The organism is Caproicibacterium amylolyticum (genome assembly GCF_014467055.1).
Classification (GTDB): domain Bacteria; phylum Bacillota; class Clostridia; order Oscillospirales; family Acutalibacteraceae; genus Caproicibacterium; species Caproicibacterium amylolyticum.
On record NZ_CP060696.1, the window covers coordinates 1,951,553 to 2,874,298 of the forward strand.

At 49.4% G+C, this 922,746-nt stretch carries 891 protein-coding genes, 8 tRNA genes, 4 other RNA genes, 8 pseudogenes, 4 riboswitches and 2 other annotated features (1 of these 917 running past the window's edge); of the genes and pseudogenes, 310 read left to right on the plus strand and 601 right to left on the minus strand.

All coding sequences use genetic code 11. The features are described 5' to 3' along the window. Window positions 1–50 precede the first annotated feature (50 nt). Both H6X83_RS09365 and H6X83_RS09370 read left to right on the plus strand, forming a co-directional pair. Window positions 51–1,322, plus strand: a complete 1,272-nt coding sequence (locus H6X83_RS09365; RefSeq protein ID WP_212506226.1) for an AfsR/SARP family transcriptional regulator — start codon at window positions 51–53, stop codon at window positions 1,320–1,322. Further along, window positions 1,297–1,779, plus strand: a complete 483-nt coding sequence (locus H6X83_RS09370; protein ID WP_212506227.1) for a gamma carbonic anhydrase family protein — start codon at window positions 1,297–1,299, stop codon at window positions 1,777–1,779. The genes H6X83_RS09365 and H6X83_RS09370 overlap by 26 nt, the downstream gene beginning before the upstream one ends. Window positions 1,780–1,924: 145 nt before the next feature. Here H6X83_RS09370 and H6X83_RS09375 read toward each other — a convergent pair whose 3' ends face one another. From H6X83_RS09375 to H6X83_RS09405, 7 genes are all read right to left on the minus strand, one after another. Then, entirely contained in the window at window positions 1,925–2,497 is a 573-nt protein-coding gene (locus H6X83_RS09375) for an ANTAR domain-containing response regulator (RefSeq protein ID WP_212506228.1), read from the minus strand. Window positions 2,498–2,533: 36 nt separating this feature from the next. Continuing rightward, on the minus strand, window positions 2,534–3,856 hold the full coding sequence (locus H6X83_RS09380; protein WP_212506229.1) for a glutamine synthetase family protein: 1,323 nt from the start codon (window positions 3,854–3,856) through the stop codon (window positions 2,534–2,536). A 160-nt stretch (window positions 3,857–4,016) separates the two neighbouring features. Next, a complete protein-coding gene (locus H6X83_RS09385) occupies window positions 4,017–4,742 on the minus strand; it encodes a GltB/FmdC/FwdC-like GXGXG domain-containing protein (RefSeq protein ID WP_212506230.1) in 726 nt (241 codons plus the stop codon). A 3-nt stretch (window positions 4,743–4,745) separates the two neighbouring features. Next, on the minus strand, window positions 4,746–5,987 hold the full coding sequence (locus H6X83_RS09390) for an NAD(P)/FAD-dependent oxidoreductase (RefSeq protein WP_212506231.1): 1,242 nt from the start codon (window positions 5,985–5,987) through the stop codon (window positions 4,746–4,748). A gap of 7 nt (window positions 5,988–5,994) precedes the next feature. Beyond that, a complete protein-coding gene (locus tag H6X83_RS09395) occupies window positions 5,995–6,429 on the minus strand; it encodes a 4Fe-4S dicluster domain-containing protein (RefSeq protein ID WP_212506232.1) in 435 nt (144 codons plus the stop codon). A 367-nt stretch (window positions 6,430–6,796) separates the two neighbouring features. Next, entirely contained in the window at window positions 6,797–8,302 is a 1,506-nt protein-coding gene (locus H6X83_RS09400) for a glutamate synthase-related protein (protein WP_212506233.1), read from the minus strand. Between the two features lies 1 nt (window position 8,303). Next, entirely contained in the window at window positions 8,304–9,398 is a 1,095-nt protein-coding gene (locus H6X83_RS09405; RefSeq protein WP_212506234.1) for a class II glutamine amidotransferase, read from the minus strand. Window positions 9,399–9,832: 434 nt separating this feature from the next. Between H6X83_RS09405 and H6X83_RS09410 the strand changes: the two genes are divergently transcribed. Continuing rightward, window positions 9,833–11,929: a glutamine synthetase III family protein gene (locus H6X83_RS09410; RefSeq protein WP_212506235.1), complete on the plus strand. Its 2,097-nt coding sequence runs from the start codon at window positions 9,833–9,835 to the stop codon at window positions 11,927–11,929. Between the two features lie 182 nt (window positions 11,930–12,111). Here H6X83_RS09410 and lepB (H6X83_RS09415) read toward each other — a convergent pair whose 3' ends face one another. The 17 genes from lepB (H6X83_RS09415) to H6X83_RS09495 all read right to left on the minus strand — a co-directional run bounded on the left by lepB (H6X83_RS09415) (window position 12,112) and on the right by H6X83_RS09495 (window position 30,651). Further along, window positions 12,112–12,693, minus strand: a complete 582-nt coding sequence (gene lepB, locus H6X83_RS09415; RefSeq protein ID WP_212506236.1) for a signal peptidase I — start codon at window positions 12,691–12,693, stop codon at window positions 12,112–12,114. A gap of 37 nt (window positions 12,694–12,730) precedes the next feature. Beyond that, window positions 12,731–13,315, minus strand: a complete 585-nt coding sequence (gene lepB, locus H6X83_RS09420; protein WP_212506237.1) for a signal peptidase I — start codon at window positions 13,313–13,315, stop codon at window positions 12,731–12,733. Window positions 13,316–13,368: 53 nt separating this feature from the next. Then, on the minus strand, window positions 13,369–13,980 hold the full coding sequence (gene lepB, locus H6X83_RS09425) for a signal peptidase I (RefSeq protein WP_212506238.1): 612 nt from the start codon (window positions 13,978–13,980) through the stop codon (window positions 13,369–13,371). Between the two features lie 37 nt (window positions 13,981–14,017). Next, window positions 14,018–15,343 (minus strand): lipopolysaccharide biosynthesis protein, encoded by a 1,326-nt coding sequence (locus H6X83_RS09430; RefSeq protein ID WP_212506239.1) that lies wholly within the window; start codon window positions 15,341–15,343, stop codon window positions 14,018–14,020. A gap of 59 nt (window positions 15,344–15,402) precedes the next feature. Then, complete coding sequence (locus H6X83_RS09435) at window positions 15,403–15,576, minus strand: hypothetical protein (RefSeq protein ID WP_212506241.1); 174 nt, start codon at window positions 15,574–15,576, stop codon at window positions 15,403–15,405. Between the two features lie 23 nt (window positions 15,577–15,599). Then, entirely contained in the window at window positions 15,600–17,030 is a 1,431-nt protein-coding gene (gene gatA, locus H6X83_RS09440) for an Asp-tRNA(Asn)/Glu-tRNA(Gln) amidotransferase subunit GatA (RefSeq protein WP_212506242.1), read from the minus strand. Between the two features lie 9 nt (window positions 17,031–17,039). After that, entirely contained in the window at window positions 17,040–17,318 is a 279-nt protein-coding gene (gene gatC, locus H6X83_RS09445; protein WP_212506243.1) for an Asp-tRNA(Asn)/Glu-tRNA(Gln) amidotransferase subunit GatC, read from the minus strand. A 12-nt stretch (window positions 17,319–17,330) separates the two neighbouring features. After that, a complete protein-coding gene (aspS, locus tag H6X83_RS09450; RefSeq protein ID WP_212506244.1) occupies window positions 17,331–19,082 on the minus strand; it encodes an aspartate--tRNA ligase in 1,752 nt (583 codons plus the stop codon). A 338-nt stretch (window positions 19,083–19,420) separates the two neighbouring features. Then, complete coding sequence (locus tag H6X83_RS09455) at window positions 19,421–20,842, minus strand: serpin family protein (protein ID WP_212506245.1); 1,422 nt, start codon at window positions 20,840–20,842, stop codon at window positions 19,421–19,423. 19 nt (window positions 20,843–20,861) lie between these two features. Further along, a complete protein-coding gene (locus H6X83_RS09460) occupies window positions 20,862–21,386 on the minus strand; it encodes an RNA polymerase sigma factor (RefSeq protein WP_212506246.1) in 525 nt (174 codons plus the stop codon). A gap of 189 nt (window positions 21,387–21,575) precedes the next feature. Next, window positions 21,576–21,992, minus strand: coding sequence for a lipocalin-like domain-containing protein (locus H6X83_RS09465; RefSeq protein ID WP_212506247.1), 417 nt, complete (start codon window positions 21,990–21,992; stop codon window positions 21,576–21,578). A gap of 177 nt (window positions 21,993–22,169) precedes the next feature. Beyond that, window positions 22,170–22,868, minus strand: a complete 699-nt coding sequence (locus H6X83_RS09470; RefSeq protein ID WP_212506248.1) for a response regulator — start codon at window positions 22,866–22,868, stop codon at window positions 22,170–22,172. Then, window positions 22,861–25,557: a sensor histidine kinase gene (locus tag H6X83_RS09475; RefSeq protein WP_212506249.1), complete on the minus strand. Its 2,697-nt coding sequence runs from the start codon at window positions 25,555–25,557 to the stop codon at window positions 22,861–22,863. The genes H6X83_RS09470 and H6X83_RS09475 overlap by 8 nt, the downstream gene beginning before the upstream one ends. Before the next feature lie 159 nt (window positions 25,558–25,716). Continuing rightward, entirely contained in the window at window positions 25,717–26,322 is a 606-nt protein-coding gene (gene kdpC, locus H6X83_RS09480; RefSeq protein ID WP_212506250.1) for a potassium-transporting ATPase subunit KdpC, read from the minus strand. Between the two features lie 49 nt (window positions 26,323–26,371). Beyond that, on the minus strand, window positions 26,372–28,441 hold the full coding sequence (gene kdpB / locus H6X83_RS09485) for a potassium-transporting ATPase subunit KdpB (RefSeq protein WP_212506251.1): 2,070 nt from the start codon (window positions 28,439–28,441) through the stop codon (window positions 26,372–26,374). Between the two features lie 13 nt (window positions 28,442–28,454). Beyond that, window positions 28,455–30,245 (minus strand): potassium-transporting ATPase subunit KdpA, encoded by a 1,791-nt coding sequence (gene kdpA, locus H6X83_RS09490; RefSeq protein WP_343063149.1) that lies wholly within the window; start codon window positions 30,243–30,245, stop codon window positions 28,455–28,457. 232 nt (window positions 30,246–30,477) lie between these two features. Next, a complete protein-coding gene (locus H6X83_RS09495; RefSeq protein ID WP_212506253.1) occupies window positions 30,478–30,651 on the minus strand; it encodes a hypothetical protein in 174 nt (57 codons plus the stop codon). 154 nt (window positions 30,652–30,805) lie between these two features. Between H6X83_RS09495 and H6X83_RS09500 the strand changes: the two genes are divergently transcribed. Beyond that, on the plus strand, window positions 30,806–31,261 hold the full coding sequence (locus tag H6X83_RS09500) for an 8-oxo-dGTP diphosphatase (protein WP_212506254.1): 456 nt from the start codon (window positions 30,806–30,808) through the stop codon (window positions 31,259–31,261). A 61-nt stretch (window positions 31,262–31,322) separates the two neighbouring features. Here H6X83_RS09500 and H6X83_RS09505 read toward each other — a convergent pair whose 3' ends face one another. Together H6X83_RS09505 and H6X83_RS09510 are read right to left on the minus strand one after the other, a co-directional pair. Next, window positions 31,323–33,212, minus strand: coding sequence for a diguanylate cyclase domain-containing protein (locus tag H6X83_RS09505; protein WP_212506255.1), 1,890 nt, complete (start codon window positions 33,210–33,212; stop codon window positions 31,323–31,325). Between the two features lie 381 nt (window positions 33,213–33,593). After that, window positions 33,594–36,038, minus strand: coding sequence for a glycoside hydrolase family 94 protein (locus H6X83_RS09510; RefSeq protein WP_212506256.1), 2,445 nt, complete (start codon window positions 36,036–36,038; stop codon window positions 33,594–33,596). Window positions 36,039–36,518: 480 nt separating this feature from the next. Between H6X83_RS09510 and H6X83_RS09515 the strand changes: the two genes are divergently transcribed. The 4 genes from H6X83_RS09515 (at window position 36,519) to H6X83_RS09530 (ending at window position 40,985) form a co-directional block, all read left to right on the plus strand. Further along, on the plus strand, window positions 36,519–37,532 hold the full coding sequence (locus H6X83_RS09515; RefSeq protein ID WP_212506257.1) for a LacI family DNA-binding transcriptional regulator: 1,014 nt from the start codon (window positions 36,519–36,521) through the stop codon (window positions 37,530–37,532). A 61-nt stretch (window positions 37,533–37,593) separates the two neighbouring features. Then, entirely contained in the window at window positions 37,594–39,051 is a 1,458-nt protein-coding gene (locus tag H6X83_RS09520; RefSeq protein ID WP_212506258.1) for a type 2 periplasmic-binding domain-containing protein, read from the plus strand. A gap of 108 nt (window positions 39,052–39,159) precedes the next feature. Further along, window positions 39,160–40,113, plus strand: a complete 954-nt coding sequence (locus H6X83_RS09525) for a carbohydrate ABC transporter permease (protein WP_212506259.1) — start codon at window positions 39,160–39,162, stop codon at window positions 40,111–40,113. Then, window positions 40,110–40,985 (plus strand): carbohydrate ABC transporter permease, encoded by an 876-nt coding sequence (locus tag H6X83_RS09530; RefSeq protein WP_212506260.1) that lies wholly within the window; start codon window positions 40,110–40,112, stop codon window positions 40,983–40,985. The genes H6X83_RS09525 and H6X83_RS09530 overlap by 4 nt, the downstream gene beginning before the upstream one ends. Before the next feature lie 290 nt (window positions 40,986–41,275). Here the strand turns inward: H6X83_RS09530 and H6X83_RS09535 are convergent, their stop codons facing one another. The 3 genes from H6X83_RS09535 to H6X83_RS09545 form a co-directional block, all read right to left on the minus strand. After that, entirely contained in the window at window positions 41,276–41,683 is a 408-nt protein-coding gene (locus tag H6X83_RS09535) for a GNAT family N-acetyltransferase (RefSeq protein ID WP_212506261.1), read from the minus strand. Window positions 41,684–41,899: 216 nt separating this feature from the next. Further along, on the minus strand, window positions 41,900–42,847 hold the full coding sequence (locus H6X83_RS09540; protein WP_212506262.1) for an OmpA/MotB family protein: 948 nt from the start codon (window positions 42,845–42,847) through the stop codon (window positions 41,900–41,902). Window positions 42,848–42,863: 16 nt separating this feature from the next. Then, window positions 42,864–43,667: a motility protein A gene (locus H6X83_RS09545; RefSeq protein ID WP_212506263.1), complete on the minus strand. Its 804-nt coding sequence runs from the start codon at window positions 43,665–43,667 to the stop codon at window positions 42,864–42,866. 765 nt (window positions 43,668–44,432) lie between these two features. Between H6X83_RS09545 and H6X83_RS09550 the strand changes: the two genes are divergently transcribed. Further along, a protein-coding gene (locus tag H6X83_RS09550; RefSeq protein WP_246419068.1) for an IS3 family transposase occupies window positions 44,433–45,583 on the plus strand; the annotation gives its coding sequence in 2 pieces (ribosomal slippage) (window positions 44,433–44,691 and window positions 44,691–45,583; 1,152 coding nt in all). Window positions 45,584–46,099: 516 nt separating this feature from the next. Here H6X83_RS09550 and cas2 read toward each other — a convergent pair. The 15 genes from cas2 to H6X83_RS09625 all read right to left on the minus strand — a co-directional run bounded on the left by cas2 (window position 46,100) and on the right by H6X83_RS09625 (window position 59,937). Continuing rightward, entirely contained in the window at window positions 46,100–46,390 is a 291-nt protein-coding gene (cas2, locus tag H6X83_RS09555) for a CRISPR-associated endonuclease Cas2 (RefSeq protein ID WP_212508551.1), read from the minus strand. A 10-nt stretch (window positions 46,391–46,400) separates the two neighbouring features. After that, window positions 46,401–47,432, minus strand: coding sequence for a type I-C CRISPR-associated endonuclease Cas1c (gene cas1c, locus H6X83_RS09560; protein WP_212506264.1), 1,032 nt, complete (start codon window positions 47,430–47,432; stop codon window positions 46,401–46,403). Next, entirely contained in the window at window positions 47,429–48,091 is a 663-nt protein-coding gene (gene cas4 / locus H6X83_RS09565) for a CRISPR-associated protein Cas4 (RefSeq protein ID WP_212508552.1), read from the minus strand. Before cas4 ends, cas1c begins: the two co-directional genes overlap by 4 nt. Window positions 48,092–48,093: 2 nt before the next feature. Continuing rightward, the gene (gene cas7c / locus H6X83_RS09570; RefSeq protein ID WP_212506265.1) at window positions 48,094–49,005 is read right to left on the minus strand and encodes a type I-C CRISPR-associated protein Cas7/Csd2; all 912 of its coding nucleotides are present in this window, start codon (window positions 49,003–49,005) and stop codon (window positions 48,094–48,096) included. Window positions 49,006–49,007: 2 nt separating this feature from the next. Continuing rightward, entirely contained in the window at window positions 49,008–50,792 is a 1,785-nt protein-coding gene (gene cas8c, locus H6X83_RS09575; protein WP_212506266.1) for a type I-C CRISPR-associated protein Cas8c/Csd1, read from the minus strand. Further along, window positions 50,789–51,490: a type I-C CRISPR-associated protein Cas5c gene (gene cas5c / locus H6X83_RS09580; RefSeq protein ID WP_212506267.1), complete on the minus strand. Its 702-nt coding sequence runs from the start codon at window positions 51,488–51,490 to the stop codon at window positions 50,789–50,791. The genes cas8c and cas5c overlap by 4 nt, the downstream gene beginning before the upstream one ends. A 339-nt stretch (window positions 51,491–51,829) precedes the next feature. Further along, a complete protein-coding gene (gene cas3 / locus H6X83_RS09585) occupies window positions 51,830–54,013 on the minus strand; it encodes a CRISPR-associated helicase Cas3' (RefSeq protein ID WP_212506268.1) in 2,184 nt (727 codons plus the stop codon). A 760-nt stretch (window positions 54,014–54,773) separates the two neighbouring features. Next, window positions 54,774–55,172: a transfer-messenger RNA gene (gene ssrA, locus H6X83_RS09590) on the minus strand. A 76-nt stretch (window positions 55,173–55,248) separates the two neighbouring features. Beyond that, window positions 55,249–55,713 (minus strand): SsrA-binding protein SmpB, encoded by a 465-nt coding sequence (gene smpB / locus H6X83_RS09595; protein ID WP_212506269.1) that lies wholly within the window; start codon window positions 55,711–55,713, stop codon window positions 55,249–55,251. A 95-nt stretch (window positions 55,714–55,808) separates the two neighbouring features. Then, window positions 55,809–56,411 (minus strand): recombination mediator RecR, encoded by a 603-nt coding sequence (gene recR, locus H6X83_RS09600; RefSeq protein ID WP_212506270.1) that lies wholly within the window; start codon window positions 56,409–56,411, stop codon window positions 55,809–55,811. A gap of 2 nt (window positions 56,412–56,413) precedes the next feature. Further along, window positions 56,414–56,755 (minus strand): YbaB/EbfC family nucleoid-associated protein, encoded by a 342-nt coding sequence (locus tag H6X83_RS09605; protein ID WP_212506271.1) that lies wholly within the window; start codon window positions 56,753–56,755, stop codon window positions 56,414–56,416. Between the two features lie 208 nt (window positions 56,756–56,963). After that, the gene (dnaX, locus tag H6X83_RS09610; RefSeq protein ID WP_212506272.1) at window positions 56,964–58,688 is read right to left on the minus strand and encodes a DNA polymerase III subunit gamma/tau; all 1,725 of its coding nucleotides are present in this window, start codon (window positions 58,686–58,688) and stop codon (window positions 56,964–56,966) included. A 33-nt stretch (window positions 58,689–58,721) separates the two neighbouring features. Further along, window positions 58,722–59,309, minus strand: a complete 588-nt coding sequence (locus tag H6X83_RS09615) for a GNAT family N-acetyltransferase (protein ID WP_212506273.1) — start codon at window positions 59,307–59,309, stop codon at window positions 58,722–58,724. Between the two features lie 75 nt (window positions 59,310–59,384). Beyond that, window positions 59,385–59,479: signal recognition particle sRNA small type (gene ffs, locus H6X83_RS09620), an RNA gene on the minus strand. A gap of 227 nt (window positions 59,480–59,706) precedes the next feature. Further along, window positions 59,707–59,937: a helix-turn-helix domain-containing protein gene (locus H6X83_RS09625; protein WP_212506274.1), complete on the minus strand. Its 231-nt coding sequence runs from the start codon at window positions 59,935–59,937 to the stop codon at window positions 59,707–59,709. Between the two features lie 121 nt (window positions 59,938–60,058). Here H6X83_RS09625 and H6X83_RS09630 point away from each other — a divergent pair, with 121 nt between their 5' ends. From H6X83_RS09630 to H6X83_RS09690, 13 genes are all read left to right on the plus strand, one after another. Further along, on the plus strand, window positions 60,059–60,265 hold the full coding sequence (locus H6X83_RS09630; protein ID WP_212506275.1) for a helix-turn-helix transcriptional regulator: 207 nt from the start codon (window positions 60,059–60,061) through the stop codon (window positions 60,263–60,265). Between the two features lie 288 nt (window positions 60,266–60,553). Next, window positions 60,554–61,927 (plus strand): Sapep family Mn(2+)-dependent dipeptidase, encoded by a 1,374-nt coding sequence (locus H6X83_RS09635; RefSeq protein ID WP_212506276.1) that lies wholly within the window; start codon window positions 60,554–60,556, stop codon window positions 61,925–61,927. Window positions 61,928–62,065: 138 nt separating this feature from the next. Continuing rightward, complete coding sequence (locus H6X83_RS09640) at window positions 62,066–62,734, plus strand: nucleotidyltransferase domain-containing protein (protein ID WP_212508553.1); 669 nt, start codon at window positions 62,066–62,068, stop codon at window positions 62,732–62,734. A 148-nt stretch (window positions 62,735–62,882) separates the two neighbouring features. Further along, on the plus strand, window positions 62,883–64,064 hold the full coding sequence (locus H6X83_RS09645) for an MFS transporter (protein WP_212506277.1): 1,182 nt from the start codon (window positions 62,883–62,885) through the stop codon (window positions 64,062–64,064). Window positions 64,065–64,175: 111 nt separating this feature from the next. Continuing rightward, window positions 64,176–64,610: an RrF2 family transcriptional regulator gene (locus H6X83_RS09650; RefSeq protein ID WP_212506278.1), complete on the plus strand. Its 435-nt coding sequence runs from the start codon at window positions 64,176–64,178 to the stop codon at window positions 64,608–64,610. Window positions 64,611–64,801: 191 nt separating this feature from the next. Beyond that, window positions 64,802–65,986 (plus strand): iron-containing alcohol dehydrogenase, encoded by a 1,185-nt coding sequence (locus tag H6X83_RS09655; protein WP_212506279.1) that lies wholly within the window; start codon window positions 64,802–64,804, stop codon window positions 65,984–65,986. Window positions 65,987–66,371: 385 nt separating this feature from the next. Continuing rightward, window positions 66,372–68,093 (plus strand): sensor domain-containing diguanylate cyclase, encoded by a 1,722-nt coding sequence (locus tag H6X83_RS09660; RefSeq protein ID WP_212506280.1) that lies wholly within the window; start codon window positions 66,372–66,374, stop codon window positions 68,091–68,093. A gap of 34 nt (window positions 68,094–68,127) precedes the next feature. After that, complete coding sequence (locus H6X83_RS09665) at window positions 68,128–68,700, plus strand: uracil-DNA glycosylase (protein ID WP_246419175.1); 573 nt, start codon at window positions 68,128–68,130, stop codon at window positions 68,698–68,700. Window positions 68,701–68,747: 47 nt separating this feature from the next. Beyond that, window positions 68,748–69,386, plus strand: a complete 639-nt coding sequence (locus tag H6X83_RS14590) for a hypothetical protein (protein ID WP_246419178.1) — start codon at window positions 68,748–68,750, stop codon at window positions 69,384–69,386. Window positions 69,387–69,549: 163 nt separating this feature from the next. Further along, window positions 69,550–69,918, plus strand: coding sequence for a GntR family transcriptional regulator (locus tag H6X83_RS09675; protein WP_212506281.1), 369 nt, complete (start codon window positions 69,550–69,552; stop codon window positions 69,916–69,918). Continuing rightward, window positions 69,908–70,765, plus strand: coding sequence for an ABC transporter ATP-binding protein (locus tag H6X83_RS09680; RefSeq protein ID WP_212506282.1), 858 nt, complete (start codon window positions 69,908–69,910; stop codon window positions 70,763–70,765). Before H6X83_RS09675 ends, H6X83_RS09680 begins: the two co-directional genes overlap by 11 nt. After that, window positions 70,762–71,511, plus strand: a complete 750-nt coding sequence (locus tag H6X83_RS09685; protein WP_212506283.1) for a hypothetical protein — start codon at window positions 70,762–70,764, stop codon at window positions 71,509–71,511. Before H6X83_RS09680 ends, H6X83_RS09685 begins: the two co-directional genes overlap by 4 nt. A 130-nt stretch (window positions 71,512–71,641) precedes the next feature. Further along, window positions 71,642–71,935: a hypothetical protein gene (locus H6X83_RS09690; protein WP_212506284.1), complete on the plus strand. Its 294-nt coding sequence runs from the start codon at window positions 71,642–71,644 to the stop codon at window positions 71,933–71,935. A 74-nt stretch (window positions 71,936–72,009) separates the two neighbouring features. On the opposite strand, the gene H6X83_RS09695 is transcribed toward H6X83_RS09690, so the two are convergent. From H6X83_RS09695 to H6X83_RS09720, 6 genes are all read right to left on the minus strand, one after another. Beyond that, a complete protein-coding gene (locus H6X83_RS09695; protein WP_212506285.1) occupies window positions 72,010–73,245 on the minus strand; it encodes a glycosyltransferase family 4 protein in 1,236 nt (411 codons plus the stop codon). Then, entirely contained in the window at window positions 73,242–74,336 is a 1,095-nt protein-coding gene (wecB, locus tag H6X83_RS09700) for a non-hydrolyzing UDP-N-acetylglucosamine 2-epimerase (RefSeq protein ID WP_212506286.1), read from the minus strand. The genes H6X83_RS09695 and wecB overlap by 4 nt, the downstream gene beginning before the upstream one ends. A gap of 22 nt (window positions 74,337–74,358) precedes the next feature. Then, window positions 74,359–75,459: a Gfo/Idh/MocA family protein gene (locus tag H6X83_RS09705; RefSeq protein ID WP_212506287.1), complete on the minus strand. Its 1,101-nt coding sequence runs from the start codon at window positions 75,457–75,459 to the stop codon at window positions 74,359–74,361. Between the two features lie 448 nt (window positions 75,460–75,907). Next, a complete protein-coding gene (locus H6X83_RS09710) occupies window positions 75,908–77,227 on the minus strand; it encodes a nucleotide sugar dehydrogenase (protein ID WP_212506288.1) in 1,320 nt (439 codons plus the stop codon). Between the two features lie 365 nt (window positions 77,228–77,592). Further along, a complete protein-coding gene (locus H6X83_RS09715) occupies window positions 77,593–78,720 on the minus strand; it encodes a DegT/DnrJ/EryC1/StrS family aminotransferase (protein ID WP_212506289.1) in 1,128 nt (375 codons plus the stop codon). 72 nt (window positions 78,721–78,792) lie between these two features. Continuing rightward, on the minus strand, window positions 78,793–79,365 hold the full coding sequence (locus H6X83_RS09720) for an acyltransferase (RefSeq protein ID WP_212506290.1): 573 nt from the start codon (window positions 79,363–79,365) through the stop codon (window positions 78,793–78,795). Window positions 79,366–79,741: 376 nt separating this feature from the next. Between H6X83_RS09720 and H6X83_RS09725 the strand changes: the two genes are divergently transcribed. Both H6X83_RS09725 and H6X83_RS09730 read left to right on the plus strand, forming a co-directional pair. Further along, window positions 79,742–80,920, plus strand: a complete 1,179-nt coding sequence (locus H6X83_RS09725; RefSeq protein ID WP_212506291.1) for a DegT/DnrJ/EryC1/StrS family aminotransferase — start codon at window positions 79,742–79,744, stop codon at window positions 80,918–80,920. 32 nt (window positions 80,921–80,952) lie between these two features. Beyond that, window positions 80,953–82,029: an ABC transporter substrate-binding protein gene (locus tag H6X83_RS09730; protein WP_212506292.1), complete on the plus strand. Its 1,077-nt coding sequence runs from the start codon at window positions 80,953–80,955 to the stop codon at window positions 82,027–82,029. Window positions 82,030–82,285: 256 nt separating this feature from the next. On the opposite strand, the gene H6X83_RS09735 is transcribed toward H6X83_RS09730, so the two are convergent. Both H6X83_RS09735 and H6X83_RS09740 read right to left on the minus strand, forming a co-directional pair. Continuing rightward, window positions 82,286–83,467: a MalY/PatB family protein gene (locus H6X83_RS09735; RefSeq protein WP_212506293.1), complete on the minus strand. Its 1,182-nt coding sequence runs from the start codon at window positions 83,465–83,467 to the stop codon at window positions 82,286–82,288. Window positions 83,468–83,635: 168 nt separating this feature from the next. After that, entirely contained in the window at window positions 83,636–84,769 is a 1,134-nt protein-coding gene (locus tag H6X83_RS09740) for a trans-sulfuration enzyme family protein (RefSeq protein WP_212506294.1), read from the minus strand. Between the two features lie 390 nt (window positions 84,770–85,159). On the opposite strand from H6X83_RS09740, the gene cysK reads away from it, so the two are divergent. Together cysK and H6X83_RS09750 are read left to right on the plus strand one after the other, a co-directional pair. Further along, complete coding sequence (gene cysK, locus H6X83_RS09745; protein WP_212506295.1) at window positions 85,160–86,092, plus strand: cysteine synthase A; 933 nt, start codon at window positions 85,160–85,162, stop codon at window positions 86,090–86,092. A gap of 376 nt (window positions 86,093–86,468) precedes the next feature. Further along, entirely contained in the window at window positions 86,469–87,803 is a 1,335-nt protein-coding gene (locus tag H6X83_RS09750; RefSeq protein ID WP_212506296.1) for an LCP family protein, read from the plus strand. Between the two features lie 82 nt (window positions 87,804–87,885). Here H6X83_RS09750 and H6X83_RS09755 read toward each other — a convergent pair whose 3' ends face one another. Then, window positions 87,886–88,272: a pyridoxamine 5'-phosphate oxidase family protein gene (locus tag H6X83_RS09755; RefSeq protein ID WP_212506297.1), complete on the minus strand. Its 387-nt coding sequence runs from the start codon at window positions 88,270–88,272 to the stop codon at window positions 87,886–87,888. 159 nt (window positions 88,273–88,431) lie between these two features. Between H6X83_RS09755 and H6X83_RS09760 the strand changes: the two genes are divergently transcribed. The 3 genes from H6X83_RS09760 to H6X83_RS09770 all read left to right on the plus strand — a co-directional run bounded on the left by H6X83_RS09760 (window position 88,432) and on the right by H6X83_RS09770 (window position 92,021). Beyond that, on the plus strand, window positions 88,432–88,827 hold the full coding sequence (locus H6X83_RS09760; RefSeq protein ID WP_212506298.1) for a winged helix-turn-helix transcriptional regulator: 396 nt from the start codon (window positions 88,432–88,434) through the stop codon (window positions 88,825–88,827). A 104-nt stretch (window positions 88,828–88,931) separates the two neighbouring features. After that, window positions 88,932–90,884 (plus strand): methionine--tRNA ligase, encoded by a 1,953-nt coding sequence (gene metG, locus H6X83_RS09765; protein ID WP_212506299.1) that lies wholly within the window; start codon window positions 88,932–88,934, stop codon window positions 90,882–90,884. Between the two features lie 351 nt (window positions 90,885–91,235). Continuing rightward, window positions 91,236–92,021, plus strand: coding sequence for a TatD family hydrolase (locus tag H6X83_RS09770; RefSeq protein ID WP_212506300.1), 786 nt, complete (start codon window positions 91,236–91,238; stop codon window positions 92,019–92,021). Window positions 92,022–92,065: 44 nt separating this feature from the next. Here the strand turns inward: H6X83_RS09770 and H6X83_RS09775 are convergent, their stop codons facing one another. The 5 genes from H6X83_RS09775 to H6X83_RS09795 all read right to left on the minus strand — a co-directional run bounded on the left by H6X83_RS09775 (window position 92,066) and on the right by H6X83_RS09795 (window position 97,127). Continuing rightward, a complete protein-coding gene (locus H6X83_RS09775) occupies window positions 92,066–93,196 on the minus strand; it encodes an iron-containing alcohol dehydrogenase (RefSeq protein ID WP_212506301.1) in 1,131 nt (376 codons plus the stop codon). A 217-nt stretch (window positions 93,197–93,413) separates the two neighbouring features. Then, entirely contained in the window at window positions 93,414–93,965 is a 552-nt protein-coding gene (locus H6X83_RS09780) for a helix-turn-helix domain-containing protein (protein ID WP_212506302.1), read from the minus strand. A gap of 279 nt (window positions 93,966–94,244) precedes the next feature. Then, on the minus strand, window positions 94,245–94,841 hold the full coding sequence (locus H6X83_RS09785; protein WP_212506303.1) for a helix-turn-helix domain-containing protein: 597 nt from the start codon (window positions 94,839–94,841) through the stop codon (window positions 94,245–94,247). A 205-nt stretch (window positions 94,842–95,046) separates the two neighbouring features. Continuing rightward, window positions 95,047–96,348 (minus strand): phosphomethylpyrimidine synthase ThiC, encoded by a 1,302-nt coding sequence (gene thiC / locus H6X83_RS09790; protein ID WP_212506304.1) that lies wholly within the window; start codon window positions 96,346–96,348, stop codon window positions 95,047–95,049. 106 nt (window positions 96,349–96,454) lie between these two features. After that, a riboswitch (TPP riboswitch) is annotated at window positions 96,455–96,555 on the minus strand. A gap of 59 nt (window positions 96,556–96,614) precedes the next feature. Beyond that, window positions 96,615–97,127 carry a superoxide dismutase family protein gene (locus tag H6X83_RS09795; RefSeq protein ID WP_212506305.1) on the minus strand — a complete coding sequence of 171 codons (513 nt, stop codon included), beginning with the start codon at window positions 97,125–97,127 and terminating at the stop codon, window positions 96,615–96,617. Window positions 97,128–97,238: 111 nt separating this feature from the next. Here H6X83_RS09795 and H6X83_RS09800 point away from each other — a divergent pair, with 111 nt between their 5' ends. Both H6X83_RS09800 and H6X83_RS09805 read left to right on the plus strand, forming a co-directional pair. After that, a complete protein-coding gene (locus H6X83_RS09800; RefSeq protein ID WP_212506306.1) occupies window positions 97,239–97,478 on the plus strand; it encodes a hypothetical protein in 240 nt (79 codons plus the stop codon). Between the two features lie 262 nt (window positions 97,479–97,740). Further along, a complete protein-coding gene (locus tag H6X83_RS09805; RefSeq protein ID WP_212506307.1) occupies window positions 97,741–98,952 on the plus strand; it encodes an MFS transporter in 1,212 nt (403 codons plus the stop codon). 411 nt (window positions 98,953–99,363) lie between these two features. Here H6X83_RS09805 and H6X83_RS09810 read toward each other — a convergent pair whose 3' ends face one another. From H6X83_RS09810 to H6X83_RS09840, 7 genes are all read right to left on the minus strand, one after another. Next, window positions 99,364–100,560 carry an ABC transporter substrate-binding protein gene (locus H6X83_RS09810; RefSeq protein WP_212506308.1) on the minus strand — a complete coding sequence of 399 codons (1,197 nt, stop codon included), beginning with the start codon at window positions 100,558–100,560 and terminating at the stop codon, window positions 99,364–99,366. Further along, window positions 100,557–101,387, minus strand: coding sequence for an ABC transporter permease (locus H6X83_RS09815; protein WP_212506309.1), 831 nt, complete (start codon window positions 101,385–101,387; stop codon window positions 100,557–100,559). Before H6X83_RS09815 ends, H6X83_RS09810 begins: the two co-directional genes overlap by 4 nt. Next, window positions 101,384–102,199, minus strand: a complete 816-nt coding sequence (locus tag H6X83_RS09820; RefSeq protein ID WP_212506310.1) for an ABC transporter permease — start codon at window positions 102,197–102,199, stop codon at window positions 101,384–101,386. Before H6X83_RS09820 ends, H6X83_RS09815 begins: the two co-directional genes overlap by 4 nt. Next, window positions 102,196–103,350, minus strand: coding sequence for a spermidine/putrescine ABC transporter ATP-binding protein (gene potA, locus H6X83_RS09825; RefSeq protein ID WP_212506311.1), 1,155 nt, complete (start codon window positions 103,348–103,350; stop codon window positions 102,196–102,198). The genes H6X83_RS09820 and potA overlap by 4 nt, the downstream gene beginning before the upstream one ends. Before the next feature lie 329 nt (window positions 103,351–103,679). After that, window positions 103,680–105,674 (minus strand): elongation factor G, encoded by a 1,995-nt coding sequence (locus H6X83_RS09830; protein ID WP_246419181.1) that lies wholly within the window; start codon window positions 105,672–105,674, stop codon window positions 103,680–103,682. A gap of 231 nt (window positions 105,675–105,905) precedes the next feature. Further along, window positions 105,906–107,390, minus strand: a complete 1,485-nt coding sequence (locus H6X83_RS09835; protein ID WP_212506312.1) for an L-fucose/L-arabinose isomerase family protein — start codon at window positions 107,388–107,390, stop codon at window positions 105,906–105,908. Between the two features lie 56 nt (window positions 107,391–107,446). Further along, window positions 107,447–108,067 carry a DUF4867 family protein gene (locus H6X83_RS09840; RefSeq protein WP_212506313.1) on the minus strand — a complete coding sequence of 207 codons (621 nt, stop codon included), beginning with the start codon at window positions 108,065–108,067 and terminating at the stop codon, window positions 107,447–107,449. Window positions 108,068–108,252: 185 nt separating this feature from the next. Here H6X83_RS09840 and H6X83_RS09845 point away from each other — a divergent pair, with 185 nt between their 5' ends. Further along, window positions 108,253–109,281 (plus strand): LacI family DNA-binding transcriptional regulator, encoded by a 1,029-nt coding sequence (locus H6X83_RS09845; protein WP_212506314.1) that lies wholly within the window; start codon window positions 108,253–108,255, stop codon window positions 109,279–109,281. Between the two features lie 103 nt (window positions 109,282–109,384). Further along, on the plus strand, window positions 109,385–110,902 hold the full coding sequence (gene xylB, locus H6X83_RS09850; RefSeq protein WP_212506315.1) for a xylulokinase: 1,518 nt from the start codon (window positions 109,385–109,387) through the stop codon (window positions 110,900–110,902). Between the two features lie 52 nt (window positions 110,903–110,954). On the opposite strand, the gene H6X83_RS09855 is transcribed toward xylB, so the two are convergent. The 10 genes from H6X83_RS09855 to H6X83_RS09900 form a co-directional block, all read right to left on the minus strand. Further along, window positions 110,955–111,575 (minus strand): hypothetical protein, encoded by a 621-nt coding sequence (locus tag H6X83_RS09855; protein WP_212506316.1) that lies wholly within the window; start codon window positions 111,573–111,575, stop codon window positions 110,955–110,957. A 165-nt stretch (window positions 111,576–111,740) separates the two neighbouring features. Next, window positions 111,741–112,727 (minus strand): PLP-dependent cysteine synthase family protein, encoded by a 987-nt coding sequence (locus H6X83_RS09860; RefSeq protein ID WP_212506317.1) that lies wholly within the window; start codon window positions 112,725–112,727, stop codon window positions 111,741–111,743. Window positions 112,728–112,742: 15 nt separating this feature from the next. After that, window positions 112,743–113,495: an amino acid ABC transporter ATP-binding protein gene (locus tag H6X83_RS09865; protein ID WP_212506318.1), complete on the minus strand. Its 753-nt coding sequence runs from the start codon at window positions 113,493–113,495 to the stop codon at window positions 112,743–112,745. Further along, window positions 113,492–114,199 (minus strand): amino acid ABC transporter permease, encoded by a 708-nt coding sequence (locus H6X83_RS09870; protein ID WP_212506319.1) that lies wholly within the window; start codon window positions 114,197–114,199, stop codon window positions 113,492–113,494. The genes H6X83_RS09865 and H6X83_RS09870 overlap by 4 nt, the downstream gene beginning before the upstream one ends. Continuing rightward, window positions 114,196–114,900 (minus strand): amino acid ABC transporter permease, encoded by a 705-nt coding sequence (locus H6X83_RS09875; protein WP_212506320.1) that lies wholly within the window; start codon window positions 114,898–114,900, stop codon window positions 114,196–114,198. Before H6X83_RS09875 ends, H6X83_RS09870 begins: the two co-directional genes overlap by 4 nt. A 48-nt stretch (window positions 114,901–114,948) precedes the next feature. After that, window positions 114,949–115,794 carry a transporter substrate-binding domain-containing protein gene (locus H6X83_RS09880; protein ID WP_212506321.1) on the minus strand — a complete coding sequence of 282 codons (846 nt, stop codon included), beginning with the start codon at window positions 115,792–115,794 and terminating at the stop codon, window positions 114,949–114,951. A gap of 236 nt (window positions 115,795–116,030) precedes the next feature. Next, window positions 116,031–117,332: a nitrogenase component 1 gene (locus H6X83_RS09885; protein WP_212506322.1), complete on the minus strand. Its 1,302-nt coding sequence runs from the start codon at window positions 117,330–117,332 to the stop codon at window positions 116,031–116,033. A gap of 1 nt (window position 117,333) precedes the next feature. Continuing rightward, entirely contained in the window at window positions 117,334–118,797 is a 1,464-nt protein-coding gene (locus H6X83_RS09890) for a nitrogenase component 1 (RefSeq protein WP_212506323.1), read from the minus strand. Window positions 118,798–118,840: 43 nt separating this feature from the next. Beyond that, window positions 118,841–119,200, minus strand: a complete 360-nt coding sequence (locus H6X83_RS09895) for a NifB/NifX family molybdenum-iron cluster-binding protein (protein WP_212506324.1) — start codon at window positions 119,198–119,200, stop codon at window positions 118,841–118,843. A 263-nt stretch (window positions 119,201–119,463) separates the two neighbouring features. Then, window positions 119,464–120,360 (minus strand): radical SAM protein, encoded by an 897-nt coding sequence (locus H6X83_RS09900; protein ID WP_281390901.1) that lies wholly within the window; start codon window positions 120,358–120,360, stop codon window positions 119,464–119,466. Between the two features lie 348 nt (window positions 120,361–120,708). On the opposite strand from H6X83_RS09900, the gene nifH reads away from it, so the two are divergent. From nifH to H6X83_RS09950, 10 genes are all read left to right on the plus strand, one after another. Beyond that, window positions 120,709–121,563, plus strand: a complete 855-nt coding sequence (nifH, locus tag H6X83_RS09905) for a nitrogenase iron protein (protein WP_212506325.1) — start codon at window positions 120,709–120,711, stop codon at window positions 121,561–121,563. A gap of 168 nt (window positions 121,564–121,731) precedes the next feature. Further along, window positions 121,732–121,983, plus strand: a complete 252-nt coding sequence (locus H6X83_RS09910) for a hypothetical protein (RefSeq protein WP_212506326.1) — start codon at window positions 121,732–121,734, stop codon at window positions 121,981–121,983. Between the two features lie 111 nt (window positions 121,984–122,094). Then, on the plus strand, window positions 122,095–123,213 hold the full coding sequence (locus tag H6X83_RS09915; protein WP_212506327.1) for an SLC13 family permease: 1,119 nt from the start codon (window positions 122,095–122,097) through the stop codon (window positions 123,211–123,213). A gap of 370 nt (window positions 123,214–123,583) precedes the next feature. Beyond that, on the plus strand, window positions 123,584–124,597 hold the full coding sequence (locus H6X83_RS09920) for a methionine ABC transporter ATP-binding protein (RefSeq protein ID WP_212506328.1): 1,014 nt from the start codon (window positions 123,584–123,586) through the stop codon (window positions 124,595–124,597). Further along, the gene (locus H6X83_RS09925) at window positions 124,587–125,246 is read left to right on the plus strand and encodes a methionine ABC transporter permease (protein WP_212506329.1); all 660 of its coding nucleotides are present in this window, start codon (window positions 124,587–124,589) and stop codon (window positions 125,244–125,246) included. Before H6X83_RS09920 ends, H6X83_RS09925 begins: the two co-directional genes overlap by 11 nt. A gap of 137 nt (window positions 125,247–125,383) precedes the next feature. Continuing rightward, complete coding sequence (locus H6X83_RS09930) at window positions 125,384–126,280, plus strand: MetQ/NlpA family ABC transporter substrate-binding protein (RefSeq protein ID WP_212506330.1); 897 nt, start codon at window positions 125,384–125,386, stop codon at window positions 126,278–126,280. Between the two features lie 144 nt (window positions 126,281–126,424). Further along, on the plus strand, window positions 126,425–126,919 hold the full coding sequence (locus H6X83_RS09935) for a MarR family winged helix-turn-helix transcriptional regulator (RefSeq protein WP_212506331.1): 495 nt from the start codon (window positions 126,425–126,427) through the stop codon (window positions 126,917–126,919). After that, window positions 126,909–127,547, plus strand: a complete 639-nt coding sequence (locus tag H6X83_RS09940; RefSeq protein ID WP_212506332.1) for an O-methyltransferase — start codon at window positions 126,909–126,911, stop codon at window positions 127,545–127,547. The genes H6X83_RS09935 and H6X83_RS09940 overlap by 11 nt, the downstream gene beginning before the upstream one ends. 142 nt (window positions 127,548–127,689) lie before the next feature. Then, on the plus strand, window positions 127,690–128,541 hold the full coding sequence (locus H6X83_RS09945; protein WP_212506333.1) for a DegV family protein: 852 nt from the start codon (window positions 127,690–127,692) through the stop codon (window positions 128,539–128,541). 181 nt (window positions 128,542–128,722) lie between these two features. Beyond that, window positions 128,723–129,835: a GGDEF domain-containing protein gene (locus tag H6X83_RS09950; protein WP_212506334.1), complete on the plus strand. Its 1,113-nt coding sequence runs from the start codon at window positions 128,723–128,725 to the stop codon at window positions 129,833–129,835. Between the two features lie 51 nt (window positions 129,836–129,886). On the opposite strand, the gene H6X83_RS09955 is transcribed toward H6X83_RS09950, so the two are convergent. From H6X83_RS09955 to H6X83_RS10015, 13 genes are all read right to left on the minus strand, one after another. Beyond that, entirely contained in the window at window positions 129,887–131,128 is a 1,242-nt protein-coding gene (locus H6X83_RS09955) for an MFS transporter (RefSeq protein ID WP_212506335.1), read from the minus strand. Between the two features lie 174 nt (window positions 131,129–131,302). Continuing rightward, window positions 131,303–131,680: a MerR family transcriptional regulator gene (locus tag H6X83_RS09960; RefSeq protein WP_212506336.1), complete on the minus strand. Its 378-nt coding sequence runs from the start codon at window positions 131,678–131,680 to the stop codon at window positions 131,303–131,305. 14 nt (window positions 131,681–131,694) lie between these two features. Beyond that, window positions 131,695–132,105: a cupin domain-containing protein gene (locus H6X83_RS09965; RefSeq protein ID WP_212506337.1), complete on the minus strand. Its 411-nt coding sequence runs from the start codon at window positions 132,103–132,105 to the stop codon at window positions 131,695–131,697. Window positions 132,106–132,124: 19 nt separating this feature from the next. After that, window positions 132,125–132,664, minus strand: a complete 540-nt coding sequence (locus H6X83_RS09970; protein WP_212506338.1) for a flavodoxin family protein — start codon at window positions 132,662–132,664, stop codon at window positions 132,125–132,127. Between the two features lie 27 nt (window positions 132,665–132,691). Continuing rightward, on the minus strand, window positions 132,692–133,024 hold the full coding sequence (locus tag H6X83_RS09975) for a carboxymuconolactone decarboxylase family protein (protein ID WP_212506339.1): 333 nt from the start codon (window positions 133,022–133,024) through the stop codon (window positions 132,692–132,694). Between the two features lie 305 nt (window positions 133,025–133,329). Then, window positions 133,330–136,440 (minus strand): type 1 glutamine amidotransferase family protein, encoded by a 3,111-nt coding sequence (locus H6X83_RS09980; RefSeq protein WP_212506340.1) that lies wholly within the window; start codon window positions 136,438–136,440, stop codon window positions 133,330–133,332. 148 nt (window positions 136,441–136,588) lie between these two features. Then, complete coding sequence (locus tag H6X83_RS09985) at window positions 136,589–138,814, minus strand: YhgE/Pip domain-containing protein (RefSeq protein ID WP_212506341.1); 2,226 nt, start codon at window positions 138,812–138,814, stop codon at window positions 136,589–136,591. Between the two features lie 2 nt (window positions 138,815–138,816). Beyond that, window positions 138,817–141,459: a YhgE/Pip domain-containing protein gene (locus H6X83_RS09990; RefSeq protein WP_212506342.1), complete on the minus strand. Its 2,643-nt coding sequence runs from the start codon at window positions 141,457–141,459 to the stop codon at window positions 138,817–138,819. Window positions 141,460–141,674: 215 nt separating this feature from the next. Then, window positions 141,675–142,973 carry a C40 family peptidase gene (locus H6X83_RS14810; RefSeq protein ID WP_425489191.1) on the minus strand — a complete coding sequence of 433 codons (1,299 nt, stop codon included), beginning with the start codon at window positions 142,971–142,973 and terminating at the stop codon, window positions 141,675–141,677. A 201-nt stretch (window positions 142,974–143,174) separates the two neighbouring features. Further along, window positions 143,175–144,470: a uracil permease gene (uraA, locus tag H6X83_RS10000; RefSeq protein WP_343063150.1), complete on the minus strand. Its 1,296-nt coding sequence runs from the start codon at window positions 144,468–144,470 to the stop codon at window positions 143,175–143,177. Then, complete coding sequence (locus tag H6X83_RS10005) at window positions 144,467–146,257, minus strand: ABC-F family ATP-binding cassette domain-containing protein (RefSeq protein ID WP_212506344.1); 1,791 nt, start codon at window positions 146,255–146,257, stop codon at window positions 144,467–144,469. Before H6X83_RS10005 ends, uraA begins: the two co-directional genes overlap by 4 nt. 154 nt (window positions 146,258–146,411) lie before the next feature. Continuing rightward, complete coding sequence (locus tag H6X83_RS10010) at window positions 146,412–146,951, minus strand: flavodoxin family protein (protein ID WP_212506345.1); 540 nt, start codon at window positions 146,949–146,951, stop codon at window positions 146,412–146,414. Between the two features lie 74 nt (window positions 146,952–147,025). Beyond that, a complete protein-coding gene (locus tag H6X83_RS10015; protein ID WP_212506346.1) occupies window positions 147,026–147,925 on the minus strand; it encodes a PhzF family isomerase in 900 nt (299 codons plus the stop codon). A gap of 136 nt (window positions 147,926–148,061) precedes the next feature. On the opposite strand from H6X83_RS10015, the gene H6X83_RS10020 reads away from it, so the two are divergent. Then, window positions 148,062–148,418 carry a winged helix-turn-helix transcriptional regulator gene (locus H6X83_RS10020; protein WP_246419184.1) on the plus strand — a complete coding sequence of 119 codons (357 nt, stop codon included), beginning with the start codon at window positions 148,062–148,064 and terminating at the stop codon, window positions 148,416–148,418. 36 nt (window positions 148,419–148,454) lie between these two features. On the opposite strand, the gene H6X83_RS10025 is transcribed toward H6X83_RS10020, so the two are convergent. From H6X83_RS10025 to H6X83_RS10055, 7 genes are all read right to left on the minus strand, one after another. After that, window positions 148,455–150,014, minus strand: a complete 1,560-nt coding sequence (locus tag H6X83_RS10025) for a glycoside hydrolase family 43 protein (RefSeq protein ID WP_212506347.1) — start codon at window positions 150,012–150,014, stop codon at window positions 148,455–148,457. 69 nt (window positions 150,015–150,083) lie between these two features. Next, window positions 150,084–151,229 carry a family 8 glycosyl hydrolase gene (locus H6X83_RS10030; protein WP_212506348.1) on the minus strand — a complete coding sequence of 382 codons (1,146 nt, stop codon included), beginning with the start codon at window positions 151,227–151,229 and terminating at the stop codon, window positions 150,084–150,086. A gap of 25 nt (window positions 151,230–151,254) precedes the next feature. Further along, window positions 151,255–152,184 carry a carbohydrate ABC transporter permease gene (locus H6X83_RS10035; RefSeq protein WP_212506349.1) on the minus strand — a complete coding sequence of 310 codons (930 nt, stop codon included), beginning with the start codon at window positions 152,182–152,184 and terminating at the stop codon, window positions 151,255–151,257. 13 nt (window positions 152,185–152,197) lie between these two features. After that, window positions 152,198–153,157: an ABC transporter permease gene (locus H6X83_RS10040; protein WP_212506350.1), complete on the minus strand. Its 960-nt coding sequence runs from the start codon at window positions 153,155–153,157 to the stop codon at window positions 152,198–152,200. 96 nt (window positions 153,158–153,253) lie between these two features. Next, window positions 153,254–154,981, minus strand: a complete 1,728-nt coding sequence (locus H6X83_RS10045; protein WP_212506351.1) for a type 2 periplasmic-binding domain-containing protein — start codon at window positions 154,979–154,981, stop codon at window positions 153,254–153,256. Between the two features lie 179 nt (window positions 154,982–155,160). Further along, complete coding sequence (locus H6X83_RS10050; protein WP_212506352.1) at window positions 155,161–156,738, minus strand: response regulator transcription factor; 1,578 nt, start codon at window positions 156,736–156,738, stop codon at window positions 155,161–155,163. Next, window positions 156,732–158,594 carry a sensor histidine kinase gene (locus H6X83_RS10055; RefSeq protein ID WP_212506353.1) on the minus strand — a complete coding sequence of 621 codons (1,863 nt, stop codon included), beginning with the start codon at window positions 158,592–158,594 and terminating at the stop codon, window positions 156,732–156,734. Before H6X83_RS10055 ends, H6X83_RS10050 begins: the two co-directional genes overlap by 7 nt. Window positions 158,595–158,948: 354 nt before the next feature. Between H6X83_RS10055 and H6X83_RS10060 the strand changes: the two genes are divergently transcribed. Beyond that, the gene (locus H6X83_RS10060; protein ID WP_212506354.1) at window positions 158,949–160,001 is read left to right on the plus strand and encodes a glycoside hydrolase family 5 protein; all 1,053 of its coding nucleotides are present in this window, start codon (window positions 158,949–158,951) and stop codon (window positions 159,999–160,001) included. 201 nt (window positions 160,002–160,202) lie between these two features. Here H6X83_RS10060 and H6X83_RS10065 read toward each other — a convergent pair whose 3' ends face one another. Continuing rightward, a complete protein-coding gene (locus H6X83_RS10065) occupies window positions 160,203–162,143 on the minus strand; it encodes a right-handed parallel beta-helix repeat-containing protein (protein ID WP_212506355.1) in 1,941 nt (646 codons plus the stop codon). A 243-nt stretch (window positions 162,144–162,386) separates the two neighbouring features. Here H6X83_RS10065 and H6X83_RS10070 point away from each other — a divergent pair, with 243 nt between their 5' ends. Further along, window positions 162,387–163,289: an AraC family transcriptional regulator gene (locus H6X83_RS10070; protein WP_212506356.1), complete on the plus strand. Its 903-nt coding sequence runs from the start codon at window positions 162,387–162,389 to the stop codon at window positions 163,287–163,289. Between the two features lie 4 nt (window positions 163,290–163,293). On the opposite strand, the gene H6X83_RS10075 is transcribed toward H6X83_RS10070, so the two are convergent. Continuing rightward, a complete protein-coding gene (locus tag H6X83_RS10075) occupies window positions 163,294–165,051 on the minus strand; it encodes a 1-deoxy-D-xylulose-5-phosphate synthase (protein ID WP_212506357.1) in 1,758 nt (585 codons plus the stop codon). A gap of 342 nt (window positions 165,052–165,393) precedes the next feature. Between H6X83_RS10075 and H6X83_RS10080 the strand changes: the two genes are divergently transcribed. Next, window positions 165,394–166,674, plus strand: a complete 1,281-nt coding sequence (locus H6X83_RS10080) for an alkaline ceramidase (RefSeq protein WP_212506358.1) — start codon at window positions 165,394–165,396, stop codon at window positions 166,672–166,674. A gap of 68 nt (window positions 166,675–166,742) precedes the next feature. Here H6X83_RS10080 and H6X83_RS10085 read toward each other — a convergent pair whose 3' ends face one another. After that, window positions 166,743–167,768: a sugar kinase gene (locus H6X83_RS10085; protein WP_212506359.1), complete on the minus strand. Its 1,026-nt coding sequence runs from the start codon at window positions 167,766–167,768 to the stop codon at window positions 166,743–166,745. A 354-nt stretch (window positions 167,769–168,122) separates the two neighbouring features. Between H6X83_RS10085 and H6X83_RS10090 the strand changes: the two genes are divergently transcribed. Continuing rightward, a complete protein-coding gene (locus H6X83_RS10090) occupies window positions 168,123–169,352 on the plus strand; it encodes a C40 family peptidase (protein ID WP_212506360.1) in 1,230 nt (409 codons plus the stop codon). A gap of 159 nt (window positions 169,353–169,511) precedes the next feature. Here the strand turns inward: H6X83_RS10090 and H6X83_RS10095 are convergent, their stop codons facing one another. The 6 genes from H6X83_RS10095 to H6X83_RS10120 all read right to left on the minus strand — a co-directional run bounded on the left by H6X83_RS10095 (window position 169,512) and on the right by H6X83_RS10120 (window position 174,621). Continuing rightward, window positions 169,512–171,170, minus strand: a complete 1,659-nt coding sequence (locus H6X83_RS10095) for a putative manganese-dependent inorganic diphosphatase (protein WP_212506361.1) — start codon at window positions 171,168–171,170, stop codon at window positions 169,512–169,514. Window positions 171,171–171,446: 276 nt separating this feature from the next. Further along, complete coding sequence (locus tag H6X83_RS10100) at window positions 171,447–172,556, minus strand: CobW family GTP-binding protein (RefSeq protein ID WP_212506362.1); 1,110 nt, start codon at window positions 172,554–172,556, stop codon at window positions 171,447–171,449. Window positions 172,557–172,589: 33 nt separating this feature from the next. Further along, window positions 172,590–172,751, minus strand: a complete 162-nt coding sequence (gene rpmG / locus H6X83_RS10105) for a 50S ribosomal protein L33 (RefSeq protein ID WP_212506363.1) — start codon at window positions 172,749–172,751, stop codon at window positions 172,590–172,592. Further along, window positions 172,748–172,954, minus strand: a complete 207-nt coding sequence (gene rpmB / locus H6X83_RS10110) for a 50S ribosomal protein L28 (RefSeq protein ID WP_212506364.1) — start codon at window positions 172,952–172,954, stop codon at window positions 172,748–172,750. The genes rpmG and rpmB overlap by 4 nt, the downstream gene beginning before the upstream one ends. Window positions 172,955–173,036: 82 nt before the next feature. After that, a complete protein-coding gene (locus H6X83_RS10115) occupies window positions 173,037–173,462 on the minus strand; it encodes a Fur family transcriptional regulator (RefSeq protein WP_212506365.1) in 426 nt (141 codons plus the stop codon). Between the two features lie 28 nt (window positions 173,463–173,490). Continuing rightward, on the minus strand, window positions 173,491–174,621 hold the full coding sequence (locus H6X83_RS10120) for a CobW family GTP-binding protein (protein WP_212506366.1): 1,131 nt from the start codon (window positions 174,619–174,621) through the stop codon (window positions 173,491–173,493). A 292-nt stretch (window positions 174,622–174,913) separates the two neighbouring features. Here H6X83_RS10120 and H6X83_RS10125 point away from each other — a divergent pair, with 292 nt between their 5' ends. Both H6X83_RS10125 and H6X83_RS10130 read left to right on the plus strand, forming a co-directional pair. Next, entirely contained in the window at window positions 174,914–178,249 is a 3,336-nt protein-coding gene (locus tag H6X83_RS10125; RefSeq protein WP_212506367.1) for a LamG-like jellyroll fold domain-containing protein, read from the plus strand. Window positions 178,250–178,350: 101 nt separating this feature from the next. Then, a complete protein-coding gene (locus H6X83_RS10130) occupies window positions 178,351–179,316 on the plus strand; it encodes an IS5 family transposase (protein WP_212508453.1) in 966 nt (321 codons plus the stop codon). A gap of 704 nt (window positions 179,317–180,020) precedes the next feature. Here H6X83_RS10130 and H6X83_RS10135 read toward each other — a convergent pair. The 6 genes from H6X83_RS10135 to H6X83_RS10160 form a co-directional block, all read right to left on the minus strand. Beyond that, entirely contained in the window at window positions 180,021–180,755 is a 735-nt protein-coding gene (locus tag H6X83_RS10135; protein ID WP_212506368.1) for a glycerophosphodiester phosphodiesterase, read from the minus strand. 62 nt (window positions 180,756–180,817) lie between these two features. Then, window positions 180,818–182,215, minus strand: coding sequence for an ABC transporter substrate-binding protein (locus H6X83_RS10140; RefSeq protein WP_212506369.1), 1,398 nt, complete (start codon window positions 182,213–182,215; stop codon window positions 180,818–180,820). 73 nt (window positions 182,216–182,288) lie between these two features. Beyond that, window positions 182,289–183,119, minus strand: a complete 831-nt coding sequence (locus tag H6X83_RS10145; protein ID WP_212506370.1) for a carbohydrate ABC transporter permease — start codon at window positions 183,117–183,119, stop codon at window positions 182,289–182,291. Continuing rightward, window positions 183,116–184,063: a carbohydrate ABC transporter permease gene (locus H6X83_RS10150; protein WP_212506371.1), complete on the minus strand. Its 948-nt coding sequence runs from the start codon at window positions 184,061–184,063 to the stop codon at window positions 183,116–183,118. The genes H6X83_RS10145 and H6X83_RS10150 overlap by 4 nt, the downstream gene beginning before the upstream one ends. A 362-nt stretch (window positions 184,064–184,425) precedes the next feature. Beyond that, entirely contained in the window at window positions 184,426–184,635 is a 210-nt protein-coding gene (locus tag H6X83_RS10155; RefSeq protein ID WP_212506372.1) for a helix-turn-helix transcriptional regulator, read from the minus strand. A gap of 242 nt (window positions 184,636–184,877) precedes the next feature. Further along, window positions 184,878–185,054: a hypothetical protein gene (locus tag H6X83_RS10160; RefSeq protein WP_212506373.1), complete on the minus strand. Its 177-nt coding sequence runs from the start codon at window positions 185,052–185,054 to the stop codon at window positions 184,878–184,880. On the opposite strand from H6X83_RS10160, the gene H6X83_RS10165 reads away from it, so the two are divergent. Next, on the plus strand, window positions 185,043–185,567 hold the full coding sequence (locus H6X83_RS10165) for a DUF6143 family protein (protein ID WP_246419186.1): 525 nt from the start codon (window positions 185,043–185,045) through the stop codon (window positions 185,565–185,567). The two genes, H6X83_RS10160 and H6X83_RS10165, sit on opposite strands and share 12 nt — an antisense overlap. A 155-nt stretch (window positions 185,568–185,722) precedes the next feature. Here the strand turns inward: H6X83_RS10165 and H6X83_RS10170 are convergent, their stop codons facing one another. The 9 genes and pseudogenes from H6X83_RS10170 to rhaB form a co-directional block, all read right to left on the minus strand. Beyond that, on the minus strand, window positions 185,723–186,610 hold the full coding sequence (locus H6X83_RS10170) for a helix-turn-helix domain-containing protein (RefSeq protein ID WP_212506374.1): 888 nt from the start codon (window positions 186,608–186,610) through the stop codon (window positions 185,723–185,725). Window positions 186,611–187,231: 621 nt separating this feature from the next. After that, complete coding sequence (locus H6X83_RS10175; RefSeq protein WP_212506375.1) at window positions 187,232–187,366, minus strand: cyclic lactone autoinducer peptide; 135 nt, start codon at window positions 187,364–187,366, stop codon at window positions 187,232–187,234. A gap of 2 nt (window positions 187,367–187,368) precedes the next feature. Next, the gene (locus H6X83_RS10180; RefSeq protein WP_212506376.1) at window positions 187,369–187,971 is read right to left on the minus strand and encodes an accessory gene regulator B family protein; all 603 of its coding nucleotides are present in this window, start codon (window positions 187,969–187,971) and stop codon (window positions 187,369–187,371) included. Between the two features lie 4 nt (window positions 187,972–187,975). After that, window positions 187,976–189,295: a sensor histidine kinase gene (locus H6X83_RS10185; RefSeq protein ID WP_212506377.1), complete on the minus strand. Its 1,320-nt coding sequence runs from the start codon at window positions 189,293–189,295 to the stop codon at window positions 187,976–187,978. Next, window positions 189,292–190,014 carry a LytR/AlgR family response regulator transcription factor gene (locus H6X83_RS10190; RefSeq protein WP_212506378.1) on the minus strand — a complete coding sequence of 241 codons (723 nt, stop codon included), beginning with the start codon at window positions 190,012–190,014 and terminating at the stop codon, window positions 189,292–189,294. The genes H6X83_RS10185 and H6X83_RS10190 overlap by 4 nt, the downstream gene beginning before the upstream one ends. A 553-nt stretch (window positions 190,015–190,567) precedes the next feature. Then, complete coding sequence (gene fucO / locus H6X83_RS10195) at window positions 190,568–191,716, minus strand: lactaldehyde reductase (RefSeq protein ID WP_212506379.1); 1,149 nt, start codon at window positions 191,714–191,716, stop codon at window positions 190,568–190,570. Window positions 191,717–191,761: 45 nt separating this feature from the next. Then, window positions 191,762–192,587 (minus strand): annotated as a pseudogene (rhaD, locus tag H6X83_RS10200) (rhamnulose-1-phosphate aldolase). Window positions 192,588–192,617: 30 nt separating this feature from the next. Beyond that, window positions 192,618–193,865, minus strand: coding sequence for an L-rhamnose isomerase (locus H6X83_RS10205; protein WP_212506380.1), 1,248 nt, complete (start codon window positions 193,863–193,865; stop codon window positions 192,618–192,620). Then, a complete protein-coding gene (gene rhaB, locus H6X83_RS10210; RefSeq protein WP_212506381.1) occupies window positions 193,862–195,358 on the minus strand; it encodes a rhamnulokinase in 1,497 nt (498 codons plus the stop codon). The genes H6X83_RS10205 and rhaB overlap by 4 nt, the downstream gene beginning before the upstream one ends. A gap of 147 nt (window positions 195,359–195,505) precedes the next feature. Between rhaB and H6X83_RS10215 the strand changes: the two genes are divergently transcribed. The 5 genes from H6X83_RS10215 to H6X83_RS10235 all read left to right on the plus strand — a co-directional run bounded on the left by H6X83_RS10215 (window position 195,506) and on the right by H6X83_RS10235 (window position 200,366). Beyond that, a complete protein-coding gene (locus tag H6X83_RS10215) occupies window positions 195,506–196,366 on the plus strand; it encodes an AraC family transcriptional regulator (RefSeq protein WP_212506382.1) in 861 nt (286 codons plus the stop codon). Between the two features lie 292 nt (window positions 196,367–196,658). Then, a complete protein-coding gene (locus tag H6X83_RS10220) occupies window positions 196,659–196,898 on the plus strand; it encodes a hypothetical protein (protein WP_212506383.1) in 240 nt (79 codons plus the stop codon). 49 nt (window positions 196,899–196,947) lie between these two features. Then, window positions 196,948–197,030: riboswitch (cyclic di-GMP riboswitch) on the plus strand. A gap of 256 nt (window positions 197,031–197,286) precedes the next feature. Then, on the plus strand, window positions 197,287–197,616 hold the full coding sequence (locus tag H6X83_RS10225) for a hypothetical protein (RefSeq protein ID WP_212506384.1): 330 nt from the start codon (window positions 197,287–197,289) through the stop codon (window positions 197,614–197,616). A 72-nt stretch (window positions 197,617–197,688) separates the two neighbouring features. Beyond that, the gene (locus H6X83_RS10230; RefSeq protein WP_246419188.1) at window positions 197,689–198,678 is read left to right on the plus strand and encodes a 3-oxoacyl-[acyl-carrier-protein] synthase III C-terminal domain-containing protein; all 990 of its coding nucleotides are present in this window, start codon (window positions 197,689–197,691) and stop codon (window positions 198,676–198,678) included. A 41-nt stretch (window positions 198,679–198,719) separates the two neighbouring features. Continuing rightward, complete coding sequence (locus H6X83_RS10235) at window positions 198,720–200,366, plus strand: AMP-binding protein (RefSeq protein WP_212506385.1); 1,647 nt, start codon at window positions 198,720–198,722, stop codon at window positions 200,364–200,366. Window positions 200,367–200,604: 238 nt separating this feature from the next. Here H6X83_RS10235 and H6X83_RS14815 read toward each other — a convergent pair. The 10 genes and pseudogenes from H6X83_RS14815 to H6X83_RS10285 form a co-directional block, all read right to left on the minus strand. Continuing rightward, window positions 200,605–200,712: pseudogene (locus tag H6X83_RS14815) on the minus strand (IS3 family transposase); the annotation flags it as partial. Window positions 200,713–200,970: 258 nt separating this feature from the next. Continuing rightward, on the minus strand, window positions 200,971–203,556 hold the full coding sequence (locus H6X83_RS10245; protein ID WP_212506386.1) for an FtsX-like permease family protein: 2,586 nt from the start codon (window positions 203,554–203,556) through the stop codon (window positions 200,971–200,973). Next, window positions 203,553–204,224, minus strand: a complete 672-nt coding sequence (locus tag H6X83_RS10250; protein ID WP_212506387.1) for an ABC transporter ATP-binding protein — start codon at window positions 204,222–204,224, stop codon at window positions 203,553–203,555. Before H6X83_RS10250 ends, H6X83_RS10245 begins: the two co-directional genes overlap by 4 nt. Before the next feature lie 362 nt (window positions 204,225–204,586). Next, window positions 204,587–205,243 carry an ABC transporter ATP-binding protein gene (locus H6X83_RS10255; RefSeq protein ID WP_212506388.1) on the minus strand — a complete coding sequence of 219 codons (657 nt, stop codon included), beginning with the start codon at window positions 205,241–205,243 and terminating at the stop codon, window positions 204,587–204,589. A 10-nt stretch (window positions 205,244–205,253) separates the two neighbouring features. After that, window positions 205,254–206,138, minus strand: a complete 885-nt coding sequence (locus H6X83_RS10260) for a hypothetical protein (RefSeq protein ID WP_212506389.1) — start codon at window positions 206,136–206,138, stop codon at window positions 205,254–205,256. Next, on the minus strand, window positions 206,131–206,919 hold the full coding sequence (locus tag H6X83_RS10265) for a hypothetical protein (RefSeq protein ID WP_212506390.1): 789 nt from the start codon (window positions 206,917–206,919) through the stop codon (window positions 206,131–206,133). The genes H6X83_RS10260 and H6X83_RS10265 overlap by 8 nt, the downstream gene beginning before the upstream one ends. A 14-nt stretch (window positions 206,920–206,933) precedes the next feature. Continuing rightward, a complete protein-coding gene (locus H6X83_RS10270) occupies window positions 206,934–208,022 on the minus strand; it encodes a hypothetical protein (RefSeq protein ID WP_212506391.1) in 1,089 nt (362 codons plus the stop codon). Between the two features lie 1,551 nt (window positions 208,023–209,573). After that, window positions 209,574–210,620 carry a tyrosine-type recombinase/integrase gene (locus tag H6X83_RS10275; RefSeq protein WP_212506392.1) on the minus strand — a complete coding sequence of 349 codons (1,047 nt, stop codon included), beginning with the start codon at window positions 210,618–210,620 and terminating at the stop codon, window positions 209,574–209,576. A gap of 149 nt (window positions 210,621–210,769) precedes the next feature. Continuing rightward, entirely contained in the window at window positions 210,770–211,294 is a 525-nt protein-coding gene (locus H6X83_RS10280; RefSeq protein WP_212506393.1) for a hypothetical protein, read from the minus strand. 330 nt (window positions 211,295–211,624) lie between these two features. Continuing rightward, window positions 211,625–212,005, minus strand: a complete 381-nt coding sequence (locus tag H6X83_RS10285; protein ID WP_212506394.1) for a transcriptional regulator — start codon at window positions 212,003–212,005, stop codon at window positions 211,625–211,627. A gap of 183 nt (window positions 212,006–212,188) precedes the next feature. On the opposite strand from H6X83_RS10285, the gene H6X83_RS10290 reads away from it, so the two are divergent. The 42 genes from H6X83_RS10290 to H6X83_RS14685 all read left to right on the plus strand — a co-directional run bounded on the left by H6X83_RS10290 (window position 212,189) and on the right by H6X83_RS14685 (window position 246,440). Further along, the gene (locus tag H6X83_RS10290) at window positions 212,189–212,398 is read left to right on the plus strand and encodes a DUF739 family protein (RefSeq protein ID WP_212506395.1); all 210 of its coding nucleotides are present in this window, start codon (window positions 212,189–212,191) and stop codon (window positions 212,396–212,398) included. Window positions 212,399–212,656: 258 nt separating this feature from the next. Beyond that, window positions 212,657–212,911: a hypothetical protein gene (locus H6X83_RS10295; protein ID WP_212506396.1), complete on the plus strand. Its 255-nt coding sequence runs from the start codon at window positions 212,657–212,659 to the stop codon at window positions 212,909–212,911. Next, complete coding sequence (locus H6X83_RS10300) at window positions 212,908–213,138, plus strand: hypothetical protein (protein ID WP_212506397.1); 231 nt, start codon at window positions 212,908–212,910, stop codon at window positions 213,136–213,138. The genes H6X83_RS10295 and H6X83_RS10300 overlap by 4 nt, the downstream gene beginning before the upstream one ends. Further along, window positions 213,135–213,545 carry a hypothetical protein gene (locus tag H6X83_RS10305; RefSeq protein WP_212506398.1) on the plus strand — a complete coding sequence of 137 codons (411 nt, stop codon included), beginning with the start codon at window positions 213,135–213,137 and terminating at the stop codon, window positions 213,543–213,545. Before H6X83_RS10300 ends, H6X83_RS10305 begins: the two co-directional genes overlap by 4 nt. Continuing rightward, window positions 213,542–213,742 (plus strand): hypothetical protein, encoded by a 201-nt coding sequence (locus H6X83_RS10310; RefSeq protein WP_212506399.1) that lies wholly within the window; start codon window positions 213,542–213,544, stop codon window positions 213,740–213,742. Before H6X83_RS10305 ends, H6X83_RS10310 begins: the two co-directional genes overlap by 4 nt. Next, on the plus strand, window positions 213,739–213,936 hold the full coding sequence (locus H6X83_RS10315; protein ID WP_212506400.1) for a hypothetical protein: 198 nt from the start codon (window positions 213,739–213,741) through the stop codon (window positions 213,934–213,936). Before H6X83_RS10310 ends, H6X83_RS10315 begins: the two co-directional genes overlap by 4 nt. Further along, window positions 213,923–214,657 carry an SANT/Myb-like DNA-binding domain-containing protein gene (locus H6X83_RS10320; protein WP_212506401.1) on the plus strand — a complete coding sequence of 245 codons (735 nt, stop codon included), beginning with the start codon at window positions 213,923–213,925 and terminating at the stop codon, window positions 214,655–214,657. The genes H6X83_RS10315 and H6X83_RS10320 overlap by 14 nt, the downstream gene beginning before the upstream one ends. Continuing rightward, window positions 214,654–216,573 carry an AAA family ATPase gene (locus tag H6X83_RS10325; RefSeq protein ID WP_212506402.1) on the plus strand — a complete coding sequence of 640 codons (1,920 nt, stop codon included), beginning with the start codon at window positions 214,654–214,656 and terminating at the stop codon, window positions 216,571–216,573. Before H6X83_RS10320 ends, H6X83_RS10325 begins: the two co-directional genes overlap by 4 nt. Beyond that, window positions 216,573–217,589 (plus strand): hypothetical protein, encoded by a 1,017-nt coding sequence (locus H6X83_RS10330; protein WP_212506403.1) that lies wholly within the window; start codon window positions 216,573–216,575, stop codon window positions 217,587–217,589. Before H6X83_RS10325 ends, H6X83_RS10330 begins: the two co-directional genes overlap by 1 nt. A gap of 2 nt (window positions 217,590–217,591) precedes the next feature. Continuing rightward, window positions 217,592–218,410 carry a recombinase family protein gene (locus H6X83_RS10335; RefSeq protein ID WP_212506404.1) on the plus strand — a complete coding sequence of 273 codons (819 nt, stop codon included), beginning with the start codon at window positions 217,592–217,594 and terminating at the stop codon, window positions 218,408–218,410. 3 nt (window positions 218,411–218,413) lie between these two features. Beyond that, window positions 218,414–219,121 carry an MBL fold metallo-hydrolase gene (locus H6X83_RS10340; RefSeq protein ID WP_212506405.1) on the plus strand — a complete coding sequence of 236 codons (708 nt, stop codon included), beginning with the start codon at window positions 218,414–218,416 and terminating at the stop codon, window positions 219,119–219,121. A gap of 16 nt (window positions 219,122–219,137) precedes the next feature. Further along, window positions 219,138–220,010, plus strand: a complete 873-nt coding sequence (locus tag H6X83_RS10345) for a hypothetical protein (RefSeq protein WP_212506406.1) — start codon at window positions 219,138–219,140, stop codon at window positions 220,008–220,010. Next, entirely contained in the window at window positions 220,007–220,780 is a 774-nt protein-coding gene (locus H6X83_RS10350) for an ATP-binding protein (RefSeq protein ID WP_212506407.1), read from the plus strand. The genes H6X83_RS10345 and H6X83_RS10350 overlap by 4 nt, the downstream gene beginning before the upstream one ends. Then, window positions 220,777–220,986, plus strand: a complete 210-nt coding sequence (locus H6X83_RS10355) for a hypothetical protein (protein WP_212506408.1) — start codon at window positions 220,777–220,779, stop codon at window positions 220,984–220,986. Before H6X83_RS10350 ends, H6X83_RS10355 begins: the two co-directional genes overlap by 4 nt. Then, window positions 220,976–221,188: a hypothetical protein gene (locus tag H6X83_RS10360; protein ID WP_212506409.1), complete on the plus strand. Its 213-nt coding sequence runs from the start codon at window positions 220,976–220,978 to the stop codon at window positions 221,186–221,188. The genes H6X83_RS10355 and H6X83_RS10360 overlap by 11 nt, the downstream gene beginning before the upstream one ends. Next, window positions 221,185–221,649 (plus strand): hypothetical protein, encoded by a 465-nt coding sequence (locus H6X83_RS10365; RefSeq protein ID WP_212506410.1) that lies wholly within the window; start codon window positions 221,185–221,187, stop codon window positions 221,647–221,649. Before H6X83_RS10360 ends, H6X83_RS10365 begins: the two co-directional genes overlap by 4 nt. Window positions 221,650–222,083: 434 nt before the next feature. After that, window positions 222,084–222,497 (plus strand): RusA family crossover junction endodeoxyribonuclease, encoded by a 414-nt coding sequence (locus tag H6X83_RS10370; RefSeq protein ID WP_212506411.1) that lies wholly within the window; start codon window positions 222,084–222,086, stop codon window positions 222,495–222,497. Window positions 222,498–222,518: 21 nt separating this feature from the next. Then, a complete protein-coding gene (locus tag H6X83_RS10375) occupies window positions 222,519–223,013 on the plus strand; it encodes a sigma factor-like helix-turn-helix DNA-binding protein (RefSeq protein ID WP_212506412.1) in 495 nt (164 codons plus the stop codon). A gap of 1,230 nt (window positions 223,014–224,243) precedes the next feature. Further along, complete coding sequence (locus tag H6X83_RS10380) at window positions 224,244–226,139, plus strand: NACHT domain-containing protein (RefSeq protein ID WP_212506413.1); 1,896 nt, start codon at window positions 224,244–224,246, stop codon at window positions 226,137–226,139. Between the two features lie 143 nt (window positions 226,140–226,282). Then, entirely contained in the window at window positions 226,283–226,762 is a 480-nt protein-coding gene (locus H6X83_RS10385; RefSeq protein ID WP_212506414.1) for a terminase small subunit, read from the plus strand. Continuing rightward, entirely contained in the window at window positions 226,759–228,096 is a 1,338-nt protein-coding gene (locus tag H6X83_RS10390) for a terminase large subunit domain-containing protein (protein WP_212506415.1), read from the plus strand. The genes H6X83_RS10385 and H6X83_RS10390 overlap by 4 nt, the downstream gene beginning before the upstream one ends. Window positions 228,097–228,100: 4 nt before the next feature. Beyond that, window positions 228,101–229,573 (plus strand): phage portal protein, encoded by a 1,473-nt coding sequence (locus H6X83_RS10395; RefSeq protein WP_212506416.1) that lies wholly within the window; start codon window positions 228,101–228,103, stop codon window positions 229,571–229,573. Then, the gene (locus H6X83_RS10400) at window positions 229,560–231,254 is read left to right on the plus strand and encodes a phage minor capsid protein (protein ID WP_212506417.1); all 1,695 of its coding nucleotides are present in this window, start codon (window positions 229,560–229,562) and stop codon (window positions 231,252–231,254) included. Before H6X83_RS10395 ends, H6X83_RS10400 begins: the two co-directional genes overlap by 14 nt. 13 nt (window positions 231,255–231,267) lie before the next feature. After that, window positions 231,268–231,480 (plus strand): hypothetical protein, encoded by a 213-nt coding sequence (locus H6X83_RS10405; RefSeq protein WP_212506418.1) that lies wholly within the window; start codon window positions 231,268–231,270, stop codon window positions 231,478–231,480. A 165-nt stretch (window positions 231,481–231,645) separates the two neighbouring features. Next, window positions 231,646–232,218 (plus strand): phage scaffolding protein, encoded by a 573-nt coding sequence (locus H6X83_RS10410; protein ID WP_212506419.1) that lies wholly within the window; start codon window positions 231,646–231,648, stop codon window positions 232,216–232,218. Between the two features lie 22 nt (window positions 232,219–232,240). Further along, complete coding sequence (locus H6X83_RS10415; protein ID WP_212506420.1) at window positions 232,241–233,347, plus strand: major capsid protein; 1,107 nt, start codon at window positions 232,241–232,243, stop codon at window positions 233,345–233,347. A 13-nt stretch (window positions 233,348–233,360) separates the two neighbouring features. Beyond that, entirely contained in the window at window positions 233,361–233,741 is a 381-nt protein-coding gene (locus H6X83_RS10420) for a head-tail connector protein (RefSeq protein WP_212506421.1), read from the plus strand. Between the two features lie 2 nt (window positions 233,742–233,743). Next, window positions 233,744–234,091, plus strand: coding sequence for a DUF6751 family protein (locus H6X83_RS10425; RefSeq protein ID WP_212506422.1), 348 nt, complete (start codon window positions 233,744–233,746; stop codon window positions 234,089–234,091). Continuing rightward, the gene (locus H6X83_RS10430) at window positions 234,088–234,480 is read left to right on the plus strand and encodes a minor capsid protein (RefSeq protein ID WP_212506423.1); all 393 of its coding nucleotides are present in this window, start codon (window positions 234,088–234,090) and stop codon (window positions 234,478–234,480) included. Before H6X83_RS10425 ends, H6X83_RS10430 begins: the two co-directional genes overlap by 4 nt. Then, window positions 234,473–234,904 carry a hypothetical protein gene (locus H6X83_RS10435; RefSeq protein ID WP_212506424.1) on the plus strand — a complete coding sequence of 144 codons (432 nt, stop codon included), beginning with the start codon at window positions 234,473–234,475 and terminating at the stop codon, window positions 234,902–234,904. The genes H6X83_RS10430 and H6X83_RS10435 overlap by 8 nt, the downstream gene beginning before the upstream one ends. Further along, window positions 234,901–235,692 (plus strand): hypothetical protein, encoded by a 792-nt coding sequence (locus H6X83_RS10440; RefSeq protein WP_212506425.1) that lies wholly within the window; start codon window positions 234,901–234,903, stop codon window positions 235,690–235,692. The genes H6X83_RS10435 and H6X83_RS10440 overlap by 4 nt, the downstream gene beginning before the upstream one ends. A gap of 98 nt (window positions 235,693–235,790) precedes the next feature. Continuing rightward, window positions 235,791–236,162 (plus strand): DUF6673 family protein, encoded by a 372-nt coding sequence (locus H6X83_RS10445; protein ID WP_212506426.1) that lies wholly within the window; start codon window positions 235,791–235,793, stop codon window positions 236,160–236,162. Next, window positions 236,159–236,734 carry a bacteriophage Gp15 family protein gene (locus H6X83_RS10450; protein ID WP_212506427.1) on the plus strand — a complete coding sequence of 192 codons (576 nt, stop codon included), beginning with the start codon at window positions 236,159–236,161 and terminating at the stop codon, window positions 236,732–236,734. The genes H6X83_RS10445 and H6X83_RS10450 overlap by 4 nt, the downstream gene beginning before the upstream one ends. Before the next feature lie 14 nt (window positions 236,735–236,748). Then, window positions 236,749–239,736, plus strand: a complete 2,988-nt coding sequence (locus tag H6X83_RS10455) for a phage tail tape measure protein (protein ID WP_212506428.1) — start codon at window positions 236,749–236,751, stop codon at window positions 239,734–239,736. A gap of 1 nt (window position 239,737) precedes the next feature. After that, complete coding sequence (locus H6X83_RS10460) at window positions 239,738–240,436, plus strand: mtfA protein (protein WP_212506429.1); 699 nt, start codon at window positions 239,738–239,740, stop codon at window positions 240,434–240,436. Then, window positions 240,436–242,568: a phage tail spike protein gene (locus H6X83_RS10465; protein ID WP_212506430.1), complete on the plus strand. Its 2,133-nt coding sequence runs from the start codon at window positions 240,436–240,438 to the stop codon at window positions 242,566–242,568. The genes H6X83_RS10460 and H6X83_RS10465 overlap by 1 nt, the downstream gene beginning before the upstream one ends. Window positions 242,569–242,583: 15 nt before the next feature. Continuing rightward, window positions 242,584–243,537: a collagen-like protein gene (locus H6X83_RS10470; RefSeq protein WP_212506431.1), complete on the plus strand. Its 954-nt coding sequence runs from the start codon at window positions 242,584–242,586 to the stop codon at window positions 243,535–243,537. Then, window positions 243,534–244,577 carry an NHL repeat-containing protein gene (locus tag H6X83_RS10475; protein WP_212506432.1) on the plus strand — a complete coding sequence of 348 codons (1,044 nt, stop codon included), beginning with the start codon at window positions 243,534–243,536 and terminating at the stop codon, window positions 244,575–244,577. The genes H6X83_RS10470 and H6X83_RS10475 overlap by 4 nt, the downstream gene beginning before the upstream one ends. 17 nt (window positions 244,578–244,594) lie before the next feature. Beyond that, on the plus strand, window positions 244,595–245,425 hold the full coding sequence (locus H6X83_RS10480; protein WP_212506433.1) for an N-acetylmuramoyl-L-alanine amidase: 831 nt from the start codon (window positions 244,595–244,597) through the stop codon (window positions 245,423–245,425). Between the two features lie 4 nt (window positions 245,426–245,429). Further along, window positions 245,430–245,723: a hypothetical protein gene (locus H6X83_RS10485; RefSeq protein WP_212506434.1), complete on the plus strand. Its 294-nt coding sequence runs from the start codon at window positions 245,430–245,432 to the stop codon at window positions 245,721–245,723. Window positions 245,724–245,738: 15 nt separating this feature from the next. Next, window positions 245,739–246,182 carry a hypothetical protein gene (locus H6X83_RS10490; RefSeq protein ID WP_212506435.1) on the plus strand — a complete coding sequence of 148 codons (444 nt, stop codon included), beginning with the start codon at window positions 245,739–245,741 and terminating at the stop codon, window positions 246,180–246,182. A gap of 129 nt (window positions 246,183–246,311) precedes the next feature. Then, on the plus strand, window positions 246,312–246,440 hold the full coding sequence (locus tag H6X83_RS14685) for a hypothetical protein (RefSeq protein ID WP_281390912.1): 129 nt from the start codon (window positions 246,312–246,314) through the stop codon (window positions 246,438–246,440). Window positions 246,441–246,679: 239 nt separating this feature from the next. Here the strand turns inward: H6X83_RS14685 and H6X83_RS10495 are convergent. From H6X83_RS10495 to H6X83_RS10520, 6 genes are all read right to left on the minus strand, one after another. Continuing rightward, window positions 246,680–246,754 (minus strand) — tRNA-Gln (locus H6X83_RS10495). A 52-nt stretch (window positions 246,755–246,806) separates the two neighbouring features. Then, a tRNA-His gene (locus tag H6X83_RS10500) sits at window positions 246,807–246,883 on the minus strand. 4 nt (window positions 246,884–246,887) lie between these two features. Further along, window positions 246,888–246,964 (minus strand) — tRNA-Arg (locus H6X83_RS10505). A 12-nt stretch (window positions 246,965–246,976) separates the two neighbouring features. Further along, window positions 246,977–247,050, minus strand: a tRNA-Gly gene (locus H6X83_RS10510). A 124-nt stretch (window positions 247,051–247,174) separates the two neighbouring features. After that, window positions 247,175–248,503: an MATE family efflux transporter gene (locus H6X83_RS10515; protein ID WP_212506436.1), complete on the minus strand. Its 1,329-nt coding sequence runs from the start codon at window positions 248,501–248,503 to the stop codon at window positions 247,175–247,177. Between the two features lie 195 nt (window positions 248,504–248,698). Then, on the minus strand, window positions 248,699–249,739 hold the full coding sequence (locus H6X83_RS10520; protein ID WP_212506437.1) for a hypothetical protein: 1,041 nt from the start codon (window positions 249,737–249,739) through the stop codon (window positions 248,699–248,701). Window positions 249,740–250,096: 357 nt separating this feature from the next. On the opposite strand from H6X83_RS10520, the gene H6X83_RS10525 reads away from it, so the two are divergent. From H6X83_RS10525 to H6X83_RS10535, 3 genes are all read left to right on the plus strand, one after another. Further along, entirely contained in the window at window positions 250,097–250,984 is an 888-nt protein-coding gene (locus H6X83_RS10525) for a DegV family protein (RefSeq protein ID WP_212506438.1), read from the plus strand. A 90-nt stretch (window positions 250,985–251,074) separates the two neighbouring features. After that, window positions 251,075–251,422 carry a helix-turn-helix domain-containing protein gene (locus H6X83_RS10530; protein ID WP_212506439.1) on the plus strand — a complete coding sequence of 116 codons (348 nt, stop codon included), beginning with the start codon at window positions 251,075–251,077 and terminating at the stop codon, window positions 251,420–251,422. 186 nt (window positions 251,423–251,608) lie between these two features. Further along, the gene (locus tag H6X83_RS10535) at window positions 251,609–251,749 is read left to right on the plus strand and encodes an IS3 family transposase (protein WP_212506440.1); all 141 of its coding nucleotides are present in this window, start codon (window positions 251,609–251,611) and stop codon (window positions 251,747–251,749) included. A 65-nt stretch (window positions 251,750–251,814) separates the two neighbouring features. On the opposite strand, the gene H6X83_RS10540 is transcribed toward H6X83_RS10535, so the two are convergent. The 14 genes from H6X83_RS10540 to ruvC form a co-directional block, all read right to left on the minus strand. Next, window positions 251,815–254,124 (minus strand): ATP-dependent Clp protease ATP-binding subunit, encoded by a 2,310-nt coding sequence (locus H6X83_RS10540; RefSeq protein WP_212506441.1) that lies wholly within the window; start codon window positions 254,122–254,124, stop codon window positions 251,815–251,817. A gap of 209 nt (window positions 254,125–254,333) precedes the next feature. Further along, window positions 254,334–254,948 carry a CDP-alcohol phosphatidyltransferase family protein gene (locus H6X83_RS10545; RefSeq protein WP_212506442.1) on the minus strand — a complete coding sequence of 205 codons (615 nt, stop codon included), beginning with the start codon at window positions 254,946–254,948 and terminating at the stop codon, window positions 254,334–254,336. After that, window positions 254,932–255,558, minus strand: coding sequence for a CvpA family protein (locus H6X83_RS10550; protein ID WP_212506443.1), 627 nt, complete (start codon window positions 255,556–255,558; stop codon window positions 254,932–254,934). The genes H6X83_RS10545 and H6X83_RS10550 overlap by 17 nt, the downstream gene beginning before the upstream one ends. 85 nt (window positions 255,559–255,643) lie before the next feature. Further along, window positions 255,644–256,906 (minus strand): DUF5711 family protein, encoded by a 1,263-nt coding sequence (locus H6X83_RS10555; RefSeq protein WP_212506444.1) that lies wholly within the window; start codon window positions 256,904–256,906, stop codon window positions 255,644–255,646. Then, window positions 256,899–257,657 carry a tRNA pseudouridine(38-40) synthase TruA gene (truA, locus tag H6X83_RS10560; protein ID WP_212506445.1) on the minus strand — a complete coding sequence of 253 codons (759 nt, stop codon included), beginning with the start codon at window positions 257,655–257,657 and terminating at the stop codon, window positions 256,899–256,901. Before truA ends, H6X83_RS10555 begins: the two co-directional genes overlap by 8 nt. An 86-nt stretch (window positions 257,658–257,743) precedes the next feature. After that, window positions 257,744–258,556 carry an energy-coupling factor transporter transmembrane component T family protein gene (locus H6X83_RS10565; protein ID WP_212506446.1) on the minus strand — a complete coding sequence of 271 codons (813 nt, stop codon included), beginning with the start codon at window positions 258,554–258,556 and terminating at the stop codon, window positions 257,744–257,746. Further along, window positions 258,553–259,419, minus strand: a complete 867-nt coding sequence (locus H6X83_RS10570; RefSeq protein WP_212506447.1) for an energy-coupling factor transporter ATPase — start codon at window positions 259,417–259,419, stop codon at window positions 258,553–258,555. Before H6X83_RS10570 ends, H6X83_RS10565 begins: the two co-directional genes overlap by 4 nt. Then, on the minus strand, window positions 259,416–260,288 hold the full coding sequence (locus tag H6X83_RS10575; RefSeq protein WP_212506448.1) for an energy-coupling factor transporter ATPase: 873 nt from the start codon (window positions 260,286–260,288) through the stop codon (window positions 259,416–259,418). Before H6X83_RS10575 ends, H6X83_RS10570 begins: the two co-directional genes overlap by 4 nt. Window positions 260,289–260,389: 101 nt before the next feature. Continuing rightward, window positions 260,390–261,250: a class I SAM-dependent methyltransferase gene (locus H6X83_RS10580; RefSeq protein WP_212506449.1), complete on the minus strand. Its 861-nt coding sequence runs from the start codon at window positions 261,248–261,250 to the stop codon at window positions 260,390–260,392. 121 nt (window positions 261,251–261,371) lie between these two features. Further along, on the minus strand, window positions 261,372–262,721 hold the full coding sequence (gene glmM, locus H6X83_RS10585; protein ID WP_212506450.1) for a phosphoglucosamine mutase: 1,350 nt from the start codon (window positions 262,719–262,721) through the stop codon (window positions 261,372–261,374). 159 nt (window positions 262,722–262,880) lie between these two features. Next, on the minus strand, window positions 262,881–263,936 hold the full coding sequence (gene ruvB / locus H6X83_RS10590) for a Holliday junction branch migration DNA helicase RuvB (RefSeq protein ID WP_212506451.1): 1,056 nt from the start codon (window positions 263,934–263,936) through the stop codon (window positions 262,881–262,883). 166 nt (window positions 263,937–264,102) lie between these two features. Beyond that, window positions 264,103–264,459, minus strand: coding sequence for a hypothetical protein (locus H6X83_RS10595; protein WP_212506452.1), 357 nt, complete (start codon window positions 264,457–264,459; stop codon window positions 264,103–264,105). Between the two features lie 187 nt (window positions 264,460–264,646). Beyond that, window positions 264,647–265,246, minus strand: a complete 600-nt coding sequence (gene ruvA / locus H6X83_RS10600) for a Holliday junction branch migration protein RuvA (RefSeq protein WP_212506453.1) — start codon at window positions 265,244–265,246, stop codon at window positions 264,647–264,649. Between the two features lie 11 nt (window positions 265,247–265,257). Then, window positions 265,258–265,767 (minus strand): crossover junction endodeoxyribonuclease RuvC, encoded by a 510-nt coding sequence (gene ruvC / locus H6X83_RS10605; RefSeq protein ID WP_212506454.1) that lies wholly within the window; start codon window positions 265,765–265,767, stop codon window positions 265,258–265,260. 241 nt (window positions 265,768–266,008) lie between these two features. Here ruvC and pap point away from each other — a divergent pair, with 241 nt between their 5' ends. Next, window positions 266,009–267,523, plus strand: coding sequence for a polyphosphate:AMP phosphotransferase (gene pap, locus H6X83_RS10610; RefSeq protein WP_212506455.1), 1,515 nt, complete (start codon window positions 266,009–266,011; stop codon window positions 267,521–267,523). 371 nt (window positions 267,524–267,894) lie between these two features. Here the strand turns inward: pap and H6X83_RS10615 are convergent, their stop codons facing one another. From H6X83_RS10615 to H6X83_RS10680, 14 genes are all read right to left on the minus strand, one after another. Then, a complete protein-coding gene (locus H6X83_RS10615) occupies window positions 267,895–268,359 on the minus strand; it encodes a threonine/serine exporter family protein (protein ID WP_212506456.1) in 465 nt (154 codons plus the stop codon). A gap of 3 nt (window positions 268,360–268,362) precedes the next feature. Continuing rightward, window positions 268,363–269,127, minus strand: coding sequence for a threonine/serine exporter family protein (locus H6X83_RS10620; protein WP_212506457.1), 765 nt, complete (start codon window positions 269,125–269,127; stop codon window positions 268,363–268,365). 25 nt (window positions 269,128–269,152) lie between these two features. Continuing rightward, window positions 269,153–269,812: a DUF6320 domain-containing protein gene (locus H6X83_RS10625; RefSeq protein WP_212506458.1), complete on the minus strand. Its 660-nt coding sequence runs from the start codon at window positions 269,810–269,812 to the stop codon at window positions 269,153–269,155. Window positions 269,813–269,840: 28 nt separating this feature from the next. After that, window positions 269,841–271,106 (minus strand): hypothetical protein, encoded by a 1,266-nt coding sequence (locus H6X83_RS10630; protein ID WP_212506459.1) that lies wholly within the window; start codon window positions 271,104–271,106, stop codon window positions 269,841–269,843. A 67-nt stretch (window positions 271,107–271,173) separates the two neighbouring features. Further along, a complete protein-coding gene (locus H6X83_RS10635) occupies window positions 271,174–272,157 on the minus strand; it encodes an alpha/beta hydrolase (RefSeq protein WP_212506460.1) in 984 nt (327 codons plus the stop codon). Window positions 272,158–272,185: 28 nt separating this feature from the next. Continuing rightward, window positions 272,186–273,733 carry a DEAD/DEAH box helicase gene (locus H6X83_RS10640; RefSeq protein ID WP_212506461.1) on the minus strand — a complete coding sequence of 516 codons (1,548 nt, stop codon included), beginning with the start codon at window positions 273,731–273,733 and terminating at the stop codon, window positions 272,186–272,188. A 244-nt stretch (window positions 273,734–273,977) separates the two neighbouring features. Further along, window positions 273,978–275,300 (minus strand): pyrimidine-nucleoside phosphorylase, encoded by a 1,323-nt coding sequence (locus tag H6X83_RS10645; protein WP_212506462.1) that lies wholly within the window; start codon window positions 275,298–275,300, stop codon window positions 273,978–273,980. Window positions 275,301–275,329: 29 nt separating this feature from the next. Beyond that, complete coding sequence (gene deoC / locus H6X83_RS10650) at window positions 275,330–275,995, minus strand: deoxyribose-phosphate aldolase (protein WP_212506463.1); 666 nt, start codon at window positions 275,993–275,995, stop codon at window positions 275,330–275,332. 25 nt (window positions 275,996–276,020) lie between these two features. Next, window positions 276,021–276,437: a pyridoxamine 5'-phosphate oxidase family protein gene (locus tag H6X83_RS10655; RefSeq protein ID WP_212508563.1), complete on the minus strand. Its 417-nt coding sequence runs from the start codon at window positions 276,435–276,437 to the stop codon at window positions 276,021–276,023. Window positions 276,438–276,647: 210 nt separating this feature from the next. Then, entirely contained in the window at window positions 276,648–277,568 is a 921-nt protein-coding gene (locus tag H6X83_RS10660; protein WP_212506464.1) for an ABC transporter permease, read from the minus strand. Next, window positions 277,558–278,685 carry an ABC transporter permease gene (locus H6X83_RS10665; protein WP_212506465.1) on the minus strand — a complete coding sequence of 376 codons (1,128 nt, stop codon included), beginning with the start codon at window positions 278,683–278,685 and terminating at the stop codon, window positions 277,558–277,560. The genes H6X83_RS10660 and H6X83_RS10665 overlap by 11 nt, the downstream gene beginning before the upstream one ends. Then, window positions 278,669–280,210, minus strand: coding sequence for an ABC transporter ATP-binding protein (locus H6X83_RS10670; RefSeq protein ID WP_212506466.1), 1,542 nt, complete (start codon window positions 280,208–280,210; stop codon window positions 278,669–278,671). Before H6X83_RS10670 ends, H6X83_RS10665 begins: the two co-directional genes overlap by 17 nt. Window positions 280,211–280,324: 114 nt before the next feature. Beyond that, window positions 280,325–281,446, minus strand: coding sequence for a BMP family lipoprotein (locus H6X83_RS10675; protein WP_212508564.1), 1,122 nt, complete (start codon window positions 281,444–281,446; stop codon window positions 280,325–280,327). Window positions 281,447–281,572: 126 nt separating this feature from the next. Then, on the minus strand, window positions 281,573–282,739 hold the full coding sequence (locus H6X83_RS10680; RefSeq protein ID WP_212506467.1) for a phosphopentomutase: 1,167 nt from the start codon (window positions 282,737–282,739) through the stop codon (window positions 281,573–281,575). A gap of 524 nt (window positions 282,740–283,263) precedes the next feature. On the opposite strand from H6X83_RS10680, the gene H6X83_RS10685 reads away from it, so the two are divergent. The 6 genes from H6X83_RS10685 to H6X83_RS10710 all read left to right on the plus strand — a co-directional run bounded on the left by H6X83_RS10685 (window position 283,264) and on the right by H6X83_RS10710 (window position 290,060). Next, window positions 283,264–285,009: a peptide ABC transporter substrate-binding protein gene (locus tag H6X83_RS10685; RefSeq protein WP_212506468.1), complete on the plus strand. Its 1,746-nt coding sequence runs from the start codon at window positions 283,264–283,266 to the stop codon at window positions 285,007–285,009. 462 nt (window positions 285,010–285,471) lie between these two features. Continuing rightward, window positions 285,472–286,425, plus strand: a complete 954-nt coding sequence (locus H6X83_RS10690) for an ABC transporter permease (protein ID WP_212506469.1) — start codon at window positions 285,472–285,474, stop codon at window positions 286,423–286,425. Between the two features lie 9 nt (window positions 286,426–286,434). Further along, on the plus strand, window positions 286,435–287,427 hold the full coding sequence (locus H6X83_RS10695; protein ID WP_212506470.1) for an ABC transporter permease: 993 nt from the start codon (window positions 286,435–286,437) through the stop codon (window positions 287,425–287,427). A 6-nt stretch (window positions 287,428–287,433) separates the two neighbouring features. Next, a complete protein-coding gene (locus H6X83_RS10700) occupies window positions 287,434–288,456 on the plus strand; it encodes an ABC transporter ATP-binding protein (protein WP_212506471.1) in 1,023 nt (340 codons plus the stop codon). Continuing rightward, a complete protein-coding gene (locus H6X83_RS10705; protein ID WP_212506472.1) occupies window positions 288,456–289,427 on the plus strand; it encodes an ABC transporter ATP-binding protein in 972 nt (323 codons plus the stop codon). Before H6X83_RS10700 ends, H6X83_RS10705 begins: the two co-directional genes overlap by 1 nt. 105 nt (window positions 289,428–289,532) lie before the next feature. After that, window positions 289,533–290,060, plus strand: a complete 528-nt coding sequence (locus H6X83_RS10710) for an ECF transporter S component (RefSeq protein WP_246419198.1) — start codon at window positions 289,533–289,535, stop codon at window positions 290,058–290,060. Between the two features lie 62 nt (window positions 290,061–290,122). On the opposite strand, the gene proC is transcribed toward H6X83_RS10710, so the two are convergent. From proC to H6X83_RS10735, 5 genes are all read right to left on the minus strand, one after another. Beyond that, window positions 290,123–290,917, minus strand: a complete 795-nt coding sequence (proC, locus tag H6X83_RS10715) for a pyrroline-5-carboxylate reductase (protein WP_212506473.1) — start codon at window positions 290,915–290,917, stop codon at window positions 290,123–290,125. Window positions 290,918–291,294: 377 nt separating this feature from the next. Beyond that, window positions 291,295–293,715, minus strand: coding sequence for a trans-4-hydroxy-L-proline dehydratase (gene hypD / locus H6X83_RS10720; protein ID WP_212506474.1), 2,421 nt, complete (start codon window positions 293,713–293,715; stop codon window positions 291,295–291,297). A gap of 5 nt (window positions 293,716–293,720) precedes the next feature. Continuing rightward, a complete protein-coding gene (locus tag H6X83_RS10725; protein WP_212506475.1) occupies window positions 293,721–294,641 on the minus strand; it encodes a trans-4-hydroxy-L-proline dehydratase activase in 921 nt (306 codons plus the stop codon). Between the two features lie 238 nt (window positions 294,642–294,879). After that, window positions 294,880–295,872 carry a sensor histidine kinase gene (locus H6X83_RS10730; RefSeq protein WP_212506476.1) on the minus strand — a complete coding sequence of 331 codons (993 nt, stop codon included), beginning with the start codon at window positions 295,870–295,872 and terminating at the stop codon, window positions 294,880–294,882. Beyond that, window positions 295,869–296,543: a response regulator transcription factor gene (locus tag H6X83_RS10735; protein WP_212506477.1), complete on the minus strand. Its 675-nt coding sequence runs from the start codon at window positions 296,541–296,543 to the stop codon at window positions 295,869–295,871. The genes H6X83_RS10730 and H6X83_RS10735 overlap by 4 nt, the downstream gene beginning before the upstream one ends. Window positions 296,544–296,924: 381 nt before the next feature. On the opposite strand from H6X83_RS10735, the gene H6X83_RS10740 reads away from it, so the two are divergent. The 3 genes from H6X83_RS10740 (at window position 296,925) to H6X83_RS10750 (ending at window position 302,335) form a co-directional block, all read left to right on the plus strand. Next, a complete protein-coding gene (locus H6X83_RS10740; RefSeq protein ID WP_212508566.1) occupies window positions 296,925–299,312 on the plus strand; it encodes a phosphoketolase family protein in 2,388 nt (795 codons plus the stop codon). A 256-nt stretch (window positions 299,313–299,568) separates the two neighbouring features. Continuing rightward, entirely contained in the window at window positions 299,569–300,336 is a 768-nt protein-coding gene (locus H6X83_RS10745) for an ABC transporter ATP-binding protein (protein WP_212506478.1), read from the plus strand. Beyond that, window positions 300,329–302,335: an FtsX-like permease family protein gene (locus H6X83_RS10750; protein ID WP_212506479.1), complete on the plus strand. Its 2,007-nt coding sequence runs from the start codon at window positions 300,329–300,331 to the stop codon at window positions 302,333–302,335. The genes H6X83_RS10745 and H6X83_RS10750 overlap by 8 nt, the downstream gene beginning before the upstream one ends. Window positions 302,336–302,429: 94 nt before the next feature. On the opposite strand, the gene H6X83_RS10755 is transcribed toward H6X83_RS10750, so the two are convergent. Further along, window positions 302,430–303,206, minus strand: coding sequence for a type III pantothenate kinase (locus tag H6X83_RS10755; protein ID WP_212506480.1), 777 nt, complete (start codon window positions 303,204–303,206; stop codon window positions 302,430–302,432). Between the two features lie 56 nt (window positions 303,207–303,262). Then, complete coding sequence (locus H6X83_RS10760) at window positions 303,263–303,913, minus strand: ECF transporter S component (protein WP_343063108.1); 651 nt, start codon at window positions 303,911–303,913, stop codon at window positions 303,263–303,265. A 294-nt stretch (window positions 303,914–304,207) separates the two neighbouring features. Between H6X83_RS10760 and coaBC the strand changes: the two genes are divergently transcribed. Both coaBC and H6X83_RS10770 read left to right on the plus strand, forming a co-directional pair. After that, window positions 304,208–305,410, plus strand: coding sequence for a bifunctional phosphopantothenoylcysteine decarboxylase/phosphopantothenate--cysteine ligase CoaBC (gene coaBC, locus H6X83_RS10765; protein WP_212506481.1), 1,203 nt, complete (start codon window positions 304,208–304,210; stop codon window positions 305,408–305,410). Window positions 305,411–305,467: 57 nt separating this feature from the next. Beyond that, window positions 305,468–305,797, plus strand: a complete 330-nt coding sequence (locus H6X83_RS10770; protein WP_212506482.1) for a DUF1540 domain-containing protein — start codon at window positions 305,468–305,470, stop codon at window positions 305,795–305,797. A gap of 95 nt (window positions 305,798–305,892) precedes the next feature. On the opposite strand, the gene H6X83_RS10775 is transcribed toward H6X83_RS10770, so the two are convergent. From H6X83_RS10775 to H6X83_RS10790, 4 genes are all read right to left on the minus strand, one after another. Continuing rightward, window positions 305,893–306,609 carry an NAD-dependent protein deacylase gene (locus tag H6X83_RS10775; RefSeq protein ID WP_212506483.1) on the minus strand — a complete coding sequence of 239 codons (717 nt, stop codon included), beginning with the start codon at window positions 306,607–306,609 and terminating at the stop codon, window positions 305,893–305,895. A gap of 299 nt (window positions 306,610–306,908) precedes the next feature. Continuing rightward, window positions 306,909–307,634: an ABC transporter permease gene (locus H6X83_RS10780; RefSeq protein WP_212506484.1), complete on the minus strand. Its 726-nt coding sequence runs from the start codon at window positions 307,632–307,634 to the stop codon at window positions 306,909–306,911. Continuing rightward, window positions 307,627–308,550 (minus strand): ATP-binding cassette domain-containing protein, encoded by a 924-nt coding sequence (locus tag H6X83_RS10785; RefSeq protein ID WP_212506485.1) that lies wholly within the window; start codon window positions 308,548–308,550, stop codon window positions 307,627–307,629. The genes H6X83_RS10780 and H6X83_RS10785 overlap by 8 nt, the downstream gene beginning before the upstream one ends. A gap of 295 nt (window positions 308,551–308,845) precedes the next feature. Further along, window positions 308,846–310,447 (minus strand): peptide chain release factor 3, encoded by a 1,602-nt coding sequence (locus H6X83_RS10790; RefSeq protein WP_212506486.1) that lies wholly within the window; start codon window positions 310,445–310,447, stop codon window positions 308,846–308,848. A gap of 223 nt (window positions 310,448–310,670) precedes the next feature. Between H6X83_RS10790 and H6X83_RS10795 the strand changes: the two genes are divergently transcribed. From H6X83_RS10795 to H6X83_RS10820, 6 genes are all read left to right on the plus strand, one after another. Further along, complete coding sequence (locus H6X83_RS10795) at window positions 310,671–311,411, plus strand: GNAT family N-acetyltransferase (protein WP_212506487.1); 741 nt, start codon at window positions 310,671–310,673, stop codon at window positions 311,409–311,411. An 86-nt stretch (window positions 311,412–311,497) separates the two neighbouring features. Next, window positions 311,498–311,929 carry a Fur family transcriptional regulator gene (locus H6X83_RS10800; protein ID WP_212506488.1) on the plus strand — a complete coding sequence of 144 codons (432 nt, stop codon included), beginning with the start codon at window positions 311,498–311,500 and terminating at the stop codon, window positions 311,927–311,929. Next, the gene (locus tag H6X83_RS10805; RefSeq protein WP_212506489.1) at window positions 311,919–312,653 is read left to right on the plus strand and encodes a tRNA threonylcarbamoyladenosine dehydratase; all 735 of its coding nucleotides are present in this window, start codon (window positions 311,919–311,921) and stop codon (window positions 312,651–312,653) included. The genes H6X83_RS10800 and H6X83_RS10805 overlap by 11 nt, the downstream gene beginning before the upstream one ends. Then, window positions 312,647–313,279 carry an HAD family hydrolase gene (locus H6X83_RS10810; RefSeq protein WP_212506490.1) on the plus strand — a complete coding sequence of 211 codons (633 nt, stop codon included), beginning with the start codon at window positions 312,647–312,649 and terminating at the stop codon, window positions 313,277–313,279. Before H6X83_RS10805 ends, H6X83_RS10810 begins: the two co-directional genes overlap by 7 nt. A gap of 37 nt (window positions 313,280–313,316) precedes the next feature. After that, window positions 313,317–313,539 (plus strand) — a binding site (T-box leader). A gap of 50 nt (window positions 313,540–313,589) precedes the next feature. Continuing rightward, a complete protein-coding gene (locus tag H6X83_RS10815) occupies window positions 313,590–316,214 on the plus strand; it encodes a valine--tRNA ligase (protein WP_212506491.1) in 2,625 nt (874 codons plus the stop codon). Then, window positions 316,211–317,509, plus strand: coding sequence for a bifunctional folylpolyglutamate synthase/dihydrofolate synthase (locus H6X83_RS10820; protein ID WP_212506492.1), 1,299 nt, complete (start codon window positions 316,211–316,213; stop codon window positions 317,507–317,509). Before H6X83_RS10815 ends, H6X83_RS10820 begins: the two co-directional genes overlap by 4 nt. Before the next feature lie 82 nt (window positions 317,510–317,591). Here H6X83_RS10820 and H6X83_RS10825 read toward each other — a convergent pair whose 3' ends face one another. Both H6X83_RS10825 and H6X83_RS10830 read right to left on the minus strand, forming a co-directional pair. Further along, window positions 317,592–317,765 carry a hypothetical protein gene (locus tag H6X83_RS10825; RefSeq protein ID WP_212506493.1) on the minus strand — a complete coding sequence of 58 codons (174 nt, stop codon included), beginning with the start codon at window positions 317,763–317,765 and terminating at the stop codon, window positions 317,592–317,594. A gap of 268 nt (window positions 317,766–318,033) precedes the next feature. Next, on the minus strand, window positions 318,034–319,296 hold the full coding sequence (locus H6X83_RS10830) for a glycoside hydrolase family 1 protein (protein ID WP_212506494.1): 1,263 nt from the start codon (window positions 319,294–319,296) through the stop codon (window positions 318,034–318,036). Window positions 319,297–319,555: 259 nt separating this feature from the next. On the opposite strand from H6X83_RS10830, the gene H6X83_RS10835 reads away from it, so the two are divergent. From H6X83_RS10835 to H6X83_RS10845, 3 genes are all read left to right on the plus strand, one after another. After that, window positions 319,556–320,173, plus strand: a complete 618-nt coding sequence (locus H6X83_RS10835; RefSeq protein ID WP_212506495.1) for a DedA family protein — start codon at window positions 319,556–319,558, stop codon at window positions 320,171–320,173. Between the two features lie 93 nt (window positions 320,174–320,266). Beyond that, window positions 320,267–321,643 carry a D-alanyl-D-alanine carboxypeptidase family protein gene (locus H6X83_RS10840; RefSeq protein ID WP_212506496.1) on the plus strand — a complete coding sequence of 459 codons (1,377 nt, stop codon included), beginning with the start codon at window positions 320,267–320,269 and terminating at the stop codon, window positions 321,641–321,643. Window positions 321,644–321,697: 54 nt separating this feature from the next. Beyond that, on the plus strand, window positions 321,698–322,150 hold the full coding sequence (locus H6X83_RS10845; RefSeq protein WP_212506497.1) for a DUF4430 domain-containing protein: 453 nt from the start codon (window positions 321,698–321,700) through the stop codon (window positions 322,148–322,150). Between the two features lie 89 nt (window positions 322,151–322,239). Here the strand turns inward: H6X83_RS10845 and H6X83_RS10850 are convergent, their stop codons facing one another. Together H6X83_RS10850 and H6X83_RS10855 are read right to left on the minus strand one after the other, a co-directional pair. Continuing rightward, window positions 322,240–323,472: an aminopeptidase gene (locus H6X83_RS10850; RefSeq protein WP_212506498.1), complete on the minus strand. Its 1,233-nt coding sequence runs from the start codon at window positions 323,470–323,472 to the stop codon at window positions 322,240–322,242. Between the two features lie 106 nt (window positions 323,473–323,578). Beyond that, the gene (locus H6X83_RS10855; RefSeq protein WP_212506499.1) at window positions 323,579–324,916 is read right to left on the minus strand and encodes a C1 family peptidase; all 1,338 of its coding nucleotides are present in this window, start codon (window positions 324,914–324,916) and stop codon (window positions 323,579–323,581) included. Window positions 324,917–325,070: 154 nt separating this feature from the next. On the opposite strand from H6X83_RS10855, the gene H6X83_RS10860 reads away from it, so the two are divergent. Continuing rightward, on the plus strand, window positions 325,071–325,385 hold the full coding sequence (locus tag H6X83_RS10860) for a GIY-YIG nuclease family protein (protein WP_212506500.1): 315 nt from the start codon (window positions 325,071–325,073) through the stop codon (window positions 325,383–325,385). A 314-nt stretch (window positions 325,386–325,699) separates the two neighbouring features. Then, window positions 325,700–326,152 (plus strand): Lrp/AsnC family transcriptional regulator, encoded by a 453-nt coding sequence (locus H6X83_RS10865; RefSeq protein ID WP_212506501.1) that lies wholly within the window; start codon window positions 325,700–325,702, stop codon window positions 326,150–326,152. Window positions 326,153–326,209: 57 nt separating this feature from the next. On the opposite strand, the gene H6X83_RS10870 is transcribed toward H6X83_RS10865, so the two are convergent. From H6X83_RS10870 to H6X83_RS10880, 3 genes are all read right to left on the minus strand, one after another. Then, window positions 326,210–326,665 carry a GNAT family N-acetyltransferase gene (locus tag H6X83_RS10870; RefSeq protein WP_212506502.1) on the minus strand — a complete coding sequence of 152 codons (456 nt, stop codon included), beginning with the start codon at window positions 326,663–326,665 and terminating at the stop codon, window positions 326,210–326,212. 71 nt (window positions 326,666–326,736) lie between these two features. Further along, on the minus strand, window positions 326,737–328,236 hold the full coding sequence (locus H6X83_RS10875) for a phytoene desaturase family protein (protein WP_212506503.1): 1,500 nt from the start codon (window positions 328,234–328,236) through the stop codon (window positions 326,737–326,739). A 45-nt stretch (window positions 328,237–328,281) separates the two neighbouring features. Further along, a complete protein-coding gene (locus tag H6X83_RS10880; protein WP_212506504.1) occupies window positions 328,282–329,418 on the minus strand; it encodes an aldo/keto reductase in 1,137 nt (378 codons plus the stop codon). A 181-nt stretch (window positions 329,419–329,599) separates the two neighbouring features. On the opposite strand from H6X83_RS10880, the gene gluQRS reads away from it, so the two are divergent. Both gluQRS and H6X83_RS10890 read left to right on the plus strand, forming a co-directional pair. After that, window positions 329,600–330,574 carry a tRNA glutamyl-Q(34) synthetase GluQRS gene (gene gluQRS / locus H6X83_RS10885; protein ID WP_212506505.1) on the plus strand — a complete coding sequence of 325 codons (975 nt, stop codon included), beginning with the start codon at window positions 329,600–329,602 and terminating at the stop codon, window positions 330,572–330,574. A gap of 17 nt (window positions 330,575–330,591) precedes the next feature. After that, on the plus strand, window positions 330,592–331,434 hold the full coding sequence (locus H6X83_RS10890; protein WP_212506506.1) for a magnesium transporter CorA family protein: 843 nt from the start codon (window positions 330,592–330,594) through the stop codon (window positions 331,432–331,434). A gap of 39 nt (window positions 331,435–331,473) precedes the next feature. On the opposite strand, the gene H6X83_RS10895 is transcribed toward H6X83_RS10890, so the two are convergent. Then, complete coding sequence (locus H6X83_RS10895) at window positions 331,474–331,947, minus strand: MarR family winged helix-turn-helix transcriptional regulator (protein ID WP_212506507.1); 474 nt, start codon at window positions 331,945–331,947, stop codon at window positions 331,474–331,476. Further along, window positions 331,944–332,372, minus strand: coding sequence for a flavodoxin family protein (locus tag H6X83_RS10900; RefSeq protein WP_212506508.1), 429 nt, complete (start codon window positions 332,370–332,372; stop codon window positions 331,944–331,946). The genes H6X83_RS10895 and H6X83_RS10900 overlap by 4 nt, the downstream gene beginning before the upstream one ends. A gap of 265 nt (window positions 332,373–332,637) precedes the next feature. Here H6X83_RS10900 and H6X83_RS10905 point away from each other — a divergent pair, with 265 nt between their 5' ends. Both H6X83_RS10905 and H6X83_RS10910 read left to right on the plus strand, forming a co-directional pair. After that, the gene (locus tag H6X83_RS10905; RefSeq protein WP_212506509.1) at window positions 332,638–334,440 is read left to right on the plus strand and encodes a sensor histidine kinase; all 1,803 of its coding nucleotides are present in this window, start codon (window positions 332,638–332,640) and stop codon (window positions 334,438–334,440) included. Then, on the plus strand, window positions 334,437–335,981 hold the full coding sequence (locus H6X83_RS10910; protein ID WP_212506510.1) for a response regulator transcription factor: 1,545 nt from the start codon (window positions 334,437–334,439) through the stop codon (window positions 335,979–335,981). The genes H6X83_RS10905 and H6X83_RS10910 overlap by 4 nt, the downstream gene beginning before the upstream one ends. A gap of 107 nt (window positions 335,982–336,088) precedes the next feature. On the opposite strand, the gene H6X83_RS10915 is transcribed toward H6X83_RS10910, so the two are convergent. The 13 genes from H6X83_RS10915 to H6X83_RS10975 all read right to left on the minus strand — a co-directional run bounded on the left by H6X83_RS10915 (window position 336,089) and on the right by H6X83_RS10975 (window position 348,623). Further along, entirely contained in the window at window positions 336,089–337,573 is a 1,485-nt protein-coding gene (locus H6X83_RS10915) for an alpha-L-fucosidase (RefSeq protein WP_212506511.1), read from the minus strand. A gap of 20 nt (window positions 337,574–337,593) precedes the next feature. After that, window positions 337,594–338,250, minus strand: coding sequence for an SGNH/GDSL hydrolase family protein (locus H6X83_RS10920; protein WP_212506512.1), 657 nt, complete (start codon window positions 338,248–338,250; stop codon window positions 337,594–337,596). A gap of 74 nt (window positions 338,251–338,324) precedes the next feature. Continuing rightward, window positions 338,325–340,133 carry a type 2 periplasmic-binding domain-containing protein gene (locus H6X83_RS10925; protein WP_246419200.1) on the minus strand — a complete coding sequence of 603 codons (1,809 nt, stop codon included), beginning with the start codon at window positions 340,131–340,133 and terminating at the stop codon, window positions 338,325–338,327. 91 nt (window positions 340,134–340,224) lie between these two features. Next, window positions 340,225–341,142 (minus strand): carbohydrate ABC transporter permease, encoded by a 918-nt coding sequence (locus H6X83_RS10930; protein WP_246419202.1) that lies wholly within the window; start codon window positions 341,140–341,142, stop codon window positions 340,225–340,227. 23 nt (window positions 341,143–341,165) lie between these two features. Then, a complete protein-coding gene (locus H6X83_RS10935; RefSeq protein WP_212506513.1) occupies window positions 341,166–342,113 on the minus strand; it encodes an ABC transporter permease subunit in 948 nt (315 codons plus the stop codon). Between the two features lie 296 nt (window positions 342,114–342,409). Beyond that, a complete protein-coding gene (locus H6X83_RS10940) occupies window positions 342,410–342,838 on the minus strand; it encodes an Hsp20/alpha crystallin family protein (protein ID WP_212506514.1) in 429 nt (142 codons plus the stop codon). A 363-nt stretch (window positions 342,839–343,201) separates the two neighbouring features. After that, complete coding sequence (locus H6X83_RS10945; protein ID WP_212506515.1) at window positions 343,202–343,897, minus strand: helix-turn-helix domain-containing protein; 696 nt, start codon at window positions 343,895–343,897, stop codon at window positions 343,202–343,204. A gap of 263 nt (window positions 343,898–344,160) precedes the next feature. Then, window positions 344,161–344,901 (minus strand): class I SAM-dependent methyltransferase, encoded by a 741-nt coding sequence (locus H6X83_RS10950; RefSeq protein WP_212506516.1) that lies wholly within the window; start codon window positions 344,899–344,901, stop codon window positions 344,161–344,163. Window positions 344,902–345,437: 536 nt separating this feature from the next. After that, window positions 345,438–345,514 (minus strand) — tRNA-Met (locus H6X83_RS10955). A 181-nt stretch (window positions 345,515–345,695) separates the two neighbouring features. Continuing rightward, window positions 345,696–346,289, minus strand: coding sequence for an accessory gene regulator ArgB-like protein (locus H6X83_RS10960; protein ID WP_212506517.1), 594 nt, complete (start codon window positions 346,287–346,289; stop codon window positions 345,696–345,698). Continuing rightward, window positions 346,289–346,444: a cyclic lactone autoinducer peptide gene (locus tag H6X83_RS10965; RefSeq protein ID WP_212506518.1), complete on the minus strand. Its 156-nt coding sequence runs from the start codon at window positions 346,442–346,444 to the stop codon at window positions 346,289–346,291. The genes H6X83_RS10960 and H6X83_RS10965 overlap by 1 nt, the downstream gene beginning before the upstream one ends. Before the next feature lie 149 nt (window positions 346,445–346,593). Continuing rightward, window positions 346,594–347,910, minus strand: coding sequence for an ATP-binding protein (locus tag H6X83_RS10970; RefSeq protein ID WP_212506519.1), 1,317 nt, complete (start codon window positions 347,908–347,910; stop codon window positions 346,594–346,596). Beyond that, window positions 347,910–348,623: a LytR/AlgR family response regulator transcription factor gene (locus H6X83_RS10975; protein ID WP_212506520.1), complete on the minus strand. Its 714-nt coding sequence runs from the start codon at window positions 348,621–348,623 to the stop codon at window positions 347,910–347,912. The genes H6X83_RS10970 and H6X83_RS10975 overlap by 1 nt, the downstream gene beginning before the upstream one ends. A gap of 185 nt (window positions 348,624–348,808) precedes the next feature. On the opposite strand from H6X83_RS10975, the gene H6X83_RS10980 reads away from it, so the two are divergent. Together H6X83_RS10980 and H6X83_RS10985 are read left to right on the plus strand one after the other, a co-directional pair. After that, window positions 348,809–349,705 carry a helix-turn-helix transcriptional regulator gene (locus tag H6X83_RS10980; RefSeq protein WP_212506521.1) on the plus strand — a complete coding sequence of 299 codons (897 nt, stop codon included), beginning with the start codon at window positions 348,809–348,811 and terminating at the stop codon, window positions 349,703–349,705. An 81-nt stretch (window positions 349,706–349,786) separates the two neighbouring features. Then, window positions 349,787–350,059, plus strand: a complete 273-nt coding sequence (locus tag H6X83_RS10985) for a zinc ribbon domain-containing protein (RefSeq protein ID WP_212506522.1) — start codon at window positions 349,787–349,789, stop codon at window positions 350,057–350,059. Between the two features lie 47 nt (window positions 350,060–350,106). On the opposite strand, the gene H6X83_RS10990 is transcribed toward H6X83_RS10985, so the two are convergent. From H6X83_RS10990 to H6X83_RS11035, 10 genes are all read right to left on the minus strand, one after another. Next, window positions 350,107–351,327, minus strand: a complete 1,221-nt coding sequence (locus H6X83_RS10990; RefSeq protein WP_212506523.1) for a DUF4405 domain-containing protein — start codon at window positions 351,325–351,327, stop codon at window positions 350,107–350,109. A 193-nt stretch (window positions 351,328–351,520) separates the two neighbouring features. Then, a complete protein-coding gene (gene asnB, locus H6X83_RS10995; RefSeq protein ID WP_212506524.1) occupies window positions 351,521–353,353 on the minus strand; it encodes an asparagine synthase (glutamine-hydrolyzing) in 1,833 nt (610 codons plus the stop codon). 333 nt (window positions 353,354–353,686) lie between these two features. After that, window positions 353,687–356,158: a beta-mannosidase gene (locus H6X83_RS11000; protein ID WP_212506525.1), complete on the minus strand. Its 2,472-nt coding sequence runs from the start codon at window positions 356,156–356,158 to the stop codon at window positions 353,687–353,689. A 224-nt stretch (window positions 356,159–356,382) separates the two neighbouring features. Further along, a complete protein-coding gene (locus H6X83_RS11005; protein WP_212506526.1) occupies window positions 356,383–357,912 on the minus strand; it encodes a sialate O-acetylesterase in 1,530 nt (509 codons plus the stop codon). Beyond that, on the minus strand, window positions 357,905–359,089 hold the full coding sequence (locus H6X83_RS11010) for a glycoside hydrolase family 130 protein (protein WP_212506527.1): 1,185 nt from the start codon (window positions 359,087–359,089) through the stop codon (window positions 357,905–357,907). The genes H6X83_RS11005 and H6X83_RS11010 overlap by 8 nt, the downstream gene beginning before the upstream one ends. Then, complete coding sequence (locus H6X83_RS11015) at window positions 359,076–360,272, minus strand: AGE family epimerase/isomerase (RefSeq protein WP_212506528.1); 1,197 nt, start codon at window positions 360,270–360,272, stop codon at window positions 359,076–359,078. The genes H6X83_RS11010 and H6X83_RS11015 overlap by 14 nt, the downstream gene beginning before the upstream one ends. A 32-nt stretch (window positions 360,273–360,304) precedes the next feature. After that, window positions 360,305–361,327, minus strand: coding sequence for a glycoside hydrolase family 130 protein (locus H6X83_RS11020; RefSeq protein ID WP_212506529.1), 1,023 nt, complete (start codon window positions 361,325–361,327; stop codon window positions 360,305–360,307). A gap of 24 nt (window positions 361,328–361,351) precedes the next feature. Further along, the gene (locus tag H6X83_RS11025; RefSeq protein WP_343063109.1) at window positions 361,352–362,245 is read right to left on the minus strand and encodes a carbohydrate ABC transporter permease; all 894 of its coding nucleotides are present in this window, start codon (window positions 362,243–362,245) and stop codon (window positions 361,352–361,354) included. Window positions 362,246–362,262: 17 nt separating this feature from the next. After that, complete coding sequence (locus tag H6X83_RS11030) at window positions 362,263–363,240, minus strand: carbohydrate ABC transporter permease (RefSeq protein ID WP_212506530.1); 978 nt, start codon at window positions 363,238–363,240, stop codon at window positions 362,263–362,265. 78 nt (window positions 363,241–363,318) lie between these two features. After that, entirely contained in the window at window positions 363,319–364,746 is a 1,428-nt protein-coding gene (locus tag H6X83_RS11035; protein WP_212506531.1) for an ABC transporter substrate-binding protein, read from the minus strand. Window positions 364,747–365,126: 380 nt separating this feature from the next. Between H6X83_RS11035 and H6X83_RS11040 the strand changes: the two genes are divergently transcribed. Beyond that, window positions 365,127–365,939, plus strand: a complete 813-nt coding sequence (locus H6X83_RS11040; RefSeq protein ID WP_212506532.1) for a helix-turn-helix domain-containing protein — start codon at window positions 365,127–365,129, stop codon at window positions 365,937–365,939. Window positions 365,940–365,972: 33 nt separating this feature from the next. Here the strand turns inward: H6X83_RS11040 and H6X83_RS11045 are convergent, their stop codons facing one another. Both H6X83_RS11045 and H6X83_RS11050 read right to left on the minus strand, forming a co-directional pair. After that, window positions 365,973–366,986, minus strand: a complete 1,014-nt coding sequence (locus H6X83_RS11045) for a LacI family DNA-binding transcriptional regulator (protein ID WP_212506533.1) — start codon at window positions 366,984–366,986, stop codon at window positions 365,973–365,975. Window positions 366,987–367,155: 169 nt separating this feature from the next. Continuing rightward, on the minus strand, window positions 367,156–369,339 hold the full coding sequence (locus H6X83_RS11050) for an alpha-galactosidase (protein WP_212506534.1): 2,184 nt from the start codon (window positions 369,337–369,339) through the stop codon (window positions 367,156–367,158). A 208-nt stretch (window positions 369,340–369,547) separates the two neighbouring features. Between H6X83_RS11050 and H6X83_RS11055 the strand changes: the two genes are divergently transcribed. From H6X83_RS11055 to H6X83_RS11070, 4 genes are all read left to right on the plus strand, one after another. After that, window positions 369,548–371,239 carry a phospho-sugar mutase gene (locus tag H6X83_RS11055; RefSeq protein WP_212506535.1) on the plus strand — a complete coding sequence of 564 codons (1,692 nt, stop codon included), beginning with the start codon at window positions 369,548–369,550 and terminating at the stop codon, window positions 371,237–371,239. A gap of 1 nt (window position 371,240) precedes the next feature. Then, entirely contained in the window at window positions 371,241–372,209 is a 969-nt protein-coding gene (locus H6X83_RS11060) for a type I phosphomannose isomerase catalytic subunit (RefSeq protein WP_212506536.1), read from the plus strand. 11 nt (window positions 372,210–372,220) lie between these two features. Further along, window positions 372,221–373,186: an ROK family protein gene (locus tag H6X83_RS11065; RefSeq protein WP_212506537.1), complete on the plus strand. Its 966-nt coding sequence runs from the start codon at window positions 372,221–372,223 to the stop codon at window positions 373,184–373,186. A gap of 201 nt (window positions 373,187–373,387) precedes the next feature. After that, window positions 373,388–374,287 (plus strand): GGDEF domain-containing protein, encoded by a 900-nt coding sequence (locus tag H6X83_RS11070; RefSeq protein WP_212506538.1) that lies wholly within the window; start codon window positions 373,388–373,390, stop codon window positions 374,285–374,287. Window positions 374,288–374,543: 256 nt separating this feature from the next. On the opposite strand, the gene H6X83_RS11075 is transcribed toward H6X83_RS11070, so the two are convergent. The 6 genes from H6X83_RS11075 to H6X83_RS11100 all read right to left on the minus strand — a co-directional run bounded on the left by H6X83_RS11075 (window position 374,544) and on the right by H6X83_RS11100 (window position 380,209). Then, entirely contained in the window at window positions 374,544–375,683 is a 1,140-nt protein-coding gene (locus H6X83_RS11075) for a DHHW family protein (RefSeq protein ID WP_212506539.1), read from the minus strand. Between the two features lie 15 nt (window positions 375,684–375,698). After that, on the minus strand, window positions 375,699–377,099 hold the full coding sequence (locus H6X83_RS11080; RefSeq protein WP_212506540.1) for an MBOAT family O-acyltransferase: 1,401 nt from the start codon (window positions 377,097–377,099) through the stop codon (window positions 375,699–375,701). A gap of 12 nt (window positions 377,100–377,111) precedes the next feature. Then, window positions 377,112–377,591, minus strand: a complete 480-nt coding sequence (locus tag H6X83_RS11085; protein ID WP_212506541.1) for a DUF4358 domain-containing protein — start codon at window positions 377,589–377,591, stop codon at window positions 377,112–377,114. A gap of 97 nt (window positions 377,592–377,688) precedes the next feature. Beyond that, the gene (locus tag H6X83_RS11090; protein WP_212506542.1) at window positions 377,689–378,555 is read right to left on the minus strand and encodes a GDSL-type esterase/lipase family protein; all 867 of its coding nucleotides are present in this window, start codon (window positions 378,553–378,555) and stop codon (window positions 377,689–377,691) included. Window positions 378,556–378,626: 71 nt separating this feature from the next. After that, window positions 378,627–378,791, minus strand: coding sequence for a hypothetical protein (locus H6X83_RS11095; RefSeq protein ID WP_212506543.1), 165 nt, complete (start codon window positions 378,789–378,791; stop codon window positions 378,627–378,629). A gap of 68 nt (window positions 378,792–378,859) precedes the next feature. Next, window positions 378,860–380,209: a GH1 family beta-glucosidase gene (locus H6X83_RS11100; protein WP_212506544.1), complete on the minus strand. Its 1,350-nt coding sequence runs from the start codon at window positions 380,207–380,209 to the stop codon at window positions 378,860–378,862. A 171-nt stretch (window positions 380,210–380,380) separates the two neighbouring features. Here H6X83_RS11100 and H6X83_RS11105 point away from each other — a divergent pair, with 171 nt between their 5' ends. Then, entirely contained in the window at window positions 380,381–381,241 is an 861-nt protein-coding gene (locus H6X83_RS11105) for a LacI family DNA-binding transcriptional regulator (protein ID WP_212506545.1), read from the plus strand. 41 nt (window positions 381,242–381,282) lie between these two features. Here H6X83_RS11105 and H6X83_RS11110 read toward each other — a convergent pair whose 3' ends face one another. Further along, the gene (locus H6X83_RS11110) at window positions 381,283–382,008 is read right to left on the minus strand and encodes a GGDEF domain-containing protein (RefSeq protein WP_212506546.1); all 726 of its coding nucleotides are present in this window, start codon (window positions 382,006–382,008) and stop codon (window positions 381,283–381,285) included. A 605-nt stretch (window positions 382,009–382,613) separates the two neighbouring features. Beyond that, on the minus strand, window positions 382,614–383,906 hold the full coding sequence (locus tag H6X83_RS11115) for a hypothetical protein (protein WP_212506547.1): 1,293 nt from the start codon (window positions 383,904–383,906) through the stop codon (window positions 382,614–382,616). Between the two features lie 303 nt (window positions 383,907–384,209). Here H6X83_RS11115 and H6X83_RS11120 point away from each other — a divergent pair, with 303 nt between their 5' ends. Then, complete coding sequence (locus H6X83_RS11120; RefSeq protein WP_212506548.1) at window positions 384,210–384,620, plus strand: hypothetical protein; 411 nt, start codon at window positions 384,210–384,212, stop codon at window positions 384,618–384,620. Window positions 384,621–384,683: 63 nt separating this feature from the next. On the opposite strand, the gene H6X83_RS11125 is transcribed toward H6X83_RS11120, so the two are convergent. From H6X83_RS11125 to H6X83_RS11195, 15 genes are all read right to left on the minus strand, one after another. Continuing rightward, entirely contained in the window at window positions 384,684–386,525 is a 1,842-nt protein-coding gene (locus tag H6X83_RS11125; protein WP_212506549.1) for a methyl-accepting chemotaxis protein, read from the minus strand. 32 nt (window positions 386,526–386,557) lie between these two features. Then, window positions 386,558–387,067 carry a chemotaxis protein CheW gene (locus H6X83_RS11130; protein WP_212506550.1) on the minus strand — a complete coding sequence of 170 codons (510 nt, stop codon included), beginning with the start codon at window positions 387,065–387,067 and terminating at the stop codon, window positions 386,558–386,560. Between the two features lie 421 nt (window positions 387,068–387,488). After that, a complete protein-coding gene (udk, locus tag H6X83_RS11135; protein WP_212506551.1) occupies window positions 387,489–388,124 on the minus strand; it encodes a uridine kinase in 636 nt (211 codons plus the stop codon). A gap of 157 nt (window positions 388,125–388,281) precedes the next feature. Beyond that, window positions 388,282–388,719 (minus strand): Fe-S cluster assembly sulfur transfer protein SufU, encoded by a 438-nt coding sequence (gene sufU / locus H6X83_RS11140; protein WP_212506552.1) that lies wholly within the window; start codon window positions 388,717–388,719, stop codon window positions 388,282–388,284. After that, a complete protein-coding gene (locus tag H6X83_RS11145; RefSeq protein ID WP_425489192.1) occupies window positions 388,709–389,932 on the minus strand; it encodes a cysteine desulfurase in 1,224 nt (407 codons plus the stop codon). Before H6X83_RS11145 ends, sufU begins: the two co-directional genes overlap by 11 nt. Then, on the minus strand, window positions 389,925–390,962 hold the full coding sequence (locus tag H6X83_RS11150) for a SufB/SufD family protein (protein ID WP_212506554.1): 1,038 nt from the start codon (window positions 390,960–390,962) through the stop codon (window positions 389,925–389,927). Before H6X83_RS11150 ends, H6X83_RS11145 begins: the two co-directional genes overlap by 8 nt. A gap of 277 nt (window positions 390,963–391,239) precedes the next feature. Then, window positions 391,240–392,649, minus strand: a complete 1,410-nt coding sequence (gene sufB, locus H6X83_RS11155) for a Fe-S cluster assembly protein SufB (RefSeq protein ID WP_212506555.1) — start codon at window positions 392,647–392,649, stop codon at window positions 391,240–391,242. After that, window positions 392,646–393,398, minus strand: coding sequence for a Fe-S cluster assembly ATPase SufC (gene sufC / locus H6X83_RS11160; RefSeq protein ID WP_212506556.1), 753 nt, complete (start codon window positions 393,396–393,398; stop codon window positions 392,646–392,648). Before sufC ends, sufB begins: the two co-directional genes overlap by 4 nt. Window positions 393,399–393,796: 398 nt before the next feature. After that, window positions 393,797–395,395, minus strand: coding sequence for a glycoside hydrolase family 43 protein (locus H6X83_RS11165; protein ID WP_212506557.1), 1,599 nt, complete (start codon window positions 395,393–395,395; stop codon window positions 393,797–393,799). Window positions 395,396–395,406: 11 nt separating this feature from the next. Next, entirely contained in the window at window positions 395,407–396,453 is a 1,047-nt protein-coding gene (locus H6X83_RS11170) for an NAD(P)-dependent alcohol dehydrogenase (RefSeq protein WP_212506558.1), read from the minus strand. A 376-nt stretch (window positions 396,454–396,829) separates the two neighbouring features. Continuing rightward, window positions 396,830–398,956 (minus strand): glycoside hydrolase family 3 C-terminal domain-containing protein, encoded by a 2,127-nt coding sequence (locus H6X83_RS11175; protein ID WP_212506559.1) that lies wholly within the window; start codon window positions 398,954–398,956, stop codon window positions 396,830–396,832. 380 nt (window positions 398,957–399,336) lie between these two features. Next, window positions 399,337–401,337: an alpha-glucuronidase family glycosyl hydrolase gene (locus H6X83_RS11180; protein WP_212506560.1), complete on the minus strand. Its 2,001-nt coding sequence runs from the start codon at window positions 401,335–401,337 to the stop codon at window positions 399,337–399,339. Window positions 401,338–401,638: 301 nt separating this feature from the next. Beyond that, window positions 401,639–403,294 (minus strand): ABC transporter substrate-binding protein, encoded by a 1,656-nt coding sequence (locus H6X83_RS11185; RefSeq protein ID WP_212506561.1) that lies wholly within the window; start codon window positions 403,292–403,294, stop codon window positions 401,639–401,641. Between the two features lie 77 nt (window positions 403,295–403,371). Further along, the gene (locus H6X83_RS11190) at window positions 403,372–404,277 is read right to left on the minus strand and encodes a carbohydrate ABC transporter permease (RefSeq protein WP_212506562.1); all 906 of its coding nucleotides are present in this window, start codon (window positions 404,275–404,277) and stop codon (window positions 403,372–403,374) included. A gap of 13 nt (window positions 404,278–404,290) precedes the next feature. Beyond that, complete coding sequence (locus tag H6X83_RS11195) at window positions 404,291–405,235, minus strand: ABC transporter permease (protein ID WP_212506563.1); 945 nt, start codon at window positions 405,233–405,235, stop codon at window positions 404,291–404,293. Between the two features lie 445 nt (window positions 405,236–405,680). Between H6X83_RS11195 and H6X83_RS11200 the strand changes: the two genes are divergently transcribed. After that, window positions 405,681–408,008, plus strand: a complete 2,328-nt coding sequence (locus H6X83_RS11200; protein WP_212506564.1) for a helix-turn-helix domain-containing protein — start codon at window positions 405,681–405,683, stop codon at window positions 408,006–408,008. 128 nt (window positions 408,009–408,136) lie between these two features. Further along, on the plus strand, window positions 408,137–409,663 hold the full coding sequence (locus tag H6X83_RS11205; RefSeq protein ID WP_212506565.1) for a sialate O-acetylesterase: 1,527 nt from the start codon (window positions 408,137–408,139) through the stop codon (window positions 409,661–409,663). Window positions 409,664–409,749: 86 nt separating this feature from the next. Here H6X83_RS11205 and H6X83_RS11210 read toward each other — a convergent pair whose 3' ends face one another. The 3 genes from H6X83_RS11210 to H6X83_RS11220 form a co-directional block, all read right to left on the minus strand. Further along, window positions 409,750–411,693: a YgiQ family radical SAM protein gene (locus H6X83_RS11210; protein WP_212506566.1), complete on the minus strand. Its 1,944-nt coding sequence runs from the start codon at window positions 411,691–411,693 to the stop codon at window positions 409,750–409,752. 146 nt (window positions 411,694–411,839) lie between these two features. Continuing rightward, window positions 411,840–412,394 (minus strand): TetR/AcrR family transcriptional regulator C-terminal domain-containing protein, encoded by a 555-nt coding sequence (locus tag H6X83_RS11215; RefSeq protein ID WP_212506567.1) that lies wholly within the window; start codon window positions 412,392–412,394, stop codon window positions 411,840–411,842. A gap of 93 nt (window positions 412,395–412,487) precedes the next feature. Next, window positions 412,488–412,811, minus strand: coding sequence for a HEAT repeat domain-containing protein (locus tag H6X83_RS11220; protein WP_212506568.1), 324 nt, complete (start codon window positions 412,809–412,811; stop codon window positions 412,488–412,490). A 267-nt stretch (window positions 412,812–413,078) separates the two neighbouring features. On the opposite strand from H6X83_RS11220, the gene H6X83_RS11225 reads away from it, so the two are divergent. Further along, window positions 413,079–414,458 (plus strand): TrkH family potassium uptake protein, encoded by a 1,380-nt coding sequence (locus H6X83_RS11225; protein ID WP_212506569.1) that lies wholly within the window; start codon window positions 413,079–413,081, stop codon window positions 414,456–414,458. A gap of 61 nt (window positions 414,459–414,519) precedes the next feature. On the opposite strand, the gene H6X83_RS11230 is transcribed toward H6X83_RS11225, so the two are convergent. From H6X83_RS11230 to H6X83_RS11240, 3 genes are all read right to left on the minus strand, one after another. Next, entirely contained in the window at window positions 414,520–415,185 is a 666-nt protein-coding gene (locus tag H6X83_RS11230; protein ID WP_212506570.1) for a potassium channel family protein, read from the minus strand. 12 nt (window positions 415,186–415,197) lie between these two features. Beyond that, window positions 415,198–415,824 (minus strand): potassium channel family protein, encoded by a 627-nt coding sequence (locus H6X83_RS11235; protein ID WP_212506571.1) that lies wholly within the window; start codon window positions 415,822–415,824, stop codon window positions 415,198–415,200. Between the two features lie 115 nt (window positions 415,825–415,939). Further along, complete coding sequence (locus tag H6X83_RS11240) at window positions 415,940–416,374, minus strand: GNAT family N-acetyltransferase (protein ID WP_246419206.1); 435 nt, start codon at window positions 416,372–416,374, stop codon at window positions 415,940–415,942. Window positions 416,375–416,531: 157 nt separating this feature from the next. Here H6X83_RS11240 and H6X83_RS11245 point away from each other — a divergent pair, with 157 nt between their 5' ends. Beyond that, the gene (locus H6X83_RS11245; RefSeq protein ID WP_212506572.1) at window positions 416,532–417,050 is read left to right on the plus strand and encodes a cob(I)yrinic acid a,c-diamide adenosyltransferase; all 519 of its coding nucleotides are present in this window, start codon (window positions 416,532–416,534) and stop codon (window positions 417,048–417,050) included. Between the two features lie 97 nt (window positions 417,051–417,147). Here H6X83_RS11245 and H6X83_RS11250 read toward each other — a convergent pair whose 3' ends face one another. Next, on the minus strand, window positions 417,148–417,408 hold the full coding sequence (locus H6X83_RS11250; RefSeq protein ID WP_212506573.1) for a helix-turn-helix domain-containing protein: 261 nt from the start codon (window positions 417,406–417,408) through the stop codon (window positions 417,148–417,150). A 520-nt stretch (window positions 417,409–417,928) separates the two neighbouring features. On the opposite strand from H6X83_RS11250, the gene H6X83_RS11255 reads away from it, so the two are divergent. The 7 genes from H6X83_RS11255 (at window position 417,929) to rnpB (ending at window position 422,544) form a co-directional block, all read left to right on the plus strand. Continuing rightward, entirely contained in the window at window positions 417,929–419,383 is a 1,455-nt protein-coding gene (locus H6X83_RS11255; RefSeq protein WP_212506574.1) for a nicotinate phosphoribosyltransferase, read from the plus strand. A 148-nt stretch (window positions 419,384–419,531) separates the two neighbouring features. Beyond that, window positions 419,532–419,756 carry a hypothetical protein gene (locus H6X83_RS14600; protein WP_246419207.1) on the plus strand — a complete coding sequence of 75 codons (225 nt, stop codon included), beginning with the start codon at window positions 419,532–419,534 and terminating at the stop codon, window positions 419,754–419,756. A gap of 164 nt (window positions 419,757–419,920) precedes the next feature. Further along, a complete protein-coding gene (locus tag H6X83_RS11265) occupies window positions 419,921–420,787 on the plus strand; it encodes a helix-turn-helix domain-containing protein (protein WP_212506576.1) in 867 nt (288 codons plus the stop codon). Further along, the gene (locus tag H6X83_RS11270; RefSeq protein WP_212506577.1) at window positions 420,787–421,038 is read left to right on the plus strand and encodes a kinase to dihydroxyacetone kinase; all 252 of its coding nucleotides are present in this window, start codon (window positions 420,787–420,789) and stop codon (window positions 421,036–421,038) included. Before H6X83_RS11265 ends, H6X83_RS11270 begins: the two co-directional genes overlap by 1 nt. A gap of 35 nt (window positions 421,039–421,073) precedes the next feature. Next, window positions 421,074–421,874 carry a GNAT family N-acetyltransferase gene (locus H6X83_RS11275; protein WP_212506578.1) on the plus strand — a complete coding sequence of 267 codons (801 nt, stop codon included), beginning with the start codon at window positions 421,074–421,076 and terminating at the stop codon, window positions 421,872–421,874. A gap of 19 nt (window positions 421,875–421,893) precedes the next feature. After that, window positions 421,894–422,139 carry a TIGR04076 family protein gene (locus H6X83_RS11280; RefSeq protein WP_212506579.1) on the plus strand — a complete coding sequence of 82 codons (246 nt, stop codon included), beginning with the start codon at window positions 421,894–421,896 and terminating at the stop codon, window positions 422,137–422,139. A 52-nt stretch (window positions 422,140–422,191) separates the two neighbouring features. After that, window positions 422,192–422,544: RNase P RNA component class A (gene rnpB / locus H6X83_RS11285), an RNA gene on the plus strand. A 101-nt stretch (window positions 422,545–422,645) separates the two neighbouring features. Here the strand turns inward: rnpB and H6X83_RS11290 are convergent. Continuing rightward, entirely contained in the window at window positions 422,646–423,221 is a 576-nt protein-coding gene (locus H6X83_RS11290; RefSeq protein ID WP_212508572.1) for a GrpB family protein, read from the minus strand. A 16-nt stretch (window positions 423,222–423,237) separates the two neighbouring features. Further along, the gene (locus H6X83_RS11295) at window positions 423,238–424,416 is read right to left on the minus strand and encodes a MalY/PatB family protein (protein ID WP_212506580.1); all 1,179 of its coding nucleotides are present in this window, start codon (window positions 424,414–424,416) and stop codon (window positions 423,238–423,240) included. Window positions 424,417–424,578: 162 nt separating this feature from the next. Between H6X83_RS11295 and H6X83_RS11300 the strand changes: the two genes are divergently transcribed. From H6X83_RS11300 to H6X83_RS11325, 6 genes are all read left to right on the plus strand, one after another. Next, window positions 424,579–425,472, plus strand: a complete 894-nt coding sequence (locus H6X83_RS11300; RefSeq protein ID WP_212506581.1) for a metal ABC transporter substrate-binding protein — start codon at window positions 424,579–424,581, stop codon at window positions 425,470–425,472. 15 nt (window positions 425,473–425,487) lie between these two features. Further along, entirely contained in the window at window positions 425,488–426,231 is a 744-nt protein-coding gene (locus tag H6X83_RS11305) for a metal ABC transporter ATP-binding protein (RefSeq protein ID WP_212506582.1), read from the plus strand. Further along, complete coding sequence (locus H6X83_RS11310) at window positions 426,228–427,073, plus strand: metal ABC transporter permease (protein WP_246419210.1); 846 nt, start codon at window positions 426,228–426,230, stop codon at window positions 427,071–427,073. The genes H6X83_RS11305 and H6X83_RS11310 overlap by 4 nt, the downstream gene beginning before the upstream one ends. 183 nt (window positions 427,074–427,256) lie before the next feature. Further along, complete coding sequence (locus H6X83_RS11315; RefSeq protein ID WP_212506583.1) at window positions 427,257–427,799, plus strand: helix-turn-helix domain-containing protein; 543 nt, start codon at window positions 427,257–427,259, stop codon at window positions 427,797–427,799. Then, window positions 427,792–428,514 carry an ABC transporter ATP-binding protein gene (locus tag H6X83_RS11320; protein WP_212506584.1) on the plus strand — a complete coding sequence of 241 codons (723 nt, stop codon included), beginning with the start codon at window positions 427,792–427,794 and terminating at the stop codon, window positions 428,512–428,514. The genes H6X83_RS11315 and H6X83_RS11320 overlap by 8 nt, the downstream gene beginning before the upstream one ends. After that, window positions 428,498–430,075: a hypothetical protein gene (locus H6X83_RS11325; RefSeq protein WP_212506585.1), complete on the plus strand. Its 1,578-nt coding sequence runs from the start codon at window positions 428,498–428,500 to the stop codon at window positions 430,073–430,075. The genes H6X83_RS11320 and H6X83_RS11325 overlap by 17 nt, the downstream gene beginning before the upstream one ends. Window positions 430,076–430,167: 92 nt before the next feature. Here the strand turns inward: H6X83_RS11325 and H6X83_RS11330 are convergent, their stop codons facing one another. Then, window positions 430,168–431,025: a patatin-like phospholipase family protein gene (locus tag H6X83_RS11330; protein ID WP_212506586.1), complete on the minus strand. Its 858-nt coding sequence runs from the start codon at window positions 431,023–431,025 to the stop codon at window positions 430,168–430,170. Window positions 431,026–431,230: 205 nt separating this feature from the next. Further along, window positions 431,231–431,487: a binding site (T-box leader), on the plus strand. Between the two features lie 54 nt (window positions 431,488–431,541). Between H6X83_RS11330 and H6X83_RS11335 the strand changes: the two genes are divergently transcribed. The 3 genes from H6X83_RS11335 to H6X83_RS11345 all read left to right on the plus strand — a co-directional run bounded on the left by H6X83_RS11335 (window position 431,542) and on the right by H6X83_RS11345 (window position 434,503). After that, the gene (locus H6X83_RS11335; RefSeq protein WP_212506587.1) at window positions 431,542–432,558 is read left to right on the plus strand and encodes an ABC transporter substrate-binding protein; all 1,017 of its coding nucleotides are present in this window, start codon (window positions 431,542–431,544) and stop codon (window positions 432,556–432,558) included. 249 nt (window positions 432,559–432,807) lie between these two features. Next, window positions 432,808–433,725: an ABC transporter permease gene (locus H6X83_RS11340; protein ID WP_212506588.1), complete on the plus strand. Its 918-nt coding sequence runs from the start codon at window positions 432,808–432,810 to the stop codon at window positions 433,723–433,725. Continuing rightward, a complete protein-coding gene (locus tag H6X83_RS11345) occupies window positions 433,697–434,503 on the plus strand; it encodes an ABC transporter ATP-binding protein (protein ID WP_212506589.1) in 807 nt (268 codons plus the stop codon). The genes H6X83_RS11340 and H6X83_RS11345 overlap by 29 nt, the downstream gene beginning before the upstream one ends. Before the next feature lie 59 nt (window positions 434,504–434,562). Here H6X83_RS11345 and H6X83_RS11350 read toward each other — a convergent pair whose 3' ends face one another. From H6X83_RS11350 to H6X83_RS11365, 4 genes are all read right to left on the minus strand, one after another. Continuing rightward, a complete protein-coding gene (locus H6X83_RS11350; RefSeq protein WP_212506590.1) occupies window positions 434,563–436,215 on the minus strand; it encodes a lipopolysaccharide biosynthesis protein in 1,653 nt (550 codons plus the stop codon). 169 nt (window positions 436,216–436,384) lie between these two features. Then, window positions 436,385–437,104, minus strand: a complete 720-nt coding sequence (locus H6X83_RS11355; protein WP_212506591.1) for an L-ribulose-5-phosphate 4-epimerase — start codon at window positions 437,102–437,104, stop codon at window positions 436,385–436,387. A 365-nt stretch (window positions 437,105–437,469) separates the two neighbouring features. Then, window positions 437,470–439,137: a ribulokinase gene (gene araB / locus H6X83_RS11360; protein WP_212506592.1), complete on the minus strand. Its 1,668-nt coding sequence runs from the start codon at window positions 439,135–439,137 to the stop codon at window positions 437,470–437,472. A gap of 68 nt (window positions 439,138–439,205) precedes the next feature. Next, a complete protein-coding gene (locus tag H6X83_RS11365; protein WP_212506593.1) occupies window positions 439,206–440,279 on the minus strand; it encodes a GntR family transcriptional regulator in 1,074 nt (357 codons plus the stop codon). Window positions 440,280–440,587: 308 nt separating this feature from the next. Between H6X83_RS11365 and H6X83_RS11370 the strand changes: the two genes are divergently transcribed. From H6X83_RS11370 to H6X83_RS11390, 5 genes are all read left to right on the plus strand, one after another. Continuing rightward, entirely contained in the window at window positions 440,588–441,148 is a 561-nt protein-coding gene (locus tag H6X83_RS11370) for a TIGR01440 family protein (RefSeq protein WP_212506594.1), read from the plus strand. Between the two features lie 345 nt (window positions 441,149–441,493). Beyond that, a complete protein-coding gene (locus H6X83_RS11375; RefSeq protein ID WP_212506595.1) occupies window positions 441,494–441,733 on the plus strand; it encodes a heavy-metal-associated domain-containing protein in 240 nt (79 codons plus the stop codon). 14 nt (window positions 441,734–441,747) lie between these two features. After that, the gene (locus tag H6X83_RS11380) at window positions 441,748–441,894 is read left to right on the plus strand and encodes a hypothetical protein (RefSeq protein WP_212506596.1); all 147 of its coding nucleotides are present in this window, start codon (window positions 441,748–441,750) and stop codon (window positions 441,892–441,894) included. 12 nt (window positions 441,895–441,906) lie between these two features. Next, window positions 441,907–442,050 carry a hypothetical protein gene (locus tag H6X83_RS11385; RefSeq protein WP_212506597.1) on the plus strand — a complete coding sequence of 48 codons (144 nt, stop codon included), beginning with the start codon at window positions 441,907–441,909 and terminating at the stop codon, window positions 442,048–442,050. A gap of 131 nt (window positions 442,051–442,181) precedes the next feature. Beyond that, complete coding sequence (locus H6X83_RS11390; protein ID WP_212506598.1) at window positions 442,182–442,904, plus strand: hypothetical protein; 723 nt, start codon at window positions 442,182–442,184, stop codon at window positions 442,902–442,904. A gap of 135 nt (window positions 442,905–443,039) precedes the next feature. Here H6X83_RS11390 and H6X83_RS11395 read toward each other — a convergent pair. Further along, window positions 443,040–443,116 (minus strand) — tRNA-Val (locus H6X83_RS11395). Between the two features lie 120 nt (window positions 443,117–443,236). After that, window positions 443,237–443,572, minus strand: a complete 336-nt coding sequence (locus tag H6X83_RS11400; RefSeq protein WP_212506599.1) for a DUF3784 domain-containing protein — start codon at window positions 443,570–443,572, stop codon at window positions 443,237–443,239. A gap of 356 nt (window positions 443,573–443,928) precedes the next feature. On the opposite strand from H6X83_RS11400, the gene H6X83_RS11405 reads away from it, so the two are divergent. Further along, window positions 443,929–444,537: a cytidylate kinase-like family protein gene (locus H6X83_RS11405; RefSeq protein WP_212506600.1), complete on the plus strand. Its 609-nt coding sequence runs from the start codon at window positions 443,929–443,931 to the stop codon at window positions 444,535–444,537. On the opposite strand, the gene H6X83_RS11410 is transcribed toward H6X83_RS11405, so the two are convergent. Both H6X83_RS11410 and H6X83_RS11415 read right to left on the minus strand, forming a co-directional pair. Then, window positions 444,538–445,230, minus strand: coding sequence for a DNA alkylation repair protein (locus H6X83_RS11410; protein WP_212506601.1), 693 nt, complete (start codon window positions 445,228–445,230; stop codon window positions 444,538–444,540). Continuing rightward, window positions 445,230–445,715: a methylated-DNA--[protein]-cysteine S-methyltransferase gene (locus tag H6X83_RS11415; RefSeq protein WP_212506602.1), complete on the minus strand. Its 486-nt coding sequence runs from the start codon at window positions 445,713–445,715 to the stop codon at window positions 445,230–445,232. Before H6X83_RS11415 ends, H6X83_RS11410 begins: the two co-directional genes overlap by 1 nt. Before the next feature lie 155 nt (window positions 445,716–445,870). Between H6X83_RS11415 and H6X83_RS11420 the strand changes: the two genes are divergently transcribed. Then, a complete protein-coding gene (locus tag H6X83_RS11420; protein ID WP_212506603.1) occupies window positions 445,871–446,068 on the plus strand; it encodes a hypothetical protein in 198 nt (65 codons plus the stop codon). 61 nt (window positions 446,069–446,129) lie between these two features. Here H6X83_RS11420 and H6X83_RS11425 read toward each other — a convergent pair whose 3' ends face one another. Together H6X83_RS11425 and H6X83_RS11430 are read right to left on the minus strand one after the other, a co-directional pair. After that, window positions 446,130–448,751, minus strand: coding sequence for a cation-translocating P-type ATPase (locus tag H6X83_RS11425; RefSeq protein WP_212506604.1), 2,622 nt, complete (start codon window positions 448,749–448,751; stop codon window positions 446,130–446,132). 333 nt (window positions 448,752–449,084) lie between these two features. Next, a complete protein-coding gene (locus tag H6X83_RS11430; RefSeq protein ID WP_212506605.1) occupies window positions 449,085–449,783 on the minus strand; it encodes a hypothetical protein in 699 nt (232 codons plus the stop codon). A 142-nt stretch (window positions 449,784–449,925) separates the two neighbouring features. On the opposite strand from H6X83_RS11430, the gene H6X83_RS11435 reads away from it, so the two are divergent. Genes H6X83_RS11435 through H6X83_RS11450 form a run of 4 tightly spaced genes read left to right on the plus strand, consistent with a single transcriptional unit; the run spans window position 449,926 to window position 452,421 of the window. After that, window positions 449,926–450,300: a GntR family transcriptional regulator gene (locus H6X83_RS11435; protein ID WP_212506606.1), complete on the plus strand. Its 375-nt coding sequence runs from the start codon at window positions 449,926–449,928 to the stop codon at window positions 450,298–450,300. A 3-nt stretch (window positions 450,301–450,303) separates the two neighbouring features. Continuing rightward, the gene (locus tag H6X83_RS11440) at window positions 450,304–451,164 is read left to right on the plus strand and encodes an ABC transporter ATP-binding protein (protein WP_212506607.1); all 861 of its coding nucleotides are present in this window, start codon (window positions 450,304–450,306) and stop codon (window positions 451,162–451,164) included. Beyond that, window positions 451,161–451,769, plus strand: coding sequence for an ABC-2 transporter permease (locus tag H6X83_RS11445; RefSeq protein WP_212506608.1), 609 nt, complete (start codon window positions 451,161–451,163; stop codon window positions 451,767–451,769). The genes H6X83_RS11440 and H6X83_RS11445 overlap by 4 nt, the downstream gene beginning before the upstream one ends. Window positions 451,770–451,806: 37 nt before the next feature. After that, complete coding sequence (locus tag H6X83_RS11450; protein WP_212506609.1) at window positions 451,807–452,421, plus strand: ABC-2 transporter permease; 615 nt, start codon at window positions 451,807–451,809, stop codon at window positions 452,419–452,421. A gap of 89 nt (window positions 452,422–452,510) precedes the next feature. Here H6X83_RS11450 and H6X83_RS11455 read toward each other — a convergent pair whose 3' ends face one another. From H6X83_RS11455 to H6X83_RS11465, 3 genes are all read right to left on the minus strand, one after another. Beyond that, a complete protein-coding gene (locus tag H6X83_RS11455) occupies window positions 452,511–454,682 on the minus strand; it encodes a beta-glucosidase (RefSeq protein WP_212506610.1) in 2,172 nt (723 codons plus the stop codon). Window positions 454,683–454,885: 203 nt separating this feature from the next. Continuing rightward, window positions 454,886–455,338: a phage holin, LLH family gene (locus H6X83_RS11460; protein ID WP_212506611.1), complete on the minus strand. Its 453-nt coding sequence runs from the start codon at window positions 455,336–455,338 to the stop codon at window positions 454,886–454,888. Between the two features lie 13 nt (window positions 455,339–455,351). After that, window positions 455,352–455,648 (minus strand): hypothetical protein, encoded by a 297-nt coding sequence (locus H6X83_RS11465; protein WP_212506612.1) that lies wholly within the window; start codon window positions 455,646–455,648, stop codon window positions 455,352–455,354. A 188-nt stretch (window positions 455,649–455,836) separates the two neighbouring features. Between H6X83_RS11465 and H6X83_RS11470 the strand changes: the two genes are divergently transcribed. Next, a complete protein-coding gene (locus tag H6X83_RS11470) occupies window positions 455,837–456,718 on the plus strand; it encodes an ROK family protein (RefSeq protein WP_212506613.1) in 882 nt (293 codons plus the stop codon). A gap of 97 nt (window positions 456,719–456,815) precedes the next feature. Here H6X83_RS11470 and H6X83_RS11475 read toward each other — a convergent pair whose 3' ends face one another. The 10 genes from H6X83_RS11475 to H6X83_RS11520 form a co-directional block, all read right to left on the minus strand. After that, complete coding sequence (locus H6X83_RS11475) at window positions 456,816–456,998, minus strand: hypothetical protein (RefSeq protein WP_212506614.1); 183 nt, start codon at window positions 456,996–456,998, stop codon at window positions 456,816–456,818. 296 nt (window positions 456,999–457,294) lie between these two features. Further along, a complete protein-coding gene (locus H6X83_RS11480; RefSeq protein WP_212506615.1) occupies window positions 457,295–458,017 on the minus strand; it encodes an N-acetylmannosamine-6-phosphate 2-epimerase in 723 nt (240 codons plus the stop codon). Next, entirely contained in the window at window positions 458,014–459,534 is a 1,521-nt protein-coding gene (locus H6X83_RS11485; RefSeq protein ID WP_212506616.1) for a DUF4127 family protein, read from the minus strand. Before H6X83_RS11485 ends, H6X83_RS11480 begins: the two co-directional genes overlap by 4 nt. Next, window positions 459,531–461,696, minus strand: coding sequence for a GNAT family N-acetyltransferase (locus tag H6X83_RS11490; RefSeq protein WP_212506617.1), 2,166 nt, complete (start codon window positions 461,694–461,696; stop codon window positions 459,531–459,533). Before H6X83_RS11490 ends, H6X83_RS11485 begins: the two co-directional genes overlap by 4 nt. A gap of 12 nt (window positions 461,697–461,708) precedes the next feature. Beyond that, complete coding sequence (locus H6X83_RS11495) at window positions 461,709–462,566, minus strand: carbohydrate ABC transporter permease (RefSeq protein ID WP_212506618.1); 858 nt, start codon at window positions 462,564–462,566, stop codon at window positions 461,709–461,711. Window positions 462,567–462,569: 3 nt separating this feature from the next. Next, window positions 462,570–463,502 carry a carbohydrate ABC transporter permease gene (locus H6X83_RS11500; protein ID WP_212506619.1) on the minus strand — a complete coding sequence of 311 codons (933 nt, stop codon included), beginning with the start codon at window positions 463,500–463,502 and terminating at the stop codon, window positions 462,570–462,572. A 130-nt stretch (window positions 463,503–463,632) separates the two neighbouring features. Continuing rightward, window positions 463,633–464,925: an ABC transporter substrate-binding protein gene (locus H6X83_RS11505; protein ID WP_212506620.1), complete on the minus strand. Its 1,293-nt coding sequence runs from the start codon at window positions 464,923–464,925 to the stop codon at window positions 463,633–463,635. Between the two features lie 89 nt (window positions 464,926–465,014). Continuing rightward, a complete protein-coding gene (locus H6X83_RS11510; RefSeq protein ID WP_212506621.1) occupies window positions 465,015–466,892 on the minus strand; it encodes a beta-N-acetylhexosaminidase in 1,878 nt (625 codons plus the stop codon). Between the two features lie 285 nt (window positions 466,893–467,177). Next, window positions 467,178–468,014, minus strand: a complete 837-nt coding sequence (locus H6X83_RS11515) for a MurR/RpiR family transcriptional regulator (protein ID WP_212506622.1) — start codon at window positions 468,012–468,014, stop codon at window positions 467,178–467,180. Between the two features lie 168 nt (window positions 468,015–468,182). Then, window positions 468,183–469,475 (minus strand): metallophosphoesterase family protein, encoded by a 1,293-nt coding sequence (locus H6X83_RS11520; protein WP_212506623.1) that lies wholly within the window; start codon window positions 469,473–469,475, stop codon window positions 468,183–468,185. A 311-nt stretch (window positions 469,476–469,786) separates the two neighbouring features. On the opposite strand from H6X83_RS11520, the gene H6X83_RS11525 reads away from it, so the two are divergent. The 3 genes from H6X83_RS11525 (at window position 469,787) to H6X83_RS11535 (ending at window position 472,693) form a co-directional block, all read left to right on the plus strand. Then, the gene (locus tag H6X83_RS11525) at window positions 469,787–470,809 is read left to right on the plus strand and encodes a methionine ABC transporter ATP-binding protein (RefSeq protein ID WP_212506624.1); all 1,023 of its coding nucleotides are present in this window, start codon (window positions 469,787–469,789) and stop codon (window positions 470,807–470,809) included. Then, window positions 470,806–471,465, plus strand: coding sequence for a methionine ABC transporter permease (locus H6X83_RS11530; RefSeq protein WP_212506625.1), 660 nt, complete (start codon window positions 470,806–470,808; stop codon window positions 471,463–471,465). The genes H6X83_RS11525 and H6X83_RS11530 overlap by 4 nt, the downstream gene beginning before the upstream one ends. 361 nt (window positions 471,466–471,826) lie before the next feature. Next, window positions 471,827–472,693, plus strand: a complete 867-nt coding sequence (locus H6X83_RS11535) for a MetQ/NlpA family ABC transporter substrate-binding protein (RefSeq protein ID WP_212506626.1) — start codon at window positions 471,827–471,829, stop codon at window positions 472,691–472,693. 108 nt (window positions 472,694–472,801) lie between these two features. Here H6X83_RS11535 and H6X83_RS11540 read toward each other — a convergent pair whose 3' ends face one another. From H6X83_RS11540 to H6X83_RS11570, 7 genes are all read right to left on the minus strand, one after another. Next, window positions 472,802–473,833: a DUF4340 domain-containing protein gene (locus H6X83_RS11540; protein ID WP_212506627.1), complete on the minus strand. Its 1,032-nt coding sequence runs from the start codon at window positions 473,831–473,833 to the stop codon at window positions 472,802–472,804. Between the two features lie 58 nt (window positions 473,834–473,891). Continuing rightward, the gene (locus H6X83_RS11545; RefSeq protein ID WP_212506628.1) at window positions 473,892–475,448 is read right to left on the minus strand and encodes a response regulator transcription factor; all 1,557 of its coding nucleotides are present in this window, start codon (window positions 475,446–475,448) and stop codon (window positions 473,892–473,894) included. 17 nt (window positions 475,449–475,465) lie between these two features. Continuing rightward, window positions 475,466–477,205 carry a sensor histidine kinase gene (locus tag H6X83_RS11550; protein WP_212506629.1) on the minus strand — a complete coding sequence of 580 codons (1,740 nt, stop codon included), beginning with the start codon at window positions 477,203–477,205 and terminating at the stop codon, window positions 475,466–475,468. A 99-nt stretch (window positions 477,206–477,304) separates the two neighbouring features. Then, window positions 477,305–478,183 carry a carbohydrate ABC transporter permease gene (locus H6X83_RS11555; protein ID WP_212506630.1) on the minus strand — a complete coding sequence of 293 codons (879 nt, stop codon included), beginning with the start codon at window positions 478,181–478,183 and terminating at the stop codon, window positions 477,305–477,307. Between the two features lies 1 nt (window position 478,184). Next, on the minus strand, window positions 478,185–479,087 hold the full coding sequence (locus H6X83_RS11560; protein WP_212506631.1) for a carbohydrate ABC transporter permease: 903 nt from the start codon (window positions 479,085–479,087) through the stop codon (window positions 478,185–478,187). Between the two features lie 216 nt (window positions 479,088–479,303). Then, the gene (locus H6X83_RS11565; RefSeq protein ID WP_212506632.1) at window positions 479,304–480,686 is read right to left on the minus strand and encodes an extracellular solute-binding protein; all 1,383 of its coding nucleotides are present in this window, start codon (window positions 480,684–480,686) and stop codon (window positions 479,304–479,306) included. A 160-nt stretch (window positions 480,687–480,846) separates the two neighbouring features. Continuing rightward, a complete protein-coding gene (locus tag H6X83_RS11570) occupies window positions 480,847–482,175 on the minus strand; it encodes a glycoside hydrolase family 30 protein (RefSeq protein ID WP_212506633.1) in 1,329 nt (442 codons plus the stop codon). A 187-nt stretch (window positions 482,176–482,362) separates the two neighbouring features. On the opposite strand from H6X83_RS11570, the gene H6X83_RS11575 reads away from it, so the two are divergent. After that, complete coding sequence (locus H6X83_RS11575; protein ID WP_212506634.1) at window positions 482,363–482,770, plus strand: HIRAN domain-containing protein; 408 nt, start codon at window positions 482,363–482,365, stop codon at window positions 482,768–482,770. Window positions 482,771–482,846: 76 nt separating this feature from the next. Here H6X83_RS11575 and H6X83_RS11580 read toward each other — a convergent pair whose 3' ends face one another. From H6X83_RS11580 to serC, 16 genes are all read right to left on the minus strand, one after another. Beyond that, complete coding sequence (locus tag H6X83_RS11580) at window positions 482,847–483,590, minus strand: ABC transporter ATP-binding protein (protein ID WP_212506635.1); 744 nt, start codon at window positions 483,588–483,590, stop codon at window positions 482,847–482,849. A 9-nt stretch (window positions 483,591–483,599) separates the two neighbouring features. Next, on the minus strand, window positions 483,600–484,664 hold the full coding sequence (locus H6X83_RS11585; RefSeq protein WP_212506636.1) for an ABC transporter substrate-binding protein: 1,065 nt from the start codon (window positions 484,662–484,664) through the stop codon (window positions 483,600–483,602). Between the two features lie 62 nt (window positions 484,665–484,726). Then, window positions 484,727–485,518, minus strand: a complete 792-nt coding sequence (locus tag H6X83_RS11590; protein WP_212506637.1) for an ABC transporter permease — start codon at window positions 485,516–485,518, stop codon at window positions 484,727–484,729. Then, window positions 485,490–485,792, minus strand: coding sequence for a thiamine-binding protein (locus H6X83_RS11595; RefSeq protein ID WP_212506638.1), 303 nt, complete (start codon window positions 485,790–485,792; stop codon window positions 485,490–485,492). The genes H6X83_RS11590 and H6X83_RS11595 overlap by 29 nt, the downstream gene beginning before the upstream one ends. 326 nt (window positions 485,793–486,118) lie before the next feature. Further along, window positions 486,119–486,478 (minus strand): hypothetical protein, encoded by a 360-nt coding sequence (locus H6X83_RS11600; protein WP_212506639.1) that lies wholly within the window; start codon window positions 486,476–486,478, stop codon window positions 486,119–486,121. A 154-nt stretch (window positions 486,479–486,632) separates the two neighbouring features. Further along, a complete protein-coding gene (locus H6X83_RS11605; protein ID WP_212506640.1) occupies window positions 486,633–488,030 on the minus strand; it encodes a penicillin-binding transpeptidase domain-containing protein in 1,398 nt (465 codons plus the stop codon). 1 nt (window position 488,031) lies between these two features. Continuing rightward, on the minus strand, window positions 488,032–489,795 hold the full coding sequence (locus H6X83_RS11610; protein ID WP_246419215.1) for an FtsW/RodA/SpoVE family cell cycle protein: 1,764 nt from the start codon (window positions 489,793–489,795) through the stop codon (window positions 488,032–488,034). A 159-nt stretch (window positions 489,796–489,954) separates the two neighbouring features. Continuing rightward, on the minus strand, window positions 489,955–490,806 hold the full coding sequence (locus H6X83_RS11615) for a pyridoxamine kinase (RefSeq protein WP_212506641.1): 852 nt from the start codon (window positions 490,804–490,806) through the stop codon (window positions 489,955–489,957). A 102-nt stretch (window positions 490,807–490,908) separates the two neighbouring features. Further along, a complete protein-coding gene (gene ruvX / locus H6X83_RS11620) occupies window positions 490,909–491,328 on the minus strand; it encodes a Holliday junction resolvase RuvX (protein ID WP_212506642.1) in 420 nt (139 codons plus the stop codon). Continuing rightward, window positions 491,325–491,996: a histidine phosphatase family protein gene (locus tag H6X83_RS11625; RefSeq protein ID WP_212506643.1), complete on the minus strand. Its 672-nt coding sequence runs from the start codon at window positions 491,994–491,996 to the stop codon at window positions 491,325–491,327. Before H6X83_RS11625 ends, ruvX begins: the two co-directional genes overlap by 4 nt. Further along, a complete protein-coding gene (locus H6X83_RS11630) occupies window positions 491,990–492,901 on the minus strand; it encodes a dihydroorotate dehydrogenase (RefSeq protein ID WP_212506644.1) in 912 nt (303 codons plus the stop codon). Before H6X83_RS11630 ends, H6X83_RS11625 begins: the two co-directional genes overlap by 7 nt. Window positions 492,902–492,913: 12 nt before the next feature. Next, the gene (locus tag H6X83_RS11635) at window positions 492,914–493,675 is read right to left on the minus strand and encodes a dihydroorotate dehydrogenase electron transfer subunit (protein WP_212506645.1); all 762 of its coding nucleotides are present in this window, start codon (window positions 493,673–493,675) and stop codon (window positions 492,914–492,916) included. Continuing rightward, window positions 493,672–494,595 carry an orotidine-5'-phosphate decarboxylase gene (pyrF, locus tag H6X83_RS11640; protein ID WP_212506646.1) on the minus strand — a complete coding sequence of 308 codons (924 nt, stop codon included), beginning with the start codon at window positions 494,593–494,595 and terminating at the stop codon, window positions 493,672–493,674. Before pyrF ends, H6X83_RS11635 begins: the two co-directional genes overlap by 4 nt. A 374-nt stretch (window positions 494,596–494,969) precedes the next feature. After that, the gene (locus tag H6X83_RS11645; protein WP_212506647.1) at window positions 494,970–496,250 is read right to left on the minus strand and encodes a dihydroorotase; all 1,281 of its coding nucleotides are present in this window, start codon (window positions 496,248–496,250) and stop codon (window positions 494,970–494,972) included. 143 nt (window positions 496,251–496,393) lie between these two features. Continuing rightward, window positions 496,394–497,551, minus strand: coding sequence for a phosphoglycerate dehydrogenase (locus H6X83_RS11650; RefSeq protein ID WP_212506648.1), 1,158 nt, complete (start codon window positions 497,549–497,551; stop codon window positions 496,394–496,396). Between the two features lie 41 nt (window positions 497,552–497,592). Next, the gene (serC, locus tag H6X83_RS11655) at window positions 497,593–498,678 is read right to left on the minus strand and encodes a 3-phosphoserine/phosphohydroxythreonine transaminase (RefSeq protein ID WP_212506649.1); all 1,086 of its coding nucleotides are present in this window, start codon (window positions 498,676–498,678) and stop codon (window positions 497,593–497,595) included. 256 nt (window positions 498,679–498,934) lie between these two features. On the opposite strand from serC, the gene H6X83_RS11660 reads away from it, so the two are divergent. After that, window positions 498,935–499,924 (plus strand): YdcF family protein, encoded by a 990-nt coding sequence (locus H6X83_RS11660; RefSeq protein ID WP_212506650.1) that lies wholly within the window; start codon window positions 498,935–498,937, stop codon window positions 499,922–499,924. A 43-nt stretch (window positions 499,925–499,967) separates the two neighbouring features. On the opposite strand, the gene H6X83_RS11665 is transcribed toward H6X83_RS11660, so the two are convergent. Continuing rightward, window positions 499,968–501,149 carry an NAD(P)-dependent malic enzyme gene (locus tag H6X83_RS11665; protein WP_212506651.1) on the minus strand — a complete coding sequence of 394 codons (1,182 nt, stop codon included), beginning with the start codon at window positions 501,147–501,149 and terminating at the stop codon, window positions 499,968–499,970. A 1,342-nt stretch (window positions 501,150–502,491) separates the two neighbouring features. On the opposite strand from H6X83_RS11665, the gene H6X83_RS11670 reads away from it, so the two are divergent. The 3 genes from H6X83_RS11670 (at window position 502,492) to H6X83_RS11680 (ending at window position 504,032) form a co-directional block, all read left to right on the plus strand. Further along, complete coding sequence (locus H6X83_RS11670) at window positions 502,492–502,803, plus strand: DUF1292 domain-containing protein (protein ID WP_212506652.1); 312 nt, start codon at window positions 502,492–502,494, stop codon at window positions 502,801–502,803. Window positions 502,804–502,809: 6 nt separating this feature from the next. Next, window positions 502,810–503,002: non-coding RNA, 6S RNA (ssrS, locus tag H6X83_RS11675), on the plus strand. A 145-nt stretch (window positions 503,003–503,147) separates the two neighbouring features. After that, on the plus strand, window positions 503,148–504,032 hold the full coding sequence (locus H6X83_RS11680) for a DegV family protein (RefSeq protein WP_212506653.1): 885 nt from the start codon (window positions 503,148–503,150) through the stop codon (window positions 504,030–504,032). A gap of 52 nt (window positions 504,033–504,084) precedes the next feature. Here H6X83_RS11680 and H6X83_RS11685 read toward each other — a convergent pair whose 3' ends face one another. After that, entirely contained in the window at window positions 504,085–505,317 is a 1,233-nt protein-coding gene (locus H6X83_RS11685) for a peptidoglycan-binding protein (RefSeq protein ID WP_212506654.1), read from the minus strand. 61 nt (window positions 505,318–505,378) lie between these two features. Further along, window positions 505,379–506,620: an ATP-binding protein gene (locus tag H6X83_RS11690; protein WP_246419218.1), complete on the minus strand. Its 1,242-nt coding sequence runs from the start codon at window positions 506,618–506,620 to the stop codon at window positions 505,379–505,381. Window positions 506,621–506,974: 354 nt separating this feature from the next. Between H6X83_RS11690 and H6X83_RS11695 the strand changes: the two genes are divergently transcribed. Continuing rightward, window positions 506,975–507,063: transfer RNA gene (locus H6X83_RS11695), tRNA-Ser, on the plus strand. A 185-nt stretch (window positions 507,064–507,248) separates the two neighbouring features. Here the strand turns inward: H6X83_RS11695 and H6X83_RS11700 are convergent. The 17 genes and pseudogenes from H6X83_RS11700 to H6X83_RS11780 all read right to left on the minus strand — a co-directional run bounded on the left by H6X83_RS11700 (window position 507,249) and on the right by H6X83_RS11780 (window position 520,337). Beyond that, entirely contained in the window at window positions 507,249–508,496 is a 1,248-nt protein-coding gene (locus tag H6X83_RS11700) for a tyrosine-type recombinase/integrase (RefSeq protein WP_212506655.1), read from the minus strand. Further along, window positions 508,493–508,810 (minus strand): helix-turn-helix domain-containing protein, encoded by a 318-nt coding sequence (locus H6X83_RS11705; RefSeq protein WP_212506656.1) that lies wholly within the window; start codon window positions 508,808–508,810, stop codon window positions 508,493–508,495. The genes H6X83_RS11700 and H6X83_RS11705 overlap by 4 nt, the downstream gene beginning before the upstream one ends. Further along, window positions 508,807–509,139 carry a recombinase family protein gene (locus tag H6X83_RS11710; protein ID WP_212506657.1) on the minus strand — a complete coding sequence of 111 codons (333 nt, stop codon included), beginning with the start codon at window positions 509,137–509,139 and terminating at the stop codon, window positions 508,807–508,809. Before H6X83_RS11710 ends, H6X83_RS11705 begins: the two co-directional genes overlap by 4 nt. Window positions 509,140–509,173: 34 nt before the next feature. Continuing rightward, window positions 509,174–509,512, minus strand: a pseudogene (locus H6X83_RS11715) (type II toxin-antitoxin system PemK/MazF family toxin); the annotation flags it as partial. A 535-nt stretch (window positions 509,513–510,047) separates the two neighbouring features. Further along, window positions 510,048–510,497: a sigma-70 RNA polymerase sigma factor region 4 domain-containing protein gene (locus tag H6X83_RS11720; protein WP_128742609.1), complete on the minus strand. Its 450-nt coding sequence runs from the start codon at window positions 510,495–510,497 to the stop codon at window positions 510,048–510,050. Between the two features lie 410 nt (window positions 510,498–510,907). Beyond that, window positions 510,908–510,999: riboswitch (cyclic di-GMP riboswitch) on the minus strand. A gap of 95 nt (window positions 511,000–511,094) precedes the next feature. Beyond that, window positions 511,095–511,364 carry a hypothetical protein gene (locus tag H6X83_RS11725; RefSeq protein WP_128742608.1) on the minus strand — a complete coding sequence of 90 codons (270 nt, stop codon included), beginning with the start codon at window positions 511,362–511,364 and terminating at the stop codon, window positions 511,095–511,097. Between the two features lie 73 nt (window positions 511,365–511,437). Continuing rightward, window positions 511,438–513,174 (minus strand): arsenical pump-driving ATPase, encoded by a 1,737-nt coding sequence (arsA, locus tag H6X83_RS11730; RefSeq protein WP_212506659.1) that lies wholly within the window; start codon window positions 513,172–513,174, stop codon window positions 511,438–511,440. 144 nt (window positions 513,175–513,318) lie between these two features. Next, window positions 513,319–513,711 carry an arsenite efflux transporter metallochaperone ArsD gene (gene arsD, locus H6X83_RS11735; protein ID WP_212506660.1) on the minus strand — a complete coding sequence of 131 codons (393 nt, stop codon included), beginning with the start codon at window positions 513,709–513,711 and terminating at the stop codon, window positions 513,319–513,321. Between the two features lie 23 nt (window positions 513,712–513,734). Then, window positions 513,735–514,811, minus strand: a complete 1,077-nt coding sequence (arsB, locus tag H6X83_RS11740) for an ACR3 family arsenite efflux transporter (RefSeq protein WP_175391784.1) — start codon at window positions 514,809–514,811, stop codon at window positions 513,735–513,737. Window positions 514,812–514,856: 45 nt separating this feature from the next. Further along, window positions 514,857–515,210 (minus strand): ArsR/SmtB family transcription factor, encoded by a 354-nt coding sequence (locus H6X83_RS11745; protein ID WP_212506661.1) that lies wholly within the window; start codon window positions 515,208–515,210, stop codon window positions 514,857–514,859. Between the two features lie 70 nt (window positions 515,211–515,280). Then, window positions 515,281–515,469, minus strand: a complete 189-nt coding sequence (locus H6X83_RS11750; protein WP_212506662.1) for a hypothetical protein — start codon at window positions 515,467–515,469, stop codon at window positions 515,281–515,283. Between the two features lie 120 nt (window positions 515,470–515,589). Beyond that, complete coding sequence (locus H6X83_RS11755; protein WP_212506663.1) at window positions 515,590–517,233, minus strand: FAD-dependent oxidoreductase; 1,644 nt, start codon at window positions 517,231–517,233, stop codon at window positions 515,590–515,592. Then, on the minus strand, window positions 517,221–517,550 hold the full coding sequence (locus tag H6X83_RS11760) for an ArsR/SmtB family transcription factor (protein ID WP_212506664.1): 330 nt from the start codon (window positions 517,548–517,550) through the stop codon (window positions 517,221–517,223). The genes H6X83_RS11755 and H6X83_RS11760 overlap by 13 nt, the downstream gene beginning before the upstream one ends. 178 nt (window positions 517,551–517,728) lie before the next feature. Next, window positions 517,729–518,187 carry a C-GCAxxG-C-C family protein gene (locus tag H6X83_RS11765; RefSeq protein WP_212506665.1) on the minus strand — a complete coding sequence of 153 codons (459 nt, stop codon included), beginning with the start codon at window positions 518,185–518,187 and terminating at the stop codon, window positions 517,729–517,731. A gap of 349 nt (window positions 518,188–518,536) precedes the next feature. Next, window positions 518,537–519,031, minus strand: a complete 495-nt coding sequence (locus H6X83_RS11770) for a GNAT family N-acetyltransferase (RefSeq protein ID WP_212506666.1) — start codon at window positions 519,029–519,031, stop codon at window positions 518,537–518,539. A gap of 14 nt (window positions 519,032–519,045) precedes the next feature. Further along, window positions 519,046–519,855 carry an arsenite methyltransferase gene (gene arsM / locus H6X83_RS11775; protein WP_212506667.1) on the minus strand — a complete coding sequence of 270 codons (810 nt, stop codon included), beginning with the start codon at window positions 519,853–519,855 and terminating at the stop codon, window positions 519,046–519,048. Between the two features lie 41 nt (window positions 519,856–519,896). Next, complete coding sequence (locus tag H6X83_RS11780; RefSeq protein WP_066648712.1) at window positions 519,897–520,337, minus strand: MarR family winged helix-turn-helix transcriptional regulator; 441 nt, start codon at window positions 520,335–520,337, stop codon at window positions 519,897–519,899. 174 nt (window positions 520,338–520,511) lie between these two features. Here H6X83_RS11780 and H6X83_RS14605 point away from each other — a divergent pair, with 174 nt between their 5' ends. Beyond that, window positions 520,512–520,682, plus strand: coding sequence for a MerR family DNA-binding protein (locus H6X83_RS14605; RefSeq protein WP_246419667.1), 171 nt, complete (start codon window positions 520,512–520,514; stop codon window positions 520,680–520,682). 252 nt (window positions 520,683–520,934) lie between these two features. On the opposite strand, the gene H6X83_RS11790 is transcribed toward H6X83_RS14605, so the two are convergent. The 3 genes from H6X83_RS11790 to H6X83_RS11800 form a co-directional block, all read right to left on the minus strand. Further along, window positions 520,935–521,693, minus strand: a complete 759-nt coding sequence (locus tag H6X83_RS11790; RefSeq protein WP_066648709.1) for an ABC transporter permease — start codon at window positions 521,691–521,693, stop codon at window positions 520,935–520,937. Further along, window positions 521,690–522,346 carry an ABC transporter ATP-binding protein gene (locus tag H6X83_RS11795; RefSeq protein WP_212506668.1) on the minus strand — a complete coding sequence of 219 codons (657 nt, stop codon included), beginning with the start codon at window positions 522,344–522,346 and terminating at the stop codon, window positions 521,690–521,692. Before H6X83_RS11795 ends, H6X83_RS11790 begins: the two co-directional genes overlap by 4 nt. A 75-nt stretch (window positions 522,347–522,421) precedes the next feature. After that, complete coding sequence (locus H6X83_RS11800) at window positions 522,422–523,612, minus strand: MFS transporter (RefSeq protein WP_246419221.1); 1,191 nt, start codon at window positions 523,610–523,612, stop codon at window positions 522,422–522,424. Window positions 523,613–524,006: 394 nt separating this feature from the next. Here H6X83_RS11800 and H6X83_RS11805 point away from each other — a divergent pair, with 394 nt between their 5' ends. From H6X83_RS11805 to H6X83_RS11830, 6 genes are all read left to right on the plus strand, one after another. Beyond that, a complete protein-coding gene (locus tag H6X83_RS11805; RefSeq protein ID WP_212506669.1) occupies window positions 524,007–524,483 on the plus strand; it encodes a helix-turn-helix domain-containing protein in 477 nt (158 codons plus the stop codon). A 207-nt stretch (window positions 524,484–524,690) separates the two neighbouring features. Beyond that, window positions 524,691–525,230 carry an RNA polymerase sigma factor gene (locus tag H6X83_RS11810; RefSeq protein WP_066648699.1) on the plus strand — a complete coding sequence of 180 codons (540 nt, stop codon included), beginning with the start codon at window positions 524,691–524,693 and terminating at the stop codon, window positions 525,228–525,230. Window positions 525,231–525,491: 261 nt separating this feature from the next. Beyond that, window positions 525,492–526,430, plus strand: coding sequence for a zinc ribbon domain-containing protein (locus tag H6X83_RS11815; RefSeq protein WP_212506670.1), 939 nt, complete (start codon window positions 525,492–525,494; stop codon window positions 526,428–526,430). 7 nt (window positions 526,431–526,437) lie between these two features. Continuing rightward, window positions 526,438–527,064: a phosphatase PAP2 family protein gene (locus H6X83_RS11820; protein ID WP_212506671.1), complete on the plus strand. Its 627-nt coding sequence runs from the start codon at window positions 526,438–526,440 to the stop codon at window positions 527,062–527,064. 13 nt (window positions 527,065–527,077) lie between these two features. Further along, the gene (locus H6X83_RS11825; RefSeq protein ID WP_212506672.1) at window positions 527,078–527,689 is read left to right on the plus strand and encodes a DedA family protein; all 612 of its coding nucleotides are present in this window, start codon (window positions 527,078–527,080) and stop codon (window positions 527,687–527,689) included. Between the two features lie 123 nt (window positions 527,690–527,812). Beyond that, window positions 527,813–527,903, plus strand: a riboswitch (NiCo riboswitch). A 106-nt stretch (window positions 527,904–528,009) separates the two neighbouring features. Beyond that, window positions 528,010–530,538: a cation-translocating P-type ATPase gene (locus tag H6X83_RS11830; protein WP_212506673.1), complete on the plus strand. Its 2,529-nt coding sequence runs from the start codon at window positions 528,010–528,012 to the stop codon at window positions 530,536–530,538. Between the two features lie 80 nt (window positions 530,539–530,618). Here H6X83_RS11830 and H6X83_RS11835 read toward each other — a convergent pair whose 3' ends face one another. The 19 genes and pseudogenes from H6X83_RS11835 to H6X83_RS11920 all read right to left on the minus strand — a co-directional run bounded on the left by H6X83_RS11835 (window position 530,619) and on the right by H6X83_RS11920 (window position 550,173). Beyond that, a complete protein-coding gene (locus tag H6X83_RS11835; RefSeq protein WP_212506674.1) occupies window positions 530,619–531,131 on the minus strand; it encodes a ferritin-like domain-containing protein in 513 nt (170 codons plus the stop codon). A 202-nt stretch (window positions 531,132–531,333) separates the two neighbouring features. Next, window positions 531,334–531,741: pseudogene (locus tag H6X83_RS11840) on the minus strand (cupin domain-containing protein); the annotation flags it as partial. Between the two features lie 236 nt (window positions 531,742–531,977). Continuing rightward, on the minus strand, window positions 531,978–532,184 hold the full coding sequence (locus tag H6X83_RS11845) for an FMN-binding protein (RefSeq protein ID WP_066648666.1): 207 nt from the start codon (window positions 532,182–532,184) through the stop codon (window positions 531,978–531,980). 199 nt (window positions 532,185–532,383) lie between these two features. Then, window positions 532,384–532,510: pseudogene (locus H6X83_RS14610) on the minus strand (transposase); the annotation flags it as partial. Window positions 532,511–532,546: 36 nt separating this feature from the next. Beyond that, window positions 532,547–532,927, minus strand: coding sequence for an ArsR/SmtB family transcription factor (locus H6X83_RS11855; protein WP_212506675.1), 381 nt, complete (start codon window positions 532,925–532,927; stop codon window positions 532,547–532,549). A 49-nt stretch (window positions 532,928–532,976) separates the two neighbouring features. After that, window positions 532,977–535,100, minus strand: coding sequence for a heavy metal translocating P-type ATPase (locus H6X83_RS11860; RefSeq protein WP_212506676.1), 2,124 nt, complete (start codon window positions 535,098–535,100; stop codon window positions 532,977–532,979). A 913-nt stretch (window positions 535,101–536,013) separates the two neighbouring features. Continuing rightward, window positions 536,014–536,268 (minus strand): helix-turn-helix domain-containing protein, encoded by a 255-nt coding sequence (locus tag H6X83_RS11865; protein ID WP_212506677.1) that lies wholly within the window; start codon window positions 536,266–536,268, stop codon window positions 536,014–536,016. Between the two features lie 12 nt (window positions 536,269–536,280). Beyond that, the gene (locus H6X83_RS11870; protein ID WP_212506678.1) at window positions 536,281–538,098 is read right to left on the minus strand and encodes a VirD4-like conjugal transfer protein, CD1115 family; all 1,818 of its coding nucleotides are present in this window, start codon (window positions 538,096–538,098) and stop codon (window positions 536,281–536,283) included. Between the two features lie 13 nt (window positions 538,099–538,111). Then, window positions 538,112–539,563: a DUF3991 and toprim domain-containing protein gene (locus tag H6X83_RS11875; protein ID WP_212506679.1), complete on the minus strand. Its 1,452-nt coding sequence runs from the start codon at window positions 539,561–539,563 to the stop codon at window positions 538,112–538,114. 15 nt (window positions 539,564–539,578) lie between these two features. Next, window positions 539,579–539,701 (minus strand): hypothetical protein, encoded by a 123-nt coding sequence (locus H6X83_RS14690; protein ID WP_281390958.1) that lies wholly within the window; start codon window positions 539,699–539,701, stop codon window positions 539,579–539,581. Between the two features lie 17 nt (window positions 539,702–539,718). Then, on the minus strand, window positions 539,719–542,619 hold the full coding sequence (gene mobP3 / locus H6X83_RS11880; RefSeq protein WP_212506680.1) for a MobP3 family relaxase: 2,901 nt from the start codon (window positions 542,617–542,619) through the stop codon (window positions 539,719–539,721). Window positions 542,620–542,624: 5 nt separating this feature from the next. Beyond that, window positions 542,625–543,038, minus strand: a complete 414-nt coding sequence (locus H6X83_RS11885; RefSeq protein ID WP_212506681.1) for a hypothetical protein — start codon at window positions 543,036–543,038, stop codon at window positions 542,625–542,627. Window positions 543,039–543,483: 445 nt separating this feature from the next. Beyond that, window positions 543,484–543,966: a hypothetical protein gene (locus H6X83_RS14620; RefSeq protein WP_246419225.1), complete on the minus strand. Its 483-nt coding sequence runs from the start codon at window positions 543,964–543,966 to the stop codon at window positions 543,484–543,486. A 199-nt stretch (window positions 543,967–544,165) separates the two neighbouring features. Further along, window positions 544,166–544,468, minus strand: coding sequence for a plasmid segregation centromere-binding protein ParR (locus tag H6X83_RS11895; protein WP_212506682.1), 303 nt, complete (start codon window positions 544,466–544,468; stop codon window positions 544,166–544,168). Between the two features lie 5 nt (window positions 544,469–544,473). Continuing rightward, a complete protein-coding gene (locus tag H6X83_RS11900) occupies window positions 544,474–545,358 on the minus strand; it encodes a ParM/StbA family protein (protein ID WP_246419237.1) in 885 nt (294 codons plus the stop codon). 180 nt (window positions 545,359–545,538) lie between these two features. After that, a complete protein-coding gene (locus tag H6X83_RS11905; RefSeq protein ID WP_212506683.1) occupies window positions 545,539–546,582 on the minus strand; it encodes a peptidoglycan DD-metalloendopeptidase family protein in 1,044 nt (347 codons plus the stop codon). A gap of 97 nt (window positions 546,583–546,679) precedes the next feature. After that, window positions 546,680–547,198: a gamma-glutamylcyclotransferase family protein gene (locus H6X83_RS11910; protein ID WP_212506684.1), complete on the minus strand. Its 519-nt coding sequence runs from the start codon at window positions 547,196–547,198 to the stop codon at window positions 546,680–546,682. 23 nt (window positions 547,199–547,221) lie between these two features. After that, window positions 547,222–548,295, minus strand: a complete 1,074-nt coding sequence (locus tag H6X83_RS11915; protein WP_212506685.1) for an amidoligase family protein — start codon at window positions 548,293–548,295, stop codon at window positions 547,222–547,224. Between the two features lie 24 nt (window positions 548,296–548,319). Beyond that, entirely contained in the window at window positions 548,320–550,173 is a 1,854-nt protein-coding gene (locus H6X83_RS11920; RefSeq protein ID WP_212506686.1) for a VirB4 family type IV secretion system protein, read from the minus strand. A 302-nt stretch (window positions 550,174–550,475) separates the two neighbouring features. Here H6X83_RS11920 and H6X83_RS11925 point away from each other — a divergent pair, with 302 nt between their 5' ends. Together H6X83_RS11925 and H6X83_RS11930 are read left to right on the plus strand one after the other, a co-directional pair. Continuing rightward, entirely contained in the window at window positions 550,476–551,999 is a 1,524-nt protein-coding gene (locus H6X83_RS11925; RefSeq protein WP_212506687.1) for a Y-family DNA polymerase, read from the plus strand. Then, a complete protein-coding gene (locus tag H6X83_RS11930) occupies window positions 551,996–552,436 on the plus strand; it encodes a YolD-like family protein (RefSeq protein ID WP_212506688.1) in 441 nt (146 codons plus the stop codon). The genes H6X83_RS11925 and H6X83_RS11930 overlap by 4 nt, the downstream gene beginning before the upstream one ends. Window positions 552,437–552,657: 221 nt before the next feature. On the opposite strand, the gene H6X83_RS11935 is transcribed toward H6X83_RS11930, so the two are convergent. The 32 genes from H6X83_RS11935 to H6X83_RS12090 form a co-directional block, all read right to left on the minus strand. Beyond that, window positions 552,658–552,840: a hypothetical protein gene (locus H6X83_RS11935; protein ID WP_212506689.1), complete on the minus strand. Its 183-nt coding sequence runs from the start codon at window positions 552,838–552,840 to the stop codon at window positions 552,658–552,660. 112 nt (window positions 552,841–552,952) lie between these two features. Next, window positions 552,953–553,543, minus strand: a complete 591-nt coding sequence (locus H6X83_RS11940; RefSeq protein ID WP_212506690.1) for a hypothetical protein — start codon at window positions 553,541–553,543, stop codon at window positions 552,953–552,955. Then, on the minus strand, window positions 553,540–553,851 hold the full coding sequence (locus H6X83_RS11945) for a hypothetical protein (RefSeq protein WP_212506691.1): 312 nt from the start codon (window positions 553,849–553,851) through the stop codon (window positions 553,540–553,542). Before H6X83_RS11945 ends, H6X83_RS11940 begins: the two co-directional genes overlap by 4 nt. A gap of 4 nt (window positions 553,852–553,855) precedes the next feature. After that, window positions 553,856–555,877, minus strand: coding sequence for a DNA cytosine methyltransferase (locus H6X83_RS11950; RefSeq protein WP_246419245.1), 2,022 nt, complete (start codon window positions 555,875–555,877; stop codon window positions 553,856–553,858). Further along, window positions 555,874–556,440, minus strand: a complete 567-nt coding sequence (locus H6X83_RS11955; RefSeq protein WP_212506692.1) for a DUF7768 domain-containing protein — start codon at window positions 556,438–556,440, stop codon at window positions 555,874–555,876. The genes H6X83_RS11950 and H6X83_RS11955 overlap by 4 nt, the downstream gene beginning before the upstream one ends. Before the next feature lie 20 nt (window positions 556,441–556,460). After that, the gene (locus H6X83_RS11960; protein ID WP_212506693.1) at window positions 556,461–557,363 is read right to left on the minus strand and encodes a conjugal transfer protein TrbL family protein; all 903 of its coding nucleotides are present in this window, start codon (window positions 557,361–557,363) and stop codon (window positions 556,461–556,463) included. 150 nt (window positions 557,364–557,513) lie between these two features. Further along, window positions 557,514–557,855, minus strand: a complete 342-nt coding sequence (locus H6X83_RS11965; RefSeq protein WP_086036838.1) for a DUF3852 domain-containing protein — start codon at window positions 557,853–557,855, stop codon at window positions 557,514–557,516. A gap of 86 nt (window positions 557,856–557,941) precedes the next feature. After that, window positions 557,942–559,675: a DUF8193 domain-containing protein gene (locus tag H6X83_RS11970; RefSeq protein ID WP_212506694.1), complete on the minus strand. Its 1,734-nt coding sequence runs from the start codon at window positions 559,673–559,675 to the stop codon at window positions 557,942–557,944. A gap of 80 nt (window positions 559,676–559,755) precedes the next feature. Further along, complete coding sequence (locus H6X83_RS11975) at window positions 559,756–560,283, minus strand: DUF6550 family protein (RefSeq protein ID WP_212506695.1); 528 nt, start codon at window positions 560,281–560,283, stop codon at window positions 559,756–559,758. A 96-nt stretch (window positions 560,284–560,379) separates the two neighbouring features. Continuing rightward, entirely contained in the window at window positions 560,380–560,928 is a 549-nt protein-coding gene (locus tag H6X83_RS11980) for a hypothetical protein (protein ID WP_212506696.1), read from the minus strand. A gap of 13 nt (window positions 560,929–560,941) precedes the next feature. Next, window positions 560,942–561,337 (minus strand): DUF4320 family protein, encoded by a 396-nt coding sequence (locus tag H6X83_RS11985; protein ID WP_212506697.1) that lies wholly within the window; start codon window positions 561,335–561,337, stop codon window positions 560,942–560,944. Beyond that, entirely contained in the window at window positions 561,331–561,696 is a 366-nt protein-coding gene (locus H6X83_RS11990; protein WP_212506698.1) for a DUF3848 domain-containing protein, read from the minus strand. Before H6X83_RS11990 ends, H6X83_RS11985 begins: the two co-directional genes overlap by 7 nt. Before the next feature lie 106 nt (window positions 561,697–561,802). Next, window positions 561,803–562,675: a secretion protein F gene (locus H6X83_RS11995; protein WP_212506699.1), complete on the minus strand. Its 873-nt coding sequence runs from the start codon at window positions 562,673–562,675 to the stop codon at window positions 561,803–561,805. Between the two features lie 5 nt (window positions 562,676–562,680). Beyond that, the gene (locus H6X83_RS12000; protein WP_212506700.1) at window positions 562,681–563,610 is read right to left on the minus strand and encodes a type II secretion system F family protein; all 930 of its coding nucleotides are present in this window, start codon (window positions 563,608–563,610) and stop codon (window positions 562,681–562,683) included. Beyond that, window positions 563,607–564,965, minus strand: coding sequence for a type II/IV secretion system ATPase subunit (locus H6X83_RS12005; RefSeq protein ID WP_212508579.1), 1,359 nt, complete (start codon window positions 564,963–564,965; stop codon window positions 563,607–563,609). The genes H6X83_RS12000 and H6X83_RS12005 overlap by 4 nt, the downstream gene beginning before the upstream one ends. A gap of 11 nt (window positions 564,966–564,976) precedes the next feature. Further along, a complete protein-coding gene (locus tag H6X83_RS12010; RefSeq protein ID WP_212506701.1) occupies window positions 564,977–565,792 on the minus strand; it encodes a nucleotide-binding protein in 816 nt (271 codons plus the stop codon). Next, window positions 565,792–566,631 (minus strand): Flp pilus assembly protein CpaB, encoded by an 840-nt coding sequence (gene cpaB / locus H6X83_RS12015; protein ID WP_212506702.1) that lies wholly within the window; start codon window positions 566,629–566,631, stop codon window positions 565,792–565,794. The genes H6X83_RS12010 and cpaB overlap by 1 nt, the downstream gene beginning before the upstream one ends. A gap of 19 nt (window positions 566,632–566,650) precedes the next feature. Continuing rightward, window positions 566,651–567,067 carry a prepilin peptidase gene (locus H6X83_RS12020; RefSeq protein ID WP_212506703.1) on the minus strand — a complete coding sequence of 139 codons (417 nt, stop codon included), beginning with the start codon at window positions 567,065–567,067 and terminating at the stop codon, window positions 566,651–566,653. Between the two features lie 6 nt (window positions 567,068–567,073). Continuing rightward, the gene (locus H6X83_RS12025) at window positions 567,074–567,304 is read right to left on the minus strand and encodes a DUF6133 family protein (RefSeq protein WP_212506704.1); all 231 of its coding nucleotides are present in this window, start codon (window positions 567,302–567,304) and stop codon (window positions 567,074–567,076) included. A 56-nt stretch (window positions 567,305–567,360) separates the two neighbouring features. Further along, on the minus strand, window positions 567,361–567,738 hold the full coding sequence (locus H6X83_RS12030; RefSeq protein WP_212508580.1) for a SpoVG family protein: 378 nt from the start codon (window positions 567,736–567,738) through the stop codon (window positions 567,361–567,363). 83 nt (window positions 567,739–567,821) lie between these two features. After that, complete coding sequence (locus tag H6X83_RS12035) at window positions 567,822–569,693, minus strand: DUF5057 domain-containing protein (protein ID WP_212506705.1); 1,872 nt, start codon at window positions 569,691–569,693, stop codon at window positions 567,822–567,824. A 76-nt stretch (window positions 569,694–569,769) separates the two neighbouring features. After that, a complete protein-coding gene (locus H6X83_RS12040; protein ID WP_212506706.1) occupies window positions 569,770–570,360 on the minus strand; it encodes a hypothetical protein in 591 nt (196 codons plus the stop codon). A gap of 45 nt (window positions 570,361–570,405) precedes the next feature. Further along, window positions 570,406–570,975: a hypothetical protein gene (locus H6X83_RS12045; protein WP_212506707.1), complete on the minus strand. Its 570-nt coding sequence runs from the start codon at window positions 570,973–570,975 to the stop codon at window positions 570,406–570,408. A gap of 42 nt (window positions 570,976–571,017) precedes the next feature. Further along, window positions 571,018–571,617: a YodL domain-containing protein gene (locus tag H6X83_RS12050; protein WP_212506708.1), complete on the minus strand. Its 600-nt coding sequence runs from the start codon at window positions 571,615–571,617 to the stop codon at window positions 571,018–571,020. Between the two features lie 28 nt (window positions 571,618–571,645). After that, window positions 571,646–572,242 (minus strand): hypothetical protein, encoded by a 597-nt coding sequence (locus tag H6X83_RS12055; RefSeq protein ID WP_212506709.1) that lies wholly within the window; start codon window positions 572,240–572,242, stop codon window positions 571,646–571,648. After that, entirely contained in the window at window positions 572,235–572,552 is a 318-nt protein-coding gene (locus H6X83_RS12060) for an AbrB/MazE/SpoVT family DNA-binding domain-containing protein (protein WP_212506710.1), read from the minus strand. Before H6X83_RS12060 ends, H6X83_RS12055 begins: the two co-directional genes overlap by 8 nt. Then, window positions 572,518–572,964 (minus strand): AbrB/MazE/SpoVT family DNA-binding domain-containing protein, encoded by a 447-nt coding sequence (locus H6X83_RS12065; protein ID WP_212506711.1) that lies wholly within the window; start codon window positions 572,962–572,964, stop codon window positions 572,518–572,520. Before H6X83_RS12065 ends, H6X83_RS12060 begins: the two co-directional genes overlap by 35 nt. A 133-nt stretch (window positions 572,965–573,097) precedes the next feature. After that, on the minus strand, window positions 573,098–574,042 hold the full coding sequence (locus H6X83_RS12070; protein WP_212506712.1) for a DNA adenine methylase: 945 nt from the start codon (window positions 574,040–574,042) through the stop codon (window positions 573,098–573,100). Next, window positions 574,039–574,245, minus strand: coding sequence for a hypothetical protein (locus H6X83_RS12075; RefSeq protein WP_212506713.1), 207 nt, complete (start codon window positions 574,243–574,245; stop codon window positions 574,039–574,041). The genes H6X83_RS12070 and H6X83_RS12075 overlap by 4 nt, the downstream gene beginning before the upstream one ends. A 195-nt stretch (window positions 574,246–574,440) precedes the next feature. Beyond that, the gene (locus H6X83_RS12080) at window positions 574,441–575,670 is read right to left on the minus strand and encodes an antirestriction protein ArdA (RefSeq protein ID WP_326974843.1); all 1,230 of its coding nucleotides are present in this window, start codon (window positions 575,668–575,670) and stop codon (window positions 574,441–574,443) included. Further along, window positions 575,657–576,388 (minus strand): DUF4314 domain-containing protein, encoded by a 732-nt coding sequence (locus H6X83_RS12085; protein ID WP_174193227.1) that lies wholly within the window; start codon window positions 576,386–576,388, stop codon window positions 575,657–575,659. The genes H6X83_RS12080 and H6X83_RS12085 overlap by 14 nt, the downstream gene beginning before the upstream one ends. A 1-nt stretch (window position 576,389) precedes the next feature. Further along, entirely contained in the window at window positions 576,390–577,235 is an 846-nt protein-coding gene (locus H6X83_RS12090) for an LPD28 domain-containing protein (RefSeq protein WP_212508581.1), read from the minus strand. 509 nt (window positions 577,236–577,744) lie between these two features. Here H6X83_RS12090 and H6X83_RS12095 point away from each other — a divergent pair. After that, entirely contained in the window at window positions 577,745–578,917 is a 1,173-nt protein-coding gene (locus H6X83_RS12095; RefSeq protein WP_212506715.1) for a Fic family protein, read from the plus strand. A 266-nt stretch (window positions 578,918–579,183) separates the two neighbouring features. On the opposite strand, the gene H6X83_RS12100 is transcribed toward H6X83_RS12095, so the two are convergent. From H6X83_RS12100 to H6X83_RS12110, 3 genes are all read right to left on the minus strand, one after another. After that, complete coding sequence (locus H6X83_RS12100) at window positions 579,184–579,798, minus strand: helix-turn-helix domain-containing protein (RefSeq protein ID WP_212506716.1); 615 nt, start codon at window positions 579,796–579,798, stop codon at window positions 579,184–579,186. Next, the gene (locus H6X83_RS12105) at window positions 579,759–580,217 is read right to left on the minus strand and encodes a MerR family transcriptional regulator (RefSeq protein WP_212506717.1); all 459 of its coding nucleotides are present in this window, start codon (window positions 580,215–580,217) and stop codon (window positions 579,759–579,761) included. Before H6X83_RS12105 ends, H6X83_RS12100 begins: the two co-directional genes overlap by 40 nt. Before the next feature lie 256 nt (window positions 580,218–580,473). After that, a complete protein-coding gene (locus tag H6X83_RS12110; RefSeq protein WP_212506718.1) occupies window positions 580,474–580,830 on the minus strand; it encodes a hypothetical protein in 357 nt (118 codons plus the stop codon). 47 nt (window positions 580,831–580,877) lie between these two features. On the opposite strand from H6X83_RS12110, the gene H6X83_RS12115 reads away from it, so the two are divergent. From H6X83_RS12115 to H6X83_RS12130, 4 genes are all read left to right on the plus strand, one after another. Beyond that, window positions 580,878–581,042 (plus strand): thioredoxin family protein, encoded by a 165-nt coding sequence (locus tag H6X83_RS12115; protein WP_212506719.1) that lies wholly within the window; start codon window positions 580,878–580,880, stop codon window positions 581,040–581,042. A gap of 155 nt (window positions 581,043–581,197) precedes the next feature. Continuing rightward, window positions 581,198–581,677: an NUDIX hydrolase gene (locus H6X83_RS12120; RefSeq protein ID WP_212506720.1), complete on the plus strand. Its 480-nt coding sequence runs from the start codon at window positions 581,198–581,200 to the stop codon at window positions 581,675–581,677. 199 nt (window positions 581,678–581,876) lie between these two features. Further along, window positions 581,877–582,806: a hypothetical protein gene (locus tag H6X83_RS12125; protein ID WP_212506721.1), complete on the plus strand. Its 930-nt coding sequence runs from the start codon at window positions 581,877–581,879 to the stop codon at window positions 582,804–582,806. A gap of 285 nt (window positions 582,807–583,091) precedes the next feature. Next, entirely contained in the window at window positions 583,092–583,961 is an 870-nt protein-coding gene (locus tag H6X83_RS12130; RefSeq protein ID WP_212506722.1) for an SPL family radical SAM protein, read from the plus strand. Here the strand turns inward: H6X83_RS12130 and H6X83_RS12135 are convergent. The 5 genes from H6X83_RS12135 to H6X83_RS12155 form a co-directional block, all read right to left on the minus strand. Continuing rightward, on the minus strand, window positions 583,958–584,602 hold the full coding sequence (locus H6X83_RS12135; protein WP_212506723.1) for a TetR/AcrR family transcriptional regulator: 645 nt from the start codon (window positions 584,600–584,602) through the stop codon (window positions 583,958–583,960). The two genes, H6X83_RS12130 and H6X83_RS12135, sit on opposite strands and share 4 nt — an antisense overlap. Before the next feature lie 156 nt (window positions 584,603–584,758). Beyond that, window positions 584,759–586,300, minus strand: a complete 1,542-nt coding sequence (locus H6X83_RS12140; protein WP_212506724.1) for a cadherin-like beta sandwich domain-containing protein — start codon at window positions 586,298–586,300, stop codon at window positions 584,759–584,761. Then, window positions 586,297–586,800, minus strand: coding sequence for a glycosyl-4,4'-diaponeurosporenoate acyltransferase CrtO family protein (locus H6X83_RS12145; protein ID WP_212506725.1), 504 nt, complete (start codon window positions 586,798–586,800; stop codon window positions 586,297–586,299). The genes H6X83_RS12140 and H6X83_RS12145 overlap by 4 nt, the downstream gene beginning before the upstream one ends. Window positions 586,801–587,083: 283 nt before the next feature. Beyond that, window positions 587,084–588,040, minus strand: a complete 957-nt coding sequence (locus tag H6X83_RS12150) for an L-lactate dehydrogenase (protein WP_212506726.1) — start codon at window positions 588,038–588,040, stop codon at window positions 587,084–587,086. Window positions 588,041–588,125: 85 nt separating this feature from the next. Then, entirely contained in the window at window positions 588,126–588,824 is a 699-nt protein-coding gene (locus H6X83_RS12155; protein WP_212506727.1) for a class I SAM-dependent methyltransferase, read from the minus strand. A 399-nt stretch (window positions 588,825–589,223) separates the two neighbouring features. Here H6X83_RS12155 and H6X83_RS12160 point away from each other — a divergent pair, with 399 nt between their 5' ends. Continuing rightward, complete coding sequence (locus tag H6X83_RS12160; protein WP_212508582.1) at window positions 589,224–591,755, plus strand: cation-translocating P-type ATPase; 2,532 nt, start codon at window positions 589,224–589,226, stop codon at window positions 591,753–591,755. A gap of 124 nt (window positions 591,756–591,879) precedes the next feature. Here H6X83_RS12160 and H6X83_RS12165 read toward each other — a convergent pair whose 3' ends face one another. Beyond that, entirely contained in the window at window positions 591,880–592,692 is an 813-nt protein-coding gene (locus tag H6X83_RS12165; protein WP_212506728.1) for a helix-turn-helix domain-containing protein, read from the minus strand. A 257-nt stretch (window positions 592,693–592,949) separates the two neighbouring features. Here H6X83_RS12165 and ybaK point away from each other — a divergent pair, with 257 nt between their 5' ends. The 3 genes from ybaK (at window position 592,950) to H6X83_RS12180 (ending at window position 594,347) form a co-directional block, all read left to right on the plus strand. Then, on the plus strand, window positions 592,950–593,441 hold the full coding sequence (ybaK, locus tag H6X83_RS12170; protein ID WP_246419247.1) for a Cys-tRNA(Pro) deacylase: 492 nt from the start codon (window positions 592,950–592,952) through the stop codon (window positions 593,439–593,441). A gap of 164 nt (window positions 593,442–593,605) precedes the next feature. After that, window positions 593,606–594,076, plus strand: a complete 471-nt coding sequence (locus H6X83_RS12175) for a nucleoside-diphosphate kinase (RefSeq protein WP_212506730.1) — start codon at window positions 593,606–593,608, stop codon at window positions 594,074–594,076. Next, a complete protein-coding gene (locus H6X83_RS12180) occupies window positions 594,066–594,347 on the plus strand; it encodes a hypothetical protein (RefSeq protein ID WP_212506731.1) in 282 nt (93 codons plus the stop codon). The genes H6X83_RS12175 and H6X83_RS12180 overlap by 11 nt, the downstream gene beginning before the upstream one ends. 61 nt (window positions 594,348–594,408) lie before the next feature. Here the strand turns inward: H6X83_RS12180 and H6X83_RS12185 are convergent, their stop codons facing one another. Continuing rightward, window positions 594,409–595,068: an HAD hydrolase-like protein gene (locus H6X83_RS12185; protein ID WP_212506732.1), complete on the minus strand. Its 660-nt coding sequence runs from the start codon at window positions 595,066–595,068 to the stop codon at window positions 594,409–594,411. A gap of 249 nt (window positions 595,069–595,317) precedes the next feature. On the opposite strand from H6X83_RS12185, the gene H6X83_RS12190 reads away from it, so the two are divergent. The 3 genes from H6X83_RS12190 to H6X83_RS12200 all read left to right on the plus strand — a co-directional run bounded on the left by H6X83_RS12190 (window position 595,318) and on the right by H6X83_RS12200 (window position 599,711). Continuing rightward, window positions 595,318–596,133, plus strand: coding sequence for a Cof-type HAD-IIB family hydrolase (locus tag H6X83_RS12190; protein WP_212506733.1), 816 nt, complete (start codon window positions 595,318–595,320; stop codon window positions 596,131–596,133). A gap of 301 nt (window positions 596,134–596,434) precedes the next feature. After that, on the plus strand, window positions 596,435–598,318 hold the full coding sequence (gene glgB, locus H6X83_RS12195; RefSeq protein ID WP_212506734.1) for a 1,4-alpha-glucan branching protein GlgB: 1,884 nt from the start codon (window positions 596,435–596,437) through the stop codon (window positions 598,316–598,318). A 49-nt stretch (window positions 598,319–598,367) separates the two neighbouring features. Further along, complete coding sequence (locus tag H6X83_RS12200) at window positions 598,368–599,711, plus strand: hypothetical protein (protein WP_212506735.1); 1,344 nt, start codon at window positions 598,368–598,370, stop codon at window positions 599,709–599,711. An 82-nt stretch (window positions 599,712–599,793) separates the two neighbouring features. Here the strand turns inward: H6X83_RS12200 and H6X83_RS12205 are convergent, their stop codons facing one another. Further along, window positions 599,794–600,546 (minus strand): class I SAM-dependent methyltransferase, encoded by a 753-nt coding sequence (locus H6X83_RS12205; protein ID WP_212506736.1) that lies wholly within the window; start codon window positions 600,544–600,546, stop codon window positions 599,794–599,796. A 210-nt stretch (window positions 600,547–600,756) separates the two neighbouring features. On the opposite strand from H6X83_RS12205, the gene H6X83_RS12210 reads away from it, so the two are divergent. Together H6X83_RS12210 and H6X83_RS12215 are read left to right on the plus strand one after the other, a co-directional pair. Continuing rightward, window positions 600,757–601,068 carry a PadR family transcriptional regulator gene (locus H6X83_RS12210; protein ID WP_212506737.1) on the plus strand — a complete coding sequence of 104 codons (312 nt, stop codon included), beginning with the start codon at window positions 600,757–600,759 and terminating at the stop codon, window positions 601,066–601,068. Further along, window positions 601,065–602,078, plus strand: coding sequence for an HAAS signaling domain-containing protein (locus H6X83_RS12215; RefSeq protein ID WP_212506738.1), 1,014 nt, complete (start codon window positions 601,065–601,067; stop codon window positions 602,076–602,078). The genes H6X83_RS12210 and H6X83_RS12215 overlap by 4 nt, the downstream gene beginning before the upstream one ends. Before the next feature lie 219 nt (window positions 602,079–602,297). On the opposite strand, the pseudogene H6X83_RS12220 reads toward H6X83_RS12215, so the two are convergent. After that, a pseudogene (locus tag H6X83_RS12220) lies at window positions 602,298–602,816 on the minus strand (manganese catalase family protein); the annotation flags it as partial. Between the two features lie 512 nt (window positions 602,817–603,328). On the opposite strand from H6X83_RS12220, the gene H6X83_RS12225 reads away from it, so the two are divergent. The 5 genes from H6X83_RS12225 (at window position 603,329) to H6X83_RS12245 (ending at window position 608,830) form a co-directional block, all read left to right on the plus strand. Beyond that, window positions 603,329–604,912, plus strand: coding sequence for a P-loop ATPase, Sll1717 family (locus tag H6X83_RS12225; RefSeq protein WP_212506740.1), 1,584 nt, complete (start codon window positions 603,329–603,331; stop codon window positions 604,910–604,912). Between the two features lie 157 nt (window positions 604,913–605,069). Beyond that, the gene (locus H6X83_RS12230; protein WP_212506741.1) at window positions 605,070–605,927 is read left to right on the plus strand and encodes a phosphoribosyltransferase-like protein; all 858 of its coding nucleotides are present in this window, start codon (window positions 605,070–605,072) and stop codon (window positions 605,925–605,927) included. Window positions 605,928–605,931: 4 nt separating this feature from the next. Next, complete coding sequence (locus H6X83_RS12235) at window positions 605,932–606,234, plus strand: hypothetical protein (RefSeq protein ID WP_212506742.1); 303 nt, start codon at window positions 605,932–605,934, stop codon at window positions 606,232–606,234. Between the two features lie 254 nt (window positions 606,235–606,488). Beyond that, entirely contained in the window at window positions 606,489–607,529 is a 1,041-nt protein-coding gene (locus H6X83_RS12240) for a retron St85 family RNA-directed DNA polymerase (protein WP_212506743.1), read from the plus strand. Between the two features lie 455 nt (window positions 607,530–607,984). After that, on the plus strand, window positions 607,985–608,830 hold the full coding sequence (locus H6X83_RS12245) for a hypothetical protein (RefSeq protein WP_212506744.1): 846 nt from the start codon (window positions 607,985–607,987) through the stop codon (window positions 608,828–608,830). Here H6X83_RS12245 and H6X83_RS12250 read toward each other — a convergent pair. Continuing rightward, window positions 608,780–609,235, minus strand: coding sequence for a hypothetical protein (locus H6X83_RS12250; RefSeq protein WP_212506745.1), 456 nt, complete (start codon window positions 609,233–609,235; stop codon window positions 608,780–608,782). The genes H6X83_RS12245 and H6X83_RS12250 overlap by 51 nt on opposite strands. Before the next feature lie 556 nt (window positions 609,236–609,791). On the opposite strand from H6X83_RS12250, the gene H6X83_RS12255 reads away from it, so the two are divergent. Beyond that, window positions 609,792–610,941, plus strand: a protein-coding gene (locus H6X83_RS12255; protein ID WP_246419136.1) for an IS3 family transposase whose coding sequence is annotated in 2 segments (ribosomal slippage) — window positions 609,792–610,048 and window positions 610,047–610,941 — 1,152 coding nt in all. Because the reading frame shifts where the segments join, the coding sequence is not laid out codon by codon here. 220 nt (window positions 610,942–611,161) lie between these two features. On the opposite strand, the gene H6X83_RS12260 is transcribed toward H6X83_RS12255, so the two are convergent. From H6X83_RS12260 to H6X83_RS12480, 46 genes and pseudogenes are all read right to left on the minus strand, one after another. After that, complete coding sequence (locus tag H6X83_RS12260) at window positions 611,162–611,638, minus strand: hypothetical protein (RefSeq protein ID WP_212506746.1); 477 nt, start codon at window positions 611,636–611,638, stop codon at window positions 611,162–611,164. 22 nt (window positions 611,639–611,660) lie between these two features. Beyond that, window positions 611,661–612,653, minus strand: a complete 993-nt coding sequence (locus tag H6X83_RS12265; RefSeq protein WP_212506747.1) for a peptidoglycan recognition protein family protein — start codon at window positions 612,651–612,653, stop codon at window positions 611,661–611,663. Beyond that, entirely contained in the window at window positions 612,643–612,891 is a 249-nt protein-coding gene (locus tag H6X83_RS12270; RefSeq protein ID WP_212506748.1) for a hypothetical protein, read from the minus strand. The genes H6X83_RS12265 and H6X83_RS12270 overlap by 11 nt, the downstream gene beginning before the upstream one ends. A 12-nt stretch (window positions 612,892–612,903) precedes the next feature. Then, window positions 612,904–613,041, minus strand: a complete 138-nt coding sequence (locus tag H6X83_RS12275; RefSeq protein WP_212506749.1) for an XkdX family protein — start codon at window positions 613,039–613,041, stop codon at window positions 612,904–612,906. A gap of 2 nt (window positions 613,042–613,043) precedes the next feature. After that, the gene (locus tag H6X83_RS12280) at window positions 613,044–613,418 is read right to left on the minus strand and encodes a hypothetical protein (protein WP_212506750.1); all 375 of its coding nucleotides are present in this window, start codon (window positions 613,416–613,418) and stop codon (window positions 613,044–613,046) included. Window positions 613,419–613,431: 13 nt separating this feature from the next. Beyond that, window positions 613,432–613,743, minus strand: coding sequence for a hypothetical protein (locus H6X83_RS12285; RefSeq protein ID WP_212506751.1), 312 nt, complete (start codon window positions 613,741–613,743; stop codon window positions 613,432–613,434). Between the two features lie 52 nt (window positions 613,744–613,795). Further along, complete coding sequence (locus H6X83_RS12290; RefSeq protein WP_212506752.1) at window positions 613,796–614,713, minus strand: hypothetical protein; 918 nt, start codon at window positions 614,711–614,713, stop codon at window positions 613,796–613,798. A 64-nt stretch (window positions 614,714–614,777) separates the two neighbouring features. Beyond that, window positions 614,778–615,098: a hypothetical protein gene (locus H6X83_RS12295; RefSeq protein WP_212506753.1), complete on the minus strand. Its 321-nt coding sequence runs from the start codon at window positions 615,096–615,098 to the stop codon at window positions 614,778–614,780. Between the two features lie 151 nt (window positions 615,099–615,249). Next, window positions 615,250–615,645, minus strand: a complete 396-nt coding sequence (locus H6X83_RS12300; RefSeq protein ID WP_212506754.1) for a phage tail-collar fiber domain-containing protein — start codon at window positions 615,643–615,645, stop codon at window positions 615,250–615,252. 80 nt (window positions 615,646–615,725) lie between these two features. Next, the gene (locus tag H6X83_RS12305) at window positions 615,726–616,406 is read right to left on the minus strand and encodes a phage tail protein I (protein ID WP_212506755.1); all 681 of its coding nucleotides are present in this window, start codon (window positions 616,404–616,406) and stop codon (window positions 615,726–615,728) included. Between the two features lie 4 nt (window positions 616,407–616,410). After that, window positions 616,411–616,689 carry a hypothetical protein gene (locus H6X83_RS12310; RefSeq protein ID WP_212506756.1) on the minus strand — a complete coding sequence of 93 codons (279 nt, stop codon included), beginning with the start codon at window positions 616,687–616,689 and terminating at the stop codon, window positions 616,411–616,413. Further along, window positions 616,640–617,038 carry a hypothetical protein gene (locus tag H6X83_RS12315; RefSeq protein ID WP_484484219.1) on the minus strand — a complete coding sequence of 133 codons (399 nt, stop codon included), beginning with the start codon at window positions 617,036–617,038 and terminating at the stop codon, window positions 616,640–616,642. The genes H6X83_RS12310 and H6X83_RS12315 overlap by 50 nt, the downstream gene beginning before the upstream one ends. Then, window positions 617,024–617,194, minus strand: a pseudogene (locus tag H6X83_RS14860) (baseplate J/gp47 family protein); the annotation flags it as partial. The pseudogene H6X83_RS14860 and the gene H6X83_RS12315, both read right to left, overlap by 15 nt. 30 nt (window positions 617,195–617,224) lie before the next feature. Next, entirely contained in the window at window positions 617,225–617,380 is a 156-nt protein-coding gene (locus H6X83_RS12320; RefSeq protein WP_212506757.1) for a hypothetical protein, read from the minus strand. Then, window positions 617,377–617,541 carry a hypothetical protein gene (locus H6X83_RS12325; RefSeq protein WP_212506758.1) on the minus strand — a complete coding sequence of 55 codons (165 nt, stop codon included), beginning with the start codon at window positions 617,539–617,541 and terminating at the stop codon, window positions 617,377–617,379. The genes H6X83_RS12320 and H6X83_RS12325 overlap by 4 nt, the downstream gene beginning before the upstream one ends. Window positions 617,542–617,554: 13 nt before the next feature. After that, window positions 617,555–617,830 (minus strand): early E1A protein, encoded by a 276-nt coding sequence (locus H6X83_RS12330; RefSeq protein WP_212506759.1) that lies wholly within the window; start codon window positions 617,828–617,830, stop codon window positions 617,555–617,557. Further along, window positions 617,830–618,312: a hypothetical protein gene (locus H6X83_RS12335; RefSeq protein WP_212506760.1), complete on the minus strand. Its 483-nt coding sequence runs from the start codon at window positions 618,310–618,312 to the stop codon at window positions 617,830–617,832. Before H6X83_RS12335 ends, H6X83_RS12330 begins: the two co-directional genes overlap by 1 nt. Further along, complete coding sequence (locus H6X83_RS12340) at window positions 618,309–618,554, minus strand: hypothetical protein (protein WP_212506761.1); 246 nt, start codon at window positions 618,552–618,554, stop codon at window positions 618,309–618,311. The genes H6X83_RS12335 and H6X83_RS12340 overlap by 4 nt, the downstream gene beginning before the upstream one ends. Beyond that, window positions 618,554–619,474: a phage late control D family protein gene (locus H6X83_RS12345; protein WP_212506762.1), complete on the minus strand. Its 921-nt coding sequence runs from the start codon at window positions 619,472–619,474 to the stop codon at window positions 618,554–618,556. Before H6X83_RS12345 ends, H6X83_RS12340 begins: the two co-directional genes overlap by 1 nt. After that, the gene (locus H6X83_RS12350; protein ID WP_212506763.1) at window positions 619,471–619,701 is read right to left on the minus strand and encodes a tail protein X; all 231 of its coding nucleotides are present in this window, start codon (window positions 619,699–619,701) and stop codon (window positions 619,471–619,473) included. Before H6X83_RS12350 ends, H6X83_RS12345 begins: the two co-directional genes overlap by 4 nt. Then, entirely contained in the window at window positions 619,679–621,796 is a 2,118-nt protein-coding gene (locus tag H6X83_RS12355) for a phage tail tape measure protein (RefSeq protein ID WP_212506764.1), read from the minus strand. Before H6X83_RS12355 ends, H6X83_RS12350 begins: the two co-directional genes overlap by 23 nt. Before the next feature lie 113 nt (window positions 621,797–621,909). Continuing rightward, on the minus strand, window positions 621,910–622,335 hold the full coding sequence (locus H6X83_RS12360) for an early nodulin 20 (N-20) (protein WP_212506765.1): 426 nt from the start codon (window positions 622,333–622,335) through the stop codon (window positions 621,910–621,912). Window positions 622,336–622,347: 12 nt separating this feature from the next. Further along, window positions 622,348–622,860: a phage major tail tube protein gene (locus tag H6X83_RS12365; protein ID WP_212506766.1), complete on the minus strand. Its 513-nt coding sequence runs from the start codon at window positions 622,858–622,860 to the stop codon at window positions 622,348–622,350. A gap of 17 nt (window positions 622,861–622,877) precedes the next feature. Continuing rightward, window positions 622,878–624,332: a phage tail sheath protein gene (locus H6X83_RS12370; protein ID WP_212506767.1), complete on the minus strand. Its 1,455-nt coding sequence runs from the start codon at window positions 624,330–624,332 to the stop codon at window positions 622,878–622,880. Window positions 624,333–624,345: 13 nt separating this feature from the next. After that, window positions 624,346–624,963: a hypothetical protein gene (locus tag H6X83_RS12375; protein ID WP_212506768.1), complete on the minus strand. Its 618-nt coding sequence runs from the start codon at window positions 624,961–624,963 to the stop codon at window positions 624,346–624,348. Beyond that, on the minus strand, window positions 624,960–625,283 hold the full coding sequence (locus H6X83_RS12380) for a sugar ABC transporter ATP-binding protein (RefSeq protein WP_212506769.1): 324 nt from the start codon (window positions 625,281–625,283) through the stop codon (window positions 624,960–624,962). Before H6X83_RS12380 ends, H6X83_RS12375 begins: the two co-directional genes overlap by 4 nt. Further along, complete coding sequence (locus H6X83_RS12385) at window positions 625,283–626,356, minus strand: major capsid protein (RefSeq protein WP_212506770.1); 1,074 nt, start codon at window positions 626,354–626,356, stop codon at window positions 625,283–625,285. Before H6X83_RS12385 ends, H6X83_RS12380 begins: the two co-directional genes overlap by 1 nt. Before the next feature lie 15 nt (window positions 626,357–626,371). Further along, window positions 626,372–626,770, minus strand: a complete 399-nt coding sequence (locus H6X83_RS12390; protein ID WP_212506771.1) for a head decoration protein — start codon at window positions 626,768–626,770, stop codon at window positions 626,372–626,374. A gap of 13 nt (window positions 626,771–626,783) precedes the next feature. Further along, window positions 626,784–627,977, minus strand: coding sequence for a head maturation protease, ClpP-related (locus H6X83_RS12395; RefSeq protein ID WP_246419252.1), 1,194 nt, complete (start codon window positions 627,975–627,977; stop codon window positions 626,784–626,786). Next, complete coding sequence (locus H6X83_RS12400; RefSeq protein ID WP_343063112.1) at window positions 627,961–629,547, minus strand: phage portal protein; 1,587 nt, start codon at window positions 629,545–629,547, stop codon at window positions 627,961–627,963. Before H6X83_RS12400 ends, H6X83_RS12395 begins: the two co-directional genes overlap by 17 nt. Window positions 629,548–629,558: 11 nt before the next feature. Beyond that, entirely contained in the window at window positions 629,559–629,813 is a 255-nt protein-coding gene (locus H6X83_RS12405; RefSeq protein ID WP_212506773.1) for a hypothetical protein, read from the minus strand. Window positions 629,814–629,823: 10 nt separating this feature from the next. Next, the gene (locus H6X83_RS12410) at window positions 629,824–631,743 is read right to left on the minus strand and encodes a phage terminase large subunit family protein (RefSeq protein ID WP_246419255.1); all 1,920 of its coding nucleotides are present in this window, start codon (window positions 631,741–631,743) and stop codon (window positions 629,824–629,826) included. Then, window positions 631,715–632,272, minus strand: coding sequence for a helix-turn-helix domain-containing protein (locus H6X83_RS12415; protein WP_212506774.1), 558 nt, complete (start codon window positions 632,270–632,272; stop codon window positions 631,715–631,717). The genes H6X83_RS12410 and H6X83_RS12415 overlap by 29 nt, the downstream gene beginning before the upstream one ends. A gap of 149 nt (window positions 632,273–632,421) precedes the next feature. Further along, window positions 632,422–633,009, minus strand: coding sequence for a serine/arginine repetitive matrix protein 2 (locus H6X83_RS12420; RefSeq protein ID WP_212506775.1), 588 nt, complete (start codon window positions 633,007–633,009; stop codon window positions 632,422–632,424). A gap of 132 nt (window positions 633,010–633,141) precedes the next feature. Then, complete coding sequence (locus H6X83_RS12425; RefSeq protein ID WP_212506776.1) at window positions 633,142–633,894, minus strand: DNA-methyltransferase; 753 nt, start codon at window positions 633,892–633,894, stop codon at window positions 633,142–633,144. Between the two features lie 76 nt (window positions 633,895–633,970). After that, window positions 633,971–634,405: a DUF1492 domain-containing protein gene (locus H6X83_RS12430; protein WP_212506777.1), complete on the minus strand. Its 435-nt coding sequence runs from the start codon at window positions 634,403–634,405 to the stop codon at window positions 633,971–633,973. Window positions 634,406–634,419: 14 nt separating this feature from the next. Next, entirely contained in the window at window positions 634,420–634,680 is a 261-nt protein-coding gene (locus H6X83_RS12435) for a hypothetical protein (RefSeq protein WP_212506778.1), read from the minus strand. Next, on the minus strand, window positions 634,670–635,689 hold the full coding sequence (locus H6X83_RS12440; RefSeq protein WP_212506779.1) for a DUF3102 domain-containing protein: 1,020 nt from the start codon (window positions 635,687–635,689) through the stop codon (window positions 634,670–634,672). Before H6X83_RS12440 ends, H6X83_RS12435 begins: the two co-directional genes overlap by 11 nt. Next, the gene (locus tag H6X83_RS12445; RefSeq protein ID WP_212506780.1) at window positions 635,686–637,140 is read right to left on the minus strand and encodes a PcfJ domain-containing protein; all 1,455 of its coding nucleotides are present in this window, start codon (window positions 637,138–637,140) and stop codon (window positions 635,686–635,688) included. Before H6X83_RS12445 ends, H6X83_RS12440 begins: the two co-directional genes overlap by 4 nt. Window positions 637,141–637,143: 3 nt before the next feature. Next, window positions 637,144–637,710 (minus strand): hypothetical protein, encoded by a 567-nt coding sequence (locus H6X83_RS12450; protein WP_212506781.1) that lies wholly within the window; start codon window positions 637,708–637,710, stop codon window positions 637,144–637,146. A gap of 14 nt (window positions 637,711–637,724) precedes the next feature. Next, the gene (locus tag H6X83_RS12455; RefSeq protein WP_212506782.1) at window positions 637,725–638,114 is read right to left on the minus strand and encodes a Cas9 inhibitor AcrIIA9 family protein; all 390 of its coding nucleotides are present in this window, start codon (window positions 638,112–638,114) and stop codon (window positions 637,725–637,727) included. Between the two features lie 42 nt (window positions 638,115–638,156). Next, window positions 638,157–638,597: a DUF1064 domain-containing protein gene (locus tag H6X83_RS12460; protein WP_212506783.1), complete on the minus strand. Its 441-nt coding sequence runs from the start codon at window positions 638,595–638,597 to the stop codon at window positions 638,157–638,159. Then, on the minus strand, window positions 638,587–638,751 hold the full coding sequence (locus tag H6X83_RS12465) for a hypothetical protein (RefSeq protein WP_212506784.1): 165 nt from the start codon (window positions 638,749–638,751) through the stop codon (window positions 638,587–638,589). Before H6X83_RS12465 ends, H6X83_RS12460 begins: the two co-directional genes overlap by 11 nt. A 1-nt stretch (window position 638,752) precedes the next feature. After that, complete coding sequence (locus H6X83_RS12470) at window positions 638,753–639,442, minus strand: rolling circle replication-associated protein (protein WP_212506785.1); 690 nt, start codon at window positions 639,440–639,442, stop codon at window positions 638,753–638,755. 240 nt (window positions 639,443–639,682) lie between these two features. Next, the gene (locus H6X83_RS12475) at window positions 639,683–639,898 is read right to left on the minus strand and encodes a hypothetical protein (protein WP_212506786.1); all 216 of its coding nucleotides are present in this window, start codon (window positions 639,896–639,898) and stop codon (window positions 639,683–639,685) included. Between the two features lie 98 nt (window positions 639,899–639,996). Continuing rightward, window positions 639,997–640,200 (minus strand): hypothetical protein, encoded by a 204-nt coding sequence (locus H6X83_RS12480; protein WP_212506787.1) that lies wholly within the window; start codon window positions 640,198–640,200, stop codon window positions 639,997–639,999. Between the two features lie 96 nt (window positions 640,201–640,296). Between H6X83_RS12480 and H6X83_RS14820 the strand changes: the two genes are divergently transcribed. After that, window positions 640,297–640,539 (plus strand): helix-turn-helix domain-containing protein, encoded by a 243-nt coding sequence (locus H6X83_RS14820; protein WP_425489193.1) that lies wholly within the window; start codon window positions 640,297–640,299, stop codon window positions 640,537–640,539. A gap of 97 nt (window positions 640,540–640,636) precedes the next feature. On the opposite strand, the gene H6X83_RS12490 is transcribed toward H6X83_RS14820, so the two are convergent. From H6X83_RS12490 to H6X83_RS12505, 4 genes are all read right to left on the minus strand, one after another. Next, entirely contained in the window at window positions 640,637–640,969 is a 333-nt protein-coding gene (locus H6X83_RS12490; RefSeq protein ID WP_212506789.1) for a hypothetical protein, read from the minus strand. Next, window positions 640,959–641,261: a hypothetical protein gene (locus H6X83_RS12495; protein WP_212506790.1), complete on the minus strand. Its 303-nt coding sequence runs from the start codon at window positions 641,259–641,261 to the stop codon at window positions 640,959–640,961. The genes H6X83_RS12490 and H6X83_RS12495 overlap by 11 nt, the downstream gene beginning before the upstream one ends. A 424-nt stretch (window positions 641,262–641,685) precedes the next feature. Further along, on the minus strand, window positions 641,686–641,988 hold the full coding sequence (locus H6X83_RS12500) for a hypothetical protein (protein WP_212506791.1): 303 nt from the start codon (window positions 641,986–641,988) through the stop codon (window positions 641,686–641,688). A 54-nt stretch (window positions 641,989–642,042) separates the two neighbouring features. Continuing rightward, window positions 642,043–642,198 (minus strand): hypothetical protein, encoded by a 156-nt coding sequence (locus tag H6X83_RS12505; RefSeq protein ID WP_212506792.1) that lies wholly within the window; start codon window positions 642,196–642,198, stop codon window positions 642,043–642,045. A 119-nt stretch (window positions 642,199–642,317) separates the two neighbouring features. Between H6X83_RS12505 and H6X83_RS12510 the strand changes: the two genes are divergently transcribed. The 8 genes from H6X83_RS12510 (at window position 642,318) to H6X83_RS12545 (ending at window position 647,436) form a co-directional block, all read left to right on the plus strand. Then, the gene (locus tag H6X83_RS12510) at window positions 642,318–642,701 is read left to right on the plus strand and encodes a helix-turn-helix domain-containing protein (protein WP_212506793.1); all 384 of its coding nucleotides are present in this window, start codon (window positions 642,318–642,320) and stop codon (window positions 642,699–642,701) included. A 414-nt stretch (window positions 642,702–643,115) separates the two neighbouring features. Continuing rightward, window positions 643,116–643,292: a hypothetical protein gene (locus H6X83_RS12515; RefSeq protein ID WP_212506794.1), complete on the plus strand. Its 177-nt coding sequence runs from the start codon at window positions 643,116–643,118 to the stop codon at window positions 643,290–643,292. Between the two features lie 68 nt (window positions 643,293–643,360). After that, window positions 643,361–643,645, plus strand: a complete 285-nt coding sequence (locus tag H6X83_RS14695) for a DUF2085 domain-containing protein (RefSeq protein WP_281391078.1) — start codon at window positions 643,361–643,363, stop codon at window positions 643,643–643,645. 74 nt (window positions 643,646–643,719) lie between these two features. Further along, complete coding sequence (locus tag H6X83_RS14700; RefSeq protein ID WP_212506795.1) at window positions 643,720–645,219, plus strand: Ig-like domain-containing protein; 1,500 nt, start codon at window positions 643,720–643,722, stop codon at window positions 645,217–645,219. Between the two features lie 125 nt (window positions 645,220–645,344). Next, window positions 645,345–645,575: a type II toxin-antitoxin system RelE family toxin gene (locus H6X83_RS12530; protein ID WP_212506796.1), complete on the plus strand. Its 231-nt coding sequence runs from the start codon at window positions 645,345–645,347 to the stop codon at window positions 645,573–645,575. Window positions 645,576–645,588: 13 nt separating this feature from the next. After that, window positions 645,589–645,807: a hypothetical protein gene (locus tag H6X83_RS12535; RefSeq protein ID WP_212506797.1), complete on the plus strand. Its 219-nt coding sequence runs from the start codon at window positions 645,589–645,591 to the stop codon at window positions 645,805–645,807. Next, window positions 645,797–645,982, plus strand: a complete 186-nt coding sequence (locus H6X83_RS12540) for a hypothetical protein (protein ID WP_246419263.1) — start codon at window positions 645,797–645,799, stop codon at window positions 645,980–645,982. Before H6X83_RS12535 ends, H6X83_RS12540 begins: the two co-directional genes overlap by 11 nt. 26 nt (window positions 645,983–646,008) lie before the next feature. Continuing rightward, window positions 646,009–647,436, plus strand: coding sequence for a recombinase family protein (locus H6X83_RS12545; RefSeq protein WP_212506798.1), 1,428 nt, complete (start codon window positions 646,009–646,011; stop codon window positions 647,434–647,436). Window positions 647,437–647,467: 31 nt separating this feature from the next. Here the strand turns inward: H6X83_RS12545 and H6X83_RS14865 are convergent, their stop codons facing one another. From H6X83_RS14865 to H6X83_RS12560, 3 genes are read right to left on the minus strand one after another with little or no spacing between them, the layout of a single operon-like run. Further along, entirely contained in the window at window positions 647,468–647,635 is a 168-nt protein-coding gene (locus H6X83_RS14865) for a manganese catalase family protein (protein ID WP_343063113.1), read from the minus strand. Then, a complete protein-coding gene (locus H6X83_RS12555; RefSeq protein WP_212506800.1) occupies window positions 647,578–647,844 on the minus strand; it encodes a spore coat protein CotJB in 267 nt (88 codons plus the stop codon). Before H6X83_RS12555 ends, H6X83_RS14865 begins: the two co-directional genes overlap by 58 nt. After that, window positions 647,841–648,032, minus strand: a complete 192-nt coding sequence (locus H6X83_RS12560) for a spore coat associated protein CotJA (RefSeq protein WP_212506801.1) — start codon at window positions 648,030–648,032, stop codon at window positions 647,841–647,843. The genes H6X83_RS12555 and H6X83_RS12560 overlap by 4 nt, the downstream gene beginning before the upstream one ends. A gap of 280 nt (window positions 648,033–648,312) precedes the next feature. Between H6X83_RS12560 and H6X83_RS12565 the strand changes: the two genes are divergently transcribed. Next, entirely contained in the window at window positions 648,313–649,254 is a 942-nt protein-coding gene (locus H6X83_RS12565; protein WP_212506802.1) for a glycosyltransferase family 2 protein, read from the plus strand. A 48-nt stretch (window positions 649,255–649,302) separates the two neighbouring features. Here H6X83_RS12565 and H6X83_RS12570 read toward each other — a convergent pair whose 3' ends face one another. After that, window positions 649,303–649,977: a DUF421 domain-containing protein gene (locus tag H6X83_RS12570; protein WP_212506803.1), complete on the minus strand. Its 675-nt coding sequence runs from the start codon at window positions 649,975–649,977 to the stop codon at window positions 649,303–649,305. A 131-nt stretch (window positions 649,978–650,108) separates the two neighbouring features. Between H6X83_RS12570 and H6X83_RS12575 the strand changes: the two genes are divergently transcribed. Continuing rightward, window positions 650,109–651,248 (plus strand): glycerate kinase family protein, encoded by a 1,140-nt coding sequence (locus tag H6X83_RS12575; RefSeq protein WP_212506804.1) that lies wholly within the window; start codon window positions 650,109–650,111, stop codon window positions 651,246–651,248. 75 nt (window positions 651,249–651,323) lie between these two features. On the opposite strand, the gene H6X83_RS12580 is transcribed toward H6X83_RS12575, so the two are convergent. From H6X83_RS12580 to H6X83_RS12590, 3 genes are all read right to left on the minus strand, one after another. After that, on the minus strand, window positions 651,324–651,977 hold the full coding sequence (locus H6X83_RS12580; RefSeq protein ID WP_212506805.1) for a sortase: 654 nt from the start codon (window positions 651,975–651,977) through the stop codon (window positions 651,324–651,326). Further along, window positions 651,970–654,369: a collagen-binding domain-containing protein gene (locus tag H6X83_RS12585; protein ID WP_212506806.1), complete on the minus strand. Its 2,400-nt coding sequence runs from the start codon at window positions 654,367–654,369 to the stop codon at window positions 651,970–651,972. Before H6X83_RS12585 ends, H6X83_RS12580 begins: the two co-directional genes overlap by 8 nt. Window positions 654,370–654,707: 338 nt before the next feature. Then, a complete protein-coding gene (locus H6X83_RS12590) occupies window positions 654,708–655,910 on the minus strand; it encodes an FprA family A-type flavoprotein (RefSeq protein WP_212506807.1) in 1,203 nt (400 codons plus the stop codon). 455 nt (window positions 655,911–656,365) lie between these two features. Between H6X83_RS12590 and glmS the strand changes: the two genes are divergently transcribed. The 6 genes from glmS (at window position 656,366) to H6X83_RS12620 (ending at window position 662,501) form a co-directional block, all read left to right on the plus strand. Next, on the plus strand, window positions 656,366–658,186 hold the full coding sequence (gene glmS / locus H6X83_RS12595; protein ID WP_212506808.1) for a glutamine--fructose-6-phosphate transaminase (isomerizing): 1,821 nt from the start codon (window positions 656,366–656,368) through the stop codon (window positions 658,184–658,186). Window positions 658,187–658,268: 82 nt separating this feature from the next. Beyond that, entirely contained in the window at window positions 658,269–658,799 is a 531-nt protein-coding gene (locus tag H6X83_RS12600; RefSeq protein WP_212506809.1) for a GNAT family N-acetyltransferase, read from the plus strand. A gap of 105 nt (window positions 658,800–658,904) precedes the next feature. Then, window positions 658,905–659,990, plus strand: a complete 1,086-nt coding sequence (locus H6X83_RS12605; protein WP_212506810.1) for a glycerol dehydrogenase — start codon at window positions 658,905–658,907, stop codon at window positions 659,988–659,990. Window positions 659,991–660,222: 232 nt separating this feature from the next. Further along, on the plus strand, window positions 660,223–661,083 hold the full coding sequence (locus tag H6X83_RS12610; protein WP_212506811.1) for an undecaprenyl-diphosphate phosphatase: 861 nt from the start codon (window positions 660,223–660,225) through the stop codon (window positions 661,081–661,083). A gap of 214 nt (window positions 661,084–661,297) precedes the next feature. Continuing rightward, a complete protein-coding gene (locus H6X83_RS12615; RefSeq protein ID WP_212506812.1) occupies window positions 661,298–662,167 on the plus strand; it encodes a DUF368 domain-containing protein in 870 nt (289 codons plus the stop codon). Between the two features lie 127 nt (window positions 662,168–662,294). Beyond that, window positions 662,295–662,501 carry a hypothetical protein gene (locus tag H6X83_RS12620; RefSeq protein ID WP_212506813.1) on the plus strand — a complete coding sequence of 69 codons (207 nt, stop codon included), beginning with the start codon at window positions 662,295–662,297 and terminating at the stop codon, window positions 662,499–662,501. Between the two features lie 38 nt (window positions 662,502–662,539). Here H6X83_RS12620 and H6X83_RS12625 read toward each other — a convergent pair whose 3' ends face one another. The 6 genes and pseudogenes from H6X83_RS12625 to H6X83_RS12650 form a co-directional block, all read right to left on the minus strand. After that, window positions 662,540–663,292 (minus strand): ABC transporter ATP-binding protein, encoded by a 753-nt coding sequence (locus H6X83_RS12625; protein WP_212506814.1) that lies wholly within the window; start codon window positions 663,290–663,292, stop codon window positions 662,540–662,542. Then, on the minus strand, window positions 663,285–664,316 hold the full coding sequence (locus H6X83_RS12630) for a FecCD family ABC transporter permease (protein WP_246419266.1): 1,032 nt from the start codon (window positions 664,314–664,316) through the stop codon (window positions 663,285–663,287). The genes H6X83_RS12625 and H6X83_RS12630 overlap by 8 nt, the downstream gene beginning before the upstream one ends. Beyond that, window positions 664,273–665,274: an ABC transporter substrate-binding protein gene (locus tag H6X83_RS12635; protein WP_212506815.1), complete on the minus strand. Its 1,002-nt coding sequence runs from the start codon at window positions 665,272–665,274 to the stop codon at window positions 664,273–664,275. The genes H6X83_RS12630 and H6X83_RS12635 overlap by 44 nt, the downstream gene beginning before the upstream one ends. Before the next feature lie 159 nt (window positions 665,275–665,433). Further along, a pseudogene (locus H6X83_RS14830) lies at window positions 665,434–665,484 on the minus strand (hypothetical protein); the annotation flags it as partial. A 32-nt stretch (window positions 665,485–665,516) separates the two neighbouring features. Then, window positions 665,517–666,242: a DDE-type integrase/transposase/recombinase gene (locus H6X83_RS12645; protein WP_212505907.1), complete on the minus strand. Its 726-nt coding sequence runs from the start codon at window positions 666,240–666,242 to the stop codon at window positions 665,517–665,519. Window positions 666,243–666,438: 196 nt separating this feature from the next. Then, window positions 666,439–667,374 (minus strand): 4Fe-4S binding protein, encoded by a 936-nt coding sequence (locus H6X83_RS12650; protein ID WP_212506816.1) that lies wholly within the window; start codon window positions 667,372–667,374, stop codon window positions 666,439–666,441. A gap of 320 nt (window positions 667,375–667,694) precedes the next feature. Here H6X83_RS12650 and H6X83_RS12655 point away from each other — a divergent pair, with 320 nt between their 5' ends. Next, window positions 667,695–668,447, plus strand: a complete 753-nt coding sequence (locus H6X83_RS12655) for a precorrin-6A/cobalt-precorrin-6A reductase (RefSeq protein ID WP_212506817.1) — start codon at window positions 667,695–667,697, stop codon at window positions 668,445–668,447. 86 nt (window positions 668,448–668,533) lie between these two features. Continuing rightward, entirely contained in the window at window positions 668,534–669,841 is a 1,308-nt protein-coding gene (locus H6X83_RS12660) for a cobyrinic acid a,c-diamide synthase (protein WP_212506818.1), read from the plus strand. Between the two features lie 6 nt (window positions 669,842–669,847). Here the strand turns inward: H6X83_RS12660 and nagZ are convergent, their stop codons facing one another. Further along, the gene (gene nagZ / locus H6X83_RS12665) at window positions 669,848–671,170 is read right to left on the minus strand and encodes a beta-N-acetylhexosaminidase (RefSeq protein ID WP_212506819.1); all 1,323 of its coding nucleotides are present in this window, start codon (window positions 671,168–671,170) and stop codon (window positions 669,848–669,850) included. A 155-nt stretch (window positions 671,171–671,325) separates the two neighbouring features. Here nagZ and H6X83_RS14705 point away from each other — a divergent pair, with 155 nt between their 5' ends. Next, window positions 671,326–671,454: a hypothetical protein gene (locus H6X83_RS14705; protein ID WP_281390973.1), complete on the plus strand. Its 129-nt coding sequence runs from the start codon at window positions 671,326–671,328 to the stop codon at window positions 671,452–671,454. A 23-nt stretch (window positions 671,455–671,477) separates the two neighbouring features. Here the strand turns inward: H6X83_RS14705 and H6X83_RS12670 are convergent, their stop codons facing one another. The 4 genes from H6X83_RS12670 to H6X83_RS12685 all read right to left on the minus strand — a co-directional run bounded on the left by H6X83_RS12670 (window position 671,478) and on the right by H6X83_RS12685 (window position 675,116). Then, window positions 671,478–672,599 (minus strand): hypothetical protein, encoded by a 1,122-nt coding sequence (locus tag H6X83_RS12670; protein WP_212506820.1) that lies wholly within the window; start codon window positions 672,597–672,599, stop codon window positions 671,478–671,480. A gap of 172 nt (window positions 672,600–672,771) precedes the next feature. Beyond that, window positions 672,772–673,269, minus strand: coding sequence for a putative ABC transporter permease (locus H6X83_RS12675; protein ID WP_212506821.1), 498 nt, complete (start codon window positions 673,267–673,269; stop codon window positions 672,772–672,774). Between the two features lie 192 nt (window positions 673,270–673,461). Next, window positions 673,462–674,421, minus strand: a complete 960-nt coding sequence (locus tag H6X83_RS12680; protein WP_212508590.1) for a glycoside hydrolase family 25 protein — start codon at window positions 674,419–674,421, stop codon at window positions 673,462–673,464. A gap of 302 nt (window positions 674,422–674,723) precedes the next feature. Beyond that, a complete protein-coding gene (locus H6X83_RS12685) occupies window positions 674,724–675,116 on the minus strand; it encodes a pyridoxamine 5'-phosphate oxidase family protein (protein ID WP_212506822.1) in 393 nt (130 codons plus the stop codon). Window positions 675,117–675,272: 156 nt separating this feature from the next. Here H6X83_RS12685 and H6X83_RS12690 point away from each other — a divergent pair, with 156 nt between their 5' ends. Continuing rightward, window positions 675,273–675,650, plus strand: a complete 378-nt coding sequence (locus tag H6X83_RS12690) for a winged helix-turn-helix transcriptional regulator (RefSeq protein WP_212506823.1) — start codon at window positions 675,273–675,275, stop codon at window positions 675,648–675,650. Between the two features lie 9 nt (window positions 675,651–675,659). Here H6X83_RS12690 and H6X83_RS12695 read toward each other — a convergent pair whose 3' ends face one another. The 6 genes from H6X83_RS12695 to H6X83_RS12720 form a co-directional block, all read right to left on the minus strand. Then, the gene (locus H6X83_RS12695; RefSeq protein ID WP_212506824.1) at window positions 675,660–676,280 is read right to left on the minus strand and encodes an HdeD family acid-resistance protein; all 621 of its coding nucleotides are present in this window, start codon (window positions 676,278–676,280) and stop codon (window positions 675,660–675,662) included. A gap of 221 nt (window positions 676,281–676,501) precedes the next feature. Continuing rightward, window positions 676,502–676,654: a hypothetical protein gene (locus H6X83_RS12700; RefSeq protein WP_212506825.1), complete on the minus strand. Its 153-nt coding sequence runs from the start codon at window positions 676,652–676,654 to the stop codon at window positions 676,502–676,504. Window positions 676,655–676,951: 297 nt separating this feature from the next. After that, the gene (locus H6X83_RS12705) at window positions 676,952–677,818 is read right to left on the minus strand and encodes a hypothetical protein (protein ID WP_212506826.1); all 867 of its coding nucleotides are present in this window, start codon (window positions 677,816–677,818) and stop codon (window positions 676,952–676,954) included. A gap of 163 nt (window positions 677,819–677,981) precedes the next feature. After that, window positions 677,982–679,829, minus strand: coding sequence for a heavy metal translocating P-type ATPase (locus H6X83_RS12710; RefSeq protein WP_212506827.1), 1,848 nt, complete (start codon window positions 679,827–679,829; stop codon window positions 677,982–677,984). A gap of 55 nt (window positions 679,830–679,884) precedes the next feature. Beyond that, the gene (locus H6X83_RS12715; RefSeq protein WP_212506828.1) at window positions 679,885–680,106 is read right to left on the minus strand and encodes a cation transporter; all 222 of its coding nucleotides are present in this window, start codon (window positions 680,104–680,106) and stop codon (window positions 679,885–679,887) included. A gap of 374 nt (window positions 680,107–680,480) precedes the next feature. Next, complete coding sequence (locus H6X83_RS12720; RefSeq protein ID WP_212506829.1) at window positions 680,481–680,858, minus strand: ArsR/SmtB family transcription factor; 378 nt, start codon at window positions 680,856–680,858, stop codon at window positions 680,481–680,483. Between the two features lie 223 nt (window positions 680,859–681,081). On the opposite strand from H6X83_RS12720, the gene H6X83_RS12725 reads away from it, so the two are divergent. From H6X83_RS12725 to H6X83_RS12735, 3 genes are all read left to right on the plus strand, one after another. After that, window positions 681,082–683,652 carry a heavy metal translocating P-type ATPase gene (locus H6X83_RS12725; protein WP_212506830.1) on the plus strand — a complete coding sequence of 857 codons (2,571 nt, stop codon included), beginning with the start codon at window positions 681,082–681,084 and terminating at the stop codon, window positions 683,650–683,652. Further along, window positions 683,652–683,915, plus strand: coding sequence for a metal-sensing transcriptional repressor (locus H6X83_RS12730; RefSeq protein ID WP_212506831.1), 264 nt, complete (start codon window positions 683,652–683,654; stop codon window positions 683,913–683,915). Before H6X83_RS12725 ends, H6X83_RS12730 begins: the two co-directional genes overlap by 1 nt. Before the next feature lie 174 nt (window positions 683,916–684,089). After that, a complete protein-coding gene (locus tag H6X83_RS12735) occupies window positions 684,090–684,752 on the plus strand; it encodes a hypothetical protein (RefSeq protein ID WP_212506832.1) in 663 nt (220 codons plus the stop codon). A gap of 74 nt (window positions 684,753–684,826) precedes the next feature. Here the strand turns inward: H6X83_RS12735 and cysS are convergent, their stop codons facing one another. The 11 genes from cysS to H6X83_RS12790 form a co-directional block, all read right to left on the minus strand. Next, window positions 684,827–686,248, minus strand: a complete 1,422-nt coding sequence (cysS, locus tag H6X83_RS12740; RefSeq protein ID WP_212506833.1) for a cysteine--tRNA ligase — start codon at window positions 686,246–686,248, stop codon at window positions 684,827–684,829. Window positions 686,249–686,492: 244 nt separating this feature from the next. After that, entirely contained in the window at window positions 686,493–687,176 is a 684-nt protein-coding gene (epsC, locus tag H6X83_RS12745) for a serine O-acetyltransferase EpsC (protein ID WP_212506834.1), read from the minus strand. A gap of 325 nt (window positions 687,177–687,501) precedes the next feature. Further along, window positions 687,502–688,071, minus strand: a complete 570-nt coding sequence (gene pgsA, locus H6X83_RS12750; protein ID WP_212506835.1) for a CDP-diacylglycerol--glycerol-3-phosphate 3-phosphatidyltransferase — start codon at window positions 688,069–688,071, stop codon at window positions 687,502–687,504. A gap of 2 nt (window positions 688,072–688,073) precedes the next feature. After that, on the minus strand, window positions 688,074–689,429 hold the full coding sequence (rimO, locus tag H6X83_RS12755; protein WP_212506836.1) for a 30S ribosomal protein S12 methylthiotransferase RimO: 1,356 nt from the start codon (window positions 689,427–689,429) through the stop codon (window positions 688,074–688,076). Next, the gene (locus tag H6X83_RS12760) at window positions 689,422–690,039 is read right to left on the minus strand and encodes a regulatory protein RecX (protein ID WP_212506837.1); all 618 of its coding nucleotides are present in this window, start codon (window positions 690,037–690,039) and stop codon (window positions 689,422–689,424) included. Before H6X83_RS12760 ends, rimO begins: the two co-directional genes overlap by 8 nt. A 27-nt stretch (window positions 690,040–690,066) precedes the next feature. Then, window positions 690,067–691,257, minus strand: a complete 1,191-nt coding sequence (recA, locus tag H6X83_RS12765) for a recombinase RecA (RefSeq protein WP_212506838.1) — start codon at window positions 691,255–691,257, stop codon at window positions 690,067–690,069. A 429-nt stretch (window positions 691,258–691,686) separates the two neighbouring features. Next, on the minus strand, window positions 691,687–692,526 hold the full coding sequence (prmC, locus tag H6X83_RS12770; RefSeq protein ID WP_212506839.1) for a peptide chain release factor N(5)-glutamine methyltransferase: 840 nt from the start codon (window positions 692,524–692,526) through the stop codon (window positions 691,687–691,689). After that, a complete protein-coding gene (locus tag H6X83_RS12775) occupies window positions 692,523–693,485 on the minus strand; it encodes a DUF1385 domain-containing protein (RefSeq protein WP_212506840.1) in 963 nt (320 codons plus the stop codon). The genes prmC and H6X83_RS12775 overlap by 4 nt, the downstream gene beginning before the upstream one ends. Next, window positions 693,466–694,950: a sensor histidine kinase gene (locus H6X83_RS12780; RefSeq protein WP_212506841.1), complete on the minus strand. Its 1,485-nt coding sequence runs from the start codon at window positions 694,948–694,950 to the stop codon at window positions 693,466–693,468. The genes H6X83_RS12775 and H6X83_RS12780 overlap by 20 nt, the downstream gene beginning before the upstream one ends. A gap of 42 nt (window positions 694,951–694,992) precedes the next feature. After that, window positions 694,993–695,697, minus strand: a complete 705-nt coding sequence (locus H6X83_RS12785; RefSeq protein ID WP_212506842.1) for a response regulator transcription factor — start codon at window positions 695,695–695,697, stop codon at window positions 694,993–694,995. A gap of 39 nt (window positions 695,698–695,736) precedes the next feature. After that, the gene (locus tag H6X83_RS12790) at window positions 695,737–697,089 is read right to left on the minus strand and encodes an FG-GAP repeat protein (protein WP_212506843.1); all 1,353 of its coding nucleotides are present in this window, start codon (window positions 697,087–697,089) and stop codon (window positions 695,737–695,739) included. A gap of 197 nt (window positions 697,090–697,286) precedes the next feature. Here H6X83_RS12790 and H6X83_RS12795 point away from each other — a divergent pair, with 197 nt between their 5' ends. Then, window positions 697,287–698,201 (plus strand): LysR family transcriptional regulator, encoded by a 915-nt coding sequence (locus tag H6X83_RS12795; protein ID WP_212506844.1) that lies wholly within the window; start codon window positions 697,287–697,289, stop codon window positions 698,199–698,201. A gap of 127 nt (window positions 698,202–698,328) precedes the next feature. Further along, window positions 698,329–699,003, plus strand: a complete 675-nt coding sequence (locus H6X83_RS12800; protein ID WP_212506845.1) for a YoaK family protein — start codon at window positions 698,329–698,331, stop codon at window positions 699,001–699,003. Between the two features lie 64 nt (window positions 699,004–699,067). Here H6X83_RS12800 and H6X83_RS12805 read toward each other — a convergent pair whose 3' ends face one another. From H6X83_RS12805 to H6X83_RS12815, 3 genes are all read right to left on the minus strand, one after another. Next, a complete protein-coding gene (locus tag H6X83_RS12805) occupies window positions 699,068–700,084 on the minus strand; it encodes a LacI family DNA-binding transcriptional regulator (RefSeq protein ID WP_212506846.1) in 1,017 nt (338 codons plus the stop codon). A 443-nt stretch (window positions 700,085–700,527) separates the two neighbouring features. Further along, on the minus strand, window positions 700,528–702,315 hold the full coding sequence (locus tag H6X83_RS12810) for an ABC transporter ATP-binding protein (RefSeq protein WP_212506847.1): 1,788 nt from the start codon (window positions 702,313–702,315) through the stop codon (window positions 700,528–700,530). 146 nt (window positions 702,316–702,461) lie between these two features. Continuing rightward, window positions 702,462–704,213 carry an ABC transporter ATP-binding protein gene (locus H6X83_RS12815; protein WP_212506848.1) on the minus strand — a complete coding sequence of 584 codons (1,752 nt, stop codon included), beginning with the start codon at window positions 704,211–704,213 and terminating at the stop codon, window positions 702,462–702,464. 260 nt (window positions 704,214–704,473) lie between these two features. Here H6X83_RS12815 and nagB point away from each other — a divergent pair, with 260 nt between their 5' ends. From nagB to H6X83_RS12830, 3 genes are all read left to right on the plus strand, one after another. After that, on the plus strand, window positions 704,474–705,226 hold the full coding sequence (nagB, locus tag H6X83_RS12820; protein ID WP_212506849.1) for a glucosamine-6-phosphate deaminase: 753 nt from the start codon (window positions 704,474–704,476) through the stop codon (window positions 705,224–705,226). Between the two features lie 146 nt (window positions 705,227–705,372). After that, complete coding sequence (locus tag H6X83_RS12825; protein WP_343063152.1) at window positions 705,373–705,564, plus strand: helix-turn-helix domain-containing protein; 192 nt, start codon at window positions 705,373–705,375, stop codon at window positions 705,562–705,564. 127 nt (window positions 705,565–705,691) lie between these two features. Continuing rightward, complete coding sequence (locus tag H6X83_RS12830) at window positions 705,692–707,710, plus strand: beta-galactosidase (RefSeq protein ID WP_212506850.1); 2,019 nt, start codon at window positions 705,692–705,694, stop codon at window positions 707,708–707,710. Between the two features lie 74 nt (window positions 707,711–707,784). On the opposite strand, the gene H6X83_RS12835 is transcribed toward H6X83_RS12830, so the two are convergent. The 14 genes from H6X83_RS12835 to H6X83_RS12900 all read right to left on the minus strand — a co-directional run bounded on the left by H6X83_RS12835 (window position 707,785) and on the right by H6X83_RS12900 (window position 720,769). Further along, a complete protein-coding gene (locus H6X83_RS12835) occupies window positions 707,785–708,177 on the minus strand; it encodes a hypothetical protein (RefSeq protein WP_212506851.1) in 393 nt (130 codons plus the stop codon). Window positions 708,178–708,194: 17 nt separating this feature from the next. Further along, window positions 708,195–708,851, minus strand: a complete 657-nt coding sequence (gene pyrE / locus H6X83_RS12840; RefSeq protein WP_212506852.1) for an orotate phosphoribosyltransferase — start codon at window positions 708,849–708,851, stop codon at window positions 708,195–708,197. A gap of 113 nt (window positions 708,852–708,964) precedes the next feature. Next, the gene (locus H6X83_RS12845; RefSeq protein ID WP_212506853.1) at window positions 708,965–709,828 is read right to left on the minus strand and encodes an AraC family transcriptional regulator; all 864 of its coding nucleotides are present in this window, start codon (window positions 709,826–709,828) and stop codon (window positions 708,965–708,967) included. A gap of 77 nt (window positions 709,829–709,905) precedes the next feature. Next, entirely contained in the window at window positions 709,906–710,568 is a 663-nt protein-coding gene (locus H6X83_RS12850) for a YczE/YyaS/YitT family protein (protein ID WP_212506854.1), read from the minus strand. 189 nt (window positions 710,569–710,757) lie between these two features. Next, on the minus strand, window positions 710,758–712,194 hold the full coding sequence (locus tag H6X83_RS12855; protein WP_343063153.1) for a putrescine aminotransferase: 1,437 nt from the start codon (window positions 712,192–712,194) through the stop codon (window positions 710,758–710,760). Window positions 712,195–712,368: 174 nt separating this feature from the next. Continuing rightward, window positions 712,369–713,847 (minus strand): aldehyde dehydrogenase family protein, encoded by a 1,479-nt coding sequence (locus H6X83_RS12860; protein WP_212506856.1) that lies wholly within the window; start codon window positions 713,845–713,847, stop codon window positions 712,369–712,371. A 31-nt stretch (window positions 713,848–713,878) separates the two neighbouring features. Further along, window positions 713,879–714,946, minus strand: coding sequence for an ABC transporter substrate-binding protein (locus H6X83_RS12865; RefSeq protein WP_212506857.1), 1,068 nt, complete (start codon window positions 714,944–714,946; stop codon window positions 713,879–713,881). Between the two features lie 103 nt (window positions 714,947–715,049). After that, complete coding sequence (locus H6X83_RS12870; RefSeq protein ID WP_212506858.1) at window positions 715,050–715,859, minus strand: ABC transporter permease; 810 nt, start codon at window positions 715,857–715,859, stop codon at window positions 715,050–715,052. Between the two features lie 3 nt (window positions 715,860–715,862). Continuing rightward, complete coding sequence (locus H6X83_RS12875) at window positions 715,863–716,729, minus strand: ABC transporter permease (protein WP_212506859.1); 867 nt, start codon at window positions 716,727–716,729, stop codon at window positions 715,863–715,865. Between the two features lie 14 nt (window positions 716,730–716,743). Beyond that, complete coding sequence (locus H6X83_RS12880; protein ID WP_425489194.1) at window positions 716,744–717,838, minus strand: ABC transporter ATP-binding protein; 1,095 nt, start codon at window positions 717,836–717,838, stop codon at window positions 716,744–716,746. A gap of 36 nt (window positions 717,839–717,874) precedes the next feature. Next, entirely contained in the window at window positions 717,875–718,225 is a 351-nt protein-coding gene (locus H6X83_RS12885; protein ID WP_212506861.1) for a P-II family nitrogen regulator, read from the minus strand. A gap of 203 nt (window positions 718,226–718,428) precedes the next feature. Next, window positions 718,429–719,172 (minus strand): LuxR C-terminal-related transcriptional regulator, encoded by a 744-nt coding sequence (locus H6X83_RS12890; protein WP_212506862.1) that lies wholly within the window; start codon window positions 719,170–719,172, stop codon window positions 718,429–718,431. Between the two features lie 285 nt (window positions 719,173–719,457). After that, window positions 719,458–720,372 (minus strand): AEC family transporter, encoded by a 915-nt coding sequence (locus tag H6X83_RS12895; protein WP_212506863.1) that lies wholly within the window; start codon window positions 720,370–720,372, stop codon window positions 719,458–719,460. A 94-nt stretch (window positions 720,373–720,466) separates the two neighbouring features. Continuing rightward, complete coding sequence (locus H6X83_RS12900; RefSeq protein ID WP_212506864.1) at window positions 720,467–720,769, minus strand: hypothetical protein; 303 nt, start codon at window positions 720,767–720,769, stop codon at window positions 720,467–720,469. Between the two features lie 55 nt (window positions 720,770–720,824). Here H6X83_RS12900 and H6X83_RS12905 point away from each other — a divergent pair, with 55 nt between their 5' ends. Then, on the plus strand, window positions 720,825–722,564 hold the full coding sequence (locus tag H6X83_RS12905) for a peptide ABC transporter substrate-binding protein (protein WP_212506865.1): 1,740 nt from the start codon (window positions 720,825–720,827) through the stop codon (window positions 722,562–722,564). A gap of 12 nt (window positions 722,565–722,576) precedes the next feature. Here H6X83_RS12905 and H6X83_RS12910 read toward each other — a convergent pair whose 3' ends face one another. After that, window positions 722,577–722,789: a hypothetical protein gene (locus H6X83_RS12910; RefSeq protein WP_212506866.1), complete on the minus strand. Its 213-nt coding sequence runs from the start codon at window positions 722,787–722,789 to the stop codon at window positions 722,577–722,579. On the opposite strand from H6X83_RS12910, the gene H6X83_RS12915 reads away from it, so the two are divergent. The 3 genes from H6X83_RS12915 to H6X83_RS12925 all read left to right on the plus strand — a co-directional run bounded on the left by H6X83_RS12915 (window position 722,773) and on the right by H6X83_RS12925 (window position 725,643). Further along, entirely contained in the window at window positions 722,773–723,870 is a 1,098-nt protein-coding gene (locus H6X83_RS12915; RefSeq protein WP_212506867.1) for a dipeptide epimerase, read from the plus strand. The two genes, H6X83_RS12910 and H6X83_RS12915, sit on opposite strands and share 17 nt — an antisense overlap. Window positions 723,871–724,012: 142 nt before the next feature. Beyond that, the gene (locus tag H6X83_RS12920) at window positions 724,013–724,807 is read left to right on the plus strand and encodes a serine hydrolase (RefSeq protein ID WP_212506868.1); all 795 of its coding nucleotides are present in this window, start codon (window positions 724,013–724,015) and stop codon (window positions 724,805–724,807) included. Next, window positions 724,804–725,643: an NlpC/P60 family protein gene (locus H6X83_RS12925; RefSeq protein WP_212506869.1), complete on the plus strand. Its 840-nt coding sequence runs from the start codon at window positions 724,804–724,806 to the stop codon at window positions 725,641–725,643. The genes H6X83_RS12920 and H6X83_RS12925 overlap by 4 nt, the downstream gene beginning before the upstream one ends. 200 nt (window positions 725,644–725,843) lie before the next feature. Here H6X83_RS12925 and H6X83_RS12930 read toward each other — a convergent pair whose 3' ends face one another. The 3 genes from H6X83_RS12930 to rbsK all read right to left on the minus strand — a co-directional run bounded on the left by H6X83_RS12930 (window position 725,844) and on the right by rbsK (window position 728,629). Continuing rightward, window positions 725,844–726,605, minus strand: a complete 762-nt coding sequence (locus tag H6X83_RS12930; protein WP_212506870.1) for a DeoR/GlpR family DNA-binding transcription regulator — start codon at window positions 726,603–726,605, stop codon at window positions 725,844–725,846. Window positions 726,606–726,779: 174 nt separating this feature from the next. Beyond that, a complete protein-coding gene (gene rihC / locus H6X83_RS12935) occupies window positions 726,780–727,697 on the minus strand; it encodes a ribonucleoside hydrolase RihC (protein ID WP_212506871.1) in 918 nt (305 codons plus the stop codon). Between the two features lie 20 nt (window positions 727,698–727,717). Continuing rightward, window positions 727,718–728,629 (minus strand): ribokinase, encoded by a 912-nt coding sequence (rbsK, locus tag H6X83_RS12940; RefSeq protein ID WP_212506872.1) that lies wholly within the window; start codon window positions 728,627–728,629, stop codon window positions 727,718–727,720. A gap of 224 nt (window positions 728,630–728,853) precedes the next feature. On the opposite strand from rbsK, the gene H6X83_RS12945 reads away from it, so the two are divergent. Continuing rightward, window positions 728,854–729,600, plus strand: coding sequence for a DUF2087 domain-containing protein (locus tag H6X83_RS12945; protein ID WP_212506873.1), 747 nt, complete (start codon window positions 728,854–728,856; stop codon window positions 729,598–729,600). Between the two features lie 219 nt (window positions 729,601–729,819). Here the strand turns inward: H6X83_RS12945 and hcp are convergent, their stop codons facing one another. The 10 genes from hcp to H6X83_RS12995 form a co-directional block, all read right to left on the minus strand. After that, window positions 729,820–731,379: a hydroxylamine reductase gene (hcp, locus tag H6X83_RS12950; protein WP_212506874.1), complete on the minus strand. Its 1,560-nt coding sequence runs from the start codon at window positions 731,377–731,379 to the stop codon at window positions 729,820–729,822. A gap of 254 nt (window positions 731,380–731,633) precedes the next feature. Then, on the minus strand, window positions 731,634–732,608 hold the full coding sequence (locus H6X83_RS12955; protein ID WP_212506875.1) for a carbohydrate kinase family protein: 975 nt from the start codon (window positions 732,606–732,608) through the stop codon (window positions 731,634–731,636). 116 nt (window positions 732,609–732,724) lie between these two features. Then, the gene (locus H6X83_RS12960; protein WP_246419276.1) at window positions 732,725–734,779 is read right to left on the minus strand and encodes a beta-galactosidase; all 2,055 of its coding nucleotides are present in this window, start codon (window positions 734,777–734,779) and stop codon (window positions 732,725–732,727) included. 205 nt (window positions 734,780–734,984) lie between these two features. Further along, window positions 734,985–735,755, minus strand: a complete 771-nt coding sequence (locus H6X83_RS12965; protein ID WP_212506877.1) for an alpha/beta hydrolase — start codon at window positions 735,753–735,755, stop codon at window positions 734,985–734,987. A gap of 68 nt (window positions 735,756–735,823) precedes the next feature. Next, entirely contained in the window at window positions 735,824–736,615 is a 792-nt protein-coding gene (locus H6X83_RS12970; protein ID WP_212506878.1) for an alpha/beta hydrolase, read from the minus strand. A gap of 75 nt (window positions 736,616–736,690) precedes the next feature. Next, window positions 736,691–738,250 carry an alpha-amylase family glycosyl hydrolase gene (locus H6X83_RS12975; protein ID WP_212506879.1) on the minus strand — a complete coding sequence of 520 codons (1,560 nt, stop codon included), beginning with the start codon at window positions 738,248–738,250 and terminating at the stop codon, window positions 736,691–736,693. 21 nt (window positions 738,251–738,271) lie between these two features. After that, entirely contained in the window at window positions 738,272–739,720 is a 1,449-nt protein-coding gene (gtfA, locus tag H6X83_RS12980) for a sucrose phosphorylase (RefSeq protein WP_212506880.1), read from the minus strand. 57 nt (window positions 739,721–739,777) lie between these two features. Continuing rightward, complete coding sequence (locus tag H6X83_RS12985) at window positions 739,778–740,623, minus strand: carbohydrate ABC transporter permease (RefSeq protein WP_212506881.1); 846 nt, start codon at window positions 740,621–740,623, stop codon at window positions 739,778–739,780. Then, window positions 740,620–741,501, minus strand: a complete 882-nt coding sequence (locus H6X83_RS12990; protein ID WP_212506882.1) for a carbohydrate ABC transporter permease — start codon at window positions 741,499–741,501, stop codon at window positions 740,620–740,622. The genes H6X83_RS12985 and H6X83_RS12990 overlap by 4 nt, the downstream gene beginning before the upstream one ends. A gap of 204 nt (window positions 741,502–741,705) precedes the next feature. Further along, window positions 741,706–743,031, minus strand: a complete 1,326-nt coding sequence (locus H6X83_RS12995; RefSeq protein WP_212506883.1) for an ABC transporter substrate-binding protein — start codon at window positions 743,029–743,031, stop codon at window positions 741,706–741,708. A 506-nt stretch (window positions 743,032–743,537) separates the two neighbouring features. On the opposite strand from H6X83_RS12995, the gene H6X83_RS13000 reads away from it, so the two are divergent. The 4 genes from H6X83_RS13000 (at window position 743,538) to H6X83_RS13015 (ending at window position 749,730) form a co-directional block, all read left to right on the plus strand. Continuing rightward, complete coding sequence (locus H6X83_RS13000) at window positions 743,538–744,524, plus strand: LacI family DNA-binding transcriptional regulator (protein ID WP_246419279.1); 987 nt, start codon at window positions 743,538–743,540, stop codon at window positions 744,522–744,524. 82 nt (window positions 744,525–744,606) lie between these two features. Continuing rightward, window positions 744,607–746,844, plus strand: a complete 2,238-nt coding sequence (locus H6X83_RS13005; RefSeq protein ID WP_212506885.1) for a glycoside hydrolase family 3 C-terminal domain-containing protein — start codon at window positions 744,607–744,609, stop codon at window positions 746,842–746,844. A 191-nt stretch (window positions 746,845–747,035) separates the two neighbouring features. Then, window positions 747,036–748,241, plus strand: coding sequence for an MFS transporter (locus tag H6X83_RS13010; RefSeq protein ID WP_212506886.1), 1,206 nt, complete (start codon window positions 747,036–747,038; stop codon window positions 748,239–748,241). Window positions 748,242–748,263: 22 nt separating this feature from the next. Further along, entirely contained in the window at window positions 748,264–749,730 is a 1,467-nt protein-coding gene (locus H6X83_RS13015; RefSeq protein ID WP_212506887.1) for a glycoside hydrolase family 32 protein, read from the plus strand. A 224-nt stretch (window positions 749,731–749,954) separates the two neighbouring features. On the opposite strand, the gene H6X83_RS13020 is transcribed toward H6X83_RS13015, so the two are convergent. Continuing rightward, the gene (locus H6X83_RS13020) at window positions 749,955–750,419 is read right to left on the minus strand and encodes a family 43 glycosylhydrolase (protein WP_212508591.1); all 465 of its coding nucleotides are present in this window, start codon (window positions 750,417–750,419) and stop codon (window positions 749,955–749,957) included. A gap of 60 nt (window positions 750,420–750,479) precedes the next feature. On the opposite strand from H6X83_RS13020, the gene H6X83_RS13025 reads away from it, so the two are divergent. Further along, window positions 750,480–750,950 (plus strand): TspO/MBR family protein, encoded by a 471-nt coding sequence (locus H6X83_RS13025; protein WP_212506888.1) that lies wholly within the window; start codon window positions 750,480–750,482, stop codon window positions 750,948–750,950. 148 nt (window positions 750,951–751,098) lie between these two features. On the opposite strand, the gene H6X83_RS13030 is transcribed toward H6X83_RS13025, so the two are convergent. Both H6X83_RS13030 and H6X83_RS14710 read right to left on the minus strand, forming a co-directional pair. Next, a complete protein-coding gene (locus H6X83_RS13030; RefSeq protein ID WP_212506889.1) occupies window positions 751,099–751,614 on the minus strand; it encodes an amidase domain-containing protein in 516 nt (171 codons plus the stop codon). Window positions 751,615–752,001: 387 nt separating this feature from the next. Beyond that, window positions 752,002–752,130: a hypothetical protein gene (locus H6X83_RS14710; RefSeq protein ID WP_281390985.1), complete on the minus strand. Its 129-nt coding sequence runs from the start codon at window positions 752,128–752,130 to the stop codon at window positions 752,002–752,004. 68 nt (window positions 752,131–752,198) lie between these two features. On the opposite strand from H6X83_RS14710, the gene H6X83_RS13035 reads away from it, so the two are divergent. The 14 genes from H6X83_RS13035 to H6X83_RS13090 all read left to right on the plus strand — a co-directional run bounded on the left by H6X83_RS13035 (window position 752,199) and on the right by H6X83_RS13090 (window position 761,473). Continuing rightward, window positions 752,199–752,564 (plus strand): YkvA family protein, encoded by a 366-nt coding sequence (locus H6X83_RS13035; protein ID WP_212506890.1) that lies wholly within the window; start codon window positions 752,199–752,201, stop codon window positions 752,562–752,564. Between the two features lie 268 nt (window positions 752,565–752,832). Beyond that, a complete protein-coding gene (locus H6X83_RS14870; RefSeq protein WP_212506891.1) occupies window positions 752,833–753,144 on the plus strand; it encodes a helix-turn-helix domain-containing protein in 312 nt (103 codons plus the stop codon). A 323-nt stretch (window positions 753,145–753,467) separates the two neighbouring features. Beyond that, on the plus strand, window positions 753,468–753,707 hold the full coding sequence (locus H6X83_RS14875) for a hypothetical protein (RefSeq protein ID WP_484484197.1): 240 nt from the start codon (window positions 753,468–753,470) through the stop codon (window positions 753,705–753,707). A gap of 46 nt (window positions 753,708–753,753) precedes the next feature. Then, complete coding sequence (locus tag H6X83_RS14715; protein WP_281390986.1) at window positions 753,754–753,885, plus strand: hypothetical protein; 132 nt, start codon at window positions 753,754–753,756, stop codon at window positions 753,883–753,885. 144 nt (window positions 753,886–754,029) lie between these two features. Next, window positions 754,030–754,545: an RNA polymerase sigma factor gene (locus tag H6X83_RS13045; protein ID WP_212506892.1), complete on the plus strand. Its 516-nt coding sequence runs from the start codon at window positions 754,030–754,032 to the stop codon at window positions 754,543–754,545. A gap of 2 nt (window positions 754,546–754,547) precedes the next feature. Beyond that, entirely contained in the window at window positions 754,548–755,336 is a 789-nt protein-coding gene (locus tag H6X83_RS13050) for a hypothetical protein (RefSeq protein ID WP_212506893.1), read from the plus strand. 20 nt (window positions 755,337–755,356) lie between these two features. Continuing rightward, window positions 755,357–756,259, plus strand: a complete 903-nt coding sequence (locus H6X83_RS13055; protein ID WP_212506894.1) for an ABC transporter ATP-binding protein — start codon at window positions 755,357–755,359, stop codon at window positions 756,257–756,259. Window positions 756,260–756,292: 33 nt separating this feature from the next. Then, window positions 756,293–757,549: an ABC transporter permease subunit gene (locus H6X83_RS13060; RefSeq protein ID WP_212506895.1), complete on the plus strand. Its 1,257-nt coding sequence runs from the start codon at window positions 756,293–756,295 to the stop codon at window positions 757,547–757,549. Between the two features lie 87 nt (window positions 757,550–757,636). Further along, window positions 757,637–758,149 carry a D-alanyl-D-alanine carboxypeptidase family protein gene (locus H6X83_RS13065; RefSeq protein WP_281391082.1) on the plus strand — a complete coding sequence of 171 codons (513 nt, stop codon included), beginning with the start codon at window positions 757,637–757,639 and terminating at the stop codon, window positions 758,147–758,149. 169 nt (window positions 758,150–758,318) lie between these two features. Next, the gene (locus H6X83_RS13070; protein WP_212505907.1) at window positions 758,319–759,044 is read left to right on the plus strand and encodes a DDE-type integrase/transposase/recombinase; all 726 of its coding nucleotides are present in this window, start codon (window positions 758,319–758,321) and stop codon (window positions 759,042–759,044) included. A gap of 32 nt (window positions 759,045–759,076) precedes the next feature. Continuing rightward, on the plus strand, window positions 759,077–759,343 hold the full coding sequence (locus H6X83_RS14840; protein WP_425489195.1) for a hypothetical protein: 267 nt from the start codon (window positions 759,077–759,079) through the stop codon (window positions 759,341–759,343). A gap of 147 nt (window positions 759,344–759,490) precedes the next feature. Next, complete coding sequence (locus H6X83_RS13080) at window positions 759,491–759,793, plus strand: transposase (RefSeq protein ID WP_212506897.1); 303 nt, start codon at window positions 759,491–759,493, stop codon at window positions 759,791–759,793. Next, a complete protein-coding gene (locus tag H6X83_RS13085; protein WP_246419670.1) occupies window positions 759,793–760,650 on the plus strand; it encodes an IS3 family transposase in 858 nt (285 codons plus the stop codon). Before H6X83_RS13080 ends, H6X83_RS13085 begins: the two co-directional genes overlap by 1 nt. A gap of 193 nt (window positions 760,651–760,843) precedes the next feature. Next, a complete protein-coding gene (locus H6X83_RS13090) occupies window positions 760,844–761,473 on the plus strand; it encodes a LexA family protein (protein WP_212506898.1) in 630 nt (209 codons plus the stop codon). Between the two features lie 294 nt (window positions 761,474–761,767). Here the strand turns inward: H6X83_RS13090 and H6X83_RS13095 are convergent, their stop codons facing one another. From H6X83_RS13095 to H6X83_RS13115, 5 genes are all read right to left on the minus strand, one after another. Next, complete coding sequence (locus H6X83_RS13095) at window positions 761,768–763,891, minus strand: alpha-amylase family glycosyl hydrolase (RefSeq protein WP_212506899.1); 2,124 nt, start codon at window positions 763,889–763,891, stop codon at window positions 761,768–761,770. 247 nt (window positions 763,892–764,138) lie between these two features. Then, window positions 764,139–765,860, minus strand: coding sequence for a glycoside hydrolase family 13 protein (locus H6X83_RS13100; RefSeq protein ID WP_212506900.1), 1,722 nt, complete (start codon window positions 765,858–765,860; stop codon window positions 764,139–764,141). A gap of 16 nt (window positions 765,861–765,876) precedes the next feature. Next, window positions 765,877–766,713 (minus strand): sugar ABC transporter permease, encoded by an 837-nt coding sequence (locus tag H6X83_RS13105; RefSeq protein ID WP_212506901.1) that lies wholly within the window; start codon window positions 766,711–766,713, stop codon window positions 765,877–765,879. After that, window positions 766,710–767,597 carry a carbohydrate ABC transporter permease gene (locus tag H6X83_RS13110; RefSeq protein ID WP_212506902.1) on the minus strand — a complete coding sequence of 296 codons (888 nt, stop codon included), beginning with the start codon at window positions 767,595–767,597 and terminating at the stop codon, window positions 766,710–766,712. The genes H6X83_RS13105 and H6X83_RS13110 overlap by 4 nt, the downstream gene beginning before the upstream one ends. A 580-nt stretch (window positions 767,598–768,177) precedes the next feature. Further along, window positions 768,178–769,410, minus strand: coding sequence for an extracellular solute-binding protein (locus H6X83_RS13115; protein ID WP_212506903.1), 1,233 nt, complete (start codon window positions 769,408–769,410; stop codon window positions 768,178–768,180). A 197-nt stretch (window positions 769,411–769,607) separates the two neighbouring features. Between H6X83_RS13115 and H6X83_RS13120 the strand changes: the two genes are divergently transcribed. Next, window positions 769,608–770,621, plus strand: coding sequence for a LacI family DNA-binding transcriptional regulator (locus H6X83_RS13120; RefSeq protein ID WP_212506904.1), 1,014 nt, complete (start codon window positions 769,608–769,610; stop codon window positions 770,619–770,621). 857 nt (window positions 770,622–771,478) lie between these two features. Here H6X83_RS13120 and H6X83_RS13125 read toward each other — a convergent pair. Both H6X83_RS13125 and H6X83_RS13130 read right to left on the minus strand, forming a co-directional pair. Beyond that, the gene (locus tag H6X83_RS13125) at window positions 771,479–772,786 is read right to left on the minus strand and encodes a hypothetical protein (RefSeq protein WP_212506905.1); all 1,308 of its coding nucleotides are present in this window, start codon (window positions 772,784–772,786) and stop codon (window positions 771,479–771,481) included. Beyond that, window positions 772,783–775,929 carry a serine/threonine-protein kinase gene (locus tag H6X83_RS13130; protein WP_212506906.1) on the minus strand — a complete coding sequence of 1,049 codons (3,147 nt, stop codon included), beginning with the start codon at window positions 775,927–775,929 and terminating at the stop codon, window positions 772,783–772,785. Before H6X83_RS13130 ends, H6X83_RS13125 begins: the two co-directional genes overlap by 4 nt. A 296-nt stretch (window positions 775,930–776,225) precedes the next feature. Between H6X83_RS13130 and H6X83_RS13135 the strand changes: the two genes are divergently transcribed. The 7 genes from H6X83_RS13135 to H6X83_RS13165 all read left to right on the plus strand — a co-directional run bounded on the left by H6X83_RS13135 (window position 776,226) and on the right by H6X83_RS13165 (window position 784,762). Continuing rightward, window positions 776,226–778,157, plus strand: a complete 1,932-nt coding sequence (locus H6X83_RS13135) for a bifunctional 3'-5' exonuclease/DNA polymerase (RefSeq protein WP_212506907.1) — start codon at window positions 776,226–776,228, stop codon at window positions 778,155–778,157. Continuing rightward, entirely contained in the window at window positions 778,154–780,670 is a 2,517-nt protein-coding gene (locus tag H6X83_RS13140; RefSeq protein ID WP_246419289.1) for a phage/plasmid primase, P4 family, read from the plus strand. Before H6X83_RS13135 ends, H6X83_RS13140 begins: the two co-directional genes overlap by 4 nt. 228 nt (window positions 780,671–780,898) lie before the next feature. Then, window positions 780,899–781,252 carry an HNH endonuclease gene (locus H6X83_RS13145; protein ID WP_212506909.1) on the plus strand — a complete coding sequence of 118 codons (354 nt, stop codon included), beginning with the start codon at window positions 780,899–780,901 and terminating at the stop codon, window positions 781,250–781,252. Window positions 781,253–781,618: 366 nt separating this feature from the next. Further along, entirely contained in the window at window positions 781,619–782,230 is a 612-nt protein-coding gene (locus H6X83_RS13150; RefSeq protein ID WP_212506910.1) for a hypothetical protein, read from the plus strand. Then, the gene (locus H6X83_RS13155) at window positions 782,196–783,467 is read left to right on the plus strand and encodes a site-specific DNA-methyltransferase (protein WP_484484198.1); all 1,272 of its coding nucleotides are present in this window, start codon (window positions 782,196–782,198) and stop codon (window positions 783,465–783,467) included. Before H6X83_RS13150 ends, H6X83_RS13155 begins: the two co-directional genes overlap by 35 nt. 91 nt (window positions 783,468–783,558) lie before the next feature. Next, window positions 783,559–784,545, plus strand: a complete 987-nt coding sequence (locus H6X83_RS13160; protein WP_212506911.1) for a virulence protein — start codon at window positions 783,559–783,561, stop codon at window positions 784,543–784,545. Then, the gene (locus H6X83_RS13165) at window positions 784,538–784,762 is read left to right on the plus strand and encodes a DUF4314 domain-containing protein (RefSeq protein WP_212506912.1); all 225 of its coding nucleotides are present in this window, start codon (window positions 784,538–784,540) and stop codon (window positions 784,760–784,762) included. Before H6X83_RS13160 ends, H6X83_RS13165 begins: the two co-directional genes overlap by 8 nt. Before the next feature lie 567 nt (window positions 784,763–785,329). On the opposite strand, the gene H6X83_RS13170 is transcribed toward H6X83_RS13165, so the two are convergent. Then, window positions 785,330–785,959, minus strand: a complete 630-nt coding sequence (locus H6X83_RS13170) for a retron system putative HNH endonuclease (protein ID WP_212506913.1) — start codon at window positions 785,957–785,959, stop codon at window positions 785,330–785,332. After that, on the minus strand, window positions 785,937–787,301 hold the full coding sequence (locus H6X83_RS13175; protein ID WP_212506914.1) for an AAA family ATPase: 1,365 nt from the start codon (window positions 787,299–787,301) through the stop codon (window positions 785,937–785,939). The genes H6X83_RS13170 and H6X83_RS13175 overlap by 23 nt, the downstream gene beginning before the upstream one ends. A 366-nt stretch (window positions 787,302–787,667) precedes the next feature. On the opposite strand from H6X83_RS13175, the gene H6X83_RS13180 reads away from it, so the two are divergent. From H6X83_RS13180 to H6X83_RS13200, 5 genes are read left to right on the plus strand one after another with little or no spacing between them, the layout of a single operon-like run. Beyond that, window positions 787,668–789,362 (plus strand): terminase large subunit, encoded by a 1,695-nt coding sequence (locus H6X83_RS13180; RefSeq protein ID WP_212506915.1) that lies wholly within the window; start codon window positions 787,668–787,670, stop codon window positions 789,360–789,362. After that, on the plus strand, window positions 789,362–790,612 hold the full coding sequence (locus H6X83_RS13185) for a phage portal protein (protein WP_212508595.1): 1,251 nt from the start codon (window positions 789,362–789,364) through the stop codon (window positions 790,610–790,612). The genes H6X83_RS13180 and H6X83_RS13185 overlap by 1 nt, the downstream gene beginning before the upstream one ends. After that, window positions 790,609–791,364: a head maturation protease, ClpP-related gene (locus H6X83_RS13190; RefSeq protein ID WP_212506916.1), complete on the plus strand. Its 756-nt coding sequence runs from the start codon at window positions 790,609–790,611 to the stop codon at window positions 791,362–791,364. Before H6X83_RS13185 ends, H6X83_RS13190 begins: the two co-directional genes overlap by 4 nt. Window positions 791,365–791,384: 20 nt before the next feature. After that, window positions 791,385–792,572: a phage major capsid protein gene (locus H6X83_RS13195; protein ID WP_212508596.1), complete on the plus strand. Its 1,188-nt coding sequence runs from the start codon at window positions 791,385–791,387 to the stop codon at window positions 792,570–792,572. Window position 792,573: 1 nt separating this feature from the next. Next, a complete protein-coding gene (locus H6X83_RS13200; RefSeq protein ID WP_212506917.1) occupies window positions 792,574–792,885 on the plus strand; it encodes a head-tail connector protein in 312 nt (103 codons plus the stop codon). A gap of 4 nt (window positions 792,886–792,889) precedes the next feature. On the opposite strand, the gene H6X83_RS13205 is transcribed toward H6X83_RS13200, so the two are convergent. Next, window positions 792,890–793,393: a helix-turn-helix transcriptional regulator gene (locus tag H6X83_RS13205; protein WP_212506918.1), complete on the minus strand. Its 504-nt coding sequence runs from the start codon at window positions 793,391–793,393 to the stop codon at window positions 792,890–792,892. Window positions 793,394–793,492: 99 nt separating this feature from the next. Here H6X83_RS13205 and H6X83_RS13210 point away from each other — a divergent pair, with 99 nt between their 5' ends. Genes H6X83_RS13210 through H6X83_RS13235 form a run of 6 tightly spaced genes read left to right on the plus strand, consistent with a single transcriptional unit; the run spans window position 793,493 to window position 795,807 of the window. Beyond that, the gene (locus H6X83_RS13210) at window positions 793,493–793,828 is read left to right on the plus strand and encodes a head-tail adaptor protein (protein ID WP_212508597.1); all 336 of its coding nucleotides are present in this window, start codon (window positions 793,493–793,495) and stop codon (window positions 793,826–793,828) included. A 12-nt stretch (window positions 793,829–793,840) separates the two neighbouring features. Further along, window positions 793,841–794,272, plus strand: a complete 432-nt coding sequence (locus tag H6X83_RS13215) for an HK97-gp10 family putative phage morphogenesis protein (RefSeq protein WP_212506919.1) — start codon at window positions 793,841–793,843, stop codon at window positions 794,270–794,272. Then, window positions 794,269–794,610 carry a hypothetical protein gene (locus H6X83_RS13220; protein WP_212506920.1) on the plus strand — a complete coding sequence of 114 codons (342 nt, stop codon included), beginning with the start codon at window positions 794,269–794,271 and terminating at the stop codon, window positions 794,608–794,610. The genes H6X83_RS13215 and H6X83_RS13220 overlap by 4 nt, the downstream gene beginning before the upstream one ends. 2 nt (window positions 794,611–794,612) lie before the next feature. Beyond that, complete coding sequence (locus tag H6X83_RS13225) at window positions 794,613–795,212, plus strand: major tail protein (RefSeq protein ID WP_212506921.1); 600 nt, start codon at window positions 794,613–794,615, stop codon at window positions 795,210–795,212. A 14-nt stretch (window positions 795,213–795,226) separates the two neighbouring features. After that, window positions 795,227–795,619, plus strand: coding sequence for a hypothetical protein (locus H6X83_RS13230; protein WP_212506922.1), 393 nt, complete (start codon window positions 795,227–795,229; stop codon window positions 795,617–795,619). Continuing rightward, window positions 795,580–795,807 carry a hypothetical protein gene (locus H6X83_RS13235; protein WP_246419690.1) on the plus strand — a complete coding sequence of 76 codons (228 nt, stop codon included), beginning with the start codon at window positions 795,580–795,582 and terminating at the stop codon, window positions 795,805–795,807. Before H6X83_RS13230 ends, H6X83_RS13235 begins: the two co-directional genes overlap by 40 nt. A 1-nt stretch (window position 795,808) precedes the next feature. On the opposite strand, the gene H6X83_RS13240 is transcribed toward H6X83_RS13235, so the two are convergent. Continuing rightward, the gene (locus H6X83_RS13240; RefSeq protein WP_212506923.1) at window positions 795,809–796,996 is read right to left on the minus strand and encodes a hypothetical protein; all 1,188 of its coding nucleotides are present in this window, start codon (window positions 796,994–796,996) and stop codon (window positions 795,809–795,811) included. A gap of 378 nt (window positions 796,997–797,374) precedes the next feature. On the opposite strand from H6X83_RS13240, the gene H6X83_RS13245 reads away from it, so the two are divergent. The 9 genes from H6X83_RS13245 to H6X83_RS13280 all read left to right on the plus strand — a co-directional run bounded on the left by H6X83_RS13245 (window position 797,375) and on the right by H6X83_RS13280 (window position 809,274). Continuing rightward, window positions 797,375–799,666: a phage tail protein gene (locus H6X83_RS13245; RefSeq protein WP_212508599.1), complete on the plus strand. Its 2,292-nt coding sequence runs from the start codon at window positions 797,375–797,377 to the stop codon at window positions 799,664–799,666. Further along, entirely contained in the window at window positions 799,666–800,379 is a 714-nt protein-coding gene (locus H6X83_RS13250; RefSeq protein ID WP_212506924.1) for a distal tail protein Dit, read from the plus strand. The genes H6X83_RS13245 and H6X83_RS13250 overlap by 1 nt, the downstream gene beginning before the upstream one ends. After that, window positions 800,376–802,892, plus strand: coding sequence for a phage tail spike protein (locus H6X83_RS13255; RefSeq protein ID WP_212506925.1), 2,517 nt, complete (start codon window positions 800,376–800,378; stop codon window positions 802,890–802,892). The genes H6X83_RS13250 and H6X83_RS13255 overlap by 4 nt, the downstream gene beginning before the upstream one ends. A gap of 11 nt (window positions 802,893–802,903) precedes the next feature. Then, a complete protein-coding gene (locus H6X83_RS13260; RefSeq protein ID WP_212506926.1) occupies window positions 802,904–804,607 on the plus strand; it encodes a DUF859 family phage minor structural protein in 1,704 nt (567 codons plus the stop codon). A 56-nt stretch (window positions 804,608–804,663) separates the two neighbouring features. Continuing rightward, entirely contained in the window at window positions 804,664–805,113 is a 450-nt protein-coding gene (locus H6X83_RS14880) for a helix-turn-helix domain-containing protein (RefSeq protein ID WP_484484220.1), read from the plus strand. Beyond that, window positions 805,076–805,261, plus strand: coding sequence for an SHOCT domain-containing protein (locus tag H6X83_RS13265; protein ID WP_246419298.1), 186 nt, complete (start codon window positions 805,076–805,078; stop codon window positions 805,259–805,261). Before H6X83_RS14880 ends, H6X83_RS13265 begins: the two co-directional genes overlap by 38 nt. A gap of 72 nt (window positions 805,262–805,333) precedes the next feature. After that, window positions 805,334–806,602: a recombinase family protein gene (locus H6X83_RS13270; RefSeq protein WP_212506927.1), complete on the plus strand. Its 1,269-nt coding sequence runs from the start codon at window positions 805,334–805,336 to the stop codon at window positions 806,600–806,602. Further along, window positions 806,599–808,209 carry a recombinase family protein gene (locus H6X83_RS13275; protein WP_212506928.1) on the plus strand — a complete coding sequence of 537 codons (1,611 nt, stop codon included), beginning with the start codon at window positions 806,599–806,601 and terminating at the stop codon, window positions 808,207–808,209. The genes H6X83_RS13270 and H6X83_RS13275 overlap by 4 nt, the downstream gene beginning before the upstream one ends. Before the next feature lie 87 nt (window positions 808,210–808,296). Continuing rightward, window positions 808,297–809,274 (plus strand): hypothetical protein, encoded by a 978-nt coding sequence (locus H6X83_RS13280; protein WP_212506929.1) that lies wholly within the window; start codon window positions 808,297–808,299, stop codon window positions 809,272–809,274. Window positions 809,275–809,842: 568 nt separating this feature from the next. Here the strand turns inward: H6X83_RS13280 and H6X83_RS13285 are convergent. Further along, window positions 809,843–810,481: a type 1 glutamine amidotransferase family protein gene (locus tag H6X83_RS13285; RefSeq protein ID WP_212506930.1), complete on the minus strand. Its 639-nt coding sequence runs from the start codon at window positions 810,479–810,481 to the stop codon at window positions 809,843–809,845. Between the two features lie 114 nt (window positions 810,482–810,595). Here H6X83_RS13285 and H6X83_RS13290 point away from each other — a divergent pair, with 114 nt between their 5' ends. Beyond that, entirely contained in the window at window positions 810,596–811,528 is a 933-nt protein-coding gene (locus H6X83_RS13290; RefSeq protein ID WP_212506931.1) for a helix-turn-helix transcriptional regulator, read from the plus strand. A gap of 92 nt (window positions 811,529–811,620) precedes the next feature. Beyond that, complete coding sequence (locus tag H6X83_RS13295) at window positions 811,621–811,851, plus strand: hypothetical protein (RefSeq protein WP_246419301.1); 231 nt, start codon at window positions 811,621–811,623, stop codon at window positions 811,849–811,851. A 96-nt stretch (window positions 811,852–811,947) separates the two neighbouring features. Here the strand turns inward: H6X83_RS13295 and H6X83_RS13300 are convergent, their stop codons facing one another. The 13 genes from H6X83_RS13300 to H6X83_RS13355 form a co-directional block, all read right to left on the minus strand. Continuing rightward, window positions 811,948–813,159 (minus strand): hypothetical protein, encoded by a 1,212-nt coding sequence (locus H6X83_RS13300; RefSeq protein ID WP_212506932.1) that lies wholly within the window; start codon window positions 813,157–813,159, stop codon window positions 811,948–811,950. Between the two features lie 483 nt (window positions 813,160–813,642). Next, window positions 813,643–815,175 (minus strand): recombinase family protein, encoded by a 1,533-nt coding sequence (locus H6X83_RS13305; RefSeq protein WP_212506933.1) that lies wholly within the window; start codon window positions 815,173–815,175, stop codon window positions 813,643–813,645. Next, window positions 815,099–816,289 (minus strand): recombinase family protein, encoded by a 1,191-nt coding sequence (locus tag H6X83_RS13310; RefSeq protein ID WP_212506934.1) that lies wholly within the window; start codon window positions 816,287–816,289, stop codon window positions 815,099–815,101. Before H6X83_RS13310 ends, H6X83_RS13305 begins: the two co-directional genes overlap by 77 nt. Further along, entirely contained in the window at window positions 816,267–817,895 is a 1,629-nt protein-coding gene (locus H6X83_RS13315) for a recombinase family protein (protein WP_212506935.1), read from the minus strand. Before H6X83_RS13315 ends, H6X83_RS13310 begins: the two co-directional genes overlap by 23 nt. Continuing rightward, complete coding sequence (locus tag H6X83_RS13320) at window positions 817,892–819,190, minus strand: recombinase family protein (RefSeq protein WP_212506936.1); 1,299 nt, start codon at window positions 819,188–819,190, stop codon at window positions 817,892–817,894. Before H6X83_RS13320 ends, H6X83_RS13315 begins: the two co-directional genes overlap by 4 nt. A gap of 28 nt (window positions 819,191–819,218) precedes the next feature. Further along, window positions 819,219–819,365: an SHOCT domain-containing protein gene (locus tag H6X83_RS14845; RefSeq protein ID WP_425489196.1), complete on the minus strand. Its 147-nt coding sequence runs from the start codon at window positions 819,363–819,365 to the stop codon at window positions 819,219–819,221. Beyond that, window positions 819,332–819,808, minus strand: coding sequence for a sigma factor-like helix-turn-helix DNA-binding protein (locus tag H6X83_RS13325; RefSeq protein ID WP_343063116.1), 477 nt, complete (start codon window positions 819,806–819,808; stop codon window positions 819,332–819,334). Before H6X83_RS13325 ends, H6X83_RS14845 begins: the two co-directional genes overlap by 34 nt. Before the next feature lie 57 nt (window positions 819,809–819,865). Then, window positions 819,866–820,630 (minus strand): peptidoglycan recognition protein family protein, encoded by a 765-nt coding sequence (locus H6X83_RS13330; protein ID WP_246419306.1) that lies wholly within the window; start codon window positions 820,628–820,630, stop codon window positions 819,866–819,868. Then, window positions 820,627–821,043 carry a phage holin family protein gene (locus H6X83_RS13335; RefSeq protein WP_212506937.1) on the minus strand — a complete coding sequence of 139 codons (417 nt, stop codon included), beginning with the start codon at window positions 821,041–821,043 and terminating at the stop codon, window positions 820,627–820,629. The genes H6X83_RS13330 and H6X83_RS13335 overlap by 4 nt, the downstream gene beginning before the upstream one ends. An 89-nt stretch (window positions 821,044–821,132) precedes the next feature. Then, complete coding sequence (locus tag H6X83_RS13340) at window positions 821,133–822,836, minus strand: DUF859 family phage minor structural protein (RefSeq protein WP_212506938.1); 1,704 nt, start codon at window positions 822,834–822,836, stop codon at window positions 821,133–821,135. Between the two features lie 15 nt (window positions 822,837–822,851). Then, complete coding sequence (locus H6X83_RS13345) at window positions 822,852–825,365, minus strand: phage tail spike protein (protein ID WP_212506939.1); 2,514 nt, start codon at window positions 825,363–825,365, stop codon at window positions 822,852–822,854. Beyond that, window positions 825,365–826,072, minus strand: coding sequence for a distal tail protein Dit (locus H6X83_RS13350; RefSeq protein WP_212506940.1), 708 nt, complete (start codon window positions 826,070–826,072; stop codon window positions 825,365–825,367). The genes H6X83_RS13345 and H6X83_RS13350 overlap by 1 nt, the downstream gene beginning before the upstream one ends. Next, entirely contained in the window at window positions 826,072–828,363 is a 2,292-nt protein-coding gene (locus H6X83_RS13355; RefSeq protein WP_212506941.1) for a phage tail protein, read from the minus strand. Before H6X83_RS13355 ends, H6X83_RS13350 begins: the two co-directional genes overlap by 1 nt. Window positions 828,364–828,448: 85 nt before the next feature. On the opposite strand from H6X83_RS13355, the gene H6X83_RS13360 reads away from it, so the two are divergent. Further along, the gene (locus H6X83_RS13360; protein ID WP_212506942.1) at window positions 828,449–828,886 is read left to right on the plus strand and encodes a GNAT family N-acetyltransferase; all 438 of its coding nucleotides are present in this window, start codon (window positions 828,449–828,451) and stop codon (window positions 828,884–828,886) included. A gap of 187 nt (window positions 828,887–829,073) precedes the next feature. Here H6X83_RS13360 and H6X83_RS13365 read toward each other — a convergent pair whose 3' ends face one another. The 5 genes from H6X83_RS13365 to H6X83_RS13385 are packed head-to-tail and all read right to left on the minus strand — an operon-like array spanning window position 829,074 to window position 831,198. Continuing rightward, entirely contained in the window at window positions 829,074–829,460 is a 387-nt protein-coding gene (locus tag H6X83_RS13365) for a hypothetical protein (RefSeq protein ID WP_212506943.1), read from the minus strand. Window positions 829,461–829,473: 13 nt separating this feature from the next. Further along, a complete protein-coding gene (locus tag H6X83_RS13370) occupies window positions 829,474–830,064 on the minus strand; it encodes a major tail protein (RefSeq protein WP_212506944.1) in 591 nt (196 codons plus the stop codon). A gap of 2 nt (window positions 830,065–830,066) precedes the next feature. Further along, window positions 830,067–830,411, minus strand: a complete 345-nt coding sequence (locus tag H6X83_RS13375) for a hypothetical protein (protein ID WP_212506945.1) — start codon at window positions 830,409–830,411, stop codon at window positions 830,067–830,069. Then, window positions 830,408–830,857, minus strand: coding sequence for an HK97 gp10 family phage protein (locus H6X83_RS13380; RefSeq protein ID WP_212506946.1), 450 nt, complete (start codon window positions 830,855–830,857; stop codon window positions 830,408–830,410). Before H6X83_RS13380 ends, H6X83_RS13375 begins: the two co-directional genes overlap by 4 nt. A gap of 5 nt (window positions 830,858–830,862) precedes the next feature. Continuing rightward, window positions 830,863–831,198 (minus strand): head-tail adaptor protein, encoded by a 336-nt coding sequence (locus H6X83_RS13385; RefSeq protein ID WP_212506947.1) that lies wholly within the window; start codon window positions 831,196–831,198, stop codon window positions 830,863–830,865. 88 nt (window positions 831,199–831,286) lie between these two features. Between H6X83_RS13385 and H6X83_RS13390 the strand changes: the two genes are divergently transcribed. Next, window positions 831,287–831,661 (plus strand): VOC family protein, encoded by a 375-nt coding sequence (locus tag H6X83_RS13390; protein ID WP_212506948.1) that lies wholly within the window; start codon window positions 831,287–831,289, stop codon window positions 831,659–831,661. Window positions 831,662–831,671: 10 nt separating this feature from the next. Here the strand turns inward: H6X83_RS13390 and H6X83_RS13395 are convergent, their stop codons facing one another. Both H6X83_RS13395 and H6X83_RS13400 read right to left on the minus strand, forming a co-directional pair. Beyond that, window positions 831,672–831,992 (minus strand): head-tail connector protein, encoded by a 321-nt coding sequence (locus tag H6X83_RS13395; RefSeq protein ID WP_212506949.1) that lies wholly within the window; start codon window positions 831,990–831,992, stop codon window positions 831,672–831,674. Window positions 831,993–832,008: 16 nt separating this feature from the next. Continuing rightward, window positions 832,009–833,208, minus strand: a complete 1,200-nt coding sequence (locus H6X83_RS13400; protein ID WP_212506950.1) for a phage major capsid protein — start codon at window positions 833,206–833,208, stop codon at window positions 832,009–832,011. Between the two features lie 88 nt (window positions 833,209–833,296). Between H6X83_RS13400 and H6X83_RS13405 the strand changes: the two genes are divergently transcribed. Next, window positions 833,297–834,019, plus strand: a complete 723-nt coding sequence (locus H6X83_RS13405; RefSeq protein ID WP_212506951.1) for a hypothetical protein — start codon at window positions 833,297–833,299, stop codon at window positions 834,017–834,019. 11 nt (window positions 834,020–834,030) lie between these two features. Here the strand turns inward: H6X83_RS13405 and H6X83_RS13410 are convergent, their stop codons facing one another. The 26 genes from H6X83_RS13410 to H6X83_RS13535 all read right to left on the minus strand — a co-directional run bounded on the left by H6X83_RS13410 (window position 834,031) and on the right by H6X83_RS13535 (window position 855,183). Next, a complete protein-coding gene (locus tag H6X83_RS13410) occupies window positions 834,031–834,723 on the minus strand; it encodes a head maturation protease, ClpP-related (protein ID WP_212506952.1) in 693 nt (230 codons plus the stop codon). Next, a complete protein-coding gene (locus tag H6X83_RS13415; RefSeq protein ID WP_212506953.1) occupies window positions 834,720–835,973 on the minus strand; it encodes a phage portal protein in 1,254 nt (417 codons plus the stop codon). The genes H6X83_RS13410 and H6X83_RS13415 overlap by 4 nt, the downstream gene beginning before the upstream one ends. A 140-nt stretch (window positions 835,974–836,113) precedes the next feature. Next, on the minus strand, window positions 836,114–836,905 hold the full coding sequence (locus tag H6X83_RS13420; RefSeq protein WP_212506954.1) for a hypothetical protein: 792 nt from the start codon (window positions 836,903–836,905) through the stop codon (window positions 836,114–836,116). Between the two features lie 170 nt (window positions 836,906–837,075). Then, the gene (locus H6X83_RS13425; protein WP_212508602.1) at window positions 837,076–838,677 is read right to left on the minus strand and encodes a terminase large subunit; all 1,602 of its coding nucleotides are present in this window, start codon (window positions 838,675–838,677) and stop codon (window positions 837,076–837,078) included. Window positions 838,678–838,789: 112 nt separating this feature from the next. Next, on the minus strand, window positions 838,790–838,969 hold the full coding sequence (locus H6X83_RS13430; protein ID WP_212506955.1) for a hypothetical protein: 180 nt from the start codon (window positions 838,967–838,969) through the stop codon (window positions 838,790–838,792). A 154-nt stretch (window positions 838,970–839,123) separates the two neighbouring features. After that, window positions 839,124–839,300, minus strand: coding sequence for a DUF5049 domain-containing protein (locus H6X83_RS13435; protein WP_212506956.1), 177 nt, complete (start codon window positions 839,298–839,300; stop codon window positions 839,124–839,126). Continuing rightward, window positions 839,290–839,532, minus strand: coding sequence for a DUF4314 domain-containing protein (locus H6X83_RS13440; RefSeq protein ID WP_212506957.1), 243 nt, complete (start codon window positions 839,530–839,532; stop codon window positions 839,290–839,292). The genes H6X83_RS13435 and H6X83_RS13440 overlap by 11 nt, the downstream gene beginning before the upstream one ends. Continuing rightward, window positions 839,525–840,175 (minus strand): virulence protein, encoded by a 651-nt coding sequence (locus tag H6X83_RS13445; RefSeq protein WP_212506958.1) that lies wholly within the window; start codon window positions 840,173–840,175, stop codon window positions 839,525–839,527. The genes H6X83_RS13440 and H6X83_RS13445 overlap by 8 nt, the downstream gene beginning before the upstream one ends. Before the next feature lie 128 nt (window positions 840,176–840,303). After that, the gene (locus H6X83_RS13450; RefSeq protein WP_212506959.1) at window positions 840,304–841,992 is read right to left on the minus strand and encodes a DNA cytosine methyltransferase; all 1,689 of its coding nucleotides are present in this window, start codon (window positions 841,990–841,992) and stop codon (window positions 840,304–840,306) included. After that, window positions 841,985–843,226 (minus strand): site-specific DNA-methyltransferase, encoded by a 1,242-nt coding sequence (locus H6X83_RS13455; protein ID WP_212506960.1) that lies wholly within the window; start codon window positions 843,224–843,226, stop codon window positions 841,985–841,987. Before H6X83_RS13455 ends, H6X83_RS13450 begins: the two co-directional genes overlap by 8 nt. A 24-nt stretch (window positions 843,227–843,250) precedes the next feature. Further along, window positions 843,251–843,802 (minus strand): P27 family phage terminase small subunit, encoded by a 552-nt coding sequence (locus tag H6X83_RS13460; RefSeq protein ID WP_212506961.1) that lies wholly within the window; start codon window positions 843,800–843,802, stop codon window positions 843,251–843,253. 113 nt (window positions 843,803–843,915) lie between these two features. After that, window positions 843,916–844,272 carry an HNH endonuclease gene (locus tag H6X83_RS13465; protein ID WP_212506962.1) on the minus strand — a complete coding sequence of 119 codons (357 nt, stop codon included), beginning with the start codon at window positions 844,270–844,272 and terminating at the stop codon, window positions 843,916–843,918. 112 nt (window positions 844,273–844,384) lie between these two features. Beyond that, a complete protein-coding gene (locus H6X83_RS13470) occupies window positions 844,385–844,810 on the minus strand; it encodes a hypothetical protein (RefSeq protein ID WP_212506963.1) in 426 nt (141 codons plus the stop codon). Next, window positions 844,807–845,040, minus strand: a complete 234-nt coding sequence (locus tag H6X83_RS13475; protein WP_212506964.1) for a hypothetical protein — start codon at window positions 845,038–845,040, stop codon at window positions 844,807–844,809. Before H6X83_RS13475 ends, H6X83_RS13470 begins: the two co-directional genes overlap by 4 nt. A 1-nt stretch (window position 845,041) precedes the next feature. Continuing rightward, complete coding sequence (locus tag H6X83_RS13480; RefSeq protein ID WP_212506965.1) at window positions 845,042–846,391, minus strand: DEAD/DEAH box helicase; 1,350 nt, start codon at window positions 846,389–846,391, stop codon at window positions 845,042–845,044. After that, complete coding sequence (locus tag H6X83_RS13485) at window positions 846,372–846,653, minus strand: VRR-NUC domain-containing protein (protein ID WP_212506966.1); 282 nt, start codon at window positions 846,651–846,653, stop codon at window positions 846,372–846,374. The genes H6X83_RS13480 and H6X83_RS13485 overlap by 20 nt, the downstream gene beginning before the upstream one ends. A 211-nt stretch (window positions 846,654–846,864) precedes the next feature. Further along, on the minus strand, window positions 846,865–849,237 hold the full coding sequence (locus tag H6X83_RS13490) for a virulence-associated E family protein (protein ID WP_212506967.1): 2,373 nt from the start codon (window positions 849,235–849,237) through the stop codon (window positions 846,865–846,867). Continuing rightward, window positions 849,234–849,656 carry a DUF7768 domain-containing protein gene (locus tag H6X83_RS13495; RefSeq protein ID WP_212506968.1) on the minus strand — a complete coding sequence of 141 codons (423 nt, stop codon included), beginning with the start codon at window positions 849,654–849,656 and terminating at the stop codon, window positions 849,234–849,236. Before H6X83_RS13495 ends, H6X83_RS13490 begins: the two co-directional genes overlap by 4 nt. An 8-nt stretch (window positions 849,657–849,664) precedes the next feature. Continuing rightward, window positions 849,665–851,599, minus strand: a complete 1,935-nt coding sequence (locus H6X83_RS13500; RefSeq protein WP_212506969.1) for a DNA polymerase — start codon at window positions 851,597–851,599, stop codon at window positions 849,665–849,667. Then, entirely contained in the window at window positions 851,596–852,174 is a 579-nt protein-coding gene (locus H6X83_RS13505; RefSeq protein WP_212506970.1) for a DUF2815 family protein, read from the minus strand. Before H6X83_RS13505 ends, H6X83_RS13500 begins: the two co-directional genes overlap by 4 nt. A 4-nt stretch (window positions 852,175–852,178) precedes the next feature. Beyond that, window positions 852,179–853,306 carry a DUF2800 domain-containing protein gene (locus tag H6X83_RS13510; RefSeq protein ID WP_212506971.1) on the minus strand — a complete coding sequence of 376 codons (1,128 nt, stop codon included), beginning with the start codon at window positions 853,304–853,306 and terminating at the stop codon, window positions 852,179–852,181. Further along, window positions 853,303–853,626 (minus strand): rRNA biogenesis protein rrp5, encoded by a 324-nt coding sequence (locus tag H6X83_RS13515; RefSeq protein WP_212506972.1) that lies wholly within the window; start codon window positions 853,624–853,626, stop codon window positions 853,303–853,305. The genes H6X83_RS13510 and H6X83_RS13515 overlap by 4 nt, the downstream gene beginning before the upstream one ends. After that, window positions 853,589–853,828 carry a hypothetical protein gene (locus tag H6X83_RS13520; protein WP_212506973.1) on the minus strand — a complete coding sequence of 80 codons (240 nt, stop codon included), beginning with the start codon at window positions 853,826–853,828 and terminating at the stop codon, window positions 853,589–853,591. Before H6X83_RS13520 ends, H6X83_RS13515 begins: the two co-directional genes overlap by 38 nt. A gap of 76 nt (window positions 853,829–853,904) precedes the next feature. After that, on the minus strand, window positions 853,905–854,390 hold the full coding sequence (locus tag H6X83_RS13525) for an RNA polymerase sigma factor (protein WP_212506974.1): 486 nt from the start codon (window positions 854,388–854,390) through the stop codon (window positions 853,905–853,907). A 144-nt stretch (window positions 854,391–854,534) separates the two neighbouring features. Then, the gene (locus tag H6X83_RS13530) at window positions 854,535–854,729 is read right to left on the minus strand and encodes a hypothetical protein (protein WP_212508605.1); all 195 of its coding nucleotides are present in this window, start codon (window positions 854,727–854,729) and stop codon (window positions 854,535–854,537) included. A gap of 142 nt (window positions 854,730–854,871) precedes the next feature. Then, complete coding sequence (locus H6X83_RS13535; protein ID WP_212506975.1) at window positions 854,872–855,183, minus strand: helix-turn-helix domain-containing protein; 312 nt, start codon at window positions 855,181–855,183, stop codon at window positions 854,872–854,874. A gap of 804 nt (window positions 855,184–855,987) precedes the next feature. Here H6X83_RS13535 and H6X83_RS13540 point away from each other — a divergent pair. The 6 genes from H6X83_RS13540 to mcrC are packed head-to-tail and all read left to right on the plus strand — an operon-like array spanning window position 855,988 to window position 866,660. Then, window positions 855,988–858,093: a type I restriction-modification system subunit M gene (locus tag H6X83_RS13540; protein WP_212506976.1), complete on the plus strand. Its 2,106-nt coding sequence runs from the start codon at window positions 855,988–855,990 to the stop codon at window positions 858,091–858,093. Between the two features lie 12 nt (window positions 858,094–858,105). Next, window positions 858,106–859,410 (plus strand): restriction endonuclease subunit S, encoded by a 1,305-nt coding sequence (locus tag H6X83_RS13545; RefSeq protein ID WP_212506977.1) that lies wholly within the window; start codon window positions 858,106–858,108, stop codon window positions 859,408–859,410. Beyond that, complete coding sequence (locus tag H6X83_RS13550; RefSeq protein WP_212506978.1) at window positions 859,410–859,799, plus strand: hypothetical protein; 390 nt, start codon at window positions 859,410–859,412, stop codon at window positions 859,797–859,799. Before H6X83_RS13545 ends, H6X83_RS13550 begins: the two co-directional genes overlap by 1 nt. Further along, complete coding sequence (locus H6X83_RS13555; RefSeq protein WP_212506979.1) at window positions 859,796–862,765, plus strand: type I restriction endonuclease subunit R; 2,970 nt, start codon at window positions 859,796–859,798, stop codon at window positions 862,763–862,765. Before H6X83_RS13550 ends, H6X83_RS13555 begins: the two co-directional genes overlap by 4 nt. A gap of 11 nt (window positions 862,766–862,776) precedes the next feature. After that, window positions 862,777–865,608, plus strand: coding sequence for an AAA family ATPase (locus H6X83_RS13560; RefSeq protein WP_212506980.1), 2,832 nt, complete (start codon window positions 862,777–862,779; stop codon window positions 865,606–865,608). Next, complete coding sequence (mcrC, locus tag H6X83_RS13565) at window positions 865,605–866,660, plus strand: 5-methylcytosine-specific restriction endonuclease system specificity protein McrC (protein ID WP_212506981.1); 1,056 nt, start codon at window positions 865,605–865,607, stop codon at window positions 866,658–866,660. Before H6X83_RS13560 ends, mcrC begins: the two co-directional genes overlap by 4 nt. Before the next feature lie 310 nt (window positions 866,661–866,970). Here the strand turns inward: mcrC and H6X83_RS13570 are convergent. The 7 genes from H6X83_RS13570 to murD all read right to left on the minus strand — a co-directional run bounded on the left by H6X83_RS13570 (window position 866,971) and on the right by murD (window position 873,657). After that, a tRNA-Leu gene (locus tag H6X83_RS13570) sits at window positions 866,971–867,053 on the minus strand. A 63-nt stretch (window positions 867,054–867,116) separates the two neighbouring features. After that, window positions 867,117–867,521, minus strand: a complete 405-nt coding sequence (locus tag H6X83_RS13575; RefSeq protein ID WP_212506982.1) for a bacteriohemerythrin — start codon at window positions 867,519–867,521, stop codon at window positions 867,117–867,119. 97 nt (window positions 867,522–867,618) lie between these two features. Next, on the minus strand, window positions 867,619–868,887 hold the full coding sequence (locus H6X83_RS13580; RefSeq protein ID WP_212506983.1) for a methionine gamma-lyase family protein: 1,269 nt from the start codon (window positions 868,885–868,887) through the stop codon (window positions 867,619–867,621). A gap of 38 nt (window positions 868,888–868,925) precedes the next feature. Then, window positions 868,926–869,375: an NUDIX hydrolase gene (locus H6X83_RS13585; RefSeq protein ID WP_212506984.1), complete on the minus strand. Its 450-nt coding sequence runs from the start codon at window positions 869,373–869,375 to the stop codon at window positions 868,926–868,928. Next, a complete protein-coding gene (locus H6X83_RS13590; RefSeq protein WP_212506985.1) occupies window positions 869,363–870,109 on the minus strand; it encodes a hypothetical protein in 747 nt (248 codons plus the stop codon). Before H6X83_RS13590 ends, H6X83_RS13585 begins: the two co-directional genes overlap by 13 nt. Continuing rightward, window positions 870,106–872,253 (minus strand): M20/M25/M40 family metallo-hydrolase, encoded by a 2,148-nt coding sequence (locus H6X83_RS13595; RefSeq protein WP_212506986.1) that lies wholly within the window; start codon window positions 872,251–872,253, stop codon window positions 870,106–870,108. The genes H6X83_RS13590 and H6X83_RS13595 overlap by 4 nt, the downstream gene beginning before the upstream one ends. Window positions 872,254–872,271: 18 nt before the next feature. Further along, window positions 872,272–873,657: a UDP-N-acetylmuramoyl-L-alanine--D-glutamate ligase gene (murD, locus tag H6X83_RS13600; RefSeq protein ID WP_212506987.1), complete on the minus strand. Its 1,386-nt coding sequence runs from the start codon at window positions 873,655–873,657 to the stop codon at window positions 872,272–872,274. Between the two features lie 302 nt (window positions 873,658–873,959). Between murD and H6X83_RS13605 the strand changes: the two genes are divergently transcribed. Then, entirely contained in the window at window positions 873,960–875,231 is a 1,272-nt protein-coding gene (locus H6X83_RS13605; protein ID WP_212506988.1) for a PepSY1/2 domain-containing protein, read from the plus strand. An 87-nt stretch (window positions 875,232–875,318) separates the two neighbouring features. Here the strand turns inward: H6X83_RS13605 and argF are convergent, their stop codons facing one another. The 6 genes from argF to H6X83_RS13635 form a co-directional block, all read right to left on the minus strand. Beyond that, complete coding sequence (argF, locus tag H6X83_RS13610; protein WP_212506989.1) at window positions 875,319–876,221, minus strand: ornithine carbamoyltransferase; 903 nt, start codon at window positions 876,219–876,221, stop codon at window positions 875,319–875,321. Window positions 876,222–876,321: 100 nt separating this feature from the next. Beyond that, window positions 876,322–877,503 carry an aspartate aminotransferase family protein gene (locus H6X83_RS13615; RefSeq protein WP_212506990.1) on the minus strand — a complete coding sequence of 394 codons (1,182 nt, stop codon included), beginning with the start codon at window positions 877,501–877,503 and terminating at the stop codon, window positions 876,322–876,324. 81 nt (window positions 877,504–877,584) lie between these two features. Continuing rightward, the gene (argB, locus tag H6X83_RS13620) at window positions 877,585–878,442 is read right to left on the minus strand and encodes an acetylglutamate kinase (RefSeq protein WP_212506991.1); all 858 of its coding nucleotides are present in this window, start codon (window positions 878,440–878,442) and stop codon (window positions 877,585–877,587) included. Between the two features lie 46 nt (window positions 878,443–878,488). Further along, on the minus strand, window positions 878,489–879,769 hold the full coding sequence (gene argJ, locus H6X83_RS13625) for a bifunctional glutamate N-acetyltransferase/amino-acid acetyltransferase ArgJ (protein WP_212506992.1): 1,281 nt from the start codon (window positions 879,767–879,769) through the stop codon (window positions 878,489–878,491). A 195-nt stretch (window positions 879,770–879,964) separates the two neighbouring features. Then, entirely contained in the window at window positions 879,965–881,002 is a 1,038-nt protein-coding gene (gene argC / locus H6X83_RS13630) for an N-acetyl-gamma-glutamyl-phosphate reductase (protein WP_212506993.1), read from the minus strand. Window positions 881,003–881,063: 61 nt separating this feature from the next. Further along, a complete protein-coding gene (locus H6X83_RS13635) occupies window positions 881,064–882,296 on the minus strand; it encodes an argininosuccinate synthase (protein WP_212506994.1) in 1,233 nt (410 codons plus the stop codon). 243 nt (window positions 882,297–882,539) lie between these two features. On the opposite strand from H6X83_RS13635, the gene H6X83_RS13640 reads away from it, so the two are divergent. Continuing rightward, on the plus strand, window positions 882,540–883,037 hold the full coding sequence (locus H6X83_RS13640; protein ID WP_212506995.1) for a flavin reductase family protein: 498 nt from the start codon (window positions 882,540–882,542) through the stop codon (window positions 883,035–883,037). Window positions 883,038–883,294: 257 nt separating this feature from the next. Here H6X83_RS13640 and H6X83_RS13645 read toward each other — a convergent pair whose 3' ends face one another. From H6X83_RS13645 to H6X83_RS13730, 18 genes are all read right to left on the minus strand, one after another. Next, the gene (locus H6X83_RS13645; RefSeq protein WP_212506996.1) at window positions 883,295–883,585 is read right to left on the minus strand and encodes a hypothetical protein; all 291 of its coding nucleotides are present in this window, start codon (window positions 883,583–883,585) and stop codon (window positions 883,295–883,297) included. 76 nt (window positions 883,586–883,661) lie between these two features. After that, complete coding sequence (gene hflX, locus H6X83_RS13650) at window positions 883,662–884,927, minus strand: GTPase HflX (RefSeq protein WP_212506997.1); 1,266 nt, start codon at window positions 884,925–884,927, stop codon at window positions 883,662–883,664. A 77-nt stretch (window positions 884,928–885,004) separates the two neighbouring features. Next, window positions 885,005–885,454: a hypothetical protein gene (locus H6X83_RS13655; protein ID WP_212506998.1), complete on the minus strand. Its 450-nt coding sequence runs from the start codon at window positions 885,452–885,454 to the stop codon at window positions 885,005–885,007. Window positions 885,455–885,566: 112 nt separating this feature from the next. After that, complete coding sequence (locus tag H6X83_RS13660) at window positions 885,567–886,133, minus strand: hypothetical protein (protein WP_212506999.1); 567 nt, start codon at window positions 886,131–886,133, stop codon at window positions 885,567–885,569. Further along, complete coding sequence (locus tag H6X83_RS13665) at window positions 886,133–887,188, minus strand: baseplate J/gp47 family protein (protein ID WP_212507000.1); 1,056 nt, start codon at window positions 887,186–887,188, stop codon at window positions 886,133–886,135. Before H6X83_RS13665 ends, H6X83_RS13660 begins: the two co-directional genes overlap by 1 nt. Further along, a complete protein-coding gene (locus tag H6X83_RS13670) occupies window positions 887,185–887,535 on the minus strand; it encodes a GPW/gp25 family protein (protein ID WP_212507001.1) in 351 nt (116 codons plus the stop codon). The genes H6X83_RS13665 and H6X83_RS13670 overlap by 4 nt, the downstream gene beginning before the upstream one ends. A gap of 2 nt (window positions 887,536–887,537) precedes the next feature. Then, the gene (locus H6X83_RS13675; protein WP_212507002.1) at window positions 887,538–887,879 is read right to left on the minus strand and encodes a hypothetical protein; all 342 of its coding nucleotides are present in this window, start codon (window positions 887,877–887,879) and stop codon (window positions 887,538–887,540) included. A 3-nt stretch (window positions 887,880–887,882) separates the two neighbouring features. After that, window positions 887,883–888,773 (minus strand): hypothetical protein, encoded by an 891-nt coding sequence (locus H6X83_RS13680; protein WP_212507003.1) that lies wholly within the window; start codon window positions 888,771–888,773, stop codon window positions 887,883–887,885. Next, window positions 888,770–889,279 (minus strand): LysM peptidoglycan-binding domain-containing protein, encoded by a 510-nt coding sequence (locus H6X83_RS13685; protein WP_212507004.1) that lies wholly within the window; start codon window positions 889,277–889,279, stop codon window positions 888,770–888,772. The genes H6X83_RS13680 and H6X83_RS13685 overlap by 4 nt, the downstream gene beginning before the upstream one ends. Window positions 889,280–889,380: 101 nt before the next feature. Then, the gene (locus tag H6X83_RS13690) at window positions 889,381–889,665 is read right to left on the minus strand and encodes a hypothetical protein (RefSeq protein WP_212507005.1); all 285 of its coding nucleotides are present in this window, start codon (window positions 889,663–889,665) and stop codon (window positions 889,381–889,383) included. Then, the gene (locus H6X83_RS13695; protein WP_212507006.1) at window positions 889,662–889,997 is read right to left on the minus strand and encodes a hypothetical protein; all 336 of its coding nucleotides are present in this window, start codon (window positions 889,995–889,997) and stop codon (window positions 889,662–889,664) included. The genes H6X83_RS13690 and H6X83_RS13695 overlap by 4 nt, the downstream gene beginning before the upstream one ends. Before the next feature lie 51 nt (window positions 889,998–890,048). After that, complete coding sequence (locus H6X83_RS13700) at window positions 890,049–890,261, minus strand: hypothetical protein (RefSeq protein ID WP_212507007.1); 213 nt, start codon at window positions 890,259–890,261, stop codon at window positions 890,049–890,051. 46 nt (window positions 890,262–890,307) lie between these two features. After that, a complete protein-coding gene (locus H6X83_RS13705; RefSeq protein ID WP_212507008.1) occupies window positions 890,308–891,315 on the minus strand; it encodes a phage major capsid protein in 1,008 nt (335 codons plus the stop codon). 14 nt (window positions 891,316–891,329) lie between these two features. Then, window positions 891,330–891,668, minus strand: a complete 339-nt coding sequence (locus H6X83_RS13710; protein WP_212507009.1) for a hypothetical protein — start codon at window positions 891,666–891,668, stop codon at window positions 891,330–891,332. A gap of 84 nt (window positions 891,669–891,752) precedes the next feature. Next, a complete protein-coding gene (locus H6X83_RS13715; RefSeq protein WP_212507010.1) occupies window positions 891,753–892,628 on the minus strand; it encodes a hypothetical protein in 876 nt (291 codons plus the stop codon). A 5-nt stretch (window positions 892,629–892,633) separates the two neighbouring features. Beyond that, a complete protein-coding gene (locus H6X83_RS13720; protein ID WP_212507011.1) occupies window positions 892,634–893,782 on the minus strand; it encodes a phage portal family protein in 1,149 nt (382 codons plus the stop codon). Window positions 893,783–893,810: 28 nt separating this feature from the next. Beyond that, window positions 893,811–895,040 (minus strand): PBSX family phage terminase large subunit, encoded by a 1,230-nt coding sequence (locus H6X83_RS13725; protein WP_212507012.1) that lies wholly within the window; start codon window positions 895,038–895,040, stop codon window positions 893,811–893,813. Then, window positions 895,030–895,401: a terminase small subunit gene (locus H6X83_RS13730; RefSeq protein WP_281391000.1), complete on the minus strand. Its 372-nt coding sequence runs from the start codon at window positions 895,399–895,401 to the stop codon at window positions 895,030–895,032. Before H6X83_RS13730 ends, H6X83_RS13725 begins: the two co-directional genes overlap by 11 nt. Window positions 895,402–895,621: 220 nt before the next feature. Between H6X83_RS13730 and H6X83_RS13735 the strand changes: the two genes are divergently transcribed. Continuing rightward, window positions 895,622–896,494 carry a DegV family protein gene (locus H6X83_RS13735; protein WP_212507014.1) on the plus strand — a complete coding sequence of 291 codons (873 nt, stop codon included), beginning with the start codon at window positions 895,622–895,624 and terminating at the stop codon, window positions 896,492–896,494. A 142-nt stretch (window positions 896,495–896,636) separates the two neighbouring features. Here the strand turns inward: H6X83_RS13735 and H6X83_RS13740 are convergent, their stop codons facing one another. The 6 genes from H6X83_RS13740 to leuC all read right to left on the minus strand — a co-directional run bounded on the left by H6X83_RS13740 (window position 896,637) and on the right by leuC (window position 902,950). Continuing rightward, the gene (locus H6X83_RS13740; protein WP_212507015.1) at window positions 896,637–897,113 is read right to left on the minus strand and encodes a DUF2691 family protein; all 477 of its coding nucleotides are present in this window, start codon (window positions 897,111–897,113) and stop codon (window positions 896,637–896,639) included. 30 nt (window positions 897,114–897,143) lie between these two features. Beyond that, window positions 897,144–898,559, minus strand: coding sequence for a S1C family serine protease (locus H6X83_RS13745; RefSeq protein WP_212507016.1), 1,416 nt, complete (start codon window positions 898,557–898,559; stop codon window positions 897,144–897,146). A gap of 30 nt (window positions 898,560–898,589) precedes the next feature. Continuing rightward, on the minus strand, window positions 898,590–900,185 hold the full coding sequence (locus H6X83_RS13750) for a sensor histidine kinase (RefSeq protein ID WP_246419310.1): 1,596 nt from the start codon (window positions 900,183–900,185) through the stop codon (window positions 898,590–898,592). Window positions 900,186–900,193: 8 nt separating this feature from the next. After that, window positions 900,194–900,883 carry a response regulator transcription factor gene (locus tag H6X83_RS13755; RefSeq protein WP_212507018.1) on the minus strand — a complete coding sequence of 230 codons (690 nt, stop codon included), beginning with the start codon at window positions 900,881–900,883 and terminating at the stop codon, window positions 900,194–900,196. Window positions 900,884–901,192: 309 nt separating this feature from the next. Next, window positions 901,193–901,675, minus strand: a complete 483-nt coding sequence (gene leuD / locus H6X83_RS13760) for a 3-isopropylmalate dehydratase small subunit (protein ID WP_212507019.1) — start codon at window positions 901,673–901,675, stop codon at window positions 901,193–901,195. 15 nt (window positions 901,676–901,690) lie between these two features. Continuing rightward, window positions 901,691–902,950 carry a 3-isopropylmalate dehydratase large subunit gene (gene leuC, locus H6X83_RS13765; RefSeq protein ID WP_212507020.1) on the minus strand — a complete coding sequence of 420 codons (1,260 nt, stop codon included), beginning with the start codon at window positions 902,948–902,950 and terminating at the stop codon, window positions 901,691–901,693. Window positions 902,951–903,080: 130 nt separating this feature from the next. Here leuC and H6X83_RS13770 point away from each other — a divergent pair, with 130 nt between their 5' ends. Continuing rightward, the gene (locus tag H6X83_RS13770; RefSeq protein ID WP_212507021.1) at window positions 903,081–903,716 is read left to right on the plus strand and encodes a Crp/Fnr family transcriptional regulator; all 636 of its coding nucleotides are present in this window, start codon (window positions 903,081–903,083) and stop codon (window positions 903,714–903,716) included. A gap of 118 nt (window positions 903,717–903,834) precedes the next feature. Here H6X83_RS13770 and H6X83_RS13775 read toward each other — a convergent pair whose 3' ends face one another. From H6X83_RS13775 to hemW, 8 genes are all read right to left on the minus strand, one after another. After that, window positions 903,835–904,491, minus strand: a complete 657-nt coding sequence (locus tag H6X83_RS13775; protein ID WP_212507022.1) for a hypothetical protein — start codon at window positions 904,489–904,491, stop codon at window positions 903,835–903,837. A 4-nt stretch (window positions 904,492–904,495) separates the two neighbouring features. Beyond that, window positions 904,496–905,995 carry a lysine--tRNA ligase gene (gene lysS, locus H6X83_RS13780; protein ID WP_212507023.1) on the minus strand — a complete coding sequence of 500 codons (1,500 nt, stop codon included), beginning with the start codon at window positions 905,993–905,995 and terminating at the stop codon, window positions 904,496–904,498. Window positions 905,996–906,144: 149 nt separating this feature from the next. Continuing rightward, window positions 906,145–906,630, minus strand: a complete 486-nt coding sequence (greA, locus tag H6X83_RS13785) for a transcription elongation factor GreA (protein ID WP_212507024.1) — start codon at window positions 906,628–906,630, stop codon at window positions 906,145–906,147. Window positions 906,631–906,789: 159 nt separating this feature from the next. After that, complete coding sequence (dnaJ, locus tag H6X83_RS13790; RefSeq protein WP_212507025.1) at window positions 906,790–907,947, minus strand: molecular chaperone DnaJ; 1,158 nt, start codon at window positions 907,945–907,947, stop codon at window positions 906,790–906,792. Between the two features lie 212 nt (window positions 907,948–908,159). After that, the gene (gene dnaK / locus H6X83_RS13795; protein ID WP_212507026.1) at window positions 908,160–910,022 is read right to left on the minus strand and encodes a molecular chaperone DnaK; all 1,863 of its coding nucleotides are present in this window, start codon (window positions 910,020–910,022) and stop codon (window positions 908,160–908,162) included. A 72-nt stretch (window positions 910,023–910,094) separates the two neighbouring features. Further along, complete coding sequence (grpE, locus tag H6X83_RS13800; protein WP_212507027.1) at window positions 910,095–910,700, minus strand: nucleotide exchange factor GrpE; 606 nt, start codon at window positions 910,698–910,700, stop codon at window positions 910,095–910,097. 69 nt (window positions 910,701–910,769) lie between these two features. Beyond that, window positions 910,770–911,795, minus strand: coding sequence for a heat-inducible transcriptional repressor HrcA (hrcA, locus tag H6X83_RS13805; RefSeq protein WP_212507028.1), 1,026 nt, complete (start codon window positions 911,793–911,795; stop codon window positions 910,770–910,772). A 104-nt stretch (window positions 911,796–911,899) separates the two neighbouring features. Beyond that, window positions 911,900–913,039 (minus strand): radical SAM family heme chaperone HemW, encoded by a 1,140-nt coding sequence (gene hemW / locus H6X83_RS13810; protein ID WP_212507029.1) that lies wholly within the window; start codon window positions 913,037–913,039, stop codon window positions 911,900–911,902. A 166-nt stretch (window positions 913,040–913,205) separates the two neighbouring features. On the opposite strand from hemW, the gene lepA reads away from it, so the two are divergent. Next, window positions 913,206–915,014, plus strand: a complete 1,809-nt coding sequence (gene lepA, locus H6X83_RS13815) for a translation elongation factor 4 (protein WP_212507030.1) — start codon at window positions 913,206–913,208, stop codon at window positions 915,012–915,014. 38 nt (window positions 915,015–915,052) lie between these two features. Here the strand turns inward: lepA and H6X83_RS13820 are convergent, their stop codons facing one another. After that, window positions 915,053–915,328, minus strand: coding sequence for a hypothetical protein (locus tag H6X83_RS13820; RefSeq protein ID WP_212507031.1), 276 nt, complete (start codon window positions 915,326–915,328; stop codon window positions 915,053–915,055). Between H6X83_RS13820 and H6X83_RS13825 the strand changes: the two genes are divergently transcribed. Continuing rightward, complete coding sequence (locus H6X83_RS13825; RefSeq protein WP_212507032.1) at window positions 915,306–915,782, plus strand: hypothetical protein; 477 nt, start codon at window positions 915,306–915,308, stop codon at window positions 915,780–915,782. The genes H6X83_RS13820 and H6X83_RS13825 overlap by 23 nt on opposite strands. Here H6X83_RS13825 and H6X83_RS13830 read toward each other — a convergent pair. Continuing rightward, complete coding sequence (locus H6X83_RS13830; RefSeq protein WP_212507033.1) at window positions 915,754–915,999, minus strand: hypothetical protein; 246 nt, start codon at window positions 915,997–915,999, stop codon at window positions 915,754–915,756. The two genes, H6X83_RS13825 and H6X83_RS13830, sit on opposite strands and share 29 nt — an antisense overlap. Before the next feature lie 124 nt (window positions 916,000–916,123). Here H6X83_RS13830 and spoIIP point away from each other — a divergent pair, with 124 nt between their 5' ends. Further along, the gene (gene spoIIP, locus H6X83_RS13835) at window positions 916,124–917,209 is read left to right on the plus strand and encodes a stage II sporulation protein P (RefSeq protein ID WP_212507034.1); all 1,086 of its coding nucleotides are present in this window, start codon (window positions 916,124–916,126) and stop codon (window positions 917,207–917,209) included. A gap of 2 nt (window positions 917,210–917,211) precedes the next feature. Here spoIIP and gpr read toward each other — a convergent pair whose 3' ends face one another. Further along, the gene (gene gpr, locus H6X83_RS13840) at window positions 917,212–918,009 is read right to left on the minus strand and encodes a GPR endopeptidase (protein WP_212507035.1); all 798 of its coding nucleotides are present in this window, start codon (window positions 918,007–918,009) and stop codon (window positions 917,212–917,214) included. Window positions 918,010–918,181: 172 nt separating this feature from the next. On the opposite strand from gpr, the gene rpsT reads away from it, so the two are divergent. Together rpsT and H6X83_RS13850 are read left to right on the plus strand one after the other, a co-directional pair. Continuing rightward, entirely contained in the window at window positions 918,182–918,442 is a 261-nt protein-coding gene (gene rpsT, locus H6X83_RS13845) for a 30S ribosomal protein S20 (RefSeq protein ID WP_212507036.1), read from the plus strand. 153 nt (window positions 918,443–918,595) lie between these two features. Continuing rightward, a complete protein-coding gene (locus H6X83_RS13850) occupies window positions 918,596–918,745 on the plus strand; it encodes a hypothetical protein (RefSeq protein ID WP_212507037.1) in 150 nt (49 codons plus the stop codon). Window positions 918,746–918,811: 66 nt separating this feature from the next. Here H6X83_RS13850 and spoVAE read toward each other — a convergent pair whose 3' ends face one another. Then, window positions 918,812–919,168 carry a stage V sporulation protein AE gene (gene spoVAE, locus H6X83_RS13855; RefSeq protein ID WP_212507038.1) on the minus strand — a complete coding sequence of 119 codons (357 nt, stop codon included), beginning with the start codon at window positions 919,166–919,168 and terminating at the stop codon, window positions 918,812–918,814. Between the two features lie 563 nt (window positions 919,169–919,731). Here spoVAE and H6X83_RS13860 point away from each other — a divergent pair. After that, complete coding sequence (locus H6X83_RS13860) at window positions 919,732–921,150, plus strand: aspartate ammonia-lyase (protein WP_212507039.1); 1,419 nt, start codon at window positions 919,732–919,734, stop codon at window positions 921,148–921,150. A 200-nt stretch (window positions 921,151–921,350) separates the two neighbouring features. Here H6X83_RS13860 and nagA read toward each other — a convergent pair whose 3' ends face one another. Continuing rightward, a complete protein-coding gene (gene nagA / locus H6X83_RS13865; RefSeq protein ID WP_212507040.1) occupies window positions 921,351–922,481 on the minus strand; it encodes an N-acetylglucosamine-6-phosphate deacetylase in 1,131 nt (376 codons plus the stop codon). Between the two features lie 254 nt (window positions 922,482–922,735). On the opposite strand from nagA, the gene H6X83_RS13870 reads away from it, so the two are divergent. Further along, window positions 922,736–922,746, plus strand: the start of a protein-coding gene (locus H6X83_RS13870) for an MATE family efflux transporter (RefSeq protein ID WP_212507041.1). 1,327 nt of this gene lie beyond the right edge of the window; the window shows 11 of its 1,338 coding nt (coding positions 1–11); the start codon lies at window positions 922,736–922,738; its stop codon lies beyond the right edge, outside the window.

Sequence of the window (922,746 nt, forward strand, 5' to 3'; positions counted from 1 at the left end):
GTTACATGTAGTTTTATTTTGGCACATAAATCTACTGGAGGCCATTAAAAATGATGGAAACACAAAAAATTGTTGCCGAAGCTAAAATGCTGGGCAAATTCTCGCTGACGGTCGGTGACAAAACCATCACCTGCCAGAAGCACCGCCCAACGCTGGTCTGGCTGCTGCTTGAAATTCTAATATACACCCGCCGCAGTCCTCTCTCTGTTGAAGAACTAATGAAGGTGCTGTGGGACCACAGTTCCGGCAGCTCTGACCCAATGAATGCACTGAAAAATCTGGTTTACCGTACCCGCGACCTGCTGCAGGAATCCTTTGGGGATGAGGGCGGCCGCTTTATCCTGTTCTACGGTGACACTTACTGCTGGAATCCCACACTGGAAACCCACACCGATGTTGACCGCTTTAACCGCCTGTGCAGAACAATCGAAGAAGCCAAATCTGCTTCTGAAAAGATTCAGCTGTGCACAGAAACGATTCATCTCTACGCGGGCGCTTTTTTGGAGGGTACCGAACACTCTCAGTGGGCGCAGGATACACGATTGGAGCTGGAGGACCGCTTTGCACAGTGCATTGCGTCCCGCTGCGAAGCAATGGAGCAGATGAACCACACGGAAAACTTGCCTGAATTCTGTCTGGAAAATCTCAAAAAGGCTCCGCTGAATATTAAACTGCACCGCTTAACGCTTTTCTGTTACTTGAAAGCAGAACGCTTTGCAGAAGCACTTTCACACTATAACAGCACTACCTCTCTGTTCTTTCAGGAAAAAGGGACTGACGTTGCACCGGAACTGCGCGACCTTTACCGCCTGATTACCAAGAACTTTCGCCACGCCCAAATGGATATTTCCTTTGTACGTGAGGAACTGCAGGAGGCTGCTGACATTCAAAACGCTTACTTTTGTGATTTTGAGGCTTTCCGCAACCTTTACCGAGTGGAAGCACGCGCCTGTGCGCGCAGCCATGAGCCCGCCACCATTGTACTGCTGACACTGGCCATGGCGGATGGCTCCATTCCCGATGACGGCAGTGTTATTCGTGAGCAGAATGTACTGAAATCTGCTACAATTTCTTCTCTGCGCGGCGGTGATATGGTAACTGCTTACAGTGACACGCAGTTCCTGATTTTATTGCCGCAGGCAAATATTAAGAACTCTGAAAAAGCGGTAAAACGCATTATGACCAACTACCACAAAGTTTGCCGCAACAAAGATTTACGCATCATGTACAAATTTCTGCCAGTTGAAGTACCGGCACCACTGGACAGTTCCGACAGAAAAGCACCTGGAGAAAGCGGTGAAGACTACGGCGACACTTTTTAAGCCTTATTCGGCACTTGGTGCCGTTGTAGTTGGCAACGTTTCTTTCGGAGAGGACTGCTCTGTATGGTACAATGCAGTCGTGCGTGCGGACAGTGCGCCGATTTCAATCGGCAGCCGCACCAATATTCAGGACTGCTGTGTGTTGCACGTTGACAGCAACTCTCCCCTAAAAATTGGGAATGATGTAACGATTGGTCACAGTGCGGTTCTGCACGGATGCACAGTAGGCGATAACACATTGATTGGCATGGGTGCCATCGTGCTCAACGGTGCTGTAATCGGAAAGGATTCCATCGTTGCCGCCGGTTCTTTGGTACCACAGGAACACATTTTCCCCGACCGGGTTCTGCTAATGGGTTCCCCCGCAAAGGTCAAGCGCGAGCTGACACCCGAAGAAATACAGGAAAACCGCCAGAACGCAGCACTTTATGTGGAAGAGGCAAAAAAGCAATTTTAATAAAAACTACTTTTCATGCAGCTATGTCGGTTTTCCCCATGCCTAGTGGCTTTGTGAGAAATAACTGTGAATAAGTTTTTTGAGCATTAATAAAAAGCAGATACCATTTGTAAACGGTATCTGCTTTTTATATTTTGAAGTTTTCTTAAGCATCCTCGTAAGTATGCAGAATATCTTCTGCAATATCCAAACGTGGGACACGCTGATCCATTGCCTGCTTTTCAATATAGCGATGTGCTTCCTGCTCTGTCAAATGCCGGTACTGCACCAGTGCACACTTTGCACGTCCAACCAGCTGCAGCTCATGAATTTTTTTCTGCAGCTTCTGATTTTCCTTCTGCAGTGCTTCCAAACGGCGTCCCGCTGCAGCCGCAATCCGCATGGATTGGTACAACAACATTCGGTTAATGGGCTTTTGTGCTACAATCACACCCGAAGCCTCGACCTTTGCGGAAACCGTTTCGTACAGCTCCGCTTTTACGACCAGCACAACACCCGCTTTTGTCTTTTCAGCCAAATCAGTTGCCAGTTCATGCCCAAACTCATCTTTCAGCGGTGCATTGATAATAACCAGTTCGTAGTCATGCTGCATCACTGTGCGGCGCGCTTCACCGCCGGTTGCCGCACTGCTGAGCGACTTGACCGCATGAGTCCCCAGAAAATCCAGAAAATATTTTTGGCTTTTTTCCGTACTGGAAACAACTAAGACCTGTTCCAACCCTCATCACCAGCTTTTCTCAGGATTTCGGTTTCCTTATACGGTCAGAAAATATTCGCGGCGCTCAAACTCCTGCCCGTTGCCGGAGGTTCGGTAGCGCTCCCATTCCCTGCGTTTCTGACCAAAGTAGCTGACCCGTAGTTTTTCGGGTACATAAGTCTGCACAAATTTACTGCGTTCCGCTGTCTGCAGAGCTTCATCCAGATTGCCCGGCAGATGCTCCAAATTAGAAGTTTCTTCCTCACTGGCCTCAAAAAGATTGCGGTTGTCCGGCGCGCAAAGCGGCAATTTTTCACGAACACCTTCCAAGCCAGCCCACAGCAGCAGTGCAAACGCAAGATGCGGATTACAGGCTGGGTCGGTGCTGCGAAGTTCCATGCGGCCATGCCCCGGATTCGGCGCCGCAGGGATGCGAATCAGCTGAGAACGATTCTGATGCGACCACGTTACATATTTGGGTGCTTCAAAACGTCCAAACCGCTCATAAGAATTCGTAAGCGGGTTTAAAAACAATGTGATTTCCGAAACGCGCCGCAAGATTCCCGCCATAAAGCTTTCCGCCACCGCATTGTGCTTTCCGTTGTCCACCTGAAACAGATTTTCGCCGTCCTGTGTCAAAGACATATTCACGTGCAGGCTGCTGCCGCTGTAACCCGGCAGCGGCTTCGGCATAAAGGATGCATACAAGCCACTGCCCTCCGCAATCGACTTGACTGCACCCTTAAAGGCAACAAAATTATCCGCGGCAGTCAAAATATCACTGTAGCGGAAGTCAATTTCGTTCTGCCCCGGCCCCTGCTCGTGCCGGCTGGTTTCCGGACGCAGTCCCATTGCCTCCAGTGCAAGACAGATTTCACGACGAACATTTTCACACTTGTCGCGCGGTGCAGTATCACAGTAGGTGCCATAGTCGTACGGCTCCAAAGTCGGCTCCCCATTTTCATCCGTTTTGAACAGATAAAATTCGCAGGCTGTACCAACTTTACAGGAAAGTCCCATCTGCTTTGCTTCACGCACAGCCGCTTTCAGCAATGCCCGACAGTCCCCCTCAAACGGCTGACCGTCCGGATATTTGACATCACAGAAAAGACGCACCACCTGCCCGTGTGACGGGCGCCAGGGCATGACAGTAAAGGTACCGGGGTCCGGCACCAAAAACAGGTCGGACTCCACTTCATTCATAAAGCCGCGCACAAAGCTGGCATCAAACCCAACCCCTGTGTCAAAGGCACGGTCCAGTTCGCAGGGCATTACCGCCACATTTTTCTGCATTCCGTGAATATCACAAAATGCAAGGCGGATAAATTTTACGTCATTATCCTCCACATACTGCATAACTTCACTGCGTGTATAATTCATTGCGGCACCTCCTAGGTTTTTTATTGAATAGGTCTATTATAACATGAAAGCATTTACTCTGAACAGCGGCAGATATTCCTGACTTTGAAGATGGATTTTGCATTTCACAATCAAAGCCGCAGGCAGCAAAATGCTGACCGCGGCTTGAAAAAGCAAGCGCTTAGTTTCTGGTGTAAAGTGCCTTGTAGGGGTTCGCTGTATCCGGTGTCAGCACGAAAAAATGTGCAGAAAGAATTTCTTCCATATTTTCACCGAATTTTTCGCAGAATTCCTGCAGCAGCGGCTTAATCTCCGCTAAATCCTCCTCAGAAGCATCCACTGCCTTTACCTGCTGCGGCAAGTCCGCCGGAAGCATATCGGTACGTAAAAACATTTTGCCGCCGTGCATACCGGTACCGCAGAAGTTTCCAACCAGTGGACGGTTGCCTTCTTTATGCAGACCAAGCAGGATAATAATGCCGCCCGCCTGGTATTCGCCCAAAAAGCTGCCCGCACAGCCGCCAACCACCAGCTTCGGCTGTTTTTCTTTGTAGGCTTTCATGTGAATGCCCGCACGGTAGCCAATGCTGCCCTTGACAAAAATTCTGCCGCCACGCATTGCATAGCCTGTGGCATCGCCGGAACTACCATAAATCGTGATGGTACCCTCATTCATGGTGTCTCCAGTGGCATCCTGTGCATTGCCGTGCACATCGATATCACAGCCATCCTGATACGCACCGAGCGCGTTGCCGGGCGTGCCGTGAATAACAATATGCTTGCCGGAAAGACCAGCGCCGATGTAGCGCTGCCCAATGCAGTTGTCAATTTCAATTTCCGTATCCGGTGTATTGCGCACAGCCGTGTTCAGTTCTTGGAAATGCATATCTCCTGCTGTAATTTTCATTGCTCAGGCATCCCCTTTCTTTGCACCGGCCAGCTTTGCTTTGCGCTCAGTTTTGGCAAAAGCCATCAGCTGCGGATGCTGCTTAATCAGATCAAAGTCAATGGTGTCCAGCGGTGTTTTTTCCCGAATCAAAGAAGTGTAAATGCCAGCGCGCTTAATGTCACCAATCAGAATCATGCCCTTAAGCAGATTCTCCTTAGTAATCAGTTTTTTGTAAACACCGGGTGCGTGTGTTACATAAGCTTCGCCGTCGTAGCTGCCGGCAGTAATGATATGCAGGTTGAAAAAGCCAATCGCATTCATCGGCATTGCTTTATCATACAGCTCACTGCCGCCTGCCATATTTGCACCAGCCACCAGCCCCTGCATATGTGCGTTGGGCAGCAGTGCCAAAATGCGGTCTGCATCTGTTGTAATATCGTGACTCTTGGCACAATCACCCGCCGCGTAAATATCCGGCACGGAAGTTACGCAAGTGTCGTCGGTGCAGATACCGCGGTTTACTTCACAGCCGGCCTGCTCTGCCAGTTCCACATTTGGACGAACACCGACCGCAACCACCAGCACATCAAAGCCCAGCACACGACCGCTTTTCAGCGTGGCAGTGTCCGCAGTAAACTGCGCGACACTATCGGAAAGGTAAAAGCTCACATTGTGTTTTTCAATGTGTTCCTGCATCATTGCAGAGCCTTCCTCATCCAGAATACTGGGCAGAATGCGGTCTGCCATATCCACAACATCAATGTGCCCAACGCGCTCGGAAATACCCTCCGCACACTTCAGACCAATCAGGCCCGCGCCGATAATCAGCACACGGCTTTCCGGTTTCAGTACCTTTTCCAGTGCTTTCGCGGAATCCAGTGTCATAAAGGTAAACTGATTCTTTACTAAATCCATGCCTGCCATCGGCGGCACAAACGGATTGCTGCCAGTCGCCAGCATCAATTTATCATAAGGCAAAACTGTACCATCATCCATCACAACGGTTTTCGCAGCGCTGTCCACTTTTTCCGCGCGGTGTCCGATATAGGTTTTTACACCATTTTTTTCGTAAAAATCATCAGGGCGGTACTTCATGCGTTTCTCATCCGTTCTGCCAAGCAGCAGATACGAAATCAGTGGGCGGGAATAAACGGAATACGGCTCATCCCCAACAATCGTGATGCTGCCGGTTTTATCCTGGCTGCGGATACCCTCCACACAGCCAACGGCGGCGATGGAGTTGCCAATAATGACATAATTCATAGCTGCTTTACCCCCTGTCCTCATAAACAATCGCCTGATTTGGGCAGCCGGTCACGCAGGCCGGTTCTCCGCAGGCGTTCTTCATACACAGTTCACACTTCTGTATCACACGGCCGTCTTCCGCAGGCATCACACAGCCGTAGGGACACACCAGCACACAGGTGTAACAGCCAACGCACTTATCTGTATCGACGCGGATAATTCCGTCATCAATGGACAGTGCGCCGGTAATACAGCTTTTTACACAGAGCGGATCTTCACAGTGGCGGCAAGCAACAGCAAAATTCACGCTGTCCCCTTCTTCCACCTGAATGCGCGGACTGATTTTTTTATCTTTGAGTGCTGTCGGCATATACGTTTCGCCGGAATTGGCAAACGCACAGTTATATTCGCAAAGATGACAGCCTAAGCACCATTCCTCATTGACATAGACACGTTTCATCATGACACCTCATAAAGCGCTTATCTAAATTGTTTATTCGTGGTTTTTCCCTGCCCATACAGCAAAAGTTTCGCCCGCCTTTTCAAAGGCGGTGAGTGTGGGCGAAGCCCACGGTCTTATCCCCTGACCGTAAAGCCCTTAGTATCAAAAAGAAGTAACAGCAGCGTTTCTCTGCGGCGGCGAAACCATGCCGCAAGGTCAAGGCCTTGGGAGCCTGACTTGCAGGCTCCCAAACCCGCGAGCGCTTCTTAGGATACTAAGGACAAAAGTCGTGGCGGGCTTCGCCCCCACACCCCCAGTCGCTTTCTATGAAAGCGACTGAAAGCAACTGCTGGGCGGGCTGGCGAAACCTTTACTGTAAGGGTGTTTATTCCCCTGCGTGCTTAATGCCCAGAATCTCCAGTTCCTTTTCAGTCAGACCGATTCCACGCAGCATCAGGCGGTTGCCTTTCAGGGCTTCAATGGAGTTAATACCCATACCGCCCATCATTTCCATAATCTCATGCTGCCATGCGCTGACAAGGTTCACCAAGCGCTGGTAGCCAATATTTGGGTTTAAACGCTTTACAAGGTCGGGGCGCTGGGTGGCAATGCCCCAGTTGCACTTGCCGGTTTGGCAGCTGCGGCACAGATGGCAGCCGAGCGCCATCAGCGCGGCTGATGCAATATACACGGCGTCCGCACCCAGTGCGATTGCCTTTACAACGTCTGCCGCATTGCGGATGGAGCCGCCGACAACGATTGAAACGTTGTTGCGAATGCCCTCTTCGCGCAGACGGCGGTCAACGCTTGCCAGCGCAAGCTCAATCGGAATACCTACGTTGTCACGAATGCGAGTCGGTGCGGCACCGGTGCCGCCGCGGAAACCGTCGATTGCGATAATATCCGCACCGCTGCGTGCAATGCCGCTGGCGATTGCCGCCACGTTATGTACGGCTGCAATCTTTACGATAACCGGCTTTTGATATGCGGTTGCTTCTTTCAACGAATATACCAGTTGGCGCAGATCTTCAATGGAATAAATATCATGATGCGGTGCCGGAGAAATTGCATCACTGCCCTCCGGAATCATACGGGTGCGGGCAACGTCGCCCACGCTCTTGGTACCCGGCAGATGGCCGCCGATACCCGGCTTAGCGCCCTGCCCCATTTTGATTTCAATGGCGGCACCGGTATCCAGATAGCCCTTGTGTACGCCGAAACGACCTGAAGCGACCTGAACAATGGTATGCGGGCCGTACTGGTAAAAGTCCTTATGCAGGCCGCCCTCGCCGGTGTTATAGTAAGTGCCAAGTTCCGTTGCCGCGCGGGCAAGGCTCGCGTGTGCGTTGTAGCTGATGGAGCCATAGCTCATAGCGGAGAACATAATCGGAACATTCAGTTTGAGCTGCGGCGGCGTATTGATTTTCAGCGTGCCGTCCGCGTTGCGTTCCACGTGCTCCGGCTTTTTGCCGAGGTAAACACGGGTTTCCATCGGCTCACGCAGCGGGTCAATGGACGGGTTGGTAACCTGCGAAGCATTAATGAGCATTTTGTCCCAGTAAACCGGGAAGTCATTGGGATTGCCCATGGAGGAAAGCAGCATGCCGCCGGACTCCGCCTGCCGATAAATTTCGGTAATTGCCTGCATGCTCCAGTTTTTATTGAGTTTGAATGTATCTTCATTTTTTACGATTTTCAGCGCGTGTGTCGGGCAAAGAGAAACGCAGCGGTGGCAGTTTACACATTTGCTTTCGTCACTGCGCATTAAGCCCAGTTCCGGGTCATAGGTGTGCACTTCATTTGCACACTGCCGCTCGCATACGCGGCAGGCGATGCACCGCTGCGGGTCGCGCAGAACTTCGTATTCCGGTACAATGTAATTGATAGCCATATCAGAATTCCACCCCTTCGTTGAGTCTGAAAATCAATGGTTCCCCGCCGTTTGGCGACCAAATGCGGTCAAGCTCCGGCTGGATGCGGCGAATTGCACTTTCTTCACTTGCCACATACACAGTTTCGCCCTTTTCCGCTGCAACCATAGAGCGCAGCTTCAGGCGGTCGTTCAGCGCCATCATGCCACCGGAGAAACCCAACAGAATGGAGAACGGTCCGGTTATCAGCATACTTGCAAAAGTATTGCGCAGATAGGTCATCTGGCTGCGCTTGGGCTCCGGCATGGTTTCGATCGTGCTCCAGAACGGCGCCGCAATTACGCCGGCAACCTCCTCCAGCGTCAGACCTTGACGGCGGTTCAGGTAATCCACAATATAGGTGATCGCTTCAGTATCTGTCATCAGGTTGCAGCTGTAACCGTACATTTCCACACTGCGGCGGTTTGCGTCGTAGGAGGAAATCTCACCGTTATGTACGATGGAATAGTCCAGCAGTGCAAACGGATGCGCGCCGCCCCACCAGCCGGGGGTATTTGTCGGGTAACGGCCGTGTGCTGTCCAGCAGTAGCCTTCGTATTCTTCCAGCTTGTAAAAGCGTCCTACATCTTCGGGGTAGCCAACCGCCTTGAAAACGCCCATATTTTTACCGGAAGAAAACACATAAGCGCCGTCAATGTGTGCGTTGATTTTCATTACACAGCGCATAACATATTCGCGCTCGTCCAGCTGTGCATCGTGCAGTTTGCGCGGCAGCGGATAAACGAAGTAGCGCCAAATGAGCGGGGCATCAGTAATGCCAGGGGTCTGGCGGGTAGGAATCTTAGAAAGACTTTCCACCTCAAAGTGGCGGGAAAGAAAATCTTCTACTGTTTCACGCACCGCGGCGTTGTCATAAAAAACATGAAATGCGTATGCATCCTTGTGCTCCGGATAAATTCCGTACCCAGCAAAACCGCCGCCTAAGCCGTTGCTGCGGTCATGCATGACCGTAATGGAATCAATCATGCTTTCGCCGCTAACGCGTCTGCCGTCTTTGCAGAACAATCCTGCAATCGCGCAGCCGGAGGGAATGTGGTACTGGCCTTCTTTTTGCATGATGAGTGCCTCCCTGTAGTCTTTTAAAAAGAAAGTTAAAATGGAATTGAGTAAATAAAATAATGTTATTTGCAAAAAAATTGTTCATTAAACGGAATTTACAGAAAAATCCCGCCTAATGAACATCTTTGTTCGCTGGTTTTTATTATACGCATATATATTGTTTAAGTCAACGATTTTCGCCGAATTTTGCATGATTTTTTTAAGTCCTTGCAAATTCATCAATTTTTGAGCACTAGCACCGTTCAAAATGTACAGTTCTGACGGTTTTCTTATCTTTCGCTTCAAAATATGAATTTTTTATTGACAAGCGAAGCACACGGGCATATAATGCAAAGTATAAGTAGCAAAGGCGCTGCGGTTTTAAACCGCTGCGCCTTTTTTTATTATTTTTTAAAGTTTTGCAAATTCATGCAACTTGGAGGTATCAAGTTATGGCGACAGCATCAGTTCCGGAAATTTTCGGCAGCATGGTCTTTGATGACCGCACCATGCAGGAACGGCTCCCGCGCGAAACCTATAAAGCGCTGGAAAAGACCATTCAGGAGGGAAAAAGTCTGGATCCCACCATTGCCAACACCGTTGCCAGTGCTATGCGTGACTGGGCCTTGGAAAACGGCTGCACACACTTCACACACTGGTTCCAGCCAATGACCGGCATCACCGCTGAAAAGCACGACAGCTTCATTTCACCTGCCGGCGATGGCTCCGTAATGATGGAATTCTCCGGCAAAGAACTGGTTCGCGGCGAACCTGACGCAAGCTCCTTCCCCTCCGGCGGCCTGCGTGCCACTTTTGAAGCCCGTGGCTATACTGCTTGGGACCCCACCAGTTATGCATTCATTAAAGATAAGACTTTGTGCATTCCCACCATCTTCTGCTCCTACACCGGAGAAGCGCTAGACAAAAAGACCCCGCTTCTGCGCTCTATGGAAGCACTGAACAAACAGGCCATGCGTATTCTGAAGTTGTTTGGCAATGAAGATGTGCACAGCGTACGCACAACCGTCGGCCCGGAGCAGGAATATTTCCTGATTGACCGTGACCTGTACAACGAGCGTGAAGACCTTGTTCTGACCGGCCGCACCCTATTTGGTGCACGCCCGCCGCGCGGTCAGGAGCTTGAAGACCATTACTTTGGTGCCATCAAGCCGAAGGTTGCTGCTTTTATGCGTGACCTCGATGAGGAGCTTTGGAAACTCGGTGTTCTCGCCAAAACAGAACACAATGAAGTTGCTCCCGCACAGCATGAACTTGCCCCGATTTTTAACAATACCAACATGGCAGCCGACCACAACCAGCTTACCATGGAAGTTATGAAAAAAGTTGCGGAGCGCCATGGAATGTACTGCCTGCTGCACGAAAAGCCGTTTGACGGCGTAAACGGCTCCGGCAAGCACAACAACTGGTCCATTTCTACCGACACCGGCACCAACCTGCTGGAGCCGGGCGATTCCCCGATGGAAAACGCACAGTTCCTGCTGTTTCTGGTTGCGGTCATCAAAGCCGTGGATGAATATCAGGATTTACTGCGCATCTCCGTTGCAAGCCCCGGAAATGACCACCGCCTTGGCGCGAATGAAGCACCTCCGGCAATCCTCAGCATCTTTGTTGGTGATGAACTCAATGAAATTCTGGAGTGCCTGGAAAAAGGTAAACCCTACAGCCAGAAAGACAAGGAAATTCTGAAAGTCGGTGTACATACGCTGCCCCGCTTCCCGAAAGACAGCACAGACCGCAATCGCACTTCCCCGTTTGCCTTTACCGGCAACAAGTTTGAGTTCCGTATGCTGGGCTCCGCTCTGTCCATCTCCGGCCCAAATATTGTGCTTAACACAATCGTTGCTGAGGAGCTGGAGGGCTTTGCCGACAAACTGGAAAAGAGCACAAACTTTAAGAAAGACCTTGACACCCTTGTGAAAAAGACTATTAAGGAGCACAAACGCATCATCTTTAACGGCGACGGCTACACAGACGAATGGGTTGCAGAAGCTGAAAAGCGCGGTCTGCTGAACCTGAAAACAACGGTTGATGCCATGCCGCTTTTCCTCGACAAGAAGAATGTGAAACTCTTTACTAAGCACCGCATTTTTACAGAAACAGAAATCAATTCCCGCTATGAAATCAACATGGAGAATTACAGCAAAACAATTAACATTGAGGCACTGACCATGATTGATATGGTAAACAAACAGATTCTTCCTGCAGTTGAAAAGTATGTGGATGACCTGAGCCTTGCTTTCTCTCATAAGAAAGCACTGAATCCCAACATGAACTGCCATATGGAATATGAACGTGTAACAGACCTCAGTGAATTGAGCGCAAAAGTTTATGATGAGGCGGCTGAATTGAAAAACGCAGTGGAAAGTGCCGCTTCCATTACTGATTTTGAAGCAAACGCACGCGCCTACAAAGACTTGGTTGTTCCGGCAATGGAAACTTTGCGTACCGATGCTGATAAAATGGAGACCATAACCGGCGTTTCCTACTGGCCGTTCCCAACTTACTCTGATTTGATCTACCATGTCTAATCAGATTTTTGAAAGTCTCTGAATTTTCAGTTCAAACTTACTTCCTATGTGATATTATGGGATAAAAGCATGGCGGTTTTGCCCTGTACCAAAATAGTTCGCTAATATCATATTGCTGCCAACAAAAAACACCTCCTGCAGGTTTCAGCCTGTAAGAGGTGTTTTTTATGGTCAATTAAAAACTAAAATGTTCGCATAGTTGTAAAGGGGAAAAATCGTACCGCGACCTTGCCAATAATGTTGGAAGTACTGACTGCGCCAATTTGCCGGCTGTCAGTGGAATGGTTTCTGTTGTCTCCCATTAGAAAAACTCTGCCCTGTGGAACTGTCATATCCACATCAGCACCTTCCCACGACTGTTCTTTGATATAATCCTCGGTCAGCTTTTGGCCATTTAACGTAACTGAGCCGTTGTACACAGTAATGTGATCCCCTGCAACCGCAATTACACGCTTAATCAGATTTTCCTGCAGAATGTTTTTATTGTTGACCACTACAATATCCCCATGCTGCGGCTGATAATTCAATTCCCAAAGCATCACCATGTCACCGTCCTGGCAGGTGTTCTGCATACTGATGCCAATCACCCGGCTGGGGCGCGCAACAAAGTTGCAAAAAAGCAGCGTTGCCGCAATCGTCAAAACAATGGGCAGAATCCAGGAACGCGGATTTTCTTTTTTTACAGACTTTTTGTTTTTCTGTTCTGCGGTGGGGTCCTCTGGGCTCTGTTCACAGCCTTGGCCGCTTCCCTTTGATTCTTCCATGCACCTTTCCCTCCCTGTTGTGACAGTTTCAACAACTTTAAAATGTGCTGAACTGATTAAACGGATAGACACGCAGAGCCACTTTCCCTAAAACATCGGCGCACTTAACCGGACCAATCACGCGGCTGTCTGCAGAGTTGTTTCGATTGTCACCCATAAGAAAGACCTGCCCCTGCGGAACTGTCAAATCTACATTTGCACCATTCCACTGTTGCTCCTTGATATAGGCTTCTGTTAACTTCTTTCCATTTAACGTAACTGTTCCGTTTGACACAACAATATGGTCGCCGCCAACTGCAATCACGCGCTTAATTAGATTTTCCTGCAGCGCATTTTTGCTATTTGGAATTACAACGTCCCCGCGCTGCGGCTGATAGCCCAACTTCCAAATAAAAACGAAGTCATTGTTGTGAAACGTATTTTGCATACTGTCACCCACCACATAAGCAGGCTGCGCCACAAATGCACAAAACAGCAGTGCTGCCGCAAAGGTGATTACCATCTGCAGAATCCACGTCCACGGGCTGGATTTTTTGATTTTCTGGTCTGTTCCGGTTCCCTGTGCTGCTTCCAGCTCATCCGAATCATAATCCGCGCCGAACTTTTCTACATTACCGTCCACTTTCATCCTCCTGCCAGCCGCTGATTTCTAAATACTGTGTCAAAAACTTAGACTTAGAATGTACCGAATTTATCAAACGGATAAACACGAAGAACCACTTTGCCCGCTATGCTGGAACAACTGATTGGGCCAACCACGCGACTGTCCGTAGAGTTGTTCCGGTTGTCACCCATTAAAAACACCTGCCCCTGTGGAACGGTCAAGTCCACGTTGGTGCCGTCCCACTGCTGCTCTTTAATATAAGCTTCTGTCAGCTTTTTGCCGTTGCGCGTAACCGTTCCGTTTGACACCACAATGTGGTCACCACTAACACCAATCACGCGCTTAATCAGGTCTTCACGTTTGTCGGCAGCAATGGCAATATTATTGGCAATGACAACATCTCCAAACTGCGGTTGGTAACCCAGCTTCCAGATAAACACAAAGTCGTTGTTTTGAAACGTGTTCTGCATACTGAAACCTATCACATAGCGCGGCTGCGCAACAAAGGCACAAAACAACAGTGCTGCTGCAAAGGTAATCACCATGGTTAAAATCCAGGAAAGCGGGCCGTCCTTTTTCTTTTCCTGTTTTTCCGCCGCAGGCTGCTGTGCTTCCGGTACAGTTGTTTCTAAAGCAGCATCCGCATTAGGGGCTGCCGATGTTTCTTTGATTTCTGGTTCCATTTTAACCTCCTGCAGCACTTGACTGCACTGCTATGAATTATTTGCGGCGAAAAACATTTGCCACAAGCGTTACTTCACTCTTGCGCGGAACAATCAGCCAAACCGGATTGGTATGTGTAAAAATGCAGAAAATAATCAGGCTGCAAATGCCCTGTACCATCATTGAAAGGCTGGTTGCCACCGCAACGCCGTTGTAACTCATTAGCGGAATCAGGCTGATTGTGGCAATAATATTTACTACAATGCCCAGTGCCGTCGGCAGAATATTCAGTTCCGGTCGGCCATAAGCGGAAATCGAGTTCGACAGAACCTTTGCAAATGAAACAAAAATGGAACCGATAATCAAGAATTTCAACGGAGTAAGTGAATCCACATATTTGGGGAAAATAATCGGCACAAAAATATTAGCAAGCCAGACAATTAAAAACGCACAGACAACGGTAATGTACATCACAATTTTGCAGGAAAGCTGCGTAATACGCACTTTGTCGTTATTGTCTTTCATAGAAGCAACACGGCTGGTAATGACCACACCGACTGCCTCCGGCAGAATCCAGACCTGCCGCATAATGGTGAAGGCCGTGTTGTAAATACCGAAAGTGCTCAGGTCATACACGCCCTGAATAATGTAATTCCCAATATAGGAGTTAATATAAGTCATCAGGTTACTGGCGTAGGCTTTCAAACCATACTTAAAAATTGGTTTGGCCGGAACAATGATGTCGTCCTCGGGTGCCGGTTCCTCCGGTGCACCGTTCCAGCGGCGTGCACAGAAATACGCCAAAACAATCATTGCCATGGAAATACCGATGGAAGCACCGGTCAACAGCGCCGCTCTCGGCCAAATCAGCGTTAGTGCAGAGAATACCGTTATTAAAATACGTTGAATCAAATTAATCATGTTGTAGGACTTAAACTTATTTTCACCACGCAGTACAGCTGTTAAAATATTGAACAGGAAGGAACAGCCACTGTAAATGACGATGCAAAGCCCATACTCCCACGGTGTTTCCTTAAAGAAATCCGTTGCGTTGAACATCACCAGTAGTATCGCAGCGGAAACCGCAATCAGAAAAATTCCAACGCCAAGCGTCAGCTTTTTAATGGCACCTTTTGTGTTTTTAAATTTATAACGTGCCACATAGTAAATAATTGCGCTGTTCAGGCTGAAACCCAAACAGGTAAAGAATCCTTCACCCCAGGTCTGTACCTGATTATACAGACCCTTTTCAAATGGGGGCATTTTATTCAGGATAACCAGTGACGCAATTAGGCCCATAACCGAGCCAAAAGCATTGGTACCAAATGTGCTCAGTGTATCCCGCACCATAGAAGAACGCTGCGGCTTCTGCTTCTGTTTCATTTGCATCTCCCAATTCTTCCGGCGGCGAATTTGCCGCCTTAGCGTAATTAAACAAGTTATTATAGCATTAATTTATGAACAGAACAAGGCATATGGAAATATCCTATACAGAATTTTGCAGACATTTCATATTTTTCAAATAAAATAAATGGACGGTTACTTTCCGCTGCTTTTTTAGGAAGCGACAGAAAACCAGGAAAGGGCATTGGGTACATTAAAAAAGCGCCGCCCATTTGGGCAGCGCTCCTTCCAACTATCAATGGCGGCTGGCTGCTTCGTACTGAAACGCAGCGTTGAGAATTACATCTTCACAACCTGCGTTACCAATTAACTGCATCCCAACGGGCATTCCGCTTTCATCTGTACCGCAGGGTACGCTTAGAGCCGGCAGGCCAACAATATTCACCGGCACGGTGCAGATATCCGTCTGGTACGTTTCCACAGCATCCTGACCTGAAAAGCCCTGCGGGAACGCAGTCATCGGCACAGTCGGCGCCAACAGCAAATCGCACTTTTCAAACGCGGACTGGAATGCGCGGCGAATCTTGCGGCGCAGCAGCTGTGCCTTTTTATAGTAAGCATCATAGTATCCGGCACTGAGCACATAGGTTCCCAGCAGGATGCGGTGCTTTACTTCTTTGCCGAAACCGGCGCTGCGGGTTTTTTCAATCATGTCGTTCACTCCGGTATAGTGCTCCGCTTTCATGCCGTAGCGAATGCCGTCATACCGGCCGAGATTGGAGGAAGCCTCCGCACAGGCAAGAATATAATATACCGGCAGAGCATACTTGATTTCCGGAATGGAAATCGGCACAAGTTCAGCACCAAGCGCTTTATAGACCTCCCCGGCTTTGTCCAGTGCCGTCTGCACACTCTCACGCAGGCCGTCGAAGTATTCCGCCGGGATACCGATTTTCTTACCCTTCAGGCTGTTCTGCAAAGCTGAAAGTGCACTGCAGTGTGCACCGGTGCAGGTGCTGTCACGCGGGTCTTTCTTCGCAATCACATCAAAGAGCCGTGCGGCATCCTCCACGCAGGTGGTCAGCGGCCCGATTTGGTCAAAAGAACTGGCATACGCAATTAAGCCGAAGCGGGAAACCGCGCCGTAAGTCGGCTTCAAACCCACAATTCCGCAGAAAGAGGCAGGCTGGCGAATGGAACCGCCGGTGTCGCTACCGATTCCGTAAGCTGCAAGGCCGCCCGCCACTGCGCTTGCCGCGCCGCCGGAAGATCCACCTGCCACTTTGGAAGTATCATGCGGATTTTTCGCGCCGCCATGACAGCTAGTTTCACAGCTGGAACCCATAGCGAACTCGTCCATATTGCATTTGCCCAGCAAAACCGCACCCTGCTCCTGCAGATTCTGCCACACTGCCGCATCATACACCGGTTTGTAGCCTTCCAAAATTTTGGAGCAGCAGTCTGTTTCCAGACCTTTGGTGCTGATGTTGGCTTTCAGCGTCATGGGTACGCCCTCGACCGGGCCGAGTGCCTCCCCGCGGGCAAGCTTTTCATCCACCTTTTTTGCCGCTGCAAGCGCAGTATCCGCAGTTACGCAGGTGTAAGCGTTAAGTTCGCCGTTCTTCTGTTCAATCTTATCCAAATACTGCTGTGTCAGTTCTGTGCAGGTACATTCTTTATCCGTCAGTTTTTTCTGTAACTTCTGAATCGTGCTGAAAGATTCCATGGCTCCTCCTTATGCGTGCTGCTTTACAACAAAACTGCTGCCGTCCGTATCCTCTGCGTTGGCAAGGACTTCGTCACAGGTAAGACCCGGCTGCACAACATCCTCGCGCAGCACGTTTTCCAGACCGTTAATGTCTGAATACGCCTCATCCTGCGCACTTACAGAAGCAATGGTATCCGCAAAAGAAATGATTTCATTCATATCCTTTGTCAAACCGTCCAGCTCGGAATCCTCTACTTCCAGCTTTGCAAGCTTCGCAATCTTTAAAATATCCTCATGGGTAACCACGGCGGTTCCTCCTTATCTCAGCTTAATGTGTACTTCACGCAGCTGTTCTTCTGTGACCTCGCTCGGGGAGCCCATCATGACGTCCTGTGCATTGGAGTTCATCGGGAACGCAATGACTTCGCGGATGTTTTCTTCGCCGGTCAGCAGCATGACCATGCGGTCAATGCCCGGTGCCATGCCGGCATGCGGCGGCGCACCATACTGGAACGCGTGGTACAGGGAAGTGAATTTCGTTTTCAGATCTTCCTCTGTATAGCCCGCAATCTCAAAGGCTTTCTTCATGATTTCAAGGTCATGGTTGCGGACAGCGCCGGAAGAAAGCTCCACACCGTCGCAGACAATGTCATACTGATACGCCAGTACATCCTCCGGCGATTTGTTCAGCAGCGCGTCCATACCACCCTGCGGCATAGAGAACGGATTGTGTGTAAAGATGTATTTGCCGGTTTCCTCGTCGATTTCAAACATCGGGAAGTCCACAATAAAGCACAGTTCAAAGCGGCTTTCATCAATCAGGTTCAGCCGGCGGCCAAGTTCTGTGCGAATCTGCCCTGCCAGCTGCGGTGCAAAAGCTTTGTCATCTGCAATGAAGAAAATGACACTGCCCTTTTCCAGTTTGCCGCGGCGGACAAGCTCCGCACGCTGCTCTTCCGTCAGGAATTTATCGATTGGGCCTTTGTAGGTGCCGTCGTCCAGCACTTCAATGTAGCCCAAGCCTTTCATGCCGATAGACTCGGCAAACTTCAGCATATTTTCAAAGAAAGAGCGCGGCTGCTTCACGCAGTCCGGCACGCTGATGCCGCGCACGCATCTGCCGCGGAACGGCTTAAAGTCCGTTTCTACAAACAAATCAGAAAGTTCCACGATTTCCAGCGGGTTGCGCAGGTCCGGTTTGTCTGTGCCGTACTTCAGCATGCTTTCCGCAAACGGAATCCGGCGGAAGGGTGCAGGTGAAACCGTTTTTCCACCGCCGAATTTCTTAAAAGTATCTCCAATCACCTTTTCTGCCACAGCAAAAACATCGTCCTGCGTGGCAAAGGACATTTCAAAGTCCATCTGGTAAAATTCACCCGGAGAGCGGTCGGCGCGGGCATCCTCGTCGCGGAAGCAGGGTGCCACCTGGAAATACCGGTCAAAGCCGGACACCATGAGCAGCTGTTTAAAAATCTGCGGTGCCTGCGGCAGCGCATAAAACTTTCCTTTGTGTTTGCGGCTGGGAATCAGATAATCGCGTGCACCCTCTGGGGAGGAAGCACTCAGAATCGGCGTCTGAATCTCCAAGAATCCCATCTCGGTCATTTGCTGACGGAGATAGGAGATAATATTACTGCGCAAAACGATATTATTGTGGACTTTGGGGTTTCGTAAATCGAGGTAACGATATTTCAGGCGTACGTCCTCTTTGGTCTCTTTGCTGGTAACTACCTCAAACGGCAGTGCGGCGCGGCATTTGCCCAGCACTTCCAGAAAAGCTGCTTCCACTTCCACAGTGCCGGTGGCGATTTTCGGGTTCACAGTGTCCTCATCGCGCAGAATCACTTTGCCTGAAATCGTCACAGTGCATTCTTTGTTCACGTTTTCCAGCAGCGTTTCGTCATGCACCACAACCTGCAGCACGCCGTATTGGTCGCGCAGGTCAAGGAACTTAACGCCGCCGTGGTCGCGGATGTTTTCCACCCATCCGGCCACGCGAACCTCCTTGTCAATGTCAGCTTCACTGATTTCGCCGCAGGATTTAGTTCGGTACTTGTTCATACAGATCATTTCAATTCCCCTTTGTCTACAATAATGAACTATAAAGCGTATCCTTTGCATGCCGCCGATTTCAGAAATGCACAAAAGGACGACTTTACAGAATTAAAGTATATCATCTATTCCGGCATTTTACAAGAGTGCTTTCGCGCTTCCCTCCTTATAAAGTTAAAGTATAGGAACCGCCGAAATACTCTGCCGCATACACTGGCAATCGTTTTGTACTTGCAAGCTGTGATTAAAAAATTGCAGCACAGGCTGTAAAGGATTACAAAAAGCCGCAGTGGCAGACTGATTCTTACAGTTTGCCAAATGCGGCCTGATCATTCGCACAATCCGAAATTGCCTTTTTATTCGCAGGTGGGGTCACTGACCGTACCTGCAAACAGCAGTGCGCCGGTCTGATTGTTTACAATCGCAGCAAAAAACGGTCGGTTCACATTCATTATTTTTGCGGATGTCACAGCCGCTGAAACATCCATGTTTTCCACAGTCACGGCAGCTGCCTCAGTGCCGTCTTCATTCATGTTCAAAGCGGTCATGTGCTTGACCTCTGAAAGGTAAAGCCGGTCACTTTCTGCTGTGATGCCGCCGAAATCCGCCTGCCGGCTGCTAAACGCCTGCTTCATTCCCATCGCGTTCAAAACAGTCTGCAGAGAAGTATGAAAACTGCACGTTACGCGCGGCAGGGTTAAAACTGCCGCTTCGCCGCCGTTTTGATTGGCTTTTGCATAGGCCGTTACCTCTGCAGCGGTAAGCTTTGCAAGCATGCTTTGCAGATTTTGTTTCGGAAGCAGAATCATCATCGATGTTTTGCCGTCATTATACGGCAGCAGAATTCCCTGCAGACTGCTGTTTTCAAAATAACGTGAAAACTGCCCTTTCATAAATTCCGCGTTTTTTCCTCCCTGTCCGGTTTGGAACGTACCGCCTGCCGTCTGCTCCTTGTCAAATGGTTCTGCCCAGTTTGACCGAAAATGAATGGTATTCAGCAGCAGCATGGCGGTATTCGGCTCAAACTGCTGAAAGTCCGGCTGAATTCGTCCCGCAGTATTGGTTTCGACCCATTTGTTGATTGCCTGCGGCGCACTCGGCGAAGCAAAATCAAGTACACCGACCGAAGCCCCAAAGTACGCCTGATTCTTTGTGAGAAAACTGGATTTCACCGCATTCCGGTACTTGCTGTCAATCCATATGGAATTGGCAAGCTGAAAATGCCCGCCGGAAAGCATCCCCTGCAGGCTGCGGCAGTTCTGATTAAAAATATTGCTGCTGCCCGCGGAAATGCTGAGGACTTTCTCGTATTCGGCCGCTGTTTCTCCCTGTGCGCCGTTGTACGTCATACCTAGCGACAAATAGATGCTCGCCGGCGAAAAGAAGCTGTTTTGCTGCCCGCTCTGATTCAGCTTTTTCAGCAGATTCATTCCAAATGTATTATAGGTCAGCACAAAATTCCGCGCGGGATCTGTACTGTTCTGCACCTGCAGACAGCCGCCGTCATCGTAAAGAATGGCAGCATTGGCCTGCAGAAATGACAGCTTTCCCGAGAAAGCAAAAAATCCGGAAACACACAAAATCACCGCAAGTTCAACCGCTGCTGCCCGCAGCACCCACTGCTTTCGGAAAAAGCGCCGGTGCGTTCGACATTCTGAAAGCGGGCGGCCACAACCGGACACCTGCGCCTGAATACTGCCCCACACATTCGGTGTATTCGCCTGCAGCCCACCCTTCAGTGCTTTGGCAAGCCGACGTTCATATCTGCTTTTTCGCATAACAGGAATCTCCTTTCCGTCACAATTCCGGCTGATAATAGGCCTTCAATTTTTTTACCGCAGTGTAGTATGTCCACTGCACACTGCTCTGCTTCTCTCCGAGCAGCTGCGCAATCTCCCGAAAGCGAAAGCCGGCGGCAAGGTGCAGCAGCACAATACTGCGTGAAAACGAGTCCAGCAGTGCAACCGCCTCTTTCAGCTCTACATCCGCAATGAAATCCAGCGCGGCGCTGTCCGTCTGCTGTTTTTCCTGTTCGGTTATCTGCCGGACCGTGTACTGCGGCGACTTTATCCGGTCCAGACAAAGATTTCTGGCAATCGTAAAAATCCATGAACGGCCGTTTTTATCCGGTGAATGTGCAGCAGCCATGGTAAAAACACGCACAAAGGTATCCTGCAAAACATCTTCTGCCGCGGCCGGGTCCGCTAAAAGGGAAAGCGCAAGGCCGTAAACGCTGCTTCCCAGTTCACAGTAAAGCTGTTCCAGTGCAGCGGTACTGCCCCGGCTGACTTCCAACAGTTGCCGGTTTACATCTGCTTTCATTCTGCATCACGCTCTCCTCTCTCTATTAAGACGAATTAGGCGGTCATTTTTTTGCTGTTTTTCTAAATTTACTGCAGTGCGTAAACAAAAAAGGCCGCACACAGGCAAATCTTCTTTGCTTCTGTGTGCAGCAGTAATCTTTCTGACTGCTGGTTCTTGCAAACCGCTGTGATGATTTCCCACAGGGTTTTACGCCTTTTGAAAAACAAATATGGCACCGCCCTGCTCCAAAGAGAGTTTGTTGTTTTGAAGTGTCAAGATATACGGTGTGTCAACGTCGGTAATAGTAATCTTTTCGCCGTCCTGTTTCCATGTACCTGTTTTAGCTACTGAGCCAGCCTGCACAGTGACCTTGCCGCCATCCTGAAAGTTCAGGCTGGTCTGCGTCAGATTCTTGTAAAAATCATCTCGGGACGGTACGCTTGCCGTTGGAACAGTCATTGCCTGCAAAGCACTGGCTGTTATCTCATGTCCGGAACTCGTCAGCTTTTCAAACTTCCATGTACCGACCAGTTGATTTGCAGCTGTACCGCATCCGGCAAGCAAACTTACGGAAAAGCAAATTGCCAGCAGCAACAAAAACACGGATTTTTGTGTTTTCTTCATATCATTTCTCCTTTTGCATTCTTACCGCAAAGCCAAAATCTGTAAAGCGCCCAGTAAAGTTATCATACCGTCATAAATGGGAATTGTCAACTTTTTCATATAAATGTGGTCAAAATGAAAGCCACCCACAGAAAAGTGAATTCCATGGGTGGCTCAAAGTTCAATCTTCTTTTTTCATTATAGCTTCAGCATACGGTACCCAACACCGATGTGCGTTTGGATGTACTGCGGCACAGAAGGGTCCTTTTCAATTTTTTTACGCAAAGTTGCCATGAAGACCCGCAAAGAAGCGACATCATTTTCCCATTCGCTTCCCCAGATTTTTCGGGTAATAAATGTATGGGTCAGCACCTTACCTACATTCTGTGCCAACAAACACAGCAGTTTATATTCGATTGGGGTCAGATGCAGTTCTTTGCCAGAAACGTACACACACCCCGCCGCATAATCTATTTTCAACTCGCCATTTTCAAATACCGCCTTATTTGCTGCAGAACTGCTCTGCATATAGTTCAGGCGCCGCAAGGTAACACGCAGCCTTGCCAACAGTTCCTCCACGGAAAACGGCTTTGTCAGGTAATCATCCGCGCCCGCGTCCAGTGCATCAATTTTATCTGTATCCTCGCTTCTGGCACTGATTACAATAATGGGCATGTTGGACCATGTACGGATTTTCTTAATAATCTCAATGCCGTCTATGTCCGGCAAGCCCAAATCCAGCAGCATTACATCCGGATTGTGCGAAACAGCAGCCATCACCGCATCTTCCCCGGTTGGCACCGCACAAAAGCGGTATTCGTGTGTTTCTAACGTTGTAGTAATCAGGTTTCTGACTGCTGCATCATCCTCAACAACTAAAATCAACGGTTTATTCATAAGCCGGTACCTCCTCAGCCATCAGTGTAAAGCGGAAAACCGTACCATGCGGGGTATTATCTACAGCATCAATTTCCCCTCCATGTGCGTTTACGATTGACTTGCAGAGCGCCAACCCCAGCCCCATACTGCGGCGGCTATCTGCAATCTTTGTTTCTGCTGTATAAAACATGTCGAAAATATGCGGCTTTGCCTCGGCAGAAATTCCCGGGCCGTTGTCTGCGATCTCCACAACCGCTTTGCTGCCCATGCGGGAAGTGGAAATCGTAATCTGTGAACCTTGCGGTGTATACTTAATGGCGTTGTCCACAATATTGATGATGACCTGCACAATCAGCCGAGCATCCATTTTTGCCAATATAAAATCATCCGGATGCTTCACAAGGATTTTATGCTCCTTGCTGTGCCGATCAATGTGGTGCAGCGCCTCTGTAACAACATCATCCACCAGTTCGGTAGTCAACTTCAAATTCATGCTTCCGTCTTCAATTCTGGTAACCGAAAGCAGATTTTCGACCAGATTGATGAGCCACAGCGAATCGTCATAAATGTCATTGTACAGTTTCATTTTCTGCTCGACACTCAAAGCTGCATCACTTGCAAGCAGAACGCCGGCATTGCCGGAAATGGAAGTAAGCGGTGTACGCAGGTCATGCGAAATGGAACGAAGCAAATTTGCACGCAGCTGTTCATTCTTTGCAAAAATCGCTGCCTCCTCTCGTTCTCTGGCAGCCTGTTCATTCTCCAAAGCCAGCGCACATTCACCCAGAATAGAGAGGACAATGCCGTTTTCAAAGGAATCCAGCGGCGAATGTCCAATTACAATGCCAACAACGCCATACACATTATTGTTGACGCGCACCGCCAGATATAAACATTTTGCATTGGCAAGTGTTCCGGTAGTAGCCCCCGCATGCTTATTGTTTTTAAATGCCCATGCTGCCACTGCCTTTTCATTTTCTGAAACATACTCATTGTTTTTTTCATTCCCAGCCGCAGGAAAAAGTGCCGGCGGCTGCAGTGCGCCTTTTTCTGCTACATAAAAAACAACATCTTTATTCAGCAATTTTGTCAGCTGGTTTGCGGTGATAGAAATAATTTCATTTTTGCCTTTTGCCTGCTGCAAAAGCTGGTTTGTGTCCAGCAAAAGTTTGGTACGGTAGGCCGTTTGTGCCGACTGCCTGGCATGCTGCTTAATTTTGTCTGCAAGTGTGCCTGTAATGAAAGCAGAAAGAAACATAATTAAAAAGGTGGCCAGATATCCGGGGTCATACGCATTCAGTGTATAGCGCGGTTCTGTGAAACAGAAATTGAACACCAACACACTGATAATGGAGGAAATCAGACTGAACATCCGCTGAGAAGTAGTCACCGCGGTCAGCATCACACCTAAAATATAGATCATGATGATATTTGCTTCGCTGAAACCAACATGATAAAACACAAAGCCGACTGCAGTTGCACCGACAAGCACCAGCAGGCTTTTAAAAAAATCCGAAGGCAGAAAGTGGTTTTTTTTCTGCTGTAAGGCCTTTCTTTCCTTGTAAGCCGCTGTTTCTTGGTCCGGAATAATGTACACATCCAAATTGGGCGAATAAGAAATCAACTTTTCCGTCAGAGTGGGTTTGCTGAAAAAGTACTTGCGCCTTGCGTTGTTTCTGCCGACTACGATTTTTGAAACGCCGGAAATTCGAGCAAATTCAGAAATCTGCAGCGCCACATCGTCTCCGTAAGAGGCCTCCACAGTCGCTCCAAGCTGCTCTGCTAAATGAATATTTGCGCGCAGTCGGTTTTGATTTTCTTCACTCATAGAAGGAAAGTCCGAGGTTTCAACAAACAAAGCCGTAAAGCTGCCGTGAAAAGCATATGCCATTCTGGCTGCATTTCGGATAATTTTCTGATTTGTCGGTGAAGAGGAAAGGCAGACCAGAATATGTTCATCCGTATAATAATCGCTCTTGCTTTTGATTCGCTCTGTTTCAGATATTTTATTGACACGGTCCGCGCAGCGGCGCAGGGCAATTTCACGCAGTGCTATCAGATTTTCGATGCTGAAAAAGTTTGTCAGCGCGCGCTGCGCCTGTGATTCCCGATAAATTTTTCCTGCATTAAGGCGGTCTATCAGCTCCTGCGGCTCAATATCCACCAGTTCTACCTGGCTGGCATTGTCAAATACATGGTCAGGAATCCGTTCCCGCACCATCACACCGGTAATGGAAGCAACCATATCATTCAGGCTTTCAATATGCTGCACATTGACGGTCGTGTAAACATCAATACCTGCTTTCAGCAGCTCCTCCACATCCTGATATCGCTTTGCGTGGCGGCACCCCTGTGCGTTTGTATGTGCAAGCTCATCCACCAAAATCAGCTGTGGCTTCCGGCAGATGGCGGCATCCAGATCAAACTCCTGCAAGTCAATTTTGTTGTAGTTGACCTGCTGCACCGGAAGCTTTTCCAATCCGTTCAACAAGGCCATTGTCTGCGGGCGGGCATGCGGTTCCACATAGCCGACCACCACGTCCACCCCGCGCTGTTTGGCCTCATGGGCAGCTTCCAGCATTGCATAAGTTTTTCCGACACCAGCGGCATAACCAAAGAAGATTTTCAGATGCCCGCGCATTTTATCCTTTTCTTCACTGTGGATCATTTTCAGTAATTCATCTGGATTGGAACGTACAGGATTCATTTTTTCACCCCGACTTTCATCGCTTTCTGTTTCAGTATAGCACATTTTTCGGCAGGCAGCAGTAAGCTCTCATTTTTTGTAAAGGACATACACAAACAGGCAGAAAAACCGGCAAAGGATTTTTCCTGTGTCCGGCCATTCTGCCTGTCGAAGCAATGTTTATTTTAGAATACCGTCCAGCATCAAGTTTACTTTCAAAACATTGACCGTGTCCTCACCAAAGATGCCGAGAAACCTGCCCTTGCTGCATTTACTGACAATGGTGCGTATCTGTTCTTCCGAAATATTGCGTACCTTTGCAATCCGCTTTACCTGATAATCCGCCGCAGCCGGAGAAATATCAGGGTCCAGTCCGCTGCCGGAGCAGGTAACAAGGTCAACCGGAACCGCTGTGCTGCCCATATCCGGGTCAGCAGCCTTCAGCTTTTCCACACGCGCAGAAACCAGCTTTTTATATGCATTGCTGGCAGGGCTTAGATTGGAAGGACTTGCATACATCAGCGCTTTGCCGTCTTTATCGGTATAGGTAGAAACGTCTACATTCATAATACGTCCCCACATATGACTGTTGTCGGTAAACTGCTGCCCGAGCATCTCACAGCCGTACTTTTTGCCATCCACCTCAATGATACTTCCATTCGCCTGATTTGGGAATATCACCTGCGCAAGACCTGTTACCACACCTGTGTAAATCACACCGCAGAGCAGCGTAAAAATCAAAAAGAGGACAGCCGCGCGCGGCAGGATGTTTTTAAAGGTTTTCATATTTTGTTCCCCCATAACTGTATCAGAGTTTTCAGCCATTCTTTCCGCTTTATGCCAAGCCAAGGGCAGTCAGCAGCAAATCCAGCAATTTAATGAAAATAAAGGGAGCTGCGAGACCACCGAGGCCGTAAACGAGCAGGTTGCGTGAAAGCAGCTTGCCGGCCGGCACTTCTCGGTATTTCACACCTTTCAGTGCAAGCGGAATCAGTGCAACAATAATCAGTGCATTGTAAATGATTGCGGAAAGGACAGCGCTCTGCGGGGAATGCAGTCCCATAATGTTCAGTGTGGCAAGTCCCGGATAAAGTCCCATGAACAGAGCCGGAATGATTGCAAAGTACTTTGCAACATCGTTTGCAATGGAGAAAGTCGTCAGGCTGCCGCGTGTCATCAAAAGCTGCTTGCCGATGCGAACAATGTCAATCAGTTTGGTCGGTGAGGAGTCGAGGTCAACCATGTTGCCTGCTTCCTTTGCGGCCTGTGTGCCGGTGTTCATGGCAACGGCCACATCTGCCTGCGCCAGAGCCGGGGCGTCATTGGTACCATCACCGGTCATGGCAACCAAATGGCCCTTTGCCTGAAAGTCGCGAATCATGGCAAGTTTGCCCTCCGGCGTTGCTTCTGCCAGAAAGTCATCCACGCCTGCTTCTGCCGCAATGGCGGCGGCGGTCAACGGGTTGTCGCCGGTAATCATGATGGTCTTAATACCCATTTTGCGCAGGTCGGCGAATTTTTCCTGCACGCCTTGTTTAATAATATCCTTTAAATGAATGACACCGAGAATTTTGTGGTTCTTTGCAACCACAAGCGGTGTGCCGCCCTGATTAGAAATGGCTTTCACTGCTTCGTCACACTCGGTGCTGTAAGTACCACCGTTTGCCAAAACATACTCTTTGACAGAGTCTGCGGCGCCCTTGCGAATTTCCGTACCGTCATAGTCAACGCCGCTCATACGGGTTTTGGCGGTAAACGGAATGAACTGCATATTCTTGTCTTCCAGCGTTCTGCCGCGAATGCCGAATTTCTCTTTTGCGAGAATCACAACACTTCTGCCCTCCGGCGTTTCATCCGCCAAAGAGGAAAGCTGTGCGGCATCCGCAAGTTCCTCCGCGCTGGTGCCATCCACTGGAACGAACGCACACGCCTGGCGGTTTCCAAGCGTAATGGTACCGGTCTTATCCAGCATCAGGATGTCAACATCACCGGCGGCTTCAATCGCACGGCCGCTCATTGCCAGCACATTGGACTGGTTTAGGCGGCTCATGCCGGCAATCCCGATTGCGGAAAGCAGCGCACCAATTGTGGTGGGAGCCAGGCAGACCAGCAGCGCTACCAGTGTGGTTACGGAAGTCGGGTTTTCAATTCCCGCCTGCTTTGCCGAAAAGACGGAATAGGTATAAAGGGAAAGAGTAACCAGAATAAAGATAATAGACAGCGCCACCAAGAAAATTTGAAGCGCAATTTCGTTTGGCGTCTTTTTGCGGGCAGCACCCTCAACCATGGCAATCATTTTATCAAGGAAGCTTTCGCCCGCTTCGCTGGTAACCTGCACCACAATCCAGTCAGAAAGGACGGTTGTGCCGCCGGTCACCGCGCTGCGGTCGCCGCCGCTTTCGCGGATGACCGGCGCGGATTCACCGGTTATCGCGCTTTCGTCAACGGACGCAGCGCCGTCAATGACCTCGCCATCGGCGGGAATCTGCTCCCCCGCTTTCACAACAACGATGTCGCCCTTTTTCAGGGTAGCGGAAGAAACAACGGTGATCTTTTCTTTTTCTGTCATGGAAGGAATTTTATGCGCTTCCACATCCTTTTTTGCGGCACGCAGGGAATCTGCCTGTGCCTTACCGCGTCCTTCTGCAATGGCTTCTGCAAAGTTCGCAAAAATGACGGTAAACCAAAGGATAACTGCGATCGCAAAGGTGTAGCTGCTGGAAGCATCCGACAAACCGAACAGGGAAACAATCCAAAGAATAGTGGTCAGAATTGCGGAAATGTAAACCAGCAGCATCACAGGGTTTTTCACCTGTGTCTTTGGATTCAGCTTGATAAATGAATCTTTTATGGCTCTGCCGACAATTTTTTTATCTGCAAAAGCACTTTTTGTTTTCGATGCCATCTTAAACCCCTCCTTATGCGATGCTGCTGAAGAATTCTGCCAGAGGTCCAAGCGCCAGTGCCGGGAAGAAGCTCAAAGCACCAATCAGCAGAACAATGAAAATCAGCAGAAATACAAACATCGCATTTGTAGTGGAAAGTGTACCGGCGGTTGTTGCAATCCGCTTCTTTCCGGCAAGGTTGCCCGCTATGGCAAGCGTGCCGATAATCGGCAAGAAACGTGCAAACAGCATAACCAGTCCAAGCGAAACATTTAGAAAAACTGTATTTGCGTTGAAGCCTGCAAAAGCGGAGCCGTTGTTGCCGCCGCAGGATGAATAGGTGTAAAGAAGCTCTGAAAAGCCGTGCGCACCGGTATTGTGCAGGCTGTCTGCCACCTGCGGCACCATGGCAGCAATGCCGCTGCCCACCAGAATCGCGATTGGTGTGGCAAGACAGACCAGCACAGACCATTTCATTTCGTACGGTTCTATCTTTTTGCCCAAAAATTCCGGTGTGCGCCCAACCATCAGCCCGGCAATAAACACCGTTAAAATTGCAAACGCCAACATTCCGTAAAGGCCGCATCCAACACCACCAAAAATCACCTCGCCCAGCTGCATCAGCAGCATGGTAACCATGCCGCCAAGCGGCGTTAAGCTGTCATGCATGGAATTGACGGAACCATTGGAAGCAGCAGTGGTAAAGGCAGACCATGTGGAGGAAGAAGCAATGCCGAAGCGCGTTTCCTTGCCCTCCATGTTGCCGCCTGCCTGACCAATCATCGAAAGGTTAACCGTGCCGTTCTGTGCAAGCTGTGGGGTAGCCGCCTGCTCATTTACCGCAATGGCTGCCAGTGCAACCACAAGGCAGATAAACATCGCCGCAAAAATCGCAACACCCTGCTTTTTGTTTTTCACACACTTGCCAAAGGTAAAGCACAGCGCCGCCGGAATCAGCAGAATCGAAAGCATTTCAAGCAGGTTCGTAAAAGGACTCGGGTTTTCCAGCGGATGTGCCGAGTTAGTCCCCATGTAACCGCCGCCATTGGTGCCGGTTTGCTTAATTGCAATCTGGCTTGCGGCAGGTCCCATCGGAACAAATTCTTCTGTAACAATTTGTGCATCCTTAATGACTTTTCCGTTCAGTGTAACGGTATTTGTTTTGGTGTCAATCTTGGCACCCTCAAGGACTTGCCCTTTTGCACTTATTGCAACCGGCTCTGTCAGATTCACGGTTTCGGCAGGCTTCAGGTTCTGAATTACGCCGCCGCCAACCAGACAGAGTGCCAAAACCAGATTCAGAGGCAGCAGCACATGAATAACCGCGCGGGTCAAATCCACCCAAAAACTACCCAAACCTGTGGACTTTACTTTCATGAAACCGCGGATCAGTGCGAACAAAACCGCAATACCGGTAGCCGCTGAAACGAAGTTCTGTACGGTCAAGCCAATCGCCTGCGTCAGGTAGCTCATCTGCGCTTCACCGCTGTAAGCCTGCCAGTTTGTATTCGTAACAAAACTGACCGCTGTGTTAAAAGCCAAATCCCAGTTTAAACCGGAAACGTGCTGTGGATTGCCGCCCAAAACGCCCTGCAGCATTTGCAGCAAAAACAGAAACAGCAAACCGATGCCGGAAAACAGCAGAACACTGACCAGATATTTTTTCCAAGTCATCTGTTCTTCTGCGTCTACGTGCAGAATTTTATAGACCGCTTTTTCACATGGTGTTAAAATCTTTGAAAGAAAAGTTTTTTCACCGCACATCGCTTTTTTTATGTATGCACCGAGTGGAATCGCCAAAATCACCAGTATTCCGAGATACATCACATACTGTAAAACAGAATTCACTGCTGCTCATCCCCTTTCATGAGTATGCAGAAGTAATAAATCAGTAACGCAACCGCAACGATACCGATTATGGGAACAATGACCGACATAATTCTTCCTCCTTTTTATGCGCAGTATTAGTTTATCAGTCCGCATCCTAAAACGGTGTTAACGTTTCGGCACCACGCATTAAGATTTTATTAAGAACTGTCTGTTATACAGAATGCAGTCAGCGCAAAAGCAGATATGGAACGGACACCAACAGCGCCACCAACGCTACTGCCAGCAGCAGCAAAAGCGGCGCCGCCAGTGTTAAAACCAGATATGCCGTCACTGGGTGCTTTTCGAAAAAACGCCCTGCAAGGTGCTGAATCTCCGCCAAAAACATATGTAGTATCCTCACAATTTTTCCCTCCCTATACTCAAACTTTACCGCTGCTTTCGTTAAAACGGTAAAAAGATTTTATAAGAGGAATAAAGACTTTATAAGCAATGCCTTTTTGTGTTTTGCTGCTGCGCGTGCTATAATAAAAGCATAATTTTTCGGAGGCGCAAACATGGATAGAAGTGAAAAAGCAGTTTTAACAAACATGTGCATGGTCTGCGATGACAAAGGGAACGTGTTGGTATTGGACAAAACTGACCCCGCATACCATGGCATTACTTTTCCGGGTGGTCATGTTGAAAAAGAAGAATCTTTTACAGATGCTGTTATCCGTGAAATTTTTGAAGAAACCGGCCTGACTGTCCGCCGCCCGCAGTTGTGCGGCATTAAACAGTGGCAGCAGGAAGAAACTGGTGCAAGATACATTGTCCTGCTGTACAAAACGACTCAATTTTCCGGAACATTATGTGCTTCGGAAGAAGGCCGTGTTTTTTGGACACCGCTGAACAAACTGCACTCGCTGCACCTTGCTGAGGACATGGCAGACATGCTGCATGTTTTCACCGATGATAACATCAGCGAATTTTATTATTTGCCGCAAAGCAGCTTTGAATATGTTTTGAAATAAGGAAAAGCAGTGCCTCCGCTTTGTTCTGCGGCAGACACTGCTTTTCCTTTATATATGTAAACTATAGAATTTGCTTTAACTTTTCCTGCTGATGATATTTGGTTAAAAAAACTGCCAGCAGGTCAGAAATCTGCCGAAAAGCTTTTTTCTGTTCCTGCGTCCATTTGCACTGTCTGCGGTGGCTTTCACAGCCAAGCAGACCAACGCGCTGCCCGCCGTCTGTCATTACACATTTCATCAGACTGCTGACCCCCTGCCTGCGCAGTTCGCGCCCAAGTTCCGTATCCAACGCATCTGTATCCTCACAGCAGAACAGTACATCTGACCCCGCTGCATCCAACATGGCATCCATGCTGCTGCAGTGCAGGACATTCCGTTGCTGTGGGTTCGGCAGTTCCAGCTCATTCCACTCAAAAGCTTCCCGATAAACCATTTGCTGCGGAAGATACTCCCAGATATAAATATGCGTTGCATGAAACCACCTGCTTAATGCCTCCAGTACTTTGGAAACAGCTGACGGGATATCCGCCGTACTGCCCAGCAGGCGGAATGTTTCCTGCAGCAGCTGACCGCTGTCCACATAAAGCCGATCCGCATGGGTTATACGCCTTTCTTCATGAACAGACAGGTCTTCCGCGGCCTGTTCACTGAATGTTTCCGAATAAAGCGCTGCATCCGCGCGTCCACTCCTTTTCACCTGATAAAGCGCACGGTCTGCAAACCGATATAAATCCGAAAAATTTTCCGCATGCGTCGGGTACAGAGAAATACCAATACTGCACGACAGGTGCTGTTCACTGTTGTTCAGCTGAATACGTTCCAGCTTCTGCAGCAGCTGATGTGCCTTTTTCAGAGCTGCCTGCGGATCTATATCCGGCACGAATACCAGAAATTCATCACCGCCAATGCGCCCCATAATGTCTGACACTCGAAACATACGTTTTAAAGCAACGGCAGTGTCAGTCAGCACGGCATCGCCACACAGATGCCCAAACCGGTCATTCACCGACTTAAAATGGTCCAAGTCAATAATCATCAGCGCGCAGGAAGTATCACCTGCTTTTGCAAGGCTGGCAGTAACCTGCATTTCCGTAGCAGCCTTGTTTAGCAGTTGCGTCAGGGAGTCCCTCTGTGCCTGCTCTAAAAGCTGCTGACGCTGCGCTTTATCCTCTGAAATATCTGTAAGCATCCCGACCGCCCGAATGGGACTTCCATCCTGGTCGTACTGCGTAGAAGCGCGGATTCGGCACCAGATGTAACTGCCCTGACTGTCCGCAATCCGTACTTCCACTTCCAGAAAAGAAGTTCCGCTCAGCGCTTTCTGCATGGCACGTTTCAGCTTGGCTTTGTCCTGCTGGAAAATATGGCCCTGTTCAAGTAAAGTATGTGTAACTGATTTCTGCAGAGGTTCAAAGCCGAATTTTTTCTTCCAGTTCGGTGAAAAATAAACTGTATCCTCCGCAAAGTTCCACTCAAAAATTATATCTGTGGACTGGTCGGTAATAATTTTGTACCGCTCCAAGTTCAGCCGCAGCTGCTCACTTTCTTCTTTCTGCGCTGTAGTATCCACCAAAATGCAGCCGCAAAGTCCCTCCGTCCCAATCGTGCTGCGTTGGTCCAAAACCCAGCGCTGCTCTCCGTTTGCACATAAAATGCGGTATTCCAGCTCCGCTTTGCCATACTGCGCAAGCTGTTCACGTATCGTGGTTTCCGCATACTTTCGGTCATCCGGACAAATCAACTGCAAAAATTCACTTTGAAAGGTACAGCGTATTTCCTTTTCCGTGTAACCAGTCATGTGCAAAAAGCCCGTGTTCATGTACTGGATGCTGTAGCTGCTGTCATTTTTGCAGCACAGCACCCCAACGGGCAGATTTTCAAGCAAAGCACTTTGCTGCCGGCTTGTGCGCAGCAGCTGCATTTGTGCTTCGGTCAATTTTCCTTTCAACATGCTTCTCCCGCAGTCTCCTTTTCACAGTTGCAGAAAACGATTATTTACATTTAGACGATATGAGAACTACACGGTTTTTGTCTGCCAGTGCGCAGGTTATTTTCTCTGCTTTGGCAAAATGATTCATTTTCAGTTAGGAAAACGCAGAAATTAAAGAGTAATAATTTTACATATTATCAATCTTTATGAAATCAATGAATTTAGCATACCATTTTTTTGATTAAATTTCAATTCATTTTGAAAAATATTCCTAAAATTTTTAAAAGTAGTTTAATAATTGTATTATTCTTTTTTAGAATTATTATACAAAAAGCAGCGGCTTTTTTCTAAATATCAGAAAAAGGCCGCTGCTTTATTTGTTTGCTTTAGGCTATAGACCGCTTATTCACAGGCGCCGAGAACAGCTTTTACAGTATATTCCGTTTTTCCGGAAACATAGGGAATCAGGTTTTCTTTCATCTGTACACCATCCACAACCAGCTGCCCCACTCCCTTTTGCACTCCCGCAGTGTTGTCAACTGTAATGTTGTACTGCGCACCACGATAAAACCGTTGCACGGTAAAGCCTTTACAGCTTTGCGGAATGCACGGATTCACACGCAGGCCGTCCAGTTCCGGCTGAATACCCAGCAGGTACTGACTCACATCCGCAAAAGTCCACGCGGCGGTACCAGTCAGCCAGCTGTTCTTTGCCTCGCCAAAGCTCGGTGCGTCTTTGCCTGCTACCATCTGACTGTACACATACGGTTCGGTACGATGAATCTCGCTAATCTCCTCCACATAAGCGGGGCAGGTCTTGCGGTAAACTTCAAAGGCACGGTCGCCGTGGCCCGCAACTGCTTCCGCACAGCTAATCCAAGGGTTATTGTGACAAAAAATGCCGGCATTTTCCTTGTATCCGGGCGGATAGCTGGAGATTTCGCCGAGATTCAGGTGATAGGTTGTATAAGCCGGCTGCAGCAGAACAATTCCATACTTGGTGTCCAACTTTTCCTGCACACTCTTTAGTGCTCTGTCCGCCAAACCCTCTTTCAGGCCGATGCCCGCCATAACGCACATCCCCTGCGGTTCGATGAAAATTTGCCCTTCGTTGCACACATGGCTGCCGACCGGCGTGCTAAACGCGTCATAGGCACGCACAAACCACTCGCCGTCCCAACCGGCATCCATAACCGCAGCACGCATGACTTCCACCTGCTCACGTACTTGTGCAGCTTCCTGCGCAAAACCGCTGTGCTCACAAATATCTGCATACTCGCTGCCATACTTGACGAACATACCGCCAATAAAGACGCTTTCTGCCTTACCACTCTCCATATTGGAGCAAGTCTGGAAGCTTTCACCCGGCTCTGAGGAGAAGCAGTTCAGATTCAAACAATCGTTCCAGTCCGCACGGCCAATGAGTGGCAAACCATGCGGCCCCTTGTGCGCACAGGAATAGCCAAAACTGCGGCGCAAATGCTCCAGCAGCGGCTGTGCCTTTGTTTCATCATTATTAAATGCAACCTGCTCCTGTAAAATAGAGAAGTCACCGGTCTCACGCAGGTAAGCACCAGTGCCGGCAATCAGCCAAAGCGGGTCATCATTAAAGCCGCTGCCAATGTCCGCATTTCCTTTTTTTGTAAGTGGCTGATATTGGTGGTAGGAACTGCCGTCCTCAAACTGTGTGGCGGCAATGTCCAAAATACGCTGGCGTGCACGCTCCGGTACCAGATGTACAATACCCAGCAAATCCTGACAGGAATCACGGAAGCCCATACCGCGTCCGGTGCCGCTTTCAAAATAGCTGGCGCTTCTGCTGAGGTTAAATGTAACCATGCACTGATACTGGTTCCAAATATTCACCATGCGGTCCAGTTTTTCGTCTTCCGACCGCACCGAAAAGCGGGACAGCAGTTTTTCCCAATACTTGTGCAGTTCTTTCAGTGCAGCGTCCACCTGTGCATCTGTGCTGTACTTTTCCATCAACTTCAGCGCACGGTCTTTCTTAATAATGCCGGGGGCTTCCCACTTGTCATCCGCCGGGTTTTCCACGTAGCCAAGTACAAAAATATAGCTGGTGCTCTCCCCCGGTTTGAGGGAAACTTTCAAGTGGTGGCTGCCTATCGGCGCCCAGCCGTGTGCAACACTGTTGTGTGACTTTCCCTCCAGAACCGTCTGCGGCTGTGCAAGACCGCTGTCTGTACCGCAAAAACTGTCACGGCTGGTATCAAATCCGCAGACTGGTTTGTTTACCGTATAGAAAGCAAAGTGGTTGCGGCGCTCCCGGTATTCTGTTTTATGATAAATAGTACTGCCGACAATTTCCACTTCTCCGGTACTAAAATTGCGCTGGAAATTGTTGGCATCGTCCGCCGCATTCCATAGGCAGAACTCCGCATAACTGAAAATATCCAGTTCTTTTTCCGTTTCCGTATTGTTTTGCAACGTCAGGCGGTGAATCTCACAATTGTCACTGACCGGAACAAAACACTCCAGCGAAGCAGCAACATCATTTTTGCTGCTCTCAAAAACCGTATAGCCCATACCATGACGGCAGCAGTAGCTGTCCAGCTCTGTCTGCACCGGTTTCCAGCCGGGATTCCAAATGGTACTGCCATCCTTTATGTAATAGTAGCGGCCCACGCTGTCACGCGGGCAGTCGTTGTAACGATAGCGTGTAATGCGGCGCAGCTTTGCGTCTCGATAGAAACAGTAGCCACCGGCGGTATTGGAAATCAAAGAAAAGAAATCCTTACTGCCAAGGTAGTTAATCCACGGCAGCGGCGTGTGCGGTGTTGTGATAATATACTCTTTTTTCTGGTCGTCAAAATGTCCAAATTGCATAATGACGCTCCTTTCTGATTTTCTTTCACAATTTATGAAAACGTTTAAACAGTTTCGCAGATTGACCTGCTTTTCAATAACAATACCTCATTTTTGGATTCTGCGCAATATATTTTTCTATTTTCATAAGATTTGCACAATTACAACTTGAATTTATTGTATCATAGCCAAAATCTATATTATTCGCGTTTTTTGCCACTGCTGAAATCGTTTTCGCACTTTCGTACTATTTTTTCGTATTGAATCAAATGTAAAAAGTGTAGTTTTATTTTTCGGAATCCTTTCGTGCAATAATTTTACATGTATTTTTTGATACTTAATAAAATATTTTTAATTTTTTCCAAAAAAGTATTGCATTTTGCAGGGCACAATGTTATATTATGGTTGTGAAAACGTTTAAACAAGTTTTCACCTCCATTTCCACCGATGTGGTACAATATATGGACGAAAACTTTTTCACATCGGCTGGGAGGTATCAACATGGCATCACTCAAAGACATTGCGGTTGAATGCGGCGTTTCTGTTGCCACAGTCAGCAAAGCCTTGAATGGTCACAAAGAAATCAGCGAGTCAACTGCCGCAAAAGTTCTTTCTGCAGCAGAAAAGCTTGGCTACATGCCCAACAGTGCCGCACGGGCACTGAAAACAAACCGTACATATAACTTGGGAGTCCTTTTTGTAGACGAAACACGCAGTGGGCTAACACATGAGTATTTCTCAACTGTGCTTGACAGTTTCAAAGTCGAGGCAGAAGCAAACGGTTATGATATCACATTTATTAACCACAACATCGGCAGCCGCACCGCTTCATATCTGGAGCACTGCCGCTACCGCGGAGTGGACGGTGTTGTCATTGCCTGTGTGGACTTCTTTGACCCACAGGTAATGGAACTGGTGCACAGCGACATCCCGGTGGTCACCATTGACCATACCTTTGACAACCACGTTTCTGTTTTGTCTGACAACATTCAAGGTATGCACGACTTGGTGCAGTACGTTTACTCTATGGGGCACCGCCGCATTGCATTTATTCACGGTGAAAACACCAGTGTCACCACCAACCGTCTGACAAGTTTTTACCGAACCTGCCTTGAGTTTGGATTGGAACCACCGGATGAATATGTGCGTGCTGCCTGCTACCACGATACCCACAAAGCCGCACGCTGTACGCAGGAGCTTCTGGCACTGCCCCAGCCACCAACCTGCATCCTTTTCCCCGACGATTTTTCCTACATCGGCGGCATGAACGTGCTGTGGGAAGCGGGACGGCGCGTACCGGAGGACATTTCCGTTGCAGGATACGACGGCATTTATCTTTCACAAGTGCTCAGCCCCAAGCTGACCACCCTGAAACAGGATACCACTGCACTGGGCAGAATCGCTGCCCAACAGCTGATAGACCTGGTCGAGCGCCCCAAAACCACCTTGCCGGGCAGCACAATCGTTCCCGGCAGAGTACTGGAAGGCGCCACAGTTAAGCGTATCGGCAAATAATCCGTTTGCTGGACGAATATTGATTTTTAAACCCGTAAAAATCAAAGGAGGAAATTGTATTATGAAAGGTACGAAAAGAACAACCAGATGGGCAGCCGCAGCGCTGGCCGCAGCACTAACCGTTTCGATGGCAGGCTGTACCGGCGGCGGAACCAGCAGTTCTAAGGGCAGCACCGCTGCTTCCAAAGATGCAAGCTCCGCGCAAAGCACCGCAGCCGCCGCTAAAGAAGGCAAAACGCTGAACATCTGGTGCTGGAATGATGAATTCCAGGGACAGTTCAACAAATTTTATCCCAATGTTAAGGAGGTTGCCAAGGATAAATCCACCACTACCCTAAAAGATGGCACAGTTGTTAAGTGGACCATTAATCCAAACGATAACAACAACTATCAGAACAAGCTGGATCAGGCGCTGCTTTCACAGAACTCCGCCGCTCCCGATGACAAAATTGATATGTTCCTCGTGGAAGCTGACTACGCATTAAAGTATGTGGACAGTGACTACACGCTGGACGTCAAAAAAGACGTCGGTCTAACAGATAACGACCTTTCCAACCAGTATCAGTACACCAAAGACATTGTAACAACAAAGGATGGCGTACAAAAAGGTACCTCCTGGCAGGCTACTCCTGGCCTGTACGCTTACCGCCGTTCCATTGCAAAAAGTGTTCTGGGTACAGATGACCCGGACAAAGTACAGGAACAGCTTTCTGATTGGGATAAATTCAATAGTGTCGCTGCAAAGGCACATGACAAAGGCTACAAGATGCTTTCCGGTTATGATGACAGCTACCGTGTCTTTTCAAACAATGTTGCCGCACCGTGGGTAAGCGGCACCACCGTAACAGTAGATTCTAACCTGATGAACTGGGTAAAACAGACGAAAGATTACACCGACAAAGGATACAATAACAAGACTTCCCTGTGGGACGACAAATGGCAGGCAGACCAAGGCCCAAGCGGTAAAGTCTTCGGCTTCTTCTACTCCACCTGGGGCATTAACTTTACATTGGTTGGCAATTCCCTGAAAACACCAACTAAAGAAGGCGGCAAAGAAGAAGTCGGCAATGGCATCTACGGTGATTATGCAGTCTGCAAGGGCCCACAAAACTACTACTGGGGCGGCACTTGGATGTGCGCAGCAAAGGGCAGCGATAATCTCGGCACCACCAAGGACATTATGCAGTCTCTGACCTGCAACAAAGATGTCATGAAAACCATCACAGAAAAATCGCAGGACTACACGAACAATAAAGCTGCTATGGAAGAAATTGCAAACAGCGACTTTAAGTCCAAATTCCTCGGCGGACAAAACCATATCAAGCTTTTCTCAGAAGTTGCTCCGAAAATCGATATGAGCAAGGCTGGTTCTTACGACCAAGGTATGAATGAAGGTTTGCAGACAGCCTTTAAGGACTACTTCACCGGAAACGCTACAATTGACAAAGCAAAGGAAAACTTCAAGAAAATCGTTACCGAAAAGTATCCGGAGCTGACGGAAATCAAGTGGCCTTCTTAATCGGCCACTAAAAATCTGATACATAAAGAAAACAACACGGCTGCTGGTCGGGGTCACTTTGCCCGGGCTGCAGCCGTACTGTTTATCCGGATGAGAGGGGTTTTTCAAATGCATACCGGAAATGCACCAAAAGTGAAAAAGAGAAACAGTTACGCAAAATGGGGTTACATATTCATTGCACCGTTTTTCATTATTTTTGCTGTTTTTCAACTGGTGCCGCTTGCTTCCACGATTTACTACAGCTTTTTTCAATACTATCGCCAGGGGCTGCGAATTATCGGGCCAAACTTTATTGGCTTTGAAAATTTTTCCAGCCTGTTCCAGACTGATCTGCCAAAGTATCTTGGCAACACCCTGCTGATGTGGGTAATCGGTTTTGTTCCGCAAATCGTTGTTTCGCTGCTGCTTGCTTCTTGGTTCACCAACCAGCGCCTGAATCTGCGCGGGCAAAGCTTCTTTAAAACCGTTATTTATATGCCAAACCTAATTATGGCTGCTGCTTTTGCCATGCTGTTCTTCACTCTGTTTTCTGACAACGGGCCAGTGAATGCAACACTGCAGTCCATGGGCCTTATCAGCCAGCCGTTTCAGTTCCTCTCCAATGTAGCTGGTGCGCGCGGGCTGGTTGCGCTGATGAATTTCTTAATGTGGTTTGGCAACACAACCATCGTACTTATGGCCGCAATCATGGGCGTAGACCCCGGCCTTTACGAAGCCGCAGAAATTGACGGTGCTTCTTCGCCGCAAATGTTCTGGCGCATTACAATTCCGCTCATCCGCCCGATTCTGGTTTATACATTCATCACTTCCCTGATTGGCGGCCTGCAAATGTTCGATGTGCCGCAAATTTTAACAAACGGCAAAGGTGAGCCGGACCGCTGCACCACCACCATGATTATGTACCTGAATAACCACATGTACAGCAAAAACTACGGCATGGCCGGTGCACTTTCCACTGTGCTGTTTATTCTCTGCGCAGTATTGTGCCTGCTAATTTACTTCTCACTGACCAACGACAATGATTCTGCCAAAAAAGCGCGGAAAGGAGGTACCCGTAAATGAGTAAACCATCAACCAGTACACAGATAAAAAGCGGCAGAGGCAAGCTGACCGCAGCACGCATTGGCTGCTACATATTTCTTATCTTTCTCTGCTTCCTGTGCCTGTTTTTCTTCTATATGCTCCTCATAAATTCTTCCCGCAATACGTTCCAAATTCAACAGGGCTTTTCCTTTATACCGGGTTCCTCTTTCCTGACAAATCTGCAAAATACGCTGAATGACGCCAATATTCCGGTGGTCAGCGGCATTGTGAACAGTTTGCTGGTTTCAGCACTGAGCGCCGTACTGGCAACTTACTTTTCCGCAATGACTGCTTATGGAATTCACGCCTACGACTTTAAGTTTAAGCGTGCCGCGTTTACACTCATACTGCTGATTATGACCATGCCCACCCAGATTTCCGCTGTTGGCTTTGTTAACCAAATGCAGTCCATGGGACTGAAGGACTCGCTGATTCCGCTGTTCCTGCCCTCCATCGCTTCCCCAATCGTCTTCTTTTTCATGAAGCAGTACATGGACAGCAATCTGCCGATGGAAATCGTGGAAGCCGCACGCATTGACGGCAGCAATGAATTTCATACCTTTAACCGAATCGTTCTTCCAATTATGAAACCGGCTGTTGCTGTGCAGGCAATCTTCACTTTTGTCAGCGCATGGAACAACTACTTCATTCCCGCGCTACTGTTGGACAGTGCCAACAAAAAAACGCTGCCGATTCTGATTGCACAGCTCCGCAGTGCTGATTTCCTGAAGTTTGATATGGGCAAAGTTTATATGCTGATTACCATTGCTATTATTCCAGTTATCATCGTTTATCTGCTGCTTTCAAAATTTATTGTTCGCGGCGTTGCACTGGGAGGTGTAAAAGGCTGAGTTTTCCGACAAAGCAAGAAAAGGTTCGTGCAGAGAGAATCCCTTCTCCTTACACGAGCCTTTTTTATATTATTTTTCAGCCAAATAATCGCGCAAGTACACAAAACGTCTCAGGAAGCAGCCGTCAGTCATTTGTCTACAAACCGTGCCCGCTGCAAAAATCTGCCGCCACACAGCTTGGACTGATGCACTTCCCCATTTTTTCGCAGTCATACTTCTCACCTTCATAACTTCAGTATAACGGCAAAGCAGCAAAAGTTCAATCAACGTTCTGTAGCATTCAGTCGAATTTACAAACTGCGTACATAGCGGCTCAACAGTACGTTTCCTTTCATATCATATTCCTGTTGGGTGCCGTCAAGGTGATATCCATTTTTTTCATATAACTGAATTGCGTGCTGATTAGCAGCAACAACCCAAAACATTGCTTTTTGAAAACCCTGCCTGCGCAGCTCCTCCATTGCCTGCGACATCAGTTTTCTGCCAAAGCCGCCGCCCTGTTTTTCCGGTAGAACATAGAGAGCATCCACTTCTCCAAATTCTGCAGAAAGGTCTTTATCCCTGCAGGGGCTGTACTTTGCAAAGCCAACAATCCTTCCATTTTCTTCTGCTACAAGCATATTCTGACATTGTTCCTGCCGAAAGCGTTCTGCACTTTTCTTTGGATTCAGTGCATCTAGGAAACTGTCCGCTATCATTCCACGGTATGCCGTCTGCCAAGTGCGGCAATGCACGATTCCAATTTCGTCTGCGTCAACAGGCTCAGCCGTTCGAATACAATTTATTATTCGTCTCACCTGCCCAATCATGGATTTAATTAATTATACTTCAGAAATACAATATATTGCATATTGCAAATAAACAAAAGCCTTTGATTCATCGTATTTCTGAATCAAAGGCTTTTTGGCTATAATCTATTTGCTTGCAGATGACTGACTCCCTGAAGGCACCGACGCTGCACTTTCAGGAGAAGATGTTTCCGCGCTTGATAAAGCAGAAGAAGGAGCTTCTGAATTCGATGAAGCGGAAGAAGTGTCTGTATTTGATGAAGGCGAGGAAGATGCTGCAGAAGCAGTGGATGCCGCTTTGGACGCTACATCCTTTGTTGGATTCTTATATATCGTAATTTCCACTCGGCGGTTTTGGGCACGACCGGATTCCGTATCGTTTGGTGCTACCGGAGCATAATGGGCATAGCCCTGAATCGACAGTTTACTGCCATGCAGGCCATAGTCCAACATACTGTTGAGAACGGTTACAGCACGCTCTGTTGAAAGCTTCCATGAAATCTGATCACTGTGCTGTGCGTCTTCCACAACGTCCGCAGTATGACCGCTGATCGTAATATGATCCACTCGATCATATACCTTTGCAATGGCCTGCTCGATTTCCTTTACAATCGGTTTACTCTCTGGCAGCATCACGGCCGTATCCGGCTGAAACATTACCCTATCTTTCATGCTCACCTGTACATATTCCGCAGCTTTTGTCAGTTCAATCCGATCCTGCAAATGGTTAGATGTTACAAAAGCATTTAAAATTGAATAGATCTCACCGAGCGCATCGCTCTGCAGGCTTTGAACAGACTGTTTTCCTTTAGATGCACTGCTGGCTGTAATAACCGCATTGCCAATTCCCTGTCCGGTGCCGCCCCCGCCCTGCGCGGAAGTTTTTGTATTGTTAAATGCAGAATGCATACTTTCTGAAACCTGCTGATATTTTTTAGCATTAATGGAGCTCATAGAATACAATACGATAAACAATGCCAACAACAGCGTAATCATATCGGAATACGTCAGCATCCATCGACCCCCATTACCCGACTTGTCTTCACCGAGTGGCGACTTCTTCGAAGCCTTCATTTTCTGTTCACCTCAATTAGTTCTCAATACCCGCTTTATACTTTTCTTCGCCGTTCGGGAACACATGGTAGTACAGCGACAATTTGTTTTCTATGTTTCGGGCACTTTCGCCGCTGACCAGCATACTCATACCGTCCACAATCATCTGGCGAAAAATAACCTGCCGCTTCAGGCAGCAGCGTAAGTGGTTTGCAGCGGGCAAATAAATAATATTGGCAAAAACGATACCGTAAAGTGTTGCAATAAATGCAACTGCAATGGAAGCTGTTAACTTCTGTGCATCTGAAATATTCGACAGCACCTGTACCAACCCCATAACAGTTCCGATAATGCCCAGCGTCGGCGAAAAACCGCCTGCGCCTTCCCAAACATCGATATCCATCTGTCTGGAAGCCGTGTAGGACTCTATATCCGCATTGAGCGTTTCCTGCAGACTCTCGACACTTTTGGTATCGGTTGCCAGCATCATGCCCTCTTTCAGCATCATATAATTTTCCGAGTTTAAATCTGAATCCGTCATCATAGACTGCAGAGACAGAAGTCCCTCTGCCCGGCATTTGGTAGCCATTTCGCTGATTTTTTTAATCAAATGTTCCGGATCAGGGTCATTTTTTTTAGAAAAGCTGGCAAACAGATGGCGCACTGCCTGTAGCGTATCATGAAAACCAAATGACAAAATAACCGCGCCCAAGGTCCCACCCAAAATAATAAGGAAGGAACTTCCGACAACCAAGGACTGTACATGTCCTTCATCTAAAAGGAATCCTCCTATTATTGAACCAAACGCTACCAAAAGACCGATAATCACCGAAATACTCATTTTCCATTCTCCTTTTCGTTCACGGGCTGCCATCCGCCCGCTTCCTGCCATTGTTTATTTAAATGGTAGAAAAAGTACTTACTCAATAATCCTGATCTGCTACGTTTTCTTCAGTAATAATGGTTATTCATCAAATAGAATCATACCATTTTTGAATAGCATTCCTCTTTTTTCTTACTGGAACATTTTTAAATTTTAGTCATAAATTCAAAGTGTGTCAAGAATTATTATCCATATATTTACATATTTGAACTTTATCTTTCACAATCATTTACAACATTTTTTAAAAAAATTCTATGTAAAAGGATGCTTCTTTTCTGTACCATCGTAAAGTTTTCCTGCAAATCCTGACCTTTTTTCGCAAAATTTGTTTTTGCAATTATACAAATGTTTTTTCCTTTCGTATCAGGATTCGCACATATGAAATTTTATTTTCCAAAAAGAAAGCTGCGGTATAGCTACACGACATCTGAAATACTAAATTTTCCTTAATGGGATAGAGATTCATCATAGATACAAAAGTTTATTTTTCTGCCTCGCTTCTTTTTCCAATACACAAATGAAACTATAAAATAGTGGTTCCAATCACGAAAGTGCTAAGAAACCACTACTTGACACTGCACCGCAACAGGTTATAAGTCTTTTGAAACTAAACCATGTACTTTTTCTTTGCTAATATACTTACTGGATCTATATTAAATAAGTGGACACCTGAAGTAACTATCAATTATAATTAAGTAGACACCCAAAAGGAGGCACTTACTCATGTCCACTGGTAAAACCGGAACCCGATATGACGAAGATTTCAAACGAACTCTCGTCAACCTTTATCAATCTGGCGGCAAATCACAAGCAGCACTCTGTAAAGAGTATGGCGTTTCTATCACCGCACTTGGCCGTTGGATTAAACAATACTCAATCGTCGAAACGGATGATGGCGAAATACTAACTGCTAAGCAGGTCAAAGACCTCCAAAAGCGTAATGCTCAGCTTGAGGAGGAACTCCTTATACTAAAAAAAGCGATTGCCATCTTCACGCCACACTCAAACAACGATTAGAAGCTATTCATAAGCTCCGTTTCCAACACAATATCAAGCTCCTTTGTAAGGTTCTTGGCGTTAATCGAAGTACTTACTATAAGCATTACAACACCGAACCGGCTGATCGTACAAAAGACAATCAAACGATTGCAAAGCTTATTCTTAAAATCTATGCAGATTATAACAAACGTCTTGGAGCTTACAAGATTACCTATGTTCTCCAGCGTGATTATGGCATTAACATCAGTGTCGGACGAGTGTACCGACTGATGAGGACTCTAAAACTTCCACGGATGTCCACCGAAAAACCTTATAAAAATTATAAGCATCGGGACAACGGCGAGTGTACCAACCACCTTCACCAGGAGTTCAATCAGCAAACTCCAAACATTGTCTGGGCAAGTGATTTCACATACATCAAAGTTGCCGGCAAATGGTATTATCTTTGTATTGTAATGGATTTATTTTCTCGCAAAGTCATCTCCTGGAACATATCAGGCAAGCCAGATGTCGACCTCGTCATGACTGCGTTCAAAAAAGCTTATGATAGAAGAAACTGCCCTTCTGGACTTATGTTTCATTCTGATCGAGGATCTCAGTATACTGCTTTTTCATTTCGACAGCTTCTAGATTCTCTTAATGTTGTGCAATCATTTTCCAAAAAGGGCTATCCTTTTGATAATGCTTGCTGTGAAAGTTTCTTCAAATATCTAAAAAAAGAAGAAACCAACAGGAAAGCTTATCACTCCCTACAGGAATTACAGTTGTCCATATTCCAATATATTGAAGGATACTATAACTCAAGAAGGCCTCATGGCTCTCTTCGAATGCTAACACCTAACGAGAAAGAAGAACTGTTCTGGAATCAGGCTTAATTCCTGTTTCCAGTATGTTTTCCCTAATTATTGTGTCTACTTACTTGACTATAGTTCACAGGAAGTGACTCTTTCTGATACTATTATAGCAAATAAGCTATTAAATTTCAATCCACTCTCCCGCACAGGGAGCGACCTGATAGTGGACACGCCAACGGGTGCGGTCGACTATTTCAATTCACGCTCCCGCACAGGGAGCGACAGCGTCAGCAGTTCCAGCAGGCGAAAAACCAGATTATTTCAATTCACGCTCCCGCACAGGGAGCGACAAGGCTTGGCTGCATTTGCGCAGAGAAGTGTTGAGTATTTCAATTCACGCTCCCGCACAGGGAGCGACAGCAAAAACAGACAAGCACGGACAAAAAATTGCGTTGTAATTTGTCGTTTGCTCCAATGTTGGGCGGACAATATAGATTATTATACTGTTTTTATTCTTTTTTAGCAAATTATTTATACTTATTAGCTACATTACTAGTGCGAAAGGTGCCGCAATATCATGAGAGCTACCGGTTCGCACTACAAAATCAACGTTCCTTCCGGGTCATAACCGGCCTTTGCACCAAAATGCTCAATCCGAGTTTTATAATTCTTGCCCAGATAGTAAAAGCGTAGGCTGTCCTTGTTTGTATCAATGATTTTCAGCAGAGATGCCTGCAGCAGCTTGCACTGTGCTGTATCCAGCAAACATTCAAAAACCGAGCACTGCACACGTTGACCATTTTTTACGCACTCTTTTGCTACACGTCTAAGACGCTTTTTTCCAGCGGCATCTTCTGTATTGACATCATAAGTAATCAGCACCAACAAACCAATTCCCTCATTTCCACAGAAAGGGCGGATATGCATCCAAGTCCCCGCGAAGATACCTTGCCAAAAGCAATGCCTGCACATACGGCACCAAACCCCACTGGATTTTATCCTGCAGATACGGATGCTTGATTTCTTCCCGTTTATGCGTCTGCCATGCCTGTAAAAAAGCTTTTCGTCCGGAATCATTCAGGAGAACCGCGCCGTTTTCAGATTCATCAAACTGTTTGCCATTGATTGCACGTGTATTGATCATGGTAACAACCAATCTGTCCACCAACACGCTTCGCAGTTCCTCCATTAGGTCGAGCGCAAGTGACTCCCTGCCGGGACGGTCACGGTGCAAAAAGCCAACATAAGAATCCAGCCCAACGCTTTCCAACGCGGCGGCGCAGTCACTGGCGAGCAAGCGATAGCCAAAGGAAAGCATCGCATTCACGCGGTCAAGCGGAGGGCGTCTGGAACGCACTGTGAACTGAAACTGCTCTTTCTGATTGATGATCATCTGATCAAACACACCAAAATACCGCGTTGCGGCTTCGCCCTCCAATCCGCGCAGAGAATCGCCGTCCGTTACAGTCAGCACCTGTTTGGCGGTTTCTGCAAGGAATCTGGAAGCATTTTTCAACGCTTCAGCATCCACTCGCATTTCATGATCCCGTGCGGTGCGTTCCAGACACCAGCGGCTGTTGTACAGCTTTCCAAAAATAAAATATTTGGCCGTCTCGCAGCTTTCCACCGGGCTGTCTGAAATTCTGTACTGCATCTTACGAAGCAGCACGTTCCCCTGTGACCTGCCACTGACCCTTGCGAGGAAGCGGCCGGCTGGCGTTAAAAAAGTCAGACCAATTCCGCGCTTTGCGCACTCCCCTGCCAACGCCGGACTGGCACCTTTATATGAAAAGCAGAAAATGTTTTCGAGGCCGAGCAGCGGCAAGGGTTTTCGCGTGCCGTCTTCCGCGTGGACAATAACATTTTCATCCTGCAAAGACAGATAGGAATTTTCGCTCAACACGAAAAGCGTATTCAGCAAACGTTTCATAGTTCCTCCTGAGCGTGTGCTTTCAGATAGGCAGACGCGGCACCCGCTTTGTCCAATTCCGGCAGGCAGATGTCTTTCATAGAACAGGCGTTGCAGGATTTGGTGCGCCGCACTCTGGGCGTATAGCCTTTCCCGTACAGCTCATTCATTTCCTGCAGCGAAGCGGAAACCTTGTCACGCAGTTCCTGTGTAAAAAGCACCTCGGTTCTGCGGCGCGGTTCCCCGTAAAAAAGGTCGCCGGACGGAATTTCACAGCAGAGCATTTCCTCCAAGCACATGGCCTGCCCGCAAAGCTGAAGCTCATCCGCATCATATTCTTTCGGTTTGCCGTGTTTATATTCGACCGGCCGCGGCAGCCATCTGCCCTCCCTGCCGTGCAGCGTCACACCGGAAGCATCCTGCCGAAATTCCACTGCGTCACAGATACCGACCGCGCACAGCTTGTCCGACTTCACCCGCATGCCGCGGACGGTCAGCATATCGCCACGCAGTTCCGTTTTGCTTTCATCATGCACACGCTCATGCATCAGATTTCCCTCAACGGTCCGCAGATTTTCCACCCACTGGTTTTCAATATGAATCAGCGCCCACTGCCTGCGGCAAAACGAAAAATGCTGCAATTCGGAAAGCTGCCGATAATCTTCCTCCACGACAGACATCATCAGTCCCTCTGCTCGCAGGAAACACCATCCGGCAAATTTGTTTCATCCACCGTTACGGTATAATCGCCGTAGCTGCGCGGTGCGGTCACGTCATCGTTTTTCACTGCTTTAACAAGGTCAAACAGCTTGTGTGCCGGTGCATCGCCGAGTTCGGAATCGTGCTTGAAAATTACCAGCTTGCGCACCGCCATCTGACCGCGCGCCGCGGAATGGTCATACTCAAACATATTGATGACCGCGTCCCACAGCAATTTCAAGTCATCTTCCGAAAATCCGGTGGATTTGCGTGCAAGATTGGCAGAAACATAGCCTTCACAGCGATACAGACCGTAAGGCACAATATATTTTGTACCCATTTCGTTGTTCTTCTTTTCGGCATCATCCTCGGTGGAAATCGCCACGCGGGTAATGGATACTTCCTGAGAGACAACCGGGTCAACAGAACGTGCAAAGCTGAGCTGAACCGGCCCACGAACCTGGCCGCAGTTCAGCGCACCTTTAACCATCGTAGTCATCACAGCGCCGAAAGTACGGATGTCATAAAAATGGCCGCACATATAGTCGCGAATGACCTTGTCAACGTCGTTGTTTGCTTTTGCCTCTTTCAGCAGTTTTTTCAAATCCTTTGTTTCAGCGGCATTCTGAATGCCAATCTGCGCAAAGGCCTCATCATCGCTCCGGTTCAGCGGTACGCCCTTTTTAATGTAGATCCGGTAATTCGGGTCGTTTTCTTTCACGGTTTCAACGTAATCGCGGATTTTGCGCTTCAGGCAGACATCTGTGACCAGCCCAAAGCCGGTTTCCGGGTCAATACGCGGCATATTGCCCGCATCCGGGTCGCCGTTGGGATTACCGTTTTCCACATCAAAAAATACTACAAATTCATAGCGGTTCTTAATTACTTCACTCATGATTATTCATCCTCCCCGGTTGTGCTATTTTCTGTTTTTACATCGCCTTTTTTAGAAGTATAAAGTGCCTGTTTTTCGTGGTAATAGCCAAGGTAAAAAGCACCCTGCTCCTGCAAAGAAAAACGAGTTGGCAAAGTGGTATGTATACGGTTTTCGAGTTCGGTGATAATTTTGTCAAAATAGACTTTGGAGCCTTCGGTAAGCTTGCGCTGATGGTGCTGCGACAAACTCAGCAGAAGCGGAAAAATTGCCGCAGGGGTGGCGCTTGCGCTGGTAAAATACTTATCGCGAATGGTAGCTTTAATGCCCGGTGTTGCGGTGGTCTGCACTCTTTCCAGCACAGCGAAAAGCCGGCCAAGCACATAAGGGGTGCAGCTGCTGTCTTTATTCAGTTCCACTTGGAATACCTCCTTAGGTATTGTGATTCCTTTATTTTTTAAAAAATAAGCTTTCAGAATAGCGGCTTTTCGCCAGTTAATATCATGTTCCGCGCGAATACGCAGCATGACCGCTTCAAAAAGGGAAGCCGGATAATCCGTTCCCATCAGGATTGCCGTCAGCACAGCACCTGCCATCGGTGCGGGCGGCGTTTTATTTTTAGAGTTCTGGTTTGCGGTTTCGTTCAGCAGATGCCAAAGCGGCAAGGCGTGTTTCTCCCCCATCGGCTGCACGATTTCCAGCCGTTCCTGATGCTTGTGCAGGTTTTCCAGCATCTTTCCAAATTCATTCTGTAAAAAGAAGCGCACGGAAAGTCTGGAAGCGTTCGGAGCAAGCCCCAGCACATAAAACGGATTGTCATACCGGATTTCTTTGTCCCGAAATTTCGTTGTGCCGCCGCTTGCCAGCGCCTTTACAATGCCGTCAAGCGTTTGCTGGTCAATTTCATTGGAACCGTATACAGAAGCCATCCAGATGTCTTGCTCGACCGGCTCGGCATCCTCCGCCCAGCACAAAACGGTGGTATCCGCAATGCGCTGAACGTGCTCCCGGTCAGCAATCATGTAATTCAGCGCTGTGCCGTACTTAAAAGCCGCCGCTTCACTGACAGGTGCATTTTGCCCCTGCCCGGTTTTATCACGTCCGTCCTCATGGCCGTAGGACTCAAACGCGGCCGCGTTGTAGGAAACCAGCGAAGCACCGGAGGACTGCGCGCCGCTGATGCCCTTGATACTGGGGTGCAGGCGGGCAATCGGTGCTTCCTCGCCGGTCACCAAGCAGCGCATGATAACCGCGTCCGGTGAAGCATGGGTACGGTACTTTTCCCACGCCGCCCTGATGACACTGTCCTCCTGTGCATAGCTGCCATCCTCCATCTGGAAAATGACGTTACCGCCAGCTTTTATTTCGTCCAGATAATCCGCCAGTTGTTCATTTTCTGCTGCTGTGTCAATATTCCATGTGTCGAAGAAAGCTAGCACTGCTTTTGCCGCTTCACCTTCCACGCCATCCAGAACCGCATGATGCAGTTCTTTAGCGGCTTGAAAGCATTCTTTGGTGCGCTCCGGTTTTCCTTTATCGTCAATTGCCAGCATGTAGCTGCCGTTGTCACACAAAAAGTTTGCGGATATATTTACTGCTCTTTTTACTTGCTCAGGAACAGTAAGAACCTGTGGAATCTCTTTTTTGCCGTTTTTGGGCGTAACTTTCAGCGAAGCCACACCGAGCAGTGTGCCGTCCGGCGCAAGCCGCAGTGCAAGCGAAACTTTTGCGGTACTCCACCCTGCCGGGGAAATTTCGCCGTTTGCCGCCAAAGTGTCATAATACCTTACCAATGACTGCAAAATCATTTCAGCACCCTCTCTCCGGCAACCTGCATCACACCATGTTCCAGTTTGGCATGAAAAAACATCGGCTCAATTTTCTGCGGATTGCTGTAATCCATGTCATACAGCATCAGTCCCAAGTCCTTGGTAATGTCCGCCGCCGGTATTTCGCCACCCTGCCATGCCTGAAAGTTTGCCGGACACTCACGGCAGCCAAAATAGGGCTGTGAGTATGCTTGTCCCCTTTCCAGCCTGCGGCGGAAAATATCTTTAAACTTACCCTCGTTGTCGCTCGGCGCGGCTTTTTCGGTCAATTCAAAGTGTGCTTCAATCACATAATGCACATCCCGCAGCAGTGTTGACGCACGCTGCACAATGTCATCGCTGGTGCAGAGCATCGGCACTGCGCCGCCCTCCATCATGCTTTTCACGCTGCGCGCCGATACTTTGCTTTTTACTTCGTTGCGGCGTATGTTTGTAAATTTGATTGGATTTTCTTTCTGTTGCTCCTCCGTCAGCTTTGCGAAGTCTGTGCCAAACTTCGGCAACAAATAGATTCTGTCAATCATCACACGCAATCCAGGATGCCAAAAGACTGACTCAATCAATCCCCGTGCGGCCGACGGTGTGATGACTTCGTAGCTCATTCTTTCGGTTTTTAATTCTGGGCGCGAGAACAGCGCGTAATCGCCCCATGTTTCAACCAGCAAACCATAACTCAAAAGTCATACACTTCCTTTCCTTTATTTTTACGCTGCAAATACAAAATGACAATTTACTTTCGCTCACAGCATCACTCCTCTCAATTTCCATGGAAATCTTATGCATATATACTATCACCAGAGTGGCGAAATGTCATAGTAATTTTCTTAGATGTTTAGAATGTTATAATTTCAGATGTCAAGTTTCGCTTTACTTCTCTTTTGGATTCGGATATACTTAGTAGCAGTCTCAGATTTTTTAATTCAAGTGTAAATTAAAAAATCTGTGTGGGGTTGAAATTTAGAGGTTTACAATGTGAAAAAGCAGCCGGGCGGTTTTGAAACCGTACCGGCTCTTTTTTATTGAATCAGCCCAAAGCCGCCATCATTTTCGAAACTGAGGCCGGTGTTTTCATCGTAAAGCTCTGGCACTGTCAAAATGCCAAACCGCTCTCCGACCATACTGAGTGACGGGTACAGTTCCTCAAAGTGATTTTTGTAAATATTGACGCAGTACTGCCCCATTTCGCGGTACAGCCTGCGGTCCGGATGAAACGCAGGCTGTGTAAACAGCGCAGCAATTTCGCGGCTTCTGTCGTCGCGCGGAACCAGCACTGTCCATGTATCGCTGTCAATCAGGTGGAAGTTTTCAGCTGCCGTTTTAAATGGGAAACTAAAATGGCTGCGCACGCCGTCTTCAAAGCCTTTTACAACTTCTTTCACGTCCAGTGCACTGCCGATGTCATGATACAGCAGGTTAAAATATTCCGTAACCGCATCCGGCGCATCAATGCTTTCCTTTCCGCGTACAGCCTCCAACGCTTCCTCCTTAGGACGCTTCATAGCAGGACTTCCCTTGTATTTGCTTTCCGGCTCAAAAAGGTAAACCACACTGTCCTGCAGCGGGCGCTTGTTTTCGCGGTTGCAGCGGCCGCCCGCCTGAATCTCGCTGTCCAGCCCCGCATATGCACGGTAAACTGTTGGAAAGTCAACATCCACACCGGCTTCAATCAGACTGGTGGAAACCACACGGCACTGCTGATGATTTTTCAGACGTTCACGAATCGTTTTCAAAACAGCGCGCCGGTGCTCCGGCGTCATCAGTGTGGAAAGGTGGAAGCTGCCCTCCCTTTCCAGTAATCCATAAACATTTTTGGCCTGCTTTCTGGTGGATACAATGCACAGTACCTGACTGCATGCATTCAGCCGCTGTGTCAACTCCTCGTCCGTCAGCACGCCAAGCTGTTCGTAGCGTACCCGGCGAAAAGTACTGTAAAGTTCCTGTGTATTCGGGCAGATTTCATGTGCGGAAAGTGCAGGTGCATACACTTCAAAGAGTTTGCCAAGTGCGGGCTGTGTTGCCGTGCAAAGCACACAGGTTGTGCCGTAATTCACAGTAAGTTCGGCAATCGCATCCACGCAGGGCTGCAAGTAATCCAGCGGCAGTGTCTGCGCTTCATCAAAAATCACGACGCTGTCGGCGATGTTGTGTAGTTTGCGGCAGGCAGAAGTCTTATTGGAAAACAGCGATTCAAAAAACTGCACCGCAGTGGTAACGATTACCGGCATATCCCAGTTTTCGGTCAGCAGCCGCGCTTCGTTCATATCTTCGTCTTGGTCATCATACTGTGCACCGGAATAGTGCGCCAGCACGTTTTCTTTTCCCAAGATAGCAACGAAATTGTCAACCGTCTGCTCAATAATTGAACAGTACGGGATTACATAAATCACTCGTTTCATGCCACACTTTATTGCATGATGCAGAGCGAATGCAAGGGAGGAAACTGTTTTTCCGCCGCCGGTCGGCACAGTCAGCGTAAAAAGCCCCTTTTCAGCACTGTCCCCAGTATCTATACACATTTTTAAAATAGCGCTTCGCTTTCCGTTCAAACCTTCTTTTGCATCTAGCCAACGCTTTTCATGAATGTAATTGTCCAGTTTCTGTGACAATTCTTTGATACTGCATCCGCTGCCGCGTGCAATTTCATGATTTTTCATGAACGCGTCTGTGTCCAGAAAATCGGCATCCACCAAGCAGGAAAAGAGCATGCGGGTCAAAAAGGAAAGGGAAAAGCCCTGCCTTCCGAGCGGCTTGATTCTTGGCGGCTGGGGAACTTTCAGCTGTACGAAATCCTTATACACCAGATAATTCTGCGGCAGATTTTTGTTCAGCCGCCCGAAAAGAGTTCCGGTGGTTTCGCTGTCATCCTGCTGCCCGCCGCCGTTCATAAGCCCTGCGTGATGCCCCGCGATGCAGTAGGCCGGAAGCAGTGTACACGGGTTGTTCGCCAGCTTTTTCATTTCCATTGCTCCTGCTGTGGAATGATCCGTTTTCGGGCCGCCGTCCCAGATACGGTGCTGAAAACCTGCTGAGAACTTGCCTAGGTCATGTGCCAGTCCGCTTTGGTACGCCATATCCTCCGCACCAAAAGGCATCGCAAATTCTTTTGCAAGTTCCGCAACGTTTTCCAGATGCTGCTGAACTGTCTGCACTTCTTTGTCTTCTTCTCTGATATGTGCCGCAAAGGGCCGTTTTTCTGGCATGTTTTGCATCTCCAATCTGCTTTGTTTCCCCAATTATAGCATCCTGCATTGTACAATAAGTGGTACTTTCTTTGAGATTGTAACATAAAGTTCTATTTCCACTGTATTATTTTTCTTTTTTGTATAGTTTCATAAAAATTTTACTGGAAATATATAGTTTTGGAAAATTCGACAATTTCTTTTATCATACTCCAAGGCAGCGCCGCAAACAATATACAAATTGTGCAAATGTTTTCTAAATTTTTCTACTGTGAAATGATGTTTAATTTTTACACAGCAGTTTTTGGCATAAAAAAGCACCCGAACATTCGTCGGGCGGCTCAGTACCACATAACCATACGTTCTTTTTCTGTGCTGTGTTCTTTGGCTAATTCTATCAATTTAGTTCTGGCATGACCCGGATACATACAGCTATATCCGGGAACATTTTTAAGCGCAATAATTTCTTCACTTTGCAGGTCAACAACGATATGACCGCAAATTGCCTCTGCTTCCGGGTAAAAATCCGCTTCGGATTTGTTGCAATATTGCAAAGTTCAAAGCAATATCCTTCAGATATATTCTTATTTAGTAAGGGGCATTGAATTGTTTCGTCCAACACTTCTTCATCCCGACTCCATGTATTTTTGATTCAGCAGAAATTTTTTCAAATTTTAGTTCTATAATACAACATACTTCGATTTTACACAAGATGCAAGACATCTGCCAAACACAAAAAGCGGTACGCATCAGAAATGCGTACCGCTTTTTGTGTTAAAGTTGGTGGAGATGAGGGGAGTCGGACCCCTGTCCGAAAGTCACTTGCCCTGGATTTCTTCGAGCGCAGCCGGTTGTTTTAATCTCCCGCTGCACAGCGCCAACCGGCAGGCTCTGTGCAGCGGCAGCCCCTAAGTCATGACCGAATGAGGGGCATCATTCGATTCACGTTCACCGCTGAGTTACGCCCTCAGCCGGGCCGCGGTACTCCCGGAGAGGACGGCAGCTTTTTAATTAAGCTGCAACAGCCATCCCATAATTGTTATTGAAGTTAACGTTCATGACATTGCTGTTTTTCTTAGAGGATTTCTCATCTAAATTTAAGGTGCGGATTGATGAAGCGGTCCCGCCCCGCTGCTCGCTTACCAGGGTTCACAACCCCCGTCGAAACCTTTACATCCCCATAAGAGGTCAGGATATCCTGACCCATATAGAGTATACAATAAACTCTGAAAAGTTGCAAGTACCTGCAGAAATTGTCAGCGGTTCTGCGTTTTCATAGCACGGTCAACGTCCCGCTTGGCGGCGCGCGCGGCAAGATCTGCACGCTTATCGTACAGCTTTTTGCCGCGGCAAAGCCCAACCTGTACTTTTACCAAACTGCCTTTAAAGTAAATCGACAGCGGTATTAAGGAATAGCCCTGCTGCTTTACAATGCCAAACAAATGCATGATTTCTTTTTTGTGCATCAGCAAACGGCGCACGCGCACCGGGTCTCGGTTAAAAATATTGCCATGCTCATAAGGACTGATGTGCATACCGCGCACCAGCAGTTCGCCGTCCTCAACCGCGCACCAAGCATCCTTTAAGTTGCAGCCCCCGGCACGCAGAGCCTTTACCTCGGTTCCGCAAAGCTCGATACCGGCTTCATAGCTTTCTTCCACGAAATAATCATGGTACGCCTTTTTGTTGCGGGCGATGGTTTTGAAATTTTCTTCTTTCACGGCGTTCCTCATTTCCTTCGGGAAGCTCCGGCAAGTCCGGCGGAGCTTTTTTGTCAAGAACAGTGTATCAAAAAAACTTTAAAAATGATGTCGCTTTAAAGCTCACTACGCCCTTCCAGCGCACGCAGCAGGGTAACTTCATCAGCGTACTCTAAGTCACCGCCCACAGGAATACCATAGGCCAGACGCGTTACCTTTACCCCCAGCGGTTTCAGCAGACGTGAAATGTACATAGCCGTGGCCTCCCCTTCCACAGTCGGGTTAGTCGCCATAATGACCTCTTTCACTTTTCCGTCCTGTACACGGGCCAGCAGTTCTTTAATGCACAGCTGATCCGGCCCAACATCCGAAAGCGGAGAGATCGCCCCATGCAGGACATGATAACTTCCGCTGTACTCATTGGTACGCTCCATCGCAATTACATCACGCGGATCTTCGACAACACATATAACAGAATTGTCCCTGTGCTCATCGCGGCAGATTGGACAAAGTGGCTGGTCCGTCAGGTTACAGCAGATTTTGCAGTAATGTATCTTTTCATGCGCTTCCAACACAGCATCGGCAAAATTCTGCGCCTGCTCTTTAGTCATACCCAGCACATGGTACGCAAGGCGCTGGGCACTTTTGTGCCCAATTCCCGGCAGGCGCTCAAACTGCTCAATCAGCCGGGCAAGCGGTGCTACATTATATCCGGCCATTCTCAGAACAGACCCGGAACACTCAGCCCGCCGGAAAGTGCTTCCATTTTTTCACTCTTGTCCTCAGCGGCGGCACGCAGTGCTTCGTTGACAGCACCCATCACCATATCAGAAAGCATTTCCACATCTTCCGGGTCAACAACCTCCGGCTTAATTTCAATGCTCTTTACTTCCATTTTGCCAAGGACAGTCGCCTTTACGGCATCCCCGCCGGAAGTTGCGGTGTATTCCTTAACATCCAGCTCCTGTGCGAGTGCGTCCATATCCTCCTGCAGTTTCTGTGCCTGCTTCGCAATCTGCTGCAGGTTCTGCGGTCCTTTATTCTGGGGAACTCTTGCCTTCATGATTTATACCTCCGTATAGTTATCTTTTTAAGTATCTTATTTTACAGTACAAAATTGCTCTCCTTGGGGGCCTCTATCGCAGGCCAACACACACCGTCGCTTTCTGAGAAAGCGACGGAAAGCAGCCCCTGTATACAACCCTGATTCCACTAATCATATAACAAACCACACAAGAAGGTCAAGCAGAAAAATTCGTTTTCTATGGTTCTTATTTTTTTACAACTGCAATGCCCTGCTCTTTTGCACGCTCCGCCATAGTCTGCAGCGGATCCTTTTCTTGTTCCTGCTTCTCCGCCGGACGGTAAGGCCCCAATTTGTAGGTTCTGCCGGTTACCTGCTGAATTGCGCGGCGCATGCTGTCCCGCTGGGAAGATTCCCGCAGCAGGCTGAAAGCTAAATCATTGGCAGCATCAATCAACACATAATTGCCACTGACATAGGCTGCTGTACCTTTAAATGCCGCCGCAATCGTATGAGAATACTGCTTGAGCGCCTGCACGATTTCCGGCCATTCGGCAAGCGGAGATGCAGTGGCGGCAAGTTCTGCCGCTGTTTTTGTGGGTGCAGAAGCCACCGGCTTGGACTCCGGCACAGCTGGTACCGCCGGTGCGGCTGATTTAGGCCTTTCTACCAGCAGTTCTGTTGTTACCACCGGTTTTTCCGCTGCCGGTACGACCGGCGCAGATGGGACCAGTGACACCGGAGCAGGCGATGCCGCGCTTTGTACTGCCGGAGCAGTTTGTACGGCCGGCACGACCGGCGCCGAAACAGCTGAAACAGCTGAAACAGCTACTGGTGCACGCTTCTCCAATACCTCTATGCGGCGGACCAGTGCAGCGCGGCTGTCATCCAGTTCCGGACAGCACAGACGCAGCAGCGCCATTTCTATTTCTGTACGCCGGTCTACACCGCGGTACATCCGTTCCAGTGTTTCCTGCAGTGTATCCATGCCGTGCAGAATGACGGAAAGCGGAATTGCCAGCGCCTGTTTTTCAAGCCGGGCGTACTCGGTTTCGGTGACCGCCACCATGGAATGTGCGTCACGCATCGTCTTCATGAGCATTAGATAACGCAGATGAGAGGAAAGTTCCTCGCACAGGCGTGCCATATCTTTTCCGGCACGGTGCATTTCATCAATCACTGTCAAGGCTGCGGCACTGTCCTTATGATAAATCGCGTCTGCCAGCTGAAAAAGATGCTCCCGGCTTGCAAGTCCCGCCGCTTCGTTAACAACTTCCACTGTCACTTCCTTGCTGCGGCCAAGGCACTGGTCGAGCAGAGAAAGTGCGTCACGCATGGCGCCGTCTGCAAGGCGTGCCAGCAGCAGGGCCGCTTCATTTTCCAGTGAAGCGCCCTCCTCCCCAGCAATATAAACCAGCCGCGCCGCAATATCCTCCGGTGGAATTCGGTGAAAATCAAAGCGCTGACAACGGGAAAGAATTGTTGCCGGAAGCTTGTGCACTTCCGTTGTTGCAAGAATAAAAATGACATGTGCCGGCGGTTCCTCCAGTGTTTTCAGCAAAGCATTGAAAGCACCGGTGGAAAGCATATGCACTTCATCAATGATATACACGCGGTACTTTGCAACTGCCGGGGTAAAGTTTGCCTCCTCACGCAGCATGCGAATACTGTCCACACCGTTGTTGCTGGCGGCATCAATCTCCACAATGTCCATGATGCTGCCGTCCTGCACACCGCGGCAGATTTCACATTCACCGCAGGGGTCGCCGTCCTTTGGATGCAGGCAGTTGACCGCCTTTGCGAGAATCTTGGCACAGGTTGTTTTGCCCGTACCACGGCAGCCTGTAAAGAGGAAAGCGTGTGCCACCCGCCCTGCGGTCAGCTCATTCTGCAGTGTCTTTGTAACCTGCGGCTGCCCAACGACATCCGCAAAAACCCGAGGGCGCCATTTGCGGTAGAGCACTTGATACACGGTACACGCCTCCTTTCCGGCAGATGTGCTGTCTTATATGTCCCATTCTGTTTCCAAAATACTGAAAATTAAATCATCGTAAAATTTTCCATCCAACTCGTGGTGGTCACGCAGCACCGCATCCTGTGAAAAACCAAGGCTTTTCAGCAGTGCAACGGATGGCCGGTTAAAACTTCCTGTTTGGGCATATACTTTATGCAGCTTTGCCGCTGTAAAAGAAATCTGCAGCAAAGCTCTTACCGCTGTACTGGTGTAGCCGCAGCGGCGATATGCTTTTAAAATCCGGTAGCCGAACTCTGCACTGCGGTTTCGCGGATTGTAATCAAAAAAATTGATTTTTCCAATCATGCCGGCACTGCTGTCCTTGGGCAAAAAGATACCTGCAAACACCACGTCCGGATTCCGAAGATGTCCCTGCAGACGCTCTCGCTGTTCCTGCGGTGTATGTGAAACCACCGGGCGGCAGGTAAAGCGGCTGAGGCTTTCTTCCTGTGCAGCCTGACAGTTGAATGCAAGCACTTCTTCTACCTCTGGAATCCGCAGCAAAAGGCTGCCCGCATGCAAAGGAAAGCTTTTCGCAAAGCAAGTCCGCAGGGAAACCAATGTACTTTCGTTTTCCATTGCTTTCCTCCTAATATACAAAAAGAAAGCAAAGCAGGCGCCCCGCGCCGCCGCGCTGCCGGATATACAGATGGGCAGACAAACCTGCATCGCACAGGGCCACTCCGCTTAATGCTGCTCGGTTCCCCGCCTGACATGGTTCACGGCGCCCCGCCGCACAGAGCCCACCCATCTGCATATCCCGCCGCACGCCTTCTGCCTTGCTTTCAGTCATTTTCCGTACGATATTGGATACAGTAATATATTATATACGTTTTTCTGAAAAAACACAAGCATTTTTGCTCTTTCCAAAAAGTTTTCGCTCACTTTGCATATTCCCAAAATTGCTTTCTGCCGCCCGTATGGCTGTTCCCTGACAGGGAAGATGTCCGCAAAGTGGACAGAAAGCTGTGCGGCGCTATTCTGCCCGCTGAAATTCCGGTGTATCAAAAAAGCTGCTCAGCGAAATTTCAAGCCCGTCACAAATCGTCTTGATGGTTTGCAGTTTGGGGTTCCTGCTTTTCCCATACAAAATATTTTTCACAGAGGACGGCGGCAGCGCCGCCAGCGTTGCAAGCTTGTTGATACTGATGTTGCGCTGTCCGCAAAGTTCTAAAATCCGATTTCTTACCGCTTCCGCTAAAGTCATCTTGTACCAGCTCCATTTCTGTTTCTATAAAAATAGAGTAAACAATTTGGCTTGCAAATGTAGGCTATGTGTGCTACTATTTGGCTATCGGTAGCCTATTTTTTTCAAGGAGTAACGATTTATGAACAAATATCTTGCAAACCGCCTGCGTACACTGCGGAAAGCACATGGTTTCACACAGCAGCAGGCGGCTGACATTTTAAAAATTGACCGTTCCACACTTGCCTATTACGAATCTGGTCGCATCGAACCGCCGCTGCGGATTCTGGAAAAACTTCGTGTCCTTTATCATACGACTTACAATGATTTATTAGAATATCTTTCCTAGAGCAATCCTCCGAATTACTAAGGTCTGGGCTTGCAGCCCAGACCTGCTTCCCAATATACTAAAGTCGCGGCGGGTTTTGCCCCCACACCCCTAGTCGCTTTCTAAAGAGAAAGCGGCAGAAAGTAATTCTTGACGATTCTGAGGATTGCTCTAAAAGCCTACCCGAAAAGCGATGTCAAGCCACTTGCGGCAATTTGGATTTGTGATATACTGAAAGTGTACCTTTTGCAGGCAAATTTATTTGATATTATTTTCTGCCGGCGTGCCCGGTATAAAGGAGTTTTCACAATGCAGTTTGCAGAACATATTTTACCTTACAAAGAACAAATTCTCCGCGACTTAAAAACGCTAGTTGCGATTCCATCCGTTGTCAGCGATGCAGAGCCGGGCAAGCCTTTTGGCAGTGAAAGCGCACGCGCACTGGAAGCCGTACTGAAAATGGCGGAAAACCTCGGTCTGGAAACCAAGAACGTTGGTAATTACGCAGGACATGCCGTTTACGGCGAAGGCAGTGAATTTGCAGATGTGCTGTGCCACGTCGATGTTGTCCCCGCAGGCGATGGCTGGAACACCAACCCCTTTGAAACCGTTGAGAAAGACGGATTGCTGTATGGCCGCGGCACTGCTGATGACAAAGGTGCCGCTGTGGTGGCGCTGTACTGCCTGAAAGCTATGAAGGATGCCGGTGTAAAAACCAACCGCCGCATCCGCGTGATTTTCGGCGGCGGCGAAGAAGTTGCCAGCAACGATATTGACACTTATTATTCCTCCGAGCCAATGCCGGTCTATGGTTTCACCCCGGACAGCGATTACGGCATCTGCAACCGTGAAAAAGGAATTCTGCGTCTGGATATTTCCAGCGGCAAAGCACCGACCGCCGTACGGCACTTTACAGCAGGCACCGTTGTAAACGCCGTTCCCGCCAAAGCGGAAACGGTTGTTGCCTGCACAATGGAACAAGCTGCCGCGCTGATGGAACTTGCAGAGACTGACAAAGCGTTCCGCTTCACCAAAACGCCGGACGGTCTGTGCATTGGCGCGGAAGGTGTTGCTTCGCATGCCATGCAGCCGCAGGAAGGCGTCAATGCAGCCGCAAAACTCATTATGCTTTTGTCAAAAGTTCTGAACAAAGAAGAACTGGGCAGCCTGCTGTACTTCCTCTCTGAAAAAATTCAGACAGAATATGACGGCAGCCTTGTAGGGCTCAAGCAAAGTGACGAGCCTTCCGGTCCGCTGACTCTGAATCTTGGGCTGGTACGCATTGGGAACAGTACTTTCAGCGCTGGTCTGGACATTCGTTATCCGGTCACTGCAAGCGGAGAAGATATTCTTGCCGCCATGCAGAAGATCTGTACTCCTTACGGCCTTTCCTGCAGCCGCACCAACGAAAGCCGTCCGCTTTATCTGCCGGAAGACAGCGATTTCATCCGCCTGCTGAAAGGCTCCTATTCCGCTGTGATGGGTGAAGAACCGAATGTTTACGCCACTGGCGGCGGCACCTATGCCCGTGAACTGAAAGGACGCGGTGTTGCCTTTGGGCCATTCTTCCCGGATGAACCCGACCGCCGCCTGCACAACACCAATGAAAGCATAGACATTGCCCGCTTCATGCAGCACGCGCAGATTTGCCTGCAGGCAATGTTCGACATGGCAACAAAATAAAATTTCATTCCAAGCAAAGGGTGCAGGACACGAACGTGTTCTGCACCCTTTTGCATTATAAATGACAAATATGTTCATTCGTGCTATACTATATGGTTTGCCGGTCAAATTACAGGATGAAGGAGATGCAATATTTTGATGAACATTGACGAATGGATGAAAGCTTATGTGAAAATCGTGAGGAACATCTTTACAGACCGAATCGTCTTTATCGGGCTGCAGGGCAGCTGCGCCAGAAAAGAAATGACCGCAGAAAGCGACATTGATGTTGTTTTAGTACTAGACACCGTATCGCTTGAGGATCTGCACAGTTACAGAAACGCCATCGCAGACATGCCCGATAGGGATAAAATCTGCGGATTCGTTTCTGGCATGGCAGAAATCAGCAACTGGTATCCTGCTGATTTATTTCAATTCTACTACGACACAAAGCCTGTTTTGGGCAGTCTGAATTTTCTGCTGCCTAAAATTAGCCCCAGCGATATTCAGTATGCTGTACGGATTGGTGCCTGCAACATATACCATATGTGTGTACACAATGTAGTTCATGAGCACAGCACTGAAGTTTTAAAGGCACTGTATAAATCCTCCATTTTCGTTCTTCAGGCTCATCATTTTCTGCTTACACAGAATTACATTTCCCGCCGGGAAGATTTGCTCAACGCTGTGACTGGCACAGATCTTCACATCCTGCAAACTGCAGTAAATCTGAAAAAAGAACCGACAATTTCTGAAAAGCAATTTGACGCATGCACAAAGAACCTGTTGGAATGGTCCTCTGACCTGATTCAAAGCTATAAGTCGTGATTCAACTATTCAGAAAGACATACAGGTTTTCTGAATAAAGTGTTGTCCGCAAGCCAAATCGTAATGTTTCCATATCATGATTTTTTGTAGCAATTAAGCCACCTCCCCATAGTATGGAGTAACGCGATTTTGCGGGAGGGGAAGCATTATGCACAGCACCTACCGGCACACACGCCGTGCCTGCTACTTAGGCTACTTAACGCAGGGGATTGTCAACAGTTTGGCACCGCTGCTGTTTACAATTTTCCAGGACAATTATCATATTTCCTTTAGTCAGCTCAGCCAGTTAATTCTGCTGAACTTTGGTACGCAGCTGGTAATGGACTTTTTTTCTGTATGCTTTGTAGACCGCATCGGCATTAAGCGCTGCATCATTGGTTCTCACCTCGCGGCAGCCTGCGGGCTTGTGCTGATGGGAATTTTGCCGAACCTGATTGACCCATTTACCGGACTTTCCATTTCTATGGTCATCTGTGCAATGGGCAGCGGCCTGATAGAAGACCTTGTCAGCCCAATTCTGGACTCCCTGCCAATGGGACAAAAGACCTCCTCCATGAGCATGCTGCACTCTTTCTGTTGCTGGGGACAGGTTGCGGTAATTGCCGGCACAACACTTGGTCTGCACTTCATTGGCGGACACTTCTGGTTTTTGCTGCCTCTACTGTGGGCATTGGTGCCGCTTGTCAACCTGGTGCGCTTTTTGCGTGTGCCGATGCCGCCCGCCGTGCCGCCGGAGGAAAAAATACCGATTGGAAGCATTCTGCACTCCAAATTATTTCTGCTCTGCATGCTGCTGATTCTTTGCGCCGGTGCCGCCGACCTTTCTATGAGTCAGTGGTCCTCGCTGTTTGCGGAGCGCGGTCTGGGCGTTCCAAAAGTAGCCGGTGACTTGCTTGGACCATGTCTGTTTTCTGTACTGGCAGGCACTGGGCGACTGCTTTACGGACTTTTCGGGAAAAAGATCAATCTGCACTACGCTCTGCTGGGGTGCAGTGTGCTGTGCGTCATCTGTTACCTGCTTACCTCACTTGCCCCTTATCCGCTGCTCTCCCTGCTTGGCTGCGCCTTCTGCGGACTTTCCGTTTCGCTGATGTGGCCGGGGCTGTACAGCCTTGCCGCACGCTATTTTCACAACGGCGGCACCTCTATGTTTGGTATGCTTGCAGTCTGCGGAGATATTGGCTGTTCACTCGGGCCGTGGCTCACCGGGCTTGCCGGCGCGGGTGATGCCGGATTGAAAAATGGTCTGCTTATGGCGACAGTGTTCCCAATCATTATGTCCTTGGGAATGCTTTGCTTCTGCAAAAGGGCCGGATGTCGCCGAAAATAGCAGCCCGCCGCATAAACGGAATCCCGCTTGCACATGATTGACAAAAGTCATGTAAAAGTATATGATAGATACGATACCAAAATAGTAGGATATAAAAAGAGGAGGGAATGTATGCGCATTTCTGCAAAAGGGCGCTATGCCATTGCGGCTTTGCTGCGCATGGCACAGGCTGGAAAAGACACCGTTGTAAATGTAACTCGCCTTTCAGAGGACCTGGGGATTTCCCGCATTTATCTGGAGCAAGTCTTTTCTCTGCTGAAGCGTGCGCAGCTTGTTACTTCCACGCAGGGGGCACAGGGCGGTTACCGGCTGACCCGTTCCCCTGCTCAAATCAGTGCGCTGGATATGCTGCGCGCCACAGACACTGCCTTGTTTGAGCAGCCTGGAAAAACCTTGGGCGCAGATGCGCAGGACGCGGAAGCGGCACTGGAGCTGGTTTCCACAAAACTGAAACAGTCTGTTGAGCAAACGCTTTCTTCGCTGTACCTTTCTGACCTGCTGGAGGAAGCCGCCCGCAGCCGGGATAATTATATGTTTTTCATTTGAAATCCACTGCATTTTCTGCCGCCGCTTTCCTGCGGCGGTCTTTTTTACAGCAAATTTTGACATTTTTAATTATAAAATTAAAATATTTTTTTAATTCTTGTGCAATTAGCTTGACTCTTCTTTCGCAGATGTTATAATGAAATCATCGAAACACAACAAAAAAACAACGATTAATATGGAGGTACTTACCAATGCGTTTTACACTTCCCAGAGACATTTATTACGGCCCCAATGCACTCGATGAGCTGAAAAAACTGACTGGCAAAAAAGCTGTCGTCGTTGTTGGCGGCGGTTCGATGAAGCGTTTTGGTTTTCTGGACAAGGTTCTGGAAAACCTGCATGAAGCCGGACTAGAAACCTGCTTGTTTGAAGGTGTAGAGCCGGACCCGTCTGTTGAAACCGTCATGCGCGGCGCCAAAGTCATGCAGGACTTTGCTCCTGACTGGATTGTAGCCATGGGCGGCGGCTCCCCAATCGATGCAGCAAAAGCAATGTGGGCATTTTACGAGTATCCGGAAACGAAGTTTGAGGATCTCATCACTCCATTCTGCTTCCCCACACTGCGCACCAAAGCAAAGTTCCTGGCAATCCCCTCAACCTCCGGCACGGCAACAGAAGTAACTGCTTTCTCCGTTATCACTGACTACCACAAAGGTATCAAGTACCCGCTGGCGGATTTCAATATTACACCGGATGTAGCTGTCATTGACCCTGCTCTGGCAGAAACCATGCCGCCAAAACTGACTGCGCACACCGGCATGGACGCCTTGACCCATGCGATTGAAGCTTATGTTTCCACCCTGCATTCTCCCTTTACCGACCCGCTTGCGATTCAGGCCATTAAGATGGTCTTTGAATATCTGCCCGCTTCCTATAAGGGCGACAAAGCTGCACGTGAACAGATGCACTATGCACAGTGCCTTGCAGGTATGGCATTCTCCAATGCACTGCTGGGCATCGTTCACTCCATGGCACACAAAACCGGCGCTGCCTACAAAAATGGACACATTGTCCACGGCTGTGCAAACGCCATGTACCTTCCGAAAGTTATTCAGTACAACGCAAAAGTACCGGAAGCACGTGAGCGCTATGCCACGATTGCCCGTGCCGTCGGTCTGACAGGCGACGAATCAGGCCTGATCAATGCACTGTGCGATAAAATCAACACCTACAATGACCTGCTGAATATTCCGCATGCAATGAAAGATTATGAGAACGGCATGGTACCGGAAGATGAGTTCAAAGCGAAACTGCATGATGTAGCCGCTTTGGCTATCACCGATGCCTGCACTGGTTCCAATCCCCGTCAGCCAAGTCAGGAAGAAATGGAAAAGCTGTTGACAGCTTGCTATTATGACCTGCCGATAGATTTCTAAAAAAATTATTTTTCGGTGCTGCTGCAGTAAGATGCAGCAGCACTTTTTTATGTTCATTTATTCAGCGTAATATAGAAAAGACCATGTATCTAAAACAATACATTTCTTTTAAAATTTTCTGGATAAATACTTCAGATACAAATTCTATAAAATCATCCTTTTAATGTTGCAATTCTATTTACACCACTAGACTTTTGATATATAATAATAATATATTTGAAAAAATCGGGGGATTTTTTTGAATTTCAACAGTTAAACGTGCCGCTTTTTGCCGAATTCTGCAAAATGTGCAGGCTGCTTGTCTGTTTTCAGCTAGAGCTTTTTTCCAATCGAATCAGATATTTTTCAATCATTTGTATAACGAAAAATGAAATGGAGCAACGCCATGGCTACTAATATCCGTAACACTGAAAACAGTTTTACTGATGTCGCACTGCTGGATACTACACTCAATATGGTACCCTGTGGCCTGTGCCGCCTTACACTTGACAGCAAGTTGTCTATTTGTGCCGCAAATGATTCCTTTTATTCGCTGTTTCACTACACAAAGGGACAGGCCCTGTACGCCAAATTTACAAATCTGCGCTTTATTTTGTTGGAAGATGATTTTTCATCCCTGCTGGAAAAGATTCAGCAGGCTCTGGCTGAACATCATGATCTCTTTGAAGCCGAGTTCTGCTGCACCTGCCGCAACGGACAGATCAAGCATATGTCAGCACGCTGCTACCTGCAGCGTGCTGACAATGCAGGATTCATTTGGTATTTTTCTGATATGACTCATTTTAAATATATGCAGGACAAAGTCCGCCTGAGTGTGGAAATGTGCAATGCTGCAAGCCGCCAGTCCAATACGGTGCTGGCATACTACGACTTTGCCACCGCAGCGCTTACCTTTCCATTCTCACTGGATCAGGCATGGGAACTGCCTTCTGTCGTTTATGACCTGCCTAATTCTATTTTAGACAGCAAGCACTTGGCTTCTTCCAGCCGAAAACCACTTGAAGATCTGTTCCATTCGCTTACTTCCGGTGAACCTTTCGGCTGCTGTGCAATTCAGGCCTGCACTGCTCATTCTACGCAGTATTTCTGGCTAGGCGTTCAGTACACCCTGGTTGAGCCTTCTGACAACACGGGAGCACACGCCATTATTACCATTAAAGATATCACGGATCAGCGTGAAAAAGAAATTGCCTACGAAAATTGGCTGCAAAACTATGCCGAATTAAAACAGGACTGTTTTGCCTACTTTGAATGTGACCTGACCAACGACCGCTTGGAAAAAGTAGAAACCGCAAATTCACTGATTTGTCAACTGGTTAAAGAAACTTCCACGTACTCCGGTCTGCATGCCTATGCTGCGTTCCATTTGGTGCACGACCATGACAAAGACCGCTTTTTCCGCACTTTCACGCGGGAGCATTTGCTTGCCGTCTATTACACCGGACAGTACCGCGTAAGCAGTGAATTCCGCCATTGTGCCAAAGATGGTTCACCTGTCTGGTATTCCTGTAGCATACAACTTGTCAGTGACCCTTACGCAAAATCTGTACGGGCTTTCGTTACACTGAAAAATATTGACACGGAGAAGCAGCAGCTTCTCCGGCTGGAAGAAAGCTCCCGCCGGGACGCACTAACTGGGCTGCTGAACCGGCGCGCACTGACCGAAAAAGTTTGTCAGGCATTGAAAAACCATTCAGATGCCCTGCAGGCTTTTGTCATTATGGATTTGGACCACTTTAAGCACATTAATGACTCCAATGGCCATCAGTTTGGCGATAAGGTGCTGAAAGACGTCAGCACAACTTTGCAGGAATGCGTTTCCCCAACCGACATTTGCGGCAGGTTGGGCGGCGACGAATTTGTTGTATTTCTGCAGGATATTTCTTCCCAAGAAGCACTAGCCGAGCAGATTTCGTTGATTTCCGCACATATCTGCCACCGGTACACAAATAGCGTTTCCCTTTCCGGCTGCATGGGCGTTGCGGTAGTTCCCAAAGACGGCAGTACATTTGAAGAATTGTACAAAAAATCAGATGTCGCACTTTACAAGGCAAAACACATTGGCATGGGAAATTACGTATTTTCCAACGAGAGTTTTAAAAGTTAAACCTTTCTCGGGTATTTTTCAGGAGGACAAATTCATGCTGTATCAAAACTGGCAAGAGCTTGAGAAAGCCTGCAGCGGCTGCCAAAAATGTATATTGGGCAAAACGCGCACCAACCTTGTTTTTGGGGTCGGTAATCCGGAAGCAAAGGTTTTGTTCATCGGAGAAGGTCCCGGTGAACAGGAGGACCTCAAGGGTGAACCCTTTGTAGGCCGCAGCGGCCAGCTGCTGGACAAAATGCTGGACGCAGTTGACCTTGACCGCCACAAGAATATTTACATTGCAAACATGGTAAAATGCCGCCCGCCGCAGAACCGCGACCCGCTGCCAGAAGAACAGGAGGAATGCATCGGCTGGCTGCGTGCCCAAACAGCGCTGATCCGCCCCAAAATCATTGTCTGCTTAGGCCGTATCGCCGCCATGAGGATCATTGACCCCAAAATCAAAATCACGCGTCAGCATGGTCAGTGGGTAGAAAAAGGCGGTATCTGGATGATGGCAACGCTGCATCCGGCGGCACTCCTGCGTGACCCCCGCAAAAAGCCGGAAGCATTTGAGGATTTTCTCAGTCTGCGAAACAAGATGCGGGAACTGCAAATTGACGTTTAACTTTTTCTATGCTATTCTGTAAAAAAATAGCATAGGAGGCTTTGAAAATGAAAAGGATTGTGTACAGGCTGCTTGGAATTGGACTAAGTATGGCTCTGCTGCTTATCTCTGCCGGATGCAGTTCGGAAAATCATACTGTTAAAAAACCGGTCATTTACCTTTACCCCACCCAGACGGAACAGGTCAATGTGAAGCTGGACTTTGCAGGCAGTCTGACCTGTACCTACCCGCAGTATTCTGCCAATGGTTGGAACGTCACTGCTCACCCGGACGGCACGTTGACCGGCAGTGACGGCAAACAATACAGCTACCTGTACTGGGAGGGAGCCGGCGGTGTTCAGCCCGACTTTTCCTCCGGCTTCGTCATAAAGGGCAGCGACACCGCAGCTTTCCTGCAGGAAAAGCTTGCAGCACTCGGTCTTACACCACGCGAGTACAATGAATTCATTGTCTACTGGCTGCCAAAAATGCAGGACAATACCTACAACTTGATTTCATTTCAGGGCAGCAGTTACACAAATGCTGCGAAGCTAACAGTTACGCCCAAGCCAGACAGCATTTTGCGGGTATACATGGCATACAAACCCCTGAAAGCAGCGGTTTCCGTGCCAGAGCAAACGCTGCCCTCATTTGAGCGAAAGGGATTCACTGTTGTGGAATGGGGCGGAATGGAAGTTCCAGATTAACAAAAATAAGACTCTGAAAAAGCAGGAAGCACACATTTTGTGCCTCCTGCTTTTTTAAACTTTTTTAAAAAAGCAGTTGACAATTCAAATTTCGTATGGTATGTTAGTCATGCAGTTAATTACTCTACTGATTAACTGATTGCCATAAAAGGAGGCAGCCGCAGTGACATTTCAGGATGACCAGCCGATTTTCCTTCAGCTTGCACAACAGCTGGAGGACGGCATTCTTTCCGGTGCTTACCCGGAGGAAAGTCAGGTTCCATCCATAACGGAATATTCCGTAACTTACAAAATCAATCCTGCTACAGCGCTAAAAGGGATCAATCAGCTGGTAGATGCAGGTTTGCTGTACAAGAAAAGAGGAGTCGGCATGTTTGTTGCAAAAGGAGCGCAGGAGCAGCTGCGCAATAAGCGTCGGGAGTGCTTTTACCACGACTACATTGAAGCAGCCGTGCGGGAAGCTAAGAATTTGGGGCTGACTGCCACTGAACTGGCTGAAATGATGAAGAGAGGGTTTGAAAATGTCGATTGAGGTACGCAGCGTTACAAAAAAATTTGGTGATACAACCGCACTTGACCACGTTTCACTTACTTTTGGTGAAAATCAGATTTATGGTCTTCTGGGCAACAATGGTGCAGGCAAATCGACCTTGCTGAGCATCCTTTCTGACCGTCAGTGTCCAACGGACGGCAGCGTACTGGTAGACGGCGAGCCGGTAAGCAACAATGACCACGCGCTGCAAAAACTCTTCCTGGTTGGCGACCAGAACCTTTTTCCGGACGACATGAAAGTGAAAAAAGCCTTTGCAGCTGCACAGCTGTTCCATCCGGAATTTGACCGCGCATACGCGGAAAGTCTTGCTCAAAAATTCGACCTTAAAATCAACAAGAAAATTACATCGCTTTCCACCGGTTACGCTTCCATTTTTCGATTGGTACTTGGACTTTCCATAAATACACCCTACCTGATTTTCGACGAGCCGGTTTTAGGTCTGGATGCACAGCATCGCGATTTGTTTTACCGCCTGCTGATGGAAAAATATGCGGAACATCCATGCACCATCATTATTTCGACACATCTAATTGCGGAAGTCGCAAGCCTAATTGAGCACACCGTGATCATTCGGGCTGGAAAGATTCTAAAAGACTGCCCTGCCGAAGAACTTATGACAGCTGCCTATTCGGTTTCCGGCCCTGCTGCCCTGCTTGACAGCTACCTGCAAGGACATCATGTACTTTCCTCCAATACGCTGGGCGGACTGAAAACGGCGTGCATACAGGGAGTGCCGGAAGTCAGTCTTCCTGCCGGACTGGAAATCTCAAAGGTCAATCTGCAGGACTATTTTATCAGCTTAATGGAGGAAAAAGACAAACAATGAAAATGAATTTGAAGCCGGCATTTCGGTATCAGTTCGCCGAATTTATTAAAAGTGCAGCTATCTTTTATGCGGCAATGATTGCTATCATAATATTTGTGCTTATTCATGTCATCAATTTTAGTACAGACGAAAAAGATGTTGGCAGCTTTAGCGGCTTGGGAATTACTTCTGCCATATTTATGTTTGTGCTCAGCGTCGCTGTTATACGCAGTCAGATTCGGCTTTCCCTGCAATTCGGTGTATCACGCCGCACCGCATTTGTCAACCATCTGCTCTGTTGTGGACTGCTTTCCGTCATTCTTGCCGCCGCGGGGGAAATCCTGCAAATTGTGACAGTCGCCTTAGAAATTAACCACAGCAATTTTATGTTTTCGGATATGTATCAACTCATTTACATGAAGACCAACAACGCCACAATTCTGACCCTGCCGCAGCACCTTAACAGCGCGTTGATGAATCTCTGCATATACCTTGGATTCACAATGTTCGGCACTTTCTTTTCTTTGCTTTTTTGGCTGCTAAGCCGCACTTGGAAAATCATTGCGGTGATTTTAATGGTTGTTCTTACAAATCTGGTTCCTTTTCAGCTGAATCACGCGGGTATTAGCTTTATGCCATTCATAAATTGGCTAAACTCCTCTCCATACTGCCTAATGCTGTTTTTTGTTCTTTTTGCCGCAGTATTTACTGTTATCAGCTGGCTGCTGCTGCGCCGTACAAACGTTAAGGGCCCCACAGCAGGTTAATCTTTACATGCGCTCCCTATTAAAAATGGTTTTTATGAATGTAACTGCCGCTTTCCCGTTTTCTCTAAGCGTATTGCTATAAAATTAAACCTTGCTATTATTTAACCGTCAAGTTTTGAGGAGAACGTTTATGCTGGATTTTATGGAAGCCGCTTTACCGTGGATTGCCATTGGTCTTTCCATGATAATTGCCGGTATGAGTTCTAAGAGTAGAAAAGCAAAAGCCTCGTCAGAAACAACCGATGTAAAAAAGGACGGTAAAGAAAATTATATCGCCGTCGGCATGTGTGTTGGAATGAGCATTGGAATGCTGCTTGGACAGCTACTTTACAACAATTTAGCCCTTGGTATGTGTATAGGCATGAGCATTGGTCTGGCTGCAGGCAGCAGCATCAAAAAGAAGAAAGAGACACCTACTGTTTAAGTAACAATCTGTGTACAGAAAACGAGAGCCGATATTCTTTTAAGAATACCGGCTCTCGTTTTTCATACGGCAAATTATTTCTTTAAGTGTTCCTGCATAACGTCCAAAAATTGCTTTGCCAGAACATCATACTCGTGGTTCTCAAGAATATACTTATGACCGCGCTGTCCCATTGCGTCAAGCTCTTCCTTCGGCATCTCCGCAAGCTTCTGCGCCGCATTGGCAATGGCGTTGCTGTCCTCCGGCGGAATTGATACACCGCACTGTGCATCCGCCACCATGTCATTGCCGGCTTCAATAGCAAAGATGACCGGCTTACCAGCCATCATATAATCCATCAGTTTGTTCGGCGACACGCCAAATCGGAACAGTGGCTGACGCTGCAAACCAACATACAGCGCATCCATCTGTGCCAGCAGTTCCGGCACCTGCGCACGACCCACAGGTTCCAGCAGTTCCACATTTTCAAGCGGTGCTGCCTTGGCTTTCAGGCGCTCTCGCTCCGGCCCGGGGCCAATCAGCAGCAGCTTGATTTTTTTGCCTGCCAGCTTTTCGCCTGCTTCCACATAGCTGTCCAGTGCATTTGCAACGCCGTGTGCACCGGTGTAAGCAATCAGGAACCAACCCTCATCATGCCATTTTTTCAGCTGCTCCTCGTAAATTGGATGCTCCGGCAGCGCCTTTTCCCAATCCGCCTGCACGATCCCGTTTGGAATACAATAAAACTTTTCCGGAAGCATGCCATGCTCCACAAAATGCTCCTTAGAACAGGGCAGCAGGCTGACAATCGCGTCCGCAGACTTGCAGCATTCGTTTTCCGCTTTCTGCATCACCATGATAAACGGATGGTGCGGGCTCATGTGCCCCAGCTCCATCGGGCTTAACGGCCACAGGTCATGCACTTCGTAGATGACCTCTGCACCATAGCGCTTGGCAATCTTTTTTGCGGGGTAAATGTCCAGCGGATAAGTGCTGGAGGCAATCACCACGTTCGGTTTGCCAACCGCGCAAATCTGCTTTTGGTAGCGGTTCACGCCGTTTAAAAACGAAAGAATATTTTTAATGCGCCCCACGCCGTTGCCGGAATATTGCGGCCCGGCAATCCAAAACCAGCGGATGCCGTCCATCATTTCTTCCATGTAGGGCTGACCTTTTAAATCCGGATTTTTGGTACGCAGATGGCTGTATGAACTGGCAACCATGGTCACCGTATGGCCCACGTCGACCCAGCGCTTTGCCATAAAGTACGGTCGAAACTCCATGCCGTGCTTCGGTGAACCTGCGTAATGCTCCAGATAAATGATGTTCATTGATTCGGCCACTCCTTTTTATTGCAGACGGCGCGGACAATTTTTTCGCTGGCGTGTCCATCCCCAAAGGGCTGTGCTTCCCGCGCGGCGGGATTTGGCACGGTGTGCAGTGCTTTTTCCAGAATATCTTCGGTTGTCAGCTTTGCAAGCACGTTCCAACCACCCTCAAGTGTTTCCACCCACTCGGTTTCACTGCGCAGAGTAACACACGGAACTTCCATGAACCAAGCTTCCTTTTGCAGGCCGCCGCTGTCCGTCAGCACCTGACAGGCGCCGCTGGTGAGCAGCAGCATTTCCAGATAACCGACCGGATCAATCAGCTGAATATTGCGGTAACCGCGGGTTTTGATTGCTTCTTCCGCAAGTGCACGGGTACGCGGATGAATCGGAATCACGACACGCTGCGGCAGCTGCTCAAAAGCGTCAAAAATACGCACAATCGCGTCTTCACCGCCGTCCGTTGTTTCCGCACGGTGCAGGGTAGCAAGGCGGTAATTTTTTGGAGAAATACCTAATTGCTCATAAATTTTGCGCTTCTCAGGATTATTGAGTGCCACTTTCCGAAAGTGCAGAACACTATCCAGCATCACATCGCCGGAAATGGAAACACCCTTGGTAATGCCCTCTTTTGCAAGGTTTGTTACCGCGGTCTGCGTCGGGCAGAAAAGCCAGGTGGAAATGTGGTCGCTTAGAATGCGGTTCTGCTCCTCCGGCATACGCATGTTGTAGGAACGAAGCCCTGCTTCCACATGCGCCACCGGAATATGCAGCTTGCTTGCCGCAAGTGCGCCCGCCAAGGTGGAGTTTGTGTCGCCATAAACCAGCATGACATCCGGTTTTTCTTTGAATAGGATTTCTTCAATGCCAATCAGCATTTCACCGGTCTGGCGGCCATGTGTGCCGCTGCCAACACCCAGATTATAGGCAGGATGCGGGATTTTTAACTCCTCAAAAAACACTTGGGACATATTTTGGTCATAATGCTGCCCGGTATGCACCAGCACTTCCGTACAAAGCGGCGCCAGCGCAGCGGAAACAACGCTTGCCTTAATAAACTGCGGCCGCGCACCCACGACTGTAACAATTTTCATAGCACTCTGCCCCCCGCCTGCTTCAGTCAACTTTCACGTCTGCACTGCACATATCTGTGCTTGCAAATGACAGGTCATCAAATTTCACAGCCTGTCCGGTTTTCTGACTCTTGTAAGCCGCCAGAATAATCTTCAGCGCCTTAATGCCCTCATAGCCGGAAACCAGCGGCTGTGTACCAGTCTTAACAGCATTAATATAGTTTGCATACAGCTTGTTGTGGCCGCTGCCGTAAACATCTTTCGGGTCAGTGCCGGCCAATTTTTCAACAGCTGCGTCCTGTTCAGCCGGCTCGGAGAAGTTCCATGTCTGCACGCGGTTGACTGCCAGACCGCCAATAACAGCACAGCCCTTTTCACCAAAAATAGAAAGCGTTTCTTCCAGATTTTTCGGGTACACACAGGCGGTACCCTCTACAATGCCGATGGCGCCGTTCTTGAAGCGAATCAGAATGGAACCGAAATCCTCCGCCTGAATGTCGCGCAGATAGTTGCCGGTCATTGCCATAATGGTATCCGGCTCACCGCCAAGACTCCACTGCAGCAAATCAATGTTGTGGATGCACTGATTCATCAGCGTGCCGCCGTCCTGTGCCCAGGTGCCGCGCCACGGTGCCTGCTGATAATACGGCATGGTACGGTTCCACAGGATGCGTGCGGTACCGTTTACCAGCTTGCCGAAGCGGCCGTCATCCAGTGCTTTGTGCAGCTGCTGAATCGGGTCATTGAAGCGGTTCTGATGACATACACCGAGAGTAACACCCTTTTTCTCTGCAGTGGCAAGCATTTTCTCCGCATCTGCGGTGGAAAGCGCCATTGGCTTTTCAATCAGCACACTTTTGCCGTGCTCCATGCAGTCCAATGCAATGCGGGCATGAAAGCCACTTTCCGTTGCAATAGAGCAGGCGTCAATTTTCTGCTCTGCCAGTGCTTTTTTGTAGTCGGTGTAAATCAGCGGTTCATAGCCGGCCTGTTCTTTGAGCATGGCAGCCTTCACTTCTGCGCGCTCACGCACCGGGTCACACACCACAGCAAGCGTCATGGTGTCTTTGTTGGCGGCAGCCGCCGCAATATGGTTCTTGCTAATACGGCCGCAGCCAATCAGCATAAAACGTAATTTTTCCATCAGCGTAAAATCTCCTTTACATAAATTTTGCGCTCTCCGGTAATGGGAAGCGCAAAATAATAAATCAATTATCGATGAATGATACAGTTGCCCTTGTTTGTAAGTTACTTTCCGTCGCTTTCTTAGAAAGCGACCGCAGTGTGGTGTGCGCAGCGCAACGACCTTTCTCTTTATCTTCAGCCCTTAGTTTCAGAAGCGCTCGTGGGTTTGGAAGCCTTGCAAGTAAGGCTCCCAAGGTCTTGACCTTGCGACGCGGCTTAACAGCAACTACAACTATTGCTTTAAAGCAACTTCTGTGCGGCGCGGCTTCGCCGCCGCAGGGAACACTGCTGTAATATCCTCTTTTTCACATAAGGGCTTTACGGTCAAGGAATAAGGCCGTGGGCTTCGCCCACACCTAACCGCTTTCTGAGAAAGCGGTGTAAAGCAACTACGGGTGGCAGCCACATTACAGCAATTCTATATTACTGCGATCCTTTACGTCCTTCATTGCGTTGCGGGTATCAAAAATCTCGCTGGCAGTCTGCTGGATATGGTCATAGTCAAAGCTGGTGTGCGCTGTGCAGATAACCACGATGTCCGCATCCTTCAGCATTTTGTCTGTCAGTTCCTTTTCACCTGTGTGTACAACACCCTTGTGCTTGTACTGCGGGATGAACGGGTCATAATAGGTTGTTTGCGCACCCTGCTTAATGAAGTGGTCAATTACGTTCAGCGCCGGGCTTTCGCGGTAATCGTCAATATCATTCTTGTAAGCAACGCCCAGTACCAGCACCTTAGCGCCGTTGAGGGCAATCTTCTTCTTGTTGAGCACCTTCATTACACGGTCAACGACATACTCCGGCATAGCTGTGTTGATTTCACCGGAAGTTTCAATCAGGCGGGTATGGTAGTCATACTCACGCGCTTTCCAGGAAAGATAGAACGGGTCAAGCGGAATACAGTGGCCGCCGAGTCCCGGGCCCGGATAGAACGCCTGGAAACCATAAGGCTTTGTCTTCGCAGCTTCAATCACTTCCCAAACGTTGATGCCCATGCGGTTGCAAATAATTGCCATTTCGTTGGCAAGGCCAATATTAATGTTGCGGTAGGTATTTTCGAGCAGTTTCTCCATTTCCGCCACAGCCGGAGAGGAAACTTCATAAACGCCGCCCTCCAGCACGTTGCGGTACAGAGAAGCAGCGACCTCGGTTGCGTCCTTGCCAATGCCGCCGACGACCTTCGGGGTATTCTTTGTCTTGTACTGTTTGTTGCCGGGATCAACACGTTCCGGCGAGAATGCCATGTAAAAATCATCGCCGCACTTCAGGCCGGACTTTTCCAGAATCGGCTTGAGAAGCTCTTCAGTTGTACCCGGATAAGTGGTGCTTTCCAAAACAATCAGCATGCCGGGATGTACATACTCGGCTACGCTTTCAGTAGAACTCTTCACATAGCTGATATCCGGCTGCTGGTGTGCGTCCAGCGGAGTCGGCACGCAGATTGCAACTGCATCTACATCCTTAATGAAAGAAAAGTCGCTTGTTGCGCGCAGTTTGCCGGTTTCCACTTCTTTTTTCAGCGTATCGCCAACAATATCGCCAATATAGTTTTGACCTGCATTTACGGAATCAACCTTCTGCTTCTGTACATCAAAGCCGATGGTTGTGTAGCCCGCACGGGCAAACTCAACTGCCAGCGGCAGTCCAACGTAACCCAGTCCAACAATACCGACCTTGGCTGTTTTGCTGCTGATTTTTTGGAGCAGCTCTGCTTTAACATTTGCCATTTTGATTTCCCTCATTTTTAAAAGATGATTTTTTGTTTACTTATTTAGTGTCCTTACAGTAAAAGTTCCGCCCGCCCTTTCAAAGGCGGCTGAGTTTGGGGCAGCGCCCCAAGGTCTTATCTCTTGAACTTGAACTTAGTATTCTAAGAAGCGCTCGCAGGTTCGGGAGTCTGCAAGGAAGGCTCCCGAGGTCTTGCTCTTTGCGGCGCGGCTTCGCCGCCGCAGGAAACGCTGCTGTGTATTGCCTTTTTTTACATCAAGGGCTTTACGGTCAAGAGATTAAGGCTGCGGCGGGCTTCGCCCCCGCTCCCCTACCCACTTTCTGAGAAAGTGGGGCAAAGCACTGTAAGGACTTTACTGCTTACTTACAGTTTCTGCAGAACACCGCAGATATAATCAATCGTTTCATCTGTAATGTAGCCGTGCATGGGCAGGCTAAACACCGTCTTTGCCAGATTTTCCGCTACCGGCAGGTCGCCCTCTTTGTAGCCAAGCGGCTTATAAACCTTTTGCAGATGCAGCGGGCAGGGATAATAGATAATGGACGGAATTCCGGCTGCTTTCAGCGCGTCCATTACGCAGGTACGCTGCTCCTCGCTTTCAGCTTTGAGTGTGTAATAGCCGAAGCTGGAATGGTAGCCATCGCGCACAACCGGCGTCTGGAATTTGCCCTTCAAAGCTGCTGCATACCGCTGTGCGGCACGGTTGCGGTGCTCGTCCTCTTTCGGGAAAGCATGCAGTTTCGGCAGGAGGATGGCCGCCTGCAGGGTATCCAGGCGGGAATTCAGACCTACGCGGATGTTTTCGTACTTCATGCTGCCCTTACCATGCACACGGATGGACTTGAGCAGTGTGTACAATTTCTCATCGTCTGTAAATACAGCGCCGCCGTCGCCGTAGCAGCCCAATGCCTTGGCCGGGAAAAAGCTGGTTGCCGAAGCATCACCGAAAGAGCACGCACGCTGCTTTCCGATTCCGCCGCCAAAGCCCTGTGCACCGTCTTCCAGCAAGAGCAGGTCGTTTTCTTTTGCAATCGCTTCAATTTCCGGGAATTGTACCGGCTGGCCGAACAGGTCAACCGCAATGATTGCCCGCGGGGTCAGTTTGCGTTCCGCTTTGACTGCGGCAATCTTCTTTTTCAGATCTTCTGGGTCCATATTAAAGGTATCCGGGCAGCTGTCCACAAAAATTGGTGTTGCACCGCATAGACTGACCACTTCGCTGCTGGCATAGAATGTAAATGCCGGCACGAAAACAGCGTCACCCTCATGAATATTCCAAGCCATCAGCGGCATATGCAGTGCATCTGTGCCGTTGCCGCAGGTCACGCAGTATTTACGGCCGGTGTAAGCACACAGCTCTGCTTCCAGCTCCTCGACCTGTGGGCCGGAAATAAAGTGGCTGCCTGCTATGGCATCAGCAATTCCGGCGTCGATATCCTTTTTCAGCGCAGCGTACTGCGCGCCAAGGTCATTAAACTGTATTTTATCCATGAATCAAGTTTACCTCCTGATGCAGAAATCGCTGAATGCGTTCTGCACAGCATAATAAAATTTTTACACAAATCACTTTGCTTCGTGAAGGCCATCCTCATTCTCTGCATACTGACGGCCGCATTTCGGGCAGTGCAGGTGTTCGTCCAGCTTTTCGCCGCACTCACAGGCCCAGCCGCGCTGCCGTGCCGGAACACCCATCATGATTGCGTGGGCAGGTACATCTTTGGTTACCACACTGCCGGCGGCAATAAAGGCATTCTCGCCGATTTTATGCCCGCAAACAATCGTTGCATTCGCGCCGATGGAAGCACCGTCGCCAATCGGGGTCGGCTTGTAAAACTGCGCCCCGCGCTGTGGGTAGCGGCACCGCGGCCGCTGTACGTTGGTAAACACCATGCTCGGCCCACAGAAAACATAGTCGCCAAGCTCTACGCCCTCATAAACGCTGACATTGTTCTGAATCTTGCAGTGGCTGCCGATTTTGACACCGCCCGCTACAAACACATTTTGGCCGATGGTGCAGTCCGCGCCAATTTTGACATCAGAGCTTACATGAGAAAAGTGCCAGATCTTTGTCCCGTCACCAATCTGTGCGCCGTCATCGACGCAGGCACTGGGGTGGACGAAATAGGATTCGCTCATAACCATACCTTCTTCAAAGAATTGCGTACATCTTTTCTCAATAACAAAAGGTACACGCAGGAAATGCCCTGGGCAGAATTTTCCGCCGAAGTATTCTTTCTTAACTTATGTATTATAGTATAAACCTGCCCTATCGTCAAATATTTTGTTGCAAAAAAGCTATGTGACTCCAAACACTCGCGGAAAAATGTCCCAAGCAACTGGGCAAAATAAATGCCGCCGTTCTTTTCTGCGACCGCTTTCGCATTGACTTTGTACAGATTTTGGATTATTATGTGTCTAACTGTGGATACAGAGTTTTTTTGTCTTTTCATTCGGTAGGCGTTATTTTCGTGCCTGCCGTAAATCTTTAGTAAAGAAAAAGAAGGACGAGCTAATGAGCGACTTTAAAGTAAGAGATACGTTTATTCCTTATAATCAGCCGGATATTTCCGATGCTGAAATCAACGAGGTGGTGGACACCCTGAAGTCCGGCTGGATTGCAAAAGGCCCCCGCACAGTTGAATTTGAAAAAGAATTCGCACAGTATGTCGGTGCAAAGCATGCGCTGGCACTCAACTCCTGCACAGCAGCACTGCATGTTTCTCTGCTGAGTGCGGGTATCGGTGAGGGGGATGAAGTGATTTCCTCCCCCATGACCTTTGCTTCCACAGCAAACACCATTCTGCACTGCGGTGCAAAGCCGGTTTTTGCAGATATCGATTTCCGCACCGGCTGCATTGACCCAAATGAGATTGCTAAGAAAATCACACCCAAAACAAAAGCAATCGTACCGATTCACTACAGTGGTCAGGTCTGCGACCTGGACGCCATCTACAAACTTGCGGATGAACATGACCTCTACGTCAGCGAAGACGCCGCACATGCGCTCTGGAGCCGCTACAAGGGCCGTCTGATTGGCCATCAGCTGAAAGGGGCCGCAAGCTACAGCTTCTATGCCACCAAAAACCTTACTACTGGTGAGGGTGGTATGCTGGCAACCGACAATGATGAAATTGACGCAAAAGCACGTATCTGGGCCGGCCAGGGTATGAGCCACAACGCCTGGAACCGCTACGCAAAAGGCGGCAGCTGGCGTTATGATATCTGCGAACCCGGTTTCAAATACAATATGTTTGATATTCAGGCAGCACTCGGTCTGCGTCAGTTGGATCGCATGGAAGAAATGCAGCAGAAGCGCCTGAAGATTGCGGAACGCTACCAGACTGCCTTTGGTAAATGTGACGCACTCGACCCGCCGTTTGTGCCGGAATACACCACTCACTGCTGGCATCTGTATGTTCTGCGCATTGTACCGGAAAATCTGACGATTGACCGCGACCAGTTCATTGTGGAACTGAATCAGCGCAATGTTGGCACCAGCGTGCATTTCATTCCGGTCACACAGATGAGCTATTATGTAAACCGCTACGGCTTTAAGAAAGGCGACTTTCCGAACGCCGACAAACACTTTGAGCGCATCATCAGCCTGCCGCTGTATCCGACCATGACGGACGAACAGATTCAATATGTCATTGACGCGGTACTGGACATTGCGGAGAAATACCACAAATGATGCCGAAACTTTCTGTCAGGAGGAAACTGCCTATGAACTGTAAACGTACGGCTGCTGCGTGTTTGGTTATGGCACTGAGCCTTTCCTTGTCTGCCTGTGGTCAGCAGACCGCCTCAAACGCATCCTCTGCGGTATCATCGGCAGCTTCCAGTAAGGCCGCTTCCTCTGCTGTCAGCAGCATCTCCTCCGCTGCAAAGCCGCTTGTAAAAGCTGCACTTGCACTGGACCCAGACACCGCTGCGCCGCTGCTGGGCGGTCTTTATGCTGCTGATGCACAGGGCTACTTTGCAAAATGCGGCCTGGATGTCACCTTCAAAACCGCCGGCTCAAGTGCACAGGCAGCAGAACTTGCAGCATCCAACACGGTACAGTTTACCACTGCCGGTCAAAGCACTACATTTGCGCAGACCCTGTGCGATGGCAAGCCGCTGACTGCTGTTGCTGCACTCTTGCAGCACAGTGATGCCGGTGTTTTAACACAATCCGCCAAGAACATTAACCGTCCAAAATTGCTGGAGGGAATCACCTGCCAAACGGGCGGTAAGCCTTTGCCGGAAGCAAAACTTTCCACTGTGGTAACTGCCGACGGTGGAAAAATAAATCTGGTAAAAACAGAGGTTGGAACCGACAATGGCGCCGCCGCTGCTTTAAAAGCCGGTGCCACCGCAGTCTGCGGCAGCTACAGCTGGGACGGAATCACCTGCCGTGAAAGCAATCTTACGGCTAACTTCCTGTTTTTCCGGGATGTTAGTCCAGAACTGGACGATTACCCCCTGCTGCTTGTGGCAAACAATACTTTTCTAAATAAGCAGCCACAGGCCGCAAAGGATTTTCTGACTGCGGTGAAAATGGGATACTCCTATGCTGCCGCACATCCGGAAAGCACAGCAAAACTGGTGTGCGCTAAAGCAGCTTCTGTGCAGGGACAACAGGCGATTGTGCAGCGCAGCCTGACATGGCTCGCCGGAAAATACACGGATGATGCCGCCCGCTGGGGTTTACTGGATGCTCAGCGATGGAACCGCTTTTACAGCTGGATGAACCAAAACAAGCTGACAACAAAAAGTATTCCACTCGGCACCGGAATTTCAAACAGCTATCTGCAATAAATTATGGCAAAAGCGCTTTATACAGGATGTGGAAATCTGTATAAAGCGCTTTTTATTGTTGGCTGCGTACAAAGTCTTTGTTGTACCCAGCTGTATTTACACAACTAAGACTTCTTATTTGCGGCGTGGCTTTGCCCGCCGCAGATTAACGCTGCCTGTTATCCATTTTACAACAAGGGCCTTTGCGGTCAAGGGATAAGGTCGTGGGGCTTTACCCCACAACCCCACAGCCTTGTGAACAAGGCTGGCGAAAACTTTACCGTGAAAGCCCCTGCACCGCTTTTTCCAGCTGTTTCATTGCCTGCTCCAATGTTATGCGCGGGCAAGCAATATTGATACGCTGAAAGCCCTCGCCCGCCTTTCCAAAAACAGTGCCGCTGTCCAGCCAGAGTTTTGCTTTGTTCACGATCAAATCCTCCAGCTGCCGTGTGGTAAGACCAAGTCCGCGGCAGTCCAGCCACAGCAGGTAAGTGCCTTCCGGTTCAACCAGCTGAATCTGCGGCAGTTTTTTTTGCAAAAAATCACGCACATAGGCGATATTCCCCTGCAAATAGATCAGCAGCTCCTGCAGCCATTGTGTACCGTTTCGGTAAGCCGCTTCGCAGCCGACCAGACCCATTACATTCAGCTGGCTATACCCCGCTGCGTCTACCTCATGAGCAAATGCTTTCCGCAGTGACTCGTTAGGGATAAAAATATTGCTGGCCTGTAACCCGGCAAGATTAAAAGTTTTGCTTGGTGACGTACACAAAATTGTAAACTCCGCAAACTTCGGATCAACCGTGAAAAAAGAATAATGTGAATGCCCCGGCCAAACAAAATCTGCGTGAATCTCATCTGCCGCAACCAGCACATGATGTTTTGCGCAGATACTGCCCACTTGAAAAAGCTCCTCTTTTGTCCAGACACGCCCAACCGGATTGTGCGGACTGCACAGCAGAAACAGCTTAACATTGTTTTCTGTAACTTTCTTTTCAAAATCTGCAAAGTCAATTTCATAGTGACCGTTCTTCAGCACCAACGGGCTGTTCACCAACACACGGTCATTGTCCGTAATAACTTCAGAAAACGGATAGTAAACCGGCTGCTGCAAAAGCACCGCTTCCCCTGGTTTCGTGAACGCACGAACCGCCGCCGCCAAAGCAAATACCACGCCCGGCGTTTTCACAAGCCATTCCCGCTGCGGCCGCCAATGATGATGCTGTTGGAACCAATCAGCGACTGCTTCAAAATAGCTGTTTCCACTTTCGGAGTAACCAAAGATGCCGTGCTGCACAGTTTGTTCCAGTGCCGCCTGCACCTGTGGCAATGTACGAAAGTCCATATCTGCCACCCACAGCGGCAGCACATCCGCCGGACGGCCGCGCTCAACTGCAAAATCATACTTTAAGCAGCCCGTACCGCGGCGGTCAATGGGCAGTGAAAAGTCAAATTCCATATTTATGTCCTCATTTCTGTGTACTGGTTTATCACTTTACAAATTTGTAGATTCTTTGTTTCACTAAAGCAAACGATTTTTCGCCTAATTTCAACAGTTTTTAACATTTTTCTGCAAGTTGTTTCCGTTTGTAAAGTAATAATACTTTCAGTTCAAATGTTATTTGCTTTACGCCTTTTCTGCCTGCAAAAGGTCATTTTCAAGGTCATTTACGTCCTCAAGACCTACAGAAATGCGCAGCAGACGGTCATTGATGCCGCGCGCCTCCCGTTCCTCTTTTGGCAGGTCGGCGTGTGTCTGTGTCATGGGGTAAGTCAGCAGTGTTTCGGTCCCGCCTAGGCTTTCCGCAAACAGGATCAACTGCACATTCCGCAGTAAGCGCAGTGCGGTTGTGCTGCTGTCCACTTCAAAAGAAATCATTGCACCGGCTCCGCGGCTTTGGTCGGCATTCACGGCATAACCGGGGTGCTCCGGCAGACCGACGTACAGCACGCGGCTTACCCACGACTGCCTTTTCAGCCACTGTGCCAGCGCCAGTGCATTCTGCTGCTGCCGTTCCATACGTATCCCCAGTGTTTTGATACCGCGCAGCAGAAGCCAGCTGTCAAACGGTGCCAAACAGGCGCCGGTACTCATGTAAAAATAGCGTAGACGTTCCATGATTTTCGGGTCGTTTGCCACCAAAAAGCCCGCAAGCGTGTCATTGTGACCGGAAAGAAATTTGGTACCGCTGTGAATCACCACATCTGCGCCAAGATCCAGTGGGTTTTGCAGATAGGGCGTTAAAAATGTGTTGTCCACAAACAGCAGCAGATTATGCTCCCTGCAAATCTTTGCAGCACCGCGCAGGTCGGTCACCTGCATCATGGGGTTTGTCGGTGTTTCAATGAAAACCGCCTTCGTTTCTGGACGAATTTTGGCAGCTAACATTCCTAAGTCGGAAGTATCTAAAAAATCAAAAGAAAGTCCGTTTTTTTCCCCTACTCCGCGGAAAAGCCGGATGCTGCCGCCGTACAGGTCATCCGTAGCGAGAAGGTGGTCGCCGGGCTGAAACAGTTCCATCAGGCAGGTAATTGCCGCCATGCCGGAAGAAAAAGCAATGGCTTCGCGGCCATGCTCCAGCTTCGCCATCAGCTGTTCCAGCTTTTCACGGGTCGGGTTCTGCTGACGGGAATAGTCATAGCCGCCTTCGCCAATGTCGTGATGCCGAAACATAGCGGTCTGGTAAATTGGCATTTCCACCGCACCAGTTGGGTCATTTTCGTTGATGCCGCCGTGTACACAAAGCGTCTGCAGTTCCATAACGGGTTCCTCCTATTTATACCTTACAAGTTATATATGTATTGTATCTGTTAGGATACTCCCTTTTGCGCAATCTGTCAATACAAAACACTTACGTACTGCCTTAATGCAGTAAAGTTTTTTGGGGCTGTGTAGTTATTCCCTGCCGCACAGGATTTGTATATCAAAAACGTCTATTATAGAGTAAACGCTCACCTGACAAACTGCGTAAAATCCGTCTCTAAACATATCGCAATTCCGTATATATTACTAAATTGATAATTAAAATAATATTTTTTCAAAAATCAGTTGACATTCCAGAGCAATGGGCATATACTTTATACCATACCAATCATATATGAATAAGTACAAAATATTAACAAATCAAATTAACTAACGGAGGGACATATCATGGCAAACATTCATAAGAGCTTAACCGAACTTATTGGCAAAACCCCGCTTCTGGAACTGACTAACTATGAAAAGAAACACGACCTGAAGGCTAAGATTGTTGCAAAACTGGAGTATTTTAACCCCGCTGGCAGCGTAAAGGACCGCATTGCGCTTGCCATGATTGATGACGGCGAGAAAAAAGGTTTGCTCAAGCCCGGTTCCGTTATCATTGAACCGACCAGCGGCAACACCGGCATTGGTCTTGCAAGCGTTGCAGCCGCCCGCGGCTACCGCATTATTCTGACCATGCCGGAAACCATGAGCGTTGAGCGCCGCAACCTGCTGAAAGCCTACGGTGCCGAGTTGGTGCTGACAGACGGCGCAGCAGGCATGAAGGGCGCTATTGCCAAGGCAGACGAACTCGCCAAGGAAACACCCAATTCCTTTATTCCCGGCCAGTTCACCAACCCCGCAAACCCGGCTGCACATAAAGCAACCACCGGCCCAGAAATCTGGGAAGACACCGACGGCAAAGTTGATTTCTTTATTGCCGGTGTCGGCACAGGCGGCACACTTTCCGGCACAGGTGCTTACCTGAAAGAGCAGAATCCGAATGTAAAAGTCATCGCTGTAGAGCCTGCCACTTCTCCGGTTTTGAGTCAGGGGCACGCCGGTCCGCATAAGATTCAGGGCATTGGCGCAGGCTTTGTTCCGGATACGCTGGACACCAAGATTTACGATGAAATTATTCCTGTAGACAATGAACCCGCATTTGTCATTGGCCGCGAGCTTGCCAAAACAGAGGGTCTGTTGGTCGGTATCTCTTCCGGCGCGGCAATCTGGGCTGCAACTGAGCTGGCAAAGCGCCCTGAAAATGCCGGTAAAACTATCGTAGCCCTGCTGCCGGACACCGGCGACCGCTACCTTTCCACCGCACTGTTTCAGGACTAACACGCTGCCCAAATATATAACCGTACTCCATTCCTGTTGTTACACATAGGAAAAAGTCCCGGTGCCTGCAAAAGGCACCGGGACTTTTTGATTATCTCATGGAAAAAGCCGCCACTAAAGCGCTGCCCGCCATCAGTACAGCACAAAGCAGGGCAACAACCCGAATCATTAACTTTCGTTTCTTTTCCTGCATATTCAATCCCTTTCCGTGCAATTCCGATTGCAAATTAGTTTTCTATCTTATACAATTATAGTATTGCCGTGCCGAATGTCAACCAGCTTTCCAGCCGGTTACAGAAAGTTTACATAACTTGACATATAACACACCGGCCGGTACAATGAATGAGATATCGTGAAGAAAATGAGGGATTCAAATATGGCAAACACTCCACAGAACAACCACAACCGCCGGCCTGCCACCTCCGCACCCTCCGGCAGGACACCGCAGGGACAGCCGCACCGCCCGCAGCGGAATGCCTATCCGCAGAACAATGCGGTCAATGGCAGCCGGGATGTTTACTCGCGCTCTGCCCCCCGTCATCATGAGCCGAACCCCATGGTGGACATCTCCTCCTACAGCAATCGGCGGCGGAACGCACAGACACGGCAAAGCGCGGCGCAGCATGCAATGCCGTCCAGAAAGCAGCGGGAAGCGCAGGTACGCTATCATGACGGCTTTGACCCGGATGACCGCGCCTCTATGGTTGACCGCCGCCGCGCAGTGGAACCATCCCCTGCGCACGGCGGCGGTGCGGGCATTTTACGCCGCAGGCGTCCCGGTAAGCGTCACATTCTACGTAACATTTTGTGTATCCTGCTGGCAATTCTGCTGCTCATCTTTATCTGGCTGACTGCACTTTTCAGCGGCATGGACCGTTCGCACAACACAGTGAGCCAAAGCACCTATGTGCGTACACCACAGCATGCACCCACTTGGGACATTAAGTCCAGCCCGTGGGTTACCAACATTCTGCTGATTGGCATGGATCAGGACGACAACAGCACTCGGCGCAGTGACTCCATCATTTTGCTTTCAATTGACCGTTTGCACCTGAAACTGAAAATGACGTCTTTCCTGCGTGATACCTATGCAGAAATTCCGAATCATGGCAGGCAGAAGTTGAATGCCGCCTTTGCCTACGGCGGCCCCGCTATGACGATGCAGACGCTGGAAAACAACTATCGCATCAAGATAGATAAATATATGGCAGTGGACTTCAATTCTTTTGCCACAATTATCAGCGACGTCGGCGGCATTAACGTTACCCTGAATGAGGGGCTGTGCAAAGAGTTCAATGCAAATCTTGGCACACACTATACCCCCGGCAAATATACATTAAAAGGAACCGAAGCACTTTATTACACCCGTATCCGCAACTACGGCAATGACTACGGCCGCGCACAGCGCCAGCGCGAGGTAATCGGTCAGCTGCTCAAAAAGATGGCAGCCTCCGGCCCCATCAAATTGAGCGGCCTGCTGAACAAGATTCTGCCGCTGATGTGGACAAACATCAGCGCACCGGAGCTTTCCGCTACAGTAATGTTTAACGCACCGGCAGTGATTTTCCAGCAAAAGACGCAGCAGATTCCGGCTGACGGCACCTTTGACGGCAAAACGTTTGATGACGCAGGTTGGGTAGAGGTTGCCGATATGGAAAAGAACTGCACCCTGCTGCGACAGTTTGTTTTTGAGGACAGCTCGCACAGCTGAGAATGAAACCTTCGACAAAAGGCATCGTGTATCAAACGGTTTTTTAACCGTATGGTACACGATGCCTTTTCATGATTACAACTTACAGTTCTTTTTTGTTTTCCGGCCCCGGTGTGGTCACAATCACACGCTCCGGTGTAATAATCAGCACACCCTTTGCCGTTGTCTTTCCTTGAAACAGGGTTTCGACCTGCTGCTTGAACATCTTCACAGTTTCTCCGGACGTCACATACTGTGCTGTTCCCTTGATTTGGTAGCCCTCCATTGTGGAAGCATTGCATACAGAGACAGCGATTTTGCGGTTTGCCTGGATATTTCTCAACGTTGTTTCCATGAACACATCTCCAACAGCCAACGTACCATCCTCCAGCACTGTTTTAAATGCAACCGGCACTGCATTGGGTTCTTTATCATAAGTTGCCAGATACCAAACCTGCTCATTCAGCACTTTTCTAACGTTTTTGTCCATTTTTGTTTCCTCCTTTTGATTTATGCATTGGACGTCTCCTATTATAAAAGCCCTGCCACAGCTTGGAAAGTCGTTTGCAAATTAATAAGTTACTCATATTTTTCATAGTAACTTGCTATTTTTCAATTTATATACTACAGTAATCAGGGAGGTGACACCGTGTATCAGCCAAAATTAGGAAACGACATACGCTGTCCACTCGAATACGGTCTGAAAATATTCGGCGGCAAATGGAAAAGCAGGATTATCTGTGTACTCGCCCACAAAGGAACACTGCGTTACAGCAACCTGCGTGCTGAAATGATTAATATTACAGATGCTGTGCTTGCTTCTACATTGAAAGAACTGATAGCAGACAAAATCGTGCAGCGGCATTCCTTTGATGAGATTCCGCCCCATGTAGAGTACAGCCTTACTACAAAGGGGCTGTCAGTGGTACCGATTCTGCAGAATATCTGCAAATGGTCCGGCGCATTTTATCAGGAGGACTGTACACTTGCTACAATGCAGTGCCGAAAATGCAATTATACTCCCAACGAAACTCATGAAATCTAGTAAACCACTTCGGTATTTTGCATATCTGTCGTATGGAATTGTAATTCCTGCAGTTATCGTGTATAATAGTGGAATAATCTGTTCAAAAAAGCGGAGGCAGAAACATGGAGAAAAAGACATTTTACATCACAACGCCCATCTACTATCCTTCCGGGAAACCGCACATTGGCCACAGCTACACCACTGTGGCCAGCGATGCCATTGCCCGGTACAAGCGAATGCAGGGCTGTGATGTCATGTTCCTGACCGGCACGGACGAGCATGGCCAGAAAATCGAGCAGAAAGCCGCTGCAGTTGGCATTACACCAAAAGAATATGTAGATGGCACAACAAAGGTCTTTAAGGACCTGTGGAAGCTGCTTGACGTTTCCAATGACCGTTTCATTCGCACAACGGATGAATTTCATGTAAAAGGCATTCAGAAAATTTTCAGAGAGCTGTTTGACAAAGGTGAAATCTATAAAGGCAAGTACGAGGGCTGGTACTGCACGGACTGCGAATCCTTCTGGACGGAAACACAGCTGAAAGACGGCAAGTGTCCCGACTGTGGCCGCGAGGTCAAGTGGGCGGAGGAAGAAGCCTACTTCTTCAAGCTTTCCAAGTATGCCGACCGTCTGCTGCAGCTCTACAAAGACCAGCCGAACTTCATCCAGCCGGAAAGCCGTAAAAACGAAATGATTGGCTTTATTAATCAGGGGCTGCAGGATCTGTGCGTTTCCCGCACCAGCGTTAAGTGGGGTATCCCGGTTGATTTTGACCCCAAACACACGGTTTATGTTTGGATGGACGCGCTGCCGAACTACATTACCGCACTGGGCTACGGCAGCGATGACGACAGCGACTTTAAAAAATACTGGCCTGCTGACGTTCACTTTGTCGGCAAGGAAATTGTGCGTTTCCACACCGTTATTTGGCCTGCCATGCTGATGGCGCTGGATTTGCCGCTGCCAAAGCAGGTTTACGGCCACGGTTGGCTGCTGTTTGGCGACGGCACTAAGATGAGCAAGAGCAAAGGCAATGTGGTTGATCCTTACATTCTCTGCGACCGTTACGGCGTAGATGCAATCCGCTATTTCCTGCTGCGTGAAATTCCCTTTGGCAGTGACGGTCTGTTCACCAACGAAGCACTGATTAACCGCATCAACTCTGACCTTGCAAATGACTTGGGCAATCTGCTTTCCCGCACAACCGCCATGGTACAGAAATACTTTGGCGGCACCATCCCGCAGGAGCAGGAAAGTGCTGACCCGGACGGCGAACTGGAAGCAATGGGCAGTGAACTGCGCGCCAAATGTGACAAAGCCATTGACGGCTACCAGTTCAGCAAGGCACTGGAGGAAATCTGGCGCTTCATTTCCCGCACCAACAAGTATATCGACGAAACAGCGCCGTGGGCACTTGGCAAGGATGAAACTAAAAAAGCGCGGCTCGCTGCGGTTATGGACCACCTGTGCGAAGCACTGCGCATCGTTTCCATCCTGCTGACCCCATTTATGCCGAACACTACGCTGAAGATTCAGGAACAGCTTGGCCTTTCAGTGGCGAACTGCACCTATGAAAGTGCAAAACATTTTGGTCGTTTCCCGGCCAACTGCACCGTAACAAAGGGCGAAACGCTGTTCCCCCGCATTGATGTGGAAAAAGAAATTGAAGAGCTCAACAAGCTGATTCCAAGTCCCAATGCAGGAAAAGCAGAAGAAAGCAAAGTAAAAAAAGAACTTGCCGGTGTTGCACAAATCGGCATTGAAGACTTTGCAAAAGTAGAGCTGCGCGCCGCAAAAATTATGAACTGCGAAAAAATCAAGCGCGCCAAAAAGCTGCTCCAACTGACACTGGATGATGGCACCGGCGAGCCGCGCACGGTTTGCAGCGGTATTGCCCAGTGGTACACGCCCGAAGACTTGATTGGCAAAACGGTTGTGGTGGTTGCCAACCTGAAACCCGCAAAACTCTGCGGCGTGGAAAGTCAGGGTATGATTCTGGCAGCAGATGCCGGTGAAAACGATGTAAAGGTCGTTTTCCTGAATGATGTACCCGCTGGCAGTAAAATTCGGTAAGTTTTAAACACAAAACAGGACTGCCGCACATCAGCAGTCCTGTTTTTATCGTTAGAATAATGTTTATAATTATCAAGAAATTACTTTCCATCGCTCGCGTGCCCCGAAGAGGTATTCTTAGAAAGCGACTAAGAGTGATTCGCCTGACAGGGAAAATGTCCATGAAGCAGCAGTAGACAAAAGGGCGTCCGCCTCTGGAAGATGTGGGGTAAAGTCCACCGCGACCTTGCACTTGAACTTAATATTTTCCAGAAGCGCTCACGGATTTGAAAGTCTGCAAGGGAAGTTCCCAAGGTTTTAACTTTTGGGTGAATTTTTCGAGTATTTAAAACATTGCTTTAGGAGGGAATTATGTCTTATACAAATATTTTCGACAGTCACGCACATTATGACGACGAAGCCTTTGACGCAGACCGTGAAACCGTGCTGGCCCAACTGCCGCAGAAAGGCATTTGCCATGTGATTGACTGTGGTGCAAACCTATCGGGCTGCCAAAAAGCAGTTGAACTCGCATTGAAATACTCCTATATCCATGCGGCAGTCGGCATCCATCCGGAGGAAATTGGTGATTCTATGGATGCATGGCTTCCGGAGTTGGAAGCCATGCTGCATGTAAAAGAAAAGAACAAAATCGTTGCTGTCGGTGAAATTGGACTAGACTACCACTTTGCGGAAAACCCGCCGCGGGAAGTACAGAAATCTGCCTTTGCCGCACAGCTGGAACTTGCCGCCCGCTATGATCTGCCGGTAATTATTCATGACCGCGAAGCACACGCCGATACGCTGGAACTCCTGCAAAAGTATCGTCCGCGCGGCGTTGTACACTGCTTTTCCGGCAGCGTGGAAATGATGCGGGAGGTGCTTGCGCTGGGGATGTATATCGGTCTCGGCGGCGCAGTCACCTTTAAAAACGTCAAAACGCCGCTGCGCGTGGCAGCAGCGGTCCCGCTCGACCGGCTGTTGAACGAAACCGACTGCCCCTATATGGCCCCTGTTCCCTGCCGTGGTACCCGCTGTGACTCTTCACTGATTCCGTACTCGGCAGAAGTGATTGCTACCGCACGCTGCATCACTGCACAGGAAGTTTTGGACGCCGGATGCCGGAACGCACAGGCACTTTTCGGAGTTTCAGTTTAGTTACAGAACTGATTTATTACTATAAAATGTGTGCCCCGTAAATATTAGATTGCTTCCAGATATAATTCTGCAATTTCGTCCTTAGTAAAATGTACCGGATGATTCTGCATACTTGCGGCGGAAACTTTTAGGCAATTTTCTGTCATCCATGGAATATCTTTTTCTGTAATTTCCTGTTCACCGAGCGTAATATGCAAATTAATCTCATCCAGCAGTGCTTCAATACGCGCAACGCAATCTAGTTCATTTTTTCCGCCCAGTCTGCGGGAAATTTCTGCAAATTTTTCCGGTGCGCCAGAAATCGAATGACGGTAGATAACCGGCGTTAAAGCCGCCAGCCCGCACCCATGAACAATATTTTTCAGTCCGCTTGCCGGATGCTCCATACCATGCGGCCCCGCCACACCAGCTGTATTAATCACCATACCGCCCAGTGTGCTGCCCCATGTCAGCGCTTCCCATGCGTCCATGTCTGCCGGATTTTGATATACCTTTGGCAGGTTCTCGCCAATCAGCGCCATTCCCTCGAGTGCTATCATATCTGTCAGCGGCTGAGAGAGTCCAGAAATATATGCCTCCATGTTGTGGCACAACGCATCAAAGCCAACAGAGGCAAGCACTTTTTTCGGCATAGTTGTCATCAGTTCCGGGTCAATAATAGAAGCTTTCGCAACAATCATTGACCCGCGCAGTGATTTTTTATCCTTTGTTTCCGGATTGGAAAGCACCGCAAAACCGTTCCCCTCACTGCCGGTCCCACAGGTGGTAGGCACTAAGACTAACGGCAGCGCTTTTTCTGAGGTTTTTCGCGCAAAAATGTAGTCGTTGATATCACCATCATTGCAGGCCATAAATGCGATTCCTTTGGCTGCATCCATGATGCTGCCGCCGCCCAGTGCAACCACAACATCACAGTTTTCCTGATTTGCAAGTGCTGCACCGGCGGCGACCGTTGTAGTCAGCGGATTGCGCTCCACTTCGTCAAATACCACCGTCTCCACACCGGCCGCCTGCAGCGATTTAACTGCACGACCCAACAATCCTGACACTTTGGTGCTGTGCCGCCCGGTTACAATCAATGCCTTTTTCCCGCACTTTGCTGACTGCACACCGATTTGTTCGCAAGTACCCCGACCGAAAACCAGATTGACTGGAAGATAATACTGAAACTTCATTGCTTTCTGCTCCTTTTACATGGATTTGAATCTCATCTATTCAAAAAATTCATATGCATCAAACAAAGGCGTTCCGACAGTTTACCCGTCGGAACGCCTTTGTTCCATCTTGCTTTTTAAGCATTGTTACTTATTTTTAAATTTGCAAAGTGTAAAAAAGACAATATATTGTCTTTTGGCTGTAACCGCCAGACAGAATATTTTGTATCCTGTGGCATCAAGTCCATTGGAACACAGAAAACAAGTGCAACTGTTTTGTTCCTTTACAGTGGCAGGCGTGTGAACAATCCGTATTAAAACGAATGGCATCCCCCGCACTTAGACAGTAGGTTTCCTCTCTAACCTCAAGCAGCAGTTCCCCTGAAACTACCAGCAGATACTCCATTGTGTGTTCGCCGTGAGATGCACAGCGATAGGTTTTGCCCGGTTCCACTGTAATGTCATAAATTTCAAAATTGCGTCCTTGCTCATAGGGAAAATAAACTTTGCTGCTGTACACCTGCGGTTCTTCTTTAATCGGAGTCAGGCTGTTTCCCCTGATGATGCAGCTGGAATCTTTCGGTGCACCAATCAAATCCAAAAAAGTCACCCGCATGCCACTAACGATTTTCTCAATCGTACCAAGTGTTGGATTTGCTTCACCGCGTTCAATCTGGCCCAACATGCTTTTGCTCAGCCCAGTTTCATGTGCAACATCATCCAAGCTCATCTGCTTGCTTTTGCGCAGGCTGCGTAAATTCTGTGCAACATTTTTATTCAGGTAATCCACTGTGCATTCCTCCAGGTACCAGACACTGCATTCTTTTCTCTGCTGTACGTGCAGTATAAAATACATTTCGCGTTTTCACCCGTGATTATAACACAAAATTTCTAAAGCGTCCAGCAACACACAAGTAAACTTTTCAAAAGCTTTGTTTTCCCCGTAACTTTCATTGCTTACTTTTATTTATGAATCATTTACACTGAAAACTTTCATAATCAAAGCAAAAAAGAAAGTCCCCGCGCAGCATTTTTCAGTGCGTGGGAACTTTTACAAAGCAAAACGTACTCAACTGATGCCTTTTTCCGCCGCGTTCGACTGCAGTGGATTTGGTGTATTGACTGTTAGAATTTTTGCCACCCGGGTCGTGCGGTTCATCCAGTTGTGGCGCTGGTAGGAATGGATATGGATACTGTCACCGGGATACAGCACATACTGTCCGTCCTCCAGAAAAAATGTGACAACACCCTCCAGTATGTATACAAATTCTTCCCCATCATGTGCATACATTTCCGGCAATTCCTTGTCATCTTCCAAAGGCATTAAAGCAAAGATACGCGGGAGCATTGCAAATTCCGTATCCGGTTTCTTCAGCAAATACTGATAAATCTGCGCACTGACTTTGCTTGGCTGCAGGTCAATTCGATGTATAACCGGATCCTTGGTAACCGGACCTCTGCTTTCTTCAAACAAAACAGAAAGCGGCACCTCAAGCACATTCGCCAGCTTTTCCAGTGAGTCTAATGCAATCGAAGAAATTCCCCGCTCAAACTGAGAAAGGAACCCAATTGACAAACCACAGGCCTCACTTAGCTGCTTTAATGTGTATTTTTTCTGGGTACGAAGCTCTTTGACTTTGGCGCCAATGGCTGCATTCGCATTCAAAGGCGTCCACCTCCTTTAACTTTAAACTTAAATTACGGAATCGATTCCATGATACTCGGTGATTCGAGGGTTGTCAACAAATTTTGTAATTTTTTTCATAATTATGGTAAACAGAAATATAGTTTGCTTTTTCATCAAATACAGATTTCCTTAAACCAAAAGGACCAAAATGCATCAAATGCATTTTGGCCTTAAAAGTGAGAAATTATTTTAGTAAAACATTTTCTCCGTTCATAATCCTGTTCATGTTTCGCACCGCGCACATTTTCCCGCACATGGTACAGGTATGTTTGTCCGTTGGATTTGTGCTTTTAAAATACTCTTCTGCCTTTTCGCGGTCCAACGCCTGGTCAAACATGGCGTCCCAATCCAGCTTCTGGCGCGCATCGCTCATGCGGTTGTCCCATTCCCGCGCTCCCGGCAAACCTTTGGCAAGGTCACCGGCGTGTGCAGCAATTTTCGCTGCGATAATCCCCTCTTTTACATCAGGAATACTGGGCAGCCGCAAATGTTCCGCTGGCGTCACGTAGCACAGAAAATCCGCGCCTGCCGCAGCAGCCACCGCACCGCCGATCGCCGAAGTAATGTGGTCATAGCCGGGCGCAATATCGGTTACAAGAGGCCCAAGCACATAAAATGGTGCATTGTGGCACAGCCGCTTTTCCAAAAGCATATTCGGTGCAATCTCATTCAGTGTCATATGTCCGGGACCTTCAATCATAACCTGCACGTTGTGCTTCCATGCACGCTCTGTTAAAAGGCCAAGTTCCACCAGTTCGCTGACCTGAGCGGCATCTGTTGCATCATCGTTGCAGCCCGGCCGCATGGCATCTCCAAGCGAAATGGTAACATCCTGTTCGTAAAGGATGTCCATCAAATCGTCAAAATACTCAAAGAACGGGTTTTCATTCCCGGTCATTTTCATCCAAGCATAAATCAGCGAACCGCCGCGGGAAACAATATTCATTCTGCGGCCGCTGCGCTCAAAGCTGTCAATTGATTTACGGTTAATGCCCGCATGAATCGTGACAAAATCCACGCCTTCTGCCGCGTGCGCACGCACAACCTCCAAAAAATCCTTTGCCTTAATGTCACGCAGATCCTTCTCCAAATAACCAACCGCGTCATACATCGGCACTGTACCAATCATGGCAGGGGAAAGTTCCAGCAGCTGCTTGCGAAATGTATTCGTTTTGCCGTAATTGGACAAGTCCATAATGGCTTCCGCATCATATTTTAAGGCAAGTTTCGCTTTTTCCAATTCGCACATATAATCCCGGCAGTCGCCGCTAATACCAAGGTTCACGTTGATTTTCGTGCGCAGGCCCTGCCCCACACCGCATGCCCGCAGATTTTTATGATTCCGGTTTGCCGGAATTACTATGGTGCCCGCCGCCACACGCTGCATCAATATTTCCGGGGCAATGTGCTCCTCCTGTGCAACATTCTGCATCTGCGGTGTAAAGATTCCTTTTCTGGCTGCCTCTATCTGTGTATGAAATTCCATTGCTCATAACCCTTTCTTTTGGGGAATGCTTTTGGCTATGCTCACCGCAAAACTCCGTGCAAAAAAGCACAGCTGCGCGTAAGCGGCAACTGTGCTTCAAAAATTCATTCAAGTACGATTTGCTTCCTACGACAGTATTAACTGACAGGTTCAAAGGGTCAAGCGTTACCGCTCTCTCAGCTCAGTCGAGCACCCCTGCAAAGCCATATGACGGCATTCGCCGTATTTTTTAACCGTTATTAGTATTGCACAGACATCATTTTTTGTCAAGTTCTCTTTGCCAGATAGATTTCACCGCAGGCAATTTTCTCCCCTGCATTCCCCGCAGGCTGTGTGGTAAAATCATCCGGGTTTTTGTGAATCACGACTGTACGCCGAATCACATCTTTGGGCTTAAAACGGTCTGTAAATACCGCCATGCATGCGTAGCCGTCACGTGAAGCGAACAGCGGCGGCAAGTCACCGGCGTGTGCCGGATGTGGGCAGTCCTCCGGATTAAAATGACCTTCGGTGTTTTTCAGAGGGTCTTCCTCTGTACCCGTGCAACTGCTGCCGCTGTGAATATGCAGTGCAAAAATATTAGCAGCACACGGCTTTTTTTCCGCTGGCAAACGAAAAACTTCTGCGGTCACTACTGTGCCGCCCGGCGCATCATAAAGCCGCAGTACACCGTGTATCGGACGATAATTTCCAGTACCGCGTATCTGCGCCCTTGCAACAGGCTCGCTATGATCAATTAAATCTGTAAATGCTTTATATTTTCCGATATATGGAAACATGATTATCACCTCTTTACAGAATATGCAGCGAAATTATATTCGGCAGGCAATATTTTGCACGCCTACTTTTCCGCACTGCGGACAAACTAACTCTGCAAAGGAGATGAGACAATGAAGCAGAAAGCAAAAAAAGCACAGCAGCAGGATAAAGACCTTTTGGGCTACACCGATGACTACCTGAATGACGTGGACAATGTTGTTTCCACGCAGGAATGTACCGGACTGATCATGGCTCCCCCTGTGTCTGAAGCAGAAGCGGAATCATTTACCGACATTTATACGATTCCCAAGCCGGAAAACAAAATTCCCAATGGCCTGCAGAAAGAAAAAAAAGAAGATCATGATTTTTAACTTGCGTTCAAATACGTTTCATGATATAATATAAAAAATTTGCCGAAAGGAGGGTACACACATGATTTGTGCAACACTGGTAAAACTGCTTCAGTTTGGACCGGATTTTGCTGCAAACAGGGATAGTGTACCCTTTTTGCGGTAAACAAACCGGTTCTGCAATTTTTGCGGGCCGCGGCGTTTTGCCGCGGTCCTTTTTTGTGCGCGGGTGCATTTCCCTTTTTATTCGATTGCTGAACAAATAAAAAGGAGATGCAAAATTATGCATATTCGAAGTCAACTTCTGAAATTATATCTTTTTCAACTTATAACCGCTTTCCGTGTAACGGACGCCATCTGGGTTTTCCTGCTGATTCAGCGTGGGTTCAGCTTGGCGCAGGTCGGCATTGCGGAGGGCGTGTTTCACCTTGTCAGCTTTCTGTGTGAAGTTCCCAGCGGTATGTTTGCTGACCTGCTGGGCCGCAAGCGCACGCTTGTCTGCAGTGGAATTATGATTGCCGCCGGCTGTGCTTTTATGTTGGGAATTGACAATTTCACCGGCGTACTGCTTTCCATGATTGTCAATGCACTCAGCTATAACCTTATGTCCGGCACCGAGCAAGCGCTGACTTATGACAGCCTGCTGATGGTAAATCAGGCAGACCGCTACATAAGCGTCAGCTCCCGGCAGAATGTGATTTACCGGGTCATTTTCGCAATTTCCGGTTTAAGCAGCATGTGGGCCGTTACTGTGGGCTGGCAGGCATGCTATCTGCTTTCCGCCGCGCTCGGTGTGGCATCCAGCATTGTCGCTTCCGTCATGACGGAACCGCTTGTAACAGAAGTGCAGAAAAACCGCAGCCACGAGCCGCTTTCCCAACTGCCGCACCGGCTTGCGGTACATTTTAAACAGAGTTTCTCATTTCTGCGGAAAAATCCCCGTGCCGCCTGTATTATGCTTTCTACTGCAGGAGTTTCCACAGCAAATTACATTACATTAATGCTTCTACAGGACTATCTGCCGGCAATCGGCCTGCCCGCAGGTGCAATCGGCATCCCGCTGCTGCTGATCGACTTAATTGGCTCCGCAGGCGTTGCCCTTGCACCGCGTGCCGCACGAAAGCACTCCTGCTTCGCGCTTGCCATGCTTTGTGCCGTCTGCGCCGGTGCCGGCACACTCTGCGCAGCTGTCGGCCTGATTCCTCTTTCCATTGCAGGCACTGCATTTGCCGCTTTGTTCGACGGCATGCTGGATACTGTTTCAGAGGCTGCGCTGAATGACACCTTTCCAAGTGATCAGCGGGCCACACTGGTTTCCGTTGTCAGTATGCTGTACAGCCTGCTGATGATTGCCGCAAGTCCGCTGAGCGGCGCGGTTTCCACAGCCGCCGGCACCCCTGCCACTGCCATCGGCTTAATGGGTGCGCTGCTGCTGGTTTGCGCTCCGTTTTGCGGCATGCTGTACCGAAAACGCGCCAAAAAGCGAGTGCTTTAAAAGCATTATTTTTTCGCCGCCCTTACATGAAAAGTTTCGACCGCCTTTTCAAAGGCGGTAGGTGTGGGCGAAGCCCACGGCCTTATCTTTTGACCGTAAAGCTCTTAGCATCAAAAGGGAGAACCAGCAGCGTTCCCTGCGACGGCGAAGCCACGCCGCAAGGAATTGCTTGAAACAATATTTGTAGTTTCTGATAAGTTCTAAGCAAAGGTCAAGACCTTGGGGCCTCTATCGCAGGCCCCCAAACCCTTCTAGCTCCTCTGAGGATACTAAGGGCAAGGACCAAAAGCAAAACCTTGGGGCGCTGCCCCAAACCCCGGCGCCCTTGAAATGGTGGGCGAAACTTTTCGTAAAAGATTACGCGCAAAAAAGCTGCAGCGAGTTTCCTGTGAAACCCACTGCAGCTTTTCTTTATTCCATTTCTTGTCTTCGCTTATGCTTCTTAACCGCCACAATCACGATATAGACCACCAAGAAGGCACACAGCACTACAATCAGCGTCAGAGTATCCCCAGCGCCGCCCATCTTTACCTCTGCCCACAAACTATCCAGCAGAGTGCTGGTAGAGTTCGGCAGGTTTACAAAGACCTCTGATTTATCCAGAATCTCCTGCGGCGGATAGTAAATCGGGTTGTCCGTCACTTCCTTGGGCAGCAGCTTTTTCGCTTCTGTTTCCGGTGTAGAGTAACCGATATAAGAAAGATTGGCAGCAGAAATCTTCGGGTCACACAGGAAGTTGATGTACGCTTCCGCGGCGGCTTTGTTCTTACTTCCCTTGGGAATACACAGTGCATCCACAAAGAAGTTAGTCCCCTGCTTTGTGGGAATCGTAAAGCCAATATTCGGATTCTTATCCACCAGTGTTGCCGCGTCACCCGCGTAGTAGGGAGCAATCCACGCTTCGCCGGAATCCATCTTATCAAAGATCTGGTCCATGACATACGCCTGCACCAGCGGCTTTTGCTCCTTGAGCAGCGTCGCGGCTGCTTCCCACTCGTTTACGTCCGTGGTGTTGTAGGAATAGCCCAGTCGTTTCTGCGCAATGCCGAAAGCGTCACGCGGGTTGTCAAACATCAGGATTTTTCCGGCATACTTTTTGTCCCACAGAATGTCCCAGGACTTGGTTTCTTCCTCTTTGACATATTTTTTATTATAAAAGATGCCAACAACGCCCCATGTGTATGGTACCGAATATTCATTCTTTTCGTCATACTTCGGGTTGCGGTACTGCTTGTCGATATACTTGAAATTCGGGATATTTTTAAAGTCCAGCTTTTCCAGCATACCTTCCTGTGCCAGCTTGCTCACCATGTAATCGGAGGGAACAATCACATCATATTCCGCACCGCCGCCCGCCAACTTGGAGTACAGGGACTCGTTGGTGTCAAAGGTCGTATAATTTACATGAATGCCCGTGCGCTTAGTAAATTCCGCGTTGACATCCATGGTGCCGTCTGTGCCGTTGCTGATATACTCGCCCCAGTTGTAAACGTTGATGGTCACACCGGTGTCGGCGGCTTTCTGTGTACTGCCGGAGGAAGCAAACGCGGGCAGTACCGTGCTTCCAACCGCGAGCACTGCCAAAACAACCGCAAAAAATTTTTTCATGCTGCTTCCGCCTCCTCTGCTTCTGCCTGCAGACGTGCCGCCTTTGCGGAAGTACCGGACTGCCGCACATTCACAATGAACAGCAGTACCAGAATCACTGCAAACAGTACTGTGGAAAGCGCGTTGATTTCCGGGCTGATCCGCTTTCTGGTCATGGAGTAAATATAAATCGGCAGCGTCTGCGTAGTACCGCTGGTAAAGTAACTGATAACAAAGTCATCAATAGAAAGCGTAAACGCCATAATGGAACCGGTAATGATACCGGGCAAAATCTGCGGCAGCACAACTTTAAAAAATGCCTGAAATGGGGTGCAGCCCAAGTCCTGCGCGGCTTCGTACAGGTGCGCGTCCATCTGCAGCAGCTTTGGCCGCACGGACATAATCACATACGGCAGGCAGAACGTAATGTGCGCAATAATCAGGCTTCCCATGCCAAGGCTTGCACCCATCATACGCATCGCAATCACAAACAGCAGCATCATGGAAACGCCGGTCACGATTTCCGGGTTGACCATGGGCAGGTTCGTCACGTTCATCGCCATACGGCGGCTCCACTTGCCTTTCAAGCTGTTAATACCGATAGCGCCGATGGTGCCGAGCAGGGTGGAAACCACTGCGGCAACCACGGCGATAATCAGCGTATTGCGCAGTGCCTCCATAATCAGCCGGTCAGAAAAAAGCTTCTGGTACCAGCGCATAGAAAAGCCGGAGAAAACGGAGCGGCTCATGGTGCTGGAATCATTAAAGCTAAACAGGATGAGGACGAAAATCGGCGCATACAAAAACAGAAAAATCAGCGCCATATAAATTCTGGAAACGGTTTTCATATCATCATCGCCCCTTTCTCCTCGCCATCGTCAAACTGGTTCATAATGCCCATGCAAATCATAATCAGCACCATGAGTACCAGTGAAATAGCGGAACCAAGATTCGGGTTGTATGCGGAGCCAAGGAACTGCATTTCCACCACGTCGCCAATCAGCAGATTTCCCCCGCCGCCCAGCATCTTACTGATGATGAAAGTGCTGACCGCTGGAACAAACACCATCGTGATGCCGGAAATCATGCCCGGCATACTCATGGGCAGCGTCACCTTGCAAAAAACCTGCACACGCCCCGCACCAAGGTCCTGCGCCGCTTCCAAAATGGAATTATCGATTTTGGTAAGAACCGTGTAAAGCGGCAAAATCATATAGGGAATGTAGTTATAAATCATGCCCAGTACCACTGCGCCCGCGGTGTTAATCATGTGCACCCGCGGCAGGCCAATGGAAACGAGCAGGTTGTTAATAATTCCGTTGTCCTCCAGCAGAGTCATCCAGGAATAAGTCCGCAGCAGGAAGTTCATCCACATGGGCAGCATGACCAGCATGACCATGACATTCTGCGTTTTGAACTTCATATGTGCAATGCTGTACGCCAGCGGGTAGCTGAGCAGCAGGCAGATGACTGTAGCCAAGGCACCCTGCCAGATGGAGCGCAGAAACACATTGCTGTACTGCCCCACCTGCTGGATGTTTTCCAGCGTGAAGCCGCCTTTTTTGTCCGTAAAGGCAAAGTACAGCACCATGAGCATAGGCACAACTGTAAAAATAATCATCCAAATCAGGTAGGGAAACAGCGCTTTTTTTGCTTTCATTCGGCTGCCTCCTGCTGTGCTTCTTCTGCCTCTTCTGCTTCTTCGGAAATCAGAATATCCTCCTCCATTTCATCACTGAAGGTGCTGTAATCGCCGAAGGAACCGGAGTAGCTGGACTTGTGCATGATGTGGATATCATCCGGCTCAATTTCCAACCCAATGTGCTCACCCACACCGGTGTAGTGGATGGACTGAATCATCCACTTAAAGCCTTTGACATCCACAATAATTTCGTTGTGTACACCCTTGAACGTTACGTTGGTTACTTCGCCGTGCAGCGGGCTTTTTTCCGGTGCCACAACGTCAATATCCTCCGGACGGATAACCACGTCGACCGGCTCATCCTTGCGGAAGCCCTTGTCCACACAGCGGAATTTGCACCCTGCAAATTCCGCCAGAAAGTCTTCATGCATCATACCGTCTATGATGTTGGATTCGCCGATAAAGTCTGCCACGAAGGCATTTTTCGGCTCGTTGTAAATATCCTGCGGCGTGCCGATCTGCTGAATACAGCCGCCGTCCATTACCACAACGGTATCACTCATGGAAAGTGCTTCTTCCTGGTCATGCGTGACAAACAGGAAGGTAATGCCGGTCTGCTGCTGAATTTTTTTCAGTTCCACCTGCATATCCTTACGCAGCTTCATGTCCAGTGCACCCAAAGGTTCATCCAGCAGCAGCACCTTCGGGTCATTCACCAGCGCGCGCGCAATGGCAACACGCTGCTGCTGCCCGCCGGAAAGGCGCTCCACGCTGCGGTGCTCAAAGCCGCGCAGATTTACCATTTCCAGCATGCCTTTTACTGCTGTCCGAATCTCCTTTTCGGATTTTTTGTGAATGCGCATTCCGAACGCAACGTTATCGTAAACATTCAGGTGCGGAAACAGCGCGTACTTCTGAAAGATCGTGTTGACCTCGCGCTTGTAGGCCGGTGTGTCGTTGATCTTTTTTCCGTTAAAAAAGACATCGCCTGTGTCTGGCGTGACAAAGCCACCGATAATGCGCAGTGTGGTGGTTTTGCCGCAGCCGGATGGCCCCAGAAGTGTAACGAACTCGCCGTCACGAATGTTCAGGTTAAAGTTCTGGAGCACCGGCTCGCCGTCAAACGAAACAGCGATGTCTTTGAGCGAAATAATTGGTTCTTTTTCCAATAGAGATGCATCCCCTTTGCGGTAATTTAGTTACGTTGAGCCAGGCATGGTTAAACGCTACCCCCGGTACTGTGTCTTTGCTGCGCCCCGCAAAGGATTTTTCGCAGTCGATATCAGACATTTGGGCCTGAGGTTCTGCGGCAGCAAAACAGCGCCAAGTTTTCGTTAGATGCAAACGCAACAACTGATATAATAATGTGTATACTTCATTCTGTCAATGATTTTTTGAAAAAAACGTCAAATTTCTGTAGTATTCTTAAAATGCTGTTAAAAAAGTTCAGATTTACTCTGTTTTCCTCCTCGATTCTCCTGTTTCCTCTGTCCGCATTTCAGTGTTGTGATGTTGCGGATTCCACTGGCAGATGCATGTGTGCGGATGCTTCCCGCCATTTGACCGGGTAGCCCGCGCCGTGCGAACAAAACACAGAATCGGGTGTGTTTTCCACATCCCGTTCCGGCTCATACGCTGCCTGCTCCACCACCTGCTGTGCATTGTGGCATGGTTTGTAACCACAGAACGAAAGTGAAATGCTGCCCTGCCCTTTTGTAAATGCAGTCAATTCCGCAGGATAACTCATCAGCTCCGAAACCGGTGCAAAACCACGCAGCAGCGCATGACCGTTTGTTTCCTCCGGCGGCTCACAGGTACCGTGCATCCGCTGAATATCTGAAATCACTCTACCGGAAAGGGCGAAGTCCACCTCCGCCGTGAAAGCATACCATGGCTCCAGCAATACGGACTGTGCCTGCATAAGTCCCTGCCGAATGGCCCGGTAGGTCGCCTCGCGGAAGTCACCGCCCTCCGTGTGCTTCAGGTGCGCCCTGCCGGAAAGCAAGATGACCCGCACATCCGTTAAAGGAGCACCCGTCAGCACACCGCGGTGTTCTTTTTCCAGCACGTGTGTGCCAATTAAGTTCTGCCAGTTTCCCGCCAAAACATCCTGCGGGCAGCGGCTGCTGAAGGTAATTCCGCTGCCGGGGGCGCCGGGCTGCAGCAGCAAATGAACTTCCGCGTAATGGCGCAGCGGTTCAAAATGCCCGCACCCCACCACCGGCGCGGCAATCGTTTCACGGTACAAAATGGAACATTTGCCGAAAGTGACCGCCAAATGATAACGCTCCTGCACCAACTGTGTCAGCACCTCCAGCTGTACTTTGCCCATTACCTGCACTTCCAGTTCCTGCAGCGGTTCATTCCACCGAACGTGCAGCAGCGGTTCTTCATCCTCCAGTTCTCGAAAGCAGGCGAGCACTGTTTTTGCCGGAACGGCGCTGTCAAACAGCACCCGCGCGGAAAGCATGGGCTGCAAAGAAAAAGCGCCGCCGCGTTTGGCACCTTCTCCGGCGGTGTCACCGGGATTCAGATTCTTCACACCGGTCACCGCACAGAACTCTCCCGGCCCGACTTTCGGCGCAAGCGTGTAACGGCCGCCCTGATAAATGCGCAGTTCATTGCATTTTTCTTCCGTTTGCTCTTCCCCCGGAACTCTCAGCAAATCTTTGGGATGCAGTTCGCCGGACTGTACCCGCAGAAAAACAATTCGGCCGCCATTGTCATGACGGACTTTATAAGCTTTTGCCTGAAACGGCTCGTCCGCTTTTCCCTGCGGCAGCTGTGTCAGCAGAGAAAGGCCGCAGAGCAGCGAATCTACTCCCTCACCGGAAAGTGCGGCACCGGTGAACACCGGAACCAATTTGCGGCTGCTGAACAGTTTTTGCACGTTTGCAAGCCAAAGCTCCGGTATGTATCCCTTTTCCAAATAGGTTTCCAACAGCGTGTCATCAAAATTTGCCGCCGCTTCCGCAAGTGATTCTTCCATGGTGCCATCCTGATGCAAACCACCTGTAAAATCCACACATGGTGCGGTAAGTTCTTTGCAAAACTCCTGAACAATTTCCTTTGGCCTGGCACCGGTTCGGTCAATTTTGTTGAGAAACAGCATGGTTGGAACCTGCTGCTCCCGCAAGAGCCGCCAAAGTGTGCGTGTGTGTCCTTGTATCCCCTCCACGCTGCTGACTACCAGAACTGCACAGTCCAGCACACTGAGGCAGCGCTCCATTTCTCCCGAAAAATCCACATGGCCGGGAGTGTCCAGCAGAGTAAAGCGTCTGTCCCCCACTGTAAAAGCAGCCTGATCTGCAAACACCGTAATGCCCCGCTGCCGTTCAATATCCGAATAATCCATAAATGCTTCCTGCCGGTCAACGCGCCCGGCTTTACGCAGTGCACCGGACTGATACAGCATCTGTTCAGAAAGTGTGGTTTTGCCTGCATCCACATGCGCCAGAATGCCCACAGAAGTCATTGCCGGTATCTCTGCCATCGTTCTGTTCCTCATTTCTCATTTGATTCTTATTTTCAGTATACCACAATACCACAAAAACGCACTTCCACCCGTAAAATACACAAAGAGCCGCTGTTCTGCACAGAACAGCGGCTCCAGGGGGAAATTATGAAGAAAGAAAAAGAGTTGTAAACAAAAGGATAGCGTTGAACTGGACAGCAATGTTTTTAGCTGGCTTTGTGCAACCAAAAACTGTCGTGAAAAGGCAAGTTAGGCAAATGGATTTTCGTCCTTATAAAGATTGCCCGCAGGCTGGTTGTATGCAATGTCCTTTACGCCGAGATACTGGAAGATGCTGTACAGTGCCTTTCCGCAGTGCTGGAATGCCACTGCGCCGTGGTGCGGGTAACGCTTGCCAACCAATACATGGCGGTAGAAGCGGCCCATTTCGGGAATTGCAAATACGCCAATGCCGCCGAAACTGCGGGTTGCAACCGGCAGTACTTCGCCCTCTGCCACATAGCTGCGCAGCTGACCGTCGGCAGTACCCTGCAGACGATAGAAAGTGATGTCGCCGGCGGCGATGTCGCCTTCCAGTGTGCCGCGGGTAAAGTCAGGCGTATTGCCGTTTTCCAGCAGGCGGTTCTGGATGAGCTGATACTTCACAGCACGGTCAGCACACAGCTTGCAGCTCGGAGTGTTGCCGCAGTGGAAGCCCATGAAAGTATCGTTGAGCTTATAAGAATACTTGGTCTTAATGTCTTCATTGTAAAGGTCAGCCGGCACAGAGTTGTTGATATCCAGCAGAGTAACGGTGTCGCCGGTTACGCACATACCAATGTACTCGGAAAGTGCACCGTAAATATCAACTTCGCAGGAAACCGGAATACCGCGGGTGTTCATGCGGCTGTTGACGTAGCAGGGCTCAAAACCGAACTCTTTCGGGAATGCAGGCCAGCACTTGTCCGCAAAAGCAACATACTTGCGTGCACCCTTGTTTTCTTCTGCCCAGTCCAGCAGGGTCAGTTCAAACTGTGCCATACGCGGAAGCATATCAGGATACTGGTTGCCAGTGCCCAGTTCTTTGCTCATATCGGCAACAACATCGGGAATGCGCTTGTCATTGGCATGTGCACGGTAAGCAATCAGCAGATCCAGTTCGCTGTTTTCCTGTACTTCAACGCCGAGGTCATACAGCGGCTGAATTGGCGCGTTGCAGGCAAAAAAGTCCTGCGGACGCGGGCCGAAAGTGATGATTTTCAGATTGGACAGGCCAATCAGAGTACGGGCAACCGGTACAAAATCTGCAATCATTTCTGCAATTTCGTCTGCGGTGCCAATCGGGTACTCCGGAATATAGGCATCCAGATGACGCAGGCCGAGGTTGTAGGAGCAGTTGAGCATACCACAGTATGCGTCGCCGCGGCCATTAATCAGATCTTTACCGGTTTCTTCGGCAGCCGCTGCATACATGACCGGGCCGTCAAAGTACTTTGCAATCAGGGTTTCCGGTGTTTCCGGACCAAAGTTTCCAAGGAAAACGCACAGTGCGTTGCAGCCCTCTGCCTTTACTTCTTCCAAAACCTTCTGCATATCGAGTTCGTTTTCTACTGTAGTTTTTGCCTCGTAAAGATTGACGCCTTTTTTGCCACAGGCGGCTGCCAGTGCGGCACGGCGGCGCTCGGAAAGAGAAATGACGAAACAGTCGCGGCTGACCGCGATCAGTCCCAGTTTTACTTCAGGAATATTCTGCATAGTTGTAAACCTCCATTTTTGTTTGTAGTATGTGCAGTAACGAAAGGATTTTTTCTTTATACGCGCAAATTCTTGCCAGTCAGGCCAATAAAAGCGCCGTCTTTGTCCAATCCGCTTTCCGGGTGGGCAATCAGCCACTTGTTCTGTGCAAACAGCAGTGCGTCCTCGCCGGACTTCTGCGGCACAAATTTCAGCGGCTCATTGGTGCCCTTTGGCAGGGCAACCATACAGCGGAACTTGCCGTTTACGCTGCACGGTGCATAATGCAGGGTGGTTGCGTAAACCTCCAGCAGTGTGCCTGCCGGAACCAGAAAAGCTTCCATTTTTGCAGTGTCGTACTGATGTGTTTCAGGGTCGATGTCCTGCTCTTGGCCAAGCAGCAGGATCAAATCAGTTGCAGCATAATTAATTTCACTGCTGCGGTGGTACTCCACAGCGTCCAGCTGATGGTTTTCACCGTTGCAGTAGCCGACCTGCGTCGGCAGGCCGCCGAAAAGCCGCTCGGAAACTTCCTGCGCTATCGGCAGACTTTCCAGTGCAGAAATGCCCGGCTCATAGATTACGTTGTTGGGAGCGGTCAGTTTTTCCATGGCCTTCTGCAAAGCAGAACAGTCAAAATCTGTGAGGACCCGGCCGTAAGGGACGAACGCCGGAGTGTCTATTTTTTGAATCTCCATGTCATCCTCCTTGTTTGCTTGTTTGGTAATTTTGTGCTCGTGCACATGTTCATCTATACCCTAACATGCAAACAGTAAATTGTCAATAAAATTCTGAAATTTTTTAAAAAAATTTTGATTGACAAACGGATTGGACTATTTTATAGTAATAGTGAAATGTGCACGCACACAAAGGAGGTGTTCCATTGGCAGTCACCATAAAACAGATTTCAGAATTAAGCGGTGTTTCCCGCGGCACAGTGGACCGCGTACTCAACGGGCGCGGGCATGTTGCTCCGGAAAAAGACGCATTGGTTCGCCGGGTAGCCAAACAGCTCGGCTACCAGCCCAACATGGCCGGCAAGGCACTTGCCGCACGCAAAAAATCCTACACCATCGGTGTGCTGCTCTGCTCAGAGGGCAATCCTTTTTTTGAGGAAGTGATTCGCGGAGTACGCGCCGCTGCCAAAGAGCTTGCGGATTTCGGTGTACAGGTACAGCTGCACACCCGCAAAGGTTACAATGATATCCGTTTGGCAGAGGAAATGCACACGCTGGCAAAGGACCTGCACGCTTTGGTGCTGACTCCGGTAAACAGTCCTATTGTTGCAGATGAAATCAACACACTGACCGACTCCGGCATGCCGGTTGTCACGGTAAATACCGACATTGAGGGCAGCCGGCGCATCTGCTACGTTGGCAGTGATTATGCGGCAGGCGGGCGCGTTGCCTGCGGAATGCTTCGCCTGCTGACCGGTGGGAAAGCACACCTCGGCATTTTAACCGGCTCTCTGAAGGTACTGGGACACAACCAGCGCATAGCCGGTTTTCGGGAAGTCATGAAAAAGAACTGCCCGAACTTTACCCTTGCAGAGTTGGAAACAACTGAGGATGACGACATTATCGGTTACGAAAATGCCAAACGGATGCTCTCTGCCAATCCGGAAATCGATTCTCTGTTTCTGGTTGCTGCCGGCGTTTACGGTGTTTGCCGCGCTGTGCAGGATGTCCGCCGCGAAAACCCGCCGAAAATCGTCTGTTTTGATGCTACCCCGCCGGTACGGGAACTAATGCAGGCTAATATTGTACAGGCAGCCATTGACCAGCAGCCTTTTCGGCAGGGATATGACTCCGTACAAACCGCCTATCAGTGCCTGCTGACCGGTGAGCCGCCAAAAAAAGACCGTATTTTAATGGAAAACCAAATCATTATCCGTGAAAGTATCCTGCGGTAAACGAACTTTTGCAGGCTGCTTCCTAAACGGACGAAACTTTGTTTAATTTGTAGAATTTACTTTAAATAACTTCATATAATTATTTTTAAGGAGCTGAATTGAAATGCAATATCTGATTGGTATCGACATTGGCACTTCCGCAACAAAAACTGTTCTATTTGATGAGGATTGCCGCGTAATTGCAAGCGCAAGCGAAGAATATCCGCTGTACCAGCCGCAGAACGGCTGGGCTGAACAGCATCCGGAGGATTGGAAACATGCCGTCCTCGCAACCCTCACCACTGTTCTGAAAAAGTCCCGTGTACAGGGCAGTGACGTAAAGGGTATTGGCCTGTCCGGCCAAATGCACGGCCTTGTTATGCTGGATGAAAACAATGAAGTTATCCGCCCGGCAATTATCTGGTGTGACCAGCGCACCGGCAAAGAGTGCGATGAAATTTACGAACGCGTTGGCCGTGAACGCTTGATTCAGATCACCGCCAACCCGGCACTGACCGGTTTCACCGCTTCTAAGATTCTTTGGGTTCGTAACAATGAGCCTGAAAATTACGCCCGCTGCAAACACATCCTGCTGCCAAAGGATTATATCCGTTTCGTGCTGACCGGTGTTTTCGCGACTGATGTCAGCGATGCCTCCGGCATGCAGCTGCTGGACGTTCCGAAGCGTCAGTGGAGTGAAGAAATCCTGCAGAAACTGGATATTGACCCCGCACTGCTTGCAAAAGTGTATGAATCCCCCGAAATCACCGGTGAAGTGCTGCCGGAGGTTGCGGCGCAGACCGGCCTTGCCGCCGGAACACCGGTTGTCGGCGGCGCTGCCGACAATGCGGCGGCGGCTGTTGGCACAGGGATTGTAACGGACGGCCGTGCATTTACCACAATCGGTACCAGCGGCGTCGTTTACGCGCATACCTCCAAGGTTTCCATTGACCCCAAAGGCCGCGTGCATACTTTCTGCTGTGCAGTTCCCGGCTGTTGGCTGGTTCTGGGCTGTACGCTTGCTGCCGGCCTGTCCCTGAGTTGGTTTCGCGACAACTTCTGCCAAAATGAAGTTGGAACAGCAAAGGGCATGGGCGTAGGCGCTTACTATTTAATGGATCAGGAAGCCAAAAATGTGCCGATTGGCGCAAACCGCCTGCTGTACCTGCCCTACCTGATGGGCGAGCGCTCCCCGCTGCTTGACCCAGACGCGCGCGGTGCGTTCATTGGTTTGTCCGGCATTCACACCAAGCGTGATATGCTGCGTGCCGTAATGGAGGGCGTTACCTATTCCCTGCGTGACTGCTACGAAGTGCTCAAAGAAATGGGTGTGCACATTGATGAAATGATGGCTTGCGGCGGCGGTGGAACCAGCCCGCTGTGGCGCCAGATGCTGGCGGATGTTTACAACTGCCAGGTCAACACCGTGCAGTCCGAAGGACCGGCACTGGGTGTTGCCATTCTTGCCGGTGTCGGTGCGGGGATGTTCCCAAGCGTGCCGGAAGCCTGCGCACGCTTCCTCGGCAAAGACAAGACCTGCGAACCAATCGCAGAAAATGTGCCGCAGTACGAGCATTTCTACAAGATTTACAACAAATTGTACGGTGATTTGAAAGACAGCTTCCATTTGCTGGCAGAATAAAACCGTATCATAAAAAATCCTTCCCTGCAAAAACAGGGAAGGATTTTTTGTTTTATAGCAACCCGCCATTTACCGAATTGTGCGGAAATGCTCTTAATGCAGGAGAATCATATGGCAGTTCCACAACGAATGGTTCCAATGGAGAACGATAATGCAAATCAAACAGGATATTCATGGTATGCACCCGCGAAAGCAGTTCTTCATTCTTCCCTTTATCTTCATAAAAAGCAAGAAACTGCTGCATTGCCTGATAAGGTTTTAAGTTCTTTTCGCCGCCCAAATCTTCGGGCAAAGCGCCGCAGGTGTACTGCCGAAGATGATTCTGATAATCTTTCCAGTTTGAATCCGACAGCGGCTGTAAAGAGAATTTCTGTGCAACCACCCGCAAAAAGTCCGGATAGCACGTCTTGATTTTTTCCATTGCCTGCTGTTGGTCTGCAAATTGCATCAGCAGACGATTTTCTGTCCCGTTGATAGTTATCGAAACTGGGTAAATACACCTTAACCCCCACTGTGTGGAGATGTCCTGCTCTGCAGGAACCGGCTCATTGACTTGCTTAATTTCGATTTTTTGCTGTAAAGTGGTTCGGGAATCAGCACACTGGGAAGCTGCACAAGCAGAACCCATAGTGACCACTGCGGCAAGAACGATTAGAATTCTCTTTTTCTTCAAAGCAGAGCACCTCCATTATTTCACTCATTTTACGCCTTTTGGAACGCACTGTCAATTTTGTAATAAACGTTCACTAAAGTTTCCTATGTTCAAGTGAAATATAAAGTTGCTTACTTTCCATTTAAGGAACTGCAGAAAGCTATGTATTATCGGTTCCTTTGCTATTTAGTCCTCTGTATACAGATTTGTGGAAAGATAGCGCATACCGGTGTCCGCCGCAACTGCTACAATGCGTTTGCCCAAATTTTCCGGCTTTTTTGCTTCCCGAATGGCCGCGAACACAGCCGCACCGGAAGAAGTACCCAGCAAAATACCGTCAGTTCCAGCAAGTTCTTGTGCCGTTTCATAGGCCTGTGCGGTTTGTACGTCCAGCACTTCGTCATAAACCTGCTGGTCAAGTGTCTGCGGAATACGTTCTGGTGCAATCTGATAAAAGCGGTGCACACCAGTAATTTCTGCTACATTCGGGTGTGCCGCATCCGCAACGGAGTCCAGCGAAGGTTCCACTGCGATGACCCGCAGTTTTGGGTTCTTGGACTTCAAATACCGTCCGGTGCCGGAAACTGTGCCGCCGGTACCAACGCAGGCAGCCAACACGTCCACTTCTCCCCGTGTGTCTTCCCAAATTTCCGGCCCAGTCGTTTTTTCGTGCGCCTGCGGATTTGCCGCGTTGGAAACTTGGTCTATAAAAAATACATTCTCCTCTTTTTCTAACAGGCGGCGAAGCTCCGCGACTACTGCCACAAAGTCCCCATCCGTTTCCGCGCCCACTTTTGCAAGCTCCGGCACCTGCGACATATACAGTAACTCCGCTCCATAGGCGTGAATCATGGTCTCACGCTCTTTGCTGACACCGTCCTGCATATACAGCCGCAGGTGGTAGCCTTTTGCTGCCGCAAGCGCTGCTAAACTGATGCCGGTGTTTCCACTGGTCGTTTCCACAATGGTGTAGCCGGGTTTCAGCTTGCCGCTTTTTTCCGCTTGCGCAATCATATTTTCCGCAATGCGGTCTTTTACGCTGCCGGTAGGGTTAAAATACTCCAGCTTCACCAGCAGGTCAGCCTGCAGATGGTGCTTTTTGATGTAGCCGTTCAGACGCAGCAGCGGTGTGTGCCCAATCAGTTCTGTTATAGAATCCCGAATTTCGCTCATTTTAATTCCCCCTTTTCAAATTTCATACATATCGCTGGACAAAATGCGGCTCAGGAATTTTTTAGTGCGTTCTTCTTTCGGATTCACGAAAATTTCATTTGGTGAACCCTCCTCCACCACAACACCGCCGTCCATAAAAATCACATGGTTTGCAGCTTCCTGCGCAAAAGCCATTTCGTGCGTGACAACAATCATGGTAATACCGGTTTTTGCCACACGGCGGATAACCGCCAGCGTTTCCCCCACCAGTTCCGGGTCAAGCGCGGAGGTCGGCTCGTCAAACAAGATCACCTCCGGGTCAAGCACCACCGCGCGGGCAATGCCGACCCGCTGCTGCTGCCCGCCGGAAAGCTGGGAAGGATACGCATCCCACTTATCCGCAAGGCCGACCCACTCCAGCGCTTCTTGTGCGCGGGTACGGGCGGTTTCCTTGGGTACTTTGCGGGCGGTCACCAACCCCTCCATTACATTTTCCAACGCAGTTTTATTTTGAAATAAATTGTAATTTTGAAACACAAAAGCTGTTTTGCGGCGAATCTCCAGAATATCGCTTTTGGAGGCTTTGCGGAAATCCACTGTTTTGTCGCCGACAGTCAGCGTGCCGCCGTCCGCTTTTTCCAGAAAGTTGATACAGCGCAGCAATGTTGTTTTACCGGAACCGCTCGGCCCCAGAATTACAACCACATCGCCGTCATTTACGTGCAGGGAAACATCCTTCAGCACATGATTCTGTCCAAAGGATTTCCGGGCATTTTTTACTTCAATCATACCGTTTGCCTCCTGTAGCTTCCCAGCCTGCTTTCCGCTTTTCTGGAAGCGGCCTCCAGCACCGCGGCTATGCCCCAGTAAATCAGGGCTGCCGCGACATAGCCAACTAAGTAATTATAAGTAACGTTGCACGGCTGAATTGCGCCGTTGAGCACATCCATAATGCCAATTGTCATCACCACAGATGTGTTTTTCATCGCGCCTATAACGTTGTTCGTCAGCATTGGCAGTGCCACCGGAATCATCTGCGGCACAATCACACGCCGCATGGTCTGCCCGCGGGTCAGTCCGATCGAATAACCAGCTTCAAACTGTCCCTGCCCAACGGAAAGGAACGCGCCGCGGATTGTTTCCGACATACTGCAGATTTCCATCAGACTGAGTGCAAACAATCCAACTCCCATTACATTTACATTTGCCAGCGATAAATTCAGGTGGAAAAATGCAGCAACATCGCCAAACTTCGTCATAAAAATCAAATTATAAATCAGCAGCGCAACAAGGAACGGGATGCCGTTGTAAATTGTGACAAATACGGCAAGAAAGCGCCCCCAAAAACGAATGCGGTAAATCCTCGCAATCGCAATCAGCGTACCTACCACAGCGCCAAATGCAACCGGCACAACCGTCAGCAAAATTGTATTGGGCAGACAGCTCAGTCCCGAAAGGACGCACTGCCAAAATTCCTCTAGGGTAAAACTCATGCCGCTGACACGCCCCTTTCTCTGCTGTGGTTTAGCTTCCCATCCAATCTGCGGAAGAGGGTTTGCAACGCAACGCTGACTGCCACGAAAATAATGGCAATGACCACATAGCTTTCCAGCAGATGGCCGGTTGTCGTACCAATGGTCTGTGCTCGGCCTACCAAATCCACCACGCCAATCAGGCACGCAAGAGAGGTCTCCTGAAACAGTCCGACCAGATTGATGCCCACGCCGGGCAGCGCGACTCTTGCCGCCTGCGGCAGCACGATTCGCCGAAATGCCTGCCAGTTTGTCAAGCCGACCGACCACGCGGCTTCCTTTTGCCCTGCCGGTATTGAGCCAATCGCACCGCGAAAAATTTCGCTGAGGAACGCCCCTTGGTTCAACCCATAGGTAACACAGACGAAAAACAATTTGTTCCATCCGCTCAAGTCTATACCCGTTAAAAGCTGCACAATGAACGGCAGCCCATAGTAAACCACCAACAGCTGCACTAGCATTGGTGTGCCCCGCATAAAGGAAACATAAACCGCGAAAATCTGCTGCAAAGCCGGCACCCGTTCCATACGCGCCAGTGCTATCAAGAGTCCCAGCAGAATGCCTGCCGTTTCCGCCGTTACAACAATCTGCAGCGTTACAGAGAAGTACGGAAGTATTTTCGGCCACGCGTCCGCAAAACGCTGCCACGAAAAGAAATCCACGGCAAACCTCCCCTTTCTCTGCGCTGCGCACCGCATGCAGATCCTTTTTTACTCATTTTTCGTGTAATCCGCGCCGATTACCTTTTTTGAGATTGCCGCCAGCTTACCGGAAGTTTTCAGCTTTTTCAGTGCGCCGTCCACCGCTTCCTGCAGTTTTGTATTGCCCTTTTTAAACACAAAGTAGGTGTCTGAAGTCAGGATAGGCGAACCGACCGCGCGAAGGCCATCGCCGTACTGCTTGTTGTATACTTCCAAATCCCGCTTGGTGGTTGAGAAAGCATTCCAACGGCCATTTTTAATGCCTGCTACTACTTCATCCTTCGGCGGGCTGTCCAACAGATCAAGCTTGATGGGATTGCTTGTGTGCGTTTTGTTGTATTCCTGGAAAAGGTGCGTAGCGTTGTCGCCGTTATCCGCCTGCACATTTTTCCCTGCAAGATCATCCAGTGTCTTTATATTTTTCGGATTGTCCTTGCGCACAATGATGTACCGCACATAGGTGGTATAGCTTTCCTTACCAAACAAATAGTTTGCTTCACGCTGTGGATTCTTTTCAAACTGGTGCGCACCAATCGCAATTTTTCCGCTGTCCAGTGCCAGCAGTACATTCTTGAAGTCAAAGGTCTGGAACGTAAATTTGTACTGCGGCAGCAGTTCATTTACCGCTTTTAAAACTTCATACTCATAGCCCGCAAGATTGCCGTTTGCGTCCAAATAGCAGTACGGGCTGTAGGCATGGCCGGTACCGACCACGATCTCCTGCACGCCGGAGGATGTGCCGGTGTTCGCTGTTCCCGCCGCAGTGGTAGCTGCTTTGGTGCTGCATCCGGCAAATACCCCAAGGACTGCCGCCGCAGAAAGCAGCGCCGCTGTGAACCTAATATGCTTTTTCATCTATTCGTACCTCCTCTTAATAATTTGTAGACTCCTGATTCCATTCATTACTTTCCGTCGCTTTCTCAGAAAGCGACTAGAGATGTGGGGGTAAAACCCGCCGCGACCTTGCCCTTAACATCATAAGAAGTGGGTCTGGGCTGCAAGCCCAGGATTTTGACCTTGACACAGTAATTTCATAGATTGTTATCAGCTCATTTTTATTTGCATCGAAACAATTCTATTTTAGGCTGCCTTTACAGCACCAGTTTCGACATACCCACTGTATAAATATCCTCCAGCAGCTTTAAACCGCCGCTGTAACCGGCGATGCTGCTGTTGATAATCAGCCGCTCCTGCACCGGATACGAGATATTCACAAAATGACCGCCCAGTTTGTCTGCAATCCCTTTTTCCCAGCTGCTGCCCAAAATCAGCGGCAGACCGCCGAAATCCTCTTTTTCAATTTCTTCGTCAATATGATGGCCATCTGTGGAAAATTCCACTTCCGCTTCAATACCGTAATTCAGCTTTTTAAACTCGTTTTCAATTTGTTCGCGGTACTGCTGCGGGGTGTCATCTGTAATAAACTGCTTGGTTGGGAACATGCCCAAATCATTGGTCAAAAACTTTGTGACCGCCAGTGCGTACTGCGCATCCGACACCGTCACAAACCGTTTGGACATAATGCGAAGTTCCAAAAATGTATCCGCGTAGCGTTCTATGTAGTAGTAATACTCCGCCTCATGCTGTGCTGTGACCCGCTCTACAAGTTTCGGGTCGATGCCGGTGAAGTCGCCGACTGCGCGCAGGAAGCGGGAGGTTTCAAATGCGCCAATCGGCAGTACCGAATAATGCAGGTACGGTGTACCGAATTTCTTTTCCAGCAGCTGTACGCTTTCTAGACCCGACCACGGCGCCACCAGAATATTAAACTCGGCGGCAGGCACTTTTTTTAGGTTTTCAACACCTTTGCCAAAGCCGAAAATCGTGTTCGGCTTTAACCCCAGTTCCGCCAGCAGCTTTTCCAGTTCGCGCAGATTGCCGAGCCAGTACGGGTCATACAGCGGCTGCCCGACAAATAAATTCACCTGCCCCTTTTCCACATGGTCGGCGGGCTTTAAAAACTGGTCAAAAATCGAAGTCAGCACCCAGTCGTGCCCCAGCAGGTTGTTGCCTTTAAAGCCGGGCGTGTTGGCGTAAACCACCGGCTCGCCCTGCTGCTGAAACTCTCCGGCAATTTCGCCAATATCGTCGCCGATAATCTCTGCGGTACAGCCGGACATCACCACATACAAATCCGCGTCTATGACTTTCAGCGCGTTTTCAATAGTGGAATGCAGTTTATCCGCACCGCCGAAAACCACTTCTTTTTCGCTTAGGCTGCTGCATGGGAAAATGTTCGGGGAAAAATGGCCGGAACCGCCGCGCGTATTACACAGCTTTGCCGCACAGCCGGGTCCCGCGTGCAGAATCGGGATTGCCCCCGGAATGGACTGCACGGTCTGCATTGCTCCCAATGCACAGATGTATCTCGGCTGGTCAAGAATCTTTGCCATTTCAGTCTTCCTCCTTCAAAAAAGCGTCGTTCTTTTGGCTGTACCACCAATCGGTGTACGGCAGCTTGACACGTGCGGCAAGGTTTTCTTCAAAACTGCGGTTGCGCACAGTGTCCAAAACCGTCTTGGCAAAGGAAAGCATCCCTTCATACCCGAAAATCATATATTCATCCGCAACAAACACCGAGGGAATCCCCTGCTTCACCGCCCAGACGGTAGAACCCGGATGGCGTGAAAAATACAAATCCGGCTTATATTCGTTGAGGATATTCATCACTTCATAGTTCTGCTGGTCGGCTACACTCAGGCGAATGTTCTGCGGCGAATGCTTCTGCAAATATTCCAACGCAGGCGGCACCTGACCGTTATCGTATTTGTAGTCATAGTGCCACGCCGCCGCCCAGACAACTTCAATACCCAGTTCCTGCAGTACACGGGCCACCTCATAGGTATACCCCGGCCCCATGCCAAGAACAGCACGCAGACCTTTCAAGTGCTTTGCCACCGCCTCAATCTGCGGCATAAAAATTTCCCGCTGCTCCTTGATGTAAGCTTCCACCTCATCACTTTTGTGAATCGTTTTCCCGATTTCGCGCAGCCATCTTTCAAAGCCGATAACACCCATTGGATTAATGGAGCGTACATACGGCACGCCGTAGGTTTCTTCCAGTGCGTTGCCAAGGTAAGTACCCAGCGTGCCGCAGATACAGACTGTTGCCGCCGATTCTGAAAGATGCGAAAGCTCCTCTACTGTGGAATTTGTGTACAGGAACTGTGTTTCATAGCCGAAACGCCGGAACAGCTTTGTGATGAACGGACGCTGACTTTCAAAGAAATTTTTAAAATTAATTACATTTCGCTTTTCCTTTGGCGGCTTTACCAGTCCCTCCATCACTGCATGGTCGGCAATATCGAATCCGGTGGCCCAAATGCGTGACTTAAATCCTTCGCAGTGCACCGCAACAACCGGAATTTCCAGTTCCTCCTGCAGTTCTTCCGCAAGACTGTCAATGTCCTCTCCGATTACGCCGCTGACGCAGGAAGCCGAGATGAAAATGGCTTTCGGGTGGTACACTTCAAAGGTGTGCCGCGTAATATCCCTCACGGAATCCGCCGCCCCAAACACAGTATCGTCTTCATCCATGTCGCTGCCAACAATTACCGTATCGTAGGATTTGCCTACCCGCACACCCAGCTGCGTGCCAAGCACCTTTGACCCCGGCGCCAACGCTGAACAACCCGCCGGCGCGTGATAGATGACTGCCACATCGCGGATAAGCGCCAGCTGATTAATGCCGCAGCTCGAAAGGCAGTGGCTGGATTGGCTGAAACAGCGTTCGCGGTTCTTCAATGTGCCGCACCGCGACTTATTTACCAAGTCGTCAAGGTTGCCGCAGTAACCGGTAATTGAACCGATTCGCTGTTCACGCGTTGGAACATTGGGTGTTGAGAAATTGAATGACATAAAAACGCCTCCTCTAAAATGACGCACAGCATAATTTACTTTCTTAACCCTGTTTCTTCTTCCGTACCACTCTGTTGTCATAGGCAAATACTTTTGCAATGGCCTCGTCAATCAACTGCGTAATGCAAAATGCAGAAACACCTTTGCTCGCCAGTGCATTTTCCGCACAGGGACCTATCTGACTCACCAGCACATAGCGGCAGTCCGCCAGGAGGGAAGCCGCCGCTGCCATACCGCTTTCACTAGGTCCGCCATTCAGACAGGCATGTTGGGTACTTCGTGTTTCCACCAAGTGCTGGGCGCCAGTGTCTGTAACGTCATAAATATAAAATGTTTCCGCTTTTCCAAAGTGTTTGTTTACCATCCTGCCGTCTGTACTGGCGGCCGCAATGCGAAAAGACATGTTCTGCACCTCCGATTTTCAGTAAAGTTTTCGCAAGCCTCGCGTGCCCCGAATGGGTATGTTCACAAGGCTGCGAGGTTTGAGGCAGGACCTCAAGGTCTGCACTTAACTATAAAGCTCTTAGTATCATCAGGGAACGCTGCTGTGTACTTGTTTTTCGTACCAAGGACTTTACGGTCAAGTACCAAGGGCTTGGGGCTTTTCCCCAAACCCCACCGCCTTTGAAAAGGCGGGCGAAACTTTTCGTGTACGGGCATCTGCGCTTATCCGTGCGAAAAAGTCAGCTTCGCCGCCGTTGCTCTCTGGTAAACCTGCGCGCCAAACTCGCTTTCTCCCGGCACGCCAACCGCATCTGCGCGGCAATGCTGGCAGTGTCGAAACACGTCTATGTATTTCCCCGCTTTTGTGCGTGCTGCATCAATCTGCTGACAAGTAGGCGCTGGGTAATTGGAAAGCTCATACTGCGGAATCAGCGGAATGATATTATAAATGCTGGCACCCGCTTCGCTGACCTGCCGTGCAATTTCTTCTATGTGTTCATCATTCAGCCCCGGCACCAGCACGGTATTGACCTTAATGGTAATATCAGCGGCGGCAATTTTTCGGATGCCCGCAAGCTGATTTTTGATTAGGATTGCGGCACCTTCCTCTCCCTCATAGACCTTTCCATGCCAGCGCACGCGGTTATTGAGCTTTGCTTCGATTGCCGGATTGACCGCGTTAACAGTCACGGTTAAGGAATCGACACCCACGTCAATGATTTCTTCGGCACGTTCCGCCAAAAGCAGTCCATTTGTGCTCATGCATTTTAAAAGCTGTGGGAATTCTTTTCCGACCAGCCGAAAGGTCTCCAGAGCGTAGTTGGAAGCCAAAGTATCACCCGGCCCGGCGATGCCAACCACAGTAATCTGCGGACACACCTGCAGCGCACGGCGAACAGTTTCCACGGCCTCCTGCGGGCGGATCACTTCCATTGTTACACCCGGCCGCTGCTCATAATCGTTTATTTTCCGGTCACAGAAGCGACACTCTATATTACAGCCGGGACTGACCGGCAGGTGGATGCGCCCCTTGTTGGTCTTGTGTTCACCAAAGCAAGGGTGCGACTGCTTCAGGCGCTCATAGTTTGTGCCTTGCTGCGTCTGCAATTCTGTGCTCACTGTGCATTACCGCCCTTCTAAAGCTGCAATTTTAAACTATACCTTACATATATGTTTTGTAATGTATTCTTGCACACAATTATACGCCGCACCACATGCGGTGTCAACTTCCAAAACTGGTTTTTTCAGAAGATTGTGTAAAACAGTGCAAAGCTGTACTTGTTCATTGCGTTAAATTATTTAAATCATATATTTTATATATTTTTAGTTGACTTTCTCGGCACAGTGGTCTAAACTATCCAGTAACCGGCAATGTTTATAAAACATATGTGTTTAGTAATACTTATATGTATTCTACATCCAGTCCTGCTTACCGGCAGTTTGATATTGAAGGAGTGTGCAGCCATCATGGCCGAAAAAAAGTTAAGACAGGTCGCTATTTACGGAAAAGGCGGCATCGGAAAATCCACAACGACACAGAATCTTACGGCAGGTCTTGCCGAACGCGGAAAGAATATACTAGTGGTCGGCTGTGACCCCAAAGCGGACTCTACCCGTCTGCTGTTGGGCGGCCTGCACCAAAAGACCGTGCTGGACACCATCCGTGACAACCGGCAGGGCGTTACACTTGACAACCTTGTGAAAACAGGCTACCGCGGCATCCGCTGTGTGGAGTCCGGCGGCCCGGAACCGGGCGTGGGCTGCGCCGGGCGCGGCATTATTACTTCTATCAACATGCTGGAAAACCTCGGCGCCTACACAGAAGACCTGGATTACGTTTTCTATGATGTACTGGGCGATGTTGTCTGCGGCGGCTTTGCAATGCCAATTCGCGAAGGTAAAGCAAAGGAAATTTACATTGTTGCAAGCGGCGAAATGATGGCACTTTACGCGGCAAACAACATCTCTAAAGGTATCCGAAAATATGCCACCAAAGGTGAAGTGCGTTTGGGCGGCATTATCTGCAACAGCCGCAATGTTGACCACGAGGTGGAACTGCTGCACGCCTTTGCAAAAGAACTTGGCACCCAGCTGCTGTACTTTATACCACGCAACAATATTGTGCAGCGCGCGGAAATCAAGCGCCAAACCGTCATTGAATATAAGTCTGATTCTGAACAGGCAGATGAGTACCGCGGGCTTGCGCGCAAAATTGACGAAAACGATATGTTCACCATCCCAACGCCTATGTCGCAGGACCGCTTGGAAGAAATCCTGCTGGAATACGGCCTGATGGACTCTCCCGATGATTACAAGATCTGACAGGTGTCAGAACAATTTTATATACTTCTTCGTTCCACCGAACAGGGCTTTGGCAAAAAGCAGTTTGCTTTTCCGCCAAAACCCTGTTTATTTTCCGGGATATTTACAAACAGCTGCACAGAGAGTATACTAAATTTATAAGAAATAATAAGAAAGTGAGGGATAGCTGTGAAAGGAACAAAACTGAATGGTCTTTCCGGGCAGGAAGGCGCGCTGGTTTGGGTCGAATTTGAGGACCCGGACGCCGCCACCTGCGAAAACTGTGGTGCCTGCGGAACCGCCAGCCTGGCAAACTCCGTTTATAAAGACGGCATTTACCGCGTAGAAGGGCATTTCCTCGTTTCACCGGATGACAGCAGCGTTTATTTTCATGAATTCATTCCCCGCATTCAGGGAATCTATGAATGGAAAACAGATTGACAATATACGAAAGGACAGGCTGAGGCCTGTCCTTTTTACTTTTTTCAGCAGTGGCTGCCTTGTGCCTCCCTTTTTCCTGTGCTATGATAAACAGGTTTGGGGGAAAATCAAATGAAAAATTTGCTTGCTGCGGCAGCCGCACGGTTCCGGCAGGAACCAGTTCTTTGCCTGTTTGGTGCCGCGGCTGTTGTGACTATGTTCTTTGTACCGCCCAGCCCATCCTATTTCGGTTACATCGACCTGCGGGTTTTATGCCTTCTATTCTGCCTGATGGTGGTGGTCGCCGGTTTTCAGGAATGTGGATTGTTCCATGTACTGGCACGGGGACTGCTAACCCGGGAAAAACATCTGCACGCCGTTCTGCTCACACTGGTGCTGCTGCCCTTTTTCAGTTCGATGCTTATAACCAATGATGTTGCCCTGCTCACCTTTGTTCCATTTACATTTTTAATTTTAGATTTGACAGGGCAGCAGGCCTACAAAATCCGCACCGTTGTGCTGCAAACAATAGCAGCCAACCTTGGCAGCATGGCAACACCAGTCGGGAACCCACAGAATCTTTATCTATATAATCAGTATGGAATTTCAGCCGGCAGTTTTTTCTCTTCAGTTCTGCCGATTGCTGCCGTCAGCTTGTTGGTACTGGTATTATTCAGCGTCTGCGTAAAAAACACCACACTGCGCTTTTCCCTGCCGCAGGCACAAACCAATGCAAATTTCAAAATGTTGATTCTGCTTGCTGTGCTGTTTCTGCTCTGCCTGCTTTCGGTGTTCCGGATTCTGCATTACGCAGTTCTTTTTGCAGCAGTGCTCACCTCCTTACTGGTGTTTGATCGGTCATTGTTGAAACGCGCAGATTACGGCCTGCTGCTGACGTTTGTTTGCTTCTTCATTTTTGCAGGAAATATCGGTCAAATTGCACCGGTGCGGCAGGCGCTTACCGCTGTTCTGACCAAAAACACCCTACTCACCGCCGTGGGACTAAGCCAGTTTATCAGCAACGTTCCCGCAGTTGTGCTGCTTTCCGGCTTCACAAAGAATTGGCACGGGCTGCTGCTGGGAGTAGACATCGGTGGCTTAGGAACACCGGTTGCCTCCCTTGCCAGCCTGATTTCACTGAAGCTTTATATAAAACAAAAAGATGCTCGCCCCGCCCGCTTCCTTTTGTGGTTTATGGCGGCAAATCTTTTGATGCTCTGTCTGCTGCTCATCTTTACCTCTTTACTTTAAAAGTCTGCCGAAAACGGCAGGCTTTTTTGTGCAGGAATTTTCTGCAGGAATTTGTTTTCTTTTATGCAAAACGCCAAATATTTAAAAGGTTTTTAAATTCCCTTGACAATACGTTTACGAGTGTGTAAACTATGTCTATAATCATTACTAAATATATAGAAATTATATTATATGAAAGAGGGTACCGAAATTGCTGTGTATGTGTATGATGTTTAAAAAATCTGCGGCTGTACACACAACCTTTTTACCCTTTTGAAAATGCTGATTTTCAAAGTTTCACTGGTAAAAAGCGGGCAGCCTTACAGCTGTACCGCTTTTTCTTATATCTGCCTGCGGGAATTGGCCCGGGGCTGTGGAAAGAGGAAGCATTATGGCAAATCCAATTTTGCAAATTCACAATTTATCAAAAACCTACACCACCCGTACCGGAGAAGTGCACGCGCTCAAGGACGTAAACCTCAACGTTGAGCGCGGAGATATTTTCGGTATCATCGGCATGAGCGGCGCAGGCAAAAGTTCACTGGTACGATGTATCAACCTGCTGGAAAAACCGACCGGCGGCAATGTGATATTTGATGGTCAGGATATGCTGACCATTTCCCCCGCTGAACTGCGGACTGCACGGCGCTCCATCGGCATGATTTTTCAGCAGTTTAATTTGCTAATGCAGCGTACCGCGCTGAAAAATGTTAGCTTTCCACTGGAAGCAGCCGGCGTGCCGAAAAAGGAGGCAAGTGCGCGCGCTGCCGAGCTGTTGGAAACAGTTGGTCTGACCGAATGGGCAAACAGCTACCCCAGTCAGCTTTCCGGCGGACAAAAACAGCGCGTGGCGATTGCCCGTGCACTGGCAACGGAACCGAAAATGCTGCTCTGCGACGAGGCCACCAGTGCACTGGACCCAACCACTACACGCAGTATTCTCCGTCTGTTACAGGACATAAACCGCAAATACGGCATTACTATTCTAATAATTACCCACCAGATGAATGTTATTGAAGAAATCTGCAGTAAGGTCGCCATCCTTGCAGATGGGCGGGTCGCGGAATCCGGTTCGGTACGTGATATCTTTGCGAATCCGAAGTCAGAAGCTGCTAAAAAGCTGGTGCTTCCTGATGCCGGTAGTGAAAAGCACACCCTTGGCCGCCGACTTGCCCGTTTGGTGTTTGACGGTGTGGATTCCTGTGAGCCGGTACTTGCACAGTTGGTGCTGCACTTTCAGGCAGAAGTCAACATCATGCACGCGGACACACGCGATCTGAACGGCAAAGCAGTCGGTCAAATGCTTTTACAGCTGCCCGAAAATCAGGAACTGGGCGACCGCATGCTGGAATTTTGCCGCGCACGCGGACTTACCGCAGAGGAGGTGACACAAAATGAGCAGTGATATGCTTCCAATTCTGGGGCAGGGCATTTTAGAAACTCTGCAGATGACGCTTTTCAGTACCCTGTTTGCCTACATAATCGGTCTGCCAATCGGTGTGCTGCTGGTGGTAACTGCCAAAAACGGGATTCGGCAAAACACCGCCGTTTACCGTGTACTGGATATCATTGTCAACATCACGCGGAGCATTCCGTTTTTAATTCTGCTGGTGGCAATCATTCCGCTGACGCGCCTGATTGTCGGCACAACACTGGGCTCTACCGCTACGATTGTTCCACTGACACTCTGTGCGGCACCATTTGTGGCACGTCTTGTGGAAAGTTCACTTTCCGATGTAGACAGCGGGGTCGTGGAGGCAGCACAGTCTATGGGCTGTTCCACTTGGCAGATTGTACGGAAAGTCCTGATTCCGGAAGCAGTTCCCGGCCTGCTGCGCAATGCGACTATTGCTGCAACCACGATTCTCGGTTACTCCGCCATGGCAGGCTTTGTCGGCGGCGGCGGGCTTGGCACCATCGCCACCAACTATGGATACTACCGCTACCAAACTGATGTGATGTTGGTCACCGTAATTCTCATTGTTGTTATTGTACAGGTTCTGCAAAGCATCGGCCTGAAAATCGCCGGTGTTTCTGACAAACGCTCCGCTTAAAGCACAAAGCTTTACAGCAAGCATCAAAATTACAGGCAAAGAAAACAAGTCCCTGAGTTTTCAGCACACCTCACAAATTGATAGAAAGTGATTTTTTAATACTTTAGAATAATAATATTTTCAGGAGGGATTTCATTATGAAAAAGTTTATTTCAATCGCGCTCACAGCCATCCTTGCGGCAGGCACACTGGCAGGCTGCGGCGGTGCACCGGCTGCTTCTGCGGCGGGCGGCGCTTCTTCCGCTGCACCCGCTTCTGCGGCGGACACTTCTTCGCAGGAAAGCACAACGGCGGCAAAAGGTACCATTACCATTGGCGCTTCTCCTACCCCGCACGCAGAAATTTTGAACAAGGTTGTAAAAGGCATTCTTGCAAAAGAGGGCTACACGCTTGTTGTGAAAGAATTTACCGACTATGTACAGCCAAACCTCGCACTGGAAAGCAAAGAACTGGACGCAAACTACTTCCAGCACAAACCATACCTCGATGATTTTAATAAACAAAAAGGCACCCACATCACATCTCTGGGACCGGTCCATTATGAGCCATTCGGTATTTACGGCGGCAAAACAAAAGCACTGGCTGACCTGAAAGACGGCGCCACGATTGCTGTGCCAAACGACACCACCAACGAAGCCCGCGCCCTGCTTCTGCTGCAGGATAACGGCATTTTGAAACTCAAGGATGGCGCTGACATCACTGCTACACAGAAAGACATTGCCGAAAATCCAAAGCACATTAAATTTCAGGAAATCGAAGCTGCTCAGCTGGCACGTGCCATCAATGACGTTGACCTGGCTGTCATCAACGGCAATTATGCTATCAGCGGCGGCTTAAAAGTCAGTGACGCACTGGTTGTCGAAAAGGATACCTCCCTTGCCGCTAAAACATATGCCAATATCGTTGCTGTCCGTGAAGGTGACGAGAAGCGTGAGGATTTGAAGGCACTTTACAAAGCCCTTACCAGCAAAGAAGTGCAGGATTACATTACCAAGACTTATGCCGGCGCAGTTGTTCCGCTGACCCAGTCCTGAAAGAAAAATCTTTAAAGCCGTATTTGCAAAGCGAAAGCCGCGCGGATACGGTTTTTTTAATTTTTCTCTTGACAATTCCAAATGCTTGTTCTATTGTATCGTTGTACGATATAATCGTCAGACGATATATTAAGGAATGAATACATGACAAAAAAACAAATCATTACCCAGCTGCTTGACTGTCAGACAGATGCTGACCGCATGGTTCATGAAAACTACCACCGGCTGGCGCAAGAGCTTGGCCTTACGCTGGAACAATTTCATCTGCTGCTTGAGCTGGATGAACTCATGCTCGATGTACAAAACACGGCGGATGCCCCAACTGTGGGAATGTTAGCCAAAAGCATTCGTGTTTCGCAAAACACTGTTTCCGAACGTGTGTCCCGATTGGAAAAGAAAAACTTGGTTTGCAGGAAGCCGGACCCTAAAGACCGCCGCATCAGCCATGTTGTACTGACCCAAGAAGGACGCAGTCTGCTGCAGCGCATCTCTGCACAGGCAGAAACCTCTTTTGTACGTCACGCAATGGAGCAGATGGAGACAGAAGAACTGCAGACATTTTTAGCCTGCGCACAAAAGATGGTTTTTTGCATGAATCAACTGAACAGCAAAAAGGAAGGAAATAAAAATGAACTTTGACGATGTTTCAAATTATATTCAAAGTCTTTACAAACAAAAGGAAGTCCTGACGCAAAAAGAATATACTTCTGATATGCACGTAAAAGAATACATCCCTACAGTTGACGATGAATCAGCCGCCTTTTTGCGGCTGCTGATTCATCTTGTTAAACCAAAACATATTTTAGAAATTGGAACCAGCGTCGGTTTTTCCACAGTATCTATGGCACTTGCCGCAAAACCTTTTGGCGGAAAAGTCACTACGATTGAATTTGATGAAACGGTTGCTGCACAGGCTCAGGAAAACTTTGAAAAATCCGGCACAGCTGATTCCATTACACTACTGCGTGGGGACACAGTAGAAATTCTGCAGCAGCTTCACGGTTCCTATGATATAATTTTTCAGGATGTTGACAAACGGCTTTACTCCCTGCTGCTGCCCAGCTGCCTGCGTCTGCTTGCTTCCTGTGGCCTGCTGCTTTCCGATGATGCTCTTTTCCCTATTTTAAATCTTGCCAAACGTTGGGAAAATCAAATCGCACCTGTTCGCAGCTATAATGAACTGCTCATGCGCACACCCGAACTGGAAAGTGTGCTGCTTCCGGTTGGGGATGGGCTTATGCTTTCCAGAAAAACAGAGGCTGCCTGATTTCACACAGTTTTTTCTGTCTATTTTCATGTTTGTACAAAAATTGTTTACAATATATCTGTAAGGATGCATTGACACACATTTTAAAGTGGAATATAATGTTATATAGTATTAGAAACTATATAATGTGGAGAATGAAATCATGGCAGAAAAGATTGCAATTCTGGTCGACTCCGGCAGCGACCTGCCGGAGGATATGAAAAAAAAATACTCAATTATGACCATGAACCTGCGCATCGTTTATGGAAATGAAGTCTATGAGGACGGAATAGACATCACTCCACAGATGGTCTACAGCCGGTTCCCGCAGGAAATTCCCAAGACTTCCACCCCAAATCTGCTGGAAGTAAAAGACGCTGTCGAAAAAATCCGGCAGCAGGGCTACACAAAGATCATCGCCATCTGCATTTCCAGCGGACTAAGCGGCACTTACAACACCGTAAAGACTGCCTTAAATGAAGTTACAGATATGGAGACTTTTGTTTTTGACAGCAAAAGTATTTCCATCGGCGCCGGAATCTTTGCACTCTGGGCGGCAAGGGCCATTGAAAGCGGCATGACCTTTCAGCAAGTTACCAAAGGTCTTTTGGAAAAACAGAACAGCTGCAAACTATATTATTATATGGATACACTGGACTATCTGCGTGCCGGCGGGCGCATCGGCAAGGTAACTGGCTTAATCGGTAAAGTGCTCAATATTAAGCCGATCATCTCCTGCAATGAGGAGGGTGTTTACTACACCGTTTCCATGCTGCGCGGCAGAAAGAGCGGAATCCGCCGTCTGCTGGACATTGTAAAAAAGCATGAACCCACAGGAAAAACGTGGATTGCCCTGATGAATGGCGACGCAAAAGAGCAGGCGGAAAATGTACGTGTTGAACTGCACGAACTTTTCCCTGACAGCGAGATGGTCGTGGAAAAGCAAATCACCGCTTCTTTGGCAGTTCACACCGGACCGGGATTGATTGGCGTATGCATTTTTTCGGCCGACTAAAAACAGAATATATCTGCTCTGCAGCGCTGTATGTTTCACCATACAGCGCTGTTTTTTTAATTTTGGGTTAAAAAATGATATACTCAAAATTTTTCTTGCCAAAACGAGATTTTCGTATTAAACTCAAAATAGATATTAATGTCACTTTTTGTGAATTTTATGAGGAGAAAACTTTTTTCCTATGACATTTTACTTTCAGCAAATCGGTGCGGACATACTCGCTCTTTTTATGCAGTTTTATTTGCTCTATTTTCTGGACAGGAACCACATTCTTTCCGTATGGTTTACACGCCAATATCAGCTGACCATCCGGTTTATTCTGACAGCAACGCTGCTGGAAATCTGTATTGCTTACTTTGACTGTTTCCCCAGCGCCATGTTCCAGCTGCCGTACCTGGTGTTCAATGCGGTCAGCTACACCTGCATTCCCTATATTCCGCTGCTGATGGCTGGACTTTTTAAGAGTTACTCTTTCAAACGGTTTATGATTCTGTCCATTCCCGCGCACATCAGCGCTGTTCTTTCCATTTCGAGTATTTGGAACGGCTGTCTTTTTTATGTGGATCAATATGGAATCTATAAGCGCGGCCCGCTGCATTTCTTATTTGTAGCCATATGTATTGGCGCCATTGGTTTGCTGATCTACTACAACTATATTGGTTCCAAGACCTATGAGCTGCCGGAAAAGCTCAGTTTAATAATTTTATACGGAACCGCGATTTTCAGCGTAATCATTCGTATTTTTCTCCCCTATCTGCTGCTTTCCTGGGGCTGCATCACTCTTTCTTTGTTGCTTTACTTCATATTTCTGCGAGAACTAAACTTCCGGTACGACCCAACCACTAAAATTTTAAACCGTGCTTCCTTTGATGAACGGCTGGAAAGCCTACAAAACGCCCCGCCGGTCTACATCGTTGTGCTGGATGTCAATGACCTGAAACAAGTCAATGATCACCTTGGTCACGTCACCGGTGATGACTATCTGTACGATACTGCCATTATCATTTCGGAAAGCTTTAAGCCTATCGGCACAGCTTTCCGCATTGGCGGAGATGAATTTTCAGTGCTTTGCCCCAACTGTACAAAAGCCGCCCTGCTCCACAGTCTAAAAGAACTGGACCGCAAAAGCAGCCAAGTAGCTCAAAAATACCCAACACCCTACTACATTGCCCGCGGCTTCAGCCTGTATGACTTTGAAAGCCGAAGCATCCATGAAGTTTTTAAAACCGCCGACAAGAAAATGTATCAGGACAAAGCGAAGTCAAAGGTGAATTTATCCACTAAAAAGAAATAAACTAAAAATGCTTTGCTGCATCTTTTGCAGCAAAGCATTTTTAGTTTTTTACTATGCTTTTAATTCCTCTGAAAGTGCTTTTCGCAGCGGATTGTTTTTTAGAAGCAAAATGAGCGGAAGCACCGTTAAAACAGCTCCTGCCAGCGCAACAGCCTGCACTCCCCAGATTTCAGACAATGCCCCGTAAAGGAGCATAGAACCCGCAACACCGCCCTCTGTAATTGCCGTCAGGATTCCCAGCGCCTTTCCCCGGTGCTGTTCGTCAATCATTAAAATCAACGCAGACGACATCACCATATTAAATGTCACATTTGTAAATGCACTCAACGCATTAGAAACCGTACAGGGCAAAAAACCATGCAGCAGCATCGTGGTTATGCTGCAGGCAAGCGATAAAACAATGTTGACTGCCATAATACGGTATCTGTACTTCGGTGAAATGCGCACCGCGGAAAGCAAAAGTGTTGCCACTACAGAAGCACCGCTTTCCACCCCCAAAAACAAGCCATATTCAGCCACATTCATGCCCTTTGCCTGAGTCCAAGGGTATACAACCGCCCCAAAACCAGCAGCACACAAATTCATCAGAAATGCCGCCGCAAACGCCTGCAAAATACCCGGTTTGGATTTCAGGTACTGCAAGCCGAGCCGAAAGTCCTCAAAAACCAGCTTTACACTGAGTTTTTCTCCCTCGCCCGACTGCCGCGGAACCCGGATGAACCATTCTGTTACAGCAGACAGCAGAAAAGAAATTCCGTTGAGCATAACCATCAGCGGCACACCGAAAACAACAATCAAAAAGCCGCTGACCGCATTTCCAATCAGACCAATCAGCGATGTGGTCCCCTGCATCATGGATTGCGCCCGCATTAAGTCAGCCGACTTCACCAGTTGTACCGCTATGGTACTGGAAGCCGGTGTAAAAAAGACATTGCAGACAGCAGCCAAAAATGCCACCAGTAAAACCTGCCATACCGCCAATGTATTCTGGAACGCAAACCATGCAATTCCCAGCATCAGCACACCGCGCACCGCATCTGCCACAACCAAAATATTTCTGCGGTTTAGTCTGTCTGTCAGTACACCGGCAAAAGGCCCCAGCAAAAATGCAATCAAATATGTAAAAGAGCTCATAACACCCATCAGGGCTGTGGAACCCGTAGCATTGTACACCCAGATTCCGATTGCGATACTGTAAAGTACGTTTCCGATTGTTGACACTGCAGTTCCCTGCCACAGCAGGACAAAGTCCCGATTCATCAATTTATTTTTGCTTTGTGTTTCCTCTTCCAAAAGGCTCATCTCCTTATGATAGAGATTATAACATAGCAATTATTGTTACGTCAATACCTTCACCAACTTTTCCTTAGACCTATATAAAATTAAACCCTGCGCACACAGCAAAATATCCCGTACAAACGCTTAGCGCCTGCACGGGATATTTAAGTTTTTAACAACGGTTACCAGTTATTTCAAGTGTTCCTGTTCATATTTCAGCATTCTGTCCTCATAGCCGTCCAGTTTCCAGTCCAATCTGGCAAGGACTTCATTTAGTTCTGCAATCTTGGCGGCAATCTGTTCACGCTGTTCCAACAGCAGTTTTTTTCGCACCGCAATCGTTTGGGCACCTTGGTGAAACAACGCAACATACTCAATGAGTGTTTCAACCGAAACGCCCGCGCTGCGCATACACTTGATGTATTCGACCCAGTTGCAGTCCTCCTGTGAGTAATCGCGAATACCGCCGGACGTGCGCTGAATCTTCGGAAGCAGCCCAACGCGCTCATAATAGCGCAGGGTATCTGGTGTAATGTCGTACTTTTTGCTTACTTCTGCAATCGTCATCTTTTTCTCTCCGTTTACGGCAGCCTGCTGTATTCTTCGTTCGTTACCGGCTCGCACCATTCATTCGTGGCGCCCTCTTTCGGCACCTCTACCGCAATGTGTGCAAACCAGCTGTCCTTTGCCGCACCATGCCAGTGCTTTACCTCCGGAGAAATCTGCACAACATCGCCTGGATGCAGTTCTCTGGCGGGCTGCCCCTCTGCCTGATACCAGCCGCGCCCCGCTGTGACCAGCAAAATTTGGCCGCCTTTGTGGTGAATATGCCAGTTGTTGCGGCAGCCCGGTTCAAAAGTGACATTGGCAGTATTGACACTGTCCGTCAGCGGATGCAGGTACGCCTGCCCAACAAAATAACGGGAAAACATTTCCGGCAGCGGTTCCCCGCATCCAAACAAATTTTGTGTATCAAAGTCATTGCTGTTCATTTCTGCATACCTCCATTTGTCAGATATTATGCCCCATGTCATAAGCCTGCTTCATAAACGATGTCGTTTTGACCGCACCTTTTTCCCAAACACCGGTTCCAAGCAGAATTCCCTGCTCGCGTGTACCGGGCAGACAGTCCAGTGTAAACCCGCGCAGTCCGCTTACAGCACGTTCCAAGCTTGTCGCACTGTTATCAGCGGCAGTCAAAATGTAATAGAATTCTTTCCCGGCAATTTCCGTATAGCGGGGGCAGCTGCGGTCAATTATCGTTTTCATCTGGCCATCCACCGTGTAAAAATACACCGGAGAAGCCAGAACGATTACATTGGCATTCACCATTTTGTTCAGGATTTCTGCCATATCGTCCTGCTGGGAACACTTGTGGGCACTGTTGCAGTAACCGCACCCTGTACAGTAATGAATGTTTTTCTCGCACAAAAAAATCTTTTCTGTCCGATTTCCCGCTGCTTCTGCACCGCGGATAAATTCATCACACAGTGTGTCGGAATTGCCGCCTTTTCGCGGGCTTGCGGAAATGACAAGTACCTGTTTACTCATGAGTTATTCTCCTTTTAATGAACGCAATTATTTTACATCATCGTATACTTCCTGTGCAAGCGGAAACACCGCCCACGCGCGTGGCCAGCCTGCATAAAAAGCAAGCTGTGTAATCATCTCTACCATCTCTTCTTTTGTAATACCATTTTCTTTTGCTTTCTGCAAGTGGCTTTTCATAGCAAAATCCGTTACACCAGCACCCATCAGCGCTGCAACCGTAATCATACTGCGCTCACGTGGAGAAAGCTGACTTTCACGGCTCCACACCTGCCCAAAAAGTACATCATCGTTCAGTTCTGCGAACTGCGGCGCGAACTCGCCAAGTCTGTCGCGCCCCGCAGTAACCTTTTTGTTTTCCATGCTGTAACCTCCTGTTACGCTGTTTTCTTTTTTCAGCATAGCACCTGGAGTCTACTCAAAGTCAAGAAACTTTTATATTTTTCAAAAAGAAATACTGCACACAAAAACAGAGCAGCTGCAAAGGAACTGCATCTGCTCTGTTTTTATAGTCCGCCTGTTTATGCCTTTTGGGGAAAGGACGTATAAATATTTTTTACTGCCTTCTGTCTTGACAAAGGCTTTTACACTCTTATTATAGGATTTTTCTGGCGCTGTTATGTCAAAGGAACATTAAACATCCGTTACATTTTGATTAAGGAAATACTCTATTCTGCAAAAAATGTCAGAACCGGACGGCTTAGAATACCAGTGCGGCGAAACTGCCATTCGTCGCTCCACTGGCCTCCCTGTGACCGCCACGAACCCGGCCCCATGTATTTCCATGCGCTGTCAAACAGATGCAGCGGCCCAAACTGGTTAAAGCGGTTTCCAAACAGCGTAATCCGCAGAACGTGGCTGCCCGCCTTCAAATGACTGCTGTGCCAAACATAAGGCGGTAAAAACACCTGCTGGGGTACACTGCCATCCAGTGAAAAGGTCATTAGATGCCCGCGGTAATGTGCGGCCTGTGCTGTCACCCTGCCGGCCTGCGGCAGGGTAAACGGAATCTCATACTCCAGATTGCCGCCGTAAAACGGCAATCCCTGCGGCACAATGTTACCGAAGGTCAGCGAATGAATCGGCGCAGTCAGTACTGCTTTTGCACCCACAGCGCGCACACCGAAATCCCCCAACAAATAAAGCCACTCCAGATTGGTCTGTTCACCAAACGGCAGCTCTGCTTCCAAAACTGTACGGCCCGGTTCCAGTACTGGCAATGGAACTGTGTGAATTGCGTGGTCAACCCACCAACCGTTTACATGCACCGGTATTTCCTGTCCATTGCAGAACAGCCGCACATTCTCCGGCTGCTCCAGTGTCAGGCGGATATTTTCCACCCGCACATCGCTCTGCACCGCAAAACGGAGCCGAAGCTTATGGACCGGTGGCTTCGCCTGCACGGTCCACGGCTGTGCAACAGAATCCGTCCGCTGCGGCAGACGCAGTTCTTTGCGCAGAATATTGTCAATCCGCAAAATTTCCTGCTTTTTACGGTAAGGTTCACCGTCCAGTGCAAACTCGGCAAAATCCAGCAGCATCGCATTTGGCTCCGGCAAGTGAACAGTGACTTGCTCCGAAATAGGAATTTCTGTCCCCAATGCGGTCTGTTTTGTGGATTCAGCCGCTGAAGCCGCGTCATCCCCCTGCTGAGCAGGTGTAAGCCGCAGCAGCAGGCTGTCATAAGCATATGCTTTCCAATGCAGACGGGTTTTGTTCTGCGGTAAATACCGCACCGGCAGTGTGGAAATTTCTCCGCTCATGGTATCCCAACACTGCACACTCCACCGCCCGCGCAGGGTCACAGTTACCTCCTGACTTTCCACAACATCCCGGCACGGCGGCTCTGCACCGTGTGCCAAAAACAACCAGCGCACTTCTCCATCCTGCCGCAGCTGATACAGAAAATTTTCGGTCAAACGGCCATCTGCACCACGCAGACTTACTTCCCGCAGCGGCTCTGCTGCTTCCAGCACACACTGCCGGTTAAAAGGAAGTATTTCGCACTTTTCAGCAAGTGCGGCCGGTGCAGCACTCAATTCTGCATCTACACGCTTCGGCACTGTACCTAAGAACACCAGCCTGCCGCCCGCAGTCTGAAAAGCTCGCAGGATTCCCAGCGTTGTGCTGCGCAGCGTTTCACAATTCGGCACCAGCACCATGTCATACTGCATCTGCCCAACTGCCAGCGGCGCACCACTTTTTTGGCAGAGTTTCGGCAACAGTGCCTCGCTTATAAAATCAAAATCAACACCGCCGAAAAGCAGCCATTTGGTCAAATTCTGAAAGTCACTGTCCAGTTGCTCCCGCCGCAGCGAAGTGGAAGCAGCAGAACCGTAAACCAGCCAAAAACTTTCGATCGGATGCAGCACAGCAAGATGTACAATTGGCCTGCCGCGTGTCAATGCTTCTGCTACTCTTGCAAAGTGCGTTTCCACGCCGCCATACTCCCGATACCACGGCGACTGATAATTTAAGGTGGCCGGGTAGTCCCGTTTGCTCTCCCCCGCCATGCCCGCCCACGCCAAATGCAGGACTCGCTGGGTTACGCCGAGTGCCGCCTGCCAGTCACCGTGCAGCTTGTGACTGCGAAAGTCGAAATCCCAGCCGGTGACACCGTAGGTTTCACTAAGCATTCCGCTTCTGCCCATTTGATTTTTCACAGAAGCACACTGCTTTACCGTTGTAAATTCGAAATTTCCGCACAGCATATCGATACCCGGCAGTGTAAAAGATTCGTAACACCGCATAGCGTCACCAGTCGCAGCAGTTTGGCTCTGCAAAGTCGGTTCCTCCATTAAGTGTCCGGTAAAGCCCAAATGATTCTTCACGCACCAATCACCATACGGCTTTAAGAAACCGATTTCAAAGCAGTCCGTAAGAAGCTTGTGCCAGCGCCAGCGTGCAGGGGCAGAACCGCCCCGCGGCAAATCCCACAACAGCAGCGGCAGGTCATCCCAAAGATTTGCGCTGTATTCCTGCTCATACAGCTGTGCTAATCTTTCCGTCCACGGTAAAGTGACATCCGCAAACGCAAATGACTCCGGCAGGCAAAGTCGCCGCGGTGTCTGTGGTTCATCGCAGAAAATCGCCGGAACCGCCGCACCAAACTCCGCGCCCAGCAATTTTTTGTACAATTCATGCGTTTTTGCTAAAAATGCTTCTGTGGCTTTCGGATTCAGCACATCAATGTAGGTCTGATTGTTATACCACGCCTCCGGTGCCTGCGTTTCCAGATACGCATACCAAGCGGTACCCTGCGCCGTTTCTTCTGGAGCAAGCTTTTTTGCACTGCGCAGCGTGCCGTCCGGCAGAAAAGAGATGTCATACCGGCACATCAGTTTTCCGTTTTCTGTGCGTGCGTTTCCGGCGCGGGAGTATGGCAGTGGGGGCAGCGCAGAGGTATCTCCGCCGTACGGTACACGTGTGAAAAGCAGATGCCGGCTGCGCAGTTCCGGATTCTTTGTCACTTCCCCGCCTGCCGCCCCGGAGGGCCAGCGATCCTCGTCATAAAGCCATGTGCGCATGCCGCGCTCTTTACCGTATACTTCGCACTGCCGAACGGTTGCCATGAATTCCGTACCCATATACGGCGTCGCAAGACCGGTGCGAACATGAATACAAAATCCACCAAAGCCCATTTCCCGAAAGCAATCGATTTCCCGCAGTAAAAGAGCACGGTCCAGCTTACAGTTCCACGCAAAGAACGGAACCCCACGGAACTGCATGGGCGGCCTGCAAAAGGCAGCTGCATCCAGCGGTTCCTGTATTTTATCCAATTTGATTTCCTCCCAAATTTTCCTTTTCTGCGTCTATTGTAGCATACGTGGGTAGGAATGCAAGTCATTTTTGGCAGGCTGCACGGTAAAAAAGCCGTCCGTACCGGCACCCAAAAACCGGAACGAACGACTTTTTGTTTTTTCAAGCTCAAATTTGCGCTTTCTTATAAATCTTCTCCATTTTTTCAGTAAACAGATGAAATGGTTTTTTGAAAATGGCAAGCAACAGGAATCCGACAATGAAGAAAAACATTGCCCGCACATTATGCTGCACACTGCTCCAAACCGGCCCGGCAATCGCCTCGCGGAAATAGTCAATCGCGTAAGAAAACGGCCACAGCGGCGCCAGCATTCCGAAAATCTGCGGATTGGTCTGAATCGGATAAATTCCGCCCGCACCCGCTATCTGAAACACCATCATCACGACTGCAATCGCCTTACCAACGTTGCCGAACAACGAAACCAGTGTGAAAATTAGAATCGTAAATGTGACGGAGGTCAGCGCCGTAAGCCCCAGCAGCAGCTGAAAATCCGCGGGATGCACGCCCAGCAGAAATACATCTCCCAGTACAATAATCATGGACTGCAGCAGCGACAGACACAGGAACATCAGCATTTTGCCAAAATGTTTCTGCACCAGATTCAGCTTCCAGCCGCCAATTTGCTTTGGCTCAAAGTTCACCGTCAGCAGCGCGCAGCTCAGCAGTGCACCAATCCAGATGGCCAGCACTGTGTAAAACGGAGCCACACCAACACCAAATGTGCTGGAATTGTAAATATCCACTTCTTTCACTGTGACCGGCGAAGAAATGAAATCGGCGATCTCCCCCGGATGGTTGGTAATCAAGTCTGTCACATAATCAAGGTCTTCCTCGGTAATCGTACCGACTTTGGTCAACAGAGTGTTTAGGCTTTCCTGTACCGTTGTCAGCGTTTTGTTCAGCTGTGCCGCCTGGCTGGAGGTAATCTGTCCGCTTGCCGTGTTGAACGCCGCCAGTGCATTCATCTGCGGCAGCAGGGTATTTTCTGCCTGTGCAATTTTACCGGCGTTCCCCAGCTGCAAGCTGAAATTGCTGATCAAGCTGTTCAGCACCGGCTGTGTGTCTGTTGCCAAGCGCGCAGAAAGCGCGGTCAGTTGATCCGCGATACTGTCACTCAGCTTTGAAAGCACTGTCAATGCTTTGGCAGTCTTTTCCTTTGAAGCATCCACAGAAAGAATCGCCATTTGCTGTTTGAGCGTATCCCGTTCATTTAAAATCAGTTTATCCACGTACTGCAGGCTGTCTGCCGCCAGCGAAAGTGCGGGCAAATTGTAGCTTTGGCTGAGTGCATTCAGTGTTGTCCTGTCTGACTGCAAAAGCGCGTCTGCCGCATTGCAGATGCTTGTGGTCTGCTGCATAAGGGCAAGTGTATCTTTGCTGATGGCATTTGCGTTGGCCTGCTGCAGCAGTGCCAGCATCTGCTGATTTTTTTGATTGATTAGGTTCACCTGCTGCATATCAGTATTCAAATTTGTCGATACAGAACGGATCGTCGTTTCTGTATTCTGCGCCAGCTCGCGGTCTGCACTTAAAATGTTTTGTAAATTGCTCATTTGTGCATTGACCTTTGGCAGCAGTGCGGAACTTTTGTTAAGGTATATCTGAAAATTTGCAGAATCTGTACTGGCTGTCGAAATATACTTTTTCAGCGTGGTAATGGTTTCATTTGCCTGTGACAGTGTCGTTTTTAATTCCTTTATCTTGGAAGCGTCTAAGCTGGTTGTTTTCATCTCCGTTTTGACTGTGTTAATGACCTCACTGGTCACTGTTTTCACAAAATTCGACTTTATATTTTCCACCAGCTTGGTTTTTGCAGCATCTGTAATTTTGGTGGCAATCGAGTTCAGTTTCTGATTGGTACGGTAAGTAATGACCGGCTTTTGCGGCGTAGAGGAAGTCAGGGTTAAAAGGCGTGCGGAAAAATTATCCGGCACCTCAATCATGGCGTAGTATTTGCCCTGATTCAGCCCATAATTTGCCTGCCACTCGTCTACAAAATCCCAGCCGATAGATTTGTTTTTTTTCAGCTCGGCTAAAATCTCATCACCGGCATTCATTACCTTACCATTGTAAACCGCGCCCTGATCTTTGCTGACAATCGCTACCGGCAGGTTGCCGGTGTTGGCGTAGGGGTCCCAGCAGGCATAAATATTGATCCACGCATACAAAGACGGCAAAAACGCCAGCCCCGCCGCTATGATAATTGTGGAGATATTTTTAAACACAAGTTTTACGTCATGGTGAAAAACCAGAAAAACCGGATGTATACCTGCACGCAGGCCATGAAAAAGTGTTTCCCAAAAATGCAGCAGCGCTGCCGTAATCTTTTTCATATTCATTCTCCCAACCCAGATTTTTGGAAGGCAATTTCAAACGGTTGGAACCTTCTGTGCAGCGGCCGAACTGTAAGGAATCCGCCAATTAAGAACAGTGCCGCAAAGATTGACAGTCCCACAACATCGCCGGTCACCGCTCCCGCCAATGTACCTGCTATAGATTCCCGCAAGCCGCTGAGTGCATAGGTAAACGGGAAAAGCGGCTGCAAAATACGAAAAATCGGCGGGTCAACCTGAATCGGATAGGAGCCGCCGCTGCCGGCGACCTGTAGTATTAAATAAATAATACTGAGTGCCTTGCCCACATTCCCAAGTGTGGACGCCAGTGTAAACGTAATGATTGAGAAAACCAGTGAGGAATACACACAGAAAAAAATAAACAGTGCCGGTTCCAACACATAGATTTTCAGCAGGAAAATATCGCCGAGCGCAACAATCAGTGCCTGCACCATTGCCAGTGTGGAAAACAGTAGCATTTTGCCGAAGTGCTTTTCCCGCAGGGTCAGCTGTTCCATCCCCCCAAACCACGCCACATCTGTTTTTAAAACAGAATTCAGCACCAGACAGCCGACCCACAAAGCAAGTGTTGTGTAAATCGGTGCCATTCCGGTGCCATAGTTTGGAATTGGATAAATCGCTTCCTCCTTGATTTCAAATGGATTTGAAACATAATTGCCTACCAGCTTCGGGTCATTCTGCATCACGCCGATTAGGCTCGCAATTTCTTCATTATTTACAACATCCAGTTTGCCGCCAACTGTACCGATCACACGCTGCAGCTGCTGCAGTTTACTGTTTAAGTCAGTGGAAAAGGTAGAGGAAAGTTCCGCACCCTGCTGGGCATCCCCGAGCATAACAGAAATCTGGCTGCTCAGTTTTTTGGCTTCCGTTATCATCTCACTGGTACCCTGCATGGCAGCAGTAATACTGCCTCCCATTTTCTTCAAGCTGCCCTTTACACTGGAATTGTAAAACTGAATGGATCTGTCCAAATGTGCGGTCATGGTACTGCAAAGACTGTTGATCTGATTGGCAGTCTCTTTCGAAATATCACCGCTGTCAATCACCTGACTGCGCACTTTTGAAATCTGCTCCTGTAAATCCGTTACTAGTGGCTTCACTGCCTGCAGCTCTGCGATCAGCGTAGTCATCTGCTGTGTCCGCGCGGTAAGCATAGTCGTTTTAAAGTTCTGCAGGTTGCCCACTGTAGTGCTGATTTTCGCAGAAACAGCATCCACCTGCACAACGTAATTTTTAAGTGCAACACTCAGCTTATTAAAAATTTCATCCGCTTTGGGTTGTGTTTTCAAAATGTTGTCCATCGCCGCAGAGGCCTGCTCACCAAGGTTTTCTGTCTGAATTTTCTTCAAAGAATCAATAATGGACTTCAGATTTTCATTTGGATACTGTTGATAAATCGTATTCAAAGTTTTGATGGTGCTGTCCAACTCTACTGCTGCTTTCTGCAGGACAACTTTGGCTTCCGCAAAAGCGGTATTCAGTTCCTTATAAAGTGCATCCGTGTCATTGTGCAGAGTTTCCGTATCAGCCTGCATTTGCGTAAGGGCCTTTTTCAGCTCTGTAAGGTCTTTATTCAGCTGCTGCAAAGTGGAAATGGCAGTGTCAATGTCCGAAGTATAGTCATAGTCCCTGCACTGTGTCAGGTAAGCGGTTGTTGCATCAATCGCATCGTTCAGTGAACTGAGCTGACTGTTAATGAGTGGAACGGTACTGTTGATGTTCTCTTCTGTCAGCTTCACGGCTGTGTCATTTAGGCTGGAAAAAAGCAGCTTGATTTTCTGACCGGAGGTTTTTGCAAAGGCGAGATTTGTGCTGACACTCTGGGAAGATTGGTCCATACTGTCCTGGAGTGCTGCCAGTGCCTTTTGGTCATCTGCATTTGTTTTGGCTGCGGCGTCCAAGCTGCTCTGCACGGCAGGCATGGTGGTATTGAGATTTTTCAGCAGCTCGCTCAAATTTGCGGAACCGGAACTGACCGTTGACAGTGTAGCGGTAACGGTTTCCATACTGCGGCTCAAACTGACAATGGAGTCCTTCATCTTCAAAATATCGCCTGTGTTTTTGCCCGCTTCACTGCCTAATTGATTAATGGAATGGTAGGCAATTTCGTTAACCGTCGAGATAAATTCAGTCGTCACCTGCTGTACCAGTGTGCTGTTTGCAGTGGAAGTAATTTTCGTAGCAACCGGATTTGCCTTGGTGTCTGCTTTATATGTAATCTGCGGCTTCTGCGGATGGTCGGTCAATACCGTGAGCAGTTTAGAAGAGAAATCCACTGGAATCTCGATGGCTGCATAATACGTGCTGTCCACCAAGCCGAGGTCGGCATCTTTTGTGGTAGTAAACACCCATTTGATTTTTTTGTTCTTCTTCAGTTGTTCTACTATCTGTCCACCCACATTTAGCTGCTTTCCTCTGAAACTAGCACCTTTGTCGCTGTTGACTACTGCTACGGGGATTTCTTGTGTATTGTCGTAAACATTCCAGCACGCCTGAATATTCACCCACGCATAGAAGGATGGAATAATGCAAAGGCCGATTAAAATAATGATAGCTACAGGGTTGCGGATGATTCGTTTCCAGTCATTGCGGAAAACACTGATGATATGGTGAAAATTCATAACTGTTCCTCTCTTGTCTGCCGACCGCAGGCAATCCTGCAGAATTCCTATTGTTTCATCTTACTGAAAGCATCGGCAGTTGTCAAGTTTGATATCTGTCTCTACAGCTGATTCCGTTGTTTTTAAATCCTTCCTATGCAGAAGTGACCCGGGAAAATACAGCTTTTCCCGGGTCACTTAAAATGATTAACAAGTAAAAGCACACGCTTGTCAATTTACAAACGGCCAAAAGCATAAAAATGCTTGCGCCAGTAAGAAGTATCAATGGAAGTATACTGCACCGGATTTCCAGCATGAATCATAGTGTTGCTGCCAGTATAAATACCAACGTGTGTAACAGTTTCACCACAGTCATATGTATCGGTAAAGAACACAATGTCGCCCGGCCGCGCCTCTGAAACAGAAATTGGTGTGCACTGATTGTAAATTCCCTGTGCCGTGGTGCGCGGCAGGTTGTAAACACCAGAATGTGTAAAGACCCAACACACAAAGCTTGAGCAGTCAAACGTGTCCGGCCCGGAAGCACCCATCACATAAGGTTTGCCCAAATGCTTTTCCGCTTCCGCAATCAAACTTGAAAAAGAACCGGAGGAAGTAGATGGTGAAGAAGTCGGAGTGGAAGCAGAACCACTGTCGGAATTGGAAGACTGACCGGAATCAGACTGTGAGGAAGAAGAAGCCTGCTGTTGACTTGCGGAACTTTCTGCCGCAGCGGCAGCTTCCTGCTGCTTTTTCTTCTCTTCCTGCTGCTGTGTCCAAGTGTCAATGGAAGCCGCAATTTTTGCTGCCTGCACATCCAGTGATGCATTTTTGTCCTGCAAATCCACTTCCTGCTGACCAATTTCTTTTAAGAACTGGTTTGTTTCTGCCAGTGCAGTGGCAAGCTCCTGCTGTTTTCCGGCAAAACTGGTTTTTACGCTTTCTGCCTGTTCGCGGCTCTGCTGGATAGATTCCTTCGCCTTTTGCACAGCTGCTTTGTCCGCTTTCAGGCGATTGATCAAGGTCGTGTCATGCTCCGTCACCATTTGCAGCGCTTCGGATTTATCCGACAAATCCGCAAGATTGTCCGAGGAAAGTAAGATTTGCAGATTACGTGCCTCACCCGCCATGTACAGCGCGCGCAGTCGCTCCTTCAGCTTTGCATAATCTGCATCTATTTGCTTCTGCTTTTCTGAGATTTCGTTCTCCGCCTGCTGCATTTGCAGATTCAAGTCTGTAATCTGATTACTACAGTCATTTATTTGCTCTTCAATGGCCGCAACTTGGGACTGCAGAGTTGCACCATATTCCGCTTTTTTGCTTTCATCACTGCGCAGTGCAACCAGTTTTTCATTGTTCTGCTGCTGCAGCTGCGCGTACTGTGCCTGCTTATCCTTTAATGTATTAATATCGTCCTCTGCAAAAGCCGGCCCAACCGCCACTGTTACAGCACAAGAAGCAGCCAAGATTGTAATCATAGCACGCTTAAAAACCTGTGGCCAGCATTTTGCAGTCCACATTTCTTTTTCAGGCAAGTATGAATCCCCTTTCTATGCTGTCATTTGCTGTTTTGAGGCGATTTTGCCCAGCAAAGCAGCCGATTTTTCAACTTCACTTTATTCTTTTATATTGTACTACTGATTTACATAATTGTCCACAAAGAATATAAAGTCGCCTTTTTTCGCGGTGAAAAACGAAAGGGAAGCAGGAGCTCACCAACATTGTTACGGAACACTTTATTTGCTGCTATTTGCCGATTCACTGGCAACAATCGGGCTGTCTGCTTCTGCTTCCTCCTGCGGCTCGTCGTCATAATCATTTGCGGCATGGAATTTATCGATTGCCCAGAAAATAATGCCCATCAGCATGGCAACACAGGCGCCAAGGGACATGCCGCTCAGCTTCACTTCGTTAATCTGAATAAATGCACCGGAAAGACCGGTGACCAAAATCACGCTGGTCATAGCAAGGTTGCGGGAACGGCTGTAGTCCACTTTCTGCTCCACCAGCAAACGAATGCCGGAGGTGGCAATCATGCCGTAAAGCAGGAAGCTGACGCCGCCCATAACCGGCTGCGGAATCTCCTGAATAACGGCTGAAACCTTGCCGAAGAAGGAAATGATAATGGAAATGACTGCTGTACCGCCGATTACCCACACACTGTAAACGCCAGTCATAGCCATAACACCGATGTTTTCGCCGTAAGTAGTAGTCGGCACGGAACCCACCAAACCGGAAAGCATGGTGGAAAGGCCGTCACCCATCAGCGTGCGGTGCAGGCCCGGATTCTTAATCAGGTCGCGGCCAATGATTTTTCCGGTCACGATTTGGTGCCCAATATGTTCCGAAACAACCACCAATGTCGCGGGGAGAATCACGGAAATTGCGTGCCAATCAAATTTTGCAAGCTGAAACTGCGGAATTGCAAACACCGGTGCGGCTGCCACTTTGCCCCACTCGACCAGACCGAAACAGTTCGCGGCAACGTAGCCAACAATAATTGCAATTAGAATTGGAATAACGGACAGAAACTTCTTAAACAGCACAGAACCAAAAACTGCTACACAAAGCGTAATCAGAAATACGATAACGTTTCTGGGGTCAATCTTCGTATAATCACCGTGCAGAACCAGGCCACCCATTTCTGCAGCATTTTTCGCAAGTTCCAAGCCAATCAGCGCAATGACCGCGCCCATAGCCGCAGGCGGCAGAATCACGTCAATCCACTTGGTACCGCAGAATTTGATAATCAGCGCCACCACACAGAATAAGGCACCGGTCACCACAAATCCACCCAATGCATACGCATAACCAAGTCCGGTTCCCGCGATTACGACTGTTGCCGGTGATATGTATGCAAAGCTGGAACCGAGGTAAGCCGGTGCTTTTCCCTTTGTCATTAAAATATAAATCAATGTGCCAACACCGTTCATAAAGAGGACTACTGAATGTTTGATTTGCCGTGTAAAATTAAGTATATTCAGTAAGAAGCTGCCGAAATCAAATGTTTTCCGGCAGCTTCTTACTGTTATTCTTTTTGCGCTTCAATTTCTTCCACAAGCTCATTCAAATACAGCCAGCGGTCATTTTTTTCTTCCAGCTGCTTTTTCAAATCTTCCAGCTGCTGTGTCAATTCCAGCAGCTTTACATAGTCGCTGCCCGCCGCCTGCACTTCCTTTTCTTTTTCACTTACCTTGGTTTCCAGTACCGCAACTTCGTCATCTATCGTTTTAAGTTCAAACTGCTCGTTAAAGGAAAGCTTCAGCTTTTTGGGCTTCTGCGGCTGTGCGCTCTGCTTCGGCTTTGCCACGGCCTGTTTCTCCTTCTGGGCTGCTTCCTCTGCCGCGTGTTCATCCAAATAGTCCGCAAAGTTGCCGTTGTGTTCAATTACGTTTCCGCTGCCGGTTACTTCAAAAAGCGTTTCAGCGACTTTATCCAAGAAATAACGGTCATGCGACACCGCAAGCACAGCACCTGAAAAAGTCATTAGGTAGTCTTCCAGAATCGTCAAGGTTTCAATATCCAAATCATTGGTCGGTTCGTCCAGCAGCAGAATGTTCGGTGCCGCAATCAGAATACTGAGCAGATAAAGCCTGCGCCGCTCACCGCCGCTCAGCTTGCCAATCGGTGTATATTGCAAATCCGATGTAAAGAGAAAGCGTTCCAGCATCTGTGCGGCCGAAAAAGTGCCCTCCTCGGTTTTGACCTCACCGGCAATCTCGCTGATAAAATTGTACACCAGCTGGTTGGGGTCCATCTCCCGGCCTTCCTGTGTGAAGTAGCCGATTTTGACTGTGGAGCCAATCTCAACTGTACCCTCGTCCGGCTGGAGTACGCCGGCAATCAGGTTCATTAGTGTGGACTTGCCCGCACCGTTCCTGCCGATAATACCAATACGGTCATTCCGCTTGATGTTGTACGAAAAATGGTCAATCACACGTTTCCCGTCAAAAGATTTGGAAACGTCAGCAAGCTCGATCAGTTTTTTCCCCAGTCTGCTCGAAACTGTCATCATCTGCACGCTGTCATCCGTGGTGGGCATGTCCTGCTCCCTGACAGAATTAAATTTTTCAATGCGGCCGCGGCTTTTGGTGCCCCTTGCCCGTGCGCCGCGCATAATCCACTGGTACTCCCGCCGCAGGAATGCCTGCCGCTTGCGCTCACTTGCTTCTTCCATATCCTGCCGCTCCGCGCGCAGCTGCAGATACTTGGCGTAATTTGCTTCATACGTATACAGTTTGCCATGCGAAAGTTCTGTAATATGGTTCACCACACGTTCCAGAAAATAGCGGTCATGCGTTACCATAATCAGCCCACCGGTAAAGCGTACCAGCCGTTCCTCCAGCCAGATAACCATGTCGCTGTCCAGATGGTTGGTTGGTTCGTCCAGAATCAGGACATCCGCGGAGCAGCACAGCGCCGAAGCAAGCGCAACGCGCTTTTTTTGCCCGCCGGAGAGCGTGCCGATTTTCGCTTCATAATCCGTCATTCCGAGTTTGGTAAGTACGGACTTTACTTCATATTCATTCACAGGCGGGCAGTTTTTCGTAATCCCTGCCAATGCCTGCTGCAAAACTGTGTTGTCATCCTGCATTTCAGGATTCTGCGGCAGAAAAGAAACGCAGATGCCGCGCTGTACGGTCACGCTGCCCTCATCCGGCTGTTCCACACCCGCCAAAACTTTCAGCAGCGTGCTTTTGCCCGTACCGTTAATGCCGATAATGCCAATTTTATCTTTTTCATTTAAATAGCAGGAGGTGTCCTCCAGCAGTTGTTTGGTTCCGTAATTTTTTGAAATGTGTTCAGCAGATAATAACATGGGTTCTCCTTGTGCGGCTGCAATCTATTATAATTTCATTTTGCTTCATTGAAGTTATTGATTTTATTATAACATATTCCACGGCAATGCTCAAAAGTTACTTTGCGCTGCTTGTGCGCCCCACAAGGGATTCCCGGCTTTTGACGTTTGGTTATTACAGCGAAACGCCCAGCCTGCGCGCTTCTTCCAGTGCAGGGTTTCCCGCAATATCGCCTTTTTCAGATACACCCGTCACGGTCAGGCAGCCGGCGTTTTCCAGGGAAAAATACCGCAGTGTCGAGCGGTACATCGCTTTTACGGAATCAAAAACTTCCTGTGTCTCATCCGCGCAAACCGCAAGCAAGACCAGCTTTTTGAGCCGGAATGTCCCACGAATGGGGTTGTGCAGCCGGTCAATCACCGCTTTCAGCTGCGACGGAATCCCATAAAAATAAATTGGTGTTGCCACAACCAGTACTTCCGCGGCAGAAAGCTCCTGATAAATCTGCTGCATATCGTCCTGCAGCGCACATCGGTGTTCTGCATCCCGATAACAGTAATTACACCCGACACAGCCTTTTACCTTGATATCCGGAATGGAAATCACTGCAATACTATTTTTCTTTTGATCAATTCCTTCCAGAAAAGCGTGTGCCAGTGTGTCGGTATTACCGTGCTTTCTCGGACTTCCAACGAGCATAACGATTTTTGCCATCTATGTTTCCCTCCGCTGCATTATCCAATATAACTATATTTTATTATACTATTTAAATGTAACGCATTCTATCCTTACAGCAGCAATTCCGTGTGAAATGCGATGACCGCACCCCCGGTCACCTGTACACAAGCCGGTTCTCCGTTTTCAATGCTGACCCGCACGCCGATTGTACCAGGTCGGTGCATAGCCTCTCCTTGCCGCGCCTGAAACAGAAATTCGGAACCGCTGCAGTCTACTTTTCCGTAATGCACCAAATACGCTCCCAACGGTCCGTTGGCATTCCCTGTAACAGGGTCCTCGGCAATTCCAATAGCTGGCGCAAACATTCTGCCATGAATCAGCGAAGACCCAGCTTCATCAATCGTAAAAACGTAGTAGCCATTACATTGAATCATTCCGCTTAACTCTTCCAATGCCTGTAATTGCGGCTGCAAACAATTCAGCAAAGCACTGTCCCGAATTCCAATCATTACTTTGGAGTGCCCGGTTGAAACAATCTGTACCGGATAATCTTTCAGCAAATCACTTTGTGAGAGGTGAAGTGCCGCCAACAATTTTTCTAAATTTTTACCGTCCAAAACCGGTCCAAATTCAATTTTTCCCTGTGTCATAACAATCCGGTAATCTCCGTTGTGATGAATGATGTCAACAGGCAGTACTCCGGCACCGGTTTTCTGAAAAATCCGGCAAGTATCCAACTGGTTTTCAACTGCCGCAGCATAATGTGCAGCAATCGTAGCATGCCCGCAGATTGGTACCTCTTTTGTCGGCGTGAAATAGTGTATTGTAACATCATACGGCTTTCCACATTCCGGCACCAAAAATGCCGTTTCCGAATTATTGAACTCTCTTGCAATTTTCTGCATTTCCTCTGCCGTAAGATCACCCGCATTCAATACGACTCCTGCTGGATTTCCCGCCAACTTTTCATTTGTGAAAGCGTCCACCTGATAGCAGCTGTATTTCCGCATTTATTTTATCCCCCTTAGCCATGATTGTTTTGCCTGCTGTAATGTTCTATAATCATTATAAAAGAAGAAAAAGGGTACGGCAAGAAGGCACTTTGCGGTAACCAACTTACCAAATTGTAAGAAAAGGTGAAAAGCAGTGGCAGTAAACAGGAAATTTTCAAATTCAGAAAATCATCAAAAAGACTTCACCTGCTCCATTGGTTATGCAATGACAGTGATCGGCAGCAAATGGCGCGCAGTCATTCTGTGGCATATCCTGAAAGAACCTCATATTCGATACAGCAGACTTAAAAAGCAGATTCCAAACATCAGCGATAAAATTTTAGCACAGGAACTGCACTGTCTGCTGGAGAATGCATTAATTGAACGTATCGCTTTTGCGCAAGTGCCCCCGCGGGTTGAGTACATTCCAACTGAGCGCGGCCGATCACTTCAAGAAATCCTGATCAAGCTCTGCGAATGGGGTAAAAAAATGGGCAGAGATTTTAAATAAATTTCTGCCCATTCTCTTTATCATTTTTACCTCACGTCAGTCTGCTGTTTCACAGGAATACTCAAAATTTGAAAAGTCAGCTGTACCGCCGCTCATTTTTTCAGAAAACAAAAACAGTGCAAATCGGCAGCCGGTAAAATGGTCTAATTTGAAATACAGCTTATGCGTGATACCGAGTTTTCTCCACGTGCTCTGCTCTTTGTAGAAAAACTCCGCTTCGTCCTTTTCATTTTCAAAGTCAACATGCAGTTTTAGCTGCACAACAGGATTGTCAAGCGGTATCCGTGCAACCTCAGTCGGGGGTGTTCCCGGCTGCCCTTGTGCGGATGCATTCTCCGCTTTCTTTTCCGTCATCACCAAAAAGTACTGCCCATCATCTTTGGCAACCGCAATGTACCCATAACAACCCTGAAACGCGCAGAGCCCAGCGCAGTCACCATCTTGCAGCTCGGATGCGTCCAAGGTCACACAAGCGCTGCAGGCTGGACCCCACATCCGCTGTGTCAGCGTATTGACAGCATGCTCTACACTGCTGCAGCATTTGCCGGAAGTAATGCGGAAATGGCCGGGACGCTCTGTAACTGACCACAGGCTGTTATTCGGTTCATGGTTCCACTGCCAGAAACTTTTCAGATGAACATTGCTGCAGCTGTCTGGCTGACACTGAAAATTATCACTCCCCGCAAGTGGGCTGTAGGAATAGCCGGGACGGGTACTTTCCGCCGTCAACTGTTGTGGCACTTTGCCATTTACGCCTAACACTGGAAAGTCATTCTCCCACTTCACCGGCACCAGCACCGGTACGCGGCCGACCGCCCCGCGGTCCTGAAACAGCATAGCGTACCACTTTCCATCCGGAGTATCCACAATGCCGCCCTGCGCAACACCAGCGTTGAAGTAACCGAGGTCATCGTCCAGCACGTTTCCGCCAGTAAACTCGCCGGTAAGGGAGTCCGCATAAAAGCAGGCCTCCACACGCCGCTTGGAACCATCAGCCAGCCAATGGATGAAGAAAACATAATAGTGCCCGTTAATTTTATAAATATGGGAACCTTCGTAGCCAAGGCAGACATTTTCCTTGTCCTGAACGATTATTCTGTCCAGTCCGCCTGGTTTGGGACCGCTCAAATCACTGCAAAGTTCTGTCAGGTGAATTTCTGTATTGCCGTAAACAATGTAAATTTTTCCGTCATCATCAAAAAGCAAGGAATTGTCATGATAGAATCCTGCAATATTCTGCTTCTTCCACGGCCCCTCAATTTTTTCAGATTGATACAGGTAGGTCTTATGTGTGTCATTGGCGACAAAACAGATGTAAAACTTACCGTTATGCCGGCGAATGGAAGCCGCCCACATTCCCTGCCCGTATATGGTCTTTTCCCCCTGCAGCCGCTGTGCCGGCGTGCTGTCCAGTGTATCATAGACATAAGAAGCTATTTCCCAGTGAAGCAAATCATAGGAACGCAGAATCACCGCACCTGGCATAAAGTGCATAGTGGTACTCACCATATAATAGGTATCCTCCACGCGAATGACATCGAGATCCGGATAATCGGTCCATAAAATCGGATTTTGGACTGTCTGTTTGGTTTCCATACAAAAATTCTCCTTGTTTTATAAAAAGGCAGAGCATCCTTTTTCATGGATACTCTGCTGAAAATTATTTTACCAGATACGGTAATTGCCGCTGAGCGCGAGGAATGCAAATAAATACAAGCAATTATCATAATAGCGGCGGTCGCCAGCACGCAGCGGTGTATTCCAAAAGTTTTCCACACACTGCCGTGCAAAACTGCCCTGTGCCGCAAGACTCGCCTGTGCATTCACCGCTGTCATGGCGACCGGATGCAGTGCCTTCCCCTCCAGCACAGTTCCATCAATAGCATAGATTCCAATCGGATTTTCCCGCACAGTCTCGCAGAAAAATTTCTGCAGGCGGTCCGTTTCCTGTACTGCCCAGCTGTCCGCGGCAAACCAGCTGTAGTCCAGTGCTACATTGGCAACGGTACGGTAGGCATCGCTGTAATACCAGTCGTGCCGGCCGCCCCAGCGTCCGGGCTTCTCCACATGTGGAGAACCGTCAAATTCCGAATACTCTGCACTTAAACCGGTAACCGGATGGCAGGCTTTTTTCAGGTACGCACGGCTTGCCTGCGCGGCGGCTTTCCAGAAGGGCCGGTCTGCCTCCTCTGCCCACAAAGCAAAGAGCTCGTAAAAGTGTGGCAGATGGTAAGAGGGATCTGTAAAGTCCACTTCAGGAATAAAGCGAATCAGATGATTTTGGGAATCCCACATAGCGCGGCCCTGCATACCATTTTCCCCCTTGTGGATACAGATATGCAGCAATGTGCGCGCTTGTTCACTATAGTTGAAAATGCCCGTTCCATCGCCCCAGCGGTGAGAAGCAAACAGAAGTGCCATTGCAAAGTACTCTTCGCCATCCGGTGCAGGACCCCATGCGTTTTTGGTTCCATCCACCGCGCAGGACCACGCAAAATACCCGGCATTTACTCCTGACTCCATGTACATATAAGTTTTCGCCCATTTCCACAGGCGGTCAAACTCCTCTTTCTTATTCAGCTGCACGCACATCATCATGCCGTAGGACATACCTTCTGTGCGTGCATCATGGTTGCCTGTGTCTTCCATGTAACCCATATTACTGCCGACCGGATGATAAATGCGTTCTTCTTCTGTGCCGTAAAACATGGTCTGAAAGATTTTTTCCAGACGCTGCCGGATTTCTTTTTCTGAATAGCCGTATTCAGAAAAGACATTCCGATAAACTCCGGTTTCAAATGCGCCTTTCATTTATAAGGTTCCTCCTGCCATATGATTATTCTTTCACTGCGCCCAGTGTCATGCCGGTAACAAAGTACCGCTGCAGGAACGGATACAGGCAGACAATCGGCACCATCGTAATAATGGAAGAAGCCGCGCGGATAGACGCAGGTGTAACTGCATTTGCGCCGCTGTTCTTCATGGTATCTACCGAAGCTGAACTGCCTGCACCGGAACCGGTAACAGAGGAAAGCAGTTTCATCAACTCATACTGCAGTGTAGTATACTGCGAACTGACGCGATTGTAAAGCATGGCGTCAAACCAGCTGTTCCAGTGCCCAACTGCAATGAACAGTGCAACGGTAGCCAGAACCGGCATGCACAGCGGAAGGGTAATCTTTACAAAAATCGTCATATAACCTGCGCCGTCCAGCTGGGCAGACTCTTCCAGACTAATTGGCAGGCCCTCCATGTAGCTGCGGATGACCAGCAGGTTAAAGGCGCCGGTCAGGCCCGGAATAATATATACCCAGAAGGAATTGGTCAGCCCCATGCTTTTATAGATGAGGAAAATCGGGATCATGCCGCCGTTAACGTACATGGTAATTACCCAAAAAAGATTCATCTGCTTTTTCAGCAAATATTTCGGGCGGCTGCACATGAATGCCAGCAGCGCGGTAATAAACAATCCCAAAACCGTACCCAGAACCGTACGAGCAACACTGTTCCAAAGGCCGGTCATCAGTGTCTGCTTGGCAAGTACGGTCTGGTAGTTGTAAAGCGTAAATTCACGCGGCCAAAGGTAAATGCCGCCGCGGAGGGCATCTGTTGCATTGTTGAAAGAAATTGCAAGTGTATTCAGAACCGGATACAGCGTTACCGCAATGAATAAAATCAAAAAAATCGTATTACATACAGTAAACACACGGTCTGCTGTTGTTTGTGGGCGCTTATGTCTTTTGATTGAAACTATTTTTTCAGCCATACTGCTTTCCTCCTTAAAACAATCTGGTATCGCTTGTGCGCTTTGCCACTTGGTTTGCAATGACAATCAGGACAATGCTGACCGCGCTCTTGAAAATACCGGCAGCGGTGCCAAGTGAAAAGTCATTCTGGCTGATGCCCCATTTCAACACGTAAATATCGATTGTCTGTGAGAAGTTGCGCACAACGTCATTGCCCAGCAGGTACTGTACCTCAAATCCGGCATTCAGCACATTGCCGATGTTCATAATCAGAAGGATAATAATGGTGGTTGAAATGCCCGGCAAAGTCACGTGGCGGATCCTTGCCCAGCGGCCGCCGCCGTCGATGGAAACCGCTTCATAAAGACTGGGATCAATCGCGGTAATTGCGGCAAGGTAGATAATCGCGTTCCAGCCGGTCTCTTTCCAGACCATTGCAAATGCTTCAATCCACCAAAACCAGGTCGGTTGTGCAAAGAAATTGATGGGGTCTGAAACAACATGCAATTTTACAAGCAGGTCATTTACAATGCCGGTACTGCCAAGTGTGTCCAGCAGAATGCCGCAGGCAACGACCCAGGAAAGGAAGTGCGGCAGGTAGGAAACCGTCTGCACAAACTTTTTGCCCGGCAGGCAGCGCACTTCGTTCAGCAGGATTGCGAACGCGATTGCAAAAACGGTGCCGAGCACCAGGTTCAGAATGCTCATGGCAAGGGTATTTCGCACAGTTTCCCAAAAAGCAGAATCCTGAAACAGCTTCTGGAATACTTTCAAACCTACAAATTTAGAACCAAACAGGCCATCACGAGCTTTGAAGTTTTGAAAGCCCATAATCCAGCCAATCAGCGGCAGATAGCAGAAAACAAAACCATAAATGAAGAACGGAATAGACAGAATCAAAAGAACCCGCTGATTTTTTGCCTCTTTAAGCCAGGCTTCCCTGTGTTCCTTTTTAATCTGTTTTTTTGTTGATACTTCGGCGTTTACAGCCATTGGAATCACCTCGCGCATTTACTTACAGTAAAACAAACGGCCCGGCATCTGATGTCCTGAGCCGAGGCCGTTTGTTTCAAGCTTTTTCAGTTATAATTACTTGGAAGAAGTTTCGTACTTTTTAGCAGCCTCTACACGATTCTTTACCGCTTCCTCTGCCTTAGTCATGTAAACTGCCGCATTCGTTGCTTTATAAGCAGTCATGTAAGAATTCCACTCGGAATCAAAGCTGTCTGCCATGCAGACCTTCGGCAACCACTGATGCTTAACGTCTGCCATCTTAGTCCATGCAACTTTTGCTTCATCTTCTGCAGAAAGGGTGTCAGAGAATGTGTAAATTGGGTACCATGCGCCAGGAGTTTCATTATCGCCAAGCATATCAACATATGTTTTTGCGTTGTATGCCTTGAAGCATTCTTTCAGGTTCTGGCTTAAACCGCTTTGGAACTCACTTATCTGTTCCGCAGGTGTAGCTGCATTTTTGTTGTCCAGAATCTGGCCTTTAAAATTCGGGAAGTAGGAGTAACTGCAGAAATGAGATGCCTTATAGGTTGTGTCATTTGCCTTGTCACGCATTGCCTGTGTACGGGTGAACATGCCGTCTGTACCGACATTGTAATCTGTATCTTTGACACCCCAAGCACGCAGGGAAACAACTTCGGGGCTGAGCAGGTCATTGATGAACTGAAGGGCACCTTCAACGTCTTTGCAGCTGGTAGTAATACCGACGCCACCTGCAACGTTTGTAACGTTCTGCGTTGTGTGCCACTGGTTCTTTACACCTTCTTTGATCGTAATCGGCAGCGGTACATATTCGCAGCCCTCAGCGTCCAGTTTCTGTGTTTTCAGTGCAGCGTTTACATTGTTCGAGAAATCCCAGTACTGGTCGATCATGCCGAGCACAGCGCCAGTGGAAAGCTTGGAGATGTACTGATCATACTTCTGCGTAAAACTCTCCGGGTCAACAATACCTTTTTTGTACTCGGTGTTCAGCTTCTGGAAGTAGGTTTTTGCGGTTGGGGTTGTGTTGTAATCAGTAACCTTCAGGGTCTTCGGGTCAACGATGCAACTGCCGTCGTTCGGATAGCCATCGAGGAACTGGGGTGCATTCTCCAGGCAGAAGTAACGCCAGTCATCGCAAAGAATGGTGTAGCCAATATTCTTTGTACCGCTCTTCATGGTTGGATTCGCCTTCAGGTACTTTTCAATCAGGTCAAAATACTGATCCATCGTGGTAATCTTCGGGTAATTTGCCCATTTCAGTACGCGGGTCTGAATCCAAAATGCTTCATCGTTATGAATCGTGTTTGTGGGCTTACCATTCGTCACGCTGAACTGCGGCAGATAATAAATATGACCGCCGTTTGCATTCTTGATTGCATCCCACTGCTCTTCTGTGAAGTATTTCTTAATGTTCGGATATTTATCTATGTAGTTGTCCAGCTGTATAAACGCACCGGCATCCACTAAAGAACGGGTTGCGTCACTGCCGTCTACAAAGTCCGGATACTCACCGCCGGCAATCAGGGTTCCGATGGCTTCCTTGGCACTCTGCCCGGTCAGCCATGTTTCTTTGCACTTGGCGCCGATTAGGTCTGTGATTTTCTTTTGTACTTCGTTGTCGTCATTGATTTCCGTACCCGGCACTGCGAAGAACGCTTTGAACTGTTTTACCTCGCCGGATTTTCTAGCAGTGGAGGCTGTGCTGGCCGCACTGCCTGACGCAGTAGAATCACCGCTGCCGCCTGTTGCACAGCCGGCCATGCTGCTCACCATCAGCGCTGCAGCAACTGCAAGCGCCAAAAGCTTTTTACCTGGTTTCATTGTCGATTCCTCCCAAAATTATTTGTGATTGTGCAATCACTTTCTTTGTTTTGCTGAAATTATTATAAGCTGTATTGTACAATCTGCACAACAGGGCAAAGTTCAAATAAAAACGGGGGAAATTATAGTTTCCGCAAAGTTACTATAATTTCGCCCGTTAAACAGTATTTTACTGGTTGCTATTCCCTTGCACCGGCCTGCCGCCGAAATTTGGTCGGTGTACAGCCCTTTAATTTTACAAAACGGTCAATAAAATAATCGATATCCCGGTAACCGACCTTATTTGCAATTTCGTACACCTTTGCATCCGTTTGCAGCAGCATTTGCGCAGCTTTTTCTATGCGCAGCGAAACCAGATAATTTTTAAAACTCTTTCCAAATTGCTTTTTGAACAGCTGTCCCAGGTAGGCACTGTTCAAGTAGTATTTTTCGCTCAGTGTTTTCAGGCTGATATCCTCCGCAAAGTGCTCCTCCACATCCCGCTCAATATCCGCCAGCACGCCTTTGGCCGATTTGTTGCGCAGCGTAGCAAGGTACTCCGCATACTCCAGCGCAAAATGCCGAAAGTGCGTTTCACTGCCATACATCATGTTGCGGTCGAACGCATTTTCGCTGATATAATGCAGAATTTCCTCCTGATTGATTTTGTCGTCCTGCTGCACCGCCAAATGTACGAACTGAAAAAGAATATAATCTATGTTCAAATTAATAAGGCCCGGCTCCAGATTCATCCGGCTTATCTGCTCGTAAAGCTTTGCCACGCAGGCTTCAATACCCGCACTGTCATTTTCCGCCACAGTGTTGATAAGCTTATCCAGTTCTGATTTTTGCAGAGAAGCAGCGCCGGAGCGCCCTTTCATTTCTTCCTCATACCAGACAATATCCCTGTCCATGGTAAAAGCCTGGCAGCTCTTTGCAATCTCCGCTGTACGGTATGACTCCGCAAGTTCCGTCAGCGCACCAACCTTGCACCCCGCATAAAACCAGACCGGCTCCTGTACAGCCTGCGTAACACATACGCGCAGCTGTTCCAAAAATGCATGCCCGCTGCCCGCGCCAGAGCGATTGCAGCAGATCAGTCCCACATCATAGCAGCCTTTCTGCTGCGTGACGTTAAACACGCAAAAACAGTTTTTTCGTTTCCCGGAAAAATCGATGCAGGCACGGTAGATTTTTCGCTGCACACCGCGTTTCTGTTCTTCTGACTGTTCTTTATCACCAGCCTCCATACCGATATACCGGTACTCCTGCGCCGTACCAATTTTTTTCTCAACGCCCGCAAGGTCGGCGGCGTCATACTTGCCCATCAGCAGCGCCACCATGCTGCGTGCATAGTAGGCCTCCTCCATACGCGCATTTTTCTGCTGCTGCAAAAGCTCTGCACTGACACTGCTGGCAATGCTGCGCAGCAGTTTGAGCAGTTCCTCTTTCTGCACCGGCTTTAGAATATACTCCAAGCACTGATAACGCATGGCTTTCTGTGCATAAGAAAAATCGCTCATACCGCTAAGAATCACAAAACGTGCATCGGAAATGTGCTCGTTTCGCACCTTTTGCAGCAGTTCCAGCCCGTTCATTTCCGGCATGCGGATGTCGGCAATAATTAGGCTGACCGATTCCTGCTTTAAAAATTCCACTGCCTGCTTCCCGTTTTCCACTGTCCCGGCAATACAGAAACCTTCTGCCTCCCAGTCTATCATGGCGCGCAGCCCCTGCAAAATAAACGGTTCGTCATCCACTAAAAGCACTCTCAGCATTTGGGCGTACCTCCCTGCTTTTCCACCGTTTGCTCCGCCTGCTCTGAAAAGGACGGGTAGTTTCTTCTTCTGCCGCAGTCAATGGGCATATGTATCATCACCGTACAGCCAACTCCTTCCTCACTTTGCACTTCAAAGCATGCACGGCCACCGCTGAATGCTTTCAGCCGGAAGCAGGCGTTTACAACGCCAACTCTGCCGCCGCTGCTCAAACGCTGCATGCTTGCGTGCTCCATGCTGTCCTGCATGGAGCACAGCTTCTGTTGTGTCATGCCGACCCCCGTATCCTCCACTTCAATAACAACTTCTTCGCCCGCACTTCTGACCTCAATAAAAATCCAGCCGGGGCCTGTCTTGCCCTCAATGCCGTGTACACAGGCATTTTCTGCAAAGGTCACAATCGTCAGTTTTGGAATGTACAGCCCTGCGCACGCCGGATCCACCTTGATTTTATAAGAAAGCTGCTCACCAAACCGGTATTTTTGCAGCTGGAGGTACGCCTCAGCAAACTTGACTTCCTCTGCCACTGTTACAACATCTTGACTCCAATCTACCGATTGGCGCATCATTACGGAAAGCTTGCAAATCATTTCAGCCGTTTCGCCTTCATGCTTCAAAATGCTGCGCATACGAATGCTTTCCAGCGCGTTAAACAGGAAATGTGGATTAATCTGGCTTTGCAGCGCCAGCAGTTCTGCGTTTTGACGGGAAATATCCGCTTCCTGCTCTTTGAGTTTTCCTTTGTAAACCACCTGGATCAGTTCGTTGATACGGGTGGCCATTTGATTATAGTCCCGCATCAAATCGCCGATTTCGTCCCGCCCGCGCACACTTTGGATGACCTCCAGATGGTCACCGCTTTTGTCGATACTGCCCAAATGGCGGCTCAGTTCCTCCAGCCGCTGTGTAAAGGAACGGTTAAAGAAATACATGAAGCCCAACGGAACAAATACACTGAAAGCCAGCACCACTAAAATCAGCAACAGATTATTCTGCAGCATAATTGCCACACTCGAGCTTTGCCGCAGTACATAGATATTCCAATTCTGTGTATAAAAGCTGACTGGCAGCGTATAACCGATTTTTTGTCGTACCTGCGGCTGCAGCTTTTCAAAATCCGCCACTGCAGAAGTATTGCCGCAGTTGGAATACAGAATTGTGTTACCGGAACAAACATAGACCGGGCAGGAATATTTCGCGTTGAGAATAGCATCCTCAATCACGCTGTAGTCGATGTTGAGCCGCATGATTTTTTCACGCCCGCCGTAATAGTTCAATTTACGCATGATTCCAATACAGCGCACCAGTCCGTTTGCGTAACCATCGTCCTTCTCCTGCGCACGGTAAGGGTAAACCACCATTTCCCGTCCGCTGTTCTGCAGGTACTGATACCACTCTGTACTGCGTACAGCATTCAGGCTGCCAAATTCACTGCCGCCCACAATGCTGTCATTGTCCGCGTAAATCTTCAGCAGTGCGTTGCGCCCAACCAGACTTACGTCAAAAATGGAGTTTTCCTTCAGTACCTGAAAGTTCTGAAAATAATCGTATGCAGAGGCATACTCTTTATTCAGAAAAGAATTGATTTTTTTATTCAGATAGTAGTCCTTGGTAATAAAAACTGCGTCCTCAATGGTTTTATTGATATTGTACTTGGCAGCCTGCGCAATATTGGCCATTTCATTTTCCTGTTTCCGAACTTCACTGTTCATTAGGTTCATCAGAAACGCGCCGTTTAAAATGATTACAGGTATGATAATGCAAATAAAATATAAAAAGTACATTTTTTTCTTGATTGGAAAGCTGTCAAAAATTCTGCCCAAATAATCCGAAATGTTTTGCGGCCATGCTTTCATTTTCGTACTTTCCCTTCTGTACCTTTTTGCAGTTTGATAAATTATATTAATATAACAGTTATTCCATTGAATATTAGTACCATATTACTACAGCCACGATTAAAATTCAAACAAAATCTTCGTTTTTATAAAGCACACGGACTCCTATGCGGCTTTTACAAGCGCACACAAAAAGCACAAATGCACACGCAGGAATGACTCATACAAAATTCCGACATAATACAATTCTTATTTTTCGTAAATTCTCCTGTACAGTTTTTTGTTATACTTTCACTCTAATTTATAGTGTTTAATTCTTAACTACGCTACGATATACTTTTTTACAGAAGCAGAATCAAAAGGAGAATTTCAAAAATGGCACTATTTGAACAATATCGAAACGGAATTAACCTTGGCGGGTGGCTTTCACAGTTCAGTGCAACCAGAAAACAGCACTTCGAAACCTTTATTCAGGAGCAGGACATCCGGCAGATTGCCCAGTGGGGTGCCGACCATGTGCGTCTTCCGGTGGACAGTAATGTTTTGGAAATGCAGTCAGCACCCTACGGAAGCAATGAGGCAGGCCTTGCCTATGTTGACCGCTGTCTCCAGTGGTGTGAAAAATACCACTTAAGTGTATTGTTGGATCTGCACCATGTGCAAGGACATATTTACGGAGAAATGGATAAGCCAGTCCCATTATTTACAGAGCCGACACTGCGTGCGCGTTTCCTGAAAATCTGGGCCAATCTCACGCAACGATATAAAGGTATTGGCAAAAATCTCGCTTTTGAATTACTGAATGAGATTTCGGATGCAAGCAGCTACCAGTGGAACCAACTGTGTGCAGATGCTGTAAAAAAAATCCATCAGATTGACAGCCGCCGCATTATTTTAATTGGCAGCAATGAAGCAAACAGTATTTTCACGCTGAATCAGCTTGCGTTTTCTGATGAACCAAATTTGGTTTACAACTTTCATTTTTATGATCCCATGCTTTTTACACACCAAAAAGCACATTTCAGTCAGGACTTGCGCGATTTTAACGCTACTGTACATTATCCAGGTGAAATGAAAGGCTTTCCAACCTACCTTGCTACGCACCGACAGTACATCAGCAAATTTTACCGTACCGCATGGGAGGAAACCAATGATAAAGCGCTAATGCAGAAATACCTGACCAACGCTGAAAACTTCATCCGCTTCACGGGACGAGAGCTTTACTGCGGCGAATTCGGTGTCATCAAAGGTGCACCAGAGGAAGACGCTGTCCAGTGGATAACAGACTTGACCGCGTCACTGGACACGCTCCACATTGGACATGCGTACTGGTCCTACAAGGAAATGGATTTCGGCATTGTGGATGAATTCAGTCAAGTAGTCCGCCCTCAGATGCTAAAAGTGCTGTTTCCAAACAGTCGCGTATGATTTGTTGAAATAGGAAACGGACGAGGTCAGCTTTGCGCTTTCCCTGTCCGTTTTTTGCGGTACTTATATTTTGATTGCCATAGCAAGAGTTCCAATGACGACAACCAACGCAACAACTTTTATAAAAAGACCAGGCAAAGCCGGCTTAACGCCTGCTCTGCCCGGTCTTTATGCTATAAAGAGCCACACATGTTATGAGACTTATTTCCAGATTAAAATTCGATTCATGCCAGCTTTAATATTCTCCAACGGACCGACGGTCGGGTTGGACTTTCTGGCTTGTCCCAGATAATCCGTATCCAGTGCAATCGGCGTTCCATCCGGATTTTCGTAAGGTGCTTCTGTAATACGCGGCATTCCCAGCTTTTCAGTAGTAATCACCTGAGTTGGGACTTTCAGCAGACCAGCATCCACTTTCCACTCCAGATAAGTGCCGTCATCCGCTGCCACAATCTTAATTTCCGGGTCTTCTGTACTGACAAACTTTTCCGCTTCATTCTGGAACGGCTGAGCACCCTTCAGGTAACCATTGTCATTGATATACACCGGCTGCTTCACCTTTATAAACTGCTCCAAGTCACCGTTGCCAAGCGCTGTGACCTTGTCTATATATTCCTCAAGGGAAGTCGGGTGTCCGTTGTAGCCAACTGTGCCCTCAATGGACTGTTCAGAATAGATGGTATTTCCGCCGAGGAACACATTCTGATAAATACGGTCATCACCGCTGTACACGACGGTAGTACCTGCAACTTCTGTAGAATGTGCGAAGTGATATGGTGTGGAACGGTCAAGCACATCTTCCCGGCGCATTGTGCCGCAGCAGAGGTTGTGCAGATAGGCACCGCCCTGTGAAATATTATCAAAGTTGTAGGACGACGCAAAAATATTGTTGTCCACCACATAAGGGCCATGCGACACTTCAACCATCAGGTCGCGGTCATTGGCATAGTACAGATTCTTGCTGACGCGGGTGCCCTGTGCCTGCCAGTCCAGCCAAGTACCCAGTGTGCAGTTGTGAATGTTGTTGTTGCAAATCTGCACATCAATGGCGGCATGCAGCTTGATGCCCGCAATCTCATAGCCAAAGAACTCATGCTTTACCGCAATGTTGTAAATGTGGTTGTGAGAAATTTCACTGAACACACAGCCCATGTGGCCAACGATGCCGTTCTGCCCGCAGTCGTGAATCACGTTGTTGCGAATTACATGGGAACCGATTTTTTCTTTGCTCCAGCCAATCTGCCGTGCGCGGAAAACAGCCTCCATCTGATACTGATACCCAGGTTTGCGGTGTGTGCGGGTGCACAGGTTGTGGCCAGTGGATTCCTCTTTGCCAAGGCTGATGCCGCTGCACTTTGCATCATGAATTTCGTTATTCTCAATAATCCAGCCTTTGCTCCAGTTGGGGCCCAGAAGTCCGGGCTGGTCAGCTGTCGGCGGAGTCCAAGGGCAGGCAGCCTGCGCCATCTCAAAGCCGCGCACCGTAATATAGTTTCTGCCGGTTCTTTCCGGGTAGAAGCAGCATTTGCGCACATTGATTTCTGTCAATTCCTCATTCGGGTTTTTCCCCTGGAAGTTGGCATAAATCACGGTCTTTTCGTGGTCACTCTCTGTGTACCACTGGTAAACTGTATCTTCCGGATGCGGCAGCGGTTCTGCGTGCTTTGTCCACGGCGGATTGTAACCCTCTGTACGCACAACCGGATTTTTCACTTCATCCAGTGTTTTGGCTTCATAAAAAGATTTACCGTTCATGTAAACATCGCCGGTATGCAGGAAATTATCCGGAGGATAAATGAACCAGTCACCAATCAGCACTTCTTTATACGGATTGTAAGAGCCAAAGTAGCTGTTTGGCAGTTCTACTTTCCATACATTTCCCTCTACCAGTTCCCAGTTTGTAATCTGCTCGGAACCCTTAATGACAACTTTTTCACCTTCGGCTGCTTCATACACGATACGTGCAACGTTGCTGTGACCGCCATGCGCTGGTTTTACCCACTCGCGGTACACACCTTCATGCACGACCACCCGGTCACCTGCAAGCGCGACTTCCGCTGCTTTTGAAATCGTCAGAAACGGGTGCTCACTGGTGCCGTCTGCGTAATCACATCCATTTTTTGCTACATGATATTCTCTCATGCCAGTACCTCCTGTATATTGTTCACTGTAAAGTTTTGCTCTGCTTACAATATAGCAGACTGCGGCAGCACTTACTTTACAATTCTTGCGGTTTCTATTGCAATTATTGCGCTGTTTTTCTGCAATATGCATTGTTTTTTTTACTCTGTTAACAATTTCTATTTCAATACTGCCAGAATTACGGTATGATAGAGAAAACAGGCGCCGCACTTTTTTGAACTTAATTCTGAGGAGGAATGTAAGATGATTAAAAATCTTGACGGCATCTTTGAAACTGTTACTTTTCAGAAGAATATTGGAATTCTCATTCATCATATAACCAGCGATGAAAATTTTCCTGACCATTGGCATAACCCCATGGAAATCATTCATGTCACTGCAAATTGGTACAAGATCCTTGTCAACGACAGGACCTACTTGCTGCAGCAGGGCGACATTGCGATTATCCGTCCCGGCACAATTCATGCTCTTTTTGCACCGGAAACGGGCAGCCGCACCATTTACCTGGCCGACCTCTCTCCCCTGAACCAGATTTCCAGCTTCGAAACGCTGCTGGCGCTTCTGCCGCCTGTGTCCATCATCGCCGACAAAACGGATCAGGAACTGCACAAAAAAGCCGACGCACTCCTTGCCTCGATTGAGGACGAGTACGCCGGCTCCGGTTCATTTTCGGAAGTTTTGATTTACAGCTCTCTGATGGAACTGCTGGGACTTTTGGGACGCAGTCAAATTTTAACGGATGCTTCGGCGGACACAGGCGGTACACAATCCTGCAAATACGCAGAACGCATGCTCTCCGTATGCAGCTATATCAATGACCACTGCACCGAAGAGTTAACTCTTTCCAAAGCTGCAGACCTAGCTGGTTTCAGCAAGTATCACTTTACACGGCTGTTCAAAGATTTTGCACACACTTCTTTTTACAAGTATCTCAACAAAAAGCGAATTTCGCATGCAGAGCAGCTGCTGATTAACCCGGACTATTCCATAACGGAGGTGGCACTGCACTCCGGTTTTTCCAGCCTGACCGCGTTTATTCGCATGTTTAAACAGCTGAAGGGCTGCACCCCGACGCAATTTCGCAAGCTCTATTCGCTCGACTGTATGAACCGCGTCAGCGGTGAAAAAAGCACAGCGGATATTTGACGGTTCAATCGATTTCTGCCAGAATTGTTTTAACAATCTGTTCCACGGTAATACCATTTTCTTTCAGCAGTTCATCGGGAACGTATCTGTCCGGAAAACTCTTCTTAAAGCCAAAGTTTTTCACTTTCATATCTGCTAAACCATAATAACTTGCTATCTTTTCACCAAATCCGCCCTCCAGAATGCCATCCTCCAGCGTGACCACCATGCGGTGATTTGCCTTCAGGCTGTCCAGCAGGTCTGTATCCAAACCGGTTATGAATTTCGGATTGATGAGTGTTACCTTAATGTGATGTTCTTTTTCAAGAATATCCGCTGCCTTTTTGCCCAGTTCGTAAAAATCACCGAGTGCAAGGATGGCTGCATCCTGCCCTTTTCTTGTTACCTGATACTTGTTCAGTTGGGAGTAATCCGTAGTGTCCGCAGTGCCGCTCTCCCGAACACCTGTAGCAGGCACACGGATTGCCACCGGGTGCTCCTGCTGTGCAATGCCCCACTCCAGCATGGCGAAGTATTCTTCCTTACTGGTCGGCGCAAGGTACACCAGATTGGGAATATTGCTGATCATAGCAATGTCATAGATACCAAGATGTGTAATATCCGTCATACCATAAGCAGAAGCCGCAAACACCAGAAGCACAGCAGGATTGTTGTTGATGCACAGGTCCTGTGAAAGTTGGTCGTAAGTCCGCTGCAGGAATGTGCCATATACACCGTACACCGGTTTGCCGCCGTCTGCCGCCATACCGGAAGCAAGTGCAACCGCATGTTCCTCTGCAATGCCAACATCAATGAACTGGCTCCCGGCCTCTTTTCGTCTTGCCTGATTAAAGCCAAACACGCCCGGTGTTCCGGAAGTAATCGCCGCAACCGTGGAATCCTGCTTCATTTTTTCAAGCAGATATTCCGCTGTCAAATCCTCATAGGATGGCCCGCTGAATGAGAATTTTGGTTTTCCGGTGGCAAGTTCAAACGGCATACCCCAATGCCAGCTTTCCTTGTCCATTTCTGCCGGGGCAAAGCCTTTTCCCTTGGTTGTGTGAATGTGCACGACTACCGGCTTCTCACTGTTCTGCACAGCCTGAAATGTTTCCACCAGTTTTTGAATATCGTGTCCATCGTCAAGGTAGCAGTACTCCAGCCCCATTGCCTTAAAGAAGTTGCACGCACAGGTGCCGTTTGATTCACGCAGTTCCTTCAGGTTCTGGTACAGGCCGCCGTGGTTTTCCGCAATGGACATGCCATTATCATTTACGATGATAATCATATTTGTCCCGGCTTCGGCGGCATTGTTCAGTCCTTCATATGCTTCTCCGCCGCTGAGGGAACCGTCGCCAATCAGCGCAATCACATTGTAGCGTTCCCCTTTTAAATCTCTGACCTTTGCCAAACCGCAGGCCAGACTGATGGAAGTGGAAGTGTGCCCAATTTCAAAGCAGTCGTGCTGGCTTTCATGTGGGTTGGTAAAACCAGAAACATCATCATACTCCGCAGGATTTAGGAAGGCTTCTTTGCGGCCGGTCAGCATTTTATGCGTATAGCTTTGGTGAGATACATCATAAACAATTTTATCGGTTGGCGAATGAAAGACATAATGCAGCGCCACAGTCATCTCGACCATGCCGAGGTTCGGCCCAATATGGCCGCCGTGCTCACTCAGCTTTTTCAGCAGGGTTTTCCGAATTTCTCCGCTAAGTGTTTGCAGCTGCTCAAAAGACAGCTTTTTTACATCTGCAGGTGAATTTATTTTTTCCAAAAACATATTTACAGTCCTCCTTGTTTGTTATAAGCATACAATCTGGAGTCCACTCCAAGTCAAGAGAAAATTTAAGCACTTTTTAAATAAAATTATACATCCGGCAAAAACATGGTAAAAAGCTTTGCCGTTACAAAACTCTGTTACCGCAAAGCTTGCTTTTTAGATTTCGTTTTGCTATGCTTGATGGAACAGAAAGTATTAGGAAAGAGTTGATTAGATGAGGCTTGCCATTGTATTTGCTCCATGCAAAGCGACACAGGATAGAATTCGCATGGAGTAACCGTCAATCTATCCGGTAGCTTTGCATCACCTGCAATCCATTAAAATTTGAAGGAGCAAAGTTACATGAATAAAAATCAATTAGAGTTTGGATTTGCCGAAGTGGACATCACCCCCTCCGGTGCAGTTGAAACCATTGGCTTTGGCCGGCCAAACGAGTGGTCGCACGGTGTTCTGCACCCACTGTCCGCGCAAGTGACTATCTGGCACTGCGGCGCAGAAACCTGCTGCCTTGCCGCCATTGACCATATCGGCTTTTCCCGTCAGCATGCTGACCAGCTGCGCTGTACCATTGGAGAGAACCTGCACATTGCAAAAGAAAAGGTTATGCTGTGTTTTTCACACTGCCATTCTGCTCCAAACGACAGTGCTGCTCCAGAGTATTATCAATTCGTATGCAGGCAGATGCAAAAGGCTTCTGCCGCTGCATTGCTTAACATGACACCGGTTAAAGCAGCATGGGGTATTGCCCGCACCGAGATTGGGGTCAACCGCCGCAAAGGTGCAACAGCGTTGGACGACCGGCTGGGAATTCTCAAAGTCTGCGATTCCAAAACTGGAAAGCTAAAGCTTCTTTTGCTGCGCCTGACCGCACATGGCAATGTGCTGAAAGCAGATAATCACCTAATTTCCCCTGACTATTTTGGTACTGTCCGTGACACGCTGGGCACTGTGTACAGCTGTCCAATCATGGTCACACAGGGGGCATCCGGCAACATTGCGCCAAAATATTATCAGTCCGCAATCAATCCACCAGACGCAGCAGATGAACGCTTTATCCGCTCGCACACTGCCCTGCAGGACATGGCGGATATCATACTACGTGACGCTGCCCCTGTTATTGAGCACCTACAGCCGCAGGAAACCAGCCGTATGACCATGTACGCGCGGCAGCTTCCGCTGTTTGCGGATGTTCCTTCCGCCGAACAAGCACACACAGTTGCAGCAGAGGCAAAACGGTTCTGCGGCATTGACGGCACTGGCTGGCTGGCAGAAGGAAACCGGCTGCGTAAAAACGGTGTAAAAGAACAGCAGGTACCCATAGAAATACAATATTTTCTGTTGGGAAAAGGCTGCCTTTGCGGTACTGCCAGTGAAATTATGTGTGAATTTGCCCTGCAGACAGCGCAGCTGCTGAAAAATGACCTGTTCTTTTTCGGTGGCTACACCAACGGCTGCACCGGCTACTTCCCCACCACGGAGGAATTTGACAAGGGTGGCTACGAAGTGTATTGGTCGCTGCTCCATTTCTATATGTATCACGGTCACGTTTTTCCGCTCAGGCGGGAATCCGCGGAAACGCTCGTCCAATTCACCGTACAGAATTTTCTAACAGAGCAATCATAAATGAAACAAACGAAAACGGACAGGAAAACGCAGTTTGCTTTTCCCTGTCCGTTTTTCTATATCAGAATTTATCGGCTGAGTTTTGCGCCAGCGCCTTTCTTCATAACCGCTTCCACTTCCGCTTCGGTGGAAAGATTCAAGTCGCCGCCAATCATCAGCTTCAGCACACTGGCCGCCAGTGCGAAATCAATGACTTCCTGTGGCTTCTTTTCATGCAAAAGGCCATGCATCAGACCGGCACCAAAAGCGTCGCCGCCGCCGACACCTTCCATGACATGGATTTTACGCACCGCTGTTTCTGTAAATGTACCGTTCTGCAGCAAAATACCCATCCACTCACTGTCCTCCACCGAATGGATATTCCGCAGCACACTGGCTACTGTTGTGCAGGAGGGATAGCGCTTCGTAATCTCCCGCATACCCTCGCAGAACTGCTCTTTCTGCTCGATTCCGCGGCTCATGTCCCCGTCAAACGCGCGGATGCCGAGGGAAGCCTCAAAATCCTCGTCATTGGCAAGACACACGGTCACATACTGCATCAGTCTGTCCATGACCGGCTGTGCCTGCTGCGCTGTCCACATTTTTCCTCGGTAGTTGAGGTCACACACCACCGGAATTTTCCGCTTTTTGCAGCACGCCAGTGCATCCTCCAGCGCACCAGTCAGTTCCGGTGACACAGCCGCTGTAATACCGGAGAAATAAAAGCAGCGAACTCCCTCCAGCAAAGCAGGCCAATCAAACTCGGAACGCTGTGCCGTGGCAAAGGCACTTCCTGCACGGTCATACACCACGTTTGTCGGGCGGATATCCGTTCCTTTTTCAAAGAAATAGATACCCAGCCGCGGGCCGCCGCGCAGTACCCGCGAGGTATCCACGCCATAGCGGCGCAGTGTGTTGCGGGCCGCGTCCCCCAGCGGATTCTGCGGCAGCTTCGTCACACAACCCACCGCATCCCCAAATTGTGCAAGGGAAACCGCAACATTCATTTCCGCTCCGCCAAATGCTGCTTCAAAACTGTCCGCCTGTAAAATCCGACTGTAGCCCGGTGTTTTCAGGCGCATCAGCATTTCCCCAAATGTTAAAACTTGATTCATCGTTTTACTTCCTCCCGAATTACATCGTTCACGTACAACTGCTGTAAAAGTACCTACTGAAACAGTATAAGGCACTTTCCGCACTTCGTCCAGTGTTTTTTGCAGTCCTATTTTCGCTGCCATTTATCCTTTTGAGTGCTCTTTCCCCACTTTTTTCTAAAAAGTTTTTACAAAGAAAGCAAAGAGCATTTGACTTTTTCGTTCAGCGTGCTATAATATTACAAAGTTGTAACAGAAAATTTCCCGGATTTAAAAAACAATCCAAACTATAGAACGCGGGAACAGCAGGTTCCGATTTTCAAACAGTTTCCCGTCAAATCAAGGATTTTTTTTATTTGACGAAAGAAGGACACTATGAAAGCAAAGAAATTTACAGGAAAACGCATTTTAGCAGCCGCACTGGCTTTCTCCATTACCGCCGCCGCGTCAGTTTGCCCCATTTTCGCAGCCGATGATGTCGATTCACTTAAAGCAAAACAGGACAGCCTTGCGCAGCAGCAGCAGCAAAACAGCAGTCAGCTTGCTTCTCTGCGGCAGAACGAGGCAGAAAAGTCCACCTACGCTTCCACACTCAAAGCACAGCTGGCAACCATTGAAGAGCAGGTCAACAATTACAACAACCAAATCACAGATTTGGACTTGCAGGCACAGAAAGCAGAAACTGAAATTGCAGCCACAGAAAAGCAAATCAAAGCGGACACCACAAAGCTGAAAGAACGTCTGTGTGCACTTTACAAAAGCGGCGGCGCAGGCAACCTGCAAATCCTGCTTTCCTCAAAAGACTTAGCAGACCTTGCAGATAAGTCGGAAGCAGTTTCCATGGTAACCGCACACGACACCGACCTGATTAACCGCTTGAAATCCGAAAAACAAGCTGTACAGGCAAAAGAAGTCTCAATCAAACAGCAGCGTCAGCAGGTGGAAAGCATTAAAGCGGATGTCAGTGCCAAACAGCAGCAGCTGACTGATACTTTGTCAGAAACCAACCAGTTCCTGCAAAACATCGGTCAGCAGGAAATCAACCTGCAGACACAGGGTTCCACACTGGAAGCACAGGCCGCAAAGATTTCCACGGCGATTGACAGCTGGTCACAATCCCAGAAACCACAGAGCAGTCAGACCTCCAATTCCGGTTCTGGCTCTGGTTCCAGTGCTGAAAACTCCTCACAGTCTTCTTCCTCTTCCAACAATTCCAGTAATTCTTCCTCATCCTCCAATGAGTCTCCCTCCTCTTTCTCCAGTGTGATTGGAAAAGCGGAATCTGCGCTCGGCAAACCTTATGTGATGGGTGCGGCCGGTCCGGACGCATTTGACTGCTCCGGTCTTGTATGCTGGGCATTCGGCATTGGCAGAGCCACCGCACAGGGACTGTACAATGAATGCTCTAAAGTATCTGTTTCTGAACGGCAGCCCGGAGACCTGATTTTCTTCTCCGGTACATATGACTGCGGCGAAACAGTAACTCATGTCGGCATCTACATTGGCAGCAACACAATGATTGACGCAGAAGACGGCGGCGTTTCAGAATGCTCTACAGAATCTTCTTATAATCTGCAGCACTTCTACGCTTACGGCAGACTGTAAAAAATAAATTACGGTAAATGAAGCGGACAACAGCAAGGTAAACACTTGTTGCTGTCCGCTTCATTTTACAAAAGATTTCCCCGGGAAAGTACATCTAAAAGCACCTATGCAGGCAAAAAATAACCGCAGCAAATTTTGCCGCGGTTATTTTTGTCATCTTTACATTTGTTCCTGTATTGCTGCCATCAGCGGTGGAATCAGCTGCTTTTTTCGGCTCATTACTCCCGGAAGCACCGCACAGCCATTTTCAGGCTTTACGTGAAATGCTTTTTCAACGATCAAATCCGCATTCGGCCCGGTAAACATCAGGTCAGTGGATTCATTGGGTACATCCGTACACATATAGAAAATCAACGGAATCCGCTGGTGAGCAGCAGCTTCTTCCAAATAGGAAGTAAGCAGCTTCTTGACCGAACTGCGGGACTTCTCGGTCATATAGTTTCCCTGTCCCACGCCAAAGCGAACATCCCCACGGCTAAAAATCTTAAAATCGGAAAGAAAGACCTCTTCCGCTGTTTTGCCGGTTAAATCGCCGCCCGCCTCAAACATCTGCTGCGCATAAACAGGAGTATCCACTCCTGCAATTTCTGCCAATTCAGCAGCAGCGGTTTTGTCAGCCGGTGTGCAAGTGGGACTGCGGAACATCAGCGTATCAGAAAGGATGGCAGAAAGCAGCAGCCCTGCAATTTTTTTTGGCACTTCCACATGGTTTTCTAAAAACATCTGGTAAACAATCGTGCAGGTGCAGCCCATCGGTACGTTGCGGAAATAAATTGGGTTCATGGTTTCCACTGTATTCAGCCGGTGATGGTCAATAATTTCAAGCACCTCGGCTTCATCCAAACCATCAACCGCCTGCGCCTTTTCGTTGTGGTCCACCAGAATGATTTTTTTGCGGTGTACATTCAAAAGATTTCGCCTGCTGATTACGCCGCAGTACAAACCGTTTTCGTCCAGAATTGGGAAGTAGCGCAGCCGCACGCTTGCCATGACCCGGTGTGCTTCTTCCACAGGGGTATTCAGGTTAAACTTTAACAGGCCCTCGGTTGTCATATAGTGCCGAATTGGTGCTGCCTGACTGATGAGCTTCGCAACGTCATACATCAGGTATGGTGTCGTAATAATGCGGCATCCCTTCTCGGACGCGCGGGAAAGAATCGTGCGGGGGGCTGACATCCCGCCGCAGATAATAATGCATCCGGCACCGCATTCGATGGCATAAAGCTGGCTTTCATACCGATTGGAGAGGATGACCATATCGCCTTCGCGTACGTATTCTTCCATTGCGTCCGGCGAGGCAGCACCAATATAAATACTGCCCTTGTCAATTACGTCGCTGTCATCGCCCAAAATCATTTTTCCGTTCAGCGCAGAGAGCACATTTCGGTAGGGTGTGCGTGCTTTGGAAAGCACATCTGTGTCCAGCAAGTCCATGTTTGCGGTCGCAACATCTTTAATGGTAATCACACCGAGCAGCTCATTTTTAGCACTTGTAACGCATAGGGTATCAATCTCTACCCTGCGCATCAACGCCCAGGCTTCCTTTAAGGACATATTGCCGTCCACTCCCGGCTGGCGGCGGATATCAATATCTTTTACCTGCGGGCTGACATCTGTGCACAAACGCGGTGGTTCAGCCTCAAAGTAATTGAGTACGAATTCTGTTTCTCGGTTCAGCTGACCTGCGCGGCGCGCCTCACAGTTCCCGCCAAGCTGATTTTTTAAATACGCATATGCCAAAGCGGAACAGATAGAGTCTGTATCCGGGTGGCGGTGACCAATTACGTTTACTCTTCGATGTACATCCGTGTGAGGCATGAAAAAGTCTCCTTCTTTGTTAAGGGGTGTTTTAAAAATTCCGGTCAAAGCAAAGTCATAAATATATTATAACCATATCTGCAACCCGGTGCAAATCCTATTCCGTTTGTCCCATCGACTCTGTTCATTACTTACTGCTTCAATTTCGCAGTTTACTGTATCCATTAACATTTCTGTAGATAAATTTTAAGTTAACCACATTTAAATTAAAAAACGAAAAAGCTGTCTGCGCCTCAGTTCGAGCGCAAACAGCTTTTATTGAATTTTGCAGCATATTCAGTTGTCCGCCAAACACGCGTCAAACTGTCTGATAAGCTCATCTTTGTCCAGATTGCGTCCAATCAAAACAATTTTCACACAACGGTCGCCGTACTTTTCATCCCAGTTTTTCCGCACATTCGCGTTTTTCCTGAGCACTCTTTTCTGGTGTTCGCGGGTATCCGCCGCAAGCCATCTGCCAAACAGGTGTGTCGTAATTTCCCAGCCAGCCTGCTCAAAGACATACGCCTTATCCGGCTCATCTTGAAACCAGACAAAACCCTTTGCACGAATAATATTGCGCGGAAAATGACTGGACGCAAACTTTTCAAACGCTTTGGAATTCAGTGGCCGTCTGCGTTTGTACACAAATGTCTGAATTCCATACTCCTCGGTTTCGGGTTTCTCCTCTTCGTCTTCCTGCAGCGCTTCTGCCCAACCGGATGACTTTGCCGCTTCCTCAAAATCAAATGCGTGTGTGTCCAAAATTTCAGAACAGCTTACTTTACCGTAATTAGCCTCAATAATTTTCGCCTTTTTCTGCAGAGAGCGTATCACAGAAAGCACTTCCCGCTTTTGTTCTTCTGAAATTTCGTCCACTTTGTTCAGTATGACTGTGTTGCAAAACTCAATCTGCTGAATCAACAGGTTTTCGATATCATCTGCTGTCAGAGTTTCTTCCAGCAGAGAAGCGCCGCTGCCGAACTCGTCGACCATTCTTTTGGCATCCACAACTGTAACGATGTTATCCAAACGGCAGACATTCGCGGCTTCATTCATTGCCAAGAGTGTTTGTGCAATCGGGACCGGCTCACAGACACCGCTTGCCTCAATCAAAATGTAATCAAAGCTGCCTGTTTTCAGCAGGGTGGCAATCTGCCGGACAAGGTCCATCTTCAGCGTACAGCAGATGCAGCCATTCTGCAGTGGCACAAGACTTTGTGACTGCTTGCTGACACCGCCACCCTGTGCAATCAGGTCAGAGTCAATGTTGACTTCGCCGATGTCATTGACAATCACCGCGACCTTGTAGCCCTCCTGATTGCGCAGCACATGGTTTAACAATGAAGTTTTCCCAGAACCCAGGTAGCCTGTCAGAAGCGTTACAGGTACTGCTTTTCTGTACATGAATGTCATACCCTTTCCTGTAAACACTGCAAATCACTTTACTTCTTTATGCAGTGTGTGTTTGTGAAGTCTTGGGCAGTATTTCATCAGCGCAAGACGTTCCGGATGTGTCCTTTTATTTTTGGTTGTGCAGTAATTTCTGTCTCCGCATTCTGTGCAGGCCAGTGTTACTTTTACTCTTGCTGTGTTTTTCACTGCTGCTCCCCTCCTTTGCACACACGGTTCACACAGCCGGAGCGCAGCGCTCTGGCTGAAACCCAAATGTGCTTTCGGGTCCCGTTGATTTCCACATGAACTCTTTGCAGGTTTGCGTGGAACATCCGGTTGCTGCGGTGGTGAGAGTGACTCACGTTATTTCCAAATGCAGTTCCTTTTCCTGTAACGGCGCACTTTGCCATAGTATGACCTCCAATTAAAAATGCAACTTACTTGCTTTTTAAGCGTAACATAATTTTCCTTGGAAGTCAACACAAATTGCAGTTAATTTGCGTTTTGCTTTTTTCGGCAGTCACTGCAAAGCCCGTACAGCACGCTTCCCTCACACTGCAGCTCAAAGCCATGGTGCTCCCGCAGATGTGCCTGAAACTCCCGCATAAAGCCACAATCAAGGTGGATAATCCTGCCGCACTGGGTACATTTTAAGTGCAGATGTTCAGAACACTGCTTTTCCTGCCCACTGTACTGGTAAAGCGCCTTTTCACCTTTTTCTGCAATATACTTAATAATTGTTTTCTCTTCACAAAGCCTGTCCAGATAGCGATAAACCGTGGTTGGATTCACGGAATTGCCGATGCTTTTCAGGTGCTGGCAGATGTCCGCGGCACTGACCGCTGTTGTGCCATTCTGCTGCAAAAAGTCACTGATTTCCTGCCTAGCCTTTGTGTTATAACTGCTTTTTCGCTGCATGACTGCTGCTCCTTTCTTAATTGTTTATTTACTTTGACAGGCATTTTTTCAGCTGCCTAAGAATCGCAGATTTTTCGTAACCGCGGCCAATGAAAACAATTTGATTCATGCGGTCACCATAGGTTTCGTCCCAATCATCCATTGCGTTAGGATGTTCCCGCAAGATTTCCTGCTGACTCTCCTTTGGCAGCGCACACACCCAGTTTGAAACTTCGGTTACGGATGCATTTCTGCCTGCCTGTTCAAAAAGTTGTACGTGGATGTCATCATCCGCAAACCAAACGTAGCCCTTCGCACGGATAATTTCTTCCGGGTAATCGTTCTGCAAAAAATCCGAAAAACGGTCATAGTCAAACGGCCGCCTTTCTTCAAAAAGGAACGAGGTAATGCCGCAGTCTGTGTCTGTTTCCTGCGCACCCGCACTGCTATTCAGCGTGCGCGAAACCAGTGAGGAGCGCCCCGCTTTTTCGTAATCGAATCTGCCACAATTCAGTATGGCTGACGGGTTTACTTTTCCCTGTACTGCTTCCACGATTTCCGCTTCCGGCTGTAATTCCTGCAGAACCTTTTTTACTCTGTCAATTTGGCCGCGTGAAAGCAAATCACATTTATTTAGAATAATCAGGCCGCAGTATTCAATTTGGTCCATTACCAAATTGATAATATCCGGGTCTTCCTCTGTTTCATCACCGGCTTCTGCCGCTTCCATTTTCCCAAGGAATTCCGTATAAATCCGGTCAGCGTCTGCCACTGTTACCACAGAACTCAAGTAAATTGGGCTTTGCGGCATCATTTCCTCGTAAACTTGAAAACCCTCTGCAATATTTTCGGGATTACTCACACCAGAGGCTTCCACAAAAACAGCTTCAATCTCCGGACTTCCCGCCAGCCGGTCTATCTCCTTCATAAACTGATTTTGCAGCGTACAGCAGATACAGCCATTCTGCAGTTCAATCATTTCTTCTTTCTCGGCCGCTGTGCCGCCGTTTTTCAGAATGCCGGCATCGATATTGATGCTGCCGATATCATTGACAATCACAGCAATTTTCCTGCCCATTTCGTTTTTTAAAAGTTCATTTAGAACCGTGGTTTTTCCACTGCCAAGATAACCGGTTAGCAGTACAACCGGCTTTTTACCCGCTCCCACTTCTTTACTCATATACGCTCACTTTCTAACGCGAACTGGATTCAACATATAAATTTGCAACAAGGTTGCATTTATTGTTATTATACATATCCCGCGGCGCGAATGTCAATGCATCCGCATAAAATTATGGAATTGGGTAACCATGCTGCCGAATCACGACTTGAGCGTATGAAAGGATGCAGAAAAAGCTAAAATTCTTTTACATGAAATTAACGCAAGTATAAATCTATTTTAAGCCAAGACGGTTAGAATTTTATATGCGGTTTTAAAAACTCACTGTGAATTCTAAGGAGGAATTTATTTCATGAAAAAGAAGCGAATTCGAAGGCTCACGGCAGCTCTGCTGACAGGCATCATTGCCCTTTCCGGCATGACAAACGCAGCATATGCCTGGGATGCACCGGCACAGTCAGAGTGGCAGACACTCGGCCGACAGAACATTAAGGCACGTATCGCAGTCGGCAGCGATGTGCACATTCCGTACTATGACAGTGAAAAGAAACTGCAGAATGCCTTTGACAGCTTCTACAGAATTGACCCGGACTTGGACGCTGCTGCTTTTGTCGGTGATTCAGTGAACGATGCAGATGTCAGCAAATATGACAAATTCATGGCAATCATCAACAAAAATACCGGAACGGCAGATAAAAAAGCGCAAGCTATTCTTTGCCAAGGTAACCACGAAACTTACGGCATTGGTGCCGCAGCCGCTCCCACACGTTTCAAAGAAAAAACCGGTCAAGATGCCAACAAAGCCGTGAAATTGAAAAACGGAATCACAATTATTACGATTGGCCCCAGGAATGCAGAAAATGACTACACCGCAGACTATGATTTCTTAAAGACCAGCCTTGCAAAAGCTGCCGCAGATGACCCCACCGCACCCATCTTTGTGCTGGCCCATCATGGTGTTCCTAATACCGCTTATGTAACAGACGAATGGAACGGCAACTACGAAGTTGGCACAAGCAAGGATTTGAAAGCCCTGATGAAACAGTATCCGCAGGTCATCCACATCTCCGGGCATTCACACTCCACCATGGAAGATGCACGCTCCATTGATCAGAGTGCAGGTTTCACCGCTATTCAAGACGGCACGCTCGGCGCTTACTTTGAAAATGAATCCGGCAAAACTGACCCAACTACCGGCAGCAATGCCACCATTCCTCCGGATTCTGCCATTGCTTCACAGGCGCTTATGATTGATGTCAATGAACAAAATGTAGTCACGATTCGCAGAATGAATTTGACAACCGGAAAGTACATTTACGAGCCCTGGGTAATTAATACACCGGAAATCGTCAAAAACCATGGCGGCAGTTCCTTTCCTTACGGAAAAGTACGTATCAGTGAAAAACCGACTTTTGTAAACGGTTCAACTGTTACAGCCGACAGCGCAACACGCTCCAGCATACATGTTCACTTTCCGGCTGCGACACCTGCGGACACTTCCAACAATAACATGATTCAAAATTATAAGATCACATTGACACCAAAGGATGGCAGCGAATCTGTGGTTAGAAACGTTTTTTCCGATTTTTATGAGCCCACGCAGAAAAAGAGCTGGGACGTAAAAGTAACCGGCCTGCAGGCAGAAAAAGAATACATCCCCAGTGTGCAGGCAGTAACCGCGTTTGGAGCGGTAAGTGAACCCATTACAGGTGTCAAGGTAAAGACCAAAGCAACTGCAAAAGTGGATTCACCGGAACCGGTGCTTGACATTAACTACAGCAGCGGCAGCGTGAAAGATGAGCAGAATCACACACTGGAACAATACAGCAAAACCGTGGCACAGGGTACCGGCATTGACCGCAAAGTGCTCGCCGTTCACGGCGAGGGCGGCTGCCGCTATGCGCTGACCCAAAACGATTATGATCGTTTTGCCAGCGCTTACACAGCAGAAACTTATTTTAAGATTGCCGACGTCAATGCAGACCAGTGCATTTTTTCCAATCAGCAGCAGGCCGGTATGGGCTTTGAAGTGGAAAACGGTAAGCTGGAAGTCTGGACCAATACGGTAAGCGGAAGAGTTACACCTTCTGCTCCTATTGATGCCAATAAATGGTATCACGCAGTTACAACCTACGACGGAAAGACCGCAAAGCTCTATTTGAATGGCGAATTGAAAGACGAAAAAGCAGGTGCGGGCGGTTTAGCTGTACCGGACAAAGACGCATGGTACTACTACGTTGGTGCCGACGTTGAAAGCAGCGGCGGACATGGCTATGAAGCACAGGACGCAGAAATCAACCTTGCACGCCTTTACACAGGTGTTATGACAGATACACAAGTGAAAGCGGCTTATCAAGCAGCTGTAAAAGACGGCAGCCTTTCCACTGCGCCATCCGCAGTATTAAAAGTTGATTATTCCAAAGGGATTACAGCAGACGCACAGGGGCATGACAGTTTCCTGAGTGGAAAAGCAGATGTTATTTATGCTAAGAGTCTACAAAAAAATGTCCTGGGACTTTCCGGAAAAGGAGCGTACGGCTACGCACTTGACAGCCTCGATTACAGCAGAATACAGAACAAGCTTACATTGGAAACAGATTTCTGCACACCGGATGTGCAGACAGACCAGTGCATTATATCCAACACACAGTACGCCGGAACTGGTTTTGAAGTAAATCAGGGCAAGCTTCAGTTCTGGATTCATCTAAATGGTGAATATGCCATTACAAACGTGCCAATAGAAGCTAACAAATGGTACCACGCCATTGCCGTTTATGATGGAAGCAAAGTGAAAATTTATCTCAATGGCACATTGGCAAAAGAAGAAGCACATCAGGGTCAGATGACCGTTCCCGCTGACGGCGCAAAATATTTCTTCGTTGGTGCTGACACAAATGGCAACGGTGAGCCGGAATATTTGATGCAGAGCGGTCAAATCAGCATGGCGGCCCTTTATGCAGGTGCTATGACAAATGAACAAGTTCAAACTGAATATAAAGCGGTACAGAATCGCCCGACTGAGAAAGATCCGTCTGCTGGTTCCGGCAGCGGCAGCACCGGCTCCGACACTAGTTCCAACAAACCAAGCCCGGACAGCACTCCAGACAAACCGCAGAATAATCAGAATGGTGAAGCAGCGGTATCCAACCTTTCCGGCGTACAAACCCTTTGTGCAGGCGGCACATTAACCTTTACGGTTACCAGCGATGCTGCCCCACAAATCTGTCAGGGAAATGGTCTGGTTGCAAGCGTCAACGCTCCTTCAAAGGATTGGGATGCACAGACCCGGACAAGTACTTGGAGCGTTTACGGCATTTGCAGCAGCAAACGAACAACAAATACCACCGGCATCTATGCCATTGTCAACGGCGTAAAAACACAGCTGTTTACAGTTGATGTAAACGGACAGCGTCCTTTCACCTGTGATACCAGCAAAGATATATCCATGAAAACAGGCAGCCACTACATAGCGAAAGTAACAGTTTCGTCCGGTACCAAACTGACCTACAACGCCGGAAACGGCAAAATTGCAGCAACGTTTGTGAAAGGCGGCATGAAACCGCAGTCCACAGCGAATGGACAGGACTGCTACTATCTTGGGGTTCAGGCAGTCGGCACAGGAAGCGCTGGTCTGTACATTACAGTAAGCGGCATCCAATACTGCATTTACCATGCAAATATAAAATAAGCAAGTAAAATATTAATACAGAAACGGACAGGAAAGCTAAGGCAACACCGCACAAAGTAGAACGACTCAAGAAGTGGTAAAATAGAGATATGAACAAACAAATCAGCTTGTCAGCTCTAAGCGATGAACTGGCACGGGTAAAAACACATAAAAAAGAATTTCTGAGTCAAATTGATCACATCGTGCCATGGGACGAATGGGCAGCCATCATAAAGCCGCGCTACTATAAGGGAGAACGCGGGAATAAACCATACGACCTGGAACTGATGCTTCGAATCCATATTTTGCAGAATCTGTACAATTTGGCTGACGAGGCAACAGCCTGTGAGATAATAGATAGCCGTGCCTTTTCGGAGTTTTGTGGAGTAGAATCCAGCAATCAGGTTCCGGATGGAGATACCATCGGCAGATTTCGGAATATTTTAGTGCGCAATGGCCTGGAGCAGGAGATTTTCGCACAGGTTGTGATATCGCTGCAGAAAAAAGGTCTGTTACTGAAAAAGGGAACCATAGTGGACTCCACTTTCATAGAAGCGCCTTCCTCGACCAAGAACAAAGAGAGGCAACGGGACCCGGATGCGCATCAGGCAAAGAAAGGCAACACATGGCATTTCGGATATAAGGCACACATTGGGGTGGACAAAGACAGTGGAATCGTCCATACGGTAGATGTAACAGCAGCAAATGTCAGTGATGTAAGTGAAACAGCAAAATTGCTTACAGGAGAAGAAGAAACCGTAAACGGGGACAGTGGTTATCTTGGAGCGACAAAGCGTCCGGATGCCGTTGTGCGCAACAAGAAAGGCAAGAAAATCAAATACAAAATCAATCGGCGCCCCTCTCAGGTAAAGAAACTCAGCACAAGCGGACAATATTACGCCAAAAAAGTCGAGCATTCAAAATCATCGGTGCGTTCAAAAGTTGAACATGTTTTTGCCATCGTAAAAAGTCAACTGCGGTATCGAAAAACACGATACCGAGGTTTGCAAAAGCAAATTCAAAAATTGAATATGATGTTTGCGCTGGCAAACCTGATTCTGGCTGACAGAAATTCTCTGGCAGTCTGATTCGGGTTACCCTGCAGACCAAATCAAGGAGAAAGCAACGGACTATTTCATATCAACACAGAATTGAACCGGCATCTTCGCTGTTATGCGGCGTTGCCCTAATTTACTTTCCTGTCCGTTTTGTTGTATCAAAAAGCCGTTCGCAATTTTGGAACTTGCGTACAATCAGGCCGTGGTTTGCTGCGAATCTCTGGCAGCAACACCGTGTGCCGACCCGAAAGAGAAAGGCAGCATACAATAATAAATAAATGATTGCTTTCAAGGCCAAACCAGAGGAAAAGAAGGACTTAAAGTAGTTCCATGCCGTATATATAAACCAGATGATGAATTGCCAGGAAGAAATCGTTCCCAGCAATCCAGCCGAGAGCCACGCCACTGGAAATCCTATCCACAGGAATTATATACACACTCAAGTTGTCAATTCTTTACCACAGGCCACCAGAATTGTTGCCTATGTAATTAGAATTGCTTATATGCCAGCTATAACACCGCCCGTCGGCAGACACATAAAGTTACATGTATAAAAAAACTCAGACTATGGCTTTATCAACGGAATTTCGTGCTTACTGTCTGAAAACTCTTTTCGTGTGGCACCTGAAATATTCTAAAAAATGGCAATGCCCCGGCAGACAACCATTCGGCCATCTGCTGGGGCATTGTCATTTTTGCTTGAAACTACTTTTTATCTGTCCAAATAAAAGATGTCAGCCGTTCTCTTTGCGCAGCCGGAGTGCAAGCTCCGGGTCGTTGGTAATGACTGTATCCACATTCTGTTCAAACATATTCTGCAGGTCTGCCTCATTGTCAACAGTCCAAGGACGAACCGCAATATCGAACGCGTGACACTGCAGCACCAGATTTTTATCCCGCAGCGTAAAAAAGTTGGGATGAATCGCATCGGCAGGAACTGAAGCTGCATAATCCCACACATCTACTAAAGCTGCTGCATAAAGAAGCCCGGTTTGAATCTTTGCCGAGAGGTGTTTCATCTCCCGCAGAGCATAGTGGTTAAACGAAGAATAGAAAACCCGCCCGCTCATGCCGTAAGCTTCCTCCAGTGCCAGTACCTTGGGAATTACGGCAAAGCCGTTGTCGTATTCATTCTCTTTCAGTTCCACATTCACCTGTAGTCCTGTTGGCTGCAAAAGGCGGTAAACCTCCTCCAGCGTCGGAATTTTCACCCCCGCAAAACCCGCTTTGCCCATGGATGCATCCAGCGTTTTCAGCTGTTCCAGTGTCATTTGGTGCACAACACCAATTCCATTGGTCGTGCGGCCAACTGTATCATCATGGATGACAACTAACTGGCCGTCCGCAGAAAGATGTACATCCAGCTCTACTCCGTCCGCATGCAGTGCCGCTGCCTGCTCAAAAGCCGGCAGCGTGTTTTCAGGTGCGGTGCAGGAAGCACCGCGGTGGGCAAAAACTTGTGTGTTCATCAAAACAACCTCCTTAAAAAATACGGCGGCGAGCCAGCGGCCAGCCGCCGTATTTTCAGATTTTATGACTGCCCGTTAGCATCATTATAATCCTTCAGCGCACTGTTAATCTGGCTTGTCATATTTTTCAGTGCGTCGCTTTCGCTTTCCTGTTCATTCAGCATCTTCTGCATTTCTGTTTCTTCAATTTTGCGAACCTGAGTGTAAACTGCGCACAAACCGCCGCAGGACTTTGCACTGGAGTCATGCAGCTGGTCAATCGCAACCTGAAACTGCGGATACTTTTTAACATTATCTTTAAATGTCTGCTCATTATAGGCATTCACATTGATTGGGAAGTACCCGGTCTGGGTGTTCCAAAATGCCTGTTCTTCCGGAGAAACCAGGAATTTGATGAACTCCCACTTGGCTTTCTGTACAGCTTCATCGCTGTTTTTAGTCATCCACAGAGAAGCGCCGCCCACAGAAACACCGCCGGTGGATTTTTGCGAATTGATGCCGGGGAAGTAAGCGGTTCCAAGTTCAAACTTTCCGTTAATAGCCTTCAGCATACCCGTTAAACCGGCTGTGCTGTCTATGTACATGGCAAGCTTGCCGTTTGCAAAAGCAGACTGAGCATCTTCATTTTTCATTGCATATGCCGGCATAGCGCCACTTTTCAGAAGCCGATGGTAAACATCCAAAAATGCTGCACCACCGCCATTGGAATCAAACACAGCTGAAGTTGGAGCTTTCTCGCGGCCGTTGCCGTTGTCAAAGGACGGTAGGTTCATTTTATTCAGCGATTGATCCAGGAACCAGCCGTAAACATACATACCCAGCGCATTCTGCGTTGCCTTGCCGGCAGAATCCTTCTTCGTCAGCTTCGGTGCAAGGCTGATAATATCCTCAAATGTTTTGGGAACTTCTGCGATACCCGCTTTTTTCAGAATATCTTTGTTGTAGTAAAGAATCGGTGTAGAAGAGTTAAACGGCATGGAATGCAGCTTTCCATCCACAGTATAATAGGCTGCAATGTTGGTGTCAATCTGTTTTAAGTCCCAGTTATCTTTTTCAGCATAATTCTGCACCGTGTCATTAAAGCCACAATCAATCATGTATCGTGTCCCCAGTTCGTAACTCTGCATAATATCCGGACCGTTTTTGGAAACCATGGCGCTCTTAAACTTGTTGAGCGCATCATCGTAATTTCCCTGAAACACTGCTTTTACAGAAATTTTTCCGCTGTGTGCACTGTTGAACTTGTTAATCATGGTCTGCAGTGCTTTGGCGTTGTTGCCGCCCATCGAATGCCAAAACACTAAATTCACTTTGCTTTGCCCTGCCGCTGTGCCGGTGCTGGCAGCAGCACCTTTTCCGGAAACAGTTGCTCCCGTTGTTGCACACCCTGTACTCAGCAGCGCACATGCGCACAGCGCTGAAATCAGCCCTGTTACTTTTCTTCTCATCGCAAATTCCATGTTATCCTCCTGCTACCCTTCTTGAATAATTTTTCGTTTTTTATTTGAAATATCTGTCAAAGATATGGATTGGTTATCCCTTGACCGCACCGGACATCATGCCTTCCACCAGCTGACGGTGACCAAACAGAAACACCAGCAGTGACGGAAGTGTAACCAGCATCACGCTGGCAAGTGCCAGTCCAAGCGACAGCGCCGAATCTGCGTCCTGCAGTGAGTTGATACCCACCTGAACCACGCGCATCTCATCCTTGCTGGTAACCAGTAGTGGCCACATGTACATGCCCCATGAACTAATGAATGAAGTCACACTGAAAGCCGCAATCATCGGTTTTGCGAGTGGAGTCGCAATCCGCCACAAAAAACGTGCGTCACTGCAGCCGTCAATCATAGCTGCCTCACGAATTTCCTGTGCCATTGTCAGGAAGTACTGGCGGAACAGGAAAATGCCAAGCGCTGATGCCGCAAACGGAATAATCAAGACCTGATAGGTGTCCAACCAGTGCCAGAAACTTATATTTAGATAATTTGAAATAATTGTTGTTTCACCGGGCATCATCATGGTTGCCAGACAAACCAGGAACAACACTTTTTTTCCCTTGAATTTCAGGAAAGCAAAAGCGAAAGCCGCCAGCAAAGAAGTCAGCACCTGCAAAACTAAAATGGAAAAGGCAACAAAAACCGTATTCAAAAACTGCTGCGGCAGTCTTGTCTGCGTCAGTACCTTCACGATGTTTCCAAAATACAGTGAACTGGGTATCAGCCGAATATTGTTGGAAAGGATGTCGGAATCCGGCGTAACACTCATCGCCAGCATATACCAGAACGGAAAAATTATGAACAGCGCGAAGATTGCCGTGATAATCCAGAGAACACTTTTTTTCAGCACGCCGACTGCTTTCATTCGTAATGCACCATCCTTTTTTCATTTTTAAACTGAATCAGGGTGATAATCAGCACGATGGCAAACAGAAAAACAGACTGTGCTGCTGCAGGGCCAAACCGGAAGTTGAAGAACGCATCCCGGTAAATGCTGTAAACAATCACGCTGGTGGCATTGCCTGGCCCGCCTTGCGTAATAATCTGGACCTGTGTAAAGGACTGAAAAGCCGCAATAATATCCGTAATCAGCACAAAAAACAGCATGGGAGACAAACAGGGAATGACAATGTGAAACAGCTTCACCAACCCATTGGCGCCGTCAATTTCTGCGCTTTCCAAAAGCTCCTGCGGCACATTTTTCAGTCCCGCAAAAAGGTAAAGAAAATTGCTTCCAGACATCATCCAAATCGTAATTGCGGCCACTGTAAACAGCGCAAGGTTCGGGTCGGTGAACCAGCGGACATCCTGATGCAAAAACTTATTGACGATTCCCATGGTGGGGTCAAACATTTTCTCAAAAAGCAGAGAAAAGGAACCCGCCGCAGCCGCAATCGGCAGCGTGAACAGAATCGGGAATGCCCGAAAAGCGCGGCCCTTTATGTTTGCAAGATTTGCAGTTGTGAAGCTGATTATCAGCGACAGCACAATCACAATTCCCGCAAAAAGGAAAGTGTTGAGCAGCACCTGCTGGTAATCATGAGAGGTAAAAATCAGCGCATAGTTTTTGAACCCGCGAAACGCTTTGGCATTCCCCTCGTTGTCCGTCAGAAAAAGACTTAAAAACAATGTACGCAGGAACGGAAAGTACTGAAAAGTTGCAAAGCAGGCACATGCAGGCAAAATACAAAGATACGGAAAAATTGCCTTTATGACCTTATGCTTTACAGCCGCCTTGGGGTGGCTCCCGCTTTTTTCCCCGGCAACCCCTGTTTTCAGGGCGGCTTCTGCACCGGCAAAATTTTGCATTAACTAGAACTCCTTTCAGTTGTCGAAAAACTGCCAACGTGTGTTATTCTAACAAATATCAGAAGAAGCTAGTTTATGTTTAATTTATTTCTTTGTAAAATTTTGATTATTTCACGTTTCTGAACTTCGTATGTCTTTCCCCATTTTTCTCTTTGACAGTAAACAGCTTTTCACCACAATGTTAGCAAACGGTCCGTTTACTTTTGGGAATAGGCGGCTGAACGCAGGGATCTGCACCAATTAGCTGCTTATAAGCTGAGGAGGTCAAGACTTTATTGCCTTGGCCTCCTCAGTTTATAAGGAATTCTTTTAAGCCGAATTTTCAATTTTCCTAAAACACATCGACAACTGCCACTACACCTTTACAGATTAACATCTCCCAAAAACTCGTCCCATGTCAGTTGATACAGCTTACGCAGTTTCGCAAGTGTTTTTATGCTTGGCTGAATACGCCCGCTTTCAAAGTACGCCACTGTTGAGCGGTCTAAATACAAGTAATCGGCGACTTCCTGCTGTGTATTTCCATGCTCCGCCCTAAGACTGCGAAGTTTTTGGCTTAATTCCTGTTCCATTGCTTATCCTCCCCACCGATACTTCTCTGTAAATTCCTATCGACCCGTTAAACTTGTTTGAAATTTGATTCCAATGGCAGCGTATAGAGTAAGCATCCGGTAGCTGTTCTCTCAGTTTACTCAAAATCTTGCCTTCACTTTGGCAATCTACTTTTTGCTTATTTTTATTCTAACAGACAGCTTGTACCATAAAACGTACTCTTATAAAATTTTTGCCCGCCTGTGTGCTCCGGTTAGGGGACTCAAGGCGAGCAAAGCAAAGGTGCAATTTTAGCATAAACGATAAAACTGACCCAAATGGATAAATTTTCAAAACTTTTCTTGATAAGAAAAGTTCCGGCGAACATCTTACCAATATCATCAATATTATATTGTACGGCTAATGCCGCAGGAAAAGGAGAAAAATCATGTGTGATCATTCATATTGTGAACCTGCATGTGCAATGTCATTATATAAATCACTTCAAGGGAAGTACTTCGTTGGCGGCAGCCAAGAAGAGTTCGGCAGCGGCAAGTATGCTTGGGCAGGACTTTTCAACCCAAAGGATTCCGGTGTTTTGCTTTTTGTCAATGTTTTCACCGTAACCAATGACAGTGAAATTCCATTTTCTGTTCGGGTCTGGCTAAATGCAGTGACTTCCGGAACAGCAAAACAAACAAAAATGCAAAGTCCATCGAATACAGCACTGCGTCCGCTTCCAAAACCAAAGGTCCAGTTCTTATATGGGGAAAATGTTGACAGAGAACCTCTATCGGGAACACCCATCTATGGACGCCGCTGCCCTGCCGAATCAACAGTTGTTGCTGAGGAAGATGGTAAATTTATTTGCCGTCCAGGCGGTAATTTCTTGATAAATTGTATTCCACCAGAAACAACCAATGAAAAAATTAAAGGGAAAATTGCATTTGGTTGGTGGGAAGAACCCTGCTGACAAACAATTACACCATACAGCCCCATAAAACAAATTGTGCTGCGTGAAAAAGGCTTTTTCACGCAGCACAAAAATTTATTATCTCTATTTTAAATGGCTTTCATTTCTAAAAAGCTGCGGCCCCTGCGCTCTTCTGAATCAGCACGGTTACCGCTCTATCTGCTTCCTTTTCGTTTGACTGCGCGCAGTTCCACGTATCCGCGCTCCCCACGCGGCTCCAGTTGAATACGGGGATTTTCATCATCCCATTCATAGCCAATGACTGTAGGGTCGTATCGGTTCATGGCATATTGCAGCGTGAGAATTGCTTCGCAGTAATTCTCTTCCTGAAAAGGTTCTCCCTGAAACATCAGATATTCCGCAGTTGGAAGGACGATTCGGTCAAATCCGTCCGGAATGCTGCCACAGTCGTCAGGGCTTACCTCAACACCCTGCACATAGGTTGAGGTGCCCGGCTTTTTATACCGTTCCGGAAGCCAAAGACAAACTGGTTCACCGCACAGCGAATCCATGCTGCTCAACAGCCCCCATACATCGCAGCCAACCTCCTCGCAGTATGGGAAGTAATCCTCCGCTTTTACGCCGCGCTTGATGATGACTCCGCGTTCCGGCTTTTGTACCAGCTGGATAAAAACACTTTGTACATTTTTCATGTCGACAAAATCCTTTCTGAGTTCTCTAAATTTAACTCCATATGGGATAAAAAGAGGAATCGGTACGGGAGCCCTGGCATATTCGCTTGGATTACATCCAAATTCCCGGTAAAAAGCCCGTTGGTAACCGTCCACGCTGCCAAAACCCAAGCCCAGCGCCACATCTATCACTCTGCATCTTTCACTTTTTAGGCGCAGTGCAGAATGGGATAACCGAAGCCGCCGAATGTATTCGGCAGGCGTAAGCCCCGTATACGCCTTAAACAGCCGATAAGAATGCCACGGTGAGAACATGGATTCACGTGCAAGATCTGAGAGTGTTATTTCTTGCGCAATATTTGTTTCCATGTAATCCTGCATCCGCTGAACTGCCAACACTTGTTCATTCATCTTTTCATCTCCTCGAAGCAAAATATATTTTACCTGATTCAGAGAAAGATTTCTCGACTTTCCTTGCTATCTGGAAAAACCCACGTTTGGACTTTTTGGCACTCTGCTTTTGTTTATAATTAGCCCAATTCAGCAATCTGATTGTTTTCACAGTAGTCAACGCTGCTGTTGGTACCGGAAGTTACGCCAAATCAAGCATCCAACCTGGAATCCATCCAGCTGCTTAGTTTAAAGAGGACCTATCCAAAGTATACCCTCATTGTTATATAGAAGCAACTTGATTCATTTTACAACAACCTTTTTGCAAACTTTGACACAGACAAAAAGCAGCACTCTCGCTTATACTAAGAAGCTGAGAGTGCTGCTTTTTACTATTTGTACCAGGAAGAATGAAACTTAAACTACATTAAGAATGGGCTACTTCAAAACGTAGCAAAGTAAACAAGGTTGAAAAAGCTTTTTTACATCGAATTTTTCTTTCCGAAAATTTCTACACATATATTAACATCGGTTATTCATAATTGCGATATTTTGACCGTAATCAGCAATATTTTGCATGCTGATTAACCGAATTTCATATAAGTAAAATGGTCCTGACTTTTTGAGTCAGGACCATTTTACTTACTTCTTAACCTTGTCTGTTTTACGCAAACACTCTGGCGCCTTTGGCTGATAACCGAATGAAGCAGATGTGGTTCCTGCACCAAACTTAGCAGCTGCTTTTACGGCTTCGGAAAGTAATTTTACTACTTTCATAATTACTGATTTCCTCCTTTCCTCAACTGTTTCCAAGCGATTACTGTTAGGCAAATCGACAGTCCTGTTGAAATAGTTGAAAAATTGTAGTACATCATATTGGTATGTGCGACGAAATAAGCAATAATTATTACAAACGCTTGAACAAGAATAACAAATCTTGCACATCGTTTGTTCCTGATGATTTCACTGCCGGAAAGCGGGTTGTTGGGATTAAGAACTGGTGCGACTTGATAAACAATTATACAGCACAATAGTAAAATTGCTGCATTGATGAATGCGGCTGCAACAGGAAAAATTCCATCTTCCATTTTCCCTAAAAATAATGACAATAGGAAAATTCCATTGCTAAATAAAAAACAGCCTCTATACGTTGAGCAATGAAATCCGCCGGCAAAAATCCGAATTGGCACAAAACACACGATAAAAAGCAGACTTTTTACAGCGTCCCCTGTTAACACAGCAGCAATAAGAATTGTTACTATAATCGCCGTCGTGGAAATAATCTGCTCAAATCCATAACAGTAAACATCCAGTTCCGCAGTGTCAATTAATTTTGCTTTGCTTAATTTTAAAGCACATCTTTTTGAAATTCTATGTATCATTTTTCTAATCTCTGTAGGAAATGATTACAGTCGATACAAACGCATTGTCCTGATACGTTTGTGATAATTTTCCATTGTATTTGCTTACAGATGCTTGCACATTATGTAACCCCATACCATGCGGCTGCGGGTCCTTTTTTGTACTCAGTAATCTTGCATTTGAAACAAATGGATTTTCCAAAACCGTATTAGAGATTTTTATAATTAGGAAATCATTTCGAGGATGAATCTTTACATCAATCTTTCTCATTTTATCCTCGGGTATTCTTTCACAAGCTTCCAACGCGTTATCTAATAAGTTTGATAATATTACGCATAAATCTGGATTCGAAACGCGGTTACTTTCGGCGATATCCGACGATGCATCAACTGTGAACGCAATTTTCTCATCTTCAGCTCGCCTCCTTTTTTCATTGAGAATCGCATCAGCAACTGAAATTGAGGTGTAAATTTTATCATTGTTTAGAGGGGGTATGTTAGAGATATGATGAATATATTCCCTAGCTTCTTGATATTTATTTTCATCGATCAGACAGTCGATCGCTACCAAATGATTTTTAAAATCATGAAATGTTTTTGCATTAAGACTGTATATCTGATTTAACTGCTCATATTTTTCTGCCGTTAACTGTGCTTCAATCTGCAGCTTCTGATTGTCTATTTGTTCTTGCCGGTAAATTTTCGATTTATAGAAGTATTGTACCAATGTAAGAACGCAAATTAATATGATTACTCCACAAATACCTATAATATATTGCAAACTGCTGAAAACTTCAGTCGAAACTGTTCTGGCAAATATTGACATTATAAAAATGCCTAAAAAAACAGTTAACAGATAACCAGTTGCCGGCACCATTTCAGATTTTGTTTTCCGCCTTGCTAAATTAAATAAAAAGAACAAGCAGCAATCAATGAGCTTATCCAGAATTAAATAAATTGACCTAATATATCCAGTCTTAAAGACTAAAGTATGCAATGATACTCCATTGACCCATCCAATAATTGCTATTAAAAAGCTCTCAATTAACGATAGAATGATAATATATAATGAGGCACTAAATACTGCCTTAAATAAGTTTACATCACTGACAAACTTTCCACAGCAAACAATAATAGCAATCGCCGTTGTTACTGTAACCCACGAAAAAAGGTTGAAAGTATTCAAAAACGTGATAAATGCAGTATAGATACATACAGCAATTAATTTGATAATACTTTGTATCTTCCCATAGTACCTCATCTTTCCAAATGATTCTACTATGGAAATGCCAAGGTAACCCTCAACTGCCGTGGCACATACTTCAATAATCCAAACTGCATTCATATATTAGAACCCCAATACTTGCAAAGTTCATCCTGAACAATCGGAAGATTTGGCCTGCTGATTTTAATATGCGTCCCGTCGCGGCATACCGCATAACCATTTTCAAGCCTCATGATATGAAGTATATTTACAATATAACCACGGTCTATCAACAAAAAATCTTCACTTGATAATTCCTGATACACAATTTTCAGCGATTTGCGCTGCGCGTATACTTCCTTAGATAATAGATGGAAATAGCTATTTCGATTTGCCTTGTTAACAAATACAATTTCTTTGTATGGAATGCGGATTAGTCCATGATTGAGACTCTTAAAAATATATGATTCATTTTCCTCAATTCTGAGTACTTGTAACGCATCAGTCAGAGCATGCTGCAGGCGCTGGTCTAATTCACATTTAGGAATATACCGAAAAACAGATAGTTCATAAGCATCGATTGCATATTCACTGTGTGATGTCAAAAATATAATTAAACAATTCGGAAGCTTTTCACGAATTGTTTTGGCAACATCGAATCCGCTTGACCCGGGCATCTCAATGTCAAGGAATACAATGTCGTAACGCTTTCCATATTCAATTTGGCGTAGGATGTCTTTTCCCATCAAAAAATACTGATCATCTATGCCAACCTGAAGATTTTGAAAAAAGCACCGGATTTTTTTACATAGGACCTGCAAAAATGGCTGACTATCATCACATACTGCAACTGTTAACATATGTGATTCACTTCCTGATTCCTTATAATAAGCTCATTTTAGTAAATTATATCACATAATGTTCCAAAATGAAATGTATGTCCGTGAATCGCAAAAATAAGCAATTGAATTGCAAAAAGTATTGGATGAATTGTCAAGTCAAGTGCGCCAGTTCGTGTAGAAAACTTAAGCAGGAGATTTTCAGCCAAAACATTTACGAAGTCTGGAAATAATGAGAAAGAGATTGTAAATCAACTTATTTTATGATACTGTTACGTTAACACGACTAATTCAATTACCAATTCATTACTTGCCACTCATCCACATGATTCATCCGCTGATGAACCGTTTATCAAAAACCCTTTACGTCAATTCGGAAGCCAAACAGTCCTTTTGCATTACAAACGTAATATTGTTCTTTTAAATAGAGCCTGTGAAACTGCACATCATACAGCTTCACAGACTCTATTTTTGTAATCCATTTTAAATTCGTATTTTGAAAAGGAAAACAGCACTCAGGAACATCGCCAGACCTTATTTGCAAACCCAACAGTGCTGGCGGCGGTTACAAAGATTACAGCAGGCTGCGGTAAAGTGCGGCAATTTCCTTTACACTGGTATCACGCGGGTTTCCTGGGCAGCAGGCATCTGCGAAAGCGCTTTCTGCCAGGAATTGGATGTCTTCTTCTTTTAGGATGCCTTTCAGATTTGCCGGAATTCCCACATCCTGGCCCAGTTTGCGTACAGCGCTGACTGCGGCTTGGCGGTACTCGGCCTGCGACATAGATTCTGTTCCCTGTACACCCATTGCTTTGGCAATGTCGCGGTATTTGTCACCGGAGCATTCGGCATTATATTCCATGCCAGTCGGCAAAATGATTGCACAGGCCACACCGTGCGGCGTATCGTATAAAGCACTCAAGCCGTGTGCCATGCTGTGCACAACACCCAGCCCAACGTTTGAGAAACCCATGCCGGCGATATACTGCCCCATGGCCATCCCTTTGCGTCCCTCTGGTTTATTCTGCACGGCATCCTTAAGATTCTTGGAAATCAGGCGGATAGCTTCCAGGTGAAACATATTTGTCATTTCCCATGCAGCTTTTGTTGTAAAACCTTCTATTGCATGTGTCAGCGCGTCCATGCCAGTTGCAGCAGTCAGACCTTTCGGCATGGAAGACATCATTTCGGGGTCAACCACAGCTACTTCCGGAATATCATTTGTATCCACGAATACAAATTTCCGCTTTTTTTCGGTGTCGGTAATCACATAATTGATAGTGACTTCTGCAGCGGTTCCAGCAGTAGTTGGCACCGCAATGGTAAACACAGCATGCTTTTTGGTGGGTGCAGTGCCCTCAAGACTGCGCACATCGGCAAACTCCGGATTATTGGCAATAATACCGACTGCCTTGGCTGTATCCATAGAAGAACCGCCGCCAATGGCAACCATACAGTCCGCACCGGAATTCTGAAATGTTTTTACACCGGTCTGTACATTTTCAATCGTAGGGTTCGGCTTAATGTTGGAATACAGTTCATATGGAATTTTCGCATGGTCAAGTACATCCAGTACCTTTTGCGTTACGCCGAATTTTACAAGGTCAGGGTCAGAACAAATAAAAGCTTTTTTCAGTCCGCGAGCAGTCAGTTCATTTGCAATCTCTGTAATTGCACCGGAGCCGTGATAGGAAATTTTGTTTAAAACAATACGCTCTGCCATAATCAATTACATCCTTTCATTTTACAAAAATATAAATTTTAATGCTTAGTCCAGAAATGCTTCATTCAGTGTCACCCCAAAGTTATGGGCAATCGCACGCAGGTTATCATCTGTAATTGTCTGGAGAATTTTCCCTTGTCCTGCAGAAAGAACCTTCACATAGATTTCTGCGCTTTTTTCAATAGTATGTGCCAAACCAAAGGCAGTATCAAAATCTGGTTCGGAAACAAACAGCCCATGATGTGCCCATACCGCGGCATCGTAGGTTTTCATTTTTTCACTGGTTGCCAGTGCAATTTCGCGCCCGCCGGGTACCATCCAAGGCACAACACTGACTCCAGCTGGAAACACAACCGGGCATTCGGTTGCACTCTGCCACAGGGCACGTGTGAAATCACGGTCAGTCAGCGGCAGCAGGTAAGTCAGTACAATTACATTGGTTGCATGACAGTGATAAATAATGCGGTTTATGCCGTTGGTACTCTCTTTGCGGACACTATGATTTAAAAAATGTGTAGGAAACTCACTGGTCGGTTTTGCGCCATTTTCCAACCCCCAGACAATGCGGAAACTGTCCCCGGCAGCGTTAATTTCCACAATGCCAATGTTTGCGGCCGGATTCAAAACTACATTGCGCAGGTATTTGCCGCTGCCAGTTGTAACGAAGTATTCCCCTGCAAGATTCTGCGCCTGCACGTCCATCTTTACCCACTCACGCGGGGGGGGCAAAAAACGGCCGGGCGGCGGTTGCCTCCTCCTCTGTCATACGATAGGTTAGATTGCCGCCGTTGCGCTCGTGCCAACCCTGAAGCCAGCCGTCGCTGCACATACGTATATAGCCCTGCATGAACTTTAAATCTGTAATTTCCATATTGCACATCCTCGCTGTGATATCAATTTTTTACAGCCGTTTCAACTGTACATCCTTTTCGTAGTGCTCAATTTGAGCAAACCACCTTTCATCCCCCGGAACTCCCTGACGACGGCAGTATTCTTCCCACACGTCTGAAAGGGGCATCATTTTTGCCTGCTCCATCAGCATCATCTTCTTGGTAAAGTTTCCTTCATCCTGCAGACGCTTCATCTCCTCATCTGGCTGAAGAAGTGCATTGAGCAGTGCTTCCTCAAATGCCCGCGTACCGATAACCCACGCTGCCACACGGTTAATGGAGGCATCAAAAAAGTCCAGACCAACCAGTACTTTGTCCAGTGCGCCGCAGCGGACGATTTCTTTGCAGATTTCCTGTATCTCATCCGTATAATTCACCACATGGTCGCTGTCCCAGTGTACCGGACGGGTAACGTGCAGCGGCACCTTGTCAAAAAAGCAAAGCAGCGCCGGAATCTTGTCACTAATATACTCAGACGGATGAAAATGTCCCGCATCCAGAAGATTGTAAACACCGGGATGCTGTGCCGCATAACTCATGTAAAACTCATTGGAACCGGCAGTATAAGACTCCACGCCAATGGCAAAGAATTTACTTTCCACAGAATCGATGACGTGCGGGCAGGATTCTGCAAAAATTTCATCCAATGCTGCTTTCAGCCGCATACGCGGGCCAAAGCGGTCAGCAGGCACGTCCTTAAAACCGTCTGGAATCCAAACATTGTTTAAAACCTGATCGTTTAATTCTTCACCAATACGTTCCGCAATACGGCGGGAAGCAATGCAATGATCGATCCAGAACCGGCGCACAGTTTTGTCGGGACTGGAAAGTGTCAATCCGTCCTTTACCATAGGATGACTGAAAACAGTGGGATTAAAATCAATGCCCAGATGATTTTCTTTTGCAAACTGCACCCACGGGGCGAAATGCTTGTATTCAATTTTGTTGCGGTCCACCCATGAATTTTCCGGTTTGAAAACAGCGTAGCAGGCGTGCAGGTTGATTCTCTTTTTCCCCGGAATCAGGCTTGCGGCTTTCAGGAAGTCCGCTTTCAGCTCCTCAAAGCTGCGGGCACGGCCGGGATAGTTTCCAGTCGTCTGGATGCCATTGCCGGCGCCGCCGTCCTTATTGTCAAAGCCAACAACATCATCACCCTGCCAGCAATGAATACTGATGGCTTTGGCTGCACAGACTTTCAGGGCTTTTTCCGTATCTACACCGAGTGCGGCGTAACGGGTTTTTGCTTCTGTATAACTCATAAACAGACTCCTTCTTTGATTCTTGTATAACTTCTCTTTTCCTGCACGGGTGCAAAGCACTGAATTTTAAAACTGCTGCACACAGCTGCGCGTGCTTCCCGCAGAGAACAGTATTCTCCTGCCGCAATCATCTGCACCATCAGGTTTCCCAGTGCAGTTCCCTCCACCGGTCCGGCAAAGACCGGCAAGCCTGCTGCATCTGCGGTCAGCTGGTTTAAATAAGCATCTTTGCATCCGCCGCCCACAATGTATATGCTGCTGTAGTCTTTTTGTGCCAACTGCTGAAGCTGATGAATACTGTCCGCATAGCACGCCGCCAAGCTACGGTAAACGCAGCGCATGATGTCATTCACCGTTTCCGGCGCAGGCTGCCCGGAAGTACGGCAAACCTCCTGTACGGCTGCAGTCATACTTTCCGGCGCAAGGAATCGCTCATCATCCACGTCAACAATACCGCAGTAATCAGATGCTTCCGCAGCAGCAGCCAACTCATCAAAGCTCCATTTTTTGCCCGTATTACTGCTTTGGCTGCCATTTTTCTGTACATAAGAAACACCGTTCAGCTCCCGCCGGATGGATTGGATCATCCACAAGCCCATAATATTTTTTAAATAACGGAAGCGGTACCATGCGCCACCCTCATTTGTGAAATTTGCCTTGCGGGATGCTTCCGTTGTAACAGGCTCTGAATTCTCAACACCCAACAGACTCCATGTGCCTGAAGAAATAAATACCGAATGTTCATCCTTCGTTGGTACTGCCAAAAATGCTGAACCGGTGTCGTGCGTAGCAGGCAGTACAACTGTACAATTAAAGCCGACCTGCTGCTGCACCTCCTCAGTTAAGGAACCGACGCAGGTACCCGGTACAGCAAGCGAACCAAAAATTTTCTCCGGCAGACCAAACTGAAAAAGCAGCTGTGCATCCCACGTTTTTGTATGGGCATTTACCAAACCGGTACTGGTAGCATTCGTGTACTCATTCTGCAGTTTACCGGTCAGGCAGAAATTAAAGTATTCCGGCAGCATTACGAAATGTGCCGCCTGATGTAGCTGCTCCGGATGCTCCCTTTTTTGTGCTAAAAGCTGATAAAGCGTATTAAACGGCTGCTTCTGAATACCTGTTCTGGCATAAAGTTCCTGCGGTTTGACCAGTGCTTCCGCATACTTTTCCATACCTGCGGTACGCTTGTCACGGTAGGCCACCGCATCCCCAAGCAGTTCTTTCTTTTCGTTCAATAGCACGTAGTCAACCGCCCAAGTGTCTATGCCCAAACTGACCGGCACTTTCCCAAGCAGCCGGCACTGCTTCATACCTGTAAGAATGTGCTGGCGCAGTGCCGGCAGATTCCAGCAGTCGTGACCGTTCTGCCGAATCTGCGTGTTATCAAAGCGGTAAATCTCCTCAAGCAGCATCCGGCCGTTCTCCACATGGCCAAGAATGTGCCGCCCACTGGAAGCACCGATGTCCACCGCCAAATAATAGGTTTGCATATGAGACTCCTTTTTGCTAAAATAGGATTGCAAGTGCAGAGCCGTTCCTCTGCTGTGTTTACGAGTATAACATGGGATTTCATGAATATCCATTCATTAAATTCTTCTGTTTTTTTGTAAAATTCTACTTTTCATGGAGGCGTATAAATGCTTTCCTGCAATCTGGATTTAGAACCACACAGTGTCTGGCTGCGCACAACACCGGGTGCAGCAGCGTTAGCGCAACCCTACCGCTGTACAGAAGCAGGGCTGTTTTACGGCGGCGCACGCTTCTCAACCGCGCGTACGGAAAAAAATAGTTATATTCTGTTTTTTACGCTGAAAGGTGCCGGGCTGATTGAGCAGGGTGAAACCACCCTGCTGCTGCCGCCCGGTCAGGCACTGCTGCTGAACTGCCGCCAACCCCAGAGTTACTGCACTGCGCCGGAGCACGGCTGCTGGCACCATTACTGGGCACATATTGACGGGAGCGGTGTGCAGGCAGTGGAAAAGATATTAAATCCGCATCATATCACTGCTGTACCACTTTCTGAGCTGACCGCGCGTGAGCCCTTTGAGCAGCTGCTTTCCTGTATTACCAGTGAAACAATGCCTTCCATACTCCGGCAAAGTCTGGCTGTTCACACAATTCTCTCAACGATGGCAGTACAGTCTTTGGAGAATGATGCGGCCGCCTCAAATCGTGCGTTGGTTCAGCAAGCAGCGGAACATATACGTGCTTACTATGCTAAACCGCTTTCACTGGACAGGCTGGTTGCTGATGCACACATCAGCAAGTCTTATTTTCTGCGGCTGTTCCGGCAGTACATCGGCACAACACCTTACAATTTTCTGCTGTGCTGCCGCATTACCCGTGCAAAAGAACTTTTGGTAACGACCGACCTGCCTGTGGGTGAAGTTGCACGCAGCACCGGATTTGTAAACGAAGCAAACTTTTCCACGAGATTCTCCGCCATGGCAAAGCAAAGCCCCCTGCAGTACCGCAGAGCAGCACGGCGGGGGAACTGATTACATCAGTTTGTTTTTTTGGACAAATCTCTTATCAAGGATTCCTGTAAAATGAATTAAGCAGCTTGCTGAAGTAACGACTGTATGGAATTCTGACCGGGGTATGCTCGGAAAACAGATCAGTCCTCTGTATATTCATGAGATACGGACTCGGAATGTGGGGGCTAAGCATTAAAACAAAGAATGGTGAAAATCGTATGTTTTATTGTATAAGCAAAAAGCTTCCGGCGAAAATTCTTCGGAAACTTTTATTCAGTTGTAAGTGTCAAGCTAGGCGGCATATCGAAAAAAGTTGAAAAAAAGTGAGACACTGAATCTAATCACTGAAAGGTTCCAAATGAGTCTTTGGGACAAGGTTGAAACGGTTGATGCAACGGAAAAATTTGTGATTACTTGGCAAAGACCAGCGTATGACCGAATTGACACGTATCAGCTCCAGACCCCGCAAGTGCCTTGGCTGGAAAACTCTCATGGAATTTTTTTACACGAACTGGCGTTCCCGCTAACAATTCATTTTTTTGAAAAAGCTTAAAGTATTGCATATTTATTCCGAGTGTGATATGATAGCAAAAGTAGAAATAAAAAGAAAATAGCAAACCAATCCAAAGATTGGGACGCAAAGCCACGGGTCTAAGGTAAAAGCTACGACAGCCGGGTTGCCATGTATACGGGTAGTTTCGAAGGAGTCATGGCATTTTTGTGGCTCCTTTTTTGTATGCTCATACAAATTTCCATTTAATTTGGAAAAACTGTTCAAATTTAGCTTCATCGTTTTTGTGAATTATTAAAACTATATAAATGAAAATTGCCAACAATTTGTCAGGAAATTCATGGGACTTTTTATCTACCGCTTTCATTTAATTTTGAAAAATGGTTTTTTAATCATTTTAATACAATTTCAAAAAGTGAGGATTTGAAGAATGGGTACATTTAATTTTTCGATTGCAGGAAACGTAATGAAGGTAAGTCTTTCCGGGAATTTCGATAAGCCGACGGTAGCGAGCTTTGTGTCCCGCTATAAAACGGAAGTTGCAAAAATTAATCCCTCAACTTGCGAACTTGCAATTGAAATTTCACAGATGCAAGTGCAAACTGCAGACATGCAGGATACTCTGCAGGCATGCTTCAAGCTGTATGGCTCTACTGGCTTTAAGAAAATTAAAATGAATTGTGGGGATAATGTTGTGCTTGCCATGCAGGCACGCAGAATTGCAAAGTCATGCGGCCTTACAAATGTGGAAGTTAAATAAATCATCTTACGGGAGCAAGTTTGCTCCTGTTTTTTTATTCGGTAGGAAGTAGAAAGGACTGAAGTAAAACGTATGATTCCTATTAAAATTAAGGAGATTTCTGTTTGTCATGGCAACAAAGTGGTCGACAACACACCTTATCTGGAACACTTCAAAAAGCAGGGTAAAGATGTGGAGCATTTCTTGCATGATGTAATCGGCAGAGATAAGCGGTATTTATTTGACAGCGAAGAGGATAACAGCCTGACTTACGGGATTTTGGCAGCGAAGGATGTGCTGAAAAAAACGGGATACAGCGGTTCTGATATGGATCTTATCGTTTTTTGCAGTCAGCTTCCCGAGTATATTGCGCCGCCGTGCTGCATGCACATTCACCACGCAATCGGTGGAAAAAGCGAATGCATTTGTTACGATATGAACGTGAATTGCGCCGGTATGACAATTGCACTGGAACAAGTCAGTAAATACATGTCCGTAACACCATCTGTAAATAAGGCGCTGATTGTTGGGTGCGATTACATTAATATGACGGTTGACCCTAACAGCGAGTACACCTATGGACACTACGGAGATGCTTCGTGTGCGTACGTTCTGGAAAAGACAGAGGAGCCATGCGGGCTGATTGACTCTGTTTACGATATGAAATCCGAAGAACACAACAATATTCTATTCCCCGGCTGCGGTTTTTCAAAGCTTTTTAAAGTGAAAGATCCGGCGGAACTGCGCCTGCGGTGGATTCCGTTCGACAGCAACGTTCCCAAAACGGCGACGGAAGGAATTATTAAAATTCTGAAACGAAATAACCTGCAGGTGTCAGACGTGAAAATGTTCTGCCTTTCCCAGTATGTTTACAAAAATATTGAAATAATCCGCGAGATACTTGGTGTGGAAGCTTCGCAAAGCCTGTACATTGGCGACGAGTACGGTTACACCGGCACCACCAGCCCGTTCATTGTACTTTACGAGGCAATTGAACGCGGAATGGTGAAACGTGGAGACAAAATTGTTTTTTGGACGGTTGGCGCAGGAGCAGAAAATATTACTGTACTGTACCAGTACTAATCAATAAATGGCGTTTAAGCTGGGTATACAGGAGGTAGAAAATGCATTTCACAGAACAAACTATCGGTGCGTTTATGGATGAGAAGTGCAGGGAGTATCGAAATAAAGAAGCTTTGGTGTTCCCGGATGGCCAGGAAAGGTATTCTTTTGAGGCATTTCAAAAACTCTATGAGGATATTGCAAAGGGATTGCTGTATTTGGGAGTCAAAAATGGTGATCATATTGCACTGCTGTCCCTGAACTCTCCCTTGTGGATTGCACTGCAAATTGCAGCGGCAAAAATCGGCGCTGTTTTGGTCTGCATCAATACAGGTTACATAAAAGAAGAATTAGAGTACGTACTGCGCCATTCCGAGGCAACAACCCTGCTCATGATGGAATCTTTTAAGAAAAATTCTTTTTTTAACTCCCTTTCTGAAATTTGCCCTGAACTTTCAACGGCTCAACCCGGGACCCTTTGCAGTGCCAGCCTGCCGAATCTTAAAAATGTGGTGATGTTGGACAACTGCGTGAAAAACGGTACGTTTTCCATAAATGACGTACTTGGCATGGCTGCGCAGGTAACAGATGCTACGCTTCAAAAAGCTTCCGATAGGGTGCATTGCAAAGATATTACGAATATCTATTACACTTCTGGAACAACCGGTAAGCCCAAAGCAGTCATGCTTAACCACTTTGTTATTCTGAACAACGCGCTGCAGTCCGGCAGGCAGCTGGGGTACACCGGAAAGGACCGCCTGCTGCTCTGCCTGCCGTTGTTCCATGTTATTGGGTATGTGCTGAGTGCGTTTTCCTGCTTGCTTGTGGGGGCGACGGTTGTGATTGCCCCAAGGTTTGAAACCGAAAAAATGCTTGCCTACATTGCGCAGGAAAAGTGCACGGTGCTTAACGGCGTGCCAACCATGTTTAAGTTAATGCTGGACTGCAAAAATTTCGATCAGTATGATTTAACCAGTATATCCAATGGGTTTATTGCCGGTTCCTGCTGCAGTCCGGAACTAATTGCACGAATCAATCGTACCTTTGGAATGCATCTTTTAAACGTATATGGCCAAACGGAAGCGATTGCCATTTGTCAGACAAAGGCAACAGATGATGACAGCGTACGTGCAACGACCGTTGGACAACCGATTCCGGGAATTGTTGCCCACATTGTAGACCCACAGTCCGGTGAAGAACTGTTTGATGAGCAGGAAGGCGAACTTTGTATGGACACAGTTTACCTGATGGACGGTTACTATAAAAATGAAGAAGCAACACGCAAAACGATTGATGAGCGGAGATGGCTGCACACTGGTGACCTTGCATCGATTGATCCAAACGGTTATGTGTGCATCAAGGGCCGTATTAAGGACATTATTATTCGCGGTGGGGAAAATATTGCCCCTGCGGAGATTGAGGCAGTTATCAAAGAGTTAGACTCGGTAGAAGAGGCCGCAGTTATTGGGATACCCGATGAAGTGATGGGAGAAGAAATTTGTGCATTTGTTATTTTGAAGCAGGACAAATCGCTTTCATCAGATGTAATTCGGTCACATGTGCAGGCACGGCTGGCAAAGTTTAAGGTACCTAAGCACATTGTGTATGCGCAGGAATTTCCGGTCACTTCCAGTGGAAAAGTCCAAAAATATCTTTTGCGGAAGCAATTTTTAAAACAAGCGGAGCTCTTACAGGAAACTGCAGTTTAAAGAAATCCAAAAATTCCAAAAGGCACCTAAAGCACTGCGACAAAAACCGCGGCTTAGGCGCCTTTTTCTTGTAGTAAGAAAACTCCCCGGTGATGCCAGACTGAGGTGCCCCCAAAATCAGGCAATATTTCAAAGTGAAAATTGTTCAAGCAGCTGAAATGGCTTATTCCTGTGCAAAGTGGATCGGATCAGAGATAACGGGCGGAAATAAAGGGCTCTATCGCAAAGTATCACGATATCACTCAGCCTGCCGCCGCTTTTCAAGCAGTGTAAGGCTCATCTTTGTTTGAATACGTTCATTATTATAAAAATCGATATACTCATCAATGAGTTGCCGTGCTTCGAAAAGTGTAAGAGATTTTTAGCCAAAGCAGTGAGTTTTAGCCGCAAAATTGCACAATCGCAGCAGGCGTACAAGCATCTGCAAATAACTATTCAGCATGCGGAGCAGGAGCAGGAACGGCCTTTTGCATATAAAGTAGCCTGTACTTTGAAGTTAAGAAATGTGAATAACTAAAAAAAGAGTGCGCAAAATCAGTTTAAAATGGATTTGCACACTCTTATATTAGATTTAGCTCATTCCAATTTACTTTCAGTAATCTATTTAATATTGCGCCGATAAAGAAGCTAAGATACTGTTTTTCAATATCTTATGTACAGTTGCAGCACTGGATACAGCCGTTACACACAAAATTACGGCAATACACAAGAGCGTAAGCGGCAATACTGCACTCAGCCAAATATTCAGTAAAGGAACATACCAATAATGCTGTATGAGCAGCATACATGGAACCGTTGCTGCACAAAATCCAAACGCACATCCAACGCCAATACTTTTTAAACTATCTTTTATCAAATTTCTTTGCAGTCGGCCAGGCTCCGTGCCCACTGCACACAACAGCGCATAGGTATGCAAATTAGATTTTAGCTTAATCCGATTCAGCGCGGTAACAGCGGCCAGCGTAATCGCCACAAGCGCGATTGTGAGCGCATATATCGGCCATTTTTCTTGGTTTGCTTTCTGTTTCCATCCTGCAATGCTTTCTTCTCTGTCTGTGATTCCCATTCCTTTGGAAGAAGCCGCAATTCTATGAATCAAAGCAGCTGCTCTTGCGCTGGATGCGGCATCGTTCGGATGCGCACGGTTTGCGCAGACTTGAAAGTAGCGAAGTTGTGAGTCAGCGGAAATTACAGCTTCAGCAGACATCACAATGCACGGGCTGTTTTTTGTCCCATAACGGAAGGCACTAGGACTTCCAAACACGTTCTGCGGCAAAATAAAGGAATCTTGTACTGTGACCGCAAAATCTTTATGGCTGCCTTTTCCGTTCAGCTTTTCTGTTGTGGAGCCCTCCGGAATAATTGGAACAGAAACGGTAAAAGTATCCCCTTTTTGAAAATCTGTTCCCAAGGAAAAAACATTTTTTCCTTGTACAAACGTATCCAACTCGGCTTCTGTAAAGGTTTGATGATTCGCTTGCAAAAGTTTTTTCATAGTATCACGGTCTACCGCAACAATGGATGGGTTTGTAATTAAAACATCTTGCTCTGTATACCCAAAATTCAGCTTTGTTTGTTTATCCTCTTTTGTGTATGCAGGATTATTATCCTGATTATTATCCTTTTCAAATGTATGCTGTTTCATTAATTTGTCCAAAAGCGGCGTGGAATGACCCTTTTGTATACGTATGAATGCAGGCATAACTGTATTGTCAATATAGGCACACTGTACATCTAAGTCAGGGCTCTTGCGCAATTCTGTAAGCTTTTGTGCTGACATTCCCAAATCTCTTGGAAAGTTGGCACCCATAAGTTGTGGGAAACACGCTCCCTGTTCCACATACACCTGATAATCCATTGTCCCCATTCCCTGAACCGCGCCATAAAAATGCGTAGCTGCAGCTGTTTCACCGGAGAAAGTGCCGAACTCCAAAATTAGAACACAGCCCAAACAGAGAACGGTTAGTGCTGTCATTCGGCCGTACGAGGATTTTCGGTATAACTTTGTCCACAGTTGTGAAAAAGTTTGTGCAGCAGAAGCTCTTTTCTGTTTCCTTTTTTTGCTTCGTTTTTTACATTTTTGCAGGCCATGTGCCTGTAATAAGAAGATAAGGACACTGACTGTTAACATCAGTCCCAGCGGCACCAGCGGCATCCACCAAGAAACAGAAAACAGCAGTGTGGTTCCCCATCCTTTGGCGATAGCCAGAATAAGTGCAAGAATTCCGAAGGATAGCGGAAGGCTGAACACCCAAGCAATAACCGTCAACAAGCCAGCCTGCATTAAAAACTGGGTGCGCAGTTCTTTTCCCGTCAGTCCGACTTTCTGCAGCGTCTTTGTAAATTTTTCGCGGCTCTGCAGTGTTACGTGCGCCAACACCCACGTGCCGAAAACCGTAAGGAGCAGAAAAAAACCGCCAATAAATAACGTTACATTCGCGGTAGAGCGGTCAAGCTGCTGTGTGTAGTCTTTTGCACGAAAACTTTCCATATTATATAAGAAAATATCTCCATATTCAGTTCTTTCTAATTCCTCTCTATAAAAGACATGCGTAGCAATCGTGTTTTCTGAAACAGAGCCGGTTAAAACGGATGGCAATTCCGGGTCTGTTGTGGGAGCATTCGGTCTTTGCACTAAATTATCTTGTACAATTTTTCTCCAATGGTCAGCATAATCATACAGAATTCCCGTGAGTGTATATGTTTCTGTTTGCACCGACTGCTTGTTTTTTAATTTTAATGTAACTTTCTCTCCAACCTTTGCATTTAGGTTTAGTCGGTAGTAAGCATCTTTGTCAAGGGCAATTTCATGCGCATCTGTTGGAAAACGGCCTTCCTGCACACGCACCGCACGCAGTTTTCGCGCATTTTCATCCATGTAACCAATGTAAACCGCATCTGCTGCATCACTGGTTTGAACTTGCGCCTGAACAGAAACAATGCCATTTCCCTCTGCTTCCAATTTTGCACGGTCACTGTTCACCTTATCCATATTCGCAAAAATTGTTTGTCCGCCAAAGGAGCCGTATTCATTATAAGCTGCCTGTTCATTGGTCGCGTGAAAGCACTGCGTTAAGAATAGCATGGTAAGGACTGCAGAAGCAAATAATGTAAGAACCAGTACGGCACCAAGCTGCTGACGAAAGTGCCGTTTCATGTACCTCTTTGTTAGAAACAGATTGCCGTTCATGAAAGGTCACCGCCCACCTGACCGTCCTTTATTGTAAGAACACGCGGGAAGCGCTGCGCAATTTTTGCATCATGTGTCACCACCAAAAGCGTAATACTCCATTTTTCGGATAATGCAAATAAATAGTCCATGACCTCCTGACTGTTTTTACTGTCCAAGTTTCCAGTAGGCTCATCACAAAACAGTACATCCGGATGATGAATGAGTGCTCGCGCAATCGCGGCGCGCTGCTGCTGTCCACCGGATAGTTCATCCGGGTAATGTGCAATTCTATCTTGCAAGCCAAGTGCTTCTGCAATCTCTGAAAAAAAGGGAGCTTCTTTTTTCTGTCCATCTAATAAAAGCGGCACCAGAATGTTTTCTTCGGCAGTCAGTTCCGGAATCAAGTTGTACGCCTGAAAAACAAAGCCAATGTGCCGCCTGCGAAACCGCGCGAGGTCATCTGCTTTCATATGGTATAAATCATCTTCACCGTACCGCACCGTTCCACCGGTCGGTGTGTCCAAACCACCCAGTAGGTTCAGCAATGTGCTTTTCCCCGAGCCGCTTGCACCAATGATTGCTGCTTTTTCTCCCGGCTGAAATGTTAGGGATGTTGGAAGCAGTGCATGAACCACCGTTTCTCCTTCCCCATAGTCCCGGTAAATTTCTTCGGTTAATATTTTCATAGCTGCCTCCAATAGATCCCTATAAATTTTCCTCTTTTTATACTTTATTATATTGCGGGAATCTTACAAAAAGCTGACTGATTTATTACAAATACCTTACGAAAACAAAAAATTGAAACAAGGTTCTGTTGTTTTACCCCTACGGCACTTGTATGCCGTCCATCAAAACAATGTTGTAAATCATCTGCTTGCAAGCAGTTGCTCGCCGCTGACAAAAATATCCAGCGTGCGGCATTTGACCAGGGACAGCCTGTTGAACATGAAAATGACCTGTACTTTAAGGTGTGAAAACGATCAATTTTCATAGTAACAAAAATGAGATTGCAGCAAAGTTTTCATTTGCCACAATCTCACTCATTTTCTTACGCTTCATTGCCTTTGGTCACTTCGGTTAAAACACCTGCGTCCATTTCGTGGACGGTGTCGCACAAAACCGCAATGTCCTCGGCACTGTGGCTGGCAATCAGGATGGTTTTGCCCTCCTCCTTTAAGTTCAGCAGCAAGTTTCGAATGTCCTCCACGCCGTGATTGTCCAAACCATTCATTGGTTCATCCAGAATTAAAATATCCGGGTCTTCCATGATTGCCTGCGCGATACCCAGCCGCTGGCGCATACCAAGGCTGTACTTACTTACGTGCTTCTTACTTTCCGGGTCAAGTCCAACGCGCTGCATAACCGCTTTAATTTTCGCAGCATCCGCCTTTTTTTGAATATCCGCCAGAAACTTCAAATTTTTAAAGCCGGAATAGCCCGGCAAAAAACCCGGTGCTTCAATGATAACACCCAAATTCTGCGGAATATCCACGTCTTTGCCAACTTGCATCCCATCCACAAAAATACTGCCTGCGGTTGGCTGCATAAAGCCGCAGATGCACTTCATCAGCACCGTCTTTCCGGAACCGTTGCGGCCGATTAAGCCGTGTATCTTACCTGCTTCAAAGTCAACTGTAATATCTTTTAGAACTTTTACTTCTTTAAATTGCTTATTTACATGGTCGATTTGAATGATTGGCTTCATAATTTTCACCTCATATCTCCGGAAGCACTTCTATTTCTTTGTGTTTCATTGCTCGATTGGAAAGAAAGAAAAAAACACAAATTCCAATTAAAAGGAAAGCCACTTCATAATTAAGTGACAGATGGATTCTATCATCTGATGACAAACGTGATAATGTTACCCATGAAGCTGGTGAAAAATAAAAAATATACTTGCTTTCAGCACTATTCTGAATAGAAACAAATTGATTTGCAAAATAGCTTAAAAAAACTAGGACAGTAGCCGCAACAACTCCTACTGTACGAGAATAATACAAGTTCAATGTTAACATCAGCATTCCTTCAAAAGAGCAAACTAGCCAAAGCAACAAAATTGTTAAAGCAGTAGCTTGTAACGGCTGGAATTCTTCCATGATTTGAACTGATACTGCTGGACCCATCATTAAATATTGAGAAATAAATTGCTTGGATGTTGGAACAGCCATCATCTGAATAATTTTTCCCCAGTTAAATGAAAATCCAACATACGGAATACAAACAATAACGCTAAATAAATACACAATAATTGAAAATACAAAAGCAGTTGCTATTACATACAAACATTTTCCTATAATCCAATTTATACGTCCAGCACGAATAATCGTGTAAGGTGACTGTGAATCAATAAAAGGCGCATCGCAGCATAAAAAGATATATATTAACAAGAAAACAGTAACAGTTGATGTTCGATTCATCACAAACGGAAACATCCAAGGTGTTAACGAATAATTTTGATCTTCGCACAAATTTCTCGTACCGGTCATTAAATAAAATGTAAACAATAATAAAAGCAAAAATGTACTTATATAACGCGCATTATTTATCCATTTCACGAATCCCTCTGTTGCTACATGAAGTACTTTCAAAACTTTATTCATTTTCAAACCGCTTTCTTACGCCAATATAATAGAAATAACCTAATATGGTACATGACAGTAAAGCTAAAAAAAGTGCCAATCCAATTGCATATACAGCATTCCCAGAGCAAAATTGATTTTCATAAATCTCTGATAAACTTAGCCAACCGGGTAAATTTAATGCGTAAAAAAAGAAATCATAGGCCATATAGGCACATACCGGAACAGCCAAAGTTGCATATGTATTTATGAAAACAGTGGATAAAGTTAATGACAGAACTGCAAAGCCCGTCCCTTCTAAAGCAAAGCGCAAACAGTTGAGTAGAATCCAGAGAAAGTAGTTCCCATTTACAGCCAAAGCATTTAAAGAACCGCTTGGAGCATCCCCAAATCCACTGTCTGCTGTAAATGACGAAAATCCATGCGAGAAAGGGATTTGGGATAATATCATAATTAATTTAGCAATAAAAAGTGCAGCCACAGCGGATATAGCACAAACAATTACTTTAGATGCCGCATAAGCAAAAACATTTGATCGAATAACAACATTTCGGATATTTCTATTCTTCCAATCATTACAAAACGAAAGTCCATATACCGCTGTACTGAAAACCAACATCACACAAAGAAAGAATTTATCACCCGCAATCATCATACGGTATGTTAATGTTTCTGTTCCATAAAAAGGATAATTCGATAAATTGAAATAGAAAAGCAACACAATTCCAGCAATTAGAAGCCAAAAACGCAATCCAAAAGCTCGCTTAAAATCCATCAAAAGTAATCTATGAAAATTTTTCATTTTCTTCACCTGAATCAAGAAATCAATTTTTCCGTTTCTGCTTCTACAAAAGCATAGGAAATATTTTTACTTTTCTGTTCTATTATTTTTGTTGCCCATACCGGCTTCCAAATGAAGCTGTTGCTATTATCATTAAGTTTATCCACCGCGTAGCATAATGAAATATTTGAAATTTCTATAGGATCATCAAAGGAGAAAGATGATTTATACATTTTTATCACTTTTTCAAGTGCTGTTCTTGGACTACACACTTTTACAGTTTTTATAGGATTAGCTTCTGCTTGATATATGCCTTGTATGTATATGCTTACAATTCCTCCTTTTCCGTATAGTATTTTAATCACTGGAGAATCGGGAGAATCATGTCGCAAACAATATTTTGATATTTCCATTTGATTGTAAATTTGATGAAAATAAAGAGCATAGCATTCATCGCTTTTGGACCACTTCCCCTTTTTTTTCGGGGCGGCCTCTGGCTTTGCCGCTGTTTTTTGCGGATCTTGCTCCTGCTGCTGTAAAGTTTCAGCATCCAAAACAATAGCTTTATCGAATTGAACGTTGATGCCAAGCATTGCCAAAATATTTTGACACACTTTAATTGCCTGCTCTTTTGGAATTGTTGTTAATTGTTCTTTGTGAAAGGCACTCGTATTGCTGCCTTCTCCCATAGAGTTAGAATCAAAATAAGAATAAGAAATACTCTCAGACAAGGGAGTGTTAACAGACAATGTTCCATACTTGCTTGCGAAAACATTGGTTTTATCGCTCGTCCTGATTTCTAAACCATTATCAACATTTTGGATATTAACAATCGTTTTATTAGGCAGCAAAGTCTTTTTTAATAGCTGTTCATCACAAAAATTCACTTCCTTTATGGGTTGGCACAGAACTGCATTGTAATTCATATTTTTGAGCGGAGTATACTGCGTACTAACGCTTAACCCGTTAGAAAATTTTTCTTTAACTGTAAAAGATTGAGTCGGCGCGGAACCTATTACTGCTGATGAGTTGTCATCATCGGTTGGTTTACAAGCTGTTAAATTGATTATCAAAACTAATAGGGAACCCAATAAAAGAACTTGTTTCGGATTGACTTTTCCCATAATGCCCTCCCAAAAATTAGGGAGGGCAAAATTTATATTTTGCCCTCCCTCTCAAAGTTTTACCACAAGTCAGGGACACCAATTCCCGGCAATTGTATATCATCGTGCACCCCAACCGTCTTCTTTAATTTCGCAACGAAGGCGAGAACCTCTTGCAGGCTTCCAGTTTTTATACGTCAAGTTCCTGTAGGGGGATGCGCTTGTAATATTATGGTATCCGGACGGAGTTCCATTTCTTCCGGATTGCATAGAATAAATCCAAGTCATCATGGATGAACATGGCCAATTTACGCACTGATTGTAAACAGGTGTCACATACCAATAGGGGTCGACGTCATCTTTTGTTACCCAAGAACTTGGTTGGGATGAAAACGCATATTGGTCATTAAAACCTTTACGGACTGTAAAACTGAACGAAGAATTTCCTGCAAACGCTGGTGCTGCGGTTGCTGTGACCATAAGGGCTGCTGCCGCAATGGCAACGAGCCGCCTGCCAAACTTTTTAACCATACTCTTTGTACATCTCCTTTTTCATAGTCGTTTCGGTTAATCTTCCTTTATGTAAAACCGCCGGCGGTTTACATATAATATAAACAATAAATAGAAAATAATAGTTTTTTATCCTGTACTTATATAAATAAATATACTCTTTTATGGGAAATTGTCAATGCAAAATCCATAAGTGATAGTAAATCGGCGATAAGCGATAGTGGTTTACCCATTTTTTTACTTTTTTGTTTTATTTTTAATTATTCTTGTAAGATTACTTTTCGTTTGCACTTTGGCACTTCCGCCTTCATTCCATCCATGCCGGTAAGCTGCAATATCCATTCATACAATGTTATAAATTTTTTCGCTTGCGAGCAGTTCCTCGCCGCATATCGCCAGCCGCGGAATCTCATCCTTTTCCACTCTGATCACCTATTGTGAAATTTTACACATATTGCATATAAACTTTAACGAAAAGTTAAATCAGGGAAATTGCATTTGCCTTCATTCCATGTCAACTTTGTGTCAACAAATTCGCGAAAAGATAAAACTAATAAAATACAGAAATCAGGATAAAAAAGCAGCTTTTATTCCAGATTGCGGCATACTGCACACTTTCGCAGCAATAAAAATGAACAACTGCGCAGCAAACTAGCACTATCTTTTCCAAAATTCACAGTGTGGAACTGACCATCAATCCATACAGGGTGTCAGTGCACATTTGGGACACTCGCAAACCTCTACAACAGATGAATCGTAAGTCACGCTCTTCAGAGTGCAGACGCAAAGGCAGCCGATATATTGGGTAAACTGATTCGCTTAGATGACAGTACCGACAGAAAAACACCCCATCAAAAATAAACAAAAAACCAGCCTGCTTCAGAATTTTACAACTGAAGCAGGCTGGCCTTTTTGTCTGCACAAACGCAGTGTCTGTGCGGGTTTCAAGGGATATTTACTTGGCTGGGCTGGCGGGATTCGGATACTCGCGCGAAGCCATTGAGCCGCATAGCAACGGAATTTTTAACATAATAGTTGCATAAATAGTTGCATTGAACCCTATTATTGGGTTTTTATCTTGCTGTCAAAGTATGAATCGACCCTTGCTTTTTCGCTGCGCGCTTTATCCGCAAAAGTATACTCATACACATTCTTTAGCACATCAGATGATGACCATCCACCCATTTCCATAATATATTTGTCCGGCACCCCGTGGGCATGCATGGTAGCAGCAAAACAATGGCGCAAACTGTGCATAGTATAATGCGGAATATCGTTTGCATCCTCTAGCTTGTTTAAGTGTTTAAGCACATTTGCAGGATGCAGTGTAAACAATTTCCCGTGTACGACCTTTCTGCACCGCTCCTGCATAAGTTGTGCAAGATTTTTTGGCATTGGAACGTCCCTCGTTCCTGCAAGGCTCTTGTTAGTGTCCTTGTGAATAAGTCCATTTTCGCCGCGAACAGTTGCACCTCTTACATGAACAATGCTGCCTTCGATATCTTCTACATTTAGATCCGCAATTTCTGACTGACGCAGACTGCAGGTAAGCGCAAGAAGCATTTGACATTCTATAGCGGGGTCCTGATGGGCAACTGCCATTAGCTTTTCAGCTTCCTGCTGCGTTGGAACAGGTATTGAATGCTTTTCCTTCGGTTTAAGTGTTATTGAACGTTTATTAATTGTATATCCATAGTATCCCATAACAGCCGTAATCATGCCGAACTGATTTTTAATCGACTTGGCAGAATACCTCTTTGCATTAGCATTAATCTGACGCTGAATGTAATTTCCAGAATCCAATTCACGCAAAGTCATATCTCCTATGAAAGGAAATGCCGTTCCAAGCATTCCCCTGTATCCTCGTACAGTAGAAGGCGAAAGCAGGTTTTCTTTTGCTTTCACATAATCCTCTGCTGCTGCAGAAAATTTCATATTATCTGCGCAATTTGGTTTTCTGTGATTTCGAACATATTCTGCCGCCTGATATTCGACTTCCTTTTTGCTGTACTCCGTAAAACGCTTATACTGCCTCTTCCCTGCATTGTCCCTTCCAATAAACACAAGACAAGTCCATGCTCCGGACTTCGTTTTCTTGGCTTTTGCCATAATTGTATCCTCCTTAATCCGGGCATAAAAATGCCCGGCACTTGATTTTTTGGCCGGGAGGTTGTACAATAATTTTGCATTATACTGTACTGGCCTACCCGGCCTGTATGCTCCCCGCTTCCGGCTGCTACCGGTTACGGGGATTTTTTTTATTTCTTTTCCTTTGTCATTGCCTGATGTTCCCAATAACTATCTGCTATGCTGGGCAAATCATTGTAAACAAAATTCTCAAAATTTATTTTGTCCAGCTTTGCCTTGCTGAGAGTCAGCTTAACGACCTGCTCCTCACTTTTGCTGCCATAGGTATCTACAAGTGTGCCTGTCCAGAACAGCGTAACCTGTCCAATGTCTTTGCGATTCTGCAAATTTGGAAGTAGCTTGCAGGAACCGTCCAAAATAGTTGCTCTGGCGGTATTGGATGGCTTAACGTGTATAAGCACCACCTTATCACCCGCTGCGCTCGTTCCCACGTCGTCATTGATTTCTACGGACTGCTTTGTTGCATGAGCGGCGCGGATGCCCTTATCAACAGCCGTAGATAGCGTATCAGACGCCTGCGGCGTTGTATCGCCATTACTGCATGCGTGCATGGCAAAAGCCACAATTATGATTAGAATTACTAATACCGTTACGCAACCAATCGCCGTGTTTTTCTTATCTGTTTTTGATTTCATTTCGTCGCTCATGAATAATTTTTACCTCGCTCTTAAAGATTATAGTTATATTTACTATAATCTTCCATATACTAACCGTCAAGTACCAATTCGACAAATTTTAAAGATTTCAGAGCAAAGTCCCAAATTTGGGACACTACTCAAAGCTTCCATATAATCGAAAAATTGTTCTTGATTTATGTGAACTAGCGTTTTATAATGAAAAATAAGGAATTTCGTGAACAGCGTGTGGGAGATTGGAGATTATAATGAATGAAAATATTGATTCCGAACTTAAAACCCTTATAGCCAAATTGAATCTTAAATCACGTGAAGCCTTGATATCAGCCGTTAATTTTCGTCTTGCCCAGCAGCATACAGCTTTGCAAGTTCAAGAATTTTCTTCTTGTTATCGGGAGTTAAAGCTTCAATAACTTTTAAAATTTGCTCATCGTCGCTAAGCTCCGCGGCGGTGGGCTTTTCTCTTTCTTGTGGTACATCGTAGCCCATAAGCCAAGCTTCCGATACATTAAGGGCTAATCCAAGCATGGATAATTTGAACTGCCCCGGTTCCACCTTTCCGGACACATACTGACTCAAATCATTACGATTAAGTTTTACACCATATTTCTTGCAATAGGGCTCTGCCCTATTCAATATATCAACCTGACGAAGATTTTTTTCGTTCATAATTTGTTTAAGGCGCTCAGAAGTAGTCACTTTATCTTTCATTTTTGTACTCCTAATATTTATAAATTATTATATTTGCATTTTACCACTAATTTAATAAAAGTTCAACTGAATTTTACAAAAGTTAAAATTAATTGAATAATTCTATTGACATTCTTCACAGCGGATGGTATTATAGATATGTTCAAAATTATTGAACAAAATAATTTTGTGGAGGTGATTCTTTTGCCATACAATTACAGCTTTTTATCTGGAAAAATTCGAGAAGTATTTGGTTCTCAGGAGAAATTTTCTATTGCTATGAAGATTTCGCCAACTACTCTGTCAAAAAAACTGAACGGAGTCGTTCCTTGGAAACAACTTGAAATTGACAGAGCTTGTGAGCTACTGCATCTTGGCCACGAATATATCCCTAAGCTCTTTTTTACGCTCTAATTGTTCAATGTAATTGAACAATTAGACTAGTTCTCACCCCCCCCACTGAAAGGAAGTGAAAAGAAATAGTCACCTCCTGCTGACACAGGAACGATTGAAATTCAGGGTTTGAACTTTAAGACAGCATCAAAAAATTTCACAACATAATCCGGCTGCTGCTTGTGGGCAGAGCATTGGCACTGATAGCCCCAGTACCGCAGCAGTAATACCCTTGTAGGCTCTGTCTGCAAGCAGCGGCCGGAAGGAAGGAGGAACAAAATGCCAAGGACAAGAATGTTCACCTTTGACCGGCAGAACCGTGAACTGCTGGCAACTATCAGATACGGAATGCAGCTTTACGGATACAATCGCGCAGACATGGTGGCCGCGTTACATATTGGTACCGATACCTGGACACGCCGTCTACGCAAACCAGATGATTTTACGCTCGCCGAATTGCGAAGACTGTCTCAAAAATTACGTATCCCGCTTACATCCCTACTTGACAATGTGAAGGAAGGTAAATCAGCATGACAGCAGAACAGACCGTAATGTACTGGGTTGGCCGGCTTGCAACGGACGTGCTTGTGTCTCTTGCAGCCATTATGCTCTGCAATTACTTGTACGACAGATACCGCAAGCGCCAGTTGAAACGACAGGAGCGCATCCGCACGAAGCTTGCTATCCAGACCATGCAGCGGCAGGCAGAACGTAGCCGCCGTAAGGATTTTATTGATTTGATGGAGGCAGGATTGAAGTGACAAATCAGGAATGGGAAGACTGTGATGAATTGTCTGACTTGCGCAGCGAAAATAAGGCACTGAAAGAGCAGCTTACAGCAATGTGTTTGCACTGCCTTCGGGGAGATAGATGCCGTATCAAATACGGATTTACTGATATATACCGTCGAACTTGCAAGCCTGAAAAGCCTTTAACGTTTGAAGAACTAACTCATATGAACGGCTATCCGGCTTTTGAGAAAGTTGTAAGTGAATTTGGAATTCGCAACGATTTGGGATATTGGCGCATAGTCCACGTAAGTGACAATGCGAGTTGCATATATCTCATAGGCTTTGGAGGGCCTAAACGTTATTTTGACGATTCTGATTTTAAAAAAGATGACATTGAAATCTACCGCCGCCCGCCGGAAGAAGGTGAAAAGGGATGAATGATTGGGTGAATGTGGATGACGATATGCCACAGATTAAACGTGGCCGGAAGCGTGTAACCGTAACGCTCATAGCCAAATTAAAAAGTGGCGAAGAAGTTAAAGCTTTTGCCGCAGATGATGATTGGTACTACGACAGCAATTGTCTTAAAATCCATACGCCAGTAGTTGCATGGAAATCGGAGCCCACCCCATGACCGCGGCGGACAACCCCTGCTACCTCTGCCAGCGGCGCGCACTGGGCTGCCACGGCCGGTGCAAAGATTACATAACGTACACGCAGTACCGGCAGACGCTCAATCAGGCAAAGCAGGCAGACATTGGTTTGCAGGCGTACAGCAGCGAAAGATATTTCAAAATTCAAAGGAGGATGCATAATGTCAGAAAATAAAAAAGCCGCCAGCGGTGCCGGAAACACCACTGACAGCATGACAAAAAGCTCTATCGACAGTGTAACACAACAGGGCAGCGAGGTCAAGCCTTACTCGGAGGGCCAATGCACGGCCATCCGCATGGCTTACCACGCATCTGAGAAAAAAGCGCACGAGCTGAACGATCCTAAAATTTTGTCCGAACGAGTAGACACGTTGGTAAAGCAATTTGCTCCTTACGGCTTTACCCGTGAGCAGATTGTAGCCATTGGCAGCGGCTCTTTCGGCGGAGACAATGATCCAGACTTTGCACGCCCTGTGCCGCCAATGATGGAACGGCAAGCACCGACTGAATGGACAAGTTCCGAAACGCAGCAACTGCGCGTTATGAAAGAAAAAGGTGTTGCAAATTCGGAAATCTGCAAGCAGCTCCACAAGACTGCGCAGCAGGTCAGCAGCAAGTGGTACACCCTGCGCAAGGCGACCGGGAAAATTAAGGCACCCGCTGAAATGCTAGAAAAACCAGCCCCAGAACCTACCTCAGAGCCAACCCCGCAAGTTAAGCCAGTAGTTATAACACCACCAACATTTGACCTGACTGCCGTCAAGCAGCCCATCAGTGAGCACATGGACATCTTTGACACGCCGCAGGACATCATGCGGCAAGCTGGGGCCGGGTACGCATCGGTGAGCATTACCCGGCAGGACGGCACAAAATACAGAGCGGAGGTGCGCAAATGATAAAACTCGGAGCACTTACCCTGGAGAACTTCCGGGGCTGCAAGCATTACAATATGGCGTTTGGCTGCAAAGCCGCTGCCATTTATGGCGCAAATGGTGCCGGAAAAAGCACGTTGTCAGATGGTTACACCTGGCTCCTGACTGGCAAGGACCAGCAGGGACGCGCAGATTACAACATCTTGCCGGTCGGTGCAGTGGAAGGCGTGGAAGCGTCCGTGGCTGCATCGTTTATTGCTTCGGGCGGCGGACACTTTGCACTGCGCCGGGTGTACAAGCCGGTTTTCACCCGCAAGCGCGGCGAATCCGAAAAGCACCGCACCGGCAATACCACTGATTATTACATAGACGAGGTGCCGCAGAAAGCCGGAGATTACAACAGATTTATTGCCGAACACATCGGCAGTGAGGAAGATATTTTGACCGTGTCCCGTGTGGACTATTTCGCGCAGGCAATCAAGCCGGATGCACGTCGGGAACGACTGCTGTCCCTCTTTTCGGGTGGCATGGATGATGCGGCTGTGATCGCAAAACACGCGGAGCTTGCCCCACTTGCGGAACAGATGGGCACCTACACAATAGACGACTGCACCAAGCGCTGGAAGGCCAACCGGCGCAAAGTTAACGATGACCTTGCCGCCATTCCAGGCAGAATTGACGAGGCGGAGCGCGCCAAGCCCGCAGCGGCTGATGTAGAAACAGATGCAGCTGCTATGCCACATCTGGCAGCGCAGCGGCTGAAAATCAAGTCGGCGATTGACCGGCTCCGCAGTGGTGAATCTGCATCGGGTATCCGGCAGCAAATCAGCACGGCCAAAGCGGATATGGAGCAGGCGCATGCCGAATATATCCGCAAATCTGCCGGCGGAAATCAAACACTGGAAAACCAAATGGCAGTTCTGAGACAGAATTTGTCCACGGCACAGGCTGCTGCTGCAAAACACAGTTCCGCTGCCACATCCTCAGAAACACTGGCGGAAGGTCTGGAAAAGGATATTTCCGACCTGCGGCAGCAGGTCATGGACGAGCATTCCAAAGAGTTTGATGCAGGAAGCGGCAAGTGCCCAACCTGCGGCCAGTCGTATCCGCCGGAAATGTTGGAATCCATGCATGGCAATTTCAATGCCGCAAAAGCGGAAAAGCAGGCGCAAATGATTGCCAGCGGCAAGGAATTGTCCGCCACCCGTACCGGCCTTGCAAAGCAGGCGGAAGCCGACCGTGCCGCTGCCCAGCAGAGCCAGACCGAAGCGGAGCACCTGCAGCAGAAACTGGCCGCACTGCAGAAAATGCTTGTCACGCCGCCTGCGTGGGAAACCACAGCCGACTGCCAGAAACGGCAATCTGAAATTGCAGCACTGGAACAGGATTTGCAGAAAGTTTCGTCTGCTGCTGATACACAGATTGAAAAACTGGAAGCTGAACTGGCACCAGTGGAGCAGCAGATTCAGACAGTTACCGCCCGGCAGTCTAACGCCGATTTGGTAAAGCGGCAGGATGCCCGCATTGCGGAACTCAAAGCAGAGGAAAAGCAGCTGGGCGTGCAGCTGGCCGAGTTTGACAGCCTGCTGCATCTGGCTGACCGCTTTGTACAGCTCAAAGCCGCCGATGTGGAAGCGGAGGTTAACGGCTCTTTCCGCACTGTGCGCTGGAAATTGTTCGAGATGCAGGTTAACGGCGGCGTGAAAGCATGCTGTGAAGCGCAGGTGGACGGCAAAGATTACGGCAGCCTGAGCAATGCGGAGCGCGTCAATGCTGGTCTGGACATTGTGGACACGCTGGGTCAGAAGATGGGCTTGATGCTGCCCGTCTGGATTGACAACGCCGAAAGCATCAGCCATCCGCTGAAAATTGCAGCGCAGACCATCAGCCTGTATGTGTCCGATGAAGATAAAACCGTAAGGACGGAGGTACTTGCATAATGGAAGAAAACACGAATGTGAACAATCCGACTGAAGCTGGCGCAGAATCCCCTGAAACTGTGAACGACGTGCCGGAAAACGTATCAGAGGACCTCGAAAATGAGAACGAAACGCCTGAAACCGTGTCAGAACCCAAAGAAACAGAGCAGCCCGAAACCACACCTACCGGCTGGGAAAACGCTTCCGGTGAAGAAGAACACCCGGAAGAAAACGAAACGCCGGAGGTGGACGAGCAGCCGCTCCCGGAGGGACAGGATTTAAGCCTGCTGCTTCCGGCATTTGACCCGATTTTTGATACTGCGGATGAATCCCTGCGGGATATGGCTCGTTCCATGAAAACCAAGCTGATTGAAAGTGGAGAACTCAACATCAAAATTACGCTCAATAATTACGGTGCTGTTCTAGTGCCTGACCCGAAAAAATGCCAGGTCACCTGTAACTTGAAACCGGCCAAGGTTTCCACTGCAATTCGCTTTCCATCCGATTTGGAAATCGCGGTTGAGCAGGACGGCCGTGTCATTATTCCAGACGGCGAACATCAGCTTTCTTTTGATGATGTGTCCACCGGTGCCACGGTAACCACCGACGCGAGCGGCGTTGTGCAAGACGTGCAGCTGGATCCGTGCTGTGAAACTGACTGCCCATTCTATGATGCTGACGAGGACGGGAATCTCAACTGCGGTTTCAAACTCGATGGCAGCCCGGATGATGATCTATACGGTGACCTGACTGAAGCACTGCGGCAGCATGGCTGCAAGAATCCAGACGTACTGGATGCGTACAATACGCTGACCGCCAGCGCGGAGGCTACGGAAGTCCCGGAAGAAACAGATTCTGCGGATGCCTGCGAAAATTCCGATTGCCCGTTTTTCGATACCGAGTGCGAGCACAACTGCCAAGGCCGCGCGGAATTTGAGCAGTGCCCCGGCTGCGTCAAGGATGCAGTGGAATCCTGCCACTGCCAGAACGCTGATTTACTGGAAGTTTATAACAGACTGACCAAGGAGGACAAATAATCATGAGTGAAACCACAAACAAGCCTGCGGTGCAGGCACAGAGCCTATCCACTGATATTAAATTGGACGGCAACGTCTTTTCTGGCTGGCACGAATTTCAAGCCGCTGGCAAGATGGCCGCAGCTCTTTCACAGAGCACAATTGTGCCGAAAGATTATCAGGGCAACCCAGGCAACTGCCTGATTGCGCTCGATATGGCCAGCCGCATGGGCACCAGCCCCATGATGGTAATGCAGAATTTGTATATCGTAAATGGCCGCCCAGCATGGAGTACACAGTACATTGTTGCCATGATCAACAGCAGCCGCAAGTACAAAACGGAACTGCAGTACGACTTGAAAGGCTCCGGGGATACGCTGGAGTGCACAGCATGGGTAAAAGATTATAACGATCATACTGTGACCGGTCCCACCATTACTATGAAAATGGCGAAGGATGAAGGATGGTACGGGAAAAACGGCAGCAAGTGGAAAACGATGCCGGAAGTTATGATTCGGTACCGCGCAGCTTCCTTCTTTGGGCGGCTCAACTGCCCAGATATGATGATGGGCATTTATACAACGGATGAAGTGGTCGAAATGCCTGCTGATCAATATTCCGTAGTTGATGAAGAAATCAAGCAGAAAGCAAATCAGCAACCGCTTGATTTTCAGGTGGATACAGCGACCGGAGAAGTAAAAGAACCGCAAAAATCAGCTCTGGAAGCACCTGTAGAGACAGTAAAGGAGCCCGAAAAAAAGCCGGCAGAAAAAGTAACTGCTGAGCCTGCCAAGACCACATCTGCTGCAAACGGCCAGCAGACCTTTGACCCGGGGTTCTAAATTATGAAAATACATTGCTTAGCATCCGGCAGTGCCGGAAACAGCTATGCAGTCGATGACGGGGAGTCTGTCCTCTTGCTGGAGGCGGGCGTCCCCGCCCGGCGTATAGCCAGCAGATACTTGAAGCTGTTGCCGCGGGTTGTTGGATGCCTGATTACCCATGAGCACGGCGACCATGCCAGCGGTGCAGCTGATTTATCCGGCCGTGGTATTGATTTGTACATGACCGCCGGGACGCAGGCAGCGCTTGGTGAATTCAAATGTCCATACCGTATTCACAACGTGCGGGCACAGGAGCAGTTTTCAGTCGGTACCTGGAACGTGTTGCCCTTTGACACAGAGCACGACGCAGCCGAGCCTGTGGGTTTCCTGATAGTTTCCACTGTGACGCATGAAAAGCTGCTGTTTGCAACGGATACCTATTACATAAAATATCGGTTCAGCGGCGTCAACATTTTCATGGCCGAATGCAACTACAGCCTGCCGATTCTGAAAGAAAATATAGAAGCCGGTTTCGTTGCGGCTTCGCAAAAGAACCGCCTGCTGCACAGCCATTTCAGTTTGGAACACGTCATTGAATTTTTACAGCAGACAGACCTTTCAGCAGCACAGAAAATTTACCTGCTGCACGCTTCCGACCGCAACAGTAACGTGAAGCTGTTCAAGCAGGAAGTGCAGCGTGCGACCGGAATACCTACAGAAGTTTTATAGAGAGGATGTGCATTTCATGACAACATGGCTGGAGCTACATCAGGAAATGCCCAGACATAAAAAATTACTGGTTCTTGCGCGCCTGCTGAAAGTTGACCGCCGGTATGCAGTGGGCATCATGATTGACCTCTGGACATGGAGCCTTGACAATGCAGATTCAGACGGCAATCTTTCCGGCATGACTGCGGATGATATTGAAATGGCACTTGACTGGCCTGTAAAAAAGTCTGGTGATCTGATTGCGGCACTGCTCAAAGCGAAGCTGCTGGAGGATAGGGGCGGCACCTATGCCCTGCATGATTGGGCGGACTACACCGGAAAATTATCCGAGCGGCGTGAAATCAAGCGTGAGCAAGACCGGAAGCGGCAGGAAAAAAGGCGTCAAAAAAAGTGTGACACAGGAGAAAAAAAGAGCGTGACAAACGAAGAATGTCACGCACCTGTCACGCGTGACGTCACGCATGTGTCACACGAAAATCGCGGTGACTACCCCACAGTACCTGACCGTACCGTACCTGACCTTGTCCTTAAAGACCTTGACCTTAAACAAGAACCCCTCTGTCCTAAGGTACCAACCGCGGATGCGGGGGATTTTGAAGAAGTGCAAAAAGCCTTTTCCGGGAAAGTGAAGGCCGAGCCGTCTGCACTGGATGAACGCAGCTTGGCAGAACTGCTGATAAAGCATGGAAAATCCGCACTGTTGGCAGCCATTGAGGAAACCTGCGTGTGCCATGGGCACTCTGTGCAGTACGTCAAGGCAGTTCTGGAGAACAGCAGAGCAGAGTCTGGGCAACGGTTGCCTGCTGGGCAAAAGTCAAATCAATCTAGTACAGACCTGTCAGGCCCGGAGCGTTACAAGAAATTTGCGAAAGGAAGTGTGTCACAGTGACAGCCGAGGAAGTTAAAAAAATATCTCCAAACGTGTTTGACACCGGAAAGGTTTGCCCGAACTGTGGGGAGCACATTTTTGCGTATCGCTTTACGGCCGGAAGTTTTTCCCACGTTTATGAGCGGCCCTGCTCCTGCAAGTCTGCGGAAGTCCGCAGAGAGGACGCGCAGCGTGCAACGGAGAAAAAGGCAGAAGCGCGCAAAGCTCGGTTTGACTATGCCGGTGTGCCAAGAAATTTTGTACAGGCAAAGCTCAACAATTATCGCCGCCTGCCCGGCACGGAAGATGCCTACGCTGCCGTAAAGGACTACCTGCTGAACCGGCAGGAGAATATCAAAGCCGGAAGCGGACTCATCCTGTACGGGCCCACTGGCAGTGGGAAAACGCACCTTGGCTGTGCGGTTCTCAACTGCGTATTGGAGGACGGTTACCGCGCCGCCTACTGGTGTGTACCGCAGATGCTGGAAATGTTGATGCCGGGCGGTGACGAAGGCGAGCAGCAGATGATTCTGGACAAGGCACTGCTTTCCCGGGTGCTGTTATTGGACGACCTGGGGGCAGAAAAGTCCAGTGAATGGACCCGCAAGGAATTGACGATTATTCTGGACTCCCGTTGGCGGGAGAATCGGCCGACAATTATCACAACAAACCTGCTGCCGGATGAGGAGCTGCGCCGTGACTGTGGCGACCGTTCCTACAGCCGCCTGATGAGCGACCACTACCAGGTAGTGTCCGTAACAGCCGATGATTACAGGAGGGCAAGAGCATGAAAACACCATACGAACAGAGCGTTTACGACCGTGCCACACGAAAAATTCAGCGCATTATTGCCCGCGAGGGCACCGCAGACGGGCAGCGCCTGCAGCCGTGGTACCTGGCAGAGATTGAGGACGAAATCCGGCAGGCTGACAAAATTTCGGCGTTGACTGTGCTGGCAAACCAGTCCGAGCCGGAACTATTACCCGATGTATCATGAAGGCCGTCCCGCCGAAACCGGTGTACTGCTGCAGCACAATCCGTGGGGCTACCAGGTGAATATTAACCACCCGCAGGTACGGCCGATATTTGACCGGTATCTCAACTGGCGTAAAATCCCGCCGTGGTGTCCGTTGTCGGATAGTGAGCGGCGGGAGTTTGAAAATTATGTTTTGCCGAAATTGGAGGGAATGCAGAAATGACCAGATTAACGCGGAGAAACGATGCTGGAAAGGCGGCCTACAAGCCGCTTGATCCTGACTGTGGGAACTGCACATCGTGTGACAAAAGAGACTACCATATGAGTTTGCTGACTGACCGTCTTGCAGACTACGAAGACCTTGGAACGCTTACACATATTCGCAAACTGGTGCAAGCTGAAAAAGACGGCAGGGTTTTACCAAGAAAATGCTATTTTACAGTTACCGAATCCTCTATTTGCGTAGTTATCAGCAAAAAATGTGCAAATGGTTTTTCTGGAAAAGCGAATGCTGAAATTATTGACGGTCTGAAAGACCTTGTGAAAGACCGTGAAAGCTTTATTGAGGGAGACCCCGACCATGATGAGGTGTTTTTGTACGATAAAAAGGTGCTGGAAGGGGCTATCCGGATATTGGAGGGAATGAAAAACGGCTCCGTCCAAGAAGGGCGGAGCCAGATGTAGGCGATATTTACTTATTTACAGCTGCTGCAGCTACCGCAGTTTCCGAGCATTTGCTGGAGCAGTTGGAGCAATTCCTGACATGTCATAGCAGAAGCCTCCTTTTTTAATTTTGCTGTTCCCTTTCGGAACACCTATATCATATCAGGAATTATGCATGGGTTCAATCCTATAATTTTGGTAAAATTGTTAATAAAACGAATGGAAAACTTTTTAGCATTGTTTGTTTTGTACAAAGGAGAATATGATGGAAGACGAAAGAAAAGCTTGTCCTTTAAAATTTGGCGGTCAAAACAGTTTTGCACAAACGCCATGGTGCGAAAAGGAGAAATGTGCATTGTGGTGTGGTTTTGATTGCTGCTGCGCGCTAGTTTCTGTGTCAGTGGAAATTAGCAACCGAATACATGATTTACGAGTTACATTGGAGAGGTAAAACCATGACGATTCATTTCACCGTCCCCGGCCCGCCTTTCGGAAAGCAGCGCCCGCAGCACACAAAATATGGGCATGACTATACGCCAAAAGAAACAAGGGCTTACGAGGAATTTGCGCAGAAATGTTTTTTTGCCGCGGCTGGCAGTTCGTTCATCCCCCTGCAAGGTGCGCTGCGCATTAAAATCTTTGCTGGGTATCCGATACCGAAAAGCATTTCAAAGAAGCGCCGTGCGGCTATGCTGGCGGGCACGGAATTACCGACAAAGAAGCCGGACTGGGACAACATCGGAAAAATTATCTGTGACGCGCTGAATGGTGTTGCCTACAAGGACGATGCCCAGATTTCTGATTCAACCATGCGTAAGCGGTACATAGACGGCCCTGGGTTAGTTGAGGTCTGGATTTCGAATTTATGATTTTGAGAGGATGGGGAGAATTTGACAGTTGAAGAAGTGAAACACCTGTTACGAATTTATTATGATATTCCGCAGATGATTGCAGAAGAATTCGCCACCATCCGCAATTGTAGGCAAGAGGAAAGCAAGATTGAGCTGCCGGCAGTGAACATGACCGGTATGCCGTCCGGTAAGGGGATGACCAGCGACCGCACAGCCAACCAGGCATTGTCCAGCCAGTGGCAGTATTACGAAAATGAAGTCAAAGAGTGTGGGAAACGGATTGCCCAGCTGCAGGAGCAGCAGAACTGGCTTGGTACGGCACTCAACCGCATGGATCCGATTGACCGGCAGATTTTACAGTTGGCATTCATGGGAGACAAGCATCACCGCCGCAAGGCTTACCGGCGCCCACCATGGAAGGAGGTTGCTGACGTGGTGGGATACAGCGAAAGCCAGACGAGAGAACGTGCCAGAAATGCAGTAACAAAATTGAAACTACTGTCAAATCAAAATGTACTAGCTGGTATGGCTTAATAATTGACAATGATTTATTAGCGTGGTAAGATGAATTTGCTAATACGGAGAATTGTGAAGGCAATCTCTATATCTACAGCTATACATATCGCTTAGTTAGTTCAATGATCGTAATTTGCTGTAGAGACAGGAAAAGGACGTCTGGTCTACCAAAACCACAGACGTCCTTTTTCATATTCATTTTGCACTCGTAGACCACCGATTATTATTTAATGTACATTAGAACAAAATTATGTCGTACAAAATGAATACTATCCTATAAAAAATGGACTGTACAAAGCAACTGTCAGAATCACTATTAGAAAAGAAAGAATCCTTTTCAACTGCTTATTTTTGGCTTCAAATGATGCCAAATACGATACTACGGTTGAACAAACGATAAAAAATGCTAAATACGGTTTCATGTTGTCAGTAACCTCCTAAATTGAAATAATCGGAAGCTACTTGCCATATATTATAGCATAATAAATACATAATTCAACAAATAAACTGATTGTTTTTTCGGCACTTTTCATCTATTTTAAGTAAAATTCAATAGTTACTGAAAAGATAATTGGGTTACAATATAATTACGGAATTCCGAAGAGAGATGCAGGAACCGCATATTCTTCAAAAAGAATTCCGTGTTCATGCATTTTCCTCCAATCCATATCTGATACACACTTCGCCGCAGCGTCGGAATGATGCCGCGGTACCTATGAGCCGGTTCAGGGGCATTAACCCTGCTGGCTCAATAACATCCTTCTTTTAATATACTTTTTTGGCAGCCGGAACAGACGGCACGAACCCGACAGTACAGCAGCTGTCGAGCTTTCATTTGACAAATAATATTTTGTATGCTATACTAACTAAGTTGGAAATATTCAACAAGCCTATCTTTTCGTGCCAAACCGAAGGCATTAATTTCGGCGTTGAAGTCATTTATGAACTGTTCCAAAGACCAATCAACAAAAGCAGGTATAGCAGTCGATAACCCGGGCGTTACACGGGACTAAAATATTATTGGGCATCCACTTTGGTGGGTGCCTTTTTTGTATCCAAATTTTTATGGGATTTAGCCGTTTGCGACTAATTCGTCGCACTTTATAAAGTATGATCGATAATATCAGGTTGACGTTGTGAAATTCGGACGGTAATTTTGTCGTATATTTCACAAATATGCAATATTTCCTTTTAAAATGCTGATTTTTGGGTTATACTGGAGAAAAGTATTTTAGGGAGAATGTTAATATGTCAAATGAGACACTTAGTTTACCGAGTTCAAATGTAGAAGCAGGGTCTTTAATTCCAATAGATGGTAATAAGATTGCAGCTGAAGTTATTACAAATTTAGTAAGTACAACAGCTAAAGCAATTTATAGTAAAGTCTTAAAAAAGGTAAAATCGAAAATAAATAAAAGCGAGGTTGATATTGGCTACGCTTTTGAAAAATATATTAAATATTCGGAAAACAAATACAGAATGGTTAAAACGTTATTGTATAGACATGAATCAAGAGACCTATATTCTTTTTATGAGTGTCTAGGCGTAAGGACTTCGAAGAAAAGGATAGATACATCAAATATTCAAAAAGTTCTTGAATTGGGTCATGAACTCATCATAACAGGAACAGGTGGAATGGGGAAAAGCGTTATGATGAGGCACTTTTTCATTAATTCAATTAAAAATTCAAAATTCATACCAATTTTAGTCGAACTACGTGGACTCAATGACTACAAGAAAAAAGATATAGATATTATTGATTACATATATGAAATCTTAGAAAAGTTGCATTTCCAACTTGAAAAAGAATATTTTATTTATGGAATGGAGTGCGGATGCTTTTTGATTCTTCTTGATGGGTATGATGAGGTAAAAAACAATTTGTCTCCAAAGATTACATCAGAAATTCAAAATATGTGCGATCAATATCCTCAAAATTACTATATCATTTCTTCCCGACCACTTCAGGAGTTTACTGGATGGCATAATTTCGAAGAATTAAGATGTCAGAATTTAGACAAAAGGCAAGCGATTGAATTAATTCAAAAGCTGGATTATGAGCCAGAGGTGAAGAAAAAGTTCTGTAAAGAACTCAATTCTGATTTGTTTGATAAATATAAAACATTTGCATCAAACCCACTTTTGCTGACAATTATGCTGATGACTTTTGAGACGCGAGCATCTATACCCGACAAATTGAATGATTTTTATGATCAGGCTTTTGTTGTGTTGTTTCACGAACACGATGCTACAAAAGGCAGTTACCAAAGAGAAATCCTTAGTAAATTAAGCTATGAGGATTTCAAAATGGTTTTTTCATATTTTTGTTTCAAATCATTTTTTATGGGGAAATATGAATTTAATAAGTCCCAAGTTTTAGATATAATAGAAATGTGCAAAGTTAAAAAAATAATTAACAACAATTTCAAAAGCGAGGATTTCTTGAATGATTTGACCAATGCCGTTTGTATGTTAGTTAAGGAAGGATTAAACTACAAATTTGCCCATAGATCTTTTCAAGAATATTTTGCAGCTGTGTACACTGCCCAGCTTAATGATTGTGACCAAAAAATATTCTTAGAAAATTGGATGAAACAAAAAAATTATCGACTGACAAGTAATTACTTGGATATGCTATTAGATTTAGAACCGCAACACTTTGTTAAAAATATAATTTTTCCAGGATTGCAAGAAATTAAAAATAAATATGATAAAGATGGACATTCTGAGAGTTGGGCCTTTCGCAGTATCTGCGAAGGAATTTCTATTGAAAATCGTTTTAATCCATTAACAAACACACTCTCGGCGGATAAAAAATGCTTAGCAATAATGATTAAAAGTAACTATGAGCATCTCATCATGCACTATTCACTAATAGCTTCCTCTTATAATTTTGCTCAAGCCCAAAAAAAGCATGAAGACGCTCAAAATAAAATAATAAAGTATTTAGAAGAAAACTATAGCAATGAATTGCCGGATATTTCATATGATAGAATTCGAGAATTAGATATATGGCCACAAATAAAAGAAGGAATACAGTGGTTTACAGATCAGTTTGAATTTTGCTTACAATATTATGAGCAACTTAATCAGCAGTATAGCCGTTCGACTCGAAATTTTAATGATATGCTGCAAGAATTGTAACATATTCTTTTATTAAGCGCCCCGCCCCCGCAGCAGGCGCTATTTTTATACCCAAAAACAAAAGGAGCTGATAACATGGTGCAGGTCTGGCCGCCGGGCGAGAGTCGCCTGCTGGGCATCCGCCTCCTGGGTGGTGGTCCGTAGTGGCGATTACAGAAAAGCAGAAGCGGTTTGCGGACGAATATTTGAAAGACCTCAACGCGACCGCAGCAGCGCGGCGAGCTGGATATAAGGACCCGAATTTCGGACGCCAGCTGCTAACGAAAACTAACGTTTCGGAGTACATTCAGAAGCGGATGCAAGCCCAGCAGAGCCGCACGGAAATCACGCAGGACCGGGTGCTGCAGGAACTGGCCGCTATTGGCTTTGCCCGCGGCACGGACTATGCGCAGGTTACCAAGTCCGGTGCGGTTGCCATAAAACCTACAGACCAGTTGAATGACCAGCAGAAAGCTGCCGTTACCGGTATCAAGGAAACGCAGGCGGGCGTGGAGGTAAAACTGGCCGACAAAGTGAAAGCATTGGAACTACTGGGAAAGCACCTGGGAATGTTTGATGGCGCATCCCAGTCGGCTGACATTGAAGATTTGGCAGACCTGCGCAAGGAGGTCTTTGGAAAGTGACCAGTACCAAAACACTCGACTATCAATTTGGCCAGAAGCACCGTGACTATATGCGCCGCTGCCTTGCGTCAACCATTAACGTTGCCGAAGGCGCTGTGCGTGCCGGGAAAACAGTAGACAATGTATTTGCCTTTGCCTATGCACTTGAATCTGCTCCGGACAGGATCCACCTTGCCACCGGCTCCACAAGTGCCAACGCAAAGCTGAACATTGGCGACTGCAACGGGTATGGGCTGGAAGGCATCTTCCGTGGCCGCTGCCACTGGGGCAAATACAAAGGTAATGAAGCATTGTATGTATCTACCCCATCCGGCGAAAAAATCATTATCTTTGCTGGCGGTGCCAAAGCGGACAGCTACAAAAAAATTCGCGGCAACTCCTATGGTATGTGGATTGCGACAGAAATCAATCTGCATCATGACAACACCATCAAGGAAGCATTCAACCGGCAGTTGGCAGCAAAAGGGCGAAAGATATTCTGGGACTTGAACCCGGATAACCCTAACTCCCCTATCTACACACAATACATAGACCTGTACGCTGAAAAACAGCGCAAAAATGAATTTCCTGGCGGATACAATTACGAGCACTTTACTATCCACGACAATGCAACCATCACACAGGAACGCATGACTGAAATCATTTCACAATATGACCAATCAAGCATCTGGTATATGCGAGACATCGAAGGACTGCGTTGCACCGCCGAAGGACTGATTTACCGGCAGTTTGCTACTGCGGCAAATTCCCAGCAAAACCGATTTGCCTACCGAGCAGAGCAAGATTTGACGTTTTTCAAAATTGTTCTGGGCGTTGACTTTGGCGGTACAGGTTCCGGTCATTCTTTCCTCGCAACCGGTATCACACCCGGATACCGCGAAGCTGTTTCACTTGCAAGTGAGCGCTTTACCGGGGACGATATTGACCCGGACAGATTGGGACAGCTGTTTGTTGCGTTCGTGCAGCGCATTCTGCACCAATACGGACGCATTACCGCTGTGTACTGTGACAGTGCCGAGCAGGTGCTGATTCGCGGCTTCCGCAAAGCATTGCAGCAGGCGGGGCTTGGCTATGTGCGCGTTTACAATGCGTTGAAAAGTTCCATCATAGACCGAATTCGACTAACCACCCGGCTAATGGCGCAAGGGCGGTATTTTTATGTTCCGGACCAGTGTCAGAGCCTTGAAAAGGCTTTCTGCACGGCGGTATGGAATCCAAAATCACTCACAAAAGACGACCGTCTAGACGACGGTACAAGCGACATCGACAGCTTAGATGGCTTTGAATACACCATTGAACAGGACCGCAACCGATTTTTAAACGCAGAGAGGTGATACATTGAATATCAGCGCTGTAATTGATTACTTGAACAAAACGCTCGGCTACTCCATAGACGCTTCTTTCTATACGCACATAGCCAAATGGAAGAATTGGTGGGAGGGCTACTACAAGCCATTTCATCTGTACCACGAAAAGCTAAATGGTAAATCTACTGAGCGCCATATATACAGCTTAAAAATGGGAAAGAAAGTCTGCGAGGACTGGGCTGCCCTACTGCTCAACGAAAAGACGCAGATTGTAGTCAATGACAAAACGAGCAGCACTTTTTTGCAGGGCGATGATCAAATCGGAGGCATTTTTGGCGAAACGCAGTTCTGGAAACATGAAAATGAACTGGTTGAAAAGGCGTTCTGGTCCGGCACCGGTGCCACTCTGCTGCGAATGGACAATATGCTGGTACAGGGCGATACCGTTGCACCTGACACAGGCACAAAAATTCGGCTCGATTACCTCCCTGCTGACTGCATTCTGCCACTGACCGTACATTCCGGAGAAATTATTGACGTGGCTTTCATTTCCGAAGTTACCTTTCACGGCGAAACCTATGACTATCTGGAAACGCACATCTTGGAACCAAACAAGGGCTATCACATTACAAACCAGTACTTCAAGGAAGATGCAGGAGTACTCTCCCCTGCTGCCCTGCCACCCGGTATGGTGGAAAGTTACTACACAGGTTCAGAAATTCCGCTGTTTTCCGTCCTCACGCCAAATCTTGTGAAAAACATTCGTACAGGGCCGGGCATGGGAATGTCTATCCTACAGAATGCGTTGGATGCTCTAAAAGGTGTCGACCTGGCATTTAACAATTTCTGTCGCGACTTTCGGCTCGGCGGCAAGAAAGTTTTCTATCGGCAGGACCTTACGCAGTATGACCAGAATGGTAACATTGTTACACCAGACGACATCATGCAGCAGCTCTTCATCCAACTTGGGGATGGAGCGGACGCGGCAGGTATGCAAGGCGACCCAATCCATGAGTACAACCCGGATTTGCGCGTATCCGAAAACCGTGACGCTGTGCAAGCCATGCTCGACTATCTCAGCTTCAAAGTTGGCTTTGGCGCAAAGCACTACCAATTTAACGGCAGCACGGTTGCGACCGCCACGCAGTACATGGGGGACAAGCAAGACCTTGCGCAAAATGCGAGCAAACACAATATCAACGTGGAATCGCACCTGCAGGGCATCTGCCGCGCAATTCTTTGGGCGGGTAAAAACATCCTTGGCCAGCCAGTCAATCCGGATGCACGGGTCACCGTAAACTTTGATGATGGCTATATCAACGATGATGATACAAAGCGTGAACGTGACCGGCAGGACGTGCGGGACGGCCTGCTGAAGTCATGGGAATACCGCGTCAAATGGTACGGCGAGGACGAGGCCACTGCAAAAGCTGTGTTGGGTGCTGCAGCCGACCTGCAAAACCCGTTTGGCTATAAACAAGGTGTTGGCAATGCTAACGCCTGAATATTTGGAGCATTGTCCCGACGACATTGTGGTACTGTACAGCGAACTTGACCAGCTGATTATGCGGGACGTTGTGCGGCGCATCATGAAAACAGGCCACATTACCAGCACCGCCGCTTGGCAAGTCCTGCGGGCGCAGGAAAGTGGGCTAATCTACGACGAAATCATTGCCGAGGCCGCCCTATACACCAATGCGTCAGAGCAACAGGTGCAGGCACTGTTTAAAGATGCCGGGTTAAAGGCTGTTGCCTACGACAGCGCCATTTACACGGCTGCCGGTCTGTCCCCGCCTCCCCTTGCCATGGTTCCAGCTGCCTTACAGGTGCTGAATGCCGGATTACAAAAAACTCAAGGCTATCTGCAGAATCTCACCAAAACAACCGCCAACGGTGCACAGCAGGCATACATACACGCGGCGACCATTGCAGAAATGCAAGTGGAAAGCGGCGCATTTGATTATGTGTCTGCTATTCGCAACGCCGTGCGCACAGCCATAGACGGCGGCGAATGGGTAACTTACCCCTCCGGCCATCATGACCGACTGGACGTTGCCACCCGCCGCGCAGTGTTGACCGGCATCAACCAGACTTCTGCCGAAGTGTCTCTCTCCTATGCGGATGACATGGAGTGTGATTTGGTGGAAACCACGGCGCACGCCGGTGCGCGGCCATCACATATGGTATGGCAAGGACAGGTGTTCAGCCGGAGCGGTAAAAGCGACAAGTACGACGACTTCGCGGGCGCTACCGGATACGGCACGGGTGCTGGTCTTTGCGGTTGGCACTGCCGGCACAGCTTCCACCCGTTTTTTGAGGGGCTGTCCGAAAGTGCTTATCCGAAGTCAAAGCTAAAAGAGTATGAAAATCAAATCGTTACATACAATGGTGAAAAAATTTCCTACTATGATGCGACCCAGCAGCAGCGGGCAATGGAACGTGCCATTCGCGACAGCAAGCGCAAGGCCGCAGGGTTTGATGAAGCGGTCAAATCTGCAAAGGATGAACCAACCGCCAAGGCTATGAAGCAGGAATTTGACGCTGCTGCTGTCCGGCTAAAAAAACAGGAAGCTGCGCTGAAAGATTTTACCCAGCAGACCGGCCTGCTCCGACAGCGGGAACGTGAACAGGTTGTTGCCACAAAAACAGCCGGCAAAACCGTTTCCTTTGGCCGCAGCCCTGCTCAAAAGGCCGTGCAGGCCGCAAATAAACAATATCAGCAATGGATTCATGATGTTGGTGCATCTGATGCTGCACCGAAAACGCTTGCAAAATATTATCAGGAGAAGTATAATAACTCTCCTGCTTACCAGTTGCTGAAAGGATACAGCCATGCAGTCGACAAAGGCGATATTCATCCGCTGGTAGGATTGGCACAGTATCAAAAATCGGCAGCAGAAATTGGGGAAAAGATTGTTGGCGTCACTACCTCAACCGGTGTTACGATTGAATCCTTTGCTACCCATTTTATCGACCGCATTATTGGGCAAACGTCCACTCCTCACACCGATATGCGCTGCGGTGTAACCGTTGACGCGGCAGCGGATGCTTTAAAAAATCCGGTCAAGTTGGGATCTGTAAGGACATTGGATAACGGCGACATTCGGCAGACACTGTACGGAAAGCATGCAACCGTTACAATCAGCATTTGCGATAAACGGCTTATTCAAACTAATCCACGCTAAGGAGGGAAATGCCATGCTGAAATTCACAGAGGAAGACCGTTCGTTCATTCAGAAATATTTTGATAATGCCAAAGCCTTGCTGAATGCAGAAAATCTTAACGATGTACTAGATCCGCTCTATGACCTTATCGATGTGAAGGGCTTTGCACCTCCTAATTACGAAGAATACAACGATTTCGGACGCAAAGCACAAAAAATATACGATAGCATTTACAGCAATAACTAAGCCGCCCGGCAACAGCCCGGCGGTATTTTTGCACCCAATTTCAGAAATTGGCAGCCTTTGCGGGCTGCTTTTTTCATACCAATTTTGACCGGCCGAAGTCGTTAAACTACGGAGCGGCAGAGGAACGGGACCTCGTAAAAAACGTGTGCCGTGAAAAGGAGCCATATGGAAAGAAAATTTTTGACCGGCCTTGGACTTGAAAAGGATGTTATTGACAAAATTCTTGACCAGAACGGCGCAGAAACTACTGCGCTGCGCACCCAGCTTAAAACCAAGGACACTGAAATTAGTACCCTACGTACTGACCTTACAACCGCAAACGACAAGGTTGCAGACCTTGAAAAGGTGGACACTGCGGGCTTGCAGGGACAGCTTGACGCTGAAAAGGCCGGGCGCAAAAAAGACCGGCAGGGATGGAACCTAAAAGCTGCTCTCACCTCTGCCAACTGCAAGGATGCTGATTACATCATGTTCAAACTCGGTGATACAGTGGAATTTGCAGATGACGGCAGTCTGAAAGACAAAGACAAGCTGCTGGAAACCTGCAAAAAGGACTATGCGACCATGTTTGACGAATCCAAGCCACCGGAAACCCAGCATCCCGAAAATCAGTCACAGCAGCCAGAGGGTGGCATCCGACTTGCTTCCGGCGGTGAGCATGGTAGCGGTGGCAACACAGATTACGACAGCATGAGTGACGACGAATATTATGCTGCCACAATGAAAAAAGACAAATGATTTTTAACAGGAGGTAATTTTTATGCCGAACAATTTTCTTACGATTAAGGAAGTCGCCCGTCAGGCACTTCCCCGCCTTATGGAAAACCTTGTGTTCCCGAATCTGGTGTACAAGGATTTTTCCAATGATTTTCAGAAGAAGGGCAACAAAATTCAGATTCGCAAACCGGTTGTACTGACCGCAAAGGACTTTGACCAGAGCAAAGGTGTGGAGCCGCAGGACTTGGACGACAGCCAGACAATGGAAGTCACTCTGGACAAGATTGCAACGGTTGATGTAGACATTCAGGCTATTGAGGGTGCTACCAACGTAGACGACCTGAACCGCCAGTTTATTGAACCTGCTGCTGTTGCGCTGGCACAGAAAATTAACAGCGACGGTCTGGACTGCTACAAGGACATTCCGTACATTTCCGGCACAGTCGGCACAACACCCAGCACACTGGATGACCTCGCTGCGGTGCGCAAGGTGCTGAACGCCAACAAAGTGCCAACTTCCGGCCGCGTTGCTGTGTGGGATACCGAAGCAGATGCGAAGTTCACCACCATCCCCGCAATCGTAAATGCTGAAAAATCCGGCACCACATCCGCTTTACGTGAAGGCTCCATTGGCCGCATTTTTGGGCTGGACAACTACATGAGTCAGGCCGTCAAGCACCACGCCGCGGGCACCCTGTCCGCTGCTGTGAAACCGAAGACCTCCGTTTTCAAGGGTGCTACTTCTCTGACTCTGTCCGCTACTGCAGTAACCGGCAAACTGGTAAAGGGTGACATCCTGACAATTCTTGGCGACAGCTATGTGGTCACTGCTGACGCCGTCGCAGACAGCAACGAGGTCACCGTTCCGATTTACCCCGCACTGAAAAGGGACGTTACCACTGCTACTGTAGTAACTCTGACCAGCGACCACACCGCTAACCTTGCTTTTAACCCGATGGCATTTGCATTCGTTGTCCGCCCACTGGTGCAACCGTCTGGCGTGGAAAGCTACGTTACCAGTTACAACGGCATTTCCCTGCGTGTCACAAAGGGCTACGACATGAAGTACAAAAAGGAATTGTTGTCTATGGATGTGTTGTACAGCTACGCTACGGTATACCCGGAAATGGCCGTCCGCGTGCTGGGTTGACGGGAGGAATCTTATGTATGCCGATTATGACTACTATCAGAGCACCTACCATGGCACTTTAATCTCTGCTGCTGACTGGCCACACCGCGAACGTGAAGCATCTGCCTTTATTGACCGCATCACGTTTGGGCGGCTGCGGCACGGCTGGGATGTCACTACGGATGTGCAAAGTGCCGTTTGCGCGGTAGCCGAAAAACTACAGTTGCTCGATACCCAAACCGCCGCGCAAGCGCAGGCGGCACGAGTGGCAGGTATTGCGTCCGAAAATACAGACGGCTTTTCTGTGTCATTTAAAACCGCAGCCGAAGCACAGCAAGCGCGCAATGCTGCACTGTTGGACGCGGCAGGCTTGTGGCTGCCAGCGGATGAACCGTTACGCTATGCGGGGGTGTGAATATGCTCACAAACGCTGACTGCACTATCTACCATAAGACATATGACCCCATAACGCGTCTTGACCGCTGGGAGCGCACACAGTACCGCGGCGTCAACTGGTATGCCAAACAGGCGGCCACAGTCGGTGAAAATGGCTTAATGGCTGCCGATACGCTAACGATACGCATTTCTGTCACGATTTCTGAAACTGTCCCCGCCGCCGTGGGTGACATCATTGTGCATGGGTTACTTGACACTGACATTACACAGCCGAAAGAATTAGGTACATATGAACATTACACAATAACTGCCGTGCGCGATAATCGCCGCGGTATCTGTGGCAGACACTGGAGGATTGAGGGAAAGTGAGCAAAATCCACATTGACGCGCCGCGTGACTGCAATGTAAAAGTCAATACCACATCCTGCGCATTGCGCTGGAACCCCTCCTTTGGCGCAAACTGGGGCGGGCGCTTTAACCGTGCGCAACAGTTTGTGGACAGTGAGGTTTTGCGGCTTTCCTCCCCTTATATACCATTCCGCACCGGTATGCTAGACAAATCCGGTATACTTGGCACCCAGATTGGCAGCGGAGAAGTAAACTGGATTGTACCCTACGCGGCAGCACAGTATTACAACACTGCTGACAGCCGCAGCTATGATGCGCAGCGCGGCGGGCACTGGTTTGAGCGCATGAAAGCCGACCACCGCGACGAAATTTTGCGCGGTGCCAAAAAGTTAGGAGGCGGCAATGGCTGACACAATCATTCAATCCTTGCGGGATTATTTCATCACCTGTCCACTCATGGGCGATAACAAAATCAATGTGGACTATTTACCGGAAGCGGGCATTGAATATTCCATTGACACCACGCCTGCAACAGAAATCATTAAAGAGTACACCGACGGCGGCAGTCTGCGGCAGTACTTATTTGTCATTCGCTCAGTCAATGATTACGGTTCGGACGTGCTGCAGAACATTGCGAACTCCGGGTTTTACGAAAAGCTTTCTGAATGGATGGAACAAAATACAAAAACAGGTCTGCTGCCACAACTGCCCGCAGGCAAAACCGCACAAATTGTACAAGCACAGTCCACTGGATACCTGTTCACCACCAGTGCAGCCGCAGGGCGGTACCAGATTCAGTGCAGGCTGCAATATTTACAGGAGGCAGATAAATGAAAATAGAGCCAAAAGGCACACCGATTTTTCGCAATCTGATTGCGGACTATTTGGACATTTCGCAGGATGCTGCAAAGTTGGACATCCACTTGATGAACGTCTTTGAAGAAATTGACGAGTCACCGAAAGCAAAGACCGTTAGCAAGCACTACACCGCCGACAAGTCCACCAGCAATATTACAACGGGCTATGAGCCGGAATTCTCCCTCAAAGGTGACCGTTACAAAGACAATGCTGTCACCGATTTTATTACAAAAATTGGTGAAGAAGAACTGCTGGGCATTACAGCAAATTATTATCGTGTCAGCTTGTACAAACCGATTGCAGACAAGCCGAACACCTACTACGCACGCAAGTTTGTGGTGGAATTTGCCGTCGATAAACTGTCCGGCAAGGGCGGTGAAATTGCATCCGTGGAAGCGAACATGAACAGTCAGGGCGACGTTGTTGTTGGCGAATTCAACACCGAAACGCTGCAGTTTACTGCGAAAGATGATACCGCTCCTACACTTGGCTCACTGACTGTTACTTCTACCGCCGGAACAAGCATCGGCGATACAAAAATCACAGTGTCCCCTGCTAAAGCATCTGGAAACAGCTACCGGTATCAGACCGTGGCATCTGTGGCACTGCCCGCTTATGGTGCAGACTGTTCTGCCTTGACAGCATGGGACGGCAGTACGGACATTACCGCGGTAACAGGAAACAAGATTTTGGTGGTTGAAACAAACAGTACAAACAAAGCCGTGGCTGCTGGAATTACAACCGTGACAAGCAAAGCAGCCTAATAGCCGAAAGCTCTCAGCTTTTGCCGGGGGCTTTCCTTATGTGGAATCTGTGCGCATGAGCACAGATTTTGCTAACTTATTATTTTGGAGGTATAGCGATGAGCAAAATCACAATCAAAGATACAGAGCTTGACCTTGACATCTACGACGCAGACGAAAACGAGCGTGTGCAAACCGCCATTAACAAAGCCAAAGATGCACTCACCGGAACCGGCGGGCAGAGCACTGCCGGAAATATCCGTGACGCCTGCCATGCAGTCTTTGAGTGCTTTAATACTATCTTTGGCGAGGGTACCGACCGTAAGATTTTCGGTGACAAATGTAATCTGCGCGACGCGATGCAGGCCGTTTTTCAGCTTTGTAATGCCGTACAGGGACAGCGAGCCGAGTTTGAAGCCGAAACACAACAATTTATGCAGAAGTATAGCCCAAACCGTGCAACGCGTCGAGCAAAGACTGAAAAGAAATGAACCTGCTGATTGATGCCGCACCGAACACAGTCATGATTGGTGGGCAGCCCTACCCCATCCGCGCGGATTTTCGCGAATCCATCCTGTTTGAGCAGCTTATGCTTGACCGTACCGTGCCGGATGAACAAAAGCTGCCACTGGCACTAAATTTGTACTACCCGGCCTGCCCGACTGATTTGTCTGCTGCTGTGGAACAAATGCTGTGGTTTTACCGCTGCGGTAAGCCACAAAAGCCCGCATTGTCCGGCGGTGCAGGTGCGGAACGGATTTATGATTATGAGTATGATGACGGCTACATTTTTGCAGCGTTTTTAGCTGATTACGGCATTGACCTTGAGTCAGTGCCGTTTTTGCATTACTGGAAATATCGGGCGTTATTCGAGTCCTTGCGCCCGGAAAACAAGTTCTGCCGAATCCTGCAGTACCGTGCCGCCGACCTGCACGATCTGCCAGATGAACAAAAACGACTGTACCGCCGCATGAAAAAGCTCTATGCTCTGCCCCGCCCAGCAGGAGAGCAGGAGAAAATGGATGAAATTGCAGACAAGTTGATGCATGGCGGCAGGTTATAAGGAGGTGAAAAACAATGGCCTATGATGGCTCTATCCGTATTGATACCAGTATCGACACCAGCGGATTTAACGAAGGCATTAGTAAGGTCAGTGGCACTGCCAGCGAAAAATTGGACAAGGTGAGCGCATCCGCCGACAAAGTGAGTGGCAGTGCATCCAACGCCGGCAGTAAATTCTCTGCTGCCGGAGAAAAGATGTCCAAAACCGGCGCAAAAATGACGCTGGGCTTAACCACACCGCTTGTTGCACTAGGGCATTCTGCTGTAAAGACCGGTGCCGATTTTGAGGATACCATGAGTCAGACCGCCGGTGCTCTAAACATCCCTATGAGTCAAATGGGCAGTATGCGTAGTCTTGCCCTGAAAATGGGTGCGGACACGCAGTTCAGTGCAAAGGAAGCAGGCGAAGCCATGGTGGAGCTTGCTAAAGGTGGCCTGACCGAAGCCCAGATTAAGGGCGGTGCGCTAAAAGCCACCATGGACTTGGCCGCATCTTCTGGCATGGAACTTGGCAACTCTGCCAACGTGGTCGTACAAGCCATGGGTGCATTTGGGCTGTCCGCTGACAAATCGTCCGTTGCTGCCAATGCACTTGCCGGTGCTGCCGCTGCATCTTCTACCGATGTTGAACCGTTGACACAGGGGCTTGCGCAGTGCGGCGCACAGGCACATTTGGCCGGATGGAACATACAGGACACAACCGCAGTACTGGGTGCATTTGCGGATGCGGGTGTAAATGGCGCCGATGCCGGTACGTCCCTAAAAACTATGCTGCAACGTTTGTCTGCACCAACCGGCAAAGCCGCAAAGTTAATGAATAAATATGGTATTAATGTGCGTAACAGCAATGGCACCATGAAAAGTGCATCCGAAGTAGCGCAACTACTGCATGACAAGTTGGGAAAGCTCTCTCCCGCTGCGCGTGACGCTGCCATGCAGACCATTTTCGGTTCCGATGCCAGCCGTGCTGCAGCGATTATGATGAACAACGGTGCTGCGGGACTTGCCAAATACACAAAAGCCACCTATGACCAGACCAGCGCCTCCCGCCTTGCAGACAGTCAGATGGGCGATACAAACCGTTCTATTGAGCAGATGAAAGGTTCCCTTGAAACAGCAGGTATTGCGCTCAGTACAATTCTGAACCCCATCGTGCGGGATGTGGCCAACAAGATTCAAGACCTTACAAACAAATTTACTGCGCTGCCTGCTCCCGTACAAAAAGTGGTACTTGCAATCGCAGGAATCGTTGCGGCAGCAGGCCCCGCCATTGTGGGATTTGGCAAGTTGGCATCGGGTATTGGTGCCATCCAAAAATTGCTTGGTGGGCTCGGTGCTGGTGCAAAGGTCGTAAAAGATGTTTCAGGCTCCATTAGCACCTTGGGCAACGCCGGAACCGGCCTTGGAAAAGTCTTTAAAGGTCTTGGTTCCATTTTCAAAACAGTTGGTTCGGGAATTGGTTCTGCCGTAAAAGTCCTCGGTTCCGGCTTAAAAGTTGTTGGTGCTGGACTGCTCAAAGGCATCAAAAGCGTTGGCACCGCAGTAAAAGGACTTTTTACGTTGCTTGCTGCCAACCCCGCTGTGCTAATTATCGCCGCAATCACAGCGATTGTTGCAGCACTGATCTATGCCTATACCCACTGCAAAGCCTTTCGCGATGGTGTAAACGCGGTGTTTGGAGCAATCGGAAACTTCTTTAAAACGATTGGCACTGGAATTGCGGACTTCTTCACTAAGACCCTTCCGGGCGCGTTTACTGCAATCGGAAATTTCTTTGGCTCTATTGGTTCATCCATCGGTAATTTTGTTACAAAAACGATTCCCTCTGCATTCAGCGCACTGCCGGGAATTGTCGGCGGCGTATGGAACAATGTAAAAGCTGGCGCATCAACAGCATGGTCAAACATTTGTACCGGTGTTACCGGTTTTGCCAACAACATCAAAAACGGTGTTTCCAGCGCTTTCAACAATCTAAAAAATGGTGCCGCCACTATCTGGGGAAATGTAAAATCTGGTGCCTCTGCTGCTTGGAGCAATATCTGCACCGCTGTGTCCGGCAAAGCAAATGACATCAAAAGCAAAGCCATTTCTGCTTTTGATACGTTGAAAACGAATGCCTCCGGCGTTTGGAACAACATGAAAACCACTGCATCGTCTATTTGGGGCGGTATTCATTCCGCTGTTTCCACGCAGGCGAACAACATTAAAAACGGAGCAATTACGGCGTTTAACAATTTGAAAAGCGGTGCGGCAGGCATCTGGGGCAACGTAAAAAGCACTGCGGCTAATATTTGGGGCGGTATTTCCGGCGTTGTCGGCGGACTCGCCGGAAAGGCGCGGGATGGTGCGATTGGTGCATTCAATGCCCTAAAATCCGGTGTTGGCGGCATCATGGGCAAAATTGGCCCCGTTATTAAGGGTGCGTTTACAGACCCGATTGGATTTATTACTTCTCTGCCCGGCAAGATGTTCCACTGGGGCAGCGAAATAATAGGACATCTGATAGATGGTATCCGCAGCATGATTGGTAATATCGGGAAGGCAGTTGGTGACGTCGCCAATAAAATTAAATCTTTCTTACACTTCTCTATTCCGGACGAAGGCCCCCTGCGTGACATTATGGACTGGCCGCGTGACATGATGCAACAGTATGGCGGCGGCATTACCGATAACCTTGGCTATGTTACCGCGGCTGTGTCCGGGGTAGCCGAAAACATGGTGCTGCGGCCGGGCGCCAGTGCGGTACACCGTATGGTGTCCGATATGTATAGTGCAGTGGGCGCGGAAGTATCCTCAGCATCTGTGCAGTATTCTGCGAACGCTGCTTTTAGCGCTGCACAGTCCTCCCCGCACATTAACCCAATCGTACAACCCGCGCCTGTCACAGTACAGACCGATGACCGACCTATCGTAATGGACGGTAAAACGGTCGGTCGTGTACTGGCACCACATATCAACAAAGAATTCGGTCTAAATGACATCAAAGTAAAGCGGGGTGGTTAATTTGCTTGGCATAAAAATTGGCGATAAGCACACCTGGCGGGACTGGGGGCTGCGGCTGGAATCGTATACCATCCCCATGCCGGAGCCGCAGACAAAAACGATTGAAGTACCCGGCATGAGCAGTGTGTTGGACTTGACCGAAGTGCTCACCGGCACAGTACCCTACAAGCGACGCACGCTGTCCTTTGCATTTTCCTGCAAAGATTTCAGCTATGAAAAATGGCACGCGGTCTACACCGAAATTGCAAACGCCTGTCACGGACAGCGTCGGCGTATTGTATTGGACACCGACCCTGGCTATTACTATGAGGGCCGCTGCACGGTATCCAGCACCAAAGACAACAATGTACTGTCCGACATCACTATTACTGTAGATGCGGAACCGTTTAAACATGAGTTGGCCGCTACTACGGCGCCTTGGCAGTGGGATGGCTTCAACTTCCTTACCGGCGTTATCCGCGACTATGGCAGCATTGCTGTAAGCGGCAGCAAAACCTTAACATTGGTCGGATTCAGCCGGCGGGAAGTTCCAACGTTCACCTGCTCTGCGGCGATTCAGATCACGCTTGGTGGCAAGACCTATTCCTTACCCGCCGGTGAATCGCAAAATTCGGATATCCTAATTTCACCGGGTGAAACGCCTGTTACGCTGACCGGCACTGGCACGGTATCTATTCTGCTGAAAGGAGATTATCTGTAATGTACAAAGTTCTGCTGGACGGAATTGCAATTTATGACCCCATGATTGGCATCGCATTGACAGACCCCACATTGGAACTGGCAGACGGAAAATCCGGCTCCTTTAGCTGCGGCGTGCCGCCGGGCAATCCCGGCTATGGTGAGATAAAAAAACTGGTGTCTGTTATTGAAGTGCTTCAAGATGGCGAAAGTCTGTTCTGTGGCAGAGTTGTGTCCGTTGAAAAAGACTTTTACGGCGTGGAAACCATCACCTGTGAGGGTGAGCTTGCGCTCCTGCTGGACAGCATCCAGCGGCCGCATGAGTTCCACGACATCACGGTGCGCGGATTTTTGCAGTATCTGATTGACGTACATAATTGTCAGGTTGAAGATAACAAAAAATTTGAAGTCGGCATGGTGACGGTCACGGACTCAAATGATAGTCTGTACCGCTACACCAACTGGGAGACCACGCTGGACGACATCAACGACAAACTGGTGTCAAGGCTTGGCGGGCATATTCGTGTGCGGCATCAGGATGGCCGCCGCTATCTTGACTATCTTGCTGGCAGTGACAATACCAACACGCAGACGATAGCCTTTGGTGAAAACCTGCTGGACTACACCGAAAACACCACCGCCGCCGACTTGGCAACCTGCATTATCCCGCTTGGTGCTACAATTGAAAACGAATCAGCCGACCCAGCGGCACTGCAAAAGTACACGACCTGTGCGGAGGCCAATGGCGGCAGCGATTTTGTTTCAGACGCGGAGGCGGTAAAGAACTATGGCAAGCTTTTTAAAGTCGTCCATTTCGATGCCGTAACGCTGCCCGCAAATCTCAAAACGAAAGGCGAGCAGTATCTTCATGAAACACAGTTTGAACAAATGACGCTGACCGTTACCGCCGTGGATAAACATCTGCTGAATGCCAACTTTGAGCGCATTAAAGTTGGTGACCGCATCCGCTGTGTTTCCAAGCCCCATGGCATGGATAGGTTTTTCCCGGTTACAAAGCGTACCATTCACCTTGACGCGCCGGAGCAGGACACCATTACGCTGGGGGATACGGTATCTGTCAGCTATACGGAGCGTGCCAACAAGGACAATGGCACTATCTATCAGCGCATTGACCGCATCCCCTCCCAATCCGCTACACTGAAACTTGCACAGGATAACGCCACCGCCCTGCTGACTGCTGCCACCACTGGTCATGTGGTCACCCGTAAAGATGAAATTTTGATTATGGATACGGACGATACGGCCACCGCCCAGCACATTTGGCGCTGGAATGTCAACGGCTGGGGGTACAGCAAAAGTGGTATCAACGGCCCTTACAATCTGGCTGCTACCATGGACGGTGCGATTGTAGCAGACTGTATCACGACAGGTACCATGAGTGCGGAACGCATCCGCGCCGGTACGCTGAAAAGTCAGGATGGCACCGTTAACTTTGACTTGGATAACGGTAAGCTGACTGTCAACGCATCTAATAACGTTTTTGCTGGAAAACTGATTTTTGGTAATCAGGGATTACAGATGTATGATGCTGGTGGTACAAAGCCGCAGATTAGCATGGCTGGTATCGGCGCAGGCGGAAATATGCGCATCACTGCATATGATTCGGCCGGCACAAAATCCGGCGAATTACTGTTGGACGGTCAATTTGTGGATTTATATGATACCACTGGCGCATTAGTCGGTCGGTTGTCCTCTGATGATTTGACAGTAGGAAACCAAGGCACTCCGCTCATGCGCACATATCGCGGCAGCGACGGTGCAAAACTGATGCTCGGCAACGGCAGTGAAAGCGTAACGGTATACAGTGCCGCTGATGATCCGTCTAACCGCGACTGGACATTTATGCTGACCGGCGGCTCTGACATACAAATCGTGTGCGGTCGGGATGTAAATCTGAATGGACATACGCTGCGCAACGGCACGCTCTCGAATGTGACGCTGGAAAATGTAACCCTCAATGACGTAACATTGAACGGTGCCACTATTAAAGACGGTGCACTCAGCGGCAACACGGTTATCAATGGCGTGGATGTCAACAGCTGTCCGGATGGCGTAAATTACAACGTAAAAATGGATGATGGCACTGCCCACCGTATGTATTATAAAAAGGGCTTTACATCACAAATCGATTAAGGAGGTGCAGTACATATGGCTGATATTAGTAATAAAGTATCACAAATACGCAGCGCTGTATATGGAAAAGACGTGCGCGAAAGCATTGCAGGCGGCATTGAAGCAATTAACGCTGAAAGTGAGTCAGCAAAGAAAACATCCGAAGATGCTACCGCTGCGGTTACGCACGCGCCGCAAATTAACAGAAGCGGCCACTGGGAAGTATGGGACGCGGCCTCAAAAAGCTATAAAGACACTGACATTTCCGCTACAGGGCCAACTGGCCCCACAGGTCCTACCGGCGCAGTCGGACCGCAAGGACCCGCCGGCGAAAAAGGCGCTACTGGCGATATCGGTCCACAAGGCCCGACTGGCGAAAAAGGCAGCACCGGCAAACCTGGGCCGCAAGGACCTGTGGGACCCGCATTTTCGTTTGGCGACAGTTACAACACACTTGCTGATTTGCAGGCAGCACATCCCACAAATGACGGAAAAGGGCACATCGTGGCCGGCGTTATTTACGTTTGGCAAAATGACGGTTGGGGACCAACCGAAATTAAGCTGCCGAACTTGTCCCCTGTTGCTACCAGTGGAAAGTATGAGGATTTGACCGGCACGCCGAACCTTACAGCCATGGGTACCGCTGTGCAGTCCGCCACCATCGGCGGCACGGCGGTGCCAAAGGACGGCACGCAGCTGCAGTTGCCGGCATATCCAGCCGGCATTAAGTTGTTCACTGTAGCGCTCCCTGCGTCCGGTTGGAGCACTTCTGCACCTTACTCTCAAACGGTCAGTGTGGAGGGCTTGCCCGACAAAGATGGTGACTTCCGTCTTTCCTCCGCCGCTCCTGGGGCACCGACAGAAGCGGAAGAAACGGCGTTTGGCTGCATTACCGGCAGTACTGGCAGTACCGGCAATGTCACATTTTTGTGCCGGGAAACAAAACCCGAAACGGATATTAATGTACGATTGGTGGTGTATGATACATGAGTCAATTTTTCCCTACAAACGGACACATCGGGGCATCTTGCGGGTATAAAGTTGGTAGCATTATTTCCGATGATAATCTGTCAAAAGTAAATACTGTGGGAACTAAAATGTGGGCTTATACGGGAGCTGAAAATTTTGCGATAGATGCCTCGGGGAATGTATGTATAGCATATGGCTATGCCCCGAACGGTTTTAAATTATGTAAGTTAAATTCTTCTGGAAAGATACTTTGGTCAAAGTCAAGCGATTTTTTGGCCAACTATTGGGCTTTTTATATCGCAATCTCAAAAGACGGCAGTATTTATATAAGAACAGGGGATGCGATTGCTCCCTTAATGAAGTTAGATGGCTCCGGAAATGTACTTTGGTCTAAAAAAATTGATGACCAGACCTGGCAATCAAATCTTGCAACAGACCGTCAAGGAAATATATACCTGTTTTGTAATACCCAAGTTCAAAAGATAGATTCCGAGGGCTCCATAATTTGGACTTATTCGGTTGTTGCAAAGGAGATCCCCCAAAGACTATCATTTGACACATTTGGCAACGTATATGTGTCAGAACGTTCAGGAAGCGTTGTAAAGCTGGGTCCAGACGGAGGCAAACTTTGGACACTTGAAAGCAGTGCTTACCACAACGATTCAAGAGGCGTTTCAGTAGACGCAGAAGGTAATATTTACATAGTTTATTGTTCGTCACCAGGTTCATCTACACCCGAATATATATCTGTGGAAAAACTTGACTCTGACAGAAACACCGTTTGGAAAAAAGTCGATAATAAGGCGGCAAGCGGTATTACTATAGACGCCACAGGCAATATCTATGTAACGTATTATCAGAATACTTACGGCCGAGATAATAAGTACATCATAAAGTTTGATTCAAGTGGAAATGAACTTTGGTCCCTTTCAGATGATAGTGGAGATGCCGTAACACCCGTGTATGACCCGCAAGGATACCTACTCTTTTGTTACAGAAAATCCGGAAATTACAGCATACAAAAATTAGCTGCATCAACAACTTATAATATTATTTCATGAAACGAAGGTATTACAAAATGAACATCACACAAAAAAGTAGCCCGAACCACTACAACGGTCGCAATGGCTGGAAACCGGACATGATTGTCTGTCACATTACAGACGGCAATTATGATGGTGCTGTTAGTTGGCTATGCAACCCGCGGGCAGAAGCTTCTGCACATTACGTTGTAAGCCGCGCCGGACAGGTTGCACAGCTTGTTAGTCTGACCGACGCGGCATGGTGCAATGGGACAAGCGCTACCGCTGGACATGCTTACCACTACAGCACGTCTACCCTGCCGTTGGTGCGGCAGCGGGCAACCAACGCAAACTATTACACCATAAGCATTGAGCATGAGGGCATGTACAATCAGACGCACGGAACGCTAACCGCCGCGCAGCAGGCCGCAACAGTGGAGCTGATTAAGCATATCCGTGCCGAGGTACAGCGGCTGTACGGCATCATCATCCCGGTTGACCGGCAGCACATTGTTGGACACTGCGAAATTAGTCCTCGCGAGAAACCGACCTGCCCCGGTGAAAAGTTCCCTTGGACAGACATTTTGCGGCAGGTACAGGGTGCGTCGCAGGCCAAACCTGCCGCAATCCGCTATGCACTCAAGACGGCGACGGTACGTTCTGATACCACTATGGACATCACATTGCCACTGGTACACAGTTACATCTATAAGCTAACCTGCGCTGCCGGTCGACCGCTTACCAACAGCTGCAACAGCAACATTATTGACATATCATTTGACCACCAGAGCGGCAATGACTATTTCTTCCGCTGCACGGCAAAGCGACGCGGCTGCGCGGGTGTGGCAGTTAATGGACACAAAATTTTCGCGGTTAAGGTGGTGTAAAAGTATGGGGGCAGTAGACATTGGGCTGCTGATTGCAGTGGTGGGATGCTTTGTCGGGCTTGCCGGATGGTTGTCTGGCCGTGATAAAAAGCTAACCAACGACGGCGAGTGGAAAGGCACCGTAAACACAAAGCTGGACGATATCAAATCATCCGTGACCGGCACAAATGCACAGTTAGACAAAATGGACGGTGCCATATCGACGCATGAGCAGCGATTGACCGCAGTAGAGTCCAGTGCAGCACAAGCTCACCACCGCATTGACCGGCTAGACAAAATTGTGGACGATAAAAATTAATTGGAGGTACATATCATGAATGAAATTATCAATGCAGTACAGCCCGCAGTAGCAAGTGCAGCAACCCTAATCCTGACCGCAGTTATTTCGGCCGTCGGTGCAAAGCTGGTTGCACTAATCAACCGGCGTAAGGAAAAAGTTGTCGCTGAAATCGGCGCAGCGGAGTACAACCGCAAGCTCGGCATTGCAAAGCAGGTGTGGGGAGCAGTGGACGAATATTTCCGCATCACGCCGAATGTGCAGAAAACCGTGGACACTGCCAGTGGCAAATTTGCAGAAATGATGTGCAAAGCACTGCCAGGCATCACTACAGACGAAATCAAGCAGATGCAGGCGGTGGTTGCGGGTGAGGTTAATGCTGGCCGTGCTGCGCTGACCGCAACAGTGCCGGAGCAGGATGTGGTTGCAACTGCCGAAGCTGTTACATTGCCGGCGGACACGGTTACCACAACTGCTTAATTTAATACACATAAAGCAACGCTCCGGCTTACCTTTTATGGTAGGTCGGAGCGTTTTTGCGTTATGAGGTAAATTGTGGTAATATACTATCAGCAAGCGCTTGCAACTAAACTTTATGGGGGCTCAAATATGAGCGAAGTAGAAAAATTGCAAGAGACATTAGACTGTATCAATCAAAATCTGGTCGTTTTAGTGCGCGACCAGCAGCTACTTTATATGCTAGTGGAGCAGATATACAAAGAAATTAGCGGCGAATAAAGTATACCCTCAGTTGACGGCCAATGCGGCTGCCTGCTGAGGGTATTTTTTTATTCCTCCCGGCCAAGGGTGGCGCACTTGTTACCAGTTGCATTTAAGTTGCATGAGTTGTATTTTTGACAATTTCAAAGCATTATTCAAAAGTTTTCAGCACTGTTTCTAATTCATTAAAAGTATAGAAAAACCGCATAGCATCGGTGGTTTCCCGGTGCTATGCGGTTATTTCAAAACTTGCGTTTTGGCTGGGCTGGCGGGATTCGGACCCACGCATGACGGAGTCAAAGTCCGTTGCCTTACCGCTTGGCTACAGCCCAATAGAAAAATACGGAGCATGGATTAAAAATTCCAGGCCCCGTACTATTTGTGTGGGGTGGAAGAAGGGATTCGAACCCTCGGTCTCCAGAGCCACAATCTGGCGCTTTAACCAGCTAAGCTACATCCACCATTTGGCGCGCCAAAAGGGACTCGAACCCCTGGCCCACTGCTTAGAAGGCAGTTGCTCTATCCAGCTGAGCTATTGGCGCGTATCCCTTTTATGGAGCGAGTGATGGGAATCGAACCCACACGACCAGCTTGGAAGGCTGGAGTTCTACCATTGAACTACACTCGCAATTAGCAACGGATATTAATATACCACATATCCCTTCGTTTTGTCAAGCAATTCGCCCGCAAAAGGAGAAATTTTTTGTGCTTTCGCTGGCTTTTCCATAAAAGTAGAAAGAATTTCGCAGAATTCAGTTCTGCACCTGTTTAAGTACGTGAAAGTATGCAGGCACCAGGAAACAGTCTGCCAGCACCCAAGCAATAGGACTTGCAAAGCAGGCCGCTGTAAAACCCAACGCCGGGACCAAAAACAAACCGGTCAGACCGCGCGCCGTCATTTCGCACACACCGGCAAAAACCGCAACCCTGCTGTATCCCATTCCCTGTATCAGCAGGCGGAACACATTCACACCCGTCAGCGGAATATAAAACGCCGCATTGATAACCAGACATTCATAAGCGTTTGCAATAATCTGTGTCTCTGTACTGCTTACAAAAAGAGTTGTCATAGGCTTGCCAAGGAAAATTAAAACCAGCAATGCAAGAATCGAATAGCCACAGCCAATTAACATACCGGCACGCAAACCCGGCGTAAGCCGGTCTTTGCGGCGTGCACCGACATTCTGTCCGCCGTAAGTGGACATTGCAATGCCAAGCGCATCATATGCACAGGTAAAGAAGCAGGAGATTTTATTTGCAGCAGTCATAGAAGCAACGGCAAGCGAACCCAATGTGTTCACGGAAACCTGCAGGATGACACTGCCGATTGCAGTGATGGAAATCTGCAGACCCATTGGCAGTCCCATGGAAAGCAGATACTTAATGTACTCCCCCCGCGGTTTCAAATCATCCTTGCTGATACGCAGAATGTCAAACCGCTTGCGGATGAACAGCAGGCAGGCAATGCCGGCAACCACCTGGGATGTAACCGTTGCAATGCCTGCGCCCGCAACGCCCATTGGAATGACCAACACCAACAGCAAATCCAGCACGATATTAAGTGCAGAAGAAATCACTAAAAAAACTACCGGCGTTTTGCTGTCTCCCAAGGCGCGCAGAATACTGGCAAGAATATTATAGAAAAAGGTCGCTGGAATACCCGCGAAAATAATTACGATGAAAATATAAGCATTGTCAAGAATGTCTGCTGGGGTATTCATAGCAATCAGCATTGGGCGACAGAAAATCACCGTTACAGCTGTCAACACAGCTGCCGAAATAATAGTCAGCCAAACGATATTGCCAACGTAGCGCTTCAGGTCATCAATTTGTTTGGAGCCGAAGCACTGCGCTATCGGAATGGCAAAGCCGCTGCAAATGCCCATACAAAAACCGATAATCATGAAATTCAATGAACCGGTGGAACCAACCGCAGCCAACGCTTCTTTGCCAAGGAAGCGTCCTACAACAACCGCATCCACCATGGAGTAAAATTGTTGAAATAGGTTTCCGAAAATCAATGGAAGCGTAAAATTAAAAATCAATTTCAATGGCGAGTCTGCTGTCATATCCTTTGTCATGGTGTTCCGCCTTCCTTTCCTTTGAACAGATACTATCATACACAATATGTAGAAAAGTGCAAGGGCTTTTCAGAAAATAATTTTGACTTTTTCTATAAGAAACCGATTTCATAAATAGGGAAAACATTTCTAAGGGTAACGCACAAAAAATCCGGCAGCAAAGCGTCGGCTTTGCTGCCGGATCAGTATTTTTCATTACACAGACTGTGCTGCTGGCGGATGCGGCAGAATCTTCTGCAGCAGAATCTGCAGCGTATTACTTCCAAGTGCGAGGGACTGCAGCAGCGCAGCACCCGGCGCCGGAATCGCCATACCATTTTTATCAAAGGACAACACATAAGCATCTGACGAAATCACGTGATCAATAAACGCAATATCGGTGTAAAAGTCAATGCAGAAAACCGGGTCGCGCTGTGCCTGACGCGTATGAATTGTATATTCCCGCACCTTGCTCTGACTGTCTGCAGAACAGTTTTCTGATGCGACAAAGAAAAAAAACGGTGCTTTCGCCTGCAGCACCTGCGGCAGAATCTGCTTTCTGTAGATTTGCCCGCTGCTGCCGTCACTATATGGATACCACGCGGCAAAAAAACAGCTCCTGCTATGCAGCAGCGCTGCTTTTTCCAAAAAGCGGTTGTTGTCACAGCGAATACAGGCCAGCGTATTCTTTACTTCCAGCATCGTTTCCGCCAGCGGTTCATCCACCTGATTTTCCTGAAGAAAAGCCATAAAAGCACAGTCCCTGTATCGCCGAAACAGAGGTGCAAGCTGCAGCGGTGAATAAGATTCACTGCAAAAGAAAACATAACAGTAAATCCCCATGCTCCTGCCCTGCCGAATTACATCGTCCAACATTTCAACGGAGAGCGTTCCTCCTTTATCCATGCGAAAAACGATGGTCCAAGGGACGTTGTGTCCCTCAGTTTGCTCCAGCGCGCGCACTGTTTTTGCACCCACCGTCCAGCTGTTGTAAGCCAAATTCATGCCAAAGGTTTTCAGTTGTTTCTGGTCAGCGTCCACCACGAGGTCATGTATCCATTTATAATAGGAGCTGTGCTCATTACGCAGCATTTCACCAAATATATCAAAAAAATAGCGCTGAAATCTGCCTTTGGCAAAAAAAGTACCTAAATCCACCAGCTGACGGACACTTCGTTTTGGATCCCGCTCAATATCCTTAAAGCCTTTGTCCACTGCCGCACTGATGAATGTACGTGTCATTGCATCTGATTTCATACTGTCACCCGCTTTCTGCGTCAGTTATTTTACCCAAAATCATTCCTAATCCCAACTTGCAAACCGAATAGGCAAAAAAATTTGTTTCCTGCTTTTACTTTGCCTGTGGCTCTTTACATCATTCGAACTGTCTATTATAATTAACTATAAACGCTTTGCGGTCAATGCTGAATAGACAAACAACTCTATCTGTCATAAAAACAGACGCTTTTTTTCAGTTGTCATATTCCTTTGCGCATTGATTTGTCAAAATGAGTTTTTTCTGATATTCTATTATATATGACTTCTACAGAAAAATCCAGATAAATTATTACCGGCCGGGCTTCTGTCTCTGCCGGAAAAGGAGATTTCAATCTTATGGAAAACTATTGTCTGCTGACGGATGCCCCTGCAGACCTCAGCCTGCCGCTGGCACAGGAACTTGGCATTGAAATTATTCCGATGCCTTTGGATATTGACGGCAAACCCTATCTTTTTACCTGCTTTGATGAAACCCTGCGTGTTTCTGATTTTTACAATCAGCTGCGCGACGGAAAATTTGCACATACATCTCAAATCAACGAAACCATCTACATGGACCGCTTTAAAAAGCATTTGGAGCAGGGTGAAGACATTCTGTACCTATGCTTTTCCTCTGGTCTGAGCAGTACCTACAGTGCCGCCTGCCTCTGCGTAGAACGTCTGAGCGCAGAATATCCCCAGCGCCGTATTGTATGCATAGACACGCTCTGTGCTTCTTCCGGTGAGGGGCTGCTTGCATATACTGCCGCCAAGAAAAAGCAAGCGGGCGCTTCCCTGGACGATATAAAGGATTGGGTGCTCAGCATGCGCGACCACGTGTGCCACTGCTTTAAGGTGGAAGACCTCGATCACCTGCGCCGCGGCGGACGGATTTCCGCCACAACAGCGGTTGTTGGCTCTGCACTGCAGATTAAGCCGATTTTGGTGGTTGACCATGAGGGCAAGCTGCAAAACATTGCCAAAATGCGCGGCCGCAAACGCGCTATGGAATTTCAGCTTTCCGCACTGGAGCGCAATTTGCTGCCGGGCAGCGAAAACGACACCCTGACAATCGGTCACGGCGACTGTGAGGAAGACGCAAAGGTACTTGCTGAAGTCATTAAGCAACGCTGCCCGCAGATTAAAAATGTTATCATTCTGCCGGTTGGTGCAATTATCGGCGCACACGTTGGCCCCGGCATGATAACTGTGAATTTTTACGGCAAAGATAAAATGTGTAATTAAAACAAAACGAAAAAGCTCCGTCATGCCTTTGAACTGAACCCCATTTGTTAGACAAGTGATATACTTGTTTAAGGAATGGGGTGTTTTTATATGCCGAAAGGACAACGCAAGCATTTTTACAGTGGTGACTTCAAATTAGAAGTAATCGAAACCATGGAGCGAGAACATTTAAGTTTGAGTGAAGCGGCTCGGAGGTTTAGGGTTCCAGATCATACAATTGTAGCGAGATGGGAACGCCACTATCTAACAGAAGGAAAACAAGGACTCTACATTGAACGCCGAGGAAATCCGAAAGTAGCAAGAGAAACTAAAATGCCGGATGAAACGCGCAAGGACTTAATCGCAGAAATACAGCAGTTGCGAATGGAGAATGAATATCTAAAAAAATTGAATGCCTTGGTCTTGAAAGAGGAACAGCAAAACAAAAAGCACAAATAATTCAGGAATTAAGGCAGACATATCCAATAGGTAAGCTGCTGCAATTTGCAGGTATTCCTCGCAGCACCTTCTACTACTATTTGCACCAGTCGAAGCAGCCATCTCGGTACAACCAGGTAAAAGAAAAAATCCAACGAATCTATAAAGAGAACCATGACCGTTACGGTTACCGCAGAATTACCTTACTTGCAGAAATTTGATTCCATGGAGCAATTCAAGGCGGCTTTGATTGAGTATCTCGATTATTACAACAATCGCCGCATCAAGGCAAAACTAAACGGCCTGAGTCCTGTGGAGTACAGGATTCAGACCGTTCAGGTTGCTTAATTCAAATTTTGTCTAACTTTTGGGGTTCACGTCACTTCAGGCAGACGGAGCTTTTTCGTATCTCTTTATACCAGCGTGCACACAGAAAGTTCATCTTCCTGCACAGTCAGGCTGACGCCTGCAAGACCAGTATCCGTTGTTTCAATGATAATCTCGGCCAGTTTATCTTCCACCTTGCGGCGAATCAAGTTGCGCAGGTCACGCGCACCGCTCTTGCCGCCGTAAGCATGCTTTGCAAGCCAGCTGACTGCTGCATCATCATAAGTGAACATGATACTGCGCTCCTTAAGTGAATCCACATACTCATTCAGCATCAGACGGGCAATCGCTTCAAAATCTTCGACTGTAAGCGGGTGGAACACGATCGTTTCGTCCACACGACTGAGAAACTCTGGACGCAGAAACTCTGACAGTGCTTTCAGCGCGTGTTCCTTGCTGACATCCTGTTCACTACGGTTAAAGCCAAGCGCGGACTCGTGGTTGCTGCTGCCAGCGTTGCTGGTCATGACCAAAATGGTGTTCTCAAAGTTGACATTACGGCCCTGTGCGTCCGTAATGTGGCCTTCGTCCAGTATCTGCAGCAGGATATTCATAACATCCGGATGTGCCTTTTCAATTTCGTCAAACAGCAGAACGCTGTATGGCTGGCGGCGCACCTTTTCTGTCACCTGCCCGGCCTCATCGTAGCCGACGTAGCCCGGAGGAGAACCGATGATGCGGGAAACGCTGTGTTTCTCCATAAACTCGCTCATATCCAGCCGAATCAGCGTTTCCGGCTTATCAAACAGTTCCTTGGAAAGCACCTTGACCAGTTCGGTTTTGCCGACACCGGTCGGGCCAACAAAGATGAAGGAAGCCGGGCGGCGGCGCGGGCTGATCTGCACACGGCTGCGGCGAATAGCCGCGGAAACAGCCGCTACAGCCTCTTTCTGGCCGATAATGTGCTGGTTCAGCGTATCTTCAATATTGGAAAGCTTTTTCAGTTCGCTTTCCTGCACGCGGCTCGCCGGAATCCCCGTCCAAAGTTCAATCACGCGGGCAAGATCCTTTTCCTCAACAGGTGCTCCCAGTGCGGCAGGCGCCAGTTCCTCGGCACGCTGCTGCACACGGGACATATCGGTACGTACGCGGGCAAGCTCTTCAAAATTGGTGTTCTCGCCGTCCGCAGTCATATCGTCCTCTTCGCGGTGCAAACGTTCCAGCTCGTTTGTCAAGTGGTCATACTCTGTCATGGAAGTATTGCGCAGTGCAGCGCAGGCGCAGGATTCGTCCAGCAGGTCAATTGCCTTATCCGGCAGGAAGCGGTCATTGATGTACCGCTCCGCCAGTACCACGGTGCGGCGGGCAATCGGCTCCGAAACACGCACGCGATGAAATTTTTCGTAGTAGCCTTTGATGCCAAGGATAATATCGGCTGCTTCCTTTACGGACGGTTCCGCAATGGTGACCGGCTGGAAACGACGTTCCAGTGCAGCATCTTTTTCAATATATTTGCGATATTCCGTGAAGGTAGTTGCACCGATGACCTGAATTTCCCCGCGGGAAAGCGCCGGCTTCAGGATATTGGCGGCGTTCATGCTGCCCTCTGCGTCACCGGTACCGACAAGATTATGGACCTCATCGATAAACAGGATAATATTGCCCTCCTGCCGGACTTCCTCCACCAGCCCCTTAATGCGGCTTTCAAACTGACCGCGGAACTGCGTACCCGCAACCAACGCAGTTAAATCCAACAGATGAATTTCCTTCTTCTGCAGACGCGCCGGCACCGTTCCTTCTGCAATGCGCAGGGCGAGTCCTTCGGCAACAGCCGTTTTGCCAACGCCCGGCTCACCAATCAGGCAGGGATTGTTTTTGGTTCGGCGGGAAAGGATCTGAACCACACGATTGATTTCCTTTTCCCTGCCGATAATGTTGTCAATCTCACCGGCTTTTGCTTTAGCGGTCAGGTTGGTACAGTAAGCATTCAAATGCTTACGTTTGCTTTTTGCTTTTTCCACTTTTTCTGCTTTTTTCTTATCGGGCTTCTGCTGACTCTGCGGTGCAGAGCCGCTTTCATTCTTACTGTCAGGACTGCCGTAAATATTGCGCAAAAAGTTTGCGGGGAACAGCGCCGCGCCGCCAGGCTCAAAACCGTCTTCGCTGTCATCCTCACCGTCATCTTCGTTTTCTTCAGGATTCATGAACTCGCCGAGTTCTTCCTCCATCGCCTGCATCTGCTCATCTGTAAGACCCATTTTATCCATCAGGTCATTTACCGGCTTGATACCAAGTTCCCTGGCGCAGGTCAGGCAAAGCCCCTGTGTATCGTTTGAATCCGCGGAAGTGGAAAGGAACACAACCGCAGGACGTTTATGACATCTGGAACACATCATCTTAAAATCACTTCACTTTCCTAGGATTCCCGAAAAACCGCAGCCAAACTGCCGCGGAAAATTCGGACGCATTCATATTATAGTCCAACTTGCAAAGATAAAGGTAAATAAATTATAAATATTAAAAATATCTTCAGATATGCGAAACCCCGGCAGCAGTGGAAAACCAGCCGTTCTGTTCCACCGTACGTCCGCCGGGAAAGATTGCATCACTCTTTTTTTAATCGCTTTTTCTTGTCCATCATTTCCGCTATGTCAATCTGATCCTCCGGCTCCGTACTTTTGAGAATCCGGAAAAATTCGCGGGCATACATTACCAGTGCAAAAATCATAAACGCAGCAGTAACAACCAGCAGCACAACAGCCGTGCCCTCATGGTAAAACTCAAACATATCCATCACAATTATGGTGACAAAGGTGATGTAAAACAGCACAGTCGCCAGTTTGCCGTACCACTTGGCTGCACAAGGGCGTTTGCCCTTTTTCAGCAGTACACCGCCTGCCGTCAGCATGATACATTCCTTAACCACAAAAATCATTAAAAACGGCAGCAGCACCGGATGCCGCACTGCCAAACTGATAGCCACCGCAGCCTGTGTCAATTTGTCGGAAATCGGGTCAAGCATCTGCCCCAGCTCCGTAAACTGATTGAAATGCCTTGCTACAAAGCCGTCCAACGCGTCGGTAAGTCCCGCAATGACAAGAATTATAACCGCCGTTTTTACATAGCCGTTGAGGTAACACGCCATAAAAGGAATTACCAAAACCATCCGCAGGACAGTCAGTGTATTGGGAATATTGAAATTCTTATTTTTGTTTTGCATTCGCCTGCACTTCCCCTCTCAGCAGCTTTTCGTACAATGAATAAACAGGATTCCGAATTTCTGCCGGCAGCTGATTGAAAAAGGTTTGCACCTTTTGCTGCACTGCTGCACCACTGGCAGTGCTGCTGGAAGATGCCGCCGAAACCGGCGGTTCCTGCAGCTGCAGGACGACCGAGTCGTCAAAACTGGAAAGCTGTATTTTGTCCGGATACTTTACCGCCAGCAGCGGCAGTGCCAGCCGCAGCAGTGCACACAATACCATAATCAGCAGAACACCTTTGACTCCGCCGAGAATACCGCCGATAACGCGGTTAATGCCATGCAGCACCGGCAGCTGACAAACGATACTGAGCAGGCGGCCAACCAGCCCGGCGGCAATCAAAATCAGGACAAACGCAATAATCGTGCAGACAATATTACCCGTCACTTTGTTTTCACTCTTGAACCATGGCAGAACACCGGCAAGCCAGCTTCCAAGACGCGGCGAAAGCAGCACCGCGGCAATCAGGCCAACCAAGCCTGCCAATGTACGCGCAGCGCCTTTGCCCGCACCAACGATAATACAGACAATGAGAATCACCAGCAGCGCAATGTCAACAACCACGCCCATAAATACGCCTCCTGAGTTCCTGCAGAACACACAGATATTGTAAGATTATACTACAATTTTTTAAGAGCCGCAAGCATGCGGCACATTAACCGGCCAGCGTTTCCAGCCGGATTGCCGAAACATCCAGAACAAAAATCTGATTGCCGCTGCGCAGCGCAACGGCACGGGCATTGTTCCCCGCACTGCAGGAGCCCGCCGCTTTCCCTGCAGTTGTAAATGCCATAACTTTGCTGCCACAAAGTGCCGCCATCGTGCTGCCGAAGCAGGAAACACTGGAAACAGAACCACTGATGTTTGCTGTTCCGATGGCCTTTCCATCCGCACCGATTGCAGTGAGATGGCTTGCGGTCGCATTGTGGAAATTCAGCAGACCCAATACTGCAGTTCCTCCGGCAAGATACCATGCGGAAAGTTCTGCATCTCCGTAGCTGTAGCTGCCAAGGTTTTTGCCGGAGCTGTCCATAGCGGCCGTCTGCGTGTCACCTACAGCAAGAATCGTTCCATTATCTGTATAAGAAACATCCAGAAAAGTTGTATCCTTGTAAGTGGAAATCGGCTTTACCGTTTTGCTGGAGTTAAAATCCAGCTCATATACAACACTGAGCAATGAACCACTGCTGGCACCCACCGCCGTAACCACTGCATGGCTGCCGGCTGTGTTCATTGCCACTGCAGTCGGATAATATTCGGAAAAGGAATACTGGAAAGCAATCTGCCCATCCGGCAAGTACACTGTCAATTTCCCGCAGTAGCCATCCTCTTGCGTCAGCAGCGCATACCGCCCGTTTGCACAGACTGCACCACCCAGCAGCTTGCCGTCCGTATTGCTGCTCACCAGTGTTTTCAGCTGGTTTTCCAGCCGATAACCTGTACCACCCAAATTGTAAACCAAAACCCGGTTTCCACTGACTTTCATAACTGCATCAGAAAAACTGTGCTTGCGTGAAAACAACTGCTTTGCTGAACCATTATATGCCTGTATAGAGGTGTCACTTGTCAAAAAAACATTTTTATCCTGCGCAACAAAGTTGCGCGGCTGCACGCTTTCATTGCTGAACTGTACCGGGTAACCGCTGCCTTTACCAAGACCAAGCATCTGGGTCTGCACCCACTCGGAAATATTGGCAGGCTGCAGATTTTCACGGTTCACCCATACCACCATGACCACCGCGCAAATCAGGAGGATGGCAATTGCCGCGTAAATTCCCTTTGGCGGTTTGCCATCACGGCGTTCCCGCCTGATTCTGCGTTTTTCTTTTCTGCGCTCCGGGTCACCAATGGGCGGCAGTTCTCCCGGCAGCGGTGAATGCTTTCCCTGCTTCCGAATACTCTGCGCTGCTTTACGCATGAAGTTCCGCCTCCTCATAAAATACACGATTCAGGTACAGCCCCTGCGGCGGAGCAGTCGGCCCCGCAAGGCTGCGGTCCTTTGCCGCCAAAATCTCCGGTATCTGCTGCGGTGCAATTTTCCCTTGTGCCACATACAGAAGCGTCCCCGTCAGGATTCGTACCATGTTGTAAAGGAATCCGTCTGCCGCAACCGAAAATGTGACAAGGCTGCCCTCCCGCTTCACCTGTGCCTGCGTGACTGTGCGAACAAAGCTGCCGATTTCGCGCTTATCCTGCGTACAAAAGGAGGTGAAATCGTGGCTGCCAACATAGTGAGCCGCCGCTTCGTTCAGCTTGTCCGCATCCAGCGAATACCAGTAATGCAGCGCACGGCTGCGCAAAAAAGGCTCACGCACCGATGCGTTCCAAATTTGATAAATGTACTGCTTGCCCCTGCACGAATACCGGGCGTGAAACGCTTCCGGCACCTCCCGGCAATTCTGTACCGCCACATCCGGCGGCAGAAAATGATTGACCGCGTTTACCAGCCGTTCGCAGGGAATCTGCCGTTGGGTATGAAAAGAAACACAGAACATATGCGCATGAACGCCTGCATCCGTGCGGGAGCAGCCTTTCAGGTCTGGTTCTTCCTGCAAAACACTTTTCAGTGCATTCTGCAGGACTTCCTGCACTGTCAGGGCGTTTGGCTGCACCTGCCAGCCGTGATAAGCCGCACCGTCAAAACACAGCGTTAAAAGAAGATTGCGCACACGTCTGCTCCTTTCCGTAATTGTTGTAAGTCAGAGTTATGAGCCCTGCCCCGCTGCTTTCAAAGGCAAGCACCCTTTTGTTCATTTTACAGTACTGCCGGCAAAAACACATTCAGCAGAATGATGACCACCAGCACCGCCGCGCCGAATCCAATGGCCACAAAATCCAGTGCCTGCACATGCAGGATCTTCATTTTCGTTCTGCCTTCACCGCCATGGTAGCACCGGCATTCCATTGCCATTGCAAGGTCATACGCGCGGCGGAACGAAGAAACGAACAGCGGAATCAGCACCGGAACCAATGCTTTGATGCGCTGCATCAATCCGCCGGACTCCATATCGGCACCGCGCGCTTTCTGCGCGGCCATGATTTTATCGGTTTCTTCCAGCAGAGTCGGCACAAAGCGCAGTGCGATCGTCATCATCATCGCAATTTCGTGTACTTTAACATGCAGGACTTTCAGCGGCGCCATCAACCGCTCCATAGCGTCGGTCAGTTCGGTTGGCGATGTGGTAAATGTTAAAATGGAGCTAAACAGAATCAGACAAACGATACGTACCGCTATAAAGATCGCGTTTTGTATGCCGTTCATCGTAATTTGCATAAAGCCAATCTGCACCAGCACAGGGCCACTGCCGTAGAACAGATTCAGCACCGCTGTGAACAGCACAATGAACAGAATGCCTTTCATACTCTTGAAGTACATTTTCACCGGTACACTGGAGCCTGCCATCAGTCCCAGTGTTACCAGCACAAGGAATCCAAGTCCCCAAAAATTGTGTACCACAAAAATGTAAACAATAAATGCAATCGTCAGCACCAGTTTCACACGCGGGTCCAACCGATGCAGGGGCGATTTGCCCGGGAAGTACTGCCCGAGCGCAATATCTCTGGTCATGCGCCGGCACCCCCTTTCGTCAGCAGCGGAAGCAGCTGACCGACTGCCTGTTCCAGTGTCAGGCAGGTTTCCACCGGGTAGCCGTGCGCCTTTAGCAAAGACATGATCTTTGTCACCTGCGGTACCTGCAGACCGATAGACTCCAACTCACTGCTGTGGGAAAAAACTTCTTCGGTTTTGTCAAACATCTGCAGGTGCGAAGAATTCATAACCAGCACGCGGTCTGCCACACGAGCAACATCCTCCATGCTGTGCGAAACCAGCAGAACAGTATTGCCGCGCTTTTTGTGGTAACTTGTAATCTCGCTAAGCAGCACATCGCGCCCGGCGGGGTCAAGTCCCGCGGTCGGCTCATCCAGAATCAGCACGTCCGGGTCCATGGCAATCACACCCGCAATCGCCACCCGGCGTTTTTCACCGCCGGAAAGTTCAAACGGGCTTTTCTCCAGCAGGTTTTCCGGCAGTCCGACGAAATTGGCAGCATCGCGCGCCCGCTGCTCGATTTCGCCCTCGGTCAAACCCATATTGCGCGGACCAAACTGAATATCCTTAAACACAGTTTCCTCAAACAGCTGGTCTTCCGGATACTGAAACACCATGCCGACTTTAAAGCGAATCGCACGGATTTTTTTGGGTTCCTCCCAAATATCCCTGCCGGCAAGCAGCACCTGCCCGGAAGTGGGACGAATCAGACCGTTGAGCATCTGAATCAGCGTGCTTTTGCCGGAACCGGTGTGGCCGATTACACCGATGAACTCTCCCTGCCCGATTTGCAGGTTGACATTCTGCACTGCTTTCTTTTCAAACGGCGTTCCCACGCCATAGGTGTAGCAAAGGTCTTTTGTTTCCAGAAGCGGTGTCATGCAGAAGCCCCCTTTCCGGAAAGGAGCGGTTCCAGTGCTTCTACACATTCGTCTATCGTCAGCACGCACTGCGGCATTTTGCAGCCGGCACCGCTCAAACGGAAAGAAAGCTCGGTCGCCTGCGGCACATCCAGCTTGTGCGTTTTCAGCAGCTCCACCTGTGCAAAGACCTCCCGCGGGGTTCCCTGTGTCAGGATTTCCCCGCTGTCCATTACAATCACGCGTCCAGCCTGTACAGCTTCATCCATATAATGGGTTATTAAAATAATGGTTATTCCCTTTTCACGGTTCAGGCGCTGAATTGTTTCCATTACTTCAGCCCTGCCGCGCGGGTCCAGCATAGCCGTCGGCTCGTCCAGAACGATGCAGTCGGTTTCCATAGCAAGAATGCCCGCAATGGCGATTCGCTGCTTCTGCCCGCCGGAAAGCTTGTACGGTGCATGTGTGCGGTACTCATACATGTCTACAGCTTTCAGCGCCTCGTCTACGCGTTTGCGGATCTCGTGCGGCTCAATTCCCAGATTCTCCGGGCCGAACGCAACGTCTTCCTCCACAATGGAGGCAACCAGCTGATTGTCGGGGTTCTGCTGTACCATACCCACCCGGCGGCGGATATCGAATGTTTTGCTTTCATCTGCTGTATCCATGCCATCCACAAAGACTTTGCCCGCACTGGGGGTCAGCATGGCATTGAACATTTTTGCCATGGTTGATTTACCGGAACCGTTGTGCCCCAGCAATGCCACAAATTCGCCGTGCTCAATGGAAAGGCTGATACCTTTGAGTACGTCATGCACCGGTGCTTCCGGGTTTTCCGCGTCCGGTTCATCGTAAGTGAAGCGGACATTTTCTGCTTTGATAAATTCCATTTTTGTCTCCTTCTCGTGTCGCGCGGTCATACAGATGACCTGAACGCACTGGATAGACGAATTTAGATTTTTTTAGATTTTTATTAATAAATCTTCAATCTTCAAAATTCAGCAATCGCCGTATTGCCGCAGGGCAAACTGCGCCCGGTACTGCTGACACGCAGGCCAATTTCCTCTGCGGACACCGTTCTGCCAAAGCGCGGCTGCAGCATCACACTCAGCAGATATTCCATCACCGCCGGAGAAAGGCCGGTTGTGTAGGAATTGAGCAGGAAAAACAGCGGCTTTTCGCTGAGAATGGGAATGCACATCTGCACCAGGGAATACAGCTGTTCCTCCAGCTTCCATACTTCCCCGCCGGGACCGCGGCCGTAGCTTGGCGGGTCCATGATAATCGCGTCGTAGTGGTGACCGCGGCGCTGCTCGCGCTGCACAAATTTTACGCAGTCGTCCACCAACCAGCGAACCGGCCGGTCCGCAAGGCCGCTTGCGGCAGCATTTTCTTTTGCCCACTGCACCATGCCTTTGCTGGCATCCACGTGGCAGACGGAAGCCCCCGCCTTGGCGCAGGCCAGCGAAGCAGCACCCGTGTAACCGAACAAATTCAACACGCTAACGGGACGACCTGCTCCTTTAATTTTATCCATCGCGTACTGCCAATTTACCGCCTGTTCCGGAAAAATGCCGGTGTGCTTAAAGCCCATGGTTTTCAGCCGGAAAGTTAAGCCCTGCCAGCCAATGTCCCACACAGGCGGCACACTGCGCAAAACATCCCAGTGTCCGCCGCCGGAACTGGAGCGGATGTAGCGCGCGTCCGCCTGCTTCCAACGCGGGTCTTTGCGGGGTGTTTCCCAGATAATCTGCGGGTCCGGGCGAATGAGGATAACATTTCCCCAGCGCTCCAAACGCTCTCCGCGGGAGGTATCTAGTAATTCGTAATCCTGCCAAACTGCGGTACGCATTCTGTTTCTCCTTCGTATAGCTGCCTTAAAAATGACAGCAATCCAATAAATAGCTGCAGCCTGATTTTTCCAGAGTCAGGCTGCAAACCCAAGGCTTTGGCCATATCACTCAGTGGTTTTGTTACGCCAAACGTTCTTTCAAAACCTCTGCAACATTCTCCGCCAATTCATGAATCAATTCTTTGTCCAAGCCCTCTACCATTACGCGCAACAGCGGTTCTGTGCCGGAGGGGCGCACGATAATACGGCCATCATTCCCCAGTTTCTGCTTTGCTGCTTCCACCGCTTTCTGCACGGTTTCATCGCCCGCAAAACGCTGTTTGCCGTCTGCGGCAACTTCCACGTTAATCAACACCTGTGGGAAACGGGTCATCAGCGTGGCGAGCGAGCTTAATTTTGCCTGACGGCGCTTGAGGATAGACAGCAGTTGTGCTGCGGTCAGCTGACCGTCACCGGTCGTTGCAAAGTCAAGGAAAATCACATGACCGCTCTGCTCACCGCCAAAATTGTAGCCCTCCTGCTGCATTTTCTCCAAAACATAGCGGTCGCCGACTTTTGTTGCCTCAAAGTGCATTCCGTTTGCTTCACAGAAGCGTGAAAAGCCCATATTGGTCATAATCGTACCGACAGCGGTATCCTTTGCCAGCTTGCCGCGGGACTTCATATCTGCCGAGCAGATTGCCATCACAAAGTCGCCGTCCACCAAATTGCCTTTGTCATCCACTGCAAGGCAGCGGTCCGCGTCACCGTCAAATGCAACGCCGGCGTCCAAACCGTTTTCGCGCACGAAGGCCATCAGGTTTTCCATATGGGTAGAGCCGCAGTTGTCATTGACATTGACACCGTTTGGATGGTTGGAAATCATGCAGCACTGGGCACCCAGTTCCGTAAAGAGCACCTCTGCAGTACTGGAAGCCGCGCCATTTGCGCAGTCAATGCCGATGCGCAGGCCGTCCAGAGAAAACGGAACGGTACTCTTAATGTGATTCACATAATCCCGCACTGCATTCGGTGCAGTGGTTACGGTGCCAATATCCCCGCCGACCGGCACTGGCAGCTTTTCCGCATTATGCAGGATAATATCTTCAATTTCATCTTCCAGTGCGTCCGGCAGTTTGTAGCCGTCACCGGAAAAGATTTTAATGCCGTTAAACTGGCAGGGGTTGTGGCTCGCGGTCAGCATTACACCTGCGTCCGCTTTATACTTGCCAACTAAATACGCCACTGCCGGAGTCGGGATCACACCAAGCTGCACCACATCCGCGCCAACGCTGCACAGTCCCGCTGTAATGGAAGCTTCCAGCATATCAGACGAAATGCGGGTGTCTTTGCCGATGAGTATTTTGGGGTGGCGGTTTCCGGAATCTGTCAGAACATAAGCCGCCGCGCGGCCAATTTTCAGTGCAAGTTCACAGGTCAGTTCACTGTTTGCGACACCGCGCACACCGTCTGTACCAAAAAGTCTTCCCATACCGTTTACACTCCTGTTTTTCTGATTTATTCAATGTTATAAAGTATACGTAAAATTTTCATGCAAATGCTCTGCACAGAGGAACGTTTTTGCAGACCGACCGCGCAGATTCCTATTATTATGGATGAATATGAACCTGATATAAAGAGAATGGAATTTTTAGAACAGCCGCTGCTGTTCCGGTGAACCCTCCGCCGGCGGCTGCAAACCAAGATGCAGGTAAGCAGCCTTTGTAGCCACACGACCGCGCGGTGTGCGCGCCAAAAAACCAATCTGCATCAGGTAAGGTTCGTACACATCCTCCAGCGTCACCGCTTCTTCACCGATTGCGGCGGCAAGCGTGTCCAGCCCGACCGGCCCGCCATTGTAATACTGAATCATAGTGGAAAGCATCCGGCGGTCATTCGCATCCAACCCCAGTTCGTCCACTTCCATACGGTCAAGGCCAAGCTTTGCGGAATTGTAGTCGATTACACCATTGCTGGTCACCTGTGCAAAGTCGCGCACACGCTTGAGCATCCGGTTCGCAATACGCGGCGTGCCGCGGCTGCGCGAAGCAATTTCCAGTGCACCGTCCGCTTCGATTTCAATACCGAGAATTTTTGCGGAGCGCGAAACAATCTGCGCCAGTTCCTCCGGAGAATACATTTCCAACCGCAGCACCACACCAAAGCGGTCACGCAGCGGTGCGGAAAGCTGCCCCGCGCGGGTGGTGGCACCCACCAGCGTAAACTTAGGCAGCGGCAGGTGGTAGCTTGCCGCCATTTGCCCTTTTCCGGTAATAATATCAATGGAGTAATCCTCCATTGCAGGATACAGAATTTCCTCTACAGTACGCGGCAGGCGGTGCACCTCATCAATAAACAGCACGTCGCCGGCATTCAGATTTGTCAACAGCGCTGCAAGGTCGCCCGGGCGCTCAATCGCCGGGCCGGATGTGATGCGCAGGTTGACCCCCAGTTCATTCGCAATGATGCCCGCAAGCGTCGTTTTGCCAAGCCCCGGCGGGCCATAAAGCAGCACATGATCCAACGTTTCTTTGCGCTGACGTGCCGCTTCAATGAACACTGAAAGGTTTTCCTTTACTTTTTCCTGGCCTATATAATCTTCCAAGTGCTTTGGCCGCAGCGGATTTTCCGTTTCCTCGTCCTCCGGTGTATATTCCGGCGCAACCATGCGGTTTTCAAGGTCAAAATCATCCTCTGTATATTCCATGTGCCTGCCTCCTTTCGTTGAATGTATTCATTCTTAAATAGAATAAAGCTATAAATTTGCTTAAAAATGTTCTATGTAAAAAACGCAGCAGGGGCGCGAAGTGCCCCGTACAGCGGCAAAGCCGGCGTTTTGCGCAAGCGAAAACGAGGTTTAGCATGCATGTTTCTCACCGGCAGAACAGCCAATTTAGAATTGTCTTTTGCGCACGCAAGCAGAAAGCCGACGTTTTGCGCCGGTTTCGGTGTTTTCTTCTTGCGCGGCCTGTAAAGCCAATTCGGCGAACTTCACGCTCGCAGGTCAAGGGCAGCAGCCCTTGTCTGTCTTTGGTACCTTTCTGCTGATACAGAAAGGTACTCAGGGCGTAGAGCAGAATGCCCCACAAGCTTAACCAACAAGCAACTGTAAATTCAGGAAAACAAACGTAGGTAAAAACCAAAACCATGCTTGCATTCCAAGGTGCAAGTACAAAAAGGCAGGCACCGGCCCCGCCGGTGCTGGAGAACCCCTTATTAGGGTTCTCCACGGGAAACGCTCCCTTTTGGAGCGTTTCCCTCCTCTCCAAAATCCTTTGCGGATTCTAAGGGCAAAGTCAAGGAATTAAGGTCGTGGATTTCGCCCACACCTACAGCCTTGTGAACAAGGCTGGCGAAAACTTTTCTGTAAGGGCGGGCGGAACTTTTGACGAAAGGGCACAGCAGCGCATCGACTTTTTATCCGGCAAACCCCTTCAGTGCCTGCCGAATCAGTTCTTCCACCGGCAGGCTGCTGTCCAGCCTTGCCACCGCGCTGCTGGCTTCACTGCTGCTGTACCCCAGCACGGTCAGCGCATTGACCGCCGCTTCTGCGTTGCCCGCGGCAGAGGGTACGCCGGCGGGCAGCGGCGTCATACCGGGGTCAGCTGCCTGCATGGATTTGACTTTATCTTTCATTTCCAATACAATTCGCTGTCCAAGCTTCGGCCCGACGCCGTTTGCGCGGGTAAAAGCTTTGCTGTCCCCTGTTGCGGCAGCGGCGGCAACCTGCTCCGGTGTCAGCGCTGAAAGAATCGCCAGCCCGACTTTGGGGCCGACACCGCTGATATTGGTCAGCAGTTTAAAGCAATTCAGTTCCCCCTGCGTGGCAAAGCCGAAAAGTTCCAATGCATCCTCCCGCACATTCAGGTGCGTATAAAGCTTTGCTTCCTGCCCAATCTGCGGCAGAACTTTCTGTGTATTCATGGTTGTACGGCACAAAAAGCCAACGCCGCCGCATTCTACCACGGCAATATTCGGCTCGGTATGTGTCAGGGTACCCTTTATACTGTAAAACATTCTTTGCTCCTCTACTGCCGGAAAGTTTCCAGTGTACGGCGGCGCATGGCGCTGATACTGGCCTGCCCATGCGTAATCGCCATCGCCAGCGCATCCGCTGTATCATCCGGCTTTGGTACTTCTTTCAGGTGCAGAAGCCGGCGGGTCATTTCCATGACCTGCGGCTTTTTCGCTTTGCCGTAACCGGTAACCGCCTGCTTTACCTGCATGGGTGTGTACTCATAAACTGGGCAGTCCGCCTGCTGGCAAGCAAGCAAAATGACCCCGCGCGCTTCCGCCACACCGATGCCAGTCGTTTTGTTGTTCTGAAAATACAGCTTTTCAATCGCCGCCGCTTGTGGTTTCCACCTGGTCAGCACTGCTGTCATTTCTTCGTAAATCTGCTGCAGCCGCCTGCCGAACTCCATGCCCGCGGGGGTCATGACCGCACCGGAAGCCAGCGGGATATAGCGCCCCGCCTGCGTGCGCAGAACGCCCCAGCCGACAATCGCGTAACCGGGATCAATTCCCAGCACAATCACGGCAGTGCCCCCTTCCCGTATCCCGTCACTTTTTCACATTCAGTTACACGTCATTATACCACATTTTTATGCAAAAGCAAAACACAAAGCACGCTAAAGCACGGCCTGTTTGATTCGTTGTTATTTCTAAATTTTCTTGCAGTTTCCAGTAAATTCGTGTATACTTATACCAATCTTTATAAATTAAACATTTTACTCTGCAGTTCACTGAAATGCTGCGTATTTGACAGGAGGCTTCCTCATGCTGGAAAAAGCAAATCTGAAAAAAACCATCTCAAAAGAAAACTATAAAGAACAGGTCAAACCGCTGCAGGAGTCCCTTGCCGCACTGGACGGCCCAATGAAAGCCGCCGGGCTGCCGGTCATCATCCTGTTTGAGGGCTGGGGCGGCGCCGGCAAAGGGCGCGTCATCTCCCGCCTGATTTTAAACTTTGACCCGCGCTGGTTCACCGTGGTAAACACCCAGCCGCCCACCGAACTGGAGCGCCGCGAACCAACTATGTGGCGGCACTGGCTGACCCTGCCTGAAGCCGGACAGATGTCCATCATGGACCGTTCCTGGTATCAGGAAGTCAGTATTCTGCGTTTAGAAGACGAAGTGGACGACCTCACCAACCTGCGCCACATGAACGAAATCAACAGCTTTGAGCGCGGCCTTACCGACAACGGCTACTTAATCATCAAGTTTTTCCTGCACATCTCTCAAAAAGAGCAGAAAGCCCGGCTGGAAAAACTGGACAGCGACAAAAACACTGAATGGCGCGTCACGCCAAGCGACTGGCGCCGCTGCCGGCAGTACGACAAATACTGCGATGCCTTTGACCAGATGCTGGAGTACACCAACACCCCCTACGCACCGTGGCATGTTGTTTCCGGCATGAACGATGAAGTACGCACACTGGAAGTGTTCCGTATTGTAAACGATTCCGTGCAAACTGCGCTGAAGCTGCGGCAGGAGCAGGCTGCTTCTCCGCGCCCCGCCTCCAGTGTAATTCAGCCCGGGCAGTATCACTTTATTTCCATGCCGAAACTTGCGGATGTAGACCTCTCCAAGTCGCTGGGCAATGACAAATACAAAAAGCAGCTCAGCAAAGAGCAAGCTCATCTTGCAGAACTGCACAACACGATTTACCGCAAAAAGATTCCGGTCATCATTGCCTATGAGGGCTGGGACGCAGCCGGAAAGGGCGGAAACATCAAGCGCGTTGCCGAAGCGCTTGACCCGCGCGGTTACGAAGTTGTGCCGATTGCCGCACCGACAAAAGATGAAAGAGGCCGCCACTACCTCTGGCGGTTCTGGAGGCATCTGCCCAAAGACGGCCACGTTGCCATCTTTGACCGCACTTGGTACGGCCGTGTAATGGTGGAGCGTATTGAGGGTTTCTGCGCTGCGGAAGACTGGCAGCGTGCCTACCGTGAAATTAACGAATTTGAGCGGCAGCTGTACGATTGGGGTGCAGTCATCCTGAAATTCTGGATACACATTGACGCGGATGAGCAGTTGAAACGTTTCGAGGACAGGCAGAACACGCCCGCAAAGCAGTGGAAAATCACGGATGAGGACTGGCGCAACCGTGAAAAGTGGCCGCAGTATGAAATTGCTGTCAACGATATGCTGCAGTACACCTCCACCGACTTTGCCCCGTGGCACATTATTGAGGGCAATGACAAAAAGTACGCGCGGATTAAAACACTGAAATTAATTAACGAAGCGATTGAAGCGCGGCTGGACGAAGGAAAAAAGCATCAACGCTAAACGCTGCAAAAGATTGTTTTTCGAAAGCGACCGCCCGTGTGGTTAATCCCCTGTCAGGACAGAAAGGTGTAGGTCGCTGGGAAAGCGGTACGCAACCCCACGACCTTTTCCCTTGCCTGTAAACTGCTCCCAAGGTCTGTTTTATGCGGCGTGGCTTAGCCGCCGCAGATTAGCACTGCTGTTTTTCTTTTTCCAATGTTAAGAGCTTTACGGTCAAGGAATAAGACCGTGGCGGGCTTCGCCCACACTCCCCCAGCCGCTTTCTAAGAAAGCGACGGAAAGTGAAGCATAAACCACTTATTTTTCCTGAACCGCAGAAATTAAAAAACAGATAGGAAAACTAATTTCGTTTTCCTATCTGTTTTTTGCTCTCATTTCTGCCGATGCAGGCAGCGTTCTGCCTGTTTCTGCCGGTGAATCGTTGTGTACAGACGCACTGTGGAAGAAACCAACAGCACCCCCAGTGCCAGCGCACCGGCAATGCCGAATGTGTGCAGGCCGGTACTCAAAAACATTTCATTGTTACCGGATACTGCATACTCCATCGTGTGATAAATCCCTCCGCCGGGCACCATTGGCAGCATAGAAACCAGTAAAAAACCGGTGACCGGGCTTTTATTGACCCGCGCCATGATTTCCGAATAAGCGGAGGATGCCACCGCACTCATAAAGAACTGAAAAATGTCCTGATTCACAAAACCGAACAGCAAGTACACACCCCAGCCGATGGCACCTCCCAGAGATGCCCAAATCATCCGTCTTCCGCGCAGGTTAACACACAGGCAGTACGCCATGCAGGCAACGAAGCTGTAAAAGCAGGGCAGCAGCAGTTCCATGCGTCACACCCCCCACAGAGTTCTGAAAAAGACCATGATGGCACCAACACCCAGTGCGATTGCCATTGCCACCAGCAGGCTCTCCACAAAACGCAGCAGCCCGGAAAGGTAATCTGCGGAAAGGATGTCGCGCATAAAGCTGGTAATGGCAATACCCGGCACCAGGTTCATAACGCTGCCGATAATCATCCGGTCGGCATTCAGATAGGGGTCTAAGTGAGCAGCAGTCAGGCACACCACGCCAATCACTGCACTTTCTAAAATCGTTGAAAAGAAAGAATTGGCGTGGTATTTCAGGAAGAAGTCCTGCAGCCAGTACACCAGCAAACCGGTAATCCCGCCCACTGCCGCATCTGCCGCATTGCCGCCGTAAAACAGTGTAAATGCAAAGGCAACCCCCGCAAAACCGAGCGCACGCAGCGTTTTGGAATTGCCGCGGTCCTGTTCAATCGCTTCCACCTCGTGCCGCAGGCGCACAAGTGAGGGATGCATTTTGCACGCGCGTCTGCACAAATCGTTGAGTCGGTCAATTTTTCCAAGGTCAATGCACCGGTCATCGATCCTGCAGATCCGGGTAATCGGCGTACCGCCTGATTGGCACACCGTTACATTAATGCAGGTCGTCAATGCAAAAACGTGGCTGTCTGCCACACCATATGCGGTAAAAAGACGTTTCATGGATTCTTCCGCACGGTAAATTTCGGCGCCGTACTTCACCAACAGCCTGCCAATCTCTGTGCCAACAGATGCCAGTTCGTTGTAGTCCATCCCCACTCAACCCCTAAAGGCTGGCTTACATATGCAGCCGCCGCCTTAATTCTTCTCGTACATGTCTGCCGCGGAAAATCAGCATTGCCGCCAACATAATCAGGCTGACTCCCACGCACAGCAGGCTGGGCAGCGGTACGGTAATCCAGCCGGAAAGCAGCAGCACCATCTGCACAACACCCAGCAAAAAATCGACCAGCAAGTAAACAATCAAGCTGCCGGACGGCACATGAAACAGCCGGAACATAAACACCAGCGTAACCATGGCACCCATACAGATAATCGGCATTACAAAATTAATACTCCACCGGTTCCATCCTGTGAAGTGGTCCCACAGCACACAGAGCAGAGTCGCGATAAAGACTTCCCATACCAATGTTTTGGGAATGTTCCGCTGTTTGTGCAGCGCTATACCAAGCATCATCCACATACACAGCGTCCCACCCAGAACAAAAAAACTCCATGGGCCACGCTCGCGGAACATAAAATTCAGCAGCAAGCACACAACACACGCCGTCACACTGACCAGCGCAAGGATTGAAATCCACAGGCGGCGGCGCTTGTGCTCATTCGGCAGTTCCGGAAAGCCGCTGGCCTCTGGTTCTCCCTGCAAAACTGCATTGCACAGCGGACAGCGCTCTTTTTCGCCGCGCACGCTGACCCCGCATTTTTCACAGTATTTCATAAATATGCTCCCAAAGTGTCATTTAACATTATTTCACATCAGAAGAGTTTGTATCAATCTCCACCGGAATCCCCAAGGCTGTAAGGGAACGGAAAAAGTTTCGCTGCACATCCGCGTTCACAAAGGCAGAGGAAAAACTGACGGTCATTTTTTCGCCAAAGGTCAGGCTGCACATCTGCAGTTTTTCTGTACTGACAAACACCTCGAATTTTTCAATAAAAGGCATCAGCTCGTCCGGCATACGCACAATGCCAACATTGGAAACCGCGCTGGTCTCCTTTTTGCTGACAATATAGTTGCCAAAACGCATCCCCTCATCCTTCAAAAAAAGCGGTGAGACACGCGCAACCGGATTTTTTATCAGAACCATGTACTGGTTCACCCGGTACTGCAGTTCCTCCGGGGAAAGCCCAGCCTTAAAACGCTCATTCAACTTCTTGGCAATGTCCTGCAGGGTGCCGCTGCCTTTTGAAAAGTCATAGCTGACCTCCATTACACCAAAGAAATTGCGCGTAGAGGCAGAGTGGAAATGATTGCGCAGATTGATTGGCACGGCCAGCACGACCGGATGTTTTTCGGCTTCCACCGGCATTTCTTCATGAATTGCCAAAATCATAAGGGAGCAAAGCAGTATGGTCAGGCTAATACCGCACTTGTGGCTTGCGTCAAGCAATTTCTGAACCGGAACAGTCCCCACAATCACATTCATGCTGTAATCCAGCGTTTTTGCGCCGCGCAGGGAAAACGCATCTTTAACCTTTGGAATCTTCGGTCCCTTCTGATGATTTGCATACCGCTCGAAGCTGTCGTCGATACTTTGTGTTTCACTGGCGTCGTAGTCCATCTCTGTCAGGGCACTCAGTTCTTTTTTGTGTATCATCTTCAGATAATGAAAAATCAGCACACGCAGAAAATGCATGGCGCCGGTGCCGTCCGAAATTGCATGAAATACTTCAAGATTGACGCGGCAGTCAAAGTAAGTGACCTCAAACAGCAGCTTCTGCACATCTTTATCATAAAGCTGTGGGCAGGGTGAGCGATATTCCTGCCGCACGACCGGCATTTTGTCAGTGTGCTCCAGATAATACCAGAAAAGTCCGCGCTTGATTACAGTTTGAAACCCCGGAAAAGAATCGATAGTTTTATCCAATGCCTCCTGCAGCTTCTGCGGCTGAATCGGCTCTTTCAGTTCACATACGATTCGAAACACCTTGGAATCTCTGCGGCTGGTGGTACATGGAAAAATTTTTGCAGCCGTATCCAAACTGGCCCACTGAAATTTTGGATGGCTCAATGTGGTTCACCTTCTTAAATCTCTTGAAAAATACAATAAAACACATCCGGCCTGCTTTCTTTGCTTTTCAGCAATCTCCTGTATCCACCGCAGACTTGGTGGGCGGTTCAGCTTTGGCTCTGTCTAAAAATTCATTTATGTGCCGGTATGCTTCCCGCACCGGTGCCGGCAGACCCGGCAGGGAAATGAAACCATGCAGGCAGTCCGGCACACGGTAAATAAACGTGCGGCTGCCGGCGTGGGCAAGACGCCTGCCGTACTCCTCCCCTTCATCCCGCAGCGGATCGAACTCCGCTGTAAGTACCAGAGTTTCCGGCTGAGCGGAAAGATTCTGCGCAAGCAGCGGCGCGAAGTACGGATTCTGCAAATCCGCTTCATTGCTTCTGTAAAGCGCCATGTAATCCTCAATCCGCTGTGCGGTCAGCATATTTCCCTGCCCATTGCTGCGGACCGATTCAAACGGTGAGGTTTCCGGATTATGGTCATTATAGGTGCTGGGATACAACAGAATCTGGCGGGAAGGTATAATCCCGCCGCGCTCCCGCGCAAGCAGGGACACCGCCGCGGCCAAATTGCCGCCTGCCGAGTCACCAATTAGGGTGACTTGCTCCGGGAAGGAACCAAAAGTGTCCGCATTCTGCAAAATCATCTGCGCAGCCGCGTAACAGTCTTCCAGTCCCGCGGGAAAGCGGTACTCCGGTGCCAAGCGGTAATCTACGCTGACAACGCTGCAGCCGGTCATGCGCGTCATCATGATGCAGGAGTCACTGTAAGAATCAATATCGCCTGTCACCCAGCCGCCGCCGTGGAAAAACAACAGCAGGCTGCCGGGGCGGCGCTTTTCACCGTCTGGCGTAAATATCCGCACCGGAACTTCGTGGTCGCCGCACTGGATAGTGTGGTCCCACGGACGGTAAGATGGCTTGAGCAGCTGCGGGTGTGTGGCGCGTGTAAGCTGGCGTACCAACTCGTATTTTTCCTTGATGTCCACTTTTTCCGTTCCGCGTGTCAGCGCCGCAATTGCATAGCGCATCGGTTTTGACAGTGCCATAAAGTTCCTCCTAATTTGGAAAAAACAATTACAGATGGTGTTTCAGCGGCTGGTCGGTCGGACGTTTGCGTAGCGGCTTCGGCAGATACTTTTCCAGTTCCGGACGCACCTCATGGTGCTTCGATTCATGTCTTTCGGCGGGAACACGCCCTTCTTTTCCGGTTTTTACACGCGGTGCCTTCGGCTGCTGTTTCTGCGGCGGCTGCTGCGCCGGTTTTTCTGTACGCGGGCTCTGATTTGCTTTCTGCGCGGGGCGTTTTTTCGCCTGTGCTTTTTGGCGCTGCTGGGCGGGCTCGTTTTTCTTAGCTGCGGCGTTCTGCTTTCTTTCCGGACGGCGGCTTTTGCCTGTCGTTTCTTTCTGCTGGCGGCGTTCTCTGGCGGCCCTTGCAGACTGCTGACGCTCCAGCTGTTTCTGGTGCATCTCTTCTCTCGTCATAGGCACCAGTTCCTGCATTGGGTACGGATGCTCGTCGACTTCCGGGACTTCCTTTTTAATCAGCCTTAAAATTCCCATAAAATCCGCTTTTTCATTAATACTGCAGAAAGAAAGCGCCGTTCCGCTGTGACCGGCGCGCGCGGTACGGCCAATGCGATGCACATACGTTTCCGGCACTTCCGGAATATCATAGTTGATTACGTGGGAAAGTTCATCAATGTCGATACCGCGTGCGGCAATATCGGTAGCGACCAGCACCCGAATCTGATGATTCTTAAACTTGGAAAGTGCCGCCTGCCGTGCATTCTGTGTCTTGTCACCGTGAATGGCAGCGGCGGAGATACCGGCGTGCGTCAAATCACGCACGACACGGTCAGCACCGTGCTTGGTACGTGTAAACACCAGCGCCGAGGAAATGCGCGGGTCTTTGAGCACCCAGACGAGCAGCCGGCATTTGTTGCCCTTATCTACATAATACACACTTTGGTCGATGGCTTCAACCGTTGTTGCCGGAGGAGTTACACTGATTTTCACAGGATTCTGCAGAATACTGTCCACAAGTGCACGAATTTCCTTTGGCAAAGTTGCGCTGAACATCAGGTTCTGACGCTGCTGCGGCAGCTGGGCAATCACCTTTTTTACATCATGGATAAAGCCCATGTCCAGCATACGGTCCGCTTCATCCAGCACAAAAATTTCAAGCTGCGAAAGGTCAATATAGCCCTGCCCAATCAGGTCATTAAGCCGCCCCGGTGTCGCAACCAGCACATCCGTACCGCGCTGCAAGTTCTGCACCTGACCGTTCTGGCTGACACCTCCGAAAATGACGCAGCAGGTCTGGTGCAGCCCTTTGCCGTAGGTCCGGAAATTGTCAAAAATCTGAATTGCCAATTCGCGGGTCGGGGTCAGGATCAGCGCACGAATGGGGCGCCCGCTGACCCGGTTTTCCTCCAAATGCTGCAGAATCGGCACTGCAAATGCAGCTGTTTTTCCTGTTCCGGTCTGCGCACATCCGAACAAGTCGCGTCCCAGCAGCACCTGTGGAATTGCCTGCTGCTGAATCGGTGTGGGTGTTTTGTAACCCTCGCGCTCCAGATTTTTAAGAATCGGCTGCATAATTTGTAATGATTGAAAATCCATATAATCTCTTTTCTGCCTCTTTCAATATACTTTAAGCTTCTCTACAACAGTGCAGACTGGCATTCTGAATGAATCAGGCCGCACTATGCCTGCCTGCACCGCGTTAAAAGCATCGGTTAAATTGATTATACCATGCTTTCCTGTACAAGACAAACACATTCTGCACACATGAAAACAGTACCGTATCAGTTTACGAAGAACAACGCAAAAAATGCAGGTGCAGTTTTGCCTACACCTGCATTTTTTAAAACCGTTCCACACCAGCCGCTGAAACACGTGCGTGAACCAGTGGAACCGGCGCAGGTGCTTCCTGCCCAATGGAAACCGCACCCTCAAAAAGCTGTGCGGCGGAAACACATTTTTGCTTATCTGCTGCGTAAAAGCGTGCAATCGGCTCGCCGCGGCATACACAGTCGCCGGTCTTTTTCAGCAGCACTATACCCGCGCTGTAATCAACCGGGTCACCTTTCTGCTCGCGACCCGCGCCCAGCTCCACGGAAGCAATACCGCATTTTTCCGTGTCCATCGCGGTAATCCAACCGTCCGCTGCTGCCGGTACATCGTATTCTGCTGCCGCCTTCGGGAACAAGGCAGGATTTTCGAGCACGGCTGGATTGCCGCCCTGTGCGGCAGCCATTTCACAGAATTTCGCAAAACCCTGCCCGTTGGCAATCTGTCCGCGGGCAAGCGCCCTGCAGGCAGTGGGAGCACCTTTTCCGGCAAGATACAGCATATTGGCGGCAAGGTCAAGACACACCTCTGTCAGGTCTTCCGGGCCTTCGCCGTGCAGCGTGCTGCACACCTCTTCTATCTCTATTGCATTGCCGATATTGCAGCCAAGCGGTCTGTCCATATCGGTAATAAGGGCCACAGTCTGGCGGCCGACGTGTTCACCGATTTCTACCATTGCCTGTGCCAGCTTAATGGAATCTTCCACCGTTTTCATAAACGCGCCGCTGCCGGTTTTGACGTCCAGCAAAATACAGTCGGAGCCAGCAGCGATTTTCTTGCTCATAATGCTGGAAGCAATCAGCGGAATGCAGTTGACAGTCGCCGTAACGTCCCGCAGAGCGTAAAGCTTTTTATCCGCAGGCACCAAGTTGCCCGTCTGTCCCACCACACAGCAGCCAACGCGCCGCACGATTTCAAAAAAGCGTGCGCGGTCAAGGTCGGTGTGCAGACCGGGAATGGATTCCATTTTATCAATCGTGCCACCGGTGTGTCCCAGCCCGCGGCCACTCATTTTGGCTACTTTCACACCAAGGGACGCAACGATTGGTGCAACAATCAGCGTTGTTTTGTCACCGACGCCGCCGGTGGAATGTTTGTCCACTTTAATTCCATCGATTGCAGACAAATCTACCATATCGCCGGAGTGTGCCATGCACATGGTCAGCTGCGCTGTTTCGTGCGGAGTCATACCCCGCAGAAAGATTGCCATCAGCAGTGCGCTTGCCTGATAATCCGGAATCTCCCCTGCAACATAACTGGTTATAAAAAACTGGATTTCCTCATCCGACAGCACACCGCCATCCCGCTTTTTCGCGATGATATCATACATTCGCACGGCGGATTCCTCCTTTTTCACACGAAATTTTAATACCCGTGTGCTTCTTCTTTCTTAATGATTTTCACAATGCGGCTGGTGCCAAGGCGGCTTGCACCCAAGTTTAGAAACTTTTCGGCATCTTCCAGGGAAGCGATGCCGCCCGCAGCCTTAATGCGCACATTCCCGCCGACATGCTGATGGAACAGTTCCACATCTGCAAAGGTAGCGCCCTCGGTAGAAAATCCAGTGGATGTTTTAATAAAGTCCGCACCGGAATCCGTTACGACCTTGCACATCTTGATCTTTTCCGCATCGGTAAGCAGGCAGGTTTCAATAATCACCTTTAAAATATGGCTGCCGCAGGCCTTTTTGACCTCGCGGATTTCGTTGAGTACATCCTCAAACCGACCATCCTTTACCCAGCTGATATTGATGACCATGTCAATTTCATCCGCACCGTTTGCAAGAGCATCTTTTGCTTCAAAAACTTTTGTCGCGGTGGTGGAGTAGCCGTTTGGAAAACCAATCACCGTGCAGACCGCCATACGGCTGCCGACATACGCTTTTGCCTGTTTCACATAACTTGCCGGAATACAGACGGAAGCGGTTTTGTAGTGCATCGCATCGTCACAAATCTGCTGAATTTCCGCCCAAGTCGCCGTTTGCGTCAGCAGGGTGTGGTCAACGCAGCCAAGAATCTTTTCAATATCCATAGTAGAGCCTTCTTTCCAAAAATTATCATATATCAAAATCTTCTGATTTAAAATTGCTGTAATACCTGCCCTTATCGGCAGCGAATTTCAGTACACAGTAATCCGGGTCACCCACGCCGCCGGAATAATACATAGTATCACCCTGCTGCCAGATTTTCTGCTTTGCCTCTGGTGTTTCCAGCACTTCTACAGTCCCCGTCAAGCTAACCCCACGAAAAAAGCGCTTGTCTACAAAGTAAATGCTCGCTTTCGGGTTTGTCCGAAAACATTTTATTTTATTTGAGGAAGTATTCGTTGAAAACCAGAAAGTCTTGATTCCTTCCCGCTCACGCGGAGCCAACATTGCTTTGCTGACAGGATAGCCATCACTGTCGATATAGCCGATTATGGTAAGTTTTGTTTTGTCAATCAGGTTTCCAATCGTTTTTTCTGAATCGCGCATCATACTGCATACCTTCTTTCTAAAAATCAGAATTTTTGTTGCTCTTTTGTTACTTTCCGTCGCTTTCTTAGAAAGCGACTAAGGGTGTGGGAGCGAAGCCTGCCGCGGCCTTGTGAACATACCCCATTCGGGGCATGCAAGTCTGGCAAAAACTTCACTGAAAGGACAAAGCGGGGCGGCTAAGGCAAAACCGTCCCACTCTTTTATTAATCAGCGTGTGCCTTTTTCGTAGGGCAGGCCGTCCGATTTCGGTGCAACGGAACGTCCAACAAACAGAATCAGCACAATGATCGTCAGAATATACGGCAGCATTGCCAAAATCTCCGAACGAATCGGAACTTTCACAAGGCCCATGAACACCGCCAAAGCCTGTGCAAAGCCAAACAGCAGGCATGCACCGTATGCGCCCTGCGGTGTCCACTTGCCAAAAATTACAGCTGCCAGCGCAATAAAGCCCTGCCCGCTGATCGCCGTCGGCGTGAACTGCTGGATAACCGCCAGCGTCATGGAAGCGCCGCCGAAACCTGCCAGCACACCGGAAAGGATGACACAGACGTAGCGGGTGCGGGTCACGCTGATACCCAGCGTATCCGCCGCTGCGGGATGCTCACCGACAGAACGCACACGCAGTCCCCATTTTGTGCGGTACAGCACAAACCACATGACAAGCATAGCGACAAACGCAAGGATAACCGTACTGTCAAAGTTCAGGTTCTGTGCCACTGTGTTGCTCTGCGCACCGCCCAAAATTTTCGGCAGTTTATGCGGAACCGGCTGCGTCATGGTAGCGCCTGAGAAGAACATCCGGCACAGGAACAGTGCCAGGCCGGGGCCAATCAGGTTCAGCGCAATGCCGGAAATTGTCTGGTCGGCTTTAAACGTAATCGAAGCCACTGCGTGCAGCAGCGCGAAAAGGCCGCCCGCCAAGCCGGCTACCAGAAAGCCAATCCACGGGTTGCCGGTAAAGTAGCCGACCGCCGTACCTACAAAAGCACCAACGGTCATCATGCCCTCAATACCAAGGTTTACAACGCCGGAACGTTCTGAAATGACACCGCCCAGCGCACCGAAAATCAGTGGAGCGGAATACATGAAGGTGTTGCCAATCAGCAACGAAATATTATTTAGCATTGCGCATCCCCCTCTTCTCAAGCCGGACTGCCAGCGCCGGAACAATCTTTGTCAGCGCGACAAAGAACACGATGGTGCCGGTCATAATATTGATAATCTCACTCGGCGCACCGATGTTTGCCTGAATGGACTGGCCGCCATACAGCAGTCCGCCGAAAAGCAGGCCGGCGAAGATGCAGCCAATCGGGGAGCTGCCCGCAATAAAGGCAACCGACAGGCCGTTGAAACCACTGTTTTCAAATGCAGAAAGCGTGGAAATACGGTGCGGGTTGGTACCGGTAATCACCAGTGCTGCAGCAAGTCCGGAAAGCGCGCCCGCAATCAGCATCGTAATTACTATGTTTTTTGCAACCGGAATGCCCGCGAATTCAGCGGCGTCACGGTTCATGCCAACCGCACGCAGTTCATAGCCCTTGGTGGAGCGGTACAGCAGCATAGAAATGAAAATTGCCGCCGCAATCGCAACCAGGAAACCAAAATTGACATCCGTTTTCAGCATGACTTCCCGCAGCCATTTATTGCCGCTGAGCGCCGCCAGTCCCGCGTCACTGGTCTTCCAGTTTGGCAGAAGCATAGTGTAGCTGCTTGCGTTGACCGGGTAAGCCGCTGTGGAGTTTGGCTGGTGGAACATCGTTGTATTCACAATTAGATTAGAAAGGTAGAAAGCAATCCAGTTGAGCATAATACTGGTCAGCACCTCATGAATGCCGAATTTTGCTTTGAGCAAACCAACTATGCCGCCCCACAAAGCACCTGCTGCTGTACCAGCAAGTACAACCAGCGGGATCTGAATGATTGGCGGAAAATTGCAGAGGTAACCAACAATATTAGCAGCAGCTGCGCCAACAATGTACTGCCCTTCAGCGCCTATATTAAACAAACCGACTTTGTAGGCAAACGCAACGCTTAAAGCGGTCAGCGTAATTGGCGTTGCCTTGATAATCACATTGGAAATGTACTTTGGCTTACCGAAAATGCCGCTGAACAGCGAGCCGAACGCCGCCCCCGGATTGTACCCGGCAACAGCCAGAATTATGGCTGCCACTGCAAAGCCGCACACGATTGCAATAATCGTGGAAGTAATCGGCTTTTTCAGGATTTTAACTGTCTTTTCCATTCTGTTCTCCTCCCGCCATGAGCAGGCCGATGGTTTTTTCGTCTACCTCGCCCTGCCGGAAACTGTCCACAATCTGCCCTTTATAGAGTACATCAATCGTATCGGCAACACTCATGATTTCGTCCAGTTCCAAAGAAACAAGCAGAATTGCACGGCCGCGGTCGCGCTCACGAATCAGTGTTTTGTGTACATATTCAATCGCACCGACATCCAAACCACGGGTCGGCTGCACAGCAATCAGCAAATCCGGTTCATTCGCCACTTCACGGCCAATGATTACTTTCTGCTGGTTGCCGCCGGAAAGTCCGCGGGCAGGATGCTTTGCGCAGTCCTCCGGGCGGACATCGTAATCCTTGATAAGACCATTCGTGAAGGAAAGAATCTCCGCGCGGTTCAGCATGCCGTTTTTGCTGTACGGTTTGGTACGGTACTTTTCCAGAACTGCGTTTTCCGCAACAGTAAAGTCCATTACCAGCCCGCGCTTCTGCCTATCTTCATGTATCGTAGCAATTTTGTGGTCAATCACGTTGCGCGGGTTGGTGTTCTGAATTTCCTCACCCTTGATTTTCACGGTGCCGCTCTCGGCTTTCGTCAGATTGGTGACTGCTTCAATCAGCTCTTTCTGGCCGTTGCCGTCAATGCCGGCAATGCCCACAATCTCGCCAGCATGCACCTGCAGCGAAAGGTTCTGCACGGCGGGCAGCCCGCGGTCATCCTTGACATTCAGGTTGTCGATTTCAAACACCACTTCGCCGGGCTGCGCCGGAGTCTTTTCCACAACCAACTGTACGGCGTGACCGACCATCTTGGAAGCAAGCTCCTCCTCGTCTTCATCAGCGACATTCACGGTGTCAATGTACTTGCCGCGGCGGATAATGGTGCAGGTGTCGGAGCTTTCCTTAATTTCTTTGAGCTTATGCGTGATGATGATAATGGTTTTGCCGTCCGCAATCAGGTTGTGCATAATTTCAATCAAATCTTCAATTTCCTGCGGCGTCAGCACAGCCGTTGGTTCGTCCAAAATCAGCAAATCAGCCCCGCGGTACAGCGCCTTCAGAATTTCGACACGCTGCTGCATACCGACGGAAATGTCCTCCACTTTGGCATCCGGGTCTACTTCCAAACCGTACTTTTGGACCAGTCCTTCCACATGTTCCCGAGCTTTTTTCATGTCCAGTACGCCGAAGCGGCTGGTGGTTTCGTTGCCCAGAATAATGTTCTGTGTAACTGTAAAATTGTCCACCAGCATAAAATGCTGATGCACCATGCCGATACCGTGGGCAATGGCAATGTTTGGGTTTGTGATATTTACCTTTTCTCCGTTCAGGTAAATTTCACCCTCATCCGCCTGATAAAGCCCGTACAGCACGTTCATAAGCGTACTTTTTCCCGCGCCGTTCTCACCCAGCAAGGAGTGGATAGTCCCTTTTTTCACATCCAGGTCTACCTTGTCCAGCGCACAGAAGGTACCAAAGATTTTCGTTATGCCGTGCATTTGCACCGCATAGTCGCTGCTGACCTCCATTTTGACTTACCTCCGCGTAGTCGTTCTTTTATTCTAAAAAAAGCGGAGCGCCCAAAAGAGAACGCCCCGCTTTTTAGGGAACCCGTTTCAGGGGAGTTTCCCGATTACTGCTGCTTACTTTAAAGAGCTCTGATATTTTTCGAACTCTGCCTTGGTAGCCGGCGGAGTAATCTTGCCGCTCTTAATGTCAGCTTCAACCTTCAGGGCTGCGTTGTAGGTTGCGTCACCCATCAGCTTGTGCTCTTCCGGAATGCCGACAGCATCTTCTGTCAGGCCGTAGGTATAGGTCTTTCCGCCAATCTTTTCGCCGCTCATGGATTTCTTGGAAACATCCTCAACCGCCGCGTGGACCAGCTTCAGTGCAGAAGTCAGAACATTCTGCGGAGCCAGGTAAGCCTGATCACGGTCAACGCCGATTGCATACTTGCCGGCATCCTTAGCTGCGGCAATAACGCCAACGCCAACACCGCCTGCTGCATGGAAAACGATATCACAGCCGCTGGAGAACATGCTGTTTGCGATTGCCTTGCCCTTGGAAGAATCAGAGAAGCTTTCCGCATACTGTGCATCAACGGTGATCTTCTTGTTCAGTTCCTTTGCTGCATAAGCAACACCGGCCTTGTAGCCGAACTCAAACTGGTCAATGATGTTGCTGGTAATGCCGCCGACAAAACCAACCTTACCGGTCTTAGTTGTTTTGCCTGCAATGTAGCCAACAATGAAGGAAGGCTCCTGTGCGCGGAACATAACACCTGCTACGTTAGCAGGCATGGACTTTGCATCGTAACCATTATCAACAATCGCATAATTGATGTCCGGGTTTGCCTTTGCAGCAGTGCCGATGGACTGCGCCATTGCAAAACCGATGCCCCAAATGAGCTTGGACTCGTCGTCGGCAGCCTTGTCCAGGTTGGTAGCATAGTCGGACTCCTGCTTGGATTCAATATAATTGACATCCGCGCCTGTGTCCTTTTTCAGGTTCTGCAGACCTTCCCAGGAAGACTGGTTGAAAGACTGGTCGTTTACGCCGCCGGTATCTGTAACCATACGGATTTTGTAGCCCTTGCCGTCTACCGAAGTGGTGTTGCTGGTTGTACCTGCTGCACTTGCCACAGACGCAGTGCTTTCCGCTGCGCTGCTTCCGGCAGCAGAGCTGACGGCTGTTCCTGTGCCGCCGCAGGCACCCATTGACACAGCCATTGCACCGGCCAAAACAGCAGCCAGCAGTTTCTTCATCTTTTTCATCTTGTTGCTTCCTCCTATTAGTAGAAGTAAATATCAAATCCGTGTATTTGCGGCATTCCGCCGACAGAAACACGGGTTTTCGGCGTTTAGACAGCCTCTTTCATTTTTTCCCACAGATCAGCCTACAATCTCAGCCAAGCGGGAAGTTCCTGTGATTTCAGGCTGGATGCCGAATGCATCCAGTATAGTTGCGCCAATATCCGCAAAAGTCCGCAGTGTACCCAAATTGGCACCTGCCTGCACGCGCGCCCCTGCAATCACCCAAGGTGTATATTCACGTGAATGGTCAGTACTGGGCGTAATGGGGTCACAGCCGTGGTCGGCAGTGAACATCAGCAGGTCATCCGGCCCCAAATGCTCCAGCAGGGCGGGAACAGCTTTGTCCACAGTGGTCAGCCCCTTCGCGTAACCCTCCACATCATTGCGGTGACCATAAAGCATATCAAAATCGACCAGATTCACAAAGCACAGACCATTAAAATCCCGCTTTGTCAGTTGGATGGATTGAGCGATACCATCATCGTTTCCGGTTGTTCTTGTGAACTCAGTAATACCTTTGCCCGCAAAAATATCATTGATTTTGCCGACCGCAATCACATCTTTGCCCGCAGCGGAAAGCTGGTCAAGCATCGTGGTCTGCGGCGGCAGCAGAGAAAAGTCGTGGCGGCGGGTAGTACGGGTGTAATCCGGATATTTGCCGGTAAACGGCCGCGCAATTACCCTGCCAACACCATGTTCGCCGACCAGCATCTTTCGTGCAATTTCGCAGTCATGGTAAAGCTCTTCCACTGAAACTATGTCCTCATGTGCAGCCACCTGAAACACACTGTCGGCTGAAGTGTAAACAATCAGTGCACCTGTGCGCTCATGCTCCTGCCCATAGTCCTTGATGACCTCCGTGCCGGAATACGGCTTATTGCAAAGCACTGCACGTCCGGTTTTGCGGCTGAATTCCTCCAGCACTTCTTTTGGAAAGCCATTTGGGTAAGTCGGCAAGGGCTTGGTGGAGTTAATGCCGGCAATTTCCCAGTGACCAATCGTGGTATCCTTGCCCTTGGAAACCTCCGTCATGCGTGCAAAAGCACCCGCCGGATGTTCCACTGCGGGGCGGCAGAAAACACCGTCAATGTTAAAAAGGCCCAGCCGCTGCATATTCGGCATGGAAAAGTACGAACTGGTGGCAGCCGCCGCCAGCGTATTGCTTCCCTCATCTCCGTAAGCACCAGCATCCGGCATTTCACCAATGCCAACACTGTCCAGCACAATCAGAAAAATGCGCTTCATAGTTTGCCTCCCGTAAAACTGCTGCCAGTATGACACAGAAAAATATCGTCATGCCAACGACGATATAGTTATTATAATACAATGTTTGCAATTTAGCTATCCTTTTTCGAAAAAAACGTTTAAAAAACGGACAAATCCCGTACCGAAAGAAGTCCTTTCTTTCCCGAACAGCAATAAGTTTTTTCTTTTGTTATATTATTTAAATGAAAATGAACATGCTTCTTGTCTTTACTACTTTAGTGTAATGCCAAGTAGCACTTAAAAATAAAAACTTTTTTGCTTTGAAGTGATTATTTTTTAAAGTGCTAACTGTTTAGTTTGTTAATATGATACAACGAAGGCGTTATATTAAAGCATTCGTTTATGCAATACTTATAAAACTTAGTGCTCGTTTTTGCAGGATTGCAAAGTTCTTTCTTCATATTCCGGAAATTGCACTTGCTTTTTTTATAATAAGACAGTATAATATGCAAGTAGTCCAATTTAATAATTCAGATGTGTCATTTGAATGGAGGGAAAGAGTTATGAATCATATGAAAAAAATTCTTGCAGTACTCCTCGCCGGTACCATGGCAGTTTCCATGGCAGCCTGCAGCGGCAGTACAACAACAAGCAGCGGCGCTGCTTCAACTGCGGCAAGCAGTGCTGCTTCCACAGCTGCCACCAGTCTGTACAAAGGTACTTCCGACCCAGATATGGTAACAGTAGATATGCGTGCGGAGCCCCCGGAACTGAACACCGTACAAACTCAAGATGTTGCTTCTGCCGACATTTTGCGCATGGTGATGTCCGGTCTGATTCGGCTGGACAAAGACGACAACCCGCAGCCCGATATGGCTGAAAAGTGGGAAGTCAGCGCTGACAAAAAGACCTACACCTTCCACCTGCGCAAGGATGCAAAGTGGAGCAACGGTGAACCCGTAACCGCAAAAGACTTCATCTACGCTTGGGAACAAGGTATGGATAAGTCCAACGGTGCAACCTATGGCTTTATCCTTTATACCAATATCAAAAATGGGCAGGCCTATTTTGACGCAACTAAGACCGCTCCCGCTAAGCGGACTGCTGACGAAAAGGCAAAGGTTGCCGCAGCAGAAAAGAACCTCGGCTGTGTAGCAAAAGATGACTCCACGATTGAGCTCACCTTTGAAAATCCGCTGCCTTATGCCCTGCAGCTGATGGCTTTCTCAGCTTACATGCCGCTGAACCAGAAAGCATTTGAATCCATTGGCGCTGACAAGTATGCCAAAGATGCGAAGCAGATTGTCACCAACGGTGCCTATAAGATTTCCGAGTGGACACATGATGACCACATTATTCTAGAAAAGAACGATGCTTACTGGAATGCTTCCAATAATCAGATTAAGAAAGTCAAATATCTGATGATGAAAGACGCCAATGCACGTATGAATGCCTTTAAGGCTGGTGAAGTTGACTGCATCAACCTGACCGGTGATCAGATCACTCAGCTGACAAATGAAGGTCAGGCCGTACAGAAGTACGTTGCCGGTTCCAACTGGTACTTCCAGTACAACACCAAGAAAAAGGGTCTGGACAACGCAAAAGTTCGTAAGGCTCTTGGCGAAGCCATTAACCTTGACAGCTTCGTAAAAGATGTTTTGAAGGACGATTCCGTTGTTGCCGACGGTTTGGTTCCGACCAACATTAAAGGCGCTAACAACAAATACTATGCAGACGGCCGCGAAAAGCTGGATTCCTACAATGTAGAAGATGCAAAGAAGCTCCTTGATGAAGGCTTAAAAGAAGCTGGTCTGACAAAGGACAGCTTGAAGCTCACTTTCATTACAGATGATACTTCCGTTGCGCAGCAGCAGGCTGCCTTTTTCCAGGAGCAGTGGAAATCCGCACTCGGTCTCAGCGTTGAACTGAAACCGATGGCTTTCAAGGCTCGTATCGCTGCTATGAACCAGGGCAACTTTGACATTGTGCTGGCTGGCTGGTCTCCAGACTACAACGATGCCATGACCTTCCTGGATATGTGGACTACCACAAACGGCAATAACAACGGCAAGTATTCCAGCAAAGAATATGACAGCCTGATTGACAAAGCTACCAAAGAAGCGGATGTTGCAAAACGTCAGGATTATCTGCGTCAGGCTGAAAAGCTGGTTGCTTCCACCGACTGCGCTGTATATCCGCTTTACTTCCAGGTTGTTCCTTACACAACCACTTCCAAGATTTCCGGCATGACCCGCTCCGGTTTCCAGGAGTATGACTTCTCTGACGGAGCAACGATTACAAAGAAGTAATCTTCCACAACAATCTCTATTGTGTTCCATCTGCAAATAGAGCCATGGTTACCGTGGCTCTATTTGCTTATGAAAGCTGCAAAGCCAAACGCTTCAGCTTTGCAGCTTTCATAAGCAAGGGAAATTTCCCCTGCAGCACTACAAACTTTCGGGTATACTAAAATAATCGAGACGCACAGCGCACGGCATTTGCTGCTGTGTAAAAGACAACCGAAAACAGCTTTGCAGAAAATCCGGTGCAGTTTCAGCGCCCTCTTCTGCATTGAAACCTGCACGTCTCGATTTTTTCAGTATCCCGGAAAAAGGCCGCAGAAGCCTCCTGCCTCTATTCTGCAAAAAATCATTACGCAGCACAAGCACCGCCGACGCAGTCAGCTGCCAATGGGAACTGGGACGGCCCGTTGCCGCTGTCCTGTGCCTGCGGAAATCTGGTTGCTGCAAAATTAAAGGAGTTGATTTTGCTTGCCAAAACAGGTTTCGTACATTTTGAAACGACTGGTATACTCGGTAATTACGATTTTCGTACTTATTGCAGTAACCTTTGCGCTCATGCATCTGGTACCTGGTGACCCGTTCATCGGTGCAAAAGCCATTCCCCAGGCAACCAAAGATGCCATGTATGCCAAGTATGGACTTGACAAGCCGCTTTTCGTACAGTTTGTTTTGTATGTTGCCAATGTTCTGCATGGTGACCTCGGTATTTCACTGGCTGACAAGCGTGCTGTTGTGGATATTATTGGTCAGGCGTTCCCGGTTTCGCTTGACCTTGGCATCCGCTCCCTCATCTTTGCTTTTATTGTTGGTTTACTGCTCGGCATTGTTGCCGCAGTACACCGCGGCAAAGCCGGGGACACTGCCGCCATGCTGGTTGCACTGATTGGTGTTTCCGTCCCGTCCTTCATCATTGGTGCTTTAATTCAGTATTTCCTCGGACTTAAACTTTTCCAGGCCACTGGTGTGCGCGTGTTTGCTATCATGGGCTGGACGGGCTTTAACAGTAAAATCCTGCCTGCATTCGCCTTGGCGTTCGGTTCCATGGCAACCATCAGCCGATTGATGCGAACCAGTATGCTGGATGTTTTAAGTCAGGATTATATAAAGACTGCAAAAGCGAAAGGGCTTTCACAGACCCAGATTATTTGGAAACACGCAGTACGCAACGCCATCATGCCAGTGGTAACCGTTTTGGGGCCGCTGGTAGCAGCTGTACTGACCGGTGCTTTCGTAGTTGAGAACATATTTGCAATTCCAGGCCTCGGCAAATATTTCGTGCAGTGTGTACAGTCCAATGACTACACGGTTATTTCCGGCACGACGCTGTTCTATGGAGCGTTCTTGGTATTTGCGAACCTTGTGGTCGATATTGTATACGGTTTGATTGACCCGCGGGTCAAACTGACCGGTGGAAAGGAGTAAGGAAGACCTATGGCAAAGAAAACTCAGCCGGCCGCTCCGGCAGAAGTGCTGCAGTATGACCCGAAAGGCCATATTGACACTGCCGCTTTTGAGCGTATCGGTACCGACACAGCTGACATGGAAGCCATTGCACGGCCTTCCATCAGTTTCTGGAAAGATGCTTTTAACCGCGTGCGCCGCAGCCCAACTGCTGTAATATGCACAATTCTGCTGGTAATCCTGATTATCGGTGCTATTTTCATTCCGTTCTTCAGCACTTTTTCAATTTCCCAGCAAAATGTTGCATTTTCCAACAAACCGCCAATGTCTGTTGATTCTCTTACTAACGGCGTTCATATTTTCGGCACAGACGCACTTGGCCGTGATATCTGGGTACGTACCTGGGCAGGTGCCCGCGTTTCCCTGACCGTTGCATTTGCCGTTGCAATTATCGACTGCCTCGTTGGTGTTATTTACGGCGGCGTTTCCGGCTACTTCGGCGGCGCTGTCGATAATGTAATGATGCGTATCGTTGAAATTATCAGTGGTATTCCTTACCTGATTATCGTTATGCTGCTGATGATTGTTATGGACCGTGGCCTTGGCAGCATCATCATCGCATACTCCATCACCGGCTGGACCGGCATGGCGCGGCTGGTGCGCGGCCAGGTCATGTCACTGAAGGAACAGGAATTCCTGATTGCCGCGCAGGCGATGGGTGCAAAGCCCCGCCGCATTATCGGCCGTCACTTGGTTCCAAATATTCTGAGCGTTATCATCGTTAATGTAACGCTGGACATTCCGAACATCATCTTTACAGAAGCGTTCCTGTCAATGCTCGGCTTGGGCATTGCACCGCCGAACTCTTCCTGGGGCATTTTGGCCAATGACGGCATTGCTGTTTTCCAGCAGTATCCGTTCGAGCTTGTTGTGCCAGCTCTCTTCATCTGCGTTACCATGCTGTCCTTCAACCTGCTGGGCGACCAGCTGCGTGATGCATTTGACCCGAAACTGAGGAGGTAACTTACAATGGAACAAATACTGAAAGTTGAAAATCTCCACGTTTCGTTTGACAGCTATGCAGGTGAAGTTCACGCAGTACGCGGTGTTTCCCTCCATGTAGACGCAGGCGAAGTGCTGGCGATTGTCGGTGAATCCGGCTGCGGCAAAAGCGTTACCGCACAAACGATTATGAAGCTCAACCCCATGCCTCCTGCCCGCATTAAGGAAGGCAGCATAACCCTGTGCGGCAAGGACATTGTTGCCGCAAGCGAAAAGGAAATGCAGAGCATCCGCGGACAGATGGTCAGCATGATTTTTCAGGACCCTATGACCTGCATGAACCCAACCATGCGCGTTGGCAAACAGCTGACTGAAACTCTGCGTAAGCACAAACACCTCTCCACAGCAGAATGTAAGGAAGAAGCTATCAAGCTGCTGAAAATGGTGCAGATTCCAAATGCGGAGCAGCGCGCCCTGCAGTACCCGCATGAATTTTCCGGTGGTATGCGTCAGCGTGCTATGATTGCCATGGCGCTTTCCTGCAACCCGAAATTGTTGATTGCAGATGAGCCGACTACCGCACTGGACGTAACCATTCAGGCGCAGATCATGCAGCTGATGGGTAAGATTCGTGAGGAAACCGGCACCGCAATTATTCTGATTACCCATGACCTCGGTGTGGTTGCAAACCTTGCGGACCGCGTTGCAGTCATGTATGCCGGCAAGATTGTGGAGCACGGTTCCGCACATGATATTTTCTATCGCCATGCACACCCATACACTTCTGCACTGCTGCGCAGCCTGCCGACTGTGGACACCGACCGAAATGAGCAGCTGGTCAGCATCCCCGGTACCCCTCCGGACTTGTATGCACCGCCGAAGGGCTGCGCCTTTGCAAGCCGCTGCAAGCACTGCATGAAGATTTGCCGCGAGCAGCAGCCGCCGGAATTCACCATTGGTGAAAACCACACCGCGTCCTGCTGGCGCCTGCACCCGGATTTTCCCGGCAGTGCCGCCAAATCCAGTGAAAGTAAGGAGGCCGACGCATAATGGATAAGGAAAAGCTGATTACTCTGGAGCACATCTCCAAACACTTCCATGTCGGCAAAAAGCAGACACTGGTAGCTGTCAACGACATCACCATGGACATCTACAAAGGTGAAACACTTGGTGTTGTCGGTGAATCCGGCTGCGGAAAATCCACGCTTGGCCGTGTGGTAATGGGCATTTACCACCCGACAAAGGGTGTCATTAAGTACCGCGAAAAGCCCGTTGACCTGAAGCGTACAAAAGACCGCTTTGCTTATTCTGAAAAAGCACAGATTATCTTTCAGGATCCGTATGCATCCCTTGACCCCCGCATGACGGTCGGCACCATCATTTCCGAAGGCATGGAAATTCACAATATGTATGATGCCAAAAAGCGTCAGGAGCGCGTTTATGAACTGCTGGAAACAGTCGGTCTGAACCGTGAGCATGCCAACCGCTTTCCGCATGAATTCAGCGGCGGCCAGCGTCAGCGCATCGGCATTGCCCGTGCACTCGCAATCGAACCGGAATTCATTGTCTGTGATGAACCAATTTCCGCTCTGGACGTTTCTATTCAGAGCCAGATTATCAATCTGCTCAAAGAACTGCAGCAGAAGCTGGGCCTGACCTACATGTTTATTGCCCATGACCTGAACATTGTCAAGTACATTTCTGACCGAATTGCGGTTATGTACCTTGGCAACCTGCTGGAGCTTGCGAACAGTGATGAAATTTATTCGCACACACTGCATCCTTACAGTAAGGCACTGCTTGCCGCTGTTCCGATTCCGGACCCCGACAAAGAAGCACAGAAAAAAATTCAGGTTCTTTCCGGCGATGTGCCAAGCCCCATTAATCCGAAGCCGGGCTGCCCCTTTGCGAGCCGCTGCCCCTATGCGGATGACACCTGCCGCACAAAGTCACCTGAGCTGCGCGAGGTTCGCCCGAACCACTTTGTGGCCTGCCACAAGGTGGAAGTGGAAACAAATTAATTGCATTGCAAAGTTTTATACTTTATAATAAAAGCAGCATGGCTGCCGAAAGCAAGATTTCGGTTCCCAGCTGCTTTTACTTTTCAACATCAGGAGGAAATACAGTTGAAAACTTTTACCACTCGACGCCTGGTTATGGGCGCCCTTTGCGTGGCACTCGGCATTGTGCTGCCGCTTGTTTTTCATTCCATTCCAAACGGCGGAAGTGTTTTTCTGCCGATGCACATTCCGGTGCTGCTGTGTGGATTTTTATGCGGCTGGCCGTTGGGTGCACTCTGCGGCGCTGTAACGCCTCTTTTTTCCGCAATTTTTACAGGTATGCCGCCCATGGCGATACTGCCAAGCATGATTTGTGAACTGGCGGTTTACGGCTTGGTATCGGGTCTGCTGTACCACCATGTACATACCAGAAAGCCGCTGCAGGATCTTTACATTTGCCTTGCAGCTTCCATGCTGGCAGGGCGCGTAGTTTCCGGTGTGGTACAGGCACTGCTGTTCTCTGCCGGAAAGTACACACTGACTGCGTGGCTAACTGCCTCCTTTGTTACCGCGTTGCCCGGCATCCTGATTCAGCTTGTCCTGCTGCCGGTGCTGATTACCGCGCTGCAGAAAGCCAAATTAGCCCGCTTATAAAAAAGGATCGGCACTCTCAGTCAAGACGCTGAGAGTGCCGATTTTATGTTCTTTATACGCTGTTAAACAGATTTTGCCTTGTCAGAACAGGCCTTCATAGCGTCCATCACACTTGCGCGGAAGCCTTTTTCCTCCAGTACACGCACAGCTTCAATCGTGGTACCTGCCGGGGAACAGACCATATCTTTCAGTTCGCCGGGATGTTTGCCTGTTTCCAGCACCATCTTCGCGCTGCCCAGCACCGCCTGCGCCGCAAAGGTGTATGCCTGCCTGCGGGGCATGCCGTCTGCAACCGCAGCATCCGCCATTGCCTCTATGAACAGAAAAACGTAAGCCGGAGAACTGCCGCTGACAGCAACCACCGCATCCATCAGGCGCTCCGGTATCACTTCTGCTTTGCCGCAGCTTTCCAGAATTTTCAGTGCGCACTTCAGATTTTCGTCTGTCACCGTTTCATTCGGGCAGGCGGCGGTAATGCCCTCCCCGACCATTGCGGGTGTGTTCGGCATGGTGCGTACAATCGGCAACTTTTGGCCGAACTGCTCTGCAAGCCACGCAAGCGTTTTGCCAGGTGCAATCGTAATAATCATCTGTGCGGGTTTGACCGCGTCTTTAATTTCCGCAATTACTTCCGCGTAAAACTGCGGTTTCACTGCCAGCACAACTACATCTGCCACCTTAACGACCTCTGCATTCGCGGTTGCTGTGGAAACACCATACTCTGCCTTTGCTTTGTCCAGCGTTGCCTGTGTTTTTGCGGAAACGGTAATTTCCTGTGGTGCACAGATGCCGTTTTTCAGAATGCCGGAAATCATGGCAGACGCCATATTTCCGCAGCCGATAAATCCAAGCTTCATTGTATTTGCTCCTTTAGTTAATCAACTATCTTGATTTTCTCAATACAGTAAAGTTTTCGCCAGTCTTGTTCACAAGGCTGCAGGTGTGGGCAGCGCCCACGGCCTTGTCCCTTGCCCTTAGTATCCTCAGAAGCGCTCGCGGATTTGGGAGCCTGCAAGGAAGGCGCTCCCAAGGTCTTGCTCTTGCGGCGTGGCTTCGCCACCGCAGGAAATGCTGTCGGAAACTCTTTTTTCTTATACAAAGTGCTTTACGGTCAAGGGCAAAACCTTGGGGCGCTGCCCCAAACCCTACCGCCTTTGAAAAGGCGGGCGAAACTTTTACTGTAAGGGCATTTTATTACAGCACTATTGTAAACTGTTTCTGCAAAAAGAGCAAGTCAAGCAAAGCTCTGCTCGGTACGCTCTATAATCTCATCCTGCAGCGCTTTGCTCAAATTGCGGAAGTGGTCGCTGTAGCCCGCCACACGCACAATCAAATCTTTATATTCATCCGGGTGTGCCTGCGCGTCCAACAGTGTTTTGCGGTCAATCACATTGAACTGGATGTGGTGTCCGTCCATATTGAAATAGGTGCGAACCAGATTCGCCATCTGCTGCAGCCCCTGCTCCCCAGCCACCACGCTTGGCGGGAATTTCTGGTTGAGCAGTGTGCCGCCAGTGCGCACGTGGTCCATCTTTGCGCAGGACTTGATGACAGCGGTCGGACCGTGCGTATCCGCGCCCTTTGCCGGAGAAATCCCCTCACTGACCGGTTTGTGCGCACGGCGGCCGTTGGCGCTTGCCAGCATCACTTCGCCGAAGTAAACATGGCAGGTAGTCGGCAGCATATTGATGCGGTACTGCCCGCTGCGCATGTTGGGCCGTCCGGTCACTGCCTTCTGGTAAAAATCAAAAACGGAACGCATAATTTCATCCGCGTAATCATCGTCATTTCCGTACTTCGGCGTATGGTTCTGCACCAGATTCAAAATACGCGGTTCCTTTTCAAAGTCATCCATTAGAGCCTGTGTGAGTTGGGTCATGGTGAATTTCTGTTTATCGTACACATTATATTTGATTGCGGCAAGGCAGTCGGTAACCGTACCGATTCCAACGCCCTGAATGTAGCTGGTGTTGTAGCGTGCGCCGCCCGCGTTGTAATCCATTCCTTTTTTGATGCAGTCGTTGGTAATGACCGAGAGAAACGGAACCGGCATATAATCCGCATAAATTTTTTCAATCACGTTGCTGCCGCGCACTTTAATATTCAGAAAATATTCGATTTGTTTCTGATACGCCGCAAACAGTTCCTCATAGGAGTGGAAATCCTCCGCACTGCCAAGCTGCAGACCCAGCTGGCAGTTTGCTACATGATCATAGCCGTTAAAAAGGGTCAGTTCCAGAATCTTCGGCAGATTAAAGTAGCCGGTCAAAATATACGCTTCGTTGCCGAAAGCGCCGGTCTCCACACAGCCGCTGGTGCCGCCGCCGCGGGCGTCCTCAATGGATTTGCCCGCGTTCAGCAGTTCCTGAATAATTGCCTCGGTATTGTAAAAAGCCGGCTGCCCCCAGCCCTTGCGGCTGATTTCGCAGGCACGCAGCAAAAATTTGCTTGGCGTTTTGCGGCTGATCTGCACGTTGGAACTTGGCTGCAGCAGCTTCATATCATCCATGCAGTCCAGAATCAGATAGCTTACGTCATTGACACCGTTGGTGCCGTCCGGCGCAACACCGCCGGTGTTGATATTGGCAAAGTCGGTGTAAGTGCCGCTTTCTTTCAGGGTGATGCCCACTTTCGGCGGCGCGGGCTGATTGTTGAACTTGACCCACAGACATTCCAGAAGTTCCAGCGCGTGTGCGCGGTCCAGTGTACCCGCCTCGGTATCCTTTTTGTAAAACGGATATACGTGCTGATCCAGTCTGCCGGGGCTGTAGGAATCCCACGGGTTCAGTTCACTGGTCACCGCCAGATGCACAAACCAGTACATCTGCAGCGCCTGATGGAACGTCTGCGGTTTGTGCGCGGGAACCACCTCACAGTTGGCTGCAATCCGCAGCAGGTCCGCTTTCCACGCATCGTCTTCCGTTTCCGCCGCCATGCTGCGTGCCAACTCGCCGTAACGGCGGCTGAGTGTCATCACTGCATCACACGCAATCGACATGGCTTTCAGTTCATTCTGCTTTTCCAGTGCGTTACGGTCGTGGTAAAAGTCCAGTGCATCCAGTGCATTCTGAATATCCTGCTGATACTCCAGCAAACCCTTGCGGTAGATTTTTTCGGAACCAACTGTATGGCCGGGGCCGCGCTGTTCCATAAATTCCGTGAAAATTCCGCACCCATAGGCCGCTTTCCACTCCGGCGTCATCTTCTCCAGAATTTTATATCGAATTGAGCGTTTTTCCCAGAATGGAATAATAACTTCTTTTTGATATTCTCTATCCGCTTCCGTGTTTACAAAATTGATTAACTTGCGGTCATTCATCACCTGCATATCTTCGAGCGTGTGACAGCACAGTTCCGGAAAGGTCGGTGCGGCCTGCGGACCATCCCCTTTTTCGCCGACAATGAGTTCCCCTTTGCTGATGGAAATTGTTTTGTGGGCAAAGAAATGCTGCAGGGTCAGCGCACGCAGTTCCGGCACGGAAACCTTGCCCTCGTAAAGCTGATACGCTTCCGTTTCCAGTTTGGCCCGCTCCATGTAAAGATGCGGCTGTGCGGAAAGGCTCTCTTCCCGCAGGCGGCGGACACGTTCATTCATGCCGTGCTGTTTCTGTTTCTGCTGACTTGGTACGGCACAGCAGCCAGTTGTTTCACTCATTCTCGTTATCCCCCTATTTTCACATTGGCAAAACCGTTCTGCCGAAACCGGCCTGCAATCATTTCCAACTGTTCCTTTGCGGGCACCTGAAAAAGCCCCTGTGGATCATAGACACGCCCCAGCCGGTCATACTTGCTTTTTCCTGTATTGTGATACGGCAGCAAATTGATCTGCGCCGTGTGGATACCCGTCTTTAAAAATTGTATAATTGCGTCTATGTCTTCTTCGCTGTCATTAATACCATGCACCAGCGGCAGGCGCAGGTAAATGCGTGCGCCCGCATCACTCAGACGACGCAGATTTTCCAGAATCAGCTGATTGTCCGCGCCGATGTACTGCCGGTGCTTTTGCGGATTCATTGCTTTGATGTCATACAGGAACGTGTCTGTATACGGCAGAACCGCCGCGAAACGTGCCCATTCCACACACCCGCTGGTATCTATGTAAACGCTTGTTCCACGCTCACAGAGCCGCTGTGCCAGTTCTGTGACATAGGAAAACGGTTTGGCGGTCATAACTTCACCGCCAGAAAGCGTAACGCCCCCGCCGGACTGTTCATAAAACATGCTGTCCTTTTCTGCTTCCTCCACCAATTCCTCAACGGTATAAATCTTTCCCGCTGTTTCTCTGGCATTTGCAAGGCACCACTCGGTACATTCCCCGCAGGCAGTGCACTTGCCGCGGTCAAAAAGGATTTTTCCCAACTCTGTACGCGAAACTGCCGTCTGACGGCAGGCATTTACGCATTCGCCGCACCCTGTACATTTTTCCTCCATCCAGAGCAGTTCGGGATTTGGATTCTGGCTTTCCGGATTATGACACCAGGCGCAGTGCAGCGGGCAGCCCTTAAAAAAAATCGTTGTCCGTATGCCGTCACCGTCATGAATGGAATATTTTTGTATATTAAAAACTGCCGGTACCTGCATAAAACTACTCCTTTGCAGTAAATGAAAAGCGCCGGCACCCATCTTTCGGGAGCGGCGCCTTTGCTGCATTTCATATTGATGAAATTATTTACGAATTTAAATAAAATGAAGTCTATTTATGGAATAATTATATTCCTGATGAAATGCTTTGTCAAGCAAAAGTAAGCATAGATTTCCTTTTTCTTCCGCTAAAAAGGAGACTGATTCGGCGGCAGGAATTTTAGAACAGCGCCGCTTTTCACTCCACTGTCAAATGCACACTTTTCAGGCCGATTTTTACTTTTGTTCCCCTGCCAACTTGCGATTCTATAACGAATGTATGAGAAAGTTTTGCCAGAATCCGCCGGCAGAGATACAGCCCGATTCCAGTTGATTTTTTGTCAGTGCGGCCGTTGTAGCCGGTAAAACCTTTCTGCCCAACGCGCGGCAAATCTTCCGGTGCAATGCCAATGCCGGTGTCGGCGATCACCAATGTACTGCCGTTTTCTAAATAAATCTCTACACTGCCGCCGGTTCGGGTGTACTTCAGCGCGTTGGAAAGCACCTGTTCAATCACGAATAAAAGCCACTTTTCGTCTGTCAGCACACTGTAATCCAGCGGCTGATAATACAGCGTAATTTTCTGCCGAATGAAGAGCGGTGCATATTTGCGCACTGCCTGCCGCACAATAGAGTCCAGTGGGTAATGTTTCAGCACAAAATCGCTGATGTCGCTGTCCAGACGCAGGTAGGAAAGTACCATTTCCACATATTCCTCAATTTTAAAGAGAGAATCCTGCAAAGCAGAGCGTTCCTCACTTTCGTCCGTTTGCAGCAGAATACGCATAGCAGCAATCGGTGTTTTAATCTGATGGGCCCACAGGGTATAGTAATCCACCATTTCCAACCTTGAACGGTCATACTGCGTGGTCAGCGAGGCGGTACAGCGGTAAAGAGACGTAATTACCGTCTGATAGTCTTCCTCCATCAGCGACTTTGCCGGCGGCAGACCATCCAGACTGTATACAATCCGCTTGGCAAGGGACTGCAGCGCAAAGTGCTTTTCCCGAAAGAGCAGGTAGTCCACAAATGTGAAAACCAGCCCTACACAGAAAGTAAGCAGCACCGCGTAGCCAACTGCCGCCAGCGGCAAGTCATACAGTGCAAAGACGATGCTGAAAATCACAGCGGCAATGCAGACCAGTAAGATTGCTTTTGTATGCATACGCAAATAGGAAAGAAAAAGTTTCATGCTTCCACCATATAGCCAAGGCCTTTTTTTGTGAGGATAAAATCTGTAAGGCCGATTTTTGCGAGCTTCCGGCGCAGGCGGTTAATGTTTACCGTCAGCGTGTTTTCATCAACGTAGCAGTCTGTTTCCCACAAGCGGGTCATCAAATCCTCGCGGCGCACAACTTTGCCGTTGCTTTCGAACAACGCCTGCAAAATTTTTAATTCATTTTTGGAAAGTTCCGTTTTCTGTTCACCAAAGGAGAGTGTACCATCCGAAAGATTGAGAATTGTTCCGCCGTGTTCAATCAGATTTGCGGGAGAGCCAAAGTCATAGGTGCGCCGCAGAACCGCCTGCACTTTCGCGGTCAGCACATTGAGATCAAACGGCTTTGCGATAAAATCATCACCGCCCATGTTCATGGCCATTACAATATTCATATTGTCTGCCGCTGAAGATAGGAAGATAATGGGCACTTGCGAAATACGGCGAATCTCTTCACACCAGTGAAATCCATTGTAAAACGGCAGGGAAATGTCCATCAGCACAAGCTGCGGGTCAAACGCAGCAAATTCTGCCGTAACACTGTGAAAGTCCTGAATTATTCCCGTCTGCAGCCCCCATGCGGTCAGATGCTTTGCAACAGAAGCCGCAATGATTGGGTCATCCTCAACAATTAAGATTTTGTACATGAAACGCTCCTTTCCGCCGATGCCAGTTGATTTTAAGATTTAAAAGTATTATAGCATACTCGTCCGCAAAAATCAGCCGCACGCACCTCGGTGTTTTACAATAGAATTTGCTGACCTATAAAAATATGTATATACAATTTCGTAAAAATCACAAAAAAGTATTGACAAATATTTTTCGACAGAATATGCTTATATCAAAAGGCCAACAGCTGATTCAGGGCAAACAGTCAACTTGTATTGTTAAAAACCTGTAATTTGTAAGCATCAATGTTGCAAAGCACACGCTGATTAGTGGAAATTTGTCAGTGCATGCCGCTTGCATTCCAGTCAGACTGTCGGTCAACTCTAATAGAAAGAGACTGATTCCTAATGACAAAAGCCATGCAAGACCAGGGGTGTGTTGAAAAGCAGCCCCTGACCGATGACTATCTGAAAAAGATGGATGCTTACTGGCGCGCTGCCAACTATCTTGGTGCCGGCCAGCTGTATCTGTTGGACAACCCGCTGCTCAAGCGCCCGCTGACCATGGACGACGTCAAGAAAAAAATCGTCGGCCACTGGGGCACTGTGCCGGGGCAGAACTTTGTGTATGTCCACCTGAACCGTGCAATCAAGAAATATGACCTTGACATGATCCTGATTTCCGGCCCGGGCCATGGAGGCAACTTCTTCGTTGCAAACACCTACCTTGAAGGCACCTACAGCGAAGTGTACCCGAACATCAGCCGCGATGAGGAAGGCATGAAGAAACTCTTCAAGCAGTTCTCTTTCCCAGGTGGCATTTCCAGCCACGTTGCGCCGGAAACCCCCGGTTCCATCAATGAGGGCGGCGAACTCGGCTACTCCATTGCACACGCATTCGGCTCTGTTTTTGACAACCCCGACCTGATTACCGCCTGTGTCGTGGGTGACGGCGAAGCCGAAACCGGACCGCTGGCTACCAGCTGGCACTCCAACAAGTTCCTCAACCCTGTAAACGACGGCGCTGTGCTGCCGATTCTGCACCTGAATGGCTATAAAATCAGCAACCCGACCATCTTCTCCCGCATGTCCCACGAAGAAGTGGAAAACTTCTTTAAGGGCTGCGGCTGGAAGCCGTACTTTGTTGAGGGCGACGACCCGATGACCATGCACCATAAAATGGCCGAAACGCTGGACACCGCAATCGAAGAGATTAAGGCGATTCAGAAGCACGCACGTGAAACAGGCGACACCACCCGCCCGCAGTGGCCGATGATCGTTCTGCGTACACCAAAGGGCTGGACCGGCCCGAAAGTGGTTGACGGCAAGCAAATTGAGGGCACATTCCGTGCCCATCAGGTGCCGATGACTATGGAAGCTCCGGAACATCTGCAGCAGCTGAGCGACTGGCTGCACAGCTACCATCCGGAAGAGCTGTTCGATGAGAACGGCCATCTGATTCCGGAGCTGCAGGCTCTGGCACCAACCGGCGACCACCGCATTGGCGCAAACCCGCATGCAAACGGCGGCAAACTGCTGCATGATCTGCGTCTGCCCGATTTCCGCGACTATGCAGTTGATGTTCCGGCTCCGGGTTCTGTTGAAAAGCAGGACATGATTGAGCTGGGCGGCTTTGTGCGCGACACCTTCAAGCTGAATGAAGGCAGCCGCAACTTCCGTATCTTTGGGCCTGACGAGACCATGTCCAACCGTTTGAACAAGGTCTTTGAAGTAACCAACCGCGACTGGAATGCAAAGCATCTGGACAACGATGAATTCCTCGCAACCGACGGCCGCGTAATGGATTCCATGCTCAGCGAGCATATGTGTGAAGGCTGGCTGGAAGGCTACCTGCTGACCGGCCGTCATGGTTTCTTCGCAAGCTATGAGGCATTCATCCGCATTGTGGACAGCATGGCTGCTCAGCACGCAAAGTGGCTCAAGGTCTGCAACCAGCTGCCATGGCGTCAGCCGATCGCTTCCCTGAACCTTATTCTGACTTCCAACGTATGGCAGCAGGATCACAACGGATTTACCCATCAGGATCCGGGCTTCCTCGACCATATTGCAAACAAGAAGGCAGACGTTGTACGCCTTTACCTGCCGCCGGATACAAACTGCCTGCTGTCTGTATTTGACCACTGCATCCGCAGCAAGAACTATGTCAACGTAATGGTAACTTCCAAGCATCCGCGCCCCCAGTGGCTGACCATGGAGCAGGCTGTGAAGCACTGCACCCAGGGCATCGGCATCTGGGAGTGGGCAAGCAACGACCAGGGCTTCGAGCCTGACGTTGTCATGGCCTGCTGCGGCGATACGCCGACTCTGGAAACACTGGCTGCTGTCACGATTCTGCGCGACAACCTGCCGGAGCTGAAGATTCGTGTCATCAACGTGGTTGACCTGATGAAGCTGGAGCCGCACACTAAGCATCCGCATGGCCTTTCCGACGTGGACTATGACGCACTGTTCACCGCCGACAAGCCGATTGTCTTTGCTTTCCATGGCTATCCGACTCTGATTCATGAACTGACCTATCACCGTCACAACCGCAACCTGCACGTCTGCGGCTACCGTGAAGAGGGCACCATTACCACACCGTTTGACATGCGTGTACAGAACGAGATTGACCGTTTCCATCTTGTTAAGGATGTCATCAACCGTCTGCCGCAGCTTGGCAACCGTGGCGCGTACCTCATCCAGAAGATGAACGACAGCCTCGTTGCGCATAAACAGTATATCAGCACCTACGGCCAGGACCTGCCCGAAGTCCGCGACTGGAAGTGGCATACTCCGGAACAGAAGTAAGCGCTGTTTCGGCATAAAAGGCCTGCGGCCGGTATTCCTTGGCGGCCGAGGGTCTGACACTCTAATAGAAAAACATGTAGAACAGCACCCTGCTTTTTCATGAAAGCGGGGTGCTGTTCTTTTGCGCTGTTTTCATTTCATCCTGTAATCTTACATGACTGTAAGATTAACCGGGAAAATGTAAGCCGTATGTATGGCAGTCCATCCCCGAAATTTGTTATACTGTTAACATCAATAAACGGGAGGTCATTTATTCATGGCAATCTTAGAGGTCAGCAACCTTAAAAAAGTTTATACCACACGCCTGGGCGGCACACATGTGCAGGCTCTGCGAAATGTTACATTCTCTGCGGAACAGGGCGAGTACGTCGCAATCATGGGCGAAAGCGGCAGCGGCAAAACCACCCTGCTGAATATTCTGGCAGCACTGGACACCCCCACCTCCGGTCAGGTGATTTTAGACGGCAAGCATCTTTCTGACTTAAAAGAAAAGGATCTCTCCGCTTTCCGGCGCAACAACCTTGGCTTTGTGTTTCAGGATTTTAACCTGCTGGATACTTTCTCTTTACAGGACAACATTTTTTTGCCGCTGGTACTGGCTGGAAAAGCTTACCCGGAAATGAAGCAGAAGCTGGACCCGATTGCCGCCGAACTCGGCATTTCTGAACTCCTGCAAAAATACCCTTATGAGGTTTCCGGCGGGCAGAAGCAGCGTGCCGCTGTGGCACGTGCCATCATCACCGACCCAAAGCTGCTGCTGGCTGATGAGCCGACCGGTGCACTGGACTCCCGCTCTGCGGACGGCCTGCTGAACGTCTTTGACGGTCTGAATAAACAGGGACAAACTGTTATTATGGTCACGCACAGTGTGAAAGCTGCCAGCCATGCACGCCGCATTCTCTTTATCCGGGACGGTGAAATTTTTCATCAGCTGTACCGCGGTGAAAACAGCGAAGACGAAATGTTCGCAAAGATTTCCGACACCCTGACTCTGATTGCAACAGGCGGTGAACAGAATGGGTAAGACTTTTTACTTAAAGCTTGCCGGTCAGAATCTGAAAAAGAACAGCAAGTTTTATATTCCTTACTTCATTGCCAGCTCCATGACAACTGCTATGTTTTACATCATGGGTTTTCTTGCCGACAACCAGGGCGTTGCAAATATGAAAGGACACCAGTCCCTTGTAGCAATGATGAAGATGGGAACTTTCATTATCGGCATTTTTGCCGTACTCATTCTTTTATACATCAACAGCTTCCTGATGAAACGCCGGCAGAAGGAAATCGGCCTTTACAACGTACTCGGCATGGAAAAACGCCACATTGGCCGCATTCTCGGCTGGGAAACGGTTTATTCCTATCTCATATCCATGCTGTGCGGCGTTGGCGGCGGCATTTTGCTGAGCAAGCTGTTTCTGCTCTTTCTCTGCAAACTGACCGGCATCTCCAACGCAATCAACTTTACCGTAAGCCTGACCAGTTTGACACAGACACTACTTTTATTTGCAGCCATCTTTATTTTCATTCTGATTTTAAATCGCTTTAAAGTTCACCTTTCAAACCCGGTGGAACTGCTGCGCGGCGGCAATGTCGGTGAAAAAGAACCAAAAGCAAACTGGGTACTCGCCGTCCTTGGCTTTGCGCTGACCGGCACCGGCTACTACATTGCCCTGACCACAGAAAGCCCCATTGCTGCGCTGCAGTACTTCTTCCTAGCGGTCATTCTGGTTATTATCGGCACTTATTTTCTGTTTATTGCCGGTACGGTCGCTCTGCTGAAACTGCTGAAGAAAAATAAAAAATTCTACTACAAAGTGAATCATTTTACCGCTGTTTCCGGTCTTCTTTACCGTATGAAGCAAAATGCGGCCGGCCTTGCTACCATCTGCATTCTTGCTTCCATGGTCATGGTCATGGTCAGCACAACCAGCAGTCTGAACATCGGCATGAACAACATTTTAACTACGCAGTATCCGCATGACTTTTCCATCAGTATGGATAATCCCGAGAAAGACTCCGGCAAAATGCTAAAGGATTTGGTCAGCACTGCCGTTGCACAAAAAAAGCTCAGCATCAGCGACTTACACGGTACTCGGTACTTTTCTGCTGTCGCTAAGCGTAACGACAGCAGTTACAGCCTTGGTTCTACCGATGAAAAGGATATGACCGGCATGACAACATTTGCATTCCTTTCCGCAGACGAATATAAAGCTGCTACCGGAAAAACAGTTTCTCTTGGTGACGGCGAAGCCGCCGCCTACACTTACTATGGCACCCTGCCAGAAAGTTTCACTTACCTTGGACAACAGTTGAAGGTAAAAAGCCGCCTGCAAAGCCCGCCGCTGGACACCGATATGTCCGCTTATCTGGTGGACTCCCACATTATTGTGGTAAAAGATGACGCGGTACTGGAAACCTTGCATCAGGCGCAGATAAAGGCACAGGGGCAGGACGATGCGTCCCGATATATGTATTCCCTGTATTTCAACACCAGCGGAACGGACGAGCAGAAAATTGCACTCACGGATACCATTCAAAAGACAATTTCAAATGAGGTCAAAAGCTGGACAAATGGCGGCGGTTACCGCATTTCCAGCAGTGCAGGAATGAAAGATGACCTTCAAGACACCTATGGCAGCCTGCTGTTCCTTGGTCTGTTCCTGACGATTCTGTTCCTGATGGCAACCGTACTGATTATCTACTATAAACAGATTTCCGAGGGCTACGATGATGTAGGCCGCTACGAAATCATGCAGAAAGTCGGCATGAGCCACGCCATAGTAAAAAAATCGATTCACAGTCAGATTTTAATCGTCTTCTTTCTGCCGCTTGCGGTGGCGGTACTGCACATGGCTGCTGTGTTTAAATTCATGACAAAACTGCTTAAGCTGATGGGGCTCCTGAACATTCCGCTGTTTGCACTTTGCACCGTCTGCACGGTTGCGCTTTTTGCAGTCATTTACACCATTGTATACTGCATTACCACCCGCACTTATTATAAAATTGTTTCACCAACCAAGTAGTCCTTCCAATTATTATAGAGTTCAATGTACTGCCAAAAGTGAGAAAAAGTCCTGCGCGCTGTTTTTTGCGTGCAGGACTTTTTCTTCGCGTATTTTATTTTACAGGCTTTGCATTTTTGTGGTACAAAATCAGCAGACCTTTGAGCATCAGCATATCGTCCAAAATGATTTTATGGCGGCACTGTGCTACAATCACCGGTGCAACACCACCTGTGGCAACCACGGTTGCATGCAGACCCAATTCCTCTTCTGCACGGTCGATCACACCGTCTATCATGGCGGCGTGACCGTACACCGCACCGGAACGCATGCAGTCCTTGGTATTTTGCCCGATCATTTTTTCCGGTGTATCCAAATCAACATGTGCAAGCTGACTTGCGTTATTTGCAAGCGCGTTCAGCGAAACCACCGGCCCCGGCATAATCATACCGCCGATATAGCCGCCTTTTTCATCGATGACCGACATGGTTGTGGCAGTGCCCATATCAAAAATAAAAATTGGCTTGGGGTACTCAGCCAAAGCCGCAACTGCGTCCACAACCAAATCCGCGCCCAGCGTTGCGGGGTTGTCCATGCGGATGTTTAAGCCGGTTTTCAGGCCGGAACTGACAATCAGCGCAACTTTGCCTGTCACCAGCCGCACAGCCTCCTGCAGCGGCACTGACAGCGCCGGAACCACAGAAGAAATGATGGCGCCCTCCACCCCGTGCCGGTCACGCCCATGCAGATGAAACAGGTTGCGAATCATCAAAGCATACTCATCGCTGGTTTTTTTCACATCCGTGGAAAGCCGCGCCGTAAAGTAGGTGTGCTCGCTGTCCAGACAGCCCAGTACAATATTCGTATTTCCAACATCAATCGCAATAATCATTAAAAATCGCCTTTCTGCAGAAAAGCGCACGCGGCAAAACCGCTGTGCGCTGAAGATTACTTTTTAACTGGCTTTACACCGGACTGTGTAAAACGCAGCAGTACCTTGCCCAGCGCAGCCACAATAACGCCCGCCGCAATGGCCTCTATCACGCCGTTAAAACTGACAATACCCATGATAATACCGGCAACTGCATCCGGTGCGATTCCCTTGGCTGCCGCATAAGCGTCACGGAATAGGAAATAAATAAGACCCATGACGAATACCGTATTGGTCAGCGCACCCGCTACACCGCTGACGGCCAGCGAAGCCACGTTTTTATCACGGCCTTTGAGCAGCTTCTGCATCCCGCGGTACACATAATACGGGAAAATACCGACCAGAATCCGCGGCAGGAAGCAAATAAGCAGTGCCACTGGTGTACCCTGTGTCGTACCGGGCAGCGGAATGAATGGAGAAAACGTAAAAGAAGTGACTGCAGGCATCATCGTATTGTTGATAAGGCTTGTCAGTCCAAACAGGGCGCCCAGCCCGGCACCGTACTGCGGCCCCAGCAGCACGGAACCCAAGATAACCGGTATGTGGATAATGGTCAGCTTGATAAAGGGCAGCGGGATGTACCCCAGCGGTGTAAATCCCAAGATGAGTGTGATGGCTGCAAACAACGCCATCAGCGTGAACTTGTAGTACTTTGCGTTCTTTTTCAATTTTTTAACCTCCTGCTGCCGCTCTTGTATGTAAGATGCAGCGCACTTTTTAAGAACGGATTTTATTATAGCAGAAACGGCGAAAAAAGAAAATACTCTCCAACCTCTTTGCCGCAATGCAAACGTCCTTGACAACCCCGCCGCGCGGGCATATAATACAAATGCAAAAATTCGTATTTATTATTCCTTATGAACATCAAAAATAATCCCCCGGAAGCGGTGACTTCCGGGGGTTCGCTTTAGGCTGGAGCAATATGTCAGTCTCACATTTTCCTCCCTGAAAGGAGTCTTTGCATGCTTCTCCAAAATAAAACAATCCTGCTCGGCGTTACCGGCAGTATTGCCGCCTACAAAGCCGCCGCACTTGCCAGCAAACTGACCCAGCAGGGCGCTGCGGTGCACACACTTTTAACACAAAACGGCGCACAGTTTGTAACGCCTGTCACCTTTGAGGGTGTTACCGGCCGCAAGTGCGTTGTGGACACCTTTGACCGCAACTTCCAGTACAGCGTGGAGCACATTGCACTGGCAAAACAGGCCGATTTGGTGCTGATTGCCCCCGCAACGGCAAATGTGATTGCCAAACTGGCAAACGGCCTTGCAGATGATATGCTGACTACAACCGTGCTCGCCTGCCGCTGCCCGAAACTGATTGCTCCCGCCATGAATACCGGCATGTATGAAAATCCGGTGACGCAGGACAATCTCGCAAAGCTGCGGCATTACGGCTGGCAGGTCGTGGAACCGGCCTGCGGGCGGCTTGCCTGCGGCGACACCGGCGCAGGCAAATTCCCGGAACCCGCTGTGCTGATGGAATATGTACTGCAGCAGCTCGCCGAAGAAAAAGACATGGCTGGGCTGCATGTGCTGGTAACTGCCGGCCCAACACAGGAAGCACTGGACCCGGTGCGCTACCTTACCAATCATTCCACCGGAAAAATGGGCTATGCACTTGCACAGAACGCTGCCCGCCGCGGTGCCGACGTGACCTTGGTGACCGGTCCGACCACCCTGGAGCCACCTGCATTCGTACACACGGTTCCAGTTTGTTCCGCCGCAGAAATGTTTGACGCGGTCACAGCCGCCGCCCCACAACAGGATCTGCTTGCTTTTGCCGCCGCAGTAGCGGACTATCGTCCCGCGCAGACCGCCGAAGACAAAATCAAAAAGAGTGCGGACGCGCTTGCCGCCATTCCGCTTGCCGCCACACAGGACATTCTGCAGTATGTTGGTGACCATAAGCAGCCAGGGCAGCTGCTCTGCGGCTTTTCTATGGAAACCCGTGATCTGCTTGAAAATTCAAGTAAAAAATTGGTAAAAAAGCATGCAGATATGATTGCCGCAAACAACCTGAAAGTGGACGGCGCCGGTTTTGGAACTGACACCAATGTCATGACACTGATTACAAACGCAGGTACTGAGAATTTGCCAAAGCTCAGTAAATACGAAACTGCCGGAAGAATCTGGTCCGCTCTGCTCCAGCTGCGCCGGACATAATTTCTGCTTTTTTGCACATTCTACTGTCATACCCAATCATAAAAGAGGTGTATGACAATGACAAATCTGCAATGTTCCGTAACCGACTGTATAAACAACAAGTCCAACTGCTGCTGCCGCCCTGACATATTGGTCAGCGGTAAGTCAGCCTGTGACTGCGAACAGACCAGCTGCTCTGACTTTGAAAAAAAGAGCGGCGATGGTGCACAGAACAGCTGTGGCTGCTCTGTCCCCAACCAACAGATGCACATCCGCTGTGAAGCTGAAAAGTGCATTTACAATCAGAACGGTGACTGCGACGCTTCTAATATCGAGGTTCGCGACTGCTCCTGTCAGGAAGCAACCTGCAAATCCGAAACAGAGTGCCACACATTCAAAATGCAATAAGCTCCAAACAAAAAAGACTGTTCTGCAGTGTGCTGCAATGGCACACACAGAACAGTTCTTCTTTGTTTAAAAGCAATCTCTTACAGAACTAGAACTTACTTTAGTTTTGCCAGTACTTCCCCCACCGGTTCATGCAGAACCAGTGCTGCATCCCCATCTGCCGAGGTAGAAGATTTATTAATCAGTACCAATCGGTTTCCATGGTAAAAGCGAATCAGCCCCGCTGCCGGATACACTGCAAGCGAAGTTCCCGCTATAATCAGCATATCCGCCTCTGCAATCGCCTGCACAGCCCCTTCCAGAATCTCTTGATTCAGGCCTTCCTCATACAGCACAATATCAGGCTTAATAATACCGCCGCAGGAACAGCGCGGTACACCATTGCTGTTCAAAACTTCTTCTTCCGGATAAAACTTGCCGCACGTTTCACAGTAATTGCGCAGCACGCTGCCGTGCAGTTCAAACACATTTTTGCTTCCCGCCGCCTGATGCAGTCCGTCTATATTCTGTGTAACCACCGCTGTCAGCTTACCTGCCTGCTCCAGCTCTGCCAGCTTTTTATGTGCGGCATTGGGTTTAGCCTCCGGATAAAGAAGCTTATCCCGATAAAAATCAAAAAATTCTTCCGTATGCTGCCGGTAAAATGTGTGGCTCAGCATTGTTTCCGGCGGATAGGGATATTTCTGATGGTAAAGCCCGTCTGTACTGCGAAAATCGGGGATTCCGCTTTCTGTGGAAACCCCCGCACCGCCGAAAAACACGATTCGTTCGCTTGCATCCAGCATTTTCTGCAGTTCTGCAATCTGCTCCATTGTGTTCCCTTCTTTCAGTATTATCTTATTCCTTTTTTCTTTGGAGAGCAAGTCACATCTTGCCGAAAAACGGATGGTATGCTATACTGAATTTAACTCATTACCGAATTTTGAAAGGGAGTCTGCAGTGTATGTCTCCAAAAAGGCAGGATGATTTTGTACGTACGATTATACTAACCATAGCATTGCTTATGATATTTTTTGGCATTATGATGAAGCTGCATCTGATATAAACTGCTCTGATGCAAAAAACGGATACCACCTGTAAAGATGGTATCCGTTTTTTTTTACTTTGAAATTCAGCTGACATCCTTTTTGCAGAAAAGTGCGCTGCCCGCCGCATAGAACACCGCCAATGTGACCAGCGAAACAACGATTGGCATGCCAAGCTGACTGACCGGGTTTGCACTAATATGATTAAACTGAGTCTTTAGCACATATTTGATTCCTTCATCCAGTTTAAACAGGTGCAGCAGCAGATCCGTGAAGAAAAACACACCATAAAACAGGAACATCCACAGTGTGTTGCGGCTGCACAGCGTACTGAAAAATGCTGCCATGCTGAGGCAGGCTGCATAAACGACCACTGCCACGCCGAGGCGGGCAAAAAAATCGCCCATAATCGCAGTGGTCAGACCTTCATGCGGCAAAAGCAGCAGCGCCCCGCCAACAAAAACGATCATTACCACAATCAACATGATAACTCCCAGCAGGAATGCCGTAATCAGCTTCGCGCTGTAAAGCTGATTACGGTTTGTACCGTAAGCCATTGTATTTTTCACTGTATGTTCGCGGTATTCCTCATTCAAAACAATGTCTGTTAAACACGGCAGAATCATAACCGGAAGAGAAAGATACTGCACAGCGAACTGCAGTATTGAAGCAACCATATCTCCCTGTGGTGTACTGTTGCTGTGCGCAGAAAGAATCACAATGAATGAAAGCGCTGACACCACCAGCGTCAGTACATAAAAATATACGCGGTGAAAAACTTTATATAAATCTGCGTGAATCAATTTAAACATTTTTATTTCCTCCAATCAGGCCGATAAAGTATTCTTCCAGATTGATGCCCGCACGGTAGACCTGCGAAACCATTACGCCGCTTTCCACAAGTGCACGTACAAAAATTCCGGATTCGTCAATGCGTTCTCCAATGTGCAGCGTATGTTCATCAACGATTTCAATGTTCTGGCACTGGCACTCGCTTTTCAAAATTTCAGACGCAGCATTCGTATTGTCCACATCGACACGCAGGAAAGTACGGCACTTTTCTTTCAATTCCTCTGCTGTGATGTGTTCCACCATCTGTCCTTTGCTGATAAAGCCGTAAGTAGTAGCAATCTGTGAAAGTTCCCCCAGGATATGGCTGGAAATCAGAATCGTTGTTTTCTTTTCACGGTTCAGCTTCAAAATAATGTCTCGGAACTCTTTGATGCCCATCGGGTCAAGACCGTTAATCGGCTCATCCAGCACCAGGATTTCCGGATTATCCATAATCGCCAACGCAAGGCCAAGCCGCTGTTTCATACCAAGTGAAAAATTGCGGAATTTTTTGCTTCCCGCGTCCGCAAGACCAACAAACTGCAAAACGTTTTCCACAGTGGCTTTGTTTTTTTTGCCGCGCTGAATCTGGTAGTACATCAGATTGTCCTGTGCAGAAAGATACGGGAAAAAGCCGGGTGTTTCAATCATTGTGCCCATGCGCGCACGTGCCCGGTGCAAATCGCCCTCCGAAGTTTTGCCGGAAAGTATCAGTTCCCCGGAAGTCTGCGGGGTAAGTCCGCAAATCATTTTTAGCAGCGTTGTTTTGCCTGCGCCGTTCTGCCCAACCAGAGCGTAAATATCACCGCGGTTCACCTGTATGCTCAAATTGGAAACCGCAGCGGCCTTTTTGTAGACCTTACTGATACTGTTTGTTTGGATAACTGCCTGCTCCATATTTCTCTCCTCACTTTGTCAAATTGTATTATTGTATTATTGTTCTACTGTATTAAGTGCGTAATACAATAATACATTCAGCAAATCGATTTGTCAAGCTGATTTTTTACATTTTTTACTTTCATAAATACAAAAAGGGCCGAAGCTTTCAAAAGCTCCGGTCCTTTTTGTATATTTAAAGTTACTTTCCGTTACTCGCATACCCCGCAAGAGAGGCTCCCGAAATCTTGCTCTTTCAGGATGTTCAATCCAAAGGCATACCAGATGTGAAAACTTTAGTGAATGGGCGAAACTCTTACATTTTCGCACCGCCGAATTCACTGAGTTCCAGCCCCTTGTTGTGCTCCGTTGCCCAGGTGATATTCCACTCGCTAACAAACAGCAGCAGATGGTTCTCCTTCAAATCCTGAATCCGGCGGGTGTCGCTGGTAAGGTCAAGCGTTTTGGGATCAAGGTCTTCGTTTTCAATCCAACGGATATATTCGTGCGGAAGGCTTTCCATGCGAATCTCTACATTGTATTCGTTTTTCAGACGGTACTCCAGCACTTCAAACTGCAACACACCCACAACACCAACAATTACTTCTTCCATGCTGCCGTTGAGTTCCTGAAAAATTTGAATAGCGCCTTCCTGCGCTATTTGCGTCATTCCCTTTACAAACTGCTTGCGTTTCATGGTATCTACCGGAGAAACACGGGAAAAGTGTTCCGGCGCAAAGGTTGGGATACCGCCAAACGTGAACTTCTTCGCTGGCGAACAAAGCGTGTCCCCAATAGAAAACACGCCGGGGTCAAACACACCAATGATGTCGCCGGCATAGGCGTGGTCAATCACTTCACGCTGCTCCGCCATAATCTGCTGCGGCTGCATCAGTTTCATTTTGCGTTCGCCCTGCATATGCTGCACTTCCATGCCGCGGTCAAACTCACCGGAACAAATGCGCATGAATGCCACGCGGTCACGGTGTGCCTTGTTCATATTCGCCTGGATCTTAAACACAAATGCGGAAAAGTCCGGGTCGGTCGGGTTTACCACACCGTCGCTGCATTTGCGCGGCAAAGGCGGTGTTGTCATGCGCAGAAATTCCTGCAGAAATGGTTCCACACCAAAGTTTGTGAGTGCTGAGCCAAAGAACACCGGCGAAAGCTTCCCCTGACGAACATCTTCCAATGAAAACTCCTCGCCTGCGCCGTCGAGCAGGTCTACGTCATCCCGCAGTGTGGAAAGCAAGTCCTCCCCAAGCAGTTCTGCAAGCTTCGGGTCGGAAAGGTCACTGGCTGCTTCCGCAACCTGATGCGCGCCGTTTGCAGTTTCCTCCGCCGTAAAGGTCAGAATCTTTTTGGAAGCGCGGTCGTAAACACCCTTAAAGTCACGGCCGCTGCCGATGGGCCAGTTTACCGCGTAAGTCTTGATGCCCAGTTCATACTCGATTTGTTCCATCAAGTCGTACGGACTGCGGGCATCACGGTCCATTTTGTTGATGAACGTAAAAATTGGAATGTTGCGCAGGGTGCAAACCTTAAACAGCTTGCGGGTCTGCCGTTCCACACCTTTGCCGGCGTCGATCACCATCACGGCGCTGTCCGCCGCCATCAGCGTGCGGTAAGTGTCCTCCGAAAAGTCCTGATGCCCGGGGGTATCCAAAATATTGATGCAGTAATTATCATATTCAAACTGCATGACAGAAGAAGTAACGGAAATGCCGCGCTGCTTTTCGATTTCCATCCAATCGGAAACCGCATGGCGCATATTCCGCTTGCCTTTTACCATGCCTGCCTGCTGGATGGCGCCGCCGTACAGCAGCAGCTTTTCGGTCAATGTGGTTTTACCGGCATCCGGGTGCGAGATAATCGCAAACGTGCGGCGCCGTTCAATTTCTTTTTTATAATCTGACATAAAATTAGGTCCCTCCAAATGATATGGTCGATATATGGCTTTTTAAATCTGTTTTACACAGGGGGAACCCTCCCAAATCTTAAAATTTTTCAGTACCTTATAGTTTATCAAAAAACGGCGTTCACTGCAAATTTTTTTTAAGAATTTATCAAAGATATGGTATAATTAATTTAAAAGCAACGAAATCGGCAGAAAGCTGCCGAACCAGCAAGGAGAATTTTTCATGAATTTGACCGACAAAGCGATTGCCCGTCTGGAACAGCAGCCGCTGCATTTTATCGACATTCTGGAGCCGCTGCACCGGAGAACCGCACAAGTGCTTTACGCGGGTGAGGACGGCATCCAAATCCAGATTCATGCAACCATCATGCAGAGCTCTGTTTCTCCGCAGGCGGCAGAGCGGCTGCTGAACCGGCTGCCAAGAATTCCGGAACTTTTTGTAGCGCATGAATCCTACGAAAAAGAAGTATTTGAGCACCTCTGCGGCGGTGCGGATGCATTTGAAGCGGGTTTCTGCAACCCCTGCCTTGCAGCGGCATATCTAAAAAAGGAACCGCTGCCGGTTTCCGAAAGATTTACAATACGGAAGCTCACACAGAAATATGCGCAGGACATCAACAAGCAATACCATTTGTTTGACGACCTCCCTTACATTCAGGAACGAATTCAAGCAGGTGTTTTTTACGGTGCTTTTCTGAACGGAGAACTTGCCGGCTTTATCTGCGAGCACATCGAGGGCACCATGGGCATGCTGGAGGTTTACCCCAAGTTTCAGCGCATGGGGGTTGCTTCCGCACTGGAAGCGGATGCGGTAAACCGAAACCTTGCGGCAGGCCGCACGGCGTTCTGCGATATCATTCTCGGCAACGACGCTTCCTTTGCACTGCAGAAATCGCTTGGCTTGTCCCTTTCTGACCGCCCGCACTACTGGCTTTCGGGTGGAACACCTACCAAGGAAAATTGACTTTTTCGAGGTATGAATTTATAATACATGCAAATGAACTGTAAGTTTAGAGCAATGCTCAAAAAGTTGCTTTAGGAGGTGTGTACATGCCGGATGAAACATTAAAATCAAAAGAGCTGAAAACCACTCGCCGCCGCGAAGCTATTCTTGAGGTACTGCGCGAAACACAGAAACCAATGACTGCAGAGGAAGTGTACATGGCAGTGCTGCCTCAAACGCACATGAGCGTTTCCACTGCCTACCGGACTCTGGCAACACTGACCGAAAAGGAAATCCTGACCAAAGAACTTGGTCAGGACGGCAAAGCCTACTTCCGGCTGAACGACCACCGGCACTGTCACTTCCTGCGCTGTACCGGCTGCGGAGAAATCATTCCGCTGGACGGCTGTCCGATTGAAAATCTGGAAAAAGAATGGGCAGAAAAAACCGGCTATGAAATTACCGGGCACAGTCTGGAACTTTCCGGCATCTGCCCAAAGTGCGCCGCAAAAAAGGATGATAAACCAAATGGCAAATGAATGGGCACGCACAGAGCTGCTGCTGGGGCAGGAAGCCCTGGAAAAACTCTCACACTGCTCAGTGCTGCTGTTTGGTGTCGGCGGTGTGGGCGGCTTTGCGGCAGAAGCGCTGTGCCGCTGCGGCATCGGTTCCTTTACGCTGGTGGACAACGACACCGTCACCCTGACAAATCTGAACCGTCAGATTATTGCCCTGCACAGCACCATCGGAAAGTACAAAACCGATGTGATGCAGCAGCGGATGCTGGACATCAACCCCGCTGTGCAGGTACAGAGCTGCCGTTGTTTTTACACGGCGGAAAATGCGGAACGGTTCGACTTTTCAAATTATGATTATGTAATTGACGCCATTGACACCGTCAGCAGCAAGCTGCTGATTGTACAGCGGACGTATGCGGCGGGCGTTCCGGTCATCAGCGCCATGGGTGCCGGAAACAAGCTGGACCCAACCCGATTTTGCATAACGGACATTTACAAAACACAGATGGACCCGCTGGCGCGTGTCATGCGCCGTGAACTGCGCAAACGCGGCATTCCGAAGCTGAAAGTAGTTTACAGTGAGGAACCGGCGCATACGCCGCTCCCCTCCTCTGAGCTGCCCGCGCCGGGCAGACGCACAACGCCGGGCAGTTTAAGTTTTGTACCCAGCGCGGCGGGCTTGGTGCTGGCAGGAGAAGTTGTGCGGGAGCTTACCGGCATTACCACAGGAGGAAACGCATGCTAAAAGCAGTTATTTTTGATATGGACGGCACGATTTTTGACACCGAACGGGTCTATCACGACGCGTGGACGGCAGTTGGCGTACCCGAAGAGCTTTATTGGCAGATGATAGGCCGCGGGCATGCGGAAATTAAGAAAATGTTCCGCCAGCAGCTCAAGGTTTCTCCCGACATTTTGTATGAACGCTGTGCTGTAGAAATCGATCGGCGGCTTGCCGCGGGCATTCCCAAAAAGCTGGGGCTGGATGATTTGCTGTATTTTTTGCAGGAGCATTCGTATAAAATAGCGCTTGCCACCTCATCCTTTACAAAAGACGCAAAAACGAAACTGCAGCGTGCCGAAGTGGAAGATTTTTTTGTAGCCGTTATCGGCGGCGAGCAGGTGGTGCACGGCAAACCCGCACCGGATATTTACCAAAAAGCGGCAGACGCTGTAGGCTGCACACCGGAGGAATGCATCGTACTTGAGGACAGTTTCAACGGCATCCGCGGCGGGCATGCGGCCGGGATGTACACAGTTATGATTCCGGATTTACTGCAGCCGGATGCGGAAATTCGGACGCTGGCAGATGCGGTCCTTCCCTCCCTTGTTGAGGTGCCGCCGCTGCTGCTTCGTCTTGCGAATGCTTGACAATGCGGCAAAGCGCGCTTATAATGCAACTATATCGACAACAGCAGTGATGGGGAAAAAGGCACCGCCGTATCAGCTTCAGAGAGCAGGCAGGAAGGTGAAAGCCTGTGCGTGCGGCGGTGCGTATCAGTCACCCCGGAGCTGGCAGCCCGAACTTTTACAGTAGGACTGCCCGCCTGCCGGCGTTAGCGGCAAAAGAGGGCTTTTAAAGCCAAACACGGGTGGTACCGCGGAATTATTCTGTAAATTTCGCCCCGGGCAGGATTTCATTTCCTGTCCGGGGCTTTTTTAATACCAAGGAGGAAACAAAATGAGCAGGGAACTTGCTAAAATCTACAATCCCGGCGAAGTGGAAGACCGCATCTATGCGTTCTGGTTAAAGGGCGGCTATTTTCACGCGGAGCCGGACAGTAAAAAGAAACCGTACACCATTGTGATTCCGCCGCCGAACATCACCGGCCAGCTGCATCTGGGCCATGCCATGGATGAAACGCTGCAGGATATTCTGATTCGCTGGCGCCGGATGCAGGGCTACAGTGCTCTGTGGGTGCCCGGCACCGACCACGCTTCCATTGCAACCGAAGCAAAAATTGTGGAAGCTATGCACAAAGAGGGCCTGACCAAAGAACAGATTGGCCGCGAAGAATTTTTAAAGCGCGCTTGGGCTTGGAAAGACAAATTCGGCGGCCGCATTGAACAGCAGCTGCGCAAGCTGGGCGTTTCCTGTGACTGGGACCGCGAACGTTTTACACTGGACGAAGGCTGCAGCAAAGCAGTACGGGAAGTTTTCTGCCGTATGTATGAAAAGGGCCTTATTTACCGGGGCGAGCGCATTGTGAACTGGTGCCCGCACTGCAAGACCACCATTTCCGACGCGGAAGTAGAATTCGAAGAAAAAGACGGTTCTTTCTGGCATCTGCGCTATCCGTTTAAGGACGGCAGCGGTTACTTGGAACTTGCCACAACCCGTCCGGAAACTATGCTGGGTGATACTGCTGTGGCAGTGCATCCGGAAGACGAGCGCTACAAGGGCATGGTCGGCAAAACGCTGATTCTGCCGCTGGTGGGCCGTGAGATTCCGGTTGTTGCGGATGAATACGTGGAACGTGACTTTGGTACCGGCGTGGTAAAAATCACCCCGGCACATGACCCGAATGACTTTGAGGTCGGCCGCCGCCACCATCTGGACGTTATCAACGTAATGAACGACGATGGTTCCATCAATGAAAACGGCGGCAAGTATGCCGGCATGTCCGGTCTGGATGCCCGCAAACAGATTGTTAAGGAACTGGATGAACAGGGCTTTTTGGTCAGCATTGAGCCGATTAAGCACAATGTGGGCACCTGTTACCGCTGCGGAAGCACCATTGAACCGCGTGTTTCCAAACAGTGGTTTGTAAAAATGGAACCGCTTGCAAAGCCGGCAATTAAGGCCGTGCGTGATAAGGATGTACAGTTTATTCCAGACCGCATGGAAAAGATTTACTTCAACTGGATGGAGAACATCAAAGACTGGTGCATTTCCCGTCAGTTGTGGTGGGGACACCGCATTCCGGCATGGTACTGCCCGGACTGCGGTGAAATGACCGTTTCCCGCACCGACCTTGACACCTGCCCCAAGTGTGGCGGGCACCATCTGCAGCAGGACCCGGATACACTGGACACCTGGTTCAGCTCCGCTTTGTGGCCGTTCAGTGTGCTGGGCTGGCCGGACAAGACCAAAGAGCTGGAATATTACTACCCCACCAATACGCTGGTAACGGCCTATGACATTATTTTCTTCTGGGTTGCCCGCATGATTTTCTCCGGCATTGAACAGATGGGAGAAGTTCCATTCGACACCGTGTTCTTCCACGGACTTGTGCGTGACAATCAGGGACGCAAAATGAGCAAATCCCTGGGCAACGGCATTGACCCGCTGGAGGTCATCGACAACTACGGCGCTGATGCGCTGCGCTTCACGCTGATTACGGGCATCAGCCCCGGCAACGACTCCCGCTATTCCGACGAGCGTGTGCAGGCAAGCCGCAACTTTGCAAACAAGATTTGGAACGCTTCCCGCTTTATCCTCATGAATATTGAGGACAAAGACGTGCCGGATGCCCTTCCCAAAATGCTCTCCATGGAGGACAAGTGGATTCTGGACGCATTCAACAAGCTGGCGTGTGAGATTAACGACAACCTTGAAAAGTTTGAATTCGGCATTGCCGCACAAAAGCTGCATGACTTTTTGTGGGACCAGTTCTGTGATTGGTATATTGAAATTGCAAAAATTCGTCTGAACGGCAGCGACGAAGCTGCCGCACAGCAGGTGCGTCAGGTGCTGGTGTGGGTCATGAGCCGCACGCTTGCGCTGCTGCATCCGTTTATGCCGTATATCACAGAAGAAATCTGGCAGACACTGCCCCACACTGGTGAAGCGCTCGTCACCGCACCGTATCCGCTGTATGACGAGAAACTGGACTTTACGGAAGATGCCGCTAAGATGGAAACCATCATGGCAGCTGTGCGCGGCGTGCGCAACCGCCGTTCTGAAATGAACGTGGAGCCTTCCCGCAAGACCACCCTGCACATTGCTTCCGCAAAAGCGGAAACATTCCTTGCCGGAGAAGAAATTTTCAAGCGTCTTGCCTTTGCAACCGGCATTGAAGTGGCACCGTCCTTTGCGCTTGACGGTGCGGTGACCATTGTCACACCGGACGCAAAGATTTATATCCAAATGGATGAACTGGTGGACAAGGAAGCCGAAAAGAAACGTCTGACCAAAGAACTGGAAACTGCGCAGAAGGGTTACCAGAACGCACAGGCAAAGCTTGCCAACGAAAAATTCATGAGCAAGGCACCCGAAAAGGTTGTGGAGGGTGTCCGTGCAAATGCACAGAAGCTTAAAGAGCACATTGAACTGATTCAGTCCAGCTTGGACGCGCTGAAATGACGTACGAAGAAGCGTTACAGCAAATTCACGCCCTGCACCGCTTTAAAAAAGTGCCGGGTCTTGCGCACCTGCGAAAGCTGCTGCACACATTAGGTGACCCACAGGAGAAACTTTCCTTTGTACACGTTGCCGGCACCAACGGCAAAGGCTCCACCAGCACGATGATTGCGTCCATTCTGCGTAAATCGCGCTACCGCACGGGACTTTACGTTTCACCTTTCGTCACAGATTTCTGCGAACGGATTCAGCTGAACAATCAGCCGATTTCACACCGCGAACTGGCGCAGGCTGCGGAGGATGTACTGCCGGTTCTGCTGCAAATGGAGCAGAACGATGAGGATATTTCTGAATTTGAAGCAGTCACCGCGATTGCGCTGTACTGGTTCGCGCAGCAGAACTGCGATGTCGTCGTGCTGGAAGTTGGGCTTGGCGGCCGGCTGGATGCAACCAATGTCATCTCTGCCCCGCTCTGCGCCGTCATTACGCATATCTCCTATGACCATACGGATATTTTGGGCGATACGCTGACGCAGATTGCGGGCGAAAAATGCGGCATTCTGAAAGAGGGCTGCGAAGTCGTTACCGCATCCGGGCAAGACCCGGAAGCACTGGCGGTCATCCGCAGCACTGCGGCAGAACAGCATTGCCGCCTGACAGAAACCGATCTTTCACAACTGCGTGTGGTGGAGGAAACACTTGCCGGAACGCGGATGTGCTACAAAGATGTGCTGCTGGATATGGATTTGCTTGGTGCCTATCAGGTAACAAACGCTGCCACCGCGCTTGCCTGTGCGGAGGTACTGCGAAACCGAAAGGGCTTTACCCGTATTACCAATGTCTCCTGCGCAGCTGGATTTGCCGCTGTGCGGATGCCCGCCCGATTTGAGGTGCTGTGCAAAAAACCGCTGACGGTTATTGACGGCGCACACAATCCGGACGGTGCACGGGCACTGGCGGAAAGCCTGCGGCACTATCTGCCGGGTAAACAGCTGATTGCACTGACCGGCATGTGTGCAGATAAAGACGTTTCTCACTTTGTGCATACACTGGCACCGCTTTTTGCAGAGGCAGTTGTGCTGCCGATACAGAATCCGCGCAGTATGCAGCCTGAGGCGCTGACGGCTCTGTGGCAGCAGGAAAACGTAACTGCACACCTCGGCACCTACCCGGCACAGGCGCTGTCACTGGCAGTACAGCTGGCCGGACAGGACGGTGCGGTGGTGGTTTGCGGTTCGCTGTATCTGGCAGGCGAACTGCGCCCCGTGGCACTGGAAATTCTGCCGATGCTAAAATAAAGCATGTAATTCAATTTAAAAACGGACCCTGCCGCGTAAAATCGCGGCAGGGTCCGTTTTGGCTATGCATTAAAGATTCAAATCAGGAGAAGCGCTCACGCTCCGGCACCGGTTCCATTCGATCCGTGCGGTCTGCCCCTCCAACCAGACTTGGGAAAGGAGTGCGGGTAAAGCTTGGCACCACATGAATCTCCTGCTGGTCCACAGGCTCTCCAACTTTCATCCTATCCGGGCGGTCAGGCTTTGTAATAAACATGGCGGGTTCCTCCTTGATTCTGTAGGCTGCTTTCTTCTATCTGCCGTTATCATAGCAGATGGACGAAAGCAGGTAAACCCTTTTTGAGGAATCCCGAAATACATTTTGTTTTTGGAGTTTTAACTTTCAAAAAAACCGGAAAGCACGTCTTAACTTACAAAAGTTAATTCATTTTTTCAATGTACGATATGTGCAGTTTATTTTACAAAATAAAATAAAGTTTGCAGTGCTGTTCAGCTTAGCTTTAAAAGGGACAAATGTACAAGTTTCACTTCAAATAGCGGTCAATCATCTGCTGTGTAACACCGTGATTCTGAATGATTTCTTTATAAAAGCGCGCGCTGCGCCGCACAGTACGCACCTGCGTTTTAAAGTCACAGCCAATCAAGCCAAACGCTGATGTCTCTCCCTCTGCCCACTCAAAATTATCCATCAGCGACCAGTGATAATACCGCTCCACCGGCAGTCCGCTGTCAGCAATCTGCTTCAAGTGGTCATACAGAAAGCGGCAGCGCAGTTTATCATCCCGGTCAGCTACACCGTTTTCTGTAATCCAAATCGGCGCCGTAAAGCGTTTGTAGCGGTGCCGCATCAGAATGCCAAGTCCTTCGGGATAAATCTCCCACCCAAGGTCATTCACCGGTTTTCCCGGTTGGCCGGTCGTATTTGCGCCGTGTACCCAAATACGTGTGTAATAGTTGATGCCGATATAATCGTAGAAACGCCCATCCCCCAGTGGAGCTTCCGCGCCGAGCGGCAGCGTCAGCCGCCCAGTGTAAAGAGCCTCCGTCAACCCCTGAAACAGGTATTCCATACCGTTGGCAAGCGGGCGGTCTTTTGGTTGCGCAGGTGTAAACACACGCAGGTGTTCCGCAAAGCCGACCATCGTTCTGCCCGGAAAGCGGCGTTCCTCCCGAATACGGTGAATCCGCCGATATGCAGTCAAATGGCAGTAAACCAAGTTGCGCATCACACGCACGGCCTGACCGGGGTTGTGCTTTGCCGGAGGCCACTGTGCCAAAAAATAACTCAGCGTGACGTAAACATTTGGCTCATTCAGGGTAACATAATCACTGACAAGGTCACCGATTTCCTCCACAACATAAGTCACATACCGCAAAAAAATAGAAGGACTTTCCTTCTGTAAAAAGCCGCCGCGGCTTTCAAACCAAGACGGATTGGAAAAATGATGCAGTGTAATCAGTACCTTGACACCCATTTTCTGCAGGTCAAGGATTTCCTCGCGGTAATGATTGATGGCCTGCCGGCAAAACTGCCCCGGTGCCGGCTCCACGCGGCTCCATTCAATGCTCATCCGGTAAACCTGCAGCCCCAGCTCCCCAATCAGCCGGTTGTCTTCTTTCCAGCGCTGCCAGTGCTGATTTGCATTTTTCGGGCTGGAACTGTCCTTCATTTTTCCGGGTCTTTCCGCCCAGTCATACCAGCTGTTTTTGGTTGGACTGCCCTCGATCTGCGTAGCCGAAGTTGCACAGCCAAGCAGTGTATTCTTCAAAGAAAAAGGTGTATCCAAGTCTGTTCCTCCTGCATTGCCCCAAAGCGTTCCGCATATCAAAAATTCTATCGCGTTATCTTTTTATTGTACCTTGAACCAACGAAAAATGCAATCTTTTCGCCTTGTATATTCCACAGCAATGTGTGTTTTCTCCCTGCTTTTTTCTACTGATATTTATTTGTCTATCCAGTTGATATTTGACAATTTTCTTTTTGCCTTGTATGATAGGGATATTTTCAACACCTACACATTCTTTTTTAATCAGGAGGGTAAACCCATGCAGGCATGGCTGACTGCTTTTATCAATCAATTTGGGTACTTAGGAGTTGGACTTCTCATTTTTCTTGAAAACATCTTTCCACCAATCCCCTCTGAAGTAATTTTGACTTTCAGCGGTTTCCTAACCACCACATCTTCCCTGACAATTCCCGGTATGGTGGTGGCTTCTGTTCCGGGCAGCATCATCGGCGCACTGGTACTGTACAGCATTGGGCGCATTTTAAATGAAGAGCGGCTGGAACGCTGGCTTGGCGGACGCTTTGGCCGCGCATTGCATTTTAAACCTGCGGATGTGCACAAAGCGCATGACTGGTTTTTGAAAAAGGGGCAGATTTCTGTCTTCTTCTGCCGCTTCATTCCCGTTGTACGCAGCCTGATCTCCATACCGGCCGGCATGGCACAAATGTCTTTGCTGCCATTTATACTGTACACAACTGTCGGCAGCCTGATTTGGAACACAGTGCTGATTTCGCTGGGAGCAGCGGCCGGAAATTCTTGGGAAAAGGTTCTTAAATACACCGACATGTACACCCAAGCAGCACTGGTTGTGCTCGCCGTGGCAGCGGTTCTGGTTGCTGTGTGGCTTTACAAAAAAAAGAAAAAAAAGCAGTCCTGATTCGACGGGATGCATCCTTTTTCGTGCCGCGCGCTTTACCTTTTCTTCATTCCGTGCTATAGTAATGGTGTATATGTTGGAAGGAGAAGCAACATGAAAAAGAAACTCAAGCAATGGTTCTGCACCGCATGTGCAGCCGTGCTGGTTATTGTGACTGGCACCGTACCCGTGCAGGCTGCAAACCTGAACCCCGGCTTTATTCCACAAAGCAAAGCGCTGGAACTGGTGAACCTGGACAACGGCGATACAGTATACTCAAAAAATGCAGATCAAAAAGTTCCACAGGCTTCCACAACCAAGGTCATGACCTTCATTGTAGCCTCAGAGCTGATTAAGGATCCGAAAAATACCATAGCCACCATTTCCGGCGACGTACAGGCACAGCTGCCGGACCGTTCCTTTGTAACCGTACAGTTGGCAGTCGGTGAAAGGATCTCTGCTTTGAACCTGATGTACTGCATGCTCATCCCCTCCGGCAACGACGCTGCGATTGCGCTTGCCGAATCCGCTGCGGGCGGAAACATGACGCAGTTTGTACAGCGGATGAATCAGAAAGCCAAAGAACTTGGGTGCACAGGCACCAATTATACCAATGTATTCGGCAAGTATGATAAGGGTCACTACACCACGGCAAAAGACCTTGAAAAAATTTACCGTTACGCGTACACACTGCCCTATTTCAAAGAAATCACGTCCAGTGCTTCGTACACGGTACCTGCTACCAACTACACCGCTGCACGTAAGCTGAAAGCTTCTAATAAACTGATGGACAAAACATCCAGTTACTACTACCAGCCCTGTACCGGCGGCAAAACCGGCACCTCAGATGAATCCGGTTACTGCCTTGCCTCCACTGCCTCCAAAGACGGAGCAAACTACCTGTGCATTGCACTGGGTGCACCCAGTGTTAAAAATGGTACTGCTGTAACCACCAACGGTGCTTTTGAGGATTCCCGCCAACTTTACAGCTGGGCTTTTGAGTCCCTGAAAAAGAAGGACATTCTCTCGAAGTCCAAAGCAGTTGCAAATGTTTCCGTACAGCAGGCAAAGGATAAGAATCAGCAGCTGGCGGTTGTTCCCGCTTCTGATTACAGCACCATGCTGCCGGCTGACGGCAGTACCACCACAAAAGTTTCCCTGCCGAAAAGTATTGCCGCGCCTGTGAAAAAGGGTGACAAAGTCGGCACGGTAACGGTACTGTATAACAATGAAACCCTCACTACGGTTGACCTTGTCGCTTCTGCAGATGTTACGCAGTATGTTGCATTTTACAAACAGCAGTGGTTTAAAGTTGCCGTCATTGCTGTTGGGGCTGTAGTTGTCGTTGGACTGATTATTTTGCTCATCCGGCTACTGCGCAGCAGGCACCACCGCGGCGGTAGTTATGGCGGCAGCAGGTACCGAGGCAAGCGCAGCGCATCCCGCAGCAGCAGACGACGCTCTAAAAGCAGCTATCATAACTACCACTAAGCAGTAATTTCTGCTTTTGGGGATAACAAACCAACAGTAAAGGATTTTTCACCTATGACAAAAAGATGGTTCAAAACAGCAGCCGCAGCGCTGCTCTCTGCCGCGTTGATTTTTTCAGCTGCTGCCTGCAGCACAAGCAGCCCCAGCGCTGCCGCATCACAGGTACCGGCCAACAGTTCCGTTTCCTCTGCAGCATCACAGTCTGTCAGCACCTCCGAAGTAAAATTCACGTTGGAAATTAAGAGTCCCCGCGACAGCTATGAAAAAAAGCAGAACAGCACTGGCTCCGGTACTCTGGGGGATTACCTGAAAAACAACAAGCTGGTGGAATCCAAAGACGGTGACTACGGCATGTACATCATTGCTGTGAACGGCATGAAAGAGAATACCGCTAAAAAGCAGTGGTGGTGTGTTGAAGTAAACGGACAGTCCGCTACCACCGGTGTTTCTTCCATCAAATTGGAAGAAGGCAAAACCTACACACTGGAGTTAAAAGAAGGGTATTGATTTTGGCTTTTCTTTTGCGATACAGTTTATAAATGTTAAAAAAATGCGTTCCTGCAAAACTGCAGGAACGCATTTTTCTTGTTGCTTTCTTAGAATGCCCAGCCACCATCGCGGAAAAGCGGAACTTCCTCGCCATTTGCAGTAACGCCGGTAATGGAAAGGTCCGGGGTGCCAAGCATAAAGTCAACGTGAGCACTGGAATCATTAATGCCTGCTTCCAGCAGCTGCTCTGTTGTCATCTCCAAACCGCCCTTTACGCACTCTGGGAAACCCATGCCAATGGCAAAGTGGCAGGCTGCATTCTCATCAAAAAGTGTGTTGTAGAAAAGAACGCTCATTTCAGAAATCGGTGACTGCTTCGGAATCAGCGCGCACTCACCCAACATTTTAGAACCGTCATCTGTTGCAATGATTTCCTTCAGCGTATCCTCACCCTTTGCGGCGGAGCAGGAAACAATGCGGCCGTCTTTGTAGGTTAGGCTGAAATCGTCAATCAGCACACCCTGAAAACTCAGCGGCAGCGCACTGTGTACAGTACCGTTGGTGCGGGTGCGGTCCGGTGTGCAGAAGATTTCTTCTGTCGGCATATTCGGAAAGAAATAAACACCATCCACAGTTTCAGAGCCGCCACCCTGCCAAATGTGATTCTTCGGCATACCAAGCGTGATGTCTGTTCCAATGCTGTTGCGATACACCAACTTGTCAAACTGCTTTTCGTTCAAGTACGCACGGCGCTGTTCAAAGCTCCTGCGGTGCGCGCCCCATGCGGCAACCGGGTCAGGCGTATCCACACGCACTGCGTGAAAAATAGCTTCCCACAGCTTGCTGACAGCTTCTTCCTCAGTGCAATCCGGAAACACGCGCTTTGCCCAAGCCGGTGAAGCGGCGCCAACAATGCACCATACATTGTGGCCAAAATTCATACCGTCAAAGAACGGCTTGCAGGCTGCATGTGAAGCTTTGGAAGTCGCCAGCAGCTTCTTTGGGTCTACTCCCGCCATTGCCTGCGGGTCATCACTCATAATGGAAAGGATAATGCCGCCGCGTTTAGCTATACCGTTTTCCAGCACTGCCCGCCACTCCGGAAAGTTGGTAAAGCACTCCATCGGCGAATTCTCGTAATGCAGGCGGGTCACGCATTCATCCGACCATGCAACAACAACATCCTTTGCACCCTCACTGTAAGCTTCCTCCACCACCAGACGGACCAGGGGCGCCGCCTCCAAACCGGCGGAAATCAGCATTTCCTGACCTTTTTTCAGGTTACAGCCAGCTTTCACAATCAAGTGCGCGTATTTCTTTAAATTTTCCCGTAAATCCATTGTTTTCTCCTTATAAAAGAAAAAGTTTGTTTTCCTGTCCTTACACAAAACGTCTCACCCGCCTTTTCAAAGGAAGCGAGATTTGGGGCAAAACTTCAAGGACGTTTTAGTCCGCGAGTGTTCCCATCGGGTCCCACGGATTCAGGTGCTGCGGTGTGGTATCCAGTGCTTTCAGCTGCTGGGCAGACAGATACTTTTTATTGATGACTGCCTGATACACAAAGGTGTCGAACCATGCGGCACCCATCTGGTAATATCCTTTGTCGCCGTGTTTATCGCTCCAGCTGTTCTCAATCTTCCACTTGGTAGGCTTGTCGGCCTCATCCAGATTCACGCCGGTAATGACCATTGCGTGGTTCATGGCGCTCTCGCGGTAATCCAGACGTTCTGCCTTGGTCATGGAGAAGTCCATGCCGAAGGTACCCTCGAAATCAAATGCTTCCGTGTGCCAAAGCCCTCTTTCGCGCTCATTGCGGTGACCAACGTCACTGCCGAACCAAACCAATTCGCCGTCCTTCAGCTGGCTGACAATCAGTTCTTTCATTTCATCCATCGGCAGGTTTAAGTAATGTACCGGACTGCCGTCCGCCACATTTCCAAGATAATCCACTGTATATGTACGGTAAAACGGTTTATCCTCCGTGGGCGAATTAATGATGCTGACATAATCGTTGCGCAGATCCAGCCCGACATACTCGCGGAAGAACTCCTTTGGAGTCAAACCGCGCACCATGTGATATTTTTTATCTTTATCCACATACTCAAAGTCAAACTGTTTCGGCGGCTCGCCAAAGCACATGCAGAGGAAGCGGTACAGTTCCGCGAGCATTTCCTTTTTCATTGCCTGCGGGTCTTTTCCGTCCTTAGCGGCGGCGCGCAGCTTTGCCGCGTACTGGCGCAGCTTTGTGTTCAGCAGATGGTTCATATCTGCGGTATTGCTGCTCTGGTAGGTTTCCTCCATTACCGCTTTCGGCACAACGCCGTACTTTTCAACGACATTCACCAGCATATCCCACTGGCCGCCGTCTGCAATGCCGGAAGAGAGAATGAAGGACAGCATGCGGTCATCTGTCGGTCGGTCTGCAAGGTCAATGGCGCTTTCCAGAAAATAATTTGCTTTTTCAAATTTGTCCCAAAAAGCAACGTAATTCTGCGACAGCTCAAATTTCTCCAGTTTGCACTTTTTAGCAACCTGCTCACGCAGCACATTCAGCGCCGAAAAAATCCAGCAGCGTCCGCTGTGCATCTGGTCTGTAACCTCCAGTGTGGGCAGATCAATGGAAAACTGAAACTGTGTGTCGCGCAGCGCAGTGCTGTTGAAGGATACATCTTTTACGCTGTTTTTATACAGCGCATTGGTCATAGCATGGCACAGCGCGCTGTTCTCGTAAGATTTCCGGAATACTTCCGTGTCATTTGCTGAAATTCCCTGAAATACGTTCATAAGTAGTAATTCCTTTCTGCAGTCTATGTCAGGCCCGCCCTACAGCGGGTAAGCAGGTGGTAACTCAACTGCATTCAGTATAGCACAGGGATTTTGCATTTGCAATTCTCCCGTGCCGCTGTTACAATGATTTGTTAGAAGGGATGTGAGCGGGGTGCCAGAGGTGTTAAAGGCATTTGTATATATCCTGCGTTGTGCGGACGGTACCCTTTACACTGGCTGGACAAATGACTTGGCCGCACGGCTGCGCACCCATCAAGCCGGCAAAGGTGCAAAATATACCCGCGCCCGCCGACCGGTCACACTGGTGTACTATGAAGTCCTGCCCGAAAAGTGTGCCGCACTCCGGCGTGAGGCTGCAATCAAACGCCTTTCACGTGCTGCAAAACTGCATCTGATTGCCAACGCACAATGTACAAACGCGCCAAAAGTCTCCGACTCTGCCGCAGAGAATTGTGGATTGCGTTAATTTTTTTTGTAAATCTCAAAAAATTCTAAAAACACTTGCTTTTTTGACTTTCTCGTTACATAATAGAAGTGCAACGCAACGGTGCGCGTCCTTTTTAGGATGCGCACCGTTTTTTGTTAAGTTTCCCCCTGTGTTTTTCCAAACATACACTTTGCCAGTCGGCCTTGCTGCCAATGGACTTATGAAAGTTAAGTAATTCCAGAAAAAAGTTAATTTTCTGCTTGCAATCATGTGATTTTCATTACATAATTAAGAAGTAGAAATACACAAAACAAAAATCCATTCAAAAAGCAATAAAAAGTGAGATGATTTTCTTGGATAAAATTGATGCAACACTTTTGGAGACCCTACAGGAAGACGCACGTGTACCCATTAAGACACTGACTAAAAAAGTTTTCCTTTCCGCACCGGCCATTTCTGCCCGCATTGAAAAACTGGAAAAGCAGGGTGTGATTAAAAACTATCAGGCTGTACTGGACCCCATCAAGCTTGGCTATCACATTAAGGCATACATAAACCTGCAGATGACTCCCAATCAAAAGACAGAGTTCTACCCGTTTATCCGCCAGTGCCGCAATGTATTGGAGTGCGACTGCGTGACCGGCGACTACTCCATGCTGATTAAGGTTGCATACCCCAGTACTGCCGAACTGGACACATTCATCGGTCAGCTGCAGCACTTTGGTGCAACCTCCACACAGATTGTCTTTTCCACGCCAGTAGAGTCCCGCGGTGTGCAGGTCAGTACCGAGCTTGCTGGCAGCTGAAACGACAAATATTCTAGACAAAAACGGCTGGTTTCCGCGGAAACCAGCCGTTTTATTTTACAATTCTTTTTGCATGCAGACAGAGGTGTTTACACCTGCATACTGGCCATAATTGGGTATCTGATGCCAACCGCAACTTTCGTACAGCTTTTGTGCAGCAGTAAGCGGTTTTCCGGTTTCCAGCAGCAGTGTGCTGCAGCCGATTTCTGCCGCAGTCTGTTCCAACTCGCACAGCACTTTGCGTGCAAGTCCCCGCCGGCGGTATTGCGGACAGACAAAAACACGTTTGATTTCTGCTGCCCCCGGTGCGTATTGTTTCACCGCACCACAGGCCGCCGCACAGCCATCCACCAAAATCAGCACTGCATGGTGAATCGCCTGCAGTGTATTGTAAGCATTATACTGTGTCTGCTGCTTTTCCTTTCCGATTTTCTCGTCCAGAAATTCGTCCAACTGACGGCAAAGTGCTGCAAAACGTTCGTCACTGCCGTCTGTGTGTATGACTGTTTCCATTTTCTCGATTCCTTTCAAAAAGGAAAGCCCAACGGCTGCGTGCAACCATTAGGCTTTCTTTTGTTGCTTCGTTAATCCCAAAGAATCCTTTCGTCGTGACAGAGCCGCTGCACCGCAAACTTCCCCTGCACAAGTGCTGTATGCATTCCGGCAGTATCCCCCAGCCACTGACCAGCAAGGAGCATATGGGAAAGTCCGGGCAGACGTCCGGTCAGCTGCGCCGGCCGCGACTGTGCTGTTGGGACAAAAGCCACGCAGCTGCCGTGAAACGCATTCAGCCGGTCGGCATAGGTCATGGGCGTGTGGCAGCGCAGATACTTCAACTGTCCTTTCATTTCCGGAAAGCGCTTCTCCAGTGCCAGCTGCACCGCTGAAGCCAGCCGGTCAATTTCCACTTGGTAAGCGCCGTGCTGTACAGAAAGCGACTCCCAATACTTAAACGCCCGCTTTCCCGGCATCGGCACATCCGCGCAAAGCTCTGCTCTGCCTTTCTGCACAAACAGCGGGTCATCGCTGAACTGCGTAACTGTCAGGCGGCTCTGCCCCTCTCCCGCGGCAGGAATTACATCCGTTGCAAAAGAAAGTGTCCGCGCCAGCGGCAGGCTGTCCGCAGGGGCCGAAAAGAACAGCCGCACCAGTGAAAATGTGGGGTAAGCTTCCGGCGCCGCAAATCGCAGCTGAAGCTTTTTCTCCATTGCATAACGGTCCTGCAGCAGTTTCCGGCAGGTATACGCCGGGTCGCAGGCAGAAATGACCCAGTGTGTCAGCAGCCGTTCACCGCTTTCCAAAATAACTCCGCGTGCCGCGCCATTTGCCGCAATGATTTCCTTTACCGGTGCGTTTACCTGCAGTTCACCGTCATTTTTTAGATACATATCCGTCATGCGTTTGATAATTCGGCGGGAACCGCCGACTGGTACCGCAATGTCACCGGAGATAAACTTTGCATAGCACAGCACCAAATATGCCAGCGTACTGCCCGGCGGCAGTACCTGCCGAAAGGCACAGCGCAGCGCCGGATGATGAAATTTCTGCGCAAAATCAACAAGCGGCACATTGTGAAGCCTTGCAAGCAGCTTATTGACCTCACCATTTGCAGAATTGACCCGCAGTGCTTCCAGAGGACTCATCAAATCCACAGGCTTTTGTGTCTGCAGAACATGTCCCTGTGCTTTTAAAACGAACGCACGGAACTGCTGCAGCAAACGGCTGTCCTCCGGGCTGATTTTTTCGGCGTTGCTGCAAAAGGTATCCAGATCCTCACAAAACGAAATGGTCTCGCCGGAGTCCTCCACTGTAAAAAAGCTGTCCGGATTCACGAACATGGTGTCCCGCAGGGCATCTACTTCGTTCCAGCAGTCGTAGAGCGGTGTTCCCTCCTGCGTACCGGCAAGGAAACGCATACTGCCTTCGATTGGCAAGCCATCCTGTGTCCAGCCCATACAGGCACCGCCGGGCACACTGCTTTTTTCATAAATCGTCGTACGAAAGCCATGCAACTGCGCATAAATGCCAGCGGCAAGCCCCGCAACACCGGCGCCAATAATTGCAATTTTTTTCTGTCCATTCACCGAAAGACCCCCTCTCTCCGCGGTTTCACCCCAGCCATTTCAAATTTATTCGGAAAGAATCTTTTCCACTTTTTCACGTATCTCTTTCATTTTTTCCGGAATCGAGATGTGCTGCGGGCAGTGCTGTGCGCATCTGCCGCAGGCCACGCAGGAGGATGCCTGCTGCTTTTCCTCCAGTGCCTGATAAGCTTTCAGGAATTCTCCCTCTCTGCCGGAAACGGAGAATTCATTGTAAATTTTAAAGACAGCGGGAATGTCCACACCTGACGGACAGTCCATGCAGTAGCGGCAGCCGGTACAGGGAATGGTAAGATATTTTTTATAGATATCACCCGCGCTTTGCAGGGTTTTCAGTTCCTCCTGCGAAAGCGGCTGGAAGTTTACAAATGTGCTCACATTGTCCACAACCTGCTCATCGCTGCTCATACCGCTGAGTACGGTCATAACCCCCGGCTGGGAAGCTGCGAAACGCACCGCCCAAGAAGCAAGGCTTGCCTGTGGGTCCGCGGCTTTCAGCACATCCGCCGCCTGTGGGCAGAGCTTCGCCAAAGCGCCGCCGCGCACCGGTTCCATCACGACCACCGGAATGCCGTTCTTTGCCAGCAGGTCATACTGCCCCTTGGCGTCCTGCGCCTGCCAGTCGATGTAATTTAGCTGAATCTGCGCAAAGTCCCAGTCATTCAGCTTCAAAATTTCCGCCAGAACCTCTGGAGAATCATGGAACGAAAAGCCGAGGCGGCGAATCTTTCCTTCCGCCTTTTTCTGCTTTAGGTACTCAATGACGTGGAATTTTTTAAACTTCTCTACGATATTGCGGTCCAAACCGTGGCAGAGATAAAAATCAAAATAGTCCACACCGCAGCGCTTAAACTGATTCTGAAAAATCTCCTCTACCTGTGACTCCTGTGTTACCTGCCACAGAGGCATTTTATCAGCAAGGAAGTAGCTTTCACGCGGGTACTTGCTCAGCGCGTGGCCGATAAATGCTTCGGAAAGGCCGTCATGGTACATATACGCCGTATCAAAATAATTGACGCCGTTGGCATAAGCGTAGTCAATCAACTTCTGCCCCATATCGTAGTCAATATCCTGTTTGTCCTCCTGCAGGCGCGGCAGGCGCATACATCCAAAGCCGAGCAGGGAGGGTTTGGCATCTGTTCCGCGGTATCCTCTTGAAATCATTTTCATTCCTCTTTCCTTGTAATTTGTGCTTTATCTTTAAAGTTAGCTACTTGCAGGGCAGGCAGTCTGTAATCGTATTGTATCGCGCGGCGCTTTTTTTTGCAAGCCACGATTTGCTTTTTGGCTGCACCGCATTATAATAGAAGTGTTCTGCTCAATTGATTGAATCGGAGGGGTAAAGATGCCGGACTGTGTCCGCGGGCGCTTTGCACCGACTCCCAGCGGCCGCATGCACCCCGGTAATGTGCTGTGTGCACTGCTGGCGTGGCTTTCCGCACGTTCACAAGGTGGACGCATTGTGCTGCGCATAGAAGACCTCGACCCGCTGCGCTGCCCGCGTGGAAACGCAGATTTACTGGAACGTGACCTTGCATGGCTGGGGCTGGACTGGGACGAAGGCGGCAGCCGCGGCGGCGCACACGCGCCTTATTACCAAAGCGAATGTACACCGATTTATGGAACCGCACTGGAGATATTGCAGAAACAAGGACTGATTTATCCCTGCTTCTGCAGCCGGTCGCAGCTGCACGCTGCCAGTGCCCCGCACCTTTCTGACAGTCAGGTGATATATGACGGCCGCTGCCGCAGGCTCACTGCAGACCAGGTGCAGCAGCTTTCCAAAACACATCGTCCCGCCCTGCGCCTGTGTGTACCGAATGAAACCATTTCTTTTACAGACAGCTGTCAGGGCAATTACTCTGAAAATCTTGCGAAAGAATGCGGTGATTTTCTGGTGCGGCGTTCAGACGGTGTTTTTGCCTATCAGCTGGCGGTAGTTGTGGATGACGCACGCATGGGTGTTACGGAAGTAGTACGCGGCCGCGACCTGCTTTCCTCTGTGCCGCAGCAGTTGTATCTGTACCGTCTGTTGGGATACCGCCCGCCGCAGTACCGCCATATTCCGCTGCTGCTTGCCCCGGACGGCCGCCGTCTTTCCAAGCGTGACCGCGACCTTGACCTCGGCTCCCTGCGGCAAAGCCTGTCAAATGCCCGGCCTCTGATTGGCGCGTTGGCACATCTTTGCGGACTGCTGCCACAGCCGGAGCCGGTCACCCCGCAGGAACTGCTGCCGCAGTTTCACTGGGAACTGGTGCGGCGGGAATCGATTTGCGTACCGGAGAAATGGTACACAACACCTCCCACAGAATGGCTTTAACGAATTGGAGAATCAATATGCAGAAAATATTGCTTTACGAACAAGTTTCAGAAATCGAACCATTTGTCAGCAAACGCGCCTGTACACTGCTGCACCGCCCCCAACTGGAAAGTTTCATCGGTATTGACAAATTTAATCTGGTTGTGTTCAACTGGTATGACCTGCACAGCCGCATGAAAAAAAGTCCGCAGGTCGCCATCTGCTTTGACAGTGACGATATCTTTTTTCTCTGCGAAAATGAAGAAGCGCTCGCCATGGTAAAGAAAATCATCGCAGAACAGACACAGGAGCAGCCGCTTTCCAATGAAGAACTGCTGTACCACTTTTTCATGCGCCTGCTGCGAAATGATGTAAATTATCTGAATGATTATGAAATGCTCATTACAGAAATTGAAGACCGCATGGTAGCCGGTCTGCAAAAAGATTATCTCACAAAAATCATTTCCTATCGAAAGGACCTGCTGCGGCTCAAACGGTACTACGAGCAGCTTGGATTTGTTTTTGAGGAACTTACAGCAAATGAAAACAGCCTGCTTTCAGCAAACGGTGTCCAGCTCTGCAACATTCTGAGCCGCCGCACCGACCGCCTGTTTGCAAGTGCAGTCAATCTGCGGGACTACATAGCACAGGTACTGGACGCCTACCAGTCTCAACTGGATTATCATCAAAACAACCTGATGAAAATTTTTACGGTTGTGACCACCATCTTTCTGCCGCTTACCTTGCTGGTAGGCTGGTACGGCATGAATTTTGACATGCCGGAGCTGCACTCTGCCTACAGCTATCCAATTGTAATTGCCGTTAGTGCCTTCATTGTAGCTGCACTAATTATTGTCTTTAAAAAGAAAAAGTGGATGTAAAACAGCTGCTGCCCTTTTTCAAGAAGGGCAGCAGCTGTTTTACAAATCATTTTCTTCCGTTTTGAACGCTGTCAGATTGTCATCCAGCTGGTTGAGCACTCGAAAGGTGGTCAGTAAATCTTCAGGAGAAATTCCCGCATAGAAAGCTCCAAAAAATTGCTCGCTCTGGGTGCGGTACTTTCGCTGTAAATCGTCAGCCTTTTGTGTTTTATAAATCCGGGTTTTACGCCTGTCACTACTGTCCCGCCGCAGTTCAACATAACCGGCCGCCTCAAGTGTTTTTGCCATCTGCTTAATGTTCTGGTGAGAACTTTGCATCACCTGTGCCAGTTCGTTAAGCGTAGGCGGGCAGTCCTCCAGCAAATTTAGGCAAATGAGGAAGAAAAACTGTTTGCAGGTGATTTCATCATAAAAAGTATCTCCGGCCGTCTGCAAATGATTGCTGAACGAAAAAAACATACCGAACAGCGCACGCTGAACATCCATCTTCTGCAGTTTTTCCAAGCAATTCATGGACGTTTCTGCTCTTGCTTTACAGTTTCTGATGCAAATCTCTGCGCGGCCTCCAGCGTTTCCCTGCCGGGTTCTTTAGAATTCATAAACAGGAATCTGCCTTTTCCGCTGAATGTCTTTTCCGCAACGTTCAGCCCCTGCGCCTGCAGTTTTTCCCGCACCGGTGCAGTTTGATCCTTTCCCCTTGCGCTGGTTGTAAAGAGAACGATGTTCTGAATATTTTCCGGTTTCAGTTTGGCAAGGAAATCATTCAATTTTTGGGGTGGATTTCCGCCGTAAATGCCGAAACCCAGAAACAGGAGTTTCGTTTTTTGCAGCAGGTCTGCATCCTCAATCCGCTGCGCAGGGACGCCCAGTGTTTGTGCCATAGCCTCGGCAACTTTTTTGGTATTCTTTTTACTCATGTAAAGAATTTTTATGTTCAAAACAATCGCTTCCTTTCTGCATTCTGTATAAATGTAATATATTACATTTATTGAGTTCTGTCAAGTATTTACCTGCTGTTTTAAAAAAATGACACATACATTTTCCACTGTACCTGTAGAATTTGCAGATAAACTACTCTAATTTTTAGAGATGTTTTGATAGAATTCTTCCTGTTCCAAAACCACAGCAGTTCCAGTATAATAAAAACTAGAGATTTTCCCAGCCAAAAACAGAGTTTTCTGTAAAAAGGAGCGGAACTTTACAATGTCTTTTCAAGACAAGATTATTAAGGTACTCAGCCAGGCAAAGGTACGCCGTCAGCTTTCCACCGTTTATCTGGCCGCTGTGCTGCTGCCCGTTTTGATTATTTCCGTGGTAATCCTCAGCAGTTTTCAGTCTGTTATGAACCGGCAGTATCAAAACCTGGTGGATTCTGACAACCAGCGGGTCAAATCCATCCTTTTTAACGCAACCACAAACCTGTACAATCTTTCCGACAATCTGGTCAGCAACAGTGAACTCCTGCAGCTGCTGCAAACAGAATACAGCAGCACCTACGAAGCGGTTTCTGCCTGCAATCAGTTCTCCGGCTTTCAAAATCTGCTGCGCAACGAAACCTCTGTTTCGCGCCTGTGCATTTACAGCATGAACCATTCCCTTGGCAGCAGCCAATATATCCAGCAGGTGGATGCAAATATTCAGCGGACCCAGTGGTTTCAAAAAGCTTCCGCCGCGCCCAGCGCATTCTGGGCCGCCGCCAAAAGAACCGACCAGTACAAAAATGTTTATTGGGAAGTGACCCTGTACCGCAAAATCACACTGGTAAAAAGCAAAAGCTACGCAGTACTGGCCATTTCCATGAATGATAACTTTCTGAAAAACCAGATTGAAAACAATACGCTCTGCTCCGTCCTCTCCGTAAACAACGGCCCGGTCTTTTACAGTACTTGGAACGGTCTGGCGGGTACTGTGCCGCCGGTGCCGGTCGGCAGCGGCATTGCGAAATCCACTGGGCGGCAGGTAATTAACGGTGCCCCCTGCCTGTACACCGTCAGCACGCTGCTCCCTCTTTACACAAATGATCAATTTTGCATTCTTTCTATAGACAGCAATGCAATTACTGCCATGCGAAACGTTACCTTTACACATATCCTGCTGCTCGGCTTCATTATTTTTATTTCCTGGCTGGTGTTCTTCATCTTTACGCATTACTTCAGCGCACGCGTAGAACTGCTGCGCAGTGCCATGCACCGCGCCAGCAACAACGATTATGACATTGTGGATTCCTTTCACGGGGATGATGAAATTTCGGAAACATTCCACGACCTAAAAATTTTGGTGCAGCAGGTAAAGCAAAAGGAAGCGGAAATGTATCAGGAACAGATTCGGGAACAGAAGCTGATGAATGAGCAGCAGGAAATGGAATACAAAATGCTCGCAAATCAGATCAACCCCCATTTTCTGTACAACACATTGGAAACCATCCGCATGAAAGCGCTGACAGAGGGCAACCGCGACGTTGCCACCGCCATTAAACTGCTGGGCAAGTCCATGCGTTATGTGCTGGAGAACACCGGCACCTCCTCCACCACCCTGCAAAAAGAGCTGGACTACATTGATACCTACATGAAAATACAAAAACTGCGCTTCGGAGACCGCATTAATTATTCGCTTTCCGTCGCAGAGGATGTGCACCCCGGTCAGTGCGAAATCCTGCCGCTGCTGCTGCAGCCGATTGCGGAAAATGCGATTTCCCACGGGCTTGAATGTACCGCCGGCGGCGGAAACATTCACATTGACATCCGGCTGCTTGGCAGTTCCGTCCTTTCTGTCACCATCACAGACAACGGCACCGGCATTTCTCCCGAAAAGCTGCAGGCACTCAAGGGCAGCCTGAACCTCCCCTGCAAGACCAAGACAAACAGTATTGGTCTGTACAACATCAACCGACGCATTCGCCTATGCTACGGGGAATGTTACGGTCTGCGGTTAAAAAGTGAAGACGGCAAAGGCACACAGGTGAATTTGACTATACCCTATACCTTTACGGAGGAGATTAAAAAATGAACATATTGATTGCGGACGATGAATCTATAGTAAGGCAGGGACTGCACTATGTAATTGACTGGCAGGCGCTCGGTTTCCATATTTGCGGCGAAGCCGCCACTGGAACAGAAGCGCTGGAAAAGATTATGGATCTCCAGCCCGATCTTGTTCTGATGGATATCCGCATGCCAGGGCTTTCCGGCATTGAAGTGGTGGAACAGTCCCGCAGCAGACAGTTTCATGGAAAATTCATTATTTTAAGCGGCGTTTCCGACTTCAAATACGCCCAGACCGCCATCCGCTGCGGTGTGGAATACTACCTGACCAAGCCAATTGACGAAGATGAGCTGCAAAATGCCGTCTGCACAGTACGTGATGCCCTCCAAAAAGAGAAAAAAGATACCTGCGCACTGAACCAGTACCGTGAAAAAGCAAAGGACACCATCCTGCACGATATTCTTTTGGGCAAAGCAGACCTGAACTCGCTGGACCCGCAGGACCTCGGCCTTTCTGCGGATATTTATCAGGTTGTACTGTACGAAAACTATGATCAGGAGCCATTTCACAACACCTGGAATTTTGCGGACATTCTGCGCGTTACCGGGCAAAACGGACAGACCTTTGAATATGTGCAGATTCAGGAAAAAGATATCATCCTGCTCAAAGGAAGTCTTGCCGTGCGGCAGCTGCAAAAGCTGCTGGAACATTACGCCCGCACCCCGCAGAAAGGCTCACCGCTAGACTCCCTTTTCCTTGCGTGCGGGCGGCAGGTTTCCCGGCTGGAACAGCTGCATCTCTCCCTGCAGGATGTTGTGCAGCTGGAAAAGCGGCGTTTTTTCTGTGAACCGAACCAGCACGTTTTGGACAGCCGCTCGCTTCCTGCCGCTGACACACTGCACCCTGTTGTACAGGATGCAGAAGTTGCGCACTGGCAGAAACTGTTTTCCGGGTACATTCAGGCACACAGCCGCACGCAAATTATTGAAACCCTAAAATTGCTGCAAACCACACTGTTTTATGCCTCGGACAGTTTAAGCAACATTCAATATTTTTTGTCCGATATTTATCTGCAGGTAAAACAGGACATTGCCCGCGCTTACAGTTCCGTTGATATCCCGTTCCCTTCCAATGCCACGGTGTTAAATCTAATTGAAAGCAAATGCTACCTTTACGAAGTAATTTCGTTTTTATCCGAACAGTTTGAAATCTGGATGAACGCCATCGGCAGCCCCTCCAGCGATAATGTGCTGGATGACCTAGTGTACTATATAGAGCACAATTATCAGGATAACCTGCGTTTGGAAACCCTGGCGCCGCTTTTTGGCTACAACAGTTCCTACCTTGGCAAGATTTTTACCAAAAAATTTGGCGACACCTTTAACGCTTATGTAGATAAACTGCGCATCCGCCGCGCCTGCACCCTCTTGGAGCAAGGCAGCTGCAAGGTGTACGAAATTGCTGAAAAAGTCGGCTACTGCAACGTGGATTACTTTCACAAAAAATTTCGCAAATATGTGGGGGTAAGCCCCGCCGAGTACCGTAAACAGCACACGGGGGAATAAGCAAAACGCACCGCCGTCCTTATGAAGTGAACCCCAAAAGTTAGACAAGTGATATACTTGTTTAAGGAATGGGGTTCAGTTCATTAACAAGGACAGCAGTGCGTTTTTTATAATACTTCGGCTTTGAGCACAACTGGGTATTCACTGGAAACAAACGGTGCCTGCACATGCAGTCCGTCCTTATCCCGGTTCCACTGCGGTGCTTCTGCATAGCCCAGCACCGACAGCTCTTTAATCAGGCCGTGGAATTCCGGCACATTCTGGTCGTCAGAAACGCTCAGGGAACGCACGGTCACGCGGCCGTCTTCCGGCCAGCGCAGCACAATGCAGTAAATGCTGTTTCCCTGCACTGTAAAACGGATATCCTCCGGCGTATAGGGTGTTTCCTGATTATCGGTGAACTGCCCCTGCGCCTCTTTGGTGGGGCCCTCCGCAGGCTTTCGCCACGGGCGGCTGCTGTAAATTGCTTCGCCGTTTGTGTGCAGCCAGCCGCCGATTTCCCGCAGGATTTTCTGGTCAGTTTCCGGAATGGTACCATCCGACTTTGGCCCCACATTCAAAAGCAGGTTGCCGTTTTTGCTGACGATGTCCACAAGCTCCAGCAAAATCTGCCGCGGTGTTTTGTAGTCCAGTGTGTCTGTGTAGCACCACGAATTCTTTGCGATGGCGGTATCGGACTGCCAGCAGAACGGCTGTGCCTGCGCAAATTTGCCGCGCTCCACCTCTACAATACCGCTGCCGAACATCATGGAATCGTGCTTATAGCAAATTGCGGTTGGCCTGCCCCACTGTGCGCCGCGATTGTAGTAGTAAGCTGCCATTTTGCGCAGCCACGGCTTAAAAGCCTCGTGCTGAATCCACCAGTCAAAGTAAAGCGCCGCAGGCTGATAACGGTCAATAATCTCGCAGGTGCGCAGCAGCCAGTCCGTTAGATACTCCTCCGTGGGATACGGCTTGCTCTGCAGGTCTTCCGGGTTTGGCTCCGGCATAGACGGCCAGTAGAGATCGCCCCGCTGCAGCGGTTCATGAATGTCACTTGCGAACTCTTTTCCGTGGCTCAGGAAAAACCAGTGCTCCGCGCGGTGAGAGGATGTGCAGAAGGTCAGCCCCTTTTCCTCGATCGCCAGCTTCAGCTCGCCGAGTGTGTCGCGGTGCGGCCCCATTTCCCACGCGTTCCAGTGGGAAAGTGAACTGCGGTACATCTGAAAGCCATCGTGATGTTCAGCAACGGGAAACACATACTTTGCACCGGCCTGCCGGAACAATTCTGCCCATTCATTAGCATCAAACTTTTCCGCTTTGAACTGCGGGATAAAGTCTTTATAGCCGAATTTATCCTGTGTACCGTAGGTTTCGCGGTGGTGCAGATACTCCGGCTTTCCTTGAATATACATATTGCGGGGGTACCATTCATTGTTAAACGCCGGCACACTGTAAAGCCCCCAATGCAGGAATATGCCAAACTTTGCTTCCCGCAGCCAGCGCGGCGGCTCAAATGCGGCAAGCGATTCCCATGTATCATGAAATGGCCCCGCTGCTACCACACGGTCAATTTCTTCCAGATATTCTTTTTCAAAGCTATTTAGCTGCATACACTTTCCTCCGCTTTTAATTATCGCTGGTTCCACTCAAGTCCAATTTCGTCCAGAAAAGCTTTCGCTAAAATCATGTGTCCCGGCAGGTTGGGGTGCACACGATCCCCGCTGATATAAAAGTAAGAAAGGCTCTGCAGATACCGATCAATCCTTGCCTGCACATCAACGTACGGAAGCTGATATTTTTTCGCTGCTTTACGTGCAATTTCCGCGTATTCCTCCACACGGCGGCGCATGGGGTCATTGCGGTTGAGTTCCATAAAGAATGGGCTGAGAATAAAGATATTTTTTACCAGGGGCTTGGTCTGCTCCAGCAATGCACAGTAGGTCTGCTCGTACTCCTGTGGTGAAACCACCTCCAGCTGCTGCAGTTCTCCGTCAAACTGACGCCAAACGTCATTAATACCAATCATAATGGAAAGGTAATCCGGATGCAAGTCAATTACGTCCTGCTGCCAGCGATTTTTTAAGTGGCGGATGGTGTCGCCGTTCACACCCTTATTGACTACCATGATTTTCTGTTCAGGAGCCAAACCGGTTAAACACGCATTCACAAGGCTAACATACCCGTCGCCGTAGGAACCCCATCCTGCGGGTGCAGCATTGTAATCTCTGCCGCAGTCAGTTACAGAATCCCCAATCATTACAAGTCTGCTTCCCTTTTCCAACATCATATTTTTTCCCTCCAAGTCATTTTAACAAAAGGAAGGCGCTGACCTGCGCCAGTGCCTTCCTTTATTGGCCAATCTTATTTGCTGCTTGCGCTGCTGCCATTCGTTTTTGCAATGTTCTCACGGGCAGTTTCCTGATCCTTTGCATTCTGCATGTCAACTGCCAGCACCTGGTCATAACCCAAGCCCTTAACAGTGTCCTGCATATCCTTGAGCAGGCTGTTAAACTCACTCTCGTCCTTTGCAAAAATCATCTTCCAGGAATCTGCAACGATTACTTCTTTGCACTGGTTGCGGATGGTAGTAATATCAGAGGAAGCTTCCGGTGCAACAAAGCCGCTGCCCGGCGCAACAATAATCTGCTTGCTCTTTTGCAGATAGTCCATCGTTGTCTTGGCATTCATCTTCTTCTGCCAGTCGGTATCCAATGCGGTCTTGTTTTCTTCCAGCACAGAATCCCACATTGTGTAGGTGTAGGGGCACTTTGTTTCTGGGTCAATGTCCACCTGGGTAACTGCCTTGTAATTCAGTGCGGAAATACCGTCTGTCCAAGTACCGGTTCCCCATTTGGCAGGAACTGTAACTTTACCGTCGCCCAGCAGTGCTTTTTTGCCAAAGTCTGTCAGCACAGGCTTGCCGTCTTTCAGTTCCCAGGTCAAGCCCTTGGGGCCGGCGGAACTTGCGGTCTGTGCTGCGGAGTCGTAAATACCTTCGGGAGAATACAGCCAGTCAATGAAATCTGCCATACGCTGCGGGTCCTTTGCCTTGCTGCCAATGGCAACAAAGTTTTTGGAGTCACCGTGCGGCACACAGCCGTAGGAGAAAATCTTCATATCATCGATTGGTGCCAGCATAAAGCCCTTACCCGCATTCTTATGTTCTGTGGTATTGTAAGCAGCCTGCCCCAGCCACGGCCAGAAGGAGAACAGCACCTGACCATCCTTGTATTTATTGTTCATAGTGTCGTAATTCTGCGTGGTGGATTCGGGGTCGACCAGGCCCTTCTGGTTGGCCTTGTAGAACAACTTGAGCACTTTATTGTACATGGAGTTGCTGTCAATAATGCTCTGATAATCGCTGCCGTCTGCCTTTGCCAGCACAAAACCAAGCTCATCGTAACCGTAGAAGCAGGTCGGCTGCTTCGCGTTGTTCATCATATTGCCGTCCCAGTCCTTAAAGAGGGAAAGTGCATAGGTCTTTTTGCCACTGTCGCTCTTGGTCACAGACTGCTGCATCTTCTCCCAGACGTTGATGAGGTCATCCATGTTCTTCATCTCCGGGTAGCCTGCCGCTTTGTACGCATCCCAGCGCACATACGGGCCAAAAGTCGGTTCCAGACCTTCACTTGAGGTATCTGCCGGCAAAGCGGAAATAGAACTCGGAATGCAGTATGTTCCGTTCGCACCGGCCGTCTTGTTGGCATCTTTAATGGCGTCCTTATACTGGCTGACGCTCTTTTCATTCTTCAGCAAGTCCGCCATATTCATAAGCAGACCAGCTTTAACCAGCTGTGTAAGACGGCCGTTTTCCGTTGTCGTCATAACCAAGTCACCAAGGTCGCCTGCCGCAGAGCGGGTCTGAAACAGAGTGTCGCCGCCGCCCGCTACGTTCGGTGCAATAATGTTCAGTTCCATGTTGAATTTGTCTTTGACAATCTTTGCAAACCAGCCGGACTGCTTGCCTTGATAGTTTGCCTGACCGTCAAACACATCCACTGTAATGAAGTCCTTGTACTTGGAGCTGCCGGTACCTGTTGTGGAAGCAGCTGCTGTACTGCCGGTGCTGCTGCCGGAAGCAGTGGAAGTTCCTCCACCGCTGCAGGCTGTTGTACCAACCAGCATTGCTGCGCACAGCAGTACCGCTGTGATCCTTTTTGTCATTCTCATTGTTTCGTAATCCTCCCATAGTATTAGTGTAATACATATTTCAAAAACAAGCCACCGTTTTGACCTGTCTTTTTACAAAGTAAAAATCAGTTTAGCCTTTAACAGAACCAATCATAATACCTTTTACAAAATACTTTTGAAACATTGGGTAAACGAACAGAATCGGCAGTACAACAATGACAGAAACGGTCATACGAATCGAAGTAGCAGTCTGCTGCGTTGCCAGAGCCGCCATATTTAAGCTGCCTGCACTGCTGGTTTTGACCATCTGTGCAAGCGAGTTTGCCTGATTAATGTAGGTATACAGCAAATACTGCAGGGAATACAGCTTGGAATCTGTAATGTAAATCAAAGTATCCTGAAAAGAGTTCCATTGTGCAACAGCGGAAAAAATTGCAACGGTTGCCAGAATCGGTGTGCAGGTTGGCAGCACCACTTTCCAGAACACAGTCAAAATGCCGGCGCCGTCAATTTCTGCGGCTTCCTGCAAAGCCCTTGGCATAGATTCCACATAAGTCTTCACCAAAATAATGTTGAAAGGCTGCACGATTGCCGGCAAAATATAAACCCAAAATGTATTTGTCAGCTGCAGATTCTTCATGGTAATAAACATCGGGATCAGGCCGGCATTAAAGTACATGGTAATCACAACAAAGCGATACCAAAGCTTTCTGTGCCACATTTTTTCCTGTGTAAACATAAAGCCTAAAAATGCGGAAGCCAATACGGTCAGCACCGTGCCGATAACCGTTCTGGCTATCGTGACCAGCGCAGCCAGCGGCAGACCGTTCAGCTGCAGTACATCAATGTAATTCTGAAAGTGTATGTTCTTTGGCAGAAAATTGACTGCACCGTTTGCACTCAAGTCATTTGCACTGATTGTATTGATAATCAAGTAATAAAACGGATAAGCACAGATGAGCATCAGAATCCCGAAAATTATGTAATTTACTATATTAAAAGCAACCGTTCCTTTTTCCACATGCTTTTTCTTTTTAATTGAAGTCAAGGTTTTTCTCTCCTTTCCGTTTGTCAGACAATCGATGCGCCGCGCGTTTTCTTGGAAACAAAGTTTACAAGAATCAGCAGTGAAACGCTGACAACGCTCTTGAGCATGCTGATTGCAGTGGCAAGCGACAAACTGTTTCCGGTCATGCCGATATTGTAAACGTACAAATCAAGCACCTGAATATGGGTCTTGTTGAATGCGTTCTGGAACACAAAGTATTGATCCATGCCGTTGTTCAAGAAGTTTGCAACAGAAAGCATCAGCAGAACGAAGAAAGTAGGCATCAGCGCCGGAATCGTGATATTGCGAATCAGCTGTCCGCGGTTAGCACCGTCCACACGTGCCGCTTCATACAAAGACGGGTCGATGCTGGTAATGGAAGCTAAGTACATAATCGCGTTCCAGCCAAGGCACTTCCAGGTGTTCCAGAACAGCATCCACAGGTAGGTGTGCGAATCGCTGTCCAAAAACTTCATTGGCGCCGCTATGATTCCCGCCTGCTGCAGGACGGTGTTCACCATGCCGTTATTGGAAAACAGGCTGAATGCTACGGAGTACACCAACACCCAGCTGATGAAGTTCGGCAGCGTAGTCATAGTCTGTACCAGATTGCGGAACCACTTGCACTTAATTTCATTTAGGAATACCGCGAACAGCAGCGGCAGAATGGAAGTCGCAATGCCCAGCAGGCTCATGGCAAAGGTGTTCACCATGACCTGCACCAGCTGGCGAACCTGCGTTGGATTGGCAAACAGCGTCTGGAACCATTTGATGCCTACATAGCTGCACTGGTCCAGCCGCAGCGGCGGTTTGTAATCAAAGAAAGCATAAATCCATCCATGCAGCGGAAAATACGAAAAGAAAAATACCAGTACGAGGAACGGCAGCACGCATAAGAACAATTTTTTGCTCTCCCAGCTGCTTTTCTTCTTTTTTGTTCCCTGTTTAACGGGGACAGCCCCTTTGACCATTTTCGACCCCTCCAAAGACATTTTGCTGAAACATTTATTTCACTTTTTGTTCATGTTTATCATATCATGAGAATAATTTTACGAACACTGCTAAAATTACACCACAACACCATATCATTTTTGATGTTTTTAATAAAACTACACGCATTGTAAAATTTTTGCTGCACCATTTCTCAATTATTTACCTGAACTCACGCCAACTGCCTTTAACACTCCGAAAATAAAGAGAACACCGCCGCAGACTTTTTTTCTATCTGCGGCGGTGCTCTCTTTATTCTGGCCGAACAAGCTATTGATTATTGAATTGTAATTTGTTTCGGCAGCGGTTTTGTTTCTTCATTTTTCGGCATATGCATAGTCAGCACACCGTTTTCGAAGCTGGCGGTAATCTTCTCCGTATTAATACCGGAAATGTCAAATGAACGGCTCAAGCTGTTCATTCTGCGCTCACGGCGGATGTAGTTACCGGCATTGTCTTTCTGTTCGCTGTCCTCTTTGTGCTGTGCGGTCAGCGTCATGCAGTCATTTTCCACATTGACATTGATTTCCTCTTTACTGAAACCGGGCAGTTCTGCTTCCAGCACATATTGATTGCCCTCGTCACGGATATCTGTGCGGCAGGGTGCAAAACTGTTCTGAGTGGAATTGAAGAAGTCATCATCAAAGTGGTTAAAGAAATCAAACAGGCCAGCATTGCGATGCTCAAACGGGATTAAGTCAAACATGATGAAAACCTCCATTTTTCTGCCTGCCCTTCTGGGGCAGTACATGTATTTTATTTTGTCTTTCGGGTGCTTCCCTTTGACAATTCTTATATTACCCGTCGACTGTTAAAAATCATTGCATACTTTATGAACATATTTTAAATATTAGCAGTCTTTATATTAGAGTGCTAATATTCGTCCTTTTTCATTTTTAGCTTTTCTCTATTCCTTCTTTACTTCTGCGAACTTAATTTATACACTGCCGAAATCCAATTGAAAGCACGTCAGGCCATACTTCCCCTTATATAGTACCAATATGCAGCCCGCATTCACCGCTAAACTGCTGAGTCTGCCCATACTCTGCCTATTGTCGCAAGCCACCTTTTAATTTTCAACAGCAATATATACATCCATAAAAGAAACACTGTCTTCTTCATATACTTTTTCAAAACAAGGTAAAACTTCTTTTGTTTGCTTGTGCTGCAGGCCATTTACTTCCATATATCGCATAAGCGTTTTATATGCATTCGGAATCAAGGAGAACGGTGCGCTAAATGGTTCTTTTACTGTGATAACTGCATACTGCTGCTTTGCTTGCGTAATAATTTCCATATCTGCACAAGTTGTATCAAAATCCGACGGCAAGATGCATGCCGCTGCATAGCCATGCATATGGTACACATTAATTTGCTCCTGAGATGTAAATGGAAAATCCCATCCGATAATTTCCGGCTGTTTTATCCCGCAGGAAATTGCCCAATCGTTCACATGCTTTATTGCATCATCTTCAGGCGCTCCGCTGATTACAGCGTACCTGACATATTGCATCGGCGGTAATTCTTCTACACAAATATTCGTGTATGCATCACTACCCGAATTCATATTTTCCCGTAACAGTTCATCTAAAGAGCAAGAGAATAGTTTGCATAGTGCAATAGCTGTTTCCATTTCAGGGAAGGCCGAATCTATTTCCCATTTTGATATCGTCTGCCGAGATACCCCCATCTTCTCTGCTAATTTCTCTTGTGTCATCCCGTCATGCATTTTTCTGAGGAACTGCAAATTCTGTCCAAAGCTCATTTCATGATTCTCCTTTGCATTTGATGAACACATTATGACAGATAAAAAACTATAAGTACACCAATTTGCATTTTCTCTTTTTACAATGTATGCAACCTGAAGTTGCATACATTGCGTGTGTTTATCAATGAGCACAGAATATATAAATAATCCGGCTCAGGATTTCGTGTATGGTAAAGATAATACAGAATGCAAATTGCCCTTTGCTGTTATATGTCATACAACCGTGTTCATCACGGACAATCGATTTACAAAGTCGAAACTTATTTTTCTAATTCTATAAATAAATACATTGGTATTTTTTTAAGCCAGGCAACTCTTGGCGACTTTTGAACCTGTTCTTTTGTCGGAACAGGTTCATTCATGTCAGTTATCTTGAAATTGTTTCCGACAAAAGCCTTCACATAATCCGACAGCGTTCTATGCCTGTAAATAACCGGATCTTTCATTCCTTTGATTTCTCCAACCCATTTTTCAGGATTGTGGTAATCAGAAATGAGCACTTGAATGCTTCCATTGTTTTTTAGCCACGCGGTTTCTTTCCCCTTGAAGCATGGATGCAGAATTGAAATAAAAACAGTTCCCTTTGGCTTTAAGACGCGGTGAATTTCCTTTAAGGTCCCATCCAGGTCTTCAACATCCATCAACATCATTGAACAGAGAACCAAATCGTAATAATTCTTCTGAATACCATTCAGGGCATTTGCGTTTATGACATGATGGTCAATCCTTAAACCCTCTTCCTCCGCCTTGTTCTTTGCATACCCGACCATATCTTCCGAACAATCGGCCGATGTAAGGAATGCGCCTTTATGTGCCAATGCTCTTGAATAGCCGCCATCTCCGCACCCTAAATCAAGAATGTGTTTCCCCTTCACATCTCCCAATTTTTCTAGTGTATATGGCATTATGTAATACATTCTGAAATCATTCGTCTGTGCAATATTGATCCATTCATTAATATTTGCCTGATTCCAGCATTCGGTTGAACTATCTTTTATCATTTTTTGTTTCCTCACGAATTCATAAAGCCGCTTACAAAGCTCAAAGGACATATCTTTCTCTGTCCGGACTGATGGAATGCGTTCAATGTAGTGCTACAGATATACTGGTCACAAACAAAAAGGGAACATGAAGCACGATATGATACTTTCAGAAATAAATATCGGACTCGATCCTGTAATGCAAAAAATATTAATGTAAATGAAATAGAAACTTTTGCTGTTCAGCATCTCAAAGCATATTTTCTGGGTACAGACTTCGAAAAAATGGCTAAAATGATTGTAGCACAAATTAACAATGCCAGTCCTAATCTCGAAGGCAAAGTTGCCACCTTCGTGTTCGCAAAAGCAAATTAGAGGATATCATTACTGCACTAATGATAGGCATTATGTTACCCAGAGACGATTATACACCTATTTCAGAATTCAACAGCAAACTGGAACGGCAAAAATATTCCAAACAATGTAAAGTGCCATGTAATAAAAATGTACGCCTACCCCGACAATCTTACGATGTCGAGATAAGCGTACATACAATTTGGTTGCGGGAGCAGGATTTGAACCTACGACCTTCGGGTTATGAGCCCGACGAGCTACCGGACTGCTCCATCCCGCGATATATTTCCTTTTCAAAAGGTGCTCATATATAATAGCATAGTAAGAATTAAAAGTCAACTGTTTTTTACATTTTCTTTTTGAGCAAAAGAAAAGCAGCAGTCTTTGACTGCTGCTTTTCTTCAAAACAAGGTTTGTGCAACCAAACATCGACGCTACAGTCGACTTGAAAAACGCGGCTGTCACTCTGCCTTTGCAAGCCGATGCATATTTTTCAACTTTCCAGAAGCAAGCATTCCCGCAAGTACCGCCTGAGAAAGACACATTGACAGTGCCAAGTTTTTCAGACCCACAGCCATCAGGGTTACAGCTGCAGCCGTTTCAATCAGCCATATAATTCTGCCTGTCCTTTTATAATGCTGAATCTCCTCATCGTCAAGTGGTTTATTTGCATCTTCTACAGGGGCTAACCATAGAATTACGATGCCACACAGGAACAGTATAAGGGTGTCAACAGGAATCATCCATTCAGGGTTAATATATTTGACTGCAAGCAGAACAGCAATAATAACCAGACAGGACAGAATATAACATCTGACCGGGGAACCCGCGTGGTACCCACCGACAAAGCGGCGAAGTACCGCAAAGCTTCCGTAAAAGAAAATACACTCGGGCAACATCTGGAAAACAAAGCCAATGAAAACTGTTGTCGCAATGTGAAGCAGTGCTGAAAGCAGCAAATTGATGCCGTAAGCATATGTATCGCAATCTTCCTTGGCTATGGCTCCATACTCTGCAAGTTTACATGCAATGCAGTTGGACAGCTGGCTTTTCATCAAAACTTCCTGAACTTCTTCAGATCTTTCGGAGCCTTCGGCTGATAGTAAACGTAACAGGATGTAGAGTTGGCACTGCGGGACAATGCACCTCTGGCAGCTTTTTCAGCTACCGTTGCGAGTCTGGAACATAGGACCTTTTTCACGTTCAGCATAATCAGTTCCTCCTTAAAATTTTGATTAAGATGTATCATACTCTAATTTGAGTTTTTTTCAAGGGGAAATCGATAAGTGATAGTAAATCGGCGATAAGTGATAGTGGTTTCACCATTTTTTTACAAATTATATAGATTTATTACAGGGCTTAGCCAGCTTCTTTTTCCTGGCAGGAAATCGGGAAAGCAACGTTTGTATGAAAAATTCTTTGTTCCTCATCGTAATAATAGTCCATGGTTCCATGATATTTTTTGATGGATTTTTCAATACTGAGCATTCCAATACCGTGTGCCAATTTGTTCGGCTTTCTGGTAACCAGTTTATGATTTACAATCTTTGGTTTGCAGTCACAGCTGTTTTGTATACTGATGACAACAAATACTTTGTTCTTTGAGTGAAAGGAAACAGCTATGTATTTGTTTGCCGAAATCCGGCAGGACTCAATTGCATTGTCCAATAAATTGGTCAGCAGTGCACACAAATCCACATCATTCATAAAGTTGAGTTGAATGCCTTCATTGTGAAATGAAATTGAAATTCCCTCCTGCGCACACTGCGTCTGCTTTTGATTGCAGATAACATCCATCATGTTATTGCCGGAAAAAGGCAGCCTGCTGGAAAGCTGATAATGGTCATAAATAGAAGAAACATATTCATGCACCCTTTCAGGGTGGTCCCCAGCTGCCAGTGTATCGATCGCGCTAAGATGATTTTTTATATCATGCACCAGCATTCTGGAGTTTTCGTACTGCTCCTGCAGGATTTTATAGTATGCGTGATCAATCGTTTCCTTTTGTCTTGCCAACTGCAGTTCCGTCATTTTCTGATTATTTTTAATCAAATTCTCATAAATAATGAAAACAACGATATTGGCAAACAGCAGTAAAATCGAAGCAGCACACAGGACGAGGTCATATTTTGCCGGCAGCTCTATTTCCTGCGAAATATGATAAATTGCATTCAGCAAAATAAATGTAGAAATCGGCAGTGAAAACAGCCCAAGCGATTTCAGCGGAAACTGCATACTCTGATTTTCGCGCATGGCAATATGTGCTGCCAGCTGGCACAAAATCAGAAAAACCAATTTGCTCAGGGAAGCATTTAAAAAGAAACTGTAAGCTGCATTGTTGGGACTGCTGGAAGCAGACCAAAAATCCGAAAGGAAAATTACGATAATTTCACTGAGAAACATGAACAGCGACAAAATGGCACTGTGAAAAACCGCCGACCAAGCCTTACATGCGTAATTAAAGATTGCCAGCAAAAGATTAACTACTGTAAAGGCCAGCACGTTGACAAACGGACTTCCAACAAAATAAGCAGCAAACAAAATTCCGTATCCGGCGGCAAAGCTTGCCAGTATTGCACCGGCCTTGCGCTTATACTTAAATATACAGTTAAAATAATTCCAAATAATCACTGCTTCAAATAAATAAAGCAGCAGTATTGAGATTGTGTTCATCATTATTTACCGCACTCCATCCACTGAAAAAGATCATGTTTAAAATGATAGTATTTCCGCTGCGAAATGTAAATTTTTATTGTCTGCTTGTCTCCATACTGCAGCGTAACTGCTCCCTTTTCAAACAGCGACACGTAATTGCAGTTCACAATGTAACTGCTGTGCGGCTGTGCAAAAAAAAGTTCATACAGATTATCCTTCCAAAAAGCAAGCGGATAAATGGTAGAGTATGTTTTACTCTGTGTGACCAACATTGTTTTGCCGCGCTCTGAGTAAACACATACAATATCCTTGACAAAAAGTGCTTCCATCTTTCCGTCCAGCATACATGTCAGTCGTCGGTTACGCGCCAGTGCTGCACTCAGCCCATGGTACAGCCGTTCTTTGTCCACCGGCTTCTGTAGATAGCGAAACACGTTCAAGTCAAATGCATCATCCAAATACTTTTCGTAGGCGGTAATAATAAAGATGTAGATATCTGGATTTTGGTCCTTCAGCCAATACCCTGCCGTGATACCGTTGATTTTTTTCATTTCTACATCTAAAAACGCCATGTGATAAATCTGTGGTTTTTCTGTAAGAGCTTCACCAGACTCAAACAGATCAATTTCCACCTGCATTTTTGTCCGGCTAAAATAAGCCTCAACATCCTCCTTCAGCTGCATACGCAGAACCGGGTTGTCATCGCAAATTGCAATTCTCAGCCTTGTTTCCATCCTGTTGTCACTCCTTATCAAAGATAGTAACATAATTCTCCAAAATAATCCAGTTAATTGGCGATTTCGGCGGGATTTAAGGAAAAATTTTCTACTCCTCACCGATACGCCTCGCTGGAAACACAAAACAATTCATGCTATAATGCAGGAAATAGTAATTTTCACTGATAGGAAGTGCAGCACCCGTGTCTGTAAACAGGCTGTTTCAAATTATCAACATCCTCATGGAAAAGGAAACGGTCACTGCTCCGGAACTGGCAAAACAACTGGAAGTTTCCGTGCGCACCATTTACCGCGACATTGACTCCCTCAGTATGGCCGGCATTCCTGTTTACACAGTGCAGGGCAAAGGCGGCGGTATTTCCCTGCTGCAGCACTTCGTGCTGAACAAGGCACTTTTGTCTGAACAGGAGCAGGAGCAAATTTTGATGGCTGTAAAAAGCATTTCCCCAACTTCCAGTGAAATGGACAGCCTGCTGCTGAAAATGAAAGCACTTTTCCACAAAGCAGATACGAACTGGATTGAAGTCGACCTTTCCAGTTGGTACGAAGATGCCGAAAGCAAAGAAAAGTTCAATATCTTGAAAGATGCCGTACTGCAGCACCGCATTATTAGTTTCTCCTACACCAGCGGCAGCGGCGTCCTTACCAAGCGAATTGTAAAACCTGCAAAACTCGTTTTTAAGTCAAGTTCCTGGTATCTGCAGGCGTACTGCCTGGAGCGGCAGGATTACCGCACCTTCAAGCTCTCCCGCATTTCTGGTTTGGAACTGACCGACGGCTGCTTTGCAGAAACGCTTTCACCCCCGCAGATTGACAGTTTTTCGTCTGCACGCAGCGGCGTACCTATTAAGCTGCGTATCAGTAAAACGCTGGGATACCGGATATATGATGAATTTGACCACCGCATGGTCAGCACAGACCAAAACGGTGACTTGCTGCTGACCATTGAAATGCCGGAGGACACCTGGCTTTACGGCTATCTTCTGTCCTTTGGCTCGGCACTAGAAGTTTTAGAGCCGGAACATATTCGCAGACGGCTGGCAGAAGAAAGCCAAAAAATTTTGCAGAAGAATCAATAACCTGACGTACGATGTCAGGTTATTTTTGGTAAGATGACCTCAGAAACAAAAATAATCACATTTTCAGGAGGTCTTTTTGTAATGGAAGAAAAATTTTGTCAGTCCTGCGGAATGCCAATGGGTGAAACCGACGAGTTCTATGGAACCGAAGCCGACGGCAGCAAGAGTAAAGATTACTGCAAATACTGTTACGACAAAGGTACATTTACAGCCAACAGTACGATGGATGAAATGATCGAATTCTGCATGCCGATTATGGCAAAAGAAAATCCGGATATGAACGAAGCCACTGCACGCAGCATGATGAAACAGTTTTTTCCCACACTAAAACGCTGGAAAACAGGCAAAGCTTGACAGCAAAAACCGAGCCGGCAGCAAAAACGCTGTCGGCTCGGTTTATTTTATTTAGGAAGCTTATTTAGTTCTTTCTTTTTGCGTTCCCGTATCTGCACAAATTCAAGCAGGTAGTAGGTCCCTGCTGCATACATGCCCATAATAGGAATGTAGTCCCGGAACAACAGCGGCAGCGAATCAGCTTCTTCCATCGGCTGTTTTTCCCGTTCATCTGCTGAAGTTGCATACTTTGACTGGTAAGCAGTTGTTGCCTCCTGTGCCTGCTGCTGTCCGACACTGCACTGCGGGCTTGTCAGCGGACAATGTCTGCCGCAGCCAGTGCATGTCAGTGAACCAAGATATTCCTCTAATGTGCCGCTTTCTGCTGTCGGCGTGCTGACAGTGCTGGAGTCTTTTCCCTCCTGACTGCTGCTTTCCGAACTGGAAACTGTTTCGCCATTCTGGTTCTGATAATATGCAGAAGCCTGCTGCGCCTGTGAAGTACCGGTACCACACTGCGGGCTTATCAGCGGGCAGTGTTTGCCGCAGCCGGTGCAGGTAAGCCTGCCAAGAAAATCCTCTTCCGATTCGCCGCTTTGTATCGGCGTATCAGAAAAACTTCTTTCCACTGTTTCACCCTTGTGCACATTCATTTTCTGGTAGAGCACCGTTTGCTGCTTTGACTTTGCAGTCACAGTTGTACTGTCTGTTTCACCGCTTTGTGTCACATCCACACTGCTTTCCGGCAGACGGTACTTCCCTGCAATGTCCCGCGTAATACTGGCCCAAATGCCGAACACAGCCAGCACCAGTGAACAGATACGCCAGAACATGGTTAAAACCTTGTTTGTGCTCTGTACATGCAGCGCCTGCCGCATGGCTGCAAGAATCATTTTCCAGTGCAGGCCCAAATGCACCGAAATTAAAATAAGCTCTGTATAGGCACTCACCCGGTGCAAGTACACCCAAACTGTACCGCCCGAAAGGCCCAGGAATGCAAAAACAGAGTGTGAAATCATTAGTGAACTGACCAGCAGCAAAACCGAGTCGGCCAGCAGCAGAAAATTTACAGTCTGCCGCAGTACAGAATAAAATGTTCGCCGCCCCTGCCGCCGTTTTGCCGCTGCACGAAACCACCATGCATTTACCGCACAGTGTACAATAAACAGCACCAGCACCGCTGTGCCAATAATTTCATGCCACGGAATGCCGGTCACGCCCGGCCCCATCAAAATCACCATCACAGTCAGCATAACCGCATCCAGCAGCAGTGCAAGTTTTCGGTTCATAGATATCCTCCTGTCATCTCTTTTCAGATTGGTTTATGAGGATATCATAATTACCGCGCGTGGAAGTTTTAAGTGTAAAAGATGAAGATCACGTGAACACGATTTTCATTCATAAGAATTTTTTAGCAATATCAAAAATGGAAAACACCTGCACAGGCATTTTCCACTTTCAAATTTTTTATTGAATTGATACTCAGCGCTTTACGAAATATTCTTTGTACCAGATAAGGAACATGAATACACACCAGATCTGCCGCCAGTTGTCCCGCTTGCCGGCAATATGCTGATCCAGCATTTTCAGCAGGGCTTTCGTATTGAAAAACTGCTGTGCCTGTGGGCTGACGAATTCCTGGCGCACAATATCGGCATATTTTTCGTCACGCAGCCACGCACGCACCGGTACCGGGAAGCCAAGCTTCTTCTTTTCCGCCGTTCTTGAAGGAATCAGTTTTTCTGCTGCGCCGCGCATAGCAATCTTGGTCTGCGCAGCATTTACCTTACATTCTGTTGGGATACGACAGGCAAGGTCAAACACCCGACGGTCCAAAAACGGCACACGCAGTTCCAAACTGTTCGCCATGCTCATCTTGTCCGCTTTCAGCAGAATATCGCCTACCATCCACAGGTTCAGGTCGCAGAACTGCATTTGGGCTACATCATCCTGCCCGCTGACCTGCTGCATATAAACTTTGGAAAGGTCAGTGGGCTTCACGGAACCTGTATAGTTCCGCAGAAGCTGTTTTTTGCGCCGCTCTCCCATCAGATTGGTGTTGCCGATATAGCGCTCCTCCAGCGGAGCACCGCGCCGCACTAAAAAGTTAATGCCGCGTACCGGCGGCATCAAACCCGCTACCGCACCAATGGCACGGCGCAGCGGCAGCGGTACACGGTTGTACCAAGAAGCCATAAACGGCTCTTTGTAAGTGTTATAGCCGCCGAAGAATTCGTCCGCACCCTCGCCGGAAAGGCAGACCTTTACGTGCTTTGCCGCTTCCTTGTTAACAAAGAACAGCGCCGCACTGGCCGCGTCTGCCAGCGGTTCGTCCATAAAATACTGAATATTACCGAGGTTTGCCCAGTATTCTTCCGGTGTCACACAGTAGGCATCGTTCTTTACGCCGATTTCTTTGCTGAATGTACGGGCAAATTCTGTTTCATCATACTTTTTGTCTGCAAAACCAACCGTAAAGGTTTTGTCCACATGAGCAAGCGCCGCAATGTAGCTGGAATCCACCCCGGAAGAAAGGAAACTGCCAACTTCTACATCGGCAATCTTGTGTGCCTCCACACTTTCCGCCATGGCAGCACTGATGTCGTTTTCCCACTCTTCCAGTGAACGGCTGTGGTCCGGTGAAAAAGTCGGCGTCCAGTAACGCTGCGTGGTCAGTTTACCGTCACGGTACTCTAACCAGTGTGCCGGCATCAATTTTTTGACACCCTTGAAAAATGTATTTTCCCCGGCAGAATACTGGTAAGAGAGGTACAGTTCCAACTGTGCGGGGTTAAACTCCTTCACAAAGTCGGGGTGCGGCAGAAAACTTTTGATTTCACTGCCAAAAAGCAGTGTTCCGGTTTGGGCGTTCTGGTAATAATAAAGCGGCTTAATGCCAAAATGGTCACGTGCACAAAAAAGTGACTTCTCCCGCTTGTTCCAAATGGCAAAAGCAAACATGCCGCGCAGGCGCTCCAGCATTTCCTTGCCCCACTCTTCATAGCCATGCAGCAGGACTTCGGTGTCACAATGTGACTGAAAAGTATGGCCCGCCGCCAAAAGCTCCTCGCGCAGCTCCTGAAAGTTGTAGATTTCACCATTAAAAACGATAATATAATTTCCGTCTTCATTGAGCATCGGCTGGCGGCCGCCCTCAATGTCTATGATTGACAGGCGGCGATGCCCCAAAGCAGCATTTTCATCAATGTAGCTTCCCTGTCCATCCGGGCCGCGGTGCGCAATCGCAGCCATCATTTTCTGCAAAACTTCCTCTTGGTCGGCTCTGTGGCCAACAAATCCCACAATACCACACATAAATTAATATTCCTCACAATGCCGTACGCAGGCCAAACTGCGCCGGGTGCTCTTCTCTCTCATTCTTTCCCATTATATCTTTTTTTGACAGAATTGAAAAGAGATTTTTTAGAAACAATATATTAATTATACCTGCAAAGCCTTAAACTTTCATTCAGGACCTTCAGTTTTCATTAAAACTGTGCAGTTCCTTTGCACACTGACCAAAAATAAAGTAAAAGAAGCCGCCCCCAAAAGGAACATTCCTTTTAGAAGTGGCTTTTTCTTTACTCTCCAAGCCCGCGGATACTACTGCTATAGTATAGCACACTTTCAGCACTGCGTAAAGAGAAATTATAAATAGGTGTCCTGCAGGCAGGTCACTGTCAGCTGCTGCTCCGCTGTACTGCCCTCCGGCAAAGACAATCCAGCCGTTTTCAGCTGCACGGTTTTGCTTTCCTGTCCGTTTAGCAGAAAGCAGTTGTCACTGAATTCTCCATCACCGTCCGCCAAGTCCAGCCAGACAAACGGCGCTACGCCGTCTGCATTTAAGGTAATTTGCCAGCCGCCGCTGACGGGCTGAATCTGCTTTTGAATCGCCACCTTTTTCAGTTCCAGATGTTTGTAAGGAACAAACGGTTCAGCCTCCAGTGTATCCTGCAGGCCATCACCGGAAAACGCGATTTCCGCAATCACCTGTTCCACCCGTCCGGAAAGAAGCGGTGCAAAGTCCTTTTCCCCAAGGCTCAGCGCCGAATAAGGTGCTGCTTCTCCGGTAACTATCGTTTCATCCAGCAGTGTACCATCCAAGCCGCGCAGCCGCAGCTTTGCCTGATAGTGTCCGGCAGCAGCGGTCTCATTTTGAACGTATGCCGCCACTTTAGTGCCGTCACGCAGCAGACTGCATGCAACCGGCACATAAAAATGTGCCGCCATGTAGTGCAGTGCCTTGTAACGATGCAGATAGTCAACTGCCGCCCACGAAACAACCGGCCAGTTGTCATTCAGCTGCCAGAACAGGCTGCCCATGCATTGTCCGCGCTGCCGCCGCCAGTGCTCTACGCCGTACTTAATCGCCATGCCCTGCAGCACCTGACTCAGATAAACCAACCCCTCCAGGGTGCCCGGATAGCGAAAATTTTCCGAAAGATACGAAAGAATTGTACCGTTAGCACTTCCGTTTTTTTGGTGTGACTCCATAACCTTAGAGAAAATATTTCTATCCTGCGGCTTTGTAAACGCGCAAATCGTTTTCATCGATGGGAATGCCTGAAATCCAAATTCCGAACAAAAACGGAATTTATATTTTCGGTAGTCTGTAAAGGGTTTGCGCCCGTGCCAAACGTCCCAGTAGTGTACATCGCCGTCGGTTTCCGCATCCGGGTCACAGATGCAGCCACCGGAACTGGGCGAGGATGCCCAATAAAATGTTTGCTTGTCAAACTCCCGTACAGTACGCGGCAGAATATACTCAAAAATCTTGATATAATCCGCACGCAAAGTTGCCGGTTCAGCTTGAAAATCACCCCAGTGCGACCATGCGGATTCGATCTCGTTGTTGCCGCACCACAGCAGCAGGCAGGCATGGTGGCGCAGACGGCATACATTATCGCGCGTTTCGGCAATGATATTTTCTTCAAATTCCGGCGTCAGTTCAAAGGTGTCGCACGCAAAAAGCAGATCCTGCCAAACCATCAGGCCGGCACGGTCGCACATCTCGTAAAACGCGTCAGAAGGAAAGTAGCCGCCGCCCCACAAACGCAGGCAGTCCATATTTTCTTTCAGTGCGGTTTCAATCAAAAACTGCTGTTTCGCCGGTGCAATGTTCGGGTAAATCGCGTCTTCCGGAATATAATTCGCACCGCGTGTAAAGATTTTCAGCCCGTTTACGCAGACTGCAAAAGATTTGCCCCACTCGTCCGGCTCATGCAGTACCGTAAGCGTCCGCAGACCAATGCTGTAACTCCGCCGGTCCTGTTCTTCCCCTCCACGAAGCAGGGTAACCTCCACACGATAAAGTGGATGCTCACCATAGCCGTTTGGCCACCAAAGCTGCGGACTTTGCACCAGAAACCGAAACTGTGTTTCCGGCTGCCACGCAGCCTGCCACTGCTCCAGCAAAGCACCGTCCGGTGCAAAAAAAGATGTCATCAGTAGGTCGCCGGCTTGGCCGCCGGCCTGCTCGGTCTGCACGTTTACCGTCAGCTTTACGGCATTTTCTGTATGCTCCTGCAGCAGTTCCACACCCTCAAGGCGCGGCTCATCATGCGCTTCCAGCCAAATGTCGCGCCAAATGCCCATATCCGGCAGCTGAATCCCCCAGTCCCAGCCAAACATAGACTGTGCCTTGCGCAGATAGTGGCCGCCTGCCATACTGCCGGAGGGCACTATTTTGCTTTCCCGTCCCTCTGCCGGATGATAGTTTTCAATATATTCTACCGGTGAATGAAACAGAATGTGCAGTTCATTTTTGCCAGCATGCAGCAAAGACTTACAGTTTAAGCGGTAGGTGCGGTGCATATCGCTTGTTTTTGCAAGCAATGTGCCGTTAACAAAAATCTCGGCAAGCGTATCCAGCCCCTCACACACCAGCTCCACCGCGCGCTGCTGCAAAAAGGATGCGTCCAGCGTAACTGTCCGGCAAAATTCGCAGTCATTTCGGCAAAGTGCGAGCGTCTGTTCCTCATTGCAGCGCCAGTAAGGGTCTTGTGTTCTTTTCTGTTCCAGCAGTACGGAAATCAGGGAACACGGCACACGCGCGGGCAGCCATTCCGCTTCGCCACAAACGCGCATCCGCCAGTTTTCATTTAACAATAATTTTTTCATGACAATTTCCTTTAATTTTTATTCAGTAACGTACGCAAACGTTGTGTTTTTTTCTATACAGTAAAAGTTTCGCCCGCAGTTTCTTTATGGTAGCGCAGTGTTCCATGCTTTTCAACCAGCATTTCACCCGAACTCTACCGCCTTTTTCTGTGAAAAAAGCAGCCGCAGAGCTGCAAGGGGGATTCCTCCCAACTCTGTGGCTGTTTTATGGAATTGACACTGCATTAGCAGCGAAACGGCAGTGCCGGCAAGCCGCTTCCACCGTATAGCGGAGTCGGTCCGTAGCTGTACCATGCATAGCGTGCGTGCACAGGGTACGGCACCTGCTCGGCAGAAAGGAGAACACTGCCGTGTTCCAACAAGACTTTTGCCGGATAAAAACGCATATCCTCTCCGGCAGCTTCAAAAGCACTTCCGAAGGGGCTGGTACACTGACTCCGCAGCTGCAGGTCGCCCGCCGTATGTGTCAGAAAAACCCGCAGGCTGCCGCCCTCTGTCGAAAACCCGGCAAAAGAAGGGCTGTCCGCTTCTTGAGGCATTCCATACACCTTTTGCAGTGCCTGTAAAGCCAGCCGCGAACCAACTGTCTGTTTGTCCAGCGGGTGGATGTTGTCAAACTCGCCACAATCCAGTGCGGCCGCCAGACCGGTATTGCGGGCAAAGCGGTACACCTGCTCCTGCTGCTCACGCAAAAAGCAGAAAGTGCGGTTGTCCTCGCCTTTGCTCCAATCTGCCTTGGAAATAAACATGGGCAGCTGTACAAACAGAAACGGCAGTTCACCGTCCTGCCAGTCACTGCGCCACTGACGAATCAGGTACAGCATCATTTCGCCGTAGTCATGGCAGCGTGCCCAGTCTTCTTCCCCCTGATAGTACAGGAAACCGCGCAAGGTATACGGAACCACACGCTGCACCATTGTTTTGTACAGCCCCGCCGGACGAAACGGAGATTTTCTGCCGGCAGGCTGCGGCCATGGGCAGACACCGCACTTTTCGTTGAGGACTTCCCACGTTACAGCTGGATTTTCGGCACGCATAGCCCTTACTTTTTCATCCCAGCGAGTATACTCTGCATTGTATGCCTGCATTTCGCGGTCATAGTCCGCATCGGTTTTGCTGCCCACCATGGCTGCGTAATCATCCAAATACTTTTGCCCTGCTGCCGAGCGTTTCAGTGTTTCTTCCGGCATCCAGCAACTAATCGAGGTTCCGCCCCAGTAGCAGTCAATGACACCAACCGGAACCTGCAGCTCCTGCTGCAGGTCCCGCGCACAGAAATAGGCTACCGCCGAAATATCCGCGCAGGTGTCTGGGCTGCACACGCGCCAGCTGTTTTCGCGCTCTGCCTGTAAAAATGCTTCATCAATATAAGCATGTTTTCCTACGTTATAAAAGCGGAGATTTTCGTTGGCGCAGGAAGCCAGTTCTGCTTTGCCGTTTTTGCAGTTCTGCAGTTCCAGCTCCATATTGCTCTGCCCACCGGCAAACCAAACTTCGCCGAACAAAACATCGGCAAATTGTAATACCATTTCCCCACAAGAAATACGCATAGCAAACGGCCCGCTGGCTTTATGTGCAGGCAAAGTCACGCTCCAGCGGCCGTTTTTCACGCTTGCCTGCGCAGTGCAGCCGTCAATCTCAACGTTAACGCGGCTGTCGGTGCGGCCAAAGCCGAAAACGCAGAACGGTTTTTCCCGCTGCAAAACCATGTGGTCTGAAAAAACTGCTGCACAACAAAATTCAGCTTCAGCCATTGTTCTCTTCCACCCTCAGAATCTCCAGATTCTTTGCAATCAATTCACTGCGCTGCTTTACACAATCTGCAGAACGGTCAGCATCCTGCGGTGTATGAAACACATAATCCACCAGACGGTCAATCGTTGTAGAAGCAACGTGCAGGCGGGTGTCACAAGAAGCATAGTAAATGTAGACTTCGCCGTTTTCACGCACAATCGCACCGTTGGTAAACACAACATTGGAAACGTCGCCAACGCGCTCTTCGTCAAACGGCGCCAACAGATAACCGCCCGGCTCCGCAATGACTTTCCACGGTTCCTCAAGGTCGGTTGCAAAGACATACAGCACATAGCGAAGTCCCGCCGCTGTATTGCGAACACCGTGTGCAATATGCAGCCAGCCGCGTTCCGTGCGAATTGGCACGGCGCCCGCGCCGTTTTTATCCTCGGTAATTCTGTGATAGTGGCGTGCGCTGGTGATGGTTTCTTCATCAATCACCGCATGACCGATATCATCACACAAACCAAAGCCGATACCACCACCGGAACCGGTGCTGATGAAGCCATCCATTGGGCGGGTATAGAACGCATACTTGCCGTTTACAAACTTCGGCAGCAACACAACATTACGCTGCTGTGGGGAATGCAGCGTGGTCAGGTTGTCAAGGCGTTCCCATGTTTTCAAATTCTTTGTGCGCACAATGCCTGCGGCAGCCACTGCGGAGGAAAGGTCATTTGCAGTTTTGTCCTTGCTTTCGGAGCAGAACACACCGTAAATCCAGCCGTCCTCATGCTGGGTCACACGCATATCATACACATCGGTTTCCTCTGGGCAAGTGTCCGGCAGCTGCACCGGATAGTCCCAGAAGCGGAATCCCTGCACGGGATTGTCACTCTCCGCAACGCCGAAGAAAGATTTGCGGTCATTGCCCTCAATGCGGGCGACCAGATAAAACTTTCCGTTGAGCTCGATTGCACCAGAATTGAAAACAGTATTCACACCAAGGCGCTCCATAAAATACGGGTTGGTTTCGGAATTCAGGTCATACTTCCAGTGCAGCGGAATATGTTCACGTGTCAGCACAGGATTCTGCCAGCGGGTAAAAATCCCATTGTAGCTGTCCTTTGGCTGGTTCGGTTTTGCAAGCAGGCGCTCCTGCTTTTCTTTCTGGCAGTAATATTCAGTGTGGAGCATTGATTCCCCTCCTCATAATTTCAAAGCACATGCGTCCATTGTGATACGGACATTTCCAAGGCTCAACGATTGGTTTCTGCGTATCCGGCTCACCGTTATCGTCCAGCTGCCAGAACCACTCGGAACCTGCGCGCGGGTCAACCAGTTTTTCATTAATATAGTTCCAGATGTCCGCTACAGCCTGCAAATACTCCGTATGCTCCGGCTGCTTCTGGTAGGCGTTCAGGAAACCCAAAACAGACTCTGCCTGTACCCACCAAACGCGGGTTTTGTCCACTTCGCCGAGGTCACACTCATTCCAGACGGAGTGTTTGTGGTAGGCACTGCGGTAGATTTCGGCGGCAAGGTCAGAGTCCGCCGCCTGCACCTTTTGGTTCAGCTCTGCATCTTTCAGCAGACTGGCACCCCAGTCCAAAAGCCAGGAGGTTTCAATATCGTGGCCATAGGACTGCATATCCAGCAGGCTGTTCCAATCCTTGTCAAAGAACACTTCCTGCCGGTGCTTTGCCGGATTGTATACTTTACTTAAAAAAATGGAGATGATCCAGCGCATACTTTCGGCGACTTCGGCATCACCGCTGGCTTGGTAAAGGCCGCTGTAGCCCTCAAAAACATGCAGCAGGGTGTTCATGGTTTTTTCCGCCACCTTGCCCTCTGCCATCAGCGTTTTGTTGTCTGAAAGCTTTTCGTTGGAAATCGGTACAAACTCCCGGTCAAACGCCTCCAGATAGCCCTTGCTGTCCTTACAGCGGCTCTCAATCATTTTATAAAGCAGCTTTGCAAATTTCAGTGCTTCTTCATCTCCGCTTGCACGGTAATATGAGGAAAATGCATAGATGGCAAACGCCTGATTGTAAGTATGCTTGGTGCTGTCACAGACAGAGCCATCGTAATTAACAGACCAGTAAATTCCTCCGCACTGCGTATCCACACAGTGGTCACGCAAGAACTCATAAGCGTGCTTTGCGTCCTCAAGCAAGTCTTTGCGGTTCAGCATCCTTGCCGCTGTGGAGAAAAACCACAGAATCCGGCTGTGCAGGATGCAGCCTTTTACTGCTTTGCCGTCTTTTTTCAGGTCATATCCCATAAAGCCGGTAAAACCACCATACTGGTCATCACGCAGGCTCCGCCAAAAGGGAATCAGCTTTTCCGTAAGCATGGTTTCGGCTTCACTGATGAGCATGGTATCGTTCCTCCTTTTGCCAAAAGCCGCTTTCAGCGCTTGCCGATTTCCGTATCGGCATCTGTTGTTACACTGTTCTCTTTAATATAGGAAACAACATCATCCACAGTGGTGAACGCCATGGCCACATAGGTATCCGCCGCGCCATAATAAATAGCAATGCGGCCGGTGTCGGCGTCGCACAGAGTTGCGCAGGGGAACGTTACGTTCGGCACAAAGCCGCGTTCCTCGTACCATTCCTCCGGCGTGAGCAGGAAGTTTTCGCAGCGGTACTTCACACGGGAAGGTTCGTCGCGGTCGAGAATTGCGCCGCCGATGCTGTACACATAGCCGTTGCAGGTACCGGCAACACCGTGGTAGAACAGTAGCCAGCCCTCGCTGGTTTCAATCGGGGCAGCGCCGCCGCCGATTTTCAGGCCTTCCCACCACTCGGTTCCTCGGCCCATCACATGGCGGTGGCATCCCCAATATTTCATATCCGGGCTTTCGCTCACAAAAATATCGCCAAACGGAGTGTGGCCGCTGTCACTTGGGCGGGAAAGCATCATGAAGTTGCCGTTCACCTTGCGCGGAAAAAGCACCGCGTTGCGGTTAAAGGGCAGAAACGGATTTTCGATTCTTGTAAAGGTCTTGAAGTCCTTCGTTTTCGCCATGCCGATTGCCGCGCCGTAAAAGTCCTGACACCAGATTGCATAGTAAGTATCCTCCACTTTTACAAAGCGCGGGTCATAGGCGTACTGCGGCATAAAAGGCTTGCCGTCTTCGTCAACAAATTGGATTTTGTCCGGATTAATATCCCAGTCAATACCGTTTTTGCTGCGTCCGAAATAGATAAACGGAACACCGTTTACCTGCTCGCCGCGGAACACACCAACATAGGCTCCATCCACCGGAACCACCGCGCTGTTGAAAATGCGGGCAACACCCGGCACCGGATTACGCTTGATAACCGGATTTTCTGTATAACGCCACAGAGGGGCGTTCTTTACATTGGCGGGTCTCTCCTGCCAGGGCATATTGGGCAGGCTTTCGCCGTAAAGTTTTACTTTGCTCATGTTTTATCCTCCAAAATTAAGTTATCAGCCCTTTACGGAGCCGGATGCGAGGCCGCGGTAAATCTGCTTCTGGCAGACTATAAATACGATAAGGACCGGAATGATGGTGATGATAACACCGGCGCAAATGTAGTTGTACTGGCTGCCCAAAGGCCCCTGAAAAGTATACAGGCAGGTGGAAACGACCTGATATATAGATTTATCCTGCAGGTAAAGGTTTGCCATGTAATATTCATTGTAGGTACTGACACCTTTAAGAATCATGACTGTAACAATAGCCGGCTTCAACAGTGGCAGCAGAATTTTAAAGTATACGCCAAAGTATGTACATCCGTCCAAAATAGCGGATTCATCCAGCGAAACAGAAAGATTCTCGAAAAATTGCAGGAAGATATAAATAGAGATTACATCCGTACCCATTAGCAGGATCATATAGCCCGGTATACTGTTAATTAGATTTAATTTGTACATAATTTGATAAGTTGTTACCTGCATAGCAATGCCGGGAACCATACTGGCAAATAGAAATAAATTGCGAATTAAGCCATTGCCATGAAATTTAAAGCGATTCAGCACAAATGCAAGCATTGAACTTATAAGGATAGAGCAAAGAAGCACAACCAACAGAATAATGATGGAATTGATAAAAGCCATACCCATGTTTGCCTTATCCCATGCGTATTTGAAATTCTCCAAATACGCCCAACTGCTTGGCGGTGTCATTACATTGGTATTCTGGTACTCTTGCGGTGTTTTAAAAGCGGTAATTACGCAGGAAGCAATCGGCACTAGTGCCCAGAATGCCGCGAAAGCGAGGATAATATATTCTAAAACCTTTATAATGACTTTTTTTACACGGCCGGGACGATTTACTTTTGCAGCAGTTGCTGTAGCTGCGGTATTTTGCATTGCAGACATATTTTCTCACCCCCAGTTCACTGTACAGCGTGACTGCGTTTTTTTGCAGCACGGCGTTCACGGAATGTTCGGCCTGTCTCATCCTCATCCAGCAGGAAGCGCGAGGCAAGCTTCTGAATCACGGTAACAATAATGATCATGCCCATCAACACAACCGCCATTGCAGACGCAAGGCCAACCTTCTGGTTCGTGTGCGCAATGCGGTCCATAATTACAAAGTATGTACCAGTACCAAATGCACCGTTTGTAATAACATAAGGCGGCTCAAAGGCACTTAAAGAACCACTGATAGAAAGAATTAAGTTCAAAACAATCATCGTTTTAATGCCGGGCATTGTAACTGCCCAGAACTTCTGCCATGCGTTTGCACCGTCTATTTCAGCAGCCTCATAAATTTCACTGTCTACTGACATCATGGCACCAATAAACAAAACCATGTTTTGCCCCAAGTATCGCCATACAGAGGTTCCTGCCAAGGCAATGTTATTAACACTGGTGTCCTTCAGCCAATAAGGCAGATTGTTTAGATTAAACCCGATTGTTGTCAGCAAAGTGTCGAATACATAACCGTGTGTAAAAAAGAATTTAAAAATGAAACCAACTGCAATACCGCAAACCAGATACGGGAAGAAAATTGCGCCCTTAAAAAATCCGGTACCTTTCAATTTTGAAGTTAAGATTGTTGCAAGAAACAGTGCCAAAGCCATCTGAATAACCGCACCCGCCATATAGAAAAAGCTGAGCTTCAGTGCGCCAAAAATATCATCACGTGAAAAAACATCTATATAATTCTGCAGCCCAATAAATCTTTGCCTTCCAATATATTTCATATTAAAAAAGCTAAATTGTACCATTTTAATAAATGGAAGAACAGTAAACACCACCAGCAGCGTCAACGGTACAACCATAAACACTACTGTTACTAAGTGCTGTTGTCCGCGAATGCTCCGCAGACTGTGCGCCAAAGAAGACGACTTGTGCTTTGTATTACCCATTGTTAATCCCCCTTGTAAACAAATAGCGGTCGACGCACCGCGCCGGCCGCCTGGCAAACACTTATCTAAATTAAACCCTCAGCCAACAGTGATGTTGTCTTTCTTCTGTGCATCGGCCCACTTTTGGTTCCACTCGCTTACAATTTCGTCCATTGTTTTTGTTCCATTCAGAGCAGCTTCAACAATGTCCTGCACATGCTTATTATCACTGTTCAAGCTCAGTTCGGAATCATTGTTTACATTTGTAAACACATCTTCTTCACCCTTCTTTGCCGGGGTGTCTTCAATCATTTGAATATTTTTGAAACCTTCCAAAGTTTTTGGCAGTTCTGCTCCCTTAACGATTGGTACGCCGCCCTCATTATAAGCAAAATTAGACTTTTCCGTCAGCCATTTGATATAAAGTTTGGCAGCCAGTTTGTTGTCATCAGAGCTATTTTTGTTGATGCCGTAGCAATAATCCGAGCCCATAGTCGCATACTGCTTACCGTTTACAGTAATCGGGAAAGGCATGTAGCCAATATCATCTGCATTTTTGCCGGCCTGCTGCATTTGTGTTACTGCCCAGGAGCCCAAAACCATGGTAGCAATATCGCCGTTGTTGATTTTTGTTTTGCTGCTTTCCCAGTCGGTAGTGGTCGGGTCGGCTTCTGTTAATTTACGCTTTACTGCCTCGTACAAAGTATTGTATACTGCATACGGACCGGTACCCTCTGAGAAAGAAGCCTTTGCAAACGGATCTTTCATTTTTGCCAGCTTCAGATTCATAAAATCAGGGTTGCCGGTTGCACAGCCGCCGATATATGCATCCCATGCCCCCATCGTCCACTTGGCAGCGAAATTTGTGTACAGCGGAATTATCTTACCACCTGTTTTGTCTTTAATTGTCTGCAAATCCTTTAAGAACTCTTCAGGTGTCTTCGGCAAGTCGGAAAGGCCGGCATTTTTAAAAACTTTTTTGTTGTAAACAATCCCCTGCACATTGCCAGTGGAACTCATCCCGTAGCAAGTACCATCATAAGCTTTATTGGTTACAAAGTTATAGGTTTTAGAAAGCGTATCCACCTCACCAAGCGGTTCAAAATGATCCGCTAACTCTGTGTTGGGAATGCTGGCTGGTATCATGCAAACATCGCCCCAGTTGTCCGTTGACATACGCGTTGTAACATCATCCGCATAGTTTGTAACACTTTCGTACTTAATAGTGACATTCGGGTACATTTTCTGAAATTCAGTTATGTACTTTTTGAAAGTAGTATTAACAATATCCGTACGGTGTGTTAAAATTTTCAGGTCTGCCTTGATATCCGTGTGGTCAGTGCCCACTTTCAAAGAATTGAAATCTGTGGCATTGCTTTTTGCTGCTGTACTTCCAGTGCTAGCCGTACTTCCTGCAGTAGTGGAACCGGCAGAATTGCTGGAACTGCTTGACCCTGTGCAGGCTGTTGCGGACAGCGCCAATGCTCCAGCCAAGAGAACACTGCATAACTTCTTAACATTTTTCATTTCGCTACCTCCCAAATTTAAGTTAATTTTCGTTTGATTAACTTAGCTAAATAGTATATCATTTAGTCTGCGAAGTCATTACATTATGTTGGCTTAAATAAAATAATGTTGGTTCTTTTATGAATTTGTAACGATTTATTTTAATTATTGCCTTATTTACTGGCGAAATCATTAATATTCAAATTACATATATTAAGTAAAAATAAAATTTACTTATTAAAAATATTCCGGTATACATATTTTAATTCAAACAAAATTCATTCTATTCACCTAATTTTAACTAAAATTTTCTATTTTTCTTATTAGAATTATAAAGTCAAATCATTCAGTTATCATAAACACAAATAAAATACCTAATAAACAAAGGAACCTCAGACAGTATGAGCATAAACACCTTAACTTATGACAAGTCAATATTCCACTTTCTCAGCGGCATGCAGGGCAGCGTTCCCAACCGAATGCTGCTTTCCTGCCCCTTTCGGGATGCTTTTATGGTGTACTGCACACAGGAAAGCTGCCGTATGGAGGAAAGCAGCTGCATCTGGCAGCTGCCCGCCCAAAGCCTGATTCTGGTGCGTGCCGGCCAGACACCTGCTGTGGCGCCCGCGGCAACCAAAACACTGCATTTTTCCAGTTTTCTTGCTGAGGGAAAGCTTCCATTCTGCACAGACAGTGAACCGGCCGTGTTTGTACCCATCCCGGGTTCTGACCTGTTCGATTTCTGTACAGAACTGGCAGCGCAGCCGCCCTCTGCCGAAACCGATCGGCAGCTCACCGCGCTTTCAGAACGAATACAGGTGGAAACGCAGGCACTTGCCGCAAAGGGAACCCTGCCGCCGGCTTCTATCCGCACACTGAAACAGATTTTAGACACCCGCTATACGGAAAAACTGACACTGGATTCACTTTCCAAAGAACTGCACTGGAACAAATATAAGCTGGACAAAGACTTTAAACGATACTACGGCAGTTCACCCTTTGAATATCTGCTGAATGTGCGGGTAGAAGAAGCCTGCACCTTGCTGCGAAGCACCAGCCGCAGTGTTTTGGACATTGGCTTTGCCGTTGGAATTGAAAATACCTCTTACTTCATCCGATTGTTCAAAAAGCGAACCGGCATGTCCCCGCTCGCCTTCCGCACCCATTTTTCTAAAGTTCCTGAAAGCCGCGCAAAAAAAGACACAGAAGCATGAATGAAATGCTTCTGTGTCTTTTTTGTTTCCGGTTCAGATGCTGCGGTTTTTCACACTGCTGCGAACTACTAAATGTCCGCTGATGATCTTCATACCGGCCGTTGTATGCTTGTGATGAATCTGATGCAGCAGCGCATCCACGCATGCACGCGCCATACCTGCCATATCCACCGCATAGGTGGTAATGTCCGGTGCGGAAATATAAGGCACGCTGTAATTATCAAAACCAGCAATCGAAATGTCCTCCGGCACACTCAGTCCGCGCTCTTTTAACTGATCGATCAGCTTGTAAGCCGTAATATCACAGTTGCAGACATAAGCAGTAGGAAATTTTTCAGGCAGTGAAAAACGAATATCGCCATGTTCATCCCGGTCTGGCAGCACCATTTCCGGTGTTACCGCAATACCGTGCTCTGTCATAGCCCGGCAGTAGCCAAAGTAGCGGTCACTGATGCTGCTGGTGGCATTGATGGTGCCCACAAAATGAATGTCACGGTGCCCCATTGACAAAACATAATTCGTAACGGCATACATGCCGTAGTAACCGTCTGAAATGACAGAGCAGCCGGTACCGCAGCTGTCGTAGGCATCCAGAAACACAGTGGGAACCAACATTTTTTCCTGCAGCATTCTGCGGTAGTCATCGCTGATCTGCCCAATGACAACTAAACCGTCAATTTTGTTGTCCTGCAGCACGCGCGGCAGGACAAGCCCCTGCTCGGTTTCCTCCTGCAGCAGTTCCAAAATGCCGTAGTAATCACTGCCAAGCAGGCGGCTCACTACTTTTTCGTACAATTCCCAATAAAATGAATTGCTGCCGGCATCCACAAAACGTGCTGCCACCAAAATCCCGATGTTTCCGGTGCCGCCCTGCCGGGACTTGTGAGTGGAAGATGTCTGCTGGTAACCCATCTGCTGGGCTGTTTCTTTAATTTTCGCACGAATTTCGTCACTGACACCGTCTTTATCTGCCAGTGCCTTTGAAACCGTAACCGTACTGACACCGATCTTTTGAGCAATGTCCGCCATGCGCACTGCCTTCGGCATGTTCATCTCTCCTCGCCTGCGTCAGAAAAACGTTTTCGCTGCCGCTTGATTAGCTAATTAATTTACTTTTACTTAATATTCTTATTCTACAAAAGCACAAGTAAATTGTCAATTCTTTTTTTAGCTAAATCCGTGCATTTTGAGTATAGAAGGTTTATAACACAGCACATCACTTGATTTTTTCAAACACCATGCGCTCGCTGGCAAAGTCCACCGTGTCCAAATGCAGACAGACGCCATGTCCCATTAGCACCGAACCGGTTACTGTCCGGCCAGTCTTTACGCAGCGGTACTCTGCCTGTGCATCCAGCCCCTGCAGCCGCAGCCAGTACGGTCCGTTCTTTGCATGATATAATCTGCGGCAGCAGGTAGCAACAACTCGGTCGCCATCCGCGGAAATCTGCTGAAATGCGGCCATATCTTCCGGTGCCGGCAAACGGTAAAAACTGCTGTTAAACAGACCGCTGCGTTCATTTTTATACGCCTCAATCTGCTTCTTTACCGTTTGCGCTTCTTCCTCACCAAACTTCGTCATGTCCAACTCATAGCCAAAGCCGCCGCCAAGTACCGCAACATTCCAACGTGTGGAAATCGGCGTACTGCGGCCGACCTGATGGTTCGGTACTGCAGAAACGTGACAGCTCATCATCGATGGCGGATAAACCAGGGAAGCACCGCCCTGAATATCCAAACGCTGAACTGCGTCACTGTCATCACTGGTCCAGGTCTGCGGCATATAGTACAGCATGCCCGCATCAAAACGGCCGCCGCCGCTGGCACAGCTTTCAAACAAAATCTTCGGGAAGCGGGAAGTCAGCGTTTCCAAAATATGATATAAACCAAGCATATAGCGGTGCGCAAGTGCACCCGCGCTGGCGGTACGGTCTGCAAAAGAACCGATTTCCGTCATGTTGCGGTTCATGTCCCACTTCACATAGGCAATCGGCGCGCAGGAGAACAGCTTTGTCATCGCGTCAATGACATACTCCTGCACCTCTTTTCTGGAGAGGTCCAGAATCAGCTGTGTACGCGCAAGCGTTGCCGGACGGCCCGGCCGGCAGAGTGCCCAATCCGGATGGGCACGATACAGGTCGCTGTCCGGAGAAACCATTTCCGGTTCTACCCAAATGCCAAAATCCATGCCGAGCTGATTGACATCCCTCACCAGTTCTGGCAGCGCACAGCCCAGTTTTTCCTCCCACGGGGCCCAGTCGCCAAGGGATGTGGTGTCATCCGAACGATGGCCAAACCAGCCGTCATCAATGACAAACAGTTCAATACCCTCTTTGGCAGCGGCTTCTGCAAGATTCAGCAGCTTTTCACGGTTAAAGTCAAAGTAAACACCTTCCCACGTATTCAGCAGCACCGGACGCGGACGGTCACGCCAGTAGCCGCGGCTGACACGGCTGCGGTACAGTTTGTGGTACGTGCGGGACATTTCCCCCAGTCCGCAGTTGGAGTACACCAGCACCGCTTCCGGTGTTTCAAAAGACTCGCCGGCGGCAAGCGGCCAGCGAAATGCGCGGTCGGAAAGGCCAACATTCAGACGCAGGCGGTCGCCGGCGTCAACATCGGTTTCCATACAGAAATTGCCGCTGTACACCAAACTGCAGCCATAGGCTTCCCCTGCAGTTTCCGTACAGTCCGGTGTAACAATCGCCGTAAAAGGATTGTGCTGACTGCCGGAAGCGCCGCGGAAACTGCCGATGCGCTGCTCGCAGTGTCCCACCGGCAGGCGTTCCAGGGTAAATTCGCGCGCCCAGCTGCCGTGCAGATGTACCATTTCCATACGATTATCGGGTAAATCAAGGCTCGCGCTCATCACTCGTGTCAGTGTGACCTGTTGGTTGCCGGTATTGCGCAGAACCGCTCTGCGAACCAATGCGTCACTGTCCGCAAACACAGTATAGTATAAATCCGCCTCCAACCCTTTAGCGTCCGCAAGGGTCAGCACCAGTGTAAAAGCTTCTTCTTCTTTTTCGATATAGACATGGGGCAGCCCCTGCAGCGCCGGTTTCCCTGTAATAATCTTGTAGGACTTGTAGCGAAAATCCACAAGATTGTCACCGTCTGCCCACTGTACGCTTACTGCGGCGGGACGCAGATCTGCCATACCGGAGCCGGAAAACTCCAGCGGTACATGGTCCAGCAGCGTCTGTCCGGGCTGTGCCGGAAACCAAGGGGAGTTTTCCGCACTGCACAGTGTTTCCAAGTCATTTCTATGAAGACGGGCACCATAATAAAAATGCACTGCCAAACCCTGTTCCGAAATACCAAACGCATAGCTGCTGTTCGGCGTATTCAGCTGAAAGGCCTGCGGATACAATTTTGTTGTTCTAAAATGAATCGCCATAAAGACTACCTCCCAAAAAATTAACTAATTCGTCTTTTATTAAAGCAATTCTTGATCTGTTTGTCCAGAATTATTTTTGAGATAACGTTTTTTTATCCTAAAAGCCAACATAGTACATTTATTATCAACATTGTTAGGTTGACACATTTACTTAATCAATGTACGATTATTTAAGTAAATTAATTAATTTTAGTATGGAGGGATCGCTTTGCAGATACAGGAAGCTTATTCGCAGTGGTGTCGTCTGGCCACAGAGGACCCGGACCTTCTCGCAGAACTGGCCGCTGTAAAAAATCAGTCCGAGGAAATCACCGACCGCTTTTACCGCGGTCTTGCCTTTGGCACAGGCGGTCTGCGCGGCGTCATCGGTGCAGGCACCAACCGCATGAACATCTACACCATTCGCCGGGCGACACGCGGGCTTGCACTTTGGCTTTCCAAGCAGAAAGACCCCATCGCCGCTATTTCCTACGACAGCCGCATCAAATCCCGCCGTTTTGCGGAAGAAGCCGCTCGCACCTTTGCCGCCTGCGGCGTGAAAGCTTACCTTTACCCACAGCTGATGCCGACCCCAGCCCTTTCCTACGCAGTGCGCACTCTGCACTGCAGCGCCGGTGTCATGGTGACCGCCAGCCACAATCCCGCCAAGTACAACGGCTACAAGGTTTACGGCGCGGACGGCTGCCAGATCACCACGCAGGCCGCTGAGGAAATCACAGAATGCATCCAGTCTGTCGGATATTTTGAACCGCTGCCGCAGAATTCCAGTGTGAAGGTACAGGAAATTCCCGCGGAAGCAGCGGAATCTTTCTACAGTGCTGTACTTGCACAGCGCTTGGAAAAAACGGTTCCTACGCAGCTGAAAATCGTTTATTCCCCTCTCAACGGCACCGGTCTGGTACCCGTTACAACGGTACTCAAGCGTGCAGGCTTTACAGACATCACCGTGGTGCCCAGTCAGGAAAAGCCGGATGGGAACTTCCCGACCTGTCCCTACCCGAACCCGGAAATCCCGGAAGCGCTGGCAGAGGGGCTTGCCCTTTGCCGCAAAACCGGTGCGGAGCTGCTGCTTGCAACCGACCCTGACTGTGACCGCATGGGCATTGCCGTAAAAGCCGGAGATGACTACAAACTGCTCAGCGGCAATGAAGTCGGCGTACTGCTGCTTGACTATGTGTGCCGCCGCCGTTTGGCGCTCGGTACCATGCCCCAAAAGCCAGTCGCGGTGAAAACGATTGTGACAACGGAAATGGCAGCAAAAGTCGCCGCACATTACAGCGTTGAGCTGCGGAACGTGCTGACCGGCTTCAAGTTTATCGGCGAACAAATTGGCTTTCTTGAAAAAGGCGGCGAAGCCGACCGCTACATTTTCGGTTTTGAGGAAAGCTATGGCTACCTTTCCGGCAGCCATGTACGCGACAAAGACGCCGTAAATGCCTGCCTTCTGCTGTGCGATATGGCAGCAGATTACCGCGCACAGGGGCTTTCTCTTTATGACGCAATGGAGAACCTGTACAAAGAATACGGCTGCTACAAAAACAGTCTGGATTCCTTTGCCTTCGAGGGTGAATCGGGTTTCCACATCATGCAGGATTTCATGGCTTCCCTGCGTCAAAATTCACCGGAAGAGCTTTGCGGCCATAAGATCACACTGGTCAAAGATTACCTGCACACGCCGGGCAAGCCTGTGCAGTTCCCCACTCTGCCCAGCAGTGACGTACTGCAGTTTGTACTGGATGACGACACCCAGCTGACCGTGCGCCCCTCCGGCACGGAACCGAAACTGAAACTATACTGCGCAGCAGTCAGCAAAACAGAGCAAGCCGCCGCAGCAGCCTGTGAAATATACCGTGGTGCGGTTTCTAAAATCATTGAAAACTTTGGGAAAGGCAAAAACTAAAATGGCAATTATCAAATTAATTCCGGCCTGCAAATCCTACCTTTGGGGCGGACAGCGGCTGAAAACGAATTTTCATAAAAAATTTGACGGCAATGTCCTTGCAGAAACTTGGGAGCTTTCCTGCCACCCAGACGGGCCCAGCGCGGTTGCAAACGGACCTTTTGCGGGCAAAACACTTGCAGAATACCTGAAAGCAAATCCCGCTGCTGCAGGTACGAACTGCGCGCGTTTTGGGGACTTTCCAGTTCTCATTAAGCTGATAGACGCACACAATAATCTTTCCATTCAGGTACATCCAAATAATGATTATGCACTGAAAAATGAGCATCAGTTCGGCAAAACCGAAATGTGGTACATTGTTGACTGCGAACCGGGCGCGTTCCTGTACTACGGTTTTAAAAAAACAATCAGCAAAGAGGAATTCCAAAAGCGCATTGAGGACGGCACCCTAACAGAAGTGCTCAACGCCGCCCCGGTACATCCCGACGATACATTCTTTATTGAGGCCGGCACCATCCATGCAATTTGCAAGGGTATTGTCATTGCGGAGATTCAGCAGAACTCCAACGTCACCTACCGTGTATTTGATTACAACCGTGTCGGCAAGGACGGCAAGCCACGCCAGCTGCATGTCAGCAAGGCGCTGGACGTGACCCGCACCGTTCCCCCACGCACGGATTATGACTTTGACAGCCATCTTGGCTGCTGCAATTCCTTTGTCACCGACCTGCTGCAGCTTAGCGGAAACGAAGTTACAGCCAGCACAGACGGTTCCACTTTCCACTCCCTGCTGGCAGTAAAGGGCAGCGGAAGTGTGTCCTGCAGCGGCGAAACTGTTTCATTTGAACAGGGCGACAGTATTTTCCTGCCGGCAGACTGCGGCAGTTACCGTGTCAGCGGTCAATGCACAGTTGTGCGTACAACCGTTCCGCCGAAAAACACCTATCTGCCCAACGGCGACAAAGCATGAGGTGAATTGCAATGAAACAGGTAACAGAAAAGTTCCGCTTTGGAATTGACATCGGCGGCACCGGCATTAAAGCAGGTGTCGTCAGTACAGAGAATCAGATTCTCGGACAAGCTTATGTGCCGACCGGTGCCGAGCGCAGTTGGCAGGAAGTTGTGCCGGACATTGTTCATGCCGCGGAAGAAGCCCTGAAAGATGCCGGTGAATTTATGGAAAACTGCATTTCCGTCGGTATCGGCTGTCCCGGCACGATTGACGCCCAAACCGGAACCGTAGTTTACTCCAATAATTTAAACTGGCAGAATGTCCCGCTGGCACAGGAACTGCACCGTACTTTTACACAGCCGGTTTTCATCAGCAATGACGCCAACTGTGCCGCACTCGGCGAGGTTTGTGCCGGCGCGGCAAAAGGCTTTCAAAACGTCTTTATGCTGACTCTGGGCACGGGCGTTGGCAGCGGCATTATTATAAACGGAAGAATTTTCGAGGGCGGCGGCCCCGGTGGTGCTGAATTTGGTCACACCCTGCTGGTGGAAGACGGCGAACTTTGCACCTGCGGCAGGCGCGGCTGTCTGGAAAGCTACGCTTCCGCAACAGCACTCATCCGGCAGGCGAAACGTACCGCAAAGCAGGCACCGAATTCCCTGCTCTGCACACTGTGCAAAGGTGACTTGTCCCGCATGGACGGCAGGATTCCCTTTCAGGCGGCACGGCAGGGCGACGAGGCCGGCCAGCGAGTGATACGCGAATACATCAAGCACCTTGCTGCCGGCATTGCAAATGCTGTCAACATCTTCCGCCCGCAGGCTGTTTTGCTTTCCGGCGGCATCAGCAAAGAGGGCACTTACCTGACCGACCCGCTCACTGCACTGGTTGCCGAAGAAGTGTTCGGCAAAAAAAATTCTTTTCTTCCCCAGATTCGTGCCGCCGAACTTGGAAACACCGCCGGCATGATTGGTGCTGCTAATCTTTCTCAATAAACTGCTTTTTCTCACTGTCTTCTTAAAAATGGCTGCAGATTTCTCTGCTGCCATTTTTTTCTTTATTCGAATATTTACATTTTATTTATTGAGCAAGCATTTCAGTAATGCTATAATATGGTCCTTCCCTTTACACACTAAACATATTGTTTGAATTTTCTGAAATCATCTTTTATTTTACAAGGAAAGGAGGGAAAACAGGTGGAACTGAAAAATCACTTTACGGCAGAAGAAATGAAAGCCACCCTAGCCTATCTGCAGGCCATTTTTGACGTTGTGCGCCTAGTAGACCCAACGGATACTTCTATTCTGACACTGGATGCAAACAATCAGCTACACAAAGAACCTTATACCTGCTTTCGTATTTGGAACAAGGAATGCCGGTGCAGCAACTGCACCGGCATCACTACCTTTTTTTGCGGCTGCCAGAAATCAAAATACGAATTCATCGAAAACAATATTTTTTATGTGATTTCAAAGCCGATCACCCTCGAACTGGAAGCTGAAACGCTGCCGATTGTTTTGGAAATTGTCAGTCATGTAGATGATCAGCTGCTTCTGGAGCAAAAAGAAAACGGAAAAAGCATAGCGGAACTGGTGGACGAAACCAGCCGTAAACTGTACCAAGATACACTCACCAGTGCGTACAACCGGCGGTTTCTGGATGAATTTCGCTTTTGGCACAAGGGACAAAACCTGCTTTGCAGCGAAGTGGCACTGCTGCTTTTGGATGTGCGTAAATTCAAATCCATCAATGACACCATGGGACATCTGACAGGCGACCAGGTATTGGTTCAGGTCGCACAAACACTGCAAAAAAATATTCGGCAGCAGGATTCATTGATTCGCTTAGGCGGTGATGAATTTGTCATCATCTTGACCGGCTGCAAAGAAACTGAAATAATACCCAAGATGGTGTCATTGCAAAAAGAAGTCGGAAAAATCTGCTACAGCGAAGAAACGCAGTCGTACGTTGGCATTGACTGCGGTTACGCTTATACTGAAAATTTTAAAGCAGAAGAACCTTTCCTGAAAGAAATGCTTCACACCGCCGACCAGTGGATGTATTTGGAAAAATCTGGCGGTTTACACCGCATGTGATATAAATAAAAGATACGCCTTGAAACGGTTTTCAGCCGAATCAAGGCGTATCTTTTTTTACTGGACGGGAAAACCTTCGCTGTGTGATTTTTTCACAGCAAACAGGCGGGATGAAAACCCCAGACACTGCTTGTAGGCGCGCAGTTGTTTGCCAAATTTTTCACGGCCGGTAAACTTTCCATACCGGTCATCTCTTTATGCTTCCATTATATCAGATTTTTGATTTGTCGGTTTCTCCACCGGCGGAAGCAGCAATTTACGCAAGAAGCGACAAATTGCTGTCGTTCACCGCATCGTCCAGTCCGTAGCAGAACAATACGGAATCCAGCTGATCCTGCTTCACTAATGCGGAAACAGCTGTTTTGTGGTAATACCGCAGGTCTACCATATCAATCTGGCGGTAATGCGCCGCAAGAAACGGCACAAGGGAATTTGCGTAAGAATCCTTTACCACCAGCAGCCTGCTGCCTGCCGCCTTAGGGTTGGTGATGCGCACAAGACTGTGGTTGCCGTTCAGGAACACCGGGTATTGGTCCTCGTTTTTCAGCTGCTCCGGAAAGTACAAGCTGTCCGATTTCTGCACGCTCTGCTTTCCGTCTTCACGGATTTCCACCTGCACCTGCAAAGCCGGATTCTTCCAAATTTCCAGCGTATCCGCCGGTGTGTTCCAGAAGCCGCTTTTGGAGTAAGTCGTGCCGTAAAAGCCGCAGGAGCACTGCACCTGAAAGGCATCTTTTCCGATCGGCAAAAAGCCATTGCTGCCGGCAAAGGAAGCGTAGGCAAGGTACGCGCTGGCCGTTGTCCAATGGTGGTCAGTGCGGTAATACAGCTGTTCTTCCTCCGATTTGTCCATGAATTGGTCGGCAAGCTTCACCCACTGCAGTTTGCCGTCTGTCTGTTCCTTCGCCTGTCCCAGCAGGTCTGCATCCAGATAATCTTCATGCAGCTGCGGCAGTTCGCTGTCCATGATGTACCCGGTAGAGGGAACAATCATCAGGTAGGCAGGCAGCTTTGTTCTCTGCACAAAGTCACGCATGCTCTGCAGGTTTTGCCGGAAATTAATCGGATTTGGTTTTACCGGCGTATTGATAAGCCAGCCGTCCTGCCCCATGTAAATGCCATTTTCACCGTTTTTTCCGCACAGCAAATCAAAGTAAGCGTGCAGCCCCACCAGCTCTTTTCGTGCGGGAAAGTGGTCTGCCAAATAGGACTCCACATTGGTGGAAAGTGTACCGTTTGCCGCCGTGGAAAGGGAAACTTTCGGTGCCGGCTGCAGCACTCGTTTTTCATCCGCGGAAAATGAATTTTTGGGCAGCAGAAAAAACAGCACGAATCCACCGAACAAAATCAGCAGAAAAACCGCTGTCAGCAGCCGCTCCTGCCTGTGTTTTTGCATATATCGAAGCACCTCTTAAAAGCGGAAATATAAAAATGGGTTGTAACTCTGGCTCAAAAGTGCAGCAGTGCACAACACCAGCACTGCAACACAGCCAACGCAGTCCACCGCACAGCGCAGACGCGGACGCACCTGCAGCCGGCCATAAAGCTGTTTGAGCAGCGGTGTACAGCCAAGCACTGCCGCTGCCATCAGCGGCAGATACGTCAATACCTGATAAAGCAGCCCACCCTGCGGCAGCAAGCCGCCCGTGCCGAACATCATCTGCAGCTGTGTGCCGAATGCACTCAAATCTGTCAGCGCGAACAGCATCCATCCAACTAAGAAACTGAGTCCCGCGTAAACATGGCCGACCCAGCGCGGTGCCTTTTCCAGCAGCCGCAGCAAAAACAGTTTTTCCGCCGTCAGCAGTACAAAATAATAGAGTCCCCACAAAAGGAAATTCCAGTTTGCACCGTGCCAGAAACCGGTCAGTGCCCAAACGACCAGCAGGTTGCGAATGGTAACCGCCATGCCGCTGCGGCTGCCGCCCAGCGGAATATAAACGTAATCACGGAACCACTGGCTCAATGTCATGTGCCAGCGCCGCCAAAAATCAGTAACACTTTTCGATATGTACGGATAATTGAAGTTGACCGGCAATTCAAAGCCGAACAGCCGCCCCAACCCGCGTGCCATATCGGAATAACCGCTGAAGTCAAAGTAAATCTGCAGTGTAAACGCCGCCGCGCCGGCCCATGCACCCAGCAGTCCCGCCTTACTGCCGGCAGCCTGTACCACATCCCACAGCACACCCATTTGGTTGGCAATCAGCACTTTTTTCGCAAGTCCAACCAGCAGCAGGCGGATACCGGCGGCAAACTGCTCCGGTGTGGTGTCCCGCAGCGTCAGCTGATTTTGGATCTGCTTGTAGCGCACAATCGGCCCCGCAATCATCTGCGGAAACAAAGTGATGTAAACGCCAAACTTCACAATGCTTTTCTGCGCGGGCGCGTCCCCGCGGTAAATATCCACAATGTAGGAAATGACATGAAATGTATAAAAGGAAATGCCCAGCGGAAGCGGTATCTCCGTCTGCGGCAGTCCCGCAAGCGCCGGTATGCTTTTCAGGGATGCCACAAAGAAATTGGTATACTTAAAAACAACGAGCAGTCCAAGATTGACCGCGACTGCCCCCGCCGCGAATGCTTTTTTCAAGCGGGCATTCTCTCGGTATTTGTCCAGCAGTCTGCCAAAGCAGAAATTGAAGCACGTGGAGAACAAAATCACCAGCAGAAAGCGCGGCTCTCCCCATGCGTAAAAAAGCAGGTTTGCCGCAAGCAGGGTGATGTTCCGCCACTTTTTCGGTGTAACAAAATACAGCAGCAGAACCACCGGCAAAAACAGGAACAAGAAGGTCAGGCTGGCAAAAACCATGCTGCCACCGCCTTAGCCTAAAAGGCTGAAGACCAGTTCTTTTGCCTTCTGATTGTCAGCAGAAATACACAGAACCACTACTGTACCCTTCTGCTCCAGGACCGCAGTGGAAAGCTTCGGCACTTCGCTCGGTTTATAATCAGAGTAGCTGTCCTTCTGCATTTTTACAAAGTCATCTGCTTTTTCTTTGATAGCTGCCGCAGCAGCTTCATTTTTTGCCTGCCAAACTGAGATTTCCTCCGCAGTGGCACCTGTGCCAACGTAAACATCGCAGGACTTTACCTGTGACGCATCCACCCCGTAACGCTTGTCAGCTGCCTGCAGGCTGATTTCAGAAAGCTGGTCAGTAAACTTTGCAGAAGACTTAATCTGGCTTGAAAGCGTCTTTGGGTCAGTGGACACCGCCTTTGCCGCACTGTTCTCCCCACAGCCTGCTGCCACACAAATTACAGCCGCACAGACCAGCAGCAGTGAAATGACTTTTTTATGCATAGTTACATACTTCCCTCAGCATTGTATTATATTTAATTTTGTACAGCCCGCAAAGTTTTCCACACCGCTGTGGAAAGCTCTCTGTACACGGCACATTTCAGTGGTTGGACAAATACTGCACCCAAACTTTGCAGTATTTCTGATTCAAATGTACACCGTCTTCCGCCGCCTCATCCGGCAAACAGCCGGATTCGTCTTTCAGCGCAGAAGCTACATCCAAATACACCGCATTCTTTGCTTTCGCAAGTTTTTGAAGCACTGCGTTATATTCATTAATTCGTTGATTATTTGTATCTTCTTCATTTTTTTCGGAAACAGCCGCTGAAACCGGTAAAATGGACTGAATATAAAGCTTTGCTCCCGGCTGTTCCTTTTGCACCGCGTCAAGCACTTTGGCATAGGCACTGTAAAACGGCTGCGTGCCGTTCCAGCCCAATTCATTTTCACCAAACTGAAAATAAATCCTCTTATACTGCTTTTGTGCCAGTGCCTGCATAATCGGTACGCTGCCGCCGCGCATCGGTTTTGTAAATACGGTGTTTACCGTAAGTCCAACGCGCGAATAAAAATCCATTTTGGGCAGCAAGCCCTGCATGTTCAAGCCCTCCACACAGGAGTTGCCAACCATAGCCGCATCCGAAAAGTCGGCGGCCCCCGCTTTTACAGCCGTTTTGGATTTCGCCGCTTTCGGGGAAGCCGCTTTGTGGGCTGTTACCGCAGAAGAAGCCGCTGTTTCAGAGGACACCGCGGCACTGCTGACCGGCTGGTTGGACTGTGCCGCCGAAGAAGCGGAAGTGACAGCTGACGAGGAGGAAACCTCAGCAGCTGAGCTGACCTCGCTGCCGGACACTTCTTTGCCACCACAGGCGGTCATTCCCAAAGCCAGTACACCTGTCAGGAGCAGTACCGCCGCTTTTTGACAGCACTTATGTTTCCTCTTTCCGAACAATGAACCTTGTTTCAATTAGAAACCCTCTTTCTGAAAAAAAGCGGCTGTTTTTCTGCCGCTTCTTTTCTATCACATAGTTGAGACTATCACGATAGTTTCAGCCTGTCAACAAGGTTATCTGACTTGTAACAACGGATTACGCTTTTGTAAACAGCCTTCTTTTGTGATTTTGCTGGATGTTCATTAAACCACTTCCGGAGGGCTTCTTTCTGCTCTTCAAAAGTACCATCAAGTTTTAAACTGTCATCCACTGAAAAAATTCCTCCTTAAGTCGCAGAAAACAAAAGTTTTCATCCGGGAGTACACAGTACGCACCTGTTTACAGATTCTCTCCGTTTTCCGCAATAATTTTGCGGTAGTCGTAAAAACTGTCCTTTGGTGTACGCTTCTGTGTTGCAAAGTCGACGTAAATTAAGCCAAAGCGCTCATCATAGCCGCGCGCCCACTCAAAGTTGTCCATCAGACTCCAGTGGAAGTAAGCACGCACATCCGTGCCGTCCTCCACGCAGCACCGCAGCTGACGCAGGTAACGGTGAATAAAGTCAATACGGTTGGGGTCGTGTACCTTACCGTCCAGTGAAACCGCATCGTGACAGGACATTCCGTTCTCGGTGATAACAATCGGTGTTTTATAGCGTTCGTACAGGAACTTCGGTACCCAGTAAAGGCTTTCCGGGGTCACCGGCCAATCGATTGCGGTACGTGGAAAACCCGCCGGACGCGGTACACATTTATAGCCGCCCTTTCCGTCTGCTTTCACTGGTACAGAATTGTAAATATTCTGGCCGTAAAAATCAAGTGGCTGGGAAATCAGCTTTAAATCATCCGTGCCAATCTGCGGCATATTTTCACCCATAACCTTAACTCCCTGCTCCGGGTAACAGCCCAACAGCACCGGGTCACTCCACCAGCTGACGGAAAAGGTCCACCGCTGCGGCACATCAAAGGTTGCCTGCCGTGCAGCTGCAATGTCCTCAGCACTCTCCGTTGCCGGATAAAAGCTGGAACCAGTGGGGGCATAGCCTATCTGCACATCGGAAATCACTTCCCGCAGTACCTGCACCGCTCTGCCGTGCGCCAGCAGTACATTGTGTGCCATCTGCAGGGTGTCTTTGCGGCTGCAGTGCAGGCCCGGCGCGTGCTCGCCAGTATCATAACCCAAACCAATAAAGCACTGCGGCTCGTTCAGCGTGAAAAAGTGTTTGATTTTTCCGCCAAGCCGCTTTGCGACCACACGGGTGTACTCCGCAAACCATGCCGGACTTTCCGGATTCAGCCAACCGCCCCTGCGGTGCAATGCATACGGGTACTCCCAGTGGTAAAGGGTGGCATAGGGCGTAATGCCGTTTTGCAGCAGTTCATCCGCCAGTTCCTCGTAAAAGCGCAGACCGGCTTCGTTTACTTTTCCGGTGCCGTCCGGCAGAATACGCGGCCAGCTGATGGAAAAGCGGTACGCCTGAATGCCCAGCTGCTTCATCAGCTGCACATCTTCCCGAAAGCGGTGGTAATGGTCACAGGCGGTGTCGCCGGTGTGCCCGTCAAAAACATTGCCGGGGCGGTGGCAAAACTCATCCCATACGGACAGACCGCGTCCGCCTTCATTCCAGGCTCCTTCAATCTGATACGCCGCTGTTGCCGCGCCCCAGAGAAAATCTTTTTGAAACGCCATATGTAAACAAACCCCTTTTTTCAATTTCCAGTACTATTATGATTGTAGCGAAATCCGCACGCAGATGCAAGCGGCTTGGCAGAAATATTGCGCTTTTTTAAGACACCACCGCTGTTTTGTGCTATACTTGTGCTGTATGTTTATTATTCTAGCAGCAAGAGAGGACTTCGCATGGGAACCACAACAAATGAACTTGAAGGAACACAAGCCTCGGCAGAAAATCCAATTATCCACATCGGCGCGGTTATTCCAAACCTACGCAGCAACTACCTTTCCCGCCTGCTGAATGCCGCTGTGCTGCAGGCAGAGCAGCACAACTGCCGCATCAGCGTTGCGCTGCACAACAAAGACCCCAAGGAGGAGCTTCGCCTGATTCGCAGCATGGTCGCTGACGGCGCGCGTGCGCTGCTTCTCTGTCCGATCAATCAGGGAACAAAATTTGAAATGTTTCTGAAAGACCTGCCCATCCCCACTGTTACAGTGGGAAATTACATTTCAGCGGACTTTCCATTCATTTCGTCGGATGAAAAGCAAGCTGCCATTGACGCGGTTGCACTTCTTGTTTCCAAAGGCTACCAAAAGCTCATTTTTGTCTGCCCACAGCTTTCCGTGCGTGAACATGAAAATATCCATACACACGAGCAGCGCACTTACGGCTTTATTGACGCAACCCACAAAAAGAATGTGGAAGCCATTATTGTCAGCTCCAGCGGCTATCTGGAGGAACTGGACATGGTGCTGAAAAATGAGGGACCCCGCACCGCTGTGCTTGCTTCCGGTGATACACGTGCGCTGCAGATCATGCAGCACCTGCTGAAAAAGGGGATGCGGATTCCGCAGGACATTGGCGTTATGGGCTTTGGCAACATTGACTGCCTGCAGTACATCCACCCCTCTCTCGCCACTGTTTCGCGTGACCTGGAAGAAGCCGGTCAGGCGGCAGCGGACATCCTGCTGAACATTATCAATGGCAGCCCTGCACCTGCCGAAACACTGCTGCCCTGCAAAGCACTGGACGGTGGCTCCATCTAACACAAAAGCAGCGGCAGTGCAAGGACTCTGCCGCTGCTTTTTTACTGACTTTCTTTCTGCCAGTATGAAATTCTGTTCCGGCCGGATTTTTTGGATGTATAAAGCGCATGGTCGGCACGGTCCACCTGCTGCATCCAGTCATCCGCTTTCTGCGGAACCTGCGTACAAACCCCTAAGCTGATGGTAACGATATCTCCGTTCATTGGAATTGCTTCCCGCCGCACAGCATGCAGCAATTTTTCGGCATAATGCTGTACTGCCTGTTCATTTACACGGTGTATCACTGAAATGAATTCTTCTCCGCCAAAACGGGCAAGAAAAGCACCGTGCTGCTTTGCAGTCGATTTCATCGCCCGCGATACTCTCTGCAGACAGTTGTCCCCCGCAAGATGTCCATAGCTGTCATTGTACAGTTTAAAGTGGTCGATATTCATCATGATAATTCCACAAAGTGAACGCTCGCTGCAGCATTGTTCATAAGTTTGCGTAATGTGCAAATCAAATCCGCGGCGGTTGGAAAGTGCTGTCAGTTCATCGTGCTCACTAACATATTCCAGTTCATACTGCATACGAGTTTCGCGAATATGCAAATCCTGAATTAGAAAAGAAGCGACACACCCAAAAATACTTGCTGTTACCGTACATGGGATATCGTAATACAGTGCGGCAGGTGTTTTTACCAAGCAGGCCGCCACCAAAAAGATCGTCTCTAAAAAAAGCATTTCAAAATTCAGCGATTTATAGGGCAGGAAAAATATAATATTCATCAGCAAGTAGCCTAAGGGGAAAAACGTAGCCGGCTGGCTGGGGAAAGGCACCACACTGATGATAATAAAAAACGACATTACAAGCAATATGAATTCGTGGCAAAGCTGCTGCACCTTCTGTAACGACGGAGGTGTATTTCTTCTGGAACAAATCCAAAGGCTGATTCCTGCAAAAACCGCTGTGTAAACCAAATAAATACCAAATAGTTCGGCATTATGCAAAGCAATCGCAAACCAGATTCCATAACCTACAAACAAAATCAGCGTTGCAACACACAAATGCACCAGCTGCTGCCAATTTTCTTTGCGGATTCTTTCCTTTGTATGCATATGTGAAAAACAAAATTTGCTTTCCGCTAAAAAATTTTTGTAAACAGAAAAAAGTGTCACGTCCGCCGCCCCCCTGCAACTGTCAGACGAACCCCGCAGTCCATCTGTTTTTCGTTATTTTTTCACTGATATGGTGAGTATATCACATTCATATACATTCAGCAAAATGTTTTTTACGGCGAATCCTTTGGTCAAAAGTAAATTTGCACAGAAAGCGTTGAAAAAACCGGCCTGCGCACACCGCGCGCCAGCCGGCTCATATCTTCTAAAGCAAGTTAAATCTGCACATTTACAAATGAACTAAAATCCTCCGTCAAACTATACCGCTGGGCCTGCTTCGGTGCAGCGTATATCCCATAAGGCTGCTCAAACTGTAAAAGGTTTTCCGCCCAGTCCACCAGACTGCGGGAGGGCATCTCCAGCCCCTGTGCTGCACGCTTTTGCACAGCCGCCGCCAAACCACGGCTGCCGCTGATGACTGACTCTGTCAGTTCCGGACAGGCAGCGTACTGCTGCAAAAAGGCATTGCGGTCAGCGTGCAAAGTCCCGTCTTCTGCCACGGTGATTCCCACCCGCTGCAAAGACTGTTCCGGCACCAAAATACGCCGCATATTCTGTGCCTGCATTCGTACACCGGTCCCCATTTCAATGTAGCTTTGTAAAAAGTGCAAAGCGTGATTGTAAGCCGCTGTCATCTTTTCCAGATGGTCTGCCGCCTTACTGCTGTCTGTACCTACTTGAACAAGTGCAGTTCCGGCTGCTTTCAGCTGCACTGTAATCCGGTAGTCGTCCAGATTCACTTCGTTGCTGTCCGTCACAACTGTTTTTCCATTCAACTGATAAACCGCATCCTGTGCTGCAGCAGCAGGAACATTCAGCCCGGCAGATTCCGCAAAAGTGCCGGACACCAAAAATTCGGCAGCCGCACCCATCTCATTGGCTTTTATCTGTAAAGAAACCTGTGTGTTGTGCTCCAGTACCGCAGCAGTGACCGCAATATCCGCTGCATTGATTTTTTCCACAGCCTGTCGCAAAACATCCGCATTTGTATTTGCGCCGGCATAATCGCTTAAGTCGACAGACACGCCGCCGAAGCTGGTAAGTATGCGCAGTGAACCACCCGCCGCAAGGGTGTTTTCCGCATTTCCCTGCCAGCTGTGGGAAACATTGCGCTGCGTCTGCGCAGTTCGCCGCACCGTAAGCACATAATTGGTGTGCGCCGCAGTCTGCCAGCGTGCAGCGGCCTGTGCCACCGCAGGGTCGGAGGAACGCACCTCCAGACCTGCGCCACCATCTGCCAATGCCCGCTTTGCCGCCACTTTTACGATGTTCATTTCCGCCGTATAACGGCGCATAAAAGTGTCCGCATCGGTGTCTAAACTGGAAATTTCCCCGTCCGCACCGGAGATTGCTGAAAAGCTCTTTGCCTTTTGCTTGCTAAAACGCTTTTTAAATGCATCCTGCATGTTTTGATTGTTTGCCGCCGCAGTTGCGGCAAACTGCTGATAGGTGCCATCCGCAATACGGCCCCATCCACTCATGGAAGTGATTCCCTTCATTCCACTCATAAATATATCCCCTTTTTGCAATTTGGGGCTCAGGTTCCGTCCCGAGTCACGTCCAGAAGCTTTAAATGACGTTTCTACTTAAAGTAACGAAATTTGCATCATATTTTGTTCCTAACCATCCTGACTGTATTTTCGCATTTTCTTTATATTTTGAAACGATTCTGAGGCGATTTCGAGGAAAATTTTTCAAATGAAATTTGTAGATTTTTTGTCCATTCTTACGAACCAAGCTTTGTTTTGGACAGACCGCCGATTCTGCAGTATAATTCAACTGAAAATACAAACGCATTTCGGAGGCAAAATGTGAAAGAGAATCCCAAGTCCAATTTCGTTGTGCTGCAAACACCCATCGGCCGCATCTGTGTAGGCACTGCCCTACCGTATCCCTGCACACAGAAACCTGCTGTTCAATACAATTCCGACGGCACTCTTGTAAAAATCATCACCGCCTCCAGCCAGATCAAGCTGCTGGAAAAGGACGTAGAAAGTATTTTTGCACCGTCTCTATACCAAAACTGCATGGAGCCGGAAAAAATCGAGATTCTGCCGCTTACATTGGAATTTTTCCCCAAAAATCAGCTGCGAATTTCAACACGCTACACAAAAAAGGAAGTTAACATCTGCGCCTGCCGGTTCAGCACCGCTGATTGGCAGGCGGCATTTCACACAACGGACTGTGTCCACTGCACAAACTGCGGACGCTGTGGCTGGTAACACAAAAAGGCACCGGGAGACGCTTGAATTAGAAGCGTTCCCGATGCCTTTTTCAATTCTGCATCAATATTTATCATGTACACTGTATGTACTTGGAGCACTGTAACTGCTGATATCTTCAAAGCTGTCTTCATCGGCATCATCTGTTGCCGATGAAGGCGGTGCACTGTCCACTGTGGAAGGTACCGTGTTAGAATTCTGCTGCAGTGCTGCGTCTGCATTACCTTTCAGCCTGAATTTTGAAACCAGATTCTTCAGCAGCTGAGCCTGTCCGGAAAGCTCTTCGCTGGCGGCGGCAGATTCTTCTGCAGTTGCGGTGTTGGTCTGTATCACATTGGAAATTTGCCCCACACCCTGTGTAACCTGCTCGATCGCTGTGGCCTGCTCATTGGAAGCATCTGCAATGCGGCGGATACCGTCTGTGACTTCTTCCGTACCTGTGACCACTTCTGTCAGGGACTGCGCGGTTTCGCCCGCAATTTCAGAGCCGTGTTTCACTGCTGTCAGCGATGTCTGAATCAGCTGGGAAGTACTCTTGGAAGCTTCTGCCGATTTGCCTGCCAGATTGCGCACCTCATCCGCAACCACTGCAAAACCTCTGCCGGCTGCACCCGCACGTGCTGCTTCTATTGCAGCGTTCAGCGCCAATATGTTGGTCTGAGATGCAATATCCTCAATGGCCTTAATGATTTTTCCTATTTTCGCGGAACTATTACTAATATCATGCATAGCAGTAATCATTTCCTGCATTTGCTGATTGCTTTCCCGCATTTTTTCGCTCATATCCTGCACCTTACCGCTGGCTTCATGTGCATAGGAAGCATTATCTTTGACATGCTCGGAAATATCATTAATCGTAGCGGCAAGTTCTTCCGCAGAAGAAGCCTGCTCGGTTGTTCCCTGCGAAAGATCCTGCGCTCCAGAAGAAACCTGACCTGCACCGCCTGCAACCTGATCAGCCGCAAGATTAATCTGCCCCATCGTTTGGTTCAGAGAATCTGACAGGTGGTCCAGCGCTTTTTTCACCGGAGCGAATTCACCCTCATAGTCATATGTAAGCTGGAAAGTCAAATTTCCGTCGGCAATCTCATTCAGCACATTTGTGATTTCCTGAAGGTAATTGCCGTAATTTTTCAGCTGTGCGGCTGTCCTGTTGAAGTTTGCCGCCAGCATACCCAGCTCATTTGTGGACTGGTAATCCACAGAAACATCCAGCTTGCCGTCTGCAATCTTGCGGGCTGCGCCATCAATTTTTGTGATGGGGCGTGAAATACCCTCAATCGTATAAATGGCAAACGCAAGGCAAACAACAAAGATAATCACATCTGAACAGAACATCAATTTTTGCGCATTGCTGTACACACTTGTGGCATTATTACTTGCTTGGGTTATCGCATCCTGGTCATACTTCACCAAGCTGTCGCAAAGCGTGTGCAGGTTTTTGTACTGCGTATAGGAATCATTTGCCATTACCCGCAGTGCATCAGTCGTTTCTTTTGCATTGCTCAGCGTAATCGCATTGTCATGGATGCCCAAATAAGCAGTCCAACCGGTCTTAATGTTGCTGACAATTTCCTTATCCTTATCGGACTGTGCAGTCTGGCTGCAAGCAGACAGTTTATTTTCCACTGTACTTTTCAGTGTAGCCATCAGCGCTTCGGAGTCCTGCTTGCCGGTTGTAGTTGTTGAACTGACGTGTTTATACTCCTGCAGGCGGAATTCCTTAATATTAGCGTTCAAGTCCTCCACTTGTACAATGGCGTTCATCCACTGATTTGCTATCACTTTTGTGCTGTCGTTCATCTGCATTAGAACTACAAAGGAAATAATATTTAGGGCAACCAAAAAAGCGAGCATAGCGGAAACCAAAATAATCAACTTCGTTTTGATTTTCAGGTTTTTCATAATGCAGGACTTCTCTCTATGAAACTTTTTAATTACTGTGCCGTCTGCACCAACGCTTCAAACTCATCCTCACCAAGGATTTTAGCGGTGTTGATGGTCAAAACCAATTTTTCACCCATGTGTGCCACACCGGTGAGGTACTGATTCACAGTATCGCTGTTAAGTTTCGGCGGCGGAGAAATCTGGTCATCCGCAATGTCTGTAACTTCCTCAACCTCGTCCACGATAAAGCCAAAGTAAATGTCGTGCACATTGCAAACGATAATGCAGGTACGGTCGTTGTACTCCTGCTCTGGTTTGCCAAGGCGCAGGCGGACATCAATCAGCGGCACAATCGCACCGCGCAGGTTGATGATTCCCTTTGCATAGTAAGGATACTCCGGAATTTCGGTAATCTCCTGCATGCCTACAATCTGTACTACATCTTTAATTGGTACACCAAAAAGCTGGCTGTCCGTCCAGAAAGTCAGGTACTTGCCTTTCATTTCATCATTATCAGCCTGTACCGCAATGTTGACTGTTTCAAAGCTGTCATTTTTCATTGTATGTTCTCCTTTTCACTGCTCTGCGAAACCGCATCCGCAGATTTTTAATGCCTGTAGAAAGCAGGCGGATTTCTATGATTTATAGATATAGAAATAATATGATACTGACTATATATCTGTTATAATTATACACCGGCAGTCCCAAAAAGTCTACCATTTATAAGAAAAAACACAATTTCTTTTTCTTTTTGCAGCGATTTTTCGGCAATATTTTCAAAAAGGTGCTGCAGATGCGAAAAAACTTTTGCTATAAAACAGAACTGCAGAATAAACCGCCCAAAAATCAACCGCTCCGCAAAAAACATTGGCTGCATGAATCAAGCAAAGCTCAGAGGACCGGACTTCTTCCCCGATTACACAACCAAAAGTGGGGCGAAAATGCCGCCCCACTTTTGGTTGTGCTGTAAGCATTGATGCTTTACTGCACACCGGGACCTCGGTGCAGCATGGCGTCCAGCCGGTCAATCAGCATCTGCAGGGCAACCTGATTTTGGCCGCCCTCCGGAATAATAATATCCGCGTTTTTCTTGCTTGGCTCCACAAACTGCTCATGCATTGGCTTTACCGTATTCATATACTGATTAATAACCGAATCCAGACTGCGGCCGCGCTCCTTAACATCGCGCAGCAGGCGGCGGATGAGGCGGATGTCCGCGTCGGTATCCACATACACCTTAATATCCATCAGATCCAGCAGTGCCTGATTTTCAAACAAAAGAATGCCTTCCAAGATCACCAGTGGCTTTGGTTCCACATGCACCGTTTCCGTCAGGCGGGTATGCTCCACAAAGGAATACTGCGGTCGGTCAATCGGCTCAAAGCTGCGCAGCTTCTGTACATCACGAATCATCAGGTCGGTTTCAAATGCATTGGGGTGGTCGTAATTCAGCTTTTGGCGTTCTTCCAGTGTCATGTCATCGTGCGGCAGGTAATAGTAATCGTGGGAAAGGATCAGTGCTTCGTCTGTGAAAGCGTCCAGCAGATTGTTTGCAAGGGTAGTTTTGCCGGAGCCGGTGCCGCCCGCCACGCCGATTACATAAGGGGTTTGTTGCATTGTTCTCCTCCTGAATTTTTTCGGGATGCCGAAATTCTTTTAAGTTACAGTATACCACATAATATATCCCGATACAACAAAAGCCAACGCGGGGAAGCACTGCCTCTCCGCGTTGACCGGTATGTTCATCTGCAATTTTTAAAATGAACAGGAAAGCTTAGTTTTTCTCCGCTTTTTTCGCGGCATCCTGCAGGGTGTGCCAGCCCAGCACCGCGCACTTTACGCGCGCGGGCATGTGGGAAATGTCCCGGAACGCCTGCGCATCCTCCAGTTCATCCAGCTGGTCTTCGTCTGTCACTTCGCCTTTAATCATGCCGAGGAACAAGTTGGAAAGATGCTCCGCCTCTTTCACGCTTTTTCCTTTAATTAAGTCAATCATAATGGAAGCGGAAGCCTGCGAAATGGCACAGCCGTCCCCCAAAAACGCCGCATCCTCTATCATACCGTCCTTTACCCGCAGCTGCAGGGAAATCTCATCCCCGCAGGAGGGATTGACACCTTCGATCACCTGTGTCGGATTTTCTACGGCATACTTGTGCTCTTTCGAGCGGCTGTTTTCTGTAATAATCTGTGTATAAATCTGTTCAAGCCCCATAGCCTAACCATTTCCTCACTTTCAGTAAACTCTCTGTCAGTGCGTCCACATCCTCGCGGGTGTTGTACACGGCAAAACTTGCTCGGCAGCAGGCAGTCAGCCCCATATGATGCAGCAGCGGCTGTGCACAGTGGTGACCCGCACGCACGCAAACTGCATCTGCATCCAGAATACTCGCAACATCGTGCGGATGTGCTTCATCCACATTAAACGCAATGGCACCCGCGTGCTCTCCCTCTGGTGTGCCGTACAGCGTAAGATGCGGCAGCTTAGAAAGCTTCTCCCACGCATAGTTGTAAACATCCCGTTCGCGACGGGCGATCGTTTCAAAACCGACGCTGTTTATCCAGCGGATGGCGGCGGCAAGGCCGACCGCGCCGCCGGCGTTCTGCGTGCCGGCTTCAAATTTCTGCGGCAGCGGCGCCCAGGTGGCGTTCTGCTCCCGCACGGATTCAATCATATCTCCGCCGGTTAAGAATGGCGGCATTTCCTCCAGCAGTTCTTTTCTGCCCCACAGCACACCGATACCGAGTGGGGAATAGAGTTTATGGCCGGAAAATGCAAGGAAATCCACGCCCAGTTTCGTAACATCCAGCTTGATGTGCGGTGCACTCTGGGCGCAGTCCAGCACACACACCGCACCAACCGCGTGCGCACGCGCGGCGATTTTCTCCACCGGCGAAACAAGCCCCAGCACATTGGAAACGTGCGTAAAGGCGACCAGCTTCACGCCTTTTGTGATTTTCTTTTCGATTTCTTCATCAGAAAAAGTACCGTCCGGATTGGTATAAAAAATTACAAGCTCCGCTCCGGTCACACGACAAACCTGCTGCCACGGAATCAAGTTGCTGTGATGCTCCAGAATGGAAACAGCCACCTTGTCCCCTGCTTTCAGGTTGTGCAGTCCCCAACTGTACGCAATTAAATTGAGCGCTTCGGTTGCATTGCGGGTAAATATGATTTCTTCTTTTTTCTGCGCATTCAGAAATGCAGCCACTTCCGTACGGGAATCCTCATAAGCCGCAGTGGCACGTTCCGCCACCTGATAAACGCCGCGATGCGGGTTTGCGTTGTCATGTTCGTAAAAGTGCTGAACTGCGTCCAACACTGCCTGCGGCCGCTGCGTGGTGGCACCGCTGTCCAGGTAAACCAGCCGTTTGCCGTCCTGCTGCATTTGCAGCAAGGGAAACTGCTTTACAATTTCGTCAATCAAGCTGCATCCTCCTTCCCAAGTAGTCCTTAATTTCATTTTGCAGTGCTTCATCCGGCACCTGTGCAATCACCGGCGCAAACTGCGCTTCTATTATAAGCTGTTTTGCCTGCGCTTCGCTCAGGCCGCGGGACTGCAGGTAAAACAGCCGTTGTGCATTGATTTTGCCAATCGTTGCAGCGTGCTGTCCCTCAACATCTTCCTCACTGCAAAGGATAAGCGGTACGGTGCGGTTTCTGGCCTGCGGGCTGAACAGCAGGGTTTCCTCTGCTTCATGTCCGGTAGAACGGGACGCACCGCGGATAAAGTCAATCGTGCCACGGTAGATTTTGTCACTCTCGCCCAGCAGCGCACCCGCCGCGTGCATTTCACTTTTTGTCTTCTTGCCGGTGTGGCGGGCAATGTAGTTCATGTCCAGTTTTCGCTTTTCGTCGCCAAAGTAAATGGTATCCGCGTTAAAGCGGCTCTGGCAGCCCTCCAGCAGTGCAAGGCAGCCGGTAAAAGCACGCGCACCGCCAAGCTCCGCCTGCACGACCTCCACATGGGCACCATCCGCAAGGAGCACACCCACATCATTGAAATGGCGGCTTTCGCCGCTCAAAAGCTGCACCTGCACCAGACGCACCTGGGCACCTTTGTCCGCAATGATTTTCGTCAGGCCGCCGTGGAAGCAGGCGGTTTCGTCCCCCGCGGTGTAAGACTGCAGTACGGTTACCTTGCTGTCCGCTTTCGCGTGAATCAGCGTAACATCCACCACCGGTTTTTCTTCTGCGAACACATACCGCATGGAATCATTGTCCGTGTATTCGGTGTTTTCGTCTGCTTCTATCCAATGATAATCTGTGCAGTTCTGCACTGCAAAATCTGCTGCTTCATGCCCCATTCCAGTTTCCACAGCAGCAAAAGCCTGCGGAAGTGTCGGTGCGGCAGCGCTGCCCTGCGGCCGCTGTGCAAGGAAAAGGGAGCGGTTGACCCCCAGCTGGTTCCAGGTAAGCGCCGGCAGCGTATTTATATTTTTAAGCTGTTGTTCCATTATTATCCTCCAACAATCACAATATTGTCAGCTTTCTTCCAAAGTAATACGCATAATTGCAAACACAAGTTCAAGGCCCTGGGCTTGCAGCCCACCTCTTCCAAAGGCGGGAACCCTTTTGTCCGCTTCGCGGACATCTCCCCTGCTAGGGGAGTAACCTGCTACTTATGTTACTAGGGACGAGGTCGTGGCGGGCTTCGCCCCCACACCCCTAGCCGCTTTCTAAGGAAGCGACGGAAAGTAACTTTGTGACACTTCTTTTAGTACTGCTCTGCTTTTAAATGCTGCCGTCCATTTCCAGCTTAATCAGGTTATTCATTTCCACCGCGTATTCCAGCGGCAGTTCCTTGGCAATCGGCTCCGCAAAACCGCTGACAATCATCGCGCGGGCGTCCTCTTCGCTGATGCCGCGGCTCATGAGGTAGAATACTGCGTCATCGCTGATCCGCCCGATTTTTGCCTCATGGCCAACGTCGGATTCGTCGTTGCGGATGTCCATCGCCGGAATGGTATCGGAACGGGAAATGCTGTCCAGCATCAGGGACTCACAGGAAACGGAGGACTTGCTTCCCACCGCTTCTTTTTGGATGGTAACCGCACTGCGGTAGGTACACTCACCGCCGTCTTTGGAAATCGACTTGGTTACAATGTGAGAACTGGTATGCGGCGCGGCATGAACCACTTTGGCGCCGGTGTCCAACTGCTGCCCCTTGCCGGCAAAGGTAATGCCGGTGAACTCCATGCGCGCACCCTCCCCCTTCAAGATGCTCATGGGATACAGGTAGGAAGTGTGCGAGCCAAAGGAGCCGGAAACCCACTCAATCGCGCCGCCCTCTTTGACCAGCGCACGCTTGGTGTTGAGGTTATACATATTCTTTGACCAGTTTTCAATCGTGGAGTAGCGCAAACGTGCGCCCTCCTCCACAAACAATTCCACACAGCCCGCATGCAGGTTCGCCACGTTGTACTTCGGGGCGGAACAGCCCTCTATAAAATGCAGGTATGCGCCCTTGTCCACAATAATCAGTGTGTGCTCAAACTGCCCCGCGCCCGGCGCGTTCAGCCGGAAGTAGGACTGCAGAGGGATCTCCACAGAAACGCCCTTCGGCACATATACAAAGGAACCGCCGGACCAAACTGCACCGTGCAGCGCCGCAAACTTGTGGTCGGTGGGCGGCACCAGCTTCATGAAATGTTCCCGCACCATATCGGCATATTCGCCCTTTAAGGCGCTTTCCATGTCGGTATAAACCACACCCTGTGCGGCAACCTCCTCACGCACATTGTGGTACACCACTTCGGAGTCATACTGTGCGCCCACGCCTGCCAGCGACTTGCGTTCCGCTTTTGGAATGCCCAGCCGCTCAAACGTATTTTTAATGTCGTCCGGCACTTCGCTCCACTTGCCGCGCATCGGGGTATCCGGGCGCACATAGGTAACAATATTGCGCATATCCAGCCCGTCAATGGGCGGACCCCACTCCGGCACAGAAAGCTTGTTGTAGGTTTCCAGTGACTTCAGGCGAAATTCCGTCATCCACGCGGGGTCGCCTTTTTCGCGGCTGACTTGCTCCACGATTTCCGGCGTTAAGCCTGCGTCCGCTTCGTAGGAAGCGTGTACTGCATCTTTAAAGTCGTACAGGCTGCGGTCAACATCCGCAATCTGCGTTTTTACCGCTTTGCTCATTGGGCGGCACCTTCTTCCAAACGGCGGAAGCCCTCACGGGAGATTTCATCAATCAGTTCCGGCCCGCCGGTGTGAATAATCTTTCCGTCCGCCAGCACATGAACGTAGTCCACTTTGAGTCCCTCTAAGATTTTCGCATTGTGTGTAATAATCAGCAGGGCGTTGTTTTCGTTTTTGTAGCGGCGGATGCCCTCGGAAACAATGCGGACCGCGTCCACATCCAAGCCGGAGTCGGTTTCATCCAGGATGGCAAGCTTCGGCTGCAGAATCAGCATCTGCAAAATTTCCGCTTTCTTTTTTTCGCCGCCGGAAAAGCCGACATTCAGGTAACGGTGGGCATATTCCTCATCCATGCTGAGGGCTTCCATCGTCTTTTTCAGCTCTTTCTGAAACGCAAACACCTTGAGCGGCTTGCCGGTAACGGCCGCTTTGCTGACACGCAGGAAATCTTCCAGCGTAACGCCGGGAACCTCTTCCGGGCTTTGAAAAGACATGAACAGGCCACGGCGAGCGCGGGCATCCGTCTTTTCCGCAGTAATATCCGCACCGTCAAAGGTAATGGTGCCAGCGTCCAGTTTATATTCCGGGTTGCCGAGGATCACGTTGCCAAGGGTAGATTTTCCGGCACCGTTTGGCCCCATAATCACATGTGTTTCACCGGGTGCAACGGACAGGTCAAGTCCGCTGAGGATTTCCTTTCCATCCACGCTTGCGTGTACTCCGCTGACTTCCAGTAAATTTTTTGTCATTTCTCTGAACACTCCTCACTGCAATATATCAGTAAATTAATATGTACTAAATTAGTATATTTATTATTGTATCCTCTTTCTGCAAAAAATCAAGGTCTTTTCTTAGCATTTCACAAATTTTTTATACTTTTAGAAGCCTGCGTAAAAAGTATGAAGAATTCACCACACTTTTAGTAAAGTTTACGCTTCTTTTATTGGTTTTCATTGGGTTTCGTTGGTTTGTATTTGCCCTTACAGTAAAAGTTCCGCCCGCCCTTTTAAGGGCGGTAGGCTTCGCCCCGCACTCTTAGCTGCTTTCTAAAAAAGCGATGGAAAGCGATTACAAGGGTAAGAACACAGAAAAACAGAGCCGCTGCATAGTTACAGCGGCTCTGCCGATTATTCCAGAATCCTAATTTTTACTTTTCTGCATTCTCTACATAAGAAAATGCATCAAAATCTGCCGGTGTACCACCGTACATGGAATCCTGGCAGCACAGTCCTACAAAAGCACCGGTAAATTCAAAGTCAGAACCAAATGCAAAGTCATCCGAAAGCGTACTTGCATCGTATACCGGCCCAACCGGTGTCCATTCTGCCGTCCCCGGCAGGCGGCAGCTAAACTGCAGGGAACGCGGCCCTGCCTGCACACGCAGACCGATTCTGCCGTTCTGTGTGAACAGCAGGTTCTCCTTCTGCGGCACAGAACCGGAACAGTCGCCGTTCACATTCGCCAGAACACCCACGCAGTATGCCTCGTGATCCTCGTCCCAGCTGACCCGAAGGTAATAGGAATTGCGTGTGTTGTAGTAGCAGATGAGTCCGGCCATCTGCAGAATCGAAGTCGGCTGAAACTCCATTTCTGTTTCCGCCGTATAGCAGAAATTCTGCACGCGGCGCGCAACCAGGCTCTGTTCGTAAGTGGACTGCGGCGATTCCCGTCCAAACAAACGCAGCCAACCCGGCCGCGCCGTGAGCGAAAGCAGGCGCTCACTTGCCGGGATGCGCAGGGTGTTCCACTCCGGATTCAGCACCGGCTCATCAAAGGTGTCATGCTGCACGGTAAGCATCGGCGTTTCCGTCTGCACACCGGGGACCGGCACATCCATTTGCGGGTGATTGCCGCCGCTGGAAAGGTACAGCCAGTCGTCGTCGTGCCACTCCACTGCCTGAATCGCGGTTTCGCGCCCCATGATGCACCGGTCGGTTTCGGGTGCGGGCCGGCCGCACAGGTGCGCCAGATACCACCGCCCGTCCGGCGTATCCGTCAGGCTGCCGTGACCGGCTTTCTGCAAGCACTCCGTCAGTTCCGTACCGTGGGAAGTCAATACCGGATTTTGCGGATGCACCTCATAGGGGCCAAAAAGATTCCTGCTGCGTGCCAGTGTAACCGCATGATTGTAGCCCGTGCCGCCCTCTGCCGTCATGAGGTAGTACCAGCCGTCACGGCGGTAGAGGTGCGGCGCTTCCGTCAGCCCAATGTTGGTACCGCGGAAGATATTGCGGCAGGGGCCAACCAGCTTCTTTTCGGTTTCAGAGTATTCCTGCAGCAGGATGCCGCTGAAAGGGTTTTCGCCCTCGCGCACGCCCCAGCGCATGTTTACCAGCCACTTGCGGCCATCCTCGTCATGAAAAAGCGAGGGGTCAAAGCCGCTGTGGTTCAACTCGATTGGTTCGCTCCACGGGCCGGTTACTGCCGGTGCTGTAACCAGATAATTTGTGACATCCATTGCCCGGCAGCGGTTGCGTACATTTGTAAAAATCAAATAGAACAGTCCATCGCTGTAGGAAAGGCATGGCGCCCACACGCCGGTGGAATCCGGCGTACCCAGCATGGAAAGCTGGCTTTCGCGTGTCAGCGCATAAGCTGCGTGTTCCCAGCAGACAAGGTCTTTTGACTGATATATGCGCACACCGGGGAACCACTGAAATGTGGAAACCGCCATGTAGTACACATCCCCCACCCGGCAGATGGACGGGTCCGGATTAAAGCCGCGCAAAACAGGATTGTGAATCATTAGCTGCCTCCTTATTTTGTGAAATCCAGTACGATCTTCGTAACATCGGCTTTGTTATCGATGTTGTACTGCATTGCTTTCTGTACCTCATCAAAGGAGAAGGTATCGGAAACAATCTTTTCAATCGGAATGTCGCCGGAAGCAACCGCGTTGATTGCCGTCGGGTAAAGGTTGCAGTAGCGGAACACACTCTTAATGGTCGCTTCTTTGTCCATAATGTTACCGAAATTATAGTTAAACTCCGGCTTCGGCGTCATGCCGACCAGCGTAATCGTACCGCCGCGTTTTACCAGATAGGAGGTCATCATAGAAGTAACCGGGCTGCCTGCTGTTTCAAAAACAAGGTCGGCACCCGCACCGTCTGTCAAATCCATAACCGCCTTGACTGCGTCTGTTTCTCCGCTGTTTACAACGGCAGCCGCGCCCAGTTCCTTTGCCTTTTCCAAGCGCTTCGGCAGCAAATCAACAACAATTACCTTTTTTACACCCATGCTGCGCAGTGCCATCATGGTAACCAGCCCAATGCAGCCTGCACCAAGTACAACAGCGCTCTGACCGACTGCCGCACCGGACTGCTTTGCGGCATGGAAGCCAACGGAAAGCGGCTCAATCAGCGCACCGGCCATCGTGCTCATATTGTCCGGCAGCTTAAAGGAAAGTGCTTCCGGATGGACAACGTATTCCTGAAAAGCGCCGTCATACGGTGGTGTTGCCATAAAGCGGACATCTGGGCAGAGGTTGTACCGGCCGGAAAGGCAGAATTCGCACTTGCCGCAGGGAACGCCCGGTTCCAGCGCCACATGGTCACCGACCTTCAGTTTTTTTACATCGGAACCAACTGCGGTAATCGTACCGCCGCACTCGTGACCCAGTACGATTGGCTTTTCCACTACGAAATTGCCGACGCGGCCAAACTCAAAGTAGTGAACATCCGAACCGCAGACACCGACATATTCCACCTTCACCTGTACTTCGTCGGCTTTTGGCTGCGGCTTTTCACGCTGCTGCATCTCAATTTTCTTAACTTCTGTCATAACGGCTGCTTTCATCATTTCCATGTTCCGTTGACCTCCTGTTTATTAATGTTTTTTGCGCTGTGCCCATACTTTGCTTTCCGTCGCTTTCTGAGAAAGCGACCGCCCTCGTGGGGCACGCAGCCCCACAGTCTTAATCTCTTGACCTTTGCCCCCTTAGCAGCATAAGAAGCGCTCGCGGGTTTGGGAGCCTGCAAGTCAGGCTCCCAAGGTCTTGTCCTTACCCTGAACCGTCAAATTTTCAGCGCTGCCTCCGTGCGGCGTGGCTTCGCCGCCGCAGATTGGCACTGCTGCATATTCCTTATTTCATAATAAAGGGCTTTACAGGCAAGACCTTGGGGCTTTGCCCCAAACCCTACAGCCTTGTGAACAAGGCTGGCGAAAACTTTACTGTACGGCCTTACTGCATTGCAACTTCTGCGGAAAGTACTGCCGCGCCGTTCAGCTTTTCGCTGCGCTGATCTGGCTGGCTGCCGCCCACGTAAAGGGTAAACACACCCGGCTCATATACGCGGCTGCCGTCCTCTTTCACAAGGCGGAACGCTTCCGGCTGCACACTAATGTGCAGCGTCTTGCTCTCGCCTGCCTCCAGATGCGTATGTGCAAAACCACACAGACTGCAGTTCGGCACACGTGTGCTTGCTTCCATATCCTTTACATACACTTCGGTCACTTCATCCGCGGCGCAGCTTCCGGTATTTGCCACCGTAACCTGAACCTCCACGCCTTTGCCAGCTGTAATGGAATCCGCTGACAGCTTTAGGCCGGAGTAGCTGAATTTCGTGTAAGACAGACCGTAGCCAAATGGATACAGCGGCGTGCCGCGGAGGTAACGATAGGTGCGGTTTTCCATGGAGTAGTCCTCAAACTCCGGCAGTTGGTCATCGCTGGCATAGAATGTGACAGGCAGCTTGCCGCAGGGGACGCTTTCACCGAAGAGCAGTTCCGCCAAAGCCTGACCACCGTGAGAACCGCTGTACCAAACCTGCAGAATCGCGGTGCAGTGCTCGTCAGCCCAGCGCAAGTCAAGCGCACTGCCGCAGTTAAGCACCAAAATGACCGGCGTTCCGGTTTCACACACAGCGTGCAGCAGTTTTTCCTGTGACTCCGGCAGCTTCAGTGTTTTTTTGTCGCCGGAAGCAAAGGCGTTGCCGGTGTCGCCCTCTTCACCCTCAATGGTCGCGTCCAGGCCAAGGCACAGTACCACTACGTCGGAGTGGTGTGCCACAGTCAACGCTTCGCTCATGCGGTCATCCGGGCGGGCAAGGTTGGATGTGCGGTCTTTAAACAGATGGCAGCCCTCGGAATAGAGCACACGTGCTTTGTCACCAACAAAGTCACGAATACCGTGCAGGTTGGTTTCAAAGCAGGAAGCGGTACCGTAGTAGTTGCCGCGCAGCGCTTCAATGCTGTCCGCATTCGGGCCAATGACACCAATCGTTTTGACCTTGTCAAACGAAAGCGGCAGCACCCCGCTGTTTTTCAGCAGAACTGCGGATTTCCGGCTCATGCGCAGGGAAGCTTCATTGTGTTCTTTGCTGTCATTTGCTTCATACGGAATCTCGTCATACGGGCAGTCTTTTGCGAACATACCCAGCTTGCAGCGGGTAGTCAGCACATGAACCGCGGCGGTGCGGATCTCTTCTTCCGTAACCAGTCCTTTTTCGTAGGCTTCCATAATGTGCGGATAGGTGTCTCCGCAGTTCAGGTCGCAGCCTTTGTGCAGCGCCAGCGCTGCAGTTTCCCAAACATCCTTTGTCACATGGTGACCATTGTAAAAATCGCGCAGTGCCCATGCATCGGAAACAAAGTGTCCGCTAAAGTGCCATTTGCCGTACAGAATATCCTGCATCAGTGCGGTCTGTGCGCAGCACGGCTCACCGTTGGTGCGGTTGTATGCACCCATGACTGCTTCCACGCCCGCATCGCACACCAGTTTTTCAAACGCTGGCAGATAAGTGTCCCACAAATCCTGCTGAGAAACCTTCGCGTCAAAGGAATGGCGCACCGCCTCCGGGCCGCTGTGCACGGCAAAATGCTTCGCACAGGCGGCAGCCTTCATATACGGCCCGTCGCCCTGCAGCGCTTTTACATAGGCCGCGCCGAGCTGTGCAGTCAGGTACGGGTCTTCACCATAAGTTTCCTGTCCGCGTCCCCAGCGTGGGTCGCGGAAAATGTTAATGTTCGGTGCCCAGAAAGACAAACCTTTGTAAATATCCGTATCGCCGGATTTGGACTGTTCATTGTACTTGGCGCGTCCCTCCTCGGCAATAATGCCGGCCATATTGCCGATTTCCTCTTTGTCAAACATTGCTGCAAGGCCGATTGCCTGCGGGAACATAGTGGCAGTACCGGCGCGGGCAACCCCGTGCAGTGCTTCATTCCACCAGTTGTAGCCCGGAATGTGCAGGTGTTCAATCGGCGCGGAATCGAAGAAAATCTGGGTAGCGGCTTCCTCCAGCGTCATCTGCGAAACCAGATTTTCTGCCTGCTGAATAAATTCTTGCTGTCTGTCCTGATATTTCATTTTTGCCTCCTGTATGTGAATTTTCTGTGTTCTTACATTGCTTTCCGTCGCTTTCTTAGAAAGTGGCCGCAGTGTGGCGTGCGCAGCGCCACGGTCTTATCTTTTGACAGTTACCCTTAATATCCTCAGAAGCGCTCGCGGGTTTGGGAGCCTGCAAGTCAGGCTCCCAAGGTCAAGACCTTGCTCTTGTGGGGGAACAGCTAGCCAAAAATTTTTGGAGGCTGCTTCTCTGCGGCGTGGCTTCGCCGCCGCAGATGAACACTGATGCGTATCCCTTTTCTATAGCAAAGGGCTTACGGTCAAGGAACAAGGCCGTGGGTTTCGCCCACACCTGCCGCCTTTGAAAAGGCGGGCGAAACTTTTACTGTACGGGCACTCGCTTACTTGTAAATTTTGCGCCCTTTTTCGTCTGCAATACCAGTATGCCGATAAAAATAGGTATTTACTACATCGCGCCACTCGCGCGCATTTTCCAGCTGCATTCCAAAACGTTCTGCAACCGCTTCATACAAACTCGGTGCGATTTTATCTTTCAAGGTATCCCATTCTGCTGCCATTGCTTCCGCTTCTTCTTCTCCGTGGAAACGGGTATCATAAATATACTGGAGAATCGTGCGGCCGTCATGCAGCTTATAGGAATACGGCAGGCGATGGAAAAACAGCAGCAGCTTTTCCGGGCAAGTATCTGTATTGGAAAACAATGTGTCATTTTCCGGCGCATACTGCGTGGTGTAGCCGGTGCCGGCCGCAGTTCGGTCAATGCCGACTTCCCTGCAGGTTGCACGCAGATAAGTGCCCCAGCGGGTGTATTCATAACCTTCCACATTCGGGCCGTAGTGATAGCCAGGATTAACCATCCAGCAAAGCCCCAGCGGTGAAGTATAATCCTCATAGGCAGGATAGGAGCGCTGCAGAATATCCGCAATCTTTCCGGTCACTTCCGGGTCGCTGCCAAAAGCAAGTTTCACATATTCATCTGTGATTTCTTCCGGTGTCAGCGCAGGATTCCAGCTCAGACGGCCAAAGCCGTACAGGTTCACCTGCGCCAGCGGATGGCCTGTCCAGCATTCGCTCTTGCCGATATTTGCCACACCGGCCATTGCAGTAATCTGACTGCCGAACATATCTGCAACGGTGCCGGGGCGTTTGGTGTCAAACTGAAGCACATCCTGCCAAAGCGGCAGCAGCGAACACAAGTCGCGCTGTTGGCCGGTGTATTCCTGCGTCACCTGTACTTCCAGCGCCAAATGCGTCTGCTTCATCGCGCCAAACAGCGGTGTGACCGGCTCCCGCACCTGAAAATCATAGGGGCCGTTTTTCACCTGCAAAATCACGTTATCTGCAAACTGTCCGTCCAGCGGAACAAAATTGTCGTATGCCGCACGCGGGCGGTCAATCTTCTGATTGCGCCAGTCCTGTGCACAGTCATAAACAAAACAGCGCCACATCACGATACCGCCATAAGGTTTGAGCGCCCGTGCCAGCATATTCGCACCGTCCGCGTGGTTGCGTCCGTACTGATACGGCCCCGGCTCATGTTCAGAATCAGCCTTTACCAGAAAGCCGCACAAATCCGGAATCCAGCGGTAAATCAACTCTGTCTGGCGCTCCCACCAGTGCTGTACGCCTTCATCCAGCGGGTCGGAGGTTGCAAGACCCCCTATCCGCATTGGGCTTGCGAAATTGATGCTGACCAGCAGGCGGATACCAAACGGTCGGAACAAATCTGCAATGCGTGCAAGCTTTGGCAGGAAGCGCTCCGAAATCAGGAATGTTTCCGTCTGGTGTACATTGACATTGTTGATTGTCAGCGTATTGATGCCGACACTTGCCAGCATGCGCGCATAGTCCACAACGCGCTGTTCCTCAAAGCAGAAATCCTCGTCTTTAAAGAAGATGGATTCTCCGGCATAGCCGCGTTCAATCTGACCGCTCATGTTGTCCCAATGGTTCAGTGCACGCACCTGGACTGCCGGTGTTTCGCAAATATCTGCATTTTCCGGAAGCTTTCCCTGTGCCAGCAGCATCAGCAGCCGGTAAATACCGTACAGCAAGCCACTGCGGTCAGCACCGACAACGGCAATATGCCCGCCGTTTTCATAGATTCGAAAGCCTTCCGCACCCGGTGTTTTGCCGTCCTGCGGCAGGCATTTTGCTGCTTGCTCCAGCGTTCCCAGCAGCACCCCAGCCTGCTCTTTCGGAACCTGCTGTACTTCCGCACCAAACATTCGGCGTACCCCGCGGATGTATTCCTTCATACAGAACTCCAGCTGTTGGTCTTCTGACAGCAGAACTGCCTGTGAAAGTACCGTTTTCATGGATTCCGACAGCGTGTAGCCACGCTGCAGCCACGTATCGTAAAGTGCATAAGACTGCTTCATGTTATTTGCTCCTTTTAGTTTCTGTGAAAAAGTGTGCACGTTTCCTGAAAAAGGCAGTCCTTATCTTACACCCCGTCGTAAAAACTGTACACCTATTAAATTACACACTTTTTCCGGTGATTCAATAGAATTTTCTGTCATCATGCTATAGGATGCTGTTCTGCGCCCCAAAAAGGCCTGCTGACAAGCGCTTTATCCAAAAAAACGGAAGGCGCGGCGCAATGCCATGCCTTCCGCTTTGCATCAGCTGCCGATTGGCAGCCCTTGCTGTTTTGAGAGGTTAATACTATGAAAAGGGAACTTACTTTTTGTTAATTGTGTCCTTGGTGTCAGCATAAATCTTGTTGAACAGTTCAACCAGCTTTGTGCTGCCCTTCTTTTCACACTCACTCTTAAATGTATCCCAATCCTTGTTCAGGTCGGCTGTGCCGAGAATGAACTTCTGCGTCATGGAATCCACATAGTCGGTCAAAGGAGTGATGATGCTGTTTGCCTGTTCACGCTGGTCATCGTCAAACAGGATAGGCGGTTCTGCATCTTTCAGCGTGAATTTCTCGTTGTTTGTCTTAAAGTAGTTCTTCTCCATGTCATTCATCAGGCTCTGCTTGAGGTCTTCAGAACCGCCGTAAGAGAACACGCCGCCGGAGAAGCCGTAATCTTTGCGCAGATCCTTGGTTGCAGTCGGGTTGATACCGTTGAAGGTGATGTCAGACTTCAGGGTCTTTACGCCATTGGATTCGGTGTAAGTTGTGCCCTCAACGCCCCACTTGGTCAGGGTCTGACCTTCGTCGCTGTACCAGAGCCAGTCGATGAATCCGAGGATGTCATCGCAGCGTGCATCATCTGCAATAGAAGCGTTGAGCATAATACCATTTTCAAGACGGTTGCCGGTCACTTTTGCACCGGCCTTGCCTGTCGGCGGGGTAATCTGTTCCATACTAAACTTATCTTTACCCAGGGTTTTGGTCATATCCTGCGTAAGGGTCTGTGTGAACTGTGTGTTTGTGTTGATTACAAAGCTCTTGCCAGTAGTAAACTTCGCAGTTGCCTGGTCATCTGTTTGAGAGAAGCTTTCCGGGTCCATCAGACCTTCTGCAACCAACTTACGCATGTAGGTCAGGAAGTCCTTGTACTCATTTGTTGTGGGCAGATATTTCCACTGCTTTGCACTCTGGTCAAAGCCGCAGTAATTACCGCCGCCGCCGCCATTTCCCCAGCCGGCTTTTACGTTGAAGGCATCGGAAACCAGGCTCAAAGTGCTGTCACCCTTGAAGCGATCAGAGAATGGATAGGAATTCGGGTATTTCGCCTTAATCGCCTTCAAAACATTGTAGAACTCATCATAAGTGGTCGGTACAGACAGGTTCAGCTGTTTGAGGATGTCTGTACGAATCAGGTAGGAATAGTCAATCTTTGCCTTTTCGTGCAGGCCGGGCAGCAGGTAATACTTGCCGTCTTTCTGCAGCAGGCTCTTCAGTTCTGCAGACATATTCCACTTTTCAACCTTAGCCTTGTAGTTTGGCATTTTGTCAATGTAATCGCTGACAGGCAGAATCGTACCGGAAGAAATATACTGTACTTCCTGGCCGGGATACGTCTTAGGGATGACCTGCGGTGCATCACCGGAGCTGATGAGCAGGCTGCGCTTGGTGTTGTAGTCGCTCATTGGAACGCTCTGGTACTTAATCGTAACGTTTGTCTTTTCCTTGATTGCTTTCCAAAGCAGCCAGTCATTTTTCATTGGGTATGCGGTGTTGTCATTGTACAGCATGGTAACTGTCAGCGGTTCATCGACCCAAAACTTTCCCTGTGCCTTTGCTGCTGTAGAAGATGTGGACGCAGCGGAATTGGAAGCAGCCGCGCTGCTGGAGCTGCTGTTGCCGCAGCCAGCCATTGTGCCTGCTGCCAGAACTGCTGCCAAAGCAGCACTGACAACGCGTTTTGTACCTTTTCTCATGACTTGAACTCCTCCTTAAGGAATTTATAGAAAGCGGATTGCTTCAAAATTAGGGACCCGCTTTACAGCTTTGTTGTTTACTCTTTGACCGCACCTAACATAACACCTGTAACAAAATACTTCTGCACAAACGGGTATACGCACACAATCGGCAAAACGGTCAGCACCATCGTTGTTGACTTAATATTGGAAGATATCTGCTGCATATCACTGCCGGCATCTGCATTGGTAACAGCGGACGCGCTGGCAATCAAATTACGCAGATACAGGGTAACAGGCTGCAGCTGCTTGTCATCCAAATAAAGCATCGGGCCAAACCAACTGTTCCAGTTACCAACCGCATAGAACAGAACCATGGTTGCAATGATTGCGCTGGAAAGCGGAACCACAATGCGGAAGAAAATTCCGTAAGTGTTCAGTCCGTCAACTGCGGCGGCTTCTTCCAATTCTTTTGGCATCTGCTCAAAAGAAGTTTTCATAATCATCAGGTTGAAAGTGCTGATAGCACCGGGAATTACGATTGCCCAGATGGAATTCTTCATGTGCATGGAATTTACCAGCAAATAGTTCGGAATCAGTCCACCGGAAAAGTACATGGTGATTACGGCAAATTGGGTAAAGAACTTATGACCAATCAATTTTTTCTTTGACAGCGGATAAGCAAACATCATGGTCATGAAAATATTGATTGCCGTGCCGACTACCGTGTATAAAATCGTATTCTTATAGCCTGTCCAAAACTGACTATCAGACATAACTGTTTTGTAAGTATCTACATTGAAGCCTTTCGGGATGATGCCTACTTCACCGGCATAAATGTATTTTTGTGAACTAAAAGACTGCGCCACCAGGTACAGCACCGGATAAAGTGTGATTGCTACTACAATCAGCAAAATTATCACATTGACGACCTGAAATGCACGGTACGCCTTGGTTGGCTTCATGCCGGAGCACGCTTTCGTTTCAGCTGCTTTTGAACTCATAACACTCACTCCTTTACCAAAGACTGGTATCCGCGACTTTGCGTGATACATAGTTTGCTGTTGTAACCAGAATCAAACCGATAATGGACTCAAACAGACCGATTGCGGCAGCATAGCTGTAGCTGTTCTGCATCAGGCCAATACGGTAAACGTAAGAGGAAATAACATCTGCTGTTTCGTATGTTGCAGGGTTGTACATCAGGATGATCTGCTCATAACCGATACCCAGCATACCGCCGACGTTCAGAATCAGCAGTGTAACAATCGTTGGCCGAATGCCCGGCAGTGTTACGTGCAGTGTTTGCTGCCAGCGATTTGCGCCGTCAATCCTCGCTGCTTCATACAAATCCGGGCTGACCGCTGTCAGTGCTGACAGATACATGATGGTTCCCCAACCGGTTTCCTGCCACACACGCGATATAATGTAAACACTGTGGAAGTATTTTGGCTCCTGCATGAAAGAAATCGGTGAACCGCCAAAGGACTTAACAATGTGGTTGAGCGGGCCGCTTGCTGTGGTAAACTCAAAAATCAAACCGACCAGCATAACTATGGAAATGAAGTGCGGCAGATAGGAAGCTGTCTGCACGAATTTTTTGAACTTTTTCCCGCGCAGCTCATTCAGCAGCAGCGCCAGAATAATTGGCATTGGGAATGTAAAAACCAGTGTTTCCAAGGAAAGAACAATCGTGTTTGCAAAGATGTGCCAGAAGTTGGAGTCCTGGATGAACATCTGGAAGTACTTTAATCCTACCCATTTTACACCGAACATCGACTTGCCCGGCTGATACTTTCTGAAGGCAATGATGTTGCCCGCCATTGGCAGATATTTAAAGATTAAGAAATAGATGACCGGCAAAATCAAAAAAGTGTAAAGCTGCCAGTCTCTTTTAATGCGCAGCAGTTTTACTTTTCTGCCCGGTCCGCTTTTGCGCGCGGCGGTAACTGACTGTGTCATGCTAAGTTTCCTCCCATCAGCGGCGCCGCTTTGCTGTGAAGTGCTGCGGACGCCTGCTTTATAATGTATTTGCGTTTGTGTCTGTGCGAATCGGCTCATCTGCCGTATCTCGCTTTTGCAGTTTCAGCATAACATCCCGTTTGTTCAAAATCTAGTCACAGTTTCTTCAAACATTGCAAAATTCCTTTTTCACAGCAGACCAATTTTTGCTGACATTGCATTTTCTGCAGCACTCAGCAGAACATATTGATTGCGATTTTCCACCGGATGGCATTTCTCGCACAGAAAGTGGTGATTGACTTTCTTGCGCTGGTACTTTATAATTCTTATATACATATTACAAAAGTTTCCCATTTGGTTTAGACTTTATTGATATAGTTTAATGCGTAAATGCAATGTAGGGTTTGCCTGCTGCAATCTTGTATGCACTTTCGGGAGGATTACAATGCGTTTTTCAAGGATTCGGGAAGATTGGCAAAAACTCCGCCGTACCATTTCCAGCTACCGACCATACAAGTATTTTTTTCTGTGCCTTCTCCTTCCCCTTGCAATTCTTGTTTCACTTTCCGTAATATACTACTGTAATTATTCCTACCGCACCCGCGCGAACCTGCAGCAAACGGCGCAGGACCGCATGTCTTCAGTCAGTACATTTTTAAATAGCACTGTAAAAAAAGTACAGGTCAATTCCCGACTGTTAATCAGCTCGCAGGGATTTTATGACCTCTTTTACAACGTTACAACGAAAGAAGACACCACCACCATATACACTGCTGCCAAGACTCTGCTGAACTACAATGCGACCTTGGACATGGTGGACAACTCTTTTTTGTATCTGCGCGGTCAAAAAACCGTTCTCAGCAGTGACGGGCTGACGAATGAAAGCATCTTCTTTAATCGCAGCTACGTATTCACTACTTATAAAGGAAACTATTGGGCCGGTTTTGACAGTGCATCTTACGGGTTTTCGCTGCTGCCGCCAACTGTAATTGCAAAGATAACTTCTGCGGACTCTACAACTATTACCCGTCACCGTGTAATTCCGGTTGTAACAGCCGCACTGACTGAATCCAAGAGCAACAACCTGTTTGTTGTTTGTTTGAATCAGGATACACTTGACAACGCCCTGCAGAATTTCCGCGAATACGACGATGAAGTCATAATCGTCACTGACAAAAGCGGCAGCATCATTGCTTCCACAGACCACACGAAAGCACAGGAAATGCTGGCTGACCCGAAAGTGAAACAGCATCTGCTTGCCTCGGATTCTGACAAATCCGAACAGATCAACGTGCATAATAACTCTTATGTGTTTTCTACCGGTGTTTCCAGCTTCTCTTATGCAAAGTACCATTTCATTTCGGCGGTGCCGAAGTCTTCTTTTTACAAGCCCATGCAGACTACGAATCTGTTTTTCCTGATTATTATCTGTATGACTGCCGCTACATTTGCCATGCTGATTTTCGTTTTCCGCCGGTATATTTTAAACCCCATGCAGACACTGGTGGGCAGCATTGCACACAAAGGCACGGAGACCGGCGCAAATGACTCCAATATCGTTGATTTTCTGGCAAATCGGGTTGGCGATATGCAGAAGGATATTTCTGCACTTGTTCCTATCCTTTCCGAACAGCATTTGCTTAGCCTAATGACCAATCCGGATGCGGCAGCACAGTCGCTGCCTTACAGCAGCAGCGTGGACAGCCTACCGCATGCACATTTCTGTGTTGCCACTGTACAGGCACAGTTCAGTCCTTCTTTCTGGACATCTTTTACAGATGAAGACCGGCACAAAGTCATCAAGTTCCTGCTGCAGGTACTGAAAGTTCAGCTGAGCAAAGGCTATGTCTGCCATGTAATCAACCTGCAGAAAAACCAGATTGCCATTGTGCTGAATATTCCGGAACAATTTAAAGCAGAGGAATTGATATCAGAACTTTCAACGGTACTCGATTTCTTTAAATACGATGCCTCTCTCATTCGCTTTTCCGCCGGTATCAGCCGCAGCTGCGTGGAGCTGCCTATGCTGCATCTGGCTTACCGGGAAGCACGTGCCGCAATGGACTCTGTGCCGGACGCAGGTCCCGCTGAGCAATGTATCCAAATCTACAGCGGCAGCACTGACCGTGTCTATTACACCTTTACAACCGCGCAGGACAACCAGTTGTATTATTCCATCCTACAGGGCAGCTATGCGGATGCGCACGCAGTGCTGAATAGTATTGTAGAGCAGAATGCCGCCAAACATCTGCCGCACAGTGAAGCGGTAAAACTGCGTCAGTATATTTTTGCCTGCATTTGCCGGGCAGTCAAGGCCAGTGGAAATCTGATGCCCTGGAATGACAGCTTTCATGATATTTCCAATGACTTTGATTCTGCAGATGCCGATACTGTAAACACGTTTTTACATGAACTGATTGACCGCACCGCGCAAAAAGCCGCGCCCCGCCGTCAGTTCTCCATTAAAGATGTTACAGATTACATTGACACGCATTATCAGGAGGATTTGTATCTGGAATATGTAGCAGAGAAATTCGGCGTTACAGACAAATACCTTTCCAAAGCCTTTAAAGAAAGCGTTCACGTCAATTTCCACGATTATCTGAACCGTGTGCGCATGGACGTTGCAAAAAAGCTGCTGACTACTACCAAACAGACGGTAACAGAGGTGGGGCAGGCCGTTGGTTTTAACACCCACAGCACTTTCTTCCGCGTTTTCAAGTCGCTGGAGGGCATCAGCCCCACTGATTACCGTCGGCTAAATCAGCACTGAGCGGCAGTTGCATGCATAAACCAATCCATTGCAATTTCGGTTTTCGTTGCAATTTCGTATGAATCTTGTCAGAATGCTTGCTTTCCCTTTACGCTGTGCTTATAATAGCGCAGTTGGAAGGTGAAAATATGATGAGCCAATTCAAATTTGCTGCGGTTTTTACGGACGGTGCTGTCCTGCAGCGCAACCGGGAAATTCCCGTGTGGGGCACCTGCACCGAAGGAAGCCGTATTGCCATTGAACTTAACGGCACAAAAACGGAGGCTGCCGTAACCGGCAGCACATGGCGTGCCAACCTGCCGCCGCAGTCTGCCGGAAAAGGTCTGACCCTGACCGCACGCAGTGACAGCGGCGAAGTCCTTTGCTGCCACGAGATTGCAGTTGGTGACGTGTGGGTAGCTGCCGGCCAGTCGAATATGCAGTTTTTCCTGCGTTACGATTACGATTTTCCGCTTGCGAAAATGTACCGGCCGCTTCCGGACATTCATTTTTACAACCAGCCCCATACCCGCTGTGCGGACGAAGTCAATCACGACAGCGCTGCCGGTCACTGGTTCCACGATGGCGACCCGGAATTTGCTGTGTTTTCAGCAGTAGGCTACTGGTTTGCACGTGCACTTCAGCCGGAAATCGGCGTTCCGATTGGCATTATCGGCTGCAACTGGGGTGGAACCACTGCTTCCACTTGGCTGGATGAGAGTTACCTTGAATCTGGTGACCTGCCGGTTTACCTCAAGGAGTACGAAGATGCCTGCAAAAAAATCAATCCCGAAACCTACCATGATGACTGCATGCGCGCCATGGAAATCGAGCAGATCTGGAATATCGGCTGGACAAAGGTTTCTTACGGTTTGACATGGGAAGAACAGCAGATTTTCAAGACCACGCCGTGGGATATTGATGTTCCAGAAGGGCCGCCGCTGCTCATGGGACCCATGCATCAGAACCGCCCCGGCGGACTTTACCACAATATGGTGGAAAAGCTGATTCCATTTGCCGTGAAAGGTGTCCTGTGGTATCAGGGGGAATCCGACGATATTCATCCGGAAATTTATGACCAGCTGTTCTCCTCTCTCATCCGCTGCTGGCGCAAAAACTGGCAGCAGAACCTGCCGTTCCTGTTTGTGCAGCTTCCATCTTTCTGCCATTGGATGGACTGCAAAGGTGCTGCTTTCCCGGTAATCCGTGAAAAGCAGGAGCTGGTCTCCAAAACGGTGCCCGATGCTTACATGATTTCCATCATGGATTTTGGGATGCATGATGATATTCATCCGAAACGCAAACGCCCGGTTGGCGAACGTTTGGCGCTGCTGGCACGCGGCAAGATTTACGGTGAACCGCTGCTGTGCGAATCCCCTGCACTGGACCACGCAGAGGAAGTGGACAACAAAATCTGCCTGCACTTCGCAAACGCGGGCGGCGGTCTATGGGTACGCGCCTATCATCTGGAACATTTCCGTGTTCTCCAAAACGGACGGGAAATCCCGATTCAAAACGCCACTGCACAGAATGACTGCGTTTTCCTAACCCTCGGAGAAACCATGCACGGCTGTATTACTGTTGAGTTTGCGGAAGCAGACTTTGCCACTGTTGCGCTTTATAACAGCGTTGGTCTGCCCGCGCTTCCTTTCCGCTGTCAGGTGGAACTGACCTAACTTTTTATGATAATAAGTTTTTGATATTTAGCGCATACAGCAAAAGCCCCCGTCTGAAAATGACGGGGGCTTTTGCTGTTATCGTTTTATGGGCGTCTACCGTATTTTGTTTTTGAGGATTTTGCCTGCCGCCCGCGAATCGGATGCTGCCCGTGTGCGTTCTGTTTTTTGCCTGTGCTGCCGTGTCCGTGCCCAGAGTCAGCCCGGCCTGCCGGATGCGCTTCCGGCTTTCTGCCGTTCATCGGCGTCACTAAGCATTCTTTTCCCCAGCCAATCAGGTCTTCTCGGCCTGCTGCCTTCAGCGCCGCAATGACGAGTGGCTTGTTGCGCGGATTGCGGAACTGCAGCAGTGCACGCTGCTCACTTTTTTCTTTGGTGGTGCGTGGCACATACACCGGCTTCATAGTACGCGGGTCCAGCCCCGTGTAAAACATACAGGTAGAAACCGTGCCAGGTGTAGGGTAAAAATCCTGTACCTGTTCCGGGTCATGGCCTGTCTTTTTCAGGTACTGCGCCAATTTGACTGCATCCTGCAGCGTACAGCCCGGGTGCGACGACATCAGGTACGGCACCAGATACTGCTTCATGCCATACTTCTGATTCATCTTCATAAATTTATCCTGAAAACGCTGGTACACTTCAAAGTGCGGTTTGCCCATATAATCCAGCGTACAGTCCGCACAGTGCTCCGGCGCAACCTTCAGTTGTCCGCTGACGTGATAGCGCACAAGGTCGCTGAGAAACTGCTTGTCACCGGAAGCCATTAGGTAATCATAGCGGATACCGCTGCGGATAAACACCTTTTTAATACCCGGAATCTGACGCACTTCTTCGAGCAGTTCCCGGTAATCCTCATGGCTGGTATCCAGATTTTTGCACGGCGTCGGCGCAAGGCACAGCCTGTTTTTGCACAAACCCCGCTGCAACTGCTGCCGGCAGGAAGTGTGGCGGAAATTGGCACTCGGCCCGCCAACGTCATGGATATAACCTTTAAAACGTGGATTTTTTAAAAAGCTGCGCGCCTCTTTTAAAATAGATTCATGGCTTCGTGCCGTAATCATACGGCCCTGATGAAACGCCAACGAACAAAAATGACAACCGCCAAAACATCCGCGGCAACTGGTAATGGAAAATTCTACCTCTGAAAAGCCTGGAACACCGCCGCTTTTGTCGTAGTCCGGGTGCCACATCCGCGCAAAGGGAAGCTCGTACACCTCGTCAAACTCCTCGGTGGTCAGTGGGCGCATCGGCGGATACTGAATCAAAAATTTCTGCCCAAATGGCTGCACAATCGTGCGTCCGCGAATTGGGTCCTGTTCCTCATCTTCAATTTTGCTCGCCTGTGCATAGGCACGTTTGTCCCCCTTAACTTCCTCCATAGAAGGACACTCCACAAAGGAGCCGTCCGGTAAAACAGAGCGAATGACACAGGTGCCCGGAATGTCCGAAATCTGCTGCGCCGGAATTCCTGCCGCCAGTGCCTCGCAGAGTGCGGTCGTCTGCAGCTCCCCCATGCCATAGGACAGAATATCCGCACCGCTGTCCACCAGCACCGAGTTGCGCACCGAATCGCTCCAGTAGTCATAATGTGCAAACCGCCGCAGGGAGGCTTCCAGTCCTCCAATCACGATTGGAATGCTGCCATAGGCTTCCCGAATGCGGTTACAGTAAACAATCACAGCACGGTCCGGGCGCAAGCCCATCTTGCCGCCCGGCGAGTATGCGTCCACAGTGCGGTGGCGTTTTGCAACTGTGTAGTGTGCCACCATGGAATCAATATTGCCGGAATTCACCATGAATCCATACTTTGGCCGTCCCAGCCGCATAAAATCATCTGTGTTGTGCCAGTCCGGCTGTGAAATGATGCCCACTGTGTACCCCAGGTGCTCGATCCAGCGCGAAATCAGTGCGGTGCCAAAGGACGGGTGGTCAACATAAGCATCCCCTGTTATCAGCACAAAGTCCATCTCTTTCAGCCCGCATGCCTGCATATCTTCTTTGGAAACCGGTAAAAAGCGTCGTCTGTCCATTCTGTTCTCCTAAAAGCCGCACAACCATGCACGGCAAAATTCGTTCTCTAACCATTCTATTATAACCCATATGCACCACAGCCGCAATGCACCGCAAAAAAAGCAGCAGCCGCGCACGAAAAGGTTCTCCGCCAAACGGCTGCTGCTCAATATTTGTACCGTTTAATTGCCATGATCAGCTGCCCCTCCATCAGGGTGCTCAGCTCCTGAACCAGCGCTTCCGGCGGTGTTTTCATGCCGGAGCGCATCCAGTCTGTCAGCATACCGGTGATTGCAAACGTAAAAAAGCGGTCAATAAAATTTTTGTCCTCTTCCCGAATACGGACCCCCTGAGAAAGTTCCTCCATAACACTGGAAATCAGCGCAAAAGTCACATTGTTCAGGAAAAATTCCAGCTGTTCACGCCCCATGGAACGAAAAGCATTCAAGCAGAAGCCGCTGTTGTCCTTCACATACTGCAGGACTTTCAAAACGCCCTTCTGCCAAGTATCGTAATTTTGGCAGTCCGTTATGGCGTCGTAGGCCTCCGTTTGAAAAATCCAGCCAAGCAGGTCATAAATATCGCGGAAATGGTAGTAAAAGGTCTGCCGGTTTACGCCGCAGTCCTCTACCAAGTCTTTCACGGTGATTTTGTCCAAAGGCCGATGCTGCATCAATTTTTTCAGCGAATCGGCAAGTGCGAGCTTGGTGATGCTGGACAACAGGCCACCTCCTCTATGACTTTTATACAAATTATACAGCGGGGGTACACAAAAAGACCGCGCCTTTGCTGCGCGGCCGAAAAATCATTTGCTTTATGTACGGTCACGCACCTGACGAATCGATGTTTCAATCGCTTGTGTCAGGCGGGTATTCTCTTTGGGGGTCTGGCGAAGCAGCAGCTGCAGCTTTGCAGTTGTGTGATCATCTGCCACCTTGCCCAAGGAAGCAACCGCAGCCAGCTGTACCTCTGCGTCACTGTCCTGCATCAGTGCAACCAGCATATTGACTGTTTCGTCAGCAGAAACACTGCCGCAGGCTTTTGCCAGCTCCAGCCGTTCCTCGGTTTTGCCGTTCAAATATTTTTTCTGCAGCTTGTCCCAGTGCTTTTTTTCTACCATTTTTTCAATGTCTGCCATAATAAGACCCTCCAAAATTATAAAGTTATTTGCTGGAATATGCAACTCTGCTGCCGCAGCCACCCATTTTCGGGTACAATCCAGCTTATATATTATGATAGCACAAAATATCACATTATTTTTAAAAATATTATAGACATTTCGTGAACACTGCATCATACGAATGAAACGCTGGAAAAAATAATAGAAAAGACCTGTACGAACCCTAAAGATTGTGCTAAGATGTTCTGGTTATCATAGAAGAAATTCGGGAGGCATGATAGATTTATGCTGATAAAAACAAAAATGTGGCTGCACAAAGTTCCCCCTGTGCGTCTGATTGTCATCAGCTTTGCCATTATTATTTTTGTGGGGGCATGCCTGCTCACCCTGCCGCTGTGCATGAAGGACGGCCAGAGCACCACTTTTTTGGATGCGCTGTTTACCGCCGGATCTGCCACCTGTGTGACCGGGCTGGTGCTGTTCGACACCTACACACACTGGACACCTGTGGGGCAGGTCATTATACTGGCACTGATTCAGTTGGGCGGCCTTGGTCTGGTCACTTTTACCACCGGCATGAGCCTGCTGCTACGCAAAAAGCTGGGACTGCGCAACCTGCAGCTCGCCGTAGAAAACACCAATGGCGACAGCAGTGACATTGGCGGACTTATCCGCATGATTCTCTGCTTTACCTTTACCTGTGAGGGAATCGGTGCGCTGCTGCTGATGATTCGCTTTCTGCCGATGATGGGAACGCATGGCATTTGGGTTTCTATTTTTCTTGCTGTTTCCGCTTACTGCAACGCTGGATTTGATATTCTCGGCAGTATTATGAAGGATGGCAACATGATTCCTTTTGTTTCCGATCCGCTCGTCTGCCTGACCATTGGCGGGCTGATTGTAATCGGCGGTTTAGGTTTTGTGGTCATCAGTGACATTTACCATGCAAAACTGCAGCCGGCCCTTTCCCATGTACAGCGCCACGGCCTGAACTTTCACTCCCGCGTTGCCATTTTTATGGCACTGCTCCTGATTGTACTGGGCACGATTATTTTCTTTATATTGGAAAATGACAATACGCTGGCAACGCTGCCGGATTTGGGTTCCAAACTGAACGCTTCGCTGTTCCAGTCCATTTCCGCACGTACCGCGGGCTTTGCCTCCGTGGATATTGCCAAAGAGCATGATTTTACAAAGATTTTCACAGTGATACTCATGTTTATCGGTGCAGCGCCCGGCTCCACCGGCGGCGGTATCAAAACCACAACCATGCTGGTACTGGTGTGTACGGTCTGGTCGGTTATGCGCGGAAAAGATGAAACCACCTTTCTGCACCGCCGCATTGACAAATTCACCGTTTACCGTGCATTAGCAATCACCAGCACTGCCATGCTGCTGGTACTTGTTGTCACCGGCATCATCACCACCGCCGACCCGCGCATTAACGGCGTTGACGCGTTGTTTGAAGCAACCAGCGCATTCGGTACTGTCGGGCTGACCGCCGGCGTCACACCGCATTTGTCCGACATCTCCCGCATTGCAATCATTATTACCATGTATATCGGCCGTGTGGGGCCAATTTCGCTTGGTCTGGCCATTTCACTGCGGCGCGGTCATATCCACTCTGACAGTGTCCTGCCAGAGGGCAAAATCAACGTAGGCTAAACAATAAAAAAGCTGCCGCGGAATTGGAAAATCCGCAGCAGCTTTTTTTGTCTCACTTCGTTTAATCGTGGGTTGCGGTCATCAGTGACTGCAGCTTTTTCTGGGAAGTTCCCTCGCAGACTGCAACAATCTCATCCTCCGGCTGAAAAACGGTATCGCCGTTTGGCACCACCATTTTATCTCCGCGTACAACGGAGATTACCAGTGAACCAGACGGCAGTTCCAAGTCTTTTAGTGCAACTCCCTGAAGCTTTGTATTTTCCGGCAAGGTAACTGCGCAGATTGCCGCACGCCCCTTATTTAAGGTTGCAAGCATGTGCATTTCCGCCATATCCACTTCCTGCTCGATCAAGTTCGTAATAATTTCCGTACTGCTCACCACAATCTCAGTACCCAGTGTGCGCAGCACCGGCAGGTTACGCGGATCATTTGCGCGCGCAATGACTTTCTGCGCGCCAAATTCCTTTTTTGCAAGCTGACAGGCAACTAAATTATCCTGATCGCTGCCGCCCACCGCCAAAAAACAGTCCGCATGTTCTGTCTGCGCACGGCGGAGCACCTCGATTTCGGTACCATCGCCGCAGACGACTTCAATATCCAGTTCATTCGCAAGGTGCATGCAGCGCAGCTTGTTCTTCTCAATCAAGTGCACGGTATATTTTCGATCAAGCATATTGCGGGCAAGCTGACGGCCAAGCTTGCCGCCACCCAAAATGACAATATTCATCTCAGTGCCCCCTTAATCTGTAACCACAGCAAGAATCACATGGTCGCCTGCTGTGATTTTCTGGTGAGAGTCATGCGGCTGTGCCAATTCCATGCTTCCGTTTGCACGCACTACCGCAAAAACCGTTTCTTCTTCGAAGTGCGGTGCTTCTTCCAGCGAACGTCCTTCATGGGCATGGTCTGCCGACCAGATACGGAAAGAAACTGTTGCTGTGCCAAAGGTCAGCTGTCGGCTTTCCCAAGGTTCTGTAATCGCATTGTAAATGGAAGTGGCAGCCATTTTTGTTGGACAGACTGTGTGCAAACCAAATGCCGCAAATACACTTTCGCGTGAGGGATCACTGATACGCGCCACCACATTGTCAATATGGAAAAATTCGCGTGCTACCTGTGAGATGGTAATATTCAAATTATCATCCGGTGTTACAACTGCAACCGCATCGCAGTTTTCGATTCCGGCACTTTTCAGCACGGACATATCCATCGGCATACCCGTAACTGCCAGTCCGCTGAAACTTTCCGGCAAATGGCCAAGCATGCTGGCCACCTCATCAACAACGGCCACTTCGTGGCCGCGCTCATCCAGCAGGGCTGCAAGGCGCACCCCCAGCCGGCCGCACCCAATCACCAAAACATTCATTGCGTTTTATTTCCTCCTCTGCCGGTCCTTCGTGAAAATTAGAGTTTAACGCACACAGCGCGCTAAACTCTAATTGCAATGCATTATAGCACAGGCGTATTAAAATGGCAAGCGTTTAGTTCTTTTCCCCCTGCAGCCACCGAATCATGCCGGGACCAAGCTCCGGCGTTGGACGTGCGGTGAAACCACAGCTTTCATAAAACGACTCCCGCCCAAGCGCACACATTAAGCACAGCCGCATGGTTTCGCCGTCTGTCACCAATGTATGTACGTATGCCTCCAGCCGCTGCATCAGGCCAGCACCAATGTGCAGCCTCCGGCACTGAGGCACCACAATCAAGTCCTGCACATAGCAAACCGTTGCGCCGTCGCCAACAATTCGTCCCATACCAACCGGATGCCCGGTTTCATCCCTTGCGCACAGCACGTACATACTGTTTTGCAGCGCCGCGCAGGACTGCCGCCGTGTAAAGGGCTTCCAATTCACCTGCGCCCGCAACATTTCATATTCTTCCACATTTAAATCATTTTCCGTATATGTAATTTGCACAGCATATCCTCTTTTCAGTTCCACAGTTCAGCACAGGAACACGAAAAAGTATAGCACATCGTACCGCAGGGGACAAGCTGTGTATGCAAAAATCCTTGCTTTCCGGCTTCAGACGGACTATCATAAGAAAAATGCAGATTTATCCGGAGGCTTTTTTATGCAGAAAGGACTCATTCATCTTTACATCGGTGACGGAAAAGGAAAAACCACCGCTGCGGTTGGATTAAGCGTACGAGCCCGCGGCAGCGGTCTGCGGGTCGTGTTTGCCCAGTTTTTAAAGGGCCGCGCCAGCGGTGAGCAGCAGCCTCTGGAAACTCTTGGGGTTACCGTACTGTGGCATATGTCTTCTCAAAAATTCGTTTTTTCCATGACGGACGAAGAACGCAAAATTTGCCGTACGGAGCAAGCCGCCTGCCTGCAGGAAGCCGCTGATGCCGGGAAAAAAGCCGATTTGCTGGTACTGGATGAGGTTTTTGGCGCGCTTTCTTGTGGAATGCTTGAAAAAGACGCGGTTCTGGCACTGCTGAAGAACAAACCGGCTGGTCTGGAGGCCGTACTGACCGGCCGTGACCCGGCACCGGAGTTTTTAGCGCTTGCCGATTACATTTCGGAAGTTCAATGCACCCGCCACCCCTATGAAAAGGGAGTAACCGCACGGCGCGGAATCGAATACTGAATTACCAATTAAAAAACGCTCCGTTTCTCGAGAAACGGAGCGCCCATGTTCTTAAAATATTCCTAAAATTCCGCTGCCTTCTGCATGAAAACACCGATTACTTTTCGCTGTGTTCTCCCAGTCCCAGCAGCCAATCTACTGAAACATTGAAAATCTTTGCAAGTGCCACCAGTTCATAGTCGGTCACATAACGAATCTGACCTTCCAGCTTGGAAAGGCCGGAGGCGTTCATGTCAATGCCCTGCACTTGCAGCTGCGCCAGCAGCTCTTTTTGCTTCATGCCCTCACTTTTTCGGGCGGCTTCTACGCGGGCACCGACTAAGTTGCGGGTACCCAGCGCCTGCTTGCGTAATCTCAACTTGATTCATCTCCTAAAAGTAGATTCGGTGGTGCGCCGGGGGGCTGCTGCACCGCACCCGCACGCAGAAAAGGGTTCTTATTTCAGGACACATGAAACAGTGGAATGTGTTTGCCGGCATAAGCCCGGACCGCAGCAGCGCATCCTCGCTCCCTCGAATATGCCCAGTCAAGCAAAGGCAAACGATACCTTCGCGCCATACAGCAAAACAGTTATATTTTGTAATTGTAATTATAGTATAACCGTTTTCTTATCCCATTGCAACAAAATCAGAAATAAAGCGTGCAGATTTTATACAAATATAGAAAGAACAGGTGTGCGCGCCAAGCACAGGCCGGACTGCAGCTTTTGCGGCACACTTTTCCATTTCAGTTCGTAAATTTCTGGCAAAACCGCCGGAAACCGGTTTGTTATTCGCATCTGTTTTTGCTATAATATGAATATCATCGTTTCCCTTCCATACTATGTCACAGCATGGGGATACAGTGACAGAATTTTTTAAAACTTGGAGACGTGCAATATGAACAACACTCTGGAAAAAACGAACCTGACCATGCTGACGGATTTTTATGAAATTACCATGGCAAACGGCTACTTTGCCAACGGCTTCCGCGACCGCATCGCCTACTTTGACGTGTTCTTCCGTGAAGTGCCGGACAACGGCGGTTTTGCCATCATGGCCGGCGTACAGCAGGTGACCGACTACCTGAAAAAGCTGCACTTTGCACCGGAAGACATTGCCTACCTGCGCGGCTGCGGTATTTTCAGCGAGGAGTTTTTGCAGTATCTTGCTGATTTTCACTTTGTCTGTGACGTTTGGGCAGTGCCGGAGGGCACCCCGATTTTCCCGGGTGAGCCGATTCTCACCGTACGCGGCCCGGTCATCCAGGCACAGTTTGTGGAAACCATGATTCTGCTGACCATCAACCACCAAAGCCTAATTGCAACCAAAGCAAACCGCATAGTCCGCGCCGCACAGGGGCGCCCCGTCATGGAGTTCGGTTCCCGCCGCGCGCAGGGGGCGGACGGCGCAACACTGGGCGCCCGTGCCGCTTACATCGGCGGCTGCTGCGGCACCGCCTGCACCATCTGCGACCGCGACTTCGGCGTACCGGCACTGGGCACCATGGCACACAGCTGGGTCCAGCTGTTTGACTCCGAGCTGGACTCTTTCCGTGCCTATGCCCGGGAGTATCCCTCCAGCTGCACCCTGCTGGTGGATACCTACAATGTGCTCAAGTCCGGCATTCCCAACGCCATTAAAGTGTTTAATGAAGAGGTCGTACCGCGCGGCTTCCGCCCCGCCGGCATCCGCATTGACAGCGGCGACATCACCTATCTTGCCAAAAAGACCCGCAAAATGCTGGACGACGCCGGTTTCCCAGACTGCAAAATTTGCGTAAGCAACTCTTTGGATGAGTATATTATCCGCGACATGCTGATTCAAGGCGCTCCGGTGGATTCCTTTGGCGTGGGCGAGCGTCTGATTACCAGCAGCAGCCATCCGGTTTTCGGCGGTGTGTACAAGCTGTGCGCCGTAGAAAATTCCGACGGTACCATCATTCCGAAAATCAAAGTCAGTGAAAATGTTTCCAAGATTACAACCCCCTGTTTCAAAAAGCTGTGGCGGCTGTATGACCGCGAATCCGGAAAAGCGATTGCAGATGTTGTTACCCTGCATGATGAATTAATTGACAATACAAAGCCCTATGAAATTTTCGACCCGATTCATGTCTGGAAGCACAAGCACGTTACCAATTTCCGCGCGGTTCCGCTGCGTGAAAAAATCTTTGAGCACGGCAAATGCCTTGCACAGGAAAAAACGCTTAAAGAACTGCAGGAGGACTGCAAACGTGAGGTCGGCACCCTGTGGGATGAAGTGCTTCGCTTTGACAACCCCCACCGCTACTATGTGGACCTTTCCCGCCCGCTGTGGAACATCAAGCAGAAAATGCTGGACGAATACACCTACTAATCTGTACGAAACAAGGAGTTCGAATGTGGAATATCTCGGTATTATAGCTCTGCTCCTGCTTCTGTGCTATATCAGCTACCCCGGCCGGGTCCGAAAGCTGGAGCGTAAAGTAAAAAAATTAGAGACCAGACAATCCGGAGGAAGCGCTATGTCAAAACTCATTTCCCAGCTGATTGGGAAAAACTGCACCCTAAAAACAGATGAAAATCTGGACTTTTCCGGCAGTTCAGAACTAAACTGCACCATTTTGGATGCCGACGACGAATGGATTCAGTGCCGCTGCACCGATAAAAAAGGAAATGTCACTACACGGATTCTGCGAATTGACAGCATTGAACAAGTACTGCTTCCCAATGAACCGCCTGTACAGTAATGCCGTTTCCCATAAACTTTTGCAAATCCGGTAGATAAATTCAATTTATTTTTTGTCTGCCGCCGCATAAAAGCGGATTCTACCAACAGTCGGTTGGATGTGCCCTGCGTTTCTGGTAAGATAGAAGCAGAAATTTTAAAACCGAAAAGAAAGGTGCACACCAAATGGACAACGAAAAAATGGCGCATTTTATTGCACAACTGCGCAAATCGAAAAAGATGACACAGAAAGAACTGGCTGCAAAACTCAGCGTAACGGATAAAGCTGTTTCCAAATGGGAACGCGGATTAAGCTGCCCAGATATTGCATTGCTTGCACCACTGGCCGAAATTCTGGATGTTACCACCGGTGAACTGCTCAGCGGTGAAAAAACGGCAGCGGCTCCTTCACCGGAGGCTAATGCTATCGCAGATACCGCTCTGCACTATGCGGACACCGTTGCCAAAAACCATGCGCGCAGAAGCCGCACACTTTTGGCGGAAATTTTGACGTTTCTCTCAGCCTCCGCCATGATTGTCTGCTCCATCTGTGACTATGCTATTAATGGCAGGCTCACGTGGGACTGGTATGTAATCAGTTCCCTTGTCTTTTTTTTGCTCATTGCACTCCCTGTGATTCTTTGGAAGAAGCATGGGCCATTCACATCCCTGCTCCTGTTAAGCATCAGCATCTTCCCCTATTTGTTTGCACTTGAGAAGTTGATCGGCATTGATGGCTTACTTCTCCCCCTTGCCGGACCGGTAACAGCTGTTGCGCTGGCTTACCTGTGGGTAGGCTATCTGCTGTTTCACAAGGCACATTTCACTAAATCACTTGCTTTTGCTATCTTCTTTGCTGTAGGCATTCCCACTGCATTCTGCATTAACTGGATTGTTTCCCGCTTTACCGGAGAGCCGCTGCTGGATGTTTGGGATGTTTTTACATATGCACCGCTTGCAGCGGCTTCCGTTGTTTTTCTACTGCACAACCGCCTGCATAAGACTACCAATTCTGCACCCTGTGCAGGTGAATTAGGAAAGGAATTAAAATAATGCTGGAATTTCGATACGATACGCAGCTGCTGATTGACGGCAAGAATATATCAGAAGACGCTGTCAATGAATACATTCGCACAAACATCAAAGGTGACTGTCTGCTGGCAGTCGGCGGCGATGATGTACTGAAAATCCACTACCACACCAACGCCCCGTGGGAAGTACTGGAATACTGCGCCGGACTGGGTGAAATCTACGATATTGTGATTGAGGATATGGAGCGGCAGGCAAAAGGACTGCGCGGATAAAAAGCTTTACACACACTTGAGGAGATGGAACAATCATGATTTACCAATGTACAGAAAAAGACCGCAGCCGTATTTTAGACTACATAGCAAAAGAACCGGAAATGAACTTGTTCATCTTCGGTGATATTGAAAATTTCGGCGTAGCAAAAGACCCGGTCTGGATCCGTATCCTCACCAACCCCGATGGCAGTTGGAATGCATTGCTTTTGCAGTTTTTTGATAACTTTGTGCTGTACAGCCAAAATGCAGATTATGACGCTGCCGCCGCTGCGAAATTTTTAAAGCAGCAGAAGCCATCCTGCATCAGCGGCAAGCTGGAACTGCTCAAACCGCTTGCTCGATATTTTCCGGATAAAGACTTAGAGCCGACCTACATGAGCCGCTGCAACAAAGTGAATCCGGATGCGGTGCACCCGCTGCCTGCGGATGTTACGGTTCGTGAAATGACACCGCCTGACTTTAAAGAACTCTCTGAACTTCTGTGTAAAATCGAAGAATTTGCAAAGACCTACACGAACCCTGAAAAATCCAAAAAAGAAAAGCTTATCAACTATGAACACGGAAGCCACACGTACGGCGTTTACCGTAACGGTAAACTTCTTGCCACTGCCGCCACTACCGCTGACAACAGCCAAAGCGCGATGATCGTCTCCGTAGCGACCCTTCCCGGTGAGCGCGGTCACGGCTTTGCAACTGCAGCAGTAGCAAAGCTCTGCGCAAACTGCTTTGCGTCCGGAATGCATTTCCTCTGCCTGTTTTACGACAATCCCGCTGCGGGGCGCATTTACCGCCGCATTGGCTTTGAAGAACTCGGTCAGTACGCAATGCTGCACTAAGCCAAAAGGAGCTGCTTTTATGCCGCAGGTAAAAATTACTGTCGTGCAAAGCCACTGCCGCGCCAGCTGTATGAAACAAGGGGACTGCTTTCTAATCGGTGATGTCTGCCCACCAATCTGCCATGAATTGTGGAATTGTGCGTATCCAATGGTTTACACGCTGCTGAACGGCGGTATGCTGGACTACGGCGCCGGAAAAGCGCCGATGTTTGACCTTGCGTGCCCAGACGGCAGCCGTGTTGTCATTCACGGAGAACGAATTTGAGGTTAATCATTACTTGACGGAATCGACAGATTCCACTATAATAGAAGAATTGTGAGCAAGCTGGACGGCCGCGGGAGATGCGCGAAAGCAAACTTCCGAGGAAAGTCCGGGCTCCGAAGGGCAGGATAACGGCTAACGGCCGCCGGGGGTGACCCCAGGGAAAGTGCAACAGAAAATTACCGCCGCGGCAGCAATACCGCGGTAAGGATGGAACGGCGAGGTAAGAGCTCACCAGCGTCATGGAGACTTGACGGCTATGCAAACCCTATCCGGAGCAACACCGCAGAGGGACATTATGCGCCGGCCCGGCGCGTCCCGGGGAGGTGGCACTGAGCCGCGGCGGCAACGCCCGGCCAAGATAGATGGTCGTCTAAACAGAACCCGGCTTATAGGTTTGGTCACAATAAAAAAGCTGCCGCATGGGATTTCCCTGCGGCAGCTTTTTTTGTTTCATGATTAAAGTTTTCAAGCTTTATTCTATTAAACGGTTTCACAAATCAGAGCTTTTAAGCATATATATTGCCGTATTTTTTCCTTGCTTTTTCAGTAACAGCTAAGATGAATTCACCTTTTGCCTCTGTATATGCATCTCTATTATGTTTGTATTTTGCCATTAAACTTAATTTTAATTTTTCATACGCTCTTGCTGTTTCGGGGTTTTCCATGAGGTAATCTCTAAAATACAGTTCGTTCCAATCATCTCGATATCTTACGTGCAAATGATACACTTTATCAGCAAAGCCCATTTTGGTATACCCTTTATTATAGGTTTGCTTAAATTTGGGACTGTCTGTTGAATTCATCAGCAGCCAGCCCATAGACAGTAATTTTTCTTTTATTTCCTGCAAATCACTGTCTGCTGAAGTTTCCATCAGTATATCAACCGTTGGCTTTGCAATTAAACCTTCTACAGCGGTACTTCCAATGTGATTTATCCTGATAATTTGCTTGCCGAATTTTTCTATCAAATTTACTTTTTCAGCATGATACCATTGTTTATATTCTGGATTGTGTTCTTTTAAAATGATGGGAAACAACTGCCACAACTCTTCCAATGTCATTTCAGATAATTCTTTCACTATGCAACTCCTTATTCCATCAAGGTTTTAAAGCGCGTTTCAAACGCTCCAGTGCATCCTGCAGAACAGATGTCGGGCAGGCAAGGTTCAGTCGCTCAAAGCCACGCCCCTCTTTGCCGAACACATACCCTTCATCCAGGAACCATTCCGCTTTCTGCTGCATGAAAGATTCCAAATGACGGTAATCCATGCCCAGTCCGCGAAAATCCATCCACTGCAAATACGTTCCCTCCAGCGGAAAAACGTGAATCTGCGGCAGGTTCTCCGCCATAAACGATTTTACCAGCTCGTGGTTTTCCAAAAGCAGTTTGCGCAGCTGGCGCAGCCAATCATCACATTCAGTATAAGCGATTTCACAGGCTTTCAGCCCCAAAATGCCCACGCCGCCGACTGCGGTCTTTGCAAATTCCCCGCAGAACTCTCTTCGGCGTTCCTCATTTGGAATGAAAATATTGGAAGTTTGCAGCCCCGCCAGGTTAAAGGTTTTGCTGGGTGCCGTACAAACAATGCAGTTCTGCGCAGCTTCTTTGGAAAGCGAAGCAAACACCGTATGGTGTACCCCCGGCAGCAGCAAATCCGAGTGGATTTCATCCGACACAACAAACACATGATTTGCAAGGCAGATTTCCGAAACACGCCGCAGTTCCTCTCGGTTCCAAACACGACCCACCGGATTGTGCGGGCTGCAGAAAAGCAGCAGCTTGTTTTTGGGGTCACGCGCTTTTTCCTCTAAGTCCTCAAAATCAATGGTGTAGGTGCCGTCCTCCAGGCGCAGCGGATTTTCCACAGCCAGGCGTCCATTCTTTTCAATCGCGCCCAAAAAAGGATAATAGACCGGCGGCATCAGAATGGCGCCGTCCCCCGGCTCGGTAAAAGCACGCACCGCATTGAAAAAGGCAGGCACAACCCCCGGTGAAGTGACAATCCAGCTTTCATCAGGTTCCCAGTTGTGCCAGCGCTTCATCCAACCGAACACCGCTTTTTTGTATGCCGGTGTCATACCAGTATAGCCCAGCACTGCGGAATCTAAAAAGCTCTGCAAGCCCATAATAATTTCCGGCGGATTCATCAGTTCCATATCCGCCACAGAAAGCGGCACAGTTTCCGGCGAAACATCCGGTTTCTTTACATACATTTCATTCCATTTAAAGGACCCTGTCCCTTTTCGCTCCACCTTAGAGGAAAAATCATACCGCATAACCTGCCGCTCCCTTCGCTGTTTACAAAGTATATGGTACCTGTCCGAACAAAGCTTGTCAACAAAAGAATTTTCGCACACTGCTCTTGACATCATCAAGTTGGAATGTTATGATTGATAATGCTAACGATTCGCATTTATGACCATTTCCCGGAGGGATTTATGAAACAAATATTTTCAAAAATAACCGCCGGACTTTTGGCAGCAGTCCTGCTTCTGTGCACACTTTCCGGCTGTGTACGCCGCACCGCGGAGAAACCAAGCTTCCGTGTTATGACTTCTTTTTACCCTGTGTATATTATGGCCGTTAATATTACAAACGGTATAGACGGTGTGCAGGTCAGCGACATGGCGGGGCAGCAAACCGGCTGCCTGCACGATTACCAGCTGCAAAGTTCGGATATGCAGGCGCTTTCCAGCGCTGACCTTTTCATTATTAACGGCGCGGGCATGGAAAGCTTCATGACCAAGGTAACAGACCAGCTGCCAAAACTAACCGTACTGGACAGCAGCACAAACGTGCCGCGCATTACAGACGAAACCGGCGAAGTTAACCCGCACATGTGGGTAAGCATCAGCAGCTACATCATTCAGGTGCAGAACATCGCCGCCGGGCTGGCAAAAGCTGACCACACACACGCGGTACAGTACCAAAAAAATTCCGATGTTTACCTAAAAAAGCTTGAAAATCTGCGCACACGGATGCACACTGCGCTTGACCCGCTGCCCAACCGGAACATTATCACCTTTCACGAAGCATTTCCCTATTTTGCAAAAGAATTTGACTTAAATATCGTACAAACCGTTCAGCGGGAACCGGACAGCCAGCCCAGCGCTAAAGAACTGGCCGAATCCATCCGGCTGATTCGCTCAAGCGGTGTCAAGGCTGTGTTCGCAGAACCGCAATATGAGCAGTCCGCCGCCAAAATCATTGCACAGGAAAGCGGCGCTTCCATGTATTCACTGGACCCCGCTGCAACCGGCAGCAACGATGTAAACGCTTATCTGGATGCGATGGAAAAGAATATGCAGACACTGCAGAGAGCACTGCGGTGATAAGGAGATTTTGAGATGGCAGAATGTAAATGCAGCACCGAAATCCGCAGCCTGGGGGTCAGAAGGCACGGTGCCCAGATTCTGCATGACGTGAATCTGGACATCCACCACGGTGAAATTTTGGCGCTGATTGGGCAAAATGGCGCCGGCAAAAGCACCCTGCTCAAAGCGCTGCTGGGTCGTTTGCCGCACACCGGCACGGTTACCTTCCGCAATCCACAGGGAACGGTGCTGAAGGAACCGCACATAGGCTATGTGCCGCAGAATCTTGTTTTTGACCGCGCCACACCGGTCACCGTGCAGGATATGCTGAGCGCCAATCTGACCCGCTTCCCGGTCTGGCTTGGACACCACAAAGAGCAGAAGGAGTGTGCCGCCCAAATGCTGCAGCGTGTAGGCGGTTCTCCGGATTTGCTGCCAAAGCGCCTCGGTGCGCTTTCCGGCGGCGAATTGCAGCTGGTACTGCTTGCTTTCGCGCTGGAACCAATGCCGGACTTGCTGCTGCTGGATGAACCGGTTTCCGCTGTGGACCGCCGTGGTATTGAACTGTTTTATGACCTGGTGACCCATATGCGCAAGCAGCACGAAATGCCGATTATTCTGGTTTCGCACGACCTTTCGCACGTTATGAAGTATGCAAACCGCGCAGCACTGCTGGACGGAACGATTGTAGTCAGCGGCCCTGTCGAAGAAGTGATGCATACAGACGCAGTGCAGGAGGCCTTCGGGCTGAAATTGGCGGGAGGTGAGACCCTGTGAATGCGCTTTACACTTTGATTGACACGATTCTGCCTTTTGACTGGACAGAATTCACCTATATGAAGAATGCATTGATTGCCATTCTGATTATTACGCCATTGTTTGGGCTTGTCGGCACCATGATTGTCAACAACAAAATGTCCTTTTTCAGCGACGCACTCGGCCACTCCGCGCTGACCGGCATCGCCATCGGCGTACTGCTCGGTACAGACAACTACCTGCTTTCCATGATGGGATTTGCGCTTGTTTTTGCGCTGTGCATTTCCGCAGTCATGGGCAGCGGTGTTTCCAGTTCCGATACCATTATCAGCGTGTTCTCCTCGGTTGGTCTTGCGCTCGGCGTGGTGATTCTCTCCGCAACCGGCGGCTTCGCGAAATATTCGGCTTACCTGATTGGCGATATTTTGACCGTGCAGCCGGAGGAAATCACCCTGCTGGCGGTCTTGCTGCTTGCGGTCATTTTGATGTGGATATTTTTCTTCAACAAATTCATGCTTTCCAGTGTCAATGCGGACCTTGCCGCCAGCAAGAACATTCACGTCAGTCTGCTGCAAAACATGTTCGTCATCATCATTGCCGTACTGGTAACCGCCACAATCAAGTGGGTCGGCATTCTGATTATCAACTCTCTGCTGGTTCTGCCCGCGGCAGCAGCACGCAACTTGGCGCGCTCTATGCGCAGCTACCACTTCTGGGCAGTCGGCATCAGCCTATTCTCCGGCATTTCGGGTCTGATTTTCAGCTACTACGCAGGCACAGCGGCAGGCGGCACGATTGTGCTTGTGGCCGCAGTCATTTTCTTCATCTCGTTCTTTATTGGCAAACGTGCGGAGCACGCTTGACACTGACACAAGGGCGTTTTTAACTGCTTTTGACCTTAAATATACTTTTCTGCAGCATCGGTACGGTTTCACTGTATTGGTGCTGCTTTTTGCTGTAAAATATTTTTACAGGATATTGACTTTTATCAAAAATAATATTATTATCACATTTGAGATTAATAAATCTCGGCAGAAGGAGCACGCATGAAAAAAAATTTTGCAGACATTATTATGAACCCGGTACGGCAGCGCATTGTGCAGTACTTTATTCTGCACCAAAAAGCCACTGTCAGCGAAATTGCCGCCGAGCTCTCCGACGTTTCGCGCGCAAGCCTGTACCGCCACATCAAAATTTTGTTTGAAGCGGGCTGCCTGGAAGTACTGGAGGAAAAACCTGTGCGCGGTACTGTGGAAAGAACCTATGGGCTGGTTGCTCAGCCCATGGGAAGCGACGTTTCCAAGCAGGATGTTTCCATGCTGATTCAGAATTCACTGTTCGCTATCATGGCTTCTTTTGCGCAGTACTTTCAAAACAGCAGCACAGAGGATGCCCAGAAAGACATGATCAGTGTTTCTTCCTGCACCCTGCTCCTTTCAGACAAAGAATTTACGGATATGCTCGGAAAAATCGGTCAGGTGTACAACGAATACCTGAACAACAAACCAACTGCAGAAAGGAAAGAGCGATGCCTCACATTCATTTCTGCTCCGCCGCAAAAAGACGGCAAAGGAGAAAACCATGCTTGAAATCAAACATCTTTCAAAGACCTACAAGGGCGGCAAAAAAGCCGTTTCCGACCTCAGCCTAAACATTGAAGCCGGCGATATTTACGGCTTTATCGGGCACAATGGTGCCGGCAAAACCACCACGATTAAGTGCGCGGTCGGCATTATCGACTTTGAGGAGGGTGAAATTTTTATTGACGGCCACTCCATAAAAGATGAGCCCGTCAAGTGCAAGTCCCTGACTGCCTATATTCCGGATAACCCGGATTTGTACGAACACCTTACAGGTATCCAATACCTGAATTTTATTGCGGATGTTTTCGCCGTTTCGCAGGAGGAACGCACCAAACGGATTCAAAAATATGCGGATATATTTGAACTTACCAGTGCTCTTGGTGATCTGATTTCCTCTTACTCCCACGGTATGAAACAGAAGCTGGCGGTCATTTCCGCACTGACCCACCACCCGAAGCTGCTCATTCTGGATGAGCCATTTGTGGGCTTGGACCCGGAGGCTTCCTTTAAACTGAAAGAAATTATGCGGGAACTCTGCCAGGAAGGCAGCGCTATTTTCTTTTCCACACATGTACTGGATGTCGCAGAAAAGCTGTGCAACAAAATTGCTATTATAAAGAATGGGTGTTTGGTCACGGCAGGCAAAACAGAAGAACTGACACACGGTCAGTCACTGGAATCCGTATTTATGGAGGTGGTCGGTCATGTGGAAACAGATTAAGCTGCTGACCGGCGTGGAGCTGCGCGGTGCTTTTGGTTTCAATGAGGCACGCTACGGCAAGGACCCAAAAAAGAAGCGCCGGGCCATTCTTCTCAGCATTTCCTTTGTAATCATTGCACTGGCGATTCTGTTTTACATCGCTGTTATGACCGCCGGACTTGCCGCCATCGGTATGGCAAAGGCTGTTCCCGCCTTTTTGTGCATGATCATCAGTGTAATTATTTTGTTCTTTACCATTTTTAAAGCCAGCGGAATTATTTTTAATATGCAGACTTACGAAAAGGTAATCGTGCTGCCGGTCAAACCGGCCGTTATTGTGATCAGCCGATTCTTAACGGTGTACATTTTCAATGTCCTGATGAGCCTGCTGGTGCTGCTGCCTGGCACGATTGTGTACGGTATTTTTGTAAAACCGTCGTTTGGCTTCTACCTTGCGATGTGTGCGGGTACTTTCCTGATTCCGTTGCTGCCCATTACAATTGCAACTGCACTGGGTGCACTGGTTTCGGCTGTTTCCTCCAGAATGAAGCACAAAAACTTTTTTTCCATTGTGCTTTCCTTCGTCGTTGTAATCGGCATCATCCTTGGTTCTTCGCTGCTTTCCGCACAAAGTAAAAACATTACGGACAGCCAGGTTGCTGCTTTTTCCACCACTGTATTTGAGCAGATCGGTAAAATTTACCCGCCTGCTATTCTGTTCTCCAATGGTGCTGTAAACGGCAATATTGGCGACTATCTGCTTTTCGCCGGCATCTCAATTTTGGTTTTTGCTCTGTTTGTATTGCTGGTACAGCGCACATTCGTTTCCATCTGCACGGCGCTCAATGCACATATTGCCAAACGGAACTACGTAATGAAAGAGCAAATGCAGAGCTCGCCGCTGAAAGCACTTTACCAAAAAGAACTCAAGCGCTACTTTTCCTCCAGTATCTATGTACTTAACAGCAGCATCGGCTACATCATGATGGTCATCGGCGCGGTTGCGGTGTTTGCGGCTGCCGGAAAAATGGTCAACGCATCTGTTCAGATACAGCTGGCACTCGCTGTACTTCTGGGACTGGTCGCTTCCATTTCCCCAACAACTACCTCTTCCATTTCAATAGAGGGAAAGCAGTGGTGGATTGTCAAAAGCCTGCCGCTTACCGCCAAAACAGTTTATGACAGCAAGCTGCTGGTGAATATGACGATTGCGCTGCCCTGCTATGTCATTACCGAAATTTTGCTTTGCTTCCCGCTGCACCTCAGCGCCGAAAACCGCCTGTGGATGCTGGTGATTCCACTTCTGTATATCCTGTTTTCTGCTGTGATGGGGCTTACCATCAACATCAAAATGCCAAACTTCAGCTGGGATTCGGAAGCAACCGCTGTCAAGCAAAGCGGTGCTGTGCTGGTGACAATGCTGCTCGGCTTCGTTGCCGCCGGTGTGCCCGCCGGACTTCTGTTCCTTCTGCCAGTCGGAACATGGGGGCTTATCATGGCGACCACTGCCGTTGTGCTTGCAGCGCTCACCATTCTGCTTTATCGGGTGAATAATAAAGTTGCTTTAAAAACCATCAACTAAATTGAAATGCTGCTCTCTCACTTATCTCAATTAAATTTTAAAAAGCACTTTGCCGCCGCAAAAGGTGACAAAGTGCTTTTTGTTAATCCCGATTATTTGTCCTGCTCCAGCATATTCTGCACAGCCGCAAGTTTTGCCCGTGTGTCACGTCTGCCCATGCGGTAAATTTCCATCAGCGTTTTCGAATTTTTTTCGTAGCGGCTGATATTGATGGGGCTGCTCGGCCGGATAACGACCATATTCCCCATTGCTTCCTGCCGACGAATAAACACCAATTCGTGATTGTACACATCCGTGCGTGCCTGCAGGGTATCGATAAATGCCGGGTAATCTCTGTACAGCGTCTTAATAAATGCACGCGGATAATCCAGCCCCGGACGTTTGCGGAAAGAATAGTCCCGTGTTAAAACCACTACATTTTTGAGATTGCCGTCACAAATAGAACGTTCATACGGCACCGGAGCCGCAATGCCGCCGTCCAAATACGGCCGTCCGTCAATCGTGATAATATTGGACAAAAACGGAAGCGAGCTGGAAGCCTGCACCGGCAGGAAATGTTCGTCCATATCCTCCCTGCCAAAGAAAGCCGCTCCACCGGTCAGCAAATCAGTTGCACCCACCATCAGCCGCACATTTGAACTGCGGAACGCTTCTTCATCAAATGGATTCAGTTCATGAAAAAGTTCGCCAAAAATAAAGTCAAAACCAAAAAGAGAGCCTGTCTGCCGTAGATTTCTAACACTGACATACCGGTCATCCGTCACGTATTTATAAAATATTTCCTTGTTCCTCTCGTACTGACCGGAAACGTAGCTAAGCGCACAGCACGCGCCCGCAGAAACTGCATATACTGACGGAAAGCTGACTTTGTTCATCATTAACTCGTCCAGCACACCCGCGGTATAAACACCGCGCATTCCGCCGCCTTCCAGCACCAATCCAACTGCCACGGCTTATCCCTCCATCTTTTCTTTTTCCTTCATTATAAAAGAACAGGCGGCAAAAAACAAGGGCGCACGTTTCTTCATTGTTTACCAAAATAAAATAATTGTCACCTTTTGTTTACAACTGTATTTCAATAATTATCCTGAGTCACCAAATTATTTTACTTGACAAACAAAAAGTCTGGCCCTATAATATCAACAAAGTAAATCGCGAAAACCTGTGAGAAAGAGAAGTACGCCGGCAGATGCCGTTTCAGAGAGCTGTGCATTGGTGAAAGCACAGTACGAACACGGCTGGCAGAATGGACTTTCGAGGGCAAACCCAACGGTGCATCTTGCCAAGTAGGGGCGACGGAGTCTTTCCCCGTTACAAGGAAAGCGCGCATGGCTTTGTGCGCGGCAAAGCGGACGCATTTGCGTCAATCTGGGTGGTACCGCAGGAGTGTATTCAAAGCTCTTGTCCCTGTTGTTTTCAGCAGGGGCAAGAGCTTTTTTATAATCATTTTGAGGAGGAACAATCTTATGAAAAAGGCAGAAGCACGTTTTACGGCAGCAGTTTTAGCAGGAATTTTGGCAGTTTCCTGCACAGCCTGCGGTGGCGCAGGAACTTCCGGCAGCGGCAATACAGCAACGGGCGGGAAAAAAATCGGCGTAATTCAGTACACCACCGTTCCTTCACTGGACAACTGCTACAAGGGCTTCATCAAGGGTCTTGCGGATGAAGGCTTTACCGAGGGCAAGAACCTGACGATTGACTTTCAAAATGCACAGGCGGAAACCGCCACAGCAGACACACAGGCACAGACCATGGCCGCGAAAAAGTACGACCTGATCAGCGCAATCGCCACCCCCGCCGCAATGAGTGCGTACGCTGCGGCCAAGGCAAACAACATTCCAGTGGTATTTACCGCGGTCAGCGATCCGGTCGCTGCGAAACTGGTGCAGAGCCTTGACAAACCCGGCACCAGCTGCACCGGCAGCAGTGATCAGCTTCCGCTGGAAGCACAAGTCAAGATGATTCGCGCATTCCTGCCCAAAGCAACCAAAATCGGGATTCTTTACACCACCAGTGAGCCAAACTCCGTTTCAACACTGGCACGCTTAAAAAAGATCGCGCCGAAATACAATTTTGAAGTTGTGAAACAAGGTGTCACCAATGCAAGCGAGGTTGCTTCCGGCGCGGAAGCACTCATTGCCAAAGGCGTTGACTGCTTTAACAACTTTACCGACAACAACGTTGTCAACAATCTGCCAAGCGTTCTGCAAGTTGCCAACAAAGCAGGTATTCCGGTGTTCGGCTCGGAAGAAGAACAGGTTAAAAATGGCTGCCTTGCCTCCGTCAGCATTGACTTTGTCGCACTGGGCGAGGAAACCGGTAAAATGGCAGGCAAAATTCTGAAAGGTGAAGCCAAAGCAGAGGATACAAAGGTCTATGTTGTACAGGAAGGCAAGCCAATTTACAACACCGACGTTCTCTCCAAGCTGAAGCTGACCCTGCCGGATGACTACAAGAGCGCTACAAAAACTGCTACAAAGTAATATGCTTTTCACTTGGAAAAGCCGCAAATACAGCTTGTTTGATTATTCATTACGAAATTACTTTCCGCCGCTTACTATAGCAATTCTAAAAATTATTGGCACAAAGACAAGACTCTGGGCTTGCTTCTTATGCTGCTAAGAGTAAGACCGTGGCGCTGCGCGCGCCACACTGCGGTCGCTTTCTAAGAAAGCGACAGAAAGTAACTTCACATCGCTATAAAATGACCTACAGGAAAGCAGGGATACGGATTGGATATTTTTATTGGACTTGTACAGGTCATCCTGCGCGAGGGATTCATCTACGGCATCATGGCGGTCGGCGTCTACATCACCTATAAGGTTCTGGATTTTCCGGATTTAACTGTAGACGGTTCGTTCCCGCTTGGGATGTGTACGGCGGCGGCACTGATTACAGCGGGCGTCAACCCGTGGCTCGCGTGCTTAATCAGCTTTGCGGCAGGCGCGGGCGCGGGTGCCGTTACCGGCCTGCTGCATGTCAAACTACACATCACCGACCTGCTTTCCGGTATTCTGGTCATGACCGCCCTGTTCAGCGTCAACATGGTCATTACCGGCAAAAAAGCAGTTATGGCAATTTACGATATGCCTACAATTTTTAACAGCGGCCTTGGCGGTACGCTGCACACTGCACTCGACCAGTGGGGCTGGGTGCTCATGGCGTTCATTGTCTGCATTGTTGTAAAACTGCTGATCGACGCCTACCTGAAAACACGCTCCGGTCTGCTGCTGCGTGCTTCCGGCAGTAATCCGCAATTTGTGATTTCACAGGGCAAAAATCCCGGCAACATGAAAATTCTCGGTCTGATTCTCGGCAACGGCCTGACTGCACTTTCCGGCTGTGTGCTGACCCAGCAGAAAGAAAGCGCAGACGTCACCTCCGGCACCGGCATGGTGGTAATGTCGCTCGCCGCCGTCATTATCGGCGCGGCGCTGCTGGGGCGTGTAAAGTGGATGAAACCCACCCTCACCGCAATCATCGGCATGATTTTGTACCGTGCCTGCCTCACCATTGCCATGCAGCTGGGCATGGACACCAATTTCTTAAAGATGCTTATGTCCATCATCTTTGTCATTGCTTTGGTTGCAAGCCGCTTTGCAACGGGAAGGAGGAAGCACAATGCCGCAGTTGACCGCACCCGCATCTGACGCGTTAGTTCGTATTGAGCATATTTACAAAACATTCAACGCCGGTTCTGTTAACGAAGTGGTGCTGTTTCAGGATTACAATCTGCAAATCCGCGAAGGCAGCTTCACTGCGGTCGTCGGCAGCAACGGTTCCGGCAAAACAACGATTCTCAACCTTCTGTGCGGCAGCCTTCCCGTTGATTCCGGCCATATTTTTGTAAAGGGAAAAGAAATCACCAAATTAAAGGAACATGAACGCAGCCGCTTCATTGGGCGCGTGTTTCAGAATCCAGCAGCAGGCACCTGCCCCAGTCTGACGATTCTGGAAAACATGGCGCTGGCAGACAACAAAGGCGGCAGTTTTCTGCTGCAGCGCGGCGTAAACCGCAAACGCGCCGATTCCTACAAAGAGCAGCTTTCGCTGCTGCACATGGGGCTGGAAGATAAACTCGGCATACAGGTGGGCAGCCTTTCCGGCGGGCAGCGGCAGGCACTTGCGCTGCTGATTGCAGCCATGACGCCGCTTGATCTGCTGATTCTGGACGAACACACGGCGGCACTGGACCCGCGTTCCAGCGAAACCGTCATGGAACTGACCCGCCGGGTTGTGGAAGAAAAACACGTTACCACACTGATGGTAACGCACAACCTGAAATTCGCCATCAATTACGGCGACCGGCTGATTATGATGCACCGCGGAAAAATCGTTTTGGATGCCGCTGACGATGAAAAGGCAAAACTCGGCACGCATGACCTGACGGAAAAATTCGCCGAAATTGGTCTGGAGGATGGAAACTAAACAAACGAATCCCCGACTGCCGCAAATTTACTTTGCGTGCAGCCGGGGATTTTTATTTTCTAATGCCGGTAGCGGTCATGGGAAAAGTCTTCGTCCTCTTCTTCCTTAGCACGCAAATACGCCTCGTAGTCGAACCCATCTTCTTCGTCCACCGTGGACTTGTAGCGCGAGCGATGCGGTGCTTCTTTTGGCTGCACATATTCTTCCCGCGCGTATTCTTCATCCTGTGATAGCTGCTCATGTGTCAGTTCTGGCTCCCGATGCATCACGGGTGCGGCCTTTGGTTCACCGGTCAGCCATGCCGGCAGCTTTGCAAGGATACGCGTCGGCAGCACCTTGCGTACAGACTGCATCAGCGGTACAAAGTTAATTGCAATCATCAATACCGTCAACAGGGAACACCACAGATAGCACCACTTGACATTCTGCACCATCAAAAATGCTTCCAAGCCCAGAACGACTGTATCCGCAGTCAGGCGCAGCGGGCTGAACCGCACATGAATAAACCGACGCGTGTCAAACACACGGGTAATAAACATAATAAAATATGCCATAAAGGTAGCAAACGCCGCACCATGCGGCCCCCAAAGCGGAATCAGCACCACGTTAAGCACAACATTGACAACCGCCGCGATAATCGTTGTTACCATGTTGTTCACGCTGCGCTTTTCTACCATATACACCGTGCCGAGGAAACTCGCCAGGCAGGAAAAGGCCGTTGCCAGCACAAGCATAGGAATGTAAACCCAGCCTTTGTGGAACAAAGGGCCGGAGGTCAGCACATCAATGAGCGGACGGCACAGCAGAATGACCAGCGCACTGCCAACAAAAACGATGGCAGTCATGGCATGGAATACTTTCGTGAAAAACCGTGCTCTCCCCTTTTCTTCAGTGATGGAGGACATTTGCCACGCATCCAGAAAGACGCTGACTACCAGTGAAATCAAGTTTGGTATTTTGTACGCACCGGCAAAAACACTGGAAACCGTATCTCCCAGCATGCTCTGCACCATCAGCCGGTCCGCACTGTTCGTCAGCCAGAAGGCAACTTTGTTTGGAATCAGCGGTGCCGAGTATTTCAGCATCTGTTCAGTAGTCAGCTTATTCAGATGGCGGAAACGAATAAATTTGTGCAGCCCTGCAATCCAAAACAAAACCGCCGCGCCAATCAAATCGGGAATAATAATGCCCAGCATAAACCCGGTAACGCCCATTTTCAGCGGATACAGGAACAGAAGTGTGAAAATGACCGTAGTAAAGGTTGTAAAAATGCCCTCTGCCGCGTACAGCTTGACCATATTCCTCGCACGAATAAACTGACTGCACATATTACGCAGTGAGGAAGTAAACACGAAGACTGCCACCAGCATACTGCGCCCTTTCATAAATTCCAGCCCCGGAATATTTTCCAGCAGCGGAGAAAGCAGCAACAGCCCCAGTGAACCTAAACAGGTGACCAGCAGGCTGACCGTGAAAACATCTTTTTTGTTGTACCGGCGGTCCAGCCCAAACCGGGTAATACCATCCACAATCTGCAGGGAAAACAGCGGAATCAGCACGTTGCCCATATCCTGCAGCACACTGGCGGTACCGAAGTCACTTCCCAGCGCGTGTGTGTTGAACCGCGTCATCAGGATAGTCAAAATCTTGGAGCTAAAAGTACCCACTGCAAAAATCAGCGTATTGGACAGCAGTGTTTTATATTTATTCAAAAAGCAGCGCTCCCGTCAATATAATGAACAGAATCAATCTGTATTATAGCATACTCAAATGCAGAATTACAATGGACACAAAAAACAACGGACTGCTTTTTCATAACCTGTTTTTCAGCACAAAAGCCGCAGGCTCTTTTCAGAACCTGCGGCTTAGTTTTTTGTGCAGTTAGTGTTTTTTTGCCTGTCCGTAGTAAGCGTGCTCGCCGTGCTTGCGCAGGAAGTGCTTGTCCAGTAACTCCTGCTGCATCGGCTGCATCCGCACGCCCTCGGTATTTTCAGTGTGCCATGCCATCATGGCAACTTCCTCCAGCACAACGGCGTTGTAAACCGCTTCATTGCAGTCTTTGCCCCAGCTGAACGGCCCGTGGGAATGTACCAGCACTGCCGGCACATGAATCGGGTCGATTTTGCCGTTTTTGAAAGTTTCCACAATCACATTGCCGGTTTCCTTTTCGTATTCGCCGGTGGTGACAGTGCCGATTTCTGCCGGTGTCATTTTGCGAGTGCAGGGAATCTCGCCGTAAAAATAATCGCCGTGTGTGGTGCCGTATGCCGGAATACCGCGGCCCGCCTGCGACCAGATTGTCGCCCAGCGGGAATGGGTGTGCACCACGCCGCCAATACCGGGGAACTGGCGGTACAGCACCGCGTGTGTCGGCGTATCGGAGGACGGATTCAGTTCGCCCTCCACCTTGTTGCCGTCCAAATCACAAACGACCATATCCGCCGGGGTCAGCTGGTCATAAGGAACGCCGGAAGGTTTAATAACAAACAGCTTGGTTTCCGGGTCATAGCCGGAAACGTTGCCCCAGGTAAAAACGACAAGACCGTGCTTCGGCAAATCCAGATTTGCCTTGCACACTTCTTCTTTTAGTTTTTCAAGCATGATAATTTTCCTTTCTGCAGCAATTCATAAAAAATGATAAAGAGTTACTTTCCGTCACTTTCTTAGAAAGCGACCGCAGTGTGGCGCGCGCAGCGCCACGGTCTGATTCCTTGACCTTATCAGAAGCGCTCGCGGGTTTGTTACTCCCCTTTCAAGAGAAGATGTCCGCGCAGCGGACAAAAGGGTGTTCCCTGCAAGTCAGGCTCCCAAGGTCTTGCACTTGCGGCGTGGCTTCACCGCCGCAGGGAACGCTGCTGTATATCCCTTTTTTACAATAAGAGCTTTTCGGGCAAGTGATAAGACCGTGGGCTTCGCCCACACCCACCGCCTTTAAAAAGGCGGGCGAAACTTTTACTGAAAGAGCCTCAGTGTGTCTGTTCTGCTTTCAGTGTTTTCAGCCGCTTCATCACGTCATTTGCTCCGCGGCCGAAGTAGTCGTGCAGAGTCTTATATTCCGCAAACAGCTTGTCATAAACTGCCGCATTCTCCGGAATCGGTGTATACACAGTATCTTTGACCTTGCCCATTGCACGTGCTGCTTCAAAGATGTCGTCATAACCACCGGCTGCCTTGCCTGCCGCCTTTGCGGCAAAAATAGCACTGCCCAAAGCCGGCCCCTGCAGGGAGCCTGCAATCTTAATCGGCATATTGATAACATCGGCATAAATCTGCATGGTCATCGGGTCTTTCTGGCTGATTCCGCCGGAAGCAAAGAATTCCTCCACCGGTACACCATGCTCCCGGTAATTTTCAATAATGGCGCGGGTGCCGTATGCAGTTGCTTCAATCAGTGCACGGTAAATTTCCTCCGGCTTGGTTTGCAGGGTCATGCCCAGCATCATGCCGGTCAGGTCAACGTCAACCAGGATGGAACGGTTGCCGTTCCACCAGTCCAGCGCCAGCAAGCCGCTTTCGCCGGGCTTCTGCTTCTCTGCTTTCTCACGCAGGAACTTATGAATGTTCTTGTCCTCTGCTTTTGCCGCTTCATAATAGGAAGCGGGCAGGCAGTTTTCCACAAACCATGCAAAGTGGTCACCTACGCAGCTCTGGCCGGCTTCATAGCCGTAGTAGCCGGGCATTACGCCGTCAGCTACCACACCACACATACCGGGAACCTGCTTCTCCTCTTTGCCCATCATAATGTGGCAGGTGCTGGTACCCATGATTGCCAGCATTTTTGCCGGGCCGTCAATGCCGACTGCTGGCACGCAAACGTGCGCGTCCACGTTGCCGATTGCAACAGCCGTACCTGCATGCAGGCCGGTGAAAGCGGCGGCTTCTTCGGTCAGAACGCCTGCTGTTTCACCCAGCGGAGTAATCACTTTGCCCAGCTTTTCTTCTACAACGTTTTCTAAACGCGGGTCAAGCGCCTTGAAGAAATCCTTGTTCGGATAACCGGTGCGCTTATTCCACATTGCCTTATAGCCGGCGGTGCAGGAGTTGCGGGTTTCCTTGCCGCACAACTGCCAAATGATCCAGTCAGCCGCTTCAATCCAGCGGTCCATTGCACTGTAAACTTCCGGAGCTTCGTCCAGCACCTGCCACAGTTTCGGGATTGCCCATTCGCTGGAAATCTTGCCGCCGTAGTTCTGCAGCCACGGCTCTTTGCGCTGTGCTGCAATTTCGTTCAGGCGGTTTGCCTTGTCCTGGGCGGCATGGTGCTTCCACATCTTTACATAAGCGTGCGGATTGTGTTCAAATTCGGGCAGGAAGCAGAGTGGTGTACCATCCGCTTTTACGGGCAGAATGGTGCAGGCAGTGAAATCCGTGCCAACGCCGATTACGTCAGCGGGGTCAATTTTGCTTTCCGCCAGCACAGCCGGAATCGTCTTTTTCAGCACATCGAGGTAGTCCTGCGGATGCTGCAGCGCCCAGTCCGCGCCAAGCTTCGTGCCGTCCCAGAGTTCCTCATCCATAACTGCATGCGGATACTCATATACAGAGCTTGCCACTTCCTCACCGGTCTGTACATTGACCAGTACAGCGCGGCCGGAAAGGGAGCCGTAATCCACGCCGATCGTATACTTTGCCATCTTAAGTTCCTCCTAAAAGCTAAATAATATTTATAATATTGGAAACGAATTATTAATTTCAAATGTCCTTACAAGCTTCGCGGCGGGCAGACGCTGCCGCGTTCTACCAGATGCGGCGGGAAATCCACCGTTGCGTTAAAAGTCGGGTCCTGTATCAGCCGCAGCAGGTTCTGCGCTGCGGTCATACCCAAATCTTCCATGGGGTGCGCCACACTGGTCAGCGGCACCTCGCACAGCTTTGCAAGGTCAGAGTTGTCCACACTGACCACGGAAACATCCTGCGGAACCTGCTTGCCAAGCTCCCGCAGCGCCGCAACAGCCTGCAGTGCAATCTGGTCATTATAACAAAAAATCGCGGTGGCATCCTGCAAACGGCCCTGAAATTTCTCTGCACTGAAACCGTCCGAAAAATCCTCTGTAGAGTACCAGAGGACCAAATCGTCGTCCAGTTCGATTCCGGCATTCATCAGTGCACGGATATATCCCGCATAGCGCAGGCGCCCCTGATAATCATCCAGCTTAAAGATACCCGCAACCCGGCGGTGTCCCGCGCGAATCAGATGTTCCGTTGCGGCAAGGCCGGTCGCCATATCATCCAGTGCAACGTGCGGCAGCGGCAGCGCCGGATAATACGTGTTGAAAAACAAAAGCGGCAGTCCTTCATGCAGCGCTTCGTTGTACAAGTCCATATTCGGGCTTGGCAGACCGCTTTTGGCAGGCTCTACGATCAACCCGTCTACACCGTGCGACATCATATTGGTCAGTGCCTTTTTTTCACTTTCAATGTGATTGTGCGTAAAGGCAAGCTGCATGGAGTAACCGTTTTCTGTAAGAACATTTTCCACACCACGCAGAATTCCGGAAAAAATGTAGTCATTAACATAAGTGGAAATGACCCCGATGACCATCTGCGGGGTGTGGGCAGTTGCGATTTTGCGGGTGACATAAGTGCCGCTGCCCTGCCGGCTCTCCAGCAATCCCTCCTGCACCAGCACATTAATGGCCTGACGCACAGTCTGGCGGCTGACAGAGAACATCTGCCCCAATTCTTTTTCGGAAGAGAGCTTTTCGCCGTACTTCAGCTCCTGACTTTTGATACGGTCGCGAATCCAGTTCACCAGAACCATATATTTCGGAAGCATATATCCACCTTTCCCTAAAGATGTACTGCCCAAAACGACAGCACAGCAAATCGACTGTTTTTCAACAGAAACAAAACATTTTCTTATGATAAATATACTTCTCATGCGCGAAGTTGTCAAGTCAATTTTTTGTGCACACAGAATGCTGTCCGTACAAATTGAAGAAGATGTAAAAAATGTGCGCGGTTTTTCTTTTTGTGCTATACTAAAGAATAAAGTTTATTTTCATCAGGCATCCCTTTTTACAGAGAAAAGCGCTGCCGCAGGTGCAAAACCCCGCGGCAGGCTTCAGCAAAGGAGCGATTATTATGGCAGAAAGTCTGGATGAACTGCGCACGCTGGCGGGTCAGGCCGCAAAAGAACTGCTGGAAACAGCAAAGGTCCGCCCCGGCGGGCTGATGGTCGTTGGATGCTCCTCCAGTGAAGTTGGTGGACACCGCATCGGCACCGACAGCAGTGTGGAGACCGCTGCCGCCATTTTTGACGGCATTTATGAGCAGGTGCAGAAAAACGGTCTGTTCCTTGCGGCACAGTGCTGCGAGCACCTGAACCGCGCCCTGATTATTGAGCGGGAAGCCGCCGAAAAATTCGGCTACGAACCGGTGAACGTGGTACCGCAGCCAAAAGCCGGCGGTTCCTTTGGTACAACAGCCTACGCACGCTTTAAAGACCCGGTTGCTGTGGAACATGTTCGTGCAGACTGCGGGCTGGACATTGGCGGCACACTGATTGGCATGCACTTAAAGGAAGTTGCCGTGCCTGTGCGCCTTTCCATGGACCACATTGGGGAAGCGCTGCTGCTTTGCGCCCGCACCCGCCCCAAATTTGTTGGCGGCGTACGTGCCCATTACGATGAAAGTCTGCTGTAACCGCTGTACTTTTCCACAAATTCACCGAGTACAGTGGAAGCGTTTTTTGCTGCTGCCGCTGTATCTTTCAGTTGACAGCGCCGTGCAGATTTGCTATACTGTAGGTGTTCTAAAAGTGCTGTGAGAGAAACAGTAAATGTTATAACGACAATGGCGTCGCACTCCTTGTGGGTGCGGCGCCTTTTTGTTTTCCTTTTGATTATAAGTCACTTACATACAAGCCTCTCTTTTCTTACAGCTGCGCGAACAGCGCAGCCGCCTCCGACCCAGCCAGTCGGGGGCATTTTTCTGTGCAGTTGTGCATATTTTTTCCGCTTTTGCCCAGAATAAACCCGAGGTGATACAATGCCAAAAGAAAGCGCATATTTTGATGTCAGCAATCTTACCGACAAACATGACTTGAAAAAAATCAAAAAAGAACTGGACACCTTCCCCGGTGTCAATTCGGTCAGCGTCAATCCTGCCCGTCACAGCGTTGCTGTGGATTTTGACAGCTCTGGCGTTTCACAGACACAGCTGTGCAGTCGGCTGGAAAAGCTGGGGTACCAAGTTACCGCCTCCCGGCTGGAAGAACACGTTATGTAAAGGAGGGCATCCGCGTGGCAAAACAAGGTATGAAACGGCCTGACCCAAAGGAGTTTGGCATCCATGTACCCAAAAATGAAGTACCACCCGTTCCGGAAATTCAGGGAAAAGCAAAAACGACCAAGCAGCGCGCAAAGCCCCTGAACCCCAACGGGCATTAGGAGGAAAACACCATGTCTTACGTAGCACCCGCAATCCAAGATAAATTTGAATCACTCAGTATTGAACTGAAAAACGAGATTCTGCGCAGGAATGTAAAGCTTTACACGCTTAATGATCTCATTCACTGTTTAGAAGATATTGTGCAGGGTAAATAATTAAAACCAGTGGGTCTGCCGCAGTTTTTGCCGGCAGACCCTTTTTTCTGCAGTTTGCTTTTCGGGCCATTTGTGTTATAATACATGCAGATATTATTTTGCAATGCTGTTTTACGGAAAGGTCTGAAAATATGGGAAACTGGTCGTGGGATGCCCGCATTTCGCTCATTTGCCTGATTGGCGCAATGGCCTTTGCGGCCGGTCTGCTGGCATGTACTCTGATGCAAAAATCGAAACTGGTACCTACTATTGGTTTGATCTGCTGCCTGGTGCTGATGGCCGGGGTTACGCTGACCGCGCAGATGCCCAACCTGATGGGTGGCGGCATAAAACCGGATCCTGCTGCACAGACCTCCTCTGCAGCTTCGGCAGCCGTACCTGCCAAAGCTGCACAGAAAACCAGCAGTACCTCTTCCATGTCCCGTATGGCATACGCGGAAACCCGGTTTAAAGAAGGCACTGCCAGCGCCAATGCGGAAATGAAACGTATCGAAAGTCGTTTTTCCAAAGAAACCACGGTCAGTTCCTCTGCTTCCTCTTCCACTTCCTCGCAGGCTTCATCTTCTGCCTCCTCCAGCACGTCCAACATTCGGGTTCTGCGTGCACCGGGTGCAGTACAGCGTGGAAATGTCGCCCAGCTTTCCATTCAAGGCAAAGGCAACATCCAGTATAAAATCAAAGTGATTTATGACAGCGGCAATACCGGAAAAGGTTCGGAAATGAGCGTTCAGTCCGATACATTTGGACGTGCCTCCTGGGCTTGGACGGTCGGCAAGGATATTGCCCCCGGTGCACACTTTATCACCATTACCGGCGGGGGTGAAACCCTTACTACTAGTTTCACAACTACATAAATTTCAGTGGAACTGCTGTAAAGTGGCTTCATTTTTTAATTCTATTTTTCAGGCTGCATCACTTCACTACAGCAGCACAGGTAAGAACAAACAGTAAAGCCCCGTGAAGAATGAACTTCACGGGGCTTTTGGGTTTGGTGGACGTTATAGGACTCGAACCTATGACCTTCCGCACGTCAAGCGGATGCTCTAGCCAGCTGAGCTAAACGTCCATAATCATCTTATTTTCAACAGTGCTTGATTATTATATCGCATCTGTGCAGAAAAAGCAAGCTTTTTTTCAAAAAAATTGCACTGACATATCCACACAAAAGTCATCATAAAATACTGCATCAATCATTCTTCGGCAGCTTGCACTGAAAGCGGTCGTCAGGACTGCTGTACAATAATGCAGCACCAACAACTGCAACAATTGCCAGAATACCTGCAATCATCATCCATACCCGTGCGAACCACGCGCCCAGAAATAAAAGCAGCAGGCAGCCAGTCAGCGCCAAAATACATTTCCCTAAAAAACGGCCCAATGCTTTTTCGTCCACCATATTCTTTTTATCTTTTGGCATGCTGTTAAATGCCGCCGCAATCCGCCCAGCCTTTCCAAACAGCAATAGCACCGCTGTTACAAGCAGTGTTGCCATTGCCGCTATAGGAACAATATAAACTGCCATTTCGGCCTCCTGTCAGCCGTTCCGCTTTTTTTTGAAGAAATCAATAATGTACGCAATCATTCCTGCCGCGAGCAAGACTGCCACCACGCACATGATAATTTTAAATACAAAAGAAAGTAAATTGCATAGTACTACAACTATTAAAATAACAAGTACAAAGGCAACTATATTTTTCCAAAACCTTGAATCCATTTTACGCTCCTTCTGCCCGCTCTGAACTGCTTGGCAGCATTAATTGTTAAATTTCATTTTAAACCGATTCTTTTTCAGTGTCAAGATGTTGACATTTTTTAACAAACATCTTATAATATATATAAATAATTTGGACAGTTTCACTAATCAAGAGGTGATAATTTATGAGTATCATAACAATCGCACGTCAATACGGCAGCGGTGGACGGCAAATTGGACAGGATCTTGCCCAAAAGCTGAATGTTCCTTTTTATGACAAACAGCTCGTTGCAATCGCTGCAAAGAAAAGCGGAATGAGTGAGGAACTCTTCCAAAAAGCCGATGAACGCCACACCAGCAGCCTTTTGTACTCGTTGGTAATGGGTAACTACACCTTCGGCGTACCGGGGACTGCCGCCAATCTGCCGCTGAATGATCAGCTGTTTTTGCTGCAGACGCAGATTATCCGCGAAGCTGCAAAAAAGGGTGCCTGCGTTGTCGTCGGCCGCTGTGCGGACTACATTCTGCGTGAATTCCCCCACATTTTTCGAGTTTATCTGTATGCGGACAAAGACTGCCGAACTCGGCACGCAATAGACGAATACGGCATTAACGAAAAAAAAGCCGCTGATATTGTCGCAAAGATTGACAAACAGCGCGCCGCCTACTGTAATTTTTACACTAGCACGAAGTGGGGCGATCCCGTAAACTACGACCTGTGCCTGAACACCGGCAGCATCAGCGCCGAAAGTGCTGTTCAGTTAATTATGGATGCCTCACAGATGAAACCGTAATTACCGGCGCTTCATGCTGCGAATGATCTGTTTTTCCTCCGCAGAAACACAGTAGGACTCCGTAATTTTTTGTAATGCTTTGTTGTAAGTAAAGTTGTCCAGTCGGCTGTGATGCAAATACATCATGGTCGTCTGCGGACAATGCACATAAAAAACCGAAACCGCCCACGCCGCCGCCATCTGGGCATAATATGCTGTACATGGCATCCGGTCAATCTGCTGCAGTGCGCTTGCGGAATAGTCCTCCACTGCAAAGTAATCCAGCAGCATGACCAGTCCAAACCGCGCATAATATTCCCGTTCATCCGCTAAATACGGCTGCAGAAACTGCCACACAGTTTCCGGTGCTTTTCGGGCAATTTTCAGTCCGGCACAGAAGCTGTCACAGACGGACCAATTGTCGATTTTCGGTACAAACTGCTGTACCCAGACAAGAATTTCTTCCGGCTGCGCCTGTGCACAGCCAATGACCATCCCCTGCAGCATTGTTTCTTCCATATAATCGTCCGGGCACTCCCGCAGAAATGTCCTCCATTCTGAGCGGGCCAGTTCCCGGGCGATTTTTCGCAAAACGGGCAGGCGCACACCCAGCAGCTTTGCGGCAGCGGCGGGTGGCAGCAGTTTTGCTGAAAAAGCCTGATACGCGGGTTCTGCCAGCGCTTTCAGTTTTTGTTCCAACTGTACTGCATGCATTATCTTTCCCTGCCTTCCGCCAAAACACGTTTTTCTAAATCCAGCAAATATGCTTTCATTTCCAACCCGCCGCCGAAACCGGTTAAGGAACCATCCTTGCCAATCACTCGGTGGCAAGGCACAACAATCATAATTGGATTACGGTTATTTGCCATACCGACTGCACGGCAGGCTTTAGGGTTGCCCGCCACCGCGGCTATCTGCTGATAGCTGCGGGTTTCACCGTAAGGAATCTGCCGCAGTGCCTGCCAAACACGCAGCTGAAACGGTGTTCCCTGCGGACAAAGCGGCAGAGAGAACTGCCGGCGCGTACCCGCAAAGTATTCCGCAAGCTGCTCTGCCGCCGCTTTCAGCAGCGGCGTTTCCTGTTTGGCACTGGCCGGAGGAACAAAGTCACTGCTGCCGAAAATATCTGTTATACCGCTTCCATTTTCCGCAATCCACAACATTCCCACCGGAGAAGAATAAGGCCAATAAGCTTTCAAATTTCCACCTGCTTTCGTACATTCAGCATACCATATTTTTACCCGCACGAAAAGGACTGTATCCTGCAAATCTATTCAACAAATATATTCATTTGCCAAATTTCAGAAAAAAGGATATACTAAAATATAAGTAGAAGTTTTCCAGGGGGAAATGTATGAAGAAACAACGGAAGAAAGCCGGATTGGGGTTTATCTCCACTTTAACACTTCTATTCATAGTATTGAAATTAACCGGACTGGTTCACTGGCCCTGGATATGGGTGTTGAGCCCTGTTTGGATTTCCGGAGTACTGGCAATCGCTGCATTTTCAATAATCCTGATTGTCGGCAGAATAAAAAAAGGCAAATGGTAACCCTTCCACAAAACGCAAAACTGGCAGGTATCTTAAAACGGATACCTGCCAGTTTTTATGTTTACCGCTCTACGCGGTCACGAATCACTTTAAACACTTGAATCAGCAGCGTCGGTGCAAACGCAAGCAAAACGATCTGCATCACGTGTTCCCCGGTCAGCGGAGCCACCAGGAAAAGTCCCTCCAGTGCCGGAACAAACAAAACCAGCGCCAGCAGACCTACTCCGGCGAAGAATGCCAGCAGGGAGAATGGATTGGAGGTAAACTTCAGGCGGAAAATAGAGCCGCGGCCGCGGCAGTTAAAGCCGTGGAACAGCCGTGCCAGTGTGAGCGTTGCAAATGCCATCGTGCTGGCAAGTGCCGCACCGCCCGCACCGTATCCACTGTAAAACGCGAGCATAACAGCTACGGCAATCAGCAGCCCCTGTCCAAAAATTTTCAGAAGCAGGCTGCGGTTCAGGATGGACTCCTTCGGGTCGCGCGGCTTTTGGTCAAGCAGGCCGCGGCGGGCAGGCTCCATGCCGATGGCAATCGCAGGCAGGCTGTCCGTCAGCAGATTGATAAAAAGCAGATGCACCGGCGCAAACGGAACCGGCAGCATCATGAAGGAAGTGAACAGTACACACAGAATGGCAGACATATTGCCGGAAAGCAGGAACTTGATTGCATTTTTGATATTCGCAAAAACGCTTCTGCCGTTCACCACTGCTTTCACGATGGTTGCAAAGTTGTCGTCCGAAAGGATCATGGAAGCAGCGTCTTTGCTGACCTCTGTGCCGGTAATGCCCATGGCAACGCCGATGTCTGCCTGCTTGAGCGCAGGTGCATCATTCACGCCGTCACCGGTCATGGACACAATACATCCGCGCCGCTGCCATGCGGTTACGATTCGAATTTTATGTTCCGGGGAAACACGCGCGTAAACCGCAATGTTCTGCAGCTTTTCGTCCAGTTCGCCGTCCGTCATGCCATCCAGCTCCGTGCCGTCGACGGCAATGTCGCCGTCTTCAAAGATGCCAATCTGCTTCGCAATGGCGGAAGCTGTCACCTTGTGGTCGCCGGTAATCATGACGGTGCGGATACCCGCGCGCTTTGCGTCTGCAACCGCCTGCACAGATTCTTCACGCGGCGGGTCAATCATGGAAATGAGGCCAATAAACGTAAAGTCCTGTTCATCGTCAAAGGTCAGGCCGCGCACCTCCGGCAGTTCCCGGCAGGCAAAGGCAAGCACACGCAGCCCCTGCTCGGAAAGCTCGTGGTTTACCCGCAGAATTTCGGTGCGTTCTTCGTCTGTCATCGGCACAACACCCGCACTGGTAAACAGGTGCGTAGAACGCTGCAGCAGTACATCAATGGCGCCCTTTGTCAGCAGGGTCGCTTTGCCCTCTATCCAGTGCAGGGTGCTCATCAGCTTGCGGTCAGAGTCAAACGCCAGCTCTTTCAGACGCGGATGCTGCTCACGATAAGTGGTTTCCTCCACACCGAACAGGCCGCCAAGCTGAACCAGTGCTACTTCTGTCGGGTCACCAATGGAAGCGCCGGTTGCTTCGTCAAACGTTGCGTCACTTGCCAGCAGCGCTGTTTTCAGCAGCAGGCGCTGCGGGTCATTGGCAAGTTCAAGGTCCTTGCCGTCCAGCATGGCGTGGTCAGCGTAAATCTGCTGTACACGCATCCGGTTCTGTGTTAAAGTACCGGTCTTATCCGAGCAGATAACCGAAACCGAGCCGAGCGTTTCCACCGCTTTCAGGTCTTTAATAATGGCGTGCTGCTTTGCCATTTTCTGCGTACCGACTGCCTGTACAATCGTAACGATAGAGGAAAGTGCCTCCGGAATTGCCGCAACCGCCAGCGCAACAGCAAACATCAGGGAGTCGAGGATCGGCATACCGGAACGGAATACTGACAGCAGAAACACCACCGCACTGATGGCCATAATGACAATAGAAAGCTTTTTGCTGAAATCGTCCAAGCTTTTCTGCAGCGGTGTGCGGCGCTGCTGTGTCTGGTTCATCAGGGAAGCAATTTTGCCCAGTTCGGTATGCATTCCCGTGCCGGTCACAATCACCGAGGCACGCCCGTAAGTAACTAGGGAACCGGAAAACACCATGTTTTTCCGGTCACCCAAAGCTACTTTTTCCGCCTGCAGCGGTTCCGTGGATTTTTCCACATCCACACTTTCACCGGTCAGGGAACTTTCATTGACTTTCAGTGAAAAGTTTTCAAACACACGCCCGTCCGCAACAACCATATCGCCCGCTTCCAGCAGAACCATGTCGCCGGGTACAATCTGTTCGGATGGGATTTCAATGCGTGTACCGTCCCGCAGCACCTTTGCCGTTGGAGTAGACATTGCTTTCAGACCTGCCAGCGACTTTTCCGCCTTGACATACTGCACCGTTCCCAGAACCGCATTTAAAATCAACACGGCAAAAATAACGATGGTGCTTTCCGCCTGACCGGAAATCATGGAAATGATGGCCGCAACCGCAAGAATGGCAACCAGCAGATCTTTAAACTGCTCCAAAAACACCACGAACGTGCTTTTTCGTTTGCCCTCGTCCAGCTTATTCGCTCCGTACTGCGCAAGCCGCTCCGCTGCCTGCGCGGCAGTAAGGCCCTGCGGGTCTGTCTTTTCTCTCTGCATGGTTTCCTGCACAGAAAGGCTGTAAAAATTGTCTGCCATTTGATACGCTCCTTTTTTTACCGCGTGCGGCAGGCAACAAAAAAAGACTTATCGCCAACCGTTCACGCAAAGATGAACAGTCATCGAAAAGTCTTGTTACCGAAATCGGCACACACCGCCAGGCTGTAAAGCCGAGATGTTGGCGGCATGTTTTCAAACTACTCCCTTTAAGAAGACAAGAGTTATTATACGGTAATTTTCGGTTCCTGTCAAGGCAGCATTCCGGCACACTGCGATCCTGCTGTTTTCTGTGCGTTAAAATCCGCAAAGACCTGAACTTCTGCATAGTTAACAGTATTCCCACCGCGTTGACCTTCTATACAAAGAACTTGCTCACTGCCCGGCGGAAGCGGCACCCGACTCCGGCACTGCAGTAATACCGCCGTCCTGCTGCGGGGCACTCTGCTCCGGGGCACTTTCCTGCTGCTGCGGTTCACTGGAAGCAGGCGCTTCCGGTGCGGTGCTTTCCTTGGCAGGCGCTTCACTTGCCTGCTGCCGGCTTTCGGCTGCCGGTTTGCTTTCCTGTGCGGGCTGCTGTACCGGTGCCTGCTGTTCTTCTTTGCTCTCAGCCGGAACAGGTGCTGCGGCGTTGCCGTTGTTTTCGTCATTGCCGCCCTGCTGCGGTGCCTGACTCTGCGCGGCTGTGGAAGAAGAAGCAGCAGAGGACACAACGGAAGAAGCCGAATCCTGTGCCACACTGCAGGAACGCCCAATCACAACAATCAGCAGCACTGCCACTGCCAGCGCAGCAATAACGCCCGCTATCCAGAGCGGCCGACTGCCGCTGCCGGGGTCTTTGGCCGGAGGCTGATCCTCGTAATAATTCGTATCATCCTCATAAGGATAGTCAGACTGCGGCTGCTCCAAATCGTACTGGGCGGTGTCCTGCGGCACATTAAAGCCGTCCTCCTGATAATCCTGTGAATTGTAATCTATTTCATTTGTTGGAAAATAATCGGTTTTGTCCAAATCCTCCCGCGGGATATACTGTGTTTCATTCATATCGTCGCGGTTTCGTCTGCCTCGGCTCACTGCGGATACACTCCCTTGTATTTGCATTTCTTTGACAGTATACCACAAATACTTGGAAAATAAAAATCCACAAAGGACTTGACAGGCTGTAAATACTGTGTATACTGTGTATGTACAGTGATGAACAGAAGGAGGCAGTATTTTGGAGATCCTGATCAGCACCGCAAAAGGCCAGCCGATTTACAACCAAATCTATGCACAAATTAAGGCCGGCATTCTTTCCGGACAGCTTCATGAAGGGGACCTGCTTCCCTCTATCCGGGCGCTTGCAAAAGACCTGCGCATCAGTGTGATTACAACCAAGCGTGCTTACGATGAACTGGAGCAGGACGGCTTTCTTTACACCGTTGCCGGCAAGGGCTGCTTTGTTGCCAAAAAGAACACTGAGCGCATCCGGGAGGAAAATCTGAAGCAGATTGAAGAGCTGATGCTCCAAATTGCCCCGCTGGCTGCTTCCTGTGGCCTGACAACTGATGATTTAACTGAAATGTACCGTGTTTTAATAAAGGAGGAGTAAACAATGAACGCAATCGAAATTAAGAACCTGAGCAAACACTACAAAGATTTTTCTCTGGACAATGTCAGCTTTAACCTGCCATCAGGCTGCATTCTCGGTCTAATCGGTGAAAATGGTGCCGGTAAAAGCACCACCATCCGCATGATTATGAATGCTGCCCGCCGGGACAGCGGCGAAATCAACGTTCTCGGCAAAAACAATCTTTCTCCCGAATTTGAGGCAGTCAAACAGGAGATCGGTGTTGTGCTGGATGAGGCAAACTTCCCGGAAATGCTGACCGCAAAGCAGGTAAACAATGTGATGAAGTACACCTTTACCAACTGGGATGAGCTCCTGTACTTTGACTACCTAAAGAAATTTTCTCTGCCGGAAAAGAAAGCCTTTAAGGACTTTTCCCGCGGCATGAAAATGAAGCTTGCCATTGCCGTTGCGCTTTCGCACCACCCCAAGCTGCTGGTTTTGGATGAAGCCACCGGCGGACTTGACCCAATCGTCCGCGATGAAATTCTGGATATTTTCAACGACTTCACCCGTCGGGATGAACAGCATTCGATTCTCATGTCTTCCCATATCGTAAGTGATTTGGAAAAGTTGTGTGATTACATTGCGTTCCTGCACGAAGGCAAGCTGCTGTTCTGTGAGGAAAAAGACCGCCTGCTGGAAACCTATGGTGTTCTGCACTGCAGTAAAGAAGAGCTTTCCGCACTGCCGCGTTCTGTCATTCAGGGCGGTACCCGTTCCTCCAACTACGGCGGTGTGGAAGCGCTGGTCCTGCGCAAAAAAGTACCTGCCAACTTAAAAGTAGACTATGCCAATATTGAAGACATTATCTTATTCCTTGCCAAAAAGGAGCATCTGAAATGAAAGGTTTACTACTGAAGGACTGGTATATTCTTTGCAGTAAATTTAAAATTTTGCTGTTTTTAATGCTGCTGTTTGCTGCTGTTCCCAATGGTCCGATGATTTCGTTTGCTGTTATTTACGGAGCCATGTTCCCTGCCTCCATTATGACCTGCGATGAGCGGTCTAAGTGGGATAAACTGGCGCGCACCATGCCTTACCGACCCATAGATTCTACTCTGACAAAGTACATTTTGGGCTATGCTTTCATGTGCTTGCCTGCACTTCTTAGCACACTTAGCACCATGCTGATAGGGCCGCTGACAGGTCAGTCAATCGCACTGTCGGATTATCTGCTGACAAAGCTGATTCCCAGCCTGATTGGCGGCTTTGTGGTACTGGCACTCAGCATGCCGCTGCAGATTCGCCTGGGTGTGGAAAAAGGGCAGATGCTGGTTATGATACTGACCATCGTAATCATGCTGCTGATTTTCTATGCGCTTTCCTCTGAAAGGCTGAACGTTGTGTTCACGCCCTCGCTGCTCCTTTTGCTGGGAATCATTGTAGTTGTTCTGAACATCTTTTCTGTATTCTTATCGATTCATTTTTATAAAACAAAAGAAGACTGACCGGCTCAAACTGTTTTTTAAAGGAGGGTACTTATTCATGAAAGCTCTGCTGCTAAAAGACTTCTACGTCATTGTAAAGCAAATGAAAATTTTTCTGCTGCTAATTGTTGTATTTGCATTTATACCGCATTTTTCCATGGCAGTTTTCTCTGTGGGCTACGCAGCCATGCTGCCCTTTACCGCACTGGCTTATGACGAGCGTTCCAAATGGGACACTCTCGCCCGTATGCTTCCTTATACCAGCGCCGCATCCGTTCTGGACAAATATGTTCTGGGATACCTGATGATGTTTGGTGCCGCTGTCATCTCACTGCTGGGCGGTGCTGTAAACGTTTCGTTTTTCCAAAGCGGCAGCATGGCAGAAACCCTGCAGGCAGTCGGCTTTGGAGCCCTGATTGGTCTGCTGTTTTTGTCCATTGAACTGCCGTTTGTTTACCGCTTCGGCATTGAAAAGGGACGGTTGGTGTTTCTCGGTTTATGCGCCTTAACTGGCGGAATTGTTGGCGGTCTGTTTGGCATAGGCGGAAATACTGCTTCACTTTTCAGCGGCGTTTCTTCAACACTGCTGATGGGCATCATCTGCACCGCAGTCGCCGTAATTCACCTGCTTTCTATCCTGCTGTCCATTCATTTTTATAAAAACAAGAAATAAAGATTGATAACTTTCGCAAGTTAAAAACCCAAAAGCAAAAAGGAACCGGGCAGCTTTTCAATAAGCCGCTCGGTTCTTTTTTATCTTGGTTATTCCGCTGTTGTATGACGATAAACTGTCCGCACGGATTCTTTCAAACGAATGTCGCGCGAAGACGCACCTACCAAAATCTGGTACTCACCGGGTTCTGCCACAAACACACGCTGCTGCGAGTCATAGAACGAAAAGTCAGCGGCAGTCAGCGTGATTTTCGCTGTGCAGGTTTCTCCAGGTGCAAGGGCAAGCTTTTGAAAGCCACGCAGTTCTTTAGAGGGCCGTGCCACACTGCATACAGGGTCACGCACATACAGCTGTACAGTTTCCTTGCCGGCATATTCGCCGGTGTTTGTCACATCACAGGAAACCACCACACTCAGTTCCTTTTCATTCTCCTGCAGCTTCACGGCAAGGTTGTCATACCGGAAAGTTGTGTAGGAAAGGCCGTGACCAAAGCAGAACTCCGGTTCCACCGCAACGGTATCAAAGTGGCGGTAGCCAACAAAGATACCTTCATTATAGTAAACTTTTTTGCCGCCGGGGAATTCGCCGACGCTGTGCGCGGGGCAGTCCTGCAGTCGTTTGGCAAACGTTTCCGGCAGCTTGCCGCTTGGGTTCACATCCCCAAACAAAACCTCTGCCAGAGCACGACCACCCTCCATGCCGGCATACCAGCCCCAAACAACCGATTTGGCTTTCGAAAGCCACTTGCCCATTTCCACGGGAGAACCGCCGGTCAGCACAACCACCGCTTTGGGGTTGATCATCAGCACTTCCGCAATCAGCTTGTCCTGCTCGTACGGCAGTTCCATGCTGCTGCGGTCAGAGCCCTCAGAATCCTGATGGTGCGTAAGCCCGCACACCAGCACAACGTGTTCATACTCGGCAGCAAGTTTAAGCGCCTCATGCCGCAGGGCACGCCGCTTTTTGCGCAATGTAGTAACAACGGATTTCAGTGCCTTTCCCGCACTTCCCTTCAGGCTGTCTGCCTGCCAGTTAGTGCAGTTCTGTTCTCCGTCTGTATCCGGGCAGTAGCCACGCGCAAAACGGACTTCGGTGTTGCCGCCCAACACACTTTTTATGCCCAGCAGCGGCGTTACTTCATACAGTGCTTTGATTTCGGCACTGCCGCCGCCCGGTGCATGTGCACAAATTGCGTTGTCGCCGATTACCAAAAGTTTTTTCAGCTTCTTTTTCGGCAGCGGCAGCAGATTGTCCTCATTTTTCAGCAGTACAACAGATTCCCGCGCGGTCTGCAGTGCTGCAAGCTGATGCGCCGCAGTGTCGTAACAGCCCGGCTTGCGCTCCTCTCCATCCAGCATATGCAGTTTCTGCATCAGCACCAGTATTCGTTCAATCTTTTCATCCAGCAGGTACTCCGGCACTTTTCCGGCACGCACCGCCTCGCAAAGCGGCCGTGCTAAATAATACTGGTCAAAATTATCGGTTACGGACATCTCGATATCCAGTCCGCTTTCCGCTGTCAACTGTGTGTCATGCACCGCACCCCAGTCTGAAACCACAACGCCGTGGTAGCGCCACTGCCGCCGAAGCAAATCATTCAGCAGTGCTTTGCTCTGGCTGCAGAACTCTCCGGCCAGCCGGTTGTACGCACTCATCATGGAATACGACACCTTTGCACAAGCGCGGAATGCCGGAAGATACAGTTCATGCAGAGCACGTTCACTGACTTTCACATCCACCTGCAGGCGCTCTGTTTCCTGATTGTTCACGGCAAAATGCTTCACACATGCCGATACATCCGATTCCTGTATCCCCTCAATCAGCGGCACCGCAAGTTCCCGCGTCAGGCAGGGATCCTCACTCATATACTCAAAGTTGCGGCCGCACAAAGGGCTTCTTTTCAGGTTGATGCCCGGCGCAAGGATCATATCCTTGCCGCGTCCGCGTGCCTCCTCGCCCAGCACTTTGCCGGTGTCACGTGCAAGCTGACGGTTCCATGTAGCGGCAACTGCACTGTTGCTGGGCAAGTAGGTCACATAATCGTCCGGCAGGCCGACTGGCTCCCAGTGGTCGCCGCAAATCTCATTGCGAACCCCCATGGGGCCATCGGACATATGCAGCGGCGGAATGCCAAGGCGCTCCACTCCTGCGGTACAAAAAAGCTGCGCGCCATGCAGCATTCCTACTTTTTCCTCCAGTGTCAGCTGCTGAATCAGTTCCTTTGCACGTTCCGAAAACCGGCTTTCCTCTGCTTGTGTCATACATCTTCCTCCAAATCTTCTGGTACATTTCTCAGCCGGCGAACCGGTTTTTCTCTTTTATCATTATAACCGTTTGCACAACTCGATTCCTATCGGAATTTTTGCAGAAAAAGCACCGGAATTATTAGAGATATCCCCTAATTTACTCTAAACACAAAGCTGCCCCACCGTCAAAGGCGGCAGGGCAGCTTTCTATTTGTTATTTACTTTGGCAGCAGTCCCTTTATCTTCAGGCACTCCTCAATATTAGACTCCGGCAAGGAAGCCACTGCACACTCCACTGCGCCGTCGATAGCAGTTTGGATTTCCGGTGTTACCGTAATACCCGCTGCTTTCAGCACAGACAGAATATAATCCGTCGCGGTCTGCTTGCGGGCATCCGCGTTGATTTGCCCGCTCTTAGCCAACTGCTCCGCCGCTTGCACGCCAATTTTCGCGTAATCTACGATTTTGTCAATCAGCAGTACCGCTTGGCTGTCCGGCATAACCGTTTTTAAAGCATCGGTGATTTTGTCCGCGGCATCTGCCACCGTTCCGGCGGCTTTCAAGCCGCTCTGCAGCTTCACCCCATCTTTGGAAAGGGCATGCACCAGCCAGCAGATTGCCACCAAACAAACTGCCGCCGCCACAACCACCACTGCGGTTGTAATACTCATTCTGTTTTCCTCCCTACTTTAAAATTAATACCAGTACCGCACCAACCAATCCGGTGGAAACCGCACTAATCACCGCGTTCACCAGCTGACCCCACCGGCCGCCCGGCTGTTCGGTCAAAATGGAAAGGCTTTGCTTTACTTCTCCCATGTCCGTTTTCATGTTCTCCATCTCTTTCTGTGTTGCCGCCATTGCTTCCGCAAGCAAATGAACATCCTTGACGTCCTCCTCCAAACGGTCCAGCCGGTGGTGTGCCGCCTTGGCACTTTGCAAAGCCACCAGCGCGGTTTCCGGCTGTGTATCCTGCTCCATGTTTTCACCCCCTCTGCTTCACCGCGGAAAGCCGGAGGAAAATTAGCCCCCGGCGGCTAATTCTGAAAAAACTTTTGCTGTTTCTCCGAAAACGGAAAGTAGCTTCAAAATGCCGCAATGCCTTGCAAGGCAGGCATTTTTGCGCGATAATAAATTGAAAACAATTTTCCCGCAGGAGGTGCTCTTTTTTGAAAATCGCCGCACTGGACATTGGCGGAACCGCAGTGAAATCCTGCCTTTACACCGCCGGTACGCCCCTCACGAAAAACGATATTTCTGAAACACCGACCAATGCTTCGCTCGGTGCGGAAACGCTTATGAACACCGTAAAACAGATTCTGGCGAACATGGGCCGCTTTGACCGCATTGCAGTCAGCACTGCCGGCCAAGTCGACCCTGTTTCCGGCTCTATTCTGTTTGCGACGGACAATCTGCCCGGCTACACCGGCACACCGGTGAAAAAGTTGCTAGAGCAGACTTTTGGCGTACCAACCGCTGTGGAAAACGACGTAAATTCCGCCGCACTCGGCGAAGCCTTTTTCGGCGCAGGCAAAGACAGCGGCAGCTTTCTGTGCCTGACCTACGGCACCGGCATTGGCGGTGCGATTGTGCATGACGGTGAAATTTTTCACGGCAGCTCCTGTGCTGCCGGAGAATTTGGGCACATCCTCACCCATGCGGGCGGGCTGCCCTGCACCTGCGGCGGGCACGGCTGCTACGAAGCGTATGCTTCCACAGGGGCGCTGTGCCGCCGTGTGCAGGAAAGCACTGGCTTTTCCCTTTCCGGCCGCGAGATTTTCTCCCGATTGGAGGATGTGCAGATAAAACAAATTGTGTTGGACTGGATTGATGAAATTGTCTGGGGGCTGGTGTCCCTCATCCACGCGTTTAACCCGCCGTGCATCGTCCTCGGCGGCGGTGTGATGGACGCGCCGCTGATTCTGCCCCTCATCCGCGAAAAGCTGCCGCAGTACCTAATGCCAAACCACCGCGCGGTTCGCATCGAGCGTGCAGCACTTGGCAACACCGCCGGACTGCTGGGTGCTGTTCATCTTGCAGAAATACTTTGAATGATGCAGAAACGGACTGCCGTGCAAATATTGCTGCGGCAGTCCGTTTCACTTTTCATTTATCCCATTACTATGCCGCTGCGCATAAAGTCGGAACCTAAATATGCCTTCTGCATGCCAAGCCGCGGGCTTCCGCCGTAAAGCGCCAGCAGTTGCAGTACCACTGCTTAATTAACCCAATGGATTCGTGCAGGTTCTCTTTACTGCCACTGTACGTCCGCATTGGCGGCTGCCATCTGCTGCAGGACTGTTTTGCACAGACTTTTACACAGGTTCTCATCAGGATTTCACTCCTCCCTGTTGTCCGAAAACTTTCCGGATGAACAACGGTCGCCGCACTTACCAACCGCAAAGCCGCCGGAAAATTCCGGCGCACAAAATTCGATTCTTTACGACTGCAGTCCATAATATGCCCGCACACCCGTTCCGGACACTTTTTCAACTTTGCAAAAAAGACCGCACCGCAGGTTTTCCATGCGGTGCGGTCTTTTTTTGCTTTCCGTGCTTTCCTTAAAAAGCGATTAAGGTTAATTCTCCTGAATACAAAATGCGGTTTTCTCTTGTTTTGCTGTCTGTTCAGGCACGCATGCATTCATGACAGTCGTGCAGACTCTGAATTGCCTGCACATAGCGGCGGGTAATCTCACGCGGGCGGGTAATCGCGGTACCGATAACCGCAGCGAAAGCGTTTTCAGAAAACGCGCGCTTCAAATCCTCGGCTTCCCAAATACCGCCTTCCGCAATGACCGGAATCTCCAGCTCTTTTACCAACCGGCCCACAAGCTGCAGGTTCGGCAGCGGTGTATCCTTGGTGTTTTCCGTATATCCGCACAGTGTGGTGCTGATAATGTCAAAGCCGATTTCCTGCGCATGTACGCCCTCTTCAAAGGTCGCGCAATCCGCCATGAACAGCTGCTCGGGGTACTTTGCACGAATACGGGCAAAAAAGGAATCCAGTGTTTCACCGTTGGGGCGCAGACGGTTGGTTGCGTCCATGGCGATTACCTCCGGGTGCTCCGCAGCCAGCAGGTCGACTTCTTCCTCCGTCGGTGTAATGTAAATAGCAGAATCCGCGTAGTCCTTTTTGTACAGCGCAAGCACCGGCAAATCTACCGTATTCTTAATCTCATGAATATCCTCCGGTGTGTTGGCACGAATGCCGACCGCGCCGCCCTGCATCGCTGCATAGGCCATTCGCCCCATGATATAGGAGCTGTGCAGCGGCTCCTCCGGCAGTGCCTGACAGGAAACAATCAGCCCTCCGCACAGTGCGTGCAGGATCTCTTCCTTTGTTTTCATGACTGTTCTCCCTTCCTTGTATCCGTATAGACTGCTTCCACGCCGACCTCAAACATCCGGCGCCATGGCATCCACACTTTTTGGAGCTTGACTTTCTGCGAAATCGTGGGCATATATTCCCGTATAAATGCCTCAAGGCCATCAAAAACAAGTTTGCTGACAGTACCCTGCTGCTCCTGAACGTCAAAGTAGTTCATTCCGTACTTTTCCAGCACGCCGTTCACCTGCCAGCGCACCAGCGCGCAGTAGCCGGCATCCTCAATGTAGCGTTCTGCCAGAAAGTTTTGATGCTCCGGCGTACAGCCGCTGTGAAAAACATCCACACCCTCCGCAATGGCGGTTCCCAGTGTGTTGGCAGAGGTATTCCAACCTGCATAACCTGCCACTTTGTCCAGCAGGCCGCAGGCGTTCAGCATACTAATCAGCTGCAGTTCCCCGCCGTTGCCGTAAGCATTGTCTGCAATGGTGACGATTTTTCCCTCTTTTACACGTTCGCAGAGAAAATCAAGCAATTCCGGCATGCAGCGCTCCACGCAATAGCCCTTTGCTGTGGATGGCTGGTTGACCGCTTCTTCAATTTTCTCCGCGGGTGCTGTGACTGCTAAAATAATGTCCGCAGATTCATAGGTATCCGCAAACTGGCATCCCGCGGCAAGGATCTGGTAACGGATGGTATTATCCAGCGAATTGCCCTCATAGATTGGCAGCACACTTTTGGCACCCTCACTGGCGTACTTCACATACACCTTTGGCTTGGTGCCACTCATATGGTTCACCATGCGGGACAAGAGCGTCATGCCTACTTCATCCGCGCCGGGGTACATGAGAATTTTGGTCTGCAAGTGCTCCTGCATAATTTTTTCCCGCACATCCTGCTGATCCATGGCAGCATAGCCATAAGCGGCGGAATCGTCCTGCGGAATAATCAGCATGTCGAGGATACCCTCTTTGACATAGCGGATCATCAGGTAATTCATCTCGCGGTTGCACTCTCGGCGGGAAACATAATCGGTCAGTTCCTTTTCGTCAATCTTTTTCAGCACAGACTTCAGCTGCTGCTCCTGGCACAATCCAAGCCGGCTGCGGTGCAGCGCTTCACCCGCCTGATGAATCAGCGCGCCGCTGTGTTCATAATAATCCGGCTCCTCGTCACTGCTGGAGTAACTGGGGCAGCGCATAATGCACTGAAAACCGTAAATTAAAATATCCGGATTTTCCTGCCGCACTTTTCGCAGAACCGCCGCCAGCTTTGTAAGCTGTGCCGCTTCGCTGTGGTGCAGCCGGGACGGCACCAGCCCACCGTACAGCAGCATATCAATGGAAACGACCAGTCCCTGTGCGCCCCTGCATTCTTTTTTCAGGAAATCTGCTAATGCATGCACATCGGCAGGTTCCTTTTTATTTCCCAGTTTTTCCGGCTTTACGATTTGGAAATCACCATGTGAAAACAGCTTTTCCGGAAAAGCATAATTGCAGGGACGTTCATCAAGCGGTAAAAATACAATTTTCTTTTTCATTTTTCATGCACCTGCTTATAGCTTCCGCGGTAGGTTCTCACCGGCTGAAAGCCGAACTTTCCGTAAAAATCTTTCAGTATGGTCCAGTCAATGCAGATTTCCTTTGCGCCCAGTGAGCGCAGATGCACCAATGACTGTCGCTGAATGTAGTCTCCGGCGCTGTGGCCGCGCACCGCTTTTGCGATACCGATGGGGCCAAGCCCGCCGTAACCGTCCTCAGTAACAGAAACATGGCAGAAACCCTGTATCTGCCCTGCTTTGTCCTTCATGACAACGAAGTACGGCTCCTGTCCGCCAAGTGCCAGCTGCTCACGTGCTTCCAGCGCCCAGCGGCCCGGAAATTCCCTGTCCAAAAACGCAAAGAGCGCTTCTTTTTCCACCGGGCACAGCTGTTCTGTTGAAAACTTTTTTTCAAACGGCAGTGTGTCGAAATCATCAATCCATGCATTGTGTACAATATCCGCAGTCAGGTCATAGTGGTCTTCAAAATTATTGGTACAGCCAAGGTTTGCAAAGAACCGCAGCTTTTCTGGCGTTGGAGCGGGAATACCGGAGAAGAAATTGCTGAACTCCTGTCCAAGGAAAATTTTCTTTACGCCGTTTTTTTGCAGCGCCTTTTCGCAGGCAAAGAACAGTTGTGTACCAAACCCGCGCCCCTGGAGCGCGGGTTCCACCAGCAATGCGCTCAGGCAGCCGGCATCCTGATAAATATCCACATCTTCGTGGAAAACCTTGCCCACAACTGCGCCAATCAGCGTTCCGTCCTGCTTTTTCAGCACGAAAGACGCTTCTTCGCAATAATCGCCGTCCCCGAAAATGCGTTCTGTAAGCACGTTTTGCGTTACGGCAAATTCCGGCGGGAAGCAGCGCCCCCACAGGGCACCCAGCCGTGAGATGTCTTCCCGGCGCAGCAGGGAAAGCTGCGGCACAGTTTCGGCATCCATTCCCACCAGCGGCCACCAGTTGTTTTCTTCCAGATAAGAAAGGTCAAACAGCATGCAGCCACTGGAGCGTTCAAAGCACATATGCACAGCATCAGTCATTGCAGGAAGGTCATCTGTATACTGCTGCAAAAACAGTCCGCCCGTTACCGGGACTGCGCCTTTTGTTACCTGCGCCGCCATGCGTGCGGAACCCTCTACACTGTACCACCAAGCAGGTCTGCCGTTTGCGGCAGCTTCCGCTTCACTTACCTCTGGATAATAGAATCCGGAAAGCAAACCATCCAGCAGCTGTGCATAACCTGTCCTGCTGTAAGCTTCCGCGTCCACCCAGGGGTACTCATCCTTTGGCACATACTGCGAGGAAGCCCAGTTCGCACCGACCTGATGGTAAAGCGGATACCATGAACCTGTATAATCCAGAAAACGGATTTTACCGTTTCGTTCGTCTACATGCGTGCGCACCTGTTCCATAAAGTGCTTAACGGTTTGCGCACGGAATTCCAGAAAGCTGCCAAAATCCTCGCCCGGCTGCAGCTCAAGACCGTTTTCGCCGCTGACCAGTTTGTAAATAGATTCGGGCCATGCCGCGCATGGTCTGCCCAAAAAATCTTCCATCTTTTCGCGCGTCAATGCTCCGAAATCGGAGCTTAACCCAACGTAACGCACGCGGTCCAGTGCAATGCCGTCAATTTCGTAATTGTCCATCAGTTCATCCAGCAGGGAAAGCGCGTAGCCGCACACTTCCTCATTTGCCGGATTTACAAAAACTTCGCCAAAGTCATCGATACTGCCCAGTGTCTGCAAAGGCGTGGCGTCGGTCACCGACTGCAGGCGGCTGTTTCCGGCTGTGTCCAGTCCATAAACGGTGGTCTGCCAGTCCGGATGCTTCAGCCCGTTCATTTCGGGATGCGGATGCTTTTTGTTGCCCTCTGCAAAAACATCAATGGAAACATAGCAGCGCATTCCAAGTTCTTTCAAAATCTGCAGACACTGCGCGAGGTAGTCCGTGCCCGCTTCAAAAGCAGGGTCATACTCCGCATAGTGCGGGGCTAGGTGACTGTTGTAAATGGCAAAGCCGCTGGTGTCTTTTACGCTCAGAATTACAGAGCCGATGCCGGCGCGTGCGCACTTCTGCATTTCGCTGCGAAAGCGCTCCGGATTCCGGATGGCCTCTTTGTTTGCCTGAATCTCAATCCATACATAATATTCCGGGTACATACAAGCCTCTCCTTATCCTTTGATTGCGCCGCTGACGGCCTCAATGTAGTTCTTCTGGCAAAGGACAAATACAATGATAACCGGAATAATCGAAATAATAGCGCCAGCAGCAATGTAGCCAAATTTGTAGTTAAAGGAGCCGTTCAGATACTGCAAAGCGGTTGCCAGCGGATACTTTGCGGGATCCTGCAGAACAATGACAGGCCACAGGAATTCATTCCACTTGCTGATGAAGTCAAAGATAACGACTGTGCTGATGGTCGGCATAATGCCCGGCACCATAATCTGTCCCCAGATACGTGTTTCACGTGCGCCGTCAATACGGGAAGCTTCAATCAGCTCTTTCGGCACACCCAAGTACGCCTGCCGCAGCAAAATGATGCTGAAAACCTTAACAGCACCCGGGATAATCGCGCCGGTCAGTGTGTTGAGCAGATGTGCGGAAGAAATGGTCAGGTAGTTAATGACCATGCCTGCTGCCGCCGGAATAATCATGGAAGCAATGAGCAGGCTCATAATCGCGTTTTTGCCCTTAAACTTCATACAGGCCAGCGGGTAAGCACACAGCGCGGAAAACACTACGTCCAGTGCAATGCTCGCCACGGTCATAATCACGGTGTTCATCAGGTACTGCGGTACGGAAAGGAAATTCCACACGCCAAGGTAATTGTCAAACGTCGGCGCAGTTGGCAGGAAGTTCAGGTCATAGATGTTCTGACCGGATTTGAAAGAAGCACTCAGCATCCAGAGGAACGGACCCGCACAGACCACTGCAATCAGAACAAGCATTAAGTACGTTAAAATCATCTTTACAATCTTAGCGCCTTTGCGCCGCCGGTGAATCACTGCGGTATTTACTGCATTTTTCATCTGTCAGTCCTCCTCTGATTTTTTGCCGTACAGGAATACAAAGATACTGAAAACACCAGTGACCAGTGCCTGAATGAAGCCAATGGCAGCAGAGTAGCCAAACTGGAAGTCATTGAATGCCTTTATATAGGAATAGTAGTTGATAACCATTGTTGCGTTATCCGGGCCGCCCTTGGTCAGCACGAACACTGCGTCAAACACACCGACTGCGGAAATAACAGAGTTCAGCGTGCAGAACCAGATGTAGGGCTTGAGCAGCGGCAGCTTTACCTTAAAGAACGCTACCACCGGGTTCGCGCCGTCCACCATGGCCGCTTCCTCAACATCGTGCGGAACGGACTGCAGGCCGGCAAGGTACATCATCATGTAGTAGCCCAGGCCTTGCCAAATCGTAATAAACATAATGCACAGCATGGCGGTTTTGCTGTCGTTCAAAAAGCCCAGCGGTGTTTTAATCGCACCCGCATTCAGCAGCAGGGTGTTAATGAGGCCGTTCGGGTCAAAGATGAAACCCCACATGATGGAAACAGCCACCATGGAAGTAACCACAGGAATGTAGAACAGTGTACGAAACACGGTAATGCCGCGAATCTTCCGGTTTACAAGGACTGCCAGCAAAATAGAAAGAATCTGGATGATTGGCACCACCACGATGAAAATAATCGTGTTGACCATGGCAATCTGGAAGTCGCGGTCCGCAAAGGCCTCCTGAAAGTTCTGCAGCCCCACGAATTTGGTTTCACCCAGTACGGAATAGTCCATAAACATCAGCGGCAGGCTGCCGACAATCGGTGCGAACACAAAGATTGCCAGCATGATAAGTGCCGGTGCCATAAACAGGTATGCACGCAGCGTTTCCCGTGCAGCGGACGTTTTTAGCAGCCGCCGTGAGCTTTTGGGCGGCGTCACAGCATTTGCGGTGCTTGTAGTCCTCATAAAAATACCTCCTGATAAAACAATCTGTTTCAAGCACCCAGGCGCCTGAAACAGATTGTCAAAACTAATATTGCTCTGCGTCTGTAAAAGCCTTTGCTTGAGCTGCCCGCATGCGGACAGAGACTTCCGCTTACTTCAGCAGAGAATTGACCTTTGTTTCAGCGTTCTTCAGTGCAGCGGATACATCCTGACCACTGGTAATGGTAGCTTCGTAAATCTTGTTGACTGCATCCTGAATGTCGCCCTGGCCTTCTACACCGAGGGAGTAATCTTCGGAAGTTTTGCTGACCTTTGCGGAAATGTTGCGTGCCTGACCCTCCAGTGTGCTGGTGTCAGAGGTAAAGTAGCTGTCCTCGCTTGCCTTGGTGGTGGAGGGGAAAATTGCGGTCTGCTTGCAGAACGCGAGCTGGTTTTCGTCGTTGGTAATGTAGGCGGCGAACTTAATGGCTTCTTCATGGTTCTTGCTCTTAGCCGGAACAACCAGGTTCATCAATGCGTTGCGGCTGAGGTCTTTGCTGCCGGTAAGCGGTTCTGCAACACCGATCTTCTTGTAAATGTCCGGTGCTTCGTCCTTGATACGGGTCAGGGAAGAACCGGAGGAGCTAACGATTGCAAGTTTCTGGGTCTCAAACAGCTTCAGTTCATTGTCCCAGTTGCCCCAGTTTGTCTTTGGCAGATAGCCTTTGTCGGTCACCGTCTTAAAGTTGTTGATAAGCTTAGCCGTATCATCTGTGTTGAAAGCAGCGGCACTGTTATCGCTCTTGAGCACCGGAATGCCTTCTTCAAACAGCAGGTTAAAGAACTCCGGCGGATTGTAAAGGTACGCACCGGTCTTTTCCTTCATGGTCTTAGCGTCATCAAATGCTTTCTGGTACTCTTTCGGTACATCCTTAATGCCGGCTTTGCTGAACAGGTCTTTGTTGTAAAACATGATATTCGGAGAAGCATACCACGGGAATGCATAAGCCGAATCACCAATACGGGTAGAGTCGTACAGGCTCTTAATGTAAATGCCGCGCTGTTCTGCGGAAGCTTCCTTTTCCAAATCGACCAATGCTTTTTTACCTGCCAGTGTCAGGGTCATCTGGGTGTTCAGGTTTACAACATCCGGAGAAGTGCCGCCTGCGGTTGCAGTAACCAGCTTCTGCTGAATGGATTCGTACGGCAGGTCAACCCAGTTGACAGTGACATTCGGATTGGCTTTTTCGTATTTCTTGATCAAATCATTGAAGAAATTAGTAAAGGTCGGCTGCAAAGAAATCGTCCAAAACTCAATCTTTGTTTTTTCGCCGGCCGCGGTACCGGATGCTTTGCCGGAGCCTGCACCGGAAGCGGTTGTACCGCCGCTGCAGCCTGTCAGCATGGTGGCGGTCATGGCTGCGGCCATGGTCACACCAAGGACTCGTTTCATTATCTTTTTCATAATCTTGTTCCTCCTTTAAACTGTTGAGTGAAACTGCTGAACTGTATTTTCAGGAAAGCGAAAAACGTTTTCCGAATCCTGTTAAAGGATCACCCTATCACACTGGGGCTTACGATCACGCTCCAAAGATTATAATTGAGCTTTTCAATATCCTGCTCTTCAAAATAGGAAGACGGAATGTGAGGTACATCCAGTTCTGCAATGCTGTCCAATTCCCCATGCAGATATCCGCGCAGCACTGCCTGCACTTCCCGCAGACGTGCGTCCAGTCCGCCCAGACGAATGGTCTGCACTTCAAATCCGAACGGTTTGTTTTCACGCATCCACTGCCGCCGGAACGCCTGCTGAAAAGCAGCAAGGTCTTTGAGCATCTGCGGAAATACTTCCTCGGCGATTTCTTCCAGGTGGTCGCGCTGACCGGTGTGGTAGGCATCATAGATTTCACGGCCCAGCTCCGCTTTGTTGGAAAGCACCCGGCACAACTGCATCTGCGTTTCAAACAGATACCCAAACTTTGGGGCAGCTTTTATCGCTTCCAGCTGCTCTGCCGCGCGTGCATAAAAATTTGAAATTCCTTTGGAAACCGCGGAATCGAAGGTACCAAACAATGCATCCTGATACAGCAAATACTTACTGGCATTGTTGTGGATACCACCGCGCTCGGAGAAATGACAGGGCAGGTCAATTTTTAAGAAATCCCCCATAGCCGTGCCGGTAATGCAGCGAAAACGCTCCAAATCCTCCGGTGCTTCGTAAGCAAGCTGTGCATCCACATAAAGCGCGGGCAGCACTGCAAACATACTGGTCTCCGCGCCGTTGTCACCCCACGTGGTAATTACAACGGATTGCACATTGCTTTCCCTGCAGGCTGCAAGTGCAGCTTTTCCGGTTTCAAAGCTGTAGTGGTTGTGCGGCGTAAATCCCGTCCACTTCCACGCACCGCCCGCAAAGGCCACATGGTTGGTCATCAGCCGGTGCTGCCGCAGCATCTCTTTATAATGTTCCTTGTCACTGGAGTAATAATCCCAGTAGGCAAGCTCCACATCCGGCGGAATTTTCGGCAAGTTTTCGGTATCCAGATGATTTTGCCCATTTACCTGATGGAAAAACAGGTCACTCCACATCTGCACCTGAAAACCATACTTCCGGCAAATCTCCAGAACGCGGTTCAAATGCTCCAGCAGCACTTCTGTGCGCTTGTGATAACCGTGTTGATCCAGATATTTGCCAAGGCCAGCCATGTGCGCTTCATCCATACCGATGTTGATTTTTCGGCTGCGGATGCTTTTGGAAACTGTGCCAAGCAGATGGTCCAGCAATTTGTAGGTGCGCTCATCCCCCACCAGCAGGATGTCATCGGTGTCGATAATCGGCGCGTAGGTTTCGTAGCGGGTAATCTGGTTAATGTGCGCCAGCGTCTGCACGTAGGCACGCAGTTCGATGCCAAGCGACTGGGCGTAGCAGTCAAGTTCCTGCAGTTCCTCACTGGTATACGCACCGCGCATGTTGCCAAAGCACGGTTCACCGTCAATGGCTATGGTGTCTTCCATATACAGTCCGGCAAAGCGGTAACCCATGAGCGCGGCAAGCCGCAGAAAGTGATGCAGTTCTTCCAGCTTCATGACTGCGTTGCGTGAACAGTCCAGCGTTACGCCGAAATCTTCAAACACACAGCTTTCGTGAAGCTGCCAGCCAGTCTGACCCTCCCGTGCGCACAGTGCTGCCAAAGCTCTGCAGAAATCGACCCGGCTGCCGTACTCCATTGTAACGGTGCCATCCTTTTCCTGTGCGGTAAAGCCGGGCTCATCTGTTTTCTTCGCCAGAAGGGTAAGGCCTTCTTCGCAAAGCTGCAACCCAAGTTCCGGCTGTTCCTCTTTTAGTAAAAACTGCGCTGTACTGTCGCAGCCGGCAGGATTAATTTTCACGATGTGTGCCTCCTTCAAATCTGCATACTGTAAACTGTTCATGTGCATTCCTCCGTAGAACAACTGTATTATAACAAGCCATTCGTGGCATTGCAATGCATTTTGGCCATCCTGAAAGTAGTTGCAAATCTCTTTCTGTTTCGTCGGATTATTGAAAGTGCATCCATACAGTTGTTAATTTTTATAGCTTTTTCACTTAATAAACTTAATAATATAAATGTATGATGTTTTTTCCTCCTTGTCTGCTCTGCAAACGCAAAAAGAAGCCATGCAGTTTGTAATGCAGGATTATGCATTGCAAACTGCATGGCTCATTTATTTTTACATTCATTCCTTACCGTGGCGCCAGTGTTCCCGCTGCAGGGCTTCCAACGTTTCCTGATGTTTTTTGGTCTTCAGGCTGATGTCGCTTTCCAGAAAATAGGTGTAAAGCATGTCCATGATCACCAGAACAGGAAACTGCGGGGAAATCATTGCGCCGGTATCTAACCCTTCCACCGCGGCAAGAGCAAGCACTTCATCATAAAGGCCATCTGCCGCAAGCCTGGTCAGCCCGGTCAACAGCACCGTGCGTGCATGATTGGCTTTGGCAAGATGCAGGCTTTCCAGCACCTCTTTGGTCTTTCCGCTCAAGGTAATGCCAACCACCATATCTTCCGCATCCAGAACTGCTGAATTCATGCGCATCATCTGCGGATCTGTAATGGCCTCTACCGCAAGCCCCAGCCGCATAAAACGCAACTGAAACTCCTGCGCTGCGAAGCCGGAACTGCCCATTCCGTAAACAAAGACACGCCGGCTGCCGCTCATCAACCCGGCAACCCGCGCCACCTGCACTTCGTCCAGCATGGAAAAAGCATGCTGCAGCAGTTCCCAGTAGCGGTCGTGTACCTCCTGTGCCATCTTGCTGACATCCGGCTCATCTGTTTCCTGTGCCAAATCATTCTGATAGCTGAAAATCAGCTCACGGTACCCCTTGTAACCGCATTTTTTTGCAAAACGGGACAGCGCAGCTTCCGACACATACAGAACCTTAGAAAGATTTTTAGAGGAAAAGTCCATCTGCTTGGTATTGTGCAAAAAGAAATCTGCCAGGCTGTTCTCCACTGGTGTAAATTCTTCCTTTACACTCAGGATGCGCTGTTTCACTGCACTCTGATACATCTCAACACTGTCCTCCTACCTTTACATATAAAAAGGCCATTCAAAATGCAAACATTTTGAAGGCCTCACTGTCCCCGAATTGCTCCGAAAACCGCGCGGCACACCGGAGCGCAGCGATTTCCGGACGCTTGTATTATACAACGATATCCGGTCAAATGCAAGGCATGACTATTTGTCTGCGTTCAATAGCACCTTTTCGCTGCGCAGCGGGCTGCTAAGCTGCCCAAAGGAGGTAGCCGCACGTACCTGTGCGTACCATCTTCCTAACAATTTCTGCTCAAGGTTTATTCGCACACACCATTCCGCCCGCTGCTCCCTGCGGTAATAATCTGCGAAAATCCATCTGCAGAAGGGGACACCCGCCCCCTCCGGCAGCAGACGAATACAATACGAATGTACCATACTGCAGCTATCACCATCCCCGGCAAAGGCCCGCGGAAATGTGACTGTTATTGCCTGCTCTCCCACTTTCCGCAGTTTTGTCTGCACGCCTTTGGGGAATACAGGGGCAGCACCCTTGCGAGCAGGTAAATACGAGAAGCCGTTTTTTTTGTCTGCTTTCAATGCGGGAACGTCAGCTTCCCACGCCGGCCCACAAGAACGTCCAGCGGTCATATTCAGACGGTGTATTATAACCTTTCCGGAACAGAGTACATCCACAACCAACGCTTGGCAGGCTTCTGGACCATACGGCGGAACGGAAGCCGGTTCACCGGTTTCCGGGTCGATTTTTCCCGTTTCATTTTCAAAATAAGCACCCGCCGTGCCGTCTTGTATCGCGGTAAATCCAAGGTGCTGGTCAATAGAACGCTCGTCCTCCAGTGTTGCGTGAGAATGACCGGAAATGTGGATAATCTGCGGATATTGCCGCATTAACTCCACAAGGTTTTTCTCTGTTCCCTCACCATAATTTCCATACCATTTATCTGTGCCATAGGCAGTTCCTTGGATGCCATGATGCGCCAGTACAAGAATTGGAAGCCCCGGTGCTTTGGATGCCGCTTCTCGCAAACTTTCCTTTAAAAAAGAATAGCTGTCCGTGTAATCCTCTTCGGCTGTTTGGTTTGCAGCCAGCTTGATGACCGGAATACCGCCAACCCATACCAGTTCCTCCGGCTGCTGGCCGGTCTGCCGGGCAAAACGCTCCTGTGCGTGCTCTGTCCCAAGCTGAAAAGTGTCATGGTTGCCGATACAGTAAATCAACTGTGCGGGTATGCCGTCCGCCGCGTTTTCCTGAATCAGCTTGCCTAGGTAAGCATACTGCTCCTTCGTGCCGAAGTCCGTTAAGTCCCCTACGAACGCGGCGGCATCCATTAGCGGGTCAAGCTGGTGAAACGCAGAAAAAACCGCGTGCAGCTTTTCTCGGGAAGGGTAACTGCCGCATACGTGCAAATCGCTGCAAATACCCATGCGCGCCCGAACCCCTTGCCGCGAAAGTGGTTTCCAGTTCTGTTTTTCCACGTTTTTCACTCCGTTTGCAAATTGTTGTCTTGTTAATTGTACAGCACAGACAAAAAATTCGCAAGTGTTTAATAAAATCTGAAAGAAGCATACAGTTCGTTAGCTTTTCCCTGCACTTTTTGCAGGCTGCTTTCCATTTTACTTTCTTTTTTCTGATTTTGCCGTTTAATACATTACCAAAATAGTATATAAATTTTCGGCCGCTTTGGCTGTTATTTTTTACTTGACAGGCAGGCCGCTTCCGCATACAATATAAACAATTCATATAGGAATTGTATAGATTGTGAAACGAAGAAGAAAGGCTGATAACAATGATTCAATTCGTAAACGTCAGCAAAGAATTTGTCAATAAAGATGACAATGTTCACGCACTGCGGGAGCTCAGCCTTACTGTAGAAAAAGGCGACATTTTCGGCGTAATCGGCTTCAGCGGTGCCGGCAAGTCCACCCTGCTGCGCATGGTAAACGCACTGGAAACGCCAACCGCAGGGCAGGTGCTGGTGCAGGGGCAAAATCTTGCGCAGCTCTCCCCCGCCGAACTGCGCAAAACACGCAAGGAAATCGCCATGGTGTTCCAGCAGTTCAATCTGCTGGACTCCCGCACAGTTTTTGACAACGTCGCTATGCCGCTGAAACTAAACCATGTGCCAAAAGCAGAAATTGCCGAGCGCGTGGAAGAATTGCTCAAGTTCGTTGAACTTTCCGACAAACGGAACGCTTACCCACAAAAGCTTTCCGGCGGACAGAAACAGCGCGTTGGCATTGCTCGCGCACTGGCAACCCAGCCGTCTATCCTCCTGTGCGACGAACCCACCAGTGCACTGGACCCTAAAACCACTGATTCTATTCTGCAGCTGCTGCAAAAGGTCAACCGCGAGCTGGGCGTAACCATTCTGATCATCACCCATCAGATCAGTGTCATCCAGAAAATCTGCAACCGCGTTGCCGTGATGGAAAACGGACGCGTTGCTGAACAGGGAACGGTTCTGGAGGTTTTTAGCCATCCAAAAGCAGCCATTACAAAAGACTTTGTTTCCACCGTCATTGATGACCGTATTCCGGAAAGCATTCAAAAAAGCCTTGCCACCGACGCGCGGAACAATACCGTTATCCGGCTGCACTTTTTGGGCAGCAATTCCCGTGAAGCGATGGTTTCCGCCATTAACAAAAAATTCAATGTGGAAACCAACATTCTGTTTGCTTCTGTGCATGAGCTGCAAAACACTGTGCTTGGCACGCTGGTGCTGCAGCTGGTGGGCAGTTCAGAAGAAATTGCGGCAGTGGAAGCGTACATTCAAAAATCTGATGTGGACTTTGAGGAGGCGGCAGTATGATTGACCTTGGTGTACCAAATGAAAAAATTCTGCTGGGAGCGCAGCAAACCATTTATATGGTTGGCATTTCCCTAATCATCGGCACAATTATCGGTGCTGTAATGGCAGTTGTACTGGTGCTGACCCGCAAAGACGGCATCCGTCCAAACAAAATTGTGTACGGCATTCTCAATGCGGTCATTAACGTGGTACGCAGCGTTCCATTTATTATCCTCATGGTGTTCATCATGCCGCTTACAAAGGTAATTGTCGGCACACGCATCGGCACCCCCGCCGCAATCGTTCCACTGGTAGTGTTCATTGCTCCCTACCTTGCCCGCCTGATGGAAAGTTCCCTGTTGGAAGTAAACCGCGGTATTGTAGAAGCGGCGCAGTCCATGGGCGCCACCACCTTTCAAATCATCTGGCACTTTCTGCTGCCGGAATCCAGCGGTTCGCTCATCCTTGCACTGACTACCGGTGCAATCGGCCTTTTGGGCGCCACCGCAATGGCCGGTGCAATCGGTGCGGGCGGTGTCGGTGACTTGGCGCTGACCTATGGCTATGAGCGCATGAACTTTCCGCTGATGCTTTTTACCGTGGTTGTGCTGATTATCTTCGTACAGCTGATTCAGGCACTGGGAAACTTCCTTTCCCGCAGGCTGCGGCATAAGTGAGCAGACTTTCCAGTACCCTGCCGTAAAGTTTTCGCCAGCCTCGCGTGCCCCGAATGGGGTATGTTCACAAGGCTGCAGGTGTGGGCAAAGCCCACGACCTTATTTCTTGACCGTAAAGCCATTTTATAAAAGGGAGGTACACAGCAGCGCTCCCTGCGGCGGGCGAAGCCATGCCGGAAAGAGCAAGACCTTGGGAGCCTTCCCTTGCAGGCTCCCAAACCCGTGAGCGCTTCTGAGGATACTAAGAGGAGTTAAGGCCAAAAGAAAGATCGTGGCGGGCTTCGCCCCCACACCCCTAGTCGCTTTCTGAGAAAGCGACAGAAAGTAATGTACAGAAATATTAGAGAAGAGGTATATCATTATGAAAAAGAATCTTACCATCCGCAAAGTTACCGCGCTCGGTCTTGCCGCTTTGTTTGCATCCGCTTCCCTGACCGGCTGCGGCTCAAGTGCCTCCACAGCCAGCGGCAGCGCTGCTTCTGCCGCACCGGCAAAGAAAGAATTAAAATTCAGCAAATCACAGGGACCGTACAGCGAACTTTTTCAAAAGGGCATTCAGCCGATTTTGGAGAAAAAGGGTTACAAAATTACCGCTGTGGATATGTCCGACCTTTCACAGGCCGACTCCGCGCTAAATGACGGTGAAGTTGACTTTAACGTAGAACAACACGTTGCCTACATGAACAACTTTAATAAGACACAAAACGGCCACCTTGCCGCCGTAACCCCGATTCCGACCGTTCCGGCGGGCATTTACCCCGGTTCCAAATCCGCACTGAACCAGATTGCAGACGGTGCCAAAGTAGCTGTTCCGAATGATGCTTCCAACACCGCGCGTGCTTACGTTCTGCTGCAGAAAGCCGGTTGGATTAAATTGAAAGACGGCACCCAACCCACCAAAGCTACACAGGATGACATTGCTGAAAATCCGCATCACATTCAGTTTACGGAAATGAAATCCCTGAACATTCCATCCGTACGCACTGATTTTGATTTCATCGTCATTACCGGTTCTATCGTATACAACGCAAAGATTGACCCCTCCACCGCCCTGCTCAAGGAGGACATTCTCCCCGACCTAATGCTGCATTTGGTGGTAAAGGATTCCGACAAAGACAGCCAGTGGGCAAAGGACATTGCTGCCGCTTATCAATCTGCTGAATTCAAAACCTATCTAGACAAAAACAACAACGGCCTGTGGACCGCGCCGGATTACAGCAAAAAGTAAAATACGCTTACAACACACTTCCTATACAATTCCCAATCACTCTTAACGAAACGAACAGCTGCTCTGTCCTGCGGGACAGGCGGCTGTTCGTTTTTTCTGCATTCTGGTTTATCCGCACACTTCCGCGATTTTTTTGCAGATTGCCTGTACTTCCGTATGGCTGACGGTAAAAAACGTATTTCCGTTCACGGTCAGCGTATCCGTATCCCCGCTCTGTGGTGTATAAATGAACTGCATCTGCGGCGCTTCCGCCGTTGTTCTGCTGAATGTGACAGTCAGATCTGCCGCTGTGCCGGAAGCGGGCGCTTTTTCCGCTTTTCCAGTCAGCTCTAACCCCAAAAGCTCCTTGTACAACGAAGTGAAGCTGTCTTTTTTCAGTGTTTTTCCATTGGCACGGTAGGTGCCGCCGTCAATTTCAAGCATGTAGGTCTTTGCGCCGGTCTCCATGGTCACCTTGGAAACACTGGCCGCATTCACAACTCCGGCGATTTTCAAAATATAAGCATAGGGGTCAATTTTGCGCAGAGCATCCGCGGTATCTTTGGAAATCAAATAGACAACGGATTCTTTCCCTTTAACCGCCGCGTAGACATTTCCACTGCCGTCCTCTTTACCCAAAAGCACTGTTGCAGTGCTGTCCGCATCCGGTGCGGACACTGCGGTCGATTCCTCCTTCGTCTGCAAAAACTGAAGCGTAAAGGAATCCGTGCTGTTGGCAATGCCTGTATCCGTTCCGGTTTTTACCTGCGCGGGTGAAGTAAAGCTGACCGCCGCAAGCTTGTCAAACAGCTCGTACATTGTCTGCGTATCGACCATCACAGTATTTTGGTATGGTGTCGGAATCGTCCAACTGTCAAAACCGCTTTTGTAGGAAGCGGGCGCGTACTCCACCCGAAACGTTTCCTGCCCTGATTTGCTTACGGAAAGCATCCGGATTCCTTTGGAAAGGAACTGCGGCTGCTCCTGCTGTTTCAGCTGCGCAGATGTTTTTGAAATTGTTTGCACAGATGAAGCAGAGGCAGCCGACACCGCCTGTGAGGCCACAGAGGAGGTTCCGTTTGTTTCTTCTCTGCAGCCAGCAAGGATGGATGCCGCCAGCGCCGCTGCTAAAATTCCGCAGAATAGTTGTTTCAGTTTCATATCAGTGCCCCACTTTCTAACTGTAATTGATATTATATGTTAAATCGCGAAATAAAACTTATTTCGCGGGCTGGCGCGACTCGTCCCGATACTGTGTAGGGGACTTGCCGGTGTGCTTTTTAAACGCCAGCGAAAAATAGTTAGTATCCCGGTAACCCACCATCAGCGCAATCCGCCCTGTTTTCAAGCTGGTAGTCTCCAGCAGTGATTTCGCTTTTTTAATCCGCCTGCGCACGATATATTCGTTGCAGCCCTCTCCTGTTACACGCTTAAACAGACGTGAAAAATAATTAGGAGTGACAAACAGTGAAGCCGCAATGTTTGCAACGGACAAATCTTCCTCCAAGTGCTCATCAATATACCGACGCGCTATAGAAACCAAGTCATGTACATTTTGGCTCTGCTGCTCCAACAGCTTTGACAAATACATCCGCGTCATTTCGCAGGACTCCGCGCGGGCAGCATGCGTCAGACTTTGCGCCAATGCATTCAGATTTTCGCCGTTTTCTACACTCATCTGCGTAATGTAAGAAAAGTAAACCGAACTGGCAATTTCCAGGCAGCAGCGGCGCGTGTTGGCTGCCGAAAGGTTGTAGGAAACTGCCGCTTTGCAGAAAGTGGCATATGCCTTCATCACTTTGTCGGTATCCCCCACATTTGCACACATGATGTTTTTCAGTTCTGTATACACATCCTGAAACAGCGTTTCACGCTTTTTGTCCGGTGCCATCTGCACAATACTGCAAAACTCCGTCTTTTCGTCCTGCAGCATCAGCCGTGCGTCATTATAAGAAATATAAAGATTCGCAAAGCCGGTTTCGCAGCTGCCCAGCACGATACGCGGGGTAGTATCAAAGTCATCCCCCAGCACACTTGTAAGGGCAGACGCTTGCTCCACACCGCTCTCGGCGTTTTCTCCCAAAAAGAACACCAGCACAATGGTTCCGTCACTGTCCGCAAAGGTAACTCCCTTGCCCTGCCGATCCACCATGCTGATACAGATGTTGCGCACCATAATCGCCCGAAAACCATCCGTATCCTGTTTGTCCGTATACAGTCCCGGCACCAGCACTGCTGCCTGCAGGGATTGTGCCGGATCAAAATGATTTTTGCGGCAGAATTCTTCCGTTTCCTGTGCAGTAAGGTCCCGACGCACCAATGCGCGCAGCTGCTTTTCCAGCTCCATCTGTTCCTGCAGTCCGCTTGCACGCAGTTGTGCGGGTTTTTCTGCCTGCTGCTGTGCATCCAGAGCCTGCACCTGGCGAAAAATCGATTCCCGCAGCACTTCTTCATCAATCGGTTTGAGCAAAAAGTCTTCAACATGCAGGCGCAGGCACTCGCGAGCGTAGTCAAAGCGGTCGTAGCCTGTCAGTACAATGATGCGCAGCTGCGGCACAATCTTTTTTGCCGCGTCAATCAATTCAATACCCGTCATTTCTGACATGTAAATATCCGTCAGCATGATCTGCGGATGGTGCTCCTGCAGCATTTCCAACGCTTCTTTGCCGGAAGCCGCTGTGTACACCGTATCTATCGCCAGCGTATTCCACGGCAACGCGCGTTTGATTCCCATGCGGATCATCTGCTCGTCATCCACCACCAGTATTTGGTACATACAACCCCTCCTTGTATTTAATCTTCGTCTATGCATCTGTCAGGCAGACAGATGGTTACCGTAACGCCTCCTTTGTCGTTGCGCGAATAATGCAGCCCATACTGTGCACCGTACAGCAGCTGAATACGTCTGTGCACATTGCGGACACCGTAGCCAAAGCATTCATCATACTGTGCAATGCCGTTATTGATTTCATCCACCTGTTCCTGTGTCATACCGGTGCCGGTGTCCGCAAGGGTCAGCCAGATGTCCCCACCGGCGCGCCGTACGCTGAGCACTACGCAGCCGCGCCGGCCTTCTTTCACCTTAATGCCGTGGTAAATGCTGTTCTCCACCAGCGGCTGCAGAGTCAGTTTTGGAATCGCAATATTCTCCAGCACCGGGTCAATGGTAAAGTTACTGTCAATAATATTGCCATAACGCATATTCTGTATGATTAAATAACTGCGCACACATTCAATTTCTTCGGAAAGTGCAACAATATCCCTGCCCCCGCTTAAACAAATGCGGTAATATTTCGCAAGTGCCTTAACAAGCGTGGAAATCTCCTTGTTTCCATCCGCTTCTGCCTGCCAGTGGATACACTCCAGTGTATTGTACAAAAAGTGTGGCTTAATCTGCGACTGCAGTGCATTGAAACGAATCTGCTCCATCTGGTGCTGTTCTTCTTTTACCTGCTCCATCAATTCCAGCATTTTGTCCATCATAGTGTTAAAGCCAGAAGCAAGCTTTTTAAAGTCAGCGCCCATGTGCTGTTCGTTAATGCGCGTCTGCAGGGAACCATTCGCAACCGCATCCATTTTCCTGACTACCTTTTCCAGCGGTTTGTACAGCAGGCGCACCGTATGATTCACAATAATAAGACTCGCCACCACAGCTCCGGCCACCAACACAAGCAGCAAAATGATGGTTTTTGCACTGGAAGCATACAAGTCCGCTGCCGCAACGCTGCTGACTACGTAAAAGGACCAGCCGGGAATACGCTGATACAGGTAAAACCTCCCGTTGTACTGGCAGGAACCACTGTCACCGGTGAACCAAGACATATTGATTCCGTCGGCTGCACCTTTCTGGATGCTGTGTGCAATGGATGCACCGTGGCTGCTCAGCACTGCCAAACCGCTGTGCAAGCTGGAATCTTGATGCCGCTGCACCTGACTTAAATTGTTGTCATTAAAGCTTAAGCATAGCATTCCTCGTTTTTTGCCGATATAATTCGTATCATAAACCGGGAAATATAGATTCAGCGTTTCATAACTGTAGTAAGACTTTGTGTAACCAATACGCATATCGGTGCCGATTACATAGCGGCAGTTTTGAAAATCCTCTTTATAAACCGATGCAAACCGCGTAGTCAGTGAAGATTCGTTGCCTTTGTACAGATAGTTTCCCTGCTCATCCACCAGTGCGGCAAAATTCAGCGAAGAAAACATATTCAGTGTACTGCGCAGCACATTGCGTGTGTTGTTTGCGCTGGCTACATCCGTGGTATTTTGCAGGTATCTCTGCACAGAATTGTCCAGCACCAAGCTGTAGGCAAGTGATTTGTAATTGTTCAGGGAGTTTTCAAAGCCGGCCGCCACTGCCCGGTTCTGTTCCTGCAGCAAGGAACGTGTCTGATCGGTAATGGCCGCAGTGGAGGAAAGCGATGAAATAACCAGCATAATGGCGGCAGTAATAATAAGCGCAGCAGAAACCAGCGCCTTGATTTTTTTGTCAAAGTTCCAATGATGTACAGAATCCATCATTTTACCCATTTTATCGCCGCCATTTTTCAACATTTTGTACTATAAAGCATAACAGACAGCGTGATGAATTGCAACACGCTGTCTGTTTATTTTTTGTTCCTCTTTTTATTAACCCTTTACTGCACCCGCTGTCATGCCCTTTACCAGTTTGTCCTGGAAAATGATGAATACAATCACCATGGGCAGCAGGCTGAGTGTCAGCACAGCCATAATCATCGGGGTATTCATGCTGTACTGTCCCTGAAAGTCCCACACTGCCAGTGGCAGGGTACGGGAGTTTGCGGACTGAGTGAGGGTGTAGGCAAAGCTGAACTCGTTCCACATATTGACTCCGTTGTAAATTGCCAGCGTTGCCAAGCCCGGCTTTGACAGCGGCAAAATCATCTTAAAGAAAATTTGAAATTTGTTGCAGCCGTCAATTTCTGAAGATTCTTCAATTTCTCTGGGAATCGCCTTCATGAAACTCGTAAGAATAAAGACGGAGATCGGCACGCCAAACGCAACATACGGACCAATCAGAGACCAGATGGAGTCGTACATATGCGTTGATTTTGCCATGCGGAAAATTGGAATCAGGGTAATATGCACCGGAATGCACATGCACGCAACAATCACGGAATAAATCGGGGCACGCATCTTAAAGCGGAAACGGCTCAACGGATAGGATGCACAAGCCGAAACAAACAGCAGAATGATCAGCGAAATTGCCAGTATTACAACGCTGTTCATCAGGTAGTGCAGGAAGTTGCCCTTCAGCGCAGATGTGTAGTTGGAAAAGTCCAAGCTTTTGGGGATCGAAAAAACACCGCCTACCAGCATCTCAAACTTCTGCTTAAAGGAATTAAGCACCATGAAAATAAACGGTGCCAGTGAAATCACCAGATAGATTGCTGAAAAGATTCCGGCAATTGTCCAGGCAATCACCTTTTTGCGTTTGCTCTGCTTTACTTTCAGAGCCAGAGTTTCTGCGTTGTTTGCTACTGTCATGTTACTTCTCCTCCTTTCCGTTAATGGCACGCATCGTCAGCAGGGAAATAATCGTAATCAGGATGAACATTCCGCCTGCAATCGTGGAGCCGTAGCCCATGTTAAAGTTTTTAAAGGATTCCTTATACATGTAGGTTGCCATCAGCTCCGTGGAAGTGCCGGGGCCGCCGCCGGTCATGACATAAATCAAATCGAAGTATTTCAGGGAACCAACCATAGAAAGGATAGCTGCACTTTTCATGGAAGGTGCCAGCAGCGGCAGTGCCACGTGCAGGAAGTACTGGCCGCGGGTAGCGCCGTCAATGGTGGCTGCTTCGTAAACATCAAACGGGATGTTGGTATACGCTGCCATAAAGTAAACCATGTAGAACGGTGCAAACTGCCAGCAGATAACCATGATAACGGTTAATAATGCGGTTTTCGGATTGCCCAGCAGGTCAACATTTCCGCCGCCGAACAGCGCCGAAAGGGAACTGACGATGCCGCCGTTGGTTGCCAGCGCGTAATTGAACAGAAAGCCGATTGCAACACTGGACATCAGCATCGGGATGAACCACATAACCTTGAAAACCGTCATCTTTTTTCCGCCAAAGTCAATGAAAGTTGCCATGGCAAGTCCAAGCGGAATCTGGATGAGGATGGACAGGATCATGATAATAATGTTGTTCGTAAATGCGGTCCAAAACTTGCTGTCCTGCACCAATTTGCTCCAGTTGTTCAGGCCAACCCACTGTTTATCTGCCGAAATGCCGTTCCATTTGTAGCCGCTGGTAATAAATGTGTCTATGATGGGGTAAAACACGAAAACCACCAGCACAATCGCCACTGGTGCCAGAAATGCCAGTGCACACAGCCGTGTGTTGCGGCGGCGTCTGGCTGCCAGCGAAACCGAGTTGTTCATCATGAGAGACATCTCCTTCCTTGATATGTGTGCTCTTTTTTGCTGCTTTTATCATACCAAAAAAGCAGCGCTGAGGACATACAATTTTCTGTGCATTTTATATAGAAAATTGACATAATCAATCTTCAATATAGTTTTATGAACAAATTTTAATACAAAAAGGGTGCCGCCCCGCAGCAACCTGCAGCAGTGACGGCACCCTCCTTCAGTAACAATGTTCTATTTCTTGGACGCGCTGCTGCTGCTCTTGTTTGCAAGATAATCCTTCATGGATTTCTGCATCTTTGCCGCAGCATCCTTCGGGGTCATGGTCAGACCGAACATTTCCTGGCAAGTGTTCAGGTGTGTTTCTGCAACCGCCGGCGGCAGGTACTGGTCATACCAAAGCTGCACGCTGGAAGCCTTGTTGGCTGCTTCGCAAATCTGCTTGGTCAGCGGGTCACTCAGCTTGCTGTCTACACCCTTGATTGGCGGGATCTTGCCGTTCTTGATCATCAAATCCACTGCTTCATCGGAAGAGTAGAGTTTTGCACATTCAAAGGCTGCTTTCAGCTTGTCGCCCTTGCAGTTAAAGGAAATGAACTGGTCACCAACAGTACCAATCTGGATGGTATCATCTGCTGTGCTTCCGTCAATCTTCGGGAAGGAGAACCAACCGACTTTCTTATAGAAATCTGCGCTGTCTGTTTTGATGTTGCCAGTGTACCAGGAACCGATCAGATCCATACCGGCTTTCTCCTGATACAGCAGCTGACGAGCTTGCCCGTCATCCTCACTCAGGGAATTGACGCCGTCCGGGAAATAACCCTTCTTGGTCCATTCCTGAATCTTGTCGCCCGCATAGGTGAAGCACTCGTCCTCAAAGCTTCCCTTGCCAGCCACCGCGTTACGGAACGGGTCCAAGCCAGCCTTACGGGCTGCCAGGCATTGGAAATACATGGAGCCTGTCCACTTGCTGCTGTTTGCCAGCGCAAATGGGGTAATGCCGTTGCTCTTCAAAGTATCTGCTGCCTTTTCCAGTTCAGAAAGGGTGGTCGGCACCTTGATGTTGTACTTCTGGAACATTTCCTTGTTGTAGAAAACACCAGCCATGGAAACGTTCAGCATTGGTACAGCGTAAATGTGACCGTTGTAGGTAGCCTGTGCAACAGCGGCTTCCATTAACTTGTCCTGCACACCGGATGACTTCATCAGGTCGTCAATCGGCTGTGCGTAGCCGGAGTCGATGTACTCATTCATCGGCCCGCCGGACCAGCTGGTGTACATATCCGGGCATTCGCCGGAACTCATTGCAACAACCAATTTTTCTTTATAGTTGTCGTTCTGGGTTGGCACCATAGTTACGTGGTAGCCGTCTTTGTTCGTTTCATTGAACTTCTTAACGGCATACTCCATAATTTCCTTGTCCGGATTCTCTGTAGCGATATCCCAGAAGGTAATCTCCTTGTCACCCTCTGCGGTTGCGGCTTTGCTCGCAGTAGAACCAGCTGCCGAGCCTCCCGTGCTGGAGCTGCCGCCGGTATTTCCGCAGGCGGTAACTGAAACTGCCATTGCGGCCGCCAAAGATGCGGCGATGAACTTTTTCAATACACTTTGTTTCATGATCTGTTTCCTCCTTTGTTCATGAGCTTTGTGGTCTCTCCTGAATGCATTTATATAATATCACAAATATTGTTTCAACATAATCAAATAAACTGTCCTCTTTATATAAATATCTTACATAAGTGTCTGTGCTCTTTACACAAAATTTAATTTCACGACTTTACGAAATGCAGAATGTGTGAATCGAATGCGGTGGCAGTTCTGCGGTAAATTCCATGCATTCCTGCGCAAAGGAAAAGCTCCGCTCGATGTCCATACCATTGCCGACCTCCAGAACAACTGAACCATCCGGATTCTGAAAAGCGATTGTGTTTGCGCTCCAGCGGCCGCTGACGGAAAGTACCTTTGCGTTCTTTTTGACAAAATGAGAAAGATGCTTCATTAGGTAAAACTCCGGCTGCCAAACCAGTGTTCCGTCTTCTGTCACTGTCACAAGGGAATTTTGCTGCCAGCCCCAGGTGCTTACGCTGTCACTGGGCAATGCAAGATTCCAATACACATAGCTTTCCACACCGTGATGAAAATATAACCACATTTGCCGAAAAATATACTCCATTTGCGTCCAACTGTTCTTTCCGTCGCCGTACTCACTTTCCGTCTGCATATAGCGCAGTTCCGGATAGGCAATGCGTGTCTGTTCAATCACATGCTTGCCGCCCCACTGGAAACCAACGCCGGTCAGGTAAGAACGAGCCTGCTTGTCCGAAAGAATCGTATTTTCAAACAAATCAAAATACTCGCCCGCAGGTGCGCCGCCCGCAATTCCCTCAAAGTCCACAAACGGTCCGTTAATCGTACCGAGCCACAGTTCCAGCGGCAGCCTGCTCTTTTTCACTGCCGGCCCCAAATATCCGCCGATAAAGTCGCGCATATCCGCACCGCTCCACAGGCAGGAAGGAAACTTCTGGTCCGCCATCGGCTCGTTCTGCACGTGCAGCTGCCGAATAGAGATTCCCTGTTCTCGGTAAGCTTCCACAAAACGAAGAAAATAATCCGCGTAAGTGCGAAGTACCTTTTCTTCCATACGCATACAACCATAGTTGTAAACCGGGCGGGTCTTCATCCACGGCGGCGGACTCCATGGGGAAGCAAACAGCGTCATTTCCGGACTGCGCTGCAGTGCTTCCCGGATAAACGGAATCGTCATCTGCTGGTCCCGGTCAATCTGAAAATGCTCCAGCTCATAGTCCTCCGGCACCTCGCTGCTGCAGTACCACTGCATGCTGAAATCATTTGCGCCAATCGGCAGCCGCCCAAACTGAAAACCGGTGTTCTGCGGCAGAAACAGTTCGTCAAAATATGCCTGCCGTTTTTCCGGGGAAAGCTTTTGCAGTGCATGCCACCCCAGTTCGTTAAAACAGCCACCAAAGCCCCGGACAGTTTGCGCTTTTTTGCCAGTCAGACTCAGAGTATCTTCGCTGTGTACGCCCGGCTGCACCTCTGCCGGCTGCCAGCAGGCTCCCTGCGTACTTTGTATGTGCTCAATCATTTTTCATTTCCTCCTTCCCGTTTTCTGCTGTTACGTTTAGAATACCCTAAATTTCTCAATACGTACATATTATTTTATGCTTATTTGCTATACTTTTGTGCTGTACGCCAAAAGATTGCTGCCGCAGTTTCAAAGTACACTTAATTGTACTTCTCTTCTGCTATTCTGAAATCAGGAGATGAGAAAAATGAAACTGCACTGCAAGAGAAAAGAAGCCCCACTCCAGCTAACCGAACCGGAGCGCTACGTCACCATCACCGGGTTTCAGCACTACTACGGAGCACAGCCGTTTAAAATCGGACAGCTGATTCGCTGCTGCAAGCAGCCGGATAACCCTTATGACGCGGATGCTATCTGCTGCTCCCTGCCACCCATTGGCACAGTCGGCTATCTTGCCAATTCGCCGCAAACTGTTGCCGGCGGCACGATGAGTGCCGGCCACATTTATGACCATGTTCCCCGCCGGTTCTATGTGCGCGTCTGCTTTACCAGCTTTACAAAAATCATCTGCAAGGTTGCACCGGGCACACTGGCGGAACTGAACCGCGAGATGCAGGAACAGCTTGCCAAAAACGACAGCTGGGACTGCGAATGAACAGCCCCGCAGGCAAAAAGGGAGTGCTGCAGAATCAAAAAATTCTGCGGCACTCCCTTTTTCGGGTCTTTTTCTGTTATATTTTCAACAGCTCAATAATCTTGCGTTTGTAGCGCAAAAACTCGTCTGTTAGGGTAAAATCGCGGGTTCGCGGACGCGGTTCGGCCACTGGCAGCTCCGTAATGATGCGCCCCGGCTTCCCCGCCAGAATGTAAATCCTGTCGGAAAGCAGAATTGCTTCGTCGATATCGTGTGTAATGAACAGCGTGGAAAGCTCGATTTTCTGCATGACATTCAGATACCATGTGTGCATGGCGTCCTTAGTAATGGTGTCCAGTGCGGAAAACGGCTCATCCAGCAGCGCAACACCCTCACTGCTCAAGTAAGTGCGCAGCAGTGCCGCACGCTGGCGCATGCCGCCGGAAAGCTGCGCAGGCCACTTTTTCTGCGTACCCTCCAGGCCAAACTCTGCAAAAAGCGCACCTGCTTTTTCGTGTGCTTCTTTTTTCGGTGTGCCGTGCAGCAGCAGCGGCAGCGCAACGTTATCCACGACAGTGCGGTAGGGCAGCAGCAGGTCTTTCTGCAACATATAGGAAACGTGGCCCGCCTGCCCGGTGATGTCTTGCCCCTTCAGGAAAACATGACCGCAGTCCGGGGTGAGAAGCCCCGAAATCACATTGAAAAGTGTGGTTTTTCCGGCGCCGCTGATGCCCAGCAGACTCACAATCTCCTGATCGTGCAGTTCCATACTCACGTTGTCCAGGATCTGCACCGAATCATAGCTTTTGGAGATTCCCTCTGCTGTCAGTTTTGTTTCCATTTCTGCTCCTTACTGTGCCAGATAATCGTTTGAGAAACCGGTACCTGCCGGAATTTCCTTGCTGATGAGTTTATTGTCATACAGCCATTTGTAGAAAGCGTTCCAGCGGGAAGCATCAATGTAGCCCCACTGCTTCACTTCGGCTTTGTACTGGTCTTTCAGCCATTTCTGGCTCTTTGTGACCAACTTTTCACTGCTCTTGAGGTCCGGCACCTGCTGAATGAGCAGCTTTGCCGCTTCGTCTGGCTTGTCGATTGCATACTCATAACCTTTCTTTGCGGCTTTCAGGAATTTCTTTGCCGTTTCCGGCTCTTTTTTCAGGAAGCCGTTGTTGGCAATCAGCACCGGTGTGTAGCAGTCCAGTACCGGGTCAATATCTTTAAATGTGAAGAAGTTAAGCGGCACATTCTGCACTTCCGCGGCAATGCCATCCCACGCGTAGTAAATCCAAGCGGTGTCCGCGTTGGTCTGAATCTGCACAATGGAGTTATCACCGGAGGGCACCATCTTCACTTTTGAATAATCGCCGCCGTCTTTTTCGATAACGTGCTTGATCATGCCCTTTTCCACCGGTGTATCCCAAGTCGCGTAGGAGCGACCAGTCATTTCTTTGGGGCGAGTAATGTTTTTGCTCTTTACAGAGGCAATGCCGGAGGTGTTGTGCTGAATCAGCGCCGCAACCGCCGTAATCGGCAGCGGTGTTTTGGAAGTCAGTGCGGAAGCCATATCGGTATCCTGAAAGCCAACGCCAAACTGTGCGTTGCCGGAACCAACCAGTGCCGCGGTACCGGACTCCGGAGGCTGCTCAATTTCTACTTCCAGTCCTTCGTCTTTAAAATAGCCCAGCGCCTGTGCCACATAAATACCGGTGTGGTTGGTGTTCGGAGTGTAGTCCAGCACAAACTTGACCTTTTCCAGTTTACCGGAAGCGGTATTGCTGGCAGCCTTGGAAGAAGCCGTATTTCCTCCCGCAGAGGACGCACTTCCTGCACCACCGCACGCGGTCATTGCTGCCGCCATAGCTGCAGCCAAAACGGCTGCTGTTACTGTCCGCCATATTTGATTCTTTTTCATTTCTATGCTCCTTAAAATAGGTTCTCCTCAAACTATTTTCTATCACAAATTAAAGATTTAAATCACTCTGCCGCTGCGCCCGCAGGGTTCTGCGCTACCTTTTCCCACGGCATGCAGATATGCTGCAGCACATCCACCAGCTTGATCAGCAGAAGACTGATGACCGAAACCAGCAGTATGACCGCAAACATCCGGTCATACGCATAGCTTTTGCGCATATGCGTCATGTACACGCCAAGACCGCTGTTGCCGCCCAGCCACTCCGCCACTACCGCACCGATCACCGAGTAAGAAACGCTGATGCGCAGCCCGGAAAAGAAGTTGCTCAAGGAACTCGGTACTTTGACGTGGCAGAAAATCTGCCATCTGCTGCTGCCCATAGTACGCATCAGGTTAATGACATCCGGATCCGCGCTGGAAAAGCCGTTGAGCAAACCAACCGCAATCGGGAAGTAGCAGGAGATAATGACCAGCACGATTTTTGGCGTCATATCATAGCCCATCCACAGCACCAGCAGCGGCGCAATCGCAACGGTCGGCACAGTCTGTGTGATAATCAAAATGGGGTACAGGCTCTTTTTCACCAGACGAAAACGGTCCATCAAAAATGCGGAACCAAACGCCAGCGCCACCGCAATCGACATCCCCCAGAAAGTCTCCTGCAAAGAAGTAGCAGCACTTTCCATGAGCGTGGAAAAATCATCCACGAACGCCTGCACAACCTGCACTGGGCTTGGCAGCATAAAGTTTGGCACTGCGCCCAGCGAAACCACCGCCTGCCAGACGATAAGTACCACCGCCAGCAGGAAAATCGGTGAAAGCTTATCAGTGATATTTTGTAACTTTCTGTGCAATCGTCAGCACCCCGCCTTCTGGCTTAAAGCTGATTTTTACATAAGCGGCAACCTGCGGACAGCCAGCCTTAATGGCAATGTACTGGCACTCCTTGACAATGTCCATCAGCTGGTCATACTCCCCTTCCAGGGTAGTTTCGAACGGGCCAACGTAGTAGTTCACACCTGTGCTTTTAATGTAGGCGATTACTTCGTCCACAATACGGACAACCTCTTCATCGGTATCAACGTGCGGCAGAACCTGAATTGCGACACTTGCAGGGAACTTTTCCATGTTTTTATGACTCCTTTGATAATACAATAATTTTGTATCCAGAACACCTGCGTAAATGTAAAAAAAGCCGCCTGTCATTGACAACAGGCGGCAGAAGGCTTCTGAAAAAGCTGTTTATGTTACCTCCGCCGGCATTGTCCGGATCAGGCAAAAGGGTTCAGGATTTCTCCTGTCTCAGCAAAGCCCCGTAAGGCCAAGCACCCCATTTGTGGATACTTATTTATTGTAGCGCAGCTGTCCGCTTTTGTCAAATCGTCGGCACACGCCCAAACATACATCTATTAAAAAAACCCAGGCACTTACGCTTGCGCACCTTTAAAAAATTTTTACTTTTCTTCGGCCAGCATAAATTTACCGTCATTGTTGTAATTATACAGTGCAATCTGCTTTTCCTGCTTTTGATTCTTCACAGTGTAGATCCAGCAGTACAGTTTTTGACTTTTGTCCTTTTCCAGCACACCAACGCGCTTTTCCACTTCGTCGGAAGTTAACGCTTTATTTAAAACCGTATAGGTATGGTTCTCGAATTTTACTTTTGGTGTGTTTCCGGCCACGTACTCGCCCCACGTGGCCGTCTTCATAAAATTTCCGTTTTCCGCCGTTGTTGCGCTGACACCACATCCTACCGCGAGCATTGCCACACCAACCATAATTACTGCTATAACTGCCATTGCTGTTTTACGCATTAAAAACGCCTCCTGCATTTTGATACATCCATTGTATCAAACACAGGAGGCGGCAGCCATTGATTTAGCTTACATTTGCGCCCGCTGTCTTACATTGCTGTAAGATACGCGGCGTTCAAAACTTTTGCTGTAAGGGCAGCGGAATTTACTCCGATTACCCTGCATCCTTATTGCTGACCGCTGCGGAAAGCAGCGCATTTGCAATCGGCCCCGCAGCGTTAATTCCGTAGGTATCCGTATTTTCTACAACCACGGCAAATGCATACGGCGTGCTTTCATCCGCCGAAAAACCTACCATCCAGCCGTTGTTGTTTCTGGTTCCACCCAATTCTGCGGTACCGGTTTTGGCGCACATCTCTTTTATGCCGTCAAAAAAATCGTCACCGTAAGAAATCTCAACATTGCCGCGCATATATTTTTTCAGCCGCTGTGCTACATCCGCAGTCATCAGCTGCCGTCCGGTCTTAGCACTGCCAAACTTACTTGGGCTTGTCAAATCACCGGAAACGCTTTTGATAATTCGCAGCTCCTCCGGTGCGCCGCCGTTAGCGATTGCCCCCAGCAAACGCACCATATACGCGGGACTTACCTGGTCGGTATACTGTCCAACGCCGGACCAGCCCAGCTGATTGTTGCTTGCATCTTTAACGTCATAATGGCACTTTGCCGCAGTCAGCGAATCAATCGTAAAAGTTTCGTTGAGCCCCAAAGAATTCGCCGCGGCGGTCATTTTATCCTTGCCCATTTCGATGGCAAGCTGTGCAAAAGTGACATTACAGGAATTTGCCAGCGCATGCTGAAAGTCCATGGTCCCGTGTTTTTCGCCGTTGGTGCAGGTTATTTTATTGCCATCCACAGTAATTGAGCCGTCGCAGTGGAACGTGCGGCTGTCAAGGTTAGGAATATTCTGAATTGCTGCAGCGGAGGTGACAATCTTAAAAATGGAACCGGGCGTCAGCTGGCCGGAAAGCACCTTGTTTACATAAACACCGTTGTAGGCACTTTCGTTGGTCTTTAAATCCGAAGGCGGGTTGGCCGGATCAAAGGTCGGCGTGCTGACCATGCACAGGATCTCGCCTGTTTTCCAGTTGGTCACCACGGCGGCGCCTTTGCGCCCATCCAGCTTGCGGTAGGCAATTTTGTTTAAGTCTGCATCCACCGTCAAACGAATGCTGCCGCCCTGCTTGGTCGTTTTAATATCCGTAAGACCGGTCACGATGTTGTAGCCGGTCAGTTCTGTTTTAAACGCATTCTGCACACCGGTGGAAATGTTCCCGGAAGAATCGCCCACCAAATGCAGGGTGGATTTGCGCACCGCTTCATCATCACTGTACGTGCGTGCACCATTTTTCGTTGTCAGCAGCTTCAGTCCGTCACGGTCAACAACACTGCCATTGGCTGTGGTGGAGGTACCGCTTAGGTGTGCGTTATAGGGCTGCATGGCCCATTTTCCGCCATCTGATAAGTATTCGAACAGAAAAAAACACAGCCCGCCGACAAAAATCAGCAGAAAAAAGAACAGAAAGAGAGAGCGTTTGCCTGTTGTCTTCATGCTAACTTCGCCTCCTGACTGCGTAAGTTCTCTCGTCACTGGACTTAATGAACGCCAGCGCCCCCCAAACTGCCATCATACTGCTGCCGCCTGCACTGATGAACGGCAGTGTAACACCGGTCAGCGGGAAAACATCCGTGCTGCCGAAAATGTTCAGGCATGCCTGAAACAGCAGCATGCCTGCAGCAGCACAGGCGGTAATGGAGTAAAACGTGGAGCGGGAACGGGTTGCGTCACTGCGCGCGAACAGAATAAACATGGCAATTACACCAATCAGCACTATCGACATCAGCAGGCCGAGTTCCTCGTTCATCATGCCGAAAACCAGGTCACTTGTGTTTGCGGTTACGTTGGTGTAGCCTTTCAGCGGGCCTGTGCCGCCGCCGAGGCCGCCGTTGCCGATACCGACACCGAACAGGCCGCCGCTTGCGGAGTAGGTCAGCACACGGGTCTGCTGAAAGCCCTTGTCATAAATATTGTTTGTATCCCACACATGGCGCCAAACCTCAAAACGCTCTTTTACGTGGCCAAACATGGTCAGCACTGTCACGATGCCTACACCGGCTGCGGCTATGCTCAGCACCACAGTTCGCATGGAACCCGAGCGCATGAATGCAATAATTAAAAACGTTGCAAAGAACACCGCCGCACCGCCAATGTCCCGTTCCAGAATTAGGATACCCATGACACCGGCAAGCAGGCCGATAAAGCCAATCAGGTTTCGTCTGGTCTGCAAGTGGTCGAGCGTTGCCGCGCCTGCAAAAATAAAGCACAATTTGACAAATTCACTTGGCTGCACCGAAATGCCGGCAAGGTGAATCCAGTTTTTCGAACCATTCACACTGGTGCCGATTGCCAGCGGCGCCGCCAGCAGCAGCAGCCCAATGACCGCAATCGGCGTACGCCATTTATTTACACGCGTTAAGTCCTGCATAAACCAAATCAGGAAACTGAAAAGCACCAGTCCGCCGACCATCATAATTATCTGCGAATAAACTGCATCCATAGTCGGGTGGTAAAGTGTAAACGGGGAGGGTGCCGTCTGCGTTTTGGTCAGTTTTTCGCGTGTACCGCACAACAGCGCAATGCCCACACCGGAAAGCGTAAACGCAAGCGTTTCCAGCTCAAAATTGGTGCGCCCCAGCACATGGCGGGAAATCATGTAAAACACCCATTCTGCGCCAATTACCGTAATCATCGGAATCAGTGGCAGCATGGAAAACTGCTTGTCGCCGAAAAAGGCCTGAATAAAGCACAGCACCTGAATAATCGTGCACATTGCAAGCAGGCTTGCCTGATTTGCCGTGCGGCGCGCGCGGTGGCGCGGTGATTTTACATTGGCATCCGTTACCCGGCGAAAGACAAGGTTTGTACGCCCAATGCCGATTAAATCGCCGGGAATCACTTTTACAGTGTCCCGAATGCGCTTGCCGTTCAGGTAAGTGCCGCCTTTAGAGTCTGTGTCGGTTAGAAGCCAGCCGCTCTCGCGGCGCATCAGCACTGCGTGGTCGCGGCTGACCGCACTGTCCGGCAAAACAATGTCGCAGCTTTGGCTGCGGCCAACGCTGTTCTCCCAGTACAGCACAGGGATGTTTTTGTGGTTCCTCTGGTTTTCAAGAAAGACAACCGGTTCTTCGCGGCGGCGGCCCGCACGCATGGATGTATAGCAGCGAATGACCAAAAACACTGTCAAAACCGCCGCCACACCGCGCAGCACAAAGAAAGCAGGTGTCAGTACAGAAAGCAACGCCGAAATATCCGGCACGTGCCCACCTCCTAATAATTCTGCATCTAACGGAATTGGCCGTATCGGCACAGTTCCACAGATAAACAAAGAATCAAGAAGCACCGGCTCCTTGATTCTTTGCTTACTATTTATTAGTATACCCTTTTTCCCTGTATTTGTAAAGATGCCCTGCCGCAGCTACAGTCCCAGTTCCCGCATCAGCTGCGGCAGCCCCTGCTCAAAGCGCACACCCCAGCGCGAATCGCCCCCGGCTTCGCGGGTGCGGCGGATGGTATTTGCCGTAAAGTCCACCGCCAGCTGCAGGGCATTTCGCATGGATACTCCATCCAGCAGCGCACCCAGCAGCACGGAAGCAAACAAATCGCCGGTACCGTGGTAGCTGCCCTGTACACGTGCCGAAAGCGCATAGCTGACTTCGCCGGTCGTGCGGTCATAGCCTGCAGCACCCAGCAGCTCCGGTGAAAACCAAATTCCCGTAATGACCGCAATGTGCGGCCCTAAATCCGTCAGCCGGTGCAGAGCATCCTCCACCCAGCCGCGGGTGTAGGGACCTTCGCGGTAAGGCTCATGCAGCAGCAGGCACGTTTCCGTAATGTTCGGCACGATCATATCTGCTTCCATGCAGAGCACTTCTGTTCCCGCCGCCATTTCGGGCGTATATGTACGGTACAGCCGGCCGTTGTCTGCCATGGCAGGGTCAACCATAACCAGCGTATCCTTTTTGCGAAACGTCTTAATAAATTCGTGCACCACCTGCAGCTGCTCCGCACTGCCCAAAAAGCCGGTGTAGATTCCATCAAAAGGAATCTGCAGCGCTTCCCACTGACGCAGAAAGCCGTGCATCTCCGGCGTTAAGTCACGCACCGTTACATCCGGCAGCCCACCCGTGTGAGAAGAGAGCACCGCTGTGGGCACACAGCAAACTTCGTGCCCCATGCTGCTGAGCACCGGCAGGATGATGCTCAGGGAGCACTTGCCGAATCCGGACAAATCATGGATGGCAGCCACCCGTTTCTGTATAGGAACCATATCATCACCTCAAACCGTTTTACAGAAGAGATTACCACAGCGCCCAAGGCCAAAGCAAGTAAAACCTGTCGGCAACGCTGCAAAAGCAGCGCTCAAAGCGTTTTACTTTTTCAGCCTTTCTGCGTCCAAGTACCCCTGCAAAATCACCGTTGCGGCAACGGCATCCACCACGGCTTTGCGCTTTTTGCCGCGCACGTTGCTTTCATTCAAGTAGCCGTGTGCGGTAATCGTTGTACAGCGCTCGTCCCAGAAGATGATCGGCACCTTCGCCAGTGCTTCCAGTTTTTCGCCGAAAGCGCGCGCATTCTGTGCGCTTTCGCCCTCGGTCCCGTCCATATTTTTCGGCAGACCGACAACTGCTTTTTGGGCACCGGTTTCCTTGATTTTTTCCGCCGCCACCGGCAGCAGCTTTTCCCAGTTATAAGACGGCACAACGCCGATTGGAGAAGCTAAAAAGCCGCTTTCATCACTAACGGCAAAGCCTGTGCGTGCGTGACCAAGGTCGATTCCGAGTATCTTCATGCCTGCTTTTTCTCCCAGCCCATGCCGCCTAAAACAGAGAGTCCCTCCGCCAAATGGGAAGCATCGCCCATGCGCACCACAGTGCAGCTGCCGTCATCCGCGAAGCGCACTTCAGAAATGGCGGTGTTGTCGCAAAGCGGCACCTCTGCAACCTGTTCCAGCGGCCAGCCTTCTGCTTTGCACAGAAAACAGCGCAGAGCACAGCCGTGCGTTGCAAGGCAAATAGTTTTTTCTTTGCCAGGCTCATTTTCTTTCTGTACGATTGCGTTCACGCCGTTCCACATGCGGTCTGCCACCTGCGCAATACTTTCGCCCTGCGGGGCAACAAAGTTTTCCAGATGGTTCACCCACAAATTAGCTTCCTTTGGAAAGCGCTTGGGCAGGTCTTCCCACTTCATGCCTTCCATTTCACCGACATCGATTTCAATCAGGTTTTCGTCCTCTGTTACCGGTACATGATGGTACTGATTGATGGCGTCCGCTGTAGCGCGGGCGCGTTTCAGCGGACTGCTGTAAATTGCCGCAAACGGCACGTTGCGCAGACGCATTGCCACCAGCTCCAGTTGCTTGCGCCCGATGTCCGTAATATCGCTGTCGGAACGGCCCTGATAGGTTCCGTCCACATTTCCCTGCGCTGCACAGTGCCTTACCAAATAAACTGTTACCATGGTTTCACCTTTCCAGTCAGTTCTGTTACACTTGCAATTTTGTTCTGATTCAGGTATTCATCCAGCCCTTTCAGGATTTTCACCGGCGCATAAGGGTCAGTAAAAAATGCCGTGCCTACCTGAAATGCCGCCGCACCGGCAAGCATCATTTCCACAGCGTCCTGCCAGGTGGAAATGCCGCCAAGCCCCACGACCGGAATCTTCACCCGCTGTGCCGTCTGCCACACCATCCGCACGGCAACCGGGAACACCGCCGGGCCGCTCATGCCGCCGGTGTTGTTGCGCAGCACCGGCCGCCGCGTGTGAATGTCAATGCGCATACCGGTCAGCGTATTGATTAAGGAAACCGCATCCGCGCCCGCCGCTTCCGCCGCCGCCGCGTTTTCTGCAATATCCGCCACGTTCGGTGTCAGCTTGACCATCAGCGGCTTTGTGCAGTGCTTACGCACTTCGGCGGTGATGCTCTCCACTCCCTGCGGGGTCACGCCGAACTGCGCGCCGCCCGCCTTGACGTTCGGACAGGAAATGTTCAGCTCAATCATATCAATATCGGTGCCGGAAAGGCGCTCTGCCATGGCGCAGTAGTCCTCCGGTGTGCTGCCGGCGATGTTGGCAATGACTGCTGTTCCCTGCTGCTTGAGCCAAGGCAAATCTTCCCTAATAAAATGTTCCACGCCCGGATTCTGCAGCCCAACGGAATTGAGCATTCCGGCGGACGTTTCCGCAATGCGCGGCGGCGGATTGCCGGGGCGTTCTTTCAGCGTAATGCCTTTGCAGGAAATGCCGCCCAAAGTGGAAAGCGGATAAAACTCCGCATATTCGTGCCCGAAGCCAACTGTGCCGCTGGCACCAATCAGCGGGTTTTCAAACGGCACACCTGCAATTTTCACTTTTAAATCTGCCATACTGCCCCTCCTTTACAGAACCACGCGGTCAGCGGAAAAGACCGGGCCGTCCTTGCACACATGGCCGTAATAACTGCTGCCGTCCTCCCGCCGCAGTTCCACCGCACAGCCGAGGCATGCGCCAATTCCGCACGCCATACGCTGTTCCATAGAAACATAGCACGGCACGTTCCGCTCTGCACACAGCTTCACCACCGCGCGCAGCATCGGCGCCGGGCCGCAGGCATAGCAGACGTCAAACGTCAGGTTCTGCATCACATCCGTTACCAAGCCGTGTACGCCAAAGCTGCCGTCATCTGTTGTCAAAAACGCTTCACAGCCTGCATGAACGAAGTCTTTCATTAAAATGACTGCGTCCTTGCCGCGAAAACCCAGCACTGCTGTTTTTTCGCCGGAAAACGCAGAAGCCGCACCCAGAAGCGGCGGCACACCGATACCCCCGCCGACGAAGACAGCGTGTTTGTCCGCACCCGCAGTTTCCACCGGAAAGCCGTTCCCCAGCGGCGCCAAAATATCCATGCTGTCCCCTGCCTGCAGTTCAGCAAGGACTTTCGTTCCCTCGCCGCGCACCTGAAACACAAAACGCAGGGTATCTTTGCCGATGCCGCACAGCGAAATCGGGCGGCGCAGGGTTTTGCCCGGCACCAGAATCTGTGCAAACTGCCCCGGCTTCGCCAGCGGCGCAAGTTTTGGCGCGGAAACCGTCATGTCAAAAATGTCCGCGGTCAGCTGCCGCTTTTCCAAAATAGTACACAATTCTGTATCGTACTTCATTGTATCCCTCCGATTTCAGAAACGATGTCGTCCCGCATCCGCACCGCTTCTGCGGCGGCGGCCTTTGCAAAGTCTTTTTCGTCCGCACCGGTTTTCTGCCACGCTGTCAGGATACTGCGCGAAGCGTTGATGACGGCGCCCAAGCCCCGTTCGTCAAATGCCGGTGCAACATCCTTTGCGCCGCCGCCCTGCGCGCCGTAACCCGGCACCAAAAAGAATGTGTGCGGCAGTGCTTTGCGCAGTTCCCCAAGCTGTGCCGGGTAAGTCGCACCGACAACCGCACCCACGCGGCTGTAGCCGAACTGCCCGCGCGTTTGAGCGCCCCAGCTTTCGCAGAGGGAACCAACCGACGCATACAGCGTTTTGCCGTCCGCAAACACCTTGTCCTGCAGCTCGCCGGAAGAGGGATTGCTGGTTTTTACCAGTACAAAAATGGACTTGTCGCGCTCAGTGCAGATGGGCAGCAGCGGCTTGATGCCGTCTGTGCCAAGGTACGGGTTCACGGTAAGCGCGTCGCCGTCAAAAACCGGCAGTTGTTGGCCCTCTACTTCCGTTGTACCCAAATGTGCTTTGGCGTAAGCCTCCATGGTGGTACCAATGTCGTTGCGCTTGCCGTCCAAAATCACATATAAGCCCTTTTGCTGTGCGTAGCGAATGGTAGCGTCCAGTGTGCGCATCCCCTGCCAACCGTACTGCTCATAATAGGCGCACTGCGGTTTGACCGCCGGAACAATCGGCGCCAGCGCGTCAATCAGGCCCATATTGAACTGCAGAATTGCCTCTGCGGCACCCTCCAGTGTTTTGCCGAACTGCTCATAGGCAGCGCTGCGGATAAACTGTGGGATATAGGCAAGCTTCGGGTCAAGGCCGGCAACGGTGGGGTTTTTCTTTGCGCGGATTGCTTCTATCAGTCTGTCCATAATATACTCCCTGTTATAAATAATTTGTTTTTTACGAATTGTAATGAATGGCTCTTTCACTAAAAGTTCCGCCCGCCCTTTCAAGGGCGGTAGGGGTGCGGGGGCGAAGCCCGCCGCGGTCTTTGACCTTAGTATTCTAAGAAGCGCTCGCGGGTTTGGGAGCCTGCAAGGAAGGCTCCCAAAGGTCTTGACCTTAACCGAAACTTTGCAGCAGCCAAAGTTTAAGACCTTGGGGGCCTCTATCGCAGGCCCCCAAACCTCTCTAGCTCTTCTGAGGATACTAAGAGCTTTACAGTCAAGTGCTCAGGTCGTGGCGCTGCGGTCGCTTTCTAAGAAAGCGACAGAAAGCAACTATGAGTGCCGAAAAGCAGCCTTTATCTTTCCGATTCGTCGCAAAACACCAGTTTTCCGCCGCAGTAGGTTCGTTTCACTTTGCCGCGCAGGGTCATTCCTTTAAAGACCGCATTCTTACTCTTGCCGTGCAGCTTTTCGGGATTTACCGTCCACGCCTCATGCGGGTCAAAAAGCACCAGATCCGCCAGCGCGCCCGGCATCAAACCGCCAAACGGCAGGCGCAGAATCTTTGCCGGTGCGGCGCTCATTTTATACAAAAGCTGTGAAAGCGTTAAATACCCCGGCTCTACCAAATAGGTGATCCCAGCCGCAAGGCTTGTTTCCATGCCGACCGCACCGCTTGGCGCTTTTAGAAAGTCCGCTTTTTCTTCCGGTGTATGCGGGGCGTGGTCGGTGGCAATCGCGTCAATGGTACCGTCCCGCAGTCCCTCAATAATTGCGTGGCGGTCTTCCTCAGTACGCAGCGGCGGGCTCATGCGCAGGTCCGCATCTTTTTGACGCAGGACTTCCTCCGTTAAAGCAAAATAATGCGGAGCGGTTTCGCAGGTGACCTGCACCCCGCGTTTCTTTGCACTGCGAATCATTGCTACACTGCCTTTTGTGCTGACATGGCAGATATGCACCGGCACACCGAAAGCTTCCGCAAGCGCCAGCACCTGCATCGTGCCGCATTCCTCCGAAGCACGCGGCACACCGGGCACATCCAGTTCCCGGCTGACTTCACCGTCATTGATTTTTCCGCCTGCAGTAATCTCAGGCACCTCACAGTGGCAGAGCACTGGCAAATCCAGCTTCTCCGCTTCCTGCATTGCTTCTGCCATCAGGCGGCTGTTTTCGACCGGGCGGCCATCGTCTGACAATGCAGTCACCCCAGCACTGAACATCTGCTGCAGGTTTGTGCGCTTCTTTCCTTCCAGCCCCATAGTCAGGGCACCCGCCACACATACATGAACATCTGCCTGCTGTGCCTTTTCCAAAATATAAGCCACAGTATCCGGTTCATCGACCGCAGGGCGCGTATTCGGCATACACAGAAGCGTTGTAACGCCGCCCGCCGCCGCCGCACGGCATCCGGAAAGGATGTCTTCCTTTTGGGTAAAGCCCGGGTCACGCAGGTGGACGTGCATATCCACAAGCCCCGGCGCGGCAGTCAGGCCGGTGCAATCCACAGTTTCCGCACCCTCCACAGTGATGTGTCCGCCGGCACCAACAATGCGTCCATCCTCCAGCAGCAAGTCACCTGTCTGCGGGGAACTGCGCTCCGGGTCCGCCAGATGCGCGTTTTTCAGCAAGATTTTCATGCCAAGCCCTCCTTGTCATTCTGTTTTGTATTATACAATATTTTATGCTAAAAAGACAGGGCTTTTCCCGCCGCGCAAAAAAATGAACCGGGAGCGCGGCATTTCTGCCGGAACCCGGTCCATTTCTTTTTCTGCTTATTGGATTAGCGAATTACACGCGCGCGGATAACTTCCTCCAAAGAAGAAAGTTCCTCCACTGCCTGCTGGGTAACCACGCCGGTCACATCCAGAATGGTGTATGCATAGTCCTTGCGGGACTTTGACTGCATATTTTCAATGTTGATGCCAAGGCTTGCCACTTTACCGGAAAACTTGCTGATGGTGTTCGGCACGTTGCGGTGCAGGATGCAGATGCGCTCGCTGCTTTCCCGCGGCATGGAAACTGCCGGCATATTGACGCTGTTGCAGATATTGCCGTTTTCAAGATAATCCTTGAGTTCATCCGCGGCCATGCGTGCGCAGTTGTCTTCACTTTCCGGCGTGGAAGCACCCAGATGCGGAACCGCAATGATATTTTCCACACCAATCATTTCCGGTGCCGGGAAGTCCGTTGCATAGGCGGCAACCTTGCCGCTCTTCACTGCAGCAAGCATTGCGCCGGTATCAACCAATCCGCCGCGCGCAAAGTTCAGCACACGTACGCCGTCTTTTGCTTTTTCCAGTGCTTCTGCGCCAATCATGCCTTTGGTATCCGGCGTCTGCGGCACATGAATCGTAATGTAGTCGCAGTTTGCCCAGATTTCATCCAGAGAACGGGCATGCACAATTGAGCGGGACAAACCCCACGCGGCATCTACAGAAAGGAACGGGTCATAGCCGTAAACTTCCATGCCAAGGCTGTTTGCCGCGTTTGCCACCAGAATGCCGATGGCACCCAAACCGATTACGCCCAGCTTTTTGCCCGCGATTTCAGGGCCGACAAACTGGCTCTTGCCCTTTTCAATCTGCTTTGCAACGTCGTCGCCGGAAAGAGTTTTGCACCACTCAATGCCGGGAACCACTTTGCGGGAAGTCAGCAGCAGTGCACACAGCACCAGTTCCTTTACCGCGTTTGCGTTTGCGCCGGGGGTGTTGAAAACAACAACACCCTGTTCGCTGCATTTGTCCAACGGAATGTTGTTGACACCTGCGCCCGCACGCGCAATCGCCAGCAGTTCTTTGGGCAGCTCTATCTCATGCATGGAAGCGGAACGAACCATAATCGCGTCCGCGTTCTGCACGGCTTCGCCGGTTTCGTAGTTCTCCCCGAAGCGGGTGGTGCCTGCCGGGGAAATTTTATTTAAGTATTGAATTTTATACATAAATCAGACTCTCCTGTTTCATTCTCAAGCAGTTTCTGTTTTCAGCCGTTTGCTTTTTCAAACTTATCCATGAAGTCAACCAGCTTTTCAACGCCCTCATAAGGCATCGCATTGTAAATGGATGCACGCATACCGCCGACAGTACGGTGACCTTTCAGGTTAACAAAGCCAGCCTCGGTGGATTCCTTCACAAACTTTGCGTTTAGTTCATCGCTGTCTGTAACAAACGGAACGTTCATCAGGGAGCGGTCCTCTGGCACAACGGTACCGCGGAAAAGCTTGCTGTTGTCCAGATAGTCATACAAAAGCTTTGCTTTCTTCTGATTGCGCTTCTGCATTTCGCCCAAACCGCCGACGGTGTTCTGAATCCAATCCAGCACCATCATACAGATGTAAATCGTCCAGCAGGGCGGTGTGTTGAACATGCTGCCGCCGTCCACGTGGGTTTTGTAGTTGAACATGGTTGGAGTAATCTCCTGTGCGTGACCAACCAAATCTTCACGGACAATCACAATGGTAAGACCGGCCGGCGCAAGGTTTTTCTGTGCGCCCGCAAACAGAAGCCCAAATTTGCTGACATCCAGCGGCTCGCTGCAAATGCAGGAGGAAATATCCGCCACCAGCGGCACCTTGCCGGTTTCGGGGAGAGTGTGGTACAGTGTACCGTAAATTGTGTTGTTCATGCAGATGTAGAAATAATCCGCGTCCGGCGTAAAGGTTTTTGGGTCAAGCTTCGGGATGTACGTAAAAGTTTTATCCTTGCTGCTTGCAATCACCCTTGTTTCGCCGTAGCGGGAAGCTTCCTTCCAGCTTTTAGTTGCCCACTGGCCAGTCAGCACATAGTCCGCCTTGTGGGAATTCACCATCAGGTTAAGCGGAATCATTGCAAACTGGCTGGAAGCGCCGCCCTGCAGGAACAGCACCTTGTAGTTGTCCGGAATGCCCATTACTTCGCGCAGGAGGGACTCCGCACGGTCAATGATGCCCTGGAACACACTAGATCGATGGGACATCTCCATGACTGACTGGCCACAGCCCTTGTAATCAAGGATTTCATCTGCAGCCTTGCGGAGAACTTCCTCAGGCAGCATGGAAGGACCGGCAGAAAAGTTGTACACACGTTTCATACGACTGAACCTCCAATTTCTTTTTATGCGTTAGCAACGGCAGCAGCGATGTTTTCCGCTGTTCCGGAACTAATTAAATTAAATTATATCGCTTTAAAATGATGAAGTCAAGCTTCACTTACAAAAAGTGTCGTTTCCCTCACTTGGTAAAATAAAGTGCCGATTCCGTTGTTATCCGTTTGTTGGCGTGCTATACTGACTGTAAAAGCCTGACCGTATTTTTACAAAATTTGACTGCGGCGGGTGGGAGGAACTTATGAGTCGATATGCACCTGCAAAAGAGAATTCGTCCGGCAGCAAGCTGCTTCTGCCGGGTCTGCTATTGGCGGCAGCCTTTGCCGTTTTCACCATTGTGCGCGGCCTCCAGTTACAAATCAACTGGAAAACGGTGACACCGGAAATGGATATTTTGTTTCCGCTGTGGATCACCTTGGCAGTTGTGTCTTTGGTGATTGCACTGTGGGGAAGCCTAAAAAATGCTGCTGGGCGTTTCCCTGCGCTTGGCTGGATTTTGCGCATTGCACTGATTGTGCTTTTTGGATGGATTATTATATCCGCCGTCCGGCAGTTTAACATTATGAACATTGGCAGCTGGCTATTCTGCGGCATCTCCCTTTTCGGAATCATTGGCTGTGTGCTGTGGCCTCTGCTGCGCAAATTCCCCGCGACACACGTAATTTCCAGCATTTTTGCGTTTCTGTACCTGATTGTAGGCTTCGTGTGCCTGTACCTCGGTCTGAATATGTACTTTGGTGCGCAAGGGCCGGCTGCCCCCAATGGCACCCCCGTACTGGTACTTGGCTCCCAAGTAAACGGCACCAAACCGAATACAGATTTACAGATACGCATTGACACCGCTGCCGCGTGGCTAAAAAAGAATCCGCAGTCCAAGGCGGTGGCGTGCGGCGGCAAAGGTGGCGGTGAATCCATTTCCGAAGCGGAATGCATCCGGCGTGGCCTGACTGCCAAAGGAATTGACAACAGTCGCATCCTGCTGGACGACAAATCCATAAATACTGAGGAAAACATTAAAAATGCTGCTAAGCTCTTAAAAGGCGCAAAGTCAGCGGCAATCGTTACTGATGACTATCACACCTGCCGCGCCCGTCTGATTGCGAAAAATGCCAGTCTGCAAAGTTACCCGGTACCGGCAAAAACGCCGGACAGCTGCCGCGCCGTCAGCATCATGCGCGAATTTCTGGCCCTGCCGGTGCAGATTCTGAACATTCACCATCTGTTTGTGTAAGCAAAGCTGGCAAAACCATAATGATAGGGCGGCGAAAAGCCGCTCATTTTTTTTGCACTGCCGCCACACCGCTCTTAATTGCCGCTTCCGCGACTGCCTTTGCCACTGCCGGCACGATCCGTTTGTCAAACGCTTTCGGCAGAATGCACTCTTTTGACAGCTCTTCATCGGTAATAATTCCGGCAATCGCAAAGGATGCCGCAGTTTTCATCTCATCATTGATATCGGAAGCGCGCACATCCAGCGCACCGCGGAAAATACCGGGGAACGCCAACACATTGTTAATCTGGTTCGGAAAATCGGAGCGGCCGGTTCCAACCACTGCCGCGCCCGCTTCCAGTGCTTCCTCCGGCATAATTTCCGGAACCGGATTCGCCATCGGGAACACGATTGGGTCTTTTGCCATACTCTTAATCATTTCCGGTTTCAGTACGCCGGGAGCGGAAACGCCAACAAACACGTCCGCACCCACAAGGGCATCCGCAAGGGTGCCTTTTTTATGTTCCAAATTAGTAACGTGGCTCATTTCCTCGTGAGCAGGGTTCAAACCCTCCATGCCCTCGCAAATCATGCCAAAGCGGTCACAAAGTGTCAGATTTTTAACGCCAAGCCGCATCAAATGCTTTGCAATGGCAATGCCCGCGCTGCCCGCGCCGTTAATTACACAGCGGATTTCACCGATTTTTTTGCCAGTCACTTTCAGCGCATTCATCAACGCAGCACCAACAATAATTGCAGTGCCGTGCTGGTCATCATGAAACACCGGAATGTCGCAGAGTTCCTTTAATCGGCGTTCCACTTCAAAGCAGCGCGGCGCGGAAATGTCCTCTAAGTTAATGCCGCCGAAAGAGCCGGAAAGCAGGTAAATGGTGCGCACCAACTCATCTACATCTTTGGTTTTCAGGCACAGCGGAATTGCATCAATATCGGCAAATTCCTTAAACAGCACGCATTTGCCTTCCATCACCGGCATGCCGGCCTCCGGGCCAATATCGCCCAAGCCGAGAATAGCCGTGCCATCCGTGATCACCGCAACGGTGTTCCAGCGGCGAGTCAGGGTATAGCTGAGTGACGGGTCTTTTTGGATAGCAAGGCAGGGCTGTGCAACACCGGGCGTGTAGGCAATGGAAAGGTCGTGGCTGTCCTGAATTTGCACGCGGGACTTCACTTCCAGCTTTCCGGCCCACTGTGCGTGCATTTTCATTGCTTCTTCTTTAACGTCCATAATATCCTCCATGTATTTTTTAGTTCATTATATACGGATTGTATTATTCATAATTTCTGCATATTGATACAGTACCACAAAATGGCACAGGTTGCAATGTTAAAAACGAATAATTTCACTTTATTTCCTGCAAAACAATCGCGTCTGTTATGTTACCTTTTCGTTTATTTGTATTATACCCGCAGAGGACGGAAAAGCGGAATCTTTTGCAGCACAAAAAGCGGCTCCGGCGCGCCACGTCTGGCTGCGCCGAAACCGCTTCTTTCAGTTATGCGAAATTGCCCTGAGCAATTTAATGGTTACTGCATCGGATTCACCCTTATAGTCCTATGTACATTCAGCTTTCTGCGGGTGTTTTCTACTGCTGTATTGGTGGCATCCCATGTTCGAAAGCCCTTGCGCGGGCTGCCTTAGAAGTAAGGCCTCAACTTTGGGGCTGCCAATTCCAGATCACCCGGTCAACTGATTCTGCTTTGCCTCTTTCGTAACGAACATCCATCCTTTCAGGAATTTGCACAACCGCTTATCCTGTATTTTGGACTCAAATCCTTTCCGTTACTGTATCGGCGCCTGTAAAAATTTGTTTTCGTACGGATGATTGCCTTGCCAGTCAGTACCCTGTGCCTGCCTGAGCCTTGCTTTCAGAACCGCCGAAATGTAAACCTTACACTGTCCATTGGACTCAAGCTCCTTTGCCTAACGTCTCATTTTCTGTGTGCCGCTGCGGCTTACTTTTCGGACGGCAGGCATCTTTGTGCCTGCTCCCGATTTCCGCCGTTTTGCAGGGAGCACAAAACTCATTTGGACGCCTTCGGCATTTCTGTAGTGCAGCCTACCGGCTGCCTTTCGGTTCCTTGGGGAACTGCTCCGTCGTTTTTATTTACGCAGCGCAGCCACACAGACCGTGCTGCTGCAAACTGCCGATTGGTTCTTCGCCCATGGGACTCGCTCCTTTCTTCCCGCTTTTTCAGCAGGTTATTTTGCTTTTCGTTCCGAAACAACTCCGCGGCTCCCGTTCCCTCTGGTGCACTGACCGCTCTGGAAAACCTTTTTGGGAAATCCCCTGCGGTGCGGTGCTGGGTTTTTGTTTGCTCGCTTCCTTGTTTCTGTCTATATTATAGTCGAGCCAATATACAATGTCAATACTTTTTTTGATCTTTTTAAAATTTTTTTATAAAAAACAGCAAGTCCACTAAAAATTGTTTCTTGACTTCCCGCCCTTAGCTGTGTACAATAATAAATGCAAAAGCAAAGTCGGCAAAGCACCCGCCGACAGCTGCTTTTTTTACGGTACGAAGAAAAATATGCCGGTTATTTTCCGGCCTTTTGGAGGAACTCTATAATGAGCGACGAATTTGGAGCCGATCTACTCACCCTGGTGGATGAGGAAGGCAAAGAGCACGAATTTGAAGTCCTGGATGTAATCGACAATGACGACGGTACTTTTTATGCTCTGCTGCCCACCTTTGAGGACGCGCAGGAAAAGGTAGAGGACGAAGGAACCTATTACATTTTCCAAAGCATCACTGAAAACGGTGAGCAGGAGTTGGCAGAAGTAGAGGATGATAAACTGCTGGACTCTTTGGCAGCGCAGTTTGAAGCTCATTTTGAAGACCTTTACTCCGATGAAGGCGAAGCTTTCGAAGATAAATAATTCGGTTTCTCCCTGCCTGGTTCGCGGACCTGTGCTAAGAATAACCCTACAATTTTAAATCGGGAGCCCGGCTCCGGCGGCGGAATGCAGACCTCCCGGCCTTTAGGCCGGACGATGGGAGCATGAGTCCGTCGGGAGGGCACCCACCTGTCTTTCGTAGGCAGGTTATTTCTGCACTTTACGGCCAGGCGGGCTTTTATGAAATTCAGGGACCGCCGCAGTTTGCATCTTTTTGCATCTGCGGCGGTTCTTTCTTTTCGCCCCCGGTAGACATTTTTCTCGCGGTGTGGTATGATGTTCAGTAAATTGCTTGATTGTATCCCGCAAAGGAGGCCGTCCATTTTATGGACAGATCATATCAAATTATCACCGATGCAACCTGCGACCTGCCCGCTGAACTGGTGGAAAAACTTCATCTGGCCGTAATCCCCATGCCCTTTATGATGGACGGAATTGAATACCGCGACTACCCCGACTGCCGTGAGTACAGTGAACCGGATTTCTACAATGCGCTTCGCGGCGGCAAATGGGCCACCACTGCACAAATAACCGAAGCCGACTTTGAAGATGCTTTCCGCCCTTATCTGGATGCGGGACAGGACGTTCTTTACATCGGTTTTTCCAGCGGCCTTTCCGGTACTTGGCAGCGCGCCTGTGAAGCAATGGAATCCCTGCGCAGTCAGTACCCACAGCGCTGCATAGAAGGTGTTGACAGCCTGACCGCTACACTGGGCGAGGGACTTTTGGTGTACCTTGCCTGCTGCAAACAGCGGGACAACAATTTCAGCCTGCATGAGTTGAAAGCATGGGTTGAACTGTACCGCTACTGTATTTCCGGCTGGTTTATGGTGGATGACCTCAACCATCTGAAACGTGGCGGACGCGTCAGCAGCGCGGCTGCGTTGGTCGGTTCCGTGCTTGGTATCAAACCGATTTTGCAGATTGACCGGGAGGGGCATCTCATCGTGCGGGAAAAGGTACGCGGCCGCCGGCAGGCCATGAACAATCTGCTGGACAAAATGGCGAGCCGCTTTACGCAGGACACTTCTCTGCAGACCGTATTTATTGTCCATGCCGACTGTATGCCAGATGCAAAATATCTGGAAAAAGAAGTAAGATCCCGCTTTAAGCCGCAGAAAATCATTACCCATCAGCTCGGTCCGGTCATTGGTGCGCACACCGGCGCAAATGCCATGTGCATTTTTTACGTAGCTAAAGACCGCGATTAAAGCGAACATAGCAATGCCCGCCATACCATAGAGTGGTACGGCGGGCATTTTTTTATTCTTCACCGTTTGGATTATCGGTAATTCCGGAACTATCCGTGCGCGGAACCGCATTTTTTGCAAAAATCTTTGTCAGCGTTTTGGGGTCCGCCACGCCAGTCGTGTCCAGACCATTATAAAGCTGAAAATCTTTCACACTCTGCTCCGTACCGTCACCGTAAAGTCCGGTCGCGTTCACAAACAGATAGCCTAGTGTTTTCAGCCGATTCTGCAGCTCTTTTACATAATCATTCTGGTCGTCCTTTTTCAGCGTTGTGTTTGCCGGAATGGAACTGTTTGGAATGATAGAACCGCTTGCCGCCGAAGCACCGGAAGCCGCAGAGGTCGTTTTCAGCAGTTCCGGATAAGCGGTACCAGCCATAAAGGTTACCGCACTGATCATGCCCTCTCCCTGCGTTTTCATCAGAAGGGGGTTCATTTCGTAGATCTTCTGACTTTTTACCGCCGCAAGGTCTTTGTAACCGTCCGTTTTATACAGCATATCCTTTAAGCCGGTCGGGCAGAAAATCAACTTTGGATTTGCAGTTTTCAGCGCTGCAAGCTCCATTTTGCTGTTTTTGCCGCTGCCCGCAACATTTGTAATACCAGCTGCTTCCAGCAAAGTTCCGGCCATGGTGTCACCGGTAGCGGCACCGCCGTTTATGTCATAAAGATAAACGCCTGTTGTCACAGTGGTGGATTTCGGTACCAGCCGCGTAATGGAGTCAAGCGTCAGCAGTGCGCTCTGCGCAGCTTTTTTGCCGCGATCCGCGCCGGTCACTTTCCCCATCACGGCAGTGCCAACCGCTGTGTAAAGCGTTTCCAGTTGTGCACGGCTCGTTGCCGCGGGAATGGTAACAGCCTGCACACCGGCCTTGTCCAAAGCCGCCTGCTGCACTTCCGTTGGCTTCTGGTCAGTCAGCACCAGCGCCGCACCCTGATTTTTAATCTGCTGCGCGTCATCCAGCGTAACATCCGCTAAAGTAGAAAGCGCCTCTTGTGTGCAGTCCTTGCTCTTCCCTTTCAACTTGGTTTCATAGCCAAGGGAGAGCACCACGTCCGCAAGGTTCGGGGAAACAACAACTACTCCGTTGGGCGCTCCGCTGACGGTAACGCCATTCACCTGTGCTGGCCAGTCATTTGCGTTAGCCGTATTGGAAGTCGTGTTTGCGGACGGCAAACCGCAGCCGGTCAGGACTGCAGCAGTCAAGGCGGCGCACAGCAGTGCAGCCGTCAGTTTTTTCAGCATAATTCTTAAGTTACTCCTTCCTGAAAGCAGTGCCCACAAAGACGCTGCCATCCGGAACAGGTCACATATCATCCAAAGACTGCCCCAGACGAACCTTTGCTTCCGCATCACAGATATACTGCTGTGCCACACGGGGTGAACGTCCGCCGTGCACGGTCGCCCAACGCTCCGCGCCGGCTTCCAGCTGAGGCAGATACTCGTCCATCTTGCGCTGATGCGCCAGCTGGGCAATAATGTCCAGAAAATGTGCCTTGTCCGGGTTAATGAAGTTAATAGACAAGCCAAAGCGGTCGGAAAGGGAAAGGGATTCCTGCACGGTGTCATTGCGGTGCACATCGTCCCCCTCACGGTCGGAAAAGCTTTCACGCAGCAAATGACGGCGGTTAGAGGTCGCATAAATCAGAGAATTGGCGGGCTTTGCCGCAAGTCCACCCTGCAAAACAGACTTCAGCGCCGCATAAGTACCATCCTGCTGAGAAAAAGAAAGGTCATCGATGAAAATAATGAAGTGCATAGGAATCGCGGCAATCTGGTCAACCAGATACGGAAAGTCCATCAGATATTCCTTTGGCATCTCAATTACGCGCAGACCCTCCGTGTAATATTCGTTCAGCAGTGCCTTTACCGTAGAGGATTTTCCAGTGCCGCGGTCGCCGTACAGCAGGCAGTTGTTTGCCGGAAGGTTGCGCAGGAATGCCACTGTGTTGTCCACTGCCATACCGCGCTGCACTTCGTAACCTTTGAGATCTTCCATGTGCTGGGGGTCGGGATGGGCAACCGGCAGAATTTTTTTGTCGCGCCAAATAAACGCACGGTAGCGGGCATACATGCCGCAGCCGTTTTTCCGGTAATACTCTGTCATGCGAGGAATATATTCGTTTGGGGTGCCGTCCAGCATTTTCACCGGTTTGCCACATTTCCAGCGTGGCAGAGGCGGCAAATCTTCGTAACCGCAGCTGTCCAGCAGGTCATCCGGTGTCATTGCCGCAAGGCACAGGATAATCTGTAGGTCACGCTGTACTGCATCCATCATAGCCGGTGCAAATATATCGTTTCCCGCTGCCGCCGCCAGCGAAAAACCATTTTCATCGTACAGCGCTGTGCTGGTCAAATGTTCCGCAAATGTTTCGCTGCTGTTCCGCTCACAGAGCACCGCAAAAAAATCGCCCCACGCGCGCAGAAAAGTTTCGCGGTCATGTGCCCACAACAGCCGATACATTGCCTTAGGCACCGTGCGTTGCAGAATTCCCTTGTAAATTGAAAGCGAAGCCATCGCTTCCGCCGCCTGTTTCATCCGATTCATGTCCGAATCCCCCATTCCCTCATTGGTACGGATAGTATCATTGTACATAAATCGACACAAATCGTCAAGCGTCTGCCCCAGCTTCCTCTTGACATTCTTTCCCCTTTTCTATAAAATAAGTATATTCTGCGTGCAGACGCAGCGTAAGACCACGGAAGCGTATCGAAGTGGTCATAACGGGCCTGACTCGAAATCGCGTGTGGTCAGCGATGGGACAGGTTCGACAAAGCCTGTATTCATGCGGGTTTGCGGCTCTGGTTTTACAGTAGTTTTAATTTTCATCTTGCAGTTTTCTTGCAATTTTGCAATCAACTGAATATCGCCTTTTCACCGAGCAATCGGTTGAAAATACATGGAGAGGTATCGAAGTGGTCATAACGGGGCTGACTCGAAATCAGTTTGACGGCAACGTCACATGGGTTCGAATCCCATCCTCTCCGCCACAATCGTCCTAAAAGTCCGGCTTTTCTGGTCTTTTAGGACGTTTTTATGCCAACTTTTGCATTGCTTCCCCCACTTGCGAGGAAATTGGAGCAAGCGGGTTTGCGGCTTTCCTGCAAGAAAATTGCAAGATGGAAAAGTCTCCTGCGTTATAAGCACGTTGCGAGGGTTCGAATTTGCGGAGAATTTATTCCGGATTTTTGCCCTTGCGACTCTCTGGATTTTCCTCTTCCTCGGTCACTCCAAGCACCTCTTCAATCATGTTTGCGCTGGTCAGCTTGCTGGAGCTGTCGATGTGCGAGTAGATGTTGGCGGTGGTCGCCATGTCGGAGTGCCCCAGCCAGTCCTGGATCATTTTCATGGGGATATTGTTTGCCAGCAGGAGCGAGGCGCAGCTGTGCCGCAAATCGTGGAAGCGGATTTTCCGAAGCCCGTTTTCTTTCAGAATGACTTGGAAATGACTGCTGACATACTGCGGGGTAATCAGGCCGCCCAGCGCGTCCACGCATATGTACTCCGAATATTTTTTGTCGTAAACGCCGCGCATGACTTTTCGCATTTCCTCCTGTCTTGCCTGCTCCGCCAGAAGCTCCTCCTCAATGTGAGGGATCAGCGGAAGGGTGCGGTAGGAGGATTTTGTTTTCATCACATCGTAGCCCTTGAGCACAACGCCGCTTTTGGTTTCCTCCTCCAGAATCTTGTGCCGGATGCTGACCGTCTTGGCGGTAAAATCTACCGCCGACCATTTCAGCCCCAGCACCTCGCTGCGGCGCAGGCCGTAGTAGGCCGCTAGCATAATGACCAAGCGGATCGGGTCCCCCTCGACGCAGTTCAGAAGCTCCTTCAGTTCCTCGGCGTTGTAGTAGCTGCCAATGAACGGCACGGATTTGGGCCTGTCCGCTTGCAGGCAGGGATTGGTGGGAATGATGCGCCGCTTTACCGCCTGCTGGAAAGCCCTGTGCAGCATGGCGTGGTGGCGCTGTGCCGTCGTGCCCTTCAGCCCGTCGGAGCGGATCGTCGTGTAGTAGGCGTTGATTTCGTCGCCGGTGACCTCCTTTACCTTGAGCTTCATCGGCTTGAAAAAAGCTGTCATCCTTCCGTTGATCATTCTCTTGTAATTCAGGTAGGTGGAGCTTGAAATATTGGGCTTGTGCTGCTCCAGCCATTCCGGAAGATAATTTTCCACCAACATATTGGCGATCCGGTTGCGTTCCCGTTCCGCGTGGGTCATGTTTTCCTGAAGGTATAAATCCCCGACGTTGTACTGCGCCAACACCTCGGCGAGCCGGTGATTGGCTTCCGTTTTCGTGCCGCGCTTGTCCTCTAGGTCAAGACTGACCCATCTTTGCTTGCGGACTCCTTCTGTGTCATACAAATTTAATACGGCGTACCATTTCTGATTTTTCGTGGCCAAACGGCCTGTAATTCGTTTCATTTCCGTTCTCCTTTCACGTGATTTTCTCCGGTACTGCCGTCGGCAGTACACACAATACCACACTCGGACGGAGAAAGCCAGGTGTCAAACGGTACAAACCTGCACGGGTTATTTTCGACCAGAAACGCCACAACGGACAGCTTGGGAACCAGCACCTTGTTGGTGATCCGGATGCTTCCCAATTGGCCGTTCCGTGCTAAGCGATAGGTTTGATTAATACCGATTCGCAGCAGTTTGGCGGCCTCGGGAACGGTGAGAACTTCCGGCTCATCCTTGAACATGGAGAGGTAGACTCGTTCAGAAACGGCAATCATTTCGAACCCTCCCCTGCGGAGATATAAACTTCCAAAGGAGAAAAAACTTCAATCTCAAGACTTTGAAATTCACGCACACAGGCAAGCGCCTGACGGCGGTCGCGATGAATATGAAACAGGCTGTCGACAAGGAGAATGTCAAAACGTCCCATGGCGGCTGCCTGTATCAGCTTCTCCAATTCAGTATTCTGATCAAGATCAACGCTTGCTCCGGCAATTTGATATCCCAGCTGTTCCGCAAAATCATAAAGCTGTTTTTCCTGCTTTTTCAGTGCGCCGTTTCGATCCTCCGGCGCGTCTATACGGCAATAAAGCCATGCTCGTTTCATACTGCTCCTCCTTTATCTCAGCTTGTTTGATAAAAAGGCCCAGGCTGACGCCCAGGGCCTCGTCAACATTCCGAAGGCACTCGCTGCCAACATGCCCCAGATACGCGCGCAGGCGGGAGCGGTCAATGGTGCGAATTTGCTCCAGCATTACGACTGAATTCTGCCGGAGTCCGATTTGCTCTCCCGTCAACGGTACGTGGGTAGGCAAAGGATTCTTTTCCATGCGGCTGGTGATGGCTGCAACGATTACGGTGGGGCTGTATCGGTTGCCAATGTCATTCTGAATAATCAGGGTGGGGCGGACGCCGCCCTGCTCACAGCCCACTACCGGCGTCAAATCCGCATAGAAAATATCGCCTCTGCTCACATTCATGCCGAGCACCTCCGCCACTGTATGTAACAAGGGACAGCCATTTTGACATGGCTGTCCCTCAAATCTATATAAAGCTTGTTCTTCATTTTATCGATTGGACGCTTCTATTCGGCACTGCTTCCCGAAGCGAGGGCGGCAACATAAATGGTTTGCCGGTTAAGCAAACACCATAGGGATTTCACCTCTCCGTGGTTCTCACCGAGCCGCCCCCATTGCGTGATCCCGCTTTCAGGCGGGGCTGTGGCTGGACGGAAGTAGCGTTAGCACTGTCCGTTTCATTGCGAAACAACCCACCACGGGCTGCTTTATAACCGGGCTTTGCCGCTCGTCGCCTTCGATGCCATCGGTTCAACGGATGTCTGTCACCCATCCGCAGGTAGTCTTGGCGCGCCCGTCAATGTCGCTGCCGCTCATCACGGCCGGACAGATCATGTATTTATGCTGCCGGATATGAAATTTTCAAAGAGCAATGAGGGAAGAGTAAAACCCCCTCACTTATTTCCACGTTGAGTGAGGGGGTTGAGCGGATAAATTTTTATTTTCCCATAAGTTTTTTTAATTCCGCCAGGATTTTTACCTTTCTATCGTGAATTGTCCGCTGCGCGATCCCGGTTTCTCTGGATAGCTGGCGCTCGCTCTTATCCATAAAAAAGAGAGCGGTGATCAACTCCTGTTCTTCCGGGGCGAGATGTTTGAGGCAGGCCAGCATTTTCCCGATCAGCACCGTCTTGATCGCGGCATCCTCAACACTTTCAATCTCGGTGACAAACTGTCTGTTTTCCTCCAGAAGCCGCTCGTAGGAGTCCTCCCGGCTTGGAATGTATGTAACGGTCCCACTGCCATAATCAATCCTGCACCGTTCGACTTTGATGTCGTACTGCTGGTATTCCATCAGGCGGTCGCTTTTCTCCAGAACCTCGATAATTTCTTTGCTTACATCGGGATATTTATCCCGGTAATTTGTTTTTCTCCGATACTTTGCCATAAGCTTGTCCTCCATTTCGTGATTGTTGAAATCCGGAAATGAAGAACAAGCGGAGGGGATCGGCAATGTCGATTCGACACGCTTCTACAAAAAGAAAAGAGCTTAAAATCGAAACTGTTCTTTAGCGGTCGAGGCGGGGCTTTTGTTGTCGAAAATAAAAAATCAGCACTTTGCCCGGGACGGCAAAGTGCTGATTTTTGAATATATTCAGTTAATGGAGGCGAGTGTGTACGGGATTCGCCGTCTTTATTTCAACCTCCGGAAAAGGAAGAAGTAAAGAATACTCATGGGTTCCCCTTTCACCAAGGGACATAGCAGAGCCATGAATGATCTTTGTTCAAATTATCCGTCAGAAGCTATAAAAACAATGAAAGCCTGCCCGTAAAAAGGGCAAGCTTTCAAGTGCGACTTCCGGCAGCCAGGCTGTCATAGCGCGCTTTTACGCACTTTAGACCCTATGGCTTTGCGTCCCCATCGTTAAATGGGTTTGCCCTTGGTTTGACTATTTTGTTGTTTTAACATCTTTCGGCTTGTGCTTCCGTATGATAGGCGCACGTGATTTGCAGGGAATGGGGGGATTCCATATTACTGTTTCCATCAACAGCAGCATGACTGATCGTCCTGAATGGTCAGCTCGCCATTTTCAGCTGCAAGTGTCACAGCCTCTGTCCTTGTTTGAGTCTGGTCATCCATCATAACAGGGACCCCGTCAATGGAGACGGACTTCTCGCCTGCTTGCAATTTGATCAGTTCAAATTGCAAGGATGTGCCGCAGCAGGATTGCTGCTGTGATACTTTTAAACAGTCACAATCATTGGAATCAAATGCCGCCTGAATCAAGGATTTTGCTTCTTCTGTAATTTTCATCTTTCATTTCTCCAGTTCTATCATTTTATGATATCTTTATAATGACACAATCGTCCCATTGGAAAGTGTTAGCTTATATTGTCAGCAGTTTATCTCCTTCGATTTCCTCAGCGCTCCATGCAATTACCGCAAAATTTCCCTTGGAATGTTCATCCACCTTGTTGATCCACTCGATTTCGTTGCTCACCTTCGCAGAAAGTATTTGATTCGTTGTACCGGTCCGGTAGAAGGAGGAATTGATTACCCACCATTTTGCTTCGATGCCGGCACGCTTTAAATCTTCCTCAAGGCGCAGTGCTTCATAGACGGGCGTATCCTCGGCCAAAGTTACAATAATGACCTCGGTTTCATCAGAATTGCGGAGGCGAGGCAGAAGTTTTCTCGCGGATTCCGGGATTTCGCCCTGGGAGCGTTTGATTTCCTGATTGTAGCTTTGGGTGGAATCCAGCAGCAAAAGGGTATGTCCTGTCGGAGCGGTATCGATCACGACGGTCTGGTCTTCCGCTTTCTCTACAACTTCAGCAAAAGCCCGAAATACTGCGATTTCCTGCGTACAGGGAGAACGTAAATCTTCCTCGATATAAGCGATATCATCAGCGGACATGGTTTTCCTCGCTTTGGTAAGCACTTCTTCCTGATATTTTTTCAGTTCGGCTTGTTCATCAATATGGCTCATGGTGATGCCGCTGGCCTCGCTGATTACGGATTTCAGGTGCCCGGCCGGGTCTGTGGTGGTCAGATGAACCTTCCTGCCTCTTTTTGAAAGACCCAGTGCAATCGCAGCCGCAATGGTGGTTTTCCCGACGCCGCCTTTCCCCATGGTAAAGATGACCTTCTTATTCGTGCGATACAGATCGTCAATGACATCTTCCAGATGAGGAATCGATTTAGCCCTGATTTTTTCATCGCGGACCCTATACTGATTCTGGGTCAGAAAAGCCCTGACATTGTCAATTCCGGTAATGTTATAGGCTCGGAGCGGAATCCGGTATGCGACCAGTTTTTTCAAGCGTTGCGGGATACTCAGAAGCGCATCCTGCTGTTTCCGATACAGACTTTCGGAAACGCTGTCATCGTAAGAAGTTAGCACACCATTGATCACCAGTGTTTGATTGTTGATACCAATCTCCGCCAGTTCCCTGGATGCTCGTTCCGCTTCTTTCAAAGGTGCTTCTTCCGGACGCGAAACAAGAATCAGCGTCGTCTGATTCCCGTCGGATAAGGTTTTGACGGCTTTTTTATAAACTTCCTTTTTACTTTCCAATCCCGAAAGCTGGCCTAAACAGGAAGCTCCGTGCGTGCTTTCGCTTATGAAGTTGCTCCACGCAGACGGCAGTTGCAGCATTCGGAGGGTATGCCCGGTCGGGGCGGTATCAAACAAAATGTGGTCATAGCCTTTTCGCACCGTTTCATCCGTGATGAACTTTGAAAACTCATTGAAGGCTGCAATCTCGACCGTGCACGAACCGGAAAGCTGTTCCTCCATATTTTTAATCACCGCATCAGGTAGTTTGCCGTGATAGGGGCCGATGACACTTTCCCTGTATTCTGCTGCTGCCTGTATGGGATCGAGGTTGGAAACAACCAGATTGGGGACTTCCTTAATCGCTACCCCTTTGTTCGTAAGCTCCGTATGGAAAACGTCCTGTAAATTCGAGGCGGGGTCCGTGCTGATTAAGAGGACCTTTTTTCCGCTATCCGCAAGGGTAACGGCCGTAGCACACGCCGTCGATGTTTTTCCAACTCCACCTTTTCCCGTGTAAAATAAATATTTTGTCAACCTGATCGATTGCGGATTAAAATTCTCCATGATGATAACCTCCAATTTTCGATAAAAAGATAAGGAGCATCCTCGTCCCTTGTGAAAAATTCACATAACTGATTTGGGAAGATATGCTCCTATCATCTTGTTAGAAGTGCTAAATCTCTTTCTCAGCAGAAAGTATGAACCAAATCAGCAGCACTTTCCTCCCGAGCAGCCGCATCCGCCTGACCTTCTCGGAGTAACTTTAACGGCCTTCGGCTTTCCGCCGAACAGAGTTTCCGGAACGCCGAGCAGGTTGGCAAATTCTTCATTGGTCGGATACCGGCCTGCAATCACGATTTCTCCATCCAAAACAGTGACGGGCAGCCCTTCAACGCCCTTTGTGTTGATAAAGTGGTTGACTGTCTTATCGTTTACAAACTGCTGCGGAGCGTTGGACAAATTGAACCGTTCAACATTGATCCCGTTTTTTTTGAGTGTATTCAGGGCAGTCGAAATCCTGAGAAGCTCGGAGTCGACTCCAACTCCGCAAAGGCCGGTTGAGCAGCACATGGCAGGTTCAAAGATTTGCATTTTTTTCATATAAGACATCTCCTAAAATAAAATTAGTTGTTAACGGCAGGTTTAGAATGCCAGCCTTTGTAATACCAGTCTTTGGTTTTCGTAATGATTCTGACAAGCATCAGCATCACAGGGACTTCCGTAAGGACGCCGACAGTGCAGGCCAGCACGACCGGCGAGTTTGGGCCGAACAGCGAGATTGCTACCGCGACTGAAAGTTCAAAGAAGTCGGAAGCGGCAATCAGGGATGCCGGCGCCGCTATATTGTGCGGCTGTTTTGTCCATTTGCACAGCAAATAGGTAAACGTAGAGGAGATAAGATTCTGGAGGATCAGCGGTACGGCGATCATCAGGACATAAAGCGGTTTTTCCAGAAGGATGTTGCCTTGAAATGAGAAAATAATGATCAAAGTCAGCAACAAGCCCAGCGTCGTTACATTGTCAAACTTGGAAACAAATTTTTCATTGAAAGCCGTTTCTCCCATTTTTTTGATCATCGTAACTCGTGTAACAGCACCCCCGACCAAAGGGACTACAACAAAGAGCACGACTGAGAAAATAAGGGTATCCCAAGGGATCTGAACGTTGTTCACGCCGAGCAGGAAGGAAACCAGCGGTACAAACAGAACAAGAATCAGCAGATCATTGACCGAAACCTGTACAAGGGTGTGCGCTGGATCGCCTTTGGCGAGATTGCTCCAGACAAACACCATCGCGGTGCAGGGAGCCGTCCCCAACAGGACCGCGCCTGTAACAAAATTTTGTGCCAGGTCGGCGGGGATAAAGGCGCTGAATACTATTTTAAGAAAGAGAGTTGCCAGCCCCAGCATCAGGAATGGTTTGATCACCCAACTGCTCCCGCTCGATATGAGGATACCGAGGGGATGCTTTCCCACGTTTTTAATGGATTGGAAATTGATCTTCAGCATCATGGGATAAATCATGATCCAGATCAGAATCGCGATCGGAATATTCTGCTGCGCGTACTGAAGTTTTTCCAGAAATGCAGGAATTACCGGCAGAAATTTACTGATCAGAATGCCTGCCGCCATACAGAGAAGCACCCAAACCGTCAGATACTTCTCAAAGAAACCAATGCCTTGTGTTTTTTCATCACTCATTATAATCGCCCCTAAATATCATACTAAAAAACTTGAATTGCAATCTCAATGTTTCTGTTGTGGAGAAATCGTGTCACATAACTTTTGACCGCTGCACTTTTGATACTCTGCCAGATCAATTTTGTAAGTTGGAAGTTCCCTCAAGTGATACTGGAGATACTCCCAAAGCTCAGCATTATCGCGCTTGAAGCAGTTATTGATCCGATAATAAGTCCATTGTGCTTTTTTGAAGCTGTCAAGAATTCCGCAATTTTTTAAGGCGGTCAGATGACGTGAAGCATTGGACTGTGTCATTTTTAAGGATGCTTCAATTTCACACACGCACATCTCCCGTTCAAGCAGCAAAGAAAGAATCCGCAGTCGGCTTTCCTCCGACAGGGCTTTGAAAAATTCAACCATTTACAACTCCCTTCCTATGAGCTTTATATGTTTCTTTTGGCTGGATCGTAGCCAAATCCGGACATTGTCCTTATAAAATACCGTTCATTTTATTTATACTGTAGGAAATATCATCCCTATTTGAAACGCCGTTCATGTCATTAACACTTAAGGAAATATCATCCTTATTTGTAATTCCGTTCATGTTAATAATACTGAAAGAAATATCATCTCTGTATGAAACACCATTGAAGTTGTTAATACTCAAATCGTTTTTCATACCAAAATCCTCCTCCTTTCAGTTAAATAGGATTTACCTTTAAAGCTTTTATACTTAGATGCTCATATACGCATACTATATGTTCTCGTTGACTATTTGTTACAAGAACATAATACCGGTTTATTTCTCTGAATGTATTTTGCAGTAGTGCTTATGACCTCCCGAGAGATTATAAACTTTTTGAAATCCGTCGTTGATCAGGATGTTCTGCGCTGCGTTTCCGGTTACGCCCTTATTGCAGTAGGTAACCGTAATCGCGTCCTTATCCAACGACTCGGCCGCGGCTCTCACTTTGGCGTGGGGGATGCTCTTCGCGGTTTCAATATGATTCTTTTCATATTGAGCGGCAGCTCTGGCGTCGATCAGCGTATACTTTTGTCCCGACTGCACCAGGGTATCGAGCTCTTGCGCCGTAATCAGCGGCCTGCCCCTGTGAATGGCGTTGTCCAGGATCATGCCGGTGTACATCACCGGATCCTTTGTGGTGGAAAACGGCGGGGCATAGGCCAGATCGAGATGGAAAAGATCTTCCACTTTCGCCTTGAAGGTGATCGCTGTCACAAACACGTCGATTCTCTTGTCCACGCCCTCATACCCGACAATCTGGGCACCCAGGAGTCTGCCGCTCACGCGGTCGGCGATTCCCTTGATGACCATTTCCCGGCCGCCCATGTATTCCGGCCTGTTGGGCTTGATGTTGTGGCAAACCTGGACTTGATAACCCAAAGCAAGCGCCTCATGTTCGGAAAGACCGGTCTGCGCTACCGTCATATCAAATATTTTGAAGATTCCGGTACCGAGGATGCCTCTGAATTCCAGATCGCCGCCCGTCATGCTGTCACCGGCGATTCTGCCGGTCTTGTTGGCAGTGGAACCCAATGGCCGGTAAACCGGTTTCCCCGTCACCGTATGAAACTGCTCGATGCAGTCGCCGCAGGCATAGATCTCCGGCTGGCTGGTCTGCATCTTTGTGTTCACGCGGATCGCGCCGGAGACGCCGAGTTCGATCCCCGCCGCCTTCGCCAACACTGTGTTGGGGCGGACCCCGGCGGAGATCAGGACCAGATCCGCGGGAATCTCTTTGCCGTCCGATAGGATGACACCGCTTTCCGTGATCTCCACGACAGAAACGGCCGTTAGGACGGGAACGCCGTTCTTTTCGATATGGTCCCGTACATAGACGGCCATATCGCTGTCGAGCCCCGGCGTCACCTGCGGTAATTTTTCCAGCAGGGTCGCCTCCAGGCCGAGCTTTTTCAGATTTTCACACACTTCCAGCCCAATGAAGCCCGTCCCGATGATCGCCGCACGCTTCGGACGGTTTTCATCGATATAAACCTTGATGCGGTTCATGTCGTTGATATTGCGCAGGGTAAAGATATGTCGTCCGTCCGCGCCCTTGATCGGCGGAACAACCGCCTGCGCGCCGGTTGCGATCACCAGCTTGTCATACGAATCGGAAAACACCTCTCCGGTGGTAAGGTTTTTGACTTTCAGAACCTTTTGATCGGGGTTAATCGAGAGCACTTCATGACGGATCAAAATATCCACATTGTATTTACTTTTGAAAAACGCGGGATCGCGTGGGGTGAGTTCGTCTGCGTTTTCGACTTCGCCGCCGATGTAATAGGGCATACCACAGCCGGAATAAGAAATAAAGCTGTCCTTGTCATAGACGACAATTTCGGCGCTTTCGCTGTTCCTTCTTGCTTTTGCCGCTGCGGAAGTTCCGGCAGCAACTGCACCTATGATTATGATTCGCATTTTCCTGCCTCCTCGACATTATTACAGATACAATCCCGATGCTCCGATGTGATTTCGTCCCAGAATTTTTTTATGGCGGAAACCTTTTTGACGTTGATTGTATACCTCATCCAAGCTCCTTCGCGCCTGCCGTTCACAAGGCCGCAATCCGTCAGGATCTTCATGTGGTAGGAAAGAGTAGGCTGCGTGATCTTGAAGGATTCCAGTATGTCACAGGCGCACATTTCGCCGCAGGAAAGCATCTCGACGATCTTCAGCCGCGTTTCGTCGGACAGCGCCTTAAACACCGGGGCATATTCCGCGTGGGAATATCTCATTTTCTGTACACCTCCCAGTTTTGCGCAAGATAGACATGCATCAATTTCATTCAAATTCATCTATATTATATACTTATATCGATGAATGTCAATATGTCGGAGAAAAATTTTTATAAAATAGAACCCAAGGCGGCAAGCTGTTTCTGCGGCCTTGGGTTTAATTTAGTTCAGTTCCAGGTTACCCATTGCTTTTTACTGGTGCTGGCTTACTTTCCCTCTCTAAAATATCAGTTAATATTTCTACAGCACCTCTGACATATTGCTCACAGAGCTGATGATGCTCCGGTTCTCCCCATTTTACTGATCTCGTCAGCACACGGCAGCAGGTAGCTTTATATCTTTTTTTAAACTCATTATGCAATTCCTGAGTTAAGGAAAACACCTCATCTACATTGCCTTCTGTACTTGTTCTGCCTTTCACGGCGCTTAAAACCATCACTGCACCTGTCAGCGAGCCACAGCAGCATTTCGACGCACCTAAACCTGCGCCAAATCCGGTTGCCATTTTTATGGCAGTGTCATTCAATCCCAGGCCAAGCTCCTTATTAAAAACCTGAAGAATTGCTTCCGAACAATAGAGCCCATTTCTGAATAGATCAACGGCTTGGGTGGCCAACACTTCTTTTTGTAATGTCATTGCTGTTGCTCCCCTCTAAATTAAAGTAATCGGATATGTAATATATATTATGATACAGTATAAAGTCAATATCGATGATTGTCAGTATCTTTAAATCGAAAAATCGAATTTATAAATATTTTTAGAACTGGTAAATGCCTGACAAGAAAAGGAGCTTCACGAATTTTGTTCGTGAAGCCGCCTTCTGACTAATTCGACGATTTCGGAAATCTCCTGCTCCAGCATTCCATCCGGCAATATTCCTCATAATCGGAGTTGCTTTCCCTTGGAGTTACCGCGACGATGATCAGTAAAGTTATGAAAAGAAGAACCATTTTATGCCACTGCTTTCTACTTGAAATAGATTGATTCAGCCAACAGCTTTGCTTCTGCGCTCCATTAAAACGACGTCATGCCATTTTTCATTTGACATCTGTCCTAATCTTTCTCTGAAGCCAAGCTCCCGAAACTCGCATTTCTGATGTAATTCTCGGCTGTGGGTATTTTCTTTGATGATTCCGGCTTGCAAAGACCAGAAACCTTCTTTTTCCGACTGCTGAATTAAATTTTTCAGGAGTTTAGTTCCTATGCCCTGATGTTTATATTCCGGATCGATGTATATGCTGACTTCGGCTACTCCCGCATAGACACATCTGCTGGAGGTTGGGGATAAAGCTGCCCATCCCAAAATCACATCATTGAATCGTGCAATAAAACGGCAGGAATTCAGATGGCTTTGATCCCACTCCTTCCAGCTTGGAACGTCTCTTTGGAAAGTTGCGATCCCGGTTTTGATGCCTGCCGAATAGATGGTAGAAACCTGAGGCCAGTCGGCCGGTTCCATCTTCTCAATCGTAAAGTCCATTTCAAAGCCTTTCTCTATTTATATGTCTTTACATGTGCGCCCGCAAAAGCACCGTCCAAGGCATCTTCGTTTAGGTGGGAGTAAATCTCACCAAGTTCCTTTTCTTCCGCAATACTTCGGATGATTTCTTTTGTATAGATATTGACAGGCGTAATTTCTACGTTTGTAAAGCCGACTTTTTTCAGAATTCGTTCATATTCTGCGACGCTCAATGCCCCGGAAATGCAGCCGACCCACATTTGGACGCTTTTGCGAATCTCATCCGGAACGGCTTTCAGTTCAACAATATCAGCAATCGCAAGTCTTCCGCCCTTTTTCAAGACCCGATAAGCCTCTCTCAGAGCGACTTCCTTGTTCTCAGTCAGGTTGATTACACAGTTCGATGTAACAACGTCAACAGATTCGTCTGGCAGTGGAATATTCTCAATGTATCCTTTAATAAATTCAACATTTTTCGCGCCGATCTTCTCCTTATTGCGATTCGCCAGTTCCAGCATTTCGTCGGTCATATCCAATCCATAGGCTTTGCCTGTTTCGCCCACAAATTTTGCGGAAATCAGCACGTCTATCCCGCCGCCGCTGCCCAAATCCAGCACCGTTTCACCCTTTTGCAGGTTTGCAAGGGCAACCGGATTCGCGCAGCCCAACGAGGCCCGGATCGCTTCTTCCGGCAATCCGGCAACATATTCTACAGAATACAGATCATTCGATATATCACCGCAGCAAGACCCGCCACCGCAACAGGAACTTTTTGCGGTTTCAGACACTTTTTTTGCAATATCGCCGTAATGCTCCTTGATTTCTTCCCGAATGTTCTTCGACATAAAGATAGCCTCCTTAAAATTAGCAATAAAATCATTTCCGATTAACAGCATTTGTTGCGTTGCGCCGCGTCCGCCAGGAGCTTCAAGCTTTCCAGCACCTGACTTCTTTTATCCTCTGGAATGGAACCGAATATCCCTTTGTAGTAGCTCTCCATGCTTTTTTCAATATTCCGGAATACATCTTTGCCCTTTTCTGTCAACTGAATTGTAACATATCTCCTGTTTTCAGCATCCAGTTCCCGCACCGCTAAATCCGCTTCCACAAGGTTATTGACAGTCCGGCTCATGGTACTTTTGTCCACGCCCAATAAGTCGGCAAGGTCCACCAGTGATATTTTTTCTTTCCGGCCAATTTCGACAATGGCGTGACATTGCGTGATCGTAACGCCGCAGCAAGAGGCATCGCCTTTTTCCAGGATGCCTAAGTTCCTTACAAGCACCCGGATCAGCTCTCTCAGGATTGCGCTCCCTTGGTCAATCATTTCATCACCTCGTGCATATTCTATCATACAACAGTTGTATATTGCAATAGTTAAATAAAAATATTTGCCTACGTTGGGGGTAGGGAGTGGGGGCCAGCTTGCTACCTCTGCCGGCAAAAGACTATCTGCGGCGGCGTCCGGCGTTTTTCGGAAGAAGACCTGGAGTGGCTTGGTCTGGTTTTTTGCCTGAAAAACACCGGAATGCCAATCAAAAAGATCAGGGAATTCGTCGATCTGAGCCGCAGGGCGGAGCAGACTCTGCCTCAGCGCTGCGAAATTCTAATGGCACATAAAAGGGATGTGGAAGGTCGCATCGCCTCCATGAAAAGCAATTGGCCAAAGTGAACCAGAAAATTCAATGTTTCAGTTCCCAGTCCAAGGCTTTCTGTGTCAGCGGTAAAACCCAAAGGCCGTTGGTTTAAATTCTGCCTCCGCAACCAAACAGAAGGGGCTGTTGCAAAATGGCCCTTTTTCCTATGTCCGGGGCAAAGGCGAAAAATTGCTTTTTGCCCTATACCCGGCAAAAAGCGGCCCTTTTGCGGCGATTCTGCCCCACACGCTGGAGCAGTCCGCGAGGGGCCGTTTATTTTAAAAGCGCTATAGCAGTTGCTTTCTCTCATTGAAGAAGGTCCGGTAAGAGAGAAAGCAGGCCATAAATGAGGAAATCGCCGTCGTAGACAGCAGCATGAATGTCACCATGATCTGGTACCGGATTGCCATGAGCGGGGATGTGCCGGCAAGGATCAGCCCCGTCATCATGCCGGGAAGGGAGACGATTCCCAGCGTCTTCGTGGAGTCGATGGTGGGAACCATCCCCGTGCGGATCGAGTCCCGGAGAATATCCATCGAAGCCGGAAGAAGGTCCGCGCCCAGCGAAAGCTTGATTTCCACTTCGTTCCTCCGGCTTTTGAAATCGCCGGTGAGCTGCCGGTAGCACAGGCCGATGGCGACCATGGCGTTGCTGATGATCATGCCGCTGATCGGAATGATCTGATTCGCCTCGTACCGCACCGCGCCGGAGAGGACCAGGACGGAAAGCGTGGCGCCTGCGCCGACTAAAATGGAAAGGAAAGAAATCAGAATTCCGTTTTTGATCCCTTTTCCCCGCTTGGCCGCGTTAAAGGCCGCGTTAAAGATCATGAAGAGCACAATCAGCGTCGTGACGGCCGGGTTGCGGAGTCTGAAGATAAATTGAAGGACATATCCCACCGCAAAGAGCTGGATGACCGCCCGTATGACGCTGATGAGGGTCTCTTTTTCCAGCCTAAGTTTCTGAAAATAGGAAAACAGCAGAGAGACGAGAACTAACGAAGACGCCATCAGAAGAGAGGCGTCGCTGATATTCGCACCGTTCATTTGATTTCCTCCGATGATTGGATTCGGCCGTTTTCCAGAGGCAGCAGCCGGCTGGCGTATTTCCGGCTCTGGGCGGTGTTGTGGGTGACCCACAGGACCGTGACGCCCTTCCGGTTCAGCCGGAGGATTTCTTTTTCAATCAGTTCCGTGTTCTCGGCGTCGAGTGCGGAAGTCACTTCGTCCAGCAGCAGAATTTCCGGTTCGAAAAGCAGCGTGCGGATCAGGGAGATCCGCTGTTTTTCCCCTCCCGACAGCCCTTTGACCTCATGCGAGAGGTAGCTTTCGTCCAGATTGAAGCGGGCGAGCAGCGAAACGATTTTTTCCCGGTCGATCTTCCGGTCCCTGACGCGGTAGGGAAACGCGACGTTGTCTTCCACCGTATTCCCCCAGAGGACCGGCTCCTGAAAGCAGTAGCTGATTTTTTTCCGCAGCCCGATCGGATCTTCCTGAAGCATATCCTTCCCATGGAAGAAGATTTTTCCTTCCGTCGGGCTGATCAGATGGCAGCACAGCCGTAAAAAGGTACTCTTCCCGCTTCCGGAGGGGCCGACGATGGAGACAAAGTCGCCGGCTGAAAACTGTGCCGAAACGTCTTTGAGAATCTCTTTTCCGCCCTGCCGGTAGGAAACATCCCGGAATGTGAGCTGTTCCAATGCTTTCACCTCAAGATCAAGACTTTCCGCGGCGGCAGCGGCCGCTTTTTCTGAAAATTTCCTCCTGTTCCGGCTTCAATCCGAACGGTCCGCCGCTTTCCGCCCTTTCCCGGAGCGGAGGATGACAGCGATCAGCAGGGCGGAGACGATGCCCAGAACGCCGCCGAACCAGAACGGCGCGTCGGAGCCCCAGACATTCCACATCCCGCCGGCGATTATGGAGGAAAACAGGAGGCCGAAGCCCTGCAGCATGCCGTAGACGCCGAGCACGGTCCCCTTATATTCCGCCGGCGACGCCTCCGCGATCAACGCCCGTTCCGCCCCGCTGATAAAGGCGGTATAAGCGCCGTAGGCGACGAACAGGATCAGCAGGGAGACTTTCGACGTCAGCAGGGCAAACCCCAGATAGACCAGGCCGTAGATCAGATAGCCGGGGATCAGGACCCTGCTTCTGCCGAACCGGTCCGACAGCCGGCCGGCCGGGATCGCCAGAATGGACGCGGAAACGTTGAAAATCAGATAGAGCAGCATCACCTCGGAGGTGGAAAACCCGCGCGACTGCGCCTTGAGCAGCAAGAAGGCGTTGGAAGAGTTGCCGAGGCAGAAAAGGAAGAGAACGGCGAAATACCATTTCAGTCTTGCGTCCAGTTTCAGGCCCCGAAAGGCCAGCCTCCGCTGTTTTGGGGCGGCTCCCTTTTCCTCCCGGATCAGCGGGATGATCGTCACGGCGACGACGCCCGGAATGACGGACCAGAGGAACGCCGAGCGATATTTCATTCCGATGGCGATAAACAGGAAAGCAAAAAGGGCCCCGAGCGAAGACCCCGCCATATCGAGCATCTTATGTAAACCGTAGGAACCGCCCAGTTTCCCTTTTTCGCTCGACTGCGCCACCAAAGCGTCGCGCGGGGCGGTCCGGATCCCCTTGCCGGTGCGGTCGATCACCCGCGCCGCCAGCACGCCGCCCCACGAGCCGGCTATCAGAAGGACGAACTTATAGAGCACGGAGGCGGAATATCCGAGGAAAGCCAACCGTTTTTTATTTTGATATCGATCCCCGATGTAGCCGCTCGCCACTTTCAGAAGGGAAGCGACGCTTTCCGCAACGCCTTCGATCACGCCGACGATGGCCGGCGTCGCCCCGAGAACCGCCGTCAGGTACAGAGGAATGATCGGGTAGATCATTTCCGTACTCATATCCATAAAAAAGCTGACCAGCCCGATCAGAAAAATATTGGAAACGATTATCATCTTTTTTTTCGACAAAACAAACGCCCCCGTATTCGTGCCGCATACTCCCGTACTTTCCTTCAAAACAAAAGCCGACCGCGCCGGCACAAATCCGCCGTCATGCCGCCGTGAAAACAGAGAATTACAAATTTATCTTATGATAGCGCAAATACTGAATAAAGTCAATGTATAACGGAATATAATCATATGATAAGCGTACTTAGTGCCAACATCAATTACAATAGTGGAAAATTGAAAGAGCAAAGCCGGTTTGCCCGCCGAAGATGCCGGAAAGGCGTTGGAAAAGATTAAAAATACCGCCAGATTACCGTTAAGTTCTTTCATAGTGAATTTAATTTCCATTCGGCTTGCCATTTTAGGTTGGAAGTATTATACTATATTCCGCAGACGGTTCGGGAGGAGGAACAACATGGACAACGACATCTTAAATCTGAGTCAGGCATCGGAATTTTTGGGAATCAGCGAAAAGACGCTGATTAAACTGCTCCGGGAGGAGCATATCCCCGCCCGGAAAATCGGCCGCGAATGGCGCTTCAGCCGGGAAGCGCTGGTCCGCTGGCTCGCCGCCGGGGATTCGACGAACTATATCAACCAAAACGAGCGGTACATGGTTTCCGAGGACACGCCCGGCAAATCCCTCGACCTGCTCGACGGCATCGGAAGCAGACTGGACTCTCTGCGAAAAAACGGAAACCGCATCCAGGCGCTGCTGCCGGAGCTCGGCAGGGACGTCACGATCCCGCGGGAAGCCACTCTGCGCGTCAGCTATAAGCAGCAGCGGGAAGTCGAAAAGCTGGAGTTCAAAATTTTCTGGAGCCTGCGCGAAGAATGCAAACTGGAAGCAAATCAGAAATTCAAAGCGATTCCTCAAAAGAAAGATCGATAATACGCCCGCTCGGGCCGTGCGGATATCCGCCCCGGCTCAGGCCCAATGCAGCGATCTGCCGGCTTGTCCGACGGGTTCGCTGCTTTTTCCATGCCTTCACCCGGGAATCCGCACATGCCGGAAAACGGGCATTCTGTTTTTTGCGATTCCCTGCAACTTTTTTCCGTCCGCTGCGTGTAATAAGCAGAGTCAAAAGGCGGTGAGGGTTTGAATGAGCGTTCTTTGATTTTGAAGGCTCAAAAAGGGGAAAAGGAAGCGTTTCAGGACCTGATCGTCTTTTATTATCCCTACGTCTCAAAATTCCTTTTCAAGCTGACGAACGATTCTTCCCTCAGCGAAGACCTGACGCAGGACACATTCGTGAAGCTGATTCGGGGCATCGACCGATTCGACGTCCGCAAAAAAACTGCTTTTTCCACTTGGGTAATGACAATCGCCAAAAACTGCTATCTTGATTTTCTAAGGCGGAGCAAGCCGGAAACACTGAGCTTTGAGGAGCAGGACTTGCCGTCTTCCTTCGATGTGCAGGACAGGGTGCTGAACCGTATGCAGGCGGAAAAACTAAAAAAGGCGCTGGAAAGTCTGCCGCCCGAGCAGGCCGCCGCCATCCGGTTGAAATACTGCGAACAGCAAACGCTTCGGGAAATAGCCGATCGGTTCTCCTGCGACCCAAAAACAGTGAAAAGCCGCATCCACAACGGCATGACCAAATTGAGGAAAAAGCTGAAAAGGGGGCTTTTGTTATAAAACAGGATAAAAATGTGATTCTGTCCAGGCTGGATAGCGAGATCGATAGAAAATGTCTTGAAATCTGCCGGCGGCGCAGGGATCGTGCTCTGCGCGCCGCCTTCGTCGTCGCCTGTTGCCTGTTTCTTCTGCTCCCTGGATTGCTCGTCTTTCTCGGAGTCAGTCTCTGGAGTTTCTGCATTCCGTCCGTCCTGTTCCTTTCCGTCGGCTTTTGCCTACTGTCCCCGCTGATTTTCAGCAGGAAATCGGGAGGTTCCGAAAATGAATCACTTTGACGCTGCCATCAAAAAATTCAATTTCAAGAAAGCGGTGACCGTTTACCTGGTCCTTGCGGTCCTGGCCGGAATCCTGTCGGCCGGCTTTCTGGTCCATACTTTCCGGGACAGGATCGTCCTTGCCCAAGGGTACCGCAGAGTGAGCGAACAGGCAATCGGCATGAAGAGCGGATACGAGGGATTAAAGCCCGAGCTGAATCAATTGGCGGCTTCCTCGCCGGATCTGGTGGACATTTTGATTTTGGACGGACAAAACCGGATTTTGTTCGCCGCAAAGCATTCGGATTTGTCAAAGGAAGGTTCTCTGAACCTTGTGGAGAAACCGGATGGCCAAAATCGTTATTTCACGGATGCGACGAATCCGAACCTGCATTTCCGCTTGCTGGACGGCGGTAGGCTGAAAGCCTCGAAAGAACTGCTCGGAATCGACGAAGAGGCGGAGCAGGAGATGCAGGATCGCTCCTTTTATAAAAAGCAAGACCGGCAGCAGAAAAACTATCTGCTCTCTTACCTGGCGGACGAGCCGGGCGGCGGAAAAATTTATTTTATCAGCAGCGCTCAGCCGGTCCCGCGCGGCGAATTCTATCTGAAGGCCGCAGCCGCCCTCGCCGTCCTTTCCTTCATGGTTTACTGGGTCCTTCTGGCCCTCTGGGTTTACGCGCAGGCCCTCAAGGCCCGGATGGACGCGGCGGTATGGGGGATCGCCACGCTTTTTACCAATCTGGCCGGATGGCTCGTTTTTCTTTTGTACCGGCAAAGCCGCCAGACCTGTTACCGGTGCGGAGCCGTGCAAAACAAAGACAACGCCTACTGTACCTGCTGCGGGGCGAAACTCGGAAAAATATGTCCTCGGTGCCATATGCCGGGGAGCGAAGACGACCGGTACTGCAAACACTGCGGCAGCGCACTGGATGGAGGAGAGTAGGGACGGGATGAATAAACGCATCATATGGCTTGTGGTGATGCCGGTCATTTTATTTGCGATGCTCGCTGTATGTATCTATGCCGGAATCACTATTCGCTTTGAAGGATGGTTTTATGGGGAAGCAGTGGAAAATATGTCACCCGTTTTGACTGCAATGATGAAGGTGATCACCCATCTCGGCGATCCAATTACTGTAATTGTGTTCTGCCTGTCACTGTTTCTCGCACCAAAAACGAGGAGAACCATCGCACTGCCTACTTCGGCGGTAGTGATAATGTCCGGTGTGTTCAACGTCCTCCTGAAGCAGATTTTCGCGAGGGGACGCCCGAATGTCCTCCGGCTGATCAGCGAAACGGGCTACAGCTTTCCCAGCGGCCATGCGATGATCAACGCGTCGCTCTATGTCATGCTGATCTTGATGATCATCCGGTATCTTGGAAGTTTTTCCCGAAAACTATTTCTTTCTTCCCTGTGCATCGCCTTGGCGGGCCTGATCGGATTCAGCCGAGTCTATCTGGGCGTCCACTATGCGAGCGATGTTCTGGGCGGCTGGCTGTTCGGGGCCGCCATATCCCTGCTGGTTTACTCGCTTTGGAACGGCAGACAAGCAAAGATTAAAAACTCGGATTTTTGAAAGGAAGTTCAAAATGCAGGAATGGGTCATCCATATTATGAACCAGTACGGATACGTGGGGATAGCACTGCTGATCGCAATCGAGAACCTGTTTCCTCCCATTCCGTCCGAGCTGATCCTGACTTTCGGCGGCTTCATGACCACTTACACCAGCATGAACATCTGGATCGTCACCTTGTCCGCCACCATCGGGTCGGTGGCCGGGGCAATCGTCCTTTACGGCGTCGGACGGCTGCTTCCGGCCGAGAAAATGGACAGGTTCATCGGGAAATGGGGACATGTCCTCGGGCTGAAAAAAGGGGATGTGGAACGGGCGGATAACTGGTTTAATCGGCGCGGTGCCTCCACCGTCTTTTTTTGCCGGTTTATTCCATTAGTCCGAAGCCTCATCTCCATCCCTGCGGGGATGGCGCGGATGCGCAGAGGCAGGTTCCTTTTGTACACTATCCTCGGCTCCGCAATTTGGAATGTGGTTCTGGTGCTGCTGGGCGCTTTTGCCGGAGCCGGCTGGGAACGCGTCAGCCAATCCATGAATCTCTATACCTACATTGCTCTCGCCGTGATGGCGGTCGGAGGGGTCGGTTTTGTTGTTTGGATTTCTAAAAAAAGGAAAAATCAAAAATAGGTTTTCTCTCAGGATCCGCCATAAAATTCATGATAGGAATCTTATATTTTTGTTTTTAATCACTTGACGTGAGTAAATGAATATGATAAAATATCTTTCATCTCTCTGCGCTGCATTTAATCTACAGTACAAACTGAGCAGGCGATAAACCCGATATTGGGTTTATGGGGCTGGGCCTCGCGGCAACAGGTTGATCAGAACCTGTGGGACAGTATGTTGTCTCACAGGTATTTTTGTACCCTTTTGAGGCTGCAGCTGTATCTTTGCAATGCCATAGAGCTGTCGCATAAATGCTGAGAAGCATGATGGAGGTAACTTTTATGACAGAACGAAAGAAAACCATAAATCCAACCGGCCTGACAACGGCGGAAGCCGTGCAACGTCAAAAGCGATTCGGCAGGAACGAATTGATTCCGAAAAAGAAAAAGAATGTTCTTCAAGAGATTTTGAAAGCCTTGTCGGAACCTATGTTTTTGCTGCTCATCGTGACGGCGGTCATCTATTTTTTGCTGGGTGAGCCGCGCGACGGAGTTGTTATGCTGATCTTTGTATCGGGTATGATCAGTATCGATGTGATTCAGGGCTGGAAAACCGACAAGACTCTGAACGCCTTAAAGGATCTCGCGGCGCCGCGCATTACGGTGCTGCGGGACGGAGCGGAGCGGCGGATCGACAGCGCCGATCTTGTCCCGGAGGATATCATGCTGATTGCCGAAGGCGACAAGATCCCGGCGGACGGGGAGATCCTTCAGGCGAACGATTTGTGCGTCGACGAGTCGTCCATGACGGGCGAAGCGGAAGGCGTTTGGAAGGTCGCGCTCGGGACCGCCGATGCAGACGGCGGGCACTGGCGGCGCGACCACTGCTACGCGGGGACTCTTGTGACGCAGGGAAGCGCGCTGGTCCGCGTGGATCAAATCGGCAAAGCCACCGAGTTCGGGAAAATCGGTACAAATGTCGTCGGCGCACCGGAAGCCCCGTCGCCGCTTCAGAGGCAGACCCGCGGGCTCGTGAAGCTTTGCGCGGTTATTGCGGCGGTCCTGTTTGTATTGGTAGGCTGCTTCACCTGGCTGAATATCCCGGACCACCAATTTACCGACAGGCTGATCGAAAGCATCCTTTCCGGCGTCACGCTCGCCATGGCCATGATCCCGGAAGAGTTCCCGGTTATTTTGACAGTCTTCCTTTCCATGGGCGCATGGCGGCTTGCAAAAAAGCATTCGCTGATGCGCAGGCTGGCTTCCGTGGAAACGCTCGGCGCCGTGTCGGTTCTTTGCGTTGATAAGACCGGCACCATTACGATGAATCAGATGACCGTATGCGATACGTGGACAGAGGAAAACAAAGAGCGGGACCTCTGCGCGGTCATGGGGATGGCCTGCGAACCGGACGCATATGACCCTATGGAAAAGGCCATGATTTCGTATTGTGAAGGCAGGGGCCTGTCCAGGGATTTCCTGTTCGGCGGCAAGCTGATTCGGGAATATTCCTTCACTCATGAGGCAAAAATGATGGGCCATGTCTGGAGACGCGGCAATGAAATCCTGATCGCCGCGAAAGGCTCGCCGGAAAAGGTCCTCGCTTTATGTAATCTCAATTCGGACGAACGGGACAAAGCGCAGGAAAAAGCCGCCGATATGGCGGCACGCGGGCTCCGCGTGATCGCGGTTGGCAGAATGGACGTTGGAACGGCGGGCGAAGTTCCCGCTTCTTTGGCCCAATGCCGCCTTCAGTTCTGCGGATTGGTTGGCCTTGCGGATCCTCCGAGGGAATCCGTAAAAGCGGATATCCTCCGCTGCAGGAAGGCAGGCGTCCGCGTTGTGATGATTACGGGCGACAACGGCATCACGGCAGGCGCGATCGCGAAGCAGATCGGCATGCCATGCGGGAAATCCGTCACTGGCGACGAGATCGACCGGATGACGGATGAGGAACTTCAGAGACGTGTCCGTTCCGTCAGCATTTTTTCCCGCGTCGTCCCGGAGCATAAGATGCGCATCGTGAAGGCTTTCAAGGCAAACGGCGAGATCGTGGCAATGACGGGCGACGGGGTCAACGACGCCCCCGCGCTCAAATATGCCGATATCGGCATCGCGATGGGAAAGCGCGGTTCGGAGGTGTCCCGCGAAGCCGCCGATCTCATCCTGCTTGACGATAATTTTTCGACGATTGTGGATACCATCAGGGACGGCAGGCGGATTTACGACAACATCAAAAAAGCGGTCGGATATGTGTTCACGATTCACATTCCAATCGCGTTTTCCTGTCTGTTGGCCCCTCTTCTGAAAGTAAATCCGGCGAACCTTATGTTACTGCCCATCCATGTCGTCCTTTTGGAACTGATTATCGACCCGACCTGCTCCATCATTTTTGAACGGCAGCCCGCGGAACAGAATGTGATGGAACGCGATCCCCGTGATCCGAAAGAAAAACTGATGAGAGCGAAAGGTCTCTTCAGAAGCATTCTGCAGGGGCTGACGGTTTTTGCCTCTTCTTTTGGAACCTATTATACGGTTCTTATGGCAGATCCAGCCGTAAACGCTCCGGTTGCCCGTGCAATGGGCCTTTCCATTATTTTTCTAAGCAATCTGCTTTTGGTTCTGGTCAACAGTTCCCAAACGGATTTTGCATTCCAGTCATTCCACCGTCTGATCAAAGACAAGGTGATGTGGGCGGCCTTTGCGGGAACCATTTCCATGCTTGTCCTGCTCTTATACACTCCGCTTTCAGCCTTTGTGAAGCTGGCTCCGCTGACCGGACCGGAAGCGATCGCCGTAATCGTGATGTCGGCGGCGTCGGTACTTTGGGTCGAAATCGTAAAACTTGTAAAACATCTGAGAAAGAATTAACAGTAAAATCAGAACGGCCGTGACATCCCCAATGGATTTCATGGCCGTTCAAGTTTGTCGGTTCCCTGAAATGCCCGGAATCAAACCAGTTCATCATACGGATCGACGTCATATTTTAGCAATAGCCTGGTAAGATGCTCCGCGTGCCCTTTTTCGTCGTCAATCACGGCCTGCAAGGTGGTGCGGATATCCCGATATGGATATTTTGGCAGCTGCGCTTCATACAGAATCACGGCCTCGAGTTCTCCCTTGATATCGTCCCGGATATCGTTCAGAATGGCCGCACCGCCGGACTGGGAATGGGAGAGCGACACCGGTGTCTGGGGCCCGGGGTTGTCGTCCTTATGAGCTAAAAACTGTTTATACTGCTCCGGATCATATTTGCGGAGCAGCTTCAGCACCCAGCCGTAATGCTGCTTTTCGTCGAGCATAATACTGTGCCAGGCATCGTTTATTTCAGAAATGTCCGAGTTGGCGATGTGGGTTTGGTAACCGTTAATCGCGATGATTTCACTGATCAGGATTTCCCTGAGTTTATCCGTAAACTTCTGTGCCGTGCCCTGCGGCTGTCCGTTCGGATGCGTATAGCTCATGATAATCCTCCGCCTTTCATATAAATCTGCCTTCAGCCGCTGAGAGCCTCTCCCTTTTAGCCTCAAAATTGGACAGGCAGGAATAGCGTACAGTAGGCTGATCCTGCCTTAGTCATCTGTTCAAATCTTTTTCTGCATCATTATTCCAATGGGACTTGGGCCCGAATTCAAATACTCCAAAGCGCTTGATGATACCGTTATTTTATGTCCCTGTTGCTATTGCGTCGTCTTTCGTTTTGTGAACGGTTCCCCAAGGATGTTGGGGAGGTGCATAAATCGAATATACTTTTAAGGGTACGGTGCCTACATTGACGACGTTATGCCATGTCCCGGCTGGTATGACAATGGCATCGCTTGGCCCGACTCGCTTTTGAAAATTCATATTGTCTCTCCGGTTTCCGAACTTCGCAAGCCCTTCGCCCTGCTCGATGCGGATAAACTGGTCAACATCAGGGTGCATTTCCAAGCCGATATCATCGTTCACACGAATGCTCATCAGCGTAAGCTGCAGATGATTCCCTGTCCAGAAAGCGGTACGGAAGGTATTGTTTTGCTCCGTAACCGCTTCAATATTCACTACTATTGGTATGGGGCCATAGTCTCTTAATTCTTCATCAGGCATATCTTCCGATCCTCTCCCGTTGATTTTAACCCATAATATGAATTATCTGCCGGAAAAGTGCTTTTCAAAACGATATGGGTTTCGAGCGTTGTTCCATGTTATTGCCGCGCGATTGGCTCAGTTCGTTTCAATCTGTTCCGCTGAGGGGAACGGAAACCTTGCTTAGACCCAATAAACCTGTAGACGGAAATTCATCCCCAATATTTGCATCTTTAAATGAATCATTATGCTTGAGCCAAGGCATTGGAAACTGCATCCATAATGCCCCTGCTGCTGTATGTCGCGCCGGATACAGCGTCCACTTCCGCTGTCTGGTTGCTGATGATTTCATTGGAAACCATTGTGTACGCAGCATTGAAAAAGCTCGGAGCATCCTCGCTGGAATCCACTTGGATTGCAGTAATTTTCCCGCCTGAAACTTCGACCGTCACCGTCGTTGTTCCTCCCCGAAATCCGGCGCCAAATCCATGATAAGTACCGTCCTTATACCGGCCCCGACGACTGAGCGGAAAGTGTATGGACATAGACATAAAAGAAAGCACAGCATCCGGCCGGCAAAATATACGGCCAGTTGGGCGTGGATCACGCTCCAGTCCTGCCGCCTGCCGGTCAATTTTTTCGTGATGTCCATCATGGCCAGATACAGCATCTTGAGCAGGCTGTCATCCGTCGGAAAGACCGATTTCGCCTTCGTCACCTTTCGGAGCTGCCGGTTGAAGCCTTCAATAACATTGGTGGTGTAGATCAGCCGGCGCACCCCCGCCTCATTTCAGCTAAACTAATACCTGTATCATTATTTTTTGATATGCGTTATACATAGATCAAACATCATTTTAATATGTGCATCATTCAGTGAATAATAAGCGATTTTCCCGTCACGCCTGTATTTAATTAAGTGGGTTTGCCGTAACGATTTTAGATGATGCGAAATAGCAGGCTTCGACATATTCAGCAAAGCTGCAATATCACACACGCACATTTCAGAAAGCATAAGCGCATTTATAATTTTTAGGCGTGTAGGATCGCTGAGTACTTTAAATATACCAGCCATATTATACAAAGTATCATCGTCAGTTATTTCTTTTTTCACTTTATCTAATATATCCTGATGAACAATAGTGATATCACACATTGCATTTTCTTGATCTGTCATGTTTTCGTGGTTTTCAGACATTATAGCCACCCTTTCATATAAACAATATAAGATATAATCATAAAAAGATTCATATTTTTTTCGTATTCAGAGCTCTCATTGCGTTAACAACTGCAATCAGAGCAACCCCCATATCTGCAAACACGGCCGCCCACATGGAAGCTAACCCCAATGCTCCTAATACGAGGAATATGGCTTTAACTCCTAATGCAAACACGATATTCTGAGATACAATGTTTCTCGTTCTTTTCGCAATTTTTATCGCTGATGCTACTTTATGAGGTTCATCAGTCATAATCACTACATCTGCGGCCTCAATCGCAGCGTCCGAGCCCAAGCCTCCCATAGCGATACCGATGTCGGCTCTTGCAAGTACCGGCGCATCGTTAATTCCATCACCAACAAATACAATCTTTCCCTTGTGAGATTTTTGGGCTTCCAGGGATTCAACTTTTTCAACTTTATCGGCGGGTAACAGTTCAGAATAAACCTTGTCTAAACCTAATTCCTTGCCGATATTGTCTGCCACCTTCTTCAAGTCGCCAGTAAGCATAACTGTTTTTCTAACGCCAAGCGCTTTCAACTCTTTAATTGTTTTTGCAGAGTCTTCTTTCACCTCATCTGAAATTATGATACTGCCCGCATACTTTTTGTCTATGGCCACATGTACTACTGTGCCTAACGTATCCACATCAGTGTATTGGATGTTTTCACTGATCATTAATTTAGTATTTCCAACGAGTACTTCCTTTCCATTGACATTGACCTTAATTCCATGTCCCGCTATTTCCTGATAATTTTCAATTTTATATTTATCAATTTCAGCATGATAAGCAGCTATAATTGAAAGTGCAATCGGATGATTTGAATAGCTTTCAGCATATGCCGCATATTTGATCAGTTCATCCTCTGTATAACCGTTTTCAGAAATCGCTTTTGTAACCTTGAATACACCTTTGGTTAAAGTCCCCGTCTTATCAAAAACAACTGCTTCAACATTGTTCAATGCTTCAAGGTAGTTGCCGCCTTTTACTAATATTCCCTTTTTTGAAGCTCCCCCAATTCCCCCAAGGAATCCCAATGGTATTGAAAGCACTAACGCGCAGGGGCAGGAAACCACCAAGAATACTAACCCTCGGTAAATCCAGTCAGAGAAGGATGCTCCTGGAATAACCAAAGGCGGAATAATTGCTAATGCCAATGCTCCAAATACAACAACCGGAGTATAGTAACGCGCAAATTTTGTTATAAATTTTTCAGTTGGCGCTTTTTTGTTGCTGGCATTCTGTACTAAATCCAAGATTTTTGAAACTGTAGATTCTCCGAATCCTTTTGTAACTTCAATAGTCAAAACGCCATTCTTATTTACAAACCCGCTCAAAGCATCACTTCCGGGTTTTAACTCACGTGGAACGGATTCTCCGGTCAATGCCGCTGTATCAACCATTGAAGTGCCTTCTATGACCTTGCCGTCAAGAGGAATTTTTTCTCCCGGTTTTACTACGATCTTATTACCGATATTTACTTCATCAGGAGATACTTTTTTGAGTTCTTCGCCAACCTGTAAATTTGCATAATCAGGTCTTATATCCATTAATTCACTGATTGACTTTCTGGAATTATCCACGGCCATATCCTCGAATAATTCCCCAACCAGATAGAACAACATAACGGCGACGCCTTCCGGATACTCTCCAACAAAGAAGGCACCGATTGTAGCAACACTCATCAGGAAGTGCTCACTGAATACCTGACCTCGTACGATCCCCTTTATTGCGCTTAAAACAACTTTTCTGCCAACAATGATATAGCTTATTAAAAATATGGTAAGTTCAAGCCAGTTTTGAAATTTAAAAATCAATCCAACAACAAATAAAGTTCCTCCAATCACCAGTTCGACTATCTCTTTTTTATGCCCTTCTTCATCGTCGTCATCTTTTTCTTCTATTTTAGATTTAGAAGGATTTTTCACTAAAGCAATTTTCACATCCGGTTCTATTTTTTTTACGATGCTTTCTATCTTCTCCACTAACATAGGAACATTGGTATTCGACTCAGCTTCCCAAGTAAGTCTCTTAGAAACATAATCTACTGAAGCGAACTTAATCCCTTCAATGTTTTTAATTTCTGTTTCTATTTTTGCGGCACAGTTGGCGCAGTCCAACCCATTAAGCATAAATACCTTCGTCGACATGGATAAGCCCCCCTAATATAACGATTAAACGATTGCTTAATCGTTATATTATCATTATCATAAATTATTGTCAATAGAAAAAAAAATATTCCGGATCTGTTGGATGCCGTGTTTGTGGTTGAAAATCCTGGCCCACCGTTCGTAGCCGATGCCTTTTCCGGCGCGGAGTTTGGCCCGAATGTACACCAGCAGATTGACTCGTTTTCCCGGCGCGGATCTGATGACTTTATTGCGCGGCTTGTGTACCTTTTCCCGGAGAGTACGGCTCGAAGCACTGCTGGCCTGCAGCCAGCCGGATGGAGAAATCATCGCCGACCCGCGAACGGTATTTGCTGAACTGGATCCCCCAAAAGAGGCACCAACTACGGGAGCCGTCGTAACAACCCGCTTCGGGAAGCGGGGGTGGAAATACAGAATGTGGCATCGGTTTCCACCATCAGCGATGTTCTGCGCGCGCTCAAAAGCAAATATCTGACACCGGATGTGCCGGACATTCAGGAGCAATGAAAAACTTAGCGCGACACCAATTGATTCTGTCAAGGTGACGGCGTTTTTGACGCTTACTTAAAAACAGTTTTTATCCCCGCTGCAATGAATACTGGTGAACCGCTCCGGTTCCGTTCTGGCGGTTTACAAAGAACAGATGCTCGTTTTTGTGGAATCTGCCGCTCATCTCGTTACATACGCCAGAGAAAAGAACAAGGGAATTATTCTGATTGACCCGGATACAGCGGAGGTTACTCCCATACCGGTGAAAGAAAGGAAGAAAGAAAAATAAACCTTTCCGCTTGTCTTTTCTCTGATTTAGATCTGCTTAGAGTAGGAGGTTCGCTTTCATGGTTCACCATGAACCGTTCCACGGTTCACCTGTGGGCAGACTTTCTTCTTGGCAGAGCAGATACTTTTTCAGCGTTTACCTTATGTGATACAGATTGGAGGATTTTCCGCCGTTTTCGCGCCACCTCGGCTCTTTGCAGAGGTGGTCGCTTTTTTCAAGATCGGCGATAGCCCGTTTGACCGTGCTTTTGGACAGCTTCAGCTCCCGTGCGATGGTACCGATCGCCGGGTAGCATTTGCCGTCCTTATCGGCTCGGTCGCGCAGGTACATATACACGGCAACCGCGCGGTGAGGAAGCTCAGAAGCATACAAAGATGTAAAATACCCCACGACATATCACTCCTATTCGATGCGAACGGGATCTTTTCTTCGAGGAAAACCATTTATCTCCTGCGCAGGCGCATGCTCGATCCCACCGTGTGTACTGGGTTCACCTTCAGCTATGTCCGGGTCAACCGTATAAGCCGCATTCCTGCGGATGAGTTCTTCCTCCAGCTCGAACCGGTCGGCGTACTCCACCTTCCGGGCCGACTTTTCCTCAACCTCATAAGGCTTTCCGAAGGTGATACCCCAATCCTTAAACAGCTTGAGCCGGGTGCGCATTGGATAAGCGCCGGTTTTCGTCACAACGAATCTGCCCTTGGGCATGGATTTGAGTTCGTCCGGCGAAAGGAGCGGACGCTCGATCATTTCGAGGTTCTGCGAGCCGTCGCTTTTGCCTCGGTTAACGGTCCCGCTCATCACCGTTCGGGTTCCCAGCGATTTGGACAGGGTTTCCGCCGACTCGCTGTTGGGCGCGAAACCTCCGAAAATCGTGTCCTGGCAGTTATCCACGATGATGGCGGCGCCTTCTTTTCCGTAATTTTTCTCCAACTGAGCAAGGCTCTGGATGATGGCTGTTATAGACACCCGCCGTGAGCGACTGGATGAGAACATCATCTCGGCTGACTCTATTTTTGGAATGGTCCCTATCTCATCAAGGTACATCATGACACGGTTGGGCAGCTTCCCGCCGTGCTCGTCGGCCACCGAGAGGATTTCACGGTAAAGCTGTTGGACGATCAGCGAGATAATAAAATATTTCGTGTTATCTTCTTCCGGCATGACAAGAAAAACGGCGCTTTTCTCCGTGCAGAATTTTTCCGCGTCTATGGCGGTATCGAAGCACAGAACCTGCTCCAGTTCGGAATCCAGGAATGCGTTGAGCCTGGAAAGCGCCGTGGAAAGGACGCTCTGCATCGCCATATCCGCGCTGTTGAGCGCCGCGCCCGCGAACCATTTTGTCTTGTGGTCGTCCGGAAGATGCGCCATCAGCAACTGGAACAGAGTCCTGCCCTTCACGCCGCTCGGTGCGAGCAGGTCCTGAATCAGTTTGAAGACGGAGACGATGTGACGCTTCTTCGGAGGGCAGAATTCCGCGAGCAGAAGGATGACCGAGGTCAACAGACCTTCCGCCGCATCGTAAAAAAAGGCGTTCTGGCCTGCCGTGGCAATATCGAACCCGCCAGATCCGATGATGGTTTTCGCCGTAATCTTGGCATACTTCTCGGCTTTCGCCTTATACGCCAGGTTGGTATCGTCCCGTAGATAGGCGTCCATGTACCGGTTGACGAGATGATTCAGGTTAAATCCGTCGCTTTTGGTCGGATTGCGCAGATCAATCACGGCAACGTCGTAACCGTAACACTCTTTTGCGATCCCCCCATAATTGCGATACAGATCTCCCTTGGTGTCGGTCGTAAGAAAGCTCATGCCGGCCGCACAGGCGTATTCGAGGTTGGGATATAAAAAGTTTGCGGTTTTCCCTACGCCCGCAGCCCCGATCATGAGGCAGTGAATATCGTCGTCATCAACCAGCGCGTAGCCGTGTGGAGCGGTCCGGTCAAACAGCGGCGCTTTATGCCAGCCGATAATCAGGCCCTGTGCGGAAGGAAGGTTTTTGCCCTGCCGCCAGAGTTCCGGCTCAAAAGGGACTTCCGAATAGGTGTGCTTGATTTCGGATTTGGTCGCCCAACGGGCCGTACCGTGCTGGCCGTCGCCCACCGTCCGGGATTTGATGCCGTTGAGGGTATAGTAATGCGCCAGCAGGGACAGAAGCCCGATGACGGCGAACATCAGGAATCCGGCGATCAGCAGAGTGACAACCGGAGAAATAATCATAAATAGACCTCCTTCACAAGCTCATCTTAAAATTTAGCGCCGATTCCTTCGGCGCCTGGAGCGGCTGGGACAGTTCCAGCCGGACAAAAAGCTGCGCCTTTATGCAGTCAAGTGCGAGGCGCATATAATCTGAAACCAGCGTCTGCCGATCCTGCAGCGTGCGGATGCCGGGTGCGAGTGACTGCCGGTCGATATTCACCGCATCCTCGCGGATATCTGCCGCTTTAGTTCGCATCCAGCCCCGGTCCAGGTGGGGCCTATAGCTGTCGCGCAGGTTTCCAATCAGCTGCCCGACCGTTTCCGGCCGTTCCATTTGCCGAAGCTCCCGCTGCGCGGAAAGCAGCGCGCCCGCCGCCATTTTCTGCAGGCAAGCTCCCACGATCTCCGAATTGGCGGCAGCGAGCTTTTCGGAATCGACCAGCGGCGTCAGCCTCCGGTGATATTCCCGGATGACAGCGGCCGGGTCCGGAACGGCCGACAGGGTTTCGCATACGGAGGAAAGATTTTCGCAGATCTCCGGCAGCAGAACGAGCTTTGGATGCTCCCCGGCCGGGATGGGGGTAATGCCGTGCTTTGCTTTGATATCCTCGTTCCAGTCCTTGTACCGGGACTGGAGCACAGGGATATCCATATAGGCGGGGTCGTAGTAGTCATGTTCGGCAAGGATGTCCTTCAGTCTGCCGGTGGCCTCAATCCCGGCCTCGTCGTGATCAAGGCACAGCACTATATTTTTCAGGTTCGGATGGCTTTTGAGCTGCTGAAGCATCGCGTGCTCAGACACACCGTCCAGCGTGACATAGCTGTGTTTTTGCCAGTCTTTCAGGTGAAGAGAAATAAAAGAGAGCATATCGATCGGCGCCTCGAACACATAAAGGGTGTCGTCCTCGCCGATGTAGTGAAAGCTGTATTTCGGGTCGCTTCCCTCCACGTTGCCCTTGTAAGGCTCGCCTTTGGTGTAGGTGCCGCGTTTGTGCGCGTGACGGGGAATACTATTTTCATCCACACCGACAAACACAGCGTTGTGGTACTCTTTATCCTCATAGATCAGGTGTTCGCGTGCGAAATACGACAGCACGCTCGGATCGATGAACCGCTGTTTGAGCAGATAGGCGAACACCCGGCGCATGTCCGGATTGGCTTCCGGGAGTGCAAAGTCTTTCTTGGGCGGCGGCGCGCTTTTCTCGGTCTGGTTCCATTCCAGGCCGCCCTCGCCGCCGAGCAGAAAGGTGACCGCTTCGGGGAAATCCATGTCATAGAACCGCTGGACGAAGTCAATCGCGTGGCCTCCCTCCTTGCGGGAATGCCGAAACCACTCGCTGCCGCGGATAGTCACGCTGTCATGCCGTTTCCAGCGCCACTCATGCCCGGAGCGGATGAGCTGCTCGCCCTGCCTCTGTAAAAAGTCCACGAGGTCAACCGAGTTGGCCCTTTGTTTTTCTTCCTCTGTGAACGGGATATAGGACATGAAGGATCCTTCCTTTCAGCGTTTGCGTTTCCCGCACCGGCGAAAAAAGGCCGTCCGCTGATGTACGGACGGCTTATCCAGCACCATATTGATTTTGGCGGGCAGGATCTCTTTTGTCTGTGGATACTGTTTTCGCATCAAATGTGCGCCTCCTTTTAATAGCTCTGTTCGGGCGCCCGCTCGTCGGGCGCGTGACCCATTGCCATCTTCTTCTGCCGGAGCCGGCGGCGGAGCTTGCTGTCCGTTCCCATGCCGGGGCCTCCGTACAGCCTACTTTGCTGCTGCCGGAAGATCCGGCTCAGGTGGTGCAGGAGCCGGGTGACCGCCAGCATCGGGGACGGATCACGGAACGAGTCCAGATGATTGAGGAAAAACCGGGCGTATGGATTGCCCTGCCCGGCGGAAGCCGTCAGCCATCGAACGGCGGCTTCGCGGTCGCGTGGAACATCCTGCCCCATCAGGTAGAGCTTGCCGAGCATGTATTGCGCATATTGGTTGTCCAGCTCCGCGGAAGCTGTGAGCCACTTGACGGCGGCCTCCACATCTTTGGGAACTTCCTCTCCCAGAAGGTACAGCTTGCCGAGGCGGTATTGGGCGAAGGAATTGTTCTGCAGGGCCGCCTTTGTAAGCAGATCCACCGCCTGATGAATATTCTTTGGCACATCTTCGCCAGCCAGATACAGCTTTGCCAGCGCGTACTGCGCATACGCATTGCCGAGGCCGGCCGAGAATGTCAGCCATCTGGCTGCGACGCCCATATCCTTTGCGACAGCCGTTCCTTCGAGGCACAACTTTCCCAAGGCGTAGGCGGCATAGGGGTTCTTCTGGTCGGCCGCCGCGGTGAACAGTGCGACGGCTTTTTCCGCGTTTCGCTCCACATACAGGCCGTCCCGGTAGAGCTTTCCTAACAGATACTCGGCGGAGTCATTTCCGGCATCCACAGCTTTGGTGAGCCAGAAAACGCCCCTTTCGGGATCCGCGTGGGTATCTTCATCCGGATTCAACGGACTTTCAACAGCCAGATAAATTTTCCCAAGCAGGCATTGGGCATAGACGTTTCCGAGCTTGGCCGATTTTTCGAGGTATTGCACCGCAGCGCCGATATCCCGTTCCGTTCCGGTGCCGGTGTAGAGCATCTGCCCGAGGCGGTACTGGAGCTTGTCGTCGCGGCTTTGTGCCTCCAGTTGCTGAAATCCAAGAAAGGCTTCCCGGAAGCAGTCGGCGGCCGCATTTTTATCTTTTGCCGTGCCGATGCCGTCCCGGTACATCTTCGCCAGTTCATAGGACGCATACGGGAAGTGCTGCCGCGCCGCTTTCTGATACAGCGCAAACGCTGTATTATAATTCAGTTCCACGCCCTGGCCCCGGTAGTACAGGCCGGCGAGGGAATACTGTGCGTACTTGTAGTTCTCCGAGGCAGATTCCTCAAACCAGCCTGCCGCTTCTTCATAGTCCTGATCGATGCCGTGACCGGCAGCATGCATCTTGCCGATGCGGTATTCCACATAGCGGTGGCTTTTCCCCATTTTAATCTCATAAAAGGCTGTGAGGGCCTTTTCGTACCAGGTGAAAGAAATCCCCGCATCGGCTTCTATCCCCAGTCCGTCTGCGTACATGCGTCCGAGATCATGCATGGCGAGTGCGTTTCCAGCATCGGCTTCTTCTTGAAACAGCCGGAGCGCCTGAGCTAAATCCGGCTCCATATCGTCTTTCCCGTACAAAAATTCACGGGCCTGTTTGTAGCGGTCGCTCCATTCGATATATGGGTGGGGTGTCGCGGGCGGACTTTCAATGGGTTCCGGGCCTTCCGATGTGCTGTTCGGAAAATTCCCGTCTTCTGGGGATTCATCGTCTGGCTCATCCTCCGGCTCATACACCGGATCGGTCTGATCCGCTGCCGTTTCCGCCTGAGCCTCAATGCCCTCGTCGCCCTCAAACATGATCTGCCGCTCGCCGATACGCAGAGCTTCTTCGATCACGATGTTCTTGATGTGCTTGAATTCCTTTTGCTGGGAAAGCGGAAGCGGGTCGGGCAGCTTGTCGGCGTAAGTGTGCAGAATCTCGTTATGTAACTTGTACCATGCCCGGTAGGCTTCCGCCATCCGCGCGTCCTTTGAGAGCTCATCCACGATCTGATCGACGAGGGTCTTGAGCTCCGCTTTGAGGTAACCGTACTGTTTTCTGCCCGAGGTGTATTTCAGGCGTTCGGAAAGCCGGGAGAGCATATCTTCAATAACCTTGTTTTCGTAGACACCGGATTCCATCTGCCCGATGATTTCGGAAAGCGCGACACGGCTCTGTTCGGCGAGCTCGTTGCGGCGTGCGGTCTGATCCGGATAAATCTGCATCAGGTCCTGCTGGAAGATTTCATGCGCCAGCGTACTCCGCATTTCGTTGATGGCGGGTTTGGTGACGTAACCCTCGCGGGGATCAACGGAATAGACGATCATGTGGCAGTGCGGATGGTGGCCTTCATCGTGAAAAGCTGCGTACCAGCGCAGGTTTTCCGGGGAGATCTTCATCTGCTCGGAAAACAGGTTGCGCTGTTTGCGCAGAAGCGCCATCCACGCCGCGGCATGGTCATACCCGAGCCGGGCGGCGTCCTCCCGCCGCAGGCTGATAATCGGTGTCCAGACGTTTCCCGTGTGGCGGGAGACTTCCTCCGCCACCTCGGACAATATTGGTGGCGCCTCGGCATCCGAGAACAGGCCATGCGTGCCGGATTTCTCCACACGAGGGCGGGTGGCGATATATTGAACATACACGTCCTTGCGCCCAAGCGGATCCATGTTCTGCTCCAGCGCCGCTGTGATGAATTCCGAGGCGTTTTCAATAGTCGGCTGCTTCTGGTAGTCTTCATATTCGAGCAGGTCCGCGGTGTCTGGAAACTGAGCCAGCAGATCACCGATGAGCCGTCGCTGTTTTGCCGTGGAGGGCAGGGCGCGGATATTCGCCGGAAGCTTCTCCACGCCCTCGCGCGTCGCCATGTATTTCACGAGGTTGGCGGCATGGGTTCCGTCCTTGAGATACCGGCACTTAAAGATGATTTTCGGCATGGCCGTTACTCACCCTTCTGGAATTTCACCACATCCTCGAAGGTGACGGAACCGACAGACCTTTTAACGTCGTTCACGCACTTGCCGCGCAGCCTGCGCAGCATGGTTTCGTCCACATCTGCGTTTGCCGCGAGGATGTTCATCATCATGCTCATCTCGACAGCCAGTTTGAAAATAAGGCGAGCCATCCGGCTTTCCAGACTGTCCACCATTCCGGTCATGGCGGACGTGATGGCGGCGGGCAGATAGCGCACGCCGTCCTCCGCCGAAATGTAGCCGCAGTAGAAACGGACGGCCTTTTCGATGAACTCGCTCTGACTCTGGCAGTTGTCCTGTTTGTACCATTTCTCGATCAGAGTGCGTGTTTCCGGGTACATCCACAGCGGGAATTTCTTCTTGTTTACTCTTTCTTCCGGCATTGTTTTCCTCCATTCTGTTTTATACAAAAAGGGCCATGACTCCTGTCATGACCCCTCTGTAAAGGCGTAAAGATGCGGGTTTCCGGCCTTTTTTTTCGCCGCCGACCCCGGAACCGACCCCAGGGGCCGAAATCCGACCCCGGAGCAAAACGTTCCCCGACCCGCATTGCGGGGCGGTGTGAGCCGCAGCGGGGACGCACCGCGACCCCGCTGCTTTAACCCGCATCGTTTTCCACCCCATGGTTCATTCCCCGAAAGCGGAGCTTCTCCTGTCTCAAACTTCCGCACAAAGCCCCAGCACTGGGTCTTATCGCCTCATGGGTGTAACCGTGCGATCCCTGCTGAAAAAAAGCGACACGGGGGCACACGGGCGGTGACATGGGCGAGAAGCAGACTTCGCTGTTTCAAGGTCAGCGTCTACGGGCTCTGATCCTATGTCGGCACCTTACATCCGCATTTCGGGTGCCTGGGTCGGCTGGTTCAGGGAGGAATCGACTGTCAGCAGGTTCCAGCTTCGATCAGCCGGATGGTAATGGCAACTCTCGACAGTCTGCTCCCTCAGTTCCTCCCATGTGACCGGGATTTCCGTACCGCGCTCGCCCGCATGGGCGAACAGCTCACTCAGCGGTTTGCCGGGAGCGATAGTGACATAGCCGCCCGGCGACATGATCTGGATCATGTCGTTTGGATGCTCCCGCACAAACTGCTCCAGCGTTTCCGGTTCTTCCCCTGACTGAGCCATATTCCGTTTGTCAATGGCCTCCCGGACTTCGGCCGGCACATGGGACTGATAAAGGGTATCCAACAGGGACTCCATGCCGGATCGCAGCTCGGATTCGTCTTTCATATATCTTTGGAGGGCGCACAGTTTTTCGGCGTCATAAGAAATCTGCATTTTAAAAGCTGCCTGTTTCATAGGATCATTCATCCTTTCCATTCTCGGTTTCAACAATCGGTCTTGTAATCGGCAGGGCTCAAAAGGTATGAGGCCAAGCACCTAACAGGGTGCATGCGAAAATGAGTCTGTACGGAATTTGATGCTCCAAACACCTAACAGGGCGCATGATACCGATATGCGGTGCCCGCTTGTGAGAGTGCTGGCACCCAATAAGGTGCTTGGGTGGGTATTATGGATCATCCATCGCGTGGAGCAGGCTGTCCGGCACATCAGAAAGATTTGCCTCATCCAGTTGCAGAACAGCAGAGGAAGCAGGCAGGTCGGACGGCGCTTGGTAATCGGTGAAATGCTGCAGTTCCTCCTGAATGGCCGTGCGGACGATCTTCTCCAGTTTCACCGACTGGTCATATCGCAGGATACAATCCACAATAAACTCCGTGCGCTGCCCGACAGGCTGTTCATCAAGCAGGCGGGCCGCTTCTCTGTGCCGTGCGGCTTGCAAATCAAAGGAGACGTTGAAGCGTTTTCTCATCTTGCTCACCCCAACAGCAGACGATAACCGTCCGCGTTGGCGAAGCGGTTCAGAACAGCCACCGTATTGACGCTGCCGCCACGCAGCAGGCCGTCGAGCAGCTCCGCTCCGCCGCCCGCGAACACGGTGGGGAGCTTCAGGTCAAGTCCCCTTTCCCGCAGTGTGTTAAGTAATTCCCTGGTATACCTCTGCATTTCCTGTTCCACGGTCTGCCGTATGAAGTCCTGATCCGCGTGCTGAATTTTACCGCGGATGGCATCGGTGACAAGTTCGTCGGTCAGCAGGATGTCCCGTTGCCGCAGGATGTCCTGAATGCGGGTATAGAGCGTGATGGTGCCCATCCGGAGGCTTGTGCAGCTCGATCGGTCCAGCCTGGAGCCATGCATGGTTAGAACATCTACCGTATACCCCCCGATGTCGGCCAGGGTAATGCTGCGGTATCCCCGGAGCTGAGGATAGTACCGGCAGAGTGCCGCATGCCCTTGGGCGAACACTTTGCAATCCGCAATGTGGCAGCGGTAATCCGCTCCTTCAAACCGGAAAGTCAGATTTCCGCGCAGAAAATATTGGCGGAAGGCGTCTTTCTGCATTCCGTATGCTTCGATGGGCAGCCCTACGCCCAGAAGGACATCTGCTTCCTGAACACCCGCCTTTTTCATGGCGGACGCAATGGCCGGCAACGTCAGAAGAAAGGTGTCCGGATCTTTCGTTTTGTCCTGCTGAAACCGCATCCGCTTTTCGCCAATGGCGTAATATCTGCCGCTATAGCAGAGCTGCATCTCATCCGTGATGAATTCCTTATCGCTTGCCGCGTACCCGGAGGCGTACAGCATCCCTTCTGAGGATTTTGTGTTGTAGTTGCCGTTATCGACACCGAGTTTGATCATCATCTGAATCACACCTTTCTTGAAAAAAGAAGGCAAGCCGCATGGGCCCGCCTCCGTATGATTGCTCCTCGGATTACATGCCATTGAGTTTCAACCTGCTTACCTCCTTCGAAGCACAAAAAGCCGTTCCCCAAGAGACGGCTTCAATCGGTTTATATTGAAAGGTTCCCTGCAGAGTCTGCTTTACGGCAGATACCCTCTGGGGTTGACCGCCTTGCCATTGATGCGCACTTCAAAGTGCAGGTGGCTGCCGGTGCTGTGGCCAGTGTTTCCGGACAGTGCGACGACGTCGCCAGCTTTGACAGCTTGCCCTACGTGGGCGATAATTTGGGAGCAGTGTCCGTACAGCGTGACCAGCCCACCGCCATGGTCGATCATTAGATAGTTTCCATAGCCGTCAGGATCCCAGGCAACCTTGGAAACTGTTCCGTCCTTCGCCGCATGAACCTGTGTGCCGGTCGGTATGCCCAGATCGATGCCGGTATGAACAGTGGCTTTTCCGTTGATCGGGTCAATGCGAGGGCCGAATTCCGAGGTAACCAGTGCCCGCCAGTTACTTCCGATAGGGGAAATCAGGCCGGCAGTGGAGAGAATTTGTGATGAGTCCGAAGGCCCTGTGCCGCTCTCGCCAAAAGTATGTTGATAGATTTCGTCGGCATTGGATTTTTCATCGTCGGTGACGGCCCGGCCAAGGAGTCTTTCAATATTCTTATAGACCTGATTGAGATCAGTCAACGGAGCAATTGCGTCATAACTCTGTTCAGTCTGAGTTCCATCCGGATTCTGAACAGTGCGGGTGCGGATTTCCGTTTTCACAAAGCAACCGGCAAACGAATCGTAGTCCACCTCCTGCAGGGAATCGGCGCCGAAATACAGAGAATAAAAAACAGCCTTGACCCGCGTGGAGTCAAGGCTTCCGTCCCCGGATTCAATAGGCAGCTGTGCGATCGCATCGTCCAGTTGCCTGAACGCATCTTGCATTTCTTCGATATGCTGCCGATATTCAGAAGGGACATCCGAGGAGATCATCCCTCCGTGGAAGGCGAGATTCACAGCATCATTGTTGTGTGCCGCGCCCCCGGAAAGAAAACTCATGAGTAAAAGGATGGCGAGAATAAAAGGCATCAGGGCAGCGGCGATGATTACTGCAATCACCTTCCACGTCCGTTTGTCTGTGGCGGCGGCAATCGCCGCCTTAACTGCAAGGGCCACAGCGGGTGCGGCCATATAACACTCCTCCTTTGGGCAGAAAAGAACAGACGCCCCGGCGAGTAATGGGGCGTCCGTTTTACCAGTCGATCCTATTTCAATAATTGATTGAGCGTTACTTCCATTTCATGTCGAACAGACTGCCTTGTTCCATATCCGGTGATTCCCGCTTGACCTGCTCTTGTTCTTCGGCCAGCCGGATGGACTTCTCCACGGATCTTTCCAGAAAATCCGTATTAAAGCCCGCTGTCTTATAGCCTTCCATGATGGTTTCCAGGTAGTAATCCGATGGAGCACCGAAAGGATGCCCATCGTTCATGATGTAGACCATGGCCGGCTGCGTCTTTCCTCCGAGTTCCACCGGCAGGACCTCTTTGTGATAAAAATGGGGATATCCTTCATACCGATCAAGTGCCTGCTCGTCGGCAGGTCGGATCTTCCACAGCAGAATGGGAACATTCGAGTCCTTGAGTGGCTCCACGGTGGCTACTGCCCCCCGACCGCCGCCGCGGAACAGCAGTTCATAATCCTTGATTTCGCTCGCTCCCACCACTTTGGCGGTCGGGCAGCGATACGCCATCTGCGGAAGGTTGAGGTTGCTGCCGTAAGCGATATACAGCATAGGTTTACTCATAGAAACACATCTCCTTTATATGTTTACATACGCATGACAAAGGCCGGGGACTCATCCTCCCCGGCCTGTTCCTGTTGTTCATTTTCCGTAATTTCCTCCTGCGGTGTGGCTGCCGCGGCCTCCTGCTGGGTTTGGCTTTCTGCGTCCAATTCCAGTTCTTTTTCTTTTTTCTGTCGTAACCTTTGCTTTTGCTGTATAGCCTGCTCGGGATCCTTCCATGCGATACAGCCATCCAAGTGCTCGAGGAGATGGAGTCTTGCTGTCTTGAATTCATCCCCAATCAACCCCAATCTCAACAGCCACGTTCGGAAAGTATATTTTTCATTGGTGCTGTGGGTTTTCTGTCTGCTGGCGCAACGCTGGTTGAGGGCCTGTGCGGAAATGGCAAGGCAGAACTGGATGTACGCCTTGATTTTTCCCGCATGAGTGGTGGAATTAAAAAGCCTGAACTCAATCGTGCCCTTTTGGAACACGCTATGTAAGTTCAGGCAGTGGTAACGGGAATCGTCATAATGGTGGTAGCTCCGGTCTGCGCCGCCGTACCAGATGCGGCTGACCTCATTGAGCGTCTTTGGCTTCTTTCGGTTAAGTTCTTCAAGGAATCTCTGATCAACCTTTCTGCAATATTGGTGTTCACGGGCCACCTCGACCTGCATCGCCTTATAGATCAGATCCTCTTTCGAGGCCATGATATTGGTGATGTTGCGCAGAGTGTTCGCGTTGTGCGGGGAGGCGTCTACATGCACATGGATCCCACAGCTTTTATCGGCGATCATGCCGGCGCCGCGAAGTTTTCGCACAATCTCCTGGATGGTTTCAATATCACCCCAATGGCAGATGGGGCTGACCAGTTCCACGCTGTAATTATTGTCCGCGGGGACGAGCCGGCCTCCTTCTCTTTTCTGACAGGTAATACTGCCGTCGCTCATGACCTTCCAGCGGCGGCTCTCACTGTCCAAAACAGAATATTCGCCGTAATACCCCCCGTCGCGGCTGACGGGATTCCCGAAATGTTCGGACAGCACACGTGCGGCAGCCTCACGGGTCAAGCCTGTCATCTCGATTTCAATCCCGAACCGCTGTTCTTTCATGTCCAAAATTTTTCATCTCTTTTCCGATGATCAGCGGCCTCCGGCCGTACCGAAGAGTTTTGATTTGTACTCCGGTGCGGTGACCATCAGGTTATACCGCTCGTTGCCGCATTTATACAAGCAGACGCCCCGCTGGGGGTAACGGATCAGGTTGTACTCGGATTCCTCGAGCTGCAGGGAGTCGATGTAAAAATGCTTGTCGATGTTGCCAGCGTTGAAGAGGAACGCGTGCGTGGGGATGGAAAACAGCGGCTTCGTCAGCTCCCTGATGCCCTCGATGTTGAAATCTTCGAGATTCTGCGAGGCCAGAATCATGGCGGAGTCCTTTTTCCGTACCCGCTTCATGCAGCTTCGAATATACTCAATGACCACATAATTGTTACCGTTGCCGCCGCCATTGTTGGTCAGGAACAGATACAGCTCGTCGATGCTGGCGGCCGTATTGCCTTCGGTCAGCAGTTTGTCGGACATAAAGGAAAGGACGTTGAACAGGAGAGCGCTCTTGACATTCCGGCTGGCCTGCAGTAATCCCTTGACGCCAAACACAATAAAGCGGTTGGAAGTCACATTGGTATGGCCGTTGAAGAATTTGCTCTCGGCGCCCTGGCACATGGAGTGGAGCCCCAGCAGGATTTCCTGCAGGAGCTCGGCGGTGTAGAGCTGATATTTTGCCTGGTCGTAGCTTTTGTACTCATCCTCAATCAGCGCGTACAGGTCGGAAAGGATGGGGTAATCAGCGGCCTCCAGCTTGCTGAAATCGGTGCGGTCGCTGAGCCCCCATTTTTCATAGAGCTTACCCAGCATGATTTCGATAACATCGATGTGGCGGTCGGAAAAATTCTTGTAACAGCGGAAAAAGTCCTTCAGGAAAGAAACATGCTGGCTGAGCTTTGTCCGCTGCCGGAATGCCTGGGGCGCTTCCTTGTCCTCGGGGCTGCCGCCTTCGTCCCAGGTCTTGGGCTCCAAAGGGTTTATCATATATTGACCGCTCATGAGGTCGGCAAAACACCCCCCGAGGTTTTCGGCCAGATCGACGTATTCATGTTCCGGATCGAGGCAGATCACGCTTTTTCCGGATTCAAGGATATTGCAGAGGATCAGCTTCAAAAGGTGGCTTTTGCCCTGGCCGCTATTGCCAAGGATCAAAATATTGCTGTTGGTTTTATCATCGTCCCGCTTGTCGAAGTCCACGATTATATTCGAGCCGAACTTATCGCGGCCCAGGTAAAAGCCATGGGGATCTGTTTTGCCCGAATAATTAAAGGGGTACAGGTTGGCGGCGGAGCTTGCGGGCACGACCCGCTCAAATTGGCTGGAAAACGCATTCCAGCCTGAGGGGATGACGCTCTGGAATCCCTGCTGCTGGCGGAGCAGGAGTTTATCCACATTGAGCTTGGAACGAATGAGTTCTGTCAGCACTTCGGTTTGAAGCAGACCGAGCTGTTCCAGACTGTGGGCGGAGAGCTCGATGTAAACCGCCGTATGCAGAAGCGGCTCCTTACTCCGGTGCATCTGTGTGACAAGGGTGGTGACGTCTTGTAAATTCGACTCAGCTGTGACGGTTTGTTGAAGATCCTGTGTGCTGCTCCGCTGCATACGGTTTTTGTTCGCAGCATTTGAGATGATTTTCTTTTCCTCCATGGGTGTGACATGCCTGGTGTAGAGGTGCAGGGTTACGCCGTCTTTTTCTCCGAGATAGCGTAAGATGGCCTGCTCATCGGTCGTCGTCGGGTATTCACGCAAAGCCCAAACGCACCGAAATGTGTTGCCGCAGATAAAATAATCCGTGAAAAACTTGATCACCGAGGGTGCGATCATGTCCAGAAATTCCTGCATGCGGATATCCTCCTGCGGCGGCGTTTTCGTCTTCTGCTGCTTTGCCATTTGGCATCTTCCTTCCCGATTGGATTTTGGATAAAAAAACCGCCACATCTCTGTGACGGCACGGACCCTCTTGCGGTTAAGCATGGTATAATAAGTGCGATGTTAAATGCACTTTATCAGACATTGTGAAAACGCTGAAACAACTTGGTTTCTAATTTTAGGGTAATGTACTATATATTTCAACGAATGGTACCCCTGAAACGTGGTTTTTCATGAAGCATAGTGGGGAAACGTAAAATGGGAACTCTGTAATTTCAATCTGCAAACAGATGACTTTTAAAGGAGGAGGCCGGAGAATAAGCATGGAGAACAGGACCTATATCGCAATCGATCTAAAATCCTTCTACGCTTCGGTCGAGTGCGTGGAACGAGGGCTTGATCCGCTGACCACCAACCTCGTTGTCGCTGATGCAAGCCGCACCGAAAAAACCATCTGCCTCGCCGTCTCTCCTTCCCTCAAAGCATACGGCATCCCCGGCAGGGCGAGGCTGTTTGAGGTCGTACAGAAGGTCAAGGAAGTAAATGCGGGACAGCTGCGCAAAGCACCGGGACGAGCCTTTTCCGGTGCCTCCTGTAACGATACCGAACTGAAATCCTCACCGGGTCTTTCGTTGGATTATATTGTCGCAACGCCAAGAATGGCCTATTATATAGAGTACAGCACACGGATTTACAATATCTACCTGAAGTACATCGCGCCCGAGGATATTCATGTCTACTCCATTGACGAGGTGTTTATTGATGCCACCGCATATCTGAACACCTACAATCTCTCAGCCCGTGAGCTTGCCAAGGAAATGATTCTGGATGTACTCAAAACAACTGGCATTACAGCAACGGCGGGAATTGGCGCAAACCTGTACCTCAGCAAGATCGCTATGGATATCCAGGCAAAGCACATACCGGCTGATAACAACGGTATGCGGATCGCTGAATTAGACGAAATGAGCTACCGTCGCCTGCTGTGGTCGCACCGGCCTTTAACAGACTTTTGGCGCGTCGGAAAAGGATATGCCAAGAATCTGGAGGAACACGGCCTCTTTACGATGGGGGATATTGCGAGATGCTCTCTCGGTAAACCTACCGATTACTATAACGAGGATTTACTGTACAGACTGTTCGGCGTCAACGCCGAGCTGCTGATCGACCACGCATGGGGGTGGGAGCCATGCACGATTGCCGATATTAAAGCATATAAGCCAGGCTCAAACAGTGTTGGATCGGGGCAGGTGCTGCAATCCGCCTATACTTTTGACAAAGCGAAGCTGATCGTGCGGGAAATGACCGATCTGCTGGTACTCGATCTGGTGGATAAACGGCTTGTGACCGACCAGCTTGTCTTGACGGCCGGATATGATATCGAAAATCTGACAAATCCGACGATAAAAAAATCATATCACGGGGCAATTACCATGGATCACTATGGACGCGCCGTTCCGAAATCCGCGCATGGTTCAATAAATCTTGGCAGACCGACCTCGTCTACAAAGCTAATATTGGATGCCGTCGCAAAGCTGTTTGACCGCATCATTGACAAAAATCTCCTGATCAGAAGAGTCAACATTACAGCAAATCATGTTGTTGATGAGGGAACTGTTCAAAAGGCGGACAACTTTGAACAGCTTGATCTCTTTACGGATTACGCGGCTGCGCAGGCGAAAAAAGAGGATGAAAAAGCCGAACTTGCACGAGAAAAAAAGGTGCAGAAAACAATGCTGGAGATAAAAAAGAAACACGGCAAGAACGCCATTCTAAGGGGTATGAATCTGGAGGAAGGCGCTACCACAATAGATCGGAACAGGCAGATTGGAGGGCACAAGGCATGAAAAGGACATATGACGACATCATCAATCTCCCTCACCATATCTCCGCGACACGTTCCCATATGACCGCTATTGACCGGGCAGCTCAGTTTTCCCCGTTTGCCGCACTGACCGGTTATGAAGCCGCAATCAAAGAAACCGCAAGACTGACTGACGAGAGAGTAGAGTTGGACGAATATGCGAAGGACGCTCTGCGAGAAAAGCTGCAAATCATAACGGATCGGATTAAAGAGCATCCCGAAATCACGATCACCTATTTCCAGCCGGATGCGAAGAAAAAAGGCGGTGCCTATGTTACCGCTGTCGGCTCAGCTAAAAAGATAGACGAATATGAACGGGTTGTCGTTATGACCGACGGCACAGTGATCCCTATTGACGAAACAATCAGCATAGATGGGCAGATATTTGAATTGATGGCGTTTCATTCTTGTGATGAGTGAACAGTATAAATCGGATTTTTCTGTCCGATTATGGACAAACCGTAAAGCCGATGTACTGCATCGGCTTTACGGTTGCTTCTTTTGTGGCCTTAGCAACAAAAGAGCGGTAAGGTTGGTGTCCGGATCCACAAATGCGAACGGCATTGAACGCTATGGATTCGCACAGCTGGGTAAGTGCCGATTCAAAAACATCCCAAATATATTCTCCGTTATTCCTCCAATCATTTGGGAGGATGATCTGACCGTATGATCCTGAATACGGGCTGTATCGGCGGAACTTCGCCTCCCGCCGCCTTAAAGCCCGCAATAAACGCTCTGCGGATGCCGGAAAAATGGTCGTTGAAGATCTCATCGGCCTCATAGGTTTCCAGATAGTCGCTCAGCGCCTCGTCAACATCCTTCATCGTTTTACACGTCCTTAACCGTAAATATGTAATCCAAGGGGACCCCTTTGGATACACAATATCCGAAATTCTGTGTCAAGTCTATTACCAAACCCAACAAGAACCGGCGCCGCTATTCGTCTGGAATCAACCAACGCTCCCCGTCGAAATCCTCAAACTTTTCAGAGGTGACATTCTGTTCGAAGTAAACGGCCAAAAGGCATTTGATGTCCTCTGAATCTGCGCGTTTGGCGGAGAAGCCCTGTTCCCGCAGGGTCTTCTCAATGCGGTTAAGATAGGAATAAATTTCGCCTTGCTTCTCATTCCGCAGGCGCAGCACGACCAGAAATTCCCGCGCCGTCGCCATCTGCATCTGGATACGATCCAGATGGTTCAGGTCGGCCTCCAACAGAGCACGGATAGCCGGATTCTGTTCCTTTTCAAGCCGCGTGCGCAGAAATTGCTTGTTGCCCTCGAAATTTTCGCGGCTGTTTAAGCATATAAACTCCAATTCCGCAATCCCCTTGAGGACGGTCATCAGCGCATAGATCCGGGCGGACAGGCTTTCTTCAGACAGCACGGAGATATTTGTGGGCTGCACGATAAAATAGACCAGTTCGTCGTTCCGATAGGTTTGCAGGCTGTAATCGGTGATGGCTTTTGTGTTGATCAGCTGGCGGGTGGTCTGCCGCTGCCTTGCCTGTTTTTTTGTTTGCCTGCTCATAAGTTTTTGCTCCTTCCACGCGGTCCCATATCAGGCGGATTCGCAGCGTCCGACAGCCCCCATTCAAAATACTGCTGTTTCGTGAGGAAGAAAGCCGCTGCATTTTTGATGAAATTCAAAATGCTGGTGTCGTCGAAGCGGATACTCAAAAAGGCGTAAAGCGCGACGAGGACAATAGGCGGCAGAAATCGCAGCTGAGCCAACGCAAGCACCGCGAGGAGAAGGCCGACGCCGATCACGCCGAGATCCCGCAACTCCCACAGCCAGAGGGTGGGCTTCGCCCGGAGATTGTCCGGATAGATATACATGCAATCAGTCCTTTTCATTTCTGATTTTGAGCAAAAAATAAGCGATCCCCCGGAGCACATGCTCCACACAGGGGATCGCCACGCTGTTTCCGAGGGCCTTGTACCGCGCGCTGTCACATGCGCCGGGGATATCCGTCCAGTGATCGGGAAAGCCCTGGAGCCGTTCGCATTCGAGCGGTGTCAGCCGCCGGATGAGCTTTCCGGTCCGGACCGAATGCTGGGTACTGAGAGAGCCGCCGCCTGGATGAGACTGTGGCGTACCGCACAGGTCGCCCTTTTCCGATCCGGCACGGCAGTTGATTCCCGCGATGTCGGTGTCGCACACGAGATCGGTCGCATCTTTATACTGGCGGGCACTCTGGGTGCTGACCACGCCGTTCGGCGTGTACTCGTCGCTTCGTTGCTGAGAAAAGACACAATGCCGGTCCGCGGTGTTCAGCGTGTAGCTGATGTTTGGTTGAACGCCGATCCCGTTGCCGCCGTTATGATCCTGCCGGTCGATAATGTTGCCGGCGATGCAGTAACTCTGACCGGTAGGAAGGTCGGAGCCGACCCCTTCGCTCGGCTGGCTGATCAGCGGCACGTTGTTGCCGCCCGTTCCGTACCGCGCGGATATTGTGGGCGCCACGCCGTGCGGCCCGGTGTAGCGGGAATCGATCCCGTGGTTTTCATATAACTCCGGTTCGCCCATCACGAGAGGCGTGTGCCCATGCTCCTGCGCCCGGAGCGTACCGGAGAGGTTGCCGCTCAGATCGATGCGGCTCCCGCCCTGATCGTTCAGACACAGAACGCCTGGCACCATGTTGCCGCCTTCGGTCGCTTTAAGGGTCGGCGCGCATTCCTCACGATATCCGATGCCGCCCGCCGCAGCACCGGCCCCCGTGGAAAAGGCGGCGGTCAGGACGCAGGGATACCCCTGGCCTGCCTGCCCGCCACCCGATGAAAGAGCCGTATGCTGTTCAGGTGTGAGAAAGCACTCGCCGTTTCCTTTGCTGACTACGCCCGCAGACAGTAGGAGTCCACCGGGGTTTCTGCCGCCGTTTCCATCCACACCGGCAAGCGTCGGAGCGACACTTTTTTCCGTAAAGATCCGCTTCTGCTGGGTGTCCCATGGAGTCAGGCAGTTGGAAGTCTGCGTTTCCTTGGACGGATGAGCGATAAAAGTCTGCTGCTTCATCCCCGGCTGGGCTTGAATGGCGCCGGACACATTATGGAGATTCCGCACCTCGTCCCGCTGGTTGCAGGCAAAGGCAACAAGACTGCTATCCGCGCCTATGTTGACCGGATCCCTGCCTGAATCTCCAGAGCCATTTGCAGCACCGGCGGGAGGTCTTTCCCGCGTTTCCTCGCCCGGCGCAGGATCCCCAAACAGGCGGTCTTGCTCAAATAATATTTCGGGTGCGGTACAGCCTCCAAAATCTGCGACAAGGTACACCCTTTTGCGGCGCTGGGCGAGGCCCCAGTATTGAGCGTCGTATATTCTCCAAGCGAGGGAGAATTGATCTCCCATAATGCACCCAGCAGCGTACCACACCCCGCCCGGAGGTCGAGGAACAGATATGGCGCCGTTGACAATTCGGCAGGTTTCCTCCAGCACGATACGGAAATCCTCTCCATCGGCGCTGGAGAAGGCGCCGGGGACGTTCTCCCAGACCATGTATTGGGGGCGAACAGCGTCAGCTGTCCGTCCGGTTCCTGCGTCATGTGTTCTCATCTCCTTGATCACCCGGATCTGTTCCATAAACAGCCCGGAACGCGCGCCCTGGAGCCCCGCCCGCTTTCCCGCAGTGCTCAGATCCTGGCACGGGCTGCCCCCGCAGACCACGTCCACAGGGGGCAAATCTGCCCCGTTGAGCTGCGTAATGTCGCCTACGTGAATCATATTTGAAAAATGAAGTTTGGTCACCCGGATGGGAAACGGCTCGATCTCGCTGGCCCACAGAGGGGTGAAGCCCTGCCGGCTGCCAGCCAGGGGAAAGCCGCCTATCCCGTCGAATAGACTGCCCATGGTCAGTGAAGTGCTCATAGCCGCATGCTCATGCCGAAGGAGGGCGTTTCTTCCGGCAGGGGACATCTTTCCTGCGGAAAATATTCTACCGTCCGGTTGACGGGCCCTATTCCTTCATTAAGCTGCCCTGCTTCGGCGGCCGCTTCCTCGTAGGTGTCAAATGTTACCGGCTCTCCATCCTGTTTCACCCACGCCTCGGCGAAGCCGCAGACCGACAAGGCGCTGCGGCGCGCCAGAATGCCGTACTGCCTGATGGCTTGTTTTTTCTGAATTTGTTCAGCCGATATCCTGCGGACCGGAATGCCGAGCCGCTTTGCTTCAGCAATTTCTTTTTCCATGCCCTCGCTGGTATGATTTCCACACACCCACAGTTCTTCGCAGGAGGCTAAAACCCGCAGCCCCATTAGGATACCGGCTTCTCTTTCCATGGGAACGGCGTCGTTCAAAAACTGCGGGTACAGAAGGTGCGGGGCAATGGGTGCGCAGCCCTGCTTCATAGCGTACCGGCACGCGGCTTTGGCAAAGCGGACATTTTCCTCAATGCTCCCCGCGTATGGGGAACAGATATAGACCAGTTTCAAACTTCATCCCTTCTTTTCGTTTACTTCGCCACCGCCTTCGCAATGGTGCGGGTGATAGACACTGCGGTTTGTGCGGCATACGCCGCGCTCATGAGGTTGGCCTTGGTTGACGTATCAAGTCCGAAAGCCCCGGCAATGCGGGGAATTTCGCCGGCCGACAGCATCAGCCCAAGCCCCAGCAGGGCATGGTCTTTGACCACCAGCAGACCGGCGCAGAGGATGGTCGCCTGCAGAAACGTCGTCAGGCACAACCCGACGATCTGTTTGCACCATGATACAAATCCGTCAATGTAGCCGCGCGGGACGCTGAACATATACAGACTTCCCACTGCGATCTGGATCAGCAGGATTCCGCCGCGTTTGAGGTTGCTGAAAAATACTTTAATCACGGCGTACCCCATGAGAATGAGGATAAACAAGATCAGAATGGGGCTGGTAATGGCGCCGAGCCCGCCGAATACATTGGTGCTTGCCGCCTGTTCCAGTGTGCCTGCCGAGTTAAGCCCGGTGATGATTGAGCTTGCAAGGCCGCTGATTCCCGAACCATAGCCGGTAATGCCCGCCGTCAGGCTGCTCTGTAGGGATACGGACAGCTTATACAGCTCCACCGGCACGGTCGAAAAAAGCCCTACTGCCATAAAACCCTTGATGGCGTTGAGGGCTGTGTCTTTGATGCTGCCGCGGCCGGACTGATACTCAATGGCGCACTCGAAAACCGCCACCACAAGACCCGTGCCGTATAGTGCCCAGGCCAGGTAAACGAAAAAGAGAACGATGGACTTCACCCAATCCATGTCGAACAGCTCGGCGCCCATGTCTCCCATCTGCGCGAAAAAGTTTCCAAGGAAGCCGACGATCTGACTATAGATCCAGTCGATAATCTGATTGAGCACGGTTCCGGCTACGAAATTCCAGATGAACACAGCATTCACTTCCTTTGCGCAAAATAAAAAGCCACCGTATACCGAATTGCCCTTTACAAAGCAAGAAAATAACAAACAAAATATCGGAAACGCCAAGCGGTCTGCTGGTTAGACCTTATAACACCGGGATTAGGCTGACCGGTCAATTGGCTACATCCCGATGACACCCCAGATATAAAGGGGGGCCGTCAAGGTGAAAACTAAGCACGCAAACAAAATGGCTGGCGCGGCCCACTCAAATTGGCCCTGCTTTCTGTAGTCGAAATAAGCCGTGCCAAGTTTGGCAAAGAAGAAAACAGCAAGAATCAGATCAATAGCGGGGAAAACCACTTTGTTGACCACCGTCTTGATCTGCTGGGAAGCAGTCGACCAGGTACTCTGTACCGCCCCCGCCACGTCGCCGCTGCCGGCTGCGGACGCTGTGATACAAAACACGGAGAGCATCACTAAAGCCATGCAAATGAGAATCACAAACTTCTTCCGCTTTTTCATATATGCTTTCACACCTTTCATTGTAGGATAAAATTCAAGGCCGCAGAGCATGATGCCTACGGCCTTCTTCTTTATCTGCGGATGGTTCAGGGTAATGCCGGGATGGCGCGCCAGTCCGACCACAGGTTTCCCCTAATTGTCACTGAGTCGGTCAGATTCATGCTGAGCATGCCGGTCGGGGTCCAACAATCTTCCAAAAAGGTGTATGGAGTATAGCTTCCGTCCGGCATCCAAAGCGGTGTGAAATGAGTGCGCCGGTTGTAGGTGGAATAGCGGTTGGGGGCAAATTCAAACCGTGCGTTGAACCCGCCGGCTGTCGGGTCCAGCAGGCGCCAATACGTCTTATACCCAAATTCGGGGAAGTAGGTGACGGCGGTTTGAGCGCCAGTTACCGCCGAGGACTGATTGGTGCTGACAGACGCCGCAGCGGTCTGATTGATCCCATATCCGCTTTTGATTGTTTCGTCGGATGCAGTCGGGTCTTTGCCGTCCGGCGTGATGCTCATGGATGCGGAAAGGCTCGCGGAATAGGTATCGCAGGCAAAGTCCCACCAGCCGTGATCAACCCAACTGCCGTTGTCCTCCCAAGAACCGCTGGTGTCGTCGCCGTGCCAAACCCAGTCCGAAACCCACACCCAATCGGCATGCCATACGGGCCGCCATACGTTCCATGAGGCCGAAGTTTTTTGTGGATTGCTTGGCATACTCGCCGGGGAATAGCCGCTGTTTCGGTCATCGGCGTTGGGATCAGGCGGGTCATGACCGGAAAGATCCACAATGCTCGCGTTGATCGTGCCTTCACTGGTGCTTCCTCTGCCCGTTGCAGACACATGAATGGCCATGGACTGCGGCGTGGAAGGCGTTGTCCAGCGCACCCAAGCCAGCTGACTGTCGCCGTCAGGATAATATACGTTGCCAACCGCATAGTTTCTGCCGCCGATATTGAATCTTACCGTTACCGGGTGGTCGGGATCCGACTGCCCGCCGCTGACAGTCACCGGTGTGATAACTTCGGTGTTGACACGGTAAGTGTAATTCTGAGTGCTGACCTGCGTTGGCGGTTCGGCTGCGGAAAAGCGGACGATGCCGAGACCGAGAGAGGAAATAATCGTGGAGTCGGACACGCGATCATCTCTGGAACCCGTCCAGGCGGGGTAACCAAGATCCGAGGTATCGAGAAACATAGAAAGCGGCAAATTCTTGTGCGTCAGGGACGCCATCTTGGAACGAAGGTCGCCTCCGAGTCTCTGATCGTACAATGCGGCTTCCGTAGCGGTCATCGCCACCCGTGCGCCATAAAAAGTGAAATATGCGATAGGTTCCAACAGAATTTTGTAATTGCCATTGGTAAGAATCGAGTAGCTAAAGCCAGTCAGGTTTGCAATACTTCGGAGCACCTGTTCGTCAGTGAAATAACTTTTTATCACTTCGATACTGGACTGCCCCTGATCGGAGTTGATGATCTTGGGAAGCGGCTGCGCCGGATTGACATAAGAATACCGGCCGGTATTCAGTGCCAGCGCATGGCCGTTGTTGTAGGCGATCTTGCTTACTTTTCCAAAGTTGATAATAATATTATCCGGATGCCTGTTGGTGAAATCCACGGAAGCTGACGCCACCGCATGGTCGCTGGCCCGGATGACGGTTACTCGGACACCTTCATCACCGGAGTTCCAGAAATTCTCGTCGCTTCCGTTTCCGAGCCCGCCGCCTCCATGATCGATGTTTCCGTCCCCGTCCCCATCGGCATAGGCGCTGAGCGGAGTGCAAAGCGTCAGTAGCAATGCCAGAGAAAGAAAGATGCTGAATAGCCGCTTCATAATCGCCTCCAAAATGGAAAAGACGCACAGCCTAACTATGCTGTGCGTCTTAAATACTGTTTTAAATTTTGAAATTTGACTCAGTCCATCTGTCCGACCTTGTTTCCGTTTTCATACATATCGCTCGCTGTACTTCCCGAGCCACCGCCGCCGTTGTTCGTTACCCATCCAAATCCGGGGACATAGATTTTCCCGTCTTTTTTCTGAAAGTTTTGATCTCCGGATCCCTTGCCTGGAGAAGTATCCTTCGAGCTATACGTCGGTGCCTTGGAAGGATTGGTGGTGCTGCCCTGTGCGGCAGGCTTGGAGGAAGGTGCCGCGGGTTTCGATACATCGGGCTGGATCGCCTGATCCGCCTTGCTTGAAGCTTCCTGTGCCTGGGAGGATGCGGACGAAGAAGGCGCCGTGCTTTCCGTTGTATTATTATCCGTCCCGATAGGTGAGACAGTCACTTCGCTGGAGGAGGCTGAGGAGGACGGTGTGACGTCAACGTCTTTGGCTCCCTCGGCCTTAAGCTGATAGGAAATCCCGATTATCACAGCCACACACACCACGCCGATGCCGGCGATGGTCAGCGACCTTTTGGCTCTGTCAGGTAATTTCTTCATGGAGTTTGACCTCCTTTTTTCTTTTTTCCGTTTGTTTCCTCTTGTTTCACACACTATCACAGAAAGGGTAAAAAGTCTATTGCTACTGCGATTTTTTTAGAAAACAGGCATATATTTTGCCCGAACTTTCAATGTGGCGTGCATTGGAGAAAGCGTCTTACCACCGAAGCTCACCGGTACTTCCAGTTGAATCGTCGCGTCGGCCGCAAAGACCGGACTGTTTGCAGGGTTGGAGGGCGCCAGCGGTGCGTTTTGAATGGTCACCGACAAACCAGATATCTTGAATTCCTCCGCACCGTCTGCTTCCTTTACATGGGCTCCGCTTTCATTTGTAAGGCCGAGGTTCCGATCAAGCCGCCCGTAGATATCGCCGGTACTGACGCTTCCGACCCAGGAAGAGCCGCTGGGTCGATATCCACCGGAATATCCCTCACGGATTCCGTGATAAACGTTGCTGTAATTGTCGGTTACGGTAGCGACGACGGCAGACTGCACCGCATCCCGGACGCCCGACGCGATGATGCATAGACGCAGGTATTCGGAGATCCCGCACAGGATGAGCACCAGCGCGAGGGCGACCGCCACAACCAGCGGGAAAGAAAACCCGCGCCGGTCTTTCAGAATATGCTTCAGTTTTTTGCGCACGTTTTCCTTCACCTCATTTCCAGTAAATTTCGCTTTTCCCGTTGGCCTTTCCTTCCAGATTGATCGGAAAACTGCCGAGTCCGCCGAACAGCCCGATATTTGCCTGTGCGGACACCGTCACTGTGAATTCCTGATCGAGCGGGATTTTACCTGTCCTTGACCAGTCGACAGACGGGTGCAGCCCGGTCTGTTCCTCCAGTTCCCGCGCCCGTGCGTCCGTTTCCGTACCGATGCGGCCTGAGATCTCCGCTTCCCGGCACAGCTCCGTGGCAAAGGAGTCCAGCTGGTTTTTCTCTATATACACGGGAAACAGTTTGACCGCGAAAGCGATGACCAGCATGGCGCAGAGCACCAGCACCGCGATGTCGATATAACCTTCCCCGCGGCGGGAGCGGAGCCGTTTCAGCACAGTTTCACCCCCTGCTGTTCCGGAGGGTGAAAATCCTCGTCAAGTTCATAACTATGCTCCGCATCCCCGCGGTCCGCGACCGACCAGAGAACATGCTCCATATCCTCATCGGGCGCATAGGATTCTTCCTCCATCCACTGATCCCGCACAACCTCCAGAGGGTTCCGAAACCGGAGCAGATATTCCATGTCCCTGAAATGGCTGGCCCGGAACGCCTTGTATACCGTTTTGGTTGCGGCGATTTCCTCCGCTTTTTCGATCAGGGTCGGTGTGTCGAGATTTAACCATCCCTGCACAAAGGCATTGTAATTTTCATCGAGCTTTTCCTGAAGCTCCTGCAGCGTTTTCTGATGGTCCATCTATAAACCTCCCTTCCTCACATACATGGATATATTCAGGATCCCGGGTGCCTTGTTTTCCGCTGGATGCTGTCTGCACCCGCGTCATATCAGCGGCGGTTCGCCGCTAAAACATGGTGCCGAGGGATTTCATGATTGAGATCGCCATGACGGCGAGCCATGTGAACAGGAAACACATCAGCATCACAAAGGAATAGACGCGGATCTTCGGCGGAATTTTAAGCGCCTCGCCGCGCAGCCGCTGGAGCTCCAGCGCCTTGAAGTCGTGATCGAGCATCTGGAAGTATACCGCTCCGTCGTCGCCCCGCAGCACCCCGATCAGGCCGCGCGTCACATCGGATATACGAGGTGAATTGAACCGAGCCTCAAAGCGGGTCAGCGCCGCCTCATAGGAGGAGGAGCGCATGTCGGCGGTCAGAATTCCCAGCTCGTTCGCAAAGGCTTCGCCCGCGTTTTGCTTGTAATGCTCCAGCATCGCCAGCACGTCGCGGCTGGATTTGAGGGATTGCTCAATGGTCGCCACAAAGCGGGGCAGCTCGCTTTCAATCTGCTCGCGTTTCGCCTTGAGCTGCTCGTCCGCCTTTCGGACTTCTTTGAAATATACAAGGGCGGCAAGCAGCATCAGCACCGGAGCCAGCAGCGGCAGAAGAAACAGGCAGAGAATTGCCAATACGGCGATCGCGCCTCCTTTTACAATGGCGTATGCGGTATAAAGCTCCGGCGTCATGGGGATTCCAGCCGCCTTGAGGGTGTTCTCCAACCGGCTGCGTTTGTATTCGTTCATGCGGATAAACCTTGCCAGCTTGCCGGCACACGTCATGAGGTAAGCCTCCACGCTTTTGGCGGCTTTTTTCCGGGGCTTCCCGGCGCTCAGCAAAGCCTTGGCCGCGGCCAGCGTCGGAAGCTTCAGCAAATCGGATAGAAGGAAAAACAGCCCCGCCGCAAGCAGGGCTGCAAAAAGAAACAGCAGACCCGTCATCCACGTCACCTCCTGTAGCGGATGGGCTTTGTCAGTTTGATCACGAAGGCACCGCTGATGAAAATCGCCGCGGCACAGGCCGCAAGGACGATCTGGCCCGCGAGGCTGTGCATCAGCGCCGCGTACCAGCTCCGGTTGAGGAAATACATGAGCGGGATGTTGCCGACAACCAACAGCGCCATGATGACGAATTCCTTTCGCGGTTCAAACACCAAGTAGTCCAACTCGGCGTTGACCACGCGGACGTCGGAGAGCTTGGTAACAATCGGCGTCAGCGTGCTTTTCAGGCTCCGATCGTATTGACACGTGGCGACGGCATCGCACCATTCCTGAAACACTTCGTTTTGAATTTTGGGTTTCATCTCCCGGATTGCCGCTTCGACGTCGGGGTCGATGAGCTTGACCCGCGCGGTAAATTCCGCAAAAACATTCTTCACCGGCGGGTTCAGATAGGGCAGGTTTTCCTCTATCGAGGTCAGCAGATCCTCATTGCGCAAATAGGCCGATGTGACAATGGAGAGCGCCGTTTCCAGTTCGGCGGCGACGTTTTTTTTGAAGTGCTCCGCCGTCGTCCTGACATAGAGAAACGGCAGGAACGCGAGCCCCACCGCCAGAACCGGCACCAGAATCACATTCTGCATTAGAATGGCAACGCACGCTCCGAGAGCGAAGAACAGGAGCGACGCCGCGCAGACCATGGAAAAGCGTTCGCTCTGTCCGGTCATCCGGAGGATTTCCTGCGCCTCTCTGATTTCACGGCGCAGGAATGACGGCTTTTTTCGCCTGGTGGTTTCATTGATCTCATCCCGGATGCTCCGGGGCCGTTTCAGCAGAAAGCCGAACAGTCCGTCCGCGAATTCCAGCGGCGAGAGCTTCAGAATCATAAATGCGCCGGCGATCAGGCCGGCGCAGGCAAACAGCTCTATTGCGGTCATGCGGCCTCGCCTCCAATCTGCAGAATTCGTTTGAAGATGTCCTGCGGCATGCCGTTTTCAATGAGCCGCCTCTGCAGGCTCGGAGAGATGCCCTGTACCACGCTGTGACTGCCGCTGATGATGAACCGGCCGTCTTCAATGCGGTTTTCGCCGATGGCGAACTGGAAGATGGGGCGGAAATTTCTCGCGCCATCCGGCAGGATTTCGCACTCCATTACTTCCATTACACGGCGCTGCCGGTTTTCCAGCTGTTTGCAGAATACAATCAGCGGGAACGCCTCGGTGACATAGCCCATGAGGGTCGCGTCGGGCGTATCGACGGCGCGCTTGCACAGGGACACCATGCGGGAATAGGTTGCCTGGCAGGAGTTGGCGTGGATGGTGGTGACGACAGCGATGCCGGTGCGGGCGGCTTCCTGCGCCGCGTCCGCCTCGGGTCCGCGCATTTCACCTACAACAACATAATCGGGGTTGAAACGCAGGGCGATGTCCAGCAGATCGGTCTGGTCGATCCGCTGCCGGCCGTTCTCGCTGTCGCGGGTCAGCGTGTGGATGACGCTGTTGCGGATTTTCCCGTTTGCATCCCTTCTCACCAGCGAAAGCTCGCGGCTTCCGGATTCGATGGTAAAGATGCGTTTGTTGTCCGGTATGGTGGTCAGGAGCCAGCCCGCAAGTGTGGTCTTGCCGGATCCGGTCGGCCCCGCGACGCAGATGGAAATGCCGTAGCGCAGACACTCGGAGAGAAAATCCAGCATGTCCTCCGTTGCCGTGCCGAGGCGAATAAAATCGTCACGCCCCATGTTCTGCGGGTTGACGATCCGGATGGACGCGGCCACCGCCACGTCCTCGTCCACCAGAGGATCCTTGAGCGTGGCGATGCGGATGTTTTTGCTCAAATGCCCCAGCACGGCCGGAGATGCGTTGTCAAGCACCATGCCCGATATGTGGAGCATACGGCGGATGACGCTGACGGCGTGCGCCGGGGAATCGAAATGCTCATCGAGCTTTCTGATGCTGCCGTCGCTGTACTGCACCTCCACGTCGTCCCAGGCGTTGACGTCGATTTCTTCAATTCCGGAGCCGAAAATGTAACGGGTCAGGAAACCGAATTCTGCCATCTCGGTGTGTAGCGCCTCTACGAGCCGGGGTTGGTCCATGCCGGAGACGGCGATCCGGTTTTCCCGCACATACTGCGCGATGTACCGTTTGAGCTGCGCCTTGGATTCAAGGCCCGCCCCCGCCGAAAGCAAAGAGGCGTAGTGAGTGGAGATATATCCCTGAACTTCCCGCAGAACCTCTCCGAAGTCTCTGGCTTCATCTGCAGGTGTAAAAAACAGGTTCTGGCTGTCTGTCATATGAATGGGCTTCAAACGTCGAACACCTCCTTGCTGATTTTCTGGATTTCTTTGCGAAAACCCCGACTTTCCTTGAGCGACAGATCCCGAAACAGATCTCCCGCGAGCATCTGGTTTTCCAGTTCGTCGGAATGGGGAAGCCTGAATGCGACGCTGCCAAGAATCTGCTCCATATTCTCGCTGGCCTGATTGGCCCGGATATTGCTTGCCGCCTTATACTGTTTTTCCGCGTCCCATTTGTTGTCCTTGAGGAGCGGGAGCTGGGAGGACAGGTAGCTGACGGATTTCAGGTCACAACCGACCAGCCGCAGAACGGCGTCGGAGTCCATGAGCGCCACCGCCGACAGAATATCGTGGGCGATGGCGCTGCCACAGTCGATGATCACATAGGGTGCGACCTCCCGCAGACCGGCGATCAGTTCCGCCGCAAGCTCAGAGTTATATGGCGGGTAGGTAAAGACGTTTTCCCCTTTGCGCATCCCGAGAATGCTCAGGTGGCTGATGCGCTTATGGGTGATGCAGTTGTGCCGGATCAGGCTCGCGGTGATATGCGAGGCGGCAAGGACACTCCCAAGGGAACACTCGCACTCGAGATCGGCGGGCGGGCAGATACAGGGCAGCATGGGCGTCGTGCTGTCACAGAGCAGAAGCAGCACGTTGCGGCGCTGACCCGTCAGGTATTGGGCCAGCTTGACGCTGACCGTGGTCTTCCCGCTGCCGGGGCTGCCCCATACGGCCAGAATTTGTGTGGAAGGCTCCGGTTCGGGATCCGCCTTGGGCGCGCCGGAGCTCCGGGAGAAAAGGCTTCCGGTCTGAAAATGAAACATTACTGTCCCCCCTCGCCGGAGGGAGAGGCGGTCTGAGAAGAGCTGCTTCCCTGAGCCGGGCCGGAAGAATCCGTCAGCACCGTACTGGAGGCGTCCGGGTACAGCTCTTTTAGGGCCTTGTCCTGTGCGTCGAGGAATTTCTGAGCGTTGTCCTTGCCGCCCCGGTAGACAAGGGCAAGGTGCAGCTTCCCGTCCGCGTCCAGCCCCGCGAGGATGGCGCTCTGCTCCGGCGTCGCCAGCAGGGTGACGGTGCTTGGCAAATTCTTTTCTGCATCTTCCGTTGAAGACGAATTGGATCCAGCGTCACGCTGGTCGGCATCCGCGCCCTCACTGGTGGTCACGCCGATGACCTCCACATACTGCAGTTCCTTCGGGGTGACGGTGCTGCCCTGGTTCTGGTAGTCCGGGGCTAGAACCGAGACAATATCGCCCGGTTGCAGTTTGCCGGAAACCCCTTCCGCAAGGGTTTTAAGTGTCACGGAAACAGCCTGCCTGCTCCCATTGAGGTCCGATAGATAGGCGTTTGACACGGTAGGAGTGCCGGTAATTTTCGTGCTGAGAACATAGTCGCCGGGAGCGAGATCCGCAGCGGCGTATTTTCCTACAACACTGTCCGGGCTTTTCAGTACATTTGAAGGCAGGTTATAACCTCCGACTTCCACGGTCTGCACCATGTCTTTGGTGATCTGCTGCCCGGCCTGAATATCCTTCGTGACGCGCACGATGCTCGTCTTATGCGAAACTCCGGCGTTAAAAAGGGGCGTGACCGCAAAACAAATGAGGAGTGAAAGCAAAATGCAGAGCGCCCCAAGAACGGTGCGGTTTTTGAAAAAGCTCACGAGATAATCCCTCCAATATTCATAGAAAATAGGCCGCGATAAATCCGAATGAGATAAAAGGCGCGAGGGGGTATGGCTGGTTCAGCACCCTTCCATGCGGCCTGTACTTCCGATAGATCCGACAGCCGACGTAAAAAAAGAGCATGGAGCTGTAGGCGATGATCTGTGCCCACAATCCATGCTCAAATCCAACGACGAACCCGGCCGCGATGGTCAGCCATACGTCCCCGAAACCCAGCCTGTCCTTGCAGATCAGAGCGAGGACAAAAACGGGGGCGCCCGCAAAAATTCCAAACAGTTTGATGGGGTTAAAACAGAGGAGTCCGGCAAGAAATATGCCGGGAATGTCGCCCCTCGGAATCTCCCTGTTTCTGAGATCACCGGCAGCCGCCGCCGACAGCAGAAGAAAAAAAGCGGCGGCTCGAATCCAGGCCATGGCCGCTTACCCGGCATAGTTGAACATATCTTTGATCCGCTGGGTCACGGTCGGCAGGATGGTGTTGCCGAACAGGGCGTACAGGCCGGCGAGGAGCAGGGCGCCGATGACGACGGCGATTAGGATTTTGATGGCGCTGTCCACGAACCCCTCCGCCCTCCGTGATGACACTCTGGCATAAAACCGGAGCAGCCTACACGCGAACCCCTTTTTCGCGCTGGATATTTTCTTTTTCATGAAGTACCTCCGTCAAAAATTTTTGTTTATGCTTTGGGGTGAAAAAATGGCGGGCGTCACACGCCCGTCATCTGCATTCCGGCTTCCTGCTTCGGAGCCTCGGGAGACTGCTGCTTGAGGGCCTCCTTCTGCCCCTGGATCAGCGCCTGGTGATAGGCGTCCAACACCGCGCCGTTGAGCTGCTCCCGGAATTCTTTGGTGACCGGGAAGCAAATGTCCCGGTACTCGCCGTTCCTGGCCCGGTAGCTCGGCATGCTGACGAACAGCCCCTTGCTGCTTTCGAGCACCTTGACATTGCGGATAGCAAAGCAGCCGTTCAGGTTGACTGAAGCGTAGGCTTTGACGTTGCCCTCCGGACGGATAGAGCCGATTTTCACATCCACCTGCATGGGCTGCGCCGGGCTTTCGGGCGCGGCGGCCTGTGCTTTCTGCATTTCACTCATGACTTGTTCCTCCTGTATTTTCAAATTTGGGCATAAAAAGACAGCCCTCCGCTGTCAGTGGAAAAAATCCGTTTTCAATCTGTAAGATCGAAAAACAGCGAAAGGCTGTGAACCGAAGTGTAGGCTTTATCCCAGGCAAGACCGTATTTCGCCGTGAGCGCCAGGGTCCCCGCGGCACCGTTGGGGTTCAGAATGCCGAGGAAAGTCCGGCCTGCGATATCTGAGGCATAGAGCGGGGCTGTTCGGTCGATCTCCGACCATGTGCCGCTTCCGGTTGCTGTTTCCCTGATCCCAAGCCCGAGGGCAATATTCGATCTGGTCTGCACGGTTGTCAGCTTGCTCCAGTCCGCATACTTGGAGGGCGGCACGTCGTTCAGCGTGAGCGAGCCTCCGGTGGATGCGGACAGGCTTTGAACGGAAACCCGAATGGGGATCGTGGAATTGTTGACGATTTGGACATCCGGCGCCGTAAAAGGAGCCGCGCTGTTGGGGTTGATCGCATAGCCGACGCTGACCGGATGTGTGACGGAAACAAGCTCGTCCACATGATAGGTCGAGACTGCTGAAACATTTCCTACGTTGTCGTCAGCGGCAATGTGAACATAAAAACCGCTGCCGGATGGCCGCGCAAAAGTGTAACTTCCTGCTGTGGTGGTGATGGAGCCGTCAGGAACCCCGGATGGGTTATTGTCGACAGCAATGGAGTAACCCTTCATCCCGCTTTCGATGCTGGTGCTGATGGTAGGCGAATCGTATTTCATACCATCGTTTTCACCGGTGCTTTCCACATAATACTGATAACCAGTAGCATTGTCCTGCGAGGAGTAGCTGACCGTGTATTGTGTTCGCCCGGAATTATGGGTGATGCCTGAAATGGCTGGCGCATCCGGTGCGTCCAAATCCTGCCCCTTGTGATCAGACCAACTCGTATCGGTGGTGATCTGGCTTAAATAGAAAAGGGTGTTCGCCGTCACCCGCTGCTCATCGGGGGTAGCGTCGCCATTGGAGTGACCTGTCTGGATCATTGCGGCATTGCTCCAGCTGGTGAGATAGAAATTATTGGTGCCCAGACCCGAGGTAACAAGGGTGCTGTTCGGATAGGTAAAAGGCTGCTGGTAGGTCATCCAGATGTCGCCGAAGGCCATCTGGTTGGAGTGAGACATCGGCACGTTCAGCACCGTGCCGATGCCCCCAACCTGCCAGGGGTAGTTGGTCAGCAAGCCTTTTTTGAAAACCTTGATCTGTGTATTGCCGAGCACCGTGTAATGGCTGATGGTCTGAATATCGCAGTAATGGGCCAGCTTGAAGAAATTAGGCATGGAGATGGTGTCATTGTCAACCATCGTGTCATGACCGAACAGCACCCCTCTGCCGGTTTTAATGAAAGCGTCGGTGGCGGTCTCCGCCGCAGCAGAGAGATCCTCGCTGGCAAAGGCATCCCATGCTCCAAAATATAAGGTGTCATATTTATACAAGCCGTCTGAATTCTTCAGGTATGCGTTCGGATTGGCATTATAACTGGTAATGGATACGGGATCAACCGAAATCAAGCCTTTGCCGTAGCCCTTGGGGTCATATTGGTTCGGCACCTCCATCCACGCTTTCAGCGATGCCGACTTCGGCAGGGTATAGCCTTGTTCTGTCCATGTCGTAAAGCTGACGGTGGGCGTTACGTCGGGGTAGATGTTCAGCACTTTCACGCTGGCCTTTGATGGAATACTTTGGAACGTCGAATCATGGGATGATTTGCTGTACAGCATGTAGCTGTACGGCTGGCTTTTGTCGCTGTTTGTCCAGCTCAAAGCAACATAATTTTCTGCGGGATTCGGCGTTGCAGAAAGTGTCAGGGTGGTTGCCGCGGAGGCCGTGATGCCGGGCAAAATGGACGTGAACAGGAGAAAGCAGGCAAGGAGCGGGACGCAACACAGGCGCTTGAAGCGATGCATGAAGAGTTTGACCTCCTTTCCGGGGGACAGACAGCGGCCGGAAACTGTGTGCCTCCGGTCGCCTGTCCGTTATCGGTTATGTGAGCTGGAACAGGAACACGAGGCTGTGGTTTGCGGTGTAGGCTGCGTCGAAGGCAAGGCCGTAATCCGCCGTAAGCGTCAGGATCCCGTTCGTGGCGGGATTCAGCGATCCGACCAGCAGCGGCGACGGGGTGGTCGCCCAATGGGTGGCGGTGCTGTAACCGGAGTTCCAGCCGGTGGAGTCCTTTGCTTTCACGCCGAGCGCGATGTATTTTTTGGAATCCGCGTTGTTCAGTGTATTCCACGACTTGGACGCGGGGTCGACATCGGTGAAGGTCAGCGTACCGCCGGATGCTGCGTCGAGGGACTGGACGGTGACGTTGACCGCCGTTTTGGTGTTGTTGGTGATGCCGATGTCCGGTGAAGTGAACGTGCCGGCGTCGGGACTGATGGCGTAGGCGACGTTGATGGGGTGCGTCACGCTGATCGTCAGCGGCGAAATGGATCCGTTGATGGTTACAGAGCCGGTGACGCTGCCGGTTCCCGAGTCGGTTGTGGTGGTCGCGGCAAACGCCGGAACCGCCGCGAGGGAAAGCATGGCGAGGGTGACGATGCCCGCAAGCAGTTTTTTGATACCCTTTTTCATGGGGAATCCTCCTTATAAATCTGATTGTAAGCCGGAAATCCGGCTTTACGAAACGGTGAGCTTGAGGCGGTAATCCGCCTGACCAAGCAGTGACTTGGTATCCGTGCTGTAATATTTGATATTTGCGATGACGTCGTAAGTACCAGGGGCTACCTTCTGGGAGAGGGTGATCTGCTCAATATGCTGGCCCGGATAGATCGGCACCGATTCCGCGACGGTCTGTCCGTTCAGTATGACAGCGCACTGCTCAATCACCTTGTTGGATGCCGGGTTCTCCACCGTCCATGTGCCGACCGCGCCCTTGATGCCGCTTGAAAAAGCAATCTGTTCGCTTACTTTGTCGGTGACTACGACCTCCTCTTCCCGCAACTCGGACAGGATCTCCTGCCGGGATTTGGGAACGTACCCGCCCGGTAAGGCGTTGCCGTTATCGTCGAGGGAAGAAGAAGGGGCCGATTGGCTGGATGGGGACGGGCCGCCACCATTCGGTGTCCCGGCATGGCAAAAAGAAAAGGTGATGCCGATGATCGCAAGCAAAAGGATGAGCAGGATAATCGGCAGCACCCTTTTGCGCTTTTTATTTTTTTCCTTTCCGTCGTTGTTTTCGTGGTTCATTCCACACCTCCATGTATTTTGTTTTAAATCTCAAAGCACCTTTCAGGGATTCAGGGCGGGCCCCTGGCGCATCTCCTGCCCGGGTGGGTCAAATCCGATCTCTTTAAAGCCGAAATGGTCGACATAGTGGAAGGAGCTGCCCGTTTCGTCGTACAGCTCCACCACGTCCGACATGGAAAGGCTGTGCCCCTCGTAACCGGGCGGATGATCGATGTTGAATTTGGTGTAGAGTTCCTCCAGATCGTTGGTTTCCACCTGCCCGTCGTAGGCAATCTGGTAATTGCCGGGATCCGGCTCGCCGAAGTTCTTCAGCAGCTCGTCGTAGCCGACGAATTTCATGCGGACATCCACGTCCGGCTTCAGCTGCCATATCCGGCAGCTTTTCAGCGGCGGGCGGTCGGGGAAACCATGGGCCCGCCCGGCTGCGGGGACCTCCGCGCCTGCCGCTGTGGTTTCTCTCGCGGCAGTGAGCCGGTCGTATACACCGTTGGTCCATAGAGTCTCGAGCTTCTCCTTTGTAAGAAAGTCCGAGAGCTCATCGCTTTGGAAGATGGGGTCGACCACGGCCCTGCCGTTTTCCACATAGCCCGCTTCATTGCCATAATACAGGACGCGGCCGTTTCGGATTTCAATATTCTTCATTGCCGGATCGCCTCACTTTCTCGGAAATTTACGGTTTCATTTCCATCCCGCCGGATACGGGCGCGTCCGACAGCGTTTGTTCTTCATTCAAGCGCTCGATGTCCTCCTGTGTAGGGAAAATGACCTTACCCGCGGTCATTTCGAATACACAGCTGTCTTCGCTGTCGCAGATCATGACGCGGTGCTGGTATCCGCGCTGCGTGTCGATGTACTCCCGCACCTCCATCTCATCGGAAAGAGGAACACCAGCGGCATAGCGCCCGTCCGGCAGGAAGCAGTAACCGAAAAATTGCGGCGCCTTGGGAACCTCCGAATCCAGGGGCCGGATCTGTGACAGCTGAAGCCGCGCGCGGTCGGGAAGCAGCTCGGTTTTCAGCAACCCAAGGATCTCGCTGCGTTTCCGGCGAACACATTCCCCGTTGGCGAGGGAAACGGCGCGCACGGAAGAACCGTCGGGTTCGTCCGGGCCGCTGCCCCATCCGCCTTCGCAGAAGAGGAGCTGACGGATACCGTGCTGATCTTGTGGCAATGCTTCCGGCTTGAGGACGATCACATAACCGGAGATGAACATGCCGGTTCCGGTTTGGACGCAGTCTTCCTCGCCATAGGCCGGTTTCTCATCCATGGCGGCCTTCCTTTCTCTGCTGGATCAGCTCCAGCAGCCGGGCGGCGATGGCGATCTGGCTATCCTCCGGCATCTCCCGGATGGCGGCGTGCACGAATGCTTCCACCGCCTCCGGAGATTTGTCCCCAACCTCGACGATGTTGACCTTTTTGACCGACACCCGGCCGTTCTGAACATCCAGACGGACAATGTCGCCGTAGTCCATGCCCGCGGCTGAGCGCGCTTCCCGCGGGATCAGCACGCGCCCCTTGGCGTCGAGAATCTTGTAAATCGGCTTATTCACGGAAATAACCTCCTTTCCGCATCGCATTCCGAACCGTGTCGGGGTTGAATCCGAGATCACCGCACAGCCTGCGCAGATCGTCCGGCAGGCTGTCAAGAGGGTCGAGACGGCCGGGCGCTTCGTCCGAGGCCGTAATGACGATCTTCCGCTCGCCGCAGACGGCGTCAAGCTCGTCGCCGGCGCGGAACCCCGCCTGCGCCAGCATCTCCCCGGGAAGCACAACTTCCTCCAAAGCCTCGTTGTCAGCCGGATCCTGTTCATCCTCCACGCCCTGGCGGGAAACGAACTCCCGCCACAGAGCCTGCAGAGTGTGCGAATCGTCGCAGATCAGGGCACGGATTTCATCGCCGGGGGAAAGCTCCAGCTGAATGGAGACTTCCTCGGGAATTCTGAGGCGCCCTTTCCGGTCGACGGCGGCGCTGGTTTCAAGTAATCTCATTGCATTTTCCTCCTTGATTTGGGCCGTTTGGTCATAAAACTTCATGTGCGGATTATCGCGCGCCACGATGGATGCAAACGAGGCGGGAGCGCATGAAGTTTTCGCGCATGTGGCGCGGTAATTTATTTTTTTGCTATGCTTTTGCATAGCAAAAAAGGCCGGCGTCGGACGAACCGAAGAGATTCATCTGCACCGGCAGTTCGCGCAGTTTTTCACTGGTGTCATAGTTGGCGATAAGGACTTCGGCGTATTCGCAGCCGCCGTCATACCGCTGGGCAAGGTTGCTCAGGCGGCTGACCGCCTCGATCTGAAAGTCATGGTAGAGCTCACGGATGAATGCGCAGTCGTTATAGCTCACCAGCCATTTCCCCTTGCAGGAAGCGAGCGTGTCCCGCAGACGGTAATGGTCCTCGAGGCCAAACGCCACGGCGTAATGACCTTCCGTCTGGTAATACGGCGGGTCGCAGTAATAGAAGGCGTCATCCCGCTCGTACTGCCGGATGAGGGCCTCAAAGTCTTTGTTCTCTATAACCGTGTCGCGGAGCCTCCGGCTGCCTTCCCACAACAAATGGAAGGTCTTGCGGATATCGAAGGGCTGGCAGCCGTAGCTGGTGCAGCCGCTGCCGTAGCTCAGGCGGACGAGTTTGTAAAAGGCCGCGGCCCGCTTGACGTCATTCATCGTTGCGTTTTCGAGCAGGATCGGCTTGATTTCCTCATACTCCGGAGGAGCCAGGTAACGCTCGGCGATCTCCAGTTCCTCTTTCAGGTAAGGGCTGGTGAATTCCTCTTTTTCGAGGTATCTTTTGAGGACGCCGAATTCGTCCCGCCCGTTAAGGGGCAGAAAGTTCAATTCCTTCAGAAGCGCGAACGGGCGGTCGCGGACGCAGCGAAAAAGGTTGACAAGATTGGCATTGAAGTCGTTATACACCTCCATAGCGGAGTCGGGCCTTCGTCCGAACAACACCCAGCCGCCCCCGCCGAACACCTCGACATATCGTCCTATCTGAATCGGCATCCGCTGGTAGATCTGGTCGCGCAGAGCTTTCTTCCCGCCGATCCAGCTGATGATGCTGTTCACTTGCGCCGCCTTCTTCCATCGCGGCGGTTCATTTCTTCCTCATCCGTGCGTATGCAGGTCCCGTCCGTGTTCCAGCAGATGAAGCCGATTCCAGGGTACGGGCAGCCTTTGCAGCGGGACAGCTCTTTGGGAAGCGGGAGGGTTACCGGCTTCGGAGGGCCCGCCGATCCTGTTCCGGGTTTTTCTTTTGTTTTCTGATCCATGGTTCATCTCCTTATAACGGAAACGGCGCTGCCTTTTTGCAAAGGCGGCGCCGTTTGTTAACCGTATTCGATTGTCCTGCCAACATTTTTCCTCCTGAAACAAAAAAGTGCCTTTTGATCTTCGTTAAAATCAAAAGGCGACGCAAAGTTTATTCTGTCTACGGTTGCACATCTCTGGATAAAAGTATGATTCATTCACCTCATTTCCATCTGCGGTTCGGGCCGATTCAGGCACTGTTCCACCGTCCGGCCGCCCCGTGAGACGAGGGCACCGTATTCGGTGGAGGAAGCCTTGTCGCGCTCCATGAGCCTTTCACCGTAAGAGCAGAGGGCCGCGTCACTGGCAAACAGTTCCTCTTTCAGCGGGATTGTACATTTCGCAAGCTCCGCTTTCGCGTAATCCGCAGGGGTCGCGGTTTCCCGCAGAAGCCTGAATTCATCGGTCTGATACGCGAGGTCGAGCGCTTCCTCCAGAGAGATGTCCCTGGGCGCCAACATCAGCATCGCCTTGCAAATGGGGACGCCGCCCTCGCGGTCAAGATGCCGGAGCTGTCCCGCCAGTTCGTTGACCAGACCGTAGCAATCGCCATTTGTTGCTTCCAGCTCATCTGTGATTTTCTCCGTCAATTGCGGAATGGCGCAGTCCACGGCGACAAACGAGCAGTCCTCCGGCGATACCGCGTCCACCTCCTTCACCGCTTGAAAAAGCTCCTGATCGCCGGCGGGCAGCTTCAGGAGCGCGGAGAGACCGTTGTCAGATTCGGGATCGTTGAAATACCCTTTGGTCACGCGCAGGAGCACCGTGTAGTCCGGCTTCTCGGCGGGGACGGCCTCTCCGCTCTGATACAGCCGCGCGATCATACCGTTCTGCACCACATAGCCGTGCGGGGTAAAGACGCCGCCTTCGCCCTCGCGAATCTCTTTTCCGATCTTGCCGAAGTCCAGCCATGCGTAGATATTGTCCGGCAGGCTGTCCAGTTGCGGCACGAAGCCGTTTTCCGCATAAAATTTGCCGAGGGATTCGTCGTTGTGTGCTTCGTAGGCGATCTGACAGTGCTCCATACTGGCGGTCATGTTGATCAGCCGATCCACAGGGATCAAAGCATAGCTGTTCTGGATAGCGTCCATCATCACCATCCCTTCGAAGCAGTCCAGCTCCCAATCGCTGAGTGAGGCCAGCCGCTGGGAGAGATGGTTCATTTCATACAGGTTGGAGCTGGGGCTGAGAAATTGGGGCAGGTAGTCCAGTTCGCAGCGCAGGATTTCCGTGGAGTAGATAACCCGTTCGTCGGTCACGCGCGCCCTGTCCAGTGCATCCAACAGCTCATAGGGGGTGGCGGGCAACGCAATTGTCGACGAAGTATTCGAGCCGAACGTACCGGGACGGCTGATCTCCAGCTCCATGATTCTTTTATTGTTGATCAAGCCGCATGCCTCCCATCTGCTGGCTCTGCTCCAGCTCATCCTGCGTCATGATGTTCCAGCCTTTCTCGCTGCTCCACAGGCTGACGTAAATCTCACCGTCCGGGGTCTTGATCGGCCGCTGCTCGAAGCCTTCCCCGAACCCATCGGACGCCTGGCCGGAGATGTTCCCCTTTAGCCGTTCCAGTTCCTCAGCTGTCAGTTCGCTCTTGATGCGGCACTCAGCGACTCCCATCAATTGGCCCTGGACACGTTCCACCGTGAAAACATAAGACCGCACCTTGTCGTTTACAGCGTCGTCCGCGCCATAGTATTTCATGAGGCCGCGCTCCGCTTCCTCCGGCGCGCGCTCCTTCAGAATGGCGGCGAGGATATGATCCTCATAGGGAAGGACCGTCCGGCTGTCAAGCTCGACGGGATCGTTGTCCATGTCGCCGTATTCGTCGCGCTCATAGGTGGTGACGGTGAGCGGCATGTAGAGCTTGAGAGTCTGGAGCGGCCGCGGAATGACGGAAAAGTGATCCTCACTGGGGATGAGCGCGAGGGTGCGGCCGTTGTCCCAATTTATCTGGAACTGGCCCGCGTCGTCGATGTACTCGAGCGTCCCCTCGGTGCCGGGCGGCACGGGGGAATAGGGATCGTTCATCTGTGCGAGCCGGATACGTGTGCCCGGCGGGTACTGCTCGCGTAAAAACTCCAGCCATTTCGGATGCTGTCTCATCTCATAAGCCTCCCATCGTGATGCCCTGTTCGGGCGTCTGATCCTCGATTCCATCTTCAAGGCCGCAATCCTGCGCGGGCGTTTTCTGTTTCATATTCATCCTCTGTTGTACCCGCAGATCGAAAGCCGCAAGGTACGCCTGATAATCTCCGGGACCGGGATTGCACCGCAGGCAGTAGCAGTAATGCTCCGTTTCCACGATGTAGCCATAGTCCTGCCGCCCGCCGCCCTCGATCTGGCCGCCATACCCGGCGCAGTAGCCGGACATGGCGCTGAGACTTTTCAGCGGACCGGTTTCCTTCAGTTCATTCACCAGCTCTTTCAGCTCCGCTTTGAATTCGGGGCTGTTCAATTCCTCGTCGCCCCTCGGCCACCATGTGTGCCAGAACTCCTTTCCTTCACCGCCGAAATCGATCCGCATATGGCCAATGGTTCCAAGCTCCGCGTCCCGTCCTTTCGGCAGGGCGAAAAAAAGGCCCGCCTCACTGGAAGAGGCAGGCCGCAGAATAAACTTCCGGTCGTCGGGTGGGAGCCTGAGATTTTGCTTTTCACAGAATTCCGGGAGCGTCAGACATTCACCGAGAAAGTTGAGGCCGCCGCGCAATCGGCGAAAGCCCTCCCTGGGAATGGTGATTGGCTCGGCTGTCAGCACCGTACCGGCGTGATTGACGGCCACCCGATTTTCCACCGTCGTCGGTTTTCCGGGGTCGCGGTCCGAGCCGCGCAGGTCGTAGCAGTGGAAGCCTTCCGGCACGGTGCCGCGGTCAATGCGGGAATTCGTGAAAAGCGCGGGCCGGCCGAACAGCTCCACATGCTTATATTCTTCTTCTTTGGCGTTTACGCTCACCAATATTCATCTCCTTCTTTTGATTTGTCAAGCACACAGGATACCACGAAGAGAACGGAATAGCTACTCCATTTTTATAACGCCCGCGATTATTAGGATTTTCGCGTTTGGATATAAAAAAAGAGCTATGTCCTCCAATTGGAAAACATAGCTCTTCCCTCGCTTTTGGTAATGGGATCGCTCTATGAAAATGAGGATATCAAGGATTACCCATCATGAGATGACTGATCTCCGCATTCCCCTGATATTTATCAAGTGTCCGGTCGCCGTAGATAAAACGCAAGCCACAAGGTTTTGGCCTTGTGGCTTATTGTTTTTGGTGGAGATAAGCGGGATCGAACCGCTGACCTCCTGCATGCCATGCAGGCGCTCTCCCAGTTTAACTATAACCCTGCGTCGAGAAAACCATTTATCTTTTTGCAATAGTCAATTACCCTTGCATATCGGTATAATTTGCATTATACTGATACATAATGATACTAAATAATATCGTAAGATGAGGTGAGTATATGGATGCGGCGCTCTATGCCAAGATACTTTCAGATAAAAGCATTACCGATCTGAAAAAAATAAAATACAAGTTTCCAGATGTCAACATGCAAGAACTCATATCGCTGTTAAAATCCAGCGTTTATAAAACCATGCCCATCCCTGACTTTTCCGGGAACAATCTTGTCTATATGGAAAATGCGGCACAGGTACGGATGAAGGCAGTAAAACGCCTCCTCACGCCCCAAAGCTCAAACGAAGTTTTTGGGCTCAAGGCAATGGAGGACGAAATTGCATCTTCGCTTACCATAGAAAGCATTGATTTCTCACGCGATAGCGTAAGAAAAATACTGCGCGGCTACGCGCCTGCCGACGAGAGTGAGAACCGTATCTTTGGCATGAAAAAGGGCCTTGAGTTTATTTCTGATCCTGACAACGAGATCACTGAGGATAACATACACACTCTTTATGATATAGCTATCGGCCAATACTTGCCGGAAAACGACAAACTAAAGCCGGGCGTCTTCTATCGTCACGACAGTGTGTATATCATTGGTCAGGAACTGGAGCATACCGGCCTGCCTTATGAAGAGCTTCCTGAATATATGAGCAAATTCGTAACCTTCATCAATGCTGAAAGCACGATGAACGACTTGCTCAAGGCGGCGGTTATCCATTTCTATATTGCTTATCTGCATCCGTATTTTGACGGCAACGGTCGCATGGCCAGACTTATACATCTATGGTACTTGAAGAGGCAGGGTTACTCATCAACGTTGTTTATCCCGTTCTCCAGCTACATCGAGCGAAGCCGAAAGGGATATTACAGTGCCTATTCGCTAGTCGAGAGAAATACGAAGATTAGCGGCGTGATGGATGTAACGCCGTTCTTAGTCTACTTCATTGAAAATGTATACAACAAACTCGGCAGTGCGCTGCCGCAGGTCAACACGATGGCGACTTTCAACAAAGCATTGGATGACGGCCAAATCACAGAGAAAGAAAAGGACCTTTGGAACTTTGCCCTGTCCGCATACGGGAACGGCGAATTTTCGACCAAACAGCTTGAACGGGATTTCGGCAACGCCGCCTATGCCACGATACGCGGTTTCGTGCTAAAATTTGAGGACCTTGGCCTTTTGTCAGCACAAAAATACGGAAATAAAGTGAAATATTCCGTGCGGGATAAATAATTCAAATCAAAAGGCACGGTCATGGGTGATTCATCACTCCATTTCCGTGCCTTTTTCCGATTGTAGGCTTTTGGATTTTCTGGCTTGCGGGTAACGGGATTCAGTGCGCCCCAACTTTCTCGCCGTGCTATGGCAAGCTCCCGTCGCTTTTTCTTGGACAGTTTCTCATAGGGAATGAATTTTTCCATCTTGTCAACCTCCTGGCTGAATAAAAACTCAGGCTAAAACAGAGCCGGTTTCTATTTTAGCCTAAGTTCATCAAAATATCAACGCCGCGCGGTTTCGCCATGATATTCCTCAAAAAAACGATTCAGCAGTTTCTGATGCTTTTTCGATTTATGTATAATGAGGTAGCCGTCATGGCAGTAAAAATCAATTAACCATACCTTGGCCGTTACAGATTGGTTATAAAGTGAAACGCATCGCAGTTTTCCCGTAGAGATCCAGCCTTGAAAGGCGCTATCGGAATAGCCGGTCAACTGAGCCATTTTTCTTTTGGTCATGGCATCCGGTGCGGCAAACCACTCATCCTCCAGCCAGAGGTGGAATTCTTCTACAGGCAGCCTTTGTGCCCCTTTGCCGTGCTGATGCGGAGTGGCAGAAGAAAAGGCTCCGCTGGGAAGCATATACTTTTCCGGATGCTCTTCCATCTCTTCCAGATAAGAAATGACATCCTTCAGCTTGACCCGAAAGTTGCGCGTCTTCTTGCCGCTGTCTTTGCAGGGGATGTAGCCATTCTTCAACATATAGCTCGCTTTACGCTTGCTGATATGCAAGATCGTGCGCATTTCGTCCAGAGTCAGGTCTTCAGGATACCGGTCCTTCAAATCGGCATACTTGCTCATTTTTGGGAACCTCGTTCGGACTTCTGCTTTTTGCACTGATATAGCACCACGCCCTTGTAACGGTCATTACCTGAGGAAACATAGGATTCCAACATCTTCTCCCGGCACATGGGCGCCAGCAGCACCTTTCGGCAGTATTGGTTGGATATCCCCAGTATACTCGAAATCTCAGAAGCAGTTCGCGGCTTGGCGCAGTACTTTTGGATTTCCTTGCGCTGGTCGGTGGGCGAGATGCATTCGGTGTAGCCGCTGGCGAGAACAAAGTCAATCACGTCCTGCTTGGCCACATGATATTTGTTGGTCACAAGATAACAGGAGATCAGGTTGCCCTTCAGCATGTGGTAAACGGTGTTGATACCGAGGCGGAGCATTTTGGATACGTCCTCGGGAAATACGCAGTCGGGATATTTTTTGAACTGCCGCTCCAGCTTTTTACGGAGTTGTTCCTGTGTCATTTAAATTCTTCCTTTCCGTTGTTTGCCGACGGCAGAAAGGAGAATCATTCTAAAATCAGGGTCTTGCTTCTTGCAATTTTACAAGGTCGGTTCTTGAAAGGCGCATGGCGTCAGGGAATTTCATCTTGCAGTTTTCTTGCACTTTTGCAGAAAATAAGCAAAACAGCGGCATTTTTGTCTGAAATCCGGTTGATAAACCAGAGCGCTTATGAGTCCTTATTTTATCAGGGTTTGCTGGCTCAAAGTCTTGGAAACACTAGGTTTCACGGCGGTTTTTCCCGTGATGAACCGTGATGTTCTGTGAGATACCGTGCCGTTTCCCCAACGGCTCGAAATCAGGTAGGCCGCAAGGTCTCGTGGGTTCGAATCCCACCGCTTCCGCCAAAACCCGCATGAACATTGCGTTTGTGTGGGTTTTTTTACCTTTTTGAATGTAAAATTTTCCTTTTTTAGAATTAGCTGTTAATTTGCAGCCTTTTATGAAATTTACGATTGCCGAAAGCCTTGCGGCAAAGCGGCTGAGCGGCTCTTTTGCAAGAAAATCGGCAAGATAAAAAACGGTTCTGAATATTTGGTATTTTGTGGACCACGTTTTTTCCGAAACAATTTTCAAAGGCCGGATTTCCATTGACAACCTGAAAGATATGCACCGCTACCTCAATGCTGGCGAAACTTTGCTGCGCTCGCTCACAGATTCGGCGCTTGTCAATTTGTTCACAAACAGAAATCGTGACTGATTTTTCTCAAATTGCCGCCTATGGCGTCATGACAACGCCGGCCCTTGTGGTTGACGGTAAAGTGGTTTCTTATAGCGAGGTGTGCTGAAAACAGAAGAAGTCATTGAGCAAACAACACAATTTATAACGATAATAAAAGGATTTGAACCATCACGGTTTGAGTCCTTTTATTATTTTACTTTTTATGGTATACTCAGGGCGCATTATATAGAATTGGCAGTCAAAATTGGGGAGAAAAGTCAAATGGATATTACTTTTAAGACACCTGAGGGCGTGTTTAATTACCGGGTTTGTGCAATTATTATCAGTAATGAAAGGCTTCTTGTAATGAAGGATGAGAGAAGCCCATATTATTACTTGCCCGGTGGAAGAGTCACTCTACATGAAACCGCCGAGAAAGCAGTGCTGCGTGAAATCAAAGAGGAATTAGAGATCAATGCTAAAATCGTCAGGCCGTTATGGCTCAATCAAAGCTTTTTTACAGAAGATGTTAACCATGAAAAATATCACGAACTGTGTCTATATTTTTTGATTGATGTTTCTGCCACAGACCTGCTGAGTCGAGGAAATAACTTCGTATTGACTGAAAACGGCAGGCATCATCATATTTTTTCATGGATGCCGTTTTGTGAATTGAATAAAAACTATTTTTATCCCGGGTTCATTAAAAAGCGTATTTTTAATTTACCTGTCAATTTGGAAATCAATACTGAATTTGAGTAATAAGCATAGTCAGGACCTGCATCTAAAAGGATTTGAGTCATTTCCTTATGGTATACTCAGTTCAAATTATTTATATGAACTGTACTTATGAGTTCAACGCACAGACAATAAGGAATGTCTGTTGCTGGACTGCTACCCAATTTTCAAACATGGCAAAGATGTGTTAAAAACAACATTCAATAAAAGGAGTGGAAACAGAGTGAAATTATCAAAATCAGATTTTGACCTTACGAAAAACTGGATATACCGAAATGCCCGCCATTTGGATTTCGTCAGATGGCAGTATCACTTTGAAAACGGCTGCAAAACAGATGTATTAGATGCTTTATTAGCATATCAGAATCCTGATGGTGGTTTCGGGCACGCGCTGGAAGCGGACTCTTGGAATCCCAATTCCACTCCAATTCAGACTGCAACAGCGGTCCAAATTCTTAAAGAAATCAATTTTGCAGACCAGAAGAGTCCTTTGATTCAGGGAATCGTGAGATATTTAGGAAGCAAGTCAGATTTCGAGGGTAATCGATGGAAAAATACAGTCGAATCCAACAATCATTATCCCCACGCTCCGTGGTGGCATACCAATTCTGACCAGCCAACCCGCAGTCAATATAATCCCACTGCCATTTTAGGCGGGTTCCTTCTGCAATTTTCTGAAAAAGATAGTACGATTTATAAGGACGCATTAGAAATTATACATCATTTAACTGATTCATTCCTGAAAGACCCGCAGATTGAAATGCATCCGCTTCTATGTGTATCAGACATGCTCTCGTACATTCATGAAGCAAATTTGCAAAACCAGTTTAGCTATACAGATTTGTGTTTGGCATTACATAAGCAAGTGCAGGCGTTAATCAAACAGGACGCGAACAACTGGAGCGAATATGCATTTCGGCCTTCGCGGTATATTCAATCACCGGATAACGTTTTATATGAGGAAAACAAAGAAATCCTGAATAAGGAATTGGATTATGTGTTAAAATCCAGAAATGCAGAAGGTGTTTGGGATATCACATGGAGTTGGGAAAACTATGAAAAAGAATTTGCAGTCAGTGAAAATTGGTGGAAAGCCGATGTTGCAATAAAAAACATGCTTTTGCTTCAGGCTTTTGGAAGAATAGAAGATTAAATCAGCACTCAGGCACACTTTTCCTAATCCCTCAACTGTGTAAAGGCCGGTTCATAATGATTTCCCAGAAGATTTCTCCTGACCGTTAAATTTCAATTTTTCAGATAGATTCATTTTGGGCGGTGCGCATAATCAGATTCCGCATTTAAATTGAGTAAGTGAACAAAAAGGAAGAGAACCGAGAAGCCAGTACTGACTTTCCGGTTCTCTTTTATTCGCTATACAATCTTGATATGCCGTGCTATAATTTACCTGTCTTTTAACACCTTATATGAGAGGATTTTTATGCATTACAAAAACGCAAAGGGGATTCTTTCCGCAGAAAATGGGATAAACCTTTACCGCGGCTGTACCCACGGCTGCATTTACTGCGATGCCCGCAGCAAATGTTACCAGATGGAGCATGCTTTTGAAGACATTGAAGTCAAACAGAACGCACCCCAGCTGCTGGAGAATTCCCTGCGCCGCAAGCGCAGCCGCTGCATGATTGGAACCGGCGCCATGTGCGACCCGTACCTGCCGCTGGAAAAAGCGGAGCAGCTGACCCGCCGCTGTCTGGAACTGATTGACCGTTACGGATGCGGTGTCACCATACAGACAAAGTCAGATCTGGTTCTGCGCGACCTTGACCTTCTCAAAAGCATTCAGGCAAAAACAAAGTGCGTCGTACAGATGACCCTGACTACTTTCGACGAAAAACTGTGCCGCACCGTTGAACCAAATGTCTGCACCACCCACCGCCGATATGAAGTGCTGAAAATTTTACAGGCAGAGGGCATCCCCACCGTAGTCTGGCTCTGCCCGATTCTGCCGTTCCTCAACGATACCGAAGAAAACCTGCGCGGCATTCTGCAGTACTGCTTTGACGCAGGTGTACAGGGAATTTTGTGCTTTGGCATGGGTGTTACCCTGCGTGAAGGTGACCGAGAATATTTTTACGCAAAGCTGGATGAACATTTTCCCGGCATGAAACAGCGCTACATTTCCGCTTTTGGAAACCAGTATGAATGCAGCAGTCCAAACAATCACCCCCTCATGCAGATTTTTCACACCGAGTGCCACAGCCACAACATTCTGCACACGCCGGAAGCTGTATTTGCTTACCTCCATCAGTTTGAGGACAAACAGACTGCAGAACAGCTGTCTTTCTTTTAATTGCCGCCTTGGCTGTGCAGTCCGCCGCTGACCGCATAATGCTCCGCAAACGCACGAATCTGCTGCCGCAGCCTTTGGACTGCGGCTTCTCTGTCCCCTGCCGCATCAAAAATTGACATCAGCATAAAAATTGGGGAATACAGTTCAAATGCCATCTGCTCCGGATCTGCGGGATAAAAGTACCCCTGCCGCGTCATTTCCGCAAAAAGCTGTGTCATATAGTCAATCACGCCCTGCCCAAGGAACTCCTGATACAGCTGCGCCATCTCAGGGCTGCAAAACTGCTCCAAAATCAGCATCCGGCGAAAGCAGGAAGCGTACTCGTCACATGTCCAGTACAAAAACAGCGCTTCCCCGTAGTGCTCAATCGTTTCGACTGCAGCAGAGCCAAAGGCACGTGCGGACTCTACAATGTCACCGTGCGGCACACTCAGCTTCTCCATTTCCACCCGATTTTCCTCATTCATCTGCTTCACGATGCTGTCAAATATATCCTGCTTGCTTTTATAATGCTTGTAAAGTGAGCTTTGGCGGATGTGCAGCTTTTCGGCAATATCGCGTACAGTTACCCCCTCATACCCACGACAGGCAAAAAGTTTTAATGCTTCTATTAAAATTTCTTCTTTTGTATTTCGTTTCATTCTGTTTTCCCACTTTGCATAAGCATTCGTCGGGCCGATACCTCAATGATTAAAGCTATCATTTGTTCACTTTCTATTGTAACCGTCTTTTCCCCGCCATGCAAGAAAAACCGCAAAGAGCGGTGTGCGCCTACACATTACTCTTGCGGTTTTTCTTTATTTTTTCGGTTCTTCCCCATCGTCTGTATTCTGCTTTAGCGGGTCATCCTCAGGTGTACTGCCTTTCTGCCTGCGGCAGTACGCACGTGTGCCAAGCACAGCGGCCACTGCTGCAGAGGCTGCTAAAAGCAGCACCAGCATGCCGGTTTGAAAACCTGTGAAGCCTTCATTGCCCGCTACAGTCAAACCGCCTTGACCTCCTGCCGCTCCCAAAACAGCGGACGGCGTATATGCTTCACCGCTGCCGGCTGCAGCGGCGGCGCGTCCAGCTTTTGCAGATTTGGAGGATGCTTTGCTGCGTGTGCCGGAGGCGCTTTTTCTGCTTGCGGCGCTCTTGGAGGAAGCACTTTTTTTGCTTCCCGCAGAAGATACACCGCCTGCCTTTCTGCTTGCAGAAGAAGTTTTTGCCGCCGCTGCAAGTCTGTGCACAACAAAGCGGTACTGGGTCTTGCTTTTATCGTCTGCGGAAGCGACCGTCAGCATTATCACCGTGTCACTTCCAGCTGCCAGCAGCGTATGGCGATTCGCGGTGACCGCAGTTCCGCTGTCCGTGTCCGCATTCAGATAGACTTCCGTACATGCCGCCGGAACCGTTATTTCATAATCGCGGATATCTGGATTGAAGGCCGGTGTCAGGCCGGTCCCGGCAGGAGCCGCTACCGTGATCTGCTCTGCTTTCGGGCCACTTGTACTGCTGCTTGCCAGCGGTTGTGCCGTATGGGACCTATGTACAACAATCGTATAGACGCGCTCACCATTTCCGCCCAGCGCCCTTGCGGTAACGGTAATCACCGTGTCGTTTCCGGCTTCCAGCAGTGTGTGGCGGTTGACCGTTACCGCTGTGTCTTGTGACTGCTGCGTCTGAAACCAGACCTCAGTGCAGTCTTCCGGTACTGTCATTTGATAGGAAGTCACATCCGGCTGAAAAGCGGGCTCCAACTGTCCCTTTGAAGCATCATCCGGCGCAAGTGCCGTCAGGTGCGTCTGCACTTTGGAAGCCACGGAAGATGCCTGCGAATTGGTCGGAACGACCTGCACTTCCAAATTGCTCTCACCACTGTCTGGCAGGGCCTTTCCGTCAAAGTCGCACACTTCATCTGTCGCCGCATGAAAAGCATAGGTTCCTGCGGCGGCGTCCTGCCGCACTTTGAAAACGTAAGTTGCAACTTCTCCCGAAAGGACTGCTGCACTGCCCTGCTGTACATCACAGGTATATACCGTTACCAGCGGATTCGACTGCCGTACAAAAAGGTCTGCGCCCTGCGTCTGTGGGGCATCCACCTTGGTCAGATATTCAAAAACGTTTGCATCATACTGTAGTGACATACGGAAAGCACCTGCGGCCGTGCGCCCCGGTGCAGCGGCCAGTTCCACACGCACTTCACTGCCCGCGCTGACCTCCCCAGTTTCTGTACGGATGCGGAAGGTCGGGCCGACATTGGCATTTAACGCAGCAAAAGCCGGTATGCTGACCAGCAGCAGCACGACTGCCGCCGCCAGCAGAACCGGCTTCCATTTCATTTTTTGCTTTTCTTTCATACTGCTGCAACCATACGTACCGCGTCACGCTGCAGCTTTTTGCGTAGAATTTCCAACCGAAAGCGGTTGTACCGCTGAATCAACGTGCAGGGAACGTTCCCCATAAAAATAAGTACCGAAAAAGTGACGCCGACCATTGATTGATTGACCAGCAGTGTCAGAGCAATGCTGCCAAGGTTCCAGGTATGCATCCACTCGCCGCGGCAGGTCTCACTGATAAACTGATTTAAATATTCCACCGACATATCCGTAATATGTTTTTTGGAAAAACCGTCTGCACTGACAAACTGCGGCACACGGTCTTTCCAGTCGTTTATGTGCAGATGGTCGCGGTACCAGCGCCCGCCTTTTTCCCACTTCCAAGGATGAAACAGGCCCTCACTCGGCTGAAAATCAGAGTCCGGCATTCTGGTAGAGAGTAAAAATGTAGTTCCGTGCCATGCACCCACAAGCAGCAGATTGATGAAGAGCATGGATAAATAATTCATATCCTGAATCATACTGTGATTTTCTCCCTTCGTGTGAAGAAGGTACCGCACTGTGTCCTATGGGTTGTCACCGCCGACACTGCATTTTTTGCAGCACCATTCTTTCAATTAGTCATTGTTTTATTATAATACACAGGTTTCGTATTGTAAACCTTGCGGTCAAAATTACCGGCATCGTACAACGTAATTTTTGGGCTGAAAAGCGGCTGTTTCTGCTGCCTGTTCTTTGCAGATTTATGCAAAAATGCCCGGCGACATAAGTGCCAGGCATCCTTTTTGTTCAACTTTTAAAATTTTACATTTTATCTGCGCGTTCGACAAAACTGCGAATAACGCTGCAGGAGTGTTCAAATTTTTCCTTTTCCTCTGGTGTCAGGCTGATTTCCAGCACATGCTCCACTCCGCCTTTGCCGATTACTGCAGGAACACCTGCGTGAATGCCGGTTTGCCCGTACTCCCCCTCCAGCAGGGCAGATACCGGCAGGATGCGCTTCTCATCACCCAGCACCGCCTTTACTATGTCCGCGCAGACCAGCCCAATGCCGAACTCTGTGCAGCCCTTGCCCTCCACAATATGAAAACCAGCCTCACAGTCCTGCCGGCAGATATCGTCAAAATCCAATTTTTGCAGCAGTTCCGGCCTGCCCGCCGCATAATCCAGAATCGGCACACCACCCACAAAGATATGGGAAGCCGGAACCATCTGTGAATCGCCGTGTTCCCCCATGCAGTACGCCTGAATCGAACGCCGGTCAACACCCAGAATTTCGGAAAGGATGCGGCGCAGGCGGGCAGAGTCCAGCGAAGTTCCTGTGCTGAACACCTGTGCTTTTGGCAAGCCAAGCCGTTTGCGCAGAAAGTCCGCAACAATATCGGCCGGATTAGAGATGCTGATGAGAATGCCGTGAAAACCGGAATCCTTCAGCGGACCGACAATGCTGTTCATGATTTCAATGGAACTGTCGAACATATCCAGCCGGGTCTGACCTGGTTTGCGGCTCATGCCGGCCGCCATTACAACAATGTGTGCATCTGCGCAGTCCGCATAAGTACCCGCACGTACCCGCACTCGGCGTGCCATGTTGCTGGAAGCATCATTCTGATCCAGTGCTTCCATGCGTGCTTTTTCCTCTTTAATATCAATATAAACCAGTTCATCCACTTCATTCAGCAGCATTAAACTCATGCCGCAGTGAATACCAACGTGCCCAGCGCCGATAATTACAATTTTTCTTTCCTTGATTTCCGCCATTCCGTGTTCCTCTTTTCTGTTGATTGCTTTTCCTAAATTATAGCACAACTTTAAAGTGTTACAGCAAAAAATATATGCATGACTTTCACGATTCTTTACTCAAAATAACGTGATGAAAAAAAGCAATGGCCTTGTATTCTTTTAACTCGCTTACCCGAAGCTCCATTTTTAACATCTGTTCCTGCCACGCCGTATCTTTCTGAACTTCTTGGTTTTGCTGTAAGTCCCAAAAAGTTCTCATCCCTAAGACTTTTTCTAATTTGAAGTCATGAAACCATGATAACAGTTCCTGATCCTCATAGTAATGAATCGTGCCAAACTTTTGCGATTGTCCATTTTTACCCTCCAGCAACTCATTGGCATGTTCAAAATCATTCAGTAATACTGCCATCTGCATAACTCTTCCAGCCCGATTATGTTTTATAACAGAAAGATACCCCTTTGGCCTCAATATCCTTGAAAATTCCTTTACAATTTCTGTTCTGTCCCTTACATACTCAAAAACATTGTGACACAGAATTGCGTCAAACGATTCATCCTCAAAATTTTCAAGTGCCTTGACGCTTCCTTTTATTTGCACATAATTGTTTTCTGTACATCTATTTTGAAGCATATTTTCATCTGGCTCAACGGCTACAACTTCATTGTCTATTGCAAAATGGCTGGCGGTCACTCCGTTACCACTCCCAAAGTCCAATACTTTTTTACCATGTATCTGTTTGAGTTGTTCCCATGTCATTTTTTTCTGCAGCAACTCCCAAGGAGCAATCTTCTTACTTTTCATAATCTATCCCCCTTAAATTGGAGCCCCTACACCCCGCGTTATATTCCTGAAAACACAGCGTTTCTATGCATGATTTTTCGTCTTTCAATTTTTAAATTATAGCACAGCGTTAAAGCGTCACAGTATAATAGGCTAACTTTATATATTTTAATGTCGGTTGTCAAGGAATCCATCGGTTTTGCCGCCCTCAACTTTATTATATTATGCTTTTTCAATATTTCATTCTTTACGGAACCTTTTTTCCCGCTGCCGCATACCCTGTCGGCAGAATCTTTTTTGTTCAGGCACCCGGTGCCGGGCTGTAAGCTTACAGCAGCGGATGAAGCACATCTGCGGGAAATCGCAGATGTGCTTTTTTATGCGCCGGTGTCTGTAAAAATTGCAGCGGAGGGAACTGCTATGACTGAACTTTCCAAATTGACAACAGGACTGACCACTGCCGAGGCACAGGCGCGGCTAAAGCGTTTTGGGAAAAATGAACTGACTCCGCCTAAAAAACAGAATCCGTTTTTAAAATTTCTGCATACACTCTGCCAGCCGATGTTTCTTCTGCTGCTCTGCGCAGCAGTCATCTACTTTCTGCTGGGGCAGGCGCGGGACGGCGCAGTCATGCTGGTATTTGTCTGCGGCATGATTGGCATCGACGCTGTACAGAGCTGGAAAACCGACAAAACACTGAATGCCCTGAAAAAGCTTTCCGCACCGCAGGTAACGGTTTTGCGGGATGGACACGAAACCGCCGTCCCCAGCTGGGAGCTTGTTCCGGGGGATGTGGTCAAACTGACAGAGGGCATCCGGATCCCAGCAGACTGCCACATTTTGTCCTGCAGTGATTTGTGCATAGAGGAGTCAACGCTGACCGGAGAAGCACAGGGTGTTTGGAAAAGTGCCGCACATACAGAATCAGAACAGCTTGGCCGCTGGCGCCGGGATTGGTGCTATGCCGGCACACAGGTACTTGAGGGCAGTGCTGTTGTACTGGTGGAACAGACCGGGCTAAACACCGAATACGGCAAGATTGGTGTCAGTGTGGCTGCCGCACCGCAGGAACGCTCTCCTTTGCAAAAACAGACGGACCGGCTGGTAAAGGTCTGCACAGTGATTGCTGTGGTCCTGTTTGCCGCTGTCAGCTTCTTTACATGGCTGGAACTTGCCGGTACGGAAACCGCCGGTCGGCTTGTGCAAAGCATCCTTTCGGGTGTCACACTTGCCATGGCAATGATACCGGAGGAATTCCCGGTAGTGCTTGCTGTATTCCTTTCCATGGGTGCGTGGCGGCTTGCAAAGCAGCAGGCACTGGTTCGCCGCCTGCCCGCTGTGGAAACGCTGGGCGAAATTTCGGTTCTGTGCGTCGATAAAACCGGGACCATTACACAGAACCAAATGGCAGTACAGGAAACGTGGTGTTTCGCAGCAAATCCAGCGTCTTTGACAGAAGCGCTTGGGCTTGCCTGTGAACCGGAACCTTATGATCCTATGGAAAAAGCAATTCTGGACTATTGCAGTCAGCAGGGGCTGCCCGCACAAACACTTTTCAGCGGCACATTGGTCAGAGAATATGCTTTTACACATGAAGACAAACGAATGGGGCACATTTGGCAAAAAGGCAGCCGCGCCCTGCTCGCCGCAAAAGGCTGTCCGGAAAGTATTTGGTCGCTGTGCGGCATGGACAATACCGCACAAAAAGCTGCTGAAAATGCCGCCAAAAAGCTTGCCGCGTCCGGCCTGCGCGTTCTGGCCGTAGCTGTTCAGGAGCTAACAGCGGGTACACCCCTGCCGGAAACCCTTTCCGAGTGCTCGCCTGCGTTTTTGGGACTTGTCGGATTGGCTGACCCGCCGCGCGCGGGTGTAACACAGGACATCTGTCGCTGCACCGCCGCCGGCATTCGCGTGGTTATGATTACAGGTGACAGCGCAGAAACCGCTGGAAGTATCGCCCGGCAAACCGGAATGCCCGGTGCAGAAGCCGTTGTCACAGGCGGAGAAATTGACTGCATGGATGACTATACGCTGCGGCAGTGTGTACAGCACACCAATATTTTTGCACGCGTTGTGCCGGAACACAAAATGCGTATTGTGAAAGCACTGCGTGCCTGCGGCGCGGTCACCGCCATGACCGGTGACGGTGTAAACGATGCCCCTGCGCTGAAATATGCGGACATTGGCATTGCTATGGGCAAACGCGGCAGTGAGGTAGCACGTGAAGCCTCGGATCTAGTGCTGCTTGACGACAACTTTTCCACGATTGTCCGCACCGTGCGGGACGGCAGGCGCATCTATGACAACCTCTGCAAAGCAGTCGGCTATCTTTTTGCGATTCACATTCCGTTTGCGCTTTCCGCGCTGCTGGTACCGCTGCTGCATATTGCACCGGAAAACGGTTTTTTGCTGCCGGTACACATTGTCGTGCTGGAACTGCTGATTGACCCTACCTGCTCCATTGTACTGGAACGTCAGCCTGCCGAAACAAATTTAATGAAGCAAAAGCCGCGCAGTTCACGGCAAACACTGATAACACCCCGTCTGATGCTGCACAGTTTTCTGCAGGGCGGGCTGCTGGCCGCCGCGGCATTTGGCTCCTACCTGTTCTGGATGCAGCAAACCGGAAACTCCGCGCTCGCCCGCACAATCGGCTTGGTCGTTTTGATGCTTGGCAATCTTTTTCTGGTGCAAACCGGCAGTTCGCGCACAGAATCCATTCTGCACACAGCAAAGGTACTGCGGCACGACAAAGTAATGTGGGCAATCCACCTCGGCACACTCGCCGGAATCAGTGTTCTGCTGTATACACCACTGTGCGGATTTTTCGGCTTGGTGCCGCTGTCTGCGCTCCAGCTGCTGACGGCCTTTCTGCTGGCTGCGGCAGCCGTATTGTGGAGTGAACCGGTAAAATGGCTGAAAAAACGATTTTTCCATAGTAAAAAAAATTAGAGTTCAGCAAACTAAGTGTGCGAAACTCTAATTAAATTGTTCTATCTGATTGTTTTGGCTGTGCACACGGTAAACGATCATAAAGAAAAGGGCACATCCTTTCGGAAGTGCTCACATACAGAATTCATTTATTCGCTTTCGGTTTTCCCAGCCTGTACACGCGAATCATCCCCAAAACAAACACCAGCATATATACACCAAGAAACAGCAGCAGCGGCAGGCCAATCGGCAACTGCGGATAAATTGCCGGCAGCGCAAGGTAGCAGAACATCGCTGCCATAATGCAGTTTGTTACCTCCAGTGTATTGCGCATCGTTGTGTAAATACTGCGCCAGTTACCTTCCGTCAGGTTCCCGGGCATATTCCACACAGACGGAAAACGGCAAAGCACTTCCATACCTGCGTACATGACTGCTCCCACAAGAAACATCCACCAAATGCTGCTGCGGCTGCCCCATGCGTCAGCTGCTCCGGCAGCGTTCCAGTGTGTGGGAATTGTCTGTGGGAGTGACTGGTAAACTGTCAGCAGATAAATCAGCATACCTCCCAGCAGCAAACACCCTGCCACCCGGCAGCCTTTTTGAAAACCGTTATACGGCAGTTTGCGCCCACGCCAGCCGCGAAACGGTGCATCCGGGTCAATCGGCCACGCTGTGCCGTCATCTTCCGCTTCATCCGCAATGCCTTTTAAAAGTTCATCTGTGCTCAATTCAAACAACTGTGCCAACGCCACCAGCTTTTCGATGTCCGGCCGTGCCGTATCCTGTTCCCACTTGGAAACCGCCTGCCGTGAAACGCCCATCTGGTCGCCCAGCTGTTCCTGCGAAAGTCCGCGCCGCTTCCTGCACATTTGTATCCGCTGCCCCAGTGTCATCTGTTCCATCTCCCCTTCTCTTTTAATCCAAAATTCGCCAACATGCATTACCCCTAATGTCATACACAAGGCCCCTTTCGCTCATCGGCTTCACTATACCGCCGACACTTTGGAAAAGCAAGCATTTGAAAGTGGAACTTTGCGTTTTTGGGGGCTGTCAACCGCCGGTTGACACAATTTTAATGGAAAATACGTAACCCGCATCTATCCTTTTGCGGCAGGTGGCTGTTTGGGTGCACCAAATGGTGCAAAAACGTCAGCAGGCGGTTTACAGATACACGCGGGTGTCGTATAATGGAGCCGGACAGGAGGGTTTCAAAGTGGCAAAGAAAAAGGACGACAAAACCAATGTCATGCGGATTTTAGACAAAGAAAAGATTCCTTACACACCACACTTTTATGAACATGAGGACGGCAAAATAGACGGCATTGCAGTTGCCGAAAAGCTGGGGCAGCCACTGCCGCAGGTCTTTAAAACACTGGTCACGCAGGGCGCTGACCACGCCTACTACGTTTTTGCGGTTCCGGTGGCAGAAGAGCTTGACCTGAAAGCTGCCGCGCGCAGCGTAGAGGCCAAAAGCGTCGAAATGATACACGTAAAGGACATCAATAAAGTAACAGGATACATCCGCGGTGGATGCTCCCCCGTCGGCATGAAAAAGCAGTTCACGACAGTGTTCGACGAAACTGCACTGCTGTATGACACGATTTTCGTCAGCGGTGGAAAAATCGGCACGCAAGTACAGCTTTCTATTCAGAATCTGTTGAAACTCACCGGTGGAACTACTGCCGATATTATTGTACACTGTTAATGATTCATTGTTGAAATTCCATAATTCTTCTTTATTTTTTGTGAAAAATATAGAAATATTATGGTTAGCTAAATAATTCCTGCCTGCTATTGTTATTCCGGACATTCCTGTTATATAATAAATAAAGATTGAATACTTTTCGGAACGGAATCAGGAGGATTTGTATGTATTACAGCTTTATCATGCTTAAGCCGGACGCCATTGAGCAGGGACTTACGGTACCAATTCTCATGTACCTGAAAAACGCTGGCATTGAAATTGAAATGATTGACTGCCAAAAGGTAAACACAGGCGTTCTGCTGAAACATTATGCAGAAGCTATCGCCAAAATGGGGCATGACTTTGAACGCAAATACGCGGATTACTTTACCAACCGCTATGTCATACCCATCATTGTCAAATCAGAACAGCCAGACATTATTGACTGCATCCGCAAAGTTGTGGGTGCTACAAATCCAGCCGAAGCAGACAAAGGCACCATTCGCGGTGACTTCGGAACTGACAGCTTTGAAAAATCTGCCGCGGAAAACCGCGGCTGCCACAATCTGATACACGCCAGTGACAGTTCCGAAGCCGTCCGCCGCGAAATTGCACTCTGGTTCGGCGAAGAATATGCGGAGAAATATGCGAAATAAATTTTTGACCTATCTGGACTTGTTTCTTGCACACCTTGCAGGCGGTAAAAAAGGTGAACCGCACCGGGGCGCTTACCTGCGTACTGCGGTTCTCAATCTTTTGCTGGCGGCTGTGCTGGTTGTGCTGCTTATTTTAGACCAGTGGTGCCTGCTGCAAACCAGCCTTGGCCCTGACATTCCGCTGCTGCTTGCCACACTGCTGCTTGCGGCAGGAATGGTGCTGTGCGCGATTCGCAGCCTGCAAATTGCAGGGAAAATGGCATCCGATTAAGTGAATAAATAAAGGCGGCTTCTGTTTTGGTACAGAAGCCGCCTTTATTTATTGTAACTATTTATTTGCAGAACAGGAAGTCGCGCAGTTCCTCCGGCGAAGCCGCAAACTGTTTTGCGCCGCCTGCTTTCAGGTCTGCTTCCCCGCCGTAGCCATAGGCTGCCCCAATAAAGGGCAAGCCCACTTTTACGGCACCTTCTGCATCGTAGTGGGTATCGCCTATCATCACCGTATCCGTCAGACTGTCCGTGTGGCACAGTGTCATCGCCCGGCGGATAATGCTGGCCTTTTCCGCATTGCCGCCGTCATTATCTGCTGCACACAGTGCGTCAAAACAGTCCGCAATTTCAAAATGCTTCAGCAGCCGTTCCACCATCATATACGGTTTGGAAGACGCAGTGCAAATCACCGCACCAGCCTGCTTCAAGTCGCGCAGAAGCGCCGGAATGCCGGGGTACACGGTGGTTTTCAGCCAACCGGTCGCGTCGTAATGCACGCGGAAGCGGCGTACTGCTTCATCTGCCTGTTCCCGTGTCATGCCGCAGTAATCCATGTAGCAATCCTCTGCAGGCGGGCCAATAAATCGCCGCAGCGTTTCCGGCGGCGGCACTGGCCGCCCCATTTCTTGGAGTGCCAGCGTTGCACAGTGCATAATGCCCTCGCCGGAAGCGCAGAGTGTGCCGTCAAAGTCGAACAAAATTGTTTTGTAACGTAACCGCAAAGTGGAGTTCCTCCTCTGAAAGTTTCCCCTCAGCCGTGCCGGGTATGTAAAACCATTATAAGTGTACAGCAAAAAAAGCGCAAGTCCACACTGGGTTTCGCGCCATTTCCACAAAAATTCACGCCGCCGCGCCAAACGTTCTCTGCCCTGTCAATGGAAGTACATTGCAAAAACGTGTAAAATATTAAGTAATAAGTTTTATGCGCGCAGTCTGTTTCATGGCTGCATTTTTGCTGGGAGGCATTCTTCATGGAGGACTACAAACTGATTGCACTGGATCTTGACGGTACACTGACAAATTCACAGAAAAAAATCAGCCCCGCCACCCGTGAAGTACTGCTGCGTGCCCAGCACGCCGGAACCCGCGTGGCGCTGGTTTCCGGCAGACCCACTGCCGGTGTCCTGCCGCTTGCACGCGAGCTGGAGCTTGACCGCAACGGCGGTTTCATCATCTCTTTTAACGGCGGCAAAATTGTTTCCTGCAAAACCGGAGAAACACTCTATGAACGCTATCTGCCGGAGGAACTCCTGCCGCGCCTGTGCGGGCTGAACAAAAAGCATCCGTTGGCAGTCATCATTTACAGCAGTGATTCCATCGTCACGGAAACGGCCGACAACTTCTATGTGCGCGGGGATGCTTTCATCAACCATATGCCAGTGGAAGAAGTTCGGGACCTGCTTCCCCGCATCGATTTTCATGTAAACAAGTTTCTGTTCCCCGGCGACCCGCAGTACATCGAAAAGCTGCTGCCTTCCCTGCGGCGCGAGTTCCCCACCTGCAGTATTTACTGCAGTGAGCCGTATTATCTGGAGGTCATGCCGAACAACGTGGATAAAGCACAGGCGCTTTCCGTGCTGCTCGGCCGCCTTGGGCTAACCCGCAGTTCACTGATTGCCTGCGGTGACGGCTTTAATGACCAGTCCATGGTTCGTTTTGCAGGCATGGGCGTTGCCATGGAAAACGCGCAGCAGGTTGTTAAAGATGACGCCAATTTTGTAACACGCTCAAACGACAACGACGGTGTTGCCTATGCGGTACAGAAATTTGTACTGCGCAGTGTGTGAAGCTTCAAACAAAAAAGAATAGCTTTTTGCCCTCTTTTCGTTTATAATGATTGCAGAATCTATCCTTACCGTAAAGTTTTCGCTGGCCTTGCCTTTCCCTTGCAGCGTGGCTTCGCCGCCGCAGGGAACGCTGCTGTTTCCCATTTTTTCGTGCAGGGCTTTACGGGCAAGGTCAAAAGGAAAGGCCGTGGGCTTCGCCCACACCCACCGCCTTTAAAAAGGCGGGCGAAACTTTTACTGTACTGGCAACGGAACACAACTGATTCTGCAATCTGCTTGAAATGAAAAGAGGGCTTTTGCGATGGATGAGAGAATTTTATGCGAATACATACAGGGACAAAGCTGCGAAGCTTACCTTGCTCTGGGCGCACATCATACCAGTGCATATGGTCAGACCGGCGTACGCTTTACCGTTTATGCCCCGGGCGCGCAGAATGTTTTCCTCATTGGCGAATTCTCCGACTGGAACGCGTGGCAGATGCAGCGCACGCCAGAAGGTTTCTGGAGTATATTCGTTGCCAGCGCACAGGACGGTCAGATGTACAAATACCGTGTACAGACCGCCGAGGGAATGTTTGACCGTACCGACCCATTTGGTTTTTATGCGGAGCTTCGCCCCGCCACCGCCAGCCGTATCTGCAGCCTTGACGGCTTTACATGGACAGACGAAAGCTGGATGCAGTCCCGCAGTAAGAATTATAACCAGCCGCTGTCCATCTATGAGGTACACGCCGGTTCTTGGAAAATGAAAGAGGACGCAGAAGACGCACAGCGCTTTTACACCTACGACGAATTAATTGACACACTGCTTCCCTATGCCAAACAGCAGGGCTTCACCCACATTGAACTGCTGCCGCTGACGGAACATCCGCTGGATGCTTCGTGGGGCTATCAGGTTTCCGGCTACTTTGCCGCCACCAGCCGCTACGGCACCCCGCAGCAGCTGATGCACTTCGTTGACTGCTGCCACCGCGAGGGCATCGGCGTAATTATGGACTTTGTTCCCGCGCATTTTATCAGCGACAACTACGCGCTCAGCAAATTTGACGGCACTTATCTGTATGAAAGTGCAGAACCCTCCCTGCGAAACAGCGAATGGGGAACCGTCTTTTTTGACTTTGCCAAGCCGCATGTCATCAGCTTTTTAAAGTCTGCTGCCGATTTCTGGCTGACCTATTACCACTTTGACGGCCTGCGCTATGACGCGGTTTCCCGGATTCTGTACACCTGCGGCGAAGAAAGCCGCGGCATCAATGACGCGGGTGTGTGGTTTTTGCGCAGTACAAACTATGCTCTGCAGGCACGCCACCCCAGCGCCATGCTGATTGCGGAGGACTCCACCAACTATCTGAAAGTGACCGCGCCTGTAGAATACGGCGGGCTTGGCTTTGACTACAAATGGGATCTCGGCTGGATGAATGATTCCCTGGACTATATGCAAAAACGTCCGCAGGAACGCCCCAACTTCGCCAAAGACATTACATTTTCCATGAGCTATTTTTACAGCGACATTTTTCTGCTGCCGCTGTCACATGATGAAGTGGTGCACGGCAAACATACCATTATTGATAAAATTTCCGGCACCTACGAAGAAAAGTTTCCTCAGCTGCGGCTTTTCTGGCTGTATATGTTCACGCACCCCGGCAAAAAACTCAATTTCATGGGTAACGAACTTGCCGAGTTTAAGGAGTGGGATGAAAATGCCGCGCTTGGCTGGAATCTGCTGACCTACCCCAACCACGATGCTTTTCACCACTTCGCGCAAACCTTGCAGGAATTCTGCAAGGCACATCCGGCTCTGTACAAAAATGACTACCACCCAAAAAGCTTTGAATGGATGGACCTTACAAATGCGGGCAAGTGCGTGTTTGCCTACTGTCGGGACAGTCTGGACGAACCTGACCGTGAAGAACTGTATGTGGTACTGAATTTCTCTGCCCGGCCGGTCATGGAATACTTCCTGCCGGTGCGGGAAACCGGCACCTATGCGGAAATTTTCAGCACCGATACCCCCGCGTTCGGCGGCGGCGGCCACCGCAATCCCGCCTGTGAAACACGCCGTCAGGGTAGCCGACTCGGCATATATACCGACCTGCCTGCTTTTTCCGGCCTGGTTTTTCAGCGGAAAGCCGAATGTGTTTCGCCCGAAAAGGGCACTGCCCAACATTCTTCTTATACTCTCTAATTTTTGTCCCCGTCGCTGGCTCTGTTTGCATACGGCGGGGCTTTACTGTATGCACTGCGTATTAACTGTACTATTGACATTAGTACAGTTAAATGATATGATGCATGCAAAGTTTAAAAAACATTTGAAAGAGGATGTATCTGCAGTGACAGCCCGGCTGATTTCACATTTCTTTTCACAAAAAAACATTTGCTCCGAAAGCGGTGGGCTTCCACGCTTTTCCCTGTGGCTGCGAAAAAACCTTTTTCCACTGACGATGCTTGTGGTCACTGTGCTGGCATTTCTGCTGCGTTTTTCACTTTTTTCCTATGAAAGCGGGGATTATCAGGTATACCTGCAAAAGTGGTATGCGCAGATAGAACAAGGCGGCGGACTGCCCACACTGCGTCAACCACTGTGGGACTGCAACTATACCATTGCCTACCTAACGCTGCTGACACCCTTTGCAGCGCTGCATGTACCTGCGCTGACCGCCGTTAAAACTATTTCCACCGCTGCGGATTTTGCGCTTGCGTTGAGTTGTGCACTGGTTCCACACTTGATTCAAAAGAACAGCCGCCACCCGCGCCTCCTTTTCGCTGCTGTTTACACCGGCGTGTTGTTTTTTCCGGAAACTTTCTTCAACAGCGCACTTTGGGGGCAGTGTGACGCAATTTATACGACTTTTGGTATTCTCTGCGTTTACTTTCTCATGCGTCATACCTATCTGCCCGCCTGTGCCCTGTTTGGACTGTCATTCGCCTTTAAAATGCAGGCTGTTTTCCTGTTGCCGATTCTGGTCATCATGGCTGTCTGTGAAAAAAAATTCCGACTGCGTTATCTGACCGCGGCGCCGGCGGCCCTGGTACTGACCTGTGTACCGGCAATGCTGGCAGGCACGCCGCTGTGGATGTCCTACTGGCCATATTTGGTCCAGTTTAGCTGCTGCGGTTCGCTTTCCGTCAACAGCCCCGGTGCCGGAATGCTGTTGGGCAGCCTTCCCTACCCCATTTTGAAAGGCACTTTACTTACCACGACGCTGCTTTTTCTTTTTCTCACGCTGGCGCTGGTGTTACATCACGGCGGCAGCCTTTCCAACATGCAATTGCTCCTGCTCGCTGCATGTTCTACCTTGTGCTGTGCCGCACTGCTCCCCTGTATGCATGAACGATATTCCTTTCCGGCAGATATTCTGCTGCTGCTTTTCGCAGTCTCCAGTCGTCGAAAAGGAGATTCCCTCTGTTGTATAACCGAAAGTACCGTATCCTTTCTTTCATGGATGCAATACTTTGACCCAAAGCTTCTGACACTTTCGGGGGCTGTTCTTTCTTTGCTTCGCCTTGGCTGCCTGTTCTGGCTTGCAGCGCGTCTGTGGCGAGAATTTGCCCCACTGCCCAACACAACACTTCAATAGTTCCATAAAAGAAGAGCGGCTGCAGCAGCCGCTCTTCTTTTATGGATTCCGTTTTGCACGCGGTTTCCAAACTGTGTTCTCGTCATTTTTTTGCAAGATACAAGTCCATCGTGTCTGTAAGCTGCACCATACCGCCCGCTGCTAAAATCGCCTGACGAATGTCCTGCTCCAGCGCGGCCTTAGCGTTTGGTTCCATTGTCTGGTGGTCAGAATAGGTGTTCAGCAGGCGAATGTAATCTTCCGCACTGAACGTACGGCTGCTGTGAAACAGTTTTGTCTGCACATCGCGAAAGCCGTACCGTGCAATCGTTTGGGCTACTTCTTCGTATTTTTTTGGCGGCTTTCCGGTAAGGCGGTGCCTACCATATGCCGCCTGTATCTCTTCGTAAAGTGTGCGGTTCTCCCGGCTTACCGTTGGATGGTTCCAAAACAATGCCAGCGTGCCGCCCGGTTTCAGGATTTGATATACCTTGGGGTAACCGATTTCTTCCGGCACCCAATGAAATGCGGTTGCGGAATACACAAGATCTATAGAGGAATTTTCCGCCTGAAAGTCCTCAAAGCTGCAGCAGCTGACGGTCAGCGCTGCCTGCCCCGCAAACTTTTCACGCAGATACGCTGCCATTTTTGGGGAAAGCTCCGCCGCACGCACTTTGCACCCCGCCTGCAGAAAAACTTGCGTTGCCTGTCCGGTGCCGGGCCCTATCTCCACAGCACTGGCTTTGGGCTTCAAATTCGCATACTGAAAAATCTCCTGAAACAGTTCTAGGCAGTACCGTGGCCGAAAACGGTCGTAATCCTCTGCATTTTCGCCAAACGTGTAACGCAAATCCATGTTTTTTCACTCTTTTCTAAATTTTTTTAAAATATATGTAAATCTTCTTGACAAAGTAAGTAAGCAAGTATACTATATAATGCATACTATGTATTGCACAATAATGTATTAGGCACAGTATCCAAAAAGGAGCGTGAACCCTGTGAAACACCAAAACGGTATCTGCATTATATTCGGTTACATCCCACACCCCAAAAAGGAGGAAAAGGCATGGACGTTCAGCGAAAAAAAGGAATCCTCGACATCTGCGTGCTCGCGGCACTGAAGCACGGGCCGTCTTATGGCTACCGCATTGTCAGCGACATTTCCGTATGTATTGAAGTTTCGGAATCCACCCTGTATCCGATTCTCCGCCGACTGGAGGGCAGCGGCTGTGTTTCCACCTACAAACAGGAGCACAACGGCCGTATGCGAAAATACTACAGAATTGAAGAACCTGGCCTGCAGAAAGTGCAGGACTTTTTGGATGAAGCGGACGAAATGAAACGCATTTATGCATTTGTGGAAGGAGCACACTTATGAATCAGGAAACTTTTTTACGGGAACTCGCCGCCGGCCTTTCCAAACTTAGCGAGCAGGAGCGTGCGCAGGTGCTGGATTATTACCGCGAACTCATCTTCGATGGTGTGGAAAACGGAAAGTCCGAAGAAGCCGTCATTCAAGACTTTGGCTCTCCGCGAGATATTGCTGCACAAATCAGTGCAGAATATCATACGCCCGCATCCGCACAGCAGCCTGCTTCCGGAACCGTACCTCCCGTGCCACCGCAGCCGGTCGGGGGCATGCAGACCTATGCAGCATGCAATCCGGTTGGTGCTGTCATGATCAGTGCGCAGAACATCAGCGTACAAGTGCAGCCGGTACCGGACGGCCCGGTTCGCGTACTGTTTTCCCCTTGTGACAGTGACCGCATAACCGTCACCGAAGAAAACGGGGTGTTCACTTTTACGCATATGATGCAGCATCTGCTGTTTCATTGGCAGGATCTGTTCCGCGGCCCCCGCAGTATTCTCCTTCAGCTTCCGGTTTCGTTTCACGGAGACATCAGCGTAACCACCTGCAACTCTAAAATTACTGCGGAAAATCTGCGCGAAATTGGTTCTGCCAATTTCACCAACAACAACGCACACATTTCTGTTACCAATACGGAGTGCCGCACCCTGCAGCTGAAGAGTTCTAATGGTTCACTGAAATTGTTTGGTGTAACCGGCGAAGCCTGCACCGCTATCACCAGCAACAGCAGAATCTCGGTTGAAAACAGCCGCTTTCCGGCACAGCTGCAACTGCACACCAGTAACAGTTCCATTCAGGTGGAGCAGAGCAGTTCTGACAACATTTCCATGAAAACTGCCAACGGCTCCATTTCCGCCATGCTGGCCGGAGATGCACGCGAATACGCAATTCACAGCCACACCAGCAACGGTCAAAATAATTTGCCAACCGACTGGTCTTATCCCGGCCAAACCAAGCACCTGTCCGCTGTGACAAGCAACGCACGCATCAATGTAAAATTCACAGCACCTGCTGTTTAATCAGTTTTTATTGACTGCGTTTGGTACAGCGCGCCCACCTGCCTTTTCACCTCCCTAGTTATAGCACAAGAGTATGCGAAATACCAGACTGACACTCTCAAGGATGCCACTGTGCAGATGCAGCAACACATACACGAAATATAAAACAGGCACGCCGCCGAACACTCCTGTTCGCAGCGTGCCTGTTTTTCATGTGTTCATTGAAAGCTGCTTTGGATTTTACACCGGTTTGTCAAACGCCGGATTGAGCGCATAAAAATTCTTGCTGTCCAAATGGTCTGTTGTTATCCGCAGCGCTTCGCCGAAACGCTGATAGTGTACAACCTCCCGCTGCCGCAGGAATTTGATTGCGTCGCGCACCTCCGGGTCAGTTGCATAGCGCAGAATATTATCATAAGTTATGCGTGCTTTCTGCTCTGCCGCAAGATCTTCGTGCAAATCAGCCAGTGGGTCGCCTGTGGAAGCAATCGTCAGCGCGCTGAACGGCACACCGGAAGCATCCTGCGGGAAAATACCGGTTGTATGGTTGATAAAGTAATCCTGAAACCCGCCCGCCTTAATCTGTTCCGGAGTCAGGTTACGTGTCAGCTGGTACACCAGTGCGCTAATCATCTCCAGGTGAGCTAGTTCCTCTGTACCTATATCAGTTAAAATTGCCTTTAATTCTGGATATGGCATTACATACCGCTGAGAAATATAGCGCAGAGATGCACCCAATTCTCCGTTTGGACCACCGTACTATAAAATGTGATAATTTTATACTTTGCATTTATATCGGCTCATTAAAAGTACCAGAAAATACGCCAAAGTAGCGCGGGCTTTACGCCTGCACTACTTTTTTAAGAGAGAGGAGAAATCTATAAATTTAGTAATCTGTGTATCCCCACGAGCGTACAAACCCGCATGATTACTGAATTTTTCTTTCTATCCATATCACTTGAATTCTCAAAGAATTAGTAAAAAATTAGTAGGAAGGCTTATCAAAACTTAACTTGTCTTTTTTCTTAAGCAATATGTTTTATTTGTTAGCATAACCGGCTTAGCTTTTTTGATAAGCTAAACCATTTTAATTTCTTATTCTTCAAATAAAATTATATCCACCCATATAATAGGTTGAAATCAATAATTTATAGTGGTAAACTGTAAATCATTGGAGGTTGTTGCAGAATTCTGCTTTTTAGCCCAACCAGAATTGTAAACGAAACAAGCTTCATTAACTCAAATTGTAATAAAGCATTAAGGAGAATTTAATGAATAAAAATTTTTCTGAAATAACAATTCCATTCGAAGAAGCTGAAAATTATTTTAAACCTAGCAATAAAGAAAAATTAAACACTTTCTTTTATAAAGATAAAAACTATGAGAAAATCATTCAAGATACTACTTACTATATATTAGGTGATAAAGGCTCTGGAAAAACAACATATGCAGCGTATTTTTGCAATGGATTTCGTGATGGGATAAAATCAAGTAGATATGTACTATCGGTTGATGACTACGGAAAAATCATTACTATGAAAAAAGAAAAGCAACTAAATTATACTTCTTATACAACTATGTGGAAAGCAATTTTACTAATTAAACTTATATCCACAATTACAGATGGTGAAGTGAATTCAATTTTTAGTAAAAGTAATGTATTATCTTCTATTAAAAAAGTTCTTAATGATTTCGACTATAACAAGCTGACTATTGATAGTTTTTCCCCAGTCAAAATAATTGACAATTCAAACTTTATCAGTTCATTTATTAACCAAATAAAAATTAAATCTTCTGGTGTACAGGACTCTGCTAAATTTTCATATAATTATAGCAAATCACACGAAAGCAAACATTCACTAATGGTATTTGAAGATTTATGGACAAAGTTCATAAACAACATAGCGGGAAGTATTAAAAATCTTAAGCTTAAAAACCATCATTACCTTTTTGTGGATGGCATTGATGTCCGTCCAGATGAAATACCATACAACGATTACAAAAAATGTGTTTCTTCTTTAGTCAGAGCTGTTTATGATGTGAATTCTGAAATACTGTCACAGCTCAAAGATTCTAAAAAAGGGCGTTTGCAAATAATATTACTATCTCGACTAGATATTTTTCTCACAGCAGGCTTAAGCAATCCCGGCAGTAAAGTAACCGATAATTGTGCCTTCCTCGATTGGAGTGTAACAAACGAGAACGAATATAAGCAATCCGATATATATGCGTTAGTAAATCAGATTATATCACAGGGAAGCATTGATTCCATAGAACCGTGGCCCCTATATTTTAATTTTAAAATTATGCGAGGTAATAATTCATTCGATCCATTTATTTACTTCTTAAGACTTACAAATGCTAGGCCAAGAGATTTTGTGCGAATATTCTCTATTCTTAGTGATATGTGCAACAAATCGAATAAAGAAAATCCATCAGCTTCCCAAATTGAATCAGACAAGTTTCAAAACATGTTTTCAACTTATTTTACAGATGCAATACGCACCGCTTTAGGTTTTTACTATGACAAAGAACAAATTAAACTTCTTTTTGACTTTGTTAAAACTTTACATCATGTAAAATTCTCATATAAGCAATTTAAAGGAGCTTATAATAATTTCGTTAGGAAAGATGAACTAAAAAACACTTACGGTGAATCAGATAAAGTAATTGAATTGTTGTTCAACGAGAATATTGTAAGCATTTTTGATCCTAAAGGGTATTACCGTTGCAAATATAGGGAGATTTCTATATCAAATTATGATTATGGATTAGAAACTGAAAATTTGACTCCTAATACCACTTTCTTACTTAGGTGGGCTTTTGAGAAAGAATTTGATGCGTACTTAAAATAATCAACCATAAGTAAACTTTTCAATGTTAATACAATTCCATAAGTTATAAACAACGTAGCCTATTGGACAAAAATCATTCAATATCCAGGTAGTTGCATTGAGAGCGTTCAAAAATAAAAGAATTGATATTACTTTGTAATTTAGGAGAATAATTTCTATGAGAAAAGGGGTTGTACCTAACACAAGTGGACTATCTATTCAAACCTTTGGTAAAATTAAATCTATATTTAATCAAAAAAATTGGCCAATTGATGGATATTTTCATGAATGCTTTTTTGACGAATTTTGCAAGCTAATGCAAGAACTAGATGATCAGCAGCAAGATACTATTCTCTCATTGACTGAAGAATTTGTGTGGGTTAGGGATTCAGAATATATAAAGTATTTTTCGGCTGTTTTTCACAAATTAATTGTTTCCTTAGATATCAGCAAACATAAAAATATCTTCATTTGTCCTTTGTTACCAGAAGAGAATTTTGGAGAGTCGAAAAGTTCAGTTGCTTTATATTATGTTATTAAAAGTAATTTGATTTCTATACAAAATCAATATAATGAATTTAACATAGTTGGGATTGATGCACCACAATCATTTGATAGTTCCAAATTTTCCGAGAAATCAATTCTATGCTTGATTGATGACTTCATTGGAAGCGGTGAAACCAGCAATATTGGAGCACAGTTCTTCACACAAAAAAAGGGAATCGAAAAAAGTAAGATAATAATACTATCTCTTATTGCTATGCAACAAGGAATTGATTTCTTACAAGGAAGGGGGTATACTGTATTTGCAACAAATATATTACAGAAAGGCATAACGGGACGCAAGGATGGAAATGAGAATAAATATAGAACTGCAATGAAAAAAATAGAAAATATGATAAATGTAAAAAGCAAATATGAATTTGGATATTCTCAATCCGAAGCATTGGTAAAGATGATGCATACACCAAACAATACTTTCCCCGTATACTGGCTCAAAAATAAGAAAAATCCGCATGCTCCTTTTCCGAGGTGACAAAATGCTTCCAAAGCAAATCGTTCTTTTAAAAATAATATCTATAAATGGCAGCCTGTTTACCTTAAGTAGAAGAGGACTTACCCCATCACAAATTGCTATATTAATACAGGAACAAATTGATTGTGGGAATATTGTGACGGACGAATCTGGTCTTAACTTAACATTAGCCGGGGAAAAATACTTACAGCAGTATTTCAAGTCTGAAGACTGTAAGAAAAAGGATACATGGATTCTTCCCCAAGATTACTATCGTACAAATCCAATATCAAAATTTGATATTGTACTACCACCCAAACAAATTTAGTTGTTTGTAGACTGCATCAGACTGTATTCGCAAGAATACCGATTGGCGAGTCGTCAATCTTTTATGAACTGTCTTTCAAGCCCCGCATAGATTTTTTCATACTTCACTTGGAAGTGAAGCCAAAAAATCTATGCGGCTACGCAGCAAGCTGCTACGCCACCCAACTTTCTACAACTTCGTTCTAGAAAGTTGGGTAGGAAATTTTTAGTGATGCAGTCTACAAACAACTAAACCTGAAAAAAGGAGACTTCTCCATGGAGTGGAGCACTTTGCGTAATGCAATAATCCGCAAGTGTAAAGAGCACCGCAAAGGTGATGAGTATTCTGAAGCGCTTCTGTCATACTCAGAAAAACTTTTTGTTCAGAACTTACCTATAATAACTTGTCCTGCACACTTATCATTGCTGATTGGATTAGAGCATGATTATGTTTGCCGTATGGCATTTTCTCCTGAACATTTTTACAGACACTTTACTATTAAAAAAGCCAATGGCAAAGATAGAAGTATTGATGAGCCTTTACCGGATCTGAAATTTGTTCAACAATGGATTCTTTCTAACATTTTAGAAAATGTACCAGTTAGCACTTATGCAAAAGCTTTTATCAAAAAGCGTGGAGTTAAAGAAAATGCTCGATTTCATAGAGCACAAACTGTTGTGGTTACTATGGACATTAAAGATTTTTTCCCATCCATAAATTTACAACAAATAGTAAATATCTTTTGTACGTTGGGATATTCTAATGATGTCTCAAACTTTATCGCTCACCTATGTTGTTATCATTATTCTTTACCACAAGGTGCTCCAACCAGTCCCTATTTGTCAAATATTAGGATGCGAGAGTTTGATAAAAAAGTTGTTGACTATTCAAGTCCTTTGAAAATTCGATATACTAGATATGCAGATGATATTTCTTTATCTGGCAATTTTAATCCACATACTGCTATTAAATATTTAAGTTCTCTCGTATTTAAAGAAGGATTCTCCATTAACGCAGAAAAGACTAGAGTTGCATATCAGAATGCACGACAAGAAATAACAGGTATTGTAGTAAATTCCCATATGCAAGTTCCAAAAGCGCAACGTAAGAAAATCCGTCAAGAGGTTTATTATATTAAGAAATACGGACTAGACTCTCATTTATCACACATTTCCGAAACACGTGAAAATTATTTAAATCACTTACTTGGCAAAATTAATTTCGCGCGTTATATAAATCCAAAGGATCAAGAAATGCAGGAATATTATGAAACAATAAAAAAAATTCTTATACTTTTTCGGAATGAATCTTTTTAAGTATCAACAGCAAATAATTATACTAATTTTATAGTTTCCGTTTTTGATATTCTCACCAATTTTTAAACACTATCTGACATGTTTTGGATTTGTTTCCAAGTAAAGTCCCTGACCTCTCCTCAGTGAAGTCAGGGACTTTACTTTACCTATTGAATAGAACTATTGTATCTACAAACACATATAAATGAATAATGATGATCATATTAAAAATTTTGTTGGAAATATTGTGAATTTTAATTTACATACACTATAAAATTCCGAAATTGCTTGACTGTCAATTTTTGTAGGTTTATAGTTAAATTGAATAAATAATAAATTCTCGCATTTAGCGCCAATCATAAAGAAAAATGTATGGAGTTTACATTATGAGTTTTCTTATATAATATCATTAGCGTAATCTAAATATAATTAGTCCAGGCATTTTTATGCCTGTCAGTCAACAGGAGCTGAAATCTTTGGAAGAAAAAACATGCGAAAAGAAAATACATTTTTATCGAGCTATTTCTGAACCATCATTTAAAGCATCAGAAAGTACAAATAATTCAGAACGCTTACGTGACCTATTTAACGGTGTATTTTCAGAAGGAAAAAGCTGCTACGAATATGATAATAATGATGTAAAAAATAGATTCGAAATATTATCTATTGATAATAAAGAATTATTTGCCACTTACAGCAAAGAAGAAGTCTCCATCAATCCTTTAATGCAGATTAGAGATCGTATAACCAATGCTACTGAAGATATATTAAATAATGCTCAAGAAGCTTTAGAATATTATACTTTCTTTTATGTTAATTTTTCCAATGGAATTCTAGCAGTTATTTTCAATAAACAAGCTTCTTTAGACAATGCCTTACGTGAGTATTGTTTCGAAAAGAATTATAGGCTTTCATTACTACCATTTATTGCAGACGACAAAGAAAGTGTACTTCACTTATTCAAAAAAATTAAGCACATAACTTTTACATTCACTAAAGAGTCTGCTTCAGACTATAAATGCATGCCTGAAATCAGGGATTCCGGAATTGAAATTGATGGTTTACAAATTAAATTGAAAGTTAGTAAGCACAGAGAATCTATTATTAAATATTTAGTTTCTTTAAGGGACGGAATATATTCCTCCGTAAAAGTAGATGGAAAGTCTAATGATGATATTGACCAGAGTTTTGATTTGATACAAAAATCATTTATGAGAAAATCTTCAATATTACTTTCAACCAATCCTAAAAATCATTTAGATGATATTAAATCAGCCATGCAAAAGGAAATCAATAAAATTTCCCATAATAAGATTATATAAATAGTAGATTGTCGTTGCTATTTCTGCAATTCCAGCTATAAATGAATAAACCGCAATTTTTAACATTTGGGGTCCAAACAACCATAGAATAATAGTAACTCCAAAAGCCACTGTACCAAAAATAATAGTATATATAAAAGTCTTATGATGCTCGTACCGCAATACTTCCTTCATCATTTGGCTTTCTTTTGGCATAGAAAAGAAAATTGTCATGGCTGTAATTAAAAAGCCTATCATAGTACCCGATATAGTAGCTAAATTTGAAAAATTGCTTTCCACATTATTTGAATTAATGAACTTATTAAACCATGAGAATCGATTTTCTAACAAAGCAATAGGTATAATTATAAATAGAACAAACAGATAAAGATGTTTGTATATACATGCTTTAATTTTATCTTTCATATTATTCACCCATTTCTTATATATGCAGTATTTTACATTTTAATAGTAAAAGCGGATTGATGAATGTTCGCTCTTCTAGTATAATTGGTTATTTCACAACGTTTACAACAAAGGGTATAATTGTAATAAAGGCTAATACCAATATTATTATATAAATTTATCGAAAATTAAAGTAAAAATTTCAGCAGAAAAGGTAAGTCACAATTCAGCACTTTAATCAAACCATGATTGTTTTTTACCGAAGATTGGAAAATTTCAATTTTTTTCAGTTCAGTGTTGCATTGAATCGCGCTACATATCTCTAAACTAAAAGATTAACTTAAAATGAATACCCAAATATTTAGCAAAATGGGGGTAAGTATATTACTGTACCAGCAGAAACCACTGGTATATATTTATCATACAAGAAGCTTTTTTTATTATACGCGTCCCACAAGCGTTATGCAATTTGTCTCTTCACAAATGCTTTTGCTTTTTGGATCTATATTAAATAAGTGGACACCTGAAGTAACTATCAATTATAATTAAGTAGACACCCAAAAGGAGGCACTTACTCATGTCCACTGGTAAAACCGGAACCCGATATGACGAAGATTTCAAACGAACTCTCGTCAACCTTTATCAATCTGGCGGCAAATCACAAGCAGCACTCTGTAAAGAGTATGGCGTTTCTATCACCGCACTTGGCCGTTGGATTAAACAATACTCAATCGTCGAAACGGATGATGGCGAAATACTAACTGCTAAGCAGGTCAAAGACCTCCAAAAGCGTAATGCTCAGCTTGAGGAGGAACTCCTTATACTAAAAAAGCGATTGCCATCTTCACGCCACACTCAAACAACGATTAGAAGCTATTCATAAGCTCCGTTTCCAACACAATATCAAGCTCCTTTGTAAGGTTCTTGGCGTTAATCGAAGTACTTACTATAAGCATTACAACACCGAACCGGCTGATCGTACAAAAGACAATCAAACGATTGCAAAGCTTATTCTTAAAATCTATGCAGATTATAACAAACGTCTTGGAGCTTACAAGATTACCTATGTTCTCCAGCGTGATTATGGCATTAACATCAGTGTCGGACGAGTGTACCGACTGATGAGGACTCTAAAACTTCCACGGATGTCCACCGAAAAACCTTATAAAAATTATAAGCATCGGGACAACGGCGAGTGTACCAACCACCTTCACCAGGAGTTCAATCAGCAAACTCCAAACATTGTCTGGGCAAGTGATTTCACATACATCAAAGTTGCCGGCAAATGGTATTATCTTTGTATTGTAATGGATTTATTTTCTCGCAAAGTCATCTCCTGGAACATATCAGGCAAGCCAGATGTCGACCTCGTCATGACTGCGTTCAAAAAAGCTTATGATAGAAGAAACTGCCCTTCTGGACTTATGTTTCATTCTGATCGAGGATCTCAGTATACTGCTTTTTCATTTCGACAGCTTCTAGATTCTCTTAATGTTGTGCAATCATTTTCCAAAAAGGGCTATCCTTTTGATAATGCTTGCTGTGAAAGTTTCTTCAAATATCTAAAAAAAGAAGAAACCAACAGGAAAGCTTATCACTCCCTACAGGAATTACAGTTGTCCATATTCCAATATATTGAAGGATACTATAACTCAAGAAGGCCTCATGGCTCTCTTCGAATGCTAACACCTAACGAGAAAGAAGAACTGTTCTGGAATCAGGCTTAATTCCTGTTTCCAGTATGTTTTCCCTAATTATTGTGTCTACTTACTTGACTATAGTTCATTTTCAACATTGAAAATATAGTTTGAATAAACATAAGTCAAACAAATAAAATAACGTTAGATATCTTAAGTTATTAAAATCAGAAAATGTCCCTGACCTTCCACATTAAAGTGAGAAGTCAGGGACGTTGTTTTATATATTCAAATTCTCAAACATTTGGGATTATGCGGTCTGCGTTGCTGGTACAGCAGTGGCAACATCTTTCGGTACACTGTCAGCCGATGCATTCACCGCGACACTACCAAGGTTCCCCTGTTCGTCAGTCACCTGCCCGCAGATGGCGGCGCGGCCTTTGTTGACCTCTCCGGCGACCGCCTGCCGAAGCTGTTCAATCTGCGCATCCGTAATCTCCGGAATAGCCTGCTTCAGTGCTTCGTCAAACAACTTTTGCTTTGCGGAAATGGTGCTTTCCAGTGTGGGTGTAATGCGGAATTCTTCGTCTACTGCGTTCCAGGCAGCACGGGCAAGGTTCATCCAATGATTCCATTTGTCCGCTCCTGCCTTCGCTTTTACTGCTGCGGCCTTTTCGGAAATGTATTTTTCCACCGCATTCCCCAATGCTTTGATTGCAATGACTCCAACACCGACAAGCGCTGTCATCGCTGCTGTACCGATTGTGTTCAATGCTTCCTGCCACATAAATATGTACCTCCGTATAAAATTATTTTGTTACCGTGCCCTTGCAAACGCAGGTGCTGCCACAGTAGAATCCTGCGGTACCCTGTGCAGCGGCACGGTATTTTGTGAAATAATAGCCTCTTGCCTGTCTGGTGTTCATGTGTTCAAAAATGCTACCGTTTCCACAGACCAACGGGAAGTCTGTCTTGAACGTATACTCCTGCCCTACCCGCTTGGTGAAATCTTTTGTCGTGTCGCTGTACGGCTTCTTGATAACCGCCACACACACGCGGCGGCCATTGATGTAGAACCCGACTCCAGCGGTCAGCTTGTCCGCACGGAATGTTGTCAGGCGGTATCCGTTATCCATTGTGCAGCCAATCTGTTTAAATGCATCCGTTGCACAGGTGATTGCCCCGCCGGTCTTAAACGTGTACACCATGCCAGGGCAGCACGTGAGTGACGTGGTATCACAATAATACGGATTGACGGTGGGTGCGGTACTGACAGCTTGCCCGCTGCACGGCAGACTGTACGGTTTCCCAGCCATGCAGTTTACAACTGCCGCCTGAAAGCCTGTCCATGCCGCCGGGTGCGTTACATACCAGAGTGGGCACTCTTTGCCGGTCACGTCATAGTGCCGTACCACACCCCCATGCTGCGGATTCAGGCCATACTTTTTGCACAGGGATGCGGTCAATTCAACAAGTTCCTTTTCTGCACCCACTGTGAATTTTCCGCTTTCATCCGGATGGCAGGTTTCAATGCTGATACTGTAAGCATTCGCCTGACAGGTGCAGTACGCCCATTCAGATTCCGGGATAAGCTGCACAATTTCGCCATCCATACCAACGCAGTAATGGCAGCTGGCATAACGACCATCTGCGATGCAGGTGCCATCAAAATAGTCACGTTCGTTCTGCGCGGTCGCGCCTGGGTCGCCCGTATAATGGATGGCGATTGCCGTCACCTTTTTTAGCGGCAGGCCGGGACGAGTGTACTTGTTCGGCCGAATGTACTCTTGTTTAATGTTCAATTCTTACTTCCTCCACTTCTCCTTGAAATTTTTCAAGGTCGGCTATTCGATGATTTGCCACGTCCACTTTTTCCTCCAGCCGGAACGTCCGCTCCACCACCGAATTGTGTTTTGCTACTTTGTCCCCCAGCTGTTTCAGCCGGTAATTTGTCAGGCTGGTACTTTTGCGGATGCCCGCATAGGTGCCAACCAGCGTACAGGCACCGCTAATCAGTGCAACAATAATTGTGCTGTCCATGCAGTCACCGCCTTATGCCGCTGTGCCGGTATAATCTTCACCGGTAATTGTTTTGTACTGTTCTGCTGTCAGTCCGCCATAGCCAACCACGGTTTTCAGCAGGGCTTTGTCTGCCCAGCCCCAATTATAAGCACATGTCCACCATTCCATGATTATTCACCTACCTTTCCTGCGGCACTCAAGGCGGCCACCTGCTTGCCAAGGGCAGCATTTTGCGCAGTCAGAGTTGCAACCTGCTGCCCAAGCGCTGCGACCTGCTGCTGCAGCGTCTGGCCCTGCTGCTGTTCCTGCTGTGCCACCTGCTCCTGGGCGGCTGCCTGATTGTTCTGCTCGTCCAACCATGCGGTCAGGTCTGCATCGGATGCAGCTGCATTAAAAATTTTTGTGATACAGTCCCGACCGTCTGCGGAAAGGATACCAAGTTTCTGACTGTCTGCCAGTCCGAAAGATGTCAGCGCTTTTTCGGCCGGGCAGCCATTAATTGGGCTAGCCTTGTCCCAAAACCGCGCTGTGTATGTTGTTGCCATGTGATTACCTCCGTTAATTTTTTATTTTTGTCCACTGCGTACCGTCACCAATATAGGTCGGATACTCTCGAAAATCCGTATCGTAGTACCAAGCATCGTCAATCGAAAAGTCCGGTTTCGGTGCAGAATAGTATTCAGAGTTAAGGATATCCGCACTGTTTTTGGGCAATGCCTTCATCAACTTTTCAGTACCCAATACCCAAAATTGATTTTTGATTCCCTTGAGCAGGCAAAGCGTATTCGCAGGTTCTGCTTGACTTTCAAGTGCGAATTGTCCAGTCAAGCAAGTAGTGGATGTAGTTGTGGAGGGGAAAGTGTTGCACAAAATGCCCTTTCCAGAAAAATAAGTAAACAACTTATAGTAATTTTTTGTACTATCATATACGGTAAACGTGTCTGTTTCGGTGTTGTATGAAATCATAGCATAAGTGCTGGAAATATTTGATAAAAAGACCGAATATGAAGATTTCTGCACCTATTTTGAGTGGATAGCCACCCTGACCATATCCAAGAAAACGGAAATTAGTGGGATTACTCGCGCCTGTGGTAACAGTTCCCGTGCTCAGATTTAATATTCTTGTACCATACGTTTGAGAGAATACATACAGTTTCCCGCCGACAATTATCGAATTGTGGAAATGCGGTTTTTCAGGAAGGGATGTGCTTGTGACAAAGGTCTGTATATGTTCCTGAACTTCCGCCAGTTGGGGTCCAACGCGCATATCTGTTGCATCGGTTCTCGCTATATAAACCCGTTCATTATCGCAAGCACAGGCGTAACTGTAGCCATATGAAACAGAACTTGTAACGCAGGGATAGGTTGTAGCAGGGTATCCAGAAGCAGTTTTAGTATTCAAGTTATACCGTGGCGTTCCGTTTCCATCCACGATAATTCCTTGAAAATTATAAATACTCCCGCCTATGTAAAATCCTGCCGTCCCAAGATTTGTTATCGTATTCGTCTTTAAATTGTAGTCAAGGAGATAGCCACTGGACGGATATGAGCCATGCGCAAATCCTAGATAAATATGTCCATCACTTACAGCATCAACGTTTCCCATGAAATCCCCGCCCTGTGTATAAGAATTGCTAGGGATTTGAGAGAACGGGCTGTCTGTATCCGCCGAGAAATGTCCCGTACGCACATAACTGCCTTTTAGCAACACATCCGATACGGACACAGCAGACGGCGTCTTAATCCACAAGCCGTTTTTCACATCTGGCTCCTCCGGCTGCACGAACAGGTTGTATTTCAGCCGCGCGCCGCTGCCTCCGCCAATCATAAGCTGGCCCATCAGATATGCACCTCCAATCGCACGGTAATGTCTGTACTGGGTTTGTCCTCACGGCAGCGGAACGTTACTGTACTGCTGCAGTAGTCCCGCCAGTGATGCAGGCAAACGCTTCCTCCTCCGCTTCGGTTGGCGAGCCTGCAGTTGCCGGCACAAGGTACAGGTGCGGGTCCATGTCTGCGGTCATGCCTACAATGTTGACTGTTTGCGTGTACGGCGCGGTGCTGCTCCAACCGGATGCCGGCAGTGCGGCGGTAACGTGTAAATGTACCTGCTGCCACTTGGCGGTGCCATCTGCCTGCCACATAAGTGCCTGCCCCGCCGCCACCGCCTGCCGGGATGTGCTTGCTTCCCGCTGTTGTTGGATGGGTGTAGTTGTTTGCTTCATCCTCAATTCCGTCAAGTTTTTGGGCCTGTGTGGCGGTCATGTAACCATCCTGCGTAGCAGCAGCGGCAGGGATAAATCAGTATATTGCCTGCCACGGTCACTGCTGTCCTTCCGAGTTTTCCGCCGGTCAATGCCTCTTTCTTAAAATCATTCAAGTTGTCCTGAACCCGCGTTGACTTCGGCTTTGGTTGCCAAAATCATGGCTCGGGTCAACCGAAATCGTTACACTTGACGCATTGGAGAACAGGAGTTCAATGCCCACCTGAATTTCCGTTGAAACGCCATCGTCGCGGGAAATTTTTTCGGTGTCCGGATAATTTGCAATCGCAATTAGCCTGCCCTGGTCGTCAAATACGCCAATTTCGCGGATTGTCCAGCCGCCGACGTCAGATGGAATCAAACCTGTAACGCTAATCAAATTGGGAGAGTCCGCACTGACATTATATCCGCTGATTGTTCCACTCCACTTCTGCCCTTTCAGCGCCGTCATAGTAGGCACCGGACTGTAAAACGCGCCGCTGCCGTCACCCACCGCAAAAGTGGTCAAATTCACCTTTTACCAAGCACTGCCGCATTCGCAGTTGCGGCAAGCCCAACATTCGTCATAATGGAATAATATTTTGCCATTTAGAGTTCCTTTCCCTGCTCCGCGTTGTACGAAATCACGGTGCTCTGCCCACTGCGTACCGGTGGAAATGCAGCATACGCTTTTGCGCTGATCTGAATATTCCCCGGCTGGTAAGCGTGAATGATTGTCACCGCCCCGGTTCTCACACAGCTTCCGGCATATACCATCCCCTGCGATTTAATCAAAATAAGAATGGTATCCAGCACTGCGCACTGCCGCTTCACTTCCTCCAGCACCGCCAGAAACATCTTGTAATTCTCATATTTCAGTGTTGCATTGGTGGTAACCACCTTAAAATGTGGAAATCGGCCGCCTGCATACTCCCACCACGGAAGCAGGCTGCTTTCGCCGCCAAAATAAGTGTTGATAACGCGCTGCACCGCCCACGGTGTCCCTTTGGTACGGAAAATGCGGTCAGCATCCTTTATCGTCTGCCGCTTTATCGCAATATCCGCATAGGAGTCGTACCATGTGATATTACTTTCCCAAGCCAGTTCGTCCAATTCCGCATCATTCAGACTGTCCAAAACATCCCATGTACTAAGCTTTTTAATGGCATCCGCAACAAACGGGATGATTACATCCAGCGCCTGTGAAAGCCCTGTGTCCGCCGCATCTTTTCGCATCCAGACCGGCAGCAGCTTCGCAAAATCAAGCGTGGACAAATCCATACTGCTCATGTAATCACCTCATGCGTAATTTTGGGTGTACCGCTAAGCTGCGCCCCTGCTCCGGCTGAAGCTGCGTAAACACAGGCTGCACCACATCCAGGCGCACAGCACCGGTCAAGCCGTCCGCCCAATCCGGCGATAAAACGAAGCGCCGCAGCTGATCGGGGTTAATGTCCCGCCCAAGTGCTCCGCTCTGCCAGGCAAGGTAACGAGCAATCGCGCCGCCGCTGCTTTCGATAGCGTCAATCGCGGCAGCTTCCTCCCGCACAGTTGTGTAATACTTGATTTCCACCGCATACGGCACCGCTGTGGGAAACTTTCACAACCACCTTGTCCAACATAGGCACGGCGTCCTCCTGACTGCACGCACGGCGCACTTCCGCAAGTTCATCCTCGGTCGGCAGCCGCCCGCCCACCATCAGCGGCGCAATATTCACGGTGCCGTCCTCTTTGGCGTCTGTTTCAACACTCACATCCGCAACATCGGCATTCGCACCCATGGCCAAAGCCACATAAGCGGCACGCGGGCCAGCTGTAGAAAGCAAATTGCCATATTCGCGGATGCGTTCCCGGTAGCGGTCATCGCCGCCTGTGTCCGTTTCACCATCATCCCCGCTGTGGGTATCCACTGTATTCGTCACTGCACTGACAAAAGGTATCAAGTCAACAAGCGTTGTAATCGTTCCTTTACGGATGCCGTTTTGCACCGTACCAACGTCTGTGCAGGTTGCCGGAACGTCCACACTCAAACTACCAGCCTGCAGTACGGCCGCATGGTCTGTTGCAAAATATACGCTGCCGTCTGTTGTACCGCGTCCCCTGCGGTATCATAATATTTCACCCAGCGCTGTTTCTACCCGAAGCGCAAAGTAGTTTACTGCCGGTTTCGCCTGAAGGCGCGTGACATGGCGCATTTCTCCGATCGCGTCCAACACATTTCCGCGTGCATACCGGAGCAGCCGCTGCCGTGCCTTATCATTCATGGATGACAGCAGCGATACAGAACAGCAGACAGCGCTTCCGCAAAAATGCGGCGTTCATCACCCGGATAAAGGGATTCCCCAACGGCACTTTCAAGCTGTGACACTGTTTCACGATAAATGTTGTCTGCATCTATGTTAACAAAATTAATCTCTTCGGTCATTTGCGTTCCCCCTTTATCGCCCTGTCAGCAGTTCACTGATTTCCGCCTGAAACTGCCCTGACTGTGCGGCTGTCTGTAAGAGCTGCTCTGATGTCAGCTGCACACGTGGCTCATACGTTTCAATCAGCCACTGCAAATCTGCCAACAGCAGGCTGCTGATTTCAGAAATTGGCCGGTCAACCAAAGCAGAATCAATGCCCTTTAACCGCTCAAACGGTACTTCTCCTCGCGTGGTACGCATCAAATTCAGCGTACACACTGCCGGAGAGCCGTTCCCCTTTGCAAGCATCAGATTGACCTCGCTTTCTTGCTGGATTTATCCGCTGTGCTGGCTTTGGCCGTACTGCTCGTTTTCGTACTGCCGGATTTACTGCCCGCCGCCTCATTCGCGTATTCCGTAAAACCAAGCTGCATTTCGGCGTAAGTGTATGTACCGCGCATTGTCGTTGTTACGTTGTTCTGGTTCGCTTCTGTAAGCTGCATATACCGCGGCCCCACGCGCCGACCGCCGACCATAAACGGATAATATTTCCCGACAAGGCTTTCCCAGTTCTCACATTCTGCACGCACATTTGCCCCCGCTCCCGCTGAAAGCTTCACCGTGCAGGAGATTTCCTGCAGCTCCATACCGCGGGTGTTGGTTGCCGAAGAACCTTCCGTGTCATTGTTCGTTTCCGTTTTCAGCTTACGGCCGGTTGAAAAATCAGACATGGCCGTAATTTTGCGCCCGGTCACTTCAAAGTTTTTCGGTCCCCATGATGCCATAATCATGATGCATCACTCCCTAAAATGCTATTCCAGCCTGCCCCGTGTTCCCCGTCTGCCCGCGCAAGCACTACACCGCTTCCGTCAGCGCAGGTATCATAAAACACCCGCATACCTGCGCACATGCCGCCATAGTTTCCGCGCAAATGCCACGGAATCACAAGCGGCAGCGTTACGGCTTCCGGGTTGAGGTCTGGGATAACAACGGCGGTTGTGCCGCTGATGCTTGAAATTCTTCCCGCCTGCATCAATATCCCTCCAGTGGCTTTCGCAGAAACAGCTTGGTTGTTCCGGCAGCATAATCGTTTCGCATATGTGTAATAAACCATGTGCCATCATAAGAGGCGGCACCGGACGTTTGCAGCTTCACCGTTGAGCCGGGTGCATAACCGCGCAGAAGTCCCGTTTGCAGTGTTGCTGTAATTCCGTCTTTATTTAAATCCCGCAGCACCCCGCGGGCGAAGCGGTCCGCTTCCTCCTGACTGCTGATGCAAACCGGCAGTGCACATTTATACGTTTTGGATAATTTATTTTTCGTATAACTTCCAGTAAATCCGCCATTGCTTACTTTTGCACTGCCGAATTGTCTGCTGCCTCTGTCTTTATAGACAAAATCAGAATCCGAGGCGACAGCCAGTTCCCCCTGTGGCTCCTGCTGCTCCATATATTTCTGGCTGTACAGAATCAGTGCATGGTCATATACCAGAAAAGCGCATCCCTCTAAAATACATCTCTGCTGTAGGAATTCTGCATTTGAACGGCTCTCCTGCGAAACGAACTTGTACTGCTGATCTGTTACGCCATATGTTTTGAATGTCAAGCCGCTGTGAACAGCAATTTCCGCCGCAAGCTGTAAAAAGCGCACGCTTGCCCAGCTTTTTGTGCGTTTTTCCTGCATGGCTTCCGGCACACTGGCAGCCGTAATTTCGTAAAGTCCATTTTGCGGGCTGCACTGCCGGACATACAAAGTTCCGGTGCTCGCCGCACCGTCTGTTACTTTCAGCTTTTCTCCCGCTTTTGGATGCCAGCCGTCCCAAAGTCTGCGGGTGTCATTCAACGTTAAATGCAAAATATCCGCACTGCTTTCAGCAAATAAATCATGAACGCAGGCGCTTATGCTGACATCTGCTGTGATTTCTGTATCCTCATACCACACTCGAACACTCATGCCTCTGCCTCCCTTCGCCAAGGCGGCAGAGTTTCCGGCTGCTCAACCGTATCCAGAACCGGAATTTTCAAATGCACTCCAGCATCAAAAATCAGCGTACCGGAATAATCCGGATTCGCTTCTATGAGGATATGCGATAAGCGCTCCTCATCATAGGCCGCAAGCGCCAGTTCGTCCCACACATCCCCCTGACGGGTGGTGTAGTCAGTATATCCTACAATCTGCATACTGCGCTTCCTCTCTTTCTGCCAATGCATCCTGTACCATATCCACAAATTCAGGCATTAAGGCTTTTAGCTGCCGCATCAGGTCACTGGAGTTTGTTCCACTGGCGGCATAGATTTTCGGTGCAAACTGCATTCCACTCAAATCATACACAACACTTGAGGACGAACCGCCGGAAAGTGAAATACCGGAACCGCCCAGCACACCAAGTTTTCTGCCCGCCTCTGACCAGTATCCAATGTTCTTTCTGCGGTAGGCGGGGTTAAAGGACAGCACTGCTTCCTGTGGATACCGCGGGTCTTCACCTGCAATAGACAAACCGTTTGTAAAGCCGCCTGTTGCAAATTTTCCTGTGGCTCCGCCTCCATTTGACTTTCCTCCGCCCGAAAGTGCTCCGAAGAGACCGTTGATTGCACCGGCACCCCAGCTAAGCAGTTTCCCAACAAATCCGATAATCGTTCCCAGCACATCCGCAATCGGCTTTAAAAATTCCAGCAGTGGACTGAGCGCCTGCACGATTCCGCCAATCAGCGCCGAAATTGGTGGCAGAAGTGCCTGTACCAGCTGCATCAATGGCTGAATAATCGGCATAATCACCTGCTGCATAATTTGCACCAGCAACTGCAAAAGCGGCTGAATGATTGGCACCAACTGCTGTATTAATGACAGCACTACCGGCAAAATTGCCTGTATGATTTGTGTTACGATTGGTATGAGCGTTTGAAGCACCTGCACAATTGGTGGCAAGATTGCTTGCACTACTTGTATTAATGGCGGCAGAATTGCCTGAATCAAACTGATGATTGGCGGCAAAATCGAGCCAATAAACTGTGATAAAACCGGCATAAGTCCTGACATTAATTGTCCGATGAGCGGCATTATTTGTGTAAGGGCACTCCCCATTCCCTGCAAAAACTGCGTGACAAACGGCATACACGTCTGTATCGTGTTCTGCATAACCGGCATAATCGACTGCAAAGCACTTGAAATAGTCGGCATCATCTGTGTAAAAGAATTTGCGACTGCCGACGCGATGGGCAGCAAGCCTACTTCTGCCTGCCGCTTGATTGCCTCAATCGCAGAACCCAAGTCGTTATACTGAATGTTGTTGATGCTCTGCATGGCATTTGCAGTTTTGTTATACTGCACTTCCGTATTGTCAAGACACTTTATGACGGTTGGCCCCAAATCCTCCCACATGGTTCCAAACAAATTAACACCAGCCAAATTCTGCTGCACCGGGTCTTTCATTTTTCCAAGCGCATCAATTACCTGATAAAAAGCTTGTTTTGCTCCATTGCCACCAGCCGCGAATTTCTGTGCCATCTGGTCAGCGTTCATTCCAAGTGCTTGGAAGCCCTGCTGCGTGGTTTTGGAACCGTCAACGGCTCGGATGGAAAATTCTTTGACTGCATCGCCGATTTTATCCAGATTAAAAGCACCCGCGTCAGAACCCGCCTGAAAAACATTGAACATATCCTCCGCATTAAGTCCCAGCTTTTGGAACTGCACTGAATATTCGTCAATGCTGTCGAGCATTTCGCCCGAATAGTCCAAACCGTTTTGTGCACCCTGTGCAATCAAACTGTATGCCTGATCTCCAGTAACACCGAATTGGTTCATCATGGTCTGCGCCGCTCGTAGGGATTCACCAACGTCATAGTCAAATGCATCCCGCATACCCAACGCATCTTCGGTAATACCCTTTAAGGTATTCGTTGGCATATTCCCTAGCTGTTGTTTAACAATTCCGATTGCACTTGCTACATCATTCATGTCGGTACCGAAATTGTCGGCATAAACGCCTTTCATGGCATCCTGTAAACCGGCCATTTCTTCCTTGGTTGCGCCGGTTTTCACCTGTAGTTTGTTGGATGCTTTCGCGTAGCTTTGCCCAAGATTATTCAGGGCTTTCCCTGCCGCAGCCACTCCGCCGGCAACCGCAGTCGTTAACCCTGTTGCTGCAACACTTAATGCGGCAAGCTTCCCACCCTTGCCCAACCCTCCCAATTTACCTGTAACCCCATCAATGGCCTTGCTTAACGACGGGTCGATTGTGCCTGCAATGCTGATAACCGTCTGCATGACTTTTGGCATTTTCCATCACCTCCTGCACCTTTGGCGAAAACTTCTCTGCATCTGCATGGATTGGCGCTTTTGTTGCTGCTGCACTTCCTCCGCAGCCTCAACATATTCAACCAAAAAATCGACTAATCTGCTTTTGCGGAGTTCATTGATACTGCATCCGTAGGCTTTAGCGTAATCTCTGAGGAGTTCTCGGAGTTTTCTTGGAGTGAATTCGGTGCCTCCGGAGAGGCTGAAATAAAATTTCTGCCAATTCGCATGATATTGACCAAATCGCTCCCTGTAATACGTTCCAAGTCTTCCATCGCAAAGTTCGGATTTTCCGCGATGATTGCCTGAAAGCCAAGATACAAATGCAGACCGTAATCAATTTCAAATGCTCCTGAAATTCCGGCCATTGTTCCCGCCGTACTGCTGCGGGCTGCACGCAGCTTATAGGCATCCGCCTGTGCAAATTGCTGGGCTGTCACTTTTTCTGTATCATATGTAACCTTGCTAATCAGCTTCCCATCAACCGTAATTGGGTTGTACAGTTCCAATGTGTTTTGCATGAAAATTCCCCCTTAAAGTACGGAAAGCACGGAGTCCGTAAAGCTTTTTCCGCCTATCCTGACGATACCCAACAGCTTGTCAATCAGCAGGATTTCCTTGCCGTCAACAAACAGCTGGTATCGTGATGTTTCATATGTGTATTCGTTTTCATTGGCTGCACCGGTCTCCAACTGTACACCCGGCAGTTTTTTGAGCATTACCCGCAAATAGGCTTTGCCGCCCACTGTTTTCTGCGTACCGTCCTGCTGCACAACCTGCTGTGCAAAGCGGATTTCAAGCTTTTTAGCGGCAGCCAGCACTCCAAAGTTCGCGTCTACTCCCATTTTGGAAACGGTGGTTTCCATAGAGTCAATCTGGCTCATATCCGGTACCGAAAGTGTACCGCCCGCCTTTAGATCATTGGTCAGCGGAGATACTTCCGGCAGCGTAACCGTGCAGTCCCGCGCACACGGGTCTTTTCCGTCATCAGCGTATGCCGTTGTACCCTGAATCGGGCCGCTCAGGTCAAGTGCTAAATTCGGCATTATTTTTTCACTCTCCTTTACTTGAAATAAGCGTCAAATCCGGCGCTTGTATATGCCACCCCGCAGGTCAGTCCCTTCATGGGCGGCGTGGGTGTTACCTGTGCCGTATAAACAAACTGGCCGTTCATCAGCTGGGCTGTGCTGTTTTCTGCCGCAAGGAACACAATCTGCGGACTGCCGAGCAGATAACCGGACGCGGCATAGGCATCCAGCCGCTCCTGCTCCACGTTGATGATGGTATCTTTCATGGCGCGGTCCATGTTGACGTCAATTTTCGGTGCCCAGCGCTGCTGAAAGTTATTCAGCAGGAACATCAGCATTCGGATGTTTACGTCAAAAATACCGCGTGCATCAATTTGCTTGTCCTCAACATACGCGCCGGTGTGGTCGCCCCACAGCACCCAGCGCCCGCCCCACGGAATTGCGGTACTGACGCCGCTTTCTGTAAGTGTGTTTGCTTTTTCCTGGTCAAAGCCCTGATTCAAACTGTTTTCCCCGAAATACTGCGCAACCGCATTAATTTCCTTGTTTCCGTTGGTTTCTGCCGGGACACCGTCGTGACTCTGGTCAACACGCATTTGTTCTGCCACAGCCAACGTGGACAGATGATAAATCTTTCCGTAAGAATCTTTCACCTGCGGCCAATACGGCTTTTCATACTCGCTGTCATAGTGGTTATCTGTTTTCCACTTGATGGCCTCCTGGATGGTTGCCGCTGTGAGCGGAATATCCGGGTACAGCATTGCGTACCAGTGGCCGTTAATCTGATAGCTGTACTGCAGCAGCGCCTTGTGTACTTCCGGCTGGTCGGACCACCCCGGAGCCGCAATCATAGACGGCACAACCGCAAATTTCGGAAATACCAGTTTGATACAGGCAGCACCAGTGTACACGCCTTTGTCTGTTTCGTCGCCGATTATATCCTCTGCGGTAACTTTTGCAGGATCTACCTCATCAAATGTAACCTCTACCGTGCCGTCAATTGGTGTACTCCCGACGCTGGTCAGTAGAACGGCGTGCCGACTAAAGCTGTAATCCAGCGTATAATCGACATTTTCTTTTTTTCCCTCAATCGCAAGCGTATCCAGCACAATTGTTTCGGAAACAAACTCCGCTTTGCCATCCACAAAAATGACCGATTTTGTGGTTGCCTGCTCCTTTTTGTGCTTTGCCGGATTCAAGACATTGATAAGATAAATTGGGCCGATATTTTTACCCGTCTGCCCAAAATGCACATTGAGCGGCTCACAAAGCGTGAATGCATTCCAATTATCAGAATAACCGACTTTTCCGTATGCGTCTGCCATGCTTTTTACATTTACCGGACTGTTGACCGCCGCGGCATCCGTCCAGCCGCGCACCAGATTGACCGGCGCAGTGCCGATATAGACGGCGGCCGTTTCGGCCTGCGTGATTTCCTCTACAACGGATTCCCGCAGTTCGCCGTAAGCGCCGTACTTAATTCCTGCCATTCTTTCACCTCATTTATAAAAATTCCGCAACGTTCTCCACGCTGCGCAGCAGTTTCGCTTCCGCCGAAAAAGTAAGCCGTGCCATCCAGAACGGATAAAAATCCGGCAGCGAGTCCTGCTCTTTGATTGGCTCAAAGTGAATACCCGCGCCGTCCGGGTCTATTTCCATTCCCGCAATACTTCCGGCATTGCCGAATTCGCGGCGCGCTTTATCTATCCAGTTCCACACGTCACGCCAGCCGTTTTCCGCGCGGTCATAATAATTCTTCGCTTCCTGATTGTTCCACTGCAAAAAGAGCAGCGGGTTCGTTTCATCCTGCTTGAAAATATCTTTGCCGTGCATACCGGGACTCCAAGTGACAAACAGGATTTGGAACTCCAGCCGCGTTTCCTTTTTCAGCGGAAAGTCGTTCCCGGAAAGCAGCTGAACCGTCATGCTGGGAATTTCCACCGTATCCCCCGATTTGGGGGACTTACTGGGTGGTGCGAACATCCCATGCACGGATGGTGTAACCAATTCGTATTCATATCCCGAATCGTTCACCTGCTTCGGGTATTTCAGCTTGACATCCGCGCAGATTTGCCTGCGGCAAAAGTCACAAATACTGTCTATCGCTTCAACGCTGGTCATGCATACGCCTCATTTCTGCGCAGGCGCACCACCACAACGCCCATTTCAATGTTCCAATCCTCTACCACACGTTCCGAACCGTCCAAGTTGAGGATGCCGCCGACACCCGGATTTTCCGGCATATCCGTTTCCTGCGCATAGAGCACAACCGCGTTCCCGTCAATCCCCAACGCTTCCCCGCCAGTAACAGCAAGCTGCTCATTTGTTGCCACAACCGCTGTAATTGCGTGACCCTCCACTGTGTGCCGCTCGCCGAATTCCTCTGTGTTCAGGAAAACATTCTGCGCATCCGCCGCCACCATCTCGCTGAAAGCACTCATCAGAGCACCTGTGCGAAGGTACCGGGGTTAAACTTTACCGGCGCAACCAATGGGCAGGAAGTCAACCGCAGCGTGCGAATATCATCGTTCTCGTTTACCAGCACCTTTGGCACGCGGGAACCAGCGTATGTATGGAAATGACCGTCATCTTCAATCTGCGTCACGGCACCATACATAGTGTGCAGGCTTGCCGGTGCCGTTACAATACAGGTACCGCGCGGCAGGAACTGCTTGCTCTCTTTTGTGGATTCATCCGCATAGCTGCCGGAATAAGAATAAATGGTCAGCATATGACCGTGAACACTAAGCGTTCCATATACCGCAACGCCCTCCGGAAGTGTGCTGCTGTCCTGCGGGGTAAGGTCACCGACTGTCAGGCGGCGAATATCCAGCAGCTTTTGGATGCCCGGGTCATTGATAAGTACATCCGCACTTTCGGGGTCCAGCAGCAGGTCAGAGGAAGCCTGTCCGTCTTTGGTACGCATATCTACCATTTTTCCAAGGTCGGCATAAATCGCTGCACCGTCCGCGTTCCACTTCTTTGCGGGTGCATATACCGCAGGGTTCGTGTTTCCCTCGAAAAAGCTGATTTTAAATTCCTCATATTTCTTACCGCCGTATTCATCCGCATACTGGCGCAGGGTGTAGCCGTTTCCGCACAGCATCTGCGCAACCATGAGTTCTTCGCGGCGGGATGTCATTTCGTCCAGCTCAATTAAATCCTGTCCAAGCAGTGCACCCTCGCGCTGTTCTGGTGTCAGCCCGGACATAAATGCTTCTCCGAAACCGCGCTGCTGCAGGTCGTCCGAAAAAAGTGGGCGCTGCGGTGCCACTTTCGGCGGCTCCCATTCGGTGGTTTTGAAGCTGTCGCGGGTAACCGTAATGCCGCCGCGGCGCGGTGCCACAACCGGCGCCAGTTTCTGGGTGCCTTTGCGGTAATCCACAATCACTTTTTTTGTGCTGAAAATATCCTGCTGTGGGTTGGTCGGCGCATAACGGTCACGCAGGAAAGTAGTTGCCGGCTGCATCTGCTGAATCGCAGTCAGCATGGTCACAGTATCATATAAACTCATATTGATTTCCCCCTCTTAGTCCATTGCAGTGGAAAGATAGATACCCGCATTGCGCAGGTCTGCTTCATCCGCAGCAGTCATGGTGTAGCTTTCTTTCACGGTCAGTGCTGTTCGGTTAAAATGCCCGGTTTCGTAGCAGGACGCAACCACTGTTCCGTTGGTTCCCGTATCGGTGCTGTCGCACAAAATCCACGCTGCCTTCAGCGTTTCTGCGGGTTTCGGATTATCCCCTGTTACTGCCGCCTGTGCAGTCGTTCCGAGAACCACATTCCCCTCCCCAAGAGAGGATTGGGCAATTACTGTGCCGCGCGGCAGAATGCCCTGCCCGCTTTTCAGCACCACCTGAACCGCTGTCAGCGGATGTGCACTGTCATAAATAAGCCTATCGAACGTTCTTTCTTCGAGTGCTTCCATAGAATTTTCCTCCTTATTTCGTTTTCGGGCGTGCAGCCGCAATCATACCGGCCTCGCTCTTCATTTTTGCCGCTTCTGTATCAGCAGGCGGCGCGGCGGGCGTTACCTTTGCAGTCCCGCCTGCATTGGTCAGCTCCTTTTCCCGGTTTACAAGATAATTTTTTCCGGCCGCCTGTGCCTGTTCCAGTACGCGAAAAGCAAGCTGTTCCGCTGTGCAGGCCGTTTTCCCGTACTTTGCTTCAGCGACAAGTGCTGCATCCCCGATGCTGGGTGCAATTTTATCAATCGCTTCCAAGCGTTCCCGCTCGCGCTGGGCAGCTTCCTGCGCCGCGTTCTGCGTGTCTGGTACAGTCGGTTCTGCTGTCAGTTTCGCAGCATCCCGTGCATTCCCTTCAATCTGCGCCACAATGTCCGGGTATTTTTCCCTCAGTTCTTTTTCGTCCATAATGACCTCCTCGGTTTTTTCTGCGGGTTTTCCCGCATTTGCTATATTTCCAGTGGCAGAAGCCACAGGATGGCTCATAATGTGGATTCTTTCTGGCAGATGCAGCCCGTTTACATTGTGCTGAATCCCGTTTACCATTAGCACGCTGCCGGAAAGCAACATCTGCACCGGATTTCCCTCCAGCATTTCATCCGCAAAGCCGTTGTCGATTGCCTCCTGCCCCACCATCCATGTTTCGCGGGACATCATATTGCGAAGCGTATCGGTGTCAGTGCCGGTTTTCGCGGCGTAAATGGCGGCCACCGCACGCTCGTTTGCATCCACGCTTTTCTGAATCTGTTTCAGGTCAGGCAGGCCGTAATAATCGGACAACCCAACCTTAACGCCGTGAATCATCACCATACTGCCGGGCATGACGCTGACCGTATCCCCTGCGCACATAATGACACTTGCGGCGCTGGCTGCCATGCCCTCCACAATCACGTTCACTGCGCCGGTTAATTGTTTTAAAGCATTATGAATTGCAATGCCGGTATACAAATCGCCGCCGCAGCTATTGAGCCGGACAGTTACTTTTCCCTTGCCCTTCACCTGCTCCAAATCGTTTAGGAAGCCTTCCGGCGAGATGTAATTACCCGGTTCCGGCTCCCCAGTCCACCAGTCAATCGGCTGGCTGCTGACTACATCTCCATACAGAGTGATTTCTCCCTCATTATCTGATACAGAAGCAACGTTCCAAAACTTTTTAATTGGTTTCGGCATCTGCTGTTCCCCCTTTGCTCGTTTCTGCTGGTACATTTGCGGCTTGCAGCATGGCGTTTTCCCGCTGCAAAACCTCCACATTCTGTTCGTACTGCGTGCCATTCAGCCGCATAGCCGACTGCGCACGCGTGCTGTATCCATTTTCATTTGCCATCTGTTCTGCCTGTATTTCCTTGAGCGGGTCAAGCTGTCCCTGCGTCGGCCCGATCCAGTCCGCACCAAGCCATGCCTGCCGAATGCGTGGGTCGTTAAAAAATCCGGGTGCGGCAATGCGTCCTCTTGCCACTGCTTCTGTCAGCCACAGTGCATAGGCAGGCTGGCAGAAATCCGAAACAAACCAAGTGCGCCGCATTTTAAAGGCTTTCCATGCTTCCAGCATGGCCGCCCGGCTGGCGGAATAACTGCTGTTGAACTGTTTGAGCAGCAAATCTGCCGGAACTTCCAGTGCTGCGCCTACCTGTGTTGTGATTGCTTTCATGAATGCGTCAAAACCGCTATTCGGCCGTGTTGGGTTGGTAGAGTTGATGGTTTCGCCGTTCTGCAGCACATTAACCACACCCGGCCCCATTTCGTATTCGTTTTCATCATCTGAAATTTGTTCATCCTGCGGAATCGGCTCATTAAACGGCATTCCGGCGGCAGGGGCTTCCTTTTGGATCCAAACGGTGAAAAAGGACTCAATGACCGCCGCCATCAGCTCGCTTTCGGTGTAGCGCCGCAGCTGTAAAAGTGGCTCAATAACCGGTGCAAGGTAAGAAACGCCGCGGTACTGGTCAGGCCGCTCGCTGTCCATGATATGCAGGATATTCGGCAGGCCGGTTTCTGCGCCGTATGCTTCCACGCGCGTCCATTCGGACGGCTTTGGCAGCAGTTCATCCGGGTACTGGTTACAAATCCAGTACGCCACAATTGCGCCGGAACGAGAAACCTCCACACCGTCATAAATGGCATTGCCGTTTTCCGGGTTTTTGCCGTCTGTGATGCGCATCATGACGGGGGTTCCGCTGTGCAGTGCGTATTTTGTACAAATCCGGTCAGCCTCAATGATATGTAACCGCAGGCTATAGGGCGAAAAGAGTGTTGGCTGCTCGGCTTGTACCACCGCGAAACAGTCACCGGAAGCAAGCCAGGAAGCAAGTGCCAGCTGCTGCATGGCGTAAAAATCATTGACGCCGGTCGCATCACAAGCGTGTTTGTTTTCTGCCCACAGTGCAAATTCCGCATCTGTAGCATTTTGCCAAGCTGCCGCCTGCTCTGGTGTCATGCCCAGCAGTTTGTAATCAATTCGGCTTTTTAGCCGCAGACCGGTGCCAACCACATTCGTGCGGTTCGTTACCACTGCGCTTTTTGCCACAGGTGAAGACATGGTCAGGATTCTGCCGCGCTGGCGCAGGGTTGCATTGTTCCAGTCAATATCCTCATGTGGGCTACCGGACTGCGCTGTAAAACCTTTGAGTGCCTTTTTTCGGTACGAAGCGCCCGCGTCACTGTATCCTTTGTTCTGCATATGGGTGTAATATTGGCTGGCGGCGCGGGCTGCCTGCCGCTGATATTTCCATTTGTCAAACACGGCAGTTCACCTCACAGGTCGCGCGGAATGACACCTATCGCCTTGCGTGCATAGCCGCCGTTTCGCGCCATTGCTTCCAGCCCGTCAATTTCAGCTTCCAACTCTTTGATGGCAGCGCGAACTTCGGAAAGTGCCGCATCATACCGCTGCAGGTTCCTGCCGCCGATACCATAGGCTTTTACACCGCCGGTCAAAATGTCTGCTTCTTTTTTGCGGTACAGTTCAAGCCGGATTTTTTTATCGGCAACTTTTTCTGTAATCGTCATGATTTCCTCCTTACCAATCGTCAAACGGACTGTGCTTTTTCTTTTTGTGACGCTGTTTCGCGGTCTGTGGCCGCTGTGTGGGCGCTGCTTCCGCTCCCTGCAATGCTCGTTCTGCTGCATCCAAATCCGGGTTCAGCGTTTCAAATGCGGCAAGTGCATAGTTGCGGATGTCCAATGGCTCATTACGCTCATGCCCCGGCAGCTTTTCCCACCGCCATTTGGTTGCGCCGCCCTTTGCTGCGTGCATTGTCAGGTGCTCGGAAAGCAAACCAGAAAAATAACTTTCGTCATAACCCTCGCCCTTGGGAAAATGGCAGTAATTCCGCCCCGGCTTCTGCACTTTCAGGTTCGCCATAATGGCCGCCTTGCCCGCGCTGACACCGATTGTGTACAAATAGCACTTTGTTCGCTTCTGCGGGTCGTGCGGGTCGATTGCAACCTGTGTCGGCGGCTTCGTGTAGGGTGCGCTGTCCTGATTGCTGCCCTTAATCGCGAAAACGCGCTTTGTAGAACGTTTCCACGTCTGTTCGTACACATTTCGGGTAAAATGCCCGCCGCTGTCCACAAAAGTACAAGATACGCGAAGTGTTTTGCCGTTTTCAAATTCGTAATCATGCTCAATGACGCCATCCAAACGCTCCCAAACCTCTTCTGTGTCCGGTCTGCCAAGGATAATTCCTTTGTGAATTCCCCACGTTTCCCCGCGGCGGCCATGCCCAAGCACTTCATATTCCAGCCGGTCATCCTGTGTATCCACACCGCAGGTCAGCACCAGCACACCCTCCGGCAGCTCTGCACCGTAATCCTCCCGGCGCGCCAGCAGGGTATCATCCGTTACCAGGTCGCCGCGGTCTTCCCAAAGCTGACCAAGAATCGTGTTGTACACAACCTGCAGCTTCATGGGGTCATTTTTGGCCATTAAAAATTCCATGACAATGCGATTCCATGTCATGGACGCCCACGGACTGGAAAAAGCATTCAGCCAAAAGGACCGCACGCCGGAAGCCAGTGCATCCGGGTTTTCCGCCACCCACTTGGCGGGCTGGTGCTTCATGGTACGCTCATCACTCAAGCACCCGCAGGAGGGACACGCCCAGCCGACCGAAGTAACGGAATACACTGGCTTGCCCGCCACCTGTTTTGTTTCGTACTGGAATTTGATATTGTCAAAAACGATGTCATGCCACGCGCCGCATTCCGGGCACTGCCGCATATACCGTTCCTGCGTTCCCTCGTAAAACGCAGATTCAATATTGCTGTGCCCTTTGACGGTCGGCGTGGAAACTTCGATGGACTTCGCATTGTAAAACGTAATCTGCCGGGCAGCGCCCAGTTTCCACGGGTCACCCTCATCCCCCGCGGATGCCGCCCACCGGTCACGTTCGTCGCCGATCAGGTACCGTGCCGGAGTAGATGCCAGTGCGGAAGCGCTGTTGCTGCCGGTAATGGTCAGCATTCCGCCGGGAAAGCTCTTCTGCAAAATTGTTTTGGTTTTTCCCTCACTCATGGCACGTACTTTCCGGCGCAAAACCGGCGTGCTTTGAATCATCGGCCCAATACGCAGGCGGGAAAATTTGCGGGCATCCTCCAAAGTGGGTTGTACCAAAATGGCAGTGCCGGGGTCCTGATCCATGATGTATCCCAGCACATTCAGTTCCATTTCGGATTTACCGACCTGTGAACTTGCTACCATGACAATGCGGCGAATATGCGGGTCTGTAAAACAGTCCATGATTTCTTTCAGATAAGGGGTTCGGCTGGTGCGCCATGCGCCGGGTTCTGCGCTGCTGGATGTCAAAATTCTGTATTTGTCTGCCCACTGGCTGACAGTGAGATTTTCAGGCGGACGCAGCTGCCGCAGAATTGGACGGATTGCGTTATTCAGGCGCTGCACGCCTGATTTATTCGCTTTCTTCCTCATCTTCGGCATCTTCCTGCAGCTCCTTCTTGCCCAGTCGACTGCGTACACGCTCCCTGAATTTTACCGGGTCATACTGGTAGGTGCTCAAATGCTCCAAAATGGCGCACGCTTCTTTTCGGATGCTATCCGCGCAGGTGGCTGGTTCACTTTCTTGTGACACTTCCACCGCTATCCGTCCCGGCAATGAAAGAAATGATGTACGCACTTCATCTGCAAAATCCTCCATCATGGCCTGCACATCTTCCGACCTGTGCATTTCTCCATTTAATTCCTGCCACTCCATGTCAGCGATATTCGCTTTCGCTGTTTTGAAGCGCACTTCCTGCTCCAATTTCTCCGTTTCAAGGTTATTGTCCTCTTTGCTGCCGTTTCGCTCGGAAACGAAATTTATGTACGCTTGAACAGCATCCGAAATTGAAAATTTTCTTCGCTTTCCAACCATTTCATAAGGCAGGGTTCCGTCCTCCACCATTTGCTGCACGCGGCGGGCAGAAAGCCCGAGAATATGGGCGATTTCGGATGTTCCAACCAGTTCCATCTGCGCGATAAAATCACCCCCAAACTTTCATTTTTCTGAAACCGCAAAACGCGAAACGAAATCACCAATTTTTCCAGTTCAAAAAATTTGCGTTTTCTGGGCTCGCAAGCACCGCAGGCAAAAATATTTCCGTCACAGTACCTACGGCATTATTTCATTGCATTTTTTACATTGTTGTCCAATCTTTTTCCAATTTCCTCATTCAAACGCTTCTTAACCTGCGGCATCACGCGGTCACTGCCCACCATCTGCGGCACAGACAAAGTCTTGACCGCTTTGATTGGCAGGCGGCTGTTCCCTACACGCTTGAATGGAATGGATGCACTACCACCAAGGAACACATTGCTGCCTAATGTTTTCTTCTGCCCTTTGAACACAGCCGCCTTGACCGTATACTTGCGCGGTCTACCTCCGGGCTGACTGGCTGGCCGGGAACGTGGTGTCATACCGAAGTGTGTAGGTGTCAGCACCCGCCCGCTGTATACCAGCTGTAGGTTGTCAATGGTTTCACCGCGCACAGAAATGCTTCCGGCTTTTGCACCCTTGCCCGCCGGATTGACTTCCCCTTTCTTAATGCCGTACACTGCAGCAACCTCTTGACTCACCCAGCCCGGCGCACGGCTTCGAATGTCGCTGACCGTGCGCTTCACTGCTTTTTCTCCGGCTGCTTTGATGCTCTTCAGATTTTTTTGAACCTCTTTGAAATTTTTAATTTGCGCTTTGATTGTACTGCCCATGCACATCACCCCATCTTGTTTGGTGGGAACTCTGGGAGTCGAACCCGGTGCGGTGTGCAACGCTGCACCCGCCGTGCGCCATGCCAGTTCCCATATAAGCAACGCCGTTAAGATACAGCAGCGTTGCAATTTTTAGGAGGACTTTCCTTCTTGTAATCTTTTTATGCGGCTTTCCGCTGTGTGGTAATAAGCATTGTCCAGCTCAAACCCAGTGTAGTGCCGCCCGGTTTGAATGCAGGCGGCGGCCGTTGTACCACTGCCCATGCAGCTATCCAGCACCAGTTCGCCCGGATTGGTGTAAGTGCGAATCAAGTATGCAAACAGTGCAACAGGCTTTTGTGTCGGGTGCAGGCCGCGCTCACACTTAATCTCAATCAGCTGGCGTGGATAGTGTGTAATGCAGGTTTCCGTGTCGTGTTCCAGATGTCCGGTGATTTTATAGGCACTGTCTCCGTGCGCAGGGTTGTGCTTGCCTCGGACTTTGATTGGCTTGTCCAGCACAATGATGCCCTGCGGATTATACACCGGCGCACGCTTATAAAATACGCACACCTCTTCGATACAGCGCAATGGTTGGTGCTTGGCAAACGTAAATCCTGTGGAACAATTCTTTGCCCAGTACCAGCAATACCGGAATAGCTTTTGCTGACTGGAAATCAGCTTTGTGGTGAACGGCTGGCAAGCTGTCAGGCAGATGGCACCGCGCTCCTTAATCACGCGCAAGTATTGCGCCCAAAGCTGGTCAAATGGCAAGATGCTGTCCCACCGGCAATCCGTCACCCCATACGGCAGATCTGTGAGAATCATATCCACGCTATGGTCCGGGATTCGCGCCATCCCCGCGATACAATCCTCGTTGTAAATATGGTCAATGTAATTTTCCATGCGTCCCCTTTCTGGAGACCCGCACGGGTAGCAAAAGGGGCAGGCTTAAAACCTACCCCTCAATTCCTTGATTACACTATACCGCATTTTTAGTAGGACAAAAAAGGACATGTAATGCTTGCCCATGCAGCCGAATGATATGGCGAAACGTATAATTCATACTGACTGCAATTTGTTCAAACGTCATTCCATCTATGTAGCGCATCTTCAGCACCATGCGTAATGTTGCATTTGGCACAGTGTTGATTGCCGCTGTGACTTCATCTCTTTCTTTACACTGTTCCATAATCTCATGGTTGATACTTGATTCCACTGCGCTGATTCTTTCGACTGCGTCCTGCACACGGTTGCCGCTGGGTGTTCCCGGCGGCATGGGCGATATCCGCTGTGTGACTTTCTCTGCTTTTGCCCGCCACCGCGCCTGTTCATCATACAGGCGACTCAACTCCGCTTCGGATTTGCGGAATCGGGACAGCCAACTAATTTTCTTCTGATTCTCTGGTGTTGCCATATAAAATTCAGCTCCTATACTTCATCAATGTTTGTAAGATACGCTAAGCTTCGCCCTGCCTCCCGCTTTACTTTTTTCTCCACTCCTTCCAAAAATGCGGCTTCAAACTGCCTGCGCTCTGCATCGGAAAGCGGGCACCAGTCCGGCACATGCAGGTAATTGCGCTTATAACGCTCATAGATTGGCCGCACCTGCGGGTGATTGACATTTACCTGATATCCCCACGGATTGTGCTGCAGACGCTGGCCGGTTTCCGCTGTGTCATTATTTCTCATTGCTCAAGCTCTGGCTGTAACCATCAAGCAGCTTTTTAAGCGCAGCACGCAATTTGCCCGCGGTTTCAGGTACATTCTCTCCTGCCTGCCTAATGAGTGCTTTCATGCTGTTTATATTTACCTGCAGGTTTTCAAAATAGACGCTGAATTTTTCGACTTCGGGAGTTGTAACCGCTAATTTCTTTTCGGCTTTTTCTTTTTCAGCGGCGGCATCTTTAATTTTTGCCGCATACTCACGCTTTACTTTTGCAAGTTCCTGTTTGGCTTTTTCTGCCGCCTTTTCCGCTGTGTCTTTATCAAGAGAGAGCTGTGACGCTTTTTCTTCGTATGCAGCCTTTATCTTTTCTTCTGCCTCGACCTGTAGCTTTTTCAGTTCTTCCGGCGACGGACCGGCAGGTTTGCTGTTTTCAAGCTGGGTTTTCAGACTTTCAATTTCTTCCGCCGCATCCTTGACTGATTTTTTAAGCGACTCGTTTTCTTCGGCTTTTTTGTCTGCATCCAAGCATACCCTGTCTATCTTTGCATTGAGGCTATTGATTTGCACTGCCTTATCTGCTGCAGATTCTTCTGCCTTTTTCTTATCGGCTTCCGCCTGCTGGCGCGCTTTGATGGCCTCCTGCAGCTGGCGTGCCGTCATATCCTCCACATTATTTTCCTTCACAAATTCGTCGCGGTCCTCTTCCGGCAGGGCAAAAAGCGCCACGGCTTGGCTATACGTCAAATTCCGAAACGTTTGGGATTTTGCCTCCCCCGAAAAGAGATTGACCTGCTCATCACCGTATTCCCGTGCAATCCGCATCAAGTTGTCCGCTGTGGACTGGCTGTAATCCACCTTTTCTTTGAGCCAGTCTGTCCAGTTGCCGTGCGGCACCAGTTCCTTCGCCTCCTGCAGGCGGCGACCAATTTCCACACTGGACGCAAGCATGATTTTTCGGGTCTGTTCTTTGATAGTATTGATTTCTGCCGCGACAACCTCTGCATCACGTACCTGTACCATTTCATTGTTCATGCTGCCTTTTCTCCTTTTTTCGTCTTGTGAATTTTTTGTTTGAGCATCCCGCAGTATTTTTTCCAGAACTGCATAACTGCTTCGGACGGCCGCTTATCGTACTTGTCCTGTATCTGCACCGGTTCAAAGTTTTTGGGGCTGATTTCCGCTGTGATGAAAGGCACATCCGGCTCCGCTTTCCGGCGGATAAACAAGATAATGCTGCTGCTTTCGGCGTACCTGCCTATGTACGTTCCCACGCAGTGGTGCATTTCTCTGCCCTCCCGCGTCAGCTCGTAAGGCGTTTGCGGCAGCTTTACGAGATATTCACTGTTTTCGTATTCAAACAACTGTTTCCGCTTTTGATATAATTCTTTAAAAATATTAATTTGCTTTGCATTTTCTTTTTCATAAACCTGCTCTGCAAACCTATCGTGCATTTTTGAAAAGTCTTTCGGATACTTGACTTCTTTCCTGGTGATGTCGTATCCTAATTTGCGTGCGTTTTCTATGTAATCCGCCCAGTCATTCAGCCGGTTCATTTCTATTCCGGCTTTTTTCAAATAGCTAATAACGTTCAGCGGATTTTCAAATTCTTCGATTCGCTCAACTTTCCACGTGTTGTTTATACCTGCCTCACGCAGTGCAGCAACCTCTTTGTCTGAAAATGCTTCTCTTGATTTATCCCGCAAATGCTTTAAAACCTCAAGTTCGTTCGCGCTTACATCCATTGCGCGCATTACTTTCAGTTCGTGCTTTGTGACGCCCAGTGCCGCGGTTGGCGTTTTCGCGAAAGGAGAAACGAATGAATGCTGGCCGCAATATTCGCAGGAATCTACTACCAACCGTATAAGCCCGCATTTTGCCAACAGTTCAAGTGCCGGGTGCCCTCGGTATTCATTCAAATATCTCTCCACTGAAAACTGGTAGATTTTGCTGTTCGTAATTGCGTTTTTGGCAAATTCAGGCAAGCCGCTGTGTTCGTACCGCGTTCCTGCCAGGGCTTTTTTCAGACCATATGGGCATACAACATCATTCTCAACATAGCAGTTGTATCTATCAATTCTTTCCCATCTCCATTCTGGTTCTCTGCCGAAGCCGTGATAGATATGCCCAAACATTTTCGTGGTGTACGCTGCGCCGATAGATATCATCTGCCTTATGTTTTCAGTGATTTCCAGCTCCGGCGCATGATTTTTATAGTCCTTGCTGTGCTGCAATCTTGCAGTGCATTGGTGAATTAAGATGCCGTCTGCTGCCCTTTCTGCGTACTGTATCATTTCGCCGTCTGTCATCCTCGTTGCGCGTCCGGCCATTTTCAGCCTTGCGTTACTGTGGCAGTGCGGACATTTTACAATGATTTCGTTTAACTGCTTTCCCTTTTCTGCTGTGCCTGGAATTTTAATCTCAACCTCTTGCTGACAGTGTGAGCAGAAGCATTGCAGCTTTCCACCCGCCCGCTTGTAATACATATATCAGCTGCGTTCAAGTGCAATATTCAGCACAAATTTTTTGACATATTCCGGCGTTTCATGCGCTTCCGCCATCACAGTATCCAAATACATCTGACTGCTGTAATAAGTATCGTATGAATTTCTGCTTCTGCTGTTCATGTGAAATTCTCTGTGAGCATCCTTTACCTTCAGCTCAAAACTAAGAATCGCGTAAGCGGTAAGCCGCCCCTTGGCATCCCCAAAATATTTCTGCGCTTCCGTGCTGTCCGTATTTGCTATGGCCAGCATGGGTGTTCTTCTGTCCTCTGGCAAATTGTAAATCAACGAGTCCGTCCACCTTGTGCAAAGCACATCATAAGTGTAATAGCGGTCGCTTTCCCTATCACAGAAAATATAAAATGCCGGCTTCCGTTCGGCCGCTGTGAAAAGCGTTGCTTTTAAAATCCACCTGTTCTTTACCTGCCACGGCGCAGCAGTAATGATAAATTCAACACGCTGCGGGTCTGCAAAGGGCAGATTTTTAACGGCCTTCTTTGTGCAGTATTGGGCGGGTATCTTCAGCAAATCAGCTTTTGTTATTCTGCTCATGAGTTTTCACCACCTTACAACAAATCTTCCAGATGGATGATCTGGCCGTCCGGCTTGTCCACCACCTGCGGAATTTCTGCATCCTGATGCTCTTCCTCTTCGTGCCAATGGTGGCATACTTTCATTTCAAACTGCACAGTCGAACCCGGCACATAAAACTCAACGGCGCGCTTGTACACTTCCAAATCCGAAATGCTGCTTTTTACGCCCTGCATAATGGTTTCGCAGCAATCTCCAAGCGTCTTATCCATGTCCAAAACTTCCTGTGCAAACCATTCCTCTTTGCAGAATCCGCACAGTGCTTTGTACACCGGCTGAATGACTGCGGAGGCATACTGCCCAATCTTGTTCTGCTTACTTTCCTGCTTCAATTTTCCCTGTGCCTGCTTTGTAATTTCACTCATGATTTTTGTCCTCCTAAAAATCGTAAACGTTTGGGATTATGGCTAATCCACAATCACTTCACGGAACGTCCAGCCCTGTGGCCGAGCGTATTTGTCTATAAACAACCGACGGCGGTACACATAGCTTTGCTGGAGCCGCCGGATTGCCTTGCTTTTTACTTCCACTATTTCCGTTAAGCCGTTTTTGTACGTCAATACAAAATCCGGTGTGTACTCTGCCTTGTGCAGCTTCAAGCCGCAGTATTCTGACGGCGGCAGCAACAGGAAGGTTTTATGCACCTCGCAGTCAACAATCTGGCCGCTGTGGATTTTCGGCCAAACCTCGCTGTAATAGAAATTTGCTTCTGCCTGACTGTCAAAGCCCTCCGGCAGGCGGCGCTTGCAGTGCGTCCTGCGGGTTTCCTGCTGTCGCCGCTGTGCCATTTGCTTTTCCAGTTCTGCCCTCACCACCGGACCCAAGCAGTCCAAATTATCAATGTGCATTGCCTGACTCCTGCTCTTGGATAAACCGGCGGCCGGCAGCATCAAAGCGGTCTGTAAAGTTTGTCCACGCTTCCAGCGGATCACTGCCAACTGTATTTGGAATAGCCTCGTTAAAAGCCTTGTACATGATTACCATCAATTCATTTTTTGTCATTTCAACACCTTCGCTTTTCCTGCAACTGCACCATGCTGTAAAACTGATACTCAAACCCGAATATTTCACCGTCCACGGTCTTTTCCTGTTCCAAATAGTAGCCTTTGAGCGGTTTGGGCTTTTTCTTCCAACTATTTCTGCCTACCACTCTTTTTATGATTTTGGGCTTACGCAAGTTCCGGCTGCTGTTCCAACGGCGCTTGAAAGGAGATTTCCCGCTACGAAAAGTTTTGCTTGTCTGTTTTATCAGGTAGGATGCCAACTGCGCATACTGCCCGCTGCTGTCCAGTGCTTTTATGCTAACTGCCCCATATTTCCACAGTTCACTGACTATCTGCACATCGAACTTTGGAATAACTGCGTGAAAATGCACCGCTCCACGTTCTCCAACCTCGGCCACTACTATGTACCGCAATTCCTGCCCTGCAGCACGGAATGACTTGCGAAGTGCTTTCCAATACTTTTCCAAAATCCCGGGAATCTTCTGAACATCGGGGCGAAGTTCTTTTTTGAATGTTATGGTCAGGTACAAATCACCCGCCGCAAAATTCTCGTTAATCAGCCTGCGCAGTTTCATTCTTGCATGACGTTCATTCACGCGTTCCTGCTCTTTTGGAGTTGGCCTGTAATTTTTCTGCCGTGGGATGCCCAGCCTGTGATATCTGGCCGTGTAATATTTGCGCGTTTCCATTACCCTGCCCGCCCGGCAGATCTCTTCCACATAAGGCACCTTTCACACTCCTGTACTTTTCAACATTCTGCCCCTTGATGGTCGATAACTTAATACCTTTAACAAGATAGGCAAGGCGGGTTTTCCCCCGTCAAAAATATTGATTATTTGCGCCCTGCGTGGTATACTATATATATGTATAGAAGTTTTACCGCGTAAGGCTTGGCGGCTGGGTGTTTGCATCACTCAGCCGCCGCTTTTTTATGTCCATATGGCATCCCACGGTTCCGCCGGAGCCAACCCCGCCCTTTGCACCTGTTTGCGCGGCTTTGCCACCTGCGCGGGTGTCTGCCGTTTGGTGCAACCCGGACCGGTAGGACAGCCTCGCGGGTGTCCGGTCAGTAGGCAATACTCGCACTGGATGACACCGCGCGCCGCGTGGAAGCCGCACCCGGTACATCCTTTTTCATTTCTCATGGCTTTTCACTCTTTCCGTTGAAAACTCTGTTGAATCTGTTAACAAACCGCAATATCATGTACTTGCTATTTTAAAATTGTGAATATATTGTGATTTGCTAAATCAGATGCCCGGCGCGGCCACGGTGTACGACTTTGCTTTTTTCGGCCCAATACAACGCCTGCCCACAATGCCCCGCGGCGTTGCTGACCTCTTGCTCCATCACAAAATATGCATTGAGCACAGCCACATTATTCGTATCCGCTGCCGCTTCCAACGCTGTGTTCAGTTGGTGTAGGGCTTCGATTACTTTCTTGTCCATCAGCTTTCCTCCACCTGTTGCGATTTCTCTTTTCCTGCTGTAAAATATTGGTGATAAATATTGGCTCCTTGAAGCAGCATCCCCGCCCGAAAGGGGGTGATTGCCTTCTTCTTTTTTTTCTTTCGCGAAACTTCCCCTGATGCTTTTCCTGAGCGCTTGAGAATTGCTATGGAAAATCAAAACATAGACAACAAAACTCTTTCAACGCGATCAAATGTTTCGCTTATTACTGTTCAACGGTGGCTGCGTGGAATGTATGAGCCACGTCATGCAACCCTTCCCAAAATTGCAAACGTGCTCAACGTTTCCACCGATTATCTCTGCTGCATAGAGGACTAGTCCTTAATGCACTGACATACAATTCGGGGATGCTGCTTCAAGGAGCCAATTTTTTATGCTTCTTTTAAACGTTAATATCGGCCAATGTCTGGCGCAGTCATGGGGTAGGCTCCTTGTGCAAAATTTCTCGGCCACAGTTAGGACAAAACTTATAAATTGCCAAGTCTGATGGACGCAGATCAAAGCCACAATGGCCACAACTGTAACGATTTGACTGACCTCTGTATTTTGCTTTAATTACCTTTGGATGTACTGGAACGCTCTTGCGTACCTCGTAGCGCAGGCGGTTCAGCGCCTTATCATAGGCTTCGCAAAATTCTGGTGTCTTTGCATCAATATCAATATCTTCTCCTGCGGCCAGCATTTCGAAAAATTCGACTGCATCAAGTCCTGAACACATTAGTCCTCCGTTGCTCAAATCAAGCACCATGTTCATCTCCTTCCGGTTTTCTGACCACTTCAACATAGTCCTGCTGAGCATCGGCAATTAGATCTTGCAGCTGACTCGCGGCGGCGAACAGCCTTTGTGACTGCAGCCAATCCACACTGCCAGCGCTGGCGGATTTAATGGCGATGCGCCGCGCCGCCTGCAGGTGCTGTATATAAGATTGTGCCAATGCTTGTCCCTCCTTGTCCTCTATGTACTCACATATCCCGCAATAGGTAGCAGCAACCGTCATTAAGGCCGCCGACCATGCGAACACAACGATTAACGCTTCCACTACTATTCCTCCAGTGTGTTACCTGCACACTATTGTGATTCCGCGTTTCTGTAATTCAGAATTCTCAATTACGACTTTCATTATGGTTTTGACTCCTCCGTATGGCGCAAGCGTCCTCTTTTTCGCTTCCAATATTCCGTCACAATAGCAGTGATTTTCTATTAACATGAGCTTCACTTTGACTTGCTCCCCGTAGCGTCCGGCAAATTCTAGTCTCCGATGGATAGTGCTCTGCGAGTACACTACCTTTCGCGCTGGCGGCAGCTGTATCCCATAATCAGCCGCCAAATCGTACATTTGCTGCTTTCGGCATTTTAACTTATACAATGCTTGTCCCTCCGGGCTATGCCGGAGAGGATAACCCACGCATACGCGGCACCCAATGCGGCATGGCCTATACAGTAATAAATGAGCTGTTCCAGCGTCATTCACTTCCTCCTCTCAACAAATCCACTATTTTGTACGTTCCCGGGGCAATTGCGCTGTCATGCGTGGATATGTACTCCGACATCTGTTCCGATGCATTCCGCATGATGGCATCAACGACGGCCTTTCGTTCTTCCTCTGGCATCAGCTGGCGGCACTCTACTTCATGGACAACCCATTTCCCGGTTTTCGGATCTTTTTGCAGGTCTACCACACGTTCTGTCATGGGTTTTGGCTCACCACCATGCGTTTTATCAATAAAGGACGAACTTAGCGTCCAACGTTCTGTTTTGCGTGCCATGCGTATCACCTCTTTTTATGCTATGCTGTCTGGCTGTTTTCGGTGCCCGCTGTGTCAGGCGGGCTGCTTTTCGGGCTGCTGCGCTTCTTTTTCTCTCATGTGTTCATAGGCCATGAGCACTCCGCGCATATAGCCTTCGATGTATTCTTTTCCTGACTCTGGCATTTTGGTAAAAGCGATTGCTGCACGTTCTTTAATACTTTTTGTCATACTGTGTCACCTCTTTTCTGTCCTCTGTACAAATAATACCGTACTAAGTCCAGAATGTCAATACTTTTTTCTTGACTTAGTACAATTTTGTTGCTATTATGAGTGCAGGAGGTGAAAGCATGAATGAACGTATAAAAGAATTGCGTAAGGCTTTAAACCTTACGCAAGATGATTTTGCTAAACGCTTAGGAATTACCGGAGGCGGTGTGTCAAAGCTAGAAAATGGAACACGCAATATCACAGAACAAATGGTTCTGTCCATATGCCGAGAATTCAACGTATCTCACGCTTGGCTGGTTGATGGTGTTGGAGATATGTTCCTCGACGATGATATGGCAACGACTGCAGTGTTTGACCGCATTATGGCCGGAGAAAATGAAACGGCGAAGGCTGTGTTCAAAGCCTTCGCCAAGTTGGACGATTCCGAGTGGGAAACGCTGTATAAAGTTATCACCGAAGTAAGCAAGAATCTTTCCGGACAAAAAGAAAACGCCGACAAATAATGTCGGCGTTTTTTATTTCAATTCTTATGTGACAGATACGATACCAGTTCTAAAATACGTATGAGTTTTCTTTCCTCCTGTATCTGTTCAATAAGGTTTATGATTTCTTCTCTAATTTCTGCTTCGCTTGTCATGCTGCGGCACCTCCACTAAGTCCCGCACGATGCTTCCACGAAATTCCTTACTGCTAATAATAGAACTATTATTCGTGCAATGCAATACTTTCGTGCAGAATTTTTTGAAAGGTTTTTAGCAGTGTCCCAAATTTGGGACTTTGCTAAAATATTTTAACTTTCGTTAAAAAATTTGCTGTGCAAAGCACCGAAAATGTAATTATTAGTATTGTGTTGTAGATATTTGCATTTTTCTGTGGTACAATTTTTACATACTATAACATGAGAGGAAGAATTCACAATGAAATGTCCAAAATGCGGCAGCGAAGACTTGCAGATTATCAACGAAGTTAAAGGAAAAGGTGTAAGCGGCTTGAAGGTTTGTCTTTTCGGCATTTGCGGATTGTGCGGTGCTGGAAAAACAAAGAACGAACAATTTTGGGTATGCAAGAGCTGCGGACATAAGTTCAAAGCATGATTGATAAGCACACTCGCCGTTGGATTAAATCAATGGAATGGTTTGCGAAATACTGGGGCTGCCATCAAATGCCTGAACGAAGTTTTTTTATTGGTTCCTACCAGTTTCCGCTGTGTGCCAGATGCACGGGGATTTTGTTCGGAGAAATCGCGGGGTTGTTGCTGTCGTTCTTTATCCCTTTCTTCTGGCCCATACTGCTGTTAATCCTCCCCATGCTAGTTGACGGATTAACGCAACTGTGGGGATGGCGAACATCCAACAATCTTTTGCGACTAATTACTGGTCTACTTGGCGGATATGTAATAATCAGCCTGTTGGCATTCTCAGCAAAATCAATTTACAGTTTACTATAAATCAGGCGTTTGGTAATTGGCAACGACACTCGACTTCGTTGCTTCTGTTCTATTAAATCCAAGGGGGATTCATTATGAAATTCGGCATTCGTACACCATCACTGAAACGCTCAATTTCTGCACGCACTACCGGCGCTGCAAAAAGAGCACTTAAGAGAGCAGTCATACCCGGCTATGGCAAAAAAGGCATGGGCTGGCTGCATGACCCCAAGAAGGCAGCATACAACGCGGTCTATCACCGCACCACTGTTGGCGTATCTGATTTACTCAAGTCCGGCGGTTCTTCTAGCCATGCGGCACCGAGTATTTCGTTTTCCGAATCGCTGCAAAACACGCCAAGCATTGACCCAGTTCCGCAAAACACCTCCGACGAACCGCCAACCGGAAATTTGTGGTCTAATCCTGACCCTGACCGAAAATGGTATGAAAAAACGTGGGCCTGCATTTTACTGCTTGTGCTCTTCTGCCCAATCGGCATATTCCTCATGTACAAATATCACCCCGATTGGAAAAAGCCGCTGAAAATCACAGCCGATGTTGTATCCGGCCTTTGGTTTCTATTCTGGATGATTGGTATTATCTCTGTGGCATCCACCAAGTATCCAGCACAACTGCAGCTGACTGGGAATGTGCAAACAATCGATTTGAAAGAAAAGGTAACACTTCAAGTCCAAACCACTCCATCCGATGCTAATACAGGCACTGTTCAATTCGTATCGGACAATGCCGCTGTGGCTACATTCAGCCGAAATGACGGAAGCGGAACACTGACCGGAACCGTCACCGGTGTATCTGAAGGTTCCACCGAAGTGTATGTTACATACAATGATTCCGTTGTCAGCAACAAGATAAAAGTTACTGTTGAAGATAAAGCCAAAAAGGCCGCACTGCAAAAGCAAGCTGATAAAGTTGTTTCACAGATTAATGCATTGGGTACCGTCACGCTGGCAGGTGAAAGCAATGTACAGGCTGCCCGTGAAGGCTATGATCGTCTGCCCGATGAAGCAAAAATACTGGTTACCAACTATGATGTTTTAACAGCAGCAGAAGCCACGATTGTAAATGAAAAAGCGCAGGAACAGCTGAAAGCAGATGCTGCTGCAGTACAAAAAACGATTGCTTCTATTGGTACGGTTACATTGGAAAGAGAATCCGCCATTTCAGACGCACGCCAGCAATATGACTCGCTATCTGATGAAGGCAAAAAGCTCGTTACGAACTATGCGGTTTTAACTGCCGCCGAAACAACATTGCAAGGTCAAAAAGATGCAAAAGCCAAACAGGAGGCGGCCACAAAAGCCGCCGCAGACAAAGCTGCAGCAGATAAGGCAGCAGCCGAAAAGGCCGCCGCTCAAAAGCAGCAGCAAACAGCTGCAAGTTCCAATGATGCAGGAACCACAGCCCCCGCCGCGGCGGAAAACGGACAAACCGTATACTGGACTCCCCATGGAAAGAGCTATCACTTTAACCGCAACTGTCCGACATTGTCCCGTTCAAAGACCATACTTTCCGGCACACTCGCAGAAGCGAAGGCCGCCGGAAAGACAGATCCTTGCGACAAATGCGCTTATTAATTAATTGCTATCACTTATCATTCCCGACCTTAACCGGCCGGGAATTTTTTTGTATTTGTGGTGATAATAGGTTGACTTACGGTACACCGTATAGTATAATAAATCATGGAAGGGAGATATAAACAATGCAGATTAAATTCATGAAGCAACCTTTAAAATTCATTAACCGTCAGGATGTACCCACACGAAAACGCTTGGTTGCTGCAATTAATAATCTCCCAAATGGCGACATCAAAAAACTGCAAGGCCGTGACGGATACCGGTTAAGAGTCGGCAACTTCCGGGTTATATTTGATTCAAACGGTCAGATAGTGCTCATCATTCGTATAGACAATCGCGGCCAGATTTATAAGTGAGGAGTTGACTGCTATGAGTAATATTAAAGAACGTCTAATCGGTGCAATCACTGTGATGTCGGAAGAGCAGGCGCAGGCTCTCTGGAACAAACTCGTGCTTGACTCTGCCCCGGAAACAGAACCGGACGAATTTGATAAGAAAATGCTGGATGCCATTGAACATGACCCCGACTGTCACGAATTTGCATCCGATGAAGAAGTGGAAAGGATGCTGCGCGAGAATGCTGACTGAGAAGAAGATTCGTCCGCAGGACCGCTGGAACGCGGCACATGGACTCGTTTCAAAGTCCTATAAACTGCAGCAGGAAATCGTTGATAATTTCGCGGCTGCCTGCAAACAGGCCGGTGTCAGCCAAGCCGGACAGCTCACAAAAATGATGGAGGACTTTTGCAAGTCTGCCGATTGAATTATCTAAGGGAAGCAGGTGATACCATGCAGACAGCAGCAGCCTACATCCGTGTAAGTACGGATGATCAGCTGGAGTACAGTCCGGAAAGCCAGCTGGAATTGATTCAGCAATACGCCAAAGAGCACGATATGATTCTGCCGGCAGAATACATTTTCCGTGAAGCGGAAGGTATCAGCGGCCGCAAAGCGGAAAAACGTCCGGAATTCCAGCGGATGATTGCCACAGCCCGTTCAGATAAAAGTGACATTAATGTCATTCTGGTCTGGAAGTTCAGTCGTTTCGCGCGCAATCAGGAGGAAAGCATTGTCTACAAGTCCTTGCTGAAACGCGAAAAAGGTATTTCTGTTGTCAGCATTTCGGAACCGATTGCTGACGGCGAATTTGGCAGTCTGATTGAACGCATTATTGAATGGATGGACGGCTATTATTCTGTCCGTCTTGCAGGCGAAGTCAAGCGCGGCATGACTAAAGCATTTGAAACCGGCCATCCGGTTTCCATTGCGCCAATCGGCTACCTTATGAAAGAAAGCAAGCTGGTACCTGACCCGGACTCTGCCCCATTGGTACAGATGATCTTTCATGATTACCTTGACGGACTGGGTGCTAAAAAAATCGCTATGAAAATCAATACAATGGGTATCCGCACCCGGCGCGGGAATCTATGGGAAAACCGCACGGTAGACTATATTTTGCGCAACCCGGTGTATCATGGTAAAATTCGCTGGAACCCGGACCATATTACCCGCCGTGATTATGACGACCCATCCGTTAGAATCGTTGACGGTCAGCATGAACCAATTATTGACGCAAAGACCTGGGCCGCTGTGCAGGAAAAAATTGCAAAGAACCGGGTGCTGCACAGCAAGTATATACATCAGATTACGCCAACGCTGCACAGTCCGCTCCAGGGGCTGTGCAAGTGCAGCAACTGCGGCGCCACAATGTCTTTTACCCGCGGTGGCTTCCAATGCTCTGCTTTTGCTCACGGTCGGTGTACTGTATCGCACTATATTGCACTCGACAAGCTGGAATCACTGGCGTATTATTTCATTGAAAGAGATTTAACTTCCGGTGATGTTGCGCTTATCCACCGCACCCATCCAGAACAGGAGAAAGGCTCTGTCGCGATTGTGCGGCAGCAGCTTGACCGGGAACGCCAAAAGCTGTCCCGCGTAAAGGAAGCATATGCTTCGGGTGTAGACACCCTAGAAGAATACCAGCAAAACAAAATGCGAATAAACAAGCAAATTGCCAAGCTGGAAAGTCAGCTTAAACAATCCACTCCGAAAGTGGATATTAAGGCATACTGCAAAGAGAATCTGGCGAAGCTGGCACGCATTAAGTCCCCGGATGTACCGATGGATGAAAAGTCGAAGCTCATGCGCTCGTTTGTTGACCATATTGTTTTTAACCGCAAGACCTGCGGAATTGCGGTGTTTTATTACGCATGACCGCGCGTATATTTTTTATGTATACTAATTATCACATTTTACAGTATAGTCCGCCGTATTGACTTAAAATAATTTTTGCCATAGCCGGATCTGGATTTTTAATGTTTATTGGGTACTGCAGTCGCTTCTCGTAGCTCCACATTAGCTTTTCTCCTCCCTTTCTGCCTGTATCTCCCAGGGCCATGGCTCCTGCACCCATGCTACTCTGTTAGCAGTTGCCTCACTGATATTCAGTGGACCGTAAGTCTCTTCGTACTGGCTAATCAGTTCCTGTGTCTGCTTTTGGTACTCTGCAAGCCGTTTCATGGCCCCGCAGTCATTGGGATGCGTATCCAAGAAGATTTTCAGTTCCCACATGGCAAACTGGCAGGCACCGATTTTCCGTAAAAGTCTCTGTTGCTCTGTCACTTTTTTGCACCTCCCAAAAATGGCTTATCCAATCCACAGAACAGAGTGCCGGCATCAAGTGCCTGCTCCGGTGCATACAAATTTTCAAATTTCTGAAACGGAACATACGCCATTGCCAGAACCGGGTCTTTCGGCAAAGGCGAAAGTGTCTGCGCATTGCAGGCCTGACCGTCTATATATTCCTCCATCGAAATAACTCCTTTCCTGGGGAATTTCCCTCTTTCATCTTATGCATCCAAAAGGATTTTTGCTGTAATTCGCGGGCAAAAGCATAAGAGTCACTCCTGATTTTCACTTGTTGTACGAATTTCGTTCATTTTTTCTACAGGTTGGGGATGTATCTTATTATTTACAAAGCAAATTTCTGGATATTTTTTACAATTTGTTGTAAACTGTTGGCGTCTATGTTAAAATAGTTTACAGAATTTACCGCAGCCTGCCTGGCTGCTTTGATGAGAGGTAACCAATATGTCTACTGTTTATTTTGTAATACCATGCTACAATGAAGAAGCCGTGCTGCCGGAAACGGTAAAGGAACTGACCGCACAGCTGCAGTCCATGGTGCAGGAGGGACTGGCAGATGAAAAAAGCCGTATGCTCTTTGTAGATGACGGCAGCAAAGACCGCACTTGGGAACTGATTGAACAATTTCATTCAGAAAACCAATTCGTTAATGGCCTCAAACTGGCACACAACCGCGGTCATCAAAATGCCCTGCTGGCGGGGCTGATGACAGCCAAAGAAGAAGCAGACTGCGCCATTAGTCTGGACGCTGATCTGCAGGACGACGTTTCTGTGCTGCCGCAGTTTGTGCAGAAATTTCAGGATGGCTGCGACGTGGTGTACGGTGTGCGCAACAAGCGTGAAACGGACACCTGGTTCAAACGCACCACGGCGGAGGGGTTCTACAAAGTCATGGCGAAGCTCGGCGTTGACATTGTCTTCAACCACGCTGATTACCGCCTAATGAGCAAGTGTGCACTGGATGCGCTCTCTGAATATAAGGAAGTGAATCTATTCCTGCGCGGCATTGTTCCACTCATTGGTTACCGCAGTGATTACGTATACTATGACCGCCACGAGCGTTTTGCCGGTGAAAGCAAATATCCACTGAAAAAAATGATTAGTTTTGCCATGGATGGTATCACCTCTTTCAGCGTAAAACCATTAAAAATCATCTCCAACATCGGTATTTTTGTTGCAATGATCTCCATCATTGGCCTGCTCTATGCGCTGATCTCCCATTTTTTAGGCAACACGGTTTCCGGATGGACAGCCATCGTCTGCTCCATCTGGCTTTTAGGCGGCATCCAAATGCTGTGCCTTGGGGTTGTCGGCGAATATATTGGTAAAATCTACAGTGAAGTAAAGGGACGCCCGCGCTTCCGCATTGAAAAGCACTTAAAGTAATGTCTACACAAAAAAGGGCGGGAACCGCGCACGCAGCTCCTGCCCTTTTTATTTTGTTGTATAAAACTGCACCGAATTGTTTTTATCGCACATCCCGAGGAAAACATCTTTTGCAGAGCGGTAACCCTGCGCCTTGAGCTGCTGCTGCAGCCAGCTTTCATCCAGGCCTAAATTGTGAAGCTTCTCCCCCTGTATGCGTCCATCCATAATAATCTCTGTAAAAAAGGTTTCCTGCTGCGGTGAAAGGTTTAAATCTGAGGGAGTTGCCGGCCGTTCTGTGGAAACCGGAAGAATCGTCAAAGAACCGTTATACTCAAAAACAGCGGTCTGAATTGCTTTTAAATCAAAATATCCGGCCTGCCGGCAAAGCACCAAAAACTCACTTAAATCCAGTTTGGCCTTTTTCATATTTGCACGGTTCAGCTTGCCGCTGTCCATTACTACCGTCGGCATACCGTTGGTAATGCGGCGGACACGCGGCACTTTGTTTTCCAGTATACTTAAACATACGGAAACCACACCGTAAATCAGCATGGCAATCAGTGGCTTCCACGGCTTTTCCAGCTCTGTTGCAAGTTCCGCTGCAATGGAACCAATCGTAATGCCGGTAATGTAGTCAAAAAAGTCCAGCTGCGCTATTTGCTTGTGCCCCATCAGCTTGCCAATCAAGAACAAAGCTATGACCGACAAAAACGTAGACAGTATCACTTGTACAATTTCCATGCCTGTGTTCCTCCCTTTGTATTGCCTTAGTATTTGGCAGCCAGCAGAAAATAAACATGGAAAGCGCTGTGAATCTTACAAAAAATGCGATACTACAGTTTATAAAATGATTTTTTGAAAGAAGCATAAAAATGAAAAAATGCATTTTCATACCGGATTCTTTTAAGGGTACCATGACTTCCGCAGAGATCTGCTCAATCATGGCTCAGGCGGTGCGAACACATGAGCCGCAGGCGGAACTTTGCAGTGTACCAGTAGCGGACGGCGGTGAAGGCACGGTAGATGCGTTTTTGCAGGCAGCAGGCGGTAAAAAAGTTGTGGCAACCGTTAAAGGACCGCTCTTTGAAGAAGTTCCTGCATTTTACGGCGTTTTGCCAAACAAAACAGCGGTCATTGAGATGGCGGCGGCGGCCGGACTGCCTCTTGTGGGAAACAAAAAAGATGCAGAACAGACAACCACCTTTGGGGTCGGGCAGCTGCTGCGGCACGCAATCGAAAGCGGCTGCAAAACCATCATCCTCGGTCTTGGCGGCAGCGCAACCAACGACGGCGGATGCGGCGCGGCGGCAGCCATGGGTGCAGTTTTCCGCAGAACAGACGGCAGTACCTTTATTCCGGTGGGCGGCACCCTACAGGACATTGCTTCTGTTGACCTTTCTTCACTGCAAAAAGTTCTATCTGATACAAAGATTCTCACCATGTGTGATATTGAAAATCCACTGTGCGGGCCAACCGGTGCCGCTGCTGTTTTTGCGCCGCAAAAAGGGGCCAGCCCCGCCGCAGTCAAGCGTCTGGACTGCGGTCTTCTGCACCTTGCGAAAATTCTGCAGCAAGCAACCGGATGTGACATCTCCCAGCTTCCCGGCGCAGGTGCAGCGGGCGGCATGGGCGGCGGTATGGCTGCTTTCTTTCACAGCCCGCTGCAAAGCGGCATTGAGACCATGCTGGACACGGTTCACTTTGACGAAATGCTGAAAGATACCGACCTGGTCTTTACCGGTGAAGGCAAATTGGACAGCCAATCCCTCTGCGGCAAGGTGCTTTCCGGCGTTGCCCGCCGCGCAAAAGCCGCCGGTGTTCCACTGATTGCCGTTGTCGGCGACATTGAAGGCACCGCCGCAGACGCTTATAAAGCCGGGATTTCTGCCGTTTTCAGTATTAACCGTACGGCAGTGCCATACGCACAGGCAAAGCTGCGCAGCCGCGCCGACCTTTTCCTGACAATGGACAACCTCATGCGCTTCTTAAAACAGTTTGCCCCACAATTCTAATTTGTTTTCATGAACACAAAAACGCTCCTGCATCTGCGGAATCTGCCGCAGTGCAGGAGCGTTTTTTAAGATAACTTATGCAGTCTGCCGGCAGCGCACTAGCACACGCTTTTGGCCGGTAAAATTGCACGTAAACAGAGACAAATCCCAATCCCCCGTTTTGAGAGCTTCAAAATCATTGGAAGCAATTTCTGTCACTTCAGAAACTGTATACTGATACACGGTTCCGTTTAGGTTGGTAAACGTCACACGGCTGCCAACCTGCATACTCTGCAGGGAACCGAAGTGCCTGCGGTAATTATGCCCGCAAATGACAAATCGGGAAATTTCACCGTTCTCACCTGTATAACGGCACGGTGCAGTTTTGAGTGCATCCTGTGTATATGCTGCCTGTATGGGAAGCTTGATACCGAGAGAGGGCAGCTCCAAAATTCCAATACAGCCGTCTTTCTCCGGCAGGGACAATGTTGAAGTGCTACTGCCAGAAGCCGTGGGTTTTGCATTGCTCTGTCTGCCGGATGCCGCAGAATCAGAGCTGACAGCTGACCCCGCCGAAGCAGTCTGCGAAGCACTGCTGATTTTTGTTTCCACCTGCGCAAGCAGCTTCGCCGCACTGGTTCCGGCTTCTTCATCTGCGTGGTTATTCACCGCCCAAAATGCCGCTCCCACAAGGACAACTGCAATGCCAATCAGTAAAACAACCAGACCATGTTTTTGCTTTTTATTCATGCTTTTTCTTTGCGCGTCCATGAATCATTTCAATAATGCCATACAGAATGACTGCACTGCCACAGGCAAAGGTCACCAGAATGGGCACAACATCCGCGCCGGTCTGCGGCAATTTTTCGTTATTCGTAACGGCTTCGCCGCTGTTTCCATTGGAAGCCGGTATGCTGGAATCAGCGCTCGGATTTGCAGAGGATACGGTTCCGGCACCGTTGCTCGGGGTGTTGCCAGACTCTGCATTCGGTGTTTCAGAAGATGCGGAAGAACTTTCTCCATTGCCGTTGCTGGGTGTGCTGCTGCTTTCCTGACTCGGTGCTTCGCTGGAACCAGTCGAAGAAGAGCCAGGGTCACTGCTTGACGTTACCGGCGGATAATACGGATGTGAAAAAGTACTGGAAGAACTGTTGCTGGAGCTGCTGCTCGAACCGCTCTCGGATGAACTGCCGGTTCCGTGACTGTTCGGTTCACTGTCCACTTTGCTTGGTGTGCTGTTGCTACTAGAAGAACTACTCTGTGAGGAACTATCGGATGGTGTGCTGCTCGAACCGCTCTCGGATGAACTGCCGGTCCCGTGGCTGTTCGGGTCACTGTCCACTTTGCTTGGTGTGCCGGAACTATTGGAAGAACTACTTTGTGAAGAACTGTCGGAGGGTAAGCTGCTCGAACCGCTCTCGGATGAACTGCCGGTCCCGTGGCTGTTCGGGTCACTGTCCACTTTGCTTGGTGTGCCGGAACTATTGGAAGAACTACTTTGTGAAGAACTGTCGGAGGGTAAGCTGCTCGAACCGCTCTCGGATGAACTGCCGATCCCATGGCTGTTCGGGTCGCTGTCCACCTTGCTCGGTGTGCCGGAACTATTGGAAGAACTACTTTGTGAAGAACTGTCGGAGGGGGTGCTGCTCACACTGCTTTCAGACGAACTGTCACCATTACCATGGCTCGGCGTACTGCTGCTTTCCTCACTCGGCGTTTCGGAACTTAAAGCTTCAGAACTCGGTGTCACAATAATTTCTGAAGATGTTGTAGAAGATTCAGAGGAAGACGAGGACTCTTCCTCCTTTGCAGCAAAATAAACGTCCGCAGAACTTACTGCCTGAAAAGGAATACGGTGAATCTCGCCGCCACTGATATGATGCACTTCATTGGCATATACAGGGCCATTCATTGAAGAACCGTCGGCAATCACCTGTGCATTTGGTGCCAGCAGCGTTCCGAGTGTACCGGCACTCGCAGAGGTATGTACTGTGCCGCTGTAGCTGCCAAAGTTCCAGATAACACGGCTCGCAACTGTGTTCCAGCTTTCTCCGGGATTAACGCCGCCGATTTTCACTTCCGGCAGCCGAGTGACCGGAGCTGAAGAATTTATATTAATAATTAAATACTGATTGCTGTTCAGCAGAATCCCGTTGTTTTGCACCGCATTGGCATCCGAAAAGCCCATTGCAGCGGCCACTGCCTGCCGCAGGCTTTCTGCACTGCCGTCTGCTGTAGAAAGATTCAGTACTTTAACCGCTGCGTCTTCGCTCACATTTTGCGCAAGGCCGCTCAGCCGGTCTGCAAAACCAGACAAGCTGGAAAGCATTCCGCTGACATTGGGATTCTGGGTTCCATCATCAATTACAACCGAACTGCCGTTTAAATTAATTGTATACCGGCGGCTGTCAGCCGTTGACAAAACACGCTGACCTCCCTCGCCCTGCAGACTGTTGTTTGCACCAAACACAACCTTGCTTTTTGTTTCCCCTGCGCTTTTCAATGTCAAAACACCGGTGCTGGATTCTACGGTACCGACATAGCTGACTGCGCCGCTTGCCAGGTTGTCCGTTGTCTGCGGAACTGTTACTTTTTCAGCGTGCTCTGCGTCTGGTTTTTCATCTTTGTAAGGCATAACATAATAAGTCCTGCCTGCCTCCAGGCTGCTGACTGTAGTATTGCCGCTGCCATTCTCATCAACACCAACAGTTACATTTTCTCCAATTTGCTGTGCTGCCTCTGCATCCGCAAAAATACCGAACTGGCAGGCAGCTTTTGCATTATACACATGGATCGTCAAAGAAGCAGCGGACGGATATGTAACATCATGTGTATTGCCGATTTCACCGTTGCTGCCGGTCAGGGTGTTGACTGCAATATTCGTTTCAAAATCAAGATTATTTTCCAGCAGATTTGCCACCACTCCATACTGCCGCGCTTTGCCTAAGCCTGCGGCAATTTGCTGTGCGGTAAGGCCATTGGTCTGCGGAGCTTCTGTTGGTTCCATTACAATGGTTTTCTGCTGGCTGCCGTCGCCAGTTTGCGCAAAAGCTGCCGCTGTAAAGGAAACTGCTACTGTGCAGGCAACAGCTGCGCAGGCCAGCCGGTGGAGCATTGCTTTACAATTTTCAGTATGTTTCATGGATGTGCCTCTCTTCCAAATGCTTCAAAAGTAGATTCATGTTTTCGCATGGATTTGACAAATCTAATTTTCGTCAATTTCTATCTTTGGTTTGATTTCTTGTAAGAGAGTATACATTCTAACCGTTTCGGTGTCAATCCCATTTTTGTTGTGATTTTTCATCAACATTTCATGTTATATGAGTGAAAACTTATAATAATTTTTTGGCTTTTCCTTTTTGCACAAAACCGCATAAAAAAGCACCCGGGCGCTTGTAATTTTACCACCCGAATGCATTTAGACAAAGTGTCATATTTTATTCTGCTTATCTAATTTTTGAGCAGAACTTAAGGTTCATATCACTGCAAAGAATCCACGATTGCCTGTGCCAATGCTTCCAGCTGCGGCAGCTGCTCAGGCTTCAAAGAGGAGCGAATCTGCAGCGGTTCGCCCACTTGCTGCATCCCCTTCATTGCGGAAAGGTGCTCGTTCATTTTGTTGGCGGAAATCGGTGCCCAGCTGCCATTGCCCAGCAAAGAATAGCGGCGGTTCTGCAGATTCAGCGCCGCCATATCATGCAGTAAAGTTTCCATGGGCAGATAAATGCCGTTGTTGTAGGTCGGCGCTGCCAACACCAGATTGCTGTACCGAAATGCATCGGCAATCAAATAGGAAGTGTCGGTTTTTGAAATATCGTAAACCCGCAGAGCATGTACGCCCTTTTGCGCCAGCAGATTTGCCAGCACTTCCGCCATATTTGAAGTGTTGCCATACATAGAGCCGTACGCTATCATAACACCCTGTTCCTCGGGCTCATAGCGGCTCCAGAGGTCATACTTTTTCAGGAACCACGCAATGTCCTGCCGCCAGATAGGGCCGTGCAGCGGACACAGCATCGCAATGTCCAGCTTGGCGGCTTTTTTTAACACAGACTGCACCTGCGAACCGTACTTGCCAACAATGTTGGCATAATACCGGCGTGCTTCATCTGCATAGCGGTTCTGAAAATCCACTTCGTCCGCAAAAACAGAGCCGTGGAAGGCGCCGAAGGTGCCGAATGCATCCGCACAGAACAGGATTTTGTCAGTGGCATCATAGGTCATCATGACTTCCGGCCAATGTACCATGGGTGCCATCATAAATGTAAGCAGGTGGTGGCCAAGATCCAGCGTATCGCCCTCTTTTACCTGTATACATTTGTCGTCCAGCGGGAAATCAAAGAACTGCCCAATCAGTTGAAAAGTCTTTGCGTTGCCGACCAGCTTTGCCTGCGGCCAGCGGCGTACAATCTCGCCAATCACCGCGCAGTGGTCCGGTTCCATGTGGTTGACAATCAAATAGTCCAGTTCGCGGCCGTCCAATGCGTGCTCTACGTTCTCCAAGAACTGGCGGGTGATGGCCGCATCCGCCGTATCCATCAGGGCTGTTTTGCTGTCCTGAATCAAATATGCGTTGTAGCTTACACCGTCCGGAAGCGGAAAAAGATTTTCAAACAAAGCGAGCCGCCGGTCGCTGCCGCCAACCCAAATGATGTCATCTGTTACCTTTTGTGTGCAGTACATAGAAGCTGCGCCTCCTAATAATAGTTATCATTTCTATTTTATACAAAGCATTATATCACAGTCCAGAAAAAACTGCAAGCAGTTCCTTAAAATTTTCCAGTATCAGGGAGCATTTCGGTTTTATGTTGACGAAATACATGATTTCTGTGTATAATAGGGTACATCACTTTCCGGGAGGGATGCATTGAAAACAAAAAACTGCGAATTTTAATGAAGCGCCAGACGCGTGGATGCGGGCAGACCCCCGTGGGTTCTGCCCCCTGCCAGAGCATCCCCTGCGTGACGAGGAGAAGTGTGATCGAAGGTTTCGGCGGATGCACTTCCGGCTGCAAAACGGGCAGTCGTAAGGCGGTGTACAAAGCGCGATGCGGGTGTCAGCACCCCGTGGAGAATCGCGGCAAAAGCACCGCTGTTTCCGTAAATTTTTTGCAATACGGAAAGGATAAAAACTGAATATGTGTGGAATTATTGGCTATGTAGGAAACGAGGACTCCGTTGACATTCTGCTGGACGGACTTCGCAGACTGGAGTACCGCGGCTATGATTCCGCGGGAATCGCGGTTTACGGCAAAGACGGTGTTTCCGTTGTGAAAGCACGCGGACGTCTGCAGTGCCTGCAGGACAAAATCGACGCTGGCGAACGCCCCTTTGGTAATTGCGGCATTGGCCACACCCGCTGGGCAACCCACGGCGAGCCGAGTGATGTAAACGCACACCCGCATTGCTGCGGTCATGTAACCTTGGTGCACAACGGCATCATAGAAAACTACATGCAGCTCAAAGCCGAACGCACTGCGGAGGGTGTCGTTTTTCAAAGTGAAACCGACACCGAAGTCGCGGCAGCCACGCTGAACCACTTCTACACAGGCGACCCCATTGCTGCCATCGCAAAAACGGTGGAAGCAGTGGAGGGTTCTTACGCCCTGGGCATCCTGTTTGATGACCAGCCCGACACTTTATACGCTATACGGCGTGACAGCCCGCTGGTGGTCGGCCTTGGCAAAGGTGAAAACTTCATTGCCTCTGACATGACCGTTCTGCTGCAGCACACTAAGCAGTACCTGCTGCCTCAACCCGGTGAAATTGCGGTGATCGCCAAGGACAGCGTAGAAATGTTCGGGCTGGACGGCAAGCCGATTCACAAAGAAGTGCTGACCGCAGACTGGGATGCCGGCACCGCCGAAAAAGGCGGTTACCCGCACTTCATGCTCAAAGAGATTCACGAGGAACCGGATGCGGTTCGCCGCTGCATTTCTCCGCGCATCCGCGACGGAAAAATTGAGCTGAACATCCCCGGTCTGCCGAATGAAACACTCGCCAAAACGGAGCGTATCCACATTGTAGCCTGCGGCACAGCCATGCATGCGGGCCTGGTGGGTCGTTATGCCATTGAAGCACTCGCACGCGTTCCAGTGGAAGTGGACATCGCTTCTGAATTCCGTTACCGCAATCCGGTGCTGGGGAAAAATGACCTTGTCGTGCTCATTTCCCAGTCCGGTGAAACAGCTGACACACTGGCTGCTCTCCGTCTGGCAAAGGGACGCGGCATCCGCACGCTTGCCATCGTCAACGTGCCGGGTTCCTCCATTGCCCGCGAAGCGGACGACGTGCTTTACACTTGGGCAGGGCCGGAAATCGCCGTTGCCAGCACCAAAGCGTACTTGGTACAGCTGTCTGTACTGTATTTGCTTGCAGTAAAACTTGGTTCCCTGCACGGAGAACTCTCCACTGAGAAAGAACAGCAGCTCTGCAGTGACCTGCTGGAAATGCCGGCGAAGATTCAGGAAGCCATTGACGGTGAACCGGATGTGCTTGCCTGCGCGGAAGAGCTGAAAAACGCACAGCATGTGTTCTTTATCGGCCGCGGGGTGGACTATACTCTTTGCATGGAAAGTTCCCTGAAGCTGAAAGAGGTTTCTTACATCCACTGCGAAGCCTACGCCGCAGGCGAACTCAAACATGGCACGATTTCGCTGATTGAGAACGGCACCCCAGTCATAGCGGTTGCAACGCAGCCCAGTCTGTACCCGAAAACGGTCAGCAACTTGGAGGAAGTCAAGGCGCGCGGTGCGGATGTCATGCTGGTCTGCGACAAAGATGCAAAAGTAGAACCGGATTTGACCAAAAATCTGCTGCGCGTACCGAATGTAGACAACATTTTGGCACCCATGGTAACCATAGTACCACTGCAGCTGCTGGCGTATCACATTGCTGTCCTGCGCGGATGCGATGTAGATAAGCCACGGAACCTGGCAAAATCTGTTACAGTCGAATAAAGAGTTTTTAAGTAGCGGCTTCGCAGCCTATATATGGATTTGCGAAGCCGCTGCTTCTCTTTATAAAGGGAAGGAACTCACCATGATTTTTAGAAAAGGAACCATTGCCGATGTGACACCGCTGGCAAAGCTTTACGATGATCTAATCGACCACCTGCAAAACACCACCAACTATCCGGGCTGGGTAAAAGGCATTTATCCTACCCAAGAGGATGCTGCGGCTGGCATTTCCGACGGCACCCTTTACGTTGCGGAAGAAAATGGTCAGCTTGCCGGCACCATTATTTTAAATCATAAACCGGAATCTCCTTATCATCGGATAAAATGGAACATTGACGCCGCGGATGAGCAGATTTTTATTGTACATACTTTTGCTGCACACCCAAACTTTTTAAAGGCCGGTGTGGGCACCAAGCTGCTCAGCTTCGCCGAAAAGCAGGCAGTGCAGGAGGGACTTCGCGCAATCCGTCTGGATGTGTTTGAAAAAAATTTCCCCGCCATCCATCTTTATGAAAAATGTGGTTTTCAGTATGTTTCCACGGTAGATATGGGGCTTGGCTGTTACGGTCTGGACCTCTTTAAACTTTACGAAAAGGTGCTCTCCCGGCCATAATCTAGAAACTAAAATCTTTTCTGCAACAGGAATTGACTTTTTTTCGGGAAAGATTATAATGAAAGTATACAAGCATTGTTATTTTTTTATCAAGGAGGCCCTATTATGTCCAGACTCAAGCTGATGCGCGCGCCGCAGAAATACGTACAGGGTAAAGACTCCCTGCTGCAATTCCATGAAGAGATGCAGAGCCTTGGCAGCAAGTGGCTGTTTATCTGCTCCCGCAGCGGCCACAAAATGTGCCATGGCAAAATTGAACAAAGCTTTTCCGGCACCACAGACACCCGCCGCTATGAAATTTTCGGCGGTGTTTCCAGCGTTGGTGAAATCGAAAAAATGCGCAAAATCATAAAAGAGGATGGCATTAATGTTGTGGTCGGCGTGGGCGGCGGCTCTGCAATCGATACCGCAAAGGCAACCGCCCACTATGAACATCTGCCGGTCGTCATCATTCCTACCGTTGTAGCAACAGATGCTCCCTGCACTGGACTTTCTGTAATATACAATGATGACAAAACTTTCAACAGCTATCTGTTCTACCCAAAGAACCCGGAAGCCGTTATCGTGGACAGCGAAGTTATTGCCAACGCACCGGTCAGCTTTCTGGTTGCCGGCATGGGCGATGCACTGGGCACCTACTTTGAAGCACGCGCCTGCCAGCGTACCGATGCTCCCAGCTTGGAATTCGGCGGCATCACCCGTTCCGCAATGGCTCTCTGCAAGCTGTGCTATGAAACCCTGAAGGAATACGGCGTTGCTGCAAAAACCGCCTGTGAAAACCACCTTGTCACCCCCGCACTGGACGCTGTGATTGAAGCAAACGTATACCTTTCCGGTGTTGGTGCGGACAACGGCGGCCTTGCGGTTGCGCATTCCTTTTACAACGGTTTGACCGCGCTGGGCGGACACTCCGCACCGCACGGCAACTGCGTTGCATTTGGCACACTGGTTCAGCTGGTGCTGGAAAATGCCCCGACGGCCGAATTTAAAGAAGTTCAAGACTTCTGCCGCAGCGTTGGCCTGCCTGTTACACTGGAAGAAATCGGCATTACCACAGACGAGCAGGTAAAGACCATTGCTGAAAAGTCCTGTGTGGAGGGCGAGTCCATCCACAACATGTCCGGCGACGTTACACCTCAGCAGCTGTACGCTGCGATTCTTGCTGCAGATGCATTGGGCAAAAAGGCATAAAACAAACATCTTTGTCATATACAAGCCAGAGGAAAGCAAAAACTGCCGCTTTCCTCTGGCTTTTTCTTTTTGCCGCTTGACAAGTTCTGTGAAATGCGCTATTGTATTAGCTGATTAGTACAATAGTACATTGCAAATTCCTGCACAAATTTTTGGTTCCATTTTTACCGAATACATGGTATAATAAGTACCGCTTTTGGTAAATTGAGTACATAAACGAAAGGAATATTTTATGCCGATATTGGAATTTTTTAAAGCCATCATTCTTGGCATCATTGAAGGCATCACCGAATGGCTGCCAATCAGCAGCACCGGCCACATGATTCTGTTCAATTCATTCTGGCCAATGGACCCCGCTCTTTACCGCGGCAAAAAAGCCTTTATTGACCTGTTTCTGGTGGTCATTCAGCTTGGTGCCATCCTTGCCGTTATGGTGCTGTACCGCCACAAGCTGAATCCGTTCAGCCGCCGCAAAACATCGGAACAGAAAAAAGGGACCTGGAACCTGTGGTTTAAAGTTTTCATTGGTTCTATCCCCTGCGGTATTGTCGGTGTTTTGTTTGAAAAAACCATTAAAACAAATTTATTCAACGCACAGGTAGTGGCCGCAATGCTCATTATTTACGGCGTGCTGTTCATTGTCATTGAAAATATGCGCAAAAAGCCACGGCTGCAGTCAACCGACGCAATTACCTATCAGGTGGCATTTTTCATTGGCCTGTTTGAGTGTCTTTCGCTGATTCCGGGTACTTCACGCTCCGGCTCCACGATTCTGGGTGCTATTCTGCTGGGCTGTGCCCGCCCTGCTGCCGCCGAATTCTCCTTCTTCCTTGCAATCCCGGCCATGATTGTCGCCAGCCTGAAAGATGTTTATGATTATTTCAAAGTGTGGGGGGCTGGCTTCTCTGCAATGGAGGCCGGTGTGCTGCTGCTTGGTATGGCGGTAGCATTCATCGTTTCCATCTTCGCTGTTAAAGGCTTGATGAAGTTTGTGCGCAAGCATGACTTTAAAGCCTTTGGCTGGTACCGAATTGCGCTGGGTGCGGCGGTCATTCTGCTCTCCTTTACACCCATCTTGAAAGTTACGGCGTAAAAATTTATTTTTTCCGGGGCGGCTGCGCAGCCGCTATTTTTTTGTAAACTTGTTCACCTGCTGTTCAGGCGGGTCTGCTATACTGCAAACTGGAAGTAATCTAAGAAAACGTCGGAAAGCAAATTCCGAAATTTTTACGGCTTATTCTAGAAATCAAAAAAACAGGATGCGGCAGATTTTCTGCGTGAAGCTGCCGTAAGAAAGGTATTTTGTTATGCGATTCATCAAAGATCTGCTCTGCGGTGCGGTAATGGGCATTGCAGAAATCATTCCCGGTGTCAGCGGCGGCACCATGGCTGTACTCATGAACATTTACGATAAACTCATTGGAGCCATCAGCCACCTGAAAGAGCAGTTTAAAAAGAGTGTGCTGTATCTGCTGCCAATCGTCCTCGGCATGGGGCTTTCTATTCTGGCGCTCAGCCACGTCATCAGCCCGCTGCTGCAAAATTACCCCATGCAGGTAAACTTCCTGTTCCTCGGGCTTGTAATCGGCATTATCCCCATGTTGTTCCGCCGCGCCTGCAAGGGCGGCGTGAAGCCAGTTCACATTTTGCCGTTCATCATTACGCTGGCAATTATGATTGTGCTGGCGTGCTTCTACTCCTTGACGAACAGCAGTGTCATCTCCACCATGGACGCAGGCACCTTCATCCGGTTTGCGCTGGTTGGCTTTCTTGCGGCGGTCTGCCTGATTTTGCCAGGTATCAGCGGCTCCATGATTATGGTTATTTTCGGCATTTACGCCTCTGTCATTGCCGCCATCAGCAAACTCAACATCATGATGCTGATTCCAGTTGCGATTGGTGTGCTTTGCGGTCTGCTGTTTGGTTCAAAAATAATTGACTACTGTCTGCATCGTTTCCCGCAGGCCACGTTCTTTGCCATTTTGGGTCTGGTGAGCGGTTCCACAATCTCACTGGTTCAGCGTGCACTGCTGCCGGAATCTGCAAACAAAGTCTTTACTCTGCCTGGAGCGGGTGGGATTGCGGTGGCTATAGTCATGTTGGCAGTCGGTATTGTAGTTTCGCTGTTCTTTACCTCTGAACGCATGATGAACGCAGGAGAAGCCAAAGAGGATTAATTCACTGTACAGACGACAAACAGGTTGGATTTTAAGCATATTGGAATTGAATGTAGTTTTTTTGAAAATGAAGTGTAAAATTGTTTATCATACAACTTCTTTCCTGTTAAAATGGAGAAATAGCGCAATGAAAAACAAGAAAAAAATCATCAATAGACTTGTAATCATTTTACTTCTGCTCACAGCGTCTTTATCGGCCTGCCTGGCCTTCATTCCAAACTTAACCCCAAATATTTATGCTGCTCTGGAGCCTATCACATATCTTCTTTTCCCAGCACTCCTAACATTGTTTGCGGTACTTGTTTTTATTAAATTGTACTTTTTTAAAAAATAGCCAGCATGTTTTCACACAGCTGAAACATGTTGGCTGCTTTATTTATGTGTACAGTAATACGCACCGTCCGACGTCCGTTGTATCTTTACTTGAAACAGACGGTTTAAAATTTCACTTTGCAAAATTTCCTGCGGGGAACCTGTCATGCAGAGCTGCCCGCTGTCCATAACCATCAGCCTGTCACCATACTCCAGCGCATGCGGCAAGTCATGCAGCACCACAATGACTGTTTTTCCGCTGTGCTGCAAACTTCGTACCAGCTCCAGTATTTCATACTGGCGGCCAATATCCAAATATGTGGTCGGCTCATCCAGCAGGACAGTTTCTGTATCCTGCGCCATCACCATCGCGATGTACACCTTTTGCCGTTCACCGCCGGAAAGTTCCGCCACATTTTTTTCGCGCATTTCCCACACGCCTGCCCGGTGCATTGCATCCTCCGCCACTGCATAATCTTTTTCGCGCGGCTTACGGGACAACCCAAGGTACGGAAAGCGTCCGTGCAGCACAAAATCTGCCACCGGCAGATTCGGTATGCCCCGCACCTGCGGCAGCATGGAAACCCGCCGCGCATATTCTGTACGGCCAAAATCAGAAATTGCGCGGCCCTCCAACAGCACCTGCCCGCTTTCCGGCCGCAACAGGCGGGCGAGCACCCGCAGAAGCGTTGTTTTGCCGCAGCCGTTCGGGCCAACCAGAACCGTCACCTGCCCGCGTGCAAAGGTGCAGGATACATTTTGTACAACCAGTTTGCCGCCGTACCCCGCCGAAAGGTTTTTCAGTTCAATCATAAACACGCCCCCTGTGCTTTTTCTGCAGCAGCAAAACCAGAAAAAACGGCCCGCCAATCAAGGAAAGCAGGATACCGACCGGCACTTCATAGGGTGCAAAAAGTGTGCGTGCCAGCGTATCACACAGCGTTACAAAAGCAGCCCCCAGCAGCGCGGCGGCAGGCAGCACCACCCTGTGGTCACTGCCAAAAAGCCGCCGCACCACATGCGGCACCAAAAGACCGACAAAGCCAATCAGCCCGGAAAAGCTGACTGCCGCGCCCGCCAGCAGGCTGGCTGTAAGCAGTAGCACAAACCGTACCGCGTTAACGTGCATGCCAAGCGTCTGCGCAGTATCCTCCCCCAGTGCAAGCACATTCAGCTCCGGGCCAATCAAAAATGCAAGAACAAGCCCCACCAGAATATACCAACAGGCGGGTGTCAGGCTGCCCAGCGTGACACCAGAAAAGCCGCCAATCAAAAAGTTGTTCGCCCCCACCACAACGTCGGGGTATAGTGTCCGAATAGTATCAATGCCCGCTGAAAAAATGCCGCTGAATGCCACACCGGCAAGCACAATCGTTACGCGGGAAGCGCCGGTTTTCATGGCAGTCAGATAAATTAACATACTTGCGCAGAGTGCGCCCGCAAATGCGGCGGCAGGCATCGCTTCCGGTGCTGTCGGAAGCAGCACCGCCGCAAGCAGCGCAAACAGCCCCGCTCCACCGTTTACACCAATGATGTTTGGCCCGGCAAGCGCGTTATTGAGCACCCCTTGAATCAGCACCCCACTGACCGCCATGGCAAGCCCCGCCAACACCGGCGCCAGTGTGCGAGGCAAACGTACATACAGCAATATCCGTGCGGAAGCAGACTGCGGGTCCTGCAGGGTACGCAGAGCATCCAGCAGATCAAGCCGCGTGGAACCGATGCAAACGCTTAAAATCATAGCCGCTGCCAACAACAGGGTCAGCCCTGTGAACAGCAACGGCTTTTTGTGTTTACTTGAAAACATCCGGGTACAGCAGTTTTGCAAGGTAGGCATAGCTTTCCCCCCATTTCGCGTTTGGCTTGTAATGGAACAGCTCTTTTGGCAGCACCACGTAACGGTTATTCTTCACCGCGGAAAGCTGCGCCCACGCGGGATTGGCCTGAATCCCTTTTTTCAGTGCCGCCAATGCCTTTTCTTCGCTTTCGCCCATGACGGTCACAAAAATATAATCCGGGTCTTCCTTTACGATTTCCTCCATGCTCAAATCTTCCAGCAGGCTTTTCTTCCGGTCGGCGATATTGTCCGCGCCAAGGTCTTTCAGCACTGCACCGGCAAGGTCATCGGAATTCTTTGCTTTTGCGCCGGAAGAAAACGCGCGGATCAGCAGCGCCGTCGGTTTTTTATCTTTTGGCACCTTTGCAAGAATTTCTGTAATCTGTTTTTGCACAGAAGCGCCGTTTTTTTCATACAAATCCGGCCTGCCGGTGAGTGCGGTAAAACCTTTCATCATCTCCAGATACTGCTGATAAGTTTTAACCGAAAAATAGGCGTGCGGAATATTCAATTTTGTCAGCGAAGCGTCCAGCTTGACCTGCGCGGAAATCTCCGAAGAAAGAATCACAAAGTCCGGCTGCAGTGCCAGCACCTGCTCCAGATTCGGTTCTTTCACCGTACCAACTACTTTTACCGCACTGCCAAGGGACATTTTACGTTCCGATACGGCATCTTCGGTGGTACCGGCCAGTGTGCCGCCCGCCAGTGTCCAAGCTTCCGCAAAACTTCCGTACAGCGCTGCTACCCTTTTCGGTGCGGCGGGAATCGTCACCTTTCGCTTTTTTGCATCCGTAAAAGTCCAGCTGGCAGAAACCCAAGCGGATTTTGTGGAAGAACTCTTTTCAGAAATCACGGAAGCGGAAGACGGTGTCATGCTTTGGGAGGAAGCCGCCTGCCCACAGCCTGCAGGCAATAGAAATAGCAGCGCCAGTGCAGCGGAAATCAATTTCTTTTTCATGTATTTTCTACACCCCTTCTGTGTTTGTAAATGATGTGACCCAAGGAAGAAGGCAAGGCGATCGAGAGGGCTTTTCCATGCCAGAGTACGCATAGCCTTGTTGTTGCTCCATGATAAATGAGTTTCTAGCTTTTGATTAAGTTCATACACACTGGAAAATTTCTCCCAGTCGTAGAAATAGCGCTGGTCGTTACGATGGCTACGTTCCACTTTACCGTTATGCCACGGAGTGCGAGGTGGGATCAGCCTGTGTGCAATCCCTTTGTCTGCCAGAGCCTTTTCAAACGGACTTTTTCCGTCCGGCTAATGAATTTGTAAGTGAACTCAGTGCCATTGTCTGTCTGGATAGTTTGAATCGGGAAGGGGAACACCTTTAATAACCGACCGAGAAAGTCTGCGGAATTCTCGGGGGTATGCTCTTCATAGCCGAACACATACCGCAGCCGTGTGCATTCATCAATCGCTGTCCACTGGTACAGCCGTTTTCCGTCCCGTTTAGCGGCGCCTTTCAGGCAGCAATATGGAACCTCTTTCACATCTATTTGTACTTTTTCACCGGGCGTTGTCAATTCCGGATACCGCCGTGCCGCCGTCGAGGGACGTTTCCATTTCTTCCCCCAGCCTAAGCCCATACGGGTGGCGGCATGATACATACCACCAAAGCTCCGTGTGTAGCCATGCCCTTTCAGCAGTTCAGCATAGACTCCATCCCAGCCATACCGTGCGTATGCTTTGACGAACGCTTGCCGTATGGCTGCCTCTTCTGCCTCTGAATGTTGTCTGGGATGACTGTTCGGTCTGTGTGAACGCTCCTGCAATGACTGCCATGTCCCGTCGTACCGCTTGCTCCACCGCTTAACACTTGACAGGCTGACTCCGTATTTCCTGGCAGCCTCACTCTTGCCGTGCTTCTCCGCGTAGTCAACTACGCCTTGACGTACTCGTGCTTCCTGTGCTAATCTCTTCATGGGAAGTTTCTGTCCTCTCCTGTTGAATGGTTTGTGGTGAACTCATTCTAACATATGGAGGGCTTTGACTTCCTCTTTTTTGGGTCACATCATTTTAACCTATACAGTTTTCATGTATTTTCTACACCCCTGTATGAATCTATTGAAATTGAGAAGCGAAAACCGGCGCCGAAAAAGCGTCGATTTTCTGCATCCTTTACGGGCGTGTCTTCACCGGTGCCGCAAGGATGTCTTCCTTTCGATTGGGCAAGTCCTCACTAAACAACGCTTTTTCAAGACTTTCCGCGCCAAGGCGGTCAATCGCCATGCCCAGACGCTCTTTCTGATATGCATTCTCTTTAAACCAGAGCAGGGTTTTCTCCAGAATCGGGAAAACCTCCTCATGGGTTACAAGGCGGGAAAGCGGGGTACCCATACGCGTGTGTTTGCCCCAGGTCCCGCCGACATAAATCTGGAACCTTACCGGAGATTTCTTGGCGACCGCGCCGAACGGACACTTGCCGGTACAGACACCGCAGGTTTTGCAGAGTTCTTTGTTAATATGCATTTTGCCTTCCTGCAGTTTTGCGGCGTGCATGGGGCAGTGTTTTTCCACCTGACAGACTTTGCATCCCCGGCAGTTGTCCTTTTCATACAGCGGCACACGGTGCCCTTCTATGCCAAAATCATTAAGGCTCGGTTTCATACAGCTGTTTGGGCAGCCGCCGACCGCAATTTTAAACTTATGCGGCAGCTTTACATCTGCCCATCCAATGTAAAACGCATGGTAAAGTTCCTTTGCCATACCCTGTGTATCAAAATTTCCGTAAACACAGGTAGTCCCCTTGCATGCGGTAATCGGCCGAATTTTTGCGCCGGTTCCGCCAAACTTCAAGCCGCGCTCTCCCGCATAGGCAATCGCTTCATCAATTTTGTCGTAAGGAATGCCCACAATTTCTGCCGCAAGCCGGGTTGTAAAAACAATTTTTCCATTTCCGTATTTTTCGGCAATCTCAGAAACCGTTTTCAAATCTTCCGCAGAAAAAACAGTTCCCTCCGGCACAATTCTGCCGGAAAACACTTGGGTGCCGCGGTTCAGCAAAAAGCCCATGCCCTTTACGCGCGCGATGTCTTCTGCCCTCAATTTTGCCATTGCATTTTCTCCTTTAATCATTTGTCTTTTCCACAAAGTATTGTGTCTTTTAAGCAAATCCACCCATACAGATAGCGAAAAAAATCATTTTTCCGCAGGGTTCGTCTAGTTACAATAACATAAAATAAATTTTCCTGCAAGTCCTGTTGATTGACAGGTGCCAAAAGAACGTGTACACTATACAATTAGTTTTGAATGCTGGGTTTTTCACAATTTAAAACCGCTGCCTTTTTGTCTGCGGCAAAGCAGAAAGCAGCGCAGAAACTGCAGCATCAGTTTATGTTCGGCGGGGAAATGCCGCCGGGGGGATGAACAGAGCCATGAAACCAAAGCTGTTATTGTTTGCCGACAATGCGGAAGGACGCCGCCTTGCCGAGGTACTGCGCACCATGCCTTTGGAAGTTACCGCCTGCGTTGCTGCGGGCAGCAGCGAAACCACGCTTCCACAGGGCGTACATATTCACACCGGCAGCATGGATGAGCCAGCCATTTGCCACTTCCTGCAGCAGGAACATTTCGGATGGGTCATCGATGCCACTCATCCCTGTACCGCAGATGTCACCAAAGAAATCCGCACCGCCGCACGCTCGAGCGGTGTACCGTACCTGCGGCTGCTGCGCACCAAAAGTGCAAGTCAGCGCATTCGTTACGTTTCCAACACAGAGGAAGCCTCTGACCTGCTGCTGTGTACTGAGGGAAACCTGCTGCTTTCCATCTGCAGCGATGACATCCGCCGCTTTGCCAACTTGCCGCGCATGCGTGTTTTTGCCCACATACAGCCAACCTTTGCCTCCCTGCAGGCCTGCGAAGCTGCGCAGATTCCACGAAGCCACATCATTGCTGCGCAAAGCGCCCTCAGCAGAGAAGCCTACGCCGCTCTCTTCCGGCAGTTTCACATTCACTGGCTGATTGTCCGCGGAAACAGCCAAGAATCCGGGTTTGCAGAAAAAATGACTGCCGCTGAAGAAGCTGCAGTCAATGTGCTTGTAGTTGGTCAGCCAGTACAGGAAAGCGGCTACCGCTACGGTGAAATTCTGGAACTGCTTGCCACTGAACTTGGTGACAACCCGTAAGTTTAAACAAATCGACGAAGTTTTCCACCAAAATCTGTTTTTTGGTGGAAAACCTCTTTTTATTTTATTGAAAAGGAGTTTCTGCCATGCCTGCTTACCCACGCCTGCTGTTTGCCGCCGCACAGCCGGATATCTGCAAAACCGAACTGACCTGTGCGTTTCTGCAGGCAGCCGCTGACCGCGGCTTGCTTCCCACCGCTTTTCAGTGCGGTGCAGGCTGCGGCAGTTCTGCGCTGCATCAGCAGATTCCCGGCGTAAAAAGCCGGTGTCTTGACCATTTCCTGACAACGGAAGAAACGATGCAGTCCCTGCTGTACGCAGATGCCAGCAATAGTCAGCTGGCTGTACTGGAAGGCGGCAGCGGTTTTTTTGACGGAGCCGCAGGCTCAGACCTTTCCAGTGCCTGGGACATCGCCAGCATTACGCGAACGCCCGTTGTGCTCCTTTTGCGGCCGCAGGAGTCGGCTTTGACCCTTTCTGCACAAGTGCAGGGGCTGCTGCATTTCCGGCCAAAAAGCGGTATACAGGCACTGTTACTGTACTCCTGCTGTGCAGCACAGTACCAAGTCCTGGCAACGGTGCTTGAGAGAGAAACCGGTCTGCCCTGCGCCGGGTACCTGCCAAAAGCGGAAGGCAGCACTTCACAGGACAGAATTCAAGTTTTGGTGCAGCAGCTGGAACGCACGGCCAACATGACTCTGCTTCTGCAAATTGCCCAAAGCGCGGAGCCGCTGAGTCCCGCCCTACTGCCAAGCCAGCCCGTTACGCAGCAGGCTCCGCGCATTGCCGTTGCACAGGATGACGCTTTCTGCTGCCGCTTCGCGGAAAACCTTGAATTACTGGAGCACCTCGGCGCAGTGCTGATTCCTTTCAGCCCGCTTGCGGACTCCGTGCTGCCGCCCTGCGAAGCACTTTACCTTGGCGGCACCTTGCCGGAACAGTACGCCGACGCCCTTTCGCGCAACATTTCCATGCGGGAAAGCATCCGCCGAGTTGTGCTGGATGGCCTGCCGACCCTTGCAGAAGACGGCGGATTTTTGTATCTGGGACAGTCCATTGAAAACCGCAGCGGCACTTCCCGCGCAATGTGCGGTGTGCTGCCGGGCCGCAGCTTTCGCGGCAAAAGGCCGCAGGGCGGCTGCACACGTCTAACCGTTTGGCAGGACAATTTCCTTTGCGGCAAAGGTACCCATCTGCGGGTGTTTACCGCACCCGGCCAGGACACCGATGCACGCGGTGCAGATTTGCTGTTCCATACCGAAAACGGTTCCCAGTGGGCCTGCGGCTTTGCGCACGGCTCCGTTTTTGCCAGCTTTGCCCGCCTTTACTTTTTGAGCGAACCGGTACTGGCCGTTAACTTTGTGCAGGCCGCAGCGAAGAGAATCCGCCGGTAAAAACAGTCAGCTGATCTGTGCAACAACCTGTTGGTGCTCCTCACAGCCAAGCAGACTTTCGTCCCCCAGTTCTCTTTTGGAAAAGAGTTTATATTTCTTTTTCAGTGCTAAAATCCGCTTAACAGATTCCTCAATGCGTGACTGTGGAATGGTACCGTCCTGCACGGCTTTTCGTACAGCATTGTAGGCCGCCTGCGGGTCTTCGGGCATCAGCAGCATATCCGCACCAGCCTGCACCGCTCGCACCGCCGCCTCTCCGGATGTATAGTTGTCTGCCACCGCGCCCATATTCAGCGCGTCGGTAATAATGACACCGGAAAAGCCCAGTTCCTCCCGCAACAGTCCTTGCAGCACTTTTTTTGACATGGAAGCCGGGGTGTTGTCGCCGTTGATTTTCGGCAGGCTGATGTGCGCCGCCATAATCATTTCCGCACCGGCTTTTATCTGTGCTTCAAACGGCACCAATTCTGTTTTTTGCAGCTGTTCCAATGTTTTGTTTACCACCGCATATCCTTCGTGGGTGTCTGCCTCGGTATCCCCATGGCCGGGAAAATGCTTGCATACCGGAATGACTCCCTGCCCGCGAATGCCTGCGCTGACCGCTGTGGAAAATACCGCCGCCTGCTGTGGGTCACTGGAAAATGCACGCGTGCCGATTACTGTGTTATTGAGATTTGAAAAGACATCACAATCCGGTGCAAAGTCAAGATTAAAGCCAAAAACGCTCAGTTCGCTCGCCAGCACACCGCCCACCTGCTTTGCAAGCGCCGTGCTGCCGGTCTGTCCGACCCGCCACATGGAGGGAACCACGGTAGCAGGAATCAGCTCCGTTTCCGTAACACGCTGCACTGCGCCGCCCTCCTGGTCAATGCCGACAAACGGCGGTGTTTTGCAGTCCTGCTGCATATTTTGAATGAGCCGGCGCACCTGCGCAGTTGTATGGATATTTTCTCCAAACAGAACGATACCGCCTGGCTGAATGGCTTGTATGGTGTTTTTCACTGTATCATTGTAAGTAAAAAGATTGGTTCCGTCCGTATCCTTGCGAAAGCAAAGGAAAAACAGCTGTCCAACTTTCTGCGAAAGCGTCATGTTGTCAAGTTCCGTTTGTTCCTCTGTCTGTGAAGAAGCGGCTGATGCTTCACTGGATACCGCCTGCAACACGGCAGAAGATGAAGCTTTCTCACTCCGCGCAGCGGAGACCGGCGGTTGTTTGGATGACGCATGTTGCTCCGAAATCTGTGATGCTGTGGTCTGCCGTGCGCCGCAGCCGGTCAGCAGGCACAGCAGCAGTGCCGCACAAACTGCACTTTTTGTTGTCTGTTTCATGTTTTTCCTCCGCAAATAGCTCTGATAACTTTAGTATAGGCGTTTTTCGCGAAAGCGGCAAGCTGCTTGTTATAAATTTGTTAATGCTTCTGAAAAGAGTATTGCATAAAATAGAAATAAAAGTTTACCCCGCAATCTAGTAAGGAGGCCCCCCTATGAAAAAAATTTTAATGGCTGTATTCCTGTTTTTTACCTTTCTAATTGGTCTGTGGAAACTGCTGATTGGCTGTAAGCACGTCCGGCTGATTTCTGATATTTCCGAATTTCCGCCAAAAAAGCGGTAACTCCATTCAAAACTCTTTGCCGTTCAGGCAATATCGGCCGCACGTTTCAGCAGCAGCAAATCTGCGGCAGTCAGCTCCGGCTGTGAATCTGCCGCAATGTCACCTGAAGGCTGCGTCATGTCTGCTGCGTAAGCTGTCAGCCCACTCAGTGGTGCCCCGCCTGCCACACAGCTGCGCAGCAGGCTGTATGAAGCTTGATTCGGACGGCCGCCGCCGCACAAATCACCGGGGATGACCAGCTGCACCGTTTCCACTTTGCCCTCGCGGCGGTCCTGCAGCACGTCCCCAGTCGTCAGCGAACCGGTCTTGCGCTCCACACCTTTGGAAGTAAAGACCTGCACTGTTTCCTGCCCGGCAATCTGCTGAGGGTGCAGTTCCAAAACCATCTGCTGCAGTTCTGCCACCGTTAACGGTCCGCTGCAGCGGTAAATCCGGTTTATCTGCTGCGGTGTGCTTGCCGCAGAACTAACCGAAGCAGTTGAACTTTCCTGTCTGCTCTCCGGCTGCACCTGTGATTCGGGTGCACTGCTTTCTTCAGAAGATACCATTGAATTTGGCTGGCTTTCCGATTTGCTTTCAGGAATGCTCTCCTGTGACGAAGCAGATGCAGTGTTTGCTTGCTGAACCGCCGCCTGACTGTTCCAAATTACATTGGCGGAAGAAGTCTCTGCTATGCAGAACGCCTCGCCGCCTGTTTCCTGTATGCGGTAAACCTCCCCACTGCCTTGGCCCATACGGCAGCAAATATATAAGATTTTCCCTGTGGGGTCAACTCCCGCTTCCAGAGATACGTTTTCCGCGCTAAAAGGCATTGGAAAGGTACCGCAAACCAGCTCTTTGCTTCCCTGACGATAGAAATCCACATACAGCCCGTCATCGCGGTATAGCAGCACAAAAATCGTACTGCTGGTCTGCTCCAAACAGGCCGCACGCAGGCTGCCTGTAAAACTGACACATTGCCCGCCAGTCTGCAGTACCGTGCTGTCTTTCACAACTGTAAAAGAGATATCATGGTTAATTGTCCACTGCTGTGCTGCGCTTTCGGCTTTGCCGGGTGTACAGGTAAGCAAAGCAGCCATCAGCGTCAGAATTAGCAGCACTGCCGTACTAGGGAACAACATTTTCTTATTTCTTCTGTTTTTCATGCAATTCACTCCACGTGTTGGTCTTTCTGTCAAAATTCGTCATATTTCTTACAGTATATTCTTTGTTTTCCGTTCCTTAGTAGGGAACGTGAATATCCTTCACGCAAAAAAGGAAAACCAAAACGGCACAAATTCCGCTTTGGTTTTCCTTTTTCTGTATAATCTTCTGTTTTCAGAGCAGTTTATAGTGTGGACGCTCCTCCCCAAAAAGCAGCCACGCCAGTACGTCATAAAGAAGAATTGCACACAGCCCCACCATGCACCAGCCAAGTGATGCAATCAGTGAAACCTGTCCCCACAGGTTGTAAGGCTGGTTGGAGTAGTCCCAGACGCGCATGTGCAAAGCTAAATTTACCACACAGCCCGCCAAGAACTCACCTCCGGTAATGGTAAGCCCCGCCAGTACCGCCTGCGAAATCAGCGACCACTTCTCTTTTTTTTGCCTGCACTCCGTGCCAATCAGCAAAAACAAAGTGCCGCCCACCAAAAACATTGTCCAGTGCGTCCAGCCTCGCCACGCAACCTCCAACAGGCAGTAAAGACCTCCTCCCATCAGCCACATTCCCCAATACTCCAGTGCCACACTGCTCTTTTCCTGCAGCACTGTCTGTTCCGACGCCACAACAACGCCGACCGTCATACCGTTTTTTTCAGTATTCTCCATTGCCATGTCTGCACCCTCTTTTCCCTGACAAATGTGTGTAGGTCTCTCCTACCCGCACACGCTGTCCGGTTTTTTCCCTGCCCCCTTAGTATGGGGTGCAAAGCACTTTCTTATTACCGAAAAGCTACAGGTTAAATACGGAAAAAGTCTGCCCGCGCCACTGCGGACAGACTTTTATTTTGCAGATTTTTCAGTTTTTTACTGTACCTTATACACAAAGCGCTTGCACGGGTCTTCCCCTGCAATTTCTGTATAAATACCGCTTTCTCCTTTGCCGAACCCCACCAAATTGCACAGCCAGATATTTTCTCCGGCAGAGGTGACTGGGCAGATACAAACCACACCGTCTGTTCCCGCGCGAATGACTGGGCGCTCGCTGCAGGTCATCTTCACAGTGTAACAGACACCTGCGGGTTTGGTGACATCCATTGTCGTATCAATTATGCATTTTGTCCAAACGACTCCACCGGTTGCGGCGGAAGCTGCTTTCTGCACTTTTCCCCCTCCTTCCTTTATCCAGTTGTTCAGGCCCTCTTTGCGCACCAAAAGGGGATAATTCTCATAAGAAATATTCGTGTCGCAGCCCGAACCGGGAATATTGGCACCCGGCCAACGTCCGCCGGTCTCCGGGAAAGAATCCTGCCACACTCCGCATACATTGTCGGGCTGCTCCACACCGGGCCTTGCGTACCAAAAGTGATACTCCTGCAGTTCACCGGGGTAAATATAATTTGTGTACCAATCCTTATTTACATAATATCCCGCCAAATAGCCAGCGTTTTTCAGTCCCTGGCACACGGTTTTAATGATGTCGGTCAGCACCCGCCTGCTGGGCATTCCGTTTTCCTTTTTGTAGCTGTCCGCATCCTCCATGTCCAGATAGATTGGAAACTGTGGTTTGCAGCCCTTTACCAGCCGCAGAATGTGTGCCAACTCACTTTTGGCATCCTCCACAGTCAGCGCGTAACTGTACAAATAAACCCCGTACGGAATGGAAAGTCTTTCACACTCCTGCACGTTGCGTACATAGGTCGGGTCGTCCTGACTCTGCAGGTCACTGCCGTAGCCGCAGCGCAAAACGGCAAACTGCAAACCGGCGTTTTTCGCCATCTGCCAGTCAACCGTACCGTTATGCTCACTTACATCGATTCCTTTCATATCAGTCACCTCTTTCGCCCTCCCCGTAAATTATGCGAAAAATTAGCCGTTGGCGACTAATGCTTCCCGGCAGGCACGAAAAAGCCGCTCCGGCAAACTGCGCCCAAGCGGCTTTGTTAATAACATAAATTTTTGTGTACCAAGTCAAGGCCCTGGACTTGCAGCCCAGACCTGCTTCTCATGCTGCTAAAATCAAGAGCAGCTCGCGGCGGGCTTTGCCCCCGCACCCCTAGTCGCTTTCTAAGAAAGCGACGGAAAGTAACTTATCAACATTTTGTCTGGCTTCTGTGCATTTCTTATGTTCACTGAATGACAATCGGCTCTGCGGTCATGGAATACTTGGTACAGACACCATTCTCAAGGCACAGCACCTCAAAAATTTTATCCCCAAGCTTGTAAAGATTGCTGGGGCCGGTGGGATCCGCCAGCATTTCCGCACGCGCTTCGTCACGGTCATCGCGCACCAGCTTGGCTGTTACACGAATCCACGAGCCGTCTTTTTGCATGCCGCTGATTTCCACCTTCGGATTCTTAATCATCTGCGCATAGCACTTTTTCTGGTTGTTGGTACAGATATACGGTTTGCCGTCAATTTCGGTGACACTGCTGAACGGACGCACGCGGGGCTGGTCGCCGTCCTCTGTTGCCACAAAAAATGTACCGGTTTTTTTCAGTTCCTCTACGATTTTGTTCATGCTGCATTTCCTCCTGTTGCTGATAATATTCAATGTTTTTAAATGCTTGCGATTGTCAGCCTGTAGGTATATAATAAGCCTATTCGTATCTATTGTAAAGTAAGCACTTTTTTGTGCTGTAGTATCTTTTTGGATACTAAAGAGGAGGAATCTGCCATGCTTTATCGGAAAGAACTGCCCGCCTGCCCAGTGGAAACCACCCTGACCCTCATCAGCGACCGCTGGAAAGTCCTGATTTTAAACCACCTGATGGCCGGAACCAAACGCTTTGGCGAGCTGAAAAAAGAAATCGGCAAGGTCACACAGAAAGTTTTGACTGCAAACCTGCGCGATATGGAAGCAAGCGGTCTGCTGACACGCAAAGTTTACGCGGAAGTGCCGCCCCGCGTGGAATACACCCTGACGGACCTTGGCAGAAGCTTAAAACCTGTTCTGGATGCCATGGCTGCCTGGGGAAAGCATTATCAAGCAGAAAACGCAAAACTGCCGTCTGCGGAAACAGCATCCGCAGACGACAGTCAAAAAGCCTGCTGAGTTTCAGGGTTACTCCCCATACTCTTCCGGCTGGAATTCTTCTGTATCTTCCATTGAGTTTTTTAAAATCTGATTTTCGTAAACACGGTGTGCGTAGCGCAGGAACAGCACCACGGCAATGTTCAGCACACCGTCCGCAATTAGGACCACATAAGTAAAGGTCAGCCTGTCCTGATCTTTTCCAAAAGGATTCGCCAGCGCAGTCATGGCAAGCACGATGCTGATTCCCGCGGCCACCAGCACTGCCCACCACTTTTTCTCCTGCAGGCGCAGAAGGTCAGTGGAATACTGCAGCTTAACCAAACTGTCCCCCAGCACCAGCAGCGCGAGAATTTGACTGAACGCAAATGCAACTTCTCCGGTGCGCATCAATGCAAAAACGCCCAACAAAATACACGCCGCTCCGCCCGCAAACTCAAAATGCCCGGGAGTCAGGTAGCGCTTGCGCAGAAAGTAGGCAAAAATCAGTACAATCCCGACAATAATCAGCAGTATACCCATCGCTTGGCAAAGCGCCGGCAGAGAAACCTGCGGAAACAGCAGCAGCAGCACACCGCCCGCAATATATGCAACGGAAATGCAGACCAGCATAATCCATGTGCTTTCAAATGTTTTTTCTTTCTGTTCCATATCTTTCTCCTTTTGCACCGCTGTGGCCATCTCTGCCAGTGCCCCTTGTCCATTGTTTCTTTATTATATAGCTTTGGCAGAAAAATTGGTAGTTACGATTAAAATTTTGAGAAAAGTTTTTTCTACCTATTCATAAAAATACAAAAAGAGCCTGTGAAAACACAGGCTCTGAAAAATGGAAATGTAAAAATGAATTTATAGCAACGGGAGCGTTGGTTTGATTAATGCCGACCGCATACCAGCGTAAGCGTCCATATCGCGGAAACAGCACCGCACACAAAACCCGCACCCAGAAAATAATGTGCCTTTCGTTTTTGTTCCTTCACACGGTGTGCATACCAAAAAAGCGGGATTTGCAGGATGACTGCTGCCAATTGTATTCCGCCGTTCCAAATTAAACTTGCACTCCAGTTTGGTGCTACCGATGAACCGGGCGTATCCGTTAGTCCAGGACCAATCCCGAACAGTCCAACCAAAAGGGAATAGATACAAGGCAAAACAGCAAATAAACTGAGAAGCACACCAACTACCCAAAACACTTTTCTGTCTTTCGCAAAATAAACTGCAAACAGTGTAGGTTCCGCAAAGGCGGCAATGCATGGGAAAAGAAACAGCAAGAATATAAATAAAGAGTACAAACAAGCACCTTCTTTTCAAGTGAAAATGTCAAATTAACCTACAAACGAAGTGCCGATTTTTATTTGTACCCGGTACGGTACAATCACTCCGCCCTGTTGTGCATATGCCGCTATGTTATTCATGATAGTAGCCGCACCTTCAGAACCCCATGAAGGGTCAAAATCGTATGTATCAGAAAAAGTTATAAATAAGTTCCAATTACCCACACTGTTTTTACTGCCCGACTCTACAAAATTAACTTGGTTCAACGCTAAATGCAAATCTTCGGTACTATTCAATATGGTGGATTGATTTCCTGAAGAATACTTTGAAAAGTGCATTCTTTTTACATAATTTACATAATTTACATAATTTGTTACCAAGTTTCTGCATTCCCTTGAGCCCTTAACCTCTCCAGCAAATGCAGTGCTTGGCGCATAATATAAATTGGATGGATTGTCCTGTAAAGAATGCTGTAAAAATGCAACTGCCATGGGATCCCTTGATTTAAGTTGATCAGCCAAATTCCAAATTGCAGACCTTGCTGCCGAAATTGCCACATTTGCTTTCGCTTCAGCAGTATTGGGAATAACACCTTTATCAACTTCATGCTGTGCAAAATTGTTAATTTGTACTTTAATCGTATCGGGGGCTACGTTTTCATTCAATTGTGCATCTAAATCTGGCAGACCTTGTTCAACACAATATTCCTCATACTTCTTTCCTAATTGAGAGAATGTCATATGTGTTGTTTTATCAATAAAATTTTCAGTTAAAGAACTGTCATCTGTCACTTGATTGTAAATAACACCATCTGTGATTATCTGATTACTCATTGCCGCACTTGCAGGTGCAGCCATACTGGTAACAATTAAGAATGCAGCAATTACAGCTGCTACATGAATGTTACATTTTTTCATATTAACATTTCCTATAGAATATAGAATAATTTGTAATAATATTTTAGCATTTAATCCTTTATTTGTCAACTGCTTTTATTATTTTGATTATTGTGTAGAAGTGCCGAAAATTAGATGATTTAGCGTTTTGAAGTACAACTTCATCTGCTTTTTCCTTTGGCTTTTATTTCGCCGCATGCAGTGCGCGCGTAGCGTTGAGAATTGCAATGACAGACACGCCAACGTCGGCAAAAACTGCCGCCCACATATTCGCAAGGCCCAGCGCCGAAAGCACCAGAACCAGCAGCTTGACTGCAAGCGCAAACACAATGTTCTGGCGCACAATCCGCAGTGTTCTGCGGGAAATGCCCACCGCTGCCGCCAGCTTCGCGGGCTTGTCGTCCATTAGTACGATGTCCGCCGCTTCAATTGCCGCATCACTGCCCAGCGCGCCCATGGCAACACCAACATCCGCACGCGCCAGCACCGGTGCGTCATTGATACCGTCACCCATAAAAACCAGACTGCCGGTTTTTTCCTGCATCAGTTTTTCCACCGCATCCACCTTGTCGCCGGGCAGCAGCTCCGCATGAACCTCATCCACACCGAGCTGCTTTGCCACCGCCTGCGCAACCGCGCGGCTGTCGCCGGTCAGCATAACGGTACGCTTGACGCCCTCTGCTTTCAGGTGTGCAATGGCTTCCTTTGCATCCGGCTTTACCTCATCGGAAATCAGCAGGCAGCCGAGATAAACCCCATCCGCCGCAACGTGCACGACTGTACCGGGCAGCGTCACTTCTTCATACGGAATTCCTGCCTGTTTCATCAATTTTCCGTTGCCCGCAAGCACCGTACGACCATCCACAACCGCCTTTACACCGTGGCCCGCAATTTCCTCCACATTCGTGACACGGGCCGGTGCAAGTTCCCCGCCGTACGCCGCGCGCAAAGACTGTGAAATCGGGTGGTTGCTGCTGCTTTCCGCAAGAGCGGCGGTTTCCAGCAGCTGTTCCTTGCTTACACTGCCCTGCGGCGCCATCTGCGTTACACGGAATGTTCCTTTTGTCAGCGTGCCGGTTTTATCAAACACAACCACTTCTGTATCCGCCAGCGTTTCCATGTAGTTGCCGCCCTTGATTAAAATGCCGCTGCGGGAGGCGCCACCGATTCCGCCGAAGAAGCTAAGCGGCACCGAAATGACCAGCGCGCAGGGGCAGGAAACGACCAGAAAATTTAATGCACGCATAAGCCAGTTCTGAAAAGACTCATGCAGCATCAGCGGCGGCAGAACCGCCAGCGCCACAGCCGCAAAAACAACGATTGGCGTGTACCACCGTGCAAACCTTGTAATAAAGTTTTCCGCTTTTGCTTTTTTGCTGCTCGCATTTTCCACCAAATCCAGAATCTTTGCTACCGTAGATTCGCCGAATTCTTTTGTTACGGAAATGCGCAACACGCCGCTCTGGTTGATACATCCGCTCATAGCTTGTGCGCCCGCGGAAATTTCACGCGGAACGCTTTCGCCGGTCAGTGCGGAGGTGTCCACCATGCTGTGTCCCTCCAGCACCGTACCGTCCAACGGGATGCGCTCGCCGGGCTTTACCACAATCACGCTGCCAACCGGAACCTCCTCCGGATCAACGACAGCCACAGAACCGTCCGCATCTTCCAGATTTGCGCTGTCCGGACGAATATCCATCAGTTTGCTGATGCTTTTGCGGGAACGCCCAACGGCGTAGCTTTGGAACAGCTCCCCCACCTGATAAAACAACATGACAGCGACTGCTTCCGGGTACTCCCCAACTGCCAGCGCGCCAATCGTTGCAATACACATCAGAAAGTTTTCATCAAACACCTGCCCGTGTGCAATATTGCGCACAGCCTTCCACAGCACATCATACCCCACCAGCAGGTACGGCACCAGAAACAATACAAATTTCAGCACACCCGCCACGGGCAGCAGCACACACACAACCAGCAGCCCCGCTGCCAGCAGAATACGGAAAAGCGTTCGTTTTTGTTTTGCAGTCATGATTTTTCCTCATTTCTCAGTCGCAGATTTTGAAAAGTCGGAAACCGGGTAAGTTTTACTTCACGACAATCGTGCAGTCCGGTTCAATTTTTTTGCAGACCTTTGCAGCCTGCTTTACAATCTCGTCGAAGCGGTCATCCGCCGCGTCCAACGTCATTTTCTGGGAAAGGAAGCTGACTGTGGCGCTGTTTACGCCGTCGATTTTGTTAATGGCTTCTTCCATTTTCGCCGCACAGTTTGCGCAGTCCAGATCCTGTAATTGAAAACGTTTTTTCATGATGCTGGCCTCCTGTAAATTGTTTTGAGTTTTGGTTCTTTCATTATTTTTCGTCGCTTGCGTACCCCGCGGGGCATTCTTAGAAAGCGACTGGGGGAGATTCCCCTAACAGGGGAAATGTCCGCGCAGCGGACAAAAGGTGGTTCCCGAGGTCTTTGCACTTTGCCCGCAGTTTGAAAAAATTGCATTCCATGCTGTTTCTGTCGGCGTAGCTTCGCCGCCGCAGGCAACGCCGCTGTGTACTTATTTTTCGTACCAAGGGCTTTACGGGCAAGGTCGTGGGGCTTTGCCCCACACCCTACAGCCTTGTGAACAAGGCTGGCGAAAACATTACCGTAAGGGCGCAGCAGTGAAAAGCAGCTATTATTTTCTGTTTACTTTGCCGCACCTAATTCCGTTAAGTGCTCCATCCCTGTTCCCAAAATTGTTCGCACATGGTCATCTGCCAGCGAATAAAAAACAGTTTTGCCGTCCCTCCGGTATTTTACCAGTTGATTTTGCTTTAAAACACGCAGCTGGTGCGAAATTGCGGATTGATTCATGTTGAGCAGCTGTGCAATGTCACACACACACATTTCACTTTCAAATAAAACGTACAGAATCTTAATGCGCGTGCTGTCCCCAAAAACTTTAAAAAGCTCCGCAAGGTCATACAGAACCTCTTCGTCCGGCACTTCCCTTTGCACTTTATCTACAATATCCTCATGTACACAAAGGCAGTCACAGCGTTCCATTCCATTTTTATCCGGCATAATACTTCACCCTTTCCTGAACGTATGAACATATGAATATCTGTTCATACGTTCATTATATACACATGTTATTCCGTTGTCAAGCAGTTTGTGCTTGACTTTTTGCTTTCGTAAGCATATACTAACAATACGCCCCAGGGGTGGGGTGATTTGCGCATGGTTTTATAATATTCGCAAAGAATACTGACGAAACAACTGCTGCCGATTCCGTAAAGGAGGTTTTATGAAACAAGAAAAATTTACAGTGACCGGCATGACCTGTGCGGCGTGCCAGTCGCATGTACAAAAAGCGGTCAGCACCCTGCAGGGCGTGCAGGACTGCAATGTAAATCTACTTTCCGGCACAATGACCGCACAGTTTGACGAAGCCGCGCTCTCTGACGGCGACATCTGCGCTGCTGTAAAAAAAGCTGGCTATGGTGCGCAGCCGGTTGGAAAAAATCCTGCCGCCGCAGAAAAAACTGCGCGTCAGCGGGCTCAAGAAGAACTGCACAGCATGAAAAGCCGGCTGATTTTATCGCTTATCTTTTTTATTCCCCTTTTTTACATTTCTATGGGTCATATGATTGGACTGCCGCTGCCGTCGTTTCTTTCCGGTATGCAAAACGCCATCACCTACGGCATGGTACAGCTGCTTCTTCTGCTGCCGATTGCCTATGCAAACCGCAGCTACTTCATTAACGGCTACCGCTCCCTTTTTGGCCGCGCGCCGAACATGGACAGCCTGATTGCTATTGGTGCCACCGCCGCCGTGGCCTACGGTGTTTTTGCCATCTGCCGCATGGGCAACGGCCTTGCCGCCGGCGATATGGCACTTGCAGAAAAGTACCATATGGATTTATACTTTGAATCAGCGGGAACGATTTTAACATTAATTACCGTCGGCAAATATCTGGAAAGCCGCTCCCGCGGGCAGACCACCGAAGCCGTGGAAAAATTAATGGACCTAAAGCCACAGACTGCCGTGGTTCTGCGAAACGGCACGGAACAGGAAGTTCCGATTGACAAAGTGCTGACCGGCGAACTGGTGGTTGTGCGCCCCGGCGCCAGTATTCCGGTGGACGGTGTGGTAACAGACGGCCTTTCCGCTGTGGACCAGAGCGCCATTACCGGCGAAAGCATTCCGGTGGAAAAGCAGGCAGGGGATGAAGTCATCACTGCCACCATCAACGGCACCGGCCGGCTGGTGTTCCGCGCCACTAAGGTCGGTGACGATACTACCCTTTCGCAAATTATACATCTGGTGGAGGACGCGGGCAGCAGCAAGGCACCGATTGCCCGTCTGGCGGATAAAATCGCAGGGGTCTTTGTTCCCATTGTCATAGCGATTGCCGCAGTGACCGCTGTAATCTGGCTGCTGCTGGGCTATGCACCGGAGTTTGCACTTCGTGCGGGCATTGCCGTATTGGTCATTTCCTGCCCCTGCGCACTCGGCCTTGCCACGCCGGTCGCCATCATGGTCGGCACCGGAAAAGGCGCGCAGTTCGGCATCCTCTACAAATCCGCTGAAGCGTTGGAAACTGCGCACACCATTGACACCGTGGTACTGGACAAAACCGGCACCCTGACGCAGGGCCGCCCCGCCGTTACCGATGTGCTGGCGCAGGCACCATTTACCGAAGCAGAGCTTCTGCAAACCGCCGCCGCGCTGGAAAAGCCCAGCGAGCATCCTTTGGCGCAGGCTGTTTTACAGTATGCCAAAGAACAGGGTGTTTCCATACAGGAAGCGGAGGAGTTTGAAGCCGTTCCCGGACGCGGCGTGCGTGCCAAACTCAGCGGTGAAGTCTTTAGTGCCGGCAATGCAGCATTCATGCATGAATGCGGTGCGGATATTTCCACACTGGAACAGCAGGCACAGGCGTTGGCAGAAGCGGGCAAAACACCGCTCTACTTTGCCAAAGGCAGCCGCTCACTCGGCATGATTGCCGCGGCAGACCCGGTAAAGCCGACCAGCAAAGCCGCTGTGCGGGCGCTGCGGCACATGGGCCTTTCCGTGGTCATGCTCACCGGCGACAACCGCCGCACTGCGGAAGCAATCCGCACCGAGCTTGGCATTGACCGCGCCGTCGCGGAGGTGCTGCCACAGGACAAGGAACGCGAGGTGCGTTCCCTGCAGGAAGCAGGCCACAAAGTTGCCATGGTCGGCGACGGCATCAACGATGCGCCGGCGCTGACACGCTCCGATGTTGGACTTGCCATCGGCGCAGGCACGGACATCGCCATTGCCAGCGCCGATATCGTGCTGATGAAAAGCGACCTGCTGGATGCTGTCACCGCAATCGAACTTTCCCGCGCAGTCATCCGCAATGTCAAAGAGAATCTTTTCTGGGCATTCTTCTACAACGTCTGCGGCATCCCGCTGGCGGCCGGTGTGTTCTACCCCCTGCTTGGCTGGCAGCTGAACCCCATGTTCGCGGCGGCGGCAATGAGTTTAAGCAGCGTATTTGTTGTGACCAATGCGCTTCGTCTGCGGCTTTTTAAGCCAAAGCAGACACAGCGCTTCCTGGCGGAAAAAACGCCGGCGGTTTCTATTCCCAGTACACAAAATAATTCAATTCATTCTAAAGGAGCTGTTCCCATGAAAAAAGTAATTTTCATTGAAGGTATGATGTGTGAGCACTGCAAAGCGCACGTTACCGAAGCCCTGCAAAAAGTACCGGGTGTCACCGAAGCAAACGTCAGCTTGGAGCAGAAAAATGCTGCTGTTACCTGCGGCGCAGAGGTAACCGACGAAGCCCTGCAAAAAGCAGTCACCGAAGCGGGCTACCGGCCCGGCAAAGTTGAGGAAGCCTGATGAAGGCGGACAAGGCAACCGTACAGCGCCTGTTGAAAACCGCGATTGGGCAGCTGAACGGTGTAATGAAAATGGTGGACGATGATCGCTACTGCATTGACATCAGCAACCAGCTGCAGGCGGCCACGGCGATTCTGCAGAAAGCGAACCGTGAAATTCTGCACGCGCATATGCGCTGCTGTGTAACGGAAGCGGTGGAAAGCGGCAATCCGGACGAAAAAATCGATGAACTGCTTGATTTGCTTGACCGGGCAGGGAAATAGTGATCATTCACAAAAGGCACTCTGTAAAGGTTTCCAATTTTGTCTTTACAGAGTGCTTTTTTGCGAAAATTCCATTAGAAAGATATTGAGAATTTGAGTGCAGTGTGCGATTATTCTATATGTAAGTTTTTATACAGTGCAGCTTGTACATTGATTGACTTGAGGAGAAATAGAATGATTCATTCCCTGCAGTTCGTACACAATTCTTATACAAACAAAAATTCAAATATTGATGCCAAATACAACATAAGCGGGCAAAACTCAGAGCAAGTTCCGCAGCAAACCATGCGCAGCGGCGGTCTACAGCAGGACACGGTCAGCCTGACCCACAGTCTGCCTGCCGGTGAAGATTCATACCATCGTGTTTTACCTGCTGCTTCGGATGCAGCACCAAACGGTTATCTGCAAGGGCTGCGTTCCGAGCCGGCTTCCTCTGGAATTTCCGCCGCAGAACAAGCTCTGGCGCGGCTGCAGTTTGACCTGCGTGGGCTTGATTTGTCTGTAGATGGCAGTTTCGGTGCTGAAAAGCTGCAAAACCGCATTGATTACATTTCTTCCCTCTATACATCTATTCGCCAAACCATCCAGCGGGACTTCCCCCCCTCTGACCGCACCCGAATGATGGACAGCTTAAAAGCGCAGATTGATGCGGCAGAACGAAAGATTTCCAGCGGTTATTCGGAACTGCTGGAAAACCAGGTGCAAAAAGGCGGCACTACTGGTCAAATAAAAAAGGTTTGTCAAAGCAGTCTTTCCGTCATGGCACAACGAGCCGCACAGTACCATACAAATCAAATTCACGCACCGCTTTTCGAAAAATTGAACCAATACGCTTGAACTAAAAAGAGGAGTACAGGCACTGTAAATTCATGCAGTACCTGTGCTCCTTTTATCTGTTCACAATTCAATTTTTACGCTTTGTGCCACTTCACACCCTGCGGGGTATCCTCCAGCACAATGCCGCGTGCCTTGAACTCGTCGCGGATACGGTCGGCTTCCGCCCAGTTCTTTTCCTTACGTGCCTGCGCGCGCTGTGCAATCAGCGCTTCAATTTCGGCAGCTTCGCCGTCGTCTGCCTCTGCTCCGGCCGCCGGGCGGCTGTACAGCAGACCAAGCACATCCGCAAGCTTTGTAAAGAGGTCATAGGCGTACTGGCAAAGTTCCTTTCCGGGTGCCTTGTCTGCGGAAAGTTCCGTGTTAATGGTCTTTGCCATTTCAAACAGCGCGGCAACCGCGTTGGCAGTGTTCAGGTCGTCATCCATTGCCGCTTCAAAGGCTGCGCGGCTGTTTTCCAACTTTTCTTTAACAGCAGCATCGCTGTCCTTTGCGCCGGACTGCGCGTTTTTCAGCACAAATGCCAAATTGTCGCGGCAGTTGTAAAGGCGGTCAAGAGAAGCTTTGCACTGCCCAATCATTTCTTCGTTGTAGTTAATCGGCATGCGGTAATGTGCGGAAACCATAAGATAACGAATGGGTTCGTAGCCATATGCATTGGCAACGTCCCGCACGGTAAAGAAGTTGTGCAGACTCTTGCTCATTTTTTTGTTGTCCACGTTGATGTAACCGTTGTGCAGCCAGTAGTGGGAGAACGGCACGCCGTTGCAGCATTCGCTCTGGGCGATTTCGTTTTCATGGTGCGGGAAAATCAAGTCCTGCCCTCCGCAGTGAATGTCAATGGTCTTGCCAAGGTAACGACGCACCATTGCGGAGCATTCAATGTGCCAGCCGGGGCGGCCGTGTCCCCACGGGGATTCCCAGTAAGGTTCGCCAGGCTTTGCGCCTTTCCACAGGGCAAAGTCCATGGCATCCTCTTTCACTTCGCCGGTCGCAATGCGGGCGCCCGCCTGCAAATCTTCCAGCGGCTGATGGCTCAGCTTGCCGTATCCTTTATCTTTTAATGTGCGGAAATAGACGTCACCGTTTTCCACCGCATAGGCGTAGCCCTTTTCAATCAGCGTGGAAATGATTTCCTGAATGCCGTCAATGTTTTCCGTTGCAAGCGGATGTACACTGGCGGGGCGCACGTTGAGTCCGGCTGCGTCTTTTTTGTATTCGTCAATGTAGCGGCGGCTCACAGTCAGGTAGTCTGTGCCCTCCTCATTGGCACGGTTAATGATTTTATCATCAATATCCGTAAAATTCTGCACGAAGGTCACTTTGTACCCCTTGTACTCCAAGTAGCGGCGCAGCACGTCAAACACGCACATTGGTCTTGCGTTGCCGATGTGAACAAAGTTGTACACGGTCGGCCCACAGGCATAAATCTTTGCCTCGTTTGGCGTAATCGGTACAAACTCCTCTTTCTGGCGTGAAAGTGTGTTATAGAGTTTCATGAACAGTATTCCCCCTGCAGAATTTTGTTTTTTCCTTAAACAAGTTCCGTGTTATATTTTTCAATATTTTATTATTTACATTTTAAAGCGCTACTAATTACTAGTAGCTTTAAAGTCCTGGGCTTGCGGCCCAGAGCTGCTTTTTTATGCTGCTAAGGACAAGACCGTGGCGGGCTTCGCCCCCACCCCTAGTCGCTTTCTAAGAAAGCGACAGAAAGTAATTTCTAAAGCTTGCTTGCGATTATTATTTTGCCGTCTGTTCTTTATCAAATTCATCCTCGTACTGCTGGTCAGCGGCGGCCTGTTCGACCCCCAGCTTCTTTTCCACGCGCTCCAGCATTACATTCATGCGACAAAGTTCCTGCGCAACCGGGTCGGTTACGTGCACTTGATCAAGGTTATCCGGACGCACGCCGTTAATGCGCACCACGCGCGCCGGAACACCGACAGCGGTCGCGTTGGCAGGCACTGCGTCCAGTACAACCGCGCCGGCGGCAATGCGGGCATTGTCGCCGATGGTCATTGGGCCAAGGATCTTTGCGCCGGAACCAACCAGCACATTGTTGCCCAACGTTGGGTGGCGCTTACCCTTATCCTTACCAGTGCCGCCAAGTGTTACCCCCTGGTACAGCGTGCAGTAGTCACCGATTTCCGCGGTTTCGCCAATCACAACGCCCATACCGTGGTCAATGAACAGACCTTTGCCGATTTTTGCACCCGGATGGATTTCAATGCCCGTTTTATGCCGTGCTCTCTGGCTGACCCACCGCGCTAAAAACGGATGCCCTTTTTCCAGCAGCCGGTGCGCCCTGCGGTAGCTGCGCACTGCTTTGAACCCACTGTAAAGAAAATAGACCTCCAGTCGGCTGCGTGCGGCGGGATCACGCTCCATAATGGAATCAATCTCTGCTTTTAGCTTATTAAACATGGTAACACTCCTTGTGTCGGTGCGCAAGACCGGAGAACGAAAAAAGCCTCCGCCTGTACAGGAAACATCCTGCACAGACGGAGGCGAAAAAATTCCGCGGTTCCACTCCGGTTTCTCACTCTCGGACGATAACGGCTCCCACCGTGCAGGGATTTCCCCCTGCCTGCTCCCGGACGCATGCTTCGCAGAGGTTCGGTGAAAAGCACTTTCAGCCCATGGCGCTTTCTCTCTTTCACCGTTACCCTGTTACTTCTTCCGTTCCCAGCATTTCATACACGATACGTTTATTATATGTTTCCGCTCACAAAAAGTCAACAGCCGCACATTATTTCATGGTGTTGATGACTTGATAATTCTGCTTAATGTAAATCACACCACTGATAATGGTGAACACGCAGGAAATGCCCACAAAGATGTTTCCAACAAGCAAAAATGCGCCCGACGCGGCATAAAAGCCACCCAACTCCTGCATACTCTGCAGAATCAGTACCACCAGTACGGCAATCATCTGCGAAACCGTCTTGGTCTTGCCCCATTTGTTGGCCGCAATCACTCTGCCGGACTCCACCGCCACCAGCCGCAGAGAAGTCACCGCAAATTCGCGCAGCATAATAATCAACACAAACCAGATATTGCACAGCCCCATGCTGGCAAAGCAGATCAGCGCCGTCATGACCAAAACCTTGTCTGCCAGCGGGTCAAGGAACTGCCCAAAAGTTGTGATCATATTGCGGCTTCGTGCAATTTTTCCGTCAAGATGATCTGTGTAAGACGCCGCCGCAAAAACCAACAGTGCCCAAACGTAATGACCGGGCAGTGAAGTTGCCAGCAAAAACGCTGCAAACACCGGCACCAGAATAATGCGGGCAAGCGAAAGTTTATTGGGCAGGTTCATTTTTACGCCTCCTTTGGCGGGCGCAGCTCACCGACAAGGTCGCCATCCATGCAGTCGGTAATTTCCACCTGCACAAAGCTGCCCATAACCGGCTTTTTCACGCCGCTTGGCACGGTAAAGTAAACTTTTCCGTCAATATCGTCCGGCGCCTGTGCGGCGGTGCGGCCAAACCAGCACTCCGCGTAGCGGTCCCAGCCCTCACAGAGAACTGTCTGCACCTGCCCTGCCATCTGCTCGCCGGCGGTCTGCGTGCGGTCCATCTGGCCTTCCATAATCAGTTCCATACGGTGCTGTTTAACGTCTTCGTCAATCTGATTGGGCATTTCCGCGGCGGCAGTGCCCTCCTCCTGTGAGTAGGCAAAGCAGCCCAACCGGTCAAATTTCATTTCCTTTACAAATTCGCACAGCTCGGTAAAATCTTCCTCGGTTTCACCGGGGAAGCCGGTAATCAGTGTGGTGCGCAGGGTAACGCCCGGCACCTTTTCGCGGATATGCGAAAGCAACTGTGTCAATTCTTCACGGCTGCCCCAGCGACGCATGGCCTTGAGTATTTTTTTGCTGCAGTGCTGCAAAGGCAGGTCGATATACGGCAGCACTTTTGGCTCTGCTGCCATAACATCCAGCAGTTCGTCTGTGATGTAATCGGGATAGCAGTACAGCATCCGAATCCACACAAGGCCGTCAATTTTGCTCAGACGGCGCAGCAGTTCGGGCAGCACCAGCTTGTGGTCATAAAGGTCCCAGCCGTATTTGGTGGTGTCCTGCGCAATCAAAATGAGTTCCTTTGCGCCGTTTATCACCAGGGAACGCGCTTCCGCTTCAATATCCTCCATGGTACGGCTGCGGTAGCCTCCGCGGATAAGCGGAATCGCGCAGTAGCTGCAGCGGTTGTCGCAGCCCTCCGCAATTTTCAAATAGGCAAAGTAGCTGGGTGTCAGCAGTTTGCGTTCGCCGCAAAGCGGCAGTTTCTCCTTTTCCGGAAAAGCTTCCGGTTTAGCACCCGCCAGCGCTGCGTGACAAATGTAATTGATATCCGCATCCGCACCAATGCCGCACACTGCGTCACACTCCGGCAGCTGCTGCATAATTTCGCTGCGGTAGCGCTCCGCCAAACAGCCTGTTACAACGATTGCCTTAATCTGCCCCTCTTTTTTCAGACGGGCAAGTTCAAGAATCTCATCAATGCTTTCCTGTTTGGCACTCTGGATAAAGCCGCAGGTATTTACGATTGCAACATCTGCAAGTGCGGCATCGTCCTTAACTTCCCAGCCGGCCTTTTCCAGCGTTGCCAGCATCATTTCTCCGTCCACCTGGTTTTTGGCGCATCCCAGACTTACGATTCCAACTGATTCAGCCATCCCATTCATCCTCATTTGTAGAGTATCGGTGCATCGCCGCGCGGATATCGTCATATCCGTAGCCAAGCCGCTGCAGAGCGGCACAAGCACGGCGCCTTACTTTTTCATCTGACAGATCCCTGTACTTTTTGCGCAGAACCGCAAGCACAGCTTCCTGTGCGTCCGGCTCATTTTCCTCCGCTGCCTGCTCCGCCATCTCCGGTGCAATTCCCTTGCGGGAAAGTTCGTAGCAGACGCGGCGCTTCGCCCAGCCTTTGCGGTACAGTTCCCGCGCAAACCGCTGCGCAAAGTCATCGTCATCCACAAGCCCCAGGTCCACCATTTTCTGTGCGGCGGCTTCTGCCGCTTCCCGCGAAACCGTGCGGGCAATTTTGTCCGCCAGTTCTTTTTTGGAGTGGCTGCGGTGTTCCAGCAAATACAGTGCTTTCTCACTGGCACGGTGTGTGTCAGACTTCTGCAGCAGTTCATGCAGTTCTTCGTCGGTAATGTCCCGACCAAGTTTCCAACCCGCCTGCAGCAGTGTTTCCGTATCCACGCTGACAGCATACTCCCCGTCAATGAAAAGCGCTGTCATACTGTGGCGTCTGGGCTCCATGGCTGTTAATTCCACTGCGCAAACGCCTCTTTTCGTTCATGGTTATTCATCGTCGGCTTCAATGTCGATATTCACCTGACGTCCGCGCGTACCGGCCTGCTCAGCTGCCGGCTTTTCGTTCTCTGCTCCGGTGCCATCTGCGGATGCCGGTTTTGCTTCCTCAGCCGCATCATCCAGCGGTTTTGCTGCACTTGCGCGCGTGGAAACCGTTTTTGCGTAGAGTTTATCCGCGTTTGCACGCACTTTGGCTTCAATTTCCTCCGCCAGTGCAGTGTTTTCCTCAAACAGCTTCTTCACATTGTCGCGTCCCTGCCCAAGGCGCTGCCCGTTGTAGGAAAACCACGCCCCGCTCTTCTCCACAATATCCAACTTTACGCCAAGGTCAAGCAGTTCGCCCGCGTGGGAAATGCCCTGCCCATACATAATGTCAAATTCCGCAATACGGAACGGCGGAGCAATTTTATTTTTCACAACCTTTGCGCGTGTGCGGGAACCAACCTGTTCCGTACCGCTTTTCAGAGTTTCAATTTTACGAATGTCGATTCGCACAGAAGCGTAGAACTTCAGTGCGCGGCCGCCTGGGGTAACCTCAGGGTTGCCGTATACCACGCCGACCTTTTCACGCAGCTGGTTAATGAAAATCGCGACACAGTTGCTTTTGCTGATAGCGCCCGCCAGTTTGCGCAGCGCCTGGCTCATCAGACGTGCCTGCAAGCCAACATGGGTGTCACCCATTTCGCCCTCAATTTCCGCGCGGGGCACTAGTGCGGCAACGGAATCCACCACAATGACGTCAATCGCACCGGAACGCACCAGTGCCTCCGTAATTTCCAGTGCCTGCTCGCCGGTGTCCGGCTGGCTCACCAGAAGGCTGTCCACATCCACGCCCAGTGCAGCGGCATAAATCGGGTCAAGGGCGTGTTCCACATCAATAAACGCGGCGTTGCCCTTCTTTTTCTGTCCCTCTGCCACGCAGTGCAGTGCCAGCGTTGTTTTGCCGGAACTTTCCGGGCCATAGATTTCAATAATACGGCCGCGCGGGAAGCCGCCGATGCCCAGAGCAAGGTCAAGCCCTAAGCTGCCGGTCGGGATTGCCTCCACATGCATGGCCTCGTTCTGCCCCAGACGCATGACAGCGCCCTTGCCGAACTGCTTTTCAATTTTAGCAAGCGCGGTTTTCAGCGCTTCCTCCTTATTTTTCGCGTCCTCTGCGGCTTTATTTGCTGCTGCCATTATAATATTCCTCCTGAAAGATGCGGCGTTACTTGTCCGGCGCAGTATTTTCTGTGTGTGGTAAAACGGCAGTGCACCGCATTTGATGCATCTGCCGCAATTCTATTTAAGTATACCGTAACCGCCGGAAAAAAGCAATATATTTGAACGTTTGTTCACAATTTCAACCGGATCTTTGGTTTGAAATTATTTCCATATCCTAATATCCTTTGTAAAATGTAAAGGCTTTTGACTTGCCGCAAAGATTCGGCAAAAGCTGCACGGCTCTTTCGGCAGCGCACGGCAGAACCCGTCTTTTTCCGGCAGATTCTGCAATCTAAAAAAGCAAGGCCAAAGCCTTGCCTGACTGTATACTTTATATTTGTGTATTTCCCGCCGGTTTCATACAATACTCATAAATACCAAGAAACTTTTTCGCGGCTTTGAAAATTACGCCGTGCCGTACACCACGCGGTCAAAACCGTTGAAGTCTTTGCGCACCGTTATGTTTGTAAGCCCCGCGTTCTGGAACAACTCTGAAACCGCCGCCGCCTGGCTTTCGCCGATTTCCACTGCGCAAAGGCCGCCCGGCACGGCCTGCGGAACCCACAGTCTGGCAATCGCACGGTAAAACTGCAAGCCATCCGCGCCGCCGTCCAGTGCGGTTTCCGGCTCAAAGTGCAGCTCTGGCTGCAAATCCGGTATCTCCCCCGCCTCCACATACGGCGGATTGCAGAGAAAACCGCCTAGTTTTCCACAGGACTTTGCGTCCTCTGGGGAAAACGCATCCAGCTGCAGCGGCTGCACCTGCAGGGATGCATACTTTTCGCAGTTTTTCCGCAAAAAGTGCAAGGCCCCCACAAACTTTTCCCCACAGGAAACCGACAAGTCCGGCCGCAGGCTTTTGAGTCCCAACCCCACCGCGCCGCTGCCCGCACACAAATCCAACACACTTGCGCACTGCGGCAAAAGTTCTGCCGCAGTGCGGGCAAGCAGTTCCGTTTCTTCGCGCGGGCAAAGCACGCCCTCACCGACAGAAAGTTCCAAATCTAAAAACGGCCATGTTCCCAGCAGGTACTGCAGCGGCTCACAGCCCGCGCGCAGTTCTGCCAAATGCGCCAACTGCTGCGCTTGTGCGTCCGTCGCTTCCTCATGCCCGTGTATGGCCAGGCCGGTTCTGTCCAGTCCAAACACCTTTTGGCAAAGGCAGACCGCGTCAAAAGCAGGACTTTCATTGTCCGCCTGCTGCAATATTTTTTTTGCCTGCAGATACGCCTGCTGTTTCGTCATGCTTTGATTCTGTCCTCTCCGTTTTCCGGAATTACTTTTTCCATTGCGGCAATCGCTACTTCCATCATGCTGTCATCCGGCTCTTTCACCGTCAGGCGCTGCATCCACAGTCCGGGTGCAGCAATAAAATGCGTCAGCCGGTTTTCATGCCTGCCGCAGTAACGAATCAGCTCATAGCCCAGTCCCATCACAATCGGGATACACAGCAGCTTAACGAATGTACGCAGAAACGGATTGGAAAACGGAATAAAAATGCCCACAAAAACGCCGATAATAATCATCAGTACCATAAAGCTGGTACCGCAGCGTGGGTGAAAGCGTCCCTGCTTCTTTACATTTTCCACAGTCAGCGGCAGACCCGCTTCGTAGCAAAAAATGGTTTTATGTTCCGCGCCGTGGTACTGGAACATGCGCTTTACATCCGACTGGTAGCCAATCAAACCCATGTACAGAATGAAAATCAGCAGCCGCAGAACCCCCTCAAACGGGCTGCGCCAGCCTGAAACAGAGGGGCCGGCTGCATTGGAGATCAGATTGAACAGTATAGTCGGCACCATAAAAAACAGCAAAAGCGCCAGCAGTACACCAAGGACTGCACCTATCGCCATGACGACACCGCCCAGTTTGTCGCCAAGGTGTTTGTCCAGCCACTGGTCAAACTTGCTTTCGCTTTCTTCGGCTTCAATTTCCGCCATACCGGATTTTTCCGTTGACATATTCAGTGCCTTGCTGCTCATCATCAGACTGTCAATGAAAGAGGACACCCCGCGCAGAATGGGCAGACGCAGAATTTTGTAACGATCCCACAGAGGAACATACTTCAGTTCTTCAGAGTCAATGGAACCGTCCGGCGTGCGCACCGCCACTTCTATCCGCTTTGGCCCGCGCATCAGGATGCCCTCAATCAATGCCTGCCCGCCAATAGAGGTAATGCACTTTTTAGGTTGCTGAGTCGTCATTCATTTTCCTTTCTTCCATCTGCTTCTTTTCCTGCTCTTCCTGCAGGTGATCCCGCAGCTTCTGGATTGTAGGGATGGTGATGGTTACAACCGTGCCCACACCCTCTGTGCTTTCAATATCCAGGCTGCCGGAATGCAGGGTCATAATTTCATCTGCCAGTGCCAGCCCGATACCGGAGCCGCGCACGGTCTGATTTGCTTTATAAAATTTCTTCTTCACATTGGGCAAGTGCTTTTCCGGAATGCCGCAGCCATCGTCGCCAATCGTTACCTGAATGAAGCCCTCTGCCTCATTTGCCGCAACATTGATGGTACCGCCGCGGCCGGTGTACTTCAAGGCGTTGTCAAGAATGTTGACAAACACCTGACGCAGGCGGTTCACATCTCCCAGCACTGGCGAAAGCATGGCAGGCTCTTCGTACAGCAGGAACTTGCCTTCGGTTTTTGCGCGTTCGCTAAACATATACACCGCTTCGCCCAGCTCCGCCAAAATATCAATGCGATCCATCGTCAGTGTCATGCGGCCGGACTGCATGCGCGAAAAGTCAAGCAATTCCTCCACCATACCGGAAAGGCGCTCGGTTTCCTTAATAATTACATCCATGCCTTTGTTGAAGTTTTTCGGGTCAAGGCCACCGCCCTGCAAGGTTTCTCCCCAGCCTTTAATTGCTGTCAAAGGCGTGCGCAGCTCGTGGGAAACAGAAGAAATAAAGTCATTTTTCATGCGTTCAGCGGTATCCAGTTCTTTTGCCATGTCATTGATGGTTTCACACAGCTCACCGACTTCATCATTATTCGGAATGTTTTCAATCCGTGCGTTAAAGTCACCCTGTGCAATTCGCTTTGCCGTACTGCCGATTTCCTTGATTGGTGTCAGAATACTGCGCATGAAGTAGCGGCTGGAAAGCATGACCAGCGCAATCACCACCAGCCCGGCTGCCATCAGCATCAGCACAATGACAAAAATCTGCCAGTCCGCCGCGGAAAGGGACACCACGTAACGGATTCCGCCGACAAAATCTCCGGTGTCACTGTGCAGCACGCGTGTGACCGCCATTACCTTTTCCCCGCTGGAAAGCTTGCCCGTCCAGGTACCATAGCCGTTTCTGCTCTGCAAAGCCGCCTTGTAGTCCGGCATCTGTTCATTTTCATCCGGCGCAAAGCCAAGACTTGTGTTAATCACCTTGCCGCTGGAGTTAAAGACCATCAATTCCATGCTTTCTTTGCCGGGAAAGTTTTCTACATACTGCCGTCCGGCTTTGCTGAACTCTTTTGGGGAGCGGCGGCCGTAGTCCGCAAAGATATTGGTCAGTTCTTCGCTTCTGGAGTCAATCGCAGTCTGAATGCCGTTGTAGGTGTAGCCGCGCACTGCCAGTGAGAGAACAATAATCAGCACCACCAGAATTCCAATGGTCATTCCCAAAGAATTCAGCAGCCACCGCCGCGAAATCTTGGAAGCATTCATCCGCCGTTCCTCCTTTCTTTAGTTTTGCAGCTGCAGCACAGCTCAGGTTTCCCACTTGTAACCCAGTCCCCACACAGTAACAATGTGCTTCGGGTTACTTGGCTCATCCTCGACTTTCATACGCAGGCGGCGGATGTTGACATCCACAATTTTTTCTTCGCCAACGTAAGCGTCCCCCCAAACGTGCTTAAGGATGGCGCTGCGGTCCAAAGCAGTGCCGGGGTTGCTGAAAAAGAATTCCATGATTTGGAACTCCACCTGCGTCAATTCAATGTGCTGTGCACCCTTCATCAGGGTACGGCTGCGCAGATTCAGGGCAAATTCGCCGGAGCGGATTTCCTCTGTAAAATTATTTTCGTCGCGCATCTGTGCCAGTGCCACACGGCGGTAAACCGCATCTACACGCGCCACCAGCTCGCTGGGTGAAAACGGCTTAGTCACATAGTCATCTGCGCCCATCATCAGGCCACTTACCTTGTCCATTTCCTGTGTACGCGCTGTCAGCAAAATAATGCCGATGGAGCCGCTTTGCTTGCGCAGTTCCTTGCAGACAGAAAGGCCGTCGTGCTCGCCGGGCATCATGATGTCCAGCACAGCCACATCAAAATTGCCGTCCTGCTGCGCATAGATTTCCAATGCCTGATCGCCGTTTTCCGCTTCCGTTACATCATAGCCGGCGCGGTTCAAGTTGATTACAACAAATTCGCGAATTGCCTGTTCATCTTCCGCTACCAATATTTTCTTCATGAATGCCTCCGTTCTTTTGCAGCCGCAAAATATACTTAATTAAGCACCGTCTGCCGCAGTCTGAAAGCACTGCTTCAGCTGCGCCGCCGGAATTGCCAGTGCTGCCTTTGGGGTGGGGCAGGAAATTGCAGTAATCAAACTTCCGTCTGCCAGCACCTCGGTAAAGCCCTCCGGCTTTTTGCTGTTCCATTCACTCTTAGAAAAGATCTGAACAACCAGAAGCGGGCTGCCGGCTGTTCCCTTTGCAGAATCAAATGCGTAAAATGTCAGCTTGCGCGCGCTGACGTCCTGCTTTGTGGTAATTGTGTCCTTCCACTTGTCGGGCAAAACCACCCGGTAGCCGTCCCGCGCGTTGATGATCATGCAGGAAACCGTTGCGTAGTTGCCGCTGGCAGAATCGAAGCGGGTCCACTGTACTTCATTTCCCACGTCATCGGCCGCTGTGCCGGTGTAGCCCGGCAGCCGCGTAACGATTGGGAATTCCAAAATTTTGTCGCTGTTAATGTCACTGCAGGCAACCGACATATCCCGCAGTGTAACATTCTGCAGCGGCGACTGCGCATTGTACAGCGGTGCACAAAGCGTGTTTTTCTTTTTGTTCCAGTAAATCAGTTCCGAAAGCGTCTTGCTGTTTGTCTGCACACAGTCCAGCACAACCCCCGGCTGCCCTTTGCTGACGTCTCCAGCCGCAAGACCCGAAAATTTGGAAATGCCGGTGTCCAGCCGGATGCTGCCCATCAGCTGCAGAGCGCTGTCTTTCATACGGAAAAGCCCTGCGGTAATCGGCTGCTGACTGTCTGTCGGAATACTGGCAGTAAACAGTTCCTTTTTGCCGTCACCGTCAAAATCCATCAGCGCAATTTCATTGTAGGTCTGGTCCAGCTTGATTTCGTTCATTCTGCCCTTGCTGTATTTGTAAACGGAAATCGTGCTGGCAGAGCCGGTGCTGCTGCCCCAGCCCACAATGGTTTCGTCCGTTCCATCGCCGTCCAAGTCACCAAAGCAGATACGGTCCACCTGCGCACCGGGGTTTGTAAAGGAACCGATATCTTTCCACTTACCGTCCTCGTCTGCGGTGAAAAGGATATTGACAGAGGTGTCGTCATCCCCGCGCTGATACAGTGCCACTGCCTCCGCGTGGGAGTTGCCGCACAGGTTGTGCTGAATAATGGCAGAGCGGTAGTCGCCCGCCGCCGGATATTTCAGAGTGAAATTTTTGCCCGCTTTGGACTCCAGCAATGCATAAATATCCGCCTTTTCCCCGGTAGGACGGGGCGGATGCATTAAAGAGCGGGCATCCAGCCCGGTAAATGAACAGCCGGAAAGCAGCAGGCTGGCGGCAACCCCCAACACCGCTGCTTTCCAAACTCTGCACTTTTTTCGCAGTTTCACACACCGCACCCCCTGTTTCCCGACTTTTGCCCTACCCAGTATAACATTTCCTGTACAGATTGAACAGTTTCAAATCTGTTACCGGCTGCTGACGTTCCCCATTATACTCGAAGCCCCGCGCGGATGCAACTGTATATGCTTGCAGGGTCTTGCTAATTCTGATAAAATAGAATCAGATTATTTAGAAGGTGCCGCCCATGAATACAAATTTTGAATACTACAGGGTGTTCTGTCAGGTTGCCAAACACCACAGCATGACCCTTGCAGCGCAGACCCTGAATATTACCCAGCCGGCCGTCAGCAAGTCCATTCATCAGTTGGAAGCCTCACTGGGATGTATTTTGTTCCAGCGAAATAAAAACGGCGTGCGGCTGACCGCCGAGGGACAGGAACTGTACCGCTACGCTTCCCACGCCTGCGACCTGCTTGCCCGCGGGGAAGAACGTGTGCGCAGCTTGCGGGAACTTTCCAGCGGCAGCCTGTGTATTGGCACTTCCGACATGCTCATGCACTTTTTCCTGCTGCCTTATCTGCAGAAATTTCACAGCCTGTACCCCAGTGTAAAAATTCATCTGGTAACCGGCAATTCCCCGCAGACAACCGCCGCACTGCGTGACGGGCGGATCGATGTTGGCGTAGTTGCCTCTCCGGTGGAAAAGGACGGGCTTGTCACAGTGCCGATTTGCTGTATCTATGACATATTTGTTGCAAACCAGAGCTTTTCGCAGCTGCTCGGCAAAAACGTAACTCTGCAGGAACTGGCACGGCTGCCGCTCATTTGCTGCTCCCCCGGCACCACTACCCGTCAGTTTGTGGACAGTTTCTTTCTGCAGCACAATATTGTTCTGCACCCCGAATTTGAGCTGGAAGCAACGGACATGATCGTTCCATTTGCGGAAAGCGGGCTTGGGGTCGGCATTGTTCTGCGGGCACTGGCCAAAAGCAGCTTGGAACGCGGCACACTCTTTGAAGTACATACCTGTGAGCACCTGCCCACCCGCCAAATCTGTGTGATTGCGCTGCAGGACACCCGGCTTTCCTGCGCCGCACAGTCTTTTCTGGAAGGGCTGACCATCGGCGGCGCACTGGCAAAGCCGCAGCAGCTGATTTAACCTTTCCCGCTGTTGCATTCTTTTTTGTTTTCTCTCTGCAGAGAAAAGCAGATACACGGCAGTCTGTACTGCGCTGATGACTGCTGCGCCTTTCACCAAATATTATAGTAACAGGAGGAACCTGACCGTGTCGCTGAGAAAAAGGCTGCAAAACATGCCTGCACATGAAATGCTGTTCACTGGTCTGTGTCTTGCATTTGTAGGCGGGCTGCTGGATGCTTATACTTATGTTTTAAAAGGTGGTGTTTTCGCGAATGCACAGACCGGCAACATTGTGCTGGTAGGCATCCGGTTGGTAACCGGCTCCTTTTCAGGTGCAATTAACGCCTTCCTGCCAATACTGACTTATTTTCTGGGCGTTTTTTTAACGGAAATGCTGAAAGATAAAATGCCGGATTCGGTTTTTATCGAATGGCAGCATATTGTGGTAATCATTGAAATCGTTCTGCTGTTTGTGGTTGGAATTTTGCCGCCGCAGGTGCCGGATGAAGTTGTTATTGTATTGATTTCGTTCACTTGCTCCATGCAGGTAAACGCTTTCCGTAAAACGCGCGGCCTGCCCTTTGCAACTACCATGTGCACCGGCAACCTGCGCAGCTGTGCCGAAAAGCTGTACAAGTTCTGTTCTTTCCGCGACCCGCAGAACGGGCGCGATGCTTTGCGCTACTTCCTTGTGATTCTGCTGTTTTTCTCCGGTGCGGCATTGGGGGCACTGCTCTGCAGTGTGCTGGGGCTGCGCACAGCATGGGTGGGCAGCGGTCTGCTTCTGGTCCTGCTGTTTGTGCTGCTGTATTTTAAATAACTTTCGTAAAAAAGCTGTCTGCAGAATTTTTTTACAGACAGCTTTTTTGGCTTACAAACAGGCCTTATTCATTTAAATTTCTTACAGAGTCCTGCTCAATCAGCGTGCATTTCAGCTGCACATCCGGCTGCTGCACATGTCCGGTTTCAATATATTCCAGCAGCTGCTGCACCGCTCGGCGGCCTTTTTCGTGCACATCCTGCCGCATGGTAGTAATGCGCGGACGTGCCATATCCGCATACTCATTCCCATCAAAGCCGACAATGGAAATGTCACGCGGCACACGCACGCCCCTGTCCTGCAAATAAAGCTGAAGCCGTGCCGCCAGTAAGTCAGAGCAGACAAACAGCGCGGTAAAGTCATGCAGACGTTCCAAAATGTTCGCGCAGTCCTGCTCTGTGGCGCAGGGCAGCACCCAGTCGGCGGGAGGCAAGATTCCCACCCCTCGCAGAGCATCCTGCCAGCCAAGCATTCGCTCACGGTCCGCCCCTGTGCGGTTTTCCGGCGCACAGGCACTGCAAAGACCAATTTTTCGGTGCCCGCGTGCAAGCAGATATTCTGTAAGCCGCCGCGCTGCCGCACGGTCCTCAATCCCAACATTCACGTATTTACCGCCGTCCTGCGGAAAACAGCCGTCAATGAACACCAGCGGACAGTGCACACCCTGCCGCAGTTCCGCAGCTGACTGTGTGGAAAGGCCAAATACCAGTACACCGTCTACATTCCATGAATCAACCGTCTGCACCAGATTTCCGGAACTCTGCACACCGGAAAACAGCAGAAAATAGCTGCGCGCACGCACCTCCTGCTCCACCGCGCCAACAACTGTACTGGCAAAAGGGTCCTCCAAAACAGTTCGGGCAGCGGTGTCATCATGCCCGTACGCAAACGCCAGCAAGTGCGAGCTGCTGCTTACAAGCCCGCGTGCACGCATATTGGGAACATACTGCAACTGTTCCATGACCCGCTGAACACGCTGTACCGTTGCCGCCGAAACATGCTGCGCATTCCCGTGAATCACATTGGAAACCGTTGTAAAGCTGACCCCCGCTTCTCGCGCGATATCTTTGATGGTTACCAAACCCAGCGCCTCCTCCGGCGTTTTCCTAAATTATAACACAGTTTTACTGTGGCTGACAGAGTCGTTTTCTGCTGATTTCCGTTTTTCTTCATAATACTGTAACAGAATTTCTCCAATTTTTTATCATACGTTCACATACCGTACATTTTTCTTTAGTATTCTATAGTTGTTCCAAGAGGGCAGGAAGTGACAGAACCTGCTTGTGAAAGTGCTGTACAATAGAAATTGTGCGCTGCATGCTTTACATTTTAATTACTGCCGAGTGACTGGAGATGGACGGAATACCGACTCCACGACATGGCAGACTAAAAGTTCCCCCACCTTGGGGTTTTGCATATTAAAAAAGGACGGTGCCTTTGCAGGCACCGTCCTTTTTTGTTTGGTTTCATGCTGCTTTCCATCGCTCACGTATCTCAAAGGGATATGCTCTGAAAGCAGCATTTTTATCCCGCAGAGCGGGTAAACTGTGCGTTGTACAACTGAGAGTAGAAGCCGCCCTGTTCCATCAGAGAATCGTGCGTGCCCTGCTCCACAATGTCGCCGTCTTTCAGCACCAGAATCAAATCTGCACTGCGAATGGTGGAAAGCCGGTGCGCAATGACAAAGCTGGTGCGGCCCTTCATAATGTTGTGCATGGCATCCTGCAGCCGCTTTTCCAAGCGGGTGTCTACGCTGGAGGTGGCTTCGTCCAGAATCAGGATTTCCGGGTCGCGCAGAAGTGCCCGCGCAATGGTCAGCAGCTGCTTTTCACCCTGTGAAATATTGCTGCCCTCTTCGTTCACCTGCATATCGTAACCATCCGGCAGCGTGCGTATAAAGTGGTGCACATTAGCGGACTTTGCCGCGGCAACCACCTCATCCTTACGCGCGTTCAGGCGGCCGTAGCGCAGATTTTCCGAAATAGTGCCGGAAAACAGCCATGTGTCCTGCAGCACCATGCCAAAAGCGCGGCGCAAGTCATCCCGCCGCAGGGAACGAATATCCTTGCCGTCAATCAGAATCTGCCCGCCGTTTACATCGTAAAAGCGCAGCAGCAGGTTAATCAGCGTCGTTTTGCCGGCGCCGGTCGGGCCGACGATTGCCACCATCTGCCCCGGTTTCACGTCAAAGCTCAGGTCATGGATGATTTCACCCTCGCCGTAGCCGAAGTTCACATGTTGGAAAGAAACTTCTCCGCGCACGGTTCCCAGCTCCGTCGGCGGATTCTGCTCCGGAATTTCATCCTGCTGATTCAGGAAGTCTGTTACGCGTCCCAAGGCGGCAAATGCAGACTGAATCTGACCGGACATCTGCGAAACCTGTGAAAGCGGGTCATTTAGCTGCCAGATATATCGGATAAATGCCTGCAATGAACCAATCGTCAGTGCACCCGCAAGCGCGTAGGAGCAGCCCAACGCTGCCACCGTGCCAATAACAAGGTAAGTCACCAGCGAAATCAGCGGCGACATGGTCGAGGAAAGGAACTGTGCCCGGAATGCGTGGTGCTGCAGCCGTGCATTTACTTCCTTAAAGTTTTCGACCGCGTCTTTCTGCTTGTTGTATAATAGTATTTCATTATACCCTGTGTACAGTTCCGTAACCCTGCCGTTCAGTTCACCAACTGCGTCCTGCTGCAGGCGGAACTGCTTCTGGCTGTGCCGTACCACAAAGGCGGTAATCACCAGTGCCAGCGGAATGATCAAGCTGCCAATCAGCGCCATATAAACGTTAATGCGGAACATCATTACCAGCGCCAGCACCAGCGAAAGCACACCGGCAATAATATTCAGCAGTGTCTGCTGCAAAGCATTTGAAATGGTATCCACATCGTTGGTAATTCGGCTCAACACATCGCCATAGGGATGTGCGTCAAAGTAAGCAACCGGCAGCGTATGCAGCTTTTTCTGCAGCGCGTTCCGCAGGCTGCGCATGCTGTTCTGTGTTGCATCCGTTACGCTGACAATGGAAATTATTCCGGAAATTGTTTTTAGAATGAACACCACGGCGAGTGTTAAAATAATATGCAGCACAATGCCGTAGTGAATCTGTGCGCCAGCCTCACCCTTTGTAATCGCCATCAAGTCACTTGCCAACTGGGTAGTGATGCCACCTTCCACTGAAGGCATAATCGCAAGGCAGACGCTCTGCACGAGTATCATCAGCACCGCAAGCAAAAATGCCCACTTGCATGGTGCTATATAGGGAAGCAAAAGACGCAGTGAGCCCTTTGCTTTGTTTTGTTTTTGTTTCATAAAAGCTCCTTCATTCAGAAACAGATAACTTTAGCAAGTTTCAAGTATACTGGTAAACTGCTTTCCGCCGCTTTCTTAGAAAGCGACCGCAGTGTGGCACGCGAAACGCCAAACGAAACTTGCCGTATAGAACCACTGCCGGATTGTCAGCAGCCGCCCGCTGCCGCAGCACCCCGCAGCTCCGCTTCACTCAGCTGAGAAACCGCAATTTCATGGTACACCGGGCAGTTTTCAAGCAGCTCCCGGTGGGTGCCCGTGCCAACCACTTTGCCTTCATCCAGCACAACAATGCAGTCCGCTTCCATGATTGTGGAAACACGCTGTGCCACAATCATAACGACTGCGTCCTTCGTTTCCGCTTTCAGCGCCTGACGCAGATTCGCGTCTGTGCGGAAATCCAGTGCGGAAAAGGAATCGTCAAACACATAGATTTTTGGTCTGCGCACCACCGCACGCGCAATGGACAACCGCTGGCGCTGACCGCCGGAGGTGTTAGCGGAATTCTCCTCAATCGGCTCGTCAAAGCCCTGCGGCTTCTGCAGAATGAAATCATAAGCCTGGGCAATCTTTGCCGCATGCTCCAGTTCCTCCTGTGTTGCATCGTCTTTCCCGAAGCGGATGTTGTCCGCAATCGTCCCGTTAAATAAGAATGCTTTCTGCGGAATAAACCCAATGGCGTCCCGCAGAGAAGTCAAGCTGAATTTGCGCAGGTCGGTGCCGTTAATGCGCACCGCACCGCTGGTCACGTCATAAAAACGGGGAATCAAATTGACCAGTGTACTTTTTCCGGAACCGGTGCTGCCGACAAACGCAATCGTCTGCCCACGGCGCACCCGAAAAGAAACGTCCTCCAAAACCGGCTCGTCCCCGTCCGGATAAACAAAAGTCACATGGTCAAACGACAGTTCCTCCACAGAAGCGCCCAATTCCGCGCCGCCCTCCGGGTCGGTCACCAACGGCTGTGTTTCCAGCACCTGCTGAATTCGGTGCGCACTGACCGCTGCGCGCGGGTACATCATGAACACCGTGCAGAACAGCATAGTGGATATCATGGCGTGGAACAAATAATCCATGAATGCTGTCAGCTGGCCAATTTGCAGCTGCTGTACCCCCAGCAGCTGTGCGCCGCGCCAGTAAATCAGCGCCGACGCCACGTTCATGACCAGGAAAAAGGCAGGCTGTGTCAATGTCATGAGTTTGAACATGTTTTTGGAGTTCTGCGTGTAGCTCTCGTTTTCCTTTGAAAAGCGTCCTTCTTCATACGTATCATTATTAAACGCACGCACAACCCGAATGCCGCTCAAGTTTTCCCGCGTAATGCGGTTCATGCTGTCCTGCGACTGCTGCTGCGACTCACTGATTGGCTTGCTTGCCCGTGCCACAATGATAACGCCGATAATAATCACGGGAATGGTCGCAGCAACAATCACCGAAAGCTGCAGGGATGCACGCAGTGTCATCATGTAGCTTGCCACCAGCATGACCGGTGTCATGAGTGCCATGCGAAGCAGCATGTTCAAAAACATCTGCACCTGAAACGCATCGTTGTTGGTGCGGGTGATCATAGACGAAATTCCGAATTTGCTGAATTCCGTATGGGAAAACTGCTGTGCTTTCTCAAAAACATCATTGCGCATGTCTGCTGTAATGGAAGATGACAGCCGCGCGCAGCAGTACCCCAGCAGAATGGTACCCGCCACGCCGATGATGGAAATCACAATAATTGTCAACCACATTTTCTGGATGTAGGCGGGATTGTTGGCAACAATGCCTCCGTCAATCATCTGTGCCACCAAGGTAGGGATGCCGAGTTCGGTCAGTGCAAACCCAAACACCGACACAAAGTCCAGCAGGAACCATCCCTTATAGTTTTTTAAATACTTTAAAATAAGCCGCATAGATATCTCCTCTCTGGCTTACGCAAGAACCTATTGTAGCAGTATACCATGCCCCCACCGTGATTTGTCAAGTCTTGTTATGTTAATTTGGCGAAAAGCCTGTTTTTCCAGCGTTTTCATGTGTTTTATGCAGAATTTAAAAGAACTTTCAATTTCAAATACGAATAAAAAATAATAAATATTGACAAAACAATAATAAATGATATATACTGTGGGTGAAATCAAATACATTCTGCTGCTTTACAGAAAGGTCGGTCTATATGAAAATCATCAGCGCTCCAGATTATGTTTCTATGAGCCGCAAAGCCGCCAATCTTCTTTCGGCGCAGGTCATCCTGAAGCCGGACTGTGTTCTTGGACTTGCCACCGGTGGCACCCCAGTCGGCGTTTACCGCCAGTTAATTGACTGGTATGAAAAGGGAGATCTTGATTTTTCCAAGGTTCACACCATTAATCTGGACGAATATATCGGCCTGCCGGTTCAGCATCCGCAGAGCTACCGCTCCTTCATGAACGAAAATCTTTTTAAACATATAAACGTACCGATTGAGAACACCCATGTGCCAAACGGAACCGCACATAACATGGAAGCCGAGTGTATCCGCTACGAAAAACTGGTGGAAAGCCTCGGCGGCGTTGATATGCAGCTTTTGGGTATTGGCAACACCGGACATATCGGCTTTAACGAGCCAAATGACTGCTTTGATACCATGACGCACATTGTCACCCTCAAAGAAGTTACTATTAAGGCAAACGCACGCTTTTTCGACAGCGAAGCTGATGTGCCGCAGCAGGCCATTACCATGGGCATTCAGACCATTATGAAAGCAAAAAAAATTGTACTGGTCGCAAATGGCGAAAACAAAGCCGACATTCTGGAAAAGGCCTTGTTTGGGCCAATCCGCCCGCAGATTCCGGCTTCCATCCTGCAGCTGCACAGCGACGTTACGGTTTTTGCAGACGAAGCCGCACTGAAGGTCATCCGCGAAAAGCATATGCAAACGATTGACTGAGCAAAAAGCACTTCACGCTCTTTTCAATGCAATCTCCACAAAAAGAAGACAAGCACTGCCCCAAAAGGTGGTGCTTGTCTTTCTTTTGAACACAGGGTATACTTTCAGCGGTGATGTTTATGAAATGATACCCCAGAATTCGCAGCCTGCGGGAAGACCATGATATGACGCAGGCACAAATCGGCGCGGCTGTCAATCTGCCGCAGCGCACCTATGCTTACTATGAATCCGGCCAACGCATGATTCCGCCGCAGGTGCTCTGCGCGCTGGCTGATTATTACCACGTCAGTGTGGATTATTTGCTGGAGCGTACTGACAACCCGCAAATGAATCAATAATTACTGATTTCGCCTTTTTGCTTAAAAAAGTCTAGTAAATTCAGCTAAAAATATCCCTTTTCTTTTCTATTCTGGATTGCTATAATGAAAGCAGTTTCAGAAAAAATACAAACGGAGGATCTTGTACATGGATACCCTGCTGAATAATCAAATGCTGCACGGCGGCGACTACAATCCGGACCAGTGGCTTGACCGGCCGGACATTCTGCAAAAAGATATTGAGCTGATGAAACAGGCACACATCAACTGTGTTTCCGTCGGCATTTTTGCATGGACTGCTTTGGAGCCGGAAGAGGGGAACTACACCTTTGAGTGGCTTGGCCGCGTGATTGACTCCCTTTACGAAAACGGCATCTACACCGTCCTTGCCACTCCAAGCGGTGCGCGCCCGGCTTGGATGGCCCACAAATACCCGGAGGTGCTGCGTGTTGATGAAACCCTGCACCGCAACCACATGGGTGCCAGACACAACCATTGCTACACTTCTCCAGTCTATCGGGAAAAAGTGTGGGAAATGGACCGCCGCCTTGCTGAGGCATTTGGAAGCCATCCGGGTGTGCTGCTGTGGCACATTTCCAATGAATACAATGGTGCCTGCTACTGCCCGCTGTGCCAGGCGGAGTTCCGCACCTGGCTGAAAGAAAAGTACGGCACACTGGAAGCTTTAAACAAAGCATGGTGGGCACCGTTTTGGAGCCACACCTATACTGATTGGGAACAGATTGAAGCACCCGGCCCGCGCGGCGAAGAACTGCTGCATGGGCTGGTACTGGACTGGCGGCGTTTTGTAACCGCGCGCACCGTGGATTTCTGCAGCTGGGAAAAACAGGCCGTGCGTGCCGGCGGCTCCACCCTGCCGGTTACTACAAACCTGATGGGTTTTTATTACGATTTGGACTACACAAAATTCAAAGATGTGCTGGACATTGTTTCGTGGGACAACTACCCCGCATGGCGCACAGAAGAAAATGACGTAAAAGTTGCGGTGCATATCGCAATGACGCACGATTTGATGCGCTGCGTCAATCACAAACCCTTCCTGATGATGGAGAGTACCCCGAGCCAAGTCAACTGGCGCAGTGTAAACCGCCTGAAAGCACCCGGCCTGCATGAGCTTGCTTCCCTGCAGGCGGTGGCGCACGGCTCGAACTCGGTCCAGTATTTTCAGTGGCGGCAAAGCCGCGGCGCTTCTGAAAAATTCCATGGCGCCGTGGTTGACCACTACGGTGAAAGCGACACCCGCGTGTTCGGCGAAGTTGCGCACCTTGGCGAACGGCTGGAGGGACTTTCTGCGCTGTGCCATTCCAACGTAAAGCCGGAAGTTGCCATTCTGTTTGACCGTGAAAACGAATGGGCACTGGACGCTACATGCGGCCCGCGCAACGGTGCCATGCACTATGAGGAAACCATTGAATCCCACTACCAGGCATTCTGGCACATGGGTGTAAACGTTGATCTTGTCAATGCGGAAGATGACCTTTCCGGCTACAAACTGGTGATTGCGCCGATGCTGTACCTACACCGCGCGGGTATCGCTGAAAAACTGCGCACCTTTGTAGAAAACGGCGGCACTTTGGTTGGCACCTACTGGAGCGGGCTGGTCGATGAAAACGACCTCTGCTTTGAGGGTGCAACGCCCGGCGAGGGACTTTCCGAGGTTTACGGACTGCGCACAGAAGAAATTGACGGTTTGCGTGACGAAGACTGCAACCACATGATTTGGGACGGCAAGACCTATGAGCTGCATGAACTTTGTGAATTGGTTCGCCCTAGCAATGCACAGCCGCTTGCCAGTTACAGTGATGATTTTTATGCTGGCCACCCTGCGTTCACTGTAAACCATTTCGGACGCGGCACTGCCTACTTCCTTGCTGCCCGTGCAGAGGATGCGTTTTACAATGACTTTTACGGTCTGCTCATTGAGCAAATTGGGGTAGAACCTGCGCTAGGCAGTACTGAACTGCCTGACGGGGTAACTGCCAGCCTTCGCCTTGCAGAGGACGGCACCAAGTATATCATTGTGCAGAACTTCAATGCGAAAACGATTTGCTTCCCTCTGGATGAATCCATGACAGAATTGGAAAGCGGTGTTTCCGGCACTTCCGTTACACTGCAGCCCTACGGCGTAATGTTCCTGACAAAGTAAACTTCAAAATATAAAAGGACTCCGAAGCGAAGCGGTTTCGGAGTCCTTTTTATGTCACTGTCTGCAGATTGGTTTTATCGGAACAATCCATGCTTCCGTTTGCGGTAGCCATACTGTTTATCCGCGGCAAGTTCTTCCGTGCATTTCCACGCCACGGGTTTCTCGTCCAGATACAACGTGCCATCTTTTATCGCTGTAATTTTCTGCGGTACATTTTCCGCTGTGGCAGGCAGTTCCTGCCATACAAGGTTTCCATCCTCTTCCACGCGCTCAGCCCAAACGGTAAATACCAAGCCAGCCGCTTCGCCGTAGCAACTGCGTTCCAGCCTCACACGACCATCATAGTAGAGAATCAGACAGTCCCGAAAACGCCACGGCCCGCGGTCACGCTCATATCGGTTGCCTGCGATTTTGCTGTCCAGCAGCGCGCCGGTGCGCAGCTGCTGCAGTTCTTTTGCGTTCAGCATTCAGGTTTCCTCTTTTCTCAAATGCAGTATTTTGCCATGTAGGCATCCATCTTCGGCAGCAGTGCTTCGTATCCGCCGTGTGCAGAAAGCCATTCCCGAATGTCCCGCACGGTCACCAGCGCGTGCACCTTAATACCGAACTCCTCCTGCACTTCCATGATGGCGGTTTTACCGGGGTTCTGCCCCACTTCACAGCGATTCACAGAGATGAACATATCTTTGCAGGAAACATCGCCGCAGGCTTTGAGAATTGGCATGGTTTCGCGCACAGCTGTACCGGCGGTAATGACATCTTCAATAATAATCACACGGTCGCCGTCCTTTGGCTTGTAACCGACCAGAGAACCGCCCTCACCGTGGTCTTTGGCTTCCTTGCGATTAAAGAAATACGGCTTGTCCTCTTTGTATTCGTTGTAAAGTGCACCTGCACAGGCGGTCACCAGTGGGATGCCTTTGTAAGCCGGCCCAAACATGGCATCAAAGGAACAGCCGGTATTATGCACCAGACCGGCGTAGAACTTTCCAAGCCCGGCAATCTGCGCTCCGGTACGGTAATTTCCCGTATTGACAAAGTAAGGTGTATTGCGTCCGCTCTTTGTAATAAAATCACCAAATCGGAGCACATCTGCGGTCATCATGAATTCGATAAACTGTTTTTTTTGCTCTGTCAGCATAGCTTTCCTCCTGCATCCCGTGCATTGTGTTTTTTTTATTATACCAGTGCGGGCAAAAGCAGGCAAGAAAAATACTGCGGCAGTCAGCTTACCGCAGTATTTTTTCACACAACTTATTTTTTGACAACCGGCAGCCAAACTTCACAGTGATAATCCTTGGCAGTCAGGTCGCCCTGCGGGTAAACCTCAACGTCCGGCGCATCCGCATACGCATAACCGGAAGTGGGAAGCCATTCCGTAAAGATGCGTTTCTGCAAATCTCCCATTACGCACTCCTTTGGCCCTTCGATTGGACCGACACACTCAAAAACAGCCCACATTGCCGCCGGAATCATATATTCTTCCATCCCAACAGAAGCCGGGGCGCTGCTTGCCACCGCAATATAATAGTCCTCGCAGCAGTTTTCCGCACTGCATGTTACACCCAGCATTGCTTTCGGTTCACCGTCCATCAGCACACACAGTTTTGGAATGCCGCCCGCCTGCTCTGTCTTTTCCCAAAACGCAGGAATCTCCTGAAAATTTCCTTCCATTCCGTTTATCTTTTTATGGTACCCAACAATACGGAATGCGTCTTTCTTTACAATGCGATACTTCATTTCAGCTTCTCCTTTGATTGTAATATGGAAGCTGATGGGTGGATAGGCTTTCAAAACAATTCCCTCTTTTTTTGCCATGGACGGTGAAACACCGTGAACGCTCCGGAACGCACGGTTAAAAGCTGTGGGGGACTCGTATCCATAGCGGAAGGCAACGTCAACTACTTTGGCACCATGCTGCAGCTCTGCCGCGGCTCTGGTCATTTTTCTGCGGCGGATATACTCCGTCAGAGAAAGATTCGTCATGTAGGAAAACATCCGCTGAAAGCGGAAGGAGGAACAGCAGACCAGCTTTGCAACTTCGTCCATGCTGATTTCACTTTCCAGATGCCCCTCAATATAATTGACTGCTTTGTTCCAGCTTTCCAGCCACTCCATCTCATCACCTCTGCATCAAAGAATACCAGTTTTTCAGGAATACTTCCTCTCTTTTGCTGGCGCAAAGCAGCGAGGTATCAGTGAACCACTACTTTATCGAGAACATGGATGTGCTTGTCATACACGCGTACAATCATCCCAACAACGACCGCCGCCGCAATCGTCCCTTCGCGCACACCTTCCAGACGATGAAAGCTAATCAGTGAAATCAAAATGCCGATAGCGACCAGTGTACAGTCAAACCGCACCTTGATTTTCGGGAACGGCTTTCCGGTCACGATTGCAATCGCATTTACTGTACCCTCGCCCGCCAGCATGACCACATCTGCTTTGACCTCACAGTAGACCCCCAGCGCTGTTAAAAACAGGCTGACAATGCACCAAAAAATCTGTATGGCATAATTTGGTACCTGCAGATTCCGTACCAGATACAGCGCCGCATCTGTAAAGTAGCCAAACACAAACGCAATCGGCAGCTGCAGAAGCTGAATCGGCTGATACGCTTTCCGCAGCAGCGCAATTTGCAGCAGAATAAAGCACACATGCATGGCAATCGTGATCTCTCCCACTGACCACGGCAGCAGCAGGCTGAGTACATACGGCGGGCAGGAAATTGGCGAAGTTCCCAGCGCCGCTTTAATGGACAGTGCCACGCCAAAGGCCAAAATCAGCAGTCCTGCTGTTAAGATCAAATAACGACATATATAATTTTTTACTTTCCCGGAATCTTTCAATTTCATCTGCTCCCATAATCTTCAACTATGCTTTTTATTTTACCCCCGGCAATTTTTTCTGTCAACAAAACAACGGCGGCAGAGTCTTGCTCTGCCGCCGTTGTTTCAGTATGGCTTTTAATATAACACTTATTCCGCACACGCTGTCCTATCGCAAATTCGTATGGAAGCAATGATAACCGCAGTCAGACACGCTTACAGTGCAAAGGCTTCCTTTGTTTCTGCCAGCGCTTCATTCATGCGTGCCAGCACCGCCGCAATCTGCTCCTCGGTAATGACGGCCGGCGGCTCAAAACGAATGGTTTTGCTATTGTTCAGCGTACCGGCAGTCAAAACACCGCGGGCAAACAAGCCCTTTGCAATATTATAACCGACCTCACTCTGCACAAACTCAGCTGCCAGCATCAGTCCTTCGCCGCGAACATCCTCAATAACCGTTGGATACTTTTCTTTTAATTTCAGCAGACCGTCCTTCAGGATTTTGCCCTTACTCTTTGCCTGCCCCGGAATGTCGTTGTCAATCATGTACTTAATCGTTGCCAGCGCCGCGGAGCAGCAGACCGGGTTGCCGCCAAAGGTTGGGGAACCAAGCAGCCACGGGTTGTCAATCAGCTCTTGTGTCCACATCGGCGGGCGGCAGATGATACCGGTAATCGGCATAATTCCGCCGCCAAACGCCTTACCGAAGGTCATGATATCCGGTGTAATGTCCTCCACCTCGCAGCGCCACATGGTACCGGTCCGGCCCATACCGGTTTGAATTTCATCAAAAATCAGCGCAACACCGTATTCATCACAGATTTTGCGCAGTTCTGTCAGGTAACCCTTTGGCGGTACAATGACACCCGCTTCCCCCTGGATCGGCTCTACGATAACGGCGGCGACCTTTTCACCGACAGTCTGGAGGTTGCGGATGGCCTTACGTGCATCCTCCGCGTTTCCGTACTCCACGTGCTGCACCTGCTGCACCATTGGCGTGTACGGAATGCGGTAGGTATTTTTGCCGCCAACAGAAATGGCGCCCATGCTCTTGCCGTGGAAAGCGCCTACCATAGAGATATACCAGCGCCCGCCGGTAGCAATACGCGCAAGCTTCAGCGCCATTTCCACCGCTTCTGCGCCGCCGTTGGTAAAGAAGCACTTTTCCAAGTCGCCGGGGGTAATATCCGCCACGGCCTTGGCAAGGTAGCCGCGCAGCGGGTCCAGCAGCTCCTGCGAATGCAGTGCCTGGTGATCAAGCTGTGCCTTTACGGTTTCCAGAATTTCAGGGTTGCGGTGGCCGCAGGTGTAAATGCCAAAACCGCCCAGACAGTCAATGAATTCCTCGCCGTTGGTGCCGTCCACCACTGCGTCGTGGTCCGTCCACTCCAACACGGCGGAATTGGTGGAAACAGACTTGCGGTATTTGAGCCAGCCGGGACTGACGTACTCATCAAAGTAATGGAGCGTTTCCTTCGTCATGGTGTCAATTTCCGCTTCTGTCAGCTTCTGTGCGTGGATGTAACCCAGCACGCGCTCCAAATCTCTGCTTACTTCTGCGTAACTCATGTGAAAATCCTCCTGTTTTGTCCGGTTATTATAAAAAGAAGCGACGGGTACCGGCGCCCATCGCTTCTTTGCTTCTGGTATTATTCTATCTCTTTCTGTTTAATGCATCAATTCACTTTGTGTACCTATTTTTTACTACCAGTTTTATTTTTATAATACTTTTTAATCATGATATTATATTCATAAAGGTTATTTTACTTTATGGAATAGTAATTATGGTACAGGATAGATACAAATAATGGATAGGCTTTGCTGCACTTAGTTTTCGTACCAGCCCACTTTACCGGGGTTGAGATTCAGGTTGATCTGCTTCACTTCCTGATACTCCTCCAGTCCATGCACACCCAGTTCACGTCCGATTCCGCTGCGCTTGTAGCCACCCCACGGTGCTTCATTGAACGTGGGATTGTAGCAGTTGATCCACGTAATCCCGGCACGTATTTCCTTAATCACACGCACCGCGCGGGTCACATCACTGGTAAAGACGGCACCGGCAAGACCATACTCGGTGTCGTTTGCCATTGCAATGGCTTCTGCTTCTGTCTGAAAGGTCTGCACAGTCACCACCGGGCCAAAGATTTCTTCCCGCACAATTTTCATATCCGCTGTGCAGCCGTCAAAAATGGTAGGACGCACAAAATAGCCGTTGGCACAGTCGCCTTCTGTGTGGCGCTCCCCGCCGCAAACCAGTACAGCACCTTCCTCAATGCCGCTGCGAATGTAGCGCAGCACCTTTTCCATATCTTTTTCGGTAATCAGCGGACCTAAATCCGGGTTCATCAGGCCGTTGCCAATCGTCATGGCGTTTGCCCGTGCCGCCAGCTTCTGCACAAATTCATCTTTTATCGATTCTTCTATGATAATGCGGGAACCGGCGGAGCAAACCTCACCCTGATTGAAGAAAATGGCAATCATCGCCCACTCGACCGCGCCGTCAATATCCGCATCCGCGAAAATGACGTTGGGGGACTTGCCGCCCAGTTCCAGGCCAATTTTTTTAACGTTTCCGGCCGCGGCGCGCATCAGGCTCTGGCCGACCTTTGTGCTGCCGGTAAAAGTAATCATATCTACATCATTGTTTTCGCCCAGCTCTGTTCCAACCTCGGCGTCCCCCTGCAGCAGGTTGATGCTGCCCTTAGGCAGGCCGGCTTGCTCCAGCAGTTCAAAAAGTCGGATTGTGGAAAGCGGGGCTTTGGGACTTGGCTTGAAAACAATGCTGTTGCCCGCGGCCAGTGCGGGCGCCACTTTCCAGACGGACATCAAAAACGGATAGTTCCACGGTGTAATCTGCGCGCAGACACCCACCGGTTCATGAATGGTGTACGAGTGCATGGCACCAAAATTGCTGTTTACGTCGTATACGCCGCCGTAGGGGGCTTTTATCAGCCCGGCGTAGTAGCGGAAGGTGTGGATACCGTCATCAATGTCGCCCTCGGCTTCCCGCAGGGGCTTGCCGTTGTCCAGCGTATCCAGCCGCGTCAATTCTGCCGCGTTGGCGGCTATGAGGTCTGCTGCCTTCAGCAGGACATCGCCGCGCTGCTGGGAATCCATATCGCGCCAGTCACGCGTTTCGTAGAAGGACTTTTTTGCCGCAGCAACGGCTTTGCGGGTATCCGCTACACTGCTTTCATACACATGGTCAAACACTTCCCCTGTGGCGGGGTTTACAATATCAATTATTTTTTTGGAAGTTCCTTCGGTCCATTCCCCATCAATCAGCATTTTGTGAATTGGCATACGGGATTCCCTCCTGTCAAAAAGCATCTGATTATTTTTTCAGTTCCGTCCAAATGGCATCGTACTTTGTCAGCGTTTCAGTATCCAAATTAGAAACATATTCACCCTTTTTAATTACGTCCGTCGGGATATTCTGTGCTTTGTTATTTTTGTAGTCATCGCCCAGCAGGTCAACTGCTGCGGCATTCGGCTGCAGGTAGGGGTATTCCTCGGAAACCGCTTTTGCTGTTTCCGCCTTCAGCATATAGTTAATAAAAGCGTGGGCATTTGACACATTCTTTGCACCCTTGGTAATGCACCAGTTATCCAGGAAAACATAAGCGCCCTCCTTAGGGAACACAATCTTGATGGCAGGGTTTTCCTTCATCGCCAACGCAATTTCCGCACTCCAGCAAAATCCAAGGTTGCAGTCCCCTGAAATCAGCGCAGACTTCGGGCTGTCGCTGTCGTACAGTTTCACGTTGTCTTTTAATTTCAGCGCCTGTGCTTTCATCTGTGCAATTTTTGCGTCATCTTTTTCGTTCATGCTCAAACCGATGCTGCGGGCAGACATGCCCAGCACCGCACGGTAATCGTCCAGCGCAACAATGCTCTGTTTGTACTTTGGGTTAAACAAATCCGCATAGCCGGTAATCGTGTCTTTAATTTTGCTGGTGTTCACTGCAATCGCAGCCACACCGCCCAAGTACGGCACAGAGTATGCGCCCTGCGGGTCGTAGGCGCGTTTCTGGTACGCTTCACCGATATTTTTCAGGTTGGTCAATTTGGAGGAGTCCAGCTTCTGCAGCATTCCCTGGCTAATCATCTGCTCCACCATGTAATCGCTGGGCTGCACAATGTCAAACGCACCCTCGCTTTCGGACTTTACCTTTGCCAGCATATCTTCATTGGTAGAGAAAGTGGAAGCGTTCACTTTAATGCCTGTTTCCTTTTCAAAGCCCTGAATCACGGAATCCGGGACGTATTCTGTCCAAATGAACAGATTCAGTTCGCCTTTGCTTCCGGCTGCCGCCGTGGAGCTGCCGCCGCCGCAGGCGGTCAGGCTGGTGCAAAGCATAGCGCATGCAAGCAAGGCACCAACGATTCGTTTCTTTTTCATGACTTTTCCCTCCATTTATTAATTGTTTAAGTGTTGTTTTGATTGTTATTCCGTCGCTTTCTTAGAAAGCAACCAGGGGCGGGGCGAAGCCCGCCGCGGTCTTTCAGCCGTGTGCTTTTTTCAACCTTTTCAGCAGGCCGCTCTGTGTCAAAATCACCACTGCAGTGGTCACCAGCAAAATCAGCGTGGAAAGTGCATTTACATCCGGCGCAACGCCGCTCTTAATGCTCTCCATTACCTTCAGTGGGAAGGTTTTGGTCTGCCCGTTGGTAAAGTAGCTGATAATCACGTCGTCAATCGAAAGCGTAAACGCCAGCAGTGCACCACCCGCGATGCCCGGCGCCAGCACCGGCAGGGTTATCTGCATAAAGGTCTTCAGCCGCCCGGCGCCCAAGTCCATGGACGCTTCCTCAATGGAATTGTCATAACCGTCCAGCCGGGCGCGAACATTAAAAATTACATAGGGAATACAAAAGGTTGTGTGCGCCAGCACCAGCGAAAGCAGACCTCGCGGGATGCCGGTGCTAGAAAACAGCGTCAGCAGCGCAATACCGAGCACAATCTCCGGAATAACAACCGGGATGTACAAAAGGCCGTCAATTATGCTTTTTCCGCGGAATTTGTATTTGTACATGCCCACCGCCGCAATGGTGCCGATAAAGGTAGAGAGCAGCATACTGGTTATCGCAATGAAAATGGTGTTGCCAAAAGACTGCAGCAGTGCGGTATTGTCAAACAGCTTGCTGTACCAATCCAGCGTAAAACCTTTCCATGTCAAGTACGGCTTTGAGGTAGTTGCATTAAAGGAATTTGCAACAATCACCACAATGGGCAAAAACAGAAACGCGTACACCAGCCCGCAGTACACCGCGCCGCCGGTGCGTTTACACTTTTTCTTCGTTTGGCTTCGCATACTTTACACCCCCAAGCTTTGCAGGTCGCCGCCGCACTTCTGGTACAGCTTCACTAAGAGCAGCGTAATGGCAATCAGGATAATGGACAGCGCCGCACCCAGCGGCCAGTTGTTGCCGCTTTGGAACTGCCGCTGAATCAGGTTGCCGATCACGTCCGCGTTGCCGCCGCCGAGAATATCAGAAACAAAGAAATAGCCAAGGCATGGGATGAACACCATGATGCAGCCAGAAAAGATGCCGCTGGCCGTCTGCGGCAGCACAACATTCAGAAAAGTAGCACCTCCGCGTGCACCTAAGTCGGCGGAGGCTTCCAGTTGCGCCTGATCAAGCTTTTCAATCGCTGTATACAGCGGCAGCACCATAAACGGAAACAGCACATACACCATGCCGAGGATAGTTGCACCGCGGTTAAACAGGAACTGCACCGGCTCGCTGGTAATATGCAGCGCCAGCAATGCTTTGTTCAGCCAGCCGCTGGTACCAAGAAATGTGCGCCAGCCGTAAATGCGGATCAGTGAATTCGTCCAGAAAGGAATAATCACCATCATGTATAAAATCGTTTTGCGGCTTTTAAATGTCCGAGAAATCAGGAATGCAAACGGATAGCCCAGCACTATGCAGATAACCGTTGTAATAAATGCAATCAGGATCGACTGGCCGTAAATCTGTACATAGCTGATGTCGAACAATCTGCGGTAGTTTTCCGCTGTGAACTGAAACACCACGTTGTAGTGTTCGTCCAGCCCGCAAAAGCTCATGATCAGGACATACACAAGCGGAACTGCCACAAAGAACGCAAGCCACAGTGTCACCGGACCAACCATCGCAAGTGCAGGACCGGTGCGGGAACGAAACCTTTGCTTTGTCATACCGGACACCCCCTTTACGCCATCTGCACATTTTCCACGGCATTGAAAAATTCCTGGTCGCGCGGGTGAATCAGCCGGGCGTCCTCCGGATTCCAGTACGGGTAAACCGTGCCGTTCATCGGCAGTGCCTCACCCGCAAGGCGTTCCAGCTTCACTTCGTTGCCATTTGAAAGCGCCACGATAGATTTCAGCACGGAACCAACGTACACCTGCTCCCGCACAATGCCCTCAATCGTAAAGCCCTCCACCGGCGTTTGTGAGTACCGCATGCGTTCCGGCCGCACAGAAACAGCAACCATTTCTTTCGGATGAAAGTCCGTGCCGCAGCCAGTAACAGTACCCGGTTCAACGGTAATCGAAACACGGTCATCCTGCACACTGCTCACCACCCCTTCAAACAGGTTGGTTTCACCGATAAACGTTGCCACAAATTTGGACTGCGGCGCTTCATAGATTTCCTTTGGCTCCCCCACCTGCTCCAGAATTCCGTCATGCATCACCGCAATACGGTCGCTCATGGAAAGTGCTTCCTCCTGGTCGTGCGTAACGTACATAAACGTAATGTTCAGCTTGCGCTGCAGGCGCTTCAGTTCCAACTGCATCTGCTTGCGCAGCTTTAAGTCCAGCGCACCCAGCGGTTCGTCCAGCAGCAGCACCTTCGGGCGGTTAATCAGTGCCCGCGCAATCGCGACGCGCTGCTTTTGTCCGCCGGACAGCTGGGAGGGCATCCGCTTTTCAAAGCCGCCCAGCTGCACCAGCTCCAGCATTTCCATGACACGCGTATAAATTTCTTTTTTGGGGACTTTCTTCATTTTTAAGCCGTAGGCCACGTTGTCAAACACCGTCATATGCGGAAAAAGCGCATAACTTTGAAAAACAGTGTTCACGTCCCGCTCAAAGGGTTCTTTCTCTGCGATAGATTCACCCTGCACCAGTATCTCGCCGGAGGTCGGCTGTTCAAAGCCCGCCACCATGCGCAGGGTTGTGGTTTTGCCGCAGCCGGAAGAACCAAGGATCGTCAGGAACTCGCCCTCATACACATCCAGTGAAAGATTTTTTACCACTTGGTTGCCGCCGTAGGCTTTGTTGACGTTTCGGATTTGAACCATTGCGTTTCCACCCACATCTATCATCCCTCTCTGCTTTTACAGTGCTTTGCTGCCGCGCTCACCGGTGCGGATGCGGATTGCGTCCTCAATATTGCGGATAAAAATTTTGCCGTCGCCGACGTGGCCGGTTGCCACACGCTCACGCACGCTGGCAATGATGTCCTCCACTGAACTGTCCTCTACCACCACTTCCACACGGATTTTGGGCAGCAGGTTAATGTTCATCTTAAAGCCCTTAATCTGGTTCACACCATTTTTTACAACGCCTTTCTGGGTGCCGCAGCCCATGACGCTGGAAATCGTCATGCCGCCGCAGTGCACCTCATCCAGTATCAACTTGAGTTCTTCCAGCATTTCCGGTCGAATCACCAATACCATTTCTTTCATGTAAAATACCCCCTTACGGCCAAAACGGCCATTTCGCAGAATTTCCCATCAGAATGCAAAAAAGGAGGCGTCTATCCGCGCTGGATAGACGCCCCTTTGCTTTGGTTGCTTTCATATTACACAGAATCAGCACAAATTGCAATGCAACTTTTTCATGAAAAATATAATCTTTTGCCTATGCAATATACTCTTTTGTAAGTATTTTACTCCTGCTCCTGAATCATTTTAAACATCTGTATCCGGTTCCGGATACCCAGCTTCCGGTAGATATTTAGCACGTGCTTTTTTAAGGTGTTCACACTGATAACCAACTTGCTGCAAATTGCGGTATTGTCCATACCCATCATGAGCATGCCAAGGATTGTTTCCTCACGTTTGGTCAGTTCGTACTGCACAGCAGCCTTTGCAACGGTCAGCTTGCGGCTGCCGGCGTGCTGGCGCTCCTGATACAGCCGATAGGCAAGGTGGTCTTTCAGCATATCCAACAGGAAAATATCATCATAGTGAAAATTATCTTTTCCAATCGTTCGGTAAAAGGTGATGACACCTAAAAATTCCTTTTCCCGCGCCAGAATCATCTGCAGCGAATAATGCCAGTTGTTCGGACTGTACACCTTTTTGTAGTACTCAGTTTCCACACGTTTTTCGTCGCTGATAATATCCGTTTCACGGTACACCAGACTTTTGCCGCCGTACATAATGCCGCGGCTGTAGTCCAGCGCGTCGTAGGTCTGCGGGTACACACCGTCGCAGTTGTAAGTGACCGGCTTCACCAATCCGGGGCTGCCGTCACGGTTTGCCAGAAAGAAATCCGCACTATCGAAATTGAGTACCATTTTCAACTGCTCAAGCAGCATTTTCCGCATGGCGTCAAAATCTTCGGTTGTGTAAATTTTGTAAATGATATTGTTCAGTACCAGCCAATCATTGGTTTCCAACTGTTTCATGTCATACCCTCTTTCTGCTGTGTACCCGGCCACAGTATATTCCGCATTCTTTTGGCTGTGACCTGTCACCCGTAAAAATTAGCTTACAGAAAAAAGCAGCGGTGTTTGTGCATACAACTGCCACTTTGCTACTTTAGTATAGCACACTCTAAAAGTATCTGCAAACTTTTTCATCCTTATTTCCATTACAAAATTCCGGTCAAAAACATTCACTTTTAATAAATGAAATGGATTTCACATAAGGAAGAAAAGTGCTTTTTGAATTCATACGGGCAGCGGCGTGTTTTACACACCCCAAAGCAGCATGACCAGCGGCAGCGTCACCACTGAAAAAATCGTGGTCACTGCAAACAATTCAGAAGCATAACCCTCATCTTTATCATACTCTACCGCAAACAGTGTACCGGTGGCCGCCGTCGGGCAGGCTGTCACCAGCAAAACGACTTCTGCCACCATTGAGCTGACTGGGATAAGTTTAAACAGCACCAGACAAACCATTGGGATAATCAGCAGTTTGATTGCTGTAATGTAATAGACGCGTCCTTTTTTCAGTGCGCTGCCCAGCTGTGTACGGGCAATCACCGCGCCGGCAGTAAACATGGCGAGCGGTGTGTTCAAGTCTGAAATATCACTGAGCGTGGTCAGCAAAATCTTCGGCAGTGAAATGTTCAGCAGGAACAGTGCCAAGCCAATTACTGTTGCAAAAATTGCAGGTGAGCACAGCGACTGCAGGGTGTCTTTCAGGTTGCAGGCCTCCCCCTTAATCTGCATCAATCCGTGTGTCCAAACCAGCAGGTTAAACAGTGTCAGAAAAGCAGTGACGTACAGCACGCCCTCCTCGCCAACAACACCCTGTACCAGCGGAATACCCATAAAGGCACAGTTGGAGTAAGTACAGGAAAAGCGCTCCACTGCCAAAGCCGCCTGATCGTGCCCGCCACGAACCAAAGCCACCGGCAGGAACAGCGCCACCGCGTAGCTGATCAGTGACAGCACCAGTGCCCAGCTCAATCCCGCCAGCAAGTGAGTGTTAAAAGGTTTCTGATAAGAAACCAGAATCACGACAGGATTTACAATGTTCAGCACCAGATTGGAAAGTCCCCTGCTGACTGACTCCGTAATAATGTTCAGCTTGCTGCACAGAATACCCACCAGAATCAGGAACATCATAATGATGACTTGTGTTAATACCGCAGACAAAAATGACCCCTTCTTTCTCAATATACCCGTGCGCTGCAAAAAGCCGCATTTTTACAGCGCATAAGGTAAACTATATCACTCCCCTGCATTTTTATCAATGTTCAAATTCGTTTTTTACCCACAGCGTATCGGTGGATTTTCTGAATTTACATACTGTACGAACCAGATTCCCCGCAGAATTCGCAATTTCATCCAGTTGCGTATAATTTTCCTTCCCTGCTCCACTTGGATTATTTTTTGCAGGAAACTTTAAAAAAGTTGCAGAAAGGCATTGACAAAAAGCTAAAAACAAGTTAGCATTAATCTTAAAGAAGCAGAGACGCTGGAGTTGAAAGAGACTTTGTATGTCTTTGCTTTTTTCTTTGCCTGTACACTTTATTGATTCGCAGTGTTGCATTTTTACACAGCTGCTTTGATTGTAGGGCAAAATGAGTATAAGGGGGATACAAGTGATGAAAAAGAGAGTTCAAATTCGCAGCGGCAGCAGCCAAAAGAGGCAGGTCTGTCGCATTACATCTCTGCTGCTTGCTGCGGTACTGACGGCTTCTCTTGCCGGGTGCGGAAGCAACGCAAACGGCGGCGGCTCCGCCGCTTCCACAGCCGGCAGTTCTGCGGCATCTGCAGCCAGCGTTCTGTACCCCGGCACCACAGCAGCTGATTCCGTCACAATTAACATTCCAAGTGAACCGCCGCAGATGAACAGCATTTTGGCGACTGATCAGGTTTCCGGGGACATCATGCGTTTAACGATGGCAGGCCTTACCAAGCAGGACGCAAATGATAAACCGCAGCCGGATATTGCGCAGAGCTGGGATATCAGCACAGACAAAAAGACATATACGTTCCACCTGCGCAAAGACGCAAAGTGGAGCAACGGCGAGCCGGTTACTGCAAAAGATTTCGTTTTCTCCTGGATTACCGCCATGACCGCTTCCACCGGAGCGCAGTACTCTTACATTCTGACAGACAACATTGCCGGCGGGCAGGATTATTATGACGGCAAAATTACCGCCGACAAAGTTGGCGTAAAGGCATTGGACGATTACACCTTAAAAGTGGAATTCAGCAATCCGATTCCGTACGCACTGAGCCTTACTTCCTTCTCCGCTTACCTGCCAATCAACGAAAAAGGCTACAAGCAGATTACCGGCGGTTCCATGGACAAATACGGCAAAAGCCCAGAAACGCTGCTGACCAACGGCCCTTACAAAATGACCGAGTGGACCCACGACGACCACATTACACTGGCAAAAAGCAATGATTATTGGGACTCTGCCAAAACCACGATTTCCAATGTGAAGCTGACCATGCTGAAAGACGAAAATGCCATGCTGAATGCCTTTAAGGCCGGTGATGTGGACGAAATTACGGTGAACGGCGACCAAATGGCTTCCCTGAAAGCAGAAGGGCAGGCAGTCAAAACTTACTCGGACGGTGGTGTGCAGTATCTGGAGTTCAACGAAAAACGTACCAACTTGGGCTTGGGCAACGCAAAAATCCGTCAGGCCCTCGGTATGGCACTTGACTGCACCAGCCTTTGCAGTAATATACTGAAAGACGGTTCCACCGCCGCCGACGGTATGGTTCCGCCGTCCATTGCCGGTACAGGCGGCACCTACGCAAAGGCACGCGGCTCTGTTTTGCTCGGTTATGACAAGGAAAAGGCAAAGACGACCTTTGAAGCCGGCCTGAAAGAAGCAAACTTAAACAAGAGCAACCTCAAAATTTCTCTGTCATGCAGCGATGACAGCAAGACGCAGAAAATGGCTGCTTTTCTGCAGGAGCAGTGGAACAGCACGCTCGGCATCCATATAGAATTGAAGCCCATGCCCTCCAAATCTCGCTTCACCGCAATGAGCAACGGTGATTTTGATATCGTTTTGACAAACTGGTTTCCAGACTACAACGATCCAATGACTTATTTGGACACCCTGACAAGCTCCAGCGGCAACAACAACGGCAAGTACAACAATCCCAACTATGACGCCCTGATTAAGCAAGCAGTTACCGCAACTGACACCGCCAAACGGCAGGAGTTCCTGATTCAGGCGGAAAAGCTGATGCTGCAGGACTGCCCCATTTATCCGCTTTACTTTAAGGCACAGTGCTACACCATGTCCGGCAAATTTACCGGCCTGACCCGCACCGCTTTCCAGGACCTTGACCTGTGCGACGGCGCAAAAGTAAGCTGATTTTACCTTTAATCACAACATATCCTCTCCATATAAAAAGGTCTGCCGCCGCACATAACTGTGTCGGTGGCAGACCTTTTCCGGTTTCTGCTTTGCAAATAACCACAGAATCAGCTTGTTTTTTTCTGGGCAGCTGACTACAATAGAGAGCGCACAGTACGCTTTCTGCTGTTCTATCTGAAATATTTTAGAAAGGTCTTGTTTCTGCATGAAAATTACAGACATACGCACCTCCGAATTTTCCGTTCCACTGCGCACGCCTTTTAAAACTGCCCTGCGTACTGTAACCGCAATTCATGATGTTTTGGTAACCGTCACTACAGATGACGGCCGCCACGGCTACGGCGAAGCACCGCCGACCGCACCCATTACCGGCGAAACCATCGGCTCCATCCGCTGCGCTGTGGAAGAATTTATCCGCCCCGCCCTGCTTGGCCGCGAAATTGAGGATTTAGACGGAACCATGCACGTGCTGCACACAGCCATCCTGCACAACACCAGTGCCAAAGCCGCTGTAGACATGGCGATTTATGACCTGTACGCACAGGAACTCGGTGTGCCGCTGTACCGCCTGCTGGGGGGCAGCAAAACCGAGTTGGAAACAGACCTGACCATCAGTGTGAACAGTCCGGAAGAAATGGCTGCAGACAGCCTGACTGCTGTTGGGCGCGGTTTCCGTATTCTGAAAATCAAAGTCGGCCTGCAGCCGGAGCTGGATTTGGCCCGCATTCAGGCTGTGCGCAAAGCAGTTGGGCCTAAAATTGCAATTCGCGTAGATGCAAACCAGGGCTGGAGCCCTGCGCAGGCTGTTCGTATCATACGTGGTATGGAGGATGCCGGACTGACACTTGACCTTGTGGAACAGCCGGTAAAAGCCGCGGATCTGGACGGCATGGCTTATGTCCGCCGCAACGTTTCCACGTCGATTCTCGCGGATGAAAGTGTCTTTTCTTCTGTAGATGCCATGGCGGTCATTCAAAAAGGTGCAGCAGATTTTCTCAACATCAAGCTGATGAAAACCGGCGGTATTTACGGTGCGCTGCAAATCTGCTCCATTGCGGAAAGCTGCGGTGTTACCTGCATGGTAGGCTGTATGCTGGAAAGCAGCCTTGCTGTCAGCGCCGCCGCGCACCTCGCCGCAGGCAAACGTATTATTACCCGTGCGGATTTGGATGGCCCCGGACTTTGCAGCGCCAACCCTTACCTTGGCGGGCCGCAGTTCTTGGAAAACAGAATCATTATGAACGAAAATCCGGGGCTTGGTATTTTACCGAAATGGGTAGACGAAACCGAAAAAATGCAGTAAAATAGCAAAGAGAAATGTTCATAAAATACATATTTCTCTATGTATTTATGATTTCCTTTGTAAATCCTTGCCAAGAATGAGCTGCCCATACTGTTGCAAGAAACTTTCGGCAGCCCTTTCCCACAGAAAAGAGTGGTCTCCCATGCAATTACAAACTTTATGTGAAAAATGCGCTGCAGAAGCATCGGCTGCCTCTGCACGTGTTTCCCTTCTGGTGCAGGACATCTCCTGCAGTCAGCCGCTGCTGGAACATGACGCTCAGCGTCATCTGGTTTCCGCCAGCACGATTAAAACGCAGATCATGCTGACCACTTTGGATATGGTACAGCACGGCACACTCAGCCTGCAAACGCTGGTGCCAATTTCTTCAGAAGATATTTTGCCGGACAGCATAGCCTTTGACCGGCCGATTTCAAAAGTCGCAGTGGAAGAACTGCTGCACTGGATGATCTGTATCAGCGACAACACCGCCACCAACCTGCTGATTCGGTTAGTCGGCATGGAAGCTGTTAACCGCTACTCCGCTGAAGTTCTGCACCTGACCGCTACCAAACTGGAACGCAAAATGCTGGACTGGGATGCCCTGCAGCAGGGACGCAACAATTTCACCAGCCCGCATGACATGCTGCGCACTTACCGCGCTCTGGCACAGAAGACCATTCTCACACCGGAATTATGTGACTATGCCCTTTCTGTTCTTTCCTGTCAGCAGGACAAAACCGTTGCATTTCGCTACATCTGGGAACCGCTGCGCGCCGCACACAAAACCGGCGAACTGGACGGACTGGACCATGATACCGGTCTGCTCTTTTTGCAAAACCACACCTACTTTTTTGGCTTTTTTGCAACGGATGGTTCTTCCAATACAGAAAACCAACAGCTGCTGGGGCGGCTGTTCCGTATGGTAATTGATTACCTAAAGGAAGTGGAAGCATGAATACCGTCTTCATAAATAATGTTACAGATTTGTTCAGCCGGCCAGACAACACTGAACGGGTAGACCAGGCGCTTTGCGGCACAAGTGCGAAGATTTTGGAGCAGAGCGATGGATGGTATTATTTGGAAACCTGCTACGGCTACCACGGCTGGGTACAAAAAACCCGTATGCGGCCATTTGCCAAGCGCAACGCCTGGGATCTTGCCCCCAAGCTGATTGTTTTGCAGCCCCTGGCAGACATTTTAACGCAGCCGCGTGTGCAGAGTACACGCCTGACTACCGTGCTGCGCGGCGGTATTCTGGGACAGTTCGGCACGGCACTGCAGGACGGCTGGCAGCACGTTTGTCTGCCGGGCGGCGAAGCCGGCTGGGTCCCGGCAAGCTTTCTGGCGCCGATGCCGAAATTTGATGGCGTCCCGGAAAAGGAAATGCGCACACGCATTACCGATTCGGCACTTTCGTATTTGGGGACACAGTACCGCTGGGGCGGAAAAAGTCCTTTTGGCATTGACTGCTCCGGCCTGACGCAGATGGCCTATCAGCTAAACGGCATTACTATCTGGCGCGACGCTGAAATCAAACCCGGCTATGCAGTGCATGAAATTGAAAAAGACAAAATGAAGCCTGCGGATCTGCTGTACTTTCCCGGCCACGTTGCCATGTACCTTGGCAACGGAAAGTTTGTACACGCCACAGGCCACGTTGGAGACAGTTGCGTAACCATCAACAGTCTTGACCCATACAATGACCATTACCGCGAAGATTTGGCGGAAAACATGATTGCCGTTGGCAGTGCGTTTCCGCTGCAAAAATCGGCTGCGTTTACAGCAGACTGATTATTGAGACTGCAAAAGGACTGAATCCCGGTGCGAAACCCGCACTTGTGGATTCAGTCCTTTTTTAGTTCTTTGAAAACTGCTGTACCCGCCTAAAAACCCAGTGTGTTTTTATCTGTTACTGCACAGCAAGCGCATAATCGAATCGCCGCAGGAATGATTCTTTTCGCATCGTGCAGAAATCTCAGTTGCGTTTGCCGTCACAAAATCTCTACATTCGCAGCACGAAGAGAATTGACGGTTGCCTCATCCGGCAAAGCATCCGTAACAATCGCGTCTATGTCATCAAAATGTGCGAACCGGAAAGAATCATTAAAGTAAAATTTATCCCGTTCCATTACAATGTATTTGTGTCGGCTGCTTTCCAGAACAGCACGCTTGGTCAGGCCGTCCTCAACCCCCAGCGTAGTAATGGAGCTGTCCACCATATCCACTCCGCAGCTGCCCAAAAAGGCTCTGTCAAAGCTGTACTGCTTGATTACATCAATCGCGGCAGCGCCCAAAAAGCCATTTACTGAGCGCACCATTATGCCGCCGGTACCAATCGCAGTGATATGCGGGCTGGTTGCCAGCACCTGCAGGATGTCCAGCATATTGGAAACAGCCACAATATGTCTGCCGTTCCCCGCCAGCAGCTTTGCCAGCAATATGTTGGTGGTTGAAATATCCAAAAAAATAGTTTCATTTTCGCGAATGCAGTTATATGCTTTTCGGGCAATGATCTGCTTCTGCTCCACATTTACATTGCGCCGATCTTCAAAGTCCCGGTTCAGCGGAAAATCCTGCGAAAGAATTGCCCCGCCATAAGCGCGGCGCAGTTTCCCCTGGTTTTCCAGCACTTTCAGATCTTTCCGTATGCAGTCCGCAGAAACTTCAAATTTAGCACTTAAATCCTTTACCTTAACAGTACCCTTTTGTCGCAGGCACTGCATAATTGCATCCAGCCGTTCTTCAGTAAACACGTCCCGACCCCCCTTGTAATTGTTTGGGCGAATTCTTCGCAGCAACATTTCTGTTATAATATCACAATCGCACAAAATATACAATTTTCATTACAATATATGTTAAGTTTAGTCAACCTGTAAAAAGCATACTTTACTGTTACAACAGCAACTCCCAAAACCGGATATGTTGTTTCAGCACAGTTCACAGCCGCGCATCTGTTCCACAAACCAGCAGTGGAACGCTTCGGCATCCACCTGTGTACAAATAATTGCGTTCGGCGTTTTCGCCGCAAAATCCATAACACTGCACCCGGCGGTCAGCATGCTGCCGGTTTCGATTTCCACACGTGCCGCATGGGTGGTAAACAGCTGCGGTGCCAGCAGATATGCCGCGGCACAGGAGTCAAACATACATAATCCTGATGCCAGACTTCCAGACCGGTACTTGCAAAACAGGCTGTATGCCATCAAACCCACACCGCCCATCTGGCGCAGCTGTTCACTTTCTGCCGGCAGAATCCGTGCCTGCAGCCCAACGTCCAATGGTGCTACGGTAATTGGCAGACCGCTTGCAAAAACAATTTTTGCCGCCTCCGGATCTGCCGCAATATTGAATTCTCCCATCACCGTCAGGTTGCCGCGTCCGGTAGAACCACCCATCAGCACAATCTCCCGAATGTGCTGTTTCACTTCCGGAAACACCTTGAGCAAAAGCGCAACATTGGTCAGCGGCGCAATCGGCATCAGCGTGACCGGTTCGCCGCTTTCCAGCAGCACGCGTCGCATGGCACAGACCGCGTTTTCCGGCAGGAGCAGGCTTTCATCCGGTTCCGGAAAATCAAAGCCGTCCAGCCCGCTCTCGCCGTGTATCTCGCTGGCATCCACCGAAGGACGCATCAGCGGTTCTGCCGCCCCAGCCGCTACCGGCACTTTTTTGTGAAAGAAATGCAGCAGCCGCAGTGCGTTTTTCGTGACTTTTGGCAGAGAAACATTTCCCGAAACGGTTGTAATCAGTTTTATTTCCAGCTCTTTGCTGAACAGCGCGATTGCCAGTGCCACCGCATCATCGATGCCGGGGTCCGTATCTATGATAATTGGGCGTTTATTCATTGTTTTGTCCTCTTTATATTTTATTTCTCCCGCGGAACTTCCTGCAGAGTAGGAATGGACTGCTGCGCACCTGCTTTGGTGATTGCCGCGGCAGAGGCGCGGGTAGCAAACCGCATGGCCTGCTGCATCGTTGCTCCGCGCAGGAGTTCTGCCGCCAGCGCACCAATAAAGGTGTCCCCGGCGGCGGTTGTGTCCACTACTTTCTCTACCGGGTAGCTTTCAGCAAAGAAGCTGCCCTCGCTGCCGCTGTACATGCTCCCCTTTGCGCCCAGTGTAATGACTGAATTCCGGCAACCCAGTGTGCACAGCTTTTCAAAGGCCGCTGTGCACTCCCTCTCTGTCTGCGGACAGATACCGGTCAAAAATGCACACTCGGTTTCGTTGACAACCAGAAGGTCGGTACATTCATAAACATTTTGCGCAATCTCATGTGCAGGTGCGGGGTTAAACAGTGTAAATAAGCCGCGTGCCTTTGCCGCACAGATGGCACTCTGCACCGCCTGCAGACTGCATTCATACTGCGTGATAAAAATATCTCCGGCGGCCGCATTTGTATCCAGCAGCGCTTCCACATCAGCTGCTGTCAGTTCAAGATTTGCGCCGCCGCTGACCACAATGCGATTTTCCCCGCCTGTACGTGTAATCACCGCAACGCCGGTGCTTTGTTTCCCGCTGCGGCGCACCAGTTTGCAGTCAACACCGCTTTTCTCCAATGTTTGCAGCAGCGTGTCCCCAAAGGCATCCTGCCCAACACAGCCCGCCATCTTGGTTGGCGCACCCAGCCTTGCCGCCGCAGTTGCCTGATTGCCTCCCTTGCCGCCGGGATTGGTAAAAAAGTCATATCCCTGCACAGTTTCTCCCGCTTTGGGCGCTTCTTTGCAGGAAACACATAAATCCATATTCATACTGCCAAACACGATGACCTTTTTCATCAATATTTCCTCCTGTTCCTTTGTTACAGACTACCACTTGCCCACCCGGCGGTCAAGTTCGTTTTGTCCATACCGCACCGCAAAAATCGCTCCGGTACCATACTTTCGGATGCTTTTTCGGTTGTAAAGCTTGTTTTTTTAGAATTTATTTTTATAATGTTGATTTAATTTATAATCAATGATATAATACGTTTATTAAATCAATAAACAAGTGATGTGATTGTATGTGTAAAATTGAAAATGCCGTACTGGAAGACCTAATCAACGGATTTACCCGCAGCACCGCCGGAACGCTGACCTGCCTTTCCTGCGGAAAAACCTTTGAGCAGGGCGAAGTTTACCCCTGCAGCGGCCATTTCTTTACCGCAGAACGTGCTCTTGGGCTGCACCTGCAGGAAAACCACCCTGACCGTTTTTCTGAACTATTAAACAGCGGCAGCAAATATCTTTCACTAACAGAAAATCAAATCAAGCTGCTCACTCTGTTTCATGCCGGTGCTTCTGATAAGGAAATCGCAAATCAGCTGGGAATCTCCTCTTCAACTGTGCGGCACCAGCGCTTTATGTTTCGGGAACGTGCCAAAGCCGCTAAGCTGTATCTGGCGGTGTGGACAATGGTGGAAGCAAAAAAGAACAATCAACAGGCGGATTTACTGCCTGTACACAAGGGGGCCACTATGGTGGATGAACGTTACAGCATTACCGAAGAAGAATACCAGAAAATACTCGGCAATGTCTTTGAAAGTCTGGAGCCGCTGAAACTAAAAGTTTTTTCTTCAAAAGAAAAGAAAAAAATCGTAATTCTGCGCAAGCTGGCTGAACAGTTTCAGCCCGGCCGCAAGTACACGGAAAAAGAAGTCAATGAAATTCTCGGTGCTGTTTACGACGACTATGCCATGCTTCGCCGTTACCTGATTGAATACGGCTACATGGAACGCACCAAAGACTGCAGCAGTTACTGGCTGAAATAATGGATTTTTGTTGTACCGCGCCGCCTGCGCAACGGTGTTTTGCTGCTGGCTGCCGCATGACCGAAATTATGATTATATAATCATCAACGATACTGTTAAGGCCGTATTGACAAAGCACGGGAATGGTATCATCACTGCAATGAAAGGCCCATGTTTGTCGCATCCGGCGGGCAGGACACAGACAAAAAATCACCCGCAAAAGCTGCGGGTGATTTTGTTTTATCCCAATATTTTTTTCAAGTCCTCTTCCGGTGTGCTGATTGGCGTAATATTGTATTTTTCAACCAGGACCTGCAGTACATTCGGGGAGATAAATGCCGGAAGCGTTGGCCCCAAATAAATATTCTTTATGCCAAGGTACAGCAGCGAAAGCAGAATTGCAACTGCCTTCTGCTCGTACCATGAGAGAATCAAAGAAAGCGGAAGTTCATTAACTCCGCAGCCAAACGCATCCGCAAGTGCTAACGCTACTTTGATTGCACTGTACGCGTCATTGCACTGGCCCATATCCATAATCCGTGGAATTCCTTCAATTTCGCCCAATTTCAAATCATTCAGCCGATATTTTCCGCATGCCAGCGTTAGGATAACGGTATCTATTGGTGTTTTTTTCGCGAATTCCGTGTAATAGCTCCTGCCGGGCGCTGCACCGTCACAGCCGCCAATCAAAAAGAAATGTTTGATCTTGCCCTGCTTAACCAAGTCAATTACTTTACCTGCAACGGACAGCACCGTACCATGTGCAAATCCTGTAGTAACCGTTGTGCCTCCGTTGATTCCGGTCATTGGATGGTCTTCCTCATAGCCGCCGCATTCCAGTGCTTTTTCAATGACCGGCGTAAAATCTTTATCCTCGCCGATGTGAACAAGTTCCGGATAAGAAACAACAGACGTTGTAAAGACCCTGTCCGCATAGCTTTGTCTTACAGGCATCAGGCAGTTCGTTGTAAACAGAATCGGTGCGGGGATGTTGTGAAATTCCGACTGCTGGCTCTGCCACGCTGTTCCGAAGTTTCCTTTCAGATGCGGGTACTTTTTGAGTTCAGGATAGCCGTGTGCCGGCAGCATTTCAGAATGTGTATAGATATTGATGCCTTTATCCTTTGTCTGCTCCAGCAAAAGTTTTAAATCGTGCAGGTCGTGTCCGCTTACCACAATAAACGGCCCTTTTTCGATGGTCAAAGGCACTTCAGTCGGAACAGGGGTTCCGTAGCTCTCCGTATTTGCCTTGTCCAAAAGCTCCATGCACTTATAATTTGCTTCGCCTGTTTTCAAAACAAGCGGCAGCAGTTCATCCATGCCATAGTCTTCACCAACTGCATACAAACCGTCGTAGAAAAAGGTGGTTACCTTCTGGCTGGTAAAGCCAAGTGCAAACGCATGGTACGCATATGCCGCCATACCGCGCATACCAAATAGAATCAGCGATTTCAGTGAACGTATATCTTCATCCGCATCCCATATCTGCTGAACATCGTAATTTTCAGCATCGGCCGCAATTTTCTCTTTTTCGGCATTAACTTGCGCAAGCAGCGTATTGATGGTTTCGTTATTAAAATTAACGTTTGTAATGGTTGTAAACAAGCCCTTCAGCACAAGTTCATCGGCTGCTTTCGTCGGCTTCGCTGACTTGACTGCCCGCGCAAGCCCAATCAGCGCACCTGTCAGTTCATCCTGAAAATTGGCGGTATCTGACTTTTTACCGCATACACCGGCTTTCCCTTCGCAGCCAGTATTATGAGCAGTCTGCTGGCACTGAAAACAAAACATTTCTCCCATTTTATTTACTCCTTGTTATTTATTCAGAAATGCGGCCGCAAATTTTTACTTGCAGCGTGTGCGGAACACCTGAATTTGTTTGACAGTTTCCACGCAATAGGATGCCAATTATTTGGCTTTTCTATTCGGTTTGACGCCTAAAATGATAAGTCAGTCAAAAGCAAATTGCGTTACAAAAAGGTCCTGACTCGCAAAACAGCAAGTCAAGACCTTTTTCGTATTTTATGCGTGATTCATTTTGGAAATACTTCTCATTAGTTTTGCAGCAGGGGAACGGTTTTTTGGCAATGCGCTACCTCTTCCAGTGTCGGCATTGCCGGAATGGCTCCGCTTTTCATGGTAGTCATGGAACCCGCGGCATTTGCAAACGAAATGATTTCTGTCAGTTCGGAAACAGTCAGCTCTTTGATTTCCTGCAGGCTTTTTCCTTTCAGGCAGTAGAGAACAGCACCAAAGAATGTGTCACCGGCACCGTTTGTGTCAATCGTTTTCACGTCATAAGTCGGAAGTGTACCGAAAGAATCCCCCAACAGGTAAAAAGCGCCTTTCGAGCCCAGTGTGACCAGCACCAGTGTTACACCAAGTTCCTGAATTCTGCGGGCACCTGCAAGGAGGTCATGCTCCCCAGTGAGCATGACCATTTCTTCTTCAGAAAGTTTGACCAAATCAGCCAGAGGGAGAGCCGCGTGCATCTGCTGCTTTGCTTCCGTTTCACTGCTCCAAAGCGGTGCGCGGTAATTGGGGTCATAGCTGATGATTGCGCCGGCTTCTTTTGCAGTTTTTACTGCATAAAGAGTAGCTGAACGGCTGGGTTCTTCCGTCAAGGAAACCGAACCGAAATGCAGGAATTTTGTGTTTTTCAGCAGTTCAGGATGTACTTCATCGGCTGTGAGCATAATATCCGCACCGGGTTTCCGATAAAATGCAAAGGAACGGTCTCCTTTTTCGTCCAGCTGCACAAAAGCCAAAGTTGTGTGCACCTCATCGGTCATAACCAGATTGTCGGTACTGATTCCATTCTGATCCAACGTGGATTTTAAGAATTTTCCGAACCCGTCATTGCCCACCTTGCCAATAAAGGCAGTTTTGCTGCCCAAACGCCCGGCTGCCGCCAAAACATTTGCGGGAGCGCCCCCTGGGTTTTGCGCAAACAGTGCGTTCCCCGCCGCATTGCTGCCGGCAGGTGTAAAGTCAATCAGAAGTTCTCCGACAGCGGTTATATCGAACATTTTACCAACTCCCCGTTTCTTGCTGCAATTCATACATTTTTAAATCTGCTTTACCAGATGCCCCGTGGAATGCAAAGTCAACCCACAATCCGGTTCCTTAGATGCTTTTTTATCCATCAGGCAAGTGATTCTTTCAACACGAGAACGCCATAAGGTGCAAGTTCGTATGGCCCCGTGATTTGTTCATCCGTTAATAAATTTGTCATTCGTTTCTTTACGGAAATGCGAGCCTCATGCTCCTTGTAATTGAGGACAAAGTAATAATTTGTCCCGTCTTTCTGCCGCACAGCCAGTTCACAATCCTCCGGCAGTTCCAGTATCCCCTGATACGGAGCGGCAAACTGCAGCTTGTGCAAAAAAGCCTCGGCAGTCTGTCTGGAAAACGCAGCACCATAGTAATAGGCAGTACCCCGCCCGATTTTGTTGGAGACCAGCGCGGGCTTACCATCGTAGTAGTTTCCGCGGTAAACAGCCTCTGCCTTTGCGGTGCTTCCGTGTGCCTCCAAAATGTCATTGAACAGTGGCGCCTCTATCATACTGCCATTCCAATCTGCCTGCTCCATTTCATCGTACGGACTGAGATAGGTATAATCCGTTACCTCAACACCGCACAAGTCAGCAGCAAACCCTGGCATTGGGCTCATGGGGCATCTGCCGTACTCATCCTTGTATCCGGTGCGGCAGCCAAGAATCAGCGTGCCTCCCTGCTTCACATACCGGCGCAGCAAGTTGGCTGTGCATTCGGTCAAAATTACCGCATGTGGGTACACCAGAAGATCATATTGACAAAGCGCCTGCAGGGTAACAGTTTCATTCAAATAGAGAAAATCGCACGGTGTATGTGTAAGCTGTGCTGCTTCAAACCAGCCTTTGTCGCTCAGGCGGTTCACCTGCGCCGACCATTGGTCAGTGTCACCGTCCCATTCATTGGGATAGTCTTTCAGGACAGCGACCCGTGCCTGATATTTTGCTCCGGCAAGACGCTCAATAGCAGCAACATCGTGATGGATTCCCTTGAGTTCTTCCAGTCTGCGGTTCGGCTGGTTGGAATAGTCGTTCCACCCATGCCAGTAAATCTCCGTTCCAATCCAGCTGGTCCGCCACCGAAAGTAGCCAATGTAGTCCGCACCGTGGGCAATGCTCTGCATTGTCCAAAGCCGAATCTGGCCCGGTTTCGGCATAGGGGTAGCAATCCCGCTGACCCAGCCGCCCGCTCCGCTTTGCTGTTCCATGATCCCGAAGTTCGGCGAAATCGCCCGCGCGCGTGTCAGGTTCCAGCTCCAGTTCCGGTCTTTCAGGTCGTCCTTCTTTGGTGGCTGGTCTTTTCGCTCGAATCCAAACAGCGGATAACTGTCGTACATAATGAAATCAAGGGAACGCTCCACCAGTTCATCATAATCCACATGCCCAAACAGTCCGTTTGTGGTGATATACTGCCCCTTTGGAGCGTAGCGCCGGATGATTTGCGCCTGTAAGTCCGCAAATTCAATGACACTGTGTGAAATAAATTTTCTTTCCTCCAGTGCCAGGTGCGGATTTGCAGAATTCTGATAAGTAGGCCGCGGAAGAAAAATTTGATTCCAGTCCGAGTAGGTCTGATTCCAAAAAACGGTGCCCAGGCACTCATTCAAATTGTCGAGTGTTTTGTACTTTTCTTTCAGATAAGTGCGAAAAGCCAGGTGGTCTGATTCGGAATAGAAAACATCCTTTTCACAGTTCAGTTCATTGTCGATCTGCCAGCCAATCACATTCGGATACGGGCAGTAGTGAGCCGCCAATTTTTCTACAATGCCGGCACAAAAGCGGCGGTAAACCGGAGAATTATAATTATAATGCCGCCGCATTCCGTGGCGGTACAGTGTACCGTCCAAATCGGCATTCAGGATTTCCGGATACTTTTCCGACAGCCATGTGGGCGGCGTGGCTGTCGGTGTGCAGAAAATCACCTGCATCTGCTCTTCCAACGCCACCTGCATAAAGCGGTCAAAGAATTCGAAGGTATAAACGCCCTCCTCCGGCTCAAACTTGTTCCACGCAAATTCCGCGATACGGATTACCGTAAGACCGTATGCTTTCATGCGCTGTAAATCCTCACGCCAAAGTGATTCTTTCCAATGTTCCGGATAGTAACAAACACCCAGCGTAAGCGCTTCTTGATGAATAGATTTCACACTCACATCGCCTCTCTTATTTTGTTTGTGTGAGAATATCCGATGTGCTGAAATCATTCTCACATTCCTGCATATTCATGTGCAAGTTGCCTGCCCAATGTGTTCGTATTATAAATCCGTAAAACATGCATGTCAATGTGCTGACATGTCCTCTTTGCTATTTGTGAGAACTTTTCAAATACATATGTGTTTTGCTGTGCACACATTAAATTTTATGAAGCGGAAGCTTTGCGTAATAATCCGTGCGCACGTCCTGCTTGAGCCAGCTGAGAAATTGTTCGATTTCCATATTCCAGAACCGCCATTCATGTTCATAACCCGGTACAGCGTGCCACACATGCGGAAGCTGCTGGCCTGTCATTGCCTGGTGCAGTTCCAGATTATCGGGAAACAGTGCATCCTCTTTACCGCATGCCACATACGCCTGAGGCATATTTTTGCCGTTCTGTTTTAAGTTTTCCAGCAAAGCAAAAACATCAATCGCATTAGGAACCGTCGGTTCCTCATTCACAACCCGTATCGGGGACGAAAATGCGCCGAACGCCGCATAATGCTCCGGGCAGCTAAGTGCATGAATCAGTGTGCCGTAACCACCCATTGACAATCCGGCAATGTACCGGTCTTCCGGCCGATTGGAAATCGGGAAGTTCCCGCTGATAAACTCAGGCAATTCCTTTTCTAAGAAATCAAAGTAATTTTCGTGGTTGGGGCAGTTCAGGTAAAAGTGATTGCCACAGGAAAAGGTAACAACGGCTATCTGATGTTCTTCTGCTAACCGCCCGATACTTGTATACCGCAGCCACGACTTGTAATCGTTCCCTTTTCCATGCAAAAGGTACAGAACCGGATACTTGGCAGGCGGTGTATGACACGGCTTGTCTTCAAGGTCACAGGAACTCAATGTGGGCAGTGTAATTGTAATGTCCACACCATGTTCCAAAGAGTAAGAAACAAAGTTGCATTCCATAAGTGCCATGATTTTCTCTCCTATAAAATAGTGCTCCGGCTTGTCGCCGAAGCATGTATTGTTTTTCTTCTGCTATGTTACCGCTTTGCTTTCCCCAGCAAAGCTTCCAAGGCATGTTCAATGTGGCAGTCCCAGAATTTCCAGTCGTGCTCGCCCGGGCCTTCCTCATAGATAAAGTCGGCCCCCAGTTTTTTCAGCCGATCACGCATCGCACGGTTTGGGCCAATGAGCTCATCCTCCGTACCACATGCAAAATACAGCTTCGGAACCGGTTGTCCTGACAAAATCAGCTTTTCTGCAACTGCGCCAGCGTCACACTCACCCCCGCGCAGCTTTGAAAGATCTCCAAACACACTCTGATAAAAGGAATAACTTTCAATCTTATCGTACTCACCCTCTGACAAGCTGAGGACCCGATTCACAATAAACGCAGAGGAAAGCGCGATGACAGAACCGAACACTTCCGGATGTTTAAAACCATTCAGGAACGCCCCATAACCACCCATCGAAAAGCCGCCAATCAACGTATCTTCTCTTTTGGAGGAAAGCGGGAACAGCGCCCGCGTAAACGCAGGCAGCTCTTTTGTAAGGAAGGTGGAGTAATGTTCTTCTTTTGGGCCGTTGTCAGTGTAAAAGCTGTTGTCACCGGAAGGCATGATGACGGCTACCCGGTACCAATCCGCCAACTGCTGAATTCGCGTATTGAACAGCCAGTCTGTGTAGTTGCCCGAATACCCATGCAGCAGATACAGTGTCCGGAACCGTTCTGTATTTCCGTCCTTTTTCCTTTGCTCCATCGGAATCACCGCATAAAACGGCACAATCTTTTTTAGAGATTCTGATAAAAAATTCACTTCCGCAACTGCCAATTTTAAAACCTGCTTTCAATGAAAAATTAAAGACTTTCATACAGCAACCAATTTGTGCAGAAAGGCATGGATTCATCAGCCCACAGCATCCTCTGCAATCACAGAGAATGACTGCGGCGGAACTGTGATTGCAGTTTCTGAGACCACTGTCGGCGCACCGATGGAAAACACATTTTTCCCATGCACCGCAATCGGTGCAGACGCAGCCTGCTCTGACGGATTCAGTGCCATAACAAATCTGCCGCGCCGATAAAGGAGCGGGCAGGTGTTTTTCTCTGCAAACAGCACCTCAAACGGTGCATCCGCGCCCAAATCCGCATACTTGCTGCGCAGAGCCAGCAAACTTTTTACTGTTTCATAAAGGGAATCCGGGTCACCCATCTGTTGCTCTACATTCGGTGCGTCTGCTGCATCATCCACGGGAAGATACAACGCCTGCGCAGGCGCTTCAGAGAAGCCTGCGTTCCGGCCGTCTGTCCACTGCATTGGTGTACGGGTACCCGTGCGGAAGTAGCCGCCCTCTTTGCTGACCATTCCTTTGCGGTAGCGCATGCCGATTTCATCGCCGTAATACAGGAACGGAATGCTGGGCAGTGTAAACAGGAATGCATAGGCCAGTTTCATTTCCTGTGCTGTCAGGCTGCCGCCCAAACGCTCGGTGTCGTGGTTACAGGTAATCAGACCGACGTAGCCGTAATTTTCAGCATCACGGTGCATCTTCTGATATTCATCCAAAAACTTCGTCACATCGCCGTGACTTTTCGCCCGGAAAAAGCTGTTTGGCTCTCCGCTTTCCGCATCAACGTCCCGCAGCAAACTATAGTAGCCGTTGCCCTTTTCGTTCAGGAAGAAGTCGCAGTGGAATCCCGCAGGAAGTGACTGCTCCGGGTGGCACCACTCAGCAACCAGCGCCGCCTGCGGGTACGCTTGGTCCAGCATTTGACGAATGTTTTTCCAGATGGCACCGGTTGCCGTCCTGTTTTCGTCATCATTCTTGACCAGTGAACCCGCCATATCCACACGGAAGCCGTCACAGCCGCGGTCCAGCCAAAACCGAATTACATCCTTAATGGCTTCGCGGGATGCAATGCAGTCCGGATGGTCAGTAGGCAGCTGCCAGTCCTGTGTAATCTTTGCAAAACCGTAATTCAGTGCGGGCTGGGTACTGAAAAAATTCACCATATAGTTACCGTCGCGCTGTGCACGGCCGGTAATAAAGTGATACTCTTTCGGGTTTTCCCACACGCTGTTGGTCCACACATAGCGATTTGTAAACTCGCTTTTTTGTGCCTTGCAGCTTTCCTTAAACCACGCATGTTCCTCTGAGGTGTGCCCGGGCACCAAGTCCAGCAGCACATGCATTCCAAGGCGATGGGCTTTCTCAAAAAGTGCTGTTAAATCTTCGTTTGTTCCATAGCGAGGCGCAACTTTTTTATAATCGCGCACATCATATCCCGCATCCATAAAAGGAGAATCGAAGCAGGGGTTTATCCAAATCGCGTTGCAGCCAAGCCCCTGGATATACTCCAGCTTTTGCGCGATCCCGTTGATATCACCGATTCCGTCGCCATTTGTATCAAAAAATGACTGTGGGTAAATTTCGTAGAATACTGCTTTTTTCAGCCACTCCGGCATAACAAAGCCTCCCCCTGTTGTTTAGTCCAAATCTACCGTTTCCACATTTCCCTGTTCATCGCGGTAAGTGATGACAAAACGCTTATCAGAGAGATCCGCATGCAGGACTGCCTCACAGCCGTCAGAAACACGATGAATCTCAATCGTATGGTCGTCTGTATCTGCAACAACGCATTGTCCGTTAAATGCGGGACAGCTGTTGCGGAAACGCATCAGGCTGCGCAGGCGTTTTACCACCGGACGCTGCATATTGGCATCAACTTCCTCAACCGTATAGTTATGACGGTTAATATCTCGTCCCTGCTTGGTTTTTTCCACCAGCTCAACATCGTTCTCACCAACAAGCATGCCTACATAGTAGACCTGCGGTACGCCCGGTGCAAAGAACTGAAGTGCGCGGGCAAGCAAATACGCATCATCGTCATTGCCAAGGGCCGAATAATAAGTGCAGTTGATTTGGTAAATGTCCATGTTGTGGTAAAGCTCGGAATTGTAAACCCGTTTCACGTGGGCACCCTGCTCAAACAGGCAGTTTTGTGTTTTTTCGACCTGCTCATCTGTAAGAAGGTCTTTTACGTCAACCACACCGATGCCGTCATGTGTATCCAGCGTAGTGAACTGTTTGCGCGGGCAAATCTTCAGCCAATGCTTCAGCGGTGCCGTATCGCCCAGATACAGCGTGTAAAGGACCAGCATGGGCAGTGCAAAGTCATACACCCAATAGCCCTTTTCAGCAAGCTTTAACTGAATCGTGTAGTGCTCATGAATTTCCGGCAAAATCATCTGGCCGCTTTGGTCCATATCCTTTTGTACGGAGGACAGGATTTCCCAGATGTCCGGCTCAACAAAGAAACAGTTGGTCCCGATTTTCTTTGCCGCATAGGCAAACGCGTCCAAACGGATAATGGATGCCCCCTGCCCTGCAAGGAAACGCAGCGTTTCACGTACATAGCGCTTTGTTACGTCACTTTTAAAGTTCAGGTCAATCTGCTCATCGTCAAAGGTGCACCACACTTTTTCTGTTGTACCGTCCGCAAAGGGCACCTCCACATAAGGTGCGCGCGGTTTCCGCTTGTAAATCAGGTCAACATCGGCTTCTGTAGGCTCGCCGTTCGGCCAAAAGTCTTTGTAGCGGATAAACATGTCACGGTATTCGGAAGCATCCTTCTTCTCCGCAAAATCTTTAAAATACTTGGACTGTCGGGAGATATGATTGATCATAAAATCAAACATCAAATAATACCGGTTGGAAAGCCTTTGAATATCTTTCCAGTCGCCGAAAGCCGGGTCAACAATATCGTACCGTACGGGTGCAAACCCGCGGTCTGCCGAAGACGGAAAGAACGGCAGGATGTGCACACCGCCGATTGCTCCCTGGTAGTGTTTTTCCAAAACATCGTCAAGCTCTTTCAGGTTTTTTCCTACGCCGTCTGCGTAAGTAATCAACATGATTTGGTTATTAAAATTCATAATTATTAATCCTTGCTTTTACAATTTGATTCAACTTAAGAAACGCCTCATACAGAATCAGGTCTTTACTGCGCCCGCAACAATACCGTCCACAATATACTTTTGCAGGAAAATATAAATAATTAGAACCGGCAGAATCGTTAAGAGCAGCGACGCAATCAGCGGCCCAAAGTTAACCGACATTTCGCCGGAGAAAGAATACGTGGAAAGCGGAAGTGTGAGCTGATAAGGCTGGGTGAGTACCAAAGAAGGAAGCAGGTAGTCGTTCCATACCCACAGAACATCCAGCACCACCAGTGTTGCAAACACCGGCTTCAGCAGCGGAAGCACAATGAGGAAGAATGTCTGGCGCAGGTTTGCGCCATCAATGCGTGCTGCTTCTTCCAAGGAGATCGGCACACCGGTCTTAATAAAGCCGTGGAAAATGAAAGTGCCCATGCCACAGCCAAAGCCAACATAAAGGTACATCAGCAGCGGTCTGCTGTTAAGGATTCCCATGTGCCCGTAGAAGGTTACCAGCGGAATCATGATTGCCTGGAAAGGAATCATCATACTTGCAATCAACGCGTAAAAAACGATTTTTCCGGCTTTACTGTTTGAACGAACAACATAGTAAGCTGTCATTGCGGAAGCTATGGCAATGAGTGAAACGCTGACTACTGTGAGCAGCACGGTATTGCCGAGCGCGCTCATATAATTCATTTCGTTAAACGCGTCAATAAAATTCTGGAACGTAGGATGAGAGGTCAGCGCAAGCGGGTTATCCATGATTTCCGCATTTGTCTTAAAGGCGTCGATCACAACAACCACAAAAGGAAGGACAAAAATAACAAGCAGTACCCACAGGAGCAGCGAACTGAAGAACTTTCCCCAGCGGAATTTCTTTTTTACAGCGGTTGTCATTGTTCCACCTCCATCTTTTTGCCGGCATAAACCTGAGTCAGCGAAATTGCAGCAATAATCAGGAACAGCAGGAATGCTTCTGCCTGGCCGGTTCCGTAATTTTGATTGTTGAATGCCTCGCGGAAAATATTGAGCGACACCAAAACTGTGCTGCCGAAAGGTTCGCCCTTAGTCAGCGAAATATTTACATCGTAAACCATAAAGCATCTGGACAGTGTCAGGAACAGGCAGATAATAAAGGAAGGAACCATCAGCGGAGCTTCAACCTTTATAATTTTTTGCATATAGTTGCAGCCATCAATATCCGCTGCTTCCAGCACATCTTTGGAAATGCCCATGAAACCAGCTACATAAATGATCATCATATAACCGGAAAGCTGCCATACCGTCACAATAACCATGGTAATCAATGCTTTGTCGGGGTCTGCGAGCCAGGACTGCTCAAAAATCGGGATGTGAAGCGATGTGCCGATATAGACCACCGCATTCTGGAAAATGAACCGCCAAACCAAGCCCAGCACAATGCCGCCCAGCAGATTTGGTGTGAAAAATGCTGCCCGCAGGAAATTCTGGCCTCTGATTCCTGTTGTCAGCAAATAGGCAATGACAAACGCCAGAACGTTGGTCAGGATAACGCAGCCAAGTACATATTTCAGTGTAGTGAGCATGGATTTCCAAAATATTTTATCCTGAAACACCTTGATATAATTTTGGAAACCGACAAACTGATTGGTACTGGATATACCGTTTGTGTCTGTAAAGGACATTGCAAGTCCATAAACGAACGGAATTACGATAACTGTAATGAAAATGAAAGCTGTTGGAGCTGCAAACGCGAGGAAAAATTTAAAGTTATACCACTTTTTGCTTTGTCCCATTTTATACCTCTCTTACGTCGTAAAATCGACTTTCTTTACAAAGTACTCTTGTTGTTTTGGGCAACTATAAAATAGGCACGCCCCCGGCGCGCCGCCATTGCTGCGAGAATAGCGCGCAGGGACATGCCGCACCGAAATTCCATTTCACTTGTAGGTTTGTTTGGAATTTATGGTTTTGTCGGAAAGTCGTTTGCCTATGGTTTTTTATTTTACCCAAGCAGCGGATTGGAAGTAGCTGTCAATAGACTTCGTAAGCGTGTCTTTGTTCATTGCACCTGTCAGATACTGCTGCACAAATGCGCCTACCTTTGTGGAGTAATCGCCGGAAAGATTAGCAAATCCAATGGTTTTACCCGCGTTGATGTAGCTTACGAGAGACTTTGCCAAGCTGTTGTCCGGTATATACTTTGCATCCTTGAAAGCGGAAATGATACCCATGTCGGTGCCCAGTGCCTTCTGTCCTGCTTCGTCAGTGGCAAGCCAGTTAAAGAAGGTGTTTGCAGCTTTGCGCTGTTCCGGAGTGGACTTTGTATTGTCGACCAGCATGACCTTTGTTACAGCAGCGGCAATGGAATCGGAAGTTTTGCTGTCTGCAAACAGCGGCAGGAATCCGAGCTCGTCTTTTGCGTGGTCGCCGGTCAGGAACTGAGAAACGTTAGGCATCACCCAAACACCGTTGAACCAGAAAGCAGCCTTGCCTGTTGCAATGTTCTTCGGGTCAGAGGTGTTGTAATCAGAGGACATCGGAGAAGACTTGTAAATGTTGTATTTGCCGTTCAGATCCAACAGATTCAGCAGGCCGTTGTAAACGGTGTTGTCTTTCAGGCTGGCCTCGCCGCTCTTTAGCTTCTTGTAGTAATCTGCATCGGATTTACCCTGTGTTACATAGGAATATGCAAGGTAGTGGGAAGCCAAAGACCAGTCATCGTGGGAAATCTGAACCGGAGCAACACCGCCGGCCTGAATCTTCTTGTACAGAGCTTCCAAATCAGAGAGGCTCTTAACGGTGCTCGGATCAAAAGTTTTTCCGGTGGCTTTTTCAATCGTGTTCTTGTTGTAAATTAGGCCGTCACCTTCAACTGCAAACGGGAACGCATAAACTTTTCCGCCGTTTTCCAAAGTTGAAGTAAAGGAAGGGCTGATTTTGCTGACCCAGGACTCGGAAGAAAGATCAGCAGATTTGCTGACATATGATGCAATGTTGGTTGGGTCCACCATGTTGATGGTGCAGGGGTTGCCGGAAGCATACTTACTCATCATCGTTTCATCTACTGTAGAGCTTGCCGACACCGTTGACATTGTAATGGTGATGCCGTCTTTGTTGGTCTGGTTAAAGGTCTCCACGGCCTTCTCCAGCGGCTTTGCAATTTCACTCTTGCTGTTCAGCAAAGTGATGTTTACCTTGCCGCTTGCAGCGGCAGTGGAACCTGCTGTGGAGGAGGCGGTGTTTGTTTGGCCGCAGCCGGCCAAAAGTGTTGACGCTGCCAGCACTGAGGCAAGAGCCATGGATGTAATACGTGTTCTTTTCATTTTCATACCTCTTCTTCCCTAATCGTTTGTTTGCGTGAGAACATCATATGTGTAAAATTATTCTCACATTTCCTCGTATTCATGTGCAAGTTGCTTACTTGATGTGCTTGTATTATAAATCCACAAATCATGTATGTCAATACGTTGATTTATAATTTTTAATATTTTTTTAAACTTTTTGTGCGTTTATATGTTCTAAATTCAATATATTTGGATTGTTTTGCCTTGTGGTCACTATCTTATTGCTTGTTTATCCCATTTTTTCTGCAAACGAAATAACAACGCATTGATATATAAATCAGGTTTAATGGTATGATTCTTCCGCCACAATGGGGATTTGTCCAGAATTAATTAAACTTATTTCGTTTTATTGGCCTTAATAACTTGTATTTTTGATAAAACGATGATAAACTTACATAGAATAATTGAATATCAATCTGTTAATATATTTTCAAAGCATACAGAGGGATGCGGTCCGCTTCCTTCCTGCTGTAGAAAAGAATGGGATGATTTTATTGGCGAATATTAAAGATGTAGCGAAATTGGCGGGCCTTTCCGTAGGAACCGTTTCCCGTGTTCTGAACAACCGCGGATACATCAGTGAGGAAACCAAGAACAAAGTGCATGAAGCCATGCAGCAGCTGAATTACGTACCAAATGAACTTGCAAAATCCATATTCAGGCAGTATACAAAAACCATTGGTGTAATGGTTCCATTCGTAACACACCCTTATTTCGGTATGATTGTACAGTATCTTGAGCATTATGCTTCAAAGATGAATTACAAAATCATACTCTGTAATTCTTACTTTGAACGTGATAAAGAGCTTGAGTATTTCCGAATTTTAAAGGGTTATAAAGTGGACGGTATCATTTTGTGCAGCCGCAACATGGATATTCACGATGAAATCCAAGAAGGACCGCCCATTGTTTCCATTGACCGCATCCTCAGCAACGAAATTCCTTATGTTTCGTCTGACAACTATCAGGGCGGTCTGCTGGCAACCACCCATCTGATTGAAAAAGGCTGCAAAAAAATTGCACACATCTGCGGCTCGCCGACTCTGCATATGACCGCAAATCTGCGGAGCAATGCCTTTGAAGAAACCTGCCGGAAAAATGGAGTTGAGCCGATTGTAGTTGCCACAAACGAAGACCAGTTTTCGTCGATGACCTATTACAACAATATCCAGAAACTATTTCAAAAGCATCCGGACGTTGACGGAATCTTTGCCAGCAGCGACATTATTGCCGCTCAGGTCATTCAGATTGCCGCTAAAGAGGGACGGCGAATTCCCGAAGATTTGAAACTTGTCGGCTTTGACGATGTGAACATCGCCGCCCTTACTGCCCCGCCGCTCACCACGATTCATCAGCCGATCAAGCAGCTCTGCAAATATGCCTTTGAACTTCTGCTGGATGAAATTAAAGGAGAGATTGTACCCATGTGCACAATTTTACCTGTTAATTTGATTGAGCGCAGTTCCACCTGATGTGCGGCAGAAATACCAACCAGAAAAGCTATAAAAACCATAAGGCAGTTTTGCCTATCTTTGATTAAGAAGGAGCTTTCCAATGGATATTCAGGAAATTTTAAAAAAGCTTACACTGGAAGAAAAGGCATACCTTTGCTCCGGTGCAGACCCCTGGCACACTGTATCTCCAAAAAGTTTCTCAATTCCGCAGGTAACCGTGTCTGATGGACCGCACGGACTGCGCCGGGAAACAGATGTCCCCGGTCAAAGTGAACCGGCCACCTGTTTCCCGAACGGCTCCGCACTTGGCGCCTCCTGGGACACAGCCCTCCTTTCCGAACTGGGCGCTGCCCTGGGCGAGGAATGCCGATCTCAAGGTGTTTCCGTCCTGCTCGGCCCGGCTGTCAATATAAAACGCTCTCCGCTGTGCGGGCGAAACTTTGAATATTATTCCGAAGACCCTTGTCTGGCTGGTTCTCTTGCGGCCGCTTATATCAACGGCGTGCAAAAAGAGGGCGTCGGCACTTCCCTGAAGCACTTCGCCGCAAACAACAAGGAAACCGGGCGCCTGACCACGGATACCATTGTGGACGAACGCACACTTCGGGAAATTTACCTGAGTGCCTTTGAATATGCCGTAAAAAATGCACGGCCGTGGACAATTATGTGTGCGTACAACCGGCTAAACGGCACCTATTGTTCGGAAAATAAATATCTTTTAACAGACATTTTGCGCAGTGAATGGGGATTTGACGGTCTTGTGATGTCTGACTGGGGTGCAGTCAGTGATCGCGACAAAGGCATTGAAGCAGGTCTGGATCTCGAAATGCCCGGCGGCTGCAGCATCGGGCCGCAGAAAATCATACGTGCGGTAAAAAACGGGAATCTTTCTGAAGCGGCTCTGGACAAATGTGTCACACGCGTACTGAAGTTAGCCGAAAAAGCTGCTGCCCAAAAAGGGACAGCAGACAAACTGGATTCCAAAGTTATGTTTGAGCAGCACCATGCCCTCGCCCGGAAAATTGCAGAGCACTGCATGGTTCTGCTGAAAAATGAAGCTGTACTTCCACTGAAAAAGTCCGGACACCTTGCGGTCATCGGTGAATTTGCCAAAACACAGCGTTATCAGGGCGGCGGCAGTTCTCATATTCATCCAACAAAGTTGGACGTACCGCTGGATGAAATCCAGAAAGCCGCACCCGAACTTTCCGTTTCCTTCAGTGCGGGATATTCCCTCTCTGATGACCAGCCGAACACTGCTCTGATTGCAGAAGCCGCTAAAGCTGCGGCAGAAGCCGACACCGCTGTGATTTTCGCTGGCCTGCCGGATTCCTATGAGTCAGAAGGTTTTGACCGCTCTCATATGCGCATGCCAAAAAGCCACATTGCTCTGATTGAGGCAGTCGCACGTGCCCAGAAAAAAACAGTGGTTGTTTTAAGCAACGGTTCTCCAATCGAAATGCCATGGGCAGACCGCGTTCCCGCAATTTTGGAAAGCTACCTCTGCGGGCAGGCAACCGGCGGAGCCCAGGCTGCAATTCTGTTTGGTGATGTCAACCCCTCCGGCAAACTGGCGGAGACCTTCCCGCGGCAGCTGAGTGACAACCCCTCCTATTTAAACTTTCCAACAAGCAGTCCCGATCTCGTGCAGTATCAGGAAGGTGTTTTTGTCGGATACCGCTATTACGAGAAGAAGCAGCTTGCGCCGCTCTTTCCGTTTGGGCACGGTCTTTCCTACACAACCTTTTCCTATCTTGCTATTGAGACTGACCACACTGAGATGCAGGAAGATAACACACTGACTGTGCGTGTAACCGTGAAAAACACCGGCAGCAGGGCTGGGCGGGAAATTGTACAGTTGTATGTCAGCGATGCAGAAAGCAGCGTCGTTCGTCCTGTCAAAGAATTGCGTGACTTCTGCAGTATAGAACTAAAGCCGGACGAAGAGCGGACTGTTGTTTTCACCCTGTCCAAACGCGCATTTGCGTATTATGATACTGCAATGCATGGCTGGACTGTTGAAGACGGTGTCTTTAACATCCTTGTCGGCGGGTCCAGTGTCAATACACCGCTTTGCGCTTCTGTAACAGTACATCCCGCTGTGCCGAAGCCCCTGAGCTTTACCCGTCACACGCTGACCGCAGCGGTTTGGGATGAGCCAGCAGCCCGCGTAATTCTGCAGAAATTCCTTGCAAAATCCGGCTTTACGGGTCTGGAAGCACAAGCCGACTGGATGCGGGACATGCCTCTGCGCAATCTTTTTATGTTCGGGGCAAAATACACGCAGGAAGAGTTTGACTGCTTTATTATGGAATTAAACCGGGCCGTTGCACCTTAATCAAAACGAAAAAGACAAACAGCTTAATTTCGGCAGAACGCATTTCTACAGAATTGTTTCAGAGAAACTTTTATCGATTCCTTGCCTTTGTCCGTCAGCACAAAACTTGATCCATCACTAAGAAGTCCTTGTCCTGCAGTCCGCTGATGATTATATTTTTTAGCAAATGCCGCGTTAAGCAATGAGGTTTTATGAATAAAATCAGGAATTTTCCGGTCCGATTGTATTTCTTTTATTATGTTATCCTGTATGCCGGCATTGCCGTATACGGAGGGTACATCAGCATTTACTATATGAAAGCCGGCTTTTCGCTGTCTGAAATTGGAACATTGACAACGATTGGCCCACTGTTCTCCCTGTTTGTGCAGCCAGTCTGGGGCATGGTAAGCGACCGAACTGGAAAGCACCGCCTTGTCCTGACAGCCGCATTGTTTGGCAGCTCTGCTTCCGTTTTGCTCTATTCTGTTCACACCGGGTATCTGTTTTACATGGTTATCACCATGCTGTTCATGCTGTTTTATACCGCAATTCAGCCGCTAAGTGACACGATTGCTGTAGATTACATTACCCGGTCCGGCCACAACTACAGTGCTGTGCGCGTTGGAGGGTCCATTGGTTTTTCCATAGTCGTTCTGCTGCTTGGTAATTTTTTCAACGAACATCTTAATTTACTGTTTCTGCTCTGCTCTGGTCTGCTGTTTCTCGCACTAATTACTTCCTGCCTGCTGCCAAATTCTGAGCCAAATGCAGCAGTTAACTTGCCCCATGCTGAGAAAGCAGAGCAAAAGCCCTTTGACAAGCGCAAATTTGTTTTCTTGATTTGTTTTTCCTGTGTGCTTTTCTTTGCATTAAGCTTTAATTTTAACTTTGTTGGAATCTACGCGAAACAAATGACACCGTCCGGTACTCTGCTTGGTATCGCACTCTGTGCATCCTCCATCAGTGAAGTCCCCGTTCTGATACTGATTACGAAATTTTCCCGCCAGTTTGACCACATCAATATTGTCACAATTATCACCGCCGCCGGACTCTTGCTCGGCTTACGAATGCTGCTCTACTTTTTTGCACAAAACATAGGCATGATTATTCTTGCACAAACCATGCAGGGCATCACTTCCATGACGATTTTTTATAGCATGGTAACCTATATAAACCGAGAAATCCCGGCGACACATAAAGCCGTTGGGCAAAGTGTGCTGGTCATCGCCCAATCCGGCATCAGCAGCATTTTAGGAAATATCGGCGGTGGTTATGTAAGCGAATGGCTTGGAATTCGTCAAACTTATCTTCTGATTGCGGGCATTGTTTTTGCCGTTACCATTTTTTGCGGCGGGTTATATATGCTCCGGCACAATAGAACCGTCTTGGCCTTCTTTTCACGGCTAAAAAAACATTGAAACAAGGAGTAGGGTGAGCATTATGTCCAAAGAGTCACACAAGCAAAACGTACAAAAGGCAACTCGCTTTGTGCAGGAGACAAGCAGGCAGGTAAGCCACCGATTTCGGCAGCGGTACCATTTTATGGCGCCAGCCGGCTGGATCAATGACCCGAACGGTCTGATTCAGTATAAAGGGATATATCACCTTTTTTACCAGCATAATCCCTACAAAGCAGTTTGGGGGCCCATGCACTGGGGCCATGCGGTAAGCCGCGACTTCATTCACTGGGAGCATCTTCCGATTGCCCTTGCTCCCAGCGAAGAATATGAACAAGGGCAAGGCGGCTGTTTTTCCGGCAGTGCCGTGGAAAATGAAGGGATGCTTAACTTGCTGTACACAGGGGCAAGTACCGTGAACGGACAGCAGGTTCAGGTGCAGTGCCTTGCGCAGAGCAAAGACGGAATTACCTTTGAAAAGTACCCGGGCAACCCGATTTTAAAGCGAAGCGGCAAAGCAGAGCGTGATTTTCGTGACCCAAAGGTCTGGAAACACGGAAATTTTTGGTATATGGTCACCGCGGCGCAGGAAAAGGAAAGCGGCTCCGCCCTGCTTTACCGTTCCACTGACCTAATCCACTGGGACTTTTTAAGTCTGCTTGCCGGCGGCGACCCCAAACTGGGCAGTATGTGGGAGTGCCCGGACTTCTTTGAAATAAACGGGACCGGCGTACTGCTGTTTTCACCAGTTGGTTTTGAGGACCGCAAAGCAAGTTATCTGACCGGACATTTGAACTATGAAAGCGGAACTTTCGCTGCCGAAACATTGGGTGAAACAGACTGGGGCTTTGACTTTTACGCGGCACAAACTTTTCAGGATGCAAAGGGACGCCGAATTATGATTGGATGGGCAAACGGCTGGGACTGGATGCCCTGGTGGAATGGCTTCGGTCCAACACAGCCGGATTTGTGGTGCGGCCACATGAATTTGCCGCGGGAAGTCACAGTATGTGATGACGGAAAGCTCTCCTTCCATCCAGTTGAGGAGTTAAAGACTCTGCGAACGGATGCATGGAGCGCCAGTGGCTTCACACTGCAGGCGGAAACCGCACAGACTCTGCACGCAGGCGATGGAATTCACTTTGAACTGATGATTTGCTTTGACCTCACTGCAACTTCCGCAAAACAAATCAGTCTGTTCCTGCGCTGTTCCGAAACAGAGCAGACTGTTTTAACTTGTGACCTAGAAAATGGCGATCTGGTCTTTGACCGCAGCGCGTCATCCACCTATGACAATGGGGTAAAACGCTGTCCGCTGGAATCGGCTCATTCCAACACGCTTACCCTGCACTTGTTTGCGGATACCTGCTCAATCGAAGTGTTTACAGATGACGGCAGAACCGTGATGTCCTCCAATATTTATCCTTCCGCCAACAGCAGCGGTTTGTTCCTGCGTGCACACGGCGGTGATGTGCGAGTTTCCAGTATCGAAACCTGGGGACTCGGCTAAAACACACGTAAATATTTTTGTAAAAAAATGCAAGCCTTTTGCAATTACAAATATAAAGTGAAGAAAGCAGACAAAACAACGTTTACGCGTTCTTTGCCTGCTTTCTTAATAAAAAAGACAGAGCAGCCTGTGTAAGACAGACGCTCTGTTCAAATTATGAGTTTTTGAAATGCAGAAATAAAACGGGCAGTTGCATTGCGCTATGGCCGCTGATATTCCTCTGTTTATTTTACATGTACACTTGCTTTAATTTCTGCAAAGCATGGATTTAGTTCCCGTTCCGGTGTCATATCCAAGCGCGGGGTCCCTTGTGCATCCCAGTGTACCGTGCGAAACGCAGGATAACGGCGCATGTCCGTTGAATCACTGCAATAGTGTTGCAGCGGAATTGCATGAATCATCAAAATATCATTTCCATATTCATCTTTTACAAAAGAATTATGCCCGCCGCCAATCTGATCCGGCATACTCAAAGAATGAAGAAGCGGATAATTTTGATTTTCCCAGGAATTCGGATGCAGCAAGTCTGTTCCTGCCTTTGCGCGGATAACGCCAACACAGTAAGTATAGTCAATTAAAGCTGCGGCATACGTCACAAATATATCGCTGCCGTGCCGCAGTGCAACAGGTCCTTTTATTTTGACCAGTAAGCTTGCCTTTTTGATCCGGTTTTGCTTTTTCTTCTTTATTTAAGATGATTTTTTCACAAAAAAGCGCATATACTTAAACAAAATGAAAGGTGTGAACTTATGAAATCAATTCAATGGAAACCGTTATTAATTAATCTTCTGATTCCGTTAGCAGCAGGTGGTCTGTCCGGTTTCTTGACAAAAGAGCACACCTCCGCTTTTCAAAACGTGCGCCAGCCACCGCTTTCTCCACCTGATTTTCTATTCCCCATTGTCTGGACCATATTGTTCATTCTAATGGGTATCTCTGCTTATTTGATTTACACAGCAGAATCTGACCAAACGCAAAAAGCCCTTGTCCTTTACGGAATCCAACTGGCAGTCAATTTTATTTGGCCGTTGATTTACTTTAACCTCCAAAATTATTTATTTGCATTTATCTTAATCATCCTGCTTTGGGTGTTGATTTTGGCAATGATTCTTTCCTTTTATCAAATTGACCGCACCGCCGCATTTTTACAGATTCCATACCTCTGCTGGGTAACTTTTGCCGCATATTTAAACTGTGGCGTATGGATCTTAAACCGATAACATCTTTGATAATAAACCGGCTCGCTTTACCGTAGTGTGAAAAAGGACCGCACAGGCTGTATGTCTGTACGGTTCTTTTTATCATGCCTGTCTGGTGGCTCTGATAGTGATGCAGGTAATCTTAAAAAATTTTCAAAGAATGTATTCATCATAAAATAATATTGTCACTTATGACACCTTCAATGTGAAGGAACCGAATCATAACATAGTTATAAGTGGATACCGGGCGATAGTCCGCGTCGTAGCTGTGCGCAGCTACCAAGACATGCTCCGGGTCAAACGGCTCTGATACGGCAACGACAACGGGAGTATGCTCAAAGCCGTGATGTTGAGTAGATAACTGCACAATGTCACCCGGCTGCAGTTCATGGATTTCGCACTCCACGGCTTTGGGCCCGACTGTGTTTGCACGGCGTGTCAGAAAATTGTAAAAATACTCAACGCCAGTCCATGCTGGAGACTTCTGATTGGCATTAACATAATACCAGCCCGAAGTCGGTGTATAGTTCATAACGCTGTTCCCCGCCAGCAGGCATTGGGACGCAAAATTTGTACAATCCCCCCCAACTTTATCATAGTTGTAAAAGCGAGGGTTCCTTTCAAATGCCCACTTGTGAGCATATTTTACAGCGGATGCACGGTCATAGTTTGTCATGCCTTTCATTCACTTCACTCTCTTTTTGCTTATATACTATGAAATTCTATTTGAGTCGTTCCAAAAAGCCTCGGGTCTTGGTAATCCAGAATACTCAAACCGTATGATGCCTTTTTGAGAAGTCTCCAAGCAATCATAATATTGCTGTGTTACGACAGCAGGAGCGTTAGCGTTGTGCCGGCCGAGAAAAAATAAATTGGGATTTTCAGTTTTGTGTATTTTTTCTCAAATCCATACCATAAAGCTGTGGATTTACCTGTTCAAATGTATCAATCACAACTCTAAGATAATTAACGGAGTCCATAATGCCATATTCCGATGACAGCATATCTCTCATTGTATGGTAGCCGCTATTCGTAATTTCAGGGTCTTTTCCCATATAAGCAGAAAGGTGATTCAAATAGACAGCCATCTTTCATGTAACGTCTTTCCCATAATAAGGTGGCATCCATCGGCGGTCATCTTTTGCACGACCTTTTCATCGCCGCTTGCCTTTGCAAATTCCATTGCCTTTTTATAGTCCATTATTTCTGTCTCATTAAAGTCTACCATCTGGCCATTGCCAATAAACACGTATATTTGGAGGATAACGAATGAACCTGAAGGAACGGGCCAAAAAACTTAAAACAGACATTCCTGCAGTATTTATTGCCATGAAAAAGAAAGAGACTCCAGTTGGGGCCAAGATAATTGCCGGATTGACAGTTGCATACGCTCTATCTCCAATTGATTTGATTCCGGATTTTGTTCCTGTACTGGGCTATATAGATGATATCATTTTGCTTCCAGCACTGGTGACGCTCACCATACGGATGATTCCAGCGGATGTTTTCGACGTATGCCGCAAGGAAGCAGAAGGACTTTGGCCAGCCGGAAAGCCCAGGAAATGGTATTACGCGCTGCCAATCGTGGCAGTGTGGCTACTGATCATATTTTTGGTTGTTAAGGCAATATGGTAATTGATTCTGCGTACTTATACGTCAAATAATCTGACCGATCCGAAAAATCAAATCAGACGGTTGGTTTTACAAGCCAGTCTTTGTAAAGCCAACCGCCTGCTTTTTTTAAGAAGGTGTTTCCGTGAAACTATTTCGGCTCATCCGAAAAGAAATCGCTTTAGGTTAATTGTAAAGCCAAATTGAACACCGCATAGAAAAATCCATAGCGAATGGATTTCTGTTAGAATAGAGTTACCACACAACATTCTGACAGAAGGAGCCAATTACCATGGACAAGCCATATCCTATCACAGAATTGGAAGAACGTAAACGGGGTCAGCACCTAGGATCGGAGGAACGTGGTGCGATTCAGCAATTAAAGCGACTTGGATTTTCTAACCGAGCGATTGCCCAAGAGATTCATTGCAGCCCATCAACGGTTGGATATGAGCTTAAACGTGGGACACCTGAATACTCCGTCATGGGCGTAGACCCGGTTACTCTGCCAAGCGTGGGACGGCAGTGTATCGAGCGAATCGAGCGCATTGCCGTCGCCCTAAAAGGCATCTTGCAAACAGCTTCTTCCTTCGCTGGGCGGTAGAGAAGCTTTGCATACACAACTGGTCTTTCGATACCTGCGTAGGCCGTGCAAGGCTTTTGAAGCGGTTTGAAGGACATATCATTCCCTGCACAAAAACGTTGTATAATCTGCTTTGGAGTGGTGACTTGCCTATCACGCCGTTTCAACTTCCAGAGGTACTCAGCAGGCGGCAACATGGTAAACCCCGTATTTCTAAGCGCTTGCGCGGAAAAAGTATTGACCTTCGGCCTGCGGAAGTGGCAGAAAGAATTCAATTTGAACATTGGGAGTCCGACACTGTACTTGGGTGAAAAAAGAAAGGTGAACCGGTAACGTTCACGATTGTGGAGCGCCTGACGGGGTATTATCTTACCATTCGCATTCAGGAGAAAACGACACAGGGCGTTGCGGATGCAATGCGGCAACTGTATCACGAATTTAGAAATCGGTTTTCGCAAGTTTTTCGCACCATCACTACCGATAATGGCAGCGGGTTTGCTGCATTTTCTGAGATGGAAGCCTACGGCACACAGGTATACTTTACGCATCCATATTCCTCTTGCTTGGGAGCGCCCGGTCAATGAACGCATCAATCGAATTCTTCGTCGTTTTATGCCCAAGGGAAAGTCCATGAGCAACTACACTGACGACCAGATTCTCATGTTCGCGGATGAAATCAACGCAACGCCAAGGAAGCGGCTGAACTATCGCACTCCTGAAGAGCTATTTGAAAAATACCTCGACCAGATTTGCAAGCTTTAAATCCCCCGGACACTTTATTCTGACAAAGTGTGCAATTTTCGAAATTTATTTGTAAGTGATCAACGAAAAAATAAATACAGTCCCTGACTTTTTCAGCTTGTAATGCGTTATATATAAATGAATGAACGAAAAGGAAGTGCAGCAGTGGATGATGAAAATCTGATCCAGCGCATTAAGGCAGGTGATGCTGATGCAATGGATCAGTTGATTCAAAAATATTATGGTATGGTCTATGCCTATTGCTACCGTAAATTGGGAAATCGTAATGACGCACTGGATATTACTCAGGAAACGTTTCTGCATTTCTGCCGCAATTTTGACAGCTATGCACAAAGAGGAAAAGTGAAAAATTACTTATATACAATCGCCCATAATCTTTATGTAAGTATGTTGCGGAAAGGCACACCAATCCATCTGGAAGAAGTAAAAAAAGAAGTACCCAGTAACAATGTAGAAACAGAGCATTTTGAAGTGGTGGATTCTATCAAGAGGGCTCTATCTGAATTGCCAAATGAGCAAAGAGATGTCATTCTGCTTCGCTTTTATCAGGATTTAAAGATTAAAGACATTGCGCGGATTACAGGTTCCGGATTATCTGTCACGAAATACAGACTAAGTCAGGGCGTAAAAGCGATTAAAAAGCTTATGAAGGGAGATTGATTATGAATCGAAGTGATCGGAAACTTCGCGATTATTTGCAGCAGTATACAGTTCCGCCCTATGACTCAAAAAAGATGAAGCAGACGGTACGCCTTGCACGACAGGCCTACCATGATCGCCTGATATCTAAGAGAATCGGTCTTTGGGAGTTTATACGAATGCAGGTGCGTTTTATCGGACGTGGACTCTGGCTGTCACAGGCAGTCCTTTTGGTTTTCGCTTTAGTTGTGATCAGCTTGAGTTCGATTTCCTTAAACGAAATGCGGCCCATGTTTTTGACTATTTCCGGTGTCGTGCCACTGATTGCTTTTCTTGGGTTTCCAGAAATCATGAAAAGCTATTCGAATGGCATGGCCGAAATAGAAGCCTGTACCCGCTTTTCAATAAGAAAATTGGTGGGTACACGAATGCTAATCCTTGGTCTGACAGACCTGTGTTGCCTAACAATAATCTTGGCGGCTTCAGTTGCAAGCAGTGGCTTACCTGTCCTGCGAATGATTTTATACTTGTCTGTTCCATTTAATGTAACTTGCTGCGGCTGCTTGACCGTGCTTGATCATGTCAAAAACACACAGTCTGGATACTACTGTTCTGCCGTAGGCGTCGTTTGCATTGCCGCTTTTTTACGTTTGTCATTTGTTAAGGAATATTATGAAGCGGCTGCCACGGGAGCATGGATCATACTGTTCTTTTGCTCGCTCATCTATTTTGTCATCGAACTAATCCGTACATTTCGTGGCTTAGACCGACTTTTTGGTTCAAAACAGGAAACACTTTCTGTTCCATGGTAATTTATTTTGGGGGAATAAAAATGGAATTAACACTAAACCGGCTGACAAAGCGGTACAAAGAAAAAACTGCCGTGGATTCGCTTATCCTCGAGTTGACACCCGGAATTTACGGCTTGCTTGGCGCGAACGGAGCGGGCAAAACGACGCTGATGCGTATGGTATGCGGCATCTTGAATCCGACTTCCGGAAACATCACGCTCGACGGTAGAGATACCACCGCTATGGGGGAAAACTACCGTGATCTGTTAGGCTATCTTCCACAGGATTTTGGATATTACCCGGTCTTTACCGCAATGGATTACCTTTTGTACATCGCGGCACTCAAGGGATTGACTAAAAGTGCCGCAAAGGTTCGCGCAAACGAGTTGCTGGAAACTGTTTCACTTCAGAGTGTTGCAAATAAAAAAATCAGGACTTTTTCAGGTGGAATGAGACAACGCCTGGGTATCGCGCAGGCATTATTGAACGACCCCAAAATTTTGGTGCTTGACGAACCGACTGCGGGTCTCGATCCGAAGGAGCGTGTTCACTTCCGCAACCTAATTTCCGAGATTTCAAAGAACAAGATCGTGATCCTCTCCACTCATATTGTGTCGGACGTCGAATACATTGCAGATACCATTCTTGTCATGAAGGAGGGTCGTCTGATTCATCAGGGCAAACCGGACGAAATTACCGCTTCAATTAATGGTTACGTGTGGGAATGCAAAGTCAAGCCGCAAGAGGCCGAATTGCTTAGCGCAAAGCACACGATTTCCAACATTCGGCATGAGGGCGATAAAAACATGATCCGTATCGTCTCCGAAGAAAAGCCGTGCGAGGACGCAGCACCTGTGGAACCAACACTTGAAGACCTGTACCTCTATTATTTCTCGGAGGATGTAAAACATGAAAATACTGAAAAAGATTATCGTCCAGCGTAAAAAACACAAAAGCAACAGGAAGGGTGTTATAACATGCATATTTTTTGGTTGGAATTAAAGCGTCTTTTAAAAACGCGTAGAATTGTTGTGATGCTGACCGCTTCCGTGGTGCTCTCCGTCCTTATGGCCTTTATGGCTGTTCAGGGGGTGACTTATAACGACCCCGATGCACGACAACTCATCGGCGGTCGTGAGGCCATCGACGCCCTCAACAAAGAAGACAATGATGCTTATGTGGGCCCGGTAACCGTGGAAAAGCTACAGCGGGCGTTGAAAACTTTCCATGATGTCTATCAAAAATACGGTCAAGACATACCGGCGGATGTTTACCGCCAAAAAATAAGTCCCATTCAGCCGTTTCTAGATGCAATCAACGCTGTCTACTTTCCAAATGAAAGCAATGGTTATCAGGATTTAGGTACGATGAATCCTGACAGGCTCCAGAATTTTTACACACAGCGGTTTGACATCATAAAAAACAAGTTGGAAGGTCAGTATTCCGGAAATCAAAGTGTTTTGCGGCAGGCCGAGAAATTAAACGCACAGTCTAAAGTACCGTTCATTTTTGCAAAAGGCGATCCCGGTGGAACGGCTATGAGTCTAACCTTTCTTGCATTTCTCTTGGTTGCGATTGGCGCCATGATTACCGCACCAAATTTCGCAACAGAATATCAAAGCGGTGCGGACGATATTCTGCGCAGCACAAAACACGGCCGCAGAAAATTCGTAATCATTAAGCTATGCGCATCTCTGGTTCTGCTTGCCGCAATGTTTCTTGCCTGTTCTCTGATCTTTATTTTGCTGGTTAATAATACAGTCGGATGGAATAGCTTTCAGACATCCATGCAGTTCTCTCTTCCAACGAACAGCCTTGCCCCGCTGAGCTTTTTGCAGGGACAGTTCGCCACGCTCCTTGCCACACTACTGTCACTGCTGGCAACTGCCTGCCTGTCGCTGTTTATTTCCACCAAATGCCGTAATTCCACGACTGCGCTGATTCTCTCTATCACGATTTTTATGATTCCAATCATGCTGGAGATTATCGTTGAAAGCGGGGGAAACATTAGCGGCAGCATGATGGCTTTTTTTGCCGATGCGCTCCCGGGCGGCAGCGTCGGAATACAGGGAAATTTTTATAGACATTTGCTCGGGGTCAGCCGAATCCCCTTTGTGCAAATTGGAGCGTTCAGCATCTGGACGCCTTATCTGATGCTCAGCGCATGCTCTATCGAGATTCTAGTGTTCTTCCTGTTGGCAGTGCATTCTTATTGCAGGCATCAGGCAACCTAAATTGAAATTCAGTATATGACCGTGAAAATGCGCGAATTAGAATTCTGAAAATATCAATTACGGTCGTATTCACTGTCTGCTCCTTTGGTGGGTAGTGATTCCCATTGTGCAATATACTCAAAGGCAATCACACTTCCGGTTCCAAAACTTTCTCAGGAAAGCAAACCATCTGTTTCATTTAAAGTCTTAAAAAGCAATAATGCCATTCTTGTTCGGAAAAGCGACGGACAAATTTTTATGGAAAAATATGCAAATCAAAAGATCTATCTGGCTTCCATAACGAAAATCATGGCAGTCACGATTGCTCTGCAGAAGCTACCTTTGCCGAATCAACGAATAACATTGACCAGCGATGTTTTTGACCAAATGGAGAAAGCGGGCGCATCTACGGCAGGATTTCATCCGGGAGAATGGGTGCGTTCCGTCGATTTGATGTATGGTGCGCTTTTGCCGAGCGGCGGGGAATGTGCCATAGGCCTTGCAAAAGCAGTTTCGGGATCGGAGAGTTCCTTTGCGGAGCTAATGAACAGGAAAGCCCAAAAGATCGAGATGAAACATACGCACTTTGTAAACTCCACCGGCTTGCACGACAAAAATTAATATTCGACCGTGAAAGATATTGCACTGATAAAAAGTACAAATCCGATTTTTTATTTATACGATTGTATAGGTTAAAATGATGTGACCCAAAAAAGAGGAAGTCAAAGCCCTCCATATGTTAGAATGAGTTCACCACAAACCATTCAACAGGAGAGGACAGAAACTTCCCATGAAGAGATTAGCACAGGAAGCACGAGTACGTCAAGGCGTAGTTGACTACGCGGAGAAGCACGGCAAGAGTGAGGCTGCCAGGAAATACGGAGTCAGCCTGTCAAGTGTTAAGCGGTGGAGCAAGCGGTACGACGGGACATGGCAGTCATTGCAGGAGCGTTCACACAGACCGAACAGTCATCCCAGACAACATTCAGAGGCAGAAGAGGCAGCCATACGGCAAGCGTTCGTCAAAGCATACGCACGGTATGGCTGGGATGGAGTCTATGCTGAACTGCTGAAAGGGCATGGCTACACACGGAGCTTTGGTGGTATGTATCATGCCGCCACCCGTATGGGCTTAGGCTGGGGGAAGAAATGGAAACGTCCCTCGACGGCGGCACGGCGGTATCCGGAATTGACAACGCCCGGTGAAAAAGTACAAATAGATGTGAAAGAGGTTCCATATTGCTGCCTGAAAGGCGCCGCTAAACGGGACGGAAAACGGCTGTACCAGTGGACAGCGATTGATGAATGCACACGGCTGCGGTATGTGTTCGGCTATGAAGAGCATACCCCCGAGAATTCCGCAGACTTTCTCGGTCGGTTATTAAAGGTGTTCCCCTTCCCGATTCAAACTATCCAGACAGACAATGGCACTGAGTTCACTTACAAATTCATTAGCCGGACGGAAAAAGTCCGTTTGAAAAGGCTCTGGCAGACAAAGGGATTGCACACAGGCTGATCCCACCTCGCACTCCGTGGCATAACGGTAAAGTGGAACGTAGCCATCGTAACGACCAGCGCTATTTCTACGACTGGGAGAAATTTTCCAGTGTGTATGAACTTAATCAAAAGCTAGAAACTCATTTATCATGGAGCAACAACAAGGCTATGCGTACTCTGGCATGGAAAAGCCCTCTCGATCGCCTTGCCTTCTTCCTTGGGTCACATCATTTACAAACACAGAAAATCCGATTTTTTATTTATACGATGTCCTTGACAGTAATAAGTTCTTCAAAGTCCTTTCTTCTTTCACCATGATCTTTATTTGAAAACTGCATTCCATTGTATTGAAAGTAGTGACCAATTTTGATACCAAATGCACACGGTACTGCCTTTGAGTTATACCCGATTTGATGGAGAGCGCGGAGTAGTGTAAAATAAAAGCACTACGAAAGGATGTCCATCATGGGAAAAAATAATGGGAAACGATACAGCGAGGAATTCAGGCAAGGTGCCATAAAACTAGTGCTGGAGAACGAGCAAAGCGTTGCGGAAGCGTGCCGGAATCTGGGTGTGTCCCGAGGAACTATGGAACGTTGGCTTGCCGCCGAAGCAGATAGTCAGGAACCTGATAAAATCCGTTTGCAGCAATTAGAGAACGAAGTACGGCAACTTCGGAAAGAAAAAGCGGATTTGGAAGATACGGTGGATATCTTAAAAAAAGCGGCAGCCATCTTCAGTCAAGGCCAGAGAAAAAGTACGAGATAATCCGCGAACGCAGCGGGGAGCATTCTGTGGTGAAGATGTGCCGGATTTTGAAAGTCTCCCAAAGCGGATATTATCGGTGGCTTGCTTGCCCGGAAAGCGCGACACGGCGAGAAAATCAAGAGATTTATGGCACTCTGAAGGAAAGCTATGACCAAAATAAAGGCCGGGTGGGATTGGATAAGTTGCTGGATGATGTGCGCTTGAAATTTCCTCATTGCAGCCGCAATCGTCTTTACCGCATCCAGAAAGAACATGGTTTGTATTCCATCCGTCGCCGTAAATTCAAGGCCACTACCAATTCCCGGCATAATTACCCCGTGGCTCCAAACCGGCTTCAGCAGAATTTTCATGTGGAGATTCCAAACAAAGTTTGGGTGAGCGACATTACGTATATCCGTACAGATGAAGGATGGCTGTATCTGGCCACCGTCAAGGATTTGTTTGATCCTCAGATCGTTGGTTTTGCTACCGGCAGCCGGATTGATACCGATCTTTGCAAGCGTGCATTGAATGCCGCAATTCGGCGATACAGGCCAAGTGCAGGCTTGATCCATCATTCAGATCAAGGCATCCAATACGCAAGTTCGGACTACCAAAGTCTTTTGAAACAGAATCATATCATACCCAGCATGAGCCGCAAAGGCGTGCCTTACGACAATGCTTGTGCCGAGTCCTTTTTCAGTACGATCAAGCTGGAGATGATTTACCATGAACATTATGCAACCCGGGCACAAGCGCAGGCCGCCGTGTTTGAATATATAGAGGTCTATTACAATCGGCAACGCCGAAACGCTGCAATTGGCAATCTTCCGCCTGCCGAATTTCGACGACGGTTTTATCAGCAGAATGCAGCATAGCTAGCTTTTCTGCAATATTCTTTGTTTTCAGCCGATTGTACTACTTCTTTCTCTCTATTAAATCGAGAAAGGCTCAATAATTCGGCCAGTTGTCAATGAATTTGCAAAGGTAACTTTTACTTATTCCAAGCTCTAATTGCACCATGCGTAATTCCCAAAGAGAAACAAATACTAGTCGTACGAGGTGATAATCATGTGTATTGGAGAGCGAATCCATAAAAAACGCCTGGAAGCAAATCTGACATTAAAAGAACTGGCAAAAAAAGTCGACGTGCAGGATGCCACGGTACAACGATACGAAACCGGTACGATTAAAAACATTAAGCCGGAAACCATTGAAAAAATAGCAAGACTATTTAAAGTAAGTCCTTCTTGGCTTATGGGCTGGGATGAATCAGAGACTCCAATAAAGTCCACAATTAACGATGGAATATCCATTATTCCGGCTGTTATCGACATTCTTCCGGAGCCAATGCTTCTTGAAGAAAGTAACATCCTTAGTTTGGCTCCCGCTGATGTCATAAATGGCCCGGAATATTTTTACTACGTTGTAAAAGATGATAGCATGATAAACAGTGGACTCGAAAAAAGCGCCACCATTTTAATTCACCGGCAAAAAAGTGCTGCGGATGGCCAAATTGTAGCGTGCGTCATAGACGGTGTCGGTTGCCTCAAGCGCTTCAACCAGACTGGTGACACCATTATTCTGTTATCAGAATGTTCGCCCAGCGAGCCGCTTATCATAAAAATGAGCGATTTCACAAGTGGACGCGTGGCAATCATCGGTGTCGCCGTACTGTGCATGATTACAAAGAAACTGTAAGCCGTGAAAGCTATATTTAGTAAACCGATTTACCTAATTAAATACAAAAAGTCCATAGTGGATGCCCTGTGTTAAAACCACAACGATTCATACAGGAAGGACATACACTATGGACTATATTACAGCATGCAAAAAAGAGACAATTGAAAACCATAATGGTTGTTATTGGTCTTTAAAGGAAAACGCATTTTTCATCGCCGTGCGCCAGACGAGCTTTTTGAAGAAGAAATGGATGCACTGCACGCTGAAATATTCCTGCTAGCAACTCATTTTAGCATAAAATTGGTTAAACTTCTAGTTTTCATTCCACTTATATATAGGTGTATCCACAACTCCAGTGGAATCAGAAGCGGACTTAATGACTCGATTTGCTGAACTTTCCCAAACCACTTTACCATTACCGTCCTTTTTAATAAATTTAAATTGGATTTCTTTATCTGCAGGCACACTTACAGGCAAATACCACTCTGGATATCCTGGGCACAGCATTGCTTCTGTAGATTGGCTGGAATTCCACATTCCAAGTTCCGGAATATTGCCTACTACATAAAGCTTTTCGCCATAAGATGTTGATGCTGATACATGAAAGATGACCTGATTCTGGTCACCTGACAGTACATTGTACTTAATTGTATTACTGGTCTTCTCATCATTAACAACTGTTACATCATTATATCCGGCTTCCGCACTCTGCGGAACGATCGCTTCGATTTGATTAGACGACTGTGAAATCACCTGCGCCTGTGATTTTCCAAACTTAACAACTGAGGATGTTTCAAAATTATTTCCTGAAATGTAAACTTTTGTGCCTTTACGTCCTTGAGTAGACATGATGTCACCAATATGAGGAACACTTGTCGTTGATGGTTGATAGGTCCATACGTCTGTTTCTCCTCCAGACAATGTAAGTGAACCGATTTTTCCATTTAAAACAGTGGTGTCACTGCCTTGCAGCATGGAATTCAGATAGTCAGAGTAATTTCCATCCGGAAGATTTGTACTGATATTTGACAATGTGTATGTTTTATCTGGCTGACGGTTAACAGCAACTACAACAGTATCATCAAAAAATTTGCGCTGATAAATCATTACATTATCATCGCTGTACAGAATTGATGTCTGACCATATGCAATAGCGTCATTGTTTTTTCTCAAATCGGATAAACGTTTAATTAACTTATATGCGGATGTATTCTCATTAAACACAGACTGTTTTTCCATAAAAATTCTGCCAATACTATTATCTGCTGTATTGGGATTAACATACTGCTCTGTTCCATAATAAATGTTTGGAATTCCGCGGGAAGTTAATAAAACTGCCAGAGAATCATCAACTATTTTATGATTTTGCTGCTGATAGCCAAAGCGCGGCACATCCTGATTATCTATAAATGTAACTGCCTGATTAGGATATTGATAATCATGCTGTGTATAAAGCATCATATTAGAAAAGTCATCCATTGTAGTTGAAAAATCTCCAAAGCAAGTGGAATTTGCACGATAATATTCGAAGTCGAGGTTATTGACACCAGTTCGAGTTGGAAAACTGCAGTACTCCGAATACTTGTCTGATGGTCTACCAATAAAAAATTCTCCAAATTGAGTAACGGGTGACTGATAGTTTACTGCATCGGTAAGTCCCTTTACAAAAGCTGGATTTTCATGTAGCGTTGCATCATATCGAAGACCATTGATGTTCTGCGCATTCCAAAATTTCACTGCACTTTCAAGATATTTTACAACATTCGGATTTTCGTGTGAAAAATCTGCAAGTGATCCGAGATCCTTATTTCGATAACCCCATACTGAGTTATCATTTCCCCTGTCACCAAACTGATGGAACCAACCATTCACATCATTGTTAGGATCAGCCAACAAGTTTTCGGTTTTCCCATCTTGATTATAGTCATAGGGTTCACCATTGTTATCCAATGCATAAGATCCGTCTGGCTTCTTATCTGGTTCATAAAGCTTACCATCTTCATTGGAAAAATTTTTCGTTGGATTATGTGACCTGCTGGTATGATTTGTGACAAAATCAATTATCAGTTTAATTCCATTTGCGTGCAACGCATCACGCAACGATTGAAATTGCTTTAGTGTTCCAAAATGTTTATTAGTTGCAAAATAGTTTCTGACATGATACCCATGATAGCTAGTCCACTTGTCAACTGTTCCATCTGCCTGATAATCATCAATCTCTGTATCTCGATTTTCATATGGAGCTGAAATCCAAACTGCTGTAATGCCCATGTCTCTTAAATATGGGATTTTGTCAATTATGCCCTGCCAGTCTCCACCTTGATATAGCCGATACTTTTGCCCTGTGCCATCATATAGAGAACGGTCAAAGCCGGACGGAACGTTATTGCTCTTATCTCCGTCATAAAATCTGTCTGTAATAATCTGATAAATCACATTTTTGAATTGACCGGAGTCAGTGTAGCATCTGAAGGCAAAGCTGAATCTTCTGCAGCTACACTGGTCATGCCTGACGAACAAACAATAGCGATTGATAGCATGACAGCCAGACATTTTGACAACCCAAAGCACCTTTTGTTCATATAACTTTCCTCCCTAAATATTTTAGTTTTTAGCTATAAACAAGCAATTCAAGCTAAAGGCAAGCGACCTTCTTTACTATGTAACATGCGAAAATTGCACATTACTTCTTTTGAAAAATTGCGAAACCATATGGAACTATTTTCCCATCACTCACTCCCTCCTGAAAAAGTACATCTGCTTTTTCACATATTTCGGTTGGCACCGTCTCCTCTCTATTCCCTGCGTTTAAGATAACATATATTAGCTGTTTATTCTTTTCACGAACAAAAGCAAACAGTCGGGAGTTTTTTTTCGCCTTTACGGTTTGAAATTTGCCTTCCCGCAAAGCTAAATTCGATTTGCGAATTTGAATAATGTTTTTATAAAATTCAACCATTTTTGTATTTTTCCAAGACATTACCTGCCGATAGTCCTCTTCTGTAATTCCTTGAATGGCTTGTTCATCTCCATAAAATACAGAAGGAATTCCTATGAATGTAAATAGGAACACAACCGCTAGCCGGAATTTTTCTTGATTTCCATTACACAGAGACAAAAAGCGTGGCACATCGTGTGTATCAAGCACATTAAGTTGGGCATAAAGCATTTGCTCTGGATAGCGAATTAACATGTTTGTTATCCGGCTTTCAAATTGAGCAGCATCAATTTGCTCAAGTGCAAAAAAGTCACGGCAGTTCTTTCTCATATCATAATTCATGGCAGAATCAAATTGGTCACCATGAAGCCATGGATAAGCAGATTCCCAAATTTCTCCTATTAGCAAGCAATCTGGTTTCAAAGCTTTTGCAGTTTTACGGAACATCCTCCAAAAGTCGAAATTAATTTCATTGGCTGCATCTAGCCGCCAGCCATCAATATCAAAATTTTTAATCCAATAGCTGCATACCTTTTGAAAGTATGCGATAACTTCCGGATTTGAAGTATTCATCTTAGGCATTTTTCTCTCATATCCGAAGCACGAATAATTGGGATAGTCCTCCATATTATCCGGACGAATCACCGGGAATTGCAGTTTGTAAAACCAGTCTTTATATTTAGACTGCTCACCATTTTTAACAACATCTTCGAATACAGAAAAGTTCCATCCACAGTGGTTAAACACACCATCAATAATTACACGAATATCCCGCTGGTGACAAGTTTGCACCAACAGATGGAAATCTTCATTTGTACCAAAGCATGGGTCGACATGGAAATAATCAAGAAGATCATATTTATGATATTCTCCTGCAGCAAAAATCGGATTTAAGTAAATACAGTTAGCACCCAAATCCTGTATATAATCTAAATTTTCGAGGATTCCGCCAATAGTACCTCCATTTTTCCCAGATACCAAATGTCCTTGATACTGCTTTTCACATTTGCATCCTGAAATAAAGCGGTAGCCTGTCGCAAAGCTGTCCGGAAAAATATTATACACAATTGCATCATTGACCCATTTGGGCACTTCTGCAATATCCTCTTTACGGTTAAATGGAAACTGGTAGTATTCAGATCGTTCGTCAGTCAATCCAGTATGAAAATCATCTGCATAATACAGCTTTGATTCTTTGCCATCGCTGACTTCAAAATAATAGCAGACACGGGTATAGGGAGTTCTCAATTTCACTTCATAATAATCAAATAATGTATCGCTGGCTATTACCTGCATCGGTAATTCTGAAAAGAGCACTGGTGTTTGGCGGCAGGAACGGTCACCATAATGAAGAATACAGCTCTTAATATCATTTCGTGCTGTTCTCAAGCGAAAAACGATATGTTCTTCATCAGTGCCATACGCGTAATTAGAAAGTGGTACATGCAAAATTGCCTCATAGTTCATGTAAATATCTCCTTACTTATCCTTTTACCCCGCCTGCAGTTAATCCTGAAACCATATATTTCTGCACGCAGAAGAAAATAATCAATACTGGAAAAGAAACGAGCAGCGATGCCGCAGAAAAGAGCGGCCAGTTGCGTGTATAATCCGTAGCCTGGAGTGAATATAAACCAGCTGCCAAGGTATACTTATCGGCTCCATTAATAAATGTCACTGCAAATATGTATTCATTCCATACATAAATTAAAATCATGACTGCTGTCACAATAATCGAAGGTCTGGCCAACGGAAGAACCATACGCCAAATCAGTTGCTTATCGTCTGCACCATCCATCATCGCTGCTTCTTCAATTTCTAAGGGAATTGTGTCAAAGTAGCTTTTCATATTCCACAAAGCAAAGATTGCCATTGTGCCAATGTAAATCAACACAAGGCCGGTGAAAGTATTTATCAAACCAACCGGTTTTAAGATACGGTACACTGCAAACATGGAAAGGATAGCTGGGAATGCGTTCAATAATATTAGTAAATTTAAAATTGCTTTTCTGCCTGAAAAGCGCTTTCTGGAAAGTACATATGCACCTGGAATAGCAACTGTCAGATCTATGACTACCGTTGAAGCAGATAGTATCAAGCTGTTTTTCGCCCAAAGCAGAAAAGGCCTGTTAACAAGGATTTCCCAATAATTCTGAAGTGTAAAACTTTTCGGAATGAAAGAGAAGTTTGAACTTAACAAATCATTTTTTGCATTTAGCGAAATTGTCAGAGCATAGAGTATAGGAATTAAACATATGAAACACAGAAAAATGAAAAACAAATTAAGAAAAATCATACCAATTTTATGTTTTGTTTTCATACATTTCCCTCCTTTAATTGTCGATTTGTCAATATTGAAGAAATAATCAGGATTGCAAAAATGATGATGGATATAGCGGAACTATACCCATAGTTGTTAGTAACAAATGCCTTTTCGTAAGTATACGTAATGACTGTATGTATGTCTGCGCCTGTCTTGGCTCCCTGCTGCTGTGTTAAAAGATAAATAATATCAAACTGCTTAAAGGTTGTAAAAATTGTAATTACAACAGCTGGTGCAATCACAGGCCTTACCAGTGGAATTGTGATTTTTTGAAGCTTGGTGAAAAATCCCGCGCCATCCAGTATTGCACTTTCATAATAGGCTTTATCGATACTTTGGAGTGCACCATCGATAATCATAATCATAAAAGGCAGTGCAAGCCAGAGATTAACCAGTGTACAGGATAAAAATGCTGTTACATCGCCATTTAGCCAATTGATACCACTTTTCCCCAACAAATGCAGGAATTGATTCATCAAGCCATATTCATTATTAAACATCCCCATCTTCCACAGTAAAATGGATACATATCCGGGCATGGCCCAAGGAAACATTAAAATTGTTTTATATATTTTATGAGCCCGTAATCCTTTTGTATTCAGCAGCACAGCAATGACATAGGCAATGACCATCTGCAAAACCATATTCAGAACAGTCCAGACAATGGTCCTTAACAAAGCTGTCAAAAATCCAGAATCAAGTACAGCAAAGGCTTTGGCATAATTTTGGAATCCAATAATTCTTGGATTAAACCAGTGATAAACATTCATATTGGTCACTGAGATATATCCAGTATATAAAATTGGAAATACCACAATGATGCCTATGACCAATAGTGACGGCAGTAAATACAAATATGAACGGTATGTTCTCTTTTTCATGGTCTATCCCCCCCTAACTCGCTAGCTATTTCGAAAATGGTAGTGTCAAAAAATGATTGAAAACATCGGAGAAAATTCCACCCAAACGCTGAAATGTATTCCGGGCATTATCTCGCTGGATATTTGACCGCGGGAACGTCCCGCAAGTGGGCCAGTCAGCACCCTAGTTTTGAGCCTGTCTGTCAGGCGGCAGAATCCGTCGAAGATGTTAGTGTAATACCAAAGTTCTAGCAAGCGTGACAGTTTTAATCCCGAATAGAGACAGTGGAAAGTTTTTCCCAAACATACTAAATTTCAATCTTGTACAGCTTACGTTGAAAGCCTGTTTATACAGCCTTTGCGTTCCTGCTTTCCACCACATCAACCCTTTTGCCGGTTCCATGCACGCTTGCCTTTTTCTCCATTGCATTTATAAACCCACCCCTTATCATTTCGCCCATCTTTCATAAAAGCTTTTTCAAACTCTATGGCAGCAGGCCTTTGATTCAGCGTGGGTCTAATTTCACTTGGTGTTTTCTATCAGTTTTGCGGCGACATCATTTTTAGAAGCATCACTTTGAATGACATAGGAATGCTTTCTTCACTTCATATCTGCAATCTGTGCTAAAGCATCCTGCTGCGCCTTATCAGCCTCAGTTTTTGGATTTGCATTTTTCTTATTAACAGCAGTCAGCATATTTTCGGTTACAGACCACATGACATCCATTGCCGGAACATTTGGCATCGGCACTACCGTATCTGCAGATGCTTTAAGCGTTTTTACAATTTCATTAGATGCAATTTCAGAGTCAGCATAAGATTTATTATTGGCTGGTGCATCATTTGTCACTTTTGACATTGCGATGCCGGCCTCTGGCTTTGCAAGCGTCTGTAAAACTTGAGTAACGGCATCTTTCTTGTTTGCTCCGGCGCTTTTCAGCACATAAATACCCTGTACACCTGAATATGGTGCTAGCGGCTTGCCGGATGGAATGGTCGGCATCGTTGCATACCCCACATCAATTCCGGAATTTTTTGCATCTGCAGCAAGGTTTGGAAGATTAATTGTTGATGCTGCTTTTCCTTCTTTAAAAAGTGTTGTCATTGTATTGTAATCACCATCTGCCGGCTGATACTGTACAAATTGTTTGTGGTAAGACAGGGAATCAATTGTCCCCTTTAAATTCAGACCAGGCTTTGAATCCTTGTCAATTACATACCCGCCAAATGCGTGCATCCAACTAACAGCGTAATAAGCGGTGCTATGCTGCTCAACAAATCCATATGTTCCATTTTTGGTGTTTTCCTTCGCAAATTTGAGCAGCTCATCCGTTGTTTTTGGCGGCACCTTCATTAACTTTTTATTGTACATAAACATCTGTGTTTCAAAGTAGATGGGGAGTTGATATAGAGTGCCCTTATATGTACCGGCATTTAATGTCATGGGAATAAAATCAGACAAAGAATCCTTGGAAATCAAATCGGTGATAGGGCTCAAAATGCCCATTTCTGCAAAAATGCCAGCCTTATCATGAGCAAAGAAAAACATATCCGGGGCGCCTTGTGTATCATTTCCAACCAATTTCAATGCATCTGTCATTTTATCCTTGCGTTGAAGCTTCACCTTAACATTGGGGGCTAAGCTGTCCAACTGTTTCTGAAGAGCATCCCCGATTGTCTGGTCATTTTCATACCAAATTGTTATATTGGTTGGACTTTTTGCTGCACTGGCAGCTTTCGATACAGCAGTACTGCTGCTCCCTCCTGATTGGCATCCTGCAGCAGTTCCCATTATCAACGCTGCTGCAGCTATTACTGCAATACACTTTTTCAAAACAACGACCTCCCATTAAAAATTTATGAAACCGATATAATAATATTTCTAGTACGGACTAGTATATATTTGATTATTTATCGATTTCAAGATCATTATATAGCCAATTATATAAAAAGTCAACTATATATTGTAAATATTATTGACTTTTTCATGAAACCGTTGTAATATCTTTATAAGAAAGGAGTATTATAATTATGGCTGTAAGTATACGAAATGTTGCCCAAGAAGCAGGTGTTTCTGTTTCTACGGTATCAAAAGTTTTAAACCACTCTCCACTCATTTCTGAAACTACCACAAAAAAAGTTCGTGCCGCTATGGAACGGCTGCAGTATCATCCTAATGAACAGGCTAGAAATTTTGCCAAGCAAAAGACATACAACGTTGCCTTCATTGCCCACACAGAAAACACAACTGCTTTTAACAATCCTCACCTTTTTGCAATCATGTGTGGTGCCGAAAAGCAACTGAATGAAAATGGCTACCACTTAATTTTTGTTGGTCTTACTGCTGAACAAAACGAATGCGACACAATCAAAGCATTGATAGAGCAGAAAGTAGTGGACGGTATCATTTTACACATATCCGCCGTAACACCAGATGTTTCATCTGTGTTAGTAGAAAATAAATTTCCACACATTGTAATTGGAAAGCTGGACTTTAATAGTGAACTGTGTTGGATTGATACAAACAATCAGCTTTCCGGCTCCATTGCTATGCGGCACTTAATTGAAATTAAATGTCACAATATTGCCTATATCGGTGGTGCAAAACAAGACCATATTTCTTTGCACCGGCTGCAGGGTGTTACGCGGACTGCAAAAGATTTCAATGTTTCTATACCTGACAACAACATTTGTTTGGGAGCTACGACTATATCGGATGCACAGAAAATAACAAAAGCATTGGTTGACAGCAGGCATCCAGATGCTATTATTTGCGCAAATAATACAATCGCGCTTGGCACAATGCGAACACTGAAAGACCTGCAAATTAAGATTCCAGATGAAACTGCCGTGATCTCTTTTGACGATTACCCATATTCACGAATTACAGAGCCGCCACTCTCCATTGTTAACATTGATGTTTATGATATGGGCATGCAGGCTGGCATTATGCTGCTGAGAAAGATTAAAACTCCATCCTTGCAAGTCCAATCCTATACTACTCTGCCGGTACTAATTGTAAGAGGATCTACGCATCTGTGTTAAAATAGCAGACAAAGTGTAACCGCCCATATCTCCGCGTAGTGCAAAGAAAAAGCCGCCCGAAGGCGGAAAAATAGGATGGGATGTAAGATATAATTTTTAGGATAAGAGGATTTTTTGAGGGAACTGAGGAAAAGCGTAGTAAAATACTGCTCCGCATTCAGCCCAATCGCCATTGCTGTGGCATCAAGAAACTAAAGCACTATCGGCTGAAAGCCGATAGGTTTATTTACGGCTAAAGCCACCTAACACCCCCCATCTCGAAGTTATCACTATTTTGATGTGTATCGGTATCACTGCCACAGAACTGGCAGTGTCCGGCGATAATATCGATGCTGCCACATGTATTTATTCTATACCGGCAAGTAAGTAGAATAATAGAAATCCAAAACAAATTCAGATTGTTTATGTAGCTCCCTCCAATTATTATTTCCTATCTGCAATAATGAACGTTCCCTATACGATTACACGATACCCCATACTATTGAACGATTTCTTCCTCGGAGTTGCATTTGGCATCAGCAGCAAATGCTCAACCCATAAAAATCAAAAAAGCCGTCCGGTAAAATACCAGACGGCAATCAGCAAAAGTCTCAAAAAGCCCAGTATTGCTGGGTTTTTCCCGCGCTCAGGGCAAAAAAAGAAAACCAACAATTGTATCAATCATTGGTTTTCTATTTGGCAGATCACGTCATCCAACATACAAAAACATTTTGCAACCAGCGGTTACACTAAAACATTTTTCGTTCTTCGACATTCTCCGACAGTGTACAAGTCCAGCTTGTCCCACTGGCAGATCACATCATCCGGCATACAAAACATTTTTTAAATTTTTCGAGTGTACTCTCTACCAAAAAAGGTTAATTCTGATTACTAATCAAAGATAAAGTTGAAACGCTACGCAAAATATATCTATTATCCCCAAACACTTTGACTGATTCTGCGAAAGTACTAATAGTAAATTTAGAATCGACTAATATCTGAAACCAGTTGTTATGTACAGCCTTCAAAATTCTCTTTTCATTAATGTTGGGACCGGATTTCTTAATTCTTCTAATTTGCGAAGAAATATTTTGTCCTGAATTGCAATAATAAATAAAGCATTCTGTATTTGGTTTGAGTAAACTACAAATAGTTAAAAACTTGTAGTTTTTAGACCAATAGTTTAAGTTGTCTATCATTATTTCCACTTTATTTGCTTTTGAAAATGCAATGCGGCAAAAATCAATTAATTCATTATCAAACAATATTCGTGGACTAAATAATATAGTATGTGCTTGAGTCTCAAGATCAGTAGTTAAGGTATTACCCGACATTTCTTTCAATTGATCATATACATCCTGAGTTGAAAGATATTCACCTTTTGATAAATTTGCATGACCGCTCGAAGAATAGCTAGTTAAATTAGGCAATAGCTTTCTATCACGGAGTTGTTCTATTATTGATTCTTTATGCGCTTCTAAAAATTTTCGTTGCGACCTCCTCTGTGCAACAATATCGATTTCGTATCCACTTTCACTTGCATATATATGTATTGGAGTATCTATGAAACCGGTGACTACATCTTCAACGGCATCTATGCTGACAAGTTCATCCTGAACTTTCATATTATCATCAAGATAGGTCTTTGCGGATAGGTCGAAAATCAGTCTAATACTGTCCATATTCCGTCTGTAGTGTTCTATTGTATTAGCATCATAGATATGCTTCATTTTTGTATCATTATAAACAAAGCTTTCTCTAAAATAATCATTTTTCTCACCGCTAATTTCGCCGGTTATGGCATCTACAAACACATTATTTAGTATGTCTTTTTCACGGTTAATTACTGAAAGATTTTTAATAGATTCTCTTCCTTTAGCCATAAGAATGCAATTCCCCGATGAGTGAAATGCCAAATTTTTTAAATGTAAATCGCCAACAGTGATATCCACAATGTCTCGAGGTAACCCTAGCACCCCTGCAATTGTATCCAAATTAGTGATTCCAACTGAGGACAACCGAAGAATCATTTCTTCGACTAACTCGAGATTTGTTATATGCCTCTTAGATATGCTCAGTGTAACCTTATATATAGGTATTTGAATTGTTTCTGTCGTAACATAAATATATCCTTTATTATCAGGAACACGATTTTGAAAAATGTCATTAATATATTTTTCTATCATTGTATAACCTCTCGAGCATCCATTATTTTACATGTACGAGAATTGTTCCGAATATAATTTATAACATCTACATATTTATTTTCACCATCAGACCATGTCTCAAAAAAATCAATATCTCCACAAACAATTAGCAGACACTTTGCCCGAGAAAATGCGACATTTATTCTTTCTTTTTCCCTCTGAAAACCAATACTTCCATTTGTTCTAACAGTGCTGTATATGATTATATCATTTTCTCTTCCTTGAAAAGCATCAAGTGTATTTATATCAATATTACCGATAGCCTTATAATCTCCATTTTTATACACTTTGAGCAAAGCTTCTTTTTGAGCTCTGTAAGCAGTTATAATACCTACATCAAGATCTTTTGCATTGCTTTGCGAATTCATCTTTTCAAGAAGAGTACGGACAATACCTACTTCAGTCAAATTATATGATGAACCTCCTGCTTCTTTTTGCGAATCATGTCTTTTCAATTTAGATGTATCGATCCATACAATAGAGAATCCTTCAAAATCAGGTACCCCATGCTTCCTATCCTCATCATTAATGCCAGTTATAATCTTGCCGTCATAAAATACAGTGCTAATTAAATTACCAATTGTACTGCACATTCTATATTGTGTAGAGAGAAATTGTTTATGTGTTTCCGGAAGTGAATCAAATAGTATATCGAAAAGACGATATTGAGGATCTTTAACTAAGGAAGTGGATAATTGAGAAAGACTACCATCAGCAAAAGGTGGCAATTGGTTTTGATCTCCGACTAAGACGATTTTATTTGCTTTTACAATTGATACCAGCAATTCGGGAGTTGTAGCCTTTGCAGCTTCGTCAACTATTACATAATCAAATATCATATCTCTAACATTTTCATCAGAAAGAAACCCAACACATGTTCCAGCAATTATAGCTGAACTATTGATGATTTGATATCGTAATGCATTGTAATCCCCACATCTTTTTAACCAATCCTCTTGAATCTCTTCTGCTTTTCTCCACACTGTTAAATTTGATATTTTTGATTCCTGAATTCGTTGATCATCTGATTCTAGAACGGTATAGACCGCAAGTTTGTCTTTGACAAACTGTGTTGATAAATTATGTACATTCTCAAAAAGTTTGTCTTTTATAGCGTCAACAAGATAATTTGTGGCAACATCTTTTGAAACTTTAGTTTTATCTCCAATTCGAACGACCCTTATCTTCTCTCCACTATTCCAAGAGAAAATTCCTTCTAAGATATTATCAACAGCTGTATTCGATTGAGAGACAACTAAAATTTTGGGAGGAATATCACTTGGGGAAGATTTAGACAATATTTGCTGCACAATCTCAGAAATGACACTTGTCTTTCCCGTTCCTGGAGGACCTTGAATTAAGCTTATACTATTTGAATCCATGGCTTTAATAACCGCTTGGCGCTGAGAATCATTCAAGTTCTTATTAAAATAATGCAATGAAGTAATAGAATGTGTCATTGTCGGCGCAGAAAGTTCCAGAATAATATCTTTTAAACCGGGGGAATTGTATTCCTCACTTTTTAATGCCTTAATTGCTGATAATTGACGTCGTAAAGCAACGCTTTTTCTTCTATAGTCCTCAATTATAGTTTTTTTGATTTTTAAAAATGGCCAGAGTTTTCCACTGGTTATGCCTCGTTCTAGAGTTAAAATTAATATAGTCTTATCGTCCTCAAAAACAACATCTTCAAAGCTGCCAATGGGAATGCATCTTTCCTTTGGATTTTCTGGTGTATCAAAAACAAATTTGATTTCTGGCGACAAGTCATCAATATCAACTCCTTGAATATTATCGATGCTTAGATAAATTCGGTTACCATCAAACCAATGATCAGTATAAGAAACTTGAATGCTCTTCTCTTTAAGTTTTTCAAATTCTTCTAAAATGCTTTGTCTCCATTTTCCGAATAGCTCTTCAAACAGATTGTTTTTAGATTCTAATGTTTGTCGTTCATTATCATAATTGCGTAATTGTACTTCCAGTCTGTTGCTATCGTTTTTACCACTTATAGGGAAACCAAAACCAGAAAAACACTTTTTCCCTTCTATTATTCCAAATATTCTTTGTAATTTAGTTCGCTTGTCAATCGGTATACTGTATAATTTGATTACACTAAAGGCCCTAATGTCTTTTTTATACAAGCAAGACATGTACAATTCATTCCCAACAAATTCATATAAATCGTATTTTGAATTATATATGCCATACATAGTAGAAAACTCATTTACGAGATATGTTGACAAGAATTGCGAAAATGTCATAATACTTTCAACAGTAAATTGCCTTTTCAATGATGTCAATTTTTCAGTATCTACAGTAAACCAAAAAGTACTATTATTGGCGTTAAGACAACCAATCACTTCATCAAGTATTTCAACGATTTGTTGAACGTCATCAAATCTTTCTTCCACTTTTTCAGAAAGCATTTGCATAAGCAAGCTCTGCACTGCCGGAATTATTGCGAATGAATTCAAGTTTTCTGAAAGGCACCCGACGTTTGCCGGAGGGGCAGCAAAGAAGATGTAGTAAAAAACCGCACCTAAAGAGTAAATATCACTCTTCTCTGTTGCCTCTTGGCCTTGAGCTACTTCAGGAGCAACATATCCAGTTGAATAAACCCATTTTGTTGTTTCTTCATCTACCACTGTCTTCAACTTACTGTTCCCAAAGTCAATAACTTTCACCTTGGATATACCATCGACAAGCATAATATTGGATGGCTTAATGTCTCGATGCAAAACACCACATTGATGAGCATGCAAGATAGCTTTTGCTATGTTTTTACATATAACTATTTTTTCTAAATCAGAATAGCTTGAGAAATCAATTCTATCTAATGATTGCCCGTCAACAAATTCAAGTAGTATAGCTCCGTAATCGCATTTCTGGTTATAAATCAGAGTATCAGATGAATCATATATTTTAACAATGTCATTAAACTGGTTTAAAGCTCTTAACGCGCCGATTTCACGTTTGAAAATTAATCTATTAAGTTTGTTACTTAACTGCCCTACTAGCTTAAGTGCACATATTTCATGAGTATCTATATTTTCAACTTTTAATACCACAGAACCTTGCTCAGAAACATGCATTTTTTCTATTGGTTTATAGTTGATCATATTAATTCTCCTTTACTGTCAACAGTGGCCTTACAACAAAACGACTTGCCTTTGATGTTATTCACAACTATCCATCAATAATTATTGGTTGCGGTGTTATCTACAGGTCTGAGCAGAGCTCAATTACTGGAGCGGTATGGAACTGCTCTTTTTACCTATTGGAATTATTATACCGCGTCCTACATAAAAGGGCAATAAGAAACGATGGACATTGGCATTTGCAACAATGGACAAAATAAATTCCTATTTTATCCCGCATATGCATTAAGAAATACTATACTGCGGGAGGAATGTCCATGCCATATCGATCAATTCTGTCTCTGTCGGACTTGCAAACCTATCTTTTCGACGCATCCATCGTCGCCTTCGACTTTGAAACCGCACCGGACGACGCATACCGGAACGACGACCGCGCCGCGTTGGACGCACACAAGTCGCATATCGTCGGCATCAGCTTTTCGGTGGCCGAGGGTGACGCCGTCTATCTGCCGCTGGCGCACCGCGTCGGGGAAAACGCTACCGATCAGGATGCCATCTGGGCGTGGCTGAAACCAGAGCTTTTCATGAACCCCACCGTCACCAAGGTCGTCCATAACCTCGCGTTTGAGAGCGCATTTCTGTACGCGCGCGGCATCGTGGTACAGGAACCCTGTTACGACACCATCGCGGCGGCGCAGCTGGTATATAAAAGTGAGAAGGAGTTCCGTTCGCTCGGCGACTGCGGGCTCAAAACACTGGTACCGGAATACTTCGGCGAACAGCTTCCATCCTACACCGAAACGGTTGGCGGCCTTCATTTTGACGAGCTCGATCCGCAGGCGGAGCGCACCGTCCGGTATGCCTGTGCCGACTCGGATTACGCTTTGCGGCTGTATCATCTTCTCAACGGCTGGTTTGACCGCTTCCTGCCGAAACACCGGTTCATTGTAGAAAAAATCGAATCGCCCACCGCCGTCTATGTCGGCCTGATGCGGTATAACGGGCTACCTTTCAATGTGGAACTAATGAAAGCGAAACGAATTGAAGCCGAAAAACATCTCACGGAAATACGCAAATCAATCGAATTCATCATCGGCGACATCCCCATCGGTGCAAACGCCAGCACCGCCGCTTTCAAAAAATACCTGTTTGAACGGCTGAAGCTGCCGAAAGTAAAACAAACGGAAAAACAGCAGGACGCACTGGATGACGAAACTTTGATCCTGCTCAAAGAGCACTGTGAAAAGAACCGTCCGGAACTGGTGCGCTTATTTGAACTGGTGCAGGAGTACCGGCGCTGGGGAAAGATCAAATCCACCTACATAGACGGATACCTCAAATATGTCAACACGGCCACCGGGCGTATCCATCCCGATCTGCTGCCGCTGGCCACCGAAACGGGTCGCTTCGCATCCAAAAATCCGAACTGCCAGAACATGCCCCGCGCGGGCGCAGACGATATCGGCGTCCGCAATTTTATCAACGCGCCGAAGGGAAAAATTCTGTTGTCGCTGGATTTCTCACAAATCGAGCTGCGTGTAGGCGCGTTCTACTGCAAGGATGAAAAGATGCTTGAAACCTATCGCTCCGGCGGGGATATCCACGCCCAGACCACCTCTGTCATTTACAAAATTCCGCTGGAGCAGGCAAAGGACAAAAGCGCGCCGGAGTACAAGGAGCGGCGCACCATCGCCAAGAACTGCAACTTCGGCACTTTTTTCGGACTGTTTCCAAAAGGCCTGCAAAAAACACTGAAATTCAAGGCCGGGCTGGATGTGTCGCTCAATGAATGTGAGAGCATTATCCGCAACCTCAAGGCCGGATACCCACGCCTTTCGCGCTGGCAGGAGGAAACGAAAAAGCGCGCCGAGTTCCGCAAATATACCGAAACATGGCTCGGTCGGCGGCGCTCCCTGCCGGGCATCACCTCTCGGGATTGGAATGTGAAGTCCTTCGCGCAGCGCGTGGCCATGAACACGCCGATTCAGGGCACGGCGGCGGACATTCTCAAACTTGCTCTTGGACGGATTGTCCGGGGCCTGCCCGAACGCCCATGGCTTTGTCCTTTACTGCAGATTCACGACGAACTGGTCTTTGAACTGCCCGAAAATCACCTCAAAGAGGCCGTTATTTTCATCAAAAACTGCATGGAAACGAAACCTTTTGATGCGTTTTCGGTGCCGATTGTGGCGGATGCCGCCGCCGGAACCCGGTTTGGGGAGTTGCATGAGCTGGAGGAATGCCTGTGAGTGAATATTCTCTGAATGCGGTTCCGGTCAGTCCGGGAGAATTCCTCGGCGCGTTTTTTGAACCGGCGGAGTCCGTCTGTCTGCGAATCTTCTCCGACCGCCCCGATAACGCGTTTTCCGGCCAGAAACTGAAAATCGAACAAGGGCATTTCGACAAAATTGTCGATACGCTAAAAGCCCACAACAGACAGAATCGCGGGATATATTTTGTCATCAACTACGGCGGGCATGAGGATTCCGAAATTACCCGCATCAACGCCCAGTTCATGGAGTGCGACGATATTCCGCTGGAAGAGCAGCTGGCGAAAATTCAGGCTTTTCCGCTCGAACCATCGCTGATCGTCAGGACCCGAAAGTCGCTTCACTGCTACTGGCTGATGAAAAATGCCAAAGTGGAACGGTTCCGGCCTATCCAGAAACGGCTGATCGCATATTTCGGAGCAGACCCGGCTTGCGTAAACGAAAGCCGGGTTTTCCGTCTCCCGGGCTTTCTGCACTGCAAAGAAGAACCTGTTCCTGTGGAATGCGTTAAATTCAATCCGGAACTGCGGTATACCCAAAAAGAGCTCGAGGCTGTTCTGCCGAAACTTTCTGAAGAAAATGAGCCGCTGCACGTTGCTTCATCGCCGAATAAAGATCGGGGCTCCCAGAAAGGGCTGGTGCTGGTGGGCCGCCGCTGTGCGTTCATTCAGCACTGTAAAAGGAACGCAAAAACCCTCTCAGAGCCGGACTGGTACGCCATGATCTCCAATCTGGCGATTTTCGAGGGCGGCGAGGTCGTCATCCACAAGCTGTCGAAACCGTATCCGGCTTATGACTATAACGCCACACAGGCGAAGATCGACCATTTCTATAAATCCGGCACCAAACCGATGACCTGCCGAAAGATTGCGGAGCGCGGTTTTGTCTGCCCGAAAATGCGCGGCGGCAGCTGCACCTGCAAATCACCGGCTGGGCTGGCATTTCACCCGATGAGCGTGGAAGAGCTGAAAAAAGCGCTCGCATCCGTCAAGACCAAGCAGGAGGCCGCCGTCGACATTCATACGGCACGTCGGTTTATCAACGATTACCTGTATAACATCGACCCCGGAATCGCGGGTGCGTTTATCGGCGACAATATTAAGAACCACTTTAAATTTAAGGCGGCTGACCTCAAAACGCTTCCGGCCTACCAAAAAGAACTGTATAAAGCTTTTTCGGCGACGCAGGAAGCGCGCAAGGAACGGCGCGGGAGCGAGATTCCCGCGTGGTATGAAGTTTCCGAAAAAGGAAAGTGGAATTTCCTGCCCGGTGTGCTCGCCGACCATTGCGCCGAGAACGAGCATGTTTTTTACTGTGCCGACAGCTACTATTTCTATGAAAACGGCGTGTATCTGCCGAAAAACGACAAAACCGCACAGCGAAAGGTGCGTTCCTATATGAACGCGCGCTACGCGCTGGCGGCTGAAATTCGGGACGCGGAATGGCAATGGCAGGTGCTGGTCGACAAAACAGTGCGTGAAATCAATGTAAATCCCTACATCATGAACTTTAAAAACGGGCTGTACAACGTGATGACCGATGAATTCCTGCCGCACGACCCGAAATACCTGTCCACAATCCGGCTGGGCGGAAATTATGACCCGGAGGCACGGTGCCCTATTTTCATGCGCTACCTTTCCGATGTCCTGCCGGAAAGCGAAGTCCCGCTGATACAGGAGATTCTGGGATATTTTCTCGTCCCGGTCAACAAAGCGCAGAAATCGTTTGTAATTGTAGGAAAAGGCGACAGTGGAAAATCGACGTTCCTGTCCGTGGTGCAGGACGTCCTGCTCGGCGCTGACAATGTATCCACCCTGACCTGGCAGGCGCTGGACGAGAAATTCGCAACGGTCCAGCTTTTCGGCAAACTGGCAAATGTGTTCGCCGACCTCCCGTCCGAGAATATCCGTGACACGGGAACCTTCAAGGCAATCACCGGCGAGGACTATATCTCCGCACAGCATAAATTTAAGGAATACTTCTCTTTCAAGCCCTTTGCGCGGCTGCTGTTTTCCTGCAACAGTGTCCCCAAAAGCTACACCGACCGCTCGGACGGCTTCTACCGCCGCCTGATGCTGATCCGTTTTGACCGGGCGATACCGGAGGATAAGCGCGACCCGAATCTGAAAGAAAAGCTGGCCGCCGAGGCCGACGGCATACTGGCGTGGTCAATGGCCGGGCTCCGGCGTCTGATGGAGAATTCCTACCGGTTTTCCGAAACCCAGCGGACAAAGGCGGAACTTGTGAGCTACAAGGCGGAGAACAGCAGTGCGCTGGCGTTTGTCGGGGAATGCTGCGAAATAAACGGCGGACACACCTGCATGAGCGAAGATCTGTTTTCGGCCTATCAGGAATACTGTTCCGCAAACGCGCTGAAGCCTGTCTCTCAAATCCGGTTCAACCGTGAATTGGAAGCGATACAGGGATTGTCCCGTGGACGGGACACCGTCACCCGCAGGCATGTCTGGATCGGCATCCGGCTTTCAGAGTAACGGCTCATCCCGAACGCATCGCGAACGGACACCGAATATACCCATGGACGGATTTTATTCAGATTTTGCCGCCATCCGAACGCACCGAACGGAGTCCGCGCATTCTTTGCGTATGAACGCGCCAGAGAAAAAATATGCTCAAACTCAATAAAAGGAATTAATATTCCCGCTTAAAGTCCGTCTGATCCGTCCGTGCCAGTCCTCATTTTCACCCGGAGGTGTGTCCCTATGCCCCACAAGCCAAAGAAACCCTGCGCCTTCCCCGGCTGCCCGAACCTGACCGACGGCAGGTACTGCGAAGTCCACGCTTCGCAAGCAAACCGCGAGTATAACAAGTACCGCCGCGACCCCGACTCGAACAAGATCTACGGACGGCGCTGGAAAACCATTCGCGCCCTGTACCTTTCGAAGCACCCGCTCTGCGAGCAGTGCCTCAAGGCCGGGCGGTATGTTCCCGCCGAGGAAGTCCATCACATCATTCCAATCGCCGAAGGCGGCACCCATGAGGAGTCGAACCTCATGTCGCTTTGCAAATCCTGCCACTCCGCGATCACCGCAGCAGCTGAAAACAGACACCGCTGACCCTAGGGGGGCGGTCGAATCTCTGCGGCCCTGCCTTGCGGACAGCGCGGCAGGCCTTCGCGCACGACACGCGCGAATTCAAAAATATCAGAATTGCCCCGAAACGCTGATGTTTCGGGGCTTTGTTCGTTTTGAAAAACAGGGTTGACAGGCTGTTTTTTCAAAGAGTCAGCTTTTTTCAAAAAGCGTACAGGCTGTCTGCGCGGAAAATCCCGGAGATTTTCGGGAATCTGGCAGGGAGACGCGGGCGGCGGACAGCGACAGGACGGGACAGGCCCCGACAAAAAGAGCGGAAAAAGCGGGCACATTTTGAAAAAAAGCCGCATATACATGCAAAGACACTTTTCAAAAAAGGGAGGCGGCGCTATGCCCAGCGGAGGCGCAAGGAAGGGCGCGGGGCGCAAACCGAAGCCGCTCGCCGAGAAGCTGGCGGCGGGAAATCCGGGACACCGGCCTTTAAAAAAAGTGGAATTCACGGGAACCGGCGGCGTTGACCCTCATGAGCCGCCCAGTTATCTGCGCGTTATGGAAAAGCGGGAGCAGGAGAACCGACCCGGCATTCCCACACCGACCGAACTGTATACCGACACGGTCAAATATCTGGAGCCGTCCGGCTGCCTGAATCTGGTTCCCGCCGCGCTGATCGCCGATTACGCGATGGCGAAATACTACCTGCTCCACGCGCAGTATGAGCTCGGCAAAACGGCGACGGTTGTCAAAATCAAAAAGGGGCTGAAAAAAGAGTCCGCCGAAACCTACGAGATCACCGACTTTGCCGAAGCCATGCTGAAAATGCAGAAAAACGTGCTCGCGACGTGGGAACCGATCTGGGATATCGTTTCGCGCAACAGCGAGCAGCTGGTGGCGAATCCGGAAAAAGACCTGCTGGCTGTCATCATCGGCGGTCGCAGGCGCAAATCGAAGCCGAGAGGAGAGCCGCCCGATGGATTCCATGCAGATACAAAAAATCCCGGCTGAAAAGCTGAATCCGGCGAAATACAATCCCCGCAGGGATTTGCAGCCGGGCGACCCGGAATACGAAAAGCTGCTGCGCTCGGTGGATGAATTCGGCTATGTCGAGCCGATCATCTGGAACCGGCGTACCGGGAACATCGTCGGCGGACATCAGCGCTTCAAGGTTCTGCGGCAGCTGGGCTTTGACGAGATCGACTGTGTCGTCGTCGACATGGATGAGGCGCGGGAAAAAGCGCTCAACATCGCGCTGAACAAGATCTCCGGCGACTGGGATACCGCAAAGCTGGCGGAGGTTTTCAAGGACATCGAGCAGTACGGCATTTCACTTGACATAACCGGGTTTGAGGCCCCGGAGATTGATAAGCTATACCAGAAGCTGAATCGCGAGGACGGTAAAATTGTCGAGGACGATTTCGACAGCGAGGCCGAAGCGGCGAAGATCACGGAGCCGGTCACCCGGCCCGGCGATGTGTGGCTGCTTGGCAGGCACCGGCTCATGTGCGGGGACAGCACGGACCCGGACGCGGTCGCGCGGCTCCTCGACGGCAGGAAAGCCCGGATGGTTTTTACCGACCCGCCGTGGAACGTGGATTACGGCGGCGACGCGAAGCATCCCAGCTGGAAGCCCCGGCAGATTCTCAACGACAAAATGACTGAGGAGCAGTTTTACGCGTTTCTGCTTTCGGCGTTCAAAGCGATGGCTTCCGCCTGCGAGCCAGGCGCGATGGTCTACATGGTGATGTCGGCGCAGGAATGGGGCACGGCCATGAGCACCATGAAAGAGGCCAGTTTTCACTGGTCATCCACAATCATCTGGGCAAAGGACTCGCTCGTTCTGTCGCGGAAGGATTACCACACGCAGTACGAACCAATCTGGTACGGCTGGCTGGACGGCGAAAAGCGCCTCTGCCCTTTACAGGATCGTCAGCAGAGCGACCTGTGGCAGATTCCCCGCCCCAAAAAGTCGGAGGAACATCCAACCATGAAGCCCATTGCGCTGGCGGGGCGAGCAATCACGAATTCTTCTCACACCGGCGACGTAACGCTTGATCTTTTCGGCGGCTCCGGCACCACACTTCTGGCGGCGGAGCAGTCCGACCGCGTCAACTGTTCCATGGAGCTTGACCCGAAATACTGCGATGTGATCGTAAAGCGTTACATCGAATTCCGGGAAAGCGACGAAAGCGTCTTTCTCCTGCGCGGCGGAGAAAAGCTGGCGTATAACGAAATTGAAGGCTGACACCCATGGATTTCAACTTGATTTTACCCCCGAAAAGAGTGATGAATGGTACTGCGGAAACGCAAATCATAAATTTTCGGAGGTAACAAAAATGGAATTCAGGTTTAACGTAACAGGTGCGGAACGTAAAAGGCTGGTCGAAACAATCAGCGAAATTCTCAATTTCCCGATGAAATATCTCGGCGCGCCGGGCTTCGGTTACGAAGTCGGTGAATACACGGTGGATAAGGACGGAACGGTCAGCGGCGAATACAACCCGCGCCTTCTTTCCACTCTTGCCGGGAAAGGCTTCGAACCGGAACCGTACCAGACCCTGCACTTCATCACGCCGCGAGGCACCCTGCTGATTGAGGAACACTTCGATACTGAGGAAGAAGCCCGCGCCGCAGGATACGAAATGTATTTCACCCATGAGGGGCGGAATATCTACAGCAAGCCAAGCGGAAACGGTGAACATTCCGTCAAATTTGCGATTGTCGGCGCTCCCCTTGCGGAAGAGCCCAATATAGCCGAACCGCCGGAAGAAGCTGACCTCACCATCGAGATGCCAATGGACGGTTTCACGCCGGAAAAGCTGGATAACCTGAAAAAGATGGTGGCGAGCAAGGCCACACTCATCAAAACCGCACTCAGCGCGGAGGACCTGCCCATTGAACCGACCGACGAGACACTCCGCTTCCCATGGTTTTCCGGCGGCCTTGACAGCGACACGGTGAGTGCATACACGCAGTTCATCGCCGCCCTTTGTAAAACGGCAAAAGAGAAAAAACGCGTAACCGCGAAGGTACAGGACGAATTTGAGAACCCGCGCTTTACCATGCGGGTGTGGCTGATCGGCCTCGGCATGGTGGGCGACGATTACAAGCTGGCGCGGAAACTCCTGCTCCAAAACCTCACTGGAAACGCCGCGTGGCGATACGGCGCACCGGATAAAAAAACGGCCAGCGACCCCGCTGGTTGCGCGGACGCTGGCGAAGAAAACCCGGCGGCGCTTACCGCCCCGGCAGAGGAAGAAGCCGCACCTACCGCCGACACGGGGGCGGACGTGGCCGAAGAATCAGGTGCCGACCATGAATAACTTTCCCTCAAAAGAAGAAGTCAAGCGTCTCCGGCGGGAATACCCCGCCGGAACTCGGGTGGAATTGATTTCAATGGATGACCCCTACACCAAACTGAAGCCCGGCGACCGCGCGACGGTTCGCGGCGTGGACGATGCCGGAAATATCCTGTGCGCGTGGGACTGCGGTTCCTCGCTGAGTTTGATTCCGGGCGTAGATAAATTTGGGGTTGTATAACCCCTCACTGGGAAGGTAATAAGAAATGAAGGCTTGCACTATAAACATTATGAGAAGCAAAATAGCTTTCAATCATTAGAGCCTCTGACTGTAGCCTTTATAGTATTATTCACATGTATTTTGCTTGTTGGCAGAAACTAGTGTAATACCGCCCTTCAAGCTGAATTCAGAATCTAATTTGTTACATGAATCGCAGGCAGGCACAATATATTCGCCAGTCACACTACTACTGGTGTTATAAATATGCGCACCTAATGTAGCGGAATTATTACATCCACTTATTGAACATTTTTCTGGCCATTCCTCTTTCGAGCAATTTATCCAATGCTGTTTCCACGATCCGCAATTACATGAACGATTACTCGTCCCTTTTTTGTTTTTCCAACCAGTCGCTGTTATACTCATAAGTATTTTCCTTTCGTAATTATGTGTCCCATATTTTGCTTCCCATAACTGCTAACTTCTGAGCTAACCAAGCTGATAATTACTCCGCTTACCCGCAGTATGATCTGTTGACTTACAAAAATAAATATTATGTAAAGTTCAAATCATAAAAAATCTTCAGTTTTATAGATGGGATTTATAAGAAGTAATTGCAGTAATAAATTCATGAACTTCATCAGAATATTTCTCTGCAACCCTTTGTTTAGCAAGTTCATTCATTTTGGCTTCCGTGTTTAGATGAAACATCTCAATATAACGTCTCGCCTTTTCTTTATGTACTTTATCGGTATTAGGTTTGACAAATGGTATTGCACCGGGAGTACCATCTTTACAACTAGGAATAATAAAAAACTCTTCAGGATCATCTAAATAGGGATGTACAATTGAAAAATCAGAATCAGTGTAATGTTTTCCAAGTCGTTTAATTACATCGGTTTGTCCTTTCCCGAATGTTGAATTACAATCATGACATGATAGAACAAGATTAACGGGCAAAAAAGTGTATTCGACATGTTTGGGGTGTTTATCCCCACCCTTCGGTGCGATATGGTCAATTTCAGAAGAAAGCAATGGGAGCTCACAATATGCACATTTATTTTGTTGATTTTCCATGAGTTGCAGTTTAGCAATCGCTTTAAACTTCTTTACTTCAGCGGCGCCGGAATTCCACCCACCTGCAACCGCATGCTTTTTTAATTTAGTTTTCAGTGATTTAGGTATTTTGATCTTGTTATATATTTTTTTTGTAAACATCACAAAACTCCTGTGCTTGGTCTAATACTATATTAAGAGGGTCTGATTGATCAAATATAAATTTTCTCAGCTTATTAACTAAATTCTGTATTTCATCAACATTTGATCCTGTACCATCATCTGAATTCATTAAGTCAATTATTTTTCTTAAGTCGGCCTCAAAGTAATAATTTCTTGTTGTCCTCACCCCAAAAATATTGTAAATTACATTTTCAGCAGACCACGCGTACGTACTGTAAGGTAATAATTCTGCGCTTGGTGATGTTGTATCAATTGCTCTATTCATAAAAACAATAGATGATGTGTGTGGCTCCAGATCAGAAACGAGATAGTGAGAATGACTTGCAATAAGGAAATGGCAACTCCCATACCTGTGAAATATTTTCTTTATTAAGTCAATATACTTGGTTTGCCACTCTGGATGCAGGCTTATTTCCGGTTCATCAATTAGTACAAGGGAATTAGGCTTAATATTATTTAGAATTCCAGTCAAAGAGAAAATTAAATGCTTTTCACCAGAACTGCAATCTTCAAAGGGAATTCGCTCGCCATTTTTAAAAAATATAATATTAGACAATTCCAATTCATCACTTTTGATGCAAGACAAAATGCTTTCTTTATTTTCATTCAAATATAATCTGTTTTCATCTCTATCATTCTGGAAGTCAATTGAAATATTTGAATCCCAGATTGCGTCTTTAAGTATATTTTTGGAACCATCTATAGATTTTGACGTATTGTTGTTAATGACTTTAAATTGAACTTTTTTATCAAACTTCATTAACGATAGTATTGTAATAAGTTCGGTATAATTTTCAGATAAAGTAACTTCAAAGAAATTGCGCATTACATTCTGTAATATGGAACTCGTATAAGTTGCGTTTGAAGACTTTCGAACTCCTAAATATATATAAGATGGAAAAAACTTTCCCATTTCTGGAGTTGTAAATAAAAACTTATCATTGACAAGAAATGATACCGCAAGAATTTTGCAAGGAAGCGCAAGTTCCTCTAAATTAATTAATAAACTATCTCGATAGCAATAAATTTCTGAACCTGATAATCGCTTTACTTCATATTTATAGCCATTAATTTCGTATCCAATTGAAAACTGATCATATCTAAATTTAGGTTTTCTTTGATAATTCTTTGCTTTTTCCAAGAATATAAATATGTTTGCAATAATCGTTAATAAGTAGCTTTTGCCTGAGCCATTAACGCCAAGAATTAACGTTGTAAATATTTTATCTCTAGGGGTATTACTTTGAGCTACAAATTGTACATTCATTATTTCTTTACCGTGATGATTGATTTTTAATGACTCAAGTAAAAATTCACACATATTATCAACTCCGCTAATTTCATGATCTTTGCAACTTGTTGTAAGCGATACCGGCATGATCTGCAAATTATGGTATTTCTTTATTGCTCGGCGAACTTCGCATCATGGTACTAATCTACCATTTTAATTTATCATGCTATCTTGTTGTTTACAAGTACAAGGGGTACCCCTTGTGCTTGCCCCCGATTTCTTCCTATATTTCTACATTATATTCCCATATTACCACTATTTCACTGCTTCGTCCATTTCTTTTTAAACAATTTGCACGATTATCCTGCCAGTCGGCTGAAAGTGCCAGCTTGTCTATCGAAATCTATATTTTTATGGGCTGTCCGGCGTCCTAATGGGAAAACTCGCCGCATAAAAATGATAATAAGCCTGCCGGGAGTCCCGAAAAGGACTCCCTTTTTCATTCTCGGAGGTGGTGCTGTGGATGATTTCAGAACCCTGAAAAACTACAAACCGTCCCGCTTTAAGGCGGCGGGTTCGGTATATAAAGAGCGGTTCGCGGACTCGGCGGTGTATTTTGTCAACAATCTGCGCCACACCAAAGGGCGCTGGTACGGCGAGCCGTTCGAACTGATTGACTGGCAGGAGCAGATTATTCGCGACCTGTTTGGCATCGTCCGCAAATTCGACGAGTGCCGCCAGTTCCGAACCGCGTATGTGGAGATTCCTAAAAAGCAGGGCAAATCTGAGCTTGCGGCGGCGGTCGCTCTTCTGCTCACCTGCGCCGATCTGGAGCACGGCGGCGAAATCTACGGCTGCGCCTCCGACCGCAGTCAGGCGAGCATCGTATTTGATGTGGCGGTGAACATGGTCGACCAGTTCCCGCAGTTGAGCAAGCTGATGAAGCTGAACATCGGGCAAAAGCGCCTGACCTTCACGCCGCTTGACAGCTTTTATCAGGTATTGTCCGCCGACGCGTACACGAAGCACGGCCTCAACGCCCACGGAGTCATTTTTGACGAGCTTCATGCCCAACCGAACCGGCAACTGTTCGACGTCATGACGAAGGGCTCGGGCGACGCGCGTGAACAACCCCTGCATTTCATCATCACCACAGCCGGAACCGACCGCAACTCCATCTGCTGGGAGATGCACCAGAAGGCCGAGGACATTCTGCGCGGCAAGCGCATCGATCCCACCTTTTACCCGGTGATCTATTCCGCCGCCGACGATGAGGACTGGACTTCTGAGGAAGTCTGGCGAAGGGTGAACCCATCCCTCGGCATCACGGTCACAATGGAAACGATGCGTCAGTCCTTTGAGGACGCGAAGCAGAATCCGGTCAACGAGAATATTTTCCGCCAGCTGCGCCTGAACCAGTGGGTGAAGCAGTCCGTCCGTTGGATGAACATGGAGCGGTGGGACAGTTGCGACTTCAAATTCGACCCGAAGGCGCTGGAAAACCGAATCTGCTACGGGGGCTTGGATTTATCCAGCACCACGGACATCACTGCGTTTGTGCTGGTGTTCCCGCCGGAGGATGAGGAAGATAAATACGTCGTCCTGCCGTTTTTCTGGATACCGGAGGAATCGCTCGAAACCCGCGTCAGGCGCGACCATGTGCCGTATGACCTGTGGAAAGCGCAGGGCTTTTTAAACACCACTGAGGGCGACGTCATCCACTATTCCTTTATTGAGAAATTCATTGAGGAACTCGGCAAGAAATACAACATCAAAGAGATCGCGTTCGACCGCTGGGGCGCGTGGGAGCTGACGCAGAATCTGGAGGGACTGGGCTTTACCGTCGTGCCGTTCGGGCAGGGCTTCAAGGATATGTCCCCGGCGACGAAGGAACTGATGCGCCTGACGCTGGAGCGGAAGATCGCCCACGCCGGAAATCCGCCTCTGCGCTGGATGGCGGATAACCTCTGCGTCAGCACCGACGCCGCCGGAAATATCAAGCCCAACAAACAGAAAGCGACCGAGCGCATCGACGGCGTGGTGGCGCTCATTATGGCGCTGGACCGCGCCATACGCAACGAGGGCGCGCTGCCGGGAAGCGTGTACGACACGCACAGCCTGCTGATGTACGGAGAGGACGGGTGGAACTGATGGGCTTTTTCTCACGGAAAAAGAATCCAAAGAACAGCCTCTCCACCTCGAAAAACTTCTTCTGGGGTGGTTCCACCTCCGGCACCTTTGTCAACGAGAACACCGCCATGCAGACGGCGGCGGTGTACGCCTGTGTCCGCGTGATTTCGGAGGCTATCGCGAGCCTGCCGCTGCACGTTTACCGCTATGAGGATACCGGTTCCAAACTTCTGCCCGGCCATTCTCTGTATAACATCCTTCACAACGCGCCGAATCCGGAAATGACCAGCTTCGTCTTTCGCGAAACGCTCATGAGCCACCTGCTCCTGTGGGGCAACGCTTACGCGCAAATTATCCGGGACGGCGGCGGTCGGGTGCTGGCACTTTACCCTCTTCTCCCCAACAAAACGGATGTCTGGCGTGGCCCGGACGGGCAGATTTACTACACCTATTGGCGGAACACGGACGAAAGCCGCCCTAATGAGAAAAGCGGCGGCGTGACACTTTCCAAAGACGACGTTCTGCACATTCCCGGCCTGAGCTTTGACGGGCTGGTCGGCTATTCGCCCATCGCGCTCACCAAAAATGCGGTGGGCATGGCGATCGCCACCGAGGATTACGGCGCTTCCTTCTTCGCTAACAACGCCAATCCCGGCGGCATTCTGGAGCATCCGGGGACACTGAAAAATCCCGACCAGATTCGCTCGGCGTGGGAAATGCTCTACAAAGGCGGTAACAAAGCTCACCGGATTGCCGTCTTGGAGGAAGGGCTTAAATTCCACCCGATTTCGGTGCCGCCGGAGGAAGCGCAGTTTCTGGAAACCCGCAAATTTCAACTCGACGAAATTGCCCGCATTTTCCGGATCCCGCCCCATATGGTCGGCGATCTGGAAAAAAGCAGTTTTTCGAACATCGAGCAGCAGTCTCTGGAATTTGTGAAATACACGCTCGACCCGTGGGTGGTTCGCTGGGAGCAAACCATGAACCAGTCTCTGCTCCTGCCGTCCGAAAAAGCCTCCGTTTATATCAAATTCAATCTGGACGGCCTGCTGCGCGGCGACTACGCCACACGCATGAACGGATACGCCATCGGGCGGCAAAACGGTTGGCTGTCGGCAAACGACATCCGGCGGCTTGAGAACATGAACGAAATCACGCCCGAGGAGGGCGGCGATCTGTATCTTGTCAACGGCAATATGGTGAAGATGGCTGACGCGGGCGCGGCGTATACGAAACAATCCTCAGAAAACAAAGGGGGTTCCGGTACATGAGTGAACAATTGCAGGCGAACGGCTCGCAGGACACACCCACTCCAAGGCGCGAATTGCCAGCGGCGGCTCGCCGCAAATTCTGGAACTTTGTAAACAACGACGGCGAGGAACGCACCCTGTATCTGGAGGGCGCAATTGCCGACGAAACGTGGTGGGGCGACGAGGCCACGCCAAAGCTGTTCAAGGACGATCTACTCTCCGGCTCCGGCGACATCACCATCTGGATCAATTCTCCCGGCGGGGACGTGTTCGCCGCCGCGCAGATTTACAATATGCTTAAGGAATATTCCGGTAAAGTGACCGTGAAAATTGACGGGATCGCCGCTTCGGCGGCCTCAGTCGTCGCCATGTCGGGCGACCAGGTGCTCATGTCACCGGTTTCCAATCTGATGATCCATAATCCCTCGACCATCGCCATCGGGGACGGCGACGAAATGCTCCGGGCAAAGGCAATGCTCGATGAAGTGAAGGAATCCATCATCAACGCCTACGAAGCGAAATCCGGCCAGTCGCGCGCCGCGATTTCTCACATGATGAACGATGAAACGTGGATGAACGCCAAAAAAGCGGTGGAGCTTCACTTTGCGGACGGCATTCTTTATACGGAATCCGCGCCGCAGGATACCTCCGGCGGGCTGATTTTCTCCCGCATGGCGGTTCAAAATTCACTTCTGAGCAAATTCCCCGCGAAGAAGCCGCTTCCAAAAGTATCCGCCACAGAACGAGAATCGCGCTTGAATCTCTTAAAATAACATATCGGGAGGAACTGATGATGCCGACAATTCTTGAACTGCGCGAGAAACGCGCCAAAGCATGGGAAGCCGCCAAGGTCTTTCTTGATCTCAAGAAAACCCCGGATGGAATGCTATCCGCCGAAGACGCTGCCGCCTACGATAAAATGGAAGCTGAAATTATCGCGCTCAAACAGCAGATTGACCGCGAAGAACGGGCGCGCGAATACGAGCAGGAGCTTGCCTCCCCCACCAGTCAGCCGCTGACCGGGAATCCCGGCGTTCCGGCGCAGGCTCAGTCCGGCAGGGCGTCCGACGCTTACAAAGCGGCGTTCTGGGACGCCATTCGCGGACGCAAGGCGGCAAACGCTTTGCAGGTGGGCACCGACAGCGAGGGTGGATATCTGGTGCCGGACGAATTCGACCGCCAGCTGATGGAAACTCTCGAGGAACAGAACATTTTCCGGCAACTTGCCCGGATTATTCAGACTGCCAGCGGCGACCACAAAATTCCGGTGGTCGCAACCAAAGGCACCGCAAGCTGGGTGGATGAGGAAGGCCAGATTCCCGAGAGCGACAACAGCTTTTCTCAGGTAACGCTCAGCGCGTATAAGCTGGCAACGCTGATTAAGGTCAGTCAGGAACTGCTGAACGATTCGATCTTCCCGCTGGAAAGCTATATCGCGAGCGAATTCGCCCGGCGCATCGGAGCCAAAGAGGAAGAAGCGTTCTTTGTCGGCGACGGCACAAAAAAGCCCACCGGCGTTCTCGCCGCGACGGGCGGCGCGCAGGTGGGCAAAACAACGGCGTCGGCAACCGCCATCACGCTGGATGAAATTCTCGATTTGTACTACAGCCTGCGGTCGCCTTACCGGGCAAAAGCTGTGTTTATCACGAACGACACGACCGTGAAAACCGTCCGCAAGCTGAAAGACAGCAACGGGCAGTACCTCTGGCAGCCGGCGATTACCGCTTCCGCGCCGGATACGATTCTGGGCAAACCCATTTATACCTCCGCCTATGTTCCGGCTGTCGCGGCAAGTGCGAAAACCGTGGCGTTCGGAGATTTCAGTTACTACTGGATCGCCGACCGGCAGGGGCGCACATTCCAGCGGCTGAACGAGCTGTACGCCACCACCGGGCAGGTGGGTTTCATCGCAACCGAGCGGGTGGACGGAAAGCTGATTCTGCCGGAAGCGGTGCAGGTGCTTCAGCAGGCGGCGTCATGATATGGCGGATTTGCTGGATAAGGTTAAGAAGAATCTGATTCTGGAGCACAATCAGGATGATATCCTGCTCCAAAGCTTTATCGCCGCCGCGACCGCCTACGCCGAAAAATACCAACATGTGGCAGACGGTTTTTACGCCGAAAATACGATGTCCGCAACCACGGAGCAGGCAATCATTATGCTGTCAAGCCACTTTTATGAAAGCCGCGACGGCTCCACCGGGGGATTTTTTGCCGACAGCGTTCCGGCGGGACAGCAGGTATGGGATACCGTGAATATGCTCCTGCGCCTCGACCGCGAATGGAAGGTGTGAAATATCATTCTATGATTTGAGATATATTCTTCACAAGATTTGATTGGCACTCATGTGCTTGATTAATCAATTTCTCTCCTCGCACATCAAGAGCGACATTCATAAAAGTGTATGGAGTACTGATGTGTGAATCCATTAACTTGTTGAGCGGTAAATCGTCAATATTCATTGCCTCACTATGCACCTTATAAATTTCATCCAACACAGCATTAATTGCCCAAAAACGCCGATTGTTTTCCTTGTAATCGTCAGTATAGTCCCCATTTTCTTTTAAACAAGTTTCTAACTTGTCAAGTAATCCATCTGGATATACAATCTGAATTTGTGCGGGAAAAACGGGAAAGTGTAATGCCTCAGCAAGTTGAATCCACGTCTTTGTACTTGGTGTCCGCCTCCCTGATTCATAATGAGCATAGGTTGATTTATCTATGCCAAGCTCATCAGCTACATCCTTTTGAGTTTTTCCAGCACGTTGACGAAAAAGTTTTAGTTGCTCATTTATTTCCATTGATATTCCTTCCTTCTAAGAAATTGGCGTATCGCCAACGCTAGTATAATGCTAAGTTGGCGCTTTGTCAACCAAGTAATTGAGAAAGTTGGAAAACACATGAGTTTCGGTAAAATGAACGCTTTCATTGATGTTGTAAAGACCGAGCAAAGCAAAGACGCCGACGGCTTCGTCACCTCGACCGATACGGTGCTTGCCAGCGCCCGCGCCTACCGGGAAGACCGTCACGGGAATGAGATATGGGCGAACCGCGCGGCGTGGTCGGCAGCGACCAGCCTGTTCCGTTTCCGCAGGATTCCCGGCGTAGAAATCCGTCCCTCGCTTTTTATCGTCTGCTCCGGCGAACGGTTCCGTATTCTCAGCGCGGAGGATGTGCGGGGGCGCGGCATGTACACCGAGGTTCTGGCGGAACGGCTGGAGCCGAGTAAGCATTGAGGAGGGATTCCTGTGGCAAAGGTAAGTTTTTCTATGCCAGCCGACTTTTTGCGGAAAGTCTCCGCGCTCGGCGAGAAAACCGACGAGATTATCCCCCGTGTGCTGGAAGCGGGCGGTGAGGTCGCGTTCGAAAAGGTTCGCGATAATTTGGAATCGGTCATAGGCCGGGATACCAAATCCCCTTCGCGTTCCACCGGAGAGCTTGCGTCGGCGCTGGGGCTTTCTCCGGCGAGGATGGATAAGGACGGCAATTTTAACGTTAAAGTGGGCTTTTCGGAACCGCGCCCGGATGGGGAGAGCAATGCCAAAATTGCCAACATCCTCGAGTACGGCAAGCACGGCCAGCCGCCGAAGCCCTTTTTAAAGCCCGCAAAAACACAGGCGCGCAAACCGGGCATTGAGGCGATGAAGGAAAAGCTGGAGGAGGAAATCAAAAAAATATGAGCATCCTTCAGGAACTGACCGCACTCATCACCGGATTGGGGCTTGCGGTGGAAACCGGCGTTTTTTCCGGAGAAGCTCCCGCAGAGTATATAGTTATAACGCCGTTGACCGATTCGTTTGAGTTGTTCGGCGACAACCGCCCGGAATATGAAACGCAGGAGGCGCGCCTGTCGCTCTTTTCCAAAAGAAACTACATCGCGCTGAAAACCAGCGTCCTCCGCGCGCTGCTGGCCGCCGGTTTTACCGTCACCGACCATCGGTATATCGAACATGAGGACGATACCGGTTACCACCATTATGCCATCGACACGGCAAAACCGTATGCATGGGAGGAATGAAGATGGCCACCATCGGCATGGATAAACTCTATTACGCTAAAATTACCGAAGGCACCGACGGGGATGAAACATACGCGACGCCAACCCAGCTTGCAAAGGCAATTAAAGCCGATCTTACCATTGATCTGGCGGAAGCGACGCTCTACGCCGACGACGGCACAGCCTATGTCGTCAAGGAGTTCAAAACCGGTACGCTGTCGCTGGGTGTTGAGGACATCGGCGCTCAGGCGGCACAGGACCTGACCGGGGCAGTCGTGGACGACAACGGCGTTCTGGTGTCCACCGGTGAAGATGAGGGAGCGGCGGTGGCAGTAGGCTTTCGGGCGCTCAAACCGAACGGGAAATACCGCTATTTCTGGCTGTACCGCGTAAAATTCGGCATCCCCGCCGCGAATCTGCAGACCAAAGGCGACTCCATCACCTTCCAGACCCCGACCATTGAGGGAACCGTGATGCGCCGGAACAAGGCCGACAGCAAGGGCAATCATCCTTGGAAAGCCGAAGTGACCGAAGGCGACGCCGGCGTATCCGACGCAACCGTTACCGGCTGGTACGCGCAGGTTTACGAGCCGGTTTACACCGCGCCGCCGTCCGGCACATAAAGGGGGATTTTTTCATGGAAGAAGAACGCGGCGCGCTGATTGACATCGGCGGCGAGGAATACGAGCTGATTCTCACCACAAAGGCGACAAAGGCCATCGCCGGGCGCTACGGCGGCCTTGAAAATCTGGGTGAAAAGCTGATGCGCTCGGAGAATTTTGAGATGGCGCTGGATGAGATCGTCTGGCTTCTGACACTGCTTGCAAACCAGTCCGTCCTGATTTACAACCTCAAACACAAAGATGCGCCGAAGGAACTGCTGACCGAGGAGGAAGTGGAGCTTCTCACCTCGCCCCTGCAGCTGGCGTCATATAAAAACGCCATCACCGAAGCCATGCTCCGGGGCACCGCCCGGAACGTGGTCAGCGAATGCGCAGAGAATCCATTAAAAAACACACCAGCCGGGTGAGCGACAGCGAACTTTTCACCCGGCTGTATTATTACGGAATCGTTCAGATGCATATGGAGCCGGAGCAATTCTGGCTCACGCCCATCGGGCTTTTTCTGGATTTATGGGCCTGTCACAAACAGTTTCTGGGAATTGAGACACCGTATCGGGAGATAAGTGTGGATGATGTGATACCAAGTGATAGTTAAATCATGCAACTACTTGAATTTTGCTTTCTAAACACAAAAACAACTTGTACATTTCATTCATATATATAAACCTGCGCAGGGAATTAGCTTCCGTTTCTTTCTCTGTCGCATGTCCGTGGGCTATCTTATGTCTTGAATTATTGGGGCAGCTATCCGGATCAGCTGGAGAAAAGTTTTCGGTGTAAGTCTTATCTACACAGTCCAGAACACATCTACAAATAATCCAATCTGTGAAAGGCATCACATTCATGGGCATTTCAAGAGCAAGATCTGTCACACTTTGAAGTGCCTTCTCTCCCCGATACATTGGATTCGCCATGTTTTCACGGACAAAATCAGTTACAATTCCTTCAAAATGGAGAGAGAGTATTGTTGTAGAAGAATTGAACATTCGCCTTGAGTGGCCTATCAGTGCTTCATGAAATACATTTTTTCTTGACTCGAAGTAAGAAGGACCGCTCCATCCATTTACAATTTGCTTAAGGGCAGCACATCTATTATTCCTGAAATGTTGAACAATCAGAGTGTCCACTTCTTCTTGTGTGATTTCAGTTCTTCGTTCATATATATTATCAACAATTTCTTCAGGAAGCTCCGAAACTAAAAGCCAGCCAAATTTTCTTAGAAGATTATTTTTTTCTTCAAAATTTCTCATATGAGCGAATGCTTCTGAAAATTGTGAAAAATCAATTGGTGGAATGGCTCTTACAAGCCCAGAAATCTGAAATCGAAACGCATCAGTAAAGCCTTGGGTAATTTGCGACATTTGCTTCGTCATCGGAATAAGGGTATCTGATAAGCTTTGCAAACCACTGGTCATTGCGCGAATTGAATCAGTTAAATAGTCCATTTTGGAAAGACTGATCTGTAATGGTTGAATCGATTTCACTAATGACTCTGCTAGGTAATCAAATCTTGGCAACGATGTTTGAAGTGCTCTTGATGCTTCATTTGCTAGGGAACTCAGAGCCGGAGCCAGAGACTTCGATACCATCTCACTCACGGAAATAGCAGGTTGCATCGCAATGGCTTGTTTAGCAACAAAATTCTGTTGAACCATCAACGCACTCATGAGTGGCGGATTGATCATTCGCTGGATGGTTGCCTGCTGTTTAAGTGCTGATTCTAGCACCGGATTAGAAAGAGCAGAATTAAGCCCTACTGGAATATTGGTTTTTAACTTATCCATATTATTTGTCAATCCCCCCCATGACGTTTAAGCATGATTCTTTTTACTTCTTTTTACTCTCTTTACTCTCTTTACGGATGGTTCCAATTTGTTTATCAGATCGTGTGTCCCGACCATCAGAATTTCGGATTGTTCCCGCTGGTAATCCGTGGTTCTTTTCGAAGGAACCTACCGTACAATCGCTCCTTGTCTTCCGAGTCATTTTAAGCCCTCCTTTACGTTGAATCTTATTAAACCATACGTTTTGACCATTATCAGTCAGACATTCTAAGTACTAACACTAAAATTATACAGCCTACATATTGTGATTGTCAAGATAGTTCAACACCACAAGTTGTAATTTGTAGATAACCATATGTTTTAAGGAGGTGACCGCATATCGCAGACGATTTTGGGGTGCGGATCGGCATCGAGGGCGAAAAGGCTTTCAAGGATGCGCTCCGCGACATCAACCAGAGTTTCAAAGTACTCGGCTCCGAGATGCAGCTGGTCACCAGCCAGTTTGACAAAAATGACTCATCCGTGCAGGCCGTCACCGCCCGGAATGCAGTCCTGAATAAAGAAATTGACCAGCAGAAAGAGAAAATCGAGACCCTCCGCGCCGCTTTGCAGAACGCGTCGGACTCTTTCGGAGAAAACGACCGCCGAACGCAAAACTGGCAGATACAACTGAACAAAGCGCAAGCCGACCTCAACGGCATGGAAAAGGAACTCCAAAAAAACAACAGTGTGCTGGACAACGCCGGGAAAGAATTCGACGACGCCGAAAAGCAGGCGAATCAGTTCGGCAATGAAATCACAAGCGCATCAAAGCAGTCGGAAGAAGCGTCCGGGCGCTTTGATAAACTCGGCGGTGTCGTCAAGGGGATCGGCGCTTCCCTTGGCGTGGCTCTGGCCGGAATCGGCGCGGCTGCCGTGGGCGCGGGCAAATCGCTGGTGGATGCTTCCGTAAACTCCGCCGCCTACGCCGACGAAGTTCTTACGCTCTCCGACCAGACGCACGTCGGCACGGAGGCCCTGCAGGCCTACCAATACGCCGCCGAACTGATTGACACACCGCTCGAAACCTTTACCGCGAGCATGGCGCGGAATGTCCGGTCTATGGATTCGGCGGCGGGAGGCTCTAAGGAAGTGGCTGCGGCTTACGCAAGGCTCGGCGTTTCGATTCAGGATTCAAACGGACACCTGAGAAACGGTGAGGATGTTTACTGGTCGGCGATCGACGCACTCGGGCAGATATCCAATGAAACCGAGCGGGACGCGCTTTCGATGCAGATCTTCGGCAAATCCGCACAGGGCCTGAATCCGCTGATTGCGAAGGGCAGTGCGGGAATCAAAGAACTGACCGCCGAAGCGCAGAACATGGGCGCGGTCATGTCGGGCGACCAGCTTAATTCTCTCGGCAAGTTCGACGATACGGTTCAGCGTCTGAAATCCGGGGCGGAGGCCGCAAAGAATGTCATGGGTACAGTCCTTCTTCCGCAGATGCAGACGCTCGCCAGCTCCGGCGTGTCGCTGCTCGGCACCTTTACAAAGGGACTTTCGAACGCGGGCGGCGACTGGACAAAAATTTCAGCGGCTATCGCCGCGACGATTGGAGGACTGACCAGTTCCATCCTCGCAGAACTGCCGAAGGTCGTGCAGGCGGGGCTGGACATTGTGCTGTCAATCGGAAACGCAATCACGGCAAATCTGCCGACAATCATCAATTCGGCGGTTTCCATCGTCATGACGCTGGTGCAGGGACTGGTGAGCGCTTTGCCGCAGATCACGCAGGGCGCGCTGCAATTAGTTCTGTCACTGGTGGACGGTATCATCGCCAATCTTCCTCAGCTGGTGAACGCCGCGCTAACGATGGTGATTACGCTGGCGTCGGGCATCGGCGACGCACTCCCAAAGCTCATCCCCGCCATGATTGACGCGGTCCTTACAATTGTGAACACGCTTCTCAACAATATGGATCAGGTGCTTTCCGCCGCGTTCAAGATCATCGAAGGGCTGGCGAGAGGGCTGATCAATGCCCTGCCGAAGCTGATCGACCGACTGCCGCAGATCATCGATTCCATTGTGGATTTCATCGTGAACAACCTGCCGCTCATCATCGAAACCGGCGTAAAAATCATCATTGAACTGGCGGCTGGCTTGATCAAGGCGATACCGACGCTCGTGGCAAAGCTGCCGCAGATTATTTCCGCGATGGTAAGCGGTTTCGGCAAGCTGCTCGGCGCATTCAGCAATATCGGGAACAACATTGTATCCGGCATCTGGCAGGGCATTTCCGGGATGAAGGACTGGATTCATGCCAAAGTCCGTGATTTCTTTGGCGGAATCGTTGACAGTGTAAAGGGACTGCTTGGGATTCATTCCCCGTCCGCCGTGTTCGCCGGAATCGGCGGCTTCATGGCGCAGGGGCTCGGGCAGGGCTTCAGTAAGGCGATGAACGATGTTTCCGCCGATATGCAGAATTCGATTCCTACAAATTTTAACCTCAATCCTGCGCTGGGTGTCGGCGGGTTTGCAGGCGGTTCCGCTGGCATGGCGGGAGGCTCCGGCGGCTTTACGCTGCACATCGAGAATTTTGTGAACAACACGGAAAAGGACATCCAGCGTCTTGCCTATGAATTTGAATTCTATCGGCAGCAAGCAGCGGCGGCAAGGGGGAACGCGTGATGCTGAGCTTCACGTTCGGAGGCAAGAACAGCTTTCAGGACTTCGGTATCTTTGTGGCTTCCCGTCCGCATATCCCATCCCCGGAGCGCCGGGTGACCTACATCGACGTGCCGGGGATGGACTCCCGGCTCCGGCGCGACGAGGGCACCTACGGCGATATCACTCTTTCCGTGGAATGCTCGTTTCTCGGCGACCCCGTTCCGAAAATCAGCGCCGTTAAAGGATGGCTTCTGGGCGCTGGCGAAGCCGATCTGACTTTCAGCCACATTCCGGGTCGGAAGTATCGCGCGCAGGTGGTCAACAGCATCGACTTTGAAATCGTGCTGAAAATCACCTCGCATTTCGTGATTCTGTTCAACTGTCAGCCGTTCCAGTACGCGACGGACAATGCGCCAATTGTTGTAACGGACGGTTCCGGATATGTTCTGTCCAATCCCGGAACGGTGAAATCTCTTCCTAATATAAAGATAACTGGCTCCGGCGCGGGAGCTCTAACGGTGAACGGGGGTAATGTGTCTTTCAGCAACATCGACGGCACGGTGACGCTTGATTCCACGATTCAGGAAACGTATCAGGACACCGGCACGTCGCTCATCAGCAAGAATTCCACCAAGATTGGGAATTACTCAGTGCTTTTGCCGGGTGACAACGCGATCTCGTTTTCCGGCGGAATCACGTCCCTTGAAATCACTCCGAACTGGCGGTGGCTATGATGATTCGGGTCTACGATTCCAAAGCACAGGAATTTTCGAATGACGGACTTGGGACGGTCACTCCAAGTTCCTGCGTCGTTTCGGAAGAAATCAACGGCGCGTTTGAACTGGAACTGACGCATCCGGTCGATTCCTTCGGCAAGTGGAAACGGCTCCAGAAAAACAATATCATCCGGGCGAACACACACCATGGGATTCAGGCATTCCGCATCTACCGGGTGGTCAAAAACGTTGTCGACGGTACGGTGAAGGTGAATGCCCGGCACATCTTCTATGACCTGCTGGCCAATTTCGTGGAGGACGTCCGTCCGACCGGCAAGACCGGAGCGGAAGCCGGGCAGCAGATTCTGAGCGGATGCCAGTATCTGACTCCGTTCACCTTCTCAAGCGACATTACACATAATTCCACCGCTTACTATCTCCGCCAGTCTCCGGTGCAAGCGTTCCTCGGTGACGCCGATCAGGCGTTCATTTCCCGGTGGGGCGGTGAGATCATCCGGGACAATTTCAGCATCGCCGTCAACACCCGGCTTGGGACGGACAACGGAGTACGGATCGCCTACGGAAAGAACATGGCGGGGCTGGAATTTCAGGAGGACGCATCCGGCGTGGCGACGCGGATTCTGCCGACGGCCCTGACCGAAGATAATCAGATTCTGATTCTCCCTGAAAAGTACATTGACAGCCCGCGCATCGCTGATTATCCGTTTCCGGTGATTGCAGTGATGGACACCGGATTTCAGGTCGGCAAAGAAGTCGACGGCGCAATTTCCTACCCCACAATCGATTCCTGCTATGAAGCCATGAGAGAATTCGTTGCCAATCAGTACCTTGCCGGGGCCGACATTCCGAAGCTTTCCCTGTCTGTGGATTTCGTGGACTGGAAGGACATCACCGGATATGAAAAATACAGGTCTTTGCTGACTGTGAACCTCGGCGATGATGTTACGGTCGATTATGAGCCGTTCGGTGTCAGCGTCAAGCTTCGGGTGTGCGCGGTATCATACAACTGCCTGACCGATCGGTTTGAAACACTGACCGTCGGAGAGAAGCGAATATCCGTCGTGAATTCCATCAACTCCGCTTCGCAGCAGATCAGCGAAGTAAAGCGGGAAATTACCGTTACCAATCAGAACGTGTCCTCTGTCACGGAAAACGTATCTGACCTGAACAGTGACGACAAGCTGACTCCGGGTGAAAAAAGCGCCGCTCTGAGGGAGTGGAGTTCCTTTGCCAATGAAAAAGGAACGCTCAGCACGCAGGCCACGGCGCTTGGAATTACAACCGAACTGTCTGCCTACAACGACTCTTTCCAGCTCCTCTCCAATTATCTGAACGGCGGCGCGTTGTACACGACCGGCATTCCGCTCTGGCTGGATGATGGGCATCGGGATACCACCACGGACATCAGCGGCGAACAGTACCGGCAGAACTTTGAGGATTACTATGTTGCCCGGAACATACTTGTTCAGGCAATCACCGCGAAGCTCAAGGCGCTGGCCGACACCGCGCAGAACGGCGTCGACGCCAACACGGGCGAAATCACGACCATTGATTCGACCCTTATCACCATCCAGACCGATGTCGGCGGCCTGCAAACCACCGTTTCTAGCATCGACGACCAGATTTCCAACACCGAGGACGGCATCGCGCTCCGGCTTTCGAACGCGGAATCGACCATTGAACAGCACAGCGCTTCCATTGTCACCAAAGTCGAAAGCAGCACCTTCGACGGATATGTTTCGGAAAATGACGCACAGTTTTCAGACGTTGATACCCGGCTGACCACGATGCAGCAGACCGTGGACGGTCTGACCTTGTCCATCAGCAGGACCGGCTACCGGAATCTGCTGAAGAATTCGGCGGGCCGGAACGGGCTGACTTTCTGGAGCACAACCGGAACAGTCACTACCGTTTCCAATACGGATACTTCAAACAACACGGTCAGCAATTCCGCCTTCCTCATGGCGGCGGACAGCGCCATCTCGCAGGATTTCTCCCTGAAATTCAACACGGCACACACGGCCTCTTTGCTCTTTCGGGCTTCCGGCTCGGGCGGAACAGTTACGGTCAGCATTACACAAAACGGTGCCGAATCCGTTTTATATGACAACACAAATACCGGCACGGACTGGGAGTTTGTTACCTTTTCTTTCCATTCTCTGGGCACGGTCTGCTCCATTAAAATTACAGCTTCCATTGAAATCCTCGTGTCCGATCTGATCGTTTCCGAGGGGACGAATATTGCGCCGTGGGTACAATCCGACGAAGAGCTATATACAACAAACTTCATCGCCGACAGCACCGGTCTGACGATCGGAAGCAATACCACCGACATGAAAGCCCACATTTCCACTTCGGCATTTGAAATCTTTCGAGGCGATGATCTTAGAATCAACGTTGCGCCGGACGGAACGCGCCTGCAAAAAACCATCATTGAGGACGATCTCACGGTCGGCAGTGTCAAGGAAATCGTCCGGGCCGGGGTCGGCGTCGATTTCGTTGTAATATAGGGAGAAACCGTATGAGTGAAATCATCAGCGCCCTGCAGAACGGTTCGCAGGTCAAGGTAGTCTATTCCTACACCCAAAATATCTCCGCGAACACATCGGCGGTCACCGCTTCCCTGTATGTTCACCGCGACAGCTACGGACCGTCGTATGCCGATTCCTGTACAGCGTATATCAACATCAACGGCGCTCGGGCTATGACATACACGGCGGGCTTCACGATCGGGTCGAGCTGGGTGCAGATCGGCAGCACGGCGACCGCGACTGTAGCGCACAATGCCGACGGTACAAAAATCGTCAACATCACAGGATACTTCAATTCCAGCGTCACCTCAAAACTGGAAAATCTCAGTGTTTCCCAGAACATCACACTGGCAACGATTCCAAGGGCGAGCCAAATCACGGCGTCATCCGGTTCTTTCAACATCGGCAGTTCCATTACAATCTACACGAACCGGAAGAGTATTTCCTTTACGCATGCACTGAATTTGTATTTCGGCGGCTATGCTACAACAATTACCTACGATATTACCGACAGCTATGTTTGGAACACCTCCGGGTGGGCCTCGGCCATGTACCAGCAGATTCCGAACACAAATACCGGAACCGGCACGCTGCGGCTCATCACCTACGACGCGGGCGGCAGCGTGGTCGGATACACGGAACTGGGAATTACGGCCCATGTGGTTAACAGCAATCCATCATTCGCCAATTTCTCCTATGCCGATGTGGATTCCAATACCGTCGCGCTGACAGGCGATTCTTCGCAGATCGTCCAGACAAAGTCGAATCTCCGGGTGACCGTGACCGGCGCGGCGGCACAGAATTACGCGACGGTTTCTTCCTACCGGGTGCAGTACGGCTCAAAAACAGTGACGAGCAATTCCAGCGTGATCAGCTTCGGAACCGTGTCCGCGAGCGACAGCCTGATCGTGACCGTCGTGGACAGCCGGGGCAACACAGCTCAGCAGAGCACGGCAATTTCCACGATTGCCTATTCCCCGCCGGTGATTTCTTCCGTTTCACTCTCGCGCGTGAACAACATCGAAGCCGGAACGGTGCTGGAATGCGCCGGAACATACGCGGCCTACATGGTAATGAAAAGCCAGTATTTTCTGAAATACCGGTACAAGACAACTTCTTCCAGCACATGGAGCGATTATGTCCCCGTCACGCCGACCGTGAGCGGCGGTGATTTCTCGTTCAACGCCAGCATCGGGAACTTCGATATCGACTCGTCGTTCAACTTTGAGATCGCGGCGTCCGACTATTATGTCTCAACCGTACAGTCTGCCCTGCTGCCCACGGCAAAGCCGGTCTTTTCCATCCGCGACGGACAGATCGGCGTCAACAAAATCCCGGAGAACGGGGCGCTGGACGTCAGCGGCGACGTTTATATCTCCGGTTCCAAGGCTTACAGCGACGGCTATCATCCCGGCGCCGATACCGTGGGCGGGCTGCACATTCTGCGCGGCGCGGCCTCCGGGACCACTGCCACACAGACGGTCTACGGTTCCATCTACTATTCGGCGGATATCAACATCAGCTTCGGAACGACTTTGCCGGTGGTTCCGTATGTCCTGACGTCGTTCAACACGAACGGCTTCGGCTACTGCGTCATCAAAAGCACAAGTACGACCGGGTTCACAGTCAAAATCACCAATGAGGTCACATCCTCGGGTGTAAACTGGGGAATCCACTGGCTCGCGGTGTATTGATCATGGCGGACGGAACACTGTTGATTTTAGCGCTTTGCCGTAAGGGGGGCGGTCGCATGACCGGTGAGCAGAAACAGGAAATAGTTCTATTGAGAGAGCAGGGGGCGAATCTCACCGAGATTGCCAAAAAGCTTGGCCTGCCCAAAAACACGGTGAAAACCTTCTGCTGGCGGCACCATGTCACACCCGCTGCTTCCACTGAGCAGCCGCGAATCCCTTTCGGTAACTTTTGCCTGAACTGTGGCAAAGCAATCCCACATGAGGCGAAAAAGAAGCCGAAGAAATTCTGCTGTGACAAATGCCGCGAGGCTTGGTGGAATCATAACCGGCGCGCTGTTCACCAAGAAGCTTTATGCCGTTCGGTCTGCGCCCACTGCGGAAAGGAATTTGAAAAATTCGCAGATTCTAAACAGCGCTACTGCTGCCACGCCTGTTACATATCCGCTCGTTTCGGGGAGGCAAAGCATTATGGAAATGAACCGCGAGCAGTTTCAAAAAGAACTTGATTACGGCACCGCTATGGCACTGGTGCGTGAAATGCTGGAGGAGGGTGTCATCAGTCGCGAGGAGTTCACCCGCATTGATACGATGTACCTTGACCGTTACTGTCCGGTGTTCCGCCGGATAGAACTCCCCGAAGCACGTCAGGAATGATATGGAATAGGCCGTCATCGCTTGACTTGCCTTGCTTTCAGAGCGTTAATGGTAACGAAGAAGGTGAATTTAATGCAGGTAAGACAAATCTATACTCCCGCGCCGGAGCCGGTAAAAAAGCGTGTCTGCGCTTACGCGAGGGTTTCCTCCGGCAGCGACGAACAGCTTCACAGCCTGTCAGCGCAGATCAGCTATTACAGTGAAATGATCGGCAAAAATCCTGATTGGGAATATGCCGGAGTTTTTTCCGACGAGGCATTTACGGGGACAAAAGAGTCACGTCCCGGCTTTCAGAAAATGCTGAGCCGGTGCCGCACCGGAGAAATCCAGATGATCATCACAAAGTCCATTTCGAGGTTTGCCAGAAACACCGTCACCGTACTGCAATCGGTGCGGGAACTGAAAGCCATCGGAGTGGACGTCTTTTTCGAGGAACAGAATATCCATTCGCTTTCCGGCGAGGGCGAATTCATGCTGAGCGTCCTATCCTCATTCGCGCAGGAGGAGAGCCGTTCCTGCTCTGAAAACTGCAAGTGGCGGATTCGCAAGGACTTTCAGGAGGGCCGCCCCAACACGGGAAGGCTGCTCGGTTACCGCCTTTCCGGCGGAGTATTGACCGTTGTACCGGAGGAGGCCGAAACGGTCAGGGAAATTTACAGAGATTATCTAAGCGGCATGGGTATGCTCGCAATCGTGAAAAAATTCCGTGCGCGCGGCGTGTTCATAAGCAAGGGCGGGGTTTCCGGTATTCTCCGAAACGAAAAATATATAGGCTCTATGCTTTTACAGAAAACCTTTGTACGAGACCACCTCACAAAGAAAAAAATGAAGAACACAGGGCAGCTTCCGCAGTTTTTTGTGGAGGATAGCCACGAGGCAATTATTGACAGGGATACATGGGACGCCGTGCAGGATAAAATAGACCGCCGTGCTAATTCTCATCCCCCAAGGAAAGCACCTGACAGTTATCCATTTACCGGGCTGATTCGATGCGGAAAATGCGGCGCGCCCTACCGGCGCAAGCACGCCAATGCAGGAAAACCCTATGAGAAAATCGTGTGGATATGCGCTACCTTTAATACGCTGGGAAAGGCCGAATGCGACAGCCAGCAGATCCCGGAGTCTGTTTTGGAAACACTGGCAGAGGAAGTAGGCGGTATCTCACAAATATCCGAAGTTATGGTGCCGGAAGCGAACCGGCTGATCTTCCGCATGAAGAACGGTTCGGAAATTGAGCGCGAATGGCAAAACCCGTCGCGCCGTGAGAGTTGGACGCCTGAAATGCGCGAAGCCGCCCGGCAAAGAGCCCTTCAGCAGCGGGGAAAGGAGAAAAACTGGTGAGCAAAAAACAGATAACGGTCATTCCCGCGACTATCGGTCTTCACCAAAAATCCGCTTTCGGTGACCCCACCGCGAAACGGCGCGTGGCGGCCTACGCGCGGGTATCCACCGACAGCGAGGAACAGCAAACCAGCTATGAGGCACAGGTGGATTATTACACAAAATACATCAAAGAGCGCGATGATTGGGAGTTCATCAAGGTCTATACAGATGAGGGAATTTCAGCGGTAAACACCAAACGCCGCGAGGGATTTAAGCAGATGGTCGCGGACGCTCTGGCGGGGAAAATTGATCTGATTGTTACTAAATCGGTCAGCCGCTTCGCACGGAATACCGTAGACTCCCTGAACACCATACGCCAGCTGAAAGAAAAACATGTGGAGTGCTATTTTGAAAAGGAATCAATCTGGACGTTTGACGGCAAGGGCGAACTGCTTCTGACCATCATGTCGTCGCTGGCGCAGGAGGAATCAAGGTCAATCAGCGAAAACGTGACATGGGGGCAAAGAAAACGCTTTTCCGACGGAAAGGTCACGATGCCTTACGGGCGGTTTCTCGGTTATATCAAAGGCGCGGACGGCAAACCGAAGATTGTGGAAGAAGAAGCCCGGATTGTCCGTGAGATATTTCAAATGTTTTTAAACAATATCTCCATTCGCGAGATATGCAGAGAATTAACGCAGCGCGGTGTTCCCACCCCCGGCGGAAAACAGAACTGGGCGGTCAGCACTGTGCGCAGCATTCTGTCCAATGAGCGTTACAAGGGCGATGCGCTTCTGCAAAAGCGTTTTACAGTGGACTTTCTCTCCAAAAAAATGAAGCGTAACGAGGGCGAGGTTCCTCAATATTATGTAGAAAATTCGCATCCGGCGATTGTTTCGCCTGAGATGTTTGATTTGGTACAGGCAGAGCTTGAAAAAGTCATCACCGCCGGATATAAGCGAAGCAGTGTCAGCTGCTTTTCCGGCAAGATTTTCTGTGCGTACTGCGGCGAAGTCTATTCCCGCAAAACGTGGACTACGACAAAAAACCGCCAGCCTGTGAAACGTCAGGTCTGGCAGTGCAACGCGAAATATCCGGAGCGCGGAGAAGTGTGTCCTTCCATCCATGTTACGGAAGAAGAGATTAAAGAAGCGTTTCTGCTGGCGCTCAATCAGATTATTAGCGACCGCAAACGGTACATAGCAAACCTCGAACCTATATTGGAGCTTCTTGCCGACACCGGCGAACTGGATACAGAAGAATGCGTTTTAAAGGAGCGCGCAGACGGAATCCACGCCCAGATGGAGGCGCTGGTGAACGAAAGCGCCCGGAAGGCACAAAATCAGAATGAACTGCGCGAACGCTATGCGGAACTTAACAGCCGCTACGAATCGGTCAAAGGGCGGCTCGCTGAGGTTGCCGACGAGAAGCAAGCTAAACGAGTTCGGCGGGAAAATATCCTGCGTTTTATGGATACGGTCAGGGAACGCGAAAGCCTGCTGACTGCCTTTGACGAGCCGCTCTGGCGGGCATCGGTCGAGCGCATGACCGTCCGAACAAAGAAGGATATTGTGGTGCGCTTCCGCGACGGGCAGGAGGTGAATGTTGACATTACAGAGCGGTAAATGTAGTATATAAATAAAGAAAAAGTTATGCTGTCGAACCAATATTTTGTTTCATTTCAAAAGTCATAATAGGAGCAGGTGACATACATGGATAGTTTTATTAGCATGTGCAGTAAATTAGTGAATCGATTAATAATGAAATCACGTAATTTCTGTAATATTTCTTGTGTGCCTGATGGACTTATGGACATATTAAAAATTTATTCTGCAACAGGGGTAATTGAAGATGATTCAAAATATAGTTCAAAATTAAGTTATGATTATGATTATTTTGCTTTTGCAAAAAGCACAAAGACATTATTGGCAATTCATCAATTGCTACTATGTAAGGATTATAATTTTTCAGAGGATTGCTTTGCGCTCATTCGCTCGATATTTGAAAATCATATTCTTAGCCGGTATGTAAGAGAAAACATTGACGACAATGAAAAGCAAAAGGAAGTAGTAGACAATTTCGTACTTGCACCATTAGGTGTTTCATTTGATTATTATGAGTCTCACGGGAGATCTGGCATATTTACTAAAAACAATGAAAAAGTTGGGGACATTAAAAATCCAAGAAGTATTATCATGGGCAAAGAGAAAGATTATTATGATCAGCTATATCCCTTCTTATGCCAATATACACATTGTAGCTACGGCGCAATATCCTGCTATTTCAGTCCAAGTGGATTCACTTATACTGGCCATAAATTCTTATTACTTACGTATCTTTTAACAATTTTTGTATTTACCAAGATGTATGAGGGCGTAATCACAGTAAACGGCGAGGATTTAGTAGATAATAAAACGATGAAATCATATTATGACTTAGCTTATGATTCTTTAGAACTACAGATTAAGGTAATGGATATTTTGATAGAGTATTATAGGGACAAGCCACAGGAACAAATAGAATATATTATTGAAAAATATATAGGTGAAGGGAAAATAGATAACTCTAATTTTAAAATATCCCGAATGTTAACAAAAATGAAAGATTCTTTATTTGATAATGAAATTGGAAGCTTAGATAAAAGCACATTTACAAATGGGTGCTTTGTTAGAAAGTATCAGGAGTGGTGACTCCGATTCCTGTTGAATTAATAATTTAGCGGGCTGTACAACCCCGGTTACACTAAAACATTATGCACAAGCCGTTTCGTGTTTTAGTGTAACCGGTCTTATTTTGTCCCAATGCAAACCTCGAAAACGGCTTGTACACTGGGCAAAAACGCCTTGTCCACCTGAAACCACAGCTTGTGCATAATGTAAATGAAAAACCCCGGAAAGCCGATAAACAAAGGCTTTCCGGGGTTTGCGTCAACAGAGTATTACTATTGACGTCTTGATTTGTATGGAGAGTTAGTTACTGATACAATTTAATTATTCTTCCACGATGCACTCTTGGGGGTGTGCATTTTGTTTTAGGGGTGTGCATTGAAAAAAGTGGCGGTAAACGGGCTTATCTCAGCCTGTTTGCCGCCGCTTGTAAATGTTATAATTTCGATGAAGGACTCTGCGGTACTCCACCCAAACGTAATCCTCGTCCCGGATAAAAGGATTGCAGAAAGCAATCCGTCTGGTGTGACTTTTAAAAGATTGTTTGTTAGGCATCCCATATGGTCTATGTCCTGTTTATGACAAAGATGTATTAGTTTTCATTCCCAGACGGTAATGTTTGCATGAGGGCAAAGAAATGTTTAGCCTCACCGGTACTGAAATATTCATACCAGACTTCCAGTGTGTCTGACTGAAAAACACCTAAATGCTCAATAATTTGTTTCGCCCACAGTAAAGCTCCGGTGGAACTTGCAGTAATAAGGTTGTTATCCGCTACAGATGGCTTGTCTATATAAAAACCTTGCCCTTTATAACCAGGAGAAACCATTTCAAGAAATCCCAGCCCGTTACTGGTATGCGGCCGGTTGTCCAAAAGCCCGGCACTCGCCAGTGCAGCGGTCGCCCCACAGATTGCACACACCGTAGCGCCTGCAGAGAGAAATTCGCTGGCTTTTTCGATGATAGCGCCATGCCTTGGGTCGTTCCATGTATTCGCGCCCGGCAGGATCAACACGCTTGTTTCACTCACAGCCATATCATCAATTAAGCAATCGGGCACGATTGTCATCCCGCCCATTGAACGGATTGGCTCTTTAGAACAACTAACCGTTTTGAGCGATACACGCTGCGCGCCCTTTTTGAAAAATCGACCGGAATTCAGCTCCGCAGTTACATACCCCAACTCCCAGTCAGCTAAAGTATCAAGAACATAAACATAGATTGTAAACATAAATTTCTCCTCTTTCATTGCTTTATTGATTTGTTTGCTTTTTTATAGTACCATGTAATCGTTGACAACAGTATGGCAACAATCAAAAAAGAAGTTTTGAAAGGCGGCTGTCAGATGAAAGTAGACAGGCTTGTTAGCATTATTATGATACTCCTTGATAAAGAGCGGATTGGCGCACAGGAGTTAGCAGATATGTTTGAAGTTTCACCCCGCACAATCTACCGAGACATAGACACCATCAACATAGCGGGTATTCCTGTTTGCTCAACATCGGGAGTGGGCGGCGGCTTTGAAATTATGCAGAAATACAAGATTGATAGAAAGGTTTTTTCGACTGCCGACCTTTCCGCTATCTTGATGGGGCTTTCCAGTCTTTCCAACATGATACGGGGTGATGAACTGGTAAACGCCCTTGCGAAAGTCAAGAGTTTTATCCCCGCCGACAGAGCGAAAGACATTGAATTAAAAGCAAATCAAATATGTATAGATTTAAGTCCGTGGATGGGTAACAGGAGCATACAACCATATTTAGAGATTATCAAAACAGCTTTGCAGGAAAGCAAGCTACTTTCGTTTGAATATGTAGCCCACAACGGAAATAAGACCACACGAACAGTTGAACCGTATCAGCTTGTATTGAAAAGTAGTCATTGGTATTTGCAAGGGTATTGCTATAAAAGAAATGATTTTCGTTTATTCAGACTATCCCGCATATCGAACTTGCAAATGGAAACGGAAACTTTCACACCACGGGATTTTCCAAAACCGCAGTTAGAATTTGATGATATATTGGCAACCATGCAAATAAAAATCAAAATTCGTATTCATAAATCTATCATGGATAGGGTACTTGATTATTGCCCCTATGAAGATTTTTCACCAGACGGCGACGAGTATTACATTGTCAGTTTTCCGTTCATAGAAAATGAATACCACTATGATATTCTTTTCAGTTTTGGGGATAAATGCGAGTGTTTAGAGCCGTTACATATCCGCACAGAAATGAAGCGTAGAATACATGATATAGCTACCATATACGAAAGCTAATACATGGAGTAAGACGAAAAAGGCAAAGAGTTGCTTTGTCCTTTTTATTTTGTTCCAACTATCAAGCCTATCAATGGACGGGTAGTATTTTTTTGCTTTACCGTCTGCGTGAGGAAAAGCAGAAGCTTCAGCTGGAAAGTGCCGGGCGGGATGAGCAGAAAAAACGCATCGCCGACATGGGCACCTTCCTTCGGGAACAGCCCACCACCCTGACGGAATACGACGAGCCGCTTGTCCGGCGACTGATTGAAAAAGTCACCGTCTACGAGGGGAAATTCACGGTGGAATTTAAGTCCGGTGTGATGATGGATGTGGATGAATAAGGGCAAAAACAAGCAAGGCACTCTACGAAATTTGACGTAGGGTGCCTTCTCCCTTTATTTAAACTAAAATCATAAATCTTTTAGGAGGTACGTACTTCAATTGGAAAAGTGTATCAACCCTGTAGTTGTCCCTTTTTCTTTATTTTGATTACACGGTTCAAGCTTAAGATAATCCAGAATACTATTCATCGTTTCAAGCATTGAATAAATTCTCTCAGCATATTCATCAACTGCCGCTTCTTGTTTAAATCTATATTTCGTAACTAACGCAATTGTCATGTTGTATTCCACTTTAGTTTGACATTCCAGCATGGCCTGAGATATGCCTGACTTTTTAAATACATTAATATGTGGTAAAGCAGGGGAAACTTTCGAAAGTAACATTACATCTTTTCTAAAGTAAAGGCCACTTTCTAATTCATCATAATTTTTTATGCTTTCTAGGCGAAAACTGTTGCAATCCATCAAATTATAAATGCAGTTCTTGTCTATTCCTAAACACTCAAACTGTTTATAATCATTTAACTCATTTATTGCTTGATAACTTCTCAGAGAGTCTATTAATTTTATTGCATTGTATATTAGAAATCTATTTCCAGAAGGATACATCGAATTGATATTTTTTTCTATATTTGAAATTATCTCTGCGTAGTCTATCTTGACTTGGAATACGTCATAGATATTATCTTTTAACTTATTAGTTATTTCTTCGATTGTGATATTTTTAAAGTTCATTGGATATTCAATGGCTTCAGTTCCGTATATAAGACGAAATAGATTATTATACAGAATTTTCATTTCCTCTAAAATATCTTTTACTAAGTACTGCTTAATAAATCCTTGATTGGTTGCGTCTATCATTGCACAATTAATCCAATCAGATAATTCTTTATAAAAATCGTTATTTTTGATATCAAAAGTCGAGATTCTTTTGTGATTAATATCAAAGGCTAACTTCTCAATATTACTTGATTTTGATACCAATAAAATCGTACGAGATTCCCCTAGTAGAGCCGTTGCAATACCGGCTTCATACATTACATTAGGATTTGAAACCTGAGCTTCGTTTTCAAGTAATGCTATATGTGATATATCGCCTATAAATACATCGCTATCTGAAATTTGGCTCCATATTTTTTCTATAATATCGGGAGAACCCGACTCCTCTTGAGTAGGTGCAAAGATGATATCTAAATCTAATTGTTTTGTCTGTAATAAGTATTTTTTGGATTTAGAAAGTTGTTTTTTAATAAAGCGTGCTATATCATTCTCTTGACTTTGCCAAGCCAGAAATATTTTCGCTTTCATTTTTTATCTCCTCACCACTTAAATTTATACGTCTCGCCCTGTTCCCGCACACACGCCAAAACTCAAAAAACATCTATCCTGTTCTCTCACCAAGCCCCAAAAACGCAAAACATCTATTCTGTTCTCTCGTGAAAGCCCGTTATCAATTCTGTTCTCTCGCGAACGGAATCCGACCCGATAGACCGATTCCCATGAACAAGCAAAATCACGATTTGAGTGTACAGTTTAAAAAACCAAAAACCACAGAAATGGCTTATTTACTGGGATTTCTGTACACTCATTCTTTTGCCCTTGACATCAATACTACCGTCTCAACGTGCTCTGTTCGTGGAGACAAATAAACTATAGTTAGCATATAAACTTCGCATAATCAGGGGTAAGCTTGCTATATCATCTCACTGCCACATATTACCACATCTCATTATAACACAATCCGTAATTCGACACTAGTATAAGCCTTTTTAGGAAATTTTTCCACAATATTCAACAAGTAATTTTCGTCCCGGCCAAAAAGGTTACAGCAAGCTTTCCATCGGGCGTGACCTCGATATGATCAAGGATTTTGAGGGATAATTCGTAATCAAACGTCTCAATCCGGCTTACCTCTGAAAGTACTCGAAGCATCTCATTCGCCCTGTATCGTACCAAAAGATTAGGACTTGTCGTCGCAATACGGCTAAAGCTGGATGCGTACCGCAGGCGGTGGCTGACGAGCAGGTTCCACGCTTTCACAAAAGCCTTCTCCGGCGCGCCGGCGGGAATCTGAATATCGGTGCAGAACATCTGCCGCTCAGCAGGCAACTTGCGGTGTTTCGCCCGGTAATGCGCCGCACGGCTGTCCGTATCCTTGCTCCATAGCGCCCTAGGCGGCGGTGTGAAGGTCCGTCCAGCAATTTCCGTTTCGCGCTTGCCGCGGAAGCTGCTGCATCGCCAGTATCTCTGGTCTTCCTCACCGGCCTTCTTTGATTTCAAGAGCATATAAGTAGACCCGCAGACCGAGCAAGTAATCCTTGCCGACAGCGGGTTTTCTTTGTTATGATTATGGTACTTGCTGATACGGTGGGCACGGCAATACTGCTCCTGCCGCTCAAGTTCCAGCCGGACGCATTCCCATGTATCCTTATCTATAATTGCGGGATGACTGTCCTCAATATAGTATTGCGGCAGCTCGCCCTTGTTGTCCGCACGCTTTTTCGTCAGATGGTCTGTGTTATAGGTTTTCTGAAACAGTGTGTCCCCCTTGAATTTTTCGTTTGTGAGGATTTGTCTTACACTGCTCAGATTCCAGACAGCATTTCCTTGTTCGGATAATATGCCATCTTCCGTAAGATGAGCCGCGATCTGAGAAAAGCTGTTACCGGCAAGAAATTCATAGTAAATTCTGCGCACTACGGCAGCCTGTTCCTCGTTAATGATCAGTTCGCCGTCAATTTTATCGTAGCCGAGGAACTTGCCGCACGGTACGCTTTTCACACTGCCATTCTCATATTTACGCCGAATGCCCCATTTGACATTCTCGGACAGAGAAAGACTCTCATTTTGCGCTACGGCCGAAATTAAAGTCAGCAGGACTTCGCCCTCGCTGTTCATGGTATGGATATTCTCTTTTTCAAAGAAAACATCAACGCCCAGAGCTTTCAGCTCCCGGACGTTTTTTAATGTATCCACCGTATTCCTGCCAAAGCGCGACACACTCTTGGTGATCACAATATCTACAAGCCTGGCACGGCAGTCTGCCATCAATCGGTTGAAGGCTTCACGGCGGAGCGTTCCTGTACCGCTGATACCCTCATCTGCATAAATGCCGACATATTCATAATCTTCGTTTGATGAGATATATTCCTGATAATAATCGATCTGCGCCTTGACGCTGTGAAGCTGTTCCTCGCTCTCACTGGATACGCGGCAGTAAGCAGCGACCTTCTTTTTTGGCGCTTCATCACCGTGATTCGCCGAACGGGTATCCGGCAGCGGGTACAAGGGTATAACTTTTCTCCCGTTTGCTTTTTGCTTCATTCGATTCCCCCGTAACCACCCAGTGACCGTGAAAATGTTCTGCCGCAATCCGATCCAGAATATCCTCCGGAATACGGATACCGGTGCATGCGGCTTTCCCATTATGCAAATAAGTGCCGCACTCCCAGTCGACGCCCCACCTGGAGGCCTTTCGGATGAGTACGGCACCGCATAGAGGGCAGTGAAGCCGCCCGCTGAACGGATAGCTTTTCGGTTTCCGACTTTCCCGCAAACACTGTGCCGACTGCCACAGTTCTTTGCTGATGAGGGCCGGGTGGTTACCTTCTATATAATATTGGTCGCGCTGACCTTCGTTTCGCACTGATTTCCCGCGCTCGTCCACAAACGACTTCTGCATCAAACAGCCGCCTTTATATTTTTCGTTTGAAACAATGCGCAGTATCCTGCTTGACGACCATGGCTTATTGGTATACGTCGGAATGTTCATGCTGTTCAGTTCCTTTGCCAGCTGATACGCTCGAATACCATCAAGATATCGTTTGAATATCAGCCTGACGATTTCTGCCTGTTCTTCATTGATGACGAGATTTCCGTTTTCATCCTTGTCATAGCCAATCAGACGGTTGGTGTCGATCATGGCGCATCCACGCTTATACCGGCTGCGGATTGCCCATTGAACATTTCCGCAGACAGATTTGTGTTCTTCCTCGGCAATGGACGCAAGCACGGTCAGCATAAGCTCGCCATCAGAGGAAAGTGTATTAATATGATGCTCCTCAAAGATAACGCCTACACCCAGCATTTTCAGTTCACGCACCGATTCGAGCAGAAGTACTGTGTTTCTTGCAAAACGGGAAATCGATTTTGTCAAGATGAGGTTGAGTCCCCCATTCCTCGCTTCGGCAAGCATTGACTGAAAGCCCGGGCGATTCTCTTTCGCGCCAGAGATTCCGGCATCCGAGAAAATGCCGCAGAACTCGTATTCGGGATTCGCGTTGATGAGCCGCTCATAATACTGGCGTTGATTTTCGAGCGAATTCAGCTGCTTTTCATGCTCAGTCGACACCCGGATATAAGCACACACTTTCAGCTTTGAAACCAAATGCGAGGGAGTACGGGTTTGCACAATTTCACTGATGCTTCGTTTTCGCATATTTCCGAACCCCGCAATCTACCGTCCAGGGCAGTTCCGTACCGTCTCGGAACACAAACAGCACCTTGCAGTCGCTGAAAATCTTCATGTGATGCAGCGCCGCCTGCCAAACCCGCTCGTCGAACTCCAAGAGCGGTGCGTCATGCTTTCTGAGCTCCGCAAGGAATCCGGTAATCTGCACACGCTTTGCGGCGCACATCGCAATAGCGGAACTTAGCTCGCGGCGGCGCGTTTGGAGCTTTTGGTACTGCTCCAAATACGCATTATACTTTTCATTATAGTCACGCTGCTCCGTCTGTGACCGCGCGTTGGCGGCGATAAGCTTTTCTGTGAGTGTTACAATTTCCGAACACTGCAGGTCAATTTTCTCCGTCTCCGTTTTATATGCGCTGTCGTCTGTAATCGTATCCAGCGTCTTGTCATACTTTGCAATTATTTTGGCCTTGTTGGAAATCATGCTGTTGAACGCGTCCACAAAGGCTTTTTTGATTGCATCTTCTTTGAGCGTCGGTGTGGTACAGTATTTGCGCTCTGCATATTTATTGTTGCAGTGCCACACCATCGCTTGGTAATTACTGCCCGTATGCCACATTTTTCTGCCGTAATAACCTCCGCACTCTCCGCAGATGATGCGGCCTGAAAAGACACTGACGCATACTGTATGCCCACCCGCTTCCTCGCGGCGGCGGAATTCTTCCTGCACCATCTCATAAACTTCGGGACGTATGATGGCCGGGTGGCTATGCTCAATATAATACTGCGGAACCTCGCCCTCGTTGACTTTCTTTTGCTTGGTGAGAAAATCCACCGTAAATGTTTTTTGCAGGATTGCGTCTCCCTTATATTTTTCATTTGTCAAAATACTCTGAACGGTATGCCCCCTCCAGTTCGCAAATCCGCCGGGCGTGGGGATTTCCTCGGCAGTCAGCCGCAATGCGATATTGTAGGGCGTTTTGCCTTCAAGAAATTCGTTATAGATACGCCGGACAATAACCGCTTCACTTTCTACAATCTGCGGAAGTTTGTCCGCTCCTTTTTCGTAGCCGAGAAATCTCTTGTAAGAAAGAGTGACATTCCCATCCGAAAAAGATTTTCTTTTCCCCCAGGTAATATTTTCACTCATTGACCTTGATTCTTCTTGCGCAAGTGAGCTCATAATCGTAATGAGCAGTTCGCCCTTGGAATCGAGCGTGTAAATGTTCTCCTTCTCGAAGAATACTTCCACGCCTTTTTCCTTAAGCTTACGCACTGTCGTCAGCGTATCCACCGTGTTTCTGGCAAAGCGGCTGACCGACTTCGTAAGGATAAGGTCTATTTTTCCGTCCAGCGCATCGGCAATCATACGCTTGAAACCCTCGCGCTTTTTCGTATTGGTGGCACTGATACCCTCATCGGCATAGACCTCTACAAAAAACCATTCGGGATTTATTTTAATGCGGTCTGTGTAGTATTCAACCTGCGCTTTGTAGCTGGTTTGCTGTTCTTCCTTTTCGGTGGACACACGGGCATACGCGGCAACCCGCCGTTTTGTAACCGCCCCCTGCCACTGTGCCGAAAAGCGCGGTGCGGTAGCGGGTATTACCGTAATTTCTCTTCCAGTATTCATTGTGCCTTCCTCTCCAATGTCCTTTTTTGAGCTTCTTTTCGCATTTCAGCAGTCCAGCCTTCACTCCGCGGCTTGTTTTCCCAGGTGCGAAGAACCTCTCTGCCATCCGTGAATACAAAAAGCAGGATGCCGTTTTCCGGCACACGGATTTCCTCAATTTTCGCCTTAAAAACAGAAGCGTCATATTCGGCAAGCCCAAGAACCCCCACCGCTGTTTTCTTCAGGATATTTTCCGGTATTTGCTTGGAGCTGCAAAAGGCTCTGCCTTTCTTATTAAAGGTAGCGCAGCACCATGCGACGTTATACGTCGTCGTTTTTCTGCGAAAATTTGCGCCGCAAATACCGCAGTGGATTTTTCCTGTAAATTCGGAGTAGGAAGGTGTCTTCGGCGCGGTTGAAAATTTTTGGGCGCGTCGGGCAATCTCGGTTTGAACCTCGTCAAAAACACTCTGCTCAATGATAGCTTCATGCGTCCCTTTCGTGTAATACATCGGCAGCTTGCCTTTGTTTATCCGTTTCGCCTTTGTAAGGTGGTTTTCGGAAAATGTCTTCTGCAAGAGCATATTTCCCGTATACTTTTCATTCCTCAAAATTACGTAAATGGCGCCTTCAGACCATCGACCACCATTCTTTGTCGGCACACCCAAAGCGATCAGATTGCGCATAATGGCATTCTTGCCCATGCCGTTTAGATAATCGGTATAAATCATTCGCACGACCTCGGCTTCGGCGGGATTGACAACTAATTGTTTGTCGGCAAAATCGTAACCGTAAATGCGTAGATTATTTGGTATGCCGTCCTTGAAATTATTACGGATGCGCCACTTACAGTTCTCGCTGCAGGAAAGGCTCTCTTCCTGCGCAAAGGATGCCAAGATTGTCAGCATTAATTCGCCGTCGCCGCTGACGGAATGGATATTCTGTTCTTCGAAATAAACGTCCACTCCCAGCAGCTTCAGCTCACGAACAGTATTCAGCATGAGTACCGTATTTCTGGCAAATCGGGAAATTGATTTTGTGATAACCATATCAATAAGACCCTTCCGGCAATCGTCAAGCAGCCGCTTAAATTCAGCACGGTTATCTTTTGTACCTGTCAGAGCTTCATCGGCATAGACCTCGACGAAATTCCATTCTAGGTTCTGGCGTATGAAATTACTGTAATAATCAATCTGCGCGGCAAGTGAATGCAGCATGGCATCCTTCCCACTGGATACTCTCGCATATGCGGCAACTCGCTTTTTGGCGGGAGCTTGCGACATTGTGGGAGTAATATCTGTAACTATCTTTTGCATAGACCTACCTCCTTGTCAGTGTCACATATTACCTCTGGTTCTCAGATATAGCAACGCCATTTCCCAATAAACATCCGACAAAAATCGGTCTGTATTTACGGCTTGGAATTGTATCAATTATGGCGTAATTCTCGGTGGAAATTATGCCTTTCCGAATCGGTCGGCGATATAACAAGTGTGGCAGCAGTAGCGACGGCTTTTATTACCGTAGCTGTCAAACAATTTGCCGCAGCCTGCACATACCAGATGATAGACCGCCTTTTTCTTGACGCTTTCCTGATGGCTGTTCCACCATGCCACACGGCAAGCGTCTGAACAAAAACGGCGCGGCTTTGTTTTTACTGTCACCATGAGCGGTTTTCCGCAGTGCTGACAGTATGACAAAGAGAGTTTTTCTTTTTCGGCGCTCTGAACCGGTTTCTGAATACAGGACAGATTGTTTCTTCGGCAATAACTTTTTACCGTATTAACAGAAACACCAAGAGTATTTGCAATCGTCGCATATCCGCAGCCTTCTAAACGTAAAAAACGAAGTGATTCTTTTTGAGCTTCTGTCATCATCGATACCCTCCTACCGATATGCGAAAAATCGGTAGGATTCGAACCCCCTGAACACAAAAAAGCCGCCCGCAGGGTAATAAAACCCCACAGGCGGCAATGTTATAAAATATTCTGTTATGCTTTCCGGATGCTGTCTTTTGTTACCCAACCCAGCGCGTCCAGCAGGTATGGGCAGCTGCGTTTAAGATCGACGATGCGGGTAACGGTACAAGTCTTGTTCTGAAACGTTCGTCCCTTCCCGCCGCCGTAGCTGTCGGCGTAAACCGCGCCGTTGAGAATAACCCTGTCGCCGACAGAAAATACTACAGGCGCCGCGATCCCGGCCAGATCCTTTCTGACATCCTCACGGAAGATATCCATCGACTTGCCGAACCTCGGGAACCAGTGCATGACGTCACTGTGATTGCTGGCGATTCCTAGCTTAAACCCTTCGGAGTGGCAAATGACGTTCTTCTCAGTCAGACCATAGAGTTTGCAGAGATACACGCAAAGCTCCACCGCTTCAGTATAGACCTTGCCAAAATACGCCGTATCTGTTAGCCCATCCTCGCAGATTTCAAACCCGATGTGCGTGTCGTTGCCGGAGCCGCCGCAGTGCCAGCCGCGATAGTTCCATGGCAGTGTCTGATAGGCGGCAATGGAACCGTCCATCAGCCTGCCGATGAAAGCGTGAACGCAGACATTTCTGCCGCCTGGCCTGTCCTGATTCCAGTCGTTATTGTTCGGATTTTTCCCGAGCAGGCCGCCGTCGGGTCCGACATAGCGCCTGAGATTGGGGTTGTTCGCCCCGGTAGAGTGCACCATAATACCCTTCGGATTGATGGTTCTGCCCGCCTTGTAGCATGCGCTATTCGTCAGAATGAGTTTATGCAGATTCATGAGTTGTCCTCCTTGTTACCGCGATTGTGCAGCTGTTCCAATACGTCCTTGAGCTTCTGTGGAACAGGCAGACCGATGTGTGCGGCGTTCTCCAAAATGGAAACGCCCTCGTTGCTCAGGTAGAAAAACACGACCGCCGTGCGGATGACCCCGTCTCCGCCTAAAACCAGTTCGTCCAGAATATGCCCGACGCCCACCAGTGCGAAAATTAGCACCTTCTTGAAAATACCCTTCGCACCGATCTCGCTGGAAAGTTTTTTGTCAAGAACGGCACACATTACGCCAGTCAGATAGTCGATCACCACAAACGCGATGAGGGCGTAGAGGACTCCATCAAGCCCGCCAAGGAACCACCCGAGGAAACCGCCCAGAACGGCAAAGACCGCCTGCGCCCAGTTCCAGATTGTTTTCATTTCTATTCCTCCAATCAAGTTGATTTTATATAATAAAAAGCGCCTTTGCCCCACGCAAAAGCGCCTTTAAACCGATACATTAATTATCCTTAATACGCTGCAACCCAGTAAATCACATAGCTAACGCCAGATGAAGTTACCGCATTTACAAGATTGCAGATAAATCCCGTAGTTGATACGGATTTGATTTTGACAAAACCAATACCGTTTGTGTATAAGCCAGTGGTCACTGCCGGAATGCTCGGCAGGGTAGCTCCGAAATTAACCGAAATATCGGCTGAATAATAAATCGAACCATAGGCCGTTGATGTGGCGATTGTGCCACTCGCCGAGCCTTTCAGAACATGCAGACCGCCCACAGTGTCGGCGTTTGGATGGTAGCCGTCGCTGTAGGTTTTATTGCCGGAGGTGTATATATCGCCGCTCACGTCGAGCGCTCCATCTTCCGGAATTTTGTTGATACCTATCTGCCCGTCACGGATAGAGAAAACCGGCTTTGCCGTAGGCAGTAAGGCTGATTGTGTTACTGCGGTGTAGTAATCGGACGCCGCGATCTCAAAGTTAAATGACGAATTGATGTCGAAGTTTCCGATGCTGGCGTTAAACGAAAAGTCTCCGCCACTCATCGCCGGAGTGATTGTGACATAACTGCTCCACGTCCCCGACGCGGTTGTTTTGTACCGGTATTTCAGGAAATACTGGCTTTTTGTTACCATATACGCCGCATAATTGCCGGTGCACGTCAAAATCGCTCCGGCTTCGATGTTGTTCACGCGAGCCAGCGACACGGAAGAAAACGCGGGCGAGGAATAGGCGATTGTTGTAAGAGTGGAAGATTGTGAGTTCGAATTGCCCCGGCTGTCGATGACGGTTACGATCAGACTGTCGCTTGCGGACACGGTGCCGAAACTGATCACGCTGGAACTGCTCGTCACCGTTTTGGAACCATACTGCACTTTGTAAGACGAAATGGCTGCGTAGTTTTGCGCAGCCGCGCTGGTCACGGTTACCTGAATATTGGATTTCGACTGAACAATCAGAGAGGAATTTCCGGTCAGCGTGACCGTGTTGGAATCCACATCCTGATAGGAAAAGCCGGTGAATGTCGGATTGCTGTTTATGACATGAGCGGTGATTCCCACTTCCGTATAGCCAACCATGTTGCTGTCCGCGTCGTAGGTGATCAGCCGGAGCGTGCCGGTTCCTGTGTTCGAGTTTGGAATCTGCTGGTACAGGGAAGAAGCCCACGACGCGGTGTTCCAAACATAGCTGTCGGTAATGTTGTAGGCAATTGTGGTCGTATAGCTTCCAAAGTAGAGATTCAGAGCGTGCGTGAAGGTGGTGCTTTTCCGATTCGTGTAAATTGTAATGGAACCGCCGATATTGAATGAATTAATGGAAGCCGTAATCTGACTCGCCCTTGGAATGGTCGTCAGCGTGATATTTTGGGAAACGTTGAGATTTTCCAGCTTCGCGGTGACGCTGGAATTGAAATACCCGGTAATGTTAACAATCTTCGTGCCGTCGGCGTTATGTGCGACGCTCATGGCGGCTGTACTGCCGATCTGCACCCAGCTTGACCCGATGGTAAAACCCGACATGTACGTCATGGCCCGCGAGCCGTTTATATTAATGTAAGCCGAGCAGCTCGAATCGGTGGAAGGCCCGTAGCTGTCGCGGTGAACATACAGGGCAGCAGTGATTGTTGAGGTGTTTGCGGAAATATTCTGCGTATAAGAGTAGACCACCTTGACCTGCGAACCGTTTTGCAGGGTGCTGACAATTTCAGACATTCCATCATTCCTTCCTTAAATCACCACAAAATCAACGCCGACCCCGCTCCGCACAATCTCCTTGACGCTCCCGACCGTGAGATCATCCTCAATGATGGTTTTTTGCAGCCGTGTGCCGTCCGGCGCGACATTGATGCGAAGGTCGTCGCCGCGATAAATTTCAAACGCCGAGGTGGAGATATGGGCTTTCATATCCGTGGTATTGCTGCCGACCGTCAGGCCGGTGCTGTCCGCGATAAAGTTTGTCGTGTAAAGCTCCTCGTCGGATTGTACCCACGGCGCAACGTTCGTGCCCTCGGAAACGATCAGGTCGGAGGCAAGCAGGTTCACGGAAGTTGTGACCTTAATGGTGCAGACCGTGTTAAGCGAATTGAATGGAAAAGTAACGAATGTCCACTCCGTGCCGGTATTCGTGTTGTCATACAGTACAGATTCGGTGCTGTTCTGTGTGATGCTGACCGACACATGGCCGCCGGAACCGGACGCTTCATACAGCAGCGATGCGGTGTGCGGCACATTAAATTTTAAAGAGAAGTCCTGCGAAATAGTGCTGCCCGATGCCATACTGAACGCCGAATTGCTCACGGTGTTGTTTGACGTGTCCGTGTTTGAGACGGTGGCAGCCGTGCCTGTCGTGTTCCAGAATGTCAGACCGTTCTTGCCCGCCGAGTTTTTCAGCAGATTCCGGTAACCGGTTTGGCTCACGGAAAGCGTCAGACCATCGACTGTTTGCCGCATGGTGGTAATCTGCGTATTGACATCTTCCAACTTCGAACCATTATCAGAAATATACGCGTCAAACGTACTGCTTTCCACTTTGGTTACGATGGAAGAACTGTGCTGTTCAATGGTGGATTCCGCATTGGAAAGCCGGAGTGCGATGCCGTCTTCCGTATTAGAGATTTGGTTGTCGATGCTGGACACGGAAGTTTTCAGGCCGCTGACATCGGTTTGAACGGTCGTGAGCGTAGAATTGATCGTGGTAATTTCACCCGTGTTGGTATCCACACCGTTCTGCGCGGTATCGGCCAAAGCCTTGAGCTTCACCGTAATTGCCTGAACCAGTGTGTTTCTTGCAGCATAGTAATCGGCAAACTTCTGCCGGAACTGTGCGCCGCTGATGTCAGTTGTAACATTCAGGTGGTCAGCATCCAACCAGAGCGGGATGCCGGTTGTATAAAGAGCACCTCCGTTGAGATAATTGGACAGAAGCTGGAACGCGTCATTGTAGGCTGACAGCTCGGTCGTGATTTCAAGCGCGGTGGCCTGCGTGTTGAGAGTTCCCTTTTCATTGGCAAAGGAACTCCAGTCGCGCAGGGCGGCGCTTTTCTCAATCGGCGTCAGCTTATTGTCGCTGTTGATATCCTCTACGTTCTCTGTAACAGCGGACACGTTTTGGTTTGTTACCGTGATTGCCTGTTTTACTTCATCAATTTTCTGCGAAGCGGAATTAATGGAATTAACCACGGAGATTCGTTTTTCTCCGATGGTGAGCGTTTCATACCGATCTGTCAGGCAGTTGTAGGAAACCGCGCAAACGCGGAGTTTCACGCTGACGCCGAACGGCGCATAGTCGACCGTCACATCGTCGCCCAGCCCCACGGTTAGCAGAGATTTGTATTTTTCGTACCCGGTGATGTCCTTCCAGTCCACAAAGTCCACAGAAAGGGAGAGCTTCGGAATATCAGTCCCGGCGAGGAATTTGTCGCTGGCGAACTGCCGCATCGCCGTATAACAGGAATCGACCGTAGGGTAAGGAACCGCGCCGTCGACATCCTTGCCAATCTGGTAGCCGGTGTCCATTGTCGCTATGATGGGAAAGGGATATTCTGAAATGTGCGGGCTGTCAACGTACTTTTCCGGCAAGAGTAGAATTTGATTGTCGGCGGTCAGAGCGGTGGGAAGTATCCGCGTCGCAACGCCGGAAGTGTCCTCGTTGAATTCCAGCCCTGCCATGTTTTTTCCATAGGAAATCCGCACGCCGTTGTCCGCGCCGAGCCGCGTGTTGATCGCGATGTTGTAGTTGTCCCGGATAATTTCGCCGCCCCACCGGGAGATGAACGCCTGGTCGGTGTCACCGAGAAAAGCCTGCACCGGAGATTGCCGGATGAAGTATGCCGTGACCGTGTGCGTGATATCGCTCGCGAAGGTGAAAGGGGTCAGGTACTGGCAGCCGCTGAGAATCTGCTGTCCGGCTTGCGTTCCATTCTTTCCGGTCGGCCTGACGTCTTCCACGAAATTTGCCAGCAGATCATAGAAGATGTGCCGTGCATTTACCTTGATCGTGCCGTCAACCGCGTTTTTTACTACCCGGTAGATGCGGAACGCCTGCACGCCGCGATGTGTGTTGACCCGGATGATGTTGCTTTTTTGCAGACGTTTCCATTTGCCGAAAACATCAATCGGGTGGGTGAGTTCCAGTTCAAACGCGCCGTTGATTTCTTCCGAAACAGCACAAGAGCTGGGAGTGATCGTCCCCAGCCCATCGTTATTAAATTCCTGTACCTTGGAATCGTAAACCGGAACCATTACAGCCACCGCCAGTTCGGAGTAATTTCAAGAGAAGTAATGCCGCCGGAAAACGAGATCGTATTGTCACCCAGCAAGAGTATCGGATATTCTCCGGTCTTGGTGGAATTCTTGCTGACCAGCGCCGTGCCTGTATCTTTGTACGTTTCCTGCAGTTTAGAATTGAGGATAACACTCTCATCGATGCCGCTGAAAGACACCACACTTCCGTTCACTGACAGAGCACCTGTGCCGGAGCCGTTTACTTTTATGATAGGAAGAGATTTCAGCGTTCCGGGATTGGTGAGTATCATGTTTTCGCTGACTGAGATAGGTGTATTAGCCGTTGCATATTGGAACGGCTGGCAGTTGAACATAATTACGAAATGCGAGGTAATCCGCAGGACAATTTCAAAGTCGATACTGTTCACGACCTGTGCAAGATACTTCCGGCCTGAAATGTGGCTGAAAGTGAGGTCGGCTTCACCCGCGCCCAAAAGCCAGCCTTTGATCGCACTGATTTTCGTGCTAGGGTCACCGAGAAACGAGCATTCCACGGACAACGTGATATCGCTGTAAGTGTCCTCGTCGCGCCGGAGCCTGGAATCCATCCCCGGCACTTCGATATAGGTCACCCGGCGTTCCGGCGACGGGATGTGTGGTCGTGTTGCCACATAAATACCAAAGTCCTGAAAGCTGTCTTTGCCGCCGAATGTGAAACTCAGCATTATGCGTTCCCCCTTGCCGCCGCTGCCTGCTGCCGATAGAATTCAAATTCATAGGCAAGCCGTTCAATGTCCTTGTCGGTGTTGTTTACGAAATTTTCAATATGAAGCGTGAAGCCGCCGCCCGCTAGGGACTTACCGCCTGCACTGTTAATAGAACTACCAATGTTAAGAGCAGGATTTAAGTTAAAGGCGGTCGGAATTGCCGATTGCATATCGGCGGAAATATCGCTCATTGCCTTGCTGAATCCCTGTCCCAAACCCTGCGCCATATAGCCGCCGATTCCGGCGAACACAGTGGACGGCGAGTGAATTCCGAGCATACCCTTTACGCTGTCCACGATACCACTGAAGAAATCTTTCACTTTGGCATAAATCCAGTCTTTCATCCCAGAAATGCCCTGCCAGATTCCGGACACAATGTTGCTGCCAATATTGTTGAATGCGCCGAGCAGTTTTCCGAAACCGTTCACCAGCGAAGAAATGATCTGTGGGAGTTTTGCCACAAGCGTCGGAATTGCCTTGATGAGTCCGACCGCCAGTTCGACGATAATTCTTACGCCCAGTTCAATAATCAGCGGCAGGTTGTTAATGATAAAATTCACAATTGAATCTATAATCTGCGGGAGCCGGTCGATCAGCCGCGGCAGCGCGTTGATCAGTCCCTTCGCCAGCCCTTCGATGATCTTGAATGCGGCGGCGATTACCTTATCCATGTTGTTCAGAAGTGTGTTTACAATCGTGAGAACCGCATCGATGATCGCCGGGATTAACTTCGGAAGCGCATCGCCGATGCCCGATGCCAGCGTGATAATCATTGTCAGCGCGGCGCTCACCAATTGCGGAAGGTTGGCAATGATGCCGTTTACCAATGCAAGAATTAGCTGCAAAGCGCCCTGCGTGATCTGTGGGAGTGCGCCGATCAGCCCCTGCAGGAGCGTCATAACGATGGTGACCGCAGAACTGATAATCATCGGCAGATTTGCAGTGATCGCATTGCCGATTGACAGCACAATATCCAGCCCCGCCTGTACGACCTTCGGCAGCTCGGCAAGGATGGAGCTGGTCAGTCCACCGATCGTCGTGCTGATGGTCTTTGAGATTTTTGTCCAATCGCCGCCCGCATCTGAAAGGCCTTTTGTAAAGGTTCCGAGCAACGACACGCCGGAGCTGGCGAGCGTCTGCATCTGCGGGAGAAGCACCGTGCCGAGAACATTCTTGGCGGCGCTGGCTCCGGACTTGAGCCGCTGCACGGTATCGTCAAATTTACCGAGCGAATTAAGCTGATCACCGGACATGACAGCGCCCATATTCGTCGCTTCTGCAGCCAGCTCTTTAATCCCTGCGCTGCCCTTTTCAATCAGCGGATTCAAATCCTGCGCGGATTTTCCAAAAATCTGCATGGACAATGCGTCACGCTCGGTCGAATCCTTTACTTTCCCCAGCGCATCAATGGTCGACCAGTAAACATCCTCGCTGTTTTTCAGATGTCCGTTGGAATCCTGAATTGAAACACCCAGCTTTGCGTAAGCTGCAGTCATGTCCTTGGAACCGCCCGCCGCCGAATTCATGGAACGAATCTGTTTTGCCATGCTGCCGGTCAGCGTTTCGAGCGGAGTATCCACCAGTTCAGCGGCGTATTTGTAGGCTTGCAGTGCTTCCGTACTCATGTGCGTCTGCGCGGACATCGTCAGAATATCATCCGCATAGGCCGCAGAATTCACGGAAGCGTCCACCAGCGACTTTCCCGCGCCCACAGCCGCCGCGCCGATTCCGGCCAAAGCGACACCCATCGATGCGCCGATGCCCTTTACGATTCCGCCGAGCTTGTCAAACCGCCCTGACGCTTCATCTGACTGTTTCGAAGCGGTGGTAATTTCATCGCCGAATTTATTCGCGCTTTTGGCGCCGTCCTGAAACTCGTCGCCTATTTCATTGAGTATCTTTTCATTTCCGGACAGCTCGCGCTCCATGCCGTTGAGTTCCGTGTGCGCCTTGTTCAGTTGGATTTGCCAATTCTGGGTGCGGCGGTCGTTTTCACCGAAAGAGGAAGCGGCGTTGTCTAGCGCCGCTTTCAAGGTGCCGATTTTCTCTTTCTGCGCGTCGATTTCTTTGTTCAGAACTGTATTTCGGGCGGTGACAGCCTGCACTGACCTGTCATTCTTATCAAACTGGCTGGTGACAAGCGCCATTTCGCTGCCCAGAACCTTGAAGCTCTGGTTAATATCCGAAAGGGCTTTCTTAAATTCCTTTTCGCCCTCAACTCCGATTTTGAAGCCAAAGTTGTCTGCCATATGTGATCACTCCTTTCGGAGAATGTTCAGATTGAGAAATAGGAAGATATGGTGTAATATAATCTCATGAAAGGTGGGTGCAGAAATGATCCGACTAATGACAATTGCTGATTATAATGATGTTTATAATTTTTGGATCAATACGCCCGGCATGGGATTGAATGATATTGATGATTCCAGAGCCGGGATAGAAAAATATTTAGAGCGAAATCCCCGTACATGTTTTGTTGCTATTGAGCAAAATGAGATTGTCGGCGCAATTCTCAGTGGCCATGATGGACGCAGAGGATATATTTACCATACAGCTGTCAGCGCATCCATGCGTAAGTGCGGTATTGGTACCGCACTGTTGAGCGCAGCGATAAAATCACTAGAAGCAGAGGGCATTTGTAAAGTTGCTCTGGTCGTTTTTTCTAAAAATTCTATTGGCAACAAATTCTGGGAAAAAAGAGGTTTCACTGTTCGTAAAGATTTGATTTACCGCAACAAAGCAATGGTGGAACTAAAAAGAATAGATACTTAATCCAAACCATCCGGCATTACATCATCAATAAATAATTCCCGTTTCGGTTTCGCCAGCCCATTAAACTGTTTATGGATTTCCCATTGGTCAAGCAGATCGCCAATAGGCATGAACCACACGTCGGATTCAGGCCTGTGTAGCTGCGTTACGCCGTAATATAAAAGTCGGGCAAATAACTCCTCGTCACTTACCCGACCACCGTGTTTTTTGAGGATTCTTCCTCGCTTTCGACATAGCGTTTCGTGCCTTTCATCAGCGCTTCCATGATAGAGTTTTTGTAATTTGCCAGATCATAGGGAGAAGTCAAAAGCTCGACCGCTTCCTCGGTAAGCAGTTCCCGTTTCTCCGCATTCTGCAAATTGTGAATCAGGACGCTCTGATTCGCCAAAAGCACGATCAGCCACACGATTTCTTCAAGGGCCATTTCAAAGTTTTCCGACTTCATCAACTTTTCGCCGAGGTCTTCCAGCCCGCCGTAGCGTTTGGCAATCTCTTTTGTAGCGCGCGTCGTCAGGACGAGCTGGTACTGCTCGCCCCCGACTGCAATGATCGCGCTTTTGTCTTCAATGCTCATATCTGCCATCTCCTTACGTCCCCGTAGTGTAATCCGGCTCGTAAACGGTGGTAAACCAAGCGGAAATTATCGCCGCCAAAACGCCGGAATCGTCCTCATTGACTTCCGTTTTCCAGGGATGCTTTCCGTTGCCATCCACTTTATTGCGCTGCGTAATTGTACCTTCGATGGTTGGCGTAGCGAATTTTATGCTGTCACCCTTTGTTTCCAGATTCGTCGCGGGGACGCCGAACACCACACGGTACAGCCAGAAATACCGATATTTTCCGTTTGCCTTTTTTGCGCGGAATCCGATCGCGACAGGCTTACCGCCGTCCTCGCTTGCGGAAACAAGAACGCCGTTCGTATCCAGTACCGCTCCGGTTAAGTTTTCCGCCGCCGACGGACCTATATCATCTACGCCCAGCGACAGTTTCCCGGATTTGAATTCTTTCACGACGGTCTGCGCCGCGTCGTCGGCATACAGCGTCGCTTCCGCGAGATCAATCGATAGATCGCATTTGATTGCCTTGGCGAGTAAAACCGGAGCAGCATAGGTTTCTGTGCCGTCTGTCGCTTCCGTGATTTTTGAATAATACAGCTTATCAAATCCAACGGTTGCCATATTTAAGTTTCCTCCAAATCATATATTTTTGCCACATCAATGGCATAGTGATGGTAATTCGTATCATCCTCATGACCGATATAGCGGCGGTCGGTCACGGTGAATTCGTGATCCAACAGGGAGCGGACGATTTGGTTTTTCCTCTGCTGGTAATTGTTTTTGGAGAACAGGGAAAGCCGCGCCTCCTGTATCTCCTGACGGGGCCGGTCGTCCGCGTGAAGCTCAAAGGTATCGGCGAGCGGAGTGATTACCACATATTCATCCGGGGCTTTCTCTTGAAAAACGCCGGTCTCCACCGCGATGCCCAACGCGCCCAGCAGCGTGTTCAGTTCCGATAAAGTGCTCATAAGCCCTCGATTTCCTCGTCCAGTTTGGCGGTCATCGCCGCAATGCAGGCTTTCCGTGAAGTGGATTTAGCGGGCTTCAAAAAAGGTTTTGCGGGCTGACCGTGTTTGCCGTATTCCAGAACGGCGGCAATTTTGGCGTTGCTCACTCCGCCACCCGGGCTCCGGGCATCGGAGCGTGGCTCTGCAAACCCAACCTTCACATTGTAGTTGCCGTCCCGGTCCTGACGGGCATCTGTGACACCGAGTGCGGAGAACAGTTCGCCTGTGGAGCGGCTTTCGGTTTTCGTGCCTTTTCCAATTACAGAAGCGAGGTTGCTTTTCACCTTTTCAAGCACTACGCTGCCGCCAGCTTCCAGTACCTTTGGAATGATCACATCGGTCTGCTCTGCCAGCCGGGAAACTTTCAGAAGAAACTCCTCCGGCATTTTGAAATCCACTCGTGCCATATCTGTCACCTCACAGACGGTTCCAGCTTTTCGGCCAGAACCTCAAGATACATGCCGCGGCCACGGACGTTTTCTACACTGAGAACCCGGTACCTGCCGTCGGCACAGAAAATGAAAAGGGACGTAGAAATTTCTACGCCCGGAATCTTGCGAAACTGGAACATCGCCGAAGCGGTGGAGAATGCCGCCATATTTGCCCATCGCTCATTTCCGTGCCGATCTTCCTTATATGCCCTCACAGAAGCAAGGATGGTGTCGCCCTCGGTGACAAAGCCCTCATCATCTTTGCTGGGGGCGGTGCTAATGATATCGATGAAGGTGTTCATTTTGCCAAAGCTCATGCGCTTATACCTCCGTCATTGAAAAGATTGACAGGAACAGATCAACAGATTATGATAAAAATGAAAAAATAATTTGTGAGGTGCTTTTATGATTACAGGTGTTTGTTTGGGTAACGTTGCAATTGACTGCAAAGATGCACGGAAACTTCAAGATTTTTACGCTGAACTTCTCGGTTGGGAAAAGTGTGAAAAGTATGACTGTCCCGCAGTGAGCAGTCAAAGCGGTATTGTGCTTTTGTTTATGCAGGCGGATGATTTCGATTATATACGTCCCGTATGGCCGGAGCAGCCCGGAAAACAGCAAAAGCAGATGCACTTTGATTTTCAGGTTGACGAGTTACTGACCGCAGTAAAGCAGGCGGAAGCAATCGGTGCAGTCAAAGCGGAAAGTCAGTATGGCGGCGGTGATTGGGTAACCATGTTCGATCCTGAAGGCCACCCGTTTTGCCTGTGCGCAAAATAAAATTCGATCCTTACATTTTCCATGTGCGATCAAGCCTCAACAGCAGGTTGACGGTTTCCCACACCTGCTGTCCGGCCTGAACGTTATCCGCGAAGAAGCCGCCGGTGCTGCCGTCCCGACTTTCGTAAAAGTGGGATGCCAGCATAATGACAGCCTGTTCAGTGGTGGGCGGCACAGCGTTCTCCTCGTAATAACCCGATACGATATGCTGATAGCTTTCGGCGTAGGAAACAGCGGCACGGATGTAACCTTTCAGAAGGTCGTCATCCGTGCCGTTTTCCAATATGAGATTTGCCTTGACCTTTGGCAGCAGGGTATCGATTAAACTCATACCGTTGCACCTCCGGTTATGATGCCTTCTGCTGTAGTACCTTGATCGCTTCAGGCAGAATCAGCTTGCCGTCCACACGCTGGGTAGCAATAAAGCCAACCTGACCCGTAGCGGCGAACAATTCGTTCAGGCGTTTGAAAACCCGACCCTGACGGTCGGCCACCCAGTAATAGGAGAAATCCCCGAACACGACAGCCTTCGCGGCTGCCGCAATGGCAGGGACATATGCCGAGGTATACAGCGGGCGGTTGAGAATGGTATCTGGTGTCGCTTCCTTGATTGATGGCTGCCAGAGGTACTGACCGGTGGAATCCTTCAGCTTGCGGATGGCCTTGATGGTGGAGTCGTTCATGACAAACGCCGCCCTGTTGCGGTAAGGCGCTTTCAGGCTGTAGAACAGGTCGAGCATTTCGTCCAGCGTGATGGCAGTCGCGCCCGCAGAGGTCACGCCGACCTGCGCGCCGCCGGTTGCGTTCAAAATGCCCACCGGCTTGCCCGTGCCGTCGCCCGTGAAGAAGGCTTCCTCTTCCTTGTTGCCAATCCTGCGGGCGAATTCCTTGGTGATATAGCTTTCGAGGTTGAACACGCTGTCATTGAGCAGTTCCTCGGAAACCTTGATCATGGTTGCCAGTTTGTAGGCGCCGATAGACACCTGCCCGAAGCTGTCATCACTTTCGGGAATTGCACCTTCCTCATCGACCCACGAAGCGGTGCCCTTGGTCGCCACAACGGGAATCTTGCGGTCTCCGGAAGAAGTCGTAATGACGTTTGCCAGAGTGCGGAAGATGTTTTGTTCCTCGAGTGCTTCTACAAGGCTACGTTCAAACTCGTCCGGCACAAGGTATCCACCCTCAGAATCGGTGCCGATCTGTAGGGCGTTCATCACATCGTAGTGCGGATTTTTCGCACGCATCACGTTCCAGAACGCCTTTTTGTATTCGGCGGTCGCGCGTCCGGTTTTTTCCTCCGTGCCGCCAGTTGGGGTGTTGGTGATCGGATTGCTGGTTGCTTTCTCAAGTTCTGCGTCGATGGCGGTCTGGCGCTCCAGACGGTCGATCTCCTTGCCGAGTGCCACCACGTCTGCTTCCATCTTGTCGTAAGTGGCGGTATCCTCAGCGGACAGAAGCCCGTCACCGCCGCGCTTGGTGTCAAGGAACGCTTTCGCCACGTCCCACGCTTTTGCGCGTTTCTCGCGCAGTTCCAGAATTTTACTCATAATTTTTCCTCCTAATTTTATATAGTTAAATGAAATATAGGCATCTCCCGGGAATATAAATGATTAGGGATAAACGGGAGATGAGAATGTGAAAAACTGCGTTATAGTCATGCCGAAAAAGCATATTCTCCGAGTCGCTTTAATTTGCGCGGTAATTATTTTTGCTGCATCAATTATCTGCAATTTTCATGATCATCAGGCAATTGCCGTACTCAGCACGTCCATGTGGAAGATAGAACCTGAAACACCAAAGAATATTGACGACCCGTCATTCGAACTTCCATATCCGACAAAAACGGTACCTGTCAGCGAAGTAATGAAAAACGGAAAAGAGATTCCTTTACAGTTTGCCTACAATAATCCGGATTGGAAACGTCAGGCATATAAAGAATACTGGCATAGTTCCTACGGCCGCTGGAGCTATGTTCCTAATCGTATTCACTATGCCATGCACCGTATTTTCGTCACCTATCCTACGGCTTCAGTATTCTACGATTTCACCCATGATCTCGGAATTTGGGATGAAAGTGATAAATTTCAGATTCCCACAAGAACTCCATTTGAAAACATCGTGCTGGTGGTAATGCTGACAAAAGTCGATAAAATTGTTACGCTTGGAAATCAGGTTGTGGTTATCGGAAGACCATCTCTTAACGGATTGCAGGCCTTGCTAATACCCAGTAAGGATTTGTCGCCCTACAATCCAAAAGAAAGTATTCTGTTCCAATTGGTTACTCCCGAGGGTGATGAAATTGATTATACAAATGATATATACGCCGTTACTGAATCAAGCCAATCGCAATCCAACTGAAATAATCGATTTTAGACTTTTAAAAGATTAAGCCGCTTTTCAAGCGATTCAATCGGGGTACCAGTCTTCGGCTTTTCTCTTTTCGGCAGCCTGCTGATAAGCGAATTTGTTACCGCCGCCCGGCTGAAGACGAAACTGTCCGCCGATTCGGTCGGCTCGCCCTCCTCAAACAAGACCTTATCGGCAAAGCCCAGTTCAATAGCCTTGTTTGCATTCATCCAGGTTTCTGCGTCCATGAGGTGCGAGAGTTTTGCGCGGGAAAGCCCGGACTTCAATTCGTAAGCGTTGATGATGCTTTCCTTGATTTCGTCCAGCAGAGCCTTGGCACGGAGCATTTCCTCACTATCACCGATAGCGATTGTTGATGGATTGTGGATCATCAGCATTGACACAGGCGACATATACACGTCGCCGCCCGCCATTGCGATGACACTGGCCGCCGATGCAGCCATGCCGTCAATTTTAACCGTGACTTTTCCGGTGTAGTCCATGAGCATGTTGTAGATCTGAGCCGCCGCAAATACATCGCCGCCGGGGGAATTGATCCAAATGGCGACATTGCCGCTCCCGGCAAGCAATTCATCCTTGAACAGCTTGGGCGTAACCTCATCGCCCCACCAGGTCTCGTCGGAAATGACGCCGTTGAGGTAGAGGGTACGCTCTTCAGTTGTTTCATTCCGAACCCAGTTCCAAAATTTTTTCATCTACTAACCTCCTTTGATTGATTTGCGGCAAACGCGCCCGCGTCCGCCAGCTTTGTCATGTTGCCGTTAATCAGATACAGGTCACCACCCTCCACGGCGGAAATGCGATTCATATCTTCCAGCTCGCGGATGTCGTTCGCCGAGAACCAACCATTCTGCCGCCCCGTGGCGTAGCCGCTCATGCGGCTGGCATAATCGCCGCGGAGCAAACCGTCCAAGTTAAACTTTATAAACAGCGACGGCTTTTCGGATGGCAAAATCAGCGACTGTTGAAGAGACTGTTCCCAGCGCACCACCCACGGGTCGAGGGTGTACTTTACAAATTCCAGCGACTGCTGTTCGATATTTGAAAAGCTGGATTTTTCAAGGTCTCCGACCATATGTGGCGGAACACGGAATATCCGAGCGATTTCATCGATCTGGAACTTCCTCGTCTCCAGAAACTGCGCCTGTTCCGGCGGAATTCCGATGGCCTGAAACTTCATCCCTTCTTCCAGCACAGCAACCTTATGGGCGTTACCGCTGCCCTGATAGGCGGTGTTCCAGCTGTCCTTGACCCGCTGAATATCCTTGATAACACCGGGGTGTTCCAGCACTCCGCCGGGATTTGCCCCGTTGGCGAAGAACGACGCGCCATATTCTTCGGTGGCAAGCGACATTCCGATGGCATTTTTCGCCATGGCGATGGGACTGTAGCCAATCAGACCATCAAAGCCTAGGCCGGGGATGTGAAGTACCTCGTCCCTGCGAAGCGTAATATAGCCGCCCTCCGGCTTGATTCCACTTTCGTCCGCGTCGCGGTAATAGGTGTAAAGAAGTTCACCATCTACCGCTCGGTTAACTTCCATCTTGTTCGGAAGCAGTGGGTAGAGTGCGACAACTTGCCCCCGCCCATTTCGTACCACCTGCGCGTAGGCGTTGCCCCAAAGCAAAAGATGACTCATTAGTGTCTCTCGAAACACAAATGAAGTCATCTCCGAGTTTGGCTCATCATGAAGCAGGGAATACAGCGGGTGCTGAGGGATGCGTTCCTTGCCGCCATCCGTCCGGTACCGGTAGACGTGCAGCGGCAGCCCGGCGATGGCTTCGGCCAGTATCCTAACGCAGGCATACACCGCCGTGGTCTGCATGGCAGTCCGCTCGTTGACCGTTTTGCCCGATGTCGTGCTGCCGAACAGGAACGAGAACGCGCTGCCGACACGGTTCTGGGGCTTATCGCGGGAACGGAACAGACCGGTAAAGATACTCAAATGGCGTCACCTCCGAAAAATGGGTATAAGAAAAGGACGGCCGATTGGTCGTCCTTTGGTCTTTTGCTGTTGAATTATGCTTCACTTAATTCTCATAATTAACACCTTTAAATTTACATTCGCAGGCATAATGGGAATTATTATAAAGTGACATTATAAGTGTACTCACCAATCAGCATTTTGTTTCCACTACTGTCGTAAGCAATATAGATAAATCTATAATTGCCGGATTTGCTGGGAACGGTATTGTACGTTCCCAAGTTTACATTATAGACCATAAAATAATTGAATTCAGAACTCTGTGTGGAGTATAACATGGGGATGATGCTGGAAAGCGGTGTAGTTACAGTGGTCACCCAGAATTTGCTGCCGTTTACCGCCGTTTTAAAAGCCGAAATCTGCTCTTCATCGGTGAATTCAATACTACTCATGGAGTAATAATTTACGGAATCTTCAACCACTTTTGACGTAGTTGACACGGATGATGAATTTGGGACGTTTTCCTGAAATTTCTGTGTTGTGATATGACCTCTATCCGGTAGACTAAAATGGACTTCTGATGAGATATCATCAATAAAAGATAAATTGTGTAAGTAAGTGCCACTAAATATAAAAGTGAAGGAACCATAAATACAAAGTAAAATAGTAAAAATTATCCCAACAATAATATTTTTTGTTGTTTTAAAACCCCTTCGCTTATACACCACACCTAATATTAAGTTAGCCAATGGAATGGGAAGCAACAGAAAGAACATCCATGAATAATCAGTGGCTGCCGCACTGAATGAAAGCTGTGCCGACTCAAGAGCCAGTCCTGAAGGAAGAGAGAAAAAAGAGAGAATGAACAGCAGAATCATCATACCCTTTATGGTCACTGAGGTTCTGTGTGGAAAAGCCTGTGGAGTATTGCCACTTCCTTTACTCGAGCCCATCAATGCTATAACCCCTATCTTTCAAAAATTATCTCCATCTTAACACGTATTGTACTTGTGATCAATTCCTAGTTTTTCCACTTTACAGTTTTTGCTGCTTCGTTTATAACTTATCCGAAGTTCATTATTTACTTTACAATATGCAATCGTTCGGCAAATTGCAAGTAATCCTATAAAATTAAAATTCCCCGTTCATCATAGACCGAAGCCGAATTGTCATTCCCGCACCGTATTGCACGGTCGAGTGCCATAATCGTCGCCACTGTGCCGTCAATTTTCTCGGTGGACTTTTCCTTGTCGGCCTTAATGTTTCCGGCAGGGTCGGTGCGGATGTAGATGTTATCCATCATCCACCGCAAAACAGGATGCCCGCCATGGGCGAGTTTTTCCTCCAAGGTCAGTTTCATTAGTTCCTTGGTCGGCGGAGACATATCCTTGAAACCCTGCCCAAAAGGCACGACCGTAAAGCCCAGCCCCTCAAGGTTCTGCGTCATCTGCACCGCGCCCCATCGGTCAAAGGCAATCTCGCGGATGTTGTATTTTTCGCCTAGCTTTTCAATGAATTTTTCGATATATCCGTAATGCACAACATTTCCTTCGGTGGTCAGCAGGTGTCCCTGTTTCTCCCAGAGGTCATATTGCACATGGTCGCGGCGAACACGCAGGTCGATGTTGTCCTCCGGTATCCAGAAGAACGGCAGAATGTTGTATTTGTCCTCTTCATCAAGCGGTGGGAATACCAGCACGAACGCCGTTATATCCGTGGATGATGAGAGGTCAAGCCCGCCATAGCAGACGCGCCCGCGCAGGTTATCTGCGTTTACGGGGAAAGCGCATTTATTCCATTTGTCCATTGGCATCCAGCGCACCGCCTGTTTAACCCACTGGTTCAAACGAAGCTGACGGAAGCTGTTTTCCTCTGCAGGATTCTGCTTTGCGCTCTCACAGGCAGCTTTTACCTTGTCGATTCCGACCGTGATTCCGAGCGAGGGATTCGCTTTTTTCCATACCTTGGGGTCTGTCCAGTCATCTTCCGGCGCGGCACCGTAGATTACAGGATAGAAAGCAGGGTCGTGCTTTCTGCCATTCAAAATATCCAGCGCCTTTTGATGTACCTCCCAGCAGATGCTGTTCTGGTTATCACCGGCAGTTGTAATTAGAAAATACAGTGGCTGCATTCTCGCGTCGCCGCTTCCCTTGGTCATAACGTCGTAGAGCTTTCGGTTCGGTTGCGTGTGAAGCTCATCAAACACCACGCCGTGAGTATTGAAGCCATGCTTGTTGCCGACGTCGGCGGACAGCACCTGATAGATACTGCCCGTTGGATGAAAAATCAGCCGCTTCATAGAATCAAGGATTTTTACCCGTTTCGACAATGCCGGGCACATCCGAACCATATCCGCCGCCACATTGAACACGATGGACGCCTGGTTGCGGTCGGCGGCGCATCCATACACTTCGGCGCGTTCCTCATTATCGCCGCAGGTGAGCAGCAGGGCAACAGCCGCCGCAAGCTCACTTTTTCCCATCTTTTTCGGTATTTCCACATAAGCGGTGTTGAATTGCCGGTAACCGTTGGCTTTGAGCGTTCCGAATACATCACGGATAATCTGCTCCTGCCAGTCGATAAGCTCAAACGGCTTACCCGCCCACGTGCCTTTGGTATGACAGAGCGCTTGTATAAAAGACACCGCATAGTCGGCGGCGGACTTGTCATAAGCGGAATCCGCCGACTTGAACCGTGTCGGAGCGTATTTTCTGAGCCTCCGTATATCCGCCGCCTCCCTTCGGGCATAAAAACAGACCTGCCGATTGCAACGTTTGCAAGAGCAAGCCTCCAAAATCTATCTGTACGAGACACACGCCGTCTCCGGCGCGTCCTGCTTAAAACCTTTTGATGCTGGCGCTGCCGTCGGCGTCGAAACTCACGTTGTAGCGGATTTCAAAGCCGTCAGCGTTTTTGGTAATCACTCTGATGCCGCCCTCAAAGGCAGTGTACATTCTGTCGATTCTCTCGCCCTGCGGCAGTTGGCTTTCGATTTGCTTTATCTGCTTTTCGTTCATTTTCATTTCCTCCGTTTGGTGTGTTTTTCTCTTTCGGTAGTCACATATTAACTCTGAAAGCACACGATATCCAGGAAATTACGCGATCAATCCGGGTATAATCTACACGATCTTTCGAGCAAATACCACCCCAGAATAGTGTAGTTTACAGCCGCTATTCTTCTCCTGTGAGGATAAAACGGACGTATTTGTCTTTATGCTCCTCAAGAAAAACCACCAGTTCAAAGAAGTTCATTTCATGGGCTATGCGCTGAACGGCGAGGGTGTCGAACATATTTGTAAGCGCGGTTTTACGGATAGCGAGAATTTGCTCTTTCACTTTACTGTCCATCACTTGTGTCCCCCAGTTTCCTGCACAAATCCTCACCGTAGACCACTTGGAGCGAACTGCCGTTGTCCCACGCAATGCCCAAACTGCCGAGGTCGTCCACATACCGCACGGTGCCTTTCGTACCGATTGGCGGCGCTTGGACATCATCCATACGGAGAAGCTCCACACGACAGCCCACCGGGTACTGCTTGCGGATTCGCTCAACGATTTCTCTTGATGGAAAGTTATTCATTGTCAGCACCTCCCGCAACCGGATTCTTGAAAGCAGAACTGCCGGTTAGTTTTGAAAGCAGAATTTTGCGCTCCTCTTTATACTCCGCACCGATAAAGCCGAGCCGGAGAAGGAAGCAGCGGAGTGCGTACTTTTCATTGTCCACAGGCCTTTCGGTCGCACTGACCCTCTGCTGTGTTTTCGCCATGTCACATAAGGCTGTGACAAAATGTGTGCATGCCTTGACTGCGTCAGGGTCTGTACCATCCTCAAACCATGGAAACCGCACCTTGTCATCTGTTATTTCAAGTTTGAGTGTTTCCGTGCCGAGCGCCTTTTTAATAAGGTTGGTCTTGCTTTCCACCAGTCGCTTAAGGTTTTCAAGCGCCGCGTCGGTAAAAGCCGAACGGGGCATTTCGATGGTCAGCCGGTCGGGTTCGTCATACTCGCGTTCTTCGGTGTCAAACCCCTGTTGGTGCAAGGCATTCTCCAAATCAAGATTGTCGGGACCTGTGACCGTCCCATTCTTGTCGATATGGTAGCTGCCCACTTCATAGGTGAATGTAGGCGCACCGAGATATTTGATTGGAACATTCAGTTCCTGACTGATTGCGCCGACCAGTGATTTGCGTTTTTCTCCTGTAACATTGTAGTTAATTTGCATTTTTCGTACCGCCTTTCTTTTTCGGTATTACATTAATCACTCTAAACCGCTTATATAGCAACGGTTTTATGCGATTTCTGCGGAGAATACTGTACCGAGTATTCGGCGGTTTCTTGTGTACAATGAACCTAATGGTTCATAAACACAATGCCCGTCAGTACAAAGCAGACGCAGGGCAAAGCCACGCCGTTTCCCCACATCTTATATTCGGCGGCGTCGGAGTGCGGATTTTTCAGCCATTTGATAATCTGTCTGCGACTTTTGGGTTTCTCGCTTGCGCCGATGATTTTACGGTGCGTTTCCCAGACCTCAGACCAGAATGCGATTTCATCCTCGGTCGGATTTTCCGTACCAAGGTCGGAACACCAGTAATCCGGGAAGCCTTGAAGCCGGGCGCACTCGGTGGGTGTCAGCCTGCGGACGGCATATTGCGGCTGATTCACGATTTGCATATCCTTGTAATCCCGCGCCATAAGCGTCGCCGCCATGTCCTCATGCACTTCGGAAAAATAGCCTGTTGTCATGGCGTAAGCCACTGCATGACGGTCGGCGGCGGTGAGTGAAAAACTCACATCCTCATTGATGCCGCTGCCTTGCGGCCTGTTCTTTTCTTTGCGGCCGAGCATAGGGCCTTGCAGCGCGACAACGGCGATGCCGCCTTGGTTGCAGCCGGGGTTTCCTCCGTTGGCGTCGATGGTACGCGAGATTTCCGCTTCATAGATACCACTGAGCGGATTTTCCGACAGCATGGAGTTGCTTTTGTCGGAGCAGATGCCGTAGGCCTGCATGGTCAGCGGGACATTCATGCCGCCTGTTCCCATACGACCGCTAAGCGTCTGGACTTTGCCGTCCTCACTTATTTTGATGCGGCTGTCCGTCGGATGGTTTTCAATTGCGACACCCGGCATAACCCCGGCGCGAAGCGTGGGAGAGCGTTCCTCTTCATAACCGACACTTCGGCTCTTTGCGCTGTGTTCAGTGCAGAAGCCATTCGACTGTATGACGCAGGGCGGATGCCCGTGTTCCTCAGCCCGGAGCGTCGCTGTGACATTATCCGAAGCCGACATAAAACCGCCGCCCTGGTCGTTGAGGCAGGTTACGCTGTCGCCTGATGTTCCAGCGCCGCCCTCAGCATTTCGGGCAGTTCCTTGCCACGAAGCGCCGCGCGGCGCAAAATCCCTTGACACGCCTTTGCGCTCAAATAGTACTTCAAAGGCACATCCGCCTGTAAAATCTGCGACAAGGTAGATTCTGCGGCGGCGTTGGGGCACTCCGAAAAATTGCGCGTCGACAGTTCGGTAAGCAACGCTCCATCCGTCACCCATATAGCAGTCGGCGTAAGGCCATCTGCCGTTTTCTGGCACAGACACCTCGGCGTTCGGCCGGGCGATGCCGACGACCGCTTCGAGGACCGCCTTGAAATCGGCGCCTTTATTTGAACTGAACGCGCCGGGAACATTTTCCCAGATTGCGTATCTTGGATATCGGCCATCGGTTTTGCACCTCATTTCTTTTATGATTCGTATCGCTTCATAAAAAAGGACGGATTGACTTCCATCCAGACCGGCTCGCTTCCCGGCGACCGACATATCGGTACAGGGCGAGCCGAAGGTTATAATATCAACCGGCGGCAAATCCGCTCCGTTCAGAGTGGAAATGTCGCCGTAGCGCTTCATCTGCGGTATCCGCTTTGTGGTGACCCGTATCGGGAACGGCTCAATCTCGCTTGACCAGAGCGGTTCGATACCGCAGAGCAAACCGCCGAGCGGAAATCCGCCGGAGCCATCAAACAGTGAACCGAGGGTGAGCTTACCCATCAACGCTCACCCCCGGCAGTTCACCATATTTGTACGACAGCCCGTCGCGCATCACGGAAACACCGTCCGCATTCCCAGCCTGCTCAATGTACCGTTTTACAATGACATCGCAGTATTTTTCGTCAAGCTCAATGGTAAAGCAAATCCTGTTGGACTGTTCGCAGGCAATGAGTGTAGACCCGCTGCCGCCAAAGGGGTCGAGCACAATGCAGTTTGTGAGGCTGCTGTTCATAATGGGATATGCCAGGAGCGCAATCGGCTTCATGGTGGGGTGGTCGGCGTTTTTCTTGGGTTTCTCAAATTCCCAGATGGTAGTCTGCTTGCGGTCCGCGTACCAGTTGTGCTTACCTTTCTTTTTCCAACCGAAGAGAACGGGTTCATGCTGCCATTGGTAAGGCGAGCGCCCAAGAACAAGGGACTGCTTCTTCCAGATACAAGTCCCGGAGAGGTAAAATCCCGCGTCGGAGAATGCCTTGCGAAAATTGAGTCCCTCTGTGTCGGCGTGGAATACATAAACAGAAGCGTCCTGCGCCATTGCCGCTTCGGTGTTCGTAAACGCCGCAAGCAGAAAACCGTAGAACGCTCCGCTTTCCATATTGTCGTTTTTAATTTTACCCGCCGTTCCTTCATAGTTCACATTGTACGGCGGGTCGGTCACAACCAGATTTGCCAGCTTGCCGTCCATCAGAGCGGTAAAGGTGCCTGCCGTGGTGCTGTCGCCGCAGACCAGCCGGTGGCGGCCAAGCATCCAGACATCACCAGGTTTTGTGACGGCGGGCTTTTGCAGTTCCGCGTCCACATCAAAATCGTCGTCTTTGATACCGTCTTTCAAGGAATCCTTGAAAAGGTCATCAATCTCTCCGGGGTCGAAGCCCGTAAGTGATACGTCGAAGTTTGCTCCCTGCAGGTCGGCGATGAGGAGAGCCAGCTTGTCTTTATCCCAGTCACCGCTGATTTTATTGAGCGCAATGTTGAGCGCCTTTTCCTTTTCGGCGTCCATCTCGACCACCACGCACTCGACTTCGGTGATGCCCATATCAAGCAGCACCTTCAAACGCTGGTGACCGCCGACAACATGAGAGGTGATCTTATTCCATATAACGGGTTCAACATAACCGAACTGCTCGATGGAGCGTCTCAACTTTTCGTACTCCGGGTCGCCCGGCTTAAGGTCTTTACGGGGATTGTAATCCGCTGGGATAAGACGGTCAGTTTTCAGCTTTTCTATCTGCATATGGGTATCTCCAATCTGTGTATGTTATTTTCCTCGCCTTGCCGAGAGCAGCCGCTCCATCACATCATCCTGCGGATTCGCGTCGCTGTACTCGCCGGTGCAGTTTTCCTTCACAATCTGGAAAATTTCATACCACAGGCGGTTGGTCTGGTTCATATAGTTCTGACCCATTGCCACATAAGGGCTTTGAATCGCGTTGCCCGTGGTGGGGTGTTTCGCCAGAAAGCCATATTCGGTAACCGCTTCCTCGCATTGAATCCAACGCGCCACGCTCATGGCGTAACGTTCCAGTAACTGCGGGGATACGAGAGCGGCACAGCCGCGCTCATTCAGCCACTGCCAGGTGGATTTGTATATTTCACTCGCGACGAGCGTCTTGCCATCCTTCTGTGTGGCTTCGAGCATTTTGTTCGGCTCCGGCATCGCCTGACCCTGCAAATTCGCTGTGTCCGAAAATTCCATGACAGTCAGCTTTCTGCCGCCGGGATTGCCTTCTGCGATTTTGTCGGCTATCGGTTTCTTTTTTGCACCCGCACCAGCGCGGGCGCCGCCACGGTTTGTGCCATCCTTTGCCAAATTGTTCACCTCACATTCGCAGAGGGGCTATTACTCCGTTTGAAACCGCGTTTTTTAACACGAAGCCCCACGCCCGTTGCTCGATAAAATAGCTGTAGAGATTTCGACCGCCCCTACCGCCCCCAGCGTCCGCCTTCTCTGGCAGTAATCTCCGAATGGCAGGAGGTGCAAAGCGCCATAAGATTATCAAAATCATTGGTGCCGCCCAGAGAGAGCGGCTTGATGTGATGTACTTCCTCAGCGGGTGTGATACGTTCATGCTTGCGGCACTGTTCGCAGAGAGGATGGGCAGCAATGTACTGATTGCGGATGCGTATCCACTCACGACCGTAACGCTTGCGGGTGACCGGGTCGCGTTGGTAATGTTCGTATCGTTTGGCTTCTTCTTTAGCATGTTCCTCGCAGAACCGCCCGTTCGTCAGGTTCGGGCATCCGGGGTAAGAGCACGGTCGCTTGGGTCGATATGGCATCGGAATCACCTCGTTCGGGCATAAGGAAAGGACACTCGGATTAAGACAGATCCGTGTGTCCTTCTTTATACTCTTTGCAATTGTAATGGTATCACAGGAAGCAGGTACGATACTATCCCAAAAGGTACGAACTTCGCAAGGCGGAAACAGCTTCCAGTGCCTTGCCGTGAAGATAGAAAACATGTTTAGAGCTGTATTTCATTATAGCCGATATCTGTCTCCAGCTTTTGAAGCAAAGGTAGCGAAGCTCAAGCAGTGTCTGATACTCTGGGTTTTTGACTGCTTTTATAACTTCGACCAGCTCTTTCTTTAAATCAACCAGCCGATTAATATCGTAGTTAATCTCCGCTTCCAGGTCGACCATTTTGGCGATGATGGTTTCCATCGGCTGGATATCGGGGCTTGCGCTGCGCGGGGTGTCCGACAGGGTGGATACGGCTTTTATGGCCAGCCCACGCAGCGAAGCGACCTGTTCCAGCTTTGAATTGATCCGCTGGTCGATGCGGAATGCCTGGCTAAGATATTCCTTGGCATTCATCCTTTGACACCGCCGTTCATCCACGGGTGGGAACCTTCATAATACTTTTCGGAAATATACCGCTGTCCTATTTCACCAAGGGAACGAAGCCGGGCATCTGATTTTTCTTTGGACGCGGCGGCTTCCGCCTCTGTCTGGCAGAAAGGGCACTCGTTCCCTGAACACGGAACCATCAGCTTTCTGCAGGTATTATCAGAGTTGCGTGAAGCGCAGGTTAAAAAATTATTCATCTTAAATTCCCTCCAAATTTGCCCTGACCGCATCAATCAGTGCGGACTGGGTTTTGTCTTTTCGTTTAAGAGCGGCCATCACCTGCTCATCGATCGTGTCGCGGGCGATAATGTGGTGAATGACCACCGTTTCCTTCTGTCCCTGCCGCCAGAGGCGGGCGTTGGTCTGTTGGTAAAGTTCGAGACTCCACGTCAATCCGAACCATACGAGAGTGGAGCCGCCCGCCTGCAGGTTCAGCCCGTGGCCCGCGGAAGCTGGATGGATTGCCGCTATGGAAATTTCGCCGCTGTTCCACCGCCGGATAGAGTCGGTGCTGTCCAGCCGTTCTGTCGGGAATCGTTCCAGTATCCGCTCCAAATCATGCTTGAACCAGTAGGCAATCAGAACAGGCTTGCCATTTGCCGCTTCAATGAGGTCTTCCAGCGCGTCCAGTTTGCGGTCATGGATGCGGGCAACGCCTCCGTTTCCATCATACACAGCGCCGTTGGCCATCTGGAGCAGCTTGCCCGACAGGGCTGCTGCGTTGGCGGCGTCAATCTCCTTGCCCTTGAACGAAAAAACCATTTCTGCCTTCATAGTCTGGTAGTGCTGCCGTTCTTCTTCGGAAAGCCGCACAGAAACCTCATTGATCACTAGCTCTGGCAGTTTCAAGTAATCAGTATTTTTCATGCTGATGGTGATGTCGGAGATGAGGCGATATATTTCATCTTCCGCGCCGGGTTTCGGTTTGTAACTGAAAACTATCTGCTGATTGCGTTTGTCCGGTACAAAAAAGCTGCTGCGGAAATGCGTGATATACCTTCCAAGCCGCCGACCCATATCTAGGATTCCGATTTCAGCCCACAGATCGACCAAACCGTTGGAAGACGGCGTTCCGGTCAGACCAACCATCCTTTTTACGCTGGGGCGGACTTTCCGAAGCGCCCGGAATCGTTTGGAAGAATACGCTTTGAAGGACGAAAGCTCGTCGATTACTACCATATCGTAGTCAAATGTCAAACCGCTTTTATTTACCAACCAGTCTACATTTTCGCGGTTGATCAGATAAATCTGAGCCTTCTGCAGGAGTGCTGTTTTCCGCTGGGCTTCACTTCCGATTGCTACCGTATAGGTCAGCCCGCGGAGATGATCCCATTTATCAATTTCAGCAGGCCATGTATCACGGGCGACACGCAGCGGGGCGATGACCAGAACCTTGCGAATCAGGAAGCTGTCCAAAGTCAAATCGAAGATGGCGGTCAGTGTAATAACACTCTTACCAAGGCCCATTTCCAGCAGGACAGCCGCAATCGGATGCTTAAGGATGAAATTTGTAGCGAAGGTCTGATACTCATGTGGCTCGTATTTCATTCAGCATCCCTCCGATCTGCCCCTCATCGTTAATGACGTACACTGAAAAGCCAAGTGCTTCCAGCTGCCTCTTCCGCTTTACCTGCAGAGGCCTCGGTTTCATCCCGGGAGCTTTAACTTCCACAAAGGCAAAATTCCGACCCGGCAGAAGCAGAAGACGGTCGGGCATTCCATCGAAACCTGGGCTTACGAATTTCGGTGCGATGCCACCCATGACTTTTACGGACTTCACCAGTTTTGCTTCTATTGCTTTTTCACGCATGGCATTCCATCACTTTCCTTCGTTTGTGAACAAGAGAACAAGAAAAACAAGATTTTCCTATAAATGCTATACGCGCGTTATACGTGCACAGGATTGCTCTTTTTTCTTATAATCCATAGGTCATTATGAAAATCTTGTTCACTTGTTCCGTTACAGCGTTTTTCTTAGTAAATAAGGGCGTTTTCAAAAGAACAAGAACAGAGAACAAGCATCAGACTTGTTCCACTTGTACAGGAACATAAGCTCTCTGTCTGCCGTAAATTTGGAACAAGAAAAGCCCGTTGCAGCGCTGGTATTTCTCCCATGTGGTAACGCGCCGCATGATTGCACCTATCTCATAGGAGTCGGATTTCCGCATCGCGGACGGTTCCCTTCCAAAGCATTCCGTCCATATTTCCATGCTGCAGACATACTGACGCCGTTTTGTGCCCTTATGAGCATCCACGCCGAACTCGCTGCCATTTAAAAAGTTGCGACGTTCATACAGGGACATCCCGTCCCACTCCTCCGGCAGCAGCGTGTCCAGATAGGTGCGCACCAGTCCCTCACGGTCGTCGGTTTCCATCGCGTCAGCCTGATTGGTGATCGCCATAGCCGCGTTGACACCTTCTAGGTACAGTTTCTCTCCGGCATGATACAACGTCAGCGATTCCGCCCAGATTTGCCGTACATCTTCATCGGTCATCTGCCACGGCATTTTCGTGCCGCCGCCATTTACACGAACCGGCCAGAAGCGTCGGTTACCCGTGATGTCGCGCAAGAATCCGCCCTCAGCGTTTGTCGATCCAACCACAATACATTGCCGGGGATGATTTTCCACAGTAACGCCATAGCTGGCGCGATATTTATCGTCCGCACGGGAAAGAAAAGACTTCACAATCTCTACGTCGGTTTTTCGCATTCCCGCCAGCTCGCCCAGTTCCAGAATCCAGTATCCCTGCAGTTTTTCGGGACCGGATTTGTCTTTCATATCAGTAATGGTGAGGCTGTCGGAAAACCAGTCCCCAGCGAGTTTCGCAAAGAAGGTGGATTTGCCGATGCCCTGCGGTCCGTTCAGAATGAGGACGCTGTCGAATTTTGTGCCGGGGCTGTAAATTCGAGCTACGGCAGCGGCCATTGTTTTACGGATAACCGCTCTGGTATAAGACGTATCCTCTGCATCAAAATAGTCGATCAGCAACGTTTCCACACGCGATATGCCATCCCAGTCTGGCAGGCTGTCCAGGTACTCTTTGATGGGATGATAGGATCTTTCGGCGGCGACCGCCAACACTGCATCTTTGGTTTTTGTCGGAGAATAAATCCTATATTTTCTGCTTAGATACACCTTGAGCGCGGCGTTGTCAGAATCGTTCCATCCTTCTTTGATCTGCTTCCATGGCAGACCGTCTTTCGCATCGATTCCATCGCGATGACGGTTGAATGCGATATGCCGCAGTTCCGAGTCGTGCCGTAATATGATAACAATGTTATCGAGAGTATCTTTAACATTGCCGGCTTTATCCAGTTCAAGCTGTTTCTGCCAATCACCATCACTACCGATAAACTCTGTAGCCGCCTGTGTTCGGCGTTCTTCTGCAAGCAGGAGCTTGACCCGTTCGTCCCCGACGGCAAGTTCTGTCATAGCCCTGAATGAGGGCAGCTTGCCGGGCGGCGTGTCTTCCGGGAACTTGTCGTCAAGGTCGTGGAAGCGGTGGATGCGCACAAGATCAAAGGCGTTGAGCAGTTTCCCGCAGGCTGGGTCGGTGGCGTGGTGACTGTATGCAAACTTGCCGTCGTAAATCACCAGCCCGGCGGAGGAATCGGCGGGGATATAATCATACCGCCCATTCATGGCGCTAGGCTCATAGACATCCGAAAGGAAAGTTTCGATGGCATCCTCGATGGGGTACGCCCGGCAGAACGCGCCCACCGCTCCGCTTTTCGTCAGCGGGTCAGCCTGCTGGGTTATCTCCCGCCGCACAACCTCCGACTGTCGGGAGGAAACCGGCCACATGGAAGCATCCCGCCAGTCGGCATAATTAGAAAGGTACACGTCCGTGACAAGAGGTTCACCGTTCTTTTCCTGGAATACGAATTCCCCGTCGGACGGTGTGGACGGCCAGTACATCAGGCGGCAGGCTTCATAGGTGGTGTCATCGAACAGGTCGATGCCAATCTCCTTGGCCACCATGCGCCCCAGTGCGGGATATTCGTCCTCGCTGACCTCGCGAGAGAGCGGAATGATGAGCCGCAGTCGGGGCGCCTCCGGCGTGTGTTTGTGAGTGGAGTAGACGCAGCAGGCCCAGTCGTGGAGTGACTCGATCTGATCCCAGATGCCGGGCTTGGCATAGTCCATGTCAAGGGTCAGCAGAGAGCGGCAGAGAACGAAGCCGTTTCTCCGTTTTCCCTCCCGCAGGGCACCGCCCACGAAACCGCCGACATCCTTGATGGAATCCTGCCGGGCACGGCTCATTTTGCGGAATTCCGACACCGTTTCGGTGGTTCGTTTCGTCGTGCGGACGCTGTTTTTGAAGTCCTCCCACGAAATGTCCCTGTTCTTCCATTTTTTGTCCATGCGGCTGTTTCCGACCGCTATTTTCATGGAGTGTCGACCTCCTCGCATTGTTCGGTGAAATACCGGATTCTCATTTCCCTCTGTTTTGCTTTTGTCAGCTCAACAGACATTCCGGCTGTGATTGTCTCGCCGAACACCCAGATTTCCAAACACTTTGACAGCAGCACAAGCCCCATGAAAATGGCAAGATCGCGCTGGCTTTGGTCGGAATCATCCATAAACTGCGGAAACAATAAATGAGGCGCGATTGGGATGCAGTTTCTCGACACAGCGAATTGCGAGTAGCCGCGCGCTTTTTCTGTGTTACCTATGATATCTCCCGCGAAGGGGCTGCAAATAAAGACCAACGGCCGGAAAGCGGATGCTTTTGCCGCCAACTCGATTCGAAGCAGGGCTTCATATGCCGTAGGGTCTGGGTAGCCTTCGGAATTACATTTATCCAACATGACATTGTTCAATCCTTTCTATAGAATGGACACTCGTACCCGTCGGCACGGAGCAGAAGGCCGGGTGCCCATGGCGGTGTTTCTCCCATCAGACGGCAAACGATTTCCTTGTCCACGCTGGACGGCGCTTCTATGACTACCTCGTCATGAACGTGCATCACGATGGGAAAGCCCGCGTCGTTCAGCCGACGCATTGCGTGGCAGAGAATGTCTCGGCTGATCGCCTGCACGATATTTTCCACGAATTTGGGCCCGTAGCTTTCGATACGCTCCCATTTCTTGGTTGCACCAATCCCTTCGTAGGTGACCGAGCCGTTTCCGAAGCGGTTCGGCTCGATACGCGGTTTGACATAGGCGAGCCGCCGGCCGGGAAAAAGCGTAATGAACAGAAAGCCACTCTGATAGAAAAAACGAATGCCATGGGTCTGTGCTGAACTTTCTTTCTGCACCGCCGTGGCTGCCGCCCGATCCACGTCCCACCAGAGCCGTACAATGTTCGGATTGGCGCTCCGCCATGCCGCCACCAGTGACGGCAGCTCCTCTTCGGAAAGCCCCATGTCAAGCGCGCCCATTGCTTTCAGCGCGCCGACCGAACCGCCGTAACCCAGTGCAAGCTCCGCAATTTTGCCTTTTTGCCGGAGCAGACTGCCTTTTGTAATTTCTCCCATGGGGACACGGAACATTTGGCTTGCCGACGCTTCGTAAATTTTGCCATGGGTGGCGAACACCTCGTTGCGCCAGGTTTCCCCGGCGAGCCAGGAAATGACACGCGCTTCAATCGCGCTGAAATCGGACACGATGAATTTGCATCCGGGTTTTGGCACGAAGGCGGTGCGAATGAGCTCCGAAAGCACGGCGGGCACAGAATCATAGAGAAATTCCAGCGCTTCAAAGTTGCCGGATTTCACAAGCAGCCGTGCCTGTGAAAGATCTGGCATGTGGTTCTGCGGCAGATTCTGAACCTGGATGAGCCTACCAGCGAACCGGCCGGTTCGGTTAGCGCCGTAGAACTGCAGAAGGCCTCTTGTCCTGCCGTCGGAGCAGACCGCATTTTCCATCGCTGTGTATTTTTTTACGCTGCTCTTGGCAAGGTCCTGCCTGAGTGTCAGCACCTCACCAAGGTATTCTGGCGCTGTTTTCAGCAGTTCCGTGACTGCCGCCTTACCCAGCGTGTCGGTATCCATCCCGTTTTTGGCGAGCCATGTCTTCATCTGGACGACCGAGTTGGGGTTCTCCAGATCGGTGAGTTCCCGCATGGTTTTTGTAAGCTGTGCCTTTGACCGTCGGTCGCAGCAGATGGCTTTCTGAACCAAATCCATGTCTAGACGGATACCCCGGTCATTGATCTTCTGATCGAGAGCGTAATTTTTCCACTCTTCCTCCGGCACGGGAAACTTTGAGAACCGCTGCGCAATTGCCATTTCAGTTTCCACGTCGCGGAGGTTATATGCTTTGAACCGTTCCCATTTCTCCAGAGCATGGCCTGGTAGATTCCTTGTCCTGCCGCCGTTTGCCTTGGTGGGTTTGCAGGGGGAACAGAAATACCGGACAAGTTCCTTGCCTTCGGAAAGTTTCTGTTTCTCCGCGCCCGCGACCAGAGCCGCGCCTTCCAGCGAGAGCGGCAGGCCGAGATAGGCGGACCACACCATTGTGCATCTCCATGCATCAGGTTTTAGCCATTGACCCAGATAGCGGGACAGGCAGACGCGCTCAAACTGCGCGTTGTGCGCCCATTTTCGGACGGAATCGTCAATCAGAGCATTACGAATTTCATACGGTAGGGCTTCGCCGGAAGCGAGGTCAATCACATGAACATTACTGTTGTCCACACTATAACCAAAGAGCAACACTTCAAAATTCGGTGATTCACTATAACGGTAGACCCCGCTTTTGGCGAGGTCTGTACCGCTGTAGGTTTCAATGTCGATGGAAAGTGTTTTCATGACAGAAAATCGTCGTCGACATCGGTGTCAAAATCATCCGCCGCGTTGGTGCGTCCGCCGAGTGGTTCGCCGTCGCGAATTTTTTGGATGTTTCCCAGTCCGCAGGCAATCCCCCTGTTTCCGTTGGAATTGAAAGCATAGAAGTTGACAGACACCCTTGCGTATACGCCGGAGTAAACCTCCGAACGGTCGAGGATGGGTTCCACCTGCTTGTTTACGATTTGGGGTGCGGTGTTGCTGTTTGCGTTGACAAAATAGCTGTCGGCGTAGGCCTCGTCATCCGGACGGTCAATGTCACCATCGCGCAAAGGCAGTTTGAGGGCGGCTTTGTTCGGAACCTTACCGCCGAACTTACCCTTGCCTTCTTCAATGGCGGCGTCCACAGCGGCGTTGATGGCCGCGATGGTTTTGGTATCTGATTTTGGGATGATCAGACTGACGCTGTACTTTTCCGCGCCGCCATTGATAGATTTCGGTTCCCAGCAATTCGCATAAGACAGGCGGACGACACCGGTGATGACCTTCATGGGGTTATTTGCGGGAGTTGAGTTGGCTCCGTTTGCGGTGTTTGACATAGTTTTATTCCTCCGTAAAATCATTTTTTGCACTGGATAAATTCATAGCCGGGCGCTTATCCGAAAGTGGAACGAGCGTCGGTTTACCGGGGGGCTTGGCGATCAAGCCGCCAAGGACTTCATTGAATCTGGGTTTGCCCAACAGCTTCTCCATTTCGGTGATGGTGATGAGGCTTTGCCTATAGATATCGCGGTAGCCCGCTGCCTTTGCCGCTTCTGCAACAGATTCCTCATTGGAATATTTGCGATTGGAGCGTCCTTCAACCACCTTGAAGCCGGGCCATTGCTTTCCATGATTTACGGCGGTGTCGGTGGCGTAAGCCATAATTTCATTCGCCCAGTTTGTCAGGTCACCGATGGAAGCAAGCACCTCTGCGATTTCCTCATCGGAAAGCAGCGGCGGAAGGGCAAATTCAAGCACCGCCAGTTTCAGCTTGGATTCCGCTCTCGCACGGCATTTGACCGCCGCCCGGCAAAACTGGCAATGCTCACCGGGGGCGTATTCGCCGCCGCCGTCATATGCCAGCGCTGCAGTTGGTTTCAGTATCTCTTCCGCCCACTGATAAAGTGCTTCTTTGAATACCGTGCAGGTACTGACGTTCTCACGGCGGGGTTGGAAAATGGTCATGGACACCGCATCGATGTCGTAAATGCCGTCGAAGAGTTCCAGTACGCCAAGTGCGTACAGTTTCATCTGTGGATTGTCTTCGGCATTCACAAGAACGCCCTGGCCATACTTAAAATCCACAATGTGGAGCGTCCCGTCCGCAATGACCACGCAGTCTCCGGTACCGAAGCCATCCGGTACATATTTGGAGAAATCCAACTTCTGCTCAATGAGCACCAGTGGGTCGGGGCAAGACAAGTTAGCCTGAGCAACTGTTTCCAATACAAACCCCACATAATCGTCCGTACAGATGTCCATCTCATCAGAATCGTATTTGGACATCGGCTTTTTGGAGCGAAGTTTAAGGGCTTTTCGCAGTTTGTGTTCCGCAAGCGCATGTGCCGCTGTTCCTTCGGCGGCGGCTTCTCCGCTGTTGTCTTCAAATTCCAGTTCCAGACGCGCGGATGGAGTGCAGGTCATCCAACGGTGGGCGCCGGAAGCGGATAGAATCGCGTGACCGCTCATTTCAGTTCCTCCGCATCTGAGAGCAGAGCGGCGTAGTTGACCGGTTCAATCTCACTGAGCTTCTTTGCACCGTGCTTTTCAAGCAGTGCCCGAACCTCGGCAGTGAACCCGTCATGACTTTTGTCCGCAAGTACCGCACGAACCTTTTCCAGCGTGACTGTTTTTTCTGTCAGTTTCGGTTTCACTGCCGGAACCGGGCTTTCTGGTTGGACTTGCTCGGCAGGTCCAGTATCTGCCATCGCGGTTGCGATAGCCTGTACGCTGTCGGCCAGTTTCCGCAGGTCAAATACTACATTCAGAAGCAGTTTGGTTATTTCCATCTTCCGTCCCTCCTTTTTTGACTTCTCTGATTTCCACTGTCTCGACCGAATCTCCGGGAGTAATTACGAGCAGACCGACTTCCTCGCCCAGTATCATGTTGAGCAGCCGGCTCCTCAGTTTCAACGAACCGCTTTTCAGAACGGGATCGCGAATACTGCCGGGTCTTACCACGCTGATGGTGACTCTGTGTTTCAGATCCATTTTCGGTTTCCTTTCCGGGGGGCATTTTTCTGCCCCTCACCGATATGCGAAAAAAGCGCCTGATTCGAACCCCTTTTCAGGGAAAAAATTTGCGCAGCTTTTCATGCATCTTTTTCAACCGACTACGGATGGCAGCCTCGGTCACGCCTTCTTCGGCGGCAATGTCCGTGTTGGTGCGCCGATCAACATACACCTTGCGAAAAAGCTCTAACTGCCGCGGCTGTAAGGATTCCATCGCCCTGTGTAGATTTTTAAGCTGAGATTGGTAATCACACTCGTCTTCTTTTCCCAGAAGAATATTTTCGGGATCAGCGTGGTTGTCGGACAGAAAATTGTAATAATCATCTGGAATCGCATTGTCACAGCCGACGTCAAAGTGCGTAGTGTGGTACTCAAAGCGGCGCCGCTCGTCCACTTCATTGTCATCCATAGTGTGGAGCAGCTCGATATCCGCTTCGGCAACGCCATTCTTGCCGGGCGTGAGAGTGATTTTCGACCCGTCAGATGTGTAATAGATGTAACTCATGCGGTTCGCCCTGCCGGTTTTATATTTCTTTGACATGTCTTGACTCCCTCGAATTGAAAATCCGCGAAAGCCAGTGTCTCAGAATCTGCAGAACAGAAAAAAAGACGGGCAGGAGACACTTTTTAAAGTGTTCATCCTGTCCGTCTGGCGGCTCTGCGGATTCTCGTTATTGAATTGTGTTTACGGTTGCTCGGTCTCAGAGTTGACTACCCGGACTGTGCCGTCCGATTGAAAGCAAATCAGCGTTTTGCAGCCCTTGTGAATGATTTCAACAATGCCCATTCTTGTATCGATTCGGCATACCAGCTTTCCCACGGCATTTTTTACGTCCTGCATCTCAATCACCTCGTGCCCTAATCGTACTGCAAAAAACATCTTTACCCCCGGACATAAAATGTCTGGTTAGGGCATAACAAGCATCCCATACTCCATGCCTATTGAAGTAAATCGGCGAAAAAACAGGGAGGCAGACATAAAAAAAGAACCGGACATAAAATGTCCGGCTCGTAAAAAATATTTATTCTTCTCTTCCAATCGATTTGAAACCGCAGCATGCAAGCTTTTTATTGCACTCATAAATGGAGCTTCGAAAGTGAGTTGACAAGATAAATTGATAGGCAGTATGCTCTTCTGTATATTTAAATGCCAATCCCGATTTTTTAATTAGGTCTCCGCTCAGAATAGGGTGAAGCTGTAGACCAATGCAGACGGCCACAACGGTTCCAAGTTTCGGCGTGTAGTTTTCGTCGTTGCGCATTCTCTGAATGGTTTTTGTGCTTGCCAAAGAACGCTCCGCCAGCGTCTCCACAGTGTACTTCTTTCGGCTCATGTGCTGAACCAGCGATCCGGAAAATGTCCCGGGAAGGGAGTACAGAATATTGGCTATTTCTTGTACAGTTTCGGATGAGAAACTTAGTGTCGGAGATTCCACATCGGCACCATTATTCGGGAAAAAATGCCTGCATTCTTCCGAATCGGCTCTGTTGGGCATGCTAATGTGGTTCTGTGTATTTTCAGTATATGGAGTAACACCATTTTAAAGGTTCTGCTTCTTTTCGTTTACACCACTGGGTGAAACATTTAGGCAGTTTGGTTTTCTTCGCAATACTGTAAAATTCGCAACTCAGCTGCTCCTGGCTGCTGTAAACGAACCTCGTCGTATCGCCACAGATGAGGTCACAAAGCAGATTTTTAACGTAATTTCTGAAGGAACGGATACTGGCCATTCCATTCATCCTCCTGTCAATGTTGCAGGCCTCTTTTCGGAAGTTTTCAGGGGAATTATATGGTATATATTTACATTAACAGTATTTCCAACGCAGTTTATGGTATACATTGGAAAACCAAAATTTGAAAAAATGTTCACACAATTAATGGTAAAGAACAATGTAGTCACTGAAGGACTGAACATTGACGAAGGGTCAAATGCTTTTGGAGACGGCATTGCCAATCACTTTACAAAATGACTAGGCATAATGCGGATATTCCATCAATTCTTGTTGTAATTGGTCGGGTGTGGGAATATAATTAGACTAAAAGGAATTGCTTGGAGTTATCACATGTCCGCTTGAGCGAATTATTATGCTGAGGTTCTTGGAACAGGTCTGTAACCTTAAGAATTGGAGATATTATTATGACTGACAAAAAAGTAATTGACGCAATGTGGGACGACGCGCCCATTGATGTATCTACAGAAGTGAACTTTATCTGGTCCATCGCCAACAAGTTGCGTGGCCCGTACCAGAGCGACAAGTATAAAGATGTTATTATTCCTATGACAATCATTCGTCGTTTTGAATGCGCCCTCGCACCCACCAAGAAGGCAGTCGTGGACAAGTTTAAAGCAGACCCGAACTATCCGGCAAAGGCGATGTACCGCGTTTCTACCTATCAGTTCTATAATACCAGTGAGTTTGACCTTGCGGAACTGGTGAACGACGCAGACCACCTTGCCGCCAATTTCAAAAACTACATTCAATCTTTCTCTGCTAATGTGCAGGAAATTCTGCTGTCCGCTGAAAAAGGTCTGGACTTCTATAAGCAGATTGACAAGATGGACAAGAATAACCGCTTGCTCAGTGTTGTAAAGGCATTCTCCGAGCTCGACCTGAACCCGCGCACCATCGACAATGTAAAGATGGGATATATTTTTGAAGAGCTTATCCGTAAATTCTCTGAAAATGCCGAAGCTGGCGACCACTACACCGGCAGGGATATCATCAAGGCAATGGTCAACATTCTGCTGGCGGAAGGATGCGACGATATCTTTGACGACGGCAAGGTTATCACAATTTTAGACCAAGCCTGCGGAACCGGCGGCATGCTTTCCACGAGCTACAACTTTATCAAGCGCTATAACCCCTCCGCCGATGTCCGGCTCTTTGGGCAGGAAATCAACCCGGAATCCTATGCAATGTGCCTTTCCGAAATGCTCATCAAGGGTCAGAACTCCGAGAACATCTGTTATCAAGACACCATGAAAGCCGACTGCTTCAAAGGGACGGCGATGCGTTTCGTTATTGAAAATCCTCCATTCGGTACAGCTTGGGGTGGCAAGGATGCTGCCGAGGGTGTTGAGACAGCGGTAAATGACGAATACAAGAAAGGCTTTGACGGACGCTGGGGTGCGGGGCTTCCCGGTTCCGGTGATATGCAGATGCTGTTCTTACAGTCTGCAATCGATAAAATGGACAAGTATAACGGACGTGCCGCCATCATTCAAAACGGCAGTCCTCTGTTTTCTGGTGGCACTGCTTCTGGCGAGAGCCAGATTCGCCGCTGGTTACTGCAAAGTGACCTGATTGAAGCGATTATTGCATTGCCGAATGACCTCTTTTACAATACCGGCATTGCTACATATATTTGGGTACTTTCGAAAAACAAACGCACCGAACGCACAGGCAAAATTCAGCTCATTGACGCTTCGGGCATTTATCATAAACTACGCAAGGCATTGGGCAACAAGAAAAACGAGATTGCCCCGGAAGACCGCTCCACCATCACACGGCTGTATGCAGACTTCAAGGAAAACGAGCTGTGCAAAATCTATGATAACGAGGAATTCATCTACCGTGAATATACCGTGATGCAGCCCTTACAGCGTAGCTATGCCATTACCGAGGAATGCATCCAGCAGATGCTTTCCAAAGGCGCGCTCAGTTCTTTATATGACGAGGGCAAAGTCAGCGAACTGGAAAATTCCGAAGAAGAACTGTCTGGCAAGGATGTAAAGAAGCTGGAGGATTATCAGAACAACAAACCTGTGTTTGATGGCATCGTTGCCGCGCTGGAAGCCGCTGTTTCCGAGGAGGTTTATCTTTCCCCGGCTGCGTTTCTGCCTGTACTGACACAGGTGCTTTCTTCCTCTAACGCAGACAATAAGTTGATTGAAAAAATTGCGGACGGTCTTTCGGTTATGGATAAGAACGCCGAAATTCAGCGTGACAAAAAAGGCGAAATTATTTATGACAAAGAGAGCAAAGACACCGAAATTGTGAAATTTGAGGAAGACATCGACACCTATATGGCGCGTGAAGTGCTGCCGCATATACCGGACGCTAAGGCATTCTTCGAGGAAAACCTCGCGGCGAAAAAGCCGGTCATCAAGACCGGTGCCGAGATTCCATTCACCCGCTATTTCTATAAATATCAACAGCCTACCCCCAGTGAAGAACTGGAAGAACGCTTTACTACGCTTGAACAATCGGTCAATGATCGCGTAGCAAAGCTGTTTGATTAAGGCGGTGATGTTATGAGAGAGATGAAAGACAGTGGGTTACAATGGCTCAGAAAAATTCCATCAAACTGGGAACTGAAAAAAATCAAATATACCCTAAAAGAACGTATAGAGAAAAACAATCCTATAAGAACATCTGATATTTTGTCGCTTACTGCAAAGCAGGGGGTTATTCCCTATGACGAAAAAGAAGGCGGTGGTAATAAGCCAAAAGAAGATGTGAGTGCATATAGATTGGCATATCCTGGTGATATAGTGATGAACAGCATGAACATTCTTTCTGGTTCGGTGGGATTGTCACGTTATTTCGGATGTGTAAGTCCAGTATATTATATGCTCAGACCGTATAGCAATGAAGACGACGTACGCTATTTCAACTATATTTTTCAGACTACCGTTTTTCAAAAAAGTTTATTTGGTCTCGGCAACGGTATTCTCATAAAAGAGTCTGGCAACGGTAAGTTAAACACGATTCGTATGCGAATACCGATGGACAAGTTCGGCAATTTGGTTATTCCAGTAGCAACAGCACAAGAACAACGAATTATTGCCGACATCCTCGATAACAAATGCTCCGAAATCGACAGTCTTATTGCCGATATCCAATCGCAGATTGACACCTTGGAGCAATATAAGCGTTCCGTTATCACCGAAGCGGTCACCAAGGGTCTCAACCTCGATGCGAAGTTAAAGGACAGCGGGATTCCGTGGTGTCCAGTTATTCCTTCGCATTGGAGTGTGACTAATCCCAAAGCTCTGTTTTATCTGAGAACTCAACGTGCAATGGTTGGCGACCGCCAGCTCACAGCGAGTCAGAAACTTGGAATTGTGTTTCAAGATGAGTTTATGGAGATGGAAAATCAAAAGGTTGTGACTGTGGAAAAAGACTTCGGAATTCTGAAGCACGTCGAGCCTAATGATTTTGTCATCAGTATGAGAAGTTTTCAAGGCGGTCTTGAGTATAGTGAACAGCGCGGCTGTATCAGTTCGGCTTATGTTATGCTGATACCCAATAAAGATAAAGTATATCCTCCGTTTTTTCGCTGGTTTTTCAAGTCTAACAAATACATAAACGCATTGCAAAGTACAACAAATCTTGTGCGCGACGGGCAAGCGTTGAGGTATGCTAATTTTGTAAAGGTTCCATTATTTATAATTCCCACAGATGAGCAAAAACAAATTGCTCAATATCTGAATGAAAAGTGCAATCAGATTGATGCTGTGCTTGAAGCAAAGCGCGAACAGCTCACAACCCTTGAGGAGTACAAGAAGTCTCTTATCTACGAATATGTCACAGGCAAAAAGGAGGTCGTAGTCTGATGAAAATAGAATATGCACACTCCGCAATAGGCTTGGAACCGGATATGATAATCTCCGCTTCCGACTTTTTGAAGGCGTTTGATGACGAAACAGAATACAATTTTCTCCGATTTTCTGTGGATGCATTCACTGCTGGGCATGGGTTTGAAAACCAGTTCGCTATGCAACATTATCGCGCAGCAAAAGGCTGGCTTAAGAGAAGCAGTAGCGTTCTGTTTGTTGTCAAAGAAAGAGATATCAGCCCAATCAGATACATCAGGTGGTGCGAAATCTATGTTATAACCGATGGAAAAATGATGAATGCCATCACAAGCGAAGACGGCGCTCATCTTGATGTGAATATAAAAAGAGATAATGCTACTTCCAATGAGAGGGGGGACGTTTCATGAACAATATATTATCCGAAAAAGAATACCAGCATTTCATCATGGAACGGCTGGAACAGGATAACGGCTATGTGATTCGTAAAGCCACCTCCTACGACCGCCTGTTTTCCATTGACCGTGAATTGCTGTTTAAATTTCTTAATGATACCCAGTCGAAAACAATGGAAGCCCTGCGCAAAATATATAAGGATGATTTGGAGGAGACTCTTGTCAGCTTTATCAATGCCGAGGCGACAAAGTCTCGCGGCAGTCTGTTGGATATCCTGAAACACGGGATTGAAATTTCCAGCATGAAGCTGGAACTGATGTATACCAAACCGGCTACCACCTTCAACAAAGAGCTGCTCGCAAACTACGAAAAGAATATCTTCTCCGTCATGGAGGAGATCTGGGCAAGCGATAAGGAACGTGTCGATTTGATCATCTTCCTGAACGGCCTTGCTATTATGTCTTTTGAACTCAAGTGCAATGCCGCCGGGCAATCCTATCAGGACGCCATTTATCAATACCGCATGGAGCGCAATCCGAAGACGCGTCTGTTCCTGTTTAAGGCGGGCTGCCTCGTCAACTTTGCGATGGATCTGGAAGAGGTCTATATGACCACGAAGCTGTCCGGCGACTCTACCTTCTTTCTGCCGTTCAATATCGGCAACGGAAAAGGCGTCAATGCCGGAGCGGGCAATCCCACCTTCAAGGACAAGTACAGCGTGTCCTATATGTGGGAGGATATTCTCACAAAGGATACTGTACTCGGCCTCATAAGCAAGTTCATTTTTATGGAGACAAAAGAAAAAGAGGACGAGTTTACCGGTAAAATCAAAAAGTCTGAAAGCATCATTTTCCCGCGTTACCACCAGTTGGACGTCATCCGCAAGCTATTGGGCGACGTCCGCGAAAATAGAACCGCGCAAAATTATCTAATTCAGCATAGCGCTGGTTCCGGCAAAACGAACTCCATCGCGTGGCTTGCTCACCGGCTCACTTCGCTGCACGATGTCGACGATAAAATTATCTTTGATAATGTGGTCATCATCACCGATCGCGTGGTTGTCGATCGTCAGCTTCAAAAAGCGATTATGGGAATGGAACACAAAACCGGTCTGATTCGCGTTATGGACGACAAGTGCAACTCCGCAGACCTCGCGATTGCCCTCAAGGGCAACACAAAAATCATCGCTACGACGATTCAGAAATTCCCGTATATCGTGGACAGCGTCGCAGGGCTAAAAACAAAACGCTTCGCGGTTATTATCGACGAAGCACATTCTTCCACTGCCGGAAAAGACATGGCGGCTGTCACGCAGTCTCTCGGCGCTGGCGAACAGGACTATAACGATGTGCAGGACATCATTGCCGACGAGATTGCCCGCAACGGCAAGCAAGCCAATGTGTCGATATTTGCGTTTACCGCGACACCGAAGCCGACTACGCTCCAGCTTTTCGGACTGTTGAATACCAAAGGACAGCGTGTGGCGTTCCATGTCTACTCCATGAAGCAGGCCATCGAAGAGGGCTTCATTCTGGATGTCCTGCAAAACTATACGACTTACGATACCTTCTATCAGATAAATAAAGAAATCGAGGATGACCCTCGCTGCAAGACTTCTGACGCAAAGCGTCAGATTGCCCGCTTCGTGGAACTGCATGAAACGAACATCTCGCAACGCATAGAGGTCATTGTGGAGCATTTCCGCACTTCAGTTATGACGGATCTGGGCGGCATGGCAAAAGCGATGGTGATTACAGCTTCCCGTCAGAGCGCTGTCAAATACCGTCAGGCTTTTGAAGACTATATCACGAAGAAGGGCTACAAGGATATTCGCGCTCTGGTGGCCTTCTCCGGCAAGCTGAAGCTGCCGGATGACGACACAACCGAATATACCGAAGCCTCCATGAATGGTTTTTCCGAGGAGCAGCTCACAAAGGAATTTGACAAGGACGATTATCAAGTCCTGCTTGTGGCAAATAAGTATCAGACGGGATTTGACCAGCCGAAGCTGTGTGCCATGTATGTCATGAAAAAGCTGAAGGGTGTTACAGCCGTGCAGACCCTATCCCGTCTGAACCGCATTTTCCCGCCGTTTGAGAAGCGCACATTCGTGCTGGACTTTGTGAACGATTATGCGGATATTACCGCCGCCTTCGCGCCTTACTACACGACAACACTGTTATCCAATTCAGTAACTCCCACGGCGATTTACGACCTTGAGGCAAAGATTGATGCCTACACTGTTCTCGACCCAGACGATATCGAGAAGGCAAACGACCTGCTATACAGCGACAACATTACCTCGAAGGACAAGCAGAAACTGACCTTCTATTTCAAGAAGGCGAAAAATCTGATTGAAAACTACGATGTTACAAAGCAGCAGGAGATTGTAGCCTTAATGCGCCATTTCGTTCGGTTTTACGAGTTTTTGCTTCAGGTCTCCTGCTTTGAGGACATTGAACTGCATAAGAAGTACAATTTCATTACTTACCTGCTTTCATATATCAACATCAAGCATCCGGGTGGTGGGTACAATCTCGACGGAAAAATCAGGGTTACGAATTTCGTCCAGAAAAAAGATGAGGAACATAAGGAATCAGATCTTGTTGCCCAGCCCATTATGAAGCTGCCCACGGCAGAGAGCTTTGGATTAACCGAAGCAAAAGAGGAACGACTATCTCAGATTATCGCCGAAATTAACAGTCGTGCAGGAAGAGCCTACGATAATGATGTTGCGGTAAAGGCAATGCTGCAAATTAGAGACATCCTGCTGAAATCGGACAAGCTGAAAACCAGCGCACGGAACAACACCGTCAAAGACTTTGAATTCTCTTATTTTGACGATATTGACGACGCGCTCATCGAGGGGCTTTCGCAGAATCAGGACTTCTTCTCGCTGCTTTTGAGCAACGATGAAATAAAGCGTCAGGTGCTTGGTATTTTCACCGATGAAATATACGCAAGCCTGCGTAAAGCTTAAGGAGGGCTATCATGTTTGAGAAATTTCGTTTGCATGACGCTCTTGTGAAATACAAGCAGGATTTCGTTTCTACCCAATGGGGAAACGAGAAATACAAGTGGGAAGCGCTCAAATTTTTTCAGGACAATTGGGATGTGAATGCAGCGAATTTTGCTGCCATGCTGACTCTCTCCCTTTCAAAAACATATAATTTGCTCGCGTCCATGAATAACTTTCCGGCGCGAATGATTGAGAAATTTGCGGAAACGGCTCCTGAAGAAGTGCGGGCGATGTTCATTGCCCTGTTTGATGAAAGCAAGGATGTCGTTACCAGAATTACAGATTTTAAAGACCAGTCATCCATTCTGCTCGAAAAGTATGGCAACGGCGCAGGACAGCATTATCAGTACGAGAATGCCGTCAGCACCTATTTATGGCTTCGGTTTCCTGACAAATATTATATCTACAAATACGGCGAGATAAAGACCGCTGCGGATGAGCTAGGCAGTGATTATCGATTCAAAAAAGGTGCTTATGCGGACAATCTACACAATTTCTATAGCTTTTACGATGAGTTGTGCGCGGAAATCAGGAAAGATGAAGAGCTCAGAAGTCTGCTCAAATCTCAACTTACGGATGATTGCTATCCAGACCCGGAATACAGAACGCTTACAATTGATGTCGGCTTCTACATCAGCCGTTATTATTCGCAGAAAGGATCCGCGACCACTGACGAATGGTTTCCGACAGATTACGCGCCGAACATTTCTGTCGATGAGTGGGTAGAACTTCTTAATGACCCCGATGTGTTTACGACTGGAAGCCTCGAAATCATGAAGCGCATGAAGGATTATGGCGGGCAGGCTACTTGTACCCAGCTCTCCATCAAATACGGTGAAACGAAGAACTTCTATAATAGCGGTTCTTCTGCTTTGGCGCGTCGTATTGCTGAAAAAACCGGCTGCCCTGTAATGGATAGAGATGAAGAGAGTTCTCGCTGGTGGCCGATTCTGTATGTCGGACGCAATGCGGGTAAGGATGACTCTGGCAGCTATACATGGAAACTGCGAGATGAGTTATCTGCCGCCATTGATAGAGTCGATATGTCTGAGATTTCGCTTTATGCTGATGCATCTCCTTCTATTTGGAAAATCAGCCACGGAACCGAAAACACCGGCATATCAGATGAAAACAAGCAGATATTTATGGATCGCGGCGTTATTGTGGCACATAGTACAACCAAGGCAAAAGCCACGTCAAAAGTATCGCAGGGAGAGTCATTTACCTATTCCATGAAAATGGGCGATTATTTTTACCTGTGCTATGGCAACAGAATTCAACTTTTAGGGCAAATCACAAGCAACGACGCTGTGGAAAATCCAGAACTGAAGGATGGCTGGTATGAACGTCCATACCGTGTTGTCGCCACACCGAAAATTAATGATTCCTACGATGGCGTCAAAAAGTGGTGGACGCCAAATGATAACTCGACTTGCATAAAGGTTGATGACAAGCCGTTGTTTGAGGAATTGATTCTCAAACCGTATTTTGGCTTGACGGTTGCACAGCTTCTTGGCGATACCAATGAGCAGCATGGCTATTGGTGGTTGAATGCGAATCCGAAAATTTGGAGTTTTTCAGATATCGCTGTCGGCGAAGTACAGTCTTATACTCTTTATAACGACAACGGTAATAAGCGCCGTATTTTCCAGAATTTCTTGGATGCTAAAGCCGGAGACATGATAATCGGCTACGAGTCGAATCCCGTTAAACAGATTGTTGCGATTGGCAAGGTCAGTGCGGAACAAGATGGAGAAGAAATCTATTTTGAAAAAATCGAAGGGCTTTCCTCGCCGATTGATTATCAAACGCTGAAGAGCTGTTCCGAACTCGAGAGAATGGAATACTTCAGCAATCCACAGGGCAGCTTGTTTAAGTTAGCAAAGGGCGAGTATGACTTCATAGTCGATATGATTCGGGATGAAAACCCACTGGCTCAAGAAGAAAAAACGGAGAAATACAGCAAGGCGAATTTTCTTGATGAGGTTTATATGGACGAAAGTCGTTATGATATGTTGCTTTCTGTCCTGAGAAATAAAAAGAACATCATCCTGCAGGGCGCTCCCGGTGTTGGAAAAACCTTCGCCGCAAAGCGTCTTGCCTATTCGATGATTGGAGAAAAGGACGAAGGACGTGTTGAATTTGTCCAGTTTCATCAGAACTATTCCTATGAAGATTTCATGATGGGCTATAAACCTGTGAATGATGGCTTTGAACTGAAATACGGTATTTTCTATCGCTTTTGTCAGAAAGCCGCAAACCAGCCGGATAAGGACTTTTTCTTCATCATTGATGAAATTAATCGCGGCAATATGAGTAAAATTTTCGGCGAGTTGCTTATGTTGATTGAACGGGATTACAGAGGCACAAAGACCACGCTTGCTTATAATGGTTTGGCTTTTTCGGTGCCTAAGAACTTATACATCATAGGCATGATGAATACCGCAGACCGCAGCCTTGCCATGATTGACTACGCGCTTCGCCGCCGCTTCAGCTTCTTTGAGATAGAGCCGGGCTTTGATTCCGATGGCTTTGTAAAATATCAAAACACGCTAAACAATGAGACTTTTAATGAACTTATAGTCAAGGTGAAAGAGTTGAATAAAGAAATAGCGCTTGATAAATCCTTGGGTAAAGGGTTTTGCATCGGACACAGCTATTTCTGCGGACAAAGTGTCTGTTCAGATGAATGGATGCATACCATCGTTGACTACGATATTTTGCCAATGCTGAGTGAATACTGGTTTGATGACAGCGCAAAGCTCCAGCGTTGGGAGAACATTTTGCGTGGTGTATTTCAATGATTAAGGACAAGAGCATTTTCATAAAAAACATATACTATATGCTGTCGTATGCTTTTACAACATTGAATCAGTCAAATTTTGAGAATGTAGCAAAAGAAGAATTTGAGAATATGCACAATCTCCTTGCTTCGATTCTTGCAAAAGGCATAGGTCAACAGTTAAAGCAAGGCTTGTACCGCGAATACTTGAATAAAAAAGAAAATATTGTGGTCATGCGGGGCAAAATTGATATGCCTGGTACTATCAAAAATAAGATTGCAAGGCAACAGGTTCTTTCATGTGATTATGATGATCTGTCAGAGAACAATCTTCTAAATCAAATTTTGAAGACGACGGTGATGATTTTACTTCGTCTCTCAAAGGTCGATTCCGAGCATAAGGACGCGCTCAAGAAGGAAATGCTGTTTTTCTCAAACGTTGATACCATTGAGCCCACGTCCATTAGATGGACGGCAATCCGATTTTGTCGGAATAATCAGACATATCGTATGCTCATTAGCATCTGCCAGCTTATTCTAGAAGGAATGCTGTTGACAACAGAAGAGGGCGAATACAAACTGGCGTCTTTTGTCGATGAGCAGCGTATGTGCCGTTTATATGAGAAGTTCATTCTGGAATACTACATCAAGGAATTTCCGATGCTGAGCGCAAGCGCGTCGCAAATACCATGGGCCTTGGATGACGGCATCGGAACAATGCTGCCTGTTATGCAAAGTGACATCACTTTGTCACATGGCGAGAGAGTTCTTATTATCGATGCGAAGTATTATTCACACACGACGCAGGTCCAGTATAATGTGCATACGTTGCATTCTAATAATCTCTATCAGATTTTTGCCTATGTGAAAAACAAGGATGCACAATTGGGTTCAAAACCGCATGAAGTATCTGGTATGCTCCTATATGCGCGGACAGATGAAACCATTCAGCCTGATAACATTTATCAGATGAGTGGGAATAAAATCAGTGTAAAAACGCTCGACCTTAATTGTGAGTTTCCAGAAATCGCTGCCCAGCTAAATTTAATTACGAGAGAGCACTTCGGTATTTAGAAAATAAACAGAACATCCAATCTTAATTTACTGTCTATTCTATGGGTACATTTTAGTCCATTCTTATGGGTACATTTTAATTTATGAAATTTAAACCTTTTAACGATTCCTATACTTTTTAATTATTCCTTTTTTTCCGTCGTTGGGGGTGTGCACAAAATAATTATTGGGTGTGCAAAAGTCGCGACAGCACTGGGTTTATATCATGTGAAAATTCTTGAGAACGGCAAAAAGCCTAGAAACCGCGCGGTTTCTAGGCTTTTTGAAAAGAAAAATAGCTTGCCATTGTATAAATGGCAAGCTACCTTTGTGGTGCGGATGACAGGACTTGAACCTGCATGCTTTCGCACCAGAACCTAAATCTGGCGTGTCTGCCAATTCCACCACATCCGCATATTGGGTGCCTTTGCAGGCACGCATTATATTATACGAAATTTTCAGTAAAAACGCAAGTATTTACTTTTCCACTGAACGAATATGTGCTGCAACCTTCACATCCTCGCGCTTGATGTGGCTAATCAGCCACCCGGCAATACTGCTGTTTACTTTAGCAATCAGCGGAATCGTGGCACCGCCTTTCTCGTATTCGGCAATAATCCCGCGTACGGTATTTTTAAATCCTTCGTGGTACTTCTTATGATTCATGTAATCTGGATAGCCGTATTTTATCTGGAGTTTTTCTTCATCAGCAAAGTGGCGAATCACGTAATTGTTCAGAAAATCCAGTGTATTCTTAATTTCTGCACGCCCTTTGCCTTTTGCACACGCATCCAACAAATCGTTGATTGCCTGAATCAGTTCTTTGTGCTGGCTATCAATCGCTATATTTCCAGTTTCCAAATCTTTTGTCCATTGGTACATATTCACTACTTCCTTTTTGCTTTTTCTCATAATAGCCTAACTGAAATTCAAAAGCAATTGATTTCGAGAAATGTTTTCATAATATTAATAATTATTATTAAATTATGCCCTTTTCCAGCATGGACTGCGCTGCCAACATTGCTCCCAAGCGGCCGCTGTGGAAATTAAGCCCGCCCTGCATCCACGCCGCCCATGGGGCGCGCAGCGGCGCATCTGCGGAAAGTTCAATGGAGGCGCCGAGCGTAAAGGCACCTGCCGCCATAATAATCGGACAGTCATAACCGGGCATATCCCACGGCTCCGGTACAACAAAAGAATCCACCGGCGCACCCTTCTGCACACCCTGGCAGAACGCAATCAGCGCTTCTTTTTCGCACAGCAGCACTGCCTGTATGATATCTGCACGCGGCTCGTCCCAGCGCGGGGTAACATCATAGCCAAGCTCCTCAAAAAGTGCAGAGGTGAACACCGCTGTTTTCAGTGCCTCGCCGGTCACATGCGGTGCATGGAACGCGCCCATGAACAGTTCCCGGTTATTGCCAAGTGTACAGCCAATTTCTCTGCCGGTGCCAGGCGTCGTAAGGCGGTAGCCACAGCTTTCCACCAAGTCTTTGCGTCCCGCAATATAGCCGCCGGTCGGTGCAATGCCGCCGCCAGGATTTTTGATCAGGGAACCCGCCATCAAGTCGGCACCGTGTGCCGTCGGCTCATCCTTCTGCACAAATTCGCCGTAGCAGTTATCCACCATAACAATACAGTCTGGTGCTTTTCGTTTGGCGATTTCCGCGATTTTTTCAATGTCCTCTACAAACAATGACGGACGCAGGCTGTAACCGCGGCTGCGCTGAATATACACCATTTTCAGTCCAGGCCGTACTGCTTCTTCAATCGCTTCCAGATTCGGGGTACCGTCTTTCTTCAAGTCGACCTGCTCATAATGAATATCATATTCTTTTAAAGAACCATTGCCGTCGCCAGTCAGACCAATGACGCTCTGCAAAGTGTCATACGGCACACCGGTAACAGAAAGCATCGTATCCCCCGGGCGCAGCACGCCGAACAGTGCAACGGTCAGTGCATGCGTACCGGAAACAAAGTTGTGCCGAACCAGAGCGTCTTGGGCACCGAGCGCTTTCGCGTAAACTTTATCCAGCACCTCTCTGCCACGGTCATCATAGCCATAACCGGTACTTGCCACAAAGTGGCTTTCACTGACACCGCATTCGATGAATGCAGCCAGCATTTTCTGCTGATTATAGTCAGTAACGGCATCAATACGTGCAAGGGCAGACTGCGCTTTTGCCAGCGCATCATCCGCCGCCGCACAGATTTTATTGTCTATCTTAAAATATGGATGTATCTGCAAAACGAGAATTCTCCTTTTCGTATTATATGAATTATTTATTACAAATTGGATTCTTTCAAGAAAGCGTGAACACGTTCCATCAAAGCAGGCTGAATCAGCGGATAGGTCAGTTCCGACAAAGACGGCAGGTCTTCCCGCAGAGCAACTTCAGCAATCTCGCTTTCAGGGAGCGAACCGCGGACAGTTACCTGTGCAAAATACAGCACACCATACGACTGAATCAAACCGTCTTTAATGATATCTTCACCGCTGGCGGAGTACACACAGATTTGGTGCAAATCTGCTTCTGTGCTGCCGGTTTCCTCCCAAAGCTCGCGGCGGGCAGCCTGCTCGGGCGTTTCACCCGGTTCCACATGGCCCCCAGGGATTTCCCATGTCTTTCTTTGGCGTTGCCGCACAAAAAGCCATTTTCCCTGTTCCCACGCTGCAATCACAGAAAAGCGAATTCGTTTTTCACCGATTTCATCAAAAAACTCTATCTTAGCCATTCCGCAAGCACTCCTTTTTCAAATCCCATCTTTTCATAATGTCGCCGCAGCCCCTCGCCGCACAATAATGAAACGGTGCGCTCCCCTGCCCGCTCTGCCAATCCGGCGATGACAGCGGCAAAGGCACCGCTTCCGCGCACCTGCGGCAATGCCGCGCCGGAAAACAACAGCATTCGCTTTGGGGAAAGTGCCGCTGCAGCACAGGCACACAGCTTTCCATTTTGATAGGCGCCCGCAGCAACTGCCGCGCCATGACGAATCCGGTGGCTCATATCGAGATAGAACGGTTCAAATGGCGGCGGCATAAAATCCGGCGTTTTACAGGCAACGAGCAAATGGTGCATTTCCGTCAAGTTAAGGGCATCTTCATCTGGAACCGTTGTGGCAAAGTGCAGTTCCGCTTTCGGCGCGGGAATTTTTCCGGTAAGCTCCATTTCAATTCCGGTTTCCGCTGTTTCCAGCGCAAGCACCTGTGCATTTTTTCGGCTGCACACCAGGGTCTGCATCCCGATACACGGTAAAAATTCCCGCAGTTCCTGTTTATCCTCCTGTCTGACCGTTCCGCACAGTGTCACAGTGCTGTCCTGACGGCGCACGGCAAAGCTGCTGCCTAGCCAGAACTGCGCCGCTTCTGTATTCATTCCATATGCCTTGGCTGTAGAAATCACGCTGCAGCCAAAAGCAGCCTCATCAAAAGGCTCTAAGGCAGAAATATTTTCTGCAAGCCGAATCATTCCGCCCCCGCAATGCGTTCTGCAAGGCGCTGCAGCAAAACCGCCGCCGCGTCGTAGTCACCTTTGCTGATGACACCCATCGGCGCGTGCAGGTAACGGCAGGCAAGTGATACTGCTACAGTACGCACACCGCCGCGGCTGATGTGAATCGCGCCCGCGTCATTACCGCCGGCAACGCCCTCTTTCCACTGGCAGGGGATTCCGGCTTCATGCGCTTCTTCAAACGCCCACTGGGTGTATTCCTTATCATAAATGGTGCGGCGGTCCATAAAGGAAATGACCGGGCCTTTGCCAAGGCGGCACATCTGGTGTTCCTTTTCGTTGCCGGGCACATCCGCGGCGGTGGTGCTTTCCACTACGATTGCCGCCTGCGGCTGGGCAAGGAAAGCGCCGGTGCGGGAACCGTTCAGGCCGACTTCTTCCTGCACAGCAAACTCAAAGATGGTATCATAAGTCCAATCCTCCTGCTGCATCAGATGAATCAGCAGTGCACAGCCCGCACGGTCATCCAGTGCGCGGCTCTTAATGGAATAGCCGTTCTCTTCATAAACGCTGTCGAACGTGACCATATCGCCGGGTGTCACCACGGCTGCGGCTTCGTCTTTGTCCTTTGCGCCGATGTCAATGTACAAATCATCCATCGGGATGCTCTTCTGACGCTCGTCCTTTTCCGTAAGGTGAATCGGCTTTAAGCCAATCACACCCGGTACGGTTTCCGTTCCATAGCCAACGGTCACACTGCGTCCGGGCAGAATGCGCGGGTCAATACCGCCGACTGATGCAAACTTGAGCAGTCCTTCGTCTGTAATATGTGTAACGATCAAACCGACTTCATCCATATGTGCGTTGAGCAGAAGACGGGTTTTGGCGCGGTTCTTGCCCTTTTTATAAGCAAGGATGCTGCCGAGCGGTGTAATTTCAATCTTTTCCGCATAAGGACGAATGTATGAAAGAATCAACTCCCGTACCGTATCCTCTTCGCCGGAGATTCCGCGCGCGGTGCAAAGCTTCGGCAGGCAGCCGCTCCAAATCTGGTCACTTTCGGCTTCTGCGGCAGAACCGGTGCTGCTGAAAATATCCTGCATTTCGGGCTTGCTGTCCGCTGCTTTCGGCAGCTCTGCGCCGCACAGATCACAGACATACGCAGCCATCAGACGGGCGGTGTCCTCCACATCCTGCAAATCGACCACTTCCGCGGGGGTGTGCATAGAACGTTCCGGAATGCTGATCAGTGCCGTCTTTACGCCGCCGCGTGCAATGGCGACCTCGTCGCAGTTGGTGCCGGTGGAACCGCCCATCACGTCCCATTTGTACGAAATGGATTCCCGCTCGGCAAGCTTTGCCAGCTTTCTGCCCATTGCGTGGCTCAGAATTGGTGCGGTGCCAATCATGACACCGCCGCCGACTTTGTGGCTGACCTCCGGCTTCACGCCGGGCTGTACGCCGAAGCTGACATCCACGCAAATCGCCTGGTCTGCCTCTGCGGCGAAGGCAGCTGTGCGCGCGCCCTGCCCGCCGACTTCCTCACGTGTGCTAAACAAGCAGGTCACCTTTACGCCGGAAAGATTGGATTTCTGCAAAAGCTGTGCGCAGCGAACCACAGCTGCCGCACCGGAACGGTCATCCAGCGCCGCGGAAGCACAGCGTGTGCCAAGCAGCATTCTGGGTTCATACACCGGAACTGCACGGTCGCCGGGGCGCATCTGTACCTTTGCTTTTGCTGCAGGCAGGCCGAGGTCAATCGTCATATCCTCTACTTCCGGCACTTTGTCTGTACCGCCTTTGTTCAAATGCGGCGGCACGCTTCCAACAACGCCGAGCAGCGGTTCTGCGGTTTCTGACGCATAAATATGTACTGGGCATCCCGGCATCACACGGGCATCTGCCCCGCCGCAGTTGGCAAAGTGCAAAAAGCCATGCTCATCTACAGAAGTGATGACCATGCCCACCTGATCCATATGTGCTTCCAGCAAAATGTGCGTTTTTGCGTTCTGGTCGCCCAGTGTCACACTGCCGTTTCCCAGCGCGTCCAGCTTGCCGTTTGGCAGACCGGTCAGGTGCAGCGCCGCCTTTACCGGCGCGGATTCATCCCCGCTGGTGCCGACTGCCGCACATAATGTTTTTATAATTTTCTCCATCTGCATGAATAAGCAACCTTCTTTTTACAGTTTGTTGACCATTTCGCGGAACAAATCGCCGCGCGTTTCATAGTTCGGGAACATATCAAAGCTGGCGCAGGCTGGACTCATGGCAACAATGTCACCCTCCACTGCTTCTTTGCGGCAGACCTGCACCGCTTCTTCCAAGCTCTGCACATGAATAATTCTCGGTGCATCGGGGCGGTAGTTTGCCGCGCCGGTCACTGCCGCTTCAATTTTCGGTGCTGTTACACCCATCAGTACCAGTGTTTTCACATGGTCACACACCGGTTCACCCATTGGTTCAAACGGAATTTTTTTGTCGTACCCGCCCGCAATCAGAATCAGCTTTTGTGGGAAAAGGGAAAGCATTCCTTTTACTGTACGGCTCGGAGTGGTGGCAATGCTGTCGTTGTACCAGCGTACGCCGTCCAGTTCGCGCACCAGTTCCGCGCGGTGTTCCACACCGGTAAAGGTGGTTGCCACAGCGCGGATGTCCTCCGGTGAAGCGTAACCCCATACAGCACAGATGGCTGCCATGTAGTTTTCCACATTGTGCGCACCCGGAATTTTAATTTCGTTTACGTTTAGAATCGGTGTCACAACACCGTTCTTCACAAAAACAACGGTGCCGTTTTCGTTCACACAGCAGCCGTTTTTTACTGCCTGCTTGCGGCTGAACAGCAGGCATTCGCCGCGCACTTCTGGCACGAAACCCGCGGTAATGTCATTGTCGAGATTCAGCACGGCGCGTCCAAACGCATTCTGGTGCAGAAAAATGTTTTTCTTCGCGTCCACATATTCCTGCATGTCCTTGTGAATATCCAAATGGTTCGGGCTCATATTGGTAACAATAGAAACCTGCGGGCTGTGCCCGACAGAAATCAGCTGAAAGCTGGAAAGCTCCGCCACCACAACATCCTCCGGCTTGATTTTCTCAATGATTGGCAGCAGCGGTGTGCCGATATTGCCGCCGACATGCACGGTTTTTCCGGCGTGCCGCAAAATTTTAGAAAGAATGGTGGTGGTCGTGGTTTTGCCGTCGGAGCCAGTCACGCCGAACACTTTGCATGGGCAGTAGTCCAGAAACACTTCCATCTCACTGGTCACGGCGCTGCCATGGGCACGGGCGGCGTCCAGCTGCGGCAGATGATACGGCATGCCCGGTGTGCGGAAAATAACTTCTTCCGTCAAATTTTCCAAATAGCTTTCGCCCAACACCAGTTTTACCCCTAACTGCTCCAGTTCTGTGGCAAGGTCACCAAGCTGTTCGCGGGTGCGCTTGTCGCGGGCGGTCACGCAGGCACCCTCCTTGGCAAAGCGACGGACCAGCGGCAGGTTGCTGCCGCCCAGACCGCAGAAAGCCACTGTCTTTGAGCACATTTCTTTATAAAAATCTTCTATCGGCATAAAATTTCCTCCAATAAAATCAACTTCAAGTATTTATACAATAAGTATAATTTTATATTATATATTGATACTGTATAATATGAATTCTGATTATTTGATACTGCACAGCCGCTTGCCGTGTGCCGGCCCAGTGCCGCCGCTGTTTTATTATACATCATATTTTGTGCAATTCAAAGGATGTTTTGCGGTTGGAAACTTAACGCGTATATTTTCCCCGCACTGACGAAAAATAGCATTGTCCCGCTGAGCTTCATTTGCACGAGAAACCGATGCAAAAATTCATGTGCGGGCAAGGTGATTTTATGAAAACAAAACAAATCGTCATGGCGGTTATTGCAGTGGCCGCCGTGGTGACTGCCGGTGCATTTACTGTGCGCAGCATGGCTTCTGAAAAAGCCGCCAAACGGGATTTGCAGTACACCTATGACCGCGCATATGGCGACCTGCGCGACTGCGTTGACAACATTGCAACAACGCTGGACAAGAGCGTTTACGCCAACACTGCCACCCAGCAAAACGGCCTTGCCGCTCGGCTAATGCGCGAAACAAGCCTTGCGAAAGAAGCCCTTGCTACCCTGCCGATTACTGACAACACCATGGACAGTGTTTCCAAATACATCAGTCAAGTCGGTGACTTTTCCATGACGCTGTCCAACCGCATCAGTGAAGGCGGCAAGATTACCAGCAGCGAATACAAAACGATTCAAGAACTGCATTCCTACGCCACAAAACTTTCACAGAGCCTTACTTCCGTAAAGCCGGATTATACCTCTGCAAATTTTTCGCAGCAGTTCAAAGAAACCGCGGAAGACTTTACTGATTTTCCCTCGATGATTTATGACGGACCGTTCTCTGACCACATCGGCCGCCAGAGCCCGCGCTGCTTAGAGGGTAAAAAAGACGTGGAACAGGGAAATGCGCAGGTTACCGCAGCACAATGGCTTGGGGTTTCCTCCGACAAGCTGAAACATGAGGCGGACACAGCCGGCGGCCTGCCCAGCTATAACTTCAGTACCGGCTCCACCCGCATTTGCATTACGAAAAAGGGCGGTCTGGTGTATTCTCTGGAAAATAAGCGTGAAATAACAGCGGAAAAAATTGATGCCAAGGCGGCGCAGCAAAAGGCACAGGACTATCTGACAAAGCACGGCTACAAAAACATGCAGGTCACCTACTGGGTGAAGACGGACGGCCGCATTCTCTTTAACTTTGCCTATCAGGACGGAAATGTGCGCTGCTACCCTGATTTGATTAAAGTCGGTGTTGCATTGGATAACGGCGAAATCGTCGCACTAGGCGGCAGCGGCTACGTGATGAACCACACCACGCGCAGCTTTGCCGAGCCGAAGCTGGACAAGAGCGAGGCACAATCAAAGGTCAGTTCCCATTTGAAAGTAAATTCCGGCAGGCTGGCACTGATTCCGACCGAGGGCTTAAATGAGGTACTGTGCTGGGAATTTAACTGCACCGGTTCCAATAATGACCGCGTGCTGGTCTATATCAACTGTGACACCGGCATGGAGCAACAGATTATGATCCTGCAGACCTCTGACGCAGGTACACTGGTAAAATAAAAGTTTGAATAAAAAATTCCGCTGTTATGCGCTTGAACTGCATAACAGCGGAATTTTTTTATTTTACTGTGTAAACAGACACTATTTTTATCCCAGCAGCTTGACCAGCACAGCCTTCTGTGCGTGCAGGCGGTTTTCCGCTTCCTCAAAGATTTCCTCAGAATGCTTTTCGAACACCTCTGCGGTAATTTCCTCGCCGCGGTGCGCGGGCAGGCAGTGCAGAACCATTGCGTCCGACTTCGCCGCCGCCATGACCTTGCCGTTAATCTGGTAGTCTGCAAACGCTTTTCGGCGCTTTGCGGCTTCCTCTTCCTGCCCCATAGAAGCCCACACATCTGTGATGACAACATCCGCGCCAACGGCTGCTTCCAGCGGGTCGGTGGTCATGCTGAACGCAGGATATGCCTGCGCAAAGTCCAGCACCTCTGCCGCCGGGCGATAATCTGCCGGACAGGCGACGGCAACTTCCATTTTCATTTTCAGGCAGCCGACAATCAAGGAATTCATCATGTTGTTGCCGTCGCCGATAAAGCACATTTTCAAGCCGTCCAGTGCGCCGCGCTTTTCGCGAATCGTCATCAGGTCGGCAAGAATCTGGCACGGATGAGAAAAGTCGGTCAGACCATTGATAATCGGAATGGAGCCGTTGTTTGCCAGCGCTTCCACTTCGCTCTGCTTGAAAGTACGAATCATAATGCCGTTCAGGTAGCGGGACAGCACACGTGCAGTATCCTGCACCGGTTCGCCGCGGCCAATCTGCATATCATGTGCGGAAAGGAAAATCGGCAGACCGCCCAACTGGTACATACCTACTTCAAAGGAAACACGGGTACGGGTGCTGGCCTTTTCAAAAATCAGGCCAAGGGTTTTTCCAGCCAGATGCGGATGCGGAATGTTGTGCTTCTGCTCGTACTTAAGCTGATCCGCAAGGTCGAGGATTTCGGTAATTTCCTGTGTGGAAAGGTCAAGCATTTTGAGTAAATGTTTCATACAAATGAACCTCTTTTCCTTTTATCAGTAACAATCTGTGTACAGAATTCTATTTCAACCTAAAAGCTAATTATATCAGTTCACGCGGAATACGCAACGCTCACGCACTGAAACTGCACAGCACTTTTTCCAGGATTGCAAGTCCCTCATCCAGTTCATTTTTGGTGATGGTCAGCGGCGGCAGGAAACGGAGCACATCCTTGGCCGTCAGCACCAGTAAACCGGCATCCACACATGCGGCGGCAATTTTGCCGGGTTCGCCGGAAGCGGGCTTCGCACCCAGCAGGAAGCCCATGCCGCGCACGCTTTCAATATTCGGCAGTTTGGCGAGCTTTTCGCGCAGATAATCGCCCTTTTTCTGCACTTCCTGCAGAAACTCCGGATTTGCCACACGTGAAAGCACTTCTAATGCACCCGCGCAGACAACCGGATTGCCGCCGAACGTGCTGCCGTGGTCGCCAGGCTGAAACACATCCGCGCACTTCTGATTTACAAGGCATGCGCCAATCGGCAGGCCGCCGCCCAATCCCTTTGCGGTACTGACAACATCCGGCTGGATTCCATACTGCTGATAGCAGAAGAAACTGCCGGTACGGCCAACACCGGTCTGCACTTCGTCCACAAGAAGCAGGATGTCCTGTTCAGCACAGAATGCCGCCAACTCCTGCACAAAGGCTTTGTCCATCGGGTGAACGCCGCCCTCGCCCTGCACCAGTTCAATCAGCACCGCACAGGTACGGTCATTGACAGCAGAATGGATGCTGTCAATCTGCGGTTCAGCACAGGCAAAGCCCTCCGTCAGCGGAAGAAACTTTTCATGGAACATTTTTTGTCCGGTCGCCGCCAGTGTGGTGACTGTACGGCCGTGAAAAGAATTCTGCAGCGTTACGATTTCACTGCGGTCTGTGCCGTATTTATCCGCGCTGTATTTGCGGGCAGCTTTAATGGCACACTCGTTCGCTTCCGCGCCGCTATTGCCGAAAAAGACGCGCGCCATCCCGCTGGCGGCGCAGAGCTTTTCAGCGGCTTGGATTGTAACCGGACTGTAGTACAAATTGGAAATATGCTGCACCTGCGCCGCCTGTGCCGCCACAGCCGCCGCCCACTGCGAGTCGCTGTAACCAAGGCAGTTTACACCGATGCCCGCGGTAAAGTCGATGTATTTTTTGCCGTCAGCATCCCACGCAGTGGCGTTTCTGCCTTTCACCAGCGCTGCGGGAAATCTGCCGTATGCGTGCATCAGGTACTTGCTGTCATCCTCTTTTATGGCAGGGAACTGCATGATACCGGCCTCCTTGTTTTTCTTATAAGTGCATTTTGCCCTTACATTACTTTTCGTCGCCGTATTTCTACTGTAAGCTCATTAATAAAACATCGTTCCGATGCCCTCATCGGAAAAGAGTTCAATTAAAATAGAGTGCGGAATCCGACCGTCAATAATGTGCGCACGTTTTACACCTCGTCGCACAGCCTCCACACAGCAGTCAATTTTCGGCAGCATGCCGCCGGAAATAATACCCTCTTTTTTCAGTTTCGGTACCGCAGAAACCTGCACCACCGGGATAATGGTTTTTTCGTCATCTTTGTCACGCAGCAGGCCGCGCACATCCGTCATTAAAATCAACTTTTCCGCGTGCAGGCATGCCGCAATCCGTGCTGCCGCCACATCCGCGTTGATATTGTAAACTTCGCCCTCATATCCGCCGGCGACTGTGGAGATGACCGGCACATAGCCTTTCTCCTCCGCGTCCTGAATAATGGCGGTGTTTACCTCGGTAATCTGACCGACAAAGCCCAAATCATCCGCCGAAACGATTTTTTCCGCGCGCAGCATACTGCCATCCAGACCGCACAGGCCGATCGCATGGCCGTTATGTGCCTCCAGCAGCTGCACCAGTGCTTTGTTCACCTTACCGGCGAGCACCATTTGCACAATATCAATGGTTTCCTCGTCAGTCACGCGCATACCCATGATAAACTTGCTTTCTTTGCCGACTTTTTTCAGCATTGCTGAAATTTCGGGGCCGCCGCCGTGCACCAGCACCACATGAATCCCGACTAACTGCATCAGCACAATGTCGCTCATGACGGCATCCTTTAATTTTTCGTCAATCATGGCGTTGCCGCCATACTTTACAACTACGGTTTTCCCCGCGTATTTCTGGATATACGGCAGAGCCTGTACCAGAACCCGTGCCCGGTCTTCGTTAGCAATTTCCATTTTTATCCCATCTTTATTCTTTGTTGGTGCGGTGAACTTTTTTGCATCATGTTCGGTAGTCGCCATTTATTTTAACATAGTTATACGTTAAATCACAACCATAAGCTGCTGCGGCTGCAGTTCCGTCATGCAGCATGACCTGTACGGTAATTTCATCCTCCAACAGAATTTTTTTACCCAAATCCTCGTCAAACGGAACTCCGGCACCATTGCGGCAGACCGGCAGCGTTCCCGCCGGAGAGGTAAAGTCCACGTCCACTTTGTGGATGTCCACCGCAGCACCTGCGTAACCGATGGCGCACAGCACCCGGCCCCAGTTCGCATCCGCACCGAAAATGGCGGCTTTCACAAGGGAAGAACAGATAACTGCCTTTGCAACAGTGCGTGCGTCCGCATCGCTTGCCGCGCCGGAAACGGCACACACCAGCAGCTTGCTGGCACCCTCGCCGTCCTTTGCCATGGCGCGGGCGATTTTAACACACAGTGCTTTCAGAGCCTCAACAAAAGCGGTAAAATCTGCACTGCCCTCTTGAATTTCTGCATTTCCGGCTTTACCGTTTGCCAGAATGACACAGGTATCATTGGTACTCATATCCTCATCCACACTCAGCATATTGAAGCTGTCCGCAACAGCAAAACGCAGCGCTTTGTCCAGTGCTTTTGCCTCAACCGCGGCATCCGTGGTTAAAAAGCAGAGCATGGTGCACATATTGGGATGAATCATGCCGGAACCTTTGGAAATACCGCCGATGCGAATTGTCTTTCCGGCCAGCTCCATTTCGACTGCCATATTTTTCGGAACAGTATCGGTCGTCATAATCGCAGTGGCGGCGTCCAGGCTGCCGTGGGTGGAAAGTTTCTGCGTCAATGCGGGAACAGCAGTAAGAATCGGCTCAAGCGGCAGCGGCTGACCAATTACTCCGGTACTGCCGACCAAAACGTCTTCATCCCGCAGGTTCAGTGCTTCCGCAACCGCGGAAGCCATGGCTTCGGCTTTTTCTTCGCCGTCCGCGTTGCAGGTGTTGGCGTTGCCGCTGTTTGCAAGAATCGCCTGCGCTTTGCCGTCCTGCAGATGTTTCAGGCAAACCGCGATTGGTGCGCCTTTCACCAGATTACTGGTAAAAACGCCCGCCGCTGTGCAGGGAACATCCGCACAAATCAGTGCAAGGTCATTTTTGCTTTCAGGCGCACGCTTACCGGAGCGAATGTCTGCCGCAAAGTTTGCCGCTTCGGCCTGTGTCAGATGTGTGCAGGCTTTTACGCCCGCATAGATGCCTGCGGCACGAAAGCCCTGCGGGGCGGTCACACCGCCGTCGATGAATTTCATGGAAGTACCTCCCTGCATATTCAGTCTGTTTTTATAAGTTTAAAGTTAAAAATTACTTTCCATCGCTTTCTTAGAAAGCGATTAGGGGTGCGGGGGCAACGCCCGCCGCGGCCTTTCTCTTACCCGTAAAGCCCTTATCCTAAGAAGCGCTCGCGGGCACTTTCTAAGGAAGCGACGGAAAGCAGCGCAAGAGCCTTAAAACGCCGGCGGGAACATCTTGAGTCCGGCGGTTTCCTCCAGCCCAAGTGCAAGGTTCATATTCTGCACTGCCTGCCCTGCCGCACCCTTCACCATATTGTCAATCGCGGAAACCGCAATCAGCATATTGGTGCGTGGGTCGGTGTGCAGTTCAATTTCGCAGAAATTGCTGTACCGCACGTTATGAATATCCGCTTTCATTCCGTCCGGCAGAACACGCACAAAGTATTCGTCTTGATAGAAGTCTTCATAAACTTTCTGCAGCTGTTCCAATGTTGTTCCCGGCTTCAAATGTGCATAGCAGGTTGCCAGAATACCGCGGTTCACCGGCAGCAGATGTGGGGTGAACACAATGGTTACTTCTTCGCCGCAGATACGGCGGAGCGTCTGCTCAATTTCCGGTGTATGGCGGTGGCCGCCCACTTTGTAGGCGTGCATCCCCTCGTTCAGTTCCGGATAATGCGTATCTTGTGTGGATTTGCGCCCGGCGCCGGTCACGCCAGATTTGCAGTCGGCGATGATGCCGTCTTTTTCAATCAGTCCGGCTTTCAGCGCAGGCACCAGAGCCAGCGGAACCGCTGTGGTGTAGCAGCCGGGGTTGGCAATCAGCTTTTTGCCGCGGATTTCTTCGCGAAACAGCTCCGGCAGGCCGTAAACCGCTTCTTCGTGCAGTTCCGGGTACACCGCCTTGACTTTATACCAGTCCTCATATTCATTCAGGCGTTTCAGGCGGAAATCCGCGCCGAGGTCAATGAAAACTTTGCCCGCGTCGTGGCATTCCTTCGCGATTTCCTGCGAAAGGCCATGCGGCAGTGCCGCAAACACTACGTCACTTTTCTGCAGCACTTCTGCCTCAGTGCCGCACAGCATATCACACAGGCCATAATAGGCCGGATAGACGCTGCTCAGCGGCTTTCCCTCAAAGCTGACAGAGCTAATGGCAGCAAGCTCTGCCTGCGGGTGTCCCGCAAGGATACGCACCAGTTCCGCGCCGGCATATCCGGTTGCGCCGATGACGCCTGCTTTCACGGTCATGATCTTTCCCTCTTTCCAGTGATTACAAAAAGGCGGACTTGCGTCCGCCGGGTTTCGTGATTTATTTGCCGAGTTTCATCTTTTTCAGTGCGTGCACTTTCAGCGGCAGGCCAAACAGATTGATAAAGCCGTTTGCATCGCTCTGGTCGTACACTTCGTCTTCACTGAACGTTGCAATGTCCTCGTCATACAGGCTGTAAGGGCTGGTCACGCCTGCGTCGATGATATTGCCCTTATAAAGCTTCAGCTTAACGTCGCCGGTCACGGTTTCCTGTGTGCTGTCTACAAAAGCGGAAAGCGCTTCACGCAGCGGGGTAAACCATTTGCCGTCATACACCAGCTCCGCGAACTTGTCGCCGATGCCCTGCTTATAATGATAGGTGTCCTTATCCAGGCAGATTTCCTCCAGTTTGTTGTGCGCATGGTACAGGATGGTGCCGCCGGGGGTTTCATAAACGCCGCGGCTCTTCATGCCAACCAAACGGTTCTCAACAATATCCGCAAGGCCAATGCCGTTGTCGCCGCCCAGTTTGTTCAGCTGGCTGAGCAGATCGACTGCGCAGAGCTTCTGACCGTCCAAAGAAACTGCTACGCCCTTTTCAAAGTGAATGGTCACATAAGTTGCTTTGTCCGGTGCCTGCTCTGGGGAAACGCCAAGCTCCAGGAAGCCGGGCTTGTTGTACTGCGGTTCGTTTGCCGGGTCTTCCAGATCCAGGCCTTCATGGGAAAGATGCCACAGGTTCTTATCCTTGCTGTAGTTGGTTTCGCGGGTAATCTTCAGCGGAATATTGTGTGCTTCCGCGTAGTCGATTTCCTCGTCACGGGACTTGATATCCCACTCACGCCAAGGAGCAATAATCGGCATATTCGGTGCAAAAGCCTTGATGCCCAGTTCAAAACGAACCTGGTCGTTGCCCTTGCCGGTGCAGCCGTGGCAGATTGCGTCAGCGCCTTCGGCCTGTGCAATTTCCACCAAACGCTTTGCAATCAGCGGACGTGCAAAGCTGGTGCCCAGCAGATATTTGTTTTCGTAAACAGCGTCCGCTTTCACCGTTTCCCAGATGTAGTCCTCAACAAACTGCTTTTTCAGGTCCGCAATGTACAGCTTACTGGCACCGGTTTTTTGTGCCTTTTCTTCAAGGCCGTCCAGTTCGCCGCTGCCCTGACCCACGTCAGCCGCCACAGCAATGACTTCGCAGTTGTTGTAGTTTTCCTTAAGCCATGGGATAATGATGGAAGTGTCCAGTCCGCCGGAGTAAGCCAGCACAACCTTTTTAATATTTTTTTTATCCATATCTGTTACAGCCTCCGTTTGTTTGATGATGCTTTTATTATACTGCATATACGTAAAAAATCAAGGGTTTTTGCATAATTATTCATATTTGTGAATCAGTAATACTATTTTGCGATGTTTACTTCTTTTCATGCCTGTTTTGCACAAGATATAATTCAAAAGCTCATTTACAGAGTCCCTGTTTTTCCTTGCATTCTTATGTTATACTGAAATTATAGAATCTTTATACACGGAGGTTACGCAATGAAAGAAATCACAGCAGAGTCTTTGTCTTTCGCACCATTCAACAAAATCGGAAAAGGCTGGATGCTTGTCAGCGCCGGCTCCCCGGAAAAATGCAGTACCCTGACTGCCTCATGGGGTGGTTTAGGCATTATGTGGGGTAAAAACGTTGCAGCCATTGGCATCCGCCCACAGCGCCATACGCTTTCTTTTTTGGATGCAAACGACACCTACACGCTCAGCTTTTTTGACGAAACCTACCGCAGTGCGCTGAGCTACTGCGGCAGCCACTCCGGCGGAGAAAACGCAAAAATTGCAGAAGCTGGACTGACATTGATTCCAAACGAAAGCGTCCCCATGTTTCAGGAGGCATCCCTGACACTGGTTTGCAAAAAACTCTACCGCCAGCCGATGGATCCAAAGTGCCTGCTGGACTCCTCCATTGACAGTCATTGCTACCCTGACAAAGACTATCATATCTTCTTTGTTGGCGAAATTTTAAAAGCATACGAAAAGTAAGCGTGCACGTGTACACTACTTTCCGACGCTTTCTTAGAAAGCGGCTAGGGGTGTGGGGGCAAAGCCCGTCACGGTCTTGCCCTTAGTATCATAAGAAGCAGGTCTGGGCTGCAAGCCCGGGTTAAAAGTTTAAGTTCTGCTCCCTTTTCAAGGCTCCATTGAATCCTTGAAAAAATTCCCATTCAAAACTCCACAAAAAAACGACGCTGCAGCATCTTATAGGGATTCTGCAGCGTCGTTTTTATTTCGTTTACGCTTCACTTTTTCAAGTCCGACCAGCCTTTCCCGGCATTTGGCCGGTACGGCATATTCTTTGGTGTATCGCCGGTCTCAGAGGGAGTATCACCGGAATCCGATAAATAAACATAATCATCACGCTCAATTACCTGTGCTGACTGAGAGGAAGCATCAGGCCGGTAAACTGTTGAATGTGCAGGAATAACCGGGCTGCTTTGCGGCTGATTCAACAACAGCACACCGGTCAGCATCGCTAAAATCAGCATTCCCGCCGCCGGAAGCAGCACTTTTGTTTTAAAAACACGTTTCATGCATCCCTCACCTCAGCCTGATTATAGCACTTCAATTTCCTTATTTCAACAGCTTATATAAAATTTATATTTGCAGTCAATCTCCGCCCGCTGGAGTCTGTGGTTCCTCTATATACGGCGCAATGGTCTGAAACAGCGCCGGCCCGATAAACGCTTCCACCTGAAGCCCGCTCACGGTGTATTCCTCGCTTAAAAGCGTACCTTCCTGCCGAATACGTGCTGCCAGCGCTGTCTGTGTAAACGGCAGCAGCAGCTTCACGCGGTGCACGCATACCGGCAGTGCTTCTTCAATCGCCGCTAGCAGCTGTGGTATGCCCTCACCGGTTTTCGCGCTGATGCGGACACCGCCGCCAATTAGCGGCAGGCTGTCTAGTCCCGGCACTTTATCGCATTTATTCAGCACAGAAAGCACGGTTCCGGTGCATCCCAGTTCTTCCAGCAGCTTGCGGGTAACTTCAAGATGTACCTGTGCTTCTTTGCTGGAAGCATCGCAGACATTCAGCAGAATATCCGCGTTGGCCGCCTGCTCCAATGTAGAACGAAATGCCTGCACCAAATGGTGTGGCAAGCGGCGCACCAAACCGACTGTATCAATCAGCATCACAGAAAAACCGTTTGGCAGTTTCAGGGCTCGCGCTGTCGGGTCCAGCGTGGCAAACAGACGGTCTTCTGCCAGCACGCCGGCATCCGTCAGCATATTCATCAGCGTACTTTTCCCTGCGTTGGTGTAGCCGACCAGCGCAACCGTAACCACACCGTCTTTTTTGCGGCGGCGGTCAATCTGCTCGCGGTGCTTTTCAACTTCATCCAGCTGCGCCTGCAGATTCTGAATGCGTGTGCGGATATGGCGGCGGTCGGTTTCCAGTTTGGTTTCTCCGGGACCGCGCGTACCAATGCCGCCGCCCAAACGGGAAAGTGCGGTTCCGCGCCCGGAAAGCCGCGGCAGCAGGTAGCGCAGCTGTGCCAGCTCCACCTGCAGTTTTCCCTCTTTGGAACGGGCATTTGCCGCAAAAATATCCAGAATCAGCATGGTGCGGTCCACCACCCGCGCACCAGCGGCCTCTTCCAGGTTGCGTATCTGGGTCGGAGTCAGCTCACGGTCGAAAATCAGCAGTTCAATGTCGTGCTCTGCACAGAATTCAGCAATTTCCTCTACCATACCGCTGCCCACACAGGTGGCCGTGTCCGGTGCCGGGCGCTTCTGGGTAATTGCGCCGAAAGGCTCTGCGCCCGCGCTCCGCACCAGCTCATAAAGCTCAGCCAGCGAAGCTTCGACATCGTATTCACCGGTGTCGCACTCAACCAGCAGCGCCCGGGGCAGCCGCTCTGTATTCTCGTACATGTTTCATTCCCTCCGCCCATCAATTTTCTACTTTTTCCAACAGATTTCATTTTACTGCAAAACTGCCGTATTTGCAATCAACGAAATGCAATGTAAGCATACACTTTGCCGTTTTCGTTCAGCATGGAATAAATGTCTGCGCTTACAGCCTCGTTTTTCACAGAAAAGCCTTGGTTCTGCATCAGGTACAGCGGCCCGCAGTAAAGGCCGTTGGCAGCTATACCACTGTAAAGGGCCAGGTTGCCGCTGCTGTCCTTCTGCACCATCTGGGCTTTAAACGGAAACACAAGCACTGCCTGCGGATTGAACCCCAGCGTAATTGTCTGCAGGCTGCTGCCGTTGCCGGTGTAGTTTCCATATACCAGCGGTGTTTGATCCGTCGGTGTTTTGTGCAAAGTGGTGTCGGCGATGTGCTTGCCGAAAAGGTCATCTATTGTTTGATTGTCACTGACAAAATCCTCACGCAGAGGATGGTCATCTGCCGTCCACAGATTTAGTCCATGTGCGGTCTGTTTACTTGCAGGCATCTTTTTTACCCTCCTGTATTTTGCCTGTTTCACAGCAAACTATCTGCAAAACGGGCCCGTTAAAAATTGGAATTTTTTAAAAACAGCACTGAAAAATATTTTTCGTCAGAAGCTAAAAAAGAACGACATCCTTTTCGGTTTCTGCCCATGTCTGTTCCTGTGCATCCCACTGTGCCCAAGAACGTGTTGCTGCGTCCAATCCCGCCCATGTGCCGTTTTTCCCACGCAGGTCAAGTGCCGCCTCCAACTGGGCGGGCAGCAGCCTGCGCAAAATTTTTTTTGCAAAGGTACAGTCCTGCGGCGGCTGTGCAGGGCAAAATAGTACCTGCGGCTGGTGAAAGCGCTCATAAAGCATGCGGCCAAGTCCCAGTGCCTCCGCCAGTGTCACAAAATCTGCACGGGTGCAGCGCCCCGGCCGAGCCTTTAAAAGCTGCAGTCCGGCAGCGCGGCTCCATTCACCTCCATCCGCAATACCTAAAGCCGCACATTTCCCCTCAAAGCCCCAGCTTTGTGCACTGCTAAAGTACGCCTCCCGCTCTGTTTCAAGTAACCCATCATATGCAAGATTCAGCACTTCTGCGCAGGCGAAAAGCTCCGCCGCCACAAGACTTCCGGGCTTTTTCAGGTTGTATATTCCAAGCGGCTCCATGTGCTGCAGCATACTTGCAAACGGCCGCATCAGCTCACCTCCAGAGTTGCCAGTGTAACCAATGTGTCCTCACTCGCCGTCGGAAAAGTCGTATTGGACAGCAATTTTACACTCTGCACCGCACCAGTGTTGTAAATCTGGGCATACAGCTGCGTTTCACAGAGCGTTTCACCCACCCGCAGCGAGGAAAAAGAGTTTTGCACTGCCTTCCGTACGGCCTGCTGTGCTACTGTTTTTAACTGACCTTCTTTTTCCTGAACCACGAATGATAATTTTAGGGGAACGATTTTTGCAGGATACACATGTACCTGTACATTCAGTTCACGCGCAGCCTCCAGCACCTTCTGAACTTGCTGCACGGTGCTGTCCGCCACCTGTGCTCCCACACCGGCAAGCCAAACCGTCACTTCTCCGGCAGCGGGTGTGGCTGTCTGCACACTTGCTGAGAAAACACCTTCCTGCTGCTCCGCAAGCTGCCGGTAAAACGCCGGATTTGCTCCGTTGTTCTGCTGGGTATCCTGCTGCAGCAGCCGTGCACGCAGCTGTTCGTCCGTTTCCGCATCCCTGCCACCGGTAAATGCCTGCGGATTTGTCACAGCGCTGACGAACGAATTTGCGGCAGTCAGCGCTGTAACTGCAGCCGCCAGTACGTTACCGACGGCACCCGCCGACACAGCCTGTGCCTGTACGGAAACAGTTTTGCCCGCTTCCACAGGCAGTTGGAGCTCCTCCAGCGTTTCCACCAGAACCGGATTCTCTCCGCCGGTCGTGCAGCGTGTTCCAGCGGGCAGCACGGCCTGCACAACACTTCCGCCCATTGCTGTAAATTGAACACTGCCTTTTGCGTGGGCGGCCTGTAAACGTCCCAGCCCCTGCTCCTGCGCCAGCTTGTCCAGTTGTTCACCCGCCGCCGTCTGCGGCAGCAGTGACTGCTTGAGCCACGCAAGATCAGTAAGCAGGCTGTAAATTTCACCCGCCAATACCCGAAAGCGTACCCCAGTATCCGAGGCTTCATCCGGCACAAATCCTGCCTGCTTCTCGTACGCGGTGTTCATTCGCTGCACCAATTCGTCATAAGAGATCATTTGCTCACCCCACTCTCATCGTAGGGAACCAGTACATCAATCTCAGCTGCCCCGGCGGCCAGCTTCACCCGCACACCATTTTGTTCCGGTTGTGCCGCAACCACCTTCACCGAGGGCACCGGTGCCAGCGCTTCCTGTGCAAACTGCAGTGCCTGCTGGCCGGCACCCGCCGTGGCAGCGGAAAGCCCCGCCAGTCTGCTGCCAAAGGCGGGTGCATACACAAATGCTCCGCGCCGGGTACACAGCCGCATGGCGGCGCGCTGCAGTAATTCTTCTTCTCCGGAAATGGTTTCCAGCGCACCGCCCGGTGTGCATACAACATCGCCGTTTTTTAATTTCGTATCCATCTCTAGTCCTCCTGCTTTACCGCTGGAAAGACCTGCCCGTTAATGACCACTTCACCGCTTGCTTTCAAGTAAACCTCCGCACCGCCCTGCGAAACAAGCTTTAACTCACCCGGCTGTAAAGCATCCGTACCGCAGACTGTACCTACACAAATTTCCCCGCTGTCTGTCTTCATCAGCACTGCCTGTGCACCCTGCGGTGCGCGCCACTGCACACCCCACGGGCCACACTGCTTTACACTGTTGTATAGTGTCTGTGCCTGTACTTCTCCGTTTGCGGCCACACTGCCCACCTGTGCCGTGGCTTTTTTCCTTTCGGCACGCAGGAACTTATTCAATATCCACATTCCTTATGATTCCTCCCCGTTTTCACAGCAAACCAGCCGGACTGTTTTTCCTTTGGCTGAAAGACTGTACAAAATCTGCCGCACCCTCAGCTGAAGCGTTTCGCCGCGCAAATGCAGTACAGCAGGCTGACCAAGCTGCACCGGTAGCCAGCCGGAACACAGCACCGTGATCAAGTTCACTTCCGCCTGTGCGGCGGAAAGCACCGATTTCGGACTTGCCCCCAGCCTGCGCCGCAGGATGCCTGTCTGTTGCATCGCCGCATCGGTCTGCTGCTTCTGCCAGTACCCGCCGGACTGTCCCCACACTTCCGAAAGACCGCGGTACAGATTCCAGCTCCGGCATACCTGCAAATACGGAAGTCCGCCGTTCCCCAACAACAGCGCTTCCCCAAGCACAGGCGGCTCTGCCGTTAAAATTCCGTTTTCCTCCCGCAGAGCACCACCCAAATAAGTCCTGCAAAAATCCGCCAGCACCTGCCACTCACTGATTCCTTTTTCAACCGTGTACGGCACCTCAAAAAGCTGCGTGCTGCCCCGGATTCCGTTAAAGCCGTAGGGTGCCGCATGATTTTGCACCAACGCCGGCAAACTTGGCGTACGGTACAAAGACGGCAGTGCTTCGCTGTCCAGCAGCAGCGCGGCGCGGCTGCGTGCAGTTACCGTCAGCAGCCGCGCCGCACCGTCTGTTTCCTGCAGCGTATCCACCACACCGTCAAACCAAACACAGCCATATTCCTCCACGCGCAGAAACGCCGCGTGCGGGGTGCCGCGCTTTGCCGGGAAAACCGCTTTTAGCCCTGCTGCCGGCGCGTCCGTGTCTTTCTGAAGCGTAATCGAAACCGGTGCAGGCAGTTTCCAGCGCTGACCGCCGCAATCGTATAAAGTACAGTTCACGGCAACACCAGCTCCATCCCCGTTTCCAATTCGTTTGCCCAGCGGATTTTGCCCGGATTTGCCGCCAGCAGACTTTCCACCGAAACGCCCGCCGCAGCGGCCGCGCTCCAAAGGCAGTCGCCTTGCTGCACACGGTAAGTCCGCACTGCCGTCTGCGCCTTTCCGGTTTCATGAAATGCAAACTGGTAAGCAATCCGGTCACTGCGTGGCGAACCGCTTAGCGTCAGTTCTGTAAAAACCGCTGTTATCGGCTCCCTGCCGGGCAAATATAAAATTCCCGCACCCGCTTCCGCATAGCATCTGCAAAGCGCTGCCCACTGTTCAGCGGCTTCCGCCCCCAAAAGCACCCCGCTGCCGGTAATTTTTCTTCCGTGGCTGCCCAGTTCCTGAAGGATTTCTCCGTTTTCCGGCTGCTGAAATACCTGTGTGTACTTTTCATTTTCCATGCAGAGTGTATCCGGCAAACGCGGCCATGAAAATTCTTTGTAACCCATATAAAGCTGCATCAAGCATCCTCCTCCAGTGTTCTCGGATAGCGCAGGCTTTCCTGCTCCAACTGCCCGCTGAGTGCTTCCTGCGGTGTCTGCAGCGTTTCGTTCATACACACTCACCTCCCCCAGCCGTCCTGCTGTTCCAGCACCGCCCAGGTGTACAGCCGGTGCCCGCCCGCAAATACGCCGTCACAGCGCAGTACTGTGTAAACGTGCCCCATGCACTCCACCGTGTCACCCACTTTGGGGCAAAAAGAATACGGTGCCGTACACAGATACCGATTGTCCTCCTGCACGCCCCGCTGCACCGGCCGCAGCAGCACAAAAGCCTGCTGCTCCCCGCAAACCGCCGCGCTTCCGTAATGCCCCAGCAGGTCTGCAATCAGCGCCGCCCGGCTCATGGAATCCTCCGAAACACAAATGCTTCATCATGTAGAAACGGCGCGGCCGCGGCAAACGCGTCCCGCCAGATTTTGTGTGCGCTGTCCTGCGCGTGACCGCCCTCAAAGCGCACATCTCCGGCAGTAAAGCCGCCGTCCGGCTCCGTCAGAGAAAGCTGCCAGTTCACCAGCGCCGCTGCTGCAGCTTCCAGTAAATTGTCCCCGCCCGGCTGGGCGCGTTTTGCCTCTATCCGCTGTACAGCATCCTGCACCAGCGGCAGATATGCAGACTGCTGTTGTGTGGAAACCTCCCGCAGCAGCCGCAGCCTTGCCCATACATTTTCTGTTTCCATAGTCCTCCTCTATTGCCCACCCCAGCCCCGCGGCCAATGTGCCGCTCTAAATTACAAAACGAAAGGTGTTTTTTCAAGCCAGGTTCTCAAAATTTTTCTTTTGTCAGCATCTGCAAAGACGGCTTTAAGGCAGTTTCCGTGCGGCGTGGCTTCACCGCCGCCAGGCAATGCCGCTGTGTACTGATTCTTCGTACCAAAGGCTTTACGGTTAAGAGAAAGACCGCGGGCGCTGCCCACACCTGCATCCTTGTGAACATACCCCATTCGGGGCACGCGAGGCTGGCGAAAACTTTACTTCCAAATTCTGCTTTTACGCCGTATACCCCAGTACTTTCACTGCGCCGCTGAAGATTTTCGTAAAACCGGCAATCGTGCTGATGGATGCACGCTCCAACTGGCGGTCAATCAGCTTGTCGTATTCCGTCTGCACATCGCCCGCCTGCACCATTTCCAACGCACAGGTGTGGTCAATGCCAATCAGCTTTCCGTCCGGAACATCCGGTACATGCAGCAACTGTGCACCCATCGGTGCAACCAGCTTGCCGGTGCCCTGAAAATTCAGTCCGGCCTGTGCGTCCCGCATTTCCGCCAGCCCCAGCACCTGCTGCACCGCCGCCGTACCGCCCAGCAAGCAGTTCATGCGGTAGGGTGCCAGCTTGCCCCAAACCTGCAGCAGGTCCTTATAAGTAACTGCACCGGCGGCGGTCACTTCTTCTGCCTTGTCAGTGCCGTCGTCGCCGTTCAGCAGCACCTGCACCGCGTCACCCATCTGTGCGCGGGCAATGTACGCGCCAATCTGCCGAAGCGTAACTGTAAACAAATCCAAATGCTGAAAGCGCAGCGCTTCGTAGCTTGCCACCAGCATACGGCCGCGCTTATGCAGCTGCACCAAGTGGTCCTGTGTGCGCACCACTGTCTGTGGAATTGCCGCGCCTTCTGCCACGGTTTTCAGCTTCTTTTCCTCCTCCAGCGGCGTGCTGGTAATGGTGCGGTAGTCCATTCCCTCCACCTGCGTGGTGGTTGCCACAATACTCGGCAGCAGGTTCTCCTGTTCCATGCCCTGCCGCACCGCACGGCAGATGTATTCCGGAAACAGCGCGGCGCTGTCCCCGGTCTGGAAGAATTTTTCCACGCGGTCACTGCCGCGTCCGCTGACGTGAATGTCAAAACGCTTCAGCTGGCGCTGATAAGCATCCAACCCCTCCAGCGGTGTGCCGCGGTAATTTTCGGAATTGTCCAGTGCCTCCAGTACCTGTGAAAAATTCTTTCCGGTGCCGTACATGCCCTTTTCCAAATGAATGTTTTCATAAAATGCCATCTAAAAATCCCTCCTTACAGAATAAAACCAATGTTTGTGCTGTCCGCGTCCACCACCAACCGCTGAAGTCCGGCACTGCCCGACGCGGCAGCTTTCACTTTGCCGTCCGCGTCAGCGGTCAGCACCTGATACCCCACCGCGGGCTTAGTGCCGCTGTATGGCAGGGAAACGTAGCCCGCCAGCTGTACCGCCGCAAAGCCGTCCCGCCACGAAAGCGCCACCCCGCAGAAAGTGCCGCCTGCCGCTGATACCGTGCCGCTGTCCGTCACCATCACTGGCGTGCCCGGCAAAAGCTTTGTTTCGCAGCGGAAAGTCGCCGTGTTCTCTGCGTACCCGTTCATTGCTGTTTCCATAAAAAATTCCTCCTCGTACCCAATAAATTATTAGTACAAACTGTATATACACTTGTAATAAAACAATTTGTATATTTTCTCAGCTTATATGCGGAATCCATCGTCTGCCGCATCGGCCACATCTCTTTCCGGCACTAACTGCGGCTGCAGCGGCACCACGCGCCCTGCCGCTTTTTTCAAGCTCTTTTCCACCTGCTCCAGTTCCTCCGGTGCAAGGCATTCTGCCATTTTCCGCGCCGCTTCCGCCGGTACTCCCGGGCAGGCAACCGCAAAATATTTGGCCGTTTCGCCCAGCAGCAGGTTTTTCCATCTTCTTCCCCATTCCGCTTCTTCCGGCTGTTCTGAGGAAGTACAGGTACGGCAGCTTTTTGTCACACCTGCTTCCCGCTGTGCAGGCACCGCAACGAAGCTCCATTCATATGCGTCCTGCGGGTCGCCCAGCACCGTACAGCAAATCTGCCCCTGATAGTTCTGTCCGTTTTGGTGGCCGCAGTCTTTTTCGCGCCGGTCTGTTCCGCAGATGGAGCACACCGCACTCCCCATACTGCATCCAACGCTGACCTCCTTTTTAATGCCACTGTCAATTTCCAGAATCAGGTCTTCATTGCCCTGCGTGTGCGGCATATAAGCTTTCGCTACCAGGCGCGCGTACGGCTCCCCGCAGGAAGTCCGGCGGTTTTGGTCGAGCTCCACCGCGGTGTCATAGATGCGTGCGCTCTGCGTTTTCGCGTCCATGCTATGATTGAAAATTCCGCTTTTGCCGAGGAACAACTCTGCCAATCCGTACAGTGCCTGTGACGCAAAGCGTTCTCCGTCGCGGTCCACTTCGTTGTCGCACAGCACCACCTTAAAGGTGTACACTTCCTCGGCCGTAAACGGACGGCGCGTAAAACGGTTAATTTGCTCCAAATCCCCCGCTTCCGGTTTCAGTGCGCTTTTCAGTACATATCCACTTTGCAATTCGATTACTCCTTTCGCAGTTCCCTGCGCAGTTTTTCCGCCTGCAGCTGCGTGAGCTCCGCTTTTGCGTTGGTCAGCGCGGCATTGGCAAGTTCGGTCTTGTCCTGCAGTGTCACATCGTTCCACACAATGTCAAACGGCATGCTGCTCCCATTTAAGCGCAGCCACAGGGAACAAATTCGGTCAATCACCGGGTTGAGCAGTCTGCGGTAAGCTTCCAGTTCACTGGTCAGAATGTCTGACTGCTGGCTGCTCATCCGCTCGGTGCTGGACCAAGAAAGCCCCAGCAAAAACGGCGGAATCCCCAGCTTCGCAACAATCTGCTCCAACATCTGCCGCACCGGAATATCACTGTTCAGAATCTGATTGTCCGCGCCGATTGCTTTAATTTCCACGTCCCCAACCGCCACAAAATCACTTTTGCTGCCGGGGCGCATGGCGCGGCTCCACTCCTGTGCCATCTGCTGCGCGTGCTCCGCCGCAAACGCGCGGTCATCCACACCGGGGCGGCAAGTCACGGCAAAGCGCACATTTCCCACGCGCTCCCAGTTCACGCCGATTGTGTGAAAAATCTTGATCAAAATATCGCTGACAAAGGAAAGTCCCTGCAGCACACTGGTACCCTTCGCGCTGCCCGGCGCCGGATTCAGCGCTGTGTGAAACACCAGTTCCGGGTATTGTACCGGCTTGCTGCCGCCCACACACCGGCGGCGGATTTCCACCTCCAACGGGGACTTCACCCGCAGTTCCACGTTCTCTAAAGAAGCATTGTAAAGTGCTTTTAGTTCGCCGTTCTGCACCACTGCTTCGCCAACGGCATTGCCGTACGTCAAAAGCTGGTCAAGATATGCAGTCACAAAAGACTGGATTCCTGCACCGCCCGCACCCACCGGCACCGTGTGCAAGAACACATTCAGCCTGTCCTGCGTATTTTTGTCAGCACATTCCACATGGAACTTGCCCAGCAGCCGCACCAGTTTGTCCAATGCCGCGTCAATGATGGGTACTGCTTCGCGCAGCTGCCGGTAAAGCCGGAATTCGCCTGCTTCCAGCGGCACATAGCGGCGTACCGCTTCAAAGGGCAGTTCCTGCGAGCCGGTCTGCACTGCCAGCGCGCCGCCCGCCGGTTCCTTTCGTTTTCTCCATTTCTGCATTTCTTCCTCCCAAATTCTCCGGATGGCCCTAACCCCCGCGCGTCACTACCGCCGCCGCAAAACCGCCCCTGTTTTCCAGCAGTGTCGAAACAAAGTACCGCAGATCATCCATGGCGTGGTCGTTTTCCTTGACGGGTGCTTCCTTGCCGTCCTGCCAGCGGTAAAGAGAAAATTCCCGCCAAATATCCCGGCAGTTCCGGCAGATCCGCACCCGTCCTTCTTTCAGCGCCAGCCCGGTACGGCGAATACCCTGCAGCACATCATTCTGCGCCGGCACTACGGCAAACCTGCCGTGCCGCCGAATTGTTTCCATAAAGCTCGCCGCAGAAGGGTCGGCCACCACGCGGGTAATCCGTTTTCCGCGGCAAAGCTCTTCCAACCCGCGGTAGTGTTCCTCATCCGTGCGCGAGCCGCTTTTTCGTCCGTCGTAGTAATATTCATCCACACGGTACCAAACGTTTCCGCTTTTTCCCCACAAGCCGAAAGAACTCGGGTTCTGTGTGCCATAGTCGCAGCTGACCGCATATTCCGTGCAGGCTTCCGGCACATCCGCCGCCAGTGCCGCCGTCATAAACGGGTAAATCAATCCCTCCGCTGCCACCCACCTGCCCAGCACATACCGTTCGTAAAATGTGCCGGTGTAAAGACTTCGGTAGCGTGCCCGCATTTTAGCGGAAAGGCCGGGGTTGTCCTCCATGGTAAAGTGCAGATACAGCGCGTTTTTTGCAGCCGCCCCCTGAATCCATTCCCGGTAAAACCAATGTCCGGGATTTTCCGGATTGCAGTTAAACCAAAAGCGGCTTCCCTCTACACTGCACCGCGCCAGTGCCTGCTGCACAAACTCCTGCGGCATCAGCGCCGCTTCGTCAAACAAAACGCCAGCCAACGTGATTCCTTGAATCAGAGCCGCACTGCCAGCATCCCTGCCGCCAAAAAGATAAAACCGGTTTTGGTGCTGTCCCGCTGTCACCAACAGCAGGCTTTCTCCGTTTTTCAGTTCACAGCAAAAGCCCGCCGCGGTAAGCGCCGGCAGCAGCGTGGTAATCAGATTTCGCCGCAGGGAACGCACGGTTTTTCCGCAAACTGCAAAACTGCGCTCCTGAAAATTCGCCATCGCCCAGCAAACAAAGCCCAGCCCCATGCAAAGTGTTTTTCCGCTGCGCACCGCGCCGTCACAAATCAGCGCGTCATAGGCAGCGTCCGCGCTATCCGGGCACCACCAGCTCATGGCACGCAGCTGCTTCCTGCTAAACTGCATCCGCACCGCCGTACTGCGCGGTTTCCTTCACCGCCTGCGCCGATTGGTTCAGCGCCGCAAACAGCGGCTGCACGCTGTCCTCCCCGCCCAGCTGTGCCAGCATTTGCGCGGCCTTCAGCCGGTCGGCAAACTTGATTTCCACTCCTTTGTCGTTTCTCTTCACCTCCGCCACGCAGTAAAGGTCCAGTTTTTTTAGGCACTCCGGCTCCTGTGGCTCAAACAGCAGCCGTACTGCGTCGTTGATTCTCCCGCGTGCCAGTTTGCGGCAAACGCGCAGCGCTTCGTTTCGCGTATCCATCTTCTCCCTCGTTTCCGCAGGCTGTTTTTTGTCTGCCTGCAAACCCCCGCACGGCAAGGGCATAAATTAGCTTCAAAAGGCTAATTTAATAAAAAGCATAAAAAATTGCGCTAAAAAGTAGTGGCAGACCCCGTTTTTTCCACTGCTTTTGGCGCAATTTCAATTTTTCTGGATGATGTAATTTTAAATACTATATAAATTAATCTTTATTACTTTTTGTCCTTGCTTTTTATGTCAGCAAATGCTACTATAATAAAAACACATGGAACGAAGGAGCAAAACCATGAACGATTATGTAATTATCACCGACTCCAGCTGCGACCTTCCGGCGGAGCTGGCGCAGGCTTTAAATATTACCGTGCTGCCGTTGACCTTTCGGCTCAACAACACTGATTATAAAAATCTGCTGGATGGCAGCAATATGTCTTTTGAAGAATTCTATTTGCACATTCGGGACGGCATTCCCTGCACTACTAACGCAGTCAATGTAGAGGATTTCAAAGCCGCGGTGGAACCAGTTTTAAGAAGTGGAAAAGATGTGCTGTGCATCTGCTTTTCCTCCGGCCTTTCCGCCACATGGAACGCAGCAAAGCTTGCCTGTGAGGATATTTCCGCGCAGTATCCACAGCGTACGCTGCGGGTAGTGGACACGCTTGCGGCTTCTCTTGGTGAAGGTCTTTTGGTCTATTATGCTGCACAAAAACAAAAAGCCGGCGAATCCCTGCAGGAAGTAACCGACTGGCTGGAACAAAACAAGCTGCACCTCTGCCACTGGTTCACGGTGGATGACCTGCAGCACCTCAAGCGCGGCGGGCGCATCAGCTCCGCGACCGCACTGTTCGGCACCATGCTGGGCATCAAGCCGGTCATGCATATGGACAATGAGGGCCACCTCATCAATGTCAGCAAAGCGCGCGGCCGCCGTTCCGCCTTAGACGCACTGGTAGACCACATGGAGCAAACCGCGATTGATCCCAAAAATCAAATTGTATTTATCAGCCACGCTGATTCCAGACAAGACGCCGAATACGTTGCACGGCAGGTCAAAAAGCGCCTTAATGTTAAGGAAGTCCTCATCAATTTTGTCGGCCCGGTCATCGGTGCGCACGCCGGCCCCGGCACGATTGCTTTGTTCTTTCTGGGAAAAGAACGCTGAAAGCACATGAATAATGCAACACCAGAACAGTCTGTTGCTGCATCCACTGATTTTATAAAGCAAAAAAGCCTTGAACTGATTTAACTCGGTTCAAGGCTTTTTTTACAACGTTTTCCGCCATTTGCGTTAATAAAGATTATATTCATTCTGCATTGTATTGTGCAAGATCCCTACTTAAAGGAAAAGCACTCATAAAACTGTCAACCAAAGATTTTTTCTTGCTCAATAGAAGTGTAAGGGAACTATCCCAAGGAACAATCTCAATACTGGCTAACGGATTTTGAAGCGAAAGAGGATTTTCCCAAAAACCCGTATACCCATCTGCATATGGAAGGGGATATTTTTGTACTTCCGATAGCGGAATATCTTTTTGAAACCCTGATAGCACAGCCCAAATCCATGGAAAAGAATCCTTCTGAACAATTTCGGTCAGTTCATTCCCTGTCAGCCAACAATATTCTTTGTTAAACAAATTTTCTATTTTGGCATCTTGTGCATAACATACACAGTCCGTAACAAGCCAGTTATAATGAGTCTGTTCATTTTTAATGGAGCGGAACACTTTTCTTAAATCCGTATAGTAGTTTTCGCCCTTATCAAGGATAACACCATATACCATGGCTGTTGCACCTTTCTCTAAGCCGTTGCTTTACGGCTGCGAAACAGTTTTCTGCGTTTCGCCTTTATCCTCCAACAGCTTGATTTTAACCTGCAGTGTCTTTGCTTTTTTCGTGGAATAAACCTTGGCTGGAACCTCATCCCCCGGTTTGTACTTGGAAAGGATTCCGGTCAGGTCGTCCAGTGCAGTGATTTTTTTACCGTCTATCTCATACAGGATGTCGTCTTTCTGCACACCGCTGCCATTGAGCGAACTTTCCTGGTCAATCGAAATGATCTGCACGCCGCCGGAAATTTGCAGCATTGCCGCCTCATAGGACGGCACAACCCGGCAAATGATTCCAAGCCGAGTCCGGCCCTGCACATAGCCCTTCTGTATCAGTTGATTAATAATGCTGACCGCCTTGCTCATAGGGATTGCAAAGCCCATGCCCTCGTAGCCGGTCGTTACGATTTTGCAGGAATTGATACCCACTACCTGACCGTATAAATTACAGAGCGGCCCGCCGGAGTTGCCGGGATTGATTGCCGCATCTGTCTGAATATAAGTCATGCCGTTATCGCTGTGCCCCGCAATCGGTCGGTTCAGTGCAGAAACGTAGCCGCCCGTCAGGCTGTTGCTGTAGTTCATACCGTCCGGATTGCCGATTGCCAGCACCTGTTCCCCGACTTTCAATTCTTCTGCTTCTCCGAAAGCCGCCGCTGTCAAGCCGGTCGCGCTGATTTTCAGCACTGCAAGGTCACTGGTTTTATCGTATCCCAAAATGCGTGCATCGTACTGCTTGCTGTCCGAAAGGATTACTGTAACAGTCGTACTGTTCGTATTCCCAATGACATGTGAGTTTGTCAGAATCACGCCGTCGCTGCTGGCAACAATGCCGGTTCCCTGACTTTCACTCGGCTTTCCATTGGCAGCAGGAATATTGGCCAGCACACCCACCACACTGGGGCTGACTTTTGTGAAAACGGTTTCCGGTGTAAGCGTACTTCCTGCCTTTTTCTGTAAGGTAATTATGCTGTTCGTTTTCTCACCGTTGTTCGGTATCACATCTTTTGCGCGGGAAACCGTAGTTTCCGAACTGTCGGATGGCTCCTGTGATTCACTGCTCCCAAAGTCTTCACTCTGTCTGGCATCATGAATACCAAATCCAATCATCATGCCAACCAGTATCACCAGTAAGGCCAGCAAGATACCAATCAGTACTTTAATCCCTTTGCTCAGCGGTTTGCGCCGGTACGGCACCGCCGGATTTCGATAACTTACCGGCGGCCGCCCTGCCGGTAAGTTATCCTGTGCGTTCTGCTGCAGTTGAGGCGGAACTTTTTCACCGCTCTGCCGGCTGCCATCCGGATACCACTCCTCCGGCTGATACGCCGGCTGTTTCGGTGCTCCGCTTTCCTGTGGATTCTCAGCCGGGCTGCCCTGCTGCGGATCTTTTTCCTCCATCCAGTATTCCCCCTGTTTTCAAGCGGCTTTTCAGGAACCGCTTTTCCTGTCCTGCTTATCCGCTGTTTTTTCAGCAGCATCCCGCTGCGGAGCTTCCTGTCGCTTTGCTTTCGGCGGTTCCACCACTTCCGCGCAGACGGTCGTGGTGGGCATCTGTGATTCCGGTGACTGCGGAATTTCCCGCGGCAGCCAGAAAGAAAATTCACAGTACCTGCCCACAACCGAGTTTGCCGTAATCTCACCGCCGTGCTGCTGAATGATCGTTTTTACGATATACAGGCCCAGCCCCATGCCGGTTTTATCCTTGCTGCGTGATTTGTCCGTTTTGTAAAAGCGGTCAAAAATCTGTGTGATTTCTTCCGGTGCAATTCCCTCGCCGCTGTTGCGAATCGTCACGGTGGTACGCGCGGGCTGGTCCCCAATCATCACCTGAATGTAGCCGGTTTCATTTGTAAACTTGACCGCATTCTCCACCAGATTGTATACCACCTGATGAATCATATCCGGGTCACCATCCACAAACACAGGATGTGTGTCCTCCAGCCCTCTGACCTCGATTCTTTTAGATTCAATCGGTTTTTCAAAGCTAAGCATCGTTGTCAGCACGGTTTCTGTAATGTCAAAACGGGCGGGGCGCAGTTTCAGTTCGCCGTTGTCAATACGGGAAAGGTCCAGCATTGTTTTCACTAAGCGGGAAAGCCGCTTGACCTCTTCGGCAACAATGTGCAGGTAATGCGCCTGTTTTTCCTCCGGAATCGTGCCGTCCAAAATTCCGTCGATAAATCCGGCAATCGTCGTCATCGGCGTTTTTAATTCGTGCGAAACATTTGCAATAAAATTTCGCCGTGTATATTCACTGCTTGCCAAAGAATCAGCCATATTGTTGAATGCCAGCGCCAGTTCCCCAATTTCATCGCGGCTTGTTACCGGCACCCGCGTGCTGAAGTTGCCGTCGCCGAAATTGCGCGCCGCGCCCGCCATAATTCGCAGGGGACGCACCATATTGTAAGAAAACACCCACACCATGCAGAAGCTGATTGCAAAAGCCGCCAGTGAAGCAAACAGGAACATACGGAAAATATCCTTGCGGTACTCCACCAGACTGCGCGCGGCAACGCTGGTGAAAACAGCCCCAACCACCTGTGTCTTGTTGGAAATCTGAGCGGTTACCGGCACCCCAACTACATAGCAGGGTGCATCGTACACCCCGCCCAGCAGCGTCTGATCATCATACACCCCGCTTAAAGCTTTTTCCATAATGTTCTTGGGAATCATTTTGTCCGTATGCAGGGTTCCGTCAATCCCCTGGGCATCCAAAATGATTTTTCCCTCTGTGTTGACAATAAAAATGTCGCTGGAATTGTTGCGGCTCAGCGCCGGCAAAAACTTTCCCATGCCCTCTGTGTCCATGGAAAGTTCCCCGCTCATGCTCAGGGACATACTGCGGGATACAATATCAGAAACACTCAGGGCGTTCTTTTCCAGTCCATCCCGTTTTTCGTGCTTCCAGTTGCTGTTAAAGGACAGCAGCATCACCAGCCCCAGAATGCAGAAGCTGACAAGGATTGTTATCAGCGTCATGGTCAGGTATTTTCTGAACAGTGTCTTTTTTCTTGCTTTTTTCAAAATACCACTCATTCTTTTACTTCAAATTTATAGCCGACTCCCCACACTGTTTTCAGCGCCCACTGGTCAGAAACGCCCTCCAGCTTTTCACGCAGACGCTTCACATGCACATCCACGGTACGGCTGTCGCCGTAGTAATCAAATCCCCAAACCTCGTCCAAAAGCTGGTCGCGGGTAAACACCCGGTTGGGGTTGCTTGCCAGGTGATAGATCAGTTCCATTTCTTTAGGCGGCGTGTCCACTGCCTTGCCGTTAACTTTCAGCTCATAATTTGTCAGGTTGATGGAAAGCTTGTCATAGTGTACTTCTTTCACGGCTTCGCTGCCGGATTTGCCCATGCGGCGCAGCACTGCCTTAATCCGTGCCACTACTTCTTTCGCTTCAAAAGGCTTGACCACATAATCGTCAGCCCCAAGCTCCAGCCCCAGCACCTTATCAAAAACTTCGCCCTTTGCGGTCAGCATAATAATCGGGCACTGGCTCTTTTTGCGGATTTCACGGCACACCTGCCAGCCGTCCAGTTCCGGCAGCATAATATCCAGCATAATTAAATCCGGATTCTGCGCATCAAACAGTTCCAATGCCTTGCGTCCGTCATTCGCGATTACAACCTCAAATCCCTCTTTTTCGATATACAAACGAAGCAGTTCACAAATGTTTTGGTCGTCATCTACAACCAAAATTTTTCCTTGTGACATGCAAAGCCCTCCTTTAAGTACAAATATACAGTGTTATTATAATTTATTCCATCTGTCAAATGATGAATATTCTATTAAGGAAGCGCCATTCTGCCTGATTTTTGTTTGATTTCACTCAGCAGCCGTGCAGATTCCGCCTAAATAGAAAAGCAAATCCAAAACCCATCATTCATAATTGTTTATCTGATTTTATCACGCCCGCTTCTGCACTGCAATTTTTTTCATATTCAAACAGCGAAAGCCGCCGTTTCCCCAACAGAAACAGCGGCTTTCGCTTGATTGTGTGTGTAACAGATTCAACCAGAAGTCTTATTTTTGCAGGCTGTTCAGCAGCCCGCCTTTATCAATGATATTTTGAATAAATGGCGGAAACGGCTCTGCATGGAATTTTTTTCCTGTTGTTAAGTCGGTAATCAGACCGGTGTCAAAGTCCACCTGCACTTCATCGCCGTTTTCAAGTGCAAGCGCTGCTTCTTCGCATTCCAGGATCGGCAGGCCGATATTAATGGAGTTGCGGTAAAAAATGCGTGCAAACGTGCTTGCAATCACACAGGAAACACCGCTTGCCTGAATGGCAATGGGTGCATGCTCACGGGAGGAACCACAGCCAAAATTCTTGTGTGCCACAATAATGTCGCCGGGTTTTACATTTTTTACAAAGTTCTTATCGATATCTTCCATGCAGTGCTGTGCCAGTTCTTCGTGAGAAGAAGTGTTCAGGTAGCGCGCCGGAATAATCACATCAGTGTCAACGTTGTCCCCGTACTTGTGTACTTTCCCTTTTGCAAACATCTGTTTTCTCCTCCCTTACAGTTTTTCCGGATCTGTCAGAACACCGGTTACCGCACTGGCTGCCGCCACTGCCGGACTTGCCAGGTAAACTTCGCTCTCCACGTGTCCCATGCGGCCAACAAAGTTGCGGTTCGTTGTGGAAACTGCACGTTCGCCCTTACCAAGAATGCCCATGTAGCCGCCAAGGCACGGTCCGCAGGTCGGTGTGCTTACCACCGCGCCCGCTTCTACAAAGATTTCTGTCAGACCCTCGCGAATACACTGCAGGTAAATCTGCTGTGTCGCCGGAATGACGATACAGCGCACGCCGTCCGCAATTTTCCGGTCTTTCAAGATTCTTGCCGCAACGCGCATATCTTCAATACGTCCGTTGGTGCAGGAGCCAATCACTGCCTGGTCGATTTTTACCCCTGCCGCTTCGTCAATCGTCTTGGTGTTTTCCGGCAGATGCGGGAAACTGACCGTCGGCCGCAGTGCGGCAAGGTCAATCTCCACGGTGCGTTCATACTCCGCGTCCGGGTCGGCTTCGTAAACCTTTACTTCACGCTGGAAGCGTCCCTTTTCATAGGCAAGTGTTTTTTCATCCACCGGGAAAATCCCGTTCTTTGCACCGGCTTCAATCGCCATATTCGCAATGCACAGGCGGTCTTCTACAGAAAGCGCCGCAACGCCCTCACCGGTAAACTCCAGTGATTTGTAAAGCGCACCGTCCACACCGATTTCGCCAATCAAATGCAGAATAACATCCTTGCCGCTGACCCAGCCGGTCGGCTTGCCTTTCAGCACGACCTTGATTGCCGCAGGCACCTTGAACCAAGCTTTTCCGGAAATCATACCGGCGGCCATGTCTGTGCTGCCAACACCGGTTGAAAAAGCACCAAGTGCGCCGTAAGTACAGGTATGGCTGTCTGCGCCGATAATACAGTCGCCGGGGCCAACCAGTCCCTGCTCCGGCAGCAGTGCATGTTCAATGCCCATGCGCCCCACGTCAAAGAAATTCTGGATGTTGTATTTACCGGCAAAGCCGCGCGTCTGGCGGCACTGCTCTGCCGCCTTAATGTCCTTGTTCGGCACAAAATGGTCTAACACCAGCGCAATGCGTGAGTTGTCAAACACACTGCTGGCACCGCATTTTTCAAACTCATTGATTGCAACCGGGCTGGTAATGTCATTTCCGAGCACCAAATCCAGCTTTGCTTCAATCAACTGGCCGGCTTTTACACTGGAAAGTCCGGCGTGCGCCGCCAGGATCTTCTGTGTCATGGTCATTCCCATACAAAATGCCTCCTGTCTTATTTCGTTGGATTTATTATCCCACAGATTATTTACAAAGAATGTAAACCATGTTACAATTTCAATAGAACTTCAATTCTGCGGTTCAAATGATTCTTTTGGAGGGAAATCTGTGGCGCACAATTTTCACTTTGTCGAGCCGGATTTCAGCTGGTCTTTTCTCGATGAAGGGCAGCCGTTTCGGCATTTCAGTTCGCATCAGCTGGTTTATCTGCAGGGTGAAACGGACGATTGTTTTTACTACCTGAAAAAAGGCCGTGTCTGTATTTTCCTGATTTCCGACGAAGGCGACGAAAAAACCGTCACCTTCCGTGAAAGCGGATCTATTTTCGGCGAGGCAGCTTTTTTCGACGGCAAACCGCGCACAACCTCCGCCAGAACCATTACCGACTGTCAAATCGTCAGCATTGGCCGTGCAGAACTGACTTCTCTTTTTCGTCAGGATCCATCCCTCGCTCTGCAGATGCTGCAGGTGCTTGCAAAAACCGTTCGCATGCTTTCCGGTCAGCTGGATACCATGTCGTTTCTTTCTGCCGACCGGCGTATCGCCGGCATTCTTGTTTCCCTTGCCAATACGGAACACACTGTCCACAATTCGCAGGAAGAACTCGGCAACCTTGCCGGCGTGACCCGCATTACGGTAAACCGTGTGCTGCATTCGTTTGCGGAAAAGGGGTGGCTGACACTGCAGTACCGCAGTGTGACCCTGCTGGACCCCGCTGCCCTGACTGCTTTTGCAAAAGAATAGCAGGGCAGCTGCCTGCTGCCCTTTCAGCAACGTTTATATTTCACGCCGCCTTCCCTCCAAACACAAAAGTCCGGACAGACTGAAAGCTGTATTTGCTTTCCACCTGTCCGGACTTTTTTCAGGATGCCTTGGAAGCTGTTTTCGCGCTCATTGCGTTCTCATAGATTTCCTTGCTCGCATCCCAGTATTTTTTATGCTCCGTGTACTTCTTGTCGCTTTCCTTGTCCAGTACACGCATGTTAACAGTAAAGCTGTAGCCGTCGTACTTCATGACACTCGGCATTGGCATCTTTACATTGGAAGAGTCCCAGCCTTCCTGCTGCTGGATATAATCATACCCTTTGCTGTCACAGATAAACATCATGTCGCTGTAAGTTGTAAAATCCCCCATCAGCCGCGTGACACTTGCCGCTGTGATCTGCGCATTGGAGTTTTCACCGCCCAGCGCATAATTGCTGATCTGCACAACCACCTTGCCGTCGCCGTTGCGGTCTTTTGCGCCGAGCTGCAGCTTGTTTTCCATATCCTGAACAACATTTTCGGGAACATCATATTCCGTGATCAGGCCAATCTGATAGTCCGGTTCCACCTTTGACGCAAAGTCATAAATGATGAATCCCAGCAAAATTGCCGCCACTACACCAATCAGAATATGCCACTTGTGGTAATACCAAAAGTTCTGCCGTTTCTCTTTTGGTGTCTGCGGCGTATGCTCCAGCTTCTCACTATGAATGGTTTCCTCTCCCTGATGAACCAGATACCGTTCGCGTGCCATAAACTCACTCCTTCGGCTTCATGGTCGGGAACAGCAGCACATCGCGGATTGCTTCTGCACCGGTCAGCGTCATTACCAGACGGTCAACACCAATTCCCAGTCCGCCGGTCGGCGGCATGCCGTATTCCAATGCGGTCAGGAAGTCTTCGTCCACATCGCAGGCCTCGTCATCGCCGGCGGCCTTTGCGGCTGCCTGCGCTTCAAAGCGCTCGCGCTGGTCAATCGGGTCATTCAGTTCGGAGAAGGCATTTGCGTGCTCTGTACCGCAGATGAACAGCTCAAACCGCTCTGTATAGCGCGGGTCCTTCGGGTCCTTCTTTGCCAGCGGAGAGATATCCGTTGGGTGGCCGGTCAGGAACGTCGGCTGAACCAACTTGTCTTCGCAGTACTCGTCAAAGAACAGGTTCATAATGTCGCCCATCTTGTGGCGGTCCAAGACCTGCAGATGGTGTTCCTTGGCGCAGGCGCGTGCCTCATCCAGCGACTTAAAGTCATCAAAATCCACACCCGCGTACTGCTTCACAGCGTCCTTCATGCTGATGCGTGCAAAGGGCTGTGCAAAGTCCACATCCACACCGTGTACAACCACCTTGGTTGTACCCAGCACCTTAGTTGCCACCGTGCGAATCAGGTTTTCGGTCAAGTCCATCATTCCGTTGATGTCCGTATATGCCTGATACAGTTCCAATTCCGTAAATTCCGGATTGTGGCGGGTATCCATGCCCTCGTTGCGGAAAACACGGCCAATCTCATACACACGCTCAAAGCCGCCGACAATCAGCCGCTTCAGGTACAGCTCCAGCGCAATGCGCAGGTACAAATCCATATCCAGCGTGTTGTGGTGTGTGATGAACGGACGTGCGGAAGCACCGCCGGCAATGGTGTGCAGCACCGGTGTTTCCACTTCCAGGAACTGCTCGTCATCCAGAAATTTGCGGATTTCAGAAATAATCTGCGTGCGCTTTACAAATGTATCCCGCACTTCCGGGTTCACAATCAGGTCAAGATAGCGCTGGCGGTAGCGGGTATCTGTGTTGGTCAAACCGTGAAATTTCTCCGGCAGGGGCAGCAGGCTCTTACTCAGCAGCTGCGCGCCGGTAGCCTTAACGCTCACTTCACCGCGCTTGGTGCGGAATACATGGCCCTTAATGCCGATAATATCGCCGACATCCCAGTAGGACTTAAATTCCTTGTAGGTTTCCTCGCCCACTTCATCGATTCGGAAGTAAACCTGAATGCGGTCGGTTTTGTCTGCCACATCCAGAAAACTCGCTTTGCCCATCACACGGCGGCTCATCATGCGGCCGGCAATGCACACATCTTTGCCTTCCAGTTCCTCAAAATTTTCCTTGATTCCGGCGGCAAAGCTGTCCTGCGGCCAAGTTGTAACAGCAAACGGGTCTTTGCCGGCTTCACGCAGGGCGGCAAGCTTTTCGCGGCGAATGCGCTGCTGCTCGCCCAGGTCCTGCTCCGGCTGCGCCTGATTTTCCTTATTTTCACTCATGAATTGTTGATTCCTCCTAAATACTGACACTTTAAACATCCAAACAGCAAAACAGCTGCGAAAAAGCGGCAGACAGCGATGCAAAAACGCGCACCGGCTCCGCTTTGACGCAGACTGTCTGAAAAACACAGTTTTCGGCAGAAAACCGCTTATTTTACGATTTCAATGATTTCGTAAACTTTGGTTCCGGCAGGAACGTCAATTTCCACTTTTTCGCCCGGTGCATGTCCCAGCAGACCGGCACCAACCGCACTTTCGTCGCTGATGCATCCCATAATCGGGTCGGCTTCGCTGCTGCCCACGATTTTCAGCTGCAGTTCTTTGCCGTCTGTGCTGCCTGTGTCAGAAATCCGCACACGCACAGTGGAACCAATGTGGACGTGCGCACTGCCCAATTCGCTTTCGTCTATAATTTTGACGTCTTTGAGCATAGCCTCGACGTCCGCAATGCGGGCTTCCAAAATGGCCTGCTCATTTTTCGCCTCATCATATTCACTGTTTTCGGAAAGGTCGCCATAGCCCAGTGCCACTTTGATTTTTTCCGCAACTTCTTTACGTTTGACACCTTTCAGTTCTTCCAGCTCTTTTTCGAGCTTTTCAAGGCCTTCCTTGGTCAAAACTGTTTGTTTCTGCATGGTTTTACCACCTTTTCAGGGAGTATGGCTCCCGCGTTTAGATATACTTATTTATTATAATAAATTGTACAGGCAATGTCAATGTGCAGTATTTCACCAACAAAATCAAGAAGCAGGGATGCCTGCTGCATCGGCATCCCTGCTTCTATTATACGGAAATCACTCTCCGAATTTCTGTTTCAGTTTGTCAAAAAAGCCCTTGCGCTTCTGGTAGTTTTTCTCGCTGGTGCTGTCTTCAAACTTTTTCAGCAGTTCTTTCTGCTTCACAGTCAGATTTTTCGGCACTTCCAGCACCATACGCACATACTGATCACCGCAGCCGCGTCCGCCCAGCTTGGTAATGCCCTTGCCTTTCAGCTTAAAGACATCGCCGGGCTGTGTACCCTCACGCACCTGATAACTGACTTTGCCGTCCAGCGTCGGCACCACCACTTCACCGCCCAAAGCGGCCTGTGTAAATGTAATCGGCATATCGCACCAAATGTCGTTTCCTCTACGCTCAAAGAGTGGGTGCGGGCGTACATTCACCAGCAAATGCAGGTCACCGGCGGGGCCGCCGTTAACACCGGCATTACCCTGACCCGGCACGTTCAAAATCTGCCTGTCGTCAATACCAGCCGGCACATTGATTTCCACCGTCTTCTTCTTGCGCACGTGGCCGGTGCCGCGGCAGGTTGGGCACGGTGTTTCAATCACCTTGCCGGTGCCGCCGCAGTGGTCGCAGGCGCGGGTTGTCTGCACAACCCCCATAAAGGTGTTCTGTGTTACGCGCACCTGGCCGGTGCCACCGCACACCGTACAAATTTTTGCGCTGGTTCCGGCCTTTGCGCCGCTGCCGTGGCAGTCCGGGCATTCTTCCACCTTGTCATAGGAAATCGTCTTGCGGCAGCCCTTTGCTGCTTCCTCAAATTCGATCACCAGTGCCGCTTCCGCATCCGCTCCGCGGCGCGGGGCATTCGGGTTGGAACGCCGGCCGCCGCCGAACCCGCCAAACGGGCTTCCGCCGCCGAAAAATGTATCAAAAATATCGCCGAAGTCCATGTCGCCGCCAAACGGGTTTCCACCCGTCGCGCCGCCGCCAAAGTTCGGGTCAACGCCCGCGTGGCCAAACTGGTCGTAGCGTGCGCGTTTCTCCTTATCGGAAAGGACTTCATATGCTTCATTGAGTTCTTTGAATTTTTCCTCGGCAGTTTTGTCGCCGGGGTGCAGGTCCGGGTGATATTTTTTAGCGAGCTTACGGTATGCCTTTTTTATTTCGTCCTCCGAGGCATTCTTCGGCACGCCCATTACTTCATAGTAATCCTTTTTGTCCGCCATAAAATTCCTCCTCACAGGACATAATTTTCTTTTTCCATAAATAATTTCACAAATCCGCGGCGTACTGCCGGGCAATTTTTAAGGATACTAGCGTTTGCAGGGAAAGTCAAGGGAAACCGCCCGCTCAGCACTTTTCCAAGTCCTGATAGGACAACAGGGGCCTCGCTAGAAGCCCCTGCTGCACTTTCCTGCTATTCTGAAAATCATCAGGCTTATTTCTTTTCGTCCTTGTCATCAACGTCCTTGTACTCGGCGTCATAAACCGGGTTGCCGTTTGCGTCGGTTGCCGGGCCGTCTGCCGGAGTGCCGTTCTGCGCCGCATCCTGTGCGCCGCCCTGCGGGGCGTTTGCCTTGTACAGCTTCTCACTGATGGAGAACATGGTCTTCTGCAGCTCTTCGGACTTTGCCTTAACGTCTGCAAGGTCAGTACCCTTGTTTGCTTCCTTTACAGCATTAATCTTGGTTTCCAGTTCGCTCTTGTCGGCCGCGTCAATCTTGTCGCCGCTGTCGGAAATCAGCTTTTCCGCTGTGTAAACCATCTGCTCCGCGCTGTTCTTGGAGTCTACTTCCTCGCGGTGTTTCTTGTCTTCCTCAGCATATTTCTCTGCGTCCTTCACAGCCTTATCAATGTCGTCCTTGCTCATGTTGGAAGAGGAGGAAATGGTGATATGCTGCTCCTTGCCGGTGCCCATATCTTTTGCGGATACGTTTACAATACCGTTGGCATCAATATCAAAGGAAACTTCAATCTGAGGAATGCCGCGCGGTGCCGGTGCAATGCCGTCCAGCTTGAAGAGGCCCAGCTGTTTGTTGTCGCGTGCAAATTCACGTTCGCCCTGCAGCACGTTGATTTCCACCTGTGTCTGGCCGTCTGCAGCGGTGGAGAAGACCTGGCTCTTCTTGGTCGGGATGGTGGTGTTGCGCTCAATGACTTTTGTCATTACACCGCCCATGGTTTCAACGCCCAGAGAAAGCGGAGTAACATCCAGTAGCAGCAGGCCTTCCACTTCGCCGCCAAGTACACCGGCCTGCAGTGCAGCGCCGATTGCAACGCATTCATCCGGGTTGATGCCCTTGAAGGGGTCTTTTCCGGTTGCTTTCTTAACTGCATCCTGTACAGCAGGCATGCGGGAGGAGCCGCCAACCATCAGTACTTTGTTGATTTCGTTGAAGGAAAGTCCTGCGTCCTTCATTGCCTGCTGTACCGGGCCCATAGTCTTTTCCACGAGGTCTGCGGTCAGTTCGTCAAACTTTGCGCGGGTCAGGGTCAGGTCCAGGTGCTTCGGGCCGGTTGCGTCCGCGGTAATAAACGGCAGATTAATCTGTGTGCTGGTCATGCCGGAAAGTTCAATCTTCGCTTTTTCAGCTGCTTCTTTCAGGCGCTGAACCGCCATCTTGTCGCCGGAAAGGTCAATGCCGTTTTCTTTCTTGAATTCGCCGACCATCCAGTCCATCACGCGCTTATCGAAATCATCGCCGCCCAAACGGTTGTTGCCCGCGGTAGCCAAAACTTCCTGTACGCCGTCGCCCATTTCAATGATGGAAACATCGAATGTGCCGCCGCCAAGGTCGTAAACCATAACTTTTTGCTCTTCGCCCTTGTCAATGCCATAGGACAGAGCCGCGGCAGTCGGTTCGTTGATGATACGCTTTACATCCAGACCCGCAATCTTGCCGGCGTCCTTGGTTGCCTGACGCTGAGAGTCCGTGAAGTATGCAGGAACTGTAATAACCGCGCTGGAAACCGGCTCGCCCAAGTAAGCTTCTGCGTCTGCCTTCAGCTTCTGCAGAATCATGGCGCTAATTTCCTGCGGAGTGTACTGTTTGTCGTCAATTTTTACTTTAAAGTCAGAACCCATTTCACGCTTAATGGAAATAACGGTGCGCTCCGGATTTGCGATTGCCTGGCGCTTTGCCGCCTGACCAACAATACGCTCGCCGTCTTTCTTAAATGCAACCACAGAGGGGGTTGTGCGTGCACCCTCCGCGTTTGCAATAACGACCGGCTCGCCGCCCTCAATGACCGCAACGCAGGAGTTGGTTGTACCAAGGTCAATACCAATAGTTTTACTCATAGTTCGTACCTCCATTTTATTTTCAAAGTTTATTATTTCATGAAAAGAAGAGCGACTTGGAAAACTGGGCTGCTAGTTCGCAACCTGCACCATTGCGTGGCGCACCACCTTTTCGCCCAGCAGGTAGCCCTTTTGATAAACCTCTGCAATTACATTTTCGCCTAAATCTTCACTTTCTATGTGCGAAACTGCATTGTGGAACTGCGCATCAAACGGCTCGCCTTTTTCACCCATCGGCTTAACACCCAGCTTTTCCAGCGCTGCCGCCATCTGTTTCTCCACCATTTCAACACCTTTGCGCAGGTCTTCCACGGAGCAGTCTGCCTGGCTCAGCGCACGTTCCAAATTATCCGCCACCGGCAGGAACTCCTGCACCGCGTCCGCTGTTGCATTGGCATACAGCGCATTTTTTTCGCGCTCCGTACGCTTTCGGAAGTTGTCGTATTCTGCCGCGGTGCGCATCAGCAGATCTTTCTGTTTTGCTGCTTCCGACTTTGCAGCTTCCAAATCTTCTTTCAGTAAGTCTTCCTGTGATTTTTTCTTAGCCTTTTTTTCTTTTTTGTCCGCTTTCTTTTCTTCTTTTTGGGGCTGTTCCGTTTCCGGTGCGGCTTTGGCCTGTGCCTGTTCGGCAGTTTCCTTTTCCGTATCTTCTGTTTCTTTCTTTTCCTCGGTATTCAAAATTACACGTACCCCCTTTTCTTTTACAAGGTATATCGTAAGCGAAATCGCTTATAATCCATCTTTCTGCTACTGCAGGTCAATTAATTCTGTGAGCATTCTTCCCACACTGCGTGCCAGATAATCAAGGCTGCCAATCAGCTTCGGATAATCCATCCGCATCGGCCCCAGCACCGCAATGGCACCGGCGTCCTGCCCACGCACCGCATAGTGTGCGGTAATCAGGCCGGTATCCCGCAGTGCGGAAACACCGCTTTCCTGTCCGATGCAGACCCGCGTTCCTGCGCGTTCCAGCAGACGGTAAACCTCCTGCGGGCGGGAAAGATAGCGCATCATGCGGCGCAGGTTTTCCGCGTTGAACTCCGGGAAGAACAGCAGGTTGGTCTGCCCGTCCATACGCACATCGCTGCCCATTGCTTCGCGGGCAACGTCCTGCAGTGCCATCAGCGCACTGCTCATCAGCAGCGCCGCCTCTCCCATTGCCGCGCCCATGGTCTGGATATACGCCGGTGTAATGCTGCGCACTGGCTTTCCTGCCAGGCTCTCGTTAAACACACGGAAAAACACACGCAGGATTTCCGGCGTCAGTTCAAAGTCGCAGTGAAATACGCGGCTGTGCATCGTGCCGGAGCTTGTCATTAAAATCACCATTGCGGTCCGGCGGCTGGTCTGTACAAACTGGATGCCCGCCACCGCCGCGCTGCTTCCGCTCGGCGTGGTGGTAATCGCTGCCATATGCGTCAGCCCCGCCAGTGTGCGTGCCACACCGTCCAGCAATTTTTCGGGGTCATAGGCGCTCGGCAGCAGCAGTGCGTCAATGAAATGCCGTTCCTCCGGCGTTACCGGCGTGGGTGCCATCAATTCGTCAAGATACATCCGGTAACCCTTTTCGCTGGGCACCCGTCCGGCGGAGGTATGCGGCTGGTCCAGCAGCCCAACTGCCGCGAGGTCGCTCATTTCGTTGCGTACTGTGGCACTGGATACGGAAAAGTCAAGGCAGTCACACAAAACCTTGCTGCCAACCGGTTCACCGGAAACGGTGTACAGTTCAATGATGGCTTTCAGGATTTTCTGCTTGCGCGGTGTCAGTTCCACATCCTCACCCCTTTTGCGTTAGCACTCTGTGTGCACGAGTGCTAACTACAGTTATAAATGTACCATTACTTTACCCCGCTGTCAATAGGCTAATTGTAAATACATTATGAATTTCCGCATTCTTCGGGCACTTTCAGCATCTCTGCAAGCAGTGCGTTGCTTACCAAAAAGCCCTTTCTGGTAAATCGAATGTACTCCCTTGTTACCTCTGTAAGTCCTGCCACAGTGTATTTTTCTGCAATCTGGCGCATTTCCGCAGGTATACCATGTTGAAATTGCTTTTGACACTCCGCTTCGGTCAGTCCCGCCGTCAGCCGCAGGCGCAGCATGGCATACTCCGTAAAGGAACCCGCCGGAATTTCTTCGTCTGTTTCCGGCAAAGGTGCTTCTCCATCTAAAAAACCTTTCAAGGAACGCGGCCAGTAAAAGCGCTTGCCGCAAAAATAGGAATGTGCCGCCGGGCCAAGGCCCAAATATGGTTTCAGTTCCCAGTATTTCAGGTTGTGCCGGCTCTCCATTCCCGGCAGCGCAAAGTTGCTGATTTCATACTGCTGCAATCCGCCTGCTTCCAGTTGTTCGCAGGCAGTTTCATATAGTGCCGCGGCCTCGTCCTCATCCGGCAGGCAGAGCACCTGCCGCTGCTGCCAAAAGGCGGTATGCTCCTCCACCCGCAGCAGATAAGCAGAGAGGTGCGTGACACCCGCATTCAGGCAGAAAGCAATGCTGTTTTGCAGGCTTGCTTCGGTCTGTCCCGGCACTGCCAGCATCAAGTCAAGCGAAACGTTGTCGATTCCGGCAGCGTGTGCGTCCTGCACTGCCTGTGCTGCTTCTGCCGCGGTGTGCCGCCGCCCCAGTACGCGCAGTTCCGCATCATCTGCGCTCTGCAGCCCAAGGGAAACACGATTCACGCCCGCCTGCTTTACCTGCCGGAATAGTTCTTTCAAGGACTTGTCCGGATTGGCCTCCATTGTAATTTCCGCGTTTTTCAAGCTGAAATTCTCCTGCGCGGCTGTTAAAATCCGGCATAGCCGCTCTGCCCCAAGCAAACTGGGCGTGCCGCCGCCGAAGTAAAGTGTATCCGCCTGCAATCCGGGGAATTCCATTTTGTATTTTTTTATTGCGATTATTATACTTTTTGTATAGTTATCCATGCTTTCTGCAGTCCCGCTCATAGAAAAAAAGTCGCAGTAAGGGCATTTCCCATCACAAAATGGCACATGAATATAAAGTCCGATTGGTTCCATTTGCCTGCACTCCTTTGTTTTAGCTGTACAATTTTACAGATTAATACTTTATGTATAAATTAATTCTTTCCAACGGCTCTTTTGCATTTCATTGCTTTATGCTATACTATAAACAATATTTAACGGAAAATAAAGCGTAACCCATACAGGAAAGGGGAGCCCAATTTTGCATATTCCACGCGAACGAATTCGCAATTTCAGCATCATCGCGCACATTGACCATGGCAAGTCCACCCTTGCCGACCGTATTCTGGAGCAAACCAAGTCGGTGCCGCTGCGTGAAATGGAAAATCAGATTCTAGACGATATGGATTTGGAACGTGAGCGCGGCATTACCATTAAAGCACACGCGGTCACACTCGTCTACACCGCCAATGATGGTCTCGACTATGTTTTTAACCTGATTGACACCCCCGGCCACGTTGACTTTAACTATGAAGTCAGCCGTTCCCTTGCCGCCTGCGAGGGCGCCGTGCTGGTGGTGGATGCAAGCCAAGGCATCGAAGCACAGACGCTGGCAAACACCTACCTCGCCGTGGATGCCGGGCTGGAAGTTGTACCGGTCATTAACAAAATTGACCTGCCCAGTGCCGACCCGGAACGCGTCAAAAAGGAAATTGAAGACGTGATTGGTATTCCGGCAGAAGACGCACCCTGCATCAGCGCCAAAACCGGCCTGAACATTCCGGACGTCATGGAGCAGATTGTTCATCTCATTCCCCCGCCGCAGGGGGACAGTACAGCACCGCTTCAGGCACTTATTTTCGATTCTTACTACGATGCCTACAAAGGCGTTGTAGCGCATGTACGCCTTGTACAGGGTACTGTGCATACCGGCGACACCATTCATATGATGTCCACCGGCTGCAATTTCACCGTTGTGGAGTGCGGCTATATGCACGCCACTTCCTTTGAGCCTGCCGGTATTTTGGAAGCAGGCGAAGTCGGCTACATCACTGCGTCTATCAAAGCCGTTAAGGAAGCCCGCGTTGGCGACACCATCACGCTCGCCGACCGCCCCGCGGACAAAGCCCTGCCCGGCTACCGCGCCGCGCAGCCCATGGTGTTCTGCGGCATTTACCCCGCAGACGGTGCCAAATACCCCGATCTGCGGGATGCACTGGAAAAACTCCAGCTCAATGATGCCGCGCTTTCCTATGAACCGGAAACCAGCGTGGCACTCGGTTTTGGCTTCCGCTGCGGCTTCCTCGGCCTGCTGCACATGGAAATCATTCAGGAGCGGCTGGAGCGTGAATACAATCTCGACTTAGTCACCACCGCGCCAAGCGTTGTATATAAAATTACCCTGACCGACGGCACCATGCTGAAAATCGACAACCCGACCAACTATCCGGACCCTTCCACCATTGCGGAAGCAAAAGAACCGATTGCAAACGCGCATATCTACACACCAAGTGAGTACGTCGGCAACATCATGGATTTATGTCAGGAGCGCCGCGGTGTTTTCAAGGATATGCAGTATATTGACACTGACCGTGTAGATATTCATTATATCCTGCCCCTTAACGAAATTGTTTACGACTTTTTCGATGCACTGAAAAGCCGCACCCGTGGCTATGCCAGCTTTGACTACGAACTTTCCGGCTACGAAAAGAGCAACCTCGTCAAACTGGATATCATGATTAACGGTGAAGTGGTAGACGCACTGAGCTTTATCATTCACGCGGACAAGGCTTACTCCCGCGCACGCAAAATGGCAGAAAAGCTGAAAGACAAAATTCCGCGCCAGCTGTTTGAAGTGCCGATTCAGGCGTGCATCGGCGGACGCATTATCGCCCGCGAAACGGTAAAAGCCCTGCGCAAGGATGTGCTTGCAAAATGCTACGGCGGCGACATTTCCCGTAAGAAGAAGCTGCTGGAAAAGCAGAAAGAGGGCAAAAAGCGTATGCGTCAGGTAGGTTCTGTCGAACTCCCGCAGGACGCGTTCATGGCTGTGTTAAAGCTGGATGAATAAAACGAGGCCGCTGCAAAACGCTTTGCAGCGGCCTTTTTTTATTCGTCTTTATACTTGCTGTCATTGTAATATTTGTTGCCCAGCAGGCGCTGTTTTTTATCGCGGCGTACCGAGCGGTAACGCTGATGCCCCACCGTTTCCTTGCGCGCCTTGTTCCGGTTCCGGTACACCACCAGAAAAATCAGTACCACCACTGTGACTGCAGTTGTCCACAGCGCAATGCCAACACCGTTGATGGTTGCATTTCGTCTGGTCGTATCTACCGGATTGGAAAACATATTTTGTTCGGAAATGCTGCCCACACTCGGCAGCACAATTCCTCCGGCCGCGGCGCTGACCGCCGACGACGCTTTTGAAGAAGCGTTTTTTGAAGATGCCTGTGAGGATACTGCCCGTGAGGACACTGCTGCCTGCGCGGCAGATGCCCTGCGTGAAACTGCCGCAGAGGAAGATGCCGGCTTGGAAGGAGTTGCTCTAGAAGAAACCGCAGCTTTGGAGAAAACCGCCTTTGAGGGTGCTGCCTGCGCCTGTGAGGACGGTGCCGCCGGTTTGGGCGGTTCCGTTTTAGACGGAACTGGTGCCTGCGAAGTCACCGTGTGTGAGGGAGCTGCCGGTTCCGAAGCCGCACCGGATTCCGCAAAAGCCGGCAGAACCGCACAGCAAAAAACCGCCGCTGCGCAAAGCAGCACGGCCGCCGCGCGGGATGTATGCTTCCGTTTCATTTTACGACAGGTCACAGTCAATCCTCCAGCGCCTCTGGGCAAATAATGTTTACGAATTGATTATACCATAAATCAGTAAATTTACAAACGGAATCCTGCCACGAAATCAGTGGACGCAGACGCACCTCATACAGAGTTCGTCCGTCCGCATAGGCCATATGCCTGCAAATCACATCTGCACTGCCCAGTCCGGCCAGCAGAAACACCGCCAGCAGTGTACCAGTGAATGCCGAAAGGAACGTTCTTCTGCATCTTTTTTTCATGCGGCACATCCTCTTCTAATTTTAAAACTCTTTCCCTCTGCTCATATTTGGCACTATTTTCCCATAGTATTCGTTATACTGGTCTGCCGAACAAGGATTTTTAAAGCAATCGGGGGATTTTGCTATGAATGAGAAAGTCAAGGCGGTGGGAACCGTTCTGCTCATGGTGGCTGCCTGTGCCTGCGTCATTGCGCGTTTTCCTTCAGTTTCCGCACAGGAAAGTGCACTGGCTGCAGCCGGGTTTATTCTGCCAACGGGTGCTGTACGAGCCTGGGAGCAGGGACCGGAAACTTCCGTTTATACTTCGTCTGACCTGCCCGTTCCTGCATCCTCCGCTTCTTCTGCAGCATCCTCCGCTGTCAGCAGCTCATCAGCACCGGCAAGCTCCGCAGCCTCACAGCCTTCTGGGCAAGGTTCCACCCAACAGCTGCCGGACAAAGATCTCGGCAATCACATTTTTGAAACTGATATTTCAAACACTGGTGAGGAACAGGACGGCATTCGCGTGAAAAACGCAAATAAGAACCACACACTGGACGTTACATCGGTGCTAAAGGAAAAACCGCCGCTGAAAATCAAAACAGACGGCACCCCTATGGTGCTGATTTATCATACACATACCACAGAAGCATACGCCGATGTAACCCGCACGCGGGATGCCTCTAAAAGCGTTGTTGCTGTCGGTGACGCCATTACTAAGAGCCTGCAGGCCGCCGGAATTGGCGTTGTCCACGACGCAACCATTCACGACGACCCCGCTTTTAACGGAAGCTATACCCGCAGTGCGGAAACCATGGCGAAAAATCTGTCAAAGTACCCCTCCATTCAGGTCACACTGGACATACACCGCGACACCATGACCACCGAAAGTGGCACACGCTACAAACCAACCGTGCTGGTAAACGGCAAACGCGCCTGTCAAATCATGATTATCTCCGGCTGTGATGATGACGGTTCACTGGGCTTTCCAAACTGGGAACAAAACCTGCGGCTTGCCGTACATCTGCAAAAAGGTGCCGCCGATATGTTCCCGCACCTGATGCGGCCGCTGGACTTCGGCCCCACCCGTTACAATGAGCAGGTCACATGCGGTTCGCTTTTGTGTGAATTCGGTACAGAAGTTAACACACTGGAGGAAGCCACCTACTCCGGTTCGCTGTTTGGTCAGGTATTGGCACAACAGCTGAAAACACTTGCGCAGGGACAGTAAACTCACACTGCAACCAGCTGTTCATACACCTCTGGCTCCAAACTGGGATTCAGTGCACAGTTCAGTGCCAACGCAAGCAGGTGCGCCGCCCGCACCACCAGCGTATCAATTTCGCGCGGTGTTACCATCATGCGGGAAGCGCCCTCTACCTCCTGCGCGCACAAATCGCTGCAAAGTGTTGCCGCGTCCACCACTGTTGGCACACCCAGCCCAATGACCGGCACACCCAGTGTTTCCCGGCACAGGGACGGCCGATCATTCCCAACGCCGGCACCGGGAGAAATCCCGCCGTCGCTGATCTGTACGGTTTTCCCCAGCCGATGCAGCCGTCCCGCCGCCATGGCGTCCACCGCCACCACCGCCGCCGGGTGTAGCTGCCGGATTAGTGCCTGCAGCAGTTCCGCGGTTTCCACCCCGGTTGTTCCCAGCACGCCCGGCTTTGTCACCGAAACACTGCGCAACCCGCCAAGGCCGACCTCCATAGCGACTCGTCCGCGCACATGGCGTGTTGCCAGCATTCTGTCCGCACAAAACGGTCCCAGTGCGTCCGGTGTGACCTGCGGGTTTCCAAGCCCTGCTACCAGCACTTCCCCTTCTTCCGGCAGCAGATCCTGCAGTTCCTGCGTCAGCAATGCCCGCAGCTTGCCGTCGCCGTCAATCGTTCCGGTTATCTGCGGCGCCTCAACCGTGATATACCGGATGCCCTTTTCCTCCATCCGGCTGACCTGCAGCCCGTTGATTTCTTCCTTCTGTGCTTTTACGCCCGCGCGTTCCAGCGCAAGGTCTGTGCGGTATCCCACCGAAATCTCCTCTTTTCCGTAAATTGCGGCAGCCGGCCTTTTTTCTGTGTTTTTCTGCCTTTTGCCGTACAAATACAGTATAACCAAAATAATTTTTCAAACCCCTTGCATTTAACACGTAAAAATGCTAGTATTATTAGTACGTGACGACTACTGAAAAGGAGGTGTGACCATGCCGAACATTAAATCCGCTAAGAAGCGCGTGAAGGTCATTGCTACCAAAGCCGCACGGAACAAAGCCATTAATTCCGGCCTGAAAACCGATATCAAAAAGGCAAACATTGCCATTGAATCCGGTGATGCCAGCAAGGCAGAGGCTGTCCGCGTTGCCGTTAAGGCAATCGATCAGGCTGCTGCTAAGGGTATCCTGAAGAAGAACGCTGCTGCCAGAAAGAAGAGCACACTGGCTCATAAACTCAACGCAGCGGGCTGAGTTTCTTTTTTTGTCGAAAAGTGCAAAGCAGGGCAAAACAAGCCCTGCTTTTTCTTTACCCTGCGGCAGTGGCCCCTTTGGCTGTGCGCTTGACTTTCACCTGAAAGTTGGGTATGATAATAAAAAGGTTCATCTTGGACGGAGGTGCTCGAATTGAGAAATAGTAAGTTCACTGTGTTCCTGTCCGTTATCTCTGCTCTGGCGGCGATTGCTGCAGCAATTGTTGCAGCTACCCTTTACTTTGAGAAGAAGCGCAAGGATGAAGAAGAACTGGAGCACTATCTGGATTGTTCTATCCAGTGAACGTATGGAAACAGAAACAGTTTGGGCGGGTCTGTAAAATGCAGGCCCGCCCCATTTTTTATCTATTCAGCTTTTATCTCCCGGTTTGGAAATCAGCGCGGCCAAGTAGCCGAATGCCACCGCCGCGGCAACGCCGGCCGAACATGCAGTCAGCCCGCCGGTAAAAATGCCCACAGCGCCCTGCTGCTGAATTGCCTCTTTTGTACCCTTCGCCAGCAAATAGCCAAAGCCGGTCAGCGGCACGGTTGCACCCGCGCCCGCCCAATTTACCAGCGGTTCATAAACGCCCAATGCGCCTAAAATAACGCCGCCTGTTACAAACGCCACCAAGATTCGTGCCGGAGTCAGCTTTGTCAGATCCATTAATAGCTGACCAACAATGCAGATAACACCGCCCACCAAAAACGCACGCAATATATCCAACTTTCATCACCTCAGCATAAGTTTCCGTTAAAACTAGTCTGCCTTGAGGCAGCACAATTATGCAGTAAATGGCTCTTCAGCAAAACTTCCGCCAATAGGTTGCTTTCCACCCTCGCCCCAAAGGGGTATTCTCAGAAAGCGCCCGCAGTGTGATACGCGAAGCGCCACGACCTTTTCCTTGACTTTGGCCTGCCCCTAGTATCAACAAAAAGCGCAGGAAAGGAGTTAAACACTCCGGTGGAGTGTTTGATGTGGAGAACCCTAGCAAGGGGTTCTCCGGCGCTATTGCATTTTTCGAAAATTTTGCATTTCTATAGTTTTTCACATTTTAACTTTATTATTAAAAGCAGTTCTGCCTGTACAATATGTCCTCTTGCATCCATTCAAAATTAAATAAAGTATTTTTAAAAAGCGGCATGTGAAAAAAAGCGCACGCCCGCTTTTTTCTGTCTATTTTTTGAAATTCAGAAACACTATTTACAGTCCGCCCGGTAAAGTGCTATAGTCATTTCCAGCAAATGAATGTGGCACATGGATAGATACACAATTTTAAGGAGGACAGTATGAACACACGGCTTGAGAGTGACTCTATCGGAGAAAAAGCAGTTCCTGCGGCGGCTTACTACGGTGTACAGAGTCTGCGCGCAAAAGAAAACTTCCCCATCACCGGGCGTACCCTGCGCGGCGGATTTATCCGCAGCCTTGCGCAGATTAAAAAGGCTGCTGCGCTGGCGAACCATGAGGCAGGCACACTGGATGCCCCCAGAATGCAGGCAATCGTACAGGCATGCAACGAAATCATTGCGGGGGATCTGCACGACCAGTTCATCGTTGACCCCATTCAGGGGGGTGCCGGCACCTCCGCAAACATGAACGCAAACGAAGTGATTGCCAACCGTGCCGCTGAACTGCTCGGCAAGCAGAAAGGGGACTACAGCGCTGTTCACCCGAATGACCATGTGAATATGGCACAGTCTACAAATGATGTTTTTCCCAGCGCCGGCAAGCTGACCGCGCTGGAACTGATGATTCCGCTTGCGCAGCAGCTGCATGCGCTGCAAAACGCCCTTGCACACAAGGCAGAGGAATTTGCCGATGTTGTAAAAATCGGCCGTACCCAGCTGCAGGATGCTGTTCCCGAAACAATGGGACAAACTTTTTCTGTTTTTGCACACATGATTGCTCGTGACGCAAAACGGCTGGAACAGGCGCGGCGGGAACTGTGCGTTTTAAATCTGGGCGGCACGGCAATCGGTACCGGCATTAACACCACAGAGGTTTACCGCGCCCGCATTGTGCCGATTCTTTCTCAGCTGACCGGCTATCCGCTGCACACCGCAGAAGATTTAATGGATGCAACACAAAATCTAGACGGCTTTGTCGCAGTTTCAGGCGCTCTGAAAACCTGTGCAGTTGACCTTTCCAAAATGTGCAACGACCTGCGTCTGCTTTCCAGCGGCCCGCGCGCGGGGCTGGGTGAGCTGCAGCTGCCTGCCATGCAGAACGGTTCCTCTATTATGCCCGGCAAAGTTAATCCCGTCATTCCGGAAGTCGTTACGCAGGTGTGCTTTGCGGTTATTGGCAATGACGCCACCATCACCATGGCCGCCGAAGCAGGGCAAATGGAACTGAACGCCTTTGAGCCGGTTTTGCTTGACCGCCTGTACGATTCGATTGAAGACCTAACTCACGCAGCCGCAACCCTTACCGCCAACTGCATACTGGGCATTCAGGCTGACCGCAAACGCTGCCGCGCTCTGCTGGAAGCAGGTACCGGTGCCGCGACCGCGCTGTGCCCTTACATTGGCTACCGCAAGGCTGCGGCGCTCGCCAAAAAAGCACTGCGTACCGGCACCCCTCTGCGCAAACTGGCGCAGGAAGAAAGCGGTCTTTCAGCTGAACAGCTGGAAAGCATTTTGGACCCGCAGAATCTGGTTGGCAGTACGCACACAGAACTTTCCGGCAAGTCGCTGGCAGGCTGAAGCGTACGAAAGTGCTAAGATCCTAGGCTTGCAGCCCAGACCTGCTTCTCAGTATACTAAGTGCAGGGTCGTGATGGGTTTCGCCCCCAAACCCCTAGTCGCTTTCTAAGAAAGCGGCGGAAAGTAATTTTACTGATTTTTATACAAAACCGCCGCCCAAGGTGCAGACTTCAGCACACTGGGCGGCGGTTCTTTCTGTTTTATGCAAGCACCCTGCCTCTGCCAATCGTCTGCCGCAGGGCAAGTGTTTCTTTGTCCAAAATAATCATATCCGCAAGTTTACCCGGCTCCAAAGAGCCGCGTGTGCGGTCCTCCCGCACTTCGCTTGCCGGGGTCAGGCTGGCCGCACGCACAGCGTCCGGCAGTGGGATGCCGAAAGCCACCAGATTCTGCACTTCTTTCAGCAGATTGGTGGTAGAGCCCGCAATAGTTCCATCTGCAAGGCGCGCTTCACCGTTTTTCACATAAACGGTCTGCCCGCCCAGTTCGGAAACACCGTCGGGCTGTCCAGCAGCGCGCATACTGTCGCTGATCACGCAAATGCGCTTTGCACCCAGCTGCCGGAACGCTATCCGCAATGCCGCAGGATGGATATGGAAACCGTCACAAATCAATTCTGCTGTAACAGTATTGCTGTCAAACACAGCCCCTACCACACCCGGTGCGCGATGATTGAAGCCCGGCATTGCATTATATAAATGTGTCGCATGGGTAATACCGGTGCGGAATGCCTGCGAAGCAGTTTCGTAGTCTGCCTCTGTGTGCGCAATGCTGACCGTGCAAAGTTCCTTTGCGCCGCGGATAAACGCATCCGCTCCAGTGCATTCCGGAGCAATATCCACCAGCTTAATACTTTTGTTGCTATCTTCCCAGAACGAATAAAACTGTGCCAAATTCGGCGTGCAGACAAACTCTTCTTTTTGGGCGCCGCGCTTTTCGGCGTTGATGTACGGTCCTTCCATATTGATACCCAGGACCGAAGCACCCTCTGCCGGTGCATCCATCACCGCACGCACTGCACGCAGCGCCGCACGGATGTTTTCCTCGCTGACTGTCATGGTTGTGGGGCAGAATGCTGTTACGCCGCACGCTGCCAGGTGCTTTGCCATTTTGCGAATTGCCTGCGGGTCTGCGTCACAGGTATCCGCACCTACACAGCCATGAATATGAATATCTACTAAACCCGGCAGCAGCAGGCAGCCGGTAAGATCCGTTTCCTGTTCATCCCGCAAGTTCTGCCCGATTTCGGCAATCCGGTCGTTTTCTGTGCGCAGGTCCGCCTGCACCAGCCGAAAGTCGCCATCCAGCAACTGGGCGTTTTTATACAGCATCTGTATCGCTCCATTCTATATGCAACTGTTTTCACTGTATTTCGGTTTCAGTTTACACCACAGAATAAGAAAAATCAAGTTAAATCAATAATAAATAATATAAAACCAGATGATTTTAAAAGTGTTTTTTTCTCATACCCTGCTTGAACTTTTTCCCTATGCGAAAAATGCCGCAGGTACTTGACTTTACGCGATTTTTATGCGTTACTAATATTACTTAACTGAATAGATTTTCTAGCACTGGAGGTTTCCACTTGACCAAAGA

Bases quoted from the DNA above. Each gene is read 5' to 3' on its own strand.
- argJ (WP_212506992.1), bottom strand. From the start codon at position 879,769: ATGAAATTCATCGACGGCGGTGTGACCGCCCCGCAGGGCTTTCGTGCC.
- H6X83_RS09940 (WP_212506332.1), top strand. From the start codon at position 126,909: ATGAACTTTGACGATGTTTCAAATTATATTCAAAGTCTTTACAAACAA.
- H6X83_RS10910 (WP_212506510.1), top strand. From the start codon at position 334,437: ATGAACATATTGATTGCGGACGATGAATCTATAGTAAGGCAGGGACTG.
- H6X83_RS13185 (WP_212508595.1), top strand. From the start codon at position 789,362: ATGGGCTTTTTCTCACGGAAAAAGAATCCAAAGAACAGCCTCTCCACC.
- H6X83_RS13640 (WP_212506995.1), top strand. From the start codon at position 882,540: ATGAAAGAAATCACAGCAGAGTCTTTGTCTTTCGCACCATTCAACAAA.
- H6X83_RS11300 (WP_212506581.1), top strand. From the start codon at position 424,579: ATGAAACAAATATTTTCAAAAATAACCGCCGGACTTTTGGCAGCAGTC.
- H6X83_RS09705 (WP_212506287.1), bottom strand. From the start codon at position 75,459: ATGGAAAAATTACGTTTTATGCTGATTGGCTGCGGCCGTATTAGCAAG.
- H6X83_RS10100 (WP_212506362.1), bottom strand. From the start codon at position 172,556: ATGTACAGAAAAGCAGTACCTGTAACGCTTCTGACAGGCTACCTGGGT.
- H6X83_RS10890 (WP_212506506.1), top strand. From the start codon at position 330,592: ATGCAGAAAATATTGCTTTACGAACAAGTTTCAGAAATCGAACCATTT.
- H6X83_RS13150 (WP_212506910.1), top strand. From the start codon at position 781,619: ATGCCCAGCGGAGGCGCAAGGAAGGGCGCGGGGCGCAAACCGAAGCCG.
- ruvA (WP_212506453.1), bottom strand. From the start codon at position 265,246: ATGTTTTACAGTATAAAGGGTACCCTGACACATACCGAGCCGAATATT.
- H6X83_RS11230 (WP_212506570.1), bottom strand. From the start codon at position 415,185: ATGAATATTGTCATTTTGGGTGGCGGCAAGCTTGGCCGTCAGCTTGCC.
- H6X83_RS10965 (WP_212506518.1), bottom strand. From the start codon at position 346,444: ATGCTGAACGTGAAAAAGGTCCTATGTTCCAGACTCGCAACGGTAGCT.
- H6X83_RS10035 (WP_212506349.1), bottom strand. From the start codon at position 152,184: ATGGCTGAAAAAATAGTTTCAATCAAAAGACATAAGCGCCCACAAACA.
- H6X83_RS10970 (WP_212506519.1), bottom strand. From the start codon at position 347,910: ATGATGAACACAATCTCAATACTGCTGCTTTATTTATTTGAAGCAGTG.
- H6X83_RS11970 (WP_212506694.1), bottom strand. From the start codon at position 559,675: ATGAAGCGGCTATTCAGCATCTTTCTTTCTCTGGCATTGCTACTGACG.
- H6X83_RS13025 (WP_212506888.1), top strand. From the start codon at position 750,480: ATGAAATCAATTCAATGGAAACCGTTATTAATTAATCTTCTGATTCCG.
- H6X83_RS12585 (WP_212506806.1), bottom strand. From the start codon at position 654,369: ATGAAACATACTGAAAATTGTAAAGCAATGCTCCACCGGCTGGCCTGC.
- xylB (WP_212506315.1), top strand. From the start codon at position 109,385: ATGCAATATCTGATTGGTATCGACATTGGCACTTCCGCAACAAAAACT.
- H6X83_RS10330 (WP_212506403.1), top strand. From the start codon at position 216,573: ATGGAAGAAAACACGAATGTGAACAATCCGACTGAAGCTGGCGCAGAA.
- hflX (WP_212506997.1), bottom strand. From the start codon at position 884,927: ATGTACGAGAATACAGAGCGGCTGCCCCGGGCGCTGCTGGTTGAGTGC.
- H6X83_RS10415 (WP_212506420.1), top strand. From the start codon at position 232,241: ATGCCGAACAATTTTCTTACGATTAAGGAAGTCGCCCGTCAGGCACTT.
- H6X83_RS12920 (WP_212506868.1), top strand. From the start codon at position 724,013: ATGCAATTACAAACTTTATGTGAAAAATGCGCTGCAGAAGCATCGGCT.
- H6X83_RS10265 (WP_212506390.1), bottom strand. From the start codon at position 206,919: ATGAAAAATTTTCATAGATTACTTTTGATGGATTTTAAGCGAGCTTTT.
- H6X83_RS11605 (WP_212506640.1), bottom strand. From the start codon at position 488,030: ATGAAGACAACAGGCAAACGCTCTCTCTTTCTGTTCTTTTTTCTGCTG.
- H6X83_RS11475 (WP_212506614.1), bottom strand. From the start codon at position 456,998: ATGAGAACCTGTGTAAAAGTCTGTGCAAAACAGTCCTGCAGCAGATGG.
- H6X83_RS13490 (WP_212506967.1), bottom strand. From the start codon at position 849,237: ATGAAAATAGCGGTCGGAAACAGCCGCATGGACAAAAAATGGAAGAAC.
- H6X83_RS12815 (WP_212506848.1), bottom strand. From the start codon at position 704,213: ATGCGGCTTATTTTAAAGTATTTAAAAAACTATAAGGGATGGTTCCTG.
- H6X83_RS11205 (WP_212506565.1), top strand. From the start codon at position 408,137: ATGATGAGCCAATTCAAATTTGCTGCGGTTTTTACGGACGGTGCTGTC.
- H6X83_RS12180 (WP_212506731.1), top strand. From the start codon at position 594,066: ATGCGAAATAAATTTTTGACCTATCTGGACTTGTTTCTTGCACACCTT.
- H6X83_RS13685 (WP_212507004.1), bottom strand. From the start codon at position 889,279: ATGCAGCTTTATATGGGTTACAAAGAATTTTCATGGCCGCGTTTGCCG.
- H6X83_RS09795 (WP_212506305.1), bottom strand. From the start codon at position 97,127: ATGTTTCCATATATCGGAAAATATAAAGCATTTACAGATTTAATTGAT.
- H6X83_RS13605 (WP_212506988.1), top strand. From the start codon at position 873,960: ATGAAAACAAAACAAATCGTCATGGCGGTTATTGCAGTGGCCGCCGTG.
- H6X83_RS09500 (WP_212506254.1), top strand. From the start codon at position 30,806: ATGGATAGAAGTGAAAAAGCAGTTTTAACAAACATGTGCATGGTCTGC.
- H6X83_RS13000 (WP_246419279.1), top strand. From the start codon at position 743,538: ATGATTTTATTGGCGAATATTAAAGATGTAGCGAAATTGGCGGGCCTT.
- H6X83_RS13495 (WP_212506968.1), bottom strand. From the start codon at position 849,656: ATGTTGGATAAATGTAATTCCGAAGGCTACCCAGACCCTACGGCATAT.
- H6X83_RS12145 (WP_212506725.1), bottom strand. From the start codon at position 586,800: ATGATTCAGGATATGAATTATTTATCCATGCTCTTCATCAATCTGCTG.
- H6X83_RS10135 (WP_212506368.1), bottom strand. From the start codon at position 180,755: ATGAACACACAAGTTTTTGCCCACCGCGGTGCTTCCTGCACCGCACCT.
- H6X83_RS12880 (WP_425489194.1), bottom strand. From the start codon at position 717,838: ATGGTTCAAATCCGAAACGTCAACAAAGCCTACGGCGGCAACCAAGTG.
- H6X83_RS10310 (WP_212506399.1), top strand. From the start codon at position 213,542: ATGAATGATTGGGTGAATGTGGATGACGATATGCCACAGATTAAACGT.
- H6X83_RS09405 (WP_212506234.1), bottom strand. From the start codon at position 9,398: ATGCAAAAAGAAGGCCAGTACCACATTCCCTCCGGCTGCGCGATTGCA.
- H6X83_RS12355 (WP_212506764.1), bottom strand. From the start codon at position 621,796: ATGCCAAAAGTCATGCAGACGGTTATCAGCATTGCAGGCACAATCGAC.
- argC (WP_212506993.1), bottom strand. From the start codon at position 881,002: ATGACCGTGAAAGCAGGCGTCATCGGCGCAACCGGATATGCCGGCGCG.
- H6X83_RS10145 (WP_212506370.1), bottom strand. From the start codon at position 183,119: ATGAAAGCAGTCGGCGTGCTGAAAAAAAGTGTTCTCTGGATTATCACG.
- H6X83_RS12600 (WP_212506809.1), top strand. From the start codon at position 658,269: ATGATTTTTAGAAAAGGAACCATTGCCGATGTGACACCGCTGGCAAAG.
- H6X83_RS12010 (WP_212506701.1), bottom strand. From the start codon at position 565,792: ATGTTTCATTTTCAGACCGGAAGCCTTTTCTCCCGGAGCTCCGGCGCG.
- H6X83_RS12275 (WP_212506749.1), bottom strand. From the start codon at position 613,041: ATGGAATGGTGGACATGTGCTTATAATTGGGGCTGGGCAGACAAAGCC.
- H6X83_RS09970 (WP_212506338.1), bottom strand. From the start codon at position 132,664: ATGAGTAAACAGGTACTTGTCATTTCCGCAAGCCCGCGAAAAGGCGGC.
- H6X83_RS13210 (WP_212508597.1), top strand. From the start codon at position 793,493: ATGAGTTTCGGTAAAATGAACGCTTTCATTGATGTTGTAAAGACCGAG.
- H6X83_RS13555 (WP_212506979.1), top strand. From the start codon at position 859,796: ATGAACAATATATTATCCGAAAAAGAATACCAGCATTTCATCATGGAA.
- H6X83_RS09985 (WP_212506341.1), bottom strand. From the start codon at position 138,814: ATGAAAAAGATTACGGCAGCGCTGCTGCATTTTTGGGAAACACTTTTT.
- kdpC (WP_212506250.1), bottom strand. From the start codon at position 26,322: ATGAAAACCTTTAAAAACATCCTGCCGCGCGCGGCTGTCCTCTTTTTG.
- H6X83_RS13030 (WP_212506889.1), bottom strand. From the start codon at position 751,614: ATGAAAGGCATGACAAACTATGACCGTGCATCCGCTGTAAAATATGCT.
- H6X83_RS11575 (WP_212506634.1), top strand. From the start codon at position 482,363: ATGAAACTGCACTGCAAGAGAAAAGAAGCCCCACTCCAGCTAACCGAA.
- H6X83_RS10835 (WP_212506495.1), top strand. From the start codon at position 319,556: ATGCAGGCATGGCTGACTGCTTTTATCAATCAATTTGGGTACTTAGGA.
- H6X83_RS11515 (WP_212506622.1), bottom strand. From the start codon at position 468,014: ATGTATCAGAGTGCAGTGAAACAGCGCATCCTGAGTGTAAAGGAAGAA.
- H6X83_RS11420 (WP_212506603.1), top strand. From the start codon at position 445,871: ATGAAGAAACAACGGAAGAAAGCCGGATTGGGGTTTATCTCCACTTTA.
- H6X83_RS09925 (WP_212506329.1), top strand. From the start codon at position 124,587: ATGAGCAGTGATATGCTTCCAATTCTGGGGCAGGGCATTTTAGAAACT.
- H6X83_RS10010 (WP_212506345.1), bottom strand. From the start codon at position 146,951: ATGGCAAAAATCGTTATGCTCGTTGGAAGTCCGAGAAAGCACGGTAAT.
- H6X83_RS12730 (WP_212506831.1), top strand. From the start codon at position 683,652: ATGAAGGCGGACAAGGCAACCGTACAGCGCCTGTTGAAAACCGCGATT.
- leuD (WP_212507019.1), bottom strand. From the start codon at position 901,675: ATGTTTGCAAAAGGGAAAGTACACAAGTACGGGGACAACGTTGACACT.
- H6X83_RS09725 (WP_212506291.1), top strand. From the start codon at position 79,742: ATGAGCGACTTTAAAGTAAGAGATACGTTTATTCCTTATAATCAGCCG.
- H6X83_RS11445 (WP_212506608.1), top strand. From the start codon at position 451,161: ATGAAAGGTTTACTACTGAAGGACTGGTATATTCTTTGCAGTAAATTT.
- H6X83_RS13205 (WP_212506918.1), bottom strand. From the start codon at position 793,393: ATGGAAATAAATGAGCAACTAAAACTTTTTCGTCAACGTGCTGGAAAA.
- H6X83_RS11035 (WP_212506531.1), bottom strand. From the start codon at position 364,746: ATGAAAAATGTTAAGAAGTTATGCAGTGTTCTCTTGGCTGGAGCATTG.
- H6X83_RS09520 (WP_212506258.1), top strand. From the start codon at position 37,594: ATGAAAGGTACGAAAAGAACAACCAGATGGGCAGCCGCAGCGCTGGCC.
- H6X83_RS10615 (WP_212506456.1), bottom strand. From the start codon at position 268,359: ATGGAACTGCTGCTGCCCTGCTTTTACAGCTTCGTTGCCTGCATGGCG.
- H6X83_RS09605 (WP_212506271.1), bottom strand. From the start codon at position 56,755: ATGAAGGCAAGAGTTCCCCAGAATAAAGGACCGCAGAACCTGCAGCAG.
- H6X83_RS09685 (WP_212506283.1), top strand. From the start codon at position 70,762: ATGAAAATGAATTTGAAGCCGGCATTTCGGTATCAGTTCGCCGAATTT.
- H6X83_RS11885 (WP_212506681.1), bottom strand. From the start codon at position 543,038: ATGCCGGAAGAAAGAGTAAACAAGAAGAAATTCCCGCTGTGGATGTAC.
- H6X83_RS10540 (WP_212506441.1), bottom strand. From the start codon at position 254,124: ATGATGTGTTCCAGATGTCATAAACGTCCTGCGGTTGTGTTCCTTTCC.
- H6X83_RS09410 (WP_212506235.1), top strand. From the start codon at position 9,833: ATGGCGACAGCATCAGTTCCGGAAATTTTCGGCAGCATGGTCTTTGAT.
- H6X83_RS11815 (WP_212506670.1), top strand. From the start codon at position 525,492: ATGAATCACTTTGACGCTGCCATCAAAAAATTCAATTTCAAGAAAGCG.
- H6X83_RS11465 (WP_212506612.1), bottom strand. From the start codon at position 455,648: ATGGAGCAGGATACACAGCCGGAAACCGCGCTGGTGGCTTTGCAAAGT.
- H6X83_RS10070 (WP_212506356.1), top strand. From the start codon at position 162,387: ATGATTAAAAATCTTGACGGCATCTTTGAAACTGTTACTTTTCAGAAG.
- H6X83_RS09385 (WP_212506230.1), bottom strand. From the start codon at position 4,742: ATGAAAATTACAGCAGGAGATATGCATTTCCAAGAACTGAACACGGCT.
- H6X83_RS13250 (WP_212506924.1), top strand. From the start codon at position 799,666: ATGCTGAGCTTCACGTTCGGAGGCAAGAACAGCTTTCAGGACTTCGGT.
- H6X83_RS12635 (WP_212506815.1), bottom strand. From the start codon at position 665,274: ATGAAAAAGAAATTGATTTCCGCTGCACTGGCGCTGCTATTTCTATTG.
- H6X83_RS13400 (WP_212506950.1), bottom strand. From the start codon at position 833,208: ATGAGTAAAATTCTGGAACTGCGCGAGAAACGCGCAAAAGCGTGGGAC.
- H6X83_RS10425 (WP_212506422.1), top strand. From the start codon at position 233,744: ATGCTCACAAACGCTGACTGCACTATCTACCATAAGACATATGACCCC.
- H6X83_RS11600 (WP_212506639.1), bottom strand. From the start codon at position 486,478: ATGCGTAAAACAGCAATGGCAGTTATAGCAGTAATTATGGTTGGTGTG.
- H6X83_RS13300 (WP_212506932.1), bottom strand. From the start codon at position 813,159: ATGAAAGCGAAAATATTTCTGGCTTGGCAAAGTCAAGAGAATGATATA.
- H6X83_RS09880 (WP_212506321.1), bottom strand. From the start codon at position 115,794: ATGAAAAAGCATATTAGGTTCACAGCGGCGCTGCTTTCTGCGGCGGCA.
- H6X83_RS13105 (WP_212506901.1), bottom strand. From the start codon at position 766,713: ATGAAAACAAAACATAAAATTGGTATGATTTTTCTTAATTTGTTTTTC.
- H6X83_RS13560 (WP_212506980.1), top strand. From the start codon at position 862,777: ATGTTTGAGAAATTTCGTTTGCATGACGCTCTTGTGAAATACAAGCAG.
- dnaJ (WP_212507025.1), bottom strand. From the start codon at position 907,947: ATGGCGGACAAAAAGGATTACTATGAAGTAATGGGCGTGCCGAAGAAT.
- H6X83_RS12475 (WP_212506786.1), bottom strand. From the start codon at position 639,898: ATGAGAAATGAAAAAGGATGTACCGGGTGCGGCTTCCACGCGGCGCGC.
- H6X83_RS10175 (WP_212506375.1), bottom strand. From the start codon at position 187,366: ATGAAAGTAGTAAAATTACTTTCCGAAGCCGTAAAAGCAGCTGCTAAG.
- H6X83_RS12955 (WP_212506875.1), bottom strand. From the start codon at position 732,608: ATGTTCGATATAACCGCTGTCGGAGAACTTCTGATTGACTTTACACCT.
- H6X83_RS10080 (WP_212506358.1), top strand. From the start codon at position 165,394: ATGAATAAAAATCAATTAGAGTTTGGATTTGCCGAAGTGGACATCACC.
- H6X83_RS11965 (WP_086036838.1), bottom strand. From the start codon at position 557,855: ATGAAAAAGCGGAAGAAGTTTGTGATTCTCATTTGCATGGCTTTAGTG.
- H6X83_RS13170 (WP_212506913.1), bottom strand. From the start codon at position 785,959: ATGTTTACAAAAAAAATATATAACAAGATCAAAATACCTAAATCACTG.
- H6X83_RS10095 (WP_212506361.1), bottom strand. From the start codon at position 171,170: ATGCCTCACACGGATGTACATCGAAGAGTAAACGTAATTGGTCACCGC.
- H6X83_RS11320 (WP_212506584.1), top strand. From the start codon at position 427,792: ATGCTTGAAATCAAACATCTTTCAAAGACCTACAAGGGCGGCAAAAAA.
- H6X83_RS10775 (WP_212506483.1), bottom strand. From the start codon at position 306,609: ATGGAGCAGATTGCAGAACTGCAGAAAATGCTGGATGCAAGCGAACGA.
- H6X83_RS12035 (WP_212506705.1), bottom strand. From the start codon at position 569,693: ATGCATCGCTTCAAGCGCCTGTGTTGCGTCCCGCTCCTTGCCTGCTTT.
- H6X83_RS11500 (WP_212506619.1), bottom strand. From the start codon at position 463,502: ATGAGGACTACAAGCACCGCAAATGCTGTGACGCCGCCCAAAAGCTCA.
- H6X83_RS11835 (WP_212506674.1), bottom strand. From the start codon at position 531,131: ATGAGCTATACGCATCCGAACGGACAGCCGCAGGGCACGGCACAGAAG.
- H6X83_RS10400 (WP_212506417.1), top strand. From the start codon at position 229,560: ATGCTAACGCCTGAATATTTGGAGCATTGTCCCGACGACATTGTGGTA.
- H6X83_RS11345 (WP_212506589.1), top strand. From the start codon at position 433,697: ATGCCGCAGTTGACCGCACCCGCATCTGACGCGTTAGTTCGTATTGAG.
- H6X83_RS09715 (WP_212506289.1), bottom strand. From the start codon at position 78,720: ATGGATAAAATACAGTTTAATGACCTTGGCGCGCAGTACGCTGCGCTG.
- H6X83_RS13510 (WP_212506971.1), bottom strand. From the start codon at position 853,306: ATGAGCGGTCACGCGATTCTATCCGCTTCCGGCGCCCACCGTTGGATG.
- H6X83_RS11990 (WP_212506698.1), bottom strand. From the start codon at position 561,696: ATGGACCATCAGAAAACGCTGCAGGAGCTTCAGGAAAAGCTCGATGAA.
- H6X83_RS13350 (WP_212506940.1), bottom strand. From the start codon at position 826,072: ATGCTGAGTTTCACATTCGGCGGCAAAGACAGCTTTCAGGACTTTGGT.
- ruvX (WP_212506642.1), bottom strand. From the start codon at position 491,328: ATGAAGATACTCGGAATCGACCTTGGTCACGCACGCACAGGCTTTGCC.
- H6X83_RS11910 (WP_212506684.1), bottom strand. From the start codon at position 547,198: ATGAGTAAACCTATGCTGTATATCGCTTACGGCAGCAACCTCAACCTT.
- H6X83_RS13660 (WP_212506999.1), bottom strand. From the start codon at position 886,133: ATGCGGCCGTTTGCAAGTATGCTGCAGCACATGGAGCCGCTTGGAATA.
- H6X83_RS12065 (WP_212506711.1), bottom strand. From the start codon at position 572,964: ATGAGATTACTTGAAACCAGCGCCGCCGTCGACCGGAAAGGGCGCCTC.
- H6X83_RS10945 (WP_212506515.1), bottom strand. From the start codon at position 343,897: ATGAGCTTTGGACAGAATTTGCAGTTCCTCAGAAAAATGCATGACGGG.
- H6X83_RS12430 (WP_212506777.1), bottom strand. From the start codon at position 634,405: ATGGCAACACCAGAGAATCAGAAGAAAATTAGTTGGCTGTCCCGATTC.
- H6X83_RS09510 (WP_212506256.1), bottom strand. From the start codon at position 36,038: ATGCAATTTGGACATTTTGACGACCAGAAAAAAGAGTATATTATCACA.
- H6X83_RS09540 (WP_212506262.1), bottom strand. From the start codon at position 42,847: ATGAAGGCTTCGAAGAAGTCGCCACTCGGTGAAGACAAGTCGGGTAAT.
- H6X83_RS13520 (WP_212506973.1), bottom strand. From the start codon at position 853,828: ATGGATCTGAAACACAGAGTCACCATCAGCGTGGTAAGACCCGGCAGT.
- H6X83_RS11235 (WP_212506571.1), bottom strand. From the start codon at position 415,824: ATGAATGTTTTGGTGATTGGGTGCGGCCGGCTGGGGGTGCGCCTTGCA.
- H6X83_RS13480 (WP_212506965.1), bottom strand. From the start codon at position 846,391: ATGAAATACGAGCCACATGAGTATCAGACCTTCGCTACAAATTTCATC.
- H6X83_RS10665 (WP_212506465.1), bottom strand. From the start codon at position 278,685: ATGGAAAAGACAGTTAAAATCCTGAAAAAGCCGATTACTTCCACGATT.
- H6X83_RS10435 (WP_212506424.1), top strand. From the start codon at position 234,473: ATGGCTGACACAATCATTCAATCCTTGCGGGATTATTTCATCACCTGT.
- H6X83_RS13015 (WP_212506887.1), top strand. From the start codon at position 748,264: ATGTCCAAAGAGTCACACAAGCAAAACGTACAAAAGGCAACTCGCTTT.
- H6X83_RS11030 (WP_212506530.1), bottom strand. From the start codon at position 363,240: ATGGGTAATACAAAGCACAAGTCGTCTTCTTTGGCGCACAGTCTGCGG.
- H6X83_RS13135 (WP_212506907.1), top strand. From the start codon at position 776,226: ATGCCATATCGATCAATTCTGTCTCTGTCGGACTTGCAAACCTATCTT.
- H6X83_RS13445 (WP_212506958.1), bottom strand. From the start codon at position 840,175: ATGCAAATTAACTACAATGTTACAGGAGAAAAACGCAAATCACTGGTC.
- H6X83_RS12405 (WP_212506773.1), bottom strand. From the start codon at position 629,813: ATGACGATTACAGAAAAAGTTGCCGATAAAAAAATCCGGCTTGAACTG.
- H6X83_RS10680 (WP_212506467.1), bottom strand. From the start codon at position 282,739: ATGAAGCGCATTTTTCTGATTGTGCTGGACAGTGTTGGCATTGGTGAA.
- H6X83_RS11295 (WP_212506580.1), bottom strand. From the start codon at position 424,416: ATGCGGTATGATTTTTCCTCTAAGGTGGAGCGAAAAGGGACAGGGTCC.
- H6X83_RS11790 (WP_066648709.1), bottom strand. From the start codon at position 521,693: ATGAACGGTGCGAATATCAGCGACGCCTCTCTTCTGATGGCGTCTTCG.
- H6X83_RS11690 (WP_246419218.1), bottom strand. From the start codon at position 506,620: ATGAATCGGATGAAACAGGCGGCGGAAGCGATGGCTTCGCTTTCAATT.
- H6X83_RS09930 (WP_212506330.1), top strand. From the start codon at position 125,384: ATGAAAAAGTTTATTTCAATCGCGCTCACAGCCATCCTTGCGGCAGGC.
- greA (WP_212507024.1), bottom strand. From the start codon at position 906,630: ATGCAGAAACAAACAGTTTTGACCAAGGAAGGCCTTGAAAAGCTCGAA.
- H6X83_RS11495 (WP_212506618.1), bottom strand. From the start codon at position 462,566: ATGAAAAATGCAGTAAATACCGCAGTGATTCACCGGCGGCGCAAAGGC.
- H6X83_RS10355 (WP_212506408.1), top strand. From the start codon at position 220,777: ATGAAAACACCATACGAACAGAGCGTTTACGACCGTGCCACACGAAAA.
- H6X83_RS13755 (WP_212507018.1), bottom strand. From the start codon at position 900,883: ATGTCACAAGGAAAAATTTTGGTTGTAGATGACGACCAAAACATTTGT.
- H6X83_RS11995 (WP_212506699.1), bottom strand. From the start codon at position 562,675: ATGACGGGTCTGCTGTTTCTTTTTGCAGCCCTGCTTGCGGCGGGGCTG.
- H6X83_RS13220 (WP_212506920.1), top strand. From the start codon at position 794,269: ATGAGCATCCTTCAGGAACTGACCGCACTCATCACCGGATTGGGGCTT.
- H6X83_RS10235 (WP_212506385.1), top strand. From the start codon at position 198,720: ATGCATTTCACAGAACAAACTATCGGTGCGTTTATGGATGAGAAGTGC.
- H6X83_RS12350 (WP_212506763.1), bottom strand. From the start codon at position 619,701: ATGCAGATTGTAGGATATACTGACTACACCACCCGTCAGGGGGATGTG.
- H6X83_RS11585 (WP_212506636.1), bottom strand. From the start codon at position 484,664: ATGAAAAAGAATCAAATATGGCGGACAGTAACAGCAGCCGTTTTGGCT.
- H6X83_RS13410 (WP_212506952.1), bottom strand. From the start codon at position 834,723: ATGAAAAAATTTTGGAACTGGGTTCGGAATGAAACAACTGAAGAGCGT.
- H6X83_RS14870 (WP_212506891.1), top strand. From the start codon at position 752,833: ATGGACAAGCCATATCCTATCACAGAATTGGAAGAACGTAAACGGGGT.
- H6X83_RS10285 (WP_212506394.1), bottom strand. From the start codon at position 212,005: ATGAAAGATAAAGTGACTACTTCTGAGCGCCTTAAACAAATTATGAAC.
- H6X83_RS12440 (WP_212506779.1), bottom strand. From the start codon at position 635,689: ATGAACAATGAAATGGTACAGGTACGTGATGCAGAGGTTGTCGCGGCA.
- H6X83_RS10565 (WP_212506446.1), bottom strand. From the start codon at position 258,556: ATGACCAGAGATATTGCGCTCGGGCAGTACTTCCCGGGCAAATCGCCC.
- H6X83_RS13730 (WP_281391000.1), bottom strand. From the start codon at position 895,401: ATGCCCTTGCCGTGCGGGGGTTTGCAGGCAGACAAAAAACAGCCTGCG.
- H6X83_RS13395 (WP_212506949.1), bottom strand. From the start codon at position 831,992: ATGAGTTTAATCGATACCCTGCTGCCAAAGGTCAAGGCAAATCTCATA.
- H6X83_RS13310 (WP_212506934.1), bottom strand. From the start codon at position 816,289: ATGCGAAAACGAAGCATCAGTGAAATTGTGCAAACCCGTACTCCCTCG.
- H6X83_RS12215 (WP_212506738.1), top strand. From the start codon at position 601,065: ATGAATCAGGAAACTTTTTTACGGGAACTCGCCGCCGGCCTTTCCAAA.
- H6X83_RS11870 (WP_212506678.1), bottom strand. From the start codon at position 538,098: ATGATTATTTCTCCGGTTGTCACTCTGCTGATCGCCGGATTCCTGATG.
- H6X83_RS13740 (WP_212507015.1), bottom strand. From the start codon at position 897,113: ATGGTATATGGTGTTATCCTTGATAAGGGCGAAAACTACTATACGGAT.
- H6X83_RS10960 (WP_212506517.1), bottom strand. From the start codon at position 346,289: ATGAAAAGCCAGCTGTCCAACTGCATTGCATGTAAACTTGCAGAGTAT.
- H6X83_RS11080 (WP_212506540.1), bottom strand. From the start codon at position 377,099: ATGGTTTTTGCCAGCCTGACCTTCTTGTTCCTGTTTTTGCCGGTGGTT.
- H6X83_RS13385 (WP_212506947.1), bottom strand. From the start codon at position 831,198: ATGAGCTTTGGCAAAATGAACACCTTCATCGATATCATTAGCACCGCC.
- H6X83_RS13120 (WP_212506904.1), top strand. From the start codon at position 769,608: ATGGCTGTAAGTATACGAAATGTTGCCCAAGAAGCAGGTGTTTCTGTT.
- H6X83_RS13735 (WP_212507014.1), top strand. From the start codon at position 895,622: ATGAACGATTATGTAATTATCACCGACTCCAGCTGCGACCTTCCGGCG.
- arsM (WP_212506667.1), bottom strand. From the start codon at position 519,855: ATGTCGAAGAACATTCGGGAAGAAATCAAGGAGCATTACGGCGATATT.
- H6X83_RS12685 (WP_212506822.1), bottom strand. From the start codon at position 675,116: ATGAACAAAATCGTAGAGGAACTGAAAAAAACCGGTACATTTTTTGTG.
- H6X83_RS11900 (WP_246419237.1), bottom strand. From the start codon at position 545,358: ATGATGATCAAACTCGGTGTCGATAACGGCAACTACAACACAAAATCC.
- H6X83_RS10525 (WP_212506438.1), top strand. From the start codon at position 250,097: ATGGAAAACTATTGTCTGCTGACGGATGCCCCTGCAGACCTCAGCCTG.
- H6X83_RS09535 (WP_212506261.1), bottom strand. From the start codon at position 41,683: ATGATAGCGGACAGTTTCCTAGATGCACTGAATCCAAAGAAAAGTGCA.
- H6X83_RS11010 (WP_212506527.1), bottom strand. From the start codon at position 359,089: ATGCTCCACACTGAATATTACTGCCAGAAAGAAAAGCAGGAGCGCCTG.
- H6X83_RS11925 (WP_212506687.1), top strand. From the start codon at position 550,476: ATGGAGAACAGGACCTATATCGCAATCGATCTAAAATCCTTCTACGCT.
- H6X83_RS13585 (WP_212506984.1), bottom strand. From the start codon at position 869,375: ATGGCTAAGATAGAGTTTTTTGATGAAATCGGTGAAAAACGAATTCGC.
- H6X83_RS11725 (WP_128742608.1), bottom strand. From the start codon at position 511,364: ATGAAAATTACAGAAGAAGCAAAATCCTTGATTCAGGCGGCATTTGAT.
- gatA (WP_212506242.1), bottom strand. From the start codon at position 17,030: ATGGAATCTTTCAGCACGATTCAGAAGTTACAGAAAAAACTGACGGAT.
- H6X83_RS13540 (WP_212506976.1), top strand. From the start codon at position 855,988: ATGACTGACAAAAAAGTAATTGACGCAATGTGGGACGACGCGCCCATT.
- H6X83_RS14590 (WP_246419178.1), top strand. From the start codon at position 68,748: ATGAAAAGGATTGTGTACAGGCTGCTTGGAATTGGACTAAGTATGGCT.
- H6X83_RS13195 (WP_212508596.1), top strand. From the start codon at position 791,385: ATGCCGACAATTCTTGAACTGCGCGAGAAACGCGCCAAAGCATGGGAA.
- H6X83_RS10475 (WP_212506432.1), top strand. From the start codon at position 243,534: ATGAGTCAATTTTTCCCTACAAACGGACACATCGGGGCATCTTGCGGG.
- H6X83_RS12425 (WP_212506776.1), bottom strand. From the start codon at position 633,894: ATGGAAAATTACATTGACCATATTTACAACGAGGATTGTATCGCGGGG.
- H6X83_RS12650 (WP_212506816.1), bottom strand. From the start codon at position 667,374: ATGGCAAAATTGAGGGCAGAAGACATCGCGCGCGTAAAGGGCATGGGC.
- H6X83_RS12000 (WP_212506700.1), bottom strand. From the start codon at position 563,610: ATGACCGCAATAGAGCTGTTTGCCTGCGCCGGCCTGATCGCCGGCGCA.
- H6X83_RS09805 (WP_212506307.1), top strand. From the start codon at position 97,741: ATGCATATTCGAAGTCAACTTCTGAAATTATATCTTTTTCAACTTATA.
- H6X83_RS11325 (WP_212506585.1), top strand. From the start codon at position 428,498: ATGTGGAAACAGATTAAGCTGCTGACCGGCGTGGAGCTGCGCGGTGCT.
- nagA (WP_212507040.1), bottom strand. From the start codon at position 922,481: ATGCTGTATAAAAACGCCCAGTTGCTGGATGGCGACTTTCGGCTGGTG.
- H6X83_RS10675 (WP_212508564.1), bottom strand. From the start codon at position 281,446: ATGAAGAAACTGCTGGCTGCTGTTTTGGCCGGTGCAATGGCTGTGTCA.
- H6X83_RS10325 (WP_212506402.1), top strand. From the start codon at position 214,654: ATGATAAAACTCGGAGCACTTACCCTGGAGAACTTCCGGGGCTGCAAG.
- H6X83_RS11085 (WP_212506541.1), bottom strand. From the start codon at position 377,591: ATGCATAAAAAAGTCATTTCACTGCTGCTGGTCTGTGCGGCTGTAATT.
- H6X83_RS11920 (WP_212506686.1), bottom strand. From the start codon at position 550,173: ATGGCAAAGCAGCAGAAGACGAAAACGCCGCCGCAGGAGGATATCCGC.
- H6X83_RS12380 (WP_212506769.1), bottom strand. From the start codon at position 625,283: ATGAGTGCTTTCAGCGAGATGGTGGCGGCGGATGCGCAGAATGTTTTC.
- H6X83_RS13230 (WP_212506922.1), top strand. From the start codon at position 795,227: ATGGAAGAAGAACGCGGCGCGCTGATTGACATCGGCGGCGAGGAATAC.
- H6X83_RS13550 (WP_212506978.1), top strand. From the start codon at position 859,410: ATGAAAATAGAATATGCACACTCCGCAATAGGCTTGGAACCGGATATG.
- H6X83_RS12360 (WP_212506765.1), bottom strand. From the start codon at position 622,335: ATGCAAAACACATTGGAACTGTACAACCCAATTACGGTTGATGGGAAG.
- H6X83_RS09820 (WP_212506310.1), bottom strand. From the start codon at position 102,199: ATGAAAGCAAAAAAAGCGCTGTTTCCCTACCTGATTTGGATGATTATT.
- H6X83_RS14600 (WP_246419207.1), top strand. From the start codon at position 419,532: ATGTCAAAACTCATTTCCCAGCTGATTGGGAAAAACTGCACCCTAAAA.
- H6X83_RS13380 (WP_212506946.1), bottom strand. From the start codon at position 830,857: ATGGCACGAGTGGATTTCAAAATGCCGGAGGAGTTTCTTCTGAAAGTT.
- H6X83_RS10625 (WP_212506458.1), bottom strand. From the start codon at position 269,812: ATGAAATACTGTGAAAAATGCGGGGTCAGCGTGCGCGGCGAAAAAGAG.
- H6X83_RS13225 (WP_212506921.1), top strand. From the start codon at position 794,613: ATGGCCACCATCGGCATGGATAAACTCTATTACGCTAAAATTACCGAA.
- H6X83_RS13355 (WP_212506941.1), bottom strand. From the start codon at position 828,363: ATGGCAGACAACTTTGGCTTCAAAATCGGAGTTGAGGGCGAAAAGGAA.
- H6X83_RS11170 (WP_212506558.1), bottom strand. From the start codon at position 396,453: ATGGAAATGATGAAAGCAGCCGTTATGACAGAAGTTAAGAAAATTGAG.
- H6X83_RS11805 (WP_212506669.1), top strand. From the start codon at position 524,007: ATGGACAACGACATCTTAAATCTGAGTCAGGCATCGGAATTTTTGGGA.
- H6X83_RS12615 (WP_212506812.1), top strand. From the start codon at position 661,298: ATGCGATTCATCAAAGATCTGCTCTGCGGTGCGGTAATGGGCATTGCA.
- H6X83_RS12560 (WP_212506801.1), bottom strand. From the start codon at position 648,032: ATGGAGGAATATATAGACGGTCAGGCCTGCAATGCGCAGACACTTTCG.
- H6X83_RS11895 (WP_212506682.1), bottom strand. From the start codon at position 544,468: ATGAGAAAACGCTTCAACGTCTCCTTTGATTTGCAAGCCGCACGGCAC.
- H6X83_RS12515 (WP_212506794.1), top strand. From the start codon at position 643,116: ATGAAATGTCCAAAATGCGGCAGCGAAGACTTGCAGATTATCAACGAA.
- H6X83_RS10225 (WP_212506384.1), top strand. From the start codon at position 197,287: ATGGGTACATTTAATTTTTCGATTGCAGGAAACGTAATGAAGGTAAGT.
- H6X83_RS12295 (WP_212506753.1), bottom strand. From the start codon at position 615,098: ATGAAGCAAACAACTACACCCATCCAACAACAGCGGGAAGCAAGCACA.
- H6X83_RS09890 (WP_212506323.1), bottom strand. From the start codon at position 118,797: ATGTCATTCAATTTCTCAACACCCAATGTTCCAACGCGTGAACAGCGA.
- H6X83_RS13010 (WP_212506886.1), top strand. From the start codon at position 747,036: ATGAATAAAATCAGGAATTTTCCGGTCCGATTGTATTTCTTTTATTAT.
- H6X83_RS12795 (WP_212506844.1), top strand. From the start codon at position 697,287: ATGAATACAAATTTTGAATACTACAGGGTGTTCTGTCAGGTTGCCAAA.
- H6X83_RS13175 (WP_212506914.1), bottom strand. From the start codon at position 787,301: ATGTGTGAATTTTTACTTGAGTCATTAAAAATCAATCATCACGGTAAA.
- H6X83_RS13700 (WP_212507007.1), bottom strand. From the start codon at position 890,261: ATGGGGTATGTTCACAAGGATGCAGGTGTGGGCAGCGCCCGCGGTCTT.
- H6X83_RS13060 (WP_212506895.1), top strand. From the start codon at position 756,293: ATGCATATTTTTTGGTTGGAATTAAAGCGTCTTTTAAAAACGCGTAGA.
- H6X83_RS13530 (WP_212508605.1), bottom strand. From the start codon at position 854,729: ATGTTTTTTGCAGTACGATTAGGGCACGAGGTGATTGAGATGCAGGAC.
- H6X83_RS10520 (WP_212506437.1), bottom strand. From the start codon at position 249,739: ATGAAATCAGATGCAATGACACGTACATTCATCAGTGCGGCAGTGGAC.
- leuC (WP_212507020.1), bottom strand. From the start codon at position 902,950: ATGGGAATGACCATGACACAGAAGATCCTGGCGGCGCACGCCGGACTT.
- H6X83_RS12290 (WP_212506752.1), bottom strand. From the start codon at position 614,713: ATGGGCCAGCTTATGATTGGCGGAGGCAGCGGCGCGCGGCTGAAATAC.
- H6X83_RS11975 (WP_212506695.1), bottom strand. From the start codon at position 560,283: ATGAAGAAATTACCTGACAGAGCCAAAAGGTCGCTGACCATCGCCGGC.
- H6X83_RS10360 (WP_212506409.1), top strand. From the start codon at position 220,976: ATGTATCATGAAGGCCGTCCCGCCGAAACCGGTGTACTGCTGCAGCAC.
- H6X83_RS13705 (WP_212507008.1), bottom strand. From the start codon at position 891,315: ATGGCATTTTATGAAAACATTCATTTGGAAAAGGGCATGTACGGCACC.
- H6X83_RS11075 (WP_212506539.1), bottom strand. From the start codon at position 375,683: ATGCAAAAACACAGGCAGGAGCGGCTGCTGACAGCGGTTTTTCTGCTG.
- H6X83_RS12715 (WP_212506828.1), bottom strand. From the start codon at position 680,106: ATGAAAAAACGTTTTCAATTACAGGATCTGGACTGCGCAAACTGTGCG.
- H6X83_RS09720 (WP_212506290.1), bottom strand. From the start codon at position 79,365: ATGAGCGAATCCTATTTCGTCCACCCCAGTGCCTGCGTCGATGACGGC.
- H6X83_RS10695 (WP_212506470.1), top strand. From the start codon at position 286,435: ATGGCAAAGAAAACTCAGCCGGCCGCTCCGGCAGAAGTGCTGCAGTAT.
- H6X83_RS12620 (WP_212506813.1), top strand. From the start codon at position 662,295: ATGAAAAACAAGAAAAAAATCATCAATAGACTTGTAATCATTTTACTT.
- pyrF (WP_212506646.1), bottom strand. From the start codon at position 494,595: ATGGACAGACTGATAGAAGCAATCCGCGCAAAGAAAAACCCCACCGTT.
- H6X83_RS13240 (WP_212506923.1), bottom strand. From the start codon at position 796,996: ATGGATAAGTTAAAAACCAATATTCCAGTAGGGCTTAATTCTGCTCTT.
- lepB (WP_212506238.1), bottom strand. From the start codon at position 13,980: ATGGAACCAGAAATCAAAGAAACATCGGCAGCCCCTAATGCGGATGCT.
- H6X83_RS11650 (WP_212506648.1), bottom strand. From the start codon at position 497,551: ATGTATAAAATTCAATACTTAAATAAAATTTCCCCGGCAGGCACCACC.
- H6X83_RS11190 (WP_212506562.1), bottom strand. From the start codon at position 404,277: ATGAGTTCAAAAGCAGCTGAAACGAAAGCGTGCTCCGGCATGAAGCCA.
- H6X83_RS12085 (WP_174193227.1), bottom strand. From the start codon at position 576,388: ATGAGACAGCATCCGAAATGGCTGGAGTTTTTACGCGAGCAGTACCCG.
- H6X83_RS11665 (WP_212506651.1), bottom strand. From the start codon at position 501,149: ATGGACGTTAAAGAAGAAGCAATGAAAATGCACGCACAGTGGGCCGGA.
- H6X83_RS12705 (WP_212506826.1), bottom strand. From the start codon at position 677,818: ATGAAAAAATGTAACATTCATGTAGCAGCTGTAATTGCTGCATTCTTA.
- H6X83_RS13290 (WP_212506931.1), top strand. From the start codon at position 810,596: ATGAAAGTAGACAGGCTTGTTAGCATTATTATGATACTCCTTGATAAA.
- H6X83_RS10245 (WP_212506386.1), bottom strand. From the start codon at position 203,556: ATGAACGGCAATCTGTTTCTAACAAAGAGGTACATGAAACGGCACTTT.
- H6X83_RS10670 (WP_212506466.1), bottom strand. From the start codon at position 280,210: ATGGAGGTCAGCAGCGACTATGCGGTGCAAATGCACGGCATAACGAAA.
- H6X83_RS12990 (WP_212506882.1), bottom strand. From the start codon at position 741,501: ATGGGACAAAGCAAAAAGTGGTATAACTTTAAATTTTTCCTCGCGTTT.
- H6X83_RS09660 (WP_212506280.1), top strand. From the start codon at position 66,372: ATGGCTACTAATATCCGTAACACTGAAAACAGTTTTACTGATGTCGCA.
- sufU (WP_212506552.1), bottom strand. From the start codon at position 388,719: ATGGGGCTTGAACAGATTTATACACAGATTATTACAGAAAACAGCCGC.
- H6X83_RS13370 (WP_212506944.1), bottom strand. From the start codon at position 830,064: ATGGCAACCGTTGGATTTGATAAGCTGTATTATTCAAAAATCACGGAA.
- H6X83_RS12670 (WP_212506820.1), bottom strand. From the start codon at position 672,599: ATGAAAAACAGAAGAAATAAGAAAATGTTGTTCCCTAGTACGGCAGTG.
- H6X83_RS12835 (WP_212506851.1), bottom strand. From the start codon at position 708,177: ATGCTGAACGCAAAAGAACTGCAGCAGCTGCGCACCGGCGCGCTGCTG.
- H6X83_RS10805 (WP_212506489.1), top strand. From the start codon at position 311,919: ATGGCAAATGAATGGGCACGCACAGAGCTGCTGCTGGGGCAGGAAGCC.
- H6X83_RS13545 (WP_212506977.1), top strand. From the start codon at position 858,106: ATGAGAGAGATGAAAGACAGTGGGTTACAATGGCTCAGAAAAATTCCA.
- H6X83_RS13375 (WP_212506945.1), bottom strand. From the start codon at position 830,411: ATGAGCACTTTATCGGAACTGAACACGCTGCTGGGCGCGTTGGGCATC.
- H6X83_RS11180 (WP_212506560.1), bottom strand. From the start codon at position 401,337: ATGAAGCAGTCTTATGCACTTTACGATACGTGGCTGCAGCGTGGCTAC.
- H6X83_RS11905 (WP_212506683.1), bottom strand. From the start codon at position 546,582: ATGGCCGCACCCGCTGTGGCCCTTGCAGTTAAGGCGGCGATTGCCGCC.
- H6X83_RS12870 (WP_212506858.1), bottom strand. From the start codon at position 715,859: ATGCGAAGCCAAACGAAGAAAAAGTGTAAACGCACCGGCGGCGCGGTG.
- H6X83_RS13235 (WP_246419690.1), top strand. From the start codon at position 795,580: ATGCGCAGAGAATCCATTAAAAAACACACCAGCCGGGTGAGCGACAGC.
- H6X83_RS11000 (WP_212506525.1), bottom strand. From the start codon at position 356,158: ATGAAAAAATTATTGTTAAATGAAAACTGGCGGATGCGCGTTTGTGGC.
- H6X83_RS09545 (WP_212506263.1), bottom strand. From the start codon at position 43,667: ATGAGTATTTCGGTGATTATCGGTCTTTTGGTAGCGTTTGGTTCAATA.
- H6X83_RS10750 (WP_212506479.1), top strand. From the start codon at position 300,329: ATGGGTAAGACTTTTTACTTAAAGCTTGCCGGTCAGAATCTGAAAAAG.
- H6X83_RS12240 (WP_212506743.1), top strand. From the start codon at position 606,489: ATGGAGTGGAGCACTTTGCGTAATGCAATAATCCGCAAGTGTAAAGAG.
- H6X83_RS12915 (WP_212506867.1), top strand. From the start codon at position 722,773: ATGAAAATTACAGACATACGCACCTCCGAATTTTCCGTTCCACTGCGC.
- H6X83_RS09475 (WP_212506249.1), bottom strand. From the start codon at position 25,557: ATGAATCCTGTACGTTCCAATCCAGATGAATTACTGAAAATGATCCAC.
- pgsA (WP_212506835.1), bottom strand. From the start codon at position 688,071: ATGAACCTGCCCAATAAACTTTCGCTTGCCCGCATTATTCTGGTGCCG.
- H6X83_RS10015 (WP_212506346.1), bottom strand. From the start codon at position 147,925: ATGCGGAAATACAGCTGCTATCAGGTGGACGCTTTCACAAATGAAAAG.
- H6X83_RS10315 (WP_212506400.1), top strand. From the start codon at position 213,739: ATGACCGCGGCGGACAACCCCTGCTACCTCTGCCAGCGGCGCGCACTG.
- rbsK (WP_212506872.1), bottom strand. From the start codon at position 728,629: ATGAAAAAGGTCATCGTGTTTGGCAGTATGAATATGGATTTATGTGTT.
- H6X83_RS09525 (WP_212506259.1), top strand. From the start codon at position 39,160: ATGCATACCGGAAATGCACCAAAAGTGAAAAAGAGAAACAGTTACGCA.
- H6X83_RS10190 (WP_212506378.1), bottom strand. From the start codon at position 190,014: ATGTTAACAGTTGCAGTATGTGATGATAGTCAGCCATTTTTGCAGGTC.
- H6X83_RS13670 (WP_212507001.1), bottom strand. From the start codon at position 887,535: ATGGATACGAAATTAAAAAACGGCGATGTTGTATGCACACCGGGCGGT.
- H6X83_RS12435 (WP_212506778.1), bottom strand. From the start codon at position 634,680: ATGAGAAATAATGACACAGCGGAAACCGGCCAGCGTCTGCAGCACAAT.
- H6X83_RS12580 (WP_212506805.1), bottom strand. From the start codon at position 651,977: ATGAATAAAAAGCAAAAACATGGTCTGGTTGTTTTACTGATTGGCATT.
- H6X83_RS11460 (WP_212506611.1), bottom strand. From the start codon at position 455,338: ATGAGTATTACAACCGCAGTGGTGGTTGTGGCGGCGGCAGTTTGTTTG.
- H6X83_RS09975 (WP_212506339.1), bottom strand. From the start codon at position 133,024: ATGGAAAACAAAAAGGTTACTGCGGGGCGCGACAGACTTGGCGAGTTC.
- thiC (WP_212506304.1), bottom strand. From the start codon at position 96,348: ATGGAATTTCATACACAGATAGAGGCAGCCAGAAAAGGAATCTTTACA.
- recR (WP_212506270.1), bottom strand. From the start codon at position 56,411: ATGGCCGGATATAATGTAGCACCGCTTGCCCGGCTGATTGAGCAGTTT.
- H6X83_RS10165 (WP_246419186.1), top strand. From the start codon at position 185,043: ATGTGTGATCATTCATATTGTGAACCTGCATGTGCAATGTCATTATAT.
- H6X83_RS13110 (WP_212506902.1), bottom strand. From the start codon at position 767,597: ATGAAAAAGAGAACATACCGTTCATATTTGTATTTACTGCCGTCACTA.
- H6X83_RS10090 (WP_212506360.1), top strand. From the start codon at position 168,123: ATGAAAGCAAAGAAATTTACAGGAAAACGCATTTTAGCAGCCGCACTG.
- H6X83_RS12095 (WP_212506715.1), top strand. From the start codon at position 577,745: ATGGATGCGGCGCTCTATGCCAAGATACTTTCAGATAAAAGCATTACC.
- H6X83_RS10785 (WP_212506485.1), bottom strand. From the start codon at position 308,550: ATGGAGCAGGCAGTTATCCAAACAAACAGTATCAGTAAGGTCTACAAA.
- arsB (WP_175391784.1), bottom strand. From the start codon at position 514,811: ATGAGTGATGAAAAAACACAAGGCATTGGTTTCTTTGAGAAGTATCTG.
- H6X83_RS09810 (WP_212506308.1), bottom strand. From the start codon at position 100,560: ATGAAAAAATTTTTTGCGGTTGTTTTGGCAGTGCTCGCGGTTGGAAGC.
- H6X83_RS12235 (WP_212506742.1), top strand. From the start codon at position 605,932: ATGCTTCCAAAGCAAATCGTTCTTTTAAAAATAATATCTATAAATGGC.
- lepB (WP_212506236.1), bottom strand. From the start codon at position 12,693: ATGGAAGAATCAAAGGGAAGCGGCCAAGGCTGTGAACAGAGCCCAGAG.
- H6X83_RS12340 (WP_212506761.1), bottom strand. From the start codon at position 618,554: ATGCAGGCGGGAAGAATTTCAAGCATCAGCGGCACAACCGCCGTTGTT.
- H6X83_RS10555 (WP_212506444.1), bottom strand. From the start codon at position 256,906: ATGCGTAAAGCAGCGCAGAGTATTCGGAAGCAGGGAAAGCATTCACCG.
- H6X83_RS11405 (WP_212506600.1), top strand. From the start codon at position 443,929: ATGAGTATCATAACAATCGCACGTCAATACGGCAGCGGTGGACGGCAA.
- H6X83_RS11315 (WP_212506583.1), top strand. From the start codon at position 427,257: ATGAAAAAAAATTTTGCAGACATTATTATGAACCCGGTACGGCAGCGC.
- H6X83_RS11705 (WP_212506656.1), bottom strand. From the start codon at position 508,810: ATGATTGCCGTTTCTGAACGAGTCTACCTCTCCATGTTCAAGGATGAG.
- H6X83_RS11855 (WP_212506675.1), bottom strand. From the start codon at position 532,927: ATGTCTGAAAACCACGAAAACATGACAGATCAAGAAAATGCAATGTGT.
- H6X83_RS10620 (WP_212506457.1), bottom strand. From the start codon at position 269,127: ATGGACTACAACGAACTGGCATCTGTTGGCACAGAGATTGGCAGGCTG.
- H6X83_RS11940 (WP_212506690.1), bottom strand. From the start codon at position 553,543: ATGAGCAGGCAAACAAAAAAACAGGCAAGGCAGCGGCAGACCACCCGC.
- arsD (WP_212506660.1), bottom strand. From the start codon at position 513,711: ATGAAAAAAATGCAAATCTTTGAACCTGCCATGTGCTGCTCAACCGGC.
- H6X83_RS12910 (WP_212506866.1), bottom strand. From the start codon at position 722,789: ATGTCTGTAATTTTCATGCAGAAACAAGACCTTTCTAAAATATTTCAG.
- H6X83_RS10085 (WP_212506359.1), bottom strand. From the start codon at position 167,768: ATGAATCAAGTTTTAACATTTGGGGAAATGCTGATGCGCCTGAAAACA.
- H6X83_RS12785 (WP_212506842.1), bottom strand. From the start codon at position 695,697: ATGAAGAAAATATTGGTAGCGGAAGATGAACAGGCAATTCGCGAATTT.
- H6X83_RS11930 (WP_212506688.1), top strand. From the start codon at position 551,996: ATGAAAAGGACATATGACGACATCATCAATCTCCCTCACCATATCTCC.
- H6X83_RS12860 (WP_212506856.1), bottom strand. From the start codon at position 713,847: ATGCCAATTCACAAAATGCTGATTGATGGGGAATGGACCGAAGGAACT.
- H6X83_RS10575 (WP_212506448.1), bottom strand. From the start codon at position 260,288: ATGGAATTTATCAAAGCAGAAAATGTCCGCTTCACTTACGATGAACCG.
- H6X83_RS11545 (WP_212506628.1), bottom strand. From the start codon at position 475,448: ATGTACCAAATACTGGTGGTGGATGACGAGCAGATGATCCGCATGGGA.
- H6X83_RS13035 (WP_212506890.1), top strand. From the start codon at position 752,199: ATGAACCTGAAGGAACGGGCCAAAAAACTTAAAACAGACATTCCTGCA.
- metG (WP_212506299.1), top strand. From the start codon at position 88,932: ATGGAGAAAAAGACATTTTACATCACAACGCCCATCTACTATCCTTCC.
- H6X83_RS09390 (WP_212506231.1), bottom strand. From the start codon at position 5,987: ATGAATTATGTCATTATTGGCAACTCCATCGCCGCCGTTGGCTGTGTG.
- H6X83_RS10055 (WP_212506353.1), bottom strand. From the start codon at position 158,594: ATGAAAGCATGGCCGCAAAACATTTCGGATTATTTGGGCAGAATTTTT.
- H6X83_RS10295 (WP_212506396.1), top strand. From the start codon at position 212,657: ATGCCAAGGACAAGAATGTTCACCTTTGACCGGCAGAACCGTGAACTG.
- H6X83_RS09960 (WP_212506336.1), bottom strand. From the start codon at position 131,680: ATGACGATTGCAGAAGTAAGCAAAAAGTACGACATTACACCAGATACC.
- gtfA (WP_212506880.1), bottom strand. From the start codon at position 739,720: ATGAATTTTAATAACCAAATCATGTTGATTACTTACGCAGACGGCGTA.
- H6X83_RS14685 (WP_281390912.1), top strand. From the start codon at position 246,312: ATGAGCGAAGTAGAAAAATTGCAAGAGACATTAGACTGTATCAATCAA.
- H6X83_RS12130 (WP_212506722.1), top strand. From the start codon at position 583,092: ATGCATTACAAAAACGCAAAGGGGATTCTTTCCGCAGAAAATGGGATA.
- H6X83_RS13050 (WP_212506893.1), top strand. From the start codon at position 754,548: ATGAATCGAAGTGATCGGAAACTTCGCGATTATTTGCAGCAGTATACA.
- H6X83_RS10820 (WP_212506492.1), top strand. From the start codon at position 316,211: ATGACGTACGAAGAAGCGTTACAGCAAATTCACGCCCTGCACCGCTTT.
- H6X83_RS10275 (WP_212506392.1), bottom strand. From the start codon at position 210,620: ATGGCAAAAGCCAAGAAAACGAAGTCCGGAGCATGGACTTGTCTTGTG.
- H6X83_RS10160 (WP_212506373.1), bottom strand. From the start codon at position 185,054: ATGATCACACATGATTTTTCTCCTTTTCCTGCGGCATTAGCCGTACAA.
- H6X83_RS10925 (WP_246419200.1), bottom strand. From the start codon at position 340,133: ATGAGAATGACAAAAAGGATCACAGCGGTACTGCTGTGCGCAGCAATG.
- H6X83_RS09615 (WP_212506273.1), bottom strand. From the start codon at position 59,309: ATGGAAAACGAAAGTACATTGGTTTCCCTGCGGACTTGCTTTGCGAAA.
- argF (WP_212506989.1), bottom strand. From the start codon at position 876,221: ATGAAACATTTACTCAAAATGCTTGACCTTTCCACACAGGAAATTACC.
- H6X83_RS11210 (WP_212506566.1), bottom strand. From the start codon at position 411,693: ATGGACAGACGACGCTTTTTACCGGTTTCCAAAGAAGATATGCAGGCA.
- H6X83_RS09680 (WP_212506282.1), top strand. From the start codon at position 69,908: ATGTCGATTGAGGTACGCAGCGTTACAAAAAAATTTGGTGATACAACC.
- wecB (WP_212506286.1), bottom strand. From the start codon at position 74,336: ATGAAAATTGTTACAGTCGTGGGTGCGCGGCCGCAGTTTATTAAGGCA.
- H6X83_RS10260 (WP_212506389.1), bottom strand. From the start codon at position 206,138: ATGAATAAAGTTTTGAAAGTACTTCATGTAGCAACAGAGGGATTCGTG.
- H6X83_RS11595 (WP_212506638.1), bottom strand. From the start codon at position 485,792: ATGGAAAAGTTCCCTGCAAGTGTCGCAATTCAGGTTCTGCCGCACGTT.
- aspS (WP_212506244.1), bottom strand. From the start codon at position 19,082: ATGATCTGTATGAACAAGTACCGAACTAAATCCTGCGGCGAAATCAGT.
- H6X83_RS11825 (WP_212506672.1), top strand. From the start codon at position 527,078: ATGCAGGAATGGGTCATCCATATTATGAACCAGTACGGATACGTGGGG.
- H6X83_RS10735 (WP_212506477.1), bottom strand. From the start codon at position 296,543: ATGTACAAAATCTTAATTGTTGAGGATGACCCAATCATTGCGGCTTCT.
- H6X83_RS13285 (WP_212506930.1), bottom strand. From the start codon at position 810,481: ATGTTTACAATCTATGTTTATGTTCTTGATACTTTAGCTGACTGGGAG.
- H6X83_RS11505 (WP_212506620.1), bottom strand. From the start codon at position 464,925: ATGAAAAAGATAATGAAACGAGTCCTTGGTGTGACCATGGCCGCAGCC.
- H6X83_RS09735 (WP_212506293.1), bottom strand. From the start codon at position 83,467: ATGGAATTTGACTTTTCACTGCCCATTGACCGCCGCGGTACGGGCTGC.
- H6X83_RS10920 (WP_212506512.1), bottom strand. From the start codon at position 338,250: ATGATGTTGGAAAAGGGAAGCAGACTTGTAATGATTGGGGATTCTGTA.
- H6X83_RS11050 (WP_212506534.1), bottom strand. From the start codon at position 369,339: ATGGCGATTCATTTTAGAACAACAAAATTGTATCCGCAGGCCTTTCAG.
- H6X83_RS13575 (WP_212506982.1), bottom strand. From the start codon at position 867,521: ATGTACCAATGGACAAAAGATTTGGAAACTGGAAATATAGCGATTGAT.
- H6X83_RS12470 (WP_212506785.1), bottom strand. From the start codon at position 639,442: ATGGAAACGCGCAAATATTACACGGCCAGATATCACAGGCTGGGCATC.
- H6X83_RS12865 (WP_212506857.1), bottom strand. From the start codon at position 714,946: ATGAAAAAGAAACGAATCGTTGGTGCCTTGCTTGCATGCGCTATGCTT.
- H6X83_RS11370 (WP_212506594.1), top strand. From the start codon at position 440,588: ATGGCAGAAAGTCTGGATGAACTGCGCACGCTGGCGGGTCAGGCCGCA.
- H6X83_RS13595 (WP_212506986.1), bottom strand. From the start codon at position 872,253: ATGCAGATGGAGAAAATTATAAAAACATTATGTGCGGCAGTCGGCACC.
- H6X83_RS09965 (WP_212506337.1), bottom strand. From the start codon at position 132,105: ATGAACAGCAATGACTTTGATACACAAAATTTGTTTGGATGCGGGGAA.
- H6X83_RS13305 (WP_212506933.1), bottom strand. From the start codon at position 815,175: ATGAAGCAAAAAGCAAACGGGAGAAAAGTTATACCCTTGTACCCGCTG.
- H6X83_RS09690 (WP_212506284.1), top strand. From the start codon at position 71,642: ATGCTGGATTTTATGGAAGCCGCTTTACCGTGGATTGCCATTGGTCTT.
- H6X83_RS11115 (WP_212506547.1), bottom strand. From the start codon at position 383,906: ATGAGTGGAATGAAGGGAATCACTTCCATGAGTGGATGGGGCCGTATT.
- H6X83_RS13500 (WP_212506969.1), bottom strand. From the start codon at position 851,599: ATGAAAACACTTTCCATCGACATTGAAACCTACAGCGGTACAGACCTC.
- H6X83_RS12565 (WP_212506802.1), top strand. From the start codon at position 648,313: ATGTCTACTGTTTATTTTGTAATACCATGCTACAATGAAGAAGCCGTG.
- H6X83_RS14695 (WP_281391078.1), top strand. From the start codon at position 643,361: ATGCCTGAACGAAGTTTTTTTATTGGTTCCTACCAGTTTCCGCTGTGT.
- mcrC (WP_212506981.1), top strand. From the start codon at position 865,605: ATGATTAAGGACAAGAGCATTTTCATAAAAAACATATACTATATGCTG.
- H6X83_RS10985 (WP_212506522.1), top strand. From the start codon at position 349,787: ATGGAAGAAAAATTTTGTCAGTCCTGCGGAATGCCAATGGGTGAAACC.
- H6X83_RS12150 (WP_212506726.1), bottom strand. From the start codon at position 588,040: ATGGCGGAAATCAAGGAAAGAAAAATTGTAATTATCGGCGCTGGGCAC.
- H6X83_RS11830 (WP_212506673.1), top strand. From the start codon at position 528,010: ATGACAGAACGAAAGAAAACCATAAATCCAACCGGCCTGACAACGGCG.
- H6X83_RS10030 (WP_212506348.1), bottom strand. From the start codon at position 151,229: ATGAAAGGCGCATTTGAAACCGGAGTTTATCGGAATGTCTTTTCTGAA.
- H6X83_RS11860 (WP_212506676.1), bottom strand. From the start codon at position 535,100: ATGTCGACGAAGGTATTTATGCTTAATGGGTTGGACTGCGCCAACTGT.
- H6X83_RS11400 (WP_212506599.1), bottom strand. From the start codon at position 443,572: ATGGCAGTTTATATTGTTCCTATAGCGGCAATGGCAACACTGCTTGTA.
- H6X83_RS11440 (WP_212506607.1), top strand. From the start codon at position 450,304: ATGAACGCAATCGAAATTAAGAACCTGAGCAAACACTACAAAGATTTT.
- H6X83_RS10185 (WP_212506377.1), bottom strand. From the start codon at position 189,295: ATGAATGCAGTTTGGATTATTGAAGTATGTGCCACGGCAGTTGAGGGT.
- H6X83_RS11390 (WP_212506598.1), top strand. From the start codon at position 442,182: ATGGGAAACTGGTCGTGGGATGCCCGCATTTCGCTCATTTGCCTGATT.
- H6X83_RS10420 (WP_212506421.1), top strand. From the start codon at position 233,361: ATGTATGCCGATTATGACTACTATCAGAGCACCTACCATGGCACTTTA.
- glgB (WP_212506734.1), top strand. From the start codon at position 596,435: ATGGATGAGAGAATTTTATGCGAATACATACAGGGACAAAGCTGCGAA.
- H6X83_RS12775 (WP_212506840.1), bottom strand. From the start codon at position 693,485: ATGACGACTCAGCAACCTAAAAAGTGCATTACCTCTATTGGCGGGCAG.
- H6X83_RS11625 (WP_212506643.1), bottom strand. From the start codon at position 491,996: ATGGTAACAGTTTATTTGGTAAGGCACTGTGCAGCGCAGGGAAATGTG.
- H6X83_RS11280 (WP_212506579.1), top strand. From the start codon at position 421,894: ATGCCGCAGGTAAAAATTACTGTCGTGCAAAGCCACTGCCGCGCCAGC.
- H6X83_RS09860 (WP_212506317.1), bottom strand. From the start codon at position 112,727: ATGAGCGAAATTCGGGATTCTATAACAGAACTGATTGGGCACACACCG.
- H6X83_RS12965 (WP_212506877.1), bottom strand. From the start codon at position 735,755: ATGGCACTTATGGAATGCAACTTTGTTTCTTACTCTTTGGAACATGGT.
- H6X83_RS10335 (WP_212506404.1), top strand. From the start codon at position 217,592: ATGAGTGAAACCACAAACAAGCCTGCGGTGCAGGCACAGAGCCTATCC.
- H6X83_RS10740 (WP_212508566.1), top strand. From the start codon at position 296,925: ATGCAAGACCAGGGGTGTGTTGAAAAGCAGCCCCTGACCGATGACTAT.
- H6X83_RS09640 (WP_212508553.1), top strand. From the start codon at position 62,066: ATGAACATTGACGAATGGATGAAAGCTTATGTGAAAATCGTGAGGAAC.
- H6X83_RS12450 (WP_212506781.1), bottom strand. From the start codon at position 637,710: ATGAGCAGAATAACAAAAGCTGATTTGCTGAAGATACCCGCCCAATAC.
- epsC (WP_212506834.1), bottom strand. From the start codon at position 687,176: ATGTTTAATAAGCTAAAAGCAGAGATTGATTCCATTATGGAGCGTGAT.
- araB (WP_212506592.1), bottom strand. From the start codon at position 439,137: ATGGCAAAGTATACGATCGGCGTGGATTACGGCTCCCTTTCCGGCCGC.
- H6X83_RS13440 (WP_212506957.1), bottom strand. From the start codon at position 839,532: ATGAATAACTTTCCATCAAGAGAAATCGTTGAGCGAATCCGCAAGCAG.
- H6X83_RS12780 (WP_212506841.1), bottom strand. From the start codon at position 694,950: ATGAATGCTTCCAAGATTTCGCGGCGGTGGCTGCTGAATTCTTTGGGA.
- H6X83_RS10655 (WP_212508563.1), bottom strand. From the start codon at position 276,437: ATGCGCGATTCAGAAAAAACGATTGGAAACCTGATTGACAAAACAAAA.
- H6X83_RS11020 (WP_212506529.1), bottom strand. From the start codon at position 361,327: ATGAGCAAAGTAAAACTTTACGGCGAAAGCCTGCCCAATATGCCCTGG.
- H6X83_RS13390 (WP_212506948.1), top strand. From the start codon at position 831,287: ATGATTACAGGTGTTTGTTTGGGTAACGTTGCAATTGACTGCAAAGAT.
- H6X83_RS09665 (WP_246419175.1), top strand. From the start codon at position 68,128: ATGCTGTATCAAAACTGGCAAGAGCTTGAGAAAGCCTGCAGCGGCTGC.
- H6X83_RS13825 (WP_212507032.1), top strand. From the start codon at position 915,306: ATGCTGCCCACACTCGGCAGCACAATTCCTCCGGCCGCGGCGCTGACC.
- glmM (WP_212506450.1), bottom strand. From the start codon at position 262,721: ATGGGAAGACTTTTTGGTACAGACGGTGTGCGCGGTGTCGCAAACAGT.
- H6X83_RS11535 (WP_212506626.1), top strand. From the start codon at position 471,827: ATGAAAAAGAATCTTACCATCCGCAAAGTTACCGCGCTCGGTCTTGCC.
- H6X83_RS10515 (WP_212506436.1), bottom strand. From the start codon at position 248,503: ATGACAAAGGATATGACAGCAGACTCGCCATTGAAATTGATTTTTAAT.
- H6X83_RS09470 (WP_212506248.1), bottom strand. From the start codon at position 22,868: ATGAATAAACCGTTGATTTTAGTTGTTGAGGATGATGCAGCAGTCAGA.
- H6X83_RS12305 (WP_212506755.1), bottom strand. From the start codon at position 616,406: ATGAGCAGTATGGATTTGTCCACGCTTGATTTTGCGAAGCTGCTGCCG.
- H6X83_RS13090 (WP_212506898.1), top strand. From the start codon at position 760,844: ATGTGTATTGGAGAGCGAATCCATAAAAAACGCCTGGAAGCAAATCTG.
- H6X83_RS12260 (WP_212506746.1), bottom strand. From the start codon at position 611,638: ATGTGGCAGGAAGCATTGAACACAATCGGTACAGCAGCGATGACAGCG.
- rimO (WP_212506836.1), bottom strand. From the start codon at position 689,429: ATGGCTGAATCAGTTGGAATCGTAAGTCTGGGATGCGCCAAAAACCAG.
- H6X83_RS12900 (WP_212506864.1), bottom strand. From the start codon at position 720,769: ATGCAACACTGCGAATCAATAAAGTGTACAGGCAAAGAAAAAAGCAAA.
- coaBC (WP_212506481.1), top strand. From the start codon at position 304,208: ATGCTTCTCCAAAATAAAACAATCCTGCTCGGCGTTACCGGCAGTATT.
- H6X83_RS10855 (WP_212506499.1), bottom strand. From the start codon at position 324,916: ATGAACGTATTTCAGGGAATTTCAGCAAATGACACGGAAGTATTCCGG.
- H6X83_RS09365 (WP_212506226.1), top strand. From the start codon at position 51: ATGATGGAAACACAAAAAATTGTTGCCGAAGCTAAAATGCTGGGCAAA.
- H6X83_RS10790 (WP_212506486.1), bottom strand. From the start codon at position 310,447: ATGTCAGATTATAAAAAAGAAATTGAACGGCGCCGCACGTTTGCGATT.
- H6X83_RS12230 (WP_212506741.1), top strand. From the start codon at position 605,070: ATGAGAAAAGGGGTTGTACCTAACACAAGTGGACTATCTATTCAAACC.
- H6X83_RS12270 (WP_212506748.1), bottom strand. From the start codon at position 612,891: ATGGACAGCACAATTATTGTTGCACTGATTAGCGGTGCCTGTACGCTG.
- H6X83_RS09435 (WP_212506241.1), bottom strand. From the start codon at position 15,576: ATGGGCGGCGCTTTTTTAATGTACCCAATGCCCTTTCCTGGTTTTCTG.
- H6X83_RS10635 (WP_212506460.1), bottom strand. From the start codon at position 272,157: ATGGCACTGTCAAAACCGATGCGCTATGCAATTGCGGCGCTGACACGC.
- H6X83_RS13005 (WP_212506885.1), top strand. From the start codon at position 744,607: ATGGATATTCAGGAAATTTTAAAAAAGCTTACACTGGAAGAAAAGGCA.
- H6X83_RS10370 (WP_212506411.1), top strand. From the start codon at position 222,084: ATGACGATTCATTTCACCGTCCCCGGCCCGCCTTTCGGAAAGCAGCGC.
- H6X83_RS11365 (WP_212506593.1), bottom strand. From the start codon at position 440,279: ATGCTTCCGAAATATATGGTTCTGGTGAACTGGATTCGCGACCGTATC.
- H6X83_RS12320 (WP_212506757.1), bottom strand. From the start codon at position 617,380: ATGAATGATAAGGCACGGCAGCGGCTGCTCCGGTATGCACGCGGAAAT.
- H6X83_RS12140 (WP_212506724.1), bottom strand. From the start codon at position 586,300: ATGAAAGAAAAGCAAAAAATGAAATGGAAGCCGGTTCTGCTGGCGGCG.
- H6X83_RS11270 (WP_212506577.1), top strand. From the start codon at position 420,787: ATGCTGGAATTTCGATACGATACGCAGCTGCTGATTGACGGCAAGAAT.
- H6X83_RS14700 (WP_212506795.1), top strand. From the start codon at position 643,720: ATGAAATTCGGCATTCGTACACCATCACTGAAACGCTCAATTTCTGCA.
- H6X83_RS13645 (WP_212506996.1), bottom strand. From the start codon at position 883,585: ATGAAACGTGTTTTTAAAACAAAAGTGCTGCTTCCGGCGGCGGGAATG.
- H6X83_RS11100 (WP_212506544.1), bottom strand. From the start codon at position 380,209: ATGGCGTTTCAAAAAGATTTTCTCTGGGGCGCGGCAACAGCGGCGTAT.
- H6X83_RS09740 (WP_212506294.1), bottom strand. From the start codon at position 84,769: ATGGAACTGCAGACGCTTTGTGTACACGGCGGCATCAACGAAAATGAC.
- H6X83_RS12905 (WP_212506865.1), top strand. From the start codon at position 720,825: ATGAAAAAGAGAGTTCAAATTCGCAGCGGCAGCAGCCAAAAGAGGCAG.
- H6X83_RS11530 (WP_212506625.1), top strand. From the start codon at position 470,806: ATGATTGACCTTGGTGTACCAAATGAAAAAATTCTGCTGGGAGCGCAG.
- H6X83_RS13160 (WP_212506911.1), top strand. From the start codon at position 783,559: ATGGAATTCAGGTTTAACGTAACAGGTGCGGAACGTAAAAGGCTGGTC.
- H6X83_RS13155 (WP_484484198.1), top strand. From the start codon at position 782,196: ATGGATTCCATGCAGATACAAAAAATCCCGGCTGAAAAGCTGAATCCG.
- H6X83_RS11565 (WP_212506632.1), bottom strand. From the start codon at position 480,686: ATGAAACAAAGTGTATTGAAAAAGTTCATCGCCGCATCTTTGGCGGCC.
- H6X83_RS13145 (WP_212506909.1), top strand. From the start codon at position 780,899: ATGCCCCACAAGCCAAAGAAACCCTGCGCCTTCCCCGGCTGCCCGAAC.
- H6X83_RS13475 (WP_212506964.1), bottom strand. From the start codon at position 845,040: ATGAATAATTTTTTAACCTGCGCTTCACGCAACTCTGATAATACCTGC.
- H6X83_RS09840 (WP_212506313.1), bottom strand. From the start codon at position 108,067: ATGGAGATTCAAAAAATAGACACTCCGGCGTTCGTCCCTTACGGCCGG.
- H6X83_RS09630 (WP_212506275.1), top strand. From the start codon at position 60,059: ATGAACAAATATCTTGCAAACCGCCTGCGTACACTGCGGAAAGCACAT.
- H6X83_RS13100 (WP_212506900.1), bottom strand. From the start codon at position 765,860: ATGAACTATGAGGCAATTTTGCATGTACCACTTTCTAATTACGCGTAT.
- H6X83_RS10795 (WP_212506487.1), top strand. From the start codon at position 310,671: ATGAATTTGACCGACAAAGCGATTGCCCGTCTGGAACAGCAGCCGCTG.
- H6X83_RS14620 (WP_246419225.1), bottom strand. From the start codon at position 543,966: ATGAATGATCCTATGAAACAGGCAGCTTTTAAAATGCAGATTTCTTAT.
- H6X83_RS13360 (WP_212506942.1), top strand. From the start codon at position 828,449: ATGATCCGACTAATGACAATTGCTGATTATAATGATGTTTATAATTTT.
- H6X83_RS09865 (WP_212506318.1), bottom strand. From the start codon at position 113,495: ATGATTGAAGTAAAAAATGCCCGGAAATCCTTTGGACAGAATCATGTG.
- H6X83_RS10850 (WP_212506498.1), bottom strand. From the start codon at position 323,472: ATGGATTTACGGGAAAATTTAAAGAAATACGCGCACTTGATTGTGAAA.
- H6X83_RS11175 (WP_212506559.1), bottom strand. From the start codon at position 398,956: ATGAAATATCAGGACAGACAGCAAGAATTTATTCAGCAGGCAGAAAAT.
- H6X83_RS10640 (WP_212506461.1), bottom strand. From the start codon at position 273,733: ATGGATTTTCAATCATTACAAATTATGCAGCCGATTCTTAAAAATCTG.
- H6X83_RS12390 (WP_212506771.1), bottom strand. From the start codon at position 626,770: ATGGAAGCACTCGAAGAAAGAACGTTCGATAGGCTTATTTATGACAGT.
- H6X83_RS10485 (WP_212506434.1), top strand. From the start codon at position 245,430: ATGGGGGCAGTAGACATTGGGCTGCTGATTGCAGTGGTGGGATGCTTT.
- H6X83_RS09945 (WP_212506333.1), top strand. From the start codon at position 127,690: ATGGCAGAAAAGATTGCAATTCTGGTCGACTCCGGCAGCGACCTGCCG.
- H6X83_RS12660 (WP_212506818.1), top strand. From the start codon at position 668,534: ATGCCTGCTTACCCACGCCTGCTGTTTGCCGCCGCACAGCCGGATATC.
- H6X83_RS11570 (WP_212506633.1), bottom strand. From the start codon at position 482,175: ATGATTGAGCACATACAAAGTACGCAGGGAGCCTGCTGGCAGCCGGCA.
- H6X83_RS13070 (WP_212505907.1), top strand. From the start codon at position 758,319: ATGAAGAGATTAGCACAGGAAGCACGAGTACGTCAAGGCGTAGTTGAC.
- H6X83_RS12325 (WP_212506758.1), bottom strand. From the start codon at position 617,541: ATGACCGAAGAGATTAATTTTGTTAACATAGATGCAGACAACATTTAT.
- H6X83_RS13860 (WP_212507039.1), top strand. From the start codon at position 919,732: ATGAACACACGGCTTGAGAGTGACTCTATCGGAGAAAAAGCAGTTCCT.
- H6X83_RS10320 (WP_212506401.1), top strand. From the start codon at position 213,923: ATGTCAGAAAATAAAAAAGCCGCCAGCGGTGCCGGAAACACCACTGAC.
- H6X83_RS11555 (WP_212506630.1), bottom strand. From the start codon at position 478,183: ATGACAGTAGCAAACAACGCAGAAACTCTGGCTCTGAAAGTAAAGCAG.
- H6X83_RS10060 (WP_212506354.1), top strand. From the start codon at position 158,949: ATGGCACTATTTGAACAATATCGAAACGGAATTAACCTTGGCGGGTGG.
- H6X83_RS09710 (WP_212506288.1), bottom strand. From the start codon at position 77,227: ATGGCAAATGTTAAAGCAGAGCTGCTCCAAAAAATCAGCAGCAAAACA.
- H6X83_RS11040 (WP_212506532.1), top strand. From the start codon at position 365,127: ATGAGCATAAACACCTTAACTTATGACAAGTCAATATTCCACTTTCTC.
- H6X83_RS11950 (WP_246419245.1), bottom strand. From the start codon at position 555,877: ATGAGCACTTCACTGACCATGGGCAGTCTATTCGACGGGATAGGCGGC.
- H6X83_RS10905 (WP_212506509.1), top strand. From the start codon at position 332,638: ATGTCTTTTCAAGACAAGATTATTAAGGTACTCAGCCAGGCAAAGGTA.
- H6X83_RS09830 (WP_246419181.1), bottom strand. From the start codon at position 105,674: ATGGCAGAGATACCGGCAATGACTTCTGTGGGCATTCTGGCGCATGTG.
- H6X83_RS11580 (WP_212506635.1), bottom strand. From the start codon at position 483,590: ATGGAAACAAAACTGACAGCAGAGGGAATCTCCAAAAGCTATGATTCG.
- H6X83_RS11105 (WP_212506545.1), top strand. From the start codon at position 380,381: ATGGGAACCACAACAAATGAACTTGAAGGAACACAAGCCTCGGCAGAA.
- H6X83_RS11550 (WP_212506629.1), bottom strand. From the start codon at position 477,205: ATGGGTAAAATGATGGATTCTGTACATCATTGGAACTTTGACAAAAAA.
- H6X83_RS11015 (WP_212506528.1), bottom strand. From the start codon at position 360,272: ATGCTCATCAGTGAAGCCGAAACCATGCTTACGGAAAAGCTGATTCCC.
- H6X83_RS14710 (WP_281390985.1), bottom strand. From the start codon at position 752,130: ATGGACTATAAAAAGGCAATGGAATTTGCAAAGGCAAGCGGCGATGAA.
- H6X83_RS10115 (WP_212506365.1), bottom strand. From the start codon at position 173,462: ATGCAGCGAAAAAGCAGTTATAACACAAAGGCTAGGCAGGAAATCAGT.
- kdpB (WP_212506251.1), bottom strand. From the start codon at position 28,441: ATGGCATCGAAAACAAAAAGTGCTTTTGCAGATAAAAAAATTGTCGGC.
- H6X83_RS13725 (WP_212507012.1), bottom strand. From the start codon at position 895,040: ATGCAGTTTAGCAGGAAGCAGCTGCGTGCCATGAGCTGGTGGTGCCCG.
- H6X83_RS13830 (WP_212507033.1), bottom strand. From the start codon at position 915,999: ATGAAAAAAAGATGCAGAAGAACGTTCCTTTCGGCATTCACTGGTACA.
- H6X83_RS10825 (WP_212506493.1), bottom strand. From the start codon at position 317,765: ATGTTTATTACAAAGCCTGACCGCCCGGATAGGATGAAAGTTGGAGAG.
- H6X83_RS11770 (WP_212506666.1), bottom strand. From the start codon at position 519,031: ATGGACTTTACGATTGAGAAGATGGAACCGGCCGACTGGCCTCAGGTT.
- H6X83_RS10270 (WP_212506391.1), bottom strand. From the start codon at position 208,022: ATGGGAAAAGTCAATCCGAAACAAGTTCTTTTATTGGGTTCCCTATTA.
- H6X83_RS13130 (WP_212506906.1), bottom strand. From the start codon at position 775,929: ATGATCAACTATAAACCAATAGAAAAAATGCATGTTTCTGAGCAAGGT.
- H6X83_RS10465 (WP_212506430.1), top strand. From the start codon at position 240,436: ATGTACAAAGTTCTGCTGGACGGAATTGCAATTTATGACCCCATGATT.
- H6X83_RS12735 (WP_212506832.1), top strand. From the start codon at position 684,090: ATGATTCATTCCCTGCAGTTCGTACACAATTCTTATACAAACAAAAAT.
- fucO (WP_212506379.1), bottom strand. From the start codon at position 191,716: ATGGCAGAGCGTATTGTTTTAAACAAAATTTCCTATCACGGCTCCGGT.
- H6X83_RS13435 (WP_212506956.1), bottom strand. From the start codon at position 839,300: ATGGACAGTAAAGTGAAAGAGCAAATTCTCGCTATCCGTAAAACCGCG.
- H6X83_RS13335 (WP_212506937.1), bottom strand. From the start codon at position 821,043: ATGAAAACAATCTGGAACTGGGCGCAGGCGGTCTTTGCCGTTCTGGGC.
- H6X83_RS11355 (WP_212506591.1), bottom strand. From the start codon at position 437,104: ATGCTTGAAAAACTAAAAGAAGAAGTGTGCAAGGCAAATCTGGATTTG.
- H6X83_RS10755 (WP_212506480.1), bottom strand. From the start codon at position 303,206: ATGATTATTGCGATTGATGTTGGAAATACGAATATTGTACTGGGCTGT.
- H6X83_RS12280 (WP_212506750.1), bottom strand. From the start codon at position 613,418: ATGGCAACAACATACACAGCGCGGTTTTGGGACAAGGCTAGCCCAATT.
- H6X83_RS12975 (WP_212506879.1), bottom strand. From the start codon at position 738,250: ATGCCGGAGTGGCTGAAAAAAGCAGTATTCTACGAAATTTACCCACAG.
- H6X83_RS12175 (WP_212506730.1), top strand. From the start codon at position 593,606: ATGTATTACAGCTTTATCATGCTTAAGCCGGACGCCATTGAGCAGGGA.
- H6X83_RS12115 (WP_212506719.1), top strand. From the start codon at position 580,878: ATGCTGGCGAAACTTTGCTGCGCTCGCTCACAGATTCGGCGCTTGTCA.
- recA (WP_212506838.1), bottom strand. From the start codon at position 691,257: ATGGCAGCAGCAAATAAAGCCGCAGAGGACGCGAAAAATAAGGAGGAA.
- proC (WP_212506473.1), bottom strand. From the start codon at position 290,917: ATGAAGCTTGGATTTATCGGCTGCGGAAATATGGCGTCTGCCATGATT.
- sufC (WP_212506556.1), bottom strand. From the start codon at position 393,398: ATGACAAAAAATTTACTGGAAGTCAGCGGAGTACACGCAAGCGTGGAT.
- H6X83_RS09835 (WP_212506312.1), bottom strand. From the start codon at position 107,390: ATGCAGAATATTCCTGAAGTAAAACTGGGACTGATCGCGGTCAGCCGC.
- H6X83_RS12570 (WP_212506803.1), bottom strand. From the start codon at position 649,977: ATGGAAATTGTACAAGTGATACTGTCTACGTTTTTGTCGGTCATAGCT.
- H6X83_RS12420 (WP_212506775.1), bottom strand. From the start codon at position 633,009: ATGGGCAGTACAATCAAAGCGCAAATTAAAAATTTCAAAGAGGTTCAA.
- H6X83_RS09870 (WP_212506319.1), bottom strand. From the start codon at position 114,199: ATGAGTTTTACCCTAGAGGAATTTTGGCAGTGCGTCCTTTCGGGACTG.
- H6X83_RS12020 (WP_212506703.1), bottom strand. From the start codon at position 567,067: ATGGCCTGGATTCGAGCCGCCGCTTTTTTTCTTCTGCTGTCGGCGGCG.
- cas3 (WP_212506268.1), bottom strand. From the start codon at position 54,013: ATGCCAGAAAAACGGCCCTTTGCGGCACATATCAGAGAAGAAGACAAA.
- H6X83_RS11200 (WP_212506564.1), top strand. From the start codon at position 405,681: ATGCGTTTTTCAAGGATTCGGGAAGATTGGCAAAAACTCCGCCGTACC.
- H6X83_RS10550 (WP_212506443.1), bottom strand. From the start codon at position 255,558: ATGGGCGTGGTTGTTGACATTGCGCTGCTGGTGATTCTCATTGTCTGT.
- H6X83_RS12155 (WP_212506727.1), bottom strand. From the start codon at position 588,824: ATGAAAAGTAAGAAGATTGCTCCTTGGGAGTTGCTGCAGAAAAAAATG.
- H6X83_RS12510 (WP_212506793.1), top strand. From the start codon at position 642,318: ATGAATGAACGTATAAAAGAATTGCGTAAGGCTTTAAACCTTACGCAA.
- H6X83_RS10725 (WP_212506475.1), bottom strand. From the start codon at position 294,641: ATGCAGGTACCGGCAGTTTTTAATATACAAAAATATTCCATTCATGAC.
- H6X83_RS10685 (WP_212506468.1), top strand. From the start codon at position 283,264: ATGAATCATATGAAAAAAATTCTTGCAGTACTCCTCGCCGGTACCATG.
- mobP3 (WP_212506680.1), bottom strand. From the start codon at position 542,619: ATGCCGAAAATCATCTTTAAGTGCCGGTATCTCAAGGACGGAACCCAT.
- H6X83_RS13165 (WP_212506912.1), top strand. From the start codon at position 784,538: ATGAATAACTTTCCCTCAAAAGAAGAAGTCAAGCGTCTCCGGCGGGAA.
- H6X83_RS13505 (WP_212506970.1), bottom strand. From the start codon at position 852,174: ATGTCAAACACCGCAAACGGAGCCAACTCAACTCCCGCAAATAACCCC.
- deoC (WP_212506463.1), bottom strand. From the start codon at position 275,995: ATGGATATTGAAAAGATTCTTGGCTGCGTTGACCACACCCTGCTGACG.
- H6X83_RS10170 (WP_212506374.1), bottom strand. From the start codon at position 186,610: ATGAATGAACAAGTGTTGGCAGTTCAGCGGATGCAGGATTACATGGAA.
- H6X83_RS11375 (WP_212506595.1), top strand. From the start codon at position 441,494: ATGCCAAAAGAAAGCGCATATTTTGATGTCAGCAATCTTACCGACAAA.
- H6X83_RS10255 (WP_212506388.1), bottom strand. From the start codon at position 205,243: ATGAAGCCAATCATTCAAATCGACCATGTAAATAAGCAATTTAAAGAA.
- H6X83_RS10205 (WP_212506380.1), bottom strand. From the start codon at position 193,865: ATGAGTTATACAGAAGCAAAAACCCGTTACGCCGCACTCGGTGTAGAT.
- H6X83_RS11195 (WP_212506563.1), bottom strand. From the start codon at position 405,235: ATGACACAGTCAGTTACCGCCGCGCGCAAAAGCGGACCGGGCAGAAAA.
- dnaK (WP_212507026.1), bottom strand. From the start codon at position 910,022: ATGAGTAAAACTATTGGTATTGACCTTGGTACAACCAACTCCTGCGTT.
- H6X83_RS11700 (WP_212506655.1), bottom strand. From the start codon at position 508,496: ATGAAACGAATTACAGGCCGTTTGGCCACGAAAAATCAGAAATGGTAC.
- H6X83_RS12445 (WP_212506780.1), bottom strand. From the start codon at position 637,140: ATGTATTACAAGCGGGCGGGTGGAAAGCTGCAATGCTTCTGCTCACAC.
- H6X83_RS12335 (WP_212506760.1), bottom strand. From the start codon at position 618,312: ATGATTATGGCATCATGGGGACCGAAAAACTTTGAAGTGACCGGGCGC.
- H6X83_RS10230 (WP_246419188.1), top strand. From the start codon at position 197,689: ATGATTCCTATTAAAATTAAGGAGATTTCTGTTTGTCATGGCAACAAA.
- H6X83_RS11685 (WP_212506654.1), bottom strand. From the start codon at position 505,317: ATGCTGAAAAAACTGACGGCTGCACTGCTGTGCGCCGCCTTGACTGCT.
- H6X83_RS09625 (WP_212506274.1), bottom strand. From the start codon at position 59,937: ATGACTTTAGCGGAAGCGGTAAGAAATCGGATTTTAGAACTTTGCGGA.
- H6X83_RS11165 (WP_212506557.1), bottom strand. From the start codon at position 395,395: ATGATTCACAATCCTGTTTTGCGCGGCTTTAATCCGGACCCGTCCATC.
- H6X83_RS10470 (WP_212506431.1), top strand. From the start codon at position 242,584: ATGGCTGATATTAGTAATAAAGTATCACAAATACGCAGCGCTGTATAT.
- udk (WP_212506551.1), bottom strand. From the start codon at position 388,124: ATGCAACAAACCCCTTATGTAATCGGCGTGGCGGGCGGCACCGGCTCC.
- H6X83_RS12680 (WP_212508590.1), bottom strand. From the start codon at position 674,421: ATGAAAGGAATCGATGTAAGTGAGCATAACGGTACGGTTGACTGGCAG.
- H6X83_RS11745 (WP_212506661.1), bottom strand. From the start codon at position 515,210: ATGGTTGAATTTTTCAAAGCCCTGTCGGAGGAAAGCCGACTGCGGATT.
- H6X83_RS13125 (WP_212506905.1), bottom strand. From the start codon at position 772,786: ATGATAGAAAAATATATTAATGACATTTTTCAAAATCGTGTTCCTGAT.
- H6X83_RS12505 (WP_212506792.1), bottom strand. From the start codon at position 642,198: ATGACAAAAAGTATTAAAGAACGTGCAGCAATCGCTTTTACCAAAATG.
- H6X83_RS12675 (WP_212506821.1), bottom strand. From the start codon at position 673,269: ATGGCAATGGAGAATACTGAAAAAAACGGTATGACGGTCGGCGTTGTT.
- H6X83_RS11630 (WP_212506644.1), bottom strand. From the start codon at position 492,901: ATGGCAGATTTAAAAGTGAAAATTGCAGGTGTGCCGTTTGAAAACCCG.
- H6X83_RS10490 (WP_212506435.1), top strand. From the start codon at position 245,739: ATGAATGAAATTATCAATGCAGTACAGCCCGCAGTAGCAAGTGCAGCA.
- H6X83_RS11275 (WP_212506578.1), top strand. From the start codon at position 421,074: ATGATTTACCAATGTACAGAAAAAGACCGCAGCCGTATTTTAGACTAC.
- H6X83_RS12105 (WP_212506717.1), bottom strand. From the start codon at position 580,217: ATGACACAGGAACAACTCCGTAAAAAGCTGGAGCGGCAGTTCAAAAAA.
- H6X83_RS11045 (WP_212506533.1), bottom strand. From the start codon at position 366,986: ATGCCGAAGGCAGTGCGCATGGCGGACATTGCTCAAAAGATCGGTGTC.
- spoIIP (WP_212507034.1), top strand. From the start codon at position 916,124: ATGAATGAGAAAGTCAAGGCGGTGGGAACCGTTCTGCTCATGGTGGCT.
- H6X83_RS11560 (WP_212506631.1), bottom strand. From the start codon at position 479,087: ATGATGAACAACTCGGTTTCGCTGGCAGCCAGACGCCGCCGCAACACA.
- H6X83_RS13665 (WP_212507000.1), bottom strand. From the start codon at position 887,188: ATGATCTCTTATGACGAATTGGTGCAGCGAATGAACACCGCGTACGAG.
- kdpA (WP_343063149.1), bottom strand. From the start codon at position 30,245: ATGTATCTCGGAATACTGGTGATTTTGGCGATTCCACTCGGTGCATAC.
- cas4 (WP_212508552.1), bottom strand. From the start codon at position 48,091: ATGTCTGTCGTGGAGGAAGATTATCGGCAGCTTTCCGAATTGCAGCAT.
- H6X83_RS09755 (WP_212506297.1), bottom strand. From the start codon at position 88,272: ATGGACAAAAACGTTAGAAAAGTGCTGAATGAGCAGGTTTGGTATCTG.
- H6X83_RS11510 (WP_212506621.1), bottom strand. From the start codon at position 466,892: ATGAACAGTTTACAGTATGCAGATTTGAAGGAGGCACACATCGTGAAA.
- H6X83_RS10705 (WP_212506472.1), top strand. From the start codon at position 288,456: ATGGATAAGGAAAAGCTGATTACTCTGGAGCACATCTCCAAACACTTC.
- cas1c (WP_212506264.1), bottom strand. From the start codon at position 47,432: ATGAAACGTTTGCTGAATACGCTTTTCGTGTTGAGCGAAAATTCCTAT.
- H6X83_RS11710 (WP_212506657.1), bottom strand. From the start codon at position 509,139: ATGAAACGAGCATGGCTTTATTGCCGTATAGACGCGCCGGAGGATCGA.
- H6X83_RS13590 (WP_212506985.1), bottom strand. From the start codon at position 870,109: ATGATTCGGCTTGCAGAAAATATTTCTGCCTTAGAGCCTTTTGATGAG.
- H6X83_RS12575 (WP_212506804.1), top strand. From the start codon at position 650,109: ATGAAAAAATGCATTTTCATACCGGATTCTTTTAAGGGTACCATGACT.
- H6X83_RS13525 (WP_212506974.1), bottom strand. From the start codon at position 854,390: ATGTCAAAGAAATATAAAACCGGCAGGGCGAACCGCATGAGTTACATC.
- H6X83_RS13190 (WP_212506916.1), top strand. From the start codon at position 790,609: ATGAGTGAACAATTGCAGGCGAACGGCTCGCAGGACACACCCACTCCA.
- H6X83_RS11765 (WP_212506665.1), bottom strand. From the start codon at position 518,187: ATGACATTACAAAAAGAAGTGTTGGCCACCCAAGCCGTTGATCTATTC.
- H6X83_RS11485 (WP_212506616.1), bottom strand. From the start codon at position 459,534: ATGAAAAAGAAAATTGTATTTTTACCGCTTGATGAACGTCCCTGCAAT.
- H6X83_RS09730 (WP_212506292.1), top strand. From the start codon at position 80,953: ATGAACTGTAAACGTACGGCTGCTGCGTGTTTGGTTATGGCACTGAGC.
- H6X83_RS14865 (WP_343063113.1), bottom strand. From the start codon at position 647,635: ATGGGTGCAGGAGCCATGGCCCTGGGAGATACAGGCAGAAAGGGAGGA.
- H6X83_RS09770 (WP_212506300.1), top strand. From the start codon at position 91,236: ATGTCTTATACAAATATTTTCGACAGTCACGCACATTATGACGACGAA.
- H6X83_RS11220 (WP_212506568.1), bottom strand. From the start codon at position 412,811: ATGGCAGACATTGAAAAAATGGTAGAAAAAAAGCACTGGGACAAGCTG.
- H6X83_RS11820 (WP_212506671.1), top strand. From the start codon at position 526,438: ATGAATAAACGCATCATATGGCTTGTGGTGATGCCGGTCATTTTATTT.
- H6X83_RS13340 (WP_212506938.1), bottom strand. From the start codon at position 822,836: ATGTCTGAAATTGTCAGCACCCTGCAAAACGGTTCGCAGGTCAAGGTG.
- pap (WP_212506455.1), top strand. From the start codon at position 266,009: ATGCTGGAAAAAGCAAATCTGAAAAAAACCATCTCAAAAGAAAACTAT.
- H6X83_RS12480 (WP_212506787.1), bottom strand. From the start codon at position 640,200: ATGGACAAGAAAGTAATCGAAGCCCTACACCAACTGAACACAGCGTTG.
- H6X83_RS13690 (WP_212507005.1), bottom strand. From the start codon at position 889,665: ATGAGCCGGGCGGCGCTGATTGCAGACCTGCTGGGGCATTACGGAAGC.
- H6X83_RS10250 (WP_212506387.1), bottom strand. From the start codon at position 204,224: ATGAAAATATTAACCGAAGAAATTTACCGGGACTATGGGGAAGGAGAA.
- H6X83_RS12995 (WP_212506883.1), bottom strand. From the start codon at position 743,031: ATGAAAAGAACACGTATTACATCCATGGCTCTTGCCTCAGTGCTGGCA.
- H6X83_RS12875 (WP_212506859.1), bottom strand. From the start codon at position 716,729: ATGACAAAGCAAAGGTTTCGTTCCCGCACCGGTCCTGCACTTGCGATG.
- H6X83_RS12630 (WP_246419266.1), bottom strand. From the start codon at position 664,316: ATGCCTACCTTGCAAAACTGCTGTACCCGGATGTTTTCAAGTAAACAC.
- H6X83_RS09645 (WP_212506277.1), top strand. From the start codon at position 62,883: ATGCACAGCACCTACCGGCACACACGCCGTGCCTGCTACTTAGGCTAC.
- H6X83_RS10005 (WP_212506344.1), bottom strand. From the start codon at position 146,257: ATGTTATTATCTGCTGAACACATTTCAAAAAATTACGGAACCAAACAA.
- H6X83_RS12005 (WP_212508579.1), bottom strand. From the start codon at position 564,965: ATGACAGACAGCCAGAACCTGTTTTTTACACCTGCAGATGAAGCCAGA.
- H6X83_RS13180 (WP_212506915.1), top strand. From the start codon at position 787,668: ATGATAATAAGCCTGCCGGGAGTCCCGAAAAGGACTCCCTTTTTCATT.
- H6X83_RS11265 (WP_212506576.1), top strand. From the start codon at position 419,921: ATGGACAACGAAAAAATGGCGCATTTTATTGCACAACTGCGCAAATCG.
- murD (WP_212506987.1), bottom strand. From the start codon at position 873,657: ATGCCGATAGAAGATTTTTATAAAGAAATGTGCTCAAAGACAGTGGCT.
- argB (WP_212506991.1), bottom strand. From the start codon at position 878,442: ATGGAAATTGCTAACGAAGACCGGGCACGGGTTCTGGTACAGGCTCTG.
- H6X83_RS13675 (WP_212507002.1), bottom strand. From the start codon at position 887,879: ATGTGGATATTGAATAAGTTCCTGCGTGCCGAAAGGAAAAAAGCCACG.
- H6X83_RS12845 (WP_212506853.1), bottom strand. From the start codon at position 709,828: ATGGAGTGGCTGGAAAGCTGGAACAAAGCAGTCAATTATATTGAGGGG.
- H6X83_RS10410 (WP_212506419.1), top strand. From the start codon at position 231,646: ATGGAAAGAAAATTTTTGACCGGCCTTGGACTTGAAAAGGATGTTATT.
- H6X83_RS12695 (WP_212506824.1), bottom strand. From the start codon at position 676,280: ATGGAACAGAAAGAAAAAACATTTGAAAGCACATGGATTATGCTGGTC.
- H6X83_RS11125 (WP_212506549.1), bottom strand. From the start codon at position 386,525: ATGAAAAACCTGAAAATCAAAACGAAGTTGATTATTTTGGTTTCCGCT.
- H6X83_RS13420 (WP_212506954.1), bottom strand. From the start codon at position 836,905: ATGGGCTCGAGTAAAGGAAGTGGCAATACTCCACAGGCTTTTCCACAC.
- asnB (WP_212506524.1), bottom strand. From the start codon at position 353,353: ATGTGTGGTATTGTGGGATTTGTTGGCCACAGAGCCGACCAAGAGGAA.
- H6X83_RS13455 (WP_212506960.1), bottom strand. From the start codon at position 843,226: ATGCAGATAGAAAAGCTGAAAACTGACCGTCTTATCCCAGCGGATTAC.
- hypD (WP_212506474.1), bottom strand. From the start codon at position 293,715: ATGAGTGAAACAACTGGCTGCTGTGCCGTACCAAGTCAGCAGAAACAG.
- H6X83_RS12590 (WP_212506807.1), bottom strand. From the start codon at position 655,910: ATGTACTGCACACAAAAGGTAACAGATGACATCATTTGGGTTGGCGGC.
- H6X83_RS12460 (WP_212506783.1), bottom strand. From the start codon at position 638,597: ATGCACATTGATAATTTGGACTGCTTGGGTCCGGTGGTGAGGGCAGAA.
- H6X83_RS12490 (WP_212506789.1), bottom strand. From the start codon at position 640,969: ATGGTGCTTGATTTGAGCAACGGAGGACTAATGTGTTCAGGACTTGAT.
- H6X83_RS11385 (WP_212506597.1), top strand. From the start codon at position 441,907: ATGTCTTACGTAGCACCCGCAATCCAAGATAAATTTGAATCACTCAGT.
- H6X83_RS09380 (WP_212506229.1), bottom strand. From the start codon at position 3,856: ATGAATTATACACGCAGTGAAGTTATGCAGTATGTGGAGGATAATGAC.
- H6X83_RS12045 (WP_212506707.1), bottom strand. From the start codon at position 570,975: ATGAACCACGAAAACAACGACGGAAAGGAAAAAAATAAAAAGCGCAAA.
- H6X83_RS12120 (WP_212506720.1), top strand. From the start codon at position 581,198: ATGGATATTACTTTTAAGACACCTGAGGGCGTGTTTAATTACCGGGTT.
- H6X83_RS12055 (WP_212506709.1), bottom strand. From the start codon at position 572,242: ATGGATGAGAAACCGGCCTATGGCGAGGAAGACTGCGTCCAAACCGGA.
- H6X83_RS12535 (WP_212506797.1), top strand. From the start codon at position 645,589: ATGAGTAATATTAAAGAACGTCTAATCGGTGCAATCACTGTGATGTCG.
- H6X83_RS11060 (WP_212506536.1), top strand. From the start codon at position 371,241: ATGGCAATTATCAAATTAATTCCGGCCTGCAAATCCTACCTTTGGGGC.
- gluQRS (WP_212506505.1), top strand. From the start codon at position 329,600: ATGCCGGACTGTGTCCGCGGGCGCTTTGCACCGACTCCCAGCGGCCGC.
- H6X83_RS10745 (WP_212506478.1), top strand. From the start codon at position 299,569: ATGGCAATCTTAGAGGTCAGCAACCTTAAAAAAGTTTATACCACACGC.
- H6X83_RS10780 (WP_212506484.1), bottom strand. From the start codon at position 307,634: ATGTTTAAATTGATTCACGCAGATTTATATAAAGTTTTTCACCGCGTA.
- H6X83_RS10915 (WP_212506511.1), bottom strand. From the start codon at position 337,573: ATGCAGCTAAATAGCTTTGAAAAAGAATATCTGGAAGAAATTGACCGT.
- H6X83_RS13615 (WP_212506990.1), bottom strand. From the start codon at position 877,503: ATGCAGTTCCCTGCCATAAAAGAGGATGACAGCAAGTACCTGATGCAC.
- H6X83_RS10895 (WP_212506507.1), bottom strand. From the start codon at position 331,947: ATGAATTGCTTGGAAAAACTGCAGAAGATGGATGTTCAGCGTGCGCTG.
- H6X83_RS12395 (WP_246419252.1), bottom strand. From the start codon at position 627,977: ATGCCGAAACCAATTAAAAAGTTTTGGAACGTTGCTTCTGTATCAGAT.
- H6X83_RS09885 (WP_212506322.1), bottom strand. From the start codon at position 117,332: ATGGCAAAGATTCTTGACCAGCCGAGATACATCTGTGCATTGGGAGCA.
- H6X83_RS11065 (WP_212506537.1), top strand. From the start codon at position 372,221: ATGAAACAGGTAACAGAAAAGTTCCGCTTTGGAATTGACATCGGCGGC.
- H6X83_RS10050 (WP_212506352.1), bottom strand. From the start codon at position 156,738: ATGCTGAGAGTGCTTTTAGTGGATGACGAACCGTTTATTTTGCAGGGG.
- H6X83_RS11455 (WP_212506610.1), bottom strand. From the start codon at position 454,682: ATGACACAAGCAGAGGAAAGCCGGTTTTCGGAACGTGCAAAGGAACTG.
- H6X83_RS12345 (WP_212506762.1), bottom strand. From the start codon at position 619,474: ATGAGTGTTCGAGTGTGGTATGAGGATACAGAAATCACAGCAGATGTC.
- H6X83_RS10950 (WP_212506516.1), bottom strand. From the start codon at position 344,901: ATGATAAAAGATAGTTCAACCGAATGCTGGAATCAGGCAAATATTAAT.
- prmC (WP_212506839.1), bottom strand. From the start codon at position 692,526: ATGACGAAACAGCAGGCGTATCTGCAGGCAAAAAAAATATTGCAGCAG.
- H6X83_RS14705 (WP_281390973.1), top strand. From the start codon at position 671,326: ATGAAAAAAATTTTAATGGCTGTATTCCTGTTTTTTACCTTTCTAATT.
- H6X83_RS11185 (WP_212506561.1), bottom strand. From the start codon at position 403,294: ATGAGAAAAGGTACAAAACGCGTTGTCAGTGCTGCTTTGGCAGCAGTT.
- H6X83_RS10065 (WP_212506355.1), bottom strand. From the start codon at position 162,143: ATGAGAGAATATCATGTAGCAAAAAATGGATGTGATTACGCAGACGGC.
- H6X83_RS10730 (WP_212506476.1), bottom strand. From the start codon at position 295,872: ATGAAACTTTTTCTTTCCTATTTGCGTATGCATACAAAAGCAATCTTA.
- H6X83_RS09800 (WP_212506306.1), top strand. From the start codon at position 97,239: ATGAAGCAGAAAGCAAAAAAAGCACAGCAGCAGGATAAAGACCTTTTG.
- lysS (WP_212507023.1), bottom strand. From the start codon at position 905,995: ATGAGTGAAAATAAGGAAAATCAGGCGCAGCCGGAGCAGGACCTGGGC.
- H6X83_RS11450 (WP_212506609.1), top strand. From the start codon at position 451,807: ATGAAAGCTCTGCTGCTAAAAGACTTCTACGTCATTGTAAAGCAAATG.
- glmS (WP_212506808.1), top strand. From the start codon at position 656,366: ATGTGTGGAATTATTGGCTATGTAGGAAACGAGGACTCCGTTGACATT.
- H6X83_RS12165 (WP_212506728.1), bottom strand. From the start codon at position 592,692: ATGACATTAGGGGTAATGCATGTTGGCGAATTTTGGATTAAAAGAGAA.
- H6X83_RS12945 (WP_212506873.1), top strand. From the start codon at position 728,854: ATGTGTAAAATTGAAAATGCCGTACTGGAAGACCTAATCAACGGATTT.
- H6X83_RS10545 (WP_212506442.1), bottom strand. From the start codon at position 254,948: ATGCAAAACAAAAATAAGAATTTCAATATTCCCAATACACTGACTGTC.
- H6X83_RS10660 (WP_212506464.1), bottom strand. From the start codon at position 277,568: ATGCTAAATAATATTTCGTTGCTGATTGGCAACACCTTCATGTATTCC.
- H6X83_RS10300 (WP_212506397.1), top strand. From the start codon at position 212,908: ATGACAGCAGAACAGACCGTAATGTACTGGGTTGGCCGGCTTGCAACG.
- H6X83_RS09920 (WP_212506328.1), top strand. From the start codon at position 123,584: ATGGCAAATCCAATTTTGCAAATTCACAATTTATCAAAAACCTACACC.
- H6X83_RS12690 (WP_212506823.1), top strand. From the start codon at position 675,273: ATGCTTTATCGGAAAGAACTGCCCGCCTGCCCAGTGGAAACCACCCTG.
- H6X83_RS10570 (WP_212506447.1), bottom strand. From the start codon at position 259,419: ATGACACCGCTTCTGGAAACAAAAGACCTTTGCTACACCTATGGCGTG.
- H6X83_RS09635 (WP_212506276.1), top strand. From the start codon at position 60,554: ATGCAGTTTGCAGAACATATTTTACCTTACAAAGAACAAATTCTCCGC.
- H6X83_RS10155 (WP_212506372.1), bottom strand. From the start codon at position 184,635: ATGGAACAGGAATTAAGCCAAAAACTTCGCAGTCTTAGGGCGGAGCAT.
- H6X83_RS10280 (WP_212506393.1), bottom strand. From the start codon at position 211,294: ATGAAATCAAAAACAGATAAGAAAAACACGGCGATTGGTTGCGTAACG.
- H6X83_RS12375 (WP_212506768.1), bottom strand. From the start codon at position 624,963: ATGACCAGCGTTGAAGCGATAGACAGTATTTGTGACTTTTGCCGCAGG.
- H6X83_RS11755 (WP_212506663.1), bottom strand. From the start codon at position 517,233: ATGCGAATCATAATCATAGGTGCAGTTGCTGCCGGAACTTCCGCAGCG.
- H6X83_RS11750 (WP_212506662.1), bottom strand. From the start codon at position 515,469: ATGAAAAACGATTTGAGTATTAACAACTTCAATGGTGTTTCATACAGA.
- H6X83_RS13485 (WP_212506966.1), bottom strand. From the start codon at position 846,653: ATGCGTGAAAAAGCAATAGAAGCAAAACTGGTGAAGTCCGTAAAAGTC.
- H6X83_RS10045 (WP_212506351.1), bottom strand. From the start codon at position 154,981: ATGAAACCAGGTAAAAAGCTTTTGGCGCTTGCAGTTGCTGCAGCGCTG.
- sufB (WP_212506555.1), bottom strand. From the start codon at position 392,649: ATGAGCAAAGCGGTAAAAACGCAGATTGCGGATGTTGACCGCAGCCTG.
- ruvB (WP_212506451.1), bottom strand. From the start codon at position 263,936: ATGGAATATACAGAGGATGATTTTGACCTTGAAAACCGCATGGTTGCG.
- H6X83_RS13365 (WP_212506943.1), bottom strand. From the start codon at position 829,460: ATGAGCATTGAAGACAAAAGCGCGATCATTGCAGTCGGGGGCGAGCAG.
- H6X83_RS10440 (WP_212506425.1), top strand. From the start codon at position 234,901: ATGAAAATAGAGCCAAAAGGCACACCGATTTTTCGCAATCTGATTGCG.
- H6X83_RS12710 (WP_212506827.1), bottom strand. From the start codon at position 679,829: ATGACTGCAAAACAAAAACGAACGCTTTTCCGTATTCTGCTGGCAGCG.
- H6X83_RS11245 (WP_212506572.1), top strand. From the start codon at position 416,532: ATGCAGAAAGGACTCATTCATCTTTACATCGGTGACGGAAAAGGAAAA.
- cas8c (WP_212506266.1), bottom strand. From the start codon at position 50,792: ATGATTTTGCAGTCATTGGTAAGGTATTATGACACTTTGGCGGCAAAC.
- H6X83_RS10025 (WP_212506347.1), bottom strand. From the start codon at position 150,014: ATGGAAACCAAACAGACAGTCCAAAATCCGATTTTATGGACCGATTAT.
- cysK (WP_212506295.1), top strand. From the start codon at position 85,160: ATGGCAAACATTCATAAGAGCTTAACCGAACTTATTGGCAAAACCCCG.
- cysS (WP_212506833.1), bottom strand. From the start codon at position 686,248: ATGAAACTCTATAACACACTTTCACGCCAGAAAGAGGAGTTTGTACCG.
- rihC (WP_212506871.1), bottom strand. From the start codon at position 727,697: ATGAATAAACGCCCAATTATCATAGATACGGACCCCGGCATCGATGAT.
- H6X83_RS12330 (WP_212506759.1), bottom strand. From the start codon at position 617,830: ATGCTTGCAAAGGGGAACGGCTCTCCGGCAGTGTGTACGCTGAATTTG.
- H6X83_RS12225 (WP_212506740.1), top strand. From the start codon at position 603,329: ATGAATAAAAATTTTTCTGAAATAACAATTCCATTCGAAGAAGCTGAA.
- H6X83_RS12040 (WP_212506706.1), bottom strand. From the start codon at position 570,360: ATGAAAAAGGGTATCAAAAAACTGCTTGCGGGCATCGTCACCCTCGCC.
- H6X83_RS10120 (WP_212506366.1), bottom strand. From the start codon at position 174,621: ATGAGTAAAGAAGTGGGAGCGGGTAAAAAGCCGGTTGTACTGCTAACC.
- H6X83_RS10125 (WP_212506367.1), top strand. From the start codon at position 174,914: ATGAAAAAGAAGCGAATTCGAAGGCTCACGGCAGCTCTGCTGACAGGC.
- H6X83_RS12985 (WP_212506881.1), bottom strand. From the start codon at position 740,623: ATGACAACCGCTGTAAAAAAGAAATTCCGCTGGGGAAAGTTCTTCAGT.
- H6X83_RS13450 (WP_212506959.1), bottom strand. From the start codon at position 841,992: ATGGGTAAGCTCACCCTCGGTTCACTGTTTGATGGCTCCGGCGGATTT.
- H6X83_RS11780 (WP_066648712.1), bottom strand. From the start codon at position 520,337: ATGATTGACCAAGGGAGCGCAATCCTGAGAGAGCTGATCCGGGTGCTT.
- H6X83_RS09990 (WP_212506342.1), bottom strand. From the start codon at position 141,459: ATGAATTTTCACCATATCATCAGTGTTTTCCGCAATGACTGGAAACGA.
- H6X83_RS11225 (WP_212506569.1), top strand. From the start codon at position 413,079: ATGCTGATAAAAACAAAAATGTGGCTGCACAAAGTTCCCCCTGTGCGT.
- H6X83_RS10845 (WP_212506497.1), top strand. From the start codon at position 321,698: ATGACAAAAAGATGGTTCAAAACAGCAGCCGCAGCGCTGCTCTCTGCC.
- H6X83_RS13710 (WP_212507009.1), bottom strand. From the start codon at position 891,668: ATGGAAACAGCAATGAACGGGTACGCAGAGAACACGGCGACTTTCCGC.
- H6X83_RS12545 (WP_212506798.1), top strand. From the start codon at position 646,009: ATGCAGACAGCAGCAGCCTACATCCGTGTAAGTACGGATGATCAGCTG.
- H6X83_RS13345 (WP_212506939.1), bottom strand. From the start codon at position 825,365: ATGGTTCCGGTTTACGATTCCAAGGTACAGGAATTTAATAACGATGGG.
- H6X83_RS12500 (WP_212506791.1), bottom strand. From the start codon at position 641,988: ATGGCACGCAAAACAGAACGTTGGACGCTAAGTTCGTCCTTTATTGAT.
- H6X83_RS12370 (WP_212506767.1), bottom strand. From the start codon at position 624,332: ATGGCAGGAATTAAGTACGGCGCTTACGGCGAACTGCGGGAATCCGTT.
- hemW (WP_212507029.1), bottom strand. From the start codon at position 913,039: ATGGAACCAATCGGACTTTATATTCATGTGCCATTTTGTGATGGGAAA.
- H6X83_RS12605 (WP_212506810.1), top strand. From the start codon at position 658,905: ATGTCCAGACTCAAGCTGATGCGCGCGCCGCAGAAATACGTACAGGGT.
- H6X83_RS09395 (WP_212506232.1), bottom strand. From the start codon at position 6,429: ATGAAACGTGTCTATGTCAATGAGGAATGGTGCTTAGGCTGTCATCTT.
- H6X83_RS13280 (WP_212506929.1), top strand. From the start codon at position 808,297: ATGGATAGTTTTATTAGCATGTGCAGTAAATTAGTGAATCGATTAATA.
- H6X83_RS13200 (WP_212506917.1), top strand. From the start codon at position 792,574: ATGGCGGATTTGCTGGATAAGGTTAAGAAGAATCTGATTCTGGAGCAC.
- H6X83_RS10180 (WP_212506376.1), bottom strand. From the start codon at position 187,971: ATGATACATAGAATTTCAAAAAGATGTGCTTTAAAATTAAGCAAAGCA.
- H6X83_RS11425 (WP_212506604.1), bottom strand. From the start codon at position 448,751: ATGGCAGACAATTTTTACAGCCTTTCTGTGCAGGAAACCATGCAGAGA.
- H6X83_RS13055 (WP_212506894.1), top strand. From the start codon at position 755,357: ATGGAATTAACACTAAACCGGCTGACAAAGCGGTACAAAGAAAAAACT.
- H6X83_RS11525 (WP_212506624.1), top strand. From the start codon at position 469,787: ATGATTCAATTCGTAAACGTCAGCAAAGAATTTGTCAATAAAGATGAC.
- H6X83_RS10075 (WP_212506357.1), bottom strand. From the start codon at position 165,051: ATGTTTTTGGAAAAAATAAATTCACCTGCAGATGTAAAAAAGCTGTCT.
- H6X83_RS10215 (WP_212506382.1), top strand. From the start codon at position 195,506: ATGCTTTCCTGCAATCTGGATTTAGAACCACACAGTGTCTGGCTGCGC.
- H6X83_RS12205 (WP_212506736.1), bottom strand. From the start codon at position 600,546: ATGGATTTGCGTTACACGTTTGGCGAAAATGCAGAGGATTACGACCGT.
- H6X83_RS13430 (WP_212506955.1), bottom strand. From the start codon at position 838,969: ATGAACGAAAAGCAGATAAAGCAAATCGAAAGCCAACTGCCGCAGGGC.
- H6X83_RS12890 (WP_212506862.1), bottom strand. From the start codon at position 719,172: ATGAAACAGTTGGAAACCAATGATTGGCTGGTACTGAACAATATCATT.
- H6X83_RS10150 (WP_212506371.1), bottom strand. From the start codon at position 184,063: ATGCAAAATTTTGCCGGTGCAGAAGCCGCCCTGAAAACAGGGGTTGCC.
- H6X83_RS11005 (WP_212506526.1), bottom strand. From the start codon at position 357,912: ATGGCTGAAGCTGAATTTTGTTGTGCAGCAGTTTTTTCAGACCACATG.
- H6X83_RS10700 (WP_212506471.1), top strand. From the start codon at position 287,434: ATGGAACAAATACTGAAAGTTGAAAATCTCCACGTTTCGTTTGACAGC.
- H6X83_RS09400 (WP_212506233.1), bottom strand. From the start codon at position 8,302: ATGGCTATCAATTACATTGTACCGGAATACGAAGTTCTGCGCGACCCG.
- H6X83_RS12200 (WP_212506735.1), top strand. From the start codon at position 598,368: ATGCACTGCGTATTAACTGTACTATTGACATTAGTACAGTTAAATGAT.
- H6X83_RS09895 (WP_212506324.1), bottom strand. From the start codon at position 119,200: ATGTCTTTTCGCATTGCGGCCGCCAGTACAGACGGCAGGATGGTAAAC.
- H6X83_RS12720 (WP_212506829.1), bottom strand. From the start codon at position 680,858: ATGCCGGATAAAAATGGAATGGAACGCTGTGACTGCCTTTGTGTACAT.
- H6X83_RS11945 (WP_212506691.1), bottom strand. From the start codon at position 553,851: ATGTATATCTATCCGGACAATCTCCGGGCGAAGCCCACCCTCTGGCTG.
- H6X83_RS12625 (WP_212506814.1), bottom strand. From the start codon at position 663,292: ATGATTGAACTGAAAAACCTTTCGGCGGGGTACGGCGGCAAACTGGTT.
- H6X83_RS09530 (WP_212506260.1), top strand. From the start codon at position 40,110: ATGAGTAAACCATCAACCAGTACACAGATAAAAAGCGGCAGAGGCAAG.
- hcp (WP_212506874.1), bottom strand. From the start codon at position 731,379: ATGGGAGAAATGTTTTGTTTTCAGTGCCAGCAGACTGCTCATAATACT.
- H6X83_RS12050 (WP_212506708.1), bottom strand. From the start codon at position 571,617: ATGAAGAATATTGAAATCCGAAACGGCCGCGTCCTGTATTATGGCAAT.
- H6X83_RS09750 (WP_212506296.1), top strand. From the start codon at position 86,469: ATGGCAAACACTCCACAGAACAACCACAACCGCCGGCCTGCCACCTCC.
- H6X83_RS12415 (WP_212506774.1), bottom strand. From the start codon at position 632,272: ATGGAACTGGTTGGAACATCCGAAATCGCCCATATTCTCGGGCTTTCT.
- H6X83_RS12725 (WP_212506830.1), top strand. From the start codon at position 681,082: ATGAAACAAGAAAAATTTACAGTGACCGGCATGACCTGTGCGGCGTGC.
- H6X83_RS13745 (WP_212507016.1), bottom strand. From the start codon at position 898,559: ATGGAGGAAAAAGATCCGCAGCAGGGCAGCCCGGCTGAGAATCCACAG.
- serC (WP_212506649.1), bottom strand. From the start codon at position 498,678: ATGAAACGTGTGTACAACTTTTCTGCCGGTCCTTCCATGCTGCCTGAG.
- H6X83_RS10340 (WP_212506405.1), top strand. From the start codon at position 218,414: ATGAAAATACATTGCTTAGCATCCGGCAGTGCCGGAAACAGCTATGCA.
- H6X83_RS09915 (WP_212506327.1), top strand. From the start codon at position 122,095: ATGAAAAATTTGCTTGCTGCGGCAGCCGCACGGTTCCGGCAGGAACCA.
- H6X83_RS12530 (WP_212506796.1), top strand. From the start codon at position 645,345: ATGCAGATTAAATTCATGAAGCAACCTTTAAAATTCATTAACCGTCAG.
- nagZ (WP_212506819.1), bottom strand. From the start codon at position 671,170: ATGAAACAGACAACAAAAAGTGCAGTTTGTGCGGCACTGCTGCTGTGC.
- H6X83_RS10380 (WP_212506413.1), top strand. From the start codon at position 224,244: ATGTCAAATGAGACACTTAGTTTACCGAGTTCAAATGTAGAAGCAGGG.
- H6X83_RS13775 (WP_212507022.1), bottom strand. From the start codon at position 904,491: ATGGCACGCGAACGGTATCTGGTTCATCAGGGAGAGGAAACCATTCAT.
- arsA (WP_212506659.1), bottom strand. From the start codon at position 513,174: ATGGAGAATTTTAATCCGCAATCGATCAGGTTGACAAAATATTTATTT.
- H6X83_RS11150 (WP_212506554.1), bottom strand. From the start codon at position 390,962: ATGGAACAACAGCTTAAAAATATAAATACGCTGCCGGCGCTTACCTGG.
- H6X83_RS13655 (WP_212506998.1), bottom strand. From the start codon at position 885,454: ATGCCTGCAAGTAAACAGACCGCACATGGACTAAATCTGTGGACGGCA.
- H6X83_RS10530 (WP_212506439.1), top strand. From the start codon at position 251,075: ATGCCGAAAGGACAACGCAAGCATTTTTACAGTGGTGACTTCAAATTA.
- H6X83_RS11305 (WP_212506582.1), top strand. From the start codon at position 425,488: ATGGCAGAATGTAAATGCAGCACCGAAATCCGCAGCCTGGGGGTCAGA.
- H6X83_RS13260 (WP_212506926.1), top strand. From the start codon at position 802,904: ATGAGTGAAATCATCAGCGCCCTGCAGAACGGTTCGCAGGTCAAGGTA.
- H6X83_RS11255 (WP_212506574.1), top strand. From the start codon at position 417,929: ATGAACAACACTCTGGAAAAAACGAACCTGACCATGCTGACGGATTTT.
- H6X83_RS09695 (WP_212506285.1), bottom strand. From the start codon at position 73,245: ATGAACATCATTTATCTGGAGCATTACGCAGGTTCACCGAAGCACGGC.
- H6X83_RS10445 (WP_212506426.1), top strand. From the start codon at position 235,791: ATGAGCAAAATCACAATCAAAGATACAGAGCTTGACCTTGACATCTAC.
- H6X83_RS10405 (WP_212506418.1), top strand. From the start codon at position 231,268: ATGCTGAAATTCACAGAGGAAGACCGTTCGTTCATTCAGAAATATTTT.
- H6X83_RS09775 (WP_212506301.1), bottom strand. From the start codon at position 93,196: ATGAAGTTTCAGTATTATCTTCCAGTCAATCTGGTTTTCGGTCGGGGT.
- H6X83_RS11680 (WP_212506653.1), top strand. From the start codon at position 503,148: ATGGACAGATCATATCAAATTATCACCGATGCAACCTGCGACCTGCCC.
- H6X83_RS09455 (WP_212506245.1), bottom strand. From the start codon at position 20,842: ATGCGAAAAAGCAGATATGAACGTCGGCTTGCCAAAGCACTGAAGGGT.
- H6X83_RS10810 (WP_212506490.1), top strand. From the start codon at position 312,647: ATGCTAAAAGCAGTTATTTTTGATATGGACGGCACGATTTTTGACACC.
- H6X83_RS13470 (WP_212506963.1), bottom strand. From the start codon at position 844,810: ATGAATGCCAAGGAATATCTTAGCCAGGCATTCCGCATCGACCAGCGG.
- H6X83_RS09650 (WP_212506278.1), top strand. From the start codon at position 64,176: ATGCGCATTTCTGCAAAAGGGCGCTATGCCATTGCGGCTTTGCTGCGC.
- H6X83_RS11540 (WP_212506627.1), bottom strand. From the start codon at position 473,833: ATGAAACTGAAACAACTATTCTGCGGAATTTTAGCAGCGGCGCTGGCG.
- rpmB (WP_212506364.1), bottom strand. From the start codon at position 172,954: ATGGCAAAGTGCGCCGTTACAGGAAAAGGAACTGCATTTGGAAATAAC.
- H6X83_RS10450 (WP_212506427.1), top strand. From the start codon at position 236,159: ATGAACCTGCTGATTGATGCCGCACCGAACACAGTCATGATTGGTGGG.
- H6X83_RS09935 (WP_212506331.1), top strand. From the start codon at position 126,425: ATGACAAAAAAACAAATCATTACCCAGCTGCTTGACTGTCAGACAGAT.
- H6X83_RS12410 (WP_246419255.1), bottom strand. From the start codon at position 631,743: ATGCCGAAGATGAGGAAGAAAGCGAATAAATCAGGCGTGCAGCGCCTG.
- H6X83_RS12610 (WP_212506811.1), top strand. From the start codon at position 660,223: ATGCCGATATTGGAATTTTTTAAAGCCATCATTCTTGGCATCATTGAA.
- H6X83_RS12850 (WP_212506854.1), bottom strand. From the start codon at position 710,568: ATGAAATTGAAAGATTCCGGGAAAGTAAAAAATTATATATGTCGTTAT.
- H6X83_RS10800 (WP_212506488.1), top strand. From the start codon at position 311,498: ATGCCGGATGAAACATTAAAATCAAAAGAGCTGAAAACCACTCGCCGC.
- H6X83_RS13315 (WP_212506935.1), bottom strand. From the start codon at position 817,895: ATGAATACTGGAAGAGAAATTACGGTAATACCCGCTACCGCACCGCGC.
- H6X83_RS12160 (WP_212508582.1), top strand. From the start codon at position 589,224: ATGACTGAACTTTCCAAATTGACAACAGGACTGACCACTGCCGAGGCA.
- H6X83_RS09515 (WP_212506257.1), top strand. From the start codon at position 36,519: ATGGCATCACTCAAAGACATTGCGGTTGAATGCGGCGTTTCTGTTGCC.
- H6X83_RS09815 (WP_212506309.1), bottom strand. From the start codon at position 101,387: ATGAAAACCGTTTCCAGAATTTATATGGCGCTGATTTTTCTGTTTTTG.
- H6X83_RS12455 (WP_212506782.1), bottom strand. From the start codon at position 638,114: ATGAGTGAAATTACAAAGCAGGCACAGGGAAAATTGAAGCAGGAAAGT.
- H6X83_RS10455 (WP_212506428.1), top strand. From the start codon at position 236,749: ATGGCCTATGATGGCTCTATCCGTATTGATACCAGTATCGACACCAGC.
- H6X83_RS14690 (WP_281390958.1), bottom strand. From the start codon at position 539,701: ATGCGAAAACAGTATCCACAGACAAAAGAGATCCTGCCCGCCAAAATC.
- H6X83_RS13330 (WP_246419306.1), bottom strand. From the start codon at position 820,630: ATGAATCTGCATAAACTCATTCTGACGAATAGCGCATGCTACAAGGCG.
- H6X83_RS09465 (WP_212506247.1), bottom strand. From the start codon at position 21,992: ATGAAGAAAACACAAAAATCCGTGTTTTTGTTGCTGCTGGCAATTTGC.
- H6X83_RS11615 (WP_212506641.1), bottom strand. From the start codon at position 490,806: ATGGTTCCTATACAGAAACGGGTGGCTGCCATCCATGATTTGTCCGGA.
- H6X83_RS13265 (WP_246419298.1), top strand. From the start codon at position 805,076: ATGGAAATGAACCGCGAGCAGTTTCAAAAAGAACTTGATTACGGCACC.
- cas7c (WP_212506265.1), bottom strand. From the start codon at position 49,005: ATGAGTGAAGTAATTAAGAACCGCTATGAATTTGTAGTATTTTTTGAT.
- H6X83_RS11760 (WP_212506664.1), bottom strand. From the start codon at position 517,550: ATGAGATATTCCCACGCGGAATATGCCCCGGTGTTTAAGGCGCTGTCC.
- H6X83_RS11670 (WP_212506652.1), top strand. From the start codon at position 502,492: ATGAGCGACGAATTTGGAGCCGATCTACTCACCCTGGTGGATGAGGAA.
- nagB (WP_212506849.1), top strand. From the start codon at position 704,474: ATGAAAATCATCAGCGCTCCAGATTATGTTTCTATGAGCCGCAAAGCC.
- H6X83_RS11410 (WP_212506601.1), bottom strand. From the start codon at position 445,230: ATGCATGCAGTACAGTTGGAACAAAAACTGAAAGCGCTGGCAGAACCC.
- H6X83_RS11490 (WP_212506617.1), bottom strand. From the start codon at position 461,696: ATGTACCCGGAATATTATGTATGGATTGAGATTCAGGCAAACAAAGAG.
- H6X83_RS10140 (WP_212506369.1), bottom strand. From the start codon at position 182,215: ATGGAATTTGCGATGAGAAGAAAAGTAACAGGGCTGATTTCAGCGCTG.
- H6X83_RS09950 (WP_212506334.1), top strand. From the start codon at position 128,723: ATGACATTTTACTTTCAGCAAATCGGTGCGGACATACTCGCTCTTTTT.
- H6X83_RS12190 (WP_212506733.1), top strand. From the start codon at position 595,318: ATGGAGGACTACAAACTGATTGCACTGGATCTTGACGGTACACTGACA.
- H6X83_RS10880 (WP_212506504.1), bottom strand. From the start codon at position 329,418: ATGATTTCAAGAGGATACCGCGGAACAGATGCCAAACCCTCCCTGCTC.
- H6X83_RS10990 (WP_212506523.1), bottom strand. From the start codon at position 351,327: ATGAACCGAAAACTTGCACTGCTGCTGGATGCGGTTATGCTGACTGTG.
- H6X83_RS09430 (WP_212506239.1), bottom strand. From the start codon at position 15,343: ATGAAACAGAAGCAGAAGCCGCAGCGTTCTTCTATGGTGCGGGATACA.
- rhaB (WP_212506381.1), bottom strand. From the start codon at position 195,358: ATGCAAACCTATTATTTGGCGGTGGACATCGGTGCTTCCAGTGGGCGG.
- H6X83_RS10480 (WP_212506433.1), top strand. From the start codon at position 244,595: ATGAACATCACACAAAAAAGTAGCCCGAACCACTACAACGGTCGCAAT.
- H6X83_RS12885 (WP_212506861.1), bottom strand. From the start codon at position 718,225: ATGAAAGAAATGGTATTGGTGATTCGACCGGAAATGCTGGAAGAACTC.
- H6X83_RS12830 (WP_212506850.1), top strand. From the start codon at position 705,692: ATGGATACCCTGCTGAATAATCAAATGCTGCACGGCGGCGACTACAAT.
- H6X83_RS11720 (WP_128742609.1), bottom strand. From the start codon at position 510,497: ATGGCAAAGTATCGGAGAAAAACAAATTACCGGGATAAATATCCCGAT.
- H6X83_RS12030 (WP_212508580.1), bottom strand. From the start codon at position 567,738: ATGCAGAAAGCACAGGCCGCCGCGCCCGAAAGCCCGGCGCAGCCCATG.
- H6X83_RS12210 (WP_212506737.1), top strand. From the start codon at position 600,757: ATGGACGTTCAGCGAAAAAAAGGAATCCTCGACATCTGCGTGCTCGCG.
- H6X83_RS11660 (WP_212506650.1), top strand. From the start codon at position 498,935: ATGAGTCGATATGCACCTGCAAAAGAGAATTCGTCCGGCAGCAAGCTG.
- H6X83_RS13320 (WP_212506936.1), bottom strand. From the start codon at position 819,190: ATGCAAAAGATAGTTACAGATATTACTCCCACAATGTCGCAAGCTCCC.
- H6X83_RS09460 (WP_212506246.1), bottom strand. From the start codon at position 21,386: ATGAAAGCAGATGTAAACCGGCAACTGTTGGAAGTCAGCCGGGGCAGT.
- H6X83_RS11935 (WP_212506689.1), bottom strand. From the start codon at position 552,840: ATGAAGGATGTTGACGAGGCGCTGAGCGACTATCTGGAAACCTATGAG.
- H6X83_RS12135 (WP_212506723.1), bottom strand. From the start codon at position 584,602: ATGAAACGAAATACAAAAGAAGAAATTTTAATAGAAGCATTAAAACTT.
- H6X83_RS14715 (WP_281390986.1), top strand. From the start codon at position 753,754: ATGAGCAACTACACTGACGACCAGATTCTCATGTTCGCGGATGAAATC.
- H6X83_RS10940 (WP_212506514.1), bottom strand. From the start codon at position 342,838: ATGTTTGACTTAATCCCGTTTGAGCATCGCAATGCTGGCCTGTTTGAT.
- H6X83_RS11335 (WP_212506587.1), top strand. From the start codon at position 431,542: ATGAAAAAGGCAGAAGCACGTTTTACGGCAGCAGTTTTAGCAGGAATT.
- H6X83_RS12645 (WP_212505907.1), bottom strand. From the start codon at position 666,242: ATGAAGAGATTAGCACAGGAAGCACGAGTACGTCAAGGCGTAGTTGAC.
- H6X83_RS13515 (WP_212506972.1), bottom strand. From the start codon at position 853,626: ATGGAAATAACCAAACTGCTTCTGAATGTAGTATTTGACCTGCGGAAA.
- H6X83_RS10935 (WP_212506513.1), bottom strand. From the start codon at position 342,113: ATGGTCAAAGGGGCTGTCCCCGTTAAACAGGGAACAAAAAAGAAGAAA.
- H6X83_RS11025 (WP_343063109.1), bottom strand. From the start codon at position 362,245: ATGTCTGCAATGCAAAATACCGCAGCTACAGCAACTGCTGCAAAAGTA.
- H6X83_RS10365 (WP_212506410.1), top strand. From the start codon at position 221,185: ATGACCAGATTAACGCGGAGAAACGATGCTGGAAAGGCGGCCTACAAG.
- H6X83_RS11130 (WP_212506550.1), bottom strand. From the start codon at position 387,067: ATGAAAAATGACAGCTTTGAAACAGTCAACATTGCGGTACAGGCTGAT.
- H6X83_RS13270 (WP_212506927.1), top strand. From the start codon at position 805,334: ATGCAGGTAAGACAAATCTATACTCCCGCGCCGGAGCCGGTAAAAAAG.
- H6X83_RS14880 (WP_484484220.1), top strand. From the start codon at position 804,664: ATGACCGGTGAGCAGAAACAGGAAATAGTTCTATTGAGAGAGCAGGGG.
- H6X83_RS12060 (WP_212506710.1), bottom strand. From the start codon at position 572,552: ATGCGATGCGGAAAGGAGGTTATTTCCGTGAATAAGCCGATTTACAAG.
- H6X83_RS12540 (WP_246419263.1), top strand. From the start codon at position 645,797: ATGCTGACTGAGAAGAAGATTCGTCCGCAGGACCGCTGGAACGCGGCA.
- H6X83_RS13465 (WP_212506962.1), bottom strand. From the start codon at position 844,272: ATGCCATATCGACCCAAGCGACCGTGCTCTTACCCCGGATGCCCGAAC.
- H6X83_RS10870 (WP_212506502.1), bottom strand. From the start codon at position 326,665: ATGGAAACAGTCATACACACAGACGGCAGTGACGAACGTTTTGCAGCA.
- H6X83_RS13255 (WP_212506925.1), top strand. From the start codon at position 800,376: ATGATGATTCGGGTCTACGATTCCAAAGCACAGGAATTTTCGAATGAC.
- H6X83_RS11110 (WP_212506546.1), bottom strand. From the start codon at position 382,008: ATGAATATTATATTTTTCCTGCCCTATAAATCGCTGAATTTTGAAATG.
- H6X83_RS11635 (WP_212506645.1), bottom strand. From the start codon at position 493,675: ATGAAGTACGATACAGAATTGTGTACTATTTTGGAAAAGCGGCAGCTG.
- H6X83_RS11480 (WP_212506615.1), bottom strand. From the start codon at position 458,017: ATGAAAACAAAGGAAGAGATCCTGCACGCACTGTGCGGAGGGCTGATT.
- H6X83_RS12465 (WP_212506784.1), bottom strand. From the start codon at position 638,751: ATGACAAAAAATGAATTGATGGTAATCATGTACAAGGCTTTTAACGAG.
- H6X83_RS11645 (WP_212506647.1), bottom strand. From the start codon at position 496,250: ATGAAAATCTTGCTGAAAAACGCGCATCTGGCGGACCCGGAGCGCAGT.
- pyrE (WP_212506852.1), bottom strand. From the start codon at position 708,851: ATGCTGACAGAGCAAAAAAAACAGTTTATCGAATTCATGATGACCGCA.
- H6X83_RS09505 (WP_212506255.1), bottom strand. From the start codon at position 33,212: ATGTTGAAAGGAAAATTGACCGAAGCACAAATGCAGCTGCTGCGCACA.
- H6X83_RS12025 (WP_212506704.1), bottom strand. From the start codon at position 567,304: ATGAAAAAGAAAATATCCAGCGCGAAAAAGGGGTTCGCGTGTAGGCTG.
- H6X83_RS10040 (WP_212506350.1), bottom strand. From the start codon at position 153,157: ATGGCTGTAAACGCCGAAGTATCAACAAAAAAACAGATTAAAAAGGAA.
- H6X83_RS13720 (WP_212507011.1), bottom strand. From the start codon at position 893,782: ATGCAGAAATGGAGAAAACGAAAGGAACCGGCGGGCGGCGCGCTGGCA.
- H6X83_RS12075 (WP_212506713.1), bottom strand. From the start codon at position 574,245: ATGGATCAGAAAACAAAAGAAAAACCCGGAACAGGATCGGCGGGCCCT.
- H6X83_RS11875 (WP_212506679.1), bottom strand. From the start codon at position 539,563: ATGTCCTATATCCCGTTCACAGAGGAAGAAAAACAAAGGGCCAACTCG.
- H6X83_RS10770 (WP_212506482.1), top strand. From the start codon at position 305,468: ATGACAAATCTGCAATGTTCCGTAACCGACTGTATAAACAACAAGTCC.
- H6X83_RS13535 (WP_212506975.1), bottom strand. From the start codon at position 855,183: ATGAGCCGAAAGAAGTACACTGTGGAGACGCTGGCGGAGCGTTCTTTG.
- H6X83_RS10840 (WP_212506496.1), top strand. From the start codon at position 320,267: ATGAAAAAGAAACTCAAGCAATGGTTCTGCACCGCATGTGCAGCCGTG.
- H6X83_RS12385 (WP_212506770.1), bottom strand. From the start codon at position 626,356: ATGAGTTTATATGATACTGTGACCATGCTGACTGCGATTCAGCAGATG.
- H6X83_RS13635 (WP_212506994.1), bottom strand. From the start codon at position 882,296: ATGGATAAAAAAAATATTAAAAAGGTTGTGCTGGCTTACTCCGGCGGA.
- H6X83_RS09655 (WP_212506279.1), top strand. From the start codon at position 64,802: ATGCGTTTTACACTTCCCAGAGACATTTATTACGGCCCCAATGCACTC.
- H6X83_RS12655 (WP_212506817.1), top strand. From the start codon at position 667,695: ATGAAACCAAAGCTGTTATTGTTTGCCGACAATGCGGAAGGACGCCGC.
- rpsT (WP_212507036.1), top strand. From the start codon at position 918,182: ATGCCGAACATTAAATCCGCTAAGAAGCGCGTGAAGGTCATTGCTACC.
- H6X83_RS12250 (WP_212506745.1), bottom strand. From the start codon at position 609,235: ATGAAAGATAAAATTAAAGCATGTATATACAAACATCTTTATCTGTTT.
- H6X83_RS10815 (WP_212506491.1), top strand. From the start codon at position 313,590: ATGAGCAGGGAACTTGCTAAAATCTACAATCCCGGCGAAGTGGAAGAC.
- H6X83_RS12810 (WP_212506847.1), bottom strand. From the start codon at position 702,315: ATGAAACAAAAACAAAACAAAGCAAAGGGCTCACTGCGTCTTTTGCTT.
- H6X83_RS13695 (WP_212507006.1), bottom strand. From the start codon at position 889,997: ATGGAAACAGAAAATGTATGGGCAAGGCTGCGGCTGCTGCGGGAGGTT.
- H6X83_RS10975 (WP_212506520.1), bottom strand. From the start codon at position 348,623: ATGGAAACAAGGCTGAGAATTGCAATTTGCGATGACAACCCGGTTCTG.
- H6X83_RS10345 (WP_212506406.1), top strand. From the start codon at position 219,138: ATGACAACATGGCTGGAGCTACATCAGGAAATGCCCAGACATAAAAAA.
- H6X83_RS12365 (WP_212506766.1), bottom strand. From the start codon at position 622,860: ATGCCGAATTTAGCACTTGACCTGAGCGGCCCGATTCAGGGTACAACG.
- H6X83_RS13080 (WP_212506897.1), top strand. From the start codon at position 759,491: ATGGGAAAAAATAATGGGAAACGATACAGCGAGGAATTCAGGCAAGGT.
- H6X83_RS12925 (WP_212506869.1), top strand. From the start codon at position 724,804: ATGAATACCGTCTTCATAAATAATGTTACAGATTTGTTCAGCCGGCCA.
- nifH (WP_212506325.1), top strand. From the start codon at position 120,709: ATGGCCGAAAAAAAGTTAAGACAGGTCGCTATTTACGGAAAAGGCGGC.
- H6X83_RS10580 (WP_212506449.1), bottom strand. From the start codon at position 261,250: ATGCGTACCGCAGTTTGGCAGGATTACGAATTACTAGATACCTCCCGC.